General features: G+C 73.1%; 729 protein-coding genes, 9 tRNA genes, 20 pseudogenes and 2 riboswitches (2 of these 760 running past the window's edge). Of the genes and pseudogenes, 440 read left to right on the forward strand and 318 right to left on the reverse strand.

Annotated features, from left to right (window positions below; genetic code table 11):
- From FJK98_RS06180 to FJK98_RS06205, 6 genes are all read left to right on the forward strand, one after another.
- A protein-coding gene (locus tag FJK98_RS06180; RefSeq protein WP_145918164.1) for a DUF932 domain-containing protein crosses the window boundary here: on the forward strand, positions 1–688 show its 3' portion. The gene continues 299 nt to the left of window position 1, outside the view; only the last 688 of its 987 coding nucleotides appear in the window; the start codon falls outside the window, past its left edge; the stop codon is at positions 686–688.
- Positions 689–809: 121 nt separating this feature from the next.
- Positions 810–1319 carry a hypothetical protein gene (locus tag FJK98_RS06185; RefSeq protein WP_240762632.1) on the forward strand — a complete coding sequence of 170 codons (510 nt, stop codon included), beginning with the start codon at positions 810–812 and terminating at the stop codon, positions 1317–1319.
- Positions 1320–1417: 98 nt separating this feature from the next.
- Complete coding sequence (locus FJK98_RS06190) at positions 1418–1837, forward strand: hypothetical protein (protein ID WP_145918165.1); 420 nt, start codon at positions 1418–1420, stop codon at positions 1835–1837.
- Between the two features lie 68 nt (positions 1838–1905).
- Positions 1906–2502, forward strand: coding sequence for a hypothetical protein (locus FJK98_RS06195; RefSeq protein WP_240762634.1), 597 nt, complete (start codon positions 1906–1908; stop codon positions 2500–2502).
- Positions 2499–2894 (forward strand): hypothetical protein, encoded by a 396-nt coding sequence (locus tag FJK98_RS06200; protein ID WP_145918167.1) that lies wholly within the window; start codon positions 2499–2501, stop codon positions 2892–2894. The genes FJK98_RS06195 and FJK98_RS06200 overlap by 4 nt, the downstream gene beginning before the upstream one ends.
- A 181-nt stretch (positions 2895–3075) precedes the next feature.
- A complete protein-coding gene (locus FJK98_RS06205) occupies positions 3076–3732 on the forward strand; it encodes a hypothetical protein (RefSeq protein ID WP_145918168.1) in 657 nt (218 codons plus the stop codon).
- Between the two features lie 74 nt (positions 3733–3806).
- On the opposite strand, the gene FJK98_RS33085 is transcribed toward FJK98_RS06205, so the two are convergent.
- The 3 genes from FJK98_RS33085 to FJK98_RS06215 form a co-directional block, all read right to left on the reverse strand.
- Positions 3807–3953: a hypothetical protein gene (locus FJK98_RS33085; RefSeq protein WP_168222349.1), complete on the reverse strand. Its 147-nt coding sequence runs from the start codon at positions 3951–3953 to the stop codon at positions 3807–3809.
- A 98-nt stretch (positions 3954–4051) separates the two neighbouring features.
- Complete coding sequence (locus FJK98_RS06210; protein WP_145918169.1) at positions 4052–5020, reverse strand: DUF2637 domain-containing protein; 969 nt, start codon at positions 5018–5020, stop codon at positions 4052–4054.
- Complete coding sequence (locus tag FJK98_RS06215; protein ID WP_145918170.1) at positions 5017–7776, reverse strand: BTAD domain-containing putative transcriptional regulator; 2760 nt, start codon at positions 7774–7776, stop codon at positions 5017–5019. The genes FJK98_RS06210 and FJK98_RS06215 overlap by 4 nt, the downstream gene beginning before the upstream one ends.
- Before the next feature lie 438 nt (positions 7777–8214).
- Between FJK98_RS06215 and FJK98_RS06220 the strand changes: the two genes are divergently transcribed.
- On the forward strand, positions 8215–8790 hold the full coding sequence (locus FJK98_RS06220; RefSeq protein ID WP_145918171.1) for a hypothetical protein: 576 nt from the start codon (positions 8215–8217) through the stop codon (positions 8788–8790).
- Positions 8791–8948: 158 nt separating this feature from the next.
- Here FJK98_RS06220 and FJK98_RS06225 read toward each other — a convergent pair whose 3' ends face one another.
- The 13 genes from FJK98_RS06225 to FJK98_RS06280 form a co-directional block, all read right to left on the reverse strand.
- Positions 8949–10406, reverse strand: a complete 1458-nt coding sequence (locus tag FJK98_RS06225) for a hypothetical protein (protein WP_145918172.1) — start codon at positions 10404–10406, stop codon at positions 8949–8951.
- 248 nt (positions 10407–10654) lie between these two features.
- Positions 10655–11659, reverse strand: coding sequence for a hypothetical protein (locus FJK98_RS06230; RefSeq protein ID WP_145918173.1), 1005 nt, complete (start codon positions 11657–11659; stop codon positions 10655–10657).
- Between the two features lie 280 nt (positions 11660–11939).
- Positions 11940–13868 carry a hypothetical protein gene (locus FJK98_RS06235; protein WP_145918174.1) on the reverse strand — a complete coding sequence of 643 codons (1929 nt, stop codon included), beginning with the start codon at positions 13866–13868 and terminating at the stop codon, positions 11940–11942.
- Positions 13869–13890: 22 nt separating this feature from the next.
- Positions 13891–15678 carry an Hsp70 family protein gene (locus FJK98_RS06240; RefSeq protein ID WP_240762636.1) on the reverse strand — a complete coding sequence of 596 codons (1788 nt, stop codon included), beginning with the start codon at positions 15676–15678 and terminating at the stop codon, positions 13891–13893.
- A gap of 699 nt (positions 15679–16377) precedes the next feature.
- Positions 16378–17247 carry a trypsin-like serine protease gene (locus tag FJK98_RS06245; protein ID WP_168222389.1) on the reverse strand — a complete coding sequence of 290 codons (870 nt, stop codon included), beginning with the start codon at positions 17245–17247 and terminating at the stop codon, positions 16378–16380.
- Positions 17248–17413: 166 nt separating this feature from the next.
- Positions 17414–18187, reverse strand: coding sequence for a hypothetical protein (locus tag FJK98_RS06250; protein WP_145918177.1), 774 nt, complete (start codon positions 18185–18187; stop codon positions 17414–17416).
- A 122-nt stretch (positions 18188–18309) separates the two neighbouring features.
- Complete coding sequence (locus FJK98_RS06255; RefSeq protein ID WP_145918178.1) at positions 18310–18969, reverse strand: GNAT family N-acetyltransferase; 660 nt, start codon at positions 18967–18969, stop codon at positions 18310–18312.
- A gap of 5 nt (positions 18970–18974) precedes the next feature.
- Positions 18975–19631 (reverse strand): N-acetyltransferase, encoded by a 657-nt coding sequence (locus FJK98_RS06260; protein WP_145918179.1) that lies wholly within the window; start codon positions 19629–19631, stop codon positions 18975–18977.
- A gap of 18 nt (positions 19632–19649) precedes the next feature.
- Positions 19650–21140, reverse strand: coding sequence for an APC family permease (locus FJK98_RS06265; protein ID WP_145918180.1), 1491 nt, complete (start codon positions 21138–21140; stop codon positions 19650–19652).
- Between the two features lie 215 nt (positions 21141–21355).
- Positions 21356–21532 (reverse strand): hypothetical protein, encoded by a 177-nt coding sequence (locus FJK98_RS33090; RefSeq protein ID WP_168222390.1) that lies wholly within the window; start codon positions 21530–21532, stop codon positions 21356–21358.
- A 131-nt stretch (positions 21533–21663) separates the two neighbouring features.
- Positions 21664–22398, reverse strand: a complete 735-nt coding sequence (locus FJK98_RS06270; protein WP_145918181.1) for a GPP34 family phosphoprotein — start codon at positions 22396–22398, stop codon at positions 21664–21666.
- Positions 22395–22625 (reverse strand): hypothetical protein, encoded by a 231-nt coding sequence (locus tag FJK98_RS06275; protein ID WP_145918182.1) that lies wholly within the window; start codon positions 22623–22625, stop codon positions 22395–22397. Before FJK98_RS06275 ends, FJK98_RS06270 begins: the two co-directional genes overlap by 4 nt.
- Entirely contained in the window at positions 22622–22900 is a 279-nt protein-coding gene (locus tag FJK98_RS06280; protein ID WP_145922604.1) for a hypothetical protein, read from the reverse strand. Before FJK98_RS06280 ends, FJK98_RS06275 begins: the two co-directional genes overlap by 4 nt.
- 581 nt (positions 22901–23481) lie before the next feature.
- On the opposite strand from FJK98_RS06280, the gene FJK98_RS06285 reads away from it, so the two are divergent.
- The 3 genes from FJK98_RS06285 to FJK98_RS06295 all read left to right on the forward strand — a co-directional run bounded on the left by FJK98_RS06285 (position 23482) and on the right by FJK98_RS06295 (position 24885).
- Positions 23482–24384: a helix-turn-helix transcriptional regulator gene (locus FJK98_RS06285; protein WP_240762638.1), complete on the forward strand. Its 903-nt coding sequence runs from the start codon at positions 23482–23484 to the stop codon at positions 24382–24384.
- The gene (locus tag FJK98_RS06290) at positions 24377–24568 is read left to right on the forward strand and encodes a DUF397 domain-containing protein (RefSeq protein ID WP_145918184.1); all 192 of its coding nucleotides are present in this window, start codon (positions 24377–24379) and stop codon (positions 24566–24568) included. The genes FJK98_RS06285 and FJK98_RS06290 overlap by 8 nt, the downstream gene beginning before the upstream one ends.
- Before the next feature lie 107 nt (positions 24569–24675).
- On the forward strand, positions 24676–24885 hold the full coding sequence (locus tag FJK98_RS06295; protein ID WP_240762640.1) for a DUF397 domain-containing protein: 210 nt from the start codon (positions 24676–24678) through the stop codon (positions 24883–24885).
- 514 nt (positions 24886–25399) lie between these two features.
- Here the strand turns inward: FJK98_RS06295 and FJK98_RS06300 are convergent.
- The 13 genes from FJK98_RS06300 to folE form a co-directional block, all read right to left on the reverse strand.
- Positions 25400–25987 carry a PIG-L deacetylase family protein gene (locus tag FJK98_RS06300; protein WP_145918186.1) on the reverse strand — a complete coding sequence of 196 codons (588 nt, stop codon included), beginning with the start codon at positions 25985–25987 and terminating at the stop codon, positions 25400–25402.
- A 26-nt stretch (positions 25988–26013) separates the two neighbouring features.
- Entirely contained in the window at positions 26014–26886 is an 873-nt protein-coding gene (locus FJK98_RS06305; protein WP_145918187.1) for a 5'-3' exonuclease H3TH domain-containing protein, read from the reverse strand.
- Positions 26886–27983: a glycosyltransferase family 4 protein gene (locus FJK98_RS06310; protein WP_145918188.1), complete on the reverse strand. Its 1098-nt coding sequence runs from the start codon at positions 27981–27983 to the stop codon at positions 26886–26888. The genes FJK98_RS06305 and FJK98_RS06310 overlap by 1 nt, the downstream gene beginning before the upstream one ends.
- Positions 27980–28564, reverse strand: a complete 585-nt coding sequence (locus FJK98_RS06315) for a phosphoribosyltransferase (protein ID WP_145918189.1) — start codon at positions 28562–28564, stop codon at positions 27980–27982. The genes FJK98_RS06310 and FJK98_RS06315 overlap by 4 nt, the downstream gene beginning before the upstream one ends.
- Entirely contained in the window at positions 28561–29493 is a 933-nt protein-coding gene (locus FJK98_RS06320) for a radical SAM protein (RefSeq protein ID WP_145918190.1), read from the reverse strand. Before FJK98_RS06320 ends, FJK98_RS06315 begins: the two co-directional genes overlap by 4 nt.
- Positions 29490–30524 carry a glycosyltransferase family 2 protein gene (locus tag FJK98_RS06325; protein ID WP_240762642.1) on the reverse strand — a complete coding sequence of 345 codons (1035 nt, stop codon included), beginning with the start codon at positions 30522–30524 and terminating at the stop codon, positions 29490–29492. Before FJK98_RS06325 ends, FJK98_RS06320 begins: the two co-directional genes overlap by 4 nt.
- A gap of 2 nt (positions 30525–30526) precedes the next feature.
- Positions 30527–31042, reverse strand: coding sequence for a DUF6884 domain-containing protein (locus FJK98_RS06330; RefSeq protein ID WP_240762644.1), 516 nt, complete (start codon positions 31040–31042; stop codon positions 30527–30529).
- The gene (locus FJK98_RS06335) at positions 31039–31626 is read right to left on the reverse strand and encodes an SUMF1/EgtB/PvdO family nonheme iron enzyme (protein ID WP_145918192.1); all 588 of its coding nucleotides are present in this window, start codon (positions 31624–31626) and stop codon (positions 31039–31041) included. The genes FJK98_RS06330 and FJK98_RS06335 overlap by 4 nt, the downstream gene beginning before the upstream one ends.
- A gap of 13 nt (positions 31627–31639) precedes the next feature.
- Positions 31640–32428 (reverse strand): RNA-directed DNA polymerase (Reverse transcriptase), encoded by a 789-nt coding sequence (locus FJK98_RS06340; protein WP_145918193.1) that lies wholly within the window; start codon positions 32426–32428, stop codon positions 31640–31642.
- Between the two features lie 178 nt (positions 32429–32606).
- Positions 32607–33353 carry a 7-carboxy-7-deazaguanine synthase QueE gene (locus tag FJK98_RS06345; RefSeq protein ID WP_145918194.1) on the reverse strand — a complete coding sequence of 249 codons (747 nt, stop codon included), beginning with the start codon at positions 33351–33353 and terminating at the stop codon, positions 32607–32609.
- A complete protein-coding gene (locus FJK98_RS06350; RefSeq protein WP_145918195.1) occupies positions 33350–33730 on the reverse strand; it encodes a 6-carboxytetrahydropterin synthase in 381 nt (126 codons plus the stop codon). The genes FJK98_RS06345 and FJK98_RS06350 overlap by 4 nt, the downstream gene beginning before the upstream one ends.
- Complete coding sequence (queC, locus tag FJK98_RS06355; protein WP_240762646.1) at positions 33730–34452, reverse strand: 7-cyano-7-deazaguanine synthase QueC; 723 nt, start codon at positions 34450–34452, stop codon at positions 33730–33732. Before queC ends, FJK98_RS06350 begins: the two co-directional genes overlap by 1 nt.
- Complete coding sequence (folE, locus tag FJK98_RS06360; RefSeq protein ID WP_145918196.1) at positions 34449–35057, reverse strand: GTP cyclohydrolase I; 609 nt, start codon at positions 35055–35057, stop codon at positions 34449–34451. Before folE ends, queC begins: the two co-directional genes overlap by 4 nt.
- Positions 35058–35421: 364 nt before the next feature.
- Here folE and FJK98_RS06365 point away from each other — a divergent pair, with 364 nt between their 5' ends.
- From FJK98_RS06365 to FJK98_RS06405, 8 genes are all read left to right on the forward strand, one after another.
- On the forward strand, positions 35422–36729 hold the full coding sequence (locus tag FJK98_RS06365) for a transcriptional regulator (protein WP_240762918.1): 1308 nt from the start codon (positions 35422–35424) through the stop codon (positions 36727–36729).
- Positions 36726–37433: an SDR family oxidoreductase gene (locus FJK98_RS06370; RefSeq protein WP_145918198.1), complete on the forward strand. Its 708-nt coding sequence runs from the start codon at positions 36726–36728 to the stop codon at positions 37431–37433. Before FJK98_RS06365 ends, FJK98_RS06370 begins: the two co-directional genes overlap by 4 nt.
- Positions 37434–37997: 564 nt before the next feature.
- The gene (locus FJK98_RS33880) at positions 37998–38546 is read left to right on the forward strand and encodes a hypothetical protein (protein WP_240762648.1); all 549 of its coding nucleotides are present in this window, start codon (positions 37998–38000) and stop codon (positions 38544–38546) included.
- A 310-nt stretch (positions 38547–38856) separates the two neighbouring features.
- Positions 38857–40974, forward strand: coding sequence for an N-6 DNA methylase (locus FJK98_RS06385; protein ID WP_145918199.1), 2118 nt, complete (start codon positions 38857–38859; stop codon positions 40972–40974).
- Between the two features lie 34 nt (positions 40975–41008).
- The gene (locus tag FJK98_RS06390) at positions 41009–42415 is read left to right on the forward strand and encodes a restriction endonuclease subunit S (RefSeq protein WP_145918200.1); all 1407 of its coding nucleotides are present in this window, start codon (positions 41009–41011) and stop codon (positions 42413–42415) included.
- 2 nt (positions 42416–42417) lie between these two features.
- Positions 42418–46518, forward strand: a complete 4101-nt coding sequence (locus FJK98_RS06395) for a serine/threonine protein kinase (RefSeq protein ID WP_145918201.1) — start codon at positions 42418–42420, stop codon at positions 46516–46518.
- Complete coding sequence (locus FJK98_RS06400; RefSeq protein WP_205789402.1) at positions 46515–48119, forward strand: hypothetical protein; 1605 nt, start codon at positions 46515–46517, stop codon at positions 48117–48119. The genes FJK98_RS06395 and FJK98_RS06400 overlap by 4 nt, the downstream gene beginning before the upstream one ends.
- A complete protein-coding gene (locus tag FJK98_RS06405) occupies positions 48116–53581 on the forward strand; it encodes an ATP-binding protein (protein WP_145918202.1) in 5466 nt (1821 codons plus the stop codon). The genes FJK98_RS06400 and FJK98_RS06405 overlap by 4 nt, the downstream gene beginning before the upstream one ends.
- A 63-nt stretch (positions 53582–53644) precedes the next feature.
- Here FJK98_RS06405 and FJK98_RS06410 read toward each other — a convergent pair.
- A pseudogene (locus FJK98_RS06410) lies at positions 53645–54001 on the reverse strand (transposase); the annotation flags it as partial.
- Between the two features lie 8 nt (positions 54002–54009).
- On the opposite strand from FJK98_RS06410, the pseudogene FJK98_RS34760 reads away from it, so the two are divergent.
- Positions 54010–54189, forward strand: a pseudogene (locus FJK98_RS34760) (transposase); the annotation flags it as partial.
- A gap of 3 nt (positions 54190–54192) precedes the next feature.
- On the opposite strand, the gene FJK98_RS06420 reads toward FJK98_RS34760, so the two are convergent.
- A complete protein-coding gene (locus tag FJK98_RS06420) occupies positions 54193–58470 on the reverse strand; it encodes a lipopolysaccharide assembly protein LapB (protein WP_145918203.1) in 4278 nt (1425 codons plus the stop codon).
- Positions 58471–59943: 1473 nt separating this feature from the next.
- Here FJK98_RS06420 and FJK98_RS06430 point away from each other — a divergent pair.
- From FJK98_RS06430 to FJK98_RS06460, 6 genes are all read left to right on the forward strand, one after another.
- Positions 59944–60936 (forward strand): EI24 domain-containing protein, encoded by a 993-nt coding sequence (locus FJK98_RS06430; protein ID WP_168222391.1) that lies wholly within the window; start codon positions 59944–59946, stop codon positions 60934–60936.
- Positions 60937–61611: 675 nt separating this feature from the next.
- On the forward strand, positions 61612–63135 hold the full coding sequence (locus FJK98_RS06440) for a DUF4041 domain-containing protein (RefSeq protein WP_240762650.1): 1524 nt from the start codon (positions 61612–61614) through the stop codon (positions 63133–63135).
- A 150-nt stretch (positions 63136–63285) separates the two neighbouring features.
- Entirely contained in the window at positions 63286–65136 is a 1851-nt protein-coding gene (locus tag FJK98_RS06445) for an exonuclease domain-containing protein (protein WP_145918206.1), read from the forward strand.
- 225 nt (positions 65137–65361) lie between these two features.
- On the forward strand, positions 65362–66015 hold the full coding sequence (locus FJK98_RS06450; protein ID WP_145918207.1) for a DUF6357 family protein: 654 nt from the start codon (positions 65362–65364) through the stop codon (positions 66013–66015).
- Between the two features lie 38 nt (positions 66016–66053).
- The gene (locus FJK98_RS06455) at positions 66054–67271 is read left to right on the forward strand and encodes a DUF6357 family protein (protein WP_145918208.1); all 1218 of its coding nucleotides are present in this window, start codon (positions 66054–66056) and stop codon (positions 67269–67271) included.
- A 15-nt stretch (positions 67272–67286) separates the two neighbouring features.
- The gene (locus FJK98_RS06460; protein ID WP_145918209.1) at positions 67287–67583 is read left to right on the forward strand and encodes a DUF4326 domain-containing protein; all 297 of its coding nucleotides are present in this window, start codon (positions 67287–67289) and stop codon (positions 67581–67583) included.
- On the opposite strand, the gene FJK98_RS06465 is transcribed toward FJK98_RS06460, so the two are convergent.
- A complete protein-coding gene (locus tag FJK98_RS06465; RefSeq protein ID WP_145918210.1) occupies positions 67573–68463 on the reverse strand; it encodes a hypothetical protein in 891 nt (296 codons plus the stop codon). The genes FJK98_RS06460 and FJK98_RS06465 overlap by 11 nt on opposite strands.
- 317 nt (positions 68464–68780) lie before the next feature.
- Here FJK98_RS06465 and FJK98_RS06470 point away from each other — a divergent pair, with 317 nt between their 5' ends.
- Positions 68781–70439: a glycoside hydrolase family 44 protein gene (locus FJK98_RS06470; RefSeq protein WP_145918211.1), complete on the forward strand. Its 1659-nt coding sequence runs from the start codon at positions 68781–68783 to the stop codon at positions 70437–70439.
- A gap of 43 nt (positions 70440–70482) precedes the next feature.
- Here the strand turns inward: FJK98_RS06470 and FJK98_RS06475 are convergent.
- The 4 genes and pseudogenes from FJK98_RS06475 to FJK98_RS06490 all read right to left on the reverse strand — a co-directional run.
- Positions 70483–70881, reverse strand: a pseudogene (locus tag FJK98_RS06475) (arsenate reductase ArsC); the annotation flags it as partial.
- Positions 70882–70901: 20 nt separating this feature from the next.
- On the reverse strand, positions 70902–71372 hold the full coding sequence (locus FJK98_RS06480; protein ID WP_145918213.1) for a GNAT family N-acetyltransferase: 471 nt from the start codon (positions 71370–71372) through the stop codon (positions 70902–70904).
- Between the two features lie 29 nt (positions 71373–71401).
- Positions 71402–72148, reverse strand: coding sequence for an MIP/aquaporin family protein (locus tag FJK98_RS06485; protein ID WP_145918214.1), 747 nt, complete (start codon positions 72146–72148; stop codon positions 71402–71404).
- On the reverse strand, positions 72145–72525 hold the full coding sequence (locus FJK98_RS06490) for a helix-turn-helix transcriptional regulator (protein WP_305070090.1): 381 nt from the start codon (positions 72523–72525) through the stop codon (positions 72145–72147). Before FJK98_RS06490 ends, FJK98_RS06485 begins: the two co-directional genes overlap by 4 nt.
- A gap of 76 nt (positions 72526–72601) precedes the next feature.
- Here FJK98_RS06490 and FJK98_RS06495 point away from each other — a divergent pair, with 76 nt between their 5' ends.
- The 6 genes and pseudogenes from FJK98_RS06495 to FJK98_RS06515 all read left to right on the forward strand — a co-directional run bounded on the left by FJK98_RS06495 (position 72602) and on the right by FJK98_RS06515 (position 82152).
- A complete protein-coding gene (locus FJK98_RS06495; protein WP_145918215.1) occupies positions 72602–73060 on the forward strand; it encodes an ArsI/CadI family heavy metal resistance metalloenzyme in 459 nt (152 codons plus the stop codon).
- A 401-nt stretch (positions 73061–73461) separates the two neighbouring features.
- A complete protein-coding gene (locus FJK98_RS06500; protein WP_145918216.1) occupies positions 73462–76161 on the forward strand; it encodes an RICIN domain-containing protein in 2700 nt (899 codons plus the stop codon).
- 431 nt (positions 76162–76592) lie between these two features.
- Entirely contained in the window at positions 76593–77963 is a 1371-nt protein-coding gene (locus tag FJK98_RS06505) for a ricin-type beta-trefoil lectin domain protein (protein ID WP_145918217.1), read from the forward strand.
- 177 nt (positions 77964–78140) lie between these two features.
- A pseudogene (locus FJK98_RS34765) lies at positions 78141–78365 on the forward strand (hypothetical protein); the annotation flags it as partial.
- A 23-nt stretch (positions 78366–78388) separates the two neighbouring features.
- The gene (locus tag FJK98_RS06510; RefSeq protein ID WP_370517007.1) at positions 78389–79375 is read left to right on the forward strand and encodes an RCC1 domain-containing protein; all 987 of its coding nucleotides are present in this window, start codon (positions 78389–78391) and stop codon (positions 79373–79375) included.
- A gap of 326 nt (positions 79376–79701) precedes the next feature.
- Positions 79702–82152: a ricin-type beta-trefoil lectin domain protein gene (locus FJK98_RS06515; protein ID WP_145918218.1), complete on the forward strand. Its 2451-nt coding sequence runs from the start codon at positions 79702–79704 to the stop codon at positions 82150–82152.
- Between the two features lie 81 nt (positions 82153–82233).
- On the opposite strand, the gene FJK98_RS06520 is transcribed toward FJK98_RS06515, so the two are convergent.
- The 6 genes from FJK98_RS06520 to FJK98_RS06545 all read right to left on the reverse strand — a co-directional run bounded on the left by FJK98_RS06520 (position 82234) and on the right by FJK98_RS06545 (position 91551).
- Entirely contained in the window at positions 82234–83268 is a 1035-nt protein-coding gene (locus tag FJK98_RS06520) for a glycoside hydrolase family 11 protein (RefSeq protein WP_145918219.1), read from the reverse strand.
- 481 nt (positions 83269–83749) lie between these two features.
- The gene (locus tag FJK98_RS06525) at positions 83750–84433 is read right to left on the reverse strand and encodes a DUF5825 family protein (protein WP_145918220.1); all 684 of its coding nucleotides are present in this window, start codon (positions 84431–84433) and stop codon (positions 83750–83752) included.
- 11 nt (positions 84434–84444) lie between these two features.
- Positions 84445–86415 carry a RiPP maturation radical SAM C-methyltransferase gene (locus FJK98_RS06530; protein ID WP_145918221.1) on the reverse strand — a complete coding sequence of 657 codons (1971 nt, stop codon included), beginning with the start codon at positions 86413–86415 and terminating at the stop codon, positions 84445–84447.
- 244 nt (positions 86416–86659) lie between these two features.
- Positions 86660–88477, reverse strand: coding sequence for a prolyl oligopeptidase family serine peptidase (locus tag FJK98_RS06535; RefSeq protein WP_145918222.1), 1818 nt, complete (start codon positions 88475–88477; stop codon positions 86660–86662).
- Positions 88474–89805 (reverse strand): MFS transporter, encoded by a 1332-nt coding sequence (locus FJK98_RS06540; RefSeq protein ID WP_145918223.1) that lies wholly within the window; start codon positions 89803–89805, stop codon positions 88474–88476. The genes FJK98_RS06535 and FJK98_RS06540 overlap by 4 nt, the downstream gene beginning before the upstream one ends.
- 453 nt (positions 89806–90258) lie before the next feature.
- The gene (locus tag FJK98_RS06545; protein ID WP_145918224.1) at positions 90259–91551 is read right to left on the reverse strand and encodes a hypothetical protein; all 1293 of its coding nucleotides are present in this window, start codon (positions 91549–91551) and stop codon (positions 90259–90261) included.
- A 349-nt stretch (positions 91552–91900) separates the two neighbouring features.
- Here FJK98_RS06545 and FJK98_RS06550 point away from each other — a divergent pair, with 349 nt between their 5' ends.
- Positions 91901–94321, forward strand: coding sequence for a tetratricopeptide repeat protein (locus FJK98_RS06550; RefSeq protein WP_240762654.1), 2421 nt, complete (start codon positions 91901–91903; stop codon positions 94319–94321).
- Positions 94322–94402: 81 nt separating this feature from the next.
- Here FJK98_RS06550 and FJK98_RS06555 read toward each other — a convergent pair whose 3' ends face one another.
- The 4 genes from FJK98_RS06555 to FJK98_RS06570 form a co-directional block, all read right to left on the reverse strand.
- The gene (locus FJK98_RS06555; protein ID WP_370517008.1) at positions 94403–96538 is read right to left on the reverse strand and encodes a CotH kinase family protein; all 2136 of its coding nucleotides are present in this window, start codon (positions 96536–96538) and stop codon (positions 94403–94405) included.
- Positions 96529–97368: a polyphosphate polymerase domain-containing protein gene (locus tag FJK98_RS06560; protein WP_145918226.1), complete on the reverse strand. Its 840-nt coding sequence runs from the start codon at positions 97366–97368 to the stop codon at positions 96529–96531. The genes FJK98_RS06555 and FJK98_RS06560 overlap by 10 nt, the downstream gene beginning before the upstream one ends.
- A complete protein-coding gene (locus FJK98_RS06565) occupies positions 97365–97967 on the reverse strand; it encodes a DUF4956 domain-containing protein (protein ID WP_145918227.1) in 603 nt (200 codons plus the stop codon). Before FJK98_RS06565 ends, FJK98_RS06560 begins: the two co-directional genes overlap by 4 nt.
- A gap of 329 nt (positions 97968–98296) precedes the next feature.
- A complete protein-coding gene (locus FJK98_RS06570) occupies positions 98297–99124 on the reverse strand; it encodes a DUF72 domain-containing protein (RefSeq protein ID WP_205789487.1) in 828 nt (275 codons plus the stop codon).
- Between the two features lie 211 nt (positions 99125–99335).
- Between FJK98_RS06570 and FJK98_RS06575 the strand changes: the two genes are divergently transcribed.
- Positions 99336–100064 (forward strand): Clp protease N-terminal domain-containing protein, encoded by a 729-nt coding sequence (locus FJK98_RS06575; RefSeq protein WP_145918229.1) that lies wholly within the window; start codon positions 99336–99338, stop codon positions 100062–100064.
- A 124-nt stretch (positions 100065–100188) separates the two neighbouring features.
- On the opposite strand, the gene FJK98_RS06580 is transcribed toward FJK98_RS06575, so the two are convergent.
- Together FJK98_RS06580 and FJK98_RS06585 are read right to left on the reverse strand one after the other, a co-directional pair.
- Positions 100189–100707 carry a hypothetical protein gene (locus FJK98_RS06580; protein WP_145918230.1) on the reverse strand — a complete coding sequence of 173 codons (519 nt, stop codon included), beginning with the start codon at positions 100705–100707 and terminating at the stop codon, positions 100189–100191.
- Positions 100708–100938: 231 nt separating this feature from the next.
- On the reverse strand, positions 100939–101139 hold the full coding sequence (locus FJK98_RS06585) for a DNA repair protein (RefSeq protein WP_145918231.1): 201 nt from the start codon (positions 101137–101139) through the stop codon (positions 100939–100941).
- A gap of 198 nt (positions 101140–101337) precedes the next feature.
- Between FJK98_RS06585 and FJK98_RS06590 the strand changes: the two genes are divergently transcribed.
- Together FJK98_RS06590 and FJK98_RS06595 are read left to right on the forward strand one after the other, a co-directional pair.
- A complete protein-coding gene (locus tag FJK98_RS06590) occupies positions 101338–102000 on the forward strand; it encodes a GNAT family N-acetyltransferase (RefSeq protein ID WP_145918232.1) in 663 nt (220 codons plus the stop codon).
- A gap of 368 nt (positions 102001–102368) precedes the next feature.
- Positions 102369–102710, forward strand: a complete 342-nt coding sequence (locus FJK98_RS06595) for an STAS domain-containing protein (protein WP_145918233.1) — start codon at positions 102369–102371, stop codon at positions 102708–102710.
- Positions 102711–102871: 161 nt separating this feature from the next.
- Here FJK98_RS06595 and FJK98_RS06600 read toward each other — a convergent pair whose 3' ends face one another.
- Positions 102872–104332: a glycoside hydrolase family 3 N-terminal domain-containing protein gene (locus FJK98_RS06600; protein ID WP_145918234.1), complete on the reverse strand. Its 1461-nt coding sequence runs from the start codon at positions 104330–104332 to the stop codon at positions 102872–102874.
- Positions 104333–104533: 201 nt separating this feature from the next.
- Here FJK98_RS06600 and FJK98_RS06605 point away from each other — a divergent pair, with 201 nt between their 5' ends.
- The gene (locus FJK98_RS06605) at positions 104534–105709 is read left to right on the forward strand and encodes an ROK family transcriptional regulator (protein ID WP_145918235.1); all 1176 of its coding nucleotides are present in this window, start codon (positions 104534–104536) and stop codon (positions 105707–105709) included.
- Between the two features lie 96 nt (positions 105710–105805).
- Here the strand turns inward: FJK98_RS06605 and FJK98_RS06610 are convergent, their stop codons facing one another.
- The gene (locus tag FJK98_RS06610) at positions 105806–106819 is read right to left on the reverse strand and encodes an ABC transporter permease (RefSeq protein ID WP_145918236.1); all 1014 of its coding nucleotides are present in this window, start codon (positions 106817–106819) and stop codon (positions 105806–105808) included.
- Positions 106816–107817 (reverse strand): ABC transporter ATP-binding protein, encoded by a 1002-nt coding sequence (locus tag FJK98_RS06615; protein ID WP_145918237.1) that lies wholly within the window; start codon positions 107815–107817, stop codon positions 106816–106818. The genes FJK98_RS06610 and FJK98_RS06615 overlap by 4 nt, the downstream gene beginning before the upstream one ends.
- A 75-nt stretch (positions 107818–107892) precedes the next feature.
- On the opposite strand from FJK98_RS06615, the gene FJK98_RS06620 reads away from it, so the two are divergent.
- Complete coding sequence (locus FJK98_RS06620; protein ID WP_145922611.1) at positions 107893–108780, forward strand: ABC transporter ATP-binding protein; 888 nt, start codon at positions 107893–107895, stop codon at positions 108778–108780.
- 182 nt (positions 108781–108962) lie between these two features.
- Positions 108963–109868 carry a ribokinase gene (locus tag FJK98_RS06625; RefSeq protein ID WP_145918238.1) on the forward strand — a complete coding sequence of 302 codons (906 nt, stop codon included), beginning with the start codon at positions 108963–108965 and terminating at the stop codon, positions 109866–109868.
- 8 nt (positions 109869–109876) lie between these two features.
- On the opposite strand, the gene FJK98_RS06630 is transcribed toward FJK98_RS06625, so the two are convergent.
- Positions 109877–110605, reverse strand: a complete 729-nt coding sequence (locus FJK98_RS06630) for a hypothetical protein (protein WP_145918239.1) — start codon at positions 110603–110605, stop codon at positions 109877–109879.
- Between the two features lie 195 nt (positions 110606–110800).
- On the opposite strand from FJK98_RS06630, the gene FJK98_RS06635 reads away from it, so the two are divergent.
- Positions 110801–112333: an alpha/beta hydrolase gene (locus tag FJK98_RS06635; RefSeq protein WP_145918240.1), complete on the forward strand. Its 1533-nt coding sequence runs from the start codon at positions 110801–110803 to the stop codon at positions 112331–112333.
- A 39-nt stretch (positions 112334–112372) separates the two neighbouring features.
- Here the strand turns inward: FJK98_RS06635 and FJK98_RS06640 are convergent, their stop codons facing one another.
- Both FJK98_RS06640 and FJK98_RS06645 read right to left on the reverse strand, forming a co-directional pair.
- Positions 112373–112855 carry a DUF6232 family protein gene (locus FJK98_RS06640; protein WP_145922612.1) on the reverse strand — a complete coding sequence of 161 codons (483 nt, stop codon included), beginning with the start codon at positions 112853–112855 and terminating at the stop codon, positions 112373–112375.
- Positions 112856–113017: 162 nt separating this feature from the next.
- Positions 113018–113533 (reverse strand): DUF6232 family protein, encoded by a 516-nt coding sequence (locus tag FJK98_RS06645; RefSeq protein WP_145918241.1) that lies wholly within the window; start codon positions 113531–113533, stop codon positions 113018–113020.
- Positions 113534–113633: 100 nt separating this feature from the next.
- Here FJK98_RS06645 and FJK98_RS06650 point away from each other — a divergent pair, with 100 nt between their 5' ends.
- From FJK98_RS06650 to FJK98_RS06665, 4 genes are all read left to right on the forward strand, one after another.
- A complete protein-coding gene (locus FJK98_RS06650) occupies positions 113634–114407 on the forward strand; it encodes an enoyl-CoA hydratase-related protein (protein WP_145918242.1) in 774 nt (257 codons plus the stop codon).
- Between the two features lie 151 nt (positions 114408–114558).
- Complete coding sequence (locus FJK98_RS06655) at positions 114559–116181, forward strand: acetolactate synthase (RefSeq protein WP_145918243.1); 1623 nt, start codon at positions 114559–114561, stop codon at positions 116179–116181.
- Positions 116182–116322: 141 nt separating this feature from the next.
- On the forward strand, positions 116323–117288 hold the full coding sequence (locus tag FJK98_RS06660) for an ATP-binding cassette domain-containing protein (protein WP_145918244.1): 966 nt from the start codon (positions 116323–116325) through the stop codon (positions 117286–117288).
- Entirely contained in the window at positions 117285–118103 is an 819-nt protein-coding gene (locus FJK98_RS06665; protein ID WP_088641718.1) for an ABC transporter permease, read from the forward strand. Before FJK98_RS06660 ends, FJK98_RS06665 begins: the two co-directional genes overlap by 4 nt.
- A gap of 137 nt (positions 118104–118240) precedes the next feature.
- On the opposite strand, the pseudogene FJK98_RS06670 reads toward FJK98_RS06665, so the two are convergent.
- From FJK98_RS06670 to FJK98_RS06680, 3 genes and pseudogenes are all read right to left on the reverse strand, one after another.
- A pseudogene (locus FJK98_RS06670) lies at positions 118241–118603 on the reverse strand (PLD nuclease N-terminal domain-containing protein); the annotation flags it as partial.
- Between the two features lie 27 nt (positions 118604–118630).
- On the reverse strand, positions 118631–118951 hold the full coding sequence (locus tag FJK98_RS06675) for a DUF202 domain-containing protein (protein WP_145918246.1): 321 nt from the start codon (positions 118949–118951) through the stop codon (positions 118631–118633).
- Positions 118948–119370 (reverse strand): DUF202 domain-containing protein, encoded by a 423-nt coding sequence (locus FJK98_RS06680; RefSeq protein WP_194821147.1) that lies wholly within the window; start codon positions 119368–119370, stop codon positions 118948–118950. Before FJK98_RS06680 ends, FJK98_RS06675 begins: the two co-directional genes overlap by 4 nt.
- Before the next feature lie 11 nt (positions 119371–119381).
- Here FJK98_RS06680 and FJK98_RS06685 point away from each other — a divergent pair, with 11 nt between their 5' ends.
- The 4 genes from FJK98_RS06685 (at position 119382) to FJK98_RS06700 (ending at position 122562) form a co-directional block, all read left to right on the forward strand.
- Positions 119382–120179, forward strand: a complete 798-nt coding sequence (locus FJK98_RS06685) for a GNAT family N-acetyltransferase (protein ID WP_145918248.1) — start codon at positions 119382–119384, stop codon at positions 120177–120179.
- Positions 120176–120598, forward strand: coding sequence for a hypothetical protein (locus tag FJK98_RS06690; RefSeq protein ID WP_194821146.1), 423 nt, complete (start codon positions 120176–120178; stop codon positions 120596–120598). The genes FJK98_RS06685 and FJK98_RS06690 overlap by 4 nt, the downstream gene beginning before the upstream one ends.
- Positions 120599–120811: 213 nt before the next feature.
- Positions 120812–121591 carry an electron transfer flavoprotein subunit beta/FixA family protein gene (locus FJK98_RS06695; RefSeq protein WP_145918250.1) on the forward strand — a complete coding sequence of 260 codons (780 nt, stop codon included), beginning with the start codon at positions 120812–120814 and terminating at the stop codon, positions 121589–121591.
- Between the two features lie 11 nt (positions 121592–121602).
- Complete coding sequence (locus tag FJK98_RS06700; protein WP_145918251.1) at positions 121603–122562, forward strand: electron transfer flavoprotein subunit alpha/FixB family protein; 960 nt, start codon at positions 121603–121605, stop codon at positions 122560–122562.
- Positions 122563–122716: 154 nt separating this feature from the next.
- Here FJK98_RS06700 and FJK98_RS06705 read toward each other — a convergent pair whose 3' ends face one another.
- A complete protein-coding gene (locus tag FJK98_RS06705; RefSeq protein WP_145918252.1) occupies positions 122717–123604 on the reverse strand; it encodes an anti-sigma factor in 888 nt (295 codons plus the stop codon).
- Positions 123558–124160, reverse strand: coding sequence for an RNA polymerase sigma factor (locus tag FJK98_RS06710; protein ID WP_145918253.1), 603 nt, complete (start codon positions 124158–124160; stop codon positions 123558–123560). The genes FJK98_RS06705 and FJK98_RS06710 overlap by 47 nt, the downstream gene beginning before the upstream one ends.
- Before the next feature lie 250 nt (positions 124161–124410).
- On the opposite strand from FJK98_RS06710, the gene FJK98_RS06715 reads away from it, so the two are divergent.
- The 7 genes from FJK98_RS06715 (at position 124411) to FJK98_RS06745 (ending at position 131176) form a co-directional block, all read left to right on the forward strand.
- Positions 124411–125241, forward strand: a complete 831-nt coding sequence (locus FJK98_RS06715; protein WP_145918254.1) for a DUF4397 domain-containing protein — start codon at positions 124411–124413, stop codon at positions 125239–125241.
- Positions 125238–125906: a class F sortase gene (locus FJK98_RS06720; protein ID WP_145918255.1), complete on the forward strand. Its 669-nt coding sequence runs from the start codon at positions 125238–125240 to the stop codon at positions 125904–125906. Before FJK98_RS06715 ends, FJK98_RS06720 begins: the two co-directional genes overlap by 4 nt.
- A 104-nt stretch (positions 125907–126010) precedes the next feature.
- On the forward strand, positions 126011–127186 hold the full coding sequence (locus FJK98_RS06725; protein WP_145918256.1) for a cysteine desulfurase family protein: 1176 nt from the start codon (positions 126011–126013) through the stop codon (positions 127184–127186).
- 365 nt (positions 127187–127551) lie between these two features.
- On the forward strand, positions 127552–128625 hold the full coding sequence (mnmA, locus tag FJK98_RS06730) for a tRNA 2-thiouridine(34) synthase MnmA (protein WP_145918257.1): 1074 nt from the start codon (positions 127552–127554) through the stop codon (positions 128623–128625).
- A 45-nt stretch (positions 128626–128670) separates the two neighbouring features.
- Positions 128671–129678, forward strand: a complete 1008-nt coding sequence (locus FJK98_RS06735; RefSeq protein ID WP_145918258.1) for a methionine synthase — start codon at positions 128671–128673, stop codon at positions 129676–129678.
- A 36-nt stretch (positions 129679–129714) separates the two neighbouring features.
- On the forward strand, positions 129715–130083 hold the full coding sequence (locus FJK98_RS06740) for a VOC family protein (protein WP_205789403.1): 369 nt from the start codon (positions 129715–129717) through the stop codon (positions 130081–130083).
- 79 nt (positions 130084–130162) lie between these two features.
- The gene (locus FJK98_RS06745; protein ID WP_145918260.1) at positions 130163–131176 is read left to right on the forward strand and encodes an ADP-ribosylglycohydrolase family protein; all 1014 of its coding nucleotides are present in this window, start codon (positions 130163–130165) and stop codon (positions 131174–131176) included.
- 79 nt (positions 131177–131255) lie between these two features.
- On the opposite strand, the gene FJK98_RS06750 is transcribed toward FJK98_RS06745, so the two are convergent.
- Entirely contained in the window at positions 131256–131768 is a 513-nt protein-coding gene (locus FJK98_RS06750; protein WP_145918261.1) for a type II toxin-antitoxin system PemK/MazF family toxin, read from the reverse strand.
- Between the two features lie 181 nt (positions 131769–131949).
- On the opposite strand from FJK98_RS06750, the gene ligA reads away from it, so the two are divergent.
- The 6 genes from ligA (at position 131950) to FJK98_RS06780 (ending at position 142782) form a co-directional block, all read left to right on the forward strand.
- The gene (gene ligA, locus FJK98_RS06755) at positions 131950–134088 is read left to right on the forward strand and encodes an NAD-dependent DNA ligase LigA (protein WP_145918262.1); all 2139 of its coding nucleotides are present in this window, start codon (positions 131950–131952) and stop codon (positions 134086–134088) included.
- A gap of 180 nt (positions 134089–134268) precedes the next feature.
- Positions 134269–136713, forward strand: coding sequence for a bifunctional diguanylate cyclase/phosphodiesterase (locus FJK98_RS06760; protein WP_145918263.1), 2445 nt, complete (start codon positions 134269–134271; stop codon positions 136711–136713).
- A 186-nt stretch (positions 136714–136899) separates the two neighbouring features.
- On the forward strand, positions 136900–137205 hold the full coding sequence (gatC, locus tag FJK98_RS06765) for an Asp-tRNA(Asn)/Glu-tRNA(Gln) amidotransferase subunit GatC (RefSeq protein ID WP_088641698.1): 306 nt from the start codon (positions 136900–136902) through the stop codon (positions 137203–137205).
- A 76-nt stretch (positions 137206–137281) separates the two neighbouring features.
- Positions 137282–138757: an Asp-tRNA(Asn)/Glu-tRNA(Gln) amidotransferase subunit GatA gene (gatA, locus tag FJK98_RS06770; RefSeq protein ID WP_145918264.1), complete on the forward strand. Its 1476-nt coding sequence runs from the start codon at positions 137282–137284 to the stop codon at positions 138755–138757.
- A 13-nt stretch (positions 138758–138770) separates the two neighbouring features.
- Positions 138771–140270 carry an Asp-tRNA(Asn)/Glu-tRNA(Gln) amidotransferase subunit GatB gene (gene gatB / locus FJK98_RS06775; RefSeq protein ID WP_145918265.1) on the forward strand — a complete coding sequence of 500 codons (1500 nt, stop codon included), beginning with the start codon at positions 138771–138773 and terminating at the stop codon, positions 140268–140270.
- 154 nt (positions 140271–140424) lie between these two features.
- The gene (locus FJK98_RS06780) at positions 140425–142782 is read left to right on the forward strand and encodes a transketolase C-terminal domain-containing protein (protein ID WP_145918266.1); all 2358 of its coding nucleotides are present in this window, start codon (positions 140425–140427) and stop codon (positions 142780–142782) included.
- Between the two features lie 447 nt (positions 142783–143229).
- Here the strand turns inward: FJK98_RS06780 and FJK98_RS06785 are convergent, their stop codons facing one another.
- From FJK98_RS06785 to FJK98_RS06795, 3 genes are all read right to left on the reverse strand, one after another.
- The gene (locus FJK98_RS06785) at positions 143230–144864 is read right to left on the reverse strand and encodes a metallophosphoesterase (RefSeq protein WP_145918267.1); all 1635 of its coding nucleotides are present in this window, start codon (positions 144862–144864) and stop codon (positions 143230–143232) included.
- Positions 144865–144966: 102 nt separating this feature from the next.
- Positions 144967–146130, reverse strand: a complete 1164-nt coding sequence (locus FJK98_RS06790; protein ID WP_145918268.1) for a sorbosone dehydrogenase family protein — start codon at positions 146128–146130, stop codon at positions 144967–144969.
- A gap of 70 nt (positions 146131–146200) precedes the next feature.
- On the reverse strand, positions 146201–148006 hold the full coding sequence (locus tag FJK98_RS06795) for a GAF domain-containing SpoIIE family protein phosphatase (protein ID WP_145918269.1): 1806 nt from the start codon (positions 148004–148006) through the stop codon (positions 146201–146203).
- A 168-nt stretch (positions 148007–148174) separates the two neighbouring features.
- Here FJK98_RS06795 and FJK98_RS06800 point away from each other — a divergent pair, with 168 nt between their 5' ends.
- Positions 148175–149101, forward strand: coding sequence for a 2-hydroxyacid dehydrogenase (locus FJK98_RS06800; RefSeq protein ID WP_145918270.1), 927 nt, complete (start codon positions 148175–148177; stop codon positions 149099–149101).
- Between the two features lie 38 nt (positions 149102–149139).
- Here FJK98_RS06800 and FJK98_RS06805 read toward each other — a convergent pair whose 3' ends face one another.
- Complete coding sequence (locus FJK98_RS06805; protein ID WP_145918271.1) at positions 149140–149514, reverse strand: PH domain-containing protein; 375 nt, start codon at positions 149512–149514, stop codon at positions 149140–149142.
- A 178-nt stretch (positions 149515–149692) separates the two neighbouring features.
- Here FJK98_RS06805 and FJK98_RS06810 point away from each other — a divergent pair, with 178 nt between their 5' ends.
- Positions 149693–152263, forward strand: coding sequence for a bifunctional diguanylate cyclase/phosphodiesterase (locus tag FJK98_RS06810; protein ID WP_240762656.1), 2571 nt, complete (start codon positions 149693–149695; stop codon positions 152261–152263).
- Between the two features lie 28 nt (positions 152264–152291).
- Here FJK98_RS06810 and FJK98_RS06815 read toward each other — a convergent pair whose 3' ends face one another.
- On the reverse strand, positions 152292–153311 hold the full coding sequence (locus tag FJK98_RS06815; RefSeq protein WP_145918272.1) for a LacI family DNA-binding transcriptional regulator: 1020 nt from the start codon (positions 153309–153311) through the stop codon (positions 152292–152294).
- 385 nt (positions 153312–153696) lie between these two features.
- On the opposite strand from FJK98_RS06815, the gene FJK98_RS06820 reads away from it, so the two are divergent.
- The 5 genes from FJK98_RS06820 (at position 153697) to FJK98_RS06840 (ending at position 161639) form a co-directional block, all read left to right on the forward strand.
- Positions 153697–154974, forward strand: coding sequence for an extracellular solute-binding protein (locus FJK98_RS06820; protein ID WP_145918273.1), 1278 nt, complete (start codon positions 153697–153699; stop codon positions 154972–154974).
- Positions 154975–155024: 50 nt separating this feature from the next.
- Positions 155025–156038 (forward strand): carbohydrate ABC transporter permease, encoded by a 1014-nt coding sequence (locus FJK98_RS06825; protein WP_145918274.1) that lies wholly within the window; start codon positions 155025–155027, stop codon positions 156036–156038.
- A 130-nt stretch (positions 156039–156168) separates the two neighbouring features.
- Complete coding sequence (locus FJK98_RS06830) at positions 156169–157029, forward strand: carbohydrate ABC transporter permease (protein WP_145922614.1); 861 nt, start codon at positions 156169–156171, stop codon at positions 157027–157029.
- Positions 157026–159497 carry a glycoside hydrolase family 2 protein gene (locus tag FJK98_RS06835; protein ID WP_145918275.1) on the forward strand — a complete coding sequence of 824 codons (2472 nt, stop codon included), beginning with the start codon at positions 157026–157028 and terminating at the stop codon, positions 159495–159497. Before FJK98_RS06830 ends, FJK98_RS06835 begins: the two co-directional genes overlap by 4 nt.
- A 132-nt stretch (positions 159498–159629) precedes the next feature.
- Positions 159630–161639: an FAD-dependent oxidoreductase gene (locus FJK98_RS06840; RefSeq protein WP_145918276.1), complete on the forward strand. Its 2010-nt coding sequence runs from the start codon at positions 159630–159632 to the stop codon at positions 161637–161639.
- 6 nt (positions 161640–161645) lie between these two features.
- Here FJK98_RS06840 and FJK98_RS06845 read toward each other — a convergent pair whose 3' ends face one another.
- Complete coding sequence (locus FJK98_RS06845) at positions 161646–162557, reverse strand: hypothetical protein (RefSeq protein ID WP_145918277.1); 912 nt, start codon at positions 162555–162557, stop codon at positions 161646–161648.
- Between the two features lie 275 nt (positions 162558–162832).
- Here FJK98_RS06845 and FJK98_RS06850 point away from each other — a divergent pair, with 275 nt between their 5' ends.
- The 4 genes from FJK98_RS06850 to FJK98_RS06865 all read left to right on the forward strand — a co-directional run bounded on the left by FJK98_RS06850 (position 162833) and on the right by FJK98_RS06865 (position 167117).
- Positions 162833–163726 (forward strand): acetyltransferase, encoded by an 894-nt coding sequence (locus FJK98_RS06850; RefSeq protein ID WP_145918278.1) that lies wholly within the window; start codon positions 162833–162835, stop codon positions 163724–163726.
- 143 nt (positions 163727–163869) lie between these two features.
- Entirely contained in the window at positions 163870–164280 is a 411-nt protein-coding gene (locus FJK98_RS06855; RefSeq protein WP_168222392.1) for a helix-turn-helix transcriptional regulator, read from the forward strand.
- Positions 164277–165941, forward strand: coding sequence for a SulP family inorganic anion transporter (locus FJK98_RS06860; protein WP_145918279.1), 1665 nt, complete (start codon positions 164277–164279; stop codon positions 165939–165941). Before FJK98_RS06855 ends, FJK98_RS06860 begins: the two co-directional genes overlap by 4 nt.
- A gap of 360 nt (positions 165942–166301) precedes the next feature.
- Positions 166302–167117, forward strand: a complete 816-nt coding sequence (locus FJK98_RS06865; protein ID WP_145918280.1) for a DUF4352 domain-containing protein — start codon at positions 166302–166304, stop codon at positions 167115–167117.
- 140 nt (positions 167118–167257) lie between these two features.
- Here FJK98_RS06865 and ilvD read toward each other — a convergent pair whose 3' ends face one another.
- On the reverse strand, positions 167258–169105 hold the full coding sequence (gene ilvD, locus FJK98_RS06870) for a dihydroxy-acid dehydratase (RefSeq protein WP_145918281.1): 1848 nt from the start codon (positions 169103–169105) through the stop codon (positions 167258–167260).
- 110 nt (positions 169106–169215) lie between these two features.
- Here ilvD and FJK98_RS06875 point away from each other — a divergent pair, with 110 nt between their 5' ends.
- The 5 genes from FJK98_RS06875 (at position 169216) to serA (ending at position 177459) form a co-directional block, all read left to right on the forward strand.
- The gene (locus tag FJK98_RS06875) at positions 169216–171630 is read left to right on the forward strand and encodes a bifunctional diguanylate cyclase/phosphodiesterase (RefSeq protein ID WP_145918282.1); all 2415 of its coding nucleotides are present in this window, start codon (positions 169216–169218) and stop codon (positions 171628–171630) included.
- Positions 171631–171869: 239 nt separating this feature from the next.
- Positions 171870–173753 (forward strand): acetolactate synthase large subunit, encoded by a 1884-nt coding sequence (locus FJK98_RS06880; RefSeq protein ID WP_145918283.1) that lies wholly within the window; start codon positions 171870–171872, stop codon positions 173751–173753.
- A 66-nt stretch (positions 173754–173819) separates the two neighbouring features.
- Positions 173820–174335: an acetolactate synthase small subunit gene (ilvN, locus tag FJK98_RS06885; RefSeq protein WP_067307043.1), complete on the forward strand. Its 516-nt coding sequence runs from the start codon at positions 173820–173822 to the stop codon at positions 174333–174335.
- Positions 174336–174405: 70 nt separating this feature from the next.
- Positions 174406–175419 (forward strand): ketol-acid reductoisomerase, encoded by a 1014-nt coding sequence (gene ilvC, locus FJK98_RS06890; protein WP_145918284.1) that lies wholly within the window; start codon positions 174406–174408, stop codon positions 175417–175419.
- Between the two features lie 441 nt (positions 175420–175860).
- Positions 175861–177459 (forward strand): phosphoglycerate dehydrogenase, encoded by a 1599-nt coding sequence (gene serA, locus FJK98_RS06895; protein WP_145918285.1) that lies wholly within the window; start codon positions 175861–175863, stop codon positions 177457–177459.
- Between the two features lie 85 nt (positions 177460–177544).
- Here serA and FJK98_RS06900 read toward each other — a convergent pair whose 3' ends face one another.
- Complete coding sequence (locus FJK98_RS06900) at positions 177545–177901, reverse strand: hypothetical protein (protein ID WP_145918286.1); 357 nt, start codon at positions 177899–177901, stop codon at positions 177545–177547.
- A gap of 358 nt (positions 177902–178259) precedes the next feature.
- Positions 178260–179135, reverse strand: coding sequence for an FAD:protein FMN transferase (locus FJK98_RS06905; protein ID WP_145918287.1), 876 nt, complete (start codon positions 179133–179135; stop codon positions 178260–178262).
- A 221-nt stretch (positions 179136–179356) separates the two neighbouring features.
- On the opposite strand from FJK98_RS06905, the gene FJK98_RS06910 reads away from it, so the two are divergent.
- Positions 179357–180388 (forward strand): 3-isopropylmalate dehydrogenase, encoded by a 1032-nt coding sequence (locus FJK98_RS06910; RefSeq protein ID WP_145918288.1) that lies wholly within the window; start codon positions 179357–179359, stop codon positions 180386–180388.
- Positions 180389–180499: 111 nt separating this feature from the next.
- Positions 180500–181597, forward strand: coding sequence for a branched-chain amino acid aminotransferase (locus tag FJK98_RS06915; RefSeq protein WP_145918289.1), 1098 nt, complete (start codon positions 180500–180502; stop codon positions 181595–181597).
- Positions 181598–181999: 402 nt separating this feature from the next.
- Here FJK98_RS06915 and FJK98_RS06920 read toward each other — a convergent pair whose 3' ends face one another.
- A complete protein-coding gene (locus FJK98_RS06920) occupies positions 182000–182713 on the reverse strand; it encodes a tyrosine-protein phosphatase (RefSeq protein ID WP_145922615.1) in 714 nt (237 codons plus the stop codon).
- Between the two features lie 119 nt (positions 182714–182832).
- Entirely contained in the window at positions 182833–183291 is a 459-nt protein-coding gene (locus tag FJK98_RS06925) for a PRC-barrel domain-containing protein (protein ID WP_145918290.1), read from the reverse strand.
- A 278-nt stretch (positions 183292–183569) separates the two neighbouring features.
- Between FJK98_RS06925 and cimA the strand changes: the two genes are divergently transcribed.
- On the forward strand, positions 183570–185153 hold the full coding sequence (cimA, locus tag FJK98_RS06930) for a citramalate synthase (RefSeq protein ID WP_145918291.1): 1584 nt from the start codon (positions 183570–183572) through the stop codon (positions 185151–185153).
- Positions 185154–185168: 15 nt separating this feature from the next.
- Here the strand turns inward: cimA and FJK98_RS06935 are convergent.
- A pseudogene (locus tag FJK98_RS06935) lies at positions 185169–186103 on the reverse strand (endonuclease/exonuclease/phosphatase family protein).
- A 397-nt stretch (positions 186104–186500) separates the two neighbouring features.
- Here FJK98_RS06935 and FJK98_RS06940 point away from each other — a divergent pair.
- The 9 genes from FJK98_RS06940 (at position 186501) to FJK98_RS06980 (ending at position 193710) form a co-directional block, all read left to right on the forward strand.
- Positions 186501–187022: a hypothetical protein gene (locus FJK98_RS06940; RefSeq protein ID WP_145918292.1), complete on the forward strand. Its 522-nt coding sequence runs from the start codon at positions 186501–186503 to the stop codon at positions 187020–187022.
- 220 nt (positions 187023–187242) lie between these two features.
- Positions 187243–188292 carry a MoxR family ATPase gene (locus FJK98_RS06945; protein ID WP_145918293.1) on the forward strand — a complete coding sequence of 350 codons (1050 nt, stop codon included), beginning with the start codon at positions 187243–187245 and terminating at the stop codon, positions 188290–188292.
- Complete coding sequence (locus tag FJK98_RS06950; RefSeq protein WP_145918294.1) at positions 188289–189281, forward strand: DUF58 domain-containing protein; 993 nt, start codon at positions 188289–188291, stop codon at positions 189279–189281. Before FJK98_RS06945 ends, FJK98_RS06950 begins: the two co-directional genes overlap by 4 nt.
- Positions 189278–190237, forward strand: coding sequence for a VWA domain-containing protein (locus FJK98_RS06955; protein WP_145918295.1), 960 nt, complete (start codon positions 189278–189280; stop codon positions 190235–190237). The genes FJK98_RS06950 and FJK98_RS06955 overlap by 4 nt, the downstream gene beginning before the upstream one ends.
- 61 nt (positions 190238–190298) lie before the next feature.
- The gene (locus tag FJK98_RS06960; RefSeq protein WP_145918296.1) at positions 190299–191162 is read left to right on the forward strand and encodes a S1C family serine protease; all 864 of its coding nucleotides are present in this window, start codon (positions 190299–190301) and stop codon (positions 191160–191162) included.
- A gap of 108 nt (positions 191163–191270) precedes the next feature.
- Positions 191271–191579 carry a hypothetical protein gene (locus tag FJK98_RS06965; RefSeq protein WP_145918297.1) on the forward strand — a complete coding sequence of 103 codons (309 nt, stop codon included), beginning with the start codon at positions 191271–191273 and terminating at the stop codon, positions 191577–191579.
- A 9-nt stretch (positions 191580–191588) separates the two neighbouring features.
- On the forward strand, positions 191589–192014 hold the full coding sequence (gene arfB, locus FJK98_RS06970) for an alternative ribosome rescue aminoacyl-tRNA hydrolase ArfB (RefSeq protein ID WP_145918298.1): 426 nt from the start codon (positions 191589–191591) through the stop codon (positions 192012–192014).
- Positions 192015–192083: 69 nt separating this feature from the next.
- Positions 192084–192482 carry a DUF4180 domain-containing protein gene (locus tag FJK98_RS06975; RefSeq protein WP_145918299.1) on the forward strand — a complete coding sequence of 133 codons (399 nt, stop codon included), beginning with the start codon at positions 192084–192086 and terminating at the stop codon, positions 192480–192482.
- Positions 192483–192570: 88 nt separating this feature from the next.
- The gene (locus FJK98_RS06980; RefSeq protein WP_145918300.1) at positions 192571–193710 is read left to right on the forward strand and encodes a cellulose binding domain-containing protein; all 1140 of its coding nucleotides are present in this window, start codon (positions 192571–192573) and stop codon (positions 193708–193710) included.
- A 41-nt stretch (positions 193711–193751) separates the two neighbouring features.
- Here the strand turns inward: FJK98_RS06980 and FJK98_RS06985 are convergent, their stop codons facing one another.
- Together FJK98_RS06985 and FJK98_RS06990 are read right to left on the reverse strand one after the other, a co-directional pair.
- Entirely contained in the window at positions 193752–194636 is an 885-nt protein-coding gene (locus tag FJK98_RS06985) for a 3-methyladenine DNA glycosylase (protein WP_145918301.1), read from the reverse strand.
- Between the two features lie 33 nt (positions 194637–194669).
- The gene (locus tag FJK98_RS06990; RefSeq protein ID WP_145918302.1) at positions 194670–196256 is read right to left on the reverse strand and encodes a hypothetical protein; all 1587 of its coding nucleotides are present in this window, start codon (positions 196254–196256) and stop codon (positions 194670–194672) included.
- Between the two features lie 153 nt (positions 196257–196409).
- Between FJK98_RS06990 and FJK98_RS06995 the strand changes: the two genes are divergently transcribed.
- The 4 genes from FJK98_RS06995 (at position 196410) to FJK98_RS07010 (ending at position 197944) form a co-directional block, all read left to right on the forward strand.
- A complete protein-coding gene (locus tag FJK98_RS06995) occupies positions 196410–197213 on the forward strand; it encodes a fumarylacetoacetate hydrolase family protein (RefSeq protein WP_145918303.1) in 804 nt (267 codons plus the stop codon).
- Between the two features lie 107 nt (positions 197214–197320).
- Positions 197321–197392 (forward strand) — tRNA-Gln (locus FJK98_RS07000).
- A gap of 138 nt (positions 197393–197530) precedes the next feature.
- A tRNA-Glu gene (locus FJK98_RS07005) sits at positions 197531–197603 on the forward strand.
- A 265-nt stretch (positions 197604–197868) separates the two neighbouring features.
- Positions 197869–197944: transfer RNA gene (locus tag FJK98_RS07010), tRNA-Glu, on the forward strand.
- 227 nt (positions 197945–198171) lie between these two features.
- Here FJK98_RS07010 and FJK98_RS07015 read toward each other — a convergent pair.
- Positions 198172–198858, reverse strand: coding sequence for an IclR family transcriptional regulator (locus FJK98_RS07015; RefSeq protein WP_088646078.1), 687 nt, complete (start codon positions 198856–198858; stop codon positions 198172–198174).
- A gap of 49 nt (positions 198859–198907) precedes the next feature.
- Between FJK98_RS07015 and leuC the strand changes: the two genes are divergently transcribed.
- The 3 genes from leuC (at position 198908) to FJK98_RS07030 (ending at position 201858) form a co-directional block, all read left to right on the forward strand.
- Entirely contained in the window at positions 198908–200350 is a 1443-nt protein-coding gene (gene leuC / locus FJK98_RS07020; RefSeq protein WP_145918304.1) for a 3-isopropylmalate dehydratase large subunit, read from the forward strand.
- Between the two features lie 15 nt (positions 200351–200365).
- Complete coding sequence (gene leuD / locus FJK98_RS07025) at positions 200366–200953, forward strand: 3-isopropylmalate dehydratase small subunit (protein ID WP_145918305.1); 588 nt, start codon at positions 200366–200368, stop codon at positions 200951–200953.
- A gap of 194 nt (positions 200954–201147) precedes the next feature.
- A complete protein-coding gene (locus tag FJK98_RS07030) occupies positions 201148–201858 on the forward strand; it encodes an HU family DNA-binding protein (RefSeq protein ID WP_168222393.1) in 711 nt (236 codons plus the stop codon).
- 56 nt (positions 201859–201914) lie between these two features.
- Here the strand turns inward: FJK98_RS07030 and FJK98_RS07035 are convergent, their stop codons facing one another.
- The 4 genes and pseudogenes from FJK98_RS07035 to cofC all read right to left on the reverse strand — a co-directional run.
- Complete coding sequence (locus FJK98_RS07035; RefSeq protein WP_145918307.1) at positions 201915–202799, reverse strand: NUDIX hydrolase; 885 nt, start codon at positions 202797–202799, stop codon at positions 201915–201917.
- Positions 202800–202869: 70 nt separating this feature from the next.
- Complete coding sequence (locus tag FJK98_RS07040; protein ID WP_145918308.1) at positions 202870–205188, reverse strand: RNA degradosome polyphosphate kinase; 2319 nt, start codon at positions 205186–205188, stop codon at positions 202870–202872.
- A gap of 54 nt (positions 205189–205242) precedes the next feature.
- Positions 205243–205440 (reverse strand): cold-shock protein, encoded by a 198-nt coding sequence (locus FJK98_RS33895; RefSeq protein WP_228543495.1) that lies wholly within the window; start codon positions 205438–205440, stop codon positions 205243–205245.
- A gap of 42 nt (positions 205441–205482) precedes the next feature.
- A pseudogene (gene cofC / locus FJK98_RS07045) lies at positions 205483–206139 on the reverse strand (2-phospho-L-lactate guanylyltransferase); the annotation flags it as partial.
- Between the two features lie 128 nt (positions 206140–206267).
- Here cofC and FJK98_RS07050 point away from each other — a divergent pair.
- The 5 genes from FJK98_RS07050 to FJK98_RS07070 all read left to right on the forward strand — a co-directional run bounded on the left by FJK98_RS07050 (position 206268) and on the right by FJK98_RS07070 (position 211360).
- Entirely contained in the window at positions 206268–206993 is a 726-nt protein-coding gene (locus FJK98_RS07050; RefSeq protein WP_145918310.1) for a 1-acyl-sn-glycerol-3-phosphate acyltransferase, read from the forward strand.
- A 40-nt stretch (positions 206994–207033) separates the two neighbouring features.
- On the forward strand, positions 207034–208041 hold the full coding sequence (locus tag FJK98_RS07055) for an NAD(P)H-dependent glycerol-3-phosphate dehydrogenase (protein ID WP_145918311.1): 1008 nt from the start codon (positions 207034–207036) through the stop codon (positions 208039–208041).
- Positions 208038–209201, forward strand: a complete 1164-nt coding sequence (locus FJK98_RS07060; protein ID WP_145918312.1) for a cystathionine gamma-lyase — start codon at positions 208038–208040, stop codon at positions 209199–209201. Before FJK98_RS07055 ends, FJK98_RS07060 begins: the two co-directional genes overlap by 4 nt.
- A 157-nt stretch (positions 209202–209358) precedes the next feature.
- A complete protein-coding gene (locus tag FJK98_RS07065) occupies positions 209359–210150 on the forward strand; it encodes a putative protein N(5)-glutamine methyltransferase (RefSeq protein ID WP_145918313.1) in 792 nt (263 codons plus the stop codon).
- A 169-nt stretch (positions 210151–210319) separates the two neighbouring features.
- A complete protein-coding gene (locus tag FJK98_RS07070) occupies positions 210320–211360 on the forward strand; it encodes an ROK family protein (protein ID WP_145918314.1) in 1041 nt (346 codons plus the stop codon).
- Positions 211361–211413: 53 nt separating this feature from the next.
- On the opposite strand, the gene FJK98_RS07075 is transcribed toward FJK98_RS07070, so the two are convergent.
- Positions 211414–211614 (reverse strand): DUF397 domain-containing protein, encoded by a 201-nt coding sequence (locus tag FJK98_RS07075; RefSeq protein ID WP_145918315.1) that lies wholly within the window; start codon positions 211612–211614, stop codon positions 211414–211416.
- 7 nt (positions 211615–211621) lie between these two features.
- Positions 211622–212467, reverse strand: a complete 846-nt coding sequence (locus FJK98_RS07080) for a helix-turn-helix transcriptional regulator (RefSeq protein ID WP_088646065.1) — start codon at positions 212465–212467, stop codon at positions 211622–211624.
- Positions 212468–212720: 253 nt separating this feature from the next.
- On the opposite strand from FJK98_RS07080, the gene FJK98_RS07085 reads away from it, so the two are divergent.
- From FJK98_RS07085 to FJK98_RS07095, 3 genes are all read left to right on the forward strand, one after another.
- Positions 212721–212951, forward strand: coding sequence for a hypothetical protein (locus tag FJK98_RS07085; protein WP_145922616.1), 231 nt, complete (start codon positions 212721–212723; stop codon positions 212949–212951).
- A 150-nt stretch (positions 212952–213101) separates the two neighbouring features.
- Positions 213102–214196, forward strand: coding sequence for a D-alanine--D-alanine ligase family protein (locus FJK98_RS07090; protein WP_145918316.1), 1095 nt, complete (start codon positions 213102–213104; stop codon positions 214194–214196).
- A 305-nt stretch (positions 214197–214501) separates the two neighbouring features.
- Complete coding sequence (locus FJK98_RS07095; RefSeq protein WP_194821999.1) at positions 214502–215503, forward strand: serine protease; 1002 nt, start codon at positions 214502–214504, stop codon at positions 215501–215503.
- Between the two features lie 150 nt (positions 215504–215653).
- Here the strand turns inward: FJK98_RS07095 and FJK98_RS07100 are convergent, their stop codons facing one another.
- Both FJK98_RS07100 and FJK98_RS07105 read right to left on the reverse strand, forming a co-directional pair.
- Entirely contained in the window at positions 215654–216523 is an 870-nt protein-coding gene (locus FJK98_RS07100; RefSeq protein ID WP_145918318.1) for an alpha/beta fold hydrolase, read from the reverse strand.
- Between the two features lie 40 nt (positions 216524–216563).
- Positions 216564–217148, reverse strand: a complete 585-nt coding sequence (locus tag FJK98_RS07105) for a TetR/AcrR family transcriptional regulator (RefSeq protein WP_145918319.1) — start codon at positions 217146–217148, stop codon at positions 216564–216566.
- Between the two features lie 66 nt (positions 217149–217214).
- Here FJK98_RS07105 and FJK98_RS07110 point away from each other — a divergent pair, with 66 nt between their 5' ends.
- Positions 217215–218117: an oxidoreductase gene (locus FJK98_RS07110; protein WP_145918320.1), complete on the forward strand. Its 903-nt coding sequence runs from the start codon at positions 217215–217217 to the stop codon at positions 218115–218117.
- Between the two features lie 51 nt (positions 218118–218168).
- Here FJK98_RS07110 and FJK98_RS07115 read toward each other — a convergent pair whose 3' ends face one another.
- From FJK98_RS07115 to FJK98_RS07125, 3 genes are all read right to left on the reverse strand, one after another.
- The gene (locus FJK98_RS07115) at positions 218169–219578 is read right to left on the reverse strand and encodes an alpha/beta hydrolase (protein WP_145918321.1); all 1410 of its coding nucleotides are present in this window, start codon (positions 219576–219578) and stop codon (positions 218169–218171) included.
- 102 nt (positions 219579–219680) lie between these two features.
- Positions 219681–220559: an LLM class flavin-dependent oxidoreductase gene (locus FJK98_RS07120; RefSeq protein WP_205789405.1), complete on the reverse strand. Its 879-nt coding sequence runs from the start codon at positions 220557–220559 to the stop codon at positions 219681–219683.
- Between the two features lie 94 nt (positions 220560–220653).
- Positions 220654–221673 (reverse strand): aldo/keto reductase, encoded by a 1020-nt coding sequence (locus FJK98_RS07125; protein WP_145922618.1) that lies wholly within the window; start codon positions 221671–221673, stop codon positions 220654–220656.
- A 212-nt stretch (positions 221674–221885) separates the two neighbouring features.
- Between FJK98_RS07125 and FJK98_RS07130 the strand changes: the two genes are divergently transcribed.
- Positions 221886–222482: a TetR/AcrR family transcriptional regulator gene (locus FJK98_RS07130; RefSeq protein WP_145918322.1), complete on the forward strand. Its 597-nt coding sequence runs from the start codon at positions 221886–221888 to the stop codon at positions 222480–222482.
- 74 nt (positions 222483–222556) lie between these two features.
- Here FJK98_RS07130 and FJK98_RS07135 read toward each other — a convergent pair whose 3' ends face one another.
- Positions 222557–223579 carry a hypothetical protein gene (locus tag FJK98_RS07135; protein WP_145918323.1) on the reverse strand — a complete coding sequence of 341 codons (1023 nt, stop codon included), beginning with the start codon at positions 223577–223579 and terminating at the stop codon, positions 222557–222559.
- A gap of 106 nt (positions 223580–223685) precedes the next feature.
- On the opposite strand from FJK98_RS07135, the gene FJK98_RS07140 reads away from it, so the two are divergent.
- On the forward strand, positions 223686–224312 hold the full coding sequence (locus FJK98_RS07140; RefSeq protein ID WP_145918324.1) for a TetR/AcrR family transcriptional regulator: 627 nt from the start codon (positions 223686–223688) through the stop codon (positions 224310–224312).
- A 157-nt stretch (positions 224313–224469) separates the two neighbouring features.
- On the opposite strand, the gene FJK98_RS07145 is transcribed toward FJK98_RS07140, so the two are convergent.
- The 11 genes from FJK98_RS07145 to FJK98_RS07195 all read right to left on the reverse strand — a co-directional run bounded on the left by FJK98_RS07145 (position 224470) and on the right by FJK98_RS07195 (position 237537).
- Positions 224470–225162 (reverse strand): hypothetical protein, encoded by a 693-nt coding sequence (locus FJK98_RS07145; protein ID WP_228543478.1) that lies wholly within the window; start codon positions 225160–225162, stop codon positions 224470–224472.
- Positions 225162–226127 carry an NAD(P)-dependent oxidoreductase gene (locus FJK98_RS07150; protein WP_145918325.1) on the reverse strand — a complete coding sequence of 322 codons (966 nt, stop codon included), beginning with the start codon at positions 226125–226127 and terminating at the stop codon, positions 225162–225164. Before FJK98_RS07150 ends, FJK98_RS07145 begins: the two co-directional genes overlap by 1 nt.
- A complete protein-coding gene (locus tag FJK98_RS07155; RefSeq protein ID WP_228543477.1) occupies positions 226124–227473 on the reverse strand; it encodes a nucleotide sugar dehydrogenase in 1350 nt (449 codons plus the stop codon). The genes FJK98_RS07150 and FJK98_RS07155 overlap by 4 nt, the downstream gene beginning before the upstream one ends.
- 52 nt (positions 227474–227525) lie before the next feature.
- Positions 227526–228419 carry an NAD(P)-dependent oxidoreductase gene (locus FJK98_RS07160; protein WP_145918326.1) on the reverse strand — a complete coding sequence of 298 codons (894 nt, stop codon included), beginning with the start codon at positions 228417–228419 and terminating at the stop codon, positions 227526–227528.
- Positions 228416–229219: a nucleotidyltransferase family protein gene (locus FJK98_RS07165; RefSeq protein ID WP_240762920.1), complete on the reverse strand. Its 804-nt coding sequence runs from the start codon at positions 229217–229219 to the stop codon at positions 228416–228418. The genes FJK98_RS07160 and FJK98_RS07165 overlap by 4 nt, the downstream gene beginning before the upstream one ends.
- 37 nt (positions 229220–229256) lie before the next feature.
- Positions 229257–230774 (reverse strand): hypothetical protein, encoded by a 1518-nt coding sequence (locus FJK98_RS07170; protein ID WP_145918328.1) that lies wholly within the window; start codon positions 230772–230774, stop codon positions 229257–229259.
- On the reverse strand, positions 230774–232612 hold the full coding sequence (gene pelF, locus FJK98_RS07175; protein WP_194821993.1) for a GT4 family glycosyltransferase PelF: 1839 nt from the start codon (positions 232610–232612) through the stop codon (positions 230774–230776). Before pelF ends, FJK98_RS07170 begins: the two co-directional genes overlap by 1 nt.
- Before the next feature lie 42 nt (positions 232613–232654).
- Positions 232655–234790: a hypothetical protein gene (locus FJK98_RS33095; RefSeq protein WP_168222394.1), complete on the reverse strand. Its 2136-nt coding sequence runs from the start codon at positions 234788–234790 to the stop codon at positions 232655–232657.
- A gap of 974 nt (positions 234791–235764) precedes the next feature.
- Positions 235765–236559 carry an MFS transporter gene (locus FJK98_RS07185; protein WP_145918329.1) on the reverse strand — a complete coding sequence of 265 codons (795 nt, stop codon included), beginning with the start codon at positions 236557–236559 and terminating at the stop codon, positions 235765–235767.
- Positions 236560–236673: 114 nt separating this feature from the next.
- Positions 236674–237303, reverse strand: coding sequence for a DUF3515 family protein (locus FJK98_RS07190; RefSeq protein WP_168222395.1), 630 nt, complete (start codon positions 237301–237303; stop codon positions 236674–236676).
- Positions 237304–237537, reverse strand: a complete 234-nt coding sequence (locus FJK98_RS07195; RefSeq protein WP_088646044.1) for an Lrp/AsnC ligand binding domain-containing protein — start codon at positions 237535–237537, stop codon at positions 237304–237306.
- 121 nt (positions 237538–237658) lie between these two features.
- Here FJK98_RS07195 and FJK98_RS07200 point away from each other — a divergent pair, with 121 nt between their 5' ends.
- Together FJK98_RS07200 and FJK98_RS07205 are read left to right on the forward strand one after the other, a co-directional pair.
- Positions 237659–238597 (forward strand): thiamine-phosphate kinase, encoded by a 939-nt coding sequence (locus tag FJK98_RS07200; protein WP_145918330.1) that lies wholly within the window; start codon positions 237659–237661, stop codon positions 238595–238597.
- 22 nt (positions 238598–238619) lie between these two features.
- Complete coding sequence (locus FJK98_RS07205; RefSeq protein WP_145918331.1) at positions 238620–239081, forward strand: GNAT family N-acetyltransferase; 462 nt, start codon at positions 238620–238622, stop codon at positions 239079–239081.
- A gap of 63 nt (positions 239082–239144) precedes the next feature.
- Here the strand turns inward: FJK98_RS07205 and FJK98_RS07210 are convergent, their stop codons facing one another.
- Positions 239145–240398 (reverse strand): ATP-grasp domain-containing protein, encoded by a 1254-nt coding sequence (locus FJK98_RS07210; protein WP_145918332.1) that lies wholly within the window; start codon positions 240396–240398, stop codon positions 239145–239147.
- 111 nt (positions 240399–240509) lie between these two features.
- Positions 240510–240701, reverse strand: coding sequence for a 50S ribosomal protein L28 (gene rpmB, locus FJK98_RS07215; RefSeq protein WP_013284551.1), 192 nt, complete (start codon positions 240699–240701; stop codon positions 240510–240512).
- 236 nt (positions 240702–240937) lie between these two features.
- Here rpmB and FJK98_RS07220 point away from each other — a divergent pair, with 236 nt between their 5' ends.
- Together FJK98_RS07220 and recG are read left to right on the forward strand one after the other, a co-directional pair.
- Complete coding sequence (locus FJK98_RS07220) at positions 240938–242557, forward strand: DAK2 domain-containing protein (protein WP_145918333.1); 1620 nt, start codon at positions 240938–240940, stop codon at positions 242555–242557.
- On the forward strand, positions 242554–244758 hold the full coding sequence (gene recG, locus FJK98_RS07225) for an ATP-dependent DNA helicase RecG (protein ID WP_145918334.1): 2205 nt from the start codon (positions 242554–242556) through the stop codon (positions 244756–244758). The genes FJK98_RS07220 and recG overlap by 4 nt, the downstream gene beginning before the upstream one ends.
- Positions 244759–244796: 38 nt before the next feature.
- Here the strand turns inward: recG and FJK98_RS07230 are convergent, their stop codons facing one another.
- From FJK98_RS07230 to FJK98_RS33100, 4 genes are all read right to left on the reverse strand, one after another.
- A complete protein-coding gene (locus tag FJK98_RS07230) occupies positions 244797–245561 on the reverse strand; it encodes a MerR family transcriptional regulator (protein WP_145918335.1) in 765 nt (254 codons plus the stop codon).
- A gap of 30 nt (positions 245562–245591) precedes the next feature.
- A complete protein-coding gene (locus tag FJK98_RS07235) occupies positions 245592–246353 on the reverse strand; it encodes an ABC transporter permease (RefSeq protein WP_145918336.1) in 762 nt (253 codons plus the stop codon).
- 8 nt (positions 246354–246361) lie between these two features.
- Positions 246362–247204 (reverse strand): ABC transporter ATP-binding protein, encoded by an 843-nt coding sequence (locus FJK98_RS07240; RefSeq protein WP_145918337.1) that lies wholly within the window; start codon positions 247202–247204, stop codon positions 246362–246364.
- Positions 247205–247303: 99 nt separating this feature from the next.
- On the reverse strand, positions 247304–248587 hold the full coding sequence (locus tag FJK98_RS33100) for a cell wall anchor protein (protein WP_168222396.1): 1284 nt from the start codon (positions 248585–248587) through the stop codon (positions 247304–247306).
- A 308-nt stretch (positions 248588–248895) separates the two neighbouring features.
- Here FJK98_RS33100 and rsmD point away from each other — a divergent pair, with 308 nt between their 5' ends.
- The 9 genes and pseudogenes from rsmD (at position 248896) to FJK98_RS07290 (ending at position 256826) form a co-directional block, all read left to right on the forward strand.
- Positions 248896–249459, forward strand: coding sequence for a 16S rRNA (guanine(966)-N(2))-methyltransferase RsmD (rsmD, locus tag FJK98_RS07250; protein ID WP_145918339.1), 564 nt, complete (start codon positions 248896–248898; stop codon positions 249457–249459).
- The gene (gene coaD, locus FJK98_RS07255; protein WP_088646035.1) at positions 249456–249941 is read left to right on the forward strand and encodes a pantetheine-phosphate adenylyltransferase; all 486 of its coding nucleotides are present in this window, start codon (positions 249456–249458) and stop codon (positions 249939–249941) included. The genes rsmD and coaD overlap by 4 nt, the downstream gene beginning before the upstream one ends.
- Positions 249942–250076: 135 nt before the next feature.
- Positions 250077–250574 carry a hypothetical protein gene (locus FJK98_RS07260; RefSeq protein ID WP_145918340.1) on the forward strand — a complete coding sequence of 166 codons (498 nt, stop codon included), beginning with the start codon at positions 250077–250079 and terminating at the stop codon, positions 250572–250574.
- A 110-nt stretch (positions 250575–250684) separates the two neighbouring features.
- Positions 250685–251248 carry a DUF177 domain-containing protein gene (locus FJK98_RS07265; protein WP_145918341.1) on the forward strand — a complete coding sequence of 188 codons (564 nt, stop codon included), beginning with the start codon at positions 250685–250687 and terminating at the stop codon, positions 251246–251248.
- 5 nt (positions 251249–251253) lie between these two features.
- Positions 251254–251427, forward strand: a complete 174-nt coding sequence (gene rpmF, locus FJK98_RS07270; RefSeq protein ID WP_088646032.1) for a 50S ribosomal protein L32 — start codon at positions 251254–251256, stop codon at positions 251425–251427.
- Positions 251428–251562: 135 nt separating this feature from the next.
- A pseudogene (locus FJK98_RS07275) lies at positions 251563–252489 on the forward strand (phosphate acyltransferase PlsX); the annotation flags it as partial.
- 167 nt (positions 252490–252656) lie between these two features.
- Positions 252657–253532, forward strand: a complete 876-nt coding sequence (gene rnc / locus FJK98_RS07280; protein ID WP_145918342.1) for a ribonuclease III — start codon at positions 252657–252659, stop codon at positions 253530–253532.
- On the forward strand, positions 253525–254382 hold the full coding sequence (mutM, locus tag FJK98_RS07285) for a bifunctional DNA-formamidopyrimidine glycosylase/DNA-(apurinic or apyrimidinic site) lyase (protein ID WP_145918343.1): 858 nt from the start codon (positions 253525–253527) through the stop codon (positions 254380–254382). The genes rnc and mutM overlap by 8 nt, the downstream gene beginning before the upstream one ends.
- A 224-nt stretch (positions 254383–254606) precedes the next feature.
- Positions 254607–256826 (forward strand): MMPL family transporter, encoded by a 2220-nt coding sequence (locus FJK98_RS07290; protein ID WP_145918344.1) that lies wholly within the window; start codon positions 254607–254609, stop codon positions 256824–256826.
- Between the two features lie 93 nt (positions 256827–256919).
- Here the strand turns inward: FJK98_RS07290 and FJK98_RS07295 are convergent, their stop codons facing one another.
- On the reverse strand, positions 256920–257825 hold the full coding sequence (locus FJK98_RS07295; protein WP_145918345.1) for an endo alpha-1,4 polygalactosaminidase: 906 nt from the start codon (positions 257823–257825) through the stop codon (positions 256920–256922).
- Positions 257826–257931: 106 nt separating this feature from the next.
- Positions 257932–259779, reverse strand: a complete 1848-nt coding sequence (locus tag FJK98_RS07300) for a CAP domain-containing protein (RefSeq protein WP_240762662.1) — start codon at positions 259777–259779, stop codon at positions 257932–257934.
- A 329-nt stretch (positions 259780–260108) separates the two neighbouring features.
- On the opposite strand from FJK98_RS07300, the gene FJK98_RS07305 reads away from it, so the two are divergent.
- The 3 genes from FJK98_RS07305 (at position 260109) to FJK98_RS07315 (ending at position 264820) form a co-directional block, all read left to right on the forward strand.
- A complete protein-coding gene (locus FJK98_RS07305; protein ID WP_067305353.1) occupies positions 260109–260303 on the forward strand; it encodes a hypothetical protein in 195 nt (64 codons plus the stop codon).
- A 291-nt stretch (positions 260304–260594) separates the two neighbouring features.
- On the forward strand, positions 260595–264203 hold the full coding sequence (gene smc / locus FJK98_RS07310; RefSeq protein ID WP_145918346.1) for a chromosome segregation protein SMC: 3609 nt from the start codon (positions 260595–260597) through the stop codon (positions 264201–264203).
- Complete coding sequence (locus FJK98_RS07315) at positions 264203–264820, forward strand: HAD family hydrolase (RefSeq protein WP_145918347.1); 618 nt, start codon at positions 264203–264205, stop codon at positions 264818–264820. Before smc ends, FJK98_RS07315 begins: the two co-directional genes overlap by 1 nt.
- A 25-nt stretch (positions 264821–264845) precedes the next feature.
- Here the strand turns inward: FJK98_RS07315 and FJK98_RS07320 are convergent, their stop codons facing one another.
- The 5 genes from FJK98_RS07320 to FJK98_RS07340 form a co-directional block, all read right to left on the reverse strand.
- Entirely contained in the window at positions 264846–265367 is a 522-nt protein-coding gene (locus FJK98_RS07320) for a DinB family protein (RefSeq protein ID WP_145918348.1), read from the reverse strand.
- Between the two features lie 50 nt (positions 265368–265417).
- Positions 265418–265909, reverse strand: coding sequence for a universal stress protein (locus tag FJK98_RS07325; RefSeq protein ID WP_145918349.1), 492 nt, complete (start codon positions 265907–265909; stop codon positions 265418–265420).
- Between the two features lie 3 nt (positions 265910–265912).
- Positions 265913–267532: an MDR family MFS transporter gene (locus tag FJK98_RS07330; protein WP_145918350.1), complete on the reverse strand. Its 1620-nt coding sequence runs from the start codon at positions 267530–267532 to the stop codon at positions 265913–265915.
- 119 nt (positions 267533–267651) lie between these two features.
- Positions 267652–268089, reverse strand: coding sequence for a MarR family winged helix-turn-helix transcriptional regulator (locus FJK98_RS34625; protein ID WP_240762663.1), 438 nt, complete (start codon positions 268087–268089; stop codon positions 267652–267654).
- Between the two features lie 24 nt (positions 268090–268113).
- Positions 268114–269826, reverse strand: coding sequence for an alkaline phosphatase D family protein (locus FJK98_RS07340; RefSeq protein WP_145918351.1), 1713 nt, complete (start codon positions 269824–269826; stop codon positions 268114–268116).
- Positions 269827–269974: 148 nt separating this feature from the next.
- On the opposite strand from FJK98_RS07340, the gene ftsY reads away from it, so the two are divergent.
- The 20 genes and pseudogenes from ftsY (at position 269975) to FJK98_RS07440 (ending at position 288584) form a co-directional block, all read left to right on the forward strand.
- Positions 269975–271156, forward strand: a complete 1182-nt coding sequence (gene ftsY / locus FJK98_RS07345; protein WP_145918352.1) for a signal recognition particle-docking protein FtsY — start codon at positions 269975–269977, stop codon at positions 271154–271156.
- A gap of 7 nt (positions 271157–271163) precedes the next feature.
- Positions 271164–272027, forward strand: a complete 864-nt coding sequence (locus tag FJK98_RS07350; protein ID WP_194822858.1) for an aminoglycoside phosphotransferase family protein — start codon at positions 271164–271166, stop codon at positions 272025–272027.
- 325 nt (positions 272028–272352) lie between these two features.
- Positions 272353–273765 carry an ammonium transporter gene (locus FJK98_RS07355; RefSeq protein WP_145918354.1) on the forward strand — a complete coding sequence of 471 codons (1413 nt, stop codon included), beginning with the start codon at positions 272353–272355 and terminating at the stop codon, positions 273763–273765.
- Between the two features lie 25 nt (positions 273766–273790).
- Positions 273791–274129, forward strand: a complete 339-nt coding sequence (locus FJK98_RS07360; RefSeq protein ID WP_067307311.1) for a P-II family nitrogen regulator — start codon at positions 273791–273793, stop codon at positions 274127–274129.
- A 12-nt stretch (positions 274130–274141) separates the two neighbouring features.
- Entirely contained in the window at positions 274142–276466 is a 2325-nt protein-coding gene (locus FJK98_RS07365) for a [protein-PII] uridylyltransferase (RefSeq protein WP_145918355.1), read from the forward strand.
- 222 nt (positions 276467–276688) lie between these two features.
- Positions 276689–278245, forward strand: a complete 1557-nt coding sequence (gene ffh, locus FJK98_RS07370) for a signal recognition particle protein (protein WP_145918356.1) — start codon at positions 276689–276691, stop codon at positions 278243–278245.
- A 68-nt stretch (positions 278246–278313) separates the two neighbouring features.
- Positions 278314–278895, forward strand: a complete 582-nt coding sequence (locus FJK98_RS07375; RefSeq protein WP_145918357.1) for a Uma2 family endonuclease — start codon at positions 278314–278316, stop codon at positions 278893–278895.
- 18 nt (positions 278896–278913) lie between these two features.
- Positions 278914–279993 (forward strand): amidohydrolase family protein, encoded by a 1080-nt coding sequence (locus FJK98_RS07380; RefSeq protein WP_145918358.1) that lies wholly within the window; start codon positions 278914–278916, stop codon positions 279991–279993.
- 77 nt (positions 279994–280070) lie between these two features.
- Positions 280071–281477 (forward strand): proline--tRNA ligase, encoded by a 1407-nt coding sequence (proS, locus tag FJK98_RS07385; RefSeq protein ID WP_145918359.1) that lies wholly within the window; start codon positions 280071–280073, stop codon positions 281475–281477.
- Between the two features lie 135 nt (positions 281478–281612).
- Entirely contained in the window at positions 281613–282260 is a 648-nt protein-coding gene (locus tag FJK98_RS07390; RefSeq protein WP_145918360.1) for a DUF402 domain-containing protein, read from the forward strand.
- 244 nt (positions 282261–282504) lie between these two features.
- On the forward strand, positions 282505–282981 hold the full coding sequence (gene rpsP / locus FJK98_RS07395) for a 30S ribosomal protein S16 (protein WP_088646708.1): 477 nt from the start codon (positions 282505–282507) through the stop codon (positions 282979–282981).
- Positions 282956–283216 carry an RNA-binding protein gene (locus FJK98_RS07400; RefSeq protein WP_172862164.1) on the forward strand — a complete coding sequence of 87 codons (261 nt, stop codon included), beginning with the start codon at positions 282956–282958 and terminating at the stop codon, positions 283214–283216. The genes rpsP and FJK98_RS07400 overlap by 26 nt, the downstream gene beginning before the upstream one ends.
- Before the next feature lie 2 nt (positions 283217–283218).
- Positions 283219–283803 carry a ribosome maturation factor RimM gene (gene rimM, locus FJK98_RS07405; protein WP_205789490.1) on the forward strand — a complete coding sequence of 195 codons (585 nt, stop codon included), beginning with the start codon at positions 283219–283221 and terminating at the stop codon, positions 283801–283803.
- 15 nt (positions 283804–283818) lie between these two features.
- Positions 283819–284607 carry a tRNA (guanosine(37)-N1)-methyltransferase TrmD gene (gene trmD / locus FJK98_RS07410; protein ID WP_145918362.1) on the forward strand — a complete coding sequence of 263 codons (789 nt, stop codon included), beginning with the start codon at positions 283819–283821 and terminating at the stop codon, positions 284605–284607.
- 142 nt (positions 284608–284749) lie between these two features.
- Positions 284750–285106 carry a 50S ribosomal protein L19 gene (gene rplS, locus FJK98_RS07415; RefSeq protein ID WP_145918363.1) on the forward strand — a complete coding sequence of 119 codons (357 nt, stop codon included), beginning with the start codon at positions 284750–284752 and terminating at the stop codon, positions 285104–285106.
- A gap of 192 nt (positions 285107–285298) precedes the next feature.
- Positions 285299–286120 (forward strand): annotated as a pseudogene (lepB, locus tag FJK98_RS07420) (signal peptidase I); the annotation flags it as partial.
- A gap of 164 nt (positions 286121–286284) precedes the next feature.
- The gene (lepB, locus tag FJK98_RS07425; RefSeq protein WP_145918365.1) at positions 286285–286920 is read left to right on the forward strand and encodes a signal peptidase I; all 636 of its coding nucleotides are present in this window, start codon (positions 286285–286287) and stop codon (positions 286918–286920) included.
- 58 nt (positions 286921–286978) lie between these two features.
- Entirely contained in the window at positions 286979–287458 is a 480-nt protein-coding gene (locus FJK98_RS07430; RefSeq protein ID WP_145918366.1) for an NUDIX hydrolase, read from the forward strand.
- A complete protein-coding gene (locus FJK98_RS07435; protein ID WP_145918367.1) occupies positions 287452–288264 on the forward strand; it encodes a ribonuclease HII in 813 nt (270 codons plus the stop codon). Before FJK98_RS07430 ends, FJK98_RS07435 begins: the two co-directional genes overlap by 7 nt.
- Positions 288261–288584 (forward strand): DUF2469 domain-containing protein, encoded by a 324-nt coding sequence (locus FJK98_RS07440; protein ID WP_011905215.1) that lies wholly within the window; start codon positions 288261–288263, stop codon positions 288582–288584. Before FJK98_RS07435 ends, FJK98_RS07440 begins: the two co-directional genes overlap by 4 nt.
- 58 nt (positions 288585–288642) lie before the next feature.
- On the opposite strand, the gene FJK98_RS07445 is transcribed toward FJK98_RS07440, so the two are convergent.
- Positions 288643–289749, reverse strand: a complete 1107-nt coding sequence (locus FJK98_RS07445) for a sulfite oxidase (protein ID WP_145918368.1) — start codon at positions 289747–289749, stop codon at positions 288643–288645.
- Between the two features lie 262 nt (positions 289750–290011).
- Between FJK98_RS07445 and FJK98_RS07450 the strand changes: the two are divergent.
- A pseudogene (locus FJK98_RS07450) lies at positions 290012–290563 on the forward strand (murein hydrolase activator EnvC); the annotation flags it as partial.
- Positions 290564–290773: 210 nt separating this feature from the next.
- On the opposite strand, the gene FJK98_RS07455 reads toward FJK98_RS07450, so the two are convergent.
- From FJK98_RS07455 to FJK98_RS07480, 6 genes are all read right to left on the reverse strand, one after another.
- Positions 290774–291964: an aminotransferase class V-fold PLP-dependent enzyme gene (locus FJK98_RS07455; protein WP_145918369.1), complete on the reverse strand. Its 1191-nt coding sequence runs from the start codon at positions 291962–291964 to the stop codon at positions 290774–290776.
- Positions 291965–292159: 195 nt separating this feature from the next.
- Positions 292160–293338 carry a tyrosine recombinase XerC gene (locus tag FJK98_RS07460; RefSeq protein WP_145918370.1) on the reverse strand — a complete coding sequence of 393 codons (1179 nt, stop codon included), beginning with the start codon at positions 293336–293338 and terminating at the stop codon, positions 292160–292162.
- Between the two features lie 281 nt (positions 293339–293619).
- Complete coding sequence (locus FJK98_RS07465) at positions 293620–294951, reverse strand: beta-lactamase family protein (protein ID WP_240762665.1); 1332 nt, start codon at positions 294949–294951, stop codon at positions 293620–293622.
- Between the two features lie 71 nt (positions 294952–295022).
- Positions 295023–296195, reverse strand: coding sequence for a DNA-processing protein DprA (locus FJK98_RS07470; RefSeq protein WP_145918372.1), 1173 nt, complete (start codon positions 296193–296195; stop codon positions 295023–295025).
- Positions 296192–297712 (reverse strand): YifB family Mg chelatase-like AAA ATPase, encoded by a 1521-nt coding sequence (locus FJK98_RS07475; RefSeq protein ID WP_145918373.1) that lies wholly within the window; start codon positions 297710–297712, stop codon positions 296192–296194. Before FJK98_RS07475 ends, FJK98_RS07470 begins: the two co-directional genes overlap by 4 nt.
- 64 nt (positions 297713–297776) lie before the next feature.
- Positions 297777–298136, reverse strand: a complete 360-nt coding sequence (locus FJK98_RS07480) for a YraN family protein (protein ID WP_145918374.1) — start codon at positions 298134–298136, stop codon at positions 297777–297779.
- A gap of 233 nt (positions 298137–298369) precedes the next feature.
- Between FJK98_RS07480 and FJK98_RS07485 the strand changes: the two genes are divergently transcribed.
- The 8 genes from FJK98_RS07485 to FJK98_RS07520 all read left to right on the forward strand — a co-directional run bounded on the left by FJK98_RS07485 (position 298370) and on the right by FJK98_RS07520 (position 307448).
- Complete coding sequence (locus tag FJK98_RS07485) at positions 298370–299584, forward strand: hypothetical protein (protein ID WP_240762667.1); 1215 nt, start codon at positions 298370–298372, stop codon at positions 299582–299584.
- 286 nt (positions 299585–299870) lie between these two features.
- Positions 299871–300728, forward strand: a complete 858-nt coding sequence (gene rpsB / locus FJK98_RS07490; protein ID WP_145918376.1) for a 30S ribosomal protein S2 — start codon at positions 299871–299873, stop codon at positions 300726–300728.
- A gap of 134 nt (positions 300729–300862) precedes the next feature.
- Complete coding sequence (gene tsf, locus FJK98_RS07495; protein ID WP_088645507.1) at positions 300863–301690, forward strand: translation elongation factor Ts; 828 nt, start codon at positions 300863–300865, stop codon at positions 301688–301690.
- Positions 301691–301861: 171 nt separating this feature from the next.
- A complete protein-coding gene (pyrH, locus tag FJK98_RS07500; RefSeq protein WP_091245924.1) occupies positions 301862–302629 on the forward strand; it encodes a UMP kinase in 768 nt (255 codons plus the stop codon).
- 87 nt (positions 302630–302716) lie between these two features.
- On the forward strand, positions 302717–303274 hold the full coding sequence (frr, locus tag FJK98_RS07505; RefSeq protein ID WP_145918377.1) for a ribosome recycling factor: 558 nt from the start codon (positions 302717–302719) through the stop codon (positions 303272–303274).
- A gap of 366 nt (positions 303275–303640) precedes the next feature.
- Complete coding sequence (locus FJK98_RS07510; protein ID WP_145922623.1) at positions 303641–304921, forward strand: phosphatidate cytidylyltransferase; 1281 nt, start codon at positions 303641–303643, stop codon at positions 304919–304921.
- Positions 304922–305025: 104 nt separating this feature from the next.
- Positions 305026–306201, forward strand: coding sequence for a 23S rRNA (adenine(2503)-C(2))-methyltransferase RlmN (rlmN, locus tag FJK98_RS07515; RefSeq protein WP_145918378.1), 1176 nt, complete (start codon positions 305026–305028; stop codon positions 306199–306201).
- Positions 306201–307448, forward strand: coding sequence for a DivIVA domain-containing protein (locus FJK98_RS07520; RefSeq protein WP_145918379.1), 1248 nt, complete (start codon positions 306201–306203; stop codon positions 307446–307448). Before rlmN ends, FJK98_RS07520 begins: the two co-directional genes overlap by 1 nt.
- A 69-nt stretch (positions 307449–307517) precedes the next feature.
- Here FJK98_RS07520 and FJK98_RS07525 read toward each other — a convergent pair whose 3' ends face one another.
- A complete protein-coding gene (locus FJK98_RS07525) occupies positions 307518–307739 on the reverse strand; it encodes a DUF2631 domain-containing protein (protein ID WP_088645513.1) in 222 nt (73 codons plus the stop codon).
- Between the two features lie 251 nt (positions 307740–307990).
- On the opposite strand from FJK98_RS07525, the gene FJK98_RS07530 reads away from it, so the two are divergent.
- Together FJK98_RS07530 and FJK98_RS07535 are read left to right on the forward strand one after the other, a co-directional pair.
- Entirely contained in the window at positions 307991–309571 is a 1581-nt protein-coding gene (locus FJK98_RS07530) for a Rieske 2Fe-2S domain-containing protein (protein ID WP_145918380.1), read from the forward strand.
- Positions 309572–309671: 100 nt separating this feature from the next.
- Positions 309672–310346 (forward strand): TMEM175 family protein, encoded by a 675-nt coding sequence (locus FJK98_RS07535; protein ID WP_145918381.1) that lies wholly within the window; start codon positions 309672–309674, stop codon positions 310344–310346.
- Positions 310347–310370: 24 nt separating this feature from the next.
- On the opposite strand, the gene FJK98_RS07540 is transcribed toward FJK98_RS07535, so the two are convergent.
- On the reverse strand, positions 310371–311972 hold the full coding sequence (locus tag FJK98_RS07540) for an NAD(P)/FAD-dependent oxidoreductase (RefSeq protein WP_145918382.1): 1602 nt from the start codon (positions 311970–311972) through the stop codon (positions 310371–310373).
- Between the two features lie 336 nt (positions 311973–312308).
- On the opposite strand from FJK98_RS07540, the gene FJK98_RS07545 reads away from it, so the two are divergent.
- Positions 312309–314657, forward strand: coding sequence for an MMPL family transporter (locus FJK98_RS07545; protein ID WP_145918383.1), 2349 nt, complete (start codon positions 312309–312311; stop codon positions 314655–314657).
- On the opposite strand, the pseudogene FJK98_RS33900 reads toward FJK98_RS07545, so the two are convergent.
- Positions 314606–315439, reverse strand: a pseudogene (locus tag FJK98_RS33900) (YhjD/YihY/BrkB family envelope integrity protein); the annotation flags it as partial. The gene FJK98_RS07545 and the pseudogene FJK98_RS33900 overlap by 52 nt on opposite strands.
- A 51-nt stretch (positions 315440–315490) precedes the next feature.
- Between FJK98_RS33900 and FJK98_RS07555 the strand changes: the two are divergent.
- Both FJK98_RS07555 and FJK98_RS07560 read left to right on the forward strand, forming a co-directional pair.
- Positions 315491–316060 carry a GNAT family N-acetyltransferase gene (locus FJK98_RS07555; protein WP_145918384.1) on the forward strand — a complete coding sequence of 190 codons (570 nt, stop codon included), beginning with the start codon at positions 315491–315493 and terminating at the stop codon, positions 316058–316060.
- A gap of 337 nt (positions 316061–316397) precedes the next feature.
- Positions 316398–317957, forward strand: a complete 1560-nt coding sequence (locus FJK98_RS07560) for a polysaccharide lyase family 1 protein (RefSeq protein WP_145918385.1) — start codon at positions 316398–316400, stop codon at positions 317955–317957.
- 185 nt (positions 317958–318142) lie between these two features.
- Here the strand turns inward: FJK98_RS07560 and FJK98_RS34770 are convergent, their stop codons facing one another.
- On the reverse strand, positions 318143–318307 hold the full coding sequence (locus tag FJK98_RS34770) for a hypothetical protein (RefSeq protein ID WP_370517013.1): 165 nt from the start codon (positions 318305–318307) through the stop codon (positions 318143–318145).
- A gap of 257 nt (positions 318308–318564) precedes the next feature.
- Complete coding sequence (locus tag FJK98_RS07570; RefSeq protein WP_145918386.1) at positions 318565–318825, reverse strand: hypothetical protein; 261 nt, start codon at positions 318823–318825, stop codon at positions 318565–318567.
- A 198-nt stretch (positions 318826–319023) separates the two neighbouring features.
- On the opposite strand from FJK98_RS07570, the gene FJK98_RS07575 reads away from it, so the two are divergent.
- The 6 genes from FJK98_RS07575 (at position 319024) to ispG (ending at position 324730) form a co-directional block, all read left to right on the forward strand.
- A complete protein-coding gene (locus FJK98_RS07575; protein ID WP_240762669.1) occupies positions 319024–319830 on the forward strand; it encodes a helix-turn-helix transcriptional regulator in 807 nt (268 codons plus the stop codon).
- Positions 319821–320030, forward strand: a complete 210-nt coding sequence (locus tag FJK98_RS07580) for a DUF397 domain-containing protein (protein ID WP_145918387.1) — start codon at positions 319821–319823, stop codon at positions 320028–320030. The genes FJK98_RS07575 and FJK98_RS07580 overlap by 10 nt, the downstream gene beginning before the upstream one ends.
- 302 nt (positions 320031–320332) lie before the next feature.
- Positions 320333–321052 carry a Uma2 family endonuclease gene (locus tag FJK98_RS07585; RefSeq protein WP_145918388.1) on the forward strand — a complete coding sequence of 240 codons (720 nt, stop codon included), beginning with the start codon at positions 320333–320335 and terminating at the stop codon, positions 321050–321052.
- Between the two features lie 43 nt (positions 321053–321095).
- Positions 321096–322307: a 1-deoxy-D-xylulose-5-phosphate reductoisomerase gene (gene dxr, locus FJK98_RS07590; RefSeq protein WP_145918389.1), complete on the forward strand. Its 1212-nt coding sequence runs from the start codon at positions 321096–321098 to the stop codon at positions 322305–322307.
- Positions 322307–323548 carry an RIP metalloprotease gene (locus FJK98_RS07595; RefSeq protein ID WP_145918390.1) on the forward strand — a complete coding sequence of 414 codons (1242 nt, stop codon included), beginning with the start codon at positions 322307–322309 and terminating at the stop codon, positions 323546–323548. The genes dxr and FJK98_RS07595 overlap by 1 nt, the downstream gene beginning before the upstream one ends.
- Positions 323549–323557: 9 nt before the next feature.
- Complete coding sequence (gene ispG, locus FJK98_RS07600) at positions 323558–324730, forward strand: flavodoxin-dependent (E)-4-hydroxy-3-methylbut-2-enyl-diphosphate synthase (protein WP_088645534.1); 1173 nt, start codon at positions 323558–323560, stop codon at positions 324728–324730.
- 163 nt (positions 324731–324893) lie between these two features.
- Here the strand turns inward: ispG and FJK98_RS07605 are convergent, their stop codons facing one another.
- On the reverse strand, positions 324894–325472 hold the full coding sequence (locus FJK98_RS07605; RefSeq protein WP_145918391.1) for a PadR family transcriptional regulator: 579 nt from the start codon (positions 325470–325472) through the stop codon (positions 324894–324896).
- Between the two features lie 129 nt (positions 325473–325601).
- Here FJK98_RS07605 and FJK98_RS07610 point away from each other — a divergent pair, with 129 nt between their 5' ends.
- Positions 325602–326441, forward strand: a complete 840-nt coding sequence (locus FJK98_RS07610) for a DUF4081 domain-containing GNAT family N-acetyltransferase (RefSeq protein ID WP_145918392.1) — start codon at positions 325602–325604, stop codon at positions 326439–326441.
- A gap of 376 nt (positions 326442–326817) precedes the next feature.
- The gene (locus tag FJK98_RS07615) at positions 326818–330390 is read left to right on the forward strand and encodes an ATP-binding cassette domain-containing protein (protein WP_145918393.1); all 3573 of its coding nucleotides are present in this window, start codon (positions 326818–326820) and stop codon (positions 330388–330390) included.
- Positions 330391–330533: 143 nt separating this feature from the next.
- Here the strand turns inward: FJK98_RS07615 and FJK98_RS07620 are convergent, their stop codons facing one another.
- The 4 genes from FJK98_RS07620 to FJK98_RS07635 form a co-directional block, all read right to left on the reverse strand.
- Positions 330534–331601: an NADH:flavin oxidoreductase/NADH oxidase gene (locus FJK98_RS07620; protein WP_145918394.1), complete on the reverse strand. Its 1068-nt coding sequence runs from the start codon at positions 331599–331601 to the stop codon at positions 330534–330536.
- Positions 331602–331735: 134 nt separating this feature from the next.
- Positions 331736–333016 (reverse strand): dicarboxylate/amino acid:cation symporter, encoded by a 1281-nt coding sequence (locus FJK98_RS07625; protein WP_205789491.1) that lies wholly within the window; start codon positions 333014–333016, stop codon positions 331736–331738.
- 206 nt (positions 333017–333222) lie between these two features.
- Entirely contained in the window at positions 333223–333924 is a 702-nt protein-coding gene (locus FJK98_RS07630; protein ID WP_145918396.1) for a DUF998 domain-containing protein, read from the reverse strand.
- Entirely contained in the window at positions 333917–334882 is a 966-nt protein-coding gene (locus FJK98_RS07635; protein ID WP_145918397.1) for a glutathione S-transferase family protein, read from the reverse strand. The genes FJK98_RS07630 and FJK98_RS07635 overlap by 8 nt, the downstream gene beginning before the upstream one ends.
- A 158-nt stretch (positions 334883–335040) precedes the next feature.
- Between FJK98_RS07635 and pcaF the strand changes: the two genes are divergently transcribed.
- From pcaF to FJK98_RS07660, 5 genes are all read left to right on the forward strand, one after another.
- Positions 335041–336246, forward strand: coding sequence for a 3-oxoadipyl-CoA thiolase (gene pcaF / locus FJK98_RS07640; protein WP_145918398.1), 1206 nt, complete (start codon positions 335041–335043; stop codon positions 336244–336246).
- A gap of 279 nt (positions 336247–336525) precedes the next feature.
- Positions 336526–337344 (forward strand): SAM-dependent methyltransferase, encoded by an 819-nt coding sequence (locus FJK98_RS07645; RefSeq protein WP_145918399.1) that lies wholly within the window; start codon positions 336526–336528, stop codon positions 337342–337344.
- A 7-nt stretch (positions 337345–337351) separates the two neighbouring features.
- The gene (locus tag FJK98_RS07650; RefSeq protein ID WP_145918400.1) at positions 337352–339517 is read left to right on the forward strand and encodes a bifunctional diguanylate cyclase/phosphodiesterase; all 2166 of its coding nucleotides are present in this window, start codon (positions 337352–337354) and stop codon (positions 339515–339517) included.
- 121 nt (positions 339518–339638) lie between these two features.
- A complete protein-coding gene (locus tag FJK98_RS07655) occupies positions 339639–340139 on the forward strand; it encodes a DUF456 domain-containing protein (protein WP_145918401.1) in 501 nt (166 codons plus the stop codon).
- 445 nt (positions 340140–340584) lie between these two features.
- Positions 340585–342222, forward strand: a complete 1638-nt coding sequence (locus tag FJK98_RS07660; RefSeq protein ID WP_240762671.1) for an amino acid permease — start codon at positions 340585–340587, stop codon at positions 342220–342222.
- Between the two features lie 57 nt (positions 342223–342279).
- Here the strand turns inward: FJK98_RS07660 and FJK98_RS07665 are convergent, their stop codons facing one another.
- On the reverse strand, positions 342280–342873 hold the full coding sequence (locus tag FJK98_RS07665) for a hypothetical protein (RefSeq protein ID WP_145918402.1): 594 nt from the start codon (positions 342871–342873) through the stop codon (positions 342280–342282).
- Positions 342874–343412: 539 nt separating this feature from the next.
- On the opposite strand from FJK98_RS07665, the gene FJK98_RS07670 reads away from it, so the two are divergent.
- The 6 genes from FJK98_RS07670 (at position 343413) to FJK98_RS07695 (ending at position 352195) form a co-directional block, all read left to right on the forward strand.
- Positions 343413–344777 carry a glutamine synthetase family protein gene (locus FJK98_RS07670; protein WP_145918403.1) on the forward strand — a complete coding sequence of 455 codons (1365 nt, stop codon included), beginning with the start codon at positions 343413–343415 and terminating at the stop codon, positions 344775–344777.
- 114 nt (positions 344778–344891) lie between these two features.
- The gene (locus tag FJK98_RS07675) at positions 344892–346238 is read left to right on the forward strand and encodes an aldehyde dehydrogenase (RefSeq protein ID WP_370517067.1); all 1347 of its coding nucleotides are present in this window, start codon (positions 344892–344894) and stop codon (positions 346236–346238) included.
- Between the two features lie 5 nt (positions 346239–346243).
- Positions 346244–347011 carry a 3-oxoacyl-ACP reductase gene (locus FJK98_RS07680; RefSeq protein WP_145918405.1) on the forward strand — a complete coding sequence of 256 codons (768 nt, stop codon included), beginning with the start codon at positions 346244–346246 and terminating at the stop codon, positions 347009–347011.
- Positions 347008–347721 (forward strand): gamma-glutamyl-gamma-aminobutyrate hydrolase family protein, encoded by a 714-nt coding sequence (locus FJK98_RS07685; protein ID WP_145918406.1) that lies wholly within the window; start codon positions 347008–347010, stop codon positions 347719–347721. The genes FJK98_RS07680 and FJK98_RS07685 overlap by 4 nt, the downstream gene beginning before the upstream one ends.
- 60 nt (positions 347722–347781) lie before the next feature.
- On the forward strand, positions 347782–348333 hold the full coding sequence (locus tag FJK98_RS07690) for a pyridoxamine 5'-phosphate oxidase family protein (RefSeq protein WP_145918407.1): 552 nt from the start codon (positions 347782–347784) through the stop codon (positions 348331–348333).
- A 175-nt stretch (positions 348334–348508) separates the two neighbouring features.
- Positions 348509–352195, forward strand: a complete 3687-nt coding sequence (locus FJK98_RS07695; RefSeq protein WP_145918408.1) for a SpoIIE family protein phosphatase — start codon at positions 348509–348511, stop codon at positions 352193–352195.
- 22 nt (positions 352196–352217) lie between these two features.
- Here the strand turns inward: FJK98_RS07695 and FJK98_RS07700 are convergent, their stop codons facing one another.
- The gene (locus tag FJK98_RS07700; RefSeq protein ID WP_145918409.1) at positions 352218–352622 is read right to left on the reverse strand and encodes an STAS domain-containing protein; all 405 of its coding nucleotides are present in this window, start codon (positions 352620–352622) and stop codon (positions 352218–352220) included.
- Between FJK98_RS07700 and map the strand changes: the two genes are divergently transcribed.
- Both map and FJK98_RS07710 read left to right on the forward strand, forming a co-directional pair.
- Positions 352621–353478 (forward strand): type I methionyl aminopeptidase, encoded by an 858-nt coding sequence (gene map / locus FJK98_RS07705; RefSeq protein ID WP_088645554.1) that lies wholly within the window; start codon positions 352621–352623, stop codon positions 353476–353478. The two genes, FJK98_RS07700 and map, sit on opposite strands and share 2 nt — an antisense overlap.
- Entirely contained in the window at positions 353475–354191 is a 717-nt protein-coding gene (locus FJK98_RS07710) for a VIT1/CCC1 transporter family protein (RefSeq protein WP_145918410.1), read from the forward strand. The genes map and FJK98_RS07710 overlap by 4 nt, the downstream gene beginning before the upstream one ends.
- A gap of 8 nt (positions 354192–354199) precedes the next feature.
- Here FJK98_RS07710 and FJK98_RS07715 read toward each other — a convergent pair whose 3' ends face one another.
- From FJK98_RS07715 to FJK98_RS07745, 7 genes are all read right to left on the reverse strand, one after another.
- Complete coding sequence (locus FJK98_RS07715; protein ID WP_240762673.1) at positions 354200–354931, reverse strand: nucleotidyltransferase domain-containing protein; 732 nt, start codon at positions 354929–354931, stop codon at positions 354200–354202.
- Positions 354928–355407, reverse strand: a complete 480-nt coding sequence (locus tag FJK98_RS07720) for a nitroreductase family deazaflavin-dependent oxidoreductase (protein ID WP_145918411.1) — start codon at positions 355405–355407, stop codon at positions 354928–354930. Before FJK98_RS07720 ends, FJK98_RS07715 begins: the two co-directional genes overlap by 4 nt.
- A 57-nt stretch (positions 355408–355464) precedes the next feature.
- Positions 355465–358194 (reverse strand): FtsX-like permease family protein, encoded by a 2730-nt coding sequence (locus tag FJK98_RS07725; protein WP_145918412.1) that lies wholly within the window; start codon positions 358192–358194, stop codon positions 355465–355467.
- Positions 358195–358421: 227 nt separating this feature from the next.
- Positions 358422–359156 carry an ABC transporter ATP-binding protein gene (locus FJK98_RS07730; RefSeq protein WP_145918413.1) on the reverse strand — a complete coding sequence of 245 codons (735 nt, stop codon included), beginning with the start codon at positions 359154–359156 and terminating at the stop codon, positions 358422–358424.
- On the reverse strand, positions 359153–359740 hold the full coding sequence (locus tag FJK98_RS07735; RefSeq protein WP_088645558.1) for a PadR family transcriptional regulator: 588 nt from the start codon (positions 359738–359740) through the stop codon (positions 359153–359155). Before FJK98_RS07735 ends, FJK98_RS07730 begins: the two co-directional genes overlap by 4 nt.
- Before the next feature lie 57 nt (positions 359741–359797).
- Positions 359798–360247 (reverse strand): ferritin-like domain-containing protein, encoded by a 450-nt coding sequence (locus tag FJK98_RS07740; RefSeq protein WP_145918414.1) that lies wholly within the window; start codon positions 360245–360247, stop codon positions 359798–359800.
- Entirely contained in the window at positions 360244–360750 is a 507-nt protein-coding gene (locus FJK98_RS07745; protein ID WP_240762675.1) for a hypothetical protein, read from the reverse strand. The genes FJK98_RS07740 and FJK98_RS07745 overlap by 4 nt, the downstream gene beginning before the upstream one ends.
- A gap of 172 nt (positions 360751–360922) precedes the next feature.
- Between FJK98_RS07745 and rimP the strand changes: the two genes are divergently transcribed.
- From rimP to FJK98_RS07795, 10 genes are all read left to right on the forward strand, one after another.
- Positions 360923–361600 (forward strand): ribosome maturation factor RimP, encoded by a 678-nt coding sequence (rimP, locus tag FJK98_RS07750; RefSeq protein WP_145918415.1) that lies wholly within the window; start codon positions 360923–360925, stop codon positions 361598–361600.
- Positions 361597–362640 (forward strand): transcription termination factor NusA, encoded by a 1044-nt coding sequence (gene nusA, locus FJK98_RS07755; protein ID WP_145918416.1) that lies wholly within the window; start codon positions 361597–361599, stop codon positions 362638–362640. Before rimP ends, nusA begins: the two co-directional genes overlap by 4 nt.
- Before the next feature lie 16 nt (positions 362641–362656).
- Positions 362657–362989, forward strand: coding sequence for a YlxR family protein (locus tag FJK98_RS07760; protein WP_088647723.1), 333 nt, complete (start codon positions 362657–362659; stop codon positions 362987–362989).
- Between the two features lie 93 nt (positions 362990–363082).
- Entirely contained in the window at positions 363083–366085 is a 3003-nt protein-coding gene (gene infB / locus FJK98_RS07765; protein ID WP_145918417.1) for a translation initiation factor IF-2, read from the forward strand.
- 89 nt (positions 366086–366174) lie between these two features.
- Positions 366175–366468, forward strand: coding sequence for a DUF503 domain-containing protein (locus FJK98_RS07770; protein WP_088647721.1), 294 nt, complete (start codon positions 366175–366177; stop codon positions 366466–366468).
- A gap of 324 nt (positions 366469–366792) precedes the next feature.
- Positions 366793–367269 (forward strand): 30S ribosome-binding factor RbfA, encoded by a 477-nt coding sequence (gene rbfA / locus FJK98_RS07775; RefSeq protein ID WP_145918418.1) that lies wholly within the window; start codon positions 366793–366795, stop codon positions 367267–367269.
- Positions 367266–368366 (forward strand): bifunctional oligoribonuclease/PAP phosphatase NrnA, encoded by a 1101-nt coding sequence (locus FJK98_RS07780; RefSeq protein WP_145918419.1) that lies wholly within the window; start codon positions 367266–367268, stop codon positions 368364–368366. The genes rbfA and FJK98_RS07780 overlap by 4 nt, the downstream gene beginning before the upstream one ends.
- Positions 368367–368385: 19 nt before the next feature.
- Positions 368386–368793, forward strand: a complete 408-nt coding sequence (locus FJK98_RS07785) for a hypothetical protein (RefSeq protein ID WP_145918420.1) — start codon at positions 368386–368388, stop codon at positions 368791–368793.
- A complete protein-coding gene (locus FJK98_RS07790; protein ID WP_194822111.1) occupies positions 368793–369002 on the forward strand; it encodes a DUF6186 family protein in 210 nt (69 codons plus the stop codon). The genes FJK98_RS07785 and FJK98_RS07790 overlap by 1 nt, the downstream gene beginning before the upstream one ends.
- Before the next feature lie 1828 nt (positions 369003–370830).
- Complete coding sequence (locus FJK98_RS07795; protein WP_145918421.1) at positions 370831–372156, forward strand: MATE family efflux transporter; 1326 nt, start codon at positions 370831–370833, stop codon at positions 372154–372156.
- A gap of 55 nt (positions 372157–372211) precedes the next feature.
- Here the strand turns inward: FJK98_RS07795 and FJK98_RS07800 are convergent, their stop codons facing one another.
- Both FJK98_RS07800 and FJK98_RS07805 read right to left on the reverse strand, forming a co-directional pair.
- On the reverse strand, positions 372212–373147 hold the full coding sequence (locus tag FJK98_RS07800; protein WP_145918422.1) for a hypothetical protein: 936 nt from the start codon (positions 373145–373147) through the stop codon (positions 372212–372214).
- A gap of 224 nt (positions 373148–373371) precedes the next feature.
- Entirely contained in the window at positions 373372–373668 is a 297-nt protein-coding gene (locus tag FJK98_RS07805; RefSeq protein ID WP_088645572.1) for a hypothetical protein, read from the reverse strand.
- A 95-nt stretch (positions 373669–373763) separates the two neighbouring features.
- On the opposite strand from FJK98_RS07805, the gene truB reads away from it, so the two are divergent.
- The 7 genes from truB (at position 373764) to FJK98_RS07840 (ending at position 381722) form a co-directional block, all read left to right on the forward strand.
- Positions 373764–374648: a tRNA pseudouridine(55) synthase TruB gene (truB, locus tag FJK98_RS07810; protein WP_145918423.1), complete on the forward strand. Its 885-nt coding sequence runs from the start codon at positions 373764–373766 to the stop codon at positions 374646–374648.
- A gap of 117 nt (positions 374649–374765) precedes the next feature.
- Entirely contained in the window at positions 374766–375692 is a 927-nt protein-coding gene (locus FJK98_RS07815) for a bifunctional riboflavin kinase/FAD synthetase (RefSeq protein ID WP_145918424.1), read from the forward strand.
- A 218-nt stretch (positions 375693–375910) separates the two neighbouring features.
- Positions 375911–376180, forward strand: a complete 270-nt coding sequence (rpsO, locus tag FJK98_RS07820; protein WP_067302624.1) for a 30S ribosomal protein S15 — start codon at positions 375911–375913, stop codon at positions 376178–376180.
- A gap of 223 nt (positions 376181–376403) precedes the next feature.
- Positions 376404–378779, forward strand: coding sequence for a polyribonucleotide nucleotidyltransferase (locus FJK98_RS07825; RefSeq protein ID WP_145918425.1), 2376 nt, complete (start codon positions 376404–376406; stop codon positions 378777–378779).
- A gap of 205 nt (positions 378780–378984) precedes the next feature.
- On the forward strand, positions 378985–380271 hold the full coding sequence (locus tag FJK98_RS07830) for a pitrilysin family protein (RefSeq protein WP_145922630.1): 1287 nt from the start codon (positions 378985–378987) through the stop codon (positions 380269–380271).
- A gap of 84 nt (positions 380272–380355) precedes the next feature.
- Positions 380356–381123, forward strand: coding sequence for a 4-hydroxy-tetrahydrodipicolinate reductase (dapB, locus tag FJK98_RS07835; protein WP_145918426.1), 768 nt, complete (start codon positions 380356–380358; stop codon positions 381121–381123).
- Between the two features lie 128 nt (positions 381124–381251).
- Positions 381252–381722, forward strand: a complete 471-nt coding sequence (locus tag FJK98_RS07840; protein ID WP_145918427.1) for a GNAT family N-acetyltransferase — start codon at positions 381252–381254, stop codon at positions 381720–381722.
- A 12-nt stretch (positions 381723–381734) separates the two neighbouring features.
- On the opposite strand, the gene FJK98_RS07845 is transcribed toward FJK98_RS07840, so the two are convergent.
- Positions 381735–382115: a VOC family protein gene (locus FJK98_RS07845; protein WP_145918428.1), complete on the reverse strand. Its 381-nt coding sequence runs from the start codon at positions 382113–382115 to the stop codon at positions 381735–381737.
- A gap of 73 nt (positions 382116–382188) precedes the next feature.
- Entirely contained in the window at positions 382189–382770 is a 582-nt protein-coding gene (locus FJK98_RS07850; RefSeq protein ID WP_145918429.1) for a GNAT family N-acetyltransferase, read from the reverse strand.
- Between the two features lie 36 nt (positions 382771–382806).
- Between FJK98_RS07850 and FJK98_RS07855 the strand changes: the two genes are divergently transcribed.
- Positions 382807–384144 carry a glycosyltransferase 87 family protein gene (locus FJK98_RS07855; RefSeq protein ID WP_145918430.1) on the forward strand — a complete coding sequence of 446 codons (1338 nt, stop codon included), beginning with the start codon at positions 382807–382809 and terminating at the stop codon, positions 384142–384144.
- Here FJK98_RS07855 and FJK98_RS07860 read toward each other — a convergent pair.
- On the reverse strand, positions 384043–384594 hold the full coding sequence (locus FJK98_RS07860; RefSeq protein WP_145918431.1) for a GNAT family N-acetyltransferase: 552 nt from the start codon (positions 384592–384594) through the stop codon (positions 384043–384045). The genes FJK98_RS07855 and FJK98_RS07860 overlap by 102 nt on opposite strands.
- Before the next feature lie 78 nt (positions 384595–384672).
- On the opposite strand from FJK98_RS07860, the gene FJK98_RS07865 reads away from it, so the two are divergent.
- From FJK98_RS07865 to FJK98_RS07885, 5 genes are all read left to right on the forward strand, one after another.
- A complete protein-coding gene (locus FJK98_RS07865) occupies positions 384673–385902 on the forward strand; it encodes a winged helix-turn-helix domain-containing protein (RefSeq protein ID WP_145918432.1) in 1230 nt (409 codons plus the stop codon).
- A gap of 4 nt (positions 385903–385906) precedes the next feature.
- Positions 385907–386578: a DUF2752 domain-containing protein gene (locus FJK98_RS07870; RefSeq protein ID WP_145918433.1), complete on the forward strand. Its 672-nt coding sequence runs from the start codon at positions 385907–385909 to the stop codon at positions 386576–386578.
- A 137-nt stretch (positions 386579–386715) separates the two neighbouring features.
- Positions 386716–387459 carry an FAD-dependent thymidylate synthase gene (gene thyX / locus FJK98_RS07875; protein ID WP_145922631.1) on the forward strand — a complete coding sequence of 248 codons (744 nt, stop codon included), beginning with the start codon at positions 386716–386718 and terminating at the stop codon, positions 387457–387459.
- A gap of 46 nt (positions 387460–387505) precedes the next feature.
- Positions 387506–388432: a 4-hydroxy-tetrahydrodipicolinate synthase gene (gene dapA / locus FJK98_RS07880; RefSeq protein WP_145918434.1), complete on the forward strand. Its 927-nt coding sequence runs from the start codon at positions 387506–387508 to the stop codon at positions 388430–388432.
- 52 nt (positions 388433–388484) lie between these two features.
- The gene (locus FJK98_RS07885) at positions 388485–390173 is read left to right on the forward strand and encodes a ribonuclease J (protein WP_145918435.1); all 1689 of its coding nucleotides are present in this window, start codon (positions 388485–388487) and stop codon (positions 390171–390173) included.
- Between the two features lie 34 nt (positions 390174–390207).
- On the opposite strand, the gene FJK98_RS07890 is transcribed toward FJK98_RS07885, so the two are convergent.
- Together FJK98_RS07890 and FJK98_RS07895 are read right to left on the reverse strand one after the other, a co-directional pair.
- Positions 390208–391200, reverse strand: a complete 993-nt coding sequence (locus FJK98_RS07890; protein ID WP_145918436.1) for an SMP-30/gluconolactonase/LRE family protein — start codon at positions 391198–391200, stop codon at positions 390208–390210.
- A gap of 197 nt (positions 391201–391397) precedes the next feature.
- Positions 391398–392282: a helix-turn-helix domain-containing protein gene (locus FJK98_RS07895; protein ID WP_145918437.1), complete on the reverse strand. Its 885-nt coding sequence runs from the start codon at positions 392280–392282 to the stop codon at positions 391398–391400.
- A 184-nt stretch (positions 392283–392466) separates the two neighbouring features.
- Here FJK98_RS07895 and FJK98_RS07900 point away from each other — a divergent pair, with 184 nt between their 5' ends.
- Positions 392467–393666 carry a S1 family peptidase gene (locus FJK98_RS07900; protein ID WP_145918438.1) on the forward strand — a complete coding sequence of 400 codons (1200 nt, stop codon included), beginning with the start codon at positions 392467–392469 and terminating at the stop codon, positions 393664–393666.
- A gap of 75 nt (positions 393667–393741) precedes the next feature.
- On the opposite strand, the gene FJK98_RS07905 is transcribed toward FJK98_RS07900, so the two are convergent.
- Both FJK98_RS07905 and FJK98_RS07910 read right to left on the reverse strand, forming a co-directional pair.
- Entirely contained in the window at positions 393742–395340 is a 1599-nt protein-coding gene (locus tag FJK98_RS07905) for a YbjN domain-containing protein (protein ID WP_145918439.1), read from the reverse strand.
- Entirely contained in the window at positions 395337–395813 is a 477-nt protein-coding gene (locus FJK98_RS07910; RefSeq protein WP_145918440.1) for a YbjN domain-containing protein, read from the reverse strand. Before FJK98_RS07910 ends, FJK98_RS07905 begins: the two co-directional genes overlap by 4 nt.
- 113 nt (positions 395814–395926) lie before the next feature.
- Here FJK98_RS07910 and FJK98_RS07915 point away from each other — a divergent pair, with 113 nt between their 5' ends.
- A complete protein-coding gene (locus FJK98_RS07915) occupies positions 395927–398398 on the forward strand; it encodes a DNA translocase FtsK (protein WP_145918441.1) in 2472 nt (823 codons plus the stop codon).
- A gap of 102 nt (positions 398399–398500) precedes the next feature.
- On the opposite strand, the gene FJK98_RS07920 is transcribed toward FJK98_RS07915, so the two are convergent.
- Positions 398501–398746, reverse strand: coding sequence for a hypothetical protein (locus FJK98_RS07920; protein ID WP_088645592.1), 246 nt, complete (start codon positions 398744–398746; stop codon positions 398501–398503).
- 146 nt (positions 398747–398892) lie between these two features.
- Here FJK98_RS07920 and FJK98_RS07925 point away from each other — a divergent pair, with 146 nt between their 5' ends.
- A complete protein-coding gene (locus FJK98_RS07925) occupies positions 398893–399507 on the forward strand; it encodes a DinB family protein (protein ID WP_145918442.1) in 615 nt (204 codons plus the stop codon).
- Here the strand turns inward: FJK98_RS07925 and FJK98_RS07930 are convergent.
- A complete protein-coding gene (locus FJK98_RS07930; protein WP_145918443.1) occupies positions 399451–399765 on the reverse strand; it encodes a multidrug efflux SMR transporter in 315 nt (104 codons plus the stop codon). The two genes, FJK98_RS07925 and FJK98_RS07930, sit on opposite strands and share 57 nt — an antisense overlap.
- Before the next feature lie 58 nt (positions 399766–399823).
- Positions 399824–399889: riboswitch (guanidine-III (ykkC-III) riboswitch) on the reverse strand.
- 92 nt (positions 399890–399981) lie between these two features.
- Here FJK98_RS07930 and FJK98_RS07935 point away from each other — a divergent pair.
- From FJK98_RS07935 to FJK98_RS07985, 11 genes are all read left to right on the forward strand, one after another.
- Entirely contained in the window at positions 399982–400905 is a 924-nt protein-coding gene (locus tag FJK98_RS07935; protein ID WP_168222397.1) for an ornithine cyclodeaminase family protein, read from the forward strand.
- 88 nt (positions 400906–400993) lie between these two features.
- Positions 400994–402544, forward strand: a complete 1551-nt coding sequence (gene rimO / locus FJK98_RS07940; RefSeq protein ID WP_370517015.1) for a 30S ribosomal protein S12 methylthiotransferase RimO — start codon at positions 400994–400996, stop codon at positions 402542–402544.
- 77 nt (positions 402545–402621) lie between these two features.
- Entirely contained in the window at positions 402622–403209 is a 588-nt protein-coding gene (gene pgsA, locus FJK98_RS07945; RefSeq protein WP_088645596.1) for a CDP-diacylglycerol--glycerol-3-phosphate 3-phosphatidyltransferase, read from the forward strand.
- A 197-nt stretch (positions 403210–403406) separates the two neighbouring features.
- Complete coding sequence (locus tag FJK98_RS07950; RefSeq protein ID WP_145918445.1) at positions 403407–406598, forward strand: hypothetical protein; 3192 nt, start codon at positions 403407–403409, stop codon at positions 406596–406598.
- A gap of 344 nt (positions 406599–406942) precedes the next feature.
- Entirely contained in the window at positions 406943–407404 is a 462-nt protein-coding gene (locus FJK98_RS07955) for a hypothetical protein (protein ID WP_145918446.1), read from the forward strand.
- 38 nt (positions 407405–407442) lie between these two features.
- A complete protein-coding gene (locus FJK98_RS07960; protein ID WP_240762678.1) occupies positions 407443–409563 on the forward strand; it encodes a histidine kinase in 2121 nt (706 codons plus the stop codon).
- Positions 409564–409621: 58 nt separating this feature from the next.
- Positions 409622–410287 (forward strand): response regulator transcription factor, encoded by a 666-nt coding sequence (locus tag FJK98_RS07965; protein ID WP_240762680.1) that lies wholly within the window; start codon positions 409622–409624, stop codon positions 410285–410287.
- A gap of 166 nt (positions 410288–410453) precedes the next feature.
- Positions 410454–411029, forward strand: coding sequence for a CinA family protein (locus FJK98_RS07970; protein WP_145918448.1), 576 nt, complete (start codon positions 410454–410456; stop codon positions 411027–411029).
- Positions 411030–411195: 166 nt separating this feature from the next.
- Positions 411196–411639: a helix-turn-helix domain-containing protein gene (locus tag FJK98_RS07975; protein WP_145918449.1), complete on the forward strand. Its 444-nt coding sequence runs from the start codon at positions 411196–411198 to the stop codon at positions 411637–411639.
- 188 nt (positions 411640–411827) lie between these two features.
- Positions 411828–412700 carry a PspA/IM30 family protein gene (locus tag FJK98_RS07980; RefSeq protein ID WP_145918450.1) on the forward strand — a complete coding sequence of 291 codons (873 nt, stop codon included), beginning with the start codon at positions 411828–411830 and terminating at the stop codon, positions 412698–412700.
- A gap of 22 nt (positions 412701–412722) precedes the next feature.
- Positions 412723–413511, forward strand: a complete 789-nt coding sequence (locus tag FJK98_RS07985; protein WP_145918451.1) for a hypothetical protein — start codon at positions 412723–412725, stop codon at positions 413509–413511.
- A 46-nt stretch (positions 413512–413557) separates the two neighbouring features.
- Here the strand turns inward: FJK98_RS07985 and FJK98_RS07990 are convergent, their stop codons facing one another.
- Complete coding sequence (locus tag FJK98_RS07990) at positions 413558–417163, reverse strand: hypothetical protein (RefSeq protein ID WP_145918452.1); 3606 nt, start codon at positions 417161–417163, stop codon at positions 413558–413560.
- 152 nt (positions 417164–417315) lie between these two features.
- On the reverse strand, positions 417316–418146 hold the full coding sequence (locus tag FJK98_RS07995) for a zinc finger domain-containing protein (RefSeq protein ID WP_145918453.1): 831 nt from the start codon (positions 418144–418146) through the stop codon (positions 417316–417318).
- Positions 418147–418291: 145 nt separating this feature from the next.
- Between FJK98_RS07995 and FJK98_RS08000 the strand changes: the two genes are divergently transcribed.
- The gene (locus FJK98_RS08000; RefSeq protein ID WP_240762682.1) at positions 418292–419536 is read left to right on the forward strand and encodes a hypothetical protein; all 1245 of its coding nucleotides are present in this window, start codon (positions 418292–418294) and stop codon (positions 419534–419536) included.
- Positions 419537–419576: 40 nt separating this feature from the next.
- Here FJK98_RS08000 and FJK98_RS08005 read toward each other — a convergent pair whose 3' ends face one another.
- Complete coding sequence (locus FJK98_RS08005; RefSeq protein ID WP_307820989.1) at positions 419577–419837, reverse strand: CPCC family cysteine-rich protein; 261 nt, start codon at positions 419835–419837, stop codon at positions 419577–419579.
- A 24-nt stretch (positions 419838–419861) separates the two neighbouring features.
- Positions 419862–420656, reverse strand: coding sequence for an S-adenosyl-l-methionine hydroxide adenosyltransferase family protein (locus FJK98_RS08010; RefSeq protein WP_145918455.1), 795 nt, complete (start codon positions 420654–420656; stop codon positions 419862–419864).
- Positions 420657–420783: 127 nt separating this feature from the next.
- Between FJK98_RS08010 and FJK98_RS08015 the strand changes: the two genes are divergently transcribed.
- A complete protein-coding gene (locus tag FJK98_RS08015) occupies positions 420784–421302 on the forward strand; it encodes a hypothetical protein (protein WP_145918456.1) in 519 nt (172 codons plus the stop codon).
- A gap of 61 nt (positions 421303–421363) precedes the next feature.
- Here FJK98_RS08015 and FJK98_RS08020 read toward each other — a convergent pair.
- Positions 421364–425947: pseudogene (locus FJK98_RS08020) on the reverse strand (ATP-dependent helicase); the annotation flags it as partial.
- Between the two features lie 227 nt (positions 425948–426174).
- Between FJK98_RS08020 and FJK98_RS08025 the strand changes: the two are divergent.
- The 10 genes and pseudogenes from FJK98_RS08025 (at position 426175) to FJK98_RS08070 (ending at position 436609) form a co-directional block, all read left to right on the forward strand.
- Positions 426175–426552, forward strand: a complete 378-nt coding sequence (locus FJK98_RS08025) for a hypothetical protein (RefSeq protein ID WP_145918458.1) — start codon at positions 426175–426177, stop codon at positions 426550–426552.
- A 107-nt stretch (positions 426553–426659) separates the two neighbouring features.
- Positions 426660–429494 carry a Na+/H+ antiporter subunit A gene (locus FJK98_RS08030; RefSeq protein WP_145918459.1) on the forward strand — a complete coding sequence of 945 codons (2835 nt, stop codon included), beginning with the start codon at positions 426660–426662 and terminating at the stop codon, positions 429492–429494.
- Positions 429491–429973, forward strand: a complete 483-nt coding sequence (locus FJK98_RS08035; RefSeq protein ID WP_145918460.1) for a Na(+)/H(+) antiporter subunit C — start codon at positions 429491–429493, stop codon at positions 429971–429973. The genes FJK98_RS08030 and FJK98_RS08035 overlap by 4 nt, the downstream gene beginning before the upstream one ends.
- Positions 429974–429997: 24 nt before the next feature.
- Positions 429998–431476, forward strand: a complete 1479-nt coding sequence (locus tag FJK98_RS08040; protein WP_240762686.1) for a Na+/H+ antiporter subunit D — start codon at positions 429998–430000, stop codon at positions 431474–431476.
- Positions 431473–432060, forward strand: a complete 588-nt coding sequence (locus FJK98_RS08045) for a Na+/H+ antiporter subunit E (protein WP_145918462.1) — start codon at positions 431473–431475, stop codon at positions 432058–432060. The genes FJK98_RS08040 and FJK98_RS08045 overlap by 4 nt, the downstream gene beginning before the upstream one ends.
- Positions 432057–432320 carry a monovalent cation/H+ antiporter complex subunit F gene (locus FJK98_RS08050; RefSeq protein ID WP_145918463.1) on the forward strand — a complete coding sequence of 88 codons (264 nt, stop codon included), beginning with the start codon at positions 432057–432059 and terminating at the stop codon, positions 432318–432320. The genes FJK98_RS08045 and FJK98_RS08050 overlap by 4 nt, the downstream gene beginning before the upstream one ends.
- A gap of 115 nt (positions 432321–432435) precedes the next feature.
- Positions 432436–432783 carry a monovalent cation/H(+) antiporter subunit G gene (gene mnhG, locus FJK98_RS08055; protein WP_145922634.1) on the forward strand — a complete coding sequence of 116 codons (348 nt, stop codon included), beginning with the start codon at positions 432436–432438 and terminating at the stop codon, positions 432781–432783.
- A 161-nt stretch (positions 432784–432944) separates the two neighbouring features.
- A pseudogene (locus tag FJK98_RS08060) lies at positions 432945–434297 on the forward strand (hemolysin family protein); the annotation flags it as partial.
- Positions 434298–434443: 146 nt separating this feature from the next.
- Positions 434444–435508: a hemolysin family protein gene (locus tag FJK98_RS08065; protein ID WP_145918464.1), complete on the forward strand. Its 1065-nt coding sequence runs from the start codon at positions 434444–434446 to the stop codon at positions 435506–435508.
- A 177-nt stretch (positions 435509–435685) separates the two neighbouring features.
- Entirely contained in the window at positions 435686–436609 is a 924-nt protein-coding gene (locus FJK98_RS08070; protein WP_145922635.1) for a sporulation protein, read from the forward strand.
- Between the two features lie 63 nt (positions 436610–436672).
- Here the strand turns inward: FJK98_RS08070 and leuE are convergent, their stop codons facing one another.
- Positions 436673–437338, reverse strand: coding sequence for a leucine efflux protein LeuE (gene leuE / locus FJK98_RS08075; protein ID WP_145918465.1), 666 nt, complete (start codon positions 437336–437338; stop codon positions 436673–436675).
- Complete coding sequence (locus FJK98_RS08080; RefSeq protein ID WP_145918466.1) at positions 437335–438708, reverse strand: bifunctional pyridoxamine 5'-phosphate oxidase family protein/GNAT family N-acetyltransferase; 1374 nt, start codon at positions 438706–438708, stop codon at positions 437335–437337. Before FJK98_RS08080 ends, leuE begins: the two co-directional genes overlap by 4 nt.
- Before the next feature lie 38 nt (positions 438709–438746).
- On the opposite strand from FJK98_RS08080, the gene FJK98_RS08085 reads away from it, so the two are divergent.
- The 8 genes from FJK98_RS08085 to rny all read left to right on the forward strand — a co-directional run bounded on the left by FJK98_RS08085 (position 438747) and on the right by rny (position 447802).
- Positions 438747–440087: an aminotransferase class I/II-fold pyridoxal phosphate-dependent enzyme gene (locus FJK98_RS08085; RefSeq protein ID WP_145918467.1), complete on the forward strand. Its 1341-nt coding sequence runs from the start codon at positions 438747–438749 to the stop codon at positions 440085–440087.
- A 360-nt stretch (positions 440088–440447) separates the two neighbouring features.
- Positions 440448–441149, forward strand: a complete 702-nt coding sequence (locus tag FJK98_RS08090) for a UdgX family uracil-DNA binding protein (protein WP_145918468.1) — start codon at positions 440448–440450, stop codon at positions 441147–441149.
- A gap of 178 nt (positions 441150–441327) precedes the next feature.
- Positions 441328–442653 (forward strand): MFS transporter, encoded by a 1326-nt coding sequence (locus FJK98_RS08095; protein ID WP_145918469.1) that lies wholly within the window; start codon positions 441328–441330, stop codon positions 442651–442653.
- A 4-nt stretch (positions 442654–442657) separates the two neighbouring features.
- Positions 442658–442858, forward strand: a complete 201-nt coding sequence (locus FJK98_RS08100; protein ID WP_145918470.1) for a DUF3046 domain-containing protein — start codon at positions 442658–442660, stop codon at positions 442856–442858.
- Positions 442859–443042: 184 nt separating this feature from the next.
- Complete coding sequence (gene recA / locus FJK98_RS08105; protein WP_088647146.1) at positions 443043–444089, forward strand: recombinase RecA; 1047 nt, start codon at positions 443043–443045, stop codon at positions 444087–444089.
- 14 nt (positions 444090–444103) lie between these two features.
- Positions 444104–444781, forward strand: a complete 678-nt coding sequence (locus tag FJK98_RS08110) for a regulatory protein RecX (RefSeq protein ID WP_145918471.1) — start codon at positions 444104–444106, stop codon at positions 444779–444781.
- A 3-nt stretch (positions 444782–444784) separates the two neighbouring features.
- The gene (locus FJK98_RS08115; protein ID WP_145918472.1) at positions 444785–445489 is read left to right on the forward strand and encodes a 3-keto-5-aminohexanoate cleavage protein; all 705 of its coding nucleotides are present in this window, start codon (positions 444785–444787) and stop codon (positions 445487–445489) included.
- Positions 445490–446035: 546 nt separating this feature from the next.
- Positions 446036–447802 (forward strand): ribonuclease Y, encoded by a 1767-nt coding sequence (rny, locus tag FJK98_RS08120; RefSeq protein WP_145918473.1) that lies wholly within the window; start codon positions 446036–446038, stop codon positions 447800–447802.
- A 69-nt stretch (positions 447803–447871) separates the two neighbouring features.
- Here rny and FJK98_RS08125 read toward each other — a convergent pair whose 3' ends face one another.
- Genes FJK98_RS08125 through FJK98_RS08140 form a run of 4 tightly spaced genes read right to left on the reverse strand, consistent with a single transcriptional unit; the run spans position 447872 to position 451293 of the window.
- Positions 447872–448858 (reverse strand): amino acid ABC transporter permease, encoded by a 987-nt coding sequence (locus tag FJK98_RS08125; RefSeq protein WP_145918474.1) that lies wholly within the window; start codon positions 448856–448858, stop codon positions 447872–447874.
- Positions 448855–449562: an amino acid ABC transporter permease gene (locus tag FJK98_RS08130; RefSeq protein ID WP_145918475.1), complete on the reverse strand. Its 708-nt coding sequence runs from the start codon at positions 449560–449562 to the stop codon at positions 448855–448857. Before FJK98_RS08130 ends, FJK98_RS08125 begins: the two co-directional genes overlap by 4 nt.
- A gap of 39 nt (positions 449563–449601) precedes the next feature.
- Positions 449602–450480, reverse strand: a complete 879-nt coding sequence (locus tag FJK98_RS08135; protein WP_145918476.1) for a glutamate ABC transporter substrate-binding protein — start codon at positions 450478–450480, stop codon at positions 449602–449604.
- Positions 450481–450537: 57 nt separating this feature from the next.
- Positions 450538–451293: an amino acid ABC transporter ATP-binding protein gene (locus FJK98_RS08140; RefSeq protein ID WP_145918477.1), complete on the reverse strand. Its 756-nt coding sequence runs from the start codon at positions 451291–451293 to the stop codon at positions 450538–450540.
- Between the two features lie 197 nt (positions 451294–451490).
- Here FJK98_RS08140 and selD point away from each other — a divergent pair, with 197 nt between their 5' ends.
- Complete coding sequence (gene selD / locus FJK98_RS08145; protein ID WP_145918478.1) at positions 451491–452480, forward strand: selenide, water dikinase SelD; 990 nt, start codon at positions 451491–451493, stop codon at positions 452478–452480.
- A 235-nt stretch (positions 452481–452715) separates the two neighbouring features.
- Entirely contained in the window at positions 452716–453195 is a 480-nt protein-coding gene (locus tag FJK98_RS08150) for a hypothetical protein (RefSeq protein WP_145918479.1), read from the forward strand.
- Positions 453196–453257: 62 nt separating this feature from the next.
- Here FJK98_RS08150 and FJK98_RS08155 read toward each other — a convergent pair whose 3' ends face one another.
- Positions 453258–453482, reverse strand: coding sequence for a DUF2277 family protein (locus tag FJK98_RS08155; protein WP_145918480.1), 225 nt, complete (start codon positions 453480–453482; stop codon positions 453258–453260).
- Positions 453483–453548: 66 nt separating this feature from the next.
- Between FJK98_RS08155 and miaB the strand changes: the two genes are divergently transcribed.
- Positions 453549–455063, forward strand: coding sequence for a tRNA (N6-isopentenyl adenosine(37)-C2)-methylthiotransferase MiaB (gene miaB, locus FJK98_RS08160; RefSeq protein WP_145918481.1), 1515 nt, complete (start codon positions 453549–453551; stop codon positions 455061–455063).
- Positions 455064–455109: 46 nt separating this feature from the next.
- On the opposite strand, the gene FJK98_RS08165 is transcribed toward miaB, so the two are convergent.
- The 3 genes from FJK98_RS08165 to FJK98_RS08175 form a co-directional block, all read right to left on the reverse strand.
- A complete protein-coding gene (locus FJK98_RS08165) occupies positions 455110–456471 on the reverse strand; it encodes a cellulose binding domain-containing protein (RefSeq protein WP_145918482.1) in 1362 nt (453 codons plus the stop codon).
- A gap of 305 nt (positions 456472–456776) precedes the next feature.
- Positions 456777–458444 (reverse strand): cellulase family glycosylhydrolase, encoded by a 1668-nt coding sequence (locus tag FJK98_RS08170; RefSeq protein ID WP_145918483.1) that lies wholly within the window; start codon positions 458442–458444, stop codon positions 456777–456779.
- Between the two features lie 400 nt (positions 458445–458844).
- Positions 458845–460053: a DUF349 domain-containing protein gene (locus FJK98_RS08175; protein WP_145918484.1), complete on the reverse strand. Its 1209-nt coding sequence runs from the start codon at positions 460051–460053 to the stop codon at positions 458845–458847.
- A 253-nt stretch (positions 460054–460306) separates the two neighbouring features.
- On the opposite strand from FJK98_RS08175, the gene FJK98_RS08180 reads away from it, so the two are divergent.
- The 4 genes from FJK98_RS08180 to dapF all read left to right on the forward strand — a co-directional run bounded on the left by FJK98_RS08180 (position 460307) and on the right by dapF (position 463521).
- On the forward strand, positions 460307–460756 hold the full coding sequence (locus tag FJK98_RS08180) for a hypothetical protein (protein WP_240762688.1): 450 nt from the start codon (positions 460307–460309) through the stop codon (positions 460754–460756).
- A gap of 113 nt (positions 460757–460869) precedes the next feature.
- Positions 460870–461772 (forward strand): hypothetical protein, encoded by a 903-nt coding sequence (locus tag FJK98_RS08185; RefSeq protein ID WP_145918485.1) that lies wholly within the window; start codon positions 460870–460872, stop codon positions 461770–461772.
- Positions 461688–462680, forward strand: coding sequence for a tRNA (adenosine(37)-N6)-dimethylallyltransferase MiaA (gene miaA / locus FJK98_RS08190; RefSeq protein ID WP_145918486.1), 993 nt, complete (start codon positions 461688–461690; stop codon positions 462678–462680). The genes FJK98_RS08185 and miaA overlap by 85 nt, the downstream gene beginning before the upstream one ends.
- Before the next feature lie 7 nt (positions 462681–462687).
- Positions 462688–463521 carry a diaminopimelate epimerase gene (gene dapF, locus FJK98_RS08195; protein ID WP_145918487.1) on the forward strand — a complete coding sequence of 278 codons (834 nt, stop codon included), beginning with the start codon at positions 462688–462690 and terminating at the stop codon, positions 463519–463521.
- Between the two features lie 297 nt (positions 463522–463818).
- Here dapF and FJK98_RS08200 read toward each other — a convergent pair whose 3' ends face one another.
- Complete coding sequence (locus FJK98_RS08200; protein ID WP_145918488.1) at positions 463819–465291, reverse strand: NAD-dependent malic enzyme; 1473 nt, start codon at positions 465289–465291, stop codon at positions 463819–463821.
- A 148-nt stretch (positions 465292–465439) separates the two neighbouring features.
- Between FJK98_RS08200 and hflX the strand changes: the two genes are divergently transcribed.
- Complete coding sequence (hflX, locus tag FJK98_RS08205; protein ID WP_228544725.1) at positions 465440–466918, forward strand: GTPase HflX; 1479 nt, start codon at positions 465440–465442, stop codon at positions 466916–466918.
- A gap of 48 nt (positions 466919–466966) precedes the next feature.
- A complete protein-coding gene (locus FJK98_RS08210; protein WP_145918490.1) occupies positions 466967–468889 on the forward strand; it encodes a hypothetical protein in 1923 nt (640 codons plus the stop codon).
- Between the two features lie 99 nt (positions 468890–468988).
- Here the strand turns inward: FJK98_RS08210 and lexA are convergent, their stop codons facing one another.
- Positions 468989–469774 carry a transcriptional repressor LexA gene (gene lexA, locus FJK98_RS08215; RefSeq protein WP_145918491.1) on the reverse strand — a complete coding sequence of 262 codons (786 nt, stop codon included), beginning with the start codon at positions 469772–469774 and terminating at the stop codon, positions 468989–468991.
- A gap of 582 nt (positions 469775–470356) precedes the next feature.
- Here lexA and nrdR point away from each other — a divergent pair.
- From nrdR to FJK98_RS08245, 6 genes are all read left to right on the forward strand, one after another.
- Positions 470357–470845: a transcriptional regulator NrdR gene (nrdR, locus tag FJK98_RS08220; RefSeq protein WP_145918492.1), complete on the forward strand. Its 489-nt coding sequence runs from the start codon at positions 470357–470359 to the stop codon at positions 470843–470845.
- A gap of 80 nt (positions 470846–470925) precedes the next feature.
- Positions 470926–473814 (forward strand): vitamin B12-dependent ribonucleotide reductase, encoded by a 2889-nt coding sequence (locus FJK98_RS08225; protein WP_145918493.1) that lies wholly within the window; start codon positions 470926–470928, stop codon positions 473812–473814.
- 144 nt (positions 473815–473958) lie between these two features.
- Positions 473959–474894: a DUF2332 domain-containing protein gene (locus tag FJK98_RS08230; RefSeq protein WP_145918494.1), complete on the forward strand. Its 936-nt coding sequence runs from the start codon at positions 473959–473961 to the stop codon at positions 474892–474894.
- 188 nt (positions 474895–475082) lie between these two features.
- Positions 475083–476576 carry an alpha/beta fold hydrolase gene (locus FJK98_RS08235; protein WP_145918495.1) on the forward strand — a complete coding sequence of 498 codons (1494 nt, stop codon included), beginning with the start codon at positions 475083–475085 and terminating at the stop codon, positions 476574–476576.
- Positions 476577–476603: 27 nt separating this feature from the next.
- Positions 476604–476846, forward strand: a complete 243-nt coding sequence (locus FJK98_RS08240) for a DUF5522 domain-containing protein (RefSeq protein ID WP_145918496.1) — start codon at positions 476604–476606, stop codon at positions 476844–476846.
- A 173-nt stretch (positions 476847–477019) separates the two neighbouring features.
- On the forward strand, positions 477020–477571 hold the full coding sequence (locus FJK98_RS08245) for a hypothetical protein (protein WP_145918497.1): 552 nt from the start codon (positions 477020–477022) through the stop codon (positions 477569–477571).
- Positions 477572–477627: 56 nt separating this feature from the next.
- On the opposite strand, the gene FJK98_RS08250 is transcribed toward FJK98_RS08245, so the two are convergent.
- Positions 477628–478284: a metal-dependent transcriptional regulator gene (locus FJK98_RS08250; RefSeq protein WP_240762923.1), complete on the reverse strand. Its 657-nt coding sequence runs from the start codon at positions 478282–478284 to the stop codon at positions 477628–477630.
- 127 nt (positions 478285–478411) lie between these two features.
- Here FJK98_RS08250 and FJK98_RS08255 point away from each other — a divergent pair, with 127 nt between their 5' ends.
- Genes FJK98_RS08255 through FJK98_RS08265 form a run of 3 tightly spaced genes read left to right on the forward strand, consistent with a single transcriptional unit; the run spans position 478412 to position 483065 of the window.
- Entirely contained in the window at positions 478412–479269 is an 858-nt protein-coding gene (locus FJK98_RS08255; protein WP_145918499.1) for a sulfurtransferase, read from the forward strand.
- 48 nt (positions 479270–479317) lie between these two features.
- Complete coding sequence (locus FJK98_RS08260; RefSeq protein WP_145918500.1) at positions 479318–480499, forward strand: acetoin utilization protein AcuC; 1182 nt, start codon at positions 479318–479320, stop codon at positions 480497–480499.
- Between the two features lie 22 nt (positions 480500–480521).
- Positions 480522–483065 carry a bifunctional GNAT family N-acetyltransferase/acetate--CoA ligase family protein gene (locus tag FJK98_RS08265; protein WP_145918501.1) on the forward strand — a complete coding sequence of 848 codons (2544 nt, stop codon included), beginning with the start codon at positions 480522–480524 and terminating at the stop codon, positions 483063–483065.
- Positions 483066–483153: 88 nt separating this feature from the next.
- On the opposite strand, the gene sigB is transcribed toward FJK98_RS08265, so the two are convergent.
- Positions 483154–484170, reverse strand: a complete 1017-nt coding sequence (sigB, locus tag FJK98_RS08270) for an RNA polymerase sigma factor SigB (protein ID WP_370517017.1) — start codon at positions 484168–484170, stop codon at positions 483154–483156.
- A gap of 220 nt (positions 484171–484390) precedes the next feature.
- On the opposite strand from sigB, the gene FJK98_RS08275 reads away from it, so the two are divergent.
- Entirely contained in the window at positions 484391–485179 is a 789-nt protein-coding gene (locus FJK98_RS08275; protein ID WP_145922638.1) for a sporulation protein, read from the forward strand.
- Positions 485180–485384: 205 nt separating this feature from the next.
- On the opposite strand, the gene dtd is transcribed toward FJK98_RS08275, so the two are convergent.
- Together dtd and FJK98_RS08285 are read right to left on the reverse strand one after the other, a co-directional pair.
- A complete protein-coding gene (gene dtd / locus FJK98_RS08280) occupies positions 485385–485807 on the reverse strand; it encodes a D-aminoacyl-tRNA deacylase (RefSeq protein ID WP_145918502.1) in 423 nt (140 codons plus the stop codon).
- On the reverse strand, positions 485807–487291 hold the full coding sequence (locus FJK98_RS08285) for a methyltransferase (protein ID WP_205789406.1): 1485 nt from the start codon (positions 487289–487291) through the stop codon (positions 485807–485809). The genes dtd and FJK98_RS08285 overlap by 1 nt, the downstream gene beginning before the upstream one ends.
- Before the next feature lie 190 nt (positions 487292–487481).
- On the opposite strand from FJK98_RS08285, the gene FJK98_RS08290 reads away from it, so the two are divergent.
- From FJK98_RS08290 to FJK98_RS08300, 3 genes are all read left to right on the forward strand, one after another.
- The gene (locus tag FJK98_RS08290) at positions 487482–488705 is read left to right on the forward strand and encodes a S8 family peptidase (protein ID WP_145918503.1); all 1224 of its coding nucleotides are present in this window, start codon (positions 487482–487484) and stop codon (positions 488703–488705) included.
- A gap of 129 nt (positions 488706–488834) precedes the next feature.
- Complete coding sequence (locus FJK98_RS08295; protein ID WP_145918504.1) at positions 488835–489410, forward strand: HhH-GPD-type base excision DNA repair protein; 576 nt, start codon at positions 488835–488837, stop codon at positions 489408–489410.
- 56 nt (positions 489411–489466) lie between these two features.
- A complete protein-coding gene (locus tag FJK98_RS08300; RefSeq protein WP_145918505.1) occupies positions 489467–490666 on the forward strand; it encodes a low temperature requirement protein A in 1200 nt (399 codons plus the stop codon).
- Between the two features lie 10 nt (positions 490667–490676).
- Here FJK98_RS08300 and FJK98_RS08305 read toward each other — a convergent pair whose 3' ends face one another.
- Both FJK98_RS08305 and FJK98_RS08310 read right to left on the reverse strand, forming a co-directional pair.
- On the reverse strand, positions 490677–490988 hold the full coding sequence (locus FJK98_RS08305; RefSeq protein ID WP_145918506.1) for a hypothetical protein: 312 nt from the start codon (positions 490986–490988) through the stop codon (positions 490677–490679).
- A gap of 13 nt (positions 490989–491001) precedes the next feature.
- The gene (locus FJK98_RS08310; RefSeq protein WP_240762692.1) at positions 491002–491289 is read right to left on the reverse strand and encodes a hypothetical protein; all 288 of its coding nucleotides are present in this window, start codon (positions 491287–491289) and stop codon (positions 491002–491004) included.
- Positions 491290–491392: 103 nt separating this feature from the next.
- On the opposite strand from FJK98_RS08310, the gene FJK98_RS08315 reads away from it, so the two are divergent.
- Entirely contained in the window at positions 491393–491752 is a 360-nt protein-coding gene (locus FJK98_RS08315) for a DUF3099 domain-containing protein (protein ID WP_194821888.1), read from the forward strand.
- 33 nt (positions 491753–491785) lie between these two features.
- Here the strand turns inward: FJK98_RS08315 and FJK98_RS08320 are convergent, their stop codons facing one another.
- Both FJK98_RS08320 and FJK98_RS08325 read right to left on the reverse strand, forming a co-directional pair.
- Complete coding sequence (locus tag FJK98_RS08320) at positions 491786–492694, reverse strand: carbohydrate kinase family protein (RefSeq protein ID WP_145918508.1); 909 nt, start codon at positions 492692–492694, stop codon at positions 491786–491788.
- Positions 492691–493617, reverse strand: a complete 927-nt coding sequence (locus FJK98_RS08325) for a pseudouridine-5'-phosphate glycosidase (RefSeq protein WP_145918509.1) — start codon at positions 493615–493617, stop codon at positions 492691–492693. The genes FJK98_RS08320 and FJK98_RS08325 overlap by 4 nt, the downstream gene beginning before the upstream one ends.
- A gap of 84 nt (positions 493618–493701) precedes the next feature.
- On the opposite strand from FJK98_RS08325, the gene FJK98_RS08330 reads away from it, so the two are divergent.
- From FJK98_RS08330 to FJK98_RS08340, 3 genes are all read left to right on the forward strand, one after another.
- Positions 493702–493926, forward strand: a complete 225-nt coding sequence (locus FJK98_RS08330) for a DUF3039 domain-containing protein (protein ID WP_194821886.1) — start codon at positions 493702–493704, stop codon at positions 493924–493926.
- A 41-nt stretch (positions 493927–493967) separates the two neighbouring features.
- Positions 493968–494618, forward strand: coding sequence for a trimeric intracellular cation channel family protein (locus FJK98_RS08335; RefSeq protein WP_088646451.1), 651 nt, complete (start codon positions 493968–493970; stop codon positions 494616–494618).
- A gap of 164 nt (positions 494619–494782) precedes the next feature.
- On the forward strand, positions 494783–496516 hold the full coding sequence (locus FJK98_RS08340) for a DEAD/DEAH box helicase (protein ID WP_145918510.1): 1734 nt from the start codon (positions 494783–494785) through the stop codon (positions 496514–496516).
- A 236-nt stretch (positions 496517–496752) separates the two neighbouring features.
- Here FJK98_RS08340 and FJK98_RS08345 read toward each other — a convergent pair whose 3' ends face one another.
- Positions 496753–496986, reverse strand: coding sequence for a hypothetical protein (locus FJK98_RS08345; protein WP_088646450.1), 234 nt, complete (start codon positions 496984–496986; stop codon positions 496753–496755).
- 248 nt (positions 496987–497234) lie between these two features.
- Positions 497235–498842, reverse strand: coding sequence for an RNA polymerase sigma factor (locus FJK98_RS08350; protein ID WP_145918511.1), 1608 nt, complete (start codon positions 498840–498842; stop codon positions 497235–497237).
- A gap of 448 nt (positions 498843–499290) precedes the next feature.
- On the opposite strand from FJK98_RS08350, the gene FJK98_RS08355 reads away from it, so the two are divergent.
- The gene (locus tag FJK98_RS08355; protein ID WP_145918512.1) at positions 499291–500103 is read left to right on the forward strand and encodes an inositol monophosphatase family protein; all 813 of its coding nucleotides are present in this window, start codon (positions 499291–499293) and stop codon (positions 500101–500103) included.
- Positions 500104–500209: 106 nt separating this feature from the next.
- On the opposite strand, the gene FJK98_RS08360 is transcribed toward FJK98_RS08355, so the two are convergent.
- On the reverse strand, positions 500210–500725 hold the full coding sequence (locus FJK98_RS08360; protein WP_194821898.1) for a LytR C-terminal domain-containing protein: 516 nt from the start codon (positions 500723–500725) through the stop codon (positions 500210–500212).
- Between the two features lie 433 nt (positions 500726–501158).
- Between FJK98_RS08360 and FJK98_RS08365 the strand changes: the two genes are divergently transcribed.
- A complete protein-coding gene (locus FJK98_RS08365) occupies positions 501159–501455 on the forward strand; it encodes a DUF4193 domain-containing protein (RefSeq protein ID WP_067315205.1) in 297 nt (98 codons plus the stop codon).
- 134 nt (positions 501456–501589) lie between these two features.
- Complete coding sequence (locus FJK98_RS08370) at positions 501590–502447, forward strand: hypothetical protein (RefSeq protein WP_228543369.1); 858 nt, start codon at positions 501590–501592, stop codon at positions 502445–502447.
- 66 nt (positions 502448–502513) lie between these two features.
- Here FJK98_RS08370 and FJK98_RS08375 read toward each other — a convergent pair whose 3' ends face one another.
- Positions 502514–503014 carry a DUF3093 domain-containing protein gene (locus FJK98_RS08375; RefSeq protein WP_145918513.1) on the reverse strand — a complete coding sequence of 167 codons (501 nt, stop codon included), beginning with the start codon at positions 503012–503014 and terminating at the stop codon, positions 502514–502516.
- A 42-nt stretch (positions 503015–503056) separates the two neighbouring features.
- On the opposite strand from FJK98_RS08375, the gene dut reads away from it, so the two are divergent.
- The 4 genes from dut to FJK98_RS08395 all read left to right on the forward strand — a co-directional run bounded on the left by dut (position 503057) and on the right by FJK98_RS08395 (position 505635).
- A complete protein-coding gene (gene dut / locus FJK98_RS08380) occupies positions 503057–503629 on the forward strand; it encodes a dUTP diphosphatase (protein WP_370517018.1) in 573 nt (190 codons plus the stop codon).
- A 25-nt stretch (positions 503630–503654) separates the two neighbouring features.
- Entirely contained in the window at positions 503655–504308 is a 654-nt protein-coding gene (locus tag FJK98_RS08385) for a DUF3710 domain-containing protein (RefSeq protein ID WP_145918514.1), read from the forward strand.
- A 266-nt stretch (positions 504309–504574) separates the two neighbouring features.
- Positions 504575–504955, forward strand: coding sequence for an OB-fold nucleic acid binding domain-containing protein (locus tag FJK98_RS08390; RefSeq protein ID WP_088646422.1), 381 nt, complete (start codon positions 504575–504577; stop codon positions 504953–504955).
- Positions 504952–505635: a DUF3159 domain-containing protein gene (locus FJK98_RS08395; protein WP_145918515.1), complete on the forward strand. Its 684-nt coding sequence runs from the start codon at positions 504952–504954 to the stop codon at positions 505633–505635. The genes FJK98_RS08390 and FJK98_RS08395 overlap by 4 nt, the downstream gene beginning before the upstream one ends.
- A 104-nt stretch (positions 505636–505739) precedes the next feature.
- On the opposite strand, the gene FJK98_RS08400 is transcribed toward FJK98_RS08395, so the two are convergent.
- Complete coding sequence (locus FJK98_RS08400) at positions 505740–506429, reverse strand: TrkA family potassium uptake protein (protein WP_145918516.1); 690 nt, start codon at positions 506427–506429, stop codon at positions 505740–505742.
- Between the two features lie 3 nt (positions 506430–506432).
- Positions 506433–507098: a TrkA family potassium uptake protein gene (locus tag FJK98_RS08405; protein ID WP_088646419.1), complete on the reverse strand. Its 666-nt coding sequence runs from the start codon at positions 507096–507098 to the stop codon at positions 506433–506435.
- Positions 507099–507259: 161 nt separating this feature from the next.
- On the opposite strand from FJK98_RS08405, the gene FJK98_RS08410 reads away from it, so the two are divergent.
- From FJK98_RS08410 to dxs, 4 genes are all read left to right on the forward strand, one after another.
- Positions 507260–509329: an APC family permease gene (locus tag FJK98_RS08410; RefSeq protein WP_145918517.1), complete on the forward strand. Its 2070-nt coding sequence runs from the start codon at positions 507260–507262 to the stop codon at positions 509327–509329.
- A gap of 125 nt (positions 509330–509454) precedes the next feature.
- Entirely contained in the window at positions 509455–510738 is a 1284-nt protein-coding gene (locus FJK98_RS08415; protein ID WP_145922641.1) for a class I SAM-dependent RNA methyltransferase, read from the forward strand.
- Positions 510739–510751: 13 nt separating this feature from the next.
- Positions 510752–511942 carry an anhydro-N-acetylmuramic acid kinase gene (locus FJK98_RS08420; RefSeq protein WP_145918518.1) on the forward strand — a complete coding sequence of 397 codons (1191 nt, stop codon included), beginning with the start codon at positions 510752–510754 and terminating at the stop codon, positions 511940–511942.
- Between the two features lie 118 nt (positions 511943–512060).
- Positions 512061–514016, forward strand: coding sequence for a 1-deoxy-D-xylulose-5-phosphate synthase (gene dxs, locus FJK98_RS08425; protein WP_145918519.1), 1956 nt, complete (start codon positions 512061–512063; stop codon positions 514014–514016).
- A gap of 217 nt (positions 514017–514233) precedes the next feature.
- Here dxs and FJK98_RS08430 read toward each other — a convergent pair whose 3' ends face one another.
- Positions 514234–515430 (reverse strand): hypothetical protein, encoded by a 1197-nt coding sequence (locus FJK98_RS08430; protein ID WP_145918520.1) that lies wholly within the window; start codon positions 515428–515430, stop codon positions 514234–514236.
- Positions 515431–515822: 392 nt separating this feature from the next.
- Between FJK98_RS08430 and FJK98_RS08435 the strand changes: the two genes are divergently transcribed.
- Positions 515823–517637: a hypothetical protein gene (locus FJK98_RS08435; RefSeq protein ID WP_370517068.1), complete on the forward strand. Its 1815-nt coding sequence runs from the start codon at positions 515823–515825 to the stop codon at positions 517635–517637.
- Positions 517638–517700: 63 nt separating this feature from the next.
- Here FJK98_RS08435 and FJK98_RS08440 read toward each other — a convergent pair whose 3' ends face one another.
- Entirely contained in the window at positions 517701–519548 is a 1848-nt protein-coding gene (locus tag FJK98_RS08440; RefSeq protein ID WP_370517069.1) for a hypothetical protein, read from the reverse strand.
- Positions 519549–519684: 136 nt separating this feature from the next.
- Between FJK98_RS08440 and FJK98_RS08445 the strand changes: the two genes are divergently transcribed.
- The 5 genes from FJK98_RS08445 (at position 519685) to FJK98_RS08465 (ending at position 524746) form a co-directional block, all read left to right on the forward strand.
- Positions 519685–520974, forward strand: coding sequence for a PQQ-binding-like beta-propeller repeat protein (locus FJK98_RS08445; protein ID WP_168222399.1), 1290 nt, complete (start codon positions 519685–519687; stop codon positions 520972–520974).
- Positions 520971–522245 (forward strand): PQQ-binding-like beta-propeller repeat protein, encoded by a 1275-nt coding sequence (locus FJK98_RS08450; protein ID WP_168222400.1) that lies wholly within the window; start codon positions 520971–520973, stop codon positions 522243–522245. Before FJK98_RS08445 ends, FJK98_RS08450 begins: the two co-directional genes overlap by 4 nt.
- Before the next feature lie 79 nt (positions 522246–522324).
- Positions 522325–522987, forward strand: coding sequence for a response regulator transcription factor (locus FJK98_RS08455; protein WP_145918525.1), 663 nt, complete (start codon positions 522325–522327; stop codon positions 522985–522987).
- Positions 522988–523042: 55 nt separating this feature from the next.
- Entirely contained in the window at positions 523043–524194 is a 1152-nt protein-coding gene (locus FJK98_RS08460) for a cell wall metabolism sensor histidine kinase WalK (RefSeq protein WP_194821882.1), read from the forward strand.
- A gap of 165 nt (positions 524195–524359) precedes the next feature.
- Complete coding sequence (locus FJK98_RS08465; protein WP_145918526.1) at positions 524360–524746, forward strand: VOC family protein; 387 nt, start codon at positions 524360–524362, stop codon at positions 524744–524746.
- A 106-nt stretch (positions 524747–524852) separates the two neighbouring features.
- Here the strand turns inward: FJK98_RS08465 and FJK98_RS08470 are convergent, their stop codons facing one another.
- The 6 genes from FJK98_RS08470 to FJK98_RS08490 all read right to left on the reverse strand — a co-directional run bounded on the left by FJK98_RS08470 (position 524853) and on the right by FJK98_RS08490 (position 532848).
- The gene (locus FJK98_RS08470) at positions 524853–525584 is read right to left on the reverse strand and encodes a hypothetical protein (RefSeq protein ID WP_194821880.1); all 732 of its coding nucleotides are present in this window, start codon (positions 525582–525584) and stop codon (positions 524853–524855) included.
- A gap of 224 nt (positions 525585–525808) precedes the next feature.
- Complete coding sequence (locus tag FJK98_RS33105) at positions 525809–527026, reverse strand: hypothetical protein (protein ID WP_168222350.1); 1218 nt, start codon at positions 527024–527026, stop codon at positions 525809–525811.
- 167 nt (positions 527027–527193) lie between these two features.
- On the reverse strand, positions 527194–529260 hold the full coding sequence (locus FJK98_RS08475; protein ID WP_145918527.1) for a 3-hydroxyacyl-CoA dehydrogenase NAD-binding domain-containing protein: 2067 nt from the start codon (positions 529258–529260) through the stop codon (positions 527194–527196).
- Positions 529257–530453, reverse strand: coding sequence for a thiolase family protein (locus FJK98_RS08480; RefSeq protein WP_145918528.1), 1197 nt, complete (start codon positions 530451–530453; stop codon positions 529257–529259). The genes FJK98_RS08475 and FJK98_RS08480 overlap by 4 nt, the downstream gene beginning before the upstream one ends.
- Before the next feature lie 314 nt (positions 530454–530767).
- On the reverse strand, positions 530768–532084 hold the full coding sequence (locus tag FJK98_RS08485; protein ID WP_145918529.1) for a ribonuclease D: 1317 nt from the start codon (positions 532082–532084) through the stop codon (positions 530768–530770).
- 203 nt (positions 532085–532287) lie between these two features.
- Positions 532288–532848 (reverse strand): DUF3000 domain-containing protein, encoded by a 561-nt coding sequence (locus FJK98_RS08490; RefSeq protein WP_145918530.1) that lies wholly within the window; start codon positions 532846–532848, stop codon positions 532288–532290.
- A gap of 269 nt (positions 532849–533117) precedes the next feature.
- Here FJK98_RS08490 and hemE point away from each other — a divergent pair, with 269 nt between their 5' ends.
- Genes hemE through hemQ form a run of 3 tightly spaced genes read left to right on the forward strand, consistent with a single transcriptional unit; the run spans position 533118 to position 536341 of the window.
- Positions 533118–534215, forward strand: coding sequence for a uroporphyrinogen decarboxylase (gene hemE / locus FJK98_RS08495; protein ID WP_088645502.1), 1098 nt, complete (start codon positions 533118–533120; stop codon positions 534213–534215).
- A gap of 3 nt (positions 534216–534218) precedes the next feature.
- Positions 534219–535631: a protoporphyrinogen oxidase gene (gene hemG, locus FJK98_RS08500; RefSeq protein ID WP_145918531.1), complete on the forward strand. Its 1413-nt coding sequence runs from the start codon at positions 534219–534221 to the stop codon at positions 535629–535631.
- A complete protein-coding gene (gene hemQ, locus FJK98_RS08505) occupies positions 535628–536341 on the forward strand; it encodes a hydrogen peroxide-dependent heme synthase (protein ID WP_088645485.1) in 714 nt (237 codons plus the stop codon). Before hemG ends, hemQ begins: the two co-directional genes overlap by 4 nt.
- Positions 536342–536436: 95 nt before the next feature.
- Here hemQ and FJK98_RS08510 read toward each other — a convergent pair whose 3' ends face one another.
- From FJK98_RS08510 to FJK98_RS08520, 3 genes are all read right to left on the reverse strand, one after another.
- Positions 536437–537531, reverse strand: coding sequence for a lytic polysaccharide monooxygenase (locus FJK98_RS08510; RefSeq protein WP_145918532.1), 1095 nt, complete (start codon positions 537529–537531; stop codon positions 536437–536439).
- Between the two features lie 127 nt (positions 537532–537658).
- Positions 537659–538123, reverse strand: coding sequence for a GNAT family N-acetyltransferase (locus FJK98_RS08515; RefSeq protein ID WP_145918533.1), 465 nt, complete (start codon positions 538121–538123; stop codon positions 537659–537661).
- 117 nt (positions 538124–538240) lie between these two features.
- On the reverse strand, positions 538241–538498 hold the full coding sequence (locus FJK98_RS08520) for a Prokaryotic metallothionein (RefSeq protein ID WP_088645482.1): 258 nt from the start codon (positions 538496–538498) through the stop codon (positions 538241–538243).
- 155 nt (positions 538499–538653) lie between these two features.
- On the opposite strand from FJK98_RS08520, the gene FJK98_RS08525 reads away from it, so the two are divergent.
- Positions 538654–538929, forward strand: coding sequence for an isoamylase early set domain-containing protein (locus FJK98_RS08525; RefSeq protein ID WP_145918534.1), 276 nt, complete (start codon positions 538654–538656; stop codon positions 538927–538929).
- Between the two features lie 52 nt (positions 538930–538981).
- Here the strand turns inward: FJK98_RS08525 and msrB are convergent, their stop codons facing one another.
- Positions 538982–539392 carry a peptide-methionine (R)-S-oxide reductase MsrB gene (msrB, locus tag FJK98_RS08530; RefSeq protein ID WP_145918535.1) on the reverse strand — a complete coding sequence of 137 codons (411 nt, stop codon included), beginning with the start codon at positions 539390–539392 and terminating at the stop codon, positions 538982–538984.
- A gap of 47 nt (positions 539393–539439) precedes the next feature.
- Here msrB and ligD point away from each other — a divergent pair, with 47 nt between their 5' ends.
- The gene (gene ligD, locus FJK98_RS08535; protein ID WP_145918536.1) at positions 539440–540480 is read left to right on the forward strand and encodes a non-homologous end-joining DNA ligase; all 1041 of its coding nucleotides are present in this window, start codon (positions 539440–539442) and stop codon (positions 540478–540480) included.
- Between the two features lie 343 nt (positions 540481–540823).
- Positions 540824–540979 (forward strand): hypothetical protein, encoded by a 156-nt coding sequence (locus tag FJK98_RS33110; protein ID WP_158224222.1) that lies wholly within the window; start codon positions 540824–540826, stop codon positions 540977–540979.
- Here FJK98_RS33110 and FJK98_RS08540 read toward each other — a convergent pair.
- Positions 540972–541301 carry a hypothetical protein gene (locus tag FJK98_RS08540; RefSeq protein WP_370517019.1) on the reverse strand — a complete coding sequence of 110 codons (330 nt, stop codon included), beginning with the start codon at positions 541299–541301 and terminating at the stop codon, positions 540972–540974. The two genes, FJK98_RS33110 and FJK98_RS08540, sit on opposite strands and share 8 nt — an antisense overlap.
- A gap of 154 nt (positions 541302–541455) precedes the next feature.
- Here FJK98_RS08540 and FJK98_RS08545 point away from each other — a divergent pair, with 154 nt between their 5' ends.
- The gene (locus FJK98_RS08545) at positions 541456–541644 is read left to right on the forward strand and encodes a hypothetical protein (RefSeq protein ID WP_145918537.1); all 189 of its coding nucleotides are present in this window, start codon (positions 541456–541458) and stop codon (positions 541642–541644) included.
- Between the two features lie 14 nt (positions 541645–541658).
- Entirely contained in the window at positions 541659–542246 is a 588-nt protein-coding gene (locus tag FJK98_RS08550; RefSeq protein WP_145918538.1) for a GNAT family N-acetyltransferase, read from the forward strand.
- 170 nt (positions 542247–542416) lie between these two features.
- Here the strand turns inward: FJK98_RS08550 and FJK98_RS08555 are convergent, their stop codons facing one another.
- Positions 542417–542770, reverse strand: coding sequence for a hypothetical protein (locus FJK98_RS08555; RefSeq protein WP_145918539.1), 354 nt, complete (start codon positions 542768–542770; stop codon positions 542417–542419).
- A gap of 80 nt (positions 542771–542850) precedes the next feature.
- On the opposite strand from FJK98_RS08555, the gene FJK98_RS33530 reads away from it, so the two are divergent.
- Genes FJK98_RS33530 through FJK98_RS08575 form a run of 4 tightly spaced genes read left to right on the forward strand, consistent with a single transcriptional unit; the run spans position 542851 to position 550483 of the window.
- A complete protein-coding gene (locus FJK98_RS33530) occupies positions 542851–546036 on the forward strand; it encodes an FtsX-like permease family protein (protein ID WP_145918540.1) in 3186 nt (1061 codons plus the stop codon).
- A gap of 43 nt (positions 546037–546079) precedes the next feature.
- Positions 546080–548770 (forward strand): FtsX-like permease family protein, encoded by a 2691-nt coding sequence (locus FJK98_RS08565; RefSeq protein ID WP_145918541.1) that lies wholly within the window; start codon positions 546080–546082, stop codon positions 548768–548770.
- A gap of 1 nt (position 548771) precedes the next feature.
- Positions 548772–549770 carry an ABC transporter ATP-binding protein gene (locus tag FJK98_RS08570; protein WP_145918542.1) on the forward strand — a complete coding sequence of 333 codons (999 nt, stop codon included), beginning with the start codon at positions 548772–548774 and terminating at the stop codon, positions 549768–549770.
- Positions 549767–550483, forward strand: coding sequence for an ABC transporter ATP-binding protein (locus tag FJK98_RS08575; RefSeq protein ID WP_145918543.1), 717 nt, complete (start codon positions 549767–549769; stop codon positions 550481–550483). The genes FJK98_RS08570 and FJK98_RS08575 overlap by 4 nt, the downstream gene beginning before the upstream one ends.
- Positions 550484–550488: 5 nt before the next feature.
- Here FJK98_RS08575 and FJK98_RS08580 read toward each other — a convergent pair whose 3' ends face one another.
- Entirely contained in the window at positions 550489–550941 is a 453-nt protein-coding gene (locus tag FJK98_RS08580) for a GNAT family N-acetyltransferase (RefSeq protein ID WP_145918544.1), read from the reverse strand.
- Positions 550942–551015: 74 nt separating this feature from the next.
- Between FJK98_RS08580 and FJK98_RS34630 the strand changes: the two genes are divergently transcribed.
- Complete coding sequence (locus FJK98_RS34630; protein ID WP_145918545.1) at positions 551016–551513, forward strand: potassium channel family protein; 498 nt, start codon at positions 551016–551018, stop codon at positions 551511–551513.
- A 29-nt stretch (positions 551514–551542) separates the two neighbouring features.
- Here the strand turns inward: FJK98_RS34630 and FJK98_RS08590 are convergent, their stop codons facing one another.
- Together FJK98_RS08590 and FJK98_RS08595 are read right to left on the reverse strand one after the other, a co-directional pair.
- The gene (locus FJK98_RS08590) at positions 551543–553123 is read right to left on the reverse strand and encodes an alpha/beta hydrolase (protein WP_145918546.1); all 1581 of its coding nucleotides are present in this window, start codon (positions 553121–553123) and stop codon (positions 551543–551545) included.
- Between the two features lie 32 nt (positions 553124–553155).
- On the reverse strand, positions 553156–554271 hold the full coding sequence (locus FJK98_RS08595) for an ATP-dependent DNA ligase (RefSeq protein WP_145922643.1): 1116 nt from the start codon (positions 554269–554271) through the stop codon (positions 553156–553158).
- 135 nt (positions 554272–554406) lie between these two features.
- On the opposite strand from FJK98_RS08595, the gene FJK98_RS08600 reads away from it, so the two are divergent.
- The 3 genes from FJK98_RS08600 to FJK98_RS08610 all read left to right on the forward strand — a co-directional run bounded on the left by FJK98_RS08600 (position 554407) and on the right by FJK98_RS08610 (position 555829).
- Positions 554407–554616, forward strand: a complete 210-nt coding sequence (locus FJK98_RS08600) for a hypothetical protein (RefSeq protein WP_145918547.1) — start codon at positions 554407–554409, stop codon at positions 554614–554616.
- A 187-nt stretch (positions 554617–554803) separates the two neighbouring features.
- Positions 554804–555226, forward strand: coding sequence for an SRPBCC family protein (locus tag FJK98_RS08605; protein WP_145918548.1), 423 nt, complete (start codon positions 554804–554806; stop codon positions 555224–555226).
- A gap of 105 nt (positions 555227–555331) precedes the next feature.
- Entirely contained in the window at positions 555332–555829 is a 498-nt protein-coding gene (locus FJK98_RS08610; RefSeq protein ID WP_240762697.1) for a DUF1990 family protein, read from the forward strand.
- Positions 555830–555919: 90 nt separating this feature from the next.
- On the opposite strand, the gene FJK98_RS08615 is transcribed toward FJK98_RS08610, so the two are convergent.
- The 9 genes from FJK98_RS08615 to FJK98_RS08655 all read right to left on the reverse strand — a co-directional run bounded on the left by FJK98_RS08615 (position 555920) and on the right by FJK98_RS08655 (position 567066).
- Positions 555920–556840: a DNA-3-methyladenine glycosylase gene (locus tag FJK98_RS08615; RefSeq protein ID WP_145918550.1), complete on the reverse strand. Its 921-nt coding sequence runs from the start codon at positions 556838–556840 to the stop codon at positions 555920–555922.
- 403 nt (positions 556841–557243) lie between these two features.
- Complete coding sequence (locus FJK98_RS08620) at positions 557244–557912, reverse strand: hypothetical protein (protein WP_145918551.1); 669 nt, start codon at positions 557910–557912, stop codon at positions 557244–557246.
- Positions 557913–558119: 207 nt separating this feature from the next.
- Positions 558120–558902, reverse strand: a complete 783-nt coding sequence (locus FJK98_RS08625) for an anti-sigma factor (RefSeq protein ID WP_145918552.1) — start codon at positions 558900–558902, stop codon at positions 558120–558122.
- Positions 558899–559603 carry a sigma-70 family RNA polymerase sigma factor gene (locus tag FJK98_RS08630; protein ID WP_145918553.1) on the reverse strand — a complete coding sequence of 235 codons (705 nt, stop codon included), beginning with the start codon at positions 559601–559603 and terminating at the stop codon, positions 558899–558901. Before FJK98_RS08630 ends, FJK98_RS08625 begins: the two co-directional genes overlap by 4 nt.
- Positions 559604–559685: 82 nt before the next feature.
- Positions 559686–560543, reverse strand: coding sequence for a spermidine synthase (locus FJK98_RS08635; protein WP_145918554.1), 858 nt, complete (start codon positions 560541–560543; stop codon positions 559686–559688).
- 28 nt (positions 560544–560571) lie between these two features.
- On the reverse strand, positions 560572–561537 hold the full coding sequence (locus tag FJK98_RS08640) for a hypothetical protein (RefSeq protein WP_145918555.1): 966 nt from the start codon (positions 561535–561537) through the stop codon (positions 560572–560574).
- A 132-nt stretch (positions 561538–561669) separates the two neighbouring features.
- Complete coding sequence (locus FJK98_RS08645; protein WP_145918556.1) at positions 561670–564144, reverse strand: AAA family ATPase; 2475 nt, start codon at positions 564142–564144, stop codon at positions 561670–561672.
- The gene (locus FJK98_RS08650) at positions 564144–565292 is read right to left on the reverse strand and encodes an exonuclease SbcCD subunit D (RefSeq protein ID WP_145918557.1); all 1149 of its coding nucleotides are present in this window, start codon (positions 565290–565292) and stop codon (positions 564144–564146) included. The genes FJK98_RS08645 and FJK98_RS08650 overlap by 1 nt, the downstream gene beginning before the upstream one ends.
- Before the next feature lie 13 nt (positions 565293–565305).
- Positions 565306–567066 (reverse strand): ATP-binding protein, encoded by a 1761-nt coding sequence (locus tag FJK98_RS08655; protein ID WP_145918558.1) that lies wholly within the window; start codon positions 567064–567066, stop codon positions 565306–565308.
- Between the two features lie 442 nt (positions 567067–567508).
- Here FJK98_RS08655 and FJK98_RS08660 point away from each other — a divergent pair, with 442 nt between their 5' ends.
- Complete coding sequence (locus FJK98_RS08660; RefSeq protein ID WP_145918559.1) at positions 567509–569053, forward strand: M4 family metallopeptidase; 1545 nt, start codon at positions 567509–567511, stop codon at positions 569051–569053.
- A gap of 112 nt (positions 569054–569165) precedes the next feature.
- Here FJK98_RS08660 and FJK98_RS08665 read toward each other — a convergent pair whose 3' ends face one another.
- Positions 569166–569951, reverse strand: coding sequence for a pyrimidine reductase family protein (locus FJK98_RS08665; RefSeq protein WP_145918560.1), 786 nt, complete (start codon positions 569949–569951; stop codon positions 569166–569168).
- Between the two features lie 150 nt (positions 569952–570101).
- Here FJK98_RS08665 and FJK98_RS08670 point away from each other — a divergent pair, with 150 nt between their 5' ends.
- From FJK98_RS08670 to FJK98_RS08695, 6 genes are all read left to right on the forward strand, one after another.
- A complete protein-coding gene (locus FJK98_RS08670; RefSeq protein WP_145918561.1) occupies positions 570102–570647 on the forward strand; it encodes a plasmid pRiA4b ORF-3 family protein in 546 nt (181 codons plus the stop codon).
- Positions 570648–570898: 251 nt separating this feature from the next.
- Positions 570899–572191, forward strand: coding sequence for an ABC transporter substrate-binding protein (locus FJK98_RS08675; RefSeq protein WP_145918562.1), 1293 nt, complete (start codon positions 570899–570901; stop codon positions 572189–572191).
- A 115-nt stretch (positions 572192–572306) separates the two neighbouring features.
- A complete protein-coding gene (locus tag FJK98_RS08680) occupies positions 572307–573275 on the forward strand; it encodes a carbohydrate ABC transporter permease (RefSeq protein WP_145918563.1) in 969 nt (322 codons plus the stop codon).
- Between the two features lie 10 nt (positions 573276–573285).
- Positions 573286–574128, forward strand: coding sequence for a carbohydrate ABC transporter permease (locus FJK98_RS08685; protein ID WP_088645452.1), 843 nt, complete (start codon positions 573286–573288; stop codon positions 574126–574128).
- Positions 574125–575558: a GH1 family beta-glucosidase gene (locus FJK98_RS08690; RefSeq protein ID WP_145918564.1), complete on the forward strand. Its 1434-nt coding sequence runs from the start codon at positions 574125–574127 to the stop codon at positions 575556–575558. Before FJK98_RS08685 ends, FJK98_RS08690 begins: the two co-directional genes overlap by 4 nt.
- 92 nt (positions 575559–575650) lie before the next feature.
- The gene (locus tag FJK98_RS08695) at positions 575651–576697 is read left to right on the forward strand and encodes a LacI family DNA-binding transcriptional regulator (RefSeq protein WP_145918565.1); all 1047 of its coding nucleotides are present in this window, start codon (positions 575651–575653) and stop codon (positions 576695–576697) included.
- Between the two features lie 63 nt (positions 576698–576760).
- Here FJK98_RS08695 and FJK98_RS08700 read toward each other — a convergent pair whose 3' ends face one another.
- A complete protein-coding gene (locus FJK98_RS08700; protein WP_145918566.1) occupies positions 576761–577972 on the reverse strand; it encodes an acyl-CoA dehydrogenase family protein in 1212 nt (403 codons plus the stop codon).
- Positions 577972–579057, reverse strand: a complete 1086-nt coding sequence (locus FJK98_RS08705; RefSeq protein ID WP_145918567.1) for a phosphotransferase family protein — start codon at positions 579055–579057, stop codon at positions 577972–577974. Before FJK98_RS08705 ends, FJK98_RS08700 begins: the two co-directional genes overlap by 1 nt.
- A 152-nt stretch (positions 579058–579209) precedes the next feature.
- On the opposite strand from FJK98_RS08705, the gene FJK98_RS08710 reads away from it, so the two are divergent.
- Both FJK98_RS08710 and FJK98_RS08715 read left to right on the forward strand, forming a co-directional pair.
- Positions 579210–579911, forward strand: a complete 702-nt coding sequence (locus FJK98_RS08710) for an amino acid-binding protein (protein WP_088645447.1) — start codon at positions 579210–579212, stop codon at positions 579909–579911.
- Positions 579912–580000: 89 nt separating this feature from the next.
- On the forward strand, positions 580001–581125 hold the full coding sequence (locus FJK98_RS08715) for a GNAT family N-acetyltransferase (RefSeq protein ID WP_145918568.1): 1125 nt from the start codon (positions 580001–580003) through the stop codon (positions 581123–581125).
- A 223-nt stretch (positions 581126–581348) separates the two neighbouring features.
- On the opposite strand, the gene FJK98_RS08720 is transcribed toward FJK98_RS08715, so the two are convergent.
- The gene (locus FJK98_RS08720; protein WP_145918569.1) at positions 581349–581753 is read right to left on the reverse strand and encodes a VOC family protein; all 405 of its coding nucleotides are present in this window, start codon (positions 581751–581753) and stop codon (positions 581349–581351) included.
- Positions 581754–582058: 305 nt separating this feature from the next.
- On the opposite strand from FJK98_RS08720, the gene FJK98_RS08725 reads away from it, so the two are divergent.
- Both FJK98_RS08725 and FJK98_RS08730 read left to right on the forward strand, forming a co-directional pair.
- The gene (locus tag FJK98_RS08725; RefSeq protein ID WP_145918570.1) at positions 582059–585016 is read left to right on the forward strand and encodes a glycoside hydrolase family 9 protein; all 2958 of its coding nucleotides are present in this window, start codon (positions 582059–582061) and stop codon (positions 585014–585016) included.
- Between the two features lie 208 nt (positions 585017–585224).
- Positions 585225–587696 carry a non-reducing end alpha-L-arabinofuranosidase family hydrolase gene (locus FJK98_RS08730; protein ID WP_145918571.1) on the forward strand — a complete coding sequence of 824 codons (2472 nt, stop codon included), beginning with the start codon at positions 585225–585227 and terminating at the stop codon, positions 587694–587696.
- Positions 587697–587767: 71 nt separating this feature from the next.
- Here the strand turns inward: FJK98_RS08730 and FJK98_RS08735 are convergent, their stop codons facing one another.
- Genes FJK98_RS08735 through bioB form a run of 3 tightly spaced genes read right to left on the reverse strand, consistent with a single transcriptional unit; the run spans position 587768 to position 589526 of the window.
- A complete protein-coding gene (locus tag FJK98_RS08735; protein WP_145918572.1) occupies positions 587768–588274 on the reverse strand; it encodes a GNAT family N-acetyltransferase in 507 nt (168 codons plus the stop codon).
- Positions 588275–588277: 3 nt separating this feature from the next.
- Positions 588278–588523, reverse strand: a complete 246-nt coding sequence (locus FJK98_RS08740; protein ID WP_228544248.1) for a hypothetical protein — start codon at positions 588521–588523, stop codon at positions 588278–588280.
- A gap of 7 nt (positions 588524–588530) precedes the next feature.
- Positions 588531–589526, reverse strand: a complete 996-nt coding sequence (gene bioB / locus FJK98_RS08745) for a biotin synthase BioB (RefSeq protein ID WP_145918573.1) — start codon at positions 589524–589526, stop codon at positions 588531–588533.
- Between the two features lie 257 nt (positions 589527–589783).
- Between bioB and FJK98_RS08750 the strand changes: the two genes are divergently transcribed.
- Together FJK98_RS08750 and bioD are read left to right on the forward strand one after the other, a co-directional pair.
- Positions 589784–590944 carry an 8-amino-7-oxononanoate synthase gene (locus FJK98_RS08750; protein WP_145918574.1) on the forward strand — a complete coding sequence of 387 codons (1161 nt, stop codon included), beginning with the start codon at positions 589784–589786 and terminating at the stop codon, positions 590942–590944.
- A gap of 76 nt (positions 590945–591020) precedes the next feature.
- Positions 591021–591725 carry a dethiobiotin synthase gene (gene bioD / locus FJK98_RS08755; RefSeq protein WP_145922645.1) on the forward strand — a complete coding sequence of 235 codons (705 nt, stop codon included), beginning with the start codon at positions 591021–591023 and terminating at the stop codon, positions 591723–591725.
- Positions 591726–591745: 20 nt separating this feature from the next.
- On the opposite strand, the gene FJK98_RS08760 is transcribed toward bioD, so the two are convergent.
- The 3 genes from FJK98_RS08760 to FJK98_RS08770 form a co-directional block, all read right to left on the reverse strand.
- Entirely contained in the window at positions 591746–593236 is a 1491-nt protein-coding gene (locus FJK98_RS08760) for a SulP family inorganic anion transporter (protein WP_145918575.1), read from the reverse strand.
- Positions 593237–593530: 294 nt separating this feature from the next.
- The gene (locus tag FJK98_RS08765; RefSeq protein WP_145918576.1) at positions 593531–594703 is read right to left on the reverse strand and encodes a cytochrome P450; all 1173 of its coding nucleotides are present in this window, start codon (positions 594701–594703) and stop codon (positions 593531–593533) included.
- A gap of 9 nt (positions 594704–594712) precedes the next feature.
- Positions 594713–595381, reverse strand: a complete 669-nt coding sequence (locus FJK98_RS08770) for a methyltransferase (RefSeq protein WP_088646911.1) — start codon at positions 595379–595381, stop codon at positions 594713–594715.
- A 204-nt stretch (positions 595382–595585) separates the two neighbouring features.
- Here FJK98_RS08770 and FJK98_RS08775 point away from each other — a divergent pair, with 204 nt between their 5' ends.
- On the forward strand, positions 595586–596452 hold the full coding sequence (locus FJK98_RS08775; RefSeq protein WP_240762699.1) for a hypothetical protein: 867 nt from the start codon (positions 595586–595588) through the stop codon (positions 596450–596452).
- 49 nt (positions 596453–596501) lie between these two features.
- Here the strand turns inward: FJK98_RS08775 and FJK98_RS08780 are convergent, their stop codons facing one another.
- Positions 596502–599432, reverse strand: a complete 2931-nt coding sequence (locus FJK98_RS08780) for a M36 family metallopeptidase (RefSeq protein ID WP_145918577.1) — start codon at positions 599430–599432, stop codon at positions 596502–596504.
- Between the two features lie 118 nt (positions 599433–599550).
- Positions 599551–600150, reverse strand: a complete 600-nt coding sequence (locus tag FJK98_RS08785) for a TetR/AcrR family transcriptional regulator (RefSeq protein WP_145918578.1) — start codon at positions 600148–600150, stop codon at positions 599551–599553.
- Positions 600151–600449: 299 nt separating this feature from the next.
- Between FJK98_RS08785 and FJK98_RS08790 the strand changes: the two genes are divergently transcribed.
- The 4 genes from FJK98_RS08790 to FJK98_RS08805 all read left to right on the forward strand — a co-directional run bounded on the left by FJK98_RS08790 (position 600450) and on the right by FJK98_RS08805 (position 603301).
- Positions 600450–600522 (forward strand) — tRNA-Gly (locus FJK98_RS08790).
- Between the two features lie 34 nt (positions 600523–600556).
- Positions 600557–600627, forward strand: a tRNA-Cys gene (locus FJK98_RS08795).
- Positions 600628–600640: 13 nt separating this feature from the next.
- Positions 600641–600712: transfer RNA gene (locus tag FJK98_RS08800), tRNA-Val, on the forward strand.
- A gap of 174 nt (positions 600713–600886) precedes the next feature.
- Positions 600887–603301: a tetratricopeptide repeat protein gene (locus FJK98_RS08805; protein ID WP_240762701.1), complete on the forward strand. Its 2415-nt coding sequence runs from the start codon at positions 600887–600889 to the stop codon at positions 603299–603301.
- Between the two features lie 37 nt (positions 603302–603338).
- Here FJK98_RS08805 and FJK98_RS08810 read toward each other — a convergent pair whose 3' ends face one another.
- The gene (locus FJK98_RS08810) at positions 603339–603575 is read right to left on the reverse strand and encodes a DUF6458 family protein (RefSeq protein WP_088646915.1); all 237 of its coding nucleotides are present in this window, start codon (positions 603573–603575) and stop codon (positions 603339–603341) included.
- Positions 603576–603731: 156 nt separating this feature from the next.
- On the opposite strand from FJK98_RS08810, the gene FJK98_RS08815 reads away from it, so the two are divergent.
- Positions 603732–603804, forward strand: a tRNA-Gly gene (locus tag FJK98_RS08815).
- A gap of 9 nt (positions 603805–603813) precedes the next feature.
- Positions 603814–603888 (forward strand) — tRNA-Val (locus FJK98_RS08820).
- 62 nt (positions 603889–603950) lie between these two features.
- On the opposite strand, the gene FJK98_RS08825 is transcribed toward FJK98_RS08820, so the two are convergent.
- Positions 603951–604544, reverse strand: coding sequence for a hypothetical protein (locus tag FJK98_RS08825; RefSeq protein ID WP_145922647.1), 594 nt, complete (start codon positions 604542–604544; stop codon positions 603951–603953).
- Positions 604545–605445: 901 nt separating this feature from the next.
- Here FJK98_RS08825 and FJK98_RS08830 point away from each other — a divergent pair.
- From FJK98_RS08830 to FJK98_RS08845, 4 genes are all read left to right on the forward strand, one after another.
- Positions 605446–606450, forward strand: a complete 1005-nt coding sequence (locus FJK98_RS08830; protein WP_145918580.1) for an NAD-dependent epimerase/dehydratase family protein — start codon at positions 605446–605448, stop codon at positions 606448–606450.
- Between the two features lie 556 nt (positions 606451–607006).
- Positions 607007–610651 carry a LamG domain-containing protein gene (locus FJK98_RS08835; RefSeq protein ID WP_240762928.1) on the forward strand — a complete coding sequence of 1215 codons (3645 nt, stop codon included), beginning with the start codon at positions 607007–607009 and terminating at the stop codon, positions 610649–610651.
- A gap of 91 nt (positions 610652–610742) precedes the next feature.
- Positions 610743–617249, forward strand: coding sequence for a putative adhesin (locus FJK98_RS08840; RefSeq protein WP_168222401.1), 6507 nt, complete (start codon positions 610743–610745; stop codon positions 617247–617249).
- Positions 617250–617498: 249 nt separating this feature from the next.
- The gene (locus FJK98_RS08845) at positions 617499–618170 is read left to right on the forward strand and encodes a hypothetical protein (RefSeq protein ID WP_145918583.1); all 672 of its coding nucleotides are present in this window, start codon (positions 617499–617501) and stop codon (positions 618168–618170) included.
- Between the two features lie 86 nt (positions 618171–618256).
- Here FJK98_RS08845 and FJK98_RS08850 read toward each other — a convergent pair whose 3' ends face one another.
- Entirely contained in the window at positions 618257–619231 is a 975-nt protein-coding gene (locus FJK98_RS08850) for a nitroreductase family protein (RefSeq protein ID WP_145918584.1), read from the reverse strand.
- A gap of 283 nt (positions 619232–619514) precedes the next feature.
- Between FJK98_RS08850 and FJK98_RS08855 the strand changes: the two genes are divergently transcribed.
- On the forward strand, positions 619515–620153 hold the full coding sequence (locus FJK98_RS08855) for a response regulator transcription factor (protein ID WP_067310092.1): 639 nt from the start codon (positions 619515–619517) through the stop codon (positions 620151–620153).
- 31 nt (positions 620154–620184) lie between these two features.
- Here the strand turns inward: FJK98_RS08855 and FJK98_RS08860 are convergent, their stop codons facing one another.
- Positions 620185–621855, reverse strand: a complete 1671-nt coding sequence (locus FJK98_RS08860) for a GAF domain-containing sensor histidine kinase (RefSeq protein WP_145922648.1) — start codon at positions 621853–621855, stop codon at positions 620185–620187.
- 96 nt (positions 621856–621951) lie between these two features.
- Positions 621952–622962: a nitroreductase gene (locus tag FJK98_RS08865; protein ID WP_145918585.1), complete on the reverse strand. Its 1011-nt coding sequence runs from the start codon at positions 622960–622962 to the stop codon at positions 621952–621954.
- A 188-nt stretch (positions 622963–623150) separates the two neighbouring features.
- Between FJK98_RS08865 and FJK98_RS08870 the strand changes: the two genes are divergently transcribed.
- Complete coding sequence (locus FJK98_RS08870) at positions 623151–625487, forward strand: heavy metal translocating P-type ATPase (RefSeq protein WP_145918586.1); 2337 nt, start codon at positions 623151–623153, stop codon at positions 625485–625487.
- Positions 625488–625605: 118 nt separating this feature from the next.
- Here the strand turns inward: FJK98_RS08870 and FJK98_RS08875 are convergent, their stop codons facing one another.
- The 4 genes from FJK98_RS08875 to FJK98_RS08890 form a co-directional block, all read right to left on the reverse strand.
- Positions 625606–626472 (reverse strand): universal stress protein, encoded by an 867-nt coding sequence (locus tag FJK98_RS08875; RefSeq protein WP_145918587.1) that lies wholly within the window; start codon positions 626470–626472, stop codon positions 625606–625608.
- A gap of 67 nt (positions 626473–626539) precedes the next feature.
- Positions 626540–628939 carry a phosphoketolase gene (locus tag FJK98_RS08880; RefSeq protein ID WP_145918588.1) on the reverse strand — a complete coding sequence of 800 codons (2400 nt, stop codon included), beginning with the start codon at positions 628937–628939 and terminating at the stop codon, positions 626540–626542.
- A 125-nt stretch (positions 628940–629064) separates the two neighbouring features.
- Complete coding sequence (locus tag FJK98_RS08885) at positions 629065–629895, reverse strand: universal stress protein (RefSeq protein WP_145918589.1); 831 nt, start codon at positions 629893–629895, stop codon at positions 629065–629067.
- A gap of 73 nt (positions 629896–629968) precedes the next feature.
- On the reverse strand, positions 629969–630772 hold the full coding sequence (locus FJK98_RS08890; protein WP_145918590.1) for a PP2C family serine/threonine-protein phosphatase: 804 nt from the start codon (positions 630770–630772) through the stop codon (positions 629969–629971).
- Between the two features lie 116 nt (positions 630773–630888).
- On the opposite strand from FJK98_RS08890, the gene FJK98_RS08895 reads away from it, so the two are divergent.
- The 6 genes from FJK98_RS08895 (at position 630889) to FJK98_RS08920 (ending at position 636221) form a co-directional block, all read left to right on the forward strand.
- Positions 630889–631125 (forward strand): HTH domain-containing protein, encoded by a 237-nt coding sequence (locus FJK98_RS08895; protein ID WP_145918591.1) that lies wholly within the window; start codon positions 630889–630891, stop codon positions 631123–631125.
- Positions 631122–631703: a Clp protease N-terminal domain-containing protein gene (locus tag FJK98_RS08900; protein ID WP_240762703.1), complete on the forward strand. Its 582-nt coding sequence runs from the start codon at positions 631122–631124 to the stop codon at positions 631701–631703. Before FJK98_RS08895 ends, FJK98_RS08900 begins: the two co-directional genes overlap by 4 nt.
- A 102-nt stretch (positions 631704–631805) precedes the next feature.
- Positions 631806–632807 carry a diacylglycerol kinase family protein gene (locus FJK98_RS08905; RefSeq protein ID WP_145918592.1) on the forward strand — a complete coding sequence of 334 codons (1002 nt, stop codon included), beginning with the start codon at positions 631806–631808 and terminating at the stop codon, positions 632805–632807.
- Entirely contained in the window at positions 632800–633801 is a 1002-nt protein-coding gene (locus FJK98_RS08910) for a YihY/virulence factor BrkB family protein (protein ID WP_145918593.1), read from the forward strand. The genes FJK98_RS08905 and FJK98_RS08910 overlap by 8 nt, the downstream gene beginning before the upstream one ends.
- Before the next feature lie 82 nt (positions 633802–633883).
- A complete protein-coding gene (locus FJK98_RS08915; protein ID WP_145918594.1) occupies positions 633884–635377 on the forward strand; it encodes a phosphatase PAP2 family protein in 1494 nt (497 codons plus the stop codon).
- A 10-nt stretch (positions 635378–635387) separates the two neighbouring features.
- Positions 635388–636221, forward strand: a complete 834-nt coding sequence (locus tag FJK98_RS08920; protein ID WP_145918595.1) for an endonuclease/exonuclease/phosphatase family protein — start codon at positions 635388–635390, stop codon at positions 636219–636221.
- 426 nt (positions 636222–636647) lie between these two features.
- On the opposite strand, the gene FJK98_RS08925 is transcribed toward FJK98_RS08920, so the two are convergent.
- Positions 636648–637610, reverse strand: a complete 963-nt coding sequence (locus FJK98_RS08925) for a TIGR03557 family F420-dependent LLM class oxidoreductase (RefSeq protein ID WP_145918596.1) — start codon at positions 637608–637610, stop codon at positions 636648–636650.
- A gap of 381 nt (positions 637611–637991) precedes the next feature.
- Here FJK98_RS08925 and FJK98_RS08930 point away from each other — a divergent pair, with 381 nt between their 5' ends.
- Positions 637992–639380: a cellulase family glycosylhydrolase gene (locus tag FJK98_RS08930; protein ID WP_145918597.1), complete on the forward strand. Its 1389-nt coding sequence runs from the start codon at positions 637992–637994 to the stop codon at positions 639378–639380.
- 147 nt (positions 639381–639527) lie between these two features.
- Here FJK98_RS08930 and FJK98_RS08935 read toward each other — a convergent pair whose 3' ends face one another.
- From FJK98_RS08935 to FJK98_RS08950, 4 genes are all read right to left on the reverse strand, one after another.
- Positions 639528–641666: an alpha-galactosidase gene (locus FJK98_RS08935; RefSeq protein WP_145918598.1), complete on the reverse strand. Its 2139-nt coding sequence runs from the start codon at positions 641664–641666 to the stop codon at positions 639528–639530.
- A gap of 157 nt (positions 641667–641823) precedes the next feature.
- A complete protein-coding gene (locus tag FJK98_RS08940) occupies positions 641824–642744 on the reverse strand; it encodes a carbohydrate ABC transporter permease (RefSeq protein ID WP_088642203.1) in 921 nt (306 codons plus the stop codon).
- Positions 642741–643700, reverse strand: a complete 960-nt coding sequence (locus tag FJK98_RS08945) for a carbohydrate ABC transporter permease (RefSeq protein ID WP_145918599.1) — start codon at positions 643698–643700, stop codon at positions 642741–642743. The genes FJK98_RS08940 and FJK98_RS08945 overlap by 4 nt, the downstream gene beginning before the upstream one ends.
- Before the next feature lie 22 nt (positions 643701–643722).
- The gene (locus FJK98_RS08950) at positions 643723–645048 is read right to left on the reverse strand and encodes an ABC transporter substrate-binding protein (RefSeq protein WP_145918600.1); all 1326 of its coding nucleotides are present in this window, start codon (positions 645046–645048) and stop codon (positions 643723–643725) included.
- Between the two features lie 282 nt (positions 645049–645330).
- Between FJK98_RS08950 and FJK98_RS08955 the strand changes: the two genes are divergently transcribed.
- Together FJK98_RS08955 and FJK98_RS08960 are read left to right on the forward strand one after the other, a co-directional pair.
- Positions 645331–647376 carry a beta-galactosidase gene (locus FJK98_RS08955; protein WP_145918601.1) on the forward strand — a complete coding sequence of 682 codons (2046 nt, stop codon included), beginning with the start codon at positions 645331–645333 and terminating at the stop codon, positions 647374–647376.
- Between the two features lie 40 nt (positions 647377–647416).
- Complete coding sequence (locus FJK98_RS08960; RefSeq protein ID WP_145918602.1) at positions 647417–648193, forward strand: DeoR/GlpR family DNA-binding transcription regulator; 777 nt, start codon at positions 647417–647419, stop codon at positions 648191–648193.
- A 7-nt stretch (positions 648194–648200) separates the two neighbouring features.
- Here FJK98_RS08960 and FJK98_RS08965 read toward each other — a convergent pair whose 3' ends face one another.
- Positions 648201–648530, reverse strand: a complete 330-nt coding sequence (locus tag FJK98_RS08965) for a hypothetical protein (RefSeq protein WP_370517021.1) — start codon at positions 648528–648530, stop codon at positions 648201–648203.
- Positions 648527–648784 (reverse strand): DivIVA domain-containing protein, encoded by a 258-nt coding sequence (locus FJK98_RS08970; protein WP_145918603.1) that lies wholly within the window; start codon positions 648782–648784, stop codon positions 648527–648529. Before FJK98_RS08970 ends, FJK98_RS08965 begins: the two co-directional genes overlap by 4 nt.
- 440 nt (positions 648785–649224) lie before the next feature.
- Here FJK98_RS08970 and FJK98_RS08975 point away from each other — a divergent pair, with 440 nt between their 5' ends.
- Together FJK98_RS08975 and FJK98_RS08980 are read left to right on the forward strand one after the other, a co-directional pair.
- The gene (locus tag FJK98_RS08975; RefSeq protein ID WP_145918604.1) at positions 649225–650082 is read left to right on the forward strand and encodes a helix-turn-helix transcriptional regulator; all 858 of its coding nucleotides are present in this window, start codon (positions 649225–649227) and stop codon (positions 650080–650082) included.
- A complete protein-coding gene (locus tag FJK98_RS08980; RefSeq protein WP_145918605.1) occupies positions 650079–650300 on the forward strand; it encodes a DUF397 domain-containing protein in 222 nt (73 codons plus the stop codon). Before FJK98_RS08975 ends, FJK98_RS08980 begins: the two co-directional genes overlap by 4 nt.
- Before the next feature lie 144 nt (positions 650301–650444).
- Here FJK98_RS08980 and FJK98_RS08985 read toward each other — a convergent pair whose 3' ends face one another.
- The 3 genes from FJK98_RS08985 to FJK98_RS08995 form a co-directional block, all read right to left on the reverse strand.
- Entirely contained in the window at positions 650445–651185 is a 741-nt protein-coding gene (locus FJK98_RS08985) for a hypothetical protein (protein WP_145918606.1), read from the reverse strand.
- A 765-nt stretch (positions 651186–651950) separates the two neighbouring features.
- A complete protein-coding gene (locus FJK98_RS08990; RefSeq protein WP_145918607.1) occupies positions 651951–652154 on the reverse strand; it encodes a hypothetical protein in 204 nt (67 codons plus the stop codon).
- Positions 652155–652208: 54 nt separating this feature from the next.
- On the reverse strand, positions 652209–652586 hold the full coding sequence (locus tag FJK98_RS08995; protein WP_145918608.1) for a helix-turn-helix domain-containing protein: 378 nt from the start codon (positions 652584–652586) through the stop codon (positions 652209–652211).
- 116 nt (positions 652587–652702) lie between these two features.
- On the opposite strand from FJK98_RS08995, the gene FJK98_RS09000 reads away from it, so the two are divergent.
- Together FJK98_RS09000 and FJK98_RS09005 are read left to right on the forward strand one after the other, a co-directional pair.
- A complete protein-coding gene (locus tag FJK98_RS09000) occupies positions 652703–653068 on the forward strand; it encodes a DoxX family protein (protein ID WP_145918609.1) in 366 nt (121 codons plus the stop codon).
- Positions 653069–653126: 58 nt separating this feature from the next.
- Positions 653127–653561 (forward strand): hypothetical protein, encoded by a 435-nt coding sequence (locus tag FJK98_RS09005; RefSeq protein ID WP_145918610.1) that lies wholly within the window; start codon positions 653127–653129, stop codon positions 653559–653561.
- On the opposite strand, the gene FJK98_RS09010 is transcribed toward FJK98_RS09005, so the two are convergent.
- Complete coding sequence (locus FJK98_RS09010; protein WP_145918611.1) at positions 653535–653966, reverse strand: NUDIX domain-containing protein; 432 nt, start codon at positions 653964–653966, stop codon at positions 653535–653537. The genes FJK98_RS09005 and FJK98_RS09010 overlap by 27 nt on opposite strands.
- Before the next feature lie 143 nt (positions 653967–654109).
- On the opposite strand from FJK98_RS09010, the gene FJK98_RS09015 reads away from it, so the two are divergent.
- Complete coding sequence (locus FJK98_RS09015) at positions 654110–654841, forward strand: phosphotransferase (RefSeq protein ID WP_240762704.1); 732 nt, start codon at positions 654110–654112, stop codon at positions 654839–654841.
- Positions 654842–654851: 10 nt separating this feature from the next.
- Here FJK98_RS09015 and FJK98_RS09020 read toward each other — a convergent pair whose 3' ends face one another.
- On the reverse strand, positions 654852–655436 hold the full coding sequence (locus FJK98_RS09020) for a TetR/AcrR family transcriptional regulator (RefSeq protein WP_205789407.1): 585 nt from the start codon (positions 655434–655436) through the stop codon (positions 654852–654854).
- A 56-nt stretch (positions 655437–655492) separates the two neighbouring features.
- Here FJK98_RS09020 and FJK98_RS09025 point away from each other — a divergent pair, with 56 nt between their 5' ends.
- Positions 655493–656413, forward strand: coding sequence for an alpha/beta fold hydrolase (locus FJK98_RS09025; protein ID WP_168222402.1), 921 nt, complete (start codon positions 655493–655495; stop codon positions 656411–656413).
- An 18-nt stretch (positions 656414–656431) separates the two neighbouring features.
- On the opposite strand, the gene FJK98_RS09030 is transcribed toward FJK98_RS09025, so the two are convergent.
- Positions 656432–657286: an alpha/beta fold hydrolase gene (locus FJK98_RS09030; RefSeq protein ID WP_145918613.1), complete on the reverse strand. Its 855-nt coding sequence runs from the start codon at positions 657284–657286 to the stop codon at positions 656432–656434.
- A 56-nt stretch (positions 657287–657342) separates the two neighbouring features.
- Between FJK98_RS09030 and FJK98_RS09035 the strand changes: the two genes are divergently transcribed.
- The 4 genes from FJK98_RS09035 to FJK98_RS09050 all read left to right on the forward strand — a co-directional run bounded on the left by FJK98_RS09035 (position 657343) and on the right by FJK98_RS09050 (position 661419).
- Positions 657343–658011, forward strand: a complete 669-nt coding sequence (locus FJK98_RS09035) for a TetR/AcrR family transcriptional regulator (RefSeq protein WP_145918614.1) — start codon at positions 657343–657345, stop codon at positions 658009–658011.
- A gap of 301 nt (positions 658012–658312) precedes the next feature.
- The gene (locus FJK98_RS09040; protein WP_168222403.1) at positions 658313–658903 is read left to right on the forward strand and encodes an RICIN domain-containing protein; all 591 of its coding nucleotides are present in this window, start codon (positions 658313–658315) and stop codon (positions 658901–658903) included.
- Between the two features lie 197 nt (positions 658904–659100).
- Positions 659101–660366 (forward strand): multidrug effflux MFS transporter, encoded by a 1266-nt coding sequence (locus FJK98_RS09045; protein WP_145918616.1) that lies wholly within the window; start codon positions 659101–659103, stop codon positions 660364–660366.
- A 63-nt stretch (positions 660367–660429) separates the two neighbouring features.
- On the forward strand, positions 660430–661419 hold the full coding sequence (locus FJK98_RS09050) for a sporulation protein (protein ID WP_145918617.1): 990 nt from the start codon (positions 660430–660432) through the stop codon (positions 661417–661419).
- A gap of 110 nt (positions 661420–661529) precedes the next feature.
- Here the strand turns inward: FJK98_RS09050 and FJK98_RS09055 are convergent, their stop codons facing one another.
- Positions 661530–661814, reverse strand: coding sequence for a hypothetical protein (locus FJK98_RS09055; RefSeq protein ID WP_194820728.1), 285 nt, complete (start codon positions 661812–661814; stop codon positions 661530–661532).
- Between the two features lie 374 nt (positions 661815–662188).
- On the opposite strand from FJK98_RS09055, the gene FJK98_RS09065 reads away from it, so the two are divergent.
- Positions 662189–662596, forward strand: coding sequence for a hypothetical protein (locus FJK98_RS09065; RefSeq protein ID WP_145918619.1), 408 nt, complete (start codon positions 662189–662191; stop codon positions 662594–662596).
- 82 nt (positions 662597–662678) lie between these two features.
- Here FJK98_RS09065 and FJK98_RS09070 read toward each other — a convergent pair whose 3' ends face one another.
- The gene (locus FJK98_RS09070) at positions 662679–665039 is read right to left on the reverse strand and encodes an ATP-binding domain-containing protein (RefSeq protein WP_145918620.1); all 2361 of its coding nucleotides are present in this window, start codon (positions 665037–665039) and stop codon (positions 662679–662681) included.
- Between the two features lie 181 nt (positions 665040–665220).
- Positions 665221–666375, reverse strand: coding sequence for a sigma-E factor regulatory protein RseB domain-containing protein (locus FJK98_RS09075; protein ID WP_145918621.1), 1155 nt, complete (start codon positions 666373–666375; stop codon positions 665221–665223).
- A 95-nt stretch (positions 666376–666470) separates the two neighbouring features.
- Here FJK98_RS09075 and FJK98_RS09080 point away from each other — a divergent pair, with 95 nt between their 5' ends.
- Positions 666471–667127, forward strand: coding sequence for a response regulator transcription factor (locus tag FJK98_RS09080; protein ID WP_145922653.1), 657 nt, complete (start codon positions 666471–666473; stop codon positions 667125–667127).
- Positions 667128–667168: 41 nt separating this feature from the next.
- Positions 667169–668578, forward strand: coding sequence for a HAMP domain-containing sensor histidine kinase (locus tag FJK98_RS09085; protein WP_145922654.1), 1410 nt, complete (start codon positions 667169–667171; stop codon positions 668576–668578).
- Positions 668579–668830: 252 nt separating this feature from the next.
- Here the strand turns inward: FJK98_RS09085 and FJK98_RS09090 are convergent, their stop codons facing one another.
- Both FJK98_RS09090 and FJK98_RS09095 read right to left on the reverse strand, forming a co-directional pair.
- A complete protein-coding gene (locus FJK98_RS09090) occupies positions 668831–670840 on the reverse strand; it encodes a tetratricopeptide repeat protein (RefSeq protein ID WP_205789408.1) in 2010 nt (669 codons plus the stop codon).
- 57 nt (positions 670841–670897) lie between these two features.
- Positions 670898–671359: a MarR family winged helix-turn-helix transcriptional regulator gene (locus FJK98_RS09095; RefSeq protein ID WP_145922655.1), complete on the reverse strand. Its 462-nt coding sequence runs from the start codon at positions 671357–671359 to the stop codon at positions 670898–670900.
- Positions 671360–671409: 50 nt separating this feature from the next.
- Here FJK98_RS09095 and FJK98_RS09100 point away from each other — a divergent pair, with 50 nt between their 5' ends.
- A complete protein-coding gene (locus FJK98_RS09100; RefSeq protein ID WP_145918622.1) occupies positions 671410–671931 on the forward strand; it encodes a VOC family protein in 522 nt (173 codons plus the stop codon).
- 24 nt (positions 671932–671955) lie between these two features.
- Positions 671956–672864 (forward strand): hypothetical protein, encoded by a 909-nt coding sequence (locus FJK98_RS09105; protein ID WP_145918623.1) that lies wholly within the window; start codon positions 671956–671958, stop codon positions 672862–672864.
- On the opposite strand, the gene FJK98_RS09110 is transcribed toward FJK98_RS09105, so the two are convergent.
- The 4 genes from FJK98_RS09110 to FJK98_RS09125 form a co-directional block, all read right to left on the reverse strand.
- Positions 672824–673354, reverse strand: a complete 531-nt coding sequence (locus FJK98_RS09110) for a potassium channel family protein (protein WP_145918624.1) — start codon at positions 673352–673354, stop codon at positions 672824–672826. The genes FJK98_RS09105 and FJK98_RS09110 overlap by 41 nt on opposite strands.
- 127 nt (positions 673355–673481) lie before the next feature.
- Positions 673482–673661, reverse strand: coding sequence for a DUF4236 domain-containing protein (locus FJK98_RS09115; protein ID WP_007075522.1), 180 nt, complete (start codon positions 673659–673661; stop codon positions 673482–673484).
- Positions 673662–673822: 161 nt separating this feature from the next.
- Entirely contained in the window at positions 673823–674278 is a 456-nt protein-coding gene (locus tag FJK98_RS09120) for an Rrf2 family transcriptional regulator (RefSeq protein ID WP_088642227.1), read from the reverse strand.
- Positions 674279–674285: 7 nt separating this feature from the next.
- Positions 674286–675200 carry an AraC family transcriptional regulator gene (locus FJK98_RS09125; protein WP_145918625.1) on the reverse strand — a complete coding sequence of 305 codons (915 nt, stop codon included), beginning with the start codon at positions 675198–675200 and terminating at the stop codon, positions 674286–674288.
- Positions 675201–675368: 168 nt separating this feature from the next.
- Between FJK98_RS09125 and FJK98_RS09130 the strand changes: the two genes are divergently transcribed.
- Positions 675369–676145 (forward strand): glucose 1-dehydrogenase, encoded by a 777-nt coding sequence (locus tag FJK98_RS09130; RefSeq protein WP_145918626.1) that lies wholly within the window; start codon positions 675369–675371, stop codon positions 676143–676145.
- 75 nt (positions 676146–676220) lie between these two features.
- On the opposite strand, the gene FJK98_RS09135 is transcribed toward FJK98_RS09130, so the two are convergent.
- Complete coding sequence (locus FJK98_RS09135) at positions 676221–676652, reverse strand: SsgA family sporulation/cell division regulator (RefSeq protein ID WP_007457244.1); 432 nt, start codon at positions 676650–676652, stop codon at positions 676221–676223.
- 293 nt (positions 676653–676945) lie between these two features.
- Here FJK98_RS09135 and FJK98_RS09140 point away from each other — a divergent pair, with 293 nt between their 5' ends.
- From FJK98_RS09140 to FJK98_RS09165, 6 genes are all read left to right on the forward strand, one after another.
- Positions 676946–677578, forward strand: a complete 633-nt coding sequence (locus FJK98_RS09140) for a TIGR02611 family protein (RefSeq protein ID WP_370517023.1) — start codon at positions 676946–676948, stop codon at positions 677576–677578.
- 56 nt (positions 677579–677634) lie between these two features.
- Positions 677635–677706, forward strand: a tRNA-Val gene (locus FJK98_RS09145).
- Positions 677707–678346: 640 nt separating this feature from the next.
- Positions 678347–679135: an SCO2525 family SAM-dependent methyltransferase gene (locus FJK98_RS09150; RefSeq protein ID WP_145918627.1), complete on the forward strand. Its 789-nt coding sequence runs from the start codon at positions 678347–678349 to the stop codon at positions 679133–679135.
- A 196-nt stretch (positions 679136–679331) separates the two neighbouring features.
- Positions 679332–681173: an SCO2524 family protein gene (locus FJK98_RS09155; RefSeq protein ID WP_145918628.1), complete on the forward strand. Its 1842-nt coding sequence runs from the start codon at positions 679332–679334 to the stop codon at positions 681171–681173.
- A complete protein-coding gene (locus FJK98_RS09160; RefSeq protein ID WP_145918629.1) occupies positions 681173–682102 on the forward strand; it encodes an SCO2523 family variant P-loop protein in 930 nt (309 codons plus the stop codon). Before FJK98_RS09155 ends, FJK98_RS09160 begins: the two co-directional genes overlap by 1 nt.
- Positions 682099–683064, forward strand: coding sequence for an SCO2522 family protein (locus FJK98_RS09165; protein WP_145918630.1), 966 nt, complete (start codon positions 682099–682101; stop codon positions 683062–683064). The genes FJK98_RS09160 and FJK98_RS09165 overlap by 4 nt, the downstream gene beginning before the upstream one ends.
- On the opposite strand, the gene FJK98_RS09170 is transcribed toward FJK98_RS09165, so the two are convergent.
- A complete protein-coding gene (locus FJK98_RS09170; RefSeq protein ID WP_145918631.1) occupies positions 683043–684029 on the reverse strand; it encodes an SCO2521 family protein in 987 nt (328 codons plus the stop codon). The genes FJK98_RS09165 and FJK98_RS09170 overlap by 22 nt on opposite strands.
- Positions 684030–684323: 294 nt before the next feature.
- Here FJK98_RS09170 and FJK98_RS09175 point away from each other — a divergent pair, with 294 nt between their 5' ends.
- The 7 genes from FJK98_RS09175 (at position 684324) to FJK98_RS09205 (ending at position 699394) form a co-directional block, all read left to right on the forward strand.
- Positions 684324–688529 carry a HEAT repeat domain-containing protein gene (locus tag FJK98_RS09175; RefSeq protein WP_145918632.1) on the forward strand — a complete coding sequence of 1402 codons (4206 nt, stop codon included), beginning with the start codon at positions 684324–684326 and terminating at the stop codon, positions 688527–688529.
- 61 nt (positions 688530–688590) lie between these two features.
- Complete coding sequence (locus tag FJK98_RS09180) at positions 688591–690393, forward strand: RyR domain-containing protein (RefSeq protein WP_145918633.1); 1803 nt, start codon at positions 688591–688593, stop codon at positions 690391–690393.
- Positions 690383–690898 carry a hypothetical protein gene (locus FJK98_RS09185; RefSeq protein ID WP_145918634.1) on the forward strand — a complete coding sequence of 172 codons (516 nt, stop codon included), beginning with the start codon at positions 690383–690385 and terminating at the stop codon, positions 690896–690898. The genes FJK98_RS09180 and FJK98_RS09185 overlap by 11 nt, the downstream gene beginning before the upstream one ends.
- Before the next feature lie 47 nt (positions 690899–690945).
- Positions 690946–691377: a hypothetical protein gene (locus FJK98_RS09190; RefSeq protein WP_145918635.1), complete on the forward strand. Its 432-nt coding sequence runs from the start codon at positions 690946–690948 to the stop codon at positions 691375–691377.
- Positions 691378–691401: 24 nt separating this feature from the next.
- Positions 691402–695082 (forward strand): RICIN domain-containing protein, encoded by a 3681-nt coding sequence (locus FJK98_RS09195; protein WP_145918636.1) that lies wholly within the window; start codon positions 691402–691404, stop codon positions 695080–695082.
- A gap of 84 nt (positions 695083–695166) precedes the next feature.
- Positions 695167–698367 carry an AAA family ATPase gene (locus tag FJK98_RS09200; RefSeq protein ID WP_145918637.1) on the forward strand — a complete coding sequence of 1067 codons (3201 nt, stop codon included), beginning with the start codon at positions 695167–695169 and terminating at the stop codon, positions 698365–698367.
- 112 nt (positions 698368–698479) lie between these two features.
- The gene (locus FJK98_RS09205) at positions 698480–699394 is read left to right on the forward strand and encodes an NAD(P)-dependent oxidoreductase (RefSeq protein WP_145918638.1); all 915 of its coding nucleotides are present in this window, start codon (positions 698480–698482) and stop codon (positions 699392–699394) included.
- 192 nt (positions 699395–699586) lie between these two features.
- On the opposite strand, the gene FJK98_RS09210 is transcribed toward FJK98_RS09205, so the two are convergent.
- The 7 genes from FJK98_RS09210 to FJK98_RS09240 form a co-directional block, all read right to left on the reverse strand.
- A complete protein-coding gene (locus FJK98_RS09210; RefSeq protein ID WP_145918639.1) occupies positions 699587–701245 on the reverse strand; it encodes a lectin in 1659 nt (552 codons plus the stop codon).
- A 176-nt stretch (positions 701246–701421) separates the two neighbouring features.
- Positions 701422–701862, reverse strand: a complete 441-nt coding sequence (locus tag FJK98_RS09215; RefSeq protein WP_145918640.1) for a hypothetical protein — start codon at positions 701860–701862, stop codon at positions 701422–701424.
- Positions 701863–701977: 115 nt separating this feature from the next.
- Positions 701978–704236: a catalase gene (locus FJK98_RS09220; protein WP_145918641.1), complete on the reverse strand. Its 2259-nt coding sequence runs from the start codon at positions 704234–704236 to the stop codon at positions 701978–701980.
- Positions 704237–704331: 95 nt separating this feature from the next.
- Complete coding sequence (locus FJK98_RS09225; RefSeq protein ID WP_145918642.1) at positions 704332–704778, reverse strand: hypothetical protein; 447 nt, start codon at positions 704776–704778, stop codon at positions 704332–704334.
- 57 nt (positions 704779–704835) lie between these two features.
- Positions 704836–705225 (reverse strand): iron chaperone, encoded by a 390-nt coding sequence (locus FJK98_RS09230; protein ID WP_145922657.1) that lies wholly within the window; start codon positions 705223–705225, stop codon positions 704836–704838.
- 314 nt (positions 705226–705539) lie between these two features.
- Complete coding sequence (locus FJK98_RS09235; protein ID WP_145918643.1) at positions 705540–706301, reverse strand: hypothetical protein; 762 nt, start codon at positions 706299–706301, stop codon at positions 705540–705542.
- Positions 706298–706843 carry an RNA polymerase sigma factor gene (locus FJK98_RS09240; protein ID WP_145918644.1) on the reverse strand — a complete coding sequence of 182 codons (546 nt, stop codon included), beginning with the start codon at positions 706841–706843 and terminating at the stop codon, positions 706298–706300. The genes FJK98_RS09235 and FJK98_RS09240 overlap by 4 nt, the downstream gene beginning before the upstream one ends.
- 187 nt (positions 706844–707030) lie before the next feature.
- On the opposite strand from FJK98_RS09240, the gene FJK98_RS09245 reads away from it, so the two are divergent.
- From FJK98_RS09245 to FJK98_RS09255, 3 genes are all read left to right on the forward strand, one after another.
- Positions 707031–708314, forward strand: a complete 1284-nt coding sequence (locus tag FJK98_RS09245) for a cytochrome P450 (protein ID WP_145918645.1) — start codon at positions 707031–707033, stop codon at positions 708312–708314.
- Between the two features lie 169 nt (positions 708315–708483).
- Positions 708484–708744, forward strand: coding sequence for an acyl carrier protein (locus FJK98_RS09250; protein WP_145918646.1), 261 nt, complete (start codon positions 708484–708486; stop codon positions 708742–708744).
- A 70-nt stretch (positions 708745–708814) separates the two neighbouring features.
- A complete protein-coding gene (locus tag FJK98_RS09255; RefSeq protein WP_145918647.1) occupies positions 708815–710050 on the forward strand; it encodes a beta-ketoacyl synthase in 1236 nt (411 codons plus the stop codon).
- 66 nt (positions 710051–710116) lie between these two features.
- Here the strand turns inward: FJK98_RS09255 and FJK98_RS09260 are convergent, their stop codons facing one another.
- The 3 genes from FJK98_RS09260 to FJK98_RS09270 form a co-directional block, all read right to left on the reverse strand.
- Positions 710117–711430: a glycosyltransferase family 2 protein gene (locus FJK98_RS09260; RefSeq protein ID WP_145918648.1), complete on the reverse strand. Its 1314-nt coding sequence runs from the start codon at positions 711428–711430 to the stop codon at positions 710117–710119.
- A gap of 43 nt (positions 711431–711473) precedes the next feature.
- Positions 711474–711755, reverse strand: coding sequence for a phosphopantetheine-binding protein (locus FJK98_RS09265; protein ID WP_240762710.1), 282 nt, complete (start codon positions 711753–711755; stop codon positions 711474–711476).
- 71 nt (positions 711756–711826) lie between these two features.
- Positions 711827–712531 (reverse strand): 4'-phosphopantetheinyl transferase superfamily protein, encoded by a 705-nt coding sequence (locus tag FJK98_RS09270; RefSeq protein WP_145918649.1) that lies wholly within the window; start codon positions 712529–712531, stop codon positions 711827–711829.
- A gap of 97 nt (positions 712532–712628) precedes the next feature.
- Here FJK98_RS09270 and FJK98_RS09275 point away from each other — a divergent pair, with 97 nt between their 5' ends.
- Positions 712629–714026, forward strand: coding sequence for a condensation domain-containing protein (locus tag FJK98_RS09275; protein ID WP_145918650.1), 1398 nt, complete (start codon positions 712629–712631; stop codon positions 714024–714026).
- A gap of 82 nt (positions 714027–714108) precedes the next feature.
- Here the strand turns inward: FJK98_RS09275 and FJK98_RS09280 are convergent, their stop codons facing one another.
- Complete coding sequence (locus tag FJK98_RS09280) at positions 714109–715314, reverse strand: cytochrome P450 (RefSeq protein ID WP_145918651.1); 1206 nt, start codon at positions 715312–715314, stop codon at positions 714109–714111.
- Between the two features lie 30 nt (positions 715315–715344).
- On the reverse strand, positions 715345–716535 hold the full coding sequence (locus tag FJK98_RS09285; protein ID WP_168222405.1) for a nucleotide disphospho-sugar-binding domain-containing protein: 1191 nt from the start codon (positions 716533–716535) through the stop codon (positions 715345–715347).
- A gap of 187 nt (positions 716536–716722) precedes the next feature.
- On the opposite strand from FJK98_RS09285, the gene FJK98_RS09290 reads away from it, so the two are divergent.
- Positions 716723–717895 (forward strand): cytochrome P450, encoded by a 1173-nt coding sequence (locus tag FJK98_RS09290; protein WP_240762712.1) that lies wholly within the window; start codon positions 716723–716725, stop codon positions 717893–717895.
- 52 nt (positions 717896–717947) lie between these two features.
- Here FJK98_RS09290 and FJK98_RS09295 read toward each other — a convergent pair whose 3' ends face one another.
- Positions 717948–718811, reverse strand: a complete 864-nt coding sequence (locus FJK98_RS09295) for a TauD/TfdA family dioxygenase (protein WP_145918652.1) — start codon at positions 718809–718811, stop codon at positions 717948–717950.
- Positions 718812–718978: 167 nt separating this feature from the next.
- Here FJK98_RS09295 and FJK98_RS09300 point away from each other — a divergent pair, with 167 nt between their 5' ends.
- The 6 genes from FJK98_RS09300 (at position 718979) to FJK98_RS09325 (ending at position 726287) form a co-directional block, all read left to right on the forward strand.
- Entirely contained in the window at positions 718979–720004 is a 1026-nt protein-coding gene (locus FJK98_RS09300) for a methyltransferase (RefSeq protein WP_145918653.1), read from the forward strand.
- 230 nt (positions 720005–720234) lie between these two features.
- Entirely contained in the window at positions 720235–721254 is a 1020-nt protein-coding gene (locus FJK98_RS09305; RefSeq protein WP_145918654.1) for a polyprenyl synthetase family protein, read from the forward strand.
- The gene (locus tag FJK98_RS09310; protein ID WP_145918655.1) at positions 721251–722288 is read left to right on the forward strand and encodes a UbiA family prenyltransferase; all 1038 of its coding nucleotides are present in this window, start codon (positions 721251–721253) and stop codon (positions 722286–722288) included. The genes FJK98_RS09305 and FJK98_RS09310 overlap by 4 nt, the downstream gene beginning before the upstream one ends.
- On the forward strand, positions 722285–723985 hold the full coding sequence (locus FJK98_RS09315; protein WP_145918656.1) for a prenyltransferase/squalene oxidase repeat-containing protein: 1701 nt from the start codon (positions 722285–722287) through the stop codon (positions 723983–723985). Before FJK98_RS09310 ends, FJK98_RS09315 begins: the two co-directional genes overlap by 4 nt.
- The gene (locus tag FJK98_RS09320) at positions 723982–725265 is read left to right on the forward strand and encodes an NAD(P)/FAD-dependent oxidoreductase (RefSeq protein WP_145918657.1); all 1284 of its coding nucleotides are present in this window, start codon (positions 723982–723984) and stop codon (positions 725263–725265) included. Before FJK98_RS09315 ends, FJK98_RS09320 begins: the two co-directional genes overlap by 4 nt.
- Positions 725262–726287, forward strand: coding sequence for a histidinol-phosphate transaminase (locus tag FJK98_RS09325; protein ID WP_145918658.1), 1026 nt, complete (start codon positions 725262–725264; stop codon positions 726285–726287). The genes FJK98_RS09320 and FJK98_RS09325 overlap by 4 nt, the downstream gene beginning before the upstream one ends.
- Positions 726288–726313: 26 nt before the next feature.
- On the opposite strand, the gene FJK98_RS09330 is transcribed toward FJK98_RS09325, so the two are convergent.
- Both FJK98_RS09330 and FJK98_RS09335 read right to left on the reverse strand, forming a co-directional pair.
- Complete coding sequence (locus FJK98_RS09330) at positions 726314–727231, reverse strand: 2-hydroxy-acid oxidase (protein WP_145918659.1); 918 nt, start codon at positions 727229–727231, stop codon at positions 726314–726316.
- A gap of 64 nt (positions 727232–727295) precedes the next feature.
- Positions 727296–728240 carry a 3-oxoacyl-[acyl-carrier-protein] synthase III C-terminal domain-containing protein gene (locus FJK98_RS09335; RefSeq protein WP_145918660.1) on the reverse strand — a complete coding sequence of 315 codons (945 nt, stop codon included), beginning with the start codon at positions 728238–728240 and terminating at the stop codon, positions 727296–727298.
- A gap of 168 nt (positions 728241–728408) precedes the next feature.
- Between FJK98_RS09335 and FJK98_RS09340 the strand changes: the two genes are divergently transcribed.
- The 4 genes from FJK98_RS09340 (at position 728409) to FJK98_RS09355 (ending at position 733245) form a co-directional block, all read left to right on the forward strand.
- Complete coding sequence (locus FJK98_RS09340; protein ID WP_145918661.1) at positions 728409–729590, forward strand: glycosyltransferase; 1182 nt, start codon at positions 728409–728411, stop codon at positions 729588–729590.
- 82 nt (positions 729591–729672) lie between these two features.
- Positions 729673–730653, forward strand: coding sequence for an ATP-binding cassette domain-containing protein (locus FJK98_RS09345; RefSeq protein ID WP_145918662.1), 981 nt, complete (start codon positions 729673–729675; stop codon positions 730651–730653).
- 25 nt (positions 730654–730678) lie between these two features.
- The gene (locus tag FJK98_RS09350; RefSeq protein ID WP_145918663.1) at positions 730679–731443 is read left to right on the forward strand and encodes an ABC transporter permease; all 765 of its coding nucleotides are present in this window, start codon (positions 730679–730681) and stop codon (positions 731441–731443) included.
- A 149-nt stretch (positions 731444–731592) separates the two neighbouring features.
- On the forward strand, positions 731593–733245 hold the full coding sequence (locus tag FJK98_RS09355; protein ID WP_145918664.1) for a class I adenylate-forming enzyme family protein: 1653 nt from the start codon (positions 731593–731595) through the stop codon (positions 733243–733245).
- 56 nt (positions 733246–733301) lie between these two features.
- On the opposite strand, the gene FJK98_RS09360 is transcribed toward FJK98_RS09355, so the two are convergent.
- Both FJK98_RS09360 and FJK98_RS09365 read right to left on the reverse strand, forming a co-directional pair.
- Positions 733302–738767: a carboxyl transferase domain-containing protein gene (locus FJK98_RS09360; RefSeq protein ID WP_145918665.1), complete on the reverse strand. Its 5466-nt coding sequence runs from the start codon at positions 738765–738767 to the stop codon at positions 733302–733304.
- A 203-nt stretch (positions 738768–738970) separates the two neighbouring features.
- On the reverse strand, positions 738971–739894 hold the full coding sequence (locus FJK98_RS09365; protein WP_145918666.1) for an NmrA/HSCARG family protein: 924 nt from the start codon (positions 739892–739894) through the stop codon (positions 738971–738973).
- 91 nt (positions 739895–739985) lie between these two features.
- Between FJK98_RS09365 and FJK98_RS09370 the strand changes: the two genes are divergently transcribed.
- On the forward strand, positions 739986–740552 hold the full coding sequence (locus tag FJK98_RS09370; RefSeq protein WP_145918667.1) for a TetR/AcrR family transcriptional regulator: 567 nt from the start codon (positions 739986–739988) through the stop codon (positions 740550–740552).
- 148 nt (positions 740553–740700) lie between these two features.
- Here FJK98_RS09370 and FJK98_RS09375 read toward each other — a convergent pair whose 3' ends face one another.
- Positions 740701–741390, reverse strand: a complete 690-nt coding sequence (locus FJK98_RS09375; RefSeq protein ID WP_145918668.1) for a YoaK family protein — start codon at positions 741388–741390, stop codon at positions 740701–740703.
- Between the two features lie 116 nt (positions 741391–741506).
- Here FJK98_RS09375 and FJK98_RS09380 point away from each other — a divergent pair, with 116 nt between their 5' ends.
- The 11 genes and pseudogenes from FJK98_RS09380 to FJK98_RS09430 all read left to right on the forward strand — a co-directional run bounded on the left by FJK98_RS09380 (position 741507) and on the right by FJK98_RS09430 (position 783250).
- Positions 741507–741785 carry a hypothetical protein gene (locus FJK98_RS09380; protein WP_145918669.1) on the forward strand — a complete coding sequence of 93 codons (279 nt, stop codon included), beginning with the start codon at positions 741507–741509 and terminating at the stop codon, positions 741783–741785.
- Positions 741782–742795, forward strand: a complete 1014-nt coding sequence (locus FJK98_RS09385; protein WP_145918670.1) for a cupin-like domain-containing protein — start codon at positions 741782–741784, stop codon at positions 742793–742795. The genes FJK98_RS09380 and FJK98_RS09385 overlap by 4 nt, the downstream gene beginning before the upstream one ends.
- A gap of 120 nt (positions 742796–742915) precedes the next feature.
- Positions 742916–743437, forward strand: a complete 522-nt coding sequence (locus tag FJK98_RS09390; protein ID WP_205789409.1) for an SRPBCC family protein — start codon at positions 742916–742918, stop codon at positions 743435–743437.
- Between the two features lie 209 nt (positions 743438–743646).
- Entirely contained in the window at positions 743647–744741 is a 1095-nt protein-coding gene (locus tag FJK98_RS09395) for an NYN domain-containing protein (protein ID WP_145918672.1), read from the forward strand.
- Between the two features lie 75 nt (positions 744742–744816).
- Complete coding sequence (locus tag FJK98_RS09400; protein ID WP_088642133.1) at positions 744817–745035, forward strand: hypothetical protein; 219 nt, start codon at positions 744817–744819, stop codon at positions 745033–745035.
- A gap of 280 nt (positions 745036–745315) precedes the next feature.
- Positions 745316–746581, forward strand: coding sequence for a glycoside hydrolase family 16 protein (locus FJK98_RS09405; RefSeq protein ID WP_145918673.1), 1266 nt, complete (start codon positions 745316–745318; stop codon positions 746579–746581).
- 335 nt (positions 746582–746916) lie between these two features.
- A pseudogene (locus tag FJK98_RS09410) lies at positions 746917–752337 on the forward strand (type I polyketide synthase); the annotation flags it as partial.
- A gap of 47 nt (positions 752338–752384) precedes the next feature.
- Complete coding sequence (locus tag FJK98_RS09415; protein ID WP_145918675.1) at positions 752385–761405, forward strand: type I polyketide synthase; 9021 nt, start codon at positions 752385–752387, stop codon at positions 761403–761405.
- A gap of 40 nt (positions 761406–761445) precedes the next feature.
- The gene (locus FJK98_RS09420) at positions 761446–766206 is read left to right on the forward strand and encodes a type I polyketide synthase (protein WP_145918676.1); all 4761 of its coding nucleotides are present in this window, start codon (positions 761446–761448) and stop codon (positions 766204–766206) included.
- Between the two features lie 59 nt (positions 766207–766265).
- Positions 766266–782333, forward strand: coding sequence for a type I polyketide synthase (locus tag FJK98_RS09425; protein WP_145918677.1), 16068 nt, complete (start codon positions 766266–766268; stop codon positions 782331–782333).
- A gap of 11 nt (positions 782334–782344) precedes the next feature.
- Positions 782345–783250 carry a proline iminopeptidase-family hydrolase gene (locus tag FJK98_RS09430; RefSeq protein ID WP_205789494.1) on the forward strand — a complete coding sequence of 302 codons (906 nt, stop codon included), beginning with the start codon at positions 782345–782347 and terminating at the stop codon, positions 783248–783250.
- Between the two features lie 27 nt (positions 783251–783277).
- Here FJK98_RS09430 and FJK98_RS09435 read toward each other — a convergent pair whose 3' ends face one another.
- Positions 783278–783742 (reverse strand): helix-turn-helix domain-containing protein, encoded by a 465-nt coding sequence (locus FJK98_RS09435; protein WP_145918679.1) that lies wholly within the window; start codon positions 783740–783742, stop codon positions 783278–783280.
- A 122-nt stretch (positions 783743–783864) separates the two neighbouring features.
- Here FJK98_RS09435 and FJK98_RS09440 point away from each other — a divergent pair, with 122 nt between their 5' ends.
- Entirely contained in the window at positions 783865–784731 is an 867-nt protein-coding gene (locus tag FJK98_RS09440; RefSeq protein WP_145918680.1) for an aldo/keto reductase family oxidoreductase, read from the forward strand.
- A 58-nt stretch (positions 784732–784789) separates the two neighbouring features.
- Here FJK98_RS09440 and FJK98_RS09445 read toward each other — a convergent pair whose 3' ends face one another.
- A complete protein-coding gene (locus tag FJK98_RS09445; RefSeq protein WP_145918681.1) occupies positions 784790–785044 on the reverse strand; it encodes a phosphopantetheine-binding protein in 255 nt (84 codons plus the stop codon).
- Between the two features lie 158 nt (positions 785045–785202).
- On the opposite strand from FJK98_RS09445, the gene FJK98_RS09450 reads away from it, so the two are divergent.
- The gene (locus FJK98_RS09450; RefSeq protein WP_145918682.1) at positions 785203–786798 is read left to right on the forward strand and encodes a D-alanine--poly(phosphoribitol) ligase; all 1596 of its coding nucleotides are present in this window, start codon (positions 785203–785205) and stop codon (positions 786796–786798) included.
- A 142-nt stretch (positions 786799–786940) separates the two neighbouring features.
- Here the strand turns inward: FJK98_RS09450 and FJK98_RS09455 are convergent, their stop codons facing one another.
- The 4 genes from FJK98_RS09455 to FJK98_RS09470 form a co-directional block, all read right to left on the reverse strand.
- A complete protein-coding gene (locus FJK98_RS09455) occupies positions 786941–788485 on the reverse strand; it encodes an AMP-binding protein (protein ID WP_145918683.1) in 1545 nt (514 codons plus the stop codon).
- A 25-nt stretch (positions 788486–788510) separates the two neighbouring features.
- Positions 788511–789440 carry an ACP S-malonyltransferase gene (locus FJK98_RS09460; protein ID WP_145918684.1) on the reverse strand — a complete coding sequence of 310 codons (930 nt, stop codon included), beginning with the start codon at positions 789438–789440 and terminating at the stop codon, positions 788511–788513.
- A gap of 64 nt (positions 789441–789504) precedes the next feature.
- Positions 789505–790761 (reverse strand): pyridoxal phosphate-dependent aminotransferase, encoded by a 1257-nt coding sequence (locus FJK98_RS09465; protein WP_145918685.1) that lies wholly within the window; start codon positions 790759–790761, stop codon positions 789505–789507.
- A gap of 29 nt (positions 790762–790790) precedes the next feature.
- Positions 790791–792137, reverse strand: a complete 1347-nt coding sequence (locus tag FJK98_RS09470) for a KamA family radical SAM protein (RefSeq protein WP_145918686.1) — start codon at positions 792135–792137, stop codon at positions 790791–790793.
- Between the two features lie 357 nt (positions 792138–792494).
- On the opposite strand from FJK98_RS09470, the gene FJK98_RS09475 reads away from it, so the two are divergent.
- The 4 genes from FJK98_RS09475 to FJK98_RS09490 all read left to right on the forward strand — a co-directional run bounded on the left by FJK98_RS09475 (position 792495) and on the right by FJK98_RS09490 (position 815820).
- On the forward strand, positions 792495–793682 hold the full coding sequence (locus tag FJK98_RS09475) for a cytochrome P450 (RefSeq protein WP_145918687.1): 1188 nt from the start codon (positions 792495–792497) through the stop codon (positions 793680–793682).
- On the forward strand, positions 793679–793915 hold the full coding sequence (locus FJK98_RS09480; RefSeq protein WP_145918688.1) for a ferredoxin: 237 nt from the start codon (positions 793679–793681) through the stop codon (positions 793913–793915). Before FJK98_RS09475 ends, FJK98_RS09480 begins: the two co-directional genes overlap by 4 nt.
- A 148-nt stretch (positions 793916–794063) precedes the next feature.
- Positions 794064–815339 (forward strand): type I polyketide synthase, encoded by a 21276-nt coding sequence (locus tag FJK98_RS09485; RefSeq protein ID WP_145918689.1) that lies wholly within the window; start codon positions 794064–794066, stop codon positions 815337–815339.
- A 214-nt stretch (positions 815340–815553) separates the two neighbouring features.
- Positions 815554–815820, forward strand: coding sequence for a PqqD family protein (locus FJK98_RS09490; RefSeq protein ID WP_088642116.1), 267 nt, complete (start codon positions 815554–815556; stop codon positions 815818–815820).
- Positions 815821–815910: 90 nt separating this feature from the next.
- Here FJK98_RS09490 and FJK98_RS09495 read toward each other — a convergent pair whose 3' ends face one another.
- Positions 815911–816498, reverse strand: coding sequence for a TetR/AcrR family transcriptional regulator (locus FJK98_RS09495; RefSeq protein ID WP_145918690.1), 588 nt, complete (start codon positions 816496–816498; stop codon positions 815911–815913).
- Positions 816499–816580: 82 nt separating this feature from the next.
- On the opposite strand from FJK98_RS09495, the gene FJK98_RS09500 reads away from it, so the two are divergent.
- Positions 816581–818356, forward strand: coding sequence for an MFS transporter (locus FJK98_RS09500; protein ID WP_145918691.1), 1776 nt, complete (start codon positions 816581–816583; stop codon positions 818354–818356).
- Between the two features lie 216 nt (positions 818357–818572).
- Positions 818573–819349, forward strand: coding sequence for a thioesterase II family protein (locus tag FJK98_RS09505; protein ID WP_145918692.1), 777 nt, complete (start codon positions 818573–818575; stop codon positions 819347–819349).
- Between the two features lie 56 nt (positions 819350–819405).
- Here FJK98_RS09505 and FJK98_RS09510 read toward each other — a convergent pair whose 3' ends face one another.
- Positions 819406–819675 carry a DUF5988 family protein gene (locus FJK98_RS09510; RefSeq protein ID WP_240762714.1) on the reverse strand — a complete coding sequence of 90 codons (270 nt, stop codon included), beginning with the start codon at positions 819673–819675 and terminating at the stop codon, positions 819406–819408.
- 829 nt (positions 819676–820504) lie between these two features.
- Here FJK98_RS09510 and FJK98_RS09515 point away from each other — a divergent pair.
- The 3 genes from FJK98_RS09515 to FJK98_RS09525 all read left to right on the forward strand — a co-directional run bounded on the left by FJK98_RS09515 (position 820505) and on the right by FJK98_RS09525 (position 826873).
- A complete protein-coding gene (locus tag FJK98_RS09515; protein WP_145918693.1) occupies positions 820505–823348 on the forward strand; it encodes a LuxR family transcriptional regulator in 2844 nt (947 codons plus the stop codon).
- A 151-nt stretch (positions 823349–823499) separates the two neighbouring features.
- A complete protein-coding gene (locus FJK98_RS09520) occupies positions 823500–824309 on the forward strand; it encodes an ABC transporter ATP-binding protein (RefSeq protein WP_145918694.1) in 810 nt (269 codons plus the stop codon).
- Positions 824309–826873 carry an FtsX-like permease family protein gene (locus FJK98_RS09525; RefSeq protein ID WP_145918695.1) on the forward strand — a complete coding sequence of 855 codons (2565 nt, stop codon included), beginning with the start codon at positions 824309–824311 and terminating at the stop codon, positions 826871–826873. Before FJK98_RS09520 ends, FJK98_RS09525 begins: the two co-directional genes overlap by 1 nt.
- 123 nt (positions 826874–826996) lie before the next feature.
- Here FJK98_RS09525 and FJK98_RS09530 read toward each other — a convergent pair whose 3' ends face one another.
- From FJK98_RS09530 to FJK98_RS09540, 3 genes are read right to left on the reverse strand one after another with little or no spacing between them, the layout of a single operon-like run.
- The gene (locus tag FJK98_RS09530) at positions 826997–827659 is read right to left on the reverse strand and encodes a response regulator transcription factor (protein WP_145918696.1); all 663 of its coding nucleotides are present in this window, start codon (positions 827657–827659) and stop codon (positions 826997–826999) included.
- Positions 827623–828927, reverse strand: coding sequence for a sensor domain-containing protein (locus FJK98_RS09535; RefSeq protein ID WP_145918697.1), 1305 nt, complete (start codon positions 828925–828927; stop codon positions 827623–827625). Before FJK98_RS09535 ends, FJK98_RS09530 begins: the two co-directional genes overlap by 37 nt.
- Before the next feature lie 18 nt (positions 828928–828945).
- On the reverse strand, positions 828946–830466 hold the full coding sequence (locus FJK98_RS09540; RefSeq protein WP_145918698.1) for a serine/threonine-protein kinase: 1521 nt from the start codon (positions 830464–830466) through the stop codon (positions 828946–828948).
- A gap of 479 nt (positions 830467–830945) precedes the next feature.
- On the opposite strand from FJK98_RS09540, the gene FJK98_RS09545 reads away from it, so the two are divergent.
- From FJK98_RS09545 to FJK98_RS09560, 4 genes are all read left to right on the forward strand, one after another.
- Positions 830946–832727 carry a 2-oxoacid:acceptor oxidoreductase subunit alpha gene (locus FJK98_RS09545; RefSeq protein ID WP_240762934.1) on the forward strand — a complete coding sequence of 594 codons (1782 nt, stop codon included), beginning with the start codon at positions 830946–830948 and terminating at the stop codon, positions 832725–832727.
- Positions 832720–833769 (forward strand): 2-oxoacid:ferredoxin oxidoreductase subunit beta, encoded by a 1050-nt coding sequence (locus tag FJK98_RS09550; protein WP_145918700.1) that lies wholly within the window; start codon positions 832720–832722, stop codon positions 833767–833769. Before FJK98_RS09545 ends, FJK98_RS09550 begins: the two co-directional genes overlap by 8 nt.
- Positions 833766–834404 (forward strand): 4'-phosphopantetheinyl transferase, encoded by a 639-nt coding sequence (locus tag FJK98_RS09555; RefSeq protein ID WP_145918701.1) that lies wholly within the window; start codon positions 833766–833768, stop codon positions 834402–834404. Before FJK98_RS09550 ends, FJK98_RS09555 begins: the two co-directional genes overlap by 4 nt.
- Before the next feature lie 98 nt (positions 834405–834502).
- Entirely contained in the window at positions 834503–835342 is an 840-nt protein-coding gene (locus tag FJK98_RS09560; protein WP_145918702.1) for a metallophosphoesterase, read from the forward strand.
- A 4-nt stretch (positions 835343–835346) separates the two neighbouring features.
- Here the strand turns inward: FJK98_RS09560 and FJK98_RS09565 are convergent, their stop codons facing one another.
- The gene (locus FJK98_RS09565; RefSeq protein ID WP_370517071.1) at positions 835347–836744 is read right to left on the reverse strand and encodes an acyl-CoA synthetase; all 1398 of its coding nucleotides are present in this window, start codon (positions 836742–836744) and stop codon (positions 835347–835349) included.
- Between the two features lie 263 nt (positions 836745–837007).
- Between FJK98_RS09565 and FJK98_RS09570 the strand changes: the two genes are divergently transcribed.
- The 4 genes and pseudogenes from FJK98_RS09570 to FJK98_RS09585 all read left to right on the forward strand — a co-directional run.
- Positions 837008–837379, forward strand: a complete 372-nt coding sequence (locus tag FJK98_RS09570; protein ID WP_145918703.1) for a glyoxalase/bleomycin resistance/extradiol dioxygenase family protein — start codon at positions 837008–837010, stop codon at positions 837377–837379.
- 103 nt (positions 837380–837482) lie between these two features.
- Complete coding sequence (locus tag FJK98_RS09575; protein WP_145918704.1) at positions 837483–837989, forward strand: DinB family protein; 507 nt, start codon at positions 837483–837485, stop codon at positions 837987–837989.
- A 121-nt stretch (positions 837990–838110) separates the two neighbouring features.
- Positions 838111–838487, forward strand: a pseudogene (locus FJK98_RS09580) (SCP2 sterol-binding domain-containing protein).
- Positions 838484–840547, forward strand: a pseudogene (locus FJK98_RS09585) (glycogen debranching N-terminal domain-containing protein); the annotation flags it as partial. The pseudogenes FJK98_RS09580 and FJK98_RS09585, both read left to right, overlap by 4 nt.
- Here the strand turns inward: FJK98_RS09585 and FJK98_RS33920 are convergent.
- The gene (locus FJK98_RS33920; RefSeq protein WP_194823188.1) at positions 840541–841239 is read right to left on the reverse strand and encodes a Pr6Pr family membrane protein; all 699 of its coding nucleotides are present in this window, start codon (positions 841237–841239) and stop codon (positions 840541–840543) included. The pseudogene FJK98_RS09585 and the gene FJK98_RS33920 sit on opposite strands and share 7 nt — an antisense overlap.
- Positions 841240–841393: 154 nt before the next feature.
- Positions 841394–841678 carry a hypothetical protein gene (locus FJK98_RS09595; protein WP_145918706.1) on the reverse strand — a complete coding sequence of 95 codons (285 nt, stop codon included), beginning with the start codon at positions 841676–841678 and terminating at the stop codon, positions 841394–841396.
- A gap of 184 nt (positions 841679–841862) precedes the next feature.
- On the opposite strand from FJK98_RS09595, the gene FJK98_RS09600 reads away from it, so the two are divergent.
- Together FJK98_RS09600 and FJK98_RS09605 are read left to right on the forward strand one after the other, a co-directional pair.
- Positions 841863–842327: a hypothetical protein gene (locus tag FJK98_RS09600; protein WP_194823187.1), complete on the forward strand. Its 465-nt coding sequence runs from the start codon at positions 841863–841865 to the stop codon at positions 842325–842327.
- Between the two features lie 4 nt (positions 842328–842331).
- Positions 842332–843378, forward strand: a complete 1047-nt coding sequence (locus FJK98_RS09605; RefSeq protein ID WP_145918707.1) for a polyprenyl synthetase family protein — start codon at positions 842332–842334, stop codon at positions 843376–843378.
- 10 nt (positions 843379–843388) lie between these two features.
- Here the strand turns inward: FJK98_RS09605 and FJK98_RS09610 are convergent, their stop codons facing one another.
- Positions 843389–843895 (reverse strand): DinB family protein, encoded by a 507-nt coding sequence (locus tag FJK98_RS09610; protein ID WP_145918708.1) that lies wholly within the window; start codon positions 843893–843895, stop codon positions 843389–843391.
- A 158-nt stretch (positions 843896–844053) separates the two neighbouring features.
- Between FJK98_RS09610 and FJK98_RS09615 the strand changes: the two genes are divergently transcribed.
- Positions 844054–844947: a DUF72 domain-containing protein gene (locus FJK98_RS09615; RefSeq protein ID WP_145918709.1), complete on the forward strand. Its 894-nt coding sequence runs from the start codon at positions 844054–844056 to the stop codon at positions 844945–844947.
- Positions 844948–845016: 69 nt separating this feature from the next.
- On the opposite strand, the gene FJK98_RS09620 is transcribed toward FJK98_RS09615, so the two are convergent.
- The 4 genes from FJK98_RS09620 to FJK98_RS09635 all read right to left on the reverse strand — a co-directional run bounded on the left by FJK98_RS09620 (position 845017) and on the right by FJK98_RS09635 (position 849343).
- On the reverse strand, positions 845017–845640 hold the full coding sequence (locus FJK98_RS09620) for a hypothetical protein (RefSeq protein ID WP_145918710.1): 624 nt from the start codon (positions 845638–845640) through the stop codon (positions 845017–845019).
- Between the two features lie 100 nt (positions 845641–845740).
- Positions 845741–846604, reverse strand: a complete 864-nt coding sequence (locus tag FJK98_RS09625; protein ID WP_145918711.1) for an alpha/beta fold hydrolase — start codon at positions 846602–846604, stop codon at positions 845741–845743.
- Between the two features lie 64 nt (positions 846605–846668).
- The gene (locus tag FJK98_RS09630; RefSeq protein WP_145918712.1) at positions 846669–847886 is read right to left on the reverse strand and encodes a glycosyltransferase; all 1218 of its coding nucleotides are present in this window, start codon (positions 847884–847886) and stop codon (positions 846669–846671) included.
- Positions 847887–848125: 239 nt separating this feature from the next.
- The gene (locus FJK98_RS09635; RefSeq protein ID WP_145918713.1) at positions 848126–849343 is read right to left on the reverse strand and encodes a globin domain-containing protein; all 1218 of its coding nucleotides are present in this window, start codon (positions 849341–849343) and stop codon (positions 848126–848128) included.
- A gap of 145 nt (positions 849344–849488) precedes the next feature.
- Here FJK98_RS09635 and FJK98_RS09640 point away from each other — a divergent pair, with 145 nt between their 5' ends.
- Positions 849489–849944, forward strand: a complete 456-nt coding sequence (locus FJK98_RS09640; RefSeq protein ID WP_145918714.1) for an Rrf2 family transcriptional regulator — start codon at positions 849489–849491, stop codon at positions 849942–849944.
- 69 nt (positions 849945–850013) lie between these two features.
- Here FJK98_RS09640 and FJK98_RS09645 read toward each other — a convergent pair whose 3' ends face one another.
- Entirely contained in the window at positions 850014–851270 is a 1257-nt protein-coding gene (locus FJK98_RS09645) for a hypothetical protein (protein WP_145918715.1), read from the reverse strand.
- A gap of 53 nt (positions 851271–851323) precedes the next feature.
- Between FJK98_RS09645 and FJK98_RS34775 the strand changes: the two are divergent.
- From FJK98_RS34775 to FJK98_RS09655, 4 genes and pseudogenes are all read left to right on the forward strand, one after another.
- Positions 851324–853001: pseudogene (locus FJK98_RS34775) on the forward strand (ATP-binding protein); the annotation flags it as partial.
- A 60-nt stretch (positions 853002–853061) separates the two neighbouring features.
- Positions 853062–854423, forward strand: a pseudogene (locus tag FJK98_RS34780) (DNA topoisomerase); the annotation flags it as partial.
- Between the two features lie 30 nt (positions 854424–854453).
- A pseudogene (locus FJK98_RS34785) lies at positions 854454–855092 on the forward strand (toprim domain-containing protein); the annotation flags it as partial.
- A gap of 39 nt (positions 855093–855131) precedes the next feature.
- Entirely contained in the window at positions 855132–857621 is a 2490-nt protein-coding gene (locus FJK98_RS09655) for a DNA topoisomerase (ATP-hydrolyzing) subunit A (protein ID WP_145918717.1), read from the forward strand.
- A gap of 24 nt (positions 857622–857645) precedes the next feature.
- On the opposite strand, the gene FJK98_RS09660 is transcribed toward FJK98_RS09655, so the two are convergent.
- The 7 genes from FJK98_RS09660 to pseB form a co-directional block, all read right to left on the reverse strand.
- Positions 857646–858278 (reverse strand): alpha-ketoglutarate-dependent dioxygenase AlkB, encoded by a 633-nt coding sequence (locus FJK98_RS09660; RefSeq protein WP_145918718.1) that lies wholly within the window; start codon positions 858276–858278, stop codon positions 857646–857648.
- 13 nt (positions 858279–858291) lie between these two features.
- The gene (locus tag FJK98_RS09665; RefSeq protein WP_145922661.1) at positions 858292–859380 is read right to left on the reverse strand and encodes a PseG/SpsG family protein; all 1089 of its coding nucleotides are present in this window, start codon (positions 859378–859380) and stop codon (positions 858292–858294) included.
- Complete coding sequence (locus FJK98_RS09670) at positions 859377–860075, reverse strand: cytidylyltransferase domain-containing protein (RefSeq protein WP_240762936.1); 699 nt, start codon at positions 860073–860075, stop codon at positions 859377–859379. The genes FJK98_RS09665 and FJK98_RS09670 overlap by 4 nt, the downstream gene beginning before the upstream one ends.
- Before the next feature lie 113 nt (positions 860076–860188).
- Positions 860189–861994: a class I SAM-dependent methyltransferase gene (locus tag FJK98_RS09675; RefSeq protein ID WP_370517027.1), complete on the reverse strand. Its 1806-nt coding sequence runs from the start codon at positions 861992–861994 to the stop codon at positions 860189–860191.
- Positions 861991–862827, reverse strand: a complete 837-nt coding sequence (locus tag FJK98_RS09680) for a hypothetical protein (protein WP_145918719.1) — start codon at positions 862825–862827, stop codon at positions 861991–861993. The genes FJK98_RS09675 and FJK98_RS09680 overlap by 4 nt, the downstream gene beginning before the upstream one ends.
- Before the next feature lie 12 nt (positions 862828–862839).
- Positions 862840–863997 carry a DegT/DnrJ/EryC1/StrS aminotransferase family protein gene (locus FJK98_RS09685; protein ID WP_145918720.1) on the reverse strand — a complete coding sequence of 386 codons (1158 nt, stop codon included), beginning with the start codon at positions 863995–863997 and terminating at the stop codon, positions 862840–862842.
- Positions 863994–864977 carry a UDP-N-acetylglucosamine 4,6-dehydratase (inverting) gene (gene pseB, locus FJK98_RS09690; protein ID WP_145918721.1) on the reverse strand — a complete coding sequence of 328 codons (984 nt, stop codon included), beginning with the start codon at positions 864975–864977 and terminating at the stop codon, positions 863994–863996. The genes FJK98_RS09685 and pseB overlap by 4 nt, the downstream gene beginning before the upstream one ends.
- A gap of 347 nt (positions 864978–865324) precedes the next feature.
- Here pseB and FJK98_RS09695 point away from each other — a divergent pair, with 347 nt between their 5' ends.
- Positions 865325–867091, forward strand: coding sequence for a hypothetical protein (locus tag FJK98_RS09695; RefSeq protein ID WP_145918722.1), 1767 nt, complete (start codon positions 865325–865327; stop codon positions 867089–867091).
- Between the two features lie 106 nt (positions 867092–867197).
- On the opposite strand, the gene FJK98_RS09700 is transcribed toward FJK98_RS09695, so the two are convergent.
- Positions 867198–867674, reverse strand: a complete 477-nt coding sequence (locus tag FJK98_RS09700; protein ID WP_240762718.1) for a GNAT family N-acetyltransferase — start codon at positions 867672–867674, stop codon at positions 867198–867200.
- 126 nt (positions 867675–867800) lie between these two features.
- Between FJK98_RS09700 and FJK98_RS09705 the strand changes: the two genes are divergently transcribed.
- Genes FJK98_RS09705 through FJK98_RS09720 form a run of 4 tightly spaced genes read left to right on the forward strand, consistent with a single transcriptional unit; the run spans position 867801 to position 870447 of the window.
- Positions 867801–868052: an acyl carrier protein gene (locus FJK98_RS09705; RefSeq protein WP_168222407.1), complete on the forward strand. Its 252-nt coding sequence runs from the start codon at positions 867801–867803 to the stop codon at positions 868050–868052.
- Complete coding sequence (locus tag FJK98_RS09710; protein WP_145918723.1) at positions 868049–869296, forward strand: AMP-binding protein; 1248 nt, start codon at positions 868049–868051, stop codon at positions 869294–869296. Before FJK98_RS09705 ends, FJK98_RS09710 begins: the two co-directional genes overlap by 4 nt.
- Positions 869289–870035: an SDR family NAD(P)-dependent oxidoreductase gene (locus FJK98_RS09715; protein ID WP_145918724.1), complete on the forward strand. Its 747-nt coding sequence runs from the start codon at positions 869289–869291 to the stop codon at positions 870033–870035. The genes FJK98_RS09710 and FJK98_RS09715 overlap by 8 nt, the downstream gene beginning before the upstream one ends.
- On the forward strand, positions 870019–870447 hold the full coding sequence (locus tag FJK98_RS09720) for a hypothetical protein (RefSeq protein ID WP_240762720.1): 429 nt from the start codon (positions 870019–870021) through the stop codon (positions 870445–870447). The genes FJK98_RS09715 and FJK98_RS09720 overlap by 17 nt, the downstream gene beginning before the upstream one ends.
- A 42-nt stretch (positions 870448–870489) precedes the next feature.
- On the opposite strand, the gene pseI is transcribed toward FJK98_RS09720, so the two are convergent.
- From pseI to FJK98_RS09735, 3 genes are all read right to left on the reverse strand, one after another.
- Positions 870490–871539 (reverse strand): pseudaminic acid synthase, encoded by a 1050-nt coding sequence (gene pseI / locus FJK98_RS09725; protein ID WP_145918725.1) that lies wholly within the window; start codon positions 871537–871539, stop codon positions 870490–870492.
- Positions 871540–871607: 68 nt separating this feature from the next.
- Positions 871608–872726, reverse strand: a complete 1119-nt coding sequence (locus FJK98_RS09730) for a glycosyltransferase (RefSeq protein ID WP_145918726.1) — start codon at positions 872724–872726, stop codon at positions 871608–871610.
- Between the two features lie 89 nt (positions 872727–872815).
- Entirely contained in the window at positions 872816–874141 is a 1326-nt protein-coding gene (locus FJK98_RS09735) for a polysaccharide pyruvyl transferase family protein (RefSeq protein ID WP_145918727.1), read from the reverse strand.
- Between the two features lie 181 nt (positions 874142–874322).
- Between FJK98_RS09735 and FJK98_RS09740 the strand changes: the two genes are divergently transcribed.
- From FJK98_RS09740 to FJK98_RS09755, 4 genes are all read left to right on the forward strand, one after another.
- The gene (locus FJK98_RS09740; protein WP_145918728.1) at positions 874323–875561 is read left to right on the forward strand and encodes an acyltransferase; all 1239 of its coding nucleotides are present in this window, start codon (positions 874323–874325) and stop codon (positions 875559–875561) included.
- A 323-nt stretch (positions 875562–875884) separates the two neighbouring features.
- A complete protein-coding gene (locus FJK98_RS09745; protein WP_145918729.1) occupies positions 875885–876280 on the forward strand; it encodes a hypothetical protein in 396 nt (131 codons plus the stop codon).
- Positions 876281–876409: 129 nt separating this feature from the next.
- Positions 876410–877171: a hypothetical protein gene (locus FJK98_RS09750; RefSeq protein ID WP_145918730.1), complete on the forward strand. Its 762-nt coding sequence runs from the start codon at positions 876410–876412 to the stop codon at positions 877169–877171.
- A 477-nt stretch (positions 877172–877648) separates the two neighbouring features.
- A riboswitch (cyclic di-AMP (ydaO/yuaA leader) is annotated at positions 877649–877793 on the forward strand.
- Between the two features lie 270 nt (positions 877794–878063).
- Positions 878064–878915 (forward strand): C39 family peptidase, encoded by an 852-nt coding sequence (locus FJK98_RS09755; RefSeq protein WP_194821661.1) that lies wholly within the window; start codon positions 878064–878066, stop codon positions 878913–878915.
- 124 nt (positions 878916–879039) lie between these two features.
- On the opposite strand, the gene FJK98_RS09760 is transcribed toward FJK98_RS09755, so the two are convergent.
- The 4 genes from FJK98_RS09760 to FJK98_RS09775 all read right to left on the reverse strand — a co-directional run bounded on the left by FJK98_RS09760 (position 879040) and on the right by FJK98_RS09775 (position 884138).
- Positions 879040–880731: a CDP-glycerol glycerophosphotransferase family protein gene (locus FJK98_RS09760; protein WP_145918732.1), complete on the reverse strand. Its 1692-nt coding sequence runs from the start codon at positions 880729–880731 to the stop codon at positions 879040–879042.
- A gap of 23 nt (positions 880732–880754) precedes the next feature.
- Positions 880755–882263 carry a bifunctional cytidylyltransferase/SDR family oxidoreductase gene (locus FJK98_RS09765; RefSeq protein ID WP_145918733.1) on the reverse strand — a complete coding sequence of 503 codons (1509 nt, stop codon included), beginning with the start codon at positions 882261–882263 and terminating at the stop codon, positions 880755–880757.
- Positions 882264–882433: 170 nt separating this feature from the next.
- Positions 882434–883252 (reverse strand): ABC transporter ATP-binding protein, encoded by an 819-nt coding sequence (locus tag FJK98_RS09770; protein WP_145918734.1) that lies wholly within the window; start codon positions 883250–883252, stop codon positions 882434–882436.
- Positions 883245–884138 (reverse strand): ABC transporter permease, encoded by an 894-nt coding sequence (locus tag FJK98_RS09775; RefSeq protein WP_145918735.1) that lies wholly within the window; start codon positions 884136–884138, stop codon positions 883245–883247. The genes FJK98_RS09770 and FJK98_RS09775 overlap by 8 nt, the downstream gene beginning before the upstream one ends.
- Positions 884139–884316: 178 nt before the next feature.
- Here FJK98_RS09775 and FJK98_RS09780 point away from each other — a divergent pair, with 178 nt between their 5' ends.
- The 5 genes and pseudogenes from FJK98_RS09780 to FJK98_RS09800 form a co-directional block, all read left to right on the forward strand.
- The gene (locus tag FJK98_RS09780) at positions 884317–884955 is read left to right on the forward strand and encodes a TetR/AcrR family transcriptional regulator (RefSeq protein ID WP_145918736.1); all 639 of its coding nucleotides are present in this window, start codon (positions 884317–884319) and stop codon (positions 884953–884955) included.
- A gap of 167 nt (positions 884956–885122) precedes the next feature.
- Entirely contained in the window at positions 885123–887219 is a 2097-nt protein-coding gene (locus FJK98_RS09785; protein ID WP_145918737.1) for a DUF6077 domain-containing protein, read from the forward strand.
- Between the two features lie 213 nt (positions 887220–887432).
- Positions 887433–889187 carry a CDP-glycerol glycerophosphotransferase family protein gene (locus tag FJK98_RS09790; protein WP_194821653.1) on the forward strand — a complete coding sequence of 585 codons (1755 nt, stop codon included), beginning with the start codon at positions 887433–887435 and terminating at the stop codon, positions 889185–889187.
- A 170-nt stretch (positions 889188–889357) separates the two neighbouring features.
- On the forward strand, positions 889358–890014 hold the full coding sequence (locus tag FJK98_RS09795; protein ID WP_145918738.1) for a response regulator transcription factor: 657 nt from the start codon (positions 889358–889360) through the stop codon (positions 890012–890014).
- A gap of 10 nt (positions 890015–890024) precedes the next feature.
- Positions 890025–891398, forward strand: a pseudogene (locus FJK98_RS09800) (ATP-binding protein); the annotation flags it as partial.
- 205 nt (positions 891399–891603) lie between these two features.
- On the opposite strand, the gene FJK98_RS09805 reads toward FJK98_RS09800, so the two are convergent.
- The 4 genes from FJK98_RS09805 to FJK98_RS09820 form a co-directional block, all read right to left on the reverse strand.
- Positions 891604–892566, reverse strand: a complete 963-nt coding sequence (locus FJK98_RS09805; protein ID WP_370517029.1) for a TAXI family TRAP transporter solute-binding subunit — start codon at positions 892564–892566, stop codon at positions 891604–891606.
- Positions 892567–892668: 102 nt separating this feature from the next.
- The gene (locus FJK98_RS09810; protein WP_145918740.1) at positions 892669–893334 is read right to left on the reverse strand and encodes a hypothetical protein; all 666 of its coding nucleotides are present in this window, start codon (positions 893332–893334) and stop codon (positions 892669–892671) included.
- A 97-nt stretch (positions 893335–893431) separates the two neighbouring features.
- Positions 893432–894232: a peroxide stress protein YaaA gene (gene yaaA / locus FJK98_RS09815; RefSeq protein WP_168222408.1), complete on the reverse strand. Its 801-nt coding sequence runs from the start codon at positions 894230–894232 to the stop codon at positions 893432–893434.
- A gap of 22 nt (positions 894233–894254) precedes the next feature.
- Positions 894255–895883, reverse strand: a complete 1629-nt coding sequence (locus FJK98_RS09820; protein ID WP_194821650.1) for a hypothetical protein — start codon at positions 895881–895883, stop codon at positions 894255–894257.
- Between the two features lie 148 nt (positions 895884–896031).
- Here FJK98_RS09820 and FJK98_RS09825 point away from each other — a divergent pair, with 148 nt between their 5' ends.
- Positions 896032–897072, forward strand: a complete 1041-nt coding sequence (locus FJK98_RS09825) for an App1 family protein (RefSeq protein ID WP_145918743.1) — start codon at positions 896032–896034, stop codon at positions 897070–897072.
- Between the two features lie 30 nt (positions 897073–897102).
- On the opposite strand, the gene glgB is transcribed toward FJK98_RS09825, so the two are convergent.
- Positions 897103–899205 (reverse strand): 1,4-alpha-glucan branching protein GlgB, encoded by a 2103-nt coding sequence (gene glgB, locus FJK98_RS09830; protein ID WP_145918744.1) that lies wholly within the window; start codon positions 899203–899205, stop codon positions 897103–897105.
- Positions 899193–901364, reverse strand: coding sequence for an alpha-1,4-glucan--maltose-1-phosphate maltosyltransferase (locus FJK98_RS09835; RefSeq protein ID WP_240762722.1), 2172 nt, complete (start codon positions 901362–901364; stop codon positions 899193–899195). The genes glgB and FJK98_RS09835 overlap by 13 nt, the downstream gene beginning before the upstream one ends.
- Positions 901365–901524: 160 nt before the next feature.
- Between FJK98_RS09835 and FJK98_RS09840 the strand changes: the two genes are divergently transcribed.
- Together FJK98_RS09840 and FJK98_RS09845 are read left to right on the forward strand one after the other, a co-directional pair.
- Positions 901525–901830, forward strand: a complete 306-nt coding sequence (locus tag FJK98_RS09840) for a hypothetical protein (RefSeq protein ID WP_145918745.1) — start codon at positions 901525–901527, stop codon at positions 901828–901830.
- Between the two features lie 68 nt (positions 901831–901898).
- The gene (locus tag FJK98_RS09845; protein ID WP_145918746.1) at positions 901899–902210 is read left to right on the forward strand and encodes a hypothetical protein; all 312 of its coding nucleotides are present in this window, start codon (positions 901899–901901) and stop codon (positions 902208–902210) included.
- A gap of 295 nt (positions 902211–902505) precedes the next feature.
- Here FJK98_RS09845 and FJK98_RS09850 read toward each other — a convergent pair whose 3' ends face one another.
- Entirely contained in the window at positions 902506–902733 is a 228-nt protein-coding gene (locus FJK98_RS09850; protein ID WP_145918747.1) for a winged helix-turn-helix domain-containing protein, read from the reverse strand.
- A gap of 209 nt (positions 902734–902942) precedes the next feature.
- Between FJK98_RS09850 and FJK98_RS33125 the strand changes: the two genes are divergently transcribed.
- Both FJK98_RS33125 and FJK98_RS09860 read left to right on the forward strand, forming a co-directional pair.
- On the forward strand, positions 902943–903137 hold the full coding sequence (locus tag FJK98_RS33125) for a hypothetical protein (protein ID WP_168222409.1): 195 nt from the start codon (positions 902943–902945) through the stop codon (positions 903135–903137).
- 16 nt (positions 903138–903153) lie between these two features.
- On the forward strand, positions 903154–904356 hold the full coding sequence (locus FJK98_RS09860; protein ID WP_168222410.1) for a helix-turn-helix domain-containing protein: 1203 nt from the start codon (positions 903154–903156) through the stop codon (positions 904354–904356).
- Between the two features lie 9 nt (positions 904357–904365).
- Here FJK98_RS09860 and FJK98_RS09865 read toward each other — a convergent pair whose 3' ends face one another.
- The 3 genes from FJK98_RS09865 to glgA are packed head-to-tail and all read right to left on the reverse strand — an operon-like array spanning position 904366 to position 906142.
- Complete coding sequence (locus FJK98_RS09865) at positions 904366–904623, reverse strand: Txe/YoeB family addiction module toxin (RefSeq protein ID WP_145918750.1); 258 nt, start codon at positions 904621–904623, stop codon at positions 904366–904368.
- Positions 904620–904895 (reverse strand): type II toxin-antitoxin system Phd/YefM family antitoxin, encoded by a 276-nt coding sequence (locus FJK98_RS09870; RefSeq protein WP_145918751.1) that lies wholly within the window; start codon positions 904893–904895, stop codon positions 904620–904622. The genes FJK98_RS09865 and FJK98_RS09870 overlap by 4 nt, the downstream gene beginning before the upstream one ends.
- A 44-nt stretch (positions 904896–904939) precedes the next feature.
- Complete coding sequence (gene glgA, locus FJK98_RS09875) at positions 904940–906142, reverse strand: glycogen synthase (RefSeq protein WP_145918752.1); 1203 nt, start codon at positions 906140–906142, stop codon at positions 904940–904942.
- Positions 906143–906237: 95 nt separating this feature from the next.
- On the opposite strand from glgA, the gene glgC reads away from it, so the two are divergent.
- The 5 genes from glgC (at position 906238) to FJK98_RS09895 (ending at position 912035) form a co-directional block, all read left to right on the forward strand.
- Positions 906238–907470 carry a glucose-1-phosphate adenylyltransferase gene (gene glgC, locus FJK98_RS09880; protein ID WP_145918753.1) on the forward strand — a complete coding sequence of 411 codons (1233 nt, stop codon included), beginning with the start codon at positions 906238–906240 and terminating at the stop codon, positions 907468–907470.
- Between the two features lie 70 nt (positions 907471–907540).
- Positions 907541–909178, forward strand: a complete 1638-nt coding sequence (gene pgm, locus FJK98_RS09885) for a phosphoglucomutase (alpha-D-glucose-1,6-bisphosphate-dependent) (protein WP_145918754.1) — start codon at positions 907541–907543, stop codon at positions 909176–909178.
- Positions 909179–909328: 150 nt separating this feature from the next.
- A complete protein-coding gene (locus FJK98_RS09890; protein ID WP_145918755.1) occupies positions 909329–910633 on the forward strand; it encodes a hypothetical protein in 1305 nt (434 codons plus the stop codon).
- Entirely contained in the window at positions 910630–910761 is a 132-nt protein-coding gene (locus tag FJK98_RS34515) for a hypothetical protein (protein WP_255470154.1), read from the forward strand. The genes FJK98_RS09890 and FJK98_RS34515 overlap by 4 nt, the downstream gene beginning before the upstream one ends.
- Positions 910758–912035 carry a hypothetical protein gene (locus FJK98_RS09895; protein WP_145918756.1) on the forward strand — a complete coding sequence of 426 codons (1278 nt, stop codon included), beginning with the start codon at positions 910758–910760 and terminating at the stop codon, positions 912033–912035. The genes FJK98_RS34515 and FJK98_RS09895 overlap by 4 nt, the downstream gene beginning before the upstream one ends.
- A gap of 103 nt (positions 912036–912138) precedes the next feature.
- Here FJK98_RS09895 and FJK98_RS09900 read toward each other — a convergent pair whose 3' ends face one another.
- The 3 genes from FJK98_RS09900 to gmd are packed head-to-tail and all read right to left on the reverse strand — an operon-like array spanning position 912139 to position 915472.
- Positions 912139–913263 (reverse strand): DegT/DnrJ/EryC1/StrS aminotransferase family protein, encoded by a 1125-nt coding sequence (locus FJK98_RS09900; protein ID WP_168222411.1) that lies wholly within the window; start codon positions 913261–913263, stop codon positions 912139–912141.
- Entirely contained in the window at positions 913260–914462 is a 1203-nt protein-coding gene (locus FJK98_RS09905) for a glycosyltransferase (protein WP_145918758.1), read from the reverse strand. Before FJK98_RS09905 ends, FJK98_RS09900 begins: the two co-directional genes overlap by 4 nt.
- Positions 914459–915472, reverse strand: a complete 1014-nt coding sequence (gene gmd / locus FJK98_RS09910) for a GDP-mannose 4,6-dehydratase (RefSeq protein WP_145918759.1) — start codon at positions 915470–915472, stop codon at positions 914459–914461. The genes FJK98_RS09905 and gmd overlap by 4 nt, the downstream gene beginning before the upstream one ends.
- 180 nt (positions 915473–915652) lie before the next feature.
- On the opposite strand from gmd, the gene FJK98_RS09915 reads away from it, so the two are divergent.
- Together FJK98_RS09915 and wecB are read left to right on the forward strand one after the other, a co-directional pair.
- Positions 915653–916894, forward strand: a complete 1242-nt coding sequence (locus FJK98_RS09915) for a glycosyltransferase (protein ID WP_145918760.1) — start codon at positions 915653–915655, stop codon at positions 916892–916894.
- Positions 916895–916955: 61 nt separating this feature from the next.
- Positions 916956–918071 (forward strand): non-hydrolyzing UDP-N-acetylglucosamine 2-epimerase, encoded by a 1116-nt coding sequence (gene wecB, locus FJK98_RS09920; protein ID WP_240762938.1) that lies wholly within the window; start codon positions 916956–916958, stop codon positions 918069–918071.
- Here wecB and FJK98_RS09925 read toward each other — a convergent pair.
- The gene (locus FJK98_RS09925; protein WP_240762725.1) at positions 918000–918683 is read right to left on the reverse strand and encodes an acetyltransferase; all 684 of its coding nucleotides are present in this window, start codon (positions 918681–918683) and stop codon (positions 918000–918002) included. The genes wecB and FJK98_RS09925 overlap by 72 nt on opposite strands.
- Before the next feature lie 286 nt (positions 918684–918969).
- Here FJK98_RS09925 and FJK98_RS09930 point away from each other — a divergent pair, with 286 nt between their 5' ends.
- Positions 918970–920175 (forward strand): glycosyltransferase family 4 protein, encoded by a 1206-nt coding sequence (locus tag FJK98_RS09930; protein ID WP_145918763.1) that lies wholly within the window; start codon positions 918970–918972, stop codon positions 920173–920175.
- Positions 920176–920320: 145 nt separating this feature from the next.
- Complete coding sequence (locus tag FJK98_RS34635) at positions 920321–920827, forward strand: acyltransferase (RefSeq protein WP_305070092.1); 507 nt, start codon at positions 920321–920323, stop codon at positions 920825–920827.
- 19 nt (positions 920828–920846) lie between these two features.
- On the opposite strand, the gene FJK98_RS09940 is transcribed toward FJK98_RS34635, so the two are convergent.
- Positions 920847–922746, reverse strand: the 3' portion of a protein-coding gene (locus FJK98_RS09940) for a hypothetical protein (protein WP_145918765.1). Its footprint extends 131 nt past the window's final position; only the last 1900 of its 2031 coding nucleotides appear in the window; the start codon falls outside the window, past its right edge; it ends in the stop codon at positions 920847–920849.

Below are 922746 nucleotides of genomic sequence, written 5' to 3' on the forward strand. Positions count from 1 at the left end.
GAACGAGCAGGTCGCCGAGACCCTCAACCTCCTGGTCGACGCCTCCGGCGCGCACTTCGAGACCGCCGGCTCGATGCGCAAGGGCCGGTCGGTGTTCGTGACCATGAAGCTGCCGACGGCGATGCGGATTGCCGGGGTGGACGACATGGACCTGTACCTCGCGGCCACCACCTCCCACGACGGCACCGCCTCGTTGCGCCTCGATGCGACCCCGGTGCGGATCGTGTGCGCGAACACCCAGGCCCTCGCCTACCAGCGGTCGCGCAGCTCGTACACGTTCCGGCACACCTCGAACGTGACCAGCAAGATCGCCGAGGCGCGGCAGGCTCTCGGGCTGATGTGGACGGCGTTCGACGCGTTCGAGACCGAAGCCGAGAAGATGATCAACGAGTCGTTGACCATGGGCGAGTTCGAGAAGATCGTCGCTCAGGTGTGGCCCCTCGCCGACGACGCCTCCGACACGGCGCGTAACAACGCGAAGCAGCGCACCGCGACGCTGCGCTACCTGATCCGGGACGCGGACACGCAGAAGGCGATCAAGGGCACCCGGTGGGCCGGCTACCAGGCCATCACCGAGTACGTTGACCACTTCGCCCCCGCCAAGACCAACCTCGTCCGCGCGACGCGGGCGCTGACCGGTGCCGGAGCGGACCTCAAGGCCCGCGCGTTCGAGCTGCTGGCGGTCTGAGGTGGGCCGGCATTGGGGCCGGCGCGGGAACACCCCGCCCGGCTCCGGTAGCGGCGCGCACCCCGCCGCCGACACCACCCCCACCCCGCCCGCCTCGACACCCCCGCCACCGGAGCTTCCCGTGACGACGCCGGAACACACCGCCGGGACCATGATCGCGCTGGCCAACCGGGTGTGCGCGAACTTCGCGGCGGCCGAGGTCGCCCGCGCACTCGCCGAACACTCCACCAGCCAGGCCGAACACGCCACCCTCACCGCCCGCGCCGAGCACTGGGAAAGCCTCGTCAACGAGCAGTGGAACGCGCTGTGCGGGGCGATCTGGGCGACGGCACCCGGCGGCGCGCAGGTCGAGCGGTTCCTTCCGGTCCGGCCGCTGACCACCGGCCACGTCGAGCTGCGAGTCCACGACACCCACGCCCGCCGCCTCGTCGTCCTGCTCACCGGCGCACAGGCCCTCGCCGTGGGCGCGCACCTGACCGCGTACGGAGCGGTCAGCCTCGACCGCAGCGGCCAGAAACTCGACCCCGGCCTGCCCCACGTGAAGGCCGCACCACCGTTCCCCACCGAGGGGACCACCTGGCCACCGACCACCCCCGGCGGTGCCGACGGCCCACCGGCCGCCCAACCCTGACCGCCGACGGGTGCCGCGCGGTCCGGTCCCATCCCGGGCCGCGCGGCACCCCCTGAGAACGGCTATCCCACGAGCACGCACCCCTGAACGGAGTCCTGATGTACCGGTCCCTGGAGTACGGCGACACCGCCCGGATGATCAACCCGGCCGACCCGGTCGAATACCGCCTCGGCACCGTCACCGATGTCCGCTATTCCACCCCGCACACCACCTACGCCCGCAGCTACACCCTCCGCTTTCCCACCGGTGACGAGCGCACCTACCCGGCGGAGAACGTCAGGCGGGCCACCCGCGACGACGACCGCGCCGCCCTGGAGGCCGCCCTCACCTCCGCGTGCGTGGCGGTGCGCGAGGCCTGCCGCATCGCCCACGACTACGACGCCGACCTCAGCACCGGCACGGCGAGCCTGCTGCGACGCCTGGTCGACCTCGCAACCCTGCGCCTCGGCCTGACCCTCGGCCCGGCCCACCCCATCCCGCCGCAGCCCACCCGCAACGAGGACGGAGGCGACCAGTAATGCCACCCCACTCCCCGCAACCGGCACGACCCGCCCGCCCTGCCGAGAGCGCAGGACTCGACGCGAGCGTGGCACCGGTCCCGGAACCGTTCTACTGCCGCCGCTGCCGTCGCGCACTCAACGTCCGCCTCAACAACCGGGGCCTCATCGTCGAGTACCTGCACGCGGCCGAGCAGCGCGGCCAGCCCAGCGACCACCGCCCCGAGCCCGCACCCGTCACCGAGATCCCCGATCCGATCATCGACTGCGACTTCTGCTCCGCACCGGAGGCCGCCTGGATATACCGGTGCGCCAACCAGATCACCGACGCCCGCCGAGTCACCGCACAGGTCATCGCCGTAGGCGACTACCAGACTCGACACCACGCTGCACGGGTACGCCGCACCGACACCGAGCACGCCTTCACCCAGGCATGGGGCGAAGGCTGGTCGGCATGCGACGGCTGCGCCGACTTCATCGAGGCCCGAAACCTGTACGGCCTGATCGGGCGGGTGGTCGAGGCCCTGCCCGCGAAACTCACCCGAGGCAAACACCTCATGCGCACCCGAGGCCAACTCCACGAACGGTATTCCGACGTGTTCGCAACCCTCGTCCCCGGCCGAGGCCGGATCGCGCCTGGCCACCCGCTCGGCATCTGGACCCACCCGACGGGGAAGACACCATGACCACCGACACGGGGACGCCCGGGTGGCCCGTCCTCACCCACGCGAAGGCCCGCCGCCGGGTCGGGCCGGTGTGCGGGGCGGAGCGCGTGCCGGTGGGCCGGATCACCGAGGACCCGCACCTTGTCACCTGCCCCGACTGCGAAGGGCTGGCCGACATCGACGCGCTCCCCGACGACGCCACCGCAGGTGACCCCCGTGTCATCGAGTTGCTGCGCGAGGCGAAGGGCGGCGCGTGCCGCAAGATCGACGGGGTGCTGGTGGACGCGACCTCCGCCGCCGCGATCCTGACCGTGTACGACGCGCTCAAGCCCGCCACCCGCGCGAAACTGGCCGCGCTGCGCATCGACCGCATGGCGCAGGTGGCCTGGAAGGTGCTACGCCCACCCGCGTGACCGGGTGGGAACGGTGACCGGCGGGCGGACCCGGAAGTGCGGGCACCGCCCGACCGGTCACCTCGCCCGCTGCGGGGCCGCTGAACACACGGCCCCCACCGAGCCAGGACGTAACCGACCCTCCGGCCCGAGCCACCGCCACCTCGACCATGCGAGCGGCAGCCGCTGGCCGGAGAGGAAGATGAACGGCGTGGCACGACAGGTCATCGACGGACGGACCGCCCTCGACCGGGCCGGAGTCGCCGCGCACACCGGCGCGGCCTACTCCACCGTCATCCACTGGAACAGCCACCGCGCCCGCTTCGGCTTCCCCGAAGGCTTCGCCCACGACGGGCGGGAGTGGTTCTGGCTCGACGACATCGAGGCGTTCCACACCGCCCACCTGAGAGCGAAACGCGCCGAGCTGACGAAGGTCGACCGCCGCGGTGACCCGGAGGATCTCCTCGGCTCGGGCGCAGCAGCGAAAGTCCTCGGATACGGCTCCTACCGCAACCTGCCCGACACCCTGCTCCACCATCCCGACCGGGTCGAAACGCTGCCCGACGGACGGGCCCGCCGCCTGTGGTTCCGCCGCACCATATGGGCCGTCGCCGACGCCCGCACCGGCCGGCAGTCCACCGGCCGACCCATCGGCGTGACCGGTGCCCGCCAGCCGCACCCGTACGCCGACGACCCGCGCCTCCAGGCCGCCGTCACGCTCCTCGCCGAGGCCGACGCCGCCGGGCAGGACCGGCGCGGGCTCGGCGTGATCCTTGCTCAACAACTCGGCATCACCTCGCGCACCGCGCAACGACTCCTCGCCGCTGCCGCCGACACGACCGGCGCTGCACCCGCGTAGGGGCCACGAGGACCCGCAGAACACGTCGCCCCGGTCCGCCAGCGCGGACCGGGCGACGTGTTCCGCATGCCGACTCAGTCCTCGTCGTCGTCCGCGACGGTCCGAGGCGTCGGCACCTCGATCAGGTAGCGCAGCGCGCCGTTGACGTCGGTGTCTCGACTGGCGGCAGTACGCGCCAACACGTCGTACACGTCAGCGTCGACCTCAACGGTGCGGCGCATGGGCGGATGATCGGTCATTTCTGGTGCCTCCTGACGGTGTTCGGCACGGCTGCCCGACCGGGCAGCCGTGCCTATCCACGTTGAACTCCACGCCCCGATCAAGACCGCCGGTCAGGGCGAACCGGGGCCGGGGACACGGGCCTCTGCGCGAGCGAGGCGACGAGGTGAGGCTCACCGGCTGCGGACGGCGGACGGGAACCGACGGCCGGAGAGGTCTTCGGCCGGATGGCGGCGAGGAGTTCCGATACTCCGCTGTTGCGGAGGGAATGGCCGTTGCGGCGTAACCGGCGCGCGAGGGCATCGCGGCTGACCGTGTGGCCTTCGCGGATCAGCTCGTCGCGGGCAGTACGAGCGGCGGGCAGCAGCGGCACGAGATCCGCAGACAGGCCGACGTCATCGTCCGCGTCGATCTCCCCGGTGGAAGCTTCATTCGCAGGTGGCCCACTGTCCCAATCATTCCGGAGCCGGGGGCCCTGCGAGCTGTGGGCGGCCGGGCGCTGCTCGGGAACGGGTATGACCTCCGGGCGCGACCGATCGACATCGTCGTCATGGCATTCGAGTGCGGGATTCGGATGGGTTGGTGCGGCGTCATCGGGAACCGGCGGCTGCGCTATCGCGGTGGGGGCGGCGGTGGGTGGGGGCGTCACTGTGGCGGGTGTTGGTCGGGGGTTCTCGGATTCGCGGCGGCGGGCGGAGAGTTCCACCAGGGAGACGGACGCGACGATGATGAGCCCGTCGACGGAGAGCGGCAGGAGGTAGGGCACGGTGCCGGTTTCGCCGTAACGGGCGACGACTCCGACCATGTGGTGGTAGCTGATCCAGGCCGCAATGGCGGCGATGGCCGAGGCGGCGATGACCCGGATCGCACCGAGCGCCCGCTGGTGCACGGGGATACGGGTAACCAACTCCACGGTGATCAACAGAGCGAGGGGTGGCCACGCCGCGATGGCCTGGGCAATCGGGTTCGCCTGCGCGTGCAGGATGTTCGCGGTGACCGAGGCGGCCACCCCCAGAGTCAGGGTGGCGCGCACCGCCCACTGCATCCGACGCAGCCGGGTCGCGGTCATGACGCCCTCCCCGCCCTGGAGGCGGCGGGTGGGAACTGGCGTTCGGCGACGCGGCGGGTGGCCTGCGACGGTTCGGCGTCGACGAGATCAGCGAGGCGTTCCTCCAGACGGCGCAGGGTGCGCCGGACGGCATCGGGGCGTTGCTGCCGGCCGTGGATCCGCATGATCCGCTGGTACAACTCCTCGTTGACCGGGTCGAGGTCGGTGGCACGTTCGAGGGCGGCCACCGCGCGATCGGGATGGTCGGGTTCGAGGATCTCGGCGATGCGGGCGTAGGCGGTGAGGATCTGGTGGCGGTAGCTGGTGGCGTAGTCGACGGCCCACGGGTGGTCGTGGCCTTCGGCGAAGTCACCCGCGTACAGGTCGGTCGCGCGACGTAGCGCGGCGAGCACCTCCTCGTCGTTGTCGCTGGTGGTGGCGTGGTTGATGGCGGTGAGCATGTGCCAGAGGTCCACGGTGACGGTCTGCGGGTCGAGGTGGTACCGGCCGGTGGCGGGGTCGAAGACGATGAACATGTGCTCCTCGTGGCCGCTCGCGGTACGCAGGACACGGCGGGCGGTGGTGATGTCGGTCCGGACGCGTTTGACGGCGGAGGCGGGGTCCACGTCGGGGTGCAGGTCGGCGGTGAGCTGGTGGAGGGTGCGGCCGGCGGGGTGGGCGGCGAGCACGGCGAGGACCATGTAGGAGCCGCTGCGCATCCCAGTGGTCACCGGGCCGGCGGCGGTGGTGACAGTGACCGGGCCGAGGACCCGAAGGTGCACCAGGGCTGCCGGGCTCTCCGGTGGAACCGGGCAGGGCTCGACGGTCGGCACGCTCGGTGTGCCGGCGGCGGCCGGATCGTCGAACTCGACGCCGGGCTCCGGGCGGGCCTGGGCGTCGGTAAGCATGGCCAGGACGGCGGCGAGGTCCCCGGCGCTCAGGGTGGACACCCGGTGCAGGGAGTGCGGGCGGTCGCTGCGGGTGGTGCCATCGCGAGTGATCTCGACCGTGGGAAGGCCGTCGTGAGGGCCGAGGACGATCGGGTGGAGGTCCAGGGCGATGCGGTGGGTGGCGATGGCCTGCACACGGCCCGCGTGCCGAGTGGCCGGTTCGATGAGCAGGACGTACGGCGGCGGGGTCTCGGCATGGTCGCTGCGGGCGTTCACGTCGGCGATGGTGGTGGTATCGAAGGTGTCCAGCAGCCGTCGTCGGCTGGTCATCTCCTCCTCCGCGTGGGCGACGGCGGCGTCGGTGTCGGCGAGGACGACCAGGCGCTCCCCGTCGTACGTGGTGCCCTCGGGGTCCAACCCCACCACCGGGACGTCTGCGGGCAGGAGCTGCCCCAGGAGGTCGGCGGTCGTGACGACGACCGGGCGAGTGGAGGCGGTTTCGGCCGCGCCGGTGGTCAGCACGGCGGCGAGGATTGCGCGGGCCGCCGGTACGGCCCCATCACCGCGTATGGCGAGGCCGTGGCCGGGGAGGCGGAACAGGCTCACCTCGGTGCCGTGGCCGTCGACTCCGATGGGAGCCGGCATGGTCGGGTGAGCGGGCTGTTGGTCGTTGCTGGTGAGGCCGAGGTGACGACGACCGATCGCATCGGCGTGCGCCAGAGGCGGCGGCACCGGGGCAGAGCGCGGCGTGGTGCTTGCTGGCGTGGTGAAGGTCAGCTGAACGTGGCGGCGTCGTTGAAGGCGAAGCAGCGTGGCTACGGCGGCAATGGCGGCGGCCAGTCCGATGCTGATCCAGCCTCGCGCCGGCAACACGATCCCTGTCTCGTCGTACGGCTGAGTGTGGGGCCGCTCGGGGTGCGAGGCCGACGTCGTGGCGCCGGTCGTCTCGGCTGGTGTGCTCAGTGCAGGGGTGTGCGGCGTCGAGCGCTGAGGGGCAGGCGACGTATGAGGGGCGGATGGTGCAGAGGGCGTCGTCTTTGCTTCGGGTGCGGCGGGGCCGGAGTCGCCGGCGGCAGGAGGCTCGGGACGGGGTGGAGCGGGTGCTGATGTGGCCTGGTGGGAGGGGATGGTGAGTTTCCATCCGACGTGGATCGTGTCGGGGTTGGTAAGCGCATAGCCGTTGGCTTGGTGTTGTCCTCGGTTAAGGGTGTAGATCTCCCGCCAACGGGTCGCGTCACCGAGATGCTCGGCAGCCAGTTCCCACAGGGTGTCTCCGGCAACGACCCGGACCTTCTCGCCCGAGACGTGAGGTGGGGGATGGGCGCTGGTGCGGTTGAGGACCGGCGGGGAAGCGTGCCGTGCGGACTCCGTCGTCGGCGGTGGGGCGGCGGATGCTGTTGTCGAGGCGGTAGTGGGCCCCTGGCGGGGAAGCGAAGGGTCGGCTGGCGGCGGTTGGGCCGGGGCATCGCGGGTCGGGGTTGCCCGGTCGGCCGGTGGTGGGTCGGCATCGGCTGCCGTGTGGTCGTGCGCGGCGGCGGGAAGAGCGCCAGCGGTCGTGACGGCGGTAGTACCCAGCAGCGCCGCCGCGAGCGCCTGCAGAGGGCCGGGCAGGTGCAGGGTGCAATGCCACTGCAGGCGGGCGGCGAGGTACTGGAGTGCGTGGTCGGTGACAGCGGCCACGAGCAGTACCCACAGAGCCTCGGCTCCGGCGCACCCCAGCACGGCGATGAAGTCGGCGTTCAATGGCTGGTGCGCCCACGCCCGAAGCTGATCTGTGGAGAGCTCGGAAACGGTGAGCCAGCCGATCTGGTAGAGCAGCGCTGGAGGTGCCAACGCGAGGAGTGCGGTTACGGTGTGAACAGCTGCTGCCGGGACCTGTCTCGCCATGGCCTGTCTCCCGCCGGCGTTGCCGTGGTTGGTGAGACAGACCGTAAGAGTGCGATGGGCAACGGCGGCGGGTTAAAAGCCTTACAGCACCTCACACTTCCTTACATGACCTCACAACAGCAGGTCAGAGCGTTGCTCGGTGAAGACGTTGGAAGCAAGATGCAGCATCAAAGATGATCCTGTTGACTTGTGGTAGGCGGCTCGGTCAGTCGCTACCCTGGTCGGCGTTGCCCTCGTGATCGCCTCGCGGTCTCGGACTTTTCGTAAGAGCTGGTGACGTTGCTCGGCGGTTGGCTCACTGCACCCAGTGCAGGCGGATCGGTGCTCTTGTATTTTCGAGTCGAAACCCGAAACTCAGTTGGATGGGGTACGGCTTCCGTTGCTCCTGGTCCGATATCTGGTTGAAGTGTGGCCTAGTTGTTGGCAGTATGAGCTGTTATGGGTGATGGTTCGGCAAAGCGGAAGAGTGATATCGAGATTTCAATGATTCTGGCTGGCCCTAACGATCTTGATGACGCTATCGGTAAGGTAGTTCGACAGGGCGGTCTACTCGAGGAAGTGATGCGGGAGTGCGTCGCTCTCTTGGGAGGGCTGGGCAACGATGTAGATGTCCTGCTGATGGGGCAGCCTTGGGATTGGATGTACCGGATGGCAGTTCGTTTTCAGCAGGAGCCGGTCTTTGCTACCCGGCGCTGCAACGACAGGGCTTTACCTGCAATTGGTGAAGCACTGTCGGAGGCGGATCGGGTCTGGAAGAAGCGGAATCTTGTTGTTCATTCGGCGTGGGCGGTTTGTCCGTCACTGCTTGGCGGCTCATGCGAGATATCGGCATCGCGTGGTGGAAAGGTTGCCGAAGGCGAGTTTCACGTCGAGTGGAGCAGGCGCGGGAGATCCTCTCGGAGTGTCGACCATCGGCATGTTTGGGAACTTGAGGAGATTATTCTTGAGTTCGAGACTGTGCGGTGCAACCTCGTTGAAGGGCTCAGAGAGTTCACCCCGGATCAGGTTCGCTGAGTCTGGTATTTTAGTGGGTTGCCGTGTTCTCCTATGGAGTTTGGATATTGTCGGGAGATCCAGACAATGAGCGTTGCTTGGCGTCTACATGTATCCCCGCAGGTTAAGCCGAAGAGTGATACCTGTGTCGCCCGCAATCGTCTTGATGAAGCCCTGCATTAGCGCTTCCTCGGCTTTTTCTCGCTGAGGAGAACTATTGTTGCACTATTGTCTGTGCCTGGACGGAATTCGATTTCGATCGGGGTGTCCGTGTCGGCGTCCTCATCTATTTCGGGCCACTCGGCAACGATGGCGTTTGGAAGGACCCTGCGGGTTTGGCCGAGAGGGATGGTTTGCCCAGCGATATTTAGAGACAGTTCGGCTTCAACCATAATTTGGTTTGGCCCTCGATTGACGCTCGCTTTAAGGGATGGGAGGGCTCCAGCCGTGCTGTTTAGGGTCATGGAGGACCATGTGTCGTTAACGACCTCGCCGGCCAGCAGTTTCTGTGCAAGTTGAATATCGATGACCTCATCATCCGTCAACTCGACCGGCAGGGGAAAGAATACGCCGGTTGCCCTCTGAACCTCGTCCAGTGCGCGGACGAGAGAAAGGAGCCGGCCAACGTCTTTGTATGCCGGTGACTCAATTTTAATGGGGGGGGCAGCCTCTCTGTCCTCGATAAGTAATACCAATGAGTTGGGTGGCTTGCATTGTTCGATGAAATGTAGTGCCGGCAGAATAGTGCCAGGGAGAGCATCCTCCGGAAGCTCGAATCTAAATCTGGTTTGTAAGGTGAGATCCTTGGCGTCGGCGCGAATTCTTCCCTGGACGGAGCCCGTGACATCAGTAAAAGTGGCATCAGCCCCTCTTTTGCCTATACCCGTGGTCTTTCCTTGTAGAGGGAGCTGAGCCTTGGTGCGTCCATTTTCGTCAATGACGCGCAGCTGCATGCGGTACTCGGGCAGGTCCAGACCCGCAGGTGGGCCGATGTGGATCTCGCCGCTATTGAAAGTGCCACCTAGTCCGGCGGGCAGGCTAAAGGCGAGGTGCTTAATGTTCTCGGCATGAACGACTGCCGGCGCTCCATAGTCCAGCGCTTCTTGAAAGGCCTTGGCCGACGCTTTACCTTCGATGTTGTTCGGGAATTGAAAAAGGCCGTCTATCTTGAGGGGCTGATCTCGTTCCGCCCCTACATACTTCGGCCATACCGTAACAGCTGCCGTGCCCTCCTTGTCGATTGAGATGCCGAAGGAGTAATGTGGGTCCAAATGATTAAGCCTGTTCGATAGGGCCTTCATTCGATCGACTGCGTCTGGAACGCCGCGAGCCATGGCCGCCGACTCTCTGGATAGCTCGCGCAAGAGTTCAATTGCCTCTTCGTGAGCCCCCTGCGTGTAATACCGGTAAATGTCGGCGTGGCGAGCGAGATTGTTGTCCAGCCAGGTGCGGCCATACCACGAGCATTCGAACTGGTACTTTCCTCCTAGACTATTAAACCAGCGCTCTTCCGCCGGGGTGGGGTCAATTGGTACTACAAGCCTCCATTCAAGCGGTGCGTGTCGTGCAGCGCGTTCCAATGAACGTTCTATCTGTCTCCTCCGCGGCGCTGTAACTCGCCCCGTGAAACTCTTCATCTCGTAAATGATTGACCCGCGCGCAGTCGATATTTGGACGTCTCGTCCGCCGTCGCCTCCAGCTCCGTCAATCCGACGAGCCTCGGGATTTAGCCGACTGACTAGGACTGAGCAAATATCCTCATATGCTTCGGGGCTTAGATCTTCCCAACGTACAGCGCTAGGCATTGCTTCCTCCTTTCTTCTATGTCTTGAAGGTGTCGCGCCTATCCTACGCTCTGGCCTGTCTTGGGAGGCCGTGATACCAGCTAGGGTAGAGAGTATGGGGCCACTATGGTTGATGTCTCCGGCTCTAAACCCCGACCCAAGGGCTCTTGTGCGACCTCGACTTCGTTGGTCTTCAAAAGGTGAGGTTGAGCGAACGCGCGTGTTGCATCAATAACGTCGGCGACCGTGAAGTTGCGGCGCTCGATAAAAACTCGGGCTACCTCTCTATCCACTGGAGTGGGGAGGTCCACCTCTCTAGGGGGCTGGAAGTTGTTTTTCATCAGAACCTGGGCTATACGCCACGTCTCGTAGAAGCATTGCATATACGCGCCGTCGTGTGGCACGGGGCACACTATAAGATTCCGACTTTCATCAAGCCGCACCGCGTCGGTCCTTCCGGCTCGAACGGGCACCACGCCAATCCGTAGTCCGCTTGCGCCCTCGAGTTGTGAGGGGTTGCTCTTAACCGTTGTGCCAACCCAGTGGTCGGGGGCTGAAGAGCCTAGAAATAGGTCGGCCTTCCATAATCCGCGAATACTCTGCGGTAGGCTTGGTCTGGTGCTTGGACGTCGAAAGGCGGAAGCTAGTCCTCCAAGATGCCGCTTCAGCTTGATCGGGCGACCTCGTGTTCCTGCTAACACTAGGCTGGTTTCGGTTATTAACTCCATCCGAGTGTTGATCACCTGCTCTGAGCCGCTTTTTTCGATTGCGAAGAATATGGATTCTGCTTCACCCCTCCGAATCTTGCAGAGCTTCAGTGCGTCGGCGACACGCTCTATGACGTCGGATCGCCTAGTTAATACGGCATCATGGATGGCGTATTCGAAGGCGATCCCAACATCGCCATCGCCTTCTGCGTGTAGCCGTCCAAGCATGTGAAGGGGTAAGGCTCCCCTGGACTTATTCTCTTCAGCATAGCCGAATGGGCGTATAGCTTCAGCGTTGAGTGCCTGTAAAATGGACGCGAGGATTGGTCGCATTATTGCGATCTTCGCCTCCACGGGATCAGCAACAGGCGAAGCTTGGTACTCGGCCCTAATCTGCATCAGAGTCCTCCCCTGCGTCCACCGTCAGTCCGAGCTCAAGAGGGCGACTCTCTGCGCGGCTTATAGTGGCACCCTAATGGAGCGGGTGGGATGGCTGTACATCTGGTCGAGCGGCTGGTGGTGGCCCGTCCGTGTCGTCTTTGTAAGCCACGCCAAGGAGTCGTCCGGTATGTCTCGCCCCCGCGCCGACGTTGCTATCTGCCGGACGGCGTGAGGGTGGCGATGCTGGGCGTCGGGTTGGAAAGCGTGCGGTGTAACGGGCGTTGCCCATGGTTGTTGGCTAGCGGTCCCATGGCTGCAACTCGGTGACGGCGCAACTGACCTGTCGATGCAGTTCAGCGTTGTATGGGTCGATGCGGGCGGCATCCTGCAGGAGCTGGAGGGCGCGATGTGGGTCGGGTTCTTTAGCGGCGAGTGCGGCGCACAGGTCGAGGACTCGGCGGCGGGTTGCTTCGCGGTGTGGGTCGAGCCAGGGCCAGGTGCGGGTGGTGGCGAGCTCGGCGGGGTAGGCGTCGAGGACGATCTGCCAGGCAGTGGTGGTGAGGGTGGCGGCAGCCTGGTGGATGGCGGCGTGGAGTTGCCACAGGTCGACGTCGACGTACGCGCGGTTGAGGCGGTAGCGGTCATCGGAGTGGTCGATGACGGGTAGGTCACTTTCGGTTCGGATGGTGCTGCGGAGGTCGCTGACGGCGGTGTAGAGGCGGCCGGTGAGGGAGTGGCGGGGCAGTCCTGGCCAGATGGCGTCGGTGAGTTGTGCGGTGTCGGCCCCGTCGGGGTGGATGGCCAGGTAGACGAGGACTTGGAGGCCGGCGCTGCGGCGGATGGTCAGGGGTTCGCCGTCGATGAGCAGTTGTGGGTCACCCAGGACGCGCAGATGAAGCGGCTGCCGGGGTGTGGTGGACAGGCGTGGAGGCTCCTGCCGGGCAATCTGTCGTGGCAGTGGCAGCTCTGGTGATCCCGCGTGGGGGAGTGGTGGGCGTCCACTGGCGGGGTGGGGCGGTGCCGGGTCGGGGCTGGCGATGACGGTAAGGAGGTCGGTGGTTGCCGTCTGGTCCAGGACGCACAGCCGTGGGTTCGGCATGTCGGGGTGGTGTGGGTCGCGTAGGTGACCGGTGGAGTCGGCGTGCCAGTTTGGCCCGTCCGGTTGTTCTCCCAGTATGACGACGAGAGCAGCGGCGGCGGTGCCTGTCTCGGCGAGTTGTTTCAACTGCTGCTCGTTGCCGTCGTGGTGGTTCAGCAGCACGATCTTCCGATGGTCGTGTCCACTCGACGTCTCACCCTGACGCTGACCAGGAATGGCTTCACCAGTGACGGGGCTGACGGGTCGGAGTAGCTGTGCTGCTTCGTCAACGGTGTCGACGATCGTCAGCGGTAGGCGTCGCCCGAGCGTCTCCGCAGCCGGTCCGAGAAGGAGGGCCATCGTTGCCTGGGTGACGATCAATGACGCTGTTCTGTGTCGTTGTCCGGCCAGGATGGCAGTGACCAGCAGTCCTCGCCCGACGGGTAGCGCGCCCGGTCCAGTAAGGCCTACGCCGCCGGCCGGCAGGGCTTCGAGGGGGGCCGCGATTCCGTCTGATGGCGGTACTGAGGGAGCATCAGCGAGGGCGGCTTGGACGGCGGTGACGGCGGGCGGTAGTGGGGTGAGGTCGGTGTCGTCGGGGTGGGTGGGGTGGGGTTGGTAGTCGCGGCGGCGGCGTAGCCAGACCAGTGCTGCGGCGGCGGTGACCTGTTCGGCGACGTCCCGGGGCAGCCAGCCACCGGCAACCGTGACTCCGTCCTCGCGTACGGCCTGGTCGTGATGGTCGTCCGGGGCGGTGTCGTTGTGGAATGTGGCGGTGCCTGTTGCTGCAGGCTGTGGCGGTTGCGCCGGGGTGGTGGTGACGGTGTTGGTGGTGACGCCGAGGACGGCTGCGCCGGCCATTCCACTGGCCGTTGCCTGTAGGGGCGTAGGAAGGGGTATCCGCCGTAGCCATGCCGTGGTGGCGCGGAGGCGGATGATGATCCGGACGGCGACGGTGTAGGCGACGAGCAGCCAGATCAGCCACGCGCCGATGGCGAGTCCGGCGGTGAGCGTTTCCTCGGTCAACGGCTGCTGCAACCAGGCCCGCAACTGCTCCGAGGTGGGCCAGCCGCGAAGGGGCGGGCCGATCACGGTCAGGAGCACCGCTGGTGGGCCGACCAGGAAAGCCAGGACGAACAGCAGCGACATCAACTGTCGTGGCCAGCGCATGTCACCCGCCTCGACCCGGTGGGCTGAGGGTGGTGGGGCTGGTGGTGGGGTGGATGAGGCAGGTCCATACTCGTGCTGCCCACCAGACGGTGATGGCTATGGCGTAGCTGACGCCGAGGATGCCGGTGGATTGTCCGGTGACGATCGCGGCGCTGATCACCGCTACTGGGGCGGCGAGGACGATGCGGAACATCAGAGGTGTCACGAGGGCCATGACGGTGCCGATGCCGAGGAGGAGTCCGCCGATGCGGGCGGTGAGGTCGAGCCATACCACCAGGTGGGGCCATCGGTCGGCGGTGCGTGCGTACTGGATGAGTCCCATGCCCACGGCGGCGGTGACGACCGAGCCGGTGGGTGTGGCCAGGAGCGCGGACCAGCCGCCGGAGGGTGTACGCCATTGTCGGGCGGCGATCGTCGCCATGACCACTGCGAGGACGGCGGTGGGGGCGATTGGCCAGAGTGCCCAGGTGAGGAACCCGCGTAGGGGTAGGCCGAAGTATTGGCTGATGACGATGGCGTAGAGGGCGGCGATGGCGACGCCGAGGGAGACTCCGGCGAGGATGCCGATGCTGACTTTTCCGCCTTCGGTGCGTAGTTCGGGGGTGGGGCTGCGGGCGGCGATCAACGAGCCGAGGATGGTGCCCGCTGCGATGCAGGCCACCAGGGCGAACACCGCTGCCATCGTCAACTCGCCGAGGTTGAACAGGACGTAGTAGTACGCGCTGAGGGTGTTGTTGCGTTCGGCGGTCAGCAGGGCCTGCCACAGCAGTGCCAGGGAGGCGAGGCCGGGCACCGCGATGGCGACGGCCCGCCGGATCGGCGGCACCGTCACCTCCACCGCATTCACCCCCGCTGCGGTAGCGCCCGCCTCGGCGGCGCCCCGTGCCGCGACGAGTTGAGGCTCCGCCGCCAGCACCGGAGTGATCCCCGTGTGCTCGGTGATGGCGGTGTCCAGGCGTGGGAGGTGGGCGCTGCCGCCGACGCAGTAGATTCCCGCGAGGTCGCCGGGGGTCAGTTCGGCGGCGGCGATGCACTGCTGGGTCAACTCCGCGACCTGCCGTACGACCGGTTGGGCGGCGGCGTCGAGCATGGTGCGGTCCGCGATGACCGGGTGGTGGCCGGCGACCGGCACCGTGACCGCCGGATGTGAACCTAGGGTTTCCTTGGCGACCCGGACGCTTTCCGCCATCACCCACTGGCCCATCCCGCGGGCAGGCACCTCCCGGCCATTGAGCACAGCAGCGGTCAACGCCAGGTCGACGGCAGCGCCACCGGCCGCAGGGTCGGCGTGCGTGGCGAGGACCTCGAACCCTGCCGGGCCTCGGCGCAGCACCGTCACCTCGGCCCCCGCGCCGACATCACACACGACAACGAACGACCCGACCGTCAGCCGTACACCGGTGGCCACCAAGTGCTCCGCGGCGGCCACCGGAGCCTCCACCAGGCGCGGCTGTCCGAGACCTGCCCGGTGCGCGACCTGCCGCATCCAGGTACGGCGACGCGGTCCCCACCCGGCCGGCACCACCAACCGCACATCCGGCACCGGCTCACCGATAACACCTTCGGCCTCCGTAGCAGCCCGCCGTAGCGGTGCCGCTGCCAGCTCCACCGCCTCTGCCTCAGGGCCGTCGACGACCGATTCGCCATCGCCGGTACGGCGGGGATTCGGTACGAACCGGTGCGGCTGCGCCTCGGCGGCCTGCCACGCCTGCCGGCCCGTCCACACCTGCCCACCCTCGGCCAGGAACAGGCCGCTGGGCAGGTAGGGCAGACCATCGAACGGCAACACAGACGCACCACCGTCAGCCCACGCCAACACGGCCACGGTGCTCGCGCTACCGCAGTCGATCGACAGCCGTGTTCCCCCCGCCCCCACGCAGGTAGTCAAACATGAATACTCATTCAAGTCACCTCCTGATCACTCAGGAGAATCGAAGCAGTCCAGGCCAGGGGCACCTCCTAGCGAGCGTGATGCTTTCGGCGGGCACCCGCTGCTTCTCCTGGTTGGGGCATACGGTTGGCGAGTTGCGGTAGCGGGTTGAGCCGGTGACACCCGTTGCCTGCGGCCGAGCATTCCGGACGAACGGTGCATAGCGGCGCTCGGGCTGGGGAGAGCTGCTGCCGATGAGGCTGACGCCCCCGGTCGCCCAGTGCCCCTCATAACCGGACCCGCTCCGGTGCCAACGGGCCATCGGGCGGAACTCCCGCCGGATCGGGAACGTGCCCGTTGATCACACCGTCCCGATCGAGCACCAGTAAGAACTCGGCCCGTTCGGGGAGGGCTCCGGTAACCAGCTCGACCATGACGAGCCGCCGCTAACCACAGGGGCATCAGGGGCATGCTCCAAGTTCGGCTATTGGTCGCGGAGGCTCGGTGGAACACGGCCATCACGAGGGCCGATCACGGCCTGCGTCCTGGATTTGGGGGTTCGCTGCTGCCAGCCCGCCCCGGCGAGGGTGTTGCCGGGGCGGGCCGGGCCGCAGGCGTTTACGCCGTGCTGGTCCAGCGCAGCGATCGGGTGGTTGCCGAGGGGGTGGTGTCGGCGGGGGTGGTGCGCGGCGGGACCTTGCCGGTGGCGATCACTCGGTGGATCCAGCCCGCGTAGTAGGGCAGGGAGGTGTAGACGGTTGCGCCGGTTCCGCAGATGGGTTCGGTCTCGCGGCTTGCGCCGCCGATGACGGCCCACGTGCGTGGGGTGAGCCGTTGGAGGGCGGGGCTGCCGCTGTCGCCGTAGCAGGCACCGTCGGTGCCGTTCACGTTCGCGATGCAGATCTCACCGGCGGTGATGCCCGCTGCCGCGCACGCCGCCTTGCCCGTGACGGTGGTGTCCAGCTCCTGGAGGGTGACCGGGAGCGGTCCCTCGCCCGATGCCTTGGTCGATCCCCAGCCGAGGATGCGGGTGACCGCCCCTCGCCCGGTGACGCGAGGGGCGATGGTGAAGGGCTTGAGGTTGACCCGGTTGTCCAGGCGGAGCACGGCCACGTCTGCGACCCGGTCGGTGCCGGTGCCCCAGTCCCACTCGGCGTGTGGGAGGACCCGCTCGATGCCAACGACCACGCCGCCGCTGGTCCGATCGGCTGAGCCGATCCGGACCTGCAACAGCGTTGGGTCGACGGCTCCGGAGTCGGGTTCGGTCACACAGTGTGCGTTGGTGACGACGTGACGGCGGTCGACGAGGGTCGCACCGCACAGATGCCCGAACACTCCGTTGCGGTTGTACTGCAACGTCGCCATGCCGGGGTAGTCCTCGGTGGCGTCGTGTCCACCGACGACGGACGGCGTGACCGCCGAGGGCGCGGGCTGCTGATCGAGCGGTGCTGCCGAGGCCGGCACGGCGCTGGCCAGCAGGCCGAGCATGGCCGTGCCGGTGGCGATCGGCCGGTACAGGGTGATCTTCATGGGTTCCTTTCTCGTCCCCTCCGGCACCGTGCCGGAGGGATCGCCGCGACGAACGCGGCGGGACTGAGGGGTACCGGGGCGCGCATCACCGCGAGGTGGTGTCGACGGCTTCCCGGTGCCGGGTTCAACGCTGTGTTGTGGGTGACCCGTCGGCCGGTGCGGTGCGGCTGCGTTCGAGGTAGAGCCGGTAGTCGAACAGGCCGGGCCGGGGGCATGGCTTGCCTCGGGCCGGGCAGGCGTTGAAGGTTTCCTGGAAGGCGAGGAGTTCCCCGCTCGTCGGGTGGATGATCAGGCGCTTGGTGGATCCGTCTCGGTTGAGGCTCACGGCGATCCCGGTGCGACCGGCGATGTCGGCGGCGGTGGTGTCGATCGTGATGCCGGACAGGTCGGCCAGGATCAGCAGGATGGCTTGGCGCTGTCGGTGGCCGAGATAGTGCTCGTTGTTCAGACTCACCACGCCGGCGATGACCGAGCCGGGGCCGTTCTCGGGCGGGGATATGGTGCCGAGTTGCTGTTCGAGACCAGCGCGGTCGCCGGGAATCGGCTCGGAGCCGGGGCGCACGAGGCCGCCGCGTGCGTACGTCTCGTCGGACACCACGGGAGCCGCCGCGAGGGCATTCCGGTCGCTGCCGTCCGGTAGCCGGGTGAGGTTGCCTCGGTCGGGCAACCGGCGCTCGATGACCCGACCGGACCCGTCCGGCTGGCTCCAGCGACGGATGTCCCACCGGCTGACGACCGTCGTCGCTCGGGACCACGACTGGACATGCAGGTAGGTGTGCGGGCCGGCCTCGGCGTCGGCCGCGACGGGTGTGATCGCGTCGGCCAGGAGGCGCAGCCGATCCTGCGCCGTCCGCGGCTCGTTCGTCGGCGTCGAAGAGGCAGACGGCTGCACGGCCACGTCGGCGGATGGCGTGGAAGTGCGGACGGGGGCGCAGGTGGTGGGCACGGTGACGGCGAGAACGAGAGCGAAGACCAGGGCGCGGGTGGGCCGCTGCCACCCGGCGACGGTTCGGACCTTGGTCATGGTTTGGGCCTCCTGTCGCGGAGGTCGTAGGGAACGGCCGGTTCAGGTGATGCGGGCCCGGTGCTCTCCGTGGTGGCGGCCGGGTTGCCGCTACGGGTGAGCGGCCAGAGCCGGGGTCCGCTGGGCAGGTGTAGGGGCAGGCCGGCGCGGTAGCCGTGGCCGCTCAGGAAGTCCCGGGCCTCCTCCGTCGTCACCACGGTGTCGTAGGGGTCGCCGAGCTGGTCGACACGGTGGTGGTGCCGGTCGAGCAGACGCCCGCCGATGCCCTGTCCCCGTCGGGTGGGGGTGACGTGGAGCCAGGACAGCCAGTGGTGTGGCGCGTCGGATCGGTAGCTGCCGAGGAGTGCGTGGAGCTGCCGGAAGCGGGGTAGCGCGCGGCCGGCGAAGACGCCCAGGTGGTGTTCGGTGAGGACGGCGGTGTCGGGGAGGGGGTGGCGGTGCCATACCGCGACTGCGGTCAGGTCGAGGGGGACGTCGACGTTGCCCCATTCGACGGCGTGGTCGATTTCCATGGCCAGCAGGCCGTGGAAGACCGTCTGCCGTTCGGCAGGGTCGGGCACCAGCCATTCGGCGACGGGGTTGTCGGTGACGGCGTCGACGAGCAGGGCGGTGATGGTGGGTACGTCGCCGGGTTGCGCGGGTCGGATCTGGGCCATCGGGTTCACCGGGTCGGCCGTCGGGGCTGCGGGGCGGGTGGGAACGGTGACCGGCCGGTGGGGGTTTGTCGGCCGCGCCACATGCGCCAGATCGGTAGGCCGTCGGTGGGCAGGATCAGTGGTGGGCCGGCGGTGTAGCCGAGCCGGTGGTAGAGCTGCCGGTTGCGGGTGTTGCTGGCCTCCAGGTACGCCGGTAGGCCCAGCTTGTCGAGGTGCCGGTGGTGCTCGTGGAGCAGGGCCGCGCCGATGCCCCGGTTCTGTTGCTCCGGGTCGACCGCGAGGTAGGCGAGGTAGTGGTGTGGCTCGTCGGGGTGGAAGGCGTCGAACATGGCCTCCATCAGGGTGAACTTCGGCGCGTAGGGGCCGGTGGCGTGTTCCAGCGCCTCCTGGCGTTCCCGGGTGTGGCCCTGGGGTGGGTCGAGCCGGGGGTACCAGATCGCCACGGCGGACAGGTCGGCGGTGGTGTCGACGTGGCCGTGCGCCAGGCCGTGCTGGAACGCGTCTCTGAAGTAGCGGTAGAAGACCACGCGCCGGTCGGCGGGGTCGGGGATCAGCCAGTCGGCGACGGGTCCGTCGTGGAACGCCTCGGCGAGGACGGCGATCAGCGGCCCCGCGTTCTCGGGTGTCGCTCGACGTACGGCGACGGTGTGGGTGTCGGGCATGGTGTCTCCCTCTTGGGGTCAGGCCGGTTGGCGGATCGGGTCGTTGCGCAGGGGCAGGGTGTGGCTGTCCGCGCCCAAGCCGATGGCGGCGTAGACGGGCGGGTTCGTGGTGCGCAGGGTCAGCGCCCAGACCGCGCCGAGCAGCGCGGCGGCGGCGTAGGCCGCGGGGAAGAGCCAGCGCAGCGGGGAGTGCGGGTCGACGCCGAGGAGGGTGTCGAACTCGCGGATGGTGACGGTGAGGATCGCGGTGAGCGCCAGCGTGGCGGTCAGCGGCGCGACCGTGCCCCGCCACCGGCCCTCGTGGTGGGTGGTTCGGGCGAAGTAGCCGACGACGGCGGCGGAGGTGACGGTCATCAGGATCAGGACGCCGAGCCCGCCGGTGACGGTGACCCAGAAGAACAGGTGCACGATCGGGTCGGCGTCGGCTGCCGCGTAGCCGACGAGGACGGCGAGCGCGAGGCCGCTCTGGGTCATCGAGCCGACCTTCGGCGCGCCGGTGCGCCGGCTGGTGCGGCCGAAGGCGGCGGGGACGACTCGTTCCCGGCCGAGGGCGAACAGGTACCGGGCCACGGTGTGGTGGAAGCTGAGCAGCGCGGCGAACAGGCTGGTGATGAAGAGGACCCGGCCGATGGTCACGACGCTCGCGCCGAGGTGCGGGGAGACCAGGTGGAAGATGAGGTCCGTGCCGTCGGTGCGGGCGGCGTCGACGATCCGGTCGGGGCCGGTGGCGACGGACATCGCCCACGCGGACAGGCCGTAGAGCAGGCCGGTGACCGCGACGGCGAGGTAGGTGGCGCGGGCGACGGTGCGGCGCGGGTCCTTCGTCTCCTCGGAGAACATCACCGTCCCCTCGAAGCCCACGAACCCGGTGATCGCGGTGACCAGCGCCGCGCCGATCCCGGCGGCGAGGACGTGCGTCGGGGCGAGGGTGTCGACGGTGACGGTCCCGCCGGCGGGGTGGGTGACCATGACGGCGTCAAAGACGACCACCACCGCGCACTCGGCGATCAGCATGACGGCCAGGACCGCACCGTTGAGGTCGATGCGCAGCACCCCGAGGACCGCCACCGCCGCCCAGGCGGCCAGGGCACACAGCCACCAGGTGACGCCCCACCCGTACCGGTCGTGGAGGAACTGGGCCAGGACCGCGCCGAAGCCGCCGTACAAGCCGATCTGCATGGCGTTGTACGCCAGCAGCGCGACGGCTGCGGCGGCGACGCCGGCCGGGCGGCCGAGTCCCCGGGTGACGTAGGTGTAGAACGCTCCGGCGTTGACGATGTGTCGGGACATCGCCACGTAGCCGACCGCGAAGAGCGCGAGCACGGCGGCGACCACGAGGTACGCCACCGGGATGCCGGCGACGCCGGTGACGGCGTACCCGGTGGTCGCGCCTCCGGCGACGACGGTCAGCGGCGCGGCGGCGGCGATCACGAAGAACACGACGGAGGGGATGCCGAGCCGACCGCGCGCCAGGGTCGCGGAGATGGTGTCGGGTGAGGTGGGGGACATGGGCCCTCTTCCATACGGGTGGGTTGGGGGATAGGCGGGGAGGCCGGGGCGGGCTCGGCGGTGAGGTGGGGCGGGAACACGGCGGCCAGGACGCGAGTCACGAAGGCGTAGGCGAACCCGGCGCGGGTGGACGGAGAACGGGAGCGGGCATGGCGGGACTCCCGGGGCGATGAGGAACAGGCGACGGGATGGCGGGCGGGGGTTCGGCCGGTGGGCTAGGGTCCGCCGCCGGTGAGGACCGTCGCGTCGATGAACAGCCCGAGAAGCGGCCGGAGCAGGCGAACCAGCGTGGCCGTGGAGTCCGCCACGAACGGCCTGGTGAGGAGGGCGACGCACGCGGCGAGGTCCGCGGCGACGGCGGCTGCTACCAGCACACCGACGATGACGCCCACCTGTCCCGGCGGCCGGCGGTCTCGACCGGTGGAGGCCCGAGGTGGGCGTGGTTCTCCGTTGGTCATGGAACGTCTCTTGAGATCGATGAGGTGCTGCCGGCTATCGGCGGCAGGCGATGGTTCGAGCACACTCAGGAGGTGCGGTGGCTGAGCACGGCTGCGCCGACGGCGGCGCCGAGTTCGCCGAGCAGTTCCGGCCAGGGTGGCCAGAGTTGCCTGACCAGGCGGGCCAGGTAGTCACGGGCGAGCCAGGAGGCTCCGTCGAGTAGCGCCGTGTCCAGTTGGGTGCGCAGGACCAGGCCGGCGAGGAGGACGTCGTGCTCGAAGAGGTCGCGGCGGTTGCGGAGCTGTTGGGACAGGCGGGCCCAAGGCCAGGCGGCGGTGTTGATGTCCGTCGGCACGTAGACGGTGCGCCGTCGCCACCTCGGGCCGGTCGTCTGCTCCCGGAGCAGACCAGCCTGGGCCATACGCTGGGCGACCTGTTCCTCGGCGGTGGTGGCGAGGTACGACAGCCACTGCCGGACGGGGGTGTTCTGCGGCTCGGTGAGCATTCGGTCGAGGATCTTGTGTTGCAGCCAGTCCGCCGGGGTGGGGCCGTCGCGCCAGACGTGGACCGCACCCTGGGAGAAGCTGATTCGGCCGGCGTAGTGCAACTCCATGAGCAGTCCGGCTGCCAGCCCGAGGGAGATCGCGGCGGGGAACAGGCGGGGCTGCCCGGTCTGGTCGTGGTGGGCGAGGAAGTAGAAGTCGTTGGCGATTAGTGGCGGCTGACGGTGTGCGGTGGCGACCGCGCGGGCCGGCCGATGGGCGGGTGCGTGGTGGGCGGGCCGAGTGTGCTCGTCGCCGTCGGCGGGGGAGATGGTCACCGCTGCTGGCCTTCCTGGGTCGGATCGTCGGAGGGGTCGAGGAGGCCGTGACGTTGGAGGAGGCCACGGCCGATCGGGTGGTCGCGCAGCTCCGCGACGGCCCAGCGGTACTGCGCGCACCCGTCGTCGCGGCACTCGAAGCAGGTGCGGCCGAGGTGGCCCAGGACCGTCCTTCGGGCCGAGTCGTACCGGGCGCCGGGGTGGTCGCTCTCGTGGGAGCCGGTCATCGTGTGGGGCCGTAACGACGCAGCGCGGTGATGCGGACCCGCAGTTCCAGGCAGGGCGGGTGCTGCTCCACGTGCGGGTACTCGCACTGTGGACGGTGGCCGAGGACCCACATCCACTCGTCACTGAGATGGGCGAGGTCGGTGCGTAGCCGTACCAGGACGACATCGACGTGGACTCCGGGTGTGAGGCCGCGACCGAAGGACCAGTCGTCGCCGTCGAGTTGCAGCAGGGTGCCGGGGTCGACCCGGGGCGGGGGATGGTTGCTGCCGGTCATGCGCGTGGCCACCAACGCCAGCGGCGTCGCTTCGGGCGGTTGGGAGTCTGCGTCCGGAGGCTGAGGCCGGCCCAGAATCGGCGGTTGTCGCGCGCCACGTCCTGGGCCGTGGCCTCGTCGGATCCGCTCCAACCGCCCCGGTGACCGTAGAGCGTGGCCGCGCCCTCCCGATCGATACCGAACGGCCGGTACGGCTGCCCGTCCCGAGGAACGAACCACTTGATACGGGTCAATGCCATCACCTCCCTGGGTGTGAAACGGATGGCTGGGCCTGCCCGGCAGCCGGCCGTGCCCTCGATTCGTGGGGCACAGGGACCGCCCCGCATGGGCGGACACGCGCTCCTGCACCCGGCTCCTGCCGCTGTGGCGAGGTTGTTCTGCGGCACCGGCTTGCTGGTTGTCATCGTGTGATGCAACTAGGCAAAATGCAAGGCGTCATAGTGAAAGAAATCATGAGAGGGGTTGCATGTTGAAGCTGATCGCAGGATGTTAGTCCTGGTCAGGGCGGCAAAAGCCGCCCTGTGATCTAGTGGCCGCTCGTTTGTATGCTGCTATTTGGCAAATCGGTGATAGGAGGCTCCGTGCCCGACACGGACGGATCAGCCCTGTTGAGACGGAGGATCGGCCGCAAGCTGACGGCGCTCCGCAAGGAGGCCGGGCTGAGCCAGGAGAAGGCGGCTGCACTTCTCCAGCGCAGCCCTGCGACGATCCATCGCATTGAGGCCGGCGACCACCGCGTCAAGTTCCGCGACATCGAAGTCAAGGCCATGTGCGAGCTGTACGAGGCCAGCGCGGACGACCGTGCCGACCTGCTCGCGCTCGCCGCCGAGACCCGCAGCAGCGGGGCGAGCGCTTGGTGGCACGACTACACCAATACCAGCCTGCCGAGCTGGTTCGGCCTGTTCGTTCGTTTGGAAGCCAGTGCCGAACGGAGTCGAGAGTACGAACCCGAGTCGATGCCTGGTCTTCTTCAGATTCGTGAGTACGCCCGCGAGGTGACTGGCGTGCCGCGCGGGCTTATCAATGAGGCGGAGGTTGACCGACAGGTCAACTTCCGGATGGAGCGGCAGCGGCTGCTCGTCGCCCCACGGCCTCCCTACCTCGAATTTATTCTGAGTGAGGCTGTGCTACGCCGCGCGGTTGGTGGCCGGGAGGTCATGACTGCCCAGCTTCAGCACCTGCTGGACGTGACCCGTTCACCGAGCGTCGCGGTGCGGGTTCTTCCGTTCGACGCCGGCGTGCATGGTGGCATGACCTCAGCGTTCACGATCCTGGAGTTCCCGCCTGTTACACCGGGGAGCACTGAGCCGCTGGAGCCGCCGTTGGTGTACGTCGACAGCCTCACCGGTGCGTTGTACCTCGACAAGCCGACCGAGGTCGCGGCGTATGAGCTGGCCTGGAACGATCTGGCCTCGCGCGCACTCGACGAGGAAACGTCGAGGAAGTTGGTTACCGAAGTAATGGAGGCATTCGATCGTGGTTGATCTGACGTCCGCCTGCTGGCGCAAGAGCACCCGCAGCGGTAACCAGGGCCAGTGCATCGAGGTGGCCGACAACTTGCCGAGTGTGGTGGCCGTGCGGGACAGCAAGGACCCGAACGGGCCGGTCCTGGCGTTCGCGCCTGCGTCGTGGCAGGCGTTCACCGCAGGCCTGGGCAGCAGCCGGTAGCGGGAGGAGGTCTTCTCCTCTCCAGGGCCGTTGGTCGATCTGGAGAGGCACGCCCTGAATCGAGCGGTGTCGACAGAGGGATGAGGGAGCGCAGAAGGGATGAACGAGTGGCTGACTCAGCTGGCACCATCTGGCGCAAGAGCACCCGGAGCGGCAATGGAGGAAACTGCGTCGAGGTGGCGACGAACCTGCTTGCCCGCCAGGGTGCGGTCTTCGTCCGGGACAGCAAGGACCCGCTGGGTGGCCAGATTGCGGTGACGGCGCGGAGTTGGACAGCCTTCACTTATGCCCTGCGGGAGGGCGCGCTGACCCCGTAACCGGGGCGCGCCGTTCTACCGGAAGCGGCCGGTCGACACCGGGTGCTTCCGGTAGCGGCGTGGCCGCGAGAGCGTTGTCGGTGCCGCACCCCAGCGGCAGACTCCAGACCGGGGAGCCTGAGCTGCGGGTCACGCCCATATCGTGATCAGTCCGGCGGGCTTTCACGACGTGCGTCTGCCCATCCTGTGTCCATCACATTCCCTTTCGGTGGATCGCTGACCGACCGGCACCGACCGCAATGGTGGTGCAGGTCTACGGCTGGTTGTTCGATGACCACGGGCGGGTGCTCGTGCAGGACACGCCGGACGGCCACAACCTTCCCGGCAGAAGCCCCGAGCTGGTCGACGCCGACCCGGCCGCAAAAACCTGTATCGGGAAGCTGCGGAGGAGCCCCAGGTACGCGGTGATCCTCGGCTACGAGCTGGCCGGATTGAGCAGGGCCTACGACGTCCGTTCGGCCACCGGAATCTCTGCGCGAGTTTGCATGCCGTCGCTAATCCTTGCGACCCGTAGTCAAAGACCGGCCGTTGCCGGCAGTTGGCCGAGGATCGGCACCGCGCGGAATGCCTCCGCGTGTGCGGAGTTGATCCGGCGGCCGTGTAGCCTTCCGAGGGCCTCGGCCATCGGGCCGAAGTGATCGATGATCGGTTGGGATGTGTGCGCTCGAAGGGCACTGATCTTGGCGGGCCAGTGGGCGCTGACGTCGATGATGGTTGGAAGGCGGAGGGGGTGCCCTTCCTGGTCGAGGTTGTTGTAGCCGTCACTGTGGTAGGCCCGTTTCGGGTGGCCGGTGGCGATGACGACGTCGGGTAGGGCGCTGAGGACTACCTCGGCGCATTGTCGGTGTTCGGGATGGATGTCGCTGGCCGGGTGAGTGATCAGCACATCGGGGCGGACTTCCCTGAGCATGGTGGCGACGATCGAGACGGAGAGTTGCTCCATCAGGTAGAGGCCAGCCCCGAGGATGCTTGCGCCAGCTGCGGCCTCGGCGTCGCGGACCGCATCGCGGTGAGGGACCGCGATGATGGCCGTGCCTCCGTCGTGGACGTGGCGGGCGATGGTGCCTCCTGCCCAGAGTTCGGCGTCGTCCGGGTGCGCCATGACGGTGAGTAGGACGGAGGCGGGCGTCACCACAGGCCGAGTTCCTCGACGACGGCGGCCGGTGCGGGCAGGAGCTGATTCGGCTTTCCGGTCGGGGTGACGGGGACGTCCAGTTCGTGGTTGAGGCGGATCATGTCGCGCCACTTGCGAGCGATATCGAGCTGTTCGCGTACGAGGCGGCCACGGCCGGTGTCTAGCCGGCCGGTGCCTGGCAGGTCGTCAAGGGTGATGCCATCGGCGAGGAGGGTGGCGGCGGTAGTGGCGCCGATCCCGTGGACGCCCGGAATGTTGTCGGCGGGGTCGCCGGTGAGCGCGCGGAAGTCGGCCCACTGGGCGGGTGTGACCTGGTGGCGGGCGAAGACTTCGGCTGGGCCGATGTAGCGCTTGCCGGGGTGCATCTTGGTGTTGAGGACGCGGACGCGGTCGGTGACGAGTTGGTAGTAGTCGCGGTCGCGGGACATGATCACGATCTGGCGCGGTGGCGGGGTGGTGTGGACGAGCGTGGCGATGACATCGTCTGCTTCGGCGTGGTCGAGTTCGGTCCAGACGATGCCGTGCTGGTCGAGGCCACGCTTGACATCGGGCAGGAATTGGATCGGGGCCAGGGACGCCTCATCGGTGGGCCGTTGGGCCTTGTAGGTGGGGTCGATTTCCTTGCGGTCGCTGCTGCCGTACTGGCCGTCGAAGACGACGATGACCTCGGGCTGCTCGGTGAGGTCTTCACGGATGGCAACGCGGAGCAGGGCGAAGAACGCGAATACGCCAGTGAGCAGGCGGGTCTTGTCGCGGGAGCGGATCTCGGCGGGGAAGCCGAAGGTGGCACCCCAGAGCAGGTTGTGTCCGTCGATGAGCAGGAGTGGACAGGGTTCGGGGGCAGATGGCAGGACGGAGCCGCCCATCAGCTCACCACCTTCAAGAGTTGGTTAGCGACAAGGGCGGGCCAATAGTCCCGCGAGCGGTAGTACGCGGCCCGTGATGCTGCGGCGTAGCCTACCGGGTCGGCCAGCAGGTGCTGGGCGGCACGCCACAGGTTCTCTGGGCGGGGCTGGTACGGCACGATGACGCCGCCGTCGCCGATCAGGCTGGGCAGGTTCCCGACGTCGTAGGCGACGACCGGGGTGCCCGCAGCCATGGCTTCCAGTGCGACGAGGCCGAAGGTTTCGGCGTGGGACGGCACGATCACAACGCTGGCGTCGCCGAGCCAGGTCGACACCTCGTGCCAGGCGAGGCCGTGCCGGAGAGCCATGCCGGGTGTCTCGGCGGCCAAGGCCCGGCACCTGAGGTGTACCTGTTCCTGGCTGCCGGCGGCCAACTCGAACGGTGCGTCGGCGAGCGCGACCTCGATGGGCCGGTCGAATCCGGTGCTCGAGTCGAGCAGTTCGGCGACGCCCTTCTCCGGCCCGAGCCGGGCAAGGACGCGAATGGGGCCGCGGGCCCAGAGCTTGTAGCGGTCGTCAGGGGACCTTGGTCCGGGCAGGGTGAGCAGGGTGTTCGGCACCACGCTCCACCGGCTGCTGTCGTAGCCGCGGGCCGCCGCTTCGCTCCGCACCGTGACCGAGGGCGCGATGACGGCGTCAGGCTTGCGGGACAGCGCCGCTTGCAGGTCTGCGTCGTGGCCGACTACGTGTGCGGCGAGGACGTTGCGGATGCCCGGGTAGGTCGGCATGATCCGGCCGAGGCCCCACAGGGCGTCGACGTAGACGACCGAGTGCACCTGGCGCTGCCGGAACAGCCGCCCAAGCTCCTCGCCGATCGTGTCGGCGGAGGCGTCGGTCGCCGCGCGCAGGGTGGCGTCGTCGCAGGGAAACCGCACGTCGAGGCTGCGCAGTCGCTCGATGGGCACGTTGTGGTAGATCGATGGCGCGGCCGGGTCGGCGGTGACGATGACGGCTCCGGCTTGGATGGCCTGGAGGCCGGCGGCGTGCGCGATGACCGCGCGCTCCATCCCGGCCGGCACATCGGGTCGCCAGGAGACGAGGACGAACGCGATGGTCATGCGGTCTCGACCTGGCTCGGGGCCGGCAGGTCCTCGATCGTCGCGGCGGCGGGTGGCCGTTCCCAGGGAAACAAGACCCAGTCGTCGACGGTCCAGACCCACAGGTCCGGATTGAGGGCGCTCCCGGCGTTGCGGCACAACGCCACGGTGCGCAGGGCGACGTCCGGGCCGAGGTATGCAGTGAGCGCGGGCAGGATGGCGGCGAAGGTGGCGCCCGTACCGCAGATGTCGTCAACGACCAGGACTGTGCCGGTGAGGTCGTGCGCGGCCAGTCGTCTGGTGAGAGGGCCGAGGTCGTAGGTGACGATGCCGGTCGCTTCGGTGTAGGTGGCGTCGGTGGGGTTGTGCTTGGCATTGACCTGGTGGGTCGGCAGGCGGAGGAAGTCGCTGATGGCTCGTGCCGGGGCGAGGCCGCCGTTGGCGATACCGATGGTGGCGGTGATCGGCCGGTACCGCTGCCGGGCAGCGTCGGCGAGCACCTCGATCGCCCGGTCGTAGGCGTCGGCCGGGATGCGGAGGAGCCGTCGGTGGCGGAACTGGCGTGGCTGGACAGGTGGCCGGTGCGCGGGTTGGGGGGTCACGGGGTGCCGTCCGGGGTGGTGAGGGCGAGGTCGGCGGTGCTGCGCAGAGGGCGTAGGCCGCCGATGTTCGTGGCGGTGCTGTCGTTACGCCAGACTCGGCCATCAGCACGGATGACGGTGAAGTTGCCGGCGAGATCGCGGGTACGCAGTCGCATGTTGATCCCCTCGGGAACGTTCAGCGCGCTGAACAGCGTCAGGGCCTCGTTATCGCTGAGCAGTTCGTCGGGCAGAGCGGAACCAGCGCCGATGGGCAGCATCTGCAGGGCACTGAAACCGCAGGCCCCGAGTCCGGCGGCGAGGTTCACCATCTCTTGCAGATAGCCGGTGGTGCGGCGCATGAGCACGGTCTGGATCTGTACGGGGATGCGCAGAGCGACTGCGGTCTGGATGCCTTCGACGGCTTTGGCGAAGCTGAGCGGTCCTCGGATGGCGTCGTGGCGGTCCGCATCGGGGCCGTCGAGGCTGACCCGGATGGCGTCCGTGTGCTCGGCCAACTCGGCGGCGCGGCGGGCCAGGTGCCAGCCGTTGGTGGTGATGGACGCGGCGCTGCGGTCCCTGCTTCGAATGATGTCCAGCAGCTTGGGCAGGTCTCGCAGTAGCAGCGGCTCACCGCCGGAGATATCGACGCCGAGGACGTCGGTATTGGCAAGGACGTGGGCAATCCGGTGCCGTTCAGTGGTGTCCGCCTCTTCCACCGTGGTGTCGTCGAGGCACTGCGGGCAGTGCAGGTTGCACCGAACGATCGGCGACCAGCAGATGCTGTCTGGGGTTGACCGGTTGAGGTCGTCGAGGGCAACGGGTGGCCAGCCGGTCACCGTGGCCTGGGCCAGGGTGATCCGGCCGTTGCCGATGGGGGTGGGTGCGCGGTGTGTCATTCCGGATGCGGGGTCGTGGATGAGGTCGCCGTCAGCGGCGAAGGTTCGCATCATCGCAGGGGCTCTGCCTTCTGCAGGAGAGTTTCGGCGCGCTCGGCCAAGTCCGCGGCGCGGGCGGTGGGTGCGGGCTGCTCGCAGAGCTGCCGGTAGAGGGCGATCCGGGGTGCGACACCAGCGAGCTTGGCTTTCCACACGGCGGCGGGATCGGGTGGGTCGATGTGCCAGCCTCGGGCTTGCCGCAGCGGGATGACGAGGCAGCCGTGGCTGATGAGCGCAGCGCCGAGGTGGGTGTCTTCGGCACCCCAGCCATCTGCCCCGAACCCGTCGGCGAAGCCGCCGACCTCCAGCACCGCGCGCCGAGGTGCGGCGACGAGGGAGGTGACGACCATGCGGGGCAGGTCCCAGTCGTAGTACGTGCGACCGTGACCGAGGTCAAGGAACTCCCGGGTGTCCTCAAGCGGCCGGCCGACGAACACCTTCGGGTAGACCTGGCCGGTGTAGAACATCGGCACACCTGCCGGTGGGGTCCATCGCACCCGGTGATCCGCATCCAGGTCGGGCTCACCGGGCGGCACGAGCGGGTAGCCGTTGGCGTCGGGCCGGTACGGGATGTTGTGCCGGAAGCCGACGAGGACGGTGTCCTGCCGGGCGCGGGCAGCGATGTCGGCCAGGACGTGATCCCGCACGACCACGTCGGCGTCGAGGAACACGATCGTGTCGCCGGTGGCGAGGTGCACGCCGACGTTCCGGGCCGCTCCCGCCCCAGCGCGGGCGTGCAGGCGGACGGCCCGGTCAATGCGCGGATGCGCGGCGAACAGCTCGGTGGTGGCGTCGGTGGACGCGTCGTCGACCACGATCACCTCGACGGACGCCGCAGTGCGCTGCTCGGCAAGCGCGTCGAGAACCGGCCGCAGACTGTAGGCGGTGTTGCAGGCGGGGATGACCACGCTGATCCGGGCTCCGTCGCCGAGTTGCGGCGGGGTCGGGGCATGCCAGCCCAGGCCGGTGCGGTCGGTGAAGGCCGTGGTGACGTGGCGGTGGTCGTTGCCGGTGGCGGCGATCGCCTCGTTGAGGGTGGCAGGCACGCTCACCACCCCCACGCGTCCAGGATCGCGGCGGCCTCTGGCCAACCGCCCGCATGGTCGGCGATCCAGTGAATACACGGCCGCCGGCTGTCGGAGAGGAGATCGGCGAGCAGCACCAGGTAGAGCGGTTCGGCGACCACGAGGATGTCGTCGGGGGTGTGGTCGCTGAACAGGTCGGGTTGCAACTGTGCCCAGACGCGCGGGCGCAGCTCGGCGGCGCGGGCCGGGTCGAGAGGGCGGTCGTAGGTGTGCAGACGGGTGTCGGCGGTGACGAGGCCGTGCGCGGCGGACAGGAAGCGGACCCGGCTGCGCTGGTGCGGCAGGTGACCGACCCGGGAGCGCAGGTCTGGGACACAGCCACCGTCGTAGAGGTCGAGGGCAGGCAGCGGCGTGGTCGTTGGCGTCTTCTCCGCAGAGCAGCCGACGATGACCAGCTCCGCCGGATGGGTGCGGGCCGTATCGGCGGTATGGGTGAGGGCGTCGACGGGATGGGCCAGTCGCAGGTGTCGGAGATTCACGGGATGCGCACCGGCCTCACGGAGATGCCAGGGCTGCGGCGTTCGACGGGCGCTGCGTTGAGGAAGGTGGTGTGGGCATACAGCGGCGGCGAGGCGTACGAACCACCCCGGATGATCTTTCCCTGGCCCATGGCGGTGCTGCTGGTCCATTCCCAGACGTTGCCCGCCAGCCCCAGCACGCCCTGGGGCGTGGCACCCGCCGGGTGCCGTCGGACCGGCTGGGGAGCACATGGTGACTGTCCGGCACCCGTGAGCAGGGCATAGTCAGGGTTCCACGGTTCGTCGCCCCACGGGCACAGGCGGCGACTCGATCCGGCGGCGATCCACTCCCACTCCAGCGACGTGGGCAGGCGCCCGCCAGCCTCGGTGGCGAGCCGGACGGCATCGTCGTAGCTGATGCCGGTGACCGGCAGGTCGGTGTCGCCGAGGCCGCACTGCGTGACGGTGAGCGGCGTCTCCGCGACGAGGAGCGCCGGCACGGGGCGGGGTTTACGGGCGTCGCCGTAGAGGCAGGTACCGGCAGGGACGTGTACCCAGCGCACGGCGCCGACGACTGCGGGCAGTCCGGTCGGTGTGATGATCATCGGTGAGTTCCCTTCATCCGTCGATGAGGAACAGGTCTTCGGTGTTCGCCTGGTGCGGCGGCCGGACGCGGCTCTTGCGCGGGTGCGGCTGCAACTGCACCGTGGCGAGGGCGGCGCTGAGGGCGTCGAACGCGACGATCGCGCCGGGCTCGTCCACCGCGAAGATCAGGTAGTTGTCGGCGAAGCGCACGGCCGGCCAGTCGGTGAGCAGTGCGTCAACCTGGGATAGGCGCAGGTGAAACAGCACCGGCCACAGGCCGCTGCCCGGGACGAGCGGCGCCGGCAACGCCTCGACGGCGCGGCGGAACAGACGCAGGAACGAGCCGTCGGCCACGTGGACGGCGAGCCAGTCCACGAACTGTTCGGTGCTGCCGCCCGTCGAGGCGCCGGCCACGTCGACATCGGCGACCCACTGCCGTCCCGCCGCCAGATACTGCTCGGCTTGGCGCAGGGCGGTGATCCGGTTGCGGCGCGGCCGGTACGCCGATACCCAGTCCGCCAAGACGTAGTGCTCGAGGATCGGCTCCACCGCGCGGCGCATTGCCCGGTGCACGATGCGGTCCTCGACCGTCGGGATAACCGCGGGGAACACCTTGCCCGTGTAGGACGTGATCTCCACATGCCGTAACGGGCCCGGCTCCCACGTCCCCGTCCGCAGCCGGCCGGACAGGTCACCGAGACGCGCTCGCAGACCACTGCGGTAGCCGGCCCAGGTAAGCCCGTCAGCACCCGGTGCGGCAGCGCGACGCATGCACAGCCGCGCCGCCGCCACCAGATGCGGCAGGTCTACCAGGAAGGGCATGAGTGAGTGCGCTGGGGCCTGCACAGGTGAGGCGGGTTGGGCTATCGTGGGGTTCGCTTGGACGGCAGGAACGATCCCGCCGCCGACGATCGCAGGGCCGCTCCCCAACACGCGCGGCTGGTCACGGCGGGAACGACGGCCCCGTCCAAGCCCATCCAGCAGATGTAAGCCCGGTGCTTCAGCGGCCACGGGTGTCCTCCCACAGCAACACGTGCAGGCGGCTGCTCAGGTGCCAGCCTCTTGCTATGACCGCGTCCGCGAGGTCCCGCAACCCGCCCAAGACTTCCTTGCTGTTGGTGCCTTCGGGCATCACCCACACCGGGTCCAGCCCGAACCGGTCCTGCAACCGGGCGATCTCGTGCAACTCCGCCGTGCTGGTGGCCACGAACTTGAACACGGCCCGCCCCGAGGCCGCCAGCGCTGAAAGTGCGGCCGGGTGGATGCGCCGCCGACCGTCCCTCGCCCCGGCGAAGCCGGGCAGCTTCGGAGACACGTTGAAGGAGGCCGTCGACGCGACCAGATCCGTCAGGGGAACGACGGTGCCGTTGGTCTCGATCTCTACCCGTCGCCCCGCCTCGGTGACCGCCTCCACCACAGGCAGCAGCCGATCCTGCTGCAACATCGGCTCGCCGCCGGTGATGACCAGCAGCCGCGTCGGCTGCGCCAACACCCACCTGACGACATCTCCGGCGGTGCGCTGGGTTGTATGCGCGCGCAGATCAAAGCGGGAGACATCCCAGGTGTACGGGGTGTCGCAGCGCGGGCAGGACAGGTTGCACCGCGACAGACGCACGAACACCGCCTGCTGACCGGCGCTCGGACCCTCGCCCTGCAAGGTCGGGCCGAACGTCTCCGCGACGAGCAACGGCAACACCGGCGAATCGGTCGTGGCTGGCGGCACGGCGGGCGTGGCCGGCGCGGTCATGACAGGCCCGACCCGTACTCGGCGAACGTGGATGCCGTCTCCGACACCCGGACCTTCTCCACCCGCACGGGGGCCGGGAGCCGCAGGTGGTCCCGGCACCACCGGTAGAAGTAGGCGGCGAGGTGTTCGCTCGTCGGCGGCGCGTCCAGGACGGCGTTGAGGTCGTGGTGGTCGAAGTGGTCGCGGACATGCGCGCCGAACGGGCCGAGTTCGGCGAAGTCCACGACAAACCCTGGCCGGGTCAGCTCACCATCGGTGACGAGGTGTACCTCGACGGTGTAGCTGTGCCCATGAACGCGCGCGCACTGGTGGCCTTCGGGCAGGTCGGGCAGCGAGTGCGCGGCCTCGAACCGGAACTGCTTGCCGATGCGGTGCATCAGCTCACCTCCGGTGTGGTGACGTACGTGGTCGGGTCCGTCACGCCGGCTACCTCGAACGCCTCGCGCCGCTCGACGCAGGTGCCACAGGTTCCGCAGTGCCGTTGCCCGCCCTTGTAGCAGGACCAGGTAGCGGCGAACGGCACGCCAATGACGTCACCGAGTCGGGCGATGTCGGCTTTCGACCAGCCGATGAACGGCGCGACGACGCGAAAGCCTGCGGGCAGGAATCCTTCGTTCGCTATCCGGGCAGCTGACTCGTAGGCGGCCAGGAACGCCGGGCGGCAGTCGGGGTAGATCGGGTGGTCACCGGCGTGGGCACCGAACCCGACCGCATCCGCACCGGCGGAGACGGCGCGCGCCACGGCCACATCGAGCATGATCGCGTTGCGGTTGGGCACGACCGTGGCGCGCATCGACGCGTCGGTGTAGTGCCCGTCCGGCACATCCACGCGGACGTCAGTGAGGGCCGATCCCGACAGCACACCGACGATGCCTGTCAGGTCAACCACGTCGTGTGGCACGCGCAGGGCCTCAGCGGTCCGTGCCGCGTAGCCCAGCTCGCGGCGATGTCGCTGCCCGTAGTCGTACGACAGCAGCGTCACCGCTGACCCGGCGCGATGCAGGGCATAGGCCAGAACCGTGCTGTCCATGCCACCGGAGACGATGACCACGACGTGCGTGGGCACCGGAGTGACCAACGGCAGTGCGAGGGTGTTCACGGCCGCGACCTCCGCCCGGCCACACTGAGAAACTCCGACCGCAGCGTGGCGTCGCGTTCCAGCGCGCCGCGCCACGTCGAGGTCACCGTCGAGGCACCCCGCGCCTTCGCACCTCGGAGAGTCATACAGAGGTGCTCAGCCTCGACGAACACCCCGATGCCACCGTGGTCCGGGACGACCCGCTGCAGTCCGTCAGCGATCTGCTGCGTGACGTTCTCTTGGACCTGAACGCCGCGTGTGGCGTGCTCGACCAGCCGCGCCAGTTTCGACAACCCCAACAGCCGAGCACCCGGGAGATATCCGACGGTCGCCGAGCCGACGAACGGCAGCAGGTGATGAGCGCAGATAGCGGCGAACGCCACATCCTGCACGATGACGAAGCCCCGATGCTTCGCCTCGTTGAGGAAGTCTGTCGCCTCGAACGGCGTCGGCGTCAGCATCTCGCCGTACGACAGCACCATCCGTTCCGCCGTCCGCCGAAGGTGCTCTACTTGGGTGTCGACGCCGAGCGCGACCAGCATCTGCTCAGCCGCGGCAACCGCAGCAGCGACGTCTGCACCCACCACCTGAACGGGCGCAGGTGCACGTGTTTCGATCACCGTCATTTGCCAACTCCTTGGTGTGAAGGTCCGAGCTGTAGCGCTGCGGAGTCCAAACATGGGTTCACATGCGAGGCTTGCTGCTCCGGTTGGAAGATGACGCCGCTGAGGTCGCCTGGAAGTAGCAATCAGTGCAGTCGTGTCAGGTCGAAGGTGACCCGGCTGACGCCGGAGCGGATCGCCCGTTCAGGAAAACCGAATGACCAGAGCAAATCGACAGCCGTTGTGTTGTCTCGCTGTTGTCTTCTAGCCGAGATCGAGTAGTTTCCGCAGTTGAGCGCGCATCTTGCCGGCTGCTTCGGGTTAGAGTGACGGCGATGACCGGGGAGGCAGGATGACGCGAGCGCCATCGCCACGAAGCCAACTCTTGGTGCATCCGCTGAGCTATGTTCGAGAACAGCGAAGCTGGACGCAGCAAGACCTTGTCAACGTCATCGCGCGCCGCCTGAACACCGCCGCACGGCGGGAGAAGGCGTGGCGTTGGGAGCGATGGGGCGTGGTGCCGGATGAAGATACACAGCTCGCACTGGCCGACGAGCTCGGCGTCGATCGGCAGACAGTCAAAGCGCTCGGATGGCCTCATTGGCTCCCGACCGGCCCGACGATCAGTACCGCAACACCGTGGACGTTCGATGGAGCAGTGGCCCTGCTTGACGATACGGCGGGGCCAGCGGTGCTAGACCGCCGAGGATTTCTGATCATGCATGCCGGGTTGGCTGTTGCGATAGCCGAGCGATGGCTTGCTGCCGAGCCTCCCAGAATCAACGCGGCGCTCCAGGGAGGCCGCGTCGACGCGGATCTTCTCGATTGCTTTGAACAGCGACTACCGGCGCTGCGCCGCATGGACGCCAGTCTTGGCGGCGGGAGCGTGCGTTCCCTGGTCGACGCGGAGCTTCGCCTGGTCACGGATCTCCTGCGCCACAGTAGCTACTCGGAGGCGTCCGCCAACCGCCTGTTGACAGTCGCCGCCGAACTGGGTCGGATCGCCGGCTGGGCAAGTTTCGACGCGGGCTTCCATGCTGCCGCCGAACGCTACTGGTTGGCCGCCCTCCACGCTGCACACTCCGCATCCGACCGCGCGGCCGGTGCCAACATCCTGAAGTGCATGAGCCTGCAACGAGTCGACACGGAACGCCCCACCGAGGCGCTTCGCCTTGCCGAGGCTGCGTGGGCTGGGGCGAAGAACGCGCCCGCGCGGGTACGAGCGATGCTTACTACTCGCCTGGCTCGCGCCCATGCGGTGCTCGGTGAATCGGTCGCGTGCGAACGACGGCTGGCAGAAGCCGACACGGAAATGTCCCGTGCCGACGATGAAACCAATCCCGCGTGGGCCAGCTACTTCGATCACGCGGAGTACTCGGCCCAAGTTGCCGCGTGCTACCTCCTCCTGCAACGGCATCAGGCAAGCGACCAATGGCTTCAGCAGACGCTCGCTCTCCAACCCGCCGAGCGCAGCCGAGACCGCGCAACCTACCTGATCTGGCGCGCCGACTCCGTTTTCAACCTCGGAGACATCGACCATGCGTGCGCCCTGGTGGCCGAGGCAGCCCCCGACGTCGCCGCCAGCCGCTCGGTGCGCAACCACCGCCGACTACTGGACATCCACGGTCGCCTGACGGTCCATCGACACCCCGCCGTAACCGCGCTGGACGAGCGCGTACGTACTCTGCTCGCATGAGTGAGGCCAGGCGCGTCGCTGTGATCACCGGCTCCAACCGTGGGCTCGGGAAAGCCATCGCCCGGGGCATAGCCCGGACCGGTGCCCACGTGGTCGTCACGGCTCGTACCGAAGAAGCCGCTGTGCGGGCCGCCGACGAACTATCGGCGGAAGGACTTTCCGCATCCGGCCATCAGCTCGACATCGCCGACCCAGCCAGCGTCGCTCGCGCGATGGCCGACGTGGGCTACCAGTACGGCCGGCTGGACATCCTGGTGAACAACGCCGGCATCGCCATCGACCGTGGTCAGACGGCGGCCAGCGCCGACATTGAGAAGGTGCGAGCAACCCTGGACACCAACATCATGGGAACCTGGCGCTGCTGCACTTCGGCCATCCCGGAGATGAGGAAGAACAAATACGGCAGGATCGTCAACGTATCCAGCCACATGGGCACCTTTGGTGAGATGGGACCGGGCAGCGTTTCCTATCGGGTATCCAAGGTAGGAGTGAACGCTCTGACCTGCATTCTTGCGGCTGAGTTGAAGGACGACGGCATTCTGGTGAATGCCGCCTCACCGGGAAAGGTCGACACTCGCCTGGCCTACGGAAAGGCAAACTATACGCCGGATGAGGCTGCGGATACCTTCGTGTGGCTTGCCACACTGCCCTCGGATGGCCCCACCGGAAGGCTCTTCTTCCAGCGACGGCCCTTAGAGTGGTAGCCCGCAGTGTCGAACACGATCCTGAATCGGTTCATCATCGAAGCGAGTTGAGGAGAACGGCGCGCCCCCGTACCGATTCCGGTTCGAGGCGGAGTTGGACGGCCTTCACTGATGCCCTGCGGGAGGGCGCGCTGACACCTCGACCGGTGTGGTCCTGGCGCAGGTCCAGGTCGCGGCGAAGTCGAACGAAATCCCCGCGTTCGCCCCGCTGCTGGAACAGGTCAAGGCACGGCTGGGCAGCCTGGCCGGGGTGGTGATCGTCGCGGAGGCCCTGCACACCCAGGTCGCCCACGCCCGCGCTGTCGCCGCTGCCGGCGGGGACCTGTGTGCCGGTCAAGGCCAACCAGCCGACCTTGTACGCCCAGCTCAAACGGCTGCCGTGGGCGCAGGTGCCGATCGGGGACCAACACCGCGACACCGGACACGGCCGACGCGAGACCCGCACCGTCAAGGCGCTGACCCTCCAGACTCCCGGCGGCATCGGCTTTCCCCATGCTCAGCAGGCCGTCCGGATCACCCGCACCCGCACCGTGGCCGGCGCGGACCCGGGAGACGGTCCATCTGGTGGCGTCACTGCCTGCCGCCCACGCCCAGCCTGCTGACCTGCAGCAATGGTCCCGGCTGGAATGGCATATCGAGAATCGGCTGCACTGGGACCGCGATGTGACCCTCGGCGAGGACGCCCACCGAGCCCGCACCGGCACCGGACCCGCCGTCGCAGCCGTCCTCCGCAACACCGCCATCGGATTCCACCGCGGCAACGGCGAAATCAACATCGCCCGAGCCACCCGACGCGCCAACCGCCGCCCACACGACCTCATCACCACCGTGACCAGCAGCTACCATCTGGGCCAGTTCGCCGCGCTGTTGCCTGAGCAGCCCGAGCCCGATCAGGCGTATCCGCTGAGCTGTAACCGTCGTCAGATCCCCGCCCGAGTCGTGTTCGATCAGCTTATCGCCGTGTGGCGCATGGCTCCGACTACGAGCATGGCGCGTCGGATGCCTGCTCGGTCCGCACGATCCGCCGCCTACTGCGTTATTGGCCGAGCCCGGTCTCGGCGAGCAGGTCCACGAACGGACGCTCGGAGTGTTTGGCCAGATGATCGGGTCTGAACCCGGCCGATGCCAGCGCCGCCGGTGCGATCACCATGGCCGCGTCCGCTGGCGGGTGGGCGGGCCGGCCTCCGGCAACGTTGTTAGGTGAGGAGCGTAAAAGTTGCAAAAATGGGCTATTTGGGACGTATGAAGAAAATCTGGCCGAGTACGGCTGCGCGGGAAGTGTCGCACACCTCTGGTACGACGATGCCTGGGCGTGGCCGAGCACCCTGATCTGGTTCGCGCCTAGGATTCGGGCACGATGGAGTGCTGCAGCGTCCCGGGGATGTGACGCAGCGTGTGGAGCGAGAGGGCTGAGCGTAGAACGATGACGGACGACACGGACGTGGGTACCGAGTTGACTGCCGCCGATATCGATGAGGTTGACGAGGTGGAGGCCAGTTCAACAGCCACGGGCGGGTCGCTGGCCGAAGACGAGATCATCGACTACATCACCGACCGCCCGGTCAAGCTGCGCGGCAACGAGGAGGTCCGGCAACGGATCGCCCGTGCGCTGTTCCTGGAGTACGGAATCTCTGTCGACGACATGGAGCGGGACTTTCCCATCCCGGTGTCGATCGACGGCCGCCGCCGGAGTATGAAGCGGGCGGATATCGCGGTGTTTGCTCCTGGGCGTGAGCACACCCTGGGCAACCTGCAGCGGGTGGTGGTGTGCAAGCCGGAACCGAAGGGCGGCCGAGCGGTCACCAAGATTCGGACCCACGACCAGGCGCAGAAAGACCTCGAAGCGCTGCAGGACCTGCTCGGGCAGGACCAGACCCCGCAGGCTCAGTACGGCATGTGGACCAATGGGCTGGACTTTTTCTTCCTGTACCGCGAGTCCACCCGGTTCGGAGTGAGCTTCGAGCCGCGGGCCGACTGGCCGATCGCCACCGACAGCGTCAGCGGCACGTTCGGCACGGCGGTACGCCTGCGGCGTGGCGAGGCCGCCATGCTCAAGACGGTCTTCCGGCGCTGCCACAACTTCGTACACGGCAACGAAGGGCTCCCTAAGGACGCCGCCTTCTGGCAGTTCCTCTACGTCATCTTTGCCAAGGTGCACGACGAGCGGGAGAGCCGTCGCCTGGGTGTACCGCGGCGCTTCTACGCGCTGCCGCAGGAACCGTTCACTAGCGAGGGGCGGCAGGCGATCCACGATCGCATACTCGCTTTGTTCGCGGACGTGAAGCGGCGGTACGACACCTTTACCGAGCGGGACGAGATCACGCTCTCACCCCGAGCGCTCGCGTTCATCGTGGGCGAGTTGTCCTCCTACGACCTCGGCGGCACGGACATCGACGTCAAGGGCATTGCTTACCAGGAGCTGGTGGGTACCAACCTGCGAGGTGACCGCGGCCAGTACTTCACCCCCAGAGGCGCGGTCGAGCTCATGGTGGAGATCCTGGATCCGCAAGAGGGTGACATCGTGTTCGACCCCGCCTGCGGGACTGGCGGGTTCCTACGGGCCACCCTGCGGCACCTGCTTAAGAAGTGGCAGGCCGAGGAGGGCACCGCCGGGCTGCCCGACACCGAGGAGCAGTTGGAGACTCACCAGGAGCGGCTGGCGGCGTACGTCGCAGGCCACCTGTACGGGGCGGACTTCGATCCGTTCCTGGTCCGGGCCACAAGCATGAGCATCATGCTGCTCACCGGGGTGACGGGCAACGTGTTCCACATGGACTCGCTGGCCTTCCCGAAGGGGCACCTGCCCGGCTTGGCCGAGGGCCGCAGGCGCCTGCCGCTCGACGAGCCGGTCGTCGACATCCTGATGACCAACCCGCCTTTCGGGACCGACATCAAGATCGAGGACGGGGATATCCTCGACCAGTACCGCGGCGGCGTGGCCCAGCCGTGGTCTCGCAACCGTGAAACCGGCGCGGTCGAGGCGACTCCTGGCAGCCGAGTCTCGGCGATGTCGCCGGAGCAGCTGTTCATCCAGCGGGCCGTGGAGTGGGTCCGACCCGGTGGCAGGGTTGGCATCGTCCTCCCCAACGGGATCCTGTCCAACCCCGGCCCGTCCGACGAGGGCATCCGGCGCTGGATCCTTGACAACTGCTGGGTGCTTGCCAGCGTTGAACTGCCCGTGGAGACGTTCGTGGTCGACGCGAACGTCAACATCCTTACCTCGCTGCTATTCCTGAAGAAGAAGACCGATCGCGAGCGGCTGGCCGCCGACCTGGGCCACCAGGTGGACTACCCGGTCTTCATGGCTGTGGCCGAAAAGGTCGGCTTCGACCGGCGAGGCAACCCGGTATACAAGCGGCGCCCCGACGGCGAGGTCATCACCGAGCCGACAGAGGAGGTTGAGAACGTTCGCCGCAACGGGGTCGAGACGATCCGGCGGATCCTCCGCCGACGCAAGGCCGTCGACAACGATCTTCCCGAGATCGCGAAGGCGTACCGGCGGTTCCGCGAGCGTCATCCCGAGCCCGGGGCACCGCGATGAACGGCCGGATCGACTGGTTCCCCGAGGAGACCCCGTGAAACTCGCCGAACTCGAAAATCCGGTCCGCGCCGCCTGGCTCGTGGACCAGGGCCTCCGCCTCGACCCCGGCCCATACGTCTCCGAGGGGTATGCGGCACGAACGCTGCTCCAGCGTTTTCCTCGGACTGAGCCGCTCCAGAAGGTCACCACCCGCATCTTTCATGCCGGCCGTTTCCGTCGACAATGGACCACCGATCAGCAGCACGGAGTTCCCTTTCTCGGAAGTGCAGATATCTTCCAGGCGGATCTTTCTAATCTGCAGATGATAACGAAGAGATCCTTCGCGGAAACCCCGAATCTTCCGCTGGAGCCAGGGTGGACGCTAATTACCTGTTCCGGCATGACATCTGGACGTGTCACCTACGCCAGGCTCAGCATGAACGAGTATGCCTGCAGTCAGGATGTGATGCGAGCCGTTCCCGACCGAACGAAGATTCCGCCAGGATACCTCTACACGTTCCTAGCTGGACCGCTTGGTGCTTCAATGATTAAGGGTGGTATCTACGGCACCAGTGTGCGGCATATCGAACCAAGTCATATCGCTGACATTCCGGTACCTCGACTCGGCGAAGAGACCGAACTGAAAATCGACGGCCTCATCCAGGAGGCCATGCAACTTCGGCAGCAGTTCGAAGACGGCATCCAGGCTGCCACGCAAGATCTCTTCAAATCCGCCGGACTTCCCGAGCTTCTCGACTTCCGCTGGCACGATCGGCCTCGCGACCTGGACTTCGCTCTTAGGGGAATGACCCCATCTTCCCTTCGCGCTATCAACTTCGCGCCTAGAGCCCGCAGTCTTGTTGATCGGCTGAGTGGCGTCTCCCATCGGACGCTTGGTGAAATCTGTGCCGGTGGCCTTCTCCGCACGGGTGCGCGATTCAAGCGAATTGACGCTACTCCCGAGGTGGGTGTACGGCTGATTGGGCAACGGCAGGCGTTCTGGATGCGGCCGGAGGGCCGATGGATCAATCCGAATCAAGCTCCACTGGATATCATGCAACGCGACGAGACAGTGCTTATCGCTGCTCACGGCACGCTGGGCGACAACGAGGTTTATAGTAGGTCCATTCTCGTAACGGGGAACTGGCTCAAGCATGCCTACAGTCAGGATTTCGTACGTGTTCTGAGTGGAACCGACGAAATTTCAGGTGCCTATTTGTTCGCCTTTTTACGCTCCGAAGTAGCCTTTCGGGTCCTCCGCTCGATGAGCGTCGGCGGCAAGCAGCAGGAATACCAGCCTACTCTGCTTCGCCAGTTGCCGGTGCCGGTGTGTACGGCATCCGACAGGGAGCGAATCGCTGAGACGGTACGGCAGGCGTACCGGGATCGCGACGAAGCTGATAGAAAAGAGGATCTAGCGTTTGCACTGTTGGACAAGGCGGTGCGAGAGGCGGCACGGTAGGCATGGTGGAGATCGTCGACGGGGGTCTTCCGGCCAACGACGCGGAACGCTTGGTGCTCAAGCACCTGGCTGAGCACGCCCCGGACGACTGGGTCATTCTGCACAACGTCGAGGTCCCGGTGCGTAGGGACTGCTACGAGATCGACCTGGTCGTGATCAACGGTCGGGGCGTCTGCCTGGTCGACGTCAAGGGGACCCGGGGGCGTATCGATGTCGCCGGTACCCGGTGGCACCCGGCGAGGCGAGCCCCGTTCCATTCGCCGGTACGCAAGTTGCGCGGACACACCCGGGCGGTCAAGGGCCTGCTGACCAATCATCAGCCGGGGCTGTCACGGGTGTATGTCGATCAGTTGGTGGTGCTGCCTTGGCCGGACGCCCGGCTGGTCGACCCGAACGACCGTGAGGACGCCGACGCGCTGCACGTAACCGATCTGGGTGGGCTGATTCCGGCGCTTGGGGATGTCTCCCGGGTCCGCTCCGGGATGCTGCGTGACGTCCGGCAGCACCGAAACACCATCCTCACGGCGCTGCATCGCAAGGTACGCCAACCAACCGGTCCCAAGAAGTTTGGCGACTGGGTGGTGTGCGAGCGACTCGGCGGCGACGACGAGGTCACCGAGTATCGGGCGCGAAACGCGATGGCTGGCACGTCCGAGACGGTTCTCCTGCGGGTGTACCGCGCGGACCCGTTCCTGCCGGAGCTCGAACGCGCCACTCAGCGGCACATGATCGCCAATGCGTACGAGGTGTTGGCAAAGTTACCGCCGAGCCCGTTCATAGTCGGACGGCGGACCTTCTTTGCCATCGAGGACGAGAGCCAGTTCGTGCTGGTTCTCGACGACACGCGCGGCCAGGCGTTGACCGTGCATCTGACAGATCCGCGGCAGGCGTTGGGCGCCGACGCGAAGCTGCGCGTCTTCGGTGACCTCCTGCGCGGGCTGGCGCACGCGCACGCCTACGGGGTGCTGCACCGGGCGTTGACGCCGGCCGCCGTACTCGTCTCGGACGTCAACGGCCGGGCACTGCTCACCGGGTTCGACTACGCCCGTCCCGAGGGGCCGCGGGACTACACGGTGGCCGGCCGACTCGTCGAGGTGCTTGACCCGGTGTACGTGGCACCGGAGTGCCAGGGGCACGCCCCGGCGATGAGCCAGGCATCGGACGTCTATGCGGCAGGTGTTGTCGGCTTCCAGCTGCTGACCGGTGAGGTGCCGTTCGCGTCGACGGCCGAGCAGTTCCAGAAGGGCAGCGAGCTGCCGTCGGCGGTGTTGGCCACCGCCGGTGTCGGTACGGCTCTGCAGGCGCTGCTGCGGCGGATGTGTGCCCGGGCACCGTCCGGGCGGCCGTCGGCTACACAGGCGTTGCGGGAGCTGCAACGCCTCGCCCGCATCGGCGCCGTCGGTTCCGAGGACAGTGGTCCTAAGCCGAAGCCGACGGCCGGCGTCGACTACGGGAGCCTGCCTGCCGGCTACCAGTTGACCCCCAAGTACCAGGTCCGGGACAAGCTCGGGTCGGGGCACTTCGGCACGGTCTACCGAGTGTATGACAACCTGGCCGATGAGGACCGGGTCGTTAAGATTGTCCACAAAGGCTCTGACTCGGTAGTCGAGCGGCTCAAGCGGGAGTTCCAACTCCTGCTTAACCTGCCACGGCACCGCTGTGTCGTTGAGGTACGCGACGCTGACTATCTCGATCTGGGCCGGGTGCCCTATCTGGTGTTCGAGTTCATTGACGGCCGCGACGCGAAGGTGCTGGTAGCCGAGCGGGCATTGGGGCCGGCCGACGTCGTGCGGTTCGGTATCGACGTGGCCGAGGGACTCGTTCACTTGCATAGTGAGGGGATTTCGCACTGCGACATCAAGCCCGCGAACCTGCTGCGGACGGATGCTGGCTGCAAGATCCTGGACTTCAATGTGGCGACCAAGGCCGACGACAGCCTGTCCCAGGTGGGTGGAACTCCGCAGTACGCCCCGCCCGACTTCGCCAGCGGCCCGCTTACCCGGGCGGATCTGGCCGACCGGGACGTGTATGGGCTTGGGCTGACGCTCTACGAGTTGCTTACTGGGGGGTGGCCCTTTCCAGGCAAGCATCAGGCCACAGGCGAGAAGGCGGCCGATCCGCGGACATACACCGGTCTGGGAAGCCTGTCCGATGTGCTGGTGGATATCGTGCTGCGGGCCATCGCGCCATGGCGCAGCGAGCGGTATGCCGACGCGGCCGAGTTCCTGGCTGTCCTGCGGTCGATCGGTGACCGGGTACACCGAGCGGTGGATGTCCCAGCGGAGTTGGCGGTGCCGGTCCCGGCAGCGCAGGCCGATCGGAACCTGTTCGTCGAGCACCTGCGGTCGCTCTACAGCCAGAGTGCCGGCAGCAACGCTGGTACCCGCAGCGGTGGCACGGGCGGTACCGGCGAGCGGATCGACCTCTATGTGGCGACAGCGCTCGACGCGAAGCTGACGCCGGCGGTCCTCGCCGGGCGGTACCGGTTGGTCATCATCACGGGCAATGCTGGCGACGGGAAGACGGCCTACCTGGACCGGCTGCTGCACGCCGCTCGCGCCGACGGACCGCGCGTGCCGGTGTACCGCGACAATGGCGCGGACTTCCAGTTGCTGGATGGACGCTGGCTGCGAACCAACCACGACGGCAGCCAGGACGAGGGGGACCGGGCTAACGACGACGTCCTGCTGGACTTCTTCGCCCCATTCGCCGGGGCCAAACCGACCGGTGACCCGCAGGAGACCAGACTCATCGCGATCAACGAAGGCCGGCTGGTCGACTTCTTGAGCACCCACGAGCAGCGTTTCCCGACGCTCGCCAAGCGGGTCCGTACCGGGCTGGCCGGCACCGCCGAGAATGGCCCGATCGCGGTGATCAACCTCAACCGGCGAAGCTTGCTGACAGAGGTGGACGACCTCGAAGCACCGGTCTTCGACCGCCTACTGGCGCGGATGACCGATCCTCGCCGCTGGGAGGCATGTAGGGGATGCTCGCTCGCGGCGACCTGTTATGCCCGACATAACGCCCAGACCCTCGCCAACGAGGGGGTCGGCCCGAAGATCGTGGCGCGGCTACGGACGTTGTTCTCCATGACAGCGCTACGGGGCGTGCAGCACCTGACCATGCGGGACATCGGCTCGGCACTGGCCTACCTGCTCACCAGCGGGCGCAGCTGCGAAGAGATCCACCAGTTGTATGCCGGCGACGACAGCGCTGCGGTCCTCGACGGGTTCTATTTCAACAGCTGGGCCGGGCCGGCGGGCGGCCGTGACCGACTGCTGTCCCTACTGTCACAGGTGGACGTCGCGGCCGTGGCTGACCCGGCACTCGACCGACGGCTGGACTACGTCGGCCCCGACGCCGGCCGGGCACTCATGGTCGTCGACCAGCGTGGCGACTACGACCTGCAGCTGCTCGCCGGGTTATTCGCGCGGCTGCCCCGGAGCGCTGCCGGCACTGCAGCCGAGGGCGACCTGCACCGCCGCTACCTGGCTGCGGCCCGTCGCAGATTCTACTTCGAATGCGTTGACGAGGAGCGCTCGGCCGTGATGCTGCCCTACCGGTCGGCTCTGGCGTTCATGGAGCTGCTCGCATCCCCCGACCGGGTACCCCGATACCTGACCACGCTCATCGCTGCGATCAACCGCGGGGAAGGGCTGCCCGGGGCGGCGGTCCCCGATGGAGCGCTGGCGCTGCAGGTGAGGGCAGTGCCAGGCGGCACAATCCGCAGCTACCGGCTGTTTCCTGCCAGTAGCCTCCGTCTTTGGCCCGCTGGCGACGCCGCCTCGACGTACTTGGAGGGCGGGTACCAGGAGTTGGTGCTCAGCCACCGAGGAGTCGCCGGTCACGAGGCGCGGCTGCGGATCCGGCTGGACCTATTCGAGCTGCTGTCGCGGCTCGGCGAAGGATACCTGCCCAGCGCCGCCGAGCAGCAGGGCCTGTACCTAGGATTGAGCATCTTCAAGCACGAGCTGTCGGCAACGCCATACCGGGAATTGCTGCTCACCGTGACGGGCTGGGACGTGCACCGGATCCGCATCGCCGACGGCGGCGTGCTCGTGATGGACGGCGGCGTGACGGTCGTGGATGGCGGGGAGGCATGATGGGGCTGCACCGCGACGACCGTGAGTTCCGCCATCCCGGGGTCAGCTTCCTCGACTACAAGCAGCTCGACATGGATCGAGTGCTGACTGGGCTGCTGCCGCGGCTGTGGTGGCGGGGGTCGTCGAGCGTCGTGATTGGGTCGCCGAACGACGTACCGGTCGGTGAGTACGCGGCGACCATCCTGGAGAGCACGGCCTGGTTCCAGGGGTTCGATCCGGAGATCACCCACCGTTGGGTCGAAACCTGCCTGCTTGATCTGATCAACCGGGGCAGGCAGGGGCAGGCGGTCGCCGGCCTGCGCCCCCTGCACGGCTTCGCCTACCGGTACAGGGTGGCCAAGCGTTCCCGCCCGTACGGCGCGGACGAGCAGCTCTACTGGATGATTTACCACGAGCCGGGCGGGCGAGGACCGCGAATCCTGGACAGCCTCAAGCAGTTCTTCTTTGCCGGCATCGACGCCCATACCGGATCGCCCACGCCGACGGCCGGCGACGGCGTCGACGTGGAGACCCAGGCTCTGATCAACCTCTCCCAGGTAATCCACCGCAAGGTCACCGATCGGGAGGCCAAGGCGGCCCAGGGCTACCCGCCGCTGGACCCGGACTCGGCGCGGCTGCTCGTCGATGACGTGATCCGGCTGCTGTACCACCAGGAGCTCATCCCGCGATCGGTGCTCGTCGACCACCTGAAAATCCTGTTCGCGTTTCACCTTGCCCGCTACCACCTGAGGCTGATGCGGCTGCTACCGCTGCGGATCGCCGGTGAGGCCGCCGACCCGCCGTGCGGGTTCTTCCTCGACGTCGCCGGGGTACCCGGTACCTCGCCGGCCGTCCTAGCCGAACGCAGCGCGCGGCACTGGTACGCGCGGATGTCCGAGTTCATCCAGGCCACCTTCACGGTCAAGAAGCTCGACGACCTAGCCTCGCACCTGGTGAAGATCGGCAAGCTGCACCGGCCGCCCACGGGCGTGTTCGCGGTGCCCGAGTTGCTGCGCCTACTCGGCCCGTCCTACCGGGTCGACCGGGACAGGTTCGCCGAGTCCCGGCTGCCGAGAGTCCTCGAAGCGCTTCAGGAACCTGGACAGGATCTGGATCCCGCCACCGCCGACCTACTCGACCTGGGGCTGGACCCGTTCACCACCTACATCGAGATCATCGCAAGTTGTCGGGTGGCGTTCCACCGCAAGTACCTCACCGGGTGCCTGGACGCGCTGCTCTTGAAAAACCGCCCGGGGGCGATGATCGCCCAACCGCGGCGTGGCGAACGCCGGTTCGTCCTCGACAGCCGTCTGCTGGAGGTCCTGCTGCAGCTAGCGCTGCTACGCCCGGACGATGCTGGAGGGCTACACACCGAGGCCATCCGGGTCGACGAGTTCCTCGCCGTGCTTCGCGAACGCTATGGCCTGTACATCGACCAGTTGCCGCCCGGTGACGGGTTCAGTGTGGCCAACCTCGCTGATCAGTCCACGCTGCGGGCCAACCGGGCAGCGTTCGTCGCGAAGCTGCGCCAGATCGGCTTCTACAACGATCTGTCCGACGCGTACCTCACCCAGACCATCACCCCCCGGTACCGCCTCACCTCGGCTGGGACATCGCGATGAGTACAAGCACAGGACTGCGGGAGATTACCGACGCGGACTTCGACGAAGCCCTGGAACGAGTCCTCGTGCCCCGGTTGTCCGGCCTGATCGCGGGCCGGGGGCCGGGCCACTGCGCCCGGATCACCGACATCCCAGCCCCCCTGGCCGAGCGGCTGTGCCGGCGGCTGCGCGACGCCTCAGGCCGCAGCGCCCAGATCCACGTCCTCGGCCAGCCGCCGGTGGTGGCCGCCGACGTCGCTGTGACCAGCACCAAGCTGGTAGAGCTGCGCAACCCGGACGCCCAGGGTCGGCAGCGCCCGGTCCTGCTGGTGTTCATCCCGCCGGGCGTGCACGTCAGTGCCGAGGACTCCTTCGACGTGGCCACATTCGAAGACGTCACGCTCGGTGCGGTTTACCCGGAGCTCGTCCAGCGGCTGCTGGCTAGCGTGCCGGCCGAGCTTCGCCACGACATCGGCGAGGTGTTCGCCGTCCTCGACGACGTCGCTGCCGTGGGGCGGGCGGGCGTCGGCGCAGGGCGGCCGGTCGGGGCGGCTGAGCGGGCACGGTACCTGCTAACCGTGGGAGCCAACGACCACGACCGGCAGGCGGCCGGCGCGGCGTTCTTCGAACTCGGTCTGGTACCTGACTTCGAGGTCTTCACCGACCCGGCCAACCTCCGCACCAAGGTAGAGCGCAACGCCAGCCGGGTCCGCACCCTCAGCACACCGGACCGCTCGGTACGGCAACGGGTGCTCACCCTGCGGCTAACCGACCGGGCCTTCCGAGCAAGGCTTGCGGACTTCCTCGTCCACACCGGCCTGGAGGATCCAAGGACGTGGACCCGACGAATCGTCGTCGACCACGCGAACTGGCCACTGGCCTTCCACCGCTGGCCCCTGCCCGACGAGCAGCCCGCACCCACCGTTACGATTGAAGTCGACGACCTGAATCTGCCGCTGGCCGGCAGCAGCCAGGAGCACGCCAAACACCCGGTGCTCGCCAACATAACCGGGCAGCCGTACCTCCTCACCGGCCCAACCGGACCAGCACAGCTTCCCATTGCCTTTCGGGTCGAACCCGACCCCCGAGGAGTCACCGGCCTGGCCAAGTTCGCCGTGCGTCTGGTTTCGGAGGATGCCGGACCGACCGGCGTCCAGGCCACCGTCAAGGTCTCCACCACGGCCCGGGACCCGTACAAGGCCGTCCTGAAGAAACTCCGCGCCGCTCACCTGGAACCCGGCTGGCACTACCTGCACGTCCAAGCGCTCGACGCGGCCGGCGTCCCACTGCCCACCGCCACCAACCAGGGTCGCGCGCCGATTAGCACCGCAACAGGCAGCACGGCGTCAATCGGCCATCCCCCCGAGGAGAGCGACCGCTTCTACGTCGTCGCCGACGGCGACCTCGATGAGCCTCCGCCGCAGCAGCGTGTGAGTAGGGGGCACGGCGTCACCCAGGTGCTGAGACAGCTGCAGTTCGCCGCCCTCGCCGAGGGGCGCGACTGGCGCGCAACCACCTGCCGTTCGGCAGCCTGGAAGGACCCCGACCGCACAACGGTGGCGGCCGGATTCGGCGCGCGAGGCAGCACCGACATCGTGCTCGGCCCGGTCCTCGGCACCCTGGAGCGGGAAATCCTGGCCGCACCACGACAACTGCGCCCCTGGCGGATCAGGGTGGCGGCCGGCACCCAGCCGCAGCTCGATCCCCCCATGGCGCACGACCCCGATCCAGTGGGCGGCCAGCTGGCCAACACCGACGAGCCGACCAGCGTGCTTCTGCAAGCACGCGCCACGGTGTTCCAAGCCATCAGCGGCACCGACGAAATGGTTCTGGCCGGCCGGGACCTGTCCGATCTCCGCGAGCCGATCATCGCCTACGCCCAGGCGTACGCCACCGCCCTCACCGCGTATCTGCGCCGCGTGGAACAGCCGGCCGCCGGGCCCGGACTGCTGCGTGACCTCGCCGGGCTACTGCGTATCGACACCGTGACGGTCGACCACCGTGACGCTGGCGGTGCCCACCGCGAGCTCATCCTGATCGCCCCTACCCATCCCGTCCGGATGCTGTGGCTGCTGACCTGGGCCGAGCTGGGCCGCAAGTGGCTGGACGACGCGACCGCCGCCTCCGTCAACACGATCGCCGCTGCCGGCCACACGCTCCTAGGACTCGATCCAAACGGGTTTCCCCTGACCGTGGTCACTGATGACGGGCGACTGACCATGGCTGCCGCGAATCTCACCCCGTACTGGGGCGTCTGCCTGCCCTCCGAGACCCAGGACCCGCAGACGCTACTCATGGATCTGGCAACGGCACTGAAAGTCGCCGGTGGGCCAGCGGCGGGAAGCGCGGTGTCAGCTACCGCACTGGCCAACCGCCTCGAACGGTACCTGCGCATGCATCCGTACGTCCGCACGCTGGTGGTATGCGTGATCAACCCGGGCCGCGGCGAAACCCTCGCCGACACTCTGGTCGAACTCGAACGCCGACCAGCGATGCGGCACCTCACTTACGACCTGCGTCTGTTCACCACCGACCCCCAAGCCCTCGACGTCGGCGAAGCGCTCGCCGAGCTCCTGCGCGGGACCTGGAGCGCCACAGCCGAGGCAGAAGTCTTCTGCACGCCGAGCCACACCACCCTGATGCCAAAACTGTCGGTCGCTGTCCGACCACTCGACGAGTACCGTTCCGCCACGAGCCAGCACAGCGCCCACGTGACCATCCTGTTCGATGCATTCGCTGGCGAGCAGTTCGACGTGGGCGACGACCTTGATCCCGTCCCCGTCCCGGTCCACGGCCTCGTCCAGCCCATGAATCTGAAGTTCAACGACACCAGCACGGGGGTGGCCTGGCACAAGCAACCCCGTCATGGCAGAGCGCGTGAACTTCCCGACGCCGAGGAGTGCTCGGACCTGCTCGCCGCACTACCGGCAACCATCGCCGCAGCCACCGCGACCGTGACCACCGGGGAACCCGGACTGGGACGGGTTCCCCGGATCACACTCAGCCTTGACACCGATGACACCGCTCTGCTGCATCAGGCCCATCGGTATAGCGACTGGGTAATTACCATCGACCGCACCCTGGGCGTCGAGTACTTCGATAGCCCAGGCAGCACCCGCAGGCCCAGCTACGTCATCGACTACGCACCGGACGGCGACGCCGGACTCAGCCACCACATCGTCGTCAGCTCCCGCTCGATCGACGAGCTGCGCGCCATGCTCACCCCAATGGTCGAACAACACGGCGTACAAATTGACCGGCGCCACGCCGGTACGTTCTTCGACCAGCTACGGCTGCTGTCCGGACGGCTCGCCTTCAAGATCGCATCGGCCGCGCCTAACCAACGCACCGAGGTCCTAGGTCTCGCCATGGCGCGGCTTTACCTGGACTACCAGGGCGCTCTCCAGGATCAGATCCTGGTCCCGCTCGACGCGCACCTAGAGCTCTACCGCGAGGCCCGCCGCCGCGCCGACGAGATCGCCGAAAGCGTGACCCTGCACCGGACGGACCTTGCCCTATTCAGCCTCGACGCACGTCGGCGAACCATCACCTGCCGCCTCGTCGAAGTCAAATGCCATACCGCCTTGACCACCATCACCGACCTGCAACACCTCAAAAACACCATCGTCGAGCAGCTTGACCGCAGCGCAACCGTCCTCGCCGAGAGCTTCGACCCCCAGCGTCACCAGCCCGACCGCCCTGACCGTCCGGTCCGCAACACCGAGCTGGCCGCACTGCTGCGCCACTACCTCGGGCGGGCAGTACGGCACGGGATCATGAATCCCGAAGCCGCAACCGAGGCGCACTGGCTGCTCGACCACCTCGACTGGACATACCGCTTCAACTTCACCCGGACCGGCCTGATCTTCGACCTCTCCGGCTCGGGAGCCAGCGTCGACTCCGAAGCGGGCGTCGAGTTCCACCGGATCGGCCGAGACATCATCGAAGACCTCATCGGCGCGATCGAGACCGATCCCGTGCTCGCAGCCCGAGGAGCCGCTGACAGCCAGACTTCGCCGACGATCACCCGGCGAGACCTCGCCGTCCCGCGGCTCGCCGAGGCAGCATTCCAGTCACCCGCAAGACCACATGAGATCCCAAGCAACGAGCCCGTGCAACCAGAGCAACTCCCGGCTGCCGCAGACGATGTCGTTGACGATCAGCCCCTCCACGACGGCAGCACCGGTGATACAGCCGAACCGTGGGTTCGCGAACCGGACGAGCGGCAAGACCCAAGTCGACCGACCGAGCAAACGGCCCTCCGAGGGGGCGAGCAGAACCCGGCCGTGGTCCCGGACGTCGTCGTGGGCGCCAACCGCCAGTCCCCGCAGTACGGCATCATCGGTGAGATCTCCGGCAAGCGGATCGCGCTCGACCTCAACGAGACCCATACCATCAGCCTCTTCGGGGTCCAAGGTGGTGGCAAGAGCTACACTCTCGGCTCCATTATCGAGGCCGTTTCATTGCCCGTTCCGTCTCTCAACCAGCTGCCCAGGCCGCTGGCCACCATTGTGTTCCACTACAGCCCGACGCTCGACTACCCGCCCGAGTTCGCCAGCATGGTGGCGCCCAACGACGACGCTGAGCAGGCCGCGCGACTCCGCGAGCGCTACGGGGCCGAACCAGCGGCGCTAACCGACGTGGTCATGCTGGTGCCGGCCGACCAGGTCGAGCAGCGACGCAAGGAGTACCCGGCCATCGAGGTTCGCCCACTCAAGTTCGGGTCGGGTGAACTGCGCGCCAGCCACTGGCGTTTCCTCATGGGGGCTGTCGGCAACCAGTCGACCTACATCCGTCAACTCGGCCGCATCATGCGTGCCAACCGCAGTGCGCTCTCACTCGATGCGCTCCGCACCGGCATCGACCAGTCCACGCTGTCCGACCAAATCAAGCAGCTCGCCCACCAACGTCTCGACCTCGCCGCCGACTACATCGACGACAGCACCTGCATCCAGGACCTGATCCGTCCCGGTCGGCTGGTCATTGTCGACCTGCGGGACGAACTCATCGAGAAGGACGAGGCCCTCGGCCTGTTCGTCGTGCTCATGGAGCTGTTCGCGGAGGCCACGAATGCAGGTGAGCGTTTCAACAAGCTCGTCGTCTTCGACGAGGCCCACAAGTACATCGAAAGCCCCGACCTCGTGTCTGGCCTCATCGAGAGCGTCCGCGAAATGCGCCACAAAGGCATGAGCATCCTTGTCGCCAGCCAGGACCCACCCTCCGTCCCGATCCCCCTCATTGAGTTGTCCAACCACGTGATCCTGCACCGGTTCACTTCACCGGCCTGGCTCAAGCACCTGCAGAAAGCCAATGCCGCGCTTGCCGACCTCACACCGGCGAAACTAGCCGCGCTCGGGGTCGGCGAGGCGTATCTGTGGTCGAACAAGTCCACCGATCCAGCCCTGACTCGCACCGCAGTCAAGATCTCGCTGCGCCCACGGGTGACCCGGCACGGCGGCGGTACGCGAACGGCAGTCGAATAGAGGCCGTCGGGAGTGTGGCGTTTTCGGCTCTGTCTTACATTCGGTGGTGACGGTGAGTGCCGGTTAGCCGAGCAGGATGCGGTGTCGCAAAAGGTCGAATCCGGCGCGTCCGTACATCTGTCGCTTGATCAGTTTGGTTTCGGTGTTGATGCCTTCGGTGCCGCCGTTGTGGAAGGGCTGGGTCAGGGCGGCGTTGACGGCGTCGCGGTCGAGGCCGCGGGTGAAGGTGTGTAGGTGGGGAAGGTTTGCGGCCTTGACCTCGGTGATCCACGCGGTGAGACGGTCGTCGTTGCTGTCTGCGGGGGTGAGGAGCGCGGTGAACGAGCTGATGAAGCCGGCCAGTGCGGTCATCTGCGGGCAGGCGGCGGTGAGAGCGGCGACGAGTGTCCGCTGATGGTCGTTGGAGGTACAGGGGTGAGTTGACTGACATGGCTCGGGCGCGGAGCGATCCGCGCTTTCACCTGTCGCGGGTCAGGGTCTTCGGTGGGGTGATCACCGGCAGGTGATCAACGCGTCCCTGTGGAAGCTGCGTACCAGGGGCTTCCTGGCGAGACCGGCCCGAGCGCTACGGGCCGTGGAAGACCGCGCACGAGCGGCTGCAGATCTGGACATCAACTGCGCAGGGTCACCGACCATGCCCGGATACCGTCGTACGAGAAACCGAGCGCCGCGTCCACCCGCGCATTCTCATGTCGGCCCCGGAGTACCCCGGCCCGTGCAGGGACGAAGAAGGCCTTCAAGTCCGTGTGTTCGAGGACTAGGGTGCCGGCCTGGGGGGATCTAATCGCCGACACTTTGGCCGGCATGACACGCAGGGTGGCGGGGATCTCGTCGCCGCGGTCCCGGTTCCACGTCGACGGCACCTCTGAGTAGTGGACTAACTGGCTGAGTCCGTCGCCCTTGCCCAGCCATTCATAGCTGAACTTACGGTTGCCAAACGATAGGGAAAAGTCTCGGCACCGGTCAATCTTCCGCTGGGCCTCTCGCGACTGGCTCCTCCGCCCGTTGATCACCTGAAGGACCTCGATGATGTAGTCATACAGATATGCCTCGCGGGAACCCCGCTGCATAGCCCAGTTCGATACCAGTTCGCTAGCCCGATCGAGGGTGGCGGCACCGCTGCGGGCAGCCCGTAACCAGTCCCGCAGGCTTGCCTCGTCGGACGGATCGTCGCGGAGGTTGTCTTCGAGCAGGGCCAGCACACGTCGCCAGTCGTCGCGGCTCAGTTTCTTCCAGTCACCGGCCCGGCGGACGTATACGCGGGCTAGTCGGCGCCGAATCGGCGACTTGAGCACGTCCGGGCGGTCGAGCAGGTTGCGCCAGCCTTGGAGGAGAGCGGTGTAGTCATCGTACAACTGCAGGAGTTGGACGCTGGCGGCTTGAGCCCGGGCGGACATGGGATCGGCACCCCGGATCTCCTGTACAGAGTCCATCGCTCGTTCGGCCCGCTCCACCAGCTCGCGGTATACCGACGAACCGGGCAGGGCGAGGAACTCGCTGAACGAGGCGCGGCCTGCGCTGTGGCGGGCCACATCTATCGTCGTGACGGCTACGGATACGGTCGCGACGTGTGGGTATTCGGACTTGTCATCGAGTTTCGCGGCAGCGTCGAAGTCGCTAAGGGCGAGCTCGGTCAGTCGAAGGATCTCACCCTCGTCGCTCTCTTTGGCTTGGGCTAGTCCCCGCAGTCGCCGGGTATAGATCATTCCTCGAATGTGGAAGAGGACCGTGTCCGCGTCGTTGATGTCTAGCGCCCGCTTCGCCGCCTGCAAGGCCCCGTCGGAGTCACCAGCGTAGCTCAGCAGACGACCATAGTGTGCCCAGTAGTGGGCCTCTCCTGGAAAATGTTCGGCCAGTTGGCGCATCACCTCGAGACGGCCCTCGTTCGAGGGGATGCCCTCAAGGAACTCGGAGAACGAACGCTGTCGCTCACCACTGAGGAGTTCTCTGTTTTCGCGGTTGATGAACAGTCGGTCTAGAAGATCGCGGATGTCGTCGGGCGGCTCCTCCCCGAAGACCGTGCTCGCCTGTGCGATGATGTTCGACGCTATACTTGACAAGGACAGACGCCATGCCTCCGCCGCGGCTCCCGAAGGTGTGAGTAGCTGCCGGAGCGATTCCTCGGCGATCAACCAGTGGACGGTGCGCCAGTATCCCGGTGCCTCCTCTGCGAGCAAGTTCTGCACAGCATCGCTGAGGTGCTTCTCCAGGATGACGGCCTGATCGTCCTTGGCCTGCAGGATTTCCGCGAATAGGTCCGACGCCACGCTGACACCAGCATAGCGATGGGCTACGGCGATGAGGACGAACACCGTCCGGTCAGTGTCCGAAATTCTGGCCAGTGATCGGCGGACGTGTTCGGCGAGTCCGTGGAATTCCTTCTCGAAGGCCACCAGACCGAGGTAGAAGGGAACGGCCGTATTGAGGCCGGGCTGGATCGCCCGAAGGCTGTCAGCGCGCTGGGGTGCATATTCGACATACCGGCTCACCAGGCTCGAGAGTTCGGCGCGGGTAGCGGCTGGGCCCAGGTAAAAGCTCCTGGGTCCGGCTTCCCGTGGCTTCTCGAACCGCCGGCCAACCACGACGACGACCGCCGGGACCGAGTCACCGCGCAGCCGGTTGTAGACGCCTTCTGTAACGGCATCGGTCGTGTTCTCGAGGACGACGAGCACTGATAGCCCGCTCAGCTGACTGAGACGGCTGACTCTCTCGGCCAGTCCATAGTCGTCGTGGGTTCCAGTGCAATAGATGGTCGGGAACTCGCTGTGCAAATCCCAGGCGAGTCGACGGCCCAGGGTCGTTCCGCCTGCGCCGGGGAAATGCATGAGCGCGATTCGGCGCGTGTCCCGGCCGGCGAGGTCTACGCGAACCGCCTGCTCGAGGTCGTCGGCGATTCCGGGCCTTACATCCAGCCCCAGGCTGAGTTCGAACCATGTCACCGGGCGGCCCTGCAGGAAGCCCCGACCGGTGTTCTCGGTGCTGCCGGCCATTGTGCCCGACGGCGAGTCGAGCAGGTCGGCGAACTCGCGGAACCACTGCGCGTCCTCGGCGGCGAGAAGTACTGGCCCGTCCAGGCCGGGAATCGTCGACGGGACGGTGTCACGATCCTCAAGGGCGGGAAGGTTGTCGAGTAGTTTCCCAGGCTCGATCGCGATGTGCTCGTCGACGTAGTCATCGATGCCACTGGGTGTCGCGCTCACCAGCACCATGGTCGACCGACCGCCGAACCGATCGTCGAAGGCCTGCACGATGGCGCCCACGCGCTTGTCCGGGTCGCCTAAAACCACCAGGGCGATCGGCCGGGAGCTGAACCGAGCGAGAACGCTGACCGACTCTTCGATCAAGGGCAGGTTGTGTCGGCGCCACGAGCGATGGTTCATCCCGCCCCTGGCACCCACCGCCTCGGCATCGTCGCCGAAGACTATCCATGTGGTCGATCCATGCCGAAACTCGGGATTCTGCCCGTTGGTCACGAGGCGGTGAAGTCTGTTGCCTTGCTGCCGCGCCGACGCCAATGGCCCAGTGGTGTCGATGTCCGGGTCGAAGGACATGACAGCGGTCCAGGGCAGTTCCCCTAGCCGCGTGCTGCTGACTCCGGGGGAGAGAAGAGCGACCACCGAACGCATGTCGTTGAAGACACCTGAAGTCCCGAACAGCCGGTCAATTCCTTTGCGTACCTCCTCGTCGAGTTGAGGGCCGCACACGGGAACCGTTCCCGGGTCGGGCGGGAACTCAACGGCTTCCTGTCGCCTGAGGTATTGGCCGAGTGCCCGGCAGGCGAGCTCGAAGTACCAGAGACGCAGCGCCTCGGTTGCCTTGACCCGGCCGACACCCTGCAGGGCCGCGCCCACCAGAGCTAGCTGGACCTGGTCGTCCCAGTCGTCGTCCATGCCGGGAGCGGCACCGACCTGCCACTTCTTCGCAGCGTGGCGGATGCTACGCACAACGTCCCGCGGTGACTGGAGGCCAGACGATACCCCGTCGGCGTCGGTCAGAAGGACGTCCAAGAGTTCCTCACGCCGGGCTGGTGTGTCGTCGAGGTACTCGGCGACGACCGCCAGTGCTAGATACATGAGGTCTTTCGCCAGCGAGGCCGAGGGCTCGTAACTCGACAGGTCAATCAGGCGGAAACCGTCGGGCGACGGGCTCGGGCTCACAGTCAGCAGTACGTTGCCCGGATGAAGATCGCCGTGGGCTCGGCCGAGGAGCCCGAAGAACGCGGCGTCATCCGGCCAGAGGGTCGAGTCCTCGATCCAGAACAGGGCGTTCGGCACCACGGTTGCGAGACGGGTGGGAAAGCGGATCCACGGCGCAGCCTCTAGCTTGTGGGCATGGTTGAACCGGGTCAGCGGGCCCTTCTTGTCAGCCCTCGTCCCGAGGTCCGAGCGAAGAACCTCGTACGGCGTCATCTTGCGAACGCCGGGTGCGGGATTCCACCCAGTGAGTAGCCGCGACGTGATCTGCCTGGCCATGTCGGCCAAGCGGCTGTCGCGGATGATGCTCGACAGAGGCGCGACCTGCCGCAGCGAGTCACCAGCGACGGCCTGGAATAGGACCCGCCACTTGGTGTTGCTCTCGACGGTCTCGAAGGGTCGTTGCACCAAGTGCCGCTCGGCGAAGTCCGGCGGGGATTCGGCGAGTGCCTGAGAGTGCAGCCGCGGTTCCCGTGACGTCGATCGTTCCGGCGGACACGCCTTGAGAATTACCTTGGCTGGCCCGCCTGCGCCGGTGATCACGACCACCGCCACGGGAGCGGCTGTGTTACCCCCGGTCAACCACCGCTCGTAGTGGATGGCGTTGCCGGTATCTACTTGCCACTGCTCGAGGGCATCCACTACGGACTTGTCGAGCCCGACGGCGAGGTTGGCGTCGAGGTGAGACCCGCTCATGTGAGCACCTTAGAGGACGTCGTTGCTCTCAGTGAGCCCCATGGTGGACCGCTAGCGTGCTGGAGCTGGTCCTGGCAAGACACTCCGAGGTAGATTGATCATCGCTGCAGCCCGCTCCAGTTCCGCAAGCTGGTTCGCACGGTCGCCAACCGCGTGGCGGGTAGATGATCGTAGACGGGCGGCCGGTACGAAAGCGACGCACCCCCATGGCCGTGCATGGGAAGGACGGGGATTGGCATGGTCATCGCCTGCGCCCGGCCGGGCGCACCCGGTCACCTCGCCGATACCAACCCCTGCCGATCGTGGCGGTCGCGATGAGGGTGGACGCTGGTCGTAAACGTGCCGATGGTGCCCGCCCCTGAGCGGGGGGGGTCGGTGGATCATGGCAACGCGCTGTCGGCACCCCTCGTTTACCCCCCGAAAACCCACATCGGCGGGTGACATGCAGTGACAGGAAGCGATCACTGCACTGGCATGTCTGGTCAGCTCAGTGCCAATTCTCGACAGACGACGACGGTGTTGGGGTCGCTACTTTCGGTAACCGCGGGTTCGGGGTTCGAGTCCCTGGCGGCGCACCACCAAAAAGGCTCTGACCTGGGGTTTCACCCTGGGTCGGAGCCTTTTGGCGTTTCTGTTGGTGGTTCGGTGTCTCGGTGGGTGCTCGGGAGCCGTTGGACCGGTCGCCGTTTGTCGGGATGGGGCGCGGTCGTGGTGGACGGCCTCGGTCAGGTTCTCGTGGCCGCAGGTAGTGGGACGGACCTTCCACTGGCCGGTGCAGGGGCCGGTGTGGAGGTCGGCAGTCTGGCGAGACTCCGGCTGGGACTGGATAGGGCTCTGGCGTCGGCAAGTGTCGCTCATCCGCACACCAGGCATGCTCCCGGCGCTGATCCGGACGACACGGTGGCCGGCGCGGCCCGCGACCCCCGTCCGGCTTCCGGCAGGCCCTCGGTGGTTCGAGCGTCCCGTGCCGGTCACCAGTGTTCCGGAACCGGCCCGGGTCGATCCGGTGGGGCTGCGCGCTGAGGCCGGAGCGAGCTGACAGGTTCTGCGGCGGTGTGCCGTGGACGGGGTGGCGGGCGACTGGGCTGCATCACTAGTGTCCTGAGTGGACGGTGCTCCGGTGGTCCGAGCATGATCGGGCTTCGAGAATGCCATCGTCCACCCGACAATTCGGAAGATTCGCAGGATCGGCTACCGCCAACGGACCGTTGAGAAGCCTTTCGGTCCCCCGAGGCTCGCCGCTCGCAGTGTCGATCGAACCTCTGGAGGGCCTGGCGCATGGATCCGCAGCCGCGTCCGTTTCCGCCGAGTGATCCGTCAACCGCCCAGGTCCTCCCTCCGGCCTATGGCTTCCCTTCGGCCTACGAGGTTCCGTCGAGTGCGCAGTTGGTGCCAGTGGGCTCGGGGGAACATGCGGTGCCGACTGCGGGCGGGCCGATGGCACGGGACGGGGCCAGTTCGGCAGCAGCCCGGATGGCAGGGGCTGCCGGGCACGCCGTGGGGGTCGCGGGGTACCAGACGCTGCGTGGCGCCAAGGCGGCCGGTACCGGTATTAGACGTTTCTTCATCGGTGTCGGATACTTCTTTCGCGGTGGCAAACTGTTCATCACCACGCCTGGCCTCTGGACGTTCGTGCTGCTTCCCCTCGCGCTGACCGGCCTGGCGCTTCTGGGGTTGCAGGAAGCCGCCGGGGTGCTGGTCGAGCGGCTCACCGGTTGGTTGCTCGGGTTTCTGTCCGGCTGGCCCGAGGTCGTGCGGTGGATCATCGACAAGGTGCTATGGGTCGCGGTCAGCCTCTTCCTGCATGGCGCGATGACCGCGCTCACTGTGCCGCTGACCATGCTGTTCGGTGCGGCGTTCTTCCCGGCCCTGACCCGCGACGTGATCCGGCGCACCGGCGGGACGAACCAGGGCGCGCCGTCGTGGTACCGCTCGGCGGCGGTCTGCCTGCGTCAGACGGTCATCGTCACCCTGGTTCTGCACGTGGGCTGGCTGATCATTCTGCCGCTGCTGTGGATCCCCGGTGTGAACCTCGTCGCGGCCTTCGGGGGAGGTCTGCTGTTCAACGGCTTTCTGATCGGCTCGTTGGTGCTCGCCGTGCCACTGCACCATCATGGCGTGCGGGGTGTCGGCGAGCAGATGCGCTTCGCTTGGCGGAACCTCGGCTTCACGCTCGGCTTCGGTATGACCAGCATCTGCGTCCTGATTCTGCCGGTGTTGTCGCTGCGGATGCTCACGCTGCTGCCGATCAGCCCGGTGTTCGCGGCACCGGGCGTCGCCCTGTATCTGCTGACCGCACCTTCCACCCTGGTCGGGGCGGTCCTGCTACACCGGCGGATCGAGTTGGCCGGCAAAGCCGGAGTGGCCGGCGACGTCGACTCCGCCGAGAGCGTTCGGGCATCCGGGAATGCGTGGTCGACCGAGCCCGGCGCACTGCCGGCCGCGCATCCTGCGGCCCAGGCTTGACACCCTTCGGGAGATCACCTGATGTTCCGGTGTCTCCCCGGGCCACCCATGCTCTGTCGCTGATCTGCGTGTACAGGGGGCATGGCTGCAAGTGGAGGGTCTGGCCGCCGCCCGGGTCCGTCTGCTGATGACCTGTGGCCGTGCGCGGCCGGGCAGCAGTTCTTCACGGAACTCCTGCGCCGGCCCAGCTCGGTCGAATGGCTGGCCGAGACTGAGTGCGTCTACGAGGAATCGAGGCTACCGGACCTGTTGGCCGACCTCACCCCCGCATAGCTGGGAGGTACTTGATCCGGGTATCCAGTTCAGGGTCAGGGGCACGCTGCTGTTGCGGCTGCTTTCGGGGTGCGGCTTGGGCGTATCCCTATGGGTTCGTCAAGCAGCGATCGGCGTTGTCGGGCGGGATTGGTAGGGGGTCTGGTCGCGGAGCACGGCGAACAGGACGTCGCAGCGGTGTCGGTCGGGGTAGATGAGGATGGCGTTGTGGCATTTGCCTTCGGCTCTCTCAGACACGGCGGCCGGTAGTGCGGTGCCCAATTCTGTCGGTAACCGGACTGAAGTCCTCGCTCGGGTATCCGTGGTCGGCTGGATGGCCGCCGTGCTGATCTGAGTCGTCGATGTCCGGTCGACGACTACGGCGCTATTTTCATCGGGCAGTCATGATGCCGGGGGAGAACAATGGGATATCGCTTCAACGCGCCGCCGAACTGGCCGACGCCGCCTGCTGGTTGGGTGCCGCCCACGGGTTGGACGCCGGATCCTGCCTGGGGCCTTCCTCCGCCCGGGTGGCAGTTGTGGATTCCGGACGTGCCAGCTCCGGCACCGGCGGCACCCGTTACGGCCGTCGCGCAGGCTGCTGGTGCTCCTGCCGTCGTCCCGCCGCAGCGCAATGGGAGTCCGGACATTCCTCTGTTCGGTGCTCGGGGCAAGGCGCGTGAACTGGCCGTGGAGAACGCGCAGCTCCGCAGTGAGCTGGACCAGTTGCGCGTAGAGCTGACGGGCTTGCGGGCGGAGATGTCACGGCTCGGTGTGCTGTCAGCGATGGAGTTGGAGCGGCACCGGGACCGGCTGACCCGTGAGGTTGCCGACCTGACCGCCAAGGGCGAGGCGCGGAAGGACGAGCTCGATCGGCATCTGCGCGAGCTCCGGCAGCAGATTGTGGTTACTGAGGAGACGGCACTGCTGCAGGAGGCCGGTGTCTATCAGTATCGGCATCCCCTGTCGGACTCGGTGGCCTATAAGAGCCAGCTCAGCCGGCTTCAGGACCAGATCAAGGCGATGACCAAGAGGGACGGGGGTGCGGTCAAGGCCGCCACCGGATGGACGGTCAACGGCTCGGCCGCCGAGGGGCGGGTCATGGTCCGGGATTTCTCCAAGCTGATGCTCCGTGCCTACAACGCGGAGGCCGACAATCTGGTGCGGGGGTTGAAGCCGTACAAGCTCGACTCGGCGGTGGATCGGCTGGGGAAGGTGACGGCCACCATTGCCAAGCTCGGTAAGACGATGCAGATCCGGATTGCCGGGGAGTACCACCGCCTGCGGATCAAGGAGTTGGAACTGACCGCCGATTACCAGGAGAAGTTGGCCGAGGAGAAGGAGCGGGACCGGGAGGAGAAGGCCCGGCTGCGCGAGGAGCGACGCGCGCAGCAGGAGATCGAACGCGAACGCGCCCGGCTCGACAAGGAACGCCAGCACTACGCCAACGCCCTGGTCGCCTTGCAGGCCAAGGGTGATGCCGACGGTGCCGCCCAGATGCAGGACCGGTTGGCCCAGATCGACACGGCGATCCAGGACGTGGACCATCGTGCCGCCAACGTCCGGGCCGGCTACGTGTACGTGATTTCCAACCTCGGCGCGTTCGGCGAGAAGATGGTCAAGGTCGGCATGACCCGTCGCCTGGACCCGCTGGACCGGGTGCGCGAACTCAGTGACGCCTCGGTGCCCTTCAACTTCGATGTGCACGCCCTGTTCTTCTCCGACGACGCTGTCGGTATCGAGGCGCAGATGCATGCACGGCTGGCTGACCGGCGGGTCAACCTGGTCAACCACCGCCGCGAGTTCTTCTACGCCACGCCGGAGGAGGCCAAGGAACACCTGCTGGCGTTGACCGGCAGCCTGTTGCAGTACGAGGAGGTCCCGGAAGCCCTCGAGTACCGGCAGAGCCTCACCCAGGTCCAGGAGAAACCGGTCACGACCACATGACATGCAGAGGTTGGGTGGCGGGCACCCGCTGAGCCGGTGGGTCCAACGGATCAGTCGCGCCTGCAGCCGTTCTGACAACTGCCACCAGCAACGGTCGCCGGCCAGCCGCTTTGACCTGATCAACTGGGTAGTCGAGAGGGAGAGATTCGTATGTCGTCGGTCGGGCTGTTCGCCTACGGGTCAGCGGGCGGACGCGCAGGTGTCGACCTGGGTGAGGTGCCGTTCGTGGTAGTGGACGTGGAGACGACCGGGCTGTCGCCGACATCCGACCGGATCGTGGAGATCGCCCTGGTTCGCGTCGAAGAAGGCCGGGTGGTCGACGAGTGGGCCACCCTCGTCGACCCCGGCCGCGACCCCGGGCCAACCTTCATCCATCACATCACTGCGGACATGCTGTCCGGGGCACCCACGTTCGCCGACGCGGCCGGCGAGATCCTGTCGAGGCTTGACGGTGCCGTGGCGGTGGCCCACAATGCCCGCTTCGAGGAGGGATTCATCGCGCAGGAGTTCACCCGGGTCGGCATCAGCACCGCCCCCCTGCCGGCGGTGTGCACCCAGCGGCTGGCCCGACAGGTCCTGGCCGCGCCGAACTTCCAGCTCGTGTCCTGCTGCACAGTGTGCGGTATCGAGCTGCACGACGCCCACACCGCTCTCGGTGACACCCGGGCAACCGCTCAGCTCCTCACCAGGCTCCTGGCGAACGCGCCCGCCCTGCGGTTCCCGTCCGCCCCTGCCCCGCTGCCGCGGTATCCGCGCCTCGCCCAACCCCGCACCCGGGTCACCGGCCTACGCAAGGGTACGGACGGCTGGATCCATTCGCTGCTGGGGAAACTGCCCTACTCCACCGGCGACGCCGAACCCGCCGCTACCGAGGCGTACCTCGCTGCCGTCGGAAGCGCGCTCAGCGACGGCAAACTGACCGGCGTCGAAGCCAAGGTGCTGGCGCGACTGGCCGGACAGGCCGGCATGGGCGCCCAGCAGGTACGGGCCCTGCACCACCGCTACCTCGACGGACTGCGGGACGCCGCACTCGCCGATGACATCCTGACCGGCACCGAGTACCGACAACTCGTTACCGCCGCACGACTGCTCGGGGAACCGGACTACTTCGCGGATCTCGCCGCACCAGGTGGAGAGTCCATGGACCGCACCCCGGCCGCCAAGCAGAGAGGACAACGCGTCTGGTGCAGCCCATCAGTGAACGCCGATGTCCGTGACCGCCTCACCCAGGCCGGCTTCGTCGTAGCGCTGAACCTGACCCGCAACGTCGTCACCGCCGTTGTCGCCACCGCTGACCGGGACACCACGAAGGTCGCGCGAGCACGCGAACTCTCCATACCGATCCGCTCCGATCTGGCCCTCGACGACATGCTGGGGACCGCCGCCACGTCTTCCTCGCCATCGCAGCAACCCGACAGCACAGCCGTTGACGACGTGGAACCGACCGGGTCCCGTATCGAGCCGACACCGGTCGCTGTGGCGTCCGTGCCCACTCAACGAGTGCCGCAGGTGATCGCTGGCTGGTACCTGGACCCGTCAGGGCGGTGGACCTACCGCTTTTGGGACGGCCAACACTGGACCGAGAAGGTCAGTGCCGGGGACGGCCGTACGTGGTCGGACAGTACGGGTCTGCCGCTGTGGTGTACGCCCACGACGGACGGCCTGGTCGACGGCTATCAGCCCCACACCCTGACGGACCAGATCATGACGACGCAGAAGACCGACATCCATGCGGCACTGCTCCTGACCGTCCGATGCATCGACGCGGTGGAGAACGACTCACGTATCAACGGATACGGGGTGGCTCCCTGGTACTACGAAAGGGCCGCCATCATTTTCGCCCGGCTGGGCGATCCCGCCGCCGAAGTTGCCGTGCTCGAACGTTTCGCCCGACAGACACATGCTCCCGGGGTCACGCCTGCCCGACTCATCGACCGCCTTCGCAGACGGCGTCAGGCCACCACCACTACACCCAGCAACGATCCCAGTGGCGGCGCTTGAACCCGGACCGGCAAGGCCTTTGCCCCCGTACACATGAGTATCGACGAGCCCGAGTCTCGGTCGGCCGCCCGGGGGCCGATGGACCGTTCGACCTGTGGTGGCCCGCTCTCGGGCCGGTGCGGACACGGCTCGCCGCCGGTGCGGTACGCCTGCAACCAGGGCCGCAGGCAGGTCCGCCCTGATCAACTACCCTGGCGGAACCTGCAACCGAACCGGAGGACGAACATGGCCCGTCCCTACGAGCCCGGACCGAAACAGTTCGTCTTCACCGTCGGTGACGGTGACGATCAGCAGGTCTCGGTGGGTGACCCCCAGCAGGCGTACATGGCCTTCTCCGCGTTCTTCCGGGGACGGGAGGCCGAGACCTACACCATCAGGGACGAAGCGGCGGGGCAGAGTTTGGTGCTCATGCCCGGTCGGGGGGTGATCTCCCGGATCGGGGGAGCGGACCAACCCCGGGCGGAATATCTCCAGGCCGGTCGGGCCAACCGCTACCTGCCGAGCGCCATGCTGTTTTTCGAGAACGGCTACGCCGGCCTTGACCGCTTCGGTCAGTGGTTCTCCGACCTTTCCGCCCTCGACGCGTCGCCGGAGACCCGGGGTGCCGCCTTCGCCGCGACGATCACGACGGAAGCAGCGGCATTCCAGGAGGTCGCCCGGATTTGGGCGGACTCCGGCTGCGTCGACCCGAGCGACCGGTACCACGTCTTCTTCGACGCGCATGGTGTCGACGACGACCGGGCCGACCGGGCCACGTTGCTCAAACTTATCGAATTCGTGGGTCTCGAACGGGTCGACGCCCCGGCCGGGGCCGCCGGGGGTGAGGTGTGGGTGCGCACCGACCCGCGCCTTGAGGTCGAGTGTGCCCGGTGGTCGTGAGCGAGGTCGTTTTCACACGTAGCGGCTGGCTTCCGGGCGTGATCCGTGAGGACGGCGAGTTGAAGCTGATGCTCGCCGCCGGGGCCGACGCCAACCACGAGCCCCGGACCTTCACGTTCCCGATCTCCGCAGCCCATCTTGCGGTGATCCGGGAGGACCTGGCCCGACACCTGCTGCTGTGGAGTGCCGTCCTGCCGCTGTGTGACGCGGCCGGAACCCGGGGCCGGCTCGACGAGAACGCTGCCGTCGCGCTCCTGGACCCGGTCCTGTTCTCCCCGCCCGCGGAGGTCGACGCGCTCTTGCGGCGCATCCGGTGGGACCGGGACCGGCTCGTCGCCCATGGCGCGGACCTCGACCTGCTTGAGCGGGGTGAGGTCTGTGCGGCGCTGCGCGCGGCGACGGAGCGGGCGGACGAGACACGTGTCCAGGAGCACCGCGCGGAGCGTCGTCGCGCCGAGCGTGGGGTCGTCCTCGGGCCGCTCGACGCGCAGGTTCTGCGGTACACGGGCCAGTATCTGCACGGTGCGACCGTGCCGGGGCGGAAGCCCGACGCCGTCGACCCCGCTGTACTGCCGGAGGTCATGCGGGTGGTAGCCACCGCCGAGCAGGCGTGTGTCGGGATGCGGATCGGTCTCGATCCGCGCCGGGGAAACCGGGCGACCGACAAGCGTGACTGGGATCGGCTGGAGTCGACCGTGGACGCGGCCGTGCGTCGCGCGTTCCCCGGGCTCGCCGACGACGCGGTGCGTACGGTGAGCTTCCTGATGTGCTCGGAGGCTGCGGACCGCGCCCGGAGCACACCGGTCGACGATGACGACGGGACCGTCGACCACCACGTCGACCCCGGTGGGGGTGCGCGGCGGACGGCCCTGTCGTTCACCGACGACAAGGGCGGCCAGAAGACCTGGGTACGGGACGGTTCGCGTTCCGCCTCCGCCGAGTTCTGGCAGTTCGTCGCCGATCGCTCCGCCTCGGACAACGAGGTGTTCACCATCGAGGACGAGGAACGCGGTGAGGGGGTCCAACTTCACTTCTACGCCGACTCCATCGCCCGGATCACCACGGTGAGCCCCGGTGAAGGCGGGGCGGATCCGCAGTACCGGGTCGAGTACAGCCTGGTCGACGGGATCGGCGGGTACCGGACGCTGGTGAGCGCCTTCATCCGTGGCGGGTGCGCCGCACTCGAACGGTACGGTCCCTGGATGTCGGATGTCGCCGAGTTCGAGCGGGCGCGGCGTCAGCGCGACGCCCGGTAGCCCGGGGGAGGGCGGATGGTGGCGCAGTCACGTGTTCGTGTTCAGGGGGACCTCTACCACCCGGTGGTGCCGGCCGGTGCCGTCTACGTCGGGCGGCAGGGGTTCGGGTTGCGGCGTTCTCCGTGGGCCAATCCGTTCAGTCTTCGTGAGTATGACCGGGCTGAGGCGCTGCGCCGGTACCGGCAGTGGCTGATCGGGCAGCCGGAGTTGGTGGAGCGGGCGCGGCGGGATCTGGCCGGGAGGCAGTTGGCGTGCTGGTGCCGGGTGGAGGACCCTTGCCATGCCGACGTGCTGGCCGAGATCATCGGTTGACGTGTAGCCGGTACCGGGTGGTGGACCGCCGGGGCGCGTAGACGCCGCCGATGCTGAAGGACTGCGGTCTCGCCGCCTGGTTGCCGACGTAGAAGGCCACGTCACGGTCGGCGGCGCAGAGCCGGGTGTAGAACCTGTGCCGGAGCCGGTCGGCGGCCTCGGCGTCGGTGAGCTGCGTCAGCCGACGTTGCAGGGCGACGAATTCCCAGTCCCAGAGGGTCTGCCGGTGTCCCCGGCATCGGCGGTCCGCGCACCGGTAGCGGTAGGTGCCGGTGAATCGCGGTGCCTCCAGCGGGCTGGGCCTGGACGACTCCAGCAGGTCGAGCTGGTCGAGGTAGCTGGCGATCTTTCTGCGCTCCTCCGGCGACCAGCCGTCCCGTCGCTTGACCTGGAGGTTCGTGACGTCGGCGACGCGGATCAGGGCGATCGACCGCGCGCGGTGGTCGTCGCGGGCCCGTTCGTTGAGTCGGCACATGGAGTCCTCGACGAGCGGGTCGAGAAGACTGCGTCGGGACTGCCCGCTGGCGAGGTGCCGCTCGGTGGTGATGGTGTCCACGATCGGCCGCCAACTCTCGCGGCGTTGGTCGCGACGCGCCGGCAGCGCGTTGAGGTGGACGATGTCGTACGTGCGGAACCTGCTGTCGGCGGCGAGTTCGCGGAAGTGGATCGGGTAGAGCCGGATCCAACCCGTCCAGGGAGGGGCCAGGCTGAGCGCGCCGACGCAGACCGTCTCGCCGTAGCTGGTGGAGGGGCTGGGTGCCGTCTTCACGGTGATCAGGAGGCGGAGTGTCGCTGGCCGGGTGAGGACCGGCCTCGGGGGCGGCGGCGCGTCGGTGCTCGGCCCCCACAGCGGAAGTTGTTCCAACGGAACCACCACCATCGCTCAATGTGTCCGAGTGGGCACGTGCAGCTACATAGACAGCTTTGCATTCATGTCGACGGGGTGCCACCCCGGATGCCTGCCTGGCCGCCGGTCCGCCGCCGCGCCGATCGCCGGCGGCGCTCGGCCGGCCGGGCGCCGCCCGCGCGGCATGCCGGCCGCTGCCGCCGTGGCGCGCAATTGCCCTCGATGAGGGGAGCCGGCATCGACAAAGATCGTCGCGCATCAATGGAAAGAATCGATTGACTTGATATCGACGCCACGTAATGTGTATGGGGGTTCGGCCGTTCCGGGCCGATCGGCGGCAGGAGACTCTGATGGGTGTACGACGACGGCGCAAGCCACGGCCGGCCACGGTGATCGGGCTCGCCGGATCTCTCGTGGTGGGGCTGCTGGTGACCCAGGCGGGCGTCGGCCCGGCCGCGGCTGCCGCCGACGGGCTCACCCTGACCGTCGACGTGTCCGCCGCCCGGCACCGGATCAGCCCCGACATCTACGGCATGAACGGCGGGGACCCCGCGCTCGTCGCCGAACTCGGCACCCCGGTGGCCCGCTGGGGCGGCAACGCGAGCAGCCGCTACAACTTCACGAACCACACCTACAACACGGGCAGCGACTGGTACTTCGAGAACATCGTGGCCGGCCCCGACAACACGGTCGAGGCGTTCGTCCGGCGCAACCGTGACCAGGGGATCAAGCAGGTCGTCACCGTGCCGTTGATCGGCTGGGTGGCGAAGGACTCGCCCTCGTCGCACCCGTTCGCCTGCGGGTTCCCCGCCACCCGCTTCCCGGAGCAGGACTCGTTCGACCAGTGGGACCCCAACTGCGGCAACGGCCGGCACGCCGATGCGAACCTGACCGGCGCGGTCCCCACGGACACCTCGGTCCCGGCCGGCCCTGCGTTCGCGGGCGAGATGGTGTCCCATCTCGTCAACCAGTTCGGCCCGGCGGCCCGGGGCGGCGTGTCGATCTACGAACTCGACAACGAGCCGGTCCTGTGGAACTCCACCCACCGCGACGTGCACCCCGAGCCGGTGAGCTACGACGAACTGGGCGGCAAGGGCACGGCGACCGCCGCAGCGATCAAGGCCGCCGACCCCCGTGCGGCGGTGCTCGGCCCGTCCGGCTGGGGCTACTGCGAGTGGGTGGCCTCCGGGCTGGACGGCTGCGCGCCCGGCGCGGACGCGGCGGCCCACGGCGGGCTCAACCTCTCCCAGTGGTACCTGAAGAACATGAAGGACTTCAGCGACGCCCACGGCGGCCGGCGCTTCCTCGACTACTTCGACCAGCACTACTACCCGCAGATCAGCGGCGGTAAGGACCCGGACTCCAACGCGTTGCGGCTGCGCTCCACCCGGTCGCTGTGGGACCCGACGTACGTCGACGAGTCGTGGATCGGCCCCGGCGGGGTGAACGCCCCGCCGTTGCAGTTCATCCGCCAGATGAAGGCGTGGGTCGCCCAGCACTACCCCGGCACGAAGGTCGCCATCACCGAATACAACTGGGGCGCGCTGGACGACATCAACGGCGCACTCGCCCAGGCCGACGTGCTAGGCATCTTCGGGCGCGAGGGCCTGGACCTGGCCACCATCTGGGGTGAACCGAAACCGACCGACCCCGGCGCGTACGCGTTCCGGATGTACCGGAACTACGACGGCGCCGGCGGCAGGTTCGGCGACGTGAGTGTGTCGGCGGCCAGCAGCGACCAGGGGCAGCTCGCGGTCTACGCCGCGCAACGCTCGTCCGACCGGGCGCTCACCGTCATGGTGGTCAACAAGACGGGCCAGGATCTGACCTCCCGGACCGCGCTCGCCGGATTCCACGGCGGCGACCGGGTGCAGCGGTTCAGCTACGGTCCGGCCGACCTCACCTCGATCGTCCGGGGCGAGGACCTCCGGGTGAACCGGGGCGGCGTCAGCGCGACGTACCCGGCGAACTCGGTGACGTTGCTCGTCCTGCCGCAACGTCGCCACTGACGCCGCGCGCGGACGCGGGCCCGTGCCCTGCGGCGTCGGTGTCCGGCGTCAGTTCCGCCAGGAGCCGGGTGACGTGGTCGCGGATCTGGTCGCGGACCTCGCGGACGACGGCGAGGGGTTGCCCGGCGGGGTCGGTGAGCGGCCAGTCCTCGTAGCGTTTGCCGGGGAAGACGGGGCAGGTGTCGCCGCAGCCCATGGTGACGATGACGTCGCTGGTCCGGGCGGTGTCCCGGTCGAGCAGGGTGGGCTGCTCGGCGGTGATGTCGATGCCGACCTCGCGCATGGCCTCGACGGCGACGGGATTGAGCCCGGCGGCGGGCGCGGAGCCGGCGGAGCGGACCTCGACGCTGTCGCCGGCGAGGTGGCGCAGCCAGCCGGCGGCCATCTGGGACCGGCCGGCGTTGTGGACGCAGACGAACAGCACCGACGGTGGGATGGTCATGGCGGGCCTCTCCGGGGGTGTCAGCTGAGGTTGGGGCTGCGGCGTTCGACGAGCACCACGTCGCGCCACCGGCCGTGGTGGCGGCCGAGGCGTTCGCGGGTGCCGACGGTACGGAAGCCGCAGGCGTGGTGCAGGGCGAGGCTGGCGGTGTTCTCGGGGAAGATCCCGGACTGGACGGTCCAGATGCCGGCCTGTTCGGTGGAGTCGATCAGGCGTCGCAGGAGCAGCCTTCCGACGCCGCGTCCCCGGGTGTCGGGGTGGACGTAGACGGAGTGCTCGACGACTCCGGCGTACACGCACCGGTCGGAGACCGGCGTGCAGGCGACCCAGCCGAGCACGGCGGCGTCGTCGAGCGCGACCCAGCGGTGTGCGGGCGGGCGGGTGGCGGTGAACCGGGCCCAGGTGGGCGGTTCGGTCTCGAAGGTGGCGTCACCGGTGGCGATGCCGTGCCGGTAGATGTCGAGCACGGCCCCGGCGTGGTCGTCGGTCATCGGGACGACCTCGGGTGGACGGGAGGCGCTCACGGGGCGGCCGGCTCTGCGGTCGCCGCCGGGGCGGTCGTCGCGTCGTGGTGCCGGACGGTGGGGTACCACCAGGCGGTCGCGGCGACCGCGACGACCACGGCGACCAACTGCGCGGTGACGAACCCGGCGGCCGAGGCGGGGGCGATGCCGGCGAAGGTGTCGGTGAACATGCGGCCGACGGTGACCGCCGGGTTCGCGAACGAGGTGGAGGCGGTGAACCAGTAGGCGCCGCCGATCCACGCGCCGACCGCCAGTGGCGCGAGGGCGGCACGTCGGGTGTGCGCGAGCGCGGCGATCAGCACCAGCAGGCCGGCGGTGGCGACGATCTCGCTCAACGCCGCTCCCGGGCCGTCGCGCCGGTGGGTGGCGACGGTGACGGCGGGGAGCCCGAACATCAGGTGCGCCAGCACGGTCCCGCCGACCGCGCCGGTCACCTGGGCCACGACGTACGTGCCGAGGTCGCGGGAGGTCAGACCGACGCCGGTGCGGCGGGCCCGCCACCAGTCGGCGATCGACACGACCGGGTTGAGGTGGGCGCCGGAGACCGGGCCGAAGACGAGGATCAACGCGCCGAGGGCGAGCGCGGTGGCGAAGCTGTTCTCCAGCAGTTGCAGCCCCACGTCGTCGGGGGAGAGACGGCTGGCGGCGATCCCGGAGCCGACCACGGCGGTGACCAGCAGGCCGGTGCCGACCAGTTCCGCCGAGGCCCGGCGGGCCACCGCCCCCGGCCGGTCGGCGGTCACCGGGGGGACCCGGTCGCGGTGGCGAGGGCCGAGACGTCGAGGAGCCGGGACAGGGCGGCGAGGCGGGCCGGGACGATCCAGTAGTAGACCCAGGTGCCCCGCCGCTGGCAGTCGATCAGCCCGGCCTCGCGCAGCACCTTCAGGTGGTGGGAGATGGTCGGGCCGGTGAGGGCGAACGCCCCGGTCAGCTCGCACACGCACACCTCGCCGCCGGAGCGGGCCGCGATCAGTGACAGCAGCCGCAGGCGTACCGGGTCGCCGAGGGCCTTGAACCCGCGGGCCAGCCCGGCGGCGTCGTCGTCGGTCAGGGACTCGGTGACCATCGGGGTGCAGCAGGCCGACGGGTCGGCGGGGACCGGCACCTCTTGTCTAGACACCGGTCTAGTTTGACAACCATCTAGACAGAGTGCAACCTCTGCCTAGACAGTCATCTAAACAGCCGGAGGTACGCCGATGTCCCGCGTCCAACTCGCCCTGCGCGTCGCCGACCTGGAAGCGTCGATCGCGTTCTACGCGAAGCTGTTCGGCACCGAGCCGGCCAAGCGGCGGCCCGGCTACGCCAACTTCGCCGTCGCCGAGCCCCCGCTGAAGCTGGTGCTGATCGAGGGCGACCCGGGTCGGCCCACCGCGATCGACCACCTCGGCGTCGAGGTGTTCGACGGCGCGCAGGTCACCGCCGCCACCGACCGGCTCGCCGGGGCCGGTCTGTTCACCCTCACCGAGAACGACACCTCCTGCTGCTACGCCGTGCAGGACAAGGTCTGGGTTCGCGCCCCCGGCGAGGAGCGCTGGGAGGTGTACGTGGTCAAGGGTGACTCCGACGCGTACGGCGACTCCGCCCCGGCCGACCGGCCCGTCGGTCAGCGACCCGCCGCCGTCGGCCCGGGCGAGGGGGCCGGCTGCTGCCCGTGACGGGGTCCGACGCCCGTCGACGCCCCGCCCGCCGCTGACAGAAAAGGGGCGTGACCGGCGCCACCGATCACGATTACGCATAGGTGGTTGACAATTGGTGGTTGCCTCCGCCGATTCCGACGCCTACGCTTCAGGACAGCATTCCGTGACCACGGGCAGCAGCGTGTGCACGGGCGGCGGGAGTTCCCGGTGGCAGGGAACGGACCCGACCGCCCGACACGTGGACCCTGCCGCCGTCGGTCGCGGCATCTTCCCAGGAACCCGCCAACGGTCGAACCGCCGGGAGCGCGTCACGCCTCCCGGCAGGTCGAACCATGTTCGTAACGGCGGGTTCACTGTCGCACCCCCGGGACGACTGTCCAGCGGACATGGCTGTGGGCGGCATGCGAAAGGACAGGTACGTGAAACCAGCCCTCTCCGTCGCGCGAAGGTCGCTGCTGGCAGGTGCGCTGCTCGTCGCCGCCGCCGCGCCGGCCGTGATCGCCCACCCGCTGTCGGCCTCGGCCGCCGTCCAGGAGACGTACTACGTCGCGCCGGACGGCAGTGACAGCAACCCGGGCACCCTCCAGTCCCCGTTCCGGACGCTGCAACGGGCGCGGGACGTGGTGCGCACTGTGAACGCGAACATGACCGGGGACATCCAGGTCTACCTGCGGGGCGGACGGTATCCGGTGAGCGGCACCATCGAGTTCGGCGCGGCCGACTCCGGCAGCAACGGGTACCGGGTCAGCTACGCCGCCTACCCCGACGAGACCCCGGTGCTCGACGGCGGCGTGCCGGTCACCGGGTGGACCCAGCACAGCGGGAACATCTGGAAGGCCCCGCTGGACCGGGCCAACAAGCTGCGCGCGCTCTACGTCAACGACAAGCGGGCCTTCATGGCGTCGAAGACGATCGGCTCGGCGGGCTGCTACGGGACGTACACCGTGACCGCCGGGCAGGCGGCGTGGGCCTGGGAGTCGGGCTCGCAGTGCGACGGCGCGAAGTACAACCTCAACGACTTCCCGGCCGTCGCCCGCAACGCCGACGACATCGAGATCGAGACGGCGACCACCTGGACCACCGCCATCGTCGGCGTACGCCAGGTCACCACAAGTTCCGACGGCGCGAACCGGGTGGCGCTGTTCCAGCAGCCGGGCGCCGCCATCGCCCAGGGCGCGTTCAACGGCAACGCCCAGAGCGGCGGCAGCCACAAGCTGATGAACGCCTACGAGTTCCTGGACGCACCGGGTGAGTTCTTCTTCGACAAGGGCAGCAAGACCCTCTACTACTACAAGAGCAGCGCCGAGAACATGGCGACCGCGTCGGTCTTCGCGCCGAACAACGTGACCACCCTGCTGCGGGTCGCCGGCACCTCGACGGGCAGCCACGCCCGCAACATCACGTTCGCCGGGCTCACCGTGCAGCACTCCGACTGGAACCTGTTCACCGTCGCCGGTTCCTCGTTCAAGCAGGCGCAGCAGGGCAACCTCGGGGCTCAGGCGTACGCGAAGCGGAACTTCCACGACTACTACTACCGCAACGTGGACGTCACCCCCGGCATGATCCAGGTGGAGAACGCCGACGGCATCCAGCTGAACCGCAACCGCATCCAGCACAGCGGCGCCGACGGCGTCAACATGGTCAACGACGTGCAGAACAGCCAGTTGACCGGGAACTTCACCAACGACATCGCGGGTTCCGCGATCACCGTCGGCCACCCGCAGCACGTCTACATCGGCGACGGCACGTCGACCAACCGGGAGAAGTGGCTGCCGCAGGTCGAGGGGCTGCCGAAGAACATCGACATCAGGAACAACTACCTGTACGACAGCGCGGTGCTGTTCAACGGGCACAGCCCCGTCTCGGCGTACTTCGTGGACACCCTGACGATCCAGCGCAACCGGATCGAGAAGTCGCCGTGGTCGGGCATCACGCTCGGCTGGGGCTGGTGGAACTTCGACGGGTCATCGGGCTCGATCGCGCCGAACCGGCCCACCACGACGGCCCGCAACAACACCATCAGCTACAACCACATCATCGACACGGTGCAGCGGCTCAGCGACACCGCGCCCATCTACACGCTGGGCGCGCAGCCGGGGACGACGATCACCAACAACTACCTCCAGGGTGTGCCGTCCGGGCACAAGTACGGCCTGCACCCGGACGAGGGGTCGGCGTACATCACGTTCCGGGACAACGTGCTCAGCGTGGACAAGAACATCACCTGGATGATCAACTCCGACGACTTCGGGCGCAAGCACGACCTGAGCATCACCCAGATCTACGGCCCGATCAACAAGGTGTCGAACAAGAACCTGCCGAACAGCACGGTCAACGACATCCTGGTCTCGTCCGACTACGTCTGGCCGGCGTCGGCGTACGGCATCGCCGCCGCCTCGGGGCTGGAGGACGCGTACCGGGACATCGTCCCGGCGGCCAACCTGTCGCTGCCGAACTACGTGCTGCCGGCCAGCACCTTCGTCACCAACGCCGCGGCGACCATCCCGATCCGCAGCACCGGCGACGCGTCCCGGACGGTCTGGCTGGCCCCCGCCGGCACGACCACCTTCACCGCCGGCCCGACGATGACCCGGGCGGCGGGCACCGCCACCTCCATCGCGGTGCCGACGAACCAGGGGGAGTACCGGCTGTTCGTGGTGGACGCCCAGGGCAACCGGTCGGCCGAGTCCGGCTCGCTGGTCCGCCAGCAGGGCACCGGCAGCGGCCAGCAGGGTGGCCGGCTGGTGGGCGGGCAGTCCGGCCGCTGTGTCGACGTGCCCAACGCCAGCACCACCAACGGCACCCAGGTGCAGTTGTGGGACTGCACGGGCGGCACCGGGCAGCAGTGGACGTACACCAGCGGCAGGCAGTTGACCGCGTACGGCAGCAAGTGCCTGGACGCGAGCGGCGCGGGTACGACGAACGGCACCACGGTCATCATCTGGGACTGCCACGGCGGCACCAACCAGCAGTGGAACCTCAACGCCAACGGCACCCTGACCAACGCCCAGTCGGGGCTCTGCCTCGACGCGAACGGCGCGGCCACCGCCAACGGCACGAAGATCATTCTCTGGTCCTGCAACGGCGGGCCGAATCAGCAGTGGAGCCTGCGCAACTGACCGGCGTCCCCGGGGCCGGGCCGGCCCGGCCCCGGGGAACCACTGCGTGACCTGCGGTCCGTCGCCGTGGGTAGGCGACCCCGGGCCGCAACCCGCCCGACACAGCATTGACATATTTCACTATTCGACCTAGGGTCTTGCCGAATCGATTCGACGTCCGGTGCCACGGCACCGGGCCTCGCCGGGTGGCGTTCGGGCACGACGTGGACCACCCGTCGATTCGACGACCAGCCGGTTCCGCCCGGGCAGCGGGACCGCACAAGGCTGGCAGCTGCGGCGACGGGCCGGTCGGCGTCGTACGCGTACCGCGCGTCTCCTGGCGGGCCGTCCTTGGCGGGTGCGGTCAGCGGGAGCACGGCGGGCGCGACACGTCGGAACCGTCGTGGACCCCGTACCCCGAAGCAGTCATGCCGAGTGGCAGGAGCCCCATCATGACCAGGCGCAGATCCATCCTCGGTTCCCTCACGGCGGCGGCGGCCCTCGTCGTGACCGTGGGCGCGACGACCCTCGCCGGCGGCCCCGGCACCACCGCCGCGGCGGCCGGTGTCTCGGCGGCCGCCGCGACCGCCGGGTGCGGCAAGGCACCCACGTTGACCAGCGGTCAGCGGACCATCCAGAGCAGCGGCCAGAACCGCAGCTTCATCCTCCGGATCCCCGACAACTACGACCGCAACCACCAGTACCGGCTCATCTTCGGCTTCCACTGGAACGGCGGCACCGCCAACGACGTGGACGGGGGCGGGTCGGACGGGGCCGCCTGGTCCTACTACGGGCTGCGCCAGCAGGCGAACAACAGCACGATCTTCGTGGCCCCCCAGGGCAACGGCAACGGCTGGGCCAACCCCGGCGGCCAGGACGTCACCTTCGTCGACGACATGGTCCGGCTGATCGAGAACGACCTGTGCGTCGACACCACGCAGCTGTTCGCGCTGGGCTTCAGCTACGGCGGCGGGATGAGCTACTCGCTGGCCTGCTCCCGGGCGAACGTCTTCCGGGCCGTCGCGGTCTACTCCGGCGGGCAGCTCAGCGGGTGCAGCGGCGGCAGCCAGCCGATCGCCTACATGGGCATCCACGGCATCGGGGACCCGGTGCTCAACGTCTCGGCCGGCCGGTCCCTGCGGGACACCTTCGTGCGCAACAACGGGTGTACGGCGCAGAGCCCGCCCGAGCCGCGCGCCGGCAGCCTGACCCACATCACCACCACCTACTCCGGCTGCCGCTCCGGCTACCCGGTCGTGTGGGCCGCGTTCGACGGCGGGCACACCCCGGGCCCGGTCGACGGTGGCGGGGACAGCGGCGTGCGGACCTGGACCAAGGGCGAGGTGTGGCGGTTCTTCACCCAGTTCGGCAGCGCCGACCCGACGCCGAGCCCGACGGTCTCGCCGACCGGCAACCCGACCACCCCGCCCCCGGGCGGCACGGGCGCGCTGCGCAACTCGTCCGCCGGGCGCTGCCTGGACGTCAACGGCGGCACGCAGACCAACGGTTCGGCGGCGATCATCTGGGACTGCCACGGGCAGGCCAACCAGAGCTGGACCTCGACGGCCGCCCAGGAGCTGCGGGTGTTCGGCGGCAAGTGCCTGGACGTCAACGGCGCGGCGACCGCCAACGGCAGCTCGGTGATCATCTGGGACTGCAACGGGCAGGCCAACCAGCGGTGGCGGTTCAACGCCGACGGCACGATCACCGCCGTCGGCTCGGGCCGCTGCCTGGACGTGGTGGGCAGCGGTACGGCCAACGGCACGCGTACCCAGATCTGGGACTGCAACGGGGCCGCCGGCCAGCGGTGGAGCCGGAGCTGATCCGGGCGGACGTCACCGGAGGACACCGGTAGGACCAAGTCGCCCCGGCGGGATCTCGCATTGATGCGACTCAATGCATAGGGTCACTGTTGTACGAGGTGGGTCGATGCCGACCCGCCGGGGCGACGCCGCCTCCAGCGTGCAGAAATCGACGTTTGTCTGGGGAGAGAACAGAACATGAACGAACAACAGGACAGTCGGCTGTGGGCCCGATGGCGGCGGGCGGCCCGCACCGCCGTCACCGCGGCGGCGGTCTCGCTCGGGGTCGCCACCCTCGCGGTCGGTTTCTCGGCGGGTGCGGCCGTCGCGGGCGTCGGCGTCACCGGGCAGGGCGCATCCGGCGCCGCGCTCGCCGCCGCCTCGGTCTCCCGGATCACCACGGGTGACCTGCACACCTGTGCGATCCGCACCGACGGCACGCTGTGGTGCTGGGGGACAACTACGGCGGCAAGCTCGGTGACGGCACCACCACCAACCGCACCACCCCGGTGCAGGTCGGCACCGCCACCACCTGGTCGAAGGTCGACGCCGGCACCAGCAACACCTGCGCGATCCGCACCGACGGCACGCTGTGGTGCTGGGGCGGCAACTACAACGGGCAGCTCGGTGACGGCACCACCACCAGCCGGAGCACCCCGGTGCAGGTCGGCACCGCCACCACCTGGGCCAGCGTCAGCGCGGGCGCCAACCACACCTGTGGCGTCCAGACCACCGGCACGCTGTGGTGCTGGGGCCTGAACCGCAACGCGCAGCTCGGCGTCGGCACGTCCCCCTCCCGGGCGACCAGCCCGGTGCAGGTGGGCACGGAGACCACCTGGACGAGCGTGACCACCGGGTACGCGCACAGCTGCGGTGTGCGTACCGGCGGCACCCTGTGGTGCTGGGGCGACAGCACCGACGGGCAGCTCGGCGTCGGCATCCTCGGCTACCGGGCCACCCCGGCGCAGGTGGGCACCGCGACCTCGTGGGCCGGCGTGACGGCCGGGCACGCGCACACCTGCGCGAACCGCACCGACGGGACGCTGTGGTGCTGGGGCGAGAACGGGTACGGCCAGGTCGGCGCCGGCACCGGCGTGCAGACCAGCCCGGTGCAGGTCGGCACCGCGACCACCTGGACCAAGGTGGACGCGAGCGTGGACTCGTCGTGCGCGCTGCGTACCGACGGGAGCCTGTGGTGCTGGGGCAACAACGGGTTCGGGCAGTTGGGCGACGGCACCACCACCCACCGGTCCGCCCCGCTGCGCGTCGGCACCCTGACCACCTGGACGCAGAACCTGGCCGTCAGCTACCACAGCTGCGGCGTGCGTACCGACGGGAGCCTGTGGTGCTGGGGCAACAACATGTCCGGGCAGCTGGGTGACGGCACCACCACCCACCGCTCGACCCCGGCGCAGCTGGTCCTGCCGGGCTGAGCCGTACGCGCCACGCCGCCGACCCGCGCCGCCGCCGATCCGGCGACGGCCGGGTCGGCGGTGTGCCCGCCGCCCGCCGGTGCGGATCTCCGCCGGCACATTCGTCTGATCTTTACAAAAGTCTTCCGCCGGACGTGGTCGTCGTAAGGCGCGTTGATCGGCTCTTTCGCTCCACTGGTGACGTTGACCGCCGCGCGTTACGGTGCCTAACATGTGACGTCTGATCATCGATGATCAACGATGTCAGGGCTGCGCGGGTCACGGGCAGCGCCCCGTCCCGCGCCGCAGAGCTTCGGGGCCGGTAACCGGCTGGGGAGGCGAGTCAGATGTTCAGTTCGACAAGTCGTCGGCGGAGTGTGGGCGGCGGCGGAGCGCCGCGCGGACCGTGGCACAGCGGGTGGCGTCCCCGCCGGTGGGCCGCGTCGGTGCTGGGGGCGACGGTCGCGGCGGCGGCCGTGCTCACCGGGTTCGCCTCGCCCGCCCAGGCGGCGACCGCCATCACGATCAACGGTGGGTCCGGTGGACGGGCGCTGGACGGCATCGGCGCGGTCAGTGGCGGCGGCGGCAACAGCCGCCTGCTTGTCGACTACCCGGAGCCGCAGCGCAGTGACATCCTGGACTACCTGTTCAAGCCGGGCTACGGCGCGGCGATGCAGCTGATGAAGGTGGAGATCGGCGGCGACACCAACTCCACGTCCGGCGCCGAGCCCAGCCACGAACACACCCGGGGCAGCATCAACTGCAACCGGGGCTACGAGTGGTGGCTGATGGAGCAGGCCCGTACCCGTAACCCCAACATCGCCCTGGTCGGCCTGGCCTGGGGCGCGCCGGGCTGGATCGGCAACGGCAACTTCTGGTCCACCGACTCGATCGACTACCTGGTGGCCTGGCTGGACTGCGCGGGCACCCACGGGCTGACCATCAACTACCTCGGCGGGTGGAACGAGAAGGGCTACAACACCACCTGGTACAAGAACCTGCGCTCCACCCTCAACTCCCGGGGCTACAGCAACGTCAAGATCGTCGCCTCGGACGACTTCGGTTGGGGCGCCGCCGACGACTCGCTGCGCGACCCGGCCTTCGGCAACGCCGTACAGGTCTTCGGCAGCCACTACGTCTGCGGCTACCGCAGCGCCCAGACCAGCTGCCCCAGCTCCAGCAACGCGGTGTCCACCGGCAAGTCGCTGTGGGCCAGCGAGAACGGCTCCGACGACTACAACGCCGGCGCGCAGGCGCTCGCCCGGGGCATCAACCGGGGCTACCTCGACGGCAAGATGACCGGGTACATCAACTGGCCGGTCATCGCCGCCATCACCCCCAACATCCCTTGGGCGACCACCGGCGTGGCGGTGGCCCAGCAGCCGTGGTCCGGGGCCTACTCGATCGGCAAGAACGCCTGGGTGATGGCGCAGACCACCCAGTTCACCGCTCCGGGCTGGCGCTACCTCGACGCGTCGAGCGGGTATATCGGCGGCAACCGCAACAACGGCAGCTACGTCTCGCTGAAGTCCACCAACAACAGTGACTACAGCACCATCATCGAGACGATGGACGCCGGTGCGGCGCAGACCCTCGACTTCACCGTCACCGGCGGCCTGTCCACCGGCACGGTACGGGTCTGGTCGACGAACGTACGCTCCAACAACACCGCCGACCACTTCGTGCGGGGCGGCGACATCACCCCGAACGGCGGGCGCTTCTCGCTCACCATCCAGCCCGGTTACGTCTACAGCATCACCACCACCAGCGGGCAGGGCAAGGGCACGGCGGTCAGCCCGGCGCAGGGCAACCTGAAGCTGCCGTACGCCGACACCTTCGACTCGTACGCCACCGGCCGTGAGGCGCGGTACCTGATGGACCAGCAGGGCTCGTTCGAGATCGTCGGGTGCGCCGCCGGCCGCAGCGGGCAGTGCGTACGGCAGATGTCCGAGCAGGCCCCGATCTACTGGACCTCCGGCCAGGCCGAGCCGTACACCCTGCTGGGCGACCTGACCTGGCGCAACTACACGGTCTCCTCCGACGTGCTGCTGGAGAAGTCCGGCTACGCGCAGCTCATCGGGCGCGGCAACACCTACAACCACCAGGGCCCGCAGAACATGAACGGGTACTACTTCCGGGTCACCGACGGCGGGGCCTGGTCGATCCGCAGCAACAACACCAGCGGCAACTGGCGCACCCTGGCCAGCGGCAACACCTCGGCGCTGGGCACCGGACGGTGGCACAACCTGGCGTTGACGCTCAACGGCAGCACGCTCACCGCCGCCATCGACGGCACCACCGTCGGCACGGCCACCGACTCGACCTGGGTCGCCGGCCAGATCGGATACGGCACCGGCCAGGGCGTCACCGCCCAGTTCGACAACCTCTCGGTGACCGCCGTCGGCTCCCCGGGCACCCCGACCGGTGAGATCCGGGGCGCGGGCTCGAACCGGTGCCTGGACGTCAACGGGGCCAGCCAGACCGACGGCGCGGTGGTGCAGATCTGGGACTGCAACGGCGGTGCCAACCAGCGCTGGTCGCTCACCTCGACCGACCAGCTCACCGTCTACGGCAACAAGTGCCTGGACGTGGCGAGCGCCGCGTCGGGCACCCGGGCCCGGATCTGGAGCTGCACCGGCGGCACCAACCAGCAGTGGCGGCTCAACGCCGACGGCACCATCGTCGGGGTCGCCTCGGGGCTGTGCCTGGACATCAACGGCGGGGCCACCGCCAACGGTTCCGCCGTCCAGCTCTGGACCTGCAACGGCGGCAGCAACCAGCAGTGGATACGCGGCTGAGCGGTGACGACGACACGGCGGGCGGTCCCGGTGCCACCGGGACCGCCCGCCGCTCGCGGTGCGCTCAGGAACTGGTCGGGGTCAGGCCGTTCGACAACTGACCGTCGGCCAGGTCCAGTTTCCGTTCGCCATGATGGTGATGCCGAAGTTGTTGCCGTTGCCGTTCGGCCTGGCGGTGACGGTGCCGCTCGTGCCGCTGACCGAGGCGTTCCAGCTGTTCTGGATGCTCTGGCCGCCGTTCAGCCCGAGGCTGACCACCCAGTTGCTGGTGCCGCTGACCGCGACGTTCAGGTTGAACCGGTCACCCCACTGCTCGGCGGCCGAGAGCACCGCGGTGCAGTTGCCGCCGGAGGGCGGGGTGGTGGTCGGGTTGGCGGTCGGCCCGCTGGTCGGGTTGCCGCCGCTGCCCTCGCGGACGGTGATGTCGGAGCTGCCCTGGCTCTGGTAACCCTCGGTCGCCATGATCTGGTAGCTGTGGTTGGTGCCGAGGTTCAGGCCGGCGCGGGCCCAGGCGTCGAAGTGGTTGGCGGTGGTGATGGTGCCGCTGCTGCGCTTCTGCTGCCGGACGCTCCAGTACTGGTAGAACGTCTGGTTGCCGTCGATCGATGGGGCGTTGACCCGCAGGCTGCGCAGGATGTCGTAGGTGCCGCCGTCGGTGGTCACCGTGCCCATCCGGGTGGCGCCGCTGCTCGGGTTGTAGCTGCCGAAGTTCTCCACCACGTAGTACTCGATGAGCGGGTTGCGGGTCCAGCCGTACAGGGCGAGGTAGGTGTTGTTGTTTCCCGGGTTGTAGCTGCCCGAGTAGCTGACCGTCCGCCGGGTGCCGGTGGCCCAGCCCTTGCCGCCGACCCAGTTGTTGGTGCTCCGGTCCCAGCTGCTGCTGTAGCGGCCGTCGGCACGCAGCGTCATGCTGGCGTTGCCGCTGTCCTTCCAGAACGAGAAGAAGTAGCCGTTGTGCGTGCCGGTGAGGTTGGAGGTGAGGGTCCGGTCGTTCTCGGCGTACGCGTTGGGCGAGGCGATGAACGTGCCGGTGACGGCGAGCGCCGCGGCGCACGCGGCGCTGAGCAGCAGCCGCAGGCGACCGCTCCTTCGCGGTCGGGTCGAGGTGTCGCTCATGTACGTGTTCCTCCTCGTGACAGCTGGCGGACGCCAGCGACGCGGTACGACCCGGTGGACTGTCCGTGGCCAGGTGCGGCAGCCGGTCATTCGGTGTGTGCCACCACGCGGTGGTGGGCCGGTCGTCCAGCAGAACCGGGGGGACGGGTCGCGGTGGGTGGTGTCGACAGCATCGAGTGCCGTCGATGGCGACGGTAGGGTGTCGATGCTCCGCCTGTCAACAAGTTTCGGAAATCTTCCCGAAACATCGCCTTGAGCAGCGGTTGGATGCGGGGCGGATTTCGACGGGTTGACGTCGGCTGTCACCGAGATGGGCCCGCGAGGGGCATGTGTTAAATCGGCCGCAAGGGGGCCGCCTCCCCTGTATACCCGAAACTTTCGAGAATCGCCAGCCGGGCTGATCGACAGGCTCTGAAACGGGACCGCCCGCCCACCGGCCCGGGGTCGCGGGCGGTGGACGGGCGGGTGGAGCGTCGGTCGCTCAGATCACCATCGACGGCAGGGGCCACCGGCGCAGCCGGTGCGGCAGCCACACCAGCAGCTCGCCGATCTTCGTGACCAGACCCTCCGCGCCGAAGTCACGGGCGATGGCGAGGTCGACCTCCGTGACGGCGGCGCCGTCCAGCAACTGGTCGAGCACCGCCAGGTAGGCCGGATCGTCGATGGTCAACAGGTTCAACCGACCGGAGCGGCGGTCCCGCACCTGGACGAACCCCGGCCCCCGACGGTAGGTGCACTTGTCGAAGTAGAAACCCCTGACCCAGGCATCGAGCTGCCCGGCCGGGTCACCCTCGCCCCCCGGCGGAGGGAGCAGCTCGACCGGCGCCCGCAGGTGGCTGTACGGAAGCCACTCGTCGGCCTCCACGCCGGGCAGCCGCAGCCGCCAGTCGACGGCGATGCCGTGGCTGGTCAGCTCCCGGACCAGCACCAGGCGGCGGACCGTGTCGACGGCCGTCGCGTCGTCCCCGGTGACCGTCAGGTCCACCGCGTCGGGCAGGTCGACCCGGCGGACCCCCTCGGAACGCCAGCGGGCGACCGCGTCGGCGGCCGGCTCGCTCAGCTCGGCCGGACCGAGGGTCATGCCGGGGATGGACAGGACTGCCGGGTCGTGGTCCCGGGCGAGACCGACCAGGATGGGCCGCAGACCGGCGTCGGTGGTGGACACGTTCCCTCCCCTCAGACCGCGGTGAGCACGGCCGGCGCGCCCGCCTCGGCGGCGGCCCTGGTCTCCGCGGCTTCGCGTTCCAGGTGCAGGTGGTCGATGCGCAGCAGATCCTGGTTCATCGCCTGCGGGGCGATCTGGATGAACTGCCCGGCGTCCTCGTAGACCAGGCCGAGATCGCGCCAGCGCTGCAACAACGCCACCAGGACCGGCTCGTCGACCGACAGCCGTCGGCTCAGCGCGGCGATGCTGTGCGGCTGGTCGAGCTGCCGGAAGACGGCCAGTTCGACGGGGTCGGTCAGCCGCAGCACGTGCCAGTCGAAGTGCTTGCGCCGGCTGACCAGCACGATCTCGTCGCCGAGGTCGTGGTGGGTGAGCCGGCTGCGGGCGTACTCGTGCTGCCACTGCGTGACCGCCCGGTCCAGCCGGTCGGCCGTCTCGCCGTCGATGCCCTGCGGCGGGACGTCGAACAGGTACGCCAGGTCCATCAGCTCCGACTCGGGCAGGTCGTAGATCAGCCGGTACTGCGCCGCCGGCCGCAGATCGGTGAAACCCAGCTCGGGACGGACGAAGAACGGGCTGAACCGTTCGATGGCGATGCGGGTGCTGCCGTCGGCCGGGCACAGGTGGTGCAGCGCCGGCATCTGCTCGATGACCGGCAGGTAGTCGGCGTCGGTTTCGCCCGGGAACCCGTACAGGTAGTTCCAGGCGATGGTGATCCCGCTGGTCTCGGCGTCGCGCAGCATCCGGATGTTGAGGCAGCCGCTGACCCCCTTGTCCATCAGCTTGAGCACCCGGCTGCTCAGGCTCTCGATGCCGGGCTGCACGCTGACCAGGCCGGCGTCGGCCAGGGCCTGCACCTGCGGGCCCTTCATGTTCGACTTGATCTCGTACTGCAACCGCAGGTCGTAGTCGGACTCGGTGAGCCGGGGCAGCAGCGACGTCACGTAGCTCATGTCCAGGATGTTGTCCACGACGAACATGTCCAGCACCTGGTGCCGCTCGACCAGCTCGATGATCTCGTCGTAGAACCGGCCCGGGTGCTTGCTGCGGAACTGCATGAACGACCCGTTGAGGCCGCAGAACGTGCAGTGGTGCTTCTCGCCCCACCAGCAGCCCCGCGCGCCCTCGACGACCAGCCGGGGCTCGACCCAGTTGCGGGCCCGGGAGGCGGCCAGCCGCTCGAAGTAGCCCCCGTAGTCCGGGGCGACGATCTCGGCCGGCGGCAGCGGCTTGCTGCTCATCGGGTTCGCCACCGACCGGCCGTCGGCGTCGGCCCAGCACAACCCCTCGATGCCGGCCAGCGCGTCCGCCGGCAGCGTCGCGCCGGCCGCCGGCAGCGCCGGCACCGCGCCGGCCGCCGGCAGGGTCGCGTCGATCGCGGCGAGCAGCCGGGGGAACACCGCCTCGCCCTCGCCACGGACCACGTAGTCGACGAACGAGAAGTTGCGGTGGATCGCGGCGCCCTGCTCGCCGTCGCAGTTCGCGCCGCCCATCACCGTACGGATGCCGGGGGCCCGCTTCTTGACCGCCCGGGCGGTGGCGAGCGCGGCGGCGTTCTGCTGGAACGTGGAGGTGAAGCCGACCACGTCGGGTTCCCGGGCGACGATCCGGTCGGCCAGCTCGGCGACGAACTCCGGCGCCAACCGGTGCAACTCCAGGTTCAGCGCGAGTTCCCGCTCCGTCATCTGGGTCCGGACGCGGTCGGTGAACTCTTTCACGCGCCATTGCGGATCGTCGTACAGGGCGGAGGAGAAGACCCAGTCGCCGCAGCCGGCAAAATAGGTGAACAGTGAGTAGTAGTAATAGTCGCTCAGCCCGAACTCCGTCCGGTCGACCACCCAGTCGACGAAGTCGAGATTCGCGTGGACGGCCTCCACCTCGGCATCCGGCAATTTCTGGCGGACACTGTTGGTGAGGATTCCAATCGCCAACGAGGGGACGTCGATGGAAGTCCAGGGCGTATTGACCAGCAGAACCCGCACGTGAACTCTCCTTTCTCGTGATGGCCGGGCCGGATGACGGGATACGGGGCGCGGGCCACCTGCCTGGGCGGATGGCCCGCACCCCGTACGGCCGCTAGAAGCTGACCTTGACCGTGACCGTGACCGTGACGTTCGAGGCCCGAAGCTGGTCGCGGTTGCCGTTGATCGGGTCGTTCTCGACAACGTTCTTGCGCATGTCGTTCACCTCCTCTCCGGATCGCAGGGACCGGGTCACGTGCCGGGGTCAGCCCACCGGGCGCGCCATCGCGAGCGCGACCGGGGTGCCTTCGTCCTGCACGCCGTCGAAGTGCCGCTGCATGAACAGCAGCACGGTCTGCATCAGAGCCAGGTGGCTCTGCGCGTCGAAGTCCTCGTGTCCGGCCCGCCGCCGGACCACCTGGTGCGGGATGCGGCGCTCGGCCAGCAGCCGCGCGTAGTGCTCCACGGGCGCCGGCGGGCACTGCACGTCACCGGTGGAGACGGCCAGCAGCACCGGCGCCCGGACCCGGTCGACGTAGGTGACCGGCGAGGACCGGGCGTAGCGCTGCGGCACCTCGTCCGGGGTCCCGCCGAACAGCAGCACGTCCAGCGCCCGGACCGCCGGGGTGGCCGCCTCGAACGCGGCGACGTAGTCGGCCACCGGGCTGATCGCGATCCCGAGCCGCCACAGCTCCGGCTGCCGACCGAGCGCGAGCAGGGTCAGGTAGCCGCCCCACGAGGTGCCCCACAGCGCGGTGCGCCGGTCCTCGACGACCCCCTCGGCGACCAGGTGGGCGCGCACGGCGGCGAGGTCCTCCAACTGGGTGAGACCGACCCCGGCGGAGAAGTCGTTGCGCCAGGCCGCGCCGTACCCGCTGGAGCCCCGGTAGTTGACCCGGACCACGGCGCACCCGGTGCTGACCAGGATCTCGACCAGCGGGTCGTAGGCGTCGCGGGCGTGCTGGAAGGGTCCGCCGTGGACCAGGAAGACGGCCGGCCGGGGGCCTTCCCGGTCGGCCGGGAGGGCCACCAGGGCGGGGATCGGGCCGCCCGGTCCGGGCACCCGGATCTCCTCGCGGCGGTAGTCCGCCGGTGCCGCGACGGCGTCCGGCCCACCCGCGTCGGTCCGACCGCCGGGGTGCTCCGGCAGCTCCACCCCCCGCACGGAGCGCAGTTGCGGCGGGGTCACCGAGTCGGTCCACACGTACGCGACGTCACCGTCCGGCCAGACCGCGGCGTCCAGGACGCTGCCCGGCGGGGTGTCGACCGCCGTCCGGGTGCGGGCGACGAGGTCCACCTCGTGCAACAGGGTGCGGGCGTGCCGGTCCTGCCGGACGAGCAGCCGCCGCCCGTCGGGGAACCAGCCGGCGGTGATCTCGGTGTCGAACCGGCACCACCCGTGCCGGACCACCCCCTCGGCGGCGGTCCAGGTGGCCGGGAGGTAGCCCCCCTCGTCCTCGACCACCAGCAGCAGCCGGGCCGGGTCGACGCCCGGTGCGAAGCCGAGCGCCCACACCCGACGGTCCGGCCCGCCGCCGATGCCGGCCACCCGGGCACCGTCGGCGGTGAACACCGTGACCGCCGGGTCGGTGGCGGCGTCCCCGCCGACCACCAGCAGCCGCCCGGCCGGGTCGAGGTCGACCAGGTAGGCGTAGCCGCCGACGTGGACGCGTTCGCTGACCCGACCGTCGCCGGTACGCAGGAAGACGGTCATCCCGCCGTCGTCGGAGAGGCCGACGGCGGTGGTGCCGTCGGCGGCCATCGCGATGCCGGCGTGCCGGGCGGGCAGCACCGCCGGCAACGCCTCGACCGACCGGTCGGGCCGGTCGAAGTCGCAGGTCCGCCAGGTGCCCACGCCGCCGAGGTCGTCGTCGAACCACCAGATGGTGGCCCCCGCCGGGTCGAGTGCCGCCCGGATCGTGCCGGCCGGGCGGTCGGTCACCTGCCGGGCGGTGCCGGTGGCCCGGTCCCAGGCCAGGATCTCGCAGCGGCCGTCGGCGTCGCCGACGTAGACGGCCCGGTGCGGGGCGTGTTCGGCGACGACCGGCAGCGCCGGGTAGAAGAGCCGGTGGCCGCGACTCATCGGTGGGCCTCCTCGGGGTCGGGGCTGGCCCCGGCGTCGCCGTCGGCGGTCCGGTCGCCGTCGGCGGCGGGGTCGGCGGCGTCCTGGCCGGTGCCGGCCGTCGCGCCGGAGCCGGTGCGGAGTCGGCGCACGACGAGGGTGGTGTATGTGGCCAGCACCGCCAGCGCGGCGGCGAACACCAGGGCGACCGTGGCGGGGCTGTACCAGGCGACAAGCACCCCGGCCAGCAGCGGTGCGGGCGTCTGGAGCACCTCGCCGACGGTGCCCATCACGGTGGCCACCCGACCCTGGAGCGCGTCGGGCGTCAGCGCGATCACCCGGGACTGGAAGATCACCCCGAGCAGCGGGCTGAGCAGGAAGACCAGCCCGAACAGCAGGCCGTAGCTCCAGGTCTGCCGGGCCTGGGACATCGCGACGACCAGGGCGACCATGACCCACGAGGCGAACACGATGACGGTGACCGGCCGGACCCGGCTGAAGATCATCGGGGCGGCCAACGCGCCGGTGAGGCCGCCGACGCTGGCGATGGTGAGGATCAGGCCGATCGACGCGGCCGGTGCGCCCTGCCGGCCGGCGGTCAGGATGGCGTAGTAGACCAGCGCGCCGAAGGTGACGTTGATGCCGGCCGCCCAGATCGTCACGAAGCGCAGGAACGGCTGCCCCCAGACGAACCGCAGCCCCTCCCGCAGGTCGGTACGGAACGAGGTGCGCTGGGCGCGTTCGGGGGTGAGGTCGGTGCGGATGGTGGCTACCAGCACCGCCGCGACCAGGTAGGACACCACGTCCGCCAGGAACGGCAGCCAGCGCGCGAGTTGGTAGAGCGCGCCGCCGAGCAGCGGGCCGGCGATCCGGGCGGCGTGGTTGCGGGCCTCCAGCCGGGCCAGCGCCTTCTGGTCGTCGGCGGGCAGTAGCCGCCGGATCGCGCCGGAACCGGCCGCCTCGTAACCGCTCTGCGCGACCCCCTCGACGAACGCGGCGGCGGCCAGCAGCCCGAGGGTCGGCACGCCGGCCGCGACGGAGACCAGGATCGCGGTCATCGCGCCGGCCGCGACCAGCAGCGAGACGACCATCATGCGTTTGCGCGGCAGCCGGTCGGCCAGCACTCCCGCCACCGGCGCGGCGACGAGTCGACCGGTGAGGGCCAGCGCGCCCACCAGTCCGGCCGCCGCCGGTGACCGGGTCACGGCCAGGGTGACCAGCGGGAGCACGATGCCGGTGGCCTGCGATCCGATCTGGTCGATCGCCCCGGCGATCCAGTAACGGTGGAAATCGCCGCCCCGGTGGGGGTTCTCGCCCGGCTTCACCGCTGCGGTGGGGGTGGCTGTCATAGCCTCGGCCGCACAGTTTCCATGTTTTTCCCAAATCTGTGTGCGAGGTCTGTCGGTAAGAGTTCGCGTGATCCGGGTGACAATTTTGATCCCCAATGGGGGGCGGGGTGTGTTCGAGGCTAACAATGTCGTGTGCGGAAAGCAAGGATTCAAATGCGGCCAGTTATGGCGGTTAATCGGTTGTGGGGATGATGGGCGGCTTGTGCGCCTCTGTCAAAGAATCTGCACTACGCACCGAACCTCCGACCGGCCCGGGTGCCGGTTGTTTTCCATCCAGTGGGATTCGTCGTTAATTAGTGACGCATGACGATGTCACAAGATGCTGCCGTCCTCCCGGTCGACGATTCTGTGAATCCTGTCCCGACCAGGTGACGACGAACGGGTGGACCGGCGCACGGGGTCGCGCCGGTCCACCCTCCTCCGCCAGCCCCCGTCGACCGGGGACCAGGTCCGTCAGCCGAGGATCACGCCCGAGGCGCCGACGCCGGCCAGCCCGGAGAAGATGTCCTCGTAGTACATCCGCCAGGCGCAGACCCGACCGGTGGGCCGGTAGCCGGTGCAGGCGGTCGCCGCGCCGCCGTCGTCGATGGCGGTGTTGGTGCCGGTGGCCCAGACCTGGAGGGTGTTCGCCGGGTTGACGATCTCCACCGGGCCGCCGCTGTCGCCCTGGCCGACCGCGTTGGTGCGGGTGGTGTTCTCCGCCTGCACCTGGCCGCAGACCGTGCCGAAGTCACGCACGTTGATGCACAGGTTCCGGGCCTTGACCTGGATCGAGCACCGGGTCCCCGAGTACGCCCCCGAGGTGCAGACGAAGTTGCCGACCTGGCTGGCCTGCGCGCCGATCACCTGGTTGCTGAACTCGCTGACCACCGCGCCGTTGGCGTCGGTGCTGTTGTTGAAGACCCGACCGCCCGAGCTGCCCGACAGCAGCAGGGTGTCGGTGCCGGCGTTGCGGGTGCCGACGATGCCCATCGACTGCCCGGTCGGGTCGGTCGCGGCGTTGTTGATGTTGCCGCAGTGCGCGGCGGAGAGCATCCGTGCCGCCCCGCCCTGGAAGACCCCGAAGCCGGTCGAGCAGCCGCCACCGGTGGTGGCGTTGCGCCACGCGCCGCCGCCCCACCACGGCGCGGTGTCGTCCCACCGGGTGGCCGGAGCGGCGGAGATCCCGGTCTGGACGGTCACCGGGACGCCGGCCATGCCGGCCGCGCCGAGCAGGCCGTTCTGGGTGCCGACGAGCAGACCGGCGCCGTCGGCCCGCGGCCCGACCGTGGTGAACCGGTCACCGGCCGAACGGCGCAGCTTGGCCGCCGCCACGTCCAGCTCGCGCCGGCTGTACGCGGCGGGCAGCACCTCGGTCGGCACGGTGGCCCGGCTGGTCGCCACCAGGCTGGCCGGTGCCTCGCCCTTCCAGTAGACCTGTAGCTTGCGGGTGGTGGGGTCGGCGACCACACCGGCGAAACCGGACTTCGCGTCGCGCTGCGCGATCTTCGTGATCCGGGCGGCGGCGGTGTTCATCCGCTGCTGGAGTTCGAGCAGTTCCTTCCAGGAGGCGAAGCCGCCCGGCACCGGCGTGCTGTCGATGAACGACCCGGCGGTGGTCGCCTTGCCCCCGGCGGCGGGAGCGGGCGCGGCGGTGGCCGGTACGGTGGCCACCCCGGCGACGAGCATGGTGACGCCGAACGCCGCGGCGGCGGCCCGGCGCAGCAGCCCGGTCGACCGCAGCACGGTCGGTTGTGGACGAGACATACGTACCCCTTCCCCAGGGTTTCTTGGTGCGGGCCTCAACCCGCCCTGGGGACATTGGCAGGTGCCGGGGGTGTCCGGCGGCGCATCCTGGACACCGCCGGACACCCCCGGACAGCGCCGGACGGACGGGGGACGAACGCTGGGCGACTGCGGCCCGGCGAAACCGGGCCGACATGGAACTGTCATACATCGGCGGTCGCCTACCCGACGCTGTGCCACCGGTCCTACCCTCCCCCTGTCGGCAATCCGGGGCGACGGATGGCCGGGGGGTGGAGGCCGCATGTCCGACCAACGGGTACCTTCGGGCGTACCACAGGGGATGAACGGGGCAGCCCGTCCGGCGTCCCCGGTGTCCCTACTGGACACCGGGGTACACACCGTGCAGGAACTGGCCGCCCTGCTGCGTCAGCTCCGCCGCCGGGAGGCCCGGCAACAGGGTGAAACCCCGCTGACCTACCGCCAGTTGGCGGCGAAGACCGGCTGGTCGCGGGGCGTGATCGGGGAGTACTTCGCCGGGAACATCCTGCCCCCGCCGGAGCGCTTCGACACCCTGATCCGACTGCTCGGGGCCAGCCCCGCCGAGCAGGGGGCGTTGGCCACCGCGCGGGACCGGGTCGAGGAGCGCCGCCGGCTCGCCAGCCCGGAACACACCTCCACCGGCCGGGCCGGTCGCGCGGTCGTCCGCTCCCGGGTCGGCGGCGGCCGGGCCGGCACACCGCCGCCCCGGCTCCCGGTGCCGCGCCAACTGCCCCCGGCGCTGCCCGGCTTCGTCGGCCGGGCCGCGCAGCTCGCCCAACTCGACGTCGGCTGTGCCGGCCACGGCACGTCCGGCGGTGGCGAGTCGACCACCACGATGACCCTGTCCGGTACGGCCGGCGTCGGCAAGACGACCCTGGCGGTGCACTGGGCCCACCGGGTCGCCGACCGCTTCCCCGACGGGCAGCTCTACGTCGACCTGCGCGGATTCGACGCCACCGGCGCGGTGGTGACGCCCGCCGAGGCGGTACGAGGTTTCCTGGAAGCCCTGGAGGTGCCGCCCGAACGGGTCCCCACCCACCTTCCCGCGCAGGTGGGGCTCTACCGCAGCCTGCTCGCCGGCCGACGGATGCTGGTGCTGCTGGACAACGCCCGCGACGTCGAGCAGGTACGGCCACTGCTGGCCGGCAGTCCCGGCTGCCTGTTCCTGGTCACCAGTCGCAACCGGCTGGCCGGCCTGATCACCGCCGAGGGCGCCCGGCAGATCGCCGTCGACCTGCTCAGCACCGCCGAGGCGTGGCAACTGCTCGCCCGGCGGCTCGGCCCGGACCGGTTGACCGTCGAACCGCGGGCGGTCGACGAGATGATCGAACGTTGCGTACGGCTGCCGCTGGCGCTGGCCGTGCTCGCCGCGCGCGGGGCGGCGCACCCCACGTTCCCGCTGGCCACCATCGTCGACGAGCTACGCGAGTCGCCGCGCCTGCTGGACTCCTTCGACGGCGGGGACACCGGGACGGACGTGCAGTCGGTCTTCTCCTGGTCGTACCGGAACCTGACGCCCGCGGCGGCGCGACTGTTCCGGCTGCTGGGCTGCCATCCGGGGCCCGACGTCGGGCTGGCCGGGGCGGCGAGCCTGGCCGGCCTGCCCCGCAGCCAGGTGTCCCGGCTGCTGGCCGAGCTGGCCCACGCCCACCTGGTCACCGAGCACGCGCCCGGCCGGTTCGTCGCACACGACCTGCTGCGGGCGTACGCGGGGGAGTTGGCCGAGAACCTCGACCCGGGCGAGGACCGGCGGGCGGCGGTCCGGCGGGGACTGGACCACTACGTGCACACCGCCCACGCGGCGGCGCTGCTGCTGCAACCCGGCCGCGACCCGGTGGCCCTGGCCGACCCGTTGCCCGGGGTGCACCCCGAGGAGCCGACCGACCACGGGCGGGCGCTGGCCTGGTTCACCGCCGAGTACCCGGTGCTGCTGGCGGCGGTCACCCACGCCGGACGGCACGGGTTCGACGGTCACGCCTGGCAACTGGCCTGGAGCCTGGTGGATTTCCTCCAGCGCCGGGGCAACTGGTCGGACCTGGCCGCCGCCCAGCAGAGCGCCCTGGCCGGGGCGCAGCGGGCGGGCGACCGACCCGGGCAGGCGAACGCCCACCGCGATCTCGCCCGGGTACTCAGCCGGCTGGGCAGGGTGGACGAGGCGGTGGAGCACTACCGGGAGGCGTTGATCCTGTTCGGCGCGCTCGGCGACCACACCGGTCAGGCGCGTACCCACCGGGCGTTCGGGGCGATGCTCGACGGGCTCGGCCGGCACGCCGAGGCGCTGGGGCACGGGCAGCGGGCGTTGGCGCTGTACCGGGCCGCCGGTCACCCGGCGGGGGAGGCCAGCGCCCGTAACGCGGTCGGCTGGGCGCACGCCCAGCTCGGCCAGTACGGGCCGGCGCTGGAGCACTGCGCCCAGGCGTTGACGCTGCTGCGGCCGACCGGCGACCGGCACGGCGAGGCGAATACCTGGGACAGCCTGGGCTTCATCCACGACCGGCTCGGCCACCACCGGCAGGCGGTCCGCTGCTACGGCCAGGCGTTGGCGCTGTACCGGCGGATCGGCGACCGGTACGACGAGGCGGACACCCTGGCCCGGCTCGCCGAAACCCGGCACACGGCGGGCGACCCCGACGGCGCGGTGCGGACCTGGCGGCGGGCGCTGGACATCCTCGACGGGCTCGGCCACCCGGACGCCGCCCGGGTCCGGGCGCGGCTGGACCGGGCCACGACCGGGACCGTGGCCGAGGACTGACGACCCGGTGGCACCTGGCACCTGGCACCTGGCACCGGCGGCGGAGGCCGGCCGGTGCCAGGTGGCCGGGCGGGCCCGAGGTCAACCCGTGGTGCAGCTCGGCACCGGGACACCGGGGCTGCCGGTGGACGACCCGAGGAACCCGAACGAGGTGCTGACGCCGGCGGCGAGCGAGCCGTTGTAGGCGACGTTGCGGGCGGTGACCGTCGTGCCCTGGCTGGTCACGGTCGCGTTCCAGGCCTGGGTGACCCGCTCGCCGTTGGCGTACGCCCAGGTCACGGTCCAGTTGCTGATCGCCGAGGCACCGGCGGTGACCCGTACCTCGCCCTGGAACCCGCCGGTCCACTGGCTGGTCACGGTGTACGTCGCGGTGCAGCGAGCGGCACCCGGGGGCGGGGTCGTGGTGGGTGGCGGCGGGGTCGTCGTCGGCGGTGGGGTGGTGGGGGGCGGGGTGGTCGGGGTGGGTGACGGGGGCGGGGTGGTGACCGGGCCGCCCCAGCCGGCGGTGGAGTCCAACCAGGCCGCCCGGCGCAGCATCCAGTCCCGCATGGCCTGGACCTGGCCCTGCCAGGTGGACGCGGTCGGGGTGTAGAACGGGCCGACCATCGGTGCGGTCAGGTTGGGCCAGCGCTGGAAGTTGCGTTGCGCGGCGTTGGTCAGCGGTGCGGCCAGCGCGTTGATCCGGGTCTGTAGGGCGGTGTCGGCGAGCAGGCCCCGGCGCAGCGTCTGCCAGCGGGACCGGAGCTGGTTGACGAAGGCCGGGTCGCGCACGAGTTGCGGGAACCAGTCGTTGGCCAGCGGCTGCCGGGTCTGCTGGTACTGCCAGCCGGCGATCTGGTCGTTGCCGAAGTAACCACCGACGCCGAAGGTGAGGTCGTAGTCCCACAGCGGGCCGGCGAAGATCTTGGTGTCGCGGTCCTTGTAGAAGTACGCGCTGCGGATGTAGGAGTCCATCTCCCGGCTGAGCTCGTTGAGGACCATCTGGTCCACGAACGAGTCGACGTCGATGTACTTCCGGTAGCCGGTGACCGGGTCGGCGGAGTTCGCCGCCCGCAGCACGTCGTGGAACTCCTGGACGTAGCCGCGCAGCCAGTCCCGCTGGGGTGCCTGCAACGGTGACGGGTCGCGCACCTCCAGGTAGTTCCAGCAGGTCGCCGCCGCACCGGTGCAGGTCAGCGTCGGCTCCTCGGCGGCCAGCCACTCGAAGCTCCAGATGTACCCGCCCTGGATCTTGGGCAGGGTCAGGTCGTCCTCGTCGAGCTGCTTGAGGTCGAGCCGGTTCTTCGAGTTCTTGATCGTCTCCACCAGCATGTAGACGCCCATGTAGTCACCGGCGGCCACCGGGGCGGCGTCGGTGTTCAGGTAGAACTCCACGAACCGGTACCTCGGTGCCGGCATGCCCATCTCGCGCCCGAGATCGTAGACGAGCGCCTCCCGGATCAACGCCTTGTCGCTGAACGGCCCGCGCAGCACCCAGTCGGAGTCGGCCGGCATGCCCAGCACCGGGTAGTCGGCGTCGTCGTTGTCGTTGCCCCGCAGCTCGACGCGGTACGGCGTCTTCTCGAACGACGCCGACGACTGGCCGCGCAGGTGGAACCCGGCGCGGGTGGCGACCGTCGGGGTCGCGGCCAGCGAGGTGGTGCCACCGCCGCCCGGCTCGAAGACCATGGCGGTGGCGTCGAGGTACTCGCGGCCGGGCTTGCCGGCGCCGTACGAGTCGAGCAGGACCACCGGCAGGTCGTGGGCGGTGGAGACGTTCTGGGCGACGTACATGGCGGTCCCGGGCGCACCGGAGGCGGTCTGGCCGACGAATGCCTGCCCGCGTAGCTGGGTGGTCCGGGTGAACCGCAGCGGTGTGCCGGCGTACAGCGGCGACTGCGCGGTGGGCAGCCGGCCGTCGGTGGTGTAACGGACCTGCGCGCCGCCGATCGCGGTGCTCAGCGACACCGTCACCTCCCCCTGGAAGGTGCCGCTGGGCCGGGAGAAGACGATGTCGCCGACCAGGTCGTCCGCCGCCCCGGCGGCGGCGACGGCGTCGGCGGCGGAGGTGTCCAGGCCGGTGGTGACCCCGGCGCGGGCGGGGGGCGGGGCGGCGGTCGCGGCGGGCGGTCCGGCACTGGCCTGCGCCGTGTGCGGCACGAGGAGCCCGGTGAGGAGCATGGCCACGGCCGCGATCCCGACGGTGCGTCGGGTGGGCGTACGAACGGTCAGACGCACGATGTCTCCTGGGTGACTCGGGGGATGGTGGTGGGCGCCGGTGCCGGCGCCGCCGACCCGGTGGCGTCGCGGAAGTGGCGGCGCAGCGTCCGCCGCCACGGCACGTCCGGCAGGTCCGGTCGCAGGGCGGCCAGGCCGGTCGCGTACTTCGAGATGCGGGCGGGTCGGGTGCCGCGCTGCCACAGCAGCCGGTCGACCGGGCCGGCCGCCGACCGGGTCTTGGTCTCGACCACGGCGACCCCGGGCAGTCCCAGGGCGCGCCGGTCGTCCTGCCAGTGCAGGTCGGTGTCGATGGTGACCCGGCTCGCGGTCGCCGGCAGCAGCAGCGTGGTACGCCGGTAGCCGGTCACCAGCACCGGTTCGAGGTGACCACCGGCGGGGGCGGACCGGATCGACTCGCGGTCGAGCGCCTCGTCGACGAAGTCCCGCCCCGACCGGACGGTACGACGGTCCTCGCAGCGGTAGGGCAGCCGGTGCTTGGTGACCAGGCCCCGGGCTCCGCTGATCTTGACTTCCAGCCAGCACTCCGCCGAGTCGAGGTAGGTGCGGGTGCGCACCTTGAAGCGCCGCCGCCGCCGGTACGCCGCGCAGTGGTAGCTGGCCAGGCACGGGGTGTCGAAGTACACCGATTCGTAGCGGAAGGTGCGCGCGCCGCCGATGTCCAGCACCCGGGCGGACGGGGCGATCCGGTCGAGCAGGCCGGGCAGCTCGTCCAGCGGGACGACGTACTTGCGGTCCACCCTGCTCTGCAGCGCGGCCCGGTCGATCAGCTCGGCGAGCCCGACCGGGGGCAGGCCGGCCAGGGTCGACGCGAACGGCGGCGGGGTCATCGACGTGCTCCCGCCGGCACCGGCGAACCGGCGGTGGACGCCGGGGCGCGGCGGGCCACCGAGTAGCGCACGTCGACCACGGTGGTCTCGTTGACCAGGTCGACCCGCTGGGCGGTGGCGACGTGCACCCGGGCGTTGAGCAGCTGTTCCAGGTGGGCGACGAGGGCGACGTGGTCGGTGACGGCCGAGTCGAGCACCAGGATCTGGTGCCGGTAGTGCCGGAACACCCGGCGGTGGTCGCCGAGGAACATCACCGCGACGATGAGTGCCATCAGGCCGACGTTGAGCCAGACCGAGCGGGTGCCCAGCGCGCCGAGGATGCCCAGCGCGAGCGCCGAGAAGTAGTACGCCACCTCGTGCTGGTCCAGTTCGGTCGAGCGGAGCCGGATGATGGACAGCACCCCGAACAGGGCCATCCCCAGCCCGAGCCCGGCACCGACGTTGCTGGCGCTCAGGGCGCCGGCCACCGCGAGGACCCCGACGTTGACCCCCAGGTAGGCGACGACGAGGTCGCGGCGTCGATGTCGGGGGAAGTAGAGCCCGAACACGAGCAGCGCCACCGCGCAGATGTCGATCGCGAACAGGACGACCTGCGTCATGTCTCTGGTTCCTCCCGGCTCGTCGGCGTGCCGGTCCGGCACCGCCTGCGTCAGCCCGGGGAGAAGCCACGGCGGTCAGCCGGAGCCGATCATCTTTTCGGTAAACTTTCGGTTACTCTTTCGGAACTGTAGGCATAACATTGAGAAACGTCAATCAGTGTTCTGCGTGGGTGACATGGTGAGACGCTGATGAGACTCCTGCCCCGGGGTGGGGGAGGGGGCTGAGGGGAGCGCGCTGGGCGGGGCGTCCGGGTCGGGAGCCTCGAAACTTTCGGTGTCGACCGGCGCGGGGTGACCCGGACCCGCCGGCGGCGGGCGCGGGGCGGGGGTCAGAACAGGGTGAGCGGCCCGGTCGGGATCGGTTCGGGCAGCGCCGCCAGGGCGGGCATCCGGGCCCGCACCTCGTCGTGGAACCGGCGGGCGAGCAGCGGTGCGTCGGCGTTGTCCGGGGTGTGCACGAACATGGTTGGTGAGCGGCCCTCCCGCAACCAGTCGGCGGTGATCTCGACCCAGCGCTGCCAGCCCTCGACGGTCTCCGCCTCGGCGTCGCGGCCGAGGTACCTGACGATCGGCCGGTCGGTCAGCGCCGCCGTCCGCAACGGCAGGCGGGGCTTCTTCGTCCACGCCTCCCGTTCCGCGTCACTGGTCGGCGGGGTGCGGAAGAACGCGGTGGTGTCGAAGGGCACCCACTCGGCGGACGCCTCGGCGAGCACCCCCTCCAGCAGGCGCGTCGCGCGAGGCTCCAGGAAGAACGCGGGATGCCGGACCTCCACGGCGTACCGGTGTCCTTCCGGCAGTCGGCGCAGGAAGTCGGCGAGCACGGGGACGTCCGTCGGGGTGAACGACCCCGGCAGTTGGATCCACAGGGCGTGCGTCCGGCTGCCGAGCGGGGCGATCGCGTCGAAGTAGGACCGGAGCGGCGCGTCGACGTCGACGAGCCGCCGTTCGTGGGTGACCACCTTCGGCAGCTTGAGGACGAACCGGAAGTCGGGCCCGGTCTGCCGGGCCCAGGACTCCACGGTCTCCCGGGCCGGGGTGGCGTAGAACGTGGTGTTGCCCTCGACCGCGTCGCACCAGCCGGCGTAGTGCCGCAGTCGCTCGTGCACCGGCAGCGGGTGGGCGATCAGCCGCCCCTGCCAGGACCGGTGGGTCCACATCGCGCAGCCGACGTGCAACCGCATGCTCCCGATCCTCCCGCAACGCCACCCGACCCGTCCGATCGCCGCACGCTATCGGAGCGCCGGCGGCCCGTCCGGGGCGGGTGCGGTGGGGGATCGACGGATCGCCGGGAGCGTCGGTACCCACCCCGGGGGTCGCGATCGTCAACTTTCGGTTGACGATCCGGCAGCGTCAACCTATGGTTGACGCATGACGGAATCCACTCAGCTTCCGCACCCCGTCCGCCTCGACGAGTTGATCCAGGCCATCAAGAAGGCCCGCCCGGACGCGCTCGACCAACTCAGCGACGCGGTGCTCGTCGCCGACCACCTCGGCGACCTCGCCGACCACCTGATCGGCCACTTCGTCGACCAGGCCCGCCGCTCCGGAGCCTCCTGGACCGAGATCGGCAAGAGCATGGGGGTGAGCAAGCAGGCCGCCCAGAAGCGCTCCGCCGCCAAGGCCGACGCGGCCGCCGCCCTGGACCCCAACGCCGGCTTCAGCCGCTTCACCCCGCGCGCCCGCAACGTGGTGATCGCCTCGCAGGAGGAGGCCCGCAGCGCCGGCAACGCGGAGATCCGCCCGGAACACCTGGTGCTCGGCCTGCTCGCCGAACCCGACGGCCTCGCCGCCAGGGCCCTGGTCGCCGAAGGACTGGGCCCGGACGCCGTCCGGGAGGCGGTCGCCGCGGCGCTGCCCGCCGCGTCCGACCAGGTCCCCGACCTGATCCCGTACGACGGGCAGGGCAAGAAGGCCCTCGAACTCACCTTCCGGGAGGCGCTGCGGCTCGGGCACAACTACGTCGGCACCGAGCACATCCTGCTGGCGCTGCTGGAACTGGAGGACGGCACGGGCGTGCTGTCCGCACTGGGCCTGACCAAGGACCGGGCTGAGGCCCAACTGGCTGCCGCCCTCGCCGGCTTCGCCGACGGCAGGTAACAGCCGCGCCGGGTCGCCGGAGCGACCGACGCGGCCACAGGACCGCGACCGGCGGGACCCGTGGGCCGGCCGGCGCGGCGGGCCAGGGCCGGGCGCGGCACCGGGGGCGCGCCCGGCCGGCCGGTCAGTCGTCGGTGGGGAAGCCGTAGCGCAGCGCGTGCTCCGGGTCGGCCGGGTCGATCTGCCGGATGCCGGCGTCGGCGAGGCGCTTGTTGACCTCGTCGAGCTGCTCGCGCACCAGCCGGGCCTCCTCCTCGGTGACCCGCCCCCGGTGCGGCTTCCCGGCGTGGTCCAGGGTGCCGTAGTCGATCTTCTCGGCGCTCTTGCGGGCCTTCGGCGGGCGGACCCGCTCGGCGGTACGCAGCAACTGGGCCATCGGGGTGTCGGTCGCCATCGCGTCGAACTCGCTGGCGGTCAGCACCACCCGGCGCGGCTCCCCACCGGCGTGCCGGTCGTGGATCTCGACCACCGCCACGTCGAGCGCGGCGTCGTCGATGCTCTCCACCTCGGTCACGGTGGCGTCCAACCGCACGGGCCCGGCCACCAGGTCGGGGTGCTCCAGCACGACGACCCGGACCACCTCGTCGTCGGGACGCAGCACCGTGCCGCTGAAGTCGGAGACGTGGATCGTCTTCTTGCCCATGCGCTGCGGTTCTCCTGTCGCTGGCCGGAATCGACCACAAGACGCTACCCGACAGGTGTGCGAACGCCCCGGCCGGACACCCCGGTCGGACGGCCGGCGCGTGACGGAGCCGCCGGCCGCCGCGCGGTGGCACCCCGCCGGTCGACGCGGTCGTGGGTCGCCGGTCCGGGCGCTCCGCCGGTGGCCACGGGGGACGGACCGGGGCCGTCGTCGCGGGCGCGCCGAACCGGGTCAGTGGGCGGTGAGGCCGCGACGGGAGGAGATGCCGGCGGGGAGGGTGTTCAGCTCACCCCAGGACAGCCGGGCGTTGACGCCGCGACCGCACCGGGCCTCCCGGTAGCGCGGCTGGGCCGGAAACCGGCCGGCACCCCCCGCCGTGTTCCACAGTCGCGCGCTGTCCTGCTGGTACCGCTCGTTCGGCTGCATGGGCATGGCCATTACCGTCCCAAAGAAAGGTGTCCATGTATGGAAATAGATATGACGCACGGTCGATGGACCGGGTTCCGGTGAGGCAGCTCACGGTCCGGTTCCCCCTCTACCCATGACGCGCTCCCGGCAACCGGACGTCGGCCGGGACGGCCCGGCGTACCGTGGATCATGGAGTGACCCACGGGGTGAGAGGGGCGGGCGGTGCTGGACCGGCGGCTGTACCTGCACCTGGCGACCTGGCTCGGGCAGTGGCCGGCGCCGCCCGGCCTGCACGTGGTCGGCTCGTGGCGGCGGGCACGTCCGGCCTGGGACGGCCGGGTCCGCCCGGCAGTCGCGGTCCGGGTCGCCGGCAGCACCGTGCTCTCCGTGCCACCCGGGCTGGTCGCGACCGTCCGGGAGCTGGCCGCCGGACCCCGGTCCGCGCTGTACGCGGCGCTGCCGGCGCTGGTCGGGCAACCCGCCTGGGTGGCCCACGACGACGTGTTCCGGTGGTGCCTCGCGCCGGCCGCGTTGCCCGACGTCGGCGTCTGGACCGCCCCCACCGCCCCCGACCTGCCACCCTGGCTGCACCTGTTCGACCGCGAGGTGCTCGTGGTGCGCGACGCCGACGGCGGCTACCTGGCCGGCGTCGGCATCAAGCGGCACGACGCGTACGGGCACGAGCTGGCCGTCGGCACGGTGCCCGCGGCGCGCGGCCGGGGGCTGGCCCGACGGCTCGTCGCGCAGGCCGCCCGCCGGGTGCTCGACGAGGGGGCCGTTCCCACCTACCGGCACGACCCGGCGAACACCGGTTCCGCCCGGGTCGCCGAGGCGGCCGGGTTCGCCGACCGGGGCTGGTCGACGTACGGCGTCTACCCGCCGTGAGGCGGGGTCGGTGTGCGGGTGGGGCCGGTGTGCGGCGCGGACCGTGGATCCCGGGCCGGATCCACGGTCCGCTGCCTGCCCCAGGCCCCGCCGTGACCGGTGTCCGCCGGCCGACCTCGGTGTCGGTCACGCTACGTACTTGGATGCCCGCTCGGCAAGGGGTGGCCGGCGGGTCGACTCTGTCCAGTAATGGACTTGAGCTGGAGTTATGGAGATGCTCGCCCGCGAAGCCTGGTGACGCAACGTGCTCGTCGCCCGGTGCGGAGGCTGCCCGGCAGAGCGGTGTCAGGGGTCACCGGTAGGGTCGGGCGTCGCGGCGAGAGCCGGCGCGCGGTCGGGGACGGCCGGTTGGCCAGGAGTGGACGGGTATGCAGCTGCCGACGCCGGGCGAGGGGCACGGGCGGGTGGTCCTGGCGCCGGTGGGTGACCTGGACATCGCCACCGTCCCCGGGCTGCAACGCGACCTCGACGAGGCGCTGTGCCGGCCCGGTCTGTTGGAGATCGTCGTCGACCTGACGGCCGTCACCTTCCTCGACTCGACGGGGGTGGCCGCGTTGCTGCGCGGGGCGGCCGAGGCGGTCGGCCGGGGAGCCACCCTGCGGCTGGTCGACCCGCAACCGGTGGTGTCCCGGGTCCTGCGGATCACCGCGGTCGGCCGGCTGCTCGGCCTTCCCGACGACCACGGCGACCCGGCCCCCTGGCGTCGCTGACCGCTTCACGAGCTGACCGCTTCACGAGCTGAGCCTCACCTCGCTGACCGCTCCGGTCCCGCCCGGGGAGCGGCCGGCACCGAGGCGGACCGGTCAGGTGCGGTGCCGGTGCGGCGGCCGGGTGTTCCGCCCAGGCCTGCCCGTCCGGCGGGGACGGCGCGTCAGCCGGTCAGGCCGAGCACCTCCGCCGCCGCGCGGCCGTTGGCGTGGCTCGCGCCGTAGGTGGTGACGAAGGCCCGCACCCCGGCCGGCCGCCACCGCCCCGGCCAGCCCATCTCCACCACCGTCACCGGATGCGTCGCGGCCAACGCCCCGACCAGCGCGGGACCGCCGGGCAGCCGGTGCAGGTGCCGCCCGACCAGCACGATCGGCCGATCCCCGGCGAGTCGCCGTACCGTGGCCGGGTCGACCTCGGTGGCGACCACCCGGAGCTGTTCGACGCCGGCCAGGTGGGGGCCCAGCCCCCAGGGCACCCGGCCCTCGGCGACGGTGGCGGCGGCGTACACCTGCACCACGAGCGGCCGTGCCGGCGCGGTCGGGTCGCCCTCCACCCGCACCGCCCGGCGGGCGGCCCGGTACCCGAGACCGACCTCGACCGGGCCGGCGGGACCGGCCGGGCGGGCGGCACCGGTCCAGGCGGCGAGCGCGGCGGCACGACCGGCGGCCTGCTCCACCCGGGCCCGGTCCAGCCGGCCGTCCCCGAGCGCCCCGACGATCTCGGCCACCACCCGCTCGACCAGCGCCGCGTCGACCTTCGCGCCCAGGCAGAGCAGGTCCGCCCCGGCGGCCAGGGCCCGTACGGCGGCCGGCCCGACCCCACCGGCGGCGACGGCCGCGCCCTTCATCTCCAACGCGTCGGTGACCACCGCGCCGGTGAAGCCGTACTCGCCGCGCAGCAGGTCGACCAGGACGGCCCGGCTGAAGGTGGCCGGCCCGTCCCCGGTCAGCGCCGGCACCCGGATGTGCGCCGTCATGACCGCCTGCACGCCCGCGTCGACCGCCGCCGCGAAGGGCGGCAGGTCGCGGGCCCGCAGCAGCGCCGCGTCGGCGTCCACGGTGGGCAACTCGTGGTGCGAGTCGGCGACGGTCGCGCCGTGGCCGGGGAAGTGCTTGGCGCAGGCCGCCACCCCCACCGACTGGAGGCCCGCCACGGCGGCGGCCGTGTGGGCGGCCACCCGGCCCGGGTCGGCCCCGAAGGCGCGGGTGCCGATCACCGGGTTCTCGTCGGCGGTGTTCACGTCGACCGTGGGGGCCAGGTCGACGGTGACACCGACGGCGGCCAGTTCGACGCCGATGGCCGCGTAGACCTCCCGGGTGAGCGCGGTGTCGTCGACCGCGCCGAGCGCCGCGTTGCCCGGGTACGGGCTGCCCGTGGCGTGCGCCAGCCGGGTCACGTCGCCGCCCTCCTCGTCGATGGCGAGCAGCACGTCGGGCCGGGCGGCACGCAGCGCGGCCGTGCTCGCCGCGAGCTGGCCCGGGTCGTGCACGTTGCCGCCGAACAGGGTGTGCCCGGCCAGCCCCTCGGCGACCAACGCGACCGCCCAGTCCGGCGGCACCGGCCCCGGGTACGCGGCCAGCAGCGTGCCCAGCGCCAGCCGGCGCAGTCCTGGATCAACCCCCACCTGAACCCCCTTCTCCCGCCGCCCGGAATCCGCGCCGGTGGCGGACCGGCCGGCCGTCGGCGCGTGCCGGTGGACGGCACGTGTGTCGGCACGGGCGGCCGGGTCGTCCGAGTTCCCCGCCGCGGGGCGGCCGATACGCTACGGACATCCCTGATCAACGCGATTCGGTTAGCAGAGTTTACGAAAACCAGAGGACGTGGCATGAGTGCGACCCGGCTGCCCGGAACCCCCCGACTGTTGCGGGCGCTCAACGACCGTGCGGCGCTGGAGCTCCTGCTCGAACGCGGCCCGCTCACCCGCGCCCGGCTCGGCGAGCTGACCGGCCTGTCCAAGGTCACCGCCTCGCAGCTGGTCGAGCGGCTGGAGGAGCGGGGGCTGGTCGCCAGGGTCGGTGAGCAGGCCGGTGGGCGGGGGCCGAACGCGCAGCTGTACGCCGTCCGGCCGGGCAGCGCGTACGTGGTCGGGGTGGACGTCGGCGCGGAACGGGTGGTGGCGGCCTGCGCGGACATCACGGGCGCGGTCGTCAGCCGGGTCGAGCAGTCCACCCGGGACACCGACGACCCGGTCGGCGTGGTGCACACGGCGGTGGTGCAGGCGGCCAGCCGGGCCGGCGCGGAGCTGGACAGCGTACGGCGGGTGGTGCTCGGCACCCCCGGTCTGGTCGACCCGGCCACCGGGGACATCACGTTCGCGTTCAACCTGCCCCGCTGGCACCGGGGTCTGCTCGCCGCGCTGCGCGAGGACCTGCACACCCCGGTCGTCTTCGAGAACGACGTCAACCTGGCCGCCGTCGCCGAGGCGCAGTCCGGGGCCGCGCAGGGGCTGGCGGATTTCGTCCTGGTCTGGGTGGACGCCGGCGTGGGTCTGGCGATCATGCTGGGGGGCCGGCTGCACCACGGCAGCAGCGGCGCGGCCGGCGAGATCGGCTACCTGCCGGTGCCGGGGGTGCCGATCCCCCGGGACGTCTCGCGCCGGGCCAAGCCGGCGTTCCAGCAGCTCGCCGGGGCGGATGCGGTGCAGGCGGTGGCCCGGGAGCACGGCATCGACGCGCCCGACGCGGCGGGCGCGGTGCGGGCCGCCATCGCCGCCGGCACCGCCGGTGGCCCGCTGCTCGACGAGCTGGCCCGCCGGCTCGCCCTCGGGGTGGCCAGCACCTGCGTGGTGCTGGACCCGCCGCTGGTGGTGCTCGCCGGTGAGGTGGGGCAGGCCGGTGGGGCGGCGCTGGCCGAACGGGTGCAGCACGAGGTGGCCGCGATCACCCTGGTCCGGCCCCGGGTGGTGCCCACCGGGCTGACCGAGGAGCCGATCCTGCGGGGGGCGCTGCGGACCGCGCTGGACGCCGTGCGGGACGAGGTGTTCGGGTCGACAGTCGGCTGACCGACCACCCCGTCCGCCCGACGCCATGAAGGAATACTTCACCACTGCGCCGGTCACGGCAAGATGTCGCCGTGACCGGCGCAGGTCGGACCGCCCCTAGACGAGGTCGCGGCGGCGGAACGCGACGAACGCGGCACCGGTGACCGCACCGGTCAGCGCCAGCAGCACCAGCAGCGCCGGCCCCCAGGTGATCGCGTAGACGCCGCCGTCGCAGACGCCGCTGCCCGGCGGGCAACCCCGGTCGTCCCAGAACTCCAGCCGGCCGGACAACCAGGCGCCCAGGTAGTTGGAGAGCATCAGCAGGTCCGCCCGGGCCACGTCGAGGATCTGCAGCACCAGTCGGGCGCCCATCTCCCAGACCACCGCGTACGCGGCGACCGCGCCCAACGCCGCCGAGGTGTGCCGGCCCAGCGTGGCCATCCCGAAGCCGAGCACGGTCGACAGCAGCACCAGCACCAGACCCCGCCCGTAGATGGCCCCCAGCCCACCCCAGAACTGCCCGTCCAGCGGGCCCGGCGCGCCAGCCGTCTGCCCGATCGTCCAGAAGGTGCCCAGGTAGAGCACCGACGCCAGCACCGCGAGCGCGGCCACCACCCCGACCAGGGTGCCCAGCTTCGTGCCGAGCACGGTCAGCCGGCCCGGACGCCACAGCAGCAGGTTGACCACCCCGCCCGAGTTCAGGTCGGCGCCGATGTACGACGCGCCCACCAGGAAGCCGAACAGCACCAGGAACGCGATCAGGAAGTAGAGCAGCCCCCGCGCCTCCTGGGAGAAGATGAAGACCGAGGTGAGGTAGTCGGTGGCCACCGGCAGCCGCTCCATCCGCGCCGGGTCCAGCTCGGCGCAGTCGGCCGGCACGTAGCCGGCGTCCTCGGTGATCGGGATCTCGCCGGCCCGGACCCGCAGGCAGCGGGTGTGCTCCGCCTCCATCGCGGCCACCGCCTGCGCGGCCTGCTCCTGCGCGGCGGACATCTCCTGCGCCGTCGGCCGGTGCGACCCGATCAGCGTGGTCGCGGTGGTCACCGCGAAGGCCACCGCGAGCAGCAGCACCATCAGCTGGACGAAGCGGCGCGCGGTCAACCGCTCCACCTCGGCACGGACCAGGTTCACGCGTCCACCCTCCGACCGTCGGTCCGGTCCAGTTCGATCAGCGGTTCGTCGGCGTCGCCCGCGCCGTCCGGCTGCCCCGGCGGGGTCGTCCCGGCGGTGAGTTCGAGGAAGACACTCTCCAGGTCCGGCCGGACCGGGGTCAGCTCGCGGACCCACAGGCCCTGCCCGCCGAGGGTGCTGCTGATCAGCTCCGGCTCCGGCGCGCCCCCGACCACCAGCACGTCGTCGGGGTGGACGGCGACCGTCAGCCCGACCTCCCGCAGCAGCCCCGCGCCCCGCTCCGACTCGGCCACCCGGACCCGCCACTCGTGCGGGTCGTGCCCGGCCAGCACGTCGTCCACCCGGCCGGCCGCCACCCGACGACCCCGCGCGATGATCGTGACGTGGTCGCAGATCAGCTGAATCTCGGCCAGGATGTGGCTCGACACCAGCACGGTCACCCCGGACCCGGCGAGCGTACACATCAGGTCCCGCATCTCCCGGATGCCGGCCGGGTCCAGCCCGTTCGCCGGCTCGTCCAGGATCAGCAGCTCCGGGCTCTTCAACAGCGCCGACGCGACGGCGAGACGCTGCTTCATGCCCAGCGAGTAGCTCCGCACCCGGTCCTCACCCCGGTCCCGCAGGCCGACCTGGTCGAGCACCTCGTCCACCCGGGACGTCGGCACGCCGCCGGCCACCGCCAGCAACCGCAGCGTGCGGTGCCCGGTGAAGTTGCCGAAGAACTGCGGACTCTCCACGATCGCGCCCACCCGCCCGGTGACCCGACCCAACTGCTCCGGAGCCGGCGCACCCAGCACCCGCAGCTCCCCGGCATCGGCGTTGACCAGCCCCAGCAGGGCGCGCAGCGTGGTGGTCTTGCCGGAGCCGTTCGGGCCGAGGAAGCCGTGCACCTGACCCGCCTCGACGACCATGTCGAAGCCGTCCACCGCCACCCGCCTGCCCCGCCGGATGGTGCGGAACGTCTTACGCAGACCGGTGATCTCGATGACCGCGCTCATCCGCACCGCCCCTCGTCTCGTACGGGCATGGGCCGTCCTCCCGGGATGGTGACCAACGACACGGTGCCCCACCCTATGGCCGGGCCACCCGCCCGTGGGGGGCAGCCTCGGGCTGCGTGGTTGGATGGAGCGGTGACTGGTGACCCGTTCCCCGCCGCCGCCACCCCCTCGACCGTGGACGCGGATCTGGTGGTCAGCCTGGACGGCGTCGCCGTCCGGCGGTCCGGCACCGCCCTGCTGCACGACGTCGACTGGCGGGTCGAGCTGGACGAACGCTGGGTGGTGCTCGGCCCCAACGGCGCCGGCAAGACCACCCTGCTCAACCTCGCCTGCGGTCAACTGCACCCGAGCACGGGCGTCGCGCACGTGCTCGGCGAGCGGATCGGCCGTACCGACATCACCGAGCTGCGGACCCGGATCGGCCTCACCACCGCCGCCGTGGCCGAGCGCATCCCCGCCGAGGAACGGGTCGGCGACGTCGTGCTCACCGCCGCCTGGTCGGTGGTCGGCCGCTGGCGGGAGAGCTACGACCAGGCCGACGAGGCCCGCGCCCGCGCCCTGCTCGGGCAGCTCGGCGTCGGCCACCTGGCGGACCGCACGTACGGCACCCTCTCCGAGGGCGAGCGCAAGCGGGTGCAGGTCGCCCGCGCCCTGATGACCAACCCGGAACTGCTGCTGCTCGACGAGCCGGCGGCCGGGCTCGACCTGGGTGGGCGCGAGGACCTCGTCGGTCGGCTCGCCGAGCTGGCCCACGACCCGGACGCCCCCGCCCTGGTGCTGGTCACCCACCACGTCGAGGAGATCCCGCCCGGGTTCACCCACGCCCTGCTGCTGCGCGACGGCGCGGTGGTCGCCCAGGGGCTGCTGGCCGACACGTTGACCGGCGACAACCTCAGCAAGACCTTCGGCCTGCCGCTGGTGGTCGAACGCCGCGGCGACCGCTGGACCGCCCGCGCCGCCTGACGGCCCGCGCCGCGAACCGTATCCGGCCGGTCGATCCGTGTCGGCGGCCGGGTCGACCGGCTCCCCGTGCCCGCCTGACGGACCGCGTCGCACGCCCGTCCGGCGCGGCGGGGCACGGGACCCGGGGCGGGCGGGCGAGGCCCTAGACTCGCCGCGGAGCGTCCGGTCGGCGGGAGGTCGTGGTGCGGCAGAGCCGGATCGTCGTGGTGGGCAGCGCGAACATGGACGTGGTCGGAGCCGGCCCGACACTGCCCCGGCCGGGGGAGACCGTGCTCGGCAGCCACTTCGTGATGGTGCCCGGCGGCAAGGGTGCCAACCAGGCGATCGCCGCCGTCCGGGCCGGTGCCGCCTGCACCTTCCTCGGCGCGCTCGGCTCCGACGCGTTCGGTGTCACCCTGCGGGCCAGGATCACCGCCGCCCAGGTGGACGCCACCCACCTGCGGGTGGTCTACGGGGCGTCCGGGGTGGCGCTGGTGATGGTCAACGCGGCCGGGGAGAACGCCATCCTGGTCACCCCCGGCGCGAACGCCGCCTTCACCGCCCTCACCGCCGCCGAGCTGGATGCCGTACGCGGGGCGGACGTGCTGGTCGCCCAGTTGGAGATCCCGGTCGAGACGGTGACCGAGGCGGCGGTGGCCGCCCGTGCCGCCGGCACCCGGGTGATCCTCAACGCCGCGCCGGCCCGGCAGGTGCCCGCCGAACTGCTGGCGGCGGTGGACCTGCTGGTGGTCAACGAGACCGAGGCGCAACTGCTGACCGGCCGGGGGCGGGACGATCCGGGGGCGCTGCTGGCGCTGGTGCCCCGGGCGGTGCTCACCCTCGGCGGCGGGGGCGCGTGGTACGTCGAGCGGGACGCCCCGGCCGTGCACGTGCCCGCCGTCGCGGTGGACGTGGTCGACACGACCGCCGCCGGGGACGCGTTCACCGGCGCCCTGGCCGTGGCCTGGGGCGAGGGCCGGACGGTGGTCGACGCGGTGCGCTGGGCGGCGGCGGCCGGTGCGGCGTGTGTCCGGCGGCTCGGCGCGTCGGTGGCGCTGCCCGAGCGTGCCGAGATCGACGCCCTCTACACCCCGGCCACCGGGACCTGACCGGCGGCTCAGTCGGCCGGGTCGTCGCTGAGTCGTTCGCCCCGGCGGCGCAGCATGCCCAGGCCGGGGATGCCGGCGACGGCGAGCTTGAGGTCACGGGTCACGTCGAGCAGGTCGTGCAGGTCCGGGCCGACCCGGTCGAGGGTGGCCAGGATCGGCAGCACGTCCGAGGTCAGGTGCTCCTTGAGCTTCGGCAGCTCGTCGACGAGCCGGATCGCCGCGGCCAGCTCCTCGTGGCTCAGCTCGGCCACGAACCGGTTCGCCATCGGCGCACCCCGCCGCAACGCCGGCTCGTACGCGGTCAGCAGTTCGGCCGCGACGGCGGCGGCGCCCTCGGCGGTGGCCACCGTGCCGGCGGCCCGGTCGGCGACCGCCCCGGCCTCGGCGACCACCACGCCGGCCGCCCGGGACACCTGCCCGGCCCCGGCCACCACCCCGGCCGCCGCGTCGGCGACGTCGGTGGCCCGGGTGATGGCCGTGGTCGCCGCCGCGCTGATCACCGCCACCTCCCGCACCGCCTCCTCGGCGTCGGTGAGCACCCGGTCCGTGCGGTCCAGGGTGCCCTCGATCCGGTCCACCACCCCGTTGATCCGGGTCAGCAGCGCCTCCACCCCGTCGAGCACGGCGAAGGCACGGGCCGGCACGGCGGCGAACGAGGCGGCCGAACCGAACGCCTGGTCGAGGGCGGAGCGGGTGAGACCGACGACGGCGGCCGGTCGGGGCAGGGGGATGGCCATGTCACCCAGTGTGCGTCGGGTCGGCCAGTGCCGCCCGCCGGCACGGTCGGCGGACGTGGGCCCGACCCGGCCGGCTGTCGGGTCGCGGGCCCGGGAGGAGCACGGTCGGCGGACCCGGCCGGGGCGCGGGCCCGGCCCCGGGACGGCGGGGAAACGGGTACCGGTCCGTGCCCGGACGGGCGGTAGGGTGCCGGCATGTCGCTCCGTCCCCCCGGCGTGACGCCGGCCGGTCGGGGCCGCGCGGCGCTGACGGTCCTCGCCGTGCTCGCCCTGCTCCTCGGTGGCTACGGGCTGTTCCGGGCGGACGCCGGCCTGGCCACCCGGCAGGTCACCGTCGACGGGGTGCCGCTGACCGAGGTACGGGCCGGCGGGGCGGGCGCGGGTCCTCGGCCGGGGGTGGTGATCGCGCACGGCTTCGCCGGTTCGGCCCGGTTGATGCGTCCGCTCGCCGACACGGTCGCCCGGCGGGGCGCGGTCGCGCTGCTGCTCGACTTCGCCGGGCACGGCGGCAACCCGGCCGGGTTGCCCGGGGCGGGCAGCGACGACACCGCCTCCCGCGTCGCCCTGGCACACGACCTGGCGGTCGCCGTCGCCCACCTGCGGGGCCGGCCCGACGTTGACCCGACGCGGATCGTCCTGGTCGGACACTCGATGGGCGCGGGGGCGGTGACCCGGTACGCCGCCGGCCACCCCGACCTCGCCGGCACCGTCGCGATCTCCCTGCCCGACGGCGGTGACCTGCCCGACGCCCGGCCGGAGCGGCTGCTGCTGATCGTCGGCGGCCTGGAGTTCCCCGCCTTCCGGGACACCGCCGAGGCGACCGCCCGGCGGGGCGTCGGGCGACGGGTGGTGGTCGTCCCCGGGGTCGAGCACATCTCGGTGCTCTTCGCCGGCCGTACCCACCGCGAGGTCGCCGCCTGGGTCGGCGGCGTCGACGGGGCGGCACCGCGTCCGGCCGCCCGACTGGTCCCGGCGGGGTTGCTGCTGCTCGGTTCCGGGCTCGGCTTCGTGCCGCTGGCGGCCCTGCTGACCGGCCACCGTCCGCCGCGCCCCCGGCGCGGGCTACCCGTCGCGCCGGCACCCGTCGTGCTGGCGGTGGCGACGGCCGCCACCGGCCTGGGGGTGCTGATCGCCCCGGTGCTGCCGACCACCCGGCTGCCGCTCGCGGTCGGCGGCTACCTCACCGGCTTCCTGCTGGTCACCGGCGTCCTGTTGGCCGCCGCCCGGCACGTGCCGCTCCGCCTGTTCGGCACCGGTCCCGCCGCGCCGGCTGCGACCGGTGGGTCCGTCCCGGCCGGCGGGCGTACGCCGCTGCGGCCGGTGGTCGCGGCCCTGCTGCTGACCGGGTACGCCGTGGCCGCCGTCGCCGTGCCGATCCACCTCGGCCTCACCTGGGCGCTGCCGGTGGGCGCCCGGTGGTGGCTGCTGCCGGTGGTGGCGGTCGGCTGCCTGGTGTTCCTGGCCGGCGCGGAGCTGGTCACGCAGGGGCGGAGCTGGCGGTACGCGGCGGTCGGCGCGCTCGCCGTACCGGCGCTGGGCGGGGCGGCCGTGGTGGGGTTGGCCCCCGGTTTCGTGCTACTGGTGGTGCCGCTGTTCGTGGTGCTGCTCGGCTGGCAGGCCGCCTGGGCGGCGGTGCTGCGGCGGGCCGGTGCGCCCCGGTGGGCACCGGCAGTGGTGGGCGCGGTCCTGGTGGCCTGGCCGGTGGCCACCGCGCTGCCGCTGAGCTGACCCGCAGCCGCCGGGGTGGGCCACCGGGACTGACCGCGGTCACCGGGGTTCCCCCTGCTGTTCGACGGCACGTTGGACGGCGCGGTAGATCTGCCCGAACCGCAGCGCGTCGGGGGTACGCAGCAGCATCACCTCCTGCCCCAGGTGCTGCACCCACAGCTCGTTGACCTTGTTGCCGCGTTCGTAGGACCGGTCCAGCCAGCCGAGCGGCAGCTCCAGGAAGGGCAGCAGGGCGAGCACCCCGACGCCGCAGGCGGCCAGCACGAGCAGGGCCGGTTTCCACTCGCCCCGGTCCTGCGCCGACCAGACCAGCGAGACCACACAGATCAGCGCGATCAACGGGGGCAGCGAGAGCAGCAGCACCAGCACCCCGCGCCCGAGGACGCGGGACCGGACGGCCATCGTGGTGGCCCCGCGTGCGTGCCAGACGTACGCGACGTCGGCGATCCGTACGACCTGCCCACCGGCCCGGATCGACTCGGAGGTCACCTGCACCGTGTCGTCCCGGTAATAGAGGGTCATCATTAACCCTAACCGTTCGCAGGCGACCGGTGCCGCTGTGTGGCCGACGGATCGTGTCCCCGGCGCGCCGACCGGCGGTCGACGCCACGGTCCCGTCCTGTGCCCCGACTCAGGCTGCGGACCCGCCCGGGGCGGTCACCGCCTGCTGCCCGCCCTCGGCTCCTACGGGCCGGTCGCGGTCGGCCCCGTCGCCCGCGCCGGTGACCCGCCGGGCCGGCGGGGCGGGGCGGGGTTCTCCATCGCCCGCTGCACCGCCCGGTAGATCCGGCCGAAACGCAGCGCGTCCCCGGTGCGCAGCAGCAGCACCGGTCGGCCCTGCCAGCGGACCCACAGCTCACGTTGCCGGCTGCCCCGGTCGTAGGAGCGGTCCAGGTGGTTGAAGAGGAAGTCGGCGACCGGCCCGACGGCCAGCCCGACCAGCACCGACGCCCCCACGATGGCGAGCGTGACGGTGGGGGAGCGGTGCAGCCGGACCGCCACCGCGATGCCGACCGCCGCGGCCACCAGCGGGCCGGCCAGGGCGGCGCCGATCGCGCCCCGCCCGGCCAGCACCCGCCAGGAGCGGCTGCCCCGGCGGTGCCAGACCAGGCCGATCTCGGCCAGCGGGAAGGACCGGCCGTCGACCCGGATGGCGGCGGAGGTGACCTGCACCGACCTGTCGTCGTAGTACGTGATCATCGCTGGACTCCCGAGCGCGGGGGGCGAACACCAGACTACGTACCCCAACGACCCGGGTCGTAAGGTTGGCACGCGACTTCGACGAGGAAGTGAGGGCAGCGTGAGCGAGTTCGTGCGGCTTACGACCAGGGACGGCATCGGCACCATCCGGCTGGAGCGGCCGCCGATGAACGCGCTCAACAAGCAGGTCCAGGAGGAGCTGCGGGCCGCCGCCACGGCCGCGTCCGCCGACCCGGGCGTCCGCGCCGTCATCGTGTACGGCGGGGAGAAGGTTTTCGCGGCCGGCGCGGACATCAAGGAGATGGCCGACATGTCCTACGTGGACATGGCGGAGCGGGCCGCCGACCTGTCCAGCGCCGTCGGCGCGCTCGCCCGGATTCCCAAGCCGGTGGTCGCCGCGATCACCGGGTACGCCCTCGGCGGCGGCTGCGAGCTGGCGCTGGCCTGCGACTGGCGGGTGGTGGCCGAGGACGCCAAGCTCGGCCAGCCGGAGATCAAGCTCGGCGTCATCCCCGGTGCGGGCGGCACCCAGCGGCTGGCCCGGCTGGTCGGTCCGGCCCGCGCCAAGGATCTGATCATGTCCGGCCGGATGGTGGACGCGGCGGAGGCGCTGCGGATCGGGCTGGCCGACCGGGTCGCCCCGGCGGCCGAGGTCTACGACACCGCCGTGGCGCTGGTGCGCCCGTACCTGACCGGGCCGGTGCAGGCGCTGCGGGCGGCGAAGCTGGCGGTCGACGCCGGGCTGGACATGGACCTCGGCTCCGGGTTGGCCTGGGAGAGTCAGCTCTTCGCCGGGCTCTTCGCCACCGACGACCGGCGCGAGGGGATGGCCGCCTTCGTCGAGAAGCGCAAGCCCGACTTCACCGGCCGCTGACCCGTCCCGCCCCGGGGCCGCGATCCGTCGGCCCCGGGTCGGACCACCGTCGCGGCGGTGGTCCCGCGCCGCCGGACCATGCCGAGAACTGTTCACATCTCGGATACCGGCCAGTAGCGTGTGACTCCGGTCATGGACGAGGGGAGCGGCGATGACGGAACGGGTCGAGGGCCACGGCGGAGCGCTGGCGCTGGCGGCACTGCGGGCGCACGGCGTACGGGAGATGTTCACCCTCTCCGGCGGGCACGTCTTCCCGCTCTACGACGCCGCCCACACCACCGGCTTCCCGCTCTACGACGTCCGGCACGAACAGTCCGCCGTCTTCGCCGCCGAGGCGGTCGCCAAGCTCCAGCGTCGCCCCGGCCTCGCCGTGCTCACCGCCGGCCCCGGCGTCACCAACGGCATCTCCGGCCTGACCAGCGCCCACTTCAACGCCTCACCGGTGCTGGTGATGGGCGGGCGGGCCCCGCAGTTCCGCTGGGGCTCGGGCAGCCTCCAGGAGATGGACCACCTGCCGCTGGTGGCTCCGGTCACCAAGCACGCCGAGACGGTGTTCACCGCCGACGACATCCCCCGCGCGGTCTCCGCCGCGCTGACCACCGCGCTCACCCCGCACCGGGGCCCGGTCTTCCTCGACTTCCCGCTGGAGGCGATCTTCTCCGTCGGCGACGCCGACCTGCCCGCCCCGACGCCCGTCGCACCGATCGAACCCGACCCGGACGAGGTGACGAAGGCGGCCCGGTTGATCGCCGCCGCCGCCCGCCCGGTGATCATCGCCGGTTCCGACGTGTACGCCGGGGACGCCGTCGCCGCCCTCCGCGAGGCCGCCGAGGCCTTGCAGGTGCCGGTCTTCACCAACGGCATGGGACGCGGGGCGCTCCCGCCGCAGCACCCGCTCGCCTTCGCCAAGGCCCGCCGGGTCGCGCTCGGCGACGCCGACGTGGTGGTCGTCGTCGGCACCCCGCTGGATTTCCGGCTCGGCTTCGGCGACTTCGGCGACGCGGCGGTGGTGCACGTCGTCGACGCCCCCACCCAGCGGGCCGGGCACGTCCAGCCGGCCGCCAGCCCCGCCGGTGACCTGCGGCTGATCCTGTCCGCGTTCGCCGACCACCCCGGTGACCGGGCCGACCACGCCGACTGGATCGAGCGGCTGCGCACCGCCGAGGACGCGGCGCGCGCCCGCGACGCCGCCGAGATGGCCGCCGACACCGACCCGATCCGCCCCGCCCGGGTCTACGGCGAGCTGCGCCGGGCCCTCGCCCCGGACGCGATCACCATCGGCGACGGCGGCGACTTCGTCTCGTACGCCGGGCGCTACCTGGAGCCGTCGCAGCCCGGCACCTGGCTCGACCCCGGCCCGTACGGCTGCCTGGGCACCGGGACGGGCTACGCGATGGGGGCCCGGGTCAGCCACCCCGACCGGCAGATCTGCGTGCTGATGGGCGACGGTGCGGCCGGCTTCTCGCTGATGGACGTGGAGTCGCTGGTCCGGCAGCGGCTGCCGGTGGTGATCGTGGTCGGCAACAACGGCATCTGGGGGCTGGAGAAGCACCCGATGCGGGCCATGTACGGCTACGACGTCGCCGCCGACCTCCAGCCCGAACTGCGCTACGACAAGGTGGTGGAGGCGCTCGGCGGTGCCGGGGAGACGGTGGCGAAGGCGGCCGACCTCGGTCCGGCCCTGGGGCGGGCGTTCGACGCCGGGGTGCCGTACCTGGTCAACGTGCTCACCGACCCGGCCGACGCGTACCCGCGCTCGTCCAACCTGGCCTGACGCGGCCCACGACCGCCGCCGGACCCGGCGGCGGTCGTGTTCTGCCGTGCGGATAAATCGGCGGAATGTCAGCGGCGACGCACGTAACGTCAGACCCCTCGCCCATCGTTGGACGATCCAGCGATAACGACGGGAGTTCTGATGACATACGCCATCCGCGCCGAAGGGCTGGTGCGCCGGTTCGGCGACACCACCGCCCTGGCCGGGGTCGACCTGGCGGTCCCGGCCGGCACGGTCTTCGGGTTGCTCGGCCCCAACGGCGCCGGCAAGACCACTGCGGTACGGGTGCTCGCCACCCTGCTCACCGCCGACGAGGGGCACGCCACCGTCGGCGGGTACGACGTCCGCCGTGACGCCCACCGGGTCCGCCAGCTGATCGGCCTCACCGGCCAGTACGCCTCGGTCGACGAGAACCTGACCGGCACCGAGAACCTGCTGCTCATCGGCCGGCTGCTGGGCCTGTCCCGGCGGGGCGCCCGGGACCGGGCGGCCGAGCTGCTGGCCGGGTTCCAGCTCACCGACGCCGCCGGCCGGGCCGCCAAGACCTACTCGGGGGGCATGCGCCGCCGGCTCGACCTGGCGGCCAGCCTCGTCGGTCGGCCACAGGTGCTCTTCCTCGACGAGCCGACCACCGGCCTCGACCCGCGCAGCCGCAACGACCTGTGGGACATCGTCCGGGGTCTGGTGGCCGAGGGGGTGACCGTGCTGCTGACCACGCAGTACCTGGAGGAGGCCGACCAGTTGGCCGACGAGATCGCCGTGGTCGACCACGGGCGGGTCATCGCCCAGGGCACCCCGGAGGAGCTGAAGGCCAAGACCGGCGGCCAGGTGCTGACCGTCCGGCCGGTCGAGGCAGCCGACCTGCCCACCGTGCTCGCCGTCGTCGGCGAGGTGACCGGGGTCGACCCGGAGGTCACCCAGACCACGGTCAGCGCGCCGGTCAACGGCCCGGGCGCGCTGCCCGCCGTGGTCCGCCGGCTCGACGACGCCGAGGTGTCCGTCGCCGAGCTGGCCCTGCGCGGGTCCAGCCTCGACGAGGTGTTCCTCTCCCTCACCGGCCACCGGGCCGAGGACGAGACCGCAGCCTTGGAAGGGAGCCCGGCATGACCGCCGCCACCGTCGCCGCACCGTCGGCCCCGGCCACGCCGGCCCGCCGGCTCGGCCCGACCGCCGGCCTGCGGCACACCGGCACGCTGGCCTGGCGCAGCCTGGTGCAGATCAAGCACAACCCGATGGAGCTGCTCGACCTGAGCATCCAACCGGTGATGTTCGTGCTGCTCTTCACGTACGTCTTCGGTGGGGCGATCTCCGGCAGCCCGGGGGAGTACCTGACCTTCGCGTTGCCGGGCATCATCGTGCAGAACGCCTTCTTCGCCACGATGACCACCGGCTTCGGTCTCAACCAGGATCTGACCAAGGGGGTGTTCGACCGGCTGCGGTCGCTGCCGGTGGCCCGCTGGTCCCCGCTCGCCGGCCGGATCGTCGCCGACACGGTCAAGCAGGCGTGGTCGTTGACCCTGCTGCTCGGCGTCGGGATGATCCTCGGCTTCCGGCTCGGCAACGGCGTGTTCGGCCTGCTCGGCGCGTTCGCCCTGCTGCTGGTCTTCTCGCTCGCCGCCGCCTGGATGTCGGTGCTGGTCGGGGTGCTGGTCAGCGAGCCGGACAAGGTGCAGATCTTCGGCTTCACGGTGATCTTCCCGCTGAGCTTCACCAGCAACGCCTTCGTGCCGACCGAGACCATGCCGTCGTGGCTCCAGCACTGGGTCGAGGTGAACCCGGTGACGATCCTGGCGAACGCGCTGCGGGGGCTGCTGGTCGGCGGGCCGGTGGCCGCGCCGGTGCTCCAGTCGCTGCTGTGGGCGGCGGCCATCGCCGCCGTCTTCGCCCCGCTCGCGGTGCGGGGCCTGCGCCGGCGGGTGTGATCCCGCCGCCGTCAGAGTTCGGGCCGCTCGCCGTCGCGGGGCCGCTCACCCTCCCGGGGAGCGGCGTCCTCCCGGGGCGGCGTGCGGTCGGCGGACGCCGGGCCGGCCGGGGGCGCGGTGCCGTCGGGGGACGGGCCCCCGTCGCGGCGGCGCAGGTCGTCCTCCCGGCCGCGCAGGTCCTCCTCCCACCGCTGGAAGAGGGCGTTGTCGTCGCGGCGGACGCGTTCGTCGATCGACTTGAGGAACTCGGGATCGTCGTCGGGCGCGACGGGCCGCCGGCTGGCCGGCGGCCAACCCAGGCGGCGGTCACCCTCGGCGACCGGGCGGCCGGCGAGGAACCAGGCGATCGAGCCGACCAGCGGGAAGAACAGGATGACCACCACCCAGGCGAACCGGGGCAGCCCGCGGACCGTCCCGTCCTCGGCGGAGAGGCAACTGATCAGCGCGCAGGCGGCGAGCACCACCTGGAGCAGGAACAACAGCACATAGAGCCGGGCCATGCACCCATCATGGCGCAGCCGTGCGCGTCACCACACCCCGCGCAGCACGAGCGACACGCACAGCAGCGCCAGACCGGCGGTGCCGAGGGCCACCAGCGGGACGGCCCGCGCGTCGAGGCGGGACTGCCGGCGGCCGGTGGCCCGCCCCCAGCCCACCACCAGCGTCGCCCACCAGGCCAGCACGGTGGCCCCGGCGAGCAGCGCCCCGGCGACGTCACCGGTGAGCGCCAGCCGGACCGCCAGCACCGCCACCACCGTGTACGCCAACCCGGTGCGCCGCCAGGCCAGCCGGGTGCGCTCGGGTTGCAGGCCGGGATCGCCGGTCCCGTCCGACGGCGCCCCGGTCACCTGCCGCTCACCCCACGGGCCAGCACGGCCACCACCAGCAGCAGCGCCCCCACCGCCACGATCAGGGCGAGCACGGCCGGGAACCGGGACGCCGGCAGTCGTTCGCCGAGCCGGATGGCCTGTTCGGTGCGGGACCAGTGGTCCACCGCCCGGACGGCGACGGTGCCGCCGAGCAGCAGCAGCGCCACCGCGATCACCTCCCGCAGGTGCCGCAGCGGCAGCGGCGGCAGGAACTGGGCGGCGGCCAGCCCACCGGCGATCAGCGCCAGCCCGGTGCGCAGCCAGGCCAGGAAGGTCCGTTCGTTGGCCAGGGAGAAACGGTAGTCGGGGGTGCTGCCCACGGAGTTGAGGTCCGACGGGTCGAACCACCGTCTGATCGCCTGCCACACGACGCCGATTATCCGCTTTGCCGCCGGCATAGCCTGGACCGATGACCGATCTTGATGCCACCACCCTGCGCGACACCTACGACCGGCAGCTCCGGCCGGAGATCCCCGACCCGGTCCCGGCCGGTGTGACCGTCGAACACGACGGCCCGCTGGTGCGCATCCTGGGTCTGGACCACGGCGGTTTCCTCACCTACCGCACCCTGGACGGGCTGGCCGGGCCGGAGCTGGACGCGTTGATCGCCCGCCAGGTCGAGCTGTTCCGGCAGCGCGGCGAGTCGGTGGAGTGGAAACACAACTCCCACGACGAGCCCGCCGACCTGCCGGACCGGCTGCGCGCCGCCGGCTTCGTCCCGGAGGACCGGGAGACCGTCCTGATCGGGCCGGTCGCGCCCCTGGCCGCCGCCGTTCCGGTGCCACCCGACGGGGTACGCCTGCGTGAGGTCACCGGTCGCGACGACCTGGAGCGGATCGCCGCGATGGAGGAGGAGGTCTGGCGCAGCGACCGTTCCCACCTGGTCACCGGCCTGCTGCGGGAGATCGAGGCGGACCCGCAGTCGATCACCGTGGTGGTGGCCGAGGCGGGGGAGACGGTGGTCAGCGCCGGCTGGGTTCGCTACCTCAACGGCACCGGCTTCGCCAGCCTGTGGGGCGGCTCGACGCTGGCGCAGTGGCGACGCCGGGGCGTCTACCGGGCGCTGGTGGTCTACCGGGCCCGCCTGGCCGACCAGCGGGGCAAGACGTTGTTGCAGGTGGACGCCTCGGAGGACAGCCGACCCATCCTGGAGCGACTCGGCTTCGTCCCGGTCACCACGACCACCCCGTACGTCTACACTCCGTGATCATGGAGCAGCGGCTGACGGACGACGAGCAGCAGGTTCTCAAGACGGGCGCGTTCGGCGCGGTCTTCCTGGTGTCGAACGCCGACCCGGGGGTGTTCGCGATGATCCGGGAGAGCTTCGCCGCGTCCGGGGCGTTCGCCGGGGCCAGCGGGCTGGTGAAGGAGGCGCTCAGCGCCGGTGGGCTGCCCCGGCTGCCCCGGGACTCGGCCCTGGACGTCGAGTCGGTGGTGCTGCCGGCGCTTTCACGGGCGGTGGACATCCTGCGGGAGAAGTCCCCGGCCGACGTGTCGGCGTACCGCGAGCTGGTGTTGACCGCCGCGGCGGAGGTGGCCCGCGCGCACCGGGGGGTGACGCCGGCCGAGGAGGACGCGATCGCCCGGATCAGGACCGCCCTGGCCGACCCCGCCGGCCCGGCCTGACGCCGGCCGGGCGTCGGTCGGGGGCCCGGCCGCAGCGCGGTGAGGTGTGTCACCGTGGGTGGCCGGGAGGGGTAACCTACTGGCAGGTAACATTGCGTTCGTGGGCAACTGCACAGCAGCCTGCGGTTGACCGGGTGTCAACGACGCGCAAAGCTCCGCCCTTAACCGGGCGAGCAGATCGCACACCACCAACAGGAGGGTTGTCGAATCGCGATGAACATCGTCGTACTCGTCAAGCAGGTGCCTGATTCGGGCGCGGACCGCAACCTGCGTGCTGACGACAACACCGTCGACCGCGGTTCGGCGAACAACGTGATCAACGAGATGGACGAGTACGCCATCGAGGAGGCGCTGAAGATCAAGGAGGCGCACGGCGGCGAGGTCACCGTCCTGACCATGGGACCGGACCGGGCCACCGAGTCGATCCGCAAGGCGCTCTCCATGGGCCCGGACGCCGCCGTGCACGTCCTCGACGACGCCCTGCACGGGTCCTGCGCCGTGGCCACCTCGAAGGTGCTCGCCGCCGCCCTCGGGCAGCTCAACGCCGACCTGGTGCTCTGCGGGGCCGAGTCGACCGACGGCCGGGTCCAGGTCATGCCGCACATGCTCGCCGAGCGGTTGGGGGTCGCCGCGCTGACCGGCGCGCGCAAGCTCACCGTCGACGGCGGCACGCTGACCGTGGAGCGGCAGACCGAGGAGGGCTACGAGGTGGTCACCGCCGCGACGCCGGCCGTGGTCTCCGTCTGGGACACCATCAACGAGCCGCGCTACCCCTCCTTCAAGGGCATCATGGCCGCCAAGAAGAAGCCGGTGAAGACGCTGTCCCTGGCCGACCTGGGCGTCGCGCCCACCGAGGTCGGCTTCGAGGGCGCCACCAGCGCCGTCGTCGAGCACACCAGGCGTCCCCCGCGCTCCGGCGGCGCCAAGATCACCGATGAGGGCGAGGGCGGCGTCAAGCTGGTCGAGTTCCTCGCCACCGAGAAGTTCGTGTGAGGGGTCTGAACATGGCTGAGGTTCTCGTCGTCGTCGAAGCCACCAGGGAATTCGGCGTCAAGAAGGTCACCCTGGAAATGCTCACCCTCGCCCGCGAACTGGGCACCCCGAGCGCGGTGGTGCTCGGCGGCCCCGGTGCCGCCGAGGCGCTGCGCGCCAAGCTCGGCGAGTACGGCGCGGAGAAGATCTACGCCGCCGAGAGCGAGGAGATCGACGGCTACCTGGTGGCCCCCAAGGCGACCGTGCTGGCCGAACTGGTCAACCGGGTGCAGCCGGCCGCCGTCCTGCTGGCCTCGGCCCAGGAGGGCAAGGAGATCGCCGCCCGGCTGGCCGTCAAGCTGGACAACGGCATCCTGACCGACGTGGTCGGTCTCGACGCCGACGGCACCGCCACCCAGGTCGCCTTCGCCGGCTCCACCATCGTCAAGTCCAAGGTCACCAAGGGGCTGCCGCTGGTCACCGTACGGCCGAACTCGGTCACCCCGGCCCCGGCGGCGGCCACCCCGACCGTCGAACAGCTCACCGTGTCGGTCACCGACACCGACAGGCTGGCGAAGGTCGTCGAGCGGGTCGCCGAGCAGAAGGGCTCCCGCCCGGAGCTGACCGAGGCCGGCATCGTCGTCTCCGGCGGTCGCGGCGTCGGCAACGCCGACAACTTCAAGCTGGTCGAGGAACTGGCCGACCTGCTCGGCGGTGCCGTCGGGGCGTCCCGGGCGGCGGTCGACTCCGGCTACTACCCGCACCAGTTCCAGGTCGGGCAGACCGGCAAGACGGTCTCCCCGCAGCTCTACGTCGCGCTGGGCATCTCCGGCGCGATCCAGCACCGGGCCGGCATGCAGACCTCGAAGACGATCGTCGCCGTGAACAAGGACGGCGAGGCCCCGATCTTCGAGCTGGCCGACTACGGCGTGGTGGGTGACCTGTTCAAGGTCGTACCGCAGGCCGCCGAGGAGATCCGCAAGCGCAAGTGACCCGTCCTGGGTCCGCACCGAGCCGCCGTCCGGTCCGCCGGGCGGCGGCTCCGTCGTCCCCGCGCCCGGTCGTCCCCGCCCGGTCGGGCGGGTCCGCGCGCAGTACGCCGATGGGAGCTGATCGGCGGGCCGGGGAGCTGAGCCGGCCCGCCGATCAGCCCGTCAGGGTGCCCCTCAGCAGGCTGTCGCCGGAGTGGGCGGGCTGGTTGTCGTACTGCTCGGCGGAGACGTCGACCACCGAATATGCCTGAAGATCCACATTCGGGGGCAGGGGCAGCAGGGCGTCGCCGGAGCTACCCCGCAGCACACCCACCGAGAACATCTCCATGGTCGTCGGATTGATCAGCCAGACCTCGTAGTACCCCGTAACGTCCGGGAGATTCGCGACGTGCAGGTGCAGTCGTCCGTCGGCGAAGACCCGGGCGTCGCCCCGGGCGTCCTTCGGCGTGCTGCCGTACGCGGCCAGCGGCGCGCTGGCCAGCACGTCCTGCCGGGGCGTGGCCCCCCGGTCGCCGAGGACGAAGACGGTGCCGAGCACCGCGATCGCTGCGGCGGCGGTCGCCGAGACGACAGTGGTCGCCCAGCGCGGCCAACGCCGGGCCCGGCCCGCCGGTCGGGCGGCGCGCCCGCCGCCGGGGGACGACGACCGCCGCCGGGACTCCGGCCGGTCACCGCTCACCGGCGACGGCTGCCGGTCACCGGTCACGGCGGACCGGTGCCGATTGGCCGGGCCGATGTCGTCCCCGGCCGCCGGACGGGCCGGCGTCGGGTCCGGCCCGAGATCCTGCCGGTGCGCCTCGGCCAGCGACGGCACCTGCGCGACGGCGTCGAGTTCGGCCAGGATGCCCGCCCAGAGGTGGGCCGGCGGGTCGGGCAGGGTGTGCAGGCCCTGGGTGCCCGCGCCCAGCCCGGCGACGTGCCGCAGGGCCTCCAGCTCGCCCCGGCAGGCCACGCAGCCGCCGAGGTGGTCGGTCTCGCCGTGGTCCGCCTCGCTCTCACCGAGCGCCAGAAAGACCAGCCGGTCGTGGTCCAGGTGCTGCACCGTCCACCTCCCATCTGCGTTTCAAGCTCGCCATGCCCCGCCTGATGTGGCTCTTGACCGTGCCCAGCGGCACCCCGGTCACCGTCGCGATCTGTTGGTGTGTCAGGTCGTCGTAGAAGGCCAGCTCCAACATCCGTCGTTGGTCGTCGGGGAGCCGGGCCAGCTCGTCGGCGACCACCAGCCGGTCGACCACCGTGTCCGGGTCCCCGCCGGTGCCGACCGGTTCGGGTAGCTGCCGCACCGTCTCCACCACCCGGGCCTCCCGGGCCGAGGCGCGCAGCCGGTCGATCACCTTGCGCCGGCCGATCCCGAGCAGCCACCCGATCAGCGAGCCCTTGGCCGGGTCGAAGGTCTCCCGCCCCAGCCAGGCGGCGACGAACGTCGCCTGGGTCACGTCCTCCGCGTCGCTGCGGTTGGCCAACGTGCTGGTGGCCAGGTGGAGCACGGCCCGGCCGAACCGGTCGTACGCCTCCCGCAGCGCGGTCTCGTCGCCCGCCCGGAAGCGCGCGGCCAACTCGTCGGGGGGTGGTTCGGGTTCGTGTCCTGCTGTTCCCACCGCTGTCACCGGGCGGGTCGCCTTCCCTGGGGCATGCCCGACTGTAACGCCCACAGCCTCCGCCCCACTCTCCTGGTCCGGTCCGCCTCCACTCGTCTCACCAGCTATTCGTCGTCGGAGCCGGCCCCGGATGCACCCCCGGCGAAGAAAAAGAAAGTGGTGCCGGGCTGCATCCGGCGGTGCGACGGGTGGCGTAACCCGTTCTGCAAGCCAGACCTGACGAACCAGCACCAATCACCAGGAGGCAGACATGCAGCTCGCTATCTTCCGTCGGGTCGCCGCAGGCGGCGCGGTGGCCGCTCTGGCCTTCGCCGGCGTCGGCGCCGCGACCACGAGCCCGGCGTACGCCGCCTCGTCCAAGGTCTCCGTCGTGCACGGCATCCCGGACACCCCGGTCGACGTCTACGTCAACGGCAAGAAGACCCTCGACAACTTCAAGCCCGGTGACGTCGCCGGCCCGCTGACCCTGCCCGAGGGCGAGTACGACATCGCCCTCACCAAGCCGGGTGAGCCGGTCGGCAGCGCGATCCTCAAGGTCGACGACGCCGAGGTGCCCGGCGGCGCCAACATCAGCCTCGCCGCGCACCTCGGCGCGGACGGCAAGCCGCAGATCACCCCGTTCGTCAACGACACCGCCAAGCTGGCCGCCGGCAAGGCCCGGCTGATCGTCCGGCACACCGCCGCCGCCCCGGCGGTCGACGTCCGGGCCGGCGGCAAGCCGGTCTTCGAGGGGCTGACCAACCCCAAGGAGGCCAAGGCCGACGTCGACGCGGGCACGGTCAAGGCCGACGTGGTGCTGGCCGGCACCGACACCGTGGCGATCGGCCCGGCGGACCTGAACCTCAAGGAGGGCACCGCCACCATCGTCTACGCGATCGGCTCGGCCGAGGCCAAGAACCTCGACCTGGTCGCCCAGACCGTCACCGGTCTGCACTCCGCCCCGGGCGGCGTGCCCAGCGGCACCGGCGGGCAGGCCGGCACCGGCGTCGACACCTGGTGGTACGTGCTGGCCGGTGCCGGCGTACTGCTGCTGGTCGGCGGCGGGGCGCGGGTGGCCGCCACCCGGACCGGTCGCCGGTGACGGTGCGACACCGCGGGGCGCTGGCGGCGATGGCCGCCGGCGTCGCCGCGCTCACCGTCGCCACCGTCGTGGCCTGCGGTTCGCAGCCGGCCGAGGACGTCGGCGCGGACGAGGCGGCGGCGCTGGCCAGCAGCAGCCCGCCGAGCCCGACGGCCGGGACCGGTGGCGGCCCGTCGGTGCCGGTGACCGCCGGTGACCTGCCGACCGCCGAACGGACCGTGCCGCCGGTGCGGCTGCGCATCCCGGCGATCGACGTCACCGCCACGGTCAACCCGGTGGGCATCAACAGCCGCACCGACGAGTTCGACGTCCCGCCGAGCGTGGACCAGATCGGCTGGTACCGGTACGGCCCCGGGCTGGAGACCGACGCCGGCTCGGTGGTGATCGCCGGCCACGTCGACAGCTCGGAGCAGGGCAAGGGGGCGTTCTTCCGGCTCCGCGAACTCGACCGGGGGGACACCGTCACCGCCACCGGCGCGGACGGGAAGCAGCGCGCCTACCGGGTCGTCGCCCGCGAGGAGTACGCCAAGACGAAGATCCCGCTGGACCGGTACTTCGCCCGGGACGGCAAACCGCGGCTGACCCTGATCACCTGCGGCGGGCCGTTCGACCCGAAGACCCGGCACTACCGGGACAACATCGTCGTCACCGCCGTACCGGCCTGAGACCGGGCCGGGGCCGATCCGGTCCCGGCCCGGTTCCATCCACGCTTCGGTACGGGTGGTCCGGCATCCAACAGGCCGTGCGCTGGCCGTTACGCTGAACGGTGATGGCATACCTGGATCACGCGGCGACCACCCCGATGCTCGACGAGGCGTTGGCGGCGTACGTCGCCACCGCCCGCGAGGTCGGCAACGCGTCGTCGCTGCACGCGACGGGCCGGCGTGCCCGGCGTCGGGTGGAGGAGTCCCGCGAGCGGGTGGCCGCCGTGCTGGGCGCCCGCCCGTCCGAGGTCATCTTCACCGGCGGCGGCACCGAGAGCGACAACCTCGCCGTCAAGGGCGTCTTCTGGGCCCGGCGGGCCACCCGGCCCGACCGGGTCCGGGTGATCTCCAGCGCGGTCGAGCACCACGCCGTCCTCGACGCGGTCGACTGGCTCGCCGACCACGAGGGCGCCGAGGTCGCCTGGCTGCCGACCGACGCCGCCGGCAAGCTCGACCCGGCGCTGCTGCGCGCCGAACTCGCCGCGCACGCCGACCGGGTCGCCGTGGTGACCGCGATGTGGGCCAACAACGAGGTCGGCACCGTGCAGCCGGTGGCCGAGCTGGCCGCCGTCGCCGCCGAACACGGGGTGCCGTTCCACACCGACGCGGTGCAGGCGGTCGGCCAGGTGCCCGTCGACTTCGCGGCCAGCGGGGTCTCCGCGCTCACCGTGACCGGGCACAAGCTCGGCGGCCCGACCGGGGTGGGCGCGCTGCTGCTCGCCCGGGACGTCGCCGCCACCCCGCTGCTGCACGGCGGCGGGCAGGAACGCGACGTCCGCTCCGGCACCCTGGACACCGCCGGCATCGTCGCCTTCGCGGTCGCCGTCGAGACGGCGGTCAAGGGCCAGCAGGAGTACGCCGCCCGGGTGGCGGCGCTCCGCGACGACCTGGTGCGGCGGGTCCGGGAGGCGGTGCCCGAGGTGGTGTTCAACGGCGACCCCGACGACCGGCTGCCCGGCAACGCGCACTTCTCCTTCCCGGGCTGCGAGGGGGACGCCCTGCTGCTCCTGCTCGACGCGCAGGGCATCGCCTGCTCCACCGGCTCGGCCTGCTCGGCGGGGGTGGCCCAGCCCAGTCACGTGCTGCTGGCGATGGGTGCCGACCACGACCGGGCCCGGTCCTCGCTGCGTTTCACCCTCGGCCACACCAGCACCTCCGCCGACGTCGACGCCCTCATCGCGGCCCTCCCCGCCGCCGTCGACCGCGCCCGCCGGGCCGCCGCCCTCCGCACCCCCCGCTGACCCTCCCTCTCCCCTCCCACGCCCTTCTTGCCCCTCCGCCCCGCCCGGCCCCCGCCCCCGCCCCCCGCTCCGGTGATCAAGAGGTTTGCGTCACCCGCCAGCCGGATCCTGACGCAAACCTCTTGATCACCCGCCCCTGCCGGCCCGCCCCTGGCTGCTGGGCGGTGGTGGAGTGGAGCTCGGTGATCAAGAGGTTCAGGTCAGGAATGGGCGCTGGGATGACGTAAACCTCTTGATCACCGGGGCAGGGGGCAGGGGCCGGGGCGGGGGCGGGTGGGGCGAGCAGGGGGTGGGGGCGGGGCGGGCGGGAGGAGGGGTGGTGCGGGCCGGGTGGGTAGGCTCGGTGGGGAAGGGAGCGTGGGCTGGTGAAGGTTCTGGCGGCGATGTCGGGCGGGGTGGACTCCGCCGTCGCGGCGGCGCGGGCGGTGGACGCCGGGCACGACGTGACCGGGGTGCACCTGGCGCTGTCCCGTAATCCGCAGACCTTCCGCACCGGGGCACGGGGGTGCTGCACGCTCGAGGATTCCCGGGACGCGCGCCGGGCCGCCGACGTCATCGGTATCCCCTTCTACGTGTGGGACATGGCCGAGCGGTTCCACGCCGACGTGGTGGACGACTTCGTCGCCGAGTACGCGGCCGGGCGTACCCCGAATCCGTGCCTGCGCTGCAACGAGAAGATCAAGTTCGCGGCGGTGCTGGACCGGGCCGTGGCCCTCGGATTCGACGCCGTGGTCACCGGCCACCACGCCCGGCTCGGCCCCGACGGGCTGCTGCGCCGCAGCGTCGACCTCGCCAAGGACCAGTCGTACGTGCTCGCGGTGCTCACCCGCGCGCAGCTCGACCGGGCGGTGTTCCCGCTCGGCGACGCCACCAAGGCCGAGGTCCGGGCCGAGGCGGCCCGGCGTGACCTGGCGGTGGCCGAGAAGCCCGACTCGCACGACATCTGCTTCATCGCCGACGGCGACACCCGGGGGTTCCTCGCCGGGCGGCTCGGCGAGACGCCCGGCGCGGTGGTCGACGCGCTGACCGGCGCGGTCGTCGGCAGCCACACCGGCGCGTACGCCTACACCGTGGGCCAGCGGCGTGGCCTGCACCTGGACCGGCCGGCCCCGGACGGGCGACCCCGGTACGTGCTCTCCATCACCCCGAAGACCAACACGGTCACCGTCGGTCCCGCCGAGGCGCTGGAGGTCTCCCTGGTCCGCGCCACCCGTCCGGTCTGGACCGGGGGCGACCTGCCGACCGCGCCGATCGGGTGCGAGGTGCAGTTGCGGGCGCACGGCGACGTCGTACCGGCCACCGTGCGGGTGGACGGCGACAGCCTCACCGCCGAGCTGCGCCGGCCCGTACGCGGGGTGGCCGCCGGGCAGGCCGTGGTGGCGTACCGGCCGGACCCGGCCGGTGACGTGGTGCTCGGCTCCGCCACCATCACCGGCTGACCCCACCGGCCGGGCGCGCCGACCGGGGCCGGTTACCCTTCGGCCGTGACCCAACAGCAGGTGTGGCCCTGGCCGGCTGGCGCGGCGACCGGCATCGGTTCGCTGCCCGGCACCGACATCGCCGAGGCGCAACGGATCGTCCTGGGCGAACTGCCCGCCCTGCCCCACCTGCCGGAGCTGCCTGCCCGGGGGCCGGGTGCCGACCTGGTCGGGCGTACCGGCGGGCTGCTCGTGGAACTGCCGGTCGAGCTGTACGCCGCGCGCTGGCGGATCGCCCCCCGCCCCGGTCGGGACCTGCGCCGCGCCCAGGACCTGATGGAACGCGACCTCGACCAGCTCGCCGAGCAGGCCGAGGCGTACGCCGGGCCGGTGAAGGTGCAGGCGGCCGGGCCGTTCACCCTGGCCACGGCGGTGGAGCTGCCGGTCGGCGGCGCGCTGCTGCGTGACCCGGGCGCGGTGCGGGAGCTGACCGCGTCCCTGGCCGAGGGGCTGCGGCTGCACGTCGAGGCGGTGGCCCGCCGGCTGCCCCGGGCGTCGGTGCTGCTCCAACTCGACGAGCCGTCGCTGCCGGCGGCGCTCGCCGGCCGGGTCCGTACCGAGAGCGGCCTGGGCACCTACCGGCCGGTCGACACGGCCGTCGCCCGTACCCTGCTCGGTGAGGTGATCACGGCGGTCGGGGTGCCGACGGTGGTGCACTGCTGCGCGCCGGACGTGCCGCTGGAGCTGATCCGTACCGCCGGGGCGGTCGGGGTGGCGCTGGACCTCGCCCTGCTCACCGACCTGGACCCGCTGGGCGAGGCGATCGACGCCGGCCTCGGCCTGTTGGCCGGGGTGGCCCCGACCCTGCCGCCGTCGGCCGGCGTCGCGCCGACCTCGGCACAGCTCGCCGACCGGGTACGCGGACTCTGGGACCGCCTCGGCTTCCCGCGCCGCCAACTCGCCGGACAGGTGGTGGTCACCCCCGCCTGTGGCCTGGCCGGGGCCACCCCCGGGTACGCCCGCGCGGTCCTCACCGCCTGCCGGGACGCCGGGCGGCGGCTGCACGAGGGGTGAGGTTTCCTGTCGTACCCGGTGGGCAGGATGACGGCCATGATTGGACAACTGCGTACCGTGGCCATCGACTGCCCCGACCCCCGGGCGCTGGCCGGCTTCTACGCCGAACTGCTCGGCCTGCCCCTGGTCGAGGAGGACTCCGACGGCAACGAGTGGGTGGTGCTCGGCGGCCCGATCGGGCAGCAGCCCCGGCTCGCCTTCCAGCAGGCACCCGACCTGGTCCCCCCGGCCTGGCCCGATCCGGCGCGTCCGCAGCAGTTCCACCTCGACGTCACGGTCGACGACATCGAGGTGGCCGAGAAGGCGGCGCTCGCCCTGGGGGCCCGGCGGCTGCCCGGCGAGGGGGACGGCTTCCGGGTCTACGCCGACCCGGTGGGCCACCCGTTCTGCCTCTGCTGGGACTGACCCTCCAGAGGATGCCCCCACGCCGGGCGGGTCGGCCCGGCCTGGCCCGCCCGGCGTGCCGGGGTGGTGCCGGCGGGGCATGATCGGGTCCGTGACCGACCCCTCGCTGCGCCGCGCCTCCGGTTCGCTCTTCGGGCTCGCCTACGGCGACGCGCTCGGCAAGCCGACCGAGTTCCTCACCGTCACCGAGATCCACCGCCGTTACGGCCCGGCCGGGCCACGCGAACTGGTCGGCGATCCGGTGCTGGTCACCGACGACACCCAGATGGCGCTCGCGGTCGCGTGGGCGTTGCACGACGCGCCGGAGCACTCCGCCGAGGCGGTCGAGCCGCTGCTGCGGCGGCGCTTCCTGGCCTGGGCGGCCAGCCCGGACAACAACCGGGCCCCGGGGATGACCTGCCTGCGGGCCTGCGGCGAGCTGGGCCGGGGGCTGCCCTGGCAGCAGGCGACGGTGGTCGACTCGAAGGGGTGCGGGGCGAACATGCGGGTCACCCCGGTCGGGTTGCTCGACGTCGCCCCGGACACCCTCGCCGGGCTGTCCCAGCTCCAGGCCGGCCTCACCCACGGCCACCCGACCGGGCTGGCCGCCAGCGAGCTGACCGCGTACGCGGTGCGGCTGCTGCGCGACGGCGCGGCACCGGCGCGACTGCCCGGCCTGCTGGCCGACCGGGCCCGCAGCCAGCGGGTCACCTACCGGGACGACTGGCTGGGCGACCTGTGGCAGCGTGCCGGTGCCGGCTCCCCGGCGCAGTTCATCGCCGCCGGCTGGGACGAGTGCCTGTCGGCGCTGGACCGGTTGGCCGCCGCGCTGCGCCGGCCGGACGACGGCGACGACCCGTGCCGGCACACCGGTGAGGGCTGGATCGCCGAGGAGGCGCTGGCCACCGGGCTGCTGTGCGTGCTGCGGCACCCGGACGACCCGGTGGCCGCGATCGCCCGGGGCGCGACCACCGCCGGCGACTCCGATTCGATCGCCGCGCTGGCCGGCGCGTTCCTCGGCGCGGCCCACGGGATGTCCGGCTGGCCGGCCGACTGGTCCACCCGCATCGAGTACGCCGACCAGCTCGCCACCCTCGGCGCGGCCTGGGACTGACCGGTACGGCCGGACGCGACACCGGCCCGGGCGGTGCCACCGCGACGGGCGTGCCGGCACCGCCGGGTCGGTGCGGTGCTCAGGCCGGACTGCGTCGCCCGTGCAGGCGTTTCACCTGACGCCACAGGGCCGGGTCGCAGCTACCGGCCCGGCGGGAGAAGGCGTCGGCCGGGATACGCAGCGGCTCGGCGAGATCCAGCCAGCTGTCGTGTTCGGCGTCCGGGTCCCAGTCCCGGGTCGGGATCGGCACGTGGTCGTCCCGGCCGCTCTTGTCCTGGCTGGTGATCTTCAGCACCTCGACGCCCCGGTCGTCGGCGCGTACCACCAGGCAGGGCCGGACCTTCGAGCCGGTGCCGTCGTGGAACGGCACGTCCGCCCACCAGATGTCACCCGGCCGGGGCGTGCCGGTGGGGGTGCGGGGGCGGGGCGGCGCGGCCGGTCGGGCCCGGTCCCGGGGCGGGGTGCCCCGCTCCGGCCGGGTGCGCCCGCCACCGCTCGACGGGCGGCCACCCCGGCGTCGCCACTCGTTCCAGACCCAGCCGGCGGCGACCGCCAGGACGATCAGCAGCCCCCACAGCAACCACTGCGGCATCGGTACCCGCCTCCTCCCGGGCGGCCACCGCGCCGCCGACGTGCGGCGATCGTCGCACGCTGCGGGGCCGGCCGCCCGCCGGGCGGGGTGGGGGGAGGCAGGGGAATGTCCTACCGGCCGGTTACCGTGCACCAGTAGCGTGATCACGGGGGAGGTTCGCACGGTGTCCGGAGGCGACAGGGTGTCGGAAGAAGAGATTCCCCAGCAGGTCAGCGCGGAGCAGGAGGCGGCGGCCGGCGGCGAGCCCACCCCCGAGGCCCGGGAGCGGCACGCCACGTTGAGCCAGGAGCTGACCGAGCACCAGTACCGCTACTACGTCCTCGACGCGCCGACCATCACCGACGCCGAGTTCGACAGGCAGTTGCGGGAGCTGGAGGCGTTGGAGGCGGAGTACCCGGCGCTGCGCACCCCCGACTCGCCGACGCAGCGGGTGGGCGGCACCTTCTCCACCGACTTCACCCCGGTCACCCACGCCGAGCGGATGCTCTCGCTGGACAACGCGTTCGCCGACGAGGAGTTGGCCGCCTGGGCCGAACGCGTCGAGCGGGACGCCGGTGGCCCGGTGCCCTACCTGTGCGAGCTGAAGGTCGACGGCCTGGCCATCAACCTGACCTACGAGAAGGGCCGGCTGGTCCGCGCCGCCACCCGGGGCGACGGGCGCACGGGCGAGGACGTCACCGCCAACGTCCGTAGCATCCGCGGCGTGCCGGCCCGGCTCACCCCGTCCGACGAGTTCCCCGACGTGCCGGAGCTGCTGGAGGTGCGGGGCGAGATCTACTTCCCGGTCGCCGGGTTCGCCGACCTCAACGCCAGCCTGGTCGAGCAGGGCAAGGCGCCGTTCGCCAACCCGCGCAACGCCGCCGCCGGCAGCCTGCGCCAGAAGGACCCCCGGATCACCGCGTCCCGGCCGCTGCGGCTGGTGGTGCACGGCACCGGGGCCCGCACCGGCTTCCGGCCGGCCACCCAGTCCGAGTCGTACGCGGCGCTGAAGGCGTGGGGGCTGCCGACCAGCGACCGCTGGCGGGTGGTGCCCGACCTGGCCGGTGTGGCGGGGTACATCGCCCACTACGCCGAGCACCGGCACGACGTCGAGCACGAGATCGACGGGGTGGTGGTCAAGGTCGACCCGGTGCCCATCCAGGGCCGGCTCGGCTCGACCAGCCGGGCGCCCCGCTGGGCGATCGCCTTCAAGTATCCGCCGGAGGAGGTCAACACCAGGCTGCTCGACATCGAGGTCGGGGTCGGGCGGACCGGCCGGATCACCCCGTACGCGGTGCTGGAGCCGGTGCACGTGGCCGGTTCGACGGTCGCCCAGGCCACCCTGCACAACGCCCGCGAGGTCGAACGCAAGGGGGTGCTGATCGGCGACACGGTGGTGCTGCGCAAGGCCGGCGACGTGATCCCCGAGGTGCTCGGCCCGGTGGCCGAGCTGCGTCCCGCCGACGCCCGCCCGTTCGTCATGCCCACCCACTGCCCGTCCTGCGGCACGGCGCTCGCCCCCGCCAAGGAGAGCGACGTCGACATCCGCTGCCCGAACACCCGCAGTTGCCCGGCGCAGCTGCGGGAGCGGGTCTTCCACCTCGCCGGGCGGGGCGGGTTCGACATCGAGGTGCTCGGCTACAAGGGCGCCGCCGCGCTGCTGGACGCCGAGATCATCAGCGACGAGGGGGACCTGTTCGCCCTCGACGCCGCACAGCTCGCCCGGTCGCCGTTCTTCGTCAACAAGGACGGCAGCCTCGGCACCAACGCCACCAAGCTGCTCGACAACCTCGCCGTGGCCCGGGAACGCGACCTGTGGCGGGTGCTGGTGGCGCTCTCCATCCGGCACGTCGGGCCGACCGCCGCGCAGGCCCTGGCCCGGCACTTCCGCTCCGTCGAGGCGATCGAGGCGGCCGCCGAGGAGGAGCTGTCCTCGGTCGACGGGGTCGGCCCGACCATCGCCGCCAGCATCAAGGAATGGTTCGCCGTCGACTGGCACCGCGACGTGGTCCGCAAGTGGGCCGAGGCGGGCGTACGGATGGCCGAGGAGGCGGTCGACGAGGGGCCCCGCCCGTTGGAGGGCGTCACCGTGGTGGTGACCGGCACGCTCGCCGGGTTCAGCCGGGACCAGGCGGCCGAGGCGATCCAGACGCGGGGCGGCAAGGTCACCGGCTCGGTCTCCAAGAAGACCGGCTTCGTGGTGGTGGGCGACAACCCCGGTTCCAAGGCCGACAAGGCGGCCGGCCTCAAGGTGCCGGTGCTCGACGAGGACGGTTTCCGGGTGCTGCTCGACGCCGGCCCGGACGCGGCCCGCGAGGTGGCCCGGGTCGACGAGAGCTGACCGCCCGGCCACCCGGCCCCTGTCCCGCTCCGCCCATAGGTGAATCTTGGCCCGTATACCAACTTAGTCACGACTACGACCGATTCGCGGCTGTCGTGCGGGTCCACCGGCACCCAGGGCGTTTCATGGTGGCAGGTGTGCGGCCGGCGTACACCCTGATGGGCGTGCCCGGGAGGTGCGATGGAGACCGCCGACCCCCGCAACTCGTTCCCGGGTGGGCGGGAGGGGCCGTTCCTGGGTCTCGTCGCCGGGGTGGTCGGCCTGGCCGCCCTGGTCTTCGTGGCGTCGCTCGTCGACCTCGTGGACCGGCCGGACGGGCTGCCGGCGGCGTTCTGGACGATGGCGGTGCTCGCGGTCGGCTGCGACGCCCGCCCCTTCGTGCCCTCCGGCCGCCGGCAGACCTCCGCGGTCTTCCCGTCCACCTGCTTCACCTTCGCCATCCTGCTCGGCTGGGGCCTCGGCCCGGCGGTGCTGGTGCAGGCCGTCGCGGTCGCCGTGTCCGGCATCCGGCTGGGGCACGCCCCCTGGCGGACCACGTTCAACGCCGCCCAGTACGCCTGCGCGCTCGCCGCCGCCCACCTCGTGCTCCGGCTCGGGCCGGGCGGCCTGTTCGACGGCGACCGGTTGGGCTGGACCGACGTGCTCGCCGTCGGCGGCGCGACGGCCACCTGGTTCGTCGTCAACTACGGCCTGGTCAGCACCGCGCTGCGGCTGCGCTTCGGCGGCCGGTGGTGGCCGGCGGTGCGGCAGGGGCTGCCGTTCGAGCTGCTCTCCACCGGCTCGCTGCTGCTGCTCGCCCCCGTCCTGGTCACCGCCGCGCGGGCCAGCGCCGCGCTGATTCCGCTGGTGCTGGTGCCGCTGTTCGCGGTCTACCGGATGGCCCACCTCTCCGACGAACAGGTCCAGCTCGCCGCCCTCGACCCGCTGACCGGCCTGCCCAACCGCAAGGCGCTGCTCGCCGAGGTGGCCGAGCAGGTGCACCGGCACGCCGAGCGGGTCGCCCGGGGTGAACCGGGTGCGCGGGTGGCGCTCCTGCTGATCGACCTGGACCGGTTCAAGAACGTCAACGACGCGCTCGGCCACGCCGTCGGCGACCGGCTGCTGGTCGAGGTGGGCGCCCGGCTCGCCGGGGTGCTCGGCGACCGGGACCTGCTGGCCCGCCTCGGCGGGGACGAGTTCGCCATCGTGGCCGGCGGGCTCGACGGCGTCGACGAGGCACGTGAGCTGGCCGGGCGGGTGGTCGCCGCGCTGACCGAGCCGGTGTCGCTGGACGGGCTGCCGCTGGACGTCGGCGGTTCGATCGGCATCGCGCTCTTTCCCGACCACGGCGAGGACTACGCCACCCTGATGCGCCACGCCGACGTCGCCATGTACGACGCGAAACACCGCAACGACACCGTCGCCGTGTACGCGGCCGAGTCCGACCACAACTCCGCCGAGCGGTTGGGGCTCCTGGCCGACCTGCGGCGCGTACTGGAGAACCGGCCGCAGGCGGGGCAGACCGTGCGGGGCGGTGACGGCGCGGCGCTGCCACCCCGGCTGGCCCCCGACGACGGACCCGACGGTGCCCCGCGCCCCGGCGTCGACGGTGGTCCCGGCATCGGCACCGGTCCCGGCAGCGGCATCCGCACCGGCCCCGGCAGCGCAACGGGCGTCGGCGGCACCGGCCGGTGGTGGCTGCCCCGGCGACGCCCCCGGCCCGCCCCGGCGCACCCCGACGAGCTGCTGAACCGCATCCTCACCGGCGCCGACCCGGTCCGCCGGCACGGCCCCCCGGAGCACCTGCCGGCCGAACCGGCTCCGGACACCGGGCCCGAGCCGACGCCCCCCGCCCCGGCGGTCGAGGTCGGCGAGATCACCATGTACTACCAGCCGCAGGTCGCCATCGCCACCGGCGAGGTGGTCGGGGTGGAGGCGCTGCTGCGCTGGCGGCACCCGCGCCGGGGGATGGTCGACCCGGAGGAGCTGATCCGGGTCGCCGAGCAGAGCGCCGTGATGCGCCTGCTCACCTACCGGGTGATCGACGACGTGGTGGCGCAGCTGGCGAAGTGGTCGGCCGCCGGCACCACGCTGCGGGCGGCCCTCAACGTCAGCGTCCGTGACCTGCACACCGGGGAGATCGTCGACCGGATCGCCGACCGGCTCGCCAGCTACGGGGTACGCCCGGACCGGCTGCAACTGGAGATCACCGAGGGGGCGCTGATGGCCGACCCCCGGCGGGTGCTCGCCACCATCACCCGGCTGCACCAGCTCGGGGTGGCCATCTCGCTCGACGACTTCGGCACCGGCTACTCGTCGTTGCAGCACCTGCGCCGGCTGCCGCTGTCCGAGGTGAAGGTGGACCGGTCGTTCGTGCTGGGGATGGCCGGGGACGCCGACGACGCCGCGATCGTCAGGTCGACCATCGAACTGGCCGGCGCGCTCGGCCTGCGGGTGGTGGCCGAGGGGGTGGAGGACGAGCGGACCTGGCGACTGCTGTACGCGGCCGGCTGCGACGCCGCGCAGGGCTGGTTCTACGCCCGCCCGATGCCCGCCGAGGAGTTGACCGCCTGGTTGGCCCGGTACCGGCCGCTGAGCCCCGTCCCCAGCCCGGACGCGGAGATCCCCCGCCGGCACGCCCGCTGACGGTCACCGGCACACCCGAGGGGCGGGCGGGCGGTCCCGGACCGGCCCGGCGGCCCGACGGCAGGGGAGTCGGAGGCGTCGGGCTCGGCGCAGGACAATAGACTCGCTCCGGTCACCGCGCGTCATCCCGTCGACGTCGCGGCCGGCCCACCCGCACGCAGCAGCACAGCCACGAAGGGGGCACCGATGGCCGCCATCTCCCGCGAGGAGGTCGCGCACCTCGCGCGACTGTCGCGGCTCGCCGTCACCGAGGAGGAGCTGGACACCTTCGCCGGTCAACTGGACGTGATCCTCCAGTCGGTCGCGCAGGTCGGCGAGGTCACGGCGGCGGACATCCCGCCGACCTCCCACTCGGTGCCGCTGACCAACGTGCTCCGCGACGACGTGGTGGTGCCCGGACTGACCCCGCAGGAGGCGCTGTCGGGTGCCCCCGACGTCGCCGAGCAGCGGTTCCGCGTCCCGCGCATCCTGGACGAGGACGTGGCGTCGTGAGCGGACCCGACAGGCGAACCATCGAGCCCAGTGCGCCGGCTGCCCCGGGCACCGGTGAGCGGAGCGAGGCGACGGCATGACCGACCTGACCAGAATGACCGCGACCGACCTGGCCGGGCTGGTGGCCTCGGGGGAGACCTCCGCCGTCGAGGTGACCCGGGCCCACCTGGACCGGATCGCCGCCGTCGACGACCGGGTGCACGCGTTCCTGCACGTCGACACCGAGGGGGCGCTGGCCGCCGCCCGCGCCGTCGACGAGCGCCGGGCCGCCGGTGAGCAGCTCGGGCCGCTGGCCGGGGTGCCGGTGGCGGTGAAGGACGTGCTCACCACGAAGGGCGTACCGACCACCGTCGGCTCGAAGATCCTCGAAGGCTGGCGTCCGCCGTACGACGCGACGATCGTGCAGCGGCTGCGCGCGGCCGGCACGGTGATGCTCGGCAAGACCAACATGGACGAGTTCGCGATGGGCTCCTCCACCGAATACTCGGCGTACGGCCCGACCCACAACCCGTGGGACACCGACCGGATTCCGGGCGGCTCCGGCGGGGGCAGTGCCGCCGCGCTGGCGGCGTACGAGGCACCGCTGGCCATCGGCTCCGACACCGGTGGCTCGATCCGCCAGCCCGGCGCGGTGACCGGCACCGTCGGCGCGAAGCCCACCTACGGCGGCACCTCCCGGTACGGCCTGGTCGCGTTCTCCTCCTCGCTGGACACTCCCGGCCCGTGCGCCCGTACGGTGCTCGACGCGGCGCTGCTGCACCAGGTCATCGGCGGGCACGACCCGCGCGACTCCACGTCCATCCCGCAGCCGGTGCCGGACGTGGTGGCCGCCGCGAAGCTCGGTGCGACAGGCGACCTGACCGGGGTGAGGCTCGGCATCGTCAAGGAGTTCACCGGTGAGGGCGCGGAGCCGGGCGTGATGGCCGCGTTCCGCGAGTCGGTGGACACCCTGGCCAAGCTGGGCGCGGAAATCGTCGAGGTGTCCTGCCCGCACTTCCGGTACGCGCTGCCGGCGTACTACCTGATCGCGCCGAGCGAGTGCTCCTCCAACCTGGCCCGGTTCGACGGGGTCCGGTTCGGGCTGCGGGTCGGCGACGACGGCAACCGGTCGCTGGAGGAGGTCATGTCGCTGACTCGGGAGGCCGGGTTCGGCGCCGAGGTCAAGCGGCGGATCATGGTCGGCACGTACGCGCTGTCGTCGGGCTACTACGACGCCTACTACGGGCAGGCGCAGAAGGTCCGTACCCTGATCACCCGCGACTTCACCTCGGCGTTCGAGCAGGTCGACGCGTTGATCTCGCCCACCACGCCGTTCGTGGCGTTCCCGATCGGGGCGCGCACCGCCGACCCGTACCAGATGTACCTGGCGGACCTGTTCACCATCCCGACGAACCTGTACGGCGGGCCGGGCATCTCGGTGCCGTGCGGCCTGTCCGAGGGGCTGCCCGTCGGTCTGCAGGTGATGGCCCCGACGATGGCCGACGACCGGATGTACCGGGTCGCCGCCGCGCTGGAGTCCGTGGTCGGCACGTTCACCCCACCGGCACTGTGAGGCTGGAGTTCAGATGACGACGACACTGCCCGCGTACGACGAGGTCGTTGCGCGTTACGAGCCGGTGATCGGCCTGGAGACCCACGTCGAGCTGGGTACGAACACCAAGATGTTCTGCGGTTGCCCGACCGACTTCGGCGGCGAGCCGAACACCCGGGTCTGCCCGGTGTGCCTGGGGCTGCCCGGTTCGCTGCCGGTGGCCAACAAGGCGGCGATCGAGGCGACCATCCGGATCGGCCTGGCGTTGAACTGCTCCATCGCGCAATGGTGCCGGTTCGCCCGGAAGAACTACTTCTACCCGGACATGCCGAAGGACTTCCAGATCAGCCAGTACGACGAGCCGCTGTGCTCCGACGGCTACCTGGACGTCGAGGTCGACGGGGAGCTGGTGCGGATCGGCATCGAGCGGGTGCACCTGGAGGAGGACACCGGCAAGACGCTGCACGTCGGCGGGTCCACCGGCCGCATCCACGGCGCGACCGAGTCGCTCGTCGACTACAACCGGGCCGGCATCCCCCTGGTCGAGATCGTCACCAAGCCGGTCCCCGGCACCGGCGCGCTCGCCCCCGAGGTGGCGAAGGCGTACGTGACCGAGCTGCGGGACGTGCTGCGCTCGCTGGGCGTCTCCGACGTCCGGATGGAGGAGGGGTCGCTGCGCTGCGACGTCAACACCTCCCTCAACCTGCCCGGCGAGGAGTGGGGCACCCGCACCGAGACCAAGAACGTCAACTCGTTGCGGTCGGTGGAGCGGGCGGTCCGTTCGGAGATCCTGCGTCAGGCGTCGGTGCTGGACGCGGGCGGCCGGATCACCCAGGAGACCCGGCACTTCCACGAGGACACCGGGGACACCACGCCGGGCCGCTCGAAGGAGACCGCCACCGACTACCGGTACTTCCCGGAGCCGGATCTGGTGCCGCTCGCCCCGGACACCGCCTGGGTGGCCGAGCTGAAGGCGGCCCTGCCGGAGCTGCCCCGGCTGCACCGTCGCCGGCTCCAGGAGCAGTGGGGCCTGTCCGACCTCGACATGCAGTCGGTGCTCAACGCCGGTGCGGTCGAGCTGATCGAGGCGACCGTGGCGGCCGGCGCGACCCCGGCGGCGGCCCGCAAGTGGTGGCTGGGTGAGCTGTCCCGCCGGGCCAACGAGACCGGCACCGAGCTGGCCGACATCGGGGCCACCCCGGCGCAGGTCGCCGAGCTTCAGGGGCTGGTCGACGCGGGCAAGCTCAACGACAAGCTGGCCCGTGCCGTGCTGGAGGGCGTGGTGGCCGGCGAGGGTTCGCCGACCGAGATCATGACCAACCGGGGCCTGGAGGTGGTCTCCGACACCGGCGCGCTCACCGCCGCCGTGGACGAGGCGATCGCCGCCAACCCGGGCATCGCCGACAAGATCCGCAGCGGCAAGGTCGCCGCGGCCGGTGCGCTGGTCGGCGCGGTGATGAAGGCCACCCGTGGCCAGGCCGACGCCAAGACCGTCCGTGACCTGGTCCTGGAGCGCCTGGGCGTGCAGGGCTGACCGCGCGGGCCGGAAGCCGGGGCTTCCCGCCCGCGACCCGCGAGGGCCGCCGTCGTGACCCGACGGTGGCCCTCACCCCTTCCCCGGGGTACGCGCGCGACCCGCGCGACCCCCCCACCGAGGGCGTCAACGGCGACGCCCGGATGGAGTTCCCGTGAACGAGCACGACCTCGACGTCCTCGACGAGATCCAGCGCCGGGTGCTGTGGCTCGCCACCCGGATCGTGGACGCCGCCAACCACGACCGGGACACCGGCGACGGGGTGAAGGTCGGCGGCCACCAGGCGTCCAGCGCCTCCCTGGTCACCGCGATGACCGCGCTGTGGTTCGCCCACCTGGACGCCGAGGACCGGGTGGCGGTCAAGCCGCACGCCTCCCCGGTGTTCCACGCGATCCAGTACCTGCTGGGCAACCTGGACCGGTCGTACCTGCCGCGGTTGCGGGCGCGGGGCGGGTTGCAGTCGTACCCGTCGCGGACGAAGGACCCGGACGCGGTGGACTTCTCCACCGGCTCGGTCGGGCTGGGCGCGGCGGCCCCGCTGTTCGCCGCGGTGACCCGACGCTACGTCGACGCCCACTTCGGGGCCCGCCCGCACTCCCGGTTCGTCGCGTTGATCGGCGACGCCGAACTGGACGAGGGGAACATCTGGGAGGCGGTCGCCGACCCGGCCACCACCGGCCTGGGCAACGTGATGTGGCTCGTCGACTTCAACAGGCAGTCGCTGGACCGGGTGGTCCCGGGCATCCGGATCGACCAGTGGCGCGGGCAGTTCGAGGCCGCCGGCTGGCACGTCGTGGAGGTCAAGTACGGCCGCCGGCTCGCCCAGGCGTACGCCCGGCCGGGCGGGGCGGCGCTGCGCGACTGGATCGACCGGATGCCCAACGAGCAGTACCAGTCGCTGTTCGGGCTGACCGGGCCGGCGCTGCGCCGGCAGTTCCTGGACGGCGCACCCGACGGCATCGCCGGGTTCATCGCCGACCTGACCGACGAGGAACTCGCCCCGCTCGTCACCGACCTCGGCGGGCACGACCTGGCGGCGATGCTCGACGCGTACGCCCAGTGCGACGCGGTGACCGACCGGCCCAGCGTCGTCTTCGCGTACACCGTCAAGGGGTGGGGGTTGCCGATCGCCGGCAATCCGCGCAACCATTCCGCGTTGCTGTCCACCGCGCAGGTCGACGCGCTGCGCGCGGCGCACGGGCTGACCGCCGCGACCGAGTGGGACCGCCTCGACCCGGCGAGCCCGGCCGGCATCCGGGCCGGCGCGCGCCGGGAGGCGCTGGCCCGCGCGCCCCGCCACCGGTCGTTGGGGGTCACCGTCCCCGACGCCACCGGGGTACGCACCCACAAGCCGGTCTCCACTCAGGAGGTCTTCGGCCGGGTGCTGGTGGAGCTGGCCCGGGACCCGCAGGTGGCCCCCTACCTGGTCACCACCGCGCCGGACGTGGCCACCTCCACCAACCTCGCCGGGTTCATCAACAAGACCGGGGTGTTCGCCCCCACCGAGCGGCGCTCCTGGTCGGAGGACCGGATGCTGCGCTGGACGGAGAGCCCCGCCGGGCAGCACATCGAGCTGGGCATCTCCGAGATGAACCTGTTCCTGCTGCTCGGTCAGCTCGGCCTGTCCTGGGACCTGTCCGGGCAGCCGCTGCTGCCGGTCGGCACGGTCTACGACCCGTTCGTGCTGCGCGGCCTGGACGCGTTCCTCTACGGCACCTACTCGGGTTCCCGGTTCGTGGTGGCCGGCACCCCGTCGGGCATCACCCTGGCCCCGGAGGGCGGCGCGCACCAGTCCACCATCACCGCGTCCGTCGGCCTGGAACTGCCCGGCGTCACCCTCTGCGAACCGGCGTACGCCACCAGCCTCGACTGGCTGCTCTGTGACGCGCTCGGGCAGATCGCGCAGGGTTCCGCGCCGGCCGCCACCGCCGCGCCGGCCGAGGACGGGGCGTACTACTTCCGGTTGAGCACCCGCCCGCTGGACCAGGCGCCGTTCGAGGCGGCCCGGGTCCGCCTCGGTGACGCGGTGCTGCGCCGGCAGGTGGTCGCCGGGGCGTACCGGCTGGTGGACGCGCACCAGGCGTACCCGCAGCTGGCCGACGCGCCGGTGGTGACCCTGGCCGCCTCCGGGGCGGTGCTGCCGGAGACGCTGGCCGCCGCCGCCGAGCTGGCCGAGGAGGGCATCGCGGCGCACGTGGTCGACGTGACCAGCCTGGACCGGCTCTACCGGGCCTGGCAGCGCACCCTGCGCCAGGGCGTCCGTACGGCGACCGTGCCGAGCGTGCCGGGGGCGTTGCGGGCGGCCTTCGGGGACCGGACCCCGCTGGTGACCGTGCACGACGCCGCCTCGCACACGATGGCCTGGCTCGGCTCGGCGCTCGGGGTGCCGGCGGTGCCGCTGGGGGTGGACGAGTTCGGCCAGTCCGGCAGCGTCCGTGACCTGTACGAGCTGCACGACCTGCTTCCCGGCAGCATCGTCAACGCCGCCCTGGCGGCCCTGTCGCTGCGCTGACCGCGCTCCGCGCTGGCCCACCCCGGCGCTGGCACGGCCTGGCCTGGTCCGGTTCGGTGTGGCCGTTGCGGCTGACGATCACTCTCCGTGCCTATTTGGCTGATGCTGACTGTGGTCACGCTGGGTGTCGTGCGTGGCGACCACGGAGTGGTAGGTCTGCATCCTTTGCTCTGCTGCCATCAAGGCGACAGCCCTATGAGCAGCGGGGATGGGAAGCGCGGCCGAGCGGGTGGGCAGCCGCCTCGTCGCGGAAAGTAACTGTCGCCGTGAGGGCGGCAGAGCAAAGTCGCCGAGCGCGGGTAGGCGGGTGTCGCCCGGAAGTCACTTTCGGTGACTTCGGTGGAAGGTGGTGCCGTGGCGCGGGGCGGTACCCGGGCGGCCGGGGCGCAGCCATGGCCGCCGGCAGGCCCGCCGCAGGCGGCGCGTCGCTGCGGGCCTGCCGGTGGGTCAGCTGGTCGGGCTGGGGGTCGGCGAGGTGGGGGTCGGGCCGGTCCCGGAGGGCGACGGGGACTCCGAGCCGCCCCGGGTCGGGGTGGGGGTGACCGGGACGTCGGCGCCCTTCGCCGGGTCGCGGATCACGTGCCGTTCCAGGTTCACCTGGGCCTGCCCGGTGCCGCCGACCGTGATGTCGTCGTAGGCCTGGAGCAGTTTCTGCTGGTCGAAGTAGAGCACCGTCATCGACAGCGGGGTGGGTTTCTCGCCCTCCAGGCCGCGCAGCCCGGCACCGCCGGTCGAGCCCTCCACCATCAGTTGGGTCGGCTGCTGGCCGGCCACCTGCGGCAGCTTCGAGACCTGCCGGGCGTGGGTGTGCCCGGCCAGCACCAGCGGGCAGGTGCCGGAGAGCGGCCCGGCCGAGGCCGGGTCGTGCACCAGCGCGATGTTCACCGGGCGCGGCGAGTCGCGGACCGTGGTGGCGAGCGTCTCGCCGGCCCCGATCACCTGGTTGGCGACCTGCGCGGTGAGGCCGCTGCCGGCCGGGGAGGTCTCCTTGTCCGGGGTGAACCGGGGGTCGCCGATGCCGGCGATGGTCAACCCGGCGACGGTGGTGGTCGAGTTGTTCAGCACGACCGCGTTCGGCTGGCGGGCCACCGCCGCCGCCGTCCGGGGCGAGTCGTGGTTGCCCCGGATGTAGACGTACGGCTTCTTGAGCAGGCCGATCGAGCCGACGTACGACGCCTCGGGCTCGCTGCCCCAGTCGGTCAGGTCACCGGTGTCGATCACCACGTCGATGCCGAACTGCTCGACCACGGTCCGGATGAGCTGCCAGCCGGTCGGGTTGAGGTGCATGTCGGAGACGTGCAGCACCCGGGTGGTGCCCGGTGCCGGCTCGTACACCGGCAGGGCCGAGACCGTGGTGTAGAGCTGGCTGACGTTGCCGACCAGCCGCTGCAACTGCTCCGCGTACCGGCTGTAGTCGTTGGCGATCCGGCGGGCGTCGCCGACGATCGCCGGGGCGTTGACCAGCAGGCCCTCGTAGCGGGGTTCCTCGATGGCCTGCGGGCGGACGGTGCCGGCGGCCAGGCCGAGGCTGCCGGCGGTGACCACCAGCGCCACCCCGCCGGCCCAGGCGGTCCGCCGGGTGTCCCGGAAGACCAACGCGGCCAGCAGCAGGGTGACCAGCACCGCCGCCCCGAGGGTACGCAGACCGAGCCGCAGCACCCCGTTGCGGACGTCGGTCACCGCCGACTGGCTGGCCCGGCTGATGCTGGCCGGGTCGTCGATCAACGCCTCGGTCTTGCGCTGGTCCAGCGCGCCGAGCCCGACCGTCAGGTGGGTCGGGCCCTGGTGACTGTCGAGTTGGAGCGCGCCCAGCGGGGGGATGTCGACGGTGGTGCCGCCCCGCACCGCCGGGGCGAGGGTCAGGTCGGCGCGGAACGGGCCGATGTCGGTGCTGACCCGGCCGCCGGCGAACACCCCGATGACCGTTCCGGTCAGGGCGACCAGCAGCACCGCCAGCACCACGCCGAACCGTCGGGCCCGGGCCGACCGCAGGGCCGACCACCAGGTCCGCCAGCGTCGCTCACGCCGGGCGGGAAGGTCCGTCTCCCCGGGCCCGCGCTGCTCGTTCTCCTGACCGCCCATGATGAGATTCTGACCTGCCCCGTGAAAGATCTTGGCAAACCCGGCGGACGGACGGCTGATCCGCCCGGTACCTGCCCGGCTGTCCGACCCGTCGGCGTGTCGTCAGCTCCTCCCGGCCCCACCCTCGGCGAAGACCAGTCGCAGCAGCCGGTCGTCCTCCGGGGTCGGCTGGCCCCGCCCGTCGTGGTTGGAGGTGGACACCCAGAGTGAACCGTCCGGGGCGGCGGCGACCGCCCGCAACCGGCCGTACTTCCCGGTGAGCAGTTCCCGGGGCGCGCCGAGCGCGGTACCGGCATCGGTCAGCTCCACCAGCCAGAGCCGCTCCCCGCGTAGGCAGGCGGCGGCCAGCAGCCGGCCCGTGGCCGCCAGCCCCGAGCAGGACGCCTCGTCGGTGCCCCACTGCACGACCGGGTCGACGAACCTGCCGTCGCCGGCCTGCCCCTCCACCGTCGGCCAGCCGTAGTTCGCCCCCTTGTCGATCTTGTTGATCTCGTCCCAGGTGTTCTGCCCGAACTCGGTGGCGTACATCCGCTTCCCGGCGTCCCAGGCCAGGCCCTGCACGTTGCGGTGCCCCAGCGACCAGACCGGCGAGCCGGGGAACGGGTTACCCGCCGCCGGCTTGCCGTCCGGGGTGATCCGCAGGATCTTGCCGGCCAGGCTGGCGCGGTCCTGGGCGGCGTCCCGGTCACCGGCGTCGCCGGTGCTGACGTAGAGCTGCCCGTCCGGGCCGAACGCCAGCCCGCCGCCGTTGTGGTTGCCGGACTTCGGGATGCCGGTCAGGACCGGGGTGGGGGTGCCGCCCAGCGTCAACCGGGCCACCCGGTTGTCCTGTTCGGTGGTGTAGTAGACGAAGACCGTCCGGTCCTGCGCGTACGCCGGGGAGACGGCGATGCCGAGCAGGCCCGCCTCGCCGGACGCGGCCACCCCCGGCACGGTCTGCGCCGGGGTGACGGTCAACCCCTGCGGCCCCGACTCCGGCCCGACCTTGAGGATCCTGCCGTTGTCCCGCTCGGTGACCAGCGCCGCCCCGTCAGGCAGGAAGGCGATGCCCCACGGCACCCGCAGCCCCTTGGCCAGGACCGTGGCCACCACCTGCTGCTCGGGGGTGTTCGCCGACGCCGACGGGGTCGGCAGGTTGGGGGGCTCACCGGCCGGATCGGGCTCCGGCGGGCCGAAACTGCACCCGGTCAGCAGCAGCGCGGCACCGGAGGCCGCCAGGGCCGCGCGGACCCGGACGGTGCGGGGGTACGGGAGACGGGCGCTCACCCGCCCCAGCCTAGCCCGCGAATCCGGACCGGCCGGGCCACCGGGGACGGCTCACCGGCCGGTGCACGCCTCAGCGGGCCCGCAGGGCCAGCAGCGCCACGTCGTCCTCGCGCCGGTGCCCGGTGCCGAGCAGCAGGTCACACAGGTCGGCGGCGGGCCGGGCACCGGCGGCGGCGACCCGGGCGCACAACTGGGCCATCCCCTCGTCGATCGACTGGTCCCGCCGCTCCACCAGCCCGTCGGTGTAGAGCAACAGGGTGTCCCCGGGGGCGAGCAGCACTTCCGCCCCGGTACGCGGGGTCGGCCGGGTCAGCCCCAGCAGCGGCTCCCACCGGCCGTCGAGCAGCCGTACCGTGCCGTCGGCGGTGACCAGCAGCGGCGCGGGATGGCCGGCGTTGCACCAGGTGACGGCCACCCCGCCGGCGACCGGCCGCAGCCGGGCCAGCACCGCCGTGGCGGCGGTCGGGATACGCAACCCCGAGATGGTGGCGTCCAACCGCCGCATCAGCTCCTCGACCGGGTCGTCCCGGCCGAACGCGTTGCCCCGCACCAGGTTGCGCAGCTGGCCCATGGTCGCGGCGGCCTCGATGTCGTGGCCGGCGACGTCGCCGATCGCCGCCACCAGGTCGCCGCCGGGCTGGACGAAGGCGTCGTACCAGTCGCCGCCCACCTCCACCCGGTCGGCGGCCGGCTGGTAGCGGGCCGCCAGCTCCACCCACGGGCTGTGCGGCAACTGCGGCAGCATGCTGTGTTGCAGCACCTCGGCGACGTGCCGCTGCTCGGAGTAGATCCAGCCGTTGCCGACCGCCTGCCCGGCGCGGCGGCCGATCTCCAGGGCGGTGCCCAGGTCGTCGTCGTCGAAGGCCCGCCGCTCCGGCCCGTTGACCAGGGTGACCGCGCCCATCACCGTGCCCCGGCCGGGGGCCGGCACCGGCACGGTCAGGTGCGAGGCGAAGCCCAGCCGTTCGGCGAGCGCCACCAGCTCCGGGGTGTCGCTGGCCCGGCGGACGTCGTCCAGGTCGGCGGCGCTGCGCAGCACCGGCTGACCGGTCCGCAGCACCGTCCGGGTGATCGAGGTCGGCCCGAGCCGGGTCGACGCCAGCTCGCCGAAGCGGGTCACCTCGGCGGCCCGGTCCGGGTCGCGGTGCACCGCGGTGACCCGGCGGGGAGCGCCGCCCTGGTCCATCAGGGTCACCAGGGCCCAGTCGGCCAGCGACGGCACCACCGCGTCGGCCAGCCGGCCCACGGCCGTCTCCACGTCGAGCGTGCCGGTCAGGGTCTCGCTCAGCGAGGCGAGCAGGTTGAGCCGGTCGTGCGCCTGCTCGACCAGGCGGCGCGCCTCCTCGGCCGCGTCCAGGGCGATCCGCAGCCGCAGCTCCGAGGAGCAGGCCGCCGCCAGGTCGGCCAGCGTCCGTAGCTGCGCCTTCGTCCAGGCCCGGGGCTTGCTGTCGATCGCGCACAGCGAGCCGAGCACCCGGCCGTCCAGGTCGGTCAGCGGCATCCCGGCGTACGCGACGACGCCCAGCTCCGGCACGGCCAGGTTCTCCCGTACCCGGGGGTAGAGCCGGGCGTCCGGCAGCACCAGCGGGATCTCGGTGTCGATCACGTGCTGGCAGAACGAGTGGCTCAGCGGGGTCTGCCGGCGGGCGGCCCACGGGTCGGGCAGCCCGACCGCGCCGGGGAAGAACTGGCGGGTCTCGCTGACCAGGGAGACCAGCGCCACCGGCACGTCGAGCAGGTCGCTGACCAGCCGGGCGAACCGGTCGAACGCCTCGTCCGGCGCGGCGTCCAGGCCGGTCTCGGTCAGTGACCGCAGCCGGGCCGGATCGGCCAGCGCGGCGATGTCGACGTCCGGCCGTACGGTGCGTTCGGTCATCGACCACCTGTCTACCGTGATGGGGGAGGACACCGTTCGGCGTTCCGACCCTCGGTTATACCCGTCCCACCTGACCATCACCCGTCGGCGTGGTGACGACGTCTGGTCCGGCGTCGTCGGTCGGCCCGTCGGCCCGGCCCGCCTGTCGGAGGGCTATCGTCGGCACGCGTGAAGGTATGGATCCCGCATTCCGCCGGGGTGGAGCTGCTCGGTCCGGTCCCGGCCGGTGTCACGGTACAGCCGTGGGCCGACCCGGCGAATCCGCCCGGCGATCCGGCCGGCGTCCGGTTCTGGGTGCCGCCGTTCCTGGCCGGGGTGGACACCACGGCGATGCTGGACCGGCTGCCCGACCTGGCGGTGGTGCAGTTGCTCTCCGCCGGGGCGGACGCCTGGACGGGTCGGGTGCCCGCCGGGGTCACCCTCTGCGACGCCCGGGGAGTGCACGACGCCGGCACCGCCGAGTGGGTGGTCACCGCGATCCTCGCCCAGCTGCGCGGGTTCCCCGAGCTGGCCCGCGCGCAGGCCCGCCGGGAGTGGGCGTACGACCGGGTCGCGCCGACCGACGAGCTGACCGGCAAGCGGGTGCTGATCGTCGGGGCCGGTTCGATCGGCGCGGCGGTCCGGGCCCGGCTGGCCCCGTTCGACGTCACCTTCACCCTGGTCGCCCGGACCGCCCGGCCGGCCGAGGGGGTGCACGCGGTGACCGAGCTGCCCCGCCTGCTGCCCGGGGCCGACGTGGTGGTGCTGCTGGTGCCGCTGACCGACGCCACCCGGGGGCTGGTCGACGCCGCGTTCCTGGCCGCCATGCCGGACGGGGCGCTGCTGGTCAACGCCGCCCGGGGCCCGGTGGCGGACACGGCGGCGCTGGTCGCGGAGCTGACTTCGGGGCGGCTGCGGGCGGCGTTGGACGTGACCGACCCGGAGCCGCTGCCGGCGGACCATCCGCTCTGGGAGCTGCCGAACGTGCTGCTCACCCCGCACGTCGCCGGTTCGGTACGCGGGCTGCTGCCCCGGGCGTACCGGCTGGTGGGGGAGCAGGTGCGCCGGTTCGTCGCCGGGTCACCGCTGGTCAACACGGTGGTGGACGGCTACTGACTGGGGCGGGGCCGGCCGCCGGTGGTGGGTGTCCGGGCTCAGCGTGCGTCCGGCAGGGCCTGCCCGGTGGCCGCGACCAGCCGGGGCAGGTCGACGCCCCGGACGGCGGGCAGCGGCAGCTGGTGCCCGTCGGCGAGCCGGACGACGGCCCGGCCGCGCGGGTCGGTGGCCAGCTCGACGACCTGCTCCCAGGGGATGCGCCGGCCCCCGGCGAGTGCCCGCAGCCGTAGCCCGTGTGGGTCGGCGTCGGTGCCGGAGCGCCAGGCCCAGACCGCGACGGTCAGCGGGACCAGCAGCACCGGCAGCAGATACCACCGGGCGGCGGCCAGGGGCAGCGCGCCGATGGTGGCGATGACGGCCGCGACCAGGATGGCCTGGTTGTGCCGGAAGCGGATGGTGTCGGCGCGACTCACCCCCCCGATGATTCCACCCGGGGCCGGGGCGGCACCGGGCGGGCGGCGGACCGGTCGCGACCGACGCTGACTGGTGACGTAGGTCACGGCCGAGGGGCGTAACCGGGAGGGCGGTGCCTCGTTTCTCCGATAACCCCCTGTCGCACCGCGCCGTGTCCCCCTCACGAAGGCGACCGCCGTGACCGTCGCTCACCCCGTCCGCCGCCCACCGTCCGCACCCGTCGCGCTCGCGGTGCTGGTCGCGCTCCTCGTCACCGCCGGCCTGGTCGACGCCGTCCCGCCGCTGGCCGCCACCACGATGGCGGGCGCGGGCGGCTGTGCCGTGGCCGCCGCCCGGCTGTTCCGCCTCACCGGCACCGGTGGGCGGGACCGTCGCGCCCGCCGCCGCCGTCGGGCCGCCGTCCTGCTCAACATCGCGGTGACCGTGGTCGGGATGACCGTGGCGGTGCTACCGCTGGCACCGGCGGTCCGCCGGGCCGAGGTCGCGGCGGCCGGGCTCGGCGCGGCCACCCTGGCCTACGCGGTCGGCCTGCTCCTGCTGCCCGGCCACTCCCGGCTGACGCCCCGGGCCCGGTGGCGGCGCGGCGTCGACGTGCTCGGCCTCGGCACCGCCCTGCTCTTCGCCGGCTGGGTGCTGGTCCCGTCCGGCCCGGTGCCACCGGTGGTCCGGGTGGTCACCGTCGCGGGCGCGGGCGTCCTGGCCGGGCTGCTGGTGGGCGCGCTGGCCGGGCACCGTCGCCACCCCGGCGCGGCCCGGTGCCTGCTCGGGGTGGCGGCCGTCCTGCTCGGCCTGGCCGACCTGGTGGTGCTGCTGGCCTACCGGGCGCCCACGGTGACGCTGCTGACCGCGGTGCCGCTGCTGGTCGGCGGGGCGCTGCTGACGGCCGCCGGGATGGCCCGGGTCGCGGCGGGCGATCCGGCGGGTCCGACCGGCCCGCCACCGGCCTGGCCCCGGGTGACCGCACCGGCGGCGGTGGCGACCGTGGCGGCGGCCGGCCACCTGGCGTTCGTCGGCGGGTTCACCCCGACCGCCGTCCTGCTGGGGCTGGCGGTGATTCCGCCGCTGGTGGCCCGGGAACTGATCTCCGTGACCGACCAGCGGCGGTGGGCCGGGCAGTTGGCCGCCCGCGAGGCGTACTTCCGCACGTTGGTCGCCGGCGGTCGTGACCTGGTCCTCGTCCTCGACGACGGGTTGCGGGTGCACTGGCTCTCGGCGGCCGGTGAACGCTGGTTCGGGCTGCGTCAGGAGGCGGTGTGCGGGCGGGCGCTGGCCGACCTGCTGCATCCGGACGACGCGCCGGGCGTCCTGGCCCGGCTGGCCGGGCGGCCGGGCGACACCGTCGCGCCGCTGCTGGTGGCCCGGATGCGTACCGGTGACGGCGGTTGGCGGGAGACCGAGGCGACGGTGAGCGACCAGCGGGCCGTGCCGGAGGTGGCCGCGGTGGTGCTGCACGTCCGCGACGTCGGTGACCGCCGACGGCTGGAGCGTGAGCGGCGTCGGGTCGCGGCCACCGACCCGCTCACCGGCCTGTCCACCCGGCGGGAGCTGCTGCGGGTGCTCGACGAGCGGGGCGGCACTCCCGGCGCGCTGCTCCTGGTCGACGTGCACGGGCTCGGCCCGGCGCAGGACGCCGCCGGCCCGGACCCGCTCCTGGTCGTCACCGCCCGCCGGCTGCGCGACGTGGTCGGCCCCCGGGACCTGGTCGCCCGGTTGTCCGGGGAGGAGTTCGCGGTGGTCACCGATGCCGGCCCGGTCCCGGCGTACGCGTTGGGCGAGCGGCTGCTGGCCGCGTTGACCGAGCCGTGCCCGGTGCCGACCGGGATGGGCCGGCTCCGGGTCGGCGTGGGCCTGACCGAGCTGGCCGCGACGTCGCCGCAGGACGCGTTGCGCCAGGCCGACCTGGCGCGCCGCCGGGCCGTCCAGCTCGGCCGCAACCGGGTCGAGTGGTACGACGCCTGCCTGGAAGAGGAGCTGGTCCGCCGGCTGGACCTGGAACGGGAGCTGCCCGGGGCGGCGGCCCGGGGTGAACTGGACCTGGTCTACCAGCCGGTGCTGGCGCTGGCCGACCGGCGACCGGCCGGCGTCGAGGCGTTGCTGCGCTGGCGCAGCCCGGTGCTGGGCACCGTGCTGCCGGCCGAGTTCCTGCCGGTCGCCGAGGATCTCGGCCTGCTGGGGGAGCTGGGCCGGTGGGTGCTCGACCGGGCCTGCCGGCAGCTCGCCGACTGGTCGGCCGGGGGTCGGGAGCTGTGGCTGGCGGTCAACGTCACCCTCGCCGAGCTGCTGGCGCCGGATCTGGTGCCCCGGGTGGCGGCGGTGCTGGCCGGGCACGGCGTCCCGGCGGAGCGGCTGGTGCTGGAGATCGCCGAGTCGCGGCTCGGGGCCGACCTGCCCACGGTGGTGGCCCGGCTGGCCGGCCTGCGGTCGCTGGGGGTACGCACGGCGTTGGACAGTTTCCGGGCGGAGCACGCCTCCCTGGCCCAACTGCGCCGGCTGCCGATCGACCTGTTGAAGGTGCAGCCCCGGCCGGTCGACCCGGACGAGGAGTCCCGCCCGTTGATCGACGTGGTGGTGGGGCTGGGGGAGCGGCTGGGGGTGACCGTGGTGATGGCGGAGCTGGAGTCGGAGCCGGACGTGGCGCGGGCGACCCGGGCCGGCTGCCGGTACGGGCAGGGGTTCGCGTTGGCGCGTCCGGCCACCGCCGAGCGGGTCGAGGCGTACTTCGAGGAGTTCCCGACGACGTCCCGCTGACGGTGGGGGCGGGCCTAGGTGAACCGGTTCATCTCGATCGGGGCGGTGCGGTGCTGCCCCGGGGCGTCAGGTGCGCCGTCTCGTCCTGGAGGCCGTGCACCGGTTCGCCGGCGATGACGGCGAGCAACTGGCGGGCGGCGTGCGCGCCGTAGGCGGGGATGTCCCGGCCGAGCGCGGTCAGCGGCGGGTGCACCAGTTGGCAGAGCGGTGAGTCGTCCCAGGCCACGATGGACAGGTCGGTGGGGACGCCGAGGCCCATCTCCTGGGCCACGGCGAGCCCGGCGATCGCCATCACGTCGTTGTCGTAGATCACCGCGGTGGGACGCTGGGCGGAGCTGAGCAGCCGCCGGGTGGCGCGTGCGCCCTCCTCGCCGGTGTAGTCCGACCAGACGGTCGCCGCGTCGGTGAGCCCGAGCCGGCCGCACACCTCGGCGAACGCGTCGGTACGGATCTCGGTGTGCAGCAGCGACGGCAGCCCACCGATCCGGGCTATCTTGCGGTGGCCGAGGGCGACCAGGTACTCCACCGCCTCGGCGAGCGCCGCCGCGTCGTCCGACCAGACGTGGGCCAGCGTGCCGGTGTGCCGCGGGCCGCCGATCACCACGGCGGGCAGTTGCAACTCCTCCAGGGCGGGCACCCGGATGTCGTCGGTCCGCAGGTCGCAGACGAGGACCCCGTCGACCCGCCGTTCGGCCCACCACCGGCGGTAGACGGCGATCTCCGCCTCCTGGTCGGCCACCACCTGGAGGGTCAGCGCGTACGACCGGGCGGAGAGTTCGGCCTCGACGCCGCTGATCAGCTCCATGAAGAACGGTTCGATGCCGAGTATCCGGGCCGGTCGGCACAGGGCCAGGCCGACGGCGTTGGCGGTGGCGCCGGAGAGCGCGCGGGCGGCGCTGCTCGGGCTGAAACCGATCTCGGTGGCGATCGCCAGGATGCGTTGCCGGGTGGCTTCCGAGACGCCCGGTTGCCCGTTGAGCGCGTACGACACCGCGCCCTTGGACACCCCGGCGCGTCGGGCGACGTCGGCGATGGTCGGCCGCTTCACCGGCGTTTTCCTCCACTTCTCGCGGCCTGGGCAGGCCGTCCTCGGGCCGGGGTCGCCGGCGGTCCTCACGCTACCGGTGCCCCCGCCGGCCGTCGTCCCCGGCCGTGGCCGGTCCCGTGCGGCGGGGGCGGCTGATTCGCTTGCTCGGTTAAGTGTGCCGGTCGGGCTGCGTGCCGCCACCGGTGACGGGCGACCCTTCCACCTGCCGGAAGGCGTGGCCCGGCACGCCGGCAGGGCTTTCGGGGCAGCTCCGGTTACCGCCCGGGGTCGTCGTTAACCGGCCGTTGACAGTGCACGGGGTGGCCCGTACGGTGGCCTCACTTATCCGGTTCAGTCGACGTTCCTCGATATCGGGGGCGTTTCCATCGCGTGCGCGGAGGATGAGATGACACGGTCCTGGACCCGCTGGGCCCGCGCGGCGGCGGTCGGCGTCGTCAGCCTGACGCTGGTCGCGGCGTGCAGCGGCAAGAGCACCACCGGCTCGGACGGTGGCGGCCAGGTCACCCTGAAGATCAATTTCTGGGGCGACTTCGGTCTCCAGGACCTCAAGACCCGTTACGAGGCCGACCACCCCAACGTCAAGATCCAACTCAACTCGGGCGAGTACAACGCCCAGCACGAGGATCTCCAGAAGAAACTCGTCGCCGGCTCCGGAGCGGCCGACATCGCCGCCATCGACGAGGGCTTCATGGTCCAGTTCCGCAGCCAGTCCGACAAGTTCGTCAACCTGCTCGACAAGGGCGCCGGCTCGTACGAGAGCAAGTACCTGCCGTGGAAGTGGAAGCAGTCGCTGTCGGCGGACGGCAAGACCCAGATCGGCCTCGGCACCGACGTCGGCGGGCTGGCCATGTGCTACCGCACCGACCTGTTCGCCGCCGCCGGGCTGCCCACCGACCGCGACCAGGTTTCCGCCCTCTGGCCCACCTGGGACAAGTTCATCGAGGTCGGCCAGGACTACACCGGCCGGACGAAGAAGAAGTTCCTCGACTCCGGCACCAACCTGTTCAACCCGATCCTGGGCCAGCAGCCCGTCGGCTTCTACAACGAGCAGGAACAACTCCAGATGGACCAGGGTCCCCGGGTCGCCTTCGACTACACGATCAGGGCGATCCAGGCCGGTCTCTCGGCCAACCTGGCCAGCTTCCAGGCCGACTGGGACAAGGGCTTCACCGCCGGCTCGTTCGCCGTCCTCGCCTGCCCGGCGTGGATGCTCGGCCACATCAAGGACACCGCACCCGGCACCCAGGGCAAGTGGGACATCGCCGCGGTGCCCGGCGGCGGCGGCAACTGGGGCGGCTCGTTCCTCACCATCCCCAAGCAGAGCAGGCACGTCGACGAGGCGTACCGGCTGCTGGAGTGGCTGATCCAGCCGGAGCAGCAGATCGAGATCTTCAAGAAGGTCGGCAACCTGCCCTCGCAGCCGGCGCTCTACGCCGACCCGGCGATCGCCGAGTTCAAGAACCCGTTCTTCCACGACGCGCCGGTCGGGCAGATCTTCCCGAAGATGGCGCAGGGGCTCACCCCGCAGTACCTGGGCAAGAAGAACGGCCCGACCCGGGTCGCCGTGGAGAACGTCATCACCAGGGTGCAGAACGGGACCCTGAAGCCGGACGCCGCCTGGGCCGAGGCGGTCAAGGAGGCCCAGAAGGCCGGCACCTCCTGACCGTCCGCCCGTCCGCCCCCGTTCCGATCCCCGGCCCTGGAGGAAGCCCCGTGTCCACCACCCGTGCCGTGCCGCCGTCGAGTCACCGCACCGGGCCGGAGCGCGACGCCTCCGGGGCCGGCGACCGGTCGCTCGGCTGGCGCGACCGGCTGTACCGGTTCGACCTGCGCTACCTGCCCTACCTGATGGTCGCGCCGTTCTTCCTGCTGTTCGGCGTCTTCGGGCTCTTCCCGCTGCTGTTCAACGGGGTCGTCGCGCTGCGCAACTACCGGCTCGACGACCCCACCCTGCCCTACTGGGCCGGGTTCGCGAACTTCACCCGGCTCGTCGGCGACGAGGATTTCTGGAACGCGCTCTACAACACGTTCGGCATCTTCCTGCTCTCCTCGGTGCCGCAACTGTTGCTGGCGTTGGTGGTCGCGTCGCTGCTCAACCGCAGGCTGCGGGCGCAGACCTGGTGGCGGGTCGGGGTGCTGCTGCCGTACGTCACCCCGATCGTGGCCTCGACGATGGTGTTCAGCGTCTTCTTCTCCCGCAGTTTCGGGATGGCGAACTGGCTGCTCGCCGAGGTGGGCATCGGCGGGGCCGGGGACGCGGCGATCGACTGGCGGGCCGACAAGCCGCACGCCTGGATCGCCATCGCCACGATGGTCAACTGGAAGTGGATCGGCTACAACGCACTGCTCTACCTGGCCGCCATGCAGTCCATCCCGCGCGACGTCTACGAGGCGTCGGCGATCGACGGGGCCGGCCCGTGGCGGCAGCTCTGGCGGATCACCGTGCCGATGATCCAACCGGTGATCGTGTTCACGGTGGTGCTGTCCACCATCGGCGGGCTGCAACTGTTCACCGAGCCGATGCTGTTCGACCTCAACGCGCAGGCCGCCACCGGCGGGCCGAACGGCGAGTGGCAGACCATCGCCCAGCTCATCTACAAGGTCGGCTGGAAGGACCTCAACCTCGGCTACGCCGCCGCGATGTCCTGGGCGCTGTTCCTGATCATCCTGCTGGTCACCGGGCTCAACACCCTGCTCACCAACCGCCTGTCGGGAGGTCGCCGGTGAGCGCGAGGAACGCAGCGCAGCGGAGTCCCGCAGTCGCGAACGAAAGGGGTCGCCGGTGAGCGCGAGGAACGTAGCGCAGCGGAGTCCCGCAGTCGCGAACGAAAGGAGATCGGTGAGCGCGAGGAACGTAGTGCGCCGGCCCGCCCTGCTGGGCCGCGCGCCGCAGGACACCCCGGCCGGCCTCGGCACGTACCTGCTGCTGTCGTTGACCTTCCTGTTCGCCGCGTTCCCGCTGTACTGGATGTTCGTCATCGCCACCAGCGACGACGAGGCGCTGGCGAAGCTGCCCCCGGCGGTGGTGCCCGGCGACCGGTTCCTGGTCAACGTGCGCGAGGTGTTCTCCCTCCAGGACGTCTATTTCGCCGCCTCCCTGGTCAACAGCGTCATCGTGTCGACCGTGGTGACCGCCTCGGTGCTGTTCTTCTGCTCGCTGGCCGGGTTCGCCTTCGCCAAGCTGCGGTTCCCGGGCAGCAACGCGCTGATGCTGCTCGTCGTGCTCACCCTCACCGTGCCCAACCAGCTCGGCATCGTCGCGCTCTACATCGTGATGGGCCGGCTCGGCTGGAACGGCACCCTGCTGGCGGTCATCGCGCCCGGCCTGGTCACCGCGTTCGGGGTGTTCTACATGCGGCAGTTCATCGTCAACAGCGTCCCCGACGAGTTGGTCGAGTCGGCCCGGGTCGACGGGGCGACGACCATGCGGATCTACCGCAGCATCGCGTTGCCGGCGATCCGCCCGGCCCTGGCGGTGCTGGGCCTGCTCACCTTCGTGGCGACCTGGAACGACTTCCAGTGGCCGCTGATCACGCTCAGCGGCACCGACTACCCGACCTCGATGGTGGCCGTCTCCGATCTGGCGAGCGGCAACTACGTCATCTACCGTCGGGTGCTCGCGGGGGCGTTCATCGCCACGGTCCCGCTGCTGGTGATGCTCTTCATCGGCGGCCGGCAGATCGTCCGGGGAATCATGGAAGGCGCGGTGAAGTCGTGAACCGTCAGGCGTTGCACGAGGGATGGCAGCTGCGCGCGGTGTCCGGGCCGCAGGTGCCCGACGCCGTCGCCGGCCGGGCGGTGCCCGCCACCGTGCCGGGCTGCGTGCACACCGACCTGCTCGCCGCCGGCCTGATCGACGACCCCTACCTCGACGCCAACGAGACGGCGCTGACCTGGATCGGCCGCACCGACTGGGAGTACGCGACCACGTTCGTCCACCGGCCCGGTGCCGACGACCGGGTCGATCTGGTCTGCGCCGGGCTGGACACGGTCGCCACGCTCACTCTCAACGGCGTCGAGTTGGGCCGTACCGCGAACATGCACCGGTCGTACCGGTTCGACGTGGCGTCGGCGCTGCGGCCGGGGGAGAACACCCTCGCCGTCCGGTTCGCCTCGGCGTACCGGTACGCCGAGGCGCAGCGGGACCGGCTCGGCGACCGGCCCAACGCCTACCCGGAGCCGTTCCCGTTCATCCGCAAGATGGCCTGCAACTTCGGCTGGGACTGGGGGCCGACGCTGGTCACCGCCGGGATCTGGCAGGAGATCGGGTTGCACGCCTGGTCCACCGCCCGGCTCGACACCGTCCGTCCACTGGTGACGGTCGTCGACGGGCGGGGCCGGGTGGAGCTGCACGTCGCGGTCGAGCGGGCGACCGACACCCCGCTGACCGTCCGCGCCGAGGTCGCCGGCGTGACCGGCGAGGCGACCGTCCCGGCCGGGCGGCGCACGGCCGCGCTGACCCTCACCGTCGCCGACCCCGAGCTGTGGTGGCCCCGGGGGTACGGCGCACAGCCGCTGCACCCGCTGACGGTGACCCTGTCCGGCGCGGACGGCGGCACCCTGGACACCTGGTCGCAGCGGGTCGGCTTCCGCTCGGTCCGCCTGGACACCACCCCCGACGCCCACGGCACCCCGTTCACGCTGCACGTCAACGACGTGCCGGTGCTGGTCCGGGGGGTCAACTGGATTCCCGACGACGCGTTCCCCACCCGGGTCACCCGCGACCGGCTGGCCCGACGGTTCACCCAGGCCGCCGCCGCCAACGTCAACCTGCTGCGCGTCTGGGGCGGCGGCCGGTACGAGTCGACCGACTTCTACTCCCTCGCCGACGAACAGGGCCTGCTGGTGCAGCAGGACTTCCTGTTCGCCTGCGCGGCCTACCCGGAGGAGGAGCCGTTCGGCACGGAGGTCGAGGCGGAGGCGCGCGAGCAGGTGAACCGGCTGGCGGGGCATCCGTCGCTGGTGCTGTGGACCGGCAACAACGAGAACATCTGGGGCTGGCACGACTGGGGTTGGCAGGAGCCGCTGGCCGGCCGGAGCTGGGGGCGGGGCTTCTATCTGGACCTGCTGCCCCGGGTGGTCGGCGAGCTGGACCCGACCCGACAGTACTGGCCGGGCAGCCCGTGGTCGGGCAGCGAGGCGGTCCACCCCAACGACCCGGCGCACGGCACCACGCACATCTGGGACGTCTGGAACACCGACGATTACACGAGGTACCGCGAGTACGTCCCCCGGTTCGTCGCCGAGTTCGGCTACCAGGCGCCCCCGGCGTACGCGACGCTGCGCCGGGCGCTCTCCGACGAGCCGCTCGCGCCCGACTCGCCGGGGATGGCCCACCACCAGAAGGCGGCCGACGGGGACGCGAAACTCCAGCGGGGCCTGGACGCGCACCTGCCACCGCCCGTCGACTTCGACGACTGGCACTACCTGACCCAGCTCAACCAGGCGCGGGCCATCCAGCTGGGGGTGGAGCACTTCCGCGCGCACCGCGACGTCTGCTCCGGCACCATCGTCTGGCAGCTCAACGACTGCTGGCCGGTCACCTCCTGGTCGGCGGTCGACGGCGACGGCCGCCGCAAACCCCTGTGGTACGCGCTGCGCCGGGCGTACGCCGACCGGCTGCTCACCGTCCAGCCCCGGGCCGGCGGGCTGGTGCTGGTGGCGGTGAACGAGACCGGCGTCCCGTGGCGGGCCCCGGTGACGGTGACCCGGACGACGCTGACCGGCGAGCCGAGGGCGAAGACCTCGTACCCGCTCGACGTGCCCGCGTACGCGGCGGTGACGGTGCCGCTGCCGGCGGACCTGGCGGTGGCCGAGGAGGAACGCCGGGAGCTGTTGGTAGCCGAGGCCGGTGACACCGCCGAGCGGGCCCTGTGGTTCTTCGCCGAGGACCGGGACGTGCACTGGCCGGCGGCCCGCTACGAGGCGACGGTGGAACCGGTCGACGGCGGCCAGCGGGTCCGGGTCACCGCGCAGACCGTGCTGCGTGACCTGACGCTGTTCCCGGACCGGCTCGACCCGGCCGCCGAGGTGGACACCGCGCTGGTCACCCTGCTGCCGGGGGAGTCGGTCACGTTCACGGTGACCGGCGGCGCGCCGCCGGACCTGGTGGCGTTGACCAGCCGGCCGGTGCTGCGCTGCGTCAACGACCTGGTCGACGACGCGGCCGGGGCCCCGACGGGCTGACCGGACGGGTCGCCGCCCCGCGCCGGCCGGCGCAGGGCGGGCCGCCCCTTGACAGCCCCGCTGCGATCAGCGAAGGTCGATGCGTTCCGGGTGCGGCGGCGCGCTCCTTCCCTCGCTCGAAGGGCAGCCGTGATGTCGTCCGCGTTCACCCGCCGTCACCTGTTCCGCCTCGGCGGGGCCAGCCTCGTCGTCGCCGTCGGCCCCGGTCTCGGCCTGCCCGCCCTGGCCGCCGGCACCGTCACCGTCGACCTGGTGGTCTACGGCGCGACCTCGGCCGGCATCATGGCCGCCGTGCAGATGCGCCGGCTCGGCGGCACCGCCGTGATCGTCGAACCGGGCCGCCACGTCGGCGGGCTCACCACCGGCGGGCTCGGCTACACCGACAGCGGCACCAGCGCCGCCATCGGCGGCCTCGCCGGGGAGTTCTACCGCCGGGTGTACGCCCGCTACCACGGCACCCCGGTCACCCCCGACTCGCCGATGCGGCTGGTCTTCGAGCCGCACGTCGCCGCCGGGGTCTTCGACGACCTGCTCACCGAGCACGCGGTACCGGTCTACCTGGACGCCCCGCTGGCCACGGTCCAGCGGGCCGGCGACCGGATCACCGGGCTGGTCACCGCGCACGGGCAGCTCTTCGCCGGCCCGATGTTCGTCGACGCCACGTACGAGGGTGACCTGATGGCCGCCGCCGGGGTGTCGTACACGGTCGGACGGGAGGCCAACACCGCGTACGGCGAGACGGTCAACGGGGTGCAGTTGCGCGGGGAGCACCAGTTCACCCGGCCCGTCGACCCGTACGTGGTGCCGGGCGACCCGGCCAGCGGCCTGCTCCCCGGCATCTCCGCCGCCCCGGTCGCGCCCAACGGCACCGGTGACGACCGGATCCAGGCGTACAACTTCCGGATGTGCCTGACCCAGGCCGCCGGCCGGGTCCCGTTCCCGCAGCCGGCCGGCTACGACCCGGCCCACTACGAACTGCTGCTGCGGTACGTGCAGGCCGGCTACACCGGGCCGTTCTTCACCACCCAGAGCGTCGGCGGCGGCAAGACCGACTCGAACAACACCGGGGCCTTCTCCACCGACTTCATCGCCGCGAACTACGCCTACCCGACGGCGACCTGGGCGCAGCGGCAGGCCATGGTCGCCGACCACCGGACGTACCAGCAGGGCCTGATGTGGTTCCTGGCCAACGACCCCCGGCTGCCGGCGTCGGTGCGGTCCGGGGTCGCCGCCTGGGGGCTGGCCGCCGACGAGTTCACCACCACCGGCAACTGGCCCCCGCAGCTCTACGTCCGCGAGGCCCGCCGGATGCTCTCGGCGTACGTGATGACCGAGCGGGACTGCCGGGGCGGCGTCCGGGCCGCCGACTCGGTCGGGTTGGCCAGCTACACCATGGACTCGCACAACTGCCAGCGGGTGGTGGTGAACGGGCTGGTGAAGAACGAGGGGGACGTGCAGGTCGGGGTGCCCGGCCCGTACCCGGTCAGCTACCGGTCGATCGTGCCCACCGCGACGCAGTGCGCCAACCTGTTCGTGCCGGTCTGCCTGTCGGCCACCCACATCGCGTACGGGTCGATCCGGATGGAACCGGTCTTCATGATCCTCGCCCAGTCGGCGGCGACGGCGGCGAAGCTGGCGATCGACGCGGGGGTGCCGGTGCAGCAGGTGGACGTCGCGGCCCTCCAGACCCGGCTGCGCGCCGACGGGCAGCTGCTCACCTGGCCACCCACCGTCGACGGCGAGATCGTGGTGGACAACCGGTCGGCCGGGGTCACCCGGGCCGGTGTCTGGGTGGGCAGCACCGCGATCGGCGGCTACTGGGGGTCGGACTACGAGCACGACGGCAACACCGGCAAGGGCGTCAACCGGCTGCGGTTCACCCCGTCCCTGCCGACAGCCGGGAGCTGGGCGGTCCACCTGCGCTGGACCGCCGACCCGAACCGGGCCGGCAACGTCCCGGTCGACGTGGTGCACGGCGGCGGGGTGACCACCCGGGTGGTCGACCAGCGCACGTCGGGCGGGCAGTGGGTGTCGCTCGGGACGTACCAGTTCGCGGCGGGTACGGCCGGCAGCGTGCTGCTCCGCACCGAGGGCACCGACGGGTACGTGGTCGCCGACGCGGCCCGATTCGTCCCGGTCTGACCGTCCTCACTTCTCGAAGACGGCGAGGACGTTGAGCCCGGGACCGGACTTCAGGGTGCCCACGATCCGCAGCCCGTGCTGGTTGCCACGACGGATCATGGAGTACGCGTAGATTCCTGTCTCGAAGTTGCGCCGACCCCGCAGGGAGAGTTGGAGTGACCTGTCGTTGAGGTGGACCCGGTAATCCACCCACTGGGCCGGGCCGCCGTCGCCGATGCCCCGTTCGAGCACGTTCATCGCGGCGATGGCGCTGTAGTTGTCCGAGAACCAGCGCCAGTACTCGCGCCTCGTCGCGGGTTCCTCGGTCCCCGGATAGTGCGGCGGCAGCGTACGGACGGTGCGGGAGATCTCGGCCACCAGGTCGTCGAAGATCGCAATCACTCTTCCGGTCGCCAGTTCTGCGGCCAGCGGAATGATCGCCTGCCCGGCGGGAAGGTCGACGAAGACGAGTGCCCGGGGGCTGTCACTGATGTAGGTCCGGTCGAGGTCGTCCAGCCAGCTCTCGTCCTGGGCGAATGTCACCCTGTCGGGTAGATGGGCCGCATAGTGCAGGGCGAGTTGGAGGAGTTGCCGGTGCGGATTCCTGATCGGGTGAAGCTCGATCAAGTCCCCCTGCTCGGCCTGCGTCGACTTCTCGCGACCGTGTGTCCCCTCCAGGGCGACGTGGGCATCGAGGAACGGGAAGATGGAGGCCAGCAGGTCCCTGGTTCCGATGCGGGCCCCCAGCTTTCCGCTGGTGCTGCTCCTCGAAACCCGGATGTCTCTGGTCGACAGAGTGATCTTGCCGGTCTCGTGTTCGGGCATGACCACCGCGTCGTAGAAGGCTGACACCTGATCCCGGTCGATGAACAGCGGGGCGTCGGCAAGCCAGGAGAACGGGAGTGCCGGTTCTGCGTCCGGGCGCGGATGAGCGCTCATCTCTCCCCAACGGGTGCTCGGTGATCCGTACCGCTTCCGTTCCTCGCACGGCCCTGCGGCACCGTCCACCGTAGAACACGGCGTCATCCCTGTATGGCAGCTGGCAGGCGATCAGCGCGACAGCGGTGTTGCGACCGTGCGGCCGGCTTGGGTACGTTCTGCGGCACGCCGTCGAGCCGGGAGGAGGTCAGAACGATGTCCGATGTTCTGCGCCCCCTCCGCGTCCCGGCGTCCACGCGGGTCTGACCGGGGCGTTCGCCTTCCGGAGGATTCCCATGACCGACGTGGTCATCCGCCCGCTCGTCGCGGGCGAGGAAGATCTGTTCGACTCCATGCCCGACCCGCTGCCTCAGCTGCGCAAGGTCGGTTACGCCGACGGCGTCGCCGGAGGTGGCTACCGTCCCGAACGCACCTGGATCGCCCTGCGGGACGGCCGGGTGGTCGGCCGGGCCGCGTGGCTCCTGCCGCCCGGGGCCGCCGGTGCGCCCTGGTTGGACCGTTTCGACCTGACCGCCGAGCCGCAGGTGGGGGCCACACTGCTGCGGACGGCCCATGAGGCGCTCGGTGGCCCGTACCCCTACCACGCCGGGCTGCCGGCGCACTGGCGGCGTCGGCCGGAGGTGTCGGCCGTGGTCCGGCTGCCGCTGGCGGCGGCCCGGCTCGCCGGTCTGGTCGAGCGCGGCGAGCGGCTCCGCTGCTCGTGGACGGGCACCCCGCTGCCGGCGTCCTCCGGCCGCTACGCGTTCCGCCCGGCCACCGGCACCAGCGAGATCGACGCCCTCGTCGCCCGGATCGCCGAGCCGGACGTGCTGACCGGCCGGGAGGTCGCCCGGGCGGTGGCCGGGGTGGACCTGGCCACCGCGCCACGGGCCTGGCTGACCGCCGCGACCTGGCGGGTCGCACTGGCCGCCGGGGAGCCGGTCGGGCTGGCCGGGACGACCGGGGACGCCTGTTTCCCGCAGCTCGGCTACCTCGGCCTGGTGGACGGGGCGGCGCGGGGCGAGTTGCTTGCCGATTCGGTCGCGGCGTTGGTGGCCGGGGGCGCCCGGGAGGTGGTGGCCGACGTGGACGCCCACCGGGTGGCGGTGGTCGCCGAGCTGGAACGCACCGGGTTCCGGCAGATGCGTACCCGGCTGTTCCTCGAGCCCGCCACGGCTCCCGTCGACTGATCCGTACGGCGTGCCCCCGGCCGGTCCGCCGGGGGCACGCCACCTGACCGGCCACGAACCGGGAGTCACGAACCACGCGACAGGCGACTTGAAGAATTTCGCAAGTGCTAAAGTGTTCACGACGTCGACGGAAGAAGGTCCCGGTGTCGGTGCCGCTGTACCAGGCCAAGGCGGAGCTGTTCCGCACCCTCGGGCACCCGGTGCGCATCCGGGTGCTCGAACTGCTCCAGGACGGGCCGAAGCCGGTCCGCGACCTGCTCGCCGTCATCGAGGTCGAGCCGTCCAACCTCTCCCAGCAGCTCGCCGTGCTGCGCCGGGCCGGCATGGTCACCTCGTACCGGGACGGCCCGCTGGTCATGTACTCGCTCAGCACCCCCGACGTGGCCGACCTGCTGGCCGCCGGCCGACGCATCCTCGGCACCGTCCTCACCGACCGCGACGCCCTCCTCGACGAACTCCGCGCCGGAACCACCGCCGACCCGGCCCCGGGGGCGCCCGACGGCAGTCCGCACGCCCACGCCGCCGACGGCTCACCGACCCGGCCGGGCCGGTGAGCGCCACCGCCGTCGCCGACCGGGTCCTCGGCCTGCTGCCCGACCGCACCGACTGGCAGGCCGTACGCCGCTCACCCCGGCGGGACCTGGTCGCCGGGCTGACCGTGGCCGTGGTGGCCCTGCCGCTCGCCCTCGCCTTCGGCGTCACCTCCGGGCTGGGCGCGCAGGCCGGGCTGGTCACCGCCGTCGTCGCCGGGGCGGTGGCGGCCGTCTTCGGCGGCTCCCACCTCCAGGTCTCCGGCCCCACCGGGGCGATGACCGTGGTGCTGGTGCCGGTGGTGCAGCAGTTCGGCCCGACCGGGGTGCTGATGGTCGGCGCGCTGGCCGGCCTGCTGCTGATCGCCCTCGCCCTGGCCCGCCTCGGCCGTTACGTCCGCTACCTGCCCACCCCCGTCATCGAGGGCTTCACCGCCGGCATCGCCGTGGTCATCGCCCTGCAACAGGTGCCCGCCGCGCTCGGCGTGACCGACGCGCACGGCGACCGGGTCTGGGCCGTCGCCGCCGACGCCGTCGCCCGGTTCGTCGTGCACCCCCGGCCGGTGGCGCTGGCGGTCGCGCTCGGGGTGGCGGCGCTGATGCTGCTCGGCGCACGCTTCCGGCCCGGCGTACCGTTCTCGCTGCTCGGGGTGGCCGCCGCCACCGTGCTCGCCGAGACCCTCCCGCTCCACCTGGTGCGGATCGGCGCCCTGCCGCAGGGGCTGCCCGCGCCGTCGCTCGGCTTCCTCGACCCCGGCGCGGTCGGCGTGCTGCTGCCGTCGGCGCTGGCGGTGGCCTCGCTCGCCGCGCTGGAGAGCCTGCTGTCGGCGACCGTCGCCGACGGGATGACCGTCGGGCAACGGCACGACCCGGACCGGGAACTGTTCGGTCAGGGCCTGGCCAACCTCGCCTCGCCCGTGTTCGGCGGCATCCCGGCCACCGCCGCCATCGCCCGCACGGCCGTCAACGTCCGCGCCGGGGCGGCATCCAAGCTGGCCGCGCTCACCCACGCGGTGGCGCTCGCCGCGATCGTGCTCGCCGCCGCCCCGCTGGTCGGCCGGATCCCGCTCGCCGCGCTCGCCGGGGTGCTGCTCGCCACCACGGTACGGATGATCGAGGCCGGCTCGCTGTGGGCGCTGGCCCGTGCCACCCGGGGCGACGCCCTGGTGCTGGTGCTCACCTTCGTCGTCACGGTCGCCTGGGACCTGGTCACCGCCGTCGCCGTCGGGGTCGCCGTGGCGGTGGTGATCGCGCTGCGCGCGGTGGCCCGCAGCGCCCGGCTGGAACAGGTCCCGCTCGACCGGGGGGAGCACAGCGACGAGGAACACGCCCTGCTGGCCGAGCACATCGTGGCGTACCGGCTGGACGGGCCGCTGTTCTTCGCCGCCGCGCACACCTTCCTGCTGGAACTCTCCGAGGTAGCCGACGTCCGGGTGGTCATCCTGCGGATGTCCCGGGTGTCGGCGCTGGACGCCACCGGCGCGCACGTGCTCGGCGACGCCATCGGGCGGCTGCGCGGCCGGGGGATCACCGTGCTGCTCTCCGGCATCACCCCCGACCACGACCAGGTGCTGGCGACCCTCGGGGTGGCCGACGAACTGCGCCGCGACGGGCTGGTCTTCGCCGACACCCCGGCCGCGATCGCCCACGCCCGGGAACTGCTCCGGGGCCCCGTCACCGCGTGACGGCGGGTGTGACCCGATCGGGAGGACGGGTCGTCGCGCGGCGCGCGGAAACCGAGCCGGCGGCGATGCTCGGCGCAGCATCGTAATTGCCGTTTGTTCGGCGGGAAACGTGGTGGCAGATATACGACAGGGTCCACACGACTCGATGTGTCTTATCGGAATCGAATGTGCGACCGTCGAGGCCGTTTGCCGGCTGAATGTCCGACGGCAGCTCCCCGGATTGGTCGTTCGACAGGCAGACCCGTCGGGCGACTCAGGCCAGCCGGACGACAATTACCGGGTGTCAACTATGGCACCGTGAGGGCCGCTTCGCTCATTGCGCGGCTGCTGCGCGAATCACGACCGGGGAGAAACCACTCGATGACGGCACCCTACGATCCTGCCCAAAACCAGCCGCCCGCCGGCCAGCCGCCGATGCCACCGACCGCCCATCTCCCGCAGGTGCCCGCCGGGCAGTTCCCGCCGCCCCCGGCGGGCCAGTTCTCCCCGCCGACGCCCGGCCAGCTCCCGCCACCGCCCGCCCCGCGGAAGCGGGCCTCCTGGCTGGTGCCCACTCTCATCGGCGTCGGTGCCTTCGTGGTGCTGTGCTGCGGTGGTCCGATGGTGCTGGGCCTGGTCAGCGAGGACACGAAGCCCGAGGCTGCCTCCGTGGGCGGCGACGCTCCCGCCGCCAAGAGCAGTGCCGCACCGGCGGCGAGCACCGCGCCAGCTTCCCCGGCGGCACCGGCGCCGGCCAAGAAGACCGAGGCACCCGCGCCGCCGAAGCCGAAGACCCCGGGTATCGGTGACAAGGTGCGCGGCGGGGACTTCGAATTCACCGTCAAGAGCATGAAGTGCGGGATCTCCCGTGTGGGCAACGATTTCCTCAACAAGAAGGCGCAGGGCACCTTCTGCAAGGTCAGTGTGACCGTCAAGAACGTCACCAAGCGCGCGCACACCTTCCACGCCGACGGCAGCCTCAGCGCCCAGGATTCCAGCGGCCGAGAGTACGAGGCCGACGGCGAGGCCGGAATCTACGGCAACAGCGACGGCCAGGGTTTCCTCGACGAGATCAACCCGGGCAACTCGGTGACCGCCAACGTCTACTTCGACGTGCCGAAGGGCACCAAGCTCAAGACGGTCACGCTGGATGCCGGCCTGTTCACCTTCGCGGAAGACGCTGTCGTCGCCCTCTGAACCGCCACCGGCAGGCCATGCTCCGGGACGGCTACGGCTGTAGCCGGATGGCGGCCCGGTCCCGGTGTCGAGGTAGCGGTGTCCCGGTCGGGGGATACCGCTACCTCGCTGAGGTGGAGACGATCAACCCACTCGGCCGGTCACTCCGGGACGCGGCGGTACGCGCCGTCGCTGGCCGACGTCGCCATCGAGGCGTACGCGCGCAGGGCCGCCGACACCGGGCGCTGCCGGTCGAGCGGGGTGTACGGCCGGTCCCGCTTCTCCTGCGCCACCCGGCGGGCCTCCAGCACGTCGTCGGGCACGTTCAGCTCGATCGACCGGGCCGGGATGTCGATGACGATCTCGTCGCCGGGCTCGACCAGGGCGATCAGCCCACCGGAGGCCGCCTCGGGGGAGGCGTGCCCGATGGAGAGCCCGGAGGTGCCGCCGGAGAACCGGCCGTCGGTGAGCAGCGCGCAGGACCGGCCCAGCCCACGGCCCTTGAGGAACGAGGTGGGGTAGAGCATCTCCTGCATGCCGGGGCCGCCCTTGGGGCCCTCGTAGCGGATCACCACGACGTCCCCGGCGACGATCTCCTTGGCGAGGATCGCCGCGACCGCGTCGTCCTGCGACTCGTAGACCTTGGCCGGGCCCCGGAAGGTCAGGCACTCCTCGGGCACCCCGGCGGTCTTCACCACGCAGCCCTCCGGCGCGAGGTTGCCGTGCAGGATGGCCAGCCCGCCGTCGGCGGTGTAGGCGTGCTCCCGGTCCCGCACACAACCCTCGGCGGCGTCGGTGTCCAGGGTGGACCAGCGGTTGGTGGTGGAGAACGGCTCGACGGTACGCACCCCGCCGGGCGCGGCGTGGAACAGTTCGACCGCCTCCGGGGTGGGTGAGCCGCCCCGGACGTCCCAGTCGGTGAGCCACTGGGCCAGCGAGGGGGAGTGCACGGCGTGCACGTCGCGGTGCAGCAGGCCGGCGCGGTCGAGTTCGCCGAGGATGGCCGGGATGCCACCGGCGCGGTGCACGTCCTCCATGTGGTAGTTCGGCGAGTTCGGGGCGACCTTGGCCAGGCAGGGCACCCGCCGGGAGATGGCGTCGATGTCGGCGACGCTGAAGTCGAGTTCGGCCTCGCGGGCGGCGGCGAGCAGGTGCAGGATCGTGTTGGTCGACCCGCCCATCGCCACGTCGAGGGCGACCGCGTTGTCGAACGCCTTGCGGTTGGCGACGGTGCGGGGCAGCACGGAGGCGTCGTCGTCGTCGTACCAGCGCTTGGCGATCTCGACGGCGGTCCGGCCGGCCTCCACGAAGAGCGACCGGCGCGCGGCGTGGGTGGCCAGCGTCGAGCCGTTGCCGGGCAGGGCCAGGCCGATCGCCTCGGTGAGGCAGTTCATCGAGTTGGCGGTGAACATGCCGGAGCAGGAGCCGCAGGTCGGGCAGGCGGACCGCTCGATCTCGCCGAGCTGGTCGTCGGTGACCGCCTCGTTGGAGGAGGCGATCATCGCGTCGATCAGGTCGATCTTGGAGTGCACGACACCCTCGATCGCCACCGTCTTGCCGGCCTCCATCGGGCCGCCGGAGACGAAGACCGTCGGGATGTTGAGCCGCAGCGCGGCAAGCAGCATCCCGGGGGTGATCTTGTCGCAGTTGGAGATGCAGACCAGGGCGTCCGCGCAGTGCGCGTTGACCATGTATTCCACCGCGTCGGCGATCAGTTCCCGACTGGGCAGCGAGTAGAGCATCCCGCCGTGGCCCATGGCGATGCCGTCGTCCACGGCGATGGTGTTGAACTCGCGCCCCACCCCGCCGGCCTCGGCCACCGCGTCCGCGACCAGGCCACCCATGTCCTTCAGGTGGACGTGACCGGGGACGAACTGGGTGAAACTGTTCGCGATGGCGACGATCGGCTTGCCGAAGTCGTCGTCGGTCATCCCGGTGGCCCGCCAGAGGGCCCGGGCGCCGGCCATCGTCCGACCGTGGGTGGAGGTCCTCGACCGCAGCTCAGGCATGGGTACCAGTCTTGCACCGTCCGGCGGGCGGCTCCCACCGCGAGCGCCGTGTCCCAACAGTTGCACACCCGGTACCCCGTAGCGGGTGCCGATCCGGCACAGTTGAGGTCGTGCGTTTACCCCCGGGCATGGTCGCCGTGGCGGTGTTGAGCGGCCTGCTCGCCGTCGCCGCCACCGCACTGTTGGCCGACTCGGCCCGGCGGCGCGGCGGGCCGCACCGCCAGGCGCACCTGCTGTTCGCCGTGGCCGCCACGATCGCCCTGGCCACCCTGGTCGCCGGCACCGTCGCGGTGCTCGGCGCGACCGAGCACGGGGCGCACCGGCGCGGGCAGGGAATGGGATGGGCGTCACTGATCGCGGCCGGCACCGCGCTGAGCGGGCTGGGCTACTGCGCGGGTCTGCTCCGCCTGCCCGGCGCGATGGTGGCCCGGGCCGCCGCCGCGCGGCTGCTGCTCGACGGGCTGACCGTGGCCGCCGCGATCTGGTTCGTCGGCTGGGTGCTCTTCTCGGAGCCGACCCGGCTGCTCGGGCCGGCGACCCCGAGCGCCTGCCCGGCCATCCTGCTCGCGTCGGCGACCGTGGCGCTCACCGCCGGCCTCACCGCGATCGTGGTGGCCCGCGCCGACGGCCCACGGACCCGACTGGCCGTGCTCGGCGTCGGCATCACCGCGACCGCCACCGGTGGTCTCGGCCTGGCCGCCGGGGTCTGCCAGGGCGGCTCGGCGATGGCGCTGACCGGTGCCGCGCTGCTCGCCGTGGGCATGCTCGCCGGGGCGCTCGCCGTGCACCGGGTGGACGCCCCCGGCCAGGTCGACATCGACCTGATCCGCCGCGACGGCGAGTACGCCTTCATCCCGATGGTGGCGATGGCCGGTTCGGCGATGTACCACCTCGTCCAGGGCGGCCGGTTCGACGCGCTGGGGATCATCGCCGGCAGCCTGGAGGGCTTCGCGCTGGTCACCCGGCAGTACCTCACCCTCAACGACGTCCGCAGCTACGCCCACCGGCTGGCCGACCGGGAGGCGCACTTCCGGGAGCTGGCCCACACCGATCCGCTGACCACCCTCGCCAACCGGCGCGGCCTGCTGCGGGAGATGCAGCGCTGCGCCACCGAGGGGGGCGGCTGCGTGCTGCTCGGCCTCGACCTGGACGGCTTCAAGAACGTCAACGACATGCGCGGCCACGACGTCGGCGACATGGTGCTCGCCGAGGTGGGGCGGCGGCTGCGGAGCAACCTGCGCCCGGGTGACCTGGCCGCCCGGCTCGGCGGCGACGAGTTCGCGGTGCTGATGCGGGGTCGTCCGACCGACGCGGACGTGGTGGCCGAGCGGCTGCTGGGGGTGCTCGGCCGGCCGTACGACCAGGAGGGCGGGGCGGTCTTCCTCTCGGTCAGCATCGGGGTGGCCGGGCAGGGCGGCGACGATCCGGACGTGGTCGGCCTGCTGCGCCACGCCGACCTGGCCCTGCGCTACGCCAAGCAGCGCGGCAAGAACCGGATCGAGCGCTACGACGGCAGCTACGACCAGCTGCTGACCCGGCGTACCCGGCTGGAGCACGAGATGCGTGGCGCGATCGAGCGCGACGAGCTGCGGCTGGCCTTCCAGCCGGTGGCGTCGCTGCCGTCGGTCCGGCCGGTGGGCGCCGAGGCGCTGCTGCGCTGGCACCACCCCGAGCTGGGCAACGTCCGGCCGGACGAGTTCATCCCGCTGGCCGAGGAGTGCGGGATGATCGCCAAGCTGGGGGCCTGGGTGCTGCACCAGGCGTGCTGGCAGCTGTCCCGCTGGCTCGCCGACGGCCACGACGTCTGGGTGTCGGTCAACGTCTCCCCGCGCGAGCTGCACGCCCCGGAGTACGTGGTGCAAGTGGCCGAGGCGCTGCGCGCCCACCACGTACCGCCGCAGCGGCTGGTGCTGGAGGTCACCGAGCACGCCGTCGCGACCGACCTGGACGAGCTGATCCGCCGGCTGACCGCGTTGCGGCGGACCGGGGTGCGGATCGCGTTGGACGACTTCGGTGCGGGGTACTCGTCGCTGGGGCAGCTACGCCGGCTGCCGATCGACATTCTCAAGATCGACCACAGCCTGGTCGCCGAGCACGAGCCGGTCCGCCCGGTGGGCCGGGACGGGCCGGCCTTCGCCCCGATGGTCGACATCGTCATGCGGCTGGGCCACCAACTGGGCATGGAGGTGATCGCCGAGGGGGTCACCAACCCGGCCGAGCTGGCCGCGGTGGTCGCCGCCGGCTGCCGGTTCGGCCAGGGCGCGCTCTTCGGCTGGGGGGTGCCGGCGGAGCACCTGGAGGCGATGCTGGAGGCGGCCACCTCGCCGGGCGCCCGCCCCGCGTCGGCTCCGCCGGCCCCGCCGCCCCCTCCGCTGCGACCCACCCCGTCGCCGCTGCTGCCCCGGCTGCGATCCCACCCACCGGCATCCCCGCCGGTGCCCGCCCCGCGCCCCGCGTACGAGGAGTCCGCGCAGGCCGGGCCGGTTGACGAGACCCCCAACGGGGATGGCGTCCCCCGTTCGTGAACCAACATGTGGGATCAGTTGACTCATCGCGTGAGATGCGTCAGGCTTGGCCCATGTCGTCGAACCGGTCGCTGCGAGTACTTACCTGAGCGCACTCTCCCGCTGTCGAGAGTGCGCTGGCCCCGTGCATCTGCACGAGGGCCGTTTTTATTGCCGTCGGAACCACCGGGGCGGGCCACCGCCCCCGTCGCACCTGCCGTAGCAGCTCCACCCAACTCCAGCCGAAGGCCTGAACCGCCATGACGAGACCCACGCCAGAGACCCTCGCCCACTCCGCCCGGCGGGCCCGTACGGTCACCGAGCCGGCCGGCGACGCCGACCACACCACCCCGCCGCGCGCCGCCGCGCCGGCCACCCCGGCCGTACGGCCGTCCGGGCCGGTCCCGGTCTCCGGCGCCGGTTCGCTGGTGCGGTCGTTGGAGGCGCTCGGCGTCGACGTCGTCTTCGGCATCCCCGGCGGGGCGATCCTGCCCGCCTACGACCCGCTCTACGACTCCTCGGTGCGGCACATCCTGGTCCGGCACGAGCAGGGCGCGGGACACGCCGCAACCGGGTACGCGCAGGCAACCGGCCGGGTCGGCGTCTGCATCGCCACCTCCGGGCCGGGCGCGACGAACCTGGTCACCCCGATCGCCGACGCGTACATGGACTCGGTGCCGATCGTCGCGATCACCGGGCAGGTGGCCCGGCCGATGATCGGCACGGACGCCTTCCAGGAGGCGGACATCCAGGGCATCACCCTGCCGATCACCAAGCACAACTTCCTGGTGCAGAACGCCGAGGAGATCCCGCAGGTGCTCGCCGAGGCGTTCCACCTGGCGGCGACCGGGCGTCCCGGGCCGGTGCTGGTGGACATCCCCAAGGACGTCCTCCAGGCGGCGACGACCTTCTCCTGGCCGCCCACCCTGGACCTGCCCGGCTACCGGCCGACCCTGCACCCGCACGGCAAGCAGATCCGCGAGGCCGCCCGGCTGATCAGCGCCGCCCGCCGGCCGGTGCTCTACGTCGGCGGCGGGGTGCTCAAGGCCGGCGCGACCGAGTCGCTGCGCCAGCTCGCCGAGCTGACCGGCATCCCGGTGGTGACCACGTTGATGGCGTTGGGCGCGTTCCCCGACTCGCACCGCCAGCATCTGGGCATGCCCGGCATGCACGGCACCGTCGCCGCCGTCTACGGCCTGCAGAAGGCCGACCTGATCGTGGCGCTGGGGGCCCGGTTCGACGACCGGGTGACCGGCAAGCTCGACTCGTTCGCCCCGGACGCCACGGTGGTGCACGCCGACATCGACCCGGCCGAGATCGGCAAGAACCGGCACGCCGACGTCCCGATCGTCGGTGACGCCAAGCACGTCATCGACGAGCTGATCGCGGCGGTGACCACCGAGCAGAAGGCCGGCCGCCGGACCGACCTGCACGACTGGTGGCACCAGCTCGACGACCTGCGCGAGCGGTACCCGCTCGGCTACGACGAGCCGGCCGACGGCACCCTCTCCCCGCAGTACGTGATCAAGCGGCTGGGCGAGATCGTCGGCCCGGACGCGATCTACGTGGCCGGGGTCGGCCAGCACCAGATGTGGGCCAGCCAGTTCATCTCGTACGAGAAGCCCGGCACCTGGCTCAACTCCGGCGGCCTCGGCACCATGGGGTACGCCGTCCCGGCGGCGATGGGCGCGAAGGCGGGCCGGCCGGACACGGTGGTGTGGGCGGTGGACGGCGACGGCTGTTTCCAGATGACCAACCAGGAGCTGGCCACCTGCGCGTTGGAGGGCATCCCGGTCAAGATCGCGGTGATCAACAACGGCAACCTGGGCATGGTCCGGCAGTGGCAGACCCTGTTCTACGAGGGGCGCTACTCCAACACCGAGCTGGGCACCCACAAGCACCGCATCCCGGACTTCGTCAAGCTGGCCGAGGCGCTCGGCTGTGTCGGCCTACGCTGCGAGAACGCCGCGGACGTCGACAAGACGATCGAGGCGGCGATGGCGATCACCGACGCACCGGTCGTGATCGACTTCACGGTCGGCAAGGACGCGATGGTCTGGCCGATGGTGGCCGCCGGCACCAGCAACGACGAGATCATGTTCGCCCGGGGCGTCCGCCCGGCGTTCGACGAGGACGACATCTGAGATGAGTGCCCGATTCCCCGGGACCGTGCGCTGGCACGGCCCGACCGAGCGAAGCGAGACGGTGGCATGACCCTGCACACCCTGTCCGTGCTGGTGGAGAACAAGCCGGGTGTCCTGGCCCGGGTCTCCGGCCTGTTCTCCCGGCGCGGCTTCAACATCGACAGCCTGGCCGTCGGCGAGACCGAGAACCCCGACGTCTCCCGGATCACCATCGTGGTCAACGCCGACTCGTCGCCGTTGGAGCAGGTCACCAAGCAGCTCAACAAGCTGGTCAACGTACTGAAGATCGTTGAACTGGACCCGCAGGTCTCGGTGGCGCGGGAGCTGCTGCTGGTCAAGGTCCGCGCGGACCGCACCGCCCGCGCGCAGGTGCTGGAGACGGTCGCCCTGTTCCGGGCCCGGGTGGTCGACGTCGCGCCGGACACCCTCACCGTCGAGGCCACCGGCACCCCCGACAAGCTCGACGCGCTGCTGCGCGACCTGGAGCCGTTCGGGATCAAGGAGATGGTCCAGTCCGGCACGGTGGCGATCGGGCGCGGCTCGCGGTCGATCACCGCCGGCCCCGCGCTGCGCGCCGCCTGACCGCGCCGCCCGCCCGCCACCGCACACAGTCCACGACGGTCGACGAGACCGCCGTACGAAAGGGAAGTCAATGAGCGTTGAGGTGTACTACGACGACGACGCCGACCTGGGCCTGATCCAGGGCCGCAAGGTCGCCGTGATCGGGTACGGCAGCCAGGGCCACGCCCACGCGCTGTCGCTGCGCGACTCCGGTGTCGACGTGGTGATCGGCCTGCCGGCGGGCTCCAAGAGCCGGCCCAAGGCCGAGGAGCAGGGCCTGCGGGTGCTCACCCCGGCCGAGGCGGCGGCCGAGGCCGACGTGATCATGATCCTGGCGCCGGACACCGCCCAGCGGACCATCTACGCCGAGTCGATCGCCCCCAACCTCGCCCCCGGCAAGGCCATCTTCTTCGGGCACGGCTTCAACATCCGGTACGGCCTGATCACCCCGCCGGCCGACGTGGACGTGGCGATGGTCGCCCCGAAGGGCCCTGGCCACCTGGTCCGCCGCCAGTACGTCGACGGCAAGGGCGTGCCCTGCCTGGTCGCCGTCGAGCAGGACGCCAGCGGCAACGCCTTCCCGCTCGCCCTGGCGTACGCCAAGGGCATCGGCGGCACCCGGGCCGGCGCGATCAAGACCACCTTCACCGAGGAGACCGAGACCGACCTCTTCGGCGAGCAGGCGGTGCTCTGCGGTGGCGCGGCGGCCCTGGTGCAGACCGGGTTCGAGGTGCTCACCGAGGCCGGCTACGCCCCCGAGGTGGCCTACTTCGAGTGCCTGCACGAGCTGAAGCTCATCGTCGACCTGATGTACGAGGGCGGCATCGCCCGGATGCGCTACAGCATCTCCGACACCGCCGAGTACGGCGACCTGTCCCGGGGCCCGCGCGTGGTCGACTCGCGGGTCAAGGAGGAGATGCGCAAGATCCTCGGTGAGATCCAGTCCGGCGAGTTCGCCCGCGAGTGGGTGGCCGAGGACGAGGCGGGCCGGCCGAACTTCGCCAAGTGGCGGGCCGAGGGCGCGGCGCACCCGATCGAGGAGACCGGGCAGAAGCTGCGCTCGATGATGAGCTGGGTGGACCGCCCGCTCACCGAGACCGCCTGACCTGGTGACGTGAAGCGGTATGACTGGCTGGCATATTCATGCCGGCCAGTCATACCGCTTTCTGCGTGAACACATCCCTCGGCGAGCCGGGCCGGGCCGTCGGCCGCCGCCGGAACCCGCCGCGGCGTCACCCGCCCCGCCGGTCGCCGTCGCGGTCCGCGCTGGCCCGTTCACCAGGCGGGACGGGGTGATCGATGCCTCATCGGGCGCGATCGGCCCGCGCGCCGCGCTCCCGGGCCGGATGAACGGGGGATGACAGGCGTGCGACAACCCTGTGTGAGGGCCCTCACCCCGCAGACCGGGACCTGCCGGCCGGAGCGCCCCCTACGATCCTTGGTGAGGTGCGTGACCGGCACCTGACGGCCATGGCACGGATCGGCGCAGGGCGCATCGCGGCGCCCGGTCGCCCCGGCCGACCTAATACGACGTCTACGAGGACCGATGAATCCTGTCGTACTGATCGCCGAAGAACTCGCTCCCGCCGCCATCGAGGTGCTCGCGCACGACTTCGACGTGCGCCACGTCGACGGCACCGACCGCCCGGCCCTGCTCTCCGCGCTGGCGGAGGCCGACGCGGTGATCGTGCGCAGTGCCACGCAGATCGACGCCGAGGCGGTCTCCGCCGCGCCGCGCCTGAAGGTGGTCGCCCGGGCCGGCGTCGGGCTGGACAACGTCGAGGTTCCGGCCGCCACCGCGCGGGGCGTCATGGTCGTCAACGCCCCCACCTCCAACATCGTCTCCGCCGCCGAGCAGGCCGTCGCGCTGCTGCTCGCCGTCGCGCGCAACACCGCCAGCGCCAGCGCCGCGCTCAAGGCCGGCGAGTGGAAGCGGTCCAAGTACACCGGTGTCGAGTTGCAGGGCAAGACCGTCGGCGTGGTCGGCCTCGGCCGCATCGGGGTGCTGTTCGCCCAGCGCATCGCCGCCTTCGGCACCCGGCTGATCGCGTACGACCCCTACATCCAGCCGGCCCGTGCCGCCCAGCTCGGCGTCCGCCTGGTGGGGCTGGAGGAGCTGCTGCGGGAGGCCGACTTCATCTCGATCCACCTGCCGAAGACCCCGGAGACGGTCGGCCTGATCGGCGAGAAGGAGCTGGCGATCGTCAAGCCGGGCGTCCGGATCGTCAACGCCGCCCGGGGTGGCCTGGTCGACGAGCAGGCCCTGGCCGACGCGATCGCCGAGGGCCGGGTCGCCGGCGCCGGCGTCGACGTGTACGCCAAGGAGCCGTGCACCGCGTCGCCGCTGTTCGCCTTCGACAACGTGGTGGCCACCCCGCACCTGGGCGCGTCCACCCACGAGGCGCAGGACAAGGCCGGCCTGGCCGTGGCCAAGAGCGTCAAGCTGGCCCTCCAGGGCGAGTTCGTGCCGGACGCGGTGAACGTGCAGGCCGGCGGCGTCGTCGCCGAGGACGTCCGGCCGCTGCTGCCGCTGGCCGAGAAGCTGGGCCGGGCGTTCACCGCCGTGGCCGGCGGGGTGGCCGCCAGCGTCACCGTCGAGGTGCGCGGCGAGATCGTCAACCACGACGTGTCGGTGCTCAAGCTCGCCGCCACCAAGGGGCTGTTCAGCTCGGTGGTGGAGGAGCAGGTCACCTACGTCAACGCGCCGCACCTGGCCGCCGAGCGGGGCGTCGAGGTGACCCTCGCCACCCAGGCCGAGACGGTCGACCACCCGAACCTGGTCACCGTGCGGGGTGCGCTGCCCGACGGTCGTACGGTCAGCGTCTCCGGCACGGTCGCCCACACCGGCGCCCGCGACGTCATCAAGCTGACCGAGGTGGACGGGTTCGACGTGGAGATCGGCGCGGAGGGCATCCTGCTCTTCCTGCGCTACGCCGACCGGCCGGGCGTGGTCGGCACCGTCGGCACGCTGCTCGGCGAGGCCGGCATCAACATCGCCGCCATGCAGGTGGCCCGTCGGGAGGCCGGCGGCGAGACCCTGATGACCCTCACCGTCGACCAGGCGCTCGGGGCGGACCTGCTCACCTCGGCCGCCGACTCGATCGGGGCGACCGCCGCCAGCGCGGCCGACCTGCGCGACGAGTAGTCACACCCGCACGGTTGGAAACGGAGGGCCCGGCCGCACGGCCGGGCCCTCCGCCGTCCACACCCGACCGTCCCGGGTGGCAGCGTCAGCGGGCCAGGCGCGACGGCGGCGGGTAGACCGAACCGTCCTGCGGGTCGAAGAGCATCAGGTCGTACTCGCCGGCCAGCCGCTCGATGTCGAGCAGCACCTGGTCGTCGCAGGTCGGTACGAGGTTCAGCGCCACGTGGTCGGCTGCCGCGTGCAGCGGTGACACTTCCCAGGGGGTGCCCTGGTGGGCGGGCCGGTCGGGGTACGTGGCGGTGATGGCGCGGTAGAAGGCGACCACCCTGGGGTCGGGATACCGCTCGCCGTGCCGCCCCTCGTGGCACTGCCGCACCGCCGCCCGGACGTCCTCGGGCGTGGCTCCGTCGTGGAGGGCCCACACGCTCAGATCGAAACTCACGGCGGACAGCGTGCCATCACCCGGGGGCCGGAGCGACACTGACCCGCCGTGATCGCCGCGGGTGGTCGTGAGTGTACGGAGAAACACGGTCCGCTGTGGAGACTCTTGCGTCGAGTTGCGTCGATTCGCTAGCGTACCGGAGCGGTCATCGGGAAAGTTGGAAGTCGACCCGTCTTCGGGTGACGGGGCCGAGCGTCCGGCCGGCCGGTCCGCACCCCTCGAATGCGCGAGCCACGCGCACTCGTCGCTGACCGGCCCCCACGGTCGTTGCCGAGACCGTGGGGGCCGATCGCCGGCCCGTCGACCGCGCCACCCCGTGGACCCCCTCCACAGGTCGGCCGACGCGCCGCGACACCGCTCAGCGGCGTCGGTGGGCGAAGAGAGCCTGATAGGCCGAGTCGGCGCGGAACCATGACAGTCCCACCGGCCCGGCCGCGTACAACGCGGTCGCGTAGGCGTCGGCCACCGCCAGGTCCGGGCCGACCACGGTCGCGGCGACCAGCTGCCCGGCCGGTTCGCCGGTGTGCGGGTCGACCACGTGCCCCTGCCGGCCGCTGACCCCGGAGGTGCCCACCGCGCCGGCCGTCATCTCCAGCACCAGCGGGGCCCGCCGGCCGTCGGTCGGGTGGTGCACCGCCACCCGCCACGGTCCGCCGTGCGCGGCGTGTCCGCGTACCGTCAGGTCGGCGCCGGAGAGCACCGCGTAGTCGGTGATTCCGGCGGCGCGCAGCCGGGCCGCGGCCCGTTCCACCGCCCAGCCGTTGAGCAGGCCGCCGGGGTCGAAGCCGCCGGGGACGGCCCAGGCGTCGAACCAGCCGTCGGTGGCGGCCCGCATGGCCGCGCAGCGGTCGACCAGGTCGGTCAGCGGCGGGTACGACTCGGGGCTGATCTCGCCGCGCCGCAGCCGGGAGACCAGGCTCTCCGGCCGGTTCGGCCCGTAGGTGAGGTCGATCGCCCGCAGTTCGGCGACGGCGTCGCGCAGCGCGTCGCCGACCGCCCGCCGGCCCAGTTCCTCGGGGGCGTTGAGCAGGAGCGAGTATTCGGCGGTGCCGGTCCGGACGGAGTGTTGCACGGCGATCCGGCCGCCGGACGGGTCACCGGCGGAGTCGAGGCGGTGGCTGCGGGTGCCCAGGCGCAGGTCGGGACGGCGGCGGGAGAACGCCGTCTGGTCCACCCAGCGGGTGCGCGGTTGCTCGTCCAGTCGGCCTGGCCCCCGCTGCTGCTCGGTCCGCATCACGCTGCTCCTTCACCGACGGTGCCGCGGCGTCGCGGCCGGTCCGTCCCGGGCCCCCACGACCCGTCCTGCACCGACCCTAGGCAGTGGAGATGACCGCACCATGAATGCTGCCTGGGAGCCTGCTGAGCATTTCGCTCTCCCAGATGGTGGAAGGCGCGTACCGGGAGGCGGGACGGGGACGTACCGTTGCGCTCAGCGGACGAGGTGAGGAGCAGCAGGTGGCACGGATCGCGGTGGTGGCCGGGGACGGGATCGGACCCGAGGTGGTCGCGCAGGCCCTCAAGGTCCTCGACGCCGTGCTTCCCGGCGTCGAGGCCACGCAGTACGACCTCGGCGCGGCGCGGTACCACCGCACCGGCGAGGTGCTGCCCGACTCGGTGCTGAGCGAGCTGGCCGGCCACGACGCCATCCTGCTCGGCGCGGTCGGCGACCCCACCGTGCCGCCCGGCGTGCTGGAGCGTGGCCTGCTGCTGAAGCTGCGCTTCGCCTTCGACCAGTACGTCAACCTGCGCCCGTCCCGGCTCTGGCCGGGGGTGCCCGGCCCGCTGGCCAACGTCAAGCCGGGCGAGGTCGACCTGGTCGTCGTCCGGGAGGGCACCGAGGGGCTCTACGCGGGGGCCGGCGGCAGCCTGCACCGCGACACCCCGGCCGAGGTGGCCACCGAGGAGAGCCTGAACACCCGGCACGGGGTGGAACGGGTCATCCGGGACGCCTTCGCCCGCGCGGGCCGCCGCGAGCGCCGCAAGGTCACCCTGGTGCACAAGACCAACGTGCTGACCCACGCCGGCTCGCTGTGGGCCCGTGCCTTCGCGGCCGTCGCCGCCGAGCACCCCGACGTCGCCACCGAGTACCAGCACGTCGACGCCGCCGCCATGTTCCTGGTCACCCAGCCCCAGCGGTACGACGTGGTGGTCACCGACAACCTGTTCGGCGACATCCTCACCGACATCGCCGCCGCGGTCACCGGGGGGATCGGGCTGGCCGCCAGCGGCTGCATCAACCCGACCGGGGCGTACCCGTCGATGTTCGAGCCGGTGCACGGCTCCGCGCCGGACATCGCCGGCAAGGGGGTCGCCGACCCGGTGGCCGCGGTGCTCTCCGCCGCGCTCCTGCTCGACCAGCTCGGCCACGCCGACGCCGCCGCCCGGGTGACCGGCGCGGTCGCCGCCGAGCTGGCCGGCCGGACCCCGGGTGTGGCGTTGCGCACCGACGAGGTGGGGGACCGGCTCGCCGCGCAGGCGGTGTCCTGACCCTCACGGGAAGTGGAGCTATCCACTGAACGACCGTTCGGGGTAGGTTTCTGGAACGTCAGCCCGGTGCGTGGTTCCCGCGTGCCGTCGATCCGCAGGGAGGTCAGCGCGATGAGCGGTGGTGACATGCTCGATTTCGAGATCCGTCCGAATCCCGCGCCGGTATCCGCCGCCGAGCGGGCCGCCCTGCTGGTCGACCCCGGCTTCGGCCGGGTCTTCACCGACCACATGGTGACCATCCGGTACGCCGACGGCAAGGGCTGGTACGACCCCCGGGTCGAGGCCCGCGCGCCGATCCCGATGGATCCGGCCAGCGCCGTCCTGCACTACGCGCAGGAGATCTTCGAGGGGCTGAAGGCGTACCGCAGGGCCGACGGCTCGGTGACCATGTTCCGGCCGGAGGCCAACGCCGCCCGGTTCATCGCCTCCGCCCGGCGGCTGGCCATGCCGGAACTACCGGCGGAGCTGTTCGTCGAGTCGCTGCGCAAGCTGGTCGAGATCGACCGGGACTGGATCCCCGACGCCGCCGACGCCAGCCTCTACCTGCGGCCGTTCATGTTCGCCAGCGAGGTCTTCCTCGGCGTCCGCCCGTCCCGCGAGTACCTCTACTGCGTGATCGCCTCGCCGGCCGGCGCGTACTTCGCCGGTGGGGTGAAGCCGGTCACCGTCTGGGTCTCCCCGGACTACACCCGGGCGGCCCCCGGGGGCACCGGGGCGGCCAAGTGCGGCGGCAACTACGCGGCGTCGCTGTCGGCCCAGGCCGAGGCGATCGAGGCCGGCTGCGACCAGGTGGTATTCCTCGACGCGGTCGAGCGCCGCTACGTCGAGGAGCTGGGCGGCATGAACGTGTTCTTCGTCTACGACGACGACACCCTGGTCACCCCGCCGCTGACCGGCACCATCCTGCCCGGCATCACCCGGGACGCGCTGCTCGCCCTGGCCGCCGCCTCCGGGCACCGGGTCGTCGAGCGTCCGGTCAGCTTCGCCGAGTGGCAGGCCGACGCCGAGAGCGGCCGGCTGCGCGAGGTCTTCGCCTGCGGCACCGCTGCGGTGATCACCCCGATCGCCCGGGTGCGGCACCCCGGCGGCGAGTTCGTGATCGGCGGCGGTGAGCCGGGCCGGTCCACCGCGGCGCTGCGGGAGCAGCTGGTGGCGGTCCAGCGGGGCGAGACGCCCGACCCGCACGGCTGGGTCACGCACATCCGCTGACCGCCCCCGCCGCTCTCCCGCCCGTACCTCGCCGGCTCTCCCGCCTGTTTCCCGCCGGCTGGGGCCGGTGGGCCCCCCGACGGTCGGCTGCCCGCGCCCGGCGTCGGCGAGCTGCTTCGGGCAGCGCGCTGAGGCACTCCTCGGCCGGGCAGGTAGTCAGGTCTGTGCGTCCTTTCGACCTGGTGTCGTGGACGAATCAGCCCAGGTGTCCGCTCGGCCCGCACCAAACGGGCGGGCCGGCGGCGACAGCCGGTAGGGAAGCCTCCACCTGTGTCGATCCGCCCTGCCGGCGGCGATGTTCAGGGTTGGCGGGGCGGGCCGGTAGAGCGGCGCGGGTGGATGCGGGGCGCGTCGGCGAAGCGGGCGGGCACGGACGTGGTCGACCGCCCGTCGGCGGTGCGGTCACTGCGGCGCGGGCGGCTCCAGCAGGTGGTCGCGCAGGGCGGCGAGCTGGGAGTCGGTGACGCCGGCGTGCCGCAGGTAGTCCTCGACCGAGCCGTGCCGCTGGCGCAGCTCGGCGAGGAAGAGCGACATCGCCTCGACGGGGGAGCCCAGGAAGGGGGCGGGCGGCGCCTCGGCGTCCGGCATGGCCTCCGCCAGCCAGGCGCTGAACTGCCGGGACGCCTCGGTGCTCAGTGCGTAGTCCGCGGCGATCTGCTCGTCGTCGACGCCGAGCACCGACAGGGTCAGCGCGCAGACGATGCCGGTGCGGTCCTTGCCGGCGACGCAGTGCACCAGGACGGGCGCGTTGGCGCTGTCGGCGATCAGCCCGACCGCCTCGGCCAGCCCGGCGGTGCCGGTCTCGGCGAGGTCGGCGTACCGGTCGGCGAGGTAGCGGGCCAGGCTGGAGTCCGGCTCGTGGCGGCTCAGCGCCCAGTCGGCGTGCTCGGGGTGGACGTGCCGGTAGGTCAGGCCGTCGAGGTCGGGCACCCGGCCGTCCCGGTCGACCTCGGTCGGGCGGCGCAGGTCGATCACCGTTCGGATGCCGAGCGCGCGGAACGCCTCCCGGTCGGTGCCGTCGATGCGGTGCGGGGAGTCCGAGCGGTAGAGCCGGCCCCAGCGGACGGTGTGACCGTCGTGGCCGGGATAGCCGCCGACGTCGCGGAAGTTGAACATCGCGGAGAACGGGATACGGCGGCTGTTCTCGGTGGGGTCCACCCGGACACGGTAACGGCCGGCGGGGCGTGCACGCCGCCCCGCCGGCCGTACCGTCGATCGATTGCCGTGCCTGCCGGCTACCGGGCGGTGCCGGGCGGCAGGTTGCCGTAGGTGTCGTCGTAGTAGCCGCCCAGCTTGTCGCGGAAGGCCGCGTCGCTGTGGCTGTTCTCGTCGTACTCGGGAGCGGCCTTGATCTGGTCCCTGGTGCGGTCGACGTGGACCTTCCGGTCGTCGTGGTCGACCTGGTTGACGGTGCCGGCCGGGAGCATCACCTTCTTGCCGAAGATCCACGGCCCGGTGTCGACGACGAGGTAGCTGCCGCCGACCTCGTGGCTCGCCTCGTCGATCCTGCCGATGCCGCCGTCGGTCGCCTCGACCCGGTAGCCGACCAGGTCCGCGTCGGCCACCCCGGCCTCGTCCCGGTAGGTCCACGGGTCGAACGCCCCGCCGGGAGCGCCGCCGGGGATCGCGCCCTGACCGTCGTCGACCATCGGGTCGGTGACGCCGTGTGTGCTGTGCGGGTCGAGCCTGTCCATCGGAACCCCTGCCTCGACTGTCGTCGTCGTTGTCGGAGATGAGCGCCTCGTGTCCGTAATCCGGGCTACCCCCGGGGAGACGTCGCACACACCGTGTCCCGGGATGTGGATTCTGTCTCCCAGATCCGGGAGGGAGTGGCAGAGTGGCGACCGTGACCAGCTCCGCCCGCATTATTGGCAGCTAGCGCGCCGGCCTCCCCTCTGCCGAGCGCGCAGACCTCCCGCATCCGCGGGGGGTCTTTTTGTTGCTCCCCCACGTTCCGAGGAAGGGACTCTCGATGACGTTCCAGGTCTACGACACCACGCTGCGCGACGGCGCCCAGCGCGAGGGGCTCAGCTACTCGGTGATCGACAAGCTGGCGGTGGCCCGCCTGCTCGACGAGTTCGGCGTCGGTTTCATCGAGGGCGGGTGGCCGGGCGCCGTACCGAAGGACACCGAGTTCTTCCGCCGCGCCCGTACCGAGCTGGAGCTGCGGCACGCCCTGCTGGTCGCGTTCGGGGCCACCCGCAAGGCCGGGGTCGCCGTCGCCGACGACCCGCAGGTGCGCGCGCTGCTCGACGCGCAGACCCCGGCCGTCGCGCTGGTCGCCAAGGCCGACATCCGGCACGTCGAACGTGCGCTGCGCACCACCGGCGCGGAGAACCTGGCGATGGTCCGGGACACGGTCGCCCACCTGGTCGCGCAGGGGCGGCGGGTCTTCGTCGACGGCGAGCACTTCTTCGACGGGTTCCGGCACGACCCGGCGTACACCGCCTCGGTGGTCGAGACCGCGCTCGCCGCGGGGGCCGAACGGTTCGTGCTGTGCGACACCAACGGGGGGATGCTGCCGTCCCGGGTGACCGCCGCGATCGCCGACCTGACCGCCCGGACCGGGATCGCCCCGGAACTGTTCGGCATGCACGCCCAGAACGACACCGCCTGCGCGGTGGCCAACACGATCGCCGCCGTCGAGGCCGGGGTGCGGCACGTGCAGGGCACCGCCAACGGGTACGGCGAGCGCCCCGGCAACGCCGACCTCTTCGCCGTCGTGGCGAACCTCCAGCTCAAGCTCGGGCTGCCCGTCCTGCCGGACGGCTGCCTGGAACAGATGGTGCGGGTCTCGCACGCCATCGCCGAGATCGCCAACATCGCCCCCGACACCCACCAGGCGTACGCCGGGGCCGCCGCCTTCGCCCACAAGGCGGGGCTGCACGCGAGCGCGATCAAGGTCGACCCGTTGCTCTACAACCACGTGGACCCGTCGGTGGTGGGCAACGACATGCGGATCCTGGTGACCGAGATGGCCGGCCGGGCCAGCATCGAGCTGAAGAGCCGCGAGCTGGGTCTGGACCTGGCCGGCCATCCGGACGCCGTGTCGAAGGTGACCGCCCGGGTCAAGGAGCTGGAGGCGGGCGGCTGGTCGTTCGAGGCCGCCGACGCCTCGTTCGAGCTGCTGGTCCGCTCCGAACTGCCGGACGCCGCCCCGGTGCGGCCGTTCGCGCTGGAGTCGTACCGGGTGCTGGTGGAGCACCGGGAGGACGGCGAGGTGGTCTCCGAGGCCACCGTGAAGATCCGGGTACGCGGCGAGCGGGTGATCGCCACCGCCGAGGGCAACGGCCCGGTCAACGCCCTGGACGAGGCGCTGCGGGTCGGCCTGTCCCGGCACTACCCGGAGCTGCGCGACTTCGAGCTGGCCGACTACAAGGTGCGCATCCTGGAGGGCACCCACGGCACCGGCGCGGTGACCCGGGTGCTGGTGGAGACCGCCGACGGCGCCGGCCGGGACTGGACCACCGTGGGTGTGCACCCCAACGTGGTGGAGGCGTCCTGGCACGCCCTGGTCGACGCCCTCACCTACGGCCTCGACCGCGCGGCGGTGTGAGCTGACCCTCCGGCGTCAGGGGGCGGGCAGGCGCAGGGTGGCCAGCACGGCGCGGTGGTCGGTGGCGGGCACCCGGTGGACGGTGACCGCATGGACGGCGATCCGGCGGTCGACCAGGACGTGGTCGATGGTGACCGGGGGGATCGGGTCGCCGTCGTACGGGCCCCACGTGCCCACCAGCCCGGCCCCGGCGGCGTCGGCGGCGTCGACGTAGCCGCTGGCCAGCAGCGCACGCAGCGGGGAGTGGTCGAGGGTGGCGTTGAAGTCGCCGGCGAGGATGCCGAGCTGACCGTCCGGGGTGGCGCGCGGCTGGCCCGCCAGGTCGGTGCGCCACTCGCCGACCACCCCGACCGACCAGGGTGCCGCCGGGTGGGCCGACTCCACCCGTAGCGGCGGTGCGCCGGGCACCGCCACCGTCGCGTACGCCTGGGTGAACGCGAACCCCGCGTTGCGCCGGAAGCCGCCGTCGGAGAGGGGAAACCGGGCGTAGAGCCCGGAGCCGGTGGTGCCCACCTCGGGGTTGAGCTGGCGGTGAAGGAGCAGGTCGGCCAGGCCGGCCCGGTCGAGGGCGTCCCGCGCCGCCGGGGTGAACTCCTGCACGGTGAGCACGTCCACCTCGTGCCGGCGGACCAGCTCGACCAGGGTGGCCGCGTCGGCGTCGCCCGCGAGCAGGTTGGCGGTGAGCACCCGCAGTTCCGGCCCCGGGCCGCCGGCTGCCGGTCGGGCAGCGCGCGGGGCGCCACCGCGCCGAGGAGGGCCAGCGCCGCCACCGCCGCGGCCACCGCCGGCCACCGGCACCGTAGGGCGAGGGTCAGCGTCAGGGCCAGCAGGCTCCATCCCGCCACGTACGGGGTGAAGGCGAGCGCCTGCACGAGCGGTCCCCGGTCGAACCCGACGAGGCGGACCACCGCCCAGGCGAGGCCGGGTGCCACCGCCAGCCAGCAGATCAGCGGGACGGCGGGACGTCGGGTGGTGGCCGGCACCGGGGTCGTCAGCACGGCGGCCAGCCTAGTGGCCGATGCTGTTTCCGTCGGGCGCGGAGCCGGTCCGCGAATGGCCGAGAGTTCACGTTTCGCAATTTTCAACATCGTTTTCAAGATGGTAAAACGGGTTGGTCGGCTATTGACGCTCCGCTTTTGGCGGTGCTACGTTCCTCCTCGTTGAGGTGCCGCAACAGAGCGTAGTTTTCCCAGCTCAGGCCGGTTGGAAGCGTTCCTTCTTCACTATTTCCGGCGCGGGTGGAAGGCTTTCCGTCCACGTCAATTCCGGCTCGATCACACCAGCTCTATCCGGCTCGCCGTACGGTGGGCCGGCCGTATCGCCACGGTCACAAAAGGGAGACCTGTCATGGCCACATTCTTCAGGCGTAAGGCGGCGGCGGTGACGCTCGGCGTCCTGGCGCTCACCCTGGCCGGCGGCGGGATCGCCGTCGCCCAGCCGGCGACCAAGGCTCCGGCCGAGGTAGCCCAGCCCGGGGCTCAGCAGGCCGGCGTCGCCGGTCAGCCGTCCGTAACGGCGGCCGAAGCCCAGCAGGCCCGCGCGGCGCTGAAGGCTTCGCTCGCCCCGCCGGCCGCGGGTTCGGTCGCCTGGGCGGTCGTCACCAGCGGCGGCACCCTGCTCCAGCACTCGGCGAACGTCGTCTCGGCGACCAAGTACGGCACCGGCCAGTACCAGGTGCTGCTCGACTACAGCGTGGTCGGGAAGGCGTTCCAGGCCACCATCGGCACCAACGACCAGTTCAACGTGCCGCCGCCCGGCGAGATCTCGGTCGCCCCGCGCAACCAGACACCGAACGGCGTCTTCATCCAGACGTACAGCTCCGGCGGATCGGCGTCGAACAAGCCGTTCCACCTGTTCGTCGCCAACTGAGGCGCGGACCCGTCGGCGGTGCCGGCCCCCACCGGGGGTCGGCACCGTCTGTTGTGGACCACCACCCGTTCCGGCGCGGATGTCGCGTCGACGTACCGGTTCCGCCGCCGCACGGCGTTGCCGCCCGGACGGGCAGGTCGTCCCGATCCGGGTGGGAATGGTGCGGCCAGGGTGCGAAATTCCGACGTTTGCCGGCCGGTGACCCCGGGAAGCAAGCACCGTGACGGACATCTCGGACACCCTGGCCAGCCTGCCCCGACCGGTCGATGCCGACGCGGCGGGCGCCGAGTTGGAACAGACCCTCTTCGAGGTCAAACGCGTGATCGTCGGGCAGGACCGACTCGTCGAACGGCTACTCACCGCGCTGATAGCCGACGGCCACTGCCTCCTGGAGGGGGTGCCCGGCGTAGCCAAGACGCTGGCCGCGCAGACCCTCGCCACCGTCGTCGGCGGCACCTTCACCCGCATCCAGTTCACCCCCGACCTGGTCCCCTCCGACATCGTCGGCACCCGGATCTACCGGGCCTCGACCGAGAACTTCGACGTCGAACTGGGCCCGATCATGGCCAACCTGGTGCTCGCCGACGAGATCAACCGGGCCCCGGCCAAGGTGCAGTCCGCGCTGCTGGAGGCGATGGCCGAACGGCAGGTCACCATCGGCGGGCGGAGCTGGCCGGTGCCGGAGCCGTTCCTGGTGCTGGCCACCCAGAACCCGATCGAGTCCGAGGGGGTCTACCAGCTCCCCGAGGCGCAGCGGGACCGCTTCCTCATGAAGATCGTCGTCGACTATCCGAGCGACGCCGACGAACTGGCCATCCTCTACCGGATGAGCAGCGACCGCCCCCGCCCCCGCCAGGTGCTCGACCCGGTCCGACTGCGCGACTACCAGCGTCGGGCCGCCCAGGTCTTCGTGCACCACGCGCTCGCCGAGTACGTGGTCCGGCTGATCCTCGCCACCCGCGACCCGGGCCGCTTCGGGCTGCCGGAGATCGCCCCGATGCTGGCGTACGGGGCGAGCCCCCGGGCCACCCTCGGCCTGGTCGCCGCCGCCCGCGCCCAGGCGCTGCTGCGGGGCCGCGAGTACGTGCTCCCCGACGACGTCCGCGAACTCGCGGTCGACGTGCTCGCCCACCGGCTGGTGCTCTCGTTCGACGCGGTCGCCGACGGGGTCAGCGCCGAGGCGGTGGTGCACCGGCTGGTCCAGGCGGTGCCGCCCCCGGTGCTCGCCACCGGCCACCCCGAGTACACGCCCGACCTGGCGGCGGCGTGAGCGCCCCGACCGCCCCGGCCGGCCCGACCCTTGCCGACCTCGCCCCCGAACGGCGGCTGCGCCGCCTCGAACTGACCGTCACCCGCCGGCTGGACGGGCTGCTCCACGGTCAACTGCGCGGCCTGCTGCCCGGCCCCGGCAGCGAGATCGCCGGCAGCCGCGAGTACCGCCCCGGCGAGGACGAGGTACGCCGGATGGACTGGGCGGTCACCGCCCGCACCACCGTCCCGCACGTCCGCGAGGTCGACGCCGACCGGGAGCTGACCACCTGGCTGCTGGTCGACGCCAGCCCCAGCATGGAGTACGGCACCGCCGAGCTGGACAAGCGGGAACTGTCCGTGGCCGCCGTCGCCGCGGTCGGCTTCCTCACCGCCGGCACCGGCAACCGGCTCGGCGCGCAGGTGCTCGGCCGCGACGGGCTGCGCCGGTTCCCGGCCCGCTGCGGGCGTACCCACCTGCTGAGCCTGCTCCGCGCGTTGCTGCACGCCCCCCGGGTGGACGACCCGGCACCGGCCACCCCGCCGGTCGGCCCCGACCTGACCGCCGCGCTCGCGGCGGTGCAGCGGGTCGCCGTCCGGCGTGGGCTGGTGGTGGTGGTCTCCGACTTCCTCGACGGGCTGCCCGACGACCACGACGCCCCCACCCCGTGGGAGCCGGCGCTGCGCCGCCTCGCCGCCCGCCACCAGGTGCTCGCGGTCGAGGTGACCGACCCGCGTGAGCTGGAGCTGCCGGACGTCGGCCTGATCACCCTGGTCGACCCGGAGAGCGGCCGGCGGCGCGAGGTGTGGACCGGCGACCCGGGGCTGCGCCGCCGCTACGCCAGCGCCGCCGCCGCGCAACGCGCCCAGGTGGCCCGCGCGCTGCGCCGCAGCGGGGCCGACCACCTGGCGTTGCGGACCGACCGGGACTGGACCGCCGACATCGTGCGGCACGTGCACGCCCAGCGTCGGCTGGCGGCGTCCGCCGCGCCCCGGGGAGGTGCCGCGTGAACTGGCAGTCACCCGCCCGGCTCCTGCTGCTGCTCGGGGTGGCCGCGCTGGCCGCCGGCTACCTGCTGGCGCAGCGGCGACGCAGCCGGTACGCGGTCCGCTTCACCAACCTGCGGCTGCTCGACCGGGTCGCCCCGCAGCGGCCCGCCTGGCGGCGGCACGTGCCGGCCGGCCTGTTCCTGGCCATGCTGGCGCTGCTGGTGGTCGGCTTCGCCCGGCCCACCGCCGAGGTACGGGTGCCCCGCGAGCGGGCCACCGTGATGGTCGCCGTGGACGTCTCCACGTCGATGCTCGCCACCGACGTGGAGCCGGACCGGTTGGCCGCCGCCAAGGAGGCCGCCCGGACCTTCGTCGACGGGCTGCCCGACGAGTTCAACGTGGGGCTGGTCGCGTTCGCCGGCAGCGCGGCGGTGCTGGTGCCGCCGAGCACCGACCGGGGCGCCCTGCACGACGGGATCGACCGGCTAGCCGAGGGGATCACCGGGGTACAGGGCACCGCCATCGGCGAGGCGATCAGCGCCTGTCTCGGCGCGGTGAAGAGCCTCGACGGGAAGGCGGCCAAGCAACCACCGCCGGCCCGGGTCGTCCTGCTCTCCGACGGGGCGAACACCTCCGGCGCCGACCCGATGGAAGCGGCCGCGGCGGCCGTCGCGGCGAAGGTGCCGGTGCACACCATCTCGTTCGGCACCCCGGGCGGGTTCGTCGACCGGGGTGGCCGGCCGATCCAGGTGCCGGTCGACGGGCAGACCCTGCGGGCGGTCGCCGACCAGACCGGGGGCGGCTTCCACGAGGCGGGCAGCAGCGCCGAACTACGCGACGTCTACGAGGACATCGGCTCCTCCGTCGGCTACCGCAAGGAACGTCAGGACATCTCCGCCCGGTTCATCGGGCTCGGGCTGGTCTTCGCCATGGGGGCGGCGGCCGGGTCGATGCGCTGGTTCTCCCGCCTGCCCTGAGCGGGACCGTGCTGGCCCACCTGCCCCTGATCCGTCGCAGCGCACAGTGAGGAGCGGACGTATGGCAGTACCGACCGGCCTGGGGGAGCCCCGGGGCCCCTGGTTCCTCTCACCCGACCTGGGGCCGGACGGCCGGCCCCGGTGGGACGTACCGTCGCCGGGGGAGGACCCGTCCCGGCGGCGCTGGCGCGGGCGGTTGTGGACCGCCGTGGCGGTGGTCGCCCTGTCCACCGTCTCCGGCGCGGCGGCCGGCGGCTGGGTGGCCGGCCAGGACGGCGCGGGCCCGACGGCGGCCTCCGCCGCCCCGGTCCCGGCGGAACTGGTCACCGCCGCCCAGAAGACCGTCCCGGGGGTGGTGTCCGTGCTGGTCGGCGGCGGCACCGCCGGGCAGTCGGCGACCGGCTCCGGCTTCGCCATCGACAACGAGCAGCACATCGTCACCAACGACCACATCCTGGCCCGGGGCGGCGGTGGCGCGGTGACCGTGGAGATGCCCGACGGCCGCCGGTACGCCGCCGAGGTGGTCGGCCGGGAGCCCGGCAGCGACCTGGCCGTGCTGAAGGTCCCGTCGGCCGCCGGGTTGGCCCCGTTGCCGCTGGCCAAGCCCCGGTCCACCCGGGTCGGCGAACCGGTGCTCGCGGTCGGTTCGCCGCTCGGCCTGGCCGGCACGGTGACCGCCGGTATCGTCAGCGCCCTCAACCGGCAGGTACGGCTGGGCACCAACCGGCGCAGCGCGGTGCAGACCGACGCGTCGATCAACCCGGGCAACTCGGGCGGCCCGCTGGTCAACGCCCGGGGCGAGGTGGTCGGGGTGAACACGGCGATCGCCACCATCGACGGCAGCGGGTCGATCGGCATCGGCTTCGCCATCCCCATCGACCAGGTGCAACAGACCGCCGACACCATCATCGGCAAGGGCGGCTGAGCCCGTGCCGTCCGACAACGGCGGCTGTGACCAGGTAAAACTTACAGATGTCGAGGTCAGGGCCATCAGCCTATAGAAATATGGCGCTAAGTATGGATACTGGCGTGGGTGGAGCTACCTCTCATCGCATTGCTGCTGGTGGTGGGCCTCGTCGTCGGCTGGGGAGTCGGCGCGCAGTACGCCCGCGCCCGCCGTGGCTGGACCGACTACCGGGCCGCCAAGCGGGCCGTCCCCGGTGCCCGCCGGGCCGCCCTCGTGCTGGTCCGGGCGGTCTTCACCAAGGTCGGGGTGATCGCGCTGCTGCTGTTCGGGGCGGTCGCCTACGCCGCCGTCGGACCGGACCACGACCGGGCCGAACCGGCCCCCGGCCCCGCACCCTCGGCGACCGTGACGCCCACCGGCGGCCGGGGGCGCTAACCTCGCCGGATGGACGACGGACTGCGGGTGACCGACCGGTGGACCGTGCCCGCCGCCGAGCTGCGGGAACGCTTCTCCCGCTCGTCCGGGCCGGGCGGGCAGGGCGTGAACACCACCGACTCCCGGGTCGAGCTGAGCTTCGACGTGGCGGGCACCGCCAGCCTGCCCCCGGCGCTGCGCGAGCGGGTGCTGCAACGGCTCGCCGGCCGGCTCGTCGACGGGGTACTCACCATCGCCGCCAGCGAGCACCGCGCGCAACTGGCCAACCGGGAGGCGGCCCGGGAACGGCTGGTCGCCCTGCTGCGCGAGGCCGTCGCCCCGCCCCCGCCGCCCCGGCGTCCCACCCGGCCCTCCCGGGGCGCCAAGGAACGCCGGCTGGCCGACAAGAAGCGCCAGTCCCAGCGCAAACGGGACCGCCGCGCCGACGGCGACTGACCCGCCCGGGCCGGTGCGGTGGCGGAAAACCCGGGCCGGGGCGGGCCGGCGCTGCCTAGGCTGGCGGGCATGTCCACCGACACCCTGGTCACCCTCGCCGGCACCACCGCGCTCGCCTGCGCCCCCGACGGGCCGCGGATCTGCGGCGGCGACGACGCCACCGACGTGATCGGCGCGGCACTGGGCCACGGGGTCGACCTGGTGGTGCTGCCGGTACGCCGGCTCGCCGTCGAGTTCTTCACGCTGCGTACCGGGGTGGCGGGCGCGGTGGTGCAGAAGTTCGTCAACTACCGGCTGCGGCTGGCCGTGGTCGGTGACATCTCCGGGCACGTCGGGCGGAGCACCGCCCTGCGTGACTTCGTCGTCGAGGCCAACCGGGGCGGCCAGCTCTGGTTCGTCGACACCACGGCCGAGCTGGAGGAGCGGCTGCGTGTCGAAGCGCTTCGCCAGGATGCGGGAGGGCGTTGAGTCGGGGCGGCCGGTCTGGTGGGATGTCCGTGGGAGCAACCGGGCCGTCACCGACCGCACGTCGTCACGTGACAGGAGTCCCCTCACCATGCTCCGAAGGCCGTTCCTCTCCGCCCTGCTCGCCGCGTTCGCGGCCGTCCCCCTCACCCTGCTCGTCGGGCTGGTCGCCACCCCGGCGGCCCACCCCGCCGCCGCCACCCCGGTACGCGTCATGCCGCTCGGCGACTCGATCACCGGCTCGCCCGGCTGCTGGCGTTCCCTGTTGTGGAACCGCCTCCAGTCCACCGGCCACACCGACGTCGACTTCGTGGGCACCCTCGGCCCGCAGGGGTGCGGGCAGCCGTACGACGGGGACAACGAGGGCCACGGCGGTTACCTGGTGACGAACGTCGCCAACCAGAACCTGCTGCCCGGCTGGCTCGCCGCGACCCGCCCCGACGTCGTGCTCATGCACTTCGGCACCAACGACGTGTGGAGCAACATCGCCCCGGCCACCATCCTCGCCGCGTACTCGAAGCTGGTGGACCAGATGCGGGCCAGCAACCCGGCGATGCGGATCATCGTCGCCAAGATCATCCCGATGGCCCCGTCGAGCTGCACCGAGTGCGGGCAGCGGGCGGTGGCCCTGAACGCCGTGATCGACGGCTGGGCGGCGGGGAAGACCACCGCCGCGTCGCCGATCGTCGTGGTCGACCAGTGGACCGGGTTCAGCACCACCACCGACACCTACGACGGGGTGCACCCCAACGCGGCCGGTGACCAGAAGATGTCCGACAGGTGGTACCCGGCGCTGGTGGCCGCCCTCGGCGGGGTCACCCCGACGCCCAGCCCCACCGGCACGCCCAGCCCGACGGTCAGCCCCACGGTCCGGCCCACCGGGTCACCGACGGTCGACCCGCCGACCACCTCGCCGCCGCCGGCCGGGGTGGCCTGCACCGCCAGCTACCGGATCACCAACCAGTGGCAGGGCGGGCACCAGGGCGAGGTGACCGTCCGCAGCACCGGCACCGCGCGGACCACTGGCTGGCGGGTCACCTTCACCCTGCCCGCCGGGCAGCAGATCACCCAGACCTGGAACGCCGACCTGACCCAGACCGGCAGCGCGGTCACCGCCCGCAACGTCAGCTGGAACGGCGCGCTCGCCCCGGCCGCCGAGGCCACCTTCGGGTTCCTCGGCACCAACACCGGCACCGCCACCGCCCCCACGGCGACCTGCACCGCCAGTTGATCCGACGAGGGTCCGGGCCCCGGCCCGGACCCTCACCCGGGTCAGCCGGCAGCCGCCGTGGCGTGGTCCAGGGCGGTCAGCAGCCGGGCGCGCAGCACGGCGGCCCGCTCGGCGAAGCCGCGCTGCGCCGCCGCGTACTCGGCCCGGCCCTCGGCGGTCTCCACCCGCACCGGCGGGTAGCCGAGGGCGGCCAGATCGTAGGGGCTGGCCCGCATGTCCAGCGTCCGGATCTGCCGGGCCAGCGCGAAGCAGTCCGCCACCAGCTCCGCAGCGACCAGCGGGGAGAGCTTGTACGCCCACTTGTAGAGATCCATGTTGGCGTGCAGGCAACCCGGCTGCTCCAGCGCGTGCTGGGTGTCCCGGCTCGGCTGGAGCACGTTCAGCGGCCGGGCCGGCGCGGTGAAGAACCGGAACGCGTCGAAGTGGCTGCACCGCACGCCCCGCTCACGCACCACGGCGGCGGTGTCGTCCGGGCTGAGCCGCAGCGGCCAGGCGTTGTGCCGGACCTCCTCCTGGGTCTGCCGGTAGACCATCGCCCACTCGTGCATCCCGAAGCAGCCCAGGTGGGCCGGGCGGCCGGCGGTCGCGGCCAGCAGCTCCCCGATCCAGCCGATCGAGTCGGCGCGGCGTGCGCGTACCCGCCCGGTGTCGAGGGTGACCCCGGCGGGGTCGGCGCGGTAGTCCCGGCCGAATTCGGCCGGGTCCGCGTCGCGCAGCAGCACCCCCGCGCCCGGATGCCAACGGCGCAACTGCGCCGGGCGGTAGGAGTAGTAGGTGAAGAGGAAGTCCTCCACCGGATGCCGGGCGCCGGTGCGGCGGCGGGCCAGGTGCGGGTCCAGCCAGGTCGCCACCCGCGCCGCGTGGGCCGCCCGCCGGGCCTGCCAGTCGGCCGCGTCGAGGGCGGCGGGGGCGAGGGCGGCGGTCACGCCCCTCAGGGTACGACCGCCGCCCGCCCCCGGTCAGGGCACGTCCACCCGGACCCCGGCGGAGAACACCCCGCTGCGCAGCTCCAACTGCTCCGGCTTCTGCATGCCGTGCACGGTGAAGACCAGCGGCAGCACCACCCGGCTGCCCGCCGAGACGGGCTGGGCGAAGACGTCCCGCCCCAGGTTCGCCAGCCGGGTGGCGTCCTCGTCGGTGCTCACCCAGGTCCCACCGGGCAGGTACGCGCGCTGGAGCTGACCGTGCCAGCTCTGCTGCTCCGGGGTGACGTTGCGCACCCCGACCGTGGCCTGACACTGCTGGCTGGCCACCTTCGCGGTGGCGCAGACGACCCGGTAGACGGTGAACTCGAACGCCTTCTCCCGCAGCGGGGTGCCGACGGGACCGGTCATGGTGGTGCCCGTCCACGCCCCGGCGGTCGGCTGCTTGGTGGTGTCGATGGCGGCGACCTGGCGGGTGGCCGTCCAGGCGGCGGCGAAGACCACCCCGGCCAGCACCGTCGCGGCCACCCCCACCACCAGCCACACCGACGGGCTGCGGCGTCGCCCGACCTGTCCGGGCACGGCGGGGCGCGGGTACACCGTCCCGCCACCCGGGGTCGCCGGGCCGCCCGCGTACGGCGGGGTGCCGGCCGCCACCGGCGCGGTGCCGGTCGGCTCGATCCCGCCCGCCCGTCGCCGGGCCCGCCGCCACCACCAGAGCGCGCCGGCCAGCAGCGCCAGCACCACCAGGGCCGCGCCGAGCAGGATCGGCGGCTGTCGCCAGGTCGGCGTCGCGGGCACCACCGCCTCCGGGGTCGCCGCGCTGTGCCAGGTTGCGGTCGCGCAGTCGTACGGCTGGTCGCCGTCACCGGCGTAGGCGCAGGCCGGCGCGGTCAGCGCCTGGCCCGGCGCGGCGGCGGCCAGGGCGGTGTCCAGGGTCCGGGTCGCCCCGGCCGGCAGGACGAGCCGCCAGGTGACCTCCCCGCCCGAGCCCGCCCCGCCCGGTCGGGTGACCAGGCCGCCCGCGCTGACCGCGGTGGTCGAGGTGCCGGCCGGCAACTCCTGCCGGACCATCGTCTGCACCGCCGAGCCGCCCGTGTTCCGCACCATGATCCGGTAACCCGGCACCACTGTCGCGGCGGGTGCCACGGCCACGGTGACCTGCGGTGCCGGCCGGGGCGCGCCCGGGTTGCCGGCGGTGGTCATCCCGGGGGCGGGCGCGGTCGGGGTGACCGGCACGACCGCGCCGCTGGCCGCGACTGCGGGCGCGGCCCGCGCCGGGCGGGAAGGTGGCACCTCCCGGGCCGGGGCCACCGGCGTCGCCCAGGCGGCGAGATGGGCCGGTACGGCGGGACGGCCGACGGCCGCCGGGCGGGCCCGGGTGCCCGGCCCCGTCGGTGCCCGACCCGGTTCCGCCGGGCCGACGGGGACCGCCGCCGCTGCCCGACCCGCTCCCGGGCCGGCCGTCGTGGCGGGGGCTGCCGCCGCAGCGGTCGCCCCCGGGGTGGCCGTCGGCGCGCGGGGCGCGGGATCCGTGCCGGGCAACGCCGGCACGGCGGCGAGAATGCCCAGGCAGTTCACGAAAACCGCGAGGGCCCTGTGGTGTCGTCTCGATGCAGGCATACCAACGAACCTCCGGAGCCGACGTTATGAGCGGGGAACCTCCGGGCGGGTACGAAGCGCCGAACCCCGCCCGCAGCGCCGACCGATGGCCTAAGCTGCGCCGACGTCCCGGTGGTCGACGGGTGACGGCGGGCGTGGGGATAGATTGGCCGGGTGCGTATCGCTCGTTTCGCTCATGCCAAGGGAATGTCGTTCGGGGTCGTCGAGGGCGAGCCGGAGGCCGGGCCGCAGGGCCTGACCGTCGCCGAGATCGAGGGCCACCCGTTCGGGCAGATCCAGTTCTCCGGTGCCCGCTGGGCGCTCTCCGACGTGCGGCTGCTGTCGCCGATCCTGCCCAGCAAGGTGGTCTGTGTGGGGCGTAACTACGCCGAGCACGCCGCCGAGCACGGCAACGAGGTCCCGAAGGAGCCGCTGCTCTTCCTCAAGCCGTCCACCTCGGTGATCGGCCCCCGGGACGCCATCCGGCTGCCGATCTTCTCCAAGCAGGTGGAGCACGAGGCCGAACTGGCCGTGGTGATCGGCGCGCCGGGCGCCCGGCGCGCCGACCGGGCCACCGCCGCGAAGGCCGTCTTCGGCTACACCTGCGCCAACGACGTCACCGCGCGGGACCTCCAGCGTTCCGACTCGCAGTGGACCCGGGCCAAGGGCTTCGACTCGTTCTGCCCCATCGGCCCCTGGATCACCACCGGTCTCGACGTCTCCGACCTGGAGGTGCGCTGCGAGGTGGGGCGCAACCCGGACGAGATGGAGGTCCGTCAGCTCGGCCGGACCAAGGACATGGTCTTCGACGTGCCGGCGCTGGTGTCGTACATCTCGCACGTGATGACGCTGCTGCCCGGGGACGTGGTGCTGACCGGCACCCCGGCCGGGGTTAGTCCGCTCACGGACGGGGATACGGTCACCGTACGGATCGAGGGGATCGGCGAGCTCACCAACTCGGTGGTGCCGGTCGCCTGACCCGTACGACACCCCTGTTTCCGCAGCTCAAGTGCGGTTTGGGGGATTGGATTTGGCCTGTTGGCGCGGGGAGGGTAAAGTTCCTTCCCGGCGCCACAAGGGGCCAATGGGGTATGGGGTAATTGGCAGCCCAACTGATTCTGGTTCAGTTAGTCTAGGTTCGAGTCCTGGTACCCCAGCGCAACCGCGGGTTCATCCGAATCCGTGGACGCTGGATTCTGACGGAGGTCGCTCCGTCCCGTCGCCGGGGCGAAGTTGATCTCTGGAAGAGTGCAGCTTCCCCGCCCGACAGGGCAGGGAAGCACGAGCTATGTTCTGGCCCCGTCGTCTAGTGGCCCAGGACGCCGCCCTCTCAAGGCGGTAGCGCCGGTTCGAATCCGGTCGGGGCTACAACGCTGACAGCCCGTCCCACTTCGGTTGGGGCGGGCTTCTCCGCGTCCCGGTGAAGCGGCCCCCCCGCGCGTGTGGCCGGGTCCGCGTGGCTGGCCCGCCTCTGTGGCGATGTTGCGCCATCCCGGCCACCCGGACACCCCTACTTCGCCACCCGGGCGCCGGCCCCGTCGGGGTGCCGACCCCCGTCTCGGGGGCCGGATGCCGGTGCCGTTAGACTAATGCCGCACCGCCCCAACGGGGTGGTGAAGCAGGAAAAGTGCCTGGCCCCGTCGTCTAGTGGCCCAGGACGCCGCCCTCTCAAGGCGGTAGCGCCGGTTCGAATCCGGTCGGGGCTACCACACGATCGGCCCGTCTCGCCCCGCGAGGCGGGCCGATCGCCGTTCCCCCTCGTTCCCGGCCATCTCCCCCGCCCCGCCCCACCGGTCTCGCCCGGGTGATCAAGAGGTTTGCGTCACTTGATCAAGAGGTTAGCGTCACTTTGATCTCTGAACATGACGCAAACTTCTTGATCACCGGGGCGGGGTGGGGGTGGGGGTGGGGTGGGGGCAGAGAGGGGGAGGGGAGGTCAGAGGCCGGAGAGGCGTTGGCCGGCGCGGACGACGGCCATGGCGTGCCGTTCGCCGGGGCGGCGGCCGAGGCGCTCGATCGGGCCGGAGATGCTGATCGAGGCGATCACCCGGCCGGTGCGGTCCCGGATCGGCGCGGAGACGCTCGCCACACCGGCCTCCCGTTCGGCGACGCTCTGCGCCCAGCCCCGGCGGCGTACCTCGGCGAGGGTGCGGCCGGTGAACTTGGACCGGGGCAGCAGCGGCATGACCGCCTCGGGCGGCTCCCAGGCGAGCAGGATCTGCGCGGCGGAACCGGCCGTCATGGGCAGCACCGAGCCGACCGGCACGGTGTCCCGCAGGCCGCTGGCCCGCTCGGCGGCGGCCACGCAGACCCGCTCGTCGGCCCGGCGCAGGTAGAGTTGGGCGCTCTCCCCGGTGGCGTCGCGCAGCGCGGCGAGCAGCGGCTCGGCGGCGGTCAGCAGGACGTCCGGGGCGGCGTTGGCCAGTTCACCGAGCCGGGGCCCGGGACGCCATCGCCCCTGGGTGTCCCGGACCAGCATCCGGTGGATCTCCAGGGCCTGGGCCAGCCGGTGTGCGGTGGCTCGGGGCAGCTTGGTGCGTTCAACGAGTTCGGCCAGGCTGGCGCCGTCGACACAGGCGGCCAGGATGACCACCGCCTTGTCGAGGACGCCGACACCGCTCATACTGTGTCCCACAAGCCGAAATTTACCTCCCAGAATTTAGGATGTCCAGATGGTGGGAGTCACTCAACCGAGGACCCTGGCCGAGAAGGTCTGGGACGCGCACGTCGTACGGACCGCCGCGGGCGAGCCGGACCTGCTCTACATCGACCTGCACCTGCTGCACGAGGTGACCAGCCCGCAGGCGTTCGACGGGCTGCGCCTGGCCGGCCGGCAGGTCCGTCGCCCCGATCTCACGCTCGCGACCGAGGACCACAACACCCCGACCGGGTACGACGATCCCGCGTTCCGGCTGCGCCGGGGCGACCTGCTGACGATCGCGGACCCGACCTCGCGTACCCAGATCGAGACGTTGCGCCGCAACTGTGCCGAGTTCGGCCTGCGGCTGCACCCCCTGGGCGACGAGAACCAGGGCATCGTGCACGTGATCGGCCCCCAGCTGGGCGTCACCCAGCCCGGCATGACGATCGTCTGTGGCGATTCGCACACCGCCACCCACGGCGCGTTCGGGGCGCTGGCCTTCGGCATCGGCACCAGTGAGGTCGAACACGTCCTGGCCACCCAGACCCTGCCGCAGGCCCGCCCGAAGACCATGGCGGTCAACGTCACCGGCCAGCTCGGCCCCGGCGTCACCGCCAAGGACCTGGTCCTCGCGCTGATCGCCCAGGTGGGCACGGGCGGCGGACGCGGCCACATCGTGGAGTACCGGGGCGAGGCCATCCGGGCGCTGTCCATGGAGGGCCGGATGACGGTGGCGAACATGTCCATCGAGTGGGGCGCCAAGGCGGGCCTGATCGCGCCGGACGAGACCACCTTCGCGTACCTCAAGGGCCGGCCGCACGCGCCGGCCGGGGCCGACTGGGACGCGGCGCTGGCCTACTGGCGGACGCTGCCCACCGACGACGGCGCGACCTTCGACGCCGAGGTGACCCTGGACGCCTCCCGGATCACCCCGTTCGTCACCTGGGGCACCAACCCCGGCCAGGGCGCCCCGCTCGGCGCGGCCGTGCCGGACCCGGAGGACTTCACCACCGACGCCGAGCGGACCGCCGCGCGCCGGGCCCTGGAGTACATGGACCTGACCCCGGGCACCCCGCTGCGTGACCTCGCCGTCGACGTGGTGTTCGTCGGTTCCTGCACCAACGGCCGGCTGGAGGACCTGCGGGCCGCCGCCGACGTGCTGCGCGGCCACCGGGTCGCCGACGGGGTACGGATGCTGGTGGTGCCCGGCTCCGCCGCCGTGCGGGAGGCCGCCGAGGCGGAGGGCCTGGACAAGGTCTTCGCCGACGCCGGAGCGGAGTGGCGGTTCGCCGGCTGCTCGATGTGCCTGGGCATGAACCCGGACACGCTGAAGCCGGGCGAGCGTTCGGCCTCGACCTCCAACCGCAACTTCGAGGGCCGGCAGGGCCGGGGCGGGCGTACCCACCTGGTGTCGCCGCCGGTCGCCGCCGCCACCGCCGTGACCGGCCGGCTCGCCGCCCCGGCCGATCTGTAGAAGGGCAGCCGAGAGATGGACAAGTTCACCACCCACACCGGCACCGCCGTGCCACTGCGCCGTTCCAATGTGGACACCGATCAGATCATCCCGGCCGTGTACCTCAAGCGGGTGACCCGTACCGGCTTCGCCGACGGGCTGTTCAACGCCTGGCGGGAGGACCCGGGGTTCGTGCTCAACGACCCCGTCCGGGCCGGGGCGTCGATCCTGGTGGCCGGGCCGGAGTTCGGCACCGGGTCGTCCCGGGAGCACGCCGTCTGGGCGCTGCGCGACTGGGGTTTCCAGGCGGTCATCTCGCCCCGGTTCGGGGACATCTTCCGGGGCAACGCGCTCAAGGAGGGCCTGCTTCCGGTCGAGCTGGAGCTGGCCGTGGTCGAGCAGATCTGGGACCGGGTGGAGGCCGACCCGGCCACCCCGGTCACCGTCGACCTGACCACCCGTGAGGTCCGCCTCGGGGAGTCCACCTGGCCGTTCCCGCTCGACGACCACAGCCGCTGGCGGCTGATGGAGGGCCTCGACGACATTGGACTCACCCTGCGGCACCTCGCCGACATCGAGGCGTACGAGGCGGGCCGGCCGTCGTTCGCGCCCGCCGTGCGCTAGCCGTACGCCCGACCACGGCACGCATTTCATCCGACCACCGCGCGGTTTTCGCCCCCACCGGTTCATCCGGTGGGGGCGAATCCGTTACGACACAAGGGCTTTTTTCCACCGAATGTTTGTGTCCAGGCAGCACAGGGCATACGGTGCGCGCAGAATGGCTCGCGTCGAGTCAGTTGCACAATCGGGAGGAAGTCGTGAACAAGGCCGAGCTCATCGAGGCGCTCGCCGCTCGCCTGGGGGACCGCAAGTCGGCGACGGCGGCGCTCGACGCGGTCCTCGCCGAGGTCCAGGCGGCGGTCACCAAGGGCGACAAAGTGGCGATCACCGGTTTCGGATCGTTCGAAAAGCGTGTCCGGGCGGCGCGAACAGCGCGCAACCCGCGTACCGGTGAGGCGGTGAAGGTCAAGAAGACATCCGTCCCGGCCTTCAAGCCGGGCGCCGGTTTCAAGGAGATGGTGGCCACCGGCAAGGTGCCGAAGACCGCTGCTCCGGCGAAGAAGACCACCACCACGGCGGCCGCCAAGGCCACCGGCACGAAGGCCACCGCCGCGAAGGCGACCGGCACCAAGGCCACCGCCGCGAAGGCGACCGGTGCCAAGGCGACGGCCGCCAAGGCGACGGGGACGAAGGCCACCGGGGCGAAGGCGACCGCCGCCAAGAAGACGACGGCGACCGCGGCCCGCAAGACCACGGCGGGTGCCACCAAGGCCACCGCCGCTACCAAGGCGGCCACCAAGAAGGCCACGCCGGCCAAGAAGACCGCCACGGCGACCAAGGCGACCACCGCCCGCACCCCGGCGGCCAAGAAGGCCACCGCGGCCAAGAGCACGGCCGCCAAGGCGACCACCGCCAAGAAGGCACCGGCCAAGAAGGCGCCGGCCCGTAAGACGGCCGCCAAGCGCTGACACCGGGTACGACCGGGACGGGCGTCCACCAGCACGGTGGACGCCCGTCCGCGTGTTCAGAACCGGTCGGCGGCGAACAGCCGGTCGGCGGTGAAGGCGAGCAGCCAGCCGCCGCCCTTGGCGGTGCCGAAGTCGTCGTCGCGCCCCGCCAGCCGGGCCAACGCGCCCGGGATCACCTTGCCCTGGCTGCACACCCCGACCGGCTGCCCGGCGGCGGCCAGCTCGACCAGCCGGCCGGCGGCGGCCAACGCGCACTCGTCGACCTGCTGGCCCGGCCGCGGCTCGTCGAAGTCGCCGCACACCTCGATCGGCAGGTCCAGCGCGGCGGCCGCCGGACCGAGGGTCTGTACGCACCGGCGGGGCGAGGCCGACAGCAGCCGTACCGGCCGGACCAGGGCGACCAGCGGGGCCAGCGCCCGCGACTGGGCGACCCCCTCGGCGTCCAACGGGCGACCGGTGTCCGGCCCCGACCAGGTGGCCCGCTTGCCGGCGTGCGCGTGCCGTACCAGGGCCACGGTGCCGGTGACCGCCGGCAGGGCGGCGAACGCGGTCAGCACGTGCGCGTCGTGCGGGTAGCTCACCCGTTCGACCGCCGCGTCGACGTCGAGCCAGCACACGTCGTCGACCTCGGTGTCCGGCTGGAACCCGCCGGTGCCCACGGCCCGCATCGACCAGTAGTCGACCGCCTTCGGCCGGCCCTCGCTGCGGTACCGCACGGTGGGCAGGCGGACCTGCGGCACCGCCCGTACGTCGGACTCCTCGGCCACCTCACGGACGGCGGCCAGCAGCGGATGCTCACCCCGTTCCAGCTTGCCTTTGGGCAGCGACCAGTCGCCGTAGCGGGGCCGGTGCACGAGGCAGACCTCGACCCCGCCACCGTCGGCGGGTCGCCACGCCACCCCACCGGCCGCCCGGATACCGACCGGTTCCTCGTCCACCATCTGGTCACCCTACGTCCGTGGAATCCTCCGTACCGGTCGCCCGCCCTGAGCACCGCGGCAGCCCGGGGGATCAGCCGGCGGAACCGCCCACCCGGCGCAACAGCAGTTCCTGCAGGTCGTGCAGCGGCTCCTCCGGGGTGCCGGTCCGCCGGCTCCAGCTGCCGTCGGCGGCCAGCTCGAACGCGTCCACGTCCGGGCTCATCGCGGTGGTCATCACCTGGTCCAGCTCGGCGCGGGCGACCGGGTCGCTGACCTGCACCAGCGCCTCTACCCGGCGGTCGAGGTTGCGGTGCATCAGGTCGGCCGACCCCATCCAGAACTCGGCGTCGCCGTTGTTGCCGAACCGGAAGATCCGCGAGTGTTCCAGGAACCGGCCGAGGATCGAGCGGACCCGGATGTTCTCCGACAGCCCCGGCACCCCCGGGCGCAGCGTGCACATCCCCCGGATCAGCAGGTCCACGTGCACGCCGGCCTGCGACGCCCGGTAGAGCGCGTCGGTGATCTCCTCGTCGACAAGCGAGTTCACCTTGAACTGCACCAGCCCCGGCATGCCCAGCCGGACGTGCGCGATCTCCCGCTCGATCCGCTCCACCAGCCCGCTGCGGATGCCCTGCGGGGCCACCAGCAGCCGCCGGTACGCGGTCTGCCGGCTGTAGCCGGTGAGCACGTTGAACAGGTCGGTCAGGTCGGCGCCGATCTCCGGGTCGGCGGTGAGCACGCCGAAGTCCTCGTACAGTCGGGCGGTCTTGGGGTGGTAGTTGCCGGTGCCGATGTGGCAGTACCGGCGGATCTGGTTGCCCTCCTGGCGCACCACCAGGGCGGTCTTGCAGTGCGTCTTGAGCCCGACCAGGCCGTAGACGACGTGGCAGCCGGCCCGTTCCAGGGTGCGCGCCCAGCCGATGTTCGCCACCTCGTCGAAGCGGGCCTTCAGCTCCACCAGCACCACCACCTGCTTGCCGGCGGCGGCGGCGTCGACCAGCGCGTCGACGATCGGGGAGTCCCCGCTGGTGCGGTAGAGGGTCTGCTTGATGGCCAGCACGTTCGGGTCGGCGGCGGCCTGCTCGACGAAGCGCTGCACGCTGGTCGCGAACGAGTGGTACGGGTGGTGCACCAGCACGTCGCCGTCGCGCAGGGTGGCGAAGACGCTGCGCGGCACCTCGCCCTCGGCCAGCCGGGGATGGGTGGCCGGCACGAACGGCTTGTCCTTCAGGTCGGGGCGGTCCGCCTCGCCGTAGAGCTGCCACAGCGCCGACAGGTCCAGCAGGCCGGGCACCCGCAGCACGTCGTGGTCGTCCATGTCCAGCTCGCGGACGAGCAGCTCCAGCATGTGGTCGGAGATGGAGGCGGCGACCTCCAGCCGGACCGGGGGGCCGAAGCGTCGCCGGGCCAGCTCCCGCTCCAACGCCTGGAGCAGGTCCTCGTCGCGGTCCTCGTCGACCTCCACCTCGGCGTTGCGGGTGACCCGGAACAGGTGGCACTCGACCACCTGCATGCCGGAGAAGAGCTGTCCCAGGTGCACCGAGATGAGGTCCTCCACGGGCAGCATCCGCAGCCCCGGCTGGTCCCGGCCCACCCGGACGAAGCGGGGCACGTTGTTGGGCACCTTCACCCGGGCGAACAGCTCCGAACCGCCGTCGGGGTCGCGGACCGCCACGGCCAGGTTCAGCGACCGCCCGGAGATGTACGGGAACGGGTGCGCCGGGTCCACCGCGAGCGGGGTGAGCACCGGGAAGATGTGTTCCCGGAAGTAGGTGCGCAGCCGCTCCCGCTCCGGGTCGTCCAGCTCCGCCCAGCGGGTGATGCGGATGTCCTCCCGGGCCAGCTGCGGCAGCAGGTCGTCGACGAAGCAGGCGGCCTGCCGGGCGACCAGCCCGGCGGCGCACTCGGTGATCCGCTCCAGCTGGGTACGCAGCGGCAGCCGGTCCCCGCCGCGTACCGGCAGGCCGGCGGAGAGCCGCCGCTTGAGCCCGGCCACCCGCACCATGTAGAACTCGTCGAGGTTGCTGGCGAAGATGGCCAGGAACTTCGCCCGTTCCAGCAGCGGCGTGCGCGGGTCCTCGGCCAGGGCCAGCACCCGGCCGTTGAAGTCGAGCCAGGACAGCTCCCGGTTGAGGAACCGGTCCGCCGGCAGCGGCGCGACGGCGGGCGGCCCGTCGCTCGTCGACCCCGCACCGGTGGCCGTGCCGTCGGCGGGACGGTCGTCGGTGTCGAGCACCTCGTCCAGCCCGGCGGAGGCCCCGGCGGCGCTGGCGCCGGGGGAGTCGGGGGCGGTGGCGGAGACCTCCTCCGGGGCGCGGCGGGTGCGGGAACCGGTGCGACGGCGGGTGCCGTTGCGGGTCGGGTCGGCGGCGGCGGACGGGCTGGTGGGGTGCTCGCGAGGGGTGCTCACCCGCTCATAATCACCCGATTACGGTTAACGCAAAATGAACTTGGGCTGCGTTGTTCAGACCATCGTCGGCAACGTCACCCGGACGACCCCGCCGTCCGGATCGGTGTGCACCGTCAACCGTTGGCCGAGGCGGAGCAGCCGCAGCCCGGAGGCGTCGAAGGCACGGGCCGGGAAGGGCAGCTCGGTGCCGTCGTCGAGGAGCAGCACGCCGGTGCGGCTCTGCGCGTCGAAGGTCGCCACGGTGCCCTGCATGCCAGCACCGTACACCGGCCGGCCGGTGCGGGGCCGACGGGCGGCGCGGCCGGGGGCTGCCGGGAGAACGCCGGTCAGCGCGCCGGTCGCCGGGCCGAGACCGAGCCGGGCCGCGTCGGCCAGGTCGGCGGCGGTGTCCACGTCGCGGCGCAGGCTCGGCCAGACGCCCGGCAGCGGCACCGCCCCGGAGGCCAGGTGCGCCGCCGCCGACCCGGCCCCGAACCGGGGCGCAAGCGGCACCCCGGGGGGTGTGGTGAGCAGCACGGTGCCGGTGCCGGGGGCGTCGGCCACGAACCGGCGTACCCCCGGCGGGCCGGAGGTGACCGCGTGCAGCGCGGCGGCCAGTTCGGCCGGGCGCAGCGCCGGCAGGTCGGCGGTGAGGGCGGCCAGCCAGTTCCGGCCGTCGTCGGCCGCCGCCACCTCCACGCCGTGCCGCAGGGCGGCGTTCAACCCGGCGTCCGGGCGGTCCGGCACCACCCGCGCGCCCGCCGCGCCGACCGTCGCCGCCACCTGCGGGTCGACGGTGACCACCAGCACCTCGGCCACCGCCGGGCAGGCCAGCGCCGCGCCGACCGTGTCGGCCACCAGCGCCAGCGCCAGCTCCTCGTGCGGTACGGCCGGCAGCGCTCCCCGCAACCGGCTCTTCGCCGCGCGGAGCCGCTTCACCGGCACCACCGCCACCCACCTCGCCTGGCCCACGTCGCCAATCCTGCCAGCGGCGGCGGCGGTACCCGCACTGGCCGTACCCGGGACGAGCAGGCATGATTTCCGCTGCGGGCACGCAACGGTGGGGGTGCGGCACGCGGGTGGGGCGACGAGGAGGCACGGTGGCACGGCGCAGGCTGGGTTTCTGGCGACGGTTCGCCGTGGCGCTGGTCAAGCCCGTGATGCTGGCCTGGACCCGACGCACCTGGCACGGTGTCGAGCAACTGCGCCGCCCCGGGGGCGTCATCATCGTGCCCAACCACATCTCGCACGCCGACCCGCTGGTCTGCGCCCACTTCATCTACGACGCCGGCCGGTGGCCGCAGTTCCTCGGCAAGGCCAGCGTGTTCCGGGTGCCGGTGGTCGGCTACATCCTGCACCGCTGCCGGCAGATCCCGGTGGAACGGGAGACCGCCACCGCGGTCAAGTCGCTGGACCGGCTGGTCGCCGCACTGGACGCCGGAGGCGCGGTGGTGATCTATCCGGAGGGCACCATCACCCGGGAGCCGCAGCTGTGGCCGATGAAGGGCAAGACCGGGGCGGCCCGGCTGGCCCTGGCCACCGGCGCACCGGTGGTCCCGGTGGTGATGTGGGGTCCGGAACGTCTCTTCGACCCACGGACCAGCCGGGTGGGCCTGCGGCCCCGGACCCCGGTGACGGTGCTGGCCGGCCCGCCGGTCGACCTGGACCGGTGGGCGGGGGCCACCCCCAGCCGGGTGGTGCTGGAGGAGATGACCGACCAGATCATGCTGACCCTGCGGGACCTGCTCGCCGGCGTCCGGGGTGGCACACCGCCGCCGCTGTGGGAACGTCCCGTCCGTCCGCGTACTCCCGAGGGGACCGAATGAGCGAGTGGATCGACCGGCGCGACGCAGGGGCAGGGGTGGCGTGAGCGGGCACGTGGCGGTGCTGGGGGCCGGTTCCTGGGGGACGGCGTTCGCCAAGATCCTCGCCGACGCCGGTCGGGAGGTGACCATCCTCGCCCGGCGCGAGCAGGTCGCCGAGGCGATCCGCGTCCACCGGCGCAACCCCGACTACTTGCCGGAGCTGCGGCTGCCCGACCGGGTCACCGCGACGGGCGACGCGGCGAAGGCGATCTCCGGCGCGGAACTGGTGGTGCTGTCGGTGCCGTCGCAGACGCTGCGCGGCAACCTCGCCGAGTGGGCCGGCCACCTCGCCCCGGACGCCACCCTCGTCTCCCTGATGAAGGGGATCGAGCTGGGCACCACCCGACGGATGAGCGAGGTGATCGTGGAGACGGCCCGGGTCACCCCGGACCGGGTGGTGGTGGTCTCCGGCCCCAACCTGGCCCCCGAGATCGCCGTCGAACAGCCGGCCGCGACGGTGGTCGCCGGCACCGACGCCCGCCGCGCCGAACTGGTGCAGCAGTCGATCCGCACCCCGTACTTCCGGCCGTACACCAACGACGACGTGATCGGCTGCGAGCTGGGCGGGGCGGTCAAGAACGTGATCGCCCTGTCGTACGGGATCGCCACCGCGATGGGCTTCGGCGACAACACCCGGGCCATGCTGATGACCCGGGGGCTGGCCGAGACCGCCCGGCTCGGGGTGGCGCTCGGCGCCGACCCGATCACCTTCGCCGGCCTGGCCGGGATGGGTGACCTGGTGGCCTCCTGCTCGTCGCCGCTGGCCCGCAACCGCACCTTCGGCGAGCACCTGGGCCGGGGGGAGACGCTGGAGCAGGCGCAGGCGGCCACCCGGCAGACCGCCGAGGGCGTGAAGAGCTGCCTGGCCATCCGGGACCTGGCCCGCGCGCACGGGGTGGAGATGCCGATCACCGAGCAGATCGAACGGATCTGCCACGAGGGGATGGACCCGAGACTCGCGGTGGACGCCCTGATGAGCCGGACCGCCAAGCCGGAGTCGTACGAGTGAGCGGCCGGCCGACCGGGCCCGGCGACCCGGCGAACCACTGGCACGACGGCACCCGGTGCGTGCACGCCGGGCTGCCCGAGCCGGAGCCGGGGCAGCCGTTCCTGCCCGGCCCGGTCTTCGCCGCGCCCTACCACCTCGACCCGTGGCAGGGGCCGGCCGCGACCCCGAACGGCTACGGCCGGCCGGACAATCCGACCCGGCGGCTGCTGGAGGCGGCCATCGGCGAGTTGGAGGGTGGCGACTGCCGGGTCTTCGCCTCCGGTCAGGCCGCCATCACCGGGCTGCTGCTGGCCGTGCTGCGCCCCGGCGACACCGTGCTGCTGCCCGCCGACGGGTACTTCCCGGTCCGGGCGTTCGCCACCGCCACCCTCGCCGGGCTGGGGGTACGGGTCGGGTTCGTGCCCACCGCCGGGCCGTACCCGTCGTTCGACGGGGTCCGCCTGGTGCTGCTGGAGACCCCGGCGAACCCGGGCCTGGACGTGGCCGACATCACCGCCGTGGCCGACGCGGCGCACGCGGCCGGCGCGTTGGTGGCGGTGGACAACACCACCGCCACCCCGCTCGGGCAGCGGCCGTTGGACCTCGGCGCGGACCTGGTGGTCGCCTCCGGCACCAAGGCGTTGACCGGCCACTCCGATCTGCTGCTCGGCTACGTGGCGTCCCGGTCGGCGGAGCTGCTGGAGACGGTGACCGGGTGGCGCACCACCACCGGCGCGGTGCCCGGGGCGTTCGACGCCTGGCTGGCCCACCGTTCGCTGGCCACCCTGGACCTGCGGCTGGCCCGGCAGTCCGCCAATGCGGCGGCCCTGGCCGAACTGCTCGCCGGCCGGCCCGACGTGACCGGGCTGCGCTGGCCGGGCCGCCCGGAGGACCCGGCGTACCCGGTGGCGTCGCGGCAGCTGCGCCGGATGCCGGGGGTGCTCTCGTTCGACCTCGGCGACGCCGACCGGGTGGCCCGGTTCGTCGCCGCGTCCCGGCTGGTCGCCGCCGCGACCTCGTTCGGTGGCCTGCACACCAGCGCCGACCGGCGGGCGCAGTGGGGCGACGACACCGCCCCCGGGTTCGTCCGGCTCTCCTGCGGGGTGGAGGACACCGCCGACCTGGTCGCCGACGTGACCGCCGCACTGGACAGCGCGGGGGCGGCCGGTCCGCTATCGTGATGCCGGCCCGCACGGGCCCCGACCGGAGGAGGTGAGTCCGATCCACCAGACGTCAGGACCGGCGCTCCCCGTCGAGTCCCGTCGCTGCGGCAACGGAGTCCCGTCGCCACGGTAGCGACGGTGGGAGCGCCGACGTGCGCTCCCGAAAGGCATCACCATGGCATCCGATCCGTTCCCCCACGACCCCGCCGCTCTCGTCGCCCGGCTGCGCGCCGCCGGCTGCGTCTACGCCGAGGACGAGGCCGCGCTGCTCACCGCCGCCGCCGACTCGCCGCAGGCGCTCGCCGCCCTCACCGACCGGCGGATCGCCGGTGAACCGTTGGAACACCTGCTGGGCTGGGCCGAGTTCTGCGGCCGACGGGTCGCCGTCGACCCGGGGGTGTTCGTCCCCCGGGCCCGGACCGCGCTGCTGGTGGAGGCCGCCGCGTCGGTCGCCGGGCCGGCCCCGGCGCTGGTCGACCTCTGCTGCGGGTCGGGGGCGATCAGCGTCGCGCTGGTCGACCGGCTCGCCCCGCGCTGGCTCGCCGCGGTCGACGTGGACCCGGCCGCCGTCGCCTGCGCCCGCCGCAACCTGGCCGGCCGGGACGTCACCGTGGTGCAGGGCGACCTGTACGACCCGCTGCCGGCGCACTGGCGGGGCCGGCTGGACGTGGTGGTCGCCAACGCCCCGTACGTGCCGACGCCGGCGGTGGCGCTGCTGCCGCCGGAGGCCCGGCTGCACGAGGCGTCGGTGGCGTTGGACGGGGGCGTGGACGGGCTGGCCGTGCTGCGTCGGGTCGCCACGGGTGCGGTCGACTGGCTGCGGCCCGGCGGTCACCTGGTGGTGGAGGTCAGCGCCGGGCAGGCCGAGGCGCTCGGTGCCGCGATGACCGACCTGGGGTTGCTGCCGACGGTCCTGCACGCCGACCGGTGGGACGCGACAGGAGTCCTGGCCCGCCGACCGGAGTGAGCCGCCGCGCCGGCCCCGTGCTGCCGAGCCGGCGCGAGGCCGGTCGCCCCTCCCGGGTCCGGTCGCCCCTCCCGGGAGGGCGGTCGGTCGGCGGGATTGCCGCACGTGGGGCGTGACGGGCGGTGGGAACGGGAACTAACCTCGCAGCAGGCCCGGTCGGAGGTGGCGGATGGTCAGCGTGGACGTGCCGGTGGTGGTCGGCCTCGACAACGGTGGCACCAGCAACAACGCCACGGTGCTCCGCCTGGACGGCCGGTTCCTGGTCGACGGGTTGGTGGAGACCCCCAGCGAGGTGACCGCCGGCCCGCAGGCGGCCATCGAGGCGCTGGCCGGCGCGTTCGACGGGGTGCTGGCGCACGTCGGCGTTTCCCCCGGCCAGGTCCGGGCGGTCGGGTTGGACACCCCCGGCCCGGCCAGCGCGACCGGTGTCATCTCGTCGCGGGGCTCGACGAACTTCGCCCAGCCCGCCTGGCACGGCTTCGACGTGCGTGGCGCGCTGGAGCGGCGGCTCGGGCTGCCGGTGGTCTACCACAACGACGGCAACGCCGCCGCGCTCTACGCCCACCACGTCCACTTCGGAGCGGACGCGGCGACCCGGTCGTCGGTGGCGGCGATCGTCGGCACCGGCCTCGGTGGCGCGGTGGTGGTCGACGGCCGGGTGGTCACCGGGGCGGCCGGGATGGCCGGCGAGTTCGGTCACGTGCACATCCCGCTGGCCGGGCTGCTCGCCCCCGACCAGCCCGAACCGCGTTGCGCCTGCGGTTTCGCCGGGGACGCGGAGAGCGTCGCCTCGCTGACCGCGATCCGGCGCAACCTGCTGCCGTACTGGCTGTCCCGGTATCCGGGGCACCCGCTGGCGCAGGAGCCGCCCGAGCGGGCCGCCACCCTGCTGCGCCGGTACGCCGAGCGGGGCGACGCGCTGGCCCGGCAGGTCTTCGCCCAGCAGGCGGCGGCGCTCGGCCGGCTGTTCACCATCGCGGCCAACTTCACCGATCCGCACGCGTACTTCGTCGGCGGCGGGGTGGTGGAGGCGGCACCGGAGTTCCGGGACTGGTTCCTCGACACCGTCCGCGCGCACACCGTGCTGCGGGAGGAGCAGGCCGCGCTGGCGACCTTCGCGCTGGTGCCGGACCGGGACATGGCCGGCGCGCGCGGGGTGGCCATCGCCGCCGCCGAGGCGGTCCGGCCCGCCGCGACCCCGGCCGACTGACCCGGCTCCGCCCCGCACCCGCCGTGACGGGGTGCGGGGCGGAGCCGGGGTGGTCAGCGGCGCGGCGGGGCGGTGGCGAAGGCGGACCAGGCGGCGGGCGGGAAGAGCAGCACCGGGCCGCCCGGGTCCTTGGAGTCGCGGACCGCGACCCGGCCCGGCAGCGACGCCAGCTCGACGCAGGCCCCCTCGTCCCCGCTGTGGCTGCTCTTGCGCCAGGCGGCCCCGGACAGGGCCCCGCCGATCGTCGGTGTCATCGGTCTCCTACCGTCCCTTCATCAGTTGCACGAGTTGGTCGCGGCTGTCGGCCGGGCTGAGCGCGACGGTCCGCAGGTGTTCCATGATCTTGGTGCAGGTACGCAGGTCACCCGGCCGGTCCAGGACCATCTGGCCGGCGACCGTCTCCACCGAGGCGATCAGCGGGTCCTCCGGGTCGGCGAACTCCAGGATGTGCAGCGAGCCCCGGGTGCCCCGGTGGTAGCCGGCGGCGAGCGGGATCACCTGGACGGTGACGTTCGGCAGCTCCGAGGTCTTGAGCAGGTGGCTGAGCTGCGCCTGCATCACCGTCCGGTCGCCCACCGGACGCAGCAGCGCGCCCTCGTCGATGATCGCGTCGAAGATCGGCGGTTCGGCGGCGGTGATCCGCTGTTGCCGGTCCAGCCGGAGCTTGACCCGCTGCTCGACCTGCTCGTCGGTGAGGGTGTGCGGCCCGCCCCGCATCACGCCCCGGATGTAGTCGGCGGTCTGGAGCAGACCCGGGACGATGGACGGTTCGAAGTTGGCGATCGCGGTGGCCTCGGCCTCCAGCGCGATGAAGTCGATGGTGCGTTTGTCGAGCAGGTGGGAGTAGGGCACCCACCAGCCGGGCTTGCGGGTGTCCTTGGCCAGCTGGACCGCGGCGGCGATCTCGTCGGGCCGGACCCCGTAGAGGCTGAGCAGCGCGCGGACGGTGGCCGGGCTGACCAGCGTCTGCGCGTTCTCGTAGCGGCTGAGCGTGCTGCGGGTGCTGTTGATCTCGTCGGCGGCGGCCTCCAGGGTGAGGCCGGCCGCTTCCCGGTGGGCGCGCAGGGCGATGCCCAGGCGGCGAGCCCGGGCGGTCTTCGGTGCCATACGTCGATGGTGACACAGGTCTATGGGAAGACGTGCGTGAGAGAAGGTGCGATGAGAGTTGCATTCACGCCTGTGCACCTGTCAATCTGTAACGGAGTCCTCACCAGCGGTTGTCGTGGCGACGGCGATGGTGAGTGACCGGAGGGGATGAGGCGCGTGGCGATCGGGTTTACTCCCCCGTTCCCGATCGCCACGTGCCGCCGCCGCATGCGTCGAGAAAGGACTTCCAACAGTGAGGGGTCTGATGACGGCGATGACGCGGTTCCTGGTGGTGCTCAGTGACGTCCGGCCGGTGGAGACGTCCACCCGCGACGAGCGGGCCCGGCCCGAGCGCCGGCGGCAGGTGGTCGGCGCCAACAGCCGGGAGGCCGCCGACCGGATAGCCGGGGCGTTCATGGCCCTGGGCATGGTCCGGGCCGGACGGCAGCGGGTGAAGGTGATCGCGGTCGGCCGGGGGCGCGGCTACCGCCCCCACCGGCCCTGAAAGTCACGTACCGTATCGGGTCGGATGACCGTTTGCGAGGGTCGCTCGCTTCCTGCCGGGTATCACCATCGGTCCGCCGCAACTCACAGTAAGGTCAGTCGGGTGAGCGCAACTGACGGCTCCGCAGTCGCGTACCGAGAGGTGACCCGAGTGACCACCCCAGGCAAGACCCGCGTGGCGATCGTGTTCGGCGGACGCAGCCCCGAGCACGGCATCTCCTGCGTCAGCGCGGGCAGCGTGCTCGGCGCGCTCGACCCCGACGAGTACGACGTGGTGCCGGTCGGTATCACCCGGCAGGGCCAGTGGGTGCTGACCAGCGGGGACCCGGGCGAGCTGGCGATCCGGGCGCGCAGGCTCCCGGAGGTCACCGCCGGCGCCGGGACCGAGGTGGTGCTCCGCGCCGACCCCACCGCCGGTGGCCTACTGGTGCTCGACCCGGCCGAGGGCCCCCGCGCGCTCGCCGACGTGGACGTGGTCTTCCCGGTGCTGCACGGCGCGTACGGCGAGGACGGCACCATCCAGGGCATGCTGGAGATGGCCGACATCCCGTACGTCGGCGCGAACGTCTTCGCCTCCGCCGCCGCCATGGACAAGGAGTTCACCAAGAAACTCTGTGCCGCCGAGGGCATCCCGGTCGGCCCCTACGCGGTGCTGCGCAACGGGATGACCCTCAGCGAGACCGACAAGCAGCGGCTGGGCCTGCCGGTCTTCGTCAAGCCGTCCCGGGCCGGCTCGTCGTTCGGTATCACCCGGGTCGACGACTGGGCGCGGCTCGACGACGCCGTCGCCGTCGCCCGGGAGATCGACACCAAGGTGCTCGTCGAGGCCGCGGTCGTCGGCCGGGAGATCGAGTGTGGCGTGCTGGAGGGCGAGGCCGGCGGTGCGCCCGAGGCGTCCGTGCTGGCCGAGGTGCGGATGGTCGGCGACCGCGAGTGGTACGACTTCGAGGCCAAGTACCTCTTCGCCGACGAGGTCTGCGAGTACGACGTCCCCGCCGTCCTGCCCGACCGGGTCACCCAGCAGGTCCAGGAGTACGCCACCCGCGCCTTCACCGCGCTGGACTGCTCCGGCCTGGCCCGGGTCGACTTCTTCGTCACCGCCGACCTGGACGTCTACCTCAACGAGATCAACACGATGCCCGGGTTCACCCCGACGTCGATGTTCCCCCGGATGTGGGCGGCCAGCGGCCTGGAGTACCCCAAGCTGGTCAACCGGCTGATCCGGACGGCCCTGCACCGGCACTGACCGCCGCGCCGGCCGCCTTCCCGCCGCCGGCGTCCGGGCCCGTGCCCCACCGTCGGCCCACCTCGTCGTCGCCCCCGTCCGGACGGGGGCGACGACCGGCGTGTCCCGGGTCGTCCGGGGGGCCCCGGTCGGGGTGCCGAACGCGATCCGTCGCATATCCCAGGGTTGAAAAAATCGACGTCGGTTATGGCGTCGACGGGCGGGCGGCACGGATTCCTGACAATTGTCGTCCGTCATTGTGATCAATAGTTGGACCTCAATATGCTGCCGGAGTTCGGATAGGTGTAAGGGCAGAGGAGGTCCTCTTGAAATCCGCTCTGCGTTGGTCGGTGGGTGCCGGTGCCGCATTCACCCTCATTCTGGCCGGTGCGCCGGCAGCCGAGGCGAATTCGACCACGGTCGACCAGAAAGGAAACATCACCGCGATCGCCCGCACCCTCGACGGGCGGGCGATCACCAACGAGAAAATCGCGAAGGAGGTCGCCGACTTCTGGACCCCGGAACGCATGGCGTCCGCCGTGGACCTGGACTTCCCGAAGTCGGCCGGGGCCGGCACGTCGTCGAACCGCGCGCCGAAGCCCACCGGTCCGGCCGGCACCGTCGCTCCGGTGGCCCCGAGCATCGCCAGCGGCCCCCGGACGATGCTGAACGAGGCGGTGACCGTCGGCAAGGTCTACTTCACCGTCCCCGGTGGCGGCACCGCCTCCTGCTCGGCCAGCACCGTCGCCAGCACCAAGCGGCGGCTCGTGGTGACCGCCGGCCACTGTGTGCACCAGGGTGCCGGCGGTGGGTGGTACTCCAACTGGCAGTTCGTCCCCCGGTACCGCAACGGTGTGCGGCCGTTCGGAACCTTCGTCGCCTACAGCCTCTCCACCCGGGGCGCATGGGCCAGTTCGTCGAGCTACGCCGAGGACATGGGCATCGCGGTGATGTCCAACGGCGGCACGTACAACGCCAAGGTCGTCGACACCGTCGGCGGCAACGGGCTGCGCTGGAACTGGGGCTACTCCGTGGCGGTCACCGCACTGGGCTACCCGTCCAATCTCGGCGGCGGCGAGAGCCAGCAGTACTGCCAGAGCACGACCTGGGACGCCGGTGGCCAGCAGATCCGGATGTACTGCAACATGACCTACGGTTCCAGCGGCGGGCCCTGGTTGCAGGAATACAACGACTCGATCGGTGCCGGCTACATCAACAGCACCGTCAGCCACGGCGACAATCCGGGTAACGGGCAATTCGACGGCCCCTACTACGACGACGACATCAAGAGCCTGTACGACTACGCCGAAGCCGGCTCTCCCGCGTAAATTCACCCTCCCCGCACCGGAGCCCCGGCCGACGGCCGGGGCTCCGGTCTGTTTTCGGGGCCGGGAAATGCGCCTGTCGGGTCGATTCAGCGGTATTCCGTCGCCCGGACACCGCTGTTTCGGCCCAACGGCGGGGCGTCGCCCGGTCGGTCAGGGGGTGGCGAGCACCTCGCGGAGCTTCGCGGCGAACTCCCGGGGCCTGCCGGCGTAGCCGGCGTGACCGCCGAGGAAGCCGCCGTGGTGGCTCGGGAACACCGTCGCCTCCTGGCCGAGCAGGTGGGCGGTGCCGACGGCCGTCCGGGCGGTGTACGTCCCGGTCGACTCCTCGCCGACCGCGATGACGATCCGGGTCGGTGCGGCGGTGAGCGCCGCCGCGTCGGGGCGGTAGTCGGTGACCGGCCACGAGTTCTTCGACAGCAGCGGATCGTCCCGGCTGCCGTCGTCGTCGGTGGGCAGGCCGAACGTCGCCGGGTCGGGCGCGGGCCGGGCGAAGTAGGCGTCGGTGAACTCGCCCTGCCACGACGTCATCGCGATGAACGCGGCCATCCCCGCGCCGGTGCCCCTCGCCTGGTAAGCCTCGTGGAAGGCGGCCCGCGCGCGCTCGGCGGCGGCGGCGTCGGGCAGCACGGCGTTGACGGGCGGCTCGTGCGCCACCAGCGTGACGACGTCGTTGGGATGGGCCGCGACCAGGGCGAGCGCGGTCACCGCACCGCCGCTGCTGGCGAACATGTCGACCGGGCCGGCGTCGAGCGCCCCGATCAGGTGGTGCAGGTCGTCGGCCTGCTGCCGGGGTGTGTGCTCGGACCGGCCGTCGGTGCGGACGCTGCGGCCCAGGCCGCGCGGATCGTAGGTGACGACCGTACGGTCGGCGAACTGGGCGGCGAGCGCGTCGAAGCCCTCGGCCGTCATCGGCTGGCCGATCATGACCAGGGCGGGACGCCCGTCGGCCGGGGGGAGCGGGCCACGGACGTCGTAGACCAGTTCCACTCCCGGCAGGGTGAGCGTGTGCGTCGTCGGCATGACGCCGAGCCTACGGCCGACCCCCGACACCGTCCGGCGGTCAGGGGCGGCGTGACCCCCGGATGAACTGGTCGACCGCGGTCCGGGTGATCCCGTCGAGCAGGTCGGGTGCGACCAGGTTGCCGTTGACCAGGGTGGCGATGCCCTGCAACGTGGCGAACAGCACGATGCCGGCGCGGTCCGGGGGGCCGGGTTCCAGCACCCCCTGGGCCTGCCCCTCGGCGATCAGGTCGTGCATCAGCCCGAACGGTCCGGCGGCGGCCGCGGCGAGGTGCTCGGCCCCCTCGCGGTGCTTGCCGGTGAACATCAGCTCCAGCAGGGCGGCGTCCTCGGTGGCGAACCGCAGGTAGGCGGCCGCCATGGCGTGCAGGCGCGGCCCGAAGTCCGTCCTGGCGGCGGCGAGCGCGGCGCGCAGTTCGGCGTGCAGCCGGGCGAACCCGGCCTCGGCGAGGGCGTCCAGCAGCGCCTGCCGGTCGGCGAAGTGCCGGCGCGGCGCGGCGTGGCTGACGCCCGCCTCCCGGGCCAGTTCGCGCAGCGAGAGCTGCCCCGCGCCGTGCTGGCGCAGGCTGCGCTCGGCGGCGGCGAGCAGCGTCGACCGCAGGTTTCCATGGTGGTACGCGGGCACGGGGGCATCGTAGCCCGAAAAATGTCGCCGTTGCCGACATTGTTGTCGCCGTATACATTGTTTCCCATGACAACATTCACGACCGCCCAGATCCCCGCCCTGACCGGCCGTACCGTCGTCGTGACCGGCGCGAACAGCGGCATCGGCCGGGTCGCCGCAAAGGCGCTCGCCGCCCGGGGCGCCCGGGTCGTGCTCGCCGTCCGCGACCCCGCCAAGGGCGCCGCTGCCGCTGCGGGCATGACCGGCGACGTCGAGGTACGCCGGCTCGACCTGGCCGACCTCGCCTCCGTCCGCGCCTTCGCCGAGGGCTGCGCCGGGCCGATCGACCTGCTGATCAACAACGCCGGCGTGATGATCCCGCCGCCGAGCCGGACCGCCGACGGGTTCGAGCTCCAGTTCGGCACCAACCACCTCGGGCACTTCGCGCTCACCAACCTGCTGCTGCCACGGATCCGGGGGCGGGTGGTCACCGTCGCCTCCTCCGCGCACCGGGCCGGAAAGATCGACTTCGCCGACCTGAACTGGGAGCGCCGCCCCTACCTGCCGTTCCCCGCGTACGCCCAGTCGAAGCTGGCGAACCTGCTGTTCACCGCCGAACTGCACCGCCGCCTCACCGAGGCCGGCTCGCCGGTGCTGGCGACCGCCGCCCATCCCGGCCTGGCCGCCACCAACCTGCTCGGGCACCTCGACCACAACCGTTCCTGGTGGAACCGGCTCCAGACGACCCTGCTCAACCGCTTCGCGCAGAGCGACGCCGACGGCGCGTCGCCCACCCTCTACGCGGCCGTGGCCGACATCCCGGGCGGCAGCTACGCCGGGCCGGACGGCCTTTTCGAAGGGCGTGGCGCGCCGAAGCTCGTCGGCCGCTCGAAGAAGGCCCGCGACGGCGCCGTCGCCCGTCGGCTGTGGGCGGTCTCCGAGGAGCTGACCGGCGTCACCTTCCCCCTGGCCGCCCAGCCCACCCGGTAGGTGACCGCCGACGGCACGGGCCGACCCCCGGCGGGCCGCTGACGGAACGGTTCACCCTGCGGGGCAGCGGGCGTCGGCACCGGGCAGGGTCAGGTCGACGAGGTACCTGTCGACCACGGCGACGGTGCACGCGTTGCGCAGGTAGGTGCCGTGGCCCGAGCCCTCGTAGGTGACCAGGCGCCCGTGCCGGCCCAGCTGCCGGGCGACGTGGGTGGCCCAGGCGTAGCCGGTGCGGGGATCGTGCCGGGCGTTGAGCAGCAGCAACGGCGTGCGGGTGTGCACCCGTGGCTCGTGCGGTGGATTCCGGACCGGGGACTGCCAGCCCAGACAGGTGTGCACGGCCAGCAGACCGGCACCGTAGCGGACGTCCGGCGCGACGGCCCTGGCTGCCCGGACCAGGGCCGCGTACTCGTGGTGGTCGCGGACGGCGGCCGGCCAGTCCGCGCAGAAGACCGCCACGGCCACCGGGAGCTTCACCTCGGGCGGCGGCATGCCGGCGGCCATGTCCCGGACGGCCTCGGCCAGCTGCGGGAAGCGGGGGCCGGCGAGCATCCCGAGGGCCACGGCGGTGACGTCGAAGGCGGTGCGCGGGGCGTACCCGTCGTTGTCGGCGCGAGCCAGCACCGCAGCCCAGACCGCCCGGACGTCCCGGCCGTGCAGCACGCACCCGGGCGAGCTGTCGCACCAGGCCACGAACTCGTCGAAGGCGTCCTGGAGCGCCGCCGCCTGGGTACGGACGAAGGACCGCACGTCCAGGCTGTGGTCGAACACGCCCTCCAGCACCACGGCCCGTACCCGGTCGGGATACCGCTCGGCGTACTGCTGACCCAGCAGCGTGCCGTACGAGCTGCCGTGGAAGGTCAGCCGCCGCTCACCCAACGCACGCCGCAGCGCCTCCAGGTCGTGCACCGTGCTGAGCGTGTCGGCGTACCCGAACACCGGGCTGGTCGGACGACACCGGTTCCACAACGCCCGGTTGTAGGCCACCGCGGCGTCGAAATCGGCCTGGCCGGTCAGCACGACGGGCGGCCTGCGCAGCTCCGGGTCGGGAGCGCAGACCGGGGCGGCGCTGCGGGCCACCGTACGCGGATCGAAGCTGACCAGGTCGAACCGGTCCAGCAGCTCGTCGCTGAACCGGTCCCCCCGGCGGATGCGTTCCACTCCCGAGTCCCCGGGGCCGCCCGGCCCGAACACCAGCGTGCCCACCCGCTGCTCCGCCACCCGGGCGGTCCGACGGGCCACGACGAGCGTGAACGTGCGCCCGTCCGGCCTGGCCCAGTCCACCGGCAGGCGCAGCGGGGCGCACCGCACGCGCGGGTCGGGTGGCACGTCGGGCAGATCGTCGGGACACCCACCCCAGCTCAGGCCCGGCGGTGGCCCGGGACGCGCGTGGGCCACCGCCGGGAGACCGGCGAGGACGGTGAACACGGCGACGACGACGGTCACGGTACGAAGGAACACGGCGGACCTCCCGGGCTGTGGCTACCCGTCCACCCTGGACGCCCTGCCTACCCGAGCCGTATGCGGAAGAACCCGGATTTCGTCCCTGATGTTGCGTTCCGACTACCTCGACGGGGTGATGAGTTCGTCGGTGATCCAGTGGGCGACGCCGGCGGGATACGGCGGCGTCAACCCGAGGATCACGTGGCCGAAACCGGCGGCGGTCGCCGCGCCGATCGCCGCCCGGGTCTCCTCGGGCCGGTCGTAGCGGACCGGCAGGTGGATCGAGCGGGTGATCGAGGCGGGATCCCGGCCGATCTCGACGCAGTAGCGGTCCAGCAGCGCGCTGCGCGCGGCCACGTCCCCGATGTCCCCACCACCGGGGACGTTCCACACGTCGGCGTGCTCGGCGACCACCCGGAGCAGGGCCGACGAGCGTCCGCCGATGACGATCGGCGGGTACGGCCGCTGCACCGGCTTCGGATTGCCGTAGGCCCCGGTCAACCGCACGTGCTCGCCGTGGAAGTCGAACGGCGCGTCCTCGGTCCACAGCCGCCTGATGACCGTGCACGCCTCGGCGAGGCTCTGCACCGAGTGGGCGAAGTCGTGGTAGGGCAGGCCGTGCGCGGTGTACTCGCGGCGGGCCGCCGGATGACCGGGGCGGGAGCCGGCGCCGATGCCGAAGTCGAGTCGTCCGCCGGAGACGATGTCGACGGTCGTGGCGATCTTGGCGAGCATCGCCGGGGGCCGGAACCGGTTGCTGGTGACCAGCAGGCCGAGGCGCAGCCGACGGGTCCGGGCGGCGAGGGCCGAGAGCAGCGTCCAGCCCTCGTACGCCGGCCCGTCCGGGTCGCCGCCGATCGGCATCAGGTGGTCGAAGAGCCAGGCGTGCGCGATCTCGGGGATGTCGTCCGCCTCGCGCCAGACCCGCAGCACGTCGTGGTAGTGGACCTGCATCGGTGCGGTCATGATCCCGAAGCGGATGGGGGTGGGGTGCGGCATGTTCCGTCCTTCCTGATCCGGCGCCAGCGTCACGCCGCGGTTCCGGTTCGGGTCCGTGGCGCCGGGCGTCGGTGTCGGGCCGAGGTTCCGGCGCTCAGCGGCGGCGCAGCGCCGGGTCGAGCAGGGCCGGCGGGGTGTCGTGCTTCTCGTCGGGGGCCAGGTCGACGCCGGGGGCGACGATGGCGTCGATGGCGTCGAGCACGTCGGCGGTGAGCACGGTGTCGGCGGCGGCGAGTTGGCTGTGCAGGTGCTCCGGCGTACGGGGGCCGATGATCGCGCTGGTCACGGCGGGGTGCGCGGTGACGAAGCCGAGCGCGAGCTGGATCAGGGTGAGCCCGGCCTCCTCGGCGACCTTGGCGAGCTGCTCGACGGCGTCGAGCCGGGCCCGGTTGGCGGCGACGGTGAGGTCGAATCGGCCGGGCAGGACGTCGGCCCGGTGGGTGGTGATCTCCCGGCCCGCCCGGACCGCGCCCGACAGCCATCCCGAGGCGAGCGGGCTCCAGGCGAGCACGCCCAGGCCGTACTGCGCGGTGACGGGCAGGACGTGGGTCTCGATGCCGCGTTGCAGGATCGAGTAGCTGGGCTGCTCGGTGACGTACCGGCCCAGGTGGTGTTCCCGGGCGGCCCACTCGGCCTGCACGAGCCGGTACGCGGGGAACGTCGAGCAGCCGAAGTAGCGGATCTTGCCGGCCCGCTGGAGGTCGGTGAGCGCGGACAGCGTCTCCTCGTCGCTGGTCGTCGGGTCCCAGCGGTGGACCTGGTAGAGGTCGATGTGGTCGACGCCGAGCCGGCGCAGGCTGTCGTCGAGCGCGGTGTGCAGCCAGCGGCGGGAGGTGCCCCGGTGGTTGCGTTCGTCGCCCATCGGCAGGGCGGCCTTGGTGGCCAGCACGATGTCGTCGCGGCGGCCGACGATGGCCCGGCCGACCAGTTCCTCCGACTCGCCCTGGCTGTACCGGTCGGCGGTGTCGATCAGATTGATCCCGCCTTCCAGGGCGGCGTCGACGATCGCGGTGGCCTCGGCCTGACTGGTGCGGCCGATGGCGCCGAAGTTCATCGCGCCGAGCACGAGGGTGCTGACCTGGACGCCGGTGCGGCCGAGGGTGCGGTACTGCATGAGGGTTTCCTCCACGGGGTGACGGTGACGGGCCGGTGCCGCCGGGGACCACGGCGCGTGTGGACGCGCTGTGGGTTGAGGGGGGAGGGGAGGGGCGTGGCTGGTCGCCGGCCGTCCGGCTCTGGCATCATGAGGCAAGCGGAACCTTGTTCCGCTCCGAACTATACGGAACGCCGTTCCGTTTGCCAAGGGAGTCCGGAGGTGACGGCGCGATGGTCGACGGCGGACCGGGGTCGCCCACCCCACCCGGACGCACCGGCGCGCCCCGGAAGCGGGCCGACGCCCGGCGCAACGAGGCGACCCTGCTGGAGGCGGCCGCCGCGGCCTTCCTCGACGCCGGTGTCGACGTGCCGGTACGCGACATCGCCGCGCGGGCCGGCGTCGGCGTCGGCACCATCTACCGCCACTTCCCGACCCGGGCCGACCTGATCGTCGGGGTCTACCGGCACCAGGTGCAGGCGTGCGCCGAGGCCGCGCCGACCCTGCTCGCCGACAGCGACACGCCGCACGCCGCCCTGACCACCTGGATCGACCAGTTCGTCGACTTCCTGGTCACCAAGCACGGCCTCGCCGGGGCGATGAACGCCGACACCGCCGCCTTCGAGACGCTGCACGGGTACTTCCTCGACCACCTCGTCCCCGCCTGCGCCCGCCTGCTCGACGCCGCCGCCGCGGCCGGCGAGATCCGCCCCGGCACCGATCCCCGGGAACTGCTGTTCGCCGTCGGCAACCTCTGCGCCGGCCGCGCCCCCTACTACGACGCCCGCCGGATGGTCGGGCTCCTCGTCGCGGGGCTGCGGCTGCGCTGAGCGGCGACGCCCGGTGGCCGGGTGCCGCCCCTGACGTCGACGTCGTCCGCCGGGCCAGGCCGGGCGGGGGCGGATCAGCGCGCGTAGTGCGCGGCGACCGCGGCGAACGCGGCCTTCGGTTCCCAGGGCAGGCCGGGGTACGTCGCACCGGTGCGCCCGTCGAGCACCTTGACGATCCCGGGGCTGGCGAGGTCGAGGTCGTCGCGCGGGTCGCCGTCCGGTCGGTGCGGGAGGCTGGGCAGCGCGAAGAGGTGGACGAAGGCGCTGTCGACGCCCTCGCTGTCGAAGATGTCGAGCAGCTCGCTCAGGTACGCGGCCTGGCCGGGCTCGTCGCGCTCGTACACCCCGTCCAGCCGGTCGGGCCTGCCGCTCGGGTCGTACTCGATGATCTCCATGCTGCGGGGTGCGACGTCACCCGCGCCGCGCCAGGTGGCGGTGCCGAAGCCGGTGACGGCGACCGGTTTGGGCTGGTCGACGAGCCGGCGTACGCCGTCGCGGAACTGGCCGGCGACCTCGGCGGACCGGATCAGTTCGACCGTCACCACGTCGAACAGGTCCCAGTCGACGCCCTCGAACGGGATCGCGGCGTAGGTGACCCTCCCGTGGAAGCGTTCGCGCACCGCCGCCACGGTGGTGCGCAGGAACGCGTCGAGGCGGGTGCGGACCCCGGCGATGCGCTCGGCCCGGCCGTCCGGGTCGGTGAACAGGTGGCCGAGCCGGTCCGCGAGGCGCTCCCCGTCGATGAAGCCACGGTTCATGATGCTCAGCTCGGCGCCGGTGACGAAGACGATCTCGGCCCCCGCCGCGCGGAGCCGCTCGGCCCGCTCGGCGCAGTCGAGGAACAGGGCGCGGATCAGGTCGGGTTCCAGCTCCAGGGGGTACGGCGAGAACCAGACCTCCAGGCCGAGTTCGGCGGCGGTGTGGGCGGCGGACTCCAGCCGCCCGGGATCACCGCCGACCAGGTGGACGGCGGTGCAGTGCAGGTCGTCGCGGATGATGGCCAGCTCCCGCCGGACCACCTCGGGGTCCCAGTGCGGCACCGAGCTGACGCCGTCGGTGACGAAGCCGGTGTCGTAGGCCATGCCCTTGGCACGCATGTCGGTCCCTTTCGGTCGTGGTGCTCCCGGAGTTCGGAGGGACCGTAGCATATTTTTGCGTGCGCGCAATTTTGCGTGCACGTACCGTATGTGCGACAGTGGCACCGTGACCGGTCCATCGACGTTGCGGGAACGCAAGAAGCGGGCCACCCGGGAGGCCCTCCAGGCGGCGGCGCTGCGCCTCGCCCTGGAACGGGGGCCGGACAACGTCCGGGTCGAGGAGATCGCCCAGGCGGCAGGGGTGTCGACCCGGACCTACAACAACTACTTCCCGAGCCGGGAGCAGGCCATCGTCGCCGGGGTCGCCGCCGACCGCGCGGCCGGCGTCGCGGCGGCCGTGCTCGCCCGGCCGGCGGGGGTCGGCCTCGCCGACGCGGTCGTCGACGCCGTCGTGGGCCTGTACGCCGACCCCGGCGACCAGCCGCCCACCGCGTTGCTGATGATCGCCGCCAGCCCCACGCTGCGCGCCTGCTACGTCGAGGCCGTCACCACGTTCGAGGAACCCCTGGCCGGGGCGGTCACCGCCCGCTGTCCCGGCATCGGACCACTGGCCGCCCAGGTGCTCGCCGCCGCGGTCGGCGCGGCGGCCCGGGTGGCGCTGCGGCAGTGGCTGCACGGCACGAGCGAGGTGCCGTCGATGGCCGGTTTCGTGGTGCCGTCCGCGCCGCTGCCGGACCTCGTCCGGGCCGCGCTGCTGCCGCTGGCCCCGGCGCTCGACGCCGCCGCGCCCTGACCCACCGCGGCGGTGGACCCCCGCCCCCGCCGGGTGGGAGCCGGTCGCGCGTGGTGCCGACGCGCGGTCCGGTCCCGACCCGACGGGAACGGGTGTCCGGGGTGGACGGGACCGGACCGGTCCCGACCCGCCGGGGCGGACGCCCCGGGTGAGGTGGTCAGGTACGCGACAGGGCGCGGTCACTGACCGAGGACTGGAGCCCGAACTGCCGGGCCCGGCGCTCGGCGAAATCGGTCAGGCCCTGACTGTCGGCGTAGTCGAGGCTGTAGAGGTCCAGCTCCAACTGGAGCAGCTGCTCGGCGATCTGGGCGTGGAACTCCAGCACGTCGGGCGGCCACGGCGCGTAGCCCTGGTCGGTCCACCGGGCCGAGAACGACTCGAAGACGATCCCGTCGACGATCTCGGCCAGCCGGGGCAGCATGCCGAAACCCCGGTTCGCCAGCAGGTACGCCGGCTCCGCCTCCTCCCGGATCGCGGCGACCAGGGTGAGCAGGTGCGGCACGTCCTCCGGGAAGGTCAGCTCGACGTTGAGCGTGTCCAGGAACAGCCCGGCGAACCCCTGCGCGATCGCCTGCTTCGCCTGCCCCACCACGTGCGACACCCACAGCGGATGGTCGACGTGGACGAACGCGCCACCCCAGTCCGGGTTGCGTTCCTGCCGCTGCCAGGGCGCGGGCGGCCCCTGGTCCTCCGACAGCGACAGGTAGCCGAGGGTCTGCACGTCCTGTGCCGCGAGGTAGCGCAGCTCGGCCGGACGGTAGAAGTCCGGTTGCAGCACCACCCGTACGTAGCGGGTCAGTTCGGGCAGGCGGCCGTCGCCGTAGTAGAAGCAGATGGGGCGGCGGCTCATCACGTCCACCCGTGTTCCCGGTACCAGGCGAACGTGCTGCGGACCCCCTCCTCCAGGCTGACGCCCGGCTCGTAGCCGGTCAGCGCGCGCAGCCGGGACAGGTCCGGGCAGCGGCGGGCGACCGATCCCGGCGGCGCGCTCTCGGGCGCGATGGCGGGGCTCACCCCGGCCACCCGCAGGACCAGCTTCGCCAGGTCGCCGATGTTGGTCTCCTCGCGGTCGTTGCCGATGTGCACGATCTGCCCGGCGGCGGCCGGTGCCGCCATCAGCCGCACCATCGCCTCGACCGCGTCGTCGACGTGGCAGAACGCCCGGAACTGGTCGGCCCCGGGGACGGGGAACGGGTCGGCCCCGCGCAGGGCGCGCAGCGACATCTCCGGGATGACGTGGTCGGCACCCATCCGGGGGCCGTACACGTTGTGGAACCGGCCCACCACGGTCTCGAACCCCCGGGCCCGCGCCGTGTGCAGGAAGGCGGCCTCGCCGAGCAGCTTGCTGGCCGCGTACGCGAACCGTGGCGCGGCGATGTCGGAGATCATCGGCGGCACGGTCTCGTCCGTCGGCACCGGCACCACCCCGGCGGTCACGCCCCCGGCGTAGACCTCGCTGGTGGAGGCGAAGAAGACCCGCTCGCCCGGGGCCACCCAGTCGAGCAGGTGCAGCGCCGACAGGGTGTTGACCCGGATCACCCGGGCCGGGTCCTGCTCCACGTTGCGCACGCCGACCACGGCGGCGAGCAGGTAGATCTGGTCCCAGCCGGTGGGCAGCGCGGCCCAGGTGTCCGGGTCGGTCAGATCGCCGGAGACCACCTGCACGGCCGGGTCGGCGCGCAGCCGGTCCAGGTCGGCGTCGTCGCGGCCCCGGGAGAAGTCGTCCACGATGGTCACCCGGTGCCCGTCGGCGACGAGCCGGCGGGCCAGGTGCAGGCCGATGAAGCCGGCCCCGCCGAGCAGCAGCGCCCTCATGCCGACACCGCCCCGGCGGTCGCCGCGCCCGCACCGGCCGCCCCGGCGGGGGCGGGTGGCAGGTACCCCAGCCCGGCGTAGCGGACCCCGGCGGCCAGCACCGCGTCGGCGTCGAGCACCCGCCACGAGTCGTAGACGAACGCCGGTGGCGTCGCGCCGAGCACCTCCGGCACCCGCAACGCCCGGTAGTCCGGGTGGTCGTTGATGATCAGGACGGCGTCCGCCTCGGTGAACGCCTTGTCCAGGCTGACCGGTTCGCCGCCGTACTGGCGGATCACGTCGTCGGTGACCATCGGGTCGTGGCCGAGGACGGTGACCCCGGCGGCGGAGAACACCCGCATCATCGGCTCGATCGGGGTGCCGCGCATGTCGTCGGTCGCCGGCCAGCCCTTGTACGCCCAGCCGAGCACCGCCAGCCGGGCACCGAGGCTGCGTCCGCGCGCCTCGACGAGCATCCGGACGACCGTCTCACCGACGTGGATCGGCAGGTACTCGTTGAGCTGGCGGGCCTTGCCGACGAGGAACGGCCGGCGGTCACCCGCGCTGTCGATCATGATGTACGGGTCCTTGGAGAGGCAGCCGCCGCCCACGTACCCGGGCTTGGCGAGATCGGGGCGCGGGTAGTCGACGTTGGCCGCCCGGATCACCTCCAGCGGGTCGAGGCCGTGCCGCTCGGCGACCAGCGCGATCTCGTTGCCGAACGCGTAGATCAGGTCGGTGTGGCAGTTGTTGGACAGCTTCACCAGCTCGGCGGCCTCCAGGCTGGAGACCGGGACGATGGTGCGGACCAGCCCGTTGAAGAACTCCGTCGCGGCGAGCAGGCTGTCGTCGTCCAGCCCGCCGATCACCTGCGGCAGCTCCACCAGCTCCCGCAGCGCCTGCCCCTGGATGGTGCGCTCCGGGGCCATCACCAGCTTCACCCGCTCGCCCCAGGCGGCCTGGAGCTCCGGCAGCACCACCCGGCGGCTGGTGCCCACCGGCACCGTGCTGCGGACCACCACCAGGGTGTCCGGCCGGCAGCTCGCCGCCACCACCCGGGCGGCGGCGGCCAGGTTCGCCAGGTTGGGCCGGTGGGTCATGTTGTCCACCGGCGTCGACACGCTGATCACCGCCACGTCGACGGTGTCCCTGGGCAGGTCGGCGGCGACGTGGATGCGCGTGCCGAGGTGGGCGGCGAAGACCTCCTCGATGCCCGGCTCGAAGATGTGCGGCCGGCCGTGCGACAGCGCGTCCAGCACCGCCGGTGACACGTCCGCGCCGTACACCGTGAAGCCCTTGTCGGCGAGGGCGGCGGTGAGGGTGAGCCCCACGTAGCCCAGGCCCACGACCCCGATCTTCATGCTCATCTGCTGTCCTCTCGTGTGCGGGTGTGTCGTGAAGGGGAGCGGTCCGCCGGGCTCACCGCGCCTCGCCGGCGGCCCAGATGTCCTTGATCGACGTCGCCAGGTCACGCACCGGCGACCAGCCCAGCCCGGCGGCCCGACCGATGTCGGCCTGGATCCAGTCGACCGCCTGCGAGCGCTGCGGCCCGGACCCGGCCTCGCGGACCCGGCCCCGGTAACCCGCCGCCTCGGCCAGCAGCGCGACCGCCTCCCGGGCGGTGACGGCCCGGCCGCTGCCGGCGTTGACGACCCGGTGCCGCAGCGTCGGCGCGAGGACCGCCGCGACGATCAGCGCGGCCAGGTCCCGTACGTCGACGAAGTCCCGGTACGCCGACAGCGGCCCCAGGGTGATCTCGGCGGCCCCGTCGTCCAGGGCGGCCCGCAGCCGGGCCGCCGCCCGACCGAGCAGGTTCTCCTGCGACATGCCGGGGCCGATCGGGTTGAACACCCGCAGCGAGACCGCGTCGACGTCGCCGGCCTCCCCGGCGAGCTGGAACAGCCGGGTACCGGCCAGGTGGCTGACGCCGTACGCGCTGACCGGCCGGGCCGGGTCGTCCTCGGTGACCGGGACCCGGTCCGGCACCGGCCCGTACTCGCCGGCCGAGCCGAGCCGGACCAGCCGGGCCCGGGGTGCGGCGGCGGCGGTCGCCTCCAGCAGCTTCGCCGCGACCAGGGTGTTCGCCGTGACCAGCTGCCCGGCGGAGCCGGTGAGGGCGCCCACGCAGTTGACCACCGCGTCCGGGGCGACCTCCCGCAGCAGCCCGGCCAGCGCGTCCGGCGTGCTGTCGAGCAGGTCGAGGGTGGTCCGTCCGGGACAGACCACCTCGGTCACCCGGGGGTCCGCCGTCAGCGCGTCGCGGGCGTGTCCGCCGATGAACCCGGACGCCCCGAACAGCAGCACCCGGGTCACGTCAGCTCCCCGGCGCCCACCACGCCCGTCAGGTCGACGGCCAGCGGCTCGCCGACGGCCCCCACCGGCTCGCCGACGGGCACCTCCACCGGGGCCGGCCCGGCCGGCAACAGGATCGGCTTGAGCTGGTGGAACGACCGGTTCGCCTCGTCGTAGTCCTCCGGCCGCCCGATGTCCAGCCAGAACCCGTCGAACGGGTACGTCATCGGCGGGTCGCCGCCCGCGAGCAGGTCCAGCACGAGCTGGTCGAAGCCGAGGGCCAACCCGGCCGGGTAGGGCTCCAGGGTCCGCCGGGACATCCCGTAGACGCCCATGCTGACCGGGTAGCGCAGCGCCGGCTTCTCCCGGAACCCGACGACCCGGCCGGCGTCCACGTCGAGCACGCCGAAGTCGATCCGGTGCACCCGTTCGGACGTCGCCAGGGTCAGCCCGGCCCCGGAGAGCTGGTGGGTGCGCAGCAGGTCGCCGTAGTCCAGGTCGGTGAGGACGTCCCCGTTCATCACCAGGAACTCGTCGGGCAGCCGGTCCTTGAGGCCGAACAGCGGGCCGACCGTGGACAGCGGCCGGTCCTCCTCGATGTAGTCGATGGTCAGCCCCCACCGGTTGCCGTCGCCCACGAACGCCCGGATCAGCGGGCCGAGATGGTTGATCGCCAGGGTCACCGAGGTGAACCCGCGCGAGGCGAGCTGGTCGAGCACGATCTGCAGGATCGAGTGGCTGTCCCCGATCGGCATCAGGGGCTTCGGCAGCGTCGTCGTGTACGGCCGGAGCCGCACCCCTTTGCCACCGGCAAGGATCACCGCGTGCAACCGGACCTCCCCATAGGTCTCAAGTGGACTATCGGTAGTGCCGAACCTGCCCGATCACCGGAACCAGACCGAGCGCGAACAGCGCCTGGAGCAGCAGCACGCTGCCCAGGTAGAGCGAGGTGTCGGTGACCGCGCCGCCGACCTGCCCGAGCAGCGGGGCGACGCCGAGCAGCGCGCCGACGCCGACGTGCAGCACGATCACGACGGTCATCGACAGGCACAGCCAGCCGTACCGGCCCTGACCGGCCAGCAGGAACGCCAGGTAGTACGCCCCGGCGAGAGCGACGTGGGCGGCCGTCATCACCACCCCGGCGGTGGACAGCACGCCGGCCCGGCCGAGCGCGACGAGCAGCAGCACCCCGAGCACCGCCGGCACCGCGAGGCAGAACGCGACCTCCCGGCCGATGGTGCGCCAGATCCCGACGACGAAGGCGCGCGGGAGCCGGGCCCGCCGGGACAGGGCGACCCCGCTCGCCCAGAACCGGCTGGTCCGCCACTCGACGAACCCCATGGACAGGATCAGCGGCACCGCCGACGCCGCGACGTCCCACTGACCCAGCAGGTAGGGCGCCTGCGCGTGGAAGAGCAGCGTCGCCGAGCAGAGCCCGTACCCGGCGACGCCGAGCAGGGCGGGCCGCGCCGGCCAGAGCGGGTCGCGGGGGGCCGGCTCCGTCGACCGGGCGGCGGCCCGGGTGGCCCACAGCCCGGCGACGAACGCGGCCAGCACGCCGAGGGCCGCCGCGCCCACCGCCCAGCGCCGTGCCGTCACCCCGCCGTCGACCAGGAACACCCCGCTGGCCAGGACGGCCGGGACCAGCGCGGCGGCCAGCCACCCCTCCCGCCGGTAGAAGATCAGCAGCGTGCTGGCCAGCTGGTAGGCCAGTTGGCAGACCATCATCGCGGCCAGCGGCAGCCCGCCGTACGGCAGCATCAGGGCACCGGTGGCCAGGCCGAGCAGCACGGCGGTCAGGGCGGCGATCCGCAGCACCCGGCTGGCCGAGCGGGCCCGGCCCAGGCCGAGCAGGCGGAACGCCGCGTAGGCGACCACCCCCGACCAGACCCAGCCGACCGTGCCGGCGAGGATCATCCCGGCCACCAGTCCCGAGCGTCCCACCACCGACAGGACGGCCGGGAACGCGGCGCTCGGCAGCACGTACAGCAGGCCGTGGGAGATCGTCCGCAGGTCGCCCCGCCGGTCCCGGCCGGCCCCCGGCGTGGCGGCCGGCCGCTGCTCGACCGCCGGGGCCGGGCCCAACCGTCGGAACACCTCGGAGGCGAGGACGAAGACGTCGCGGTAGCCGTACTCGACCTGGGCGCCCCGGTCGGTGTGCCCGTCCGCCTCCAGGGCGGCGGCGACCTGGAGCGCGTCCACCGCGCGGACCAACCGGGGCCGGACCCGCTCGACCAGGTCGTCCACCGGGTCGGTGGAGATCCGGGGCAGCAGGATGGTGCGTTCGGGGCTGTCGGACGGCCCCGGCTCGGTCGTCATCGTGGCGACGGGGCGGAACAACGGATCGGTGACGTCCGGGTCGGTGGCCTCGGTCATCAGCGGCCACCGGTGGTACGCATGATGGCGATCGTGGTTTCGTCGTCGTCCGGCCCCGGCGCGGCCGGCTGCGGCAGCTCCGGCGCGGCCGAGTTCGGGTCGTGGCGGGTCCGGTACGCCGCCGCCGAGTACTGCTCGGGCCCCCGCTGGCGGGGCACCCGCCCGGCCAGCGGCGACACCTCGGGCCGGACGGCGGCGGGCGTCGGCTCGGGGCGGACGGCGGCCGGCGGCATGGCGACGGGGGCCACCTCGGGCCGGACCGTGGGCGCGGCGGGGCGGGCGGTGACGGACGCCACCCCGGGCCGGGTCGGCCGGTTCGGGACCCGGACGAAGCCCTGGGCCTGACCGCGCAGGTGCTTCGGCGCGGGCGACGTCCCGCGCGGCGCGGCCAGCCCCTCGTAGATGTCGCGGTACGCCTGCAACGACCGTTGCAGGGTGAACCGCTCCAGCACCCGTTCCCGGGCGGTCGCCCCCAGCCGCAGCCGCAGCTCCCGGTCGTTGAGCATCCTGACGCAGGCGGCGGCGATCGCGGCGACGTCGCGCGGCGCGACGACGAAGCCGGTGTCACCGACCGCCTCGGCGACCCCGCCGACGTTGGTGCACACCGTCGGCCGGCCGCACGCCATCGCCTCCACCACGGTGTAGGGGAAGCCCTCGGAGATGCTGGTCAGCGCCACCAGGCTGCCCGCGTGATACGCCTCGACGGCGCTGCCGACCCGCCCCTCCAGGACGGCGTGGCCGGTCAGCCCGAGTTCGTCGATCAGCGCCTCGCAGCTTTCGTGGTAGACCTTGTTGGCGGCCGGCGTGCCGCCGAAGATGCGCAGCCGGGCGTTCGGGATCTCGGCCCGGACCAGCGCGAACGCCCGGATCAGGGTGTGCAGGTCCTTCAGCGGGTCGATCCGGCCCATGAACGAGATGGTCGGCACGTCCGGCTCGCCGGCGGCGGGCGGGAACTCGTCCGGGTCGACGCCGTTGTACATCGTCCACATCCGCTCGGGGTCGGCGCCGTTGTGCAGCTGCCAGCGCCGGTTGTACTGCGAGTGCGGGGCGAGCGCGCCGGTGATCAGGTAGGCCGCACCGGCGAGCGAGCGGAAGAAGCTCAGCACCAGCACCCGGACCGGGTGCGGCGCGTCGTCGTGCAGGTAGGAGATGTAGCGTTCGCGCAGGTAGATGCCGTGCTCCGAGAGCACCAGCGGGGTGCCGTACGTCCAGGTGGCCGCCATCCCGACGAGCGTGGCGAGACCGTTCATCGACGAGTGCACGATGTCGGCGCGGACCGGTGGCGCGCTCAACGGCCGGAGCATGTGCGAGATGAGCCAGGCCGCCTCCAGCGCGTCGGCGACGGTGGGCGCGGGTCCGGTCTCCTCGACCCGCAGCGTGTGCCAGGCCTCCAGCATCATCCGCAGCGCCTCGTTGGACAGCAGGGCAGCGCCCAGGTCACCGCCGCCGGAGGCGTACTCGAACATGCCGCGCAGGGCGAGCAGGAAGGTGCTCCGGTTGACCGCCCCGGCCTGGGAGCGGGTCGACTCCAGGGGGGTGACCAGGGCGCGCAGGAACACCTCGTAGGACTGCATGAACTCGGTGCCGGGCCGCCCGGAGGGGACCAGCACCCCCCGCCGGGGGCGGCGGCCTGTCGGCCGGCCGCCCCACAACGGGATCGAGTGCACGCGGTCGAGGTTGGCCGGCCGGTCGAACACCGGCTCCTCGGTGCCGTCCACGGTGAGCGCCACGACCTCCCACCGGTAGTCCGGCATTCCCCGGATGAGCTGTTCGCACCAGATGCTCACCCCACCCATCGCGTACGGGTAGGTGCCCTCCGAGACCAGCGCGATCCGCACCGGTTTCCCCCGTTCCTCTGTGCTTGTCTGAGCCGTCCCGCGCTACGCGCGGGGAGCGGCGGTGAACGTCACGGCGGTGTTCGCCGCCAGCGTCACCGGGACGGTGACGTCGGTGCCGTAGGTGCCGGCGCCGGCGGTGGACGCGGCCACGCCACCGAGTTGCAGCGAGCCGGCGGCCGGCGAGGTCACCGTGATCTCCCCGGTGGTCCGGTCGTAGATCGCCGACGCCCCGGCGGTCAGCGCCGCGAAGTGGGCCGTGCGGGTCCGGGTGTAGGCGGCGATGTCGGTCCACGCCGAGTTGAGCAGCGGCACCGAGTAGAGCGAGTCGTACTTGGTCAGCACCGCGCCGACCCAGTCGGTGAGCAGGCTGTCGCCCGAGCCGTAGTCACGCACGTTGGCGATGTGGAACGTGTGCGAGTAGATCGAGCCGGACGACACGTGCTGCAACCCCACCGTGGACTCGTAGTCCAGGACCTGGGCGTAGGTGCGGTCGGTGGGCCAGTACGGGAAGAGGCCGTTCGGGCCGTAGAAGGAGTTGTAGAAGTGCGCCTCCTCCGCCTGGTTGGTGGTGTGGTAGGCGATGTTCGTCGGCCAGCACGGCACCACCGCGATGCTCGGGTCCATCGGGTGCGCGGTGGACCCGTTGAAGTTCGCCGGCACGTGGCTGGCGAACGACATGTTGCCGGCCAGCGTGGTGATGCCGAGGTCCCCGGCCGCCTCGATCAGGTCCGGGTTGGACGCGGTGAGGCCGTGGTCGGTGAGCACGCCGCTGGAGTTGTTGTAGACGCCGAGGCCGGAGTACTCGGGGGTCTTGAGCACGGTGGCCGGCGGGTTCAGCCCGATGGCGGTGCCCGCGGTCTGGTTCTCGCTGATCTCTTCGTGGTTGGTGGCGTAGTCCGTGGTGTTCAGCGCCGGGTGGCTCAACGTGTGGTTGATCCACCGGAAGTTGTTCTTCAGGCACTTCGTGGTGGCGGTGAGGGTGTTGGCATCCCCGTTGGGGCTGCAAGTGTTGCCGGCGAACGGGTCGATCTGCGCGCCGTTGTAGGGGATGTTGAAGGTGAAGCCCGAGGCCAGCGGGTGCGCGGTGCGCAGCGCGGTCTGCTTCGCGTCGAGGTTGACCGCGTCGTGCCCGGTGACCCGGATCGCGGGGCCGTAGTCGACGGTCCCGTCGTCCATGTAGTGGGCCGAGGCGGCGAACCAGTCGTCGATGTCGACGTTGAGGTGGTGCTTCTGCTCACCGAGGAACAGGCCCTTGGTCGCCCACCGGAACAGGCCGTAGACCAGCAGGTCCGCGTGGAGGAGGTACTGGTTCGCGGTGAAGGTCAGCGCGATCCGCTCCCGGCCGTCGGTCGACGTGGTGCTCACCGCCAGCACGTCGGAGCCGTTGGTCATCAGGGCCTGGGCGTTGCAGCCGGCCCGGATCGAGGTGCGGTAGACGTACGACTGGGTGATCGGGATCTGGGCGGTGCTCTTCAGGTAGTCGAAGACCGCCGCGCCGCTGCTGGTCAGCGAGACGGGCAGCGGGGTCTCACCGACCGCGCCCTCACCTGCGGAGTTGAGGCAGTAGTCCTCCGGCCAGGTGCCGTAGCTGGTGTAGAGGGCGACCTGGCGCACCTCGAAGTTGCGCTCGTAGGCCCAGAGGGTGTTCCACTCCGTGCTGGTCAGGCCGCTGAGGTAGTTACCGCCCGACTCGTAGAGCTGCATGCTGTTGGTGAGCAGGACCGCGTTGTACTTGCCCACCCCGTTGCCGTCGACCAGCGTGCTCGCCGAGATCGTTTGGGTGGTGGTGTAGAGGATGTCGTAGCTCGCGCCGACCCGGTTGAGGGTGGTGGTGAGCGTGGCCACGCCGAAGTCCGCCGGGTCGGTGGCCAGGATCAGCGCCTTCAGCGCGACCTTGTCGTTGATCGCCTGGGTGCCCACGCCGCCGCTGCGGGCACCCGTCGGTGACGGGGCGACCTTGACGGTGCCGGCCCGGGTGGGCAGCGGGCCGGGACGGGCCTCCTTCTTGCTCGCGATCTGGCCGAGGCCGGGTGCGCTCGGCGGCTGGGCCAGCGTGCCCGGCGCGGCCGGCGGCTGGGCGAGGCCCGGGGTCTGGGTGCCGAGCAGGACCGTGAGTGCGGTCAGCCCGGCGAGGGCGAATCGGTTCGCGCGACGGCGCGCAGGTCCGGTGTGGACCATCTGGTGACCTCCGATGAGGAGATGTGAACAATGCCGCCGATCCTGTATGGACGGCGGGGTTGCCATCGAAGGCTAGCAATTGTTCGTGCGGATTCCGCGCATGATCCTGTCGCATGTGGAGCATTGACGCAAGCGGGGTCGGGTGTTAGTGCCGTGCGTACGAAGTCGCCTTCCGGTAACGCGCTTTGCGCTGATCTTGGTGATGTTGCCGGTCGGCGTCAGGTGCGCTGACGTGCTCTTTTCCGAAGTGATCGAAACACCTCATTCACGTTCACTTCACACCGCTGTAGCCGCAGGTGGCCAGAATGTGGTCGGCGGTCGGGTGTGGAACGTCGCGCGCATCGGCCATTCGCTCCGGTCGGACCAATTGAGGTGCGGCAAGAGTGGCCGATCAGTCCATGCTGGCCCACCGATCAGCCGATTGCCCGCCCGTCCCTTCGGCTGGTGCCGGCCGCAGCGCCGCCCGCAGGTCGTGCCGGAGTCGGTCGAACTCGACGTTTTCCCAGTTGGGAGACCTTCGGCGAAGGTGCCACCGGGGGCGGCCTGCGCCTTTTGTCGGGCAATCGCTTGATCGACGGCACATCGTGGAGAATGTTGACTTTCTGGGACCGGGACGGCGGGTGAACCCGTCCGGAAATGGCGAATACCACAGCGCTGACCGTCGAATCAGCCAGTTTCGGCGGAAGCGGTTCCCAGCGTCAGGAGTTGCCCATTCCCAGTCAATGGAAGCCGTCCGCTGTCCCCGCTATCAACGCCTCCCCGGCCAAATCGTTTTGCTTCCCCGATCGGTTTCGTGGAACTTCCACGGTACGCAAATGCAGGAGTGGATGTGCGCCGCCGCCAGTCGGTCGGCGCGACCTGATGAAACGGCAGGCACCGGATCCGACCGCCCCGGCTGAGTCCGCACTCGACGCATCGGGCGGCCGGTCCGGCGGCACCGGTCGCGCAGTTTTCCCGCACCGTCGCCGGTGGCGTCAGGGCTGCCGCAGGTCGGGGGTGGTGACCAGCAGGAGCGTCGAACCGACCGCGAAGACCGCCGCGCCGACGAAGACCAGACCCGGCGACGCGTGGACCAGCGACCAGGCGAACGCCGTACCGGCCAGCACCGGCACCACGGTCTCGGCGGCGGCGCCGACGCCGGTCAGCGCCCCCTGCACGGTGCCCCGCCCGTCGGCGGGCACGACCCGGGACAGCCACGACTGCGCGGCGGCGCCACCGGTCGAGGCGAGCACACCGACCGCCAGGAGCAGGTACAGCAGCCAGGGTGCGGTCACGAACGCCGTACCCGCCAGCCAGACGACGCCGAGCAGGCCGCCGACGGTCGGGCCGGCGACGAACCCGAGCCCCGACGCGGCACCCACCAACCCGTACGCGCGGGCCCGTGCCCCGGGGGCGGTCACGTCGGCGAGGTAGGCGTTGACCACCGTGTACGTGCCCGCGCAGGCACCGGCGAGGGCGTGGAACAGCAGCAGCGTCCACGGGGCGGGGGAGGCCGCGTGGGCCAGCCAGTCGACGCCGAGGCAGCCCACCGACCCGAGCAGGACCGGCCGCCTGCCGTACCGGTCGGCGAGCCGTCCGAGCAGCGGCGCGACGACGAACTGCAGCAGGCCGTAGACCGAGCCGAGCAGGCCGGACCAGCGGGCAGCGGCGGCGGCGTCCCCGGCGACGTCGGCCAGCAGGGCCGGCACGACGGGCACGACCAGGCCCAGCCCGAGCATGTCCAGGACGACGGTGACGAGGAGGAACGAGAGGGCGGGCGGGCGGCGCACGGCGACTCCTGGTGGCGAGGGGACAGGCCCCCCTCGCCACCCACGGCCAGCCGCAGGTACGGAGGATCAGATTATCGGTGCCGTCAACCGGTTTTCGTCGTCACCGGCCTCGGATCAGCCCCGGCAGCCGGCCGGGCTGTCGCCACCCGACGGCACGGAGGCGACCACCGCGTCCGAGATCGGGGTGAGCCACTGCAACGCCCCCTCGTACGCCCGGGGCACCGTCACCGTGACGGCGGTCTCCCGGTCGAGCGTGGTGAGCACGGTGGCGTCCGACCGCTCGTCGGCATACCAGCAGACCCGGTTGACGGTCCACACGTCGGCGGTGGCGTCCACGGTCGGCTCGGCGCCACCGCAGGCCACGGTCAGCGCCGGGTCACCGTAGGCGGCGTTCTGCTCGGCACCGGCGGTCACCGGACGCTGGGCGAGGTCCCGCACGGTGGCCGGCAGCTGCGACACCAGCGCCCGGCACACCACCCCCGGCCGTTCGGCCAGCGCCGGGGCGGGCATCGCGACCGGGGCGCTGGACCGGGGCCCGGCGCTGGTCGGCGACGGGTCCGGCGCGGCGACCGGCGCGTCCGGGGAGAGCTTGGCGAAGGTGAAACCCGCCACGGCCACCGTCACCGGCACGGCGACCAGGGTGGCCCACAGCGCGGCCCGCCGGGTCGACCGGTCCACTGCCGGCCGGTCGGCGGCGGGCGCGACGTCGGTCGGGGTCTCGGGGGAGGAGGTCTTCTCGTCCACTTACAGGCGCACCACCGAACACGTGAGGGTGCGGGTGATGCCGGGCACCATCTGCACGTTGCTGACGATCAGTTTGCCGAGTTCGTCGACGGTGTTCGCCTCGGTGAGGACGACCACGTCGTACGGCCCGGTGACGGCGTCGACGCGTACCACGCCGGCAAGATCCGCGATCAGACCGGCCACGTCCCGCGCCCGGCCCACCTCAGTCTGGATGAGGATGTACGCCTGTACCACGACTCGACCTCCGTCCGTCGCCGCCCGGGGCGGCCCGAAGGGTGAAAATACCCTACGGAGCAGGCGTGATCCCTATCGGTGGTCGCGGGTAAGCAGCTAGCGAGCGTGTCGGAAGGAAGACATGGGTGTCGCGGACGTGGGCGAGTTCGGCCTCATCGACCGGGTGACCACCCGGCTGACGTACGGATCGTCCTGCCTGCTCGGGCCGGGCGACGACGCCGCCGTGGTGGCCGCCCCCGACCGGCGGGTGGTCGCCTCCACCGACGTGCTGGTCGAGGGGCGGCACTTCCGGCGGGACTGGTCGAGCGCGCGGGACGTCGGGCACCGGGCGGCGGCGGCCAACCTCGCCGACATCGCCGCGATGGGCGCGACCCCCACCGCCCTGCTGGTGGCGCTCTGCATCCCCGCCGACCTGGACACCGCCTGGGTGGAGGAGTTGGCCGACGGGCTGGCCGCCGAGGCGGCGCTGGTCGACGCGGGGGTGGTCGGCGGGGACATGTCCGCCAGCGCCACCCTGACCATCGCGGTGACCGCCCTCGGCGACCTGGCGGGCCGGCCGCCGGTGGTCCGCTCCGGGGCCCGGCCGGGTGACGTGGTGGCGCTCGCCGGCCGCACCGGCTGGGCCGCCGCCGGGCTGACCGTGCTCTCCCGGGGGTTCCGCACCCCCCGGGTGCTGGTCGAGGCGTACCGGCGGCCGGAGGTGCCCTACCCGGCCGGGCCGGAGGCCGCCCTGCTCGGCGGCACCGCCATGATCGACGTGTCGGACGGGTTGCTGGCCGACCTGGGCCACCTGGCGAAGGCCAGTGGCGTCGGGGTCGACCTGCGCCGGGACGCCTTCGAGGTGCCCCCGCAGATGCGCGACGCCGCCCAGGCGCTCGGCGTCGACCCGTACACCTGGATCCTGGCCGGTGGCGACGACCACGCCCTGGTCGCCACCTTCCCCCCGACGGTGGCGCTGCCGCCGTCGTGGCGGGCGGTGGGCCGGGTGGTCGAGGGCGGCGGGGTGACCGTCGATGGTGACGCGTACGACGGACCGGCCGGCTGGGATCACTTCCGGTAAGGGGCGGTCGTACCCTTCACCCGTGAGTGAGATCGAGATCCGGCCGCTGGGCTTCGACTCGCCGGTGGCCCAGACGCTCATCCGGGCGACCATGGCCGACCTGGGCGTCCGGTACGGCGGCAGCGGCGACGAGACCCCCATCGACCACACCGAGTTCGTCCCGCCGCACGGCGATTTCCTCGTCGCCCACCTCGACGGCGAGCCGGTCGGCTGCGCGGGGTGGCGCAGCCACGGCACGGACGCCGCCGAGCTGAAACGGATGTACACCACCCCGGTCGTGCGGGGGCGCGGGGTGGCCCGCGCCCTGCTCGCCGCCATCGAGGAGTCGGCCCGCAGGCACGGGCGCAGGCGGATCATCCTGGAGTGCGGTGACCGGCAACCCGAGGCGGTCGCCCTCTACACCTCGGCGGGGTACGAGCGGATCGCCAACTTCGGCTACTACGCCGACGCCCCCGGCTGCCTGTCGTTCGGCCGGACGCTCTGACCGGTCGTCCGGCCCGCCGGTTCCGGTCGGAGCGGCGGGACCGGACCGTCGGCCCGGCGGGTGTCAGGCGACGGTGAACCGGAGCCGGTCGGCGCCGGCCCGGGCGGTGGCCGCCGCCTCGGCCGGGTCGGCACCCCAGGCCAGCACGTGCCCGCCCCGGCGCACCGACGAGGTGACCTCGCCGACCCGGTCCCCGACGGCCACGTCGAGCTGCACGGCGAGCACGCCGGGCACCCGGCGGGCGTCGCGCAGCCCGTCGACCGCGGTCAGCGTCCCCGGCGGCGGCAGCAGGAACTCCACCGCCGCCGCCCCGGACGGCCGGGCCGGCAGCCGGGGCCGCTCGCCGCGCAGCGTCCGCAGGTAGGCGTCGATGAAACCGCACTCGTACGCCACCGAGATCAGCGCGGCGATCATGTCGCCGGGCAGCCGGGCGGCGCACTCCACCAGCGTCGGCACCCCGTCGGCGACGATCCATTCGCTGTGCAGCACACCGGTGCGGAAGCCGGCCGCCGCAGCCAGCCGGGTGGCCGCCGCGACGAGTTCCGCGCGGCCGTCCGCCGGTAGCGCCGAAGGGACCGTGTGCCCGGTCTCCACCGGTCGACGACCGGGCAGCACCCGCTTGTCGGTGACGTTGCCGAAGCACACCTCGCCGTCGACGACCAGCAGTTCGACGCTGTACTCCGAGCCGACCAGGGTCTGCTCGACCAGCACCTCGGTGGGCAGGTCGGTGGCCGCCTCCACCGGCGCCTCCGGGGCGGCGGTCGCCGACCAGGCCGCCGCCACGTCGTCACCGGCCCCGACGAGTTGCACGCCGAGGCTGCCGGAGCGGCGGGTCGGCTTCAGCACGCACCGGCCACCGAACCGGGCCGCGAACGCCGCCGCCCGCTGCGGGGAGTCGACCAGCTCGTACGCCGGGTTGGCCAGCCCGGCCCGGTCGGCCAGCAGGCGCATCCGGTGCTTGTCGGAGAACACGTCGGCGGCCTGCGGGCCGGCGCCGGGCAGGCCCAGCCGTTCGGCGAGCCGGGCGGTGGCACCGACGGCGTACTCCAGGCCGGGCATCACCAGCCGGGCGGTGGTGAGCCCCGGCTCCCGGGCGAGCAGCTCCTCGACGTCCAGGCCGGTCTGGTAGCGGGCGGGCACCACCCGGGAGACCACCGGCAGCCGGGCCGCCGTCGCGGTGACGTCCCGCCGGGCGATGATCTCCGGCTCCTCGACGAGCACCACGCTGCCCGCCGGCAGTTCCTCGGCGAACCAGTGCAGCATGCCGAGCGAGGCACCCACGACGATCATCTCGTCACGGCCCAGGTCGAGGTCCAACGGTCGTCCTCCGTACGGGTCGGCCACCGGGTTGCGGGGACACGACAGTACCGGCGGGCCGGGCGGCCCGCCGGTACTGATCGGAGCTGGGGCGGTGGAGGTGTCGCCAGGTCAGGCGCGGGTGACCTTGCCGGCCTTGATGCACGAGGTGCAGACCTGGAGCTTCTTGGTGGTGCCCCCACCGGCCGGGGTACGCACCGACTGGATGTTCGGGTTCCAGCGGCGGTTGGTCCGCCGGTGCGAGTGGGACACGTTGTGGCCGAAGCCCGGCCCCTTGCCACAGACGTCGCACACGCTAGCCACGGGATACTCCTGAGATTGATACGTTCATGAGGTCGCCGGCAGGCGCTGCCCGGACAACCTGGCCAGGCTACCCGATGTCCCCCGGGCAGGACCAACCGGCCCGTCCCGGCCCCCGCCGGCCGCCCCGCCCGCCCCGACCCCGCCCGTCCGACCCCGCCCGGGGCGGACCGTAGGACGCGGGGACACGCGCCGGCCGGCCCCGGCGGGTGTCGGTCGCCGCCAGTAGGCTTCTGGCCGTGCTGGACACCCTCGACGCCGCCGCGGTACGCCGCTGGTGCGCGAGCGGTCTCGCCGCGCTGCGCCGGCACCAGGGCGAGATCGACGAGCTGAACGTCTACCCCGTGCCCGACGGGGACACCGGCACCAACCTCGTGCTCACCCTCACCTCCGCGCAGCAGGCGCTGGCGATGGAGCTCGGCACCCTGCCCGAGGACGGCCCGACCGCGCACGGGCAGGCGCTGCGGCTGATGGCGCGGGGCGCGCTGCTCGGCGCGCGGGGCAACTCCGGGGTGATCCTCTCGCAGATCCTGCGCGGCCTCGCCGACGCGCTCGGCGACGTGCCCGCCGTCGCCGGCCGGGCGCTGGCCGCCGCGCTGCGCGACGCCACCACCGCCGCCTACGCCGCGGTGGCCCGGCCGGTCGAGGGCACCGTGCTGAGTGTGGTCGCCGCCGCCGCGACCGCCGCCGAGCGGGCCGACAGCGACGACCTGTGCACCGTGGCCCGGGCCGCCGCCGGGGAGGCGGCCCACGCGCTGGCCCGGACCCCCGGGCAACTGCCCGCGCTCGCCCGGGCCGGCGTGGTCGACGCCGGTGGCCGGGGCCTCTGCCTGCTGCTCGACGCGCTGGTCGAGGTGGTCACGGGGGAGGCCCCGGCCGGGCCGGCGCCGGTGGCCCGCCCGGTGCGTCCGCCGCTGACCGTCGTCCGGGAGACCGGCTCTCCCGGGTACGCCTACGAGGTGCAGTTCCTGCTCGACGCCCCGCCCGAGGCGGTGACCCGGATGCGCGCCGAACTGGCCACCCTGGGCGACTCGCTGGTGGTGGTCGGCGACGCCGGCCCACCCGCCGGGTCCACCACCTGGAACGTCCACGTCCACGTCAACGACGTCGGGGCGGCCGTCGAGGCGGGGGTGGCCGCCGGCCGGCCGTACCGGATCTCGGTGACCCGGTTCGCCGACCAGGCCCCGCCGGCCGACCACCCCGCCACCGACGGCCGGGCGGCCGTGGTGGTCGCGACCGGGGTCGGCATCGCCGAACTCCTCGCCGGGGAGGGGGCGACGGTGGTACCGGGCAACCCGTCCACCGGTGAGCTGCTGGACGCGATCCGGGCCACCGCCGCCGCCCGGGTGGTGGTCCTCCCCAACGACCCGAACACCCAGGCGGTGGCGAGCGCCGCCGCCCGGGAGGCGCACCGGCTCGGGGTGAAGGTCAGCGTGGTGCCGACCCGTTCGCCGGTGCAGGCGCTGGCCGCGCTCGCCGTGCGGGACCCGCAGCGCCGGTTCGCCGACGACGTCATCGCGATGGCCGAGGCGGCCGGGGCCTGCCGCTACGCCGAGGTGTGCCACGCCAGCCGGGAGGCGCTGACCGTCGCCGGCCCGTGCCGGCCCGGCGACGTGCTGGCCCTGGTCGAGGGGGAGGTGCACCTGATCGGCAGCGACCTGGTCGACACCTGCGCCGCCGTGGTCGACCGGATGCTCGGCGGTGGCGGTGAACTGGTCACCCTGCTCACCGGCGCGGACGCCCCGGCCGGGCTCGCCGAGGCGGTCCGGGACCACGTGGCCCGGCGCTGGCCCTTCGTCGAGGTGCAGGCGTACCCGGGTGGGCAACCGCACTATCCGCTCCTGGTGGGGGTCGAATGACGACGTCCGAACCGGCCACGGTGGACACCGCGCTGACGAAGCTGGTCGGGGAGCGCACCGCCAAGGCGCTCGCCGGCCATCTCGACCTGCACACCGCCGGTGACCTGATGTACCACTTCCCGCGCCGCTACGACGAGCGCGGCGAGCACACCGACATCCGTTCGCTGGACGTCGGCGAGCAGGTCACCGTGCTGGCCCAGGTGCAGCGCACGGCCGTACGCCCGATGCGGCAGCGCCGGGGCAACCTGCTGGAGGTGACCGTCGGCGACAACTCGGGCGGGACGCTGACGTTGACGTTCTTCGGCAACCAGGCGTGGCGGGAACGCGAGCTGCGCCCCGGCCGGTGGGGGTTGTTCGCCGGCAAGGTCACCGAGTTCCGGGGCAAGCGGCAGCTCAACGGCCCGGAGTACGTGCTGCTCGGCGAGGGGGGCGAGGGCGAGGCGGCGGCCTCCGAGGAGGTCGAGGAGTTCGCCGGGGCGCTGATCCCGGTCTATCCGGCCGCCGCCGCCGTGCCGACCTGGGTGATCGCCCGCTGCGTGCGGGTGGTGCTGGACACCGTCACCCCGCCGGACGATCCGCTGCCGGCGTCACTGCGGGCCGACCGGAAGCTGGTCGGCATCGGCACCGCGCTGCGCGAGATCCACCGGCCGTCGAGCAGGGAGGAGCTGTACCGGGCCCGTCGCCGGCTCAAGTGGGACGAGGCGTTCGCCGTGCAGCTGACCCTGGTGCAGCGCAAGCTGCGGGCGGCGTCCTGGCCGGCGACGCCGCGCCCGGCGAAGGCGGGTGGCCTGCTCGACGCGTTCGACGCCCGGCTGCCCTACGAGCTGACCCCCGGCCAGCGCGACGTCGGCGTCGAGATCGCCGCCGACCTGGCCACCCCGCATCCGATGCACCGGCTGTTGCAGGGCGAGGTCGGTTCCGGCAAGACGGTGGTGGCGTTGCGGGCGATGCTCCAGGTGGTCGACGCGGGCGGCCAGGCGGCGCTGCTGGCCCCGACCGAGGTGCTCGCCGCCCAGCACCACCGGGGCATGCTCGACCTGCTCGGCCCGCTGGCCCAGGCCGGCGAGCTGGGCGCGGCCGACGACGCGACCCGGGTGGAGCTGGTCACCGGCTCGCTGGGCGCGGCGGCCCGGCGGCGGGCCCTGGCCGAGGTCGCGCAGGGGCGGGCGGGCATCGTGCTCGGCACCCACGCCCTGCTCTACGAGGGGGTCGACTTCGCCGACCTGGGCCTGGTGGTGGTCGACGAGCAGCACCGGTTCGGCGTGGAGCAGCGGGACGCGCTGCGGTCCAAGGCCGACCAGCCGCCGCACGTGCTGGTGATGACGGCCACCCCGATCCCGCGCACGGTGGCGATGACCGTCTACGGCGACCTGGAGACCTCCACCCTGTCCCAGTTGCCGCAGGGGCGGTCCCCGATCGCCTCGCACGTGGTGCCGGCGGCCGAGAAACCGGCCTTCCTGGACCGGGCGTGGCGGCGGGTGCGCGAGGAGGTCACCGCCGACCACCAGGCGTACGTGGTGTGCCCGCGCATTGGTGAGGGACCGGTGGGCGAGGAGGAGCCGCCCCGCGAGTACGACAACGGGCGACGCCCCCCGCTGGCGGTGACCGAGGTGGCGCCGCTGCTGGCCGAGGGGCCGTTGCACGGGCTGCGGATCGGCGTCCTGCACGGCCGGCTGCCCGCCGACGAGAAGGACGCCGTGATGCGGTCCTTCGCCGACGGCGACCTCGACGTGCTGGTCGCCACCACGGTGGTCGAGGTCGGCGTCAACGTCCCCAACGCCACCGTGATGATCGTGCTGGACGCCGACCGGTTCGGGGTGTCGCAACTGCACCAGCTCCGGGGCCGGGTCGGCCGGGGTTCGGCCCCCGGGCTCTGCCTGCTGGTCAGCGAGGCGGCCGAGGGCTCGTCGGCGCGGGAGCGGCTGGACGCGGTCGCCTCCACCACCGACGGGTTCAAGCTGGCCGAACTGGATCTGGAGCAGCGCCGGGAGGGTGACGTGCTGGGCGCGACCCAGTCCGGCCGCCGCTCGCACCTGCGGCTGCTCTCCCTGAGACGCGACGCCGACCTGATCCGCGACGCGCGGGCCGAGGCGGTGGCCCTGGTCGGACAGGACCCGGAGCTGGCGCGGCATCCGGCCCTGGCCGCCTCGGTCGCCGCCCTGGTCGACGAGGAACGCGCGGAGTACCTGGAGAAGGGCTGACCGCCGCCCCGGCGCGCGTGCGCCGGGGCGGCTCAGGGCTACCGTTTCTCGACGATGGTCCAGCCGGTCCAGCCCCGGTCGGCGACGAGCTTCCGCAATCGCCTGACGACGGGGTGGGCCGCGTCGGCGAACGAGTCCATCAACCGGACGAACGCGGGATCGGGGGTGACCTCCTCCTGCATCGCCAGTTCCCCGTCGGCTTCCGCCTGGGCGAACAGCTCGGCCATCAGGTCGGCCGTCTCGCGCAGCAACTCCTCGTCCTGCCAGTCCTCGGCGATCCGACCGATCAACCGGTAGAGCTGGACGACCTGGGGATTGTCGAGCTGGGCCACCTTGTCGGCCATCAGCCCGGAGATGGCGTCCGGCCACCGGGCCGCCATCAGGATCCACCCGTCGCGTTCGGCCTGCACGGCGACCGGCGGAACCCCGGCGGCGCGGAGCCGGTCCAGGTAGTCGACCACCTCCGCCGGCACGGCGAGGGTGTCACCGTCGCCGAGCCGGGCGATCCGCCGCCGGTGTTCCTGAAGCGTGCGGATCTGGGTCCGCAGCTGGCGGTCGATCCCGGCGATCGCGGCGGCGAACGTCTCCGCGTCGGCGTCGAGCAGTTCCCGGACCCGGGCCAGCGGCACACCGGCCTCGGCGAGGGTGCGGATCCGGACCAGCCGCACCACCGCCGCCGCGTCGTACGTCCGGTAGCCGGAGGCGTCGCGTTCCGGTTCCGGTAGCAGCCCGATCTGGTGGTAGTGCCGTACGGCACGGATGGTCACCCCGGCGTACGACGCCAGCCGTCCGATCGTCAACATGGCCTCAGCCTGCCCGACCCGGGAGCACCGTCAACCGACCCTGCGGCGGTGCACGACCATCGCGCCGCCGTACGCGACGACGAGGAGGCCGGCGCACCAGGCGAGCGCGGTCCACACCTCGCCGCCGACCTGCTCTCCGGCGAGCAGGCCGCGCAGGGCGTTCACGATGGCGGTCACCGGCTGGTGCTCGGCGAAGGCCCGCACCGGGCCGGGCATGGTGTCGGTGGGCACGAAGGCCGAGCTGACGAACGGCAGCAGGATGAGCGGGTAGGAGAACGCGCTCGCGCCGTCCACGGAGGTGGCGGTCAGGCCCGGGATGACCGCGAGCCAGGTCAGCGCCAGGATGAACAGCAGCAGGATGCCGGTGACGGCCAGCCAGGCCAGCGGGCCGGCCCCGGAGCGGAAACCCATGGCGAGGGCGACCAGCACCACCACCACGAGCGAGATCAGGTTGGCGACCAGCGAGGTCAGCACGTGCGCCCAGAGCACGGCCGAGCGGGCGATCGGCATGGACCGGAACCGCTCGAAGATGCCGCCCTTGAGGTCCAGGAAGAGCCGGTACGCGGTGTAGGAGATGCCGGAGACGACGGTGATCAGCAGGATGCCGGGCAGCAGGTAGTTCACGTACCGGTCGGCGCCGGTCCGGATCGCGCCGCCGAACACGTAGACGAACAGCAGCAGGAACGCGATCGGCATGATCGTGGTGGTGATGACGGTGTCCGGGCTGCGGCTGATGTGCCGCAGCGAGCGCCCGAGCAGGGCGGCGGTGTCCGCCAGGAAGTGTCTGGTCATCGGGGTCCTCAGTGGTTCGTGCCGGCGGGGCGGGCGGGGTCCGGGGTGCGGTCGGTGGCGGCGGTGGGTCCGTCGTCGCCGACGATGGCGAGGAACACGTCCTCCAGGGTGGGCTGCTTCTCGACGTACTCGACGGTGGCGGGCGGAAGGAGCTGCTTGAGCTGGGCCAGCGTGCCGTCGGCGATGATCCGTCCGTGGTGCAGCACGGCGATCCGGTCGGCGAGCTGTTCGGCCTCGTCGAGGTACTGGGTGGTGAGCAGCACCGTGGTGCCCCGGCGGGCGAGTTCCCGGACGGCCTGCCACACCTCGATGCGCGCCTGTGGGTCGAGCCCGGTGGTGGGTTCGTCGAGGAAGATCACCGGCGGGTCGCCGATGAGGCTCATCGCGATGTCGAGGCGGCGGCGCATCCCCCCGGAGTAGGTGCCCACCCGCCGGCCGCCCGCGTCGGTGAGCGCGAACCGGCCGAGCAGGTCGTCCGCGACCCGGCCGGGGTCGGGCAGGTGGCGCAGCCGGGCGACCAGCAGCAGGTTCTCCCGGCCGGTGAGGATCTCGTCGACGGCGGCGAACTGGCCGGTGAGGCTGACGGACTCGCGTACCCGCGCGCCCTGGGTGGTGACGTCGAAGCCGTGCACGTGGGCCGTCCCGCCGTCCGGCCGGAGCAGGGTGGCGAGGATGCGTACCAGGGTGGTCTTCCCCGCTCCGTTGGCGCCGAGCAGGGCGAGGATGCTGCCCGGGGCCACGTCGAGGTCCACCCCGCGCAGCACGGGCAGCTCGCGGTAGGACTTCGTCAGGCCCCGGACCTGGATGGCGGGCCCGGGGGCCTGCGGTTTCGTCGACTCTGTCGTGGACATGGCGTCAGCATGCGAGGTTGACGCTGCGGCAGGGTCAAGCCCGAACCGCGCAGGGCGCGTCGACCGGCCGGTCGACGCGCCCTGCGGGCGGGTTGCGGGTCAGACGGTGAAGCGGATGCGCCGACGTCGGGCGACGAGGAAGAGCACCCCGCCGGCCACCAGCAGGGTGGCCGCGCCGGCCGCGATGGCGCCGGCCGCCGCACCGGTCACCGGGAGGCCGCCGTCCTGGTCGCCGCCGCCACCGCCGCCACCGGTGGACGGGCAGTTCTTCGGCTTCTCCCACTTCAGCGGGCCGCCGGAGTCGAGGTCACCGGTGACGGTGACGGTGAGCCCCTTGCTGGCCGGGAAGCTGACCGTCCCGGTCCGGCCGGGCTCGACGGTGAGCTTCTTCGGCTCGCCCTTGCTGGGGGTGAACACCGAGGTCAGCGGGGTGCCGTCCTCCGGGTTGCTGATCCGGAAGATCATCTTGTCGCAGCTCGACTCGTAGCTGGCGTCGGGGGTGCCGACCTCGGGCTGCTGGCAGTCGGCGGGCTTCTGCCAGCCGCCGGTGAAGTCCTTCATGCCGGGGGCGGTGACGGTGATCTCCTGCGCCTCGCCGGCGCTGAGCTTGCGGGTCTCGATCTTGCGCAGCGGGACGGTCACCTTCTCGGTGAAGCCGCCGCTGCCGACGATGGCGAAGGTCGCCTCGGCGTTGCCGCTGCGGTTGACCAGGGTCAGCTCGACGTTGCCGTCGCAGTCGGACTCGGCGATCACCTCCGGCGCCGCCGAGCAGGTGCCCGAGCCGCCGTTGTACCAGGCGCGCGGGCCGGTGGAGCGGGCGCCGATGCCGGTCGGGCTGCCGACCTTGCGGTCGCCGTACCGGTCGCTGGTGTCGGTCAGCGGGTCGATCAGCTTGCTGCCGAAGACGAAGTCGACCTGGGTGTAGCAGTTCGGCACCTCGACGGCGAAGTCGAGGGTGGCCACGCCCAGTTCGCCCGGGGCCACCCCGGTGAACTTCTTGACCGACTTGTCGAGCACGTACTGCGGGACGGCGAACTTTGCCGACGGCGTCACGTACGACACCAGGGCGAGGTCCTGCTCCTCGCCCCGGCACAGCGGGCCGTTGGTCAGGGTGATCGACGCCTTGCCCGCCGGCCCGTCGAAGGTGTGCGTGTAGCGGGCGTCGGCGGCGGCGACGCAGGACGGCGCGGGCTCCCCGCCGGTCCCGGTGGTGGCCGTCGCGCTCGGCGTGGCGGTCGCCGTCGGCGTGGGCGTGGCCGTCGGGGACGGTGAGGCTGAGGTGGCGCCCGCCGGGGCGGTCAGGGCGAGGGCCGTGGCCAGGCCGGCCAGGGTGGCGGCGGTCGCGGCGAGCGGTCGCCGCAGCGACAGCTTTGGACGGATCACGCGTACTCCCGGGGTGAGGGTGCGTCAGGGCGCGGCGGGGGGTGGCGTTGCCGGGTCACGGCATGCGTCGGGAGCGCCGTGACGACGCCGTTGCGGCGCCCCGGCCGGCGGAGCGGCACCGGCACCGGGCCGACCCTAGTGGGCCCGTCGATACGGACACAGTGCACAGCCGGCACCCGGAGTGTTGTTATACATATGAGATCATTGATCTACTCGACGTGATCACGCCGTCACCCGGTCGGGGCGCACCGCGTCGCCGGCCCGCGTCCCCCGTCGCGTAGCGTCACAGGCATGCACAGGGGCAGACCGTGACCCGGATCGTGGCCGGCACGCTCGGCGGACGACGGATCGCCGCACCCGCCGGCGGCGGCACCCGGCCCACCTCCGACCGGGTCCGGGAGGCGCTGTTCAGCGCCGTCAGCGCCGAGGTGGACCTGGACGGGGCACGCTTCGCCGACCTGTACGCCGGCTCCGGCGCGGTCGGGCTGGAGGCGCTGTCCCGGGGCGCGGCGCACGTGCTGCTGGTCGAGTCCGACCCCCGGGCCGCCCGGGTGATCCGGGAGAACGTCGCCGCGCTGCGGGCCGCCCCCGCAGCCCGGTTGGTCACCGGCAGGGTGGCCGGGGTGGTCGCGGCCGGGCCCGGCGACGCGCCGTACGACGTGGTCTTCGCCGACCCCCCCTACGCGGTGCCGGACGACGAGATCACCGCCCTGCTGACCGGGCTGGTCACGCACGACTGGCTCGCCCCCGATGCGCTGGTGGTGGTCGAGCGGTCCACCCGGGGCGGCCCGGTCGGCTGGGTGCGGGGCATCACCGCCGGACGCAGCCGGCGTTACGGCGAGACCACTCTTTGGTACGGTCGCCGATCATGAGACGTGCGGTGTGTCCCGGCTCGTTCGACCCGGTCACCAACGGACACCTCGACATCATCGGACGGGCCAGCCGGCTCTTCGACGAGGTGATCGTCGGCGTGCTGGTGAACCAGTCGAAGAGCGGCCTGTTCACCGTCGAGGAGCGGATCGACATGCTCCGCGAGGTGACCTCCTCGTACGGCAACGTCCGGGTCGCGTCCTTCCGGGGGCTGCTCGTCGACTTCTGCCGGGCGCAGGAGGCGAGTGTGCTGATCAAGGGCCTGCGGGCGGTCAGCGACTTCGACTACGAGTTGCAGATGGCCCAGATGAACATCGGCCTGGCCGGCGTGGAGACGCTGTTCATGCCGACCAACCCGCTCTACTCGTTCCTCTCCTCCAGCCTGGTCAAGGACGTGGCGAAGTGGGGCGGCGACATCTCCTCCCACGTGCCCGACACCGTCCGGCGGGCGCTCCAGGCCCGGCTGACCGTCCCGCGCCCCTGACCGTACGGCCGGCGCGTCGGGCCGGGGTGGTGGCGGCGGTGGTGGCCGGGGCACGACATCATGTGGTGCAGCGCCGAAGCCGGGCGCAGGCCGCATCATGTAGGTCGGCCGACGAACGACAGGAGTGAGGTACCGGTGGACCCGCTCGACCGCATCGACGAACTGATCGCCATGGTGGAGCAGGCGCGCTCCGTCCCGATGTCGCGCAACAACTGCATGGTCGACCGGGGCGAGATGATCGCCGCCCTCGACGAGATGCGCGCCGAACTCCCCGCCGACCTGCGCCGCGCCGCCGCCCTGCTGGAGGAGCGGGACAAGATCATGGAGGCCGGCAAGCGGGAGGCCGACCGGATCATCAGCGAGGGTGAGGCGGAACACGCCCGGCTGGTCTCGGTGAATGAGATCACCGTCTCCGCCGAGCACGAGGGGGCCCGGATCATCGCCGAGGCCCGGGCCGAGGCGCAGCGGCTGCGCGAGGAGGTCGACGACTACGTCGACACCGCGCTGGCGAACTTCGAGCAGTTCCTCACCCGGGCGCTGGCCTCGATCGAGCGCGGGCGGGACAAGATGCACGCGCTGCGGGAGATCGGCACCTTCGGTGGGGACGACGCGGAACGCCCGTTACCCTTCTGAGCGGCACCTCATCCCACCGACGGACGGGTCGGGCGTCGCCCCCGGTTCGACGACCCGGCGGTCGCCCAGGTAACCTTTTTTGTCGGCCTCTCACCGGCCGGAGTCTGACTATGCCCAAACACTCGCCTTCATCACTCAACCCCAGGGCGCCGCTGGTCCTCGACACGAGGGACCTGCCGCGTCGCCCTGGCGCGTTGCGTACGCATCGGCGGGTCGTGCCGGCACCGGCGGACCTCGGCGTGGAGTTGATCGGCGTGCCGGAGGGCGCGGACCTCGACCTCGACCTGAGGTTGGAGTCGGTGTCCGAGGGCGTGCTCGTCTCCGGGACCGTGACCGGTCCCGTCCAGGGCGAGTGCGGTCGTTGCCTGCGCGCGATCGACTACTCGTTGACCGTGAACGTCCAGGAGCTGTACGCGTACGAGAACAGCACCACGGACATCACGACCGACGAGGACGAGGTGGGCCGGATGCAGGACGATCTGATCGACCTGGAGCCGGCGCTGCGGGACGCGGTGGTGCTCACGCTGCCGACCAACCCGCTCTGCCGGGAGGACTGCCCGGGACTGTGCCCCGAATGCGGGGTGCACCGGGACGATCTGCCGGCCGAACACAGCCACCAGCAGATCGACCCGCGTTGGGCGAGCCTGTCGCAACTGAACCGTACAGAGGAGTAGGAACCGTGGCCGTCCCCAAGCGCAAGATGTCGCGCAGCAACACCCGGTCCCGCCGGGCGAACTGGAAGGCGGCTGTGGTCGCGACCGTGGCCTGCCCGCAGTGCAAGTCCCCCAAGCTGCCGCACGCGGCGTGCTCCGTCTGCGGCACGTACAACGGCCGCCAGGTTCTCGAGGTCTGACCTGGACGCCGAGTGACACCCCCGACCACGGGTCGGGTGGCGCGCGCACCCCGGCGATCGCCCGGTGCCCCGGCTCCCTCCGACGCCGGCCGGCCTGCTCCGGCCGGCCCGGCGAGGGAGCCGGGCACCGCGCGGATCGCCGTTGACCTCCTCGGCGGGGACGATGCTCCCGCCGTCGTGGTTGACGGCGCTCTGCGGGCGGTGCGGGCCGACCCGGACCTGCACCTGCTGCTCGTCGGCCCGACCGAGGTCGCGGCCGGGGTGGTCGACGCCCTGACCCCGGCGCAACGCACCCGGATCACCATCCGCGCCACCCGGACCGCCGCCGGGCCCACCGAGCACGCGCCCCGCGCCGACAGCACCGTCCGGGCCGCCGTCTCCGCCGTCCGCGACGGCGCCGCCGACGCGCTCGTCTCCGCCGGGTCCACCGGCGCCACCGTCTCCGCCGCCGCCCTCGGCTTCGGCCGCTGGCCCGACGTGCGCCGGCCCGCCCTGGTGGCGACGCTCCCGGCGATCTCCGGCCCGGTGGTCCTGCTCGACGTCGGCGGCTCGCTGGAACCCCGCCCGGCGACCCTGGCCCGGCACGCCGTGCTCGGCGCGGCCTACGCCGCCGTCGCCCACGCCGTCGCCGCCCCCCGGGTCGGCCTGCTCTCGGTCGGCACCGAGGCCGGCAAGGGGGACCGCCCGCGCCGCACCGCCGACCCCCTGCTCGCCGCCACCGCGCTGCCCGGCGACGCCCGCTACGTCGGCCTGGTCGAGGGGTACGACGTCACCGCCGGCGTCCGCGCCGACGTGGTGGTCACCGACGGCTTCACCGGCAACATCCTGCTCAAGGCCATCGAGGGGGCGTACGCGATGGCCGGGGGTCCACCGGCCAGCGGCGGGGCGCCCCGGGCGGCGGCCCTGCTCGGGGTCGCCGGGACGGTGGTGGTCTGCCACGGCGCGGCCACCCCGGACGACGTCGCCTCCGGTATCGCCCTGGCCGCCCACCTCTGGCGTCGCCGGGCCACCGACCAGGTCCGGGAGCAGATCGCGCTCCTTCCCGCCGGCGACGGCACCGACCCGGAGCGGGAGGACGCCCCCACCCGTTCCGCCGCCGACCGCGCCGACGAGGTGGCCGTGGACAGCGGCCCCGCGTCGGCCGATCCGGCGGTCCAGAACGCACCCGTCGCCCGGCACGCGGGTCATCCGCCCGCGTACCCCGGCGGGACCGAAGCAGAGGTAGGAACATGAGCAACGACAAGCGGCGGCGTGCGCCCGTCAGCCACCTGGAGGCGGCGTTCGGGGTGACACTCGACGCCGAACTGCTGGAGCGGGCGCTGACCCACCGGTCGTACGCGTACGAGAACGGCGGGCTGCCCACCAACGAGCGGTTGGAGTTCCTCGGCGACTCGGTGCTCGGCGTGGTGATCACCACGGCGCTGTTCCGGAACCACCCCGACCTGCCCGAGGGGCAACTGGCCAAGCTGCGGGCCAGCGTGGTCAACATGCGTGCCCTGGCCGACGTGGCCCGGGGGCTCGGCCCGGACGGGCTCGGCGCCTACCTGCTGCTCGGCAAGGGCGAGGAGACCACCGGCGGGCGGGACAAGGCGAGCATCCTCGCCGACACCCTGGAGGCGCTGCTCGGCGCGATCTACCTCCAGCACGGGCTGGACACCGCGGCGGTCGTCATCCACCGGCTGTTCGACCCGCTGATGGCCGAGTCGGCGGGCCGGGGCGCCGCGCTGGACTGGAAGACCAGCCTCCAGGAGCTGACCGCCGCGCTGGGCCTGGGGGTGCCCGAGTACCGCATCGAGGGCACCGGCCCGGACCACCTGAAGACCTTCACCGCCTGGGTGGTGGTGGCCGGCAACCGCTACGGCGGGTCGGAGGGGCGCAGCAAGAAGGAGGCCGAGCAGCGGGCCGCCGAGGCGGCCTGGCGGGAACTCACCGCGCAGGCCGAGCAGGACCGGGCCGACACCCCCGACACCGGCACTCCCGACACCGGCACCCCGGCCGGGGCCACCCCGGACGGTGCCGCCGTGGCCAGCGGCGACGGCCCGGCGGTCGACGCGACGGCCCCGGCGGCCGACGAGACCGCCGAGGCGGGACTGGGCCGTGCCTGAGCTGCCCGAGGTCGAGACCGTACGGCAGGGGCTGGCCCAGTGGGTCACCGGCCGGCGGATCTCGACGGTGGAGGTGCGCCACCCCCGGGCCGTGCGACGGCACCTGCCCGGCCCGGCGCACTTCGCCGACGTGCTGGCCGGCCGGACGGTGACCGACGTGCGGCGGCGCGGCAAGTACCTCTGGCTGCCGCTGGACAGCGGGGACGCCCTCGTCGGCCACCTGGGCATGTCGGGGCAGCTGCTGCTCCAGCCGGCCGAGGCGGCCGACGAGCTGCACCTGCGGGTCCGGTTCCGGTTCGCCGACGACGGCCCGCAACTGCGCTTCGTCGACCAGCGGACGTTCGGCGGGCTCGCGGTCAGCGAAGGCGGTGCCGAGCTGCCCGCCGAGATCGCCCACATCGCCCGCGACCCGATGGACCCGGAATTCTCCGACGCCGGCTTCGTCGCCGCCCTGCGCCGCCGACGTACCGAGGTCAAGCGGGCCCTGCTGGACCAGACGCTGCTGTCCGGGGTGGGCAACATCTACGCCGACGAGGCGCTGTGGCGGGCCCGGCTGCACGGCGCCCGCCCGACCGACGCGGTGACCGGCCCCGCCGCGGGCCGGCTGCTCGGGCACGTGCGGGACGTCCTCGGCGAGGCGATCGTGCAGGGCGGCACCAGCTTCGACGACCTGTACGTCAACGTCAACGGGGAGAGCGGCTACTTCGACAGGTCGCTGAACGTCTACGGTCGGGAGGGTGAGCCCTGCCGACGCTGCGGCACGCCGATCCGCCGGGAGGCGTTCATGAACCGGTCGTCGTACAGCTGCCCCCGCTGTCAGCCCCGGCCCCGGGGTGCCCTCAGGGGCTGACCCCGAGCCGGTTCGGGGTTGCGCCGGTGTGCCGCGCCGCCGCCACCCCGGGCCGCCGCCGGTTTTTCCCCGATCCACCCGGATCGGTCGTCCCGGGCGACCCGACCCGACCGCCCCCGCGTCCTCGGGGGCGGGCCGGGGCCGTTCCCCGATGTGCCCCGGCGTCGCCGTCCCTAGCGTCAGCACGGTCGGCAGGGCGCCGGCGGGAAGGGGGCCCGACCGAGATGGGCGGCAGACCGGTGACGGTGCGGTTGGCACGGTGGAGCGCGGAGCATCCGTGGCGCGCGATCGCGCTCTGGGTGGTCTTCGTGGCGGTGTGCTTCGTCGGGGGCAACGCCGCCGGCCTGAACGAGGCCACCCAGGCCGACCAGGCGATCGGCGAGTCCGGTCACGCCGACGTGATCGTCACCTCGGGCGAGTTCACCGACCCGGCGGTGGAGAACATCCTGATCACCCCGCGTACCGGCACCCTGGACCGGGCCGCCGCGCAGGCGGCGGCGACCGACGCGGCCGACCGGCTGCGGCAGGTCACCGGGGTGGCGTCGGTCGGCGAGCCGGTGCCGTCGGCCGACGGTGCCGCACTGCTGGTGCCGGTCACCATGGCCGGCGACCCGGAGACCGCCGCCGACCGGGTGCAGCCGCTGCGCGACGCCACCGCCGACGCCCAGGCCGCCCACCCGCAACTACGGATCGAGCAGGTCGGCGGCCCGTCGATCAACCAGGCGCTGGACGACACCCTGGGCCGGGACTTCAAGCGGGCCGAGCTGCTCAGCCTGCCGGTCACCCTGGCCATCCTGGTCGTCGCGTTCGGCGCGCTGATCGCCGCCGGGGTGCCGGTGCTGCTGGCGCTCTCCTCGGTGGCCGCCGCGATGGGGCTGTCCACCCTCGCCTCCCACCTGGTGCCCGCCACGGACACCACGGCCAGCGTGATCCTGCTGATCGGGATGGCCGTCGGGGTGGACTACTCGCTGTTCTACGTACGCCGGGAACGGGAGGAACGGGCCAAGGGCCGGTCCGGGCTGGACGCGGTGGAGATCGCCGCCGAGACGTCCGGACACGCCGTGGTCGTCTCCGGCTTCGCGGTGATCATCTCGATGGCCGGCCTGATGCTCGCCGACGACGTGGTCTTCTCCTCCCTCGCCGTCGGTTCGATCCTGGTGGTCGCCGTCGCGGTGACCGGCTCGCTGACCGTGCTGCCGGCGCTGCTGGCCAAGCTGGGCCGCTGGGTGGACCGCCCCCGGGTGCCGCTGCTGTGGCGGCTCACCGCCCCCCGCGCCGGACGGCACGGGCAGCCGGCCCGGCCCCGGTTCTGGCCGGCGGTGCTGCGGCCCGCGCTGCGCGCGCCCCGGGCCACCCTGATCGTCTCGGTGGGGTTGCTGCTCGCCCTGGCCGCCCCGGCGCTCGGCATGAAGCTGAAGTTCCCCGGCATGGAGGACCTGCCCCGCACCACCCCGGCGATGCAGGCGTACGACCGGCTGACCGCCGCCTTCCCGAGCACCGGCACCAGCCACACGGTCGCCGTACGGGCCCCTGCCGACCAGGCCGACCAGGTGCGCGCCGCGCTGACCGGGCTGGCCCGTGAGGCCGCCGCCGACCCGCTGTTCGCCCCGGTCGAGGCGGACGGCCCGAAGATCGAGGTGTCGGCCGACCGTCGGGTGTCGGTGCTGGAGGTGGCCACCCCGTACGCCAGCCGGGACGACCGGGCGGTGCGCTCCCTGCACGAGCTCCGCGACGACCTGCTGCCCGCCGCGCTGCGCGGCATCCCCGGCGTCGAGTACGCCGTCGGCGGCGGGGTGGCCGCCAGCGAGGACTACGCCCGGCACATCCGGGAGAAGCTGCCCCTGGTGATGGCGTTCGTGCTGGCGCTGACCTTCCTGGTGATGACCTGGACGTTCCGCTCGGTGGTGGTCGCCCTGACCTCGATCCTGCTCAACCTGCTCTCCGCCGGGGCCGCCTACGGCCTGCTGGTGCTGGTCTTCCAGGGCGAGTGGGCGCAGGACCTGCTCGGTTTCACCTCGATGGGGGCGATCGTCTCCTGGCTGCCGTTGTTCCTGTTCGTGGTGCTCTTCGGGCTCTCCATGGACTACCACGTGTTCGTGGTCAGCCGGATCAGGGAGGGCATCCGGGGCGGCCGGTCCAACGCCGACGCGGTCGCCTACGGCATCACCTCCTCGGCCGGCGTGGTGACCAGCGCGGCGATCGTGATGGTCGGGGTGTTCGCGATCTTCGCCTCGCTCAGCACGATCGACATGAAGCAGCTCGGCATCGGGCTGGCGGCGGCGATCCTGCTGGACGCCACGATCATCCGGGCGGTGGTGCTGCCGTCGGTGATGACCCTGCTCGGCGAGGCCAACTGGTGGGCCCCCCGCTTCCTGCGCCGCCGCGACCGGCCCGCCGCCACCCCGCCGGCCGAACCTACGCCGGAGCTGGTCGGGGCGCACTGACCGGCCGTCCACCAGCCGCCGGTACCGCCCGCCGGGGGTGGTGCAGCGCCGTGGCCGGCGGCACGGGTGACCCGGACCGCAGCGCGGTCCGGGTCACTCCGGCGTGCCGGGTAACGGCCCGGGGACGGTGGGGCAGGGCACCCGCCAGGCGTCCAGCTCCCGGTGCTTGCGGATCGAGGCGAAGCCGTAGCCGGTGCTGGTCACGCAGAACTGCTGCGGGTCACCGGCGTACTCGACGTGGAACACCGGTTTCCGCGCGTCGGCGAAGGGGAGCAGCCGGGCGCAGCGGCGCAACCGGACGCACTCCTCGTCGACCGCGAAGTCGAAGTCCGGTGCGAGGGCGGCCACCTGACCGACGTCGCCGACCAGGCCGGGGGAGAGGTCCAGGGAGCGGGCCAGCCCGGCCACCCGCCGGTTGAACAGCAACTGGTCGTCGAAGCCGAGCGGGAAACCCGACCGGTGGGCGTACCCGTCGGCGTCGACGAGGGCCACCGCGCCGAACCCCTTGCCCCGACAGAGCCGGAACCGGTCGGCCAGGACGGGCCGCAGCAGGTCCCACCGCCGTACGTCCACCCACCGGCTTCCGGGCCGCCCGGCGGCACCGCCGCGCACCGCCGCCGGGTAGCGGGCGGCGTCCGGGTCCGTCCCCGCGTACGTCCCGACGGGCACGTGACAGATCAGCCGCCGGTCGCGCCGACGCAACGCCCCGGTCTCGGCGGTGCTCACCCGGACCGGGTCGAGCAGGACGACGTCGGCGTCGACGGTGGTGTCGACCGGGCCGGTGAGCTGCCACTGCCACCGCCACTGCCGGGCCGCGCCGGGCGGCCACGGGGTCGGTGCGCCGGGCGGCCCGAGGTCGGGCCGGCAGGCGTACACCGGGGTCAGCAGGGCGAGCGCCAGCGTGGCCGGCAGCACCCGGCGGGCCGGATGGTGGCGCGGCGGCCGGGTGCGCAGGGGCGACCCGCCGCGCGTCGCGGACGCTGACGGCCGGATGCGCATCGGCGGCTCCCGGGTCCCGTGCGGTACGCCGCACGCTCACCCGGTCAAACGAGAAGCCCCCGGCGACGACGCGGTCACGTCGTCGCCGGGGGCCGGCCGTCCCCGGTCAGCGCGGGGCGGCGAAGTCCTGCGTCCAGTACGGCCCGTTGCCGTTGGCGACCCCGACGCCGATCTCGGTGAACGCGCAGTTGAGGATGTTGGCCCGGTGACCGGAACTGTTCATCCAGGCCTGCATCACCGCGGCCGGGGTCTGCTGGTTCCAGGCGACGTTCTCGCCGTAGGTGCGCCAGGTGTAGCCGGCCCGGTCCAGCCGCTGCCCGGCGTTGCTGCCGTCGCTGCCGGTGTGCGTCATGGTCTCGTGATCGGCCTGGTCCTGGCTGTGCTGCTGGGCGGCGAGGGTCAGCTTGGCGTTCACCGTGACCGCCGCGCAGCCCGCCTTGGCCCGCTCGGCGTTGACCAGGTCGACGACCTGCTGGGCCTGGCTGCCCCCACCGCCGCCGCTGACCGCCGCCCGGGTGGTGGGCGCGGCCGGGGGCACGGTGCCGGAGCCGCCCCGGGCGGTCTGCCGTGACGCCGCCTGGGTCCGGCTCGGGGTGGGCGTGGGCGTGGCGGTCCGGCTCGGTGACGGGCTCGCCGACGTCGGTGACGGGCTCGGCGACGCGCCGGGGGTGGCCGGGGCGCTGGTGCCCGGGGCGGTGTCCGGGATGACCGGTGCGGTGGCCACCGGTTCGTCGAGGGCGGCCCGGTCGGCGTTCCCGTCGTCGTCGGGCAGCAGCAGCGCGCCGATGCCGAGGCTCACCACCAGGGTCGCCGCCGCGGCGGCCCCGCCGATGAGCACCGGACGCCGCGACCACCGCCGGGTACGACCGGTCGCGGCCACCCCGTCGACCGGTCCGACGGCCGGGGTGGGCGCGGTGGCGTCCCGCAGGTCGGCGCGCACCGGCCCGGCGACCGGGTACGCCTGCCGCCCGCCGTGTTCGGCAGGCGTGTCGGCCCAGGGGCCGTCCGGCCCGGCGGCCCGGTCCACCCCGTCGTGCCCCGGCCCGGCCTGCGGCTGCGCCCACCGGTCGGCCCCGTCACCGGACCACGACCCGTCCGACCGGCCCTGCCACGGCTCCTGCCGGCCCTGCCCGGCGGCCGCCTGGCCCGGTCCGATGGCTGCCTGGCCCTGCCACGGGCCGGTCCGGTCGTCCTGCTCGCCCTGCCAGGGGTGGTCCGGCTCGCCGTGGCCCGCCGGCCAGGTGCCGGGCTGTGCGTGCTGCCAGGAGGCGGCCTGCCCGTCCGGCCACTGTCCGGTCCGGTCGTCCTGCGCGGTCTGCCAGGCCCCGGTCCGGTTGTCCTGCGCGGCCGGCCACGGGCCGGTCCGCTCGCCCTGCCATGCGTCGGTCCGCTCGTCCTGCCACCTGTCGGTCCGGTCGTCCGGCCACTGTCCGGCCGGTTCGTCCCGAGCGTCCGGCCACTGCTCGGCCCGGTCGTCCGGCCAGGCGCCGGTCTGCTCGGCGGCGGCCCACTGCCCGGCGGGTCCGGCGTTCCACCGGCCGGTCGGTGCGTCCTGCCAGCCGGTCTGCTCGCCCTGCCACGGTCCGGTCTGCTCGTCCTGCCATGCCCCGGCCTGTTCGCCGCCCTGCCCCGGCCCGGCCGGGTGCCGGCCGTGCGGCGCGTCAGCCCACCGGTCGGCGGCGGGGCCCGGGGCGCCACCGGCGGGGCCGGTCGCGGCGTCCGTCCCGCCGGGGCCCGGCTGTGCGGGTGCGTCCACGGCCGGTTCGTCGCCGAAGAGGTACGCCGAGCGGGGGGCGGGGCGGTCGGTCAGCCAGGCCGGGTCGTCCGTCGACGGCTGCGGCCGTCGGTATGCGGCGTCCGGGTCGTTCGGATCGGTCCAGCCGTACACGCCTGTCGCCTCCACGGGTCGCTTGCGGGCCGGGGTGACGCTACGGCGGCCACGGAAGAGCGGCAATGTGGCTAAGGAAGAGTTAAGGCGGGACGACCGTTCAGGGTCACCGTACCCGGCCGGGAAGGCGTAGAGTCAAGGAGTCCGGACAGAGAGTGTCCGAGCCTTGCGGCCCCCTCGGCAAGTGCAGCGGCCCCCTCGGCAAGTGCACAGGGCAGACGTGGAGATGATCTACGGCCTGCGAGAACTTGACGAACGAGGGGTTGTCGCTCAATATGTAGGTGTCGCCAGTCGCGCCCAGCCACGCCCGGATTTCGGTGGCCTGGTAGTAGTCGCGAACACGAAATGGGCGCGCGTTGGCCGGCTTTTCCGGCAGCGCATATCAAGGAGTCAGCATGGCGAAGGCCCTCTACGGCCACGTAGGTGCAGCGCCCGACCGGCGTCTGCTCGACGAGGTCACCCGACTGCGTTCCAGGGTCCAGGCCCTGGAGTTCGAGATCACGCGCCTGCGCGCCGACAACGATCGGCTCGCGGCGGCTGCGGCGGAGGTGGACGACCTCCTCCGGCTGGCCGAGCCGGCGCTCACCTGATCCTCGGGTACGCAGAAAACTGAACAGCACCACCGCGAAAAAGCGCGCCGACACTTTTGTGCCGGCGCGCAGTGCTGTCCGCCACATATTTCCCCGCTCACCAATTCACGATCTTGTGAACCGATGTGGCGTGGCACACCCCGCTCAATTCCACCCCCGCCCGGGCGGTCGGGCGGCGGTGCTGGGGCGGGTCGCGTGCCGGTCACCGCGTACCCACGGGTTAGTCTGCGGGTTCACCAGGTCCGCGCAGCCCGCGACGCCTGCGGTGGCCACCGGACGAGGATCGGACAGGTGCATCTCAAGAGTCTGACGGTGAAGGGGTTCAAGTCCTTCGCCTCCGCCACGACGTTGAAGCTGGAGCCCGGGATCACCTGCGTGGTCGGTCCGAACGGCTCCGGCAAGTCCAACGTCGTCGACGCGATCGCCTGGGTGCTGGGCGAGCAGGGCGCCAAGGCGCTGCGCGGCGGCAAGATGGAGGACGTCATCTTCGCCGGCACCGCCGGGCGGGCGCCGCTGGGCCGGGCCGAGGTCACCCTCACCATCGACAACACCGACGGCGCGCTGCCGATCGAGTACACCGAGGTCTCCATCACCCGCCGGATGTTCCGCTCCGGCGAGAGCGAGTACGAGATCAACGGCGACTCGTGCCGGCTGCTCGACATCCAGGAGCTGCTCAGCGACTCGGGCATCGGCCGGGAGATGCACATCATCGTCGGCCAGGGCCGGCTGGACGGCATGCTGCACGCCAAGCCGGAGGACCGCCGTTCGTTCATCGAGGAGGCGGCCGGCGTCCTCAAGCACCGCAAGCGCAAGGAGAAGGCGCTGCGGAAGCTCGACGCGATGCAGACGAACCTGAACCGGCTGACCGACCTCACCGCCGAGCTGCGCCGTCAGCTCAAGCCGCTGGGCCGGCAGGCCGAGGTGGCCCGCCGGGCCGCCGCCATCCAGGCCAACCTGCGCGACGCCCGGCTCCGGCTGCTCGCCGACGACCTGCACACCCTGCGGGTCACCCTGGACAAGGAGATCGCCGACGAGACGGCGCTGCGGGAGCGGCGCGAACAGATCGAGGGCGAACACGCCGAGGTGCAGGGCCGGCTCGGTGAGTTGGAAGCGGCGCTCGCCGAGGACGCGCCGCTGCTGGCCGCCGCCCAGGACACCTGGTACAAGCTCTCCGCGCTCTCCGAACGGTTCCGCTCCGTGGAGCAACTGGCCCGGGAACGGCTGCGTCACCTCAGCGCCACCGGCGACGACGAGCGCCCCGGCCGCGACCCCGACCAGTTGGAGGCCGAGTCGCAGCGGGTCCGCGAGCAGGAGGAGGAGCTGCGCGCGGCGCTCACCGACGACCAGATCCGGCTCGCCGAGGCCGTCGAGCACCGGCAGGAGCTGGAACGCCAGCTCGCCGCCGCCGAACGGGAACTGGTCGCCGCCGCCAAGGCGATCGCCGACCGGCGGGAGGGGCTGGCCCGGCTGACCGGGCAGGTGAACTCGGCGCAGGCGCGGACCACCAGCGCCGGTGAGGAGATCGAGCGGCTCGCCGCCGCGCACGCCGACGCCCTGGCCCGCGCCGACCAGGCGCAGGCCGAGCTGGACGCGGTGGCCGAACAGTCCACCGAGGCCGATCGGGACAACGCCGAACTCGACGACCGGCACGCCGAGGCGGTGGCCGCCCACGAGCGGGCGCAGGCCACCGTCCGGGCGTTGGCCGACACCGAGCGGGCCGCCGAGAAGGACGCCGCGACCTGGAAGGCCCGGGAGGAGGCGCTCGCCCTGGGGCTGCGCCGCAAGGACGGGGCCGGGGCGCTGCTCGCCCGCGCCGACGAGGTGCCCGGCCTGCTGGGCAGCCTGGCCGGGCTGCTCACCGTCGCCGCCGGCCACGAGGCGGCGCTCGCCGCCGCCCTCGGCGGGCTCGCCGACGCGGTCGCGGTCACCGGCGTCGACGAGGCCGTCGAGGCGATGCGGCTGCTGAAGATCTCCGATGCCGGCCGGGCCGGCCTGCTGGTCGGCAGCCCCGCCGGCCCCGGCATGACCGGCTCCGCCGACGCGTTGCGCCCCCGGCTGCCGGCCGGCGCCCGGTGGGCTCCGGACCTGGTCGAGTGCGCCCCCGAGCTGCGTCCCGCCGTACACCGGGCGTTGCGCGACGTGGCGCTGGTCGACGACCTCGCCGCCGCCGCCGAGCTGGTCGCCGGCAACCCGGAGCTGCGCGCGGTCACCCCGGACGGTGACGTGGTCGGGGCGTACGCGGCGGCCGGCGGGTCGGCCAAGGCGGCCAGCTTCATCGAGGTGCAGGCCGCCGTGGAGGAGGCCCGGACCAACCGGCAGACCGCCGAGCGGACGGCCGCCGAACTGCGCGGGCAACTCGTCGACGCCCGCGCCGGGGTGGCCGCCGCGAAGGAGGCGGTGCAGCACGCCGCCGCCGCCAAGCGGGAGGCGGAGAGCCACCGTAACGCCGCCGCCCGCCGGCTGGCCGAGCTGGGCGCGGCGGCCCGGTCGGCGAAGGCGGAGACCGACCGGCTCGGCGAGAGCCGGTCCCGCGCCGAGGCGGCCCGGGAACGCGACCTGACCGCCCTCGCCGAGCTGGCCGAGCGGCTCCGGCTCGCCGAGGACACCCCGATCGACGCCGAACCCTCCACCGAGGACCGGGACCAGCTCGCCGCGATGGTGCCCCGGGCCCGGCAGAACGAGATGGAGGTCCGCCTCGCGGTGCGTACCGCCGAGGAGCGGGTCGCCTCGATCGCCGGCCGGGCCGACTCGCTGGCCCGGCAGGCCACCGCCGAGCGGGCGGCCCGGGAGCGGGCGGCGGCGCGGCGGGCGGCCCGGACCCGGGGCGCGGCGATCGCCCGCGCCGTGGTCGGCGGGGCCCGCGAGGCGCTGACCCGGCTCGGCACTTCGATCGCGCGGGCCGAGGAGCACCGCGACGCGGTCGCCCGGGAACGCGCCGCCCGGGAGGCGGAACTCCAGGAGGTACGCGGCGCGGCGAAGCGGCTCGGCGCGGAGCTGGAGCGGTTGACCAGCCAGGTGCACCGGGACGAGGTGGCCCGCGCCGAGCAGCGGCTGCGCATCGAGCAGTTGGAGGCGAAGGCCGCCGAGGATTTCGGCCTGGACGTGGAGACCCTGGTCGCCGAGTACGGCCCGGCGCAGCCCGTCCCGCCGACCCCGGTGGACGTGGCGGCGGCCGAACGCGACGGCCTGCCGGTGCCCGAGCCGGTCCGCTACGAGCGGCCGGTGCAGGAGAAGCGGGCCGCCAAGGCGGAACGGGAGCTGGCCCTGCTCGGCAAGGTCAACCCGCTCGCGCTGGAGGAGTTCGCCGCCCTGGAGGAGCGCTTCAAGTTCCTCTCCGAGCAGTTGGAGGACCTCAAGGCCACCCGGCGTGACCTGCTCACCGTGGTCAAGGATGTCGACGAGCGCATCCTGGAGGTCTTCGCCAGCGCGTTCGCCGACACCGCCCGCGAGTTCGAGCAGGTCTTCACGGTCCTGTTCCCCGGCGGTGAGGGCCGGTTGATCCTCACCGAACCCGACGACCTGCTCACCACCGGTGTGGAGGTGGAGGCCCGGCCGCCCGGCAAGAAGATCAAACGGCTGTCGCTGCTCTCCGGCGGCGAGCGGTCGTTGACCGCCGTGGCGATGCTGGTGGCGATCTTCCGGGCCCGGCCCAGCCCGTTCTACATCATGGACGAGGTGGAGGCGGCCCTCGACGACGTGAACCTGGGCCGTCTGATCACCCTGCTGGCCCAGTTGCGGGAGAAGAGCCAGCTGATCGTCATCACCCACCAGAAGCGGACCATGGAGATCGCCGACGCGCTCTACGGCGTGACCATGCGCAGCGGGGTCACCCAGGTGATCAGCCAACGGCTCAACCGGACCGACGCCGAGCGGTCCGACGGACACGAGGAGAATCAGTAGTGGCACGGGAACGGCCGACGGCGCTCCTGCTCGACTTCGACGGCGTGCTGCGGCACTGGGACCCGGCGGTGGCCGCCGCCGTCGAACAGGAGTACGGCCTCGCCGCCGGGGTGCTCGGCGAGATCGCCATGCACTGGGGGCGGCTGCAACCGGTGCTGACCGGGCAGGTCAGCCACGCCGACTGGATGTCCAGTGTGGCCGACGCGCTGAGCGAGTCGGTCGGCCCGGACCGGGCGCGGGCGGCGGTGGAGCAGTGGCAGCGCTACCGGGGCGAGGTCGACGCCGACGTGCTGGCCTTCGTCCGCGAGGCACGGGCCAACGGCATCCGGGTCGGGCTCGGCACCAACGCCACCGACCTGCTCGACACCGACCTCGCCGAGCTGGGCCTGGTCGGTGAGCTGGACGTGGTGGTCAACTCCTCGGTCGTCGGGGTGCACAAGCCGGCGAAGGAGTACTTCCAGGCGGCCTGCGCCGCCCTGGAGACCCCGCCCGCGCGGGTGCTCTTCGTCGACGACGAGGACTGGGCGATCCGGGGGGCGCGGGCGGCCGGGCTGTCGGCGTACCGGTGGAGCGGGCCGGAGGGGCTGCGTTACCTGCGGGCGGCGCTGGCCCGCTGACGCCGGGCCCGGCCGGGCGGCGAGGTCACTCGCCGGTGACGCCGTCGAGGCGTTCCCGGATCAGGTCGGCGTGGCCGTTGTGCCGGGCGTACTCCTCGATCATGTGCAGGTAGACCCAGCGCAGGCTGAAGGTCCGCCGCTGGGGGCCGACCTCGGTGAACGTTTCGTCGAGCGAGCGGCCGACGGTGGCGGCCCGGGCCAGCTCGACCTGCCGGTGGTAGGTGGCGAGGTCGGCCTCGGCGTCGGCGTGGCTCACGTCGAGGTCGGCGTCCGGATCGTCGGGGGTGTAGTACGGGTAGTCGACCTGCTGCCCGGCGAAGTTCTCCCGGAACCACCAGGTCTCCACCTCGCCGAGATGCCGGACCAGGCCGAGCAGGGTCAGCCCGGACGGCTCCACGCTCGGGGTGCGCAACTGCTCGGCGGTCAGCCCGGCGCACTTGAGCAGCAGGGTCTGCCGGTGGTAGTCGAGCCAGCTCTCCAGCATGGGCCGTTCGTCGCCGACGGGAAGTTCCGGGGTCCGGGTGATCTCCGGTGCGCGCCAGGTCATGCCGGTCATACTCGCCCACCGGTCCGACACTTCCCGGTCCCCGTTCCCGGTCAGGGGACGACGAGGACCGGCCAGCGGCCGGTGCGGACCAGGCGGGTGGCGACGGAACCGACCAGCCGGTGCCCGGCCTGCTCGGAGGAGCCGACCACCACCAGGTCCGCCCGGGACTCGTCGGCCGCCGCCCGCAACTCGGCGTACGCGTCCCCGCGCCGGCACAGGAACGTCACCGGCAGGCCCAGTTCCTCCGCGCCCCGGCGGCACTCCTGCCGCAGCTCGTCGGCCAACTCGTCGTGGGTCTGCTGGACCGCCCCGGCCACCACCCCCGGCATGAGGGAGGCGTAGCCGGCCGGGGCGCTGACGAAGACCACCACCAGCCCGGCGCGCTGCCGGCGGGCCAGCCCCGCCGCGTACGACGCGGCCCGCAGCGAGGTCCGGCTGCCGTCGACCCCGACCAGCACCACCCGGGGCCCGTCGGTGCCCCGCTCGAACTCCAGCGGGCGGGCCTGCGGGCCGTACTGCTCACGCTCGACGGGGGTGCCCACCGGTCAGTCCCGGGTCCCGGTGCGGACCACCGCCGCCCCGCCGCCCGCGGCGACGGCGGACTCCTGCGCGACGGTCTCGGTCAGCGGGTCCCCGTTGTGCCGCCGCAGCGGGATCTCCTTGATGAACAGGACCGCGATCAGGGAGATCAGCCCGAACGGGGCGGCGGCCAGGAAGATGTCGCCGGCGCCGTGGCCGTAGGCGCTCTCCACCACGACCCGGATCGGGCCGGGGAGGGTGTGCACGTTCGGCAGCACGCCGCCGTCGCCCGCGCCGCCGGCCGGGATGCCCAGCGCGGTCAGGCCGTCGGCGATGTAGTCCTTGACCCGGTGGCCGAGGACCGCGCCGAGCACGGACACGCCGACCGCGCCGCCGAGGCTGCGGAAGAACGCCACCACCGAGCTGGCCGCGCCGAGTTCGTGGGTGCCGACGGTGTTCTGCACGGCCAGGACGAGGTTCTGCATGGTCATGCCGAGCCCGAGGCCGATCAGCGCCATGTAGATCGCGAGGTGCCAGTACGGGGTGTCGTAGCGGATCGTGCCCATCAGCGCGAAGCCGGCGGTGAGCAGGGCGGAGCCGGCGACCAGGTAGCGCTTCCAGCGGCCGGTGTTGGTGATGATCCGGCCGACGACGGTGGAGGAGACCAGCAGGCCGAGGATCATCGGCATGGTCATCAGGCCGGACATGGTCGGGCTCTCGCCCCGGCTGATCTGGAAGTACTGGCCGAGGAAGACCGAGGCGCCGAACATCCCGACACCGACGGCGATGCTGGCCACGACGGCGAGGGTGATGGTGCGGTTGCGGAACAGCCGGGGCGGGATCATCGGCTCGCTGGCCCGGTTCTCCACCCGGACGGCGAGCACGCCGAGCGCGATCGCGCCGGTGACCATGACGGCGGTCTGCCAGGAGAGCCAGTCGTACTTGTCGCCGGCCAGGGTGACCCAGATCAGCAGCAGCGACACGGCGGCGGTGATCAGGGTGGCGCCCCACCAGTCGATCTTGACCTGCCGCTTGACGACCGGCAGGTGCAGGGTCTTCTGGAGCACCACCAGGGCGGCGACGGCGAACGGCACGCCGACGTAGAAGCACCAGCGCCAGCCGAGCCAGTCGGTGTCGACGATGACGCCGCCGATCAGCGGGCCGCCGATGGTGCCGAGGGCCATCACCGCGCCGAGGTAGCCGCTGTACCGGCCGCGCTCGCGGGGCGCGATCATCGTCGCCATGATCACCTGGGCCAGGGCGGTGAGGCCGCCGGCCCCGACGCCCTGGAGCACCCGGCAGGCGATGAGCTGTTCGGTGGACTGGGACAGCCCGGCCAGCACGGAGCCCAGCACGAAGATGGCCAGGGAGAGCTGGACCAGGATCTTCTTGCTGGTCAGGTCGGCGAGCTTGCCCCAGATCGGGGTGGTCGCGGTGGTCGCCAGCAGGGTCGAGGTGACCACCCAGGTGTAGGCGGACTGGCCGCCCTTGAGCTCGGTGATGATCCGCGGCAGCGCGTTGGAGACGACCGTGGAGGAGAGGATCGCGACGAACATGCCCAGCAGCAGTCCGGAGAGGGCCTCCAGGATCTGCCGGTGGGTCATCTCGACGCCGGTCGCCCGGGTGGGCGCTGTCGCCTGGGTCATCGTCGCTGCCTCCGCTGGTGGTGAAAAGGGTGCCTCGGGCAACCGTAAGCGTTCGTTGCCTCAAGCAACAACCGGACGTGACAAGGCTCTATTCCCCCGTCCCCGGGGCACCACGGGGCTCAGAAGGTCTCGTTGAACCGGTGCATCAGGCGGGCGAACTCCTCGACGTCCCGCTTCGGCCAGGTCTCCATCGACCGGTTGATCTGGTCCATCCGGGCCGACCGGGCCGCGTCGAAACGCCGGGTGCCCTCCTCGGTCAGCCGCAGCTGCGCCGCCCGCCGGTCGACCGGGTCCGGGTCGCGGCGCACCAGGCCCAACGCCTCCAGCCCCTGGATCTGCCGGCTCAACGTGCCCTTACCGATGCCGAGCTGCACGGCCAGGTCGGTCAACCGGGTCGACCCGGACCGGCGCAACCACAACAGCAGGCCGTACGCGTTGGGCTCCAGGTTGGGGTGCACCTCCCGGGCGATCTCCCAGGACAGCGCCCGGCCCCGGCGGAGCAGCGCGGTCAGTTCGTGCTCCAGCACGCGCAGCGTCTCCGGCAGATGATCGTCCACGGCACCGAGGGTACGTGGCGCGGGTCACTTCGCCGAGGAGAGCCGCTGTCGGGCCACCTCACGCAGGTGCCCGTCGCTGGTGGTGCCCTCGATCAGCACCACCGCCTCCCGCCCGGTGTGGCGCAGCGTGCTCACCGCGTTGCCGAAGTACGGGCCGGCCAGCTTCTTCCACCGCACCGTGGGGCGGCGTACCCCGGCGGAGCGGGCCAGCGCCCGGGTGGCCGCCGCCGGCCCCGCGCTCCAGCCCAGCTTCATCAACGGGCGCATCGCCGCCGGCACCTGGTTGTGGATCGGTGAGCAGGTGAGCTGGTGCACCGGGGTACGCACCGCCGGGTCGTCGAACCGGGCCCGCGCCACGTACGAGTGGTGCACGTCGCCGGAGAGCACGCTGATCGACGCCGGCGCCGGGTACGCGGGCCCCGCGCCGACCCGGTCCCCCGGGGTGCCCGGGGCGCCGCTGCCCAGCCGCACGAACAGCGCCCCGAGGGCGTCGAACGAGCGGCGGAACGCGGCCCAGTGCTCCAGGTCCAGCGCCCGGCGCAGCTTCTCGGCCAGCCCGGCGACCCACGGCCGGCCGGAGTCGGCCAGCTTCTCGTTCCACGCCTCCACGTGGTGGATGCCCGGCGGCAGCAGCCAGGGCAGCGACGCGCCGATCACCAGGTGGTCGTAGACCCCGTGGGCCCGGTCCAGGAACCAGGACCACTCGCCGGCCGGCAGCATCGCCCGACCGCCCGGTTCGAGCACCCGGCTGCACCTGTTGTCCAGCATGACCAGCCGGGTGCGGCCCAGGTCCAGCGCGTAGCTCCACTGGTACTGCACGGCCCGCCAGCGTTCGGTGTCGTGCGCCTCGTCGGCCTCCTTGTCGACCCGCTCGCCGAACTCGCGCAGCACGTCGGTGGCGTCCTCGGCGGCGACCACCTTGGCGTAGAGCGGGTCGGCGGCGATCTCGTCCGGGGCCAGGTTGCCCAGGTGCTGGTAGACCCAGTACGAGGCCAGGCCGCTGCGGATCCGCTCGGCCCACCAGGCCTGCTGCCGCATGTCGGCCCGCCACGACTGGGAGGTGTTCCAGTCGTCGATCACCTCGTGGTCGTCGAAGATCATTACGCTCGGCACGGTGGAGAGCAGCCAGCGGATCTCCGGGTCGCGCCACGACTCCAGGTAGAGCTTGGTGTACTCGTCGAAGCTGACCACCTGGTCGGCCGGGGCGTCCTTCGGCCGCCGCCGACGCCGCTTGAGCAGCCGCCGGACCGTGGGCGAGGTGACGTCGGCGTAGACCTGGTCACCGAGCAGCACCAGCAGGTCGGGCAGGTCGTCCGGGTCGGGCGCGGCCATCAACCGGCGGGCGTACGCGTCCAGCGCGTCCGGGGGCAGCCGTCGGGTGGTGTTGTGCTGGGTGGTCTCCCGGCACGACCCGAAGATCAGGCTGACCGGCTGGTCCCGGTCGTCGGCCGCCCTGGTCCGGATCACGCTGGGCGGGAACCCGTCGCGGGCCACCGGCCAGACCAGCTCGTCGTCGACCAGCACCTCGTAGGTGGTGGCGTGGTCCGGGGTGAGCCCCTCCACCACCACCAGCGCGTAGTGGTGGTCGTACGCGGAGAAGGTCGGCGCGGAGCCGGTGGCGCCGTCGGCCGTGCGGACGGTGACCACCGCGGGCCCGCCGGTCTCCACCCACACCGTCGCCCGGGTGCCGACGACCCGGCGCAGCAACGGGCCGATGAGCAGACGTGGCTCGGGCATGGGCGGCACCTCCGAGGAGAAGACGGTTCATCTTTTCTACCCCGTGGGCGGGTGGGTCACCCCCGGCAGCGGCGAGCGTACCCGCAGCTCGCCCGGGTCTGGCGGCGGTGAGTGGGACGCGGTCGTCGGCATCTGACAGGATTTCGGCATGACGGACTACCTCCTCGTCGCACTGGCCCTGCTCGGCGTGCTGATCCTCGGCGGCCTCGGCCTGGTCGTGCCCCGGCTGCGTCGGCGTGCCGCACCCCCGCTGCCGCAGACCGAGGTCGACACCCGGGCCGAGGAGGACCTGGCCGGGCCACCCGTCGAGGCGGCGGAGTCCGACCTGTCGACCGGCGTGCTGGTCGAGCCGCCGGTGCTCGCGCCCCCGCCGCTGGAGGTCCCCGAACCGACCGCCGGCCGGCTGGTCCGGCTGCGGTCCCGGCTGGCCCGCTCGCAGAACGCCTTCGGCAAGGGCCTGCTCGGCCTGCTCGCCCGCGACCACCTCGACGAGGACGCCTGGGAGGAGATCGAGGACAGCCTGATCACCGCCGACGTCGGCATCGACGCCACCCGCGACATCGTCGACCGGCTCCGCGAGCGGACCCGGGTGCTCGGCACCCGCTCGGCCGGTGAGCTGCGCGACCTGCTCGCCGCCGAACTCGTCAACGCCCTCGACCCGGGGCTGGACCGGTCGCTGCGCACCACCGGCCGCGACGGGATGCCGGCGGTGCTGCTGGTGGTCGGGGTCAACGGCGCCGGCAAGACCACCACCTGCGGCAAGATCGCCCGGGTGCTGGTCGCCGACGGGCGTTCGGTCACCCTCGGCGCGGCCGACACCTTCCGGGCCGCCGCCGCCGACCAGCTGGAGACCTGGGGCGGCCGGGTGGGCGCCGAGACGGTCCGGGGCGCGGAGGGCGCCGACCCGGCCAGCGTGGCCTTCGACGCGGTCCGCCGGGGCATCGACGCCGGCACCGACACCGTGCTGATCGACACCGCCGGGCGGTTGCAGAACAAGATCGGCCTGATGGACGAGCTGGGCAAGGTCAAGCGGGTGGTCGAGAAGCACGGCCCGATCGACGAGACGCTGCTCATCCTGGACGCCACCACCGGGCAGAACGGGCTGGAACAGGCCCGGGTCTTCACCGAGGTGGTGAACGTGACGGGCGTGGTGCTGACCAAGCTCGACGGGACGGCCAAGGGCGGCATCGTGATCGCCGTACAGCGCAAGCTCGGCATCCCGGTCAAGCTGGTCGGGCTCGGCGAGGGCGCGGACGATCTGGCCCCGTTCGACCCGGCGCAGTTCGTCGACGCGCTGCTCGGCACCGAGCCGCTCGCCCGGGACGCGTAACCTCGCGGTGAGCAACGACGATCGCGCGTACGCCGGGTGGCGTGACCCCCGCCATGCGGCGCCGGGCCTGGGGAGACCGTACGTGACCTCGCAGGAGATCCCGCTGCACGGCGGGAATGTGAGCACCGTCGTCCGGGTCGGCGACACCGTCCGGCGCAACGCCGGCCCGTGGACGCCCTCGGTGCACGCCCTCCTGCGCCACCTGGAGTACGTCGGGTTCACCGGCGCGCCCCGGGCGCTGGGCATGGACGAGCGCAACCGGGAGGTGCTGTCCTACCTCGAAGGGGAGTGCGGGGAGTACCCGCTGGCCCCGCACTGGGTCACCGACGAGGCGTTGGTGACGGTGGCCACCATGCTGCGGATGTTCCACGACGCCCAGTACGGTTTCGCCCCGCCGCCCGGCGCGGTCTGGCGCTCGTTCGGCCCGCCGCCCCCGGACACCGAGGTGATCTGCCACCACGACGCCGCCCCGCACAACGTGATCTGGCGGCCCGACGGCACCCTCGGCCTGATCGACTTCGACCTCGCCTCGCCCGGGGCCCGGATCTACGACGTGGCGTACGCGGCCTGGACCTGGGTGCCGATCTTCGCCGACCGGGACTCGATCACGCTCGGCTGGAAGCACCCGGACCGGCCCCGCCGGCTGCGCCTGTTCGCCGACGCGTACGGGTTGATCCCCCGGGACCGGCACCGGCTGATCCGGACCATCCGCAAGCGGATCGTCGACCACGTGGAGGGCATCCGGCGGATGGCGGCGGCGGGGGAGCCGGCGTTCGTCCGGATCGTGCACAAGGGTCACCTCCGTCGCCCGATGCGCGACCTGCGCCTGCTCGACTACGAACGGCACGCCCTGGAGTACGCCCTCCGCTGACGGTGGGCCCCGTCCTGCGCGCCGGTCCCGGCACCTCCCGCGCGAGCCGGGGCCCGGTGATCCCCGCGCGCCGGACGCGCGGAGTGCCCCTCCGATCGACCGCAACGGGGAAAGAGTGGCCGTTCGTTGCCGGAACGGCCACTCTTTCGTATCCGGGATTTCATGATCGAGGTTCTTCACACGCCGGAAACAACCCGTCACGTGTCGGAAATCGAGGGGTGTCGGTCCAGGAAACAGCCGCCGACCAAGCTTCCGCGCAACCGGCGTACGGGCGACGCTGCCCCGGAAGCCGCGAAGGAGGGAACTTCACCTTTAGGAGGCCAGCGTGCCTGAAGCACCGACGATCGACGGCGGCAACACCGTTTGGCTGCTGGTTTCGACCGCTCTCGTGCTGCTCATGACCCCCGGACTGGCGCTGTTCTACGGCGGCCTCAACCGGGCCAAGGGCGTGCTCAACATGATGATGATGAGCTTCTCCGCCATCGGGCTCATCTCTGTTCTGTGGTGGTTCTACGGTTTCAGCATTGCTTTCGGGACCGACGTCAACGGTTTCTGGGGCGACCCCGGTGCGTACCTGGGCACCAAGACCTTCCTCGCCGAGACCGACCTGTGGGGCGCCACGGCGGAGAACCCCAGCGGCATCGGCGTCCCGCTGTACGTGTTCATGGCGTTCCAGATGGTCTTCGCGGTGATCACCGTCGCGCTGATCAGCGGCGCGATCTCCGACCGGGCCAAGTTCGGCGGCTGGCTGCTGTTCGCCTTCGGCTGGGCCACCCTGGTCTACTTCCCCGTCGCCCACTGGGTGTGGGGCGGCGGCATCATCGGCGGGAAGATCCACGCGCTCGACTTCGCCGGTGGTACCGCGGTGCACATCAACGCCGGTGCGGCGGCCCTCGCCGTCGCCCTGGTGCTCGGCAAGCGGCTGGGCTGGCCGCGTGAGGGCATGAAGCCGCACAACATCCCGCTGGTGGCGCTCGGCGCCGGCCTGCTGTGGTTCGGCTGGTTCGGCTTCAACGCCGGGTCGGAGCTGACCGTCGACTCGGTCGCCGGGCTGGCCTTCATCAACACCCAGCTCGCCACCGCCGCGGCGGTGCTCGGCTGGATCGCGGTGGAGTGGATCAAGGACAAGAAGCCGACCATGGTCGGTGCCTCGTCCGGTGCCGTCGCCGGTCTGGTCGCCATCACCCCGGCCTGTGGGTTCATCGCCCCCTGGGCCGCGGTCCTGCTCGGCATCGTCGCCGGTGTGGTCTGCGCCCTGGCCATCAGCCTGAAGTACAAGCTCGGCTACGACGACTCGCTCGACGTGGTCGGCGTGCACTTCGTCGGTGGCTGGATCGGGTCGCTGTGGCTCGGCCTGTTCGCCACCAACTCGGTCAACGCCGCGATCAGCGACGTGGTCGGCGCCTCCGACGGCCTGTTCTACGGCGGCGGCGTGACCCAGTTCGGCCGCCAGGCCCTCGCCGGCCTGATCGTGACCGCCTGGTCCTTCGGGGTCGCCTGGGTGCTCGCCTTCGTCATCGACAAGACCCTCGGCTTCCGGGTCAAGGCCGACGACGAGGTCGAGGGCATCGACATCAGCGAGCACGCGGAGAGCGGCTACGACCTCTCCCCGAGCACCGGCGGTGCCGGTGGCGGGGCGTTCGCGATGGCCGGGATCACCCCGGGCGGCGCGAAGCCGGCCTCCCCGGAGGCCCCCGAGCCGGCCGCCGCGCCGGTGGACGAGAAGGTCGCCGGTTAACGTTCGGAGAATGGAGGGCTTGGACATGAAGCTGGTGACCGCGGTCATCAAGCCGTACCAACTGGACGCGGTGAAGGAGGCCCTGCACGCTCTCGGCGTGGCCGGCCTGACCGTCAGCGAGGTCCAGGGGTACGGGCGTCAGAAGGGGCACACCGAGGTCTACCGGGGTGCCGAGTACACGGTCGAGTTCCTGCCCAAGATCCGGGTCGAGGTGCTCACCGACGAGATGGACGTCGACAAGGTCGTCGACGCGATCGTGGCCGCCGCCCGCACCGGCAAGATCGGTGACGGCAAGGTCTGGGTGACCGGCGTGGAAGAGGTCGTCCGGGTCCGTACCGGCGAGCGCGGCCTCGACGCCCTGTAGGAGGACCTGTAGATGACCTCGTCGACCAGGAGGAACGCGTCGGACGACAGCACCGACGCAGGGACGGACCTCCTGGTCGACGGGGTCGTCGGGGTTCCCGCGGGCATCGGCGAACCGGCCCGGGTCGCCCGGGCCGGGGCGTTCGACGCCTGGCTGCACGGCCTGCTGCCGGCCCGGGAGGGCATCGCCCTGATCGCCGTCGGCGGCCTCGGCCGTCGGCAGTGCGCCCCCTACGGCGATCTCGACCTGGTGCTGCTGCACGCCGGGGTGGCCGGGGTGGACGAGTTGGCCGCCTCGCTGTGGTACCCGATCTGGGACGCCGGGGTCCGGCTCGACCACTCCGTGCGTACCCTCGCCGAGGCGCTGTCGGTGGCCCAGGACGACGTCAAGGTCGCCCTCGCCCTGCTCGACGCCCGGTTCGTCGCCGGTGACCGGGCCTTGGCCGACACCCTCACCCGGACCGCCACCGACCACTGGCGGCGCACCGCCGTCCGCCAGCTGCCCGCTCTGCGGGAGATCACCGAGGTGCGCTGGCGTACCCACGGCGAGCTGGCCTTCCTGCTCGAAGGCGACCTCAAGGAGGCCGCCGGCGGGCTGCGTGACGTGGGCATCCTGCGGGCCATCGCCACCGCCGGGATCACCGACGCGCTGCGTCCCGCCGTCCGCGCCGCCCACCTGCGGCTGCTGGACACCCGCGACGCCCTGCACCAGCAGGTGGGCCGGCGGGTCGACCGGCTGGTCGCCCAGGAACGCGCCGGGGTGGCCGCGCTGCTCGGCCTGCGCCAGTCGTCGGCCGAGGCCGCCGACGCGGGGACGCGGGCGGAGGCCGGCGACGGTGACGCCCTGCTGCGCCGGGTGGCCGGCGACGCGCGCACCGTCAGCCACGCCCTCGACGACGCCTGGCGGGCCGCCGACCGGCTCCGCTCCGGCCGCCGCCGGGGCGTCGACGGCCGGCCGCTGCGCCGCCCGGTCGCCCGCGACGTGGTCGAGCACGACGGGGAGCTGGTGCTCGCCCGGACCGCCATCGGGGCCCGCCCCGACCCGAGCCTGTCGCTGCGGATCGCCGCCGCCGCGGCCAGCCACCGGCTGCCGATCGCGCGGGCCACCTGCGAGTGGCTGGCCGCGTACTGCCCGCCGCTGCCCGCGCCCTGGCCGCCGGCCGCGCGGGCCGCGTTCATCACCCTGCTCGGTGCCGGTCCCGGCCTGGTGCCCGCCTGGGAGACCTGCGACCGGTACGGCCTGATCGACGGCTGGCTGCCCGAGTGGACCCGGCTGCGCAGCCTGCCCCAGCACAACCCGGTGCACCGGTTCACCCTCGACCGGCACCTCGTGCAGGCCGCGTACGAGGCGAGCCGGCACACCCGCGACGTCGAGCGCCCCGACCTGCTGCTGATCGGCGCGTTCCTGCACGACATCGGCAAGGGGCTGGACGGCGACCACTCGACCGTCGGCGCGCCGCTGGCCGAGGCGGTGGCAACCCGGATCGGCCTGCCCGCCGAGGAGGCGGCGCTGATCGGCACGCTGGTCCGGCTGCACCTGCTCCTGCCCGACGTGGCGACCCGCCGCGACCTGTCCGACCCGAAGACGATCGCCGGGGTGGCCGAGCGGGTCGGCGACACCACCACGCTGGAACTGCTGCACGCCCTGGTGCTGGCGGACGCCGCCGCGACCGGCCCGGCCGCCTGGTCCGGCTGGAAGGGGCGGCTGATCGCCGAGCTGGTCGCCCGGGTGCGGACCACCCTGGACACCGGCGTGGTGCCCGCCCCGCCGGCCCCCGACCCGGCGCTGGTCACCGGGCCGCTGCCGGTCGTACACCTGACCGAGGACCGGGTGGCGGTGGCCGCGGCCGACCGGCGGGGGCTGCTCGCCACGGTCGCCGGTTGCCTGGCCCTGCACCGGCTGGAGGTGATCTCGGCGGACGCCGCCACGCTCGACGGCCGGGCCCTGGTCGAGTGCCGGGTGCAGCCGCGCTACGGGCTGGCCCCGGACCCGATCGCGCTCAGCGCCGACCTGCGTCGCGCGGTCACCGGGGACGTCTCGGTGACCCAACGGCTGCGCGGTCGGGCCCTGGCCGCCCGCAGCGGCGGTGCGGCCCCCCGCGTCGTCTGGCACCGGGAGGCGGCCACCGACGCGGTCCTGCTGGAGTTGCGCGCCGCCGACGCGGCCGGCCTGCTCTACCGGGTCACCTGCGCGCTGGACGAGGCCGGGGCGCAGGTGCGCGCCGCCCGGATCTCCACCCTCGGCGGCGACGTGGTCGACGCGTTCTACCTGGTCGGTGGCTGGCCGTCGGACGAGCAGCGGGACCGTGTCGAGGCCGCCGTCCTCGCCGCCGTGTAGGACGGCCGGGGGTCCCCCGAGGTGACGCCGGTGCCCAGCCGTCGGCGGGCCGGGCCGGCGGGCGCCTCGTCGGTGGCCTGCCGCCGGCCGCCCCGCACGCGGTGCGCGGCGCGGCGCGCGGGGCCGGAGCGGGCGTGCGGCCGGCGGGCTACCCTAACGGTGGGCTGGACAGCCGGCCCGGCCGCACCTGTGCCCGCCGCTGACGACATACGGGATGTTCGCGTGTTTGACACCTTGAGTGACCGCCTGTCCGGAATCTTCACCAAGCTCCGCGGCAAGGGCCGGCTCACCGACGCCGACATCGACGCCACCGCCCGCGAGATCCGCCTGGCGTTGCTGGAGGCGGACGTCGCGCTGCCGGTGGTGAAGGGTTTCATCGCGAACGTCAAGGAGCGGGCCCGCAGCGCGGAGGTCTCCCAGGCGCTCAACCCGGCCCAGCAGATCGTCAAGATCGTCAACGAAGAGCTGATCAACGTGCTCGGCGGCGAGGGCCGGCGGCTCCAGTTCGCCAAGCAGCCGCCGACCGTGATCATGCTGGCCGGTCTCCAGGGCTCGGGTAAGACGACCCTCGCCGGCAAGCTGGCCCGCTGGCTCAAGGCCCAGGGACACCAGCCGCTGCTGGTCGCCGCCGACCTCCAGCGTCCCAACGCCGTCGGGCAGCTCCAGGTGCTCGGTGGCCGCGCCGGGGTCGAGGTGTACGCCCCGGAGCCCGGCAACGGCACCGGCGACCCGGTGCAGGTCGCCCGCGCCTCGATCGAGCACGCGAGGCGGGCCGCCCGGGACATCGTCATCGTCGACACCGCCGGCCGGCTCGGCATCGACGCCGAGATGATGCAGCAGGCGGCCGACATCCGTGACGCGGTCGACCCCGACGAGGTCATCTTCGTCATCGACGCGATGGTCGGCCAGGACGCGGTCCGCACCGCCGAGGCGTTCCGCGACGGCGTCGGCATCACCGGTGTCGTCCTGTCCAAGCTCGACGGCGACGCCCGGGGCGGTGCCGCGCTGTCGGTGCGGGAGGTGACCGGCCAGCCGATCCTGTTCGCCTCCACCGGTGAGAAGCTGGAGGACTTCGACGTCTTCCACCCCGACCGGATGGCCAGCCGGATTCTCGGCATGGGCGACGTCCTCACTCTGATCGAGCAGGCCGAGCAGGCCTTCGACACCGATCAGAAGGAGAAGATGACCGCCAAGCTGATGGGCGGCGAGCAGTTCACCCTGGAGGACTTCCTCGACCAGCTCATCGCGGTGCGGCGGATGGGCCCGATCGCCAACGTGCTGGCCATGATGCCCGGCATGGGGCAGATGAAGGACCAGCTCGCCGAGCTGGACGACAAGCACTTCGACCGGGTCACCGCGATCATCAGGTCGATGACCCCGGCCGAGCGGACCAACCCGAAGATCATCAACGGGTCCCGGCGGGCCCGCATCGCCGGTGGCTCCGGGGTCACCGTGATGGACGTCAACCAGCTGCTCAACCGCTTCGCCGACGCGCAGAAGATGATGAAGCAGATGGGCGGCATGATGGGCCTGCCCGGTGGGGGCCGGCGCAAGGCCACCAAGTCCCCGAAGAACAAGCGCAAGGGCACCAAGGGTGGCAACCGGCCGCGCAGCGGCGCGGGTGCCGGGCTGCCGGGTGGCTTCCCCGGTGGCATGCCGCAGCTCCCGCCGGGGATGGACCCGAACGACCTGGCGGGCGGCCAGGGCCTGCCGCCGGGCTTCAAGCTTCCGAAGATCGACTTCAACAAGCTCGGCAAGGGCGACAACCGGCCCCGCTGACGCGTGTCGGTTACGGTGGGCGACGGGGCGGGCGCTTAGGGTGGTTCCGCCCCTGGGAAGGAGATGTCATGACCGCGGCCCCGATCCTGCCCGAACGGCACGAGTGGACGGTCGACGACCTCGGTGACCTGCCGAAGGACCTTCCGTACGAACTGATCAACGGAAGGTTGATCGTGCCGTCCCCCACTGCCCTGCATCAGGACCTGCGCGTCGAGCTACTGCTCACGCTCCGCGTCAATTGTCCGTCGGATCACCTCGTGAGTTTCGACCTGTCGATGCGGGTCGACCGCCGCAACGAGCCCCGGCCCGACGTGGTGGCGATCCACCGCCGGCACGCCGGCCGGTCGCCCGTCCCCGTCGAGGACGCCCTGCTGGCCGTGGAGGTGGTGTCACCCACCTCCACCTTCCGCGACATGTACGACAAGGCGAAGGTGTACGCGCATGCCGGGGTCCACTCGTACTGGGTGGTCGACCCGCTCCAGGACCGGATCACACTGACCGAGTACGCACTCGGTCCCGGCGGCCGCGACTACGAGCAGCTCACCCACACCGAGGACCTGTTCGTCACCGAGCAGCCGTGGAAGGTCTCGGTCGACCTGCCGGCACTGACCGCCCGGAAGAACGACCTGCTCGCCCCCGACGGGCGGTGATCGGGTAGGACTGTGCGCATGGCTCTGCATGTGCGCGGTGTGCTCCTGCCCGACGACGAGGTCCGGGACGTCTGGCTCGACGGCGACCGGGTCACCTTCGACCCGGTGCCCGGCGCGGAGACGGTCGCCGACTCCGGGTTCGTGTTGCCCGGTCTGGTCGACGCCCACTGCCACCTCGGCATCGCCCGGGGCGCCACCCCGGTCACCTCCCTCGACCAGGCCCGCACGTTGGCCCGTACCGACCGGGACGCCGGGGTGCTCGCGCTGCGCGACGCCGGCTCGCCGTACCCGTACCCCGAACTCGACGACGAACCGGACCTGCCGCGACTGGCCCGCGCCGGGCGGCACGTCGCCCCGCCGAAGCGCTACCTGCGCGACATCGGGCTGGAGGTCGGCGCGGCGGAGGTGGCCGCGACGGTCACCGCGCAGGCCGCCGCCGGCAACGGCTGGGTCAAGCTGGTCGGCGACTGGATCGACCGGGGCGTGGGCGACCTCGCGCCGGCCTGGGACGCCGACACGATGGCCGCCGCCGTGGCCGCCGCGCACGCCGCCGGGGTGCGCGCGGCGGTGCACACGTTCAGCGAGTCGGCCGTGGAGATCATGGTGCGGGTCGGGGTGGACTCGGTGGAGCACGGCACCGGGCTGAGCCCCGACCTGATCGACCTGATGGCCCGGCAGGGCACCGCGCTCGTCCCCACGATGATCAACATTCGGACCTTCGGGGGCATCGCCGCCGCGGCCCGCCCCAAGTTCCCCGGCTACGCCGACCACATGCTCGCCCTGCGCGACCGCTTCCCCGAGGTGGTGCGGTCCGCCCACGAGGCCGGGGTGCCGATCTACGTGGGCACCGACGCGGGCGGCGGCATCGACCACGGGCTGGCCGCCGAGGAGATGCTGCTGCTGCACGAGCAGGCCGGCATGCCCGCCGTGGACGTCCTCGCCGCCGCCTCCTGGCGGGCCCGGGAGTGGCTCGGCTTCCCCGGCCTGGTCGAGGGCGGCCTGGCGGACCTGGTCGTCTACCCCGAGGATCCGCGCCGTGACCTGCGGGTGGTCCGGTCACCCAGCCGGATCGTCCTGCGCGGCCGGGTGGTCCGCTGACCCCGGCCGGGCCGCACGGGGCGCGGCAGCGCGCCCGATGACGTCGACCTCGGGCGGGGCGCATAGGATGTGCGGTCATGGCTCGCGTGCTCACTCCCCGTGCGGAGGACTTTCCCCGCTGGTACCAGGACCTGATCGCCAAGGCGAAGCTGGCCGACAACGGCCCGGTCCGGGGGACCATGGTCATCCGACCGGCCGGCTACGCCATCTGGGAGCGGATGCAGGCCGAGATGGACGCCCGGATCAAGGCGGCCGGCGCGGAGAACGCGTACTTCCCGCTGTTCATCCCGGAGAGCTACCTCAAGCGCGAGGCGGAACACGTCGAGGGCTTCTCGCCGGAGCTGGCGGTGGTCACCCACGGTGGCGGCAAGCAGCTCGCCGAGCCGGTGGTGGTGCGCCCCACCAGCGAGACGGTGATCGGCGAGTTCATGGCGAAGTGGATCGACTCGTACCGGGACCTTCCGCTGCTGCTCAACCAGTGGGCGAACGTGGTCCGCTGGGAGTTGCGCCCGCGGATCTTCCTGCGCACCAGCGAGTTCCTCTGGCAGGAGGGGCACACCGCGCACGCCACGCGGGAGGACGCCCGCGCCTACGCCCGCAAGATCCTGCACGAGGCGTACGAGGACCTGATGGTCAACGTGCTGGGCATCCCGGTGGTGGTCGGGCTGAAGACCACCCGGGAGCGCTTCGCCGGGGCGACCGCCACCTACACCTGCGAAGGCATGATGGGTGACGGCAAGGCGCTCCAGCTCGGCACCAGCCACGAGCTGGGGCAGAACTTCGCCAAGGCGTTCGACATCAGCTACTCCTCGGCCGAGGGCGGCCGGGAGCACGCCTGGACGACCTCCTGGGGCACCTCCACCCGGATGCTCGGTGGGCTGATCATGGCGCACGGCGACGACAACGGGCTGCGGGTGCCGCCGAGGCTGGCCCCGGTCCAGGCGTACATCATGATCGTCAAGGCGGGCGACGGCGTGGGCGAGGCGGCGGCCAAGCTGCGCGACGCGCTGCGCGACGCCGGGGTCCGGGTCGCGCTCGACGACCGTACCGACACCGCGTTCGGCCGCCGGGCCGTCGACGCCGAGCTGCGCGGCTATCCGGTACGCGTCGAGGTCGGCCCCCGCGACCTGGCCGCCGGCAACGCGGTCGTGGTCCGCCGGACGGACGGCTCGAAGGCACCCACCCCGGTCGCGGACGTGGTCGGCGCGGTGCTGGCCGCCCTGGAGGCCGACCAGCAGGCCCTGCACGACGAGGCGCTCGCCCACCGGCGGTCCCGTACCGTCGAGGTGTCCACCCTCGCCGAGGCGATCGAGGCGGCGGCCACCGGCTGGGCCATGGTGCCCTGGTCGGCCGTCGGCGTGCCGGGTGAGGCCGAGGCCAACGGCCAGGGCGTCACCGTCCGGTGCCTGCTGCGGGCCGACGGCTCCGTGCCGGACAGCGAGGACGAGCCGGACCTCACCGCCATCCTGGCCCGCGCCTACTGAGCCGTTTCACGGCCGACCCGGGGCCGTCCCTGCCGGCGGTGCCCCCGTCGGCACGGCCGGACCCGGGGTACGCGGTCGGTGTCCGGACCGCCGGGCCGGTGCCCCCGCAAGTCCGTGCAGAGCTGTGGAGGTGTGGTGCGTTTCGAACCGGGCCAGCTGATCATGCACCGGAACGTGCGGCACGGCCGGATCGGCTGGGTCCGGCCGGCCCGGGTGGTCCTCGACGACGACCGGGGCCTGCTGCTCTGGGTGGCCCGGGACACGCCGGTGGCGCACGAGGTCACCGAGGCGGGGCTGGGGATGCGGGCGGTGCCGTTCACCGAGTGGATCACCTCGTCGTACCGGCTGGCCCGAGGTCGGTGGAACGGGCCGCCGGTGCTGAAGTTCCTGCCCACGGGCGCAGCCCACTCGGTCTGGTTCTTCCGCGACGCCCAGGACCGGTTCGTCGCCTGGTACGTCAACCTGGAGGAGCCCGGCGTCCGGTGGGACGACGGGTCGCTCGCCGGGGTGGACATGGTCGACCAGGACCTGGACGTGGTGGTCCACCCCGACCACAGCTGGCAGTGGAAGGACGAGGACGAGTTCACCGAGCGGCTCGCCTTCCCCGACCACTACTGGGTGGCCGACGAGGGGGCGGTCCGCGCCGAGGGGGAGCGGGTGATCGCCCTCGCCGAGGCGGGGAAGTTCCCGTTCGACGGCACCTGGTGCGACTTCGTCCCGCCGGCCGACTGGACGCCCCCGACGGAGCTGCCGCCCGGCTGGGACCGGCCCCCCGTGCGGTGAGTGTGTCGTGGCCCACTCCCGGCCGGAACGCCCGGCGGGCCGGTGGGGTGGGCCGATGTGAGTGTTCGCCAGGTGATCTGGCAGAATGGTTCGCTGGTATCCGGCGCGCGTTCGGCGCCCTCTAACCCGGGCGCGTCGCCAGTCCATCGAGCAGTCTCCGGCCCAACCCCACTGTGCCGGTCGACGCTCACCCGTGCACCGCCCGTAGCCGGGTCGGTGAAATCGCAACAGGAGCGAAACAACTGTGGCCGTAAAGATCCGGCTCCTGCGGATGGGCAAGATCCGCAACCCGCAGTACCGCATCGTCGTCGCGGACTCGCGTACCAAGCGTGACGGTCGCGCGATCGAGTTCGTGGGCGTCTACCAGCCGAAGGAAGACCCCTCGATCATCGAGGTCAAGTCGGAGCGGGTCCAGTACTGGCTCTCGGTCGGCGCGCAGCCGAGCGAGGCCGTCCAGCGTCTGCTGGAGCTGACCGGCGACTGGCAGAAGTTCAAGGGCCTGCCGGCCCCGCCGCCGCTCAAGGTCGCCGCCGAGCGCGCCGACCGCAAGGCGGCGTACGAGGCCGAGGCGAAGGCCGCCGCGGGCCTGGCCCCGGAGACCCCGGCCAAGCCGGCCCGCAAGGCCGCCAAGGCGGAGGCCCCGGCCGAGACCGAGGCGCCGAAGACCGAGGCTCCGGCCGAGGCCCCGGCTGCTGCTGCCGACGCCGGTGAGCAGGCCTGACATGCCGCTGCGTCCCGCCCTGGAGCACCTGGTCAAGGGGATCGTCGACCACCCGGACGACGTGCGCGTCCGCATGGTCGACTCCCGTCGGGGCAAGCGGCTCGAAGTCCGCGTGCACCCGGAGGATCTCGGCACGGTGATCGGGCGGTCCGGGCGGACCGCCAAGGCACTGCGTCAGGTGATCGGCTCCATCGGTGGACGCGGGGTACGCGTCGACATCGTCGACTCGTACTGATGCTGCTCATCGTCGGCAGGATCGGCAAACCGCACGGCATCCGCGGTGAGGTCACCGTGGAGGTGCGGACCGACGAGCCCGAAGCGCGGTTCGCCCCCGGCGCGGTGCTGTGCACCGAGCCGGGGGCGACGCCCCGGGTGGCGGCACCGCGCCGGGGCGGGGCCGAGCCGGCCGAGGCCGCCGCTCCCGGCGTGGCCTACGAGGTCCCCGGCGAGCTGACCATCGAGGCGGCCCGCTGGCACCAGGGTCGGATGCTGGTGGCCTTCGAGGGGGTGCTCGACCGGGAGACCGCCGAGGCGTTGCGCGGCACCCTGCTCGGGGTGGACAGCGCCTCCGTCGCCCCGCCGGAGGACCCGGAGGAGTTCCACGACCACCAGCTGGTCGGGCTGGCCGTGGTGACCCCCGCCGGGGAGCACCTCGGCGAGGTGGCGAAGATCGACCACGCGCCCGCCTCCGACCTGCTGGTCCTGCGCCGTCCGCAGGGGGGCAGCGCGCTGATCCCGTTCGTCAAGGCGATCGTCCCGGAGGTCGATCTCGCCGGCGGACGCGTCGTCGTCGACCCGCCGGCCGGTCTGCTCGACCTCTAGCCGGAAGCCACCCACATGCGCGTCGACATCGTGTCGATCTTCCCGGAGTACTTCGCCCCGCTCGACCTGTCCCTGATCGGGCGGGCCCGGGAGCAGGGCCTGCTCCGGCTGGCCGTCCACGACCTGCGGGACTGGACCCACGACGTGCACCGCACGGTCGACGACACGCCGTACGGCGGCGGGCCGGGTATGGTGATGCGGCCCGAGCCGTGGGGTGAGGCGCTGGACGCGCTGGCCCCCGACGAACTGGCCCCGGACGGTCTGACCCTGCCCCGGCTGCTGGTGCCCTCCCCGGCCGGTGCGCCGTTCACCCAGGCGATGGCGCACGAGCTGGCCGCCGAGTCGCACCTGCTCTTCGCCTGCGGCCGGTACGAGGGCATCGACCAGCGGGTGCTCGACCACGCGGCGACCCGGCTGAAGGTCACCGAGGTCTCGCTCGGCGACTACGTGCTCTTCGGCGGCGAGGTCGCGGTGCTGGTGATCCTGGAGGCGGTCACCCGGCTGCTGCCGGGGGTGCTCGGCAACGCCGGTTCGCTGGACGACGAGTCGCACGCCCAGGGCCTGCTGGAAGCCCCGATGTACACCAAGCCGGCGAGCTGGCGGGGGCACGAGGTGCCCGACGTGCTCCGCTCGGGCGACCACGGGCGGATCGCCCGCTGGCGGCGCGACGAGGCGCTGACCCGGACGGCCCGCCGACGGCCCGACATGATCGCCGCGCTGTCCCCGGAGATCCTGGACAAACGGGACGTGGCCGCGTTGGAGCGGGGTGGCTTCCCCCTGCCCCCGGGGGATGTGGCAAAGTAGAGGGGTTGCCGCATCCGTCCACGCCGTGGGCGGCTGCGAGGATTCCCGACCGGGGTCGGCCCGCCGGCAACCACCCGGGGATCAGAATCACCCATCCGCGCACCGAGTGACGGTGCGCCGTGAGCATCACGAGGACGCAGCGATGAACATCCTGGACGCCCTTGACGCCCAGTCGAAGCGTACCGACCTCCCCGACTTCCGGGCCGGTGACACCGTCAAGGTGCACGCGCGGGTCGTCGAGGGCAACCGGTCCCGGGTCCAGATCTTCCAGGGCGTCGTCATCCGCCGCCAGGGTGACGGTCTGCGCGAGACCTTCACGGTCCGCAAGGTCAGCTTCGGTGTGGGTGTGGAGCGGACGTACCCGCTCAACGGCCCGGGTATCGACCGGATCGAGGTCGTGACCCGTGGTGACGTGCGCCGGGCCAAGCTCTACTACCTGCGCGAGCTGCGCGGCAAGAAGGCCAAGATCAAGGAGAAGCGCGAGAAGCAGCCCAGCTGATCTCCGTTCGCCACGCCGCCTGACCTGCGCGGATGTCGTATCGACCAGAGCGCATTACGCTGATCGGTACGGGCGCAGACCGGCGGGTGGCGTCGCGACGACAGGTCGCGGCGCTCCGATCGTCCCTGCCGCCCGTGGGGCCTCGACGAGGCTCCCGGGCGGTAGTGTCGTTTCTGCGGACCGGGGAGTGGCGTGGTGCAGGTGCTTGACTCGAACGGCACAGCGGACCCGTGGCGTCGGCGGGCCCGCCCCGCCCGTCGGCAGATGCCCCTCTGGCAGGAACTGCCACTGCTGTTGATCGTGGCCTTCTGCCTCGCGGTGCTGATCCGCACCTTCCTGCTCCAGGCCTTCTTCATCCCGTCCAGCTCGATGGAGGACACCCTCCTCATCGGCGACCGGGTCCTGGTCAACAAGGTCGTCTACGACATGCGCGACCCGCTGCGCGGCGAGGTCGTGGTGTTCCGGGGCACCGACAAGTGGGTCGCCCAGGAGAATCCCGTGCCACCGGCCGGCGCCGCCGGCAAGATCGGACGCACCCTCGGCGATCTGGTCGGGGTGAGCCGCCCCGGCGAGAAGGACTTCATCAAACGGGTGATCGGGGTGCCCGGCGACCGGGTCAAGTGCTGCGACGACCAGGGCCGGGTCATGGTCAACGGCATCCCGCTCGACGAGCCGTACGTGGTGCGGGACTCCCCGCTGGACGTCCCGCCGAACCCGAAGGAGTGCCGGTCCCGCCGGTTCGACGAGGTGGTCGTACCCCCGGGGCAGATCTTCGTGATGGGTGACCACCGGCTGGTCTCCCAGGACGCCCGCTGCCAGGGCCCGGTGCCGATCGACAACGTGGTCGGCCGGGCGTTCATGGTGGTGTGGCCGTCGTCGCGGTGGGCGTCGCTGCCGGTGCCGGCCACCTTCGCCAGGCTGTCCGACTCCGCCGCCGCGAACACCGCCCCGGCCCCGGTGCGGCCGACCCCGACCGGCGACGTGGTGCTGCTCGTCCCGGTCGCCGCCCTGCTCGCCGCCGTCACCCGGTCCGGGCGCCGGGCGTGGTCCCGCGACCCCGCCCGGCCCGACGGCCGGGGCCGGGTCCGACGACGGGAACGGTGGCGACGGGCCGGGTGGCGGGAACACCTCCGGCGTTCCGGGCGGCCCGTTCGGCTCCGGCGACGTAGGCTCCACCCGTGATTGACGAGCAGACCGAAAAGCCGCGCAGCTCCTTCTGGAAGGAACTGCCCATTCTCCTGGGCGTCGCGATTCTGGTGGCGGTGCTGGTCCGCGCATTCGTGCTGCAGACCTTCTTCATCCCGTCGCCGTCCATGGAGAACACCCTCAAGATCGACGATCGGGTGCTGGTCAACAAGCTGGTCTACGACTTCCGCTCACCGCACCGCGGCGAGGTGGTGGTGTTCAAGGCGCCGACCGAGTGGAGCGGCAACCCCGACGGTGAGGACTTCATCAAGCGGGTGATCGGGGTCGGCGGTGACCACGTGGTCTGCTGCGACGCGCAGGAACGGCTGACCATCAACGGCAAGTCCCTCGACGAGCCGTACATCTACTCCGCCAACGGGCAGCAGGACAAGCCCGCCGACCAGGAGTTCGACATCACCGTCCCGGCGGGGCGGCTCTGGGTGATGGGTGACCACCGCTCGGCCTCCGGCGACTCCCTGGAGCACTGGCAGCAGTCCGGCCGCAACATCGACAGCGCCACCATCCCCGAGAGCGAGGTGGTGGGCCGGGCCTTCACCGTGTTCTGGCCGTTCGACCGGGCCACCTGGCTCAGCGTGCCGAAGTCGTTCGACGGGATTCCCAACCCCTGACCGGCCGGGCCCGCCCCGGGCATGGCCGACCACAGGCACCGTCTGGCAGGCTGATGCGGTGACCGTCTTCCACCCCCGACGTGCGGCCCGCGTGCTGCTCGTCGACGCGTCCGGCCGGGTGCTCCTCTTCGCGGGCACCGACCCGGCCCGCCCGGGTCACCGGTACTGGTTCACCCCCGGCGGTGGGCTCACCCCGGGGGAGTCCCCGGCGGCCGGGGCCGCCCGGGAGTTGGCCGAGGAGACCGGGCTGCGGCTGACGCAGGCCGAACTGGGCCGGTCGGTCCGCTCCGAGACGATCGAGTTTCCCTTCGACGGCGTGTGGTACCGCCAGGAACAGGAGTTCTTCGTGTTCCGGGTGCCCGCCTGGGAGGTGGACACGGCCGGCTTCGACGAGATCGAGCGGGCCAGCGTCACCGGGCACCGCTGGTGGTCGGCGGCCGAACTGGCCGACACCGCCGAGCGGTGCTACCCCGCCGACCTGGCCGACCTGCTCACCCAGGTGGTGGGGGCGGCCCCCGCTTCGGAGCCGTCGTGCTGACCCCGCCGCGCACGGTGGTGCGCCGCGACGGTGGGCTCTACGCGCTGGAACGGGCCCTGCAACGCCGCGGCTTCCGGCACGTCGCGGGCGCGGACGAGGCCGGCCGGGGAGCCTGCGCCGGCCCGCTGGTGGCCGCCGCCGCGGTGCTGCCCGAGGGGCGACGCGGCGAGATCGAGGGACTCGCCGACTCCAAGCTGCTCACCCCGGCCAGCCGGGAACGGGTGTACGCCGAGGTCGTCGCCCGCGCCCTGGCGTACGCGGTGGTGGTCATCCCGGCCGAGGAGGTCGACGCCCGGGGGCTGCACGTGTGCAACCTCGCCGCGATGCGCCGGGCCCTGGCCTCGCTGACCACCCGCCCCGAGTACGTGCTCACCGACGGCTTCGGGGTGGACGGGCTGGACGTGCCGGGGCTGGCGGTCTGGAAGGGCGACCGGGTGGCGGCCTGCGTGGCGGCGGCCAGCGTACTGGCCAAGGTCACCCGGGACCGGATCATGGTGGAGCTGGACGGACGCCACCCGGGGTACGGTTTCGCCGAGCACAAGGGGTACATCACGGCCGAGCACACCGAGGCGCTGCGCGAGCGGGGGCCCTGCGTGGAGCACCGGTTCTCGTACGTCAACGTGGCCGCCGTGTCGGGCCGGGAGGGTGCCCCGCCCCGGGCCCGCCGGCCGCTCGGCGCAGCCGCTCCCGAGCCGATGGAGCGCTCGGGCCCGACAGGGGGTACCGTCGGCGTGGCGTTGGGCGAGCAGCCTCGGCCTCCGGCACCGGTGGGGGAAGATGTGGTCATGGAAGGCGGAGTGCGATGAGCGCGGAAGATCTCGAAAAGTACGAGACCGAGATGGAGCTGCAGCTCTACCGGGAGTACCGCGACATTGTCCGTCAGTTCTCCTACGTGGTGGAGACGGAACGCCGCTTCTACCTGGCCAACCAGGTGGACCTGCACGTGCGCAACTCCGACGGCGAGGTCTACTTCGAGGTCGAGATGCACGACGCCTGGGTGTGGGACATGTACCGTCCCGCCCGCTTCGTCAAGAACGTCCGGGTGATGACGTTCAAGGACGTCAACGTCGAGGAGTTGGAGAAGCCCGACATCTCGCTGCCCGCCGACTCGGGCTTCGGTAGCTGACCGGCGGCCCGGCGTCGGCGTCCCACCCGCCGACGCCGGACCCCGGCCCGCCCCGCCCTCACTCCGCGACGACGAGCACGTCGACCCGCTGGACGAGGTTGTTGGCGAACCCACCCCGGTTCCACGGCTGCTCCACCGGCTGCGTCCGCCCCGACGCGTCGGTCGCCCGCGCCCCCAGCGCGTAGCGGCCGGGCTGCGGCGTCCACGCGTACCGCCAGCGACGCCACGACCAATCGCCACCGGCCGGCGGGTCCAGGGTGGCCGGCGACCAGCTCGCCCCGCCGTCCGTGGTCACCTCCACCGCCACCACCGGGCCGTGCCCCGACCAGGCGCGACCGTCCACCGTGCACGGCCCCGGCCGCAGCACCCGCGACCGGGACATGAAATCCGGGAAACCCGGCGGCCGGACCAGCGCCCGGGGCTCGATCCGGGTCACCGGCACCCCCGGGTCGTCGGCGTCGCGCCGCAGCCGGTAGGCCACCGCGTTCTGGTAGCCGTCGAACTCCCGGGTCAGCACGCTGATCGTGCGCAGCCACTTGACGTGCGCCATGCCGTACCAGCCGGGAACGACCAGCCGCAGCGGTGCGCCGTGCTGGGGCAGCAGGGGAGCGCCGTTCATCTCGTACGCCAGCAGCACCTCGTCGCGCAGCGCGTCGTCGACCGGCAGGGCCCGCTGGTAGTCCTGCTCCACCCCGCGCTCCACGCCGTGGTCGGCGCCGGTGAACACCACGTCCACCGCGTCGGGCGCGATCCCGGCCTCGCGCAGCAGCGGCGCCAGCGGGGTACCGGTCCACTCGGCGTTGCCCACCGCCTCCACCAGCCACGGCTGGCTGACCGGGCGCGGATGCAGCAACGCCCGGCCGTTGCCGGCGCACTCCAGCGTCACCCGGTGGGTCACCCGGGGGCGTTCGCGCAGTTCGGCCAGGCCGAGCCGGAGCGGCCGACCCACCGCCCCGGCCACGGTCAGCGTGTGCGCCGCCGGGTCGAGGTCGGGGATGTCGTAGTGGATGAGCAGGTAGTGCAGGCCGGCCGGGGTGACGTCGTAGCGCAACGCTTCGAGCGGTATGCCGTGGTTGCGGGCGGCCAACTGGAGTTCCTCCGGGCTGATCGCCTCGTCCGGGCCGGCGACCCGCGAGGGCCGGCTCACGTCGTCCATGGTGGTCATCGGTGGCCTCCCGGTCCGCGCCGCACTGCGATCCCGCCAGCCTAGACCGGTCCGCCGGCCGGCACCGTCGTAGTTCCGCCCCGGCGGCCGGCACTGTCCCCTTCCGTTCCGCCGGCCGGCACCGCCGTCGTTCCGCCCCGGCGGCCGGCACGCGGCATAACAGATCCACCGGTCCGCCGGGCGTTTTCCACAGCCCGTCCCGTCATCCACAGCGGACACCAGGTGCGCGGCACCACGCGGGCGGCCCCGGCATGCTGCGGTGATGCGCACAGGACTACGGCAGGTGACGGCCCTCGGGGTCGCCGTGCTCGTGTTCGGCTCGCACTGGCTCCCCGGCCGGCCGACCACGCCACGATCCGCCCCGCTCCGGGCCGCGCCCGCACCGGCGTTCCGGTGGCCGCTCGACGGCCCGCCCCGACCGGTACGCCCGTTCGACCCACCCCCGCTGCCCTGGCTCGCCGGCCACCGGGGCGTGGACCTCGCCGCCGCGCCCGGTGCCACCGTCCGGGCCGCCGGGGCCGGCACGGTGCTCTTCGCCGGCATGGTCGCCGGCCGACCGGTGGTCACCGTCGGCCACCCCGAAGGGCTGCGGACCACCTACGAGCCGGTACGTCCCCGGGTGCACACCGGTGACGTGGTGGCGGCCGGCGCCGCGCTGGGCGTGCTGCTGGCCGGGCATCCGGGCTGCCCTCCGACGGCCGCACCGTCCCACGGCTGCCTGCACTGGGGCGCCCGACGTGGCCCGGAGTACCTCGACCCGCTGGCCCTGCTCGGGCTCGGCCGGGTCCGCCTGCTCCCGGTGACGGCCGGCCTCAGCCTCGGCGTCGGACCGGGTTCCACCGTCGACGCCGGGTTCCACCCGGCCCGCGACGCCGCTACGGATCGCCGCCCGGCCAGCGGCAACGCTCCCGACGCGACGACCCGCACCGGCGGTGGTCGACGATGGGGTGCCGGGCCGGACGGGGTCGCCCGGCGGGACGACGCGGCACCCTGCCGGTGCGGTCGGCGCTCCGACGGCGGCGGCTCAGCCCCGCCCGACCCCGGCCAGCAGCGCCGGCAACCGGGCCGCCAGCCGCTCGTACTCGTCGGGGGTGTTGTAGACCTGGCCGCACAGCCGCAGCCAACCCCGACCGTGCCAGGCCATCACCGCCACCTCGGCGGCGAGGCGTTCGGCGATCCGGCCACGCAGGGCAGCGGCCTCCTCCAGGGTGCCGGCGACGCCCGCCGGCAACGGCACGATCCGCATCGCCACCCCCGGCCCGCCCGGGTCGGGCAGGTCGGCCGGGGGCACCCCGAGCGCGTCCCCGACCACCTGCTGCCCGTACGCGGCCAGTGCGGCATTGTGCGCCCGGACCCGTTCGACACCGAGGCTGCGCAGCGCGTAGAGACCGGCCGGGGCGCTCAACCAACTCGTGTAGTCGAGGGTGGCCTGCCACTCGACGTTCCCCGGGAAGCCCTCGGCCTGTTGCCAGGACACCACCAACGGCTCGATCCGCGTCCGCCACGACGGGGCGACGACCAGCACGGCGGTGCCGCGCGGGGCGAACCCCCACTTGTGCAGGTTGCCCACCCAGAAGTCGGCCCCGATCGCGTCGACCTGCACCGGCAGCATCCCGGGCACGTGTGCCGCGTCCACCAGCACCGGAATGCCGTGCTCCCGGGCCACCGCCACCAGCGCGGCGACCGGCAGCACCCGGGCGGTGGCCGAGGTGAGCTGGTCGACCAGCAGCAACCGGGTACGCCCCGGGCGCAGGCCGGCCCGGACGATCTCCACGATCTGCGCGTCGGTGGCGGACCGGGGCAGGTGCAGGCTACGGGTGGTCGCGCCTGTCCGGCGGCACTCCCGGGCGACGGAGTAGTTCACCGCGCCGTACCCGTGGTCGGTGCCGAGGACCTCGTCGTCGGGGCGTAGGCCGAGCGACTGGAGGACCACGGCCACCCCCGTCGTGGTGTTGCCGACCAGCGCGGTGCCCTCCGGATCGGCACCGAGGAAGGCGGCCAGGTGCCGTCGGGTGTGGGCGAGCCGGTCGATCAGCGCCATGCCGAAGAAGCGCTGCGGGTTGGCTTCCATCTCGTCGCGCAGCCGCCGCTGGGTGCGCTGCACGCTGAGCGGTACCGCACCGAACGCCCCGTGGTTGAGGTAACTGACCGAGGGGTCGAGGGTGAAGAGCAGTCGGGCCCCGGGAATCGACTCGGGCGGCGTCGGGACGCTCATCGGGCGATCGTAGCCGGCATGTCGCCGGGCGGCCGGACCGATCGTCGCCGGTCACCGCACCCCGCTGAGGGCGTTGTCCCATCCGCTCCGGACCGCGACCGTGCCCGGCCCCGGGGCAGAGCTTGCGCGAGCCCCGGGGTAGGGCCGGCGCCGGTCCTCGGGGCGCGGCCGGCGGGGGAGCGGCCGGCAGGGCGGTCAGGCCCGGGGGTGGGCCTGGCGGTAGGCGGCGCGGAGCCGTTCCACCGACACGTGGGTGTAGATCTGGGTGCTCGCCAGGGACGAGTGCCCCAGCAGCTCCTGCACCGCCCGCAGGTCGGCCCCGCCGTCCAACAGATGGGTGGCCGCCGAGTGCCGCAGCCCGTGCGGGCTGGTCGGCGGTAGCCCGGCGGCCCGCGCGTACCCGGCGACGATCCGTCGGGCCATGGTCGGGTGCAGCCGCCCACCCCGGGCGCCGAGAAACAGGGCCCGCCCGGAGTCCGGGCCGGCCAGTTCGGGTCGGCCGACCGTCAACCACCTGTCGACCGCCCGCTGCGCCGGCAGCCCGTACGGGACCGTCCGTTCCCGGTTGCCCTTGCCGAGGACCCGGACCACCCGACGTTCCCGGTCGATGTCCGTGGTGTCCAGGCCGCACACCTCGCTGATCCGTGCACCTGTCGCGTAGAGCAGTTCGAGCAGCGCCCGGTCACGTACCAGGACCGCCTCCTGCGCCGGGTCCGGCTCGGAAGGCCCGCCGGCACCGGAGTGACCCGGCACCCCGGAACCGTCGCCCGGGGACCTGACCGCCGGGGATCCGTCACCGGTCGGCGCGCCGGCCGTCCCGGTCCCGGTCCCGCCAGTTTCGAGGGCGGGGGACCGGTCGGTGGTCGGTGCGGGAGGTGCCCCGGTGGAAGGAGCGTCGCGTAGCCCGGCGGGAGACCTGTCGGGGCCCGGGGTGGTGGGCCGGTCCCGGCCCGGTGCCTCCACGAGGGTGGCGACCTGGTCGGCGCGGAGCACCACCGGCAGCTCCCGACGCGTCTTCGGGGTGGCCAGCGGGGCGGCCACGTCCGCCGCCATCAGGCCGGACCGGTGGGCCCAGCCGCTGAAGGTACGTGCCGCAGCGGCCCGTCGAGCCGACGAGCTGGATGCCGCGCCGGTGGTCCGCTGCCTCGCCAGCCAACTGCGCAACACGCCCAGATCCAGGTCGGCGGGGACCGTGCAGCCCATCCGGACCGCATGGTCGAGCAGCGAGACCAGGTCGGCGACGTACGCCCGGACGGTGTGCGCGGAGCGGTTGCGTACCTGCGCCAGGTGCACGGCGAATCCGTCGACCGCGTCCCGCATGACCGGTGGCAGTGCCTGATGGGTGGCCCGGGTCCCCGGGCCGCGACTACTCATCGTCCACCGCCGAGATCGCCCGGCGGCAACTGCCGGGGGTCGACAGTCGTCGACCTGCGATCGACCACTCGTCCGGGTTCACCGGCCCAGCTTACGGACGCCGACAAGCCGACACCGCCGACCGGATGACCCGTCGGGCCCGGCAAGCCATCCGGAGGGTGGACGGCCAGCCGGAGGAGGCGGTTGGACGGCCGCGGGTGGACGGACGTGGTGGTGCTCCGGCTCGGCGGCCGTTGGGCGCGGGGGTGCTCGGGCTGTGGCCAGCCGGCGGCGGGGGCGGGTCAGGCGAACGTGTCGGCCACGGCGACCCGGGCCGGGTCCGGGTCGGCCCAGCTCCAGTTCGGGTGGGCGCGGTTGGTCAGCAGCACCAGCACCCGGCGTCGGTCGGGCTGGACCAGGAACGAGGTGCCGGTGAACCCGGTGTGCCCGAAGGTGGCGGGCCGGGCGAGCCTGCCCATGAACCAGGGCTGGTTGAGCACCACGCCGAGGCCGTGGTCGGAGGTGCGTCCCGGCCGGTCCGGGTCAACGGCGGGCAACCCGGTGTTGGCGTTGCGCAGCATCCGGGCGACGGTGTTCCCGGCGAGGATGCGCTTTCCGCCGTAGCTGCCGCCGTCGAGCAGCAGTTGCCCGATGACCGCCACCTCCTCGGCGGGGGCGAAGATGCCGGCGTGACCGGCTACCCCGCCGAGGTGGTTGGCGACGTCGTCGTGCACCACACCGCGCAGCAGTCCCCGGGAGGAGCGGGCGTCGGTGGCGACCAGACGGTTGGCCCGGTCGGTCGTACCGAGCCAGGTGTTGGGGTTGAATCCGGTGTAGCGCAGCCCCAACGGGGTGGTCAGGTAGGTCTTCAGCGCCCGGTCGAGGGTGAGCCCGGTGACCTTCTCGACGATCTTCCCGGCCACCATCAGACCGACGCTGGAGTAGCGGAACACCGTGCCCGGGGTGGCACCGCTGACCAGCGGGGTGGCCAGCACCGCCTGCCACCGCTGCGCCATCGTCGAGTAGCCGGTCACCTTCGCCCCGACCGGCAGGCCGCTGGTGTGCGCCAGCAGCATCGCCACGGTGACGGTGGACTTGCCGACGCCGGTGAACCCGGGCAGGTACCGCACCACCGGCGCGTCCAGGTCGATCCGCCCGCTGTCGACCTGTTGCAGGGTGAGGATCGCGGTGTAGACCTTGGTGAGCGAGGCCAGATCGAAGATCGAGTCGGGGCGCATGGCGATCCGCTTCGCCGCCGGCAGCAGCACCGGCCCGGCGTCGTAGCGAAGTGCCTCACCGACCGCCAGGTGGTCGGTCGGCTCACCGTCGGTCGTCGCCAGCACCACCGCCCCGGCGTACGTCGGGTGCTTCGGGTTCTCGGTGGTCGGCTGGAGGTAGCGCTGGAGCGCCACGCTGAGCGTGCGCGGCTTGCTCGCTGCGGTCGGGGCGGCACCCCGGGCGGCGGCCCCGGGGCGGCCGGCCGCCGCCGCGCCCTGGCCGCCCTGCGGGCCGTCACCGGGGGCGGGGGTGGCCCAGGAGCCGGCCGGCCCGGCGGGCGGGTTCTGCGCGCAGCCGGTCAGCCCGAGGGCGGCGGCGAATCCGAGACCGAGGACGGAACGACGGGGAATCGACACGGCAGCGATCATCGCATCCGAACCCGTCCGCCGGGGTACGGCACGTCCGGGTGCCATCCGTCGCCTCCGCCTCAACGCGACGGGGGCCGGGTGAGGGCGTAGCCGTCGGCGCGGCGGGCCACCAGGCCCAACTCCTCCAGCAGGGCGAGTTTGCGTAACGCCGTCCGGACCGGAACGCCGGCCCGGGCGGCGAGCACGTCCGCGCCGACCGTGCCGCGTCGGGGCATCGACTCACGCAGCATGGTCGCCTCGTCGTCGAGGACGTCGGTCGGGCGGGCCGCACCCCGGGCGGGCGGCGCCAGGTCTACCCCGATCCGACCCACCTCCTCCAGCACGTGCGCGAGGCCGGTGACGAGCCGGGTGTCCCCGTACTCGCGGAGCAGCTCGTGTGCGCCGACGGACAGCGCCGAGGTGACCGGGCCGGGCACCACCATCGAGGGTCGTCGGAGGGCGATCGCCCGGTGCAGGGTCTGGGCCGCGCCGCTGCGTGCCGCCGCCTCGACCAGCACGCTGCCCCGGGTCCCGGCGGCGATCACCCGGTTGCGGATCAGGAAGCGGGGACGAAGCGGCTCCGCGCCCGGCAGCCACTCGCTGATCAGCAGGCCGGTCTCGGCGATCCGGTCGAAGAGCGCGGAGTTGCCCATCGGGTAGGGACGGTCCACCCCACAGGCCAGCACCGCCACCGTCACCCCACCGGCGTTCAACGCGCCCCGGTGGGCGGCGGCGTCGATGCCGAACGCGCCACCGGAGACCACCGTCCACTCCCGGTCGGCCAGGCCGTACCCGAGTTCGGTGGCGACGTGCACGCCGTACCCGGTGGCGGCCCGTGCGCCGACCACCGCGACCGAGCGGTCCAGCACCTCGGCCAGCGGCCACCCGCCGCGTACCCACAGGCACAGCGGTGGGGCGGTCTCCCGGTCGACCTTCCGGCTCGCCCCGGGCAGTTCGAGCCGTTCCAGGTCACCCAGCGGGGCGGGCCACTCGTCGTCGGCCGGACAGACGATCCGCGCGCCGAGCCGGTCGGTGAGCGCCACCGCCTCGGCCGCCACCGCGCGGGGGTCGCCGGCGTCCAGCCGGGCCGCCACCGTCGCCCGCAACGCGTCGCCGGGCGCACCACCGTCGAGCAGCAGCTTCAGGGCGGCCACCGCACCCAGCCGACCCACCAGCTGGTACACCGACCGGGTGCCCGGCTCGGCCAGCCAGGTGAGCGCCACCCGGGCGTGCAGATCCTCGATGCTGGTCACGCTTCCTCCCCCGTTCTGAGGCCGATGGCCTCCCGGACGTCGTCACGGTCAGGCCGGGTCCGGCCGTCGAGGTCGGCGATCGTCCAGGCGAGCCGGATGATCCGGTCGAAGCCCCGGGCCGAGAGCGAACCCCGGTCGAGTCGACCGCGTAACTCGGCGGTGGCCCCGGCGGCGAGCCGCCACGGTGGGCGGCGCAGCAGCGGACCGGGCACCTCCGCGTTGAGCCGGTGCCCGACGGCGGCCCACCGCTCGGCGGCAGCCCCGCGCGCCGCCACCACCCGGGCGGCGACCGCCGCCGACGGCTCACCGTCCGGGTCGGTGCCCATCAGTTCGGCCGCCCGCACCGGCAGCACCCTGACCTGTACGTCGATCCGGTCGAGCAGGGGACCGGAGAGCCGGCCGAGGTACCGCCGGCGGGCCAGCGGGCTGCACTCGCAGAGCGTGTCGCCCCCGGGCCGGGCGCAGGGGCAGGGATTGGCGGCGAGCACCAACTGGACCCGGGCCGGGTACCGGGTGCCGCCCCGCGCCCGGGTCAGGTGCACCTGCCCGCTCTCCAGCGGTTGCCGCAACGCCTCCAGGGCGGCCTTGCTGAACTCGGCGGCCTCGTCGAGGAAGAGCACGCCCCGGTGCGCCAGCGACACCGCTCCCGGCCGGGCCAGTCCCGAGCCGCCGCCGACGAGGGACGCCACGGTGGCCGAGTGGTGCGGTGCCTGGAACGGTGGACGGCGCAGCAGCCGGCCGTCCGGCGGCAGGATGCCGGCGATCGAGTGCAGCGCGGTCACCTCCAGCGCGGCGGCGTCGTCGAGTTCCGGCAGGATCGACGGCAACCGTTCGGCGAGCATCGTCTTGCCGGCACCGGGTGGCCCCAGCAGGGAGAGGTGGTGTCCGCCGGCCGCTGCCACCTCCACCGCGCGTCGGCCCAGGCCCTGCCCGGCGACGTCGGCGAGATCCGGCCCGGCCGCCGCCTCGACGGGGACGGGGAGCGGTGGTTCGAGCAGGGGCGTCCCGTCCCGGATGAACGCCACCAGCCGGTGCAGGGTGTCGACGGCGCGGACCCGCACCCCGGGGATCACCGCCGCCTCCGCCGCGTTCCCCACCGGTACGACCACCCGGTCCAGCCCGGCGCGTACGGCGGCGGTGACCATCGGCAGTACGCCACGGACCGGGCGGACCGTCCCGTCGAGCCCCAGCTCACCGAGCACCACCACCCCCTCCACCGGCAGCAGCGGCAGTTCACCGGCGGCACCGAGCAGGGCGACCGCGATGGCCAGGTCGAAGGCCGAGCCGTACTTGGGCAGCGTGGCGGGCAGCAGGTTGAGGGTGATCCGGCGGTTGGGCCAGCGCTGCCCCGAGTTGACCACGGCCGCGCGGACCCGGTCCCGCGCCTCGTGCAGGGCGGTGTCCGGCAGCCCGGAGATGACCACCGCCGGCAGGCCGGGGGAGAGGTCCGCCTCGACCTCGACCAGGTGGCCGGTGACGCCGACCAACCCCACCCCGAGCACCTTGGCGTAGCTCACCGCGCCACCCCTGCCCGGACCCGCCCGCCGGACCACCGGTTCTCGTGCCGGCACCCGCCGGCCATCAGAAGGCGCCCTTGAGATGCTCGACCCGGGCCGGCCCGGCCGGAGGCAGCCGGACCGACAGCACGTCGAAGCGGACCTCGTCGGCGGTGGTCCCGGTCTCGGCCAACCAGCGGACGGCGAGCCCGCGCAACCGTCGGGCCTTGGCCGGGACGACCGCCTCGGCGGGACTGCCGTAGGTGTCCCCCCGGCGGGTCTTCACCTCGCAGAAGGCGAGGACCGGGCCGTCCCAGGCGATGACGTCGATCTCGCCCTCGCGGCAGCGCCAGTTGCGGGCCACCGGGCGCAGCCCGGCCCCGATCAGATGGCGTACGGCGCACCGCTCGCCGTACGCGCCGATCGCCTGGTTCCGGTTGGTCATGCCCGTCAGGGTCCGGGTGGGGGCGGGCGGGACGCGACCCCCGTGGCCCCGGCTGTGGACAACCCGGGGGGCTGTGGACGAGCGGACGATCAGGGCCCCGACGTGCTATGGACACCCGGATACGCCCTGCTCCGGGCGGGGTCGACCACCGGGGATGATCCGCCCGATCGGTCCTGTCGAGCGGTCCGACCTGCGAATGGCGTCGGACGGGTCGGTCGCATACGGTGCCGGACGTGGACGCACGACGGAGCTACCCCGAAGATCAGGAGTCGCGCTGGTACCCGGCCGGCCGGGACCGCGCGTACGACGACCCGGACTGGCGGACGGCGAGCGGGGTGCGCCGGTACGACGAGTTGCGGACACCCGACCAGCGGGCTGCCGAGGAGGGCCGGTACGCGGACGCGAACCGTCTCGATCCGGGGCGCTTCGACGCGGCCGACCCGTTGGGTGACGGCGGGGGCGACTCCGCCGGATACCGGCCGACCCGGCTCCGTCGGGACGAACCGGAGGTCTCCGGCGAACTCCCCACCGACCGGGTGGGCCGACGGGCCGCCCGGGAGGCCGGCGCCGGCGATTCCGGTCCGCTCGGGGACACCGGCGCGGGGTCGCTCGGCGGGTCCGCCCGGGGCATCGGCGACACCGGCACCGGCCGGCTGGCCGACAGCGGGCTGGGGCGGAGTGTGGGTGACACCGGCACCGGCCGGCTGGGTGACACCGGGAGCGGCCCGCTCGGCGTGGCCCGTTCGAGCGGCGACACCGGCGCGGGCTCGCTCGGGGGCCTCCCGGTACGGGGTGCCGGTGACACCGGGGCCGGCCTGCTGAGCGACACCGGGGCGGGCCGGGGCGTCGGCGACCCGGGCACCGGCCGGTCGGGCGGCGCCGGTCGGCTCGGTGCGGTTGACGGCGGCACCGGTCGGTTCGCCGCCGACTCCGGCGTGCTGGGGGTCAGCGGGGTCGGTCCGCTGGCCGGCTCCGAGCCGGGGCGGCCGGCGGCACTGGGCAACTATCCGATCGTCGAACCCAACCGGCCGGCCGAACCCTCCCCGCTTGAGGTGCCGACCGGCCCGATGGCGCCGGTCGTGCCCCGTCCGGACGGCGTGGCCGGCCCCGACGGGGCGTACCGGACGGGTGGGCCGGCCTCCGACGGCGTCTACCGCACCCGGCGGCCGGCGCTGGCGGCGCTGCTGGGTCTGTCGGTGCTGGTCTTCGAGATTCCGGCGCTGCGGGTGCTGCTGCACGGCCTGACCGGCGATCCGGTCCCGGTGTCGCACGTCGTCGTGGGCATCTTCCTGGTGGTCGGGTTGCCGATCTTCGCCGGCGGCCTGTACGGGCTGCGTGCCGGCGGGCTGGCGATGGCCGACGGCGACCGGGGCTGGCTGCGCCCGCCGACCGCCTACCTCACCGTCGGGCTGGTCCTCTTCCTCGCCGCCGCCCTGGCCGCCCGCTGACCCACCCACCCACCAGCCGGCTGCGTCGAGGGTGACGCCTCCCGCATCCCGGGCCGCCCTTCCATCGGAGGGGAGCCCGGGGCCGGGTGGCGGGGTGGGGGCGTACACTGGCCTCTTGGCGACCGCCTTGCGCGGTCGACCTCGCGTGCCCTCCCCACGTCTCGTCGTGGGGCGACGGCCTCCCTGGTCCCGATTCCGTCGGGCCCACCATGGCCGGCGACCAGGCGCCAGGACGCCCGGCCACCGGTCGGGCGGAACAACCAGGGATCTTGAGGAGTACCCCACCATGGCCGTCGTGACCATGCGTCAGCTGCTGGAGAGCGGTGTCCACTTCGGGCACCAGACCCGGCGCTGGAACCCGAAGATGAAGCGCTTCATCATGACCGAGCGCAACGGCATCTACATCATCGACCTGCGCCAGACCCTCGACTACATCGAGAAGGCGTACGACTTCGTGCGCAACACGGTGGCCGAGGGCGGCAGCATCCTGTTCGTCGGCACCAAGAAGCAGGCTCAGGAGGCCATCTCCGAGCAGGCGACCCGGGTCGGTCAGCCGTACGTCAACCACCGCTGGCTCGGTGGCATGCTGACCAACTTCCAGACGGTGTACAAGCGGCTCCAGCGGATGAAGGAGCTGGAGGCGCTGGGTGACCTGACCGGCACCGCCGCCGGCTACACCAAGAAGGAGACCCTCCAGCTGTTCCGTGAGAAGACCAAGCTCACCAAGACCCTCGGTGGTCTGCGGGACATGCAGAAGCTCCCGGCCGCGGTCTGGATCGTCGACACCAAGAAGGAGCACATCGCCGTCGACGAGGCCCGCAAGCTGGGCATCCCGGTGATCGCGGTGCTGGACACCAACTGCGACCCGGACGAGGTCGACTTCCCGATCCCGGGCAACGACGACGCGATCCGCTCCGCCGAGCTGCTGACCAAGGTCGTGGCCGCCGCCGTCGCCGACGGTCTGATCGCCCGTTCCGGCCGGCGTCGCGGTGGCGACGAGAAGCCGGAGGCGGGTCAGGTCGGCAGCGACGAGCCGCTGGCCGAGTGGGAGCGCGAGCTGCTGGAGCCGAAGAAGGCCGACGAGCAGCCGGCGGCCGACGCGCAGCAGCCGGCCGAGCAGCCGGCCGCCGCCGCCGCCGAGTGACCGCACCGTCGCGTCCCGCCGCCCGGACGACCGGGCGGCGGGGTGCGACGGTCCCTGCCGGGCACGTCCGGCTCCGTTCCGGGTAACCGGCACCCCAGACCACCCACCGCAGTCTCAACACCGAAGAGAGAGTCATGTCCAACTTCACCGCCGCGGACGTCAAGAAGCTCCGCGACCTCACCGGCGCCGGCATGATGGACTGCAAGAAGGCGCTCACCGAGGCGGAGGGCGACTTCGACAAGGCCGTCGAGATCCTGCGCGTCAAGGGCGCGAAGGACGTCGGCAAGCGGGCCGGCCGGACCGCCGCCAACGGCCTCGTCGCGCACTCGGGCAAGGCGCTGCTGGAGCTCAACTGCGAGACCGACTTCGTGGCCAAGACCGACGCCTTCGTCGCCCTGGCGCAGCAGCTGGTCGAGCACGGTGAGCGCAGCGGCGTCGGCACCGCCGAGGAACTGCTCGCCACCGAGCTGGACGGCAAGACCGTCGCCGACCTGGTCCAGGAGCAGTCCGCCAAGATCGGCGAGAAGCTGGTGCTGAACCGCTTCGCCAAGCTCGACGGCACCGTCGCGGTCTACCTGCACCGCAAGAGCCAGGACCTGCCGCCGGCCGTCGGCGTGCTGGTGGAGTACACCGGCAAGACCGACGAGGCCGCCGACGCCGACGCCCGGGGCACCGCGATGCAGATCGCCGCGATGCGTCCGAAGTACGTCACCCGGGACGAGGTGCCGGCCGACGTCGTCGAGTCCGAGCGGCGCATCGCCGAGCAGACCGCCCGCGAGGAGAACAAGCCCGAGGCGGCCCTGCCGAAGATCGTCGAGGGTCGGGTGAACGCCTTCTTCAAGGACTACGTCCTGATCGAGCAGGCGTCGGTCGCCGACAACAAGAAGACCGTCAAGCAGGTGCTGGCCGAGGCCGGCATCGAGGTGACCCGCTTCGTACGGTTCGAGGTCGGCCAGGCCTGAGCCGCCCACGGACCGGGCGCGGACACCGCGCCCGGACGGGCACGCAACGTCGACGAGGAGGCCGCCGGTGTACGTGACAGGCACCGCGGCCTCCTCGTCACATAGGGTCGGCAACGGGCAGGTACGCGGTGACGCGGCGCGGTCGACGTGCGCGCGGGAAGGGCGGGGCGGATGACACAGGTTGTGAACGACCGGAGCCTGGAGGCGGACGACCCGACGGCGCCGCCGCCCGGCCGCGCCCGCCGAGTGGTGCTGAAGCTCTCCGGCGAGGTGTTCGGCGGTGGGGCGATCGGTGTCGACCCGGACGTCGTGCAGGCCATCGCCCGGCAGATCGCCACCGTCGTGCGGCGTGGTGTGCAGGTCTCCGTGGTGGTCGGCGGCGGCAACTTCTTCCGGGGCGCGGAGTTGCAGAAGCGCGGCATGGACCGGGCCCGCGCCGACTACATGGGCATGCTGGGCACCGTGATGAACTGCCTGGCGTTGCAGGACTTCCTGGAGAAGGAGGGCATCGAGACGCGCGTGCAGAGCGCGATCACGATGGCCCAGGTCGCCGAGCCGTACATTCCGCTGCGGGCGATCCGGCACCTGGAGAAGGGTCGGGTGGTGATCTTCGGGGCCGGTGCCGGGATGCCGTACTTCTCCACCGACACGGTGGCCGCCCAGCGGGCCCTGGAGATCCGCGCCGACGTGGTGCTGATGAGCAAGAACGGCGTGGACGGCGTCTACAGCGCCGACCCCCGGATCGACCCGGACGCCAGCAAGTTCGACTCGATCACCTTCTCCGAGGTGTTGCAACGCAACCTGCGGGTGGCCGACGCCGCGGCGTTCAGCCTCTGCATGGAGAACGGGCTGCCGATGCTGGTCTTCGGCGCCCAGGGCGAGGACACGATCATCCGGGCCGTCGGCGGCGACAAGATCGGTACGCTGATCACCGCCTGACCGATCCCGCCGGCCACCGACAGCGGTCCTCCGCACCAGAGCAGCAGATCAGCCCACGACGAGCAACAGAAGGAGGCGAGGAGACCGGTGATCGACGACACCCTCCTCGAGGCCGAGGAGAAGATGGAGCGTGCGGTCGAGCACGCCAAGGAGGAGTTCGGCGCCATCCGTACCGGTCGCGCCAACGCCGCCATGTTCTCCAAGGTCGTCATCGACTACTACGGCACGCCCACCCCGCTGCCCCAGATGGCGTCCATCGGGGTGCCCGAGCCGCGCATGGTCATCATCAAGCCGTACGACAACTCGCAGATCAACGCCATGGAGAAGGCGATCCGCGACTCGGACCTCGGGGTGAACCCGAACAACGAGGGCAACCAGCTGCGCATCCTGCTCCCGCAGATGACCGAGGAGCGCCGCCGCGAGATGATCAAGGTGGCCCGGCACAAGGGCGAGGAAGCCAAGGTGGCGGTCCGCAACGTCCGCCGCAAGGGCAAGGAAGAGCTGGACCGGCTGGTCAAGGACGGCGAGGTCGGCGAGGACGACGGCCGCCGCGCCGAGAAGGAACTCGACGACCTGACCCAGCGTTACGTCGCCACCGTCGACGAGCTGGTCAAGCACAAGGAGTCGGAGCTGCTCGAGGTCTGACCTCCCGGCTGCCACGGCACCGGCGCGGCACCGCCTGACGGCGGCGTCGCGCCGGTGCCGTCGTCGTGGAGGGCCCCGGCCGGCGGGGGCACCGCGAGGAACCCACCGCCTCCGTGCCGTGACGGACCGGCGGGACGGCGGGACCGACGGGGCGGGGCGGCACGACGCCACCGCTGGCCCGCCGGGCCCGGCGTCCACCGTGCCCGGCCGGCCCGTGCAGTAGGCTCGGCACGATTCCCGGCCACCGGGCGGTGAACGGCGGGGATCGATCGGCCGTCGGGCCGGTCAACCGACGTTGTCACGCGGGTAGGGGATGGTTGTGGTCTTGCGTCATGTGGTGGCACTCGTACCGTCGTCCGGTACGTGATGTCCCCCCTCGACCCCTACAGCGGCACCGGGCCCCGTGGCTGGGAGCGGTCCGACCGTCCTCCGGCGCTGCCCTGGCCGGACCGGGAGGTCGAACCGTGGTCCCCCCGGCAGTCGGGCACCGAACTGTCAGCGGTGCCGCAGGCCCCGCCCCGGCCGCCCGTGCGCCGGCACGACGAGTCGCCTGACGGTCCGTACGACCCGCCGGTGGCCGGCCGGCCGTTCGCCGACGACGACGCCCCGACCTCGCAGCTGCCCCCGGTCCGCGATGACGACGCCCCGACCGCCCAGCTGACGCCGGTCCGCGACGACGACGCGCCGACCTCGTCGTTCGCCCCGGTCCGCGACGACGTCGCCGCCCGGCCGCAGGTCGACACCGACCCGCCGGAGCCACCGCCCGGCCGGCGGTCCCCGGGGCGGCGGCGGGCCAGCGCCGACCGGCCGGCCACCCCGCAGCCGTCGACCGGCCGGGCCGGACGCAACCTGCCGGCCGCGATCGGGGTCGGTCTCGGGCTCGGCGCGCTGGTCCTGGTTCCGCTCTTCTTCTTCCTCCCCGGTTTCCTGGCCGTGCTGGCCGGCGCGATCGGGGTCGGCATCTGGGAGATGGCCCGCGCGGTCCGGCGCAGCGGCGCCCATCCGCCGCTGGTGCCGCTGCTCGCCGGTGGCGTGCTCACCATCGGGCTGGCCTGGTTCGCCGGCCCGGACGCGCTCAGCCTGGGCCTGCTGGTCACCGTGCTGGGCACGATGATCTGGCGGTTGGGTGACGGCCCGGCCGGTTTCCAACGGGACATCACCGCGGCCACCCTGATCGCGGTCTACGTGCCGTTCCTGGGCGGCTTCGCGGCGATGCTCGCGGCGGCCCCCGGCGACGGCCACCTGCGGGTGCTGGTCACCGTGGTCGGTGTGGTGCTCTCCGACACCGGCGGGTACGCCGCCGGGGCGAACTTCGGCAAGCACCCGATGGCGCCCCGGATCAGCCCGAAGAAGTCCTGGGAGGGGTTCGCCGGTTCGGTGGTCGCCGCGGCCGCCGGCAGTGCCCTGCTGATCTGGCTGCTCTTCGACGTGGCCCCCTGGTGGGGCGCGCTGTTCGGGGTGGCGGTCTCGGTGGCGGCGGTGCTGGGCGACCTCGCCGAGTCGATGATCAAGCGGGATCTGGGCGTGAAGGACATGAGCAGCCTGTTGCCGGGGCACGGGGGGCTGATGGACCGGCTGGACTCGATCCTGTTCGCCGTACCCACCGCCTATCTGCTGCTGGCGGTCCTCGTGCCGGTGGTGGGCTGAGGGATGAATCACGCCGTGCCACCCGGGCGGTCCCGGCGGTGGGGGCCGATTCGGCACCTCCGGACGGGCGGCTGCGGCACACGGCGTGACAGACTGGACCAGCCATGACGAGCCTGCCTGTGATCCCCGTTGACCCCGACGCCCCCGGCCGCCGCCCGGCGATGCCTCCCCGGCACCTCGCCGATCTCGATCTGCCGGGCCGCAGGGCGCTCGTCACCGAGCTGGGCGAGCCGGCCTTCCGGGCCCGGCAGATATCCCACCACTACTTCGGTCGGCTGGTCCGCGATCCGGCCGGGATGACCGACCTGCCGGCGGCCAGCCGGGACCGGCTGGCCGGGGCGCTGCTGCCCCGGCTGCTCACCCCGGTCGGTGAGCTGGCCTGCGACGACGGCGCCACCCGCAAGGCGCTGTGGCGGCTGCACGACGGTTCGCTGGTGGAGAGCGTGCTGATGGGCTACCCGGACCGGGTCACCGTCTGCATCTCCAGCCAGGCGGGGTGCGGCATGGCCTGCCCGTTCTGCGCCACCGGCCAGGCCGGGCTGACCCGGAACCTCTCCGCCGCCGAGATCGTCGACCAGGCGGTCTACCTGGCCGGGGTCGCCGCCTCGGGCGCGGTGGCCGGGTCGCCGCCCCGGCTGTCCCACGTCGTGTTCATGGGCATGGGTGAGCCGTTGGCCAACTACTCCCGGGTCGTCACGGCGATCCGACGGCTGGTCGCGCCGGCCCCGGAGGGGCTGGGTCTGTCGCAGCGTCACATCACCGTCTCCACGGTCGGCCTGGTGCCGGCCATCCGCCGACTGGCCAGCGAAGACCTCTCGGTGACCCTTGCGTTGTCGCTGCACGCGCCCGATGATGAGCTGCGCGACGAACTCGTGCCGGTCAACCAGCGCTGGAAGGTAGCCGAGGTGCTGGACGCAGCGTGGGACTACGCGGCGACGACGGGGCGCCGGGTGTCGATCGAGTACGCGATGATCAAGGACGTGAACGATCAACCGTGGCGGGCCGACCTGCTCGGACGCCTGTTGGCCGGACGGTCGGCGCACGTCAACCTCATCCCGCTCAATCCGACTCCGGGCAGCCGGTGGGACGCCAGCGCCAAGCCGGTGGAGCGGGAGTTCGTCCGGCGGTTGCGCGAGTCCGGCGTCTCCACCACGGTGCGTGACACCCGGGGGCGCGAGATCGACGGTGCGTGCGGGCAGTTGGCTGCCGCGGGCGACAGTGACAGCGAGGCGCCGCGTGGGGCGCGACCGGGCGTAGCGGTACGAGACCAGGAGACATAGTGGCGAGTCAGGGTCAGCGTTTCCGGCGTAAGGCGCTCCGCCGGGGCTACAAGGTCGACGAGGTCGACGCCTTCCTGGATCGGGTGGAGGCGACCCTCGCCGGTCAGCCGGTCGGTGCTCCGGTGGCGTCCCAGGAGGTCCACGACGTCGTCTTCCGGGTCCGCTTCAACGGTTACGACGAGTGGCAGGTCGACCTGCACCTGGACCGGGTGGAGCGGCAGCTGGCCGAGCTGGAGGAACGGTCCGCCCCGAGCGGTCGCGGTGCCGACCCGCGTGGCGGCGACCGGCTCGCCCCGCCGATGCGTGACGACCACCGGGGCCTCCCCCAGGCCCCGCCGCCGATGTCGCCGCGCGCCATGCCGGCGCAGCCCGGCCCGCCCGACCGGTACGGCAGCCGTTACGACGAGCCGACCGGTGCCTTCGCCGGTGGCTACGACGCGCCGCGTGGCGGGTACGACGCCCCGCGCGGCCAGCTGGGGCCGGGCCCCGGCGGGCCGATGGGCCCCGGTCCGGGTGCTCCGATGGGGCACGGTGGCCCGCCGCCGCGTGGCCTGCCGGCCGGTCCGGGCAGTGGCTACGGCCCCCCCGACGAGCAGCGTTTCGACGGGTTCGAGGCCGGTCGGCACGGCCGTGCCGACATGACCGCCGAGATCCGGATGCCGGAGCGGGACCGGATGTCGGACCGCGACCGGATGCCCGAGCGGGACCGCATGCTGGACCGGATGCCGGAGCGGGACCGCATGTTGGACCGGGACCGGATGCCCGAGCACGACCGGATGCTGGACCGGGACCGGATGCCGGAGCGGGACCGCATGCTGGAGCGCGACCGGATGCCCGAGCGCGACCCCCGGGACATGCGTGGCCGGGGCCCGGCCGGCCCACCGTCGATGCCGCCGCAGCCGCTGGGTGGTCCGCCGATGGGTGGCCCGCCCGCGCCGATGGGTCCGCCGGTGGGTGGTCCGCCGATGGTGGGCCCGCCGATGGTGGGCCCGCCGGGCAGCGAGCTGTACCGGGTCGACCAGATCCGGCGCAGCTTCCAGGTGCGCCGGTTCGGCAGCGGGTACGACCCGGACCAGGTGGACCGGTTCTTCGAGAGCCTGCTCGGTGGGATGCAGGGCCGCAACCAGATGCCGGTGAACCCGAAGGACCTGGACACGTTGCGCTTCGGGCTGGTGCCGGGCGGCTACTTCGAGGCCGAGGTCGACGCCGCGCTCAAGGACGTGCAGGACATCCTCTTCGGCCGGTGATCCACCACGCGTGACGAGGGCCCGCCCCCGGTCGGGGGCGGGCCCTCGTGACATCCCGGGGGCGGTGCGTCAGGAGCGCAGCCCGCTGCGCCGCAGCACGGCGTCACCGACGACGATCGCCAGCAACAGCACGGCCAGGCCGACCAGCCAGATGTCCTCGACCTTGCCCTCGTGGTTGCCGCACAGCATCGCCAGCAGCGCCAACGCGGAGAGCACCGCGCCGATCCGCCCGGCCTTGCGGTGCCCGGGCCTGTGCTGATCTGGCGCGGTTACCGGCTCGCTTCCTGCCACTGTCGGTCCTTCCCTCGCGATCGGATCTCCGGTTAGTCTGGCACGCCCCGCCCCGGGCCCGGTGCGGGGTCCGCCCTGCTGGGAGCGCGGTGCGGCGCGGGCCCACACCGCCGGGTGGGGTCGGCCACCCGGGCCGAAGGTCCCCTTCCCGGCGGGGCGGGTCGGCTCTACCGGCGTCGCGGGCCGTCGACCACACTGCCTCCGGTAGCGTTCTGACGTACACCTTGATTGTCTGTTTGAGGGGGACTGCGGTGCGAGTGACCGGTACGGGACACGCCAGCATGCGGATCGACACGGCTGCGGGCAGCATCCTGTGCGACCCGTGGGTCAATCCGGCCTACTTCGCCTCGTGGTTCCCGTTTCCCGACAACTCCCTGCTCGACTGGGAGACCCTGGGCCGGGTCGACTACCTGTACGTGTCGCACCTGCACCGGGACCACTTCGACGCCAAGCACCTACGCGAGTTCGTGAGCAAGGACGCCACCGTCCTGCTGCCCGAGTTCCCCACCTCGGAGATGGAGGACGAGCTGCGGGCGCTGGGCTTCACGAAGTTCCTGCGGGCGCCCAACGAGCAGGTGGTGGAGCTGGACGGCGGCCTGAAGATCATGATCCAGGCGTTGACCAGCCCGACCGACGGCCCGATCGGCGACTCGTCGCTTTGGGTGGAGTACGACGGGGTCCGGTTGCTCAACCAGAACGACGCCCGGCCCACCGACCTGACCGTCTTCGCCGAACTGGGCCACGTGCACGCGCACCTGCTCCAGTTCTCCGGCGCGATCTGGTACCCGATGGTCTACGAGCTGCCGCAGGCGGCGAAGACCGCGTTCGGCAAGCAGAAGCGGGAGCGGCAGTTCGACCGGACCTGGCGCTACATCGACGACCTGAAGGCCGACCACGTCTTCCCGATCGCCGGCCCGCCGTGCTTCCTCGACGACGCGTTGTGGCAGTTCAACGACATCCACGGCGACGAGGGCAACATCTTCCCGGACCAGTCGGTGTTCCTGTCGGAGTACGCGAAGGTCGGCGGCACCAACGGCATCGTGCTGCTGCCGGGCAGCGTCGCCGAGGTGACCACCTCCGGCGCGACCACCACCCACCCGCAGCCGGTCGAGGAGTTCTTCGCGAACAAGAAGGCCCACCTGGAGGAGATGCGGGAGCGTAAACGCCCGGTCATCGAGGCCGAGAAGGCGTCCTGGCGGCACCCCGAGATCGACGTCCTGGCCGGGATGAAGCGCCGGATCGAGCCGCTGCTCGACGAGTCGATCTACCTGGCCAAGGGGGTCGGCGGCCCGGTCCGTTTCGACCTGGTCGGCTACGACGGTTCCGAGGTCGAGTCGATCGTGGTGGACTTCCCCGGCAAGCAGGTCCGGCCGTACGCCGACGAGAAGGTCCGGTACCGGTTCCGTACCGAGCGGGCGCTGATCGAGCACCTGCTGCACATCGACGAGGTCGACTGGGTCAACTCGCTCTTCCTGTCCTGCCGCTTCTCGGCGGCCCGGATCGGGCAGTACAACGAGTTCGTGTACGCCTTCTTCAAGTGCCTGTCCACCGAGCGCCTCCAGTACGCCGAGGGCTGGTACGACGAGCACGAGCGGGCCGTCGACGCCGAGGACGTCACCCTGGGTGATTGGGTGGTGCAGCGCCGCTGCCCGCACCTCAAGGCGGACCTGACCCGGTTCGGCATCGTCGACGGTGACCAGCTCACCTGCCAGCTGCACGGCTGGAAGTTCGACCTGCCGTCCGGCCGCTGCCTGACCAGCGTCGGCCACAAGATCCGCGCCGCCCGGGTGGACGCGGAGACCCCGGCCCCGGCCGGCGAGCCGGTCAACTGACCCAGTTCCCGCCCCACCACCCCCCTTTTGCGGCGACCATGACAGGGTGCCGGGCCGCACCGGCCGGCACCGTCATGACCGACAGGGCGGGTGGGGCGGGGTGGGGGACGAGGAGGAGGAGTACGAGTTCGGGCACCGGCGGGAGAAGGAGCGGGACGCCTCGCGGGTGGAGGCGTTCAGCGACGCGGTGATCGCGATCGTGCTCACCCTGATGGCGGTGGAACTGCTCCAACTCAGCCCGCAGCGGCCCGAGGGTCAGGAGCTGCCGGACGCGCTGTTCCACGAGTGGCCCGCCTACCTGGCGTACGTGATCACGTTCGTGATCGTCGGGCAGGTCTGGTTGACCCACCACAACATGTGGCGGTACGTCGTCCGGGTCGACCAACTGCTGCTCGTCCTCAATCTGCTGTTGCTGCTGTTCGTGGCGGCCATTCCGTTCGCGGCCAGCCTGCTCGCCGACAACCTGCGGGGCACCGTCGCCGACCAGCGGCTGACCGCCGCGCTCTACGTGGGCACGGTGCTCGGTGAGGCGCTGTTCTTCAACCTGAGCTGGTGGTGGGCCCGCCGCCGTCGGCTGCTCGATCCGGGGCTGGACCCCCGGCTGGCCCGCGCCGTGGCCCGCCGCTTCCTGCTCGGCCCGGTGCTGTACGTGGTCGCGTTCGGCATCTCCTTCGTCGACCCGGTGCTCAGCCTCGCGGCGTACTTCCTGCTCACCGGGCTCTACCTGATCCGGGGTCCGGGCGACCTGCCGTCCTCCCGCCCGGCCCCCGCCTGAGCGGGGGCGCGGGCCGGTCGGGTGTCAGCGGCCGAGGTCGGCGAGGATGCGCCGGGCGGCGTTGTGGCCGGCCGCGCCGATCACGCTGCCGGCCGGGTGGCAGCCGGCGCTGCCCGCGTACACGCCGTCGACGCCGGTGGCGTACGGCATCCGGTCGGTGAACGAGACGGTGTTGTCGACGTGGTGGATGTGCCCGCCGGTGATGCCGAAGTGCGCCTCGATGCCGGGCGGCGGCAGCGGCACCGCGTCGGCGATCAGGTCACCGGTGCCGGGGGCGTACCGTTCGCAGATCTCCACCAGCCGGGTGACGTAGCCGGGCAGCGCGGTGTCCCAGTCGGTGCCGGCCAGCGTGTAGGGCACCGACTGGACGAACAGCGCCGACGAGTGGTGCCCGGCCGGGTCGGACAGCGACGGGTCGACGGTGGTGTGCAGGTACCACTCGATGGTCGGCTCGTCGGGCAGCCGTCCGGCCCGCACGTCGGCCCACATCGCCCGCAGCGCCGCCATCGGCGACTCGCCGCCCGCCCCGACCAGCGACGCCGACCCGGGCAGCAGGTGGATGGTGGAGCCGAACGGGCTGGGCGCGTCCGCCGGCAGGCAGGAGAACCGGGGCAGCCCGGTCAGCGCCAGGTTGAGCTTGAGGGTGGTGCCGGGCCGGCGGACCGCCGCCATCCGCGCGCCCAGCTCCGCCGGCAGCGCGCCGTCGGGCACCAGCTCCATCAGCCGGTACGGGTCGCACGCGCCGAGCACCACCTCGGCGGCGACCTCCCGCCCGTCGGCGAGCCGGACGCCGGAGGCCGCGCCCCCGGACAGGGTGACGGCCTCGACCGGGGTGCCGGTCAGGATGGTCGCCCCGGCGGCGCGGGCGGCCTCGGCGAAGGTGCGGGAGACGGTGCCCATGCCCCCCTCGGCGATCATCCAGGTGCCGTCCGAGCCGGGCAGCCGGCACATGTTGTGCACGAGGAAGTTGTGGCCGGTGCCGGGGTCGTCCGGGCCGGCGTTCAGGCCGGACAGCCCGTCGGTGACCGCGTACATGCTGACCAGCAGCTCGGAGCGGAAGTCGAAGCGGGCCAGGTAGTCGGCGACGGAACCACGGACCAGGTCGACGAAGACCTCCCGCAGCTCGGGGCGGACGTAGCGGTCGGCGGTCTGCTCCACCGGCAGCGGCTCGGCCAGCCAGGCCGGGGCCAGGTCGGTGCGGAGCTGCGCCAGCTCGGCCTGGAGCGCGTCGTCGGCGGCCACGTCGGCGGGGGAGAAGAACTCGGTGAGCTGCCGCCGGGTCGCGGCGGTGTCACTGCCGAACAGCAGGTACGGCGCACCGGGCCCGCCCGGGGTGGGCAGGAAGTAGTGCGGGTCGCGGCGCAGCACGGGGATGCGGACGTCGAGGGTGGCGAGCAGTTCCGGCGGCATCAGCCCCAGCAGGTACGACCCGGTGGAGTGGCGCAGCGCGGGCACCTTCGGGAACGGGTTCTCGGTACGGGTGGCCCCGCCGATCACCTCCGCCGCCTCCAGCACCAGCACGTCCAGCCCGGCACGGGCCAGCAGGACGGCGGAGACCAGCCCGTTGTGCCCCGATCCGACGATCACGACGTCGGCGCGGGACGGCAGCTCACTCGCATCGCTCATGCCTGCGCAGCCTAGTGCGGTGCGCGGCGTGACGTCTGCCGGCTTGACCGGCGGGACCGGTCGGCAGGGTCGGCCGGCTGGCCCGGGTCGGCCGGGTGTCGGCACCATCAGGCGCGGAACGCGGTATGCCTGTGCGGCATGAGTATGCCGCACAGGCATACCGGTCACCACGGGAAGCGGTGCCCCTCCCGATCCGGCAACCGGGGAGAGGCCGGGCCGGCCCGTCGAACGTGAACGGTTGTTGCGATAGTGGACGTCGATCGCTGAGGGGCGGTCCCGGTGGGCGGCCCGGGTGCGGGTGACGGCGGGTCGGCGGGTCGACGAGGGGAGAGGCCGATGTTCGCCTGGTGGGGGCGGGTGGTGGTGCGCGCCCGGTGGGCGGTGCTGGCCGTCGCCGGGGTGCTGATCGCCGTCGGGGCGACCTGGGGCACCGGGGTGTTCGGCGAGCTGAGCGGGGGTGGCTTCGACGACCCGTCGAGCGAGTCCAGCCGGACCGTGCAGCGGGTCACCGCCGAACTCGGCCGGCAGGGTGCCGACGTGATCGTCCTGTGGTCCAGCGACACCGTCACCGTCGAGGACCCGCAGTTCCGTGACCCGGTCACCTTCACGGTGGCCGGGCTGCGTCAGCGCGCCGAGGTGGCCGAGGTGACCACCTGGTACGATGCGCCCGCGCCCGCGCTGGTCGCCACCGACCACCGGGCCACCTACGCGCTGGTCAAGCTCACCGGCGGCGACGAGGACGCCCGCTCGGCGCAGTTCGCGGCGCTGCGTCCCGCGCTGGACGCGCCCGGTCTGCGCACCGACGTCGGCGGGCTGGTGGCGTTCCAGGAGGCGGCCACCACCCAGAGCACCGAGGATGTCACCCGGGCCGAGTTGCTGTCGATGCCGGTGCTGCTGGTGCTGCTCGTGTTGATCTTCGGTGGGCTGGTCGCCGCCGGCACCCCGCTGCTCGTCGGCGGGCTGGCCATCCTCGGCGCGTTCCTCGCGGTACGCCTGGTCAACCTGGTCACCGACGTGTCGATCTTCGCGATCAACGTGATCACCCTGATCGGCCTCGGGATGGCGGTCGACTACGCGCTGTTCATCGTCAGCCGGTTCCGGGAGGAACTGGCCGCCGGCCGGTCCACCGCCGAGGCGATCCGCCGCACCATGCTCACCGCCGGCCGGACGGTCTTCGTCTCCGGGCTGACCGTCGCGCTCGCCATGGCCAGCCTGCTGATCTTCCCGCAGCCGTTCCTGCGGTCGATGGGCTTCGGCGGGATGGCCGCCGTGCTGATCGCCATGCTGGCCGCGCTCACCGTGCTGCCGGCCCTGCTGGTGGTGCTCGGCCACCGGGTGGACGCGGTGCGCGTACCGCTGCCGTGGCGGCGGGGGTCGCGGGGTGCGCGGCGGGCGGCGGGTGAGCCCGGCGGCGCCTGGGCCCGGATCGCGCGCAGCGTGATGCGCCGGCCGGCGTTGTACCTGGTGGGGGTCGCGGTGCTGCTCGGCGTGCTGGCCACCCCGTTCGCGCGGATCACCTTCGGCGGGGTCGACGAGCGGGTGCTGCCGGCGGACGCCGCGCCCCGGGTGGTTTCCGAGCGGATCGCCGCCGAGTTCCCCGGCGGCACGATCGCCCCGGTCGAGGTGCTGGTCTCCGGCGCGCCGGCCGATGCGGTACGCCCGTTCGCCGACCGGATCGCGGCGGTGCCCGGGGTGACCGGGGTGCAGGTCACGGCGGCGAAGGGGGAGTCCACCCTGCTGTCGGTGAGCTACCCGGGGGAGCCGACCGGCGACGCCGCCCGGGACGTGGTGCGGGCGCTGCGCGACCTGCCCGGCCCGGACGGGGCGCAGGTGCTGGTCGGCGGGCGGCCCGCCGCCGACGTCGACCTGCTGGACAGCCTCGGCGACCGGCTGCCGTGGATGGCCCTGCTGATGGCCGGCGCGACCCTGCTGCTGCTCTTTCTCGCCTTCGGCTCGGTGGTGCTGCCGGTCAAGGCGGTGCTGATGAACCTGCTGTCGATCGGCGCGTCGTTCGGCGTGGTGGTCTGGATCTTCCAGGACGGGCACCTGTCCGGCCTGCTCGGTTTCACCTCCACCGGGTTCATCGAGCCGAGCAACCTCATCCTCATGCTCGCGGTGCTGTTCGGGCTGGCCACCGACTACGAGGTGTTCCTGCTCAGCCGGGTCCGCGAGGAGTGGGACCGCACCGGCGACAACACCGCCTCGGTCGCCGCCGGCCTGCAACGCACCGGTCGGATCATCACCGCCGCCGCGCTGTTGCTGATCATCGTGGTGGCCGGCTTCACCACCGGCGGGATGGCCTACATCAAGCTGATCGGCGTCGGCATGATCGTGGCGATCGTGGTGGACGCGACCCTGGTCCGGGCGCTGCTCGTGCCGGCCACCATGCGGCTGTTGGGCCGGTGGAACTGGTGGGCCCCGGCACCCCTGGCCCGGTTCTGGGCCCGCTACGGCCTGCGCGAGACCGACGAGCCGGCGGCGTCGCCGACCCCCGACGGGTCGGGGCCCGCGGTGTCGGAGCCGGCGGTCCCGGCCTCCGGGGTGGTCCCGACGGCCGGGTCGGACGCCGCGGGGTGGTTCGCCGTCGCGGACCGGGACGTCCCGACGGCGTCGGAACCGGACGCCGACCCGGAGGCGGCGGCGCGGCGGGCCCGCCAGCGGGACAACGCGAGGGTGGCCGAGTAGCCGGCCAGCACGATCACGTGGAACAGGTAGAGCCAGAGCAGCACCGCGACGCCGGCCCCGACCGGGTCGAAACCGCCGAACGGCACCCCGAGATCCAGTGGGAGCGAACAGAACAGCACGAAGCCGTGCAGGAAGCCGGAGAGGTTGGCGGCGGTGAACGAGCCGACCGCCAACGTCGACAGCCAGTCCGGTGAGGCCGGCCCGACCACCCGGAACACCCACATCAGCACCGGGGTGAGCACCAGCCACACCGCCAGGAACGACAGCACGATGCCCAGGGCGGCGACCCAGCCGCCCTGCCGGATCAGCCGGGTGGTGGTGGGCAGCGCGATGAGGATCGACAGCAGCAGGGCCGGGGCGGGGGCGAGCAGCGGCAGCAACAGCAACCGCCCCCGCCAGCCCACCAGTGACTCGTCCGGGTTGGGTGCGGTGGCCACCGAGACGAACGCCCGGCGCAGCCCCTCACCGTAGAGCGAGGCGGGCAGCAGGGAGGCCAGCGCCAGTAGCGGGGTCAACTGCACCCCGGCGTTGACCAGCGCGTCCACCGCCTCGGGGGCACCGATCGCGTCCGGCAGCGTCTCCACGGCGTACGCGGTGAGCTGGCGCACCCGGTCGGCGCCGGCCACCAGCGAGGTCAGCCAGATCGCCAGCAGGGCCACCGGCACCACGGCGATCGCCCCGTAGAAGGTGATCGCGGCGGCGTGCAGGGAGAGGTCCCGTCCCCGTACCGGCCGGAACGCGGCGCTGGTGATCCGCTTCGTACGCTGCCATGCGTCGCCCATCGCGATGTTCTTCCCCCGATCCTCCTGCGGCACGCATTACGATCCCGCGTCATGACCGTGCTCACCACCGCCCGGCTGATCCTGCGGAACTGGACCGACTCGCCGGCCGACCTGGCCCGGATCTTCGACCTCTACTCCCGCAACGAGGTGGTGCGCTGGCTGGGCGCGGCCCCCGGCCTGCCGTTGACCGAGCCGGGGCAGGCGGCCGGCCGGCTGGCGCTCTGGCGTGCCCGGCACGCCGCCCACGGCGACCGGTACGGCACCTGGGCCGTGCAGGTGCGCGGAACCGGCCTGGTGGCCGGCACGATCCTGCTCAAGCCGCTGCCCGGCCGGGACGGGCGCGTGCCCACCGACGACATCGAGGTGGGCTGGCACCTGCACCCCGACTCGTGGGGCCACGGTTACGCCACCGAGGCGGCCCGCGCCCTGGTCGACCGGGAACTCACCACCGGCACCCCGCAGGTGTACGCGGTGGTGGCCCCCGGCAACGTGGCGTCGATGGCGGTGGCCCGCCGGCTCGGCATGGAACACCTGGGCCGCCGCACCGACTGGTACGGCGGCGAGGAGTTGGAGACCTTCGTCCGCCGGGCGCTGCCGCCGGGTGCACCAGGCGGTCATTAGCCGCAATCCGGACGACATCTTGCGGTATCGATAGACGCCGCCCTATTCTCGCTTGTGGAAAGCGCTTTCCAGATGCTCAGTGCGGGTGCCCCGGTGAGTTCCACCACCGCCGGAGGCGCCAGTTCGCCGTGCGCGGCAGCACGGCGAGCGGGTCGATCCGGCACACCGGCGCAGGCACCCCTGGCCGACCGGCGACTCCGCCTGACGGCCGCGAACGCCCGGCCCGTCCCCGGTGCGCAGAGGTCCAACAGGATCACCATCATCACCGCCGTCCGGCCGGGCACCACACCACCCGGCAGCGGCACCACCACCAGGTAATGAGAAAGGTGACGCGAGGATGAGACGACCAGTCGCACGACGAGTCCAGGCGGGGCTGGCCACGGGCGCCGTCGGTGCCGCGATCTGCGTGGCCCTGCCGGTGTACCAGGCGTCGGCGGCGGCCGGCAGCGCCAGCGGCTACGCCACCCAGAACGGCGGCACCACCGGCGGCGCGGGCGGGCAGACCGTACGGGCCAGCACGGGCACCGCGATCCACGCGGCGCTGTGCAACCGGGCCAGCAGCAGCACCCCGATCGTCATCGAGGTGCAGGGCACGATCAACCACGGCAACACCACGAAGGTCTCCGGCGGCAGCTGCAACACCGCCGCCGACAAGATCGAGCTGAAGGAGATCAGCAACGTCACGATCGTCGGGGTCGGCAGCGGGGCGGTCTTCGACCAGCTCGGCATCCACCTCCGCGACTCCCGCAACATCATCATCCAGAACGTGACCGTCCGGAACGTCAAGAAGTCGGGCTCGCCCATCTCCAACGGCGGCGACGCCATCGGCATGGAGAGCAGCGTGCGCAACGTCTGGGTCGACCACGTCACGCTGGAGGCGTCGGGTGGCGAGTCGGAGGGCTACGACGGGCTGTTCGACATGAAGGACGACGTCCAGTACGTGACCCTGTCGTACAGCATCCTGCGCAACTCCGGCCGGGGCGGCCTGATCGGCTCCAGCGAGAGCGACCGGGGCAACGGCTTCGTCACCTTCCACCACAACCTCTACCAGAACATCGACTCCCGTACGCCGCTGCTGCGGGGCGGGATCGCGCACATCTACAACAACTCGTACGTGCAGTTGAACGAGTCGGGAATCAACTCGCGGGCCGGCGCGCGGGCCAAGGTGGAGAACAACTACTTCAAGAACTCCCGGGACGTGCTGGGCACCTTCTACACCAGCGAGGCCGGCTATTGGCAGGCCAGCGGCAACATCCTGGACAACGTGACCTGGTCCTCGCCCGGCAGCGAGACCAACCCCGCCGGCCCGAACATGCCGTCGAACACCAGCGTCAGCATCCCGTACTCGTACCGCCTCGACGGGGCGAGCTGCGTGCCGGACATCGTCCGGCAGACGGCGGGCGCGAACACCGGCCTCAAGGAGTCCACCGGGAGTTGCACACCGACCACCCCGAACCCGACCACCCCGGCCCCGACCACGCCCGCGCCGACCACGCCGGCCCCGACCACCCCGCCGCCCACCAGCACCCCCGGCGGGACCAACCTCAGCATCGGCGCCGGCTCCGACGGCTCCAGCAAGGCCAGCGGTACGAGCTACGGCGACGTGCGGGACGGCAACCTGAGCACCTTCTGGTCGCCCGCCGGGTCGACCGGTGACATCTCGATCAAGTGGGGCTCCGCGACCAGCATCTCCTCGATCAACATCCGGGAGGCGTCCGGGTCGGCCGGCAGCGTCACCTCCTGGCAGGTCCTCAACGGGGACACCGGCGCGGTGCTGGCCTCCGGCAGCCGGGCCGGCGTGATCACCTTCGCCCGGACCTCGCTGAAGAAGGTCACCTTCCGGATCAACAGCTCTGCTGCCACCCCGAAGGTCGCCGAGTTCGAGACCTACGCCTGACCGTCGTCCCCGGGGCCGGTCCCGGGCGGTGATCGCCTTCCTCCAGCCGTCCCCGGGTCGCTGACCGCCTTCCCCGGCCGTGGTGGGTCCGAGCCGGGCCCGTCGAAGCGGTGATCAACTCAATGGGGCTGATGTAGGGGTGTCCGATCGGCGTGGACACCCCCACATCGGCCCCGTTGTGATGATCAACCCTCTCCCGAGGTCGCGGGCGACGCCCCGGGCGGTGGCCGGTCGTGGCGGGTCCAGGCGAGGAAGCGGGCGAAGTAGGCGGCCGGGTCGACCGTGCCGGTGCCGACCCGCAGCGCATCGGTGATCGCGTCGTGCATGAGCAGGCACAGGTGGATCGCCAACGCCGGCCGGTCGTGGGCGTACTCCCGGCGGAGGCTCAGCTTGGCCGGCTGGCAGGGCCACGGGGCGGCGCAGGCCCGGCACCGCCAGGCCGGCCGGGCGGCGACGTGCCGTCCGGCACCGTCCGGCCGTACCGCTGCCGGTCGCCCCTGCCGCGTGTCGTCCGTCAGCGGAGTCGCCGCCGATTGCCTTCGTTGCGCGTCGTCCGCCAGTGGGGTGGCTGTCGGTCGCCTTTGCCGCGCGCGGTGCTCCGGCGGGGTCACCGGTGGCGGCCGTTCGCCCGGCGGGCCTGACCCCGGGTGACCAGGCCCGCCGCGCCCACCCAGTAGACGGCGGTGGGGCCGTTCCACCGGGGGTGTCGGGGCGCGGGCAACGGGGGTGGTGGCGGTTCCCGCAGCGGTACGCCGGCCAGCCGGTCCGGGCACGGCCAGCGCAGCCCGCAGGTGCAGTACCGGCCCCACCGGGACCAGTCCCGCCGGTGCCGGGGCGTTGTCGGTACGGGCCTGTCGCGCTTCCTCATCCGCCTATTCCTTCCGCCTGCGCTGCCGCGCCCCGGACGCCTTGCCGGGGCCACCAGCGACCTGCCGCCTGTTCACACTCTGCTGTGGACGCGACTACTGTCGGAAGGTGGCGCGGGACCTCAGCGTCGGTTGTGCCGACCGGGTCCGGGCAGGTGGCCGGCGCTGGCAGCGAGTGGCAGACGTGTGGTGGAGGTGTGATGACCGGCGGACCGATGTCGACCCTGGAATTCCTCGGCGCGGAGTTGCGCCGGGCGCGCAGGGAACGCGGGCTGAGCCAGGAGGATCTGGCCCAGCAGATCAGCTACTCGTCGTCGCTGGTGGGCATGGTGGAGATCGGCCACCGGACGCCGTCGCAGGACTTCATCACCCGCGCGGACGCCGCCCTGGAGGCCGGCGGCCTCTTCGAGCGGCTGCTCGCCCTGGTCCGCGCCGACTCCGCACCCCCGTGGCTGCGCGAGTGGATCAGCGTGGAGCGGGAGGCGACCTTGATCCGCTGGTTCGAGCCGTCCCTCATCCCCGGCCTCCTGCAAACCGAGGCGTACGCCCGCGCGGTGCTGCACGGCGGTGGAATGCTCCGGGAGAGTGAGGTCGAGCAGCGTGTCTCCTCCCGAATGGAACGGCAGACCGTGCTGACCCGGGAGCACCCGCCTGAGGTGGTGGCAGTGATCGACGAAACGGTGTTGCGCCGGGCGATCGGTGAGCCCGCGGTGATGGTCGAGCAGTTCGAGCATCTGTTGCGGCTGACCGAGCACTCGCACATCAGCCTGCACGTGGTGCCGGCGGATGCGGGGATGCACGCCGGGCTGGCCGGCCCGTTCATCCTGGTCCGCGTGCCCGACGGCGGAGAGGTGGCGCATCTGGACAGCGCGCTGCGCGCTCACATCACGGACCGGCCGGATGACGTTGATAGCCTTCAGCGCAGATGGGAGAGCCTTCGCGGCGAAGCACTGCCACGCAGGGCGTCCCGGGATCTCATACGGGAGTTGGCGAAGTCATGGACTTGAGCGGCGCAGTCTGGCGCAAGTCGACCCGCAGCGACAACGGTGGCTCCACCTGTGTGGAGGTGGCGACGAATCTGCCGCAGGTGGTCGGGGTGCGGGACAGCAAGGACCGGGGCGGCCCGGTGTTGACCTTCGCCCCCGCCGCCTGGGCCGGCTTCGTCGCCGCGACCCGCTCGGGTGACCTGAACTCCGCCCGCACCTGAGCCGTACCGCTGCCGAAGCGCCCACCGTCGGCGGCTCGGCGGTGTCGCGGCGCACCGACGCCGGGGTGGTCACCCGTCACCGCGACGAGGCCCGCCGCGCCCGCCCCGACGTGGTGATCGACTCAGTTGGGCCGATGTGGGGGCGTCCACGCTGCCCGGACACCCCCACATCGGCCCCGTCGTTTTGATCAACGCGGGCGGGCAGGTGTAGGGAGACGCACTGGCGGTGCGACGGGCGGCTCCGGGGGCTGCGGCGATTAGGCTGGGACCAGCAGGATGTTCCGCTGAGGGGGTGAGCCCGGATGGCCCAGGCCGCATTCGCGCCCGAGCCGGCACCGCAGTCGCCCGACCCGACGTCCCCGTCGACCGGGTCGGTCGACCGGCCGACCGGGCCGTCGTTCGACGTGCTGCGCTGGCACGACGAGCCGTGGACCGCCCAGCTCGCCCTCGACCTGTTGCCGGAGACCAACGGTCCCAAGGTTGAAGTCCTGAGCGGAAGCGTGATCGTGACCCCACATGCCGGATACGACCATCAGAACGCCGAGTTGGATCTGGCCTACCTGCTCAAGCAGGCGGCCCGCCGGGAAAAACTGTGGCTGTACGCCGAGGCCAACATCGTTTCCGGTGCCGACCTCTTCATTCCGGACATCGTGATCCTCGACGTTCCCGGTGGCGGGCGGACGACGATGGACATCGGCCACGCCGTGCTGCTTGGTGAGGTCGTCTCCCCGGGTAACAGGCGTAAGGACGTGATCGACCGGCCCCGTGAGTACGCCGCCGCCGGTGTCCCGTTCTTCCTCCGCGTCGACCTGCGTAACCGGGTGCCCACCATCGCGCTCTTCGAGTTGACCGACGGGGAGTACCGGCCGGTCGCGGCGGCTGCCGCCGGGACGACGTTCGTCATGCGGCAGCCCTTCGCGTTCAGTATCGATCCGGCCGACCTGCTGGGCGAGGAGGCACCGGTCGAGGAGGCGGAACCGCTGGGGCAGGGGTCGGGCGCGGAGGGCGACGTCGAGGGGTGAGGCTCCCAGCCGGCGCACAGCGCGTACGGGGCAGAATGGCCGCGTGACAACTCCCCGCGACCTAGTCCTGCTCGGCTCCACCGGTTCGATCGGCACCCAGGCGATCGACATCGTCAGGCGCAACCCCGACCGGTTCCGGGTGGTGGGGCTCGGTGCCGGCGGCGGCAACGTCGAACTGCTCGCCCGACAGGCCCTCGAACTGGGCGTGGACGCGGTCGGGGTGGCGAAGGCGTCCGCCGCGCAGGACCTCCAGCTCGCCTTCTATGCCGAGGCGAGCCGGCGCGGCTGGGCCACCGGGGAATTCAAGCTACCGAAGATCATCGCCGGGCCGGACGCCATGACGGAGCTGGCGCAGTGGCCCTGCGACGTGGTCCTCAACGGGGTGGTCGGGTCGCTCGGGCTCGCGCCGACGCTGGCCGCGCTGCGCGCTGGTCGTACCCTCGCTTTGGCCAACAAGGAGTCGTTGGTGGCCGGCGGCCCGCTGGTCAGGGCCGCGGTGACGCGGCCGGGGCAGATCGTGCCGGTCGACTCGGAGCATTCGGCGCTGGCCCAGTGCCTGCGCGGCGGCACCCGGGGTGAGGTGCGGCGGCTGGTCGTCACGGCCAGCGGTGGGCCGTTCCGGGGGCGGCGGCGCGACGAGCTGACCGCTGTCACCCCGGAGCAGGCGCTCGCCCACCCGACGTGGAACATGGGACCGGTCGTCACGATCAACTCGGCCACCATGGTCAACAAGGCGCTGGAGGTGATCGAGGCGCATGAGCTGTTCGACGTGCCCTACGCCGACATCACCGTGATGGTGCACCCGCAGTCGGTGATCCACTCGATGGTCGAGTTCGTCGACGGCTCCACCCTGGCCCAGGCGAGCCCGCCGGACATGCGGCTGCCCATCGCGCTCGGCCTCGGCTGGCCCGACCGGGTGCCCGACGCCGCCACCGCCGTCGACTGGACCACCGCCCACACCTGGGAGTTCGCCCCGCTCGACGACGAGGCGTTCCCGGCGGTGGCGCTGGCCAAGGCGGCCGGCATGGCGGGCCGCTGCCGCCCGGCGGTCTACAACGCGGCCAACGAGGAGTGTGTGGCGGCGTTCGTCGCCGGACGGCTGCCGTTCCTCGGCATCGTCGACACCCTCGGGCGGGTGTTGGAGGAGGCCCCCGATTTCGGTGAACCAGGTACCGTCGAGGACGTGCTCGCCGCCGAATCGTGGGCGCGCGCGCACGCGCAGGAGATCATCTCGGGGTCGGGGAAGGAAGCCTGATGCTCTATCTGCTCGGGGTGGTGGTGATCGCCCTGGCGATCCTCATCTCGGTGAGCCTGCACGAGGCCGGTCACATGTTGACCGCCAAGGCGTTCGGCATGAAGGTCACCCGGTACTTCGTCGGCTTCGGGCCGACCATCTGGTCGTTCCGGCGCGGCGAGACGGAGTACGGCCTCAAGGCCATCCCGCTCGGCGGCTTCTGCAAGATCGTCGGGATGACGCCGCAGGACGACGACGTCGAGCCGGGCGACGAGCAGCGGGCCATGTGGCGCTACCCGGTCTGGAAGCGGACGATCGTGATGTCCGCCGGCTCGGTCACCCACTTCGCGCTGGCCGTCATCGCGATCTGGCTCGCCGCCATGTTCATGGGCCTGCCCAACAAGGACCTGCCCAACCCGCTCCCGGCGCACGTCAAGATCGTCGAGTGCGTCATCCCCACCGACGCGGTCCGCGAGTGCGCCCCGGGTGACCCGGTCAGCCCCGCCAAGCAGGCCGGGCTGCGCGACGACGACAAGATCGTCGCGGTGAACGGCATCGCCGTCCCCGACTACGCCGCGCTGGTCAAGACCGTCCGTGAGCTGCCCCCGGGCCAGCCGGCGACGATCAGCTACGAGCGCGACGGGGTCGCCGGCCAGGTCCGGGCCGACCTCGCCGCCGTGCAGCGCAAGCCGCTCGACGACCCGAACGGCGCCCCGGTCACCGTCTCCGCCCTCGGCGTCGCCGGCCCGATGCTCCCGCCCGGCGTCCCGGCGAACGTCACCTACGGCCCCGTCGAGGCCATCCCGGCCACCGCCGGCTACACCAAGGACCTGGCCGTCGGCACCTACGAGGCGCTCAAGCGCATCCCCGACAAGGTGCCCGCCCTGTGGACGGCCGTAACCGGCGGCGAACGGGACAAGGACACCCCGATCAGCGTCGTCGGCGCGAGCCGGCTCGGCGGCGAGGCACTGGAGAACGGCGTCTGGCAGCTGCTGGTCCTGCTGTTCATCTCGCTGAACTTCTTCGTCGGCGTGTTCAACCTGCTGCCGCTGCTGCCCCTGGACGGCGGCCACATCGCCATCGCCTGGTTCGAACGGGCCCGCTCCTGGCTCTACGCCCGGATCGGCCGGCGCGACCCGGGCCGGGTCGACTACCTCAAGCTGATGCCCATCACGTACGCGGTGATCCTCATCGGTGGCGCGTTCACGCTGCTCACCGCCACCGCGGACATCGTCAACCCCATCACGCTCTTCACAAGGTGAGTGCCTGAAGTGACCGCTGTCAGTCTCGGTATGCCCGCCGTACCGCCCCCGCCGCTCGCCCCACGCCGGGCCAGCCGCCAGATCATGGTCGGTTCGGTGCCGGTCGGTGGCGGCGCTCCGGTCTCGGTGCAGTCGATGACCACCACCCTCACCTCCGACGTCAACGCCACCCTCCAGCAGATCGCCGAGCTGACCGCGTCCGGCTGCCAGATCGTCCGGGTCGCCGTGCCCAGCCAGGACGACGTGGAGGCGCTGCCGGCGATCGCGAAGAAGTCGCAGATCCCGGTGATCGCCGACATCCACTTCCAGCCGAAGTACGTCTTCGCCGCGATCGACGCCGGCTGCGCCGCCGTCCGGGTCAACCCGGGCAACATCCGCCAGTTCGACGACAAGGTCAGGGAGATCGCGGCAGCGGCCTCCGCCGCCGGCACGCCGATCCGGATCGGCGTCAACGCCGGGTCGCTGGACAAGCGGCTGCTCACCAAGTACGGCAAAGCCACCGCCGAGGCGCTTGTCGAGTCGGCGCTGTGGGAGTGCTCGCTGTTCGAGGAGCACGGCTTCCGGGACATCAAGATCTCGGTCAAGCACAACGACCCGGTGGTGATGATCCGGGCGTACCGGCAGCTCGCCGAGCAGTGCGACTACCCGCTGCACCTCGGGGTGACCGAGGCCGGGCCGGCGTTCCAGGGCACCATCAAGTCGGCGGTCGCCTTCGGGGCGCTGCTGGCCGAGGGGATCGGCGACACGATCCGGGTGTCGCTGTCCGCCCCGCCGGTCGAGGAGATCAAGGTCGGCAACCAGATCCTGGAGTCGCTGGGCCTGCGCGAGCGCGGCCTGGAGATCGTCTCCTGCCCGTCCTGCGGGCGGGCCCAGGTGGACGTCTACAAGCTGGCCGAGGAGGTCACCGCCGGCCTGGAGGGGCTGCCCGTCCCGCTGCGGGTCGCCGTGATGGGCTGCGTGGTGAACGGGCCGGGTGAGGCCCGCGAGGCCGACCTCGGGGTCGCCTCCGGCAACGGCAAGGGGCAGATCTTCGTCAAGGGGCAGGTCGTCAAGACCGTCCCCGAGGGGCGGATCGTCGAGACGCTGATCGAGGAGGCGCTGCGGATCGCCGACGAGATGGGCGCGGAGATCCCCGAGGAACTGCGCGACCTGGTCCCCGGCCCCACCGTCACCGTGCACTGATCCACCGTCGGAAAAGGGCGGCCCTCCCGGTGGGGAGGGCCGCCCTTTTTCTCGTACGGGGGTGACCGTCGCCGGGTCGTCGTGGTCCGGGCCGGCCGGCGCGGGTCCGCCGTGCCGGACCCGGACCACGAGGGTCGTCGGGATACCGGGGCGTGCCCGGTGGTCACTCGGATTCGGCGAGGATCGCGTACAGCTTGCGGCGGGTCTCGTCGAGCACCTGGGCGGCGCGTTCCCGCTGGTCGTCGGTGCCGGTCATCATCACCTGGCGCAGCGCGTGCATGGCCTGCGCGCCCGCGTCGCGGATGTCGTGCCAGCTGTTGACGGTGTCCTCGGCGAAGTCGGCCCAGGGCGGGGTCTGCGCGGCCGTGGTGGCCTCCTCCCGCCCGGCGTCGGTCAGGTCGAACCGCTTGCGCCCGCCGCCGGCCGGATCGGTGCTGGCGGCGATGACGCCCTCGTCCTCCAGCAGTTGCAGGGTCGGGTAGATCGACCCCGGGCTGGGTCGCCAGGCCCCGCCGGTGCGGGAGTCGATCTCCTGGATCATCTCGTAGCCGTGCATCGGCCGCTCGGTGAGCAGGGCCAGCACGGCGGCCCGGACGTTGGGCCGGCGTCCCCGGCCCCGCCCGCGCCCACCCCGGCCACCGCCCCAACCCCCGTGCCCGTGCGGGCCGGGTGGTACGGGCGGGAAGCCGAAGCCGCGCTGTCGGGCCTCCTGTAGTGCGTGGATCCGACGGTGGAATCCCATCGTGTCGTCCCTTCGTTGTGCTGTCGCTGATGCATCAACGATATATCGGCAATGTGTTGGCGACAAGTCCTCTGGCGGCTGTGCCGGTCGCCCGGCGAACCACCGCCCGGATCTGGCAGGCTGGTAAGCGTGCTGACGGTGCCGGTACGCCAACTGGGAGAGTCGGAGCGGCGCGCCGTCGAGCGGCTGCTCGACCTCGACCCGTTCGCGGGCGCGCAGGTCGCCGAGCGGGTATCCGCCCGGGGCCTGGCCTGGTGGCGGGCCGAAGGCCGCATCCTCGGCTACGGCACCCGCCGCAACCTGGAGTCGATCTGCTGGCTCGGCGGCAACCTCACCCCGATCCTCGCCACCGACTCCGCCGTCGCCGCCTTCGCCGAGCAACTCTCCGCCGAGGAACGGCTCTGCTCCTCCATCGTCGGACGGGCCGACGCGGTACTCGGCCTCTGGGACCGGCTCGCCGACCACTGGGGGCCGGCCCGCGACATCCGCCCCAACCAGCCGCTGCTCGCCACCGACGCCCCGCCCCGCATCCCGGTCGACCCCGAGGTACGCCGGGTCCGCCCCGACGAGGTGCACCGGCTCTTCCCCGCCGCGGTCGCCATGTACGCCGAGGAGGTCGGCGTCTCACCGCTGGCCGACGACGGCGGTCGGGCCTACCGCCGACGGGTCGAGGACCTGGTCCGCGCCGGCCGGGCGTACGCCCGCATGGTCGACGGGGAGGTCGTGTTCAAGGCCGAACTCGCGGTGGTGACCCGCCGGACCGCCCAGATCCAGGGCGTCTGGGTGGCCCCCTCGTGGCGCGGACGCGGGATCGCCAGCGCCGCGATGGCCGCCGTCGTCCGCGACGCGCTGCTCCGGGTCGCCCCCACGGTCAGCCTCTACGTCAACGACTTCAACCGCCCCGCCCGCCGGGTCTACGAACGCTGCGGCTTCCACCGCGTAGGCACCCTCGCCACCATCCTCTTCTGACCGCTCCGGCACTCCCGCCACCCCGGCGCCCCACCCACTCGCCCCCGCCCCGCCACGGCCGCCCCCGCCCCGCCCCGCCGGTCGCCGCGCCCTGCCCGTCGGTGGCCGCCTCGCACCGGTGATCAAGAGGTTTGAGTCAGTTGATCAAGAGGTTCGGGGCAGATTGAAGATCAACCTTGACGTAAACCTCTTGATCACCGGGGCCGGGCAGGGCGGAGTGGGGCCGGGACGGGAGGGGCGGGGGTAGGGCGGGCGGGGGCGGGAGGGGGACAGGGTGGGGGAGTTGGGTGGGGGGTGGTGGTAAATGCGTTGAGGGGAGGGGGGCGGGGGGTCAGGCTGTGGGGTACCGCCACCCCGAGTCCCGGAGGGAATCTCCATGCGCCTGCTCCGTGATCTCTGGGCGTCCGCGCCGCGCCGCGTGACGGTCGTGATCGTCCTCGTCGTCCTCGGTGCCGCCGGTCAGGCCGCCGCCTCGGCGGTCGCCGGCCCGGTGCTGGTGCACCGCTCGCCCGGGTGGTTCGCCGCCCTGGTCGTCGCGCTGGTCGTCGCCGTCTTCGGCGAGTTGGTGATCGCGCTGCTGATGGCGGGCATCACCGCCGACTGGTCCGCCGACGTGCGTCGCCGGCTCTGCCGGGTCGCCCTCGGGCAGGATCTGCCCACCCTGGAGGGCACCCCGGTCGGCGAACTGCTCGACCGGATCGACAACGACGTCTACCAGGTCGCCTCCGAGCTGCGGAACACCGGCGTACGGCTGGTCCAGGGGTTGGTGCTCTGCCTGCTCGCCACGGTCAGCGCGCTGTTCGTCTGGTGGCCGGCCGGGGTGGCGATGCTGCTGCTCACCGCGCTGCTCGTCGTGCTGCTGCGCCGTCCCACCGCCGCCATCGCCCCGGCCCGGATGTCCGAGGAGGAGGCATGGTCGGACCTGGCCGCGGTGATGGAGGAGGCGGTGCACGGCCAGGACGACGTCCGTACCAGTCTCGCCCAGCCGTACGTGCTGCGGTTGTACGCCCGGCGGGCCGCCGAGGTGCTGTCCCGCTGCCGCCGGGTCTTCCTGATGTCGGCGCGGGTCACCGCCTTCGCCGCCGGCACCATCCGGGTCGGGATCGCCGGGGTGGTGCTCGCCGGGGCCTGGGCGTTGACCACCGGCCGGGTCGACGGGGCCCGGTTGACCGCGATCTGGCTGCTCGCGTTGAGCTTCGGCGCGACCGTCGAACACCTCGCCCGCTGGGTGCCGCACCTGCAGTACGCGCTCGGCGCCTGGGCCCGGGTCCTGCTGCTCTCCGACGCCCGGCAGGAACCCTCCGGCGGGGTCACCCCCACCGAAGGCGACCTGACCCTGCGCGGGCTCACCTTCCGCTACCCGGCCACCGGCGAGGACGAGCGGGCGCCCGCGCTGCGCGACGTCCGGCTCAGCTTCGTCCGGGGCCGGTCGTACGCGCTGGTGGGGCGGACCGGGTCAGGCAAGTCGACGCTGGCCAAGGTGCTCACCCGGGCGGTCGAGGTGCCGCGCGGGACCGTGCTGCTCGGCGACACCGACCTGTGTGACCTGGACGTCGAGGAGCTGCGCCGGTGGGTCGCGGTGGTGCCGCAGCGTACCGAGATCCTCGCCGGCACCCTCGCCGAGAACGTCGCCCTGTTCGACCCGGACCTGCTCGACGACGCGCCCCGGGCGCTGGCCGAGCTGGGGCTCACCGGGTGGGTCGCGGAGCTGCCCGACGGCATCCGCACCCGGCTGGGCGAGGGCGGCCACGTGCTCTCCGCCGGCCAGGAACAGCTGGTGGCGTTCGCCCGCATCCTGGTGCGGGACCCGCACGTGGTGATCCTCGACGAGGCCACCGCACGGTTGGACCCGGTCACCGAGACCCGGGTACGCGAGGCGACCGAACGCCTGCTCACCGACCGGATCGGCATCATCATCGCGCACCGGCTGTCGTCGGTGCGGCGCTGCGACGAGGTGGTGGTGATGGCCGACGGGGCGGTCCTGGAGGCCGGCCCGCTGCGGTCCTCGGCCCGTTTCGCCGAGCTGCTCGCCACCAGCCACGCCGCCGCGTACACCCCGGTCGGTGCGGGCCGGTCCGGCAGCCGGGGCGGCGTGGACCTGCTCGACGGGCCGGCCACCGCCTGGCCGGACGCCGCCGCGACACCCCCGGCCGGGGCGGCCGTCGACAAGCCGGGCGTCGCCGGGTCGGGTCGGGCCGTCGCCGTTGAGGGGAGCGGGACGACCGGGCGGGCGGCGGTGGCCGTACCGAAGGGGGACCCGCCGCCGCTGCCACCGCTGCCGCCCGCGCGGACCATGCGGGAGATCCTGCGCCTGGGCCTGAACGACCCGCGCCTCGGCCTGCTGTCGGTCGCGCTGTTCATGGTGATCACCGTGCTCGGCCTCGACGGCACGGTGCTGCCCTGGCTGTGGGCGGACGTCGTCGACGGCGGCGACCCGTGGCTGCCGGCGCTCGGCATCGCCGCCGCGCTGGTGGTGGTGCTGCCGCTGCCCTACTGGACGAACCTGCGGTTCCCCCAGTGGTGGGTACGGCAGATGCTGCGGATGAGCCTGCGGCTGGTGCACGGTCAGACCGGCCCGCGCCGCACCAGCCGGCACACCCCGGCCGAGGTGGTGGCGCAGAGCGGGGACACCGAACGGGTCGTGCAGCTCGCCGACAACCTGATGGACCAGTTCATCGCCCTGGTGACGATGGTGACCATGACGCTGATCACGGGCAGCCTCGTGCCGGCGCTGTTCTTCCTGGGCACGATGGCCGTGTCCGGGCTCGCCGCCACCCTGTTCGGCCCCCGGTTGGAACGCTCCGCCCGGGACACGGTGGCCGCCCGCGCCGCCTTCGCCACCGCGCTGGTCTCCTCGCTGTCGGCGGCCCGGACGGTCAAGCTCGCCGGGGCGACCCGGCCGGTGCTCGACCACCTCTCCGCGTTGGACCTGGTGCGCAGCGACAGGCAGCGGCGGGAGATCGCCGCGCAGGTGTGGGCCCGCTCCACCCCCTCGGTGGCCAGCGGTCTGCTGCCGATCGCGGCGTGGGCGCTCTACCTGGCCGGCGGGCTCTCCGCCGGTGCCACCCTGGTCGCCGTCTCCACCCTCGGGGCGGCCCGCTGGTTCGCCTGGACCACCGCGTCCCTGGTCTCGCAGTACCCGTCGGCGCGGGTGTGGACCCGGCGGACGGCGGCGATGGCCGGGATCGGGGCGTACTCGGCGGAGGTGCCGGGGGTGGACCTCGCCGCCGGCACCGCCCCCGCGCCGGAGCCGCCGCCGCGCCGGCCGCTGCGTCGCCTCGAACTGGTCGGCTTCGGGGCGCTGCACTCCGACGGCACCCTCGCCGTGCGGGACGTCGACCTGACCGTCGACCGGGGGCAACTGGTGCTGGTGGTGGGGCCGGTCGGCTCCGGCAAGTCCTCGCTGCTGCGGGCGCTGGCCGGGATCGTGCACCACGTCGGCGAGCTGCGCTGGAACGGCGAGCCGGTGACCGAGCCGGAGCTGTTCCTGCGCCCCCAGCAGGTCGGCTACGTCGGTCAGCTGCCCCGGGTGCTCTCCGGCACGGTCGCCGACAACATCGCCCTCGGGCACGACGTGGACGCCGCCGGGGCGGTGACCACCGCCCAGCTGGAGCACGACCTGGCGGGCGGCGGCGGGCTGGGGCTGCTGATCGGGCACAAGGGCACCCGGCTGTCCGGCGGGCAGTTGCAGCGGCTGGCGCTGGCCCGGGCGCTCGCCCCGCGTACCGAACTGCTGGTCGCCGACGACGTCTCCTCCGCGCTGGACGTCACCACCGAGCTGGCGCTCTGGGCGGCGTTGCGGGAGCACGGGGTGACCGTGGTCGGCTCCACCTCGAAACGGGCGGCGCTGGTCCGCGCCGACCACGTGGTGGTGCTGGTCGACGGCACGGTCGCCGCCCAGGGCGGGTGGCGGGAACTGGAGGACGACTGGGGTCACCTGGCCGGCTGACCAGGCCCCCCACGCCCCGCTCCCGCCGCCTCGCGCCGGGCCGGGCGGCATGGGGGACGCGCCGGGTCGGGCGGGATCGGGGAGAGTTGTTGTCGCTGGAGCGACAACAACTCTCCCCACAGCGGTCGCCGCAGGCCGGCCGGTCAGAAGGCGCGGGCGTACTGGTCGGGCCAGTCGGGGGTGGCACCGAGCTTCGCGGCGGCCCGGCGCGGCCAGTACGGGTCGCGGAGCAGCTCCCGGCCGAGCAGCACCAGGTCGGCCTCACCGGCCGCGACGATCTGCTCGGCCTGCTCCGGTTCGACGATCAGGCCGACCGCGCCCGTCGGCACGCCCGCCTCGCGGCGGATCCGCGCGGCCAGCGGCACCTGGTAGCCGGGCCCGACCGGGATGGCCGCCCCGGTCGACGCCCCGCCGGAGGAGGCGTCCACCAGGTCGACGCCGGTCGCGGCCAGCTCGGCGGCGAGGGCGACGCTGTCGTCGACCGTCCAGCCGCCGTCGACCCAGTCGGTGGCGGAGATCCGGGTGAGTACCGGCACCTGCTCGCCGACGGCGGCGCGGACCGCGCGGGCCACCTCCAGGGTGAGCCGCATCCGGGCGGCCCGGTCGCCGCCGTAGCCGTCGGTGCGGTGGTTGGTCAGCGGGGACAGGAACTCGTGCAGCAGATAACCGTGCGCGGCGTGGATCTCCACGGCCGCGAAGCCGGCGTCGAGGGCCCGGCCGGCGGCGGTGGCGAACGCGGACACCACCCCGGTGATCCCGGCGGAGTCCAACGCGGCCGGCTGCCGGTAGTCGGGCAGGAACGGCTCGGCTCCGGGGCCGACGGGCGTCCAGCCGCCCTCTGCGTCGGGCACCCCGCCGCGCCCGGACGCCCACGGCCGGTAGGTGCTGGCCTTGAACCCGGCGTGGGCGAGCTGCACGGCGGGCACCGCCCCCTGGCCGGCGACGAACGCGGTGACCGGCCGCCACGCGTCGACGTGCGCGTCGGACCAGATGCCGGTGTCCTGGGGGCTGATCCGTCCCTCGGGGACGACCGCGGTGGCCTCGGTGACGACCAGGCCGGCACCGCCGACGGCCCGGGAGCCGAGGTGCACCCGGTGCCAGTCGGTGGGCAGCCCGTCCGGGCCGGCGCTGTACTGGCACATCGGCGCGAGGGCGATCCGGTTGGGCAGGGTGACGCCGCGCAGGGCGAGCGGGGTGAACAGGGCACTCATGCGAGTGATCCTCCGGTACGGGCGGATGGCGGCGAAGGACGGGTCAGGGGCGGGGCGGGTGGCGTCGACGGGAAGGAACCCGGCCGGGATGCGGTCCCGGTGGCTGCCGCGAGCGGGACCGCATCCCGTCGGCGTCAGGCGGGTGCCGGCGTCAGGTCGTCGGTGCGGGCTGGCCGGTCGGTGGTCTCGTCGGCGTCGGTCAGGTCGCGCCGGCCGGCGTTGGCGTAGGCGTCGCGGTCCAGGATGCCCTCGCGGGCCGCCACGATGGTCGGCACGACGGCCTGCCCGGCCACGTTGGTGGCGGTGCGGATCATGTCCAGGATCGGGTCGATCGCCAGCAGCAGGCCGGCGCCGGCCAGCGGCAGGCCCAACGTGCTCAGGGTCAGGGTCAGCATGACGATGGCACCGGTCAGGCCGGCGGTGGCGGCCGAACCGACCACCGAGACGAAGGCGATCAGCAGGTAGTCGCCGACGCCGAGGTCCACCCCGAAGACCTGCGCCACGAAGATCGCGGCGCAGCCGTCCATCTTGGTGGTGGCGCCGAACGGCACCGCGAAGGAGGCGTACTCGCGGGGGACGCCGAGCCGCTCGACGGAGCGCTGGGTCACCGGCATGGTGCCCACCGAGGAACGGGAGACGAACGCCAGTTCGATCGCCGGCCAGGCACCGGCGAAGAAGCGCAGCGGGTTGAGCCGGCCGGCGGTGACCAGCAGCAGCGGGTAGACCACGAACAGGACGACGGCGCAGCCGACGTAGACGGCGGTGGTGAACTTCGCCAGCGGAGCCAGCAGGTCCCAGCCGTACGAGGCGACGGCGTGACCGATCAACCCGAGGGTGCCGATCGGGGCGAGCCGGATCACCCACCACAACGCCTTCTGCACGATGGCCAGCACCGCGCGGTTGACCTCGACGAACGGTTCGGCGGCTGCGCCGACCAGCAGCGCGGCGGCCCCGACCACCAGGGCGAGGAAGACGATCTGGAGCACGTTGCCCTCGACGAACGCGCCGACCGGGTTGGTCGGCACGATGCCGGTGAGGAAGTCCGTCCACGAACCGGTGGTCTTCGGCGCGGTGGCACCGCCGACGTCCAGGCTCACCCCCCGGCCCGGGTCGGTGAGCAGGCCGATGCCGAGGCCGAGGCTCACCGCGATCAGCGCGGTGACGCCGAACCAGAGCAGCGTCTTCAGCGCCAGCCGGGCGGCGTTGGCCACCCCGCGCAGGCTGACCACGCTGACCACGATCGCGGTGAAGACCAGCGGTGGGACGGCCAGCTTGAGCAGCTGGACGAAGAGCCCGCCGACGGTGTCGAGGGTGCCGGCCAGCCAGCTCAGGTCGCCCTCGCGGGCGAGGAAGCCCAGCGCCACGCCGAGCACGAGGCCGAGCAGGATCTGGGCGGAGAAGGGGAACTTGCGCAGGGTGGAAGCCATCAGGATGCGTCCAAGGTCGGTAGGGGTCGGTCGGCGGGCGGCGTCAGGAGCGCGGCTGCGCCGGACAGACTCCACTGGCCTGGCGTCGGAGATCGACGTACAGGCGCACGGTGAGGTGCCAGACATTGGTCATCGCCTGTCGACGCTACTCCCGGCCGACCGCCAGCTGGAAGGAGCGATCGGGGTGAGGCTCCTTACACGGAGGTTGTCGACCCGGTGACCCGTTCGTCACGTTCGACGTGCTCACGCGTGCGGGGCACGACCCGGTCGTGCGGTCCGGGAGCGGCCGGCCGGTGCCGGGCCAGCAGCAGCGCGGTGCACAGGCCCCAGCCGGCGCAGACCACCAGCAGCACCCGTTCCAGCCCGGCCACCAGGTCGCCCCGGCCCACCGTCAACAGACCCAGCGCGACCGCCCCGGCCACCGGCAACGCCACCACCCCGGCGACCCGGGCCACCCGGCGCAGCCCGGGCGTCGCCGGCCGGAGGAACCCGACCACCAGCATCGCCAGCACGGTCACCCCGGCCGCCACGATGCTCGCCCCGGCGTGCACCAGGTCGGCCGGCGTCGCCGCCTCGAACGGCGGCAGCGGGCACCCGGCGCTGCACGTCACCGCGCCGGAGAGCACGGTGCCGGCCGCGCCGGTCAGCAGCAGACCGGCCGCGAGCCGCAGCGTCACCGGCAGCGCCGCGGCCAGCGACAGCAGCGCCGCCGCCAGGGCGAACACCCCCATCCGGTACGTCGAGGCGAAGGCGCTGTCGCTGACCCCCGCCTCGCTGACGTACCCGCGCCAGGGGCCACCCGGACCGGCCCCGACGGCGACGGTCACCGCGACCGCGCCGAGCAGTACGCAGCCGGCGGCGACCCAGCCGGCGAGCGCGCGGGCGGCGTCAGGCACGGTCGTGCGGGGTGAGCCAGCCGGAGGTGTCGGGGCCCGCCGGCACCACCCCGGTGGGATTGATCTCGCGGTGGGTGGCGTAGTAGTGCCGCTTGATGTGGTCGAAGTCCACCGTCCCGCCGAAGCCCGGGGTCTGGAACAGGTCCCGGGCGTACGCCCAGAGCACCGGCATCTCGGTCAGCTTCTGCCGGTTGCACTTGAAGTGCCCGTGGTACGCCACGTCGAAGCGGACCAGGGTGGTGAACAGCCGTACGTCCGCCTCGGTGATCGCGTCACCCATCAGGTACCGCTGCCCGGCCAGCCGCTGCGACAACGTGTCGAGCCGGGCGAACAGCGCCGCGTACGCCTCGTCGTACGCCTGCTGGGAGGTGGCGAAGCCGCACCGGTACACGCCGTTGTTGACGTCGGTGTGGAGCTCGGCCATCAGCGCGTCCAGCTCCGGACGCAGCGCGACCGGGTAGAGGTCGGGGGCGTCCGGGGCGTGCAGGCGTCGCCACTCGGTGGAGAGGTCGAGGGTGAGCCGCGGGTAGTCGTTGGTGACCACCCGGCCGGTCAGCGTGTCCACCAGCGCGGGCACGGTCACCCGGCCCGTGTAGTCGGCGTCGGTGGCCAGGTACGCCTCGGAGAGGAAACCGATGCCCAGCGCCGGGTCGAAGCCGTCCGGGTCGAGGGCGAACCGCCAGCCGCGTTCGTCGCGGACCGGGTCGACCGTGCCCAGCGAGATCACCCCGTCCAGGCCGAGCAGGCCACGTACGATCATGGCCCGGTGCGCCCACGGGCAGGCCCGGCACCAGATCAGCCGGTACCGGCCGGCCTCCAGCGGCCAGCGCCCCTGGTCGTCCGGCCCGCCGCCCTCGGGCGAGGTGGAGTGCGGGGTGACCCGGCCGGTGAACCGGTTGGGCTGGCGGACGAACGCCCCGCCGCCGGAGGTCTCTGCGCTGAACTGGGCCCGGGTCATACCGCCAACCTATCCGGCCCACGCCCGCCCGACCGGGTGTGCGACCCGGCCGGGGAACGTGCGGCACGGGCGCGGATATCCTGACGGCGGGCGTCCCCCCGTGACCCGGGTGACGCCGGGACCGCCAGCCCCTTCCCACCCCCGAAGGACGTGCGTCGATGAGCGTGGCCTACCTCGTGTCCGGAGTCCGTACCCCGATCGGCCGCTACGCCGGCGCCCTCGCCGGGGTGCGCCCCGACGACCTGGCCGCCCACGTGCTGCGGGAACTGGTCGCCCGGCACCCGGCGGTGGACTGGGCCCGGGTCGACGACGTGGTGCTGGGCTGCGCCAACCAGGCCGGTGAGGACAACCGCAACGTGGCCCGGATGGCGGCGCTGCTGGCCGGCCTGCCGCAGGAGGTGCCGGGCAGTACCGTCAACCGGCTCTGCGGCTCCGGCCTGGACGCGCTGGCCACCGCCGCCCGTGCCGTGGTGGCCGGGGAGGCCGACCTGGTGCTCGCCGGTGGTGTCGAGAGCATGAGCCGGGCCCCGTTCGTCATGCCGAAGGCCGCCACGCCGTATTCGAGGGCCGCCGAGGTGTACGACACCACTCTCGGCTGGCGGCTGGTCAACCCGCTGATGGAGGCGGGGTGGGGCATCGACTCGATGCCGGAGACGGCCGAGAACGTGGCCGCCGAGTTCGGCGTCGACCGGCGCTCGCAGGACGAGTTCGCGCTGCGTTCCCAGCAGCGGGCCGCCAAGGCGCAGGCCGACGGCCGGTTCGCCGAGGAGATCGTGCCGGTGACCGTGCCGGCGGGCCGCCGCGAGACGAAGCTGGTCGAGGTCGACGAGCATCCCCGGGAGACGTCGCTTGCGAAGCTGGCCGCGCTGCCCACCCCGTTCCGGGCCGGCGGCACCGTCACCGCCGGCAACTCCTCCGGCGTCAACGACGGCGCGGTGGCCCTGCTGGTGGCGTCCGAGGCGGCGGTGGCCCGGTACGGCCTGAGCCCGCTCGCCCGGGTCAGCGGCGCGGCGGCGGCCGGCGTGCCACCCCGGATCATGGGGATCGGGCCGGTGCCGGCCACCCGCCGGCTGCTCGACCGGCTCGGGGTCGCCCTCGCCGACGTCGACGTGGTCGAGCTGAACGAGGCGTTCGCCGCGCAGGGGATCGCGGTGCTGCGGGAGTTGGGCCTGCCGGAGGACGCCGAGCACGTCAACCCGAACGGCGGGGCGATCGCCCTGGGGCATCCGCTCGGGGCCAGCGGGGCCCGGCTGGCGTTGACCGCCGCCCTGGAACTGCGCCGCCGGGGCGGCCGGCGGGCCCTGGCGACCATGTGCGTCGGCGTGGGGCAGGGCATCTCGCTGATGCTGGAGGCCGTCGACTGAACCGGCCGGCCGCTGCGCCGGCAGCCACCCGAGGACGCGCCGCGGTGGCCTGCGGTGCGCGGGTGGGCGCTCAGCGTGACCAGGGCCCGTCCGGCACGTCCGACCTGCCGGTCCGGGCACAGATCGGGCTCGGCTGATCTCCCGTACCTGGGCGGACGGGCCTAGAGTGGTCAGCACCACACGATCCGCGGGTCGGCCGGTGCGGCTCCGCGTGCCCGCGCACGCCGTCGACACCGGTGCCCTCCCGCACCGCGGCGACGAACTGGGGGCCAGGCAGAGATGCAGACGCCGGACGGACTTCCCGCTGAGATCGACCTGAGCCGGCCCAGCGCCGCCCGGGTCTACGACTACTTCCTCGGCGGCGCGCACAACTTCGAGATCGACCGGCGGCTCGCCGAGCAGATCGCCAGCATGACCCCGAACCTCGCGGCCACCATGCGCTCCGGCCGGGAGTTCCTGCGCCGGGCGGTCCGGGCGCTGCTCGACGCCGGCATCGACCAGTTCCTCGACATCGGCTCGGGCATCCCCACCGTCGGCAACGTCCACGAGGTCGCCCAGGCCGCCGACCCGCAGGCCCGGATCGTCTACGTCGACATCGACCCGGTCGCCGTGGCGCACAGCCGCGAGCTGCTCACCGGCAACGACCGGGCCGTCGCCGTGCACGCCGACCTGCGCGAGCCGAAGCTGATCCTGGACGAGGCCCGGTCCAGCGGCCTGATCGACTTCGACCGTCCGCTGGGCATCCTGCTCGCCGGGGTGGTGCACTTCGTCCCCGACGCCGACCGCCCGGCCGACATCCTCGCCACCCTGCGGGCCGCCGCCGCACCCGGCAGCTTCCTGGTCATCTCCCACTCCACCTTCGAGGACCAGCCCCAGGAGATGCTCGACGCGCAGCGGCTCTCGGCTCGCACCGACACCGAGATCACCCTGCGGTCCCGCGCCGAGATCACCGGCTTCTTCGGCGACTGGACGCTGCTTGCGCCGGGTGTGGTGCACATGCCGCTGTGGCGGCCCGACTCCCCGTCCGACGTGGACGACCACCCCGAGCGGTTCGGGGCGTTCGGCGGCGTCGCCCGGTACGACCGTCCCGCCGGCTGAGCCGACCATGTCCGCCGTTCCGGACCCCGGCGGCACCGACGCGTCCCGTCCGGGCGCGCAGGGCTACGCCGCCGACTGGGCACGGGCGGTACGCCGGCTCGGGTTCGTGCCGATGAGCACGGACGAGACCGAGCGGCTGCTGCTGGCGCACACCGTACGGCTGGCGCGGGCCCTGCTCGCCGAGGAGTTCTCCGCCGCCCCGGCGGAGGAGGTGGGCCGGGCGCTGGTGGAGGCGCACCTGACCGAACCGCGCATCCTGGACTGGTCGGTACGGGCGCTCGGCGAACAGTTGCCGCAGCGGGTGCTGCCGCCGGACGACCCGCCGCCGGACCTGGCCGTCCGGGTGGCCGCGTTGCAGGGCGGGCTGGCCGCCGGGTTCGGCCGGGCGCTGCGCGACCGTACCTTCAGCCAGCAGGAGCGGATCGCCCGGTCGGCCTGGCAGGCGCGGGACTCGGTGGAGCGGGCGCTGCGCGACAGCGAGGCGCGGTTCCGGGCGGTCTTCACCGGGGCGGCCATCGGCATCGGGCTCGCCGGCATCGACGGTCAGATTATCGACGTCAACCAGTCCTTCGCCGACATGCTCGGCTACACCCCGGAGGAGTTGCGGCAGACCAACGTCGCGTCGCTGTTCCACCCCGACGACGCGGCCGGGATGTGGGAGCTGTACCAGGAGCTGATCGAGGGCAAGCACGACAGCGTCCGGGTGGAGAAGCGCTACTACCGCAAGGACGGCAGCGTCGTCCTGACCGACCTGGCCGTCTCGCTGATCCGGCACGACGACGGCCGGCCCCGGTTCACGGTCGCCATGATCGAGGACATCACCCAGCGGTACGAACTCCAGCAGCGGCTGCGGTTCCAGGCGCTGCACGACCCGCTCACCGGCCTGCCCAACCGGACGCTGTTCTTCGAGAAACTCGGTCAGGTCTTCGCCGACGCCGGGCCCGAGCAGCGGATCGGCGTCTGCTTCCTCGACCTGGACGGCTTCAAGGCGGTCAACGACAGCCTCGGTCACGACCTCGGCGACCGGCTGCTGGTCACCATCGCCCGGCGGCTGTCCGACTGTGTCATCGGTCAGGGGCACCTGGTGGCCCGGATGGGTGGTGACGAGTTCGTCATCCTGGTCAACGGCGGCGAGGGCATCGACGACGCGGTCGGTGTCGCCGAGCTGGCGCTCGCCGCGGTGGCCGCCCCGGTGCTCGTCGGCGACCACCAGCTCGCCGTCTCGGCGAGCGTCGGGGTGGTCGAGTGCCCGGCCAGCGAGACCAGCGTGTCCGAGCTGATGAAGGCCGCCGACACCACGCTGTACTGGGCCAAGGCGGAGGGCCGGGGCCGCTGGGCGGTGTACGACCCGGAGCGCAGCGCCGCCGACATCGCCCGGTCCGCGCTGGCGGCCGGCCTGCCGGCGGCCCTGGACCGGGGCGAGTTCGTGGTGCACTACCAGCCGATCGTCTCCCTGCTGGACGGCTCGATGCTCGCGGTGGAGGCGCTGGTCCGCTGGGCACACCCGGAGCGGGGTCTGGTCGGTCCGGACCGGTTCATCGGGCTGGCCGAGGAGACCGGGTTGATCGTCCGGCTCGGCGAGTGGGTGCTGCGGCAGGCGTGCCGCGACGCCCGTGCCTGGCACCGCGAGTTCCCGGAGGCCAAGCTGGTGGTCAGCGTCAACCTGGCCGCCCGGCAGGCCGACGATCCGGCCATCGTGGACACCGTCGCCAGCGCGTTGAGCCGCAGCGGCCTGCCGGCGGAGCTGTTGCAGTTGGAGCTGACCGAGAGCGCCGTGATGGGCACCGCCGGGGAGCCGTTACGGTCGTTGTACCGGTTGGCGGATCTGGGCGTACGACTGGCCATCGACGACTTCGGCACCGGCTACTCGAACCTGGCGTACCTGCGGCGGTTGCCGATCCACTGCCTGAAGCTGGCCGGCCCGTTCGTCGAGGGCATCCGGGGTGACGGCGGCGACTCCTCACCCGACCACCGGGACGAACGGATCGTCGACGCCTTGGTCCGGTTGGCGCACGCGCTGGAGTTGTCGGTGACCGCCGAGGCGGTGGAGACGGGGGAGCAGGCCGAACGGCTGCGGGCGTTGCGCTGCGACACCGGGCAGGGCCGCTGGTTCGGCCCGCCCGCCCCGGCCGACCAGATCACCGCCCGGCTGCGCGGGGAGACGACGGAGTGACCTGCTCCCCGGGCGGTTCGGGGTGGGGGCCGGTCGGGTGCGGGTGGCCGGCGGGGAGGCCGGTGCTCTGGCATGGTGACGACGTGACCGGGGCGGGACCGGGCGGGGGAGAGGTGGCGGGGTGAGCCTGACCGACGGTGAGGCGGCGTTCTCGGTGATCGCGGCGATCGCGATCGTCGCCGGGTTGGCCGGGGTGGTGGTGCCCGGCCTGCCGGCGCTGCCGCTGTGCTGGGGCGGGGTGCTGCTGTGGGCGCTCTTCGGTGGCGCGGGGCCGGGGCGTTGGGCGGTGCTCGCCGCCGCCACCGTGGTCGCCGCCGGCGGTGCGGTGGTCAAGTACGCCTGGCCGGGGCGGAACCTCAAGCGCACCGGGGTACCCATGTCGTCGCTGCTCGTCGGGGGTCTGCTCGGGCTGGTCGGGTTCTTCGTCATCCCGGTGGTCGGCCTGGTGATCGGCTTCGTCGGCGGGGTGTGGGGGGCCGAACGGCTGCGGCTGGGCAGCAACCAGCTCGCCTGGCCGGCGACCGTGCAGGCGCTGAAGGCGGCCGGCCTGTCGATGCTCGTGGAGTTCCTGGCCGGCCTGGTGATCGCCGCCCTCTGGGTGGCCGGCCTCCTGTTCACCTGACCCGCCGGGCCCGCCCTCGATCGCCTCATCCGGGCCGACGACCGGCCGGCAAGATCGACTCAGGTGGGCCGAAGTTGTGCTGTCCGAGCGGGGCGGATACCGCAACATCGACCCAGGCGAGTGGATCAAGGCGGGAGTGGGCGGGGCGGGACGCCCGTCGGGTACGGCACGACGCCGTACGTGAGAGAGAGGTGGGCGTCCCGCGCCGCCGTGGTGCCGGGCTCCTGCCGAGTGCCCGGCGTCGGCCCGTCGCGATCGGGCCTGGTCACGGGCTCAAGCATGCGTCGGTGCGGGGCCCGGGGCAACCTCATTACCGCCCGGGGTGACGTGACCGTAACGGGTTCGGCACCGGCAACGGATTGACCGTCGTGATCGGCGGGACGAGACTCGGGCGCACCCGGGGATCACCCGGGCAGTTCCGGGTACCACCTCAGGGAGGTGTGCTGTGGCCACAACGCCCCCGCCGACCACCGGGCAACCGCCGACCACCGGGCAACCGCCGACCGCCGGGCAACCGCACGCGCCGGACGACGACGCCCGACGACTCGCCGAACTCGGCTACCAGCAGGAGCTGCACCGGAAGTGGAGCGGCTTCTCCAACTTCGCCATCTCGTTCTCGATCATCTCGATCCTGGCCGGCTGTTTCACCACCTTCGGTCAGGCGTGGAACAACGGCGGGCCGGTCGCCATCTCCTGGGGCTGGCCGCTGATCTCGCTGTTCATCCTGATCATCGGGTTCTGCCTGGCCGAACTGGTCTCGGCGTACCCGACGGCCGGGGGGATCTACTGGTGGGCGGCGAAGATGGGCAAGCCGGTGCACGGCTGGTTCACCGGCTGGCTCAACCTGATCGGCCTGGTCGCGGTCACCGCGTCGGTGGACTACGGCTGCGCCACCTTCCTCAACCTCACCCTGTCGGCGCTGTTCGACGGGTGGGCGGGGACGCTGCGGCAGGCGTTCGTCCTGTTCGTGATCATCCTGGCCCTGCACGGGCTGATCAACATCTTCGGGCACCGGATCATCGACGTACTCCAGAACGTGTCGGTCTGGTGGCACGTGGCCGGCGCCGCCGCCGTGGTGGCCATTCTGCTGCTGGTCCCCGACCGGCACCAGAGTTTCCAGTTCGTGTTCACCGAACGGTTCAACAACTCGGGGTTCGGTGACGGTGACACCGGCGGGTTGACGTTCTGGTTCTACGTGTTGCCGCTGGGATTCCTGCTCACCCAGTACACGATCACCGGATTCGACGCCTGCGCGCACGTGTCCGAGGAGACCCGGGGCGCGTCGCAGGCCGCCGCCAAGGGGTTGTGGCGGTCGATCTTCTATTCGGCGGTGGGCGGTTGGATCCTGCTTTTGGCGTTCCTGTTCGCCGCCACCGACGTGGACGCGATCAATGCGGCCGACGGATTCTCCGGAGCCATCTTCGAATCCGCGCTGACCCCGTTCTTCTTCAAGACGGTCATCATCATCTCCACCATCGGGCAGTTCTTCTGCGGAATGAGCTGCGTGACCTCGATGAGCCGGATGACGTACGCGTTCAGCCGGGACCGGGCGGTGCCGGGCTGGCGGCTGTGGTCGAAGGTCGACCGCAACGGCACCCCGGCCAACGCGATCATCGGGGCGACGCTGGCCGGCCTGGTGCTCACCCTGCCGGCGCTCTACGAGAGCCCGTCCGGCATCCCGGTCGCCTTCTACGCGGTGGTGTCGGTGGCGGTGATCGGCCTCTACCTGTCCTTCGTCATCCCGATCGCGTTGCGGCTGCGCCTGGGCGACCGGTTCGAGCCGGGGCCGTGGACGCTGGGCCGGAAGTACGAACTCCTCGGCTGGATCGCGGTCGTCGAGATCGTGATCATCTCGGTCTACTTCGTGCTGCCGATCGTGCCGGCCGGGGTGCCCGGCGACCCGGAGTTCAGTTGGTCGGCGGTGAACTACGCCCCGCTGGCCGTCGGCGGGGTGCTGCTCGGGGTGGGCATCTGGTGGTACGCCTCGGCCCGGAAGTGGTTCACCGGCCCCCGCCGGACGGTCGACGTACCCGGGCCGGCGGCACCGGCGGCGGACGCCGCCCGGGCCGACGCACCGGACTGACCGCGAGCCCCCGGCCGGAGCCCTGCGGGGTTCCGGCCGGGGGTCGTCAGAGGGCCGTCAGAGGGTGACGCTGTTGCTGAAGGTGAGCGGAATGAACGTCGTCGGGCCGCCGTAGGTCCAGGTGATGAAGGCGTCCGCGCCCGTCTTGTATTCGCCGCTCGACCGGGGGTACTCGGTGTCGGCGGTCGTGGTGGTGGTGCTGTAGTTCGTGTAGGTGGCGTAGGTGACCTGGGTGCCGTAGCGGAACAAGGCCACCTCGACCTGGGCCGCGTAGACGGGGTAGGTGCACCGGACCGTGGCGAGGCCCTCCTCGCCGCCGCCGTACGGGCCGCCGTAGTAGACGAACGGGGTGCTCGGGGTCAGCGTGCAGGTGACGGTGATGGAACCGACGGTCCCGGTCACCGAGGTCGAGGCGAGGGTGCCATAGGAACCCGCCGACACGCCGGTGGCCCCGGCGGAGAGCGGCGCGAGGCGACCGGCCCTCGTGCCGCCCGTGGCGGACGATCCCGCCGCCGGCTGCGCGGCGTCGGCCCCGGCGGTGCGGGGGGCTGCCTGGGTCGGACCGGCCACCGCGAGCAGCGCGGCGGACACGGCGATCGCCACCAGGGCGGCGAGCGCCCGGGGCTTCCCACTGGGACGTACTCTCGTCATTACGCGTCCTTCGGTTGCGTCGTGATAAAGCAGTTCGGGTATTTGCAGGCCGGCCGGGTGCGACCGAGGGGGCCGAACTTCCGCTCTCCGGTGACCCGTCGACGCATTGCGCGCTGATGCGCAGCCGGTCAGGGGAAAGTGGTCGTGCGATCGGCCGACAGAATGTCGTGTGTCGCACCGGCCGGCTCAAATTCTGGCAAGGGCGCCAACTTCCACGCAAGGTCGCCGTCCGATTACCGATCGGTGCGGTCGGCTATGTGTCCGAACGGATGAGTGGCGTGTCGTGGTGCTTCTTTCCCGCTTCTGGGAAAAGCGTTTCCGTCGTTGTGCGTACGACAATTCCCGTTCATTTGGCATGTCGGAGCCGCGTCCGGTCCCGGGCCGACGGCGGGGCGCCGGCGGACCATGGCGGGCCGGGCCGCCGGGTGCGGGCCGGGCCCGGCCGGACCGCCCGGGGCCGGGGGGTTTGCCGGCCCGCCCGGACGGGGCATTGACGGTGATCCGCTCGGCCGGTAGACCTTGGTGATGGAGGCGCACGGATGAGGAAAGCCCCGCTCACGCTGGAACAGCTCCGGGTCGCCGTCGCCGAGGGCGAGATCGACACGGTGGTGCTCGCCCTGACCGACATGCAGGGCCGCCTCCAGGGCAAACGGTTCCACGCCCCGTTCTTCCTCGACCAGGTGGTCGCCAACGGCAGCGAGGGCTGCAACTACCTGCTCGCCGTGGACGTCGACATGAACACCGTCGACGGGTACGCCATGTCGAGCTGGGAACGCGGCTACGGCGACTTCGCCATGCGTCCCGACCTGTCCACCCTGCGCCGGATGCCGTGGCAGCCGGGCAGCGTGCTGCTCCTGGCCGACCTGGAGTGGCTGGACGGCTCCGGCCCGGTGGTCGCCTCGCCCCGGCAGATCCTGCGCCGGCAGCTCGACCGGCTGGCCGACCACGGGCTGACCGCGTACGCCGGCACCGAGCTGGAGTTCGTCCTCTACCGCGACTCGTACGAGGAGGCGTGGCGGCGCGGCTACCGCGACCTCACCCCGGCGAATCAATACAACGTGGACTACTCGCTGCTGGGCACCGCCCGGGTGGAGCCGCTGCTGCGCCGCATCCGCACCGAGATGGCCGGTGCCGGGTTGACCCCGGAGAGCGCCAAGGGTGAGTGCAACCTCGGCCAGCACGAGATCGCCTTCCGCTACGACGAGGCGGTGGCCTGTGCCGACCACCACGTGATCTACAAGAACGGGGCGAAGGAGATCGCCGCCCAGGAGGGCGTGTCGATCACCTTCATGGCCAAGCCCAACGCCCGGGAGGGCAACTCCTGCCACATCCACTTCTCGCTGCGCGACGTCGACGGCCGCTCGGCGATGCTCGGTGACGGGCCGGCGCAGCTCAGCGTCACCGGGCAGCGGGTGCTGGCCGGGCTGCTCGCCACCATGCGGGAGATGAGCCTGCTGTTCGCCCCGAACATCAACTCCTACAAGCGTTACCAACCCGGCTCGTTCGCGCCGACCGCGCTGCGCTGGGGCACCGACAACCGCACCTGCGCGCTGCGGCTGGTCGGCCACGGGCAGGGGATGCGGGTGGAGAACCGGGTGCCCGGCGCGGACGTCAACCCGTACCTGGCGATCGCCGCCCTGGTCGCCGGGGCGGTACACGGCATCGAACAGGAGCTGGAGCTGGCCGACGAGTGCACCGGCAACGCCTACGACGACCCGGCCGCCGAGCGCGTCCCCGCGACCCTCCGCGACGCCCTGACCCTCTGGCAGAACTCCGAGATCGCCCGCGCCGCCTTCGGCGAAGAGGTGCACGCCCACTACGCCAACCTCGCGAAGGTCGAACTGGCCGCCTTCGACGCCGCCGTCACCGACTGGGAACTCACCCGTGGCTTCGAACGCCTCTGACCCCCACCCCGCTGTCGATCCTGGAGTTGTGGTGGACGATATGTGGCTGGTTGTGGATTTTGTGGGGCACCACAACTCCATGATCGACAGGGAAAGGGGTGGGGTGTGACGCGGGTGGTCGATCCGGCCAGCGGGGATGTGGTGGGGGATGTGGCGGCCACCGAGCTGGGGGAGGTGGATGCGGCTATCGGGCGGGCGGATGCCGCCTTTGCGTCGTGGCGGGGGGTCGCGCCGGGGGAGCGGGGGCGGATTCTGCGGCGGTTCGCCGGGCTGGTCGACAGCCACCTGGAGGAGTTGGCGCGGCTGGAGGTGCGTAACTCCGGGCACACCATCGGCAACGCGCGGTGGGAGGCGGGCAACGTCCGCGACGTGCTCGACTACTACGCGGGGGCGCCGGAGCGGCTGACCGGGCAGCAGATCCCGGTGCCCGGCGGGTGGGACGTCACCTTCCACGAACCGCTCGGCGTGGTCGGGGTGATCGTCCCGTGGAACTTCCCGATGCCGATCGCCGGCTGGGGTTTCGCCCCGGCCCTGGCCGCCGGCAACACGGTCGTGCTCAAACCCGCCGAGCTGACCCCGCTGACCGCGCTGCGCCTGGCCGAGCTGGGGTTGGCCGCCGGCCTGCCGGAGGGCGTGTTCACCGTGCTGCCCGGCCGGGGCGACGTGGTCGGCGAACGGTTCGTCACCCACCCCGCCGTGCGGAAGGTCTGCTTCACCGGCTCGACCGAGGTGGGCACCCGGATCATGGCCGGCTGCGCCGCCCAGGTGAAACGGGTCACCCTGGAGTTGGGCGGCAAGAGCGCCAACCTGGTCTTCGCCGACGCCGACCTGGAGAAGGCGGCGGCCACCGCGCCGTACGCCGTGTTCGACAACGCCGGCCAGGACTGCTGCGCCCGCTCCCGCATCCTGGTCCAGCGCCCCGCGTACGACAGGTTCCTGGAACTGCTCGAACCGGCGGTCCGGGCGCTGCGGGTGGAGGACCCGGCCGCCGAGACCGCCGAGATGGGCCCGCTGATCTCCGCCGCGCACCGGGACCGGGTCGCCGGCTACGTCGACGGCGCGTCGGTCGCCTTCACCGGTTCCCGCCCCGACGGCCCCGGCTTCTGGCACGCCCCGACGGTGCTGCTCGCCGACTCCCCGGCCGACCGGCACTGGCGGGAGGAGATCTTCGGGCCGGTCGTCTCGGTGCTCCCCTTCGACGACGAGGCCGACGCGGTCCGGCTCGCCAACGACACCGAGTACGGCCTGTCCGGCTCGATCTGGACCCGGGACGTCGGCCGGGCGCTGCGGCTGGCCCGCGCCGTGGAGGCCGGCAACCTCAGCGTCAACTCGCACTCCTCGGTGCGCTACTGGACCCCGTTCGGTGGGATGAAGCGTTCCGGGCTCGGCCGTGAGCTGGGTCCGGACGCGCTGCACGCCTTCACCGACGTCAAGAACGTCTTCATCAGCACAGAGGAGTGACGCCAGTGCAGGGTCGGCTACAGGACCGGATCGCCGTCGTGACCGGGGCGGGCAGCGGGATCGGGTTGGCCACCGTGCGGCGGTTCGCCGCCGAGGGGGCCCGGGTGGTCTGCGTCGACATCGACGACGAGGCCGGCGGGCGGGCCGCCGAGGAGGTCGGCGGGGAGTACGTGCACACCGACGTCGCCGACGAGGCGGCCGTGCGGGACCTCTTCGACGGGGTGGCGCAGCGGCACGGCCGGGTCGACGTGGCATTCAACAACGCCGGCATCTCCCCGCCCGACGACGACTCGATCCTCGACACCGGGCTGGACGCCTGGGAGCGGGTGCTGCGGGTCAACACCACGAGCGTCTACCTGTGCTGCAAGTACGTCATTCCGCACATGCGTCGGCAGGGCAAGGGTTCGATCATCAACACCGCCTCGTTCGTGGCGCTGATGGGGGCGGCCACCTCGCAGATCGCGTACACCGCGAGCAAGGGCGGGGTGCTGGCGATGACCCGGGAGTTGGGCGTGCAGTTCGCCCGGGAGGGCATCCGGGTCAACGCGCTCTGCCCCGGCCCGGTCGCCACCCCGCTGCTGCTGGAGCTGTTCGCCGCCGACCCGGAGCGGGCCGCCCGCCGGCTGGTGCACGTGCCGATGGGCCGGTTCGGCGCACCGGAGGAGATCGCCGCCGCGGTGGCGTTCCTGGCCAGCGACGACTCGTCGTTCATGACCGCCGCGCAGTTCGTCGTCGACGGCGGCATCACCGGCGCGTACGTCACCCCGCTGTGAGCCGGTCCGCGGGGCGTCCGGCGCGTCCGCTGATCGGCATCACCGGGTACGTCGAGCCGGCGAGCTGGGCGGTCTGGCGGGACGTGCCGGCGTCGCTGGTGCCGCAGGCGTACGTCCGTTCGGTGACCGCCGCCGGGGGCCGGGCCGTGGTGCTGCCCCCGGACGACCTGGACGCCGACGTGGTCGACGTGCTCGACGGGCTGCTGCTGGCCGGCGGCGCGGACGTCGGCCCGGAGCGCTACGGCCAGCCGGTGGACCCGCGTACCGAGCCCCGGCCCGACCGGGATGCCGGGGAGTCGGCGCTGTTGGCCGCCGCGCTCGCCGTCGACCTGCCGGTGCTCGGGGTGTGCCGGGGCATGCAGTTGCTGGCCGTCGCGCACGGCGGGACGCTGCACCAGCACCTGCCGGACGTGGTGGGCCACGACCGGCACCGTCCCGCCCCGGGGGTGTACGGGGAGCATCCGGTCCGGTTCGCGCCGGGGACCCGGACGGCGACGGTGCTGGCCGGGGTGGACCGGGTCAACTCGTACCACCATCAGGCGGTGGCCGATCCGGGGCGGCTCACGGTCACCGGCTGGGCCGACGACTCGGTGGTGGAGGCGGTGGAGGACCCGGCGCGGCGGTTCCTGCTCGGGGTGCAGTGGCATCCGGAGAACGACGACGACCCGCGCCCGGTGACCGCCCTGGTCCGGGCGGCCCGGGAGTGCTGATGCTTCCTGCCAGGTGGGAAAACTGTCCCGAGATGCGGTCGGTGGCGGCAGGATGACCGCATGGGGACCGTGTATCCGGCGCTGGACGGTCGACTGCGGGAGTTCGTCGAGGCGCAGCCGATGTTCTTCGTGGCCACCGCGCCCAGCGGCGGCGACGGGCACGTCAACGTCTCACCCAAGGGCATGCGGGGCACCTTCGTCGTGCTCGGCCCGCACCGGGTGGCCTGGCTGGATTACCACGGCAGCGGCGCGGAGACGATCGCCCACCTGCGGGACAACGGCCGGATCACGCTGATGTTCTGCGCCTTCGACGGCCCGCCGAAGATCGTCCGGCTGCACGGGCGGGGCGTCGCCACCCCGGTCACCGACCCGGGCTTCGCGGCGCTGCTGGCCGGCTTCCCCGAGCCGCCCGACGTGCACGCCGTGCGGGCGGTGATCGGGGTGACCGTGGAACGGGTCAGTGACTCCTGCGGCTTCGCGGTGCCCCTGATGGACTACCGCGGCGACCGGGACCTGTTGCTCACGTCACACTCCCGGCGGACCGCCGAGGATCTGGTCACCTACCGGGCGACCAAGAACGCGGCCAGCATCGACGGCCTGCCGATCTTCTGAACGCCGGCCCCTCACCGTGCGCTGTCGGGCAGATGACGGCAGGATGAGGCACGGGTTACCAGCGTCCGTCCGAACCCATGCGTTACGTTCCTGATCCGTCGGGGTAGAAGACGGACGCGACCGGCGTGAGCCGAGGCGTTCTGGGGGGCACGACCGGCCGAAGCAGGGGGCGCGGATGAGCTCGGCCCGTGGGGGCGAGGACGGACGAGGGCTGTCCGCGCTGTCGTCCGCCGACCGCGTACTGCCGCCGTGGCTGGCCGGGGCGTTCGCGGCCGGTGGCGAGATGGGTCGCCGGCTGAGCGAACACGACTGGGCGGCCGGCCCGCTCGGCAGCCCCGACACCTGGCCGGCGGCGCTGAGCCACGCCATCGGCATGATGCTCTCCTCGCGGGCCCAGATCGTGATGTTCTGGGGCCCCGACCAGTTGGCCTTCTACAACGACGCCTACCGGCCCACCATCGGCGACAAGCATCCCGTCGCGCTCGGCCGGCCGGCCCGGGAACACTGGGCCGAGACCTGGGACGTGCTCGGCCCCCTGCTCGACGGGGTACGTCGCGGCGGCGAGTCCTACCGGGGCGAGAACCACCCGTTCCTGCTCGACCGGCACGGCTTCGTCGAGCGGGTCTACTTCGACATCTCCTACGATCCGATCCGTGACGACGACGGCAGCGTCAACGGCGTCTTCTGCTTCGTCAACGAGACCACCGGCCGGGTCGTCGGGGAACGCCGGCTGCGGGCCCTGGCCGAACTCGGCTCCCGGCTCGGCGCGGCCGGCAGCATGGCCGAGCTGGGGCAGGCCACGGCGGCGGTGCTCGACGGGCACCGGGCCGACGTCCCGTTCGCCCTGGTCTACCTGACCGACGAGCCCGGCCGGCCGGTGCCGGCCGGGGTCAGCGGCGTCGATCCCGCCCGGGTACCGGCCGAGCTGCCGGCCACGCTGGCCCGGGTCGCCGCCGGCGGGGTCGCCACCGAGATCGAGGTCGCCGAGCTGCTCGGCGCGGTGCCGGGCGACGTCGCCCCCCGGGCCCTGGTGCTGCCGCTCACCGCCACCAGCGAGCCCGCCGGGGCGCTGGTGGTCGGCCGCTCCGCCCGGCTGCCGTTCACCGACGAGTACCGCGACTTCCTGGGCCTGATCGCCGCGCAGGTGTCCCGGGTGGTCGGCCAGCAGCGGGTGTACGAGCAGGAGCGGTCCCGGGCCGCCGAGCTGGCCGCGCTGGACCGCGCCAAGACCAACTTCTTCGCCAACGTCAGCCACGAGTTCCGCACTCCGCTGACCCTCGTCCTCGGTCCGCTGGAGGACATGCTGGCCGACCCGACGCTGCCCGCCGCGCACCTCGACCGGCTGACCGTGATGCACCGCAACGCGCTGCGCCTGCTCAAGCTGGTCAACACGGTGCTCGACTTCTCCCGGCTGGAATCCGGTCGGCTGGCCGCCCACTACCAGCCCACCGACCTCGCCGAATACACCTCCCGGCTGGCCAGCACGTTCCGCTCGGCGACCGAGCGGGCCGGACTGCGGCTCGTGGTCGACTGTCCGCCGCTGCCCGCGCCGGTCTTCCTGGACCGCGACATGTGGGAGAAGATCGTCTTCAACCTGCTCTCCAACGCGCTCAAGTTCACCTTCGACGGCGAGATCCGGGTCCGGGTGGTCGCGGTCGACGGCACGGCACGGCTGGAGGTGGCCGACACCGGGGTGGGCATCGCCGTAGAGGAGGTCCCGCACGTCTTCGAGCGGTTCCACCGGGTCCCGGGGGTCCGCTCGCGCACCCACGAGGGCACCGGGATCGGCCTGGCCCTCGTCCGCGAGCTGGTGGAGATGCACGGCGGCGCGGTCGCCGCCACCAGCCGGGTCGACCACGGCACCACGGTCACCGTGACCGTCCCGTTCGGCTCCGCGCACCTGCCGCCCGACCGGGTCGCCGGCCCCGGGCCGCTGCCCACCACCGAGTCGTCGCAGGCGTCGCTCTACGTCGCGGAGACCGCCCTGTGGACCGACCGGCCCGACCCGGCCGGGTCCGTCCCGGCACCCGGTGCCCCCGGCCGGGCCGGCCGGATCCTGCTCGCCGACGACAACGCCGACCTGCGCGAACACGTCACCCGGCTGCTCAGCCCCGAGTACGAGGTGGTGGCCGTGCCGGACGGCGCGGTGGCCCTCCAGGAGGCCACCGCAAGCCCGTTCGACCTGGTGCTCACCGACGTGATGATGCCCCGGCTGGACGGCTACGGCCTGGTCACCGCGCTGCGTGCCAACCCGGCCACCCGGCACGTGCCGATCGTGCTGCTCTCCGCGCGGGCCGGTTCCGCCGAGGCGGTCGCCGGCCTCTCCGTGGGCGCCGACGACTACCTCACCAAGCCGTTCTCCGGCACGGAGCTGATCGCCCGGGTCCGGGCCAACGTCGAGCTGGGCCAGTTGCGCGGGCAGATCATCCGGCGGCTGCGGGCGCTCGCCGACGCCGCCGTGGCGGTCAACACCGCGAAGTCGACCGCCGACGTGGTCCGGGTCGCCGCCCGGCACGCCCTGCACCTCGCCGAGGCGGCCCGGGTGTCGGTCACCACGGTCACCGGCGCCCGGCACGAGGTCGACGGCGGCGGCCCCGGCCCCGGCCCCGGCCCCGACCAGCCGTCCCAGGTGCTGCCGCTGACCGGCAGCACCGGTGGGCAGCTCGGTGAGCTGCGCGTCTGGCGTCGGGAGGGCGACGGCACCGAGCACGCCGCCCTCACCCAACTGGCCCGCCTGATCGGCGTACGGCTGGAGAACGCCCAGCTCTACGAGGCCGAACACCGGATCGCCACCACCCTCCAGCACAGCCTGCTGCCGCGTTCGCTGCCCCAGCTCCCCGGCGCGGTGGTGGCCAGCCGCTACCTGCCCGGCAGCGCCGACGTCGAGGTCGGCGGCGACTGGTACGACGTGATCGGCACCGGCGACGACGAGGTGGTGCTCGTCATCGGCGACGTGGTCGGCAAGGGCGTCCAGGCCGCCGCCGCGATGGGCCAGCTCCGCAACGGGCTGCGGGCCTACCTGCTGGAGGGCTACGACCCGGGGCAGGCGTTGACCCGGCTCAACCGGCTGGTCGGCTCGACCGAGCGGCAGTCGTTCGCCACCGTGTTCTGCCTCTCCTTCACTCCGCGCACCGGCCGGCTGCGGTATGCCAGCGCCGGTCATCCGTCCCCCCTGCTGATCCGAGGAGACGACGTGGCGTTCCTGCACGAGCGGGCCCTCGGGCCGCCCATCGGCGCGATCACCGGCACCGACTACCGCACCGTCGAGGGTGGACTCGCCCCCGGCGGTCGGCTGCTGCTCTACACCGACGGGCTGATCGAGGACCGGCAGGCCGGCATCGACGCGGCGCTCGCCCAGCTCCGGGTGGACGCCGGCGCGGGGGCCGGTGGCGCGCACGTCGCCGACCTGGTGGACGCCGTGGTGGAGCGGGTCGACGGGCGTAGCCGGCACGACGACGTCGCGGTGCTGGCGCTGGAGGCCGCCGAGCTGAACCGGTTCGCGTTGCGGCTGCCCGCCGACCCGAACCGGCTCAGCGTGCTGCGCAAGCGGCTGGAGGACTTCCTGGTCGCGCACGGCGTGGGGGAGAACGACCTGTTCGACCTGATCGTCGCCGTGTCCGAGGCCGCCGCCAACGCCATCGAGCACCCGGTCGCGCCGGTGGAGCCGACGATCGGGGTCGAGGTGTCGATCGTCGAGGGCACGGTGGTGGCGACGGTGCGCGACAGCGGCCGGTGGCGGGAGTCGACCGGGGCGGGGTTCCGGGGCCGGGGGCTCGCGCTGATCGAGGCCCTCGGCGAGCTGACGGTACGCCGTACCGACGAGGGGACCGAGGTGTCGCTGCGCCGCCGGCTGGCCGACTGAGCCGGCCCGGCGCGGCCCCGGGTCAGACCGGGCGCAGCCACTCCTGGTCGCCGAGGCCGGAGATCTCCAGCACCCGGCTGACCTGCCGGGACGGGAACACGGTCAGCGTGCCCGGGAACCGCCGGGCGAGCTGGACCACCGCGTGGATGGCGGCGGAGTCGAAGAAGGTGACCGCGCGCAGATCCAGGGTGACCTGCCGGGCCTGCTCACGGAGGGTGGTCTGGACCATGGTGTCGGCGGTGGCCATGTCGACCTCGCCGGTCACCGTGACGCGGACGTGGTCCCCGGTGACCTCCGCGCGCGCGGAGAACACGGGCGGTACGCCCCCTAGATCCACCCAGCCACCATTGCACAGCCCGGTGGTGACGGCAACAACCGCCGGGCCGTGCCGGAGCCGCCCCGCCCCCCGGAGATAGGCTGTCGTCATGACCGTCCGTGCCCCGCTCACCCCCGGCACGCTCTCCCCGTGGCGAGCGGTCCCCGACCACATCGCCCGCCCCGAGTACGTGGGCAGGAAGCAACCCCAGCAGTGGCGCGGCTCGCACGTGCAGACCCCGCAGACCATCGAGAAGATGCGGGTCGCCGGCCGGTTGGCGGCGCAGGCCACCCAGCTCGCGGGCGCGCACTGCAAGCCCGGGGTCACCACCGACGAGATCGACCGGGTGGTGCACGAGTTCCTCGTCGACCACGGCGCCTACCCGTCGACGCTGGGCTACCGGGGCTTCCCCAAGTCCTGCTGCACCAGCATCAACGAGGTCATCTGCCACGGCATCCCCGACTCGACCGTGCTCGCCGACGGTGACATCGTCAACGTCGACGTCACCGCGTACCTCGACGGGGTGCACGGCGACACCGACGCCACCTTCTGCGTGGGCGAGGTGAGCGAGGAGGCCCGGCTGCTGGTCGAGCGCACCCACGAGGCGATGATGCGCGGCATCCGGGCCGTCCGCCCCGGCCGGCAGATCAACGTGATCGGCCGGGTCATCGAGTCGTACGCCAAGCGGTTCGGGTACGGGGTGGTCCGCGACTTCACCGGCCACGGCATCGGCGAGGCGTTCCACAGCGGCCTGTACGTGCCGCACTACGACAGCCCCCGGCCCACCGACATCATGGAACCCGGCATGACCTTCACCGTCGAGCCGATGATCACCCTCGGCACCTACCAGTACGACATGTGGGACGACGGCTGGACGGTCGTCACCAAGGACCGGAAGTGGACGGCCCAGTTCGAGCACACCATCGTCGTCACCGACGACGGCTTCGAGATCCTCACCCTGCCGTGACCGACACCCCGGCGGCGCTGCGGGAGGCGCACCACGCGGACGTGTCCGGCGGCTGGCTGCGGCCCGCCGTCTTCGGCGCGATGGACGGCCTGGTCACCAACATCGCCTTGATCGCCGGGGTCGGCGGCGGTGGGGTGTCGGCGCACAGCATCGTGCTCACCGGCACCGCCGGCCTGGTCGCCGGCGCCATCTCGATGGGGCTGGGCGAGTACACCAGCGTCCGGTCGGCCAACGAGCAGGTCGCCGCCGAGGTGGCCAAGGAACGCCGCGAGCTGGAACGCCACCCCGAGGCCGAGGCCCGGGAGTTGTCCGACGCCTGGGTGGCCCGGGGCCTGCCCCGCGACCTGGCCGACCAGGTCGCCGAGGCGGTACGCCGCAACCCGGAGGAGGCGCTGCGGGTGCACGTCCGGGAGGAGCTGGGTGTCGACCCCGACGAACAGCCCAGCCCCTGGGCGGCGGCGATCTCGTCGTTCCTCTGCTTCTCCGTCGGCGCGCTGATCCCGCTGCTGAGCTACCTGCTCGGCTCCACCAGTCTGGCGCTGGCGCTCGCCGTCGGCGGGGTGGGGCTCTTCGTCGCCGGGGCGGTCGTGGCCCGGTTCACCCACCGCCCGTGGTGGGCCGGCGGACTGCGGCAGCTGCTGCTCGGCGCGGCGGCGGCCGGCGCGACCTACCTCATCGGGATGCTCATCGGGGTGCAGGGCGGCCTCGGCTGACCCCGGGCTCAGCCGGTCAGCAGGTCGTCCACCGTGCCGTCGACCGGACGGCCCCGGGCGGCCAACTCCTCGGCCTGGCCGGTCAGCACCCTGCCCACCTCGGTCATGTCCGCGCCGGCCAACCCGGCACGCCGTACCGCGTCGCCCGGATCACGGAAGTAGGTGCGGCTGAGCAGGCCGCTGACCGTGGCCGCCGCCAGCCTCGCCTCACCCAGCATCACCAGCGCCTGGTCGGTCTCGTACCACTCGGCGAGCCGGGTCGCGCGGGCGTACGCCGCCCAGCCCCGGTACCAGGCGTCCCGGGCGGCGGCGCTGAACTCCGCCGGCCGGGCCCGGGCCAGCCGGCCCAGATGCTCGTCACGCAGGGTACGCAGCCAGCCGGTCGGGTCGTACAGCGCGACGGTGGTGACGTACCGGTCGGCGGTCAGCGGCCAGGCCGGGGTCAGCGTCCGGGCCTGCCGCAGGTAGCCGTCGGCGTCGGCCACGGTCAGCCCGACCAGCACCCCGTCCACCCGCCGGGTCGACGGGGCCGGGCCGCCGCCCGCCCGGTAGGTGACCAGCAGCAGGCCGACCTCGGCGTCCCCGCCACCGTCGTCGTCGCCGTGCGCCAGCGGGCCGTGCACGGCCACCGCCAGGATGTCCGCCGGGAAGCGTCGCCGCGCCGCGTCGGCCGTCCGCCCGGCGACCTGCCAGCGCGGATCGTCCAGGTCCACCCCGGCCGCCGGCTCCGGCACGGTCACGGCAGGTCGGCACCGGTCGGGGCCAGCCGGAAGATGTGGATCTCCCGGCCACCGGCCCGCCGCACGTACGTCCGGTACGCCGGCCACTCGGTGACCAGCAGCTGCCAGAGCCGTTCCCGCTCGGCCCCGGTCGCCAGGTCGGCGCGGACGGCGAGCCGGCGACCCTTGACGGCGACCTCCGCCTGCGGCCGGGCGAGCAGGTTCAGCACCCAGCCGGGCTGGTGCCGCTGACCCCAGTTGGAGCCGATCACCACGAACCCGTCGCCGTCCGGCACGTACAGCAGGGGGTTGCTGCGCGGCAGGCCGGAACGGTGCCCGGTGGTCGTGATGATCAGCGAGGGGACCAGCCCCAGCGCGACCACCCGGCCCCGGGTGAGCCGCCCGACCATCCGGTCGACGGGGACCAGCAGGCGCATGGTGGCGCCGAACCACTCGTGGTGACCGAGCCGGCGGGTGAGGGTTCCGAGTACGGGCACCCGGCCAGTCTGCCTGGTCGACGCGGTGTCCGCACCCACCGGCTCCCGGCGGGCCGCTCAGTCCAGCCGGCGTTCGACCGCGAGGCGGGACCGGGTGAACAGGCCGGCACCGAGCATCGCCACCAGCGGCACCACCACCAGCACGCCGAGGGTCTGCCAGGGCACCACCACCGGGTACGGCGTCTGGACCGGCCAGTTCTGGGCGTACTGGCGGTTCATCGCGGTCAGGATGATCAGGGCGGAGCCGAGCCCGGCCGCGATGCCGAGCACCGAACCCACCACGGCGATCACCCCCGCCTGGCAGAGCGAGAGCACCCGGCGTACCCGGGGACTGGCCCCCACCGCCGCGAGCGTGGAGAGATCCCGACGGCCCTCCGCCGCGGCGAGCCCGGTGGCCACCCCGGCCGCACCCAGGGTGATCACCCCGGCGCCGGCGGCCAGCAGGAGCAGCACCGGCCGCTGCTCCGAGCGCGGCGGACCCCGCTCGATCTGCGCCGTCACCGGCAGCAACGGCCGCAGCGCGGTGACCACCCGGTCGAGTTGCGCGGTGGTCGGCGCGGACCGGGTGTCGACGGCGAAACCGACCGGCTCCGTCCGCAGGCCGACCCGGGCGGCGGCGGCCGGGGAGAGCACCAGCCGGTCCACCGGCAGCCCGTCGCGCAGCAGGTGACCGGGGAGGGTGACGGTGGTGGCCACCGTCGGGCGGGATTCGTCGACCGACCGGTCGACCCGGAGCGTCACCCGGCCGTCGACCAGGTAGCGGGGGTCGGTCACCACCACGCCACCGGCCCACAGCACGGCGGTCGCCGCCGCCACCTCGGCCGCCGGCGCACCGCTGAGCACCCCCAGGGCGGCGCCGTCGTCGACCATCGCGGGCAGGTAGAAACCGCTGACGATGCGGACCGGCGGGACACAGCGCGGGTCGGCCAGCGCCGCGCGGCGGACCTCGGACGTCCGGTACGACTCCGCGTCGTACGGGCAGGCCCGGCCGGCGGGCAGCACCGGCGCGACCGTGCAGTAGGCGCTCGGGTGCCGCACCTGCGTGCAGCCGGGCACCGCCACCGGCAGCACGGCGTCGGTGCCCAACTCGGCCCGGACCCGCTCGGTGATCAGCGGAAGCGGGGGCAGCGGGCCGGTGGAGTCCCGGTCGCCGCGCAGCAGCAGCACCCGCCCCGGCGGCATCCCCGGCTGCCACTCGGCCTGGTTACGGGCGTCGTCGCTGGCCACGTAGACGCCCAGGGCGACACTACCGGCGACGGCGGCCATCACCGCGGAGATGGCCGGGGCGGCCGACGAGCGGTTGCGGCTGGCGTCGCGCAGCGCGATCCGGGGCGCGGGCGGCAGCAGCCGGCCGAGCCGGGCCAGCAGCCCGATCAGCGTGGGCGTGCAGAAGACCAGGCCCAGCTCACCCAGGATCAGCCCGGTGAGGATCACCGGGGTGTCGCCGCGGCCGGCGCCCAGCGCGGCGGCCCCGCTGCCCAGCACGGTCAGCGCCACCCCGATGAGCAGCCAGCGGCGGCGGTGCGGCGGTGCGGCCCGGCGACCGGCCAACCCGGCCACCACGTCCTGCCGGGCGGCGGCCAACGCCGGGGCGAGCGCGGCCAGCACCCCGGCCAGCACCGCGACCGCCGCGATCGCGGCGAGCGCCGCCGGGAAGACCCGGTAGCCCCCGCTGCGTACCCCCAGCAGGTGCTCCTCGACCAGCGACCGGCCGGCGAGCGCGGCGGTGACCCCGAGCAGCAGCCCGCACGCGGCCCCGAGCCCACCGAGGACCACCCCGTCGGCGAGCACGATCCGCCGCAGGTGCACCGGGTCGCCGCCGGCCACCGCGACCAGCGCCAGGTCCCGCCGTCGCCGCCGGACCCCGACCGCGAAGGCCGGGCCGACCAGCAGGACGACCTCCAGCAGACCGAGCCCGCCGACCAGCACCGCGTTGCTCGCCAGGACCGGGTCGGGCAGGCTGAGCGTCGACCCGTCGGGGGAGCGGGCGCCCGGCACCGGGGTCCCGGCGCTGACCAGGACGCCGTGCGCGTTGAGCCGTTCCACCAGCGCGGCGTCCAGCGGGCCGGGCAGGTCGACCAGCCAGCTCTCGTCGTAGCTCCGCCCGTCCCGGGACAACCCGGCCGGGGTCAGGGCGACGATCTCCCCGAGCTGGTCGGGGAACTCGACCACGCCGACCACCCGCCACCGGCCGGTGCCGTCGGCCGCGTCGACCGCCCCGCCCACCCGTACGCCCATCCGGGCGGCGGCCTGCGCGCTGACCGCGACCTCGTCGGGTGCGGTGGGGACCCGCCCGGAGCGCAGCCGCACCGTCGAGCGGGCCAGCGGGTCCGTCAGGTCCAGCGCCCGCCCGTCGAGGGTCCTGGTGCGGTCGCCGATCCGCACCTCGAACGGCACCCACCAGCTGATCCGGCTGGCCCGGCTGCCGGCCGGCAGCAGCGCCTCGATCTCCGTCCGGCCCACCGGCCGCTCCCGGGTCACCTGGTCACCCGTGCGGGCCCAGTTCACGTCCCCCCAGGAGTCCTGGTGGAGCGGGTTCTCCGCCACCCAGCGCAGCTCGGCGTCGGCGGCACCGGCCCGCTGGGCGAAACTCTCCTCCCGGGTGAGGTCGGCCATGTCGTAGGTGACCGCGACGAAGCTCAGCACCAGCACCGGCAGCGCGATCATCGTCAGCACCAGCGCGGTGCGCCCCCGCGCCCGCCGCGCCTCCCGCCGGGCGATCCGCAGCGCCGCCCGCCAGGACCCGACCGTCCCGGCGAGCCGACCGGGCGGCCCCGCCCGGTCCACCGCGTCGGGCTCCGCCGGTCGGGCCGCACCGTCGGACCGTCCTGTGCTGTCGGGCTGGGCGGGCCGGGCTGTGCTGTCGGCCCGGTCCGGTCGGGCCGCGCCGGCGGGCTGTGCAGGTCGGGCCGGGCTGCCGGGCTGTGCCGGTCGGACCGGGCTGCCGGGCGGGGCCGGCCGGGGGTGGGACCGGCCGTCGGGGTGCCGTGGTCCGTCCGGGTGGGGCGGGGCGGTCACCGGCCGATCCCGGAGAGCAGGTGCTCGACCCCGGCCAGCGGCGCGGTGGAGTCGACCATGACGCCGTCGCGGAGGAACACCACCCGGTCGGCCCAGCCCGCGTGCCGGGCCTCGTGGGTCACCAGCACCCCGGCCGCGCCCGCGTCGACCCGGCGGCGCAGCAGGTGCAGCACGGCCTCCCCGGTCTGCGAGTCCAGCGCCCCGGTCGGCTCGTCGGCCAGCACCAGCCGCCGCTCGCCGACCAGCGCCCGCGCGATCGCCACCCGCTGCTGCTGACCCCCGGACATCTGGTCGGGGAAGCGTCCGCCGAGCCCGCCCAGGCCCACCTCCTCCAGCGCCGCCAGGGCCGCCCGCCGGGCCTGCCGTACGCCGACCCCGTCGAGTTCCAGCGGGAGCGCCACGTTCTCCCCGGCGGTGAGGCTGCCGAGCAGGTTCAGATCCTGGAAGACGTAGCCGATCCGGCGACGGCGCAGCCGGGCCAGCCGCCGCCCGTCGAGCGTGCCGAGCGTCTCCCCCTCGACCAGCACCTCCCCGGCGGTCGGCCGGTCCAGCCCACCGGCCAGGGTGAGCAGGGTCGACTTGCCCGAGCCGGAGGGACCCATCACCGCCACCAGCTCGCCCGGTCGTACGGTGAGGCTCACCCCGCGCAGCGCGTGCACGGCGGCCTCCCCGCCCCCGTGGGTGCGGTGCACGTCGCGCAGTTCGAGCACCGCGCCGTCGGGGCCGGTCACCGGTGTGCCTCCTCGTCGGCCCGCTCCACCACCTCCGGCGGTGACCCGCTGCGTGCGGTGGGGGCCGCCGGCCGGTGCCGGACCAGGCTGGTCTCGCAGTGGTCGAGCCAGCGGATCTCCGCCTCGGCCTGGAACATCATCGCGTCCAGCACCAGTCGCCAGGGCAGGTCCTCCGGCCGGTCACTGGTGTACTTGAGCCGGGTCAGCTCCTGCAACGTGCGCATGGTCGCGCCACGCTGGGTCTGCACCACCGCCCGCACGTCCACCCCGGGTGTGGTCAACGCCAGGGCCAGCTTGATGGACAGTTCGTCGCGGGGGCGGTCGTTGCGGCTGATCGGGGTGACGAACCACAGCGCCAGGTCCGCCCGTCCGGCGTCGGTGATCTCGTACGGCCGCTGGCCGCCCTCGTGCTCGGGCAGCGAACGGACCAGGCCGTCACGTTCCAGCCGGTTGAGCGTGGTGTAGACCTGACCGATGTTCAGCGGCCAGGTCGAGCCGGTCGACTCCTCGAACGCGGCCCGGAGCTGGTAGCCGTACATCTGGCCGCGCTCCAGCAGGGCGAGCAGGCCGTGACGGATGGACATGCGACGGAGTATGCATACCCCGTATGCGGACCGCAACCGCAGGGTACGGGCGGTGGGTCAGGTGGGACTGCCGGGGAACGGGACGGTCAGCGGGGTGATGCCCGCGCTGCGCCGCCAGCGGGTGGCCCGTACCGCGCAGTCGGTCAGCGCGTTGAGCGCCCGGGTGCGGTCCGCGCCGGTGGTGACCGGCAGCGCCGCCCGCCAGAACGCCCCGGTGCGCTCCTCCACCTGCACCGCCAGCCGCAGCGCGGCGGCCCGGTCGGTGACCGGGAACGGCAGGGCGTAGCCGGCCTGGTCGGCCGGGACCGTCCCGCCGGCGGAGCTGAGCTGGAGCACCAGCGCGTCGCGCCGGGACCGGTGGGCGGCCTCGGCGGCGCGGGCGGCCCGCCGGTCGGCGTCGGTGAGGTGCACCCCGATCGGGCCGTAGGCGTAGATCGCGGCGTACTCGGCGGTCAACGCGTCGGCGAGCGCGTCGCCCGGCGTGGCGGGGGCGGTGGAGCGGCTCACTTCAGCGCCTCCAGGTGGGTGGCCCGGGCGGCGGCGATCGCGCCGAGCAGCGCGGCCCGGTCGCCCGGCGCGTCCGCGCACGCCTTCGCCGCGTTGTCCCGGCCGCTCTGCTCGGCCGAGCGCAGCGCGGCCAGCACGGCGGCGCGGTCACCACCGGCGGCGGACGGGCCCGGCGATGCCGCAGCGGAGGGTTCGGGACGGCCGATCACCCGGCGCAGTTCGTCGGCGTGCGCGGCGTGCGCGTCGGCGATCGGGGTGAGCCGGCCGGCCAGCCCCGCGTCGGCGGCGATCGCGGCCCGGTGCCGGTCGGCCAGCGACCGGGCCTCGGCCGCGAGGGGTTCCAGCGGGTCGGGCGGCGGGGTGGGGTCGTCGCGGTCGAGGAGACCGCACCCGGTCAGCGGTACGGCGGCGACGCCGACCGCCAGGAGCGCGCCGGCCCGCAGCACGGTACGCCGGGACTGCCCCGTTCCGTCGTGGTGCGTCGTTGTTCTGCCCGTGGCCACCGGACAAGTCAACACCATGCCCGCCGTCCGCCGGGCGACCGCCGTCGGTGCGCCGCCGGGGCCGCCGTACCGACGGCGCGTTACGCTCTGCGCAGCCACCGGCGCTGCCGCCCCGGTGGCGTCCCGGCGTGCCGGTCCGACGACCGCCGCCGACCAGGAGAAGGGTGCCCAGATGACGCAGCGTGGCCGTGCCACCAGGCCGACGGCGCCGGCGGGACGCTCCCGTCGCACCGACGGCCCCCGGGGCGGCGACCGTGCCGGCGCATCCCGGGGTGACCTGGCCGCCCGTCGCGACCGGTTGCGCGCGGTGATCGAGCCGGTGGTCACCGGGGCGGGCTACGACCTGGAGGACGTCTCGGTCTCCCGGGCCGGCCGCCGGCACGTGGTCCGGGTGATCGTGGACGCCGACGGCGGGATCAACCTGGACGCGGTCGCGGTCGTCTCCCGGGCGGTCTCGGCGGCGCTCGACGCGGCCGAGGAGTCCGGCGGGGACATCGTGGCGGGGGAGTACCAGCTGGAGGTCAGCTCCCCGGGGGTGGACCGCCCGCTGACCCTGCCCCGGCACTGGCGGCGCAACGCCGGCCGACTGGTCAAGGTGACCGTACGGGCCGGGGAGCCCGCCGTGGACCGGCAGGTCACCGGGCGGGTGGCAGCGGCCGACGACGAGCGCGTGGTGCTGGAGACCGAGTCCGGTCCGGTGGAGCACCGCTACGCCGAACTGGGCCCCGGCCGGGTGCAGGTCGAGTTCCACCGCCTCGACGAGATCGACGAGGCGGACGAGATCGACGAGGTCGGCGACGACACCGACGAAGATGACGACGATGATGATGTGGAGGACGAGGAGAGGTGAACATCGACCTCGCGGCGCTGCGCGCACTGGAGCGCGAGCGGGAGATCCCGTTCGACACGATCCTCGCGGCGATCGAGACCGCGTTGCTGACCGCCTACCGGCACACCGACGGCGCCGAGTCGCACGCCCGGGTGGAGATCGACCGGAAGAACGGGGCCGCCCTGGTCTACGCCCAGGAGCTGGACGACGACGGCAGCGTGGTGCGGGAGTGGGACGACACCCCGCACGACTTCGGCCGGATCGCGGCGATGACCGCCAAGCAGGTGATCCTCCAGCGGCTGCGGGAGGCCACCGACGAGGTGCACTTCGGCGAGTACGTCGGCCGCGACGGCGACCTGGTCACCGGCGTGGTGCAGGCGCACGAGGCGCGCAGCGAGAAGGGCATCGTCAGCGTCGACCTGGGCAAGCTGGAGGGCGTGCTGCCGCAGTCCGAGCAGGTGCCCGGTGAGCGGTACACCCACGGCGAACGGATCCGCTGCGTGGTGGTGCACGTGACCAAGGGGATGCGCGGGCCGCAGATCACCCTGTCCCGGTCGCACCCGGCGCTGGTGAAGAAGCTCTTCGCGCTGGAGGTGCCGGAGATCGCCGACGGCACCGTGGAGATCGGGGCGATCGCCCGTGAGGCGGGTCACCGCACCAAGATCGCCGTCCGGTCCACCGTGCAGGGCGTGAACGCCAAGGGCGCCTGCATCGGGCCGATGGGCCAGCGGGTCCGCGCGGTGATGAGCGAGCTGCACGGCGAGAAGATCGACATCATCGACTGGTCGGACGACCCGGCGACCTTCGTCGGCAACGCGCTCTCGCCGGCCAAGGCGCTGCGGGTCGAGGTGGTCGACCTGGCCACCCGTACGGCCCGGGTGACCGTCCCGGACTTCCAGCTCTCCCTGGCGATCGGCCGGGAGGGGCAGAATGCCCGACTTGCTGCCCGGTTGACCGGTTGGCGGATCGACATCCGGTCGGACGCGGAGCAGGCGGGCGCCGGCGGTCGGGGTGGTGCCGAGTCCGTCCCGGAGCCGGGCGGAGCGATCTCGGGCGGCTAGGGGTAGACTTCTTCCAGTGGTACGACGCGCGCATCCGGAGCGCACCTGTGTGGGTTGCCGGAAACGTGCGCCGGCCAGCGAACTGCTGCGGATCGTCGCGGTCGGTGACGAGGATGGTCACAGTCTCCGGCCTGATCCGAGCCGCAGTCTGCCGGGTCGGGGAGCGAACATGCACCCGGATCCGGCCTGCTTCGCGCTGGCGGTGCGGCGTCGCGCCTTCGGGCGGGCGCTGCGACTCACCGGGGTCCCCGATCACGGTGCCGTCGCGGAGCACGTCGATGCGCCAACCACTACGTCCGGTCAACCCGATCGGGCGAGGGTCGCTAGCAAGGTAGGACGACCGACATGAGCACACGATGAAGTCCCTGAAATGACCAGGCTTCAAGTGCACGAGTGAGGTCGCTGCGGGTGCTGCCCGCACGACCTCGGAGTGAGGAGTGCAGTGGCAGGTAAGGCCCGCGTACACGAGCTTGCTAAGGAGCTCGGGGTCGAAAGCAAGACAGTGCTCGCCAAGCTGAAGGAAATGGGCGAGTTCGTGAAGTCCGCGTCCAGCACCGTCGAGGCGCCCGTCGCCCGACGGCTGCGTGGCGCATTCGTCGCGTCCGCCGGTGGTTCGTCGGCACCGTCCGCTCCGGCGGCGGCCCCGAGCCCGGCACCGACCCCGACGCCGCCCCCGACCCCGGGTGCCCCCCGGGTCTCGGCCCGACCGATGCCGCCCCGGCGGCCGGCCGCGCCGACCCCTGGACCGAAGCCCAAGGGCCCGGTCCCCGGCCCGCCGCAGCCGGTGACCCCGGTCGCCAAGCCGGCGAGCGCACACGACATCGAGGTGGCCGCCGCCGAGGCGCGCGCCGCCGCGTTGAAGGCCGAGCAGGAGGCGGCGGTCAAGGCCGCCCAGGCCGCCCGGCAGCAGCAGCGGGACAACGTCCGGCGGGAGCCGCCCACCGAGGGTGGCCCGCGTCCGGGTCCGCGTCCCGGCCCGAACGCGGTACCGCCGCGTCCGGGCACCCCGGCCGCCGGCCGGCCCGGTGGTCCCCCGGCGGGCCCCGGTGCCCGTCCCGGTGGTCGTCCCCCGGCGCGCGGCGCCGGTAACAACCCGTTCGGCATCCAGGGCGGCCAGCAGCAGCGGCCCCCGGCGGCCGGTGGCGGCGGTCCCCGGCCGAGCCCGGCCGGTATGCCCCCGCGGCCGAGCCCGGCCTCGATGCCGCCCCGGCCCAGCCCGGCCTCGATGCCGAGCCAGCGGCCCACCACGGGTCGCCCCGGCGGCCCCGGTGGCGGTCGTGGTGGCCCCGGCGGCGGCGCCGGTCGTCCCGGTGGCGGTGGCGGTGGCTTCCGTCCCGGTGGCGGCGGTGGCGGTGGCTTCCGTGGCGGTCCCGGTGGCGGCGGTGGCGCCGGCGGCGGCGGTGGCTACCGTGGTGGCCCCGGTGGCGGCGGTGGCGCTCCCGGCGGTGGTTTCCGTCCGGGTGCCCCGGCCGGTGGCGGTGGTCGTCCCGGTGGTGGCGGTCGTGGCCGTGGCGGCGGCGCCGCGGGTGCCTTCGGGCGTCCGGGTGGCCGGCCGACCCGTGGTCGCAAGTCCAAGAAGCAGCGCAGACAGGAGTTCGACAACCTGTCGGCCCCGACCATGAGCTCGGGCGCGCCCCGGGGTCAGGGTCAGGTCGTCCGGCTCTCCCGTGGCGCCTCGCTGTCGGACTTCGCCGACAAGATCAACGCCAACCCGGGTTCGCTGGTCCAGGAGATGTTCAACCTGGGCGAGATGGTCACCGCGACCCAGTCCTGCTCCGACGAGACCCTGCTGCTGCTCGGTGAGCACCTCGGTTTCGACGTGCAGATCGTCAGCCCGGAGGACGAGGACCGCGAGCTGCTCGCGCAGTTCAACATCGACCTCGACGCCGAGGTCGCGGAGGACCGCCTGGTCAGCCGTGCGCCGGTGGTGACCGTCATGGGTCACGTCGACCACGGTAAGACCAAGCTGCTCGACGCGATCCGCAAGGCGAACGTGGTGGCCGGCGAGGCGGGTGGCATCACCCAGCACATCGGCGCGTACCAGGTCCACGTCCCGCACGAGGGCGAGGACCGCGCGGTGACCTTCATCGACACCCCGGGTCACGAGGCGTTCACCGCCATGCGTGCCCGTGGTGCCCAGGTCACCGACATCGTGGTGCTGGTGGTGGCGGCCGACGACGGCGTCATGCCGCAGACGATCGAGGCGCTCAACCACGCCAAGGCGGCCGAGGTGCCGATCGTGGTCGCGGTCAACAAGGTCGACAAGCCGGAGGCGAACCCCGACAAGGTCCGCCAGCAGCTGACCGAGTACGGCCTGGTCGCCGAGGAGTACGGCGGCGACACCATGTTCGTCAACGTGGCGGCCAAGCCGGGCATCGGCATCGACGAGCTGCTGGAGGCGGTCCTGCTGACCGCCGACGCGTCGCTGGAGCTGACCGCTCCGATCGACGGGCCGGCGCAGGGTGTGGCCATCGAGGCGCACCTGGACAAGGGCCGCGGCGCGGTGGCGACGGTGCTGGTGCAGAAGGGCACCCTGCGGGCGGGCGACTCGATCGTCGCCGGTGGGGCCCACGGCCGGGTCCGCGCCATGCTCGACGAGAACGGCAACCAGGTCGCCGAGGCCGGTCCGGCCCGTCCGGTCCTGGTGCTCGGTCTGACCGCGGTGCCGGGTGCGGGTGACACCTTCCTGGCCGCCGAGGACGACCGCACGGTGCGGCAGATCGCCGAGCAGCGGCAGGCACGACGGCGGGCGGCGTCCTTCGCCAACTCCCGTGGCCGGGCCACCCTCGAAACGCTCATGGAGCAGCTCAAGGAGGGCGAGAAGACCTCGCTCAACCTGGTGCTCAAGGGCGACGTCTCCGGTTCCGTGGAGGCCCTCGAGGACGCGCTGTTCAACCTCGACATCCCCGAGGAGGTGCAGCTCAGGATCATCCACCGGGGCGTGGGTGCGATCACCGAGAGCGACGTCATGCTCGCGAGCGCCTCGTCCGAGGCGGTCACGATCATCGGCTTCAACGTGCGGGCCGCCAACAAGGTCCGCGAGATCGCCGACCGCGAGGGCGTGGAGATCCGGTACTACACCGTCATCTACCAGGCCATCGAGGAGATCGACGCCGCGCTCAAGGGGCTGCTCAAGCCGGAGTACGAGGAGGTCGAGCTGGGCACCGCGGAGATCCGCGACGTCTTCCGCTCGTCCAAGATCGGCAACATCTCCGGTTGCATCGTCCGGTCCGGCATCATCCGCCGCAACGCCAAGGCGCGGCTGCTGCGGGACGGGGCGGTCGTGGCGGACAACCTCACGATCAGCTCGCTCAAGCGGTTCAAGGACGACGCGACGGAGGTCCGCGAAGGCTTCGAGTGTGGTCTGACTCTGGGCGGTTTCAACAACGTCCAGGTCGGCGACACCATCGAGACCTTCGAGATGCGGGAGAAGCCGCGCGCCTGATCCGGCGCTGACACGGTGCTCAAGGGGTTTACGCCACCCGGCGTAAACCCCTTGAGCATGTCCGGGCCGGTTCCGTAACGTCCGTGGCGATGTATACCGGAACCGCACTCTTCGACCTGCTCCTGCCGGGCGACTCCCGCTCGCTCAAGGCGAAGCGCTCCTACGTCCGGCCCATCGTGGCGGCGCTGCGCCGGTTCGAGGTGTCGGCCGCCGAGGTGGGCGCGCTCGACCTGCACGGTCGGGCCGAGATCGGGGTGGCCGTGGTGGCCGCCGAGGCGACCCACGTCCGCGACGTGCTCGACTCCTGCGAACGCCTGGTCGCCGCCCGCCCCGAGATCGACCTGCTCTCCGTCCGTCGCCACCTCCACACCCCCGAAGACTGACCCCTCTCACCGCTTCCCCCGCCCTGTCGCCCCGCCCCGTCTGCCCTCGGTGATCAAGAGGTTTGCGTCAGCTTCGATCTTCGGGTTGACGCGAACCTCTTGATCAGTTGACGCAAACTTCTTGATCACCGGGGTGGGGTGGGGCATAGGCGGGGGCGGGAAGTGGGGTGGGTGAGGGAGGTGGGAGTGAGGGGTGGGTGGGCGGGGTGGGGGCGGGCGGGTGGGGGTGGCGCGCGGGTAGTGTTCGAGGTGTTGGGTGGTTGGTCCCGGTGACGCCCGCGTCGCCGCTCCGGCCGCGGAAGGAACGCCCTGGAGGTGGGGGACATGACTGATCCGGCCAAGGTTCGCCGGCACGCCGAGCGGATTCGCGAACTGGTCGCCTCGGTGGTGCGGAGCCAGATCAAGGACCCCCGGCTCGGGATGATCACCATCACCGACGCCCGGATCACCGCCGACCTGCGCGACGCCACCGTCTTCTACACCGTCCTCGGTGACGCGGCGGCCCAGGCCAGCACCGCCGCCGCACTGGAGAGCGCCAAGGGCATGCTGCGCAGCACCGTCGGCAAGGCCCTCGGGCTGCGTCACTCGCCCTCGCTGACCTTCGTCCTGGACGACGTGCAGGACCAGGTCAAGCAGATCGACGACCTGCTCGCCCAGGCCCGGCACGCCGACGCCGAGGTGCAGCGGCTGGCCGCCCAGGCCAAGTACGCGGGCGACGCCCAGCCGTACCGGGTCGACGACGAGGACGACGAGACCGACGACGACGTCACCACCGACCCGTCCGCGACGGACCGGCGGTGACGGCCGCCCCGGGCACGGCCGACGAACTCCGTACCGGGTCGCCGTCCACCGGTCCCGGCGAGGACGACTGGGCTGCCGCCGTCGCGGCGGTACGTGGCCTGCCGGCCGACGCCCGGGTGCTGCTGATCTGTCACGTCAACCCGGACGGTGACGCGCTGGGCAGCATGCTCGGCTTCGGGCTGGGGCTGCGCCGGCTCGGCGTACACCGGTTGCAGGCCACCTTTCCGGGGCCCCCCGAGGTGCCGGAGCCGTTCCGCTGGCTGCCGGGGCTCGACCTGCTGGTGCCGGCGAGCGAGGCGTACCCGGACCCGGATCTGGTGGTCTGCTTCGACGCCGCGAGCGAGTCGCGGCTCGGTGACCTGGTCGACCGGCTCGACACCGCCGGCACCTCGGTCGTCCTCGACCATCACGCCTCGAACACCGGCTTCGGCGCGGTACGCCTGGTCGACCCGGCGGCGGCGGCGACCTCGGTCGTCGCCGAGCAGTTGCTCTCCCGGCTCGACGTGCCGCTGGACGCCGAGATCGCGACGGGCCTCTACGTCGCGTTGACCACCGACACCGGTTCGTTCCGGTTCGCGGCCACCACCCCCGAGGTGCACCGGCTCGCCGCCCGGCTGCTCGCCACCGGCCTGCACCCCGGCGACATCTCCCGCCAGGTCTTCGACACCCGGCCGTTCGGCGCGGTCCGGCTCTTCGGTGAGGTGCTCGGCCGGGCCCGGCTCGAACCGGAGGCCGCCGCCGGTCACGGCCTGGTCTGGACCAACGCCACCCTCGACGACCTGGCCCGGCACGACCAGCAGCCGTACGTGCTGGAGTCGCTGATCGACTCGGTCCGCTGCACCGCCGAGGCGGACGTCGCGTGCGTGCTCAAGCAGGTCGGGCCGGTCGAGTGGGCGGTGTCGATGCGCAGCAAGGGCGCGGTCGACGTCAGCGCGGTGGCGGTGGCGCTGGGTGGCGGAGGTCACCGCTTCGCCGCCGGTTTCACCGGATCGGGCGACGCCGACCAGGTCATCGCCCTGATCAGGGCGGAGCTGGCGGGTGCGTTGACCGGTGGCCCCGCTCACGCCGACGGGTGTCGGTCTTCCCGCACACGGTGACCCCGGGGAGAATCGGACGATGGAGCAGCCGCACGAGATCGCCGTGGACGTCTCCCGCGCCTGGGACAGGCCGGTGGTCACCGTGCCGGTGCTGGCCTGCCTCTCCCTGGTCGGTGGGCAGTTCCCGTCGTTCTCGGCACAGGCCAACATCTGGACGCTGGGCACCGGCGGCGCGCTGATCTGGCTCGGCCTCGGCAACCGGGTGCAGCGTCGGCCGGCACCGCGCCGGCTGGGCCGGGGCACCGTCTGGTGGCTGCTTCCGGCGGCGCTGTTCGGGGTGCTCGAAGGGGCCACCTTCGTCATGGCGGTCGGCGACGAGTTCCCCACCTTCTCCCGCCTGGCCGATCCGCTGCTGGAGGACGAGTTGGTCCGCTCGGCGGCCTGGTTCGCCTGGCTGGCCGCCTTCTGGGGGCTGGTACGGCGATGATGCGCACCCTCGCCATCAGTGGCTTCCTCGCATCGCTGGTGCTCTTCGCGGCCGTCGAGTGGGCCGCCCGCCGGGAAGGTTCCCGGATTCCGTCACTGGGCGACGTCTGCGCCTACGTCATGCGGTACGAGGTCGGTCCGGTGCCGGTCGGCCGGATCGGCGTGTTCGGGTTCTGGTGGTGGCTGGGCTGGCACTTCCTGGCCCGCTGACCGACTCCACCGTCGGGTCCCCGGCCGCTCCGGGCCGGCCGCGAGCGGCGACGCGGACCTGCCCGGCGGTCCCGCTCCGGTAAGCCCCCTGCCCCGCCCTCGCTGTCCGGTCTGACCTGCCTGGGCCGGCCTTCGGCTGGGTGGCCCGGGTCTGGTCCGGCCCGGTGTTCGTGGCTGTTCCGGGCCGATCTCTCCCACCCCGTGCGCGTGTGCGGTCTGCCCAGCTCGGTCCGTGCCGGGTTCGGCCCGCCCGGTTTCGCATCCCGTGTCTGGTCCGGCCGCTTGAAGCAACGTCCTGTGCCGGGTTCGGTCGGTTCAGCGGTGCCGTCCCGTGGTCGGCGTGGCCTGCTCGATCGGACGTGTCACGGGAAATCGGCCGGGGTCCAGGTGCTGTGCGGTGCGGGTGTTCGTGCCGGGCAGGCCGGTTCGGGGTGTTCTCGGGGTGCTTGCCGGGCCCGTCCAGATGACGGGAAGAGTGGGCAGCATGTGGAAAGTAAACGTTAACTTGGGAGGGGCCGACGTCGCGCCGCGACGCAGGTCGCGGGCGGTGGTGCCACACCCGGTGCCGCCTCCCTCCAGGGTCTGACCGACCCGGGCTCACGCTGCCAGGCGAGCCGCTCCGGTGATCCCGGGCTGCCTTCCCGGCGCTCAGCAGGACCGCCCGTCTGGGCCACCTGTTCGGTGGTCCACACCCTGGAAGGACACCGCCATGGCGACCAAGCCCAAGACCGAGACCACCGACGAGGCCCGCGAGCAGATGCGCCGCGCGTTGCAGACCTCGATGGACACCCGTCAGTGACCCTGCCGCACCGGCGGTGACCCCGCCGCCCGGCTGAGTTCCGCTCAGCCCGGCCCCGGTGCCGTGCTCGGTTACGCCCAGCCCCGCTCGTTGCCGCCGGCCCCACGCGGCTCGGCCCCGGGCCGGGGCCCCGGCGCCGGCCCGGGTCAGCCCTGGCCCAGGTGTAGCCCCGGCCCGGCCGTAGCGCCTGCTCCGGGTCGTCTCCACCCGGGTGCGGGATCGGCCCGGTCCCGCACCGGCTGCGCTCAGTTCCACCCCGGCCCGTCTACTCTGGCCCGGCCCCGGCTCCGGCCGCGTTCAGCGCGGCCAGGCCGAGCCGGGCCGAGCCGCGCTCAACCGGCCCGACCAGACGGTGTCCGGGAACATCGCTTCGAGCCGCGCTCAACCGGCCCTGCCAGGCGGTGTCCGGGGGCCGCTCGCTTCGAGCCGGGTTCAACCGGCTCCGCCGCGCCGTGTCAGAGGCCGCCCGGCTCCAGGCGTGTTCGACCGGCCTGCTCACGGTGGTGTCCCGAGGTCCTCGGCCAATTCGTGTTCAACCTGCGGCGGTCGACACGACACCCACCAGCCGGCCCGGTCAGGCGGTGCCCCGGGATGGGCCGGCCGTGCCCAGAAGGCGCCCCGCCGAGCCGTGCCCAAGAGCCGCCCCGCCAAGCCGTGCGGGGAGCAGGCCGTGTGCCCAGTCCGGCGCAGCGAACCCGGTCGTAGGTAAGGCAAGGCAGGCCAGTCGGGCCCGCCACAGCCAGACCCGCCCGATCAGCCTGGCTCGGCCCGCGTCTGCCTGGCCGGCGCGGCCTGCCTCGACCGCGCCGGGCGGAACCCGCCCGTCCGGGCCGGGCGGAACCCGCCCGTCCGGGCCGGGCTCTGCAAACCCCGCCCCGCTGAACCGGCCCGGCTCGGCCGAAACACTCCGCCGCCCGCACGCCCCACCCCGTCTGAGCGTGCGTCGCCGGGCCGGTTCCGTCGACCATCGTTCGGTAAGTGATGCCAAGGCTTGCGTTCCTTACGGCAGGCATGCCAGGATCGGCGGCGATGAGCCAGCCCACCGCCACCGCCACCGCGCTCGCCTCGCCGCGCCGGATCGCCGCGCTCGCCCTTCCCGCCCTGGTGGTGCTCGCGGCCGAACCGCTCTACGTGCTGGTCGACACCGCCGTCGTGGGGCACCTGGGCCGGGTTCCGCTGGCCGCGCTCGCCGTCGGCGGCACGGTGCTGACGCTCACCGCCTGGCTCGGCACCGTGCTGGCGTACGGCATCACGGGGCGGGCGGCCCGCCGGTTCGGTGCCGGTGACCGGGCTGCGGCGCTGGCCGAGGGCGTCCAGGCGTCCTGGCTGGCGTTCGGGGTGGGCGTGCTGGTGGCCGTCGGCATGCAGTTCGGCGGTGACGCGCTGGCGCGTACCCTCGCCGGCGGCGGTGGCGAGGTGGCCGACACCGCCGGGCGGTGGCTGCGGATCGCGGCCCTCGGCGCGCCCGGCCTGCTGCTGGCCGCCGCCGGCAACGGCTGGCTGCGCGGCATCCAGGACACCCGCCGCCCGCTGCTGTTCGTGCTCGGGCCGAACCTGCTCTCCGCGCTGCTCTGTCCCCTGCTGGTCTACCCCGCCGGGCTCGGGGTGACCGGTTCGGCGGTGGCCAACGCGATCGCCCAGACCGTTTCGGGTGCCCTCTTCGTGGGGGCGCTGCTGCGGGAACGGGTGGGCCTGCGGCCCCGGCCGGCGCTGATCCGCCAGCAGTTGGTGCTCAGCCGGGACCTGCTCATCCGGGGGCTCGCCTTCCAGGCCAGCTTCCTGTCCGCCACCGCCGTCGCCGCCCGGTTCGGTGCCGCCGCCGTGGGGGCCCACCAGATCGCGCTGCAACTGTGGTTCTTCACCGCGCTGCTGCTCGACGCGTTGGCGATCGCCGCGCAGGCGTTGATCGGCGCGACACTGGGCGCGGGCGACGCCGCCGGGGCGCGCGCTCTGGCCCGCCGGTTCGCCCTGCTCGGCGGGGTGTGCGGGGTGGCCTTCGCGGTGCTGATCGCCGCCGGGGCCGGCGTCGTGCCGTCCCTGTTCAGCTCCGACCCCGAGGTACGCGAGCAGGCGATGGTGGCGTGGCCCTGGTTCGTGGCGATGCAACCGTTCGCCGGGGTGGTGTTCGCCCTCGACGGTGTGCTCATCGGTGCCGGCGACATCCGCTACCTGCGCAACCTGACCGTGGTCGCGGCGGTCGGCGGCTTCCTGCCGGCGATCTGGCTCTCCTACGCGTTCGACCTCGGTCTGGGCGGCATCTGGGCCGGCCTCACCCTGCTCGTGGTGATCCGGCTCGTCGGCGTCCTGCTGCGGCTGCGTTCCGGCAGGTGGGCGGTGGTCGGCGCGGTGCGCTGACCGGCGCGCGGCGATCCGAGGGCGGTCTCCCGGCCGGGAGCACCGTGATCGTCGGTCAGCACTCCTCGCCGTCGCCGGCCCGCCAGCTCTCGTCGTAGACGTCGCCCGTCGGGGCCGGCGCGGTCCGACGGCGCAGCGGTTCGGCCTCGGCCAGCGCCAGGAATCCCCGCTGCATCGCCGGGCAGCTGGCGTTCTGCAGGGTGACCCGGGCCGAGTCGAGCCAGAGGCCGCGCCCGGCCGGGCTGACGTCGTCCGGGTACGGCACCAGCCACACCACCTCGTCGCGCAGGGTGACCAGCTCCGCGCCCGGCCGGTACGCCTGGGGACGCCACAGGTCGAACGGGTAGGCCCAGACGAACCGCGTGGTGACCTCCAACGCCCGTACCCCGTTGGCAGCGGTGGTGGACCGGTAGGTCATGGTGCCCCGGCCACGCACCTTCTCGTCGCGGTCCAGCCCCGGGTCGGCGCGGTCGGCGATCCGGCTGGCGAAGCCGAGGCCGGCGCCGGAGGCCAGGTCCCGGCGGGCGGAGTCGCGGTTCTGCGGGGCGAGCACGGCGAGGAACCCGTCGGGATCGCCGTCCAGCATCCGGGGTTCCACCCGTCCCTCGACCAGTGCCCGACGGACCCTCGCCAGCCCGTCGGTGACCTGCCTGGCGGTGAACGGCCCGGTCCGGTGGGCGGCGGGCGGCACGATGGCCGCCGCGCCCTCGGCGTACGCCTCGGCCGGGGTGGCGACGAACGGGCCGAGACTGTTGCCGCTGTCGTCGGTCGGCCGGGGAGCGGGCGGCGACGTGCCACCCCGACGGGGGAGCAGCGGCGCGCCGTCGTGCGCCCGCTGGACGAAACGGAACCCACCCAGGGCGAGCCCGCCGACCAGCACCAGCACCAGCAGGGCGCCCACCGTGCCGAGCAGCGTGCCGCCGTACCGACCCCAGCGCAGCCGGAGCCGTTCCGAGCGGGTCAACTCGTGCTCCACCTCGGTTTCCCGCATCCAGGACGGAATCCGGACCGGCTCGTCCGCCGTGGCGACCGCCGCTCGGTCGGGGGATGACCGGGCGGCGTGGGGTGGATCAGCCGGTGTCGGGCCGTGGGTCACGAGGTGTTCCCTGGGTCGGAGGGGGAGGGGCGCATGATCCTCGCACCCGGTCCGTCGCGGCGCTGTCCCGTCCGGGGTCACGGACGCGGACCGGGCCCGGGGCGGGGGCGACGACGGGTTCAGAGGGTGCCGGCGCGCATCCGGGCGAACAGGTAGAGCGCGCCGCCGACCAGCAGGCTGGCCAGCGTCGCCACCAGCACGAACGAGACGATCCCGGCGACCACCGGGTGACGTTCGCTGAATCGGCTGCGGTCGCGCCACCGCCAGAGCGACAGGCGTGCCCGGCGGAGCGTCGGCACGGCCTCGACCAGCTCGGACAGCCGCCGGCCGAGGGTACGACGGGGCGGCTCCGGGTGACGCATCCACTCGGGGAGTTCGACCCGGGCACGGTGCTCGGGCGGGGGCGGCGTGGTCATGCTGCTCCTGACGGGTGACGGGGGTTCTCGTGGTGTGACGGCATTGTGCCGTGCGGTGGCGGGCGGGGTGGACCCGTCTGGCAGGCTTGGCGGTCGTGAACGGTGACGGTCTGATCGTGGTCGACAAGCCTGGCGGCATGACGTCGCACGACGTGGTGGCGCGCATCCGCCGGTTGGCCCGTACCCGCCGGGTCGGGCACGGCGGCACCCTCGACCCGATGGCGACCGGGGTGCTGGTGATCGGGGTCGGCCGGGCCACCCGGCTGCTGACGTACGTGATCGGGGCGGGTAAGAGCTACACCGCGACGGTCCGGCTCGGCCAGTCCACGGTCACCGACGACGCCGAGGGTGACGTGATCGCCGCCACGCCGGCCGGTGCGCTGACCGACGCCGCGATCCGGGCCGCGTTCGTGCCGTTGACCGGCGAGATCGACCAGGTGCCCAGCGCGGTGAGCGCCATCAAGATCAACGGGGAGCGGGCGTACAAGCGGGTCCGGGACGGCGAGCAGGTCGAGCTGCCCGCCCGGCGGGTCACCGTCTCCCGGCTCGACGTGTCGGCGATCCGCCGGGACACCCCGGACGTGGTCGACGTGGACATCGACGTCGACTGCTCGTCGGGGACGTACATCCGGGCGCTGGCCCGGGACGCGGGCCTGGCGCTCGGCGTCGGCGGGCACCTCACCGCGCTGCGGCGTACCGCTGTGGGCAGTTTCACCCTGGCCGAGTCGGCCACCCTCGCAACGCTGGAGCAGCGCGCGCCGGAGGTGGTCACCCTGCCCCTCGACACCGCCGCCGACAGGTACTTCTCCCGTCGGCAGGCCAGCGCCGACGAGGCGAAGGTGCTCTCCCACGGCGGCCCGCTGGACCCGGTGGGCATCGCCGGACCGTACGCCGTCTTCGGACCGGACGGTGGCCTGATCGCTATCGTCAGCGAGCGGGACGGCCGGGCCCGCGCGGAGATCGTGCTCGCCCCGGCCTGACCGGGCCGCCGGCCGGACGGTACGGCGGGGACGACGGGCGCGGGGACGACGGCCGGGACGACCGGCGGCGTGGGTACGGGTGTGAGCCGGTCAGCGGCGGAGCAGGGAAGGAGCGGCATGCAGCGGTGGCGGGGGTACGAGGCGGCACCCGGTGACTGGGGGCGGTCGGTCGTCACCATCGGCGTCTTCGACGGCGTGCACCGGGGGCACCAGGCGACCATCGGGCACGCCGTGGCGCGCGCCCGTGAGCTGGGCGTACGGTCGGTGGTGGTGACCTTCGACCCGCACCCGGCCGAGGTGGTCCGCCCCGGCGCGCACCCGGCCGTGCTCACCGAGCCCACCCGCAAGGCGGAGCTGATCGAGGCGCTCGGGGTCGACGTGCTGTGTGTGGTGCCGTTCACCGCCGAGCTGTCCCGGCTGCCGGCCGAGGCGTTCGTGCACGACATCCTGGTCGAACACCTGCACGCGGCGCTGGTCGTGGTGGGGGACAACTTCCGGTTCGGGCACCGGGCCGCCGGGAACGTGGCGCTGCTCGAACAGCTCGGCGGGACCTTCGGTTTCGGGGTGGAGAACGCCCCGCTGGTCGCCGCCGACGGCACGGTCTTCTCCTCGACGTACATCCGGGCCCGGATCGAGGCCGGGGACGTGGCGGCGGCGACCGCCGTGCTCGGCCGGCCGCACCGGCTCGAAGGGGTGGTGGTGCTGGGCGACCAGCGTGGCCGGGAGCTGGGCTTCCCGACCGCCAACCTGCGCTGCCCGCCGCACGCGGCGGTGCCCGCCGACGGGGTGTACGCCGGCTGGCTGGTGCGCGGGGGCATCGAGCGGCTGCCGGCGGCCATCTCGATCGGCACCAACCCGACGTTCGCCGGCCGGGAGCGCCGGGTCGAGGCGCACGTGCTGGACTTCGCAGGCGACCTGTACGGCGAGCACGTCGCCCTCGACTTCGCCGCCCACCTGCGTGGCCAGATCCGGTACGACGCGATCGAGCCGCTGTTGGTGCAGATGGCCGAGGACGTCGCGCGGACCCGGCTGGCGGTCGCCTGACCGGCCCGGCGGGGTGGGTCGACGGGCCGCCGTCACCCGCCGCGTGGGCCTTGACCGGGCGGTTCCGCGACGGGCTGGTAGTGTGGCGGTGACGTCGGATGACCGACGCGGGGCCTCGCGTGCCTGCACGACGCCGCGGGTGCGAGGTTCGTCCGTCTCCGGTCCACGCGGACCCGAACGACGGACATCAGTTGTCAACCCACCGAAACAGGGAGAACATGGCGCTCGACCAGGAAGCCAAGGCCAAGATCCGCTCGGAGTACGCGACCGCCGAGGGCGACACCGGTTCGCCGGAGGTGCAGGTCGCGGTCCTCACCAAGCGGATCGCGGAGCTGACCGAGCACCTGAAGGTGCACAAGCACGACCACCACAGCCGCCGTGGGCTGCTGTTGCTGGTCGGTCGGCGCCGTCGGCTGCTCAACTACGTCCAGAAGAAGGACATCAACCGCTACCGGTCGCTGATCGAGCGACTCGGCCTGCGCCGATGACGTGACGGGGGAGCGGCCACCGGGCCGCTCCCCCGTTCGGGCACCACCACGAAGAAGAGGGCCGCGCGACCACCCGAGAGGGAGCCGGTCAGCGTACCGGTCTCCGGTAGTGGCCCCCGGGCATCCCGGCAACATGCCGGCCACCCGGGCGCTTCGATCGAAGACCGGCCGTCTGAGCAGCTCCGGTGTCGTGGGCCCACGACGCGAAGGAGTACCGCCGCACATGACCGAGACCAACCTCGGCACCGAATCCCGCACCGCCGTGATCGACAACGGGTCCTTCGGCACCCGTGAGATCACCTTCTCCACCGGCCGGCTGGCCCGCCAGGCCGCCGGCTCCGTCATCGCCCAGCTCGGCGAGACGGTCGTCCTCTCCGCCACCACCGCCGGTAAGCACCCGAAGGAGCAGTTCGACTTCTTCCCGCTGACCGTCGACGTCGAGGAGCGGATGTACGCCGCGGGCCGCATCCCCGGCTCGTTCTTCCGTCGCGAGGGCCGGCCCAGCGAGGACGCGATCCTCACCTGCCGGCTGATCGACCGGCCGCTGCGCCCGTCGTTCGTCAAGGGCCTGCGCAACGAGGTCCAGGTCGTCGAGACCGTCCTCGCGCTCGACCCGCAGCACCCGTACGACGTGGTCGCCATCAACGCGGCCTCGATGTCGACGAAGCTGTCCGGCCTGCCGTTCTCCGGCCCGATCGGGGCGACCCGGGTGGCCCACGTCGAGGGCCAGTGGGTGGCGTTCCCGACGCTGGAGGAGCTGTCCCGGGCCACCTTCGACATGGTGGTGGCCGGTCGCGCCCTCGAGGACGGCGACGTCGCGATCATGATGGTCGAGGCCGAGGCGACCCCGCACGCGGTGACCCTGATCGCCGGTGGCGCGACCGCCCCGACCGAGGAGATCGTCGCCAGCGGCCTGGAGGCCGCCAAGCCGGCGATCCGCGAGCTGTGCCGCGCTCAGAGCGAGCTGGCCGAGGTGGCCGCGAAGCCGGTCACCGAGTTCCCGGTGTTCCTGGACTACCAGGACGACGTCTACCAGGCGGTGGCCGAGCTGGTCCGCGCCGAGGTGGCCGAGGCGCTCCAGATCGCCGGCAAGGCCGACCGTGAGGAGGCCCTGGACCGGGTCAAGGCCAGGGTCGCCGAGGAGCTGACCGGTCGTTTCGAGGGCCGGGAGAAGGAACTCTCCGCCGCCTTCCGCTCGCTGACCAAGTCCGAGGTCCGCAACCGGGTGCTGCGTGAGCAGGTCCGCATCGACGGCCGGGGCCCACGCGACATCCGGCCGCTCACCGCCGAGGTCGGCGTGCTGCCCCGGGTGCACGGTTCCGCGCTGTTCGAGCGGGGCGAGACCCAGATCCTCGGCGTCACCACGCTGAACATGCTGCGCATGGAGCAGATGGTGGACACCCTCTCCCCGGAGAACCGCAAGCGCTACATGCACAACTACAACTTCCCGCCGTACTCGACCGGGGAGACCGGTCGGGTCGGCTCGCCGAAGCGGCGGGAGATCGGCCACGGCGCGTTGGCCGAGCGGGCGCTGCTGCCGGTGCTGCCGTCGCGTGAGGAGTTCCCGTACGCCATCCGGCAGGTCTCCGAGGCGCTCGGCTCCAACGGCTCGACCTCGATGGGGTCGGTCTGCGCCTCGACGCTGGCGCTGCTGTCGGCCGGTGTGCCGCTCAAGGCGCCGGTGGCCGGCATCGCGATGGGCCTGATCTCCGACGAGGTGGACGGCAAGACCCAGTACGTGACGCTGACCGACATCCTCGGTGCCGAGGACGCGTTCGGTGACATGGACTTCAAGGTCGCCGGCACGCCGGAGTACGTCACCGCGCTCCAGCTCGACACCAAGCTCAACGGCATCCCGTCGGACGTGCTCGCCGCCGCGCTCCAGCAGGCGAACGAGGCCCGGCAGACCATCCTCGGCGTGATGCAGGCGGCGATCGAGGCCCCGGCCGAGATGTCGGACTACGCGCCCCGGGTCACCACCGTCAAGATCCCGGTGGACAAGATCGGCATGGTGATCGGCCCGAAGGGGCAGACCATCAACGCCATCCAGGACGAGACCGGCGCCGAGATCTCCATCGAGGACGACGGCACGATCTACGTCGGCGCGACCAACGGCCCGTCGGCGCAGGCCGCCGTGGACCGGATCAACGGGATCGCCAACCCGACCCTGCCGAAGGCCGGCGAGCGGTTCCTCGGCACGGTGGTCAAGACCGCCGCGTTCGGCGCGTTCATCTCGCTGCTGCCCGGCCGCGACGGCCTGCTGCACATCTCCAAGGTGGGCGACGGCAAGCGGGTCGAGCGGGTCGAGGACTTCCTCAACGTCGGCGACAAGGTCGAGGTGGAGATCGCGGACATCGACGCCCGCGGCAAGATCTACCTGGACAAGGTCCGGCCGGAGGGCGCCGAGGCGCCGGCCGCCGGTGAGTCCGCCGGTGGCGACCGGCCGGCCGGCCGGGGCGGTGACCGGGGTCCGCGTGACCGCGGTGACCGGGGCGGCGACCGGGGTGGTCGGGCGCCGGAGCGCGGCGAGCGTGGCCCGGGTGGCGGCGAGGGTGGCGACGGCGGCGAGCGTCCGCGTCGGCGTACCCGGCACAGCTGAGCAGTGACCGGCCGGGTGACGACGACGTCGTCACCCGGCCGGTGTGTTCCCCCACCCCTCGTCGCACGGGAAGCAGGTCTGCGTGAGCCGCGCCCAGCGTTCGTCGTTTCCCCCGGGCCGGCGGCCGGCGGCGTCGCCCGTCCGGCACGCCGTCGCCGGGCAGCCCGGCCGCGCCGGGACTCCGTCCCGGGCGGTCACCCGCACGATCAGTGACGACCCGCTGGGCGGCACCGTCCGGCGGACCGTGCTGCCCAGCGGGCTGCGGGTGCTCACCGAGGCGATCCCGACGATGCGCAGCGTCTCGTTCGGCATCTGGGTCACGGTCGGCTCGCGGGACGAGACGGGCCCGCAGGCCGGTGCCGCGCACTTCCTGGAACACCTGCTGTTCAAGGGCACCCACAAGCGCACCGCGCTGGAGATCTCGGCCGAGATCGAGGCGGTGGGCGGCGAGACCAACGCCTTCACCACCAAGGAGTACACCTGCTACTACGCGCGGGTGCTCGACGAGGACCTGCCGCTGGCCATCGACGTGATGTGCGACGCGGTCGCCGACTCGCTGCTGGAACCGGCCGACGTGGAGACCGAACGCGGGGTCATCCTCGAAGAGATCGCCATGCACGACGACGAGCCCGGCGACGAGGTGCACGACCTCTTCGCCCGCGCCGTCTACGGTGACCACCCCCTCGGCCGGTTGATCTCCGGCACCGAGGAGACGGTCACCCCGATGACCCGTAGGCAGATCCAGAGCTTCTACCGCCGCCGGTACACCGCGCCGCAGATCGTCGTCGCCGCCGCCGGCAACCTCGACCACGCCGCCGTGGTCCGGCTGGTCCGCCAGGCGCTGCGCGGCACCCCGCTGGACACCGACCCGGCCGCGCCGGGCACGCCCCGGCCGAACACCCCGGCGGTACGCACGAAGCCGGCCACCGTCCTGGTCGAGCCGAAGGAGACCGAGCAGGCGCACGTCATCCTCGGCTGCCCCGGCATCGACCGGGTCGACGAGCGGCGGTTCGCCCTCGGGGTGCTCAACAACGTCCTCGGCGGCGGGATGTCCAGCCGGCTGTTCCAGGAGATCCGCGAGCGGCGCGGCCTGGCCTACTCGGTCTACTCCTACGCCAGCCAGTACGCCGACAGCGGCCTGTTCGCCGTCTACGCCGGCTGCGCGCCGGGCAAGGTGGACGAGGTACTCCGGTTGACCCGCGCCGAACTGGCCCGGGTGGCCGCCGACGGGCTCACCGAGGCGGAGGTGGCCCGGGGCAAGGGGATGAGCAAGGGCTCGTTCGTGCTGGGCCTGGAGGACACCGGCTCCCGGATGAGCCGGCTGGCCAAGGGCGAGCTGCTCTACGGCGACCTGATGCCGGTGGACGAGCTGCTGGCCCGGGTCGACGCGGTGACCGTGGCCGACGTGAACACCCTCGCCGCCGAACTGCTGGGCCGGCCGATGTCGCTGGCGGTGGTCGGCCCGTTCGGGGAGCACGACTTCGCCGGCTGAGCCGCCGCACACCCGGTGGACCGGCCGGTGGGACGGTGGTGGTCCGGCGGTGGCCCGCGTCCCGATTGGGATAGGTTGTGCCGCGTGACTGACGAGCAGGAGAAGGGTCCGGGCGGGGCGGTCCGGGTCGGCGTGCTGGGTGCCCGGGGCCGGATGGGCGCCGAGGTGTGCCGGGCGGTCGACGGGGCCGACGATCTGGCCCTGGTGGCCGCCGTCGACCAGGGTGACGAGCTGTCCGCCGCCGCCTCAGCCGAGGTGGTCGTCGACTTCACCACCCCGGACGTGGTCATGGACAATCTGCGCTGGTGCATCGACCAGGGCGTCCACGCGGTGGTCGGCACCACCGGCTTCACCGGGCAGCGGCTGGAGCAGGTGCGTGGCTGGCTCGCCGACCGGCCCGACGTCGGCGTGGTGATCGCCCCCAACTTCGGCATCGGCGCGGTGCTGATGATGCAGTTCGCCGCCCGCGCGGCCCGGCACTTCGAGTCCGTGGAGATCATCGAGCAGCACCATCCGCGCAAGCTCGACGCGCCGAGCGGCACCGCCACCCACACCGCCCGGCTGATCGCGCAGGCCCGCGCCGAGGCCGGCCTCGACCCGGCCCCCGACGCCACCAAGGACGAGGTGCCCGGCGCGCGGGGCGCCGACATCGACGGGGTACGCGTGCACGCGGTCCGCGCCACCGGCCTGCTCGCCCACCAGGAGGTGCTGTTCGGCACCCTCGGCGAGACGCTGACCATCCGGCACGACTCGTACGACCGGGTGTCGTTCATGCCCGGGGTGCTGCTGGCCGTGCGGGCGGTCCGGCAGCGGCCGGGCCTGACCGTCGGCCTGGACCCCCTGCTCGACTAGATCCGCCGCGTCGGTCCGGCCGCCGTGCCCGGTGCGGCCGGGGCCGGTGTGGTGCCGGGTCCGGCGTCGTGTGCGGGTGGCGGCGAATTCGTTGGCGGTGGACCGTCGTGCGCCCCTAGGCTGCCCCGGTGCTGGATTCCGGACATACCGATCGGCTCGGGCGGCGGGTCACCCTGCGTCCGGTGGACGACGACAACTGGCGGGCGGTGGCCGACCTGGCCCCCCGCGACGACCAGCGGGGGTGGGTGCCCGCGCTGGCGGCCCGCTACCTGGTGCTGACCTCGCGTTCCGAGGTGTGGACGTCGCTGGCGGTCCACGCCGACGAGACCGTGGCCGGCCACGTCATGTGGGGCGTGGACGACGACGGGTCGCGGTGGATCGGCGGGATGCTTGTCGACGCCGCCGAACAGGGTCGGGGGGTGGGCCGGGCCGCCGTGCGTACCCTCGCCACCTGGCTGGTCGGGCAGGACGGCGGGCACCCCGTCCGGTTGTCGTACCACCCGGACAACACGGCCGCCGCGAGGCTCTACGCCTCGCTGGGCTTCACCCCGACGGGGGCGGTGGAGGACGACGAACTGGTCGTCGAGCTGCGCCGCTGACCGGGCGCGGGGTCACTCCTGCTCGATGACGGACAGGATGTTGCCGGCCGGGTCGGTGAACCAGGCGATCGTCGGCCCGTTGTCGCGCATGATCCCCCGGTCGTCCTGCGGCAGCCCCGGGTAGCGCGCGAACCGCACCCCGCGTGCGGTCAGCTCGTCGACCGCCCGGTCGACGTCGGCTACCGGGAAGTTGAGCACGGTGAACGTCGCCGGCACGTGGTCGGCCTTGGGATAGACCACCACGTCCCGGTCGCCGGCCAGGTGCAGCATCAGCAGCCCACCGGGGCCGCCGAGCTGCGACACCCGCAGGTCGAGGGTGCCGGCGTAGAACTCCCGGGCCCGGTCGGTGTCGTCGGCCGAGAACCCGCTGAACGCCTTCGTCTCCCGGAACATGCCCTTCTCCCTCACCGTCGGTGGCGTACCGCCGCCTCCGGTCTACCAGGGCGGGCCGACAGAACCGACCGGGTCAGGGCGTGTCGTCCGGTTCGGTGGGGACCGCGACGTGCAGCCGTACCTGGGGGACGAGCATGTCGTCGACGTCCAGCGCGCGGGCCGCGCCGTCCGGCTCCCAGCCGGTGCTGGTGAGGAACCTACGGGTCGCCTCGTCGCCGTCGAACGTCCAGGCGACCGCGTGGGTGAACCCGTCGCCGCGCCAGGCGTCCACGGCGGCGGCGAGCAGCCGGCTGCCGTGCCCGCGCCGACCCCAGCGCGGCTCGACCAGCAGGTCGGTCACCGCGACCACCCCGGCGCCCAGCGCCGTGGCCGGCTCGCCCGGGGCGAGCGCTTCGGCGTCCGCCGGCCCGGAAGCCGCGAACCCCACCAGATAGGATTGCTCGGCCTGTTCCACGGCGACGAGCACCTGGTGTGCGGCCGAGGGCGGCTCCTGCACCGCCGCGCTCCACCGCCGGGCGAGCCACGCCTCGTCCAGGTTGTCGAGCACGTGCCGGGGCAGCAGCCGACGGTACGCGACCCGCCAGGTCGCGAGCTGCACACGGGCGATCTCGGCGGCGTCCTCGGGACGCGCCGGGCGGACGTACCCCAGAGCCATGGCACGAAAGCCTAGGCCACAGCGAGGGAGACGACGGTGGCGCAGGGGGCCAGGCGGACGGCCGGGCAGGTCGTCGCGGTGGTGGTGCTCGCCGTCGCGGTGGCCGCCTTCCTCTCCGTGGCGGCCGTCCGGCACGGCTTCTTCGACCTGAAGGTCTACTACGGCGCGCTGCACTTCTGGGTACACGACCACGGCGAGATCTACGACTACCTCAAGCCCGGCACCCAGTACGGCTTCACCTACCCGCCGTTCGCGGCCCTGGTGATGCTGCCGATGGCGTACCTGCCGTGGCCGGCCGCGATCACCGTCAGCGTGGCCGCCACGGTGGTGGTCAGCGCGGTGCTGGTGTGGTGGCTGCTCGACCCGGTGGCCCGGCGGGCCGGCTGGACCCGGTGGTTCGTCCTGGCGGTGGCGCTCTGCCTGGCCGCCGCGTTCGAGCCGATGCGGGAGACGGTCAACTTCGGCCAGGTCAACATGCTGCTGCTGTTCCTGGTGGCGGTGGACCTGCTGCGGCTGCTGCCGGCCGGCAACCGGTGGGCCGGGGTGGGCATCGGGCTGGCCACCGCGATCAAGCTGACCCCGGGCGTGTTCATCGTCTACCTGCTGATCACCCGGCGGTTCCGGGCCGCCGGCACCGCCGTCGCCGCCGCCGCGGCGGCCACCCTGCTCGCCGCGGCCATCTTCCCGGACGCCGCCCGGGAGTTCTGGACGTCGGCGCTGTGGAACACCGACCGGGTGGGCGAGTTGGCGTTCGTGTCCAACCAGTCGCTGCGCGGGGTGGTGGCCCGGCTCGACCCGGAGCACCCGAGCACCCTGGCCTGGCTGGCGCTGGTGCTGGTCACCCTGGCCGTCTGGGCGTGGCGCTGCCGGGCCGCCGTGGCCGTCGGCGACGAGGCCACCGGGCTGGCCCTGACCGGCGCGCTGATGTGCCTGGTCAGCCCGGTCACCTGGGTGCACCACCTGGTCTGGTTGATCCCGGCGCTGATCCTGCTGGTCGACAACGCGGTCGCCGCGCCCGCCGGCAGCCTGCGGCGGCGCGCGCTGCTGGCCGGCGCGGTGGTCGGCTACGCGCTGCTGTGCAGCCGGATCGTCTGGGCCTGGGAGAAGGACTTCACCGGGATCGGCGGCTTCCTGGGCAGCAACACCTACGTCTGGATCAGCCTCGCCCTGCTGGTGCTGCTGCCGATCCGCACCTGGGCGGCGCCGGTCGGCGGCCGGCCCGGCGACCCGACGGGACCGGTCGACCCCGGCGTCGGGCGGCGGCCGGCCGGCTCAGCCGGGCAACCGGCCGGTGTAGCGCAGTTCGTCGAGGTGGACCGGGGGACCGCCACCGGCCAGCGGCACCGGGTAACGGGACCGCTCGCCGTCGACTGACAGGCCGGCCCGCTCGTAGAACCGGCGGGCGCGGGTGTTGTCGGCGAGCACCCAGAGCCGGTACTCCCGCCAGCCGCGTGCCGCCAGCCCGTCGCGGGCGGCGGCGAACAGGGCCTGCGCGGTGCCGTCACCCCAGTGCGCCGGCTCGACGTACATCGCCAGCACCTCGCCGTACGCCGGGTCCAGGTCGCCCCGGTCCTGGTTGTTGCGGTACGGCCCGAAGGTGGTGAACCCGGCCGGCAGCCCGTCGACCTCGGCGAGCAGGGTGGTGAACGGGTGCTCCGGGTCGGCCGTGCCCACATCCCGCCGGCGTTGCGCCCACGCCACCGGGTTGAGTCGGACCAGCACCTCGGCCGGCATGATGCCGGCGTACCCGGCCTGCCAGCCGTGGATGTGCACCCGGGCGATCGCCTCGGCGTCGTCGGGCTCCTCGCGGCGGATGGTGAGCATGCGTCCGTTCTATGCCCCGACGGGCGGTCGGTCCAGCGTCCGCTCCGGTGTCGTACCACTGGTCTAGGGTCGTCGGCGATGGTCGCACCGGAATCGCTCTCGCTCGCCCAGGCCCGGCGGATGACGCTCGCCGCCCAGGGTTTCGCCGACCCGCCGCCCGCCGGGGCGCCCACCCGCCGGCACCTGCGCCGGGTGCTCGACCGGGTCGGGCTGATCCAGATGGATTCGGTCAACGTGCTGCAACGGGCGCACTACCTGCCGCTCTACAGCCGGCTCGGGCCCTACCCGACCGGCCTGCTCGACACGGCCGCCTACCGCCGCCCGCGTGAGCTGTTCGAATACTGGGGGCACGAGGCGTCCCTGGTGCCGGTGGGGCTGCACGCCGCGCTGCGCTGGCGGATGGCCAAGGCCCGCGACGACGCCTGGGGCGGGATGCGCCGGATCGCCGCCGAGCAGCCCGAGCTGGTCGCCTGGGTGCGCGACGAGGTGGCCGCCCGGGGGCCGCTGACCGCCGCCGAGATCGAACACGACGCGCCCCGGGAGACCGGTCACTGGGGGTGGAACTGGTCGGCGGTGAAGCGGGCGTTGGAGTTCCTGTTCTGGGCCGGCGAGGTCACCGCCGCCGACCGGACGCCCTCCTTCGCCCGCCGCTACGACCTGCCCGAACGGGTGCTGCCGGCGGCCGCGCTCGACGCCCCCACGCCGACCGACGCGCAGGCGTACCGCACCCTGGTCGCGGTGGCCGCCCGGTCGCTGGGGGTGGCCGCCGAGCCGGAGCTGCGGGACTACTTCCGGCTCCCGCTGGCCGGTGCCCGGCAGGCGGTCGCCGACCTGGTCGAGGCCGGTGAGCTGGTGCCGGTGACGGTGCAGGGGTGGCGGCAGCCGGCCTGGCGGCACGTCGACGCCCGGCTGCCCCGCCGGGTCCGGGGCAACACCCTGGTCAGCCCGTTCGACCCGCTGGTCTGGGAGCGGGCCCGCACCGAGCGGCTGTTCGGCTTCGGCTACCGGATCGAGATCTACGTGCCGGCCGCGCAGCGGGTGCACGGCTACTACGTGCTGCCGTTCCTGCAGGGCGAGCGGTTCACCGCCCGGGTCGACCTCAAGGCCGACCGGAAGGCCGGGGTGCTGTTGGTGCCGGCGGCCTGGCAGGAGCCCGGCATCGACCCGGGGGAGACCGCCGTCGCGCTCGCCGCCGAGCTGCACCGGCTCGCCGGCTGGCTCGGCCTGGACGCGGTCGCCCCACCGGCGGCCGGTGACCTGGCCGCCCCGCTGACCGCCGCGTTGCGCAGCCTCACCGGTGTACCGTGAGGCCGTGACGAGCGTTGACGGGCCGACCGGGCCGACCCGGTCGGGGCAGGGCACCGATCCGACGTCGACCGGTGCCGCACCGGCCGGCACCACCCACACGCTGAGCGACCCGCCCCCCGTCGACGCGCCGGCCGCGCCGCACCCCCACCCGGCGGCGGGCGCGGGCGTCGACGGGTTGCCGCCCGGGTCCTGGCCGGCGGGGCCGCCGGTGGTGTGGCAGCCGCCCGAGCCGGACCGGCTCACCCGGTTCGTGCTCCGGCTGCACGCCCGTTCGCCGCGCTGGGCGGCACCGCTGGCCGCGCTCGGCTGCGTCGCCGCCGGGATGGGGTACGCGCTGGTCAGCGAGCCGACCACCAGCGACCCGGACGCCGCGCCGAGCTGCCTGCTCAAGCTGACCACCGGGCTGGACTGTCCGGGCTGCGGGGGCACCCGCGCGCTGTGGTACCTGCTGCACGCCGACCTGCCGGCCGCCGCCCGCCACCACGCCGTGTTCGTCTTCGCGGTGCCCTTCCTGGCCTACCTCTTCGTCGCCTGGGCGGGTCGGCAGGCGTTCGGGTGGCGGCTGCCCGAACTGCGGCTCAGCTCCCCGGTGATCGGCGGATTCCTCGCCGTCTGGATGGCCTTCTCGGTGCTGCGCAACCTGCCCTGGGCACCGTTCACCGCGCTGTACGTCTGACCGGCCGGGGCCGGGTGGGAGACGTTGGCCACCCGCCGCCGCCCCCGGCCGGAACTGTCCATGATCTCGCTGGTCAGCGCGGTGGCCCGAGTTTCCCCGCAGCCCACCGGGCCACTACAGTCGCAGGAATGCCGGAGATGGTGCAGCCCCAGGTGCAGTTGATCGCGTGGACCCAGTTCCAGGCCCCCGACGGCGTGCCGTGGTCGACCGACGCCGAGGGCGGCCAGGCGCTCGCCGAGTTCGCCGGCCGGGCCTGCTACCAGAGCTGGAAGAAGCCGAACCCGGCGACCGCCACCAACGCCGGCTACCTGGCGCACATCCTGGAGGTCGGGCACCTGTCGGTGCTGGAGCACGGCAGCGTGACGTTCTACTTCACCGGAGTGTCCCGCTCGTTCACCCACGAGCTGATCCGGCACCGGCACTTCTCCTACTCCCAGCTCTCCCAGCGTTACGTGCCGGAGCGGGACGCGGCGATGGTCGAGCCTGCGGTGATCGCCGACGACCCGGAGCTGCACAAGCGGTTCGTCGAGGCCGCCGAGGCGAGCGTGCGGGCGTACACCGAGCTGCTGGAGGGGCTGGAGCAGCGGTTCGCCGACGAGCCCAACCCGACGCTGCGCCGTAAGCAGGCCCGGCAGGCGGCGCGGGCGGTGCTGCCCAACGCCACCGAAACCCGGATCGTGGTCACCGGCAACTACCGCGCCTGGCGGCACTTCATCGGGATGCGGGCCACCGAGCACGCCGACGTGGAGATCCGTGAGCTGGCCGTGGAGTGCCTGCGGCAGCTCCAGCGGGTCGCCCCGAACGTCTTCGCCGACTTCGTCGTCTCGGCGCTGCCCGACGGCACCGAGGTGGCGACCAGCCCGCACGCACAGCTGTCCTGAGCCCTTCCCCACCGGCTGTCCGGTGCTCGTCCGCTAGGTTGTGAGCATGACGCACGACCACCCTGCCGCCCCCGACCGGGGCCTGTCGCGCCCGTTCGGGCGGCTGCTCACCGCGATGGCGACCCCGTTCACCACCGACGGCTCCCTCGATCTCGACGGGGCCGTCCGGCTGGCGACCTACCTCGTCGACGAGCAGGGCAACGACGCGCTGGTGCTCAACGGCACCACCGGCGAGTCGCCGACCACCTCGGACGCGGAGAAGGAGACGCTGATCCGCGCGGTGGTCGAGGCGATCGGTGACCGGGCGCAGATCGTGGCCGGCGTCGGCACCAACGACACCCGGCACACCATCGAGTTGGCCGCCGCGGCCGAGAAGGCCGGCGCGCACGGCCTGCTGGTGGTGACCCCGTACTACAGCAGGCCGCCGCAGCGGGGGCTGGTGGCGCACTTCACCGCGGTCGCCGACGGCACCGGCCTGCCGATCATGATGTACGACATCCCGCACCGCGCCGGGGTGCCGATCGAGACCGAGACGCTGGTGCGGCTCGCCGCGCACGAGCGGATCGTCGCGGTCAAGGACGCCAAGGGCGACCTGACCGCCACCGGCTGGGTGACCAGCCGCACCGACCTCGCCTTCTACAGTGGCGAGGACTCGCTCACCCTGCCCACCCTGGCGGTCGGCGGGGTCGGGCTGGTCGGCACGTCGACCCACTTCACCGGCGCGCTCGCCAAGCAGATGATCGAGGCGTACGACGCGGGTGACACCGGCACGGCGCTGGCCCTGCACCGGCGGCTGCTGCCGCTGTTCACCGGGATCTTCCGCAGCCCGGGCACCATCCTGGTGAAGGCGGGCCTGAACGTGCTGGGCCTGCCCGCCGGCCCGGTGCGTCCGCCGCTGGTGGACGCCACCGACGACGAACTGGCCCTGCTGCGCGCGGACTGCGCGGCGGCGGGCCTGGACCTGCCCGAATGATCGAACGACACGACGGACGCCGGGTTACGGCGTCGCAGAATGAGGTGGACGCGTGACCGAGGCGCAATTCGAGGGTGAACTTCCCCCGCCGCTGCCCGAGGGCGGGCTGCGGATCATCCCGCTCGGCGGACTCGGTGCCATCGGCCGGAACATGACCGTCTTCGAGTACGACGGCAAGCTGCTGATCGTCGACTGCGGGGTGCTCTTCCCCGACGTGGAGCAGCCCGGGGTGGACCTGATCCTGCCCGACTTCGGGCCGATCCTGGACCGGCTGGCCGACGTGCAGGCGATCGTGCTGACCCACGGTCACGAGGACCACATCGGCGCGGTGCCGTACCTGCTCGCCCACAAGCCGGACATCCCCCTGGTCGGCTCCCAGTTCACCCTCGCCCTGGTCGAGGCGAAGCTGGCCGAGCGGCGCATCCAGCCCTACACGCTGACCGTGCGGGAGGGCGGCCGGGAGCGGCTGGGCCCGTTCGAGTGCGAGTTCTTCGCGGTCAACCACTCGATCCCGGACGCCCTCGCGGTGGCCGTGCGTACCCCGGCCGGCCTGGTGCTGCACACCGGTGACTTCAAGATGGACCAGCTCCCGCTGGACGGCCGGATCACCGACCTGGCCGGCTTCGCCCGGCTCGGCGCGGAGGGCGTCGACCTGCTGCTGTCGGACTCCACCAACGCCGAGATCCCCGGTTTCGTCACCCCGGAGCGGGAGATCGGGCCGGTGCTCGACTCGATCTTCGCGAAGGCGAAGGGGCGGATCATCGTCGCCTCGTTCGCCTCGCACGTGCACCGGGTGCAGCAGGTCTTCGACTCGGCGCTGGAGCACGGCCGCAAGGTGGCGCTGATCGGCCGGTCGATGGTCCGCAACATGGGCATCGCCCGCGACCTCGGCCTGCTCAACATCCCGGCCGGTCTGGTGATCGGCATCGAGGAGGCCACCACGCTGCCGCCCGACCAGATCGTGCTGATGTCCACCGGTTCGCAGGGCGAGCCGATGAGCGCCCTGGGCCGGATGGCCAGCGGCGACCACCGGCACATCACCATCGCCCCCGGCGACACGGTCGTGCTCGCCTCGTCGCTGGTCCCCGGCAACGAGACCTCGGTCTACCGGGTGATCAACCGGCTGGCCCGGGCCGGCGCGGTGGTGGTGCACAAGGACGTCGCCAAGGTGCACGTCTCCGGGCACGCCCCGGCCGGTGAACTGCTCTACCTGCTCAACGTGGTGCGCCCGAGCAACCTGATGCCGGTGCACGGCGAGTGGCGGCACCTGCGGGCGCACGCCCGGCTCGGCATCGAGTCCGGCGTCGCCCCGGACCGGGTGGTGATCTGCGAGGACGGCGACGTCGTCGACCTGGTCGAGGGCCGGGCCAGCGTGGTCGGGCACGTGAAGAGCCGCTACGTCTACGTCGACGGCCTGGCCGTGGGTGACGTCAGCGAGTCGCTGCTCACCGAGCGGCGGATCCTCGGTGACGGCGGTTTCATCGCCACCACCGTCGTCGTCGACTCGGTCACCGGCAAGGTGGTCGCCGGCCCGACCCTGTCGGCGAAGGGCTTCTCCGAGGACCCGGCCGCGTTCAACCCGGTGATCCCGCTGGTCACCGAGGCGCTGAACCGGGCCGCCGCGGACGGCATCACCGATCCGCACCAGCTCCAGCAGATCGTCCGGCGCACCGTCGGGCGCTGGGTCAACGACGCGTACCGCCGCCGCCCGATGATCGTCCCGACCGTCGTCGAGGTCTGAACGGGTTCCCCACCGGCCCGTTCGCGCGGTCGGCTCAGCGGTGGCGCAGGGTGGCCACGATCAGGTTGGGGTCGGTCGCGGTGACGTAGGCGGCGCTGGCCACCAGGACCGTGTGCCCGCGTACGGCCACCGAGGTGGGGTTCTGGAGCCCGTCGGCACCGGTCAGCAGGGTCCGGGTCCGCCCGTCGTGGTCGATGCCGACCACCGTGTTGGGCCCGTTGAGGGCGGCGACGACCCGGCCGTCGGGGGTGAACGCGAAGTCGTCGATGCCGACCAGCCCGGTCGCCCTGACCTCGACGGCTCCCGGGCGGCCCTGCCGCAGCGGAATCCGCAGCAGGGTGCCCTGGTCCAGGTTGGTCACCCAGACCGCGCCGCCACGCACCTTGACGCCGTTGACGCCGAGGAAGCCCGTCGCGGCGAGGGCGGACGCCGACGACCAGACCCGGGCCGGGCCGCCGGCCAGCGGCACCGTGGAGACGGTGCCGAGCACCGAGTCGGTCAGGTAGAACGTCCGGCCGGCCGGGTCGAGAGCCAGCCCGTTCGGCAGCCCGGTGGCGGGCAGCGCGGCGATCCGCCGGGGCGGCTGACCGGGCGTCAGCCGGTAGAGGCCGGTGCCGGCGGCGTCGCCGCTGGCGTACAGGAAGTACAGGGTGCCGTCGCCGGTCCGGACGATCCCGGTGGTCAGGGCGAAGCCGAGCACCGGGGTGTGCACACCACCGTCGGCGGGGGCGGGCAGGGTGGCCAGCACCCGGGTCCGGCCCGCCGGTTCGACGGCGACGACCTGCCGGGCCGCCGCGAAGGTGAGGTAGGCGGTGCCGTCCGGGGCCCACGCGATGTTCTCCGGGAGCTGCCCCGTCGTCGGGTCGAAGTGGACCGCGATCCGGGCCGGCAGGGTCGACGGGCCGGAGGTGGCGGCCGGGACGCTTCCCGCCGGGCCGGCCACCGCCGGTGCCGGGTGCGTCGCCGGTGCGGCCAGGACGCCGACTGCCGCGACGGCCACCGCGAGGGTACGGATTCTTCTGCGCATGGTTCGTCCTTCGTGGGTGCGCGGACCCGCCGAGCGGGTCCGGTTGCGGGCACGGACGACCGGACGCCCCGGTCGGAGCGCCGTCGTCGCGTGGTGTGGCGCGGCGTCGGACCGCACCGGACGACGGTGTCCGGCGGTGGGCCGCCGCAGCGGGAGGGGACGCCGGCACCTGTGTCGCCGGAAGCGGGAGTGGAGGGTCAGCCGCGCTCGGGCAGGGGTTGCCGGGCGGTGGCGCGGCCGGTGACCGCGGCGTGCACCAGCAGGGTCATCGCCGCCTGCGACGGGGAACCCGGTGCGGTGGTGGCGACGACGACCGTCTGGTCGTCCTCGGTGCGCAGGCTCTGCTGGGTGACGGTCAGCGCGCCGACCAGCGGGTGCCGCATCTCGTACGCGGCGGTGCCGCCGGCCTTGACCCGGTGGTCGGCCCACCGGGCGGCGAACTCGGGGCTGCCCACCGCGAGTTCGCCGACCAGCGTGGCCAGCAGCGGGTCCGTCGGGTGCTGCCCGGAGGTCATCCGCAGGGTCGCCACCACGGCCCGTGCCTTGGCCGGCCAGTCGACGTACAGGTCACGGGTGTGCGCGTCGAGGAAGACCAGCCGGGCCATGTTGGGCCGCCGGTCCGGCCGGTCCACCGCGTCGGGTTCCAGGTGACCGGCGAACAGGGCGTGCCCGGCGGTGTTCCAGGCCAGCACGTCGAGCCGGCGGCCGAGCACCAGCACGGGCACGTCCCCGAGGGCGGCGACGAGCTGGTGTACGGCGGCGTCGACCCGTTCCGGCGGGGGCCGGCGGACGGCCGGGCGGCGGGGGCCGGCGGCCAGCCCGGACAGGTGGCGGCGTTCCGCGGCGTCGAGCCGCAGCGCCCGGCTGAGCGCGTCCAGCACCTCGGGTGAGGCGTTCGTGGCCTGCCCCTGCTCCAGCCGGGCGTAGTACGAGGCACTCACCCCGGCCAGCAGGGCCAGTTCCTCCCGGCGCAGCCCCGGCACCCGCCGTCGGCCGCTGTAGGTGGGCACCCCGGCCTCCTCCGGGCTGAGCCGGGAGCGTCGCGAGCGGAGGAACTCGCCGAGCTGTCGTTGCGCCTGCATGGCTCCCAGTATTGGCGGCGGCCACCCGGCCAACCACACCCTGCGGGGGATAGGCAGGACGGAGATCGGGTGGCCAGGCGGTCACCGTACGTCGATAACTGCGGTTCGGCTCATCCGAACGGTGGCCGCCTCCGTACCTCCGTCCGGCGGGCGTACCCCGCGTCGGCCGGGAGGAGCATGACGGATGGACCGCAGACGGATGACAGCGATCGGCGTCGTGCTGGCGGCAGCGGGACTGACGGCGGCGGTGACCCTGCCGTCGTTCGCCGGCGACCAGGGCACGCCACGCGCCGGGGGGCCCGACGCCCGCGCGGCCGGCGGACCGGCCCCCGAGGTGGTGGACGCGCTCAGCCGCGACCTGCGGATCAGCCGGGACCAGGCGGTCCGGCGGTTGACCGCCGAGCAGCAGGCCGCCGTCCGGTTGACCGGGCTGCGGGCGGCCCTCGGCAACGACTACGGCGGGGCCTGGCTCAGCGGCGACGGGTCCACCCTGAACGTGGCGGTCGCCGACCCCGCCCAGGCCGACCGGGTCCGGGCCGCCGGTGCGGTGCCCAAGCCGGTCGAGCGCGCGGTCGGCGAGCTGGACGCGGCGAAGACCCGGCTCGACGCGGTGGGCGGGCAGGCGTCCCCGGCCATCGCCGGCTGGTACGTCGACGTCGCCACCAACTCGGTGGTGGTGCTCGCCCAGCCGGGTGCCGAGGCGCGGGCCCGCCGGTGGGCGGCGGGCAGCGGGGCCCCGGCGGACGCGGTGCGGGTCACCACCTCCCGGGAGCAGCCGCGCCCGCTGTTCGACCTGGTCGGCGGCGACCCGTTCTTTATCAACGACGTCGGGCGCTGCTCGATCGGCTTCTCCGTGGTGGGCGGGTTCGTCACCGCCGGGCACTGCGGCCGGGTCGGTGACCGCACCACCGGGTTCAACCAGGCCCGGCAGGGGGTGTTCGCGGCGTCGTCGTTCCCCCGTGACGACTGGGCGTTCGTGCGGACCAACGGCCAGTGGACCCCGCAGGGGGTGGTCAGCGACTTCAACGGCGGCACGGTGCCGGTCAACGGCTCCACCGAGGTGCCGCCCGGCGCGTCGATCTGCCGTTCCGGCTCCACCACCGGGGCCCGGTGCGGCGTCGTCCAGGCCCGCAACGCCACCGTCAACTACCCGGAGGGGACGGTGACCGGCCTGACCCGGACCGACGTCTGCGCCGAACCGGGCGACTCCGGTGGCTCGTGGATCGCCGGCGACCAGGCGCAGGGGGTCACCTCCGGCGGCTCCGGTGACTGCACCGTCGGCGGCGTCACGTTCTTCCAGCCGGTCAACGAGATCCTCCAGCGCAACAACCTGACCCTGGTCACCGCCGACGGCGGCCAGCAGGGGACCCGACGCGGTCGCTGAGCACCCCGGTACCGCGGCCCCCGACCTCCACCGCCCGGAGGTCGGGGGCCGCTCCCGTATCCGGGACGGCGGCGGTCAGGGCAGGGCGGCGACCGCGTCGGCGTACGCGACGCCGGTGCTCACCGCCGCGTCGACCAGGATGCCGAGCTGCGCCGGGGCCACCCCGTACGCCAGGTCGGTGGTGACGTCGCCGGCCAGCACCAGCTCACCGCCGGGCAGCTCGTGGACGTACGCCTTCGGCAGCAGCCGGTCGTGGTTCCACGCGTTGCAGAACTCGTACGCCTCGGCGAGCCGGCCCGCCGCCAGCCGCCGGGCCGCCACCACCCGGGCGTGCAGGATCTCCCCGTCCCGGCCCAGCAGGCGGAACTGCACGACCGCCTCGTCCCAGCGGCCGACCACCACCGGACCGGCGTCGACGGCGTACACGTCGCCCCGGGTGTCCAGCACGGCGGTGAGCTGCGCCAGGCTCAGCGGGGCCGGCTCCTCGGCGGAGGGCAGGAACGGCTCGTCGGCCGGGTCGTCGACGCCGTCCGGCTCCGGCAGCGGCACCGGCGTGGCGGTCGGCCGTTCGGCCAGCCAGGCGGCGATCCGGCCGGCGTGGTGCCCGGTGCCGTTGCGCGCGTCGAAGCTGCCCGCCAGCCGGGTCGCCTCGGCCAGCAGGTCGGTGCCGAGGGTCGCCACGTCCGGGTCGGCGGCGGGCCGGTCGGCGTGACCGGGACGGCGGACCCGGCGGGCGTCCCGGCCGGACTCGGCGGCGAGTGCGCAGACCAGCGCCCCGGCGGCGGCGAACTCCATCGCCGACAGGTCGTCGTAGGGGTGGTCCAGCCGGGGCAACTGCTCGGCGAGGAGGTCCAGCGCCCGGTCCGGGTGCCCGGCCAGCGCGCAGAACCGCAACTGCGCGGCCAGGTACGGCAACGCGGCCCGTTCCCGCCGGTGCCGTCGGTACGCCCGCAGGTGCGCCGTCGCGGCCTGGCCGGCCGCCCCGGTGCGCAGCCACGGCAGCAACCCCACCGCGAGGGCCCGTTCCGGCTGGTCGGTGCAGTCGGCGTCGAGCGCGGGGCGCAGCGCCTCCAACGCGCCCCGGTCGTCCCCCCACCCGGCGAGCAGTTCGGCGCGGCGTACCGCCAGGCAGGCGGGGCAGCCGCCCTCCGGGTCCGGCGCGGCGGCCGTCCAGCTGTCGTACCACCGGCGGGCGGTGGGCTCGTCGCCGGTGTGGTCGGCGAGCCGGCACCGCAGCTGGGCGACCACGCCGGCGTCCGCGCCGACCCGGCGGGCCATCGCGTCGAGGAGGGTGTACGCCTGGTCCAGCCCGATCCGGGGGGTGCCGATCGCGGCCTCCACCGCCTGGCGCAGGTGCCGCCGCAGCAGCTCCGCGTCGCCGGGGCGGGCGTCGAGCAGTTCCGGGGACCGGTCCACGGCGGCCAGCAGGCGGCGTACCGGCTCGATGATCCGCCACCGTCCACCGTGCCGCAGGTACGCCGCCACCAGCGCGAACCGGGCGTCCAGGGCGGAGTGCGGGTCGCCCAGCGCGTCGGCGCGGGCGGCGATCCGGTCGAGTTCGGCCAGCCGGGCCTCCCCGTCGGGCAGGTCCCCGGCGTCGGCGAACGCGGCGGCCAGGCCCGGGTCGCGCGGCGCGGGCGGCCCGTCCGCCCCGGGACGGAACCCGCCGGTCATCCGGGCGTCCGGCCGGGTAGCTGGCCGACGGCGGCGGCGAGCTGGCAGCCGGCGGTGATGCCGCAGTCGAGCAACCGGTCGAGCTGGTGCGGGGTGACCCCGCGTTCCAGGTCGGTGATCACCTCGCCGCAGACCTGGGCCCGGCCGTCGTCGTCGACGTGCACGAACGCCTTCGGCCAGAACCGTTCGTGGTTCCACGCGTTGCAGAAGGCGTAGAGCGCCGGCACGTGCTCGATGTCGAAGGTCGCCGCCGCCAGGGTGCGGACCTGGAGCAGCTCGCCGTGGCCGCCCTGGCGCAGGAACCAGATCAGGCTGTCGTCCCAGCGGCCGACGAGGTCCCCGTCGCCGTCGGCGACGACGACGTACCCCCGGGTGCCCAGCACGGCGGCCACCAGGTCGGTGGTCAGCGGACGCAGGGCCTGCGGGTGACCCGCGAGGGGGTCGGGACGGTCCGCGAAAGCAGGCGACGCCATCGGGCATCCCTTCTGAGGCGAATAACACGTCTGCGGGCGTGGTCCGTGCTGCGACGCGCGGACACGACCCGGAAAAGCGGCGATCTGCCGGGTAACGCCGTTACGGTGACTCTATGGCGGGCCGTACCTCTCAGGCGAGCCGGCGACGCGGCGCGTCGCCGCGTGGCACCACGAACAGTCGTGCCCGTCAGCCGGCGAAGAAGACCACCCGGGCGGCGGCCCGGCGGCGGCCGGCCCCCCGGCCCGCTCCGGCGGCCTACGTGGGCCGGGCCGTCGGGGCACTGTGGATGGGCCTGGCGCACGGGGTCGGCTGGGGCTTCCGGGCCGCCGGCCGGCAGGCCGCCTCGGCCCGGGAGCTGGACCCGGAGCACCGCCGCGACGGTGCCGGCCTGCTGCTGTTCGGGCTGGCCATCCTCAGCGCGGTGGCGATCTGGTTCTCCGGTGCCGGCCCGTTCGGCGCGCGCCTGGCCGACACCGTGCGCCTGTTCCTGGGCGCGATCGCGGTGGTGGTGCCGGTGCTGCTGATGATCGGCGCCTGGCGGCTGATGCGGACCCCGGTGGACCCGGAGCACCGGGGCCGGGGCCTGGTCGGCTGGGGTTCCATGCTGGTCGCCACGGCGGCGATGCTGCACATCGGACAAAATCCGATCGACCCGGTGCAGCGTGACTACGCCGGTGGTCTCGTCGGCGCCGGCATCGGCGACCTGCTGGAGCGGGCGGTGACCGCCTGGGTGGCCATGCCGCTGCTGATCCTGCTGTTCGTCTTCGGCCTGCTGGTGGTGACCGCCACCCCGATCAACAAGATCCCGGAGCGGCTCGGCCTGCTCGCCGGCACGCTGGTCGCCCCGCCCGAGGCCCCGGCGCAGGAGGAGGCGGAGCCGACGGAGGCCGTCGCGAAGCCGGCCCGTAAACGCCCGGCCCGCAAGGCCGCGCCCCCGCCGCCCGACCCCGACGACTTCGACGACGTCGGCCCCGAGGTCGACCTCCAGGAGACGATCGTGCTGCCCCGCCGGCCGGCGAGCCGGGTGCCGGCCAGCCGCAAGCCGGTGGAGCCGCCGGAGCACTCCGCCCCGCCCACCCGCGCCGAGCAGCTCGCGTTGACCGGGCTTGCCGGCGACTACGTGCTGCCGCCGGCCAACATGCTCACCGGTGGCGCGGCCCCGAAGACCCGCAGCAAGGCCAACGACGAGGTGATCGCCGCGCTGACCGGCGTCTTCGACCAGTTCGGGGTGGACGCCGAGGTCACCGGCTTCACCCGGGGCCCCACCGTCACCCGCTACGAGGTCGAGCTGGGCCACGGGGTCAAGGTCGAGCGGATCACCCAGCTCTCCCGCAACATCGCGTACGCGGTGAAGTCGCCCGACGTGCGCATCCTCAGCCCCATCCCGGGCAAGAGCGCGGTCGGGGTGGAGATCCCCAACACCGACCCGGAGAACGTCGCGCTCGGTGACGTGCTGCGGTCCCGGGCCGCGACCAGCGACCACCATCCGATGGTGGTGGCCCTCGGCAAGGACATCGAGGGCGGCTTCGTGGTGGCCAACCTCGCGAAGATGCCGCACATCCTGATCGCCGGGGCCACCGGCGCGGGCAAGTCGAGCTGCCTCAACACCCTGCTGGTGTCGATCCTGACCCGGGCCACACCGGACGAGGTGCGGCTGCTGCTGATCGACCCCAAGCGGGTCGAGATGACCGGCTACGAGGGCATCCCGCACCTGGTCACCCCGATCGTGACCAACGCCAAGAAGGCGGCCGACTCGCTGGAGTGGGTCGTCCGCGAGATGGACATGCGTTACGACGACCTCGCCGCCAACGGGGTCCGGCACATCGACGACTTCAACCGCAAGGTGCGCAACGGCGAGATCAAGGCCCCGCCGGGCAGCGAGCGGGAGATGCGGCCGTACCCGTACCTGCTGGTGATCGTGGACGAGTTGGCCGACCTGATGATGGTCGCCCCGCGCGACGTGGAGGACTCGGTCGTCCGGATCACCCAGTTGGCCCGCGCCGCCGGCATCCACCTGGTGCTGGCCACCCAGCGGCCGAGCGTCGACGTGGTGACCGGCCTGATCAAGGCGAACGTGCCGTCCCGGCTGGCGTTCGCCACCTCGTCGCTTGCCGACTCCCGGGTCATCCTCGACCAGCCGGGCGCGGAGAAGCTGCTCGGTCGGGGCGACGGGTTGTTCCTGCCGATGGGCGCGTCGAAACCGGTCCGCATCCAGGGCGCCTGGGTGACCGAACGTGAGATCGCCGACGTGGTGAAGTTCTGCAAGGACCAGCGTGAGCCGGAGTTCCGCTCCGACGTGCTGGCCCCGGCGCAGGACAGCAAGAAGAAGATCGACGAGGACATCGGCGACGACCTGGACCTGCTGGTGCAGGCGGTGGAGCTGGTGGTGACCTCGCAGTTCGGTTCGACCTCGATGCTCCAGCGCAAGCTGCGGGTCGGCTTCGCCAAGGCGGGCCGGCTGATGGACCTGATGGAGACCCGGGGGGTGGTCGGCCCGTCCGAGGGTTCCAAGGCCCGCGACGTGCTGGTCAAGCCGGACGAGCTGGAAGAGGTGCTGGTCGGCCTGCGCGGCGACGTGGACTGACCCGACGGGCGCGCCGGTGGGGGCGTAGACCCCCCGACCGGGCCGGGACGTGCGATGGGCCCGCCGGGAATCCGGCGGGCCCGTTCGCGCGGGTGCGTCTGGTCAGCTGTTCATCATGGCGCTGATCAGCACGAGGCTGAGGACGATGGCGGCCACGTTCGCCGCGGCGGCGTACCAGCCCAGCGGCTTGTCGCCGAGCACCGCGCCGACGATGCCGAGCGCCAGGCCGATGATGCCGAAGATGACCGGCGCGATCAGCAGCGCGACGACGGCGAAGACGAACGCCAGGATGGTGCAGATGCGGGCGGCGTTGGTACGCGGGCGGGCGGGGGCGTGGATGTCGGCCATGACGTCCTCCGTGGTCGGGGGCCTGAGTGCTGTGTTGATCGATCACTACCCACACCGGACGGAAACTACGCACCGGGCTGCCCGCCTGCGTGTCGGCGCGGGAATTCCGATCGATCCGGGGCCCGCCGGTGTGGCAGGGTCACCCGATGCCGGCATCCCGTCGTGACCTGTTGCGGTCGCAGTTCGATCTGACCTGGTCCCTGTTCGAGTACCACCTGCAACGCCTGGAGCCGGCGGACCTGCTCTGGGAGCCGGTGCCGCACTGCTGGACGGTGCGCCCGGCCGCCGACGGCGGGTGGGTGCCGGACTGGGCGGACGTCGAGCCCGACCCGGTCCCGGTGCCGACGATCGGCTGGATCACCTGGCACATCGGCTGGTGGTGGACGGTCGCTGCCGACCACGCGCGGGGGCGCAGGCCGCGGGAGCGTACCGAGATCGGCTGGCCCGGTGACCGGGACCGGACGGTGGCGTGGCTGGGTGACCTGCGTGCCGCGTGGTTGGCGGTGTTCGACCAGCTCGGCGACGCCGACCTTGATGCGACCGCGTCGTTCCCGTGGCGGGACGACCCCGCGTACACCGTCGCCCACATGGTCGCCTGGGTGAACGCCGAGCTGATGAAGAACGTCGCCGAGGTCGGCCAACTCCGGTTGCTGCGTTGTGCGCGGGCGGTCCACCCCGACCCGTCGGGTGGTTCCCGGGGTTCCTCAGTGGAAGAGCTTGAGGCCGACCACGCCGGCCACCACCAGCAGCAGGCTGAGTAGCCGGGGCAGGCTCGTCGACTCGCCGAGGGCGACCATGCCGACCACGGCGGTGCCGACCGCCCCGATGCCGACCCAGACCGCGTAGCCGGTGCCGACGGGGATGTCGCGCAGCGCGTACGCCAGGCCGGCCATGCTGGCGACCAGGGTGACCGCGAAGACGGTGGAGGGCAGTGGCCGGGTGAACCCGGCGCTGCGGTCGAGGGAGACCGCCCACGCGGTCTCCAGGAGTCCGGAGAGCACCAGCACGATCCAGGCCATCGGGCATCACCTCGGGGGTGCGGGTCCCGGGCCGTCGGCCGGGGACGAGTCGGTTCGGTACGGGGCGTCTTGGCCTGACCGGGTACGCCCGCGACTCGTCCGGGGTGGCCGCGCGGGCCACCACGACCGACGCTAGCACCGCCGGCCGGCGGGGTGGGGTGATCCTCCCCACCGCACCTTGAGCTGAAGTCAGCTTCAGGTTGCAGCATGGGGAGCATGACGCTGCTCTTCGACGACCGGCAGGTCGCCGCCACCCTGGACGCGCCGACCACCGTCGCGGCGATGCGGGACGCGCTGCTGGCCGCCCACGCCGGCCGGCTCGTCGCCCCGCCCCGGGCGTCCGCACCGCTGGCCGGCGGGCGGATGGTGCTCACCGCCGGGCAGCTCACCGACGAGTGGTACGGCTTCCGCTCCTACGACACCCTCGGCCACCCGGCCGGCGAGCAGCTCGTGGTGCTGCACGACGCCCGGACGGGAGCGGTACGGGCCATCGCCGTCGGCGCGGAGCTGGGCTCCCGGCGTACCGGCGGACTGGGCGCGGTGGCGGTCGACGCACTGGCCCGCCCGGACGCCACCACCCTGGGCGTGATCGGCTCGGGCGGGCAGGCGTGGACGCAGGTGTGGGCGACCGCCGCCGTCCGGCCCCTGCGCGAGGTGACCGTGCACAGCCGCTCGGCGGCCCGCCGGGAGGCGTTCGCCGCCCGGGTCCGCGCGGAGCTGGGGATACCCGCCCGCGCCGTCGGCTCCGCCGCCGAGGCGGTCCGTGACCGGGACGTGGTGGTGCTCGCCACCACCAGCGTCACCCCGGTGCTGTCCGCCGCCGACCTCGCCCCGGGCACCCACGTCAACACCGTCGGCTTCAAGCAGGTGCACCGGCACGAGTTCGGCACCGACCTGCTCGACGCCGCCGACGTGCTGGTCACCGACTCGCCGGCCCAGGCGGCGGCGTACGACCCCCCGATGGTGACCGCCGTCGGGCCGTACCCGGGCAGGTTGCGGGACCTGGGAGCGGTGCTGGCCGGCGCGGTCCCCGGCCGGACCGGCGCGGACCAGGTGTCGGTGTTCTGCTCCACCGGCCTGGCCGGCACCGAGGTCGCCCTGCTGGACCGGCTGGTCCGGGTGGGCGCGGCGGCCGTCTGACCACCACCTGCGGGCGGCCGGGGAGGTGAACCGGCCGACACCGCACGCCGCCGTCGGTCGGGCCCGCGACGTCGCCCGGTACCCTCGGATGGTGTCCGCCACCCCCACGCCTGACAACGTCGGCCCGGCCCGCCCGACGCCGAGCCGCGACCCGGAGCCGTCGCCTGCCGACGGCCGCCGGGTCGCCCTGCTGACCCTGGGCTGCGCCCGCAACGAGGTCGACTCGGAGGAGTTGGCCGCCCGGCTGCACGCCGACGGCTGGCAGGTCACCACCGACGGCGAGGGTGCCGACGTGGTGGTCGTCAACACCTGCGGGTTCGTGGAGAAGGCCAAGCAGGACTCGATCCAGACCCTGCTCGCCGCCGCCGACACCGGGGCGAAGGTGGTCGCCGCCGGCTGCATGGCCGAGCGGTACGGCCGGGAGTTGGCCGACAGCCTCCCCGAGGCGCAGGCGGTGCTCAGCTTCGACGACTACCCCGACATCGCCGCCCGGCTCGACGCGGTGCTGGCCGGCGAGACGGTCGACGCGCACACCCCCCGGGACCGCCGCGAGCTGCTGCCGCTGACCCCGGTCGCCCGGCGGGAGTCGGCGGTGTCGCTGCCCGGCCACGGCACCCCGGCCCGGGTCGCGCCGGAGACCGACGAGCACACCCCGGCGCACCTGCGGCAGGTGCTGCGCCGCCGGCTCGACACCGGCCCGGTGGCCTCGCTGAAGCTGGCCAGCGGCTGCGACCGGCGGTGCGCGTTCTGCGCGATCCCCGCGTTCCGGGGCGCGTTCGTCTCGCGTACCCCCGACGAGCTGCTCGCCGAGGCGGAGTGGCTGGCCAAGACCGGCGTCCGTGAGCTGGTGCTGGTCAGCGAGAACTCGACGTCGTACGGCAAGGACCTGGGCGACCCGCGGGCGTTGGAGAAGCTACTGCCGCAGCTCGCCGCGATCGACGGCATCGTCCGGGTGCGGGCCAGCTACCTCCAGCCCGCCGAGACCCGCCCCGGCCTGGTCGAGGCGATCGCCACCACCCCCGGCGTGGCCCCCTACTTCGACCTGTCGTTCCAGCACTCCAGCGAGCCGGTGCTGCGCCGGATGCGCCGGTTCGGCTCCACCGACCGGTTCCTGGAGCTGCTGGCGAGCGCCCGCGCTTTGGCCCCGGAGGCGGGCGCGCGGAGCAACTTCATCGTCGGTTTCCCCGGCGAGACCCGGCAGGACGTGGCCGAGCTGACCCGCTTCCTGACCGAGGCGCGGCTGGACGCGATCGGCGTGTTCGACTACAGCGACGAGGACGGCACCGAGGCCGCCGGGCTGCCCGGCAAGCTCTCCGCCGCCACCGTCAAGCGCCGCTACGACCGGCTCGCCGCGCTCGCCGACGAGTTGTGCTCGCAGCGGGCCGAGGAACGCCTCGGCAGCACCGTCGAGGTGCTTGTCGACACGGTCGACGACGGTGTGGTGGAGGGCCGGGCGGCGCACCAGGCCCCCGAGGTCGACGGCTCGACCACCCTGGTCGCCCCGGTCGGCGGCGGGGTCGACCTGGCCGCGTTGCGCCCCGGCGACCTGGTCCGGGCCACGGTCACCGCGACCGAGGGCGTCGACCTGGTCGCCGTGCCGGATGAGATGATCTCGGCGGCGCCCGGCGCGGAACGGTGACGGTGGGCCCGGACGGAGCGGGGGAGCCAGGTGGGGCGGTGCCAGGTGGGCCTCGACGGCCGGAGCGGGGCGCGGCGGTGACCGGGGCGGCGGAGTCCGCGCCGCCGGTGGCCCGGGTGCCGGTGCTCAACGCGGCCAACGGCCTGACCCTGCTGCGGCTGGTGCTGGTGCCGGTCTTCGCCGCGTCGGTGGTCGCCTCCGGTATGACCCACACCGGGTGGCGGATCGCCGCCTGCCTGATCTTCGCGTTCGCCTCGATGACCGACCTGGTGGACGGCTGGATCGCCCGCCGCTTCGGCCTGGTCACCTCGGTCGGCAAGGTGGCCGACCCGATCGCCGACAAGGCGCTCACCGGTGCCGCCCTGGTGCTGCTCTCCGTCTACGACCGGCTGCCCTGGTGGGTGACGGTGCTGATCCTCGTCCGCGAGCTGGGCATCACCGGGCTGCGGTTCTGGGTGATCCGGCACGGCGTGATCGCCGCCAGCCGGGGCGGCAAGCTCAAGACGGCGCTGCAGATCCTGGCCATCGCCTGGTACCTGTGGCCGATGCCGGCCGCCCTCGCCGCCGTCGGCCCGTGGATCATGGCCGCCGCCGTGCTGGTCACCGTGGTCACCGGCTTCGACTACGTCGCCCAGGCCCTGCGCCTGCGCCGCCCCCGGCCCTGACCGGCCCGTACCGCTCCCGCTGAACCGCCGCACCGGAATCCCGGGGCGGCGGGACGGCTGTCCCTGCCGGGCGGGACGCCCCGCCCCGCAGAGTCGTCACCGCACCGGCCCCCTGCGGCCCGGTGCGGCGTCGGCCCGGCCGGGTCGACGCCCGGTGACGGCGGGCGGGGTTGCGCCCGGTGGCGGGAGGAGCAGCGGTGGGGACAGCGACGAGACATGCCCGGGGACGGTCCCCGGGCGGCGGATGGCGCAGCCGCCGGCTGTGGGCGGCGGGCCTCACGGCGGTGCTGGCGGTCACCATGCACCAGACCCCGGCCCGCGCCGCCGACCCGGTGCCGTTCGACGAGCAGGCGGTGCACGGGGCGCTGTTCGGGGCGGTGGTGCAGCTACGCGACGCCGGGGCGGCCGGGCTGAAGGACGCCCTGCTCACGGCCGAGCTGCTGGACTGGCGTACCGGCCAGCCGGGTGCCGACGCGACGCAGGTGGCGGGGCACGTGGCCACCACCCGGGCGGTCGCCGACGCGGCGGTCGGCGACGCACGGGCCGAGGACCGGTCCCGGTTCGCGGTGGCGATGGCGGTGCTGGCCCGGCTCGGCGAGTCCAGCGGCGCGGTGACCACCGGCCCGGCGGTGCGGGCGTTCCTGGCCAGCACGGTCGGCGCGGAGGGCGCGAACGTGGTGCCGGACGCGTTGAACCTGGTCCGGGGCGGCTACCAGGACGCGGCGTGGAACGCCCGTTCCCGGGACCTGGTCCAGGACACCTGGCGGGAGCTGCACCGCCGGGCCGCCACCGACGACGCGCTGGCCACCGGCTGGGACAGCGCGTTCGCCGGGCGCAGCGGCACCGGGGTGCGTACCCCGGTCGACGGGTTGCTTGCCGCCCGCATCCACGAGCCGCGCGCCGACGGCAACACCGGCACCCTCGGCTACTACGTGCCGCTGTCCGCGATCCGCGACGTCCGCGGCGACCCGACCGCCTTCAAGGCGCTGGTGCAGGAGCGGGCGTACGCGACGCTGAAGGTGCTCGACACCGACGGCAACAACCGGATCACCGAGGTGGTCGGCTACGCCAACACGTACCCGCTCAACCAGGACCCGAAGCCCAGCCAGGCGGTCATCGACGCGGAGAAGGCGAAGACCGAGTCGAACCGCAAGATCTTCGAGGGTCTCGGGTCTACCGTCACGGTGCTGTCCACCCTGGTCGGCTTCGTCGACAAGAAGTTCGGCAAGCAGTTGGAGACCATCGGCAAGGCCGTGGTGACCTCGGTGACCGCGATCAACACGTACGTGACGACGGTGCTCGGGCAGGGGCTGACCATGGCCGCGACGGCGATGGGCACGGCGGTGCTGACCGGCAACCTGCTCGGCGCGGCGGTGAGCCTGATCGGCCTGTTCGCCGGGGGCGGTGACCCGAACGCCGCGATCCAGGCGGAGATCGGCAAGCTGCGCCAGCAGATCGACCGGCTGGCCAAGGGGATCGACAAGCGGTTCGACCGGATCGAGTCGGCGCTCAAGGAGATGTACGCCGGGCTGGTCGCCCAGCTCGACGCGCTCACCAAGGGCCTCGACGAGGTACGCGCCAACCTGGGCCGGATCGCCACCCAGTTGCAGACCATCGAACGCAAGGTCGACTCGATGGCGCTCGCCACCCACGTGGCCCTGGAGAACATCGCCAAGAGCCAGCTCAACCAGGTGATCACCACGTACGTGCACCACAAGGAGATCACCGGGCAGCCGATCCCGGACTACCTGGGCACCTACTTCCCGAAGGCCGAGTCGCCGACCTTCACCTTCGCCACCGTCAACGCCGCCGACGAGGGCACCTTCACCGCGCCGGCCGGCACCAGCCTCGCCGACCCGGTCAGCGTGCTCGACACCCACCTGCCCGCCGGCTCGATCAACTACCTCGGCCAGTGGGCGCGTAACCGGGTCGGCGGCACCTGGACCGTCGGCCCGGTCGCCAACGCCGCCGCCTGGTCCACCGCCGCCCGGGTCTACAACATCCTGCAACTGGAGAACCCGCAGTTCGCCGCCCAGGTGGCCGCCGGGCGGGGCGACGCCGTCGCCGAGGCCGGACGGACCATCAACGAGCGGGTCCGGCAGTTCAGCCAGCCGACCGCCGACGGCGGCACCAACCCGTTGTTCACCGCGCTGATGGCCGACTACCGCACCGCCGTCGCCAACTGGAACGCCCAGGTGGAGAACGTCCGCAAGGCGGTGGTCTGGAACGGCAGCGACACCCTGCCGGTGCACGACATGTGGGGCAGCCCGGACCAGGAACTCCCGGCGGCGAACCGGATTCCCGAGACCGAGTCGATCGGCGGGTGCGGCGCGAGCCGGGTCAGCCGGCCGATCCCGTCGACGGTGCGCCGCAGCAACCTGCCCAACGCGTTCCACCTGGCCCGCCACGCCATGCCGCCGGGACACGCCCCGGAGTTCTCCACCTGCTACGACGCGAACTTCGTCAACGTGGAGGAGCACGAGGGACCCCGGTTCCAGACCACCACCGGCGATCTCCAGATCACCCTGCGGTCGCGGGTGAAGTGGGCCGGCGGGGACTGGCAGGAGGTGCAGACCGCCACCCGCGTGTTCCCCATCGGCACGTTCTGCTCGTGGGACGTCCGTTCCCCGATCCCGCAGGGCTACTGCTACGACGAGAACAAGTACCTCACCGATCGGTGGCCGGGGACGTACAAGCCGGCGTTCGAGTCGGCGGCGATCCCGGTCGTCGCCACCCAGGCGACGTCCGCCCGCACCAGGGCCGCCGCGATGCTGTCCGGCCGGCAGAAGTACTTCTACCGGGTGATGCGGGCCGGCACCGGGCCGAACCCGCCGAGCAGCGACACCTGGGAGGTGTCCCGGGTGCTCTGGCAGAAGGGCAAGGCGGTCGCGGACGCGTTGCGGCTGTTGCAGGCGTACACCGAACTGGGCTGGGGCACCGCGCTGGAACTCGACGACAGCCTCGCCGGCCTGCTCTTCGGCGGCCAGGGGTTGCCCGCCGACTACACCCGGCCGCGCAGCGACGGCGACCAGTCGGCCCACCAGCACCTGCGCAACGCGATGACGCAGGCGGTGGACAACTACGCCGACTGCGTCCAGACGTTCGACTGGAACCCGTGCGACGGGGAGCGGTCGGGCTTCGACCCGCTGCGTGACCAGGGTCAGTACGGCGCCGGCTGCGTCCAGGCCAGCGTGCCGGACAAGCCGCGCGACCCGCTGAGCGCCTGCCTGGCCAGCGCGGCGTTCGTCCGGGTCGGGCAGCTCGGCCAGCGGTACGACCACTGGTCGTCCCGGGTGCGTTCCGGCGGGCACACCGAGGGACTGCCGGAGGTGACCGCGGCGACCGACATGACCCGGGCGACCACGGTGAGCGTGCACCCGGCGGGCTGACCGCCTCCGGGCGTGCCGACCGGGAAGGGTCCCGTCGGCCCGAGCGGGTGGGACCCTTCCCCCGCCCGCCGGGCCGGCCGGGACCCTTCCCCCGCGTCGCTGGCCCCGTCGCCGTCGTAGGCGCTTCCCCCGGGTCACCGGGCGGGGTCGCCGTCCGATCGGTCCCGCCGGGTCGGGACATCCGACCCGGGTCGGCGGGACAGCCGGCGGGTGACGATGACTCGACCGTCCACCCCGCCGGCCCGCCCGGCGGTGCCACTGTGGACGGTCGACCACCTACGCTGCGGCGGACGGGTGCCGGGGGACCGGCCCCGCCGTCCGCGTACGGCACCCGAGGAGTGATCATGACCCTGACCGCTGGCGACGACCGACGGATCGTGCTGATCGCGGCCGACGACACGTTCTGCCACGTCTACCAGGACCTGTCCGACCTGCTGTCGACCGCCGACCACGGCGAGAAGCTCGCCGGGGCCGTCGAGTTCTTCGACGTCACCGGAAGGCGGCTGCACCCCGTCTTCTCCGCCGACTGGCGGCTGGAGGCCCTCGACGCCGGCACCGCCCCGGCGCAGCCCGAGGCCGTCCGGCAGCGGTTGACCGCGGTGCTCGCCCACGTGGCGCAGTACGTCCGCAGCCACCCGGACGTGCTCACCCGCTCCCGGATCACGCTGGAGCAGGCGCTGGCCCAACTGCCCCGCCTGGACGGCCCCGACCTGCCGCACGAGATCGGCACCCTGCCCGACCACCTCGAACACGACACCGGCAACTGGCTGCACAACGCGATGCACGCCGCCGGCTGGGCCGACTGACCGATCCCACCACCGACCGACACCCCGGAGGGCCTGCCGTGCCGTCGCCCATCGCCGCGCTGTCCCCGTCCCGCCGGGTCCTGGCCGGGGTGGGCCTGGTCGTCGCCGGGCTCGTCCTGGCCGGCCAGTGGTGGTACCCGCAGCCGGCGGCGCTCGGGCCGGCGGCGCTGACCGGCACGATCGCCGTCGCGTTCACCGCGCTCGGCGCGCTGGTGCTCGCCGGGCTGCCCGGTCACCCGGTCGGCCGGCTGATGCTGGCCGCCGGACTCGTCGCCGGGACGGCGGTGCTGGCGTTGAGCTGGCCGGCCCTCACCCCCGTGGCCTGGCTGGGCCAGTGGCTCTGGTGGCCGCCGTACGGGCTGATCTTCCTGGCCCTGCTGGTCTTCCCGGACGGCCGGCTGCCGGGCCGGCGCTTCCGGCCGGTCGCGGTCGGGCTGGTGGTCACCACGGCGGTGGTGGCCGTGGCGCTGGCGGTGGCCGCGACCAGCGACCCCCGGGGCCTGCTGCTGTCCGCGACGACGGCCACCGACCCGACCGCGCGACTGCTGGTGCGGGTCGCCCTGCTGACCGTCGGGGTGGAGTTGCTGCTGGTGGTCGCCGTGCTGGTGGCGCTCGCCCGACGCTGGCGGCGGGCCGTCGGCGAGGCCCGCCAGCAGCTCGCCTGCCTGCTGGCCGCCGGGGCGCTGTTCCTGCTCGGTTTCCTGCTGGACTGGCTCAACCTGTCCGGCGCGTGGGTGCTGATGGTGATCGCGATCCCGGGCGCGATGACGCTGGCGGTGCTCCGCTACCGGCTCTACGGCCTGGAACAGGTGATCAACCGCACCCTGGTCTGGCTGGTGATGAGCCTGCTGGTGATCGCCGCGTTCGTCGGGGTGGTCACCCTGCTGCGGGACCTCGTGCTGCGCGGGGACACCTCGAACGCCTCGCTGGTGGCCACCGGCCTGATCGCGGTGACCTTCGAACCGCTGCGGCGGCGGGTGCAGCGCGGGGTGAACCGGCTGCTCTACGGCGACCGTGACGAGCCGTACGCGGTGCTGGCCCGCCTCGGTGACCTGCTGGAGCGTACGGTCCAACCGGAGGCGGTGCTGCCGCTGCTGACCGGCACCATCGCCCGCTCGCTCCAGGTGCCGTACGTGGCGGTGGAACTCGGCGGGGAGCATGCCGACGACGGGCGGCCCACCCGGGTGCACGCCGCGCACGGCCGGGCCACCACCGCGCTGGAACGCTTCGACATGGTGACCCACGGCGAGTGGGTGGGGCGGCTGGTGGTGGCCCGGCGGGCAGCGGGCACCCGGTTCACCCCGGTCGAGCGGCGGCTGCTCAGCGACGTCGCGCTGCACGCCTCGGTGGCCGCCGCGACCGCCCGGCTGATCCGCGACCTGCGCGACTCCCGGGAGCGCCTGGTGACCGCCCGGGAGGAGGAACGCCGCCGGCTGCGCCGGGACCTGCACGACGGGCTCGGGCCGACCCTGGCCGGCATGTCGATGCAGGTACGCGCGGCCCGCAAGCTCGCCGCCGTCGACCAGGCCCGGCTGGCCCGCATCCTCGACGGGCTCGCCGACGACCTGCTCACCTGCACCGGCGAGGTACGCCAACTGGTCGACCAGCTCCGCCCGGCGGCCCTGGACCGGGGGTTGGAGTCGGCGCTGCGGGCCGAGTGCCAGCGCTTCGACGGCCCGACCCTGACCGTACGGCTGAGCGTGGCGGACCCGCTGCACGGGCTGCCGGCGGCGGTGGAGGTGGCGGCGTACCGGATCGTCGGCGAGGCGCTGGCCAACACGGCCCGGCACGCCGGAGCGACCTGCTGCGACGTGGTGGTGCGCCGGGGTCGGGCGCTGGTCGTGGAGGTGTCCGACGACGGCACCGGCATCGTCGCCCGCCGGCCCGGCGGCGTCGGGCTGGACTCGATCCGGGAGCGGGCCGCCGAGCTGGGCGGCGGCAGCGACATCGTCGACCGGGACCCGCACGGCACCCTGATCCGGGTCCGGCTGCCCCTGCCCCCACCCACCCCGTCCCCGCCCGCTTCCGCCCCGCCCGCTTCCGGTGATCAAGAGGTTTGCGTCAGAATCCGCCCGGAGGATGACGCGAACCTCTTGATCACCGAAGATGCCCCGCCGGGCACCGAGGGGCCACGGGTGGTCACCGAGGGGCCCGGATGATCATCGAGGGCTGCGGGGCGGCGCGGGTGGAGGACGGCGCTGCGGGAGGGGGAGGACAGTGACGGGCGAGGGGACTCGTGGCGGGGCGGTCCGGGTGCTGATCGTGGACGACCACCCGGTGGTCCGCCGGGGCCTGCGGACCATGCTGGAGGGCGAGCCCTGGGTCGACGGCGTGCTGGAGGCCGCCACCTGCGCCGAGGCGATCGGTATCGCGTCGACCGAACCGGTCGGTGTGGTCGCGATGGACGTGGCGCTGCCGGACGGCGACGGCGTGGAGGCGACCCGGCGGATCGTGCAGGGCCGGCCGGAGATCCGGGTGCTGATGGTGACCATGACCGACGACGAGGACGTGGTCGGCCGGGCGTTACGGGCCGGCGCCCGGGGCTACGTGCTCAAGGACACCGACCCGGACGTGATCGTCGACGCGCTGCGGACGGTGGCCGGCGGCGGGCTCGTCCTCGGCCCCCGGGTCGGCCCGCAGGTGCTGACCAGCCTGCGTCGCCAGCCGGTCGAGCTGCCGCCCCCGTTCGACCGGCTCACCCCGCGCGAGCGGGACATCCTGCGCCGGCTGGCCGGCGGCGACACCAACGCCCGGATCGCCCGCCACTTCGGGCTCAGCGAGAAGACCGTCCGCAACCAGCTCTCGGCCGTCTTCGCCAAGCTCGGGGTCGCCGACCGGGTCCAGGCCGCCCTGCTCGCCCGGGACGCCGGCCTCACCGGCTGACCCCGCCCCGGACGACGCCTGTCCGGGACGCCCGCCTCACCGGCTAGGCGGGAGCGGGCACGACGGTGCGCGCCCGGGGCGCCGCCTCACCGGCTAGGCGGGAGCGGACCCGGCGATCGGTCGGGCCGGTATGAGTAGCAGGGTGACGTCGGGGAAGGAGGACGGCATGGGGACCGATGCGCAGCACGAACGACCCACAGGCAGCCCGGCGGCGGGCGTGGTGCACAGCCTGCACGAGCGGCGGCAGACCCTGGCCACCGTCGAGTCCCTGACCGGCGGGCTGCTGGCCGCCGCGATCGTGGAGATCGCCGGGGTGAGCGCCGTGTACCGGGGCGGGTTGGTGACCTACGCCACGGAACTCAAGGCGCGGCTGGCCGACGTACCCGAGGATCTGCTGGCCCAGCGCGGGCCGGTCGATCCGGACGTGGCCATCGCCCTGGCCGAGGGGGGCCGGCGGCGCTGCGCCGCCGACTGGGGGCTGGCCACCACCGGGGTGGCCGGTCCCGAGCCGCAGGACGGCAGACCGGTCGGTCTGGTCTATGTCGCGGTGGCCGGGCCGGGCGGCCCGGTGGTCCGCCAGCTCGACCTCGACGGGGGTCGGGACCACATCCGCGCGGCGGCGGTGATCGAGGCGTTACGCCTGCTCGCGACGCGTATCCACCGGGCCTTCCCGGAGCCCGGGCCGGGCCCGCGCCCCGGGCCGGCGGCGGGGGTCCCGCCGGCCGGCGCGGGTCGGCGCTGACCGGCGTTGTCCAGATCCGACAGGCGGGGTGGGATGTCGCCGGGCCGACCAACGGGTACGGTTGCGGGAAGGCTCCGGCGTACGGCGTCGGCGGCGGCGCGGTCCACCGCGTCCGGCGCGGGCGGCCGTCCGCCCGGAGCGTGAAATCCCGTCAGGGGGAGGTGCGATGGTCCTGCTACGCCGGGTGATCGGTGACGCACTTCGGGCGCGCCGCCAGGGTCAGCACCGCACCCTGCGCGAGGTCTCCACCGCCGCCAACGTGAGCCTCGGTTACCTGTCCGAGATCGAACGCGGCCAGAAGGAACCCTCCAGCGAGCTGCTCGCCGCCATCTGCGATGCGCTCGGCGCCCGCCTGTCCGAGTTGCTGCGCGAGGTGAGCGACACCGTGGCGCTTGCCGAACAGTTGCCCGGCGTGCTCATGCCGGTGCAGGACGAGCCGGCAGCCGCCGGTCCCGCCGCCGGCGTGCGCAAGGCCACCGGTCGGGGCGTGCGCCAGGTGACCACCGACGGTGCGGTCGCCGTCTCGGTCCGCCAGGACTCCCCACTCAAGGCCACCCTGCGCAGTGCCCGGGTCCGCCCGAGCGACCGCGACGTGGTCTGCGCCGCCTGACCCCGCCGTCCGTCCCGTGGCCGGGCTGGCCGACGCCGCGTAGTCTTGATCGCAGGCCGCCGGAGCACTCCCCACGGCACGAACGGCCCTGCTGGCGTCGGGCTGCGACGATGGGGGGCGCGTCGGGCGGCCCGTCCGGCCCCGCTGTGGCCGAGGCGCAGCGACGCTACTGAGGGGATACCGCGGAGATGGCGAACCCGTTCGTCAAGGGCTGGAAGTACCTGATGGCGCTGTTCGGTGCCAAGATCGACGAGCACGCCGATCCGAAGGTGCAGATCCAGCAGGCCATCGAGGACGCGCAGCGTCAGCACCAGGCGCTGGTCCAGCAGGCGGCGGCGGTGATCGGCAACCAGCGGCAGCTGGAGATGAAGCTCTCCCGGCAGATGACCGAGGTCGAGCGGCTCCAGGGTAACGCCCGGCAGGCGCTGGTCCTCGCCGACCAGGCCCGCGCCAAGGGCGACGAGGTCGAGGCCGGCCGCTACGAGCAGTCCGCCCAGGTGCTCGCCACCCAGCTGGTCTCCGCCGAGCAGGCCACCGAGGACCTCAAGACCCTGCACGACCAGGCGCTCGGGGCCGCCGCGCAGGCCCGCCGCGCGGTCGAGAACAATTCGATGATCCTCCAGCAGAAGCTCGCCGAGCGCACCAAGCTGCTCAGCCAGCTCGAACAGGCCAAGATGCAGGAGAGCGTGGCCCGGTCGCTGGAGTCGATGTCGTCGATGACCGCACCGACCAACACCCCCTCGCTGGACGAGGTGCGGGACCGCATCGAGCGCCGCTACGCCAACGCCATGGGCCGCGCCGAGCTGGCCGGCAACTCCGTCGAGGGGCGGATGCTGGAGATCCAGAAGTCGACGCTGGACAGCGCCGGGTCGTCCCGGCTGGAGCAGATCCGGGCCAGCATGGCCGGCGACCAGCTCGGCAGCCGGCAGGAGCAGCCGTCGGTGCAGCAGCAGGCCCAGCCGGCTGCCCCGACGGCCGACCCGGCCGCCGCCGCCCGGCTGGACGAGATCCGGGCCAGCATGAGCCGCGACCGCGGCGTGGGGGACACCACCGCCGGCTGACCGCCGGCACGAGGAGGTACGGGTGGCCGACGAGCGAACGAGACACTTCCGTCGACTGGGCCGGTTGCGGCGCTCCGCCCGCCGGTGGAGCGTCCTGGCCGGTGGGCTCACCGGTGCGGCGGCGGTGCTGACCCCGTACGCCGGGCTGGGGCTGCCCGACGCGGCCTGGGCCGGCGCCGCGGGCAGCGCCGTCGCGCTGGCCGCCTGGCGCTGGATCGACCTGCGGGCGTTCGCGGCCCGCCCGGTGCCACCCGCCCTCGACCCGGCCGAGGCCGCCGCCCGCTCCCGGGCCCGGCTGGTCGCCGCCGTCGAACGCCTCCCGGTCGGCCCCGGCGTGCTGGCCGAGGCCCGCCGGTTCCGCTCCCGGTTCGCGCTGCGCGGCACCTCCGCCGCCGAGTCGTGGGCCCGGCTGGACCGGGCCGCGCTCACCCTGGCCGGTATCGCGCCCCGGCTCACCGGCCTGGCCGAGCCGGCGGTGCTGGAGGCCGCCGCCGCCGACCGTTCGCTGCGCGACCTCGCCGACCGGACGGCCGGGGTGGAGCGCGCCCTGCGGCTCGCCCCACCCGAGGCCCGGCCCCGGCTCGCCGAGGCCCACCGTGCCCTGCTCGACCAACTGGTCACCGGGGTGACCGCCTACGAGGGGCTGGTCGCCGCCGCGGCCGGCTACGTCGCGGAGGACGCCCACCCGGAGGTCGTCGCGGACCCGTCCGCCGCCCGGCTGATGGAGGCGACGGACCTGCTGCACGGCGTCGCGTCCGCGCTGGCCGAGCTGCGTGCCGTCGGCGAACCCCAACGCACCCCCACCCGCTGAGGGCCCGCGCGGCGGGCCGCCCCGGCCGCCGCCGGCCCGCTTGACCTCAGTCGGGCGTACGGACCGGCAGCGGGCCGGTCCACGGTGAGCTGCCCACCACGTTGAACGAGCGGACCCGGTAGTGGTAGGTGACCCCCCGGGCCAGGCCGGTGTTGGTGAAGCTGCGTCCGGTGACGGTGAAGCTGGCCACCTCCCGGTCGAACGCCGGGTCCACCGCACGCTGCACCACGAACCCGGCCCCCGGGCCGGTCGGGACGCTCGCCGCCCAGCTCAACGACACCGTCGCCGTGTCCGGCGCGGGGACACCCACCGTCGCGGCGACCCCGGTCGGCAGCTCGGGCACCGGCGGGGTGGTCACCGTCGCCACCGTCGACCACGGTGACGCCGCACCGAGGTAGGTGGTCCGGACCCGGTAGTAGTACGTGGTGTCCGGGGCGACCGCCGGATCGAGGTGGTGGTCGGCCACCGGCACGGCGGTGGTGCCCGGACCGCTGGTGAAGGTCGGGTTGGTGGCCCGCTGCACGTCGAGCCCGGTGGCGAAGGAACGGTTGACCCAGCGCAGCGCCACCCGCAGCGGGGCCGCCGGTGGCACCGTCGCGGCCAGCCCGCCCGGCGCGGGCAGGCGCACCGACGCCGGGCTGCTGTTCGACCAGGCCGAGCAGCCGGCCGCGTTCTCGGCCCGGATGCGGTAGTGGTAGGTCACGCCGGGGGTGATGCTGGCGTCGGTGTAGCGGGTCGCGGTCGCCGCCACGGTGATGGTGGTCAGCCCGGTGGTGAAACCGGCGTCGGTGGCCCGCTGGAGCAGGTGCCCGGTGGCCGCCGGCCGGCTGCCGTTGCCCGTCCAGGCCAGCGCGATCGCCGGGAGCGCGGTCGCCGAGCCGGGCACCGGGGTCGCGGTCAGCCCGGTCGGCGCGCGGGGCGAGACCCGCAGCACCAGCGGCCGGCTCATGCCCAGGTCCCGCAGCCCCGCCGCGCCGCTGGACCAGCGGAACTCCCAGCCCAGGTTGACCTGTTGGTTGACCACGATCGTCGGTCGGCCGTCGCAGGGGCTCACCGGGCTGGCGTCGAGGCGTACCCCGGCGGGTCGGGTCGGGTCGAGCAACCGCAGGCTGTCGGCGACCTTGAACGGCAGCGGCGGCACCTCGGGCCGCAGCGCCACCACCACGTCCTCGGCCGGGTTGACCCGGACGGTCTGCTTCCAGCCCCGCTCACCGCCGTCGGGGGCGCGGACCGTGCCGTCCCCGCCGATCCGGTTGACCACCTGCACGTCGCAGCCGTCGAAGCGGACCGGGTGGGTCTGCCGGCCGGTCCCGCAGATCCGCCACAGTTGGATGCCGTCGGCCGGGTCGGCCGGCCCCACCGTCGGGTCGGCGGCGATGAGGATCTCGGTGGCCGGGTCGGTCGGGCCGAGCGGCAGGGTCACCGGCCCCAGCGGGCCGGCACCCGGGTGGGGTACGCCGAGCCGGCCGGCCCGCCGCCCGTACTCCGGCTCGAAGACCGGGCCCACGGTCTTCACCTGGATCGGCAGGGTGACCGGCGTGGTGCCGCCCGGCGGGGTGAAGGTGAGCGAGGTGGCCTGCGCGGAGGCGACCGTCGCCCGCCCGGTGGCGGTGCCGAACGCCCGGTCGTACACCGGGTGCGGCACCACCGGCGGGCGCTGGGCGGCGGCGTACGCGGCGGGCAGCCGCTCGGCCAGCCGGTCCAGGTCGTACCGGCGGCCGGGGGTGCCGGCCACCCGGAACTGGAGCACGGTACGGGTGTTCGGGCCGTACCCGGGCAGGGTGGTGGGGCCGCCGCCGTCGGCGCGGCGGTCCCCGGCGGCGGTGTGCCGGTCGTAGCGGGGGTCGAAGCCGGGCAGCGGGGCCGGACAGTCGTTGTAGAGCAGCACCGTCGCGCCGGGCGGCAGGGTGGAGAAGTCGACGATCACGTCGGCCCGTTCGCCGGGGGCGAGCAGCAGCGCGGCCGAGTCCACGTTGAGCACCGTCGGGTCGCGGCGGTCGTAGCGGTAGCCGACGGGCCGGTTGGGCAGCACCACCGGGGCGGGGAGCAGCCCGCACTCGTTGCCGATCTGGATCATGGGTGGGCCGCCGGCGGCCGGGTCGGGCACCCCGCCGTCGCGTCCGTCGGTGGGCCAGTCGGCGGGCCGGCCGGGAGCGCGGACCGCGTCCACCATCGGCACCTCGCCGGCGTCGGCGTCGGCGAGGCTCCCGTCGGCCTGCCACATCGGCCCGTCGGAGCGGGCCCGGTAGAGCTGGAGGTTGACCGACCGGTCGGCGCAGCCGTTGACGATCCGGAACCGGTACGCCGTCGGCCGCACCCGCAGGTACGGGTAGGCGACCCCGTTGACCAGCATGGTGTCCCCGTACGCCTCGGGCACGGCGCTGGGGTGCGGCACCCCGGGGGTCTGCGGGGGCTCGTGCGGCGTGGCCACCGGATCGTGGTGCGGGTTGTCCACCGGGCCGACCCGGGGCCCGTCCTGCCCGTCCACGCCGGGCAGCCACGGGCCGTAGTCCCAGCGGCCGGTGGGGTTGCGCCCGCAGTCCCGGTACGGGTCCTGCCGGGGCTGGTAGACGTGCGGGTGCCACAGGTTGCCCCGGGCGCCCCAGCGGTCCCGGTCCCAGGTGGGGTCCTCGGCGGCGAGTTGGGCGTCGTCGGGGACGAAGGTCCGGTCCTGGATCACCAGGGGGACCTGGTCGGCGGGGAGCACCCCGTCGGCGGTCAGCTCCTCCTCGACCGGGTCGGTGAGCAGGTAGAGGGCGAACTGACCGGACAGGACGGTCAGCCGGGACAGGCCGAGGGTGTTGTCGTGCAGGCACATCAGCCGGCCGCTCTGCGCGTTCGGGTAGTAGAGCGTGGTGGCCCCCGCCCCGGGTGGCGGCATGTCCGGCACGTGGGTCAGGCCCGGCCCGGTCGGGTACGGAGTGATCTCCCCGGCCGGGGTCACCCACTGCCACGGGTTGCCGGCGCTGATCCACCCGGTGTGCGCGCCGGACAGGTGCGGCACGGCCCGGTTCTGCGGGTAGGGCGCCGGCCCCTCCAGCGGCCCCGCCCCGGCTCCCGCGAGGCTGGTGTCGACCGGCAGGAAGAGGTCCCCGGCCGGGCCGGTGGGGAGCTGGTTGATGAACTTGATCCGGACCGGCCGGCCCCGCCGAGCCATGATCAGCGGCCCGAGGTGGTAGGGCCGTTCCGGTGGGGCGACGGTGTTGTGGCCGTGCGGGTCGGTGCCCAGGTTGAGCTGGCGGTAGCCGCGCAGCCGGGTGGTGGGCAGGTCCCGGTGCAGCCGCTGGGTGTACTCGGCCAGCCCGATCTCGTAGTAGTCACAGCCCGGCCAGGTCACCGTGTCCGGGGTGGCGACCGGCAGGTACCCGCCCAGTTCGGTGCGGCCCGCCGGGCCGGGCAGCGGCAGCGCGTCGACGAACTTGCGCAGGCCGGTGCCGGTGACCACCCGGCCCTGCGGGTCGCGTACCGGCAGCGGGCTGCCGGCGAAGTTGGGCACCGGGCCGAAGCAGCGTGGCACGGCGGCCGGGTCGAGGGTCGCCGGGGCGGGATCGGGTTCGCCGGTGCGGGCGGCCGGCACGGTGGGCCGGTCGGGCCGGTGGAGGCGGACGACCCGGGTCGTCCAGTGCGGTCGCAGTCTGCGGAACAGGGTCATGGCTCTCCCCGGGCACGGGGACCCGCCGCCCCCACCCCGGCGTGGTGGGCGGTCGCGTCCGATGGTCACGAACGGTGAGCACTCCACCGCAGCATGCGACGTCGGCGGCCGGATAGGAATTACCCATTCGTCCGTGTCTGCGGGTTGTCCCGTCAGGCGGGAGGTGTCGCCGGGTCGGTCGGTGGTGGCGTTGGCTGGCAGGTCGGGCACCAGTAGGTGACCCGTTCGCCCAGGTCCTCCTTGGCGATGGCGGTGCCGCAGCGGCGGCACGGCTGGGCCCGCCGCCCGTAGACGTAACTGGTCTGGCCCCGGCGCAGCGAACCGGTGGTGCTCTGGGTCCACCGGCCCCGGTTGGCGGCCAGCAGCCGCTGGGCCAGCGCCACCGTGCCGGGCAGGTCGGGCACCGCGCCGACCGGCGTCCACGGGGAGAGCCCGCGCAGGAACAGCAGCTCGCACTTGTAGAGGTTGCCCACCCCGGCCAGGTTGCGTTGGTCGAGCAGCGCCTCGCCGATGGTCACCCCGGGTGCGGCGGCCAGCCGGCGGACCGCCTCCGCCGGGTCCCAGTCCGCGCCGAGCAGGTCGGGGCCGAGGTGCCCGAGCAGGCGCTCCTCCTCGGCGGTGGGCAGCAGGGCCAGTTCGTGCAGGTGGTAGCCGACCGCCACCGCCTCCGCGCCGCGCAGCACCGCCCGGATCAGGTGGGCCGGCCGGGCCGTCCAGCGTTCCCCCGGGGCGTACGCCCGCCACACGCCGTCCATCCGCAGGTGGGAGTGGAGGGTCCAGGCGGTGGTCGACGCCACCGGGGCCGGCGCGGTCAGCCGTAGCAGCAGGTGCTTGCCCCGGCTGGCCGACTCCGCCACCGTCCAGCCGGTCAGGTCGGTGGTGGCCAGCGCGGGCACCCGGAGGTCGCTGCCGGTCAGCCGGGCTCCGGCGAGCGCGCGGTGCAGGACGCGGGCGGTGTTCCAGACGGTGTCTCCCTCGGGCACCCCAGCATTCTCCCTCGTCCGAACAGAATTCGCGTGTATCGCTATTTGTAGCGTGCTTCCTGTCGATCTACGAAAAAATGCACTATAGGGAGGTCTTGAGGAGAAGATTATGGCTTTTGTCCCTTGTCGTCCCCCATCGTGGCTGTTGGTCGGTCTGCTGACCCTGACCGGAGTTCTCGTCCCGACCGCCGCCACCGCCGCCCCCCGTACCGCAGGCCACGCCGCCGACCAGTCCCCGGCCGGCACGCGCGGCACCCCGACCGCCGGGGAGAGCTGGACCGTCGACCTCGCCGTGGCCGGCGGCGACGACGTCAACGTCCGCTTCGGCGCCGGCCGGCTGCGCCTCGCCGACCCCCACCCGACCCGGCGGAACCGGCCCGCCGCCCTGGGCGTACCGGTCGCCGAGGGGGTGCTGCTCGCCCCCGCGCGCAGCCTCGCCGGCCCGGCCAACCGGGTCCGCGCCGACCTCACCGCCGAGGCGGCCACCGGTGCCGCCGTCGGCGTCCAGGTGCGCGGCTGGCTGGCCACCGGCTGGACCGAGTGGCGGGAGGCCGGCGGCGGACCGGCCCTCTTCGACCGCCCGGTCACCCGGGTCCAGGCCCGGGTGCTGCTCACCACCCGCGACGCGCACGCCGCCGCATCGGTACGCGCGGTGCAGCTCACCGCCGACACCACCGCCGCCGCGACCCCGGCCCCCACCGCCGTCCGCAGCTACCGGGTGTTCGCCACCCGGGAGGGCGAGGTCGGCGGGGTGACCGCCAACGGGCGCACCATCCAACCCCGGGACCACTTCGTCGCCCTGCCGTCCCGACGCGGACTGTCCCCGATCGACACCGGGGACTACACCGTGCGGGTCTGCACCACCAGCGGCAGCCGCTGCGAGTACGCACCCGTCTGGGACGTCGGCCCGTGGAACACCCGGGACGACTACTGGAACCCCGCCGCCGTCCGGGAGAACTGGAAGAACCTGCCGCAGGGGCGCCCCGAGGCCCAGGCCGCCTACCAGTACGGCTACAACGGCGGCAAGGACCAGTTCGGGCGTACCGTGCTGAACCCGGCCGGCATCGACCTCGCCGACGGCACCTTCTGGGACGGCCTGCTGCTCACCGACAACGCCTGGGTCGACGTGGCGTACCTGTGGACCGGCAGCGGCCCGCGCGGCGTGATCGGCTCCGGGCCGCTCAACATCCGCACCGGCCCCGGCACCTCGTACCCGGTGCGGGGGCTCGCCGCCACACACGCCAACGTGCCCATCCAGTGCTACGTCACCGGGCAGACGGTCGCCGGGACGTACCGGACCACCAACCGGTGGAACCGGCTGGCCGGCGGCCAGTACGTCAGCCACGCGTACGTGTCCACGGTGTACGGCGGCACCGTGTCCCGCTGCTGACCGGCCGCCCCCGACCCCGCCGGGCCGGGGGCGGGCCGGCTCAGGGCCGCTCGTCCGGGCGGGGCGGGCGGACCATGTCCTGGTAGCGGGGGTGGCTGGCACCGTACACGGCGAAGTTCAGCCGGGCATGGGTGAGGCTCAGGTCACCGTTGGGACCGCCCCGCACCACGTCGGCATCGGCGTCGCCCTGGCCGTCATCGGTCCAGAAACAGACCGGACAGGTGCCCCCACCCGTCCGGGACGCACAACAGGGACAGCCCACCGGAACCCACACTTCACCCACCGCAGCAGCATTCCACACCGGACGCCCGACAGGGAGCGCAGCTCACCCTCCGGGCCGTCCCCGCACCGTCACCGTGGCACCCGGGGCGACCCCGAGCAGGTCCACCGCCCGGCCGCCGTTGCTGGCCACCGCCACCCGGCCGGCCGAGTCGACGAGCACGACCAGGTCACCGGGCGGCACGTCCCCGAACGTCACGCCCCGCACCGCCGGATGGCCGGCGACCCGCACCGTGCCGGGCAACGCCGCCAGCAGGTCGGCCCCGGCGGCGAGCTGCACGTTGCCGAAGTGGTCCACGGTGAGCACCTCGGCGGTGAACCCGTCCGCCTCCCGGCGCAGCACCGGCGCGGGCAGGGTCACCAGGCCGGCCGGATCGACAGGCGGGCCCGCGTCGGCCGGCGGGTCGCCGAGCGCCAGCCGGGCCGCCACCGGGGCGAACACGTCCCGGCCGTGGAAGGTGCCCGACACCTCCGCCGCCACCCAGCCCGGCGCGGTCAGCTCGACCGCCGCGGTGACCCCGCCCAACGCCTGTGCCGCCGCCGGCAGCAACCCGTTGTCCGGCCCGACCAGCAGCCCGCCCGGTGTCACCAGCGCCACCCCCCGCCGGGCGGTGCCCACCCCCGGGTCCACCACCGCCACGTGCACCCCGTACGGCAGGTGCGGCACCGCCTGGGCGAGCACCGCCGCGCCGCGCCTGACGTCCCCCGCCGGCACCAGGTGGGTCACGTCGATCACCCGCGCGGCCGGGGCGATCCGGCCGATCACGCCGTGGCAGACGGCGACGAAACCGTCGGTGAGCCCGTAGTCGGTGGTCAGCGAGATCCAGGGGGTCGGGGTCATGCCGGCAGGCTAGTGCGGTGACCGTCCTACCACTGACCGGACACCCCGATCGACCGACCGGCCGGTGCCGCCCGCGCACCGGGTTCGGCAGACTGCCGGGGTGACGAAACGCCTCCGTATCCTCCCCGTGACCACCATCGCCCTGCTCACGCTGGCCCTCGCCGGTTGCGGCGACGACCCCGGCGACGAGCGGGACGGCGGGGCGTGGGCCGACGGCCGGTCGAAGGCCCCGGCCACCAGCGAGGCGCCCCCGGCCGACGGTGCGCCGAAGGCCGCGAAGCCGGGCAGCACCCCCCGGGAGAGCCCCTCCACCCCGCCGTTCGTGCTGCCGACCAAGCAGACCAGCGCCCCCGCCGCCCGCAAGGTGGTCGACGCGTTCAAGGCCGCCGGCCTCACGGTGCCGGACCCGCGTGACCGCTCCAAGGACTGCGGCCCCAACGGTACGGGCGTCGGCTGTGCCCAACTGCTCGTCACCGACGCCGTCGCCGTGTACGTCTTCCCCGACGAGGCGAGCGCGACCAACCAGACCGACGTGTGGGGGGCCAAGGCGTACCGGGCCGGTGCGGTGGTGCTCAACTACCTGGGCACCCGGACCAGCGCCGCCGAGCAGAAGCGCTACAACGACGTCCTGGCGAAGCTCGGCTGACCCCGCCCGACGCCGGCCGGGGTGCCCCGGTCGGCGGCGCAGGCACGGGCTGCCCTGCCCGTCAGCCGCGCAGCCGTAGGCCCCGGGGGGTGGCCCGGAAACCGGCGGCGGTGAGCGCGTCGCGCAGCGGCGAGGAGTGCACCGCCTCACCGTCGGCGCGTTCCACCGACATCGCCCCCAACGCCCCGGAGTGCACCGCGTCGGCGAGCGCCTTGCCGGCGGCGGCCAACGCGTCGGCGTCGTCGGTGAAGGAGAGGATCGTCCGGCCGCCCCGCTCGACGTAGAGGGCCAGCTCGCCGCCGACCAGCACCACCACCGCCCCGGCCTTGCGCCCGGCCCGGTGCCCGCTGCCCGGGGCGGTGCCGTCACCGGAGTCGACGGCCCGTTCCGGCCAGGGCAGCGCCGCGCCGTACGGGTTGGCCGGGTCGGTGGCGGCGAGCACCGTGGTCGGCCCGTCGCCGCGCCCCCGGTCGGCCGGCTCGGCCAACGCCCGCAACCGCTCCACCGCCCCGGGCACCGCGAACTGCGCTGCCCCCAGCCCCTCCACGAAGTAGCCGCGCCGGGCCGCGCCCCGTTCCTCCAGCGCGGCCAGCACCGGGTAGACGGCGGCGAAACCCCCGACCACCTGCTCGGCCACCACCGCGCCCCGGGTCACCACCCCGTGCCGGTCGAGCAGCAGGTCGGCCAGGGCGGCGGCCCGCCGGGTCGGGTCGGTGTCCCGCTCCGGCAGCCGCGACCAGCGCCCGGCCACCGTGGGCGGGCCGCCCCGGCCGGGCAGCGCCACCCGACCGGGACGGCGGTACCGGGTCCGGGGGGCGGCCGGGCGGGACCGGTGCGCCCCGCCCGCGCCGAGCGCCGCCCGCAGCGGGGCCAGGGTGTCGTTGGTGAGCCGCCCCGCCCAGACCAGGTCCCAGATCGCCGCGGTCAGGGCGGCGTCGTCGGTGGAGCCCACCCGGTCGGCCAGCGAACGGAAGAACAGCGCCTGACCGTCGGCGAGCGCGTCCAGCACGGCGTCGTGCAGCGGGGTGCCGGCGAAGCCGTCGTCCGGCGGGGGGAGCAGCAGCGGCGCGACGTCCGCGTACGCCAGGGTGAGCCAACCGTCGCCGCCGGAGATCGCCCCCGAGCCGGCCCAGACCACCTCCCCACCGGCGCACAGCTCGTCGAGCTGGGCGGGGGAGTAGTCGGCGACCCGGGCGGGCAGCACCAGCCGCTCCCACGCCGACGCCGGCACCGCCGTGCCCTGCAACTGCTCGACGGCGGCGGCCACCGCCTCCACCCCGCGCGCCGACGAGCCGATCTGCTGCCAGCGGGGCAGGAAACCGGCCAGCACCCGGGGCGGCACCGGCTCGATCTCCCGGCGCAGCGCGGCGAGCGACCGGCGGCGCAGCAGCCGCAGCACCTCGGCGTCGCACCACTGGGTGCCGACGCTGTCCGGGACGAACTCGCCGGAGACCACCCGCCCGGTCGCGGCGAGCCGCCGCAACGCCTGCTCCACCACGAACACCCCGAGCCCGAACCGGGCGGCGCAGGTCGCGGCGGCGAACGGCGCGTGGGTACGGGCGTACCGGGCGACCAGGTCGCCGAGCGGATCGGCCACCGGCGTCAGGTACGCCTCGGCCACCCCCACGGGCAGCGCCACCCCGAGCGCGTCACGCAGCCGGGCGGCGTCCTCGATGCCCACCCAGCGGTCCTCGCCGGCGATCCGGACCCGCAGCACCCGGCGGGCCGCCGCCAGCTCGGTCAGCCAGCCCTCCGGTACGCCCCGCTCGGCCAGCTCCGCCCCGGTCAGGTCGCCGACGACCCGGAGCAGCTCGACCACGTCCTCGGCGTCGCGGGGGCGGCGCTGGTCGGTGCGCCAACGCAACTGCCGACCGGTCTCGGCGAGCACCGCCGGGTCGAGCAGCTCGCGCAGGTCGACCCGGCCGAGCAGCTCACCGAGCAGCGCCGAGTCCAGCGCCAGCGCGGCGGCCCGCCGCTCGGCCAGCGGGGCGTCCCCCTCGTAGAGGAACGCGCCGACGTAGCCGAACAGCAGCGACCGGGCGAACGGCGAGGGGCGTTCGCTCTCCACCTCGACCAGGCGGACCTTCCGGCTGGCCAGGTCGCGCATCAGCTCGGCCAGGGCGGGCTGGTCGAAGACGTCCTGGAGGCACTCCCGGGCGGCCTCCAGGGTGACCGGGAAGTCGGCGTACTCGCGGGCCACGTCGAGGAGCTGGGCGGCGCGTTGGCGTTGCTGCCACAGCGGTTGCCGGCGGCGCGGGTCCCGCCGGGGCAGCAGCAGCGACCGGGCGGCGCACTCGCGGAACCGGGCGGCGAACAGCGCGGAGGTGCCCACCGAATCCTCGACCAGCTGGGCGATCTCGTCGGGGGCGAAGACCACCACCTCCGCGCCGGGCGGCTCGTCGGCGGTGTCCGGCAGCCGCACCACGATCCCGTCGTCGGACGGCATCACCTGGGCGTCCACCCCGTAGCGTTCGGCCAGCCGGCGGCCGATGGCCAGCGCCCACGGGCCGTTGACCCGGGCGCCGAGCACGCTGTGCACGGCGAGCCGCCAGTCGCCCAGCTCGTCGCGGAACCGCTCGACCAGCACCGTGCGGTCGTCGGGCAGCGAGCGGGTGGCGGCCTGCTGTTCCCGCAGGTAGGCCATCAGATTGTCGGCCGCCCAGTCGTCCAGGCCACCGGCACGCAACGCGGCGCGGGCGGTGTCGTCGTCCTGGCGCAGCAACGCCCGGACCCGGCTGCCGATGGCCCGGCCCAGCTCGACCGGCCGGCCCAACTGGTCGCCCTTCCAGAACGGCATCCGGGCCGCCTGGCCGGGCGCGGGGGAGACCAGCACCCGGTCGGGGGTGATCTCCTCGATCCGCCAGGACGAGGAGCCGAGCAGGAAGACGTCACCGACCCGTGACTCGTAGACCATCTCCTCGTCCAGCTCGCCGACCCGGGCGGCGCGTTCCGCCCCGGCCAGGAACACCCCGAACAGGCCCCGGTCGGGGATGGTGCCGCCACTGGTGACGGCGAGGCGCTGGGCACCCGGGCGGCCGGTGAGCAGGTCGGTGGCCCGGTCCCAGACCAGCCGGGGCCGCAGCTCGGCGAAGGCGGTCGACGGGTAGCGGCCGGAGAGCATGTCGAGCACCGCGTGCAGCGCCGAGTCGGGCAGCTCGGCGAAGGGCGCGGCCCGGCGGACCAGCACCGCCAGGTCGCCGACCGACCAGGGTTCGAGGGCGACCATGGCGACGATCTGCTGGGCGAGCACGTCGAGCGGGTTGCGCGGGTAGTGCAGCTCCTCGATCGCGCCGGCCGCCATCCGCTCGGCGACCACCGTGCAGGAGAGCAGGTCGCCCCGGTGCTTGGGGAAGACCACGCCCCGGGACACCGCGCCCACCTGGTGCCCGGCCCGGCCGACCCGTTGCAGGCCGGCCGCGACGCTCGGTGGGGCCTCGATCTGCACCACCAGGTCGACCGCGCCCATGTCGATGCCCAGCTCCAGGCTGGAGGTGGCCACCACGGCGGGCAGCCGGCCGGACTTGAGCGCCTCCTCGATCTGCTTGCGTTCCTCCCGGGAGACGCTGCCGTGGTGGGCGCGGGCGATCACCGCCTCCGCGCCGGCCGCCGTGCCCGACTGGGCCATCGCCTCGGCCGGCGGGCGGGGCGTGCGCAGCGGCCCCACCGGGCCGCCCCACCGTCGCGCCCCACCCGGGTCGCCGTCCGGGTCGGCCGGCGGGCCGGTGGCGGCTTCCCGTTCCTCGGTGGCCAGCTCGTTGAGCCGGGCGCAGAGCCGCTCGGCGCTGCGCCGCGAGTTGGTGAACACGATGGTCGAGCGGTGTGCCCGGATCAGCGCGAAGACCCGTTCCTCGACGGCCGGCCAGATGGACGCCCGGCGCGGGCCGGGGCCGCCCAGGTCGTCCTCAGGCGGCTGCTCGGTCTCGTCGAGCCGGGTCATGTCCTCCACCGGGACCTGGACGCTCACCTCGATCGTCTTGGGGGTGGCCGGCTGGACCACGTCGACCGGGCGGGCGCCGCCGAGGAAGCGGGCGCAGGCGTCGATCGGCCGGACGGTGGCGGACAGGCCGATCCGCTGGGCGGGCCGGGCCAGCAGCCCGTCGAGGCGTTCCAGGGAGAGCGCCAGGTGGGCGCCGCGCTTGGTGCCGGCGACGGCGTGCACCTCGTCGACGATGACCGTCTCGACACCGCGCAGCGATTCCCGGGCGGCGGAGGTGAGCAGCAGGAACAACGATTCGGGGGTGGTGATGAGGATGTCCGGCGGGGTGCGGGCGAAGGCCCGCCGCTCGTCGGCGGGGGTGTCGCCGGTACGCATGCCGACGGTGATGTCGGGCGGTGCCACGCCGAGCCGGGTGGCCGCCTGCCGGATGCCGGCGAGCGGGGCGCGGAGGTTGCGTTCGACGTCGACCGCCAGTGCCTTGAGCGGGCTGACGTAGAGCACCCGGCAGCGGTGCCGGGCGTCGGCCGGGGGTGGGGCGTCGGCCAGCCGGTCGAGCGACCAGAGGAACGCCGCGAGCGTCTTGCCCGAGCCGGTGGGCGCGACCACCAGGGCGTTGCGGCCGGCGGCGATCGAGCGCCAGGCGCCGGTCTGGGCGGCGGTGGGAGCGGCGAAGGCGGCGGTGAACCACTCCCGGGTGGCCGGACCGAACCCGGCCGGGACCGCCGCCCCGCCCGTTGCGCCCTCCCGCCCCGTCACGCCCCCATCCTGCCCCGGCGGTGTGACATTCCGCCGGAACCGCTGATGTTCTGCCCGGCTAAGAGAAAATTGCACGCTGATTGTACGTTTTGCGGTTTAAGTATTACTTAACTGCTTGCTTGCGACCCACAACATAAAGTAACTTCTCCCGGAACGCCGCACCAGGTGAAAGGAATCGGATGTTCGTCGAGGAGCGTGGCCCGACGCCCGGCACCGACGTGCTCATCCGCAAGGTCGAAGGTCACCTCACCGCCCTGCGGACCAGTCTGCGCGGCCCCGAGCTGGCGCTCGCCGAGCGTCTCGCCGACAGCCTGCGGGAACTGGTCGTCTCCACCGCCCAGTCCAGCGCCGCCGACCGTGGTCAGGTGCGGGTCGCCGTGCACTATTTCGTGCTCCGGCGGGAGAGTCGCGGCGCGATGCTGCCGGTGCGTTCGCTCGCCGTCGCCCAGCGGGTGGTCGACAAGGTCGCCCTCCAGCTCGGCCGCCCCGACCTGCTCGTCGAGCCCCGACGTGCCCTGACGTCCGCGCTCCCCGGCGGTGACGCCCCGTCCGGTTGACCGGACGATTTCGGAGAAAACGCCCCATAGCGGGCGGAACTGGCGTGTGATCGGTGCTGGCCGGACAACTCGCCCGGCGCGCGCCGCCAGTTCGACGGGGAGGACGCGTGCTCGTACTGCTGCTCCTCCACCTGGCGGCGGCGCTCCTCGCGCCGCTGCTGGTCCGCTGGTGGGGCCCGCGCGCCTGCTACCCGCTCGCGCTGGTGCCCGCCGCCGCCCTCGGCTGGGCCCTGACCCGCACCCCGGCGGTCCGCGACGGCGGCGCGGTCGTCGAGACGTACCACTGGATCGGCCAGCTGGGCCTCGACGTGGCGCTGCGGATGACGACGCTGTCCTGGCTGATGACCCTCCTGGTCGGCGGGGTCGGCGCGCTCGTCCTGGTCTACTGCGGCCGCTACTTCGCCCCCGGCGCGGCGGGCCTGCCCCGGTTCGTCGCGGTGCTCGTCGCCTTCGCCGGGGCCATGCTCGGCCTGGTCCTCTCCGACGACCTGCTGCTGCTCTACGTCTTCTGGGAACTCACCACAGTCTTCTCCTACCTGCTCATCGGGCACAGCACCGAGCGCCGCTCCAGCCGCTGGGCGGCGGCCCAGGCGCTCACCGTCACCACCCTCGGCGGGCTGGCCATGCTGCTCGGCTTCCTGATCCTCGGCGGGCACGCCGGCACCTACCGCTGGTCGGAGATCGCCGCCGCGCCACTGCCCGGCGGCGCGACGCTGGTCGCGGCGGTGCTGCTGATCCTGACCGGCGCGCTGGCCAAATCGGCGATCGTGCCGTTCAACGGCTGGCTGCCGGTGGCGATGGCAGCGCCCACCCCGGTCAGCGCCTACCTGCACGCGGCGGCGATGGTCAAGGCCGGCGTCTACCTGATCGGCCTGCTCGCCCCGGTGCTCGCCGGCACCGGCCCGTGGCGGCCGGTGCTGCTCACCCTCGGCCTGGTCACCATGCTCGTCGGCGGCTGGGCGGCGCTGCGCCAGTGCGACCTGAAACTGCTGCTGGCCTACGGCACGGTCAGCCAGCTCGGCCTGCTGACCGTGACGATCGGCACGGGCAGCGCGGACGCCGCGCTCGCCGGGGTGGCGATGCTGCTCGCCCACGCCCTGTTCAAGGCGGCCCTGTTCCTCGTCGTCGGCATCATCGACCACGACGTCGGCACCCGCGACCTGCGGGAGCTCTCCGGCCTCGGCCGTCGGGCCCCGGCGCTGGCGGTGGTCGCCACGCTCGCCGCCGCCTCGATGGCGGGCGTGCCGCCGCTGCTCGGCTTCGTCGCCAAGGAGGCGGTCTTCGCCGCCCTGGCCACCCGCCCGGTGGTGCTCGCCGGGCTGGTCCTGGGCACCGTGCTCACCGTCGCCTACAGCATCCGCTTCCTCTGGGGCGCCTTCGCCACCCGCCCCGGCACCGCCGCGACCGCACCGGAACCGGTCCCGCTGCCGATGCTCGCCCCACCCGCCCTGCTCGCGGTCGCCGGGCTGGTCGCCGGCCCGGCCGCCGCCGCACTGAACGGCCTGCTCGGCCCGTACGCGGAACTCTTCGGCCCGCCGCACGACACGCTCGCCCTCTGGCACGGCCCGACCCCCGCCCTCGGCCTGTCCGCGCTGGCGCTGGCCGGCGGGGCCGCGCTGCACGCGGTACGCGGCCCGCTCGCCCCGGCGCTGGCCCGCTGGAAGCTGCCGTTCACCGGCAACCAGGGGTACGAGTTCGTCACCCACCGCTTCGACCGGCTCGCCATCGAGGTCACCGGGGCCACCCAGCGCGGCTCGCTGCCGCTGTACCTGGGCACCGTCCTGCTGGCCCTGGTGCTGGTGCCGGGCGCGGCCCTGCTCAGCACCGACCCGTGGCAGACCCGGATCGCGGTCTGGGACAGCCCGCTGCAACTGGTGGTGGGGCTGGTCATCGGGGTCGCGGCGGTCTTCGCGGTCAGCGCCCGACGGCGGCTGACCGCGATGCTGCTGGTCGGGGTGACCGGCTACGGCACCGCGATGCTGTTCGTGCTCTACGGGGCGCCCGACCTGGCGTTGACCCAGTTCCTGGTGGAGACCGCCACCATCGCCGTGTTCGTGCTGGTGCTGCGCCGGCTGCCGGAGCGGTTCTCGGCCCGGCCGCTGCGCCGCAGCCGGTGGGCCCGCCGGGCGCTCGGCGTCGCCGTGGGCGTGGTGCTGGCCGGGCTGGCGCTGATCGCCTCCGGGGCCCGGACCGCGGTGTCCATCTCCACCGCCTTCCCGGCGCTCGCCGTCGCCGAGGGGCACGGCCGCAACGTGGTCAACGTGACCCTGGTGGACATCCGGGCCTGGGACACCATGGGCGAGATCTCGGTGCTGGTGGTGGCCGCCACCGGGGTGGCCAGCCTGATCTTCGAGCGGTCCCGCACCGGGCCGCGACCCCGTCGGGTGGAACCCGCCGCACCCGGCCACGGCGACCGGCCGGTCTGGCTGCGGGGCGGGGCCACCCTGCACGCGCGCCGCCGGTCCATCGTCTTCGAGGTGGTGACCCGGCTGCTGTTCCACACGATCGTGCTGTTCTCGCTGTTCCTGCTCTTCTCCGGCCACAACGCACCCGGCGGCGGCTTCTCCGGTGGCCTGGTGGCGAGCCTGGCGCTGGCCGTGCGCTACCTCGCCGGCGGCCGGTACGAACTGGCCGAGGCGGCTCCGGTCGGGGCGGGCACGGTGCTCGGCGCCGGCCTGGCGATCTCCGTCGGCGGGGGTGTGGTCTCCCTGCTGACCACCGGCACCGTGCTGGAGAGCACCCGGGTCGACCTGCCGCTGCCCGGCCTCGGCGGGCCGTACCTGGTCACCTCGCTCTTCTTCGACATCGGCGTCTACCTGATCGTGGTGGGGCTGATGCTGGACATCCTGCGCAGCCTCGGCGCCGAGATCGACAGGCACATCGAGGCGGCCGGCAAGTCCGACCGGGGGCTCGTCGTCGACCACGAGGGGGACCGGCGGTGAGGGACGGCGGGGCGGGCCCGACGCTGGTGCTGGTGATCGCCGTGGGCGTGCTCACCGCCACCGGGGTGACCCTGCTGCTGGAACGCAGCCTCACCCGCATCCTGCTCGGCGTCATCCTGCTCGGCAACGGGGTGAACCTGCTCATCCTGCTCGGTGGCCGCTCCGGTGGGGCGCCGGTGGTGGGCGCCGGCCCGGACGACGAGACGAGCGACGCGCTGCCGCAGGCGATGGTGCTCACCGCCATCGTGATCACCTTCGGGCTGACCGCGTTCCTCGCCGCCGTGGCGTACCGGAGCTGGTATCTCGGCGGCGACGACGAGGTCCAGGACGACGTGGAGGACCAGCAGATCGTCGCGCTCGCCGCGCGCAACGAGGTGGCCAACGCCGACCTCGGTGGTGAGGGGCCCGGCGACGACCCCGAACAGGTGGACCCGGAACCGCCGCAGCGCCGGCCCCACCGACCGGGCGGCACCCGGTGAACCGCCTCGTGCCCGCTGCCGGTGGTGGTGCCGCTGCTCGGGGCCGCCCTCACCCTGATCCTGGTCAGCCGGCCCCGGTTGCAGCGCGCCGTCAGCGTGCTCGCGCTCACCACCAACCTGGTGGTCGCGGTGCTGCTGCTGGTACGGGCCTACCGGGACGGGCCGGTGGTGACCGAGGCGGGGGGCTGGCCGGCGCCGGTCGGCATCGTGCTGGTCGCCGACCAGCTCGCCGCGTTGATGCTGGTGGTCTCGTCGGCGGTCACGCTCTGCGTGCTGTTCTACTCCATCGGCCAGGGCCGCGCCGAGACCAGCGAATCCGCACCGGTGAGCATCTACCACCCCACCTACCTGGTGCTGACCGCCGGAATCTGCAACGCGTTCCTCGCCGGTGACCTGTTCAACCTCTTCGTCGGGTTCGAGATCCTGCTCGCGGCGAGCTTCGTGCTGATCACCCTGGGCGGCACCGAGGCCCGCATCCGCACCGGTTCGACGTACGTGGTGGTCAGCATCCTCTCCTCGATGATCTTCCTGGCCGCCGTGGGACTGGTGTACGCGGCCACCGGCACCCTCAACCTCGCGCAGCTCGCCGGCCGGCTCGACGCCCTGCCCGGCGGTGTACGGCTGGCGTTGCAGCTGATGCTGCTGCTCGCCTTCGGCATCAAGGCGGCGCTCTTCCCGCTGTCCGCCTGGCTGCCGGACAGCTACCCGACCGCCCCGGCGCCGGTCACCGCCGTCTTCGCCGGCCTGCTCACCAAGGTCGGCGTCTACGCGATCATCCGGACCGAGACGCTGCTCTTCCCCGGCGGCGAGGCGTCCACCCTGCTGATGGTGGCGGCCGGACTGACCATGGTGGTCGGCGTGCTCGGCGCGGTCGCCCAGTCGGACATGAAGCGGCTCTTCTCGTTCACCCTGGTCAGCCACATCGGCTACATGATCTTCGGGGTGGCGTTGGGCACCACCGCCGCGCTCTCCGGCGCGATCTTCTACGTGGTGCACCACATCACCATCCAGACCACCCTGTTCCTGGTCGCCGGCCTGGTCGAGGAGCGGGCCGGCAGCACCGACCTGCGCCGGCTCGGCGGGCTGGCCCGGATCGCCCCGCTGCTGGCGGTGCTCTACTTCGTCCCCGCGATGAACCTGGCCGGCATCCCCCCGTTCTCCGGTTTCCTCGGCAAGGTCGGCCTGCTCCAGGCCGGGGTGGCGCACGGCGGCGCGCTGCCCTGGGTGCTGGTCGTCGCCGGCACGCTGACCAGCCTGCTCACCCTCTACGCCGCCTCCCGGGTGTGGAACATCGCGTTCTGGCGGGCCCCGCGGCTCGCCACCGCCGACCCGGTGCCCCGGCTGCCCGCGCTGATGATCGGGGCCACCGCCGCCCTGGTGGTGCTGGGGCTGGCGCTCACCGTCGCCGCCGGCCCGCTGTTCCAGGTCACCGCCGACGCCGCCGTCGACCTGCGGCTGCGTACCCCGTACGTGCGGGCCGTGCTGCCCGGCGGCCCGTCGTGACCGGCCCGTCGCCCGCCGGGCGTACCGGCGGGTCGCCGCCGCGTACCGGCCGCCGCCGGGACCAGCTCATCGCCCTCGGCTGGCTGGTCGTGGTCTGGAACCTGCTCTGGGGGCACTTCTCCCCGGCCAACCTGCTCGCCGGCCTGCTGGTCGGCGGGGCGGTGCTGCTGTTCTTCCCGCTCCCGCCGGTCTCCTTCGGCGGTCGGCTGCGGCCCCGGGCGCTGCTCCGGCTCGCCGGGGTCTTCGTCGTCGAGCTGGTCAGCGCCAGCATCCACGTCGCCACCATCGCCGTACGCCCCGGCTTCCGCCCGCGCGGCGCGATCATCGGGGTGCGGCTGCGGGTCCGTACCGACCTGAACCTGGCGCTCACCGCCGAGCTGCTCTCCCTCGTGCCGGGCACCCTGATCGTCGAGGTCGACCGGGACGCCGGCGTCCTCTACGTGCACGTGCTCGACGTGCGGTCCCCGGCCGACCTGACCGGCAGCCGGGACCGCATCCTCGCCGTCGAGGAACGGATCGTGCGGGCCGTCGGCTCCGCCGCCGAGCTGCGGCAGCTCACCACCGAACCCACGGAGGCACCGTGACCGTCGTCCTCGCAGTCGTCCTGACCGTGCTGCTGTCGACCACCGCCCTGCTGGCGCTGGCCCGGATCTACCGTGGCCCGTCGCTGCTGGACCGGGTCATCGCCGCCGACCTGCTGCTCGCCACCATGCTCGGCGCGGTCGGCGCGGAGGCGGCGGTGAACCGGCACGCCACCACGCTGCCGGTGCTGGTGGTGCTCTCCCTGCTCGGCTTCGTCGGCTCGGTCGCCCTGGTCCGCTTCGCCGCCCGGGAGGAATCGTGACCCCGCCCGCAGGCCACCACCGGGTGCCGGGCCGGGACCCCATGCCGGGTCACGGCCGGGTGCCGGGTCACGGCCGGGTCGCGTCGGTTCCGGCCGGGGGAGGGCGGGCGTGAGCGTGGGTACGGTGATCGACTGGCTGGCCGCCGTCGCCCTGGTCTGCGGGGCGCTGCTCAGCCTCGCCGCCGGGATCGGCGTGCTGCGCTTCCCGGACGTGCTGGACCGGATGCACGCCGCCACCAAACCCCAGGTGCTCGGGGTGCTGCTGTTGCTGCTGGGGCTGGCGCTGCGGCTGCGTACCGCCGCCGACCTGGGCATGATCATGCTGGTCGGGGTCTTCCAGCTGGCCACCGCCCCGGTGGCCGCCCAGATGATCGGCCGGGCCGCCTACCGGTCCGGCCGGGTCGACCGCAGCCTGCTCGACGTCGACGAACTTGCCGAGGACCCGCCCCGGACCGGTGAATAGCGGGACGAGCAGGAACTTTGTCCCCACCCTCAGCGGGCGTCCAGCAACCGCCGATAGAATTACGGCATGATCGACTCTTCTGCCCAGGAGGGCAGCAGTAGCCAGCCGGGTCGTGCCCGGCAATCCCCCGCCCCGACGTCCACGGGAGCCCTGAGCGACCCGTGTTGATCGTCGTCGGCCTCGCACTCATCATCGTTCTCACCGCCGCCACCGGCTACTTCGTAGCCCAGGAGTTCGGCTACGTCGCCGTGGACCGGGGCAAGCTCAAGCAGCTCGCCGACGACGGCGACGCCAAGGCCGCCCGCGCCCTGGAGGTCACCGGGCGGCTGTCGTTCATGCTCTCCGGGGCGCAGCTCGGCATCACCGTGACCGCCCTGCTGGTCGGTTACGCCGCCGAACCCTACCTCGGTGCCGGGCTGGCCGAGCTGCTCGGCGGCGTGGGCGTCTCCACCGCCGTCAGCCTGCCGCTGTCAGTGGCGTTGGCGCTGGTCATCGCCACCGTCGTGCAGATGGTCCTCGGTGAACTCGCCCCCAAGAACCTGGCCATCGCCCGCCCCGAGGTATTGGCGCGGGCGCTGAGCCGGTCCACCCTGATCTATCTGAAGATCGCCGGGCCGCTGATCACGCTCTTCGACCGGGCCGCCGTCCGGCTGTTGCGTCGGGTCGGCATCGAGCCGATCGAGGAACTGCCCAGCGGCGCCACCCCGGCCGACCTGGAGCAGATCATCGCCGAGTCCCGGGAGGAGGGGCACCTCGACGCCGAGATGTCCGACCTGCTCGACCGGGGTCTCGACTTCCGGGAGCTGACCGCCGGGGAGGCCATGGTGCCCCGGGTCGACGTGCACACCATCCGGTCGCACGAACCGGTCAGCCGGGTGGTCGAGCTGCTCGACACCGGTCACTCCCGGTTTCCGGTACGCGGCGTCGACGGCGTCGACGACCTCGTCGGCGTGGTCGGCATCGCCGACGTGCTCGGGGTGCCGCCGGCCGAGCGCGCCACCACCCCGGTCAGCGCGGTGGCCGTACCGCCGCTGCTGGTGCCGGAGACGTTGCCGCTGCCCACGGTGCTGGACCGGCTGCGGTCCGGGCACCGGCAGCTCGCCTGCGTGGTCGACGAGTACGGCGGCTTCGCCGGCGTGATCACGCTGGAGGACATCGCCGAGGAACTCGTCGGACCGATCCGCGACGAGGACGACCCGCCCGAGCCGGCTCCGATCCGGCAGGACGACGGCTCCTGGGTGGTGCCGGCCCGCTGGCGGATCGACGAGGTCGCCGACAGCACCGGCATCGCCCTGCCCGAGGCCCCCGAGTACGACACCCTCTCCGGGCTGGTCATGCGGGAGCTGGGCCGGGTGCCCGAGGTGGGTGACCGGCTGGAGATCAGCCTGCCGGTCGACCCCGACGAGCCGGCGGAACGGCCGACGGCCCTGGTCGAGGTGCTCGCCGTGGACCGGCACGTGGCCGACTCCGTCCGGCTCACCCTGGCCGGCGACCAGAACCCCGACGGACAGCCCCCGGCCACCCACGGCGGAGGGGACCGACGTCGCGGGACGAACGTCCGCACCACCGGCGACGGGGGCGACCGACGCGGCGGCGCGAACGCCAGGGCCACCGGCGGCGGTGCCGACGTGCGCGTCACCCAGGGTCGGGAGGAGCGGGCATGAGCCCCACCGTCGCACTGCTGGTCTCGGTGCTGCTGCTCGCCCTCAACGGATTCTTCGTGGCCGCCGAGTTCGCCCTGGTGGCGGCCAAGCGCTACCGGCTGGAACAGACCGCCGCCTCGGGCAGCCGGGCCGCCCGCGCCGCCCTGGACGGGGTACGGGAACTCTCCCTGATGCTGGCCGGCGCGCAGCTCGGCATCACCCTGTGCACCCTGGGGCTGGGTGCGCTGGCCGAACCGGCGATCGAACACCTGATCAGCCCGCTGCTGCACACCGTCGGCCTGCCGGAGGCGGCCAGCCACATCGTCGCGTTGATCTTCGCGTTGGGGCTGGTGACGTTCCTGCACCTGGTGGTCGGCGAGATGGCCCCGAAGTCGTGGGCGATCACCGACGCCGAGCGCTCGGCGACGCTGCTGGCGCTGCCGTTCCGGGCCTTCGCCCGGGTCGCCCGCCCGGTGCTGTCCCTGCTCAACGCTTTGGCCAACGCGATGCTGCGGCTGGTCGGGGTGCAACAGCAGGACCAGCTCGCCCAGGTCCACGGCCCGGACGAGCTGCGCATCCTGCTCGAACAGTCCCGCGAGCACGGGCTGCTCGGCGCCGAACAACACCAGATGCTGACCAGCATGCTGGAGTTGCAGGGCACCACCGTCGCCCAGGTGATGGAACCCTTCGACCAGATCGTCACCGTCCACCGCAACGACACCGCCGAGCGGATCGAGCAGGTCAGCCGGGACAGCGGCCGGTCCCGGCTCGCCGTCCTCGACGACGGCGGCGAGGTGTGCGGGCTGGTGCACGTACGGGAGGCCGTCCGGGCCGTCACCACCAGCCGGGCGGCCACCGCCGCCGAGCTGATGACCCGGTCGTTCACCCTGCCCGCCACCTCATCGGTCACCGAGGCGGTCGCCGCGATGCGCGCCGACCAGGCTCAGTTGGCGCTGGTCCGCAACGGCGGCGGCCCGACCCGGCCGATCGGTTTCGTGGCGCTGGAGGACCTCCTCGAAGAGGTCATCGGCGAGTTCGACGACGAGACCGACCCGATCCCCCGGGGCCGCCGCATGCGCTGACGGTCGTACCGCCCGTCGTTCTGCAAGATCGACTTAACGGGGGCGATGTGGTGGTGTCGCAGTGGGGTTGACACCGCTACATTGCCCCCATCGCGTCGATCAACGAGGCTGCGCGCCCCGCCCGGCCGGTGTCCGGGTGGAGGAGTGCCGGGCCGGTGAGTGGGAACCCGCACGGTCATGCGGTTGACCGGGGTGTCCCGGGAATCCGGTGTGACCGGGTTGTCGGTGAGCACCACCCTCACCAATCCGAGCACCCGCCCGGGGCTGCGGCTGCCGGGGCGGGTGACCCTCAGCGCCGGGTCGCAGGACGTGCCGATCCGGCACGTACGGCTGGGTCTGGTGGCGACCGCCGAACCGGAGGACCCCCGTTCGCCCCGTCGCCTCGTGCAGTACCACCAGGTGCCGGTGGGGGGACGGTTCGTCGTACCGGCGGGGCGGCGGCGGGCCATCGACTTCGCCGTACCGCTGCCGTGGGAGACCCCGGTGACGATCTTCGGCGGGGTGCCGTTGATGAGCCTGCGTACCGGGCTGCGTACCGAGGTGTCGGTGGACCCGGAGCTGGAACAGGGCGCGATGGTGCCGATCTTCGTCCATCCGCTGCCCACCCAGCAGCATGTGCTCGCCGCGCTGGACACGCTGGGGTTCGTCCTGCGGCAGGCGGGTCTGGTGTCGAGCCGGTTGCCGGGGGTCGCGCAGACCCTGCCGGTGCACCAGCGGCTCGGGTACTGGGTCGCCCCGCTCTACGCCGGACCGATCACCGAGCTGGAGCTGATCTTCGTGACCAATTCCGCCGGCCTGGAGGTGCTGCTCTGGATGGACCGGCGGCTGTCGTTGACCGGGATCAGTCACCAGAGCATCAGCCGGTTCCGGGTCTGGCACACCGGTGCCGACCAGCAGGACTGGGTCTCGGTGGTGGACGGCTGGTTGCGTACGGCGATCGACCGGCACGCGGCGGCGGCCTCGGACGCCCACTGGTCGGCCCGGATCACCGAGTCGGCCCACGTCAGCCGACCGCCGGACGAACCGGTGCGGCCGGGCTTCGGGTTGGGTGGCACCGCCGGTGGTGGGGGAATCGGCGGCGGGGGTGGCGACGGCACCTGACCCGCCGACCGCAGCGGGCATCGGTGGGTCAGGCGCCGTGTGTCGTGGGAGGGACGGGGCGGGTCAGACCGAGGCGGTGGCGAGTTTGATGCCGAAGCCCAGGAAGAGCATTCCGACGCCGGTGGTGGCCCCGGCGGCCAACCGGCGACGCTGCCGGAACTGGGCGGCCAGGAAGGTGCCCGCGAAGATCAGCGCGGTCAGGTAGAGCGCGCTGGTCACCTGGGCGATCAGCCCGAGCAGCAGGAACGACAGCGCCGGCCAGGCGTAGCCGGGGTCGACGAACTGGATGAAGAACGAGATGAAGAAGAGGATCGCCTTCGGGTTGAGCAGGCTGATCACCAGCGCCTTGCGGAACGGGCTGTGCAGCGCCTCCGGCTCGGCGGCGTCGATCAGCCGGGGTGTCGCGGGGTCGTTGCGGTCACGCCACCGCCGCCAGGCCCCCCGCAGCATGGTCAGCCCGACGTAGCCCAGGTAGGCCGCGCCGGCGTACTTGATCACGAGGAAGAGCGGTGGGTACGCCTTGAGCAGCGACGCCACCCCGGCGGCGGAGAGGATCATCAGCACCGAGTCGCCGAGGAAGACCCCGCCTGCCGCCCGGTAGCCGGTCGCCACGCCGCGCTTGGCGGCGGTGGAGAGCACGAAGAGGGAGTTCGGCCCCGGCAGCAGGATGATCGCCACCGTGCCCAACACGTACGTCCAGATGTCGGTGATGCCCAGCACGCCCGTCATCCTCGCTCCGCAGGTGTCGTACGGCGAAGCCATTCCCGCAGCCTGGCCTGTGCGTTCGGCCACTCGTCGATGGTCATGGCGTACTGCACGGTGTCCCGCCAGGAGCCGTCCGGGCGCTGCCGGTGCATCCGCAGCACGCCCTCCCGGGTCGCGCCGAGCCGGGCGATCGCGGCCTGCGACCGGGTGTTGCGGATGTCGGTCTGCCAGACCACCCGCACCGCCCCCAGCTCGTCGAACGCCCGACCGAGCAGCAACAGCTTGGCCTCGGTGTTGACGGCGCTGCCCCACCATGGCCGGCCGAGCCAGGTGTACCCGATGGTGACGCAGCGCCGCGCCGGGTCGAGGTCGTAGTAGGAGGTCGACCCGATGACCGCCCCGGTGCGGGCGCAGCGCTGCACCCACGGCACCCGTTCGCCGCGTCGCCGGGCGTCCAGCGCGGTGGTGACGACGGCCCGCATCGCGACCGGGTCGGCGGGTGTCGGGTGGCTCAGGTGGGCCCAGACCTCCGGTTCGGCGGTGGCGGTGAAGAGGTCGTCGGCGTGCGCCGTGGTGAGCGGTTCCAGCAGCACGTGCGCGCCGCGCAGCGGTACCGGCTCGTACCACGGCGACGCGGCGGAATCCGGGCCCGGCGGCCCGGTGACCTGCGCTCCCGACGCGGCGGCCCCGGCGCCGTCGGGCGGCCCGGTGAGGTACGCCGGACCGGGGCGTGCCGGTCCGTCCGGCTCCGGCACCGGGGTGCCGGACAGGTAGGCCGGCAGCGGGGCGGCCACCCCGGCGTCGGGCTCCGGCGGGCCGGCGACCTGCCGCAGCGGCACCACCCCCGCCCAGTACGGCAGGTCGAGGTCGGCGGGTTCGTCGCGCACCCCGCCGGTGCGGGCCCGGACCGACACCTCGTGCAGCGGCAGGGCCAGGACGGCCGTCTCGGCCAGCTCCCGCCGGCTCGGTGGGCGGCTGTCGGCGGCCCGCCCGGCGGCGGCCTTCTCGACCAGGGCGGTGAGCACCGTGCGCTTGTCGTCCTCGCTGGTCACCAGGTGGGCGGTGCCGTGGGCGACGACCGAGCGGTAGTTGGCGCTGTGGTGGAACTGGGAGCGGCCGTAGACCAGCCCGTCGAGCAGGGTGACCGTGACGCAGACCGGCAGCCCGGCGTCGCCCCGGGCGGCGAGCAGCGGGCGGCTGCCGGTGGAGCCGTGCAGGTAGAGGGTGTCGCCGACGCGGACGTGCAGGGTGGGCAGCAGTCGCGGTTCACCGTCGACCACGAAACCCAGCACGCAGTGGTAGGCCTCGTCGAGCACCGCGTGGGCGGCGGCCCGGTCGTAGCTCATCCGGTCCCGGCTGCGGCTGGCGGTGGTGCGTGCGGTCGGCGCGTACATGTGACATCCCGCCTTTGTTCTAGTACGATACTGGAACTGTGGCAGCACATTATCAGATCCTCGGGTCCACGTCCGCCGCGATTTCGGCGAGCGTGGAGACCGGTATCCGCAGCGGCGCGCTCGCCGCCGGTGACGCGTTGCCGCCCGTCCGCGCCCTCGCCACCGCGCTGGCGGTCAGCCCGGCCACCGTCGCCCGCGCCTACCAGGAGCTTCGCCAGCGGGGTCTGGTGGTCACCGCCGGCCGGCACGGCACCCGGGTGCGGCCCCGGCCGCCGGTCGCCCCCCGCCGCGCCGTGCGACCCCCGGCCCCCGCCCCCAACACCCGGGACGTGTCCCACGGGCAACCCGATCCCCGGCTCCTGCCGCCGCTCGGCCCGCACCTGGCCGCGCTCGCCGCAGTGGTCGGCCCACCCGTCGGGTACGCCACGACCGGGGTGCACCCCGCCCTGGCCGAGGCCGCCCGCTCCCGGTTGGCCGCCGACGGGGTGCCCGCCGACGAGTTGACCGTGACCGGGGGCGCGCTCGACGGCATCGAACGGCTGCTCGCCACCCACCTGCGCCCCGGTGACGCGGTGGGCCTGGAGGACCCGGGCTGGGCCAACCTGCTCGACCTGGTCGCCGCGCTCGGGCTGCGGCCGGTCGGCTTCCCGGTCGACGACGAGGGGCCCGTCGTGTCCGGGGTGCACGACGCCGTCGCCCTCGGGGTGCGGGCGCTGGTGGTGACCAGTCGGGCGCAGAATCCGACAGGCGCCGCCGTCTCCGCCGGCCGGGCCGGGGAACTGCGTGCCCTGCTCGCCGGCCGCCCCGACCTGCTGCTGATCGAGGACGACCACGCCGCCGAGCTGTCCCGGCTGCCGGTGCACCCGCTGGCCGGGGCAACCCCGACCTGGGCGTTCGTCCGCTCGGTGAGCAAGCCCTACGGGCCCGACCTGCGGCTGGCGGTGCTGGCCGGTGACGAGGTGACGGTGTCCCGGGTGGCCGGCCGGGCCCGGGTGGGGGCCGGCTGGGTCTCCACCGTCCTGCAACGACTCGTCCTGTCGCTCTGGCGTGATCCGGCCACCACCGCCCTGGTCGACCGGGCCGCCGACGCCTACGAACGTCGCCGTCGCGGGCTGCTCGCCGCGCTCGCCGACCGGGGCGTGGCGGGGCACGGCCGCAGCGGCATCAACGTCTGGCTGCCGGTGCCCGACGAGACCGCCACGGTCACCGCGCTGCGCGACGCCGGTTGGTCGGTCGCGCCCGGCGGCCTCTCCCGGCTCGGCAGTCCGCCCGCCGTCCGGATCACGGTCAGCGCGCTCGACGACGCCGACCTCGTACCGCTGGCCGACGCGGTGGCGGCGGCGGTCCGTCCCGCCGGCCCGGTCGGTTTCACCGCCTGACCCGCGCCGTCGTCCTGCCCCCGCCCGGCTACCCGGGGGCGGAGGCCGGCGGCGTGGTCAATCCCGCCGGGCGTACGAAGATCTTCCGGCGGTAGACCGCACCGCCGGCCGCGTCCAGTTGGTAGCCCTCCATCTCACGGCAGCGCACGTACATCCTGATCAGCCGCCGGGTTTTCCCGCCTCCGGCCGCTGTCCTCAAGATGGGCCGGAGCTGGCTCACGTCCGATGTGGAGGCGCGGATCGCCGAGAAGCGTCCGCACCTGCTCGAAAGCGACGAGGAAGCGTAGGGACCCGCCGGGCGGACGGGACGCCCGGCGGGTCCCTCGTGGACTCCCGACGCGACCGGGTAGAACAGTCGCCATGGCCGAGCAGACCGACGCACCCGGTGCCCAGCAGTTCATCCCGCCGCAGGCCGGCACACTGGCCGAGCTGCGGGCCGCAGCCGCCGGTTGCCGGGGCTGCGAGCTGTACCGGGACGCCACCCAGACCGTCTTCGGCCGGGGCGACGAGAGCGCCCGGGTGGTGTTCGTCGGCGAGCAGCCCGGCGACCTGGAGGACCAGCACGGGCTGCCCTTCGTCGGTCCGGCCGGCCGGCTGCTGCGCCGGGCGGTCGACGACGCCGGCCTCGACCCGGCCCACCTCTACATCACCAACGCGGTGAAGCACTTCCGGCACGAGCTGCGCGGCCGGCGTCGTATCCACCAGACCCCGGACCGGGTGCACATCGTCGCCTGCCGGCCGTGGCTGGTCGCCGAGTTCGCCCGGCTCCGCCCCGACCTGGTGGTGGTGCTCGGCGCGACGGCGGCGAAGGCCCTGCTCGGCCCGACGTTCCGGGTCACCCGGCAGCGCGGCGAACTACTGCCCTGGCCCGCCGCCGCCGAGCGTCCGGAGGACTTCACCCGGGTCCCGGTGGACCGCGCCGGCACGGTCGCCGACGCGCCCGCCGCCCGGGTGCTGGCCACCATCCACCCGTCGGCGGTGCTGCGCGCCGACAACCAGGACGTCGCCTACCGGGGGCTGGTGGACGACCTCACGGTGGCCGCCCGCGCCCTGACCGGCTGACCGCCGGGCCGCGCGCCCGGGAACTCCGGTCGTGCCCCGGAACTCCCGGCCGTGCCCGGATTCGGCAACCCCGGCCGTGCCCGGCTCCGGCGTACCCGGAACCCCGGCTCCACCGGGAACCCCGGTGCGGGCGGGCGGACGGCTGCGCGAGGATGGCCTCCCCGGACGAGGAGCTGCGATGACCGTCGACCTGCGCGTGCCCGCCCGGCCCGACGTCGCCCCGATCCAGCGACGCACGTTGCGGCTGCTCTTCGCCACCCAGATCGTCGGTGGGGTCGGGGTGGCGATCGGGATCTCCGTCGGGGCGCTGCTGGCGGCCCGGGTCGCCGGCACCGCCGTGGCCGGGCTGGCGCAGAGCTGCGGGGTGGTCGGCGCGGCGCTGCTCGCCGTACCGGTCACCCGGATCATGAACGGGCACGGGCGGCGGCCGGGGCTGGTGGTGGCCTACCTGACCGGGGCGGTCGGGGCGCTGCTGGTGGTGCTCGCCACGGTCACCGGCGGGGTGCCGCTGCTCTTCCTCGGGATGCTGCTGTTCGGCGGCGGCACGGCGGCCAACCTCCAGGCCCGCTACACGGCGGTGGACCTGGCCGAGCCGGCCCGTCGGGGCCGGCAGCTCTCCCTGGTCGTCTGGGCCACCACCATCGGCTCGGTGGCGGCGCCCAACTTCGCCGCGCTCGCCGACCGGGTCACCCGGTCCTGGGGGCTGCCGTCGCTGGCCGGCCCGTTCGCGTTCAGCGCCGTCGCGTTCGGCCTGGCTGCGGTCGTACTGCTGCTGTTGCTGCGGCCAGACCCGCTGCTCACCGCGCGGCGGCTCGCGGCGGCCGACGCCGGGACGCCGCCGCCGGCCGGGGCCGCCGGATCGGCAGCGACGGAGACCACGCCGGGCGGGCGGCGGGCCGGCATGCGGGCGGCCTGGCGGGTGGTGCGTGGCCGGCCGGCGGCCCGGCTGGGCATCGCCGGCGTCGCGGTCGGCCACCTGGTGATGGTCGCGGTGATGGCGATGACCCCGGTACGCCTCGGCGAGTCGCACTCCGACGCGGACGTGCTTCGGGTCGTCGGCATCGTGCTGAGCCTGCACATCGCCGGCATGTACGCGTTCTCGCCGGTGGTGGGCTGGCTCACCGACCGGTGGGGCCGGCGTGCGGTGATCCTCGTCGGCGTCGGCACCCTGCTGGCGGCGTGCGCGGTCGCCGGCACCGCCGGGCACCACACGCCGCGACTGTCGGTCGGCCTGGCGCTGCTCGGGCTGGGCTGGTCGGCGACCATGGTGGCCGGTTCGACGCTGCTGTCCGAGGCGGTGCCGTCCCGGGTCCGCCCCAGCGTGCAGGGGCTCTCCGACCTGACGATGGGGCTGGCCGGGGCGGGCGCGGCGGCGGCCAGCGGGTTTGTCATGCGGGTGGCGGGTTATCCGACCCTGACCCTGCTGGCGGCGATCGCGGTGGTGCCGCTGGTGGCGCTAGCGTTGCGCCGGGTGCCACCGACGGCACCCGACGAGGAGGAGTGATCACGTGCGGCTGACCGACTTCTGGACCCGGCTGGACGAGGCGTTCGGGTCGGCCTACGCGGCCAGCATCGCCAGTGACCAGGTGCTCTCCCAACTCGACGGGCGGACCATCGAGCAGGCCCTCGCGGCCGGTGAGCAGACCCACGTCGTGTGGCGGGCGGTGGTCGCCGCGTACCCCGACCGGGTGCCCGTACGGCTACGCTGAGCTGCCGTTCCGGCACTTCCGCGTGTCGCTTGCCGGCTCGTACACCTGTTCGGCTATTGTCCACAGCGGGGTGCTCGTCCACAGCTCGCGGCCCGTCGGCTGGTTTTCTGTCGGACCCAGCGCCTAGCGTGTCCGCGTGACGCGAAGCTCAGGAAAGACGCCGGCGAAGGCAGGAGTGGCAAACATGGCCGCAGGGCCCGACCGGGAGAAGGCACTCGACCTTGCTCTCGCTCAGATCGACAAGCAGTTCGGCAAGGGGTCGGTGATGCGGCTGGGCGAGCGCCCGGTCGTCCAGACCTCGGTCATCCCGACCGGTTCCATCGCGCTCGACGTGGCGCTCGGCGTGGGCGGTCTGCCCCGGGGCCGGGTCGTCGAGATCTACGGCCCCGAGTCCAGCGGTAAAACCACGGTCGCCCTGCACGCGGTGGCCAACGCCCAGCGGGCCGGCGGCATCGCCGCCTTCGTCGACGCCGAGCACGCGCTCGACCCCGACTACGCGAAGGCGCTCGGTGTCGACACCGACGCCCTGCTGGTCTCCCAGCCGGACACCGGCGAGCAGGCGCTGGAGATCACCGACATGCTGGTCCGCTCCGGCGCGATCGACATCATCGTGATCGACTCGGTGGCGGCCCTGGTGCCGCGCGCCGAGATCGAGGGCGAGATGGGCGACAGCCACGTCGGCCTCCAGGCCCGGCTGATGAGCCAGGCGCTGCGGAAGATCACCGGCGTGCTCAACAACACCGGCACCACGGCGATCTTCATCAACCAGCTCCGCGAGAAGATCGGCGTCATGTTCGGCTCGCCCGAGACGACCACCGGTGGTCGGGCGCTGAAGTTCTACGCCTCGGTCCGGCTCGACGTGCGCCGCATCGAGAGCCTCAAGGACGGCACCGACGTGGTCGGTAACCGCACCCGGGTCAAGGTCGTGAAGAACAAGGTCGCCGCGCCGTTCAAGCAGGCCGAGTTCGACATCATGTACGGCAAGGGCATCTCCCGCGAGGGCTCGCTGATCGACGTCGGCGTGGAACAGGCGATCATCCGCAAGTCGGGTGCCTGGTACACCTACGACGGTGACCAGCTCGGCCAGGGCAAGGAGAAGGCCCGGGAGTTCATGAAGGAGAACCCGGACGTGGCCGCCGAGATCGAGAAGAAGATCCTGGAGAAGCTCGGCGTCGGGGTCGGCGCGGGTGATGCCGCCGGTGGCCCTGAGCTGCCGCCTGTCGACTTCTGACCGGTCGCGCCCCGATGGCAGGACGACGCGCCCGCGCGGGGCGGGGCTGGGACGCCGCCCCACCCCGCGCGGGTGCCGAGGACACGATGCCCCGCCCCCGGCGAGGTCGCCGGGGGGCGTCGGACGGGACCGAGCCGACATCAGGTGAGCCGACGCCCCGGGACGAGGGCGAGCTGGCCCGGGAGATCTGCCTGCGGCAGCTCGCGGTGCGCCCGCGTACCCGGGCCGAGCTGGCCGGGGCGCTGGCGAAGAAGGGCATCTCCGACGAGGTGTCCGCCCAGGTGCTCGACCGCTACGACGAGGTCGGCATCATCGACGACGCGGCCTTCGCCCGTGCGTGGGTCTCCAGCCGGCACAACGGTCGCGGGCTGGCCCGCCGGGCGCTCGCCAACGAGCTGCGCCAGCGCGGCGTGGACGGCGAGGTGGCCAGCGAGGCCCTCGGCGAGCTGGACGAGGAGACCGAGGCGCAGACCGCCCGCGCCCTGGTCGACCGGAAGCTGCGGACCGCCCGGGGAGAGCCCGACGCGGTGTTCCGCCGGCTGGTCGGCATGCTCGCCCGCAAGGGTTACCCGCCCGGGTTGGCGATCCGGGCGGTGAAGGACGCCCTGACCGCGCAGAGCGCCGAGGCGGCCGAGTTCGCCGAGCAGATCGACGCCGACGCGTTGGCCGACGCCGAGGGCGAGCGGGGCTGACCGGTGTGGAAGGCGTCCCTCAACGGTGCCCGGCGGCGTGACGAGCACCCCGCCGTGCCGCTGACCGCCGCCGAGTTGGCCGCCGACGCGGTCCGCTGTGCCGCGCTGGGGGTGGCGGCGGTGCACGTCCATCCCCGCGACGCCGACGGTGCCGAGTCGCTGTCCCCGTCGGTGATCGCCGAGGCGGTGACCGCGATCCGCACCGCCCGGCCGGGGCTGCCGGTGGGGGTGAGCACCGGCGCGTGGATCGCACCCGACCCGGCCGACCGGGTCGCCGCCGTCCGCGCCTGGTCGGTGCTGCCCGACTTCGCCTCGGTCAACGCCCACGAGGACGGTGCCGGGGCGGTCGCGGCGGCCCTGCACGAGCGGGGCGTGCTGGTCGAGGCCGGCCTCTGGACGGTCGACGCGGTCCGCGCCTGGCGGGGCTGGCGGGTGCCGGCCGGTCGGGTCCTGGTCGAGTGCCTGGCCGACGAGCCGGACCGGGCGCTGGCCGATGCCGCCGACATGCTCGCCCGCCTCGCCCCCGGTGATCCTCCGGTGCTGCTGCACGGCGAGGGGCCGGCCACCTGGCCGGTGCTCTTCGAGGCGGTCCGCCGGGGGCTGGACACCCGGATCGGCCTGGAGGACACCCTGCACCTGCCGGACGGCTCACCGGCCCCCGACAATGCCGCCCTGGCGGGTTGCGCCCGCGCGCTGGGGGCCCGCTGACCCGACCGGGTCCGACCCCGCCACCGCGAACCTTTGGGTTTTTTGTAGCGCCGTGTCCGGACTCGGATCACCGCTGGGTGACGTTGTCAACTCTCTCCGTTCGGGGGGTTTGATCATGAGTTCTTGACCGAACGGCCTTCCGCGACCTAGCCTCGCCATACAGGCTCACTTTGCCCGACCAAGCGCAGGCTAAGCGCACAACATAGATCGCGTAACAGAACCGCATCACTTTGGCCAGCTCCACCGGCCTTGACGGTCCCTCCGGACAGCCGGTCCGGAGCCGACCCGACAACTGCACCCGGCTGTCGGCGATGCCGCATGGGCATCGCCGACGGAGAGCTGTACCCACGGCCAGCCGCTCGGTCGGGCGTCCGGAGCCGCAGAGGTGGCGTGCCCGTCGGCACGGTTCCCCTGCGGCGTAGACGTTTGGGGAGGCGCGACCATGGCTGGTCGGCACAGGGACCGGGGGTCCCCAGGAGGTGGTGGCGCGCACAGTCGCGCCGGCACGGTGTTGCGGCCCACCGGCCCGGGTGACGGGACGCCGGCATGAGCACCTTCGACGTGGTGCTCCTGATCGTCGTCGGGCTCCTCGCCGCCGTCGTGGTCGGCGTGGTCCTGGTCGGCGTACGGGCGCTGCGCCGGATCGGCACCGCCCCCGCCCCGGACGATCCCGCCTTCATCGCGGAGAAGGACCGGCAGGAACAGTCGCTGGCCGCGCTGCGCAGCGCCGCCGACGAGGTGAACAGCACCATCGACGTGGCGAAGTCCGCCGCCTCGGCGGCGCGGGCCGAGGCGGCCGGCGCCAAGGCGGAGGCGAAGTCGGCCCGGGCGGAGGCCCGGCGGGTTCTCGACGACGCCCGCGCCGAGGCGGACACCGTCCTGGAACGGGCCCACAAGCAGGCCGAGGCGGACGCCGAGCAGCTCCGGGCCGCCGCCCGGCGCAGCGGTGAGCGTGAGGTGGCGGTGCTCGCCGCGACGACGCGGGAGCAGGCGGCCGAGGTGGAACGCCGGGCCGCCCGGATGGACGAGCGGGAGCGGCTGCACACCGAGGAGGTGGAGCGGCTGGCCGAGCGGGAGCGGCAGCTCACCGCCGCCAGCGCCGCGCTGGCCGAGCGGGAGGCAGCGGTCACCGCCCGGGAGGCCGCCCTGACGGTGGCCGAGGAGCAGCGTCGGCGGGAGTTGGAACGTGTCGCCGGGCTCACCGCCGAGTCGGCCCGGACGGAGCTGATCGAGGCGATCGAGACGCAGGCGAAGCGGGAGGCGGCGCTGCTGGTGCGGGACATCGAGTCCGACGCCCGCACCACCGCCGAGCAGCGTGCCCGGCACATCGTGGTGGACGCCATCCAGCGGGTGGCCAGCGAGCAGACCGCGGAGAGCGTGGTCAGCGTGCTGCACCTGCCGGGGGACGAGATGAAGGGGCGGATCATCGGCCGGGAGGGGCGCAACATCCGCGCCTTCGAGTCGGTGACCGGGGTCAACCTGATCATCGACGACACCCCGGAGGCGGTGCTGCTGTCCTGCTTCGACCCGGTGCGCCGGGAGGTCGGCCGGCTCACCCTGGAGAAGCTGGTCCTCGACGGGCGGATCCACCCGCACCGGATCGAGGAGGTGCACGACCTGGCCCGGCAGGAGGTGGAGGAGCTGTGCCACCGGGCCGCCGAGGACGCCCTGGTCGAGGTGGGCATCACCGAGATCCACCCCGAGCTGGTCACCCTGCTCGGCCGGCTGCGCTACCGCACGTCGTACGGGCAGAACGTGCTCAAGCACCTGGTGGAGACCGCGCACATCGCCGGGATCATGGCCGCCGAGCTGCGGTTGGACGTGCCGACGATCAAGCGGTCGGCGTTCCTGCACGACATCGGCAAGGCGCTCACCCACGAGGTGGAGGGCAGCCACGCCATCATCGGCGCCGACCTGGCCCGTAAGTACGGCGAGAGCGAGGACGTGGTGCACGCCATCGAGGCGCACCACAACGAGGTGCCGCCGCAGACCATCGAGGCGGTCCTCACCCAGGCTTCCGATGCCTGCTCGGGCGGGCGGCCGGGGGCCCGGCGGGAGAGCCTGGAGGCGTACGTCAAGCGGCTGGAGCGGATCGAGGAGATCGCGGCCGGCAAGCTCGGCGTGGAGAAGGTCTTCGCGATGCAGGCGGGCCGGGAGATCCGGGTGATGGTCAAGCCGGACGACGTCGACGACATCGGCGCGGCGGTGCTGGCCCGGGACGTGGCCAAGCAGATCGAGGAGGAGCTGACCTACCCGGGGCAGATCCGGGTGACCGTGGTCCGCGAGTCCCGGGTCACCGAGATCGCCCGCTGACCACCGCACGACGCGACGAGGGCCGGCCCGGATCTCCGGGCCGGCCCTCGTCCGGTGTTCGGGGGTGGGTCAGTTGCCTGCTGCGCCGCCTCCGCCGCCCCCGCCCTCGGCCTGGGAGACGAGCGCGGTGGCCGGGGCCTGCGGGGCCGGCGTGCCGGCCGACTTACGGCCCCGGGAGAGGCGCCGCTGAACGAACTGGGCCAGCTTCGACAGCGAGTAGTTGGCCAGGATGAACAGCGCGGCGATCACCACGTAGACCTGGATCGGGTTGTCCAGTACGCCGATGATCTGCTTGCCGATGTTGAGGGTTTCCTCGTAGCTGATGATGAAGCCCAGCGAGGTGTCCTTGAGCACCACGACGAGCTGGCTGATCAGCGCCGGCAGCATGATCCGGAACGCCTGGGGGAGCAGGATCATCCGGGTGGTCTGCGCGGGGGAGAGGCCGATCGCGGCGGCGGCCTCGGCCTGCCCGCCGGGCAGCCCCTCCATGCCGGAGCGCAGGATCTCGGCGATGACCACGGAGTTGTAGACGGTCAGGCCGATGACCAGGTACCACAGCGAGTCGAAGGAGATGCCGAACTCGGGGAAGCCCCGGGCCACGAAGAAGATGGTGAGCACCACCGGCAGGCCCCGGAACACCTCGACGCAGACCCGGGTGACCGCCGAGAGGGTGACGCTCAGCCCGCGCAGCAGGTAGGCCACCGGGGTGGCCATCCCGGTGAAGCGCCGCCGGGTGAGGCTCTTGAGCTGGATGCGCAGCACCGCGAGCAGGGTGCCGACCACCAGCGAGGCGACGATGGCCAGCGCGGCGGCGGTCAGGGTGTTCTTCAGGCCGAAGCCGATCCGGTCCCACACCTGGGAGAAGTTCTCGTTGGAGGGGTCGACCAGCGGCCCCCACAGTTCCATCGAGAACTGGCCCTTGTCGTCCAGCGGGCGGTAGATCAGAAGGTACGCGCCGACGGCCAGCAGCACGGTGGCGACGATGCTGCTGATCAGGGTGATCCGGCGCTGGCGCGGGCCGGGGACGTCGTACAGGACGCTGGTCTGCTGACTCATCGGGCCACCGCCTGTCGCTTCTCCAGCCGGTCGAGCAGTGCGCCGAGCGGCACGGTCATGATCAGGTAGCCGATCGAGATGCCGATGGCGACCGGGATGAAGGCGTAGCCCTCGGCGGAGGTGAGCTGGTCGGCGGTCTGGGACAGGTCGCCGACCACGCCGAAGAAGCCGATCAGCGCCGAGTTCTTGATCATCGCGATGATCACCGAGCCGAGCGGCACCACCGACGCCTTCCAGGACTGCGGCAGCACCACGTGCCGCAGGTTCTGGCCGAAGGTCAGGCCGAGCGACCGGGCCGCCTCGGCCTGGCCCGGCGGCACCGCGTTGACCCCGGAGCGCAGCGCCTCGCAGACGAACGCGGCGGTATAGAGCACCAGGGCGATCAGCGCGAAGCGGAAGTACGGCAGGTCGGTGCCGAGCCGGGAGAAGAGCGAATCCAGTACGGGGACACGCAGGAAGTCGGCGTTGGAGCCGAGCGCCGGCAGGCCGAAGGCGGCGAAGAACATCACCACGGTCAACGGCATGTTCCGGAAGACGTTCACGTAGGCGGTGCCGACGGCGCGCAGCGGCGGCACCGGCGAGATGCGCAGCACCGCCACGACGGCGCCCAGGACCAGGGCACCGATCGCGGCGAGGACGCAGATCTGGAGGGTGAGCCAGAAACCACCCGCGAAGACGTCGAACTTGTCGATGAGCACACTCACGGGTCGGTGTTCCTCCCCACCCTCCAGATCGAGGTCAGATCAGTAACGGTTGACGGTGGGCGCGCTGCCCAGCTCCGCGCCGAACTTGCCGGCGGTGTCGTCCCACGCCTTCTTCCAGCTGCCGTCGTTGAACGCCTTCTCCAGCGTGTCGTTGACGAAGTTGCGGAAGTCGTTGTCCTCCTTCTTCACCCCGATGCCGTACGGCTCCTTGGTGAAGTTCTCGCCGGCCAGCTTGAACGACGCCTCGTCCTTGGCGACGTACCCGAGCAGGATCACGTTGTCGGTGGTGACAGCGTTGACCTGGCCGCCCTTGAGGGCGTCGCGGCACTTGTCGTAGGTGTCGAAGAGCACCAGCTGGGTGGCGACGTCCTTGACGTACTTCTTGATCTCCTCGGCCGGGGTGGACCCGGTCACCGAGCAGACCTTCTTGGTGCCGTCCTTGAAGGAGTCCGGCCCGGTGATGGTGGTGTCGTCCTTCTTGACCAGGATGTTCTGGCCGGCCTCGTAGTACGGGCCCGCGAAGGCGATCCGCTCCTTGCGCTTGTCGTTGATCGTGTAGGTCGCCGCGACCAGGTCGACGGTGCCGTTGACGATGACGTCCTCACGGACCTTCGACGGCGTCTCGACGTACTCGATCTTGTCCTCGGGGATGCCCAGCTCCTTGACGATGAGCTTGGCGATCTCGACGTCGAAGCCCTCCGGCTTGCCCGACAGGCCCTTCTGGCCGAAGCCGGGCTGGTCGAACTTGGTGCCGACCTTGATCTTCTGCGCCTTGTTGAGCTTCTCCATGGTGCTGCCGGCGGCGAAGGACTTGCTGCCGGCGCCGGTGCCCTCGTCGGCGTCGTCGCCACCGCAGGCGGCCAGGCCGAGCGCCAGAGTAGCCGCCGCGGCGACTGCCGCCACGCGCTTCATACGCATACTGATCTCCTTCTTCGTCGGAATGCACCGGTGACCGGCGCGCTCCACTACGGACGCCTAGTGCGTGAGGATCTTGGAGAGGAAGTCCCGGGCCCGCTCGCTGCGCGGGTTGGCGAAGAACTCCGTCGGCGGGGCGTCCTCGACGAGCTGCCCGTCGGCCATGAAGATCACCCGGTTGGCGGCGTGCCGGGCGAAGCCCATCTCGTGCGTCACCACCACCATGGTCATGCCCTCACTCGCCAGCGAGGTCATCACGTCGAGCACCTCGCCGACCATCTCCGGGTCCAGCGCGCTGGTCGGCTCGTCGAAGAGCATCGCCTTGGGCTGCATGGCCAGCGCGCGGGCGATCGCTGCCCGCTGCTGCTGGCCGCCGGAGAGCTGGGCCGGGTACTTGTCGGCCTGGTTGGCGATGCCGACCCGGTCGAGCAGGGCCAGGCCGCGCTCGCGGGCGGCGGCCGGCTTCTCCTTGCGGACCTTGACCGGCCCGAGGGTGACGTTCTCCAGGATGGTCTTGTGGGCGAAGAGGTTGAACGACTGGAAGACCATGCCGACCTCGCTGCGCAGCTTCGCCAACGCCTTGCCCTCGGCCGGCAGCGGCCGGCCGTCGAAGGTGATCGTCCCGTCGTTGATCGGCTCCAGCCGGTTGATCGTCCGACAGAGCGTCGACTTGCCCGACCCGGACGGCCCGATCACCACCACGACCTCGCCCTTGCCCACCGAGAGTGACACGTCGTCGAGCACGTGCAGGGGGCCGAACCACTTGTTGACCTTGTCCAGCACGATCAGCGGTTCGCCGGTCGCCACGTCGTCCACCGTCCCTGTCGTCGTACCGGAAAGCGGGGTCGGTCGACCCCCGGTTGGGCCACTGTAGGCGGGGCGACGTGGCGGATCGCAACTCAACGGGTCACGGAGAGGTAACACCGGTGTCGGGTGTGCGCCGACGTCCGAATTCCGTCACCCCGACGGGCCGTCAGGTGGCGGCGCGGCGGGGTGACGGAGATCATGGGGGGATGACCGACCGGGTCCGCCTGACCGAGTACGCGCGTGGTGGCGGCTGCGCCTGCAAGATCCCACCGGGGGAGCTGGAGGCGATGGTCGCCGGGCTGGGGCCGGCCACCGGCACCGCCGAGCTGCTGGTCGGCCTGGACCACGGCGACGACGCCGCGGTGGTTCGGCTGGACGGGCGGACCGGCCTGGTCACCACCGCCGACTTCTTCACCCCGGTCGTCGACGACGCCTACGACTGGGGGCGGATCGCCGCCGCGAACGCCCTGTCCGACGTGTACGCCATGGGCGGCACCCCGCTGGTCGCCATCAACCTGCTCTGCTGGCCCCGGGACACCCTCCCGCTGGAACTGGCCCGGGAGGTGCTGCGCGGCGGGCAGGACGTGGCCCGGGAAGCCGGCTGCCATCTGGCCGGCGGGCACAGCGTCGACGACGACGGCCCCAAGTACGGGCTGGCCGTGACCGGGCTGGTCCGCCCCGACGAGCTGATCACCCTGGACGCCGGCCGGGCCGGGCTGCCGCTGTCGCTGACCAAGCCGCTCGGCGTCGGGGTGCTGAACACCAGGCACAAGGCCACCGGCGAGGTCTCCGCCGAGGCGGTGGCGTCGATGACCACGCTCAACCGGGACGCGGCCCGCGCCGCCGTCGCGGCCGGCATCCGCTGCGGCACCGACGTGACCGGTTTCGGGCTGCTCGGGCACGCCTCGAAGCTGGCCCGCGCCAGTGGCCTGACGGTGGCGATCGACGCCGCCCGGGTGCCCTACCTGCCCGGTGCCCGGGAGGCGGTGCGCGACGGGCACGTCAGTGGCGGCACCCGGCGCAACCTGGACTGGGTGGGCCCGTGGACCGGGTTCGGGTCGACCGGTGAGGCCGACCGGCTGCTGCTGGCCGACGCGCAGACCTCCGGCGGGCTGCTGCTGGCCGGCGAGGTGCCCGGGGCGACGGTGATCGGCGAGCTGCTGCCCCGGGGTGGGTCGATGGTCGTCGTCCGCTGACCCGCCCGCCGCGCGGCGGCGACGCGCCGACAGGGCTGGGCAGCCCGGCCCGGCCGGGGCACCGTACCCGATAAACTGTCATTTTCCCGCTACTCGGCGCAGCGGAGCGTCAGGAAATTTTGCCCGGAATGGTCACAGACCGGTAACTTGCCCCCGGCTGAGGTCAAATGCCCCCCACCATCGTCAGTAAGGCCCGATCCGGAGGCCGGTGGGACGAACGCAGCGAGGAGGCGGCATGACCGAGCTGTGGAACTGGAGAATCGACCGGGCCGCACCCGTGGAGGTGTACCCGGCGCTGGCCGAGGCGCTCGGCCGGGTGGTGATGCCCCTGGCCGTGGCGGACCCGGCCCGGCTGCCCACGTACGCGGTGATCTGCGACGTCTGGGAGGCCCCGGGGGAGTTCGGGACGATCGTCGACTGCTACGGCGTACCCGAGTCGTTGCACGAGTTGAGCGCGGTCGCCGCGCTGGCCCGGCTGCTCGACCGGGACTGCCTGCTGGCCGACGACACCCTCGACGCCGGCCGGCACCTGCTGGTCGCCCCGGGTGGCACGATCCGCCCGGTGCACTTCGAGGTCACCGAGACCGACGACGGCGAGGTGCTCTCCGCCCGCCGGCTCTGCACCCTGGCGCACCCGGGCTGCCGGGGCTGGTCGCGGTGCTGCCGGTCGCGCTGGGCACCGGACTCGGTCAACCCGGCCCTCGCCGCCGCCTGACCGCCCCGCCCGACCCGGGCCCCTCGCTGCGGTCCGGTCCGGTCCGGGCCGGTGCGCCGGGGTCAGGGGGCGGTCGGGCGGGCGCCCCGGACCTGCAACTGGTCCAGCAGGGTCGCGGTGGCGGCGGTCACCGCCTGCACCGCCGCCTCGAACGCCGCCGCGTTGTGCGCCGCCGGGGCCCGGAAACCGGACACCTTCCGGACGTACTGCAACGCCGCCGCCTCGATGTCGGCCGGCGTGACCGTCGGGGCGTACGGCTCGCGCAGGGTCTTGATGCTCCGGCACATGGTTCCTCCTCGTCGGGGTCTTCCCGGTCGGCCCGGGTCGGTCGGCCCGGATACGCTGTGCACGTCATGACTACCGCAGCCGCGGGCAGCCCGCGCACCTACCAGGTGCGCACGTACGGCTGCCAGATGAACGTGCACGACTCCGAGCGCATCTCCGGCCTGCTCGAACAGGCCGGTTACGTGCGGGTCGCCGACGCCGACGACAACCCGGACGTGGTGGTGTTCAACACCTGCGCCGTCCGGGAGAACGCCGACAACCGGCTCTACGGCAACCTCGGTCACCTGCGCCCCGTGAAGGACAGGCACCCGGGGATGCAGATCGCCGTCGGCGGCTGCCTGGCCCAGAAGGACCGCGGCGACATCGTCCGCAAGGCCCCCTGGGTGGACGTGGTGTTCGGCACGCACAACATCGGCTCGCTGCCGGTGCTGCTGGAACGGGCCCGGCACAACACCGCCGCCGAGGTGGAGATCCTCGAATCCCTCGACGTCTTCCCGTCCACCCTGCCGACCCGGCGCGAGTCGACGTACGCCGGCTGGGTGTCGATCTCGGTGGGCTGCAACAACACCTGCACGTTCTGCATCGTGCCCGCCCTGCGCGGCAAGGAGAAGGACCGCCGCCCCGGTGACGTCCTCGCCGAGGTGCGCGCCCTGGTCGCCGAGGGGGTGCTGGAGGTGACCCTGCTCGGGCAGAACGTCAACTCCTACGGCGTCGAGTTCGGCGACCGGTACGCCTTCGGCAAGCTGCTGCGCGCGACAGGTGAGATCGACGGGTTGGAGCGGGTCCGGTTCACCAGCCCGCACCCGAAGGACTTCACCGACGACGTGATCGCCGCGATGGCCGAGACCCCGAACGTCTGCCACTCGCTGCACATGCCGCTGCAGTCCGGCTCGGACGACGTGCTGAAGGCGATGCGCCGTTCGTACCGGTCGGAGAAGTACCTCGGCATCATCGAGAAGGTCCGTGCGGCGATGCCCGACGCGGCGATCACCACCGACATCATCGTCGGCTTCCCCGGCGAGACGGAGGCGGACTTCGAGCAGACCCTCGACGTGGTCCGCGCGGCCCGCTTCTCGTCGGCGTTCACCTTCCAGTACTCGAAGCGCCCCGGCACCCCGGCCGCGACCATGGACGGCCAACTGCCCAAGCAGGTCGTGCAGGAACGCTACGAGCGGCTGATCGCCTGCGTCGAGGAGATCACCTGGGCGGAGAACCGCAGGCTGGTCGGCGAGACCGTCGAGGTGCTGGTGGCCGTCGGCGAGGGCCGCAAGGACGACCGCACCGGCCGGCTCTCCGGTCGGGCCCGCGACGGCCGCCTGGTGCACTTCGCCACCGGCGCGCCCGGTGGGCCGGGCGCGGCCGGCACCGTCCGGCCGGGCGACATCGTGCACACCACCGTCACCTACGCCGCCCCGCACCACCTCAACGCCGACGGCGCGCCGCTGGCACACCGGCGTACCCGGGCCGGTGACGCCGCCGAGGCGGGCCGCGCCCCGCGTACCCCCGGGGTGTTGCTCGGGTTGCCCACGGTCGGCGCGCCGGCCGCGCCGCCCGCGCCGACGACCGGCTGCGCCGCGCACTGACCCCCCGGCCGGGGCCCGCCACCGGCGGACCCCGACCGGTGCGCGGTCAGACCGAGATCCGGCCCGCGCCGGCGCCCGCCGTCACGATGGACTTCACGCTGCTCGCGCTGTCCAGGGTGTACGGGTACGGGATGCCGGCGACGCTGCCGCCGGTCTGCCCGGCGGGCGAGTTGACGAAGTGGTTGTTGCGGGCCACCAGGCTGCCCGGCCCGGAGTCGGCCTCGCCGAGGTGGTAGGTGTCCTTGACGTTCTCGAAGTAGTTGCCCTCGACGAGCACCCCGGCGCTCATCGTGGAGGCCACGCCGTAGCCGGCGTTGTTGTAGTAGTAGTTGTTGTAGACGTGCACCGGGTTGCCGAAGCGGACCCGGGGGTTGCGCTGCTTGCTGCCGTCGTACCAGTTGTGGTGGTAGGTCACCCGCAGGTGGCCGATGTCCTGGCTGCCGTTGTCGTCGCTGTGCCCGAGCAGCATCGTCTTGTCGTGGCTGTAGACCCGGTTCCAGGAGACGGTGACGAAGTCCGAGCCGCGCTTGATGTCGACGGTGCCGTCGTAGCCGTTGCTGAAGGTGTTGTGGTCGATCCAGATGTTGGTGGCCGAACTCTCCACGTTGATCGCGTCGTCGCTCCAGTTGCGGAACGTCAGGTTCCGGATGATGACGTTACGGTCGCCGTTGACGGTGAAGCCGCAGCCGACGATCGTCGCTCCGGCGTTGCCGAGCACCGTCTTGTTGGAGCGGACCCGCAGCATGCCCGAGCAGTTGATGGTGCCGGAGACCCGGATCACCGCCGCGCCGGTGGCGTTCAACGCGCTGGTCAGCGCCGAGGCGGTGGAGACGGTCGTCGCGCCCGCGCTGCCGCCGCCGGTGGTGCCGCCGTTCTGGGTGGCCCAGCCGACCAGGCCGGTCTGCGGCACGCTGGGCGGCGGGGTGGTCGCCGGCGGGGTGGTCGGCGGGGGTGTGGCCGACGGCGGGGTGGTCGGCGCACCGGTGGGGGCGGTGCTTCCGGTGCAGGTCACCCCGTTGAGGGTGAAGCTGGTCGGTGCCGGGTTGCTGGAGTTGTTCCAGGTGCCGTTGAAGCCGAACGAGACACTGCCGCCGGTCGGCACGCTCCCGTTGTAGCTGACGTTGGTGGCGGTCACCGTGCTGCCGCTCTGGGCCACGGTGGCGTTCCAGGCGTCACTGACCGTCTGCCCGGCCGAGTACGACCAGCGCAGGCTCCAGCTCGACAGCGGGTCGCCGAGGTTGGTGACGGTGACGTTGCCGGTGAAGCCGCCCTGCCACTGCCCGCCGAGGGTGTAGCTGACCGCGCAGCCGGTGGCGGCGTGGGCGGCGACGGCGGTGAGCGTGCCGGTGGCGAGGAGGGCGACGGTGGTGGCGGCGATCAGCGTCGTACGACGCCGAGGTGTGCGCATGCTGCGTCCCTTTCGGGTGGGACAGGCGGCCGTCGACGGGGGAGCCGCCGGTGGGTGCCGCGCCCGTGGGCACCGGTGACTCGCCGCGTTCGCCGATCGGCCCCTGCCGGGGGGTCAGGTCGGTACGAGGTGGCTCCCGTGTGGTGCGCCCGCAGCCCGGACAAGCGCTTTCCCGAGCAAAGCATAGACAGTCGCAGATGTAAATCGGCGGGCCGGCTGCCGCCCCGACGGTGCCGGACCGGCCGGCGGGCCACCTGTCGACGGACGAGTCGACAGGCGGCCCGCCGGGTGCGGACGGGACCGGCTCAGCAGGCGGTGCCCTTGAGCTTCACCGAGGCCGGCGCGGCGGCCGTACCGTTGGCGGTGAAGCCCACGGTGACCGACGCGCCCGCCGCCAGCGACGGCGCGTAGCTCGGCCCGGCGGCGGTCACCGTCGTGCCGGACTGGGTGACCGTGGCGTTCCACCCGTTGACCAGGGTGACCCCGGACGGCCAGGTCCAGGTCACCGACCACGGGTTGACCGCCGCCGAGCTGGTGTTCTTGACGGTCAGCTCGCCCTGGAAGCCACCCTGCCAGGCGTTGACCTGCTTGTAGGTGGCGGTGCACCCACCGGACGCCGGCGGCGTGGTGGTGGGCGGCGGGGGCGTCGTGGTGGGCGGCGGCGCGGTGGTGGTCGGCGGCACCGGGGTGGTCGTCGGCGGCTTCGGCGTCGGGGTGCCCGTCGGGTCGGCCCCACCGGCCACCGGCGCGATCAGGTACGGCTGGAGGATCGCCTGCTTGGCGGTGTTGATGTTGGTCCAGTCGTCCAGCGCGATGCCACCCGTGTCACCCGAGTTCGGGTTCCACGACCAGTAGGTGAAGGACATCCCGTTCACGCCGGTGCCGGTGTAGGCCATCAGCTTCTCCAGCCACACCTTGTCCCGGGGGTCGGCCAGGGTGCTGCCGAACTCGCCCATCATGATCGGGGCGATGTTCTGCTTGTAGAGGTAACCCCAGTAGCGGTCCCAGACCGCCGGCAGGTTCGCCGGGAAGTCGGCCGCCTTGAACCACTCCTGCTCGTAGACGCTGGTGGCGTACTCGTGCGGCGAGTAGACCAGCCGGTTCGCCACGTTCAGCCGGACCGGGAACTGCCCGGCCTTGGACAGGTTGCCACCCCACCAGCCGCAGTCCTCGTCGTTGCTGGTGTCGTTGTCCCAGACGTTCGACAGGCCGCCGCTGGGGCAGCTCACCCCCTCCACGAAGATCAGCCAGTTCGGCTGCACCCCGAGGATCGCGTTGCCCGCCCGCTCGGCGGCCAGCCGCCAGTCCCGGGTGGTGTCGCCGCAGCCCCAGCAGGCGCCGGTCGCGGCCGGGTTGGTGCCCTCGGCGTGCGGCTCGTTGTGCAGGTCCGCGCCGATCACCGTGGTGTTGCCGGCGTACCGCTGGGCCAGCATCTTCCAGTCGTTGAGCCAGGTCGCCTCGGAGACCGTCGAGGTGTACCAGAGCGGCGACTGACCGGCCGACGTCGGCCGGTGCCGGTCCAGGATGACCCGCATGCCCTTGCTGCCGGCGTAGTCGATCACCTTGTCGAGGATCTGCAACGGGGAGAGCCCGATCAGGTCCGGGTTGACGAAGTCGTTGATCCCGGTGGCGGTCGCGCCCGGCTTGACCGAGTCGTTCGAGTACGGGATGCGCAGCGTGTTGTAGCCCAGGCTGGCCATCTTGTCGAGTTGCCCACGCCACGGGTTGTTCGACCACAGGCCGTGGAACGTGCGGTTGTCGGTCTCCATGCCGAACCAGTTGATGCCGGTCAACCGGACCGTCGCGCCGGTGCTGTCGACGATCTTGTTGCCACTGGTGTGCAGGTAGCCGGTGCCGGTGCCGCCGACGGCGGCGGCGGCCGGGGTGGTGCTGACGGCGGCGGCGACGAACACGCCGGCCGCAGCGGTGGCGAGCGCGGTGAGCGCGGCGCCGAGAATGCGGGGTCGGTACATGCGGGCTCCACTTCGGATGCCCGGCGTCGCCACGGCGACGCGGGCGGAAAACCGGGGGAAACGCCGGCCGCCGCCGTCCGTCCCGCTGGTTTCGGGATACGCGGACAGTGCGCGACGTGCCGGGTCACGTGGACACGGCCACCCGCTGCGGTGCACCGGCGACTCCCGACGACGGTGTCCGTCGTCGGTGCCCTCGCGCCGGTGGAATCGACCTGGCTCTGCCGCCCATTCTGATCAGCCCGTCTCGATGCGTCAACAACCGGTGCCGGCGGCCCGTCCGGGCAGGCCACTCCCGGTCGACCGCCGTACCGCCCGCAGACACGCGCGAGCCCCCGGTCCCACGCGGGGACCGGGGGCTCGCGGAGCGCTCCGCTCAGCCTGCCCGTGCGTCGGGCCGGGGTCAGCCGGCCTGTTCGGCGAGCTGGAGGAACTGCCGCTTGGAGGCGAGCGCCTGCTCGGCCTCCTTGACCCGGCGGGCGTCCCCGGCGGCCTGGGCGCGGGCGAGCCGCTCCTCGGCCTCGGTGACCTGCGCCCGCATCTGGGCGAGCAGCGGGTTGTCCTCCTTGGTGGTCCGCCGCCAGGCCGAGTCCATCACCTCGCGGACCTTGTCGTCGATGGCACGCAGCCGCCGCTCCAGGCCGGCGGCGGCCTCCCGGGGCACCCGGCCCGCCTCGTGCCACTGGGCCTGGATCTCGCGCAGCTTCGCCTGGGCACCCTTCGGGTCGCCGTCGACGTCCAGCGCCTCGGCCTCGACCAGCAGCGCCTGCTTGCGCTCCAGGTTGGCCCGCTGCTCGTTGTCCCGGGCCGAGAAGACCTCACTGCGCCGGCTGAAGAAGGCGTCCTGGGCGGCGCGGAACCGTTCCCAGAGCTTCTGCTCCGACTCCTTGGAGGCGCGCGGGGCGGCCTTCCACTGGTTCATCAGCTCCTTGAGCTGGTTGGCGGTGGCCGCCCAGTCGGTGGAGTCGGAGAGCTTCTCGGCCTCGGCGACCAGCTCCTCCTTGACCGTGTGCGCCTGCTTGCGCTGCTGGTCGAGGGATGCGAAGTGGGCGCCCCGACGCCTGGTGAAGCCGTCCCGGGCGGCGGCGAACCGCTTCCACAGCTCACCGTCGGTCTTCTTGTCGACCCCCCGGATGGTCTTCCACTCGTCGAGGATCTCCTTGAGCCGGTCGCCGGCGGTCTTCCAGCCGGTCGACTCGGCGGCCAGCTTCTCGGCCTCCTCGACCAGGGCGGTCTTGCGGGCGAGCGCCTCACCCCGGGCGGCCTCCCGGGCGGCGCGGGCCTCGCCGGCCTTCTCCTCGGCGAGCACGGCGAGCTTGTCCAGGCGCGCGGCGAGGGCGTCGATGTCCCCCACGACGTGGGCCTCGGCCAGCGAGGCGCGGATCCGCCGGACGGTGCTCAGCGAACCCCCCGCGTCGGCGGCGCCCGAGTTGAGCCGGGCCTCGGTGAGGTCCACCTCGGTGACCAGGTCGGCGAAGCGGCGGGCGAAGTGGGCCAGGCCCTCCTCGGGCGCGCCCGCCTGCCAGGAACCGACCACCCGCTCGCCCTCGCCGGTCTTCACGTACACGGTGCCGTCCGCGTCCACCCGTCCGAAGGCAGTCCAGTCGCTCATGTGCCCATCCTCGTTCTCCCGGCGTCGTCGGGAAACCCCCCGCGATCGCCGCCACGGCGCAGCCAACTTGCTCCCGGCATTGTCACAGGTCCGCCCCCGTCCGCGTCGAGCGCCTGTCTCTGACCGTGACCATACGGTGTCCTAGCACCCACACACAGGCTCCGTGGGGGGAGTGTCGCGATCCGCCGTACGCTGTACGGTAGGCCGTACAGGAAGCTGCCGTCCGCACTGCGGGCGGGCGAGGAGGAGCAGGATGACCCAGTCCCACACCCGGATGACGCCCCCGGCCGACCCCGGGTTCGTGCCCGACGCCGCCGATCTCGCCGAGCTGGACGAGTGGTTCCGCCGGTACGACGCCCTGGCCGAGGCGGGCGACGTGGCCGGCACCGCCGACCTGGCGCTGTTCCCGCTCAACACGGTCACCGACGACGCGACCGGCGAGGGCTCGGCCCGCCAGCTCGACCGGGCGGCCTACCTGGAGATGATGGGCGGCGTCCTCGGCGGCGGGGGCGACCTGCGGATGGAGAGCCGCCGCACGCCCTACTTCCTCACCCGCAGCCTGGCCGTGGTGCTCACCGAGGCCGAGTTCACCCTCGACGGCCAGCGCCAGCGGGTGCGCTACGCCGACCTGCTGGTCCGCACCGGCGGGCAGTGGCGGTTCCAGACCATGGTCCAGGGCGGCTGGGGCGGCCAGACCGACTGACCACCGACGTGCACCGGGGGAGTGGGGTCCACCGCCCCCCGGTGCCCGACCCTGCCGCACCCGGGGCACCGGGGTGGGCGGAGCGGGCGGTGCCCGGCCGCTACCGTTGCCTGGTGCCCCTGGTCGCCGCCGCCGTCTGCCCGCACCCGCCGCTGATCGTGCCCGAGCTGGCCGGGGCCGCCGCGCCCGAGTTGGCGGAGCTGCGCGCCGCCTGCGCCGCCGCCGTCGCCGCCCTCTACGCGGCCGGAGCGGGCACCATCGTGCTGGTCGGTGCCGGCGAGCGCACCGCCGAGCTGAAGCTGCCCCGCCGGGGCAGCTTTGCCCCCTGGGGCCTGCCCCTCACGGTCGGCCTCGGAACACCCCACCCCGACCCCACCGGCGACCCGGCCGGCCCCTCCCCGGTCCGGGCCGCCCCGCCACGGTCCGACCCTGCGCCGCCGGCTGTTTCCCCGCCGGTTGGCGTCGGCCCTGTGCCGCTGCCGGCCGACGACGAGGGGCTGCCGCTGAGTCTCCTGGTCGGGGCATGGTTGGTCGACCGGACCGCCCCGCCGGCCCCGACCGCCTGGCGGCTGGTGAGCGTCGCGTCGGACGAGCCGACCGACCGGTGCGCCGCCCTCGGCGCCCGGCTGGGGGTGGACGGGCCGTGGGCCCTGCTGGTGCTCGGTGACGGGTCGGCCTGCCACGGCCCGAAAGCGCCCGGCTACGACGACCCGCGCGCCGGGGCGTACGACGGGGAGGTTGCCCGTGCCCTGGCCGACGCGGACGCCGAGGCGTTGCTCGGCCTGGACCCGGAGCTGTCGGCGCAGCTGGGGGTCGCCGGCCGGCCGGCCTGGCAGGTGCTGGCCGGGGCGGTCCGAGCGGCCGGCGGAGACTGGCGCGGCGAACTGCGCCACCACGGCGTCCCCTACGGCGTCGGCTACCTGGTGGCCTCCTGGAGACGGACGGAACCGACCGGCCCGGACGGGACACCGGCCGGCGGCACCGGGCCGGCGTCGGCGGGCGGGGTGGCGCGGTGAGCGGCACGGTCGTCGCCGTGGTCGGTCCGACCGCGGCGGGCAAGTCGGCGCTGAGCATCGCCCTGGCGCACGCCCTCGGCGGTGAGGTGGTCAACGCCGACTCGATGCAGCTCTACCGGGGCATGGACATCGGCACCGCCAAACTCACCCCGGCCGAACGGGACGGGGTGCCGCACCACCTGCTGGACATCTGGCCGGTCACCGAGCCGGCCAGCGTCGCCGGGTACCAGCGGCTGGCCCGCGCGGCGGTCGACGACATCCTGGCCCGGGGGCGGGTGCCGCTGCTCGTCGGCGGCTCCGGCCTGTACGTGCGGGCGGTGCTCGAACAGTTCGAGTTCCCCGGCACCGACCCGGCGGTACGCGGACGGCTGGAGGCGGAACTGGCGCAGCTCGGCCCGGCCCCGCTGTACGCCCGGCTGGCCGGGGCGGACCCGGTGGCGGCGGCCGGCATCCTGCCCGGCAACGGCCGACGCATCGTCCGGGCGCTGGAGGTGATCGAGCTGACCGGGGCGCCGTTCACCGCCTCGCTGCCCGACCCGACCCCGTACTACCCGGCGGTGCAGCTCGGCGTCGACCTCGACACCGCACTGCTCGACGAGCGGATCGCGGCGCGGGTCGACCGGATGTGGGCCGACGGGCTGGTCGCCGAGGTCCGCGCGCTGTGCGGGCAGGGCCTGGCCGACGGCCGGACGGCCAGCCGGGCGCTCGGCTACCAGCAGGTGCTGCGGTTCCTGGCCGGGGAGACCGACGAGGCGCAGGCACGGGACGAGACGATCCGGGCCACCCGCCGGTTCGTCCGGCGGCAACGCTCCTGGTTCAGCCGTGACCAGCGCATCCACTGGCTGGACCCGACCGCGCCGACGTTTGTCGAGACTGCCCTGCGGGTGGTCGCCGGGCATCGGCCATGATGGGGGCGTGGAGTTCACCAAGGGTCACGGCACCGGCAACGACTTCGTCATCCTGCCCGACCCGGACGGCACCCTCGACCTGACCCCCGGCCTGGTCGCCGCGCTCTGCGACCGGCGGCGCGGCCTCGGCGGCGACGGCGTGCTGCGGGTGGTCCGGGCGGCGAAACACCCCGACGGGGTCGCCCTCGCCGGTGAGGCCGAGTGGTTCATGGACTACTGGAACTCCGACGGCTCGTTCGCCGAGATGTGCGGCAACGGGGCCCGGGTCTTCGTCCGCTACCTGCTGGCCTCCGGGCTGGCCGCCCCGGCCGGCGGAACCCTGCCGGTGGCGACCCGCGCCGGCCTGGTGCGGGCCCGGGTCGACGGCGACACCATCGCCGTCGAGATGCGCCGCCCCCGGCTGTACGACGCCTCGCGCGCCGTCCTCGGCGGGCTGACCCTGCCCGGCACGGCGGTGGACGTCGGCAACCCGCACCTGGTCTGCGCCCTGCCGGCCGGTGTCGACCTGGCCGACCTGGACCTGACCCGCGCACCCGAATTCGACCCCCGGGTCTTCCCGCACGGGGTGAACGTCGAGTTCACCACCCCCGCCGACCCGGTCGACGGCACCGACGGCCATGTGCTGATGCGGGTCTACGAGCGCGGCTCGGCCGAGACCCTGTCCTGCGGCACCGGCGCCTGCGCGGTCGCCGCCGTGGCGCTGCGCGACGCCGCCCGGGACACCGGCGTCGTGGCGGTTGACCTCCCCGGCGGCCGGCTCACGGTCACGGTGACCGCCGACTCCTGCTGGCTCGCCGGCCCCGCCGTCCTGGTCGCCACCGGCACCCTCACCCTCCCCTGACCGCCGCCTCCCCGCCCCACCGCGCTCCGCTCTGCCTCGCCCTGCTCTGCGTCGCTCCGCTCCGCCCCGCTTCGGTGATCAAGAGGTTTGCGTCAGAACCGGCGTGGCGGATGACGTAAACCTCTTGATCACCCGGTTCTGACGGGGGTGGTGCGCGGTGATCAAGAGGTTTGCGTCATCGGGTGCGGGCCGGGGTGACGCAAACCTCTTGATCACCGGGGGCAGTTGAAGCTGGGTCGAGCCGGGGCCAGCCGGGGCGGGCCGGCTGGCGGGAGGTAGGGCTCGGAGAGGGAGGGGTCAGGGGGTGGCGCTGGCGGTGGCGGCGATCTCGGGGAGGTCGGCCGGGCCCGGGTCGGCGGCCGGCGGCGGGGTGACGGCCGGGTTCTGGGCGGCGGCCCGGACGGCGGCGGCGACCGCCGGGGCGACCCGGGAGTCGAAGACGCTCGGCACGATCACCGTCGGGTTGATCTTGTCCTCGCCGACCACGTCGGCGATGGCCCGGGCCGCCGCGATCGCCATCTCCTCGGTGAACTCCTCGGCGTGCGCGTCGAGCATGCCCCGGAACACCCCCGGGAAGGCGAGCACGTTGTTGATCTGGTTCGGCTGGTCCGAGCGGCCGGTGGCGACGATCGCGGCGTGCTTGCGGGCCTCCCGGGGGTCGACCTCCGGGTCGGGGTTGGCCAGCGCGAAGACGATCGCGTCCTTGGCCATGGTGGCGATGTCGTCACCGGTGAGCAGGTTGGGGGCGCTCACCCCGATGAAGACGTCCGCACCCCGGACCGCGCCGGCCAGGTCGCCGGAGTAGTTCTCCCGGTTGGTGTTCTCGGCCAGCCACTGCCAGGCCGGGTTCAGGTCGGGCAGGTCGCGGTGCAGGGCGCCCTGCCGGTCGTACGCGATGATGTCGCCGACGCCCTGGCGCAGCAGCAGCTTCATGATCGCGGTGCCGGCCGCGCCGGCCCCGGAGACGACCACCCGGACGTCGGCGAGCTGCTTGCCCACGACGCGCAGCGCGTTGGTCAGCGCGGCCAGCACGCAGATCGCGGTGCCGTGCTGGTCGTCGTGGAAGACCGGGATGTCGAGGGCCTCGCGCAGCCGGGCCTCGATCTCGAAGCAGCGCGGCGCGGCGATGTCCTCCAGGTTGATCCCACCGTACGCGGGGGCGATGGCCTTGACGATCGCCACGATCTCGTCGGTGTCCTGGGTGTCGAGGACCACCGGCCAGGCGTCCACCCCGCCGAAGCGCTTGAACAGCGCCGCCTTGCCCTCCATCACCGGCAGCGACGCCGCCGGGCCGAGGTTGCCCAGGCCGAGCACGGCCGAGCCGTCGCTGACCACGGCGACCGTGTTGCGCTTGATGGTGAGCCGCCGGGCGTCGGCCGGGTTGTCGGCGATCGCCTGGCAGACCCGGGCCACCCCCGGCGTGTACGCCCGGGACAGCTCGTCACGGGTGCGCAGCCCGACCTTCGAGTGCACCTCGATCTTGCCGCCGAGGTGTAGCAGGAACGTCCGGTCGGAGACCTTGCGCACGTCCACCCCGTCGAGCGCGGTGAGCGCCTCGACGACCTGGTCGGCGTGGCCGGCGTCGGCGGTGTCGCAGGTGAGGTCGACGATCACGTGGGTCGGGTCGGAGTCGACCACGTCCAGCGCGGTGACGATCGCACCGGCCTCACCCACCGACGTGGTCAGCCGGCCGATCGAGGAGGCGTCCGCGGGGACCGCGATCCGGATCGTGATCGAGAATCCGGCACTCGGCAGTCGGGTGATGGCCACGGAAATACCTCCGTCGTCGCTGGCGGCTCGTCGCCATTTCTACTCGCCCGCCGGGCCACGGCGGCAGCCGCCCCCGTGTTCGGCGACCTGTGCCACGGGCATATAGCTGTCGCGTTCCGCGTTGACCCATGTCAGGATTACTTGGTACATGCACAGAACGGACAGGAGTCGCAGCTTGCGAGACCAGGAGACCCACACCCCCTACTCGGACGACGACCTCGACGCCACGACCGGCGAGTACGAGCTGTCGGAGCGGCAGGCGTTGCGGCGGGTCCCCGGCCTCTCCACCGAGCTGACCGACATCACCGAGGTCGAGTACCGCCAGCTCCGGCTGGAGCGGGTCGTCCTCGTCGGCGTCTGGACCGAGGGCACCCAGAACGACGCCGACAATTCGCTGACCGAGCTGGCCGCCCTGGCCGAGACCGCCGGTTCACAGGTGCTCGAAGGGCTCATCCAGCGCCGCAGCCGCCCCGACCCGGCCACCTACGTCGGCCGGGGCAAGGTCGACGACCTGACCGGCGTGGTGCTCGCCACCGGCGCCGACACGGTGATCTGCGACGGTGAGCTGTCCCCGTCCCAGCTGCGGAACCTGGAACAGCGCACCAAGGTCAAGGTCGTCGACCGCACCGCGCTGATCCTCGACATCTTCGCCCAGCACGCCAAGAGCAAGGAGGGCAAGGCGCAGGTCGAGCTGGCCCAGCTCGAATACCTGCTGCCCCGGCTGCGTGGTTGGGGTGAGACGCTCTCCCGGCAGACGGGTGGTTCCGGGCGGGGTGGCGGCGCCGGCGGCGGCGTGGGTCTGCGCGGCCCCGGTGAGACCAAGCTGGAGACCGACCGGCGGCGCATCCGGCACCGCATCGCCCGGCTGCGCCGGGAGATCAAGGGCATGAAGACGGTACGCCAGACCAAGCGTGCCCGCCGTTCCCGCAACGCCGTTCCCGCCGTGGCCATCGCCGGTTACACCAACGCCGGCAAGTCGAGCCTGCTCAACCGGCTCACCGGCGCGGGCGTGCTGGTGGAGAACGCACTCTTCGCCACCCTGGACCCGACCACCCGCCGGGCCACCACCTCGGACGGGCGGCTCTACACGCTCTCCGACACGGTGGGTTTCGTCCGGCACCTGCCGCACCAGATCGTCGAGGCGTTCCGCTCGACGCTGGAGGAGGTCGCCGAGGCCGACCTGGTGGTGCACGTGGTCGACGGCACCCACCCCGATCCGGAGGAGCAGGTCCGCGCGGTCCGCGAGGTGCTCTCCGAGGTCGGTGCCGACCGGCTGCCCGAGCTGCTGGTGGTCAACAAGACCGACGCCGCCGACGAGGAGACCCTGCTGCGGCTCAAGCGGCTCTGGCCGGACGCGGTCTTCGTCTCCGCGCACAGCGGACGCGGCATCGACGGGCTGCGCGAGGTGATCGAGCAGCGGCTGCCCCGCCCGGCGGTGGAGGTCCGCGCGATCCTGCCGTACGACCGGGGTGACCTGGTGGCCCGGCTGCACCGGCAGGGCGAGGTGCTCAGCACCTCCCACCTGCCCGAGGGCACGCTCCTGCACGTTCGGGTGGGGGAGGCGCTGGCCGCCGAGCTGACGCCGTTCGTGGCGGCGGGTGACCCGGCGGTGGCCGGCAGTCGGTGAGCGCTCCGGTGTGACCTGAGGTTCATCGCGGCATGCGACACTGACGCCATGCGCCGCGCTGTCTCCTCGGTCACGGTTGCCCTCGCCCTGTTCGGCGCGGCCGTGGCACCCGCTGCTGCCGCCGGGGCGGCACCGGTCTCCGCCGTCCCCGCCGGGGTGGCCCCGCCCGTCACCGGCGCGGGGCCGCTGTCCGTCGGGGCGGGTCCGCTCGCTGCGGCAGCGGGCAAGAAGAAGTGCACGATCACCGACGAGCGGCTGCGCGAGGTGTCGGGTCTGGTCGCCACGAAGACCGGCTACATCGTGATCAACGACGGCACCCTCCAGGAGAGCCGCAAGCGGGTCTTCTTCCTGGACACCAAGTGCAAGATCGCCAAGGAGCCGGTGAAGTACTCCGGCGACGGCCCGTTCGACACCGAGGACCTGGCCCTCTCGCCCGACGGCAAGACCCTCTGGATCGCCGACACCGGCGACAACGTCACCAGCAGGGAACGGCGTACCCGGGTCGCGGTCTGGACGATGCCGGTCACCGGCTCCAAGCAGCCGGTGCTGCACCGGCTGTCCTACCCGGAACGTAAGCCGCACGACGCCGAGGCGCTGCTGATCGGCGCGGACGGCCTGCCCCTGGTGATCACCAAGGTGCCCAGCGGCAAGGCGGAGATCTTCACCCCGGAGTCGAAGCTCGACCCCGACGGCAACGCCGAGCCGGTGCCGATGAAGAAGGTCGGCGAGATCACGCTGCCCAAGACCACCACCGACAACCCGCTGAACATCATCGGCCGGGTGGCGATCACCGGGGCGGCCCGCTCGCCCGACGGCAGCCGGGTGGTGTTGCGCACCTACGCCGACGCCTTCGAGTACGACGTCAGCGGCGACGACATCGTGGCCGCCCTGACCACGGGCAAGCCCCGGGTCACCCCGCTGGCCGACCCGTTCGGCGAGGCCATCTCGTACACCCCCGACGGCACCGGGTTCGTCACCGTCTCCGACGGTGGGGAACTCGCCCCGGAGGACCCGATCGACATCCTCGGCTACACGCCGTCGACCAAGGGCGCCGAGACGATCGAGGGCGCGGCGGGGGCCAAGCCGGCGGCCGAGAAGTCCTGGTACGACAACCTCAGCCTGGACCAGATCACCTATCTGATCGGTGCGGTCGGCGTGATCGGTGCGCTCCTGGTCGGGGCCGGCATCGTCGGGATCGTCAGGTCCCGGCGGCGGGCCGCGACGGCCGGCGACGACCCGGTCGACCAGGACGACGACGTGTTCACCTCCGGTGCGGTCTCCCGGGCCGAGGGGCTGTCGGCCGCCGACGGTCCGCACGCTGCCGACCCGGTCGCGGACCGGCCGCGCGGCGGCGGTGTCTACGGTGCTCCGGCGGCGGCCGGCGGCGCGCCCGCCCGCCCGGCCGGCGGCGCGGTCTACGGCGGCGGCCGGCCCCCGGCCGGGTCCGGTGCGGTTCCCGCCGGCCGTCCCGGTGCTGGCCCACCGCCGTCCGGCGGCCGACCGGCGGGTGGCGGTGTGTACGGCGGCGGTCGTCCCGCCGGCGGTGGGGTCTACGGTGCCGCCCCGGCGGGCGGTCCGGCGGGCAACGGCGCTTCTCCGCGCGGCGGCGCGCCCCACGGGGCCCCGTCCGGCGGCGCGTCCCGGGGCGGTCCGCCCGCAGCGGACCCGCGCGGCGGTGCTCCCGCCGGTGGGCGTGGTGGTGCCCCGGCCGGTGGCCGGGGTGGCCCGCCGCCGGACGGGCGCGGCGCTGCCCCGGCCGGTGGCCGTGGCGGCGCGCCTGCGGGTGGTCGTGGCGGTGGTGGCGGTGTCTACGGCGGCGGGCGGGCCGAGCCGCCGCGCCGGGAGGCCGGCCCGCGCGAGCCGCGCTCCGGCCCGCGCGAGCCGCGCTCCGGCCCGCGCCGCGACGGCCACGACGACCGGCGCGGCGGCCAGTACGGCCCGCCGCCCGGCCGCAGCGGCGAACGCTACTGACGCCCCGGCGGCGCACCTTCCGACGACACCTGACCGGCCGCCCTCCCCGGGGAAGGACGGCCGGTCAGGGCACGGTGCAGATCCGGCGGAGCCCGGCGGTCAGATCCGGCGGAGCACGGCGACGACCCGGCCCATGATGGTGGCGTCGTCACCCGGGATCGGATCGAAGGCCGGGTTCTGCGGCATCAGCCAGACGTGGCCGTCGCGCCGCCGGTAGGTCTTGACGGTCGCCTCGCCGTCGAGCATGGCGGCCACGATGTCGCCGGCCTCGGCGATCGGCTGCTGCCGGACGACCACCCAGTCGCCGTCGCAGATCGCCGCGTCGAGCATCGAGTCGCCCTTGACCTGGAGCATGAAGACCTCGCCCTCACCCACCAACTCGCGGGGGAGCGGGAAGACGTCCTCCACCGCCTGCTCGGCGAGGATCGGCCCACCGGCGGCGATCCGGCCCAGCATCGGCACGTACGCCGGGGTGGGGCGTTGGGCGCGGCTCAGCTCGTCGTCGGCGTCACCGCCGGGGGCGCGCACGTCCACCGCCCGGGGCCGGTTGGGGTCGCGCCGCAGGAAGCCCTTCTTCTCCAGCTCCTTGAGCTGGTAGGCGACGCTCGACGGGGAGACCAGGCCGACGGCCTCACCGATCTCGCGGACGCTCGGCGGGTAGCCGTGCCGCTCCACCCAGCTGCGGATGAACTCCAGGATGCGGCGCTGCCGGGCGGTCAGGTCGGTGGCGGTCGGGTCGGGGAAGCCGCTGACCACCGGCGTGACCGGGCGGACGGCCGGCTGGCCGGTACGGCTGCGGGCGGCGCGGGGACGCCGACTGGCCGGGGAACCCGCCTCGGCGATCGGCTGCGGGTTCTTCTGCCGGCTGGCCCGGTCCTCGGTCACGTCCGTCCTCCCTGGTCGGCGCTGGGTGCCTTGGCGGCTCGTGGTGCGTGCGGGGGTGTCGCGGTGCCGGACCGACGTGGTGCGCCGTGCCCGGTCGTTCATGACCGTATAGGTGAGATCGGTCATTTTCAAACATCTGTACGACGCAACTCGGCGTGTCGGGTGGAAATCCTGGCCTTTCGTACGCCTGTTCTGGTAGATGGTACGTCCCCGTCGGGCCGGTGTGCGGTGGGTCGCCGGTCGGGCCCGGTCCTCCGTCCGGGGGGCCTGTCCGGGTGGCCGGTAACCTCCCGTGGGCCTGGTCGGTTGCACTCAGCGTGCCCCCGGGGCGACGGGTCGCGGCCCGGGGTCGCCGGTGACGCGCCGGACACGCCGGCAACTTGACCCGACCCCATCGGCGGCCTACGGTCGACCCCTAGATGTAGTAGTCACACGGGCGTAAGTTGCCCACAGGTTGGGTTCGACTACCCACCGCACTCCCGTATCGTCGACCACGGCGACGGCCGGCGAAGCCGGCTCCGCCGGGCCGACGCGTGCCCGGAGGTGGGCGGGCGGTCCCCGGTCGATCAAGGAGGTCAGGCGATGCGGTGCCCGTACTGCCGGCACGCCGACTCCCGGGTGGTCGACTCGCGTGAGGCCGACGACGGTCAGCTGATCCGTCGCCGACGTTCCTGCCCGGAATGCGGCAAACGGTTCACCACGGTCGAGGAGGCCGTGCTCGCGGTGGTCAAGCGCAGCGGCGTGACCGAGCCGTTCAGCCGGACCAAGATCATCGGTGGGGTGCGCAAGGCGTGCCAGGGGCGGCCGGTCGACGAGGACTCCATCGCCCTGCTGGCCCAGAAGGTCGAGGAGACCGTCCGGGCCAAGGGCGCGGCCGAACTGCCGAGCCACGACGTGGGGCTGGCGATCCTGGGCCCACTGCGCGACCTGGACGAGGTGGCCTACCTGCGCTTCGCCAGCGTCTACCGCTCGTTCGACTCGCTCGCCGACTTCGAACGGGAGATCGAGACGCTGCGGGCCGCCGCACAGGCCCGCGTCGACGCGGCCGAGGCCGCCGACCGTACCGACTGAGTCTTTTCCGACAGCAACGACGTGGATTCTGACAGTGACGACGCGTGGCGGGTGGCCGCGCAGACGAGGGGGCCGATGAGATGGCGGGGGACGGCGTGACAACAAGCCGGTCGCGGGCGGCGAAGAACGGCGCGGTGACGGGGCTCAAGGTGCAGCGGGTCTGGACGACCGAGGGCGTGCACCCGTACGACGAGGTGGCGTGGGAGCGCCGCGACGTCGTCATGACCAACTGGCGGGACGGCTCGATCAACTTCGAGCAGCGCGGGGTGGAGTTCCCCGAGTCGTGGAGCGTCAACGCGGCCAACATCGTCACCACCAAGTACTTCCGGGGCGCGGTGGGCACCCCGGAGCGGGAGTGGTCGCTGCGGCAGCTCATCGACCGGGTGGTCCAGACCTACCGGGCCGCCGGTGAGCAGCACGGCTACTTCGCCAACCCGGCCGACGCGGAGGTCTTCGCGCACGAGCTGACCTGGATGCTGCTGCACCAGGTGTTCAGCTTCAACTCGCCGGTCTGGTTCAACGTCGGCACCCCGTCGCCGGCCCAGGTGAGCGCGTGCTTCATCCTCGCCGTCGACGACTCGATGGACTCCATCCTGGACTGGTACAAGGAGGAGGGGCTGATCTTCAAGGGCGGCTCCGGCTCCGGGGTCAACCTGTCCCGCATCCGGTCCTCCCGGGAACTGCTCTCCTCCGGCGGCACCGCCTCCGGCCCGGTCAGCTTCATGCGTGGCGCGGACGCCAGTGCCGGGACGATCAAGTCCGGCGGCGCCACCCGGCGCGCGGCCAAGATGGTCATCCTCGACGTCGACCACCCGGACATCGAGGAGTTCGTCACCACCAAGGCGCGCGAGGAGGACAAGATCCGCGCGCTGCGGGACGCCGGCTTCGACATGGACCTCGGCGGCAACGACATCGTCAGCGTCCAGTACCAGAACGCCAACAACTCCGTCCGGGTCTCCGACGAGTTCATGGCGGCGGTGGAGAACGGCGGCGGCTTCGACCTGCGGGGCCGGCTCGACGGGCAGACCATCGAGACCGTCGACGCGCAGAAGCTGTTCCGTACCATCGCCCAGGCCGCCTGGGAGTGCGCCGACCCGGGCCTGCAGTACGACGACACCATCAACGACTGGCACACCTGCCCGGAGACCGGCCGGATCACCGCGTCGAACCCGTGCTCGGAGTACCTGCACCTGGACAACTCCTCGTGCAACCTGGCCTCGCTCAACCTGATGAAGTTCCTCCGCGCCGACGGCGGCTTCGAGGTGGAGAAGTTCGTCCGGTCGGTCGAGTTCGTCATCACCGCGATGGACATCTCGATCTGCTTCGCCGACTTCCCGACCGAGAAGATCGGCGAGACCACCCGCGCCTACCGGCAGCTCGGCATCGGCTACGCCAACCTCGGCGCGCTGCTGATGGCCTCCGGCCTGCCGTACGACTCGGAGCAGGGCCGGTCGGTGGCCGCGGCGATCACCTCCCTGATGACCGGCACCGCGTACCGCCGTTCGGCCGAGCTGGCCGGCATCGTCGGCGCGTACGACGGCTACGCCCGTAACGCCGAGCCGCACAAGCGGGTCATGCGCAAGCACGCCGCCGCCAACGACGCCATCAAGCCGGCCGGCACCGTCGCCACCGCCGTCCAGCGGGAGGCCACCCGGCAGTGGACCGAGGGCAACAAGGTCGGCGACCGCAACGGCTGGCGCAACGCGCAGGCCAGTGTGCTCGCCCCGACCGGCACCATCGGCCTGATGATGGACTGCGACACCACGGGGGTCGAGCCCGACCTGGCGCTGGTGAAGTTCAAGAAGCTGGTCGGCGGCGGCTCGATGCAGATCGTCAACCAGACCGTGCCGCGCGCCCTGCGCAGCCTCGGCTACCCGGAGGAGCAGGTCGAGGCGATCGTCGAGCACATCGCCGACCACGGGCACGTGGTGGACGCCCCCGGCCTCAAGCCGGAGCACTACCCGGTCTTCGACTGCGCGATGGGCGAGCGGTCGATCGCCCCGATGGGGCACGTGCGGATGATGGCGGCCGTCCAGCCGTTCATCTCCGGGGCCATCTCCAAGACGGTCAACATGCCGGAGCAGGCCACCGTCGCCGACGTCGAGAAGATCTACTTCGAGGGCTGGAAGCTCGGCCTGAAGGCGCTGGCGATCTACCGGGACAACTGCAAGGTGGGCCAGCCGCTGTCGGTGGCCAAGCCCAACAAGGGCACCGCCGAGACGGGGACCCCGGCCGCCGAGGTCGAGAAGGCCGTGGAGAAGGTCGTCGAGTACCGCCCGGTGCGCAAGCGGCTGCCGAAGAAGCGCCCCTCGCAGACGGTCTCCTTCTCGGTCGGCGGCGCGGAGGGCTACCTCACCGCCTCGTCCTACCCGGACGACGGCCTCGGCGAGGTCTTCCTCAAGATGTCCAAGCAGGGCTCCACCCTGGCCGGGGTGATGGACGCCTTCTCGGTGGCGATCTCCATCGGCCTCCAGTACGGCGTCCCGCTGGAGACGTACGTCAGCAAGTTCACCAACATGCGCTTCGAGCCGGCGGGCATGACCGACGACCCGGACGTGCGGATGGCCGCCTCGGTGATGGACTACATCTTCCGTCGCCTGGCGCTGGACTTCCTGCCCTACGAGCGCCGCGCCGAGCTGGGCATCTTCACCGCCAAGGAGCGGGCCGCGCAGTTGCGGGCCGAGGCCGAGGCGGAGGCCAGCGGCGCGGACCTGACGGCGATGGCGTCCTCCGCCCCGGTCGAGGCGACCGAGCCGAAGACCGGCCCGGTGGCCCAGCCGGCCCAGGAGCTGGCCGAGGTGGCCGCCGCCAAGCCGGCGCCCGCCGTGGGTTCCTCCACCGAGCTGCTGGAGGCCGTGATCGGCAAGGCCGCCGACGCGCCGCTCTGCTTCACCTGCGGTACGAAGATGCGTCCGGCCGGTAGCTGCTACGTCTGCGAGGGCTGCGGCTCCACCAGCGGTTGCAGCTGACGTACGCGTCGAACGGGCGGGCCGGCACTCGGGTGCCGGCCCGCCCGTTGCTCGACTCCAGTGGACCGATACGGCGGTATCGATCCGACGTGGATACCGCCATATCGGCCCACTGATGATCGGGGCGGCGGGGATGATCGGGGCATGACCACCGCCGACCGGTACGTCGAGTTCGCCACCCGGGAGGCGCACGGCGTCTCCCCGGCCTACGAACGGCTGGCCCACGCGGTGGCCCGCGACGACGAACTGCTCGCCCTGCTGGACGACCTGCCGCCGGCCATGCGGCAGCCGCAACTGCTGCTCGGCGTGGTCCGCTGCCTCGGTGGCCCGGTCGACGACCCGGTCGTCTTCCGCGCCCACACCCTGGCGCACTGGCCCGCCGTCCGGGCCGCGATGCTCACCCGGGCGGTGCAGACCAACGAGGCCGGACGCTGCGCGGCGCTGCTGCCGGTGCTGGCCGCTCTGCCGCAGCCGCTGGCGCTGCTGGAGGTCGGCGCGTCCGCCGGCCTCTGCCTCTATCCCGACCGGTACGCCTACCGCTACGGCGACCACCTGCTCGGCGCGGACGAGCCGGTCCTCGACTGCACGCTGACCGGGACCGAGCCGCCGACCACCCGCCCCGAGGTGGCGTGGCGGGCCGGCCTGGACCTGAACCCGCTCGACGTCACCGACCCGGCCGACGTGGCCTGGCTCGACGCGCTGATCTGGCCGGAGCACACCCACCGCCGGACCCGGCTACGGGCGGCAGCGGCGGTGGCCGCCGCCGACCCGCCGGAACTGGTCCGTGGCGACCTGGTGGACGACCTGCCGGCGCTGGCCGCGCGGGCACCGGCCGGCGCGACGCTGGTGGTCCTGCACACCTCCGTGCTCTACCAGGTGCCGCCGGTACGCCGGGCGGCCTTCGTCGCGCTGGTCCGCGCCCTGCCCGGCCACTGGGTGTCCGCCGAGGCCGCCGACGTGCTGGCGCACCCCGGGCTGCCGGCACCGCCGGACGGGGCGTTGTACAACGTGCTCGCCCTCGACGGGACGCCGCTGGCCTGGATCCGCTCACACGGCCAGGAGGCACACTGGTTCGGCTGAACCTGGGGCGACCGGGCGACCGGGCAACCAGACGACCGGGCGACGGGGTGGACGGGCGGTCGAGCGCCGGTGACCGGCCCGATCCGGCGGGGACGTGACCCAGGTCATGACGCTCCGTGAGCGTCACGGGACAGCGGATGACATCGATCATCACTAGGCTGGGGTGCCGACGACTCCGGTGAGGTGTCATGGCGAAGCCGTCGCTGCCCCGTCCCGCCCTGTTCAGCCGCGCCCGGTCGGTCCGGAGGATCGTCGCCGTCGTCGCTCCGCTCGGCTGGGGTCTGCTGGTCGGCTGGTGGACCCCGCGTGGTCCCGGCACCACCGCCGAGGCCGTGACGTCGATCCTGGTCAGTCTCGCGGTCGGCGGGCTTGCCGGCTGGGCGAGCCGGTCCCGGGCGGCGATGCTCGCGGCTCCGGTGTTCTACGCCCTCGCCGTCGAGCTGGTCCGCTGGCCGCTGCGGGGGCCGACCGTGGACGCCCCGCACCTGAGCGGTTTCGGTGTCGGCGCGCTGCTGCTGGGGCGGGGCGCACACGGACTGCTGTCCCTGCTGCCGTTGCTGGTCGGCGCGGCGTACGGCGCGGGCCTGGCGCGACGGGCCGCCCCGACGGCGGGCCGCCGTCCGGTGTGGACCTGGCTGGGGCGGGCCGGGGTGGGCCTGCTCACCGCGTTGGTCGCCCTGGTGACGGTCGCAGTGGCGCTGCCGGCCGCAACCGCCGCCGTGCCGGGTGGGATCGCCGAGCTGACCACGGTGCGTGGCGGCGGCGACCGGGAGTTGGGGGTGCTGCTGCGGGGAGCCGACCGGCAGGCCCCGGTGCTGCTCTTCCTGCCCGGTGGGCCGGGCAGTTCCGAGGTGGGGGCGGTCCGGCGGCACCTCGCCGGGCTGGAACGGCAGTTCGTGGTGGCTACCGTGGACCGGCGGGGCGCGGCACGGTCGTGGGCGGCATTCCCGCCCTCCTCGTCGTTGACCCTCGACAGCGAGGTCGCCGATCTGCTCGCCGTCGCCGACCGGCTGCGGCAGCGCTTCGGCCGGCCGGACGTCTACCTGGTGGCGCACTCCGGGGGGACGCTGGTCGCCGCCGTCGCCGTGCAGCGCCGCCCGGAGCTGTTCCGGGCGTACGTCGGGGTCGGCCAGGCGGTCGACCTGCGGGCCGCCGACCGCAGCCAGTACGCCGACACCCTCGCCTGGGCGCGCCGGAGCGGACGGGCCGATCTGGTGCGGCAGCTGACCGACCTGGGACCGCCGCCGTATCCGGACATGTACCACTACGAGCCGTTGCTGGCCAACGAGGCAGCCGCCTTCGACTTCGACCGCACCGGCAACCACGAGGGCCGGGGCGGGACGGGGGAGAACCTGGGCGTCGCCGAGTACACCCTGCTGGAGAAGGTGCACGTGCTCGGCGGCAGCCTGGACGGCTGGGACGTGCTCTACCCGAAGGTCCAGCAGGTCGACCTGCGTGCCCGGGTGCGGCAGCTCGCGGTGCCGGTCTATCTGGTCGACGGCGCGCACGAGGTGCCGGGCCGTCTTGCCCTGACCGGCCAGTGGTACGCCCAGCTCCAGGCCCCGCACAAGGAGCACGTGGTGCTGGACGCCGCCGGCCACCGGTCGCTCTACCAGCGGCCCGGTCCCTTCGTCGACCTGCTGACCCGGGTCCGCGCCGAGACCGCCGGCCCGGGAGGGTGAGCCCGCCGGGTCCGTAGACTCGTCGTGGTGAGTGGGGAGCGACGTCCGTTGGCGGACCGGCCGTTGACCGAGCCGCACCCGTCCCGGCTGCCGTCGGAGCGCCCCGACCGGGCGCTGATCCTCGCCGCGCACGCCGCCGCGCTCGCCGCCGGGGAGGCCGGCTATCCCGACCCGGACACCGGCCTGTTCGTCCTCACCGCCGGTTTCCTGGCCCGGCGCGGCATCTGCTGCGGGCGCGGCTGCCGGCACTGCCCGTACGTCGACGACTGATTCGGCTGCCCCGGCCGCCCGGCGACCTGGATCGGGGCGGACCGGCGGGGGATCGGTGACCGAGCTGACCCGGTCCGAACAGGAGGGGCGGGTCTTCCGTCCGGCAACGCCAACCCGTACGGTTTCCGACGGACACCGGCGGGTTCCCCGTCGACGATCGCGGAGGTGTGCCCGTGCACGGGCGGATCTGGCTGGCCGGCGTGGGCGTGCTGCTGACCACGGGCTGTGGTGCGTCGGAGGTCGAGCCGGTGCGGCTGCCCGCCGGGGAACCGGTCACCGTGGAGGTGGGTGCCGCCTCGTCCGGCGGCGCGTGCCGGCTGCTCGACTTCGCGGTGATCGAGGAACACACCGAGGTCCGCTTCGACGTGGCCGCCGCCAGCGAGCGCGGCGACACCCGGACCTGCGTGGTGCGGGCCACCGACGCGACCTGGCCGGAGTTGACCCTGACGGTCACCGACACTTCGATCGACGTGCCCACCTTCACCGCCGACGTGCTGCCCGCCGGGGCGAAGAAGGTGTCGAAGCTGGGCCAGGCCGCCTACCGCCGGACGGGCGCGAAGACCAGCGGGCGCGGCCCGACGGCCGAGGTGGGCTGGCTCGCCACCGAGGACCGGTTGGCCACGCTCCGCTGGACCTGCCGGCCGGGCGACGACGGGGCGACCGCCGGCGAGGTGGCCGACCACCTCGTCGACCTGGCCAGGACGCTCGACACCCGGTCGCTGTGACGCCCGGTCGCTGTGACAGCCGGTCGTGGTGACGGCCGGGCCGCCGCCGGAGGCGGTCAGTGGGCGGCGACGAAGACCCGGGAGGCGACCTCGCGGGGCAGCCGGACCCGTTCGCCGGAGCGGTCGATGAACACCCCGTCGCGTTCCTGAGCGACGGTGACCGTGGCACCCGGGTCCACCCCGGCGGCGTGCAGTTGCCGCAGCACGTCGGCGTCGGTCTGGACGCTCTCGCAGATCCGCCGGACCACCACCTGCCCGGTCAGCCCGGGGAAGGCGAGGTTGCGTTCACCCTCGACCGGCTCGCTGGCCCCGGCCTGCGGCGAACCCAGCTCCTCAAGCCCCGGGATCGGGTTGCCGTACGGCGAGCGGGTGGGGCGGTTGAGCAGGTCGTACACCCGCTTCTCGACCGCGTCGCTCATCACGTGCTCCCACCGGCAGGCCTCCTCGTGGGCCTCCTCGTAGGGCATCCCGATCACGTTGACCAGCAGCAGCTCGGCGAGCCGGTGCTTGCGCATCACCGACACGGCGCTGCCCCGGCCCAGCTCGGTGAGCGCCAGGTGCCGGTCGCCCTCGACGGTGAGCAGCCCGTCGCGTTCCATCCGGGCCACGGTCTGGCTGACGGTCGGTCCGCTCTGCCGTAACCGCTCGGCGATCCGGGCACGCAGCGGCGGCACCCCCTCCTCTTCGAGTTCGAGGATGGTGCGCAGGTACATCTCGGTCGTGTCGACCAGGTCATGCTTCACGTCAGCGGCCTCCCGGTGGTCGATGCTACCCCGGCGCGCGAAGATCGACCTGCGCCGAAACGCGAGGTCGGTGCCCCGATGGTGTTGACTGGACCGCATGTCCGGTACCGATGACCCCCTGATCGAGCCGGACCGGCTCGCCGCCGAGCTGGCCCGGCCCGACGCACCGACCCTGCTGGACGTCCGCTGGCGGCTGGCCGGCCCGCCGGGCCGCGCGGACTACGTGGCCGGGCACCTGCCCGGCGCGGTCTTCGTCGACCTGGACACCGACCTGTGCGGTCCGCCCGGCGCGGCGGGCCGGCACCCGCTGCCCGACCCGGCCGCCCTCCAGGCCGCGCTGCGGGCCGCCGGCGTGCGCACCGGTCACCCCGTGGTGGTGTACGACGACGGCGACGGCCTGGCTGCCGCCCGTGCCTGGTGGACGCTGCGCTGGGCCGGGCACCGGCCGGTGCGGGTGCTGGCCGGTGGCTGGGCGGCCTGGTGTTCCGCCGGGCTGCCGCACACCGTCGAGGTGCCCACCGTCACGCCCGGTGACGTGACCGTCCGGCCGGGCGCGCTGCCGGTGCTGGACGCCGACGCGGCGGCGGCCCTCGCGGCGGCCGACGACGGGGTGCTGATCGACGTGCGGGCCGCGCCCCGCTACCGGGGTGAGACCGAGCCGATCGACCCGGTCGCCGGGCACGTGCCGGGCGCGGTGAACCTGCCCGCCCCCGGGTACGTCACCGAGGGGCGCTACCCGGCCGCCGACGTGCTGCGGGACCGGTTCGCCGCGGTGGGGGTGCGCGCCGACGGGCCGGTGGGGGCGTACTGCGGGTCGGGGGTGACCGCCGCGCAGGCGGTGCTGGCGTTGCACCTGGCGGGCCGGCCGGACGCCGCGCTCTACGTCGGATCGTGGAGCGGATGGGTCGCCGACGGGTCCCGGCCGGTGGCGACCGGCCCGACACCCGGCGGCTGACCTGCACGTGTGGTGGGCGGGCGGTGACCGTCGTGCGACGATGACCCCATGTCGGACGACACGCTGGTGGTGTGGGACGAGTCCCTGCTCGACTACGACATGGGGGAGCACCCCTTGGACCCGGTCCGGGTCGAGCTGACCGTGGCGCTGGCCCGGGAGCTGGGCGTCCTGGACCGGCCCGGGGTGCGGCTGGTCGAACCCGAGCCGGCCGACGACGCGACGCTGACCCGGGTGCACCGGCCCGACTACCTGGACGCGGTCCGGGCCGCCCCCCGCGATCCGCTCTTCGCCGGGTACGGACTGGGCACCTCGGACAATCCGGTCTTCGACGGGATGCACGAGTCCAGCGCGCTGATCGCGGGGGCGAGTGTGGCCGCCGCCGAGGCGGTCTGGCGGGGCGAGGCCCGCCGTGCGGTCAACGTGGCCGGTGGGCTGCACCACGCGATGCCCGACCGGGCCGCCGGGTTCTGCGTCTACAACGACCCGGCGGTGGCCATCGCCCGCCTGCTCGACCTGGGTGCCGAGCGGGTCGCGTACGTCGACGTGGACGTGCACCACGGCGACGGCGTGCAGGAGGTCTTCTACCGGGACCCCCGGGTGCTCACGGTGAGCCTGCACGAGACCCCGCTCGCGCTCTTCCCCGGCACCGGGTTCCCCGACGAGACCGGCGGGCCGGGGGCGCAGGGCAGCGCGGTCAACCTGCCGCTGCCGCCGGGCACCGACGACGCCGGCTGGCAACGCGCCTTCCACGCGGTCGTGCCCTCGGTGCTGCGGGCGTTCCGGCCGCAGATCCTGCTCACCCAGTGCGGCGCCGACGGGCACCGGCTCGACCCGCTGGCCGACCTGCACCTGTCGGTGGACGGGCAGCGCGCCACCTACCTGGCGTTGCGGGCGCTCGCCGACGAGTTGTGCGACGGCCGCTGGGTGGCCACCGGCGGCGGCGGGTACGCCCTGGTGGAGGTGGTGCCCCGGGCCTGGACCCACCTGCTGGCGGTGGCCACCGGCGACCCGCTCGACCCGGCCACCCTCACCCCGCCCGGCTGGCGCACGCTGGCCGCCCACCGGCGGCCCGGCCGGGACGTACCACTGCGGATGACCGACGACGTCGACCCGGAACACCGGCCGTGGCAGCCGACCGGGGAGCCGAACTCGGTGGACCGAGCCGTGGCGGCCACCCGCAAGGCGGTGTTCCCGCTGCTCGGGCTGGACCCGTACGACCCGCGCGACTGAGCCGGGACCTGGGGAGGGACCGGTGACCACTGTCGACCAACCGGTGGACGTGCTGCTCAGCGACGGCAGCACCGTCGGGCTGCGACCGATCCGGCCGCAGGACGCCCCGGAGATCGTCGCCATGCACGGGCGGTTCTCGGAACGCACCCGCTACCTGCGTTACTTCTCGCCGTACCCGCGCATTCCGGAACGGGACCTGCACCGGTTCGTCACCGTCGACCACCGGGACCGGGAGGCGTTCGTGGTGCTGGCCGGCGACCGGATCGTCGCCGTCGGCCGGTACGAGCGGCTGGGGCCGGCGGCCCCCGAGGCCGAGGTGGCGTTCGTGGTGGAGGACGCCTACCAGGGCCGGGGGATCGGTTCGGTGCTGCTGGAGCACCTGGCCGACGCGGCCCGCCGGGCCGGCATCGGGCACTTCGTCGCCGAGGTGCTGCCCACCAACGGGGCGATGCTGCGGGTCTTCGCCGACTTCGGCTACCAGGTGCAACGCCAGTTCGCCGACGGGGTGGTGCACCTGACCTTCCCGATCGCGCCGACCGAGGCGACCCTGGCGGTGCAGCGGGGCCGGGAACACCGCACCGAGGCCCGGTCCATCGCCCGGCTGCTCGCCCCGCGCGGGGTGGCCGTCTACGGGGCCAGCGCCACCGGTCAGGGCGTCGGCGCGGCGCTGCTCGGGCACCTGCGTGACGGCGGGTACCCGGGGGCGATCGTGCCGGTGCACCCGGGGGCGCGCACGGTGGCGGGGCTGCCCGCGTACCCGTCGGCGGCCGACGCGGGGGTGGCGGTCGACCTGGCGGTCGTCGCGGTGCCCCCCGACGCGGCGGCCGGGGTGGTGGCCGACGCCGCCGCGGCCGGCGCGCACGGCCTGGTGGTCATCTCCGCCGGCTTCGCCGAGGCCGGTCCGGCCGGCGCGGCGGCCCAGCGGTCCCTGGTCCGGGCGGCACACGCCGCCGGCATGCGGGTCGTCGGCCCGAACTGTCTGGGGGTGGCGAACACCGACGAGCGGGTACGCCTCAACGCCACCCTGGCCCCGGTGCTGCCGGCCCCCGGCCGGGTGGGTTTCTTCAGCCAGTCCGGCGCGTTCGGGGTGGCGCTGCTGGCGCAGGCGCAGCGTCGCGGGCTGGGCCTGTCGAGTTTCGTGTCGGCCGGCAACCGGGCCGACGTGTCCGGCAACGACCTGCTCCAGTACTGGCAGGACGATCCGGGCACCGACGTGATCCTGCTCTACCTGGAGACCTTCGGCAATCCGCGCAAGTTCGCCCGGCTGGCCCGCCGGATCGGCCGGGACAAGCCGGTGGTGGCGCTGGCCTCGCTGGCCCGCCCGGCCGGCCCGGCGCTGGACGAGGCCGCCGTCAGCGCGCTGTTCGCCCAGTCCGGGGTGATCCGGGTGGACACCGTCGCCGAGCTGCTCGACGTCGGGGTGTTGCTGGCGCACCAGCCGCTGCCCGCCGGGGACCGGGTCGCGGTGGTGGGCAACTCGTCGGCGCTGACCGGGCTGGCCGCCGCCGCCTGCGGCGGGCAGGGCCTCACCGTGGCCGACGGCTACCCCCGCGACGTCGGCCCGCACGCCGGTGTCGCCGAGTTCACCGCCGCGTTGGCCGGGGCCGCCGCCGACGACCGGGTGGACGCGCTGGTCGCGGTCTTCGCACCGCCGCTGCCGGGGCAGCTCACCGTGGAGGAGGCGGACTTCACCGCCGCCCTGCCGGCGACACTGGCCGGTGGCAAGCCGACCGTGGTGACGTTCCTCGCCGGGCGGGTGCCGGCGGGGCTGCCCGCGTACCCGAGCGTGGAGGAGGCGGTGCGGGCGCTGGGCCGGGTCGGCCGGTACGCCGGGTGGCTGCGGCGGGACCCGGGCACGGTGCCGGAGCTGTCCGGGGTGGACCGGGCCGCCGGGCGGGCCGCGTTGCGTGGTGACGCCGCCGACCCGGTGGCGCTGCTTGCCGCGTACGGCGTCGAGGTGGTCGGGTCGGTGCCCGCCGGCAGCGTCGACGAGGCGCTCGCCGCCGCCGACCGCTGCGGGTGGCCGGTGGCGTTGAAGGCCGCCGCCCCCGGCCTGCGGCACCGCCTCGACCTGGGCGCCGTCCGCCTCGACCTGGCCGACCCGGTCGCCCTGCGCCGGGCGTACGCGGACCTGGCGGCCGGTTTCGGCGCGCAGGTGCTGGTCCAGCCGATGGTGCCGCCCGGGGTGGCCTGCGTGGTGGAGCTGCGGGAGGACCCGGCGTTCGGGCCGGTGGTCGGCTTCGGGCTGGGGGGCGTCGCCACCGAACTGCTCGGTGACCGGGCCTGGCGGGCGGTGCCGTTGACCGACCGGGACGCGGCCGAACTGGTCGACGAGCCCCGGGCGTCGCCGCTGCTGCGGGGGCACCGCGGTGCCGCCCCGGTGGACCGGGCGGCCCTGGCCGACCTGCTGCTGCGGGTGGGGCGGCTCGCCGACGAGCAGCCCCGGGTGCGGTCGCTCACCCTCAACCCGGTGCTGGCCCGCCCGGACGGCGTGTCGGTGCTGCACGCGACGGTGGGGGTCGGCACGGCCGGGGCCCGCCCCGACACCGGCCCGCGCCGGCTCTGACCTGCCGCCCCAGGCCCGGCGGTGACGGGTCCGGACGGCGGTCAGGCCCCCGGCGAACCGCCGGGGGCCTGACCGCGAACCGTTCCGCTCAGCAGGCGTACGCCTCCAGCCGCTGCGCCCGCTCCGGGTCGCGCAGCTTGAGCAGGGTGACCTTCTCGATCTGCCGGATGCGCTCCCGGGACAGGCCGAACTCCTTGCCCACCTCGTCGAGGGTGCGCTGCCGGCCGTCGTCGAGGCCGAACCGGAGCCGGATCACCGCCTGCTCCCGCTGGGAGAGGGTGGCGAGCACGATGCGTACCTCGTTGCGCAGTTCGCCGTTGGCGGCGGCGTCACCCGGCTCGGTGCGCGGGTCCACCGAGGCGACGAAGTCACCGAGGGCGCTCTCGCCGTCCTCGCCGACGGCCTGGTCGAGGCTGACCGGCTCCCGGTCGTACGAGATCAGCTCGATGACCTGGAACTCGGGGATCTCCATCGCCCGCGCCACCTCGGACACGATCGGCTCGCGGCCCAGCGTGACCGACAGCTCCCGGCGGACCCGGACCATCCGGTTGACCTGCTCGACCATGTGCACCGGGATGCGGATCGTGCGCGCCTGGTCGGCCATCGCCCGGGTGATCGCCTGCCGGATCCACCAGGTGGCGTACGTGGAGAACTTGTAACCCTTCGCGTAGTCGAACTTCTCGACCGCGCGGATCAGGCCGAGGTTGCCCTCCTGGATCAGGTCGAGGAAGGCCATCCCCCGCCCGGTGTACCGCTTGGCGATGCTGACCACCAGTCGCAGGTTCGCCTCCAGCAGGTGGTCCTTGGCGGCGCGACCCTCCCGGGCGATCAGCGCGAGGTCGGCGTGCAGATCGCCGGAGACGGGGATGCACGTCGACAGCTTCTCCTCGGCGAACAGCCCGGCCTCGATCCGCTTGGCCAGCTCCACCTCCTGGGCCGCGGTGAGCAGCTTGGTCCGGCCGATGCCGTTGAGGTAGGCCCGGACCAGGTCGGTGGAGACCCCGCGCTCGTCGGTGGCGTCGAGGTCGGTGAGGGCTTCGGTGCCGTGCTCGGCGTCGATGGTGGTGGCCGGGCGCGTCTTGTTATCGATCATCTGCAGGGCCATCTCTGTGTCTCCCCGTGTCCGCTTTCGTGTCGCGTACCGGCGCCATCGGCCCCGGTGACGAACAGCTTTCCAACCGGGACGTGAAACGGGGGTGAGGCGATCGGGGAACCGACAGCAATCCGGTCGGATGCGGGGTGTGCCGTGCCGGTCTTGCCGGGTCCGGCTACCGTGCCAGCGGTCGACCATCCTGGTCGGCCCTGAACAGGCAATGGAGGACGTGGTGGTCTTCAAGCGGCTCATGCAGTCGATGGGGGTGGGCGGTCCGTCGGTGGAGACCGTGCTCGCCAACCCGAACTGCCGTCCGGGCGGGGTGCTGGAGGGTCGGGTGCACGTGGCCGGCGGCGACCACGCCACCGACATCGAGTACGTGGCGCTCGGTCTGGTCACCCGGGTCGAGGTGGAGGGCGCGGACTCCGAGTACGAGACGACCCAGGAGTTCGCCCGCCAGCAGGTCACCGGCCCGTTCCGGCTGGAGGCGGGCCAGCGGTACGACATCCCGTTCCGGTTCGCCGTGCCGTGGGAGACCCCGCTGACCGACCTGTACGGCCACCGGCTGCACGGGATGACGATGGGGCTGCGTACCGAGCTGGAGGTGGCCCGCGCGGTCGACAAGGGTGACCTGGACGCGGTGTCGGTGCATCCGCTGCCGGCCCAGGAGCGGCTGCTGGAGGCGCTGCTGCGGCTGGGCTTCCGGTTCGCCCGCGCCGACGTCGAGCGCGGCCACATCTACGGCGTACGGCAGAGCCTGCCGTTCTACCAGGAGATCGAGTTCTACCCCGCGCCGCAGTACGCCGGGGCGATCAACCAGCTGGAGGTCACCTTCGTCACCGACCCGCACCAGGTGCAGGTGGTGCTGGAGCTGGACAAGCGCGGCGGCCTGTTCACCGAGGGCCGGGACACCTTCGGCCGGTTCACCGTCGACCACGCCAACGCCGACCGCACCGACTGGGCCGCCCAACTCGACGGCTGGCTCCGCCAGTCCCTCCAACGCCGGGGCCTCTTCTCCTGACCTGACCCGGCCCCGCCCACCTGCCCCCGCTCTGCCTGCTTCGCCCCGCTCGCCCTGCCCCGCCCCGCCTCGCCCCGGTGATCAAGAGGTTTGCGTCAACTGATCAAGAGGTTTGTGTCAACTTCGATCTTCAGGATGACGTGAACCTCTTGATCACCGGCACTGACGCGGGGGCGAGCGGGGCGTGGGCGTGGGGAGGGGGTGGTCAGAGGTCCAGGAGGAGGGTGCGGGGGCCGGTGTTGATGCTCTCGACGAGCATGTGGGCGCGGAAACGGCCCGTCTCGACCGTCGCGCCCCGGGCGCGTAGCGCCTCGACCACGGCGGTGACCAGTGGTTCGGCCACCTCGGCGGGGGCGGCGGCGGTCCAGCTCGGCCGGCGGCCCCTGCGGGTGTCGCCGTAGAGGGTGAACTGGCTGACCAGCAGGATCGGGGCACCGGTGTCGGCGGCGCTGCGCTCGTCGTCGAGGATGCGCAGCTCGTGCACCTTGCGGGCCATCGTCGCGGCCAGCTCGGGGGTGTCGGTGTGGGTGACCCCGAGCAGCACCAGCAGGCCGTCGGTGACCGCGCCGACCACCTCCCCGTCGACGGTCACACTGGCCCGGCCGACGGTCTGCACCACCGCCCGCATCAGTCGGTCACCGGCTCGACGATGCCCCGCTCGACCAGGTGCGCCACGATCGGTCCGGCCGCCTCGGCCAGCTCGTCGGTGGTGACGTCGTGCGCGGCGGCGAGCAGGGCGAGCTGGTCACGCAGCGGCAGCCGTCCGTCGCAGCCGCCGACCAGGGCCAGCACCAGCGGGTCGATCTCCTCGCTCCAGCGCAGCCCGTGCGGCATCGTCAGGACCTGCCGGTCCACCGCCCAGCCCTCGTCGCCGATCGTCGCCTCCTGCCGCAGTTGCAGCCCCGGGGCGGCCCGGAAACGCGCGGCGAGCAGCCCGTCGACGCCCCGGTCCCGGATGAGGTCCTGCCGGTCGAACCAGGCGGCGACCTGGTCGCCCAGGGGGGCCTCGACCCGCTGGCGCAGATCCTCCACCCGGACGACGGGATCGTCGTGCCCGCCCCGGCGCAGCGAGACGATGCCGAACCCGACCGCCTCGATCTTGTGCGCGTCGAACCAGTCCAGCCAGGCCGCCGCCCGGTGCGGGTCGGTCGCCTCGCCGACGTCGGCCAGCCACAGGTTGACGTACGCCATCGGGTCGGCGACCTCGCGTTGGATCACCCAGGCGTCCAGGCCGGTGCCGGCGAACCAGCCGGTCACCCGCTCGGCCCAGTCCTCCCCGGCGACGTGCACCCAGTTGGCCAGGTACTGCATGGTGCCGCCCTCGGTGAGCAGACCCGGGGCGGCGGCGGCCAGTTCCGCGCCGATCGCGTCGCCGACCCGGCCGGAGTCCCGGTAGACGTGGGTGGTGGTGCCCGGCCCGACCACGAACGGCGGGTTGCTGACCACCAGGTCGAACCGGCGTCCGGCCACCGGGGCGACCAGGTCGCCGCGCAGCAGTTCCCAGTCCTGCCCGTTGAGGGCGGCGGTGGTGGCGGCGAACCGCAGTGCCCGTTGCGACACGTCGGTGGCGGTGACCTGCCGGGCCCGGGTGGCCAGGTGCAGGGCCTGCACACCGGAGCCGGTGCCGAGGTCCAGCGCGGTGTCCACCGGGCGGCGGACGGTCGCCCCGATCAGGGTCTGGGTGGCCCCGCCGATGCCGAGCACGTGTTCGCTGGGCAGTGGCCGACCCGGGCGGGCGCTGGCCGGCACGTCGGCGAGCACCCACCAGGTGTCCCCGTACGGCTCCAGGTCGATCCCGGCGCGCAGGCCGTCACCGTACGGTTCGACGAGGCCGGCGGCGACGGCCTCGGCGAGGTCGAGCGGGGCGAGCGCGGCGGCGACCGCCGACTCGGGTTCGGTCTGGTCGCAGACGAACACCCGGATCAGGGTGGCCAGCGGGTCGCGCTCCTCGGTGGCGCGCAGCGCGGCCCGGAAGTCGTTGCGGGCCACCCCGCCGGTGGCCTGCGGCCCGAGCCGGCCGGCGATGCCGTTGGCGGTGAAGTCGGCGTCGGTGAGCGCGGTGCGCAGCGCGTCGACGCCGGCGGGGGAGAGCAGCATGTCGTAACGGTCCACCTCGTCATCCTGCCTGGCCGGGGGCCGCCGGTGGCGGGCACCCGTTGACTTCCATAACGCCAGCTCAATCCCCCGGCCGTTATCTCTGTTACGTGCGTCGATGTCTCGTTAACATTCCCTCCAACATCCGTCGATGGGACGTTCGGACGGCCCCCGCCTGTCCGGACGTACCCGGTAGGGAGTTCAGACGATGTCCGACGTGTCCGTCCCCCGGCGTCGCGCGATCCGCGCGGTCGCCGTCGCGGCCGCCGCTGCCGCCCTCTCCGTCGCCGCGGGCGCCCCCGCCCTCGCCGCCCCCACCGGCCAGATCCGCTACGCCTCCGCCCCGGACGCGATCAGCGGCAGCTACCTGGTCGTGCTGAAGGGCGACGCCGTCGGCGCCGCCAACAGCCGCGCCGCCCGGACCGCCGTACCGGACCGGGCCGCCAGCCTCACCAAGCGGTACGGCGGCAACGTCGCCGACGTCTACAGCGCCGCGCTCACCGGATTCAGCGCGAAGATGAGCGCCAGCCAGGCCCGCCGGCTCGCCGCCGACCCGTCGGTGGCCTACGTCGAGCAGGACCGGGTGATGACCGTCCAGGCGACCCAGACCAACCCGCCCTCCTGGGGCCTGGACCGCATCGACCAGCGCAACCGCCCGCTGAACTCCAGCTACACCTACCCGAACACGGCCACCAACGTGCGGGCGTACATCATCGACACCGGCATCCGGACCACCCACACCGACTTCGGCGGCCGGGCCACCTGGGGCACCAACACGGTCGACTCCAACAACACCGACTGCAACGGCCACGGCACGCACGTCGCCGGCACCGTCGGCGGCACCAAGTACGGCGTCGCCAAGGGCGTCCGGCTGATCGCGGTGAAGGTGCTCAACTGCGCCGGCAGCGGCAGCACCACCGGCGTGATCAGCGGCGTCAACTGGGTGACCGCCAACGCGGTCAAGCCGGCGGTGGCCAACATGAGCCTCGGCGGCGGGGCCAGCACCACTCTCGACAACGCGGTGGCCAGCTCGATCAGCTCGGGCATCACGTACGCGCTGGCCGCCGGCAACTCCAACGCCAACGCCTGCAACTCGTCACCTTCGCGGGTCGCCTCGGCGATCACCGTCGGTGCCACCACCAGCACCGACGCGCGGGCCTCCTACTCCAACTACGGCACCTGCGTCGACCTGTTCGCCCCCGGGTCGAGCATCACCTCGTCCTGGAACACCAACGACAGCGCCACCAACTCGATCAGCGGGACGTCGATGGCGTCCCCGCACGTCGCCGGTGCCGCCGCCCTGGTCCTGTCGGCCAACCCGTCCTACACCCCGGCCCAGGTCGCCAGCTACCTGACCAGCAACGCCACCCCCAACGTGGTGACCAGCCCCGGCTCGGGCTCGCCGAACCGGCTGCTCTTCGTCGTGAACTGACGCCCCACGACACCGACGGCCCGGTGGACACCCGTGTCCACCGGGCCGCGCCGCGTCCGGACGGTCCCGGTGCGGCGGGCCGGACCGGATGTCGGCCGGCCGGGCGGCCGGGGCGGGCAGGATGGGGGCATGACGCTCTCGTTGCCCATCGACGGCGAGGCCAACCGGCTGCTGGAGCGCAGCCCACTGGCCCTGCTGACCGGGATGCTCCTTGATCAACAAGTGCCGATGGAGAAGGCGTTCTCGTCGCCGTACGTGCTCGCCCAGCGGCTCGGGCACGACCCGGACGCCCGGGAACTGGCCGGCTACGACCCGGCGGAGCTGGTCGCGGTCTTCGCCCGGCCGCCCGCGCTGCACCGGTTCCCGAAGGCGATGGCCGGCCGGGTGCAGGAGCTGTGCCGGGTGCTGGTCGAGCGGTACGCCGGTGACGCCGGCCGGCTCTGGGCGGACGTCGACGACGGGCGGGAACTGCTGCGCCGCATCGCCGACCTGCCCGGCTTCGGCACCCAGAAGGCGCAGATCTTCGTCGCCCTGCTCGGCAAGCGGTACGACGTGCGCCCCGACGGCTGGCGGGAGGCCGCCGGCGGGTACGGCGACCCGGACACCTACCGGTCGGTCGCCGACGTCACCGACGCGGAGTCGCTGCGCCGGGTACGCGAGTACAAGCAGCAGGCCAAGGCGGCGGCCAGGGCCGAGCGGGGCTGACGCAACCGGAACCGGGTCGGCTCGTTGAGATCCGCGACAGCGGCGACGGGTGGACGATGGCGGACGAGCGGGGGGCGGCGCTGCTGCGCGGCGGGGTCAGCTCGCCCCGGGCCACCTTCCTGGAACTCTTCTTCGACCTGGTCTTCGTCTTCGCCCTGACCCGGGTCTCCCAGCGGGTGATCGACGATCTGAACACCCCCCAGCGGGATCTGCCCGTCGAGATCGCCCAGACCCTGGTGATCTTCCTGGCCTTCTGGGCGGTCTGGACCTTCACCGCCTGGGTCACCAGCCGGTACGAGCCGGAACGGCCGGAGATCCAGCTCGTGGTGGTCTACGCGATGCTGGGCTGCATGGTGATGGCGGTGGCCACGCCACGCGCCTTCGACACCCGCGCGTTGGCCTTCGCCCTCGCGTTCGTCGCGGTGCAGGTGGGCCGGCCGCTCTTCCTCACCCTGGCGCTGCACGGCCATCCCCGCCGGCTGGTCACGGTGCGGGTCGCGTCCTGGGCGGTGTTCAGCGCCGTGCCCTGGGTGCTCGGGGCGGTGCTGCCCGGGACATGGCGGCTGGCCTGCTGGTCGGCGGCCGTCGTCGTCGACTACGCCGGGCTGATGTTCGGCTGGCCGGTGCCCCGCCTCGGGGCGACCCGCACGTCCACCTGGGCGGTGCTGGGGGAGCACCTGGCCGAGCGGCACCAGCAGTTCTTCCTGATCGCCCTCGGTGAGAACATCCTCGTCATCGGGTTGACGTTCAGCGGGCACAGCTTCTCGGGCGCCAGCTCCGGGGCGTTCCTGCTCTCCTTCGTGACCACCGTGCTGCTCTGGCGGATCTACTTCCACCGGGCGGGTCACCTGCTCACCGAGGCGATCCGGGTGGCCCGTGCCCCCGGCCGGCTGGGGGAGTCGATGAGCTGGACCCATCTGGTGATCGTCGCCGGGGTGCTGACCACGGCGGTCGGCTACGAACTGGCGATCGTGCACCCGTACGAGCGGACCAAGCTGTCCTGGGCGGTCTTCCTGATGGGTGGTCCGGCGGTCTTCCTGCTCGCCCGCGCCCGGTTCGAGCACGAGGTCTTCGGGCGGGTGTCCCGGGCCCGGATCGTCGGGATGCTCGCCCTGGCCGTGCTGACGCCGCTGGCGACCCTGACGGTCAGCGTGGTGGCGCTCGCCGCAGCCGCCGCCGTGCTGGCGGCGATCACGGTCGCGGACTACCGCCGGGCGTACGGGCAACCACCGGAGCGGCCCCACCCGGCCCTGTGAGCCGGGCCGGTCAGGCGGCGGTGGGGCGGGACAGCGCGGCGAGCGCCCGGCGCACGTCGGCGAGCGAGACGGTGGCCGAGTCGTCCAGGTCGGCCAGGCCGGCCTCGATCCACTGTCGCATCAGGGTGGTGACGCCGATGCCCCGCGCCTCGGCCGCCGCCCGGACCCGCTCGTAGGTGTCCATCGGCAGGCGTACCGAACGGCTGACCATCGGCACGTCGGTGTCGGGGGCGGGCAGTTCCACCGGCTGGCTGTCGTCGATCAGCTCGGCGAACGTGTCGTCGCCGCCGTGGAATCGTTTGATGGCCTCGTTACGGTTCATCGCCGTCGCCTCCTCATCGGCGCGTTCTCCGCACGGTCTCGTCGTAGCGCTTGGCCTCGACGTCGCTCAGGTCGCGGGCGGAGAGGACGTCCCAGTCGTGGTCGGTGCCGTCGGCCTCGGCGAGCAGGACGGCCAGCCGCCGGCCGCGACCGTTCGCCGCGTAGACGACAGTCAGGTCCTCGCCGAGGTGCCGGATCACCCGGCGGGTGCTGTGCAGCGCCTCCCAGACTTCCCCGGGGGTGACGTCGTAGACCCGCAGGTTGGCCAACGCCTCCTCGGTGAAGCTGAACCGGCTGCCCACCGGCGGAGCGTACCACGTACGTAACACGATCCCGGTATGCGTCGATTTTCGCTGATCAAGGTGATGCGGTGACAGGATGGTGGGTAATCCCCTCAGGAGGTCCATGGTGAAGCGTCAGGCGTACCAGCCGATTCTGATCACCGACGCCTCGCGCAGCCAGGACGACCAGCTCACCAGCAGACAGAAGCGGTACGTGCTGATGATGGGCATCCGGGTGGCCTGCGTGATCGCCGGAGCGGTCCTGGTCGGCACGAAGGCCCCGCTGCTCTGGCTCTGGCTGCCCCTGGTGGCGCTGGGCATGATCCTCATCCCCTGGCTGGCGGTGCTGCTCGCCAACGACCGGCCGCCCAAGGAGGAACACCGGCTGGCCACCAGGTTCCAGCCCCGGCACCGCGACGAGACCCCGCCGATGAGCCTCACCGCCGAGGAACGCCCGCACCGGATCATCGACGCTGAACCCTGACGGGGCCGGCCGGTGCGGGCGTAGCCGGCACCGCTACCCGCCGGTCGCCTCCGGGCGGGCACCCACCATCGAGACCGCCAGGGCGCCCAGGTCGGCGGCCCGGGTCAGCGCGGCACGCGGGGTCGCACCGGTCGTCCACGCGGTGAGCAGGCCGGCCGCGAAGGCGTCCCCGGCCCCGGTGACGTCCACCACGGCGACCCGCAACGACGGCGTCACCCCCACGGTGGCCCGCCGGTCCACCCAGATCGCGCCCGCCCCGCCGCGCTTGACCACCACCCGTCGGGCCGCCGCCGACAACGCCCGCGCCTGGGCCGCCGGGTCCAGCCCGCCGGCCAGCACCCCCGCCTCGTCCGCGTTGACCAGCAGCAGGTCGACGTCGCGTACCCAGGACAGGAAGGCCGCCGCGCCGATGCGCCGCAGCGGCGCGGCGGAGGCGGCGTCGACGCTGGTGGTCAGCCCCCGCTCGCGGGCGACGGCCAACGCGCGCAGCCCGGCCGGTCGCGACCCGGCATCCAGCAGGCAGTACGCGGACAGGTGCAGGTGGGTGGCGTCGGGCGTCGCCGCCAGGGCCCGGTCCACGTGGTCGGCGGTCAGCCGCAGGTTCGCCCCCCGCTCGGTGACCATGGTCCGCTCGTCGGCGGTGGCCAGCACGATCACCGTCCCCGTGGTGGCCTGCGGGTGCACCTCGATTGCGCAGTCCACCCCCGCCCGTTCCAGCTCGGCCACCCGGTCCCGGCCGGCGCTGTCGTCGCCGACCGCGCCGACCAGCGTCACCGGCGCGTGCTGGGCGGCGATCCAGGCGGCGGTGTTGGCCGCCTGCCCGCCGCCGGTGACCCGGATCGTCGCCGGGGTGTCCGAGCCGGTGGCCAACGCGCCGGCCAGCACGGCGACCACGTCGGTGATCAGGTCGCCGACCACCACGATCCGACCGGGAGCGGTCATGCGGCGGGGCGCGGGGCGGCCGCGACCGCGATCCGGGCGGCCAGATCGGCGTTGCGCAGGATGATCCGGACGTTGACCGCCAGGCTGGCGCCCTCGGTGGCCGAGTGGAAGTGGGCCAGCAGGAACGGGGTGACCGCCTTGCCGGTGACGCCGTCGCGGCCCAACCGGGCCAGGCCCTCGGCGAGGGTACGGTCGTGCAGCGCCGGGTCGAGCTGCTCGTCGACCGGGAGCGGGTTGGCCACGATCAGGCCGCCGCCGTGCACCCCGTGCTGCTCCCGGGCGGCGAGCACCGCGGCGACCTGCTCCGGGGAGTCCACCGACCAGTCCAGGTCGAACCCGGAGTCGGTCAGGTAGAAGCCGGGGAACCGCCGGGTGCGGTAGCCGACCACCCCGACACCGAGGGTCTCCAGCCGCTCCAGGGTCGCCCCGACGTCCAGGATCGACTTGACCCCGGCACAGACCACCGTGATCGGGGTACGGGCCAGGGTGACCAGGTCGGCCGACTCGTCGAAGGTCTGCGCCGCCTCCCGGTGCACCCCGCCCAGGCCACCGGTGGCGAAGACGCCGATCCCCACGGCGGCGGCCACCGCGCTGGTGGCGGCCACGGTGGTGGCCCCGTCGGCCCCGGTGGCGGCGGCCACGGCGAGGTCCCGGACGGAGAGCTTCGCCACCCCGTCCACGGTGGCGAGCCGGGTCAGCTCGGTGTCGTCGAGGCCGACGACGAGTTCGCCGCCGACCATCCCGATGGTGGCGGGGACGGCTCCGGCGTCGCGTACCGTCTGCTCGATCTGGCGGGCGACCCGCAGATTGTCCGGTCGGGGCAGACCGTGCGAGACGATGGTGCTCTCCAGGGCGACGACGGGACGGCCGTCACGCAGGGCTTCGACGACCTCGGTGCCGGGCCGGATGTGAAAGGTGGTCACGTCAGTTACCGTAACTGGCCGCCGTCGGGGTGGGCTGCGGTGGACCGGACCCGGCCGACCTGCCAAACTTGTGCAGTTGGAGGTGTGACTGTGAGTACCGAGGTTCTTGAGCGTCCGGAGTTGAAGGACGCCGACACGGGTCCCGAGATGTTCCATTACGTACGCAAAGAGAAGATCGCCGAGAGTGCCGTGATGGGCACCCTCGTGGTGGCGCTCTGCGGCGAGACGTTCCCGGTGACCAAGGCCGCCAAGCCCGGCTCGCCGGTCTGCCCGAAGTGCAAGGAGATCTACGACTCGTACCGCGAGTGATCCGGGCGGTCCGCCGGACCGCCCCCGTAACCTTCGGCGGTGTGACCACCTCCACCGCCCTGCTCCTGGCCGACCTGACCGGGGTGGCCGTCTTCGCCGCCTCCGGCGCCTCGGCGGCGGTGGCGAAACGGCTCGACCTGTTCGGTGTCGTCTTCGTCGGGTTCGTCGCCGCGCTGGGCGGTGGGATCTTCCGCGACCTGGTCATCGACGAGGTCCCGCCGCTCGCCTTCGCCGACTGGCGCTACGCCGCCACCGCCGCGGTCACCGCCACCGCCGTGTTCTGGCTGCACCCGCAGCTCGCCCGGCTGCGGACCACCGTGCTGGTGCTCGACGCCGCCGGGCTGGGCCTGTTCACCGTCACCGGCACGCTCAAGGCGCTCGACGCCCGGGTGCCGGCGGTCGGCGCGGTGGTCATCGGCATGCTCACCGCGATCGGCGGCGGGCTGGGCCGGGACCTGCTCACCGCCGAGATCCCGGTGGTGCTGCGCCGGGAGATCTACGCCGTCGCCGCGCTCGCCGGATCGATCATGGTGGTGCTGCTGTCGGCGCTGGGGTACGCCGGGGCGGGCGGGCTGACCGCGGCGGCGCTGCTGGTCTTCGTACTGCGCCTGGTGGCGCTGCGGCGACGCTGGTCGGCACCCGTGGCGACGATGCGTCCGCCGGAGACCGGCCTCGGCCGTCCACCCGGCTGACCGGCGGCGGGACCGGTCGGCGTGGTGTCGGCTGGGGTTGCCGGGCCCGGCTGGTTATGCTGGGCCGGCCTTCGCGGCATGCTCTGCGCGGAGGCGTTTTCATGGGCGGCGGTACCGTGGCCCTCGGCCCGGATCCGCCTCGTGCGGTCGGAGAGGAGCCTCGGGTGGCACCCCGGTTGCCGGCGTTGGAGACGTTCCCGCCCCTGCGTGCCTGGCAGCGCAAGGCGATGGTGGAGTACCTGCGCCGTCGTACCGAAGACTTCACCGCGGTCGCCACCCCCGGTGCCGGCAAGACCACCTTCGCCCTGCGGATCGCCGCCGAGCTGCTGGTCGACGGCACCGTCGAGGCGGTCACCGTGGTCGCCCCGACCGAGCACCTGAAGACCCAGTGGGCGCAGGCCGCCGCCCGGGTCGGCATCCAGCTCGACTCCGCGTTCCGCAACGCCGACCTGCACTCCGCCGCCGACTTCCACGGTGCGGTCGTCACCTACGCCCAGGTGGGGATGGCCCCGCAGGTGCACCGGCGGCGCACCATGACCCGCCGCACGCTGGTCATCCTCGACGAGATCCACCACGCCGGGGACTCCCGCTCCTGGGGTGACGGGGTCAAGAACGCCTTCGAACCCGCCGTACGCCGGCTGATGCTCACCGGTACGCCGTTCCGCTCCGACGACAACCCGATCCCGTTCGTCACCTACGAGCGCGGCGGCGACGGGCTGCTGCGCTCCCGCGCCGACTCGGTCTACGGCTACTCCGACGCGCTGCGCGACGGCGTCGTGCGCCCGGTGCTGTTCCTGGCGTACTCGGGGGAGACCCGCTGGCGTACCAACGCCGGGGACGAGCTGGCGGCGCGGCTCGGCGAGCCGATGACCCAGGACCTGATCGCCCAGGCCTGGCGGACCGCGCTCGACCCGGCCGGGGACTGGATGCCGCAGGTGCTGCGGGCGGCCGACGCCCGGCTGACCGTGCTGCGCAACGCGGGGATGGCCGACGCCGGTGGCCTGATCATCGCCAGCGACCAGCAGAACGCCCGCTCGTACGCCAAGCTGATCGAACAGGTGACCGGGGAGAAGGCCACCGTGGTCCTCTCCGACGACCAGGGCGCGTCCGCGCGGATCGCGACGTTCGCGGCATCCGGGCAGCGGTGGCTGGTGGCGGTCCGGATGGTCTCCGAGGGTGTCGACATCCCCCGGCTGGCGGTCGGGGTGTACGCCACCAGCGCCAGCACCCCGCTGTACTTCGCGCAGGCCATCGGCCGGTTCGTCCGGGCCCGCCGCCCCGGCGAGACCGCCTCGGTGTTCGTGCCGAGCGTGCCGCACCTGCTCGGGCTGGCCAGCGAGATGGAGGCCGAGCGGGACCACGTGCTCGGCAAGCCCAAGGACCGCGAGGGTTTCGACGACGACCTGCTGGAGCGGGCCCAACGCGACGAGCAGGCCAGCGGCGAGCTGGAGAAGCGGTTCACCGCGCTGTCCGCGACGGCCGAACTGGACCAGGTGATCTTCGACGGGGCCTCCTTCGGCACCGCCGCCCAGGCCGGCACGCCGGAGGAGGAGGAATACCTCGGGCTGCCCGGTCTGCTCACCGCCGATCAGGTGTCGCTGCTGTTGACCAAGCGGCAGGCCGACCAGCTCGCCGCGCAGCGGCGTCGGACGGCCGTCCAGGCCGCTGAGCCGGCCGCTGCGGCCCCGGCCGCGCCCGCCGTACCTCTGATTGCCGCCCAGCGCCGGGTGGCGCTACGGCGTCAACTGAACGCTCTGGTGGCCGCCCGGCACCACCGCACCGGACTGCCCCACGGCAAGATCCACGCCGAGCTGCGCCGACTCTGCGGCGGCCCGCCCAGCGCCCAGGCGACCATCGAACAACTCGAAGAACGCATAGCCACCGTCCAGACCCTCTAACTCCCCCCGCCCCGCCCCGCTCCGGCCTCCGCACCCCGCCTCCGCGCCCCGCCTCGGTGATCAAGAGGTTTCGGTCATCTGGCGGTGGTCCGGTGACCTGAACCTCTTGATCACCGGGGGCGGCGGGGTCGGGGTGAGGCGGCGGGCGGTGGTGGGGAGTGGGGTGGGAGCGAATAGCCGGGCGGAGGCACCCACAGGGTGCCTCCGCCCGGCGATGTCGTCGTTGGGGTTTCGGGTCAGTTCGCCATCAGATCGGCGCCTCGCCAGCTGAACTCCGGGTCCGTCGCGAACTTCACCGTGATCTTCACGAGATCCTCGGCGTACTTGTTCGCGTGGTGCCCACAGAACACCAACTCGCTCCCACCCGCCAGAGTGATACGGAGCTTGCCGGCAGCATTGCAGCGGTCGCACCGTTCATCGGCGGCTGGGGGAGCCACCGTTTCGGGCGGCGGCGTGAGGGTCGGGGTCATCGCCTTCCTCCTCTGGTCGTCACCGATGAACACTCTCTTCGGTCGTTGCTCACTCATCGTGCAACACCCTTACCGGGCCCCGCCTTCCCAGTGTGCCCGCGGGGGACCGAGGTCACACCTGGCGGGAAGGACAGTGTGCCGTGCACCCAGGGTGCCACGTCAACGATCACAAACACGTATTGGACCGGTCACCTTCGCATGTTCTACGCCTGGTGATCAAACCGACACGACGGGTTGACGTGACCGGCTCAGTCCAGGTAGTCCCGGAGCACCTGGGAGCGCGACGGGTGCCGGAGCTTGGACATCGTCTTGGACTCGATCTGCCGGATCCGCTCCCGGGTCACCCCGTAGACCTGGCCGATCTCGTCGAGGGTGCGTGGCTGGCCGTCGGTCAGGCCGAAGCGCAGCCGGACCACCCCCGCCTCCCGCTCGGAGAGCGTCTGCAGGACCTGCTGGAGCTGGTCCTGCAACAGGGAGAACGAGACGGCGTCGACCGCGACCACGGCCTCCGAGTCCTCGATGAAGTCACCGAGCTGGCTGTCACCCTCGTCACCGATGGTCTGGTCGAGCGAGATGGGCTCCCGGGCGTACTGCTGGATCTCCAGCACCTTCTCGGGTGTGATGTCCATCTCCTTGGCAAGCTCCTCCGGGGTGGGCTCACGGCCCAGGTCCTGGAGCAGCTCGCGCTGGATGCGGCCGAGCTTGTTGATCACCTCGACCATGTGCACCGGGATGCGGATGGTGCGGGCCTGGTCGGCCATCGCCCGGGTGATCGCCTGCCGGATCCACCAGGTGGCGTACGTGGAGAACTTGTAGCCCTTAGTGTAGTCGAACTTCTCGACCGCGCGGATCAGGCCGAGGTTGCCCTCCTGGATCAGGTCGAGGAAGGCCATCCCGCGCCCGGTGTACCGCTTGGCCAGCGAAACGACCAGCCGGAGGTTCGCCTCCAGCAGGTGGTTCTTGGCGCGCTCGCCGTCCCGGGAGATCCACAGCAGGTCGCGCTGCATGTCGCGGGTCAGCTTCTCCTCGCCGTCGTCGGCGGCGCGCAGCCGCTCGGCGGCGTAGAGCCCGGCCTCGATCCGCTTGGCCAGCTCGACCTCCTGCTCGGCGTTGAGCAGCGGAACCTTGCCGATCTGCTTGAGGTACGCCCGGACGGAGTCGGCGGAGGCGGTGAGCTCGGCGTCCCGCCGGGCCTGCTTGAGCGCCTCGGACTCCTCGTCGTCCCACTCGAAGTCGTTGTCGGTGGCGGAGGCGGCGGCGTCGGTCTCGGCGGCCCGGGCCAGCTCGGCCGGCTCCTCCACCACCACGTCCTCGATCTCCGCGGCCAACTGCTCGGGATCGATCTCGCCCTCGGCGCCCTCGCCCTTGGCCTTCGCGGCGGCCTTGCCGGCCCCGGCGGCGGCCACCGTCGCCTTGGTGGCACGGGTGGACTTCGTCGCCTTGGCGGCCGGCGTGGCGGCCTTCGCGGCCACCCCCGCGGTGGTGGCCGCCTTGCGTGGGGTCGCCTTGCGCGGAGCGGGCGCGGTGGCCTCCTCGGCGGCGGGCGCCTGCTTCGGAGCCGGCGCGGCGGCCTTCTTGGTGGTCTTGGCGGTGGTGGCCCGCGAGGCCGGTGTGGCCGACCGGGCGGCGGCCACCCGGCGGGGGCGGGTGCTGGCGGAGCCGTCGACCACCACGGTCACGCCCGCCTCGGAGAGCGCCCGCAGGATCTTCTTGGCCTGGGCCGGGGTCACCTCGGCGGACTCGACGGTGCGCGCGAGCTGGGCCGACGTCAACTGGCCACCGGCGCTCTGGGCGTGGGCGATCAGGGTGTCGGTGAGCGAGCGAACGTCGGCGCCGGGCTGGCGGGGTTCTGTCACGAATGACCTTCCGGAGGCGAAGAGCGAGCACGGCCGGAGTCGTCCGGCACAGCGTGGCATGCCGTGCCGTCGACGTCGTTGAGTGGCCCCCGTGTCCCGGGCCGGCTGTGCGGCGGTGGTCCGTGGCGCGTGGGCAGGGTGAATTGTAACCCCGGTTGGCGCGATCATCCTGCGGCGCACGGCAACCGGCCGTCTGTACCACCGGTTCGGCACGGATGTCGACTTTGTGGCCATCCTATCGACCCGTCCCGGCGGTCGGTCGGTCGACGCCGGAAACCGCCCGTCGCACCGGGTGCGTCCGGCCGCAACGGTGCCTGCCTATGCTGTCCGGACGAGATCGACGACGCGCGACGGGCACGCGCCGCGCGGGACGGCGGGGGTGGCGCGCCGACGGCTCCCGACCGGTACGCCCGGTGCGCGTACGGCGCCGCGAAGGGGGCAGGGTTCGATGACCGGTTCGACGCCTACCGCACAGGAACTGCTCGGGATCGCCGTCGGGGTGGCCCGGGACGCGGCCGGCACGGCGGCCCGGATGCGGGCCGAGGGCGTCTCGGTCGCGGCGACCAAGAGCACCGCCACCGACGTGGTCACCGCCGCCGACCGGGCGGTGGAGCGGCAGGTCCTGGCCGCCCTGCGCGCGGTCCGGCCGGCCGACGTGGTGCTCGGCGAGGAGTACGGCGGGGCCGAGGCCGGCGCGGACGGCGTGCGCTGGATCGTCGACCCGATCGACGGCACGGTGAACTACCTGTACGGGCTGCCGTACTGCGCGGTCTCGCTCGCCGCCGAGGTGGACGGCCGGGTGGTCGCCGGGGTGGTGCGCAACGTCTCGACCGGCGAGGAGTGGACCGCCACCGCCGGCGGTGGCGCCTGGCGCGACGGCCGGCGGCTGCGCTGCTCGACCGAGACCGAGCTGGGACAGGCGCTGGTCGCCACCGGGTTCGGCTACGACGCCGGCCGCCGCCGGCACCAGGCCCGGGTGGTCGCCGAGCTGATCGGGGACGTGCGGGACATCCGGCGGATGGGGGCGGCGGCGCTGGACCTCTGCCTGGCCGCCGAGGGGCGGGTGGACGCCTACTACGAGAAGGGGCTGGCCGCCTGGGACCTGGCCGCGGGCGGGCTGGTCGCCACGGAGGCCGGGCTGCGGGTGACCGGGCTGGACGGTCGTCCGGCCGGCCCCGACCTGGTCATCGCGGCCCCACCGGCGCTCTTCACGCCGCTGCACACCCGGCTGGCCGCGCTGGACGCCTCCGGCGGCCCCTGAGCACCCCCCGACCGCCGCGGGCCGGCTGCCGGCTCACGGTCCGGCGGACGGCCGGGCCGGGGACCGGCGGCGGGGCCGACCGGTCGCCGGTGACCGGCGGGGCCGGTTACTTGTCCTCCACCGGCATCGGGCAGGAGCCCTCCGGGGCGACCGGCGCGCCCAGGTCGCCGAGGGACTGGTTGACCTCGGTGGTGGTGGCCAGCTGCTGGAAGCTGTCGCCCAGCACCACGTCGACCGTGTCGTCCTGGCGCTTGGGGTCGTAGTCGCGTTCGGCGTTGTTGAGGAAGAACGCGCGCAGCAGGTGCGCCGAGCCGACCCCCTTGGGGCCGAACCGCAGCAGCGCGACGCCGTCGAAGTGCGCGGCGTTGCCCTCCTTCTTGACCTGGAACTTCCGGTTCCGGAAGTCGTCGCCCACGCTGCTGGCCAGGCCCGGTTCGTTGGTCCCGTTCAGGATGTTGATCTTGACATCCTTGTAGGTGCGCAGGGACAGGTCGGCCAGCGGCCAGCCCTCGGGGCACCCCCTGGCGTTGGCCCCGCTGCCCTGGGTGTCGCGGACCACGGCGACGATGACGATGACCAGGGCGACGACCGCCAGCAGGCCGACGACAACGAGTGCTCGCACTCGCGCAAAGCTCATCTGGGTGCTCCCCGGACAGTGGGTGGTGGCGGCGAACGTCGGCGGCGGGCAGCGCCGTCGGCCGTCGAGTACGCCGCTGAGGTTAACGGTTGTCCGGCGGACGCGTGGAAACAGTCCGACATGCCGGCGCGCCAACCGGGAACGGGGTACTACTACCCCTATCTTCGTGTCGCCTGAGTCACATTGGGAACATCTTGGGCCGCTGGGGCGTACATGTCTGCCGCGAGGGCGGTATACATGCCTCGCCCGGTAGGGGGTAAGGTACCGCGCTCGTCGGGTCCTGCCCCCGGCGACCTTGATCCAGAGGCCGTCGGGTCGGGCGACCGACACACATTGGTGGCCGGCCAGTGGGAACCGAAACAGCGTCGCCCGGCGTTACAACCGGAAGCGACAACATCGATATGGGAGAGTGAAACCGATGGCCACCGACTACGACGCCCCGCGTCGCGACGAGGTCGACCTCGGCGAGGACAGCCTGGAAGAGCTCAAGGCCCGGCGGGTCGACTCACAGTCGGGCGCCGTGGACGTCGACGAGGCCGAGGTGGCCGAGAGCTTCGAGCTGCCCGGCGCCGACCTGGCCGACGAGGAGCTGACCGTGAAGGTCCTCCCGATGCAGCAGGACGAGTTCCGGTGCGGACGCTGCTTCCTGGTGCACCACCGTAGCCAGTTGGCGGTCGAGCGCAACGGCGACCTGATCTGCCGCGAGTGCGTCTGAGCACCCACCACACCAGCGGCGGCCTCCTCGCGGGGCCGCCGCTGCCCGAGCCGCCGTGCGGGTACGGCGGGTTGCTGCTTGACTCGTGGTAGGCGCGTCCACCAGACCGGTGGACACCACGGGAGGGCAGACGGATGAACGAGCACGGCGGGTCCGATCCGGACGGTCCGAAGTCCGACGCCGGCCCGCCCGTCGTCGTTCCCGGGGACGGGACCACCGGCGTCGATCCGGCCGTCCCGCCCGGTGACGAGCTGGGTGCCACGGTGGCGGCGCTGACCGCCGACGACATCGCGCCCGCCCGCCGCCGGCAACTGCTCGCCCGGCTGGTCGGGCAGGCCCGTGGCCGGGGGCTCGCCGACCTGTTCAAGCCGCGGGCGGCGCTGCGCTGGATGACCGACACGGTCGCCGACGTCGCGCCGCACATCCCGGTCCGGGACCTGGCGACGCTGCGCCGGCACTTCCCCGGCCTGGACGACGAGGCGCTCGCCGACCGGCTGGTGCGCAACGCCACCCGGGCCACCGCCGGGGTGGGCGCGGCCGGTGGCGGCGTCGCCGCGGTGGAGTGGACCGTCGCCCCGACCCTGCTGTCCGCGCCGGTGCTGCTCGCCGCCGAGACGGTGGCCGTGGTGTCGATCGAACTCAAGCTGATCGGCGAGCTGCACGAGATCTACGGCGCACCGCTGCCCGCCGGCGGCACCCCCCGGACGATCGCCCTGGTCCAGTCCTGGGCCAGCCAGCGGGGAATCAACCCGATGATGCCGGGCGTCGGGGTCGGCGCGGTGCTCGGCACCGCCGCCCGCAAGGAACTGCGGGACACCCTGCTCAAGCGCTTCGGCCGTAACCTGACCACGCTGGGCCCGTTCCTCACCGGGGCGGCCGTGGCCAGCTATCTCAACCGCCGGGCCACCCGCTCCCTGGCCGAGCAGCTCCGCCGCGACCTGCGCCGGCAGCGCCGGGAACTGCCCGGCGGCGGACCACCCGCCCTGCCCTGACCCCGAACGGGTCCTGCCCTGATTTCCGGCCCGGTCGGGCGGGTCGGGCGGTGCGACAGGCCGTGCTCAGGCCGCGTCGCGGGCGGCCAGCAGGGCGGCGGCCAGCTCGGTCGGCCGGCGGGAACTCACCACCCAGAACGGGGTGGGGTCGTCCGGATCGTCGAGCACCACCTGCACCGCGCCGCCGATCCAGGGCCGCTGCACCACGAAGGCCAGCGGGTCCGCGCCCACCCCGAGCACCTCGCGCCGGCCGGCGGCGTCGAGCGGGACGGCGTCGGCGACGTACCGGACGGGCAGGTGGGCGTCGTCGACCCACAGCTCACCGTCGGCGACCGCCACCCGGACCCGGCCCAGCCACCACAACCCCGCCAGGGTGGCCGGCAGCAGCAGTACGAAGGGCAGCCAGGCGCGTACCCCGCCGGCGCCCATCCACAGCTCGACGGCGGCCAGCCCGGCCAGGGCCACCCCGGCCGCCCAGCACCACCACGGCAGGCCCAGCCGCTCGGAGTACGCCGGGACGGCCGCGACGCGCGGCGTCGGCGACGACGGGGAAGGCGACAGGCTCACACCTCGAGGGTACGGAACACGACGGGCGGTCGACCCGGCAGGATGGCAGGGCACCCCGTGAACGCCGACGGAAGAGGCAGACCCGTGACCCACGTCGTACCCGTGCCCGTCCGGCAACTCGATCCGGAGCTGCCGCTGCCCGCGTACGCCCACCCGGGCGACGCCGGCGCCGACCTGGTGGCCGCCGCGGACGTCGAGCTGCCCCCCGGCGGCCGGGCCCTGGTCCCCACCGGCCTGGCGCTGGCCCTGCCGGAGGGCTACGTCGGCCTGGTCCACCCACGCTCCGGGTTGGCCGCCAGGCTCGGCGTGACGGTGCTCAACGCGCCCGGTACGGTCGACGCCGGCTACCGGGGTGAGATCCTGGTCAACCTGATCAACCACGATCGGGACGCACCGGCGAAGATCTCCCGTGGCGATCGCATCGCGCAACTCGTTGTCCAGCGGGTGGAGCGGGCCGATTTCCAGCCGGTGGCGGTGCTGCCCGGGTCCCGACGGGGGACCGGCGGACACGGGTCGACAGGTGGCCACGCCGGGCTCGTGCCCCCGCCCGGTGGCCCGACCCGGGCGGCGGACACCGACCGGGTCGGCGAACGGACGGAAGAGGTGGCAGGGTGAGTGCGAACAGCGGAGGGTGGGCGCAGTGATCTTCTCCCGAAAGCGGGCCGACAACGGGCGGCACGCCCGTGACGAGCGGGCCGACGGCCCCGACGCGTACGAGACGGCGGGCCCGGCCCGTGGCCCGTACGACGTCGCCGAGGCGCCGGACGACGTGCAGCGGCTCGACCTGGGCAGCCTGCACATCCCGGCGGTACCCGGGGTCGAGGTGCGGGTGCAGGCCGACCCGCAGGGCGTCATCCAGCAGGTGGTGCTCGTCAACGGGGACAACGCCCTCCAACTCGGTGTCTTCGCCGCGCCCCGGTCCGAGGGCATCTGGGACGAGGTGCGCGACGAGATCCGGCAGTCGCTGATCGCCGACGGCGCCACCGCCCAGGAGGCCCGGGGCGAGTACGGCGTCGAGCTGCACGCCCGGGTGCGTACCCCGGACGGCCCGACCGACCTGCGCTTCGTCGGCATCGACGGCCCGCGCTGGATGGTCCGGGGCGTCTACCAGGGTGCCGCCGCCACCGACCCGGCCGCGGCCGGCCCGCTCGCCACCTGCCTGGACGGCCTGGTGGTCGACCGGGGGCAGGAGGCGAAGCCGGTGCGCGAGCCGCTGCCGCTGCGGCTGCCCCGGGAGATGGCCGACCAGGCCGAGGGCGGCGACGCCGCGACGCCCGCCCCGCGCGAGGTTTGACCGACCGTCCGGGCCGGACCCCGCCGCCTGAACCGGCCGGGTCCGGCCCGGACCGCTGTCCGCCCCCCGCTGCCGCCCGGCGGAGGCCGGTGGCGCGTCCCGGCCGCGAGCCGCCGGTGGCGTTCCGGTGGGGGTGCCGACCGGGTGCGGACGCACCGGACCGCCGCCACGAGGTCGGATCGGCGTACGCTGGCGGCACGGTCCCACCCGGGGCCGGGGTGACGCCGGTGCCGACCGGTCAGCGTGGAGAGGGTGACGCGGAGGTCATGTCGACCGACGAGAGCCGGATGTCGCTACGGGGCATCCTGCGCCGGTTCACCGCCAGCGAGGCCGAGATCGAGGCGCAGGAGCTGCGCCGGGAGAGCGCCGAATCCGGTGGCGTGCTGGCCCGGCAGTGCATGCGGGGGCAGGTGGTCTCGGTCGCCGGGCGGCTCCGCACGGTGGTCTACACGCCCCGGACCAACCTGCCCACCCTGGAGGCGGACCTCTACGACGGCAGCGACGTGGTCACCCTGGTCTGGCTGGGCCGACGGCACATCGCCGGCATCGAGCCGGGCCGGCACCTCACCGCCCGGGGCCGGGTGGCCGTCCGGGACGACCGCAAGGTCATCTACAACCCGTACTACGAGCTGGAGTCGCCGAAGTGACGACGGGACAGCCCCCGGCCACCGAGCCGCAGACCAGCCCGCCGGACGACGAGCGGCTGCCCAGCCTCGCCGAGCAGATGGCCGACCAACTCGGCGGCTGGCGCGGGCTGGTCGAGTCCAGCATCCCCGTGGTGGTCTTCGTGCTGGCCAACGTGGTCGGCGAGCTGCGACCGGCGGTGATCGCCTCGGTCGGGGTGGCGGTGCTGATCGCGATCGTCCGGCTGGTCCAGCGCCGCCCGGTCCGGCACGCCGTCAACGGGCTCTTCGGCATCGCGATCGGCGCGGCCATCGCCTGGCGTACCGGGGACGAGCGGGACTTCTACCTCCCGGGCATCCTCTACGGCATCGGCTACGGCATCGCCCTGCTGCTCTCCGCGGTGATCCGGCAGCCCCTGGTCGGGTGGATCTGGTCGGTGCTGGTGGCCAAGGGCCGTTCGGAGTGGCGCGACGACCCCCGGCTGGTGCGGACCTTCACCCAGCTCACCGTGCTCTGGGGGGTGGTGTGGCTGGCCAAGGTCGGGGTGCAGGCCGGGCTCTACCTGGCCCACCAGGACACCGCGCTGGGGGTGGCCCGGCTCGCCCTGGGCTACCCGCCCTACGCGCTGCTGCTGCTGATCACGGTCTGGGTGGTGCGCCGGGTGACCCGCGAGTCCGCCCCGCAGCCGCTGCCCGGCGGCTGACCGCCAGGTCGGCATCCAGGCGGGCCCGCCAGCCCCCGGCAACCCGGGCCGGTGCGGTCCACCGCCAGCGCCCGGCCCCCGCCGGGCGGGACGACCCCGCCCGGTCAGCCCGTGCCGCGGGTCCGTTCCACGCTGTCCGGGCCGAGGATCACCCCGCGCACCTCGTCCTCCACCTGGGCGGTGCACACGAAGATCAGCTCGTCGCCGGCCTCGATCGGGTCGTCGGGGCTGGGCACCAGCACCCGCTTGCCGCGCAGGATCGCCACCAGCGCGGCGTCCCGAGGGATCGGTACGGCGTGGATCGGCTGGCCGACGTACGGCGCGGTCGGCGGCAGGGTGATCTCCACCAGGTTCGCCTCGCCCTGCCGGAACGTCATCAACCGGACCAGGTCGCCGACGGTGACCGCCTCCTCGACCAGCGCGGCCATCACCCGGGGCTTGCTGACCGCCACGTCGACGCCCCACTGCTCGGTGAACAGCCACTCGTTCTCGGCCCGGTTGACCCGGGCCACCACCCGGGGCACCGCGAACTCGGTCTTGGCCAGCAGGGACACCACCAGGTTGACCTTGTCGTCGCCGGTGGCGGCGACCACCACGTCGCAGCCCGCGACGTTCGCCTCCTCCAGGCTGGCCAGCTCGCAGGCGTCGGCCAGCACCCAGTCGGCGGTGGGCACCCGGTCCGGGCGCAGCATCCGGGGCTGCCGCTCGATCAGCATCACCTGGTGGCCGTTGTCGATCAGTTCCTGGGCGATCGACCGGCCCACGTTGCCGGCGCCCGCGATGGCGATCCGCATGGCTCAGTGCCCTCCTTCGGGCGGCGTGGCGGCCACCGCGGTGACCTGGGCGGCGATGTCGTCGGTGACCAGCAGGTAGAGCTGGTCACCCTCCTGCACGACGCTGGACGCGGTGGGCAGCATGCCGATGCCGAAGCGGGTCAGGTACGCCACCCGGGTCCCGGCCGCCTCCTCCAACTGGCGCAGCGGCCGGCCGATCCAGTCCTTGTGCACCGGCACCTCGATGATCGACACGGTGCTGGTCGGGTCCCGGAAGATCTCCACGTTGCCCTCGGGGACCAGGTGGCGCAGCATCCGGTCGGCCGTCCAGCGGACGGTGGCGACGGTGGGGATGCCGAGCCGCTCGTAGACCTGCGCCCGGCGCTGGTCGTAGATCCGGGCCGCGACCCGGGACACACCGAACGTCTCGCGGGCCAACCGGGCCGAGATGATGTTGGAGTTGTCGCCGCTGGAGACGGCGGCGAAGGCGTCCGCCCGTTCGATGCCCGCCTGGCGCAGCACCTCGCCGTCGAAGCCGGCGCCGGTGACGGTGATCCCGGCGAAGTCGGGGCCGAGGCGGCGGAACGCGTCCGCGTCCTGGTCGATCACGGCCACCGAGTGCCCCCGGGACTCCAGGCTCTGGGCCAGCGTCGAGCCGACCCGCCCACAGCCCATGATCACGACGTGCACGGTGTCCCTCCCAAGGTGCGCCCGCCTCCCGGCGACTGTCGTCTGCGAGCCTGCCACGTCCACCCCGACCACGGGGGACCGAACGGTACCGCGCCGGGGCCCGGGAAGGGGATCAGGCACCCCCCGGCGACCACCATCCGGTGGTCGTACCCTTAGCGCTTGTGGCCAGTCCCACCTCGCTGCTGAAGCGACTCCTCGTCGGTCGACCGTTCCGGTCCGACCGGCTCCAGCACACCCTCCTCCCCAAGCGCATCGCCCTGCCGGTCTTCGCCTCCGACGCGCTGTCCAGCGTCGCGTACGCCCCGGACGAGATCCTGCTGACCCTCTCCATCGCCGGGGCGTCGGCGTTCCTGTTCTCCCCCTGGATCGCCCTCGCGGTGGTCGTGGTCATGCTGACGGTGGTGGCCAGCTACCGGCAGAACGTGCACGCCTACCCCTCCGGCGGCGGCGACTACGAGGTGGCCACGGTCAACCTCGGTCCCCGGGCGGGGCTGGGGGTGGCCAGCGCGCTGCTTGTCGACTACGTGCTGACCGTCGCCGTGTCGGTCTCCTCCGGGGTGGCCAACCTCGGGTCGGTGGTGCCCTTCGTGGCCACCCACAAGGTGCTGATCGCGGTGAGCGCGGTGGTGCTGCTGACCGCGATGAACCTGCGCGGGCTGCGCGAGTCCGGCACCGCGTTCGCCATCCCCACGTACGGCTTCGTGATCGTCATCGGCGGCATGATCATCACCGGGCTGGTCCGGTACTTCGTCCTCGGTGACGACCTGCGCGCCCCCAGCGCCGGGCTGGAGATCCAGGCCGAGCACAGCGTCACCGGCTTCGCGCTGGTGTTCCTGCTGCTGCGCACCTTCTCCTCCGGCTGCGCCGCGCTGACCGGGGTCGAGGCGATCTCCAACGGGGTGCCGGCGTTCAAGGCCCCGAAGAGCCGCAACGCGGCCACCACCCTGCTGCTGCTCGGCACGATCTCGGTGGCCATGCTGGTCGGCATCATCTGGCTGGCCCGGCTGACCGGCCTCCAGTTCGTCGAGGACCCGAACACCCAGATCCTCTCCGGCCCCGACGGGTACGTGCAGAAGACCGTCACCACCCAGCTCGGCGAGACCGTCTTCGGCGGCGGGTCGGTGCTGCTCTACGTGGTCGCCGGGATGACCGCGCTGATCCTCTTCCTGGCCGCGAACACCGCGTTCAACGGCTTCCCGGTGCTCGGTTCGATCCTCGCCCAGGACCGCTACCTGCCCCGGCAACTGCACACCCGGGGCGACCGGCTGGCGTTCTCCAACGGCATCGTCTTCCTCGCCGTCTTCGCGATCGTGCTGATCGTCGGCTTCCAGGCCGAGGTGACCCGGCTGATCCAGCTCTACATCGTCGGCGTCTTCGTCTCGTTCACGCTCTCCCAGGCCGGCATGATCCGGCACTGGAACCGGCACCTGCGCCACGAACGGGACCCGGAGGCCCGCCGCCGGATCTTCCGCTCCCGGGCGATCAACGCGTTCGGCATGGCGATGACCGGCACCGTCCTGGTCATCGTGCTGATCACCAAGTTCCTGCTCGGCGCGTGGATCGCCATCGCCGCGATGGCGGTGATCTACGTGCTGATGCTGGCCATCCGCCGGCACTACGACCGGATCGCCGCCGAGCTGGAACCGACCGAGGTACGCGGCGTGCTGCCCGCCCGTAACCACGCCATCGTGCTGGTCAGCAAGCTGCACCAGCCGACCCTGCGGGCCATCGCCTACGCCCGCGCCACCCGGCCGGACACGCTGACCGCCGTCACCGTCAACGTGGACGAGAAGGACACCCGACAGCTCCAGCAGGAGTGGGAGCGGCGGGAACTGCCGGTGCCACTGACCGTGGTGGACTCGCCGTACCGGGAGATCACCCGGCCGATCCTGAACTTCGTGGCCAACACCCGCCGGGAGTCGCCCCGCGACGTGGTCACCGTCTTCATCCCCGAGTACGTCGTGGGCCACTGGTGGGAGAACCTGCTGCACAACCAGAGCGCGCTGCGGCTCAAGGGCCGGCTGCTCTTCGAGCCGGGCGTGATGGTGACCAGTGTGCCCTGGCAGTTGGCCTCCACCGCGACCAAGAACCTCGACCGGCTGGACGAGACGCTGAGCCGTACCCCCGCGCGGGGGCCCCGGGTCGCGCCGCGCAGCACCCTGCCGCCGCCCGTACCGCCGGTGACCGCCCCGCCCGGCGAGCCCGGCCCGTCGACCGGAGACCGCCCGTGACCGCGTACCCCGGCCCCGCCCGTTCCGCGACCACCGTCCGTTCCGGCCCGGCCGCCAGCGGCCCCGCCCGGTCGGACCGGTCGGTCGGGGAGGACCAGCGGTCCGGGTCGGATCGGCGGCCCGGGTTGGAGGAGGCCGAGCGGGTCGAGCTGACCGTCGACGCGGTCGCCCCCGGCGGGCACTGCGTGGCCCGGGTCGACGGCCAGGTGGTCTTCGTCCGGCACGCGCTGCCCGGGGAACGGGTGGTCGCCGAGGTGACCGAGCTGCACCGGGGCTTCGCCCGCGCCGACGCCGTCGAGATCGTCGAGGCGTCGCCGGACCGGGTCGCCCCGCCCTGCCCGTACGCCCGGCCGGGCGGTTGCGGCGGCTGCGACCTGCAACACGTTGCCCCGGCCGCCCAGCTCGACTGGAAGACGGCCGTGGTCCGCGAGCAGCTCAGCCGGCTCGGCGGGCTCACCGACGCCGAGATCGACGCGCTGCGGGTCAGCGTCGCGCCGCTGCCCGGCGGCCCGCTGGGCTGGCGGTCCCGGGTCCGCTACGCGGTCGACGCCACCGGCCGGGCCGGGCTGCTCAAGCACCGCTCGCACGAGGTGGTGCCGATCGACCGCTGCCTGATCGCCCACCCGGCGATCCAGGCGCTGCCGGTGCTCGGGCAGAGCTGGCCGGCGGCCGACGTGGTGGCGACGGTCGCCTCCACCGGTGGCGACGTCGTGGTCACCGCCCTCGCCGACGGGACGCCCACCCCGGTCGACCTCCCCGGCGGGCCGGCGACGACCGACCTTCCCGGGTCGCCGGTCGTCGACCGCGACGGGCCGACGGCCGGGAACGGCCCGGTGACGGTACGCGAGGTCGCCGCCGGGCGGGACTGGACGCTGCCGGCCGGCGGGTTCTGGCAGGTGCACCCGGCCGCCGCCGACACTTTGGTCGACGCGGTCCTCGACCTGCTCGACCCGCAGCCCGGCGAGTCCGTCTGGGACCTGTACGGCGGGGCCGGCCTGTTCGCCGCCGCGCTCGCCGCCCGGGTCGGCCCGGACGCCCGGGTCACCGTCGTCGAGTCCGCCGCCGAGGGGGTCGCCGCCGCCCGGCGTAACCTCGCCGACCTGTCCCGGGTCGAGGTGGTCGCCGCCCGGGTGGAGACCGCACTGGCCCGCCGCCGGATCACCGGCCCGGTCGACCTGGTGGTGCTCGACCCGCCCCGCACCGGTGCGGGCGCGGCGGTGGTGCGGGACGTGATCGCCGCCACCCCCCGGGCGGTCGCCTACGTGGCCTGCGACCCGGCCGCCTTCGCCCGGGACGTCCGCACCTTCGGCCGGGCCGGCTGGCGGCTCGCCGCCCTGCGCGGCCTCGACCTGTTCCCGATGACCCAGCACGTCGAACTCGTCGGCCTGTTCCTGCCCCCGCCCCGCTGACTAGCCTGGCCCGATGAAGATCGTCGGGCTGATGTCGGGCACCTCGTACGACGGGGTGGACGTGGTCGCCGCCGAGTTCAGCACCGTCGGGGACACCCTGCGGATGCGTCCGCTCGGGCACCGGGAGTGCGGCTACGACGCGGAGCTGCGGGAGCGGATCGGGGCGGTGCTGCCGCCACGGCCGACCACGGTCGAGGCGGTCTGCCGGCTCGACAACGCCCTCGGCGCGGTGTTCGCCGACGCCGCAGCGCTCGGCGTCGAGCTGGCCGGCGGGTCGGCCGACCTGGTCGTCTCACCCGGGCAGACGGTCTTCCACTGGGTCGACGGCGGCACCGTGCACGGCACCCTCCAGCTCGGTGCGCCGGCCCGGGTCGCCGCCCGGGTGGGCGTACCCGTGCTGGCGGACCTGCGGTCGGCGGACGTCGCCGCCGGTGGGCAGGGCGCGCCGCTGGTGCCCGCCTTCGACGCCCTGCTGCTCGCCCCGGTCGCCGCCGGTGACCCGGGCGGGCGGCCCGACGGCGGGGTGCGGGCGGCGCTCAACCTCGGCGGCATCGCCAACCTCACCGTGGTCGCGCCGGACACCCCCGTGCTCGGGTACGACGTGGGCCCGGCCAACGCCCTGCTCGACGCGGCGGCCCGCCGGTTCCTCGACCGGCCGTGCGACGTCGACGGGGCGCGGGCGGCGGCCGGCCGGGTGCACCCCGGGCTGCTGGCGCTGCTGCTCACCGAGCCCTACTACGCGGCGGCGCCGCCCAAGTCCACCGGCAAGGAGCTGTTCCACGCCGGCTACCTCGACGACCGGCTGGCGGCGCTCGGGAAACCGGTCGCCCGCGACGACGTGTTCGCCACGTTGACCGAGCTGACCGCCCGGACGGTGGCCGACGCCTGTGCCCGGCACCGGGTGACCGAGCTGGTGGCGGCCGGTGGCGGGGTCTGCAACCCGGCCCTGTGGGGTCGGCTGTCCGCCCTCGGCGGCGGCCGGTGGACGCTGCGCACCACCGACGAGCTGGGGGTGCCCGCCCAGGCCCGGGAGGCGTACGCGTTCGCCCTGCTCGGGTGGTTGTCCTGGCACGGGCTGCCGGGCGCGCTGCCCTCGGTGACCGGCGCCCGGCGGGCCGCCGTGCTGGGTTCCTGGACGCCGTCCGGGCCGCCGCACGGGGTGGCCGCGCCGCCCCCGCCCCGCCGGCTGGTCGTGCTCCGCTGATCCGGGCCGCCGGGCCATCACCCACGACCGGCGGCCGTCGTACCGCCGATCCGGGCCCCACCTGCGGTGATCCACGGCCGGGCTGCGGAGTGTGCGGCGGCCGATAGACTCTCTCGTCATGAGTGTTGACGAGGACACGGCCAACCACGGTCGGCTACTGGGCACCGTCCGTGGTCCGCAGGACGTGAAGCGGATGACCGGCGAACAGCTGGACATCCTCGCCGCCGAGATCCGTGACTTCCTGATCGCCAAGGTGTCCCGCACCGGTGGGCACGTCGGCCCCAACCTGGGCGTGGTGGAGCTGACCCTGGCCATGCACCGGGTCTTCGACTCGCCGCGCGACCGGCTCCTGTTCGACACCGGCCACCAGTCGTACGTACACAAGATCCTCACCGGCCGGCAGGACGGCTTCGACAAGCTCCGCCAGCGCGGTGGCCTCTCCGGCTACCCCAGCCAGGCCGAGAGCGAGCACGACCTGATCGAGAACTCGCACGCCTCCACCGCCCTGTCCTACGCCGACGGCCTGGCCAAGGCGTACGCCCTGCGGGGCGAGCAGCGCAGCGTGGTCGCCGTGGTCGGCGACGGGGCGCTCACCGGCGGCATGTGCTGGGAGGCGCTGAACAACATCGCCACCGCCGGCAACCGGCTGGTGATCGTGGTCAACGACAACGGCCGCTCCTACTCGCCCACCATCGGCGGCCTGGCCGACCACCTGTCGTCGCTGCGGCTCAACCCCGGCTACGAGAAGGTCCTCGACACGGTCAAGGACGCCCTCGGCAACACCCCGTTCGTCGGCAAGCCGATGTACGAGGTGCTGCACGCGGTCAAGAAGGGCATCAAGGACGCGGTCGCCCCGCAGGCCATGTTCGAGGACCTGGGCATCAAGTACGTCGGCCCGGTCGACGGGCACGACGTCGCCGCCGTCGAGTCGGCGTTGCGCGCGGCCAAGAACTTCGGCGGCCCGGTGATCGTGCACGCGGTGACCCGCAAGGGCTACGGCTACCGCCCGGCCGAGGAGGACGAGGCGGACTGCCTGCACGGTCCGGGCGCGTTCGACGTCGAGACCGGCAAGCTGCTCGCCGCCCCGTCGGTGAAGTGGACCCAGGTCTTCGCCGACGAGCTGGTCGCCATCGCCGACGAGCGGCCCGACGTGGTGGGCATCACCGCCGCGATGGCCGAGCCGACCGGCATCGCCACCCTGGCCCGCAAGCACCCCGACCGGGTGTACGACGTGGGCATCGCCGAGCAGCACGCGGCCACCTCCGCGGCCGGCCTGGCGATGGGCGGCCTGCACCCGGTGGTGGCGGTCTACGCGACCTTCCTCAACCGCGCCTTCGACCAGGTCCTGTTGGACGTGGCGATGCACCGGCTGCCGGTGACCTTCGTGCTGGACCGGGCCGGCATCACCGGGCCGGACGGGCCGAGCCACTACGGCATCTGGGACATGTCGGTCTTCGGGGTGGTGCCGGGGCTGCGGATCGCCGCGCCCCGCGACTCCGCCAGCCTCCGCGAGGAACTGCGCGAGGCGATCGCCGTCGACGACGGTCCCACCATCGTCCGGTTCCCCACCGGCACCGTCGCCGCCGACCTGCCGGCCATCCGCCGGGTCGGCCCGGTCGACGTGCTGGCCGAGTCGGCCCGTACCGACGTGCTGCTGGTGGCGGTGGGCTCGTTCGGGCTGCTCGGGATGGAGGTGGCGTCCCGGCTGGCCGAGCAGGGCTACGGCGTCACCGTGGTCGACCCGCGCTGGGTGCGTCCGGTGCCGGCCGAGCTGGTCGAGCTGGCCGCCGGGCACCGTCTCGTGGTCACCGTCGAGGACGGCGTCCGCATCGGCGGTGTCGGTGACGCGCTGGGTCAGGCGATGCGCGACGCCGACGTCCGGGTGCCGCTGCGCGACCTGGGCGTACCGGCCGACTGGCACCCGCACGGCACCCGGGCGCAGATCCTGGCCGACCTGCGGCTGACCGCGCAGGACGTGGCCCGTGACGTCACCGGCTGGATCTCCGGCCTGGACGGCGACGCCCCCTCGGTGGAGACGGTCCGCCTTCCGGCCCCCGACACCACCCCCAACTGATCCACCCCGACCCTGCGGGGCGGTCCCGGCACTGCCGGGACCGCCCCGCGCCGTCTCTCCCCAGCCCCGCCCCGTGCCGCCGCCCGCCGTCTCCCGCCTCCCGCCGCCGACCCCGGTGATCAAGAGGTTTACGTCACGGTGGCCGGCACCGGTGACGCAAACCTCTTGATCACCGGGCGATCCGGGGTCAGGGAGGGCGGTGGCGGGGGGAGCGGGGTCAGCGGCCGCCGGCGGAGCGGTAGTAGGTCTTCTCGGCGGTGGCCAGGCTGAAGGTCTGCCGGGAGGCGGGCATCGGGACGACCACCAGGCCCGGACGTTCCACCAGGCGGGGGGTGCCGGGCGGCACCGACAGGGAGGCGTCCCGGTTGCCCCGCCAGGTCAGCACCACCAGCGGCTGCCCCGGCACCGGCAGCACGTACGTCTGCAACGGGTTGGACCGGTCGGCGGGGGAGACCACCGGGGTGCCGTCGCCGGCCGGGCGGTAGACCACCGCGGTCATCGTCCCCGCGTCGGTCTCCCAGGTGAGCTGCTCCAGGTCGCCCGGGTCGTTCCCGCCGCCCAGCGTCATCTCGCCGATGGCCCGCACGGCCACCTTCTCCATCGGCCACGACTCGGGCACCGACCGGGGCGCGTCCCGGTCGCCGATGCGGCGCGGAATGCTCCCGAACGGCCCCTGCTCGTCGGCCAGCACGCAGGTGTCCAACCCGTCGAGGGCCCGCCGGCCGGAACCGGTGTCGTCGCGGACCAGGGGATACCTCGGGTCGACGGTGGCGACGCCCAGGTCGAGCAGGCGGTCGGCGGCCCGCCCCCGGGGCAGCGACTCGGTGGCCCGCAGGGTGGCCGTCACCGGCACCGCCCGGCAGTCGGGCACCTTCACCGCGCCGGTCAGCCCGTCGGTCAGCATCAGCGCCCGGCCGTCCGGGCCGAGCAGCCGCTCCACCCGGCCGGAGGCCAGGTAGCGCCGGCCGTCCGGCAGGTGCAGCGGGAGGACGTCGGCGTAGACCAGGTAGCCCGGGTCGGTGTACTCGCTGGCGCGGGTCACCTCGTACCGGCCGTCGCGCCCGGTGAGCTGGAGCAGCCAGGAGGCGCTCTCCCCGGGCACGTCGGCGGCGACCAGGGCCAGCGGGGCCCCGTCGACCGCACCCGACCAGAGGATGCCCGACGACGGCAGGTGGACCCGGTCGTCGATCGGCGAACGCCAGGCGCGGACCGCCTCGGTCACCGCCGCCGTCGCCGTGGCGTCCCCGGCGAGCGAACCGCGCGGCGGCCACACCGCCCTGGTGCCGTCCAGGCTGTCGTAGCCGACCCGCAGCTCACGGGCCTGACGGTCGGCGACCGGGCCGCAGGCCGGAACGGTCAGCAACAGACCGAGCAGCACGGCGACCGTCGTGCCGCGACGGCGAACCGAAGCCATCCCTACGCCCCCGATCGCGTCGCCGTCGTTGTCGGAAGCCCACATGGTACGCAACGCCCGGTGACGCCCCGCAGCCGTGTCCCGATGACCACAAGGGACACCAGAGTGAATTTCGGGCTTTTTCCCGGCTCCGGTAGACTCCGCCGACTGTGACGTCTGCCGAGCCCCGTGGCGCCTCCGCACCGGCCCCCGACGACTCCGAGGGCTCTGCCCGCGGCACGACGGCCACCGCGACCGCGCCCCCACCCGTGACCCGTCCCACCCCTGCCGACCTGCGCATCGCCGACGCACCGGCACCCGTGGACCGGACGGTCGAGGCGTCGCCGGTCGACGCGCCACCGGTGACGGACCCGCCCGTCGGGACGGCAGGGAAGCCGGGCGCTCCGGCGGCGGTGGTCGTACCGGAGCGGGCAGCTGCGGACACGGACGGTGACGGCGCGACGCCGGCCGCGTGGTGGCGGCGCTGGCGCTGGACCGCCCGCCGTAAGGACCTGGTGGTGTACGGCATCTTCCTGCTCGTCGCGCTCTGGGTGACCAGCCGGATCTGGGTCGACCCGGCCGGCCGGGTGGCGTCGCTCTACAGCAGCGACCCGGCCCAGGTGCAGTTCTTCCTCGCCCACTCGGTGCGGGTGGTGCTGCACGGGGAGTTCCCGTTCTACACCGACCAGTTCAACTTCCCCGACGGCGTCAACCTGATGGCCAACACGGCGGTGCTGGCGCTGGGCATCCCGATGGTGCCGGTCACCCTGCTGTTCGGGCCGGCGGTGTCCTTCGTGGTGCTGGTCACCCTCGGCCTCGCCGGCACCGCCGCCGCCTGGTACCACGTGCTGTCCCGGCACCTCGTGCGGCGGCGGCTCGCCGCGGCGGTCGGCGGCTGGTTCTGCGGCTTCTCCCCGGCGATGCTCTCGCACGCCAACTGGCACCCCAACATCATCAGCCAGTTCCTGCTGCCGTTCATCGTGTGGCGGGTGATGGTGCTGACCCGGTCCACCCGGCCGGTGCGCGACGGGCTGCTGCTCGCCGTGCTGGTCACCGGGCAGGCGTTCATCAACGAGGAGATCCTGCTCTTCACCGCCCTGGCCTGCGGCATCTTCCTGATCGCCATGGTGGCCCAGCGGCCGGCGCTCTGGTCGGCGGCGTGGCGGCCCCTGGCCACGGGGCTGGCCGCCTGCGCGGTGCTGGCCGGGGCGCTGCTGGCGTACCCGCTCTACATCCAGTTCGCCGGGCCGATGGCGTACCACGGGCTCAGCGACGCGGTGCAGGACTACGGCAACGACATCGCCGCCTTCTTCGCCCCCGGCTCGCCCACCTTCGGCGGCAACGAACGGGCCAACGTCAACCTGGCCCCGAACTACTCGGAGGAGAACGCCTTCTTCGGCTGGAGCCTGTCGCTGATCGCCGTCGGCATCGTGCTCTGGCTGCGCCGCGAACGCCTCGTCCGGGCGCTCGCCGTCACCGGCGCGTTCTTCGCGCTGCTCTCCCTCGGCGAGCGGATCTCCTGGTGGGGGCGGGACCTGGTCACCGGGCCGTGGGAGCTGCTGGTGCGGCTGCCGCTGCTGGACGCGGTGGTGCCCACCCGGTTCGCCCTGATCACCTCCGTGGTGATCGGCATGCTGCTGGCGCTGGCCGTGCAGCGGGCCTGGACGCTGCGCGGCGCGCAGTGGCGGCACGCCAAGACCGTCACGGTGGCCGCCCTGGTGCTGGCCCTGCTGCCGATCGTGCCGATGCCGCTGAAGGTGACCTCACGCCCGCCGGTGCCGGACTTCATCACCGCCGACCGCTGGCGCGAGTACGTCGGCCCCGGGCAGACCCTGGTGCCGGTGCCCGTGCCCAGCATGGGCAACACCCACGGGATGCGCTGGGCGGCGGCCACCAACCTGGACTTCAAGATCCCCGGCGGCTACTTCCTCGCCCCGCGCAACGGCAACACCGGCGACCCGGGCCGGTTCGGCGGGCGGCCCAGCGGCATCGGGCAGCTCCTCGACGAGGTCGCCACCACCGGCCGGACCACCAAACTGGACGACCGGCAGCGGCGGCGCAGCCTGGACGAGCTGCGGCACTGGAACGCCGCCGTGCTGGTGCTGCCGCTGCGCCAGCACAACGCGGAGCCGCTGCGCCGGACCGTCGAGCAGCTGGTCGGCCCCGCCCGCCGGGAACTCGACGTGTGGGTGTGGGACGTCCGGCCGCTGTCGGCCCGTACCGCCTGACCCGTTTCGGCGCGGACCCGGCCGGACCGGCCGGGTCGTGCCGCGCACCGGGCCCCGGGCGGGTCAGTCGACCAGGGGGCGGACGTCCCAGAGCCAGACGTCGTCGACCCGCTGCGCCGGGCCGAGCAGGCCGGTCATCAGGTCCCGCAGCACCGCCTCGCGCGGATGGGCCCCCAGCACCACCACCGACGCCCGCCAGAACCGCAGGTCCTCCACCGCCTGCCGGCGGTTCTCCCCGGTCAGCGCGGGCACCGTGCCGGCGTCGATGGTGGCGTAGATCAGGGTGCTGGTCGGCCGGTTCGGCGCGCCGAAGACGCCCTCGCCCAGCTCGTTGGGGCCGATGAAGTAGCCCCCCGGCACCGGGAACTCGTGCCCGGTCAGCGCGCTCCAACGCAGCGTGGACAGGCCGTGCACGTTGCTCGGGATGGGCACCGGGACCAGGGTGCGGCCGTCCGGCACGTACGGCCGCCAGCCGCCGGCGGTGATGAAGTGCGGCGGCAGGTCGATGTGCTGCGCGGGCAGCGGGCGGGGGAACAGCGGCAGCACCGCCAGCGCGATCGCCGCGTACCCGACCGGCCGGACCCACCGGCGACGGGCCGGCGCGGTCGACGTGGCGGTGTCGTCGGCGGCGGCGCGCGGCGTCGGCACCCGGGACCGGCCGTGGCCGCCCACCGCGTCCCAGGCCAGCGCGAGCAGGACGCCGACCGCACCGGTCACCACCAGGGTCAGCCGGGTCGGCATCATCATCTCGACCAGCGGCAGGTCGTCCGGGATGTACGCCCACGGGCCGTCCACGGTGGTCTCCACCCCGTTGAACCGCACCTTGGGGCCGATCGCCGCGACGGTGAAGACCACCACCAGCACCCCGGCGATCCGGGCGGCCAGCGACCGCCGCCAGAGCAGCACCAGGGCGGCCAGCGCGACCAGCACCAGCGGCCAGCCGAACCAGGTGTTCTGCTCGGTCAGGCCGATGGTCTTCTCCACCGCCTCGTCCCCGGCCACGGTGTCCCGGGCGAAGGTGACGAAGGCCATCAGGTCCTCGCCCCAGTTGTGGAACACCCCGCCCTGCAGGCCCCGGTAGGACTGCGGCCCGTTGAACTGGTACCAGATCGGGTACGCGGTGAGCAGCAGCGCCAGCCCGCCGCCGACCCCGAGCGCGGCCAGGAAACCGCCGGCCCGTGTGCGAGCCTCGCGGGGCCGCTGCACCACGTACGCCACCACCGCCACCAGGCAGGCCAGCGCGGTCAGCAGCAGCATCTCCTCGTTGATGAAGACCTGGTACGCCACCAGCAGGCCCAGCACCAGCCCGTCGCGCCGCCACCGGCCGGGCCGACCCAGCAGCAGCACCCGGGCCACGATCACCGGCAGCAGGAAGTTGGAGACGAAGTTGGGCTGCCCGTTGGCGTGGTGCACGATGCCCGGGGCGAAACCGAGGAACGCGCCGCCGACGAACGCGCCGGCCCGCGAGCGCACCAGGTGCCGGGAGAGCATCCAGTACGAGGTGGCCGCCGTCGCGGCGAGCGCCCCGCCCAGATAGAGCGCGTACGTCACCTGCGGGCCGAACAGCAGGGTGACCGGGGCCAGCGGGATGGTCATGCCCAGCAGCGAGGTGTTCGCCATCATGTTCACCCCGTCCGGGGCGTTCTGCCGGGCGCTGAACAGCGGGTTCTCCAGGTGCCGCACCGAGTACGCGCCATGGGTGAACAGCCACTCGAACCAGCTGTGGTCGGTCGGCAGGTGGGACGACACCCGGTGCTGCACGTCCACCCAGTAGTTCAGGCACACGAGAACGCCGATCAGCGCATAGGCTCCGATGGCGAGCACGTCGGCCCGGCCCGGCCGTCGGCGGGGCCGCCCCTGCGGGTCGGTCGCGTCGGGCTCGACCGCGTCGGGCGCGGACGTCGGGTTCAACGAGGGATCTACCACCGGCACGGCCACGACGGGCCATCGTACAGGCGACGACCGGCCGCTCCGGTGACCCGGTGCGCGGCGCTCCGCGTCCACCGGCGGGCGGTCGGCGGGGCGTGGCGGTGGAAAGAGGGTGCGCGTGACGGTCATCGATCTGGGTGAACTCCGCGACGACCCGCTGCCGCCGCCGCCGTCCCGTCCCGCGCCCCGGGCCGTCGGCCGGCCGCTGCGGCTGGCGGTGGTGCTGGCGCTCACCCTGCTGGCGTCGACCGCCGCCGCGCCGGTGGCGGAGCGGGTGGCGGCCGTGGTGCCGGCTCCGCTCGGCACGGTGGCGCTGCTCGCCGACGGGGAGGTCTTCCTGCTCGAACCCAGCGGCACCGCCGCCGCCCCCGGCTGGCTGAGCGCCTGGACCGTCCCCACCTCCGCCGGGGCACGGCCGGTCCGCCGGTGGCAGGTGCCGGTGCCGGTGGTCAGCGGGTCCGCGCAGTTGCGCCGGCACGCCGGCCTGCTGCTGCTCACCGGCTCCTCCGGCCGCCCGGACGGGGCGTACCGGACGTTCGCCCACGACCGGGACACCGGCCGGGTGCGGTGGCAGCGGACCGGGTCGGGCCAGCCGGCCGGCCCCGACCTGATCTTCGAGGACGGCGCGGACGGCCCGCCGACGGTCCACTCGGTCGACCCCGGCACGGGCAGGGACCGCTGGTCGGCGGCGATGCCGTCGCGGGTCACCCTGTACCGCCACCGGGCCGACGGGGTGGACCGGATCGTGACGGTGCGCCCGGACGGCCCGGCCGAGGTCTGGGACGCCCGGCGCGGGGTACGGCTGCACACCGCTCCGCTCGACCGGGCGGGCCCGCCGTCCGGCACCTCGTACCAGGTCGCCGGTGACCTGCTGCTCGCCGCCGAGCCGAACGGCGACCGGCTGACCGGGTACGACGTCGACGGGCTGACACTCCGGTGGGACGTGCCGTGGCGGATGCCGTCGTTCTTCATCGCGTGCGGGTCGTTGATCTGCGCGCAGGGCGAGGCCGGCGGGGTGCGGGCGCTGGACCCGGCGACCGGCCGGACGGTGTGGCGCGACAACCGGTGGGAGCTGTCCGGGGTCGAACGTGGCGGCCGGCTGCTGGCGAGCAGCCTGGGCCGGGGCGTCTGGCATCCGCTGGCGGTGCTCGACGTCGCCTCCGGGCGGATCGCCGCCGAACTGGACGTCTGGAACGTCGCCGCGTCGCAGAGCCCGCACGGTCCGGTGTTCGCGTTACGCCCGGCCGGCGAGGGCCGGATGCTGGTCGCCGAACTGGACGTGGCCGCCGCGCGGGCCCGGGTGCGCGACGTGCTGCCGGCCGTCTCCGGCGACTGCCAGGCCGACGCGCAGCTGCTGCTGTGCCGGCTGGTGGACGGCGCGTTCGGGGTCTGGCGGGTGCCCCGGTGACGGTGATCGACCTGGGTGAGGTCGGTCACCACGACGAGCCGACGCCCCCGCCGGCACGCCGGCCCCGGGCGCGGCGGTCGGCCGGCCACCCGGCGGTCGTCGCCCTGACCGCCCTGCTCCTGCTGCTCACCCTGGCCGGCGCGGCACCCGGGCCGACCCGGTTGACCCCGGTGCCCGTGCCGGACGTGCCGGAGCCCAGCCACCTGATCGTCGGGGGTCTGCTGGTGCTCGCCTACCCGTCGGCGCTGTCACCGGCCGGCATCCGGCAGCTCACCGCGATCGACCTGGCCGACGGGCGGGTCCGCTGGGAGGCGTCGCTGTCGCCCCGGCACCAACTGGTGGTGCTGGAGGGGGTCGGCGACGACGTGGTGGTCACCACCGATCCCGGCGGCGAACCGGTCTCCATGGTGCTCGACCACGTCGACGGGCGGAGCCGGTGGCGGCAGCCCGGGGTGGCGGTGCCGACCGCCGACGGCGGGTTGCTGCTGGAGGACGTGCACATCGACCGGGTGGCGGTGCGCGGGGTCGACCCGGCGACCGGCGCGACCCGCTGGACGGTCACCGCCGGGGCGGCCACCGTCGGCTACCGGACGGGGGAGCGCGGCGTCGCGGAACTCGTCGTGGTGACCAGCGCCGGCCGGGCCGAGGCGTACGACGTCGACACCGGCGTACGCCGGCTCGCGTTCCCGGTGCCGCCTGCCCGCAGCGACCATCACCACGTGGCCCAACCGGTCGGTGACCTGCTGCTGGTCGACGGGGAACCGGGTCGGCTGGCCGGCTACGACCTGGCGTCCGGTCGGCGACGGTGGGACACGCCGGTGCCGGCGTCGGCCGCCTGGTCCGTCTATTCCTGCGGCGACGCCGTCTGTCTGCGGGAGTCGTCCGCGACCGACGTGCTCGATCCGGTGACCGGCCGGGTGCGTTGGACCTCCGACCGGTGGGCCCCGGTCGAGACGGTCGCCGGCCGGATGGTCGGGGTCAACGCCGACGGGCCGCCGCGGCTGGCCCTGCTCGACGCGGCGACCGGGCGGCCCGTGGCCGAGCCGGGCCGGTGGGAGTTGGTCCACCAGTGGCCGCCCACCGTCCGGCTGCTGGCCGTCCGGCCGGCCACCGGCGATCGGCAGGTGCTGGCCGAGCTGGACCCGACCGACGGCACGGTGCGGGTCCGCGACGTGCTGCCCGGCCGGTGGGAGGCCTGCTGGTGGAGCCAGGGGGTGCTGGTCTGCTGGCGGCAACGGAACACCCTCGGGGTGTGGCGGATGCCCGACTGACGGTGCGGGGCGGTCCACCCGTGACCAGCCGTTTGGTCGGCGGCGCTAGGTTGTCGGACAGGTCGGCGAGGAGGTCGGGATGCGGGTGCTGGTGGTCGAGGACGAACGGAACCTCGCCGACGCGATCGTGCGGGGGCTGCGCAAGCGGGGCATGGCGGTCGACGTGGCGTACGACGGGGACGCCGGCCACGAGGCCGCCTTCGTCACCCGGTACGACGTGGTGGTCCTCGACCGTGACCTGCCCGGCATGCACGGCGACCAGATCTGCGCCGAGCTGGCCGCCTCCGGCACCCTCACCCGGGTGCTGATGCTGACCGCCAGCGACACCGTCGCCGACCGGGTGGAGGGGTTGGGCCTCGGCGCGGACGACTACCTGCCCAAGCCGTTCGCCTTCGACGAGTTGGTGGCCCGGGTGCAGGCGTTGGGCCGGCGGGCCACCCCGGCCGCCCCGCCGGTGCTCCAGGTGGGCGACGTGGTGCTCGACCCGGCCCGCCGGGTGGTCACCCGGGCGGGTGCCCCGGTCGACCTGACGAACAAGGAGTTCGGGGTGCTCAGCGAGCTGGTCAAGGCGCGCGGCGCGGTGGTCTCCAGCGAGGAGCTGCTGGAACGGGTCTGGGACGCCAACACCGACCCGTTCACCACCATCGTCCGGGTGACCGTGCGGACCCTGCGCAAGAAGCTCGGCGATCCACCGTTGATCGAGACGGTGGTCGGCGCGGGCTACCGGACGGTCGGTTCATGAGCGCGGGGAGTGGGCCGGTGCGGCGGGGCGGCTGTCCGGGGCCCGGGGTGCGGTCGTGAGCCGGCGGCTGCGGCCCACCCTGCGGTTACGGTTGACCCTGCTCAACGGGGTGCTGCTGGTCGGGGCCGGGGCGATCCTGGTGACGCTGGCCTGGTTGCTGGTGCGCGACGCGCTGCGGCCCACCGACGAGCTGCGGCCGGGCACCACCGTGCTGCTGGCCGACGGGCGTTCACTGGACGCGGCGGTGTGGCAGCGGCAGCTGGTCGACGCCGCCTCCGACGAGCTGCTGGTCAAGGGCCTGCTGGCGCTGCTGGCGATCAGCGTGGTCGGGGTGGCCGGGGCGTACTGGGTGGCCGGGCGGACGCTGCGCCCGCTGCACCAGGTCACCGCGACCGCGCGCCGGCTCGGCGAGACCACGCTCGACCAGCGGATCGGCTGGTCCGGGCCGGACGACGAGGTGGCCGAGCTGGCCCGGACCTTCGACGCGATGCTGGACCGGATCACCGGCGCCTTCGAGGCGCAGAAACGCTTCGTCGCCAACGCCTCGCACGAGCTACGGACCCCGCTGGCGGTGATGCGTACCGAGATCGACGTGACGCTCAGCGACGACGAGGCGGACGCCGCCGAGTACCGCCGGATGGCCACCGTGGTCCGGGACGCCTCGGAACGCGCCAACGGCCTGGTGGACGCGCTGCTGGTGTTGGCCCGCAGTGAGGCCCAGACGGGTCGACGGCTGGCCCGGCGTACGGAGTGTGACCTGGCGACCGGCACCGCCAACGCGTTGTCCGCGATGTCCCGCGAGGTGGAGCGGATCGGGTTGCGGGTGCAGTCCTCGCTGCGACCGGCCCCGGTGACCGGTGACCCGGGCCTGCTGGACCGGCTCGCCGGGAACCTGATCGAGAACGCGGTGCGCTACAACCACCTGCACGGCCGGCTCTGGGTGCGTACCGGCACCGACGGGCGGTCGTCCTGGCTGGTGGTGCGCAACACCGGGTTCGAGGTGGACCAGGCCGACGTGCCGGGGCTGTTCGAGCCGTTCCGCCGGGGCGGGCGGGAACGTACCGGGGCGCGGGGTTCCGGGCTGGGCCTGTCGATCGTCCGGGCGGTCTGCGACGCGCACGGCGGGACGGTCCAGGTCACCGCACAGAAGGGCGGGGGCCTGGAGGTGACCGTCACGCTGCCCTCGGCCGACCAGGCCCCGGGCTGAACCGGCTTGCCGGCCGGCCGGACGCCTGCAATGATCGCCCCGTCGGCCCGGACCGAGGAGAGGGGGTGCGGTAGATGTCCATCATGACCTGTCCCGCGCCCCGCCCTGCCCACCGCTGACACCGCACGTCACGGGGCGCGTTCCACTGCTGCGAAAGGCAGACCCGTGAGCGCACGGATCCACAACATCGGTATCGACTGTCACGACACCTACGCCCTGGCCGGCTTCTGGGCGCAGGTCTTCGAGTGCCCCCGCCAGCCCGACGACCACCCCGGTGACTCGGAGGCGATGCTGCTGCCGCCGGGCGGGCCGGAGGTGCTCTTCCTGGCCGTGCCGGAGGGCAAGTCGGTGAAGAACCGCCTGCACCTCGACCTGGAGCCGGTCGACCGGACCCGGGACGAGGAGGTCGCCCGGCTGCTGGCCGTCGGTGCCGTCCATGTCGACGACCAGCGTCGGCCCGACGGCACGGGTTGGGTGGTGCTGGCCGACCCGGAGGGCAACGAGTTCTGCGTGCTGCGCAGCGCCGCCGAGCGGGCAGCCACGACCGGCTGACCGTCGGGCCGGCTGACCGGCGTAGCTGCCGGCGGGCCGGCCTGGACGCCGACGGGCCCCGTCCACCGTGGGGTGGACGGGGCCCCGTCGGGGCGACCGGGTGGGGTCAGCCCTTCTTCTCGATCTGCCCGCGCATGGTGACGAACTCGGACTTCAGCTCGGCGGCCGACTTGTAGTACTGGACGATGAGGCCCACGCTGCCCCGGTCGGCCCAGATGCAGACGCCCAGCGGGACGCCCTCGCTCTTGCCGTCGCCGCACTTGGCGTCGCCACCGAGCGGGCCGGCGTCGACGGCCGCCATGTTGGTGACGTTGAGCTGGCTGGAGATACCGGTGACGGCGTCGTCGAGTTCCTTCTTGGGGTCGACCATCACACCGGACGCGGCGGCGATCATCAGCAGGTCCCGCTTGGCCGGGTCGCCGTAGAAGGCACCTGCGGTGCTCGTCTCGTTCTGCACCGACTTCTTCATCTCGGTGACCAGGCTGTCGGCGACCGCCTTCAGGCCCGGCTCGGTGACCTGCGGGCGGCCGGCCAGGGTGGCGGGGGCGGAGACGGTCGTGTTGGCGGCGTCCACCGCCTCCTTGACGTCGTCCTTGAGGGCGAACGCGGCGATCGCCGCGCCGCCGAGGCAGAGCACCAGCAGCACGGCCAGCACGATCAGCACGATCTTGCCGACGGACCGCTTCTTCGCCGGCGCGGGCGGGGCGGCGTACGGGGTCGCCCCGACGCCGTCCGGCTGCTGCGGGAAGCCGCCCTGCGGGGCCGGCGGCGGGTAGCTGCCCTGCGGCGCGTCGCCGTCCGGCTGGTGGGCGGGAGGGGTGGTCGGGGGCTGGGACATCAGATCGGCTCCAGAGATCGTTTGTTGAGGCCGGGTGATCTTAGCCAGCCCGACCGACATCCCTCGCCGCCGACCGGTCCGCCCGGGTCGACCCCGGGGCCACCGGCCCGCGCGGTCCCCGGAGCACGGCCCGCACCGGGTGCCGCCGCCGCGCGCCGGTGGGCGCGGACAGCGGCAGGGGCGGCCACGGGGTCCGGTGGACCCGGTGACCGCCCCCGGGCGGATCAGTCCCGCTTCTCGATCTGACCCCGGATGGCGACGAACTCGGACTTCGCCTTGGCCGCCGAGGAGAAGTACATGACGATCATGCCGACGCTGCCGTGGTCGGCCCAGACGCAGACGCCGAGCGCGATGCCGGACGCCTTGCCGTCGCCGCACTTCGCGACCCCGCCCAGCGGGCCCGGGTCGATGGTGGACATCTTGGTGACCGCGAGCGAGCTGCCCAGCCCCTTGACCGCGTCGTCCAGCTCCTGCTCGGGGAGGATGACCGGACCCGACGCGCCGGCCATCATCACCATGTTCTTGCTGGCCGCGCTGCCGTAGAACGCGCTCACCGCGCCCGTCTCGTTGCGGACCTCGGACTTCATGTCGCGGACCATCTGGTCGGCGATGCGGCGCAGCTCCGGGTCGGTGCTCTTGGACCGGCCGCCGAGGGTCGACGGGGTCACCAGCCGGATCGGGCCAGGGTCGTCGACGTCCTCGGAGGGGGTCGGGTCGGGGGTCGGGCTGTCGGACTCGACAGGCGTGGGGCTCGGGGTGGGCGAGGCCGCGACGGTGGGCGTCGGCGACGGGGTCGGCGTCTTCGGGTCGTCGTCGTCGCTCAGGGCGACCCAGGTGAGGCCGCCGCCGCCGAGGCAGAGCACCAGGAGCCCGACGAGCCCCAGCGACAGCAGCAGAGGCAGCTTCGACCGCTGGGGCGCGGGGGCGTGCGGCGGGGAGCTGAACGGCGCGCCGCCGAAGCCGGCGTACTGCTGCGCGGCGGGATCGGGGTAACCGCCCGACCCGGCGGCACCCGGGTAGCCCGGCTGCGGGCCGGGGTAACCGGGCTGCGGGGCCGCCGGGTAGCCGGGCTGCGGTGCGCCCGGATAGCCGGACGGTGGGCTGCCGGGCGGCCCGGAGTGCGGTGCGCCCGGGTAACCGGACGGTGGGGTGCCGGGCGGCCCGGACTGCGGGGCGGCCGGGTAGCCGCCCTGCGCCGGGTCGGACTGCGGCCAGCCGCCGTACTGCGGGCCGGGGTACGGGTCGGCCGGCGGGCCCGACTGCGGATCGGCCGGCCACCCGCCGGGCTGCGATGCCGCCGGGTACGGCGTGGTGGGCCAGCCGCCACCCTGCGGCGGGGTGTGCGGGCCCTCGGGCGGCACCGGAGGGCCGTCGGAGTAGTGACCGGTGGGCGAGCCGTGCTCCGGCTGCCCGGACCAGGGATCGACCGGCGGTGAGGTCATCAGATCAGCTCCAGGCGAGGGTGAGAACGCGTGATGGTAGCCAGACGGTGCCCGGCCGCGCAGCCCCCCGAGTCTGACGAGGGTACGCAAACGACGATCGCGGTGGCCACGATATCCCGGGGGGAGGACATCGGCGGCCACCGCGATCGCGGGGGAGCGGGGATGGTTCAGGCGCGCAGGCTGGCGACCCCACGCGGCAGGAAACGCCGCCCGGTGACCCGCTCGGAGGTGCCGGTCCGGTCGAGGTACGGCGTGATCCCGCCCAGGTGGAACGGCCAACCGGCACCGAGGATCATGCACAGGTCGATGTCCTGCGCCTCGGCGACGACACCCTCGTCGAGCATCAGCCGGATCTCCTGCGCCAGCGCGTCGAGGGCGTTCTGCCGGACCTGTTCGGCGGTGAGCGGCTGGTCGCCGACGACGAGCAGCTTGGCCACCTCGTCGTTGATCCGGTCCTCGACGACGATCGGCTGACCCGAGTCGGCGATCCGACGGAGGTTCTCGCTGACGCCGAACCGGTCCGGGTACGCCGCGTGCAGGGTGCCGCCCACGTGGTACGCCACGGCCGGCCCGACCAGCTGGAGCAGGGCGAGCGGACGCATCGGCAGCCCCAGCGGATCCAGCGCGCTGTCCGCCACGTCCAGCGGGGTGCCCGCGTCGACGGCGGCGAACACGGTGCCCAGGAAGCGGGTGAGCAGCCGGTTGACCACGAACGCCGGGGCGTCGGAGACCAGCACCGAGGACTTCTTCAACTGCTTGCCCACGGCGAACGCGGTGGCCAGGGTGGCGTCGTCGGTCCGCTCGCCCCGGACGATCTCCAGCAGCGGCAGCACCGCCACCGGGTTGAAGAAGTGGAAGCCGACCAGCCGTTGCGGGTGCTCCAGCTCGGCGGCCATCGCGGTGATCGACAGCGAGGAGGTGTTGGTGGCGAGCACCGCCTCCGGCGCGACGATCTTCTCCAGTTCGGCCCAGACCTGCTTCTTGACGTCCAGGTCCTCGAAGACGGCCTCGATGACGAAGTCGGCGTCGGCGAAGACGGACTTGTCGACCGAGCCGGAGACCAGGCCGTACAGCTTGGCGGCGGTGCCCTTGTCCATCCGGCCCTTGCTGACGGCCTTCTCGATCTGGGTGTGCACGTAGCCGACGCCCTTGTCGACCCGGGACTGGTCCAGGTCGGTCAGCACGACCGGCACCTGGAGGCGGCGGGCGAACAGCAGCGCGAGCTGGCTGGCCATCAGGCCGGCACCGACGATGCCGACCTTGGTGACCGGCCGGGCCAGGCCCTTGTCCGGCGCGCCGGCCGGCCGCTTGGCCCGCCGCTGCACCAGGTCGAAGGCGTACAGGCCGCTGCGCAGTTCCTCGGAGAAGATCAGGTCGGCCAGCGCCTCGTCCTCGGCGGCGGTGCCGGTGGCGAAGTCGGCGTCCTTCGCCGTCTCCAGCAGGTCCAGCGCCTTGTACGCGGCCGGGACCGCGCCGTGCAGCCGCTGGTCCAGGGTCTGCCGGGCGAAGTAGAGCACACCCGCCCACATGTCCCGGTCGACCTCGGGCCGGGTGACGGTGACCTCGCCCCGGACCACCCCGGCGGCCCACTCCAGCGACCGTTCCAGGAAGTCGGCCGGCTCCAGCAGCACGTCCGCGATGCCCATCTCGGCGGCCTGCTTCGGCTTGAGCATCTTGTTCTGCATCAGCGGGTTCTGCAGGATCACCTGGGTGGCGGCGGGGATGCCGATCAGGTTCGGCAGCAGTTGGGTGCCGCCCCAGCCGGGGACGAGGCCGAGCGACACCTCGGGCAGGGCCAGCGCCACCGCGCCACCGGACAGCGTCCGGTAGTGGCAGTGCAGGGCCAGTTCCAGGCCGCCGCCCATCGCCGCGCCGTTGACGAAGGCGAAGGTGGGCACGGCGCTGTCCCTGAGCCGGGCGAAGACCCGGTGGCCGAGCCGGCCGATCTCCAGCGCCTGCTCCCGGTCCGCCAGCGCGGGCAGGCTGGTGATGTCCGCGCCCACGCAGAAGACGTACGGCTTGCCGGTGACCGCGACGAACGCCGGCTCGGCGGCGAGCGCGGCGGTGATCGCCTCGTCCAGGCTGGCCAGGCCACCCGGGCCGAAGGTGTTCGGCTTGGTGTGGTCGAAGCCGTTGTCCAGGGTGATCAGGGCGGCGGGCCGGTCCAGCCCGGGTACGTCCACCTGCCGCAGCAGCGCCCGGGTGACGACCTCGTTCGGTGCGCTGAGGCTCATTTGTCTGCACCCTCCCAGTTCGGGTTCTCCCAGATGACCGTGCCGCCCATGCCGATGCCGATGCACATGGCGGTGAGGCCGTAGCGCACCTCGGGGTGCTCGGCGAACTGCCGGGCGAGCTGCGTCATCAGCCGTACGCCGGAGGAGGCGAGCGGGTGACCGATGGCGATCGCGCCGCCCCACGGGTTGACCCGGGGGTCGTCGTCGGCGATGCCGAAGTGGTCGAGGAAGGCGAGCACCTGCACGGCGAACGCCTCGTTCAGTTCGAACAGGCCGATGTCGTCGATGCTCAGGCCGGCGATGCGCAGCGCCTTCTCGGTCGACGGGATCGGGCCGACGCCCATCACCTCGGGTTCGACGCCGACGTAGCCGTACGACACCAGCCGCATGGCGACCGGCAGGCCCAGCTGACGGGCGGTGGCCTCGTCGGCGAGCAGGCTGGCGGTGGCGCCGTCGTTGAGGCCGGCCGCGTTGCCGGCGGTGACCTTGCCGTGCGGGCGGAACGGGGTCTTCAGGGTGGCCAGCTTCGCAAGCGAGGTCTCCCGGGGCGCCTCGTCGGCGGTGGCCAGTCCCCAGCCGCCCTCGGCGTCGCGGACCGCGACCGGCACCAGGTCGTCCTGGAGCTTGCCGTCGGCGTACGCCTTGGCGGTCTTGAGCTGCGAGGCGAGCGCGAACGCGTCGGTGCGCTCCTTGGTGATGTGCGGCACCCGGTCGTGCAGGTTCTCGGCGGTGGCCCCCATCACCAGGGCGGACGGGTCGACCAGCTTCTCCGCGATGATCCGCGGGTTGGGGTCGACGCCCTCGCCCATCGGGTGCCGGCCCATGTGCTCCACGCCGCCGGCGATGGCGATGTCGTACGCGCCCATCGCGATGCCACCGGCGACGGCGGTGACGGCGGTCATCGCCCCGGCGCACATCCGGTCGACGGAGAAGCCCGGGACGGTCTTGGGCAGGCCGGACAGCAGGGCGGCGGTGCGGCCGATGGTGAGGCCCTGGTCGCCGATCTGGGTGGTGGCGGCGACGGCGACCTCCTCGACCCGCTCCGGGGGCAGTTGCGGGTTGCGGCGCAGCAGCTCACGGATGCAGCGGATCACCAGATCGTCGGCGCGGGTGTTGGCGTACATGCCACCCGCCTTGCCGAACGGGGTGCGGACACCGTCGACGAAGACGACATCCCGAACTTCTCGGGGCACTTGGAGCCTCCTTATCGACCACGACCCGGCCGGCGCGCCGCAGGGGCGGCACGGGCCGGGTGAGGGTCGGCCGGCACTGGCGTTTCCCCGGGAATGCTACTCGCCAGTAACCACAGCCGTCACCACCCCCGGTGTGGCCCACCCCACACTCCGGCCGGGCTCGGTGCGGGCCCACCGGCCGACGGGCAGGCGTCGGCCGGGCACGGCGGGCTGCGCCGCAGCCGCCGACGCCGGACCGGCCGCGCGGCAGGGGCCGGACCGGGCGCGCCGGGTGGCGGCACAGCCCGGGCCGCAAGCGGGAGCGCGGCGGCGGCTCAGGCCCGGGGCGCGGGCAGCAGCGCCTCGGCGAGCGCGGGCAGCAGGAGGGAGAGCTGCCACTGGCGCGCGCCGTAGCCGCGCAGCACCTCCGTGACGGTGTCCACGGTGATCTCGTCGGGCGGCTGCCAGGCCAGCCGACGGACCGAGTCCGGGGTGATCAGGTTCTCCGGCGGGAGCCGGTGCTCACCGGCGACGCGGACCACCACCTCCCGGCAGCGGGCCAGCCGCCCGGCGGCCACCGGGTCGCGCTCCGCCCACCGGTGCGGCGGGGGTGGCCCCTCCACCGTCGGGGTGACCGGCAACGCGTCGTCGGCCAACTGGCGGGCCTCGTCGAGCGCCGTCAGCCAGGAGCGGGCCAGCCGGCGTACCGACCGGCCGCCGAACCCGGGCAGGGTCAGCAGGGTCTTCTCGTCCTTCGGGTCCAGCTCGGCGGCGGCGATGATCGCCGAGTCGGGCAGCACCCGGCCGGGAGCGGCGTCCCGGCGGACGGCGATCTGGTCCCGGGCGTACCACAGGGCCCGGACCCGGGCCTGCGCCCGCGCCCCCCGGACCCGGTGGATGCCGGAGGTCCGCCGCCACGGCTCCGCCCGCACCCGGGGCGGCCGGGTGGCCCAGGTGATCAGCGCGGCGAACTCCTCCGCCGCCCACGGCGACTTGCCCTGCGCCTGAAGCTCCGCGTCCAGCGCGTCGCGCAGGTCGACGAGCATCTCCACGTCCAGCGCCGCGTAGGTCAGCCAGGACTCGGGCAGCGGCCGGCTGGACCAGTCGGCCGCCGAGTGGTGCTTCTCCAGGGTGTAGCCGAGCAACTGCTCGGTCAGCGCGGCCAGGCCGACCCGCTCGAAGCCGGCCAGCCGGGCGGCCAGCTCGGTGTCGAACAACCGGCGCGGACGCAACCCCACCTCGGCCAGGCAGGCCAGGTCCTGGCTGGCGGCGTGCAGCACCCACTCGGCGTCGCCGATCGCCTCGTCGAGGGCGGTCAGGTCGGGCAGCGGCAGCGGGTCGATCAGCGTGGTGCCGGCCCCCTCCCGGCGCAGCTGCACCAGGTAGGCCCGCTGGCTGTAGCGGTACCCGGAGGCCCGCTCGGCGTCCAGGGCCACCGGGCCGGTGCCCGCCGCGAAGCGGGCCACGACCTCGTCCAGCTCGGCGGCGGTGGCCACCGGCTGGGGGGTGCCGTCGCGGGGCGCGGTCAGCGGTACGGGCCCGCCGGAGGGCTGCTCGACGCCCGCGTCCGCCGGCTGGTCGACGGCCGGGGGCGGAACGTCTGCCGTACGGCTTTCGGCGGCCCGACGGCGCAGGGGTGGTTCGTCGGTCACCTGACAACCCTAGTGCGCCGGGCGAGATGGTGTGCGCAGCCGGTCCGGTGTGTGTCGTCCCGGTGTCCGGCAGAGGTCCGGGCGATGAGGACAGCCACCTCGACCGCGGGACATTCGACGTCCGGCGGGACGTCCTCAGGGCAGCCGGGACATCCGCTTGTGTTCCGGGCGTGTCGCGTCGCTACCGGGAGGGCGGCCGGCGGTCAGGCCGCGCCGGCCGGGCGGCGGTCGGTGAGCGCGGTGACGCCCGGCGGCGGCAGCCCCGCGGTGGAGGCGAGCAGCGCACACCAGGCCGACAGGTGCGCGCCCAGGTCCTCGCCGAGCGGCGTCCAGGACGCCCGGATCTCGACGTCCCCGGCGGCGGGCGGGCCGGCCAGGTCGCCGAACCGGGTCGACACGGTCTGGGTGACCGTGCCACCCGCCGCCCGGTAGTCGGCCTCGTGCGCCTCCAGCGCGTCGGTGAGCCAGGTCCAGCCCACCCCCGGCAGCAGCGGATCGGCGGCCAGGTCGACCTCCAGGTCGGCGGTCACGTAGGTGACCAGCCGCAGGGTGCCCTGCCAGGCGTCGTGCCCGGCCGGGTCGTGCAGCAGGATCAGCCGGCCGTCGGCCACCTCGTCGTCGTCGCGCAGCACGGTGGCGGAGAGGGCGAACGCGTACGGGGCGAGCCGCTGGGGCGCGCCGACCTCCTCCAGGACGATCTCCGCCCGGGGGGTGACCGACCGCAGGCCGGCGACCGCGCGGGCGAACGTCTCCGGGAGCGCGATCGGGGGGCCATGACCGGCAGCCTATGCCGACCCGCCGTCGCCCGCCGGGACGGCACGCCGAAGCGCCGCCCCGGCGGTGTCCCGCCGCCGACCGGGGCGTCCCGGGTCCACGCGGCACCACCGACCGGGGCGGGCAGAGGTCCGCGCGGCACCGTCGACCGGGGCGGGCCGGGCACCCGGGCCACCGCCGGCCGGCCCGGCCGGGGCGCGGGTCACAAATGGCGGCGCTGCCCGTCGGGCCCGCGCGGGTGCGTGGCACGATTGCCGCGATGACCACCGACACCACGGGCACCGCCGCCCGAGACGGAGAATCCCGCCGCAGCGGGCCGGCCGACTCGCCCTTCGTCCGGGCCTGCCGCCGGGAGTCCGTCCCGCACACCCCGGTCTGGTTCATGCGCCAGGCCGGCCGGTCCCTGCCGGAATACCGGGAGATCCGGGCCAACGTGGGGATGCTGGACTCCTGCCGCCGGCCGGACCTGGTCGCCGAGATCACCCTCCAGCCGGTCCGCCGGCACGGCGTCGACGCGGCGATCCTGTTCAGCGACATCGTGGTCCCGGTCGCCGCGGCCGGTGTCGACCTGGACATCGTCGCCGGCACCGGGCCGGTGGTGGCCGAGCCGGTGCGCACCGTCGCCGACGTCGAGCGGGTCCGCCGCATCGACCGGGCCGACGTGTCCTACGTGGACGAAGCCGTCCGGCTGCTCGTCGCCGAGCTGGGCGACACCCCGCTGATCGGCTTCGCGGGCGCGCCGTTCACCCTGGCCAGCTACCTGGTCGAGGGCGGACCGTCGCGTACCCACGCCAGGACCAAGGCGATGATGTACGGCCAGCCCGAGCTGTGGCACGCGCTCTGCGCCCGGCTCGCCGAGGTCACCCTGGCGTTCCTGCGGGTGCAGGTCGACGCCGGGGTCTCCGCCGTGCAGCTCTTCGACTCCTGGGCCGGGGCCCTGTCGGAGGCCGACTACCGCCGCTTCGTCCTGCCGCACTCCACCGCCGTGCTGTCCGGCCTGGCCGACGCCGGGGTGCCCCGGATCCACTTCGGGGTGGGCACCGCCGAACTGCTCGGCGCGATGGGGGAGGCCGGGGCCGACGTGGTCGGCGTCGACTGGCGTACCCCGCTGGACGTGGCGACCCGCCGGATCGGGCCGGACCGGGCGGTGCAGGGCAACCTCGACCCGACCGTGCTGTTCGCCCCCTGGCCGGTGATCGAGGCCGAGGTGCGACGGATCGTCGAGCAGGGCCGCGCTGCCCCCGGACACGTGTTCAACCTCGGTCACGGCGTGCTGCCGGAGACCGACCCCGAGGTGCTGACCCGGGTGGTCGCGCTGGTGCACGAGGTGTCCGCGCGCCGGGACGAGCAGGGCTGAGCGGTGCGGGCGCGGCCGTGGCGGGTGGCGGTGGTCGGTGGCGGGATCACCGGCCTGGCCGCCGCGCTCCGGCTGCGCGACCACGCCCCCGCCGACACCGAGATCACCGTGTACGAGCAGTCCGGCGCGCTCGGTGGCAAGCTGCGCACCGGTGAGCTGGCCGGCCGGCCGGTGGAGTTCGGCGCGGAGTCGTTCCTGATGCGGGACCCGGCCGGGGGCGAGTCCGCCGCGGTGACCCTGGCCCGCCGGCTCGGCCTGGCCGGGCGGATCGTGCACCCCACCGTCGGGCAGGCCGCGCTCGTCGTCGACGGCGGGCTGCGCCCGGTCCCGGGCGGCACCCTGGTCGGCGTACCCGGGGACCTGGCGGCGGTGGCGACGGTCGCCGAGCCCACGGCGGACGCCGACCGCGACGGCGGCCGGCCGCTGCTCGACGCCGACCAGGACGTCTCGGTCGGCGCGCTGGTCCGGGCCCGGTTCGGCGAGCAGGTGGTGCAGCGGCTGGTCGACCCGATGCTCGGCGGCGTCTACGCCGGCCGGGCCGACGACCTGTCCCTGGTCACCACCATGCCGGCGCTGGCCCGCGCGGCCCGGGTGGAACACACCCTGGTCGGCGCGGTCCGGGCCGCCCAGGCCGCCGCGCCCCGCGCCCCCGGCGCACCGGTCTTCGGCACCCTCGCCGGTGGGCTGAGCACCCTGGTCGAGGCGGCGGCCACGGCCAGCGGCGCGACGATCCGCCGCAACGCGGCGGTCCGCGAGCTGACCCCCGTCGGGGACGGCTGGCGGCTGACCGTCGGCCCGACCCGCGACCCGGAGTCGGTCGGGGCGGACGCGGTGCTGCTCACCGTGCCGGCCCGGCCCACGGCCCGGCTGCTCGCCGGGTTCGCCGCCGGGCCGGCGGCCACCGTCGGCGGGCTGGACTACGCCAGCGTCGCGCTGGTCACCCTGGCGCTGCCCGCGCCGGCCCTGCCCCGGCTCTCCGGTTTCCTCGTGCCGGCCACCGAGGGGCTGCTGATCAAGGCGTCGACGTTCTTCACCACCAAGTGGGGCCACCTGGCCGCGCCGGACGGGCTGGCCCTGGTCCGCGCCTCCGTCGGCCGGTACGGCGAGGAGACCTCGCTCCAGCTCACCGACGACGACCTGCTCGCCACCGTGCACCGGGAGCTGACCCGGGTGCTCGGGGTGGCACTGCCCACCCCGGTCGCCGGTCACGTGCAGCGCTGGGGCGGCGCGCTGCCCCAGTACGCCCCCGGCCACACCGGGCGGGTGGCCGCCGTCCGGGCGGCGCTGCGCGCGTCGCACCCCACCCTGGCGGTGGCCGGCGCGGGTTTCGACGGGGTCGGCATCCCGGTCTGCGTCCGCTCCGGCGAGAGCGCGGCCGAGGAGATCATCGAAGCACTGGGAGGATCGGGTCCATGACCGAGCAGAGCACCGAGCAGTCCAACGCGGCCCGGATCAGGGAACTCAACGCCACCGTGCGCTACACCATGTGGTCGGTGTACCGGGCCACCGGTGGGCTGCCGGCGCTGCGGGAGAACGTCACCGGCGAGGTGGAGTCACTCTTCGAGGAGCTGGCCGGCAAGGACGTCGTGGTCCGGGGCATGTACGACGTGGCCGGGCTGCGCGCCGACGCGGACGTGATGATCTGGTGGCACTCGTCGTCCAGCGACGCCCTCCAGGACGCCTACCTGCGGTTGCGCCGGACCACCCTGGGGCGGGCGTTGACCCCGGTGTGGTCGCAGCTGGCGCTGCACCGGCCGGCGGAGTTCAACAAGAGCCACATTCCGGCGTTCCTCGCCGACGAGGAGCCCCGGCCCTACCTGTGCGTCTACCCGTTCGTCCGGTCCTACGAGTGGTACCTGCTGCCGGACGCCGAGCGGCGGGAGCTGCTGGCCGAGCACGGGAAGATGGCGCGCGGCTACCCGGACGTCCGGGCCAACACGGTCGCCTCGTTCGCCCTCGGCGACTACGAGTGGATGCTCGCCTTCGAGGCCGACGAGCTGCACCGGATCGTGGATCTGATGCGGGACCTGCGGGCCTCCGGGGCCCGGCGGCACGTCCGCGAGGAGGTCCCGTTCTACACCGGCCGGCGTCGCTCGGTCGCCGACATCGTCAACTGCCTGGTCTGACAGCCGCCCCGGCGGCGGGCCGGATCGTCCCCGACGACGGAGGTAGCGGCCTCCCGTGACGGGGGGCCACTACCTCCGGGTGGTGTCCGGACCGGTCAGAGGGTCGCGGTGCAGACCGGGGTCGGGCTGGCGCCGCTGCCCGAGGCGAGGAAGCCGAAGGTGGTCTTCCCGCCGGCGGCCAACGCGCCGTTGTAGTTGACGTTGCGGGCGGTCACCGTCGACCCGCTGCTGGTCAGCGTGGCGTTCCACGCCTGGCTGACCTGCTGGCCGCCGGAGTACGTCCAGTTCACCGTCCAGCCCTTGATCGCCGAGGAGCCGGCGGTCACGTCCACCTCACCCTGGAACCCGCCGCTCCAGGTCGAGGTCACCCGGTAGGTGGCGGTGCAGCCACCGGTCGCCGGCGGGGTGGTCGGCGGGGCCGTGGTGGGCGGGGCGGTGGTGGGCGGCGGGGTGGTCGGCGGGGCGGTGGTGGGCGGGGTGGTCGGGTTGGTGCCGCCACCGAAGTCCACGTCACTGCACAGGTAGTACGACTGGTCCAGGTGGCTGGCCTGCCACACGGTGTAGACGATGTGCCGGCCGGTACGACCCGGGGCGTTCACCGGGATCTGGATCGACACGCCGCCGGTGTCCTTGTCCCACTGGGACGCCGGGGTGTTGCCGATCTGGCCGGCGAGTTCCAGGTTGCTCCAGCCCAGTGGTGTGGTCAGCGCGTTGAAGCCCTGCTTGGTGACGTACACCCGGATGTAGTCGGCCCCGTGGCTGGCCTGGTCGAAGAACTTCAGCCGGAAGCTGTTCGCCACCGACGTGGTCTTCCACGCGCCGACGGTGTCCAGGGCGTTGTAGCGGCCGTTCTGGGTGCGCCCGCCGCTGCACAGCTGGCCGTTCGGAATGGCGCCCTGGTGGTTACCGGCGACCCCCTCCCGGAACAGGCCGTTCCAGTTCCACATGGCCTGCGGGTCGGCCTGCCAGGCCTGCCAGCACATCGGGTCCTCGGTGGCCATTCTCGGGTTCTGGAACTCGGCACCCCAGCGCTCCCAGCAGCTGTAGGCGCGGAACCCCGGGTTCACCACCGCGCCGTGCGCGGACGCCGAGTTGGCCAGGGCGGTGGTGAGCAGCAGCGCGATGATCGCGCCGATGGTGAGCAGCGACCCCGCGAGCGCGGTGGGCCGTCTGCGTAGGACGGTGGACATGGAGCCTCCGAGGTGAAGGGGTCTATCGATCGACGCCCGGACGGCCGGGAGTTGCCCCTCCCGTGCCTGCTGTGCGGCTCCCACGACGGCTCTGCCTCCGCAGGCTTGCATAGGAAAGCGGTATCCGTCAATGTTTCGGGTTGTCCACCCCGCTGCGGCGCATCGGCAGGTGGGGGATGCCGTCCTCGACGTACTCCGGGCCGGTCACGGTGAAGCCGTGCCCGGCGTAGAAGCCGGCCAGGTGGGCCTGCGCCTCCAGCACGCACGGCCGGTCGCCGACCAGTCGCAACGCCTCGGTCATCAGCCGACCGGCGAGCCCGCCGCCCCGGGCCGCCGGGGCCACCACCACCCGGCCGATCCGCACCACCCCGCCCGGGTCGGCGAGCAGCCGCAGGTAGGCCCGCACGACGCCGTCGTGGGTCAGCCAGAGGTGCCGGGTGCCGGGTTCGACGTCTCGCCCGTCCAGCTCCGGGTACGGGCAGCGCTGCTCCACCACGAACACGTCGATGCGCAACCGCAGCAGGTCGTGGAAGGTGCGTACGTCCAGCTCGGTGAAGCTGGCGACGTGGACGTCGACGGTCTGCGGTGCCATCAGGCGATGGTAGGCGGCCCCGCCCGCCGGCCCGGCACGCCCCGTGACGTCGGGGCCGGCCGGGTCAGGCCGGCCGGGTCAGGGTGGGGCAGGCCGGGCCGGCCGGGTCAGGCCGGCTCAGGCCGGGCGGGCGCCGACCGCGTCGCGGATCTCCGCACCCAGGGCCTCCACCGCGCGGGCGCAGTGCGCACAGCAGAAGAACCGGCCGCCGACCTCCACCCCGTGCCCGATGATCTTCACCTGGCAGTGCTCGCAGATCGGCGCGAGCTTGTGCGCCGCGCACTCGAAGGAGTCGAAGGTGTGCACGTCACCGCTGACCGTACGCACCTCGAACGCCATCCAGTAGTCGTTGCCGCAGACCTCGCAGGTAGCCACCTGTCACACCCCCCGAATCGGACATCTGCCCCCAGGGTGCGGCCTCGCGGGGCCGGGCAGGGCGAAATGCCCCGGATCGATCGGGTCGGACGGCGTTTCGCCCCGGCGTGTCGGGCGTTTGACCCGGTAGGACGCCCCGACCCCGGGAGGATCACGTGATCAAGCGCAGCAGACTCTTCGGCACCCAGACCCGGGTCACCTTCTGCCTGCCCCGGGACACCCCACCCGGCACGGTCAGCGTCGTCGGCTGTTTCAACGACTGGCAGCCGGGCCGGCACGAGCTGGTGCCCCGCCGGGACGGCACGCGGACGGTGACCGTCCGGCTCGGCCCCGGCGAGCACCGGTTCCGCTACCTCGCCACCGGCGGTGTCTGGCTCGACGACTCCGGCGCCGACCGGGTGGACGACGAGGGTAGCCTGCTGCTGCTCTGACCGCCCCGGCCGGCCCGGGGTGGGTCCGGTTCCGCTACGGCCCGGTGTCGGTTCAGCCCTGCTTCGGCTCCAGCCGGATCGACACCGAGTTCACGCAGTGCCGGGTGTCCTTCGGGGTGAAACCCTCACCGTGGAAGACGTGCCCGAGGTGACTGTCGCAGCGGGCGCAGCGGATCTCGGTCCGCACCATGCCGAGGCTGCGGTCCTGGATCTCCCGCACCCGGCCCGGGATGGCGTCGTCGAAGCTCGGCCAGCCGCAGTGCGAGTCGAACTTGGTGTCGCTGGAGAACAGTTCGAGCCCGCAGGCCCGGCAGTGGTAGACGCCGGGGGTCTTCGTGTCGACGTACTCGCCGGTGAAGGGGCGCTCGGTGCCGGCCTCGCGCAGCACCCGGAACTCCTCCGGGGTCAACCGGACCCGCCACTCGTCCTCGGTGCGGGGCAGTTCGTTCTCGTCAAGACTCACCGGTCAACCGTACGTCGGATGTCGGGGGCATCGCATATGGTCGCGCCATGGCGGGCAGCGGGAAGGCGACGGCGACCGAGGTCGAGGTGGCCGGGCGCAGCGTCCGGCTGAGCAGCCCGGACCGGGTGATCTTCCCGGAGCGCGGCTTCACCAAGGCCGACGTCTTCCACTACTACGTCGCGGTGGGCGACGGCATCATGCGCGCCCTGGCCGACCGGCCGACCACCCTGCAACGCTTCCCCGACGGCATCACGGGGGAGGCGTTCTTCTCCAAGCGGGTGCCCACCCGGGGGGTGCCGCCGTGGGTGCGGACGGTCGGCATCACCTTCCCCAGCGGCCGGGGGGCCGACGAGTTGCGCCCCACCGACCTCGCCCACGTCGCCTGGGCCGCGCAGATGGGCACGGTGGTGTTCCACCCCTGGCCGGTCCGGGCCGCCGCCGTCGACCACCCCGACGAGCTGCGGGTGGATCTCGATCCGCAGCCCGGCACCGACTTCGCCGACGCGGCGACGGCCGCCGCCGAGCTGCGGGGCATCCTCGCCGAGCTGGGCATGACCGGCTGGCCGAAGACCTCCGGCGGCCGGGGCCTGCACGTCTACCTGCGCATCGCGCCGAGGTGGACGTTCACCGAGGTGCGCCGGGCCACCATCGCGTTGGCCCGGGAGCTGGAACGGCGTCGTCCCGACCTGGTCACCACCGCCTGGTGGAAGGAGGAACGCGGGCAGCGGGTCTTCGTCGACTACAACCAGATGGCCCGGGACCGCACCATCGCCTGCGCGTACTCGCTGCGGGCCAACGCGCGGGCCACCGTCTCCACCCCGGTCACCTGGGACGAGTTGCCCGACGTCGATCCCGACGATTTCGACCTGCGGACGGTGCCGGTCCGGTTGGCCGAGCGGGGCGACCCGCACGCGGGCATCGACGACGACCCCGTCGACATCACGCCCCTGCTCGACTGGGCCGAGCGGGACGCCGGGCAGGGCCTGGGTGACCTGCCCTATCCACCGGACCATCCGAAGATGCCCGGCGAGCCGAAACGGGTGCAGCCGAGCCGGGCGAAGCGCCCGGCCGACGACGCCACCGCCTGAAATCCGGCGACGCCACCGGCGGAATTCGGAATGCCGGCGGCGTCGGGGGTACGGGGTGTCCGCCGGTAATCCGAAATCAGTTGCGCGGCATGCCACTCCCACGCGTGAAAATGGCTTTCCTCCGCACTCTTTCCGGTACTGATGATTGCGCTCGACTGGTCGTCACGCCTACGGTCGAATATGAAAGGTAGGATGCGCGGACGTCGGCTGCACTCCTGTGAACAGGGCTTATGCCCTCGATGCTGAGTGTCCGGTCGGCTGCCGGTCGGCGGCGACAGCCGGTTCGCCGGTCAGCGGCTCCGATTCATCCGACCGGACGCGGGCACCGGACAGGGGAATCACCATGGCGGCCACGACGAGAAGAACGCAGCGGATCGGCGGGGTGCCGGGCCGGCATTCCGTGATCCTCGAATACCTCAAGATCCTGCCGGCCGTGCTCACCGGGGTGGCCGCGGTCCTCGTCGCCCTCACCGGACTGCTGACCCTGCTCGTCAGATAGTTTCCGGCAGGCGGCCGGCCGGAGGATCCGCATGCGGTTCCGGGGTTAGGTCCCCGGGCCGGCACCCGTCGCCCGGCGCGGAGGCGTTCTCGCGGGTGGCCGGCCGGGCCGTCCAGGCGAGGAAACGGTCGAACAGTTCCGCCGGGGACGGGGCCGGGTGCGGATTGAGCCGCACCAGGTCGGCGGTGGCCTCGAACAACTGGCTGGACATGTAGATCGACAGCGCCACCCGGTCCCGCCGGTACTCCCTGGTCAGGAGCAGGCGGGCAGGTTGGCACGGCCACGGTGCGGCACACGTCCGGCAGCGCCACAGCGGACGCATCGGCGGATGCCCGCCCACGGGCCGCCGCTGCCGATCATGAACAGGCGAAACGTTCGACTCGGTCACGCCATCATCGTGACCCTGTCCGTTGTCTACGTCAATAGTCTCCGTAGTTGTCGGCGTCGAGAACGATGGGTGCTGTCATTGTCAACCCGTGGACCTCGTCGGCGTGTCGGAGATCAGGACGATGCTCGGGAACGTCTCCCGGCAGCGCGCGTCCGTGATCGCCAACCAGCGGAACTTCCCGGAACCCGTGGCGGTGCTGGCGATGGGCAAGGTGTGGCGGAAGTCCGACGTCGAGGCGTGGATCCGCGAGCACCGGCCGGAGTTGACCACGGACTGACTAGGCTCGGGCCGATGACCAGCCAGATCCGCCGGGCCACCGCCCAAGACCTGCCCCGCGCCGCGCGTACGCTCGCCGTCGCCTTCCACGACTACCCGTGGACGCGATGGTCGATCCCGGCCGACGACTACCCGCGTCGACTCGAAGAGCTACAGGCCCTCTACCTGGGGCACGCCCTCGCGCACGGCCTCGTCCTCGTCGCTGACGACACTCAGGCCGTCGCCGCGTTCCTGCCGGGCGAAGCGCCCGCGCCGGGGGAGGACCTCCAGGCGCGGATCGCGGACCTGCACGGTGACCGGCTGGCGGCGCTCATGGCCGCCGAGTTGCCGGCGCGGCCGCCCGGCGCGTGGGAACTCGCGACGTTGGGCGTCCACCCGGACCGGCGCGGTGTCGGTCTCGGCTCCGCCGTCGCCGCCGCGGGGGTGACCCTCGTCGAGGAGTCCGGCGACCCGGACGGCATCGCGCTGGAAACGTCCGACGAGCGCAACGTCCGCCTCTACGAACGGCTCGGCTTCGCGGTCACGGCGCGGACCACGATCGAGGGTGGCCCGCTGGTCTGCTCCATGTACCGGCCGGCCCGGCGGACGCCGGTCCCGGGCTGACCCTGGTCGGGCCGCAAGACTGCCCGGTCGGGCCTGGACGCCGACCCCATGATCGACGCCGGGCCGGCGCGCGCTGCGATCGCCGACGTGATCGACTCAATGTCGCTGATGTTGCGGTATGTAAGCCGCTGTGACCGCGCAACATCGGCCCACTTGAGTCGATCTTGGGGTCAGCGGCCGGCGGCGATCGCCTCGACGGCCTCCTTGGCGGTGCGCAGGTCCACGCCGGTCGCCTCCCGGTACGCCTTGATCGCCCTGATCTTGTCGCCCCGGGCCAGGTGCTCCCGCACCCCGGGCAGCGCCGGGCCCCGGTCCACGACGCCGAGGTGCTCCATGATCAGCCGCTGGCGACGCTCGACCTCCACCAGCCGGAACGACACGTCGTCGCGGCGACTGCGCAGCGGGAACTGCATCACCAGCGCCAGCACGAGGGCGAGAGTCGACAGCATCAGCGCGGTTTCCATGCCGCCGATCCCACCAGATCCGCGCCGCAGGGCCAACCGGCGGGCCAGGGTAACGATCATGTAACGGGTGCGAACCTTTCCCGCCGGGTCACCGCTCTTGCTCTCCGTCGGCCCGACCCCGGGCCCCGGGGAGGCAACGGATGAAGCTGGTGTGGAGGCGGGCCCGCGAGGCGCGGGGACTGCTGCTCGCGGCGGTCGCCGCCGCAGTGGTCGCGATCGCGCTGGTCACCGGACTGGCCGACTACAACCGGCGGGCCGTCGACGCCGGGCAGCGGGCCCTGATCACCGCCGCGCCCGTCGAGGAACGCAGCCTGCTGGTCAGCGGCTCCGGTGGCCGCGACCGCACCGAGTACGCCGCCCGCGACCGGACCGTCCGGGACGGCTTCGCCACCGCCCTCAAGGGCACCCCGATCCGGGTCTCCGCCGCCCGCTACGGCACCGGACGGGAACTCACCGGCACCCTCGCCCCGGGCATCCGTACCGGAAAGGAACCGGTCTTCGCCACCCTCGCCACCCTGGACGACCTGGCCGGGCACGCCGACCTCGTCGACGGCACCTGGCCGACCGCCGGGGCCGGCCCGCTCCAGGCCACCCTGCCTGAGAAGGTCGCCGGCGCGCTGGGCCTGCGGACCGGCGACCGGGTGCCGATGCGCGACCGCAGCGCCGACCGGCGTACCGAAGTGGTGCTCGCCGGCACCTGGCGGCCCCGCGACCCGGCCGACCCGTACTGGCGGCTCGCCCCCGGACTGGGCACCGACGCGGACGGCGACGCCGCGCACGGGCCGTTCGTGCTCGACCCGGCCGACTTCGCGGCCACCTTCCCCGGCTCGGTCTCCGCCGCCTGGGTGGTCGCCCCCGACCTGACCGCCGTCGGGGCGGACCGGCTGCCCGCGCTGCGCCGGGCCGTCGCCACCGCCGCGACCGGGGTGCCCGAGACGGCCGGACTCGGCTCGTCCGCCCAGGCGGTGACCACCCTCGACCGGCTCATCGACCGGATCAGTCGGGCCGACCTGGCCGGCCGCTCGGCCCTGGCCACCCCGCTGCTGCTGATCGTCGTCCTCGGCGGGTACGCGCTGGTGCTCATCGCCGCCCTGCTGCACGAGGACCGGCGCGCCCAGACCGCCCTGCTGCGGGCCCGGGGCGCGGCCCGCCGGCAACTCGCCGGCCTGGCCGCCCGGGAGGCGACCCTGGTGGTCGTCCCCGCCGCCCTGCTCGGGCCGCTGCTCGCCGGTGGGGCGCTGCGCCGGGTCGCCGCCGACGGTCCGGTCGACCTCGGCGGTGCCGTCGGCGGCGGCCGGTGGGTCTGGGCGGCGGCCCTGGCCACCGCCCTCGGCTGTCTCGTCGCGATGGTCGCCCCCACCCTGCGCGGCGCGGGCACCTACGTGGCCGACCTGGCCGCCCGGTCCCGCCCCGACCGGGTCACCACCGTCAGCCGGGCCGGCCTCGACCTGGCCCTGGTCGCGTTCGCCGCCCTCGCCTGGGTGCAGCTGCGCCGCTACTCCTCGCCGCTGGCCGGGGCCGGCAACGACCTCGGCGTCGACCCGCTGCTGGTGGCCGCGCCGACGCTGGGGGTGCTGGCCGGGGCGGTGGTGGCGTTGCGGCTGCTCCCGCCGGCCACCCGGTTCGCCGAGCGGTTCGTCGACAGGCGACCGTGGACCGCGACCATCTTCGGGATGTGGCAGGCCGGCCGGCGTCCCCACGCCGGGCCGGTGCTGCTGCTCGCCCTCGCCGTCGGCGGCAGCACGCTGGCCTGGTCGCTCGTCGCCACCGGGGAACGGTCCCAGGTCGACCAGGCCGACCACCGCGTCGGCGCGGACCTGCGGCTGGTCGAACGCACCGGCGTCGCCCCCGTCGACCGGGCCGCCGCGCTCGCCGCGCTGCCCGGCGTCGACCGGGCGCTGCCGGCCTGGCGCGACGACATCCGGGTCGGCCGGGACGACCGGCAGGCCACCGTGCTCGGCCTCGACACCGCACAGGCCGCCGAGGTGGCGAAGCTCAGCGACCGGCTCGCCGACCGGCCCGCGCGGGACCTGTTCGCGCAGTTGACCGCCGCCCGGGGACCGGCCGTCGGGCTGCCGCTGCCGGCCGACGCCCGCAGCCTCACCGGCACCGTGCTCACCCCCGTCGACCAGGCCGTCGCCCCGCACCGGATCGCCGTGTCGGTGCTGCTCACCCGGGCCGACGGGCTGGCCTACCGGCTGCCCGTGGCGGGCACCGGCAGCGACGGGCGGGCCACCGGGTTCCGGGTCGACCTGCCCGCCGTCGCGGGACTGCGGCTGGCCGGGTTCGAGGCCGACGGCGGGGACGTCGCCGGCACCGCGTACGCGCTCCAGGTGCGGGACCTGCGTACCGTCGGCCCGGACGCCCGGTCCACCCCGCTCCCGCTCACCGGCCGGTGGCGGGTGGCCGCCGCCGAGTCCGCCGGGAACAGCACCGCCACCGCCGACGACGCCGGACTGACCGCCACCCACCCCGTCGGGTTCCTCGACGGCGGCCGGTACGCCTACCAGCCCGCGTCCCGCTTCGCGGTGGTGCCGGACGGCCCGGACACCGCCGTACCCGCCCTGATGACCCCGGCCGTGCGGGCCGCGCTCAACGTCCGGCCCGGGGAGACCGTGCAGCTGACCCTGTCCGGGGTCTCCCTGCCGGTGCGCCTGGTCGGGGAGGTGACCGCGCTGCCCGCCACCGCCGGCGACGGGGTGCTGCTCGACCTGCCCGCCGCCACCGACTGGCTGATCCGCAACTCGGGCACCGTCCGGGCGGTACCCGAGTGGTGGCTGCGGACCGACCCCGCCGCCCACGCCGAGGCGACCCGGGCCGCCGCCGCGCTGCCCGGGACGACCCTGCTGGACCGCCGGCAGGCCGCCGCCGTGGCCGCCGACGACCCGTACTGGCAGGGGGCCCGGACCGGGCTGCTGGCCGCCGCCCTCGGCTCGGTGCTGCTCGCCCTCGTCGGCCTGGTGGTCGACGTGTGGGCCACCGCCCGGCACCGGATCGGCGAGTTCTCGGTGCTGCACACCCTCGGCGCGTCCCCCCGGCTGCTGGCCCGCGCGTTGCTCGCCGAACAGACCTTCCTGGCCGGGATCGGCGTCGGCGTCGGCCTGCTGCTCGGCGCGGTGGTCGGGGCCACCATGGCACCCCTGGTGATCCTCACCCCGGCCGCCGGGCGACCCGTGCCCGCACCGGCGTTCGCCCTGGCCTGGACCCCGATCGGGTGGACCGTGGCGGGGCTGCTGCTGGCCGCGCTGGCCGGCAGCGCGGCGATGGCCACCGGGTTGCGGCAACGGGTCGCCGCCGCCCGGCTGCACACCGGGGGAGACCGGTGAGGACCACGACGACCGGACCGCTGCACCACGGGGAGGACCAGCGATGAACATCGGCGTCGTGATCCGGCGGGTACGCGCCCACAGCGGGCAGTTCCTGCTGCTGGCCGCGTTGACCCTGGTGATCGCCCTGCTGGTGGCCGGGGTACCGAGGGTGGTCAACCGGTTGGCCGACCAGGGACTGCGGGAACAGCTCGCCGCCGAGCCCGGCGCACGCCGCGACCTGACCTACACCACCCGTCCCGTCGTCGGCGCGCCCCCGGCCAGCAGCCGGGCCGCCGACCTCGACACGTTCCAGCAGCGGATGCCCGCCGACGTGCGTGCCGCCGTGGCGCACCGCTGGTACGCCGCGCAGACCCCCGGCGACCTGGTCACCGGCCCCGACCTGGCCCGGGGCAACTACCTGGTGGAGCTGGGCCTGCGGGCCACCCCCGGCATCGAGACGACCGGCACCCTGGTGCAGGGACGCTGGCCGGCCGGGTCGGCCGACGACGACGCCCCGGTGCAGGTCGCCCTCGCCGCCGACGTCGCCGGCCGGTTCGGGCTGCGGGTCGGCAGCCGGCTCCGACTCGCCGCCCCCGACCCGCAACACCCGTCCACCCCGCTGACCGTGGTCGGCCTGTTCCGGCCCGTCGACCCCGCCGACGGAAGCTGGGACGCCCTGCCGTCGGTGCTGGAGGTCGGCGAGCCGGAGGGCGACGGTGAACCGTTCATCCTGGTCGGAGCGGTCGCCGTCGCCGCGCTGGACCGGCTGGCCGGGCAGGGGCGGCCGATCTCGTTCAGCTGGCGCTACCGGCTCGGCGCGGACGGCATCGACGTACGGCGGATCGACCAGCTCGTCGACGGGGTGCAACGGCTGGTCCGCGCCAGCACCGCCACCGACACCGAGTTGACCCAGGGCGTCGACGTGCCGCTGCGCGAGTTCAGCCGGGCGGTCACCTCGGCGCGTACCCTGCTCGCCGTCATCGCCGCCGGGGTGCTGGCGACGCTGGCCGGGCTGGTCGTGCTGGCCGCCGCGCTGGCCGTACGCCGCCGCCGCGCCGAGTTCGTGCTGATCCGCGCGCGGGGCGGCGGGACCACCACCGGCCTGCGCCGCAGCCTCGCCGAGTCGCTGCTGGTCGTCCCGCCCGCCGCCGGGCTCGGCTGGCTGCTCGGTGGCCTGCTGCCCGGCGCGCCCGGCGGCACCGGGCCGCTCGCCGTCGGTGCGACCGTCCTGGTCACCCTGGCGCTGCCGGTGGCGACGCTCGCCGTACCGTCCGGGGTGGTCGGGCGACGGGACCTGGGCCGGCTGCGGCCGTCCGCCCGGCGGGCCACCACCGAGGCGGCGCTGGTGCTGCTGGCCGGGCTGGCGGTGGTGCTGCTGCGGCGGCGCGGCCTCACCCCCGGCACGGTGGACCCGCTGCTGGTGTCGGTGCCGGCGCTGGTCGCGGTCGCCGCGTCGGTGCTGGCGCTGCGGCTGTACCCGTGGCCGGTGCGGCTGGCCGGCCGGCTCGCCGCGCGTACCCGGGGAAGTGTCGCCTTCCTGGGCACGGCCCGCGCCGGCCGGGCGGCGGCGGCCACCCCGCTGGTCGTGGTGGTGCTCGCGGTCGCCACCGCCGCGTTCTGCGCGGTGGTCGCCACCGGCATCGAGGACACCCGCGACGACGTCGCCACCCGCGCGGTGCCGGCGGACGCGCTGATCCGGGGCGACCGGCTCGCCCCGGACACCGGACCGGCGCTGCACCGGCTGCCCGGGGTGCGGGCCGCCACCGGACTGGTCGACGAGTCGGCGCAACGCCTGGCGACCGACGCCGCCGGCACCGACGCCCGGCTGCGCGACACCAGCGTGCTGCTGGTCGACGGCCCCGGGCTGGCCCGCACGGCGCGGGCCGCCGGCCGGGACGTCCCGGTGCCCGGCCCGCTGCGCGACGCCCGGCCGGGCGACGGCCCGCTGCCGGCGGTCGTCTCCCCGGCGGTCGCCGCCGACCTCGCCGACGCCGGCCTGCGGTCCGCCTTCGTCACCGTGCAGGGCCAGCGGTACGAGTTCACCCCCGCCGACACCGTCGCCGACTTCCCGCTGGCCCGGCCGAACACCGGCCGGTACGTGGTGCTGCCCTGGCAGGCGCTGCCCCGGCGGGACAGCCCGCCGGTGCCCACCGCATTCCTGGTGGCCGGCGACCGGCTCGACGCCGGGGCGCTGCGTCAGGCCGGGGACGAGGGTCAGCAGCGCTACCAGACCGGCGGCGCGGTCACCGGCCGGGAACGGCCCCGGGGCGTGGCGGTGGAGACCTGGTCACAGACCCGGCTGCGGCTGGGCGGCGGGGGCGCCAACGGGCTGCTGGCGTTCGGGTTCACCGCCGGTGCGGTCGCCGGTGGTGTGTTGGCGCTGCTCGCGGTGGCGTTCACCGTGCTGGCCGGGGCCCGCGCCCGGGGCGAGGTGCTGTCCCGGCTGCGCACCCTCGGGCTGTCCCGCCGGCAGTGGCGGGGGCTGCTGCTGGTGGAGCTGGCCCCGCTGGTCGGGGTGTCGGTGCTGACCGGCGCGCTGGTGGGGGTGCTGCTGCCGGTGCTGCTCACCCCGCTGCTCGGCCTCGCCGCGTTCACCAGCGGCACCCCGGTACGGGTGGGTTTCGCCCCCGGTCCGGTCGCCGCCACGGTCGGGCTCGGCGCGGTCGCGCTGGGCTTCGCCCTGGCGGTGGAGGCCCTAAACAACCGTCGGATGCGCCTCGGCGAGGTGCTCCGACTCGGAGAGGAGAGCTGAGATGACCACGACCGCCGAGAACCCCGTCGTCCCCGACCTGGCGGACCTGCAACGCCGGGCGGCGCAGCGGGCGGCCGAACGGGCCGGCGGGCAGGACCGGCTGCGCGGGCACATCGTCTGCGACGGGCTGGTCCGGATCTTCAAGACCGAGGGGGTCGAGGTGGTCGCCCTCCAGGGGCTCGACCTGGTGATCGACCGGGGCGAGCTGGTGGCGATCGTCGGGGCCTCCGGCTCGGGCAAGTCGACCCTGCTCAACATCCTCTCCGGGCTGGACACCCCGACCGCCGGCATCGCCCGGGTCGCCGAGTACGACCTGCTGTCGCTGTCCGCCCGTCGCCGGCTGGCCTACCGGCGACGCACCGTCGGGTTCGTCTGGCAGCAGACCGGCCGGAACCTGCTGCCGTACCTGACCGCGCGGGAGAACGTGGAACTGCCGATGCGGCTGGCCCGGCGCGGCGGTGGCGGCCGGGCCCGCCGGCAGCGCGCCGGGGAACTGCTGGACCTGGTCGGGGTGGGTTACTGCGCGGACCGGCGGCCCGGTCAGCTCAGCGGCGGCGAGCAGCAGCGCTGCGCGGTGGCGGTGGCGGTCGCCAACGACCCGGAGGTGCTCTTCGCCGACGAGCCGACCGGCGAGCTGGACGAGGCGACCGGCGCGGAGGTCTTCGCGGCGCTGCGCACCATCAACGCCGAACTGGGGGTGACCGTGGTGGTGGTCACCCACGACCACGCCGTCGCCGACCAGGTCCGCCGCACCGTCGCGATCCGCGACGGCCGGACCGCCTCCGAGGTACGCCGCACCGCGCGCATCGGCGTCGACGGCAGCACCGAACTGGTCAGCGAGGAGTACGCGGTGCTGGACCGGACCGGGCGGATGCAGCTACCGGCGCCGTTCGTGGAGGCCCTGGCCCTGCGCGACCGGGTCCGCCTCGACCTCGCCCCGGACCACGTGCAGGTCCGCCCCGGCGACCGGACGCCGCAACAGAACGGGAGTGACGCATGAGCGAGCAGGTTTCCGTCCGGGCCACCGACCCGGTCACCGACGAGGTGGTGCGGGTCGAGCAGGTGAGCCGCACGTTCGGCCGGGGACGGCACGCCGTGCACGCCGTCCGGGAGGTCTCCTTCACCGCCGCCCGGGGCGAACTGGTGGCGGTGCGGGGGCGTTCCGGCGCCGGCAAGACCACCCTGCTCAACCTGGTCGGCGGGCTGGACCGCCCGGATGCCGGCCGGGTGCGGGTGGCCGGGCACGACGTCACCGACGCCGGTGAGAACGAGCTGCTGCGGCTGCGCCGGGGGACCGTCGGCTTCGTGTTCCAGACCTTCGGGCTGGTGCCGATCCTGTCGGCGGCGGAGAACGTCGGGGTGCCGTTGCGGCTGGCCCGGGTCCCGGCGGCCGAGCGCGAGGAGCGGGTGGCGGTGCTGCTGGAACTGGTGGGTCTGGGCGCGCACGCCCGACAGCGCCCGTACGAGCTGTCCGGCGGGCAGCAGCAGCGGGTCGCGATGGCCCGCGCCCTGGCCAACGAACCCGACCTGCTGATCGCCGACGAGCCGACCGGTCAGCTCGACTCCGAGACCGGCCGGGCGATCATGGATCTGCTCCGCGCGGTGGTGCACGCCCGGGGGATGACCGCGCTGGTCGCCACCCACGACCCGGCGTTGATCGAGGTGGCCGACCGGACGCTGACCCTGCGCGACGGCCGCCTGGCCGACGACTGACCCCGTCAGAGGGGGAGCTTCATGCCCTCGTGGCTGGCGACGAAGCCGAGGCGTCGGTAGAACCGGTGCGCGTCGGTGCGGGACTTGTCGGTGGTGAGCTGCACCAGCCCGCAGCCCCGCTCGCGGGCCCGGTCGATCGCCCAGGCCATCATCGCCTCGCCCACCCCCTGCCCGCGCAGGTCGGCGCGGACCCGCACCGCCTCGACCAGCGCCCGTTCCGCGCCGTGCCGGCCCAGCCCGGGAATGTAGGTGAGCTGGAAGCAACCGACCACCTCCCCGTCGCGTTCGGCCACCACCTGCTGGTTGCGTGGGTCGGCGGTGATGTCGGCGAAGGCCCGCTCGTACGCCTCGTCCACCGTGGGGTGCTCGCGGGCCCGGCCGAGCACGTCGTCGGCGAGCAGGGCCAGGATGGCGGGCAGGTCGGCGCGGACCGCCTCGCGCAGGGTCACCTCGGTCACGCCGGGCAGCCTGTCACAGCGACCCTGGTCGATCGACGGGCGGAGGTGGCGGACGGGGTGCAGCATGATGCGACATGGAGCCGTTGCTGCTGCCGTTCCGGTGGATCTACCGGGGTCTGGTCTGGTTCGCCAACTCGCCCCGGACGCTGATCACGTCGTACCTGCTGATGATCGTGGTGGCCGGGGTGATCTACGGCCAGGTGGAGCAGCGCAGCGCTGCCGACGCCGTCTGGTGGGCGGTGGTCACCGCCTCCACCGTCGGGTACGGCGACATCTCGCCGACCACCTGGGCCGGCCGGGCCCTCGCCGCGTTGCTGATCTCTACGATGGTGCTGCTGGTCATCCCGCTGATCACCGCGCACTTCGCCAGCCGGCTCATCGTCGACGACGACGCGTTCGAGCACGTCGAGCAGGAGGAGTTGAAGAACGACGTGCGGCGGATGCGGGCCCTGCTGGAGGAGTTGGCCGCCCGGCAGGGCATCGCGCTGCCGGAACTGCCCCCGCCGCCGGCCCCACCGGACCACGCCACCCTCGTCCGGCAACGGCTACGCGGACGCCGCAACCGCCGCTGACCCGCCGCCCGCTGTCTGGCCGTCGCCGGTCAGCGGGCGGGGCAGCGCAGCCCCTCCCGGGGAACGGTGAGCGAGATCAGGTAGGCGTCCACCGCCTCGGTGATGCAGGAGGTCTGCGGGTAGGCGGTGTGCCCCTCGCCCTCCCAGGTGAGCACCCGCCCGACCCCCAGCATGTCGGCCAGCCGGGCGGTCTGCTCGTACGGGGTGGCCGGGTCACCGGTGGTGCCCACCACCACGATCGGCGGCGCGCCGTCGGCCCGGCCGGTGGGGTACGGGTCCCGCCCGCCCGGCCACTCGACACAACCGAACATGCCCACCGCCAGGGCCGGCCCGAACAGCGGATACTTCTGCCGCCACTCGGACTGCAACTGGCGGATCTGGTCGACGCCGGGCTTCTCGGTCTCGTCGGCGCAGTTGACCGCCAGGTTGGCGTCGAAGAGGTTGGAGTAGTGCCCGTCCTCGCCCCGCCCGGCGTACGAGTCGGCGAGCTTGAACACGTCGGTCGGGTCGCCCTCGTCGAGGCGGTCGATCGCGCGGGCCAGTTCCTCCCAGCCCGACTCCGTGTAGAGCGAGGAGATCACCGCGTAGAAGACCCACCCGGAGGTGGCCTCCCGCCCGTCGGCACCGCGTACCGGGGAGACCTTCGCCTTGTCGATCGCCGAGGTCACCGCGCCCCGGGCGTCCGGGGCGACCGGGCAACGGCCGGCGTTCGCCGCGCACCACCTGTCGAAGTTGTCGAACGCCCGCTCGAAGCCCCGGGCCTGGCTCTCCGAACCGGCCACCAACTGCTGCCGGGGGTCGACCGCGCCGTCGAGCACCAGCGCCCGGACCCGCTGCGGGTAGAGCTGCGCGTAGGTCGCGCCGAGCAGGGTGCCGTAGGAGTAGCCGAGGTAGGTGAGCTTGTCGTCGCCGACGGCGGCCCGGACCGCGTCCATGTCCCGGGCGGCCTGCTCGGTGCCGTAGAGCGGGAGCTGGTCGCCGTACCGGTCGCCGCAGCCCCGCCCGATCCGCCGGTTGAGCGCCTGGTAGCCGTCGAAGGACTGCTGGCTGCGCGGATCGGGGTCGTAGCCGAAGCTGGCGTCGAGGTCGGCGTCGGAGATGCACTTCACCGGGCTGGACCGGGACACCCCGCGCGGGTCGAAACCGACGATGTCGAACCGGTCGGTGACCGCCGTGGGCAGGCCCCCGAACGACGGCCCGAACGACAGGTAGACGGCGGTGTCCACGCCGGACCCGCCCGGCCCGCCCGGGTTGATCACCAGGGAACCGATCCGGTCCCGCTGCTTGGTGGAGCGGACCCGCAGCAACGCGATCTCGAAGGTCTCGCCGCTGCCCGGCCCGGCGGTCGCCCCCGTGCCGGTGCCCCAGTTGCGCGGCACGGTGATCCGGGCGCACTCGTACCGCATGCCCGGAGCGCCCCGGCCGACCAGATCCTGGGCGACCTCGGGACAGGGCCGCCAGGTGGGTGCGGTGCCGGCTTCCGCCGCCGACGAGTCCTCGGTACGCGGGGCGAACGCCGGCAGGGTGCACCCGGTGACGAGCAGCGCGCCCGCGACGAACCCGGCCAGGGCGAGCCGGAACCGGCGGTTGCGGCGGGCGGTGCTGGTCACCGGCGAACCTCCATGATCGGGTAGCAGTCAGGCTACGCCGGGGTGTCGACGGCCGGCGGCACGGTCGCCGCCGGATCACCCCGGAGCACCTGGTCGACGTCGAAGCGCACCGGACGGTCGAGCTGGTCGTACCGGCAGGACCGGGGATCGCGGTCGGGCCGCCAGCGGACGAACCGGGCGGTGTGCCGGAACCGGTCGCCCTCCATCGCGTCGTAGCCGACCTCCATCACCAGCTCGGGCCGCAACGGCACCCAGTCGAGGTTCTTGCCGCCCGTCCACCGGCTGACCCCGCCGGGGATGCGCTGGCCGCGCTCGTGGTCGCCGTGCACCCACGGGTGCTCGGCGTCGCCCTCCCGGTAGGGGGCCAGCTCGTCGAGCAGCTCCTGCCGGCGGGCCATGGTGAACGAGGCGCTCACCCCGACGTGGTGCAGCACCCCGGCGTCGTCGTAGAGGCCGAGCAGCAGCGAGCCGACCACCGGACCCGACTTGTGCCAGCGGAACCCGGCCACCACCACGTCGGCGGTCCGCGCGTGCTTGACCTTGGCCATCAGCCGCTTGCCCGGCTGGTAGGGCAGGTCGGCCGGCTTGACGATCAACCCGTCCAGCCCGGCGCCCTCGAACACCTCGAACCAGCGCCGGGCGGTCTCCGGGTCGGTGGTGACCTGGGTGACGTGCACCGGCGGCCGGACCCCGGCCAGCGCCCGCACCAGGCGCTCCCGCCGGGCCGGGTAGGGCTGGTCGACCAGCAGCTCGTCGTCGAGGGCGAGCAGGTCGAAGGCGACGAAGTCGGCCGGGGTCGTCTCGGCGAGCAGGGCGACCCGGGAGGCGGCCGGATGGATCCGCTGGGCGAGCTGCTCGAAGTCGAGCCGGGGCTGCCCGCCCGGACCGTCGCGCCGGATCACGATCAGCTCGCCGTCGACCGCGCACCGGGTGGGAAGCTGCGCCCTGACCTGCGCCACCACCTCGGGAAAATAGCGGGTCATCGACTTGCCGCCCCGGCTGGCCAGCTCGACCTCGTCACCGTCGCGGAAGACGATGCAGCGGAAGCCGTCCCACTTGGGCTCGTAGGTCAGGCCGGGATCGGTGGGCAGGCGGGCCACGCTCTTGGCCAGCATCGGCTCGACCGGGGGGTTGATCGGCAGGTCCACGGCGACAGTCAACCAGACACCACCGACAGTGGTGAGGCAGATCACCGTCGGTGCCGGTCCGGCGTGTCCCCGCCCGCACCGTCCGTCCCTGCGGATACGGATCGCGTCCGCCCCGCTCAGAGCTAGCCTCGCCGGGTGGAGTGGCGGTGTGGTTGCTGTGGGCGCTGGCGGGTCACCGTCGAGCTGGTCCGGGGCCGGCACCGCTACCGGCTGGTGCACCGCTACCCGGACCGCTTCGGCGGCGGCAAGAACGTGCTCGGCGAGGTGGGCAGCGTCGCCGAGCTGACCGACCTGCTCCACCGGCACACCCCGCTCGACCTGGCCGACCTGCGCGAAGCCGGCTGACCCCCGCGCCCCGGCCGAGCCCCGCCCCGGTCCGGCCCCTTCGTGTCCGGCTGCTCCCCGCGCCCGCAGTGGTGTTCCGCGTACCGTCGGGAGGGTGACCGGAGGGTGGCCCGGTCACGTCTGCTCCGGCACCCTCGTCTGAGGCCGGGCGGCACGCGGGTGCGGCCGGCGGAGCCACGGAGGCGGCATGCGGTTCGAGACGACGACCGAGATCGACGCGGACATCGACACGGTCTGGGCGGTGCAGACCGACATCGAACGCTGGCCGGAGTGGACCGCCTCGGTCCGGACCGCCCGCCGGGGCGAGGCCGGGCCGCTGGTGCTCGGGTCCACCGCCCGGCTGGAGCAGCCCCGGCTCCGCCCGACGTCCTGGCGGGTCACCGAGATCGACCCGCCCCGCTGCTTCGTCTGGGAATCGACCACCCCGGGGGTACGCAGCCGGGGCGAGCACCGGATCGTCCCGCTGCCCGACGGCCGGGTCCGGGTGGAGCTGGCCCTGGAACTCACCGGTCCGCTCGCCGGGCCCACCGGGTGGCTGGGCGGCCGGTTGGTGCGTCGCTACCTGCGGCTGGAGGCCGAGGGGCTCCGGCGGCGCTGCGAAGCCGGCTGAGTCCCGGCTGAGCCCCGGCGGAACGGCACCGGCCGGTCACCACCGCCGGTCGGGTCGCCGGTCGACGGCATCGGCCCTAGGCTGGGAGCGACCCTGGGAGGCGCGGTGTCCGAGTTGACGTACCCCGAGGTGGGAGCGACCCGGAGCGGGCCGCTGCCGGCGGGCTACCACCACCTGCGGCACCGGTTCGCGCTGCCGACCGGCAGCTTCCCGGCCGCCGCCGAGGCGGTGCTCGGCTGGCGGCTGCACCGGGCGGCCGGGGTGCGGATGCGCACCGACGCGGTGCGGGCCGCGCCCGGCGTACGGGTCACCCCGGGTCTCGGGGTGGGCCCGCTGCGGGTGTGGGGGCCGTGCGAGGTGGTGTGGGTGGTCGACGGCGACCGGGAGGCCGGCTTCGGCTACGGCACCCTGCCCGGCCATCCGGAACGCGGGGAAGAGGCGTTCCTGGTCCGCCGCGACGACGACGGCACGGTCAGCTTCGCGGTCACCGCGTTCAGCCGGCCGGACCGCTGGTTCATGACCGCCGCCGGGCCCGCCGGTCGCGCCGTCCAGCACGGGTACGCCCGCTGGCTGGCCCACACCCTGCGCCGCCTCACCCGGTAGTCACCCCTCGATGTCGCCGATGTAGCGGTATCCACCCGCTCCGATACCGCTATGTCGGCGACATCGCCCCACCGCCCCACCCCGGGCGGGTCAGAAGCGGGCGAAGGAGCGGATCGGCATCCGGGGGCCGAACCGGGGCGCCTGGATGCCGGCGGCGGCCAGCAGCAGGCAGACCCGCCCCCGGTGCCCCCGGAACGGGGCGAGCAGGTCGAGCATCCGGGCGTCGTCACCGCGCGCCTCACCGGCCAGCGCCCAGGCCACCGTGTTCGGCACGTGGTAGTCGCCGACGCTGACCGCGTCCGGATCGCCGTAGGCGACCCGGACCACCTCGGCGGCGGTCCACGGGCCGATGCCGGGGACCGCGGTGAGCCGCCGGGTCGCCTCGGCGCTGTCGACGCAGCGTTCCAGCCGGTCGGCCAGGGCGGCGGCCCGGCGCAGCGTCTCGGCCCGGCGCTGCTCCACGCCGAACGGGTGGAACACCCAGTACGGGGCCGCCGCCACCCTCGCCGCGTCGGGCGGCAGCAGCAGCGGCTGGAACGGTCCGGGCGCGGGCTCGGCGAAGTGCCGTACGGTCGCCGCGTACGCCCGGTAGGCCTCGGTGCCGGTGACCTTCTGTTCGAAGACGGCGCGCAGCACCCGGGGGAAGACCTGCCCGGTGGCGGGCATCCGCAGCCCCCGGTGCCGGGCGGCCAGCTCGGCCACCAGCGGGTGGGCGGCGGCCAGCTCGGCGAACCCGGTCAGGTCGTCGCGCAGGCCGGCGACGGCGTCGGCGCGGTCGACCACCCACCCGGCGCCCGGCCCGTGCCCCTCGGCCAGCAGCTCGCCCCCCTCGGGGCGCAGGGTCAGGGTGGCCGGACCGGCCGGGGTGCGGGTGGCCCACCAGAGGGTGCCGGCGACGATCCGCGCACACGGGTCGTACGGGCTGAAGGTGAGGGCCCGGACCGACGCGGTGAGCCGGTAGTCGGCCGGCGGTCGCAGCACCCGGCGTGCCGCCGGCTCGTCCCAGGTCACCCCGCCACTGTGCCATGGTCCCGGGGGACGGACCGCCCGGCCCCGTACCGCCGGGGAGGCTGACCGGGGCGGAAATGGACGACACCGCCGACGCCCTGCGCGTCGGCGGTGTCTCCATCCCGGAGCGGACCGGCCGCCCGAGCGGCCGTGGGTGCGGGGTTGGGGGGACCTTCGGTGGCGCGCGCCCGCTGGCGTGTGGCGCGTCCACCGCCCTCGTCCGTTCCGGGGGTCGGTGGGGGAGGTTCCGGCGGTGTCGGTACCGCGACGCCGGCCCGACCATGGGGCCGGCGTCGCAGCCCGGACCGTGCGACGCTGCCGGTACGTCGACGGTCCTGATCCGTGACGGTGGCCGGTCGCGCCCTCCCCGGCTGCGACCGGCCACCGGGTCCCGGCTGGCGCAGGATCAGTAGGTGTAGTCCCCGCCGCTGCTCGACCCGCCCGAGTCGCCGGCCGCCGGCGGGGCGACCGCCTTCGGGGTGCCGGTCGGCAGGCAGGTCAGGTTCTTCTTGCCGTTCGGGTCGACCACGAACCAGGTGCCACCGACGCCCTGGCCCTTCCACTGGCCCGGCTTCTTGTCGCCGATGTAGCGGTAGACCGGCCAGCCGCCGATGGTGATCTGGCGGGTGCCGTCCTGGCGGGTGACGGTGCCGACCTTGTCGTCGGAGACGCCCTGCAACTGCGGGTTGCCGTCGGTCAGCGCGGGCGGCCAGACCTGGGCGCACTTGTCGACGCAGTTCGACGACGGCGGGTCGTCGGAGTCCTTGTCGAAGCGGTAGAGGATGAAGCCCTCCTGGTCCACCACGACCCTGCCCATCCGGGCGATCTTCTTGCCGACGAGTTCGTCGGTCAGTTGGACGTTGGCCGGGGGCGGCGCCTGGTCGGCGGCGGGGGCGCCGGACGGACCGGGGGAGGCCGAGGAATCCGGCTCGACCGCCGCAGTGGGCTCGGCCGCGGCGACGGCGACCGGCTCGGCGGCGCTGGAGTTCGCTCCGTCGTAGCCCGCGGGAGCGCAGGCCGTAAGTGCGACCACCGCGCTCGCGACGATGACGGTCGTCCGCTTGATCTTTGCCACGTGCCCTCCTCATTCTTGGCAGTTCACCGAGTAGTACGGAGCGTCCACTGTCAAGGTTGAACGATCGACAGTGGGCCATTTCACATCGACGTCGTTGAACCGTTCCGGCCGGCCGTACGTGTGCGCGAGCAGAGGCACCCCTGCGCCCGGAACGCCGAAACGGCGTCGGCCCGCAGCGGGCCGACGCCGTTTCCGACGGAAGGTGTCTCAGGGCACGACGGTCACCAGCGGGCTCGCCACGCCGTTGGCGTCCACCGACTGCACCTGCAACTTCGCGATCTCACCGCGCGGCGCCGAGGTGGACGCCTCCAACTGGAGATCCTGCGGGTTGGCCGTGGTGCCGTACCCCGTCCCCGGCACCGCCCAGGTGGAGACCACCTCGGTCGTGTCGTTCTTGCGGACCACCACCAGCCGGCAGGTGCGCGGGCCGGGCAACCGGGTCAGGTTGAACCCGATCCAGGTGCCGTACTCCTTGCTGTCCAGCCACATCGTGGTCTTCACACCGGTGCTGCCGTCGGTGGCGTCGAACTGGTCACCCTCGATCTCGGTGCCACCCACCGCCGGCCCCGACCGGGTCGGCTGCGGGCTCGCCGGCCCGTCCACCGGGGTGGACCGGCTCGGCTCGGCGACCACCGGACCGTCGCCGCCGACCGTACCGCCGAAGGTGGCGACCCCGATGCCGCTGAGCGCGCCGACCGCCACCACCGCGGCGGCCATCGTGAGCACCTGCCGGAACCGCGCCTTGCGCCGGTGGGTCCGGACCGCCGACAGGGTACGGTCCAGCAGCCGCGGATCCGTCGCGGTCTGCTCCATCGCCATCATCGTCTCGCCGTCGATGTCGGAGAGCAGCCCCACCACCGGGACCATCGTCTCCAACTCGGCGGCGCAGGCCCAGCAGGTGGCGAGGTGTTCCTCGAACCGTTCGGTGTCCTGCACGTCCAGGACGCCGAGCGCGTACGCGGCGACATCCATGTGGTCTGCCCGGCTCATTCCGTCACCCCCCTCTCCTGTAGGGCCGTGCGCAGCGCGCGCAGCGCGTAGTAGACCCGCGACTTGGCGGTGCCCAGCGGCAGGCCCAGCTCCTCGGCCGCCTCCGGCACCGTCCGCCCGCGGAAGTACGTCGCCACCAGGATCTCCCGGTGCGACTGACTCAGCGTACGCAGCGCGTCCGCCACCGTCATGGTGCGCAGCACCCGGTCGGTGCTGTCCGCCTCGGCGAACGCCGTCAGATCCCGGTCGTACGTCTCGGGCGGGCGGGCCTGCTCGCTGCGGTGCTCGTCGATGGCGATCCGCCGGGCCACCGTGACCAGCCAGGGCCGCAGCGAACCCTGCCCCTGTACGCCCAGCCGGTGCGCGTTGCGCCAGGCCCGCAGCAGCGTCTCCTGCACGATGTCCTCGGCGCGTTGCCGGTCACCGCCGGTCAACCGCATCACGAACATCAGCAGCGGGCCGGCGTGCTCGGCGTAGAGCAGCCGGACCAGCTGGTCGGAGTGGCTCGCCTCGGGCGTCGTCGCCGGGGCCTGGTGCCGCCCGGGCGCCGATCGCGGGGTCACCGGGCCATTCTGGCGATCGGTGGGACCGGCGTCGCCCCCCCGGCCGGACCTCGACGCCCGCGACTGCGGTTGGGCCCGGGCGAACATCCACCCTGGCCTGGCCAGTTCACCGTGCAAGCCGGCCGCGACCGCACTCATCCAGACCTCCTGCTGTCCACCGACATCAGCGGGCCCACGGGGAGGGCGCCGACCGTTGATACGGACCGCTCTTCCCAGCGGATCAACGGCGGACCGAAAAAATTCCGGGCGGCGGCGGCAGCGAGTCGGTGGCGTCCGCGTCGGTGACCACGGCGGCACCGGCGACGAACCGGTCCAGCTCGACGCCGGCCAGCACCCGGCCCGGGAACCAGTCCCCGGCCGCGCGCCGGGTCAGCTCCGGCACCGGCGGCTCGACCCGCCCGGCCACCAGCACCAGGTTGCCGTGCCGCCGCCCGCGCAGCACGGCCGCGTCACCGACCAGGGCGGCCCGGGGCAGCACCGGGCGGACCGTGGCCACCTGGGCACGGGTGTGCCGCAACGGCGGACCGTCGGCCAGGTTGGCCAGGTACCAGCCGGCCGGCGCGAGCACCCGGGCCACCTGTGCGGCGTACTCGGCGCTGGTCAGGTGGGCCGGGGTGCGCGCACCGGCGAAGACGTCGGCGACCACCACGTCGTACGACGCGTCGCGGCTGGACTCCAGGGTGGCGCGGGCGTCGGCGACGCGTACCTTCAGCCTCGGGTCGGCCGGCCAGGGCAGCTCCCGCCGGACCAGCTCCACCAGCGCGCCGTCCACCTCGGCCACCCGCTGCGTCGACCCGGGGCGGGTCGCCTGGACGTACCGGGGCAGGGTCAGCGCGCCACCGCCCAGGTGCAGCACCCGCAGCGGGGCGCCCGGCGCGGCGATCAGGTCCAGCGCCGCGCCGAGCCGCCGGACGTACTCGAACTCCAGGTGGGTCGGGTCGGCCAGGTCCACATGCGACTGCGGCGCGTCGTCGAGCAGCAGCGTCCACGAGCGCGGCCGGTCCGGGTCCGGCACCAGCTCCGCCCGGCCGGTGGCCACGTCCGCCACGATCCGGTCGTCACCCCGACGGCGGCCCATCAGCGGGTCCCGCCGCTGCGGCTGGCCATCAGCGCGTCCCGCCGGTGCGGCTGGCCATGGTCAACGCCCGGTGCAGCAGCCGCGCGTCGCCCAGCATCCCGCGCAGCCGCCGCTCCAACCCGGCGATCGGCACCAGGTTCTGCGGCGCGCGCGGGTCCTTGTACGGCGAGGACGCGAACCGGGGCAGGGTGACCAGCGACAGGTCCGCCAGCGCGACCGCGTCCTGCGGTTCGAGGTCCGGCGAGCACTCCAACCGGACGATCCCGGCCCAGGGCGCACCCACCGCCACCGGCAGCCGCAGGTACCACGACCAGCCGCCCCAGGCGGTGCCCAGCCGGAACACCGGGGACCGCTGGCCGGAACCCAGCCCGGTGACCACGGCGGTGAGCCGGGCGTCGAGATACTGGCTGTGCTGTGTCTTGATGTAGCCCAGGGTGCGCGGCAACTGCCGGCGGGCCCGCAGCGGACCGTCCACCACCAGCAGGTCCCCGTCGGTGCGGGCCGAGTCGGACACGGCCACCTCCAACGCGGTCAGCGGGGCCTGCACCGCCGCCGGCAGCTTGCTCAGCTCACCGGTGCCGCCCACCCGGTGCACCGGGTAACGCACCTGCCCGCAGGTCACCTCCTGCGCCGACGGGCTCGCCGTGAACAGCCCCCGCCCCACCCGTGCCCCGGCCAGCTCCGCCGCGCCGCGCTCCAGGTCGCAACGGACCACCCCGGCCGCGTACGAGGCGGCGATCCCCGGGTACGACGCACCGTCCTCCTCGGCCGTCCACACGCTGGCGTCGATCCGGCGTACCCCGTCGACGAGCAGCACCACGTCCGGCGCGGTCACCCCGGACCGGGGGCCGATCGCCCGCCAGTCCACCGCCGGCAGTTCCACGTCGGTGTCGACCTGGGTGCTGCTCGGCGCGACCGGCCCGCCCGGGGTCGCCTCGAACGACGCCCCGTAGGACGGGTCCCAGGCGTCCACGAACAACTGTGGCCCGGTCACGTCACCGCCCCACTCACCGGCCGGTCCCGTTCGTTCGCGGCTGCGGGGCTCCGCTGCGCTGCGCTCCTCGCGCTCACCGGTCCGACCTTTCGTTCGCGACTGCGGGGCTCCGCTGCGCTGCGCTCCTCGCGCTCACCGGCCGGTCCGTTCGACGTGGGCCGTGCGGGCGTCCTTGCGGACCTCGAAGCGCACCGGGATGCGCTCGGCCAGCGCCGGCACGTGGGTGACCACGCCGACCATCCGGTCGCCCCGGGCGGCCAGGCTCTCCAGGGTCGCGGCGACGATGTCCAGGGTGGCCGCGTCGAGGGTGCCGAACCCCTCGTCCAGCACGATCGACTCCAGGCTCGCCGCCGTGGTGGACATGCCGGCGAGCTGCTCGGACAACGCCAGCGCCAGGGCCAGCGACGCCTGGAACGTCTCCCCGCCGGACAGCGTCCGCACCCCCCGGCGCAGCCCCGCGTCGTGGTGGTCGACCACGAAGAACTCGCCCTTGTCGTGGACCAGGTCGTACTGGCCCTGGGACAGTTCCCGCAGGATCCGGGAGGCCCCGTCGACCAGCAGGTCCAGCGCCTCGGCCAGCAGCCACCGTTCGAAGTTGTTGGCCCGCAGGTGCCCGGCCAGCGCCCGCGCCGTACGCGCCTGCCGCTCGTGCTCGGCGCGCTGTTCCCGCAGCTCGACGGCCTGCGCCCGGCGTTCGGTGATCCGGCGCAGGTCGGCTTCGGCCCGCTCGGCGGCCACCGCCACCGCCTGCGCGGGGTCGTCGGCGGGGGGCAGCCCGGCGGCGTCGAGCAGGCCGCCGAGGCGTTCCTCGACCCGCTCGGCGGCCGACTGCGCCTCGGTCACCGAGGCCACCAGCCCGTCCCGGTCGGCCCGCCGCTGCCGGGCCTGCGCGCCGGCCCACTCCACCAGGGCCGTCCAGGCGGCGGCCACGTCGTCCCGGTCGGTGGCCGGCGGGCCGAACCGGGCCAGCCCGTCCCGGGTGCCGTCGAAGTCCCGCCAGGCGGCCCGTAGCCGCTCCTCGGCCGTGTCCGCCGCGCCCCGGGCCCGGCGGGCGGCGTCCCGGCCGCCGCGCACCGCCACCGCCGCCTCGTCCAGCGCCCGGCGCAGCCGGGCGTGCTCGGCGAGCTGGTCGCGCAGCGCCGCCGGGGTGGCCGCCCCGGCGAGCTGCCCGGCCAGCTCGGTCAGCCGGCCGCGCAACTGGTCGTGCTGGGCCCGCAGCCGCACCAGCGCCCGCTCCTGCTCCCGGGCCGTCGCGTCCCGCTCGTCGACCAGCGCCTGCGCGGCCTTGCTGGCCGCCCGCGCCGCCTTGCCGGCGGCGGTCGCCGCGGCCACCGCCGAACCGGCCGGCACCGCCGGCACCCGGGGCACCTGCTGCTCGCAGACCGGGCAGGTCGCGCCGTCGACCAGGTGCGCCCGCAACGCGACCGCCTGGTCGACGGTCTTGGCCTCCTCGTGGGCCCGGAACGCCGCCTCCAGCTCGGCCTCGGCCCGCGCCGCCGCCTCCCGGGCCGCGCCGAGCGCCGTCGTCGCCGCGTCGTGGCCGGCCTGCGCCGCCGCCAGCGCCGCCCGGGCCGTGTCCGCCTCGCCGGTCAGCCGTTCCGCATCGGTGTGCGCCCGCAGCAGCAGCCGCAGGGCGCTCTCGTCGCCCGCGCCGGCCAGCTCGCCGCGCAGCTTCTCCTCCTGCTCCTCGGCCAACGCCACGGTGCGGGCCGTCGCGTCGACCGCCTCCCGTGCCGTGCTCACCGCGTGGGCCACCTCGGCCACCCCGGCCGGGGCGCGCACCCCGGCCAGCCCGGCCAGGTCGGCGTCGAGCGCGGCCAGCGCCGCCGTGGCCTCGCGGGCCGCCCCCCGGGCCCGCTCCCGCTCCGGTACGGCCGCCGCGACCGCCGCCGACAGCTCCCGCACCCGGTCGACCCGGGCGGACGCGGCGGCCAACGTCTCGTCGTCGACGTCGGTCAGCCCGGCGAGCATCCGGGCGACCGCGTCCAGCTTCGCCTCGGCCTGCCCGGCCCGTTCGGTGGCCCGCTTCTGCACGTTCTCGTAGACGCCGAGACCGAGGAGGTTGACCAGGATCTGCTGCCGGGTGGCCGGCTTGGCGTGCAGGAAGTCGGCGAACTGCCCCTGCGGCAGCACCACGCAGGAGGTGAACTGCTCGTACGGCAGCCCGACCGCGTCCAGCACGGCACCGTCCATCTCGGCCGGGGTGCCGGCCAGCACCTCGCCCAGGTCCTCCGGGCTGAGCCCGGTGTCGAGCTTGGTCACGTCGAACCCGGGGGGCATCAGTTGCAGCCCGGCGTTGGCGGTCTTGACCGCGCCCCGGCCGTCGCGGCGGACCACCCGGGTCGCCACGTACCGGTCGCCGGCCGACTCGAAGACCAGCCGGACCCGGGCCTCCACCGCCGACGGGGCGAGCGCGTTGGCCAGCCCCCGCGCGCCACCCCAGCGGGGCACCGCGCCGTAGAGGACGAAGCAGATCGCGTCCAGCACCGTCGACTTACCCGAACCGGTCGGCCCGACCAGGGCGAAGAAGTCGGCGTCGGTGAAGTCGACGGTGGTCTCGTCGCGGAAGACGGTGAAGCCGGCCAGGTCCAGCCGCATCGGTCGCATCAGCGCTCCACCTCCTCCAGCAACTCGTCGAAGAGGTCCCGGACCCCGTCGTCCTCGTGCCCCCGGCTGCCCAGGTAGTCGGCGAACAGCTCGCGGGGCGACCGGCCGGCCCGCTGGGCGACCCGGGTGCCGCTGCCCGGGGCGGGCAGCAGCTCCGGGTCGATCCGGATCTCCAGCGCGCGGGGGAACAGCTCCTGCACCTCCTCCCGCAGCCCGGCCCGGGGCTGTTCCCGGACGAACACCCGCAGCCAGCCCTCCGGCGGGTCCGCCTCGCTCAACTGGGCGAGGGTGCCGCGCACCGTGCGCAGCGGCACCGCCGCCGCCACCGGCACCTCCCGGATGCGGGCGGCCGAGGTCGCGCTCACCTCGACCAGTGTCACCGAGCAGACGTTCTCCTGCTCGCCGAAGTCGACGGCGATCGGGCTGCCGCTGTAGCGGATCGGGCACGGCCCGATCACCCGCTGCGAACGGTGCAGGTGCCCCAGCGCCACGTAGTGCGCGGTGCCCGGGAAGACCGAGGCGGGCACCGCGTACCCGAGGACGGTGTGCGCGTCGCGCTCGCCGCCGCCGGTGCTCGCCCCGACCACGGTGAGGTGGGCGGTCACCAGGTGCACCCGGTCCGGCTCGGTGAAGCCCTCGGTCAGCTTGGCCAGCACCCGGCCGAGGTGGTCGGCGTACGTCTGGGTGGCCTCGGCGGCGGTCAGCTCGTACATCTCCACCGCGCGGACGGCGTACCGCTGGGACAGGAAGGGCAGCGCGGCGAGCTGCCAGCGTTCGCCTGCGGCGGTGACCCCGTCGACGACGTGCTCGGCCGGATTCTCCCGGACCCCGCCGCGTAGGGTGATCCCGGCCGCCTCCGCCCAGGGGCGCAGCGCGTCGAGGGCGTTGCCGTTGTCGTGGTTGCCGCCGATCGCCACCACGTCGGCCCCGGTCCGCCGCAGCGCGGTCAACGCCCGGGTGACCAGCCGGGTCGCCTCCGGGCTGGGGGCGGCCGTGTCGTAGAGGTCACCGGCGACGATGACCAGGTCGGGGCGTTCGGCGTGGGCGATCTCGATCACCCCGGCGAGCACCTGCTTGTGCTCCTCGGCCCGGGACTGTCCCTTGAGCACCTTGCCGACGTGCCAGTCGGAGGTGTGCAGGATCTTCATGGCGGCCAGCCCCCTAGAACGGAATGTCGTCGTCGACGCCGCCCGAGCCGACCACGGCGAACGGGTCGATCGAGCCGGTGATCGAGCGCAGCGTCTCCGACGGGGCCCGGCCGGCCTCGGACACCCGGGTCGCCCAGGCCGGGAAGGGGAACTCCAGGCACAGCGGGACCGGGATGTCGGGCTGGTTGACGAACATGGTGCCCGGCTTGGCGAGCAGGGCGCGTTGCCGCTGGGCCGGCGGGAGGAAGCCGTACTCCGGGCGGGACGCCTCGGCCGGGTCGAGCCGGCCCACCACCCGGATCGCCGAGTTGGTGACGATCCGCCGTTCGACCTCGCTCGCCGTCTGCTGCGCGCCGACCAGGATCACCCCGAGCGAGCGGCCCCGCTCGGCGATGTCGAGCAGCACCTCCTTGATCGGGGAGGAGCCCTCGCGGGGGGCGTACTTGTTCAGCTCGTCGAGGACGACGAAGAGCAGCGGCTTGGCGGTGCCGGCCTTCTCCTTGCGTTCGAACTCGCCGCGCAGCGTCACGCCGACCACGAAGCGCTGCGCGCGGTCCGGCAGGTTGTGCAGGTCGACCACGGTGACCTGGGCGCTCTCGGCGGTGTTGATGGCGTGCGGGCGGCGGGTGGCCAGGTCGCCGCGGATCAGCCGGGCGAGGTCCTTCTTGCTGCCGATCAGCCGGCGGGCGAACGCGTTGACCGTGCCCAGGCCGACCGCGCTGCCGGCCCAGTCACCCCGGGTCTCGTCGTCGTTGAGCTGCTCGACGATGTGGTCGACCAGGTCGCCGTAGGAGCCGAGGCGCACCCCGTCGACGCTGACCCCACCGTCGGCGGGCTGGGCGTAGCGGGCCAGGTGGGCGGTGACCGAGTGGACCACCATCGTGTACTGCTGGCGTTCGTCGTCGGCGTCGGCGAAGACGTACGGCAGGAGGCGGTCGGCGCAGAACTCGCTCAGCGTCCAGTAGAAGGCGTCGACGCCGGTGAGCCGACTGCTCACGTCGGGGGTGCCGGAGGCGTCGCCGACCCGGGGCGGGGCGTACACCCGCACGTCGGGGAACGCGCCGGCGGCCAGCCCCAGCCTGGCGTACGCGGCCCGGGTGGTGTCGTCGAGACGGGCGTTGGGATGGTCGAGGAAGAGCAGGTCCTCGCCCTTGACGTTGAAGATCAGCGCCTTGGCGTTGACCGCGTCGCCGCCGAGCACCCCGGAGCGGAACACCGAGTAGAGCAGGAAGGTGGCGAAGCTGGTCTTGGTGGCGACCCCGGAGATGCCGGAGATCGACACGTGCGCGCCCCGGCTGCCGTCGAGGAAGTCGGCGTTGAGGTAGACCGGGACGCCGTCGCGGCCCATCCCCATCGGGATGCGCCGTTCCATCCGGTCGAAGTGCAGCGCGCGGGCGCGGGCGTCGCCCTCGGCCCGGTGCACGGTGGCGCCCGGCGCGGGCGGCACGTACAGCTCGGGGTCGACCCGGGTGGTGGTGATCTCGGCGGCCTCCTGCACCTGGGCGGGGAGGGTGCCGTCGGCGATGGCGAAGACGTCCGACTCGAACTGGGCGCCCTCGTGCCGGGCGCGGACCTGGGTGACCACCCCGGCGATGGTGACCGGCTCCCGGTCGGGCAGGTCGCGCCGGGTGACCACCACGTCGTCGAGTTGGAGGTAGCTGCCGGGCGAGACGGCCGTCCAGAACTGCAACGGGGTGGCGTCGGCGGTGCCGAGCACCCGGCCGACGGGCTCGCCGGGGCTGTCGATCCGGCCGTCGATCCGGTCGTCGGTCATCCGCGGGCTCCGGTCAGCTGGTCGTCTCGGTCAGGGCGCACGCCCTGCATCCTGCCCGAGGAGTGCGACAGGTTGCCACGCGACGCGGCGGAGGCCACCGGTGGGCCGCCGTCGACGCCCGGCCGACCGCCGTCGTCGCCGCCGGTTCGGTGACCGCAAGGGACGGTGCGGTCACGGTCGGTCGACTTTTTCCCGCGCGGCGACGGTGTTTGCGCAGGTGACGGGCCCGGCGGAAATCCGGGGAAAAAAATCCCCGCCGAGGGCGTGACAGAAACCGACCGGTTGGGCTGAGAATAGCCACAGCCGACATCGAGGATCTTCTTCCTTCGGTGCCGGCCGTCACGTCCGTAACCTGCGGACACGTGACCGGCCCGCGGTCCACCACCGTCGGGTCGTCGTCAGTCGGCACCCCCCCGACTGTCCCTGTGGAGGCAGAACCCCCATGCGCCGAACCCCCCTGTTGAGCGGCCTCGCCACGGCCGCTCTCCTGGCCACCGCCGTCACGGTGCCCACCGCGGCCACCGCCGCGCCCGCCGGCCCCGCCGCCGACCCGTTCGCCCGCGCGGTCGCCCAGCTCAAGTCCCACTCCGGTGCCGGCCTCGCCGCCGACGGGCAGACGTTCACCCCGCGCAACGTGGTGACCGACGCCGACGGCACCGAGCACGTCCGGCTCAACCGTTACTCCGACGGCCTGCCCGTCCTCGGCGGTGAGGTGGTCGTCCACCTCGGCAAGGGCGACTCCTGGCGGGGTGCCACCCACGGCCTCGCCCACGCCCCGCAGCGCGCCCCGAAGGCCACGCTCAGCGAGGCCGCCGCCGGCAAGATCGCCTACGCCGCGTCGACCGCCACCGGCCGCTCGGTCGCGGGCGCGCAGCTGGTCTTCGACGCCGGTCGGACCGCGACCGCCCTCGCCTACGAGGTGGTGGTGGCCGGCACCCACGCCGACGGCACCCCGAGCGAGCTGCACGTGCTGGTGGACGCCACCACCGGCGCGGTCCGCGACTCGTGGGAGGGCGTGCAGCGGGAGGGCACCGGCAACACCTACCACTCCGGCACGGTCTCGGTCGGCAGCACCCTGTCCGGCAGCACCTACCAGCTCGCCGACCCGGCCCGGGGCAACCACCGCACCTACGACCTCAACGGCAAGACCAGCGGCACCGGCACCCTGGTCACCAGCACCAACAACGTGTTCGGCAACGGCACCCTGAGCAACCGGCAGACCGCCGCCGCCGACGCCGCCTTCGGCGCGCAGAAGACCTGGGACTACTACAAGAGCGCGCACGGCCGCAACGGCATCCGCAACGACGGTGTCGGCGCGTACAGCCGGGTGCACTACAGCAGCAACTACGCCAACGCCTTCTGGCAGGACGCCTGCTTCTGCATGACCTACGGCGACGGCGGCTCCGGCTGGTACCCGCTGACCTCGCTGGACGTGGCCGGGCACGAGATGACCCACGGCGTCACCAGCAACACCGCCGGGCTGCGGTACAGCGGCGAGTCGGGCGGCCTCAACGAGGCCACCAGCGACATCTTCGGCACCCTGGTCGAGTTCTACGCGGCCAGCGCCAAGGACCCGGGCGACTACCTGATCGGGGAGAAGCTGCGCAGCACCGGCACCCCGCTGCGCTACATGGACAAGCCCTCCAAGGACGGCAAGTCGGCGGACTGCTACAGCAGCTCGGTGGGCGGCCTGGACGTGCACTACTCCTCGGGCGTGGCGAACCACTTCTTCTACCTGCTCGCGGTGGGTAGCGGCACCTCGTCGTACGGCACCAGCACGACCTGCAACGGCACCACGGTCGCCGGCATCGGCAACACCAAGGCCGGGGCGATCTGGTACCGGGCGCTGACCCGCTACATGACCTCCACCACCAACTACAAGGGCGCCCGGACGGCGACCCTGTCGGCCGCGACCGACCTGTACGGCGCGACCAGCGCCGAGTACAAGGCCGTCGCCGCCGCCTGGGCGGGCGTGAGCGTCAGCTGACCCCGCCGGGCCGGCGTTCGACACGCCGACCCCGAACGTCTCGAACGTGGGGCGTGGGCACACCGACCGGGTGGCCCACGCCCCGCGCCGCGTCCGGGGGAGGCCACCCGGTTCAGCCGGCGGGCGCGGCCCCGGCGGAGTCGACGCCGGGCGCGTCGCGGGCGTACCGCAGCATGAGTACGCCGTCGGCGGCGGCCAGCGTGTGCCGCAGCGGCAGCGACCGGGGCGGGCTGGCCGGGCCGGCCGTGATCCGTCCCGGGCCGGCCCCGGCCAGCAGCGGGGCGACGGTGACGCAGAGTTCGTCGACGAGGTCGGCGGCGGTGAGCGTGCCGAACAGGTGCGGGCCGCCCTCGCAGAGCAGCTGCCCCAGCCCCCGCCGGCGCAGCGCGGCCAGGCCGGCGGCGAGGTCGACGTCGTCCCGGCCGACCCGGACCAGGTCGACGACGTCGGTGAGGCCCGGTGGCGCGACCGCCGTCCCGGTGGTCAGCACGACCGGGCGCACCGGCGCGTCGGCGAACGCGGCCTGGGCCGGGTCGAGCCGTAGCGACCGGGAGACGACCGCCAGCGTCGGGTACTCGGCCAGGCCGTGCGCGCGTCGCCAGGCCCGGCGTTCCGGGCTGAGCCGCACCGCCCGGTAGCCCTCGTGCCGTAGCGTGCCGGCGGCCACCAGCAGCCCGTCGCAGAGCATCCGGAGCAGGCCGAAGACCCGCTTGTCCGGCGCACCGGACAGGCCGGCGGAGTAGCCGTCCAGGGTGACCGCGCCGTCCGCGCTGGCCACGAAGTTGACCCGCAGCCGGGGGGTGCCGGCGCGGGCGTAGAGCGCGGTCAGCGCGGCGTCGTCCAGCGGGCCGTCGGCGGGCGTGGGCCAGATCCGCCAGATCGGGATTCCGACGCTCATTCGCCGGCCGGACCGGTGACCGGAGGGGTGGGTGCGGGGGTACGGTGCTGACAGTCGCACCACTTCCGGCCGGGGCAGTCGTCGTGCCGCCGCTGTCGGCACGCTCGGCAGATCATGCCGGCAGCCTATGCGGTGGGTGGAGGGGGCAGCATGTCACGTCAGATCTTCCAGCTGAAGGTGTCCCTCACCGGGGTCCGCCCGTCGGTCTGGCGGCGGGTGCTGGTCCCCGGCGGCTACACCCTCGACCGGCTGCACCGGGTGGTGCAGCACGCGATGGGTTGGCGGGACTGTCACCTGCACGCCTTCGAGATCGACGGCGTGCAGTACGGCGAGCCCGACCCGGACGCGGAGCCGGCGGTGCGCGACGAGCTGGACGTCCGGCTGGACGCGGTGGCCGGCAAGGGCAGCCGGTTCGGCTACGTCTACGACTTCGGTGACTGGTGGGAGCACGACCTGGTGGTGGAGGACGTCCTCGCCGCCGATCCGGACGGGCGTTACCCGAGTTGCCCGCAGGGTGCGCGGGCCTGCCCGCCGGAGGGGGTCGGCGGCCCGGCCGGGCAGCTCCTGCTGCTGGCGGCGCTTGCCGATCCGCACCACCCGGAGCACGTCACGATGCGGGACTGGGCGGGTCCCGGGCACGACCCGGCGGCGTTCGACGCGGGTCGGGCGACCACCCTGCTGCGCCGCTTCTGCTGATCTCCGTCCCCGCGGGGTCATCACATCGGGCGGCGTAAACGCGATAGCTGGTAACGATCTGGGAACGCTCCCAACGGTCTATTGACACCCCCGACACCTCCCGGCAATCTCATGGGAGCGTTCCCAAGGGCGTGGCGCGGATCACCCGCGACCACCCCAGACCGACCGGCGATCACCGCCGGACCGGCCGGGACGTGCGACAGCACCCCCCCACCACACCCACCCAGCCTCACCATCGAAAAGGGGTCAGGATGAGCGTCACCACGCGGCGTACCCGGTTCGCGGTCGCCGCCCTGGCCGCAGTAACCGCCATCGGCGGTCTCGCGGCCTGCGGCAAGGACGACGAGCCGAAGGAGGCCGGCGGCAAGCCCAGCAAGCTGGTCGTCGACACCTTCGGTGAGTTCGGATACGACGAGATCGTCAAGCAGTACGAGAAGGACACCGGCATCAAGGTCGAGCTGCGCAAGACCGCGCAGCTCAACGAGTACCGGCCGAAGGTGGTCCGGGCGCTGGCCACCGGCAAGGGCGCGGCGGACGTGACCGCGCTCGAAGAGGGCATCCTCAACGAGTTCAAGACCAACCCCGCGAACTGGGCCGACCTGGCGCCGCTGGTGGCCGACCACAGCAAGGAATACCTGCCGTGGAAGTGGGAGCTGGGCAAGGCGGCGGACGGGCGGCTGATCGGCCTGCCCACCGACGTCGGCAGCCTCGCGGTCTGCTACCGCAAGGACCTGTTCGCGGCGGCCAACCTGCCGACCGAGCGGGACCAGGTGGCGGCGCTCTGGCCGGACTGGAACGCCTTCATCGAGACCGGCAAGAAGTACCGCGCGGCCACCAACAAGGGCCTGATCGACTCGGTCACCACCGCGGCCAGCGCGGTCATGGTCCAGCAGGGCGGTGACCTGTTCTACGACAAGGAGGACAACGTCGTCGCCGACAAGAGCGCGGCGGTGAGGACCGCGTGGGACACCGCGGTCGCGATGGCCGACGCGAAGATCACCTCCAAGAGCGCCACCTGGTCGCCCGAGTGGTCCGCCGGCTTCAAGCAGGGCACCTTCGCGGCCACCTTCTGCCCGTCGTGGATGCTCGGTATCGTCGCCGACAACTCCGGCCCGGAGAACAAGGGCAAGTGGGACGTCGCGCCGGTTCCCGGCGGCGCGGGCAACTGGGGCGGCTCCTGGCTCGCCGTGCCGGCCCAGAGCAAGTACCCCAAGGAGGCGGCCAAGCTCGCCGAGTACCTGACCAACGCGAAGAGCCAGGTCGAGGCGTTCAAGCTCAAGGGCCCGCTGCCGACCAACCTCGAGGCGCTGAAGAACCCGGAGTTCACCGGCTACACCAACGAGTACTTCAGCGGCGCGCCGACCGGCAAGATCTTCGGTGAGAGCGTCGAGAAGATCCAGCCGCTGCACCTCGGCCCGAAGCACCAGGCGGTCAAGGAGAACGCGTTCGAGCCGGCGCTGCGCTCGTACGAGAACGGGCAGTCCCCCAAGGACAAGGCCTGGGAGCAGTTCCTCAAGGACGCCAAGACCCAGGGCGCCTTCTGATCACTGCACCACCACCGGCGGTGGCGTCCGGGCATGTCCCGGGCGCCACCAATGGCGTCCCGTTCCACGTACCGCCCGCCTCACCGGCCCCGCCGGAGCCGGGAAAGGACCCCGCATGAGCCTCTCGGCCACGACGGCGCCGCCGTCGCCCAGCGCACCACCCCCCACACCTCCCCGGCGGCGCAGCCGGGCGATCACCCTGAACCGCCTCGACCTGAAGCTCTCGCCCTACCTCTACATCGCGCCGTTCTTCGTGGTCTTCGGCATCTTCGGGTTCTACCCGATGCTGCGCACGGCGTGGATGTCGCTGCACGACTGGGACCTCATCGGTGACCACAGCTTCATCGGGTTCGACAACTACACCCGGCTGTTCACCGACGAGTACTTCTGGAACGCCACGATCAACACGTTCGGCATCTTCATCCTGTCGACGATCCCGCAGTTGCTCCTGGCGCTGTTCCTGGCCACCATGCTCAACCGCACCTTCCTGCGGGCCCGGACGCTGTTCCGGATGGCCATCTTCATGCCCAACGTGGTCTCCGTCGCCGCGGTGGCGATCGTCTTCGGGATGCTCTTCCAGCGCGACTTCGGTCTGATCAACTGGATCCTCAGCCTGGTCGGCGTCGACGCGATCGACTGGGACGCCCAGAAGTGGAGCTCCTGGACGGCCATCGCCTCCATGGTCAACTGGCGGTGGACCGGCTACAACACGCTGATCCTGCTGGCCGGCATGCAGGCCATCCCGAAGGACCTCTACGAGGCCGCCGCGATCGACGGCGCCAACCAGTGGAAGCAGTTCTGGCGGATCACCCTGCCGATGCTGACCCCGACCTTCGTCTTCGTGGTCACCCTGTCCACCATCGGTGGGCTCCAGCTCTTCACCGAGCCGCTGGTCTTCGGCAACGGCAACATCATCGGTGGCGACCAGCGCGAGTTCCAGACCCTGGCGATGTACATGTACGAACTCGGTATCGAGAACCTCAGCACCGCCGGCTACGGCGCCGCGGTGGCCTGGGCGATGTTCGTCATGATCGCCCTGGTCTCGCTGGTGAACTTCCTGCTCGTCCGCCGTTCGGTGAAGTGAGGACCGCGCCGTGAACAAGGCATCCCAGCGCCTCTGGCGCACCAGTCCGCTGCTCTACATCGCGCTCGTCGTCGCGGTGCTCTTCTCGGTCTACCCCTTCTACTACATGGTGGTCATCGCCACCCGTAGCCTCGACCAGATCAACGACGTGCCGCCGCCGTTCACCCCGGCCGGCGAGTTCGGCGCGAACTTCGGCCGGGTGCTCGACAACCCGGCGGCGAACTTCCTCACCGGTCTGCTCAACTCGGTGATCGTCTCCGCGGTGGTGACCGTCTCGGTGGTGATCACCGGCTCGCTGGCCGGCTTCGCCTTCGCCAAGCTGCGGTTCCGGGGCCGCAACGCCCTGCTGCTGACGATCATCGTGACCATGATGATCCCGACCCAGCTCGGCCTGATCCCGCTCTGGGGCATGATCCAGGACCTCGGCTGGTACGACACCCTCTACGCGGTGACCGTGCCCTTCCTGGTCAGCGCGTTCGGCGTGTTCATGATGCGGCAGTACGCCATCCAGGCCATCTCCGACGAGCTGATCGAGGCGGGTCGGGTCGACGGCGCCAGCACCTTCCGGATCTTCTGGAACATCGTGCTGCCGGCGCTGCGCCCCGCCGCCGCCGTGCTCGGCCTGCTCACCTTCATGGAGACCTGGAACTCCTACCTGTGGCCGTACGCCGTGCTCACCCCCGAGAACCCGACCCTGCAGGTGTCGCTGGCGTTCCTGTCCTACGCCTACTACACCGACTACTCGCAGGTGTTCGCCGCGACCGCCATCGGCACCGTGCCGCTGGTGATCGTGTTCATCGTGTTCGGCCGCCAGATCATCGGCGGCATCATGGAAGGCGCCGTCAAGTCGTGAGCAACCCGACCCACCCGCCCGCTGTCGGCGTACTCGACCAGGGGCCGGAACTGACCTTCCCGCCCGGCTTCCTGTGGGGCGCGGCGACCGCCGCGTACCAGATCGAGGGGGCCGCCGCCGAGGGCGGCCGGACCCCGTCGATCTGGGACACGTTCAGTCACACCGAGGGGCGGGTGGTCTCCGGGCACACCGGGGACGTGGCCTGCGACCACTACCACCGGATGTCCGACGACGTCCGGTTGATGGCCGAGCTGGGCCTCAAGTCGTACCGGTTCTCGGTCTCCTGGCCGCGGGTGCAGCCCGGCGGCACCGGCGGCGTCAACCAGGAGGGCCTGGACTTCTACCGGCGGCTGGTCGACGAGCTGCTGGCCAACGGCATCGAGCCGTGGCTCACCCTCTACCACTGGGACCTGCCCCAGCCGTTGGAGGACGCGGGCGGCTGGCCGGCCCGGGACACCGCCGGTCGGTTCGCCGACTACGCGTCCCTGGTCGCGGACGCCGTCGGCGACCGGGTGAAGTACTGGACCACGCTCAACGAGCCGTGGTGCTCGGCGTTCCTCGGCTACGGCTCCGGGGCGCACGCCCCCGGGCGGTCCGACGGGGCGGACTCGGTCCGGGCCGGGCACCACCTGATGCTCGGTCACGGGCTCGCCGTGCAGGCCCTGCGGGCGAAGCTGCCGCAGGCCCAGCTCGGTGTCACGGTCAACCTCTACCCGGTGACCCCGGCCAGCGACGCCCCGGCCGACGTCGACGCCGCCCGCCGGATCGACGGGTTGGCCAACCGGTTCTTCCTCGACCCGCTGCTGCGCGGCTCGTACCCGGCGGACCTGACCGCCGACCTGGCCGAGGTGACCGACTTCGGGCACGTCCGCGACGGCGATCTGGAGATCATCTCCACCCCGCTGGACCTGGTCGGGATCAACTACTACAGCCGGCACGTGGTGGCCGCGCCGGTCGCCGGCGAGGAGCCGGAGAAGTACTGGCGGGCACCGTCCTGCTGGCCGGGCAGCGAGGACGTCCGGTTCGTCACCCGGGGTGTCCCGGTCACCGACATGGACTGGGAGATCGACGCCCCGGGCCTGGTGGAGACGCTGCGGCGGGTCCACGAGGAGTACACCGACCTGCCGCTCTACGTCACCGAGAACGGCTCGGCGTTCGTCGACACCGTGCAGGACGGTCGGGTCGACGACGTCGACCGGTTGGCCTACTTCGACGCCCACCTGCGGGCCTCGCACGAGGCGATCGCGGCCGGGGTGCCCCTGCGGGGCTACTTCGCGTGGTCGCTGATGGATAATTTCGAGTGGGCCTGGGGTTACACCAAGCGCTTCGGGATGATCTGGATCGACTACGACACCCAGGCCCGTATCCCCAAGTCCAGTGCCAGGTGGTACGCCGAGGTGATCCGACGCAACGGTCTGGCCGCACAATAGGCAGAGGCCAGCCAGCATTCCGGACGGCCCCGCCGCGCCGCCCGCCCCCGGGGGCGGACGGCGGGGACCGTCCGACGTCGGAGGAGCAGACGATGACAACGCAACGCACCCGGTCACTCGGGCGCCCGACCCTCGACGCGGTCGCCGCCCGCGCGGGTGTCGGGCGGGGCACGGTCTCCCGGGTGGTCAACGGCTCACCCCAGGTCAGCCCGGAGGCCCGGGCCGCCGTCCAACAGGCCATCGCCGAGCTGGGGTACGTCCCGAACCGGGCGGCACGGGCACTGGTCACCCAGCGGACCGACTCGGTGGCCCTGGTGGTGTCCGAGTCGGGGGAGCGGGTCTTCACCGAGCCGTTCTTCGCCGGCATCGTCCGGGGCGTCAGCTCCGGCCTGCTGGAGACGCCGCTGCAACTCTGGCTCGCCATGGTGCAGTCCCCGATCGAACGGGAACGGGTCGAGAACCACCTGACCAACCAGCACGTCGACGGGGTCCTGCTGCTGTCGCTGCACGACTCCGACCCGCTGCCCACCCTGCTGGAGGAGCGCGACCTGCCCACCGTGCTCGGCGGCCGGCCGGCCCGGATGCTGCGCCCCGGGGCGCGGCCGTCCTGGTTCGTTGACGTCGACAACGTCGGTGGCGCCCGCAACGCGGTGCAGCACCTGGCCCGGCAGGGTCGCCGCCGGATCGCCACCATCGCCGGCCCGCAGGACATGGGCGCCGGCCTGGCCCGCCTGGTCGGCTACCGGGAGGCGGTGGAGTCCACCGTCGGGATGCTCGACCCCCGCATGATCGCCTACGGGGACTTCAGCGAGGGCAGCGGCGCGGCGTGCATGCGCCGGCTGCTGGACGCCTGCCCCGAGCTGGACGCGGTCTTCGTCGCCTCCGACCTGATGGCGTTCGGCGCGCTGCGGACGCTGCGCGAGGCGGGCCGGCGGGTGCCCGAGGACGTGGCGATCATCGGGTTCGACGACTCGCCCGTCGCCCAGCAGGCCGACCCGCCGTTGACCACGGTCTTCCAGCCGGTGGAGGAGATGGGCCGGCAGATGGCCCGGCTGCTGGTGGCCCGCATCCGGGGCGACGAGATCCCCACCCCGCACATCCTGCTGGACACCGAACTCATCCAGCGTGCCTCCACCTGAAGCGCTTCGACACCTCCGGCCTCCACGTCCGTACGGGCGGTGGGGCGTGCCGGTGCCGTCGGCTCAGGACCAGCGGCGCAGTTCCCGCCTGGCCAGGGACGCGCGGTGCACCTCGTCGGGGCCGTCGGCGAGCCGTAGGGTGCGGGCCTGGGCCCAGAGCCCGGCGAGCGGGGTGTCCTGACTGACCCCCGCGCCGCCGTACCCCTGGATCGCCTTGTCGATCACCCACTCGGCCATCGCCGGAGTTGCGATCTTGATGGCCTGGATCTCGGTGTGCGCGCCCTTGTTGCCGACGGTGTCCATCAGCCAGGCGGTCTTGAGCACCAGCAACCGGGCCTGCTCGATCCGTACCCGGGACTCGGCGATCCACTCCCGGACCACGCCCTGCTCGGCGAGCGGCCGGCCGAACGCGATCCGCTGGTTGGCCCGCCGGCAGAGCAGCTCCAGGGCCCGCTCGGCCATCCCGACCAGGCGCATGCAGTGGTGGATGCGGCCCGGACCGAGCCGGGCCTGGGCGATGGCGAACCCGGCCCCCTCGGCACCGACCAGGTTCTCAGCCGGCACCCGGACGTCGACGAAGTCGATCTCGGCGTGCCCGCCGTGCGGGGCGTCGGTGTAGCCGAAGACCGTCATGCCCCGGCGGACGTGCACCCCGGGGGTGTCCCGGGGCACCAGCACCATGCTCTGCTGGCGGTGCCGGTCGGCGTCCGGGTCGGTCTTGCCCATCACGATGAACAGCTCGCACCGGGGGTCCATCGCCCCGGACGACCACCACTTGCGGCCGTTGACCACGTAGTGGTCGCCGTCGCGGACGATCCGGGTGGCGATGTTGGTGGCGTCGGAGGAGGCCACCTCGGGCTCGGTCATGCAGAACGCCGAGCGGATCTCGCCGGCCAGCAGCGGGGTGAGCCACCTGTCGCGTTGCGCACCGGAGCCGAACTCGGCCAGCAGTTCCATGTTGCCGGTGTCCGGGGCGGCGCAGTTGACCGCCTCGGGGGCCAGGTGCGGGCTGCGCCCGGTCAGCTCGGCCAGCGGGGCGTACTGGAGGTTGGTCAGCCCGGCGCCGTAACGCGGGTCGGGCAGGAAGAGGTTCCACAGGCCGCGCCGTCGCGCCTCGACCTTCAGCCCGTCGAGCACCGGGGACCGCGACCACGGGTCACCCGCCGCCGCGACCTGCGCCGCGTGCACCGGCTCGGCCGGCAGGACGCACTCGTCCAGGAACGCGTCGAGCCGCTCCCGCAGCTCGACGGTGCGCTCGTCGTAGCCGAAGTCCATCAGTTCCCCCTGACCGCGCGCAGACCGTGCTCCACCAGCGGCGTCACCATGTCGCCGATCCGGTCGAACCCACCGCCGAGGGTCTGCCCCAGGGTGTGCCGGTAGTGGATGCCCTCGCAGATCACCGCGAGCTTGAAACAGCCGAGAGCCAGGTGCCAGTGCAGCGGCCCCACGTCGACGCCGCTGCGGTCGGCGTACCGGGCGATCAGCTCGTCGCCGGTGGGGAAGCCGGCGCGCGGGCCGAGCCCGTCGGCGACCGGGTTGCCCTCGGCGAGGTCGCTGTCGCCGAGCACGTCCCAGTACGTCAGCAGCAGCCCGAGGTCGGCCAGCGGGTCGCCGAGGGTGGCCATCTCCCAGTCCAGCACCGCCCGGACCGACACCGGGTCGACCGTGGTGAGCAGGTTGTCCAGCCGGTAGTCGCCGTGCACGATCCGGCCGGCGTTCACCCCCTCGGGCACCGAGGCGGCCAGCGCGTCGCGCAGCTCGTCCACCCCGGGCAGTTCCCGGCTGCGGGACCGGTCGAGCTGGCCGGCCCAGCGTCGTACCTGCCGGCCGAGGTAGCCCTCCGGACGGCCGAAGTCGGCCAGCCCCACCGTGGCCGGGTCGACGGTGTGCAGCGCGGCCAGGGTGTCCATCATCGCCCAGGCCAGGTCACGGCGTTGCGCGTCGGTGAGCGGGTCGGTCTGGGCCCGGGTGCGCAGCACCTCGCCCGGCACCCGCCGCATCAGGTAGAAGGGGGCCCCGATCACCGCCGGGTCGACGCAGAGCAGCACCGCCTCGGGCACCGGCACGGCGGTCGGCGCGAGCGCGGCGATCACCCGGTGCTCGCGGGCCATGTCGTGCGCGGTGGCCAGCACGTGCCCCAGCGGCGGGCGGCGCAGCACCAGTTCGCGCCCGGCGCCGTGCAGCAGGTAGGTCAGGTTGGACTTGCCGCCGGTGATCAGGCTGGCCCGCAGCGGGCCGTCGGCCAGCTCCGGCCGGTGGGTGGTCAGCCACCCGGCCAGCCGGTCGAGGTCCAGCCCGCGTGGCGTCCGGTCGCCGGGGGCTCCGCCGTCGTGGGACGCGTCGACGGCCGGCTCGGTCATCCGCATAGTTGATGGCAGGTCAGCCGGGTTGTCAAGGTCAGCGATTTTCCGCCGGGGACATGCCACGGCAACAGGGGCGAAATGGTCAACCGGCAGGCTGGGGACCAGCCTGCCGGCCGTGTGCGGTCGGCCCGCCGAGCGGAGGGACAGACATGTTGCTGAGAGTTCGGGTGACCCTGCCGGACCGACCCGGGACACTCGGCCAGGTGGCCCGCACGCTCGGCGTCTCCGGGGCGGACATCGTCCAGGTCGTGGTGCTGGAACGGCTCGGCGGCCGGGCGGTGGACGACTTCACCGTGGTCTGGCCCGGTGCCGCCCGGGTCGAGGGGCTGCTCGCGGGGCTGGCCGCCATCCCCGGGGTGCGCGTCGACGGGGTGTGGCGGGCGATCGGCGCGCCGACCACCACCGGTCAGGACGCCGAACTGCTCGCCCAGGTGGCGGCGAACCCCACCGACGGGGTGGCCACCCTGGTCGACGCGGTGCCGGGGCTGCTCGCGGCGGACTGGGCGGTGGCGGCCGTCGTGCCGGTGGACTGGGCCTCCCGGGCCGGCGCGGGGACGGCGACCGTCGGGCACGCCAGCTGGCGCGCGCCCGAGCCGCCCCGGCTGCCCGAGGTGACCCCGCTGCGGGCCCGCACCCTGACCATGGCCGACGGCACGCACTACGCGATCGCGCCGTTCGGCCGGGCCGGGCTGGTGCTGGTGGTGGCCCGGGACCACACCGAGCCGTTGACCGCCGCCGGGTTCCACGCCACCGAGGTGGACCGGCTCGCCCAGCTCGTCCGGGCCAGCGCGGTGATCCTCGGCGACCGGCTCGACCTGGTCGGCCCGCAGTCGGTGACCACCGTCACCTGACCTGGGCGGACGGTTGCCGGTGCGACACCGCCGGGCAACGCCACGGCAACAGGCTGCGGGCAGGCTTCGTGCTGGGGAAGGGAGTGGACATGGCGCTGTGGCGGGTTCGCGCGACCGTGGACGACCGGCCGGGATACCTGTCGGTCCTCACCGCGAGTCTCGCGTTGCGGGGGGTCAACATCCTCACCGTGCAGGTGCACACCACCGAGGTCGGCGCGGTGGACGACTTCCTCGTCGACGCGCCGGACACCCTCGACGAGGCGGATCTGATCGCCGCCGTCGAGCGTGGCCGGGGCCGGGACTGCTGGGTCGCCCGCAGCGAGGCGCGGGGCCTGGCCGACCAGCCGACCCGGGTGCTCGGGCTGGCCACCCGGCTGGTCGGTGACCCGGAACTGGCCGGTGAGGTGCTCCGGGCCACGCTCGGCGCGGACGAGGTGACCTGGCGGCCGACGGCTGCCGTCGGGCACGACGCGGTGGGCACCACGACCATGCTGCTGACCGATCCGGCCGGCGGCTCGTACGAACTGCGCCGGCAGGCGCCCAGCTTCACCCCGGCCGAGTACGCGCGGGCGCAGGCGCTCGTCGAGTTGGCGGCGGCGGTGGCCCGGCGGGAGGCCGACCGGGTGGTGCTGGTGCTGCCCGACGGGGCGGAGCTGACCGTCCGGCCGGCGACCGCCGACGACCTGGCGGGCGTGGTGGACCTGCACGAGCGCTGCTCGGCGTCCAGCCGGCAGCGGCGCTACCTGAGCGGGGCGGCGCTGCCCTCGCCGGCCCGGCTGCGCCGGCTGCTGGAACCGGCCCGGGGGTTGACCCTGGTGGCCACGACGACCGGCTCCGACGGGGCGGTGGAGTCGGTCGTCGGGCTGGCCAATTTGCTCGCCGAGGGCGACGAGGCGGAGGCGGCGCTGCTGGTCCGGGACGACTGGCAGCGGCGTGGGCTGGGCACCGCGCTGCTGCGCCGGCTGCTCGCCCACGCCGAGCGGGCCGGGTTCGCGGCGCTTGTCCTGCACACCCAGGCGGAGAACACGCCGATGGTGCGTACGGTGGCCCGGCTGGGCCGGTCCGCGCCGATCGAGCGGGACGGCAGCCTGCTCACCGTGACCGTCGCGCTGGCCGCCCCGGTGGGCGACGGCCCGGTCGCCGGTCGGCCCGGTCGGCCCGGTGCGGCCGTGATCGGTCCCCGGCGGACGAGCACGACCGGTGGGGTGTGCTGACGACCGACCACCGCTGATCGAGACAACCCGTGTGGCACCGGGCGGGGGCTTTCCTTCCGGTGCGTGGCCGAACTCCGATGCGGAGAACGGTGTACAGGCAGGGCCCCCGGTGCGGGGGCCCTGCCCATGTCCGGGCCCGGTTCGGTGCGCCGGGGCCGGTCGCGGCCAGGCGGCCCGGGGCCGCCGGCCGGGCCGGTGGGTGCGCGGGCCGGTGGGGTGGCGGTCAGCCGAAGAGGACGCCGGCCCGGCGGTGCCCGGACACGCAGAACCGGTTGCCCTCGGTGTCGGCGAGGACGACGTACGGCAGTTGGCCGGGTTCCGGCTCGGTGGGGTAGTGCGGCCAGTCGACCCGTTCGGCCCCGAGACCGCACAGCCGGTCGACCTCGTCGTCGAGGTCCCGGCCTCCCGCGTGCAGGTCGAGGTGGATGCGGGGGTGGTCCGTCACCGGGCTGACGCTGACGTCCATCGCCAGGGGCACCCCGGTGGTGCCGGGCGGCGGTTCCAGCACGATCCAGCCGTCCCCGGGGTAGCGGGGTGGCCGGCGGACGTAGCCGAGGGCCTGGGCCCAGAACCGGCCGGCGCGACGGTCGTCGGTCACGCCCAGCGACACCTGTTCGATCATCGACATCGATCCAGGCTAGTCCGGTCGGGTGGTGGTCGCCGGCCGGCCGTGGTGCCCGGCCCGGTCGGGGGCGGCCCACCTCGACGGGGGTCCGGCCGGTGTGCCCGGAGGGCTTCTTCCGGTGTCGTCGGGGTTGGCCCCTTCACAAACCGATGACCGAACGATTACATTGGCGCACATCCATGGGAGCGCTCCCGCGACTCCTTCGGTCCTCTCACCACCACCCGCCTCCGGCGACGCCCACCACCCGCGACGCCCCCGTCCCCGCGTCCGGTGGGCGTCGCCGGAGGCACCACCGACAGGAGTTCCGCATGCAGCACCCGAACCGGCCCGGCCGGTCGGGCGCGGGCCGGCCCCGGCTCCGCCGCCTGCTCGCCGCCGGTGCCGCCCTGGCCAGCGGTCTGACCCTCGCCATCAGCGCGGTCCCGCTCACCGCCGGGGCCGCCCCCACCGCTGCCGGGCGCGCCGAGGCCGCCGAGGCCGCCGGCACCGGCATGTTCAACTACCCCGAGGCGTTGCAGAAGTCGCTGCTGTTCTACGAGGCGCAGCAGTCCGGCAAGAAGCCGTCCTGGAACCGGGTCTCCTGGCGGGGCGACTCCGCGCTCACCGACGGCGCGGACGTCGGCGTGGACCTCACCGGTGGCTGGTACGACGCCGGTGACCACGTGAAGTTCGGCTTCCCGATGGCGTTCAGCGCCACCATGCTCGCCTGGGGCGCGGTCGAGTACCGGGACGGGTACGTCGCCGCCGGGCAGCTCACCCCGTTGCTGAACAACCTGCGCTTCGTCAACGACTACTTCATCAAGGCGCACCCCTCGGCGAACGTGCTCTACGGGCAGGTCGGCAAGGGCGACGACGACCACAAGTGGTGGGGCCCGGCCGAGGTGCTGCCGATGGCGCGGCCCGCGTACAAGATCGATTCGAGCTGTGGCGGCGCGGACCTGGCGGGGGAGACGGCGGCGGCGATGGCCGCGTCGTCGATGGTGTTCCGGCCCACCGACGCGACCTACGCCGACAAGCTGCTCACCCACGCCAAGCAGCTCTACACGTTCGCCGACACGGTGCGCAAGAGCTACCACGAGTGCATCACCGACGCGACCAGCTTCTACAAGTCGTGGAGCGGCTACCAGGACGAACTGGTCTGGGGCGCGATCTGGCTGCACCGGGCCACCGGCGACGCGAGCTACCTGGCCAAGGCCGAGAGCGAGTACGACAAGCTCGGCACCGAGCCGCAGTCCACCACCCGGTCCTACAAGTGGACCCTGGCCTGGGACAACAAGCAGTTCGGGGCGTACGTGCTGCTGGCCAACCTGACCGGCAAGCAGAAGTACGTCGACGACGCCAACCGGTGGCTCGACTACTGGACGGTCGGCGTCAACGGCCAGAAGGTGCCCTACTCGCCGGGCGGGATGGCCGTCCTCGACTCCTGGGGCGCGCTGCGGTACGCCGCCAACACCAGCTTCGCGGCGCTGGTCTACAGCGACAAGACCACCGACGCCACCCGCAAGGCCCGGTTCCACGACTTCGCCGTCCGGCAGATCAACTACGCGCTCGGCGACAACCCGCGCAAGTCCAGCTACGTGATCGGATTCGGCAGCAACGCGCCGAAGAACCCGCACCACCGCACCGCGCACGGTTCCTGGTGGGACAGCCAGACGGTGCCGGTGGAGACCCGGCACGTGCTCTACGGCGCGCTGGTCGGCGGCCCGTCCTCGGCCAACGACGCGTACACCGACAGCCGGTCCGACTACGTGATGAACGAGGTCGCCACCGACTACAACGCCGGTTTCACCTCCGCCCTGGCCCGGCTCTCCCAGGAGTACGGCGGCACCCCGCTCGCCGGTTTCCCCACCGCCGAGCAGCCGGACATCGCCGAGCTGACCGTGGAGACCACGGTGATGCAGGCCGAGCCCCGGGCCACCGGGCTCAAGGCGATCATCTACAACAAGTCGGCCTTCCCGGCGCGGGCGCTGACCAACGGGAAGTTCCGCTACTACTTCCGCCCCGAGGGCAGCACCGCCGTCCAGGTCACCCCCGGCTACACCCAGGGCTGCCCGTCGCCCTCGACGGCCAGGCAGCTCTCCGGCGACATCTGGTACGTCGAGGTGGACTGCACCGGTCAGACGATCGCCCCGGCCGGGCAGTCGCAGCACCGGATGGAGGTGCAGTTCAAGATCGGCGTACCGGAGGGCGGCACCTGGGACCCGACCAACGACCCGTCGTACCAGGCCACCGCCGGCCCGAACCCGAAGGTGCCGCTGTACGCCGGGACCACCCGGGTCTGGGGTGACGAGCCGACCTCGACGCCGACCGACACCACCCCGCCCACCGTCCCCGGCACCCCCGTCGCCTCGGCGATCACCTCCACCGGCATGACGCTGACCTGGCCCGCGTCCACCGACACCGGTGGCAGCGGACTGGCCGGCTACGACGTCGTCCAGGAGTTTGTCGGCAGCGACGCGCGGATGTCGTACCGCACCACCACCAACAGCCTGACCCTGACCACGCTCCTGCCCGCCAGCAACTACCGGTTCTGGGTCCGGGCCCGGGACGGCGCCGGCAACAGCTCGCTGTCGTCGCCGGTGCTCGCGGTGGCCACCCCGGCAGGCAACGGCCCGGACACCACCGGACCGACCCAGCCGGGCACCCCGGACGCGTCGAACATCGGCACGAACGGGCTGACCCTGACCTGGACGCCGTCCACCGACAACGTCGGGGTCACCGGCTACAAGGTCTACAAGTCGTCCCTGCCGGGTCCGGTGGTGATCGGCACCCCCACCGGCACCACCTTCCCGGTGACCGGGCTGACGCCGGACACCTCGTACGGGTTCTACGTGGTGGCGGTGGACGCCGCCGGCAACCCGTCGACCCCGTCGAAGACGCTCACCGTGCAGACCCTGCCGGACACCACGACGCCGACCCCCACGCCCACCCCGACCCTGCCCGCCTCGTCGTGCCGGGTCGGCTACACCACCAGCGACTGGACCAACGGCTTCACCGCCAGCATCACCATCACCAACACCGGTACGACCGCGCTCACCGGCTGGACCCTGGCCTTCACCTTCCCGAACAGCGGGCAGAAGATCGGGCAGGGCTGGTCGGCGACGTACGCCCAGACCGGTTCGGCGGTGACCGCGACCAGCATGAGCTACAACGGGGCGCTGGCCCCCGGCGCGTCCACCAGCATCGGGTTCAACGGCACCCACACCGGCAGCAACCCGAAGCCGACGGGCTTCACGCTCAACGGGGCCGCCTGCACGGTCTCCTGATCGTCGACGTGGCGTGGCCGGCACCGCACCTGCGGTGACCGGCCACGTCGCGTCGGGTCGGGCCCGGCCAAAAATGTTCCGAAACTTTTCCGAAACACCTTTGTTCCGGGCGGTGCATGATGGAAACATCGACGGCGTTAGATTTAACAACCGTAACGTCCGGTCGTCCCGCCCGACGGCCTGGGTGTGGGCCAGTAAGGAGGCCACGATGGCAATGAGCCCATCCGATCATCGCGGCGGGAGTCGACGCCGCCGCTCGCCCGCCGTCCGAGCACTGCTCGCCGGCGCGGTAGGCGTCGTGACGGTGGCCGCCGCCGCGGTGATGATGCCGTCGGCGAACGCCGCCGCGACCACGCTGGGCGCGGCCGCCGCGCAGTCGGGCCGGTACTTCGGCACGGCGATCGCGGCCGGCCGGCTCGGCGACTCGACGTACAGCACGATCGCCGGCCGCGAGTTCAACATGATCACGGCCGAGAACGAGATGAAGCCGGACGCGACGCAGCCCCAGCGGGGCCAGTTCAACTTCAACTCCGGTGACCAGATCTACAACTGGGCGACCCAGCGCGGCCTGAAGGTCCGTGGGCACACCCTGGCCTGGCACGCCCAACAGCCCGGCTGGATGCAGAGCCTCAGCGGCAGCACCCTGCGGCAGGCCATGATCGACCACATCAACGGCGTGATGGGCCACTACAAGGGCAAGCTCGCCGCCTGGGACGTGGTCAACGAGGCGTTCAACGAGGACGGCAGCCGCCGGTCGTCGAACCTCCAGGGCACCGGCAACGACTGGATCGAGGTGGCGTTCCGCACCGCGCGGGCCGCCGACCCGTCGGTGAAGCTCTGCTACAACGACTACAACATCGAGAACTGGTCGTACGGCAAGACGCAGGGCGTCTACCGCATGATCCAGGACTTCAAGTCCCGGGGCGTCCCGATCGACTGCGTCGGCCTGCAGACCCACTTCACCGGCGGCAGCTCGCTGCCGAGCAACTTCCAGACCACGCTGTCCAGCTTCGCCGCCCTCGGCGTGGACGTGGCGCTGACCGAGGTCGACGTCACGAACTCCTCCACCACCCAGTACGCCGGGCTGACCCAGGCGTGCCTGAACGTGCCGCGCTGCATCGGCATCACCGTGTGGGGCGTGCGCGACAGCGACTCCTGGCGCTCCAACGAGAGCCCGCTGCTGTTCGACGGCGGCGGCAACAAGAAGGCCGCGTACAACTCGGTCCTCAACGCGCTCAACGCGGCCCCCCCGACCTCCGGGCCGACCACCGGCCCGCCCACCACGACCCCACCCACCACGACCCCGCCACCGAGCGGCGGCGCCGGACGGATCGTCGGCGTGGCGTCGAACCGGTGCATCGACGTACCGAACTCCACCCAGACCAACGGCACCCGGGTGCAGCTCTACGACTGCAACGGCCAGTCCAACCAGCAGTGGACGTACACCAGCAGCAAGCAGTTGCGGGTCTACGGCACCAAGTGCCTGGACGCCAACGGCGCGGCCACCGCCAACGGCACCGGGATCATCATCTGGGACTGCAACAGCGGGGCGAACCAGCAGTGGAACATCAACTCCAACGGCACCATCAGCGGCGTGCAGTCCGGCCGCTGCCTGGACGTCTGGGGCACCGGCAACGGCCAGCAGGTCCAGTTGTACGACTGCCACGGGCAGACCAACCAGCAGTGGCGCACCGACTTCGCCGGTAGCACCACGCCGCCGACCTCGACGCCGCCGACCACGACCCCGCCGCCGACCACGCCCCCGGCGGGCGGCTGTGCCCTCCCGTCGACCTACCGGTGGTCGTCGACCGGCGCGCTGACCAGCCCCAAGAACGGCTGGGTCTCGCTCAAGGACTTCACCAACGTGGTCTACAACGGCAAGCACCTGGTCTACGGCTCGTACGTCAACAGCAGCGGCCAGTACAGCTCGATGAACTTCGGCACGTTCACCAACTGGTCCGACATGGCCTCGGCCAGCCAGAACGGGATGAGCCAGGGCACCGTGGCGCCCACCCTGCTCTACTTCGCGCCGAAGAACATCTGGGTGCTGGCGTACCAGTGGGGACCGACCTCGTTCAGCTACAAGACGTCGAGCGACCCGACCAACGCCAACGGCTGGTCCTCGGCGCAGACGCTGTCCACCGCCACCCTCCCGGACGCCCCGTACGGTGTGATCGACCAGACCCTCATCGGCGACGACCAGAACATGTACCTGTTCTTCGCCGGGGACAACGGCAAGATCTACCGGTCGAGCATGCCGCTCGGGAACTTCCCGGGCAGCTTCGGTTCGAGCTACACGACGATCATGACCGACTCGACGAACAACCTGTTCGAGGGCGTCGAGGTCTACAAGGTGGCGGGCCAGAACCAGTACCTGATGATCGTCGAGGCGATCGGGAGCCAGGGGCGCTACTTCCGGTCGTTCACGTCCAACAGCCTGGGCGGCTCGTGGACCCCGCAGGCGGCCAGCGAGAGCAACCCCTTCGCCGGCAAGGCCAACAGCGGCGCCACGTGGACCAACGACATCAGCCACGGTGACCTGGTCCGCACCAACCCCGACCAGACCAAGACCGTCGACGCCTGCAACCTGCAACTGCTCTACCAGGGCAAGGACCCGAACGCGGGCGGTGACTACAACCTGCTGCCGTGGCGGCCGGGCGTCCTCACCCTCCAGCGCTAGGCGCACCTGCGCCCGCGCAACGACCGGGGCGTGTCCGGCACCTGAGGGTGCCGGGCACGCCCCGCCCGGTTTCAGCCGGCCAGATCCTCCGCGAGCAGGTCCATCAGCAGCGCGTCGTGCCAGCGCCCGTCCGCGCCCCGCTCGTACCGCCGCATGATGCCCACCGGGCGGAACCCCACCTTCGCGTACGCCCGGATCGCCGCCGTGTTCGCCGCCGCCGGGTCGATGGTGAACCGGTGGTGGCCGTACTCGTCGACCAGGTGCCGGACCAGGGCGCGGACCGCGTCCCCGCCCAGGCCGTTGCCGCGTACCGCCGGGTCGAGGAAGACGTCCAGGCTGGCGTGACGGTAGTCCGGGTCGGTCTCGGCGTACCACTGGATCGCCCCGACCAGCCGGCCCGCGTGCTCGATCACGTAGACCGTCAGCGCGTCGTCGGCCAGGTCGGCCCGCACCGACTCGGCCAGGTCGTCGCCGCCACGCCACCAGCGGCGCACCTCGGGGGTGGCCCGGATCGCGGCCAGGGCCGGCACGTCGGCACCGGTCACCGGGCGTAGCGTCACCGTCCGCCCGCGCAGCACCCGTCAGCCCCGCCGCTCGCCGTGCTCGACGCAGACCGCCGACCAGCCGACCGGCAGCACCTGCACCTTCATCCGCCGTCGGCAGTGCCCGCAGTAGCGGGGCGGCTCCAGCACCCGGGCCGCCGCGCACCCCGGGTGCGGGCCCGCCGTGGCGTCCGCGCCGCAGCGGTCGCACCAGGTCGCGGCCGACGTCAGCACGGCGGACCGTGCCGTACGGCCGTCGGCGGTCGGGTCACCCGCGTCGGTCATCATCACCTCACAGGGTGGCGGAGAGCGCCTTGACCGGCATCTTCAGCTCGTCGAGCAGCTTCAGGTCGTCGGTCGCCGGCCGACCCAGCGTGGTCAGGTAGTTGCCGACGATCACCGCATTGATCCCGCCGAGCAGGCCGTCGCGGGTACCCAGGTCACCGAGGGTGATCTCCCGGCCGCCCGCGTAGCGCAGGATGGTGCGCGGCATGGCCAGCCGGAACGCGGCGATGGCCCGCAGCGCGTCCTTACCCTCCACCACCGGCCGGTCGCCCAGCGGCGTGCCCGGACGCGGGTTGAGGAAGTTCAGCGGCACCTCGTGCGGGTCCAGCTCGGCGAGCTGCGCGGCGAACTCGGCGCGCTGCTCGACGGTCTCGCCGAGGCCGAGGATGCCACCGCAGCAGACCTCCATGCCCGATTCGCGGACCATCCGCAGGGTCTCCCAGCGTTCCTCCCAGGAGTGCGTGGTGACCACGTTCGGGAAGTACGAGCGGCAGGTCTCCAGGTTGTGGTTGTAGCGGTGCACGCCCATCTCGACCAGGTCGTCGACCTGCTCCTGGGTGAGCATGCCCAGCGACGCGGCGACCTGGATGTCGACCTCCGCGCGGATCGCGGCGACCCCCTCGCGCATCTGCTTCATCAGCCGGTCGTCGGGGCCGCGCACGGCGGCCACGATGCAGAACTCGCTCGCCCCGGTCGCCGCCGTCTGCTTCGCCGCCTCGACCAGTGACGGGATGTCCAGCCACACCGACCGGACCGGCGAGGTGAACAGGCCCGACTGCGAACAGAAGTGGCAGTCCTCCGGGCAGCCGCCGGTCTTCAGCGAGACGATCCCCTCGACCTCGACCTCCGGACCGCACCAGCGCATCCGCACCTCGTGGGCGAGCTGGAGGGCGGCGGTGAGGTGCTCGTCGGGCAGGGTCAGCACCGCGAGGACACCGGCCTGGTCGAGGCCGACGCCGTCGCCCAGCACCTGGGTCCGGGCCTGGTCGAGGATCTCTGGCATGGCTCGTACCCTACAAGGCCGGTGCGGGCCGGGAAACGCCCGAGCCGACGGCCCCGGGCCACCCCGGCGGCCCCGCGCGGGGCGGTGCGGCGGGCCCGCCGCCACGCCGGTGCCGGCCCGGCGGATGGTAATTTCGCCCGGCGGCGGCAACGCCGTCATCCACCGGCACGGGCCGGTCGTCGGGGCCCGGGGACCGTGCGGTCGGGGTGGCAGGTCGGCAGGGTGGCAGGTCGGACGGCGGACGGAGGCGGTGACCGGTGGCGGACTGGCTGGCGGCCCTGGACCGTCGCGCCGCGCTGCGGGCGAAGGCGGGACTCACCCGTACCCTGCGCCCCCGCGCCGCCGGTGACCCGGACGTCGACCTGGCCGGCAACGACTACCTGGGTCTGGCCACCCATCCCGAGGTCGTGGCCGCCGCCGGCCGGGCCCTGTCCGGGTACGGGCTGGGCGCCACCGGTTCCCGGCTGGTCCGGGGCTCCACCGACGTCCACCACGCGCTGGAGGACGACCTGGCCGACTGGCTCGGCGTCGACCGGGCGCTCGTCTTCTCCTCCGGCTACCTGGCCAACCTGGCAGCCGTCCGGGGCCTGGTCTCACCGCGTACCCTGCTCGTCTCCGACGCCCACAACCACGCCTCGCTGATCGACGGCTGCCGGATCTCCGGCGCGGAGACGGTGGTCACCGCGCACGCCGACGTCGACGCGGTGGCCGCCGCGCTCGCCGCCGCGCCGGGCCGCCCGGCGGTGGTGGTCACCGAGTCGGTGTTCTCCGTCGACGGCGACCTCGCCCCGCTGGCCGCGCTGCACGCGGTGGCCCGGCGGCACGGCGCGTTGCTGCTGGTCGACGACGCGCACGCGCTCGGCGTCACCGGCCCGGCCGGTGCCGGCGCGGTGGCCGCCGCCGGGCTCGCCGGCGCGCCGGACGTGGTGGTCACCGCGACCCTGTCCAAGGCGCTCGGCGGTGCCGGCGGGGTGGTCGCCGGGCCGGCCGAGTTCGTCCGGCACCTGGTGGAGACCGGGCGGACCTTCATCTTCGACACCGCGCCGCCACCGGCCGTCGCCGCCGGGGTGCGCGCCGCCGTGGCGCTCGCCCGCGCCGCCGACGACCTGCGCGCCGAGCTGGCCGACCGGGCCGGCTACGCGGTACGCCGCCTCGGCACGGCCGGGCTGCCGGTGTCCGTCCCCGACGCCGCCGTGGTGTCGGTGACCGCGCCCGGCCCGGAGGCCGCCACTGCCTGGGCGGCCGACTGCCGGGCCCGGGGCGTCGCGGTCGGGTGCTTCCGCCCACCGTCCACCCCGGACCACCGCTCCCGCCTGCGGCTGACCCTCTCGACCGGGGTCACCCGGGCGGACTTCGAACACGCCCTGGAGACCATCGTGGAGTGCGCCCCGCCGCCCCCAGCCGGGGTGGCACCGTGAGCGCGAGGAGTGAGCCGGTGTTGCGAGCCCCGCAGTCGCGAGCCGAGGTAGTGCCGTGAGCGGGTGGAAGGGTGCGGTGCTGGTCACCGGGACCGACACCGAGGTCGGCAAGACGGTGGTGACGGCGGCGATCACCGCCGCCGCGCAGGCCGCCGGCCTGCGGGTCGCGGTGGTCAAGCCGGGCCAGACGGGTACGGCCACCGGCGAGCCCGGCGACGTGGACTCGGTGACCCGGCTGGCCGCCCCGCTGACCGGTCGTACCCTGTCCAGCTACCCCGACCCGCTCGCCCCGCTGGCTGCGGCCCGGGTAGCCGAGCTGGAGCCGTTGGAGCTGTACACGGCCGTCGACGCGATCCGCGCGGAGGTCGACAAGCACGACCTGGTGCTCGTCGAGGGGGCCGGTGGGCTGCTGGTGCCGATGGGGCTGCGTCCGTCGGGTGAGGCGTGGACCGTCGCCGACCTGGCGGTGTCGCTGGGCGCCCCAGCGGTGGTGGTGGCCCGGGCCGGGTTGGGCACCCTCAACCACACCGCGCTGACCCTGGAGGCGTTGGAGCGCCGGGCCGTGCCCGCCGGGGTGGTGATCGGCGCGTGGCCGGCGGAGCCGCAGCTGGTGCACTGGGCGAACCTGACGGAGCTGGTGCCGAACCTGCTCGGCGCGTTGCCGGCCGGGGCCGGGGCGATGGACCCGGGGGTGTTCCGCCGGTCCGCCCCGGGCTGGCTCACCCCCGACCTGTACGGGGTGCTCGACGACTGGCGGACCTGGGCCGAGGACGCCGGCTGACCGGTCCGCCGCCGGTGCCCTCACTCGGTGGCGGGGACCGGCCGGGGTCGGTCGTCCTGCGCCGGTCGTGGGGCGATGACCTGCACGCCGATGTCGGCGTGGCGGTTCTGTGCCTCGATCCAGGTGTCCAGGGCGGTGCGGCAGGCGTGGTCGACGTGCCGCAGGCCGCCGAGGTCCAGCCGTACCCGCCGGTCGTCGGGCAGCCCGTCGAGGGTGGTGAGGATGGTGGGCAGCCGGAGGAACGTGGCGTTGCCGGTGATCGCCACGTGCACCGGGTCGACGTCGTCGTGCACGGTGACCCGGACGTGGGACGTCTCCCAGGCGGTCTTGACCACGGCCAGCCCGAGGCCGACGAGCACGCCGGTGAACAGGTCGGTGCCGAGGATCGCGACGGCGGTCACCACCAGCACCACCGCCTCGCCCCGGTGTTCCCGCCACAACTCGGGCAGGGCCTGCCACGGCAGCAGCTTGCACCCGGCGTGCACCAGCACGGCGGCCAGCGCGGGCATCGGGATCAACCCGACCAGCCCGGGTACGGCGGCGACGAAGAGCAGCAGCCACACGCCGTGCAGCACCCGGGACGCCTTCGTCCGCGCGCCGGCCCGTACGTTGGCGGAGCTGCGCACGATGACGGCGGTCATCGGCAGCGCGCCGAGCAACCCGCAGACCGTGTTGCCGGTGCCCTGGGCGACGAGTTCCCGGTCGAAGTCGGTCCGGGGCCCCTGGTGCATCCGGTCGACGGCCGCCGCGCTGAACAGGCTCTCCGCCGAGGCGACCAGGGCGAACGTGACGATGGTGGCGAGCATCCCCGGGTCGGTGAGGGCCGTCCAGTGCCCGAGCGACGGGGTGAGCGCGGCGAGCATCCCCTCCACCGTGATCGTGTCGACGGGCAGCCGCAGGGCGGCGCTCACCGCCGCTGCGGCGACCACGGCGACCAGCGCGCCGGGGACCAGGCCCGGCCGGCCGGGGAGTCGGTCCCAGAGCAGCATGACCACGAGCGTGGCCGTGCCGACGGCGAGCGACACCTGCGCCGTGCCGGAGCCGGTCAGCTCGCCGGCCAGGGCGGGTAGTCCGGTGAAGCCGGCGAGCCCGGTCGGTGGCGTGTCCGCCCCGGCCAGCACGTGGAGCTGCCCGGCGACCAGCAGCAGGCCGATCCCGGTGAGCATGCCGTGCACCACGGCCACCGAGATGGCCCGGAACCACCGGCCGAGCCGCAGCAGCCCCAGCCCGATCTGGAGCAGGCCGGCGACCAGCACGATGGTGCCGAGGCCGGCCAGCCCGTACCGTTCCACGGCCTCGGCGACGAGCACGGTCAGCCCGGCGGCCGGCCCGCTCACCTGGAGGCTGCTGCCCGGCATCACCCCCACCACCAGCCCACCGACCACGCCGGTGACCAGCCCGAGTTCGACGGGCACCCCGGAGGCGACCGCGATCCCGACGCACAGCGGCAACGCGACCAGGAACACCACCAGCGACGCCGGCACGTCACGCCGCCACACCCCCCACCTCACCGTCTCCCACCCCCCAACGCCACCCCACCCGCCCGCGTCACCCCGTCCCCGCCTGACGGCACCCCACCCGCCCCGGTGATCAAGAGGTTTACGTCAACGTTGATCTCTGAGCTGACCCGAACCTCTTGATCAACTCGAAAGGGCGGGGGGACCGGGGGAGGAGGGGAGGGGGAGGGGGTGGGGTGCATGTGGACCTCCCGGGTTGGTGTGGCGCGGGGCGTCACGTGGGGTTCAACCCTTGCCGGGGAGTGGGGGTTACGCCTGTTTCCGCAGGTGAGCGGCGTTCGGGCGGGGCTACGGGATGGGGTTGCGGCGGACCACGAAGGCGTCGGGCATCCGGAAGGTGAGGTTGTCCGGGCACCACGGTGGACGTACCACCGTCACCGCGTCCAGCAGCGGTGCCGCCTCGGCGACCACCACCGCCGCCTCCAGCCGGGCCAGCTGCGCGCCGACGCACCGGTGCGCCCCCGCCCCGAAGGCCAGGTGCCGGCGCGACCCGCGCTGCCCCGGGCGGAACCCGGCCGGGTCGGCCACCACCTCCGGGTCGCAGCCGGCCCGAGCCAGCCACAGCAGCACCGAACTGCCCGCCGGCACCGGCGTACCGGCCAGGTGGGTGTCGGTCGCGGCCACCCGCCGCCAGGTGACGATCGGCGGGTCCCGGCGCAGGCCCTCCTCGACCACGTCGGCGACGGCGACGGTGCCCGCCCGTAACCCGGCGCGCACCCCCGGTTCGCCGGTGAGCCGGTGCAGCAGCAGGGTCAGGAACTGGCTGGTGGTCTCCTGGCCGGCGACCAGCAGGAAGAACAGCGCCCCCACCACCACGTCCGGGGGGTGCCCGGCGGCGCGCAGCCGACCGGCCAGGCCGCCGCCGGTGCCGGCGAACTCCCGCAGTACGGCGTGGAACCGGCCCACCTCGACGGCGAGGCGCTGCTGCCGGTCGGCGTCCAGCGGGGCCCAGAACAGTTCCAGCGCCGCCCGCGCGAAGTCCTTCACCGCGCCCACCGGGGCGTCCGGCAGCTCGACCAGCCGGGCCAGCGCCAGCAGCGGCAGGTCGGCGGCGAGCCGGGCGTGCAGGTCGACCGGCCGACCGGCGGCCAGCTCGGCGGCGATGGCGGCCACCCGGGCCCGGACCAGGGCGGTCAGCCACGGTCGCTGGGCGGCCACCCGGTCGGGGTGCAGCGCCTCGGCGACGATCGCCCGGATCGCCGGGTGGCTGGGGCCGGCGTTGTTCGCCAGCGTCGGCGGCAGCCGGAACCGGTGCGCGGTGAGCACCCGCAGCGCGGCCACCGGGATCGGCGTCACCGCGTCCAGGGCGTTGTCGGGTCGCCAGGTCACCGGGTCGGCGAGCACCTGCCGGACCAGCGCGTGCCGGGTCACCACCAGGTGGACGCCGCCGACCCGGTCGACGACCGTGGCCACGTCCGGCCAGGGCTCGTCGACGGACGCCTCCCACCCCCGGAACAGCACCCGGTCACGCTAGCGGGCGGCCCCCGGCGGGGCGGGGTCCAGTTCCCACACCGTGGTGTGCTTCACCCGGACGCTCTCCAACGCCTCCGGCACCGGCACGTCGTAGCCGGCCAGCTCGCGGAACCGTTCCCGGGGCAGGAACGCCCGGCCGGGGTCGCCGACCAGCACCCGGGCGCCGGAGCGGGCGGCCCGCAGCAGGAAGCGCAGCACCCGGCGGGCCATCGCCTCGCTGTAGAAGACGTCCCCGGCGAGCAGCACCTCGGCGTCCCCGGCGTCGCCGTCGAGCACGTCGGCCAGTTCGGCGTCGACACGTACCCCGTTGGCGTGGGCGTTGAGGGCGACGGCGGCGACGGCCCGCTCGTCGATCTCCACCGCCCGTACGGCCGCCGCGCCGGCCCGTGCGGCGGCGATGGCGACCAGGCCGGAACCCGAGGCGAGGTCGAGCACCCGGCGACCGGCGACGGTCTCCGGATGGTCGGTGACGTACCGGGCCAGTCCCTGCCCACCGGCCCAGGCGAAGGCCCAGAACGGTGGCGGCTGGGAGCTGCGGAACTCGCCCTCGGTCAGCTCCCACAGGCCGATCGGCTCGTCGGCCTGGTGCAACCGCACCTCGGGTACGAAGGCGACCGGGGCGAGCCGGGCGTGCAGCCGGACGAAGGCCGCGGAGAGTTCGGACACCCGCCCAGGATGTCAGCCGCCCGACGGCCGGCGTGGTCGCCCCTCGCCCGCCCGCGGAAAGCGGGCTGGCCCACACCGTCGCCCGGCGTGTCGGCGGTGACGGGTGACCGGTTCACCACTGTCGGTGTTAACCCGCACCGTACTTGCCGATCGGCGCGAACACGCCCGTCTACCGGCTTCCCCATCGTGCTCATAGCGTGGCGAGTGGACAAGACCGACGGGAGGAGCGAGGCGGTGGTGATGGTGTGGCGGAACGCGCTACGGGTCGGGGCGGTGCTGACCTGCCTGTCGGGGACAGCGCTCGTCGGGCCGACACCGGCGTCGGCGGCGGACCGCTTCGCCACCGAGCTGAGCGGCCTGCCGGCCCAGTTCACCGCCGGGGACCAGGTGCGTACGGTCTCGGCGGTGGTGTCCAACAGGGGCGACGGCGGCTGTGTGAAGGTCCGCTGGTCGATGGTGCTCTCGGTGCAGGGGCTGCGACTGGACCAGGTCAAGATGGACCGGGTCGAGGAGACCGGCTCGTTCCCGCTGGACATCCGGGCCCAGGGGGACGTGGCCCGGCTGACCGACCGGCAGCTCGACCCGGGCACCCTGTGCCCGGACCGCACGGTCACCGCCACCTACCGGGTGGCCTTCGCCGAGGACGTCACCCGGGGCCGGATCACCATGGCCGCCGAGGCGTACGACCCGAACCTGCGGCTGCTCGCCCGGCGTACCGCCACCCGGCAGGTCGTCGGCACGGCCCCACCGCCCACCACGGCGGCACCCGAGCCGACCACCGCGTCGCCGGAGCCGACCCAGGAGGTGCTGGAGCCGACCGAGGAGGAGACCGAACCGACCGAGGAGGCGCTGGCCGAGGTGCCGCCACCGGCTGCGGCGAACCGTTCGGCCAACCAGAGCGGGGGTTTCGGGGTGGTGCAGGCGGCGTTCCTGCTCGGCGGCCTGCTGCTCTTCCTCGGTGTCGGCCTGCTGATGCGGCTGCGGCAGCTCACCCGGACGGCGTCCGACGGCGGGGAGGCCGAGAGCGTCCCGGTGCGTCGGCCCGTCCGCTGGACCACCGTCCGACGGTGATCGGGGGCCGCCGGGGCCGGGTGGCGCCACCACCCGGCCCCGGCGGGTTTCACTTCGCGAACACCTGGAACTCGGCGATCCGCACCTGGTCGCGCGCCGGGCTGGCGGTCGCGCAGTCGGTCCGGGTCGCCGGGTCGTCGTCCTGCTCACCGGCGTACGCGGGGCCGCCGGTGCACTGACTGGCCAGCACCTCCAGCCGGACGTGGGTGGCGACGGTGGCCGGCACCCGGAACGAGCGGGCGATCAGGTCCCGGCTGTAGGCCCGGTACTTCCCGCCGGGGAACGCGTCGTCGGCGCTGGTGTAGACCCGGGTCCAGCGGGCCGGGTCGGCGCAGTCGGTGGTGGTCGCGTCGCAGGTCGACACCGCGAACGACCGCAGCGCGCTCAGCGCGTTCTGCGCGCCGGGGTCGGCGTCGCCGGTGATCGCCGGGCGGAGCATCGCGCTGACGGTGACCCGCTGCACCGGCTGCGGGGTGCCGCCGGGCAGCGTCACGGTGACCTGCCTACCGGCCACCCCGGTCAGCGACGCCCAGTTGGTGGCCTCGGTGTCGTCGCCGATCCGGTCCAGGTTCACCCCGTCCCCGGTGATCGTCGCCCCCGACGCGGTGGACGCCAGGTTCCGGTTCAGCCGCAGGTCGACGTACCCCTGCTGGCCGGCCTTGGCGACCACCTCCAGGCGCTGGTGGCCGAAGCCGGGGGCGACCGCCAGCACCTGGTACGTCCCGGCGACGGCCTCGAAGGTGGCCGGCAGCGGGGTGGCCGGGTCGGTGTCGGCGACCGGGGTGGCCCGCGCCTCGTAGTCGCCGACGTAGAGCCGGATCGGCGCGTCGGTGCTGTCGCCCCGGGGGCGCAGGGTCAGCGTGGCGTTGCCGCCGGCCGGGCTGGCGAAGCTCGGCGTCGGGTCGGTGTCGGCGGCGCCGACGGTGGCGGCGTCCCGGCCCATCCCGGAGCGGGCGAACTCGGCCCAGATCAGTTCCTGGTTGGCCCCGCCGAAGCGCAGCCGGTCGGCGGTGAGCAGGTTGTCCCGCATGTCGAGCATGCTGACCTGGCTGGCCGCCTGGAGCAGGAACGAGTCGAAGACCAGCTGCACCCAGCGCCGGTTGCCGGGGCAGTTCTCGGCGGCCACCCGGCCCTGGGCGCAGTCGAGCTGCCGCTGCGGGGTGCCCAGGCCGTACTTCTTGACCAGGGCGGCGCGGATGCGGAAGTTGGTCGCGCCCCAGATCTCCCCGTCGGCGTGCACCGCCGGACCGGCGGTGTTGTAGCCGACGTCGGAGTAGTTGAGCGGGCTGCGGCTCAGGTCGTAGTTGCGGATGCCGCTGACCAGGTTGCCGGTGACGTAGCCGCCGGTGACGAAGGGCGTCTCACCGGGGGCGCGCAGGCCGTGCTCGTAGAGGTACTCGGCGGCGAGCAGGTCGCTCCACGACTCGCCCATCGCCCCGCCCTGGTGGCCGCTGATCCCGCTGTCCGGGCCGGCGATCATCCGGTTGGTGATGGCGTGGGTGTACTCGTGGCCGATCACCGTCATGTCGTAGTCGCCGTCGACGCACGGCGGGTACGGCCCGCCGGCCTGCGGCTGCCACAGGTACATGTTGGTGCTCGGCGGCAGCCCGTCGCGCGGGGTGGACTGGTTGGCGTTGTTCCGGTTGCCGCTCAGCGCGCCCTGCTGGGCCCGGCCCTGCTCGGCGTCGCCGCCCAGCCCTGCGCCGCTGACGTTGACCGCCTGGAGGTTCCAGGTGGCCTCGGTGAAGCCCAGGTGCCAGGCCCAGTCGTGCATCCGGTTGTGCATGGCGAACAGGTTGGCGGTGGCGGCGTCGGCGTCGTTGCGTTGGGCGGAGGTGAACGCCGCCGGGTTGCAGCGGGCCTGGTGCCACTGGTCGGTGAACGGGTATTCGTAGCGGCGGTCCGGGCGGTCGGGGGCGTTGACCATGGGGCTGCCGGCGCCCCAGGAGACCACCGTGTTGGCCGAGTTGCCCCGGGTGGTGCCGGTGGGCGTGCCGGTGGTCAGGTCGACGTCCCAGGGCTGCCCGCTCGCCGGGTCGCGGAAGGCGGCGGCGCAGTCGGGTGCGGGGGTGCCGCACCAGCGGACCCGGGGGTCCTGCCCGGGGGCGGGGTCCTGCGGCGGGGTGGCCGGGTAGACCGCCCAGCTCGGGTTGTCGGAGTCGAAGTCGACGAGGTCCTCGCGGACCAGCACCTTCCCGGTGATCCCGTCGACGTAGGTGGTGAAGGCGGCCGGGTGGTCGCTGTCCTTTCCGATCAGGGTCACCTCGTAGGCGGCCCGGTTGCCGTCGACCGGGGTGGGCACGGCGACCGGACGTACCCGGTGGCTGGCCACCGCGCCGGTGTCCAGGCCGGCGTCGGCGAGCGCGTCGGCGTACGCCTGCGCTTCGGTGCGGGTGGCCGGGGCGGGGGCGGAGGCGTCCCGGGTCAGCGAGGAGCTGACCGAGAGCACGGTGCCGTCGGCGACCGCGACGGTGACCAGCCCGTCGTGGCCGGCGGGCAGGTCGCCGAAGCGCTGCCGCAGGGTGACCACCGCGCCGTCGCCGATCGGCCGGACCAGGAGCCGGTCCAGCGCGGCGACCGCGTCGGCGTCGAGCCCGAACAGGTCCCGCTGCTGGGTGAGGTAGCGCCGGGCGGCGGCCTCCGGGTCGGCGGGCAGGCCGGTGGCGAGCCGGGCCGGGCCGAGGGCGTGCGGGGTGCCGAGCCGGTTCCAGCGCACCGGGGCGCCGGTGGACCGGGCCAGGCTGCGCTGGCGGGCGTCGGGTGCGGCCGTACCGGTGCGGTTGTCGACGTCGGCGGCCTGGTGGCGGTCGTCGGCGAACGAGCCGGAGCGGCCCGGGGCCGGGGCCGCGGTGTCGCCCGGCGCGGCCGTGGCGGTGCCCCCGCCGGGCAGCAGGGCGGCGACCACGGCGGCGGTCGCCAGTACGGGAACGAGCCGGCGTCGGTGCAGGCTCGTTCGGGGTGTCCACTCCGGTCTGGCCACGGAACCTCCTTGTGGGAGCGGGACCGGCGGGACGCCGACCCGGCGCAGGCGGGGTAACGCATGCGCATACGTGGATACCAGGCGGACCGGACGGGGGCAATGGCGCGTGGTGCGCGGATCAGACGAGCTGGGCGGGGTCGAGCCCCAGTTCCCGGGCTGTGACCAGCCGGATCCACTCGCCGAACTGCCGGCGGGAGATCACCCGCTCGTGCACGGCGAGCTGGACGGCGAGCCCGTCCATCACCGCGTTGATCCGCCAGGCGGCGCCGGCCGGGTCGGCGCAGTCGAAGGTCCCGTCGGCCACCCCGGCCGAGATCACCGTCGCCAGGTCCTCCCGCCAGCGCAGGTCCAGCCGTCGGCAGACCTTCTCCAGTTCCGGGGTACGCAACGACTCCGCCCAGCCGTCGATCCACATCGCCCAGGGCCGGCCGGTGGGGGTGTAGAGGCGCAGGATGCGCCGGAGCTTGGTCAGTGGCGGGGTGGCGGAGCGCAGCACCGCGTCCAGCCGGGACAGTTCCTGCTCGACGGCGTACGCGAACGCCTGGGCGAGCAGCCGCTCCTTGGTGGCGAAGTGGTAGAAGACCAGCGCCTGGCTGACTCCGGCGGCGGCGGCCACGTCGGCGGTGCGGGTGTTGGCGAGTCCACGCTCGACGATCACGTCACAGGCTGTGCGCAGCAGGGAATCCAGGCGGACATCGGCGGCGGCACGTCTCGTCACGCCGCTACGGTAACCTATCGAACCGAGCACAGGGAGTTACCGACCCGCCCGATCCGGCTGCCGGCAGTCGGAAGCCGGACAGCGCCCTTCCGGCGAGTCGGCTACCTTTCCGACCTGTTCACTAGGGGTGTGGGCAACGCGCCCCACCTCCGGCGACCAACTCTCCTAGGAAGCTCTGGGGGCGGTGGCGCCGGTCACCGCCCCGGCGACCGGACGCGCCGTCGACGGCCCCGATTTGGCATCGGTGAGACCGCTCGGCTAGAGTTTCCATCCGTCACCGGGTGTCGTCCCGGAGGCAAGCGGACGTAGCGCAGCTGGTAGCGCATCACCTTGCCAAGGTGAGGGTCGCGGGTTCGAATCCCGTCGTCCGCTCGGAGATGCCGCCACGCATGACGGGGGCAACCTCGGTGGGGTGGCCGAGAGGCGAGGCAACGGCCTGCAAAGCCGTGTACGCGGGTTCAAATCCCGTCCCCACCTCGGTAACAAGCACGGGCGATTGGCGCAGTGGGAGCGCGCTTCCTTGACACGGAAGAGGTCACTGGTTCAAACCCAGTATCGCCCACACGGTCAGTAGGGCCACCTTCCGACACCGGAAGGTGGCCCTACTGCTGTCCGTGCCAGGGTGTCGACCCCGGCCCACCGCAGACCACGCTTCGGGTCATCGCCGTACGTCGATGTCAAGCTATCCTGGCTCCGATTCTTCCAGCGGAACATCGCGACGCCGGGTGGGTGTGGGGTGGGGGAGACGGGCCGGGAGGCGCTGCTCGCGTTCGTCGACGAGTTGCGCCACCTGCGCCAGCAGGCGGGCGGGCCGTCGTTGAACTCCCTGGTGGCGGTCGCCGCCGCCCGGGGCAGACCGTTGGCCCGCTCCACCCTCAGCGACAAGCTCAACGCCAAGTCGCTGCCGGACTGGGACTTCGTCACCGGCTACCTGGGCGCCTGCGTCGCGTACGCCGAGCAGGTCGGCATCCGGTTGCCCGCCGCGCTGACCGACCAGGCCCGGTGGGAGGCCGCGTACTGGCGGCTGCTGGCCGCGGCGGACGCGGCGCGGGTCGACGACCGGCTCACCGCCGCCGCCCGCGCCGAACGGGGCCGGCAGGCTTCCGCCGGTGCCGCGCCCCCGGCACCGCCCGTGCCCCGCCAGCTACCGGTGGCGGTACGGCACTTCGCCGGCCGGTCCGCCCCGCTCACCGCCCTGGACGCGCTGCTCACCGAGCCGGAAGGCCCGCCGGGCACCGTCCCCGTCTGCACCATCGGCGGTACGGCCGGCGTGGGCAAGACGGCCCTGGCCGTGCACTGGGCGCACCGGGTCGCCGGCCGGTTCCCGGACGGGCAGCTCTACGTCGACCTGCGCGGCTTCGACCCCGAGTCGCCCGCGCTGAGCCCCGCCGAGGCGGTGGCCGGGTTCCTGGAGGCGCTCGCGGTGCCGCCGGAACGCATCCCGGTGGGATTGGCGGCCCAGGCGGCCCTCTACCGCAGCCTGCTCGCCGACCGGCGGGTGCTGGTGCTGCTGGACAACGCCCGCGACGCCGACCAGGTACGTCCGCTGCTGCCCAGCTCGCCGGGATGCCTGGTCGTGGTGACCAGCCGCAACCAGCTACCGGGACTGGTCACCGCCGAGGGGGCCCGCCCGCTGCCGCTGGGTCTGCTCTCCCCGGCGGAGGGGCGTGAGCTGCTGTCCCGCCGGCTGGGCGCGGACCGGGTCGCGGCGGAACCGGAGGCGGTGGACCGGATCGTCGCCGCGGCGGCCGGCTTGCCGCTGGCGTTGGCGATCGTGGCCGCGCGGGCCGCCACCTACCCGGATTTCCGGCTGGCCCGCCTCGCCGCCGAGCTGACCGCCAGCCGGGGCGGCCTCGACGCGTTCAGCGGCGGCGAGGCCGGCGTCGACGTCCGGGCGGTGCTGTCCTGGTCGTACCGGGGTCTCGACCCGGCGGCGGCCGACCTGTTCCGGGCGCTCGGGACGCACCCCGGGCCCGACGTGTCCGTCCCGGCGGCCGCCAGCCTCGCCGCCCTGACCCCGGCCGAGGTGCGCCGGCCGCTGGCGGTGCTGACCCGGGCGAACCTGCTCACCGAGCACGCCCCCGGCCGGTACGCCCTGCACGACCTGCTCCGCGCGTACGCCGTCGAGCTGGCCGTGGCGACCGACTCCGCCGGGCTGCGGCGGGCGGCGCGGTGCCGGCTGCTCGACCACTACCTGCACACCGCGTACGCCGCCGCTCTGCTGCTGCACAAGCACCGCGACGACATCGACCTGCCGGTGGCGCACCCCGGGACCACGGTGTCCACGCCGGCCGACCGGGACGAGGCGTGGGCGTGGCTGGCCGCCGAACACCGGGCGCTGCTCGCCGCGATCGGCCTGGCCGTCGAGCACGGGTTGCCGACCCACGCCTGGCAGTTGGCGTGGAGCGTCAACACCTACCTCGACCGGGTGGGTGCCTGGGCGGACCAGTCCCGCGCCCAGGAGTTGGCGCTGCGGGCCGCCACGGCGGCCGGGGACCGGGACGGGCAGGCCCGCGCCCACCGCAACCGGGCCATCGCCTGCCTGCGCCTCGGCGCGTACGAGGAGGCCCGCGAGCACCTGGAGCGGTCCCGGCAGTTGTACGCCGAACTCGGTGACCGGGTCGGCGGTGGGCGGACCGAACTGAACCTCGGCATCCTCGCGGAGCGGCAGGACGACCACCGGCGGGCGCTCGACCACGCGCAACGGGCGCACCGCCTGTTCGAGGCCGCCGGGCACGCGCAGGGCCAGGCCAACGCGCTCAACAACATCGGCTGGTACCACATCCAGCTCGGCGACTACCCCCGTGCGCTGGACTACTGCGGTCAGGCTCTGGTGCGGCAGCAGCAGACCGGGAACCGCTACTGGGAGGCGCACGCGTGGGACAGCCTCGGCTTCGCCCACCACCACCTCGGCCGGCACCGCGAGGCCCTCGACTGCTACCGGCAGGCGCTCGCGCTGTGGCGGGAGACCGGCGAACGGTACTACGAGTCCGTCACGCTGATGCACCTCGGTGACAGCCACCAGGCCACCGCCGAACCCGACGCGGCCCGTACCGCCTGGGGGCAGGCCCTCGACGTGCTCGACCAGCTCGGCCATCCGGACGCCGCACTGGTGCGCAGCCGGCTCGACGCGCTGCCGGCCGCGCGGTAGTCCCGCCCCCGCGTCGCGGGGTGGCGGGCCGGTCGCGTCACAGCGGCGGGGCGACGTCCCGACGCTCCTCGACCCGCTGGTACGCCACCGGCTCGGCGGTGGTGACCGTACGGCGGCGACCGCGCATCAGCAGAACCATGACGAGGCCGAGAACGCCGGCGGCCATCAGGATCCAGCCGACGACGTCGAGATCGACACCGCCGACGCTCGCGTTCACCGCGAAGGTGAGGATCGCGCCGACGGCGAGCAGGAAGATGCTCGTTCCGATACCCATGACAGCTCCTTGGGGGCAGGGGTTGTGCTGTCGGGATGCAGTACCCCGTCGATGAGCAGGGCAATCGCCGGGCGGGGCGAAGTGGTGGGGTCGGCCGGGCGGGCGATCTTGGAATGGGGTAGAGTTCACCCCGTCGCCGGGGAGACCGGGCGGCACGCGGACGTAGCGCAGCTGGTAGCGCATCACCTTGCCAAGGTGAGGGTCGCGGGTTCGAATCCCGTCGTCCGCTCTCGACCACGGGCGATTGGCGCAGTGGGAGCGCGCTTCCTTGACACGGAAGAGGTCACTGGTTCAAACCCAGTATCGCCCACCAGAGCATCGCGAAGGCCCCGGCTCACCAGAGCCGGGGCCTTCGCGTTGGCGGTTCGTTGCGGGTCAGCTGTTCCAGTGCTGGGCGACGAGGTCGGCGGCCTGGGTTTCCCACTGGGCGTAGTGGTCGGGGTACGCCGACACCTGCACCGTCTGGGCGGCCTTGGTCAGGGGCATGTCCTGCCAGCCGTCGACCTGCTTGAGGCCCTTGAGGAACGCCATCGTGGCGTACTCGGGGTCGGTGATCTGCTCCACCGTGCCCCAGCCGCTGGACGGGCGCTGCTGGAACAGGCCCTGCGAGTCGTGGTCGTTACGGTCACCGAGGTGGCCGAGGTTCTCCAGCTTCGACTCCTGAAGGCTCGTGGCGATCGACACGACGGCGGCGCGTTCGTCCATGCCGGCCTTCTTCGTCGCGGCGATGATCGCCTTGGCATTGGCGGTCTGCTCGTCGTTGAGGTCGATGCGCGACTGCTCGCCCTGCACACCGTGCGGGATCAGCTTGGCCTTGTCGACGGCCGGCTTGTCGGCCTGCACCACGGCGGCGACGGGGCGGGTGTCGACGGTGGGGGTGTCGTGGTTGAGCGGGCCGGCGGCCAGGCCACCGGCGACGGCGAGACCGGCGATGCCGAGGATGCTCTTACGCAGGATGGTGGTGTTCATGATGGTGGTGTTCATGGGGAAGCTCCTTCGGGGGTAGACGCCCCGACCCGCCCGTGCAGGGGCTGGGTGTGCCCGTGGGAGGCGGGCCGCGTAGGGGCGTGGGCACCAACGTCGGGGCGCTCATAGCGGGAGAAAAGTCTGCGGGGGTCCGGTGGGGCTCGCCGCGTGGGGCGGTGGCCGCTCGTGCCGGGGTCAGATGTAACGACCGGGGGTCCGGGGTCATTCCCGCAGGGGTTGCGGGGTCGGCCGGGCGCTGCTGCGGTCGTACCGAGGTGTAACGCCGGACAGCGCCCGGTCATTCCGCCGGCGAATGCTGCACCGAGCCTGGTAGCGACCCTGCCGCCGGGCCGTCAGCGGGGTGTGGCACGTCCGGTTCGGCCGGGTTTCGAGTCGTGGGTCCTCCGCGGCACCGTGGTCCGGTCCGGTTTCACCGGTGCCGTCAGGTCGGGGCGGTAGGTGCGGCCGGTGCCTGCCGCCACCTGTTGCCAGTGGCGCGCGCGGTGTCTGGCCCGTCCTACGCGGAGAGCTCCATTCCTGTGGGTAATAAATATGCCTGACCGGCATACAGGTGTCCGCGAAGTTGCCCGCCCTCGGAACTCATTTTCGGCACGTCGTGGACGAAAGAAATGTGCGCCGAACGTCCGGTCCGTCCCTTCCCGCGACGATGTGGCCGGGCATCCTCGGAGCGACGGCATCTGCCTATCGTCATGGGCCGAAATAGCGGCTTTGGGCAGGGGCGGATACCGCTATATGGCGAGTATGCGCAACGACGCCCGGGGCCGGGGCCGCGCAGGACGCGGAGCGGGCGTCGGGTGGCGGGGGCGCGGGTTCTGCCGAGGGCAGATCCGCTGCCGGTGAACAGGATGCCCCACCGGTGTCCCGGGCCGGCAGGGTGGGACGCATGAGACTGCTGATGCTGGGCGGCACCGGTTTCGTCGGCTCCGCCATCGTGGCCGAAGGGGTGCGCCGAGGCTGGACGGTGACCATGTTCAACCGGGGGATACACGGCGGCACCCCGCCGGGCGTACACCGGTTGCGGGGTGATCGGACCGCGCCGGGCGGTTTGGCCGAACTGGCCGGCGGCGCGTGGGACGTGGTGGTCGACACCTGGGACGGCGCGCCCCGCGCGGTACGTGACGCCGCCACGCTGCTGCGCTCCGCCGGGCACTACACCTACGTCTCCAGCGGCTCGGTCTACGCCCCGCCCGTGCTTCCCGGGGGCGGCGAGGAGTCGGCGGTGGTGGCGTCGGCGGCCGACGACACCGGCGACGACGACTACGCCCGGTGCAAGGCCGGCGGTGAACTGGCCGCGACCGAGGTGTTCGGGGACAGCGCCCTGCTGGTACGGGCGGGGCTGATCCTCGGGCCGGGGGAGGACATCGGGCGGCTGCCGTGGTGGCTGCGCCGGGTGGCCCGGGGCGGTGACGTCCTCGCCCCGGGGCCGGCCGACCTGCCGGTGCAGTACGTCGACGTCCGGGACCTGGCGACCTTCACGCTCGACCGGGCCGCCGAGGGGGCCGGCGGGGCGTTCAACGTGATCAGTCGTCCGGGGCACACCACGATGGGGGAACTGCTGGCCGGGGTGGTGGCGGCGACCGGGGCGGACGCCCGGCTGCGCTGGACCGACCCGGAGGTGATCCTCGCCGCCGGGATCGAACCCTGGAACGATCTGCCGATCTGGATTCCGCCGGGCCACGAGTACCGGTGGTTGCAGCAACGCGGCGTCGAGAAGGCGTACGCGGCGGGGCTGACCTGCCGCCCGGTGGCCGAGACGGTCGGTGACACCTGGCGCTGGCTGGACCGGGTGGGGGCGGTTCCGCCGCGTGCGGGGCGGCCGGTGCGGGCGGCCGTCGGCCTCGACTCGGCCCGGGAAGCCGCCCTGCTCACCGCCCACCCGTCCCGATAGCCACCGACCCGCTTTCGGGACGGGTGGCCGGGCGTACTGGAAGTCCTGTGTATGGGACCAACGGCGGCGCCTGGTGTGCCTTTTGCTCCTTTCTGGACTCTTTGTTATTTACGGAAAGTAATCGACGTGGACAACTATCGTCAGCGCCCTTAGAGTTCGGCCACTGCCAATCATCTTCACGGGGGATCGCCATGACGGCTGGTGGCTGGTTGCTGCCTGTCCACACCACTGGAAACCGTTACCGCACAAGCGTTTCGCCGGCTGTTCGCCCAGCGGGCAACGTCGTGACGTTCAGGAGACGGCCACCCGTGACGAGAGTGGCCCACGTCCCCGTCGGCTGATTACCCCACCGAGCGGCCATCGGCTTTCCTTCGATGGAAGTCCACGAGTTCTTCGTCGGAGATCTCGGGAGTGCACCACGCCGCCCACCCGATCCAAGTCTCCTGCGACTACTGCCTGTGGAGGCACTGTGACAGCCGCTCACCGACCGGCCGACTTGCGCGCCCAGCGACCAGCACCAGGGCCGCGGACGACCGCAATTCTCGCGTTGACCTGCGTGCTGGCCGGTTCGGTGCTGACGGGACCGGGGCGGGTGCAGGCGGCACCAGCACCCGCACCGCCGACGGGCGATGTCGCGGTGGCGCCGGACGCGGCATCTGCCGTGTCCGCGGCACAGCGGTCGGGTCACCGGGTCGAGGTGGAGTCCGCTCGTACGGAGTTGACCCAGGTGTTCGCCAACCCGTCAGGTGGGTTCACCGCCGAGACCGCGGTGATGCCACAGCGCGTCAGGCGCAGCAACGGTTCCTGGGCGGACATCGATCTGTCGTTGCGCAGGTCGGCGGACGGTTGGGCACCGGCGGCCTCCGTGGCGCAGGTGCGGTTCTCGGCCGGGGGACGCGGTCCGGCAGTGATCCTCTCGCGCGGCGGCAGGTCGTTGTCGTTGTCGTGGCCGAGCAGGTTGCCCGAACCCACCGTGTCCGGCGACGCGGCCACCTACCCGAACGTGTTGCCGGGGACTGATCTGGTGCTGCGCGCGACGCGTACCGGATTCACCCATGTCTTCGTGGTGCGGACGCCGCAGGCGGCGGCCGACCCCCGCCTGCGGGAACTGCGCTTCGCGCTCGGGAGCGGGGCACGGGTCACAAAGACCGGGGACGGACGTCTGTCCGCAGTGGTAAACGGCCAGGAGATCGCCACCGCCGAACCCGCCTTGATGTGGGACTCGTCCACGCAGTCGGGCATCGCCGGCCCGACCGGCCGGCTGTCGGGCGCGTCAGGGACCGCTTCCGTCGCACGTTCCTCGGCGGCCGGGCCGGGCGACCGGGCCAGGACGGCGTCCGTCGGTGCCGCCGTGGCCGACGGACACCTGGTCCTCCGCCCCGACGCGCGGCTGCTCACCGGGCGGGACGTCACCTTCCCGGTGTTCATCGACCCGGCCTGGTCCACCGCCAGGTCCCGCTGGGCCTATGCGACGCAGAACAACACGAACAACACCGACACCACCATCGCCCGCGTCGGCAAGGACCCCGACTCGGGGAAGATCTACCGCTCGTACTTCGACTTCCCGCTGTCCGCCATCAGGGGCAAGCACATCGAGTCCGCGTACGTGCAGATGAAGCTGGACCATTCCTGGTCCTGCACGGACACCCCGACGTACATGTACCACTCCAGCGGTATCGCCTCGACGCCCCGTACCGCGTGGGCGCCGAAGCTGCACAGCCACAAGTCGACCGCACAGTCCCACGCCAACGAGGGTTACGGCTGCTCGGACTCCCCGCAACCGGACATGACGGTCAACTTCACCGGGTCGGCCGTGACGTCCCTCATCCAGACCCACGCCACGAACAACTACTCGAACGTGACCCTGGGGTTCTGCGCCTGTAGCGGCACGGACGGCTCGGGTGAGTCCACCACCGACAGGTGGAAGAAGTTCTGGCCCAACAGCGCGAAGCTGGTCGTCGACTACGACTCGGTACCTGGCGCGCCGTACAGCCTCCAGACCTCCGGCGTGGCATGCGCTCCGGGCCAGCGGATCAGCATCGGGACGCTCACCCCCACCTTCTCGGGCATCTTCCCGGACGCCGACACCACGCAGGCGTTGACGACCGCCTACGAGTGGCTGCAGGTGCCCGGTACCGGTACCTACGGAGACTCCACCCCGCGCAAGCCCGCGCCTGCGGGTGCGTCCGTTCCGGCCGGTGGTCGCTCCACGACGGCGTCGTTGCCCCAACTGACCGAGGGGCAGGTGTACGCCTTCCGGGCCCGGGCCACCGATCCGGCACCGTACAGCAAGACCAGCGCCTGGTCGGCCTGGTGTGAGTTCCGGGTCGACACGACCATCCCACCCGTGGTGGTGACCCGTAACGGCACCGACCAGCCGCTGCCCGGCGAGAAGGTGACCTTCGGTTTCTCTTCCACGGACACCAGCGTGACGAAGTTCCGGTACGGCTGGACCTTCCCCGGCACCATCGAGGTGCCGGCGACCACCGCCTGTAGCTACAACGTGCCGACGGGCACCAACGTCTGCTACCGGATCGGCTCGGTGTCGCTGTCCGTGCCGAAGTACGGCCAGAACACCCTGCACGTCCGGGCGTACGACGGCGCGGGCAACCCCGGTGACGCCTCCGCCGAGTTCATCGCGGGTCGGCCATCGCCGGCGATCGCCCGTTGGGGCCTGGAGACCCTGCCCGGTGTCAACACGAGTGCTGCCCTGGCCGACGGCCAGCCCGCCCTCGGCGGTGACACCCCCCTGACGGCCAGCAACGTCGCGTGGACCCCGGACCTGCGCATCATCAAGGGCACGACCGCCACCTTCAACGGCACCTCGTCGAGTTTGCAAACGACGGGACCGGTGGTCGACACCACGAAGTCGTACGGTGTCGCAGCCTGGGTACGCCTGTCCTCCCTTCCCACTCAGAACATGGCCATCGCCACCCAGAGTGGTGACTGCGAGTACGGCTTCTTCTTCGGGGTCTATGTCTCGGCAGGTGTGCCGAGGTGGAACGTCACCACCCGCAGCAACGACTGCGTCGGCGCGTACACCATACTGACGCCGCAGGCCGCGATCACGAGCGCGGATATTGGTCGTTGGCAGCACGTGGCGTTCTCCTACGATGACCCGGCTAAGTCCCTCACACTGTTCGTTGACGGAGCGCCCGTCGCCTCCATGCCCTGGACGAGCGCCTGGAATGCCACCAAGTCATTCCAGGTGGGACGCAAAGCCGCCGGAGGTGCCACGAACAACTTCTTCCAGGGCTCCGTCGCCCAGATTCAGGTGTACAACCGGGCCCTGGTGCCGCACGACTTCACCGGACAGCGCCGGGACGAGGAAGGCTCCGGCGGTTTCGACGAACCGGGCATGCTGAAACCCGTCCGGGTGGGCCAGTGGACCTTCGACGGGGCCACCGGCTGCTACGAGGAGAATCCCTCCGACTGGACGCTGTGCATGAGTCCGGAGAACACCTCCTTCGGCCGTCGGATCGCCTTCACCAAGGGCGTCGACGTCGGCGAGGGCAGCCGCGCCAGCTTCATGTCTCTCGATTCACAGGCCATCGACGACCCCGCCCAGCCGACCGTCGAGTATGGCTGGAGCCAGGATGACCTGAGCGGAGATCCGCAGACTCCGAACTGGCAGGACGGACGCGTGCTCCGTACCGACCAGTCCTTCTCGGTTTCCGCCTGGGTACAGCCTAGGTCGCTTGGCATGCAAACTGCCATGTCGCAGCTCGGTTCGAAGCAGTCCGCGTTCTACCTCGGCCAGCGTACGAGGACGGTGGACGGACAGCCTGTCAACTACTGGTCGTTCAGCGTCTTCGGTGCCGATGACCAACCCATCGGTAGCCGGCTTGCGGAAGCATTCATGACGTCACGTGCGATGACCGAGGAAGACGATCTGTCTCACTGGACCCACCTGGTGGGTGTTCACGACACCGCGCGTCGACAGGTTCGCCTGTACGTCAACGGCGATCTTGTCAGGACCACCCCCTTCGGCTCGGGTGCCTTCACCGGTGCCTTCGACGCAACGGGGCCGCTCTACCTCGGCGCCGCTCGGTTCACCCCCGCCGGCGCAGCCACCCAGCTGGTCGACCGCTGGCACGGCGACATCGATGACATAAGTCTCTTTCAGGGTGCGCTGAGTGACAACGATGTCCGCGAGATCAACGAGCTCGAAGCCGTCAGGGAAGCCGATGTCACGGGCTGACCGCCCACCGAGCACCACGCACACCCCGTCAGCCGCGAACGCGATCCCCGCTGGGAGTCTGGTGAAAACCTCCGTTGCACGTCCTGCCCCCGTGCGCCGCTTCACCCAGGTGGTCGCCGCGACGCTCACCTCCGTACTGGTCGTCTCCGGCATGACGGTGCCCGCCCAGGCTTCCCCCGGGTCGGTCACCCTCAACCGACAGCGGGAGAAGTTCGACCGGGACGGGCAGACCGCCCGGGGGAGGGCCAATCCCACCAGCCCAGCCACCAGCGCCAAGCTGAGCCCGCCGGTGTGGCCCGCTCCTGGCCGGGCGTCGGTGACCCTGCCGCCCGTCGACGACGAGCGCCGGGCAGCACCGGCCCGGGTGAAGGCGGGAAAGCTGCCGGTCACGGTGAGCCGGGCACCCGGCGCGGCAGGAGCCGACACGTCAGCGGTCTCGGTCGAGGTGCTGGACCGGGCCGCCGCACCGCAACGCTGGCGCGACGGTCTGCTGCTGCGGCTCGGCGAGAGCGCCGGGGGTAGCGGTGCCGGCGGCGCGACCACCGCGAAGCGGCCGGGCGCGGTTACCGTCTCGGTCGACTACCGGGCCTTCCGCACCGCCTTCGGCGGCAACTGGTCCTCCCGGCTGCGGCTGTGGCAGGTGCCGGACTGCGCGCTGCGGACCCCGGATCGGGCTGGATGCGCGGCGCAGCCGTTGCCCTCGCGCAACGACGGATCGTCGGTGAGCGCCGAGGTGCCCCTCGGCACGGACGGTGCGGGCCGGGCCGGGACTGCGGCTCCATCGCTGGTTGCACTGGCCGCAGGTGCGTCCGGTCCGGAGGGCGACTTCGCGGCCACCCCGATGTCGGCGAGCGCGACCTGGTCCGCCGGCACGTCGACCGGTGGCTTCTCCTGGTCGTACCCGATGCGGATGCCGCCGACGATCGGTGGCCCCGCGCCCAGCCTCGGGCTCTCCTACACCTCCGACAAGGTGGACGGGCAGTCGGATGCGTCCAACAGCCAACCCTCCTGGGCCGGTGAGGGCTTCGACCTCTGGTCCGGCTACATCGAGCGCAGCTACGTACCGTGTGCCGACGACATGTCCGGTGGCAACAACAGCACCAACCGCACCGGTGACCAGTGCTGGCGGTCCGACAACGCCACCATGTCGCTCAACGGACGGGGCGGCGAGCTGGTCTACGAGGCGGGCAAGGGCTGGCACAGCCGCAACGAGGACGGCTCCAAGATCGAGAAGCTCACCAACGCCAGCAACGGCGACAACGACGGTGAGTACTGGAAGGTGACCACGCCGGACGGCGTGCAGTACTTCTTCGGCCGCAACAACCTGCCGGGGCAGAGCAACGCGACGGACTCCACCTGGACCGTGCCGGTCGCCGGCAACCACGCCAACGAGCCGTGCAACGTGTCGTCGTTCGCGTCGTCGCTCTGCAACCAGGCGTGGCGGTGGAACCTCGACTACGTCGTCGACCCACGCGGCAACACCGTGTCGTACTGGTACGACAAGGAGCTCAACCGGTACGCGAAGAACGCGACCTCCACCAACAAGGCCGAGTACGTGCGCGGCGGCGTGCTCAAGCGGATCGACTACGGCACCTGGGACCGTGGCTCCGGCGACCGGTCGGTGACCGCGCTGGCACAGGTGGTGTTGGAGACCCAGGACCGGTGTGCGGCGGACTGCCAGATCCACGACGCCGCGCACTGGAAGGACGTCCCGTGGGACCAGGACTGCGCCTCGGGGGCGGCGGACTGCGGGGAGAACTACGGCCCGACGTTCTGGAGCACGAAGCGGCTGTCGAAGGTCACCACCCAGGTCTGGGACACCACGAAGACCACGCCCGCGTGGCAGCAGGTCGACTCGTGGACCCTCGACCACACCTATCCCGCCGTCGGTGACGGCAGCGATCACGCCGGCATGTGGCTCGCCTCGGTGGTCCACCGGGGCCTGGTCGGTGGGACCGTCGTCATGCCGCCGGTGACGTTCGAGCCGGTGTCGATGCCCAACCGGGTGCTCAGCAAGAACAACACCAGCAACAACCGGATGCGGATCGGCAACATTCTCACCGAGACCGGTGGCAAGATCCAGGTCAGCTACAGCCAGCGTGACTGCACCGCCACCAGTCTGCCGTCCGCGCCGGAGACCAACACCCGGCGCTGCTATCCGGTGGTCGGCCCGGACCCGTACGACGCCGATCTGGAAATCACCGAATACTGGCACAAGTACGTCGTCACCCAGGTCTCCGAGTCCGACATCAAGGTCATGGTGGGCAGCACCGACCACGGCCAACCGGTGCAGAACACCTTCTACACCTATCTCGGCTCCCCGGCCTGGCACTTCGCCGACGACAACGGCCTGGTCAAGCCGAAGCGCAAGACGTGGAACCAGTTCCGCGGCTACGGCCAGGTGGAGGTGCGCAAGGGCGACGCCCCGGCGCAGACCCTGACCCGGACCACGTTCCTGCGCGGCATGCACGGCGACCGGGTGAGCAAGTCGAGCACCGCCAAGCGCACCGTCACCGTGGCCGCCTCCCTGGGCACCGAGACGGTGTACGACGAGGACCAGTTCGCGGGCATGGTCCGGGAGCAGGTCGTCTACGACGGCGTCGACACCAGGCCGGTCTCCAAGACGGTCAACGTGCCGTGGCGTTCACCGGCCACCGCGACCCGCACCATCAACGGTGACGAGGTCACCGCCCGCTACACCAACACCCGCGTTGCTTACACCGCCACCGCGCTGGGCGTCAACGGGGCGGGGGGCTGGCGGACCGCGCGGACCGTGTCCGCCTTCGACGACACGTACGGCACCACCGACACCATCCAGGCCGACGGGGACATCGCCAGCACCGGCGACGAGAAGTGCACCACGTACCTGTACAACCGGAACGTCACCGCCAACATCGTGCAGGCGGTCAAGCAGATCACCGTCAAGGCGGTGCCCTGCGCGACCGCGCCGGCAACCGAGGCCGACATCGTCGCCGACGAGCGGAAGTTCTACGACGGCGCGACCAGCGTGGACACCGCGCCCACCCGGGGCGAGGTCACCCGGGTCGACAAGCTCAAGGACTGGTCGTCGTCGGGCGGCACCGTCTGGCAGACCACCGGTCAGGCCACCTTCGACGCGTACGGTCGGCCGAAGACCGCCACCGACAACCGCGGCCGGACGGTGACCACCGAGTACACCCCGGCCACCGGTGGCCCGGTGACCAAGGTGACCACCAGGACGCCGGACCCGAACGGCAGCACCACCGACTGGGTCAACACCGTCGACACGCGGCCCTACTGGGGTCAACCCGTCCGCACGACCGACTACAACGGCCGCCTCGCCGACATGGAGTACGACCCGATGGGTCGACTCGCCAAGGGCTGGGAGGTCGGCTGGGCGAAGGCGGACCATCCGACGACCCCGTCGGTCGAACACACCTACTGGTACGCGCCGAACCGGGACGCCTACCCCTACACGACGACCCGCAAGCTGCACGCCGGTGGCGGCTACCTGACGTCGTACGAGATCAAGGACGCCTTCCTGCGTCCCCGGCAGTCGCAGACCGCCGGGGTGGGCGGCGACCGGGTGGTCACCGACACCCTGTACGACGCGACCGGCCGCGCGGTCACCAGCTACCAGGCGCACGCCGAGCCTGGCACGCCCGGGGGCGCGCTCTGGTGGGAGCCGGAGTGGTCGGTGCCGGCGGTCACCAGGACGCTGTACGACAACGCCTCCCGGGCCACCGACCAGATCCTCTTCGGCACCGACGGCGTCACCAACCTGGTGGAGAAGTGGCGCACCACGACGACGTACCTGGGTGACACGGTCACGGTGACCCCGCCGGAGGGCGGCACGGTCACCACCACCAAGACCGACATCGAGGGGCGGACCGTCGAGCTGCGCCAGCGGACCGACGACGCCCAGGCCACCCCCGACCTCGTCACCACCTACGCCTACAACCGCAAGGGGCAGCTCGCCAAGGTCACCGACACCGACGGCAACGAGTGGGTGAACACCTACGACGTCAAGGGCCGGCAGATCACCGCGAAGGACCCGGACAAGGGCACCACCCAGACCACCTACACGGTGTACGACGAGGTGGAGACGAGCACCGACGCCAACAACAACGTGCTGGTCAACGAGTACGACGGGATGGGCCGACGCAAGGCGCTCTATTCCGGCAGCATCGCCACGGCGAACAAGCTCGCCGAGTGGAAGTACGACAAGCTCTACACCGGGGCGACGCTGCGCGGTCAGCTCACCGAGAGCATCCGCTACGAGTCGGCCGGCTCCACCAACGCCTACAAGTGGCAGGCGCGAGCCTTCAACACCCGCTACCAGCCCACCGGCGCGAACTACGTCATTCCCGCCAACGAGGGCAGCGGCCTGTCCGGCACCTGGATCTACGGCTACGGCTACTCGTCGTACGAGGGAAGCCCCACCAGCATCACCTATCCGGCCGCCGGGGGCCTGACCGCCGAAACGGTGCAGACCGGGTACGACGCGACAACCGGCCTGCCGACCCAGCTGTCCTCCACCCTGGCCAACGTCGGCCGCTACGTGATCGGGCAGGACTACACCAGGTACGGCGAGCCCACGCTGACCACCCGCAAGACCGACGGTGGGGTGTATGTCCAGGACGACACCTACTACGACGCCGTCACCCGGCGGGTGACCCGCACGAAGGTCAAGCCGGAGACCGCCACCGGCACGGTCAACGACACCAGCTACAGCTACGACGCGGCGGGCAACATCACGTCCATCGCCGACACCCCCCAGGTGGGCACCGCCGACACCCAGTGCTTCCGCTACGACGAACTACGCCGGATGCGGCACGCCTGGACCCCGAAGGCCGGCGTCGCCTGCGCCGCCGACCCGAAGGTCGCCGACCTCGGTGGTCCGGCCCAGTACTGGAACGAGTGGGAGCTCGACGACGTCGGCAACCGCAGCACCGAGAAGGTGCACACGGCGGCCGGGGACACCGTCCGCACGTACACCACGCCCACCGGTGGCGCGAACGTCGTCCGGCCGCACGCCGTCACCTCGGTCCTGACCACGGTGCCCGGCCAGACCGACGTCACCACCAACTACAGCTACGACAACGTCGGCAACATGCGCTGCCGGCCCGTCAGCGGCACCGCCAACAACTGCACGACCGGCACCAACTCCCAGACGCTGAACTGGAACGCCGAGGGCAGGCTCGCCTCGGTGAGCGTCGGCGGGCAGACCGTCGAGACCAACATCTACGACGCCGACGGTGCCCGGCTGATCCGGCGGGACACCACCGGCACCACCCTCTACCTGCCCGGCCAGGAGCTCCGGCGGGACAACAGCTCCGTCGTCACCGGCACCCGCTACTACAGCTTCGCCGGCAAACTGGTCGGCAACCGCACGCCGACCGCGTTGACCTGGCTCTTCTCCGATCACCAGGGCACCCAGCAGACGGCTGTCGACGCCGCCACCCAGGCGGTGACGATCCGCCGGCAGACCCCGTACGGCGACCCCCGGGGCAACCCGCCGCTCTGGACCAACAGCAAGGGCTTCGTCGGCGGCGACAAGGACCCCACCGGCCTGACCCACATCGGCGCCCGACAGTATGACGCCGGCCTCGGTCGGTTCGTCTCGGTCGACCCGGTGCAGGACCTGGCCGACCCGCAGCAGTGGAACGCCTACGCCTACAGCAACAACAGCCCGATCACGTTCTCCGACCCGACCGGCCTCATCATGTGCTCCGACGACAACTGCGGAGCCGGCGCTGACTACGAGGACTCGGCTGGCAACGTTCACGAGACGAAGGGCGACAACGACGGCTGCGGCGGTTCCTGCGGCGACCAGGAGTGGGCAGAGGCCCAGGCGGCGAATAATGCCGGCGGGGGCAACGGCGGCGGCGGTGGTAAGGGCGGCGGCAAGGACGGTACTCCCACCAACGAGCAGATCAAACGGGCCAACGAGATCAAGAAGCAGAACGCGGTCTCGATTGTCGTCCGGGCCGGTGGCGAGCTACTGATCAAGTTCTTCGGTATCGATGACATTCTGGGCTGCATCCATGGTGATCTGGCGGCGTGTGCCTGGACGCTCATCGGCATGGTTCCGGGGACCAAGGCGCTCCAGATTGCCCGTAAGGCTGGCACGATCGTCAAGCTGCTCGGCCGGACCGGCAAGGCGCTGATGAAGTGGGCCGACGAGGCGAAATGGGCCGACAGCATTATTTCGCGGGCGGATGCTGCACGAAAATCCAGCCCCCCTGGGTCGCCTAAGGCGGTAGTGCCGGGCGGTCGTCCGGATGGTGAGGTGGTTTTTGCCGGGCATGGCAGACATGATCTGGCTGACGGAAACTTCGTGGTTCCAGAGGGTACCAATGTTGCCGTATATGCTCCATACTCCCGCCAATTGACGGACGCGGACGCGTTTAGGGTGGAAAGTGGGTCGTCACTTCGCCCGGTCCGGGTTTATCGCGCAGGTGAGTCGATGCCGAACTTCACGCTGTTGCCTGCAAGTAATCTGCGTGTGCGCGCGGGCAGCGTGAGAACTGATCAGCCCGCCCTGCTGAGCAATCTAGTGAGGCCGGGCATGGGTACGTGTCACTGGGCTGCCTGTAGTGTTGTTGGTCGAAGATAGCTAGCCTCTCTTGCGACGAGGTGGGCGGAGTTGATAACGCGATTTCGATGTCAGTGTTAGGGTGGTGTACTTGTGGAAGCAGTGAAAGGTGAGCAGCGGGTCAGGCGTTGGCTTGATGCCGTCTGGGCGCGCACGCGATCACTTCGCATACTCGCAGGTGGAGAGGACGGTCCGGGGCTTTCTGATCGAGATGTCCTTTCCGAAGTTGCTGATGGGGAGATGCTTAGTATTCTCCGCAGAATAACTTCGGTGGGGCGCTTTTCGGCTGACTTGTGTAGATGTCCGGGCGATCTGACTATCGCTTTGTATGATGCTGACGCGGCCCTGCTTGGATCCGCATCGGTGCATCCGGGGTCGTTGTCTTGGGAGCGTAACCGCTTCGGGCTCGACCTACTTATTCTTAACTCTCTTGATCTAGAATTATGCTTCGCTAAAGTTGGGGTTCAGGGTGCATCGAGGAGTCTTCTCGGGCAGATGATCGATGCACTTGATCTGCATGAGGGTGAGATACAGTTTCGCAGGGCAGCAGACCCTGATGCCCTGGTTCGTCACCGTGTTCCTGAGGCACTCTACGGAAAATTGTCAGAATTGTCGGGCGATCAGGCGGCTGGCGTTGATCAGGAGGCAATTGACAACTTGATGGTGGATTTGCGGCGGTCGGAGACTGGGGACGCCGCCCTGGCGCGTCAAATTCTGGCCTGGCTTGGGACCGCCACCTGGCCAGCCGAGGCGATTGCTGGTGACGGGCAGTTGGCCCGAAGGCTATTGGCGCAGCTTGACCCAGAGGTTGTAGAGACTGTTCTTCCTAGTCTTTCCGAGCCTGCGGAGATTATGGGGGGCGTGGTCTGGGCGGCGCATCAGTCCATTGATGCGCCCAGCGTGGTTGCTCTTGGCCCGGCCATCAAAAGAATCTTGTCTTAACTCAGAACGACGGCGCACGCCCGGCGTCGTCCGACCCAAAGTTCCATTGAAGGCACCGCCCAATCCAAGGGGATGAGTGCCGGTGGTCAGCCGGGTGCCACCGCCACGTCGAGCACCTCGTCCACGCTCCGTCTCGGGGTCGCCACCCCCGGCTGCCCGTACCCGATCCGCATCACCATCTGCGGCGTGCCGAAACGCCCCAGCGACAGCCGCAACGCCTCCCGTGCCCCCGACACCTCGATCGGCTGCGACAGCATCGACACGGCGAGCCCCGCGTCGGTGGCGGTCAGCAGCACCCGCTGCAACGCCTGCCCGGCCAGCACCTGGTCGACGACCGTGTTGCCGGCCGCGCCGAGCACCGCCACCAGCGGTTCCGGCTCGAAGTCGCGGCCGGGGGCCCGGTCGAGGCCGCCGAAGCCCCGCGACGGCAGCAGGTCCTGTGGTTCGGTCTGCGGGCCTCCGGCGCGGGCGGGCACCCCGTCGGGGGCGGGTTCGGTGCGCACCCAGTCGGCGCGTTCGGCCCGGTAGGCGGGGTCGCGTTCGAGCACCCGGTGGGCGCTGCGGGCGACCTCGGCGAAGGCGTTGACGGCGCTGACCCCGATCACCAGTTCCAGCCAGCACTGTTCGGCGCGGGCCGCCTCACCGAGCCGCCAGCGGGCCTCGGCGGGCACCGGGTCGGGCCAGAACGGCGCCCGGTTGCTGAACCGGCGGCCGATGGCCGCGTACAGGCTCTGCTCGGCCGGGGTGGGGCGGCGCGGCAGGTCCGGGACCAGCCGGGCCAGCACGTCCGGGTCGGCCGGGTACGGGCGCAGCCGTACGGTCGCCGGGGTGCCCGCCACGGCCAGGGACAGCCGCAGGTTGAACAGGGCGGCCCCGCCGGCGATCCGGGTCCCCCAACCGCTCGGGTCGGTGGCGGGCAGCCGGCGGGCCGGGTCGACCGACACCTCGATCCCGCCGTCGCGCAGTCGGAACCGCCACGGCTGGGTGTTGTGCAGGGAAGGCGCGCGGACGGCGTCCGCGACGGCGGCCCGTAGCTGCGCCTCGGTGTACCCGGTGCCCATGGTCGTGCTCCTTCCGTGGCGGTTCGTGCCGCGCCACCCCGAGCGGGGAACGCCTCGCCCCGGCCGGCCGACGCCGACCCGGTTCCCGGTGGTGGTTCCCCTCCACGGTCCGTCACCCGGGGGTGGGCCGGGCAGGGCCGGACGTCCCGACCCGCCGGGCCGCCCTCCCCGACCCGGCCGGGCCGCCCGTCCCCGGCGCGACGTGCCGGAAAGGCGGCCCGACGCGCCGGGTTAGGGACCTTCGGCCCGTGCACGGGCCGGTCCGGGCGGGTAGAAACGAGGGATGATCCGGGTGTTCCTCCTCGACGACCACGAAGTCGTCCGCCGTGGCCTGGCCGACCTGTTGCAGAGCAGCGGCGACATCGAAGTGGTCGGCGAGTCCGGCTCCGCGCAGGAGGCGGCCCGGCGGATTCCCGCCCTCCGCCCCGACGTGGCGATCCTCGACGCCCGGCTGCCCGACGGTAACGGCATCGACGTGTGCCGGGACGTCCGGGCGGTCGACTCGTCGATCAAGGGGCTGATCCTCACCTCGTACGAGGACGACGAGGCGTTGTTCGCCGCGATCATGGCGGGTGCGGCGGGGTACGTGCTGAAGCAGATCCGGGGCACCGATCTGGTCGACGCGGTACGCCGGGTCGCCGCCGGGCAGTCGCTGCTCGACCCGGCGATCACCACCCGGGTGCTGGAGCGCATCCGCAGCGGCGTGGAGCAGCCCCGCGAGCTGAAGACCCTCACCGAGCAGGAGCGCCGCATCCTGGAGTACGTGGCCGAGGGGCTGACCAACCGGGAGATCGCCGGCAAGATGTTCCTCGCCGAGAAGACGGTGAAGAACTACGTCTCCAGTGTGCTGGCCAAGCTGGGCCTGGAACGCCGCACCCAGGCCGCCGTGCTCGCCACCCGACTCCTCGGCCAACGCCACTGACCCACCGCCCGGGTGGGCCGCCCCGGGGGGATCAGTCGCGCAGCGGGACCGACCAGCAGAGTTGGGTACCGTGCGGCTCGACCCGGCGTACCTCGAACTCGCCGCCGTGCCGCTCGGCGCGTTCGCGCAGGTTCACCAGGCCACCCCGGGCGGCGGCCGGGTCGCAGCCCACCCCGTCGTCGGTGACGGTCACGGTGACCCGGCCGGCGTCGACCCGGACGGCGACGGCGACCCGGCTGGCCTCGGCGTGGCGTACCGCGTTGGACAGCGCCTCGCGGAGCACGGCGGTGAGGTCGGGGCGGACCGGTTCCGGCACGGCGCTGTCGATCGGGCCGTCCAGCTCGACGGCGGGCCGGAAGCCCAGCGACCCGGCGGCCACGTCGACCGCCTCCCGGATCTCGGTGCGCAGCGCCGCGCTCATCGGGGTACGCAGCTCGAAGATGGTGCGGCGGATGTCGCGGATGGTGGCGTCGAGGTCGTCGACGGCCGCGTTGATCCGCTTGGCGACGTCGGGCCGGGCGTGCATCGCGCCGCTCTGCAGTTGCAGGCCGGTGGCGAACAGCCGCTGGATCACCACGTCGTGCAGGTCCCGGGCGATGCGTTCACGGTCCTCCAGGACCACCAGCAGTTCCCGTTCCTCCTGGCCCCGGGCCCGCTCCATGGCCAGGGCCGCCTGACCGGCGAAGCTGGCCAGCAGGGTGACGTCGGCGTCGGCGGCCCGGCCGGCGTCGGGACGGTGCGCCACCACCAGCACCCCGTGCAGGGTGTCGGCGGCGGCGAGCGGGGAGACCACGGCCGGGCCGGCGACCACCGGCACCGGCCAGGGCGCCGCCTCGGCCAGGTTGTCGAGCAGTTCCCGGCGACGCTCGGTGACCGGGCCGGCGAAACTGGTCTCGCTGGCCGGCAGCAGCGCGCCGACCAGCCCGTCGGCGTCACCGTCGGCGGAGTCGACCACCTCGACGGTGAACTGGCCGGCGTCCTCGTCGTAGAGCAGCACCAGCGCCAGCTCCGCCTCGGCGACCTCCCGGGCGCGGCGGGCCACCAGGGTCAGCGCGTCGGTCCGGCGTACCTCGCCGAGCAGCACCGAGGTGATCTCGGCGGTGGCGGCCAGCCAACGTTCCCGGCGGTGGGCCAGCGCGTAGAGCCGGGCGTTCTCGATGGCCACCCCGGCGGCGGCGGCCAACGCCACGACGATCTCCTCGTCGTCCTCGGTGAACTCCGGCGCGCCCTGCTTCTCGGCCAGGTAGAGGTTGCCGAAGACCTGCTCGCGGATGCGTACCGGCACGCCGAGGAAGCTGTGCATCGGCGGGTGGTGCGGCGGGAAGCCGTACGACTGGGGGTGCTGGGTGATGTCGGGCATGCGCACCGGGCGGGGCTCGTCGATGAGCAGGCCGAGCACCCCGCGCCCGTGCGGCAGGTCACCGATCTTCGCGTGCAGCTCGGCGTCGATGCCGTGGGTGATGAAGTCGTGCAGCAGCCGGTCGGGCCCGATCACGCCGAGCGCGCCGTAGCGGGCCCCGACCAGCTCACAGGCCGCCTGCACGATCCGTTGCAGGGTGCTGCGCAGGTCGAGGTCGGTGCCGATGCCGACCACCGCGTCGAGCAGCGCCCGCAGCCGCTCCCGGCTGGTCACCACGTCGCCGACCCGGTCGAGCATCTCCTGGAGCAGCTCGTCCAGGCGGACCCGGGACAGCGGACTCAGCCCGAGCGAGGGGACCTGGTGTTCGTTGCGGGAAGCAGGGGTGCTGGCGGCCACGCGGGCGATGTTACCGCCCGGTGACCGCCGGGCACGAGATCGTCAGGGCCGCTGGTCGCGTACCGCGGAGGTGTCGACCACCTGCGCGGCCGGCAGCCGGGGGGTGTGCGGTGGGCCGGCGTGCGCCGGGTCCGCGAGCCCGATCCGCAGCACCAGGTACGGGTAGCCGAGCCCGCTGAGCAGCTGCCGCAGCGTCTGTCGGGTGCCGGCCACCTCGACCACGCCGGACAGCGGCACCACCGACGCCCCGTGCCGGGTGGCGGTGAGCCACAGCGCCGAGAGCGCCTCACCGGCCCGCAGCCAGCTGTCCGGTTCGTCCTCGTCGCCGTAGAGCAGCCCGTACACGGCGGCCTTGTCGTGCCCCGGGCCGACCGGGAGGTCGCCGGGGCTGCCGAAGTCCCGGGCCGGGACGGTGGTCTGCGGCGGGTTCTGCGGCAGCACCTCCGGCGGCAGCCCGGTGCCGCTGTCGGCCCGGTGCGTCCAGTACTGCAACTCCTCGCGGGTCTGCGGGTCCTCCGCCTCGATGGTGCCGGCGTGCGAGGCGGTCGCGGCCAGCTCCATCACCTGGTCGGCGTCGAGGATCTGCAACCGGGCCCCCTCGGCGTCCGCCGCGTGGGTGATGTCGCCGATCGCCTCGGCCGACACCGGTTCGTCGCTGACCGGCCGCCGGTCGGTGTGCCGCACCTGCATGCACTGCACCATGCGCATCGCCTCCGGGTCGGCCCCGGAACGGGTCAGGCCGGTCAACCGGGCCAGCAGGTCCGGCTGCTGCGGGTCGGGCAGTCGTTCGACCACCGCCGTCCAGCCCTCGGCCGCCAGCGCCACCCGGGCGTGGTGCAGGGCCGCGCCGCAGCTCACCGCCACCAGCCGGCCCTCCGGGTCGGTGGCGGAGAGCTGCCGTTCCCGGACCACCCGCAGCTCCAGGGCGTCCGGCAGGACCCGCCAGCGCCACGGCTGCGTGTTGTGCACGGAGGGGGCGTGACCTGCCGTCGCCGCCGCCTCCGCGAGCGCGGTGGTCAGCGGGCGGTCCGTCGCGGGCGTCTGGTGGCTCATCGGCACGACCTTTCCGTTTCTTTCCCATCGTGCCCCACCCCGTCGGCCCCGGGGTGGGGATACCGTTCCATCCTTGCCTGCCGGCTCGACCTTCGCGCAGGGTCCGCAGGTCCCCCCTCGGGGGCATTTCGGCCCGGCGGTTTCCCGGTTCCCGGTCCCCGCCGGCCCCCTGCTGGGACGATCCGCAGGTGGACGCGGCACCGCAGGAGTGTGTTCCGCAGCGGCCGGTCGACCGGCGTCCGGTGCGCTTGCGCGAGTGGACGCCGCTGGCCCTGCTCGGCGTGGCGCTGCTGGCCGGGGCGGCGCTGTGGCTGACCGGACGACGTGGCCCCGCCGACGCCGTGTGGGCGGCGGCGACCCTGGGGGCGCTGGTGCCGGCGGTCGGGGCGGTGCTGCGTCAGTGGTGGCGGCGACGGTTCGGGGTGGACGTCATCGCCGTCCTGGCGTTGGCCGGTGCGCTGCTGGTCGGGGAGTACCTGGCCGGGGCGGTGATCGCGGTGATGGTGGCGACCGGCCGGGCGCTGGAGGCGTACGCCCGGGGACGGGCGACCCGCGACCTGCGTGCGCTGCTGGCGCGGGCGCCCCGGCAGGCGCGGCGGCGCACCCCGGACGGGGGGATCGAGGTGGTCGGCCTGGACCGGGTCGCGGTGGGGGACGACCTGCTGGTCGGGCCGGGCGACGTGGTGCCCGTCGACGGGCTGCTCGCGGCCCCGGCGACGCTCGACGAGTCGGCGGTGACCGGCGAGTCGCAGCCGGTGGGCCGGGCCGCCGGGGAGCAGGTGTCCAGCGGGGTGGTCAACGCGGGCGCCGCCGTGGGCCTGAAGGCCATCCGGGACGCGGCGGGCAGCACCTACGCGGGGATCGTCCGGCTGGCGCGGGAGGCGACCGCCCACCGGGCGCCGACGGTCCGGCTCGCCGACCGGTACGCGGCGGCGTTCGTGCCGTTCACCCTGCTGCTGGCCGGGGTGGCGTGGTGGTGGTCGGGGGAGGTCGTCCGGGCGGTCGCCGTGCTGGTGGTGGCGACGCCGTGCCCGCTGCTGCTGGCCACCCCGATCGCGATCGTCTCCGGGCTGTCCCGGGCGGCCCGCCGGGGCGTCCTGGTGCGGGACGGCGGTGCGCTGGAGTTGCTCGGCCGGGCCCGTACCCTGCTGGTCGACAAGACCGGCACGTTGACCGCCGGGCGGCCCCGGGCGGCGGAGACGGTGGCCGGCCCCGGTGGCGACCGGGACGAGGTGCTGCGGCTGGCCGCGTCGGTGGAGCAGCTCTCCCCGCACGTGCTGGCGGTGGCGCTGGTGCGGCAGGCCCGCGAGCGGCGGCTGCGGCTGACCACGCCGACGGAGGTGACCGAGGAACCGGGGCGGGGGGTCAGCGGCCGGGTCGACGGCCGGCCGGTGCGGGTCGGGCAGCTCACCGGCGACCTGCCCGACTGGGCGGAGCAGGCCCGGGAGCGGGCCGAGCTGGCCGGCTGGTCGACGGTGTGGGTGAGCGACGACCACGGCCCGCTCGGGGCGGTCCTGCTGGAGGACCCGGTCCGCCCGGACGCCCGGCGGACGGTACGGCGGCTGCGGGAGGCCGGGCTGTCCCGGCTGCTGCTGCTCAGCGGGGACCGGCCGCGTACCGCCGAGCAGGTGGCCCGGCTGGTGGGGGTGGACGAGGCACTGGCCCGGTGCTCCCCGGAGCAGAAGGTGGCCCGGGTCCGGCAGGAGGCGCGGCGGGCGGTCACCGTGATGGTCGGCGACGGGGTGAACGACGCGCCGGCGCTGGCGGCGGCGCACGTCGGGGTGGCGATGGGGGCGACCGGGGCGACCGCGTCGGCGGACGTCGCCGACGCGGTGATCACGGTGGACCGGTTGGACCGGCTCGCCGACGCCGTCGAGATCGCCCGGCACGCCCGCCGGATCGCGGTGCAGAGCGCCGCCGTCGGGATGGGGCTGGCGGTGCTCGCGATGCTTGTCGCCGCCGCCGGTCGGCTGCCGCCGGTGGCGGGCGCGTTCCTCCAGGAGGGCATCGACGTGCTGGTGATCCTCAACGCGCTGCGGGCGCTGCGCGGCGGGCTGCGCCGTCCGGACGTCCCGCCGGCCACCCGCGCCATGCTCGACCGGTACGCGGGCCAGCACGCCGGCGTACGGGACGTGCTCGCCCGGGTACGGGACACCGCCGACCTGGTGGCGACCCGGCCGACCGCCGACGGGTGCCTGCCGGCGCTGCGCGACACGCACCGCCGGCTCACCGACGAGGTGCTGCCGCACGACAGCGCCGAGGAGCGGCAGCTCTACCCGGCGTTGGCCGGCCCGCTGGGCGGGGAGGTGACGTCCACGATGAGCCGGGAACACGTGGAGATCCACCGGCTGGTGGACGCGATCGGTGGTCACCTGGCCCGTACCGACGGGCGGTTGCGCCCCGACCAGGTGCCCGACCTGCTCGCCAGCCTGTACGGGCTGGACGCGGTGCTGCGCCTGCACCTGGCTCAGGAGGAGGAGGACTACCTCGCCCTGGACCCCGACCCGCCCGCCCCGGGGCGTTGATCCACCCGCCCCCGTGGTGATCCACGCGCTGGGGCCGATGTTGCGGTGTCAGATCGTCGGATCACCGCAACATCGGCCCAACAGCCGCCCGACCTGCGCGCCCGACCCGCGCGCCCGGTCAGCGTTCGCGGACTACGGCGACCGGGCAGTGCGCGTGCTGGATGAGCTGCTGGCCGACCGAGCCGAGGAGCATCCCGCGCAGCCCGCCCCGACCCCGGCTGCCGACCACCACGAGCTGCGCCTCCCGGCTCGCCTCGACGAGCGCGGCGGCCGGCCGGGCCGGTGCGATCTCCACCGTGACCGGAACCTCGGGGAACGTCTCCCGCCACCCGGCGAGGGCCTGTTCGATCTCGGCCCGGTCGGCCGCGAGCCGGGCCTCGGCGTCCGGGTCGGAGGGCCGCCAGCGGTCGTCCGGCGGCTCGAAGGCCCGCAGCACCCGCAGCGGGGCGTCGCGCTGCGCGGCCCGCTCCACGGCGAACCCGAGCGCCGTGCCGGCCTGCTCGGAGCCGTCGAAGCCGACCACCACCGGTCCGGTGACCTTGGCCTGCGCCTCGCGTACCACCACGACCGGGCAGTGCGCGTGGGCGGCCACCGAGACCGCCGTGGAGCCGGCGAGCAGGCCGGTGAAGCCGCCGTGGCCCCGGCTGCCGAGCACCAGCAACCCGGCCTCGGCGGACCGTTCCTCCAGCACCAGCGCGGGCGGGCCGTCGAAGACCTCACCGTGCACGGTGACGCCGGGCCAGGCGGCGGTGGCGTCCGAGGCGGCCTTGTGCACCAGCTCCTCGACCTGCCGCCGGGCGTTGTCGTCCGGCCAGACCCCGGGGGCCACCCCCGGGCCGACCCAGCCGGCGACGGTCATCCACTCGAAGACGTACGCCAGCCGGACGGGGCGTCCGCTGCGCTGCGCCTCGGCCAGTGCCCAGTCCACGGCGACGCCCGCGTCGGCGGAGCCGTCGTAGCCGACCAGGATCTCGTCGGGGTTCATCGTCTCGTCCTTTCCTGGCTGGGGGGGGTGTGGCGGTGGGCCGGCCGGTGACCGGCCCACCGCGGGGTCACTGCCCGTCGAGCTGGGGCTGGGTCTCGCGGAGCCAGCGCCACTCGGCGACCCGGGGGTCGTCCTCGCCGTACCGGCGGGTGTGGTCGCGGCACGCCTGCCGGGTGTCGACCATCTCCTGCCGCAGGTGGGCGGCGCGGGCGGCCAGGCCGGGCACCCGGTCGATGACGTCGATGACCAGGTGGAAGCGGTCCAGGTCGTTGAGCATCACCATGTCGAACGGCGTGGTGGTGGTGCCCTCCTCCTTGTAGCCGCGTACGTGCAGGTTGGCGTGGTTGGCCCGCCGGTAGGTGAGCCGGTGGATCAGCCACGGGTAACCGTGGTAGGCGAAGATGATCGGCTTGTCGCGGGTGAAGATGGTGTCGAACTCGTTGTCCGGCAGGCCGTGCGGGTGCTCCGAGGACGGCTGGAGCCGCATCAGGTCGACCACGTTGACGACCCGCACCCTCAGCTCGGGCAGCCGCTGGCGGAGCAGGTCGGCGGCGGCGAGGGTCTCCAGCGTCGGCACGTCACCGGCGCAGGCGAGCACCACGTCCGGCTCCTGGCCGTCGTCGGTGCTGGCCCAGTCCCAGATGCCCAGGCCGCGCCGGCAGTGCTGGACCGCCTCGTCCATGGTCAGCCAGTTCGGCGCGGGCTGCTTGCCGGCCACCACCACGTTGATGTAGTGCCGGCTGCGCAGGCAGTGGTCCATGGTGGAGAGCAGGGTGTTGCCGTCCGGCGGCAGGTAGACCCGGACCACCTCGGCCTTCTTGTTGACCACGTGGTCGATGAAGCCCGGGTCCTGGTGCGAGAAGCCGTTGTGGTCCTGCCGCCACACGTGGCTGGAGAGCAGGTAGTTCAGCGAGGCGATCGGCTCCCGCCAGGGGATGCCCCGGGTCACCTTCAACCACTTGGCGTGCTGGTTGACCATGGAGTCGACGATGTGGATGAACGCCTCGTAGCTGGTGAAGATGCCGTGCCGGCCGGTCAGCAGGTAGCCCTCCAGCCAGCCCTCGCAGAGGTGTTCGGAGAGCACCTCCATCACCCGGCCGTCGGGGGAGAGGTGGTCGTCGGTGGGCTCGATCCGGCCGTCGAAGGACCGGTCGGTGACCTCGAACGCGGCACCGAGCCGGTTGGAGGCGACCTCGTCCGGGCCGAACAGCCGGAAGGTCTGCGGGTTGGCGGTGATCACGTCGCGGACCCAGGTGCCGAGCACCCCGGCCGCGCCGACCACCGGTTCACCCGGCTGCTTGACGTCGACGGCGTAGTCGCGGAAGTCCGGCAGGGTCAGGTCGCGCAGCACCCGCCCGCCGTTGGTGACCGGGTTGGCGCTCATCCGGTGCTCACCCTTCGGCGGCAGCGCGGTCAGCTCGGCGACCGGGGCGCCGGTGGCGTCGAAGAGTTCCTCCGGCCGGTAGCTGCGCAGCCAGCGCTCCAGCTCGGCCAGGTGCGCCGGGTTGTCGCGTACCTCGGCGATGGGCACCTGGTGGGCGCGGAAGGTCCCCTCGACCTGCTTGCCGTCGACCCGGGCCGGGCCGGTCCAGCCCTTGGGGGTGCGCAGGATGATCATCGGCCAGCGGGAGCGCTCGACGTGGCCGCCGGAGCGGGCCACCCGCTGGATCTCGGCGATCTCGTCGCAGGCCCGGTCCAGGGTGGCCGCGAGGAGCTGGTGCACCTGCTCCGGGTCGTCCCCGGCGACCAGGTACGGCTGGTAGCCGTGGCCGCGCATCTGGTCGAGCAGGTCCTCGGTGGGGATCCGGTCCAGCACCGTCGGGTTGGCGATCTTGTAGCCGTTGAGGTGCAGGATCGGCAGCACCGCGCCGTCGCGGGCCGGGTTGAGGAAGACGGTGGACTGCCAGCTGCCCGCCAGCGGGCCGGTCTCCGCCTCCCCGTCGCCGATGACGCAGGCGACCAGCAGGTCCGGGTTGTCGAACGCGGCGCCGTAGGCGTGGCTCAGGGCGTACCCCAGCTCGCCGCCCTCGTGGATCGAACCCGGCACCTCCGGTGCCACGTGGCTCGGGATGCCGCCGGGGAAGGAGAACTGGCGGAACAGCCGCTGCATGCCGGTCTCGTCGCGGCTGACCGAGTGGTACAGCTCGCTGTAGGTGCCCTCCAGCCAGGTGTTCGCCACCAGGGCCGGGCCGCCGTGGCCGGGGCCGGTGACGAAGATGGCCGACAGGTCACGGTTGACGATGACCCGGTTGAGGTGGGCGTAGAGCAGGTTCAGGCCGGGGCTGGTGCCCCAGTGACCGAGCAGCCGGGGCTTGACGTGCTCGGGGGCGAGCGGCTCGCGCAGCAGCGGGTTGTCGAGCAGGTAGATCTGCCCGACGGTCAGGTAGTTCGCCGCCCGCCAGTAGGCGTCCAGCCGGCGCAGCTCGTCGTCGGTCAGGGGGCTGTGCAGGTCGAGAGCGGTGTCCATGCTGCCAAAGCCTCTCGCGGGTCGGGGAGTTCTGCACCCGGAAGCGCCGATTCGCCCCGGGCAGACCCAGTCTTCGCGTTCGCCCGGTCACCGGTCAGGGCCGTTGGTCCCGGCCGCTGGGGACGTCATGCCCCGGCCGGCACGGCGGAAACCAGTCCACGGACGACGATGACCGGAGCCGGCGCGTGGTAGAGCAGGGTCTGGCTCACCTCGCCCAGCATCCCCCGTCCCGGCTGGTCGCCCCGCGCGCCGACCAGCGCCACCTGCGCCGAGCGGGACTGCTCCACCAGGACGGTGCCGGGGTCGCCGCGTACGGTGTGGCACTCCGCCGGCACCCGCGGGTGCTGCCGGCCGACCTCGGCGACCAGCGTGCCGAGCACGTCGTCGCCGCCGTCGGGTCGTCCCGGCTCGACGGCCCGGACCGCGATGACCCGGGCCTGCCGGCGGGCCGCGCAGCCGAAGGCGAAGTCGAGCGCGGCCCGGGAGCTGGCTGAGCCGTCCACCCCGACCAGCACCGGACCCGGGGGCGGTGGGTCGCGGCGGACCACCAGCACCGGGCAGCCGGCGCGGGCGGCGAGCTGCACGGCGGGGGCGTCGGCCGGTACGCAGCCGCCGCAGCCGGCCATCCCGCCGTCCCCGATGGCCACCAGGAACGCCGTCCCGGAGCGGCGGATCAGGGCTTCGACCGGCGCCCCCTCGACGATCTCGCCGTTGACCGGTACCGCCGGTTCGACCTCGTTGGCGGCCGTGGCGGCGTGGGCGATCAGCTCCTCGGCGGCGTCCCGGCTGCCGGCCACCGACGGGCCGGTGAGGGCGGCCTCCCAGTTGAAGGCGTGCAGCAGGGCCAGGCCCCGGCCGTGCGCGGCGGCCTCCCGGGCGGCCAGCCGGACCACCGCGAGGTCGTCCGGTGCCGGCCCGACCCCGACCACCACCGGCCCGCCCGTGGACCCGGTCATCCGGTTCACCTCCCGGCACGCCCCACGCCGTCCCCACCGACGCTAGTCGCGGCGGGCGGGCGGTGGGGCCGGATCAGTCGGACGGGTGCCCGCCGGTCGCCGGGTGGACGCGCAGCACGACGGCGGTGGCGTTGTCGCTGCCGCCCTCGGCCAGGCTGGCGGCGAGCAGGCCGCGTACCGCCCGGGTCGGGTCCGGTTCGGCGAGCAGGTCCCGCAGGCGGTGGTAGTCGAGCTGGTCGCTGATTCCGTCGGTGCACAGCAGCCAGGTGTCGCCGGGGCGCAGTGGCACCCCGAGGAGGTCCGGGTCCGGCCGGTCGGGGTGGCCGAGGTAGCGCAGCAGCTGGTAGCGGGCGCGGGCGGCCTCCCGGGAGTTCGCCGGCCACCAGCCGTGCAGCACCCCGAGCCAGGCCATCGTGTGGTCCACGGTCACCAGCTCCAGCAGCCCGTCGCGCAGCCGGTAGGCCCGGGAGTCGCCGAGCTGGACGATCCAGGCCAGCTCGCCGTCGGGCTGGGCGAGCATGGCGGTGAGGGTGCAGCCGGCCAGCTCGTCGATGGCGGCACCGGCCCGGCGTACCCGGATCTGGGCCTCGGTGACCGCGGCGCGCAGCTCGCGCGGGCCGACGGCGGGCCAGCCGGCGCGGACCAGTTCGTGCAGGGTGTCGCGGGCGGTGGTGCCGGCGACGCGGCTGCCCTCGCCCTCGCCCATGCCGTCGACGACCACCGCGAACGGCAGGTCGGGGTCGACGTGCAGGGCGTCGAAGTTGGCCGAGTAGCGGTGGCCGGCCACGGTGCCGCCGGCGACCTCCCACTCGACCCGGCCGACGGGCAGCCGGCGGGCCGCCTCGACGGGCTGGTCGGCGGTGCGGCGACGGAACACCAGCGGACCGTAGCACCGCCGCCGGCCAGGTTCGGGCCGCCCGGCGTCGTGTCGGGTACGCGACGGTATCGTCAACTCAGGTTGACGCCCGGGGAGTGTCAACGTAAATTGACAGCATGAGTCAGGCGACGGAACTCGCGGCGGCCGCCGGCAGCACCGACCCCCGGGTCGGCCTGCGCGCCGTGCGTGCCCTGCGCCGGCTCCTCGAACGGCTGGAGGTGGTCCAGGTGGACAACGCCCGACGACAGGGCTGGTCCTGGCAGGAGATCGCCGACGCGCTCGAGGTCAGCCGGCAGGCGGTCCACAAGAAGCACGCCGGGCGACCGGCGGTACCCGGCACCGGGGAGGCATGATGTTCGAACGGTTCACCGACCGCGCCCGCGCGGTCGTCCACCACGCGGTCGAGCAGGCCCAGGCCGACGGGCGGGGACCCGTCGGCACCGAGCACCTGCTGCTCGCCGTCCTGGCCGACGGCGACGGGCTCGCCTGCCAGGTGCTCACCGCCGCCGGCCTCGACGCCGACGACCTGCGCGCCCGGATCAGGCGGCACACCGGCGACGGCGGGACGGGGCTCGGCGAGGCCGACGCCGCCGCGCTGCGCGAGATCGGCATCGACCTCGCGGCCATCGTCGCCCGGATCGAGGACACCTTCGGCCCGGACGCCCTGCGCGCCGCCGTCCCGGCCCCCCGCCGCCGGTGGCGGCTGCGCCGGCCGCTCGGCGGGCCGCTCTCCCCGCGCTCCCGCACCGCACTGGAGTTGGCGCTGCGCGAGGCGCTGCGGCTGCGCCACCGGCACATCGGCACCGAACACCTCCTGCTCGGCGTGCTCCGCGAGGGCGGCGGCCTGGGCGCGACGGTGCTCACCGAGGCCGGCGCGGACCTCGACGACCTGCGCCGACGGGTCGAGTCGGCACTGCGGACGGCGGCCTGACCGGCCCACCCACCCCCGGCCCGGCTCAAACCTGTTTGCGGTCAACGCAACGTCGGTCGTCGCCGGGTCGCTGACCGGGCCGGGGTGCTGCACACTGACGCCGTGGACGAGCAGAAGCGTACGGTGACCGGCGGTGACCGCCCCCCGCGCTCGGCGGTGGTGGTCAACCCGACGAAGGTGGCCGATCTCGACGAGTTCCGCGCGACCGTGGACGAGGCCCTCGCCGCCGCCGGCTGGCCCGCCCCCACCTGGTACGAGACCACCGCCGAGGACCCCGGCCGGGGCCAGACCGAGCAGGCCGTCGCCGCCGGTGCCGAACTGGTCTTCGCCTGCGGCGGCGACGGCACGGTGATGGCCTGCGTCACCGCGCTCGCCGGCACCGACGTGGAACTCGCCGTGCTGCCGCAGGGCACCGGCAACCTGCTCGCCGCCAACCTCGGGCTCTCCAACGACCTCGCCGCCGGCCTCCAGGTGGCCGTCGAGCGCGGACGACGCCGGCTCGACGTCGGCGTCGTCGACGACCGGTGCTTCGCGGTGATGGCCGGGATGGGCTTCGACGCGCAGATGCTGGCGGACACCTCCGAGACCACCAAGGCCCGGATCGGCTGGCCCGCGTACGTGGTGGGGGCCGCGAAACACCTGCGGGACCGGCCGATGCGGGTCACCATCCGCATCGACGACCGGCCGCCGATGCGTCGCCGGGCCCGCTCCGTGCTGATCGCCAACGTCGGGCGGCTCCAGGGTGGGGTGCGCCTGCTCACCGAGGCCGAGCCCGACGACGGCTGGCTCGACGTCGCCGTGCTCACCCCGCGTACGCTGCGGCACTGGCTCACCATGGGCTGGGCCCTGGTCCGCCGGCAGGGCAGCGTCCCGCAGATGGAGGTCCAGCGGGCCCGCAAGGTCGTCATCACCAGCAACCGGGCCCAGCCCCGGCAGCTCGACGGCGACCTGATCGCCCCGGGGCGGACCCTGACCGCCGAGATCAGACCCGAGTCGCTGTGGCTCTGCGTGCCGCGTCCGGCCCGCGACCCCGACCTGGCGTACGACGCCGACGCGGCGGCGCGGCGGGGCGAGAAGCTGGTCGAGGAAGCCCGCCGTGAGTAGCACGAGACTCGTCCCCGAGACGCGGTTGATGGCGTCGGACGAACTCTCCGCCGACGACGCCTGGCGTACGCTGCGCCGCCACGGCGGCTGGCAGCTCATGCGGGACGCGTTCATCCGGTTCCGCTACGGCGACGGGTTCAGCCACTCCCGGGCCTTCGCCCTGCAACTCTGCCTCGCCGTCGTACCGTTCCTGATCGCCCTCACCGGCCTGATCAGCGACCTCGGCGTCGAGGAGGGCGGCCGGGTGGTCGCCGACACCGTGCTGGCGCTGACCCCCGGGCAGAGCGAACAGGTGGTGCAGGACCTGCTCGGCGAGAGCGACCGCACCGAGAGCACCGGCGAACTGGCGCTGACCCTCGGCCTGATCACCGGCCTGGTCGCGTTGACCACCACGATGGCCCAGATCGAACGCGGCGCCAACCGGATCTACGGCGTGGAACGGGACCGTCCCGCGCTGTGGAAGTACCTGCGGGCGGCGGTGCTGGCCGTGGTCGCCGGCCTGCCCGCGCTGGCCGGGTTCCTGATCCTGGTCGGCGGCGGGGCGATGGGCGAGTCCGTGCAGCGCCACTACGAGTGGGGTGATCTCGCCGCCGGCCTCTGGGGGGTGGTGCGCTGGCCGCTGAGCCTCGTGCTGACCGTCGTCGCGGTGGCGGTGATCTTCCGGCACGCGCCCCGGCGCAAGCAGCCCGGCCTGTCCTGGCTCTTCTTCGGCGCCGGCATCGCCACCGCCCTGTGGTGGCTGGCCAGCCTGCTGCTCGCCGCGTACGTCAAGTTCGGCGGCGGGTTCGGCCAGACGTACGGGGCGTTGACCGGGATGATGGCGCTGCTGCTGTGGGCGAACCTCACCGGCATGGCGCTGTTCGGCGGGCTGTCCTTCGCCGCCCAGTTGGAGGCGATGCGGATCGGGGCCCCGGAGCCCGCCCAACCCGACCTGTGGGAGCCCGACGCCGAGCGGGGGGAACTGCTCGACACCGGTGACATGACCGCTCTCTGACCCCGCCACACCGGACGGGCGTGTACGCGGCGGCGGAATCGGGTACAGCGCGCCTCGCCACGTCGACGCAGGGAGGTGCGGGGTGACCGCGGTCAAGGAGTCAACGGCCCGACGGCCGCTCGGCCATTTCGCCGAACGGAGCGTCGTCGGCCTGCTGGCCGTGGCCGGCGCGGGGGTGGCCTTCGGGCTGCTGCTGATGCTCGTCCGGTTCAAGTGGAGCCCCATGTACCACGCCGACCACGAGGCGGCCGAGTGGTTCAACGGGCTCGTCGCCCCGCACCACGCGCTGGTCACCGTGCTCCAGGCGGTCACCGACCTGGGCGGGCGGCCGGTGCTGATCTGGCTGGTCACCATTGCCGTGGTCACCCTGCTGATCCGTCGCCAGTCCCGGCTGGCGGTCTACCTGATCGTCACCGGCGTGGGCGGGCTGATCCTCGACCCGTCGCTCAAGGCCCTGGTCGGCCGGCTCCGCCCGGTGGTCGACGTGCCGGTCGCCAGCGCCCCCGGCAACAGCTTCCCCAGCGGGCACGCGCTCGGCTCGTTCGTCGCGTACGGGGCGCTGCTGCTGGTCTTCCTGCCCGCCATGTCGCCCCGCTGGCGCAAGCCGGCGATCACCGTCGCCGCCGTGCTGGTGGCGCTGATCGGGTTGACCCGGATCGCGCTCGGCGTGCACTTCGTCTCCGACGTGATCGGCGGCTGGCTGCTCGGCGCGGCCTGGCTGGGCGTCACCGCGTACGCCTTCCGGCTGTGGCGGCGCGAGCGGGGCCGGCCGGTGCCGCCGCTGACCGAGGGGCTGGAGCCGGAGGCCGGCGACAAGATCACCCCCGCCCCCGCCGAGGAGCACGTGCTGGAGCACCCCCGCTCCGCCGTCGCCGAACTGCTGGTCGGCTGGGTGATCGTCTTCGGTGCCCTGTACGGCTTCGGCACCTACGTCAGCTACCACGCCAAGGGCACCGTCTTCGAGACCCTGGACACCGACGTGCCGCGCTGGTTCGCCGACCGGCACACCGACTTCCTCACCGAGCTGAGCTGGTGGTGGAGCAAGTTCGGCGACACCCACGCCATCCTGATCGTCTCGCTGGTCTTCTGCCCGCTGGTGCTGGCCATCTGGAAGCGGTGGCGGCCGGTGCTCTTCGTGGTGCTGGCCCTCTTCGGCGAGCTGAGCCTGTTCCTCGCCTCGGCCCGGGTGGTGGACCGGCCCCGTCCGGCGGTGGAGAACCTGGACGGGCAGATGCCCACCTCGTCCTTCCCGTCCGGGCACATCGCCGCGACCACCTGCCTCTGGCTGGTCATCGCGATCATCGTGTTCGTCCGCACCGACCGCTGGTGGCGGTGGCTCTTCGTGGCGCTGGCCGTGATCATGCCGGTCGGGGTGGCGACCTCCCGGATGTACCGGGGCATGCACCACCCGACGGACTTCATGGGCGCGCTGATCCTCAGCGGCCTGTGGATCGGCCTGCTCTACTGGGTGATCCGGCCCAACGCCGACGTCTACGAGGGCAACCGGCCCGAGATCGAGTCGGAGCAGGTCGACGAGCTGGACGACGAGCTGGCCAAGGCCGGCCGCCCCGGGTGAGCCGTCGACCGTGCTGCGGATGATGACCTGGAACATCAGGACCGGCGGCCGGGACCGTACCGGCCCGGACCGGCGGGACCTGGTGTGCCGGGTCGTCACCGCGCAGGCCCCCGACGTGCTGGCCGTGCAGGAGCTGCGCGGCTTCGACCGGCCGGGGGTGCTGGCCGGGTTCGCCGACCGGGTGGGGATGCGCCCGTACCTGGCCCGCAGCTGTTTCGGTCAGCCGGTGGCGGTGCTGGTCCGCCCGCCGTGGCGGACCCGTCACGCCGGGCCGGTCCGTCGGCCGTTGCACCACGCGGCGCAGCGGGTCGAGCTGGCCACCACCGCCGGGCCGCTGACCGTGTTCAGCGCCCACCTCGACCCGTACACCGGGCTGCGGCGGCGGATCGAGGCCGGCTGGCTCGCCGGGGCGGTGCGCCGCGCACCGGGGGAGTTGGCGCTGCTCGCCGGTGACCTGAACACCCTCGACCCGGGCACCGATCACACCGACCGGGTGGCCCGGCTGCCGGCGGCGTACCGGCGGCGGCACCTGCGCCGCGACGGGCGGACGGTGGACACCCGGGCGGTGGCCCGGCTGCTCGCCGCCGGCCTGGTCGACCTCTGGACCCGCACCGCCGCCCCGACCGACCCGGCCGACGCCGGCGGGTCGGCCGGGGCCGGGCTGACCGCGCCGACCCGGCACGGCGGCGGCGTCGAGTTCTCCGGCATGCGGCTGGACTACCTGCTCGGCACCCGGGCGCTCGCCGCCCGGCTGCGGGACTTCCAGGTGGTACGTGGCGGCGACACCGAGTACGCCTCCGACCACTACCCGGTCGTCGCCGACCTGGACCTCGACCCGGCCTGACCGGCCCACCCGGGAACCCGTGCAACCCTCTCCGGCCCCGCCGCCATCACTACGGTGACAGTGCCGGCGTCCGGGACGGGGAGTGGTCGATGCACGCGACGCGACGGCAGGAGTACGTCGACTTCGTGACGGCGGCGACACCGAAGCTGCGCCGCACCGCCTACCTGCTCACCGGGGGCGACGCCCACCGCGCCGGTGAACCGATGATCCACGACGACGAGACCCTGGTCCGGGAGATGCTGGCTCGGGCTGCCGCTCCCGGCCGTGGGCTCCGGGCCCGGTGCGGCGCGCAGGTGGAGCAGGGGCCCCGATCCAGGCCGGCCGTCGGACGGGGCGCGGCGAGCGCCCGCCGCAACGCGTCCGGGTCGGAGCGGGTCGGGTGCGGGTCGGGGCGGGGTACGACCCGCACCCGACCCGCCACGGCGGTCACAGCTCGCGGAGCCGGGGCAGTAGCTGCTCCTGCGCCCAGTCCAGGAACATCGGCTGGCTGTCCCCGCCGACCTGCACGATCGCCACGTGTGTGAAGCCGGCGTCGACGAAGGCGCGGAACGCCTCGACGTGCCGTTCGACGTCGGGGCCGCAGGGGATGCCCTCGGCGACGTCCTCCTCCCGGACGAACTGGGTGGCGGCGGCGAAGGCCTCCGGGTCGGGCAGGTCGGCGTTGACCTTCCAGCCGCTGCCGAACCAGCGGAACTGGTCGTGCACGATCTTGCGGCACTCGGCCTCGTCGGGGCCGTAGCAGATGGCCACCTGGCCGTAGCGGGGCTGCCCGGCGCCGCCCGCGTCGTCGTAGAGCTGGATGATCCGGGAGTCGGGTTCGGTGGCGACGATGCCGTCGGCGTACTCGGCGGCGAGGGTGGCCGACGACGGCCCGGACGCGGCGACGGCCATCGGTACGGGGTGTTCCGGCCGGTCCCAGACATAGGCGTCGGGGACGTCGAAGTGGTTGCCGGAGAAGGTCAGCGTTTCACCGTTGAGCAGCGGACGGATGATCTGGAGCGCCTCGGAGAACATCTCGTGCCGCTGCTGCACGTGCGGCCACCCGCCGACCACGTGTTCGTTGAGGTTCTCCCCGGCGCCGAGGCCGAGGGTGAACCGCCCGTCGGAGAGCACCCCGATGGTGCTGGCCTTCTGCGCCACCACTGCCGGGTGGTACCGGCGGATCGGGCAGGTCACGAAGGACATCAGCTCGGCCCGGCTGGTGGCGTGGGCGACCGCGCCGAGCACCGACCAGGCGTACGGGGAGTGGCCCTGCGCGTCGAGCCACGGATAGTAGTGGTCGGACATGACCAGCTGGTCGAAGCCGGCCGCCTCCGCCCGTACCGCGTGGTCGACCAACTTTTTCGGGCCGGTCTGTTCGCACATCAGGGTGTAGCCGACGCGGACCATCCTGGTTTCTCCTTCCGGGCGACGATCGTCACCGGATACCCCTGGCCGGTGCCGGTCAACCTCGGATGGGCGGCCGGGTCCCTCTTGACGGTGACGGGAGGGCCGTCTAAGGTCCGGCTTAACCGGTTCAGGCTGGTGGTGTCACATCCTGTGGTGGGGATGACCGCCCCCTGTGGCGGCTCACGGTCGGCGTGGGCCGCCACAGGGTCGGCGGAGACAGGCAGGCTACTTAACCGGTTGCCTTCCCGACCCGGTGGGCCTACGCTGGTCCGCACGCGGCCAGGGAGTCAGGCGGCGGCTGTCGGGCTACAGCCGAGCGCCACCGTCACCAGCATCGCCACCCCGCCAGGGCAACGGGGTCGACCCTTCCTGAGGAAACCCATGAAGAAGCGACTTTCCGTCGCCGGCGTCGCCCTGCTCACCGTCCTCGCCGCCGTGTTCGCCTTCGGCCAGCCGGCCCAGGCCGCGGCCGGTTTCACGGTCTCCGGTGGCAAGCTCTACGACGCCAACGGCAACGAGTTCATCATGCGGGGTGTCAACCACGCCCACACCTGGTACCCGCAGCAGACCACCTCCTTCGCCAACATCAAGGCGCTCGGTGCGAACACCGTCCGGGTGGTGCTGGCCAGCGGTGACCGCTGGACCAAGAACACCGCCGCCGACGTCAGCAACGTCATCTCGCTGTGCAAGGCCAACAAGCTGATCTGCGTGCTGGAGGTGCACGACACCACCGGGTACGGCGAGCAGGCCGGGGCGATCACCCTGGACCGGGCGGTCGACTACTGGCTGAGCATCGCCAGCGCCCTGCAGGGCCAGGAGCGGTACGTCATCGTCAACATCGGCAACGAGCCGTACGGCAACCAGGGCTACGGCACCTGGGCCACCGACAACGCCAACGCGATCAAGCGGCTGCGGGCCGGCGGCATCACCCACACGATCATGGTGGACGCCCCGAACTGGGGTCAGGACTGGTCGTTCACCATGCGCGACAACGCGGCCGGGGTGTTCGCCGCCGACCCGCAGAAGAACACGGTCTTCTCCATCCACATGTACGGCGTCTTCGACACCGCCGCCGAGATCAGCGACTACCTGGGCCGGTTCCGTACCGCCAAGCTGCCCATCGTGGTGGGTGAGTTCGGCTTCGACCACTCCGACGGCAACCCCGACGAGGACACCATCCTGTCGTACACCCAGGCCAACGGGATCGGCTACCTGGGCTGGTCGTGGAGCGGCAACGGCGGCGGCGTGGAGTACCTCGACATGACCACCAACTTCAACCCGGCCGCCCTGACCACCTGGGGCCAGCGGATCTTCAACGGGGCCAACGGCATCAAGGCGACGGCGAAGGAGGCGTCGGTCTACTCCGGCACCACCCCCACCACGCCGCCGACGACCCCGCCCACGACGCCCCCGACCACCCCGCCCACCACGCCTCCCACCACCCCGCCGACGACGACCCCGCCAGCGACCGGTGGCTGCACCGCGACGTACACGGTCATCGGTTCGTGGCAGGGCGGCTTCCAGGGTGAGGTGAAGGTGACCGCCGGCAGCGCGGCGATCAACGGCTGGACGACGAAGTGGACCTTCGCCAACGGCCAGACCGTCAGCCAGTCCTGGAACGCGACGCTGAGCAGCAGCGGCAGCACGGTGACCGCCCGCAACGTCGACTACAACGGCCGGCTCGGCGCCGGGGCCAGCACCGCCTTCGGCTTCATCGGCAGCTGGACCGGCAGCAACCCGGCTCCCACGGTGACCTGCACCGCGAGCTGACCATCCCCGCCCCACCGGTGGCCGGGCCCTCCGGGGCCCGGCCACCACCCGTGTGCTCCCCGCATCGGGGGCGATGTTGCGGTATCGACCGCTGGGGATACCGCAACATCGCCCCCGTTGAGTCGATCACCCCCGGGGCCCGGCCGGTCAGTCGACGGCGTCGACCTCCAGGAGCAGCGCCTGCTCCGGGTGCAGGGCCGGCAGGTGCAGGCCCACCGTGGCCAGCACCGAGCCGGGCAGCGTCACGGCGGGCAGCCAGCCCGGTCCGGTGATCTGCATGGTCTCCGGCTCCGGCACCCCCTCGGCGGGGCGGACGGCGTACCGGCGGGCCGGGTCGAGGCCGGGCAGGCGGACCGGGCCGGGGGTCTGCGTGACGGAGGTGGCCAGCCGGGACACCGCGTACACGGCGCGGGAGCGGTCGTGGGCGACGACACCGTGCGCCTGCACGGCCGGGTCCGGGTGGTCGAACCGCACCACCCGCCCGCTGTGCAGCAGCGGCCGGAGCCGCTTGTGCAGGGCCACCCAGGCGGTCAGCTCGGCCCGCTCGGCGGGGTCGATCGCGACGATGTCCCATTCGATGCCGTGGTGGCCGAAGAGCGCGGTGACCGCCCGGAAGCCCAGGGTGTGCACCCGGCCGGTGGTGTGCGAGCGCCCGGGGCCGATGTGCGTGCCGATCAGCTCCGGGGGCAGCAGCAGGCCGGTCCAGCGTTGGATGGACAGCCGTTCCAGGGCGTCGTTGGTGTCGCTGGCCCAGACCCGGTCGGTGTGGCGCAGGATCTCCAGGTCGACCCGGGCCCCGCCGGACGAGCAACTCTCGATCTCCAGGTGCGGGTGCCGGGCGCGCAGCTCGTCGAGGAGCCGGTAGGCCGCCACGGTCTGCGCGTGCACCCCGGGCCGGCCGGCGTGCCCCGCCTCGGTGAGGTCCCGGTTGTGGTCCCACTTGAGGTAGCTGATCCCGGGGTGCCCGGTCAGCAGCGAGTCGAGCCGGTCGAGCAGGTGGGCGTACGCCGCCGGGTTGGCCAGGTCCAGCACCTGCTGGTGCCGCCACGGCAGGGGCAGCCGGCCGGGCGCGCTGAGTACCCAGTCGGGGTGGGCGCGGAACAGGTCGGAGTCGGGGTTGACCATCTCCGGCTCGACCCAGAGCCCGAACTGCATGCCGTGCCCGCGCACGTGGCCGACGAGCGGTCCCAGGCCGGCCGGCCAGACGTCGGCGTCGACCTGCCAGTCGCCCAGGCCCGCCCGGTCGTGCCGGCGGCCGGTGAACCAGCCGTCGTCGAGGACGAACCGTTCCACGCCCACCTCGGCGGCCCGGTCGGCGAGGGTGCGCAGCCGGTCCAGGTCGTGGTCGAAGTAGACGGCCTCCCACACGTTGAGGGTGACCGGGCGCGGCGTGCGGGGGTGGCCCGGCCGGGCCCGCAGGTGGGTGTGCAGCAGGTCGCTGAGCCCGTCCAGCCCGGCGGTGGAGTGCACCGCGTAGAGCAGCGGGGTGGTGTACTCCTCGCCGGTGCCGAGGACGATCTCCCCGGGGGCGAGCAGTTCCCCGCCGCCCAGGGTGGACTCGCCGGTGGGGCGGCGTTCGGCGACGGTCACGTGGTCGCCGCTCCACGCGGTGTGCACCGCCCACACCTCGCCGTGGCCGAAGCCGAACCCGGCGGTGCCGGCGACGAGCAGCAGGGTGGCGTCGTGCCCGGTGCGGCCGTGCCGGCCCTCGCGCACCCACGCGCCGTGCTGCCACGGGTGCCGCTGCGGCGCACGTTCGCGGCACCACCGCCCGGTCAGGTCGAGCAGTTCGGTGGCGACCGCCGGCACCGGCAGCACCGGCGTCAGCTCGCGTACCTCGTAGGGGTGGTCGGCGTCGTTGCGCAGCCGGTGCCGCACGGTCAGCACCCCGACCGGGTCGAGGGTGATCTCGACGGTCAGGGTCAACCCCACGCCCGGGTCCGTCGCCCGCACGGTCACCCGCGCCGCGCCGTCCGGGTCGTCGACATCGAGGCTGTCGGGCCGGAAGGCGGTGGACCAGTCCCGGCCGGCGCGGTGACCGGCGAGTCCGGGCCGGCCGCTCCAGCCGGCGCTCGCCTCGGGCAGCAGGGACAGCACGGTCGGCGCGTCGAAGCTGCTCGGCACCACCGGCGGCACGGTGGCGTCGAGCAGGGCCGGCAGGTCGTCGGCGGGCACCGGGCCGAGGTCGGTGCCCCAGTGCACGATCCGGGGCAGCCCCGGGCCGCAGGCGTCGAGCACCAGGCTGGTGTGGCCCCGGCGCAGGTGGATCACGGTCGGATCGGTCATGGCGCTCATCTCCGGTGCGGGCGCGTCGGCGTCCGTCACCGTGGGTGAGGTCGCCGGGCGTCAGTACCGCGCGAGAGCGGTATGCCTGTGGGTCATGTTCATGCCTGTCAGGAATACCGCTCCCGCGCGCATGTGTGGGTGGGCGGGTGCGGTGACCTCAGCCCTTGGACGCTCCCAGGGTCAGGCCCTTGACGAACTGCTTCTGCAACAGGAAGAAGATCACCAGGGTGGGGATGGCGACCAGCACCGAGCCGGCCGACACCAGGTTGTTGTCGGTGAAGAACTCGCCGCGCAGGTTGTTCAGCGAGCTGGTGACCGGGAACTTGTCGCCGGTGCGCATCAGCACGGTGGCCCAGAAGAACTCGTTGTAGATCCAGGTCACCTCCAGGGTGGCCAGGGCCGCCAGCGCCGGCCGGCACAGCGGCATGGTCACCTGCCAGTACTGCCGCCAGATGCTCGCCCCGTCCACCATGGCCGCCTCGTAGAGGTCGCGGGGCAGCGCCTTCATGTAGTTGCTGAGCACGAAGACGCAGAAGCCGCACTGGAAGGCCACGTTGACCAGGATCAGCCCCCAGTAGCTGTCGTAGAGCAGCTCCGAGTCGCTCATGAACTCGGGCAGCGGCACCTCGGTGAAGATCCGGAACAGCGGGATCAGCAGCGACTGCTGGGGCAGCAGGTTGGCGGCGGTGAACAGCCCGAGCAGGACGATGTTGAGCTTCCAGCTGAACCGGGCGATCACGAACGCCACGCACGAGGCGAGGAACAGGGTCAGCAGCACCGCCGGGACGGTGATGTAGACCGAGTTGAGGAAGTGCTTGCCGAATTCGGCGGTCTGCCAGGCGGTGACGTAGTTGTCGAACGTCCACCCGCCGAACGAGACGTACCCGTTGGCGGCGGTGTAGGCGTACGAGCGCAGCGAGGTCAGCACCGCCCAGAGGATCGGGAACAGCCAACCGACCGCGACCGCGCCGAGGAACAGGTGCAGCACCACCCGGGCGGGGCGCAGCGGCCGGCGGCGCGGTGCCGGCTTGGCCGTCGGCGTCGACGCCGGCGGTCGGGTCACGGTCGACGCGCTCATCGCCGGTCCTCCCTCATGACGACGGCCAGGTAGATGGTGATGAAGACCAGCGAGACCGCCAGCATGATCGTCGCCAGGGCGGAGCCGAAGCCGATCCGGCTGGCCTCGCCGACGACGTTCTGGGTCACCAGGGCGGAGATCAGCTCCAACCCGTTGCGGCCCTTGTTGATCACCCAGACCAGGTCGAACGCGCGCAGCGACTCGATCACGGTCACCACCAGCACGATGATGTTGATGGGCCGCAGCACCGGGAAGATCACCCGGAAGAAGGTGCTGGTCTCCGACGCGCCGTCGACCGAGGCGGCCTCCCGCAGCGACGGGTCGACGCCCTTGAGCCCGGCCAGGTAGAGCAGCATGATGTAGCCGACGTGCCGCCACCCGGCCGCCACCAGCACCGCCCAGATGTTGACGTCCGGGTCGCCGTACCAGTCGGTCTGGCCGCCCAGGACGGCGTTGAGCAACCCCTGGTCGCGGGAGTAGATGAGCTGCCAGACGAAGCCGATCAGCGCCAGCGAGAGCACCACGGGCAGGTAGAGCGCGGTCTGGTAGAACCGGCTGCCCCGGATCTCCTTGTCGAGCAGCACGGCGAGGAACATCCCGAACGGGGTGGCGACCACGAACAGCGCGGCCAGCCAGAGCAGGTTGTTCTGCAACGCCGGCACGAACGGCGGGTAGATGTTGACCACGTCGGAGTAGTTCCGGCCGCCGACCCAGTCGATCTCGCCGAGCGGGCCGATGCCGTCCCAGTCGGTGCCGGAGAGTGCCACGGTGGCCAGTGCGGGCAGCCAGACCAGGGCGACCACCAGCAACAGCGGTACGAGCACCATCAGCGTGATCACCACGCGGTCGGTGCGGGACAGGAGCCGTAGCCGCCGGCCGCGACCACCCGGGGAGGTGGTGGTCGTGGCCGGCGACGGCACGGCGTGATCCGCCTGGATCAGGGGCAGGTCGGACACGACGGTCCTCCCCCTCTCGCCGTCAGCTGGTGAAGATCGACTTCTTCTGGTTCTCGATGCTGTTGACCAGCCCGTCGATGTCCTTGGGGTTCTTGATGAACTGCTGGAGCGCCGGGATGATCACGGTGGAGGCGAAGTCCGGCCGGGTGTCCCGGTCGAGGAACTGGGCGATCTCGGTGGCCGAGCCGACCAGTTCGGCGGCCTTCTTCTGTAGGGCCGTGTAGCCGCTGGTGTCCGCGCCGCTGTTGGCGACCAGCGTGGTCGGGTCGTTCTTCACCGTGATGTCGGCGGCCTCCTTGGAGCCGACGAACTCCAGCAGCTTCTTGGCGTTGGCCTCGGCCTTCGGCTTGCGGGCCAGCATGTAGCCGTCGATCGGCGCGTCCAGGGCCTTGGCCCCGATGGCCGGGTCGATCTCGGGGAAGGTGAAGAAGTCGATGTCGTCCTGCTCGTCGTTGCCGAACTGCTGGGCGACGAAGAGGCCGAGCAGGTACATGCCGCTCTTCTTCTGCTGCAACGACTGGGCGGCCTCCTGCCAGGTGCGGCCCAGGCTGTCCGGCTGGTGCAGCGGGAGCAGCCCGGCCCAGGTGTCGAAGACCTTCTTGACCTTGTCGGAGGTCCACGCCTCCTTGCCCGCCATCAGGTCGATGTGGAACTGGTAGCCGTTGATCCGCAGGTTGAGGATGTCGAAGGTGCCCATCGCCGGCCAGCCGTCCTTGTCGGCGAACGCGATCGGGGTGAGCCCGTCCTTCTTCATCTGCGCGCTGAGGGTGGTGAGCTGGTCGAGCGTGGTCGGCACCTGGTAGCCGTACTGCTTCCAGACCGACTTACGGTAGAAGACCGCCCACGGGTAGTACGACGACGGTACGAAGTACTGCTTGCCGTCGTCCCCGGTGGACGCCTTCTTGAACGCGTCGGAGTAGCCGGAGAGCTTGCCCCACAGGTCGCTGATGTCGCCGGCCAGTCCCTTGGCGGCGAAGAAGCGCATCCGGTAGCCGGCGAACCACATGAACACGTCGTCCGGCTTGCCCTGGAGGTAGTTGTTGATGTTCTCCTGGTAGGTGTTGTGGTCCACCGTGTTGATCTTGGTGGTGATGCCGGACGAGGTCTTGAACCCGTCCATCACCTTGGCGATGACCCCCTTGGGCTGCGGGTCGGACTGGTTGGAGCCGACCGACACCTCCTTGCTGTCGCTGCCCGAGTCGGAGTCGGAGCCGCAGCCGGCGAGCAGCCCGGTGCCGAGCAGCGCGCCCGCGCCGACCCCGGTGAGCAGGGAACGTCGTCCGATGCCGGCGACGGAGGACGGTACGAGCCGGGCGAGATACTCGGCTTCGGTGCGGGGACGGGACATGGTGCCTCCTGCGGATGAAGAGGTGCGCTGCGCCCGAGGGCCGTCAGTGGTGGTGGGGGAGGGGCTGTTCGGGAATGCCAACATAGATCCACCGAGAACGAACATTGGCGAACACAAACTCCCGGTGGCGCTTGAAGCTACCCGTCCGTACGCGCCTGTCAAGAGGGCAGCTCCGGATCGGTATCGCCGGAGCCGTGCGCGATCCTGGGGGTAAACGTTGGAAAGCGGGCCGGTGTTGGAAAGTGTTGACTTGATCGACCGCTAGGGGCACGCTCTGCTCTCATGCGGCAACACGGCAGCTGGCAGGGCGACGGAATCTACTTCGGCGCCGACTACAACCCCGAGCAGTGGCCCGAGCAGGTCTGGGCCGACGACGTCGCGCTCATGCGTCGGGCCGGCGTCAACCTCGTCTCGGTCGGAATCTTCTCCTGGGCTCTGCTCGAACCGTCCCCCGGTCGGTACGAGTTCGGCTGGCTCGACCGCGCCCTCGACGTCCTGCACGCCGGAGGCATCCACGTCGACCTGGCCACCGCCACCGCCAGCCCGCCCCCGTGGCTGGCCCACCGGCACCCCGAGACGCTGCCGCGTGGCGTCGACGGCGCCGTGCGGTGGCCCGGCGGGCGGCAGGCGTACTGCCCCAGTTCGCCGATCTTCCGGGAGCGCTCGCTCGCCCTGGTCGAGACGGTCGCCGACCGGTACGCCGACCACCCCGCCGTGGTCATGTGGCACGTCTCCAACGAGCTGGGCTGCCACAACGTGCACTGCTACTGCGACGTCAGCGCCGAGGCGTTCCGGGGCTGGCTGCGCGAGCGCTACGGCGACCTCGACCGGCTCAACGACGCCTGGGGCACCGCCTTCTGGAGCCAGCACTACCACGACTGGGCCGAGATCAACCCGCCCCGGGCGACGCTGACCATCGCCAACCCCACCCAGCAGCTCGACTTCCTGCGCTTCTCCTCCGACGAGCAGCGGGCCCAGTTGCGCGCCGAGCGGGAGGTGCTCAAGCGGCGGGTCCGGCAGCCGGTCACCACCAACTTCATGATCGGCATGGCCAAGCACATGGACTACCACTCGTGGACGTCCGACGTGGACCTGGTCGCCAACGACCACTACCTCATGGCCACCGACCCGTACGCCCACCTCGGCCTGTCGTTCGCCGCCGACCAGACCCGCAGCGTCGCCGGCGGCGACCCGTGGCTGCTGATGGAACACTCCACCAGCGCGGTCAACTGGCAGCCCCGCAACGTCGCCAAGACCCCCGGCCAACTCCGCCGCAACAGCCTCACCCACGTGGCGCGCGGCGCCGACGGGGTGTTGTTCTTCCAGTGGCGGGCCTCCCGGGCCGGCGCGGAGAAGTACCACTCCGCCCTGGTCCCGCACGCCGGCGCCGACACCAAGGTCTTCGACGAGGTCTGCCGGCTCGGCGCGGACCTCGCCGCCCTGGCCGAGGTGCGCGGCAGCCGGGTCGAGGCCGAGGTGGCGATCCTGTTCGACTGGGAGGCGTGGTGGGGCGTCGAACTGGACTCCCACCCCAGCGTCGACGTCACCTACCCCGACCGGATGCGGGCGCTCTACGACGCGCTGTGGCGGGCCGGGGTCACCGCCGACGTGGTGCACCCGTCGACCGACCTGTCCGGCTACCGGCTGGTCCTCGTCCCCACCCTCTACCTGGTCCGTGACGCCGACGCCGAGGCGCTGCGCCGGTACGTCGCCGCAGGCGGGACGGCGCTGGTGACGTACTTCAGCGGGATCGTCGACGAGCACGACCACATCCGACTCGGCGGCTACCCGGGGGCGTTCCGGGAGTTGCTCGGGGTGCGTACCGAAGAGTTCTTCCCGCTGTTGGCCGGCGAGCGCGTCACCCTCGACGACGGCTCCACCGCCGACGTGTGGACCGAGTGGCTGCACCCGGCCGGCGCGGAGGTCGTCGCGTCCTACGAGGACGGTCCGCTGCCGGGCGTGCCCGCGCTGACCCGGCACCGGGTCGGCGACGGCAGCGCCTGGTACCTGGCCACCCGGCTCGACGAGGCGGCCACCGACGCCCTGGTGGGCCGGCTGCTCACCGAGGCCGGGGCACGCCCGCCGGTCGCCGCCCCGACCGGCGTCGAGGTGGTCCGCCGCCGCGCCGACGACCGGTCCTGGCTGTTCGTGGTCAACCACACCGACGCCGAGGCGACCCTCGACGTGACCGGCACCGACCTGCTCACCGGGCAGCCCTGCGACGGCACGCTGCGGGTACCGGCCGGCGAGGTGGCCGTGGTCCGGGAGGAGCCGGCCGTGAGCGGGGCGGTCCCAGCGGGTGAACCGTCCCCGGCCGCAGCGGCCTGACCTGCGTACCGTTCCCTCGTCCGCGCGGTTGGGAGGTTCGATGCTCGCTCAGCAACGGCAGAACGCCATCCTGGAGCTGATCCGGCAGCGCGGCGGGGTGCGGGTCAGCCACCTGGTCAGCCGGTTCGGCGTCTCCGACATGACGATCCGCCGCGACCTGGAGGTGCTCGCCGAACGGGGGCTGGTCGACAAGGTGCACGGCGGGGCGACCCTGGCCGGCCCCGGGTCCGCCGAGGAACCCGGGTTCGCCGCGAAGTCGATCCGCCAGCAGGACGAGAAACGGGCCATCGCCGGCCGGGCCGCCCGGATGGTCGAGCCGGGGATGGCCGTCGCGCTGTCGGCCGGCACCACCACCGCCGCGCTGGCCACCCTGCTCGGCGACGTACCCGGGCTGACCGTGGTGACCAACTCGATCCCGGTCGCCGACGCGCTCTACCAGAACCCGCGCGTCGATCAGACGGTGGTGCTGACCGGCGGCATCCGTACCCCGTCGGACGCGCTGACCGGGCCGGTGGCCGAGGCGGCGATCCGTACCCTGAACGTGGATCTGCTCTTTCTCGGCGTGCACGGGATGAGCCCGCGCACCGGGTTCACCACCCCCAACCTGCTGGAGGCGGCGGTCAACAAGCGGCTGATCGGGGCCGCCCGGCACCTGGTGGTGCTGGCCGACCACACCAAGTGGGAGACGATCGGCATCGCCACCATCGCCCCGCTGGCCGAGGCCGACCTGCTGATCACCGACGCCGGTCTGCCGCCGGACGGCCGGCAGCAGATCGGCGAACAGGTCGGTGAGCTGGTCGTCGTCGAGGTCGACTGACCCCGGCTCACCGGTCGGGGTCGCACGGCCCGTCGTGCCCGGCCCGCGCCCGGCAGCGCCGCCGGTCGGCCGTGATCCGGTCACAGAACACCCACCGTCGTACGTGCTGGGCGTCCTCGGCGGAGACCGTGGCACCGGCGATCTCGACGCCCGGAACCGACGCCAGCGAACGGGCCAGCGTGTACGCGAAGCGCAACGCCCGATCCCGGTCCGTGGCGGTGACGGGCAGGTGCACCACGTACCGGGGACCGTCGTCCCGGCCGGCCACCCTCTCGACGGCGGCCACCGGCAGCGGCGCGAGGACCGGGTCCGGGTCGGGCGCTGCCGGCGGGTTCACCACAGGGACCGGTTGGCCTGGGCGCTGCGCCGGTCCCGCAGCAACCGTTTGAGCTTCGTGTTCTCCTCGGTCAGCCGGGTCACCTCCTGATGCAGGCTGGCCAGTTCCAGCGCGAGCCGGTGCAGGAACCGGCGTACCTCCCGGGGGTCGAGCCCACGACGACCGAAGCCGGCGGTGGCGAACTGGTGGTCACGGACCAGAAGCGGATGCAGCCGGGCCGACAGGGTGCCGTCGGGGCGGGCGTCGCGGGTCATCGGTCGCCTCCTGATGGGTGCTGGATGGGGCGGCCCTGACGGCGGGGAATGTCCGGGCAGGGCCGCCCCCGCCCGGCGACCGCAGCCTCATTCGGCGGGTACGGCCACCGGGCTGCCGGTGGATGTGCTGGTGTCGCGCGCTACGGGGTCGCGGTGACCCACGCCGCCGTGATAGGTATTCAACAAGTCGGTCGGAGCCGGCAGAAGAACGCGAGTGCGGCTCCACGTAGAGGCCCGACGAGATCCGGTATGCGGTTGCCACCCGCGAAGCCGTCTCTCGTCACCTTCTCGGCTGTCGGCACAGCCGCGGTTACTGCGCTTGCACCGGGCGTCCCCGGGGGCCGGTGATCACCCTCACCCGAAGGCCACATTTCCAGTGGGCTGGAACTGGAGCAACGGTTCCTTCGCGGGCCTCGTCAACTTTTTTCGAGAGGTGGATCATGCCGCACAAGCCGTTCATACGGACCCTGCGCGCGCAGTGGCTCGGCCAACAACTCCGCGCCCTACGGGAAGAACGCGGAATGACCTTGAAACTCGTCTCGGAGCACCTGCAACGCGACATGTCGGCGCTCGGCCGCTACGAGCGGGCGGACTGGCCGATCCGCAAGGGCGACGTCGTCGCGTTGCTCGACCTCTACGGTTTCCATCACGCCGCCGAGCGGGCCCGCCTGCTGGCGCTGGCCGAGGACGTGTGGCGCACCGACCGCTGGGACGAGGACTACGGCGACGTCGTCGACTCGTCCTTCATCGAGTACCCGTGGCTGGAGGGCCGCGCCGAGCACATCGGTTCGTACAACACGATGCTGCTGCCCGGTCTGTTGCAGACCCGGGCCTATGCCGAAGCGGTGATCCGCAACGCGGAGGAGCCCGGTGTTCCTGACGCGACGGTGGCACGGTGGGTGGAGTTGCGCACCGAGCGGCAGAAGGTACTGGATGGAAAGACGAAGGTCGGTGCGGTGCTGGATGAGAGCGTCCTACGCCGACTGGTTGGTGGGCCCTCGACAATGCGCGCACAGCTTGAACATCTTCTCGAACTGGCACCTCGACGGAACGTGGAGATCTTGGTGTTGCCCTCCACGAAGGCCCTTCACGCGGGCATGGACGGTGCGTTCACGGTCTTCACATTGCCGAAGCCCTATCCGGCAGTTGCCTATGTGGAGAACCTGGCCGGCCGACTCTATGTGGAAGCGCCAAGATCAATGAATTTCGTTCGCGTATACGATCGGCTGAGAGCGGCTGCGCTGAGCACCGGCGAGTCGGGTCAGTTGATCGTAAGCGTCGTGGAGGGGTTGTCATGAGCGAAAGTCTGCCGGCGGTGGCCTGGCACATCAGCACGAAGAGCAACGACAACGGCGGGAGTTGTGTCGAGGCGGGGCCGCTGCTCGACGGCTCCGGTCGGGTGGCGGTGCGGCACAGCAAGGCCCGTGACGCGGCGACGATCATCTACACGGCTGACGAGTGGACGGCCTTCGTCGGTGGCGTCAAGGGCGGTGAGTTCGACTTCGTCGACGCCTGACTCGCAGCCCTTCGGGCGGGGCGAGGGGTGGCGACGTGGATGTTGCTACCCCTCGTGGCGCTGCGGGCGAGCATGCTCACCTCGCGTCAGAACTTGTTGATTGGAGCGTGGCTATGTAAAGCGCGTGAGGGCCGGGTTGTTCAATCAGGGTCGACCGCGCTTGACGTCGCCATCGCCCCGTAGCAGCGACTTGAATTCATCGCTCTCCACGTAATCCCTAATTGGAGTGGCCAATCTCCAATGCTCGTCGAATCTTGCCTGGAGAAACTCTGCTAATTGCTTTCCGGTCGGCCGGACGCCGCCAAGTTGGGTGTCGGTGTGGTCTGCAAAAAGTAGGTAGGTGATGGTCTTGTCCATAATTGCCATGTTCATGGGCTCCACATTGCCTTGAGTTGGATTGAGGACTCTCACGTAGTATGTGGGGATGCTTCGATCGAGCATTTCCTGCTCCCGGCACCACGATGCAAGTTCTGGGTTGGTCACCTTTATGATGCGTCGCACCGTCCCCTTCTCCTTCGCAAACCTCAGAACCGCGTCGAAGTATTGCTCCGCGGCCTTGCCGAAGTCTTTCGTTGGCTTGTTGTTCCTGAAGTATGTAGCGCAGATCTGGTGCTGGGATCGCTTCACGGCACGTGCGGCCGACTCGTAGAACTCTCGCGCGGAAGGATAGTGCTTCTCCGGAGGGTCGTCGAGGGAGCGCACCTCGATGCGGAGGTCGCGGATCTGCTTGAGGATGAAGAACGCACTTGCGAAAACTGCGGCAGTCAGGCCTTTGTCGAGGACAGGGTAGATGTCTTTAAAGAATGCAAGAAGGAAGCAGGCGAGGAGGAAGGCGAGTAGGGCCCACTCCTCTATGACCTCAGACTTGCGTTCGTATAGCTTCACGTCGGATGCCCCAAGCGTCGATCAAGATTGTTTGATCAATGTGTATGCGAAGAGGTGTCAGCATACCGATCGGCAGCAAGTCGTGGTGCGCCCGCATGCGGCGATCTGCGCATCCCGGGCCGACACAGCCGATGCCCACCGCCAGTTGGGTGTGAGCAGGTCGGCGTGCACGACGGCTTGGTCGAAGCTGGTGAATAGTCGTGGGCATGAAACGACGTGTCCCCGGCGATGCGACACCGCACCGATGACGACGACTGGACGATCCTCGTGCAGCTTCAACCCGATGTCATGCAAGAGCGCAGTCGACGACAGGTTCAGGCCTGATCAGGGGCTTCCGGATCGCCGAAAGTGGGAGGCCTTTTGTGGCCGATGGTGGATCAAGTGCGCGGCGGCTTCCGGAGCGATTGCCCCGCCAGCCGTTTGTGGAAGGGGTGTTGCATGGCGGCGTGAGCGGGCGGGCCCAGGTAGGTTTGCCTCCGGGGTGGCCGTGGACGCCGGGATCGTTCCGATCAGGATGCCACCGAGGGCGTGCCACGGCCGGCCGGGTACATCAGCACCCCCCGGGCGGAGCCCGCCGCCGGGGGAAGGCGGCGAACGCGTCGGCCTGGCCCTACGCGGTGGGAATCTTGCAGTGTCTCGGTGGGCACGATCATTCCTGTGGTGGCTGACCTGTCGAGGCTGTGGTCAACACGACAGAGGTGGAGCCCACTCAGAAGTGCAGGACCCCCGTCGGTGGGTGGTCGATGGGTTCACTGCCGTCGGGTCTCAGGAGCGCTTCTTCATCGCCCAGATCACATAGACGGCGCAGATGATCAGCATGACGGCGGCGACGGCGACCCAGGCCCAGCGGGCGAAGGGCTCATCGGCCACGATCGCGCGGATGCCGGCCAGGACGGCGAACAACAGCGGGCCCAAGCCGAACCACTCAGAGTGGTCGGAGAAGGTCAGCTCCTTCAGTTCCTGCCGCATGTGGTCAGCCTAGCCGGTTGGACCGGACCGGCCGGGAGCCGCCTGGTGGACCTGTCATCCGGTGGGCCCCTGGTGCAGCGCCCGGCTGGCCTCGATGTGGGGGACGTGTTCGATGGCCCAGCCGGCGAGGGCCAGCGCGGGCGGGATGAGGCTCTTGCCGGTGGGGGTCAGCGCGTACTCCACCCGGGGCGGGACCTCCGCGTACGCCGTGCGCGACACCAGACCGTCGTGCTCCAGGTGGCGCAGGGTCAGCGTCAACATGCGCTGGGAGATGCCGGGGATCTGCTGGTGCAGCTCGGTGAACCGCAGCGCGCCCCCGTCGAGGGTCGCCACGATCAGCAGCGTCCATTTGTTGCAGATCCGGTCGAGGATCGCCCGGATCGTCCGGCCGCCGTCGCCCCGGATCATGCAGGTGTGTTCGTACTGCGACATGACCACCCCCTGTGCCTTACGCACACCCGTGTGCCTTTTGTAAGCCCTCCGATAGTGACACATGATGTGGCTAGTTCCTTCCCGTAACCATCGCGTTCAGAGCTGGAGGGCCCGTCATGACACTCGCCTACTGGATCGTCGCCGCCCTGTTGGCCGTCTTCTATCTCTACGCCGGGGGCAAGAAGGTCACCCAGAGCCAGGAGCAGCTCCGGCCGATGATGGGCTGGGTCGACCGCGTACCCATGCCGTTGGTCCGGACCATCGGGGTGCTGGAGGTTCTCGGCGCGGCCGGCCTGGTCCTGCCGCCGCTGACCGGGATCGCGCCCTGGCTCGCGGTCGCGGCGGCCGTCGGGCTCGTCCTGATCCAGGTCGGCGGCATCACGGTGCACCTGTCCCGGGGTGAGATCCGCCAGATCGGTCTCAACATCGTCCTGCTGGTGACCCCCGCCGTCGCCACCTGGCTGGCCACCACCTGGGTCTGAACCGGACGGGGGGTCATCCGCTGGCCGACGCACCGCCGGCACCGGGCAGAATGCCGGGATGACACTCGACAGGTCCGGGGAGTTGTGGCGCGGGGAGAACGTCGACGACCTCGCCGACTACCTCCGCTACTTCGCAGCGGGCGGCTACCCGGTGGACACGGTGGTGGAGTCCCGGTGCGCCGGGTGCGACGGCCGTGCCTTCCGCGTCGACATCGACGAGGAGGAGGCGACCCGGCGGACCTGCCTCGCCTGCGGCGCGGTCGCCTTCATCGGTGACAGCGCCGACTACTGGGTCGAGGCCGGTCACGAGTCCTGCTCCTGCCCCTGCGGGGGTGAGGAGTTCGCCGTCGCGGTCGGCTACGCGCTCCACGCCGACGGCGAGGTGCGCTGGCTCAGCGTCGGCCTGCGGTGCCTCGACGACGGCACCCTCGGCGTCTACGCCGACACGAAGATCGACTACCTCCCGTCACGCCACCTCCTCGACCAGGCGTGAGGCGGGCGGCCCGTCGAGGGCACGGAGCAGCGCCGGTAGGCCACCGTGCACGAGGGGAAGACCGCCCAACTCGCTGAGCCCGACCCAGGCGAGGTCGTCATGCTCGTGGGGCGCACGGTTGGTGGGGGAGCCGAGCCAGGCTCCGACGTGCCACACACCGACGTGTACGGCGTCCTCGCCGCTGCCGGACCGCAGGTCGCCCAGCGGGGAGCAGGACTCCGCGACGATCTCGACGCCCACCTCCTCGCGCAACTCACGGGCGAGGGCCTGTCGTTCGGACTCGCCCATTTCGACGTGACCCCCGGGCAGATCCCACAGATCCGGGTACGCCCGGCGGGCCGGACTGCGGTGCACCAGCAGGACCGCGTCGTTCACCACGAGCGCCCCGCAGACGACGATGTGCATGCCGGCATTCGAGCACAGGGGTCGGACAGTCGGGCCATGGCCGGGTCCGGTCGTACGAAATTCGGTGTCGTCGGCGTCGCAACGCCCGGTATACCGGGCAGATGCGTGAAGAGGTGCTTCCCGGCGGTAACACCACGGGTGCCATGTTGATCGATGGTGTCGTACACAAGCGGGCGTCGCGGTGGACGACCACCGTGCACGCGGTGCTGCGACATCTGGAGGATGCCGGGTTCGACGCCGCTCCCCGCGCCCTCGGCTTCGACGACCAGGGCCGCGAGATGCTCAGCTATCTGCCGGGGGAGACGATCGGCGGCCGGGAGCCCTGGCCCGACTGGGCGACGGACGACGCGATGCTGGTCCAGGTCGGCCGGTGGCTGCGCCGGGTCCACGACCTGACCGCCGGCTTCACGCCGCCGCCGGACGAGTGCTGGTTCGTCGGCCGCACGATGGGCCCCGGGCTGGTCGTCGGGCACCAGGACGCGTCCCCCTACAACGCGGTGGTGGACGGTGACCGGCTGGTCGGGTTCTGCGACTGGGACACCGCCGGCCCGTCGTCGCGGGACTGGGACCTGGCGTTCTCCGCGCTGACCTGGGTGCCGCTGGCCTCACCGCGCGACGGCAGCCCGTTGAGCGACGACGACCTGCGCGAGCGGGCCCGCCGGCTGCGCCTGCTGCTCGACGCGTACGGCTACGAGGGCGACCGGGGTGGGTTCGCCGCCGCCGTGCCGCAGCGGGCCCGGCGGCAGGCGGACGTGATCCGTCACCTGGCCGACGCCGGGGATGCTGCGGCGACGGCTTTGCTGCCCGTCGCGGCGCTCCTCGAACGGTCCGCGACCGACGTCGAAGCCCTTCCGGCCAGCTTCTGGATGCGGTGATCGACGCCCGTCACCGGCCGGGAGCCTGGTCGCGGCGGCGGGCGGCGGCTGCGGCCACGGTGGCCAGGTCTTCGCCGGAGAAGCCGGCGCGGCTCAGCACCGCCAGGGACTTGTTCGTCGCCAGCGTGCACAACGCCCACTCGGCGGCCTCCCGTTCGCCCGCCCCCGCCGCCAGCATCGCCTGTTCCAGCATCGCCCGCAGGCCGTCGATCACGGCGCGGACCATCGCCCGGCCCTCCGCGTCGAGGGCCGGGAACTGCGTTGCCGACACGGTGACCAGGCAGCCGTCCGGCACGGTCGGGTCGGCGATGCGGTTCAGGGTGACCTGGAGGAAGGCGGCCGTCACGGCGCCCGGGTCCGGGTGGGGGCCGCGTAGCGCCTGGTCGTACAGCGGGTGGTAGGTCTGTGTGTAGAGCTGGAGGCTGCTGCGGAAGAGGGCGCTCTTGTCGCCGAAGGTGCCGTAGAGCGAGCTGCGGCCGAGGCCGGTGCCCTCGGTGAGGCGGTCGATGGAGGCCTCCGACCAGCCCCAGCGCCAGAAGACGTGCATGGCGCGTCGTAGCGCCTCGTCCACGTCGAACTGCTTGCGGCCCGCCATGTTCGTCAGCATACCTATCTTGTATCGATCGTTCCAAGATGGGTATGGTCGCCGGCATGACAACCCTGAGTTCGCTGCGGCTGCCCGACGGCTTCACCGACGTCTTCACCAGCCGGCTCGTCGAGCTGGACGGGCTGCGGCTGCACGCCGTCACCGGCGGGGACGGCCCGCCGCTGCTGCTGGTCGGCGGCTGGCCGCAGACCTGGTACGCCTGGCGGAAGGTGATGCCCGCGCTCGCCCGTACGCACACCGTCGTCGCCGTCGACCAGCGCGGGACCGGCCTCTCCGACAAACCCGACGACGGGTACGACGCCGGCACGCTCGCCGCCGACCTGGTCGCCCTGATGACCGCACTCGGGCACGACCGGTTCGACGTCGTCGGCCACGACATCGGCATGTGGACCGGGTACGCCCTCGCCGCCGACCACCCCGGGCGGGTGGGCCGGCTCGCCGTCGTCGACGCGATCATCCCGGGCCTCACGCCGACCCCGTCGTTCTTCAGCCCGGCCGAGGTCAGCCAGCGGTTCTGGCACTTCGGCTTCAACCGGCTCGACGACCTCAGCGAGGCGCTGGTCCGGGGCCGGGAGCGGCTGTTCTTCGGCTACCAGTTCGCCACGAAGGCCGCCACCCCGACCACCATCCCCGCGTACGCCGTCGACGTCTACGTCGACGCGATCGTCGCGGACCCGCACGGGCTACGGGCCAGCTTCGGCTACTACCGGGCGCTGGACGCGACGATCGCGCAGAACGAACAGCGCGCGAAGACCCGGCTGACGCTGCCGGTGCTCGCCATCGGCGGCGCGCTCTACAGTGGCGCGCTGGTCGCCCGGACGATGCGCCTGGCCGCCGACGACGTCACCGAGGCGGTCATCGACGACTGCGGCCACTACGCCGCCGAGGAGCAGCCGGCCCGGTTCACCGAGATCCTGACCGGCTTCCTCGGTGGCGGGCCGGCGTCGGCCGTGCCGCACGGCTGAGGACGGCCCCCTGCCGGGTCAGGAGTGGGTCCGCTCCGAGGGGACCGGGGTGGTGAAGAAGTCGGCGAGCGCGTCGACCAGGTGCTGCGGGGCCCGGTTGAGCGCGTCGTGACCGGCGCGCGGCACCACCAGCGTGCGGGCGTGCGGCAGCGCCCCGGCCAGCGCCTCGTTGATCGGCCGGTAGTAGGGCGGACCGCTGCCGCCGCAGGCCAACAGCACCTCGGCGGTGACGCCGGCCCACCGCTGCGGCGGGCTGTCGTGGTGCTGGATCAGCGCGCTCTCGTCCAGGGTGGTCGGCAGCAGTTCGCCCATGCCGCGCCCGATCGGCGTACGCAGGAACAGCCGGCAGATGGCCACCTGGATGGCCAGTGGCAGGCGCGACGTGGCCGACTGGGTGTTGAGGCCGGCCCCGGTGATCGCCATGGCGCGGGCGATGTCGCCCGCGTGTGCCGCCGCGCGGGCGGCGGGCACCCAGTCGAGCGGGAACAGACCGTTGACCTGCACCGCCGGGTCGTAGAGGGCGAGCCGGTCGATCGGCAGCCCCCGGGCGGCGGCGCGCAGGGCCACGAAGCCGCCGCCGCTGTGGCCGAGCACGTTGCCGACCCCGGTGGCGGCCAGCAGCGCGGCGAGGTCGTCGACGTCCTGCTCGCCGTCGTAGGGCTCGGCGCGGGCCGCCGCGTCGTCCCGCCCGCGACGGTTGTAGAGGTGCACGGTGAACCGGTCGGCCAGCCGCAGGGCCAACCGGCGGTAGATGCCGATGGTGACGCCGCCGCCGTGCACCACGATGATGCCCGGCCCGCTGCCGGTGGAGTGGAGCACGATCTCGGCGTCGTCGGCCGCCGGTACCCGCTGCACGGTCCAGTGCTGTTCCATCTCGTCCTCCCCGACATCAAAACCGCGAACGGTGTTCGCAGTTTTAGAGTGTAGCGGTGACCTCACCCGACGAGCCAGCGCGTCCGCCGATCTGGTCCCGGCCGGCCCGGGGGCAGCGCGGTCCCGCGCCTTCGCACTCCCGGGACGAGATCGTGGCCGCCGCGATCGCGGTTGCCGACGCCGACGGCATCGGCGCGGTCTCCATGCGGGCGGTCGCCGCCGCGCTGCACACCGGCGCCGGCTCGCTCTACCGCTACCTGTCCTCCCGCGACGACCTGCTCGACCTGATGGTCGACCGGGCGGCGGGGGAGCTGCGCCCCTACCCGGAGGCCGGCGGCGACTGGCTCGACACCATGCTGCGTCTCGCGAGGCGGCAGCTCGACCTCTACCGGCGGCACCCCTGGCTGGTGGCGGTCCTGCCCCGGCCGACCGCCCCCGGCCCGCAGAGCCTGGCCTGGTTCGACCACTGCCTGGCCGTCCTGCGGCCGGTGCCGGCCGCGACCACCACCAAGTTCGAGGCGATCGCCATGATGACCGGGGTGACGTCGCTGTTCGCCCGGCAGGAGTCCGCCGCGCCGCCGGTCGGCTTCGCCGGCATCGACCTGGCGGCATACCCGAACCTGGTCGCCGCCGTCACCGACCCGTCACCGTCCGCGCCCCGCGACCTCTTCGCGACGACGGTACGCAGCGTCCTGCGCGGACTGCTCGTCGACGACGCCGGGTGAGGCAACCTCCACAAGGTGACCTGCGCCTTTTTCTCGACATGCAATTCGAGCAATGTGCCGGCGAGCCGGTTCGGTAATGGCGGACCGGCGAATCCCCATTTCGGGAATCCTGTTTACTTTCGTAGTGGCACGACGATGAGCGGTGGGCTCCGGCCGGACGATCGGGGGAAGGGGTGGTGATCGATGCCATGGTTGAACGGCTATTGCAATCTCCCGCCCGCATCCGGATACTTGGAAGAAGTATTCACATCTACGAATGGATTAACGTATGAGTCGTCTCCGTCGTGATCACCGTGCCCTCGTGGCGGGAATCGGAGCCACCCTTCTCGCGCTGAGTCTTCTGGTGTGGCCGGCCGCCGGTGCCACGGCGCAACTGGAAACTCCCGACCGGAATGACACGAAAGTGGGTGTCAACGCCAACTACTATCAGCTCAAGAATCCGGACTCCGGATTGTGTCTGACCCTCTACAACGGCAACGCATTCGATGGGGCACCGCTGGTCGTCATGCCATGCGCCCAGGGCGGGAAGCCCATGAGCTGGGCTTTCAGTGCTGGGAACGCCGGTAATCTCTCCACCCAGGCCGATCCGAGTCGATGCGCCGATGTCCTGAACGGCGTGACCGCCGACGGAACTTCCGTGCTCGACTGGTCCTGCGGTTCCATCAACCCCAACCAACAGTGGACCCTCACCAATGGTGGCAGACTACTGAGCGGTCTGTCGGGCGGGTGGTGTCTCTCCATCTACGGGGACAACCCGACGCCTGGGACGATCGTCGTCCTGATGTCGTGCCTGAATGAGGGTGGAAGCGCCTCTCCCTCCCCCGCCCCCTCTTCGTCTCCGTCTCCGTCTCCGAGTGGGGCGGGCGATTACGCGAAGTGGGTTATCAGCTAGTGCCATGACATGAACGTTCGCGGTGCCGGGCCAGGTGGCTCGGGTGGCGGGCCGGCCATGGACGTGGACGACGTGCCGCCGATGTGGCGATACCCGAGGTCGGGTATGCCGCCAAATCGGCGGGACGTGGTGAATCAAGCAGGCGAGGTCTCAGGGTGTCGTCGCTACCGGCCGGTTGGCTCGTCTACGGTCCATGGGTGACACCTCCGCAGGTCGAGACGCCGTCCACGTCGCACCGACCCGGCCGGGCGGCGGGCAGGCCGTCCATGGTCGCGCTGGTGCTGCTGACCGGGGTGGGGCCGTTCGCCACCGACGCGTACATCGCCGCCCTGCCCGAACTGCGGCGCTCCCTGGACACCAGCGCCACCATGGCGCAGCTGACCCTGACCGCGTTCATCGTCGGCATGGCCGCCGGTCAGCTCCTGCTCGGCCCGGTCAGCGACATCCGGGGCCGGCGCGGCATCGTCCTGGCGAGCACCGTGGCGTTCGCGTTGCTGTCGCTGCTCTGCGCCGCCGCCCCGACCGCCGGGGTGCTGGTGCTCGCCCGGCTCGGGCAGGGGATCGCGGCCGGCACCGGGGTGGCGCTCGGCCGGGCGATGGTGACCGACGCGTGGCAGGGCGACCAGGCCGCCGCCCGGTTCGGCAGCATCGCCTCGGTGACCTTCCTCGGCCCGGTGCTGGCACCGGCGGTCGGCGGGGTGATCCTCGACCACGGCATCTGGCGTACCGTCTTCCTCGCCCTCACCGGGCTGGGGGCGGCGATGGCGGTGGCCGCGCTGGTCGGCCTGCCGGAGACGCTGCCCGCGCACCGCCGGCACGACGGCGGCCCGCGTGCGGCGCTGTCGCGGATGGCCGGGCTGCTGCGCGACCGGACGGTGCTCACCAACCTGATCGTGCTGTGCCTGGCCATCGCCGGCTTCTTCACCTACATCGGCGGCTCGTCGTTCGTCTTCCAGACCGCCTACCGGGTGGACGAGTCCCGCTACACCCTCATCTTCGCCACCAACGCCACCGGCATGGCCGCCGCCGGGCTGCTGTTCCGGGTGCTGGTCAAGCGGCTCGGCGCCGGCCGGCTGCGGGCCGCCGGGCTCGCCGCGTCCACGGTGGCCACCCTCGCGCTGCTGGTCGTCGCCCTGGTGGACCGGGGGGCCGGGTGGCCGCTGGCCGTGCCGTGGACGCTGCTCGCCGTGGTGGTCGCCGGCATGGGCCTGACCCTGCCGGCCAGCACCGCGCTGGCGCAGGAGGCCGGCCGGCGTTCCGCCGGCACCACCGCCGCGCTCCAGGGTGGTCTGGGTTTCCTCGCCGGCGCGCTGGTCACGCCACTCACCGGTCTCCTCGGGTACGCCACCCTGCTGCCCATGGCCTCGGCCATGGCGGTCTTCTTCGTGGCGGCCTGCGTGGTGCTGGTGCTGCTGGCCCGCCCCGGTGTGCCCTTTCAGCCACTTCACAGTCCTGGCGGTTAGGGTGCGCCGGGTAACCGTGCGTGCTCCACGGTGGAGTACGCCGACCGTGAAGCGGGAGTTCCGATGGTCTTCAAGAAGATGCTGAGCGCGTTCGGGGTCGGCGGGCCCAGCGTCGACACCGTCCTGGCCAACCCGAACACCCGGCCCGGCCTGACCCTCGACGGCAACGTGAACCTGATCGGCGGGGACGCCCCCGCCAACATCGAGCAGATCGGCATCGGCCTGGTCACCCGGGTCGAGATCGAGGGCGGCGACAGCGAGTACGCGGGCGTCATGGAGTTCCACCGGATGGTGGTCAGCGGCCCGCTCCAGCTCGCCCCCAAGCAGCAGCTCGCCATCCCGTTCCAGTTCCCGGTGCCGTGGGAGACCCCGATCACCGACGTCTACGGTCAGCGCCTGCACGGCATGACCATGGGCCTGCGGACCGAGCTGGCCATCGCCCGCGCCGTCGACAAGAGCGACCTCGACCAGGTCAACGTGCACCCGCTGCCGGTGCACGAGCACATCCTCGGCGCGTTCCAGCAGCTCGGCTTCCGGTTCAAGCACGCCGACCTGGAGCGGGGCCACATCCGGGGCTCGCAGCAGACGCTGCCGTTCTACCAGGAGATCGAGTTCGTCGCCGCGCCCCAGTACGCGCAGGCCATCTCCGAGGTGGAGCTGACCTTCGTGACCAGCCCGCACGGGGTCGAGGTGGTGCTGGAGTGCGACAAGCGGGGCGGCTTCCTCAGCTCCGGGCACGACGTGTTCGGCAGGTACACCGTGTCGCACGGCGACGTCGACCGGGTCGACTGGGTCCGGGTCGTCGACGGCTGGCTGCGCGAGACCACCTCGACGTACGGCAACCTGCGGGCCTCGTCCGGCTTCGGCGCGCCCACCCACGGCTACCCGACGCACGGCCACGGTCACGGCCACCACGGCCGGGGGCCGGGGATGGGTGGCGTGGTGGCCGGCGCGGCGCTCGGTGTCGCCGGCGGCCTGGTCGCCGGTGAGCTGCTCGACGACGCCTTCGAGGGCGACGACGACGGTGGCGACTTCGGCGGCGACTTCGAGTGACAGGCGTTCCGGTCCGGCACGGGTGCTGACCGGCACGCACGACGATGGCCCCCGGGCGGAATCCCGGGGGCCATCGTGCTCAGCAGCTCACGCTGCTCGGGTCAGCCGTGTCAGCGACGACCCTTGCGCTCGGCGCCGGAACGCCGTGCCGAACCCGCCTTCGCCAGGCCCCGGCTCACCAGGTAGGCGCCGGTCAGGGCGGTCAGGAACCACCACGCCTGCGTCGGGTTGTTGATGTTCAGGCCGTTCGTGGTGGTACCGCGCCAGAAGGCGGAGATCACCACGACCGCGACTGCGGCGGCGTAGACCCAGAACTCGGTGGTCAGGAACGACTGCTTGGTCTCCGTACCCGGAGACGGCATCGGTTCCCGGTGCCCGTCGTGCATCGCCGGCATCTGCCGGGTCTGCTCGTTCATCATGGCGTTGCGCTGGGCGGTGTCCTGCATCGGCCGGTTCATGGGCCTGGTGGATGCAGCCTGCGTGCTCATCTGGTCCTCCTCAGGATTTGATGAGTACCTGCAACTCCCTCGCCCCGCTACCGCGGTCGGCCACGGCACGGTTCACCTGCTGTGGCGGGGGCACCCTGGGTCTACCCCCCGACCCTGAGCAGGTAACACCGGCCTCCGGCCGAAAATCCGCCGCCCGCCGGGTCCGCGCCGCGGTGCCCCGACCGTGGTACGCCGGCGGGGCCGGACCCGGGCGGCGGTGTTTGGTGGTCCGGCCCCCGGGCACGCAGTGGGTTCCGCCGAGACCCTGTGAGGTGAGGAACGTGCGCGACGACGACAGGATGCGGGAGTCCACCCGTCAGGCCGAGGAACGGCTCACCGCCGGGGCGTACGGTCCCGGAGCCCTCGACGAGGTGACGGTGCCCCAGATCGACGTGACCCGGGCACTGCAGGAGGACGACCCGGACGACGTGGCCGACGTGCCGGTCGACCCGGAGGTGCTGCGCGACGGCGGTCCCACCCGGGGTCAGGGCGCGCTGACCACCACCGGAGGCACGGCCGGGCCGGCCAGCGTCCGACGGGTGGCCCGGCAGCCCGAACGGCACCCGGGCACGGTGGCCCCGACCACCACCGGCGACGCCACCACCGGCGGCCTGAGCACCCCGACCGGCGGCCCGGTCAGCGACCAGTCCGCCAGCGCCGTCGAGATCGGCGACTTCTCCGACGACTGAACCGGCCCGCCCGGCCACCGCCGGGCGGACGTGTCCCGCCCGGCGGTGGTGTGTCGCCGCCGGGCGGGACCGGGTCGGACGGTCAGCCGGCGGGGCGCAGCACGCCCAGACGTCGGGTGGCGCGGGTCAGCGCGACGTACAGGTCGCTGCGCCCCCGGGGTGACTCGGCGACGATCCCGTCCGGGTCCACCACCAGCACCGAGTCGAACTCCAGCCCCTTGGCCTGGCCGACGGTCAGCAGCACCACCCGGCTCTCCAACTCGGGCTGCTCGCCGACGGCCGCCTCCGGCAACGCGGCCAGCAGGACGCCCGCCAACTCGTCGGCCCGCCCGGCCGGCACGATCACCCCGAGCCGCCCCCCGCCGTCGCCGGGGCGGCCGTCCGCGTCGCCGTCGGCCAGCTCGGCGGCCTCCGCGCGGGCCGCGGCGACCAGTTCCGCGTCCAGCCGGTCCGCCCCGACCGTCCGGTCCCACGGCGGCACCCCGCTGTGGCGTACCGACCGGGGTGGGCGCAGCTCCGGGTCGATCCCGGCGAGCACCTCGGCGGCCACCGCCATGATCTCGGCCGGGGTGCGGTAGCTGACGGTCAGCTCCTCCAGCCGCCACCGCCGCGCCACGTACGGCTCCAGCGCCTCGGCCCAGGACGGCGTGCCGGCCAACGCGCCGGTCTGCGCCACGTCCCCGACGATCGTCATCGACCGGCTCGGGCACCGGCGCATCAGCAACCGCCAGGCCATCGGCGTCAACTCCTGCGCCTCGTCCACGATGACGTGCCCGAACGCCCAGCGTCGGTCGGCGGCGGCCCGCTGCGCGGTGGTCAGCCGGTCGGCCTCCTCCTGCCGTTCCAGCAGCCGGTCGGCGTCGATCAGGTCGGTGACGCCGAGGATCTCACCACCGTCGGCCTCGTCCTCCACGTCGATCGAGCGGGAACCCCGGGCGATCTCCAGCACGCCCTCGGCGTACTCGCGTTGGAAGGACCGGACGCGTTCCCGGCGGGCGGCGGCGGCCCGCTCGTCCTCGCCGAGCAGCTCCGCGGCCTCGTCGAGCAGCGGCACGTCGGCCGGCGTCCAGCCACCGCCGGCCGGGCGGTACAGCAGGGCCCGCTCGTCGTCGGTGAGCATCGGCGCGGCGGCGGCGATCCGCTCCGGCGCGGCGTACAGGTCGGCGAGCAGCCGTTGCGGGGTGAGCACCGGCCACAGCTCGTCCAGGACGGCGGTGATCTCCGGTTCCTCGCGCAGCTCCCGACGGATCTCGGCCCGGTCCGCCTCCTCCAGCAGGTTCTCCCCGCCGAGCGGGTCCGCCCCGATCCGCTCGGCCACCTGCTCGGCGAGAGCGTGCACGATCTCGATGTCGAACAGGGCGCGGGCCAGGTTGTGCGGACGCTCGGTACGCCGGACCCGGTCGCGGGCCTCGCGTACCGTCTCCGGGTCCAGCCGGAGCACCTCGCGCTGGGGCAGTTCGATCTCGATCGGCTCGTCCGGCACCCACTGCCGGTCCCGGACGGCGGCGGCGAGCACCTCGGCCAGCACCGCCCGTCCCTTGAGGGCGGCGGTCCGGGCCGGTTCGGCGCGCCGGGCACTGACCCCGGGGAACAGGTCGCCGGGGGTGCTGAGCAGCACACCCGTCTCGGCAAGCGCCGGCAGCACCTGCGAGATGTACCGCAGGAACGTCGCGTTCGGGCCGACCAGCAGCACACCCCGGGTGGAGAGCTGCTGCCGGTGGGTGTAGAGCAGGTACGCGGCGCGGTGCAGCGCGACGGCCGTCTTTCCGGTGCCGGGACCGCCCTGCACGACCAGCACCCCGGGCAGGTCGGCCCGGATGATCCGGTCCTGCTCGGCCTGGATGGTCTCCACGATGTCCCGCATCCGGCCGGTCCGGCCGGCACCGAGCGCGGCGAGCAGCGACGCCTCACCGGTCAGTTCCTCGTGACCGGTGGGGGAGGCGGTCGCGATGTCCAGCACCTCGTCGTTGAGGCCGGTGACCTTCCGCTCCCGGGTGCGCAGGTGCCGCCGCATCCGGATGCCCTGCGGGTTGGCGGCGGTGGCGAGGTAGAACGGCCGGGCGGCGGGGGCACGCCAGTCCATCAGCAGCGGGTGGTAGTCGCCGTCGGTGTCGAAGATGCCGATCCGGCCGATGTAGTGCCGGCTGCCGTCGGCCCCGTCGAGCCGGCCGAAGGCCAGCCCCTGCTCGACCGCCGAGAACTGCTCGACCTGGTCGGCGTACATCTGGACGGCGCTGTCGCGTTGGGAGCGGTCCTGCTGGGTGCCGCCGCCACCGGCGCGCAGCTCGTCGGTGAGCCGTCGGGCGGCCTGCTCACGCATGCCGTCCAGCCGGCCGTAGAGCATCGACACGTACTCCTGCTCGCGGCCGATCTCGTCGTCGTGTTGTCGCAGCTCGTCCGGGTGCGTTGACAAGCCGTCTCCTCGTCGCTTAGAATCACGCATGGAATGGCTCTTGAGTCATTCCTTTTTGCATTTCGGGAACTGTTCAAGATACCGCCTGCGGCGGCCCCCACCAAGCCTGCACCCCACGCCGGACCCGGCCCGCACCCTGCGCCGGACACGGCGACGGGGGCCCGCGCCGGCTCACGCCGGCCCGGACCCCCGAGGGTCGTGAGGTGCGGGATCAGCCCCGCGCGGCCTGGTACAGCCGCTCCGGCGTCACCAACCCGGCGAGCACCCGCCCGTCGTCGGTGAGCAGCACGCTGAACAGCTTCCCGGCGAACAGCCGGCCGCTGCCCCAGTCCCCGCTGACCTTCGGCAACCCGTTGAGCAGGTCGAGGGCCTGCGCCGCGCCGGGGCCGTCGGCCGGGCCGGGCTTCGCCGCGCCGCCGTCCGGCTTGCGCGCCTCGTCCGCCTCGTCCGTCCGCGTCACCAGCACGGTGGTCCAGCCCGTCCCGACGGTACGCAGACCGGCGTCGTCGCCCGCCCCGGGCTTCGCTGCGGTCCCGGCCTTCCGGTGCGCGTCGACCTTCGCCCCGGCTGCGGCCTCCGCCTCCGGGAGGTCGCCGGTCGCCTCGGTCACCTTCACCCCGGGCGGCGGGTTGAAGGTGAACTGGTCGGCGTCCGGCCGGCGGTAGTCGACCTGGGTGAAGGCCATCTCGAACGCCGGCCGGTCGGCACCGTCGGCGAGCACCTCGAACCGCAGCGGCACGTGCTCCGTCGCGTCGATGGCGATCCGCACCTGGTGCACCAGGGACGCCTCGTCACGCGGGGTGAGCACCAGCTCGTACGCGTCCCGTCCGGCGACCGTGGCCGTCCGGCCGGTGGTCACCAGCGTGCTCGGGTCGACGGCGGCCAACGCCCGCTCGGCGGCGTCCTTCGGGGTGACCGGCAACGCGCCCTCCGCCGCCCGCCCGGTCGACTCCGGCAGCGTCCGGTGCGTCGCCGTGTTGGCCTTGCTGTCCCAGGCCCACACGTCCCGGCCGGAACGGATGACGTCCCGCTCGCCCAGGGTGTCGAGCAACGCGACCCGCTGCCGGTCCGGCCCCGAGTACCAGACCCGCAGGGTGTGCGTGCCGGTGAGCAGCGCGGCGTCCCCACCGGCCAGTCCGGCCAGCGGCGGCAGCCCGAGGTCGGCCCGCTGCACCACCGTGCCGGAGAGCCCGTCCAGCCGGGCGGTCTGCAGGTCGACGAGGAGTTGGGCGGCGCTGCGCGGCGGCAGGGCCGGCTCGGCGTTCGCGGCGAACGTGCCGATCGCGGCACCCCCACCGACGACGGTGACCGCGGCGGCCAGCGGCACCAGCCACCGCAGGGTGGAACGGTTCTTCAGTACGGACATGAGCGCACCTCCTGCGACCATCCTGCCGGTTCGCTGCTGTGAGCCCGCTGAGGACGGCGTCCCGGTCGGTCGCGTCGGGGTGGCACGCTGGGATGATGCGGGTGCTGGTGGTGGAGGACGAGGCCCGGCTGGCGGCGGCGTTGCAGCGTGGCCTCACAGCCGAGGGGTTCGTGGTGGACACGGCCGGCACCGGCCCGGCCGGGCTGGACGCCGCCCGGCACGGCGGATACGACGCGATGATCCTCGACGTGATGCTTCCCGGCCTGTCCGGCTACGAGGTGGTCCGCCGGCTGCGCGCCGACGAGCACTGGCTGCCGGTGCTGATGCTCTCCGCCAAGGACGGCGAGTACGACCAGGCCGACGGGCTGGACTGCGGGGCCGACGACTATCTGACCAAACCCTTCTCGTACGTGGTGCTGGTGGCCCGGCTGCGGGCGCTGCTGCGCCGGGGCGCCCCGGAACGGCCCACCGTGCTCGCCGTCGGGGACCTGCGGCTGGACCCGGCCCGCCGGCGGGTCACCCGCGCCGACGCCGAGGTGGTGCTCACCGCCCGGGAGTTCGCGCTGCTGGAGTACCTGATCCGCCGCCCCGGCGAGGTGATCTCCAAGACCGAACTGCTCGACCACGTCTGGGACGCCAGCCTGCGGACCGCCCCGAACGCGGTCGAGGTGTACGTCGGCTATCTGCGCCGCAAGATCGGCCGGGACCGGTTGGAGACCGTCCGGGGCGCCGGCTACCGGCTGATCCCGTGAGCCGGCTGCGCTGGTCGGCGCTCGGGCTGCGCGCCCGGCTGATGGTGCTCGGCGTGGCGGGCCTCTCGGTCGGGTTGGCCCTGGGCGGGGTGGTGCTGCTGGTGGCGCTCGGCTGGACGCTGCAACGCACCGTCGACGAGGAGGCGTTCCGCACCGCCGACGCGGTCGCCCGGCTGGCCGGCGAGGACGCCCTGCCCGATCCGCTGCCGGTGGCCGGCGGGCAGCTACGGGTGCAGGTGGTCGACTCCGCCGGGCGGATCAGGGCCGCCTCCATCGACGCCGACCGGCTGGTGCCGATGGTCCGCCCCGACCAGCTCAGCGGCACCGGCCGGCAGCGCACGGTCGTGCCCGGCCAACGGCTCGGCTGGGAGGGGCCGGTACGCGTCGTGGCGGTACCCGCCCGGTCGGCGGGGGAGCCGGTGACCGTGCTGGTGGGCCGCTCCACCGTGGACGTCCGGCACGCCACGCAGGCCGCCCGTACTGTGCTGCTGGTCGCCTTCCCGCTGCTGGTGGGGCTGCTCGCGGTGGTCGCCTGGCGGGTGGTCGGGGCCACCCTGCGCCCGGTCGAGGCGCTGCGTAGCGGGGCGGCCGAGATCACCGGGCGGGACGCGGCCGGCCGGCTGCCCGTACCCGCCTCCCAGGACGAGATCCACCGGCTGGCGGTCACCCTCAACGACATGCTGGACCGGTTGGCGGCGGCCCGCGCCCGACAACGGTCGTTCCTCGCCGACGCGGCACACGAACTGCGCAGCCCGTTGACGAACATGCGTACCGAACTGGAGGTGGCCCAGCGCCTCGGTGACCGCACCGACTGGCCGGCCGTCGCCGCCGACCTGCTCACCGACACCGAACGGCTGGGCCGGCTCGTCGACGACCTGCTCCTGCTCGCCCGACTCGACGAGCAACCGGCACAGCAGGCCGACCACCTCCGCGCGGCGGAGCCGGTGGAGCTGGGCGCTCTGCTCACCGAGGTCGCCGCCCGCTGGCCCGACCCCGTCGCCGCAGGTCCGGCTGTGTCGCCGGAGGTCACCGTCGTCGGGGCGGGTCCGGCTGTGGCGTCGGAGGTCACCGTCATCGCGGCGGCGGGTCCGGCGTGGACCGTCGGTGTCCCCGACGAACTGCGGCGGGTACTGGGGAACCTCGTCGACAACGCCGTCCGGCACGCGCGTACCCGGGTGGTGCTGGCGGTCGAACCGGCGGCCGACGGGGCGTACCACCTGGTGACGGTGACCGACGACGGGCCGGGAATCCCGGTCGCGGACCGGGAGCGGGTGTTCCGCCGGTTCGCCCGGCTGGACGAGGGGCGCGCCCGGGACGCGGGCGGCGCGGGACTCGGCCTGGCCATCGTGCGCGAGCTGGTACGCCGGGGCGGCGGCACCATCGCCCTCGACGACGCCCACCCCGGCCTGACCGTCCGGCTCCACCTACCCGTCCTCCCCGACCCCGACTGATCCGCCCTCCACACTCCGCGCCGGTGGCCCCCGCCTGCCCGAGTCGATCAAGAGGTTTGCGTCACCCCAACCCACCTCGGCTGACGCAAACCTCTTGATCGCCCGACCGGGCGGGGCGGATGAGGCGGTGATCAAGAGGTTTGCGTCAGGAATCTTGCTGGGGGTGACGTAAACCTCTTGATCAACACGGGCGGGGCGGGGGACGGGCGGGGCGGGGGCGGACGGGCGGGGCGGGGGTGGGCGTCGGGTGGGTCAGCGGCGGGTGGTGCAGACGCGTTTGGCTCGGGCCACCACGTCGGTGGACCAGACGACGGCGACGGTGAAGCAGTAGTTGGTGGTGCGGTCCAGGCCGTGCACGACGAAGTTGTCGGTGCCGGGTGGGAGGGTCTGGAAGGGGCGCGGGTCCTGGCCGGCTTGGGCGGCGGAGAGCACCACCGGGCCCTCGCTGCCGGCCGGGTACGTCCAGGTCAGGGTGATGCCGTCGGGTCGGTCGCGCAACGTCACCCGCCCCGGTGGGGTGCCCGGCGAGGCGGGTGGGCCGGCGTTCGGCGTGGTGGCGGTCGGGGCGGCTTCGCTCGGCGCGGCGGGCGGTGGCGCGTCGGAGCCCCCCACCTGGGACACCCCGGCGATCACCGCGACCGCGCCCAGCAGCACCACGGCGACCCCGGCGGCCACCAGCGGCACGGCACCCGGGCGGCGCGGGGGCGGGGCGTGCCGGCGCGGCACCAGCACGGGCAGCAACCGCGACGGGTCCACCGGCGGCTCGGCCGGCGTGACCCGGCGTACCCCGGCCGCCTCCTCGTCCCGGCGGCTCTGTGACAGCGGCGGGGCATAGGGGACGTCCCGCCACCCGCCGGTCGTGGACCCGGGCGCTCCGGCAGTGGCCGGCTCGGGCGGCCAGTGTCCGTCGTCGTCGATCCGCCCCGACCCTGCCGGATAGCCCGGCCCACCGGAATGGCCGGACCCACTGGGATGGCCGGGTCCGCCGACATGACCCGGCTCGGCTGGATAACCCGGCTCGGGCGGATAGCCGGGCCCGGGCGGATGACCCGGCCGGGCTGGATGACCCGCGCCCGCCGGATAGGCCGACCCGGCCGGGTGGCCCGGTGCCGGGTAATCGGAGACCGGGTGACCGGAGGTTGGGTGACCGGAGGTCGGGTAGCCGCTGCCGCCCGGGTAGCCGGTGTCATCCCGGTAGCCGGCATCGCCCGGGCCGTCGCCGGCCCGGTAGCCGTCCCCGCCGGGCTGACCGTCCCAGGGGCCGTAGCCGCTGTCGGCGGGAGCGGAGTATCCACCACCTGCCGCGGGGCCGGCCGCGCCGAACCGGTCGGGGGCATCGAACCGGTCGGGTGGACCGAAGCGGTCGGCGGGGCCGGGGCGGCCGGCGTCCGGTGGGTAGCCGGTGTCGTCGGCGGGCATCCGCTGGCCGGGCACCGTCGGCGGGTACGGATCGTCGGGTGGCACCGGGCCGGCCGACCAGGCCGGCAGGTCGGGCGGCCCCTCGGCGGGCGGCGGGGTACGGGCGGCCGGCACCACCGGCGTACCGCGCTCGGGGGTGGGCTCGTCGTCGCAGACGTGGTCCGGGTCGGCGGCGGCGCGGGCCAGGGCCGCCACCTGACGGGCGAGCGGGTCGTCGGCGGCGAGGTGCTGTCGGGCCAGCTCGCGGGCGAGGGCGAGGTTGTCGTGCGCCTCGTCGAACCGGCCGCAGTCGCGTTGCATGGCACCGAGCCGGGCGAGCATCTTGATGCCGCTGGCGTGGCCGTCGCCGTACACCTCGCGGTGCAGTTCCCAGGCGTCCTGGAGACGTTCGCGGGCCTGGGAGCACTGGCCCCGGGCGTACTCCACGGTGGCCAGGTCGGCGTGCGCGGCGAGCACCCGCAGCGACTCGGGACCGTCGTGGGCGGTCAGCTCCAGGATCACCTCGGAGTAGAGCCGGGCGGCGCGGGCGTCGCTGCCGACCCGGTGCAGGACCGCCGCCAGGGTGGCCGCCGCCGAGATCGTCCGCTGGTCGGAGATGCCGTACAACCGGCTCGACGCCGCGTACGCGAAGGCGGCCCAGCCGCGCGCGGAGTGCGGTTCACCGAGGGTGACCAGCAGTCGGGCCTGGAGGCCGGCGGCCTCGGCCAGCTCGGGGGAGGCGTGGTCGGGGCGGGGGTCCGCGTCAGTCAGCGCGTCGGCCAGCAGTCGCTGGGCACCGGCCAGGTCGCCGGCGGACACCAGGTGCTGCGCCTGGAGGGTCAGTTCACCGAAGCCGGAAGACACGCCCCATCGTGCTTGGCCGGCAACGGTTAGTACAACCCTTGCCGGTCGGCAACTTGGTCAAGAACCGGTCAGGTGGGCGACCAGCGTCTCGCTGATCCGGCGCAACTGGTCGACCTGGGCGGGGCTGAGCGCGTCGAACAGGTGCCGGCGTACCCCCTCGACATGGCCGGGCGCGGCGGCGGCGAGGGCCGCGAAGCCGGCGTCGGTGAGTACGGCGACCTGCCCGCGCCGGTCGGTGGGGCAGTCCTCGCGGCGGACCCAGCCGGCGGTCTCCAGCCGGGCCACAGCGTGCGACAGCCGGCTGCGCGAGGAGCCGGTGAGGTCGGCCAGTTCGCTCATCCGCAGCCGCCGGTCGGGGACCTCGGAGAGCCGCACCAGGATCTCGTAGTAGGCGTGCGGCATCCCGGCGTCGCGTTGCAGCTCGCGGTCGAGGGTGTCGGTCAGCGCCCGGGAGGCGGCCAGGAAGGCACGCCAGGTCTGCTGCTCGTCGGGGTCCAGCCAGCGGGTCATGGCCACCATCATAGCCGGAATAGTTGAACGCTCAACAAAACCGCGCTAGCGTGGTGGACATGGGAATCCATCGCCTCAACCACGCCGTGCTCTACGTCTCCGACCTGCGTCGCAGCATCGACTTCTACCGCGACGTGCTGGGCTTCCGCCCGGTGCCGATGACCCCGGACGGGTTCCGGGGCGCGGCCTTCCTCCAGGCCCCCGACTCGACCAACGACCACGACCTCGGCCTGTTCGAGATCGGCGCGACCGCCGGCCGCTCCCAGGCCGGCCGGGCCACCGTCGGCCTCTACCACCTGGCCTGGGAACTGGACACCCTCGACGAGCTGGCCGTCACCGCGCAGCGGCTGGCCGCCGCCGACGCCCTGGTCGGCACCTCCGACCACGGCACCACCAAGAGCCTCTACGGCCGCGACCCCGACGGGCTGGAGTTCGAGATCGTCTGGATCGTCCCGGCCGACCTGCTCGACGAGGACGCCCTCGCCGCCCGCAAGCGGATCGGCCGGCTCGACCTCGACCGCGAGCGGGCCCGCTACGGCGGGCAGACCCGGGGCGGGGTGGGGATCTCCGTCCCGGCCTGAACGGCCGTACGGTAGAACGACAGGATGTCGATCGACGCCGTCCTGGGCGGACTGCTCGTCCGTCAGCTCGACCACTGGCTGCCGGGGGCCCTGCACCGCTCCCGGCGGGCCACCCTCGCGCTGGCGTACGCCGGTGACCCGGGCACCGCCGAGGCGGCCCTGCGGGTGGTGGCCGGTTTCGCCGACCGGCTCCGGGGCCGCCGGCTCACCGTGCTGGTGCTCGCCGACGGCGGCCCCGAACTGCCCGCCCGGCTCGGTGTCGTCGAGGCCGGCCTGCCCGGCGACGTGGCCGTGCACGTGGTGCCCGGCGACCCCGGCCGGCTGCCGGTGGTGCTGAAGGCGGCCGGCGCGGCCGGCGCGCCACTGCTCACCCTGGTCGACGGCGCGGCACCGGAGCCGGCGCTGCTGGCCGCCACGGCGACCGGCCGACCGGCCGAGGTGCTGCTGACCTCCACCACCCCCACCCTGCGGCCGGCCCTGACCGCCGCCGGGTTCCCCCTGGTCACCGAGGTCGAGCTGGTCCCCACCGACGGGACACCGGCCCGGCTGGTCGCGTTCGGCACCGGGCTGGACAAGAGCCTGGAGGCGTTCAAGGAGGCACTCTGGGCCACCACGAACGCGACCGCCGGAGTCGATGCCGCCGTCCGCTACCGGGACCCGGCCGGTGGTCTGCTCGACGTGGGGGCGGACCCGCCGACCGGTCCGCTGCGCGACGCGCTGCTGGCCGAGCTGACCCGCCACGGCCCGCGTACGGTGACCGAGCTGCGCCGGCACACGCTGACCGCGACCGCCTACCGGGCCGGGGACGCCGGACGCGCACTCGCCGAACTGGTGGACGGTGGCGCGGTCACCCGGGACCCGGAACACGGGCGGCTCGGCGGGGACGTGCTGATCAGCGCCGGCCCCGCCCCGGCCGGGCGGTCAACCGTTTGACCACGATGGACGCCCCGGTGGCGATGACGCCGATGCTGAACAGCATCTGCACGCAGACGACCGCCTTGGCGAGCTGCCCCTCGGGGTGCACGTCGCCGTAGCCGATCGTGGTGAGGGTGGCCAGGGCGAAGTAGAGCGCGTCCAACCGGGTACGCAGCCCGGAGAACTGCTCGGGCCCGCTCGCGGCCACCACGTAGTCGGCCACCGCGAACGCGAGCAGCCCGGCGACCAGCGCCACCACCAGCCGGCTCAACGACTTGACCTCGTCGTCACCGACCGGGGTGCCGGCCCCGAGCTGACGGCTCACCTGGCGGGTTACCAGGACGGTGACCACCCCGATCAGCACCAGGGTGCCCACCGCCCGCAGGGTCAGCCGCACCCCGTTCGGATCGGGCTCCAACGGGATCAGGAAGAAGCTGACCACCAGCAGGCAGCAGGCCGCCAGGGTGTGCCGTCGAATCCGCGCGTAGCTCCCGTCGTCGCTGGCCATGCGGCGATTCTGCGCCGTGCTCGCCGCCCCGATCCGGCGAATGCCGAACCTGGCCGGAGGCGGACCGGACACGCAGACGGCGAACGGGGCACCGGTGGACCACCGGCACCCCGTTCGCGGAAGGGCGTCACGCCCGGGACTTGTCCTGCTTCCAGGACAGCGGGCCCGGCAGGTCGACCCGGTGCGCCTTGGCCCGGGAGTTCCACGACCAACGACCGATCTTGATGCTCCACGACGAGAAGCCGTTCTCGGTGAAGTTCAGGATGATCGGCCCGTACTTCTTGCGCTTACGGAACATCAGACCCATCGTGGCGCTCCCTTCGCGTTCCCTGTCGTCGTTGCCGTCTCGGCCCGGTAGATGCCCGCATTCACGAAAACCGAAACCTGGTCGGGTCCAGGCTGGACGGTGTCGACCACGGCGGGCGGGTGCGGCGGGACGGGTCGGCGTACCGACCGGTGGCGCGACCGTCAGCGCGGCTCCCAGGCGTCGGGCAGGGTGGTCAGCTTGCGGACGTGCGCCGGGAGCCGCCCGCTGACCACCTCGGCGAGACTCACCTCGTCGAGCACCTGCCGGACGGCGGCACGCACCGCCACCCAGAGCCGGGGGAGGTTCTCCGCCGAGCCCTCGTACCGGGTCTCCTCGGGGCGCAGCCCGCGTACCCCGGCCAACGGGCCCTCGACGGCGCGCAGGATCGCCCCGACGGTGACCTCGCGCGGCGGCCGGGCCAGGGTGTAACCCCCCTCGGCGCCGCGCTGCGCGCGGACCACGCCGGCCCGACGCAGGTCGGCCAGGACCGCTTCGAGAAACTTGCGCGGCATGTCCTGCTCGCTGGCGATCGCCTGGGTGGAGAGCAGGGAGGGGTAGGCGGTGGCCAGGCTCAGGGCCGCTCGGACCGCATAGTCGCCGCGCGCGGAGATCTGCACCCTGCCATCATGCCCGTCCGTCGGGGTCAGCGGGGTCAGCGGGTCGCCGTGGTCGGACGATCCGCGACGACTGACGGTCCCGGGCGGCCCGGAACGCCCCCGGACTCACCCCCACCTCGCGGGTGAAGAACCGGCCGAAGTTCGTCGGTTCGGGAAAGCCGAGCTGCCGACCGATCCGGGCCACCGGCTCGTCGGTGGCGGCGAGCAGCCGGCGGGCCTGGAGCGCGACCCGCTCGTCGACCACCTGCTTGGCGCTGCGCCCGGTCACCGCCAGACAGGCCCGGGTCAGGGTACGCACCGAGCAGCCCAGCCGGGCCGCGTAGTCCTCCACCCGCCTGGTGTACGGGTACCCCGCCTCCACCTCCCGGCAGAACCGGCGGAACGTGGCCGTCTCGGTCCGCTGCGGGTCGGTGTCGTCGGGCGTCCTGCCGGAGGTGCGGACGCCGGGCAGCAGGGCGAGCCGGATCAGCAGCACCGCGAGCTGGTGCCGGAGCAGGGCGTGCGCGGCCGGGTCGGCGCGGTGCCGGCGGTGGTCCACCACCAGCTGGGAGACCTCGTTGATGACGGCGTCCTCGTCCGGGCCGGTGAGCTGGTGGTGCTGCGGCACGGCGTCGGGGTCGACGTCCAGGCCGCGCAGCGCGTCGGCGTGCCAGCGGAGCACGACGGCGTCGAGCCGCGCGGGGCAGCGCAGCACCTGGCCGGGGGCGGCCCGCAGCAGGGTGCCGGGGCGGCAAGGCAGCGCCCGGAAGTCCAGCTCGACGAGGCCGTGCCCGCCGGTGACCAGGACGAGCAGATCGTCGTCGAGCAGGACCGGCCGGGGCGCGCCCGTGCCGGGTACGAGGTCGCCCAGCTCCAGGATGTCGATCTCGGGGCGGGGCAGGTCGGGACGGGTTGCCGGGGAGAGCTGACCGGAAGGGACCATCGTCTTCGACCGTAACCGGGGACGGCCGAGGTCGCATCCCGGCGACGGGACTCTGTCGCGCTCGCGGTGGACGGGAGCTGCCGGGGTCGACCCCGGTGGGGTTGTCCGGCTGCCGGGGCCGGGCTACGTTACCGATCGGTAAGGACCGCGACGTGCGATGGGGTGCTCATGACGGATCTGTTCTCGGTCGACGGCAAGACGGTCCTGGTCACCGGCGGCTCCCGGGGGATCGGGCTGATGATCGCCCGGGGCTTCGTCCGGGCCGGGGCCACGGTGGTCATCTCGTCGCGCAAGGCCGACGTGTGCGAGGCGGTGGCCAAGGAACTGTCCGCCGAGGGGCGGTGCGAGGCGATCCCCGCCGACCTCGGCGACGACGCGGGCGCCGACGCCCTCGCCGCCGCCGTCCGCGAGCGGTACGACCGGCTCGACGTGCTGGTGAACAACGCGGGGGCGACGTGGGGCGCGCCGCTGGAGTCGTACCCGGGCAGCGCGTTCGACAAGCTCTGGGCGGTCAACGTGAAGGCGGTGTTCCGGCTCACCACCGCGCTGCTGCCGGCCCTGCGGGCGGCGGCCTCCGACGACGACCCGGCCCGCGTGATCAACATCGGCTCGATCGACGGGCTCCGGGTGCCGGCGATGGAGGTGTACGCGTACTCGGCCACCAAGGCCGCCGTGCACATGCTCACCCGCAGTCTCGCCCATCAGCTCGCCGCCGAGCGGATCACGGTCAACGCGATCGCCCCCGGCCCGTTCGAGAGCAAGATGATGGCCTTCGCCCTGGACGACCCCGCGACCCGGGCGGCGATCACGCAGCAGGTGCCGCTCGGCCGGATCGGCCGCCCCGACGACATGGCCGGCGCGGCGATCTACCTGTCGTCGCGGGCTGGGGCATACCTGACCGGGGCGGTGATCCCGGTGGACGGGGGCATCACCACGCACGGCTGACCGGCGTACCGACGGGCGGTGGACGGCCGGAGCCGCGCGGACTCGGCAGATCCGCGCGGCTCCGGGGCAGACTGGTCAGCGACCGGCGAGCAGCCGGTTCACCGCCGTGTCGACGTCCAGGTGTTCGGCCTCCCGGCCGCGCGGGACGACGACGTAGGTCCGGCGCAGGAAACGCACCAGCACGCTGCGCGGGACCTCGAACAGGGCGTTGCCGTCGGGCGACGACAGGGCCAGCGCGACGAAGTCGCCGCGCGGGGTGGCCCAGGGCCAGACCCGCACGTCGCCGATGCCCGCCGGCTCGTCGAGGCCGGTGACCAGCAGTTCGCGGGCGAACGACCAGCTCACCGCCTCGCCGCCGGCCGACTCGGCGTGGAACAGGACGTGGACCGCGTACGGGTCAGCAGGGTCGTAACGCAGGCTGGCACGCACCGGCAAGGCGGTGGCGTCAGGCGCGACGAGCCTTAGCGACGTCTCGACCTCTACGGTCGTCGGTCGGATGACACTCATGGACGTTCTCCCCCCGGCACCGCTGCGGAACGCGCGTGTCCCGCTTTTCCCATACTCAGGTGCTACTGCTGGCTACGCTCCGCCATACGCTGACTTCACCCAGTGGTGGGAAGGGGGTCCGAATCGCCGCGAGAATGTGAGAATTCTTGTAGGATTTCCGGTTCTGCCCAGTCGGGAGCCCGTCCGAAGTCGGGTGGTTCAGTCGTCGACTTACTCCGGTAACGTCCAGTGGTCTGCGCAAGTGACGGGCCGGGACGACACTGGGGGGTGAAATGGCCGCGAAGCGTTCCTCAATGGATGCGGTGAGTAGGGCCGAGTCACCGAAAGTAGGGGCCCGAGCAGCCAAAAGGCGGGGTGACAGGGTGCCGATCAAGCCACCGGACCGAGACGGTCGGGCGACCTCCGACGCCGGTCGTGCCGGTCGAGTCGCCGGCGCCCCCCGCAACTCCCGGGGCCGGGCCCGGCCGGTCAACGGACGCGCCCGCGGTGGCGGAGGCCGATCCGGCCGGACCGCCCTCGCCGCCCGCCCCACCGGCTGGCGGTGGCGGGTACGCACCACCCTCGACCTGATCCGGGCCAACCCCACCGGACGCGTCGCCCTCAAGATATTCATCGCCGTCGCCGGGGCGCTCGTGGTGACCGTCGGCATCGCCCTGATCCCGCTCCCCGGTCCCGGCTGGCTGATCGTCATCGCCGGCCTCGCCATCTGGGCCGTCGAGTTCCACTGGGCCCGCCGGCTGCTCGGGTTCACCCGGCGCCACGTCCACGCCTGGACCCGGTGGGCCACCACCCGCTCCCTGGCCGTGCGGTTCCTGCTCGGCTCCGTCGGCCTCGTCTTCGTCGCCGTGGTGCTCTGGCTCTCGCTCAAGTACAGCCTCGGCATCGACCTCGTCGCCCAACTGCTGCACTACCTCGCCACGACCTGACCGGCACCCCGGGTTTTTGGCTCCGCCGCACGATCGGGTAGAGTCAACGGCGCTGAGGGCGATTAGCTCAGTGGGAGAGCGCTTCGTTCACACCGAAGAGGTCGCTGGTTCGATACCAGCATCGCCCACTCTCAGTTCCGCAGGTCAGAGGCCGCTTCCCGGGTTCGGGAGGTGGCCTTTCTGCTGTCGTACGTGCTCCGGCCGGTGACCGCAGCGTCCCGACTCCGGGCCGTGATCACGTGGTCGGCCGCGGTCTCAGTCTCGGATAGGGAATCACCCGCCGTCCTGCGCTGGCGGGGCCAGGCCGGGCGCGGCGCGGCCACCCTCCGGGCTCGGTCGGAGGCCGGGGGCGGGATGGTGGGTGCGCATCCTTTCGAGCTGATGACATCAGCGATTCAGGTGTATCCGGTCAGCCGTGGCCGATTCGATCGGTGATCGACCCGCTGGGCCCCGGCCGGCCCCCGGCCGACTCGACCTAAGTCGACGGCTGCGGAGGAAACCGCCGCCGTGCGGTATCCGCAGCCGGCCGTCGTCGGCGATTCGTCAACGCCGTCAGGTCGAAAGGACGCTGAGAGCAATACCTGCCCGCAGCCCTCAGCCCCCGTTTGCGGACCGGCCGCGACCCCGTGCCCGTGCGGATAGCCGCCGACCGTGGTGAAAGAGCGCCTCTTGCGGGCCGGCAGCACTTCCGATACACAAAGGGCGGTGCACCGAGCGCGTCCGAGACCTTACCGAAGGTCGTCCGCCGACATTGATGGAGGCGCAGTCATGGCGTTGACCCCGGCGGCTGGTGGTGGCGACTCGCCGACGTCGCCCCTGCCGATTCCGGCACCGGGACCGGTCAATGCCGAGGTCCAGTGGGACGGGTTCGACCCGCAGACATATGTCCGACACAACTACGCGGACCTGCGGGCCGATGATCGGGAGATTCTCCGCCGGACCAGGGATTTCTTCGCCGGGGCGGAGCTTTCCGGGGCGCGCTGTGTCGACGTGGGGTCGGGAGCGAATCTCTATCCGGCGCTGTCGCTTCTGCCGTTCGCCCACACCGTCGATCTGTGTGAATGGTCGACATCGAATGTGTGTTGGCTGCGTCAGCAGGTCGACTCCTACGACCCGATGTGGGATCCGTACTGGCAGGTGTGTGCGGAGCACCCGGCGTACGCTGCCCTGACCGACCCGAGGCGGCGGCTGGCGCGGGTGGCCCGGGTGTCGCGGACCAGTGTCTTCACCCTGCCGGTGCACGCCTGGGACGCCGGAACGATGTTCTTCGTGGCGTGTTCCATCTCGGCCCACCGGTCGGAGGCCGAACGGGCGATAGCCCGGTTCCTGCGTGCGCTGCGGCCCGGATCGCCCTTTGCCCTGGCGGTCATGCTCGGCTCCGCCGGCTACCACGTCGGTCGACGGTCCTTTCCGGCCGTGTCACTCGACCGCGCCGAGGTCGTGGCCGGTATCGCCGCGAGCGCGTACGAACTTGACGTCCACGAGGAACGCCCCCGACCGCCGTTGCGTGACGGTTACGTGAGTATGTTGCTGACCACCGGTCGTACCCGCGGATAGCATCGACGGCGGCACCGGGCCTGGTCCACACCCGATGGTCGGCTTACCGACACCCCGCCGACAAGCGCTTCGTACGGTGGTCGACCGGCCCGCTACCATGACGGTGCACATTACTGTCGGCCACCGTGGATCTTCCTGCGTACGGCAACAACAGCGGTTTCGAGTCGGCGGCTACAACAACAGACGGCGGTGGATCATGCGGATACAGCCGCGCCAGGAGATCCTCGACATCTGGCGGGCCACGGTGCGCAGTTGTTGGGACGATGGTGAATGGCGCTGGGGTGGCCGGAGCGGCAGCAACTCGATCAGTGACGCGGAGCAGTTACTGACCCTGCTGCTCCCCGCGGCCAAGGTTTCCGAGCTGTCGCTCGACGATCCGGACCGGGTCGACGACGAGGTGATCGAGGCACTCAGTTCGCTCGGTGACGCGATCAAGATACCCCGTCAGCTGGTCGGTCTGATGGTCGAGTACTTCCGCCGCTACACCGACGAGGCCGGCACGCCGATCTTCGCCGGTGGCAGCTACCTCACCCCGACCGAGGGCGGGCCACCGCTCACCGAGGAGCAGTACTCGCTGGACATCGTCGACTCGTTCGCGGTGTCCGTCACCCTCACCTTGGCGACGATCGGTTTCGTCAAGGTCTACCGCAAGGCCACCCAGCGGCGTGATCTGCTCGCCCAGTTGGACGAGTTGGAGGCGATGGCCAACGTGCGACTGACCGCGGCCATGGTCGGTCTGCTCCGCAGCTTCAGTACCTTCGTCTTCACCTCCACCGACCCGTCCGGCCGTCGGCTGTGCGACATGGTCAACCAGGACGAGTTACCGCGCCGGGAAGTCGTGGACGCGTTGCGCGAACAGTTGCAGGACACGATGGCCAGCCTGCGCAGTGTGCTCCTCGGGTCGGGTCGGGTGACCGAAGACCTCGACAACAGCGAGATGCTCTTCGAGTGCGGCTGGTCCTGGGGAACCATCGCCGGAGCCGAGGAGGTCGCGACCAGCGAACCGATCGGCCGGCAGCGCCCCGGGTCCGCGGAGAACGCCCCCTACCTCTACTTCACGGTCATCGCGATGGACGCCATCGAGGACCTGAACTCCGAACGCACCCGCCTGCTCGGCCTGCTCAACGAGGAACAGCAGCGGCTGTCCCGGGCGCTGCAACTGCGCTGGGAGCTGACCCGGACCTACTGGGCGACGGTGGCGACCTTCGGCAACCGGCGACGCTGGCCCATCGAGGACATCCCGTGGCGGACGACCGACGGCGACCGGACCGACTACTACACGCTGCAGACGACGTCGCTGGCGGTCAAGGGCCTGCTCGCCGTGGGGCGCGGTGGCGACGAGGAACTCGGCCGGATCGCCTCGGTGCTGGTGGAACTGGCGCAGCGGGCGCGGATCACCCGGCGCGCGTCCCCCGGCGAGCCGGCGCTGCTCGTGCACGCGCCAGGCAAACAGGTGATCCTCAACGACGAGACGTCGAAGCCGATCATGACGTGGAACGTCAACGAGTTCTCGACGGTGCTGCTCCAGCGGGCGATAACCGTCGCCGGCCTGCTGAACAACGCCCGGCGGCGCAGCGAACTGCTCGAGTTGGCGGACGAGGTGTGGGACCACCTGCTGCTGCGGCGCATCCCGGACGGTCGGCACCGGGGGTTGTGGGACCATGCCGGCGGCGCGTTCCCGGGGCTGGCGCCGATGCCCGAGGCACCCTCCTGGTACCTGACCGAGCGGGCGGTGCACGCGATGGTCAACGCCAGTCAGCTGCTCTCGGAACGGCCCTTCCCCCGGGCCGGCGGGCTCGCGGCGTACGCCCAGGATCTCGTCGACGAGGCCGAGTACCTGTTCGACCGGGAGCTGATGCGCGGCACGTTCTCCGGGGTGGCGATGCAACGCAACATGCGCAGCATCCGGGCCAGCCTGCGTCGGGCCCAACTGCTGGTGGACGAGCGTCCGGGCACGGCGGCCGCCCTGGCGAACACGGTGCTGCTGCAGATCAACGACGTCAGCACCGGTCAGCAGAAGGCCGGCGAGGGGATCTGATGCTGGTCTTCGTCACGTCACACAAGGGTGGCACCGGTCGGTCGGTGACCGCGGCGAACATCGCCTACCGCAGCGCGCTGTCCGGCAGGTCGACCTGCTACCTGGACTATGACTTCGGCTCGCCGACGGCGGGGATCACGTTCCAGATCCCGCAGGCCGTCAACGGGGTGGAGGGCTCGGGGCCCAGCCGCGGCGGTCTGCACCGGTACCTGCGCGGGGAGATCCCCTCGCCCGAGCGGTTGGACGTCTGGGGCACCTCCGAGCGGGCCAGCCTGCGCCAGCGGCCCGTCGGCTCGGGAGCCCTGGTGCTCCTACCCGGTCAGCGCAACGGCAGCGAGTTCGGCTTCACCAGTGACATCGCCACGCGCTGCGCCGAACTCTTCCTCCGCCTGGAGGAGGAGTTCGATTTGACCCTGGTGGACCTCAGCGCCGGCCGGTCGTACGCCAGTCACATCGCCCTGGCCGCGACCGCCACCCCGTCCCTGTGCAAGGTCACCGCCCGCTGGCTGGTCTTCCACCGGTGGACCCCGCAACACGTCACGGCGGCGGCGGACCTGGCCTTCGAGGCGGGCGGGATCCTGGCCATGGGCGGGGAGTACGGCCACGATCGGGAACGGCTGCGGGAGTCGCTGCGGTTCGTCCGCACCGCGTTGATCGACGCCCGAGGCGACGAGGTCGGTCATCTCGACCTCGCCCAGCAGGCGTTCCTGCGTAAGTGCGACGACGAGCTGTCGGAGCTGGCCCGGCGTAAGGGGGTCGGCCGTACCACCCGGCTCGGCTCGGTGCCGCTCGATCCGCTGTTGCAGTGGCGGGAGCAGCTCATCTCGGACCACGACGTGCAGACCAAGATCGCGAACGTGAAGACCGTGGACGCCTTCGTGGACCTGACCGCGAAGCTGTTCGACGAAACCGCGTGGGAAGCCGTATGACCGACGTGGACGTGAGGTTCCAGGAGGCGGCTGCGGTGGCCCGTACGGAGAGCGTGGCGTACGCGCACCTGTCGGTGGAGTTGGGGCACTTCTACGCCGAGGACTTCGGCGCGGGATGCCAGGATCTGCGGGACAGGTTCGCGCAGATCGCCGAGTGGTCGGCGATGATCCCGGTGCTGGCGAACCGGGGGCTGACGGCGGGCCGCCAACCCCGGATCAGCACCTGCTTCATGGTGGACGACTACTTCCACCGCTTCGGCACCCCCGGCGAGGTGATCGCGCAGGTGCAGAGCGCGGCGGCGGCGCAGGGCCTGGTGCTCGACTACGTCGCCCGGGAGTCCAGCTTCGCCCGCCACGACGGCGTCGAGCTGGCCCAGATGGTCGTCGACACCCTGGTGGTGGAGCCGCCCCGGAACACCACCGGCAGCCGCCCCCCGCTGAGCGAGTCGGGCTGGCTGTCCAACGGGATGCGCTCACCCGGCCACGTCGACGCGCCGGCGATGACGCTGCCCCGGCCGTGGTCCCCGCCGGTGCAGTCCGGTGACCCCCGGCACTCCATCTTCGTCGACGTCGAGCTGTGGTCCGGCGAGCCGAGCAGCCGGGTGTGGGCCTGCGCCCTGCTCGCCTCGGTCTGGCAGATGGCCCGGCTGGGCGTGTTGCGTCGTCGCGGCGAGACGCTGATGCAGCCGCACCGGCTCACCGGCGAGCTGCCCGACTCGTGGGATGCGCTACCGGCTGTCGTCCAGCTGAATCCGGCCGCCGCGCCGTTCTGCGCGTACCGCACGCTGACACTGATGGACACCCAGTACCTGCCGGTGGAGATGGCGGTGCGGACGATTCTCGGCCAGGTGGCGGTGCCCCCGGCGGTCGCGCAGCAGATCACCCGGCGGGCGGGCGGCGAGGGCCTGCGGCTGCCCGGCGAACTGGTCGACCGGTTGAGTTACGTGTTCATCGGCGGGTGAGCGGTCAGTGCCCTGCCGCACTGCTGGCCGCCCGGCATCCGGCCGGCGAGGTCACGCAGCAGGGTCAGGTTGGCCACGGCGATCTGGTCCCGGATCCAGGTCACCGACGAGTTCCACTGCCGGCTGAACCCCGGCACCTGTTCGAGCCGGTCCCAGATCGGTCGCAGCCGGGGGTTCACCCGCGCGCCGGGCAGCCACAGGTGCAGCAGGTGCTCCAGCACCGGCCGCAGCCGCTCGATGTGTTCCTGACCGGAGGCCGAGCGCGCGACGGCGGCCTCCACGAGGGAGGACAGTGTGGTCAACAGCCAGTCGTGCAGGGCGAGGTCCTCGCAGAGGCCGGTCACGGCGTCCGGCACGTCCTGGGGATCCAGCACCAGCTCGACCGTACGCAGCGTGGGGGAGTCCACGGTGACCACCGCCGAGACCTCCCGCTCCGGGCGCGGCGAGACCTGCGCGGCCCAGCGCAGCCGGGTACGCGCCGCGCGCAGCGGCGGACGCCGGTCCAACAGGTCGGACGTCTGCACACCGTCGAGGACCCGGCCGGTGATCGCCTCCAGGTTCAGCACGTCGGCGTCGTCGCCGCGCAGGAAGCCCGCGGTCAGATCCACGGCGTCCAGTTTGCCGACCGTCTCCAGGATGCCCGGGTTGGCCAGGTAGTGCGACCACGGCCGGCGTCGCTCGCCGCCCGTCACCCGGATGACCGAGGAGGCCTGCACGATCCGGCCGCCGGTGACGATCGCCCGGGTGACCACCGCACCGACCCCGCGTAGCTGACGGCGTCGGGCGCTGGGCAGCCAGCAGTCCACCCCGGTGCGGACGTCGGGGGAGACCGCGTAGAGCGACGGGCGGCGGGAGGTCAGCACCGCCTCGCCCTCGACCAGGTGCAGCACCTCGGCACTCTGCTCCTGGGCCAGCGCGGTGCTGTGCTGCAGCAGGTTGGTGTGCACCTCACCGAGTGTGAGCATGACTTCCTCCGCATCACCGCATCCGTCCGCGCCGGCTCGCGGAATGCGTCCCTGGTGATTGACGTGCGCCGCCGTGATCCGTGCCGACCCGGATGCGGGCCGGACGAAAGGAGACCTCGGGAAAGCGAGATTCGGCCCGCTCGGACCTGAATCCGTGCTGTCGACATCATAGGCCCCTCCGCGGGAATCCCACGCGCAGCAACGCGCATCGAGTGTTCGTCGAACATGAGCAGGTGACGACGGCTGGTACTTTCAAAGCAACGGTCACCAGTCTCCCCCTGGAGTTTGCCGTTCATGAAGGTCTACATTTCAGCCACCCAAAAGGACCTGCTGAAATACCGCTTGGCCGTACACGCGGTGGCCCGTCGGCTGAAGATCGAGGACGTCGCCATGGAGGCGTACGGCGCCGACGTCAAGCCGCCGCTGGAGCGCTGCCTGAACGACGTCCGGGACTGTGACCTCTACCTGGGGCTCTTCGCCTGGCGGTACGGATTCCGGCCGCCCGGCCAGACGTCGTCCATCACCGAACTGGAGTACCGCGCCGCGCTCGCGGCCGGAAAGCCCTGCCTGGTCTTCCTGCTCGCCGAGGACGCGCGCTGGCCGGGCGACATGATGGACCGGGGCACCGACGGTGACCGGATCCTCGAACTGCGCCGGGAGCTTCAGGAGCACCACCTGTGTGACTTCTTCTCCAGCGTCGACGACCTGACCGCCAAGGTGATGGCGGCACTGACCGACGTGCTCAGCGGCCGGTCCCCGGTCCGCGGGCCGGCCGACCCGGGCACCCACCTGCCGGAGGAGATGCGGACCCGCTACCACCGGAACCTGGCCCTGATGTACGAGGCGGTCGCGGTGGATGCCGTCTCGCCCCGCCCCACCATCGGTTACCTGACCGTCGGGCTGCCGAAGGTGTTCGTGGAGCCCCGCGTGCACGAGGAAGCCCGCCCGGAGATGCCCCTGGCCTGGTGGCGCCCGGCCGGGGCCACGCCGGACGGCGACGACGCGGGACTTCCCGGGGTGGTGGATCCGGAGGAGGTGGAGCGGCTGCGGGAGGAGTACGCGGCCAAGGACGCGTTGATGCTGTTCGACGTGGTGTGCGATCCCGCCCGACGGATGATCGTGCTGCTCGGCGACCCCGGATCCGGAAAGTCGGCGGTCGCCCGCTACCTGGCGCTGGTGCTGGCCGGGATCTGCGCCGAGCCCCGGCTGGCGGCGCTGGACGGCCACCTGCCCGTGCTGATCGAACTGCGGTCGTACGCCACGCACCGTGGGGACGGGCGGTGCGACGGCCTGCTGGACTACGTGGGCCACAGCCAGCAGATGGGCCTGCCCGGACTCGACCGGACGGTGCTGGAGTCGTATCTGCGCCGGGGCGGCCGGGCGCTGTTCCTGCTCGACGGCCTCGATGAGGTGGTCGACCCGGCGCAGCGGGAGGAGGTGGCCGCGCAGATCGCCACCTTCGCCAACGAGTACCCGGGGGTGCTGACGGTGGTCACCTCCCGGGCGGCGGGATATCTGCGGCAGACCTTCGCCAACGCCGGGTTCGACCACTTCACGATCGAGGATCTCGACGACGGGCAGATCGCCCGCTTCCTCGGCAACTGGTACCGCTACGTCATGCCCACCGAGGCGGAGGCGGAACGGCAACGGCGGCAGCTTCTCGACGTGGTGCGCAACTCCCGGGCGATGCACGAGATCGCCGGCAACCCGCTGCTGCTGATACTCATGGCCATCGTCGGTCGGGGCCACCCGCTGCCCCGTAACCGACGACGACTGTACGCACATGTCACCGACGTCCTGATCTCCGAGTGGGACGTCACCAAGCAATTGCGGGAGAGCCACGGCGAGGTGCCGCCGCTGGATTTGAAGGCGAAGCACCGGCTGCTGCGCCAGCTGGCATTCCGGATGCAGTTCCGGGAATCGGGGCTGGCCGGGAACTGCATCGAATCCGACGAACTGGCACTCATCTTCCGGGACCACCTCGTCACGTTCTACAGTTTCAGCAACGAGCGGGCACTCGCCATGGCCCACTCGATGATCGACAAATTGCGCCAGCGGAGTTTCATTCTGGAACGCTACGGGCTGCGACTGTTCGGGTTCGTGCACCGGGCGTTCCTGGAGTTCTTCTGTGCCGAGGAGATCGTGGACGGAATCGAGCACGATCCGGGCTCCTGGGGCCCCGCGCGGTTGCGATCGCTGTTCCGCGACCACTGGGCCGATCCGTCCTGGCGGGAGGTGCTCCGGCTGGTGGCCGGCGCACTGCCCGTCCCGACCGCCAACGACCTGATCGTCCGGCTCGCCACCGAGGGACCCCGACCCTGGCCGCCGCTGAACCTCACCGGCCCGCCCTGGAACCTGGTGCTCGCCGCGCAGTGCGTGGCGGAGGCCCCGCAACCCGCGGACCTGGCCGAGGCAGGCGAGGCCGTGCTGCGCCAGGTGGTGCTGCTGGTCGAGCACGGCATCTCCGCCGACGATCCCCAACTGGTGGACCTCACCGAGCAGGAGCTGCTCTCCTCGATCCGGGCGCTGGGGCCGGACTGGCCCGGCCGGACGACCTTCCTGCACTGGTACCGCCGCCGTGGGATACGCACCAGTTGGCGCACCGGCTCCGTGTTCGCCACCCGGATCGCCGCCGCGCTCTCCACCGCCGACGAACGGCTGGAGGACCTCCTGCTCGTGGAGCTCGGTCAGGGCACCGAGCGGCACGCCCACCTCACCCTGGTCGCCGGGCTCGCCGAGGCCGCCGCCCGGACGGACCCCACCGGTCGCCGCCGGTACCGGGACCTCCTGCTCGCCCAGGCCCGCGCCGAGATCTCCACCGCGGTCCGTCAGGCCGCGGTGCGGGCGCTGGTCACCCACTTCGGCGCCGACCCCGACCTGCCGGACGTGCTGCGTGGGCTCGTCGACTCCACCGACCTCGCGGTGCGCGCGCTGGCCGTACAGTCCCTCGGCGGTCGCACCGGACTGTCCGACGACGTCCGCCGGATGGTGGTCCGGGCCACCGTGGACCCCGACCCCACGGTACGCCGGGCCGCCGTCGGGGTGCTCACCGCGCGCCTGACCGAGGTGCCGGACGCCGCCGGGACGCTGCGGCGACTGCTCGACACCGACGGCGACCCGGGGGTGGTGCAGCGGGCGCTGGAGGGCCTGCTGGCCCTGCCCGAGCAGGCCGGGTCCGCCCGCGCCGCCGCGCTGCGACGGGTGGACGGCGATGCCCCGGACGAGGTACGGCGCTGCCTGCTGACCATCCTGCTGCCGGGACCACCGGCCCCGGAGGACACGGACCTGCTGCTGAAGCTGGCCGGATCGGACAGCTCCGCGCGGCTGCGCACGGCGGCGGTGCGGCTGCTGGCCTCCGGACCCGATCCGGAGGGACGCTGCCGGTCCCGGCTGGTCGACCTGATCGGACAGGACGAGGAGTCGTCCGTGCGGGCTGCCGCCGTGACCGCGCTGATCGACCGGGACGGGGCCGAGGAGACCGGGCGGACCGTGGTGGCGAAGGCGGCCCGGGAGGACGAGGACGCGACGGTACGCCTCGCGGCGGTGCGCGCCCTGGTCGACGCGTACCCGGACCACCGCACCGGGGAACTGCTGCTGGAAAGCGCCCGCCGCGACCCGACGGCGAGTGTCCGGCTCGCCGCCGTCGACCTGCTCACCGGGCGGCTACCGCTCGGCCACGCCACCCGTACCCTGCTGATCGGCCGGGCCTTCGAGGAGCGCGACGCGCTCGTCCGGTTGCGGGTCACCCGGAGCCTGGCCGGCCTCGCCGACCCGCCCGAGCCGGCGGTGCGGGAGTGCCTGGCCGAGCAGGTCGGCAGAGATCCCGATCCGACCGTGCTGCGCGCGGCGGCCGAGGCGCTCGCCCGGCACCACGGCTCCGACGGCCTGCTGGAGACGCTGTGCCGGCGGGCCCGGCGGGACAGCTACGGCGGCATCCGGCTGGCCGCGGTGCAGACGCTCGGCCGGTACGGCAGCTCCGACACGGTGACCGACGTGCTGTTGGAGTGCGTCGACCTGGACACCGACCCGGCCGTGTTCGACGCGGCGGTGTGTTGCCTGACCGGGCAGAGCCCGACGTCCATGGCGGTGACGCTGCGGCTCATGCGTCGGCTGGCGGACGAGGACCCGGCGATCCGCGCGCGGGTCGCCGCCGCGCTCGGCGAGCACTTCGGCGCCGATCCCGAGGTGCAGGTGCTGCTGGTCGGCCTGGTCCGCGACGACGCGTCCCTGGAGGTCCGGCGTCGGGCGGCCGAACAGGTGGGCGCGAACCTGGCCGGCCGGGCGGAGGTGCCGGAACTGCTGCTGGGGCTGGTGGACGACGACGACTGGGAGATCCGCCGGACCGCGCTGCTCGCGTTGACCCGGCACCACTGGCGGGACCCACGGACCCGGGAGTTGCTCGTGCGGCTCACCCACCGGGGGGAGGACGACAGCACCCGGCGGCTGGCCGGTCAACTGCTGGCCACCCTGCCCGGCACCAGCCCCGACGACTTCCTGTGACCGGCCCGCGCACGGCGCTTCGCGACGGATTCTGATCGACCCCGTCAAATACCATGGCCCCATGACGGACCCGTTCGTCGGCTCGCCCCGCCGGACTGGCTGGTGGCTGCGCGGACTGTTCGGGATCATCGGAGTGGCGGCGCTGATTCTCGGCTACGTCGGCTTCGAGAGCCTGCTGCGGACCCGGCCGGACACCGTGCACGACCGGTTCGACGTGCTCTACTACGATCTGCAGCTCTTCGTGTTCGGCGCCGAGCCGTTCCAGGACCCCGGCCCCTACCCGTGGCAGTTGCAGGTCGCCCGGTTCGCTGCCCCGTTGTTCACCCTCCTCGCCGTGGCCGAGGCCGGCCGGTTGCTGCTGGCCGCCGAGAGCCGCCGCCTGCGCGCCCGGCGGGCCCGTGGCCACGTCCTCGTCTGCGGTGACTCCCGGTTCGCCCACATGCTCGCCGACCGGCTCTTCGCCGACGGGGAACGCGTGGTCGTGGTGCGGTCCGTACCGTTCGGTCCGTTGGAGTACCGCCGCCGCCGCTATCTCGGCGTCATCGGTGATCCGACCAGTGCCGAGGTGCTGCGCGGCGCGGGCCTGCCCCGGGCGCACACCATCTACGCCTGTGGTGAGGACGACGACCGCAACCACGCCATCGCCAACACCGCCAGCCGGCTCGTGCGGGGCGGACGGGAACCACCACGGGTCTACGTGCTGGTCAACGACTCCGAGATGTGCCTGTCCCTGCAGGCGCGGCGGCTCGGCGCGGCCGGGTCCAGCCGGCTGCGGCTGGACTACTTCCACGTCGACGACGTCGCCGCCCGCGCGCTGTACCGGCACCATCCCCTGGCCGGCACGGCCGACCGGCCCACCCGCTTGCTCATCGCCGGCACCGGCGGTTTCCGCCGCGCCCTGCTCACCGAGACCGCCCGGCACTGGCGGACGTGCCGGGCGCGGGCACCTGCCGGTGTCGTCCTGCCACCCCTGCGGGTGGATCTCGTCGCCCCGGACGCCAGCACCGAACGGGAGGTCGTGACGTCCCGCTACCCGTTCCTGGGCACCGTCTGCGAGCTGACCGCGTACGACGGGGACCTCGACGGTGTCGCGCTCGGCCGGCTCGGCTCCGGCCGCTACGATCGGATCTACGTCTGTGCACCGGAGGAGAGCAGCGGCTTGCAGTTCGTGCTGGACTCACCCGGTCTCTGGCAAGGTGTCGAGAGTTGCGTGTTCGTGCCGGTCTACCGGCAGGCGGCGCTGGCTGCGGCCTTCCACGGTGACTCCCGCCACGACCTGCTCGACGAGGTGCACGGCAAGCTCCGCCTGTATCCGGTGCTGACCCGCGCCTGCGATGCCCGGCTGATCGGCGACGACCTCACCGAGCGGCTGGCCCGGCTGATCCACGAGCGTTATCTCGATGCGCAGCAACGGGCCGGGCTGCGTCCCGGCGACACCCCGGCGATGGTCGACTGGTCGCGACTGCCCGAGTCGCTGCGGCGGGCCAACCGGGCCCACGTCCAGGACATCGCCGCGAAGCTGCTGAACCTCGGGTGCGTGGTGGCGCCCCGGCGGGGTGGGGCCGGTGACGTCTCCGCCGGGGAGGCCATCGACGACCGGATCGAGGTGCTCGCCCGGCTCGAACACGAACGGTGGTGCCGGGAACGACGGGGGGAGGGCTGGGCGTACGGCGAGTCCCGCGACGACGTCCAGCAGCGGCATCCGTTCCTGCGGCCGTGGGACGAACTCTCCGCCGAGGTCCAGGAACGCAACCGCGAGGAGATCCGGGCGCTGCCCGAGGTGCTGTCCGACAGCGGCTTCGAGCTGATCCGGCTGGTGCCCGGGGCGCCCGCCTCGGGGAGAGGACCGGCGGATGTCGGCTGATGCCGGGCTGGAGCGCATCGGCGTGACCGGGCACATCCACCTGACCCGCGACACGGAGGTGCTCGTCGCCGACGCGCTGCGGGCCGAACTGCGCCGGATCGGCGACCGGCCGGTGCGCGGCGTCACCTGCCTGGCCGGCGGCACGGACCAGATCTTCGCGCGCACGGTCCTGGACCTGGGCGGCACGTACGAGGTGATCCTGCCGGCCCGGGACTACCGGGACGCGGTCATCGCCCCGGGACAGCGGGCGGGCTTCGACGAGTTGCTCGACCGGGCGGTGACTGTCGTGCACACCGGTCACGACCGGTCGGGCACCGCCGCCTTCGTCGCCGCCAACCGGGAACTGGTCCGACGGGTGCAGCGGCTCGTGGCGGTCTGGGACGGCGAGCCGGGCTGCCACGCGGCGTCGACGGACCGGACCGTCGACCGGGCCCGGCGTCGGGGCATCCCGATCTCGGTCCTCTGGCCAGCCGGTGCCCGGCGGATGCCGCCCGGGGCGCACTGAACCGCGGGTTCACTTCCTGTCCAGTGCGGCGACCTATCCTCGCGGGCATGACATCGAAGTGGTTCGAATCGCGGCGGCTGCTGGCCTCGGCCGTCGCGGCGGTCAGCGCGGTCGCGCTGGTCGTGGCACCGACGACGCCCGCCTCGGCGTCCACCATCCGCGACGGGTGGGTGCAGCTCTGCCCGTGGGGCAACTACCGGGTGCACCTCGAATACCTCGACCTCAACGGCCAGACCGTGCAGCTGGGCCCGGTCCTCAACCCGGGTGCCGACTGCTGGTGGGGGCCGGTCCCGACGGGTGGCGAGAGCACCCTGATCTGGGTCATCGGCCACTTCAACACCAGCTCCGGAACCTTCGCGGTGATCGGCCCGAACCGGAACTACGAGACGTTCTACAACGGCGTCACCGGGATCGGCATCGCCGCCGAGGGCACGACCGCCTCCGGTGGCCGCAAGGACGCGCACTACTACCGGTACTGAACCACCCGGAACTGGGGAGAGTCGATGGTCCGCGCTGCCCGCGTACTGCTGGGGTTGTTGCTCGTCGCGACGGTCGCGGTGCCTGCGCCGTCGGCGGCGCGGGCGGTGGCCGCACCGCCGACCGGGGCGGCGTCGACGGCGGCGGGTGTCGCCGGGGACGCGGACCTGACCGCCGGCAACCGGATCGGTGGGGTCGCCGGGCTGCCCGACTGGTCCCGGGTCGGCTATCTCGGCGGCCAGTCGTTGCCGTCCGACGCGGACCTGGCGGGCGGGGCCTGCACGATCGACGCGGCGCGGCTGGCCGCCGAGTTCGGGGTCCGCGCCGACGACGCGGTGGACGACAGCGTGGGCCTCCAGTCGGCCATCGACCGGATCAAGGCGAACTGTTCGCCGTCGGGCAACCCGCACCGGCTCTCGCTGATCGGGTTGCCGGCCGGGCGGATCGACATCTCCCGCCAGATCTACGTCGACGCGAACTTCCTGGTGCTGCGGGGGCAGGGCGCCGCAAGCGGCGGCACCCGGGTCGTGTTCCGGCCGGACGTCAACACCCGCTACGACACGCTGACCGCCGACGGCAGCCGGTGGAACCAGGACACGATGACCTTCGGTTCGCCGCCGGACACCGGCACCGGGGGCTGGATCTGGCCGGGCCGCGCCCTGTTCAAGGTGCAGACCCGTGAGGTCGCCGACCGGTACGCCGACGAGTGGGCCGCCGCCCCCGCGAACCGCAGGGACCTGTTCGAGGGTTCCGTCAACCAGCACTGGGCCTCCGGCCAGAAGCTGGGTTCCACGTCGGCCGACCCGGGGTTCTCGGCCCGCGCCGGGCAGAACGTGATCCGCCTCGACGCCAAGGCCAAGATGGACGGCTTCCGCGTCGGCGGTTTCGTCTGGGTCGGGGTCGCCAACAGCCTGCGCTTCTACGAACAGCAGGGGCTCGCGCCGGACGATCCCGGCACCCGCGAGAACCTGCACATGCGCCAGCAGATGTTCCGGGCGATCGCCGTGAACACGTCGGCGAAGACCGTCACGCTGGACCGTCCGCTGGAGTACGACGCGCCCGTCGACTCCACCTCGGACGGCTCGGCGCCGATCGCCGGAAACGTCTACCCCAGCAAGATCACCCCGCTGCGGGCGGTGGAGGGCGTCGGCTTCGAGAACTTCGCGTTCTCCCAGGAGATGGAGGGGCTGCCGAAGCTGCTCGGCGGCGTCTACCACCCCACCCCGACCGACGCCGTGCACAACTACGGCAACCTGGCCCCCGAGTACGCCATGCACGGCATCGCGTTCAAGTGGGCCGCGAACAGTTGGGCGCGCGGGCTGGCCGGGTCGATGACCGGCTCGCACCCGATCGTCACCGAGGTCGCCCGCAACCTCCAGATCGAGCACAACACGTTCGACGGGGCGTGGAACAAGGGCAAGGGCGGCAACGGCTACCTGCGCGGCAGCCGGGTGTGGGACTCGCTGTGGGCGTACAACACCAGCCGGAACCTGCGGCACTTCACGTTCCAGTGGTCGGCCAGCGGCAACGTGGCGTTCGGCAACGACCTGGACTCCGACCTCAACCTGCACGGCGGCTGGGAACGCTACAACCTGTTCGAGGGCAACACCGTCCGCGTCCCGTACGAGCACCGGTCGGGAAGTTGCACCGCCAACTGCGGCGGCGAGGGCGGTGAACTGGAGGACGGCACCTGGTTCCCGATCTGGTGGGCGGCGGCGGCGAAGGCGATCAAGTGGTCCGGGGCGTCCGGGCCGCAGAACGTCTTCCACCGCAACACCATGATCAAACAGTCCGTACCGGGTGGCCCCTACCTGCCCTACGAGCCGTACTCCAGCGACGGCGGCGACGGGGAGGCGATCTACCAGTTCGGCTCCGACGCGGCGAATCCGCGCGCGTTCACCCCGCTGAGCCAGGGCGGCGCGCCGATCAAGGACTGGTCCGGCCGGGAGACCGTGAACTACGCCGGCCAGGGTGTCGCGGTACGCACCGGCGAGCGGTGGCCGTCGCTGTTCCTGCGCGACGTCGGCCAGCTCGAACCGCGCGACGGCAACCGGCGGACGATCATGACCTGGAACATGCAGGGCGCGGGTTCCAGCGCGGGCGGCACCTACGAGAACAAGTACGCGACCGTGACGGGGTTCCTCAGCGCGGGAACGCTGGCGGTGGCGCTCCAGGAGGCCGGGTCGCCGCCGGCCGGCAGCGCACACGAACGGGGGCGCTACACCCAGAACGTGTTCCGGAACAACGGCGTCTCCCCGCCGGTGTACGAGTACTACCTGGGCACCCTGCTCGGCGAACCCACCCGCCACCTGTACTGGTTGAACACGGACACCTCGACGCAGGGCCCGAACCGGGTCAACCTGGCCGTCGCCACCGCCCAGCGGGCCGACCAGATCACCGTGGTCGCCGGTCAGGCGAACGCCCGGCCGGCGCTCGGCGTACGCATCGGCGAGACGTTCTTCTTCACCGTGCACGGCTGGTCGGGCAACGGCAACGACATGCCGACCACGCTGGCGAACATCCGCACGTACATCCAGAACAACCCGGGCCCGAACGGCCCCTACGAGTGGGTCGTGCTCGGTGACTTCAACCGGGAGCCGCAGAACCTGCGCAACGCGCTGCCGGCCAACCAGTTCGCCGTGATGGCCCCGGACGCCAACACCCATCCGACGACGGGCCCGACGAGCACCCTGGACTACGCGGTGACCGACTTCGGCAACGGCGCACCGACGCTCTTCCAGGCGCGCACGGAACGGACGATCACCAACTCCGACCACCACCCGGTGACCTACGGCTTCGACCTGCGCGCCGCCGCGGAGGTGCCGCCGCTGTCCACGCCGACGATGCCCGGCCGGGCCCTGCTGCGCAACGCCGCCACCACCTCCGTCGCCGACGCCGAACCCAACGGCGGGCCGCTGGTCGTGGACACCGCGTACGACCCGTCGCGGGCGCAGCAGTGGCGGCTGGACTGGGACAACGAGGTCTCCGGCTACCTGCGCCTGCAACGGGTACGGGAGGGCAACTCGACCGACGACCGCTACCTGGGCCTGGCCGACGCCGCCCCGGACGCCCGCGCCGCGCTGGGCTGGTCACCGTCGCTGGCCCAGCTCTGGCGACCGGTGGCCAACGGCGACGGCACGTACACCCTGCTCAACTACCTGACCGGGCAGGCGCTCACGGTGCTGCCGGGCGACTTCGTGCTGGCCGCCCGGGACGCCACCGACTCGCCGTACCAACGCTGGTTCCTCGCGTCCTCGACGGACCTCGAACTGCGGCGTGACATCCTGCCCGTCGTCGCGCCCGCCGGCACGGCGGCCGAGCTGGGGGTGGCCGGCCCGGACGGCGTCGAGGGCCGGCCGGTGCAACTGCTGCCCGCCACCACCGGCAGCCGGGAGTGGCAGCCGGTGCCGGCCGGGCAGCGCGGCGCCGACCGGTGCTTCTACCTGCTGTACGACGACGAGTACCTGACGTCCACCCCGGACGGGGGCCTGCCCCAACCCGGCGCGCACGTGGTGCTCGACGGCTACGACCCGCACAGCCAGGGGCAGGTGTGGTGCGTACACCAGGACACCGCCTCGATGACCATCTACAACGACACCGTCGTGCAGGGGCAACTCGTCCAGACCTACCTGACCGACCACGGCCTGCACGCGCACCTGAGCGTGGAGTCCGTGCCGGACACCGGGCGGGAGGGCTGGCGCTGGTGAGGTGACGCGGGGCCGCCGACCCCCGCCCCGGGCGTCCGGTACGCCGATCGGCACGACGTCCCCGGCGTAAGCTGAGGGGCGTCGATGTCGTCGACGGTCGGGGGTCACCGGGGCGTGGTGGGGCTGTCGTCGGGAAATGGCGTCGAGGGTGGGCACCGGACCCGGCCGCAGGGCGCGCTGCGACTACGGATCCTCGGCCCGCTGCGCGTCCGGCGGGGTGACGTCGAGCTGGACCCCGGCCCCCGCCAGCGGGCCTACCTGCTGGTCCTGCTGCTGGCCCGCGCCGGGGAACCGGTCAGCACCACCGAGCTGATCGACCTCGTCTGGGGCGACGACGCGCCCGCGACCGCGGTCAACGTCATCCACAAATACGTCGGTGCGCTGCGCCGCCTGCTCGAACCCGGACTGCCGCCCCGGGCGGTCGGCTCCTACCTGCACCGGCACGCGACCGGCTACCGCCTGTCCGCCACGGCGGAACTGCTCGACCTGATGGCGTTCCGTGGGCACACCGGGGCCGCCGCCGCCCACCTGGCCCGGGGCCGGGACACCGACGCCCTCGACGCGTACTGCCGGGCGCTCGCGCTGTGGCGGGGACCGGCCGGCGACGGGTACCTGCACCGGCCCGGCGCCGTCGCCCTCTTCGCTGCCCTGGACGGGGAGTTCTTCGCCGCCGCCGTCGCCGCCGCCGACCTGGCCGTCGCGGCCGGACAGCCGCACCAGGTGCTGGCCCCCCTGCGGCTGGCGGCGACGATGACGCCCCTGCACGAGCCGGTGCAGGCGGCACTGGTCACCGCGCTGGCCGCCGCCGGCCAGCAGGCGCAGGCGCTGGCCGTGTTCCGGGCCGTCCGGGCCGACCTCGCCGAGCAACTGGGGGTCGACCCCGGCCCGGCGCTGACCCAGGCGTACCACCGCGCGCTCGGCCGGACGTCGCTGCCGGCCCCCGCCGTGCCACCCGCGCCGCCGGCCCCGACCGGTGACGGCCTGGTCGGCCGGGCCGGCGAACTGGCGACCCTGCGGGACGCGACCACGGCGGCCTTCGCGGGCGGCACCGCGCTGGTGCTCGTCCAGGGTGAGCCCGGGGTCGGCAAGACCCGGCTGCTCCGGGAGGCCACCGCCGAGGCGGCGCGGCGCGGCGCGCTCGTCGTCTGGGGGCAGTGCCTCGACGGCGGTGGCGCACCCGCGATGTGGCCGTGGGTCCAGGCCATCCGCGCCGTCCTCGACGGGATGCCCGGGGACACCCCGGTCGGCCGGGAACTGGGCAGCCTGCTGGAGCCGCGCCGGGACGTCCTCGCCGCGCCCGTGCTGCCCGACAACGGCTTCCCGTTCCGGCTCTTCGAACAGGTCGTCGCGATCGTCGCCGCGGCCTCGGCGCGGCGGCCGACGGTGCTCGCGCTCGACGACCTCCAGTGGGGCGACAGCGCGTCCCTGCACCTGATCAGCCACCTGGCGGCCCGGCTGCCCGCCGGCACCACCCTGGTCGGCGCGCTGCGCGACCACGCCCCCACCCCGGGCTCCGCGCTGTCCCGGATGCTCGCCACGGTCAGCCGGCTCCCCGGCCACCAGCGGATCCGCCTCGGCAACCTCACCGAGACCGAGGTGGCCGAACTCATCCGCCGGGAGACCGGCTCGACGCCCACCCCGGAGTCGACCCGGGGCATCCTCGCCCGCACCGCCGGCAACCCGTTCTTCGTCCGGGAACTGTCCCGGCTGCTCACCGACCGGCCCCGGGGGTGCGCGGGCGTGCCGGCCACCGTGCGGGACGTGGTGATCGACCGGATGTCCGGGCTGGACGACGACAGCCGCGACCTGCTCCGGATCGCCGCGTCGATCGGCCGGGACGTGGAACTCGGGCTGCTCGCCCGCGCGGCCGGGCTCGACCTGGACCGCTGCCTGGAACTGCTGGAACCGGTGCAGGCGCTCGGCATGCTCCGCAGCCGCCCGGACGACCCGTTCTCGCTGCGGTTCGCCCACGACCTGGTACGCGAGGCGGTGACCGCGACGACCCGGCCGGCCCAGGCGGGACGGCTGCACCTGCGGATAGCGGACGCGCTCGAACGGGGCGGCCCGGACGCCGAGACGGTGGTCGAGCGCCTCGCCCACCACCTGTGGTCCGCCGGCCTGCTCGCCGAACCGGCCCGTACGGCGCAGGCGCTGATCCGCGCGGGCCGGCACGCGGCGGGCAAGTCGGCGCTCGACGTCGCCGAGCGGTGGCTGCGCTCGGCGGTGCAGGTGGCGCGCGGCGCGGGTCTCGCCGGGTGGGAGCTGTCCGCGCTGGCCCAGCTCACCGCCGTCCTCGGGATGCGGTCGATGTACGGCTTCTCGGTGACCGACCTGCTGGAGCGGGCCGAGCACCTGGCCCGGGACCTCGGCCGGGAGCGGGAGGCGGCCGGTTTCCTCTACTCCCGCTGGGCCGCCCTGGTCCAGGCGATCGACCTCGACCGCAGCGCCCCGCTGGCCCGCCGGCTGCTGGAGCGGGGGCAGGAGTCCGCCGACCCGTGGGTGCTCGCCTGCGGCCTGCACGCGTGGGGTCTGCAACAGTGGGACTACGGGGAGATCGGTGAGGCGGTCCGCTGGCTCGACCGGTCCCGGGACATGATCTTCGACATTCCGCGCCGGGACGAGGACCCCGTCCGGCACGACCTCCAACTGCTGATGGCCGCGATGCTGGCCGAGGTCACCACGTTGCACGGCGCGGTGGCCGACGGCCGGACCATGCTCGACGGGCTGGCGGGCCTGGCCGGCGACGACCCGTACATGGTGACGGTGTGGGCGTGCGCCGCCACCCGCATCGCGGTGATCGTCGGCGATCCGGTGCTGGCGTTGCGCGCGTCCGGCCGGGGGATCGCCGTCGACCCCGGGTTCTCGTTCGTCTTCCTCGGCACCTACCAGCGGCTGGCCCGCTGCTGGGCGCTGGCGGTGACCGGCCGGGACCCGCTCGGCAACGCGGACCGGGCCCGGCAGCTCATCGCCGCGCACCTGCTCGACCCGCCCCGCTCGGACGTCGCCGCCTGGCACGGTCTCCTCGGCGAGATGCTCCTCGCCGGTGGCGCGGTCGACGCCGCCGCGACCGCGCTCGACCAGGCCGACCACTATCTGGAGTCGTGCGGCCAGCGGCACCCGGAGGGGCTGCTGCTCCTGCTGCGGGCCCGGCTGCTGCGGGCGCGGGGCGAGCCGGTCGAGGTCGTCCGGGCCGCCGCCGAACGGGCCCGGACGGTGTCCGCCGAGCGGGGCGCGTTCCTGCACACCCGCCGGGCCGAGCGGCTCCTCGCCGAACTGGCGACCTGACCCGACCCGCCGGTGGCGGGACGTCGGCGCGGCCACCGGGACCGGGCGGCGTCGACCGACGGCGGGGGAGCGTGGCTTGACAAGCGGCCGGGTCCGCAGTGGACGATGAGACGTGAGAATCCTCGTGGTGGGTGGCAGCGGCCTGATCGGCGCGCACGTCGTCGAGGTGCTGCGCGGGCGGGGGCACGCGGTGACCACGGCGGCCCGTACCGCCCGGCCCGGTGTGGACCACCTGCTCGACGTCGAGTCCGCCTCCACCGACGACCTGCGGCCACTGCTCGCCGGCCACGACGGTGTCGTCCTCGCCACCCGGGCCGACGAGCAGCGGGTGCTGCCCCGGCCGATCCACCCGCTGCTGCGCCGCGAACTCGTCGACCCGGTGGTACGCCTGCTCACCGCCGCCCGCGCCGAGGGCCTCACCCGGGCGGTCCTGACCGGGTCGTACTACACCTTCTTCGACCGGCGGCATCCGCAGTGGCGGCTGGCGGACCGGCACGTCTACATCCGGTGCCGGCGGGAACAGGCCGCCGAGGGCCGCGCCGCCGCCGGCCCGCAGCTCCCGGTCACCGTCCTGGAGCTGCCGTTCGTCTTCGGCCGGGCCGGCGACCGGCTGCCCAACTGGGCCGGCCCGCTCGACCGGTGGGCACGGTCCCGGGCACCGCTGGCGGTCCCCGTCGGCGGCACCGCCGCCGCCTCGGCGCGCAGCGTGGCCGAGGTCGCCGCCGACGCGCTCGAACAGGCCCGCGACGCGGACGTCCCGGTCGCCGACGAGAACCTCACCTGGGCGACCATGCTGACCCGGATCGCCGCCGCCGTCGGCCAGCCGCGTCGGGTCGGCCGCCTACCCGCCCCCGCCGTACGTGCCGCGCTGGGCTGCGGTGGCCTGCTGCACGGCCTCGCGCGCCGGGAGGCGGGCCTCAACCCCACCCACCTCGCCGACCTGCTGCTGGCCGAGCTGTTCGTCGAACCCACCACCGGCCGGTCGCTGGAACCGGCGCTGCACGACACCTTCGCCCCCACGGGTTAGCCCCGCCACCGGGAGCGCGCCCGTTCACCCGTCCGTCGGCTCGGTGCCGCCGCGTGGCCGCAGGAGCGGCTGCCGGGGGTACGCGGCCACGCTGCGCGAGGTCCTCGCCGCGCGGGGATGACCACGCGCCGCGCGGGGCGGTGCCCACGGCGGCGCGTCGTCGACCGCTGCCCGGCTACCGGGCGCACCTGGTCAGCTGCGACTCCACCGCTGGCTGGTCGCGCCGTTGCAGTCCCAGATCTGGGTACGGGTGCCGTTGGCCGTGCCGTTGCCCACCAGGTCCAGGCACCGGCCCGAGCCGACCGCCGTGACGGTGCCGTCGGCGTTGAAGCGCCACTTCTGGTTCGACTGGCCGTTGCAGTCCCAGATGATCACCGACGTGCCGTTGGCGGTGCCGGCGTTGTTGACGTCCAGGCACTTGGTGCCGTAGACCCGCAGCTCCTGGCTGCCGGTCGAGGTCCACGACTGGTTGGCCTGGCCGTGACAGTCCCAGACGATGGTGGTCGCGCCGTTGGTCTGCGCCGCGCCGTTGACGTCCAGGCACCGGCCGGCGGAGACACTGCGTACGGCGGACGTCGTGCCCGGTGGCGGGGTGGTCGGCGGGGGAGTGGTCGGTGGGGGCGTCGTCGGGGGCGGGGTGGTGGGCGGGGGAGTGCCGCCGCCGGTCACCAGGAACATGGCCGCGCCGTGCGCCGGCACCGAGGCGCTGATCGTGCCGCCCGACGTCGAGCTGCTGTGCGCCCAGAGGTCCCGCACCGCGTACGACGAGGCGCTGCCGAGGCCCAGCGCGCTGGCCGTGGTGGCGACCGTGGCCGTGCCGCCACCCCGGTTGAGCAGCACCGTGGCCACCGCGCCGGTGGACATCGGCTTACGCCAGACCTCCAGGTCACCGCTGTCGCTGATCTTGTAGCCCTGCCGGCCGCCCCAGTCCTGGTTGACCGCGATGACCTCGGTGTTGGTCAGGATGGTCCGGGTGGCCGCCGACATGGAGCGCAGGTCGTTGCCGGCCAGCAGCGGCGCGTTCAGCAGCGCCCAGAGGCTGAAGTGGGCCCGCGACTCGGTGTCGGTGGGGCCGTTGCCGACCTCCAGCATGTCCGGGTCGTTCCACGCGCCGGGCCGGGCGTACGAGTCCTTGCCGACCTGCTGGTCGAGGATGCCCATGATGGAGTTCCAGTTGCCGCCGATGTCGCCGGTGTTGCGCCAGGAGTTGCCCACCGCCGCGCCCCAGGTCCACACGCTCTCCTGGCCCCAGTTGCACAGGCTGTAGAGGATCTTCCGGCCGGTGGCCGCCAGCGCGTCCCGCATCGCGGTGTAGCGCTGCTGCCCGCTGCGACCGAGGTGGTCGCCGCAGTTGTCGTACTTGAGGTAGTCGATGCCCCAGGACGCCCAGAGGTTGGCGTCGCGCTGTTCGTAGTTGATGCTGGCCGGGTAACCGGCGCAGGTCGTCGTCCCGGCCGAGGAGTAGATGCCGAGCTTCAGCCCCTTGCCGTGGACGTAGTCGGCGAGCGCCTTCATGCCGCTGGGGAACTTCGCCGGGTCGGCGACCAGGTCGCCGCTGGCGTTGCGCTGCTTGGTCGACCAGCAGTCGTCGATGTTGACGTACTCGTAGCCGGCGGCGGCCATGCCGCTGGAGACCAGCGTGTCGGCGGTCTGCCGGATGAGCGTCTCGTTGACGTTGCACCCGAACGAGTTCCAGTCGTTCCAGCCCATCTGCGGGGTGCGGGCCAGGCCGTTCTCCAGCGCCTGCGCGGGCGGGGCGTTGCTGAGCACCGCCGCACCGGTGACCACCGCGGTGCCGAGGCTCGCCGCCAGCAGCACCGGGAACAGCAGGGCGATTCTGCGTCTGGACATGTGCACGCTCCTCGTCGGGGTGCAGGCCACGATAGGAAATGTATCGACGATCGCAAACGTAATTCGTCTGACATCTGCCGTCAATACGCGCCCGTCGACCGCACCCGGGGTCGGCCCACGCCGCCCGCGCCCGCACCGCCCGGCCGTACCGCCCGCGCCCGCGCGGCCGGGGCCGGTCACCGTACGTCCGGGCCGCACACCTTCCAGTCGCCGTCCTGCTGCTCGATGTTCAGGTGCACCGTCCGGGGTGCCTGGTCCGAATAGGTGACCTCGGCGGTCACCCACCGCAGGGTCGGTGTCTCGCTCGGACGCTCGATCGTCACGTCGGTGATCCGGAACCCGGTCACCCCGTACCCGGCCGCCGGCCGGTCCAGCCAGTCCGCCCGCGACTCCCGGCGTCGGTCGGCCGCACACAACATGTCGTACGCGCCGTTGTAGTCATGCCTGACCACGGCGGACAGGTAGGCGTCGGCGGCGGCGCGGATGCCGGGCTCGTCCCGGGTGTCCTTGCGGTAGAGGTAGACGCTGCCGGCCGGCACGCCGCAGCAGAGCAGTACGCCGACGCCCAACATGATGATCACGAAACCACGGCTGGAGAGCTCTGCCTCGGTGGCCACAGCACGACGGTACGGTCTTCCGGCAACCCCGTTCATCGGCGGCCCTCGGTGGGACGGATGCGCAGAGCGCGACGGGGGCGTCCGGTGCGGACACCCCCGTCGACGAGCCGTGCGGTCAGGAGACCGAGGCGGGGAAACGTTCCCAGACCCGGTGCGCGGCCAGCAGGGTCTGCGCGTCGGCGAGCACGCCGGTCGGCGAGTCACCGGCCACCACGCCCGCCGCGCCGGCCACCCCGGCCAGCTCCAGCACCCGCACGCCCGCGCCCCAACCGCCGATCACCTTGGCGTGCCGCCAGCACTCCTGCACCAGCAGCAGCACCCGGGGGTCGACGACGCCGGCGTCCGCCGCGCCGGCCTTCGCGTCCCGGGCCGGCAGCGCGTCCGGTGCCGGCGCGGGGGCCCCGGCCAGCAGCAGCGCGTCCAGCTCGACCGAGCGGCCGGTGGCGAAGGTCCGCTGCACCGTCAGGCCGCCCACCGTACCGCCGTGCGCGGCGATCACCAGCGGCACCATGCCGGCGGCGAACACCTCCCGGCGTACCTGCTCGACGTCGTCGGTGCCGGTGTCGGCGTCGACCACGATGCCGACCGTCCGGCCGTCGGCCGGCCAGGTGCGGCCGAGCTGGGACAGCGCCGGGCTGGGCGCGACGTCGGCCAGCGGCACGGTCGGCTCCGGCGTCGGCAGGCCCAGACCGGTGGCCACCTGCGCGCAGAGCACCGGGTCGATGTTGGCCAGGCACTGCACCTGCCGTTCCCGGATCGCCTGGTGGTGGCACTTGCCCAACTCGAAGGTGTACGCCCGGACGATGTGCTCCCGCTCCACCGGCGACATGCTCAGCCAGAACAGCCGGGCCTGGCTGAAGTGGTCGTCGAAGGAGGCCGGGTTGGCGCGGACCTTCGGGGCCTCGGCCACGGTCACCGGCACGTCGACGAACGCGTGCTCGGCGTCACCGGCCGGGAACGGGTTGCCCCCGTCGAGCGAGTTCGGCCGGTACGGGGCGACCCCGGCGTGCACGGCGTGCTGGTGGAACCCGTCGCGGAGCATGTCGTTGACCGGCGCGTGCGGCCGGTTGACCGGGATCTGCGAGAAGTTCGGCCCGCCCAGCCGGGTGAGCTGCGTGTCGACGTACGAGAAGAGCCGGCCCTGCAACAGCGGGTCGTTGGTGACGTCGATGCCCGGCACCAGGTGGCCGAGATGGAAGGCGACCTGTTCGGTCTCGGCGAAGAAGTTCGTCGGCGTCCGGTTGAGCACCAGCTTCCCGACCGGCTGCACCGGCGCCAGCTCCTCCGGCACGATCTTGGTGGGGTCGAGCAGGTCGATGCCGGCGAAGGTCTCCTCCGGGGTGTCCGGGAAGACCTGGAGGCCGAGTTCCCACTCCGGGTACGCCCCGGCCTCGATGGCGTCGTAGAGGTCACGCCGGTGGAAGTCGGGGTCCATGCCGCTGAGCAGCTGCGCCTCCTCCCACTCCAGCGAGTGCACGCCCAGCTTCGGCTTCCAGTGGAACTTCGCCAGCACCGTCGCCCCGGCCTCGTCGACCAGCCGGAACGTGTGCACCCCGAAGCCCTCCATGGTGCGGTACGAGCGCGGGATGCCCCGGTCGGACATGTTCCACATGGTGTGGTGCTGCGCCTCGGTGTGCAGCGAGACGAAGTCCCAGAAGGTGTCGTGGGCGCTCTGCGCCTGCGGGATCTCCCGGTCCGGGTGCGGCTTGCCGGCGTGGATGATGTCCGGGAACTTGATCGCGTCCTGGATGAAGAAGACCGGCATGTTGTTGCCGACCAGGTCGAAGGTGCCCTCGTCGGTGTAGAACTTGGTGGCGAACCCCCGGGTGTCCCGCACGGTGTCGGCCGAGCCCCGGGAACCCAGGACGGTGGAGAACCGGACGAACACCGGCGTCTCCCTACCCTTGCGCAGGAAACCGGCCCGGGTCACCTCCTGCGCGCCGTACCCGGTGAAGACGCCGTGCGCGCCCGCGCCCCGGGCGTGCACCACCCGCTCCGGGATGCGTTCGTGGTCGAAGTGGGTGATCTTCTCGCGGAAGTGGTGGTCCTGGAGCAGCGTCGGGCCGCGCGGGCCGGCCTTCAGGGAGTGGTCGGTGTCGCGCAGCCGGGCACCCTGCGAGGTGGTGAGGAACGCACCCTGCTGGCCGTTGGCGACGGTCGGTGCGCCGGTGGCCGCGCCGGTCGGGGTACGCGTCTGCGGTGCGCCCTGCTCCTTCCTGGGTGGCAGCGGGTCGTGCGGGGTGGTGGGTTCGTCGACGGTCGGCGGAGCGCTGCCCGGCGCTCCGGGGACCTCGGGGGTCATCAGGTGGGACACCTTCTCGGCTGCGGCGTCCACCACGTCCTTGACGACCTCGGTCGGCTTGCGGGATTCCATCTGGGTGGCACCTCTTCGCGGAGCGGGGATCGGGTGTTCCTCCCCTACCCGGGCATCCTGGCGCAAAACACACCGGTGCCGGCCGTCACCCGTGATCAGCGCAGCGCGCGCAGGGTGACGGCGGTGACCGCGCCGTACGCCAGGTGCGGCACCAGGTCGGTCATCCAGTCGGTGGCCGACCAGGTCCGGGGATCGGTCACCCGCAGCAGGGTCAGCGGGCCGTTGGAGCCGACCATCGCCAGGCCGGTCAGCGCCAGGGCGGACACGGCCAGCGGCAGCCGGCGACCGCCCGCCGCCGCGTACCCCGCCGCGGCGGCCACCGAGGTGGCGTAGCCCAGCAGCGGCCCGAGCCCGGACCGGCGGTTCGCGGCCGTACGCTGGTCGCCGAGGTCGACGTGGGCCAGGTCGGCGAGCCGGCCGGCGCTGTCCTCGGCGGCGCTGCTGGCCGGCCGGGCCCGCAGCGCCATGTCGAGGTAGGTGACGGCGTTGAGGGCGGACGCGCCGGCCGCACCGGCGATCAGGGCTCTGCTGGTGGGCGTCATCCACCCCGCCTACCCGCCTGCGGGGCGCTGACACCCGCCCCGCCCGACCGGCGGCCGTCAGGAGACCGCCGTGGTCACCAGGTCCCGGACCCGCTTCTCCACCTCCGGGCTCCACGCCCGCAGGGCGTACGACACCGGCCACAGGTCGCCGTCGTCGAGGTGGGCCGCCTCCTGGAAGCCGAGGGTGCAGTACCGGTAGTTGAACTTGCCGGCGTCCTGGAAGAACACGACGATCTTGCCGTCCTCGTTGGCGTACGCGGGCATCCCGTACCAGGTCTTCGGCGACAGCTGCGGAGCCGCCGTACTGACCGTCAGGTGCACCCGCTCGGCGAGCGTCCGGTCCGCCGGGGCCATCTGGGCGATCCGGTCCAGGACCGCCTGCATGCCGTCGGCCTTCTTGGCGCCCTTGCGCCCCTCGGCCCGCAACTCGGCGGCGCGTTCCCGCATCGCGGCCCGCTCCTCGGCGGTGAACCCGTCACCGGCCTCCCCGCTGGTGTCGCCGTCGGACGTGGTGGTCGGCTTCTTCGTGGCCACGCGGTCTCCCTCGCTGGTCGGACGGGGCGCGGCACCCTGCCGGCCACCTGCGAGAAGGCTACGACCGGGCGCGGGCCGACGGCTTCTCGATTCCTGACCGGCCGGGCCCGACCCGCCCACCCGACGGCGGCCGGCGCACCGCGCGGGCCGGCCCGCCCCGCGCGGCACCGGCGGTCCGCCGGCCCGGCGTACGGCGTTGCCCACCACGCCGTACGCCGGGCCGCCGGTCACAGGTCCTCGATCCGGTGGGTGGTGGAGCCGGCGGGGCGGTGCACGACCACCGTGATGCTGCCGACCTCGCCGCCCTCCGGCCCCGGCCACCACGCGGCCCACCACCCGCCCCCGGTGCTGGTCCGGATGGTCCTGCCGTCGGCGAGGACCAGGTCGACGCCGGTGACCGACGGGCCGACCAGACCCACGGCGTTGGAGTACTGGTCGCGGCCGGAGCCGACCGAACTGCGTGTCTCGACGTTGACGGTGCCGGCGGCGGGGGGCGGCAGGGGGCCGTCCGCCAACGTCATCGCGGCCGGCCGGCCGTCGTCCACGCTCATACACTCGATCACGCCCGAGCCACGCCGCTGGATCAGCAGGGTGGCCACCCCCCGACGTTCGGCCAGGAGCACGTCGGAGGGGCCGACCGGTGCCCCCGGGTCGCTGCCCACCCCGCTCTCGGCGCACCGGCGGGCCTGCGGCATGACCTGCTCGCCGGTGAGCGCGCCGGGCACCGGGGTCCAGGAGGCGAAGGCCCGGTCCATCGGCCCAGGTAGCAGCGCGGGCACCGCGACCGCACCCACCACCGCGAGCGCCCCGGCGGCGACCAGGCCGACCACCCCGCGCCTGGTCACCGTGCGGCGTGCCGGTGCGGGGCGGGCGACGGCCCGGCCCGCGACGATCCCGTCGACGACCGCGGTGGCCCGTTCCCAGTCGGCCGGGGTCGGCTGGACCCCACGCGCCGGGTCCAACGCGGCGAGGCGTTCCAGATCCGTCATGACTGCTGCTCCTTGAAGACGGTGAGGGCGTGCGGGCGGGCGGCGGCCGGTTCCAGCGCGGCCCGGAGGCGTTCCCGGGCCCGGCCCAGCCGCATGGCGAACGTCGAACGGCGGCAGCCCAGCACGGTGGCCGCCTGCCCGGCGGTCAGCCCGTCGAACGCCACCAGCGCCAGCACCTCCCGGTCGGCGGGTCGCAGGCTGCGCCAGGCCCGGTCGAGGTCGATCCGGGCGGCGGCGTCGACCGTGTCGTCCCCGTACGCCGGCCCGTCCGCCGCCACCAGCCGCACGTCCAGGGCCTGCCGACGCAGCCAGCCCCGGGTGTGGTTCGCCATCGTGCGGCGGGCCACCCCGAACAGCCACGGACGGGCGTCGGCGGGGAGGTCGTCGAACCGTCGCCAGGCGGTGAGGAAGACCGTCGAGACGACGTCCTCGGCCTCGCTGGGTGGGACCCGCCGCTGGACGAACCGCAGCAGGTCCGGGTATGTCGCGGCGTGCAGGGAGCGGAATCGTCGCTCCCGTACGCCGTCATCAGCACTGCTCATGTGCACCTCTCGGTCGGCCGTTCCACCCCCTACCTGTCCGGCGGCGTCCCCACTGTCACACCCAGGTCCGGCACCGGCCCGGCGGGAGGCCGAGCCGGTCCGACGGGAGGCCGACCGTGGACAGGCCGCCGTCGATGCGTCTATCGTCACGGCATCCTCCGCCCGTGCCCGCCGTACGAGGAGCGCCATGGGGTTCCCGGTATCCCTCGACGAGCTGCTCGGTGACGAGGTCCGACGCGATCCGTACCCGTACTATGCCCGGCTGCACGAGCTGGGGGAGGCGGTCGCGCTCGCCCCGACGGCACCGCACGCGGTGGTGGTCCACGGGTACGAGGCGGCCCAGCGGGTGCTGCGTGACCCGGTCTTCCGGGTGCTCGACGCGCAGTACCTGGACCGCGCCGGCGTCCGCTGGCGTGACCACGCGGTGCTGCGGACCCTCCAGGCCAGCATGTTCAACGCCCCGGCCGAGGACCACGCGCGGGTGCGTCACCTGTTCGGCCAGGCGCTGACCGCCCGCCGGGTCGCCGCCCTGGAACCGGCGATCGTGCGGATCACCGACGGGCTGCTCGACGGGCTCGCCGAGGCGGGCGCGGCCGGCCGGCCGGTGGACTTCATGGCGGCGTTCGCCCTGCCGCTGCCCAGCGCCGTCGTCGGCGAGCTGCTCGGGGTGCCGCACTCCGACCGGGCCTGGTTCCCGTCCCGGGTGCGGGCGTTCGACGCGGTGCTGGAGATCGGGCCGCGCTCGTTCCGGGAGATCCGCGCCGCCAACCGCGCCGCCGAGGAACTGGCCGGGTACTTCACCATGCTGCTCGCCGCCCGCCGGGCGGAACCCCGCGACGACCTCGTCTCGGCGCTGGCCCGCCTCCGCGCCGAACGCCCCGACCAGCTGTCGGAGGCGGAGCTGCTGGCCAACCTGATCGTCACGTACAACGCGGGGTTCCGGACCACCGCCAACCTGTTCGGCAGCGGGCTGACCCTGCTGCTGGCGCGGCCCGCCGCGCTGGCCGCGTTGCGTGCCGACCCGTCCCTCGCCCCGGCGTACGTCGAGGAGATCCTGCGCTACGAGCCGCCGGTGCACTTCGCGGTGCGCTACGCCGCCGAGGACACCGAGGTCGCCGGGGTGGACGTCCCCCGTGGACGGACGGCACTGGTGCTGACCGGCGCGGCCAACCGGGACCCGCGACGGTTCCCCGATCCGGACGTGTTCGATCCGTCCCGGGCGGACAACCGGCACCTGGCGTTCAGCGCCGGGCCGCACTACTGCGTCGGTGCGGCGCTCGGCCGGACGGAGGGGCGGCTCGCCCTGCCCCGGCTGCTCGACCGGTTCCCGGCGCTGGCGCTCGCGGCGACCCCCGGCGAGCCACGGCAGCTCATGCTGCGGGGGCACGATCGGCTCCCGGTGCGGGTCGTCGATCCGGCGGCCGATCGGCCGGGCGGCACCGTCCGGGTGGACCTTGCGCAACGGTCTTGATTGAGTAAGGTCGATCGAAACGGAGCGGCTGCTCCGGTGACCAGAGCGGCGACGGTCACGCCGACGTCGCACCTGGTTCCCGGCCGCGTCCCCGGCCACTGCCACGCCTCCCGTGTCCCACCGGCGGCCGGGTCCGCCGACGCCGACCTCCGGAAAGGAAACCCCGACCATGACCGATGAGATCCGCGCGTTCCTCTTCGCCGCGCTGACCGAGATGAAGTACGACATCGAGGGCGCCGACGACGACACGGTGTTCGGTCCGGCCGGTCTCGACGTCGACTCGCTCGGCCTCGCCGAACTGGCCGTGCGGGTGGAGGACAAGTTCGGGGTGACGTTCGACGACGACGAGGCCGAGGCACTGGCGATGATGACCGTCGGCGAGTTCTGCCGCACGGTGGCCGGCCGCGTCCAGCCCACCTCGGCACACTGACCGTGCCCGCCGTGCCGCCCCGGAGGCGGTCGATCAAGCGTCCGGTGCAGCGGGGCGAGGGGGGACGCGCATGCGTGCCGGCGTGACGGTGACCGGGATCGGGCTGGTCAGCCCGGTCGGCAGCACCGCCGCCGAGGTGTTCGACGCGGTCTGCGCGGGACGGTCCGGCCTGACCCGGCCACCCGAGGGGCACCCGGTGCACGGGGTCGTCGACGTCGCCGCGTTCAGCCCGGACATCGACCCGGCCAGCGTGCTGCCCGGCCCCGAGTCCCGGGTGGTGGACCGCGCGGTGGTGATGGCGCTGCGGGCGGCCGGGGACGCGTTGGCCGACGCCGGAGTCGAGGTGGGCCGGGACGTCGACCCGTACCGGGTGGCCGTGATCGTCTCCGGCGTCGGCGGCCTGTCCACCCTGGCGACCCAGGTCCTCGCGCGGGCCGAGCGGGGCCGGCTCGGGGTCAGCCCGTACATGCTGCCCGGCACCCTGCCCAACATGGGCGCGGCGCGGATCGCCATCAGGCACGGGATCCGGGGCTACACCTCGTCGATCGGCACCGCCTGCGCGGCCGGAGCCCAGTCGATCGGTGAGGCGCTGCGCATCCTGCGCGCCGACGAGGCCGACCTGGTGCTCTGCGGGTGCAGCGAGGCGCCGCTCTTCCCGACCTTCGCCGACGCGTTCGGCAACGCCCGCGCGCTCGCCCACGGCTGGTCGGACCCGACGGAGGCGAGCCGACCGTTCGACAGGCGGCGCAACGGTCTCGTCCTCGGCGAGGGGGCCGGGGTGCTCGTGCTGGAACGCACCACGCACGCGGTGGCGCGCGGTGCCCGGCGGCGCGCCGACCTGCTCGGGTGGGGCGCGAACAACGACGCCTACCATCCGACCACCCCCCGCCCCGACGGGTCGGGCGCGGCGCACTGCATGCGCACGGCGCTGCGGGACGCCGGGCTGGGCCCCGACGACATCGGCTACCTCAACGCCCACGGCACCAGCACCAAGGCGGGGGACGCGGCGGAGGTGGCCGCCCTGCGGGACGTCTTCGGCGCGGCGGGCCCGCCGGTCAGCTCCACCAAGGGGGTCACCGGGCACGTGCTCGGCGTCTCCGGGGTGATCGAGGCGGCGATCGGCGTCGAGGCGCTGCGCCGCGGTCTGCTCCCGCCGACCCACAACCTCGACGACCCCGACCCGGGCGACGACCTCGACCACATCCGTAAGCAGCCGCGTGACGTGGCGGTGACCACGGTGATGTCCAACTCGTTCGGCTTCGGCGGCCACAACGTCAGCCTGGTGTTCGGCCCGCCCGGGGCCTGACCGTCGTCCCGGCCGCACCCCCGGTCGCGGCTGCGGCGCCCTGCCGGCACCGCGCCCGGGGCGACCTCAGCGGACGGTGAGCAGGGTCGCCCCGTCGTGCCGGGCGACGGTGACGGCGAAGTGCTGGTCCAGCATGTCGGTCACGTAGTCGAGGTCGGCCACGAGGGGCACCGGCAGCATCGCCCGCTGGTCGACCGGGGCGTGGGTGCAGACCAGCTCGATCCGGTCGGCCTTGAGCAGCCCCCGGGTCAGGAAGGCCGGCAGGTCCTCGGGGAGCAGGAAGCGCCACAGGTCGACGTTGACGATCACGTCGAGCGCACCGGCCTTGAACTGCTGGAGCACCGTGCCGATCAGGTGTGCGTTGGTCGGCCCGGCCGGGGCGTCGTGGTCGAAGGTCTGCGAGTCGGGGCCCAGCTCCAGGGTGGACACCCCGTTGCCGATCACCAGCGCCGTACGGGTGGCCAGCTCCTTGCGCAGCGCGTCGGGCAGCGCCTCCGGCCGCCCCAGGCCCGCCCGCCGGTACGCCTCGATGGCCTGGCCGTAGAGCCGGATGCGGCCCAGGTGCCGGCCGAACGTGTTGATCGCGTACAGCACCTCGACGTCGTAGCGCAGATGCTTGCGCAGCAGGTACTTCATGTTGTCCATCGAGGCGAGCCCGTTGGACGTCTTGCGGAAGTGCGGCAGGTGGTACGACGTCGCCTCGACGTCCAGCTCGAACAGGTCGGGCCGGCCCCCGTGCAGGTGGAAGACCCGGTAGAAGAACTCCAGGTCCTCGAACCCCCACTTGACCATCGCCTCGTCGAAGCCGGCCACCCGCAGGAACGACTCCCGGTCGACCGAGGCGTTGTGGGTAAGGCCCAGCACCCAGGGCGCGCTGGGGAAGTCGCGGATGCGCTGCGGGTGGGCGATGTCCTCCAGCCGTGGGTCGCTCCGCTCGGCGTCCAGCAGCTCCGGGCCGACGGGTTCGCCCCGGCGCAGCGCGTCCGCACCGGCCCAGTCGAGGTCGTAGCGCTGGCCGAGCAGGACCCCGGGCCGGCCGCCGCGTGCGGCGTGGTGGTCGCGGTGCCGGGCCAGCAGGGTGGGGTGGGCGACCGTGTCGGCGTCCAGGAACATCAGGATGTCGGCCTGGGCGCGGGCCGCCGCCGCGTTGCGGTTGGCGCTGCGGCCCCGGTTGGTCTCGCTGCGCACGCAGGCGATCCGCAGCCGGTCGGCGTAGCGTTCGACGACCGGGGCCAGCGGGACGGCCGAACCGTCGTCGCCGACGATGACCTCGAACTCCTGCGCCGGGAGGGTCTGCCGGGTCAGCGACGCCACCGTCGTGTCGAGCGCGACGGCGTTGTTGTGGGCGGGGATCACCACGCTCAGGCGGGGCCGGTCCATGGAACTCCTTCGGAAGATACCGGCCGGCCCCTGTCGCGGGCCGTCAGCGGGGGGTGCAGTGCTGGTTGATGTAGTCGGCCAGGTCGCCGACGGTGGCCATCCGGTCCTCGTCGAGATCCTCGACGTCGATCTGGATCTCCAGCTCGTCCTCGATCTCGAGCAGCAGCTCCAGCGCGAGGGAGGAGCTGAGGCCCAGCTCGTCCATGAGCTGCGTGCCGACGGTGACCGGGGCCTCCGGTCGGAGCATCCGGGTCAGCAGCGCGACCATCGTGTCGACGACCTGCGCGCGCAGCTCCGGCGCGGTGGTCGTGTCGGGCTCTATCACTGGACCGCACGCTCCAACATGGAGCCATCAGAGCAAACATGATCGGCGGGTGTCAACGGCTGTCGCGATCTTCAGCCGGCCGGTCGCGGGACCGGTCCGGACGGCCCGTCGAGGCCGTGGAACGACGCCGTGTCGTAGGGCGCGTCGCCGGTCAGGGCCACCGCGACCCGGTAGCCGGCCGGGGTCGCGACGTCGGTGACCCGGTGTACGCCCGGCGGGTCGCCGCAGGCCACCACGTCGCCCCGGTGCACCGGCAGCGCCAGGTACGGCCAGAGCCGTTCCCCGGCCGCCTTGACCACCGCCTCCTTGCGGGCCCACAGCCGGGCGAACCGGTCGGCCCGGCCGGCGACGTCCGGCCCCGAGGCGACGTGCCGGGCCTCCCCGGCGGCGAAGAACCGGGCGGCCAGCGCCACCGGGTCCCGGCCCGGCGTCACGTGCTGGATGTCGACCCCCACCGCCCGGTCACCGCCCACCGCCACCGCGACCAGGTCGTCGGAGTACGACAGGCTGGTCTGTGGCCCGCCCCGGGGCTCGGTCAACGTCGGCTTGCCGTGTCGCCCCCGCCGCCAGGCGAGCCGTCCGGGGGCGACGCCCAGGGCCGCGCCGACCAGCAGCCGCAGCGCCCCGTGCGCCACGGTGAACCGGTCCCGGGCGGCGGCCGGGCCGAGCGCCGCGGCCCGGCTGCGCTCGCCGGCCGTGAGCACCGCGTCGTACCGGGCCAGTTCGTCCGGGCCGGGCCGGGCCGACAGGATCCAGATCCGGACGGTCTCCCGCATGGGTCGTACCCTAGCCCCGTCGTCCGCCGCGCGGCCCGGCCGGCGGCGGCGATTTGCGACGTTGACACGTGCCGATCTCCGTTGCTCTGATTGACCGATGTTCGCGCAGACCGCCGAGGCGCAGGTGCTCGTCCCGTTCGCCGGCCCGGGGGCCGGGACCGCGCCGCTGACCTGGGGTCAACTGGCGATCATGCAGGACATGCGGGAGACCGGGTGGACGCACAACGTCAGCGGCGCGCACCCGGTGCCGACCGGGGTCACCGTGGAGCAGGCCGCGGCGCAGCTCGGTGACCTGATGAGCCGGCATCCGGCGCTGCGGATGCGGCTGGGCACCGACGAGCGGGGCGAACCCTGCCAGGTGGTCGCCGCCGACGGGGAGATCGCCCTCGACGTGCTGGACGTCCCCGACGACGCCGACCCGGCGGACGTGGCGAAGTTCGGCTACGAGCTGGCCCACGCCCGGCTGCTGGCCCCCTACGACCTCTACCGGGACTGGTCGGTGCGGATGGCGGTGATCCGGCACCGGGGCGTCCTGGTGCACCGGGTGCTGACCCTCGACCACCTGGTCGTCGACGGCACCGCGACCGCCCTGGTGATGGCCGACCTCGGGCTGGTGGACCTGACGGCCCGGCGGACGCCCGACCCGCGTACGGTGCAGCTGCTCGACCTCGGCCGGCGGGAGCGCACCCCGCCGCTGCGCCGGGTCAGCGACCGGGCGGTCCGCCACTGGGAGGCGCACCTGCGCGACCTCCCGCCCTCGACCTTCGGCGAGGTCACCAACCCGGCCGGGCGGCACGGCCGGCGGTTCTGGCACGGCCGGTTCAGCTCACCGGCGGCCTACCTGGCGGTGCAGGCCATCGCCCGACGTACCCGGACGGACACCTCCCGGGTGCTGCTCGCGGTGATCGCCGTGGCGGTCGGCCGGGCCACCGGGGTCAGCCCGTTGACCGCCAAACTCATCGTCGGCAACCGGTTCCGGCCGGGGTTCGCCGAGGCGATCGCCCCGCTGAGCCAGAACGGGGTGCTCACCGTGGACACCACCGACACCACCGTGGACGAGGTGGTGACCCGGGCCCGGCACGCCTCCGTCGCCGCCGGCATGTACGCCTACTACGACCCGGGGCAGCTCGCCGAGGCCGCCGCCCGGCTCGACGGGGAGCGTGGCTACCCGGCCCGGGTGACCCTCCGGATCAACGACCGGCGGATGGTGACCCGGCAGGCGGCGGAGGCCGCCGCCCGCGCCGCCGAGGTGACCCCGGAGCAGATCCGCCGCCGGGCGGGCGAGACGTTCCTGGTCTGGGACGGCACCCTCGACCACCTGCCCGAGCAGGCGTTCATCACCGTCGAGGACCAGCCGGACACCATCTTCCTCCAGGTGATCTTCGACCTGGGCTGCTTCACCGAGGCCCAGGCCGAGGCGCTGCTGCGCGGGGTGGAGGAGGTGGCCGTCGAGGCGGCGTTCGACCCGGCGGCACCGACCCGGATCACCGGCTGACCGCCCGCGCGCCGGTCACCGGCCGCCGGACGACCCGGTGACCGCCGCGGCGCCGGTCACCGGTCGACGGCCCGGGGGAGGGTCACCGCTCGACCCGGTCCCAGGTCACCGGCAGCGCCTCCAGGCTGCGTACCACCAGGCCGGGCCTGAACCGCAGCTCCTCCTCGGGCACGGCGAGGCGCAGGCCGGGCAGCCGGCGCAGCAGCGCACCGAGGGCCTCCTGCAACTCCATCCGGGCCAGCGCCGCGCCGAGGCAGTGGTGCGGGCCGGCCCCGAACGCCAGGTGCGGATTGTCGGCCCGGGTCAGGTCGAGGGTGTCCGCCCCGGCGAACACCGACGCGTCCCGGTTGGCCGAGGCGATCGCCGGGAGCACCGGGGTGCCCGCCGGCAGGCACACCCCACCCAGTTCCACCTCCTCGGTGGTGACCCGGGGCAGCAGCACCCCGTTGTCGCCGAGCTGGATGAAGCGGGACAGTTCCTCCACCGCCCGGGCCACCGCGACCGGGTCGTCGCCGCGCAGGCCGGCGAGCTGCTCGGGGTGCCGGGCCAGCACGAGCAGGAACAGGTTGAGCTGGTTGGTGGTGGTCTCGTGGCCGCCGACGAAGATGCCGGCGGTCACCGAGACGAGTTCCCGTTCGGTGAGGTCGTCGTGCTCGTCCCAGGCCGCGATCAGGGCGCTCATCAGGTCGTCGCCCGGCTCGCGGCGACGCGCGACGATCATTTCGCCGAACGCGTCGAGGGCGGCCTGCGGGGCCGCCGGGTCGGCGTCCCAGTCGCCGACGAGCGCGTCGGACCACTCGCGTACCCGGTCCTGGTCCTGTTCCGCGATGCCGAACAGCTTGCTGATCACGTAGATCGGCAGCGGCGCGGACAGGTGGGGGATCAGGTCCGCCGGCGGGCCCGCCGCCACCAGGTCGTCGATCATCCGGTCGACGAGCGCGGCCACCGTCGGGCGCAGGGCCTCCACCCGGCGGACGGTGAACGCGTGCGACACCGCCCGGCGCATCGTCGTGTGCCGGGGCGGGTCCATCCCGATCAGCGAGTCCTCGGCGAGCGAACCCAGCTCCCGGGTCGGGCGGTCCGGCCCGGCCGCGGCGGCCCGGCTGAACCGTTGGTCGGTGAAGACCCGGCGGACGTCCGCGTGCCGGGTGGCGAGGTAGGCCTTCCCGCCGTCGGGCAGCGCGACGGGCGCCACCGGGCAGGTCTCCCGCAGCCGGGTGTAGTCCGGTGACGGGTGGTAGATCGTGGGAGCCGGAGCGAGCGGGTACGGAATGGGCTCTTGCGTCATCTGCGACTCCTAGGGTGGTCTGACGGTGGATCAGCTCCGGGTGCCCGCGGCGAGGTGCACCAACGCCGGCACCACCTCGGCGGGGGTGGGCATCGCGTGGACCCGGTCCCGCATCAGCGCGGCGGCGGCGCGCCACGGGCCGTCGGCGATCAGCTCGCCGACCAGCGCGCGGAGCGTGTCGTCGTCGGCGGCCCGCGCGTCCGGCAGCCAGGTGCCGGCCCCGGTGGCGGCCAGCCGCTCGGCGTTGAAGTGCTGGTCGCTGACCTGCGGCAGGACGAGCTGCGGCACCCCGAGGCCGAGCGCCGTCATCGTGGTCCCGGCGCCGCCCTGCTGCACCAGCGCGGCGCAGGTCGGCAGCACCAGCCGCAGGGCCAGCGGGCTGTCGACCAGCCGGACGTTGCCCGGCAGCGGGCCGAGCGCCGCCTGCTGGGCCGGCTCGACCAGCACGACGACCTCCACGTCCAGCCCCGCCACGGCCCGCACCACCCGGGGGAGGTCCAGCCGGTCGTCCAGCCCGGCCCCGGCCATCATGGTGCCCGCCGTGACGCAGACCCGGGGCCGGTCCGCCGGGCGGTGCAGCCAGGCCGGCAGCACGGCCGGGCCGTTGTACGGCACGTACCGGACCGGCCGGGTCGGGCCGGTCGCCGGCACCTGCATCGGGGGCGGCACCGGGTCGAGGGTCAGCACCCCGGCGAGGTCAACGTCGGCCGCGGCGAGCCCGAACCGGCCGGCCAGCGGGCCGAGCACCGGCTCCGGGTCGAGCCGGAGGGTCACCGAGGAGTCCGGCCCCCACAGGTGCCGCACCCCGGGTACGCCCAGCGCGGCGGCGGCCACCGCGGCGGCCAGGTTGAACGGCTCCCAGACCATCAGGTCCGGTCGCCAGGAGCGGCCGAAACCGACCAGGTCGTCGAGGAGGGCGTCGGCGAACCGGACCACCCCGCCGTCGGCGGTGATCGCCGGCTCGACCGTGTCGTCCGGGGTGTCGTCGTCGGTGGCCCGGTCCAGGGCGCCCACCGCGCCGATCCGGCCCGCGAACGCCGTGGCGAAGTCGACGTCCGCGCCCAGCGGCACCGCCGCCAGCCCGGCCGAGGTGATCGCCGGCACCAGCGCCGGATGGCTGGCCACCCGCACCTCGTGGCCGGCCGCCTGGAGGGCCCAGCCGAGCGGCACGAGGCCGTAGAAATGCGACCGCCAGCCCCACGTCGTCAACAGAATCCGCAAAGCCGCAGTCAAGTCCGACCCATCCGCGCGTACCACCCGGCAGTCCTGGTGCACCGATGCTAGGCGATGGGTGTCCGTACCCGGAAGATCGTCACCCGGACCAATGGATATTGACGCCGGCCGTACCGATGGCCGAGTCTTACCGGTGCCCGATGTGGACCGCCGACCGACAGGTGGGTAGCTCGCCATGACCGTCGTCTCGGAGCTGCGGGACTACCCCTTCGCGCCGTTCACCGGCGACCTGCCCGCCGAACTGCTCGACATGGTGGTGTCCGAGCCGGTCAGCCGGGTGCGGCTGCCCGACGGCCGGCCGGCCTGGCTGGTGCTCGGCTACCAGGACTGCTGCACGGTGCTGGCCGACCCCCGGTTCTCCCGGCTGCCGCTCGGCGCGACCGGGACGCCCGACGGCGCGGGCCCCCGCGAGTTGAACATGGACGGTCCGGCGCACGCGGTCGTGCGCCGGGTGGCCAGCCGGGCGTTCACCGCCCGCCGGATCGACACCTTCCGCCCCCGGGTACGCCGGCTGGTCGACGCGCTGATCGACGAACTGCTGGCCGGGCCCCGCCCCGCCGACCTGGTCGCCGCGCTGGTGGCGCCGCTGCCGGTCCACGTGGTCTGCGACGTGCTGGGGGTGCCGGTGGCCGACCGGCCCCGGTTCTACGGCTGGATCGAGGGCCTCAACTCGGTCACCGCGTACGGCTCGGCCGACGCCGCCGCCGCGCAGGCGGAGCTGCGGGCGTACCTGGCGGGGCAGTTGGCGGGCAAGCGGGTGACCCCCGGCGACGACCTGCTCTCGGCCTGGGTGCTGGGCCGGGACGCGCACGAACTCGACGACGCGGAACTGGTCGAGCTGGCGATGGGGGTGCTGCTCGGCGGGCTGGAGATCAACTCGACGAGTGCCGGGCTGCGCGCGTTGTTCCAGCACCCCGAGCAGTTGGCGAAACTGCGGGCCGACCCGGGCAAGCTCTCCTCGGCGACCGACGAGATCCTCCGCTACACCTCGGTGAGCAGCATGTTCCGGGTCCAGGTGGTCCGCGAGGACCTCACCCTGGGCGGGGTGGCGATGCGCGCCGGGGACTGTGTGATGGCGATCCCGTGGGTCGGCAACCGCGACCCGCGGGTCTTCCCCGACCCCAACGTGTTCGACATCGACCGGGTGCCGACCGCACCGCACCTCACCTTCGGCTTCGGGCCGCACTTCTGCCTGGGCACCGCGCTGGGCCGGATGCAGGTGGAGTCGTCCATCGGCGAGTTGCTGCGGCGGCTGCCGGGGCTGGCCCCCGCGGTGCCGCTCGACGAGATCCCCTGGCGGCACGACCGGATGAACGGCGGCATCGCGTCGTTCCCGGTCACCTGGTGAGGTCGCCGCGCCGGTCACCGGCGGGCGGCGGCCACCCCACCTGCGTGGGCGGTCAGTAGCTCTCCACCGCGTTGACCCGGTCCGGCCAGTAACGCTGACCGGGCGCGGCGACGTAGTGGTCCCACCGGGGCGTGTCGCCGGTCGGATGGTCGCCGAGCACGGTGATCCGCTGCCCGCGCCGGACGCCCGCGTAGTCGTTGATCGCGTAGTGCTGGGTGACCCGGTTGTCCCAGATCGCGACGTCCCCCACCCGCCAGCGGTACCGGCAGGTGAACTGGGGGCCCTCGGAGAAGGCGAAGAGGTACTCCAGCAGCGCGTCGCTCTCGTTGCGGCTCAACTGCGGGATGTGCGAGGTGAACAGCCGGTTGACGTACAGCGAGCGGCGGCCGGTCTCGGGGTGCACCCGGACCACCGGGTGCTCGGCCCGGCTGGTGAACTCGGTGCCGATCCGGATGACGTGGATGGCGGTCAGGCCGTCGAGCAGGTCCCGCAGCGGCGCGGAGAGCGCCTCGTACACCTTGCACTGGTTGGTCCACATGGTGTCGCCGCCGGTCTCGGGCAGCTGCACCAGGTGCAGGATCGAGGCGATCGGCGGGCTCTGGTGGAAGGTCATGTCGGTGTGCCAGACGTCGACCTTCCCGCCGTCCTCGGAGTCGATCAGGACGATCTCCGGGTGCCCCTCCAGCCGGGGCAGGTACGGGTGCAGCTCGACCTCGCCGAAGCGTCGGCCGAAGGCGATGTGCGCCTGCGGCGTCAGCCCGGTCTGCCCGGCGACGAAGACCACCTGGTGCGCGAGCAGCAGCCGGTGCAGGTGGGCGAAACCCTCGTCGGTCAGGGTGTTCAGGTCGATGCCGTGGACCTCGGCGCCCAGGGCGCCCGCGACGAGCCGTACCTGCGGCACGAGGGACGTGGTCATCGGTGCTTCCTCCGGTCTGGGCACCCGGGCCCGTCGGCGCATTGTTCCACGACGGTGAATGGGATCTCCACCGTCGATATTGACGCCGTCGTGCCGTCCCTGGGAGCATTCGGGCCGGCGGAGGCCACGGCCATCGTGGACGCGCGGCGCGACGGGGGGCTGTCCCGGTGACGATCGAGACCTCGACCGATGACGATGCGGCGGCCCGGCTCGGCCGGCTGACCGACCTGGCCACCCCGTTCGCCGTACGCACGGCGGTCACCCTGCGGGTGCCGGAGCGGATCGCGGCCGGGGTGACCGGCCTGGACAAGCTGGCCGCCGCCTGTGACGCCGACCCGGACGCGCTGGGCCGGCTGCTGCGCTACCTGGTCCACCGGGGCGTGTTCGCGGAGACCGAGCCGGACGTGTTCGCGCTGACCGACGTCGGCGAGCTGCTCTGCGAGCGGGACGGCGGCGGCCACGGCGGCTACCTCGACCTCGACGGTCTCGGGGCGCGGATGGACCTCGCCTACACCGGGCTGCCGCACGCGGTGCGCACCGGCGGGCCGGGCTACCAGGCGGTGCACGGGCGGGACTTCTGGGCCGACCTCGACGCGCACCCGTCCTACCGGGCCTACTTCGACGCGCTGATGCTCAGCCAGCAGCGGTTCACCGCGCCGCAGGTGGCGGCGCTCTACCCGTGGCAGCGGGTGGGTCACGTGGCCGACGTCGCCGGGGGTGCCGGCGGGCTGCTGCGGGAGCTGCTGACGACCCACCCGCACCTGCGGGGCACCCTGGTCGACCGGGGTGAGCCAGTGGCGACGGCGACGGCGACGTTCGCCGCGCACGGGCTGACCGACCGGGTCGACACCGTGGTCGGGGACTTCTTCGCCGAGCTGCCGGCCGGCGCGGACGTGTACGTGGTGTCCCGGGCGTTGACCGACTGGAGCGACCGGCACGCCACGGCGATCCTGCGCCGGTGCGCCGAGGCGGCCGGGCGCACCGGTCGGGTGCTGGTGGTGGAGGTGCTGCCGACCGACCCGTACGTGCCGCACCGCTCGCCGTACGACCTGCAGATGCTGGTGCTGGTGGGTGGCCGCGAGCGGGGCGTGCCCGAGCACGTGGCGCTGGCCGCGGCGGCGGGTCTGAAGCCGGTCGGGACGTATCGCGGCACCGGGGGCCTGACCCTGTTGGAGTTCGCCGTGGACGCCTGATCCGCCGACCGGTGATCCGACGTTCGTACCTGTTTTCCCGGTCCTGTGTGACGCACGGTGAGCGGCTCAGCGGATTTCTCTGGCATCGACCGATTTGCCGGTGAATAGGTTCGTGACATTCGTGTTTCTCCATAGCTGGCGCAGTTTTCCGAAGGTTGTTCATGGACGGACCGGCAGGTAACGTCTCGCGTGCCGGCTGGGCCGAGCCTTTGCGAAAGGGTCGACACGCTATGACGGTTACTGGTTTCACGCGATATCCGCCCTTCATCGACGACCTTGCCCGCAGCGAATCGGGGCGGCTGCTGCACGCGGAACTCGGACGCCGGTGGCCGGAGTCGGCCGACCCGTTGGTCGGGATCGCCCGCTACGCCCTGCTGCCGGCGGGCAAGCTGCTCCGTCCGATGATGACGCTGCACGCGGCCGAGGCGGTGGGCGGTTCACCGGCCGACGTCCTGCCGGCCGCGCTGGGGATGGAGTACCTGCACGTCGCGACGCTCGTGCACGACGACATCATCGACGCCGACACGCTGCGCCGGGGCCGCCCGGCGGTGCCTGTCGCCTTCGGCATCCCCAACGCCATCGTGGTGGGCGACCACCTCATCTTCACGGCCTTCCAGTCCATTGTGGAGTCCGGGGCGACCGCGCCGGCCGGGCACGTCGCCGCCGCCGTCGCGGCCCTGGCCGAGGCCGGCCGGGACCTGTGCCGGGGGCAGATGCTCGAAACCCAGCTCGTCGGCGACCTCGACGAGGGCGCCCGCCGCTACCCCGAGATGATCCGGCTCAAGACCGGCGCGCTGTTCCGCGCCGTGTGTCACGTCGGCGCGCTGCTCGGCGGGGCCGAACCGCAGGTCGCCGCCGCACTGGCCCGCTACGGCGAACACCTCGGCATCGCCTTCCAGATCCGCGACGACCTGCTGTCCTACGTGGCCACCCCGGAACAGACCGGCAAGCCGGCCACCAGCGACCTCAACAACGGCCGGCCCACCCTGCCGCTGCTGATCGCCTACGACGCCGCCACCGACGCCGCCCGGGTGGAACTCATGGCGGTGCTGCACCGGCGCGGGGCCGGCCCGGGGGACGTCGAGTGGGTCGCCGGCCTGCTCACCGAGGTCGACGCGGTGCGCAGCGCCCGCCGGCAGATGGCGGAGCACGCCGGGCGGGCACTGGCCGAGCTGACCGGGCTCGCCCCGTCGCCCAGCGCCACCGTGCTCGCCGGCATCGCGCACTGGATGACGAGCGAGACGGCGTGAACGCGGCCGGCGCCGTACGGGCGCTGCGGGCACACGTCGAGACCTGGCGGCCGTACACCCTGTGGTACGTCGGGCTGGTCGGCCTCGCCGGTGCGGCCCTGGCCGACGGGCCGCACCACCCGTGGCTGCTGCTGTCGGCCTGGGCCGCCCCGACCGCCGGCTGGCTCGGCGGCCACTACCTCGGCGACTACTTCGACCGGGAACTCGACGCCGGCAGCAAACCGCACCGGCCGATCCCGTCCGGCCGGCTGGCCGCCCGTACGGCGCTGTGGTGCGGCTGTGCCTGTTTCGCCGTCCTCGCGCTGCTGGCGGTGCTCGGTGGCTGGGGCACCACCTCGGCGGCGGTGCTCGCCGCGTTCGGCATCGTCGCCTACAGCCGCTGGTGCAAGGCGCGCGGCATCGCCGGCAACCTGGTCCGGGGCGCGCTCGGCGCGATCGCGCTGCTCTACGGCACGCTGACCGTCGGACTGTCCCCGCAACAGCCGTCGGCGGTGCCGGTGCTGCTCGCCTCGATGTTCGCGTTCTGGGCGCACGACACGATGTCCAACCTGGTCGGTGCGCTGCGCGACATCGACGGTGACCGGGCCGGCGGCTACCGCACCCTGCCGGTACGCCGGGGCGCGCCGTTCGCGGTGCGCACGGTGCTGGCCCTCTACGCCGGCACCGTCGCCGCCGCGCTGGCCGCCGGACTGCTGGCCGGGCCGGCCCGGCGGGCCGGCTACCTGGCGACGCTGGCCGTCGTCGTGGCACTGGGGGTCGCCGCCCTGGCCCCGCTCGTCGCGCACCGCGCCGACATGCCCGTGCTGGTGGCGTTGCGGGCGCACGCCGTCCTGGTGGTCGAACGGGTGGTGCTGGCCTCGGCCCTGGTCGGGCTGGGGCTCGGGGTCGGCCCGCAACTGCTGCTGGCGCTGCCGATGGTCGCCCTGACCTGGTGGGCCCAGCGGACGATGCGCGCCGGGCACGAACTCGGCACCGGACGACCCGCGCTGGCGCTGGCCACCCCCCGTCGAGCCGCCATGGAGGACGTGTCATGACCGCTGTGCCCACCGAGGCCCTCGACCGGGCCATCACCCGCGGCGCGGAGGCGCTGCTGCGCCGGCAGCGCCCCGACGGGGTGTTCGGCGACGACCCGCCGGCCTCGGTGCTGGGCACCGCCGGCACGGTGGCCGCCCTGCACGCCGCCGACCCGGTGGGCAGCGCCGACCTCGTCGACGCCGGCACCGGATGGCTGCGTCGGCAGCAGCACGACGACGGCGGCTGGGGCGGCGTGGTGGGGGCCGACAGCGAGGTCGTCGCCACCGCCGTCGCGGTCGCCGCGCTGGCCCTGACCGCGCCCGCCGACAGCGCCGAGGCGATCGCCGCCGGACGGGCCCGGCTGGCCGCGATGGGCGGCGTCGACACGGTCACCGACCCGGCCATCTCGCTGCTCTGCCGGCAACTGCTCACGATGGCCGGGATGACCGCCGAGGCGGGCCCGCTGCGCCGGCTGCCGCTGGAGATCGTGCTGTTCGACCGGGTCCGCCGCCAGCGCCTGTCGTTCCGGACCGCGCCGTTCATCGGGTTGGCCCTGATGCAGGCCGACCTGCTGCCCACCGGCCGGCTGCGCCGGGCCACCCTGCGTCGGGCCCGTCCGGCGGCGCTGCGGCTGCTGCGCGCGATCTACGACCACGAGGGCCGTACCGGCGCGTTGAGCGAGGACCCGTGGCCCGCCGCCCTGGTGCTGCTCGGCCTGGCCCGCGCAGGCGAGGCCCCCGACATCGCCGCCGCCGTGGTGGGCTGGCTGCGGCGCGCCGTGCGCCCCGACGGCGCCTGGGACGCCGTGGCCAACCTCGACCTGACCCGCTCCGGGTACGCGGTGACCGGGCTGATCGCCGCCGGGTACGCCGCCGACCCCCGGCTGCGCCCCACCCGCGAGTTCTTCCACGCCACCCGGAAGCCGACCGCGTTCACGGTGCTGGACGTGCCACCGGGCGGGTGGAGCTACTCCAACGTGGGCGGCTGGCCGGTGACGCTGGAGTCCGCCGAGATCCTCTCGGCGCTCGCCGGCTACCCCGACGCCGACACCGACCCGGTGCTGCGCGGCGGCCTGGACTGGCTCGTCGGCCGGCAGGACAGCCGGGGCTCGTGGAGCCTGTGGGTACGCGACACCAAGCTCGCCAACGACGGCCCCTGCCCCGCCATCACCAGCCAGGCGGTGCTCGCCCTGCACGACGCCGGCCACCCCGACGACCACCCGGCGATCGCCGCCGGGGCGGCCTGGCTGCTGACCGCCGCGCGCCCCGACGGCAGCTACGAGAACCTGTGGTACCGCGACCACACCTCCGGCACGGCGGTGGTGGTGGCGACGCTGTCCCGGGTCGGGCACGCCCGACACGACGTGGTCCGGCGGGCGGTGCGCTGGCTGCGCGACACCCAACTGCCCGACGGGTCGTGGGGGCCGGGCGACGGCACCGCCGGGTCGGTCGAGGAGACCGGCTGGGCCGTGCAGGGGCTGCTGGCCGGCGGTGACCCGGAGGCCGCCGACGCGGTCGACCGGGGGGTCTCCTGGCTGCTCGCCGCTGCCGGGCCGGACGGCGGCTGGCCGGCCACCCGGGTCTGCAACTACATCCGCCACCACCTGCGCTACCCCAACGCGGTGATCACCCAGGCGGTCGCGCTGCGGGCGCTCGGCGAGTACCGCCGTGCCGTCGCCGGGCGGGCCGGCGTCACACCCGGCGCGGTCGCCCGATGAGCGCCGACGTCGTCGTGGTCGGCGCCGGGGCCGGCGGCCTGGCCGCCGCCCGCGCGCTCGGCGCGCGGGGGCTGCGGGTGCTGGTGCTCGACCGGCAACGCACGCCCGCGTCGATCGCCAAGGGCGAGATCCTGCAACCCGAGACGGTACGCATCCTGGACGGCTGGGGTGTGCTCGACGCCCTGCGGGCCACCGGCGCATGCCCGGTCGACCGGTTGGCCATCCGCGACCCGCAGGGCCGTCCGCTGCTCGCCCTCGACTACGGCACCCTGCCCGGCGGATACCGGCAGATCCTCTGCGCCGACTACGGCGACCTGCGTGGCGTGCTCGCCGACGGGCTGCCCGGCACCGTCGAGATCCGGTGGGGGCAGCGGGTCACCGGTCCGCTGCGCGCCGCCGACGGCCGGGTCACCGGGGTCCGGGTCACCGGCGGCGACGGCGAGCAGGAGATCCGGGCGGCGCTGGTGGTCGCCGCCGACGGGATGTCCTCACCGCTGCGTAAGGCCGTCGGCATCGACGTCGAGCGACGGGAGTACCCGCACGGCCTGGTGGCCTTCGACGTGCCCGACGTGGAGGTGGCCGACGAGGTGTCGGCCTACCGCACCGAGCGGGGCCTGTGCCTGGTCTACCCGTTGCCCGGTGGGCGTTGCCGGGTCTACGTCCAGGTGACCCCCGACGAGTTCCGGGGCCGCAGCACCGCCGACCTGGCCGACTGGTGCGACCGGCTGCTCGCCGGGGTGCCGGCCGTCCGGCCGCTGGGCGCGGCGCTGCGGGCCAACCTGCACCGGCGGCAGCTGCTCGCCGTCTACCGGCTGCGGGCGGCACGGTTGACCGTGCCCGGCCTCGCCCTGCTCGGGGAGGCCGCCCACGCGGTGCACCCGATGGCGGCGCAGGGCGTGAACAGCTCCCTCGCCGACGCCGAGGCCCTCGCGGCCGGCCTCGCCGCCGGTGGGGGCCGCCCGGACGACGCCGCCGTGGACCGGGCGCTGCGCGACTACGACGCCGCCCGCCGGCCGCAGCTCGACCACGTCGCCACGGTCAGCCACAACGCCGCCCGCATGATCACCAGCGTGTCGGGGCTGCCCCGGCTGCTCGGGGCGCGGATGATGCGGCGCACCGCGGCCAACCCCCGGCTGCTCGGGCTCACCGCCGGCAACCTGTCCGGCACGAACGTCCGACCGCTGTCCCTGGTGGACCGGATGTACCAGCTCGGGCTGCTCACCGACCGGCACGCCCAGCCACCCGTCCCGCCGGCCCCGCAACGAAGTGAGCAACGATGACCACTGCCCCCACCGTCGGCACCCAGCCGCCGGCCGACCTGTCGATGAACGAGACGCCGTACCCGCCGCTGCCGAGCATCCGACGGATCGTCGAGGACGGGGCCGCCGCCCTCCAGCGGTACCCGGACCGCACCGCCGCCGCGCTGCGGGGCGCGCTTGCCGCACGGTTGGGCGTGGGACCGGAGTCGATCCTCGTCGGGCCCGGTTCGGCCGGGCTGTGCCAGCACCTCGTCCAGGCACTCGGGCCGCGCCCCGAGGTGGTGCATCCGGCGCTGTCCTTCGAGGGCTACCCGCTGATCATCCGCAACGTCGGGGCCCGGGGCGTACCGGTGCCGATGGACGGCTACCGCCACGACCTGCCGGCGATGGCCGCCGCCGTGACCGACCAGACCCGGTGCGTGCTGCTGTGCAACCCGAACAACCCGACCGGGGCGGTGCTGCACCGTGACGAGATCGAGGAGTTCCTGGCCCGGATTCCGGCCGACGTGCCGGTGATCGTCGACGAGGCGTACCGGGAGTTCGTCACCGACCCGCAGGTGCCCGACGGGATGGACCTGTACCGCGCCCACGACAACGTGTGCGTCCTGCGCACCTTCTCCAAGGCGTACGGGCTGGCCGCGCTGCGCGTCGGCTACGCGGTGGTGCCACCCCGGGTGACACCGCTGGCCGGCATGGTGGGCGCGGTGTTCTTCCCGAACAGCCTGGCCCAGGCGGCGGCGGTGGCGAGCCTCGACGGGGCGGTCACCCCCGAGCTGACCCGGCGCTGCGCCGACCTGGCGGCGTCGCGTACCCGGCTCATCGACGAGCTGCGTGGCCTCGGCCTCACCGTGGCCCCCAGCGAGGCGAACTTCGTCTGGCTGCCGCTGGGGGAGCGGGCGGTGCCGTTCGCCGAGCAGGCCCGCGCCGCCGGCATCCTGGTGATGGCCATCCCCGGCGCGGGGGTACGGATCACCGTCGGCACCGACGAGGCGAACGCCCGGCTGTGCGCCGTCGCCCGGACCATCCTGGCCGGCGGGGCCTGACGGGCGGCGGCGATCGACGGGCCCGGTCAGCGGGGTCGGGTGTCGACCGGTGTGGTCTCCCAGCCGGTCAGGCAGAGGTAGCGCAGGTCGGGGTCGTAGTCGGCGGTCAGCACCGGCCGGGGCCGGTCCGGGCCGGCGGCGAGGGCGTCGGGCAGGGTCCACCACAGGCCGGTGACCGGTTGCCCCGGCGGGGTGACGGTCACCCCGCCGGTCGGGTGCGTCGGCCAGGCCGCGGCGAGGTCGGAACCGAGCACCACCCGGGCGTCCGTCCGGCCCGCCGACAGCGCGGCCAGTTCGGACCCGGCCAGCGCGGCCACCTCGTCGGCCGCCACGTCGGCATGCTGGCGGAGCCCCGTCATCCGGGCCGGGGCGTGCACCACGTCGCCGGTGTGCTCCGGCCCCCGCACCGCCCCGTCCGCCGGGGTGGTGCGGTAGAGCATGCCGACCGCCTGCTGCCGGGCCGGGGCGGGCGTCGGCGTGCGGTAGGGCAGCACGGCCTGGTCGACGGCGATCAGCAGGGCCGTCGTGCCGCCGCCCGAGGACGCGTACGCGTGGGCGAGCCGCAGGCCGCTGACGACCGCCGCCGGGCCCTGGTCGCAGACGGCGAAGGAGAGCGGCGTCCCCGGGCAGAGGTGGCTCAGGTAGGTGGCGGTGGCCCGGCCGGGCAGCACGTCGTGCCGGGCGAACGCCAGCACGAGCAGGTCCACCGGTTCCTGGGGCGGCACGAGCGCCCCGATCAGCGCCTCGGCCATCTCCGCGTGGGACCGGCCCGGCGCCTCCTGCCCCGGGCCATCCGGCAGGTCCAGCCCGTACGGGCGGGCCAGGTCGGCCAGGTAGCGGGCGGAGCGGGTCCGCTGGTCCGGGTCGTCCAGCAGCGCGGCCGGCCCGGTGAAGACCCGCCGGGCGGCCCGGATCAGGTGCAGGTCGGTCGACGGGGCCGCCATGGCGGTGTTCCTTCCTCGGTGTCCGGCGGGGGCGCGGTCTCAGTGGGCGAAGACCATCGCGGGGTCAGTGGGCGAAGACCATCGCGGCGAAGGTCGCGCCCTCGCCGGCCCCGACCGCCGCGACCAGGTAACGGTCACCCGGGCTCAGCAGGCCGCGGTCGCGGGCGGTCAGGTAGTTGGTGAACGCGTCCGCGCAGAACACGTGGCCGGTCTCCCGGACGTTGTCCAGCAGCACCCGGTCGCGGGGGAACCCGATCAGCCGGCTCAGCCGTTGCCAGGTCACCACGTTGACGTTGTGCGGCAGGATCAGCCGGATGTCGTCGAGGTCCACCCCGGCCACCGCCAGGGCACGGCCGATCACGTCCGCCAGCGCCGGCCGGTACTCGCGCTGGAACTGCGCGCCGGACGCGCCACCGGCGACGTCGAACTCGCCCCGCTGCCGGCACGCGTAGCCGAGCAGCCGGTCCCGGGGGCCGTCGAGGCTGACCAGGCAGGCCGACGCCCCCTCGCTGAACACCGAGGTCTCCGGGATGAACTGGGCGTCCCGGGTGAACGCCTTCTCGGCGGTGAGCACCAGCGCGAGCGGTCCCTCGCCCGGCGCGTGCGGCCCCGGTTCGGCGGCCAGCAGCCGACCGGCCATCTCGACGGCGAGCAGCGCGCTGGCGCAGGACTGCTGGGTCAGGGTGAAGGCGACCGCGTGGCCGAGCCCCAGCGCGCGGCACACGTCGTGCAACGGGTTGACCGGGTACGGCACCACGACGGGGAACGCCCGCCCGTACAGCACGAACCGGACCCGGTGTTCCTGCCCGCGCAGGGCGGTGAGCCCGGTCGCGGCGTCGCGCAGCAGGTCGGCCAGGGACCGGTCGGGATCGCGGCGCACCTGGTCGAGGCCGTGGAACCGGCGGAACAGCCGGACCTGCATCTCGGTCAGTTCCAGCGGGCCGGCCAGGCTCTCGATCGGGACGCGGTGCGGCGGCAGGTGGACCGCGACCGCGTCGAGCGCCGTCATGCCGCCGGTGCCGGGGTCGACCGGGGGTGACCGGCGACCGGGCCGGGATCCGACCGGCCGTCGGGTGACACAGTGGACGGTCGAATCCGGGAACGTTGCTCGTCGACCGTCACGGCGAGAATCCCATCAGCGGCGTCCGTCGCTGTCAACGCGTGCCAGAATATCGACGTGGCCCGCTTCCTGTTCGTCGTCCTGCCGGTGGCGTCGCACCTGAACGCCCCGCTCGCCATCGGCCAGGCGCTCCGGGCCGCCGGGCACGAGGTGGCGTGGTGCGGCCCCCGCACCGACCTGCGCCCGCTGATCGGCCCCGACGCGACGCTCTACCCGACCGGCAAGCGGTACTTCCGCAACGGCGACGAGTCGGGCATGGCGTCGGTACGCAGCCTCTGGGAGGGGCACGTGCTGCCGGTCAACCGGTTCATCCGGGACGCCGTCGACCGGGCGGTCGCCGACCACCGGCCGGACGCCGTCGTCGTCGACCAGTACGCGCTGGCCGGCGCGCTGGCCGCGCACCGGCACGGGGTGCCGTGGGCGACGTTCTGCGTGGGCGCGCTGGAACTCACCCCGCCGGACCTGCCCGGGTTCACCGACTACGTACGCGCACAACTGGCCAGGGTCTGGGCGATGACCGACCTGCCGGTCGACGACGCGATCGACCTGCGCTTCTCGCCGTACCTGGTGCTCGGGCTGACCAGCACGGCGTTGACCGGCGCGACCCCGCTGCCGGCGCGGTGCGTGCTGACCGGCCCGGCCCTGGGCCACCGCCCCGACGCGCCGGCCTTCGACTGGGAGGCCTGGGACCCGGACCGCCGGCATGTGCTGGTCACCGTCGGCACGATGGCCGAGCACCTGGCCCGGGACTTCTACCGACGGATGATGACGGCGACGGCGGTGCTCGCCGACCGGGTGCAGGTGGTGGTCACCGCCTCGTCCGACGTGCTGCCCGACCCGCCCGCGCACGTGCTGGCCGCCCCCCGGGTGCCGGTGCTGGAGCTGATGCCCCGGCTGGACGTGGTGGTGTCGCACGGCGGGCTGGGCACCGTCACCGAGGCGTTGGCGCACGGCGTGCCGGTGGTCGTCGGGCCGATCCGGCACGACCATCCGACGGTGGCCCGTCAGGTGACCGACGCGGGCGCCGGCATCGAGGTCGCGTTCGCCTCGGCCACCCCGGCGGACCTCACCGCCGCGCTGACCGCCGTGCTCGACGATCCGGGCTACCGGGAGGGGGCCCGCCGGGTGGGTGAGTCGTTCGCCGCCGCCGGTGGCGCGGCCGTGGCCGCCCGGCACCTCGCCGCCCTGGCCGCCCGGCCCATCGACCATTGTCCTTCGGGTACGGCCACACTAGCCTGACCTGACGCACCCGCACGGGTGTCGCCGTCCACCGTCGACACCTCCCCCGTGGCCCGGCGTCGTCCCCGTCCGAGGAGGCTCGATGATCGAGGCCACCGGCCTGCGCAAGTCCTACCGGGTCGGCCGTCGCCGCAACGCCACCACCGTCGAGGCGGTGCGCGGGGTGGACTTCGCCGTGGAGCGGGGCGAGATCGTCGGCTTCCTCGGCCCCAACGGCGCGGGCAAGTCCACCACCATGCGGATGCTGGCCACGCTGATCCGCCCGGACGGTGGCCGGGCGACGATCGCGGGCGTCGACCTGTTGCGGGCCCCGGCCCAGGTGCGCCGGCAGATCGGGTTCGTGGCCCAGGCCAGCGGCACCTACGACGACTCGACCGCCCGCCGGGACCTGGTGCTCCAGGCCCGGCTGTACGGCTTCGGCAAGGCCGAGGCGCAGCGCCGGGCCGAGGCGGCGATCGGGGCGTTCCAGCTCGACGACTTCGCCGACCGCCGGATCAGGACGTACTCCGGGGGGCAGCGTCGGCGGCTCGACGTGGCGCTCGGGGTGATCCACTCTCCGCAGGTCATCTTCCTCGACGAGCCGACCGCCGGGCTGGACCCGCCCAGCCGGGTGCGGATGTGGCAGGAGGTCCGGCGGCTGCGGGCGGAGGGCATGACGGTCTTCCTCACCACCCACTACCTCGACGAGGCCGACACCCTGTGCGACCGGCTGTCGATCATCGACGATGGTCGGATCGTCGCCGAGGGCACCCCGTCGGATCTCAAGCGGGAGATCTCCGGTGACGTGGTCGCGATCGACCTGACCCGCGCCGACGTGACCGACGGCCCGGCCGACGCCGACCTGCCGATCGCCACGAAACTGCTGGCCGAGCAGCCGTACGTGCACTCGTCGGAGGCGGCCGACGGCACTCTGCGGCTCTACGTGGACAGTGCCGCGACGGCGATTCCGCAGATCATGCGCATCCTGTTGACGCGGGGGATCGAGCCCGGGGCGATCGAGGCCCGCCGGCCCAGCCTCGACGACGTCTTCCTGGCCAAGACCGGCCGCTCCCTGGAGGAGTGACCCGGCCGGCACGAGAGGAGCCGCAGTGAAACTGGTCCGCGACACCTGGCTGATCTTCCAACAGGAGGTCGGCCTGATGGTGCGCAACCCGGTGATGGTGGCGTTCAGTCTGGCCCAGCCGGTCACCTACCTCATCCTGTTCGCCCCGTTCCTCAAGGTGGTGATGGTCGACCGGGGCGCCTCCTCGTACGCCGACGCCTACCGTATCTACGTGCCCGGCCTGTTCGTGGCGATGGGCCTGTTCGGTGGCCTGTTCGCCGGCTACGGGCTGCTCAGCGCGCTGCGCGCCGGCATCATCGACAGGTGCCGGGTGACCCCGGTGAGCCGGACCGGCCTGCTGCTGGGCCGGGCCCTGATGCACGTCTGCCTGAACGTGGTGCAGGCGGTGATCATCACGATCGTGGCGTTGCCGTTCGGGTTGCGGGTGCACCTGGGCAACCTGCTCATCTCGTACGCGCTGCTGTCGGTGATGGTGCTGCTGAGCACCTCGATCTCGTACGACATCGCGCTGCTGGTACGCAACGAGAACAGCCTCGGCGTGCTGGTCAACACCGTCGGCCAGCCGATCTCGCTGCTCGCCGGGGTGCTCATCCCGCTCGTGCTGGCACCACTGTGGATCCAGCAGGTCGCGGTCTGGAACCCGTTCTCCTGGGCGACCAACGGCATGCGGGCGTTGTTCAACGGGCAGCTCACCGAGCCCGTGGTCTGGCAGGGCGCCCTCATCATGATCGTGCTGGCCGCGATCAGCCTGGTCTGGTCGTCGCACCTGTTCAACCGCGAGGTCTCCTGACCCCGACCCGCCGTCGACCGGGCGGCGTGACCAGGATTGATGTTGGCCATTGTCTGCCGGTGATCGGCGCTCTAGCCTGAGCGTGTCCCAGATCGGCCGCCGCGCCGGGGTGCGGTGACCGTGAGCGTGCCAGGTGAGGAGACAACTCGTTGGGTGCCGACAACTTCCGGGCGACGCTCGCGGCCGACATGGAGCTGGGGGCCGGCAACGTGCTGCTCCGGCTCGCCGAACACGGGGCCGACCCGGACCTGCCCCGGGTGACCTTCGACGTCGACGTGGACGGCATCCCCGCCTGGACGCCGCTGTCGCTGGCCACCCTGACCGAGCGGGTCGCCGCCCGCGCCGACTGGTTCCGGCGGCGGGGCGTCGGCTGGCGTGACCCGGTCGCGGTCTACGTGACGTCCGCGCCCGACGTGTTCCTCAACTTCTTCGCCCTCAACTGGCTCGGCGCGATCCCCGCCCTGATGAACGGCAACATGCCGATCGAGTTGGCGGCCGAGTTCATCCGGCGGCTGCGCGGCGTCGGGGTCGTCGTCGACGCCGACCACGCCGCGCTGCGCGAGCACGACCTCGGGGTGCCGATCCTCGGTGACGCCGCCGAGACCGGCACCGGTGACCCCGGCCAGGCCCCACCGCACCACCGTCACCACCCCGAGGACCCGGTCGCGATTACCCACTCGTCGGGCACCACGCGGGTGCCGGCCGCGATCGTCCACTCGCACCACGGGCTGTTCGCCGCCATCCGGGCCGTCCGGCTCACCGAGTCCCGCCCCTACGGCGAGGTACGCGAGCTGTCCGTGCTGCCGGCCGCGCACGCCGCCGGCATCATCACGATCAACCAGGCGCTCTGCAACAGCTACCAGCTGCTCTACCTGTCGGCGCAGGGCGGTCCGTTCGCCAGCAGCGCCGAGACGATCCTCGACGCCATCGAACGCTGGCGGCCGACCGGCGTCTTCGGTTTCGCGGTCACCTGGTCCGAACTGGCCCGCCACGACCTGACCACCCGCGACCTGGGTTCCGTGCGCAACTGGTTCAACACCGGGGACTGCGCCCACGAGTCGCACGTGCGGCGGCTGGTCGCCGTGGGCAGCCACCCCGCGTACACCCGGCAGGGGATGGTCGACGTGCCCGGGTCCAAGTTCGTCGACATGCTCGGCTCCACCGAGATGGGCCACGGGGCGTTCCGGATCAGCCACCGCCTCGGCAGCGACCACTACGACCGGTGCGTCGGCAAGCCGTACCCGTTCGCGCAGATCGCCCTGCTCGACGTGACCACCGGCGAGGAGGTCCCCGAGGGGCAGGTGGGGCACGTCGGGCTCAAGTCGCCGACCCTGGCGCTCGGCTACTGGAACGACTCGGTCAACACGTTCCGCACCCGGCTGGGCGGCTACTACCTGACCGGTGACCTGATGTACCGCGACCCGGACGGCAACTACCACCACGTCGACCGGGCCAGCGACGCGGTCGACCTGGGCGACGGCAACTGGCTGTACACGGCGCTGTCCGAGGAACGCATCCTCAAGCACTGCCCCGACGTACGCGACTGCACGGTCATCGCGGCCCGGGAGGCCGACGACCGGACCGTCACCGAGGTGCTGCTCGTGCTCGCCGAGGACGCCGACCCGGAACTCGACCGGTCCGACCGGGTCCGGGCCGCGCTCGGACCGGTGGTCGCCGCGACGCTGCGGCGGGTGGTCACGGTGCCCGCCGACGGCGTGGTGATGGGGCCGACGGGCAAGGTCCGCAAGTTCCTGATGCGCCAGCGGCTGCTGGCCGACGCCGGGGCGGCCAGCACACCCTGACCGGTGCCGCCCCCCGCCTGGCCGGCCGGGACCCGGTGGGTCCCGGCCGGTGGGCGTCAGCCCAGTCGGGACTCGATCGCCTCGATGATGCGGGGGCGCAGGTCGGCGGCCCGGATCACCGCGTCGACCGAGCCGACCTCCACCGCCCGCTGGATGTTGTGCACCCGGTCGAACTCCGCCGCCACCTCGCCGAGCTTCTCCGCGCGGACCGCCGCGCGGGTCTCGTCGAGTTCGGCGGTGAGCGCGGCCCGCTCGGTGCCGGTGGCCGCCGCGACCCGCGACTCCAGGTCGCGTACCCGCAGGTCGGCTGCGGTACGGGCATTGACGTCACCGGAGAACACCACCGCCGCCGCCGGGGCGCCGCCGAGCACCGAGGCGAACGAGCCCTCCAGCGCCAGCACGGTCATGTTCGGGTTCAGCGCCTTGGAGAAGACCACGAACGCCCCACCGTGGTACCGGGAGATCACGCAGAACACGATCGGTCCCCGGAAGTTGACGATCGCCCGGCCGATCTCGGCCCCGTACTCCAGTTGCAGCTTGCGCATCGACTCGGGCGAGCCGTCGAAGCCCGACAGGTTGGCCAGCACCACCAGCGGCCGGTTGCCGCTGGCCGCGTTGATCGCCCGCGCGGCCTTCTTGGACGAGCGCGGGAACAGGGTGCCCGCGGTGTAGGTGTCCGGACCGTCGGTGGGCGGGAAGCCCCGCCGGGGCACCGACCGCGACTCGATGCCGAGCAGGCAGACCGGGATGCCACCGAGGTGGACGTCCTGCACCACCGCGGTCTCCGCGTCGGCCATGCCCGCCCACCGCTCCAGCACCGGGTGGTCCTGGTCGGACAGCGCCCGCATCACCGTACGGATGTCGAACGGCTTCTTGCGGTCCGGGTTGGCGGTGGCGGAGAAGATCTCGCCGACGGTGGTGAAGTCGCTGCCCGCCACGGTGTGCGGGAAGGTGGTGACGTCCCGGTCGACCGGGTCGGCGGTGGTCGCCCGGCGCGGCTCGCTCTCCCCGGGCGCGACGTACGTGTGGTCGTAGTACGACATCAGCACGTCCCGGGCCGCCGTCAGGTTCGGCGCCCAGTACTGCGCCTGCCCGTTCGGGCCCATCACCCGGTCGTAGCCGCCGATGCCGAAGTTGTCCTCGGCGGACACCCCACCGGAGAAGTCCAGCGACTGCTTGCCGGTGAGCACCATCGCGGCCTCCGGCGTCATCACCAGGATGCCCCGGGTGTGCATGAGCATCGTCGCCTCGGCGTTCCAGTACGGCTGGGCGCCCACGTTGATCCCCGCGACCACGATGTTGATCTCGCCGCCGTCCTGGGTGAACTCGACGATCCGCTTGAGCGCCGCCGCCACCCAGTCCATGTTCTCGGTGCCCGACGTCATCGAGATCCGCGCCCCGGCCGACAGGGCGTACCACTCCAGCGGCACCTGGAGCCGCTCGGCGAGGTCCAGGGCGGCGATCACCCGGCGGCACTCGGCCTCGGAGAGCGCACCGAGCGACTTGGTCGGGTCGCCAAGCAGCACCACCCGGGTGACGCCCTGCGGGTGCCTCGGGGTCGGCGTGGTGACCACGCCCGCGACGATCGCCGCCGTGTTGCGCCCCCGGGGCCGGTCCACCGGCACCAGCGCGTGGTCGCCGTCGAGGTCGTGCTCGACGAACTGGCCGAGCAGCCCGGTCAGCTCGTACGGGTAGACCGTGTTGCGGCTGCTGGCCCGCAGCACCTTCAGCCGGTAGTCGTCGAGCGGCTCGACCGGGTCGACCGGCGGCTCACCCATGGTCAGCTCGGCCCCGCCGGTGGCGTCGAACGAGATCCGTACCGCGATCTTGTTCAGCTCGCCGGTCCGGCGGTCGCGCTGCCGGGCGATGAACAGGATCTCCTCCAGCCCCGCGCCGACGGTCGTCGGGCGGACCCGCCCGGCGATCATCTCCATCTCCTCGCGGGTCAGGTCGCTCGGCGGCCAGACGTAGATGACGATCCGGTTGGTGTTGAAGCGGGTCTTGGACGGGCGACGGGTCTGCGCCCGGCGGATCGAGTCCAGGCAGGTGGCGACGATGTCCTCGGCGGTGGGCAGGGCGACCAGCCGACCGTCGTGCTCCCGCAGCGCGGTCAGGTCACGCACCTGGGCGAACGCGACGAGCCGCTCGTCGGACTGGTTCTCCCGTGCGACGGCCTGGAAGAGGTAGACCTCCTCGTCCGACGACGGCAGCCGGGTCAGGTCGAACTTACGCAGCCGCTCCAACTGCATCCGCTGCGCGATGTACGGGTGCAGACCCCGGATCAGCCGCTCCTCGCTCATCCCCGTGCTCGACGGGCGGAACGTGAAGTGGTGGTGCATCACCGCGCCGCCGCGCCCGGCGACGGTGGTGGTGAGCCGGCGGACCTGGGCCGGCAGCGGGTGCGCGTTGACGACCTCCAGCAGCGCGGCGGCCATCGCGTCGAAGTCCTCCGGCTGGTTCTCCCAGCCGAGGTAGATGTCGGCGTCGACGGCGGAGCCGTCCCCGGCCAGCTCGGCGAGCCCACGCAGCGCGTCGCCCAGCGCGTCGAACCGTACGGCGGCGGAGAGCAGGCTGGAGTCGGCCCGTTCGGCCACCACGAACGTGCAGTCCGCCACCCGGCGGGTCCGGACGTCGGCCAGGCCCTTGTTGCCGTAGTACCGCCGGGTCAGCACCTCCAGCATCACCGCGTTGTCGAGGTGGTCCCGCACGAGCCGCTGGCCGAGCACCCGGACCAGGGGTTCGGTGCTGCGGACCATCTCCGCGACCCGCTCGGCGCGGTCCGCCGAATCCGGGTGCGCGTCCAGGTGACGCAGGTGCCGGCGGACGGAGGCGTACAGCCGGGCGCGGTTGCGCAGCAGCAGCGGCTGGGCGAACCAGGCGAACACCACCCCGCGCGCCAGGTCGGCGACGACCGGGAAACGCACCTGCGTCGCCGCCACCAGCCGCTCCAACGCGAGGCCGGCGGGCTCGCGCAGCACCGCGTCCGGCGGCGGCTCACGCAGCCAGGAGCGCAGCAACGTCGCGATGACCGTGGCGTCGGCGGACGCCCGCTGCTGGGCCAGGAAGATCCGGAACACGGCGGCTTCGAGGGCCGGGGAGCGGTCCAGTTCGGTGACGCCGTAGTGGCCGAGCGCCTTGGCCAGCTTGTCCTGGAAGGGCGCCGGCAGCCCGGCCCGCTCGACGTCGAGGCTCTGCAGGTAGGTGTGGAAGTACTCGCGGGCGCTGGGGACGTGGTTGTCGCCGCTGACGTCCTCCCCGGTCAGCCGGTTGCGGCTGAGCTCGGCGAGGTCGGCGAAGACGTCGACGAGATCGATCTCCTCGGCCAGCAGGCGGTGGCCGTCCTCGATGGCGGCCCGCCGCGCGGCGAGGTACTCGTCGAGCACCCGGCCGTCGTCGTGCGGGTCCACGTCGAAGCCGAGCAGCAGGCCACGGAGGTCCTCCTGGCCGCGCCGGGACCGCTCGACCGCCGGGGCCTGGTCGGGCGCGGCGGGCAGGTCCAGGGTGACCGGTGCGACGTCGTCGGTACCCGTGGCGTCGTCGGCGTCGTCGGCGAGCGGCTCCAGCCGCAGCAGCGCCGCGCCGGCCTCCACCTGGCTGCCGACGGAGACGCCACACTCCTTGAGCCGGGCCCGGAACGGTGCCCGCAGCACCGTCTCCATCTTCATCGCCTCCAGCACCAGCACCGGTGCGCCCGCCTCGACCTCGGCGCCCACCTCCACCGGGGTGGCGACGACCAGCGCGGGCATCGGCGAACGGACCACGCCGCCCTCGTCGCGGCCGACCCGGTGGGTCACGCCGTCCACCTCGACCAGGTGGATCGCGCCGTGGGTGCCGGTGAGCAGCCGGTACCGCGCGCCGTTGACGGCGATCTGCCCGGTGTGCCTGTCGAACCGGTCCAGCTCGACGTCGGCGGTGTGCACGTCGCCGCCGGCCTCGATGCCGACCCGGAACCGGTGCGCGCCGACCCGGGCCACCCGCATCCGGTAGCCCACGCCGCGCAGCTTGAGGTCCAGCGGCCGGCCGCTGGCGTGCTGCACCTGCGGGCGTCCACCGAACGCCGTGGACAGCAGCCGCTGCTGCTCGGCGCGCTCCTGCTCCTCGTACGCCTCGATCGCGGCGGCGGCGAGCGCGACGGCGGAGTGCCGGTGCGACACGAGCCGGCCTTCGGCGCGTACCCGGTCGATCCAGCCGGTGTCGGCGCTGGCGTCGATCACCTCGGGCTGGTCGAGCAGGTCGAGCACGAAGCTCTTGTTCGTGGCGCCACCCTCGATGATCACCGTGGTCTCGGCCATCGCCCGGCGCAGCCGGCCGAGCGCCTCGTCCCGGTCCCGCCCGTACGCGATGATCTTCGCGATCATCGAGTCGAAGTCGGCGGGGATGGTGTCGCCCTCGCTGACCCCGGTGTCGACCCGGATGCCCGGCCCGGCGGGCAGGTCCAGCCGGGCGATCCGGCCCGGGGCGGGGGCGAAGTCGCGGTCCGGGTCCTCGGCGTTGAGCCGGGCCTCGATGGCGTGCCCGCGCTCCACCGGCGGCACACCGTCGAGCCGGCCGCCCGCCGCGACGTGCAACTGCGCCTTGACCAGGTCGAACCCGGTGGTCAGCTCGGTGATCGGGTGCTCCACCTGGAGTCGGGTGTTGACCTCCAGGAAGGCGAACAGCCGGTCACCCGGGTGGTAGAGGAACTCGACGGTCGCGGCACCCCGGTAGCCGACCGCGACGGCCAGCCGCTCGGCCGAGGACTTGAGTTCGGCCGTCTGCTCCGGGCCGAGCACCGGCGAGGCCGACTCCTCGATGACCTTCTGGTTGCGCCGCTGCACCGAGCAGTCCCGTACGCCGAGCGCCCAGGCGGTGCCCTGACCGTCCGCGATCACCTGCACCTCGACGTGCCGGGCGCCGGTGACCAGGCGCTCCAGGAACACGATCCCGCTGCCGAAGGCGCGGGCCGCCTCCTGGCTGGTGCGCTGGTAGGCGTCGGCCAGTTCGGCGTCGCTGGTGACCACGCGGATGCCCCGCCCGCCACCGCCGGCGGTCGCCTTGAGCATCAGCGGGTAGCCGATCTCGGCGGCGGCGGCGATCGCGGCCTCCAGGGTCTCCACCGCGCCCCGGCTCCACGGCGCGACCGGCACGCCGACCTCCTCGGCGATCAGCTTCGCGCCGATCTTGTCGCCGAGCTTGCGCATCGCGTCCGGGCTCGGCCCGACGAAGGTGATGCCGATCTTCTCGCACAGCTCCGCGAAGGCCGGGTCCTCGGCGACGAAACCCCACCCGACCCACGCCGCGTCGGCCCCGGTCTCGACCAGGGCGTGTTCGAGCCGCTTCAGGTCGAGGTACGGCCGGGCGGACGCCGGACCCAGGTCGTAGGCGATGTCGGCCTCGCGGACGAAGGTCGCGGTGCGGTCGACGTCGGTATAGAGGGCCACCGTCTCGATGGGAGTGTCGGTCTGCGCGGCCAGCTCTCGGACCGCGTGAATGAGGCGCATCGCGGCCTCACCCCGGTTGACGATGGCGACACGGCTGAACACCCGACCGACTCCTCCGGTAGATCCACGAGTACGCGCCGCAAGGCATCGACCCCCGACAGCGATCACCCTTCCGGGTGCCGGGCGGTAGCGCCATGTCGTAATCACCGAACCCTGAGCGGTGACAGTTGTAGGAACCCCACAAAAGTTTTTGGTCTTCCCGACCGTGCCGGCGGGTGCTGCGGCACCCGCCGCAGGTCGCGGGGTCAGGCGTCCGCGCGGAAGTGCTCCCGCGCCCAGTCGCTGAAGCTGGTGAGCGGGAGGCCGAGTTCCCGCGCGTACCGCGGGCGGGCCGGCTGGGGGACCGCGTTCATCCACTCGTGGGTGGCACCCATCGCGGGCATGCCGGCGGCGAGGGCCTCCCGCTCGGTCATCTGCGGCGCGGACAGTCGGACGCCCAGCGCCCGGGAGAGCACCTCGGCGATCTCGGTCATCGACAGGTGGTCGCTGGCCAGTTCCAGTTCGATCCGGTCGAAGCGCTCCGGGTCGGTGATGGCGGCGGTGGCCGCCCGTCCGATGTCGTCCGTCGCGACCAACGACAGCCGGGTCTCCGGGCGCAGGACGCTGACCAGCCCGCCCTCGACGCCACGCGGAAACAGGAAGGCCATGGACGGCAGGAAGTTGTCCATGAAGAAGCCCGGCTTGAGCAGCGTCCAGTGCCGGAAGCCGGCGGTGCGCACCCGGTCCTGGATCGCGCTCTTGGCGTCCAGGGTGGGTGCCATCGAGGCCCAGCGCCCCTCGGCCCAGCCGGCCGCCTCGACGTGTTGACCGGCACCGGTGACGGAGGTGTGCACGAACTGCGGCACGCCGGCCGCCCGCGCGCCCTCCACCAGGTTGACGCCCTGGGTCACCTCGCCGGCGAAGTCGAAGCCCGTCGCGCCCAGCGGGGGCATCTGCACGGAGAAGACGGCGCGGGCACCCTCGGCGGCCCGGACCACCGATCCCCGGTCGAGCAGATCGCCGGTGACCAGTTCGACACCGAGTGCGGCGACGGCGCGGGCGCGGTCGGTGGCCGGGTCGCGGACCAGTGCGCGGACGGGAACCCCGGCCGCGCGCAGGGCGCGGACGGTGGCCCCGCCCTGCCGGCCGGTGGCGCCGGTGACCAGGACGGGGGCGGTGGCTGTGGACATGACACTCCTCCGATTAAACGGCGGGGCCCGCCGTTTTCTGTCGGGTACGATACGGCGGGCCCCGCCACTTATCAAGCTCGGAGAGGACGTCATGCCCGATGGCCAGCGCGCCGACGCCCGGCGCAACTACGCGCGCATCCTCGTCGTGGCCGAGCGGGAGGTGGCGGAGCACGGTGCCGGCGCGTCCCTGGAGCAGATCGCCCGCACCGCGGGAGTCGGCTCGGCGACCGTGCGCCGGCACTTCCCCACCCGCCGGGCCCTGCTGGAAGCGGTCTCCCGGGAACGGATCGAGGCCCTGCGGGTCCGGGCCGGGGAGTTGACCGGCCGGGGCGACAGCCGGGCGGCGCTCCTGGAGTGGCTCGGTGACGTCGTCACCTACTCCGTCGCCGCCCGGGGGCTGGCCGCCGCGTTGGCCTACGACGGCGCGCCGGCCGATCCGGTGCACGAGAACAGCTGCTCGGCGACGTTGGAGGAGGCGGCGTCCCCACTGCTGCGCCGCGCCGTCCAGGACGGCGCGTTCGCGGCGGACGTCACCGTCGGGGACCTGATCACGCTGATCGTCGGCATCGTCCTGGCCACCGAGCACCACCCCGACCCCGCCGTCCGGGCGGACCGGCTGTTCCGGATGGCCGTGGCGGGACTCAGCCCGCCGGGCTGAACCCCGCCGACGGCCCGGCGGCTCGGCAGGTGGGAATGCGGCGGGCCGCCGGCCGAGGAGCGGGCTGGTCGGCTGCGGGGCGGGCCGGGTTGCCGACGGCCGACCGGTCGGCGCGTGGCGGTGCGGCGGAGGCGGCGACCCGCCGGGGTCAGGCGTCCGCCGCCGCCGCGGCGGCGACCTCGCGGTGGCGGACCACCGCGATCAGCGCCGTGCCGAGGGTCAACAACGCGCCGGCCACGACCAGCGCCACCGCCCCGTTCACCCGCAACGTCAGCACCGCCGAGACGAACGCGCCCAGGCCCATCGTGGTGATCGCCCCGAACCGGCGGAGCCAGGCCGTGCCCGGACCGCCGGCGGCCCGGCTGTCGGTGGAGAGGTTCACCATGGTCATGGTCACCACCACCGTGGAGAGGTCCCGGATGCCGATGTGCTTGACCGCTGCGGCCTGCGCGCCGAGCACCAGGGCGAGCAGGCCGGTGACGGCAAGCATCACCCCGTGCGCCGGTGGGCCGGTGGCGAGCCAGAACCCGGCCAGGGCGAGGCTCAGCACACTGCCACCGACCAGGATGGCCAGCCCGGCGGCGGGCAGCGCCGCCGGCCCCGACGCGCCCCGGGTCAGCCGGGCGGCGAGCACCGCGCCGAGCATGAACGTCAGCAACGCCACCAGGTTGTTGAGCACCGGCAGGCCGGACACCCCGGCCAGCCCGAACCCGATGAAGAGCACGTTGCCGGTCATGTTGCCGGTGAAGACCCGGTCCAGGGCGAGATAGCTGACCCCGTCGACCGCCCCGGTCGCCGCGGTCAGCACCAGCAGCGGCACCTCGTAGCTCTTCGTCATGGCCCTTCCGATGATCGTTTCCGGCCGGGAGTCTACCCATGACCTGCGGGAACGTCCCGGGCGGCCGGGACACCGGCCCCTGGTGGCCGGGACGCCGGGGCCCGTTGACTGGCCCCATGACCGAGCTGCCGGACCACTTCCCCGCCCACGTCAAGGGTTCCTACGTCAACTGCGACCAGTACGCCCGCGAGGCGCGGCTCACCCCGCCCCCGGACCACATCCCGGCCCACGTGAAGAACTCCTACGTCAACTGCCAGGAGTACACCCGGGAGCTGCGGCTCACCCCGCCGCCGGCCGCCGAGCACTTCCCCGAGCACGTGAAGAACTCGTACCCGACCTGCCAGGAGGCGGTCCGTCCGCCCCGGCTCACCCTCGTGCCGGCGGCCGGGGCATGACCACCGTCGTCCCGCCCCGGCTCGACCCCGCCTGGCGGGAGTGGCTGGTCGAGAACCTCGCCATGGGCGCGTCGGTGGAGCAGGCGCGGGCCGTCGCCGTCGCCGGGTCCGCCGACCCGCAGGCCGTCGACGCCGAGCTGCGGGACCTGGCCGACCACCCGTACTTCGCGGTGTGCCGCCGGCTGGCGCTGCGCTACGACTGGCTGGAGTCGGTGCTCGACACGTACCGGTCGCTGCGCGACAGCGACGGCGGGCGGACGCTGGAGCGGCGCGCGGACCTCGACCCGGGGGAGTTCTTCTCCCGCTACTACTTCGGCAACCGGCCGGTCGTGCTGGACGGCCTGATGGCCGACTGGCCCGCCCTCGGCTGGACGCTTTCCGGCCTGGCGGCGGCCTGCGGCGACGCCGTGGTCGAGGTGATGACCGGCCGGGACGCCAACCCGGACCACGCCTGGCAGTACGACCGCCACCGCACCAGCATGCCGTTCCGCGAGTACCTGGCGCTGCTCGCCTCGGACCGGCGGACCAACGACTACTACATGGTGCCGCGCAACGAGAACTGGTCCGGCGCGCTGCGCCCGCTCACCGCCGACATCCGCGCCCCGGAGGGGATCGTGGACCCGTCCGGGCTCGGTCACCTGCTGCTCGGGCCGGCCGGCACGGTGACCCCGCTGCACGTGGACAACAGTTCGGTGCTGCTCGGTCAGGTGCTCGGCCGTAAGCACGTCCGGCTGGTCCCCTCGTACGAGCGGCACCTGGTCTATCCGCGCGGCGGCACGTTCAGCGCGGTCGACGCGGCGGACCCGGATCTCACCCGGCACCCCCGGTACGCCGAGGCGACGGTGCTCGACGTCGTGCTGGAGCCGGGGCAGCTGCTGTTCGTGCCGGTGGGCTGGTGGCACTGGGTGCAGGCGTTGGAGGTCAGCGCCACGGTCAGCTTCCACCACTTCCGCATCCCGGGGCAGAACCACAAGATGGCCACGCCGCCCGCGGCCGGACCGGACCGGTGAGGACCGGGCAGCCCTACGGTCCCTTGTCGACATGCATTATCGTCGATCGCATTGTGGGGTGATCCGGCACGCCGGATCTGAGCGAAGGTGGCGACTTTGCGTTATGCCGATGGGCCGGGCGTGACCTACGAGGTCTACGTCGAGGCAATTCCGTCCCGGGTCTGGGAACTGGTGACCGACATTCACCTGCCGGCCCGGTTGAGTCCCGAGTTGCAGCGGGTCGAGTGGTTCGACGGTGCCGACGAACTGGCCAAGGGGGCCAGCTTCCTCGGGTACAACAGCCACCCGCGCATCGGGGAGTGGCGCACCGCCTCCTACGTCACCGAACTGGACCAGGAGCGGGTCTTCGGGTGGGTCGTCACGGACGTGGACGGCATGTTCGCCGGCCCGGACGGCGCCGGCCGGGCCGACGTGTCGTCGCCGGCGGCCACCTGGCGGTTCGAGCTGGAACCGGAGGGGGCCGGCACCCGGCTGCGGCAGACGGTACGGGTCGGTCCGGGCCGGTCCGGGCTCAGCCTCGTGATCGACCAGGCCCCCGAGCACGAGGAGCAGATCGTCGAGTCGAGGCTCGGCCAGCTCCGCTCCCACATCGAGTCGGTGCTCGACGGCATCAAGGCCCTGGCCGAGAACCGCACCCCCTGACCCCCACCCTTGACCTCCCTCCGTCCCGCGTTCCCCGCCGCAAGCCCTCGGTGATCAAGAGAAATACGTCAGGAACCGGCCTCCCGGCTGACCTTTTCCTCTTGATCACCGGGGCTTCGGTGGGGATTCGGTGGAGGTTTGGCGGGGTTTTGGCGGGTGGTGCGACGTGGCGGGGTGGTGGGGGAGGGGTGCGGGATTAGGGTGTTGCGGTGGATCACGAGGATCGAATCGCGCTCTTTCTCGACTACGAGAACCTTGCCCTGGGGGCCCGGGAACACCATGGTGGGCGGGCGTTCGACTTCCGTCCGATCGCCGACGCCCTCGCCGAGCGGGGGCGGGTGGTGGTCCGCCGGGCGTACGCGGACTGGTCGTACTTCGACGAGGACCGTCGGATGCTCACCCGCTCGCACGTCGAGCTGATCGAGATCCCGCAGCGGATGGGGGCGTCCCGCAAGAACGCCGCCGACATCAAGATGGCCGTCGACGCGGTGGAGCTGGCCTTCGAGCGCGGCTACATCTCCACCTTCGTCATCTGCACCGGGGACAGTGACTTCACCCCGTTGGTGCACAAGCTGCGCGAACTCAACAAGCGGGTGATCGGGGTCGGGGTGGAGAAGTCCACCTCGGCGCTGCTCCCGCCCGCCTGCGACGAGTTCCTCTACTACGACCGGCTGGAGGGCGTCGACCTCCCGCCCGTACGGGGCCGTCGCGGTCGCCCGGCCCGGTCGGCCGAACCGCAGCAGCCGGAGCCGACGGCGGTGGAGCCGACACCGGAGCAGCCGGAGTCTCCGCCGGCCGCCGAGGAGCCGGTACGCGACGCCGAGGCGCTCGCCGTGCTGGTCGCCCAGACCGTCGCCGGCCTCCAGGGCAGCTCGGAGGGGGAGGTGACCGCCTCCCGGCTCAAGCGCACCCTGCTGCGCAAGGACCCCACGTTCAGCGAGTCCGACTACGGGTTCCGCACCTTCGGTGAACTGCTGCGCCACCTCGCCGGGCACAACGTCGTCGAGCTGGCCGAGGGGCCGGCCAAGGGCGACCCGGAGGTGTCCCTGCCCGAGCACGGCGACCAGGAGGTGGCTTTCGCGCTACTGCGTACGGTGGTGGCGGAACTGGCCGCGGCGGGTGGCCCGGTGGCGCTCTCCGGACTCAAGAACCAGCTCCGCCGGGCCCGCCCCGAATTCAGCGAGAAGAAGCTCGGCTACCGCAGTTTCCTCCAGTTCGGTAAGGCCGCCGCCACTGCCGGTGAGGTCGCCTTGGCCTGGAGCGCGGAGGCCGACGACTACCTGCTCACGCCCCGGCAGGGGTGACCGGGCGGTGGCGGTGGCGGGCCTCGACGAATTCGTGACTCACGTTCCACGGCCGAGTTGCTATACGGTCGGTGAATGATGGTCGAGGAGCACTGGTGGAACGGTGACCCGAGCCCACGCGGGCGGCGGGACGTCTACATCCGTACCGACGGGGAGGCCTGGGAGGTCCAGGCGCAGATCGGCGGGGCGTCGGGTCGCTCCCGCGTGCAGCAGTGCCCGAGCCGGGCGGCGGCGGTCATCCTGGCCGACGCCTGGCGCGGCAGCAATCCCTCCTGGCGCGGGCTGCACCGCTGATCGGTCCGGGCGCCGGCGGGCGGTCCGCACCGCGTCCCGCCCGCCCCGCCCTTTGGCCGGTCCCGGCCGGGCGCCCCGCAGGAGACCTCCGAGCCGGCTGGCGCGCAACGACCCTGATCACGGAGCGTAGTCTTCCTCTCACTGGCTGGTCGGCGGAGCCCTGAGCAGGGCGAGCTAACTGGCAACATTCTTGACAGAAAGGCTGGATATCGACATCCTTCGTGGAGAGCGCTCTCCCCGGCGTGCTCCCCGCCCCCGATGTCGCCCCAAGGAGCCTCCCGTGCCCGGAGCCCGAGCCGTCCCCCGGCCCCGATCCCTCGCCCGCGCGGCGGTCGCCCTCGTCACCCTCGCCGCCGCCCTCGTCCTGCCCGCCCAGGCCGAGCCCGCCTCGGCCGCCATCGGCGGCATCACCTGGCAGGACGAGTTCAACGCCGCCGCCGGCACCCCCGTCGACCAGAACCGATGGCGCTTCGACATCGGCGGCGGCGGCTGGGGCAACAACGAACGGCAGTACTACACCAACAGCACCAGCAACGCCGTCCACGACGGACAGGGCAACCTGGTCATCACCGCCCGCAAGGAGAACCCGGCCAACTACCAGTGCCACTACGGCCGGTGCGAGTACACCTCGGCGCGGCTGCTCACCGCCGCCACCTTCACCCAGGCGTACGGCCGGTTCGAGGCCCGGATCAAGATCCCCCGGGGTCAGGGCATCTGGCCGGCGTTCTGGATGCTCGGCAACGACATGGGCAGCGCCGGCTGGCCCGCCGCCGGTGAGATCGACATCATGGAGAACATCGGCCGGGAGCCCAACACCGTCTACGGCACCGTGCACGGCCCCGGCTACTCCGGCGGGGGCGGCATCACCGGCAGCCGTACCATCGGCCAACCCCTCGCCGACGGCTTCCACACCTACCGGGTGGACTGGGAGCCCAACCTGATCGTCTGGTACCTCGACGGCGTCGAGTACCACCGCGTCGACCCGTCCCGGCTCGGCGGCAACCGCTGGGTCTACGACCACCCGTTCTTCATGATCCTCAACGTGGCGGTGGGCGGCAACTGGCCCGGATACCCCGACGGCTCCACCCAGTTCCCCCAGCAGATGCTCGTGGACTACGTCCGGGTCTCCAGCTACGTGCCCGGCGGCGGCAACCCGCAGCCCGGCACCACCCGGCTGCGCGGCGCGCAGAGCGGCCGGTGCATCGACATTCCCAGCGCCAACCCGGTCGACGGCGCGAAACTCCAGATCTGGGACTGCAACACCACCGCCGCCCAGGCGTGGACCTTCGCCACCGACGGCACCGTCCGCGCGATGGGCAAGTGCATGGACCCGGCCTGGGCCGGCACCACCAACGGCACCGAGGTCAACCTGGTCACCTGCAACGGCAACCCGGCCCAACGGTTCACCCTCAACGGTGCCGGGGACCTGGTCAACCTCAGCGCCAACCGGTGTGTCGACGTCCGCGACCAGAACCCCAACAACGGCGGCAAGCTGCACCTGTGGGACTGCCTCGGCGTCGCCAGCCAGAAGTGGTCCCGCTTCTGACCACGGCCCGGCGGTAGCACCGCGACGGACGGCCCCCCGGCACCCGCCGGGGGGCCGTCCGTCGTCGTGCCCCGGTCAGCCGGCCGGCCCGCAACCCCAGCCCCCACCGGGGTGCCCGACCGGCGACGCCCGAGGGGTCGAGGTAGCGGCGTCGCGGGCTAGGGGGCGCTCTGGGGGCGGTAGGGGGTTAGAGCTGCGCCGGGCGGCCGTAGGGTCATCGCGAACAACCAAGAATGCCTGAAGAAGCTCTCTGTTTCGACAATTGCCGCCGCGCCGACCCGTGTGCCGATATTGGCCCGGGTCTGCCCGGCTGGGGCTAGTGGCGGGAGACGTAGATGGAGAACGAGGAGAAGCTTCTCGGGTATCTGAAGCGGGCCACCACCGATCTGCGTGAGGCCCGCCGGCAGTTGCGCCAAGCCGAGCGGCGGGAGTACGACCCGATCGCCATCGTCGGTATGAGCTGCCGCTTCCCGGGTGGTGTGGATGGTCCTTCGGCGCTGTGGCAACTCCTCGCCGACGGGACCGACGCCGTCTCCGACTTCCCCGACGACCGGGGCTGGAACGTCGAGGAAATCTACGACCCCGACGATTCCAAGACCGGCAAGACGTACGCGCGGACTGGTGGGTTCCTTTCCGACGCCGCACTTTTCGATGCCGAATTCTTCGGCATTTCTCCCCGCGAGGCGCTCGCCATGGACCCGCAGCAGCGGCTGTTGCTGGAGGCGTCCTGGGAGGCGTTCGAATCAGCCGGCATCGACCCGACGTCGGCGCGTGGCAGCCGTACCGGGGTGTTCGCCGGGCTGATGTACCTCGACTATTCGAGCCGGCTGCCGGTGATCCCCGCCGAGTTGGAGGGCTTCATCGGCAACGGCAACACCGGCAGCATCTTCACCGGCCGGGTCGCCTACGTGCTGGGTCTCGAAGGCCCGGCGATCACCGTGGACACCGCCTGCTCGTCGTCGCTGGTCGCCCTGCACCTGGCGATCCAGGCGCTGCGCCGCGAGGAGTGCACCATGGCGTTGGCCGGTGGTGTGACGGTGATGGCCACCCCGGAGACCTTCGTCGACTTCAGCCGGCAGCGGGGGCTGGCCGCCGACGGCCGGTGCAAGCCGTTCGCCGCCGCCGCCGACGGCACCGGCTGGGCCGAGGGCGTCGGGGTGCTGCTGGTCGAGCGGCTCAGCGACGCCCAGCGTCTCGGGCACCGGGTACTGGCCGTGGTCCGTGGCAGCGCGGTCAATCAGGACGGCGCGAGCAGCGGGCTCACCGCCCCCAACGGCCCGTCGCAACGCCGGGTCATCGCCGACGCCCTGGCCAATGCGCGGCTCACCGCCGACCAGGTGGACGTCGTCGAGGCGCACGGCACCGGCACCCGGCTCGGTGACCCGATCGAGGCGCAGGCGATCCTCGCCACCTACGGCCGGGACCGGGCGCAGCCGCTCTGGCTGGGCTCGGTGAAGTCGAACATCGGGCACACCCAGGCTGCGGCCGGGGCCGCCGGAGTGATCAAGATGGTGTTGGCGATGCAGCACGGCATGCTGCCCCGCACCCTGCACATCGACCGGCCCACCCCCCACGTCGACTGGACGGCCGGCGACGTCCGGCTGCTCACCGACCCGGTCGCCTGGCCGGAGACCGGGCGACCCCGCCGGGCGGCCGTGTCCTCGTTCGGGCTCAGCGGGACCAACGCCCACGTGGTGCTGGAGCAGGCCCCACCGGTCGAGGCCGTCGAGCCGGACGACGGCACCGCACCGACGCCCGCCATCGAGCCGTCGGTGCTGCTCTGGCCACTGTCGGCCCGGTCGGCGGACGCGCTGGCCGGACAGGCGACCCGGCTGGGCGCCTTCCTGACCGACGAGCGTCCGGTGGACGTCGGGTTCTCGCTGGGCGTCGGCCGGGCCGGGTTGGAGTTCCGCGGCGTGGCGGTCGGCCGGGAGACCGCCGAGCTCTCCGCGGGCCTGGAGGCCCTGGCTGCCGGTGGTGGCCTGTCGGGTCGGACGGTCGCGGGGCGTACGGCGGTGTTGTTCACGGGTCAGGGTGCGCAGCGGGTCGGGATGGGTCGTGAGTTGGCGGCGGCGTTCCCGGTGTTCGCTGCCGCCCTCGACGAGGTGTGTGCGGCGTTCGGGCCGTTGTTGGAGGGTGATCTGCGGGAGGTGATGTTCGCCGATCCGGATGGTGTCCTGGATCAGACGGGGTGGACGCAGCCGGCGTTGTTCGCGGTAGAGGTGGCTCTGTTCCGGCTTGCGGAGTCGTGGGGTCTGAAGCCGGACTTCGTTGCCGGGCATTCGATCGGTGAGTTGGCTGCCGCGCACGTGGCCGGGGTGTGGTCGCTGGAGGACGCGTGCCGGGTGGTGGCGGCGCGGGGTGGTCTGATGCAGGCCCTTCCGGCGGGTGGGGCGATGTTGGCCATCGCCGCGCCTCTCGATGAGCTGGACCTGGGCGACGTGGACGTGGCGGCGGTGAACGGTCCCCGGGCGGTGGTGGTGTCCGGCACGGAGGAGCAGATTGCCGCGCTGGAGTCCCGTCTTGAGGTGAAGACGCGCAGGCTGCGGGTGTCGCATGCGTTCCACTCGCATCTGATGGACCCGATGCTGGCCGGGTACGGGCAGGTCGTCGACGGGGTGACCGCGAACCCGGCGGGTGTCCCGTTGGTGTCGACTGCGACCGGTGACCTGGCCGGCGACGCCGAACTCGGTTCGGTCGGGTACTGGCAGGGTCAGGTGCGGGGCACGGTGCGGTTCGCCGACGCGGTGGCCGCTCTCGCGGCGCGGGGTGTGACCCGGTTCGTCGAGATCGGGCCGGACAGTGTGCTGACCGCGATGGTGGCCGACTGCGTGGAGGACGCCACCGCCATCGCCCTCCAGCGACGCAAGCGCGAACAGACAGGTACGGCGCAGCCGCACGACGACGGCCAGGTGCAGGCGTACGCGGCCGGGATGGCGCAGGCGTGGATCAGCGGGATCACGCTCGACTGGGCGGCCGTCAACCCGGGCGGCCGGCAGGTCGACCTGCCCACCTACGCCTTCCAGCACCGGCGGTACTGGCTCGACGTGCCTCCCGGGGCCGGTGACACCACCGGACTCGGCCAGCTACCCGCCGGACACCCGATGCTCGGTGCGGTCGTCGACCTGCCCGGCAGCGGTGGCGTGGTGCTCACCGGCCGGCTCTCCCGCACCGCCCAGCCGTGGCTCGCCGACCACGCGGTGTTCGACACCGTCCTCGTCCCCGGCACCGGACTGGTCGAACTCGCCCTGCGCGCGGGCGACCAGGTCGGCTGTCCTGTGCTCGACGAGTTGACCATCAGCGCGCCGCTGGTGCTGCCGGCCGACGGCGGCCTGGCCCTGCGGGTGACCGTCGACGCCGCCGACGAGAGCGGCGCACGTACGCTCGGCATCTGGAGCCGGGCCGACGACGCGGCCGACGACACCGACTGGACCCCGCACGCCGAAGGGGTCCTGGTCCGGCAGGCGGGGGCCGACCCGGCCGCCGCCGACCTCACCGAGTGGCCGCCCGCCGGTGCCGAAGCCGTCGACCTCGACGGCCTCTACGACCGGCTGCGCGACCACGGCTACGGCTACGGGCCGGTGTTCCAGGGGCTGCGCGCGGTGTGGCGGCGTGGCGACGGCGACGCCGCCGAGGTCTGGGCCGAGGCGGCGCTGCCCGAGGTGGCCGCCGCCGACGCGTCCCGGTTCCTGCTGCACCCGGCGCTGCTCGACGCCGCCCTGCACGCCAACCTGGTCGACGAGGGCGCGGGCGACACCCCGCTGCCGTTCTCCTGGCGTGGGGTCACCCTGCACGCCGCACACGCCGCCGCCCTGCGCATCCGGATCTCCCCGGCCACCGGCGACAAGCTGGCCGTCACCGTCGCCGACGGCCACGGCAACCCGGTCGCGACCATCGACCAGTTGGTCGTCCGCCCGGTCGCCGCCGACGCGCTCGACGCCGCCGCCCGCAGCCAGCACCGCCACCTGTACGAGGTGGACTGGCAGCCGGTCTCCGCCCCGGACGCCCCCACCGACGGCTGGACCCTGCTCGACGTCGACGCGGAGCTGCCCGAGGAGGTGCCCGACACCGTCGTGGTCACCCTCGACCCGCCCGGCACCCCGCCGGCCGCCGTACACGAGGCGACCGCCCGCCTGCTGGGGCTGCTGCGCCGCTGGCTCACCCACCCGGGGTACGCCCACAGCACGCTGGTCCTGCTCACCCGCACCGCCGTCGGTGCCGGCGACACCCCGGTCGACCCCGCCGCAGCGGCCCTGTGGGGGCTGGTCCGGGCGGCCGAGGCCGAACACCCGGGCCGGTTCGTCCTGGTCGACAGCGACGACAGCGGCACCGGTCACCTGGCGGCGGCACTGGCCACCGGCGAACCCGAGGTGGCCGTCCGCGGCGGCAGGCTGCTGGTGCCACGGCTGGCCCGGGTGACCGTCGACGCGCCCGCCGACGGTGGCTGGCCCACCGACCGCACCGTCCTGATCACCGGTGGGCTCGGCGGGCTGGGCAGCCTCGTCGCCCGGCACCTGGTCACCCGACACGGCGTACGCCGGCTGCTGCTGACCGGGCGCAGCGGCGCCGCCACCCCCGGCGCGGCGGACCTGGTCGCGGACCTCACCGCCGTCGGCGCGGACGTGACGGTCGCCGCCTGCGACGTCGCCGACCGGGACGCGGTCGCCGCCCTGCTCGCCGAGCACCGGGTCGGCGCGGTGGTGCACGCCGCCGGCACCGCCGAGAACGCGCTGGTCGACGCCCTCACCCCCGAGCAACTGCACCGGGTGCTGCGGCCCAAGGTGGACGCCGCCTGGCACCTGCACGACCTCACCCGCGACCACGACCTGACCGCCTTCGTGCTGTTCTCCTCGTCGGCGGGCTGGGTGGCCGGGGCCGGGCAGGGCAACTACGCCGCCGCGAACCTCTTCCTCGACGCGCTCGCCCAACGCCGCCGCGCCGACGGGCTGCCCGCCACCTCGCTGGCCTACGGCCTCTGGGCCACCGGCACCGGGATGGGCGGTCACCTCGACGACGCCGACCTGCACCGGATGCGCCGGCTCGGAATGCCCGCGATGAGTACCGACGAGGGGCTGGCGTTGTTCGACGCGGCCGTCGCCGCCGGGCGGGCCACGACCCTACCGGTGCGCCTGGACCTGGACGCGTTGCGGCGGCGCACCGACGCGCTGCCCGCCGTGCTGCGCGGTCTGGTCCGTACCCCCGCCCGCCCGACCGCCGCCGGTGCGGGTGCGGCCGTCGACGGCCCGCCGCTGGCGCAGCGCCTCGCCGGGCTCTCCGACGCCGACCGGGACACCCTGCTGCTCGACCTGGTCCGCACGCACGCCGCCGCCGTGCTGGGCTTCCCCGGCCCGGCGTCGGTGGAACCCGGCCGCGCGTTCAAGGACCTCGGGTTCGACTCCCTCGCCGCCGTCGAGTTCCGCAACGTGCTCAGCACCGTCACCGGGCTGCGGCTGCCCGCCACGCTCGTCTTCGACCACCCCGAACCCACCGCCCTGGCCCGCGCGCTCAAGGCCGACCTGGTGGTGCCCGACGCCGACCCGGCCGGTGCGGTGCTCGCCGACCTCGACCGGCTGGAGAAGGCCCTGGCCGAGGTGCCCGGTGAGGAACACACCCGGCTGACCGCCCGGCTGGAGGCGGTGCTGCGCGGCTGGCAGGACCGCACCGGCCGCCCCGACGACGACACCCCGCACGACTACGAGTCCGCCACCGACGAGGAACTGTTCGACGTGCTGGAGAACGAGCTCGGCATCTCCTGACGGCAGTCTCCGACGAACCTCCGGCGCGGGAAAGATTGGTGTGAACGATGGCGAACGACGACAAGCTCCGGACCTTCCTCAAGCGCGCCACCGCCGAACTGCAACAGGCCAACCGGCGGCTGCGTGAGGTGGAGGGCCGGGACCAGGAGCCGATCGCGATCGTCGGCATGGGCTGCCGCTACCCCGGCGGGGTCCGGTCGCCGGAGGACCTGTGGCGGCTCGTCGCCGACGGCACCGACGCCATCTCCGGCTTCCCCACCGACCGGGGCTGGGACGTCGACGGCATCTACGATCCGGAACCCGGCAAGCCCGGCAAGAGCTACACCCGGCACGGTGGATTCCTCTACGACGCCGCCGACTTCGACCCCGGGTTCTTCGGGATGAGCCCCCGCGAGGCGGTCGAGACGGACCCGCAGCAGCGGCTGCTGCTGGAGGCGTCCTGGGAGGCGTTCGAGCACGGCGGCATCGACCCGGTCGCCCTCAAGGGCAGCGCCACCGGCGTGTTCGTCGGCGTGATGCACCACGACTACGTCGACAGCACCACCTCCGGCAGCCTCGTCTCCGGCCGGGTCGCCTACAACCTGGGCCTGGAGGGGCCGGCGATCACCGTCGACACCGCCTGCTCGTCGTCGTCGGTGGCGATGCACCTGGCCTGCCAGTCGCTGCGCAAGGAAGAGTGCGGGCTGGCCCTGGCCGGCGGGGTCGCCGTGATGGCCACCCCGCAGCTCTTCGTCGAGTTCAGCAGGCAACGTGCCCTGTCCCCGGACGGCCGGTGCCGCTCCTTCGGTGACGGCGCGGACGGCGCGGCCTGGTCCGAGGGTGTCGGGGTGCTGGTGCTGGAGCGGCTCTCCGACGCGCAGCGCAACGGGCACCGGATCTACGGGCTGATCCGGGGTTCCGCCGTCAACCAGGACGGCGCGTCGAACGGGCTGACCGCGCCGAACGGGCCGGCCCAGCAGCGGGTGATCCGGGCGGCGCTGGCCAACGCCCGGATCACCCCCGACGCGGTCGACGCCGTCGAGGCACACGGCACCGGCACCACCCTCGGTGACCCGATCGAGGCGCAGGCCGTGCTCGCCACCTACGGGCGGGACCGGGAGACGCCGCTCTTCCTCGGCTCGATCAAGTCCAACATCGGGCACGCCCAGGCCGCCGCCGGGGTAGCCAGCGTGATCAAGATGGTGATGGCGATACGGCACGGGACGCTGCCGCGCACGCTGCACGCCGAGACGCCGTCGCGGCAGGTCGACTGGGCGGCCGGGGACGTGCGGCTGCTGACCGAGGCGATCGACTGGCCGGCGGTGGACCGGCCCCGCCGGGCGGGCGTGTCGTCGTTCGGCATCAGCGGCACCAACGTGCACCTCATCGTCGAGCAGGCCCCGCCCGCCGGGGCCGGCACGCCGGGGCCGACCCCGCCGGTCGTCCTCTGGCCGGTGTCGGGGCGTTCCCCCGAGGGGATGGCCCGCCAGGCCGCCCGGATCGCCGGGTTCGCCGCCGACACCGACGAGCGTCCGGTGGACGTCGGGTTCTCGCTGGGCGCGGGTCGGGCCGGGTTGGAGTTCCGGGGGGTGGCGGTGGGCCGTGGGGCCGCCGAGCTGTCCGCCGGCCTCGACGCCCTGACCACGGGCACCGGCGTGTCGGGTCGGATCACCACCGGTCGTACGGCGGTGTTGTTCACCGGTCAGGGTGCGCAGCGGGTCGGTATGGGTCGTGAGCTGGCGGAAGCGTTTCCGGTGTTCGCGGCTGCTCTGGATGAGGTGTGTGTCGCGTTCGGTCCGTTGCTGGGTGGTGATCTGCGGGAGGTGATGTTCGCCGATCCGGATGGTGTTCTGGATCAGACGGGGTGGACGCAGCCGGCCCTGTTCGCGGTCGAGGTGGCGTTGTTCCGGTTGGCGGAGTCGTGGGGGTTGAAGCCGGATTTCGTTGCGGGTCATTCGATCGGTGAGTTGGCTGCGGCGCATGTGGCTGGTGTGTGGTCGTTGGAGGACGCGTGCCGGGTGGTGGCGGCGCGGGGTGGTCTGATGCAGGCCCTTCCGGCGGGTGGGGCGATGTTGGCGATCGCCGCGCCTCTCGACGAGCTGGATCTCGGTGACATCGACGTGGCGGCGGTCAACGGTCCCCGGGCGGTGGTCGTGTCCGGCACGGAGGAGCAGATCGCGGCGCTGGAAGCCTCCCTTGAGGTGAAGACGCGCAGGCTGCGGGTGTCGCACGCGTTCCACTCGCACCTGATGGACTCGATGCTCACCGGGTACGGGCAGGTCGTCGACGGGGTGACCGCGAACCCGGTGGGTATCCCGTTGGTGTCGACCGCGACCGGTGATCTCGCCAGCGACGACGAGTTGGGGTCGGTCGAATACTGGCAGGGTCAGGTGCGGGGGACCGTCCGGTTCGCCGATGCCGTGGCCACGCTGGCGGCGCGAGGCGTGACCCGGTTCGTGGAGATCGGGCCGGACAGTGTGCTCACCGCGATGGTCGCCGACTGCGTCGACGACGCGGTGACGATTGCGTTGCAGCGCCGGGACCGGGAACAGGTCACGGCGTACGCGACCGGGATGGCGCAGGCGTGGACCACCGGCGTCGACCTCGACTGGACGGCCGTGCACCCGGGAGCGCGGCAGGTCGAGCTGCCCAGCTACGCCTTCGCCCGGCAGCGGTACTGGCTGGCCGCCCCCACCACCGCACCGGCCACCGTCACCGACAACTGGCGCTACCGCGTCGTGTGGCGGGCCGCCGACCTGCCCACCGGGCCGGAACTCACCGGCGACTGGTGGCTCGTCACCCCCGACACGCTCACCGACGACCCCCGGGTCACCGCCGTGGCCGACGCGCTCACCACCCGGGGCGCCACCGTCACCCGGCTCACCGGCACCGACCCGCTCGCCGGCCGGGGCACCCCCACCGGGGTCGTCTCGCTGCTCGGCCTCGACGACACCCCCGACCCGTACGACGCCGGGCTGTCCGCCGGGGTCACCGCCACCGTACGACTCGTGCAGGCCCTCGCCGCCGCCGACGTCACCGGCCGGCTCTGGTGCCTCACCACCGGCGGCGTCGCCGTCGACCGGTACGAGGACCTGCCGCACGCCGCACAGGCCGGCCTCTGGGGGCTCGGTACCGTCCTCTCGCTCGACTACCCCACCTGGTGGGGCGGCCTGGTCGACCTGCCCGCCGACTGGACGCCCGACACCCTCGACCGGCTCGTCGACGTGCTCGCCGACGGCGGCGAGGACCAGGTGGCCGTGCGTACCGCCGGGGTGCTGGCCCGGCGGATGGTGCGCTGGCCCGTCGCCGGCAGCCCCGACCGGCGGTTCCGGCCCACCGGCACGGTGCTGGTCACCGGCGGCACCGGCGGTATCGGCGCGCACCTCACCGAATGGCTCCTCGACCAGGGGGCCGAGCGGGTGGTGCTGGCCAGCCGGCGTGGCCCCGCCGCCCCCGGGGCCGCCGACCTGGCCGCCAGGCTGCCCGGCGTGCAGGTCGTCGCCTGCGACGTGGCCGACCGGGACGCGGTCGCCGCGCTGCTCGACGGGATCGGCGACGACCTGACCGCCGTCTTCCACGCCGCCGGGGTGCTCTACGACCCGGCCCCGCTGGGCGATACCGACCTCGACGACTTCGCCGCCGTGTGCCGGGCCAAGGTGCTCGGCGCGACCCACCTCGACGCGCTACTCGGCGACCGGCCGCTGGACGCGTTCGTGCTGTTCGCCTCCGGCGCGGCCGTCTGGGGCAGCGCCGGGCAGGCCGCCTACGGCACCGGCAACGCCTGGCTCGACGCACTCGCCCACCAGCGCCGCCGCCGGGGCCGGACCGCCACCTCGGTCGCCTGGGGCACCTGGGGCGGCGGCGGCATGGTCGACGAGCAGGCCACCGAACACCTCCTACGGCAGGGCACCCCGCCGATGGAACCGCGCCTCGCCCTCGGCACGCTGCAGCAGGTTCTCGACCACGACGAGAGCCACCTCGTGGTCACCGACATCGACTGGGCCCGGTTCACCCCGATCTACACCCTGGCCCGGCCCCGGCCGCTGCTCGCCGCGCTCCCCGAGGCCCAGCAGAGCCCGGCCGTCGCCGCCCCGGCCGCGTCCACCGACACCTCCGTGCTGGCCGGGCTGCCCGACGCCGAGCGGCTGCCGTACCTGCTGGACACGGTGCGTGCCCAGGTCGCCGCCGTCCTCGGGTACGACGCGACGACCACCGTGGACGTGCAGCGGCCGTTCCGGGAACTCGGGTTCGACTCGCTGACCGCCGTGGAGCTGCGCAACGCCCTCGGTGCGGCCGTCGGCCTGCGCCTGCCGGCCACCATGGTCTACGACCACCCCACCCCGGCCGTGCTGGCCCGCCACCTGTACGACGAACTCGTCGGCACCGCCGCCCCGGCCACCGTCACGTCCGGCGTCGGCGGCTCCGACCCCGACGAGCCGATCGCCATCATCGGAATGAGCTGCCGCTACCCCGGCGGCGTCCGGTCCCCGGAGGACCTGTGGCGGCTCGTCGACAGCGGCACCGACGCGATCAGCCCGTTCCCCGTCGACCGGGGCTGGAACTCCGACGCGCTCTTCGACGCCGACCCGGACCAGCCGGGCACCAGCTACGTCCGCTCCGGCGGCTTCGTCTACGAGGCGGGCGCGTTCGACGCCGAGTTCTTCGGCATCTCGCCCCGTGAGGCGATCGCCATGGACCCGCAGCAGCGGCTGATGCTGGAGGTCACCTGGGAGGCGTGCGAGCGGGCCGGGATGGACCCGGAGGCACTGCGCGGCAGCCCCGTCGGGGTGTTCGTCGGCTCCGGCGCCCAGGACTACGGCGACCTGCTCGGTCTCGCCCCCGCCGAGTCGGAGGCGTACCTGAGCACCGGCAGTTCCGCGTCGGTGATCTCCGGCCGGGTGTCGTACGCGTTCGGGTTCGAGGGGCCGTCGATGACCGTCGACACGGCGTGTTCCTCGTCGCTGGTCGCGCTGCACCTCGCCAGTCAGGCGCTGCGGGCCGGGGAGTGCGCCACCGCCATCGCCGGCGGCGTGCTGGTGATGTCGAACCCCACCCCGTTCGTGGCGTTCAGCCGGCAGCGGGGGCTCGCCCCGGACGGCCGGTGCAAGTCGTTCTCCGACGACGCCGACGGCACCGGCTGGGCCGAGGGCGTCGGGGTGCTGATGCTGGAGCGGCTCTCCGACGCGCAGCGCAACGGGCACCGCGTCTACGGGCTGATCCGGGGTTCCGCCGTCAACCAGGACGGCGCGTCGAACGGGCTGACCGCGCCGAACGGGCCGGCCCAGCAGCGGGTGATCCGGGCGGCGCTGGCCAACGCCCGGATCACCCCCGACGCGGTCGACGCCGTCGAGGCACACGGCACCGGCACCACCCTCGGTGACCCGATCGAGGCGCAGGCGCTGCTCGCCACGTACGGCCGGGACCGGGACCGCCCCCTGTGGCTCGGCTCGATCAAGTCCAACATGGGCCACGCCCAGGCCGCCGCCGGCATGGCCGGGGTGATCAAGATGGTGATGGCGCTGCGACACGGGACGCTGCCGCGCACGCTGCACGCCGAGACGCCGTCGCGGCAGGTCGACTGGGCGGCCGGGGACGTGCGGCTGCTCACCGAGCCGGTCGACTGGCCGGCCGGGGACCGCCCGCGTCGCGCCGGGGTGTCGTCGTTCGGCATCAGCGGCACCAACGCCCACGTGATCGTGGAGGAGGCCCCGCCGGTCGAGCCCGCCGCGCCGGCCGCGACCCCCGAGCCGCCGGTGGCGCTCTGGCCGCTGTCCGCCCGGTCGGCCGGTGCGCTGGCCGCACAGGCCGGCCGCCTGCGTGACTTCCTCACCGATGAGCGACCGGTCGACGTCGGGTATTCGCTGGCCGCCGGTCGGGCGGCCCTGGACCACCGGGCGGTCGCCGTCGGCGGTTCGGCCGCCGACCTGGCCGCCGGCCTCGAAGCCTTGGCCACGGGCACCGGCCTGTCGGGTCGGATCACCAGCGGTCGTACGGCGGTGTTGTTCACGGGTCAGGGTGCGCAGCGGGTCGGTATGGGTCGTGAGCTGGCGGAAGCGTTCCCGGTGTTCGCGCAGGCGTTGGACGAGGTGTGTGCCGCCTTCGCGCCGTTGCTGGACGGTGATCTGCGGGAGGTGATGTTCGCCGATCCGGATGGTGTTCTGGATCAGACGGGATGGACGCAGCCGGCGTTGTTCGCGGTCGAGGTGGCGTTGTTCCGGATCGCCGAGTCGTGGGGTCTCAAGCCGGATTTCGTTGCGGGTCATTCGATCGGTGAGTTGGCCGCCGCGCACGTGGCCGGGGTGTGGTCGCTGGAGGACGCGTGCCGGGTGGTGGCCGCGCGGGGTGGGTTGATGCAGGCCCTCCCGGCGGGTGGGGCGATGCTGGCGATCGCCGCGCCCCTGAACGAGCTGGATCTGGGCGATGTCGACGTGGCGGCGGTGAACGGTCCCCGGGCGGTCGTCGTGTCCGGCTCCGAAGAGCAGATCGCGGCGCTGGAAGCCTCCCTTGAGGTGAAGACCCGCCGGTTGCGGGTGTCGCATGCGTTCCACTCGCACCTGATGGATCCGATGCTGGCCGGGTACGGGCGGGTCGTCGACGGGGTGACCGCGAACCCGGCGGGTATCCCGTTGGTGTCGACCGCGACCGGTGACCTGGCTACCGATGCCGAGTTGGGTAGCTCCGGCTACTGGCAGGGTCAGGTGCGGGGGACCGTGCGGTTCGCCGAGGCGGTCGCTGCTCTCGCCGCGCGTGGGGTCACCCGGTTCATCGAGATCGGGCCGGACAGTGTGCTCACCGCGATGGTCGCCGACTGCGTCGAGGATGCCGCGGCGATTGCGTTGCAGCGCCGGGACCGGGAACAGGTCACGGCGTACGCGACCGGGATGGCGCAGGCGTGGACCACCGGCGTCGACCTCGACTGGGCCGTGATCAACCCGGGCGGGCGGCCGGTGGAACTGCCCACCTACGCCTTCCAGCACCAGCGGTACTGGATCGAGCCCGAGGCCACCACCGGCACCGGCGAGGCCGACGGCGGGTTCTGGGACGCCGTCGACCGGGGCGACACCGACGTGCTCGCCGACGGACTCGGTGTCGCCCCGGGCGTCGTCACCGAGGTGCTGCCCGGCCTCGCCGCCTGGCGGGCCCGGCAACGGGACGCGGCCACCGTGGACGACTGGCGCTACCGGGTGGTGTGGCGCTCCACCGAACTGCCCGACGGCGGCGAACTCACCGGCACCTGGTGGCTCGTCGTACCGGCCGCGTCGACCGGCGACGCCCGGGTGTCCGCCCTCGCCGCCGGACTGGCCGCCCGGGGCGCCGACGTCGTCACCGTCACCGGCACCGACCTGCCCGCCGGGGACACCCCCGCCGGCGTGGTGTCCCTGCTCGCCCTCGACGACACCCCGGACGCCACCGACGCCGGCCTGTCCGTCGGCGTCACCGACACCGTTGCGCTGATCCAGGCGCTCACCGCCACCGACTTCGCCGGCCGGGTGTGGTGCCTCACCGCAGGTGGTGTCGCCGTCGACCGGTTCGAGGACCTGCCGCACCCCGCGCAGGGCGCGCTGTGGGGGCTCGGCACCGTGCTGTCCCTGGAGTACCCGCACTCCTGGGGTGGCCTGGTCGACCTGCCCACCGGCTGGACCGACGAACACGTCGCGCGGCTCGCCGACGTCCTCGCCGCCGGTGCGGAGGACCAGGTGGCCGTCCGTACCGCCGGGGTGCTGGCCCGGCGGCTGGTCCGCTGGCCGGCCGCCGGCACCCCCGAACGGCGCTACACGCCCACCGGCACGGTGCTGGTCACCGGCGGCACCGGTGGCATCGGCGGGCACCTGACCGCATGGCTGGTCGGTCAGGGTGCGCGGCGGGTGGTGCTGGCGAGCCGGCGGGGCGCGGCGGCCCCGGGCGCGGCCGAGTTGACGGCCCGGCATCCGGGTGTCGAGGTGGTGGCGTGTGACGTGGCGGACCGGGAGTCGGTCGCCGCGCTCCTGGCCGACCTCGGCGACGGGCTGACCGCCGTGTTCCACGCCGCCGGGGTGCTGCACCAGGAGAAGTCGCTCCCGGAGACCAGCGTGGCGGAGTTCGCCGAGGTGTGCCGGGCGAAGGTGCTCGGCGCGGTGCACCTCGACGAACTGCTGGCCGACCGGCCGTTGGACGCGTTCGTGGTGTTCTCCTCGGGTGCCGCGGTGTGGGGCAGCGCCGGGCAGGCCGGGTACGCGACGGCGAATGCGTACCTCGACGCGCTGGCGCACCGGCGGCGCAGCCGGGGGGCGGTCGCCACCTCGGTCGCCTGGGGCAGTTGGGCCGGCGGCGGGATGGCCGACGGGGAGGCCACCGCGCACCTGCGCCGGCAGGGCACCCCGCCGATGGAACCCCGGCTCGCCGTCCGGGCGCTGCGGGAGGCCCTCGACCACGACGAGAGCCACCTCGTCGTCGCCGACATCGACTGGACCCGGTTCACCCCCATCTACACCCTGTCCCGGCCCCGGCCGCTGCTCGCCGCGCTGCCCGACGCCCAACCCGAGACCGAAACGGCCGCCCCGGTCGCCGTTAACGCCGACCTCGCCGGCCGGCTCGTCGCCATGCCCTCACCGGACCGCCTGGACACCGTCCTGGCACTGGTCCGCGACCAGGTCGCCGCCGTCCTCGGGTACGCCTCCGGCGCGGACGTCGACCCGGAGCGGGCGTTCAAGGAAGCCGGCTTCGACTCGCTGACCGCCGTCGAGCTGCGCAACCGGCTCGCCACCGAGACCGCGCTGCGGTTGCCCGCCACGCTGGTCTTCGACTACCCGACCCCGACCGAGCTGGCCCAGCAACTGCTCACCGAGCTGGTGCCCGCCGACGCCGGGGGCGTCACCCTGCTCGACGACCTCGACCGGCTCCAGGCCGCGCTGTCCACCCTGGACGCCGACGCGGTCGCCGCTCTCGACGAGAGCACCCGCGCCGGGGTGGGGGAGCGGCTGCGCACCATGCTCGCGGCGTGGACCGCCGGTCAACGTCCGGCCGAGGTCGCCAGCGTCACCGAGGAGCTCGACACGGCCTCCGACGACGACCTCTTCGACTTCATCGACAGCAAGTTCGGCACCTCATGATCCGTCCGCTCCGTCGGCGCCGTCCGGGAATGGGTTCCTGATGTCCAACGAACAGAAGCTTCGTGACTACCTGCGGCGGGTCACGGCCGACCTGCACGAGACCAGCGAGCGGCTCCGCGACATCGAGGAGCGTGCCGCCGAACCGATCGCCATCGTCGGCATGGGCTGCCGCTACCCCGGCGGGATCGACTCGCCCGAGGCCCTGTGGGACCTCGTCGTGGCCGGCACCGACGCCATCTCCGGCATGCCCACCGACCGGGGCTGGGACCTCGACGGGCTCTACGACCCGGACCCGGACCACCCCGGCACCAGCTACACCCGCGAGGGCGGCTTCCTCTACGACGCCGCCGACTTCGACCCCACCTTCTTCGGCATCTCGCCCCGCGAGGCCGCCGAGATGGACCCGCAGCAGCGGCTGTTCCTGGAGACGTCCTGGGAGGCGTTCGAGCGGGCCGGTATCGACCCGCTGTCGCTCAAGGGCAGCCCCACCGCCGTGTTCACCGGCGTCGTCTACCACGACTACCCGAACAGCTGGGGTGCCGGCAGCATCGTCTCCGGCCGGCTGTCCTACACCCTCGGGATGGAGGGGCCGGCGGTCACCGTCGACACCGGCTGCTCGTCGTCGCTGGTCGCCCTGCACTGGGCCTGTCAGTCGCTGCGCTCCGGGGAGTCGTCGCTCGCCGTCGCCGGTGGGGTCACCGTGATCGGCACCCCCGACGCGTTCGTCGAGTTCTCCCGGCAGCGGGCGCTGTCCTTCGACGGCCGGTGCAAGGCGTTCGCCGACACCGCCGACGGCACCGGCTGGGCCGAGGGCGCGGGCGTGCTGGTGCTGGAACGGCTCTCCGACGCCCGCCGCAACGGGCACCCGGTGCTCGCCGTCGTGCGCGGCTCCGCGATCAACCAGGACGGCGCGTCCAACGGCCTTACCGCTCCCAACGGGCCCTCCCAGCGCCGGGTCATCCGGGCCGCGCTGGCCAACGCCCGCCTTGCCGCCCAGGAGATCGACGCGGTCGAGGCGCACGGCACCGGCACCCGGCTCGGCGACCCGATCGAGGCGCAGGCGTTGTTCGCCACGTACGGCCGGGACCGGCCCGCCGACCGGCCGCTCTGGCTCGGCTCGCTGAAGTCCAACATCGGCCACTCGCAGGCCGCCGCCGGGGTCGGCGGGGTGATCAAGATGGTGCAGGCGATGCGGCACGGGCTGCTGCCCCGCACCCTGCACGTCGACGAGCCCAGCAGCGAGATCGACTGGTCGCCCGGCACGGTACGGCTGCTCACCGAGCCGCTGGACTGGCCGCAGACCGGCCGGGCCCGCCGCTGCGCGGTCTCCTCCTTCGGCATCAGCGGCACCAACGCGCACGTCGTGCTGGAAGAGGTGCCCCCGGCCGACGAGGAAGCACAGCCGGCCACCCCGCCCGTGCTGCCGTGGGTGGTCTCCGGGTACACCGACCAGGCGCTGCGCGCCCAGGCCGAGCGGCTGCTGTCCCACCTGGACGCCGCGCCGGCCGAGCCCGCCGCGGTGGGTCGTACGCTGGCCGGCCGGGCCCGGCTCGCGCACCGGGCCGTGGTGCTCGGTGCGGACCTGCCGCAGTTGCGGGCCGGGCTCGCCCCGGTCGCCGCCGGTCAGCCCGCGCCGAACGCGGTCACCGGTACCGCCGACGCCACCGGCCGGGTCGTCTTCGTCTTCCCCGGCCAGGGCGCCCAGTGGGTCGGCATGGCCGCCGCGTTGCTGGACTCCTCGCCGGTGTTCGCCGAGCAGATGGGCCGCTGCGCCACCGAGCTGCGCGCGTACGTCGACTGGGACCTGCTCGACGTGGTCCGGGGGGTGCCCGGCGCGCCCTCCCTGGAGTGGGTGGACGTGGTCCAGCCCGCCCTGTGGGCGATGATGGTCTCCCTCGCCGCCACCTGGCGCAGCTACGGCGTGGAACCCGACGCGGTGGTCGGCCACTCGCAGGGTGAGATCGCCGCCGCCTGCGTGGCCGGCGGACTCTCCCTGGCCGACGGGGCGCGGGTGGTGACCCTGCGCAGCCGGGCCATCGGCGAGAAGCTGGCCGGCCGGGGCGGCATGGTCTCGGTCGGGCTGCCCGCCGACCGGGCACAGGAGCGGATCGCCCGGTGGGCGGGCGACATCTCCCTCGCCGTGGTCAACGGCGCCGGTTCGGTGGTGGTCTCCGGCACCCCGGAGGCGCTGCGGGAACTCATCGCCGAGCTCACCGAGGAGGGGGTCCGGGTCAAGCAGGTCGCCGTCGACTACGCCTCGCACTCCGCGCAGGTGGAGCTGCTGGAACACCGGCTGCTGGAGGACCTGGCCCCGATCAACGCGAAGACCGGGACGATCCGGATGCTCTCCACCGTCACCGGCGACTGGGTGGACACCGCCACCCTCGACGCCCGCTACTGGTACGAGAACCTCCGCAACACGGTCCGGTTCGACCCGGCGATCCGCTCTCTCGCCGGGCAGGGCTGGACCGGGTTCGTGGAGGTCAGCCCGCACCCGGTGCTCGGCATGGGGATGCAGGAGACGCTGGAGTCGGCGGACCGGCCGACGGTGGTCACCGGCACCCTGCGCCGCGACGACGGCGGCCTGGACCGGCTGCTCACCTCCCTGGCCGAGCTGCACGTCCGGGGCGTCGACGTGGACTGGGCCGCCGCCCTGCCCGGCACCCGCCGGGCGGACCTGCCCACCTACGCCTTCCAACACCAGCGTTACTGGATCGCGCCGACCACCGCCGCCCCGGCCTCCGGCGGCACCGACGCCGGGTTCTGGGACGCCGTGGAACGCGCCGACGTCGACCTGCTCGCCGACGGCCTCGGCGTGGACACCGCACTCGTCGGGGAGGTGCTGCCCGGCCTGACGTCGTGGCGGTCCCGGCAGCGCGACGTCGCCACCGTGGACGGCTGGCGCTACCGGGTGGTGTGGCGGCCTGCCGAGGTGCCCACCGGCGGGCAGCTCACCGGCGTGTGGTGGGTGGTCGCCCCGGCGGCGCTGGCCGACGACGGGCGGCTGCGTACGCTCGCCGACGGGTTGGCCGCCCGGGGCGCCGAGGTGGTCACCGTCACCGGCACCGACCACGCCGGCCGGGAGGCCCCCGCCGGGGTGCTCTCCCTGCTCGCCCTCGACGACGGCCCCGACCCGCTGGGTGTCGGCCTGTCCGCCGGGATCACCGCCACCGTGTCGCTGGTGCACGCGCTGGCCGCGTCCGACTTCACCGGCCGGCTCTGGTGCGTCACCGCCGGTGGGGTCGGGGTGGACCGGTTCGAGCCGGTCGCCGACCCGGCCCAGGGTGCCCTGTGGGGTCTGGGCACGGTGCTCTCCCTCGACTACCCCGGCTGGTGGGGCGGCCTGGTCGACCTGCCCGCCGAGTGGACGCCGCAGACCGTCGACCGGCTGGCCGACGTGCTGACCGGCGGCGGCGAGGACCAGGTGGCGCTGCGGGCGGCCGGTACGCTGGCCCGCCGGATGGTCCGCCACCCAGCGACCGGGGCACCCGAACGGCGCTACACGCCCACCGGCACCGTGCTGGTCACCGGCGGCACCGGCGGGGTCGGCGGGCACGTCACCGAATGGCTGGTCGGCAACGGCGCGCAGCGGGTGGTGCTGGCGAGCCGGCGCGGCCCGGACGCCCCGGGCGCGGCCGAGCTGACGGCCCGGCACCCGGGCGTCGAGGTGGTGGCCTGTGACGTGGCGGACCGGGACGCGGTCGCCGCGCTCCTGGCCGACCTCGGCGACGGGCTGACCGCCGTGTTCCACGCCGCCGGGGTGCTGCACCCCGAGGTGCCGTTGGGGCGGACCGGCCTCGACGACTTCGCCGACGTGTGCCGGGCGAAGGTGCTCGGCGCGGTGCACCTCGACGAACTGCTGGCCGACCGGCCGTTGGACGCGTTCGTGGTGTTCTCCTCCGGTGCCGCGGTGTGGGGCAGCGCCGGGCAGGCGGGCTACGCGACGGCGAATGCGTACCTCGACGCGCTGGCGCACCGGCGGCGCAGCCGGGGCGCGGTCGCCACCTCGGTCGCCTGGGGCAGCTGGGGCGGCGGCGGTGGCATGGCCGGCGGCGAGGTCGGCGCGCACCTCGACCGGCTCGGCGTCGGTGTGATGGCCCCCCGGCTCGCCGTCGACGCCCTCGGACAGGCCCTCGACCACGACGAGAGCCACCTCGTCGTCGCCGACGTCGACTGGGCCCGGTTCGCCCCCATCTACACCCTGGCCCGGCCCCGGCCGCTGCTGGCCGAACTGCCCGACGCCGCACCGGAGGCCGCCGAGGCCACCGAGGCGGGGTCGTCGTCGGCGCTCGCCGACCGGCTCGGCACGCTGCCCGAGGCCGAGCAGCGCGCCCTGCTGCTGGAGACCGTCCGCACCAACGTGGCGGCCGTCCTCGGCTACGGCGACGCCGAACTGGTCGAGCCGCAGCGCGCGTTCAAGGAACTCGGCATGGACTCGGTGACCGCCGTCGAGCTGCGCAACCGGCTCAGCGCCGCCACCGGCGTACGGCTCTCCGCCACCCTGGTCTTCGACCACCCCAACCCGACCGCCCTGGCCGACCAGCTCCGCGCCGAACTCGGCTACACCGGCGACACCGCCGGGGGTCTGCTCGCCGAGCTGGACCGGCTGGAGGTCACCGTGGCCGGCCTGACGCCGGAGGAGATCGAACGCAACCGGGTCACCGCCCGGCTCCAGTCGCTGCTGGCGAAGCTCAACGAGACGCTCAGCACCACCACCGGCACCACCCTCGTCGACCGGCTCGAAACGGCCTCCGCCGACGATGTGTTCGACCTGATCGACAAGGAACTCGGCATGACCTGAGCCGCCACCGCGCTCCCGGAGCAACGTGTCCCGCTGGCAACGAGTTTGGTGAGGTTCGGATGGCGAACGAAGAGAAGCTCCTCGAGTACCTGAAGCGGGTCACCGCCGATCTGCACCGCACCCGGGAGCGGCTGCGCGAGGTCGAGTCGCAGGAGCAGGACCCGATCGCGATCGTCGGCATGGCCTGCCGCTACCCGGGCGGGGTCAACTCGCCCGAGGACCTGTGGCGGCTGGTCGCCGACGGCGTCGACGCCATCGGCGAGTTCCCCACCGACCGGGGCTGGGACACCGCCGCCCTCTACGACGCCGACCCGGACGCCGCCGGCAGCAGCTACGTCCGCCAGGGCGGGTTCGTCCACGACGCCGACGAGTTCGACGCCGAGTTCTTCGGCATCTCGCCCCGCGAGGCGTTGGCGATGGACCCGCAGCAGCGGCTGGTGCTGGAGGCGAGCTGGGAGGCGTGCGAGCGGGCCGGCATCAACCCCGACTCGTTGCGCGGCGGCCCGGTCGGTGTCTTCGTCGGCTGCGGCGGGCAGGACTACTGGGACCGGCTCACCGTGCTGCCCGAACCGGTCGAGGCGTACATGAGCACCGGCAGCTCCGGGGCGGTGATCTCCGGTCGGGTCGCGTACAGCCTGGGGTTGGAGGGGCCGGCCGTCACCATCAACACCGCCTGCTCGTCGTCGCTGGTCGCGCTGCACCTGGCCGCGCACGCGCTGCGCCAGCGTGAGTGCGGGCTGGCCCTGGCCGGCGGCGTCACCGTGATGTCGACGCCCGGCGCGTTCGTCGCGTTCAGCCGGCAGCGGGGGCTCGCCTCCGACGGCCGCTGCAAGCCGTTCTCCGACGACGCCGACGGCACCGGCTGGGGTGAGGGCGTCGGCATGCTGCTGCTGGAACGGCTCTCCGACGCCCAGCGCAACGGTCACCGGGTGCTCGCCGTCCTGCGGGGTTCCGCGATCAACCAGGACGGCGCGTCCAACGGGCTGACCGCCCCCAACGGGGTGGCCCAGCAGCGGGTCATCCTCCAGGCGCTCGCCAACGCCGGGCTCACCTCCGGCGACGTCGACCTGATCGAGGCGCACGGCACCGGCACCACCCTCGGTGACCCGATCGAGGCGGAGGCGCTGATCGCCACGTACGGGCACGACCGGCCGGCCGACCGGCCGCTCTGGCTCGGCTCGGTCAAGTCGAACATCGGCCACGCGCAGGCCGCCGCCGCCGTCAGCGGCGTGATCAAGATGGTGATGGCGTTGCGGCACGGCGTGCTGCCCAAGAGCCTGCACGTGGGCGAGCCGTCCACCCACGTCGACTGGTCCGCCGGCACCGTGCGGCTGCTGACCGAGGCGCGGCAGTGGCCCGACCACGGCCAGCCGCGCCGGGGCGGGGTGTCGTCGTTCGGGGTGAGCGGCACCAACGGGCACGTGATCCTGGAGCAGGCACCACCAGTCGAGGCCGTCGAGCCGGCCGGGACGACCGAGCCGCCGGTGGTGCTCTGGCCGCTGTCCGGCCGGTCGGCGGCAGCGCTCGCCGGGCAGGCCGAGCGGCTGCGGGAGTTCCTCACCGACGAGCGTCCGGTCGACGTCGGCTACGCGTTGGGCACCACCCGGGCTGCCGGCGCGTACCGGGGTGTGGTGCTCGGTGACGACGTGGCCGGCCTGGAGACCCTCGCCGCCGGGGGTGGCCTGTCGGGTCGGACCGTCGCCGGTCGTACGGCGGTGTTGTTCACCGGTCAGGGTGCGCAGCGGGTCGGGATGGGTCGTGAGCTGGCGGCGGCGTTCCCGGTGTTCGCCGCTGCTCTGGATGAGGTGTGTGTCGCGTTCGGTCCGTTGCTGGGTGGTGATCTGCGGGAGGTGATGTTCACCGACCCGGACGGTGTTCTGGATCAGACCGGGTGGACGCAGCCGGCCCTGTTCGCGGTCGAGGTGGCGTTGTTCCGGCTCGCGGAGTCGTGGGGTTTGAAGCCGGACTTCGTTGCCGGGCATTCGATCGGTGAGTTGGCTGCCGCGCACGTGGCCGGGGTGTGGTCGCTGGAGGACGCGTGCCGGGTGGTGGCGGCCCGGGGTGGTCTGATGCAGGCGCTTCCGGCCGGTGGGGCGATGCTGGCGATCGCCGCGCCCCTGAACGAGCTGGATCTGGGCGATGTCGACGTGGCGGCGGTGAACGGCCCCCGGGCGGTCGTCGTGTCCGGCACGGAGGAGCAGATCGCCGCGCTGGAAGCCTCCCTGGAGGTGAAGACCCGCAGGCTGCGGGTATCGCATGCGTTCCACTCGCACCTGATGGACCCGATGCTGGCCGAGTACGGGCGGGTGCTGGGGGACGTCACGACCGCTCCGGCGGGCATCCCGCTGGTGTCGACCGCCACCGGCGACCTGGCCGGCGACGACGAACTCGGTTCAACCGAATACTGGCAGAGCCAGGTACGGGGGACCGTCCGGTTCGCCGACGCCGTGGCCACGCTGGCGGCGCGAGGCGTGACCCGGTTCATCGAGATCGGGCCGGACAGTGTGCTCACCGCGATGGTCGCCGACTGCGTGGAGGACGCCACCGCCATCGCGCTCCAGCGGCGCAAGCGCGAGCAGGTCGAGGCGTACGCCGCCGGGATGGCGCAGGCGTGGATCAGCGGCGTCGACCTCGACTGGGCGGCCGTCAACCCCGGCGGCCGGACCGTCGACCTGCCCACCTACGCCTTCCAGCGCCAGCGGTTCTGGCTGGACGCCCCGGTCGACCCCGGTGACGCCACCGCCATGGGCCTGGACTCCGCCGACCACCCGCTGCTCGGCGCGGCCGTCACCCTCGCCAACGCCGACGGGGCCGTCCTCACCGGCCGGCTCTCCCTCGACCGGCACCCGTGGCTCGCCGACCACGCCGTCGACGGCGCGGTCGTCTTCCCCGGCACCGGCTACGTCGACCTCGCCCTGCACGCCGGTGCGCAGGTCGGTGCCGAGACCGTCGACGAGCTGACCATCGAAGCCCCGCTGGTGCTGCCCGAGCGCGGCGGCGTCCAGCTCCAGGTCGTCGTCGGCCCCGCCGACGCCGGCCAGGCCCGCACCCTCCAGGTGTACGCCCGCAGCGCCGACACCGACGCCCCGTGGACCCGGCACGCCAGTGGGGTGCTCGCCGCCGGTCGGCGTACCACCGGGACCGCCCTCACGCAGTGGCCGCCGGCCGACGCCGAAGCGGTGCCCATCGACGACCTCTACCAGCACCTGGCGACCGGCGGCCTCGTCTACGGCCCGGTGTTCCGGGGCCTGCGCCGGGTATGGCGGCGCGGCGACGAGTTCTACGCCGAGGTCACCCTGCCGGAGGGGGTGGACGCCGACGGGTTCGGCCTGCACCCCGCCGTGCTCGACGCAGGCCTGCACGCCCTCGGTCTCGCCGAGGGTGACACCTTCCGGGGCCTGCCGTTCGCCTGGACCGGCCTCACCCTGCACGCCACCGGCGCGGCCGGCGTCCGGGTCCGGCTCACCCCGGTCGGCTCCGGGGTACGGGTGGCGGTCGCCGACGCGGTCGGCGCACCCGTCGCCACCGTCGACTCGCTGGTGCTGCGCCCCGTCCAGGTGACCCGCCCCGGCGGGGTCGCCGACTCCCTGTTCGACCTGACCTGGCAGGAGATCGGCACCCCCACCACCACGGCCGCTCCGCAGTGGGCCCACCACCCGGCCACCCTGCCCGCAGGCAGCGGGCCGGTCCCCGCCGACGCGGACCTGCTGGTGCTGACCGCCGGCAGCGCCGGGGACGTCACCGGCCCGGAAGCGGTGCACGACGAGGTGAACCGGGTCCTCGGCCTGGCGCAGGAGTGGCTGGCCGGCCCCGACACCCACCGGCTCGTGGTGCTCACCCGGCGTGCCGTCGGCGGCGACGGCACCGACCTGACCGGGGCGGCCGTCTGGGGGCTGCTCCGCTCGGCGCAGGCCGAGAACCCCGACCGGCTGCTGCTTGTCGACACCGACCCGGACGCGGACGTGGCCGGGACGCTCGCCGTCGCCCTGGCCACCGGCGAGCCGCAGGTACGGGTCCGCGACGGCGTGGTCTCGGTGCCCCGGCTCACCCGTCAGCTCGTCGAACCGGCCACCCCGGACGCCCCGCTCTACGGCACCGGCACGGTGCTGGTCACCGGCGCGACCGGTGCCCTCGGCGCGGCCGTGGCCCGGCACCTGGTGACGGCGCACGGGGTCAACCGGCTGCTGCTGGTGTCCCGCCGGGGCCCCGCCGCGCAGGGGGCCGACGACCTGGTCGCCGAGCTGACCGCGGCCGGCGCGCAGGTTGACCTGGTCGCCGCCGACGTGGCCGACCGGGAGCAGGTGACGGCCCTCCTCGACACCTGTGCCGACCTGTCGGCGGTGGTGCACACCGCCGGGGTGCTCGACGACGGGGTGGTGTCGTCGCTGTCCACCGCCCGGCTGTCGGCGGTGCTGCGGCCCAAGGTGGACGCCGCGTGGCTGCTCGACGAGGCGACCCGGGGCCGGGAGCTGTCGGCGTTCGTGCTGTTCTCGTCGTTGTCCGGGGTGCTGGGTGCGCCGGGGCAGGGCAATTACGCGGCGGCGAACGCGTTCCTGGACGCGCTTGCCACCACCCGCCGTGCTGCCGGGTTGCCGGCGGTGTCGTTGGCGTGGGGGCTGTGGGGTGAGGGTTCGGCGATGACCGACCGGCTCGGCGACGCCGACCGGGAGCGGATGTCCCGGGGTGGGGTGCTGCCGCTGGCCACCGCCGACGGGTTGGCCCTGCTCGACGCTGCCGTGGCCAACCCGTACCCGACCGCGGTGCCGGCCCGGCTCGACCTGGCCGCCCTGCGTACCCTCGGCGAGGACATGCCGCTGCCGTTCCACGGCCTGGTCCGCCCGGCCCGGCGGACGGCCGCCCGCGCCGCCGCCGGGGCCACCGCCACCGGTTGGGCGGCGGACCTCGCCGCGCTGTCCACCGAGGAACGCGAACGCGCCGCGACCGCCCTGGTCCTCAGCCAGGTGGCGGCGGTACTCGGGCACGCCTCCGCCGAACGGATCGACGCCGGCCGGGCGTTCCAGGAGTTGGGCTTCGACTCGCTCACCGCCGTCGAACTGCGCAACGGGCTCTCCGCCGCCACCGGCCTGCGGCTGCCCGCCACCCTGATCTTCGACTACCCGTCGCCGCGTGACCTGGCCCGGCACCTGCTCAGCGAGATCGCCGGCCCGGACGGCGTCGCCACCGTACGGAAGGTCGCCACGACCGTCGCCGACGACGAGCCGCTGGCGATCGTCGGGATGGCCTGCCGCTACCCCGGCGGCGTCACCTCGCCGGAGGACCTGTGGCGGCTGATCGCCGACGGCGCGGACGCCATCGACGGCTTCCCGACGGACCGGGGCTGGGACCTGGCCAGGCTGTACGACCCGACCAGCAGCCGCCCCGACACCACGTACGTGGACAGGGGCGGCTTCCTCACCGACGCCGCCGAGTTCGACCCGGTCTTCTTCGGCATCTCCCCCCGCGAAGCGGTGATCATGGACCCGCAGCAGCGGTTGCTGCTGGAGGTGTCGTGGGAGGCGTTCGAGCGGGCCGGTATCGACCCGGGCACCCTGCGCGGCTCGTCCACCGGCGTGTTCGCCGGGGTGATGTACCACGACTACGTCTCCGGGCACAGCGCCGGCAGCGTCGTCACCGGCCGGGTGGCGTACACGCTCGGGCTGGAGGGGCCGGCGGTGTCGGTCGACACGGCGTGTTCGTCGTCGTTGGTGGCGATGCATCTGGCGGGTCAGGCGTTGCGGTCGGGTGAGTGTGATCTGGCGTTGGCCGGTGGGGTGACGGTGATGGCGACGCCGGAGACGTTCGTGGAGTTTTCGCGTCAGCGGGGGTTGGCGCCGGATGGTCGGTGCAAGCCGTTCGCGGCGGCGGCCGACGGGACGGGTTGGTCCGAGGGCGTCGGCGTGCTGGTGTTGGAGCGGTTGTCCGACGCGGTGCGCAACGGGCACCGGGTCCTGGGCGTGGTGCGTGGTTCGGCGGTGAACCAGGACGGCGCGTCGAACGGGCTGACCGCCCCGAATGGTCCCTCCCAGCAGCGGGTGATCCGGCAGGCCCTGGCGAACGCGGGGGTGTCGGCGGCCGAGGTGGACGTGGTGGAGGCACACGGTACGGGTACCACCCTGGGTGATCCGATCGAGGCGCAGGCGATCCTGGCGACGTACGGCCGGGATCGGGAGCGGCCACTCTGGTTGGGGTCGGTGAAGTCGAATCTGGGTCATACGCAGGCCGCTGCGGGTGTGGCGGGTGTGATGAAGATGGTGTTGGCGATGCGGCACGGGGTGGTGCCACGTACGTTGCACGTGGACGCGCCGAGCCCGCACGTGGACTGGTCTTCCGGCGAGGTGCGGCTCGCCACCGACGAGGTGCGGTGGCCGGCGCTGGACCGGCCGCGTCGCGCGGCGGTGTCGTCGTTCGGCATCAGCGGCACCAACGCCCACCTGATCCTGGAACAGGCCCCCGACACCGCGCCGCCCGCCGCGCCGGCCCCGACGCCGGTGCCGCTGTGGCCGGTCTCCGGCCGGTCGGCCAGCGGCCTCGCCGCCCAGGCCGCCCGCCTCGCCGACTTCCTCGCCGACGCCGACCTGAACCCCGCCGACGTGGCGTTGACCCTCGGCACCGGCCGGGCGGCCCTGGAGCACCGGGGGGTGGCCGTCGGGGACGGCGTCGCCGGCCTCCGCGCCCTCGCCGCCGGCCAGGGTGTGCACGGCCACCTGACCACCGGTCGTACGGCGGTGTTGTTCACCGGTCAGGGTGCGCAGCGGGTCGGTATGGGTCGTGAGCTGGCGGCGGCCTTCCCGGTGTTCGCGCAGGCGTTGGACGAGGTGTGTGCGGCGTTCGGGCCGTTGTTGGACGGTGATCTGCGGGAGGTGATGTTCACCGACCCGGACGGTGTCCTCGATCAGACCGGTTGGACGCAGCCGGCGTTGTTCGCGGTAGAGGTGGCCCTGTTCCGCCTCGCGGAGTCCTGGGGATTGAAGCCGGACTTCGTTGCCGGGCATTCGATCGGTGAGTTGGCTGCCGCGCACGTGGCCGGTGTCTGGTCGCTGGAGGACGCGTGCCGGGTGGTGGCGGCCCGGGGTGGTCTGATGCAGGCGCTTCCGGCGGGTGGGGCCATGTTGGCGATCGCCGCGCCGCTGGCCGAGCTGGATCTCGGTGACATCGACGTGGCGGCGGTGAACGGCCCCCGGGCGGTGGTCGTGTCCGGCACGGAGGAGCAGATCGCCGCGCTGGAAGCCTCCCTTGAGGTGAAGACCCGCCGGCTTCGGGTGTCGCATGCGTTCCACTCGCACCTGATGGACCCGATGCTGGCCGGCTACGGGCTGGTCCTCGACGGGGTGACCGCGAACCCGGCGGGCATTCCGCTGGTGTCGACCGCGACCGGTGACCTGGCCGGCGACGCCGAACTCGGCTCGGTCGACTACTGGCAGGGTCAGGTGCGGGGGACCGTCCGGTTCGCCGACGCGGTCGCCGCTCTCGCCGCCCGTGGGGTCACCCGGTTCGTCGAGATCGGGCCGGACAGTGTGCTCACCGCGATGGTCGCCGACTGCGTCGAGGATGCTGCGGCGATTGCGTTGCAGCGCCGGGACCGGGAACAGGTCACGGCGTACGCGACCGGGATGGCGCAGGCGTGGACCACCGGCGTCGACCTCGACTGGGCCGCCATCCACCCCGCCGCCCGGCAGGTCGACCTGCCCACCTACGCCTTCCAACGCCAGCACTACTGGCTCTACGACCCGGCCCTCGTCGGCGCCGGCCTGCTCGCCGCCACCCACCCGCTGCTCGACGCCGCCGTGCCGCTGGCCAACACCGACGGCGTCGTCTTCACCGGCCGGTGGTCGCTGCACACCCACCCGTGGCTCGCCGACCACGCCGTCGGCGGAACCGTCGTCTTCCCCGGCACCGGCCTGGTCGAACTCGCCATCCACGCCGGCGACCGGGTCGGCGTCGGCCTGCTCGACGAACTGACCCTGCACGCGCCACTCGTCGTCCCCGCCGCCGGCAGCGTCGAGGTGCAGGTCGCCGTGGAGCCGCCCGACCCGACCGGCCGCCGGGCCGTCCTGGTGCACTCCCGGGAACACGACGACGTCCCCTGGACCCGGCACGCCACCGGCGTGCTCACCGCCGGGGACACCCCCGGCGTCGCCCTCACCGCGTGGCCCCCCGCCGACGCCGAACCGCTGCCGCTGGCCGGCCTCTACGACGACCTCGCCGGCGGCGGGCTCGACTACGGCCCGGTCTTCCAGGGCCTCCGCCGCGCCTGGCGGGCCGGTGACGAACTCTTCGCCGAGGTCGACCTCCCCGACGGTACGGAGACCGACGGCTACGGCCTGCACCCGGCCCTGTTCGACGCCGGCCTGCACGCCCTCACCCGCGCCGACGGCGACACCCCCCGGGGCCTGCCGTTCGCCTGGTCGGGGGTGACGCTGCACGCCACCGGCGCGACCAGCCTGCGGGTCCGGCTCACCCCGGCCGGCAGCGGGGTCCGGATCGCGGTCGCCGACGCGGTAGGCGCACCCGTGGCCACCGTACGGTCGCTGGTGCTCCGCCCGGTGCAGGTCACCGCCGGCACCGGCGTCGCCGACGCGCTGTTCGGCCTGGACTGGCAGCCGGTCACCGTCACCCCGACCGCCACCACCTGGACCTGGCACCCCGACACCGCCCCGACCGGCGACGGCCACACCACGACCGCCGTACCGGGTGGCGGCGACGGTGGCTCGGCGACCGCCGACGGCGCGGCCGAACTGGTGGTGCTGCGCGCCGGGGGCACCGACGACGTGCACGCCGAGGTGAACCGGGTGCTGGACATCGCCCAGCGCTGGCTGGCCGGGACCACCGCCGCCCCGCTCGTCGTGCTCACCCGGCACGCCGTCGGCGACGACGTGACCGACCTGGCCGGCGCCGCGGTGTGGGGGCTGATCCGCTCCGCGCAGGCGGAGAACCCCGACCGGTTCCTCCTCGTCGACGTCGACACCGACCGGCTCGACGACGTTCTCCCGCTGGCCCTGGCCACCGACGACCCGCAGGTGCTGATCCGCGACGGCGTCGTCCGGGTGCCCCGGATCGTCCGCCGGACGCTGCCGGCGTCCACCCCGGACGCCCCGCGCTACGGCACCGGCACGGTGCTGGTCACCGGCGCGACCGGTGCGCTCGGCTCGGCGGTGGCCCGGCACCTGGTGACGGCACACGGGGTGTCCCGGCTGCTGCTGCTGTCCCGCAGCGGTACGGCGGCAGCCGGCGCGGACGATCTCGTCGCGGAACTGTCCGAGGCCGGCGCACAGGTCGACCTGGTCGCCTGCGACGTGGCCGACCGGGAGCAGGTGACCGCCGTGCTGGCCGGGGTGCCGGACCTGTCGGCGGTGGTGCACACGGCCGGGGTGCTCGACGACGGCGTCGTGTCGTCGCTCACGGCAGCGCGGGTATCGGGGGTGCTGCGCCCCAAGGTGGACGCGGCGGCGCTGCTGGACGAGCTGACCCGGGACCGGCAACTGTCGGCCTTCGTGCTGTTCTCGTCGATGTCCGGGGTGCTGGGTGCGCCGGGGCAGGGCAATTACGCGGCGGCGAACGCGTTCCTGGACGCGCTTGCCACCACCCGCCGTGCTGCCGGGTTGCCGGCGGTGTCGCTGGCGTGGGGGCTGTGGGGCGAGGGGTCGGCGATGACCGACAAGCTCGCCGACGCCGACCGGGAACGGATGTCCCGGGGCGGGGTGCTGCCGCTGACCACCGCCGACGGGTTGGCCCTGCTCGACGCCGCCGTCGCCGGTGGACCGGCCACCCTCGTCCCGGCCCGGCTCGACGTGCCGACCCTGCGTACGCTCGGCGACCGGCTGCCCCCGGTGTTCCGCGCCCTGACCGGGCCGACCCGGCGCACGGCCACCGCCGCCAGCGCCGTCGACCGGGCGGGCAGCGACTGGCTGGCCGGCCTGCCGGAGGAAGAGCGCGCCGGTGCCGTCCGGCACCTGGTGCACACCCACGTCGCCGCCGTGCTCGGCCTCGCCGGCCCGGAGGCGGTCGAGGCGGACCGCACCTTCCAGAGCCTCGGCTTCGACTCGCTCACCGCCGTCGAGCTGCGCAACGCGCTCTCCACGGCGGCCGGCCTGCGGCTCCCGGCCACCCTGATCTTCGACTATCCGACGCCGGTGGCCCTCGCCGAGTTCCTGTACGGCGAGCTGAGCGGCGCGCTCGACGTACCGCAGGAGCGGCGCAGCGCCACCACGGCGTTCGGTGACGAACCGGTGGCGATCGTCGGCATGGCCTGCCGCTACCCCGGCGGGGTGTCCTCGCCGGAGGACCTGTGGCGACTCGTCGCCGACGGCGTCGACGCCATCGACGGCTTCCCCACCGACCGGGGCTGGGACCTCGCCCGGCTCTACGACCCGACCGGTGTCCGCCCCGACACCAGCTACGCCGACCAGGGCGGGTTCCTGCCCGGCGCGGCCGGCTTCGACCCGGCGTTCTTCGGCATCTCGCCCCGCGAGGCCGTGCTGATGGACCCGCAGCAGCGGCAACTGCTGGAGGTCTCCTGGGAGGCGTTCGAGCGGGCCGGCATCGACCCCTCCTCGGTACGCGGCTCCGCCACCGGCGTCTTCGCCGGCCTGATGTACCACGACTACGTGACCGGGCACAGCGCCGGCAGCGTCGTCTCCGGGCGGATCGCCTACACCCTCGGCCTCGAAGGCCCCGCCGTCACCGTGGACACCGCCTGCTCGTCGTCGTTGGTGGCGATGCATCTGGCGGGTCAGGCGTTGCGGTCGGGTGAGTGTGATCTGGCGTTGGCCGGTGGGGTGACGGTGATGGCGACGCCGGAGACGTTCGTGGAGTTTTCGCGTCAGCGGGGGTTGGCGCCGGATGGTCGGTGCAAGCCGTTCGCGGCGGCGGCCGACGGGACGGGTTGGTCCGAGGGCGTCGGCGTGCTGGTGCTCGAACGCCTCTCCGACGCCCGTCGGCACGGACACACGATCCTCGGTCTCGTCCGGGGCTCAGCGGTCAACCAGGACGGCGCGTCGAACGGGCTGACCGCCCCGAACGGGCCGGCGCAGCAGCGGGTGATCCGGCAGGCCCTCGCCAACGCCCGGGTGTCGGCGGCCGAGGTGGACGTGGTGGAGGCGCACGGTACGGGCACCACGTTGGGTGATCCGATCGAGGCGCAGGCGATCCTGGCGACGTACGGCCGGGACCGGGAGCGGCCACTCTGGTTGGGGTCGGTGAAGTCGAATCTGGGTCATACGCAGGCCGCTGCGGGTGTGGCGGGTGTGATGAAGATGGTGTTGGCGATGCGGCACGGGGTGGTGCCGCGTACGTTGCACGTGGACGCGCCGAGCCCGCACGTGGACTGGTCTTCCGGCGAGGTGCGGCTCGCGACCGAGGCCGTCGACTGGCCGGCCGAGGGTCGTCCGCGCCGGGCGGCGGTGTCGTCGTTCGGCATCAGCGGCACCAACGCCCACGTCATCGTCGAGGAGTACCCGCAACACGAGGCCGCGCCCGCGTCGACGCCCGAACCGGCCGTGGTGCTCTGGCCGCTCGCCAGCCGCTCCACCGCCGGACTCACCGCACAGGCCACCCGCCTGCGCGATTTCCTCACCGACGAACGGCCGGTCGACGTCGGGCACTCCCTGGCCGCCGGTCGGGCGGCCCTGGACCACCGGGCGGTCGCCGTCGGCGGTACGGCCGCCGACCTGTCCGCCGGTCTGGAGGCCCTGGCCGCCGGCACCGGTGTCTCGGGTCGGATGACCGGTGGTCGTACGGCGGTGTTGTTCACCGGTCAGGGTGCGCAGCGGGTCGGTATGGGTCGTGGGCTGGCGGAAGCCTTCCCGGTGTTCGCGGCTGCTCTGGATGAGGTGTGTGTCGCGTTCGGTCCGTTGCTGGGTGGTGACCTGCGGGAGGTGATGTTCACCGACCCGGAGGGTGTTCTCGACCAGACCGGTTGGACGCAGCCGGCCCTGTTCGCGGTCGAGGTGGCGTTGTTCCGGCTCGCGGAGTCCTGGGGTTTGAAGCCGGACTTCGTTGCCGGGCATTCGATCGGTGAGTTGGCTGCCGCGCACGTGGCCGGGGTGTGGTCCCTGGAGGACGCGTGCCGGGTGGTGGCGGCCCGGGGTGGTCTGATGCAGGCGCTTCCGGCGGGTGGGGCCATGTTGGCGATCGCCGCGCCGCTGGCTGAGTTGGACCTCGGTGACATCGACGTGGCGGCGGTGAACGGTCCCCGGGCGGTCGTCGTGTCCGGCACCGAGGAGCAGATCGCCGCGCTGGAAGCCTCCCTTGAGGTGAAGACCCGCCGGCTGCGGGTGTCGCATGCGTTCCACTCGCACCTGATGGACCCGATGCTGGCCGGCTACGGGCTGGTCCTCGACGGGGTGACGGCGAACCCGGCGGGCATTCCGCTGGTGTCGACCGTGACCGGTGACCTGGCCGGCGACGCCGAACTCGGGTCGGTCGAATACTGGCAGGGTCAGGTGCGGGGGACCGTCCGGTTCGCCGACGCGGTCGCCGCTCTCGCCGCCCGTGGGGTCACCCGGTTCATCGAGATCGGGCCGGACAGCGTGCTCACCGCGATGGTCGCCGACAGCGTCGACGACGCGGTGACCATCGCGTTGCAGCGCCGCGACCGGGAACAGGTCACGGCGTACGCGACCGGGATGGCGCAGGCGTGGACCACCGGCGTCGACCTCGACTGGACGGCCGTGCACCCGGGAGCGCGGCAGGTCGACCTGCCCACCTACGCCTTCCAGCACCAGCACTACTGGATGCAGGACACCGGCTCGGACCGGGACGTCACCGCCGCCGGGCTGCTCGACGCCGGGCACCCGCTGCTGTCGGCCCTCACCACCCTGCCCGACACCGACGGGCTGATCGCCACCGGGCTGCTGTCCCGGCGTACCCACCCGTGGCTGGCCGAGCACGCGCTGGGCGACACGATCGTGCTGCCCGGCACCGGGCTTGTCGAACTCGCCGTCCGGGCCGGGGACCAGGTCGGCTGCGGCCGGCTGGCCGAACTCACCCTCCAGGCCCCACTGGTCGTCCCCGACGACGACGGCGTCCAGGTGCAGGTGGCCGTCGGCGCGCCCGGCGAGGACGGCGGCCGGCCGGTCACCGTCTACTCCCGGCACCGGGACGCGCCGTGGACCCGGCACGCCACCGGCCTGCTCACCCCGGCCCCGGACGGCCCACCGGCCGACCCGGGGGCCGTCTGGCCACCGGCCGCCGCCACTCCCGTCGACGTCGACGGGATCTACGAGCGGATGGCCGACGCCGGACTGGTCTACGGCCCGGTCTTCCAGGGCCTGCGGACCGCCTGGCGGCACGGCGACGAGGTGTACGCCGAGATCGCGCTCCCCGGCGACGTGCTCGACGCCGACCGGTTCCACCTGCACCCGGCCCTGTTCGACGCGGCCCTGCACGCCATCGGGCTGAGCCGGGGCGAGGGGAGACCCGCCGTCCCCTTCTCCTGGACCGGGGTCACCGTCCACGCCACCGGTGCGGGCGCACTGCGGGTCACCGTCACCCCGACCGGCCCCGACGAGGTCGCCCTCACCCTCACCGACCAGACCGGCGCACCCGTCGCCCGGGTCGACTCGCTGGTGCTGCGGGAGATCGACGCGGGTCAGCTCGCCGCCGCCCGCACCGGTCGTCAGGAGCACCTCTACCGGGTCGACTGGACCCCGGTGCCGCTGACCGCCACCCCGGCCACCGGCCGGTGGGCGCTGGTCGGCGCCGACGAGTTCAAGGTGGCCGCCGCGCTCGACACCGTCGGCCTGCTCGCCGAGACCCACCCCGACCTGGACGCCCTCACCGCCGCCCTGGACGCGGGCGGCGTCGCGCCCGACGTGGTGCTGGTCGCCAGCGTCCAGCCCGACTCGCGGGACCTTGCCGCCGGTGCCCGGCAGACCACCGGGCAGCTGCTCACCCTGCTCCAGGGCTGGCTCGCCGACGAGCGGCTGGCGTCGTCCCGGCTGCTGGTGCTCACCCACGGCGCGCAGGGCACCCGGGTCACCGAACCGGCCGCCGCGGCGGCCTGGGGCCTGGTCCGCTCCGCACAGTCGGAGAACCCGGGTCGGATCGTCCTGGTGGATCTCGACGACCACGACGGGTCGGCCCAGGCCCTCCCGGCGGTGCTGGCCGGCGGCGAACCGCAGCTCGTCGTCCGCGAGGGCGTCGCCCACGCCGCCCGGCTGGTGCCCGCCGCCGTACCCGACGGCACCCCCGGCAGCGGCTTCACCGACGGCGGCACCGTTCTGGTCACCGGGGCAGGCGGCACCCTCGGCCGGCTCGTCGCCCGGCACCTGGTCGACGCGTACGGGGTGCGGCACCTGCTGCTGGCCAGCCGGCGCGGGCCGGACGCCGACGGGATGGCCGCGCTGCGCGACGACCTCACCGCCCGCGGGGCGCAGGTCACCGTGGCCGCCTGCGACCTGGCCGACCGGGAGGCGGTCGCCGCGCTGCTCGCCGGGGTGCCCGCCGAGCATCCGCTGACCGGGGTGGTGCACGCCGCCGGGGTGCTCGACGACGGGATCATCCCGTCGCTGACCCGGGAGCGCCTCGACGCGGTACTGCGCCCCAAGGTCGACGCCGCCACCCACCTGCACGAGTTGACCCGTGACGCGGACCTCACCGCGTTCGTGCTGTTCTCCTCGGCGGCCGGCGTGCTCGGTGGCCCGGGGCAGGGCAACTACGCGGCGGCGAACGCCTTCCTCGATGCGCTGGCGGGCGCGCGACGGGTGGCCGGGCTGCCCGCCCAGTCCCTGGCCTGGGGGCCGTGGGCCGGCGGCGGGATGGCCGACGACCTCGGTGGCACCGACCGGGTCCGGATGTCCCGGGGCGGGGTGCTGCCGATGTCCGCCGGGGAGGGGTTGGCGCTGCTGGACGCGGCGCTGGCCCGCACCGAGGCGGTGCTCGTCCCGCTCAAGGCCGACCTGGGCACCCCGGCGGGGGACGAGGTGCCGCCGATCCTGCGGGCCCTGGTCACCCCGAACAGGCGGGCCGCGTCGGGGACGAACCGGCCCGACCCGGCGGCGCTGCGGCGTACGCTCGGCGGGCTCGACGCCGACGGGCAGCAGGCGCTGCTGGCCGACCTGGTCCGGGCGCGCGCCGCGGCCGTGCTCGGCCACGGCGGCGCCGACGACCTCGACCCGGCCCTGCGCTTCGTCGAGCTGGGCTTCGACTCGCTCACCGCGATGGAGCTGCGCACCGCGCTCAACGAGGCGACCGGGCTGCGACTGGCCACCGGGGTGGTCTTCGACCACGGCAGCGTCGACGAACTGGCCACGCTGCTGCGCACCGAACTGGCCGCGCCGCCGGCCGAGGACCGCGCCGGTACCCCCGACGCCGCCGCCGACTCGATGAGCGCGCTGTTCGGCACCGCCGTTCGGGGCGGTCGGGTACAGCAGGGCCTGGCGTTGCTCCACGCGGTGGCCGACATCCGGCCCAGCTTCGACGGGCCGGCCGACCTGCCGCAGATCCCCGCCCCCCGGCGGCTCGCCCGCGGCGACCAGGCACCGGCGATCGTCTGCTTCCCGTCGCCGATGGCCCTCGGCGGCGACCAGCAGTACGCCCGGTTCACCGCCGAGTTCGGTGGCACCCGGGACGTGTGGACCCTGCCGGTGCCCGGCTTCGGCCGCGACGACAGCCTGCCCGCCTCCGCCGACGCGGCGGTGCGGGTGTTCGCCGAGATGGTCCGCCCGATCGCCGAGCAGGGGCCGTACGTCATCGTCGGCTACTCCTCCGGCGGCCTGTTCGCCCACGCCACCGCCGGTCTGCTGGCACGGCAGGGGCACCGCCCGACCGGGGTGGTGCTGCTGGACACCTACCTGACCACCGGCAGCACCACGGCGACGTTCTTCACCCACATGCTCGAATCGCTGCTGGACAAGGAGGCCACCTTCGGCGAGTTCAGCAGCGCCCGACTCTCGGCGATGGGCCGCTACATCCGGTTGCTGGAGAGCTGCCCGGTGGAGGCGATCGACGCACCGGTGCTCTTCGTCCGGCCGCAGGAGTCCATCGTGGCCGGCGGGGACGACGACGGGTGGCGGGCCACCTGGGAGACCCCGCACACGCTCCGGGAGGTGCCCGGCGACCACTTCACCATGATGGAGGGTCGGGCCGGCACGACCGCCGGGGTGGTACGGGACTGGATCGCGCAGTGACGACAGCTGGAGTGGACGACATGACACTGGCACCGACCGCCAAGGGCACCGTCGAGTTCGGCGACCACCGGACGTGGTACCGGGTGACGGGGGAGCTGCCCGGCGACCGGCCGCCACTGGTGGTGCTGCACGGCGGCCCGGGCAGCACCCACGACTACCTGCTCAACCTGGCCGAGCTGAGCCGTACCGGCCGGCCGGTGGTGCACTACGACCAGCTCGGCAACGGCGGCTCCACCCACCTGCCGGGTCGGGGCGCCGACTTCTGGACGGTGGATCTGTTCCTCGCCGAACTGGACAACCTGCTGCGTCAGCTCGGCATCGCCGACGGGTACGTGCTGCTGGGGCAGTCCTGGGGCGGGGTGCTGGCGGCGGCCCACGCGGTGCGCCGGCCGGCCGGGCTGCGCGGCCTGGTGATCGCCAACGCGCCCGCGTCGTACCCGCTGTGGCTGCCGGAGCTGGACGTGCTGCGGGCCGCGCTGCCCCCGGGGGTGGACGCGACGCTGCGCCGGCACGAGGCGGCCGGCACCACCGGCAGCCCGGCGTACACGGCCGCGATGATGGTCTTCTACCAGCGGCACGTGTGCCGGTGTAAGCCGTTGCCGCCGGAGTTGATGGCCTCCTTCATGGAGATCAACGGTGATCCGACCGTCTACCACGCGATGAACGGGCCGAGCGAGTTCCACATCATCGGCACGCTGCGCGACTATTCGCTGCTCGACCAGCTGCCGCAGATCGACACCCCGACCCTGGTGATCAGCGGCGAGTACGACGAGGTCACCCCGGCGGCCGTCCGCCCCTTCCACGATCTCGTCCCCGGTGCCCGCTGGGAGATCATCGATGGGGCCAGCCACCTGCCCCACCTGGAGACCCCGGAGCGGTTCACCGAGATCCTCACCCAGTTCCTCGACAAGCTCTGAATCCGACCGCCCCGGACGGCCCGCTGCTCAGGCGGGGCGGGCCGCCGGGGCGGGGTGGCGGGCGTCGTAGGCCGCCCGGTGGGCGTGCACGTCGTCCAGGTGCGTTTCGGCCCACCTCTTGAGGGCACGCATCGTCTCGTGCAGGGAGAGGCCGAGGTCGGTCAGCTCGTAGGTGACCGTGACCGGCACGGTCGCCGTCGCGGTACGGCTGACCAGGCCGTCGCGTTCGAGGGCGCGCAGCGTCTGGGTGAGCATCTTCTGGCTGACCCCGGCGAGCAGGCGGGACAGCTCCGAGTAGCGCATCGGCCGGGGGGTGCCGGCGCAGTCCGCGCCGAACCGGTGCGAGCCGTCGGTGCGCAGCGCGGCCAGCACCAGCGCGACCCACTTGTCGGAGATCCGGGCGAGCAGCTCCCGACTGGGACACTGCGCCACGAACGCGTCGTACGCCGCCGCCGTCTCCGCGCGGCGCTCGGCCGCCGTCCTCGTCGTCATCGCCGTTCCTTCCACAGTTGGTGCGCTACGCACTTTCAGGTGCCTACTTCCCAGCAGAAAGCTACCTCACCGACAGTGGTCCGGTACCGCTCCGATCACCATGAAAGGCCGAGGTAAGCCACATGCTCACCCGCTCTCTGCCCGGCGGCACCTGGACGCTGGGCGACCTCACCGTCACCCGGTTCGGCTACGGCGCCATGCAACTCGCCGGCCCCGGGGTGATGGGACCGCCCGCCGACCCGGACGCCGCCCTGGCCGTCCTGCGGGAGGTCGTCGCCCTCGGCATCACGCACATCGACACCAGCGACGCCTACGGGCCGCACGTCACCAACCGGCTGATCCGCGAGGCCCTGCACCCGTACCCCGAGGGGCTGCACCTGGTCACCAAGGTCGGCGCGACCCGGGACCGGCAGGGCGGCTGGCCCCCGGCGCGGGAGCCGGAGCAGCTGCGCCGGGCCGTCGAGGAGAACCTGGCGCACCTCGGCGTCGAAGCCCTGGACCTGGTCAACCTCCGGCTCGGTGACGCCACGGGGCCCCGGGCCGGCTCCCTCGCCGAGCCGTTCGAGACGCTCGTCGCCCTCCAGCAGGAAGGCCTGATCCGGCACCTGGGGCTGAGCAACGTGACGCCGGAGCAGGTCGCCGAAGCGCAGTCGATCGCCCCGGTCGTGTGCGTGCAGAACCTCTACAACCTGGCGTACCGGAAGGACGACGCGCTGATCGACCGGCTCGCCGGGCAGGGGGTGGCCTACGTGCCGTTCTTCCCGCTGGGTGGTTTCAGCCCGTTGCAGTCCGCGGCGCTGTCGGCCGTGGCCGCCCGCCGGGACGCCACGCCGATGGCCGTCGCCCTGGCCTGGCTGTTGCAGCGGTCACCGAACATCCTGCTCATCCCCGGCACCTCGTCGGTGGCGCACCTGCGGGAGAACGTCGCCGGGGCGGGGCTGACGCTCACCGCCGACGACCTCGCCGCCCTGGACGCGATCGGCCGCTGACCGCGCAGAAGTGCCCGTGACCGGACCGGTCACGGGCACTGTGCGCAACGGGTGCCGCTCACACGGGCGCGGGCGCGCCACGCATGTCGGTCAGCACGCGCCACAGCGTCTGCGGGGTGGCGAACGTCTCCATCGACATCGCCTCGTCGACGAAGCGCACGTCGTACTCGCTCTCCAGGGTGGCCAGCAGTTCGACCATGGCGAGGGAGTCCAGGCCGGAGTCACGCAGGCTGGTGCCGGCCAGCAGCGTCTCCTCGGGGTCGAGGAAGGGCAGGTGCTGGCGCAGGATGGCCTCGAACCGTTGATCCCACATGTCCGCGATTCCTTCCGGTGCAGGGTGAGAAGACGCTAACAACGCCCCACGGGCAGTGACGACCCGACAATTTCCCGGCCGCCGCCCGGCCCGGGTAAGGGGTCGTTAGGGGGGTCGATGCGGGTGGGGGCCGGCGGGGCCGCCGATACGCTCCGGCCATGAGTCGAGAGAACTTCGCGCGCACGCACGCCTCCGTGGAGACGCTGCACGAGTTCCTGTTGGCGGGCGCCCGGCTGACGCCCGACAAGCCGGCCGTCATCCAGGCCGTCGGCGGCGAGGTCGGCTCCATCTCGTACCGTCAGCTCGCCCAGCGGGTGGACGGCTACGCCGCCGCCCTCGACGAACTCGGCCTCGACATCGGCGACCGGGTGATCCTGGAGTCGGACACCTCCCCGACCGCCATCGCGGTCTTCCTGGCCTGCTCGTCGCTGGGCCTGACCTTCATCCCGGTCAGCCCGGAGACGCCGGCCCAGCGGCTCGCGCTGATCGCCGAGAGCACCGCCGCCGCGCTGCACCTGCAACCCGTCGACGGCCGCCGCGAGGGCGTGCCCGCGCCGCTGGGCACCGCCCGGTTCGGCCCGGACGGCATCCAGGTCGAGCGCGCGCCCGCGCCGCGCACCCGGCACCGCCGGGAACTGGTGCCCACCGACCCGGCCTACATGATCTTCACGTCGGGCACCACCGGCCGGCCCAAGGGCGTGGTGATGAGCCACCGGGGCGTGCTCGCCTTCTTCCGGGGCATGCTGCGGCACGGCATCGTCTCCGCCGAGGACCGGGTCGCCACCACCTCGCCGTTGCAGTTCGACTTCTCGCTGCTCGACATCGGCCTGGCGCTGGGCAGCGGCGCGGCCGTGGTGCCGGTGCCCCGGTCGCTGCTGCGCTGGCCGCGCCGCTTCGTGCAGTTCCTCGCCGACAGCGGCGCCACCCAGGTCAACGGCGTGCCGTCGATCTGGCGGGGGGTGCTGCGGCACGAGTTCGCCGGGCTGGCCGCGCTCGGTGAGCAGATCCGCGGGGTGCTCTACTCCGGCGAGAACTTCCCCCTGCCCGAGATGCGGGAGCTGCAACGTGCCCTGCCGCACGCCCGGGTGGTCAACTGCTTCGGCAGCAGCGAGTCCATCGCCGCGTCCTTCACCGACGTGCCCAACCCGCTGCCCGACGACGTCGACCGGATCTCCATCGGCCACGCCCACCCGGGCGCGGAGATGCTGCTGATCGACGAGGACGGCCGGCCGGTCGACTCCCCGGGCGTCGTCGGGCAGATCCACCTGCGCAGCGCCGCACTGTTCCACGGCTACTGGAACGACCCGGAGGCCACCGCCGCCGCGCTGGTCCCCGACCCGCTCAACCCGGCCACCGGGCAGGTCGTCTTCCGCACCGGCGACCTGGCCTACCGGGGCGAGGGCGGGGAGCTGTACTTCACCGGCCGGGCCGACCTGCTGGTCAAGGTGCGCGGCAACCGGGTCGAGCTGGGTGAGGTGGAGCGCCGGGTCCGGGAGTTCCCGGGCATCGCCGGCGCCGCCGCGCTGATGCTGCCGCAGGAGGGCAAGGACCCGGTGCTGGCCGCGTTCGTGGTGCTCGACGAGGGCGTCACCGGCGTGGAGGAGATGGAGCTGGGCGCGTTCTGCCTGGAGGCGCTGCCCGACTACATGGTGCCGCAGCAGGTCCGGGTCATCGACGAGCTGCCGGTCAACGCCAACGGCAAGATCGACCGCCGGGCTCTCGCCGAGCGCGCCGGACAGCCCGCGCAGCGCTGAGCCGGCCCCTGACGGCCCCTGGCCGGTCCCTTCAGGAGGGGGACCGGCCAGGGGTTTTTCCTGTGCCGCCGCTGCGACGGTCAAACGGCGGCATCCGACGGGATCGGATGCCGCCATTTCGGCGCAACAGCGTCGATCAACCTCAGCCTTCGGCGGCCTCCCGGGCCAGCCGGGCCCGGTCCACCTTGCGGTTGGAGTTCAACGGGAACTCCGACACGTGCCGGTACGACCGCGGCAGCATCCCCTTGGGCAGGATCTGCCGCAACTGCCGGGACAGCTCCGCCGGGGCGGTCGGCGCACCCGTGTAGAAGACCACCAGTTCGGTGCCGCCGGCCCCGGCACGGGCCACGGTCACCGCGTCCTCGATGCCGGGGCAGCCCCGCAGGGCGTGCTCGATCTCGGCCAGCTCCACCCGCCAGCCGTGCACCTGCACCTGCGAGTCGAGCCGGCCCAGGTAGATCAGCTCCTTGTTCTCCAGCCGCCGGACCCGGTCCCCGGTGCGGTACCAGCGCCGGCCGTCGCGCAGCAGGAACCGGCCCTCGTCGTCGGCCGGGTCGAGGTAGCCGGGGGTGAGCTGCGGGCCGGTGATGCAGAGTTCCCCCTCCACCTCGCTGGCCGCGCCGTCCGCGTCGAGCAGCACCCCGTCGTGCCCGTCGTGCAGCGTCCCGATCGGGACCAGGCCGTTGACGCACAACCCCGGCGAGGTCTGCGGCGACCAGCGGTGCCCGGTGATGGTCACGGTCAGCTCGGTCGGGCCGTAGATGTTCTCCAGGGTCGACCCGGGTGCCGCCGTCTGCCAGTCCACCGCGTCGGCGGCGTGCAGCGCCTCCCCGGCGAAGAAGCTCCACCGCAGCGACGGCATCGCCGCCGCGGCCAGCCGGCCGGTCCGCCGGACCAGGGTGATCGCGCTCGGGGTGGAGAACCACACCGTCAGGCCCCGCTCGGCGACGAACGCCGGCACGTCCCGGTACGCCGCCGGCGGCACCGGGTGCACGCTCGCCCCCGCACCCCAGGCGCAGAACAGGTCGAACATCGCGCAGTCGAAGTTCAGGTCGAACGACTGGGAGAACCGGTCGTCCGGGCCGAAGTCGTACCGGTCGTCCAGCACCGAGAAGTAGTGCCGCAGGTTCCCGTGGGTGATCGGCACCCCCTTGGGGCGTCCCGTCGACCCGGAGGTGAACAGCACGTACGCCAGGTCGTCGGGGCCGGCGGCGCGGGGCGCGGCCAGCGGCGTCGCCCCCACCACCGGCAGCCGCAGCCCGGTGCCGCTGCCGCGCGGGTCCACCACCGGCGCGAACACCGGCACCCCGGCGACCGCGTCGCCCATCTCCGCCCGGACCGCCAGCCCGGCCTCGTCGAGCAGCAGGGTGGAGACCCCGCACGCGGTGAGCATCCCCGCCGTCCGGGCCGCCGGGAACTCCGGGTGCAGCGGGACGGCGGTCGCGCCGACGTACAGGGTGGCCAGCAGCCCCGCGTACGACTCCAGGGTCTTGCCGGCCAGGATGCCGACCACCCGGGGCGGCCCGTCCGGACCGGCGGCCAACGCCCCCGCCCAGCGCAGCGCGGTGGCGTGCAGCTCCTCGTAGCTGACCGGCCCGGACGGCAGGTGCAGGGCGGTGGCCCGGGGTGCGACGGCCAGCCCCTGGAGGAACCGGCCGTGCAGGGCGTAGTCGGTGTGCTGGGTCATCTCGTCCTCCGTGCTCTACCGGCGCTCAGGCGGCCACGGTGCGACGGATCGGCCGCATCGCCCGTCGCGGGTCCACGATGGCGGTCCGGAAGTTGCGGACGGTGGCGCCGACCCGGCCCCACAACCGGTCCGGCCCGCAGACGTGCACCGTCTCCACCCCGGACCGCTGGAACGTGGCGACCACCTCCGGCCAGCGCACCGGGGTGACGATCCCGTCGAGCAGCATCGTCCGTACGCCGTCGGCGGTGGTGCGTACCGTGCCGTCCTGGTCGGCGACGACCGGGATCTGCGGGTCGGTGAAGCGCAGCGACCCGAACAGCTCCGCCTCCACCCGGTCGCGCAGCGGCCCGAACGCGGCGGCGTGCAGCGGCGGGTCCATCACGTACAGCGGCAGCCCGCCGCCGGCCCGCAGCCGCTGCGCCAGCCAGTCGGTGCGCCCCTCGTGCAGGGTCACCATCCAGAAGTCGGTGTCCACGTAGCAGGAGATCTCGTACCACTCGCCGGCCTCGTCCAGCTCGGCGAGGATCTCCCGCAGCCGCTCGGCCGGGGTACGGACGAACGACATGGTCACCACGCCCCGCTGCTCGGCGGTGAAGTACTCCGTCTCGATCCGGGACAGCCGCGCCGTCATCCGGACCGCCTCGGCGAAGTCCAGCGCGCCGCTGAACACGGCGGCGGCCTTGCCACCGAAGCTGGGCCCGGCGATCAGGTCCGGCCGCAGGTCCATGGTCCGTTCCGCCCACCGGGCCAGCGCCACGCAGTTGACCAGGAAGGCCACCTGGGCGTACTCGGAGTAGTCGCTGTCGCTGTCGCGGTACCGGGCGAACAGGTCGTAGTCCAGGGCGTCGCTGGCGGTGGCGAGCAGCTCGCGGGCGTCCCGGTCGATGAGCATGAACTTCGCGACGTCGGCGAAGTCGCACGGACCCATCCCGGGGAAGACGATGGCGCTGGTCATCTGGGGCGTCCTTGTCGTCGGGGCAGACCGGCACCGGCGCGGTCGGCGGGGGAGTCGGGTCGGTTCACCGGGGGAGCTTGGCCAGGGCCTGCTCGATACGGGTCAACGCGTCGGCGACGTGCGGCACCGTCAGCGGGTCGGCGGCGGTCTGGGTCTGCCGCTGCTGCTCCGGGGTGTCGCCGTAGAGCATGCTGGTGGCGGCCCGGAACCGCAGCGCCTCCGGCCGGTCGCCGAAGTGGTGGCCGGAGAGCACCGCCACGCCCAGCTCTTCCAGCAGGTAGTGCTGCAGGGTGGCGCCGTCGGTGATGCCCTGCTCGGCCAGCGGCCCGCGCAGCGGCGCGAAGTCCGGGTAGACGTAGAACGCGCCGGTCGGCGGCCGGCAGGTGGCGCCCGCCTCCACCATGATCCGGTGCACCGCGCCCGCCACCGCGCCGTGCAGCGCGGCGTCCTCGGTGAGCCGCTCGCGGATCTCCGGCGGCTCGGCGAAGGCGTACCGGGCGACCGACTGCATCGGCCCGGCCAGGGTGGACCAGATCTCGCTGGCCACCGAGGCGACGTCGGCGCGGATGCGCTCACCCCACCCGCCGGCCGGGAACCGGGCCGCGCCGATCCGCCAGCCGCCGAGCGCCAGGTTCTTGCTGAGCCCGGTGAGCACCACGGTCCGCCGGGGGGCGATCTCGGCCGGGGAGAGCAGGTCCGTGCCCGGGGTGTGCAGGATGTCCCGGTAGATCTCGTCCGAGACGATCAGCAGGTCCTCCTCCTCGGCGATCGCGCACAGCTCGCGGACCAGGTCGTCCGGGGCGTGCGTGCCGGTCGGGTTGTCCGGCGAGGTGAGCACCAGGATGCGCGGGTCGTGACCGAGCACCCGGGCGGCGCGGATCGTCTCCCGCAGCGCCGCCGGGTCGGGCACCCCGCCGCACGAGTCGGGGATCGGCACCCCCAGCACGGTCTTGCCGGCGAGCCGGGCCTGCGGGGCGTAGGTGACCCAGCTCGGCGCGGCGAGCAGGGTGTCCCCGCCGACGACCAGTTGCAGGGCCATCAGCAGCGGCTTGCTGCCCGGCGCGATGATCACCTGGTCGGCCTCGGTGGGCAGCCGGCGGCGGGAGAAGTACCCGGCGACCGCGTCCCGGGTGGCGGGGTCGCCGACCACCGGCCCGTAGGCGTTGCGGTCCCCGCCCTCGGTCAGCGCCCGCAGCAGCGGCGGGAACACCGGCAGGCGGGACTCGCCGAAGCCCAGGTGCACGATGGACTCGCCTGCGGCGATGCGCTGCGCGACCAACTGGTCGAGCGCGAGGTTGGGCGAGATCTTCCGGCCGGCCATCAGCCAGCTCCCTTCAGGTCGGTACGTGCTCAGGCGGTGACGGCCGCGCCGGGGCGGGCCGCGCTGGGGCTGACGGCGGCGAGGATGTCCGCCGGGGCAGCCGGGTCGATCTCCAGGTCGCTCAGCCAGGCCGCGTCGGCCGACCAGCGGGCCCGGAACGGCCGGCCGACCAGCCGCCGGTCCCGGGCCTGGATCAACCGGAGCTGGAAGAAGTCGCCGTCCGGGGTCCGTTCGACGCCGTCGACCAGCACCTTGCCGGGGGTCGCCGACATGACCGGCCCGCGCACCGTCCGGGCCAGCCCCGGCAGGTCCTGGTACGCGGTGCGGAAGATGTCGGCGGCCCGGGTCAGCGGCACCTGGAAGTAGTCGCGCGGGCCGGTGTCCCGCTCGACGAACATGTAGTAGGGCACCGCGCCGACGGCCAGCTCGGCCCGCCACATCTCGCTCCAGGCGCGGGCGTCGTCGTTGACGTAGCGGATCAGCGGGGCCTGGCAGTAGACCACGGCCCCGGTCGACCTGATCCGGGCGATGGCCCGGGTGGCGACCTCGGTGGCCAGCTCCCGGGGGTGGCTGAAGTGCGCCATCACCGCGACGCTGCGCCCCGACGCGACCACCTGCTCGAACAGCCGCAGCAGATCGTCGGCGTCGCTGTCGGAGACGAACCGGTACGGCCAGTAGGCGACCGCCTTGGTGCCGAACCGGATGGTGCGCACGGTGTCGACGTTCAGCAGCGGCTCCACGTGGCTGCGCAGCCGCTCCGTCGACATGATCATCGGGTCGCCCCCGGTGACCAGCACGTCGGTCACCGCCGGGTGCCGGTGCAGGTAGCTCACCAACTGCTCCGGGCCGGGCGCGGCGAACCGCAGGTCGGCGTCCCCGACGAACTGCGCCCACCGGAAACAGTAGGTGCAGTACGCGTGGCAGGTCTGCCCCTGCTGCGGGAAGTACAGCACCGTCTCCCGGTACTTGTGCTGCATGCCCGGCAACTCCTGGCCGTCCAGGCTGGGCACGTTGTGCTGCTGCTGCCCGGACGGGTGCGGGTTGAGCCCCGCCCTGATCCGGGACACCTCGCCGCGCAGCCCCTTGCGGTCACCGGCGCGCAGCAGGTCACCCAGGAGCTGCTCGTCGGCGGCGGCGAGCATGCCGCGCTGCGGGAACACCAGCCGGAAGATCGGGTCGTCCGGGATACGGTCCCAGTCGATCAGGTGCGACAGGACGTACTCGTTGACCCGGAAGGGCAGCACCTGGGAAATGGTGCGGATCGCGTGCAGATTGTCGGCCGACAATCCGTACCGGGCGCCCAGCTCATCGATGTGGTGCGGCCCGAAGGAGTGGAACCGCCCCGGATCGGCGGTCGTGGAAACGAGCAGGGACATCAACCATCCTCCATGGGGGGTTGCGCCCACCGACGTGGCGTGACTCAATCACCGGTGCGCGCCCGCGAGAATCGCTCGACGGTCAACAGCGCGTTGCCTCGACCACACGCTAGTGGCGGCCGGTCCGCCCGGACCCCTAGCGGCACCCCAGAGCCGCCCCTTAGCGCCGCGGGTAGGGGGAGGCTAGGGGCGTCGCGGGGGTGTAGGTGGATTTCCTTTCCTGATTACGTATCCCTCGCCTGGTCCGGCCGGCGCCCGGCGTGTCGCCCGGATACGCCGTACCGCACCGAGCGGCCGTGCAGACATCGACGCCAGCGCCGGATCACGTGCGCCCGGTGCGACCCGAGGGAGTGCTCCGTGACGATCGATCAGGAGATCCGTAAATATCCGTTCAGCGAGGCGCCCGGGATCGACATCGACCCCGTCTACGGGCTGCTGCGCAGCACCGAGCCGCTGGCCCGGGTGCAACTGCCGTACGGCGAGGTGTCCTGGCTGGCCACCCGGTACGAGGACGTCAAGACCGTGCTGACCGACCCGCGGTTCAGCCGGGCCGCGGCGCAGGGCAAGGACCAGCCCCGCACCCGCGAGGAGATGACCTACGAGGGCATCATCGGCCTCGACCCGCCGGACCACACCCGGCTGCGCAAGCTCGCCGGCAAGGCGCTGACCGCCCGCCGGGTCAACGAGATGCGCGAGGGCGCACAGCGGATCGCCAACGAGTACGTCGACGAGATGATCGCCAAGGGCTCGCCGGGTGACCTGGTCGAGCTGTTCGCCCTGCCGTACCCGATCACCGTCATCTGCGAGCTGCTCGGGGTGCCGGTCGAGGACCGGGCCCAGTTCCGGATCTGGACCGAGGGGCTGACCAGCACCAGCGAGCAGCTGATGGTCTATGCCGAGCAGCTCTTCGGCTACATGGGCAAGCTCGTCGCCCAGCGCCGCGAGCAGCCCACCGACGACCTGCTCGGCGCGCTGGTCAAGGCCCGCGACGAGGGCGACCGGCTGACCGAGCAGGAACTGCTCTCCATCGCCGGGGTCGGGCTGCTGCTCACCGGGGTCGAGACCGTCTCCACGCACATTCCCAACTTCGTCTACGCGCTGCTCACCCACCCGGAGCTGATGGCGCAGCTGCGCGCCGACCGGAGCCTGGTGCCGGCCGCCGTGGAGGAACTGCTGCGGATGATCCCGCTGAACCCGGCCGCCATGTTCCCCCGGTACGCGGTGGAGGACGTGGAGCTGAGCGGGATCACCGTCCGTGCCGGTGAGCCGGTACTGGTCTCGCTGCCCGGCGCCAACCGGGACCCGGAGATCTTCGACAACCCGGAGACCTTCGACTTCACCCGCGAGCAGAACCCGCACGTCGCGTTCGGCCACGGCCCGCACCACTGCCTCGGCGCGCAGCTCGCCCGGATGGAACTCCAGGTGGCCCTGCACACCGTCCTGGACCGGTTCCCCGAGCTGAGCCTGGCCGACGGTGACGCGGGCGTGTCGTGGAAGTCCGGCCAGCTGGTCCGGGGCCCGAGCAAGCTGCTGGTGGCGTGGTGACCGCTGTGGACACCCGGTGGACGGTCACCGTCGACCGGGACGCCTGCATCGGTACCGGGGTCTGCGCCGGCGCGGCCCCCCGCCAGATCGAGATCCGGGAAGGCAAGGCGTCCGCCCTGGCCCCGGAGACCGCGCCCGACGAGGCGGTCATCGATGCCGCCGACATGTGCCCGATGTCGGCGATCACCGTGCGCGACGCCGCCTCGGGCGCGCTGCTCGCGCCCGAGGAGTAACCACCGCCCCGACCGGTGAACCCACCGGTCGCCGCGAGGCCGCCGCGACCGGTCCCCCCTACCGGTCGCGGCGGCCTTGCCGTGATCGGGCGCCGAAAGCCGACACACCGAGCCGGGCGTCGAACCCGGAGACCTAGTGGAGCGTGCCATGAGCGAGTCCGTGAACCCCACCGGTGCCGAGCCCGACGCCCTGTCGGCACTGCGGCGGCGGCTGGAGGGCCGCACGGCCGACGAGCAGGACCGGGCGCTCACCGCGCTGGTCCGGGAGCAGGCCCGCGACGTGCTGCGGACCGTGCTGCCGGACGGCCCGGACGCGGTCGAGCCCGGCCGGCCCTTCCGCGACCTGGGCTTCGACTCGCTCGCCGCGGTCGAGCTGCACCGTCGGCTCACCGCCGCGACCGGCCTGGACCTGCCGGTCACCCTGGTCTTCGACCACCCGACGCCGCAGGCGGTCGGGCGGCTGCTGCGGACCCTGCTCGGTGGGGACGCCGCGCCCGCGCCGGTCGCCGCGCCGCTGCGCCGGCCCGCCGCCGACGACGAGCCGATCGCCGTGGTGGGCATCGGCTGCCGCTACCCGGGGCACAGCACCTCCGCCGACGACCTGTGGCGGCTGGTCTTCGAGGGCCGGCACGTGATCAGCGACTTCCCGACCGACCGGGGCTGGGACACCGACGGGCTCTACGACCCGGACCCGGGCAAGCCGGGCAAGACGTACGTGCGCCAGGGCGGCTTCCTGGAGGGCGCGGCCGAGTTCGACGCGGACTTCTTCGGCATCAGCCCCCGCGAGGCGATGACGATGGACCCGCAGCAGCGGCTGGTGCTGGAAACCGCCTGGGAGGCGCTGGAGGACGCCGGCATCGACTCGGCGTCGCTGCGCGGCAGCCAGACCGGTGTCTTCATCGGCGCCGAACCGCAGGAGTACGGCCCCCGGCTGCACGAGGCCCCGGAGGGCCTGGACGGCTACCTGCTCACCGGTAACGCGCCGAGCGTGGTGTCCGGCCGGCTCGCCTACACCTTCGGCTTCGAGGGCCCGACGCTGACCGTGGACACCGCCTGCTCGGGTTCGCTTGTCGCCCTGCACCTGGCCTGCCAGGCGGTGCAGCGCGGCGAGTGCACCACGGCGTTGGCCGGTGGCGTCGCGGTGATGGTGCACCCGGGCGCGTTTACCGCGTTCAGCCGGCAGCGTGGTCTCGCCCCGGACGGGCTGTGCAAGCCGTTCGCGGCGGCGGCCGACGGCACCGGCTGGGCCGAGGGGGTCGGCATCCTGGTGCTGGAGCGGCTCTCCGACGCCCGCCGCAACGGCCACCGGGTGCTCGGGGTGATCCGGGGTTCGGCGATCAACCAGGACGGCGCGTCCAACGGGTTGACCGCCCCGAACGGGCCGTCCCAGCAGCGGGTGATCATGTCCGCGCTGGCGTCGGCCGGCCTGGCCCCCACCGACGTCGACCTGGTCGAGGCGCACGGCACCGGCACCCGGCTCGGCGACCCGATCGAGGCGCAGGCGATCATCGCCACCTACGGCCGGGAACGCCCCGCCGACCGGCCGCTGTGGCTCGGTTCGCTGAAGTCCAACATTGGCCACTCGCAGGCCGCCGCCGGTGTCGCCGGTGTGATCAAGGTGCTGATGGCGATGCGGCACCGGGTGCTGCCACGGACCCTGCACGTCGACGCGCCCACCCCCAACGTGGACTGGTCCGCCGGCACCGTCGCCCTGCTCACCGAGGCCCGCCCGTGGGACGACCCGGGCCACCCGCGCCGGGCCGGGGTCTCCTCGTTCGGGGTCAGCGGCACCAACGCGCACGTCATCGTCGAGGAGCCGCCGGCCGTCGACGACGAGGCCGTGCCCGCCGTGCCGCAGCTGCCCAGCGAGGTGCTGCCGGTGGTGCTCTCCGCCCGGAGCGAGGCGGCGCTGCGCGACCAGGCCGCCGCGCTGCTCGCCGTCGTGGGCACCGACGGGGACGCCCCGGAACTGCTCGACGTCGCGTACTCGCTGGCCACCACCCGGACCGCGCTGGAGCACCGGGCGGTGCTGGTGGCCCGGGACCGGGTCGGGGCGGTCCAGGACCTGGCCGCCCTCGCCGCCGGTGGCGACGTGCCCGGCGTACGCCTGGGGCAGGCCGCCGGTGGTGGGCTCGGATTCCTGTTCACCGGGCAGGGCAGCCAGCGGTTGAACGCCGGCCGGCAGCTGCACCGCAGCTACCCGGTCTACGCCGCCGCGTTCGACGACGCCTGCGGCTGGCTCGACCTGCAACTGGACGTGCCGCTGGCCGACGTGCTGTTCGCCGAGCCCGGCACCGCCGAGGCGGCCCTGCTCGACCAGACCGCCTACACCCAGTGCGCGCTGTTCGCGGTGGAGGTCGCCCAGTTCCGGCTGCTGGAGTCGTGGGGGGTCCGGCCGGACCTGCTCGCCGGGCACTCGATCGGTGAGCTGGCCGCCGCCCACGTCGCCGGGGTGCTCTCCCTGGAGGACGCCGCGCTGCTGGTCGCCGCCCGGGGCCGGCTCATGCAGCAGCTCCCCGCCGAGGGCGCGATGATCTCGGTGCAGGCCACCGAGGAACAGGTCCGCCCGCTGCTGGCCGGCCGCGAGGCGCAGGTGGGCCTGGCCGCGGTGAACGGCCCCGCCTCGGTGGTGGTCTCCGGCGACGAGGACGCCGTGCTGGAGGTGGTCGCCGCCCTCGCCGCCGCCGGGCACAAGACGAAGCGGCTGAAGGTCAGCCACGCCTTCCACTCGCCGCTGATGACGCCGATGCTCGCCGAGTTCGGCCGGCTCGCGCACGTGCTCACCTACCGTCCGCCGACCATCCCGGTCGTCTCCACGGTCACCGGCCGGCCGGTGCTCTCCGGTGAGCTGTGCGACCCCGACTACTGGGTGCGGCACGTGCGCGACAGCGTCCGGTTCGCCGACGCGGTCCGGGCGATGGCCGACGAGGGGGTCACCACCTTCCTCGAACTGGGTCCGGCCGGTGTGCTCTCCGCGATGGGTCCGGCCTGCCTCGACGACGACGCCGACGTGGTCTTCGCCCCGCTGCTGCGCGCCGACCACGACGAGGAGACCGACGTCGTCGCCGCCGTCGCCCGCGCCCACGTGCGGGGGGTGCCGGTGGACTGGACGGCGTTCTTCGCCGCCCGGGGGGCCCGTCGGGTCGCGCTGCCCACGTACCCGTTCCAGCGTCGCCGGTTCTGGATGGAATCCGGTGGCGGCAGCGGCGACGCGACCGGCTTCGGCCAGCTCGCCGCCGGGCACCCGCTGGTCGGCGCGGTCGTCGGCCTGGCCGGCGGCGACGGGGTGGTGCTCACCGGTCGGGTGTCGCTGCGCAGCCACCCGTGGCTGGCCGACCACACCATCTCCGGGGTGGCGCTGCTGCCCGGCACCGCCTTCGTCGAGCTGGCCGTGCGGGCCGGCGACCAGGTCGGCTGCCCCACCGTCGAGGAGCTGACTCTGGAGGCCCCGCTGGCGCTCGACGAGCGCGGCGTCGCCCTCCAGGTGGTCGTCGGCGCCGCCGACCCGGCCGGCCGCTGCCCGGTGGCCGTCTACTCGCGGCCCGACGGGTCCGACCCGGACGACCAGCTCTGGACCCGGCATGTCAGCGGCTTCCTCACCCCGGAGACCGCCGACGCCGGGCAGCCGCTCACCCAGTGGCCGCCGCGCGACGCCCGCCCGGTCGACCTGGCCGGCATCTACGCCGAACTCGCCGACCAGGGCTACGGCTACGGCCCGGTCTTCCAGGGCCTCAAGGCCGTCTGGCGGCGCGGCCAGGAGGTGTACGCCGAGGTCGCGCTCCCCGCCGACAGCCGGGCCGAGGCGGCCCGCTTCGGCCTGCACCCGGCGGTGCTGGACGCCGCCCTGCACGCCATCGACGCGGCCCGCCGGGGCGAGCCCACCGACGACGAGGTGCGCATCCCGTTCGCCTGGAACGACGTCACCCTGCACGCCGCCGGTGCGGCCGAGGTGCGGGTGCGGATCGCCCCGGCCGCCGGGGACAGCGTGTCGGTGACCCTCGCCGACGCCACCGGCGCACCGGTGGCGTCGGTGCGGTCGTTCGTCTCCCGGCCGGTCTCCACCGCCCAGCTCACCGCCGCCCGGGGCGGCTACCACGAGCGGCTGTTCCGGCTGGAGTGGACGAAGCTCGGGCACCGGCCCGCCCCGGCGGGCACCCCCCGCTGGGTGGTGCTCGGCGACGAGCGGATCGGCACGGCCACCCGGCACGCCGACCCGGCCGCGCTGGGTGCCGCGATCGACGCCGGCGCGACCGCCCCCGAGTGGGCGTTCGTCGGGGTCGGCGCCGGTGACGTCCGGGCCGCCACCGCCGACGCGTTGACGCTGGTCCAGCAGTGGCTGGCCGACGCGCGGCTGGCCGGCACCCGGCTGGTCTTCGTCAGCCGCGCCGACGACCTCGCCACCGAGGCGGTCTGGGGTCTGCTGCGCGCCGCGCAGACGGAGAACCCGGACCGGTTCGTCACCGTCCGGCTCGGCGACGCCCCGACGTCGCTGCTGGCCGCCGCCCTGGCCACCGGCGAACCGGAGCTGCGGGTACGCGACGGGGAGATCAGTGTGCCCCGGCTGGCCCGGGTCGCCACCACCCCCGACGACGCAGCCGGCACCGGCAGCGGGTGGCCGACCGACGGCACGGTGCTGGTCACCGGCGGCACCGGCGGGCTCGGCGCGCACGTCGCCCGGCACCTGGCCGGCAACCACGGCGTACGCCACCTGCTCTTGACCAGCCGCAGCGGCCCGGCGGCGGCCGGCGTGGCGGAGCTGCGCGCCGAGCTGGAAGCGGCCGGCGCGAGCGTCGAGGTGGCCGCCTGCGACGCGGCCGACGCCGACGCCCTGGCCGCGCTGCTCGCCGCCGTCCCGGCCGACCGGCCGCTGCGGGCGGTGGTGCACGCCGCCGGCATCGTCGACGACGGGACGATCGGCTCGCTCACCCCGCAGCGGATCGACGCGGTGCTGAAGGCCAAGCTGGACGGCGCGGTCAACCTCGACCGGTTGACCCGCGACGCCGACCTGACCGCGTTCGTGCTCTTCTCCTCCCTGGCGAGCCTGCTCGACTGCGCCGGGCAGGGCAACTACGCCGCCGCGAACGCCACCCTCAACGCGCTGGCTGCCACCCGCCGGGCGCAGGGCCGGCCCGCCGTCGCCCTCACCTGGGGCCTGTGGACCGGCGACAGCGGCATGGGCGGCCAGTTGGACGCCGCCGCGTTGCAGCGCATCGAGCGTTCCGGCATGCCCGGCCTCAGCCCGGCCGAGAACCTGGCCCTGCTCGACGCGGCGCTCGGCGTCGACGAGCCGGTGCTCGCCCCGATCCGGGTCGACCTGACCGCCCTGCGCAACCGGCCCGACGGGGTGCCGGCGCTGCTGCGCGGCCTGGTGCCGCTGCCGGCGCGCCGCAGCGCCCAGGCCGCCGGCCCGGCCGACGCCACGCAGGGGCTGGCCCGGCAGTTCGCCGCGTTCAGCCAGGCCGAGCGGGACCGGTTCACCCTGGACCTGGTCCGCGAGCACGTCGCCGCCGTGCTCGGCCACGACGGCGCGGAGGCGATCGAGCCGCGCCGGGCCTTCAACGAGTTGGGCTTCGACTCGCTGGCCGCGGTGGAGCTGCGTAACCGGCTCAAGGCGGCCACCGGGCTGCGGCTGCCGGCGACCCTGGCGTTCGACTACCCGACCCCGGCGGCGCTGGCCGAGTTCGTGGTCTCCACCGTGCTGGGCACCGGCGCGGACGTGGCGACGCCGGAGCCCGCAGCGGCCTCCTTCACCCAGGAGCCCATCGCGATCGTCTCGATGAGCTGTCGCTTCCCCGGCGGGGTGGCCACCCCGGAGCAGCTCTGGGAACTGCTCGACGGCGGCGTCGACGCGGTCTCGTCGTTCCCCGCCGACCGGGGCTGGGACCTGGTCGGCATGTACGACCCGGAGCCCGGCAAGCCCGGCAAGACGTACTCGATGGAGGGCGGTTTCCTCTACGACGCGGCCGACTTCGACGCGGACTTCTTCGGCATCAGCCCGCGCGAGGCGGTGGCGATGGACCCGCAGCAGCGGTTGATGCTGGAGACCTCGTGGGAGGTGCTGGAGCGGGCCGGGATCGACCCGACCTCGCTCAAGGGGAGCCCGACCGGCGTCTTCGCCGGCGTCATGTACCACGACTATGCGCTGCGGCTGCACCAGGTGCCCGACGACCTGGCCGGCTACCTGGGCAACGGCAGCCTCGCCAGCATCGTCTCCGGCCGGGTGGCCTACACCCTGGGGCTGGAGGGGCCGGCGGTGTCGATCGACACGGCGTGCTCGTCGTCGCTGGTGGCGATCCACCTGGCGGTGCAGGCGCTGCGGGCCGGGGAGTGCTCCCTCGCCCTGGCCGGCGGCGTCACCGTGATGTCCACCCCGGACACGTTCCTCGACTTCAGCCTCCAGCGCGGCCTGGCCAAGGACGGCCGGTCGAAGTCCTTCGCCGCCGGTGCCGACGGCACCGGCTGGGGCGAGGGCGCGGGCATGGTGCTGCTGGAGCGGCTCTCCGACGCCCGTGCCAACGGTCACCAGGTGCTCGCCGTGATCCGGGGTTCGGCGACGAACCAGGACGGTGCGTCCAACGGCCTGACCGCGCCGAACGGCCCCTCCCAGCAGCGGGTGATCCGGCAGGCCCTGGCCTCGGCCGGTGGCATCCCGGCGACCGAGGTGGACGTGGTGGAGGCGCACGGCACCGGCACGGCGCTCGGTGACCCGATCGAGGCGCAGGCGCTGCTGGCCACGTACGGGCAGGGCCGGCCGGCGGGCCGGCCGTTGTGGCTGGGGTCGATCAAGTCGAACATCGGGCACACCCAGGGCGCGGCGGGTGTGGCCGGTGTGATCAAGATGGTGCTGGCGATGCGCAACGACCTGTTGCCGCGCACCCTGCACGCCGACGAGCCCTCGCCGCAGATCGACTGGTCGGCCGGGGAGGTGCGGCTGCTGACCGAGCCGCAGCAGTGGCCGGCGGTGGACCGGCCGCGCCGGGCCGGGGTGTCGTCGTTCGGCATCAGCGGCACCAACGCGCACGTCATCATCGAGCAGGCGCCCCCGGAGCAGGAGGAGCCCCCGCCGGCCGGGGACACCGCGCCGGTCGTCCCGGCGGTGTTGCCGTGGGTGCTGTCCGCGCGCTCGGCGGAGGCGTTGCGGGCGCAGGCCGGCGGGGTCGCCGCCACGGGCGCGGGCCTGGACGTGGCGTACTCGTTGGCGACGACGCGGGCGGCGTTGGAGCGCCGGGCGGTGGTGGTGGCCGCGGCGGGCGAGGACGCGGTCCGCGCCCTGCGGTGCGTGGCGGAGGGGACCGACTCGCCCGACGTGGTGTACGGCTCGCCGTCGGTCGGGAAGCTGGCGGTGCTGTTCACCGGCCAGGGCGCGCAGCGGTTGGGGATGGGCCGTGAACTGGCGGCGGCGTACCCGGTGTTCGCCGAGGCGTTCGCGCAGGTGTGCGCGGAGGTGGACGCGAAGCTGGACCGGCCGCTGCGGGAGGTGCTCTACACCGAGCCGGACGTGGCCGACGCGGCGCTGTTGGACCAGACCGTCTACAGCCAGGCGGCGCTGTTCGCCATCGAGGTGGCCCTGTTCCGCCTGCTGGAGTCGTGGGGGGTCCGGCCCGACATGGTGGCCGGGCACTCGATCGGCGAGGTGACGGCGGCCCACGTGGCCGGGGTGTTGTCGTTGGCTGACGCGGCGACCCTGGTGACGGCGCGGGGCCGGCTGATGCAGTCGATGCGTGAGGACGGCGCGATGGTCGCCGTCGAGGCGTCCGAGGCGGAGGTGCGTGCCGCGCTGGCCGGCCTTGAGGCGCGGGTGGGCGTCGCGGCGGTGAACGGTCCCCGTGCGGTGGTCGTCTCCGGTGACGCCGAGGCGGTGGAGTCGGTCGCCGCGGGTCTGCGGGGTCAGGGGCGGCGGACGAAGCGGCTGCGGGTGAGTCACGCCTTCCACTCGCCGCACATGGAGCCGATGCTGGCGCAGTTCCACGAGATCCTCTCCGGCCTGGTGTTCGAGCGGCCACAACTGCCGGTGGTGTCCAACGTGACCGGTGCGGTGGCCGACCCCGAGGAGTTGCGCGACCCGGACTACTGGGTACGGCACGTACGGGAGTCGGTGCGCTTCGGCGACGGGGTGGCCGCCCTCCAGGCGGCGGGCGTCACCACGTTCCTGGAGGTGGGCCCGGACGCGGTGCTGACGGCGATGGGCCGGGACTGCGTCACCGACGAGGACGCGGTGGCCCTGGTGCCGGTGCTGCGTGCCGGCCGGGACGAGCCGACGACCCTGCTGACCGCCCTGGCGACCCTGCACACCCGGGGCGTCCCGGTGGACTGGCGGGCCTGGTTCGCGCCCACCGGCGCCCGCACCACCGAACTGCCCACCTACCCCTTCCAGCGCCGCCGCTACTGGATCAACGCCACCACCGCGGCGACCGACGTGGCGTCGGTGGGCCTCGGGGCGGCGGGCCACCCGCTGTGGGGCGCGTCGGTGTCGATGGCCGAGTCCGGCGAGGTGCTGTTCACCGGCCGGTTCTCCGTGGACACCCACCCGTGGCTGGCCGATCACGCGGTCGCCGGCACGGTGCTGCTGCCCGGCACCGGCTTCGTCGAACTCGTCCTGCACGCCGGGGGCCACGTGGGTCTCGGGCACCTCGAAGAGCTGACCCTGCACGCCCCGCTGCTGCTGCCCACTGGCGGCGCGATGCAGGTCCAACTGCTGATGACGGCCGCCGACGAGGCGAACCGCCGTACCGTCAGCGTGCACTCGCGTCCCGAGCACGCCGACCCGGACCTGCCGTGGACCCGGCACGCCACCGCCGTGCTCGCCGACACCCCGGCCGTGGCCACCTTCGACCTGACCGCCTGGCCGCCGCCGGGCGCGGTGCCCGTGCCGGTGGACGGCTTCTACGACGATCTGGTGGCCCAGGGGTACGAGTACGGCCCGGTGTTCCAGGGCGTGCAGGCCGTGTGGCGGGCCGGCGGGACGGTGTACGCGGAGGTGTCGTTGCCGTCCGACGCGCACGCCGACGCGGCGCGGTTCGGCCTGCACCCGGCGCTGCTCGATGCGGCGCTGCACGCGGTGGGCATCGGCGAGGAGGCGCCGGCGGACCGGCCGCCGTCGGTGCCGTTCGCGTGGACGGAGGTGACGCTGCACGCCACCGGCGCGACCGCCCTGCGGGTGCGGATCACTCCGGTGGGCACCGAGGCGGTGGCCCTGCACCTGGCCGATCCGACGGGCGCACCGGTCGCCGAGGTCGGCGCGCTGGTCTCCCGGCCGGTGCAGCTCGCCGCCGGGGCCGCCGCCGACGGCAACCTCTACCGCGTCGACTGGACCCCGGTGCCGACGCCCACCGCCGCGACCACCTCCTGGGCGTACCTGGAGGACCTCGGCGACGACGCGCCGGAGCTGGTTGTCACCCGGCTCACCACCCCGGCGGCCGGCGACCCGTCGGCCGCCCCGGACGGTGCCGTCGACGTCGAGTCGGCGTCGCGGGCCACCGCCGTGGCGACGCTCGGGCTGCTCCAGCGCTGGCTGGCCGACCCCCGGTCGGCGGAGTCCCGGCTGGTGGTGCTGACCAGCGGCGCGGCCGACGGGGTCACCGACCTGGTCCAGGCCCCGGTCTGGGGCCTGGTCCGGGCCGCGCAGGCGGAGAACCCCGGCCAGTTCGTGCTGGTCGACGCCGCCCCGGAGACGCCGGTCGAGGACATCGTCGCGGCGGTCGGCACCGGCGAGCCGGAGCTGTCGGTGCGCGACGGGCAGGTACGCGTGCCACGGCTGGCCCGCGCCGCCACCGGCGACACCGGCTGGCGGGCGGAGGGCACGGTCCTGGTGACCGGCGGCACGGGCGTGTTGGGCGCGCTGGTGGCCCGGCACCTGGTCGCCACGCACGGCGTCCGCGATCTGGTCCTGGCCTCGCGGCGGGGGCCGGCGGCACCGGGCGCGGTGGAGCTGCGCGAGGAACTGGCCGGTCTCGGTGCCGCCGTCGAGGTGGTCGCGTGTGACCTGACCGACCGGGAGGCCGTTGCCGTCCTGGTCGACGGGATTCCCGGGTTGGCGGCGGTGGTGCACACCACCGGCGTCCTCGACGACGGGTTGGTGACCTCGCTGACCACGGCGCAGTTCGACGGCGTGTGGCGGGCGAAGGCCACCCCCGCCTGGCACCTGCACGAGTTGACCCGGGACCGGAACCTGTCGGCGTTCGTGCTCTACTCCTCGGCCGCCGGCGTGGTGGACGGCTCCGGGCAGGGCAACTACGCCGCGGCGAACGTGTTCCTCGACGCCCTGGCCGAGCACCGGCGTGGGCTCGGCCTCGCCGCGACCTCGTTGGCCTGGGGGCTGTGGGAGGAACGCAGCGGGATGACCGCGCACCTCGGCGAGGCCGACCTGGCGCGGATGGCCCGCTCCGGCATCCTGCCCATCAGTTCCGCGCAGGGGCTGGCGCTGCTGGACGCGACGGTCGCCACCGGCGAGCCGACGTTCGTGCCGATCCGGTTGGACACCGCCGCGCTGCGCGCCCAGGGCCAGTCGATGCCGGCCCTGTTCCGTGGCCTGGTCCGGCTCCCGGCCCGGCGGGCCGCCGAGGCGGGCCGGACGCCGGTCGGCGGGTCGGCGCTGCAACGGCGACTGACCGGTCTGACCGACGCCGAGCAGCGGCGTCTGCTGCTCGACCTGGTCCGGGCCGACGTGGCTGCGGTGCTCGGCCACGACAGCCCGGCCACCGTGGAACCGGCCCGGGCGTTCCGGGAGATCGGCTTCGACTCGCTGGCCGCCGTGGAGCTGCGCAACAAGTTGAACACCGCCACCGGGCTGCGACTGCCGGCCAGCCTGGTCTTCGACTACCCGAACCCCACGGTGCTCGCCGACTACCTGCACACCCGGCTCCTCGGCGCGGCCACCCCGGCCGCCCCGACCGTCGCCACCGCGATCGCCGACGACGAGCCCGTCGCGATCGTCGCGATGAGCTGCCGCTTCCCCGGTGGCGTGCGCAGCCCGGAGGAGCTGTGGCAGCTCCTCGTCGACGGGACGGACGCCATCTCGCCGTTTCCCACCGACCGGGGCTGGGACCTCGACAACCTGTACGACCCGGAGCCCGGCAAGCCCGGCAAGACGTACTCGATGGAGGCCGGTTTCCTCTACGACGCGGCCGACTTCGACCCCGACTTCTTCGGCATCAGCCCGCGCGAGGCGGTCGCGATGGACCCGCAGCAGCGGCTGCTGCTGGAGACCTCGTGGGAGGCGCTGGAGCGGGCCGGCATCAACCCCACCTCGCTGCGCGGCAGCCTCACCGGCGTGTTCGCCGGGGTGATGTACCACGACTACGCCAGCCGGCTGCCGGAGGTGCCCGAGGACCTGGTGGGTTACCTGGGCAACGGCAGCATGGCCAGCGTGGCCTCGGGGCGGATCTCGTACACCCTGGGGTTGGAGGGGCCGGCGGTCAGTGTCGACACGGCCTGTTCGTCGTCGTTGGTGGCGATCCACCTGGCGGTGCAGGCGCTGCGGGCGGGGGAGTGCTCGCTGGCCCTGGCCGGCGGCGTCACGGTGATGTCCGCCCCGGACACCTTCATCGAGTTCAGCCTCCAGCGTGGCCTGGCCGCCGACAGCCGGGTCAAGTCCTTCGCGGCGGGCGCGGACGGCACCGTGATGTCCGAGGGTGTCGGCATGCTGCTGTTGGAGCGGCTGTCCGACGCCGAGCGCAACGGTCACCACGTGCTCGCCGTGGTGCGGGGTTCGGCGATCAACCAGGACGGCGCGTCCAACGGGTTGACCGCGCCGAACGGCCCCTCGCAGCAGCGGGTGATCCGGCAGGCCCTGGCGGCGGCCGGTGGCATCCCCACCACCGAGGTGGACGTGGTCGAGGCGCACGGCACCGGCACCTCCCTCGGTGACCCGATCGAGGCGCAGGCGTTGCTGGCCACCTACGGGCAGGACCGTCCCGGGGACCGGCCGCTCTGGCTCGGGTCGATCAAGTCGAACATCGGGCACACCCAGGGCGCGGCCGGCGTGGCCGGCGTGATCAAGATGGTGCTGGCCATGCGCAACGGCCTGCTGCCGCGCACCCTGCACGTGACCGAACCGTCCCCGCAGATCGACTGGACGGCCGGGGACGTGCAGTTGCTGACCGAGCCGCAGCAGTGGCCGGCGGTGGACCGGCCGCGCCGGGCCGGGGTGTCGTCGTTCGGCATCAGCGGCACCAACGCCCACGTCATCATCGAACAGGCACCCCCGGGCGAGGAGCCACCGGCCGACGCCCCCGAGCCGGAGATCCTGCCCTGGGTGCTGTCCGCCCGTACCGACCAGGCCCTGCGGGAGCAGGCCGGGCGGGTGGCCGCCGTCGCCGAGAGCGACACCGCACGGCCGGGTGACCTCGCGTACACGCTGGCGACCGGGCGGGCGCTGCTGGACCGGCGGACGGTGATCGTCGGCGACCGGGCCGAGTTCGTCGCCGGGGCGCGCGCCTTCGCCGAGAACGGCACCGCCCCCGGGGTGCTCCAGGGCGGCACCGTCTTCGTCTTCCCCGGGCAGGGCTCGCAGTGGCTGGGCATGGCGGTGGAACTGCTGGACTCGTCGCCAGTGTTCGCCGAGCGGATCAACGAGTGCGGTGCGGCGTTGTCGGAGTTCGTGCCGTGGCGGTTGACCGACGTGCTGCGGGGGGTGGAGGGCACCCCCTCGGTGGACCGGGTGGACGTGGTGCAGCCGGTGCTCTGGGCGGTCATGGTGTCGCTGGCCGGGCTGTGGCGCGCGTACGGCGTGGAGCCGGACGCGGTGATCGGTCACTCGCAGGGTGAGATCGCCGCCGCCGTGGTGGCGGGCGGTCTGTCGTTGCGTGACGGTGCCGCCGTGGTGGCGTTGCGGAGCCTGGCCATCGCGGAGGACCTGGCGGGGCGGGGCGCGATGGCCTCCGTCGGCCTGCCGGAGCGGGCGGCGGCCGAGCGGCTGACCGGCTACGCCGGGCGGATCTCCATCGCCACCGTCAACGGCACCTCCTCCGTGGTCGTCTCCGGCGACCCCGACGCGGTCGACGACCTGGTCGCCACCCTCACCGCCGAGGGGCACCGGGCCAAGCGGGTCAACGTGGACTACGCCTCGCACTCCGCCCAGGTCGAGCTGATCGAACAGCGGCTGCTCGACGTCCTCGCCGGGATCACCCCCCGCGCCTCCCGCGTGCCGTTCTACTCGACGGTCACCGCGGGTGTGCTCGACACCGCCGGCCTGGACGCCCGGTACTGGTACACCAACCTGCGGCAGACGGTGCGGTTCGAGGAGACCACCCGGGTCCTGCTCGCCGCCGGCATGCGGGTGTTCCTGGAGTGCAGCGCCCACCCGGTGCTGACCATGGGCATCGAGGAGACCGCCGCCGACGGGGGCGTCGAGGTCGCCGCCGTCGGCTCGCTGCGCCGTGGCGAGGGTGGTCTGCGCCGTTGGCTGACCTCGCTGGGTGAGGCGTTCAGCAGGGGCCTCGCGGTGGACTGGTCGCCGGTGCTGCCGGCGCGTCCCCGCGGCGAGGTGCCGTTGCCGACCTACCCGTTCCAGCGCCGCAGGTACTGGATCAACGCCACCGGCAGCACCGCCGACCTCGCCGCCGCCGGGCTCGGTTCCGCCGGCCACCCGCTGTGGGGTGCCGCGGTCGGCATGGCCGAGTCCGGTGAGGTGCTCTTCACCGGGCGGATCTCCCTGGACACCCATCCGTGGTTGGCCGACCACGCCGTCAACGGCACGGTGCTGCTGCCCGGTACGGGCCTCGTCGAGCTGGTGCTGCACGCCGGTGAGCACGCCGGCGTCGGTCACCTCGACGAGCTGACCCTGCACGCTCCGCTGGTCCTGCCCGCGCAGGGCGCCGTCCAGGTGCAACTCCTGCTGGGTGCCCCCGACGACGCCGGCCGACGCGCGGTCACGGTGCACTCCCGCCCGGAGCACACCGAGAGCTGGGTCCGGCACGGCACCGGCATCCTCTCGGCCGACACCCCCGACCCCGCGTTCACGCTGACCGCGTGGCCGCCGCCGGGTGCGGTGCCGGTGCCGACGGCGGGCCTGTACGACGACCTGATGGCCCAGGGCTACGAGTACGGGCCGATGTTCCAGGGCGTGCAGGCGGCGTGGCGGGCCGGCGACGTGGTGTACGCCGAGGTGGCCCTGCCGGAGGAGGCGCACGCGGACGCGGCCCGGTTCGGGCTGCACCCGGCGCTGTGGGACGCCGCGCTCCAGGCGGTGGGTATCGGTGAGCCGGTGCCCGCCGGTCGGCCGCCGTACCTGCCGTTCGCGTGGACCGACGTCACCCTGTACGCCACCGGGGCGACCGCCCTGCGGGTCCGGATCACCGCCACCGGGCCGGAGTCCGCCACCCTGCACCTCGCCGACCCCGACGGGGCCCCGGTGGCCGTCGTCGGTGCCCTCGTCTCCCGTCCGGTCCAGCTCACCACCACCGCCCCGACCGACGGCGACCTCTACCGCATCGACTGGACGACGGTCCCCACCGGCACCCCCACCGAGTCGTGGGGCTACCTGGAGGGGATCGGCTTCGGCATCCCCGACGTCGTGCTCGCCCCGCTCACCCCGGTCGGCGACGACACCGACCCGGCCACCGCCGCCCGGACGGCGGTGGGGGAGACCCTCGCCCTGCTCCAGTCCTGGCTGGCCGACCCGGCGCAGGCTGCCGCCCAGCTGGTGGTGGTCACCCACGGTGCCGTCGACGGTGGCACCGACCTCGCCCACGCCCCGGTGTGGGGCCTGGTGCGGGCCGCGCAGGCGGAGAACCCGGGCCAGTTCGTGCTGGTGGACGCCGACCCGGAGACGCCGGTGGAGGACATCGTGGCGGCGGTGGGCACCGGCGAGCCGGAGTTGTCCCTGCGGGACGGCCAGGTACGGGTGCCACGGCTGACCCGGTTCGCCGGCTCCGGCGAGGTGTGGCGGGCCGACGGCAGCGTGCTGGTGACCGGTGGCACCGGTGTGCTGGGTGCGCTGGTGGCCCGTCATCTGGTCGCCGGCCACGGCGTCCGCGACCTGGTGCTCACCTCGCGGCGGGGGCTCGCCGCCCCCGGCGCGACGGACCTGCTCGACGAGCTGACCGCCCTGGGCTCGACCGTCCGGATCGTCGCCTGTGACATGGCGGACCGGGACGCCGTCGCCGCCCTGCTCGACGGCATCCCCACGCTGACCGCGGTCGTGCACACCACCGGTGTCCTCGACGACGGGCTGCTGGCCACCCTGGCCCCGGCGCAGCTCGACTCGGTCTGGCGGGCCAAGGCCGAACCGGCCTGGCACCTGCACGAGCTGACCCTCGGCCGGAACCTCGACGCGTTCGTGCTGTTCTCCTCCGCCGCCGGGGCCATCGACGGGGCCGGGCAGGGCAACTACGCCGCCGCGAACGTCTTCGTGGACGCGCTGGCCGCCCACCGGCATGCCCTCGGCCTGCCCGCCACGTCGTTGGCCTGGGGGTTCTGGGAGCAGCGCAGCGGGATGACGTCCCACCTCGGCGACGCCGACGTGGCCCGGATGGCCCGCTCCGGTGTCCTGCCGATCGACTCCGAGCAGGGCCTGGCCCTGCTCGACGTGGCGGTCGCGGCGGGCGAGCCGGCGCTGGTGCCGATCCGGTTGGACACCGCCGCGCTGCGCGCCCAGGGGCAGCAGATGCCGGCGCTGTTCCGGGGTCTGGTCCGGTTGCCCGCCCGTCGGGCGGCCGGTGCCGGGGCCGCCCCGGTCACCGGCTCCGGACTACAGCGGCAACTCGCCACCCTCGGTGTGGACGACCAGCGCCGGATGCTGCTCGATCTGGTCCGGGCCAGCGTCGCGGCGGTCCTCGGGCACGACAGCGGCACCGCCGTCGAACCGGCCCGGGCGTTCAAGGAACTCGGCTTCGACTCGCTGGCCGCCGTGGAGCTGCGGAACAAGCTGAACACCGCCACCGGGCTGCGGCTGCCCGCCACGCTCGTCTTCGACTACCCGAACCCCGCCGCGCTCGCCGACCATCTGCACCACACCATCGTCGGCAGTCCGGCCGAGGTCCGGCCGGACGAACCGTCCCGCCCGGTGGCCGACGAACCCGTCGCGATCGTCGCGATGAGCTGCCGGTTCCCCGGCGGGGTCCGCAGCCCGGAGGAGCTGTGGCAGCTCCTCGTCGACGGCGGGGACGCCATCTCGGCGTTCCCCACCGACCGGGGCTGGGACCTCGACAGCCTCTACGACCCGGAGCCCGGCAAGCCCGGCCGGACGTACTCGTTGGAGGGCGGTTTCCTCTACGACGCGGCCGACTTCGACCCGGACTTCTTCGGGATCAGTCCGCGCGAGGCGGTGGCGATGGACCCGCAGCAGCGGCTGCTGCTGGAGAGCTCCTGGGAGGCGCTGGAGCGGGCGGGCATCGACCCGACGTCGCTCAAGGGGAGCCCGACCGGCGTCTTCACCGGCGTGATGTACCACGACTACGGCAGCCGGCTGCCCTCCGTGCCGGACGAGCTGGCCGGCTACCTGAGCAACGGCAGCATGTCCAGTGTCGCGTCGGGGCGGATCTCGTACACGTTGGGGTTGGAGGGGCCGGCGGTCAGCGTCGACACCGCCTGCTCCTCGTCGCTGGTGGCGATCCACCTGGCGGTGCAGGCGTTGCGGTCGGGGGAGTGTTCCCTCGCCCTGGCCGGTGGCGTCACCGTGATGTCCACTCCGGGCACCTTCGTCGAGTTCAGCCTCCAGCGTGGCCTCGCCGCCGGTGGCCGGTGCCGGTCCTTCGCGGCCGGCGCGGACGGCACGGCGATGTCCGAGGGTGTCGGGATGCTGCTGTTGGAGCGGCTGTCCGACGCCGAGCGCAACGGTCACCACGTGCTCGCCGTGGTGCGGGGTTCGGCGATCAACCAGGACGGCGCGTCCAACGGCCTGACCGCGCCCAACGGCCCCTCCCAGCAGCGGGTCATCCGGCAGGCGCTGGCCGTCGCGAACGTCGCACCCGACCAGGTGGACATGGTCGAGGCGCACGGCACGGGGACCACCCTGGGCGACCCGATCGAGGCGCAGGCGTTGCTGGCCACGTACGGGCAGGATCGGCCGGCGGACCGGCCGTTGTGGCTGGGGTCGATCAAGTCGAACATCGGGCACACCCAGGGCGCGGCCGGTGTGGCCGGCGTGATCAAGATGGTGTTGGCCATGCGCAACGGCCTGCTGCCGCGCACCCTGCACGTGGACGAGCCGTCCCCGCAGGTGGACTGGTCGGCCGGGGAGGTGCGGCTGCTCACCGAGCCGCAGCAGTGGCCGGCGGTGGACCGGCCGCGCCGGGCCGGGGTGTCGTCGTTCGGCATCAGCGGCACCAACGCCCACGTCATCATCGAACAGGCACCCCCGACGCAGGACGCGCCGGTCGAGGTCGACGTGACGGTCGACCCGCCCGTCCTGCCGTGGCTGCTCGCGGCCCGCTCGGACGATGCGCTGCGCGCCCAGGCCGACCTGGTCGCCGCCACCGGCGCCAGCCTCGACGTGGCGTACTCGCTGGCCACCACCCGGGCGGCGCTGGAACGCCGGGCCGTCGTGGTCGCCGCCGCCGGGGACGACGCGGTGCGCGCGCTGCGGGAGACGGCCCGGGGCGGCGACGGCAGCGAGGTGGTCCGGGGTACCCCCGTCGGCGGCAAACTCGCCATGCTCTTCACCGGTCAGGGTGCCCAGCGACTCGGCATGGGCCGTGAACTGGCCGCCGCGTACCCGGCCTTCGCCGAGGCGCTCGAGGAGGTCAGCGCCCACCTGGACGCGAAGCTCGACCGACCGCTGCGCGAGGTGCTCTACACCGAGCCGGACGTGGCCGACGCCGCCCTGCTCGACCAGACCGTCTACAGCCAGAGCGCGCTGTTCGCCATCGAGGTGGCCCTGTTCCGGTTGCTCGAGTCGTGGGGGATCCGACCCGACCTGGTCGCCGGGCACTCCATCGGTGAGGTCACTGCGGCGCACGTCGCCGGGGTGCTGTCGCTGCCCGACGCGGCGACCCTGGTCACCGCGCGGGGCCGGCTGATGCAGAGCATGCGCGAGGACGGCGCGATGGTGGCCGTCGAGGCGTCCGAGGCGGAGGTACGCGGGGAGTTGGCCGGCCGCGAGGCCGAACTGGGCATCGCCGCGGTCAACGGTCCGCAGGCGGTGGTGGTCTCCGGTGACCACGACGCCGTGGGCGCGATCGCCGACGGTTGGCGGGCCCGGGGCCGCCGGATCAAGCGGCTGCGGGTCAGTCACGCCTTCCACTCGCCGCACATGGAACCGATGCTGGCCGAGTTCCACGAGGTTCTCGCCGGCCTGACGTTCAGCCCGCCGCGGGTGCCTGTGGTGTCCAACCTGACCGGCCGGCTCGCCGACCCCGATGAGATCCGCGACCCCGGCTACTGGGTGCGGCACGTCCGGGAGGCGGTCCGGTTCAGCGACGGGATCACCACCCTGGAGGCTGAGGGCGTCACCACGTACCTGGAGGTCGGCCCGGACGCGGTGCTCACCGCGCTGGCCCGGGAGTGTGTCACCGGCACCGACGGCGTCGCCCTGGTGCCGGTGCTGCGCAGCGGCCGGGACGAGGCGACGACCCTGCTCACCGCCCTGGCGACCCTGCACACCCGGGGCGTGCCGGTGGACTGGCGGGCCTGGTTCGCGCCGACCGGCGCCCGGGTCACCGAACTGCCGACGTACCCGTTCCAGCGTCGCCGGCTCTGGTTGGACGCGGCGGAGGTCGACGGCGACGTGCCCGGCCTCGGCCAGCGTCCGGCCGCCCACCCGCTGCTCGGCGCGGTGGTCGGGTTGGCCGGCGTCGACGGCACCGTGTTGACCGGCCGGCTCTCCCTGCGGACCCATCCGTGGCTGGCCGACCACGCCCTCGCCGGGACGGTGCTGCTGCCCGGGACGGCCTTCGTGGAGCTGGCCGTCCGCGCCGGTGACCAGGTCGGCTGTGGCCTGGTGGAGGAGCTGACCCTGGAGGCCCCGCTGACCGTGCCCCCGCGCGGCGGGGTGGATCTGCAGGTGGTGGTGGGGGCGCCCGACGGGACCGGCCGCTGCCCGGTCACCGTTCACTCCCGCCCGGCGGACGGCGGTGACGGGTGGACCCGGCACGCCACCGGCGTGCTGGCTCCGGCGCCGGCCACCGTCCCGGCCGTGGCGGCCGGCGACACCTGGCCGCCGGCCGACGCCAAACCGGTCGACCTGGACGGGCGCTACGACCGGCTCGCCGATGCCGGCTACCACTACGGCCCGCTGTTCCAGGGGCTGCGGGCCGCCTGGCAACGCGGCGACGAGGTGTACGCCGAGGTGGCGCTCCCCGAGGACGCCTGGTCCTCGGCCGCCCGGTTCGGTCTGCACCCGGCGCTCTTCGACGCGGTGCTGCACGCCCTCGACCTGGCCGAGGCGGACCAGCCCGACGACGGGCGGCTCCAGGTGCCGTTCGCCTGGCGCGGCGTCACCCTGCACGCCACCGGTGCCACGGCGCTGCGGGTCCGGCTGACCCGCACCGGCCCGGAGGAGGTCGCCTTCGATCTTGCCGACGCCGGTGGCGTCCCGGTCGCCTCGGTCGCCGCGCTGGTGGTCCGGCCGCTCGCGACCGACCAGCTGGGTGTGGCGGGCACCGCCCACCGTTCGGCGCTGTACCAGCTCGACTGGGTCCCGGTACCGGCCGGGGACGCCGAGCCGGCCGACGCGACGGTGGTGGTCGGTGACGGTGACCTCGGCCTCGGGGTGCCCCACCACCCGGACCTGGCCGCGCTCGCGGCCGACATCGCGCGGACCGGTTTCGTGCCGCAGACCGTCGTGCTGTCCTGGCGGGCCACGTCGGACTCGCCGGTGCCGGCCGCCGCCGGGGCGCTGGACGTGGTCCAGCGGTGGCTCGCCGACGACCGGTTCAGCGGTGCCCGGCTGGCCCTGGTGACGACCCGCGCGATCGCCACCGGCGACGGCGAGGACGTGCCCCGGCCCGTCGACGCCACGGTCTGGGGTCTGGTCCGGGCCGCCCAGGAGGAGAACCCGGGCCGGTTCGTCCTGGTCGACGTCGACGGGGTTGATCCGGCCGGGCTGCGCGCGGCCCTCGCCGCCGGTGCCGAGCCGCAACTCGCGGTACGCTCCGGCGGGCTGCTCGCGCCCCGGCTCGCGCCGCTGCCGGTGCCTGCCGGTGAGCTGCCCGCCGGCCCGGACCCGGAGGGCACCGTCCTGGTCACCGGCGGCACCGGTGGGCTGGGCCGGCTCGTCGCCGAACACCTCGTGACCCGGCACGGCGTCCGGCGGCTGCTGCTGGCCAGCCGGCGTGGCCCGGCCGCACCCGGCGTCGACGAACTGGTGTCCCGCCTGACGGCGGCCGGTGCGGAGGTGACGCTGGCCGCCTGCGACCTGGCCGACCGGTCGGCGGTGGCGGCTCTGCTCGACGGGGTGCCCGCCGCGCACCCGCTCACCGGGGTGATCCACGCGGCCGGCGCGCTCGACGACGGTCTGCTGCCCGCGCTGACCCCGCAACGGCTGGCGGGGGTGGTGGCCCCCAAGGCCGAGGCCGCCCGCCACCTGCACGAACTCACCCTGCACCTGCCGTTGCGCTGGTTCGTCCTGTTCTCCTCGGCGGCGGCCACGCTCGGCGCGGCCGGGCAGGCCAACTACACCGCGGCCAACGCCTACCTGGACGCCCTCGCCCAGCACCGTCGGGCGCACGGCCTGGTCGGCACCTCGTTGGCCTGGGGTCTGTGGGCCGAGTCGGGCAGCGGGATGACCGGACACCTGGGTGAGGCGGACCTGCGGCGGATGGCCCGGTCCGGGGTGGGTGCGTTGTCCACCGTCGACGCGCTGGCACTGTTCGATGACACCACCCACCCCACGCCCGCCCTGGCGCTGCCGGTCCGCCTCGACCTGGCCGCGTTGCGGGCCCGGGCCGAGGGGGTGCCGCCGTTGTTGCGTGGTCTGGTCCGCGCTCCGGCGCGTCGGGTGGCGGCCGGTGCGGTGGCCGGGGAGCGGACGTTGGCGGACCGGCTCGCCGGTCTGCCGGCGGAGGAGGCCGACCGGGTGGTCACCGAGCTGGTCCAGGACCGGGCGGCCGAGGTGCTCGGCCACGACCGCCCGCACGTCGTCGACATGGACAAGGGCTTCCTGGAGCTGGGCTTCGACTCCCTCGCGGCGGTGGAGTTCCGTAACAGCCTCGGTGCGGCCACCGGGCTGAGGCTGTCGGCGACGCTCATCTACGACCACCCGAGCCCGGCTGCGGTGGCCCGGTTCGTCCGGACGGAGCTGGGCGGTGAGCCGCCTACCGCGCCGTCGCTGGAGGCCGAGCTGGCCCGGTTGGAGGTGCTGCTGGACGGCACCGTGCCGGACGATGCGGAGCGGAACCGGATCACCGTCCGGCTGCAGGCGTTGATGGCCCGCTGGAACGCGGCGTACGGCACGGCCGGCGTGGAACCGGCGGCCCGGGACCTGGCGTCGGTCTCCGCGGACGAGCTGTTCGACATCCTCGACGACGAGTTGGAGGCGTCGGACTGACCCTCCGGCTGCCGGACCCGAGGTCCGCCGACACTCCGGTGACCGGCGGACCTCGGGTCTTCCTACCCGGTGGAGGGGTGGGTATTTGTCCACCTTCGACGTGGGTCCATGACCGTATCGCGTTACCGCCCGACCTCGTACGGTAGTTGCCGAACGGGGTGGACGTACGGGTTCGCCGCAGGTACCACCAGGTGGACGCGGAGAGGCAGGGAGGATGCGGGTGCGACTCGAACAGGGAATCATCGCGAAGGTCACCCGGAGTGGGCAGCTGGAGCTGACCTCCGAGCGGGACGGACTGCGATACCGGTTCGGGGCGACCGCCGCAGCCATGTGGATCGCCCTACAGCAGCAGGGCGGCTCGCCGGAGCGTGCGGCGGGTGTTCTCGCCCGGCAGTGGGCGGCCGATCCGGCGGCCACCCGGCGGGACGTCGACGTCTGGCTGGAGGACATGCTCCGCGCCGGGCTGGTGCGGGTGGAATGACGGTCGGCCGGGGTCCCACCCCTGCCGGCCCCCTGTGTCGGCCCGGCCCTCGGCGAGGGGGCGGACGCGACCCCTGTTCCGGGAGGTGGATCAGTCGTCGGTGGACCCGGCGACCGCACCGATGATCAGCCGCAGCGCCGCTGCCAGTTCCTTGCCGGAGGGGGCTGCTTCGGGGTCGAGCAGCCGCTGCACCGTCAGTCCGGTCATCAGTGCCAGCAGGAACGAGCCGACGGCCTTGCGGGTCTCCTCGCTGACGTTCTCGCCGCCGTTCTGGATGACGAAGGCGGCCAGCGCGGGGCGGGCCCGGCTGTAGCTCTCGGCCAGCTGCTCCCGCAGCACCGGCAGGTGTTCGGCCAGCGCGAACGCCTCGATCCCGGCGACCCAGAGCGGTCGGTGCGAGCCGAAGGACTCCACCAGACCGGTCCACATCGACTCCAGCCGGTCCATCAGGTCGGGCTGGGTGCCGTCGCGCAGCACCCGGTCGATCTCGACGCCCCACTCCTCGAACGCCTGGACCAGAGCTGCGGTCAGCAAGGCTTCCTTGGAGCCGAAGTGGTAGCCGATCGACGCCAGGTTGGTGTCCGAGGCGGCGACGATGTCGCGGGCGGTGGTACGTGTGTAGCCGCGTTCGTAGAGGCAGACCCTGGCCCCTGCCAGCAGGCGTTCCCGATGACCCACGGGCGTCACCCTACTCGGAACGACCCCCTAATTCATCCGCCAGATGTATACGCTTGTATATCCTCGGTGATAGCTTTCGGCCATGGCTACAGCGCAGGCAAAGGCCGGCCGCCGCGAGTGGATCGGCCTCGCGGTTCTCGTCATGGTGACACTGATCATCAGCATGGACATGACCGTGCTGTCATATGCCCTGCCGTTCATCACGGCGGACCTTGAACCGACCAGCAGCCAACTCCTCTGGATCACCGACGTCTACGCCTTCGTGCTGGCCGGCCTGCTGATCCCGATGGGAACGCTGGGGGACCGGATCGGGCGCCGTCGGCTGCTGATGATCGGCGCGGCCGTGTTCGGTGCGGCATCCGTGGCCACGGCCCTCTCCACCAGTCCCGGCATGCTGATCGGGACCAGGGCGGTGATGGGCGCCGCCGGTGCGACCCTCATGCCGTCGACCATGTCGTTGATCCGCAACATGTTCCACGACGAGAACGAGCGGCGTGCCGCGATCGGGCTCTGGGCAGCCGGGTTCTCCGCTGGCGGCGTCATCGGCCTGGTGGCGGGGGGTGCCCTGCTCCAGTACTTCTCCTGGGGCACCGTCTTCGAGATCAACGTTCCGATCATGGTGCTCCTGCTGATCCTGGCCCCCCTGCTGCTACCGGAGTTCCGCGACCCGGCGGCCGGGCGGTTCGACCTGATCAGCACGGTGCTGGCCTTCGTCGCGGTGCTGCCGACGATCTGGGGCATCAAGCAGTTCGCCGAACACGGGGCGGACTGGCCGCCGGTGGCCGGGGTGGTCGGCGGGCTGGTCTTCCTGGCCGTCTTCGTGTGGCGGCAACGACGCCTCGCCGACCCGGTGATCGACGTCCGGCTGTTCCGCGCGCCGGCATTCAGCGCGGCGGTCGTGATGAACGTGCTCGCCAACTTCGCGCTTGTCGGCTTCATGTTCTTTATCAGCCAGTACCTCCAACTGGTGCTCGGACTGCGTCCGTTCACCGCCGGGCTGTGGTCGTTGCCGGCCGCCGCCGCGGCGGGCGTCGGCGCGGCGGTGCTGGCTCCGATGTTGGCGCAGCGCTTCCGGCGGGCCTACGTCGCGGCCGGTGGCCTGCTGGTGGGCGCCGCCGGCTGCCTGGTGCTCGCCCAGGTCGGCGACGAGGTGGGCCTGACCCAGGTGGTCGTCGGTCAGGCGCTGATGACCGGTGGCGTCGCGATGGTGCTGACGTTGAGCGCCGAGCTGATCGTCTCCACCGCGCCGCCGGAGCGGGCCGGTGCCGCTGCCGGGCTCTCCGAGACCGGCAGCCAGCTCGGTGCCGCGCTCGGCGTCGCGATCCTCGGCAGCATCGGCACGTTCGTCTACCGGCAGCAACTCTCGGGCACGGCGCCGGACGGGGTGTCGGCGGATTCCTGGGCGACCGCCCGGGAGACCCTGGGTGGCGCGGTCGAGGAGAGCCGCACGCTCACCACCGCTGCGGGGGACACGCTGGTGGCGCTGGCGCGCGCCGCTTTCGCCGCCGAGTTGCGGGCCGCCGCAGTCGTCGCGGCCGGCATCCTGCTGGTGACGGCGGTGCTGGCCGCCGTGCAACTGCGTAACGTGGGCGCGTCGGTGCCGGGCCAGGACACGTCGGGTGGTCAGGGCGGGCCCGTCACCCCGGCCGCTGCCGCCCGGCCGCCGGCCGACGGTTCCGCCGCCCCCGACACCGACGCCGCCACGGTCGACGCGGCACCCGTCCCGGTCGACACGGTGCCGGTCGGCACGGTCGTCGAGGGTGCCGGCCCCACCGGTGCCGCGCCCGGCCCGGAGGTCCGGATCGGACCGCCCACGGCCGCTCCGGCCGACACCCGTCCGGCCCATCCGGTGGCCTGAGATCCGCATCCCGCTGCCGGGCTAGGGGGGCCGGGGCTCCCGCGTAGGGGTTGTCCCGGCCTCCCGGTGTTCCTACGCTCGCTTCGTCAGCGGGCACCGGCACCGCAGCGACGCTGTCGGCGTGCCGGCCGGGACACCGCTGGCCCGGGGACCTCCCGCTGTAGACGTCCCGCTGCGGGGCGCGTGCCCGCGGCGTCGATCCCCGAAGGACCAGTGATGACGGCAACGCTAGAGAACGACCTGTGGGTGCGGCGGTTCCACCCGTCGACGTCCAGCGCGATCCGGCTGGTGGCGCTGCCGCACGCCGGTGGCTCGGCCAGCTACCTGTTCCCGGTCTCCCGGGCGCTCACGCCCACCGTGGAGGTGCTGGCGATCCAGTACCCCGGCCGGCAGGACCGTCGACACGAGCCGGTGCTGGACACCGTCGCCGCGCTGGCCGACGGGGTGTTCGGCGCGCTACGGCCATGGCTGGACCGGCCGGTGGCGCTGTTCGGCCACAGCATGGGTGCAGTGATCGCCTACGAGGTGGGGCTGCGGTTGCAGCGGGAGACCGGCCGGCCGCCGGTGCGGCTGTTCGCCTCCGGCCGCCGGGCCCCCTCCCGGGTCCGCGACGAGCGGTACGTGCACACCCGCGACGACGCCGGGGTGTTGCGGGAACTGGCCCGGCTCAGCGGGTCGGACCCGCGCGTGCTGGGCGACCCGGAGCTGCTCCCGATGATCCTTCCTGCGGTGCGCGGGGACTACAAGGCGGTGGAGACCTACCGGGCCGATCCGGAGCAGCGCCTGGACGCTCCGATCACCGTGCTCACCGGCGACGCCGACCCGATGACCACGCTGGACGAGGCGCACGACTGGCGTCGGCACACCACCGGCGAGTGTGACGTGCGGGTGTATCCGGGCGGGCACTTCTACCTCAACGACCACGCTGCCGACGTGATCCAGCTGATCGCGACCGAGTTGGCGCCGCTACGACCCGGCGGGCCGACCGGCTGATCCGCGACGACGACTCAGGGGGCACCGGTAGCGCCGGTGCCCCCTGAGTCGTGCCGTCATTCGGCGATCTTGGTCCGCATGGTCCAGCGGAAGACCACCACCTGTGAGGCGTCGTCGTTGAGGCCGTCGTGGTCACCAGAGCGTTCGAAGTGCTCGTAGCCACCCAGGTAGGGCACCTTGATCCGGCCGGTACCGGCCGGTGCGCTGCGGGCCCTGGTGGTGGCCGGCAGGCCGACCGGGCCACCCTCCAGCAGCACGTCGAAGTGGTCGTCACCGCGAACGTCGCTGAAGCGCCGCGGGCTGCTCACCGATGTGAGATCGTCCACGATTTCCTCCTCGGCTGGGGGCGGAGACGCTTTCGATACCGTGTCGTACGTCACTGCCCTCGGATGGTTCCAGCCTGACGTCAGGGAAAGCCCACGTATACCCGGAAGCCACCCCTAACCCGCCGGTCCACCACTGGATTTCAGCCGCCGGTCAGCCTGTGGTCACTTTACCGACTGGCCGGTCGCATTTGCGATGCCTGTGCCGATGTCGCATGGTCGACAGGAATGCGGCAAGCTTTGAATTGCGCCCGTAATAGCTCCGTCTTCTCACCGAAACTCAATTTTTCCTCAAGAGTAAATTGCCCGTTTTAATGCTTCTGGCCCGTTCGATGGTGGTGTGACGAGGTCGTAGTGGTCGGAGGGGGCTGAGGCTGACTTGGCGTAAATGTTCCGGTAGGAACCCTCTGTAGTGGTCCTTTTCCAGGTCAACGACCTGCTGGGTGATCGATTCTGCGGCCATCTGCGCAGGTGGGCGGGGTGGACTGGTTGTTGGATCATGAATTTGCTACCGATTGGTAATTTCGTGGTCGGCGCCGTCGACCCGACATAACGTCACCCTCGTGCGTAATATCAGTGACGAAGTATCACCACCCCACTACCGTCTTGTACGGGTGTCTATGTATGCTGGGGTCGCCGTCGAGGCGCGGTGAAAGCCGTCATTAAATTGACCATCTTCATTGAAGGACCCGGTTTGCAGGCTGACGTGGTCAGTGGCCGGGTAGGCCTCGGCGGACCGCGTGGCATCGAGCCGAACGGTTTCGTCGGGGGCCTGTCCCGCCAGGCGACAGCGCCCCGTTCGATGCGTCACCGCTGACCTGGGGGGAGACGGGTGGAATTCGTGGAGAGAACCCGCGAGCTTGACATCTTGCGGGACCTTTACTCCGGAAGCATCACGGGCAGGGGACGGGTCGTGCTGATCGGCGGCCCCGGTGCCACGGGCAAGACCGAGCTGTTGCGGGCCTTCGCCGACCACGTCGAGGCGACCGGCGGTCTGGTGCTGAGCGCCGCCTGCTCACGGGCTGAGCGACTGCTGCCCGCCGCCGTGATGGGGCAACTGTTCCACAGCGTGCCGCTGCCGGCCGAGACGCTGGGCCGCATCGCCGCGTTCGTCGAGGCCGGGGAGGCCACCACCGAGGGCGCGGTCGACATCAACACGGTGCGCGGGATGTGCGCCGAACTGCTCGACCTCGCCCGGGAACGGCCGCTCGTCCTGCTCGTCGACGACGTCGAGTTCGCCGATGAGGCCACCCTGCAGACCCTGCTCTACCTGCAACGCCGGCTCACCGCCGCGCAGCTGCTGGTGGTCCTCACCGAGTCACCCCAACCCCAACCGTTCAATCCGGAGTTCCGCGCCGAGCTCACCCGGCACGCCTGCTTCAGCAGCATCCAGCTGGCCCCGCTCTCGACGGCGGGGGTCGTCGAGCTGCTGAGCGGCTGGATGGACCGGGACACCGCCGTGGCGCTCGCTCCGGCGTACCACCGGGTCAGCGGCGGTAACCCGCTGCTGTTGCACGCGCTCGGCCAGGACCGGCGGGCCGCGGGGGCGCCCGACGGCACCGAGGTGGTCGTCGGCGACCAGTTCCGCCAGGCCGTGCTGGCCTGCCTGCGGCGGTGGGACCCGGTGATCCTGGAGACGACCCACGGGTTGGCCCTGCTCGGCGACTTCGCCACCCCGGCGCTGCTGGGCCGGCTGCTGGACAGCAAGCCGGCCCGGGTCCAGTGGGTACTCGACGCGCTGGCCACGTCCGGCCTGCTGGACGCGGGCCGGTTCCGCCACCCGGCGGTGCGGGCCGCGGTGCTGCACGACCTCGCTCCGGAGGCGCTGTCCGAGATGCACGCCCGCGCGGCCGAGTTGCTGCACGCCGAAGGCGCGCCCGCCTCGGCGATCGGGGACCACCTGCTCGCGGCCGGCGGCCTGGTCGAGCCCTGGTCGATCACCGTGCTCCAGGAATCGGCGACGCACGCGCTCGCCGAGGACCGCGTCGACGACGCGGTGGAGGCGCTCAAACTGGCTCACGAGATGTGCGACGACGCCCCCCGTAAGGCGGCGTTGACCGCGCTGCTGGCCGACTGCCAGTGGCGGATCAATCCGGCAGCGGTCAGCCAGCACCTCCAGTCGCAGCGCGACGCGCTGCGCGCCGGGCACCTCTCCGAGCGGCACGCAGCGGCGCTGCTGCGTTACCAGCTCTGGCACGGCCACCGGGAGGACGCCCAGGAGACGCTGCGGCACCTGCGTACGGCGCGACAGCAGTGGGACGCCACCACCGCCGCCGAGCTGGAGGGGTGCACCGAGTGGCTGCGGCTGCACTTCCCGGTCGCCTTCGCCGAACTCGACGCCACCCCCGGCATCCCGACGACGACCGCGCCGGCCGTGACGGCGGCCCGCGCGGACGGCCCGCTCGGGTCGGCCACCCCGTCGCTGACCGCCGTCCTCACCGACGGGGCGACCGAGGACGTGATCGCCCGCGCCGAGCAGGTGCTCGGTAGCCACCTGCTGGTCGACGTCGGACTGGAATCGGCCCTGTGCGCGTTGCAGACGCTCGTCTGGGCCGACCGGATGGACCGGGCCGTGCACTGGTGCGACGTCCTGGGGGCCGAGGCCGGGGCGCGGGGTGCCACCACCTGGCACGCCATCCTGTCCGACGTGCGGTCGCACATCGCGCTACGGCAGGGCGACCTGCCGCTCAGCGAACGGTTCGCCCGCGAGGCGCTGGACGCCATGTCCCCGCACAACTGGGGGGTCGCGATCGGCTCGCCACTGTCCAACCTGCTGCTCGCCAAGATCGGTATGGACAAGCTGGACGAGGCTGAGGCACAGCTCAAGCACGTCATCCCGGATGCCATGCGGGACACCTGGTTCTGGCCGCTCTACCTGCGGGCCCGTGGCCACCTGCACCTGGCCGGCGGACGCGTGCACGCGGCGCTCGCCGACTTCGAGACCTGCGGGCAGCTGGCCACCCAGTGGGGGCTGGACCTGCCCACCCTGCTGCCCTGGCGGGGCGATCTGGCCCAGGTCTACCTGCGGTCCGGCCGACCCGAACTGGCCCGGGGGATGGTGACCGAGCAACTGTCCCGGCCCGGCGCCGAGAACGCCCGCACCAGGGGCATCTCGCTGCGGCTGCTCGGGTCGGCGCTCGACGTCAAACAACGGGTCAACAGCCTGCGTCAGGCGGCCAACCTGCTCCAGGAGGCCGGTGACCGCTACCAACTGTTCCTCGCCCTCGCCGCGCTCAGCAGCGCCCACTACGGGCGCGGGGAGTTCAACACCTCACGGGTGGTGGCCCGCAGCGCGATGCAGCTGGCCAAGGACATCCAGGCGCAGGCGCTCTGTCGTCGACTGCTGCCCGGCGGGGACGCCTCGGGCGGTGACGAGGCGGAGGCCCCGTCCGAGCACGAGGAGATGTCCCGGCTCAGCGACGCCGAGCAGCGGGTCGCCACGCTGGCCGCGCTGGGTCACACCAACCGGGAGATCGGCAAGAAGCTGTACATCACGGTGAGCACCGTCGAGCAGCACCTGACCCGGGTCTACCGGAAGTTGAACGTCCGGCGACGCACCGAGCTGTCGCTGGGGCTGCCGATGGACGCCACCGGGGCCGGGCTGCTGGCCGTGGCGCCGAGCGGGGCCGAGCGCTCCTGGGCGCACTGGGAGTCGGCGGCGGTACAGGCGAGCTGAGCTGGTGCGGAAGGCTCGAAAGTCGACCCCGCGGCGTGGGTCTAGACCCACCGCTTCGGGTCATTAGCTCCATAGAGCGCCGCCTGCCCGTTGCATAGCGTGAACGTATACCCACCGCCGTCAGGCGACGTTCTTCTGCGGGGAGCATGAGGTGAACTGGAATAAAGACAATCGGACGCCCACCAGCGGTGCCGTCGACGCGGTCCGACTGGGGGACGTACGCAAGACATACGGGCGCGGCGACAACCGGGTCGACGCCCTGCGCGGCGTCACCATGAGCTTCCCGCGGGGCAGCTTCACCGCCGTGATGGGGCCGTCGGGCTCCGGCAAGAGCACCTTCCTGCACTGCGCGGCCGGGCTCGACGTGCCCTCGTCCGGTTCCGTGATGCTGGACGGCAAGGAACTCAGCGGCATGAACGAGAACCAGCTCACCATCCTCCGCCGCGAGCGGGTCGGCTTCATCTTCCAGGCGTTCAACCTGATGCCGGCGCTCACCGTCGAGCAGAACGTCGGACTGCCGTTCCGGCTGGCCGGCCGCCGCCCCGACCGTTCCTCCGTGGTGGAGGTGCTGGGCCGGGTGGGGCTGGCGGAGCGACGCAAGCACCTGCCGAGCGAGCTCTCCGGCGGCCAGCAGCAGCGGGTCGCGATCGCCCGGGCGCTCATCATGCGGCCGGCGGTCATCTTCGCCGACGAGCCGACCGGTGCGCTGGACACCCAGACCACCATCGAGGTGCTGCAACTGCTCCGCGAGACGGTGTCCAGCGGTGGCCAGACGATCATCATGGTGACCCACGACCCGGTCGCCGCGTCCGCCGCGCACCGGGTGCTGTTCCTCGCCGACGGCCAGTTCATCGGTGAGCTGGAGTCGCCGACCGCCGACGTGGTGGCCGAGCGGATGACCCACCTGACCGCGTGGCAGCAGAACCGGTCGCCGCAGTCCGCCGGCAGGGGTGGCTTCTGATGACGTACCTCGCCTGGCGCACCCTGCGCTACCGCAGGCTCGCGTTCATCGCGACCTTCGCCGCGGTCTTCCTCGGGGTGGCGCTGATCGTCGCCTGCGGTGGCCTGATGGAGACGGGCATCCGGCTGGCGGTCCCGCCGCAGCGCCTGGCGGCGGCCGACGTCGTGGTCAGCGGCAAGCAGACCTACGGCGTGCCCAAGAAGGACCCGCAGGACACCAAGGACATCAAGTCCGTGCCACTGGCCGAACGGTACTGGATCGACCCGACCCTGGTGAACAAGATCCAGGAGGTGCCCGGGGTCGAACGGGCGATCGCCGAGTCGTCCTTCGTCGCCACCGTCGTCCGCAACGGGGCACCGGTGATCGTCGGCACCCAGTCGCTGGGCCACGGGTGGGAGTCGGCCCAGCTCGGGCCGTACAAGCTCGCCGGGCAGCCGCCCGCGCAGGCCGGCCAGGTCGTGCTGGATCGGGCGGTGGCCAAGCTGGCACGGGCCAAGGTCGGTGACCGGGTCGACGTGGTGGTCGGTGGGGTGAGCTCCTCCTTCCAGGTCAGCGGCATCGCCACGCCGCCGGTCGAGACGGGCCAGACGGCCTTGTTCTTCTCCGGCGACGACGAGCGGCGACTCAACCCGCACACCGGCAGTGCCGATGCGATCGGCGTGGTGGCCAAGCCCGGCACCGACGTGGAGGCCCTGCGCGGCAAGATCGAGCGGACCCTCGCCGATCGCAAGCTGGTGGTGCTGACCGGCGACGACCGTGGGGCGGCCGAGTTCCCCGAGGCGGTCGGCGGGCAGGCCGGGCTCATCCCGCTCTCCGGTGTGTTCGCCGGCATGACGGTCTTCGTGGCGATCTTCGTGGTCGCCAGCACCCTCGGCCTGTCGGTGCAGCAGCGGCAGAAGGAGATCGCGCTGTTGCGCTCCATCGGCGCGACGCCCCGGCAGATCCGGACGATGGTCCGCCGCGAGGCGCTGGTGGTGGCGGTCGGCGCGGCGATCCTCGGCTGCGTGCCCGGTGTGGTCCTGGGGCCGCTGCTCTTCCACATCGTTTCGGAGGCCGGGGTCATCTCGCCGGTCGTCGAGTTCCACCAGGGCTTCCTTCCCTACCTGATCGGTCCGGCCGTCGGGATCTTCGCCGCGCTGATGGCCGCCAACGTCGCCGGTCGGCGTCCCTCCAAGATCCGGCCGACCGCTGGTATCGCCGAGGCCGCCCTCCAGCGTAAGTGGGTCACCTGGCCCCGGGTGGTGTTCTCGTTCCTCTTCTTCGGCGGCGGGTTCGCGCTCTTCCTGGTGACCGCGATCGCGATGAGGGGCCCGGTGGCCTCGGCGACCGCCGGACCGGCGGTGATGTGCTGGGCGATCGCCATCGCGCTGATCAGCCCGGGGCTGACCAAGCTGCTGGCCGCTATGCTCAGCGTGCCGGCGCGGGCGTTCTTCGGACTCGCCGGTTACCTCGGCACGATCAACGTGCGGACCCGCGCTGTCCGGGTCGCCTCCGCGGTCACCCCGATCATGCTGGCGGTGGGCCTGGCGCTTGCCAACTTCTACATGCAGACCACCCAGAACGAGGCCGCCGAGCGCTACTTCTCCGACAACCTGCGTGCCGACGTGGTGCTCAGCTCCACCACCGGGGGATTCCCCGCCGACACGGTGGCGGCGATCCGGTCCGCGCCGGGCGTCGAGGAGGCGTCCGCGTACGTCACCAGCGCCGGTTGGATCAACAAGCCGTACGACGGGTCGCACGTCGAGTCGCCGTGGCCCCTCCAGGGGGTGAACGGGGCCAGTGCCGCCGGCATCACCGGGGTGCAGGCGAGCGCCGGCAACCTGGCCGATCTCACCGGTGACACCGTGGCGCTGCCCGAGGTCGCCGGGAAGAACCTCAACGTCGGCATCGGCGACCAGATCACCCTGCGCCTCGGTGACCGGTCGGCGGTGGACGTACGGGTGGTCGCGCTCTACCCGGCGAAGGAGGGGTACGAGACGATCATGCTTCCCGCCGAGCTGCTCGCCGCCCACAGCACCACCGGGCTGGCCCGGCAGATCCTGGTCACTGCCGAGCCTGGCACCGACCGGGACGCGCTCGCCGCCACCCTGCGCAAGCAGACCGCCGGGCAGCCGGGGACCCTGGTCGAGGGGCACGACGCGATCACCACGTTCGCCGAACGCACCAAGACCCTGGCCTGGGTCAACTACCTGCTCGTCGCGCTGGTCGCCGGCTACACCATGATCTCGGTGGCGAACACCCTGATCGTGGCGACCGCCGGTCGACGCCGGGAACTGGGCATGCAGCGGCTCGTCGGCGCCACCCGGCAACAGGCCCTGCAGATGCTCAGCGTCGAGGCCGGCATGGTCGCCATCATCGGGGTGGTCCTCGGGACCATCGCCTCCGTCGCCACCCTGATGCCGTTCAGCATCGTGGTGCTGGGACGACCGGTCCCTTCCGGGTCGGTCCTGATCTACCTGGCCGTGGTGGCCGGCGCCGTGGGGCTCACCTTCGCCGCCACCCTGCTGCCGGGACGGCGGGCGATGCTCTCCCGGCCGGCGGAGGCCGCCATCGCCGTCGAGTGACCCGAGAAATCCAGGAACGCCCCCGGTCGTCCGACCGGGGGCGTTCCTGCATCGACGTCGGTGTCGCGGAACCGGGCCGGCACGCCGCCGCGGTGCTGCTCCGGTAGGGCCCGGTCGGGTGGGTCAGGAGACGTCGGCGCGGGTGCCGTTGAGGTACGCCAGCACGGCCAGCACCCGACGGTTGCTGTCGTCCGCCGGGGCCAGGTCGAGCTTGGTGAAGATGCTGGTGGTGTATTTGGCGATCGCACCCTGGCTGACGATGAGGCGTTGTGCGATGGCCACATTTGAACATCCCTCGGCCATCAGCTTCAGCACCTCCCGCTCGCGCGGGGTGAGCGTGGACAGTGGCTCCCGGCGGGAACGACCTGCCAGCAGTTGGGAGATCACCTGCGGGTCCATCGCGGTGCCTCCGCCGGCCACCCGGCGGATGGCGTCGACGAACTGGTCGCTGTTGAGCACCCGGTCCTTCAGCAGGTATCCGATGCCGCCGCTGGCGTCGGCGAGCAACTCTTTGGCATACAGCTGCTCGACGTGCTGGGAGAGCACGAGGATGGGCAGGCCGGGGCAGCGGCGTCGGGCCTCCAGGGCAGCCTGGATCCCCTCGTCGGTGAACGTCGGGGGAAGTCGCACGTCGATCACCGCGACCTCGGGGCGGATGGTCACCAGGGCGTCGAGCAGAGCCGGTCCGTTGTCGACCGCCGCGACGATCTCGAAGTCGTACGACTCGAGGAGCTGAACCATCCCCTGCCTCAGGAGGAAGAGGTCCTCGGCGAGTACAACGCGCACGGCAGCTCCAGGATCGCGACGGTCGGCCCACCTTCGGGACTGCTGAGGACGAGCGTCCCGTCGAACGTAGCACAGCGCCGCTCGATGCCCCGGAGTCCGGTGCCGAGGGTGGCGTCCGCGCCGCCCTGACCGTTGTCGATCACCACCGCCCGCAGTAGACCTGCCTCGTGACGCAGGTCGATGCTGACCCGGTCGGCATTGGAGTGCTTGACGACGTTGTTCAGCAGTTCGGACAGGGCGAAGTAGACGGCGGACTCCGCCGGGGCGGCCATCCGGCCGGGTACGTCGGTGGTGACCTCGACGTCGATCGGGCTCTCCAACGCGATGGCCCGGATGGCGTCCTCCAGGCCCCGCTCGGCGAGGACCGGTGGGTGGATCCCCCGGATCAGGCAGCGCAGCTCCTCCAGCGCGGTGGCGGTGGCGTTGCGCGCGTCGACCAGCAGGGTCTCGGCGGCGTCCGGATTGGTCCTCAACTGGCGGTTGGCCGCGCCGAGCTTCATACCGATCGCGACCAGCCGCGCCTGTGCGCCGTCGTGCAGGTCCCGTTCGATCCGGCGCAGCTCGGTGGCCTGGATGTTGATCACGTCCGAACGGGTCTCGGAGAGGTGCCGCATCCGGGAGGCGATCACCGAGCGCTCACTCGGCCCCAGGAGCGACCGGGCGAAGTGCGCGTGGCCGGCCGTCACGTGCGGGGCGACGGCCGCCCAGAGCCCGAATACCGCGAGACTGACCAACGCCCCGAGCGCCGCGTGCGGCCAGGAGTCCAGCGCGGTGAAGCCGTACCAGAAGTTGACCCCCGACTCCCGCATCAGCATCCAGAACCCGGTGGAGAGCACCAGCCCCTCCACCGAGTAGACCAGCAGGGTGAGCGGCAGCAGCCCGAGGGCGAACCCGACCAGCGTGTTGAGCAACAGGAACAATAGGTCTCGCCAGGTCGCCGGGTCGGTGAGAATGGACCGGCAGCGCTGCACCCAGCCGAACATCCCCGGTTCGAGCGGCGGCAGGGGAAGATAGGGCGTGGCGATCGGTACCCCGCAACGGGCGGCGACGTTCCGGCACAGCCCGGTGAGCCGGCGGACCAACGGTGTGACCAGTGGCAGCAGCAGCACCCCGACACCGAGCAGAATGAACGCCGTGGCAAGGGTGGTGACGATGAAGAGGACCAGGCTGAGTGCGGCGGTGGCGACGAGCACCACGCCCCGCCCGGTGGCGTACAGGGCCCGGGTCAGTGCCCGCCCGGTGAGGCCGATGGCGACGGCGACGTCCATGTTCTCCGGCTCTCTCGGTCAGGATAGATCGATGGTGGTGCCCGCGCTCAGTGGCGTGTCGTGGACGACCAGTTGGCGCAGTTCGGTGCCGACCGGCGTGTCGTAGACCAGCGAGCCACTGACCGTCGCGCCGGGCTCGATCTTCTTCGTCAACCGTTGCGTGTCCGGATAGTAGAGCAGGGAACGGGTGTCGGGGGTGTACCCCCGCCCGTCGGCGTCGACCAGCCGCTGGCTGAGCGGCCAGACGATGGTCCCCTTGGAGCCCTTGTTGACCACGTCGACGTCGACCATGCAGAACACGCCGTCCGCCTTCTGGGTCAACGGCCAGAATCCGATCTCCCGCGACCCGCAGTGCACCCCCGTCACGGTGAACTCCAGCGACCCGTCCTGCCCGGTCGCGGTGGCGGGGGTGGGGCTCGGGGTGGGCGACGGGCTCGGGGTGGCGCTCGGCGTGACGACGCCGGTCGGCGCGGACGGACCCGGCCCGGCGGACGGCGCGCCCCGCTGGTCGGCCTGCCGCATCGCGACCACGCCCAGCACGACGAGGGCCACCACCGCCACCACCCCGGTCAGCACCGCCGGCCAGGACGGCGGCGGGCGACGCGGCGGCGGCGTCGGGGCGACCAGGGTGGCCGGCTGGCCGGCGCCCGGGTACCACCGGGTGCCGTCGAGCTGCTCGGTGGTGGCCGCCACCGGCTCCACCGCCGACCGGATGCTGGCCGTGTCGGCGCTGCCGACCAGGATCAGCATCGCCTCCCGGGCGGTGGGACGCTGGCGGGGCTCGGTGCGCAGCGCCCGCGCGACCACCGCCGCCAGGCCGGCGGGCAGCCCGCTCAGGTCGGGCGGGCCGGCCGGGTGGACCCGGGGGTCGACCGGCAGCCGGCCGGTGGCGGCCCAGCCGACGAGGATGCCCCAGGCGTAGACGTCGGCGGGCTGGGCGGGCGGGAAACCGGCGAGCCGCTCCGGGGCCAACCAGCCGGGGGTGCCGTACGAGGGGCCGGTGGTCGGGTCGAGCGCCTCGATCAGACTCGCCAGGCCGAAGTCGATGACCTTGGGGCCGAACGGCGACAGCAGGACGTTGCGGGGGGTCAGGTCGCCGTGCGCCAGCCCGGCGGCGTGGATCGCGGTGAGCCCGGCGGCCACGCCGACGGCCAGCGCCTCGGCCTGCGGGCCGGAGAGCGAGCCGTGCCGGGTCACGTGCTCGTGCAGGGACGACCCGGTCACGTACTCGGTGACGAGGTAGGGGACCGGCCCCTGCGGGTCGGCGTCGAGCACCCGGGCGGTGCAGAAGTCGGCCACCCGGCCGGCGGCTGCGACCTCGCGGGCGAACCGTCGCCGGAACTCCGGCCGGGATCGCAGCTCGTCGTGGACGACCTTGACCGCCACCCGGCCCCCGCCCGGGGCCTCGGCCAGGAAGACCACCCCCATGCCGCCCGAGCCGAGCAGGCGACGCAGCCGGTAGGGCCCGACGTGCTCCGGATCGCCCGGCCGCAGCGGTGACCCCGGCTCGGCCACTGCGCCGCTGGTCAGCTCGCCCATGTAGACAAGTGTCCCATGTCGGATCGAGGCACGCGCCCCCTGCGCCGTCCCCGGTGGACGCCCCGGAGAGCCCGTCGTCCGGCCCCCCGCAGGTGGGTCGTGGTAGGGGATCGCTAAGGGTTGGCACGGCCGGGGCCGGAACCTAGCGTGTGGTCGCACGCGCTCGCCGGCGCTTGATGCGGTCGGCGACCCCGCCGGCTGACGCCGGGGTCGCCGGCCCCGGCGGTACGGACCTGCGCGGCCGTACCGCGCCGGCCGACGGCTGCGCAGGTACCGCCGGGGCCGGGTGTCGGCCCGCCGTTCGCCGGCGGCGCACCGTCGTGGTGCGCGCCGCGCAGAAGAGAGGGACGTGATCGCCCATGACCTCCACGACACGGTACGACGATGCGCCGACGGCGGACGGCGGGAGCCCCGGCAGGACCGAGGTGCGTCAGTTGGACCGGGTGGTGATCCGGTTTGCGGGTGACTCGGGTGATGGGATGCAGTTGACGGGGGACAGGTTCACCTCGGAGACGGCGCAGTTGGGTAATGATATTTCGACGTTGCCGAATTTCCCGGCGGAGATTCGGGCGCCTGCGGGGACGTTGCCGGGGGTGTCGAGTTTCCAGGTGCATTTCGCGGATTACGACATTCTGACGCCGGGTGACGCGCCGAATGTGTTGGTGGCGATGAATCCGGCGGCGTTGAAGGCGAATCTGGCTGATCTGCGTCGGGGTGCGGACATCATCGTGAACACCGATGAGTTCACGAAGCGGAATCTGGTGAAGGTCGGGTACGCGGTGAGTCCGTTGGAGGACGACACTCTGGATGGGTTCGTGGTGCATCCGGTGGCGTTGACGTCGATGACGGTGGGGGCGTTGGCGGAGTTGTCGGTGTCGAAGAAGGACGCCGAGCGGGCGAAGAACATGTTCGCGTTGGGGTTGTTGTCGTGGATGTACTCCCGCCCGTACACCTCGACGTTGCGGTTTCTGGAGCGGAAGTTCGCCAAGCGGCCGGATCTGGTCGCGGCGAACATCGCGGCGTTCAAGGCGGGCTGGAACTACGGCGAGACCACCGACTCGTTCTCGGTGCGGTATGAGGTGAAACCCGCGAAGATGGTGCCGGGCACCTACCGCAACATCACCGGTAACGCCGCTCTGTCGTTGGGTCTGGTCGCGGCGGGGGTGCGGTCGGGTCTGCCGGTGTTCCTCGGCGCGTATCCGATCACCCCGGCGTCGGACATCCTGCACGAGTTGTCGAAACACAAGAAACTCGGTGTGGTCACGATGCAGGCCGAGGACGAGATCGCGGCGGTCGGCGCCGCTCTGGGCGCCTCCTACGGCGGCGCTCTCGGCGTGACCACGACCAGCGGCCCCGGGGTCGCGTTGAAGTCCGAGACGATCTCCCTGGCTGTCGCCCTGGAGTTGCCGCTGGTGATCGTGGACGTGCAACGCGCCGGCCCGTCCACGGGCCTGCCCACGAAAACCGAGCAGGCGGACCTGAACATGGCCCTGAACGGCCGGCACGGCGAAGCCCCCGTCGCGGTGATCGCCGCGAAGTCACCGTCGGACTGTTTCCACGCCGCGCTGGAAGCCGCCCGGATCGCGGTCACCTACCGCACCCCGGTGATCCTGCTGTCGGACAACTACGTCGCCAACGGCTCCGAACCCTGGCTCCTACCCGACGTGCACGACCTGCCCGACCTGCGGGTGGCCTTCGCCACCGCCCCCAACCACGACGACGGCGTCACGTTCCTGCCCTACCTACGCGACCCGGACACCCTGGCCCGCCCCTGGGCCGTACCGGGCACCCCCGGCCTGGAACACCGCATCGGCGGCCTGGAGAAAGCCGACAAGACCGGCGACATCTCCTACGACCCCACCAACCACGACTACATGGTCCGCACCCGCGCCGCCCGCATCGACGCCATCGACGTGCCCGACCTCGACGTCGACGACCCCGACGGCACCGCCCGGACCCTCGTCCTCGGCTGGGGCTCCACCTACGGCCCGATCGGCGCCGCCTGCCGCACCCTGCGCCACCGCGGCCAACCCATCGCCCAGGCCCACCTGCGTCACCTCAACCCCCTCCCCGCCAACCTCGGCGACGTCCTGGCCACCTACGACCGCGTCGTCATCCCCGAGATGAACCTCGGCCAACTCGCCCAGATCATCCGCGCCCGCTACCTGATCGACGCGATCACCTACAACCAGGTCCGCGGCCTACCCTTCACCGCCGCCGAACTGGAGACGATGCTGGAAGAGGTCTGCAAAAATGCCTGAACCCGTCGCCGTGAAACTCACCACCAAAGACTTCAAATCCGACCAGGAAGTCCGCTGGTGCCCCGGCTGCGGCGACTACGCCATCCTCGCCGCCGTCCAACAATTCATGCCCGAACTGAACATCCCCCGCGCCAACACCGTCTTCATCTCCGGCATCGGCTGCTCATCCCGCTTCCCCTACTACATGAACACCTACGGGATGCACTCCATCCACGGCCGCGCCCCCGCCATCGCCACCGGACTGTCCGTCACCCGCCCCGACCTGTCCGTCTGGGTCGTCACCGGCGACGGCGACGCCCTGTCCATCGGCGGCAACCACCTCATCCACGCCCTACGCCGCAACGTCAACATCACCATCCTGCTGTTCAACAACCGCATCTACGGCCTCACCAAAGGCCAGTACTCCCCCACCAGCGAAACCGGCAAAATCACCAAATCCACCCCCGCCGGCTCCGCCGACGCCCCCTTCAACCCCCTCTCCCTCGCCCTCGGAGCCGAAGCCACCTTCGTCGCCCGCACCATCGACTCCGACCGCAAACACCTCCAAACCGTCCTCCGCGCCGCCGCCGAACACCACGGCGCCGCCTTCGTCGAGATCTACCAAAACTGCAACATCTTCAACGACGGCGCCTTCGACCCACTCAAACAACCCGACACCCGCGACGACCACCTCATCCGCCTCGAACACGGCCAACCCATCACCTTCGGCCGCGACGGACAACACTGCGTCGTCCACCCACCCCACGGATACGGCCTCGAAATCCGCGACACCGCCACCACCCCACCCGAAAACATCATCACCCACGACACCACCATCACCGACCCCGCCTACGCCTTCGCCCTCACCCGCCTCACCCAACCCGACCTCCGCAACACCCCCATCGGCATCCTCCGCCAAACCCAACGCCCCACCTACGACACCCTCGTCCAACACCAAATCACCACCGCCAAAAACACCACCACCGACACCCCCGAACAACAACTCACCACCCTCCTCCACACCGGCGACACCTGGACGATCCGGCCGCTGGCCGACGCATGATCGACCGGATCACGCCGCCGGGCGTCGTCGCCGTCGAGGCGTTCGACGACAGCGACACCGAGCCGCTGCACCCCGAGGAGGCCGCGCTGGTGGCCCACGCCGTCGAGAAGCGGCAGCGGGAGTTCACCACCGCCCGCACCTGCGCCCGCCGGGCCCTGCGCGCCCTCGGCGTACCGCCCGCCCCGGTGCTCACCGGCGACCGTGGCGCACCCGTCTGGCCGTCCGGTGTGGTCGGCAGCCTCACCCACTGCGCCGGCTACCGGGCCGCCGTGGTCGCCCGCGCGGCCGACGTACGCGCCATCGGCATCGACGCCGAACCGGACGCGGCCCTGCCCGACGGTGTGCTCGACGCGATCGCCCTGCCCGAGGAACGCGCCATGGTGGACCGGCTGACCACCGACGCCCCCGGACCGCACTGGGACCGGTTGCTGTTCAGCGCCAAGGAGTCCCTCTACAAGGCGTGGTTCCCGATCACCGGGATCTTCCTCGGCTTCGACGAGGCCCGGATCGTCCTGCGCCCGGCCGACCGCACCTTCACCGCCCGCGTCCTCGTCCCCGGTCGCGGTCGGGACTTCGACGGTCGCTACCTGCACGACGTCGGCCTGACCCTGACCGTCGTCGCCGTACCGCACTGAAACCCGAGCCGCACCGCACCAGCCGAGCCGGACCGCACCTGCCGACCCGGAGCCGCACCCCGTCGTGCGGACCCGGACGAACGAGGGGACCACACCCGATGAACGCCGGCATCTACGCCGTCAGCGACCTGCACGTGGCGTACCCGGAGAACCGCAAGATCGTGGAGAGCCTGTGGCCCCGCGCGGCCGGCGACTGGCTGATCGTCGCCGGGGACGTCGCCGAACTCTTCGCCGACGTCACCTGGGCGCTGACGCTGCTCAGCGAACGGTTCGGCAAGGTCATCTGGGCGCCCGGCAACCACGAGCTGTGGACCCACTCCCAGGACCCCGTCCGGTTGCGCGGTGAGGAGCGCTACCAGGCCATCGTGCGGCAGTGCCGGAACCTGGGGGTGACCACCCCCGAGGACGACTACCCGGTCTGGACCGGGCCCGGCGGCCCGCTGCTGGTCGCCCCGCTGTTCGTCGGCTACGACTACTCGTTCCGCGAGCCCGGCGTCACCAGCAAGGAACAGGCCCTGGCCCGCGCCCACGCCGCCGGGGTGGTCTGCGCCGACGAGGTCTTCCTGCACCCCGACCCGCACCCGAGCCGGGACGCCTGGTGCCGGGCCCGGGTGGCGCTGACCGAGACCCGGCTCGCCGGCGGCGACCCGGCGGTGCCGAAGATCCTGGTCAACCACTACCCGCTGGTCCGGATGCCCACCGACATCCTGCGCTACCCCGAGTTCGCCCAGTGGTGCGGCACCGAACTCACCGCCGACTGGCACCGCCGCTTCCACGCCACGGCGGTGATCTACGGGCACCTGCACATTCCCCGGGTGACCTGGCACGACGGGGTGCGGTTCGAGGAGGTCTCCGTCGGCTACCCCCGGGAGTGGCGGACCCGCCCCCGCCCCGACTCGTGGCTGCGGCGGGTGCGGCCGACGCCCGTGCAGGTCTGACGGCTCACCCCTCGACGAGGCGCTTCTTCTGCACCTTGCCCAGCGCGTTGCGGGGCAGGGCGTCGACCAGCCGGACCTCCCGGGGCCGCTTGTGCACCGACAACTGCCGGGCGACGAAGTCCACCAGCTCCGGCCCGGTCACCCCGTCGCCGACCACGTACGCGGTGACCTGCTGCCCCAGGTCCGGGTGCGGCAGGCCCACCACGGCCGCCTCGCGTACCGCCGGATGGGCCAGCAGCGCCTCCTCCACCTCACCCGCCCCGATCCGGTACCCGCCGCTCTTGATCAGGTCGGTGCTCGCCCGGCCGACGATGCGGTGCCAACCGTCCGGGCCGATCGTGGCGACGTCCCCGGTGCGGAACCAGCCGTCGGCGGTGCGGCTCGCCGCGTCGGCGTCCGGCCGGTTCAGGTAGCCGTCGAACAGGGTCGGGCCGGTGACCAGCAGCTCGCCCATCGCCGTACCGTCGGTGGGCAGGTCCCGGCCCTGCTCGTCGACGATCCGGGTGCGTACCCCGGGCAGCGGCACCCCGACCGCGCCCGGACGGCGCGGGCCGTCGGCGCGGGCGCTCACCGTGATCAGGGTCTCCGTCATCCCGTACCGCTCGACGACCCGGTGCCCGGTCAACCCGGTGAGATCGTCGAAGACCGTCGTGGGCAGCGCCGCGCTGCCCGACACCAGCAGCCGCGCGCCGCGCAGGGCCCGCGCGGAGGCCGGCGCCGCGGCGATCCGCGACCAGATCGTCGGTACGCCGAAGTAGAGCGTCCCGCCGGCCGCCGCGTACCGCTCGGGCTGCGGCCGGCCGACGTGGTGCAGCCGGCCGCCGACCCGCAACGGCCCGAGCACCCCGAGCACCAGCCCGTGCACGTGGAACAGCGGCAGCCCGTGCACCAGCAGGTCGTCCGGCGTCCACGCCCAGGCGTCGGCCAACCCGTCCAGGCAGGTGGCGATCGCCCCCCGGGACAGCAGCGCCCCCTTCGGCGCGCCGGTCGTCCCGCTGGTGTAGAGGATCAGGGCGGTCCGCTCCGGTCCGGGCTCCGGATGCGTGGTCGCCGACACCCGGCCCAGGTCGACCGGGACGACCGGCAACCCGTCCGCCGCCGGGGAGCCGTCCGGGGCCGTGCCCGCCGGCACGAGCAGGGCCTGGGCCGCCGAGTCGCGCAGGATGTGCTCCCGCTCCCGGGGCCCGGCGTCCGGCGGCACGGGCACCACCGCCGTGCCGGCCAGCAACGCGCCCACCACCCCCACCACGGTTTCCAGCGTCGGGGTGGTCTCGACCGCGACCCGGTCCAGGCCGTGCAGGTCGTCGGCGACGGCGGTGGCCAGCCCGTGCAGCCGGGACCGGGACAGCGACCGGTCACCCACCCGGACCAGATCCGGACGGTCGTCCACCGACGGTGACATCGCGGCCAGCAGCGACACGTTCCACGCCCCTCCGGTCGATCGCACGGGGGCACGGCGCGGCCCCGTGCCGCCGACGCTAGTGCGGCGACCGGCCCGTCACCACCCCCCACCACGCTCCGCCACCGGGGTCCCGGCGCGGCGGCCACGATCTGCCGTCGGGACGGTTCAGGGGTCGGTTAAGGGTGCCGGTTCGGCGGCCGGCCCGCCTACCGTCGACCCAGACGGTTCCGTCGCCGGGCGACGGGGAGGGTGGCATCGACGTCATGACTTCCGAGCACCCACCAGCCGCGCCGCACCTCACGGTCACCGACGCGTCCGACGCCATCGCGTTCTACACCCGGGTCTTCGGTGCGGTCCCGCACCGGCAGGAGTGCCTTCCCGACGGGCGGGTGCTCGCCGCCGACCTCGTCGTCGACGGCCACCGGTTCACGGTCAGCGAGTGGGCCGACCCGCCCGGGGCCGCCGCCGGGCTGCCGGTGCTCACCGTCACCTCCGCCGACGCCGACGCGGTGCTGCGCCGCGCCATCGCGGCCGGCGCGCAGGTCAGCGCCGCCAACGGCACGCCGCGCGAGGTGCTGCTGCGCGACCGGCACGGCCGTAGCTGGGCCATCACCCGCCCCGAGCCGCCGCGCTGACCCGGGGGCACGCCCGCGCGGGTCGCCGGATCATCCGGCGCGGCGGTTTGCCGGGGGCCGGCTGCGGTATCCCGATCGGGTACGCCGCTACGAGGAGGCCCCGGTGGACGTCGACGACCTGCTGACCGGAATCTACGACCAACTGCCCGACCTGGTGGACGCGGCGGTTGACGGGCTCGGCCCCGACGAGCTGTGCCGGAGGCCCGGTCCGGGGGCCAACCCGGTCGGCTGGCTGGTCTGGCACCTCACCCGGATCCAGGACCAGCAGGTCGCCGAGCTGCTCGGGGCCGAGCAGGTGTGGGTCGCCGGTGACCGGGCGGCCCGGTTCGGGCTCCCCGCCGACCCGGCCGACACCGGCTACGGCCACACCCCGGAGCAGGTCGCCACGGTCCGGCCGGAGAGCGCGCAGGCGCTCGTCGACTACCACCGGGCGGTGGCGGAGCGGACGCGGGCGTTCCTGGCCGGGTTGCGCCCGGCGGACCTGGACCGGGTGGTCGACGAGAACTGGGACCCGCCGGTGACCCTCGGGGTCCGGCTGGTCAGCATCGCCGCCGACGCTCTCCAGCACGTCGGCCAGGCCGCCTACCTGCGGGGCCTGCTCCGACCCTGACCGGTCCCGCCCGGTCCGTCCGGCCCGTCCTGCCCGATCTCGTCCGGTCCGGGTGAGCCGGCCTCACCCCCTCGGCCGGCACGCTGACCAGGCACGTGACACGCCGTGGGGGAGGGCAGCCGTGGGGACGTCGGTGGCGGAGTTCCTGGACCGGTGGGACGGGGTCCGGCGGCCCGACCTGCCGGAGACGACCAGCGGCACGCTGCGCCTCGACGCCGCCGAGGACGGGCACACCGCGCACTGGCGGCTGACCATCCGCGACCAGCACGTCGAGGTCACCCGGTCCGCCGACGACGCCGAGCTGGTCGTCCGCGCCGACCGGGAGTCTTCGACCGGTTGGCGTCGGGCCGGACCCACCTCGCCACCGCGCTGCTGCGCAACGACCTGTCGGTACGGGGCAACATGCGGCTGCTGATGATGCTGCGGCGGATCTTCCCCGGCCCGCCCGACGCCCGGCACCCCCGGGAGGCCGCCCGGGAGCGGGACGGCCACCGGTGAGGGAGGAACGGGTCCACGTCATCGCCGGCAACGTCTTCGCCGTCAGCGACGCGCACGGCGACATGGAGGTGGACCCGAGGACGCCGGTGGGGTTGTTCTCGTTCGACACCCGGTTCCTGTCCCGCTGGGTGCTCACCATCGACGGGCAACGGCTGCACGCCCTGTCCCGCGACGACATGACCTACTTCGAGACCCGGTTCTTCCTGGTCCCCGGCACGGCGAGCCACTACGTCGACGCGGACGTGTCGGTGATCCGGCACCGGTCCATCGACGACAGCTTCACCGAGCAGCTCACCGTGCTCAACCACTCCGCCGAGCCCGCCGAGTTCGTGGTGCGGATGGAGGTCGGCGCGGACTTCGCCGACACCTCGGAGATCCGCAGCCCGACGCCCCGGCGGGTCACCACGGTCGCCTCCCCGTCCGACGCGGTGCTGCGGCTGCGTTACGAACGGGAGCGGTTCGCCCGGGAGGCGACGGTCTCCAGCACCGCCCCGGCCGACGTCGACGAGGGGGGCTTCACCTACCGGATCACCGTGCCGGCACACGGGAAGTGGATCACCGACCTGCACGTCGGCATGTCCATCCGGGGCGAGGGCGGGCACGACCTGCGGGAGAGCCTGGAGTCGCACCGGCTGCGGGTACGCCACGACATGCGGCACGACCTGAGCGACTGGCTCGACCGGGCGCCGCAGCTGGTCAGCGAGCGGGAACGGCTGCCGGCGGTGTACGAGCAGGCGCTGACCGACCTGGCCGCGCTGCGCTACGTCCCGCTGGCGTACTCGGGGCGGGTGCCGGTGGGGGGCCTGCCCTGGGCGATGGCGCTCTACGGCCGGGACGCGTTGATCACCTGCCTGATGACCCTGCCGTTCACCCCCGAACTGGCCCCGAACACGCTGCGCATGCTCGCCCTGCTCCAGGGCGGCCGGCTCGACGACCAGCACGACGAGGAACCCGGCAAGATCCTCGGCGAGCTGCGGTACGGCGAGGCGGCCGCCTTCGACGAGCAGCCGACCGGGCTCTACTACGGCGCGGCCGACACCACCCCGCTGTTCGTGATCCTGCTCGACGAGTACGAGCGCTGGTCCGGCGACGCCGCGCTGGTCCGGCAGTTGCGTCACCCGGCCCGGATGGCGTTGGACTGGATCGACGAATACGGCGACCTGACCGGCGACGGCTACCTGCGTTACCAGCGGCGCAACACCCGCAGCGGGCTGGTCAACCAGGGCTGGCGCAACTCGCCGGACGCGATCGTGGACGCCGACGGCCGCGCCCCGGTGGGGCCCAGGGCCACCTGCGAACTCCAGGGCTACGCCTACGACGCGAAGCGGCGCGGGGCCCGCCTGGCCCGGGAGTTCTGGGGTGAGCCCGAGTACGCCGACCTGCTGGAGCGGCAGGCCGCCGCGCTGAAGGAACGGTTCAACCGGGACTTCTGGCTGCCCCGCCAGGAGCACTACGCGTCGGCCCTGGAGCCGGACGGCACACCGGTGGCGGCGTTGACGTCCCAGCTCGGGCACCTGCTGTGGAGCGGGATCGTCGCCGCGGACCGGTCCGCCGCCCTCGCCGCCCACCTGGTGGGGCCGCAGCTATTCTCCGGCTTCGGGGTCCGCACGTTCGCCGACGGGCAGTTGGCGTACAACCCGGTGGGCGCGCACCTGGGTGCCGTGTGGCCGTCGGACAACGCCCTGGTCGCGGCCGGGTTGCGGCGGTACCACCACGACGGGGAGGCCGCCCGGGTCGCCGACGGCGTCTTCGCGATGGCGGACCTGGTCGGGGGATCGGTGCCGGAGGTGATCGCCGGGTATCCCCGTGCGGTCACCGGCTACCCGGTGCAGCTGCCGATGGCCGGCCGCCCGCAGTCGTGGTCGGCCGGGGCCCTGCTGATGCTGCTCGGCACCATCCTCGGGCTGCGGCCCTGCGGCGACAACCTGCTGGTGAACCCGGCCCTGCCCGACGGTTTCGGCCGGATCGAGCTGCTCGACGTGCCCGGCCGGTGGGGCCGGGCCGACGCGTACGGCCGGGACCGGTCGGCCGTCCGCCCGGGGCGTCGCCCCGGCTACGCTGACCGCCCGGCCGGCGGCGGTGGGGCCGGTTCCGCGGGGGTGCCCGGGTCGGCCGGCGGGTGGGTGACCCACCGGGACAGGGCCCGGTCGATGCCGACGAAGAGCAGGCCGAGCAGCCAGAAGGCGACGGCGAAGAAGACCGCGCTGACCGTGACGCCGAGGTAGCCGAGCTGTCCGGCGTCGACGAACGGGTACGGGTAGCGGTGCACGATCAGCCCGCGTACCAGGGCGAACCCCAGGTACGCCAGCGGGAACGCCAGCCACCAGACGGCGTACCGGGGGCGTAGCCGGCCGCGCGGGTCGAACAGCGTCCAGTCGGCGAGGGCGAGCAGCGGCACGACGGTGTGCAGGAGCTGGTTGCCCACCGCCTCGCCCGGCGCCCGGTCGGGCTGGGCCATCGCGAACGGGCTGGCCGGGTTCGCCAGCACCAGGTGGTAGACCACGCCGGTGATGGTGATGTAGAGGGTCACCGCACCCTTGAGCGCCGACGGCGGTTCGGGCCGGCCCCGGGCGGCCTGCCAGGCGGCGTAGCCGGCGAAGAGCCCGACCGCCAGGTTGCTCTGGATGGTGAAGTACGGCAGCAGCCCGGTGACGGTGGCCGGGCCGAGGGCGGTGAGCACGATCCCGGCCAGCACACCGATCACGATCGCCAGCCGGAAGGCCACCGCCAGGCCTCGACGCCGCAGACTCATCGGCGCAAGCTACCAGTCCCGCCGGCACCGTCCTCCGGCCGTGGTCGGCCCCCGGTCGCGGGTCGCGCGCCGGTGGTCATCGACCATGGGTCGGCGGACGTGTGCCGTGGGCCCGCGTTCGTCGGCCGGCCCCGACGGTCGTCGGCCCCGGCGGTCATCGGTCGGGGGTCGGCCGGTGGACGCCGTTGCCGTCCAGCGGCCCGCCCGGGTGTCCGGCCGGATCGGCGGCGGGCCGGTCGGGGACGGGGGTGCCCAGGGCGGCCCGCGCGGCCCGGAACGCCGACATCGCCGCCGGCTCGCCGGGCAGCTCGGCCGGGGCCGCGGCGGCGCGCACCGCGCTCAGCAGTGTCACCAACGGCCGGACCGGACCGGTCGCCCCGTCGACCGCCCCGCTGAGCAGCCGCTCAGCGGTTTCCTGATCCAGGCGGTATCGGGTCATCTCGTGTCCCTCAGCGTCGGCACGGGGTGGGACGTCACGCCGACGGGGCCCGGCGTGGCCCCGGTCACACCCGACCCGCGTGGCGGCGACGCGAACCCGGTCGGCATCCCTACAGTACGTGACCGTCCGGCATGCACTGGTGTAAAAATCCGCTGGACAGGTCCCATTGAGGGAGGTTGGCGCCATGCCCGAACGTGACACCCACCGTGACGAACGCTTCGACCAGATCGGCGACGAGATGTCGGCGGCCGTCACCCGCGCGGCATCGGTGCTGGAGGAGGAGCTGTCCGCCGGCATCGACAGCGCCCGTCGGCTCCAGGAGAAACTCACCGCCGACCGGCGGGTCGACCCGGCGGCCTTCGACGAGGTGGCCGGACGGGTCCGCAGGGACACCCACGCGCTGATCGACATGGTGGTCGCCCAGTTGCCGACCACCGGTGACCGGGGCGAGCTGACCCGCCGCTACGCCGCCGACGCCCACGACGTGCTGGACAGCCTGCTCGACCTGGCCCGGCTCGCCCCGGAACTGGCCAACGGGCTGATCGACCGGGTGACCCGGCAGGGGGCGGAACCCACCCCCGGCCCGGTCCGCGTCGACCGGGACGCGGGGGCCCCGGCGGCCGACGGCGGGCCCGGCCCGGTGTCCTGAGCCGATGACCGTCCCGGGCATCGACGACCAGGTCGAGGAGATGCTGGACCGCTACCGGGCGCGGACCATGGCGACCCTGCTCGCCCACCTGCCCACCGGCGGCCCCCGCTACCTCTACGACCTGGTCGCCGACTATCCCCGCCGCTCCGGCAAGGGGCTGCGGGCGGCGCTCTGCCTGGCCGCGTGCCGGCTCGCCGGGGACGGCGGCGAACCGGACGAGGCGGCGGTCAACGTGGCCACCACCGTCGAGTTGTTCCACAACGCCTTCCTCATCCACGACGACATCCAGGACGGCAGCGAGCAGCGGCGGGGCGCACCGACCCTGCCCGCCGCGTACGGCGTCGGCGTGGCGCTCAACGTCGGCAACATGACCAACCTGCTCGCCCTGGACCGGTTGCTGGCCAACCGGAACGGCCTCGGCTCCGGCACCGCCTGGCAACTGGTCGAACAGACCCGGCTGATGCTGCGCCACTCGCTGGAGGGCCAGGCCATCGAGATCGGCTGGATCAGGGACAACGCCTGCGATCTCACCCCCGACGACTACTACCGGATGTGCCTGAAGAAGACGTCCTGGTACACCTGCATCTACCCGTGCCGCACCGGCGTGCTGGCGGCCGGCGGCGGGCGGCTGCGCCCCGACCGGCTGGACCGCTACGGCTGGTATCTCGGCGCGGCCTTCCAGATCACCGACGACGTGCTGAACCTGGTGGGGGAGTACGCCGCCTACGGCAAGGAGATCGCCGGTGACCTGTGGGAGGGCAAGCGCACCCTGATCCTCATCGACTTCCTCGCCCGCTGCACCGCCGGGGAACGGGACCGGACGGTGGCCTTCCTCGGCACCCCCCGCGCCGACCGGACGGCGGCCGACGTGCGCTGGCTGCACCGCCGGCTGACGGCGTACGACAGTGTGGAGGTGGCCCGCCGCGCCGCCCGGGAACTGGCCGGGGCGGCGCTGGCCGAGGGGCGCGCCGTCCTCGGTGACCGGGCCGGCACCGAGGACGGCCGGTTCCTGCTCGGCCTGACCCGTTACGTCGTCGACCGCCCACGGTGACCGGTCGGGCTCAGCCCATCGTCTTCGCGCCGTCGATGGACTCGCGGATGATGTCGGCGTGCCCGGCGTGCTGGGCGGTTTCGGCGATCACGTGCAGCACGGTCCGCCGCACCGACCAGGCCGCCCCCGGCTCGAACCAGGGTGCCTCCGGCAACGGGTGAACCGCGTCCAGGTCGAGGGTGGCGATCAGCTCGTCGGTGCGGGCCGCCGTCTCGGCGTACCGGGCGAGCAGGTCGGTCAGAGTGTCGCCGTCGGCCATCCGGAACATGCCGACCCAGTCGACCGGCTCGCTCTCCATCGCCTCGGCCCCGCCGACCATGAACCGCGCCCACCGGTGCTCCACCATGGTCACGTGCTTGATCAGGCCGCCCAGGCACAGCTCGCTGGCGGTGCTGCGGGCCGCCGCCTGCGTGTCGGTCAACCCGCGCACGGTGTGCCGCAGGAAGCCGCGGTGCAGGCCGACGGTCTGCAACAGGTCGGCCCGTTCACCGGTGAGCACCCGCTCCGAAGTGGTCATCCCCGCCACCCTCCGTGGTCGATGTCGTCGGGGGTCACGCTATGGCCGCCCTCCGACACTTTCCGCCCCGCCACACCGCAGACGCCCGGCCGGGGCGGACCGGCGCGCGTCCGCCCCAGCGGTTGCCGATCCGACCGCCGGGCGGTGGACTGGACCACATGGGAACGATCAGGGTGGGCACCTCGTCCTGGGCGGATCAGACGCTGCTGCGCGCCGGCTGGTACCCCCGGTCGGTGCGTACCCCGGCCCAGCGGCTGGGCTGGTACGCCGGGCGGTTCGGGCTGGTCGAGGTGGACACCTCGTACTACGCCATCCCGGTGCCGGAGACCACCGCCGGTTGGGCGGCGGCCACCCCGGCGGGTTTCACCTTCGACGTCAAGGCGTTCAGCCTGTTCACCGGGCACCCGACACCGGTGCGGGTGCTGCCGGGGGACCTGCGACCGGCCACCGGGCCGTCCCGGGTCCGCCGCCGGGACCTGCCCGAGGCGACGTACGACGAGCTGTGGGCCCGGTTCCGGGCGGCGCTGGCACCGCTCGCGGCGGCCGACCGGCTCGGCGCGGTGCTGTTGCAGTTCCCGCCGTGGCTGGTGCGGGGGGACGGCGCGCGGCGGCGGATCGCGGAGATGGCCGACCGGTGCCGGCCCTGGCGGGTCGCCGTGGAGCTGCGCCACGGGTCCTGGTTCGACGGTGTGGCGGCGGCCGAGACGGTGACCTTCCTGCGCGACCACGACCTCAGCCTGGTCTGCGTGGACATGCCGCAGGGGCACCCGTCCTCGGTGCCCCCGATCATGATCGGTACGGCCGAGCCGGTGCTGGTCCGGATGCACGGCCACAGCGCGCACTGGGAGCACGGCAGCAAGGAGGACCGGTTCCGGTACGCCTACGCCGACGACGAACTGCGCCGCTGGGCCGACCTGCTCACCGACCTGGCCGACCGGTCCGGCGAACTGCACGTGCTGTTCAACAACTGTTGCGCGGGGCAGGCCCAGCGCGACGCCGCCCGGCTGGCGGAACTGCTCGGGGTGACCCCGAAGGTGGCGGCCGGCCACTGACCACGCCGGTACGGGGCCCGCCGACCGCGTCGTCGGCGGCCCCCGTACCGGCCGGTCCCGGCCCGCCGGTCAGCCGGCCATCGCCATCCGTCGCCGGGCACCCGTCGCGGCCAACCGGCCCATCGTCATCGGTGCGCCCATCAGCCCACCGGCGCGCCCGAGCATCCCCCGGAACACCTGGCCCGGCTTCTGCTGCTCACCCATGTACGCGGTGACCACCACCAACGCCCCGGTCAACGCCGGAATGGTCCACTGGAGGACCTTCATCTGGCGCTGCCGGTGCGCCACCTCGGCGGGCGTCTGGTAGTTGGGTTCGGTGGTCCCCGACACCGGCGGGTTGCCGGCGTTCTGCAACTTCATGCCCACCAACCGGCTGTAGCCGGTGACCGCGAGCGCGCTGACGGTCAACGCCGTCTTCACCGCGCTCATCCGACCCACCCCGGACTGGGCCATCATCCGGGGGCTCTCGGTGGCCAGCTCACCCACCGCGCCGGCCAGGTGCGCGCCGATCGCCGCCGCGTTGACCGGCGTCCACCGCGACCAGCCGGCCGAGGCCACCGGAAGCCGTTGGGTCGAGTCGCTGATCCGTGCCGCCGCTCCGTTGACGCCCAGCGCCCCCATCAGGGAGCCGCCGAACCAGGCCGCCAGGCCGAGATCGTGCATCGAGCGCAGTGCGGTGTGTCGTTCCGACATCTGATCCCCCTCCACCGTGTTCGGGCGCAGCGGCATACCCGTCCCGCCGGGGGCTACGCGCCCGGCTGCCGGCGGGTCGGTGCGGAACCGGACACCGGGGTCAGCGGCGGGGCAGACCGGCCGCGAAGTCGGCCACCCGCCGGCTCAGCGGCAGGCCGGCCCGGACCCAGCGGAAGTGGTCCAGCGGGGCCCCCGCCTCGGCCGCGGTGTACCGGTGCCGGGTGACCGGCGCGGCGGTGAGCTTGGCGCAGAGGTGGTCGACGATGGGGTGCGGGGTGTACTGGTCGTCGTCCACGCTGACCGCCAGCACCGGCAGGGTCAGCCGGCCCACCGCCGCGTCGCCGTCCACCCCGTCGACGGTGGGGAAGCGGCCGGTGCGGGCGGTGCGCGCCCAGTCCCGGATCACCCCGCGCGCCTGCCGGCCGCCGAACCCCCAGCCCGGCCAGACCCCGAGCGTCCCGGCGACCGCCGCGATCCCCTGGCTGTACGGCAGCACGCCGTACCCGCGCAGGCCCGGATAGCTGCGCCAGTACGGCATGCCGACGGCGAGCAGGGCCAGCCCGTCGACCTGGCCGGTGCCGTGCAGGGCGAGGTGCAGCAGGGCCGCCTGCCCGCCGAGGGAGTGCCCGAGCAGCAGCGTCGGCCGGCCGTCCCGCCGGGGCTTGAGCGCGTCGAGGACCGCGCCGATGTCGGCGGCGAGTTCGCGGTAGCCGTACCGGCAGGCCCGCGACGGCGGGGGCGTGCTGACCCCGGTGCCACGCAGGTCGGCGACGACCACGGCCAGGCCGGCGGCGCGCAGCGCGGCGGCGAACGGGCGGTAGTAGCGGGCGCGGACCCCCATCGCCGGGCAGATCAGCACCAGCGGCGCGGCGGGCGCCCCGGCGGGCTCCGGATGGATCTGGATGCCGATCCGGGCCCCGTCGACGTCGACGAACTCCTGCGTGTATTCCGCGTCCCCGCTCACCGGCCCATCCTACCGGCCGGTAATAAGTGGCCCGCGCGCCGCCCGGCCGGGCCGCCGGGGCCGGTCAGGCGGCCGCCGGGGCCAGCCGGCCGACCCCGCTGACCGTGGCGTAGACGGTGCCGAGCTGCTCGGCCCAGTGCCGGAAGGAGTAGCGCACCCGCACCCGGTCCAGCGCCGCCGTGGCGTATGCGAAGCGGCGCACCCGGTCGGCGAGCAGCCGGCGGATCGCGGTGCCCAGCGCCCGGGGGTCACGCGGCGGCAGCAGGTCCCCGGTCAGCCCGTCGACCACACTGTCGGTGATCCCGCCGACCGCCGTGCCCACCACCGGGACGCCGCACGCCATCGCCTCCAGCGGGCTACGGCCGAACGGCTCGTACCAGGGGGCGGCGACCAGGACGTCGGCGGAGCGGTACCAGGCCGCCAACTCCTCGCGGGGCACCGCGCCGACCAGCCGGACCCGGTCGGCGACACCGCAGGACCCGGCGAGCGCGGTCAACCGGCGGGCGACGTCGTCGGCCGGCAACGACCCGGCAGGCGGCCCGCCGACCACCACGTACTCGGCCCCGGGCACCCCGGGCAGCGCCCGCACGACGTCCTGCACGCCCCGGCGTTCGTGCAGCGGACCCACGGTGAGCAGCCGGGGCCGGCCCGGGACCCGTGGAGCGGCCGGCCCGGCCGGGCTGAACAGCCGCTCGTCCACCCCGGACGGCACCAGCGCCAGCTTCGCCCGGGGCACCCCGAGCCGGACCAGTTCCCCCAGCTCGTCGTGCGACTGGACGACGACCCGGTCGACGGCCCGCCCGAGCGCCCGCTCGTAGCCGACCCGCCCCCGGCCGGCCGGCTCCCGGCCACCCGGGCGGCGGCGGTACGCGCTGCCCAGGTCGTGGTACGTCAACACCACGGGCGTGCCGGTACGCCGGCCGGCGTGCACGGCCGCCAGGCCGCTCAGCCAGAAGTGGGCGTGCGCCACGTCCGGCCGCCAGCCGGCCTGCTGCCAGTGCGCGGCCAGCCAGCGGCCGAACTCGCCCAGGTGGGGCAGGAGTTCGTCGGCCGGCACCGGCCGGGCCGGACCGGCGGGCACGTGCCACACCTGGTACCCCGCGTCGGTCGGCACCGTGTCGGGCAGCCCGGCGTCGTCCCGCCGGGTGTAGACCCGCACCTCGTGACCCTCGGCGGCCAGCGCCGCCGCCTGCTCGGCGACGTGCAGGTGCAGCCCCACGGCATCCTGTCCGCCGGGAACGGCGAGCGGGCTGGCGTGCCCCGAGACCATCGCGATGCGCATGCTTCCTCCTCCGTGGGCCGGTCACCGGCGAGGCGGAATCCGGTGCGGCGGCTCCGGCCGGCGTCATCACCCGGTCCCGCGCACCGGGCGCGCGACGGGCACCCGGCCGCCCTCGCGGCGTCGGCGCCCGGACGTCACGCGCCGCCCGGTATGCCGAACCAGTTGCCCAGCGCGGAGGCGGTAAACATCAACTTTGCGTGTCCGGCCGAGCGCCCTGCGTGTCCCGTGACCGGCCGTGTTCAGCTCACCTCGGGCAGCATCCCCGGACCGAACACCTCGTAGGCGATCCGCTCCACCGGCACGCCCCGGCGCAGCAGGCCGCCGCGGACCCGGTTCATGAACGGCAGCGGACCGCACAGGTGCACGTGCGCGTCGGGGGAGAGCGGGATCAGCTCCGGGTCGAGCAGGCCCCGGGTCACCTCGGCGGGCAACGCCGGGGCGTCGTCGCCGGTGACCTCCTCGTACCAGAGCCGCAGGAGCAGCCGGGGCAGCCGGGCGTGCAGCTCGACCAGGTCGGCCCGGTGGGCGTGGGCGGCGCCGTCCCGGTCGGCGTGGGCCAGCACCACCGGCCGGTCCGGCGCGGTCGCCGCCAGGTGGGCCAGGGCCGACATCGCCGGGGTGAGCCCGATACCGGCGCTGACCAGCAGCAGCGGCCCCGTACCGGCCACCGCGCTCACCTCGCCGAACGGTGGGCTCAGCCGCAGGGTGTCGCCGGGGCCGACGTGGTCGTGCAGGAAACCGGAGACCAGCCCGTCCGGGGCCCCACCCGTGCCGCGTACCCGCTTGACGGTGATCCGCCAGTGGTCGGCGTCGGGACGGCCGGACAGGCTGTACTGCCGGATCTGCCGTCCGCGTCCGCCGTCGAGGTCCACCGTGACCGAGACGTACTGGCCGGGGACGAAGCCCGGCACCGGGCCGCCGTCGACCGGGACGAGGGTGACCGAGACGACGTCGGTGGCCTGCGGCGTCACCCCGGTGACCCGCCAGTCGCGCCAGACCACCCCGCCGTGGGGCAGCCCCGTGGCCGCGTACAGCCGGGCCTCCCGGGCGACGAGTTCGCAGGCCATCAGCCAGTACACCTCGTCCCAGGCGGCGGCGACCTGCGGGGTGACCGCCGCGCCCAGCACCTCGCCGACGGCGGCCAACAGGTGCCTGCCCACCAGCGGGTACTGGCCGGCGGCGATGCCCAGCGAGGCGTGCTTGTGCGCGATGCGCTCCAGCACCGCCGCCCAGCCGGTCGTGTCCTCGCCGGTGAGGTGCCCGGCGTACGCGACGACGGACGCGGCCAGCGCCGCCTGCTGCCGGCCGGTCGCCTGGTTGCCCCGGTTGAACAGGTTCAGCAGTTCCGGGTGGGCGGCGAACATCCGGGCGTAGAACCGGCCGGTGATCCGGTCGGCGTGGGCCCGGACCACGGGCAGGGTGGCGGTGACGACGGCGGCTGACGACTCCGAGAGCACGGCTCCTCCTCCAGATGGGTACCGGAGACCACTCAAACAGGAATCTTAAATTCCTCTTAGGGCCGAAAGTCCCGGGCCCGTCGGCGCGTCGGTCACGGCCACCCGGCCCCTGTCCGCCACCAGGGGCACTGACTAGGGTCGGACCGTGAAGCTCAACCTGGCGACGGACATGGCCCTGCGGATCGCCATGCTCACCGCCCCCGCGTCGACCCGCACCACCGTCGACGAGTTGGCCGAACGACTCGACCTGCCCCGCAGCCACGTGGCCAAGGTGGTCCAGCGGCTCCAACGCATCGGCGTGCTGTTCACCGTCCGGGGCCGCTCCGGCGGGGTGGCCTTCGCCGAGGGGGCCGAACGGATCACCGTCGGCCGGGTCGTACGCGCCTTCGAGGGGGAGGGGGAGGTGGTCTCCTGCGAGGAGACCGGCTGCGCCCTGCGCGCCGGCTGCCGCCTGCGGGTCCAGCTCCGCCGCGCCCAGGCCGCCTTCCTCGCCGTACTCGACGAGATGCCCCTGGGGGAGCTGGCCGGCGGCCCGGCGGCGGCCCTGCTGCTCACCCCCGTGCCCGGCCCGGCCGCGGCCCGCACCCCGGCGGCGACCTGAGCGGCACCGGCGGGCGCGGACCGGTCGGCCGGTGGGGCGACCCGGACGGTCGCCCCACCGGCCGCCGGTTCAGCTGACCTGGATCGTCCCGTCCGGCGAACGGACGCAGGAGACCGCGCGGGCGCCGGTCGCCGCCGCACCGGTCAGGCACCGGCCCAGCACCTGGTGCCCGGCCGCGCTCGGGTGCCAGGACTCCTGGCAGGTCTGGAAGTACGTCCCGCAGGTGTTCGCGATCCGCTGGATGTCCAGCTTGTCGTAACCGGACAGGCTGGTCACGAAGACCCCCGAGGTGCCGTCCTGAAGCCGGATCGGGGTGGCCAGCGCGTTGCCGGGGCTGCCCGCCGACTCGCACAGCCGGGCCCCGTCGAAGGCCCGCTGCACGTTGAGGTAGACCAGGTCGGCGGCGGGGAACTCGGCGGACAGCGTGCTGCGGACCGAGTTCACCAGGGTGCCCAGGCCCTGCGAGAAGCGCTGGCCGGGGGCGAGACTGGCCCGGTGGATCGGACAACCGGCGGCGTACCGCTCGGCCCCCAGGTCACGGAACTTGTCCCGGGTGTCGTCCCGGCTGTCCTCCTCCCAGTAGGTCGAGGCCAGCTCCGGCGGCAGCGGGTTGGTGTAGTCCTGGAAGACGATCCGGTGCTGGCCGTCGGCGTCGATCTGGTCCAGCGTGGTCAGGATCTGCCGGACCGCCGCCGTGGTCTCCGCCGTCGCGGCGGCGACCTGGGCGGAGGTGGCCAGGTCGGCGTCCGAGCAGGGCTCCTGCTCCACCGGCCCACCCAGGTACGCCCAGAACTCCCACCACCCGGTCCAGGCGTCGGCGATGAACCGGTTCGCGCACTTCTCGGCGACGCTGCCGAAGGTGAACGAGCTGTTGTTCGAGCCGAGGCCGACCAGCACCAGGTCGATGTCGTGGGTCTGCCCGACCGCGCGCAACTGGTCGAGTTGGGAGGCGACCTGGCGGCCCTTGGCCCGGCTGGCCGAGGCGTTGGCGATGTCGTACGGCTGGCCGCCGGAGCAGGCCAGGTTGAACCGGGCGGCGATCCCCGGCAGGTCCGCCTTGAACAGTGAGGCGTTCGGTGAGCGGTGGCAGAAGTACGCGTTGCTGTTCGGTGCCGACCAGCCCGGGAACGGCTGGGCCACCCCGTTGAGGTCGGTGACCGACGAGTACGCCCCCGCGCCCTCGCCGCTGATGAAGCTGTCGCCGAGGGCGACCGCGGCGGTGGGCAGGGCGGCGACGGCCGGCGTGGGCGGGCCGGCCGCGACCGGCAGGGCGGCCGCGGCAACGGTGAGCAGCGCCGCGAGGGCGCTACGGTGGAACCTGGACATGACGTCCCCCATCTGTCCATGGAAATGTGAAAGATCCTTCACGGCCGGATCAGATCACTTGGCGAGATGGACGTCAATGCCTCTTAACACGATCGTCGAATGGCGGAAACGGTCGTTTCCGGCCCGGCGCGCACCCCGCCCGGGAAGGCCCCGACCGTCGGCGGCGTTGTCCCCGGCGGACGCGCACCCGCCGTCCGACGTGGGGCTGCACGGCGCTGTCGGGGCGTACGGCTACGCTCGCTGCGGCACGCCGCGCGTGGAGATCGAGACGGTGAGCGGCACCACACCGCCGAGACCGGGGAGTACGACCAGTTGACCGCACAGCCTGAGACCCTCTACGGGGCAGACGACCTCACCCACCTGGAGGGCCTGGACGCCGTCCGCAAGCGTCCCGGCATGTACATCGGCTCCACCGACAGTCGTGGCGTGGGTCACCTCGTCAACGAGATCCTCGACAACTCCACCGACGAGGGTGTCGCCGGTCACGCCAGCACGGTCGAGGTGATCCTGCACGCCGACGGCTCGGTGCAGGTCGACGACGACGGCCGGGGCATCCCCACCGACGTGCACGCCAAGTCCGGCATCTCCGGGGTCGAGCTGGTGCTCACCCGGCTGCACGCCGGCGGCAAGTTCGGCGGCTCCGGCTACAAGACCTCCGGCGGCCTGCACGGGGTGGGCGCCTCCGCCGTCAACGCGCTGTCCCGCCGGTTCGACGTGACCGTCCGGCGCGGCGGCAAGGTGCACGCGATGTCCTTCCGGCACGGCGTGCCCGGCGTCTTCGCCGGCGACGGCCCGGACGCCCCGTTCACCCCCGGGCCCGGCCTGCAGGTCGTCGGGGCGATGAAACGGGGCCAGCGCACCGGCACCTCGATCCGCTACTGGCACGACGCCCGCTACTTCGAGACCGGCGCCCGGCTGGACGTCGAGGCCGTCCGGATGAAGCTGCGCAACACCGCCTTCCTGGTCCCCGGGGTCGACTACCGGCTGCGCGACGAGACCGCCGAGGAGCCGGTCGAGGAGCGCTTCCACTACCCCAACGGGCTCACCGACATGGTCGAGTTCCTGGCCCCCGCCGGCGACCGGCCGGTCTCGGGCACCCTGCTGGTCACCGGCGAGGGGACGTACCGGGAGAACGCCGCCGACGCCAACGGCGTGATGCAGTCCAACGTGCAGCGCCGGGCCGAGGTCGAGATCGCCTTCCGCTGGGGCACCGGCTACGAGCGCACCGTCGAGTGCTTCACCAACACCATCCGCAACGCCCACGGCGGCACCCACCGCCGGGGCTTCGAGCGGGCCTTGACCCGGACCCTGGCCGACGCCGTCCGCAACACCCGGGGCCTGCTCAAGCCCAAGGAGGACCCGCCCACCCTGGACGACGTCCTGGAGGGGATGACGGCGGTGGTGCACGTGCGCATCCCCGAGCCGCAGTTCACCTCGCAGACCAAGGACGAACTCTCCACCGCCGGCATCACCAAGGTGCTCCAGACCCTGGTCGAGCAGCACGTCAAGGCCTGGCTGGAGGACCGGCGCAGCAAGGCCGAGGCGCGCACGGTGCTCCAGAAGATCGTCGACGCGGCCCGGGTCCGGCTGACCCAGAAGCAGCAGAAGGACGCCGCCCGGCGCAAGACCGCCCTGGAGGGCGCGTCGATGCCGGCCAAACTGGTCGACTGCCGCGCCACCGGGGTGGACCGCAGCGAGCTGTTCATCGTGGAGGGGGACAGCGCTCTCGGGTGTTTTACCGGCGACACCATGGTGGCGCTCGCCTCCGGCGAGGCCCGGTCCCTTGCCGATCTGGCCGCGGACTGGCAGCGGGGAGTGACCCATTTCGGCTACACCACCAACAAGGCGGGGCGCGTGGTGGTCGCCCCTCTGGTGGAGCCCCGCCTCACCAAGAGAGCTGCCCGGCTGGTCCGGGTGCAGCTCGACAACGGCGCGTCGGTGCGTTGCACACCGGATCACCTCTTCCGGCTGCGTGACGGTTCCTACCGACGGGCCGATGCCCTGGTCCCCGGTGAATCGCTCATGCCCCTGTACCGGAGCGTTTCCAGTAAGACCGAGGGGCACAAGCTGCACGGATACGAACGGATCTGGATGAACGACCGGGAGGAGTGGGTCTACACCCACTACCTCGCCGACGCCTGGAATCTCCGTCACGGTCGTGACAGCGCCACCAACGGCAACGTCCGCCACCACATCGACATCAACAAGCGCAACAACGATCCGCGGAACATTCAACGGATGACCTGGGCCGACCACTCAGCACTGCACGCCGCGATGATGGGCGAACACGTCCACGCGGGCTGGCGGGAGTGGTTTGCCAACGGCGGCCGGGAGTTCAAGTCGGCCATGCTCAGCGCGCAGTGGCGCGATCCCGCATTCCGTGAGGCGTGTCTCGCCCGGCTGTTCGCGCTCAACGAGTCACCCGAGTTTCGGGCCAAGCTGGAAAATGGATTCCAGGACTGGTACAACGCGCTCGATGACGAGGAGAAGGCCGCCTACGCCGACCGGATGCGAGACCGGCAGGCCCAGTACTGGTCACAGCCCGAGCACCGTGAGGCTGCTGCGGAGCGCGTCCGGAACTATTTCGCGGACCCTGCCCGTCGTTCCGCCTGGCGGGCGCGTTCGGTGCGGCAGTGGGACAACTCCGAGCTGCGTGCCTGGCGGTCGCGAAAGACCGTCGAACAGTTCAGTGACCCTGCCGAGCGGGAACGCCAGCGCAACGCGGTGCGGGCCTGGCACGAGGAGAACCCTGAATTCGGGGCCCGTCACTCACGTCTGATGAAGCAGCGGTTGGCGGACCCGGGCACCGGTCACCTTGCCAAGGCGCAGGCCGGTCGGGCGGCCTACGTGGCCAACGTGCCCAAGGGCGAGCGTGTCGGTCGCCAACAGGAGGGCAGGCGGCGGGCCGCGCTCAAGCGGCTCGCTCCGCTGCTGGTGCTACCGGATGCGGAGCTTGCTGCGGCGTACGAGACCGAGCGTCTGAGGTCCGCACGCACGGGACTCCGGTTCGACCGACTCCTGGCGTTCTACGACGGCGATTACGCCCGCCTCCGAGAGGCGGTCAATCTGGTGAACCACCGTGTCGTGTCGGTCGAGCCGCTTGACGAGACAGCGGACGTCTACGACCTGACGGTTGACGGCTACCACAATTTCGCCCTCGAAGCCGGAGTCTTCGTCCACAACAGTGCTCGGGTCGCTCGTACCTCCGAATACCAGGCGCTACTGCCGATTCGCGGCAAGATCCTCAACGTGCAGAAGGCGAACCTCCAGCAGGTGCTGGACAACGCCGAGTGCGCGGCGATCGTGCAGGTGCTCGGGGCCGGCTCGGGGCGTACCTTCGACCTGTCCTCGCTGCGCTACGGCCGGGTGCTGATCATGGCGGACGCCGACGTGGACGGCGCGCACATCCGGACCCTGCTGATCACCCTGTTCGCCCGCTACATGCGACCGCTGATCGAGGCCGGCCGGCTCTACGCCGCGATGCCGCCGCTGCACAAGATCACCACGAAGGGGCGCAACCCGCAGACCACCTACACCTACACCCAGGCCGAGATGGAGGCGACGGTCCGCAAGCTTGAGAAGGCCGGCAGGCAGATCGTCACCCCGATCCCGCGCTTCAAGGGCCTCGGTGAGATGGACGCCGACGAGTTGTGGGAGACCACGATGAACCCGGCCACCCGGGCGGTCCGCCGGATCACCCTCGACGACGTCGACGCCGCCGAGCGCATCCTCGAACTGCTGATGGGCGAAAAGGTCGAACCGCGCCGCAACTGGCTGATCGACTCCTCCGACCGGGTCGACCGCGACGCGATCGACGCATGAGCACCGTGGCCGCCGTACATCCGAAAAGAGAGCTGAACGATGGCACGCCGTAAGGACGACCGCGCCAAGGTGGACCTGTCCGCCTTCGACCAGGCCGGCGCGCGGGTCTTCGACAACCCGCTGGTCACCGAGGTCTCCGACTCCTACCTGGAGTACGCCTTCTCGGTCATCCACTCCCGCGCCCTGCCCGACGCCCGCGACGGCCTCAAGCCGGTGCACCGGCGCATCCTGTGGTCGATGCACGAGCAGGGCCACCGCCCCGACCGGGGGCACGTGAAGTCCGCCCGGATCGTCGGCGACGTGATGGGCAAGTACCACCCGCACGGCGACACGGCGATCTACGACGCGATGGTCCGGCTCGCCCAGGACTTCTCCCTGAACGCGCCGCTGATCGACGGGCACGGCAACTTCGGTTCCCCGGACGACGGCCCGGCCGCCGCGCGCTACACCGAGGCCCGGCTCTCCCGGGAGGCGATGCTGCTCGTCGGTGAGCTGGGCGAGGACACCGTCGACGTCGAGCCCAACTACGACGGCTCGCTGACCCAGCCGACCGTGCTGCCGGCGGCCTTCCCCAACCTGCTGGTCAACGGGGCGTCCGGGATCGCGGTCGGGATGGCCACCAACATGATCCCGCACCACCTCGGCGAGGTGGTCTCCGCCGCCCGCTGGCTGATCAACCACCCGGACGCCGACCTCGACAAGCTGATGGAGTTCGTCCCCGGCCCCGACCTGCCGACCGGCGGCCTGCTGCTCGGCCTGGACGAGGTGCGCCGGGCGTACGAGACCGGGCGCGGTGTGGTGCGGATGCGCGGCCGGGTCGAGATCGGCCCGCTGGAGGGCAGCCGGGGCCGGCAGGCGATCACGGTGGTCGAGCTGCCGTACGGGGTCGGCGCGGAGAAGGTCATCGCGGCGATCACCAACGAGGTCAACAAGACCAAGCGGCTCACCGGCATCGCCGACGTCAAGGACCTCACCGACCGGGAGAGCGGCACCCGGCTGGTCGTCGAGTGCAAGGTCGGGGTCAACCCGCAGGCGTTGCTGGCCGACCTCTACCGGCTCACCCCGCTGGAGCAGTCCTTCGGCATCAACAACCTGGTGCTGGTCGACGGCCAGCCGCGCACCCTCGGGCTGAAGGCGCTGCTGGAGGTGTTCCTGGCCCACCGCTACGAGGTGGTGACCCGGCGCAGCGCGTACCGGCGGCGCAAGCGGGAGGAGCGGCTGCACCTGGTCGACGGTCTGCTGATCGCCCTGCTCGACATCGACCGGGTGGTCAAGCTGATCCGGGCCAGCGAGGACGCCCAGGCCGCGAAGGACGGCCTGATGCAGAAGTTCAAGCTCTCCGAGATCCAGGCCACCTACATCCTGGACACCCCGCTGCGCCGGTTGACGAAGTACGACCGGATCGAGCTGGAGGCCGAGCAGGAGAAGCTGCGTGGGGAGATCGCCGCGCTGTCGAAGATCCTCGACGATCCGAAGGTGCTCCGGAAGGTCGTCTCCGACGAGTTGGCCGCCGTGGTGAAGCAATTCTCCGGGCCGCGGCGGACCACCCTGGTCGACGGGGACCTCAAGGAGGTGCTGGCCGCGTCGGTGCCGGCCGGGCCGTTGGAGGTGGCCGACGACCCGTGTCAGGTGATCCTCTCGGCGACCGGGCTGGTCGCCCGGACGGCGGCCGAGTCGGAGGAGGCGTCCGAGGGGCGTCGGCGCAACGGCCGGGTCAAGCACGACACGGTACGCGCGGTCGTGCACACCACGGCCCGGGGCCGGGTGCTGCTGGTCACCAGCGCCGGCCGGGCCTTCAAGGTCGACGTGTTGCCGCTGCCGGTGCTGCCCGAGCAGGCCGGCACGGTGTCGCTGCGGGGCGGGATGGCCGCCGCCGAGCTGGTCCCGCTGGCGGCGGGGGAGACGGTGATCGGGCTGGCCCCGCTCGGCCCGACCGCGCAGGGCTCACCGGGCCTGGCGGTGGGCACCCGGCAGGGTGTGGTCAAGGTGTGCACGCCGGAGTGGCCGGTGCGGTCCGACGAGTTCGAGGTGATCTCGCTGCGGTCGGGCGACGAGGTGGTGGGGGCCACCTGGCTCGCCGACGGCAGCGAGACGTTGGCCTTCGTGACCAGTGAGGCGTCGCTGCTGCGGTTCGCGGCGGCCCTGGTCCGCCCGCAGGGGCTCAAGGGTGGCGGGATGGCCGGGGTCGGCCTGCCGGCGGGTGCCCGGGTGGTGTTCTTCGGCGCGGTCCGCACCGACGACGCCGTGCACGGGGAGCCGATGGTGGTCACCTCGACGGGGGCGACGGTCAAGGTGACGCCGTTCGCGTCGTATCCGGCGAAGGGCAGGGCGACCGGCGGGGTACGGGCGCAGCGGTTCCTCAAGGGTGAGACGGATCTGGTGGTGGCCTGGATCGGCGCGCGGCCGGTGGGCGCGACGGCGACCGGTGACCCGGTGGAGCTGCCGCCGGCCGATCCGCGGCGCGACGGGTCCGGTTTCGCCGTCATGCTCGGCCCGACCGTCGTCGGGCACCTCATCGAACGCGACTGACGACCGGCCGCCCCGTCGGCACTGTCAGGCGACGTCGACGGGGCGGAACTGGACGCTGACCCGGGGGCCGACCGGGCGGGTGGTCTTGGGCACGGCATGCTCCCAGGTGCGCTGGCAGGACCCGCCCATCACCACCAGGTCGCCGTGGCCGAGCGGGAACCGCAGGGTGTCGCCGCCGCCCCGGGGACGCAGCAGCAGCGGGCGGGGCGCGCCGAACGACACGATCGCCACCATCGTGTCGGTGTGCGCGGAACGGCCGAGGGTGTCGCCGTGCCAGGCGACGCTGTCCCGCCCGTCGCGGTAGAGGCACATGCCGGCGGTGACGAACGGCTCGCCCAGTTCGGCGGCGTAGTGCCGGCTCAGCGCGGTGCGGGCGGCGGTGAGCAGCGGGTGCGGCAGCGGGCGGTCGGGGCCGTACCAGCTGAGCAGGCGGGGGACGTCGACCTGCGTGTCGTACATGGTGCGGCGTTCGGCCCGCCAGGGGACGTCGGTGCGCAGGGTGTCGAGGACCGTGTCGGAGCCGTGCACCCAGCCGGGCAGGTGGTCGACCCAGGCGCCCCGGGTGAGCACCCGGCGGCGCAGCCCGGCCAGCGGGGTCAGCGTCGGGCCGGCTTCGGTGAGGTCGAGCATCGACGGCTGGTAGGCGGCCTGCGGCATAACCGGCACCCTATCAGGGTTTTAGCACACCCGTACGATCGGCGATCCGGGTGAGGACGGCCCCGGCCACCCGCTGCCGGCCGCGCCCGTCGACGGTGGCCCAGGCGCGGGCGGCGAGCGCCGCCCGCCGCCGGGGGGAGGCCAGCAGGGTGCGCAGGGTGCGGGCCGCGTCCGCCCGCGCGGCCCGGCCCGCCAACCCCGGCGCGGCCAGCTCCGGCAACTCACCGAGGCCGGCGGCGAGCCCGTGCGCCACCACCCGCCGGTACGCGTCGCGCTGGTTGTCCACCACGCAGACCAGGGCGGCGGGCGCACCGAGACAGCACAACTCCCAGGTGGAGGTGCCGGCGGCGCTGACCACCAGGTCGGCCGCGCCGATCAGCGCGGGCAGGGCGTCGGTCGGTGCGACGAGGCGCAGCGACTGCCCCCGCCCGGTGCCGACCCGCGTCAACTCGGCCTCGACCTCCGGCCTGCCGACGACCACGGTCACCGCCATCGGGTGACCGGTGCCGAGCAGCACCCGGGCCAGCACCGGGGCCGCGCCGACCGCGTCGGTGCCGCCGAAGAAGGCGAGCACCCGGGGGCGGGGCGCCGGGGTGGCCGGGGGCGGGGCGGCCGGCCGAGCGGCGGTCACCGCGTCGCGCAGCAGCGCGTACCGGACCCCGGCCAGCAGCCGCCCGTCGCCGGGTGCGCCGGCGGTGGGCTGCCCGTCGGGGGTGTCCGCGCCGAAGTTCTGGTCCAGGTAGAGGTCGGCGTCCTGGCCCCGGGTGTCGCCGTCGACGATCGCCAGGGTGAGCACGCCGGCCGCCCGCAGCGCCCCGGCCCCGGCCGGGTCCAGCTCGTACGAGTCGAGCACGAACGCGTCGAGGGCGTGCGTACGGGCCGCCTCGACCAGCCCGGCGGGGGTGTCCGGGCCGGGGTGGACCGGGATGCCGCACGCGGCCAGGTGGGCGGCGGCCCAGCCGACCCGGTCGACCGTGCCGAACAGCTCGACCCGGGCACCCCGGGCCAGGAACTCCTCGCCCAGGGCCAGGCAGCGCACCAGGTGCCCGACGCCGGTGTCCGGGCCGGCGTCGCAGCGCAGCCCGATCCGTGGTGGGTTCAGGACTCCTCCAGCCGCTTCTGGCGTACCGAGGAGTTGAGGGTACGCAGTTCGGGCCGCCCGTCCAGCCAGTCGGCGAGTTTCGCCAGCGGCACGCTGACGTCGCCGAAGTGGTCGACGACGGCGCGGACCAGCGCCCAGTCCCGGTCGGTGTCGAGGGTGAGCCGCAGCGCGGACCGGTCCGGGGTGAGGGTCACCCCGAGCACCCGGAACAGCTCCGGATGGGCGTACGCGAAGGACGTGACGTGCACCCGGTGGTGGTCGGTGGCGAGCCGGTCCAGGGTACGCAGCGCGTCCGCCCGGATGATCTCCACGTCCAGCCCCCGGGGCAGGGTACGCGCGATCGAGGTGCTGGCGTAGTCGAGCCCGGGGACGGCCCGGTAGACCGTCGCCACCAGGGTGACGATCTCCGGGTCGAGCAGCGGGCAGTCGGCGGTGAACCGCATCACGGCGTCGCCCGGGTGGGCGTCGAGCGCGCCGACGAAGCGGCTCAGCACGTCGTCCACCGGCCCCCGGTGCACGGGCACGTCGAGCCGTGCGCACTCGGCGACCACCGCGTCGTCGACGGGGTCGACGCTGGTGGCGACCACCAGGTCGGCGAGGACCCCGCTGTCCCGGGCGGCCCGGACCACCCGGCCGAGCACGGTGCGTCCGGCCAGCGGGCGCAGCACCTTGCCGGGCAGCCGCGACGAACCCATCCGGGCCTGCACGATCCCGACGATCCGCAGGTCGCAGCCGGGCGACCCGGCCGCGTCCCGTCCGGGGACCTCCGCGCTGCCGGGCCGGCCCGTCGGCGGGGTGGCCGGGGCGGTCACTGCTGCTCCTCCTGCGGCTTCGGGCCGAGGGCCTCGCGGGCCCGCCGCTTGGCCGCCCGCGCACCCCGCTTCGCCAGCCGGGCCGGGGTGATGGCGAGCCGGCCCACCCGGTAACTGAGCGAGCCGCTGAGCAGGTTGATCGTGGCGTCGGCGCGGCGCAGCGCCCGTTCCCGCGAGGTGAGCAGCTCCTCGGTCCACTTCAGCAGGGCGGCCAGCCGGGTCAGCTCCTCCCGCTGGCGTACCCAGGCTTCCCGCATCTGCTGGTAGCTGCGCGGCCCGGCGGGCGGGTCGGTGGGGGTGACCGCCCGCAGTTCGGTGGCGAGCGTCCCCCGCCCGTCGGCGTCCAGGCCGCGCAGCGCGGCGGCGACCGCCGCCTCGGTCTCCACGGCCGTGTCGACGGTGGCCCGGTCCAGGTCGTGCCCGGCGACGCCGCCGAGGACCACGGTCAACCCGGCGACGTCCAGGGTGGACGGCCACGGGTGGGCGTAGCCGCCGGTGAGCAGGGTGACCGCGAACCGCCACAGCCCCCGGGCCAGCGTCACCTCCACGGGCAGCGGCTCGCTGGCCCGCCAGCTCGGGTCGAGCACCGCGAAGGCGTCCCCGTCCACGACCACGGTGTCCGGGTCGGCCAGCGCCGCCGCGCCGGTGAGCCGCCCGTCCGGGTCGGCCTGCCCGGCGAGCCACCCCGCGTAGCCGCGCAGCAGCCGGCGCAGGGCGTCCAGGTCGCGGCGCAGGCAGCCGTCGAGCAGCACGGTGCGCAGCAGCCGTCCCGGCGGCACCGGGCCGGTGAGCGCGGTCGGGTCCCGGTGGGCGGCCTCCCGGCTGGCGAAGGGCGCCGGCCGGGTCCGGTCGGCCCCGCCGCCGGTGACCGCCCAGTGCCAGCCGTCGGGCCCGTCGGACACCTCGACCACCCCCACCCCGGGCGGGCCGGTCTGCACCAGCACCACCGGCAGCGCCGGGCCGGTGGACGCGCCGTGGCCGGGGCGGCGGGCCAGCGTCAGCCAGCCGGGGGCCAGCGCCGCGCCGAGCCCGGCGTGCAGCGCGTCGACCGCCAGCCGGGCCGGGTCCTGGAGCACCGGGCCACCGGCGAACCCACCGGCACAGGCACCGTGCAGCACCGCGTCGAGCAGCCCCGAGGTGGGCCGCTGCTCCAGCGCGTCGGCGGCGACCAGGGCCGTCGCGGCACCCGGACCGGGGTACGCGGCGTAGCTGGTGTCGACGGTCAGCCCCACCTCGGCGAGCCGGGCCCGCAGCTGCTCCCGGTTGGCCGGGCGGCCCGCGTCGAGCACCCCGCCGATGCTCCACGCCGCGTCGCCCCGGTCGGCGTACCAGGGGGTCGGGGCGACCAGCCGGGACACCCCCAGCGGATTGTCCAGCCGCAGCAGCAGCGTGCCGCCGGGACGCAGGGCGGCGGCCAGCCGGGCCAGCACCCCCGCCCAGCCCAGCCGGGCACCCTCCACCGACTCGACGGCGTCCAGCCCGGCCCCGGCCACCACCACGTCGAAGGTGTCGGCCGGGTCCAGTCCGGCCGGCCCGCCGACGATCACCCGGGCGGCCCGGTCGGCCAGCGCCACCGCGTCCGGGTGGCTGCGCAGCAGGCAGGTCACCTCGGCGTGGGCGAGGCGGTCGAGCAGCGCCGGGTCGTGCGGCCCGGCCAGCAGCACCCGCGCCCCGGCCGGGACGACCCGGGCGGCCAGCGCGCCCAGCGGCCCACCGTCGGCCAGCCGCTGCTCCGGCAGGTCGGACCAGGCCAGCATCTCCCCGCCGGGCAGGACGACGGGGGCGGTGGTTCCAGTGGTCAACTCGTTCCTCCTGCGGGGTGCGCCCAGCCGAGCAGCTCCCGCAGCTCGGCCGGGGTGCAGCGGTGGTCGGTGCCCAGCTCGGCGCGGGCGATCCCGACGGCGGTCGGCAGGTCCACCGACTCGCCGTGCAGCTCCGGCCACTGCCGGCGGATGCGGGCGGTGCCGCCGAAGGTGGGGTCCTCCTTGGCCAGGATCATCGGGTCGCCGTAGACGGCCGGTTCGCAACCGGCGGCGATGCCGTAGAAGATGGCGCTGGTCAACCGGTTGGACGCCACCCGGGCGTGCCGGCGCAGCTCGGTGAGCTGCTTGTCCAGGAACAGCGGGTCGGTGTCCCGCCACCAGTGCCCCCGGTAGCCGTGGCAGATCACCCGGAAGCCGGCGTTCTCGTAGAGCCGCCGCACCCGGCGCATCCCGTACTCGTGCCAGTAGAGGCAGACGGTGACCGGGCCGGGTTCGGTGGCCCGGATCAGCGCGATCAGCGCCCGGTGGTCGCCCTTGACGTGCTGGCCCTCCCAACCGTGGAACGGGTACCAGATGGTGCCCTCCCGCTCGGCCGGCGGCGGGTCGTCGGCGCGCAGGTCGAGCAGGTACGCGAAGGGCGCCCCGGTGACCACCACGTTGCGCCGCCCCACCGACCAGGCCCGCCGCCGAGTCTGCTCCGACCAGAGCAGGCTGGGGGTGCGTTCGGCGTACGGGTGGCCGGGGGCGAGGCCGTCGCCGATGTTCCAGCCGTGCTGGACGTACCCGTTGATCCGGGGCGGGTGGCCGTCGCCCAGCCCGCAGTAGCGGGCCAGCACGTGGGCGTGGCCGTAGAAGTGGTTCGCGTGGTGCATCGGTTCCCCCGGTCAGGCGGCGGTCGGCGCGGTGACGCCGCGCAGCGCCGCGCCGAGCGCGTCGATCACCCGGTCCTGGTCGGTGTCGGTGAGGCCCGGGTACAGCGGCAGCGAGAGCTGCTGGGCGTAGAACGCCTCGGCCACCGGGCAGGACCCGCGCCGGTAGCCCAGGTCGGCGAAGGCCGGGTGCCAGTGCACCGGCAGGTAGTTGACCTGTACGCCGATGCCGGCGGCCCGCATCCGGTCGTACACCTCGCGGCGGCGGCCGTCGAGGACCCGGACCGGGTACAGGTGCCAGGCGGGGGCGGCCCAGGACCGGCGGGCCGGGGTGAGCACCCCGTCCAGGTCGGCCAGCGCCTCGTCGTAGCGGGCCACCAGCCGGGCGCGGGCGGCGAGGAAGTCGCCGAGCCGGCGCAGTTGGCTGCGGCCCAGCGCGCAGAGCACGTCCGGCAGCCGGTAGTTCAGCCCGAAGGAGTGCACCTCCTGGTGCCAGCCGCCCTCGTCCGGCGTGCGCAGCTCGTCGCGTTCCCGGACCAGGCCGATGTTGCGGAACCGGCGGGCCCGCTTCAGCAGCTCCGGGTCGCCGGCGGCGACCGCGCCGCCCTCGGCGGTGGTGAGGTTCTTGGTGGGGAAGAACGAGAAGGTGGTCAGGTCGGCCAGCGACCCGACCGGCCGGCCCCGGTAGGTGGCCCCGACGGAGTGCGCCGCGTCGGCCAGCAGCAGCGCGTCGGAGCCGGCCAGGGCGGTGCGCAGGGCGTCGTAGTCGGCCGGGTGGCCGGCGTAGTCGACGGCCGCGACGACCTTCGTCCGGGCGGTGGTCGCGGCGGCTGCCGCCGCCGGGTCCAGGGTGTACGTCTCCTCCTCGACGTCGGCGAAGACGATCCGCGCGCCGAGGGCGACCGCGCTGCTGGCCGTCGCCACGAACGTCATCGGCGGCACCACCACCTCGTCGCCGGGTCCCACCCCCGCCGCCGCGTAGGCCACGTGCAGGGCGGCCGTGCCGTTGGCGACGGCGGCGCAGCCGGCCCCGCCGGTCCAGCCCGCCAGGTCCGCCTCGAAGGCGTCGACCTGCGGGCCGGTGGTGAGCCAGTCGCTGCGCAGGGTGGCGACCACGGCGGCGACGTCGTCGTCGGTCACCGACTGCCGGCCGTACGGGAGCATCGCCGTCATGCGGCGATGCCGAGCATGTCGCGCAGCTGCGGGACGGTCAACCACTCGTCGTTGCCGTCGGACTGGTAGGCGAAGCCGTCCGGCACCGGTTCGCAGTCGACCGGCGGCCGGTAACCCCAGGTGGCGATCGTGGGCTGGACGATGAACCGGTCCTTCGCGCGCAGCGTCCGGCGGCTGTCGTCCGGGGCGATCATCTCCTCGTGCAGCTTCTCGCCGGGCCGGATGCCGATCTCGTGGGTGGTGGCGTCCGGGGCGACGGCCTCGACCAGGTCGAGGATGCGCATGCTGGGGATGCGGGGCACGAACAGCTCGCCGCCCTGCATCTGGTCGAAGCTGTCCAGCACGAACTGCACGGCCTGGTCCAGGGTGATCCAGAACCGGGTCATCCGCTTGTCGGTGATCGGCAGGCTCTTGCCCTCGTCGGCGAGCCGGCGGAACAGCGGCACCACCGAACCCCGACTGCCGACCACGTTGCCGTAGCGGACCACGGCGAACCGGGTGGGGTGCTGGGCGGCGTAGTGGTTGGCCGAGACGAAGAGCTTGTCGCCGACGAGCTTGGTCGCGCCGTACAGGTTGATCGGGCTGGACGCCTTGTCGGTGGAGAGCGCGATGACCTTCCGGACGCCGGCCTCGATGGCCGCGTCGACCACGTGCTGCGAGCCGGTGATGTTGGTGGCGATGAACTCCGACGGGTTGTACTCGGCGGTGTCCACCTGCTTGAGGGCGGCGGCGTGCACCACGTGGTCGACGCCGTGCATGGCCCGGGTGAGCCGGTGCCGGTCCCGGACGTCGCCGATGAACCAGCGCAGCCGGGGGTCGTCGCCGAGTTGCTGGCGCAGCTCGTACTGCTTGAGTTCGTCGCGGGAGAACACCACCACCCGGGCCGGGTCGGCCACGTCGAGGACGTGCCGGAGGAACGTCTTCCCGAAGGACCCCGTACCGCCGGTGACCAGAATGGAGGACCCATTCAACTCACTCAATTTGGTGCTCCCCAGCTCGTGGTGTGCGCCGCCGGCTCGGGGCCAGGCGACCGGACGGACGCTAGCCACGGCGGGTTAACGCACCGACGCCCCCGGGTTAACCGCCCACGCTGGTCGTGTGAATGCCGGCCCCCCGGCAGGCGAACACTTGCCGACCCGGCCGCTGCCGGCTGACCAGCGGGTACGCCGCTGACTACAGTGGCCCGGCGCGGTCGGTGGGCATCCGCCGCAGGCGCATCCGACACCCACGGCCGGGCACCGCCCCCACCGGCCCGGCCTGCGGGCCGGGACCGCCGCGCGTCCCGGGCCGGCCGGCGGGTGTGCCCCGACGAGGCAGGAGGCGACGCATGGTGGCCGTCACCGAGGTGGGACACCGGGTCGCCGACCCGGCCGGGGAGCCGGCCGGGCGACGCCGCCGACTGGTGCCGGTGCTGCTGGTGGTCGGCTGGCTGCTGGGCGTCGGCTGGCGGATGTGGTTGTCCCGGCACGTGCCGCTGCCCATCGCGCACACCGACGAGGACAGCTACCTGCACACCGCCCGCGCGCTGGCGGGCGGGCCGGGCGGCTTCAGCAGCGAGAACGGGCCGCTGCGCCGGGTCGGCTACCCGCTGCTGATCTCCCCGGCGTTCCTCGGGGAGCGGGACTTCGCCGACAGCTACCGGCTGGTGCAGTTGATCAACGCGGCGGTGAACGCAACGGTGCTGCCGCTTTCGTACCTGCTGCTGCGCCGGCTGGTGCCGGTGCGCCCGGCGGTGGCCCTGGCCGCCGCCGTGGTCGCGGCCACCCTGCCGGCGACGGTGTTCTACGCCGGGGTGGCGATGATCGACGCGGTGCTCGCGCCGCTGGTGCTGGCCTGGCTGCTGGTCGTGCACCACTGGGTGCGCCGGCCCGGCCCGTTGGTCGCCGCCGGGGCCGGCACCCTGGTCGGGGCGTTCCATCTGCTGCACTCCCGGGGCCTGGTGATCGTGGGCGTGCACGCCGGCCTGGTGCTGCTGCTGTTCCTGCGGCGGCGGGTCAGCCCGGCGCAGGTGCTCGCCGCCGTGCTGCCGGTGCTGGCGCTGGCGCTGCTCAACGAGGTGGTCATCCGGTTGCTCGGCGACCGGGTCTACCTGCTGGGCGACCCGCCCGGAGGCGGCACCGTCCGGGCGGTCGCCTCCGGGCCGGGGCTGCTGCGGGTCGGCGCGGCGGTCGCCACCCAGCTCTGGTACCTGGTGGTCATCACCCTCGGGCTGGCCGGCGTCGCCTGGGCCGGGGCCGTCCGCCTCCTGCTCCGCCCCACCCCCGCCGCGTCCCCGGACTCGTCCGCCGGCCCGGCGGACGAGTCCGGGGCGACCCGGTGGACGGTCGGCGTGGCGCTGGTCACCAGCGTGGGGGTGGCGGCCGGCGCGTCGGTGATCCTGGCCGGCATCACCAGTAAGCCGCTGGACGCCATCTACGGCCGGTACGTGCAGATGCTCGCCCCGTTCTGGCTGCTGCTCGGGGTGGGGATGCTGGTGACCGCGACGCCCCGGCAGCGGTGGCGGCGGGCGGCGGTCGCGGTGGGCCTGCTGCTGGGCGGCGCGACCCTGATCGCCGCCCGGCTCGCCTGGGTCGCCAGCCGGGGACACGAGCTGCGCTACGGCGGGTTCGGCGCGCCGGACCTGATGGCGCTCACCGGTGGCTGGCGGGAGTTCCGGCCGTTCACCGGGGCCGCCGTCGGGGTGGCCGGCTGCCTGCTGCTGGTCGCCGCCCTGCGGCTGCCCCGGTGGCGGCTGCCGGTCCTCGCCGCGCTGGTGGCGGTGAACCTCGGCACCATGCAGGTGATCACCGACCGGCTGGTCCGGCCGGTGGTCGCGGCGACCGCCCCCACCCCCCGGGTGGCCGACCTCGGGGTACGCCCCGGCGACCGGGTCTGGGCGTCGCTCGGCGTGCAGTGGGTGCTCCGGTTCAACCTCAGCCACCAGGTCACCTGGGCCGACGTGCGGTGGTTCGGGGACGACCCACCGGCCGACGCCGACGTGGTCTTCGTCCGGTGGGCCCCCGGCGAGCCGGACGACTGGGACGGTGCCCGGTACGGCTTCGTCCGGCTGGGCGGCAACCCGCAGCAGCGCTGGGCCGCCTGGCGGCGTGCCTGATTCCATCGCCGCGTCGCCCGGAACCGCGCCCCGCCGGACGTCGGCCGTGCAATTCGGTTAACGGGGGGTGGCGGGCCGGTGAATGGTCGCCGGACAATCGGGGAAATCAGCGGCGGCGACGGTTCTCCCGGGTCAGTGAAATGGGGACGACGGTGATTTCCCGGCCGTCGTGCGACTCGCGTCGAGCGGTGCCCTCGACGAACCGGAACCGTCGGTTCATCTGCCGTACGACCGTGTTGTCCGCCAGCACCTCGCCGTCGAGCCGGTCCAGCGCGAGCACGTCGAAGGCGTGGTCCACCGCCGCCCGCATCACGCCCAGCCAGGCGGGCAGCGTCGCCCCCCGCCCGGCCAACCCGTCGGCATCCAGGTAGAAACCCCAGGAAGCGGTGCGTTGCGGTCTGTCCGGACGTAGGTCGAAGAAGGTCACCACGCCGGCCGGCCGGTCGTCGTACAGGTAGATCAGCACCCGCCGGGCCGGATCGGTACGCACCCGCGACCACCACGCCGCGTGCTCGGCGGCGGTGATCTCGTGACTGGTCTTGCTGACCTGCCGGTTGGTTTCCTGATTACGCCAGGACAACATCAGGTTAACGTCGTCCGTAGTGGCCTCGCGCAGCACCCGTACCCCTTTGTTATTCACCCGGTGGACCCCTGCGGACCCTACCCGGGTAAAGCGGCCGGGTAATTGTCGGGCTGTACACTCCGGCGCATGAACGAATTGAGTCGCGCGCAGATTCGCGACCTCATGGCGCAGGTGCTGCGCAACCAGGGCCGGGCGCTGCCCGACGACGACTCCACCGACCTGCGGGAGATCGGCTTCCGGTCGCTGGACTTCTCGGAGCTGGCCCTGCGGGTCGAGGACGCCACCGGCGAGGAGCTGAACTTCGACGCCCCCGGCCTGCGCCGGATCGCCACCGTCTCCGACGTCCTCGACTTCCTCGCCGAACTCCAGCGGCAGTGACCGTCGCGACCTCGCCGGCCGGGCTGGACAACCGGGTCGTCGTCGCCGGGGTGGCCCGGAGCTGGCGCGACCTGCCCGCCCCGGCGCTGCCGTCCCCCGGGGTGGTCCTCGCCGCCGGTGCCGCCGACGCGCTCGCCGTCGCCCGGCGGCACGCCGTCGACGGCACCGAACTGCTGCTCGCCGCCCCCACCCGGGTCGACGCGACGATGCGGGACGAACTGCGCGCCGCCGGGTTCGCCGTCACCGTGCTCACCGCCGGGGTGCCGCAGACCGCGCCGCCGGCCGTCCCCCGGGCGTCCGAGGCGGGTCGGCTCTGGCTGCTCACCTCCGGGTCGACCGGGCGGCCCAAGCGGGTCGGGCACACCCTCGACTCGTTGACCACCGTGCGGTCGGCGCAGCCGGAACGGACCTGGCTCTGCCCGTACGCCCCCGGCAGCTACGCCTGGTGGCAGGTGGTCACCCTGTCGCTGACCCGGCCCGGTCAGCACCTCGTGGTGGTCGACCCGGCCGAGCTGGACGACTGGCCGGCGATCGCCGCCGCGCACGGCGTCGACGCCGTCTCCGGCACCCCCACCTTCTGGCGGCGCACCCTGCACCGCGATCCGCAGGCGCTGGCCCGGGTGCCGCTGCGCCAGCTCACCCTCGGTGGCGAACCGGTCGACCAGGCCGTCCTGGACCGCCTGCGGGAGCTCTTCCCGGCCGCCCGGATCTCCTGGATCTACGCCTCCTCCGAGGTCGGCGCGTCGATCGTGGTGCACGACGGGCGGGCCGGGTTCCCGGTCGGCTGGCTCGACCGGGTCACCCCGGGCCGCCCCACCCTCTCCCTGCGCGACGACGAACTGGTGATCACGTCCCCGCACCACGGGGTCGGCCTCGACGGGCCGGTGCGCACCGGCGACCGGGCCCAGGTGGTCGACGACCGGGTGGTGATCACCGGCCGGCTGGACTCCGACGAGATCAACGTCGGCGGCAGCAAGGTCTCCGCCGGGCTGGTCCGCGCCGTGCTCACCGCCCACCCCGGGGTCGCCTGGGCCCGGGTCACCGGCCGCCGCGCGCCGGTGCTCGGCCGGATGGTGGTCGCCGAGGTCGTCCCCATCACCGCACCGGGCGACGCCGGGCAACCGCCCGACGAGGGCGCGCTGGTGCGCTGGTGCGCCGACCGGCTCCCCGAGTACGCGGTGCCCCGCCGCATCCGCCTGCTGACCGAGATCCCCGTCAAGGAGACCCTGAAGAGCGATGTCTGACTCCCCGCCCGTTCCCGCCAGCACCGTGGTCCTCGTCTCCGGCGGGTCCCGGGGGCTGGGCCTGGCCATCGTCACCGACCTGCTCGACGCCGGCCTCACCGTGGCCGCGTTCGCCCGTACCGTCACCCCCGAGTTGGAGAAGCTGGCCGCCGAGCACCCCGAGCGGGTGCACGTCGGGGCGGTGGACGTCACCGACCTCGCGGCGGCCCAGCGGTTCCTCCGGGCGGTCGAGGCGCGGTTCGGGCCGGTCGACGGACTGGTCAACAACGCCGCCGTCGGGCAGGACTCGATGCACACGCACACCGCCACCGCCGACATCGCCCGGATCGTCGAGACCAACCTGACCGCGCCGTTGCAGCTCACCCGCCTGGTCACCCGGCGGATGCTGGCCCAGGGCCGGCGCGGGCGGATCGTCAACGTCACCTCGATCTGCGCCCAGCGCGGCTTCCCCGGCCTGGTCGCGTACTCGGCCACCAAGGGCGGAATGGACGCGGCGACCCGCTCGCTGGCCCGTGAGCTGGGCGGGCGGATGCTGGTCAACGCCGTCGCGCCGGGCTTCTTCGCCTCGGAGATGTCCGCCGTGCTGGGCAGCACCCAGCTCGACCAGATCGTCCGTCGCACCCCCACCGGCCACCTGACCGAACCGGCCGAGGTAGTCCCGGTGGTGCGGATGTTGCTGTGCGCGCACACCAACATCAACGGCCAGGTCATCGTGGTCGACGGTGCCGCCTCGATCTGACCTGGCCCACCCGGGCCGGGGTGTGGGGCTGCGGCCGGTGCCGGCGCTGCTGGGTGCCGCCGAACGGCACCTGCGCGTCGGCACCCCCACCGAACTGCGGTACGCGGTGACCCGCAGCCACCTCGACGACGGGCGCTGCGTCGGCTGGTACGGGCCGGCGACCCCCGGTTGGCGGGTGGCGATCGACGCCGAACGGGCCACCGCCGAGGTCCCGCCCGCGCTGGCCGCCCGCTTCGGCCCGGCCGACTTCTGGGCCCGCTGGACCCGGGCGGAGAGCCTGTGCAAGCTGGCCGAGGTGCCGGTGGCGGCCTGGTGGCGGCGGCACGGGCTGGCCGTACCCCCGCACACCCGTGCGGTCTGGCGCACCCTGCGCCTGGCCGACCTGGTGGTCACGGTCGCCTTCGCCCCCTGAACGCGCCCCGCCCCGCGGTGGCGCGGGACGGGGTGGGCGGTGTCAGATGAGGTCCCAGCTCAGGGGGGTGCCCCGGGGGACGTCGGTGGTGAAGGTGCGGCCGAGGACCCGGTCGATCTCCATCGGGGGCAGGCCGCCGGCCGGGCGGATCGAGCGGACGTTCGCGGCGGTCACCTCGTCGCCGGCCCGGACGTCGGCCACCACGAACAGGGAACGGCGGAACCGCAGCCCCTCCCGCTCGGCCGGGGTCGGCCCGACGGCGGTGCCGCCCAGCGCCGCGTGCGCCCGTGCCGACTCCACCACCAGGGCGGCCAGCTCGTCGGGGTGCAGCGAGAAGTCGGAGTCGACGCCGCCGTCGCCCCGGTCGAGGGTGACGTGCTTCTCGATGAAGCAGGCGCCCAGGGCCACCGAGGCCACCGGCACCCCGATGCCCGGGGTGTGGTCGGACAGGCCGACCGGCACCCCGAAGGCGTCGGCCAGCACCGGAATCCGGCGCAGGTTGCTGTCGGCCGGTGGGGCCGGGTAGGCGGCGGTGCAGGCCAGCAGCACGATGCCGCCGGCCCCGCCGTCGCGGGCGGTGCGCACCGCCGCGTCGATCTCGGCGAGCGTGGCCATGCCGGTGGAGATGACCAGCGGCTTGCCGGTGCCCGCGACCAGCCGGATCAGCGGCAGGTCGACCAGCTCCGACGAGGCGATCTTGTACGCCGGGACGTCCAGCCCCTCCAGCAGCTCCACCGCCGACGGGTCGAACGGGGACGAGAACACGGTCAGCCCCCGCTCCCGGGCCCGTTCGAAGATCGGCCCGTGCCACTCGTACGGGGTGTGGGCCCGCTCGTAGAGCCGGTAGAGGTTCTGCCCGCCCCACAGTTCGTGCCCGCCGGAGATCCGGAACGCCGGGGTGTCCACGTCGATGGTGATGGTGTCCGGCCGGTACGTCTGCAACTTCAGCGCGTGCGCCCCGCTGGCCGCCACCGCGTCCACGATCGCCAGCGCCCGGCCCAGGTCGCCGTTGTGGTTGCCGGACATCTCCGCCACCACGAACGGCTGCTCCCCGGCCCCCACCAGGTGCGGCCCGATCTTCACTGTCGTCATCCCAAGACCCCTGTTCCCTGTGCTCGTTGCTCGTACCCCGACCGCCGACCCCCGGCGGTGGCCGGCCGTCACCGGCTGCCGCGACCCGCCAGCGCGTCGCGGTCGGCGGGGGAGTCGTGGGCCGGCCCGACGACCGGCGGCACCGGTTGCGGCGTGGCGACCGGGCGGCGCAGCCACCCCGCCAGCCGGTGCGCCTGGCGCAGCACCGCGTACGCGAGGTAGTTGTCCCGACCGACCAGCCGGTGCTTGAGCCCGGCCACCCCGCCCGGCCGGGGGTAGCCGCCCGGCGGCAGGTGCCGGCGGTAGTGCGCGGCGACCCGGTGGAAGAACTCCCGGCGCAGGTGCGGGTGGAGCCGGCCGTCGTTGCCGACCACCACCAGCATGTGGTTGACCATCAGGGCGAACAGCTCACCGCGCAGCCGCTCGTCCGGGTACCGGCGGGCGACCCAGTCGAACAGCCGGTCGTACTGGTCGAAGGCGTCGAAGTGCCGGCCGCTGCGGGTGGAGGTGATCGCGCCCTGCCGGCCCTGCCGGTAGAGGTAGCAGACCCGGTCCAGCACGGAGATCCGCTCCGCGCCGATGAGCAGCGGGTTGCTGAACGGGATGTCCTCGTACCAGCCGGGGTGGAAGCGCAGCTCCAGCGCGTGCAGGTACGCCCGGCGGACCACCTTGTTCCACGCGGTGTGCTGCACCCGCAGCAGCCCGGGACGGTCGGCCAGCCGGACCACCCCGGGGATGCCGCGCAGCAGGTGACTGCTCGCGTCCACCTCGCGCCGGCCGTCGTCGCGTACCCGCAGGTGGTCGAGCATCAGCACGTCGGGGCGGTGCGCCCGGAGCCGCTCCAGCACCGCCGCGACGGTGCCCGGCGGCAACCAGTCGTCGCTGTCGACGAACCAGACGTACTCGCCGGTCGCCACGTCCAGGCCGGCGTTGCGGGCCGGACCCAACCCGACGTTGCGGGTCAGGTGCACCGTGCGCACCCCCGGATGCTCGGCCGCGTACGCGCGCAGCAGCTCCCCGCACCGGTCCGGCGAGGCGTCGTCGACGGCGACGATCTCGACCGCGCCCGCCGCGTCGGCCGGCACGTCCGTGCGCACCGAGTCGAGGCACTGGTGCAGGTACGCCTCCACCCCGTGGACCGGGACGACGACGCTGAGCAGCGGGGTGGGCGCGGGCTGGATGACCACCCCGCCACCCTGGTGCACGGGTATGGACGGCCACGGAACGTGACGTATCCGGTGGAGATGGAGCTGCTGAACAGCGGCCGAGCGGCAGGTTAACGGTTCAGCATCCGCCGTACCGGTGCGGGGACCGCGCGCCGCACCCGGGCCCGCAGCCGCTGGTCACGCAGCTCCCGTACGTCGTCGCCGAGCGCCGCGTTGCGGTCGCGCAGCCACTGGATGCGGGCCAGCAGTTCCTCGGGCGAACTGGCCGAGGCGGGCCGGACCGCCGGCGGGAACACCGTCTCGCGGACCTGCGCGTCGAAGCGGGCCGCGCTGTCGCCGTCGTCGAACGCGTTGCCCAGGTCGTGCCGGGCGAGGAAGGCGCGCATCACCTCGTAGCGGGCCCGGTGCCCGGTGTTCAGGCCGGTGTAGTCGGCCTCGGCGTAGAGTTGCGCGGCGTCCACGTCGGCCGGCACGTCCGGCATCAGCCGGTGCGGGATGTCGAAGTAGCGGGCCAGCTCCAGGGTGCGCGAGTCGTGCGCGAACAGGTAGCCGGGGGTGCCGGCGACCAGCGCGGTGATGGTGCCGTGGATGCGGGTGCCGAACGCGAAGTCGAAACCGGAGAGGTAGTCCATCCAGGTCCACGGGTCGAGGAACATCCGCACCTTGTCCTGCGTGAACAGCGGGTGCGAGGTGTGGACCGGGATGGCGCTGGTCTTGCCCCGGTCCTGCGGCGCGTCACCGTAGAGCAGGGTGCCCAGCGTCTTGAGGTCCTGCGGGAGGTAGCGCAGGTTGGGGTAGCGGGCCTGGTGCGAGGCGATGATCTTCGCCATCGACTTGACGTACGGGGAGACGGTCAGCGCCACCCGGGCGTCGGTGGTCAGGGCCGGCGCGGACTTCTCCACCCGGAACTGGTCGCCGTGCAGGAACATCGACGGGCAGCCGATCACGTCGACGGCGGAGAAGCCGAGCGTGTTCAGGTACTGCGCGGTGATCTCCCCGCGTACGCCGATGCTCGGTCCCCGCTCCAGCGCCGCCCGGACGAACCGGCTGACCACGTCGTCGATCGGACGCAGGTACTCCCGGTCGCCGTGGATGTCGGTCTGCACGCCGACCCCGAACACCACCACCGGGATGCGCAGCCGCTCGACCAGCTTCGTCATCAGCTCGATGCGGTGGGCGTAGCTGCGCCGGAACGCGTTGGCCAGCGGGATGACGTACACGTCGTACTGCTCGTTGATCCGGTCGGCGTCGCGCAGGTCGACCTTGAACTCGGTCGACGTGATCCGCGCGGTGGAGGTGCGCAGCAGCTTGTGCGCGGCGTGACTGAAGACCAGGTTGCCGTTGTTCTCCCCGATCCAGTTCCCCTCGTACGCCTCCTCCGGTCCGCGTACGTCGAACGGGTCCTTCTTCGCCCGCATCAGGATCCGCTGGTGCACCACTTCGCTCCGTTCCTCGTTCGCCGGGCGCCTCCGCGGGGCCGCCGACCTGGCCCACGGATACGACGACACCGACAGGTCTCGCGATGTTAGGGCAGTGGAGGGATTTCGTACACCTTCCGCACATCCGCACCACCCCGGCCCGTCGCCGGGAACGGGGCGTGCCGGTAGGGTGCCCCGGGTGACCAGCGTGCCCACCACCGCGTCCCCGGCGCTGAACCGCCTGCCGTCGCTGACCGGGCTGCGCTGGATCGCCGCCATGCTGGTCTTCGGCTACCACGTCGGCACCATGCGGATCGTCACCCAGCCCGACGCCAAGGCGGTGGTCGACTGGCTGTTCACCCTGGGCCTGTCCGGGGTGCAGTTCTTCTTCATCCTCAGCGGCTTCGTGCTGGTCTGGTCGGCCCGCGACGGCGACCGGCGGCGGGACTTCTGGCGTCGCCGGCTCGCCAAGATCTATCCCAACCACGTGCTGACCTGGGCGGCGGCGCTGCTGGTGATGTGGTGGTTCGCCGACCCGGTGGTGCCCCGCGCCGCGCTGGAGAACCTCTTCCTCGTCCAGGCGTGGGACCCCACTCCCGGTTACTTCTACAGCATCAACAACGTGAGCTGGTCGCTCTCCTGCGAGCTGTTCTTCTACCTCTGCCTGCCGCTGGCGCTGCCGGCGATCCGGCGGGCCCATTCCGGCCTGCTCTGGGCCGTGGTGGTGGCGGTGCCGCTGGTCATCCTGGCGCTCTGGCCCGGCCAGCAACTGCTGCCCGAGGGCAGCAACTGGTGGTTCACCCAGGTCTTCCCTCTGGTCCGCTCCACCGAGTTCTGGCTGGGTGTCGCCGCCGCCGAACTGCTGCGCCGTGGTCACTGGCGGGGCCCCGGGCTGTCCCTGGCCAGCGTGCTGTTCGTGGTCGTCTGGGTGGTGGCGCACTGGATCCCGGCCGAGCTGTGGGCGGCGCTGCTGTCGGTGGCGTACATCCTGGTCATTCCGGCGGCGGCCCGCGCGGACGTGCAGGGTCGCCGGTCGCCGTGGCGGCACCGCACGCTGATCTGGCTCGGTGAGGTGTCGTTCGCCTTCTACCTGGTGCACGTGCTGGTGATGATGACGGTGCTGCGGCTCACCGGGCACTGGGGTGTGGGGTTGCCGGGCTGGTTGGGGCCGCTGGCCGTGCTCGGTTTCCTGGTGGTGAACCTGGCGCTGGCCGCCGCGCTGCACCGCTTCGTGGAGACCCCGATGATGCGCCGCCTCGCCCCCCGCCGCCGCACCACCCCGGCCACCCCCGCTGCTCCTGCTGCCGCCGCCGGTGCTCCGGGTGCCGGTGCTCCGGGTGCCGGCGGGCCGGCCGTCGTGCCGGGGCCGAGGGGGGCCGACGGCGGGCCGCGCGACGACCGCCCCGTCGAGTACGCGGGACCGCGCGACCCGCACTGACCCGGCCGGCCCGGCTCTGTTCCCTGCGCGTCCGGCCCTGTTCCCTGCGCGTCCGGCTCTGTTCCCTGCGCGTCCGGCTCTGTTCCCTGCGCGTCCGGCTCTGCGCCTTGCGCGTCCCGCCCTGCTCGCTGCCGCCCTGCCCCTCCCTGCCGGGCTCGGCGGCGGTGCCGGGTGTGGCGCGGGCGGTGGCGGTGTTCCCTCCATAGTGGATGCCGGGCCGGGGTCCGTCACCCGCCCGGGTGTGACCGGTTGCCATACGCGACCGGCGCGGCGACACGCCCGGCGGTGCTGCGGGCCGGTCGGCCCGGCGGTAGCGTGGTCCCGTGTTCCCGGTCGCGCTCACCAGTCCCCTGTGGTGGGTCGCGCGCGGGATGTCCCGGCTGTTCGCCGGCCTCGCCGTCGCACTCGCGTTCGCCGCCGCCGGCCCGGCGCTGTCCGGCCCCCTGCTGTTCGACCCGGCCCCGACCGCACTGTCGACCGACGCGTCGCACTCCCTCCCCGCCGCCGTGGCCCTCGACACCCCGTTCGGCCTGGGCGACGGCATCCGCGCCGACGACCGGGGGACCGGGCGGGTCGACGTGGTGGCAACCGACCGGGTCGACGCCGGGATGTCCGTCGCGCCGGCCGGTGCGGCACGGGAGCTGCCGGCCGCCACCCTGGTGACACCGGGCGGTCGGGTGCCCGCCGCCGTCGGGCCCCGGGCGCCCCCGGCGGGCTGAACCCTGCGGGGCCACCCGCCCCACCACCACAGCCACGATCTCGTCCCCGTACCGGCCGGACGCTGCCCACAACGGTCCCGCCCCGGTACGGCCCCGACCCGCCACATTCCGCCCGCGAGGTGCCGACCCGTGAACACCGTGCTCTCCCAGTTCCTGACCGGGGTGCCGACCGCCACCGCGATCTGGTCCCTGCTGCTCGTCCTCGCGCTGACCGGCCTCGCCGTCCTGGTCGCCCGCCCCGAGCGGGACCAGGCGACCGACGTGACCGCCGTCGTGCCGCCGCCGGACGCCCCACCCCCGGTCGCCGACCTGCGCCGCTACGCCGAAGAGGTGGCCGTCGCCGCCGCCGGGGCCGCCCAGACCGCCCGCCGTCACCGGGCCGCCTGGCTGGCCGCCCAGGACACCCTCGACCGGGCCTGGCAGGAGTACGACGAGGCGGAGACGGCGGCCCGGCGGTTCACCGGCGCGGGGGCGCTGCCCAGCCCGCGTACCCCCCGGACGCCGGCCGAGTACGCGGGCCGGGAGCGGTGGCTGCACCAGGAGGCGGTGGCGGCGCACTGGCGGGGCGAGCTGTCGGTGGAACGGCTGCGGGACGTCTTCGCGCACCGCGACGGCTGGGACCCGCGCCGGCACCCCGTCGAGCACGAGGTGATGCTCGCCCGCGCAATCCGGGAGGACCGGCGTGCGGCGTACCGGGCGGCGGCCTGGCGGGAACGCGTCGCGTGGCGGGACGCCGAGCTGGCCGCCGAGGCCGCCCGGTCCCTGGCCGCCGAGGCGTACGCGGCGACGCAGCGGGTGCGGCCGGGCCGGGTGCCGCTGCCCCGTACCGCGACGTCGGCGGCGACCCGCCCGACCCCGGCCACCCGCTGGCACCCGGCCCGGGTCGGCTGACCACCCCGGGACCGCCGCTCCCGGGCCTCACGAGGCTCGGATCCCGCTGGGCCTGCCCCGGCCCGGGATGATCGACACAATGACGCGTAAGTGGCGGTGTCCGCCTCGCGTTGACCCCGCGACTTCGACCCCGTTGCGGGCGGTGGTCCTGCCCCGGGCCCAGGGCCGCGCGGGCCGGGGGTCGAATTGTTATTCAGCCCGGTGTGGGGGGCGTCACGGCACGGGGGAATCGGACAGTCGGTCACAGGCGGTCACATCGACCCCGATGATCATCGGAGGTTGTGGTCGGGTCGTCCGGTTGTCGCCCCGCCGGGGTCCGACGAAGCTTCGTCCCCGGGGCTGGCCCTCGCTGCCCGAGTGCCCCGGAAAGAAGTCAGCCCGACGATGTTTGCGCAGGTCACAGGGCTTGGCGGGAGGGAAGGGCGACCAGTAGTGTCGCTGCGGTCCGGTGCGGTTTCCGATCGCAGGAGGCGACGCCGCGCCGACCCGCTCAATCGTGCGAGTCACGAACCGGGGACCCATGTGCACCACCTGGGGTGAATCTCCGGGCCACGGCCCGGGGTAGGGCGATCTTCCCGCCCGAATCCGTCAGCTAACCCGGTCGGCGGCAGCGGAAGGAGTTCCATCCTCGTGCAGCATGACCCCACCCCCTCGGTAATCCCTCCACCTCGGTGCCGGGGTGCCGCCGGAGCGTCGCGCCTGACGCGCTGACCGGCCGTCCACCCCGCCGCCCGACCCCGTTCGGGCGACCGCCGATCCGTCCGGCTCCCGTCGGGCGGTCCCTGCCGAACGAGCGGCTGAACACCCGATCCGCGCGTGGCGTACCCGCCGCGTGCCGGTCCGGCGTGCCCGGCCGCCTCGCCCCGTGGAGGAACACCCCGTGAAACACCACATGAAGCGACAGCTCCGCCGACTGGGCGCCCAGCGCCCGTACCGGATGGTCGTCGGCTCGGCGGCGGTCCTCGTCCTGGCCGCCGGCGGCACCGCCCTGGCCGCCGGGGTCGACGACGCCCCGACCGAACAGCAGCGCGCCACCGCCGTGACCGAGACCGCCCCCCGCCTCGACGACGTCGCCAGCCGCGCCCAGGCCCGGGTGGCCACCCCCGCGCCGGCCAGCCCGTCGGCCACTCCCTCGACCAGCCCGTCGGCGAGCCCCACCCCGTCGCCGCGCGTCACCCGGGCCAAGGCCCGGGCCACCGCCGACCCGGACCTGACCCGCAAGGCGGCCCCGAAGCCGCCGTCGTCGAAGGTCCTGCGCTACGACTACCAGGCCCAGATCACCTACTACTACTGCGGCCCGGCGGCGGTGCGCAACGCGCTCAGCGCGGCCGGCATCGAGCGCGGCCAGGACGACCTCGCCGCCGCGTTGGGCACCACCGAGATGGGCACCAACTCGGCCGAGGACACCACCCGGGTGCTCAACGCCGTGGTCAAGGGCGACCCGTACCGGACCCGGATGTTCGCCGGTACCCCGAGCGACGCGCAGGTCGAGCGGCTGCGGGCCGACGTGGTCGCGGCGGTCACCGACCAGCGGGCCGTGGTCGCGAACGTGGCCGGGGACGCCACCGACCTCGACGGCGGCTGGCACTCCTTCCCCGGCGGCCACTACGTCGCCGCCGTGGGCTACCGGGACAACGGCCGTACCGTGCGGATCGCCGACTCGGCCGACCCGTCCCTGCCGGCCTACTGGGTCAGTGTGACCACCCTGGCGAACTGGATCGCCACCCGGGGCTACTCCGCCTGACCGACCCACCCCACCCGCCCCGGCCGCCCCGATCACGGGTGGCCGGGGCGGCGCGCGTCATGGGGCCCGATACAGCGGAGTCGGATACCGCAACATCGGCCCCACCGCATCGACCGCCGCCGGGTCAGGCCCGGGGGGAGAAGACCGTCGCGCCCCGGGGCGTCGGCGGGGTCCAGGCCGGCTCCAGCTCCCGGCGGGCGGCGTCGAGGAAACCGTCGGCGTACGCGTCGGCGGGGAAGTCGCCCAGGTAGCGGCGGCGGGTGTCCCACCGGGCCGCCGCCAGCGGATCGGTGTCCAGCAGACCGGTCAGCACCTCGTCGAGGTTGGCCATGTCCCGGCGCAGCACGTAACCGGAGCGGGCCAGCGGGAACCGGTCCAGGAACTCGTCGCCGTCGACGCCCAGGTCGGTCACCGCGTACGGCTTGCCCGAGTAGAGGTAGTCGGAGATGACCCCGGAGACGTCGGAGACCAGCGCGTCGGAGCGGTTGACGCACTCGGTCAGGCTCAGCTCCCGGCTGGCCGCCGCACCCCACAGGTGCTGCCGGCCGGTACGGGTCCGGTCGGCGGCGAGCAGCTCGGTGAGCCGGGCCAACTGCCGGGCCGAGGCCGGGTTCTGCCCGGTGTACGGGTGGGCCCGCAGGATCACCGTGGCACCCCGGTCGAGCAGCCGGCGCAGCAGCGGCTCGGCCACCGGCAGCGAGCAGTAGTTGGCGTCGGCGTGGTGGCCGGTCCAGGTGGGGGTGTAGAGCACGGTCGGGGCGGCCGACGGGCGGGCCTCCCGGCGTACCTCGATGGCCTCGACCTGCGGCCGGCCGACCACGACGAACTTCTCGGCGGGGATCTCCACGCCGGCCCGCGCGTACCGTTCGATCGCTGCCGGACCGGCCACGAAGATCTTGTCGAAGATGGCCGAGACCGGGTTGGCGCTGGGGGCCTTGTCGCTGTCGCCGTGGTGCAGCTGCACGTGGGTGAGCTGGGTGAACCGGATGCAGTGGCTGTTCTTCGCCCCGTGGTTGACGTAGAACGCCACCCGCAGGCTGGGCACCAGCGCCTCGTCCATCGCCTTCAGGGTGGGGCAGTAGACCACCGGGGCGCTCGTCGCGGCGGCGATCGTGGGCAGGAACTCCGGCTCCCGCAGCAGCACCAGGAACGGCCGGCCGAGCCGCTCCAGGTAGGGCAGCCACATGGTGACCTGGTACTCCGAGCCGGGCGGGGCGGAGAAGTAGAGCAGGAACTCCGGCTGGTGGGCGCGCAGCGCCCGGGTCACCGGGCCGCCCCCGCCCGACGGCCGGAACCGCCGCCGGGCCAGGTCCAGGCCGACCGCGCCGCAGCCGGCCGCCACCACCAGCACGACGGCCAGTGCGACCACGGCGGGCAGGGCGAACGCGGCGGCCACCGCCACCACCGCGAGCAGCCCCAGCAGGACGCCGCCGAGGCGGGCGGCGACCAGCGGGGTCCACGCCCGTACCGGCAGGTTCGCCGCCCGGATCTCCAGGTTGCCGGCGTCCCGCAGCGGCCCCACCAGCAGCACCAGGCCCAGCAGCACCAGCGCGGTCAACGCCAGCACCGGGTCGAACCCGTCGTCGAGGCGGCGGCCGTAGCCGACCAGGATGCCGGCGGCCAGCAGCACCGTCTCGGCGACGATGTCGGCGTCGGGGCGGACCCGGCGTTCGTAGCCGGCGGCGGCCAGCGCGGCCACCGCCAGGGCCAGCCCCCAGCCGGTCGCGCCGGTGAGCGCCACCACCAGGAAGGCGACCACGGCCAGGCCGGTGGTCAGGCACCGTGCGATCAGTTTCCTGACCAGGTCACCACGCATGTCGTACGTCTCCGGGGGTCGGGTCAGCCGGCGTCGACGCCGCTGGGCAGCCGGTCCTGCTCGGCCGCGGTCGGCTGGGCCGGCACCGGGGCCGCCTCGCCGGGGGCCCGCCGGACGTCGATCACCTGGCCGGTGAGGTCGGAGATCAGCACGTCGAGCGAGGACTGGGCGACCGTCTCGGCGGCCAGCAGGGTGTGCTCCGGCTCCTCACCGAACGCCTTGGTGCGCATGGGAGTGGCGGTGCGCTCCGGGTTGATGCAGTTGACCCGGACGCCGTACTCGGCCCACTCGTCGGACAGCGCCTGGGTCAGGTTGACCAGCGCCGCCTTGGTCGACGAGTAGAGCGCGTACTGGGCCCGACCCCGGGTGTACGAGCTGGACGTGTAGAGCAGCAGCTGACCCTTGGTCTGCTGGAGGTACGGCAGGGACTGCCGGGCGGCGATCACCGGCCCGACGAAGTTGACCTGGAGCACCCGGTCCATGGTCTCCTCGTCCATCTCGGCCAGCGCGCCCTTCTCCAGGATGCCGGCGGTGACCACGACGTGGTCGATCCGGCCGGTGGCCTCGAAGGCGGTCTTCAGCGCGGCCTCGACGTCGCCGGTCTGCTCGACGTGGGTGCCGGTGCTGGACCGGCTGAACGGGAAGACCTGCGCGCCGTAGCCCCGGGCCAGCTCGGCCAGGTCGTGCCCGATGCCGTAGCTGCCGCCGAAGATGACGATCGTGCGCCCGGCCAACTCCTCGGTGTAGCTGCGGTGCGACAGCCGGGGGGCCTGGGCGGCGGCGAGCTGGAACAGCTTGTCGGCGAGGTGCACGTCGACCGGGTGGGTGACCTTGATGTTCTCGTCCGACCCGTCGATCACCTTGATCGGGGTGCCGGGCAGGTAGCGCAGCACCACGCCGCAGTCGTCGGTGGCGGCGAAGTCCGGGTCGCCCTCGGCCCGCCGGTACGCCTCCCGGATGGTGCCCGAGCGGAACGCCTGCGGGGTCTGCCCCCGGCGCAGCCGGGACCGGACCGGGATGTCGGTGATGCACTCGTCCTCGTCGACCTGGATGATCGTGTCGGCGGAGGGGATGGCCACGTCGACGGCGGAGTAGCTCCACAGCGCGTTCACGCACTCGCGGACGATCCGGGCGCTGACCAGTGGGCGGACCGCGTCGTGGAAGAGGATGTTGACGTCGCCGTCGCCGACCGCGTCCAGCGCGATCCGGGTGGTGGCGTTACGGGTGTCGCCGCCCTCGATGACCTTGCTGACCTTGCGGAAGCCGGCCTTGTCGACGATCTGCTGCGCCTCGGCGACGTGGCCCGTGGCCATCAGCACGATGATCTCGTCGATCTCCGGGGCGGCCTCGAAGACGGCCAGGGTGTGCTCGATGATCGGCTTGCCGGCGATCTTCAGCAACTGCTTCGGGATGCCCAGGCCGAGCCGGGTCCCGGTGCCTCCGGCCAGCACCACCGCCACCGTCCGCGAGGGCCGCCACGGTGCCGGGGTCTCCGGGGTGGCGTCCGGGCCAGTGGTGTGGTCCTGCGTCATTGCCGATCCTCACTCTCGGGGGATGTGTGCACGCGTCCCGGGGGTCACCCTGAACGGAAGATTGCGCCAGCGTGGCGACGGGATGAACCTTAACGCGCGGACCGCGCCGCCCCAACGGGACGACGCGGTCCGCCGGGCGTCGAATCGATGCGGTACGCGCGCCCGGAATACTACTTGCCGTTGGCGAATGCCTCGTACGCCCGGATCACCTCGTCGGTGGGCCCGTCCATCCGGATCAGCCCCGACTCCAACCAGATCGTCCGTTCGCAGGTGTCCCGCACCGAGGAGAGCTGGTGGCTGACCAGGAAGACCGTGCCGGCCCCCTCGCGCAGTTCCCGCACCCGCTGCTCGCTGCGCTTGCGGAAACCCTTGTCGCCGGTGGCGAGCGCCTCGTCGATCAGCAGCACGTCGTGCTTCTTGGCGGCGGCGATGGAGAACCGCAGCCGGGCCGCCATGCCCGAGGAGTACGTCCGCATCGGCAGGCTGGCGAAGTCGCCGCGCTGGTTGATGCCGGAGAACTCGATGATCTCCGGGGTCATCCGGGCCACGTCGTCGGGCTGCATGCCCATCGCCAGGCAGCCCAGCGTGACGTTCCGCTCGCCCGACAGGTCGTTGAGCAGGGCGGCGTTCACCCCGAGCAGGGAGGGCTGGCCCTGGGTGTAGACCGCGCCCCGGTTGACCGGGAGCAGCCCCGCGATGGTCCGCAGCAGGGTCGACTTGCCGGAGCCGTTGCTGCCGATCAGGCCGATCGCCTCACCCCGGTAGGCGGTGAAGGACACCCCCTTGACCGCGTGCACCTCCTGGATGTTGGGCGCGGAGGAGCGCTTGACCAGCCGGCGTAGCGCGGCCACCGGGGTGCTCCCGCCCCCGGCGCCCTTGTGCACCCGGTAGATCACGTGCGCGTCGTCGACCACCACGGTGGGGATCCGCTCGACGATCCGGGGCAGGGTCACGGTGACGTCGTTGGACGTCTCGTACCGGTCATCCACGGCCGTACTCCTGTTCGCCGCGCCAGAAGTAGACGTACCCGGCGATGCCACCCAGCACCGCCCAGCCGACCGCCACCAGCCAGAGTTGGGTCACCGACTCGTTGAGCAGCGGCGCCTGCTCCAGCAGGGCGTACCGGGCCAGCTCGATGTAGACCAGGATCGGGTTGAACTGGATGATCGTCGAGGCCCAGTCGGGCAGCCGGTCGAAAAGCTTGACGCTGTAGAGCACGCCGGAGCCGTACATCCAGGTGCGCAGGATGAACGGCATGACCTGCTTGAGGTCGCTGGCCTTGGAGCCCATCCGGGCGACCACCATCACGACCCCGGCGTTGAACAGCGCCTGGAGCAGCAGCGCCGGGGGCAGCATCAGCCAGGCCAGGGTGATCGGCTCGCCGGTCACCAGGACGATGCCGACCAGCACGATCATCGAGGCCAGCAGCTGCTGGAACTGGGTGAGCGTGGCGGCCAGCGGCAGGCAGGCCCGGGGGAAGTGCAGCGCCCGGATCAGCCCCAGGTTGCCGCTGATCGACTGGGTGCCGGCCAGCACCGCGCTCTGGGTGAAGTTGAAGATGAACAACCCGGTGGTCAGGTACGCGATGAAGTTCGGGATGGTGTTCTGCCCGAGCACCACGCCGAAGATCAGGTAGTAGACGGCGGCGTTGGTCAGCGGGGTGAGCACCTGCCAGATCTGGCCCAGCTTGGCGTTGCTGTACGAAGCGACCAGTTTGGCGTTGGCGTACGCGGCGGTGAAGTGCCGGTAGGCCCACAGTCTGCGGCTGTACTCGGTCAGGGACGGGCGCTCACCGGCGACCCTTAGTCCGTGCCGAGCGGCCAGCTGCGCCTGGGTCAGGCCCGTTTCGGGGTCGACCAGCGCGGTGGTGGCCATGGGAAGGGCGCTCCGATCTTTCGTACCAACGGGATGCGCGCGACGAAGGGGATCCGTGGGTCGGCGCGGTGCCGGGGCAGCCTCGTCGCTGCGTGGACGGTAGTCCAAAACACGTCGGGACGCAACCGTACCGTCGTTGCGCTACATTGGCCCCCGTGACAGGTGCGAAGAGTCCCCGATGACCAGCGACAAGAGGCGTACGCCGGCCGGCGCCGCAGTGCTGAGGGGCGACATCACCAGAGCCATCCGCCGCGCCCTGATGCAGGAACTCGCCGCGGTCGGATACGGGCGGCTCTCCATCGAGGCGGTGGCCCGCCGGGCCGGGGTGAGCAAGACCGCGATCTACCGGCGGTGGAACTCGAAACTCGACCTGGTGATCGAGACCGTGGTGGCCGCCGCCGGCAACAAACTGCCGGCGCTGGACACCGGCAGCCTGCGCGGCGACCTGACGCTGCTGTTCCAGGTGATCGCCCACGCGCTCAGCCACCCACTGGCCTCGCAGATCATCCCCGACCTGCTCGCCGAGGCGGCCCGCAACCCGACCATCGACGAGACCCTCCAGCAGCTGCTGCGCGCCAAGCAGCAGGAGATCGGCGGCCGGTTGATCGGCCTGGCGGTGCAACGCGGCGAACTACCCGCCGACACCGACGCCGACGCGGCCGTCGACCTGATCGTCGGCCCGCTGTACTGGCGGCTGGCCATCGCGCGGACCCCGCTCACCCCGACCTACCTGGATCTGCTGGTGGAGTCGGTGGCGACCGGGCTGACCGCGAACGGCACGGTGCCCCGCCAGCGGGAGGCACCAGTGTCCGGTTGACCGACCCCCGCCCGGCCACCTCCGGGACACCGCCACGCCGCCCACCGGCCATCGGCGGGAGGTGGTTGCGGTTACCCTGCTTTGCGGACCGGAGCCGGGCGACCGTCCGCCGCCCGCCGGCCGTACGACTCTCGCGTACCGTGCCCGTACGACGACAAGGACGACCCGTGCCGAACGCCGACCCCGTTGCCGTCGCGCCCCCGCCCGTCGCACCACCCCCCGCCGGGCCGGCCGCCGGACGACCGCAGCCCGCGCACCGGCTGCGGTCGGCGCTCGCCGCCGCCCCGGCCGTCATCACCGACGCCGGGGTGCTGGGTTTCGCGCTGTGGACGGTGCTCTACCACGCGTCCTTCCTGTTCGGGCTACGCCCGTCGGTGACCTTCCTGACCTGGCTCGTCGGCTGCGTCGTCATCGCCGCCGTGGTCGGGGTACGCGCCCTGCGGCGGACCCGCGTCCCCGCCGCGACCCCCGCACCGGCCGCCGACCCCGTCCCGGCGGGCGGGACGGGCCAGCCGCGCCGCTTCCTGCTGCCCGTGGTCGCCGCCGGGGTGGTCGCCGCCGTCACCGCCGGACTCGCCGGCACCCCGGCCGGCGACGTGCTGTCCTGGTGGGTCCCCGCCGCCGCCGGCGCGGTCGCGGGCATCGGCGTCATGCTGCTCACCCGGCGGGCGTGGCGGGCCGACGACGCGGACCCACCCGCGCCACCCGCCCCCACCGCCCTGCAGGCCGGGTACGCGCTGCTGATCTCGGTCGGGGTGGCGATCTCCTCGCTCTACCTGGCCCGCAACACCCCGGACGACGTCTACTACGTCGGCAAGACGGTCTGGGTGGCCGAGCGCGACCTGGTGCCCACCAACGACTTCCTGTTCACCGAGAACGTCGCCCCGGCGATGGGCTCCCTGCCCCCCACCCCGTCGATCGAGGTGTTCGACGGCGCGCTCGCGCACGTGCTCGGCATCCACGGCGCGTCCGCCACCTGGTACCTCGCGCTGCCGGTGATGGCGGTGCTGGCCGTGCTGGCGCTGTGGCGGCTCACCCACCGGTGGGCCCCGCGCCGGCCGGTGCTCGCGTTCAGCGTCGCGGTGACCTACCTCTACCTGGTGGCCGGCTCGGACGCCGCGCTCGGCACCTTCCACCTGCCCCGCCTCTACGAGGGCAAGGGGATGTTCGTCTCGGCGGTCATCCCGCTGATGTGGCTCTACCTCACCGAGTGGTTCGACACCCGGTCCCGCCGTTCGCTGCTGCTCGTCTTCGCCCTCTCGGTCACCGCCGCCGGCCTCACCACCACCTCGGCGATCATCCTGCCGATGCTGGTCGGCGCGGCCGGACTGGCGATGATGCTGGTCGGCCGATGGAAGGACGCGGTGATCGGCGGGCTCGCCGCAGTGGCGTACCCGGTGGGGGCGATCGTGGTGTCCCGCCTCGTGCTGGGCGGCATGGACGCCGCCGGCGCGGACGACGCCTTCTTCGACGCCGAGTACACCTACCGGCGCACGCTGCTGGTCGGGATCGTCGGGGTGATCAGCGGCCTGGCGCTGTGGTGCGGTCCGCTGCTGGCCCGCCGGCGCACCCCGGCGCTGCTGGCCGCCGGTGCCGCCCTGGTGATGAGCGTGCTGCTGGTGCCCGGCGTGCTGGAGACGCTCGGCGCGCTGACCGGCATCTCCGTCGTGCTCTGGCGGGTGCCGTGGCTGCTCGCCCTGCCGACGCTGATCGGCCTGCTCTGCACGGTGAGCGTCCCGTCGCCGTCGCGGCTGCTGCGCGGCGCGGTCGGCGGGCTGGTCGCCGCCGCGATGGTCACCTCGTTCGCCGTCTGGGCCACCCCCATGTGGTCGCCGGACAGCTGGGTGGAGACGCACACCCGCCCCACCTGGAAGCTGCCCCAGCAGCGGCAGGAGATCGCGTTCTGGATCGCCGGACAGGACCGGCCGGACGGACTCGTCCTCGCCCCCTCGACGATCATGCGAACCTCACTGATCGTCACCAGCCGGGTCCGGGTCGTCCTGCCCCGCGACTTCTACCTGGTCGAGTACGACCTGAACTCCGATTTCGCCAAGGACCGGCTGCTGCTGGCCCATTTCGCCGACGGGCGGGAGAAACCCGACCGGGCGCAGGTCGCCGCCGCCGTCGAGCGGCTCGGCGTGGGCACCATCTGCGTCTACAACGGCAACCGGTACGCCCGGGAGACAGCGGTCGAGCTGGGCTTCACCGAGTTCGCCTCGCGGCGTGGACCGGGCGCGACGACCTGCTACGGCCGGGCGGGCTGAGCGGCGGGCGTCCCGTGCGGCCGCCAGGTATCGTCTCGTCTGACCGAAATGGACCTGGATACCCGAGCGACACCGGGACGTCCTCTCGCGTTAAAGTCGCAGTCACCCGCAGGCCGGCCCGGTCGGTCGCGGTGCTGCGGTCACGCCCGTCGTACGACGAGGCCGTCGACCGCCGGGCCCCGCCCGTCATCGATCTCGTAGGGAGCGTCCCCCTTGTTCGGCTCGTTACTGGAACGCACCGGCACCGCCGCCCGAGGCGCGCTGCTGGTGCTGTCCTACCTGGTCATGCTCGTCGCGGGCGGCTTCGGATGGGTGGTCCTGTTCGCCGTGGCCGGGCTGGCCGCCGTCGTCGGCGAGTTCGCCGTCACCCGCTGGTCGCCCCCCTCGGAGACGCTGCTGGAGAAGGTCGGCCTCAACCGGGGCTACCGGCAGCTCAGCCGCGACCTGGCCAGCGTGCTGCTGGTCGCCGCCACGGTCCCGCTCACCGGGGTCGAGTTGACCTGGCTACTGGTGCTGCCGGCGGCGGTCTGGGTGACCGCCGTCTTCGCGGGCGCCCTGAACACCATGATCGACCGGCGGAACCCGGTCTCCGCACTGGTCCGCAACATCGAGCTGGGCCCGATCCGCTCGGCGCCCCGCCCGCCGGAGTGGATCGCCAACCTCGCCGGCGTCCAGCTCGCGGTGCTCAACGTGCTGCTGATCCCGGCCGCCGTGGTCGCGGCGGTCCGCGCCGACGCCGTCCCCGTCCTGGCGGTCGCCGGGCTGGCCGCCGGGCTGGCCGCGCTGATCGGCGCGGTGGTCGCGGTGACCTGGCTGCGCGGGCGGGGCACCGGCAAGAGCCCGGTGCTGCCGGTGCTCCAGCGCTGGATCGACGGCTACCGCCCCGAGGTCGCGCTCTACTTCGCCGGCCCGGCCAAGGACGTCTACCAGGCGAACATGTGGCTGGCCCCGACCGAGGCGCTCAACCAGCGGGCCGTCGTGCTGATGCGCAGCAGGGAGGCGTTCTTCGAGCTGGCCGACACCCGGCTGCCGGTGATCTGCGTGCCGACCGGTCCGGACTTCATGAACCTCGAACTGGGCACGGTGCGGGCCGCCCTCTACGCGGCCAACGTCGGCGCGAACATCCACATGCTGCGCGAGCCCGGCATGAAGCACGTGTTCGTCGGCCACGGTGACAGCGACAAGCAGGCCAGCGTCAACCCGTACAGCAAGGTGTACGACGAGGTGTGGGTCGCCGGCCTGGCCGGCCGGGAGCGGTACGCGCGGGCCGCGGTCGGCGTCCGCGACGAGGACATCGTGGAGATCGGCCGGCCGCAGCTCGCCGGGGTGCACACGTTCGGCGGGACCGCCCCGGACCGGCCGTTCACCGTCCTGTACGCCCCCACCTGGGAGGGCTGGCTCGACGACGACCCCTACCACACCTCGCTGGTGCTGATGGGGGAGCGGATCGTCCGGGGGGTGCTCGCCTCGCCGCAGGTCCGGCTGGTCTACAAGCCGCACCCGCTGACCGGCTCCCGGTCCAAGGAGGCCAGGGCGGTGCACGAGCGGCTGGTGTCGCTGATCCGGGCCGCCGGCGGTGACCCGGACTCCGCTTCGCTGGACGGCCCCGGGCACCGGGTGGTCACCGGCCGGGTCCCCGCCCTGTTCGACTGCTTCAACCAGACCGACCTGCTGATCAGCGACATCTCCAGCGTGGTCTCCGACTTCGTGCAGAGCCAGCGGCCGTACGTGGTGGCCAACCCGAGCGGGCTGCCGGAGGACGAGTTCCGGCGCGAGTTCCCCACCTCCCGGGGGGCGTACCTGCTCTCCCGGGACTGCGGCGAGCTGGAGAAGATCGTCGCGGTGACCCGGGCCGGCGACGACCCGATGACCGACGCCCGGCGGGAGCTGAAGACCTACCTGCTCGGCCCGGCCGAGGCCAACCCGATGGACCGGTTCCAGGAGGAGATCGGCCGGCTCTGCCGCTGACCGCCCCGGCTGCGGGACCCGGGGCGGGCGTCCGCCCCGGGTCCCGCGTCGTTTCCCCGGGTGGTGGCGGCGGCACGCCGGTGACCGGTGCGGGGTCGCCCACCGTTTCCCCCACGCCGGCGCTTCTGCCACCATTCGCTCGTCATCCGTACGACGAATGGGGGTCACCGGTGCGCATCCTGCTGGTCGAGGACGACCGACGGGTGGCCGCCGCCCTCGCCTCGGCGTTGACCCGACGCGGGTACGAGGTCGAGCACGCGGCCACCGTCGCCGCCGCCCTCTCCGCGGCCCCCTGCGACCTGGTCCTGCTCGACCTCACCCTGCCCGACGGGGACGGCACGGAGGTGTGCCGGGAGTTGCGGCGGCGCAGCAGCCAGCTCGGCATCATCGCGGTCACCGCCCGGGGCGAGGAACGCGACCGGGTGCTCGGGCTGCGGCTCGGTGCCGACGACTACGTGGTGAAGCCGTTCTCGATGGTGGAGTTGCAGGCCCGGATCGAGGCGGTGCTGCGGCGTGCGGCGCACGCCGCACCGGCCCGGGACCTGATCGAGGTCGGTCCGGTCCGCATCGACGTGTCCGCCCGGACGGTCGCCGTCGCCGGTCAGCCGGTGGCGTTGACCCGTAAGGAGTTCGACATCCTGCTCTCGCTGGCCCGTCAGCCCGGCACGGCGGTGCCCCGGGACCGCATCCTGCTCGACGTCTGGGGCACCACCTGGGCCGACCGGCACACCGTCGAGGTGCACGTCGGTTCGCTGCGCGGCAAGCTCGGCGACCCCCGCCTGGTGGAGACCGTACGCGGGGTCGGCTACCGGCTCCGGGGCGAGTGAGGGGCAGCCGGTGCGGCGTCGACTGGTGATCAGCTACCTGCTGCTGATGGTGCTGGTGCTGCTGGCGTTGGAGACGCCGCTCGCGGCGACCCTGGCGTCCCGGGAGACCGACCGGGTCCGCGCCGACCGGCTCGCCGACGCGACCCGGTTCGCCTCGCTGGCCGGGCCGGCGCTGCGCGGCGGCGGGGCCGGGCCGCTGACCGGCGAACTCGTCAGCTACGACCAGCTCTACGGCATCGGGGCCGCCGTCGTCGACCGGGACGGCCGGGCGCTGGTGGTGTCGACGAGTTGGCGTACCGGCCGGGACACCCGGGCGGCCCTGGACTCCGCCCTGGCCGGGCAGCAGTTCAACGGGCCGGGCTCGGTGTGGCCGTGGGTGGACGGCCCGCTGGTGGTGGCGGTGCCGATCAACGACGGCGGCGAGGTGCTCGGCGCGGTGGTCACCGCCACGCCGGTGGCGAAGGTGCGCCGCACGGTCACCGCGTGGTGGCTGCTGCTCGCCGGTATCGGTCTGCTTGCCGTGCTGGCCTGCGTCTCCACCGCGTTCGGGCTGGCCGGTTGGGTGTTGCGCCCGGTGACCGAGCTGGACGCGGTGACCCACGAGATCGCCGAGGGGGACCGGGGCGCCCGGGTGCAGGACCGGTGGGGCCCGCCGGAGCTGCGTCGGCTGGCGGCCAGCTTCAACCACATGGCGGCGGTGGTCGCCGACGTGATGGACCGGCAGCGGGCCTTCGTCGCGCACGCCAGTCACCAGCTGCGTAATCCGCTGACCGCGCTGCGGCTGCGGGTGGAGGAGCTGGGGCCGAGCGTGGTCGACCAGGACGGCCGGGCCGAGCACCGGCTCGCCCTGGAGGAGACCGACCGGTTGGCGCTGGTCCTCGACGGGCTGCTCACCCTGGCCCGTGCCGAGCGGGAGCAGAACGAACGGGTCACCGTGGACGCGGCGGCGGTGGCCGCGTCCCGGGTCGCCGCGTGGGAGCCGTTGGCACGGCACCGGTCGGTCACGTTGCGCCTGGCAGCCTCCGGCCCGGCCTACGCGCGGACCGTGCCGACCGCCGTCGACCAGGCGTTGGACGCGCTGATCGACAACGCGATCAAGTTCAGCGGCGACGGCGGTGAGGTGACCGTGGCGGTCCGGTACGCCGACGGGGGCACCGCGCTGGAGGTGCGCGACACCGGCCCGGGAATGACCCCGGACCAGCTCGACCAGGCCACCGAGCGGTTCTGGCGGGCCTCGGACGCGCAGAACATCGAGGGTGCCGGCCTCGGCCTGACCATCGTGGCGGTGCTGGTGGACGCCTCCGACGGCCGGCTCACCATGCACCCGGGACAGCCTCGGGGCCTGGTCGCCGAGCTGTGGTTCCCGGCCCCGGCCGACCCCGATCCGGCTGCGGACCCCACGACCCCGGCCCTGCCCGCCGCCCCTGCACCGCCCACCGGTACCGTCCCGCCGGACGGGCCGACGACGCCCGCCGGTCCGGTTCCGCCTGCCGGTACCGTCCCGCCGGAGGGGCCGGTGCCGCCCACCGGCGACCGGTCGGCGGCGCGTGAAGCGTCCGGACCGGAAGCGTCCGGGCCGGGGTGAGCGGTCAGGGTTTGGCGGAGCGGTACCAGTCGGCCGCGCCCGGGTGCAGCGGCAGCGGTGTGGTGGCGATCGCCGAGCGGGGACTCATCCGGCCGGCCGCCGGATGGGCGGCGGCCAGTTCCGACCGGCGTTCCATCAGCAGCCGGGTCACCTCGCGTACCAGGGGCTCGGGCAGGTCGGCCCGGACGATCAGGTAGTTGGGGTTGGCGACGGTGGTGACCGGGTCCACCCCGTACACCGAGCGGGGGATGTCCCGGGAGACGTACACCTCCCGGTAGGCGCGGCGCAGCGGCTCGGTCCACTCGCCGAGGTTCACCAGCCGGATCGAGGTGGCGTCGGCCAGCGCCTTCACCCCGCGTACCGGCAGGCCGCCGGAGAAGAAGAAGGCGTCGATCCTGCCGGCGCGCAGTGCCGCCACCGAGTCGTCCAGCCCGAGGTGTTCCTGCCGGATCTGGTTCCCGCCGAGCCGGGCCACCTCCAGCAGCCGGGTCACGGTGACCTCGGTGCCGGAGCCGGACGCGCCCACCGAGACCCGTCGCCCGCGCAGGTCCGCGAGGTCGCGGATCGGGCCGCCGGCCGTGGTGACCAGGTGCAGCAGGTCGTCGTAGACGCGGGCCACGGCGAGCACCTTCGGCGGGCTGGTCGGGCTGGTGTCGAGCACGTCGGCCTGGGTGAAGCCCAGTTCGGCGGCGCCGGAGCCGACCAGCCGGACGTTCTGGGCGGAGGCGGCGGTGACCACCACGCTGGCCCGGACGCCGGGCAGCTCGCGGTTGAGCACGGTGGCCAGCGACTGGCCGAAGGCGTGGTAGACGGCGGTCGGGCTGCCGGTGGCGATCCGGATCGGGATCGGCTCGTCGGGGGAGTCCTGGCAGGCAGCCAGCCCGCCGAGCACCACGACCAGCAGCATCAGCAGCGCCCCGCCGGCGGAGGCGGACCGCCGGCCGCGCCCGGTCCGGCTACGGCTCACGCGGTGCACTCTGCGCCGTCACCGGCTCCGGCGCAAGCTCGGGCCGCCGGTGACCGGTCTGAGCCCCGGGTCAGGGTGTGGTGTGGTGGCCGGTGGCCGTTCTCAGACCAGGGTGGGGACCCGGGCGGGCGCCAGTGCGGCCCGCTCCATGATCCGTAGCCGGTCCGGTCCGTCCGCGACGCTCACCACCAGGCAGCCGGCCCCCGGCCGCAGCAGCGCCGGCACCTCCAGCAGCGCCGCCGACCGGATCAGCACGGCGGCCAGTTCCCGGTCGGCCAGCCGGATGCCGAGGATGTGCCGCCGGACGTGCCGGCCACCGGCCAGCAGGGCCGAACGCCAGGCGGCCGAGGCGAGCCGGGTCCGCCAGGCGGCCCGGGGGGTGGAGGAGCCGACGGCCGGCCCGAGCAGTTCCCGACGCCCCTGCCGCCACCCCGTCTCCCGCAACCGGGTGAACCCGGTGCGGTGACCTGCCGGCACGTGCAACCGGTGCAGCTCGTAGCGGCGGCGCAGGCCGCCGGTGACCACCTCGTGCTCGACGGGCACGTCGAGCCGGGCGAGCAGTTGCCGCATCCGCAGCGCGGCGTCCTCCCGGTTGAACTCCACCGCGCCCCGCTGCGGTGGCGTGGTGGCGTGCGGGCGGGCCGTCGGCGTCGGGGTGCAGCGCACCAGGCAGGCCACCTCGAACGCGTCGGCCAGGGTCAGCCAGTCCAGCGGGGGCGGGGACGACGGGAGGCGTGGCCGGTCGAGCAGGCGGGCTTCGGAGGTCATCGGACCGCTCCTTCTCGACGTCGGATCCCCCTAACGGTCGCCTGCCGGTCGGCCCGCCTCCAGCCATCGGCACCGGATTTGAGGAAATCTTGCGTTCCTAGAGTTCGGTCACCACCACGTCGATCTGCCGGGGCCGGCCCGCCGTCACCGGCTGCTCCTCGACCGGATACTTCAGGTCACGCAACGCGCCGATCAACGCGGTCGCGGTCCGCGGTCGGGCCCCGGCCAGCAGCAGGTCACGGACCAGCCGCCCCTTGGTCGCCTTGTTGAAGTGACTGACCACGGTGCGTTCCCCCGGCCGGCGCTCGTGCAGCACCCGCACGGTGACCGTCCGCCCGGCCAGCTCCGTCGGCGGCGTCCAGGTCGCCGCGTAGGCGGAAGAGCGCAGGTCCAGCACCGGGCCGCCGCCGGCCGCCGCCGTCAGCACCGGCGACAGCACCCGCCGCCAGTACGCCGACAGCGCCCCCACCCCCGGCAACCGCGCCCCGATCGGGCACCGGTACGGCGGAATCCGGTCGGCGAGCCGGACCGCGCCCCACAGGCCCGAGCTGACCAGCACGGCGCGGCGGGCCGTCCGCAGCGCCCCGGGCGGCAGGGTGGCCAGGCCGAGCGCCTCGTAGAGCACCCCGGTGTAGACCTGCCCGGCGGGTGCGGTGGCGGCCCGGTCCAGCCGGGCGTTGCGGGCCAGCTCGCCCCGCTGACCGGCGGTCAACCCGAGGGCGGCCAGGGCGGCGTCCGCGGCGGCTTCGGACCGGCCGGTGGCGCTGAGCGTCATCAACGCGCCCAGCACCTCCTCGCGGGCCGGGGTCAGCTCGGGCAGGGAAAGCCGGGTCAGGTCGAGCCGACGACCGGTGCCGGCGTCGGCCTTGCCCTCGGAGGGCGGCAGCAGGATGAGCACCGGCAAAGCGTACGGGCCGAGGTCAGCGCCACGGCCGGACGGCGCTCGGCGGGTGGTACACGCGATAGCCGGCGACCTCGACCAGCCGGGCGCTGTCGGCCCCGTCCCCGAGCAGGTGACGCAGCCGGCGTTCCGCCGGGGAACCGACCGGCAGCACGTACCCGGGTCGCGCCGCCCGTTCCACCCGCCGCCAGTACGGCGGGTACCGGTTCTGCCCCGGGGTGAGCCGCCCGTCGAGCACCGCGCAGACCACCCGCTCACCCGTGTCGAAGGTCAACCGGTTGCAGGTCCAGTAGTCGCCGTAGACCTCCCGCAGCCCGGTACGCCGCACCGCGTCGGCCAGGTCCCGGGCCCGCCGCTGGTCGGCCCGGGGCGCGTCCAGCGAGGCCAGGAACAGGCCCGTCGCCACCACGGCGGTGGTGGTCAACCCGGCCAGCACGGCGGTGGCGCTAGCCCCGACCAGCCGGCCGACCACCCCGACGCTGCCCCGCCAACAGGCCACCGCCGCCAGCCAGAGCGGCCAGAGCACCGCCGGCAGGGAGATCTGCACCACCGACAGGTAGCGGGCGTTGGCCAGCGGGTCGGTCGCGGCGAGCGGGCTGCGGACGTACGCCAGCAGGGTCAGCGCGGCACCGGCGACCAGGGTGAGCTGGGCGAGCGGTCGGACCCGCACGGCCGCCGGCCGGCCCACGGCCCGGCGGTGGCCGGCCAGGGCGAGCCCGGCGGCGGCGACCAGCAGCACCGGGTAGAGCACCCCGAACCACTCCTGCCAGCGGGCGCAGCCGGTGACCGGGCAGAGGCCGGTCGCCAGCGGCACCCCCTCCAGCAGCCCGCCCCGCACCCGGTCCGCCCACGGCGGCGTCGGACCGGTGCCGGCGCTGAGCTGACGCAGCACCGACAGCGAGTCCGCCCCCGGCGGGGCGACCAGGTTGTCCCAGGCCAGCGGGGCCACCCCGACCGCGACCCCGGCCACCAGCAGCAGCCCCGACCAGCCCCACAGCTCCCGACGCAGCACATAGAGCAGCAGCAGGCCGGCGACCGCCAGGTAGGGGGCGAGCAGCCAGTCCGACCAGAACGCCGCCCCGGCGAGCACCCCGGCCAGTCCCGTCGCCGCCCGCCGCCACCCGGGCCGCCGCCACCGGCCCCGCCGCCCGGCCAGACCCACGGCGACCAGCAGGATCGCCAGCACCACCGGCTTCCCCTCGGGCCGCCCGCCCACCACCGTGAGCTGGTCACGCACCACCCGTTCGGTGCCGAGCACCAGCAGCCCGACGACGAAGGTGGCGAACCACGGCCGGTAGAGCCGCCGGGTCAGCCGGTGGGACAACCAGAGGAAGACCGCGTACAACGCGACCAGCGGCAACCGCAGCACCGGCCAGGACGGCCCGGCCAGCGCCACCAACGGCGCCGCCAGGTAGGACTCGACCATGCCCATGTAGTGCTGCCCGTACAGGAACACCGGGTGCTCCCGGCCGGCGGCGATGTGCAGCGCGGCCAGCCCGAACGTCGCCTCGTCGCTGTTCGCGGCGGGCACCGTCAGCAGGGTCAGGGCCAGCCGGTACCCCACCCCGGCCACCCCGAGCAGCAGCGCGACCAGCGCCGGACGGTCCAGCCGTGCGCGGTCGGGCGGAACAGGTGTCGACACGACCAACGCCCCCGTCGTCGTCCCGACCGGAGTGTGTCACGCCCACCGGCCGCGTCGGGGCCGATCGGGCCAGGCGGGCTGCGGCCCGGCGTCGCAGGCCGGCTACCTGGGCGCTCGCCTGGCCGCTGCCGGACACCTGTGGCAGGGTTGCAGCGTGCCATCCACCACCGCAGGCCAGCTGGCCGTACCCACCCTGCACCGGGCCGCGCGGATCGAGGACGCCCTGCACCAACTGGTGGAGCGCCGGCTGCGGCGCACCGGGTGGCAGCCCAACATCGTCGCGTACGCCGGTTACGGCGCGCCCGGCTGGGCCCGGGTGCTGTGCCGGGTGCTGCTCAGCCGCCCCGACCGGCGGCAGGGCCGGCTGGAGAAGGTCCGCGGCTGGCGCAGCTTCGCCACCCTGCCCGCCAAGCACGTCGAGGTCACCATCGAGGCCGGCGACGGCGTGCACACCGCCCACGCCGACCGCAGCGGTTTCGTCGACACCGTGGTCAAGGCCGACTTCACCCCCGGCTGGGCGTCGGTGCGGCTGCGGGTCGCCGACGCCGAACCGGTCGAGGCGCTGGTCCGGGTCATCGACCCGGAGGTGCGCCTCGGCATCCTCTCCGACATCGACGACACGGTCATGGTGACCGCGCTGCCCCGACCCATGCTGGCCGCGTGGAACACGTTCGTCCTCGACGAGCACGCCCGCACGGCCGTGCCCGGCATGGCGGTGCTCTACGAACGCCTGGTCACCGCCCACCCGGGCAGCCCGGTGTTCTACCTGTCCACCGGCGCGTGGAACGTCGCGCCGACGTTGACCCGGTTCCTGTCCCGGCACCTCTACCCGGCCGGCCCGCTGCTGCTCACCGACTGGGGGCCGACGGCCGACCGCTGGTTCCGCAGCGGCCGGGAGCACAAGCGGGCCACCCTGGCCCGGCTCGCCACCGAGTTCCCCGACGTCCGGTGGCTGCTGATCGGCGACGACGGGCAGCACGACCAGGAGATCTACCGCGAGTTCGCCGCCGCCCACCCGGAGAACGTCGCCGGGGTGGCGATCCGCCGGCTCTCCCCGACCCAGTCGGTGCTCGCCGGTAGCCTGCCCGTGCCGAACGACCGGCCGTCGTCGGCGGGGCCGGTCGGGCAGAAGTGGCTCTCCGCCCCCGACGGGGCGGGCCTGTGGAAGCTGCTCCGCGACGCCGGCCTGGTCTGAGCTGCCCGACCGGCGTCCCGTGCGGACGGGTCAGTCGCGGCGGAGCCAGAGCACGCCGAGTGGGGGGACCCGCAGCGCCACCGAGGCGGGCAGGCCGTGCCAGGGGACGTCCTGGGCGTGCACCGCGCCGAGGTTGCCCACCCCGGAGCCGCCGTAGTGGTGGGCGTCGGTGTTGATCACCTCGGTCCAGGTGCCGGCGGCCGGCAGGCCGACCCGGTAGTCCTCCAACGGGCCGGCGGAGAAGTTCGCCACGCAGACCAGGGTCGCGCCGTCCGGGGCGATCCGGACGAACGAGACGGTGTTGTTGGCGACGTCGTCCCCGGCGATCCAGCGGAACCCGGCCGGGTCGGTGTCCTGCGCCCACAGCGCCGGGGTGTCCCGGTAGGCGGCGTTGAGGTCGGCGACCAGCCGCTGCACCCCGGCCCGCGCCGGATCGTGCAGGAGATACCAGTCCAGGCCCCGTTCCTCGCTCCACTCCCGGTCGTCGCCCAGCTCGCAGCCCATGAAGAGCAGCTGCTTGCCCGGGTGCGCCCACATGTACGCCAGCAGCGCCCGTACGTTGGCCAGCCGCTGCCAGGTGTCGCCGGGCATCTTGCCGGCCAGTGAGCCCTTGCCGTGCACCACCTCGTCGTGGCTGATCGGCAGCACGTAGTTCTCGCTCCAGGCGTACGCCAGGGAGAAGGTGAGCTGATGGTGGTGGTGCTGCCGGTAGATCGGGTCCTTCGCGGTGTAGAGCAGGGTGTCGTGCATCCAGCCCATGTTCCACTTGAAGCCGAAGCCGAGCCCGCCGTCGCTGGTGGGCCGGGTCACCCCGGGCCAGGCGGTGGACTCCTCGGCGATCATCACCACCCCGGCGTGGTGCTTGTAGACGGTGGCGTTGACCTCCTGCATGAAGGCGATCGCCTCCAGGTTCTCCCGGCCGCCGTGCCGGTTGGGCAGCCACTGCCCCTCGGGGCGGGAGTAGTCCAGGTAGAGCATCGAGGCGACCGCGTCGACCCGCAGGCCGTCGACGTGGAACTCGTCGCACCAGTAGAGGGCGTTGGCGACCAGGAAGTTGCGCACCTCGCGGCGGCCGAAGTCGAAGACGTACGTGCCCCAGTCGGGGTGTTCGCCGCGTCGCGGGTCGGGGTGCTCGTAGAGCGGGGTGCCGTCGAAGCGTGCGAGGGCCCACTCGTCCTTGGGGAAGTGCGCGGGCACCCAGTCCAGCAGCACCCCGATGCCGGCGGCGTGCAGCCGGTCGACCAGGTAGCGGAAGTCGTCCGGGTCGCCGAACCGGGAGGTGGGTGCGAAGTAGCCGGTGACCTGGTAGCCCCAGGAACCGCCGAACGGGTGCTCCATCACCGGCAGGAACTCCACGTGCGTGAAGCCCATCTCGGTGACGTACGCGGTGAGCTGTTCGGCCAGGTCCCGGTAGCCGAGGCCGGGCCGCCACGAGCCGAGGTGCACCTCGTACACGCTCATCGGTTCCCGGTGCGGCTGCCGGCGGGCCCGCTGCTCCAGCCACTGCGCGTCGGTCCACTCGTAGCGGGACCGGTGCACCACCGAGGCGGTGGCCGGCGGCACCTCCGCGTACGCGGCCAGCGGGTCGGCCTTGTCCCGCCACCGCCCGTCGGCACCGAGGACGCGGTACTTGTAGCGGGCCCCCTCCGGCGCGCCGGGCACGAAGATCTCCCAGACCCCGCTGGACCCGAGGCAGCGCATCGGCCACCCGTCGTCCGGGCCCCAGCCGACGAAGTCGCCGACCACCCGGACCCCACGGGCGTTCGGGGCCCACACCGCGAAGGCGACGCCGCCGTCGCGGACCCGCGCGCCGAGCGCCTCCCAGAGCCGTTCGTGCCGGCCCTCGCCGATCAGGTGCAGGTCCAGCTCGCCGAGGGTCGGCGGGTGGCGGTACGGGTCGTCGGTGACCCACCCGTCGACGTCGACCCGGTAGTCGAGCACGCTGCCCTCGACGCGGGCCTCGAAGACGCCGACGTCGTGCACCCGCTTCATCGGGTGCCGGTCGTCGCCGACGAGCAGCGCCACGTCACCGGCACCCCGCCGCAGGGTGCGGATCGTGGTCCGCCCGTCGGCGGGGTGCGCGCCGAGCAGGGCGTGCGGGTCGTGCGTCGCGCCGGCGATCAGCTGGTCCATCGGTCGTCCTTCGAGGCGGTCGGGGTGGTGCCGTCGGTCGGGTCGGTGGCGGGCGCGGTCGGCGCGGTGCCCCCGGACAGTTCGGTGGGCACCTGCGCCACGGTCAGCCCGGGCGGGGCGGTGCCGGCGGGGGAGTCCGCGTCGTCCGGCCCGGCCTCGGGCGGTGTGGCCGGGGTGTCGGCCGGGGCGGGCGGGGCCGGGCGGCGGACGGTCAGCACGTGCGCCGGTTGCAGGTACGGGTCGAGCCGGACCGCGTTGCGCTGGCCCCACTCGTAGCCGGCCCCGGTCAGCTCGTCGTGCACGGTGAACCGTTCGTGCCAGTCGAAGCCGAGCGCCGGCATGTCCAGCGTGGTGTTGCCCCACTGCACGGTGTGCGAGTCGAACGAGCAGACCACGATGACCGTGTCGCCGGTGTCCGGGTCGCGCTTGGACCAGCACAGCAGCGCCGGGTTGTCGATGTCGTGGAAGACCAGGTTGCGCAGCCGGTGCAGGGCCGGGTGCTCGCGGCGGACCCGGTTGAGGGTGGCGACGAACGGGGCGAGCGAGCGGCCGTGCGCCTGCGCGCCGGCCCAGTCCCGGGGGCGCAGCTCGTACTTCTCGTTGTCGAGGTATTCCTCCGCGCCGGGCCGGGCGACGTGCTCGAACAGTTCGTAGCCGGCGTAGATGCCCCACGACGGGCTGAGCAGGGCGGCCAGCACCGCCCGGATCTTGAACATCGGCGGTCCGCCGTGTTGCAGGGACTCGTGCAGGATGTCCGGGGTGTTGGGCCAGAAGTTGGGCCGCATCCAGTCGACCGAGGCGACCAGTTCCTCGCAGTACTCCCGCATCTGCGCGGCCGTCGTGCGCCAGGTGAAGTAGGTGTACGACTGGGTGAAGCCGATCTTGCCGAGGCCGTGCATGATCGCCGGCCGGGTGAACGCCTCGGCCAGGAACAGCACGTCCGGGTCGGTGCGCTTGACCTCGGCGATCAGCCAGTGCCAGAAGTCGAACGGTTTGGTGTGCGGGTTGTCCACCCGGAAGATCCTGATGCCCTCGCCGATCCAGTGCCGGACCACCCGCAGCACCTCGGCCCGGATGCCCTCGGGGTCGTTGTCGAAGTTGACCGGGTAGATGTCCTGGTACTTCTTCGGCGGGTTCTCCGCGTACGCGATGCTGCCGTCGGCGCGGGTGGTGAACCACTCCGGGTGCTCGGTCACCCAGGGGTGGTCGGGGGCGCACTGCAACGCCAGGTCCATCGCCACCTCCAGGCCCTGCTCGGCGGCGGCGGCGACGAAGTCGCGGAAGTCGGCCGGCGTACCCAGGTCGGGGTGGATGGCGTCGTGGCCGCCCTCGGCCGCGCCGATCGCCCACGGCGAGCCGACGTCGTCCGGGCCGGCGGTGAGCGCGTTGTTGCGGCCCTTGCGGTTGACCCGGCCGATCGGGTGGATCGGCGGCAGGTAGAGCACGTCGAAGCCCATCGCCGCGACCCCGGGCAACCGGTCCATCGCGGTGACGAAGGTGCCCGAGCGGGCCGGCGCGTCGACGGTGGCCGGGATCGCGCCCTCGGAACGGGGGAAGAACTCGTACCAGGCGGAGAAGAGCGCCCGGGGACGGTCCACCCAGAGCCGGTGCGCCGTGCCGGTGGTGACCAGCTCCCGCACCGGGTACGCCCAGAGCAGGTCGGCCAGGTCGAGCGCCGGGGCGACCCGGCGGGCCAGGTCGGCCCGCTCGTCGCCCAGCGCCTTCACCGCCGCCGTGACCTGCCCGGCCGCGTCGGTCGGCACGAGGTCCAGGGCGGTGGTGAGCACCCGCACGCCCTCGGCCAGGTCGTTGGCCAGCTCGGCCGCGCCCTGCCCGGCGGCGATCTTCTTGGTCACCGCGTTGTGCCAGGTCAGGTACGGGTCCTGGAACGCCTCGACGGTGAACGACCACTCGCCGACGGCGTCCGGCCGGATGGTGGCGTGCCAGCGGTCCTGCCCCGGCTCGCCCGGCCGCATCCGGGTGAACGGGCGGGCCACACCGTCGGGGCCGTGCCAGGCCACGTTGCAGCCGAGCGCGTCGTGCCCCTCCCGGTAGGCGCGGGCCGACACCGGCACCAGCTCGTCGACCACCGCCTTGGCCGGGTAGCGACCGCAGGCGACGACGGGGGAGACGTCTTCGATCGGGAACCGTCCGCTCACCCGCTCAACCTACTGTGCGAGATCCCCTCGCGCTCAACCAAGCGTCCCCTTCGCCCCGCCCCGGCGTCCCCGCCCAGGTCCGGACACGTGGCGTTGCCGATAGATCACCTTGTGTGTACGGTCGGTCGGGTCAATCGACAGATCGCGATCTGGAGGTAGGATGAATCGGCTCAAATCCCGCGCGGCCCTCGTGGCAGGCACCGCGATCGCCGGCCTCGTCGCGGCCACGGTGCCCGGCACCGCCGCCCAGGCCGGCTACTACCAGTACCGCAAGTGCTCCACCGCGGTCTCGCTCTCCTTCTTCGTCGACAGCACCTCGTCGACCACGCGGTGGCCGCACTCGATCGGCTGGAACAACGTCATGTACGCGGCACAGGAGGCCAACGGCCGCTACCACGTCTCGCTCTGGGACACCTCGGGTGACACCAACGGTTGGGTCAGCACCGCCTGGGTCCGCGCCTGCTGAACCGGCCGCCGTACGGCACCGGCGGCGACGCCGACCACGCACCACACCCGACGACGCGGAGGTACCCCGTGAGTACGACCAGCAAGCGCGCGCTCGCCCTCCTGACGGCGACCGCCCTGACCAGCCTCGGCGCGGCCGTGGCCACCGGTGGCGCCGCGCAGGCGGCCTACTACCAGTACAGCAAGTGCTCCACCGCCGTCAGCCTGTCCGTGTTCGTGGACAGCACCTCGTCGACCACGAAGTGGCCGCACTCGGTCGGCTACAACACCCGCATGTTCGCGGCGCAGGAGGCCAACGGCCGCTACCACGTCTCGCTGTGGAACGACAGCGGCGACACCAACGGCTGGGTCAGCACCGCCTGGGTCCGGCCCTGCTCGTAGCCTTCCCCGCTGCGCGCAGCCGTTCTTGCTGCCCGTAGCTCTCCCGGCGGCCTGCGGCCCGCACCGGGTCCCGCCCCTTGTTGTTCCCGGTCGCACGGGCGGAGCCCTGCCCGTGTGAAGCCCTGCCCGTGCGGCCGTCCGGAGCCACCATTCCCGCAGGCCCGTATGCCTGTCCGGCATTCCTATGCCGGACAGGCATACGACTTTCCCGGAACTGGTACCCCCGCCGGGGTGACGCGATGTGCAGGCCGGCATCGCAGTCCCGGGCTGTCGGGCATCAACAGCATCCGCCGGGTTAGGCGGGGGGTTCCGGTGCCACAAACGACCCCTTGCCCTGGTGCACCTCGATCCAGCCCCGCTCATCCAGAATGCGAAGCGCCAGCCGGATCGGTGTCGCGCTGGCCTTGTACTGCTCACAGAGTTCCGCGATCGACGGCAGCTTCGCCCCGGGCTGTAGCGCGCCGGACCGGATCGAGCGGGTCACATCGTCGATGACCTGCTCATACAGAGGTTGTCTGGGCATGGCGGGCCGCCTCTCGTCAGCCCTCTGAGCATGCCACCCGACATGACACACTGTGCATCGTGTGTTGACTCTGTATTCACTGCACTCTAGGTTTGGTTAAGGTTCTCTCGTCAGCAGCGGAGTACCTGCCCCAGGGCGGGGTGGTTTCAAGCCGGACTACTCCGCCCTGCGGTGACCTGCATCTTTGGCACACTCTTGAGGAGGTATGGATGTATGAGCGTCCACATCAGGGACCGCTGCGAGGGGCGTATCCAGTGCCGGGTGGTCCTGCTCCGCTGCCGGACGGCGACCGGGTGGCCGTGCCGGTCCGGCCGCGTCGGGCGCTGCGTCGGCGGCAGTTCGCCTACGGCGTGGCGGTCGCGGTGTGCGTACTCGTTCTGCTCGTGGTGGGGGTCTTCCGGTGAGCGGGACGGGCCGGCGGTGAACGAGCTGCCGGTGGGCCGCCGGGTCGCCCAGTGGCGGGTGCGGCGCAACATGACGCAACAGCAGTTCGCCGACCATCTCGGCAAGTCGAAGAGCTGGGTGGACAAGGTCGAGCGCGGGGTACGCCGGCTGGAGCAGGTGTCCAACCTCCGGATGGTCGCCGAAACGCTCCGCATCGATCTGGAGGTGCTGCTCGCCGGGTCGGCGGGGGAGTCGGCGCGACCGGAAGCCGCCACTACCGGTGTCGACGCGGTGCTGGCCGCGCTGGCCCGCTACCACGTCGAGCCGCCGGCCCGGCCGCCCGACATCGCGGAGCTACGCACCCGCCTGGCCCACGCGGAGCAGAGCTACCGGCACGCCCGGTACCCGGAACTACTCGTCCTGCTGCCCGGCCTGGTCGACGCGGTCCGCGCGGCGCGCGCCATCCAGCCCGGCCGGGCGACCGATGGCCTGCTGGCACGGGCGTACGGCCTGGTCGCGCTGGTGCTGCTCAAGGTCGACCGGCCGGAGGTTGCCTGGCTGGCCGCCGACCGGGCGGTGGCCGCCGCGCAGGTCACGAAGGACCCGTGGGTGGCCGCCGCCGCCACGGTGCCGTTGGCCCAGGCGCTGCGCCACGGCGGCCGGCGGCGGGCCGCGATGGAGGCCGCCGCCGTCGCCGCCCACCGCCTCCTGCCGGGGCGTTCCCCGGGCACGCCCCGGGCGACCTCGTCGACGACCGGTGACGGCCCGTCAGCCGACCCGACGCTGCTCGGGACGCTGCTGCTCCAGGCCGGCCTGGCCGCCGCCGGGCGGGGTGACGGCCGGGCCGCCCGGGACCTGCTCGGCCGGGCCGGCCGGGCCGCCCGCGATGCCGGGGCCGAGGGCGGCGGGGCGGCGGTCGAGGCCGCGCGGGTGGTCGCCGAGGCCGCCCTCGGCGAGATCACGGCGGCGACGGTACGCCACGAGCGGCTGGTGGCCGGCGACGGATGGGGATGGCTACCCCCTGAGCACCGGGCCGCGCACCTGCTCGACGCCGCCCGTGCCTACGTGCTCGGTGGCAACCTGCTCCGCGCCGGCCGGGCGGTGCTGGAGGCGGAGCGCACCGCCCGCAGCGAGGTGCACGACCGCCCGGCGGTACGCCCCCTGGTCGCCGCAGTGGCCCGCTCCGCCGCCGCCCCGCCCGCGCTGACCCGCCTCGCCGCCACCCTCCACGTCACCTGAGCCTGGTGGCTACCTGTCGCCGTAGTGGTATCGGCAGGCAATGATCTCGACGTCGTCCTTGGTGACCCGGTACACCAGCCGGTGTTCGCGATCGATCCGGCGGGACCAGAAGCCGGAGAGCTCACCCCGGAGGGGCTCCGGCTTGCCGATGCCCTCGTACTCGTTGCGCATGACGTCCGCGATGAGATCGTTGATGCGTTTGACCAGCTTGCGATCCGTGTGGCTGAGGTACTGGTTCCACGCCGTCGCGGTGAAGACCAGCCTCACGCGACGTCCCGTACGGTCGTCGGGTCAACCAGTTCCCGCTCGGTGGCGTCACCCTCTTCGAGCTCCGCGATCGATCTGCGCAGGGCTGCGGCGTTGCCCGGACTGCGCAGCAGGTACTCGGTCTCCTTCATCGACTCGTACTCCGCCAGCGGCACGATGACCACCGGCTCGTGACCCGACCGGGTCACGACCACTTCCTCCGCGTCGTTGATGACGCTGTCGAGTTCGGCGGCCAGGTTCTGCCGTAGCTGGGTGAAGTTGACGGTCCGCATGATCACCTCCGAGGTAGGTACAGAAAACTGTACCGGACCTCTCCCTAGGCCCGCAGCGAGCGGTACAGCTCCACCGTCTGGGCGGCGATGGCGTCCCAGGAGAAGTGCTCCACGGCCCGCCGCCGACCGGCGAGACCGAACGCCTCGGTGCGCTGCGGGTCGGCCAGCAGCTCGTTGATCGTCTTGCCGAGGTCGGCGACGAACCGGTCCGGGTCCAGCGGGGTGCCGCTGCCGTCGCCGGCCTGCTCGATCGGCACCAGCAGGCCGGTCTCGCCGTCGGCGACCACCTCGGGGATGCCGCCGGTGGCCGTCGCCACCACCGCCGTCTCGCAGGCCATCGCCTCCAGGTTGACGATGCCCATCGGCTCGTAGACCGAGGGGCAGACGAAGAGCGTGGCGTGGGTGAGCACCTGGATCACCTCGGGCTTGGGCAGCATCTCGGCCACCCAGACCACCCCGGACCGGTTGGCCCGCAGCTCGGTGACCAGGCCCTCCACCTCGGCGGCGATCTCCGGGGTGTCCGGGGCCCCGGCGAGCAGCACGAGCTGGGTGTCGGCGGGCAGCTCCCGGGCGGCGCGCAGCAGGTAGGGCAGGCCCTTCTGCCGGGTGATCCGCCCGACGTAGACCACGCTGGGGCGGGCCGGGTCGATGCCGAGCCGGTCCAGCACGTCGGTGCCGTGGTCCGGGGCGTACTGCGCGGTGTCGATGCCGTTGTAGACCACCCGGACCCGGTCCGGGTTCACCGCCGGGTAGGCGGTCAGCACGTCGCGCCGCATCCCCGCGCTGACCGCGACGATCGCGTCGGCGGACTCCATGGCCGTCCGCTCGCACCAGGAGGAGAGCGCGTAGCCGCCGCCGAGCTGTTCGGCCTTCCACGGGCGCAGCGGCTCCAGGCTGTGCGCGGTCACCACGTGCGGCACCCCGTACAGCAGCTTGGCGGTGTGCCCGGCCAGGTTGGCGTACCAGGTGTGGCTGTGCACCACGTCGGTGCCGGCGCACCCGGCGGCCATCGCCAGGTCGACGCCCATCGTGCGCAGCGCGGCGTTCGCGCCGCCCAGGCCGGCCGGCTCGGGGTACGCGGTGACACCCGGCTCGTCGCGCGCCGCGCCGAAGCAGTGCACCCGGACGTCGGCGAGCCGGCGCAGCTCCCGGGCCAGGTACTCGACGTGCACCCCGGCCCCGCCGTAGACCTCCGGCGGGTACTCGCGGGTCAGCAGGTCCACGCGCAGCGGGGCGGAGTCGGTCATGCCCGGCACCCTAGTGCAGAATCCGGCCGCGCACCGCTCGCGGAACTGTGCCCGTACGAGTGGTGAAGTCGCAGCGGTATGGATAGCGTCTGGTCATGGCTGCCAAGGTGCTCGCGATCGTCCTGGCCGGCGGAGAGGGCAAGCGCCTGATGCCGCTCACCGCGGACCGGGCCAAGCCGGCCGTCCCGTTCGGCGGGATGTACCGCATGGTCGATTTCGTCCTGTCCAATCTGGCGAACGCCGGCTTTCTCAAGATCGTCGTGCTGACCCAGTACAAGTCCCACTCGTTGGACCGGCACATCACCAAGACCTGGCGGATGTCGACCCTGCTCGGCAACTACGTCACGCCGGTGCCGGCCCAGCAGCGCCGGGGCCCGTGGTGGTTCGCCGGGTCCGCCGACGCGATCTACCAGAGCTTCAACCTGATCAACGACGAGCAGCCGGACTACGTGATCGTCTTCGGTGCCGACCACATCTACCGGATGGACCCCCGGCAGATGGTCGACGACCACATCGCCTCCGGCGCCGCGGTCACCGTGGCCGGCATCCGGCAGCCGCTGTCGATGGCCGACCAGTTCGGCGTGATCGAGGTCGGCCCGGACGGCAAGCGGATCAGGTCCTTCCGGGAGAAGCCCACCGACGCCGTCGGCCTGCCCGACGCCCCCGACCAGATCTACGCCTCGATGGGCAATTACGTCTTCTCCACCCGGGCGCTCTGCGAGGTCGTCGAGCGGGACGCGGCCGACAAGACCAGCAAGCACGACATGGGCGGCAGCATCATCCCGATGCTGGTCGAGCGGGGCGAGGCCAACGTCTACGACTTCAAGGACAACGAGGTGCCCGGCAGCACCGACCGCGACCGGGGCTACTGGCGGGACGTGGGGACGCTCGACTCGTTCTACGACGCGCACATGGATCTGATCAACGTGCACCCGGTGTTCAACCTCTACAACTTCGACTGGCCGATCTATACCGACCAGCCGCCGTACCCGCCGGCGAAGTTCGTCCACCAGTGGGGCGAGCGGGTCGGCCGGGCGGTCGGCTCGATGATCTCGCCCGGCGCGGTGATCTCCGGCTCGCTGGTGGAGAACTCGGTCGTCTCGCCCAAGGTCAAGGTCCACTCCTGGGCGCAGGTCGACGGCGCGGTGCTGATGGAGGGCGTCGAGATCGGCCGGCACGCGGTGGTCCGCCGGGCCATCCTCGACAAGAACGTCTTCGTGCCCGAGGGGGCCGAGATCGGCGTCGACCTGGAGAAGGACCGGCAGCGCTACACCGTCTCCGACAACGGCATCGTCGTCATCGGCAAGGGTCAGCGCGTCGAGCCCTGAGCCGGGGTGTGACCCGGTCGCCGCCGGGAAGACACCGCACCCGCCCGTACCACCCGAGGAGGTTTCCGCAGTGGCCCACCCCCGTGCCGGACAGCCCGCCGAGCCCGCCGACCTGGTCGACGTGCCCCGGCTGGTGACCGCCTACTACGCCGAGCACCCGGACCCGGACGACCCGGCGCAGCAGGTCTCCTTCGGCACCTCCGGCCACCGGGGGTCCTCGCTGCGCAACGCGTTCAACTCCGACCACATCCTCGCGGTCACCCAGGCGCTCTGCGACTACCGCCGGGAACAGGGCCTGACGGGGCCGCTCTTCCTGGCCCGGGACACCCACGCGCTGTCCGCCCCCGCCGAGGCCGACGCGCTGGAGGTGCTCGCCGCCAACGGGGTGACCGTGCTGCGGGACAGCCGGGACGGCTACACCCCCACCCCGGCGCTGTCGCACGCGATCCTCACCCACAACCGGGGGCGCACCGACGGGCTCGCCGACGGCATCGTGATCACCCCGTCGCACAATCCGCCCGACGACGGCGGCTTCAAGTACAACCCGACCAACGGCGGGCCCGCCGACACCGACGTCACGAAGTGGATCCAGGACCGCGCCAACGCGATCCTGGCCGCCGGGCTCAAGGAGGTCAAGCGCATCCCGTACGCGCGGGCGCGCGCCGCCGACACCACCGGCACGTACGACTTCCTCGCCCACTACGTCGACGACCTGCCGGCCGTGCTCGACATCGACGCGATCCGCGACGCCGGGGTGCGGATCGGCGCCGACCCGCTCGGCGGGGCCAGCGTCGCCTACTGGGGTGAGATCGCGCAGCGGCACCGGCTCGACCTCACCGTGATCAACCTGCTGGTCGACCCGACCTGGCGGTTCATGACCCTCGACGGCGACGGCAAGATCCGGATGGACTGCTCGTCGCCCAACGCGATGGCGTCGCTGATCGCCGCCCGGGACCGGTTCCAGGTCTCCACCGGCAACGACGCCGACGCCGACCGGCACGGCATCGTCACCCCCGACGGGGGCCTGATGAACCCCAACCACTACCTGGCGGTGGCGATCGGCCACCTGTTCCGTACCCGGTCGCAGTGGGGGCCGGCGGCGGCCGTCGGCAAGACGCTGGTCTCCTCCTCGATGATCGACCGGATCGCCGCCGACCTGGGCCGGCCGCTGCTGGAGGTGCCGGTCGGCTTCAAGTGGTTCGTCCCCGGGCTGCTCGACGGCACGGTCGGCTTCGGCGGCGAGGAGAGCGCCGGGGCGTCGTTCCTGCGCCGCGACGGCAGCACCTGGACCACCGACAAGGACGGCATCCTGCTCTGCCTGCTCGCCGCCGAGATCATCGCCACCACCGGGCGGACCCCGAGCGAGCACTACGCCACCCTGACCGAACGCTTCGGCGCGCCCGCGTACGCCCGGATCGACGCCCCGGCCAGCCGGGAGCAGAAGGCGGTGCTCGGCCGGCTCTCCCCCGAGCAGGTCACCGCCACCGAGCTGGCCGGCGAGCCGATCACCGGCATCCTGACCAGCGCCCCGGGCAACGGGGCTTCCATCGGTGGACTGAAGGTGACCACCGAGTCGGGCTGGTTCGCGGCCCGGCCGTCCGGCACCGAGGACGTCTACAAGATCTACGCCGAGTCGTTCCAGGGGCCCGAGCACCTGGCCCAGCTCCAACAGGAGGCGAAGACCCTGGTCGACACCGTGCTGGGGTAGTTCCACCGGCTGCCCGTGCGCCCCGTCCGGTCACCGGACGGGGCGCACGGGTGTCTCGCCCCCGGTGCCCGCAGTTTTCCTCCGGGGCGTTTCGTGAGCCGCGACTCGTTCGTTGCGCATGAGGCGACCGAAAATGGGAGGGGGCGGACGATGACCTGGTCCAGGACGGTCTCTCCCCCCGGCTCCGGGACCGACCTCGTCGAACTCCGGACGGCGTCCCCGGCCCGTACCGCGTCGTGGGGACGCCAGCGGGAACTGGTCGGTCGGCTGCTGCGCTGCTATCCGGTCAGCTTCCTGGTGCTCGCCCCGTACGCGCTGCTGATCCTGCCGATGGCGGTGATCAATGACAACCCGCGTACCGGTTTCATCGTGTTCCTGGTGGGCCTGGCGTTGCTGGGCACCGTCACCGTGGAGACGTTCTGTCTGCTCCTCGGGCGGCCCGATCCGCAGTGGCGGCGCGGCATGCGCCAGGCGACCGCCCGGTACCCCCGGATCTATCCGGTGGCCCGCCTGGTCGTGCTGGTCAGCATCGCGGCCGAACTACTGGGAGCGCACCTCGGGGCGGGGAACCTCGTCGCGCAGATCTCCGGGGACATGTCCGACACGCCGATGGTGGCGCTGACCAAGTTGTTCTCCGGTTGGGCGGCGCTCGGGTTCGCGCTGCTGGTCGCCAGTCACCTCGGCGGCTACCTGTCCAAGGTGAAGCTGTACGGCTGGCTGGGCGCGCTCGTCGCCACCAAGGCCGTCGTCACCGTGCTGACCGCCCTCACGGCGCCACTGATCGCCTTCGTCTTCTTCGCGGTCACCGCCGGGGTGGTCTGCGGCGTGTTCCGGTTGCGGTACCTGATGGTCGGCACGCTGATGCTGGTGCTGCTGTGGCCCGCCATGTTCGACTACCGCAACGGGCTACGGGAGGACCAGGGCGTCGCGGTGGACGACGCGGTCACCGCGACGGACCGGATGCGCCTGGACCGGCAACTGACGGTCGTCGCGGAGACGGAGGTTCCCGTCGACCTCGGCCAGCCCGAGGGCGTCGACTACCTCAGGTACGGTCTGGTACCACGGCTTCTGGACCCCGACCGGCCGGCTCTGACGACCGGACAACAGATCAACCAGTACCTCGGCGGTAGCCGGACGTCGGCCTCCAACTTCCTGTTGCTGGGCAACATGTGGTTCTTCGACGGTCCCGACGGGGTGGTGGCCGTGCACGCCTTCTGGGCCGGGTTCGTGGCGCTGCTGCTGCGCTGGCGGGGCCGGCCCGGCCCGGCCCGGTTGAGCCTGGTCTGCCTGGTGTTCTCCGACGCGCTGCTCTGGTCCGGCACCTATCCCGACTCGATGATCGGGTTCGTGCAACACGTGGTGTCGGCGCTGACGGTCTTCTTCCTGCTGTGGCTGACCCGCAGCCTTCCCGGCCGGGTGCCCGCCCGACCCGCCCGGGGCGTGGGGTCCGGGTGAGACGTCAGCGGGAACTGGTCGGTGGGCTACTGCGCTGCTATCCCGTCAGCTTCCCGGTGCTCGCCCCGTACGCGGTGTCCATCGGGCGTCCCGATCCGCGGTGGCGGCTGGCGGGTGCCGTCCGGTGACCGTCCGGGTCCGTGCCCGCCCGGCCGGCCGCAGGGGTGTGCCCGGCCTACCCCGGACCGGTCGCCGTGCCCTGCTCGCCCTGCTCGTCGGAGGACTGTCCAGCGGGGGCAACCTCCTGCTGGCGGTCACCGTCACCCGGCTGGAGTCGATCGGCGGAGTGGGGCAGTTCGCCCTGGCCTTCTCGTTCTACGTCCTCGGCTCCGGGCTGGTGCGCAGCGTGGTGACCGACTCGACCCTGGCGGCCGGCACGGGGGCCGCTCCCGCCGCCCGGCGGGCCGTCCTGCTCGGCACCGTCAGCGGCCTCGCGCTCGGCGCGGCGGGTATCGCGTACGGCTCGTCCTATCTGGTGTGCGCGGGCCTCGCCCTGCCCGGCCTGGTGCTCTACGACTACACCAAGGCGATCGCCGTCGGCCTCGGGGCACCGGCCGGGGCCCTGGCCCAGGAGGCCGCCTGGGCGGCGGTCACCGGCTGCGCCGCGCTCGCCGGCCTGTTCCGGCTGCTCGACGCGCCGTACGTGTTCGCCCTCTGGGCGGGCGGTGGCGGGTTCATCGGTGTGGTCGTCGCGATCCGCCGCCGGTACATGGTGCGGCCCGGCTGGCGCGTCGGCCGGGCGGAGACCCGCGTCGCGGTGGGGTTCGGCGCGCAGTTCCTGCTGACCACCGGATCGGCGCAGTTGGCGCTGACCGCCCTGACCGCCTTCGCGGGCACCGCGGTGGTCGGCGCGTTGAGCGCCGGGCGGACCCTGCTGGGGCCGGTGAACCTGGTCCTGTCCACCGCCGCCACGCTGATCCTGCCGCACCTGGCCCGCAGCCGCGCCGAGTCCCGCGCGGTGCGGACCCGGGTGGCGGTACGACTCACGGCGCTGGTGGCCGCCGGCGTCCTGCCGATGACGGCGGCGGTCGCCCTGCTGCCCGACGCGGTCGGGACGGTGCTGCTCGGCGCGAACTGGGACCTGGCCCGCAGCCTGCTGGTGCTGCTCGCGCTGGAGAGTCTGTTCGCGGTGCCGGCCGCCGTCGGCTTCGCCGGGCTACGGGTGGAACAGGCGAGCCGGCGGGCGATCCTGCTCGGCGTCCTGCTCGGTGGGCTGCGGGTGCCGGTGGTCGTCGTCGCGGCGGTGCTGTTCGGGGCCACCGGTGCGGCCGGTGCGCTCGCGGCGCTCGCCCTGGTCAGCGCCGTCGCCTGGGCCGGCAGCTACCTGCTGTTGCTGCGCCACCGGGCGACCCACCGCGCGCCGGCCCACCGCCGGCTCGACCCGGTCCCACGAGGCGGGTGAGCCGGGCGGGCCCGGGTGAGCCGGACGCGGGTGGACCGGCGCGGGACCGGGTGGCGGGTGAGCCGGGCGCGGGGTCGGCGGACGGGCCGCGCGGGACGGCGGCTCAGCCGACGGCCGCCAGGGCGGCGCGGACGCGTTCCACCACCGTCTTCACCCCCGGCTCGGTCAGCTCCGGATACGTGGGCAGGTTGATGCCACGCCGGCTCAGGTCGACCGTCACCGGGCAGTGTGCCGCCGGATCGTGGTGGGCGGGCAGCTCGGGGATCGGCACGAAGAAGGGCCGGGTCTCCACACCGAGCCGGTCCAGCGCCAGCGCCAGCGCGTCCCGGGAGGCGTCGTCCCCGGCGGGCCCGACCAGGAAACAGGCCATCCACGGCGCGCGGCGGACACCGGCGAGCACCGGCTGGGCCGACAGCGCCGGCTCGTCGGCGAGCTGCGTCTCGTAGCCGGCGATCACCGCGTCCCGCCGGGCGATGATCTCGTCGGCCCGGTCGAGCTGGGCGCAGAGCAGCGCGGCGGCCAGGTTCGTCATCCGGTAGTTGTAGCCCAGCACCGGGAAGTAGTACCGCCGCTGCGGGTCCATGCCCTGGTTGCGCAGCAGCCGCATCCGCTCGGCCAGCGCGGCGTCGGAGGTGGTCACGCAGCCGCCCTCGCCAGCGGTGATCACCTTGTTGCCGAAGAACGAGAAGGTCGTGGCGTCGGCCAGGGAACCGGTCGGCTCCCCGTCGACCGTGGCCCCGAAGGACTCCGCGGCGTCGGCCACCAGGAGCAGGCCGTGCCGGTGGCACAGCGCGCGCAGGGCCGGATAGTCGGCGGGGTGGCCGTACAGGTCGACGGCGACGACCGCCCGGGTCCGTGGCCCGATCGCCGCGGCGACCGCGGCGGGGTCGACGCACCAGCTCTGCGGCAGGACGTCCACGCAGACCGCCCGCGCCCCGCAGTACGCGACGGCGTTCGCGGTCGCCACGTAGGTCAGCGCGGGCACGATGACCTCGTCGCCCGGACCGATGCCGGCGGCGGCGAGGACCAGGTGCAGGGCGACCGTGCCGTTGGCGGTGGCCACCGCCGTGCCGGCGGCGCACCGGCGGGCGAAGCGGTCCTCGAAGTCGGTGAGGAAGGGGCCCCGGGAGGAGACCCAGCCGCTGCGCACGGCCTCGACGACGTACCGTTCCTCCAGGTCGGACAGGCTCGGACGGGCCACCGGATAGCGGTCGTCGGTCAGGCTCACGAGGTTTCCTCCCCGGTCAGTTCGGTGGCGAACGCCGAGCGCGGCATCGGTCCCGGCCGGCCGTCGGCCACCCAGCGCAGCACGTCGAGGTAGTCGCCGCCGGTCGCCGTCCAGGTGCGGGTGGCCAGCCGGCCGTCGGCGTGCCGGGCGGCGGCGGCGTAGTGCGCGCGGTCGGCCAGCAGCCGGTAGACCGCCTCGGCCAGGGAGGCGGGCTCGGTGGCCGAGAAGACGGCCGCCTCGGCGCCGGTGAACTCGAGTTGCGCCAGCAGCGGCTCGGCGTCGGCGCAGGCGACGGGCAGGCCCCAGCTGAACGCCTCAAGCATCGCGCCGCTCGCCGCCTCCCACAGCGACGGGATGACCACCGCGTCGGCGCGGGCGTAGAGGGCGTTCAGCTCGTCGAGGGTGACGAACCCGGGGAAGGACACCCGGCCGCGCAGGTCGGGCTGTGCGGCGCGGGCGAGCAGGCGGCTGGCCTCGGGCTCGACCAGCGGGCCGGGACAGATCAGCCGGCACTGCGGGAGCAGCGCCATCGCCTCCAGCAGCGTCGCGTGGTTCTTGTGGGTCGCCGTCGAGGACGGGTAGAGCAGCAGGCCCGGTTCGGGGCGCGCGGCGGCGCGGGCGGGCGCGGGTTGGAACGTCGGGGTGGGGATGAGCGCGGTCCGCTCCGCCGCCTCGGGGAACAGCCGCAGCGTCTCCCGGTACGGGTGCGGCCAGGTCACCACCACGGCGTCGGCGCGGGCCACGTTCTCCCGGACCACGGCGGCGAAGCCGGGGGAGTGGAACGCGGCCCGCAGGTGCCGCAGGTCGTGTACGACGACGACGGACGGGCCGGTGCCGATCGGGGCGCTGTGGAACGGGTAGAGCGTGACGTCCGCGCCGCGCTGCCGGGGCACCGAGCGGTGCCGGACCGCGTTGACCGCCCGGCGTACGGCGAGGGAGTCGCGGACCCGGGTCGGTGTCCACCGGCGCAGCAGTTGCCCGGGGACGGTGTCCGAGCGCAGCGGCTGGGCGACCTCGGCCCAGCCGAGCCGGTCGGCGGGCACCTGGTCGCGCCACTGGTCCAGGGTGCCTCGCAGGACGTTCACCCGCAGTTCGCAGGAGGTGTCGGCGACCATGCCGGTGAGCAGGCCGTAGGTGAACGCCTCGACCCCGGCGGCGTGGCCGGGCCGGATCGGGGTGGCCTCGACGGTGATCCTCATCGGTCCACCCGCACCAGGCGTCCCATCCGCTCGTCCTCCAGCAGTTGCCGGTCGGCGTCCACCATGATCCGTACCAGGTCGCTGAAGAGGGTCTTCGGTGCCCAGCCCAGCCGTCGCCGGGCCTTGGTGTAGTCACCGATGAGCGCGTCGACCTCGGCCGGCCGGAAGTAGCGGGGGTCGATCTCGACGTACCGTTGCCAGTCGAGCCCGACCCGGTCGAAGGCGGCCTCGACGAACTCGCGCACCGAGTGCCCCTCGCCGGTGGCCACCACGTAGTCGTCGGGGGTGTCCTGTTGCAGGGCGAGCCACATCGCCTCGACGTACTCCGGGGCGTAGCCCCAGTCCCGGACGGCGTCGAGGTTGCCGAGGTAGAGCCGGTCCTGGATGCCGGCCTCGATCCGGGCGACCGCGCGGGTGACCTTGCGGGTGACGAAGTTCTCGCCCCGCCGGGGGCTCTCGTGGTTGAACAGGATGCCGTTGACGCAGAACATGTCCCACGACTCGCGGTAGTTGACCGCCGTCCAGTAGGCGTAGACCTTGGCGCACGCGTACGGGCTGCGGGGGTGGAACGGCGTCTCCTCGCGCTGCGGGGGCGGGGCGGAACCGAACATCTCCGATGAGGACGCCTGGTAGAAGCGGCAGTCGACGTCGGCCGCCCGGGCCGCCTCCAGCATCCGCAGGGCACCGAGCCCGGTGACGTCGGCGGTGTAGCCGGGGATGTCGAAGGAGACGCGGACGTGGCTCTGCGCGCCGAGGTTGTAGATCTCGTCCGGCCGGATGTCGCGGATCAGCGCGGTCAACGACGCCGGGTCGGACAGGTCACTGTAGTGGAGGAACAGACGCGCTTCGCCGTCGCGGGGATGGACGTCGACCCGGTCGATCCGTTCGGTGTTGAACGAGGATGACCTTCGCTTTATCCCGTGCACCGTGTAGCCCTTGTCGAGCAGGAACTCGGACAGATAACTACCGTCCTGGCCGGTGGTGCCGGAAATGAGTGCCACTCGCGACATGGGAGTCCTCTCGTGCCGGTTCGGATTTTGTGCGCGCGACTTCCTTATACCGGCTACCGGGCAGGTGATCATGCTTTTTGGGGTGGTGTTCGACGAATTCCATAAATTGTGTGGTGCAGTCACGAAAATGACGGTCGCTCGTTGAGTCACTCAGTTTCGTGTCTTCAGCGAGGAGCGAGGATGGCCGGCGAAACCAGCCCCGCGACGGAAGTCGACGAACGGTTGGCGAATGCCGAGGAGAGAAATTTTCGGGTCCTTGTCACGGCGGGCTACTTCAGCCCCGGCTGGCGAGCGGGCGGGCCCGTCCGCTCCATTTCCGACGTGCTCGACACGGCCAGCGCCGGTGTGTCCACCATCCTGCTGACCCGCGACCGTGACCTCGGTGCCCCCGCCGCCTATCCCGGCCTGTCCGGCACCTGGGCACGCCGGGGCCGCACGGACGTCTTCTATCTCGGCGTACGCCACCCGGCGCACTGGCGGATGCTCTGGCGTTCGCTGCGCTCGGCGCGGTTCGACCTGCTCTACGTCAACAGCGTCTGGTCGGTCTTCTCGGTCCTGCCCATCGTCGCGGCCCGGCTGGGCCTGCTGCGGGCGGAGCGCATCCTGGTGGCCCCCCGGGGCGAGTTCGGCGCGGCCGCCCTCGGCCTGCACCGGCTGCGTAAGCGGGTGTTCCTGGCCGGCTGGCGGTGGATGCTGCGGGGCCCCCGGGTGCTGTGGCACGCCACCGGACCGCAGGAGGTCGCCGACATCCGCCGGGTGCTGCCCCGGGCCCGCATCGGGGTGGTGGCGATCGCCGCCGGCCCCGAGCCGCACCCCGCCCCGGCCGAACTGCCGGTCACCGACCACACGCGGCTGGTCTTCATCAGCCGGATCTCTCCGATGAAGAACCTCGACCTGGTGCTCGCCGCGCTCGCCCACGTCCGGGCCCCGGTACGGCTGGACATCTACGGCCCGGTCGAGGATCCGAGGTACTGGCAACGGTGCCGGGAACTGTGGGCGGCCCTGCCGGACCCGTCGGTGGTCAGCTACCGGGGTGAGCTGCCCCCCGGGCAGGTCGGCGCGACGTTCGCCCGGTACGACGCGTCCGTCCTGCCGACCCGGGGCGAGAACTTCGGCAACGCCGTCGCGGAGAGCCTCGCGGCGTACTGCCCGGTGATCTGTTCGGACCGGACGCCGTGGACGCCCGTGCTGCGCGACGGTGGCGGGCAGGTGCTCACCGAGCTGACGTCGGCGGCGCTGGGCGCGCTGCTCAACCGGGTCGCCAGCGCCCCGCCCACCCAGCGGCGGGCGGCCCGGCTCAGCGCGGGGGAGGCCTACCGCCGGTGGCGGCTCGGCCGGCCCCGGGCCAGCGTGCTCGACCTGGCGTGGCAGGCGGTCGACGAACCGCCGCACCGGGTGCCCCCGCAGGGCCGGACGTCGTGACCGCGACCGAACCGCCCACCCAACAACCGAAACCAACCACGAGGAGGCGTCCTTGACCCGGGTGATGACCGTCGTCGGGACCAGGCCGGAGATCATCCGCCTGGCCCGGGTGATCGACACGCTGGACCGGACCGTGCAGCACACGTTGGTACACACGGGACAGAACTGGGACCCGGCGCTGTCCGACATCTTCTTCACCGAGCTGGGCGTACGCCCGCCCGACCGCTTCCTGCGGGCCGACACCCGCTCGCTCGGCAGCCTGCTCGGTGCGGTGCTGGTCGGCACCGAGCAGGCCATCGGCGAGCTGCGACCGGACGCGCTGCTGGTGCTCGGCGACACCAACAGCGCCATCGCGGCGCTGATGGCCCGGCGGATGAAGGTGCCCGTCTACCACATGGAGGCGGGCAACCGCTGCTTCGACCTCAACGTGCCGGAGGAGACCAACCGCCGGCTGGTCGACCACGTCGCCGACTTCAACCTGGTCTACTCCGAGCACGCCCGGCGCAACCTGCTCGCCGAGGGGTTGCACCCCCGCCGCATCCTGCACACCGGCTCACCCATGCGGGAGGTGCTCGACCACTACCTGCCGCAGATCGAACGGTCCGCCATCCTGGCGCAGCTCGCCCTCGAACCGGGCGGCTACTTCGTCGTCAGCGCCCACCGGGAGGAGAACGTCGACCACCCGGACCGGCTCCGCCGGCTGCTGGACTGCCTGTGCGCGGTTCGCGACGAGTGGCGGCTGCCGCTGCTGGTCTCCACCCACCCGCGTACCCGCAAGCGGCTGGAGGTGCTCGCCGTCGACGGCACGCTCCTGGACGGCATCACCTTCCACGAGCCGTTCGGCTTCTTCGACTACGTGACCCTGCAACGGCACGCCCGGTGCACGCTGTCCGACAGCGGCACCGTCAGCGAGGAGGCGGCGATCCTCGGCTTCCCGGCGGTGACCCTGCGGGAGTCCATCGAACGCCCCGAGGCGCTGGACGCCGGGGCGATCGTGATGACCGGCCTCGACCCGGCCGGCGTGGTGGAGGGCGTACGGGTCGTGGTGGACCAGGTGGCGGCCGGTCCGGTCGACTGCCCGCCGGACTACCGGGTGCCGGACACCTCACGCCGGGTGGTCGACTTCATCCTGTCGACCGTGCGCCGGCACCACGACTGGGCGGGCATCCGCCGCTGAGTCCGGCACCACCGGCCGGGCGGGCACCCCGGTGACCACCGTGCCCGCCGGGACGTCGCGGGTGACGCACGCGCCCGCGCCCACCACGGCGTCCCGGCCGACCCGCAGTCCCGGCAGGACGGCGGCGGTGGTGCCCACCATGACGCCGTCGTCCAGCCGGCAGTAGCCGGAGACCGCGGCGAGCGGATTGACCGAGACGTGGTCGCCGAGCACAGTGTCGTGCCCCACGGTGCAGTTCTGGTTGAGGTGCACCTGGCGGCCCAGCACCACGTTCGTCGTCACCCGGGCCCCGCCGGCCGCGAACAGCCCCTCCCCGATGACGCAGTCCGGCCCGATCTCCGCAGCCGGGTGCACCACCGTGGCGGCGGGCAGGCCGTACCGGGCGAGGGCCCGGTCGGTCTCGCGGCGCAGCCGGGGATGCCCGACGCCCAGCGCCACCGTCAGGCCCGCCGGACCGACGGCGAGCCAGTGGGTGGGGCCGAGGAAGGGGACGCCGAGCCGCCGCACCCGGGCCACGTTCTCTTCGGTCGGGTAGTCGTCGACGAAGCCGAGGACCCGCCACGGCCGCGCACCGACCGCCTGGGCGTTGAGCAGGCGAATTACCCCGAACATCTCCCTGCCCATCCCGCCCGCGCCTACGATCACTACACCGGTGGTCAACCGTTGCCCCCTCGGCCACGGAGAGCGCCGGTCGCGCTCCGCCCGCCACCCCCGCGCGGCTCCGCCGGTGCCCGCCCGGCGTGAGCGGCGGCACGGGTCGAGTCCACGGCCCGCGGACGCGCTCTTCCCCTCGACGGCGATCTCCGGCACGGGCCGCCCCTCCCCGTCGCCGTCCGTGCACCGCAGACATTCCTACGGGACGCCGTTCCTCGGACGGCACAGTGAAGGTGGACCGAAGGTGAAGAAGTTGACAAGGCTGCCCTCCCTGGACGTCGCCGGCACGCCACGACGGCCCGTGGGCACCTACCGGGTGGTCGCGACCGCAGGGGTGTTCGAGCCGGGTTTCCGGGGCGGCGGCCCGATCCGCTCGCTGCGGTTCATCCTGGACACCCTGCCGGGGGACCTCGACGTCACCCTGGTCACCCGGGACCGGGACCTCGGCTCGTCAGCACCGTACCCCGGTCTGTCCGGACGGCTGCTGCGACGCGACGGGCGGTCCGCCGTCTTCTACCTGAATCCGTGGGCACCCCGGCACTGGGCCCGGCTGGTCCGCCACGTCCGGGCCCGCCCCGTCGACCTGCTCTACGTCAACAGCATCTGGTCGTTGTTCTCGGTGCTGGCGATCCTGGCGGTGGCGCTGCGCCTGGCCCGGGTCGGGGCCATCCTGGTCGCCCCGCGCGGCGAGCTGTCGCCCGGCGCCCTCGCCATCAGGGCGGCCAAGAAGCGGATCTTCCTGGCGCTGTGGGCGCCGCTGCTGCGACTGCTGCGGGTGCGCTGGCAGGCGTGCAGCGGGCTGGAGGAGCGGCAGATCCGGGCCAACCTGCCGTGGGCGCAGGTGATGGTGAACGGCAACGAGAGCCCGATCCCGGCGGACCCGCCGCCACCGGTCGTCGCGCACGACGGCCCGCTGCGGTTGGTCTTCGTCGGCCGGATCTCGCCGATGAAGAACCTCTGCACCGCCCTGGAGGCGGTGGCCGGCACCACCCGGCCGGTGGAGTTCGACATCTTCGGCCCGCCGGAGGACCCGCACTACTGGTCGCGCTGCCAACGGGTCATCGCGGCCATGCCGGGGCACGTCCTGGTCCGGTACCTCGGCGAACTCGCGGCGGCGGACGTCATGCCGACGTTCAGCCGGTACGACGCCTTCCTCTTCCCCACCCTCGGCGAGAACTTCGGCCACGTGATCCTGGAGAGCCTGGCGGCGGGCTGCCCGGTCGTCTGCTCGGACAACACGCCGTTCAGCGACCTGATCGCCGACACCGGCGGGATGGTGGTCCGACCGGCGACGGCGGCCGGCCTCAGCCGGGCCCTCGACCTGCTCGCCGACCGGACGCCCGAGCAACGGGCCGAGGCCAAGGCCACCGCCGGGCGGCGGTACCGGCGCTGGCGGCAGCGCCGCCGGGAACCCAACGTGCTGGAACACGCCCGGCAGTTCTGCCACTGATCCCGTCCGGGCCGGCGTCACCGTGGCCGGACCCGACTCGTTTCCCCAGTGACCGGGAGCACATGCCCCGGTCCGGTGGCCTCCAGCCGCCTCCTGCGATCGAGGACAGTCAGTGCCCAGTCGTGTTCGTACGATGGCCCGGCGCGTGCGGGACCATCTGGCCGCGTCCCGCGACCCCGAGGCGTTCGTCCGGTCCCTGGGCGTCAACCTCACCGGTCGGGTCAGGTTCTACGGGGTCAACCGGGCGATGTTCGGCTCGGAACCCTGGCTGATCACCATCGGCGACAACGTCTACGTCACCTCCGAGGTGCAGTTCATCACCCACGACGGTGGCACGCTGATCCTCCGCAGGGAGTATCCCGACCTCGACTGGACCGCGCCGATCACGATCGGCGACGACGTCTACATCGGCATGCGCGCGATGATCCTGGCCGGCGTCACCATCGGCAACCGGTGCGTCATCGGGGCCGGTTCGGTCGTCACCCGGGACGTGCCGGACAACACCGTGGCGGCCGGGGTCCCGGCCCGGCCGGTGCGCACCACCGACGAGTACCTCGAACGGCTGCGGGCCAAGTCGCTGGGCATCGGGCACCTGCCCGTCCCGGCCAAGCACGAGGCGATGAAGCGGATCTACGGCGTCCCCACCGGCTGACGCCGGCCCGGCCGTCGGGTCAGGCCCGCCGGTAGGCGACCTGCGGCGGGGGGAACTGGTGCACCCCGGCGATGGTGATCGCCCCCAGCGCGCCGGTCACCGCGGTCACCTCGTAGCCGAACCGGTCCCCGGTCATCGCCGCCGCCGTCGAACCCAGGCTCAGCGTCGTGGCGCAGCCGACGCCACTGGCCCGCACCGTCGGCGCGGTGCCGCCGCTGACCTGCCACACCTGCCCGTACCAGTGCCAGCCGGCCGGCAGCAGGACGGGCGCGCCCAGCACCGACTCCTTCACCCCGACGGTGGTGACGGCCACGGTGCCGAAGTCGGCGACCGGGCCGAGCAGGGCGGGCCGGCCGGTGGCCGGATCGTGGGCGTACACGCCGTGGCGCAGCACGCCGGTGCCGACCCGGGTCACCTCCACGCAGGCCCGGTCGACCGGGGTCGGCTCGGCCAGGAAGAACGGGTGCAGCAGCAGCCGCTGGTAGGCACCGGTGCAGGTGCTCTCCACCGTGGGGCCGGACCGGACGAGGAAGTACCCTCCCCGGGCCAGGGACGCCCCCGGCAGCGGCTCCGGCAGGGCCCCGTCGGGGTCGGCGCGCCACATCCCGTACCCGGGGGAGACCGGCACGGCGTACGGCACACCGGCGACGGTGACCCGGTCGGGCACGGTGAGGTTCGTCGGGCCCACCGGGACCAGCAGCCGGTGGAACAGCTGCGGCGCGGCCAGTTCGGCCTGGGCGACCGTGCCGACCCGTTCGATCACCACGAAGTCGTCGTCGCCGGCGGAGACGACGAGTTCGGTGGCGGTCGAGGGTGGAGCCAGATAGCGACGGTAGGCGGTGCCGGTGACCGACTCACCGGCGGCCAGGGTCCGCCCCCACACCAGTTGCGGGTAGTTCTTCTTCAGGCTCGAGCTGATGAACCAGCTCTTGGCGGTGGTGTAGCGGGCCCGGACCGTGGGCGCCCCGTCCGCGACCGGCAGCAACCCGACGGCGATGCCCCACTGCTGCACACCACCGCCGCTGACCACCCACTGGGTCATGCTGCTCGCCGGCATGGTCCGGTCGGTGAGGGCCGCCGGGGTGATGTCGGTGAGCGCGGCAAGGGTGTCGATGTTCGCCCAGACCGACCAGTTCAGGCCGCCGGCCACGCCCACGTTCGGCATGAACTGCCGGCGGGAGCCGCCGGTCACCGGTGTCAACGGCGCGCACTGGGTGACACCCGCGTTCAGGGTGAACCGGGTCAGGGCGGTCACCGTCTGGGTGACCAGCAGGCCACCGCCGGGCGACCAGCGGTAGACGTTGGTGATCCGGCACAGCGACGGGATCCCCGGCATGATCGTGGCGATCGGGGTGCCGACTTTCGCCCGTGCCGTGTCGATCATCCCCTGGTAGGAGGGGATGACGTAGGACTCCCGGATCACCAGTTCCAGGCCCGTCGACCGGCCGTCGGGCACCGGCCGGCCGTCGAGTTCGACGGCGACCGTGTGCGAGTGGGTGGCGGGGCGGATCTGCACGTCCGGGGTGAGACCGGTGATCGGCACGGTGGTCCGGTTGGTCGCCCCCGAGACGTGGGTGAGCGGCCCGGCCGGCCTGACCCGGGCGCCCTGCGCGATGCCGTCCACCACCGTGTACGGGTTGCCGAACAGCAGGCTGTTGGCGTTGGTGACGGCCAGCAGGGTGAAGATGCGGGCCCCGTCGCTCCACTGCGAACCCACGTCGGCGGTCGTCTTGCCGTGGTTGGTCACCACGATCTGGTTGCCGACGTTGTAGCCGTGGTTGCCGCCGACGTACGACCAGCCGGTGTTGATCGGGCAGTTGTCGTCGGAGGTGTCGTGGATGCGGGTGCCGACGGCGGACATGACCGGCCACACCTGGGCGTCGGTCGCGGTCGAGGGCACCAGGCTCACCTGGGGCAGG

Source organism: Micromonospora sp. HM134 (assembly GCF_007833915.1).
GTDB classification, from domain to species: Bacteria; Actinomycetota; Actinomycetes; order Mycobacteriales; family Micromonosporaceae; genus Micromonospora; species Micromonospora wenchangensis.

Excerpts from the sequence above, each read along its gene's own strand:
- FJK98_RS06190 (WP_145918165.1), top strand. The coding sequence starts at position 1,418 with ATGTACCGGTCCCTGGAGTACGGCGACACCGCCCGGATGATCAACCCG.
- FJK98_RS06200 (WP_145918167.1), top strand. The coding sequence starts at position 2,499 with ATGACCACCGACACGGGGACGCCCGGGTGGCCCGTCCTCACCCACGCG.
- FJK98_RS06205 (WP_145918168.1), top strand. The coding sequence starts at position 3,076 with ATGAACGGCGTGGCACGACAGGTCATCGACGGACGGACCGCCCTCGAC.
- FJK98_RS33085 (WP_168222349.1), bottom strand. The coding sequence starts at position 3,953 with ATGCGCCGCACCGTTGAGGTCGACGCTGACGTGTACGACGTGTTGGCG.
- FJK98_RS06210 (WP_145918169.1), bottom strand. The coding sequence starts at position 5,020 with ATGACCGCGACCCGGCTGCGTCGGATGCAGTGGGCGGTGCGCGCCACC.
- FJK98_RS06215 (WP_145918170.1), bottom strand. The coding sequence starts at position 7,776 with ATGGCGAGACAGGTCCCGGCAGCAGCTGTTCACACCGTAACCGCACTC.
- FJK98_RS06220 (WP_145918171.1), top strand. The coding sequence starts at position 8,215 with ATGGGTGATGGTTCGGCAAAGCGGAAGAGTGATATCGAGATTTCAATG.
- FJK98_RS06225 (WP_145918172.1), bottom strand. The coding sequence starts at position 10,406 with ATGAAGAGTTTCACGGGGCGAGTTACAGCGCCGCGGAGGAGACAGATA.
- FJK98_RS06230 (WP_145918173.1), bottom strand. The coding sequence starts at position 11,659 with ATGCAGATTAGGGCCGAGTACCAAGCTTCGCCTGTTGCTGATCCCGTG.
- FJK98_RS06235 (WP_145918174.1), bottom strand. The coding sequence starts at position 13,868 with ATGTCGCTGCTGTTCGTCCTGGCTTTCCTGGTCGGCCCACCAGCGGTG.
- FJK98_RS06245 (WP_168222389.1), bottom strand. The coding sequence starts at position 17,247 with ATGCTCGGCCTGCTGGCCAGCGCCGTGCCGGCCTCGGCAGCACCGCTC.
- FJK98_RS06255 (WP_145918178.1), bottom strand. The coding sequence starts at position 18,969 with ATGGCCCAGATCCGACCCGCGCAACCCGGCGACGTACCCACCATCACC.
- FJK98_RS06260 (WP_145918179.1), bottom strand. The coding sequence starts at position 19,631 with ATGCCCGACACCCACACCGTCGCCGTACGTCGAGCGACACCCGAGAAC.
- FJK98_RS06265 (WP_145918180.1), bottom strand. The coding sequence starts at position 21,140 with ATGTCCCCCACCTCACCCGACACCATCTCCGCGACCCTGGCGCGCGGT.
- FJK98_RS06275 (WP_145918182.1), bottom strand. The coding sequence starts at position 22,625 with ATGACCGGCTCCCACGAGAGCGACCACCCCGGCGCCCGGTACGACTCG.
- FJK98_RS06280 (WP_145922604.1), bottom strand. The coding sequence starts at position 22,900 with ATGACCGGCAGCAACCATCCCCCGCCCCGGGTCGACCCCGGCACCCTG.
- FJK98_RS06300 (WP_145918186.1), bottom strand. The coding sequence starts at position 25,987 with ATGGCGCACCCGGACGACGCCGAACTCTGGGCAGGAGGCACCATCGCC.
- FJK98_RS06305 (WP_145918187.1), bottom strand. The coding sequence starts at position 26,886 with ATGGGCGGCTCCGTCCTGCCATCTGCCCCCGAACCCTGTCCACTCCTG.
- FJK98_RS06310 (WP_145918188.1), bottom strand. The coding sequence starts at position 27,983 with ATGACCATCGCGTTCGTCCTCGTCTCCTGGCGACCCGATGTGCCGGCC.
- FJK98_RS06320 (WP_145918190.1), bottom strand. The coding sequence starts at position 29,493 with ATGATGCGAACCTTCGCCGCTGACGGCGACCTCATCCACGACCCCGCA.
- FJK98_RS06335 (WP_145918192.1), bottom strand. The coding sequence starts at position 31,626 with ATGATCATCACACCGACCGGACTGCCCGCAGTCGTCGGCGCCGTGCGC.
- FJK98_RS06340 (WP_145918193.1), bottom strand. The coding sequence starts at position 32,428 with ATGCCCTTCCTGGTAGACCTGCCGCATCTGGTGGCGGCGGCGCGGCTG.
- FJK98_RS06345 (WP_145918194.1), bottom strand. The coding sequence starts at position 33,353 with ATGACCGCGCCGGCCACGCCCGCCGTGCCGCCAGCCACGACCGATTCG.
- FJK98_RS06350 (WP_145918195.1), bottom strand. The coding sequence starts at position 33,730 with ATGCACCGCATCGGCAAGCAGTTCCGGTTCGAGGCCGCGCACTCGCTG.
- folE (WP_145918196.1), bottom strand. The coding sequence starts at position 35,057 with ATGACGGTGATCGAAACACGTGCACCTGCGCCCGTTCAGGTGGTGGGT.
- FJK98_RS06370 (WP_145918198.1), top strand. The coding sequence starts at position 36,726 with ATGAGTGAGGCCAGGCGCGTCGCTGTGATCACCGGCTCCAACCGTGGG.
- FJK98_RS06385 (WP_145918199.1), top strand. The coding sequence starts at position 38,857 with ATGACGGACGACACGGACGTGGGTACCGAGTTGACTGCCGCCGATATC.
- FJK98_RS06395 (WP_145918201.1), top strand. The coding sequence starts at position 42,418 with ATGGTGGAGATCGTCGACGGGGGTCTTCCGGCCAACGACGCGGAACGC.
- FJK98_RS06400 (WP_205789402.1), top strand. The coding sequence starts at position 46,515 with ATGATGGGGCTGCACCGCGACGACCGTGAGTTCCGCCATCCCGGGGTC.
- FJK98_RS06405 (WP_145918202.1), top strand. The coding sequence starts at position 48,116 with ATGAGTACAAGCACAGGACTGCGGGAGATTACCGACGCGGACTTCGAC.
- FJK98_RS06420 (WP_145918203.1), bottom strand. The coding sequence starts at position 58,470 with ATGAGCGGGTCTCACCTCGACGCCAACCTCGCCGTCGGGCTCGACAAG.
- FJK98_RS06430 (WP_168222391.1), top strand. The coding sequence starts at position 59,944 with ATGGCAGGGGCTGCCGGGCACGCCGTGGGGGTCGCGGGGTACCAGACG.
- FJK98_RS06440 (WP_240762650.1), top strand. The coding sequence starts at position 61,612 with ATGGGATATCGCTTCAACGCGCCGCCGAACTGGCCGACGCCGCCTGCT.
- FJK98_RS06445 (WP_145918206.1), top strand. The coding sequence starts at position 63,286 with ATGTCGTCGGTCGGGCTGTTCGCCTACGGGTCAGCGGGCGGACGCGCA.
- FJK98_RS06450 (WP_145918207.1), top strand. The coding sequence starts at position 65,362 with ATGGCCCGTCCCTACGAGCCCGGACCGAAACAGTTCGTCTTCACCGTC.
- FJK98_RS06460 (WP_145918209.1), top strand. The coding sequence starts at position 67,287 with ATGGTGGCGCAGTCACGTGTTCGTGTTCAGGGGGACCTCTACCACCCG.
- FJK98_RS06465 (WP_145918210.1), bottom strand. The coding sequence starts at position 68,463 with ATGGTGGTGGTTCCGTTGGAACAACTTCCGCTGTGGGGGCCGAGCACC.
- FJK98_RS06470 (WP_145918211.1), top strand. The coding sequence starts at position 68,781 with ATGGGTGTACGACGACGGCGCAAGCCACGGCCGGCCACGGTGATCGGG.
- FJK98_RS06480 (WP_145918213.1), bottom strand. The coding sequence starts at position 71,372 with ATGACCGACGACCACGCCGGGGCCGTGCTCGACATCTACCGGCACGGC.
- FJK98_RS06495 (WP_145918215.1), top strand. The coding sequence starts at position 72,602 with ATGTCCCGCGTCCAACTCGCCCTGCGCGTCGCCGACCTGGAAGCGTCG.
- FJK98_RS06505 (WP_145918217.1), top strand. The coding sequence starts at position 76,593 with ATGACCAGGCGCAGATCCATCCTCGGTTCCCTCACGGCGGCGGCGGCC.
- FJK98_RS06515 (WP_145918218.1), top strand. The coding sequence starts at position 79,702 with ATGTTCAGTTCGACAAGTCGTCGGCGGAGTGTGGGCGGCGGCGGAGCG.
- FJK98_RS06520 (WP_145918219.1), bottom strand. The coding sequence starts at position 83,268 with ATGAGCGACACCTCGACCCGACCGCGAAGGAGCGGTCGCCTGCGGCTG.
- FJK98_RS06535 (WP_145918222.1), bottom strand. The coding sequence starts at position 88,477 with ATGAGTCGCGGCCACCGGCTCTTCTACCCGGCGCTGCCGGTCGTCGCC.
- FJK98_RS06540 (WP_145918223.1), bottom strand. The coding sequence starts at position 89,805 with ATGACAGCCACCCCCACCGCAGCGGTGAAGCCGGGCGAGAACCCCCAC.
- FJK98_RS06545 (WP_145918224.1), bottom strand. The coding sequence starts at position 91,551 with ATGTCTCGTCCACAACCGACCGTGCTGCGGTCGACCGGGCTGCTGCGC.
- FJK98_RS06560 (WP_145918226.1), bottom strand. The coding sequence starts at position 97,368 with ATGACCCCGCCGCCGTTCGCGTCGACCCTGGCCGGCCTGCCCCCGGTC.
- FJK98_RS06565 (WP_145918227.1), bottom strand. The coding sequence starts at position 97,967 with ATGACGCAGGTCGTCCTGTTCGCGATCGACATCTGCGCGGTGGCGCTG.
- FJK98_RS06570 (WP_205789487.1), bottom strand. The coding sequence starts at position 99,124 with ATGTGGACCCACCGGTCCTGGCAGGGGCGGCTGATCGCCCACCCGCTG.
- FJK98_RS06575 (WP_145918229.1), top strand. The coding sequence starts at position 99,336 with ATGACGGAATCCACTCAGCTTCCGCACCCCGTCCGCCTCGACGAGTTG.
- FJK98_RS06580 (WP_145918230.1), bottom strand. The coding sequence starts at position 100,707 with ATGGGCAAGAAGACGATCCACGTCTCCGACTTCAGCGGCACGGTGCTG.
- FJK98_RS06585 (WP_145918231.1), bottom strand. The coding sequence starts at position 101,139 with ATGCCCATGCAGCCGAACGAGCGGTACCAGCAGGACAGCGCGCGACTG.
- FJK98_RS06595 (WP_145918233.1), top strand. The coding sequence starts at position 102,369 with ATGCAGCTGCCGACGCCGGGCGAGGGGCACGGGCGGGTGGTCCTGGCG.
- FJK98_RS06605 (WP_145918235.1), top strand. The coding sequence starts at position 104,534 with ATGAGTGCGACCCGGCTGCCCGGAACCCCCCGACTGTTGCGGGCGCTC.
- FJK98_RS06615 (WP_145918237.1), bottom strand. The coding sequence starts at position 107,817 with ATGAGCGCGGTCATCGAGATCACCGGTCTGCGTAAGACGTTCCGCACC.
- FJK98_RS06620 (WP_145922611.1), top strand. The coding sequence starts at position 107,893 with ATGGCCGGGCCACCCGCCCGTGGGGGGCAGCCTCGGGCTGCGTGGTTG.
- FJK98_RS06630 (WP_145918239.1), bottom strand. The coding sequence starts at position 110,605 with ATGGCCATCCCCCTGCCCCGACCGGCCGCCGTCGTCGGTCTCACCCGC.
- FJK98_RS06635 (WP_145918240.1), top strand. The coding sequence starts at position 110,801 with ATGTCGCTCCGTCCCCCCGGCGTGACGCCGGCCGGTCGGGGCCGCGCG.
- FJK98_RS06640 (WP_145922612.1), bottom strand. The coding sequence starts at position 112,855 with ATGACCCTCTATTACCGGGACGACACGGTGCAGGTGACCTCCGAGTCG.
- FJK98_RS06645 (WP_145918241.1), bottom strand. The coding sequence starts at position 113,533 with ATGATCACGTACTACGACGACAGGTCGGTGCAGGTCACCTCCGCCGCC.
- FJK98_RS06655 (WP_145918243.1), top strand. The coding sequence starts at position 114,559 with ATGACGGAACGGGTCGAGGGCCACGGCGGAGCGCTGGCGCTGGCGGCA.
- FJK98_RS06660 (WP_145918244.1), top strand. The coding sequence starts at position 116,323 with ATGACATACGCCATCCGCGCCGAAGGGCTGGTGCGCCGGTTCGGCGAC.
- FJK98_RS06665 (WP_088641718.1), top strand. The coding sequence starts at position 117,285 with ATGACCGCCGCCACCGTCGCCGCACCGTCGGCCCCGGCCACGCCGGCC.
- FJK98_RS06680 (WP_194821147.1), bottom strand. The coding sequence starts at position 119,370 with ATGCCGGCGGCAAAGCGGATAATCGGCGTCGTGTGGCAGGCGATCAGA.
- FJK98_RS06685 (WP_145918248.1), top strand. The coding sequence starts at position 119,382 with ATGACCGATCTTGATGCCACCACCCTGCGCGACACCTACGACCGGCAG.
- FJK98_RS06695 (WP_145918250.1), top strand. The coding sequence starts at position 120,812 with ATGAACATCGTCGTACTCGTCAAGCAGGTGCCTGATTCGGGCGCGGAC.
- FJK98_RS06700 (WP_145918251.1), top strand. The coding sequence starts at position 121,603 with ATGGCTGAGGTTCTCGTCGTCGTCGAAGCCACCAGGGAATTCGGCGTC.
- FJK98_RS06715 (WP_145918254.1), top strand. The coding sequence starts at position 124,411 with ATGCAGCTCGCTATCTTCCGTCGGGTCGCCGCAGGCGGCGCGGTGGCC.
- FJK98_RS06725 (WP_145918256.1), top strand. The coding sequence starts at position 126,011 with ATGGCATACCTGGATCACGCGGCGACCACCCCGATGCTCGACGAGGCG.
- FJK98_RS06740 (WP_205789403.1), top strand. The coding sequence starts at position 129,715 with ATGATTGGACAACTGCGTACCGTGGCCATCGACTGCCCCGACCCCCGG.
- FJK98_RS06745 (WP_145918260.1), top strand. The coding sequence starts at position 130,163 with ATGATCGGGTCCGTGACCGACCCCTCGCTGCGCCGCGCCTCCGGTTCG.
- FJK98_RS06750 (WP_145918261.1), bottom strand. The coding sequence starts at position 131,768 with ATGCCGCAGTGGTTGCTGTGGGGGCTGCTGATCGTCCTGGCGGTCGCC.
- FJK98_RS06760 (WP_145918263.1), top strand. The coding sequence starts at position 134,269 with ATGGAGACCGCCGACCCCCGCAACTCGTTCCCGGGTGGGCGGGAGGGG.
- gatC (WP_088641698.1), top strand. The coding sequence starts at position 136,900 with ATGGCCGCCATCTCCCGCGAGGAGGTCGCGCACCTCGCGCGACTGTCG.
- gatA (WP_145918264.1), top strand. The coding sequence starts at position 137,282 with ATGACCGACCTGACCAGAATGACCGCGACCGACCTGGCCGGGCTGGTG.
- gatB (WP_145918265.1), top strand. The coding sequence starts at position 138,771 with ATGACGACGACACTGCCCGCGTACGACGAGGTCGTTGCGCGTTACGAG.
- FJK98_RS06785 (WP_145918267.1), bottom strand. The coding sequence starts at position 144,864 with ATGGGCGGTCAGGAGAACGAGCAGCGCGGGCCCGGGGAGACGGACCTT.
- FJK98_RS06795 (WP_145918269.1), bottom strand. The coding sequence starts at position 148,006 with ATGACCGAACGCACCGTACGGCCGGACGTCGACATCGCCGCGCTGGCC.
- FJK98_RS06820 (WP_145918273.1), top strand. The coding sequence starts at position 153,697 with ATGACACGGTCCTGGACCCGCTGGGCCCGCGCGGCGGCGGTCGGCGTC.
- FJK98_RS06840 (WP_145918276.1), top strand. The coding sequence starts at position 159,630 with ATGTCGTCCGCGTTCACCCGCCGTCACCTGTTCCGCCTCGGCGGGGCC.
- FJK98_RS06845 (WP_145918277.1), bottom strand. The coding sequence starts at position 162,557 with ATGAGCGCTCATCCGCGCCCGGACGCAGAACCGGCACTCCCGTTCTCC.
- FJK98_RS06850 (WP_145918278.1), top strand. The coding sequence starts at position 162,833 with ATGACCGACGTGGTCATCCGCCCGCTCGTCGCGGGCGAGGAAGATCTG.
- FJK98_RS06865 (WP_145918280.1), top strand. The coding sequence starts at position 166,302 with ATGACGGCACCCTACGATCCTGCCCAAAACCAGCCGCCCGCCGGCCAG.
- ilvD (WP_145918281.1), bottom strand. The coding sequence starts at position 169,105 with ATGCCTGAGCTGCGGTCGAGGACCTCCACCCACGGTCGGACGATGGCC.
- FJK98_RS06880 (WP_145918283.1), top strand. The coding sequence starts at position 171,870 with ATGACGAGACCCACGCCAGAGACCCTCGCCCACTCCGCCCGGCGGGCC.
- ilvN (WP_067307043.1), top strand. The coding sequence starts at position 173,820 with ATGACCCTGCACACCCTGTCCGTGCTGGTGGAGAACAAGCCGGGTGTC.
- ilvC (WP_145918284.1), top strand. The coding sequence starts at position 174,406 with ATGAGCGTTGAGGTGTACTACGACGACGACGCCGACCTGGGCCTGATC.
- serA (WP_145918285.1), top strand. The coding sequence starts at position 175,861 with ATGAATCCTGTCGTACTGATCGCCGAAGAACTCGCTCCCGCCGCCATC.
- FJK98_RS06905 (WP_145918287.1), bottom strand. The coding sequence starts at position 179,135 with ATGCGGACCGAGCAGCAGCGGGGGCCAGGCCGACTGGACGAGCAACCG.
- FJK98_RS06915 (WP_145918289.1), top strand. The coding sequence starts at position 180,500 with ATGAGCGGTGGTGACATGCTCGATTTCGAGATCCGTCCGAATCCCGCG.
- FJK98_RS06920 (WP_145922615.1), bottom strand. The coding sequence starts at position 182,713 with ATGTTCAACTTCCGCGACGTCGGCGGCTATCCCGGCCACGACGGTCAC.
- FJK98_RS06925 (WP_145918290.1), bottom strand. The coding sequence starts at position 183,291 with ATGGACAGGCTCGACCCGCACAGCACACACGGCGTCACCGACCCGATG.
- cimA (WP_145918291.1), top strand. The coding sequence starts at position 183,570 with ATGACGTTCCAGGTCTACGACACCACGCTGCGCGACGGCGCCCAGCGC.
- FJK98_RS06940 (WP_145918292.1), top strand. The coding sequence starts at position 186,501 with ATGGCCACATTCTTCAGGCGTAAGGCGGCGGCGGTGACGCTCGGCGTC.
- FJK98_RS06960 (WP_145918296.1), top strand. The coding sequence starts at position 190,299 with ATGGCAGTACCGACCGGCCTGGGGGAGCCCCGGGGCCCCTGGTTCCTC.
- arfB (WP_145918298.1), top strand. The coding sequence starts at position 191,589 with ATGGACGACGGACTGCGGGTGACCGACCGGTGGACCGTGCCCGCCGCC.
- FJK98_RS06975 (WP_145918299.1), top strand. The coding sequence starts at position 192,084 with ATGTCCACCGACACCCTGGTCACCCTCGCCGGCACCACCGCGCTCGCC.
- FJK98_RS06980 (WP_145918300.1), top strand. The coding sequence starts at position 192,571 with ATGCTCCGAAGGCCGTTCCTCTCCGCCCTGCTCGCCGCGTTCGCGGCC.
- FJK98_RS06990 (WP_145918302.1), bottom strand. The coding sequence starts at position 196,256 with ATGCCTGCATCGAGACGACACCACAGGGCCCTCGCGGTTTTCGTGAAC.
- FJK98_RS07015 (WP_088646078.1), bottom strand. The coding sequence starts at position 198,858 with ATGAGCGGTGTCGGCGTCCTCGACAAGGCGGTGGTCATCCTGGCCGCC.
- leuC (WP_145918304.1), top strand. The coding sequence starts at position 198,908 with ATGGTGGGAGTCACTCAACCGAGGACCCTGGCCGAGAAGGTCTGGGAC.
- leuD (WP_145918305.1), top strand. The coding sequence starts at position 200,366 with ATGGACAAGTTCACCACCCACACCGGCACCGCCGTGCCACTGCGCCGT.
- FJK98_RS07035 (WP_145918307.1), bottom strand. The coding sequence starts at position 202,799 with ATGGTGGACGAGGAACCGGTCGGTATCCGGGCGGCCGGTGGGGTGGCG.
- FJK98_RS33895 (WP_228543495.1), bottom strand. The coding sequence starts at position 205,440 with ATGCAGGGCACCGTGGCGACCTTCGACGCGCAGAGCCGCACCGGCGTG.
- FJK98_RS07065 (WP_145918313.1), top strand. The coding sequence starts at position 209,359 with ATGGCATCCGATCCGTTCCCCCACGACCCCGCCGCTCTCGTCGCCCGG.
- FJK98_RS07070 (WP_145918314.1), top strand. The coding sequence starts at position 210,320 with ATGGTCAGCGTGGACGTGCCGGTGGTGGTCGGCCTCGACAACGGTGGC.
- FJK98_RS07075 (WP_145918315.1), bottom strand. The coding sequence starts at position 211,614 with ATGACACCGACGATCGGCGGGGCCCTGTCCGGGGCCGCCTGGCGCAAG.
- FJK98_RS07080 (WP_088646065.1), bottom strand. The coding sequence starts at position 212,467 with ATGGCACCGAAGACCGCCCGGGCTCGCCGCCTGGGCATCGCCCTGCGC.
- FJK98_RS07085 (WP_145922616.1), top strand. The coding sequence starts at position 212,721 with ATGACGCGGTTCCTGGTGGTGCTCAGTGACGTCCGGCCGGTGGAGACG.
- FJK98_RS07100 (WP_145918318.1), bottom strand. The coding sequence starts at position 216,523 with ATGCCGACGACGCACACGCTCACCCTGCCGGGAGTGGAACTGGTCTAC.
- FJK98_RS07110 (WP_145918320.1), top strand. The coding sequence starts at position 217,215 with ATGACAACATTCACGACCGCCCAGATCCCCGCCCTGACCGGCCGTACC.
- FJK98_RS07120 (WP_205789405.1), bottom strand. The coding sequence starts at position 220,559 with ATGCCGCACCCCACCCCCATCCGCTTCGGGATCATGACCGCACCGATG.
- FJK98_RS07125 (WP_145922618.1), bottom strand. The coding sequence starts at position 221,673 with ATGCAGTACCGCACCCTCGGCCGCACCGGCGTCCAGGTCAGCACCCTC.
- FJK98_RS07130 (WP_145918322.1), top strand. The coding sequence starts at position 221,886 with ATGGTCGACGGCGGACCGGGGTCGCCCACCCCACCCGGACGCACCGGC.
- FJK98_RS07135 (WP_145918323.1), bottom strand. The coding sequence starts at position 223,579 with ATGCGTGCCAAGGGCATGGCCTACGACACCGGCTTCGTCACCGACGGC.
- FJK98_RS07145 (WP_228543478.1), bottom strand. The coding sequence starts at position 225,162 with ATGAGCCGCCGCCCCATCTGCTTCTACTACGGCGACGGCCGCCTGCCC.
- FJK98_RS07150 (WP_145918325.1), bottom strand. The coding sequence starts at position 226,127 with ATGAGGGCGCTGCTGCTCGGCGGGGCCGGCTTCATCGGCCTGCACCTG.
- FJK98_RS07155 (WP_228543477.1), bottom strand. The coding sequence starts at position 227,473 with ATGAGCATGAAGATCGGGGTCGTGGGCCTGGGCTACGTGGGGCTCACC.
- FJK98_RS07170 (WP_145918328.1), bottom strand. The coding sequence starts at position 230,774 with ATGACCGAGGCCACCGACCCGGACGTCACCGATCCGTTGTTCCGCCCC.
- FJK98_RS33095 (WP_168222394.1), bottom strand. The coding sequence starts at position 234,790 with ATGGTCCACACCGGACCTGCGCGCCGTCGCGCGAACCGATTCGCCCTC.
- FJK98_RS07200 (WP_145918330.1), top strand. The coding sequence starts at position 237,659 with ATGGGTGTCGCGGACGTGGGCGAGTTCGGCCTCATCGACCGGGTGACC.
- recG (WP_145918334.1), top strand. The coding sequence starts at position 242,554 with ATGACGACGTCCGAACCGGCCACGGTGGACACCGCGCTGACGAAGCTG.
- FJK98_RS07230 (WP_145918335.1), bottom strand. The coding sequence starts at position 245,561 with ATGTTGACGATCGGACGGCTGGCGTCGTACGCCGGGGTGACCATCCGT.
- FJK98_RS07235 (WP_145918336.1), bottom strand. The coding sequence starts at position 246,353 with ATGACCAGACACTTCCTGGCGGACACCGCCGCCCTGCTCGGGCGCTCG.
- FJK98_RS07240 (WP_145918337.1), bottom strand. The coding sequence starts at position 247,204 with ATGTCCACGACAGAGTCGACGAAACCGCAGGCCCCCGGGCCCGCCATC.
- coaD (WP_088646035.1), top strand. The coding sequence starts at position 249,456 with ATGAGACGTGCGGTGTGTCCCGGCTCGTTCGACCCGGTCACCAACGGA.
- FJK98_RS07265 (WP_145918341.1), top strand. The coding sequence starts at position 250,685 with ATGCCCAAACACTCGCCTTCATCACTCAACCCCAGGGCGCCGCTGGTC.
- rnc (WP_145918342.1), top strand. The coding sequence starts at position 252,657 with ATGAGCAACGACAAGCGGCGGCGTGCGCCCGTCAGCCACCTGGAGGCG.
- FJK98_RS07290 (WP_145918344.1), top strand. The coding sequence starts at position 254,607 with ATGGGCGGCAGACCGGTGACGGTGCGGTTGGCACGGTGGAGCGCGGAG.
- FJK98_RS07295 (WP_145918345.1), bottom strand. The coding sequence starts at position 257,825 with ATGCGCATCCGGCCGTCAGCGTCCGCGACGCGCGGCGGGTCGCCCCTG.
- FJK98_RS07305 (WP_067305353.1), top strand. The coding sequence starts at position 260,109 with ATGGCGAAGGCCCTCTACGGCCACGTAGGTGCAGCGCCCGACCGGCGT.
- FJK98_RS07320 (WP_145918348.1), bottom strand. The coding sequence starts at position 265,367 with ATGACCTGGCGCGCACCGGAGATCACCCGGACCCCGGAACTTCCCGTC.
- FJK98_RS07330 (WP_145918350.1), bottom strand. The coding sequence starts at position 267,532 with ATGACCCAGGCGACAGCGCCCACCCGGGCGACCGGCGTCGAGATGACC.
- FJK98_RS07340 (WP_145918351.1), bottom strand. The coding sequence starts at position 269,826 with ATGCCCGAGCCACGTCTGCTCATCGGCCCGTTGCTGCGCCGGGTCGTC.
- ftsY (WP_145918352.1), top strand. The coding sequence starts at position 269,975 with ATGACGGACTACCTCCTCGTCGCACTGGCCCTGCTCGGCGTGCTGATC.
- FJK98_RS07360 (WP_067307311.1), top strand. The coding sequence starts at position 273,791 with ATGAAGCTGGTGACCGCGGTCATCAAGCCGTACCAACTGGACGCGGTG.
- FJK98_RS07365 (WP_145918355.1), top strand. The coding sequence starts at position 274,142 with ATGACCTCGTCGACCAGGAGGAACGCGTCGGACGACAGCACCGACGCA.
- FJK98_RS07375 (WP_145918357.1), top strand. The coding sequence starts at position 278,314 with ATGACCGCGGCCCCGATCCTGCCCGAACGGCACGAGTGGACGGTCGAC.
- FJK98_RS07380 (WP_145918358.1), top strand. The coding sequence starts at position 278,914 with ATGGCTCTGCATGTGCGCGGTGTGCTCCTGCCCGACGACGAGGTCCGG.
- proS (WP_145918359.1), top strand. The coding sequence starts at position 280,071 with ATGGCTCGCGTGCTCACTCCCCGTGCGGAGGACTTTCCCCGCTGGTAC.
- trmD (WP_145918362.1), top strand. The coding sequence starts at position 283,819 with ATGCGCGTCGACATCGTGTCGATCTTCCCGGAGTACTTCGCCCCGCTC.
- rplS (WP_145918363.1), top strand. The coding sequence starts at position 284,750 with ATGAACATCCTGGACGCCCTTGACGCCCAGTCGAAGCGTACCGACCTC.
- FJK98_RS07440 (WP_011905215.1), top strand. The coding sequence starts at position 288,261 with ATGAGCGCGGAAGATCTCGAAAAGTACGAGACCGAGATGGAGCTGCAG.
- FJK98_RS07445 (WP_145918368.1), bottom strand. The coding sequence starts at position 289,749 with ATGACCACCATGGACGACGTGAGCCGGCCCTCGCGGGTCGCCGGCCCG.
- FJK98_RS07455 (WP_145918369.1), bottom strand. The coding sequence starts at position 291,964 with ATGAGCGTCCCGACGCCGCCCGAGTCGATTCCCGGGGCCCGACTGCTC.
- FJK98_RS07460 (WP_145918370.1), bottom strand. The coding sequence starts at position 293,338 with ATGAGTAGTCGCGGCCCGGGGACCCGGGCCACCCATCAGGCACTGCCA.
- FJK98_RS07480 (WP_145918374.1), bottom strand. The coding sequence starts at position 298,136 with ATGACCAACCGGAACCAGGCGATCGGCGCGTACGGCGAGCGGTGCGCC.
- rpsB (WP_145918376.1), top strand. The coding sequence starts at position 299,871 with ATGGCCGTCGTGACCATGCGTCAGCTGCTGGAGAGCGGTGTCCACTTC.
- tsf (WP_088645507.1), top strand. The coding sequence starts at position 300,863 with ATGTCCAACTTCACCGCCGCGGACGTCAAGAAGCTCCGCGACCTCACC.
- pyrH (WP_091245924.1), top strand. The coding sequence starts at position 301,862 with ATGACACAGGTTGTGAACGACCGGAGCCTGGAGGCGGACGACCCGACG.
- FJK98_RS07510 (WP_145922623.1), top strand. The coding sequence starts at position 303,641 with ATGTCCCCCCTCGACCCCTACAGCGGCACCGGGCCCCGTGGCTGGGAG.
- rlmN (WP_145918378.1), top strand. The coding sequence starts at position 305,026 with ATGACGAGCCTGCCTGTGATCCCCGTTGACCCCGACGCCCCCGGCCGC.
- FJK98_RS07540 (WP_145918382.1), bottom strand. The coding sequence starts at position 311,972 with ATGAGCGATGCGAGTGAGCTGCCGTCCCGCGCCGACGTCGTGATCGTC.
- FJK98_RS07545 (WP_145918383.1), top strand. The coding sequence starts at position 312,309 with ATGTTCGCCTGGTGGGGGCGGGTGGTGGTGCGCGCCCGGTGGGCGGTG.
- FJK98_RS07555 (WP_145918384.1), top strand. The coding sequence starts at position 315,491 with ATGACCGTGCTCACCACCGCCCGGCTGATCCTGCGGAACTGGACCGAC.
- FJK98_RS07560 (WP_145918385.1), top strand. The coding sequence starts at position 316,398 with ATGAGACGACCAGTCGCACGACGAGTCCAGGCGGGGCTGGCCACGGGC.
- FJK98_RS07570 (WP_145918386.1), bottom strand. The coding sequence starts at position 318,825 with ATGAGGAAGCGCGACAGGCCCGTACCGACAACGCCCCGGCACCGGCGG.
- FJK98_RS07575 (WP_240762669.1), top strand. The coding sequence starts at position 319,024 with ATGACCGGCGGACCGATGTCGACCCTGGAATTCCTCGGCGCGGAGTTG.
- FJK98_RS07580 (WP_145918387.1), top strand. The coding sequence starts at position 319,821 with ATGGACTTGAGCGGCGCAGTCTGGCGCAAGTCGACCCGCAGCGACAAC.
- FJK98_RS07585 (WP_145918388.1), top strand. The coding sequence starts at position 320,333 with ATGGCCCAGGCCGCATTCGCGCCCGAGCCGGCACCGCAGTCGCCCGAC.
- FJK98_RS07595 (WP_145918390.1), top strand. The coding sequence starts at position 322,307 with ATGCTCTATCTGCTCGGGGTGGTGGTGATCGCCCTGGCGATCCTCATC.
- FJK98_RS07605 (WP_145918391.1), bottom strand. The coding sequence starts at position 325,472 with ATGGGATTCCACCGTCGGATCCACGCACTACAGGAGGCCCGACAGCGC.
- FJK98_RS07615 (WP_145918393.1), top strand. The coding sequence starts at position 326,818 with ATGCGCCTGCTCCGTGATCTCTGGGCGTCCGCGCCGCGCCGCGTGACG.
- FJK98_RS07620 (WP_145918394.1), bottom strand. The coding sequence starts at position 331,601 with ATGAGTGCCCTGTTCACCCCGCTCGCCCTGCGCGGCGTCACCCTGCCC.
- FJK98_RS07635 (WP_145918397.1), bottom strand. The coding sequence starts at position 334,882 with ATGACCCGGGCCCAGTTCAGCGCAGAGACCTCCGGCGGCGGGGCGTTC.
- pcaF (WP_145918398.1), top strand. The coding sequence starts at position 335,041 with ATGAGCGTGGCCTACCTCGTGTCCGGAGTCCGTACCCCGATCGGCCGC.
- FJK98_RS07645 (WP_145918399.1), top strand. The coding sequence starts at position 336,526 with ATGCAGACGCCGGACGGACTTCCCGCTGAGATCGACCTGAGCCGGCCC.
- FJK98_RS07650 (WP_145918400.1), top strand. The coding sequence starts at position 337,352 with ATGTCCGCCGTTCCGGACCCCGGCGGCACCGACGCGTCCCGTCCGGGC.
- FJK98_RS07665 (WP_145918402.1), bottom strand. The coding sequence starts at position 342,873 with ATGACGAGAGTACGTCCCAGTGGGAAGCCCCGGGCGCTCGCCGCCCTG.
- FJK98_RS07670 (WP_145918403.1), top strand. The coding sequence starts at position 343,413 with ATGAGGAAAGCCCCGCTCACGCTGGAACAGCTCCGGGTCGCCGTCGCC.
- FJK98_RS07690 (WP_145918407.1), top strand. The coding sequence starts at position 347,782 with ATGGGGACCGTGTATCCGGCGCTGGACGGTCGACTGCGGGAGTTCGTC.
- FJK98_RS07695 (WP_145918408.1), top strand. The coding sequence starts at position 348,509 with ATGAGCTCGGCCCGTGGGGGCGAGGACGGACGAGGGCTGTCCGCGCTG.
- map (WP_088645554.1), top strand. The coding sequence starts at position 352,621 with ATGACCGTCCGTGCCCCGCTCACCCCCGGCACGCTCTCCCCGTGGCGA.
- FJK98_RS07700 (WP_145918409.1), bottom strand. The coding sequence starts at position 352,622 with ATGACGACAGCCTATCTCCGGGGGGCGGGGCGGCTCCGGCACGGCCCG.
- FJK98_RS07735 (WP_088645558.1), bottom strand. The coding sequence starts at position 359,740 with ATGTCCATCCGTCACGGCCTGCTCGCCCTGCTGGAGCGCGGCCAGATG.
- rimP (WP_145918415.1), top strand. The coding sequence starts at position 360,923 with ATGACGCAGCGTGGCCGTGCCACCAGGCCGACGGCGCCGGCGGGACGC.
- FJK98_RS07770 (WP_088647721.1), top strand. The coding sequence starts at position 366,175 with ATGTATACCGGAACCGCACTCTTCGACCTGCTCCTGCCGGGCGACTCC.
- rbfA (WP_145918418.1), top strand. The coding sequence starts at position 366,793 with ATGACTGATCCGGCCAAGGTTCGCCGGCACGCCGAGCGGATTCGCGAA.
- FJK98_RS07785 (WP_145918420.1), top strand. The coding sequence starts at position 368,386 with ATGGAGCAGCCGCACGAGATCGCCGTGGACGTCTCCCGCGCCTGGGAC.
- FJK98_RS07790 (WP_194822111.1), top strand. The coding sequence starts at position 368,793 with ATGCGCACCCTCGCCATCAGTGGCTTCCTCGCATCGCTGGTGCTCTTC.
- FJK98_RS07795 (WP_145918421.1), top strand. The coding sequence starts at position 370,831 with ATGAGCCAGCCCACCGCCACCGCCACCGCGCTCGCCTCGCCGCGCCGG.
- FJK98_RS07800 (WP_145918422.1), bottom strand. The coding sequence starts at position 373,147 with ATGCGGGAAACCGAGGTGGAGCACGAGTTGACCCGCTCGGAACGGCTC.
- FJK98_RS07805 (WP_088645572.1), bottom strand. The coding sequence starts at position 373,668 with ATGACCACGCCGCCCCCGCCCGAGCACCGTGCCCGGGTCGAACTCCCC.
- FJK98_RS07815 (WP_145918424.1), top strand. The coding sequence starts at position 374,766 with ATGCAGCGGTGGCGGGGGTACGAGGCGGCACCCGGTGACTGGGGGCGG.
- rpsO (WP_067302624.1), top strand. The coding sequence starts at position 375,911 with ATGGCGCTCGACCAGGAAGCCAAGGCCAAGATCCGCTCGGAGTACGCG.
- FJK98_RS07825 (WP_145918425.1), top strand. The coding sequence starts at position 376,404 with ATGACCGAGACCAACCTCGGCACCGAATCCCGCACCGCCGTGATCGAC.
- FJK98_RS07845 (WP_145918428.1), bottom strand. The coding sequence starts at position 382,115 with ATGTTCCGGGAGACGAAGGCGTTCAGCGGGTTCTCGGCCGACGACACC.
- FJK98_RS07850 (WP_145918429.1), bottom strand. The coding sequence starts at position 382,770 with ATGGCTCTGGGGTACGTCCGCCCGGCGCGTCCCGAGGACGCCGCCGAG.
- FJK98_RS07860 (WP_145918431.1), bottom strand. The coding sequence starts at position 384,594 with ATGCTCACCATCCGCCGCGAGGAGCCCGACGACGCCGAGGCGATCGCC.
- FJK98_RS07865 (WP_145918432.1), top strand. The coding sequence starts at position 384,673 with ATGGTCGCACCGGAATCGCTCTCGCTCGCCCAGGCCCGGCGGATGACG.
- thyX (WP_145922631.1), top strand. The coding sequence starts at position 386,716 with ATGGTGCAGCCCCAGGTGCAGTTGATCGCGTGGACCCAGTTCCAGGCC.
- dapA (WP_145918434.1), top strand. The coding sequence starts at position 387,506 with ATGACGCACGACCACCCTGCCGCCCCCGACCGGGGCCTGTCGCGCCCG.
- FJK98_RS07890 (WP_145918436.1), bottom strand. The coding sequence starts at position 391,200 with ATGCGCAGAAGAATCCGTACCCTCGCGGTGGCCGTCGCGGCAGTCGGC.
- FJK98_RS07895 (WP_145918437.1), bottom strand. The coding sequence starts at position 392,282 with ATGCAGGCGCAACGACAGCTCGGCGAGTTCCTCCGCTCGCGACGCTCC.
- FJK98_RS07900 (WP_145918438.1), top strand. The coding sequence starts at position 392,467 with ATGGACCGCAGACGGATGACAGCGATCGGCGTCGTGCTGGCGGCAGCG.
- FJK98_RS07905 (WP_145918439.1), bottom strand. The coding sequence starts at position 395,340 with ATGACCGGCGGGTTCCGTCCCGGGGCGGACGGGCCGCCCGCGCCGCGC.
- FJK98_RS07910 (WP_145918440.1), bottom strand. The coding sequence starts at position 395,813 with ATGGCGTCGCCTGCTTTCGCGGACCGTCCCGACCCCCTCGCGGGTCAC.
- FJK98_RS07915 (WP_145918441.1), top strand. The coding sequence starts at position 395,927 with ATGGCGGGCCGTACCTCTCAGGCGAGCCGGCGACGCGGCGCGTCGCCG.
- FJK98_RS07920 (WP_088645592.1), bottom strand. The coding sequence starts at position 398,746 with ATGGCCGACATCCACGCCCCCGCCCGCCCGCGTACCAACGCCGCCCGC.
- FJK98_RS07925 (WP_145918442.1), top strand. The coding sequence starts at position 398,893 with ATGCCGGCATCCCGTCGTGACCTGTTGCGGTCGCAGTTCGATCTGACC.
- FJK98_RS07930 (WP_145918443.1), bottom strand. The coding sequence starts at position 399,765 with ATGGCCTGGATCGTGCTGGTGCTCTCCGGACTCCTGGAGACCGCGTGG.
- FJK98_RS07935 (WP_168222397.1), top strand. The coding sequence starts at position 399,982 with ATGACGCTGCTCTTCGACGACCGGCAGGTCGCCGCCACCCTGGACGCG.
- rimO (WP_370517015.1), top strand. The coding sequence starts at position 400,994 with ATGGTGTCCGCCACCCCCACGCCTGACAACGTCGGCCCGGCCCGCCCG.
- FJK98_RS07955 (WP_145918446.1), top strand. The coding sequence starts at position 406,943 with ATGACCCTGACCGCTGGCGACGACCGACGGATCGTGCTGATCGCGGCC.
- FJK98_RS07970 (WP_145918448.1), top strand. The coding sequence starts at position 410,454 with ATGGGGACCGATGCGCAGCACGAACGACCCACAGGCAGCCCGGCGGCG.
- FJK98_RS07975 (WP_145918449.1), top strand. The coding sequence starts at position 411,196 with ATGGTCCTGCTACGCCGGGTGATCGGTGACGCACTTCGGGCGCGCCGC.
- FJK98_RS07980 (WP_145918450.1), top strand. The coding sequence starts at position 411,828 with ATGGCGAACCCGTTCGTCAAGGGCTGGAAGTACCTGATGGCGCTGTTC.
- FJK98_RS07990 (WP_145918452.1), bottom strand. The coding sequence starts at position 417,163 with ATGACCCTGTTCCGCAGACTGCGACCGCACTGGACGACCCGGGTCGTC.
- FJK98_RS08010 (WP_145918455.1), bottom strand. The coding sequence starts at position 420,656 with ATGACCCCGACCCCCTGGATCTCGCTGACCACCGACTACGGGCTCACC.
- FJK98_RS08025 (WP_145918458.1), top strand. The coding sequence starts at position 426,175 with ATGTTCGTCGAGGAGCGTGGCCCGACGCCCGGCACCGACGTGCTCATC.
- FJK98_RS08065 (WP_145918464.1), top strand. The coding sequence starts at position 434,444 with ATGAGCCCCACCGTCGCACTGCTGGTCTCGGTGCTGCTGCTCGCCCTC.
- FJK98_RS08070 (WP_145922635.1), top strand. The coding sequence starts at position 435,686 with ATGCGGTTGACCGGGGTGTCCCGGGAATCCGGTGTGACCGGGTTGTCG.
- leuE (WP_145918465.1), bottom strand. The coding sequence starts at position 437,338 with ATGACGGGCGTGCTGGGCATCACCGACATCTGGACGTACGTGTTGGGC.
- FJK98_RS08080 (WP_145918466.1), bottom strand. The coding sequence starts at position 438,708 with ATGTACGCGCCGACCGCACGCACCACCGCCAGCCGCAGCCGGGACCGG.
- FJK98_RS08090 (WP_145918468.1), top strand. The coding sequence starts at position 440,448 with ATGGCCGAGCAGACCGACGCACCCGGTGCCCAGCAGTTCATCCCGCCG.
- FJK98_RS08095 (WP_145918469.1), top strand. The coding sequence starts at position 441,328 with ATGACCGTCGACCTGCGCGTGCCCGCCCGGCCCGACGTCGCCCCGATC.
- recA (WP_088647146.1), top strand. The coding sequence starts at position 443,043 with ATGGCCGCAGGGCCCGACCGGGAGAAGGCACTCGACCTTGCTCTCGCT.
- FJK98_RS08110 (WP_145918471.1), top strand. The coding sequence starts at position 444,104 with ATGGCAGGACGACGCGCCCGCGCGGGGCGGGGCTGGGACGCCGCCCCA.
- rny (WP_145918473.1), top strand. The coding sequence starts at position 446,036 with ATGAGCACCTTCGACGTGGTGCTCCTGATCGTCGTCGGGCTCCTCGCC.
- FJK98_RS08125 (WP_145918474.1), bottom strand. The coding sequence starts at position 448,858 with ATGAGTCAGCAGACCAGCGTCCTGTACGACGTCCCCGGCCCGCGCCAG.
- FJK98_RS08135 (WP_145918476.1), bottom strand. The coding sequence starts at position 450,480 with ATGCGTATGAAGCGCGTGGCGGCAGTCGCCGCGGCGGCTACTCTGGCG.
- selD (WP_145918478.1), top strand. The coding sequence starts at position 451,491 with ATGACCGACCGGGTCCGCCTGACCGAGTACGCGCGTGGTGGCGGCTGC.
- FJK98_RS08150 (WP_145918479.1), top strand. The coding sequence starts at position 452,716 with ATGACCGAGCTGTGGAACTGGAGAATCGACCGGGCCGCACCCGTGGAG.
- FJK98_RS08155 (WP_145918480.1), bottom strand. The coding sequence starts at position 453,482 with ATGTGCCGGAGCATCAAGACCCTGCGCGAGCCGTACGCCCCGACGGTC.
- miaB (WP_145918481.1), top strand. The coding sequence starts at position 453,549 with ATGACTACCGCAGCCGCGGGCAGCCCGCGCACCTACCAGGTGCGCACG.
- FJK98_RS08165 (WP_145918482.1), bottom strand. The coding sequence starts at position 456,471 with ATGCGCACACCTCGGCGTCGTACGACGCTGATCGCCGCCACCACCGTC.
- FJK98_RS08170 (WP_145918483.1), bottom strand. The coding sequence starts at position 458,444 with ATGTACCGACCCCGCATTCTCGGCGCCGCGCTCACCGCGCTCGCCACC.
- FJK98_RS08175 (WP_145918484.1), bottom strand. The coding sequence starts at position 460,053 with ATGAGCGACTGGACTGCCTTCGGACGGGTGGACGCGGACGGCACCGTG.
- FJK98_RS08180 (WP_240762688.1), top strand. The coding sequence starts at position 460,307 with ATGACCCAGTCCCACACCCGGATGACGCCCCCGGCCGACCCCGGGTTC.
- hflX (WP_228544725.1), top strand. The coding sequence starts at position 465,440 with ATGCACAGAACGGACAGGAGTCGCAGCTTGCGAGACCAGGAGACCCAC.
- FJK98_RS08210 (WP_145918490.1), top strand. The coding sequence starts at position 466,967 with ATGCGCCGCGCTGTCTCCTCGGTCACGGTTGCCCTCGCCCTGTTCGGC.
- nrdR (WP_145918492.1), top strand. The coding sequence starts at position 470,357 with ATGCGGTGCCCGTACTGCCGGCACGCCGACTCCCGGGTGGTCGACTCG.
- FJK98_RS08225 (WP_145918493.1), top strand. The coding sequence starts at position 470,926 with ATGGCGGGGGACGGCGTGACAACAAGCCGGTCGCGGGCGGCGAAGAAC.
- FJK98_RS08230 (WP_145918494.1), top strand. The coding sequence starts at position 473,959 with ATGACCACCGCCGACCGGTACGTCGAGTTCGCCACCCGGGAGGCGCAC.
- FJK98_RS08235 (WP_145918495.1), top strand. The coding sequence starts at position 475,083 with ATGGCGAAGCCGTCGCTGCCCCGTCCCGCCCTGTTCAGCCGCGCCCGG.
- FJK98_RS08250 (WP_240762923.1), bottom strand. The coding sequence starts at position 478,284 with ATGTACCTGCGCACCATCCTCGAACTCGAAGAGGAGGGGGTGCCGCCG.
- FJK98_RS08255 (WP_145918499.1), top strand. The coding sequence starts at position 478,412 with ATGTCCGGTACCGATGACCCCCTGATCGAGCCGGACCGGCTCGCCGCC.
- FJK98_RS08260 (WP_145918500.1), top strand. The coding sequence starts at position 479,318 with ATGTCGGACGACACGCTGGTGGTGTGGGACGAGTCCCTGCTCGACTAC.
- sigB (WP_370517017.1), bottom strand. The coding sequence starts at position 484,170 with ATGGCCCTGCAGATGATCGATAACAAGACGCGCCCGGCCACCACCATC.
- dtd (WP_145918502.1), bottom strand. The coding sequence starts at position 485,807 with ATGCGGGCGGTGGTGCAGACCGTCGGCCGGGCCAGTGTGACCGTCGAC.
- FJK98_RS08290 (WP_145918503.1), top strand. The coding sequence starts at position 487,482 with ATGTCCGACGTGTCCGTCCCCCGGCGTCGCGCGATCCGCGCGGTCGCC.
- FJK98_RS08295 (WP_145918504.1), top strand. The coding sequence starts at position 488,835 with ATGACGCTCTCGTTGCCCATCGACGGCGAGGCCAACCGGCTGCTGGAG.
- FJK98_RS08300 (WP_145918505.1), top strand. The coding sequence starts at position 489,467 with ATGGCGGACGAGCGGGGGGCGGCGCTGCTGCGCGGCGGGGTCAGCTCG.
- FJK98_RS08305 (WP_145918506.1), bottom strand. The coding sequence starts at position 490,988 with ATGAACCGTAACGAGGCCATCAAACGATTCCACGGCGGCGACGACACG.
- FJK98_RS08315 (WP_194821888.1), top strand. The coding sequence starts at position 491,393 with ATGGTGAAGCGTCAGGCGTACCAGCCGATTCTGATCACCGACGCCTCG.
- FJK98_RS08320 (WP_145918508.1), bottom strand. The coding sequence starts at position 492,694 with ATGACCGCTCCCGGTCGGATCGTGGTGGTCGGCGACCTGATCACCGAC.
- FJK98_RS08345 (WP_088646450.1), bottom strand. The coding sequence starts at position 496,986 with ATGACCCCGACCCTCACGCCGCCGCCCGAAACGGTGGCTCCCCCAGCC.
- FJK98_RS08355 (WP_145918512.1), top strand. The coding sequence starts at position 499,291 with ATGACCGGTTCGACGCCTACCGCACAGGAACTGCTCGGGATCGCCGTC.
- FJK98_RS08365 (WP_067315205.1), top strand. The coding sequence starts at position 501,159 with ATGGCCACCGACTACGACGCCCCGCGTCGCGACGAGGTCGACCTCGGC.
- FJK98_RS08370 (WP_228543369.1), top strand. The coding sequence starts at position 501,590 with ATGAACGAGCACGGCGGGTCCGATCCGGACGGTCCGAAGTCCGACGCC.
- dut (WP_370517018.1), top strand. The coding sequence starts at position 503,057 with ATGGCAGGGCACCCCGTGAACGCCGACGGAAGAGGCAGACCCGTGACC.
- FJK98_RS08390 (WP_088646422.1), top strand. The coding sequence starts at position 504,575 with ATGTCGACCGACGAGAGCCGGATGTCGCTACGGGGCATCCTGCGCCGG.
- FJK98_RS08400 (WP_145918516.1), bottom strand. The coding sequence starts at position 506,429 with ATGCGGATCGCCATCGCGGGCGCCGGCAACGTGGGCCGGTCGATCGCC.
- FJK98_RS08420 (WP_145918518.1), top strand. The coding sequence starts at position 510,752 with ATGAAGATCGTCGGGCTGATGTCGGGCACCTCGTACGACGGGGTGGAC.
- dxs (WP_145918519.1), top strand. The coding sequence starts at position 512,061 with ATGAGTGTTGACGAGGACACGGCCAACCACGGTCGGCTACTGGGCACC.
- FJK98_RS08430 (WP_145918520.1), bottom strand. The coding sequence starts at position 515,430 with ATGGCTTCGGTTCGCCGTCGCGGCACGACGGTCGCCGTGCTGCTCGGT.
- FJK98_RS08455 (WP_145918525.1), top strand. The coding sequence starts at position 522,325 with ATGCGGGTGCTGGTGGTCGAGGACGAACGGAACCTCGCCGACGCGATC.
- FJK98_RS08470 (WP_194821880.1), bottom strand. The coding sequence starts at position 525,584 with ATGTCCCAGCCCCCGACCACCCCTCCCGCCCACCAGCCGGACGGCGAC.
- FJK98_RS33105 (WP_168222350.1), bottom strand. The coding sequence starts at position 527,026 with ATGACCTCACCGCCGGTCGATCCCTGGTCCGGGCAGCCGGAGCACGGC.
- FJK98_RS08475 (WP_145918527.1), bottom strand. The coding sequence starts at position 529,260 with ATGAGCCTCAGCGCACCGAACGAGGTCGTCACCCGGGCGCTGCTGCGG.
- hemE (WP_088645502.1), top strand. The coding sequence starts at position 533,118 with ATGACCACCGACACCACGGGCACCGCCGCCCGAGACGGAGAATCCCGC.
- hemQ (WP_088645485.1), top strand. The coding sequence starts at position 535,628 with ATGACCGAGCAGAGCACCGAGCAGTCCAACGCGGCCCGGATCAGGGAA.
- FJK98_RS08510 (WP_145918532.1), bottom strand. The coding sequence starts at position 537,531 with ATGTCCACCGTCCTACGCAGACGGCCCACCGCGCTCGCGGGGTCGCTG.
- FJK98_RS08515 (WP_145918533.1), bottom strand. The coding sequence starts at position 538,123 with ATGGCACCGCAGACCGTCGACGTCCACGTCGCCAGCTTCACCGAGCTG.
- ligD (WP_145918536.1), top strand. The coding sequence starts at position 539,440 with ATGGCGGGCAGCGGGAAGGCGACGGCGACCGAGGTCGAGGTGGCCGGG.
- FJK98_RS33110 (WP_158224222.1), top strand. The coding sequence starts at position 540,824 with ATGGCGGCCACGACGAGAAGAACGCAGCGGATCGGCGGGGTGCCGGGC.
- FJK98_RS08540 (WP_370517019.1), bottom strand. The coding sequence starts at position 541,301 with ATGCGTCCGCTGTGGCGCTGCCGGACGTGTGCCGCACCGTGGCCGTGC.
- FJK98_RS08550 (WP_145918538.1), top strand. The coding sequence starts at position 541,659 with ATGACCAGCCAGATCCGCCGGGCCACCGCCCAAGACCTGCCCCGCGCC.
- FJK98_RS08555 (WP_145918539.1), bottom strand. The coding sequence starts at position 542,770 with ATGATCGTTACCCTGGCCCGCCGGTTGGCCCTGCGGCGCGGATCTGGT.
- FJK98_RS33530 (WP_145918540.1), top strand. The coding sequence starts at position 542,851 with ATGAAGCTGGTGTGGAGGCGGGCCCGCGAGGCGCGGGGACTGCTGCTC.
- FJK98_RS08565 (WP_145918541.1), top strand. The coding sequence starts at position 546,080 with ATGAACATCGGCGTCGTGATCCGGCGGGTACGCGCCCACAGCGGGCAG.
- FJK98_RS08570 (WP_145918542.1), top strand. The coding sequence starts at position 548,772 with ATGACCACGACCGCCGAGAACCCCGTCGTCCCCGACCTGGCGGACCTG.
- FJK98_RS08575 (WP_145918543.1), top strand. The coding sequence starts at position 549,767 with ATGAGCGAGCAGGTTTCCGTCCGGGCCACCGACCCGGTCACCGACGAG.
- FJK98_RS34630 (WP_145918545.1), top strand. The coding sequence starts at position 551,016 with ATGGAGCCGTTGCTGCTGCCGTTCCGGTGGATCTACCGGGGTCTGGTC.
- FJK98_RS08605 (WP_145918548.1), top strand. The coding sequence starts at position 554,804 with ATGCGGTTCGAGACGACGACCGAGATCGACGCGGACATCGACACGGTC.
- FJK98_RS08625 (WP_145918552.1), bottom strand. The coding sequence starts at position 558,902 with ATGAGCCGGGCAGACCACATGGATGTCGCCGCGTACGCGCTCGGCGTC.
- FJK98_RS08630 (WP_145918553.1), bottom strand. The coding sequence starts at position 559,603 with ATGAGTGCGGTCGCGGCCGGCTTGCACGGTGAACTGGCCAGGCCAGGG.
- FJK98_RS08635 (WP_145918554.1), bottom strand. The coding sequence starts at position 560,543 with ATGGGCCGCCGTCGGGGTGACGACCGGATCGTGGCGGACGTGGCCACC.
- FJK98_RS08645 (WP_145918556.1), bottom strand. The coding sequence starts at position 564,144 with ATGCGACCGATGCGGCTGGACCTGGCCGGCTTCACCGTCTTCCGCGAC.
- FJK98_RS08650 (WP_145918557.1), bottom strand. The coding sequence starts at position 565,292 with ATGAAGATCCTGCACACCTCCGACTGGCACGTCGGCAAGGTGCTCAAG.
- FJK98_RS08655 (WP_145918558.1), bottom strand. The coding sequence starts at position 567,066 with ATGACCGACGACCGGATCGACGGCCGGATCGACAGCCCCGGCGAGCCC.
- FJK98_RS08660 (WP_145918559.1), top strand. The coding sequence starts at position 567,509 with ATGCGCCGAACCCCCCTGTTGAGCGGCCTCGCCACGGCCGCTCTCCTG.
- FJK98_RS08665 (WP_145918560.1), bottom strand. The coding sequence starts at position 569,951 with ATGAGCGTCGGAATCCCGATCTGGCGGATCTGGCCCACGCCCGCCGAC.
- FJK98_RS08670 (WP_145918561.1), top strand. The coding sequence starts at position 570,102 with ATGTCACGTCAGATCTTCCAGCTGAAGGTGTCCCTCACCGGGGTCCGC.
- FJK98_RS08675 (WP_145918562.1), top strand. The coding sequence starts at position 570,899 with ATGAGCGTCACCACGCGGCGTACCCGGTTCGCGGTCGCCGCCCTGGCC.
- FJK98_RS08680 (WP_145918563.1), top strand. The coding sequence starts at position 572,307 with ATGAGCCTCTCGGCCACGACGGCGCCGCCGTCGCCCAGCGCACCACCC.
- FJK98_RS08695 (WP_145918565.1), top strand. The coding sequence starts at position 575,651 with ATGACAACGCAACGCACCCGGTCACTCGGGCGCCCGACCCTCGACGCG.
- FJK98_RS08700 (WP_145918566.1), bottom strand. The coding sequence starts at position 577,972 with ATGGACTTCGGCTACGACGAGCGCACCGTCGAGCTGCGGGAGCGGCTC.
- FJK98_RS08705 (WP_145918567.1), bottom strand. The coding sequence starts at position 579,057 with ATGACCGAGCCGGCCGTCGACGCGTCCCACGACGGCGGAGCCCCCGGC.
- FJK98_RS08710 (WP_088645447.1), top strand. The coding sequence starts at position 579,210 with ATGTTGCTGAGAGTTCGGGTGACCCTGCCGGACCGACCCGGGACACTC.
- FJK98_RS08715 (WP_145918568.1), top strand. The coding sequence starts at position 580,001 with ATGGCGCTGTGGCGGGTTCGCGCGACCGTGGACGACCGGCCGGGATAC.
- FJK98_RS08720 (WP_145918569.1), bottom strand. The coding sequence starts at position 581,753 with ATGTCGATGATCGAACAGGTGTCGCTGGGCGTGACCGACGACCGTCGC.
- FJK98_RS08725 (WP_145918570.1), top strand. The coding sequence starts at position 582,059 with ATGCAGCACCCGAACCGGCCCGGCCGGTCGGGCGCGGGCCGGCCCCGG.
- FJK98_RS08730 (WP_145918571.1), top strand. The coding sequence starts at position 585,225 with ATGGCAATGAGCCCATCCGATCATCGCGGCGGGAGTCGACGCCGCCGC.
- FJK98_RS08740 (WP_228544248.1), bottom strand. The coding sequence starts at position 588,523 with ATGACCGACGCGGGTGACCCGACCGCCGACGGCCGTACGGCACGGTCC.
- bioB (WP_145918573.1), bottom strand. The coding sequence starts at position 589,526 with ATGCCAGAGATCCTCGACCAGGCCCGGACCCAGGTGCTGGGCGACGGC.
- FJK98_RS08810 (WP_088646915.1), bottom strand. The coding sequence starts at position 603,575 with ATGGGTATCGGAACGAGCATCTTCCTGCTCGCCGTCGGCGCGATCCTC.
- FJK98_RS08825 (WP_145922647.1), bottom strand. The coding sequence starts at position 604,544 with ATGAACACCACCATCCTGCGTAAGAGCATCCTCGGCATCGCCGGTCTC.
- FJK98_RS08830 (WP_145918580.1), top strand. The coding sequence starts at position 605,446 with ATGAGACTGCTGATGCTGGGCGGCACCGGTTTCGTCGGCTCCGCCATC.
- FJK98_RS08850 (WP_145918584.1), bottom strand. The coding sequence starts at position 619,231 with ATGGGCACCGGGTACACCGAGGCGCAGCTACGGGCCGCCGTCGCGGAC.
- FJK98_RS08855 (WP_067310092.1), top strand. The coding sequence starts at position 619,515 with ATGATCCGGGTGTTCCTCCTCGACGACCACGAAGTCGTCCGCCGTGGC.
- FJK98_RS08865 (WP_145918585.1), bottom strand. The coding sequence starts at position 622,962 with ATGAGCCACCAGACGCCCGCGACGGACCGCCCGCTGACCACCGCGCTC.
- FJK98_RS08875 (WP_145918587.1), bottom strand. The coding sequence starts at position 626,472 with ATGAACCCCGACGAGATCCTGGTCGGCTACGACGGCTCCGCCGACGCG.
- FJK98_RS08880 (WP_145918588.1), bottom strand. The coding sequence starts at position 628,939 with ATGGACACCGCTCTCGACCTGCACAGCCCCCTGACCGACGACGAGCTG.
- FJK98_RS08885 (WP_145918589.1), bottom strand. The coding sequence starts at position 629,895 with ATGACCGGGTCCACGGGCGGGCCGGTGGTGGTCGGGGTCGGGCCGGCA.
- FJK98_RS08895 (WP_145918591.1), top strand. The coding sequence starts at position 630,889 with ATGAGTCAGGCGACGGAACTCGCGGCGGCCGCCGGCAGCACCGACCCC.
- FJK98_RS08900 (WP_240762703.1), top strand. The coding sequence starts at position 631,122 with ATGATGTTCGAACGGTTCACCGACCGCGCCCGCGCGGTCGTCCACCAC.
- FJK98_RS08925 (WP_145918596.1), bottom strand. The coding sequence starts at position 637,610 with ATGGTCCGCGTCGGCTACACCCTGATGTGCGAACAGACCGGCCCGAAA.
- FJK98_RS08930 (WP_145918597.1), top strand. The coding sequence starts at position 637,992 with ATGAAGAAGCGACTTTCCGTCGCCGGCGTCGCCCTGCTCACCGTCCTC.
- FJK98_RS08935 (WP_145918598.1), bottom strand. The coding sequence starts at position 641,666 with ATGACCGATCCGACCGTGATCCACCTGCGCCGGGGCCACACCAGCCTG.
- FJK98_RS08940 (WP_088642203.1), bottom strand. The coding sequence starts at position 642,744 with ATGAGCGCGTCGACCGTGACCCGACCGCCGGCGTCGACGCCGACGGCC.
- FJK98_RS08950 (WP_145918600.1), bottom strand. The coding sequence starts at position 645,048 with ATGTCCCGTCCCCGCACCGAAGCCGAGTATCTCGCCCGGCTCGTACCG.
- FJK98_RS08955 (WP_145918601.1), top strand. The coding sequence starts at position 645,331 with ATGCGGCAACACGGCAGCTGGCAGGGCGACGGAATCTACTTCGGCGCC.
- FJK98_RS08960 (WP_145918602.1), top strand. The coding sequence starts at position 647,417 with ATGCTCGCTCAGCAACGGCAGAACGCCATCCTGGAGCTGATCCGGCAG.
- FJK98_RS08970 (WP_145918603.1), bottom strand. The coding sequence starts at position 648,784 with ATGACCCGCGACGCCCGCCCCGACGGCACCCTGTCGGCCCGGCTGCAT.
- FJK98_RS08975 (WP_145918604.1), top strand. The coding sequence starts at position 649,225 with ATGCCGCACAAGCCGTTCATACGGACCCTGCGCGCGCAGTGGCTCGGC.
- FJK98_RS08980 (WP_145918605.1), top strand. The coding sequence starts at position 650,079 with ATGAGCGAAAGTCTGCCGGCGGTGGCCTGGCACATCAGCACGAAGAGC.
- FJK98_RS08990 (WP_145918607.1), bottom strand. The coding sequence starts at position 652,154 with ATGCGGCAGGAACTGAAGGAGCTGACCTTCTCCGACCACTCTGAGTGG.
- FJK98_RS08995 (WP_145918608.1), bottom strand. The coding sequence starts at position 652,586 with ATGTCGCAGTACGAACACACCTGCATGATCCGGGGCGACGGCGGCCGG.
- FJK98_RS09000 (WP_145918609.1), top strand. The coding sequence starts at position 652,703 with ATGACACTCGCCTACTGGATCGTCGCCGCCCTGTTGGCCGTCTTCTAT.
- FJK98_RS09005 (WP_145918610.1), top strand. The coding sequence starts at position 653,127 with ATGACACTCGACAGGTCCGGGGAGTTGTGGCGCGGGGAGAACGTCGAC.
- FJK98_RS09010 (WP_145918611.1), bottom strand. The coding sequence starts at position 653,966 with ATGCACATCGTCGTCTGCGGGGCGCTCGTGGTGAACGACGCGGTCCTG.
- FJK98_RS09015 (WP_240762704.1), top strand. The coding sequence starts at position 654,110 with ATGTTGATCGATGGTGTCGTACACAAGCGGGCGTCGCGGTGGACGACC.
- FJK98_RS09020 (WP_205789407.1), bottom strand. The coding sequence starts at position 655,436 with ATGGCGGGCCGCAAGCAGTTCGACGTGGACGAGGCGCTACGACGCGCC.
- FJK98_RS09025 (WP_168222402.1), top strand. The coding sequence starts at position 655,493 with ATGACAACCCTGAGTTCGCTGCGGCTGCCCGACGGCTTCACCGACGTC.
- FJK98_RS09030 (WP_145918613.1), bottom strand. The coding sequence starts at position 657,286 with ATGGAACAGCACTGGACCGTGCAGCGGGTACCGGCGGCCGACGACGCC.
- FJK98_RS09050 (WP_145918617.1), top strand. The coding sequence starts at position 660,430 with ATGGTCTTCAAGAAGATGCTGAGCGCGTTCGGGGTCGGCGGGCCCAGC.
- FJK98_RS09055 (WP_194820728.1), bottom strand. The coding sequence starts at position 661,814 with ATGCCGGCGATGCACGACGGGCACCGGGAACCGATGCCGTCTCCGGGT.
- FJK98_RS09070 (WP_145918620.1), bottom strand. The coding sequence starts at position 665,039 with ATGCGTGATTCTAAGCGACGAGGAGACGGCTTGTCAACGCACCCGGAC.
- FJK98_RS09075 (WP_145918621.1), bottom strand. The coding sequence starts at position 666,375 with ATGTCCGTACTGAAGAACCGTTCCACCCTGCGGTGGCTGGTGCCGCTG.
- FJK98_RS09080 (WP_145922653.1), top strand. The coding sequence starts at position 666,471 with ATGCGGGTGCTGGTGGTGGAGGACGAGGCCCGGCTGGCGGCGGCGTTG.
- FJK98_RS09085 (WP_145922654.1), top strand. The coding sequence starts at position 667,169 with ATGGTGCTCGGCGTGGCGGGCCTCTCGGTCGGGTTGGCCCTGGGCGGG.
- FJK98_RS09095 (WP_145922655.1), bottom strand. The coding sequence starts at position 671,359 with ATGGTGGCCATGACCCGCTGGCTGGACCCCGACGAGCAGCAGACCTGG.
- FJK98_RS09100 (WP_145918622.1), top strand. The coding sequence starts at position 671,410 with ATGGGAATCCATCGCCTCAACCACGCCGTGCTCTACGTCTCCGACCTG.
- FJK98_RS09105 (WP_145918623.1), top strand. The coding sequence starts at position 671,956 with ATGTCGATCGACGCCGTCCTGGGCGGACTGCTCGTCCGTCAGCTCGAC.
- FJK98_RS09110 (WP_145918624.1), bottom strand. The coding sequence starts at position 673,354 with ATGGCCAGCGACGACGGGAGCTACGCGCGGATTCGACGGCACACCCTG.
- FJK98_RS09115 (WP_007075522.1), bottom strand. The coding sequence starts at position 673,661 with ATGGGTCTGATGTTCCGTAAGCGCAAGAAGTACGGGCCGATCATCCTG.
- FJK98_RS09125 (WP_145918625.1), bottom strand. The coding sequence starts at position 675,200 with ATGGTCCCTTCCGGTCAGCTCTCCCCGGCAACCCGTCCCGACCTGCCC.
- FJK98_RS09130 (WP_145918626.1), top strand. The coding sequence starts at position 675,369 with ATGACGGATCTGTTCTCGGTCGACGGCAAGACGGTCCTGGTCACCGGC.
- FJK98_RS09135 (WP_007457244.1), bottom strand. The coding sequence starts at position 676,652 with ATGAGTGTCATCCGACCGACGACCGTAGAGGTCGAGACGTCGCTAAGG.
- FJK98_RS09140 (WP_370517023.1), top strand. The coding sequence starts at position 676,946 with ATGGATGCGGTGAGTAGGGCCGAGTCACCGAAAGTAGGGGCCCGAGCA.
- FJK98_RS09150 (WP_145918627.1), top strand. The coding sequence starts at position 678,347 with ATGGCGTTGACCCCGGCGGCTGGTGGTGGCGACTCGCCGACGTCGCCC.
- FJK98_RS09155 (WP_145918628.1), top strand. The coding sequence starts at position 679,332 with ATGCGGATACAGCCGCGCCAGGAGATCCTCGACATCTGGCGGGCCACG.
- FJK98_RS09160 (WP_145918629.1), top strand. The coding sequence starts at position 681,173 with ATGCTGGTCTTCGTCACGTCACACAAGGGTGGCACCGGTCGGTCGGTG.
- FJK98_RS09165 (WP_145918630.1), top strand. The coding sequence starts at position 682,099 with ATGACCGACGTGGACGTGAGGTTCCAGGAGGCGGCTGCGGTGGCCCGT.
- FJK98_RS09170 (WP_145918631.1), bottom strand. The coding sequence starts at position 684,029 with ATGCTCACACTCGGTGAGGTGCACACCAACCTGCTGCAGCACAGCACC.
- FJK98_RS09175 (WP_145918632.1), top strand. The coding sequence starts at position 684,324 with ATGAAGGTCTACATTTCAGCCACCCAAAAGGACCTGCTGAAATACCGC.
- FJK98_RS09180 (WP_145918633.1), top strand. The coding sequence starts at position 688,591 with ATGACGGACCCGTTCGTCGGCTCGCCCCGCCGGACTGGCTGGTGGCTG.
- FJK98_RS09185 (WP_145918634.1), top strand. The coding sequence starts at position 690,383 with ATGTCGGCTGATGCCGGGCTGGAGCGCATCGGCGTGACCGGGCACATC.
- FJK98_RS09190 (WP_145918635.1), top strand. The coding sequence starts at position 690,946 with ATGACATCGAAGTGGTTCGAATCGCGGCGGCTGCTGGCCTCGGCCGTC.
- FJK98_RS09195 (WP_145918636.1), top strand. The coding sequence starts at position 691,402 with ATGGTCCGCGCTGCCCGCGTACTGCTGGGGTTGTTGCTCGTCGCGACG.
- FJK98_RS09200 (WP_145918637.1), top strand. The coding sequence starts at position 695,167 with ATGTCGTCGACGGTCGGGGGTCACCGGGGCGTGGTGGGGCTGTCGTCG.
- FJK98_RS09210 (WP_145918639.1), bottom strand. The coding sequence starts at position 701,245 with ATGTCCAGACGCAGAATCGCCCTGCTGTTCCCGGTGCTGCTGGCGGCG.
- FJK98_RS09220 (WP_145918641.1), bottom strand. The coding sequence starts at position 704,236 with ATGGAATCCCGCAAGCCGACCGAGGTCGTCAAGGACGTGGTGGACGCC.
- FJK98_RS09225 (WP_145918642.1), bottom strand. The coding sequence starts at position 704,778 with ATGACGCCCACCAGCAGAGCCCTGATCGCCGGTGCGGCCGGCGCGTCC.
- FJK98_RS09230 (WP_145922657.1), bottom strand. The coding sequence starts at position 705,225 with ATGCGGGAACGCGCCGCCGAGTTGCGGGCCGAGGGGCGCAAGGGCGCC.
- FJK98_RS09235 (WP_145918643.1), bottom strand. The coding sequence starts at position 706,301 with ATGACGGATCTGGAACGCCTCGCCGCGTTGGACCCGGCGCGTGGGGTC.
- FJK98_RS09240 (WP_145918644.1), bottom strand. The coding sequence starts at position 706,843 with ATGAGCAGTGCTGATGACGGCGTACGGGAGCGACGATTCCGCTCCCTG.
- FJK98_RS09245 (WP_145918645.1), top strand. The coding sequence starts at position 707,031 with ATGGGGTTCCCGGTATCCCTCGACGAGCTGCTCGGTGACGAGGTCCGA.
- FJK98_RS09250 (WP_145918646.1), top strand. The coding sequence starts at position 708,484 with ATGACCGATGAGATCCGCGCGTTCCTCTTCGCCGCGCTGACCGAGATG.
- FJK98_RS09255 (WP_145918647.1), top strand. The coding sequence starts at position 708,815 with ATGCGTGCCGGCGTGACGGTGACCGGGATCGGGCTGGTCAGCCCGGTC.
- FJK98_RS09260 (WP_145918648.1), bottom strand. The coding sequence starts at position 711,430 with ATGGACCGGCCCCGCCTGAGCGTGGTGATCCCCGCCCACAACAACGCC.
- FJK98_RS09270 (WP_145918649.1), bottom strand. The coding sequence starts at position 712,531 with ATGCGGGAGACCGTCCGGATCTGGATCCTGTCGGCCCGGCCCGGCCCG.
- FJK98_RS09275 (WP_145918650.1), top strand. The coding sequence starts at position 712,629 with ATGTTCGCGCAGACCGCCGAGGCGCAGGTGCTCGTCCCGTTCGCCGGC.
- FJK98_RS09280 (WP_145918651.1), bottom strand. The coding sequence starts at position 715,314 with ATGACGCAAGAGCCCATTCCGTACCCGCTCGCTCCGGCTCCCACGATC.
- FJK98_RS09290 (WP_240762712.1), top strand. The coding sequence starts at position 716,723 with ATGACCGTCGTCTCGGAGCTGCGGGACTACCCCTTCGCGCCGTTCACC.
- FJK98_RS09295 (WP_145918652.1), bottom strand. The coding sequence starts at position 718,811 with ATGACCACGTCCCTCGTGCCGCAGGTACGGCTCGTCGCGGGCGCCCTG.
- FJK98_RS09305 (WP_145918654.1), top strand. The coding sequence starts at position 720,235 with ATGACGGTTACTGGTTTCACGCGATATCCGCCCTTCATCGACGACCTT.
- FJK98_RS09315 (WP_145918656.1), top strand. The coding sequence starts at position 722,285 with ATGACCGCTGTGCCCACCGAGGCCCTCGACCGGGCCATCACCCGCGGC.
- FJK98_RS09320 (WP_145918657.1), top strand. The coding sequence starts at position 723,982 with ATGAGCGCCGACGTCGTCGTGGTCGGCGCCGGGGCCGGCGGCCTGGCC.
- FJK98_RS09325 (WP_145918658.1), top strand. The coding sequence starts at position 725,262 with ATGACCACTGCCCCCACCGTCGGCACCCAGCCGCCGGCCGACCTGTCG.
- FJK98_RS09330 (WP_145918659.1), bottom strand. The coding sequence starts at position 727,231 with ATGGCGGCCCCGTCGACCGACCTGCACCTGATCCGGGCCGCCCGGCGG.
- FJK98_RS09335 (WP_145918660.1), bottom strand. The coding sequence starts at position 728,240 with ATGACGGCGCTCGACGCGGTCGCGGTCCACCTGCCGCCGCACCGCGTC.
- FJK98_RS09345 (WP_145918662.1), top strand. The coding sequence starts at position 729,673 with ATGATCGAGGCCACCGGCCTGCGCAAGTCCTACCGGGTCGGCCGTCGC.
- FJK98_RS09365 (WP_145918666.1), bottom strand. The coding sequence starts at position 739,894 with ATGTCCACAGCCACCGCCCCCGTCCTGGTCACCGGCGCCACCGGCCGG.
- FJK98_RS09370 (WP_145918667.1), top strand. The coding sequence starts at position 739,986 with ATGCCCGATGGCCAGCGCGCCGACGCCCGGCGCAACTACGCGCGCATC.
- FJK98_RS09375 (WP_145918668.1), bottom strand. The coding sequence starts at position 741,390 with ATGACGAAGAGCTACGAGGTGCCGCTGCTGGTGCTGACCGCGGCGACC.
- FJK98_RS09380 (WP_145918669.1), top strand. The coding sequence starts at position 741,507 with ATGACCGAGCTGCCGGACCACTTCCCCGCCCACGTCAAGGGTTCCTAC.
- FJK98_RS09385 (WP_145918670.1), top strand. The coding sequence starts at position 741,782 with ATGACCACCGTCGTCCCGCCCCGGCTCGACCCCGCCTGGCGGGAGTGG.
- FJK98_RS09400 (WP_088642133.1), top strand. The coding sequence starts at position 744,817 with ATGATGGTCGAGGAGCACTGGTGGAACGGTGACCCGAGCCCACGCGGG.
- FJK98_RS09415 (WP_145918675.1), top strand. The coding sequence starts at position 752,385 with ATGGCGAACGACGACAAGCTCCGGACCTTCCTCAAGCGCGCCACCGCC.
- FJK98_RS09420 (WP_145918676.1), top strand. The coding sequence starts at position 761,446 with ATGTCCAACGAACAGAAGCTTCGTGACTACCTGCGGCGGGTCACGGCC.
- FJK98_RS09425 (WP_145918677.1), top strand. The coding sequence starts at position 766,266 with ATGGCGAACGAAGAGAAGCTCCTCGAGTACCTGAAGCGGGTCACCGCC.
- FJK98_RS09435 (WP_145918679.1), bottom strand. The coding sequence starts at position 783,742 with ATGACGACGAGGACGGCGGCCGAGCGCCGCGCGGAGACGGCGGCGGCG.
- FJK98_RS09440 (WP_145918680.1), top strand. The coding sequence starts at position 783,865 with ATGCTCACCCGCTCTCTGCCCGGCGGCACCTGGACGCTGGGCGACCTC.
- FJK98_RS09445 (WP_145918681.1), bottom strand. The coding sequence starts at position 785,044 with ATGTGGGATCAACGGTTCGAGGCCATCCTGCGCCAGCACCTGCCCTTC.
- FJK98_RS09450 (WP_145918682.1), top strand. The coding sequence starts at position 785,203 with ATGAGTCGAGAGAACTTCGCGCGCACGCACGCCTCCGTGGAGACGCTG.
- FJK98_RS09455 (WP_145918683.1), bottom strand. The coding sequence starts at position 788,485 with ATGACCCAGCACACCGACTACGCCCTGCACGGCCGGTTCCTCCAGGGG.
- FJK98_RS09460 (WP_145918684.1), bottom strand. The coding sequence starts at position 789,440 with ATGACCAGCGCCATCGTCTTCCCCGGGATGGGTCCGTGCGACTTCGCC.
- FJK98_RS09465 (WP_145918685.1), bottom strand. The coding sequence starts at position 790,761 with ATGGCCGGCCGGAAGATCTCGCCCAACCTCGCGCTCGACCAGTTGGTC.
- FJK98_RS09470 (WP_145918686.1), bottom strand. The coding sequence starts at position 792,137 with ATGTCCCTGCTCGTTTCCACGACCGCCGATCCGGGGCGGTTCCACTCC.
- FJK98_RS09485 (WP_145918689.1), top strand. The coding sequence starts at position 794,064 with ATGAGCGAGTCCGTGAACCCCACCGGTGCCGAGCCCGACGCCCTGTCG.
- FJK98_RS09490 (WP_088642116.1), top strand. The coding sequence starts at position 815,554 with ATGCGGGTGCGACTCGAACAGGGAATCATCGCGAAGGTCACCCGGAGT.
- FJK98_RS09500 (WP_145918691.1), top strand. The coding sequence starts at position 816,581 with ATGGCTACAGCGCAGGCAAAGGCCGGCCGCCGCGAGTGGATCGGCCTC.
- FJK98_RS09505 (WP_145918692.1), top strand. The coding sequence starts at position 818,573 with ATGACGGCAACGCTAGAGAACGACCTGTGGGTGCGGCGGTTCCACCCG.
- FJK98_RS09525 (WP_145918695.1), top strand. The coding sequence starts at position 824,309 with ATGACGTACCTCGCCTGGCGCACCCTGCGCTACCGCAGGCTCGCGTTC.
- FJK98_RS09535 (WP_145918697.1), bottom strand. The coding sequence starts at position 828,927 with ATGGACGTCGCCGTCGCCATCGGCCTCACCGGGCGGGCACTGACCCGG.
- FJK98_RS09540 (WP_145918698.1), bottom strand. The coding sequence starts at position 830,466 with ATGGGCGAGCTGACCAGCGGCGCAGTGGCCGAGCCGGGGTCACCGCTG.
- FJK98_RS09545 (WP_240762934.1), top strand. The coding sequence starts at position 830,946 with ATGCAGTTGACGGGGGACAGGTTCACCTCGGAGACGGCGCAGTTGGGT.
- FJK98_RS09550 (WP_145918700.1), top strand. The coding sequence starts at position 832,720 with ATGCCTGAACCCGTCGCCGTGAAACTCACCACCAAAGACTTCAAATCC.
- FJK98_RS09555 (WP_145918701.1), top strand. The coding sequence starts at position 833,766 with ATGATCGACCGGATCACGCCGCCGGGCGTCGTCGCCGTCGAGGCGTTC.
- FJK98_RS09560 (WP_145918702.1), top strand. The coding sequence starts at position 834,503 with ATGAACGCCGGCATCTACGCCGTCAGCGACCTGCACGTGGCGTACCCG.
- FJK98_RS09565 (WP_370517071.1), bottom strand. The coding sequence starts at position 836,744 with ATGTCACCGTCGGTGGACGACCGTCCGGATCTGGTCCGGGTGGGTGAC.
- FJK98_RS09570 (WP_145918703.1), top strand. The coding sequence starts at position 837,008 with ATGACTTCCGAGCACCCACCAGCCGCGCCGCACCTCACGGTCACCGAC.
- FJK98_RS33920 (WP_194823188.1), bottom strand. The coding sequence starts at position 841,239 with ATGAGTCTGCGGCGTCGAGGCCTGGCGGTGGCCTTCCGGCTGGCGATC.
- FJK98_RS09595 (WP_145918706.1), bottom strand. The coding sequence starts at position 841,678 with ATGACCCGATACCGCCTGGATCAGGAAACCGCTGAGCGGCTGCTCAGC.
- FJK98_RS09600 (WP_194823187.1), top strand. The coding sequence starts at position 841,863 with ATGCCCGAACGTGACACCCACCGTGACGAACGCTTCGACCAGATCGGC.
- FJK98_RS09605 (WP_145918707.1), top strand. The coding sequence starts at position 842,332 with ATGACCGTCCCGGGCATCGACGACCAGGTCGAGGAGATGCTGGACCGC.
- FJK98_RS09610 (WP_145918708.1), bottom strand. The coding sequence starts at position 843,895 with ATGACCACTTCGGAGCGGGTGCTCACCGGTGAACGGGCCGACCTGTTG.
- FJK98_RS09615 (WP_145918709.1), top strand. The coding sequence starts at position 844,054 with ATGGGAACGATCAGGGTGGGCACCTCGTCCTGGGCGGATCAGACGCTG.
- FJK98_RS09620 (WP_145918710.1), bottom strand. The coding sequence starts at position 845,640 with ATGTCGGAACGACACACCGCACTGCGCTCGATGCACGATCTCGGCCTG.
- FJK98_RS09630 (WP_145918712.1), bottom strand. The coding sequence starts at position 847,886 with ATGCGCATCGCGATGGTCTCGGGGCACGCCAGCCCGCTCGCCGTTCCC.
- FJK98_RS09645 (WP_145918715.1), bottom strand. The coding sequence starts at position 851,270 with ATGTCCAGGTTCCACCGTAGCGCCCTCGCGGCGCTGCTCACCGTTGCC.
- FJK98_RS09655 (WP_145918717.1), top strand. The coding sequence starts at position 855,132 with ATGGCACGCCGTAAGGACGACCGCGCCAAGGTGGACCTGTCCGCCTTC.
- FJK98_RS09660 (WP_145918718.1), bottom strand. The coding sequence starts at position 858,278 with ATGCCGCAGGCCGCCTACCAGCCGTCGATGCTCGACCTCACCGAAGCC.
- FJK98_RS09670 (WP_240762936.1), bottom strand. The coding sequence starts at position 860,075 with ATGGGTTCGTCGCGGCTGCCCGGCAAGGTGCTGCGCCCGCTGGCCGGA.
- FJK98_RS09680 (WP_145918719.1), bottom strand. The coding sequence starts at position 862,827 with ATGCACCACGCGAACCACTTCTACGGCCACGCCCACGTGCTGGCCCGC.
- FJK98_RS09685 (WP_145918720.1), bottom strand. The coding sequence starts at position 863,997 with ATGACGGCGATGCTCCCGTACGGCCGGCAGTCGGTGACCGACGACGAC.
- FJK98_RS09695 (WP_145918722.1), top strand. The coding sequence starts at position 865,325 with ATGGTGGCCGTCACCGAGGTGGGACACCGGGTCGCCGACCCGGCCGGG.
- FJK98_RS09700 (WP_240762718.1), bottom strand. The coding sequence starts at position 867,674 with ATGTTGTCCTGGCGTAATCAGGAAACCAACCGGCAGGTCAGCAAGACC.
- FJK98_RS09705 (WP_168222407.1), top strand. The coding sequence starts at position 867,801 with ATGAACGAATTGAGTCGCGCGCAGATTCGCGACCTCATGGCGCAGGTG.
- FJK98_RS09715 (WP_145918724.1), top strand. The coding sequence starts at position 869,289 with ATGTCTGACTCCCCGCCCGTTCCCGCCAGCACCGTGGTCCTCGTCTCC.
- pseI (WP_145918725.1), bottom strand. The coding sequence starts at position 871,539 with ATGACGACAGTGAAGATCGGGCCGCACCTGGTGGGGGCCGGGGAGCAG.
- FJK98_RS09755 (WP_194821661.1), top strand. The coding sequence starts at position 878,064 with ATGAAGCGACAGCTCCGCCGACTGGGCGCCCAGCGCCCGTACCGGATG.
- FJK98_RS09760 (WP_145918732.1), bottom strand. The coding sequence starts at position 880,731 with ATGCGTGGTGACCTGGTCAGGAAACTGATCGCACGGTGCCTGACCACC.
- FJK98_RS09765 (WP_145918733.1), bottom strand. The coding sequence starts at position 882,263 with ATGACGCAGGACCACACCACTGGCCCGGACGCCACCCCGGAGACCCCG.
- FJK98_RS09775 (WP_145918735.1), bottom strand. The coding sequence starts at position 884,138 with ATGGCCACCACCGCGCTGGTCGACCCCGAAACGGGCCTGACCCAGGCG.
- FJK98_RS09780 (WP_145918736.1), top strand. The coding sequence starts at position 884,317 with ATGACCAGCGACAAGAGGCGTACGCCGGCCGGCGCCGCAGTGCTGAGG.
- FJK98_RS09810 (WP_145918740.1), bottom strand. The coding sequence starts at position 893,334 with ATGACCTCCGAAGCCCGCCTGCTCGACCGGCCACGCCTCCCGTCGTCC.
- glgB (WP_145918744.1), bottom strand. The coding sequence starts at position 899,205 with ATGGACCAGCTGATCGCCGGCGCGACGCACGACCCGCACGCCCTGCTC.
- FJK98_RS09840 (WP_145918745.1), top strand. The coding sequence starts at position 901,525 with ATGAATCGGCTCAAATCCCGCGCGGCCCTCGTGGCAGGCACCGCGATC.
- FJK98_RS09850 (WP_145918747.1), bottom strand. The coding sequence starts at position 902,733 with ATGCCCAGACAACCTCTGTATGAGCAGGTCATCGACGATGTGACCCGC.
- FJK98_RS33125 (WP_168222409.1), top strand. The coding sequence starts at position 902,943 with ATGTATGAGCGTCCACATCAGGGACCGCTGCGAGGGGCGTATCCAGTG.
- FJK98_RS09870 (WP_145918751.1), bottom strand. The coding sequence starts at position 904,895 with ATGCGGACCGTCAACTTCACCCAGCTACGGCAGAACCTGGCCGCCGAA.
- glgA (WP_145918752.1), bottom strand. The coding sequence starts at position 906,142 with ATGACCGACTCCGCCCCGCTGCGCGTGGACCTGCTGACCCGCGAGTAC.
- glgC (WP_145918753.1), top strand. The coding sequence starts at position 906,238 with ATGGCTGCCAAGGTGCTCGCGATCGTCCTGGCCGGCGGAGAGGGCAAG.
- FJK98_RS09890 (WP_145918755.1), top strand. The coding sequence starts at position 909,329 with ATGACCTGGTCCAGGACGGTCTCTCCCCCCGGCTCCGGGACCGACCTC.
- FJK98_RS09905 (WP_145918758.1), bottom strand. The coding sequence starts at position 914,462 with ATGAGGATCACCGTCGAGGCCACCCCGATCCGGCCCGGCCACGCCGCC.
- gmd (WP_145918759.1), bottom strand. The coding sequence starts at position 915,472 with ATGTCGCGAGTGGCACTCATTTCCGGCACCACCGGCCAGGACGGTAGT.
- FJK98_RS09915 (WP_145918760.1), top strand. The coding sequence starts at position 915,653 with ATGGCCGGCGAAACCAGCCCCGCGACGGAAGTCGACGAACGGTTGGCG.
- FJK98_RS09925 (WP_240762725.1), bottom strand. The coding sequence starts at position 918,683 with ATGTTCGGGGTAATTCGCCTGCTCAACGCCCAGGCGGTCGGTGCGCGG.